877 protein-coding genes, 1 tRNA gene, 19 pseudogenes, 9 riboswitches and 3 other annotated features (1 of these 909 only partly in view) are annotated in these 922,746 nt (G+C 49.6%); of the genes and pseudogenes, 230 read left to right on the forward strand and 667 right to left on the reverse strand.

The genetic code is table 11. From position 1 onward, the window contains the following. Positions 1–168, reverse strand: partial view of a heme o synthase gene (gene cyoE / locus BBI15_RS10340; protein WP_068869484.1) — the beginning only. 750 nt of this gene lie to the left of the window's left edge; only the first 168 of its 918 coding nucleotides appear in the window; its start codon is at positions 166–168; its stop codon lies beyond the left edge, outside the window. Between the two features lie 348 nt (positions 169–516). On the opposite strand from cyoE, the pseudogene BBI15_RS10345 reads away from it, so the two are divergent. After that, positions 517–1,433, forward strand: a pseudogene (locus BBI15_RS10345) (COX15/CtaA family protein). Positions 1,434–1,468: 35 nt separating this feature from the next. Here the strand turns inward: BBI15_RS10345 and pyc are convergent. The 3 genes from pyc to BBI15_RS10360 form a co-directional block, all read right to left on the reverse strand. Next, the gene (pyc, locus tag BBI15_RS10350; RefSeq protein WP_068869486.1) at positions 1,469–4,909 is read right to left on the reverse strand and encodes a pyruvate carboxylase; all 3,441 of its coding nucleotides are present in this window, start codon (positions 4,907–4,909) and stop codon (positions 1,469–1,471) included. Positions 4,910–4,924: 15 nt separating this feature from the next. Next, on the reverse strand, positions 4,925–6,091 hold the full coding sequence (locus tag BBI15_RS10355; protein ID WP_068869487.1) for an FtsW/RodA/SpoVE family cell cycle protein: 1,167 nt from the start codon (positions 6,089–6,091) through the stop codon (positions 4,925–4,927). Positions 6,092–6,160: 69 nt separating this feature from the next. Further along, positions 6,161–6,442, reverse strand: coding sequence for an Fpa/YlaN family protein (locus BBI15_RS10360; protein ID WP_058383475.1), 282 nt, complete (start codon positions 6,440–6,442; stop codon positions 6,161–6,163). 164 nt (positions 6,443–6,606) lie between these two features. Here BBI15_RS10360 and BBI15_RS10365 point away from each other — a divergent pair, with 164 nt between their 5' ends. Genes BBI15_RS10365 through BBI15_RS10375 form a run of 3 tightly spaced genes read left to right on the forward strand, consistent with a single transcriptional unit; the run spans position 6,607 to position 7,777 of the window. After that, positions 6,607–7,113: a hypothetical protein gene (locus BBI15_RS10365; protein ID WP_068869488.1), complete on the forward strand. Its 507-nt coding sequence runs from the start codon at positions 6,607–6,609 to the stop codon at positions 7,111–7,113. Between the two features lie 11 nt (positions 7,114–7,124). Next, positions 7,125–7,328, forward strand: coding sequence for a YlaI family protein (locus BBI15_RS10370; RefSeq protein ID WP_068869489.1), 204 nt, complete (start codon positions 7,125–7,127; stop codon positions 7,326–7,328). Continuing rightward, complete coding sequence (locus tag BBI15_RS10375) at positions 7,328–7,777, forward strand: hypothetical protein (RefSeq protein WP_068869490.1); 450 nt, start codon at positions 7,328–7,330, stop codon at positions 7,775–7,777. The genes BBI15_RS10370 and BBI15_RS10375 overlap by 1 nt, the downstream gene beginning before the upstream one ends. On the opposite strand, the gene BBI15_RS10380 is transcribed toward BBI15_RS10375, so the two are convergent. Both BBI15_RS10380 and typA read right to left on the reverse strand, forming a co-directional pair. Next, positions 7,771–8,100 carry a YlaH-like family protein gene (locus tag BBI15_RS10380; protein ID WP_068869491.1) on the reverse strand — a complete coding sequence of 110 codons (330 nt, stop codon included), beginning with the start codon at positions 8,098–8,100 and terminating at the stop codon, positions 7,771–7,773. The genes BBI15_RS10375 and BBI15_RS10380 overlap by 7 nt on opposite strands. 23 nt (positions 8,101–8,123) lie before the next feature. Next, entirely contained in the window at positions 8,124–9,971 is a 1,848-nt protein-coding gene (gene typA / locus BBI15_RS10385) for a translational GTPase TypA (RefSeq protein WP_068869492.1), read from the reverse strand. A gap of 107 nt (positions 9,972–10,078) precedes the next feature. On the opposite strand from typA, the gene BBI15_RS10390 reads away from it, so the two are divergent. Further along, positions 10,079–10,288 carry a YlaF family protein gene (locus BBI15_RS10390; protein WP_068869493.1) on the forward strand — a complete coding sequence of 70 codons (210 nt, stop codon included), beginning with the start codon at positions 10,079–10,081 and terminating at the stop codon, positions 10,286–10,288. Positions 10,289–10,442: 154 nt separating this feature from the next. Here the strand turns inward: BBI15_RS10390 and BBI15_RS10395 are convergent, their stop codons facing one another. After that, entirely contained in the window at positions 10,443–11,240 is a 798-nt protein-coding gene (locus BBI15_RS10395) for an inositol monophosphatase family protein (protein WP_068869494.1), read from the reverse strand. Positions 11,241–11,330: 90 nt separating this feature from the next. Further along, the gene (locus BBI15_RS10400) at positions 11,331–11,525 is read right to left on the reverse strand and encodes a hypothetical protein (RefSeq protein ID WP_068869495.1); all 195 of its coding nucleotides are present in this window, start codon (positions 11,523–11,525) and stop codon (positions 11,331–11,333) included. Positions 11,526–11,681: 156 nt separating this feature from the next. Between BBI15_RS10400 and BBI15_RS10405 the strand changes: the two genes are divergently transcribed. Continuing rightward, positions 11,682–12,326: a YktB family protein gene (locus BBI15_RS10405; protein WP_068869496.1), complete on the forward strand. Its 645-nt coding sequence runs from the start codon at positions 11,682–11,684 to the stop codon at positions 12,324–12,326. Between the two features lie 20 nt (positions 12,327–12,346). Here the strand turns inward: BBI15_RS10405 and BBI15_RS10410 are convergent, their stop codons facing one another. Continuing rightward, positions 12,347–12,616 (reverse strand): UPF0223 family protein, encoded by a 270-nt coding sequence (locus BBI15_RS10410; protein ID WP_068869497.1) that lies wholly within the window; start codon positions 12,614–12,616, stop codon positions 12,347–12,349. Between the two features lie 9 nt (positions 12,617–12,625). Then, positions 12,626–13,597: an NAD(P)H-dependent flavin oxidoreductase gene (locus BBI15_RS10415; protein WP_068869498.1), complete on the reverse strand. Its 972-nt coding sequence runs from the start codon at positions 13,595–13,597 to the stop codon at positions 12,626–12,628. Between the two features lie 192 nt (positions 13,598–13,789). Between BBI15_RS10415 and BBI15_RS10420 the strand changes: the two genes are divergently transcribed. Beyond that, entirely contained in the window at positions 13,790–15,259 is a 1,470-nt protein-coding gene (locus BBI15_RS10420) for an aminotransferase class I/II-fold pyridoxal phosphate-dependent enzyme (protein ID WP_068869499.1), read from the forward strand. Between the two features lie 56 nt (positions 15,260–15,315). On the opposite strand, the gene BBI15_RS10425 is transcribed toward BBI15_RS10420, so the two are convergent. The 6 genes from BBI15_RS10425 to BBI15_RS10450 form a co-directional block, all read right to left on the reverse strand. Continuing rightward, on the reverse strand, positions 15,316–16,185 hold the full coding sequence (locus BBI15_RS10425) for a polysaccharide deacetylase family protein (RefSeq protein WP_068869500.1): 870 nt from the start codon (positions 16,183–16,185) through the stop codon (positions 15,316–15,318). An 89-nt stretch (positions 16,186–16,274) separates the two neighbouring features. Next, positions 16,275–17,684 (reverse strand): dihydrolipoyl dehydrogenase, encoded by a 1,410-nt coding sequence (gene lpdA, locus BBI15_RS10430; RefSeq protein WP_068869501.1) that lies wholly within the window; start codon positions 17,682–17,684, stop codon positions 16,275–16,277. 5 nt (positions 17,685–17,689) lie between these two features. Further along, positions 17,690–19,081 carry a dihydrolipoamide acetyltransferase family protein gene (locus BBI15_RS10435; protein ID WP_068869502.1) on the reverse strand — a complete coding sequence of 464 codons (1,392 nt, stop codon included), beginning with the start codon at positions 19,079–19,081 and terminating at the stop codon, positions 17,690–17,692. Between the two features lie 177 nt (positions 19,082–19,258). Further along, positions 19,259–20,236, reverse strand: coding sequence for an alpha-ketoacid dehydrogenase subunit beta (locus tag BBI15_RS10440; protein WP_068869503.1), 978 nt, complete (start codon positions 20,234–20,236; stop codon positions 19,259–19,261). Between the two features lie 3 nt (positions 20,237–20,239). Continuing rightward, complete coding sequence (gene pdhA / locus BBI15_RS10445; RefSeq protein ID WP_068869504.1) at positions 20,240–21,352, reverse strand: pyruvate dehydrogenase (acetyl-transferring) E1 component subunit alpha; 1,113 nt, start codon at positions 21,350–21,352, stop codon at positions 20,240–20,242. Positions 21,353–21,606: 254 nt separating this feature from the next. After that, positions 21,607–22,251 carry a YkyA family protein gene (locus tag BBI15_RS10450; protein WP_068869505.1) on the reverse strand — a complete coding sequence of 215 codons (645 nt, stop codon included), beginning with the start codon at positions 22,249–22,251 and terminating at the stop codon, positions 21,607–21,609. 146 nt (positions 22,252–22,397) lie between these two features. Here BBI15_RS10450 and def point away from each other — a divergent pair, with 146 nt between their 5' ends. Beyond that, on the forward strand, positions 22,398–22,970 hold the full coding sequence (gene def, locus BBI15_RS10455) for a peptide deformylase (RefSeq protein WP_068869506.1): 573 nt from the start codon (positions 22,398–22,400) through the stop codon (positions 22,968–22,970). Positions 22,971–23,041: 71 nt separating this feature from the next. Here the strand turns inward: def and BBI15_RS10460 are convergent, their stop codons facing one another. Then, the gene (locus tag BBI15_RS10460) at positions 23,042–23,815 is read right to left on the reverse strand and encodes a Cof-type HAD-IIB family hydrolase (RefSeq protein WP_068869507.1); all 774 of its coding nucleotides are present in this window, start codon (positions 23,813–23,815) and stop codon (positions 23,042–23,044) included. A 279-nt stretch (positions 23,816–24,094) separates the two neighbouring features. On the opposite strand from BBI15_RS10460, the gene BBI15_RS10465 reads away from it, so the two are divergent. Both BBI15_RS10465 and rnjA read left to right on the forward strand, forming a co-directional pair. Continuing rightward, positions 24,095–24,310, forward strand: a complete 216-nt coding sequence (locus tag BBI15_RS10465; RefSeq protein ID WP_068869508.1) for a DNA-dependent RNA polymerase subunit epsilon — start codon at positions 24,095–24,097, stop codon at positions 24,308–24,310. Then, a complete protein-coding gene (gene rnjA / locus BBI15_RS10470; protein WP_068869509.1) occupies positions 24,310–25,977 on the forward strand; it encodes a ribonuclease J1 in 1,668 nt (555 codons plus the stop codon). The genes BBI15_RS10465 and rnjA overlap by 1 nt, the downstream gene beginning before the upstream one ends. A gap of 39 nt (positions 25,978–26,016) precedes the next feature. Here rnjA and BBI15_RS10475 read toward each other — a convergent pair whose 3' ends face one another. Beyond that, positions 26,017–26,676, reverse strand: coding sequence for a potassium channel family protein (locus BBI15_RS10475; protein ID WP_068869510.1), 660 nt, complete (start codon positions 26,674–26,676; stop codon positions 26,017–26,019). Positions 26,677–26,744: 68 nt separating this feature from the next. Continuing rightward, complete coding sequence (locus BBI15_RS10480; protein ID WP_068869511.1) at positions 26,745–27,041, reverse strand: hypothetical protein; 297 nt, start codon at positions 27,039–27,041, stop codon at positions 26,745–26,747. Between the two features lie 312 nt (positions 27,042–27,353). On the opposite strand from BBI15_RS10480, the gene BBI15_RS10485 reads away from it, so the two are divergent. The 6 genes from BBI15_RS10485 to BBI15_RS10510 all read left to right on the forward strand — a co-directional run bounded on the left by BBI15_RS10485 (position 27,354) and on the right by BBI15_RS10510 (position 32,993). Beyond that, on the forward strand, positions 27,354–27,893 hold the full coding sequence (locus tag BBI15_RS10485) for a helix-turn-helix domain-containing protein (RefSeq protein ID WP_068869512.1): 540 nt from the start codon (positions 27,354–27,356) through the stop codon (positions 27,891–27,893). A 15-nt stretch (positions 27,894–27,908) separates the two neighbouring features. Further along, entirely contained in the window at positions 27,909–29,012 is a 1,104-nt protein-coding gene (locus BBI15_RS10490) for an ABC transporter ATP-binding protein (protein WP_068869513.1), read from the forward strand. After that, positions 29,005–29,829, forward strand: a complete 825-nt coding sequence (locus BBI15_RS10495; RefSeq protein WP_068872573.1) for an ABC transporter permease — start codon at positions 29,005–29,007, stop codon at positions 29,827–29,829. The genes BBI15_RS10490 and BBI15_RS10495 overlap by 8 nt, the downstream gene beginning before the upstream one ends. Then, positions 29,813–30,619 carry an ABC transporter permease gene (locus BBI15_RS10500; RefSeq protein WP_068869514.1) on the forward strand — a complete coding sequence of 269 codons (807 nt, stop codon included), beginning with the start codon at positions 29,813–29,815 and terminating at the stop codon, positions 30,617–30,619. The genes BBI15_RS10495 and BBI15_RS10500 overlap by 17 nt, the downstream gene beginning before the upstream one ends. Continuing rightward, complete coding sequence (locus BBI15_RS10505) at positions 30,616–31,692, forward strand: ABC transporter substrate-binding protein (protein ID WP_068869515.1); 1,077 nt, start codon at positions 30,616–30,618, stop codon at positions 31,690–31,692. The genes BBI15_RS10500 and BBI15_RS10505 overlap by 4 nt, the downstream gene beginning before the upstream one ends. 107 nt (positions 31,693–31,799) lie before the next feature. Then, on the forward strand, positions 31,800–32,993 hold the full coding sequence (locus BBI15_RS10510) for an MFS transporter (RefSeq protein WP_068869516.1): 1,194 nt from the start codon (positions 31,800–31,802) through the stop codon (positions 32,991–32,993). Between the two features lie 50 nt (positions 32,994–33,043). Here BBI15_RS10510 and BBI15_RS10515 read toward each other — a convergent pair whose 3' ends face one another. From BBI15_RS10515 to fadH, 6 genes are all read right to left on the reverse strand, one after another. Next, positions 33,044–34,159: an N-acetyldiaminopimelate deacetylase gene (locus BBI15_RS10515; protein WP_068869517.1), complete on the reverse strand. Its 1,116-nt coding sequence runs from the start codon at positions 34,157–34,159 to the stop codon at positions 33,044–33,046. Positions 34,160–34,169: 10 nt separating this feature from the next. After that, positions 34,170–34,883, reverse strand: coding sequence for a 2,3,4,5-tetrahydropyridine-2,6-dicarboxylate N-acetyltransferase (dapD, locus tag BBI15_RS10520; RefSeq protein WP_068869518.1), 714 nt, complete (start codon positions 34,881–34,883; stop codon positions 34,170–34,172). Positions 34,884–34,949: 66 nt separating this feature from the next. After that, positions 34,950–35,825, reverse strand: a complete 876-nt coding sequence (locus BBI15_RS10525) for a transcriptional regulator CcpC (protein ID WP_068869519.1) — start codon at positions 35,823–35,825, stop codon at positions 34,950–34,952. Then, positions 35,815–37,293 (reverse strand): MDR family MFS transporter, encoded by a 1,479-nt coding sequence (locus tag BBI15_RS10530; protein WP_068869520.1) that lies wholly within the window; start codon positions 37,291–37,293, stop codon positions 35,815–35,817. Before BBI15_RS10530 ends, BBI15_RS10525 begins: the two co-directional genes overlap by 11 nt. Positions 37,294–37,357: 64 nt before the next feature. After that, positions 37,358–37,801, reverse strand: a complete 444-nt coding sequence (cbpB, locus tag BBI15_RS10535) for a cyclic-di-AMP-binding protein CbpB (RefSeq protein WP_058383441.1) — start codon at positions 37,799–37,801, stop codon at positions 37,358–37,360. A 100-nt stretch (positions 37,802–37,901) separates the two neighbouring features. Continuing rightward, a complete protein-coding gene (gene fadH / locus BBI15_RS10540; protein ID WP_068869521.1) occupies positions 37,902–38,669 on the reverse strand; it encodes a 2,4-dienoyl-CoA reductase in 768 nt (255 codons plus the stop codon). Positions 38,670–38,796: 127 nt separating this feature from the next. Here fadH and BBI15_RS10545 point away from each other — a divergent pair, with 127 nt between their 5' ends. Continuing rightward, positions 38,797–39,258 carry a YkyB family protein gene (locus BBI15_RS10545; protein ID WP_068869522.1) on the forward strand — a complete coding sequence of 154 codons (462 nt, stop codon included), beginning with the start codon at positions 38,797–38,799 and terminating at the stop codon, positions 39,256–39,258. A 36-nt stretch (positions 39,259–39,294) separates the two neighbouring features. Here the strand turns inward: BBI15_RS10545 and BBI15_RS10550 are convergent, their stop codons facing one another. Together BBI15_RS10550 and BBI15_RS10555 are read right to left on the reverse strand one after the other, a co-directional pair. Further along, positions 39,295–40,164 (reverse strand): NAD(P)-dependent oxidoreductase, encoded by an 870-nt coding sequence (locus BBI15_RS10550; RefSeq protein WP_068869523.1) that lies wholly within the window; start codon positions 40,162–40,164, stop codon positions 39,295–39,297. Between the two features lie 238 nt (positions 40,165–40,402). Next, positions 40,403–40,591 (reverse strand): hypothetical protein, encoded by a 189-nt coding sequence (locus BBI15_RS10555; RefSeq protein WP_068869524.1) that lies wholly within the window; start codon positions 40,589–40,591, stop codon positions 40,403–40,405. A gap of 135 nt (positions 40,592–40,726) precedes the next feature. Here BBI15_RS10555 and BBI15_RS10560 point away from each other — a divergent pair, with 135 nt between their 5' ends. From BBI15_RS10560 to BBI15_RS10570, 3 genes are all read left to right on the forward strand, one after another. Continuing rightward, a complete protein-coding gene (locus BBI15_RS10560) occupies positions 40,727–41,341 on the forward strand; it encodes a CPBP family intramembrane glutamic endopeptidase (protein ID WP_068869525.1) in 615 nt (204 codons plus the stop codon). Between the two features lie 99 nt (positions 41,342–41,440). Further along, positions 41,441–41,695: a hypothetical protein gene (locus BBI15_RS10565; RefSeq protein ID WP_068869526.1), complete on the forward strand. Its 255-nt coding sequence runs from the start codon at positions 41,441–41,443 to the stop codon at positions 41,693–41,695. Positions 41,696–41,701: 6 nt separating this feature from the next. Beyond that, complete coding sequence (locus BBI15_RS10570) at positions 41,702–42,079, forward strand: hypothetical protein (RefSeq protein WP_068869527.1); 378 nt, start codon at positions 41,702–41,704, stop codon at positions 42,077–42,079. A 28-nt stretch (positions 42,080–42,107) separates the two neighbouring features. On the opposite strand, the gene BBI15_RS10575 is transcribed toward BBI15_RS10570, so the two are convergent. From BBI15_RS10575 to BBI15_RS10620, 10 genes are all read right to left on the reverse strand, one after another. Beyond that, positions 42,108–42,551 (reverse strand): MarR family winged helix-turn-helix transcriptional regulator, encoded by a 444-nt coding sequence (locus BBI15_RS10575; RefSeq protein ID WP_068869528.1) that lies wholly within the window; start codon positions 42,549–42,551, stop codon positions 42,108–42,110. A gap of 81 nt (positions 42,552–42,632) precedes the next feature. Then, positions 42,633–43,982, reverse strand: a complete 1,350-nt coding sequence (locus tag BBI15_RS10580) for a TrkH family potassium uptake protein (RefSeq protein ID WP_068869529.1) — start codon at positions 43,980–43,982, stop codon at positions 42,633–42,635. Positions 43,983–44,205: 223 nt separating this feature from the next. Then, positions 44,206–45,543: an anti-sigma factor domain-containing protein gene (locus tag BBI15_RS10585; RefSeq protein WP_068869530.1), complete on the reverse strand. Its 1,338-nt coding sequence runs from the start codon at positions 45,541–45,543 to the stop codon at positions 44,206–44,208. Then, on the reverse strand, positions 45,543–46,289 hold the full coding sequence (gene sigI, locus BBI15_RS10590; RefSeq protein ID WP_068869531.1) for an RNA polymerase sigma-I factor: 747 nt from the start codon (positions 46,287–46,289) through the stop codon (positions 45,543–45,545). Before sigI ends, BBI15_RS10585 begins: the two co-directional genes overlap by 1 nt. 193 nt (positions 46,290–46,482) lie before the next feature. Next, entirely contained in the window at positions 46,483–47,241 is a 759-nt protein-coding gene (locus BBI15_RS10595; RefSeq protein ID WP_068869532.1) for a TerC family protein, read from the reverse strand. Positions 47,242–47,459: 218 nt separating this feature from the next. Continuing rightward, positions 47,460–48,539, reverse strand: coding sequence for an SDR family oxidoreductase (locus BBI15_RS10600; protein WP_068869533.1), 1,080 nt, complete (start codon positions 48,537–48,539; stop codon positions 47,460–47,462). Positions 48,540–48,639: 100 nt separating this feature from the next. After that, positions 48,640–51,726 carry an efflux RND transporter permease subunit gene (locus BBI15_RS10605; RefSeq protein WP_068869534.1) on the reverse strand — a complete coding sequence of 1,029 codons (3,087 nt, stop codon included), beginning with the start codon at positions 51,724–51,726 and terminating at the stop codon, positions 48,640–48,642. Positions 51,727–51,911: 185 nt separating this feature from the next. Beyond that, entirely contained in the window at positions 51,912–53,480 is a 1,569-nt protein-coding gene (locus BBI15_RS10610; protein WP_068869535.1) for a peptide chain release factor 3, read from the reverse strand. Positions 53,481–53,627: 147 nt separating this feature from the next. After that, positions 53,628–55,091 (reverse strand): UDP-N-acetylmuramoyl-L-alanyl-D-glutamate--2,6-diaminopimelate ligase, encoded by a 1,464-nt coding sequence (locus tag BBI15_RS10615; RefSeq protein ID WP_068869536.1) that lies wholly within the window; start codon positions 55,089–55,091, stop codon positions 53,628–53,630. 17 nt (positions 55,092–55,108) lie between these two features. Further along, positions 55,109–56,158, reverse strand: coding sequence for a M42 family metallopeptidase (locus BBI15_RS10620; protein WP_068869537.1), 1,050 nt, complete (start codon positions 56,156–56,158; stop codon positions 55,109–55,111). A 103-nt stretch (positions 56,159–56,261) separates the two neighbouring features. On the opposite strand from BBI15_RS10620, the gene BBI15_RS10625 reads away from it, so the two are divergent. After that, on the forward strand, positions 56,262–57,833 hold the full coding sequence (locus BBI15_RS10625; protein ID WP_068869538.1) for an ATP-binding protein: 1,572 nt from the start codon (positions 56,262–56,264) through the stop codon (positions 57,831–57,833). 56 nt (positions 57,834–57,889) lie between these two features. Here BBI15_RS10625 and BBI15_RS10630 read toward each other — a convergent pair whose 3' ends face one another. The 6 genes and pseudogenes from BBI15_RS10630 to BBI15_RS10655 all read right to left on the reverse strand — a co-directional run bounded on the left by BBI15_RS10630 (position 57,890) and on the right by BBI15_RS10655 (position 63,727). Then, complete coding sequence (locus BBI15_RS10630) at positions 57,890–58,372, reverse strand: PepSY domain-containing protein (protein WP_068869539.1); 483 nt, start codon at positions 58,370–58,372, stop codon at positions 57,890–57,892. Positions 58,373–58,562: 190 nt separating this feature from the next. Further along, on the reverse strand, positions 58,563–59,273 hold the full coding sequence (locus BBI15_RS10635) for a PepSY domain-containing protein (protein WP_068869540.1): 711 nt from the start codon (positions 59,271–59,273) through the stop codon (positions 58,563–58,565). 2 nt (positions 59,274–59,275) lie between these two features. After that, on the reverse strand, positions 59,276–60,646 hold the full coding sequence (locus BBI15_RS10640; protein WP_068869541.1) for a sensor histidine kinase: 1,371 nt from the start codon (positions 60,644–60,646) through the stop codon (positions 59,276–59,278). Beyond that, on the reverse strand, positions 60,630–61,325 hold the full coding sequence (locus BBI15_RS10645) for a response regulator transcription factor (protein ID WP_068869542.1): 696 nt from the start codon (positions 61,323–61,325) through the stop codon (positions 60,630–60,632). The genes BBI15_RS10640 and BBI15_RS10645 overlap by 17 nt, the downstream gene beginning before the upstream one ends. Positions 61,326–61,392: 67 nt before the next feature. Beyond that, positions 61,393–62,780, reverse strand: a pseudogene (locus tag BBI15_RS10650) (aldehyde dehydrogenase). Positions 62,781–62,800: 20 nt separating this feature from the next. Beyond that, positions 62,801–63,727: a Gfo/Idh/MocA family protein gene (locus tag BBI15_RS10655; protein ID WP_068869543.1), complete on the reverse strand. Its 927-nt coding sequence runs from the start codon at positions 63,725–63,727 to the stop codon at positions 62,801–62,803. Between the two features lie 92 nt (positions 63,728–63,819). On the opposite strand from BBI15_RS10655, the gene BBI15_RS16560 reads away from it, so the two are divergent. The 4 genes from BBI15_RS16560 to BBI15_RS10670 all read left to right on the forward strand — a co-directional run bounded on the left by BBI15_RS16560 (position 63,820) and on the right by BBI15_RS10670 (position 65,512). Further along, entirely contained in the window at positions 63,820–63,957 is a 138-nt protein-coding gene (locus BBI15_RS16560; RefSeq protein ID WP_167358036.1) for a hypothetical protein, read from the forward strand. Between the two features lie 142 nt (positions 63,958–64,099). Next, positions 64,100–64,816 (forward strand): thermonuclease family protein, encoded by a 717-nt coding sequence (locus tag BBI15_RS10660; RefSeq protein ID WP_068869544.1) that lies wholly within the window; start codon positions 64,100–64,102, stop codon positions 64,814–64,816. Positions 64,817–64,832: 16 nt separating this feature from the next. After that, positions 64,833–65,342, forward strand: a complete 510-nt coding sequence (locus BBI15_RS10665; protein ID WP_068869545.1) for a hypothetical protein — start codon at positions 64,833–64,835, stop codon at positions 65,340–65,342. Positions 65,343–65,439: 97 nt separating this feature from the next. Beyond that, positions 65,440–65,512 (forward strand) — tRNA-Val (locus tag BBI15_RS10670). Positions 65,513–65,626: 114 nt separating this feature from the next. Here the strand turns inward: BBI15_RS10670 and BBI15_RS10675 are convergent. The 4 genes from BBI15_RS10675 to BBI15_RS10690 form a co-directional block, all read right to left on the reverse strand. Further along, on the reverse strand, positions 65,627–67,660 hold the full coding sequence (locus tag BBI15_RS10675) for a TRAP transporter permease (RefSeq protein ID WP_068869546.1): 2,034 nt from the start codon (positions 67,658–67,660) through the stop codon (positions 65,627–65,629). Beyond that, positions 67,653–68,174: a DUF1850 domain-containing protein gene (locus BBI15_RS10680; protein WP_068869547.1), complete on the reverse strand. Its 522-nt coding sequence runs from the start codon at positions 68,172–68,174 to the stop codon at positions 67,653–67,655. Before BBI15_RS10680 ends, BBI15_RS10675 begins: the two co-directional genes overlap by 8 nt. Positions 68,175–68,251: 77 nt before the next feature. Continuing rightward, positions 68,252–69,232 (reverse strand): TAXI family TRAP transporter solute-binding subunit, encoded by a 981-nt coding sequence (locus BBI15_RS10685; RefSeq protein WP_068869548.1) that lies wholly within the window; start codon positions 69,230–69,232, stop codon positions 68,252–68,254. Positions 69,233–69,356: 124 nt separating this feature from the next. Continuing rightward, the gene (locus tag BBI15_RS10690) at positions 69,357–69,944 is read right to left on the reverse strand and encodes a phosphatidylglycerophosphatase A family protein (RefSeq protein WP_068869549.1); all 588 of its coding nucleotides are present in this window, start codon (positions 69,942–69,944) and stop codon (positions 69,357–69,359) included. A gap of 105 nt (positions 69,945–70,049) precedes the next feature. Here BBI15_RS10690 and BBI15_RS10695 point away from each other — a divergent pair, with 105 nt between their 5' ends. The 3 genes from BBI15_RS10695 (at position 70,050) to BBI15_RS10705 (ending at position 71,796) form a co-directional block, all read left to right on the forward strand. Next, on the forward strand, positions 70,050–70,772 hold the full coding sequence (locus tag BBI15_RS10695) for an alpha/beta hydrolase (RefSeq protein ID WP_068869550.1): 723 nt from the start codon (positions 70,050–70,052) through the stop codon (positions 70,770–70,772). A 76-nt stretch (positions 70,773–70,848) separates the two neighbouring features. Then, positions 70,849–71,367, forward strand: a complete 519-nt coding sequence (locus BBI15_RS10700; RefSeq protein ID WP_068869551.1) for a YjcG family protein — start codon at positions 70,849–70,851, stop codon at positions 71,365–71,367. Beyond that, positions 71,368–71,796: a GNAT family N-acetyltransferase gene (locus BBI15_RS10705; RefSeq protein ID WP_068869552.1), complete on the forward strand. Its 429-nt coding sequence runs from the start codon at positions 71,368–71,370 to the stop codon at positions 71,794–71,796. 43 nt (positions 71,797–71,839) lie between these two features. Here the strand turns inward: BBI15_RS10705 and fabI are convergent, their stop codons facing one another. Next, on the reverse strand, positions 71,840–72,610 hold the full coding sequence (fabI, locus tag BBI15_RS10710; RefSeq protein WP_068869553.1) for an enoyl-ACP reductase FabI: 771 nt from the start codon (positions 72,608–72,610) through the stop codon (positions 71,840–71,842). Positions 72,611–72,713: 103 nt separating this feature from the next. Next, on the reverse strand, positions 72,714–74,084 hold the full coding sequence (gene mgtE, locus BBI15_RS10715; RefSeq protein WP_068869554.1) for a magnesium transporter: 1,371 nt from the start codon (positions 74,082–74,084) through the stop codon (positions 72,714–72,716). Between the two features lie 86 nt (positions 74,085–74,170). Between mgtE and prpE the strand changes: the two genes are divergently transcribed. Further along, positions 74,171–74,908, forward strand: a complete 738-nt coding sequence (prpE, locus tag BBI15_RS10720; protein WP_068869555.1) for a bis(5'-nucleosyl)-tetraphosphatase PrpE — start codon at positions 74,171–74,173, stop codon at positions 74,906–74,908. Here prpE and BBI15_RS10725 read toward each other — a convergent pair. Genes BBI15_RS10725 through yjbM form a run of 3 tightly spaced genes read right to left on the reverse strand, consistent with a single transcriptional unit; the run spans position 74,899 to position 77,268 of the window. Next, positions 74,899–75,780 (reverse strand): RluA family pseudouridine synthase, encoded by an 882-nt coding sequence (locus BBI15_RS10725; RefSeq protein ID WP_068869556.1) that lies wholly within the window; start codon positions 75,778–75,780, stop codon positions 74,899–74,901. The genes prpE and BBI15_RS10725 overlap by 10 nt on opposite strands. A 4-nt stretch (positions 75,781–75,784) precedes the next feature. Then, positions 75,785–76,594, reverse strand: coding sequence for an NAD kinase (locus BBI15_RS10730; protein ID WP_068869557.1), 810 nt, complete (start codon positions 76,592–76,594; stop codon positions 75,785–75,787). Beyond that, complete coding sequence (yjbM, locus tag BBI15_RS10735) at positions 76,591–77,268, reverse strand: GTP diphosphokinase (RefSeq protein ID WP_068869558.1); 678 nt, start codon at positions 77,266–77,268, stop codon at positions 76,591–76,593. Before yjbM ends, BBI15_RS10730 begins: the two co-directional genes overlap by 4 nt. 275 nt (positions 77,269–77,543) lie before the next feature. Here yjbM and BBI15_RS10740 point away from each other — a divergent pair, with 275 nt between their 5' ends. The 3 genes from BBI15_RS10740 (at position 77,544) to BBI15_RS10750 (ending at position 79,402) form a co-directional block, all read left to right on the forward strand. Beyond that, positions 77,544–78,113: a CYTH domain-containing protein gene (locus BBI15_RS10740; RefSeq protein WP_068869559.1), complete on the forward strand. Its 570-nt coding sequence runs from the start codon at positions 77,544–77,546 to the stop codon at positions 78,111–78,113. A gap of 96 nt (positions 78,114–78,209) precedes the next feature. Further along, a complete protein-coding gene (locus BBI15_RS10745) occupies positions 78,210–78,608 on the forward strand; it encodes a globin domain-containing protein (RefSeq protein ID WP_068869560.1) in 399 nt (132 codons plus the stop codon). After that, positions 78,605–79,402 carry a ClpXP adapter SpxH family protein gene (locus BBI15_RS10750; RefSeq protein ID WP_068869561.1) on the forward strand — a complete coding sequence of 266 codons (798 nt, stop codon included), beginning with the start codon at positions 78,605–78,607 and terminating at the stop codon, positions 79,400–79,402. The genes BBI15_RS10745 and BBI15_RS10750 overlap by 4 nt, the downstream gene beginning before the upstream one ends. 465 nt (positions 79,403–79,867) lie before the next feature. Here BBI15_RS10750 and pepF read toward each other — a convergent pair whose 3' ends face one another. From pepF to BBI15_RS10800, 10 genes are all read right to left on the reverse strand, one after another. Continuing rightward, positions 79,868–81,676, reverse strand: a complete 1,809-nt coding sequence (pepF, locus tag BBI15_RS10755) for an oligoendopeptidase F (protein WP_068869562.1) — start codon at positions 81,674–81,676, stop codon at positions 79,868–79,870. Positions 81,677–81,729: 53 nt separating this feature from the next. Continuing rightward, on the reverse strand, positions 81,730–82,851 hold the full coding sequence (locus tag BBI15_RS10760) for a competence protein CoiA (RefSeq protein ID WP_084632831.1): 1,122 nt from the start codon (positions 82,849–82,851) through the stop codon (positions 81,730–81,732). Between the two features lie 96 nt (positions 82,852–82,947). Next, on the reverse strand, positions 82,948–83,604 hold the full coding sequence (gene mecA / locus BBI15_RS10765; RefSeq protein ID WP_068869564.1) for an adaptor protein MecA: 657 nt from the start codon (positions 83,602–83,604) through the stop codon (positions 82,948–82,950). Between the two features lie 293 nt (positions 83,605–83,897). Continuing rightward, positions 83,898–84,293, reverse strand: coding sequence for a transcriptional regulator SpxA (gene spxA / locus BBI15_RS10770; RefSeq protein ID WP_008429739.1), 396 nt, complete (start codon positions 84,291–84,293; stop codon positions 83,898–83,900). 399 nt (positions 84,294–84,692) lie between these two features. Beyond that, positions 84,693–85,892, reverse strand: a complete 1,200-nt coding sequence (locus tag BBI15_RS10775; protein WP_237150859.1) for a putative glycoside hydrolase — start codon at positions 85,890–85,892, stop codon at positions 84,693–84,695. A gap of 176 nt (positions 85,893–86,068) precedes the next feature. Next, the gene (locus BBI15_RS10780; RefSeq protein WP_068869566.1) at positions 86,069–87,010 is read right to left on the reverse strand and encodes an ABC transporter ATP-binding protein; all 942 of its coding nucleotides are present in this window, start codon (positions 87,008–87,010) and stop codon (positions 86,069–86,071) included. After that, positions 87,010–88,065: an ABC transporter ATP-binding protein gene (locus BBI15_RS10785; protein ID WP_068869567.1), complete on the reverse strand. Its 1,056-nt coding sequence runs from the start codon at positions 88,063–88,065 to the stop codon at positions 87,010–87,012. The genes BBI15_RS10780 and BBI15_RS10785 overlap by 1 nt, the downstream gene beginning before the upstream one ends. A 15-nt stretch (positions 88,066–88,080) precedes the next feature. Continuing rightward, the gene (gene opp3C, locus BBI15_RS10790; RefSeq protein ID WP_068869568.1) at positions 88,081–89,100 is read right to left on the reverse strand and encodes an oligopeptide ABC transporter permease; all 1,020 of its coding nucleotides are present in this window, start codon (positions 89,098–89,100) and stop codon (positions 88,081–88,083) included. Then, positions 89,100–90,035, reverse strand: a complete 936-nt coding sequence (gene opp3b / locus BBI15_RS10795; RefSeq protein ID WP_068869569.1) for an oligopeptide ABC transporter permease — start codon at positions 90,033–90,035, stop codon at positions 89,100–89,102. The genes opp3C and opp3b overlap by 1 nt, the downstream gene beginning before the upstream one ends. A 184-nt stretch (positions 90,036–90,219) precedes the next feature. Further along, entirely contained in the window at positions 90,220–91,932 is a 1,713-nt protein-coding gene (locus tag BBI15_RS10800; protein ID WP_068869570.1) for a peptide ABC transporter substrate-binding protein, read from the reverse strand. A 242-nt stretch (positions 91,933–92,174) separates the two neighbouring features. On the opposite strand from BBI15_RS10800, the gene BBI15_RS16650 reads away from it, so the two are divergent. The 3 genes from BBI15_RS16650 to trpS all read left to right on the forward strand — a co-directional run bounded on the left by BBI15_RS16650 (position 92,175) and on the right by trpS (position 93,839). Next, positions 92,175–92,327, forward strand: coding sequence for a hypothetical protein (locus tag BBI15_RS16650; protein WP_237150860.1), 153 nt, complete (start codon positions 92,175–92,177; stop codon positions 92,325–92,327). Then, complete coding sequence (locus BBI15_RS16655; protein WP_237150861.1) at positions 92,324–92,515, forward strand: hypothetical protein; 192 nt, start codon at positions 92,324–92,326, stop codon at positions 92,513–92,515. Before BBI15_RS16650 ends, BBI15_RS16655 begins: the two co-directional genes overlap by 4 nt. Before the next feature lie 51 nt (positions 92,516–92,566). Next, positions 92,567–92,779 (forward strand) — a binding site (T-box leader). Positions 92,780–92,846: 67 nt separating this feature from the next. Beyond that, complete coding sequence (gene trpS / locus BBI15_RS10810; RefSeq protein WP_068869571.1) at positions 92,847–93,839, forward strand: tryptophan--tRNA ligase; 993 nt, start codon at positions 92,847–92,849, stop codon at positions 93,837–93,839. Positions 93,840–93,906: 67 nt separating this feature from the next. Here trpS and opp4C read toward each other — a convergent pair whose 3' ends face one another. From opp4C to BBI15_RS10845, 7 genes and pseudogenes are all read right to left on the reverse strand, one after another. Then, complete coding sequence (gene opp4C, locus BBI15_RS10815) at positions 93,907–94,824, reverse strand: oligopeptide ABC transporter permease (RefSeq protein WP_068869572.1); 918 nt, start codon at positions 94,822–94,824, stop codon at positions 93,907–93,909. A gap of 15 nt (positions 94,825–94,839) precedes the next feature. Then, a complete protein-coding gene (opp4B, locus tag BBI15_RS10820; protein ID WP_068869573.1) occupies positions 94,840–95,805 on the reverse strand; it encodes an oligopeptide ABC transporter permease in 966 nt (321 codons plus the stop codon). Between the two features lie 150 nt (positions 95,806–95,955). Further along, complete coding sequence (gene opp4A / locus BBI15_RS10825; RefSeq protein WP_068869574.1) at positions 95,956–97,680, reverse strand: oligopeptide ABC transporter substrate-binding protein; 1,725 nt, start codon at positions 97,678–97,680, stop codon at positions 95,956–95,958. A 27-nt stretch (positions 97,681–97,707) separates the two neighbouring features. Continuing rightward, on the reverse strand, positions 97,708–98,718 hold the full coding sequence (locus BBI15_RS10830) for an ABC transporter ATP-binding protein (RefSeq protein ID WP_068869575.1): 1,011 nt from the start codon (positions 98,716–98,718) through the stop codon (positions 97,708–97,710). Next, a pseudogene (locus BBI15_RS10835) lies at positions 98,715–99,759 on the reverse strand (ABC transporter ATP-binding protein). Before BBI15_RS10835 ends, BBI15_RS10830 begins: the two are co-directional and overlap by 4 nt. A 245-nt stretch (positions 99,760–100,004) precedes the next feature. Next, entirely contained in the window at positions 100,005–101,240 is a 1,236-nt protein-coding gene (fabF, locus tag BBI15_RS10840; RefSeq protein WP_068869576.1) for a beta-ketoacyl-ACP synthase II, read from the reverse strand. Positions 101,241–101,267: 27 nt separating this feature from the next. Beyond that, a pseudogene (locus tag BBI15_RS10845) lies at positions 101,268–102,199 on the reverse strand (beta-ketoacyl-ACP synthase III). 190 nt (positions 102,200–102,389) lie between these two features. On the opposite strand from BBI15_RS10845, the gene BBI15_RS10850 reads away from it, so the two are divergent. Then, entirely contained in the window at positions 102,390–102,572 is a 183-nt protein-coding gene (locus BBI15_RS10850) for a YjzD family protein (protein WP_068869577.1), read from the forward strand. Between the two features lie 319 nt (positions 102,573–102,891). Here the strand turns inward: BBI15_RS10850 and BBI15_RS10855 are convergent, their stop codons facing one another. From BBI15_RS10855 to BBI15_RS10865, 3 genes are all read right to left on the reverse strand, one after another. After that, on the reverse strand, positions 102,892–105,027 hold the full coding sequence (locus BBI15_RS10855) for an ATP-dependent Clp protease ATP-binding subunit (RefSeq protein WP_084632832.1): 2,136 nt from the start codon (positions 105,025–105,027) through the stop codon (positions 102,892–102,894). 137 nt (positions 105,028–105,164) lie between these two features. Next, complete coding sequence (locus tag BBI15_RS10860; RefSeq protein WP_058383381.1) at positions 105,165–105,473, reverse strand: metal-sulfur cluster assembly factor; 309 nt, start codon at positions 105,471–105,473, stop codon at positions 105,165–105,167. 68 nt (positions 105,474–105,541) lie between these two features. Continuing rightward, positions 105,542–106,309, reverse strand: a complete 768-nt coding sequence (locus BBI15_RS10865; RefSeq protein WP_068869578.1) for an alpha/beta fold hydrolase — start codon at positions 106,307–106,309, stop codon at positions 105,542–105,544. A gap of 136 nt (positions 106,310–106,445) precedes the next feature. Here BBI15_RS10865 and BBI15_RS10870 point away from each other — a divergent pair, with 136 nt between their 5' ends. From BBI15_RS10870 to BBI15_RS10880, 3 genes are read left to right on the forward strand one after another with little or no spacing between them, the layout of a single operon-like run. Then, on the forward strand, positions 106,446–107,258 hold the full coding sequence (locus BBI15_RS10870) for a Cof-type HAD-IIB family hydrolase (RefSeq protein WP_068869579.1): 813 nt from the start codon (positions 106,446–106,448) through the stop codon (positions 107,256–107,258). 13 nt (positions 107,259–107,271) lie between these two features. Further along, entirely contained in the window at positions 107,272–108,123 is an 852-nt protein-coding gene (locus BBI15_RS10875) for a DegV family protein (protein WP_068869580.1), read from the forward strand. A 14-nt stretch (positions 108,124–108,137) separates the two neighbouring features. Further along, positions 108,138–109,469, forward strand: coding sequence for a CoA-disulfide reductase (locus BBI15_RS10880; protein WP_068869581.1), 1,332 nt, complete (start codon positions 108,138–108,140; stop codon positions 109,467–109,469). 84 nt (positions 109,470–109,553) lie between these two features. Here the strand turns inward: BBI15_RS10880 and BBI15_RS10885 are convergent, their stop codons facing one another. From BBI15_RS10885 to BBI15_RS10915, 7 genes are all read right to left on the reverse strand, one after another. After that, the gene (locus tag BBI15_RS10885; RefSeq protein ID WP_068869582.1) at positions 109,554–111,005 is read right to left on the reverse strand and encodes an alpha-amylase family glycosyl hydrolase; all 1,452 of its coding nucleotides are present in this window, start codon (positions 111,003–111,005) and stop codon (positions 109,554–109,556) included. A gap of 248 nt (positions 111,006–111,253) precedes the next feature. Next, complete coding sequence (locus BBI15_RS10890; RefSeq protein ID WP_068869583.1) at positions 111,254–111,628, reverse strand: YisL family protein; 375 nt, start codon at positions 111,626–111,628, stop codon at positions 111,254–111,256. A 68-nt stretch (positions 111,629–111,696) separates the two neighbouring features. After that, positions 111,697–112,596, reverse strand: coding sequence for a fumarylacetoacetate hydrolase family protein (locus BBI15_RS10895; RefSeq protein WP_068869584.1), 900 nt, complete (start codon positions 112,594–112,596; stop codon positions 111,697–111,699). A gap of 43 nt (positions 112,597–112,639) precedes the next feature. Next, positions 112,640–113,818 carry a DUF418 domain-containing protein gene (locus tag BBI15_RS10900; RefSeq protein ID WP_068869585.1) on the reverse strand — a complete coding sequence of 393 codons (1,179 nt, stop codon included), beginning with the start codon at positions 113,816–113,818 and terminating at the stop codon, positions 112,640–112,642. A gap of 10 nt (positions 113,819–113,828) precedes the next feature. Further along, the gene (gene addA, locus BBI15_RS10905; RefSeq protein ID WP_068869586.1) at positions 113,829–117,434 is read right to left on the reverse strand and encodes a helicase-exonuclease AddAB subunit AddA; all 3,606 of its coding nucleotides are present in this window, start codon (positions 117,432–117,434) and stop codon (positions 113,829–113,831) included. Next, positions 117,412–120,888 (reverse strand): helicase-exonuclease AddAB subunit AddB, encoded by a 3,477-nt coding sequence (gene addB, locus BBI15_RS10910; protein WP_068869587.1) that lies wholly within the window; start codon positions 120,886–120,888, stop codon positions 117,412–117,414. Before addB ends, addA begins: the two co-directional genes overlap by 23 nt. A 72-nt stretch (positions 120,889–120,960) precedes the next feature. Beyond that, complete coding sequence (locus BBI15_RS10915; RefSeq protein ID WP_084633031.1) at positions 120,961–121,575, reverse strand: TVP38/TMEM64 family protein; 615 nt, start codon at positions 121,573–121,575, stop codon at positions 120,961–120,963. A 161-nt stretch (positions 121,576–121,736) separates the two neighbouring features. Here BBI15_RS10915 and BBI15_RS10920 point away from each other — a divergent pair, with 161 nt between their 5' ends. Beyond that, entirely contained in the window at positions 121,737–122,429 is a 693-nt protein-coding gene (locus tag BBI15_RS10920; RefSeq protein ID WP_068869589.1) for an AzlC family ABC transporter permease, read from the forward strand. Continuing rightward, the gene (locus tag BBI15_RS10925) at positions 122,429–122,737 is read left to right on the forward strand and encodes an AzlD domain-containing protein (RefSeq protein WP_068869590.1); all 309 of its coding nucleotides are present in this window, start codon (positions 122,429–122,431) and stop codon (positions 122,735–122,737) included. Before BBI15_RS10920 ends, BBI15_RS10925 begins: the two co-directional genes overlap by 1 nt. 12 nt (positions 122,738–122,749) lie before the next feature. Here BBI15_RS10925 and BBI15_RS10930 read toward each other — a convergent pair whose 3' ends face one another. The 13 genes from BBI15_RS10930 to hpf all read right to left on the reverse strand — a co-directional run bounded on the left by BBI15_RS10930 (position 122,750) and on the right by hpf (position 136,860). Continuing rightward, positions 122,750–123,007: a CsbA family protein gene (locus BBI15_RS10930; protein ID WP_068869591.1), complete on the reverse strand. Its 258-nt coding sequence runs from the start codon at positions 123,005–123,007 to the stop codon at positions 122,750–122,752. A gap of 12 nt (positions 123,008–123,019) precedes the next feature. Further along, entirely contained in the window at positions 123,020–124,177 is a 1,158-nt protein-coding gene (locus BBI15_RS10935) for a PDZ domain-containing protein (RefSeq protein WP_237150862.1), read from the reverse strand. An 81-nt stretch (positions 124,178–124,258) separates the two neighbouring features. After that, on the reverse strand, positions 124,259–125,365 hold the full coding sequence (locus BBI15_RS10940; RefSeq protein WP_068869592.1) for a trans-sulfuration enzyme family protein: 1,107 nt from the start codon (positions 125,363–125,365) through the stop codon (positions 124,259–124,261). Next, entirely contained in the window at positions 125,365–125,952 is a 588-nt protein-coding gene (locus BBI15_RS10945; RefSeq protein ID WP_068869593.1) for a peroxiredoxin family protein, read from the reverse strand. Before BBI15_RS10945 ends, BBI15_RS10940 begins: the two co-directional genes overlap by 1 nt. A gap of 169 nt (positions 125,953–126,121) precedes the next feature. Then, positions 126,122–127,600 (reverse strand): murein hydrolase activator EnvC family protein, encoded by a 1,479-nt coding sequence (locus BBI15_RS10950; protein ID WP_068869594.1) that lies wholly within the window; start codon positions 127,598–127,600, stop codon positions 126,122–126,124. Positions 127,601–127,709: 109 nt separating this feature from the next. After that, on the reverse strand, positions 127,710–128,594 hold the full coding sequence (gene ftsX / locus BBI15_RS10955) for a permease-like cell division protein FtsX (RefSeq protein WP_068869595.1): 885 nt from the start codon (positions 128,592–128,594) through the stop codon (positions 127,710–127,712). Beyond that, on the reverse strand, positions 128,584–129,270 hold the full coding sequence (gene ftsE / locus BBI15_RS10960; protein WP_068869596.1) for a cell division ATP-binding protein FtsE: 687 nt from the start codon (positions 129,268–129,270) through the stop codon (positions 128,584–128,586). Before ftsE ends, ftsX begins: the two co-directional genes overlap by 11 nt. 268 nt (positions 129,271–129,538) lie before the next feature. Then, complete coding sequence (gene cccB, locus BBI15_RS10965) at positions 129,539–129,886, reverse strand: cytochrome c551 (RefSeq protein WP_068869597.1); 348 nt, start codon at positions 129,884–129,886, stop codon at positions 129,539–129,541. A 54-nt stretch (positions 129,887–129,940) separates the two neighbouring features. Beyond that, positions 129,941–130,756, reverse strand: a complete 816-nt coding sequence (locus tag BBI15_RS10970) for a YitT family protein (RefSeq protein ID WP_405312886.1) — start codon at positions 130,754–130,756, stop codon at positions 129,941–129,943. Positions 130,757–130,959: 203 nt separating this feature from the next. Beyond that, positions 130,960–132,159, reverse strand: coding sequence for a cation:proton antiporter (locus BBI15_RS10975; RefSeq protein ID WP_068869599.1), 1,200 nt, complete (start codon positions 132,157–132,159; stop codon positions 130,960–130,962). 142 nt (positions 132,160–132,301) lie between these two features. Continuing rightward, positions 132,302–133,403, reverse strand: a protein-coding gene (gene prfB / locus BBI15_RS10980) for a peptide chain release factor 2 (protein WP_157101697.1) whose coding sequence is annotated in 2 segments (ribosomal slippage) — positions 132,302–133,330 and positions 133,332–133,403 — 1,101 coding nt in all. Because the reading frame shifts where the segments join, the coding sequence is not laid out codon by codon here. A gap of 64 nt (positions 133,404–133,467) precedes the next feature. Then, on the reverse strand, positions 133,468–135,984 hold the full coding sequence (secA, locus tag BBI15_RS10985) for a preprotein translocase subunit SecA (RefSeq protein WP_068869601.1): 2,517 nt from the start codon (positions 135,982–135,984) through the stop codon (positions 133,468–133,470). Between the two features lie 306 nt (positions 135,985–136,290). Continuing rightward, the gene (gene hpf, locus BBI15_RS10990) at positions 136,291–136,860 is read right to left on the reverse strand and encodes a ribosome hibernation-promoting factor, HPF/YfiA family (protein WP_068869602.1); all 570 of its coding nucleotides are present in this window, start codon (positions 136,858–136,860) and stop codon (positions 136,291–136,293) included. Positions 136,861–136,986: 126 nt separating this feature from the next. On the opposite strand from hpf, the gene BBI15_RS10995 reads away from it, so the two are divergent. Beyond that, entirely contained in the window at positions 136,987–137,694 is a 708-nt protein-coding gene (locus BBI15_RS10995) for an SDR family NAD(P)-dependent oxidoreductase (RefSeq protein ID WP_068869603.1), read from the forward strand. A 68-nt stretch (positions 137,695–137,762) separates the two neighbouring features. Here BBI15_RS10995 and BBI15_RS16660 read toward each other — a convergent pair whose 3' ends face one another. The 4 genes from BBI15_RS16660 to BBI15_RS11015 form a co-directional block, all read right to left on the reverse strand. Further along, positions 137,763–138,422: a ComF family protein gene (locus BBI15_RS16660; protein WP_237150863.1), complete on the reverse strand. Its 660-nt coding sequence runs from the start codon at positions 138,420–138,422 to the stop codon at positions 137,763–137,765. Beyond that, a complete protein-coding gene (locus BBI15_RS11005) occupies positions 138,419–139,747 on the reverse strand; it encodes an ATP-dependent helicase ComFA (RefSeq protein ID WP_084632834.1) in 1,329 nt (442 codons plus the stop codon). The genes BBI15_RS16660 and BBI15_RS11005 overlap by 4 nt, the downstream gene beginning before the upstream one ends. 38 nt (positions 139,748–139,785) lie before the next feature. Beyond that, a complete protein-coding gene (locus BBI15_RS11010; protein WP_068869605.1) occupies positions 139,786–140,616 on the reverse strand; it encodes a DegV family protein in 831 nt (276 codons plus the stop codon). Positions 140,617–140,790: 174 nt separating this feature from the next. Further along, entirely contained in the window at positions 140,791–141,351 is a 561-nt protein-coding gene (locus BBI15_RS11015; protein ID WP_068869606.1) for a DUF4440 domain-containing protein, read from the reverse strand. 131 nt (positions 141,352–141,482) lie between these two features. Here BBI15_RS11015 and BBI15_RS11020 point away from each other — a divergent pair, with 131 nt between their 5' ends. After that, on the forward strand, positions 141,483–142,091 hold the full coding sequence (locus BBI15_RS11020; protein ID WP_068869607.1) for a 3'-5' exonuclease: 609 nt from the start codon (positions 141,483–141,485) through the stop codon (positions 142,089–142,091). 73 nt (positions 142,092–142,164) lie between these two features. Here BBI15_RS11020 and BBI15_RS11025 read toward each other — a convergent pair whose 3' ends face one another. Continuing rightward, positions 142,165–142,839 carry a response regulator transcription factor gene (locus BBI15_RS11025; RefSeq protein WP_058383351.1) on the reverse strand — a complete coding sequence of 225 codons (675 nt, stop codon included), beginning with the start codon at positions 142,837–142,839 and terminating at the stop codon, positions 142,165–142,167. 28 nt (positions 142,840–142,867) lie between these two features. Continuing rightward, a complete protein-coding gene (locus BBI15_RS11030; RefSeq protein ID WP_068869608.1) occupies positions 142,868–144,013 on the reverse strand; it encodes a sensor histidine kinase in 1,146 nt (381 codons plus the stop codon). A gap of 152 nt (positions 144,014–144,165) precedes the next feature. Between BBI15_RS11030 and BBI15_RS11035 the strand changes: the two genes are divergently transcribed. Beyond that, complete coding sequence (locus tag BBI15_RS11035; RefSeq protein ID WP_068869609.1) at positions 144,166–144,801, forward strand: YigZ family protein; 636 nt, start codon at positions 144,166–144,168, stop codon at positions 144,799–144,801. 163 nt (positions 144,802–144,964) lie between these two features. Further along, complete coding sequence (locus BBI15_RS11040; protein WP_068869610.1) at positions 144,965–146,041, forward strand: LCP family protein; 1,077 nt, start codon at positions 144,965–144,967, stop codon at positions 146,039–146,041. A 63-nt stretch (positions 146,042–146,104) separates the two neighbouring features. Here the strand turns inward: BBI15_RS11040 and BBI15_RS11045 are convergent, their stop codons facing one another. After that, positions 146,105–147,181, reverse strand: coding sequence for a glycosyltransferase family 4 protein (locus BBI15_RS11045; protein WP_068869611.1), 1,077 nt, complete (start codon positions 147,179–147,181; stop codon positions 146,105–146,107). A gap of 318 nt (positions 147,182–147,499) precedes the next feature. On the opposite strand from BBI15_RS11045, the gene BBI15_RS11050 reads away from it, so the two are divergent. From BBI15_RS11050 to brnQ, 3 genes are all read left to right on the forward strand, one after another. Continuing rightward, positions 147,500–147,790, forward strand: coding sequence for a hypothetical protein (locus BBI15_RS11050; RefSeq protein ID WP_068869612.1), 291 nt, complete (start codon positions 147,500–147,502; stop codon positions 147,788–147,790). Positions 147,791–147,900: 110 nt separating this feature from the next. Further along, entirely contained in the window at positions 147,901–148,092 is a 192-nt protein-coding gene (locus BBI15_RS11055; protein ID WP_068869613.1) for a CsbD family protein, read from the forward strand. A gap of 122 nt (positions 148,093–148,214) precedes the next feature. After that, positions 148,215–149,537 carry a branched-chain amino acid transport system II carrier protein gene (gene brnQ, locus BBI15_RS11060; RefSeq protein ID WP_068869614.1) on the forward strand — a complete coding sequence of 441 codons (1,323 nt, stop codon included), beginning with the start codon at positions 148,215–148,217 and terminating at the stop codon, positions 149,535–149,537. Between the two features lie 55 nt (positions 149,538–149,592). Here brnQ and BBI15_RS11065 read toward each other — a convergent pair whose 3' ends face one another. After that, on the reverse strand, positions 149,593–150,537 hold the full coding sequence (locus tag BBI15_RS11065; RefSeq protein ID WP_068869615.1) for a YflT domain-containing protein: 945 nt from the start codon (positions 150,535–150,537) through the stop codon (positions 149,593–149,595). Between the two features lie 160 nt (positions 150,538–150,697). Continuing rightward, entirely contained in the window at positions 150,698–151,327 is a 630-nt protein-coding gene (locus tag BBI15_RS11070) for a general stress protein (protein WP_084632835.1), read from the reverse strand. Positions 151,328–151,691: 364 nt separating this feature from the next. Here BBI15_RS11070 and BBI15_RS11075 point away from each other — a divergent pair, with 364 nt between their 5' ends. Further along, a complete protein-coding gene (locus BBI15_RS11075) occupies positions 151,692–152,981 on the forward strand; it encodes a tetratricopeptide repeat protein (protein WP_068869617.1) in 1,290 nt (429 codons plus the stop codon). A gap of 13 nt (positions 152,982–152,994) precedes the next feature. Then, the gene (locus tag BBI15_RS11080) at positions 152,995–153,471 is read left to right on the forward strand and encodes a hypothetical protein (RefSeq protein ID WP_068869618.1); all 477 of its coding nucleotides are present in this window, start codon (positions 152,995–152,997) and stop codon (positions 153,469–153,471) included. A 92-nt stretch (positions 153,472–153,563) separates the two neighbouring features. Here BBI15_RS11080 and BBI15_RS11085 read toward each other — a convergent pair whose 3' ends face one another. The 9 genes and pseudogenes from BBI15_RS11085 to BBI15_RS11125 form a co-directional block, all read right to left on the reverse strand. Then, positions 153,564–154,298 carry a gamma-glutamyl-gamma-aminobutyrate hydrolase family protein gene (locus BBI15_RS11085; protein ID WP_068869619.1) on the reverse strand — a complete coding sequence of 245 codons (735 nt, stop codon included), beginning with the start codon at positions 154,296–154,298 and terminating at the stop codon, positions 153,564–153,566. Between the two features lie 84 nt (positions 154,299–154,382). Continuing rightward, positions 154,383–154,694, reverse strand: coding sequence for an MGMT family protein (locus BBI15_RS11090; RefSeq protein ID WP_068869620.1), 312 nt, complete (start codon positions 154,692–154,694; stop codon positions 154,383–154,385). 10 nt (positions 154,695–154,704) lie between these two features. After that, on the reverse strand, positions 154,705–155,190 hold the full coding sequence (locus tag BBI15_RS11095; protein WP_068869621.1) for a hypothetical protein: 486 nt from the start codon (positions 155,188–155,190) through the stop codon (positions 154,705–154,707). A 32-nt stretch (positions 155,191–155,222) separates the two neighbouring features. Further along, positions 155,223–156,206, reverse strand: coding sequence for a GNAT family N-acetyltransferase (locus tag BBI15_RS11100; RefSeq protein ID WP_068869622.1), 984 nt, complete (start codon positions 156,204–156,206; stop codon positions 155,223–155,225). Between the two features lie 26 nt (positions 156,207–156,232). Then, entirely contained in the window at positions 156,233–156,892 is a 660-nt protein-coding gene (locus BBI15_RS11105) for a YveK family protein (RefSeq protein WP_068869623.1), read from the reverse strand. Between the two features lie 327 nt (positions 156,893–157,219). Then, positions 157,220–157,519, reverse strand: coding sequence for a MarR family transcriptional regulator (locus BBI15_RS11110; RefSeq protein WP_068869624.1), 300 nt, complete (start codon positions 157,517–157,519; stop codon positions 157,220–157,222). 189 nt (positions 157,520–157,708) lie between these two features. Next, positions 157,709–159,004, reverse strand: coding sequence for a M20 family metallo-hydrolase (locus BBI15_RS11115; protein ID WP_068869625.1), 1,296 nt, complete (start codon positions 159,002–159,004; stop codon positions 157,709–157,711). 11 nt (positions 159,005–159,015) lie between these two features. After that, positions 159,016–160,203 (reverse strand): amidohydrolase, encoded by a 1,188-nt coding sequence (locus BBI15_RS11120; RefSeq protein WP_068869626.1) that lies wholly within the window; start codon positions 160,201–160,203, stop codon positions 159,016–159,018. A 23-nt stretch (positions 160,204–160,226) separates the two neighbouring features. Further along, a pseudogene (locus BBI15_RS11125) lies at positions 160,227–161,422 on the reverse strand (hypothetical protein). A 340-nt stretch (positions 161,423–161,762) separates the two neighbouring features. Between BBI15_RS11125 and BBI15_RS11130 the strand changes: the two are divergent. Next, positions 161,763–163,187 (forward strand): NAD-dependent succinate-semialdehyde dehydrogenase, encoded by a 1,425-nt coding sequence (locus BBI15_RS11130; RefSeq protein ID WP_068869627.1) that lies wholly within the window; start codon positions 161,763–161,765, stop codon positions 163,185–163,187. A gap of 40 nt (positions 163,188–163,227) precedes the next feature. Here BBI15_RS11130 and thrB read toward each other — a convergent pair whose 3' ends face one another. From thrB to BBI15_RS11145, 3 genes are read right to left on the reverse strand one after another with little or no spacing between them, the layout of a single operon-like run. Continuing rightward, positions 163,228–164,133 carry a homoserine kinase gene (gene thrB, locus BBI15_RS11135; RefSeq protein WP_068869628.1) on the reverse strand — a complete coding sequence of 302 codons (906 nt, stop codon included), beginning with the start codon at positions 164,131–164,133 and terminating at the stop codon, positions 163,228–163,230. Continuing rightward, positions 164,130–165,191 carry a threonine synthase gene (gene thrC, locus BBI15_RS11140; protein ID WP_068869629.1) on the reverse strand — a complete coding sequence of 354 codons (1,062 nt, stop codon included), beginning with the start codon at positions 165,189–165,191 and terminating at the stop codon, positions 164,130–164,132. Before thrC ends, thrB begins: the two co-directional genes overlap by 4 nt. Beyond that, positions 165,188–166,486: a homoserine dehydrogenase gene (locus BBI15_RS11145; protein WP_068869630.1), complete on the reverse strand. Its 1,299-nt coding sequence runs from the start codon at positions 166,484–166,486 to the stop codon at positions 165,188–165,190. Before BBI15_RS11145 ends, thrC begins: the two co-directional genes overlap by 4 nt. Before the next feature lie 128 nt (positions 166,487–166,614). Between BBI15_RS11145 and BBI15_RS11150 the strand changes: the two genes are divergently transcribed. Then, a complete protein-coding gene (locus tag BBI15_RS11150; protein WP_068869631.1) occupies positions 166,615–167,982 on the forward strand; it encodes an aspartate kinase in 1,368 nt (455 codons plus the stop codon). Positions 167,983–168,049: 67 nt separating this feature from the next. Here BBI15_RS11150 and BBI15_RS11155 read toward each other — a convergent pair whose 3' ends face one another. The 7 genes from BBI15_RS11155 to BBI15_RS11185 all read right to left on the reverse strand — a co-directional run bounded on the left by BBI15_RS11155 (position 168,050) and on the right by BBI15_RS11185 (position 175,087). After that, positions 168,050–168,547, reverse strand: a complete 498-nt coding sequence (locus tag BBI15_RS11155) for a cupin domain-containing protein (RefSeq protein ID WP_068869632.1) — start codon at positions 168,545–168,547, stop codon at positions 168,050–168,052. 49 nt (positions 168,548–168,596) lie between these two features. Beyond that, positions 168,597–170,216, reverse strand: a complete 1,620-nt coding sequence (locus tag BBI15_RS11160; protein WP_068869633.1) for a M20/M25/M40 family metallo-hydrolase — start codon at positions 170,214–170,216, stop codon at positions 168,597–168,599. A gap of 139 nt (positions 170,217–170,355) precedes the next feature. Then, on the reverse strand, positions 170,356–171,519 hold the full coding sequence (locus BBI15_RS11165) for an aminotransferase class I/II-fold pyridoxal phosphate-dependent enzyme (protein ID WP_068869634.1): 1,164 nt from the start codon (positions 171,517–171,519) through the stop codon (positions 170,356–170,358). A gap of 34 nt (positions 171,520–171,553) precedes the next feature. Beyond that, positions 171,554–172,843, reverse strand: coding sequence for a TRAP transporter large permease (locus BBI15_RS11170; protein WP_068869635.1), 1,290 nt, complete (start codon positions 172,841–172,843; stop codon positions 171,554–171,556). Beyond that, positions 172,840–173,334 carry a TRAP transporter small permease gene (locus BBI15_RS11175; protein WP_068869636.1) on the reverse strand — a complete coding sequence of 165 codons (495 nt, stop codon included), beginning with the start codon at positions 173,332–173,334 and terminating at the stop codon, positions 172,840–172,842. The genes BBI15_RS11170 and BBI15_RS11175 overlap by 4 nt, the downstream gene beginning before the upstream one ends. 65 nt (positions 173,335–173,399) lie before the next feature. Further along, entirely contained in the window at positions 173,400–174,425 is a 1,026-nt protein-coding gene (locus BBI15_RS11180) for a TRAP transporter substrate-binding protein (protein WP_068869637.1), read from the reverse strand. Beyond that, positions 174,422–175,087 carry a GntR family transcriptional regulator gene (locus BBI15_RS11185; protein WP_068869638.1) on the reverse strand — a complete coding sequence of 222 codons (666 nt, stop codon included), beginning with the start codon at positions 175,085–175,087 and terminating at the stop codon, positions 174,422–174,424. Before BBI15_RS11185 ends, BBI15_RS11180 begins: the two co-directional genes overlap by 4 nt. Before the next feature lie 211 nt (positions 175,088–175,298). Between BBI15_RS11185 and BBI15_RS11190 the strand changes: the two genes are divergently transcribed. Further along, positions 175,299–176,675 (forward strand): FAD-binding oxidoreductase, encoded by a 1,377-nt coding sequence (locus BBI15_RS11190; RefSeq protein ID WP_068869639.1) that lies wholly within the window; start codon positions 175,299–175,301, stop codon positions 176,673–176,675. Positions 176,676–176,776: 101 nt separating this feature from the next. Here the strand turns inward: BBI15_RS11190 and BBI15_RS11195 are convergent, their stop codons facing one another. After that, positions 176,777–177,622 (reverse strand): LysM peptidoglycan-binding domain-containing protein, encoded by an 846-nt coding sequence (locus BBI15_RS11195; protein WP_068869640.1) that lies wholly within the window; start codon positions 177,620–177,622, stop codon positions 176,777–176,779. Positions 177,623–178,061: 439 nt separating this feature from the next. On the opposite strand from BBI15_RS11195, the gene BBI15_RS11200 reads away from it, so the two are divergent. After that, complete coding sequence (locus tag BBI15_RS11200) at positions 178,062–178,637, forward strand: hypothetical protein (RefSeq protein WP_068869641.1); 576 nt, start codon at positions 178,062–178,064, stop codon at positions 178,635–178,637. Positions 178,638–178,689: 52 nt separating this feature from the next. On the opposite strand, the gene BBI15_RS11205 is transcribed toward BBI15_RS11200, so the two are convergent. Together BBI15_RS11205 and BBI15_RS11210 are read right to left on the reverse strand one after the other, a co-directional pair. Next, on the reverse strand, positions 178,690–178,995 hold the full coding sequence (locus tag BBI15_RS11205) for a hypothetical protein (protein ID WP_068869642.1): 306 nt from the start codon (positions 178,993–178,995) through the stop codon (positions 178,690–178,692). A gap of 90 nt (positions 178,996–179,085) precedes the next feature. After that, entirely contained in the window at positions 179,086–179,736 is a 651-nt protein-coding gene (locus BBI15_RS11210) for a LytTR family DNA-binding domain-containing protein (protein WP_068872576.1), read from the reverse strand. A gap of 179 nt (positions 179,737–179,915) precedes the next feature. Here BBI15_RS11210 and aceA point away from each other — a divergent pair, with 179 nt between their 5' ends. The 3 genes from aceA to BBI15_RS16580 are packed head-to-tail and all read left to right on the forward strand — an operon-like array spanning position 179,916 to position 182,953. After that, positions 179,916–181,208, forward strand: a complete 1,293-nt coding sequence (aceA, locus tag BBI15_RS11215; protein WP_068869643.1) for an isocitrate lyase — start codon at positions 179,916–179,918, stop codon at positions 181,206–181,208. 5 nt (positions 181,209–181,213) lie between these two features. Further along, entirely contained in the window at positions 181,214–182,806 is a 1,593-nt protein-coding gene (gene aceB, locus BBI15_RS11220; protein WP_068869644.1) for a malate synthase A, read from the forward strand. Positions 182,807–182,824: 18 nt separating this feature from the next. Continuing rightward, positions 182,825–182,953, forward strand: coding sequence for a YhfH family protein (locus BBI15_RS16580; protein WP_194098862.1), 129 nt, complete (start codon positions 182,825–182,827; stop codon positions 182,951–182,953). 45 nt (positions 182,954–182,998) lie between these two features. Here BBI15_RS16580 and BBI15_RS11225 read toward each other — a convergent pair whose 3' ends face one another. After that, on the reverse strand, positions 182,999–183,292 hold the full coding sequence (locus BBI15_RS11225; protein ID WP_068869645.1) for a hypothetical protein: 294 nt from the start codon (positions 183,290–183,292) through the stop codon (positions 182,999–183,001). Between the two features lie 127 nt (positions 183,293–183,419). Between BBI15_RS11225 and BBI15_RS11230 the strand changes: the two genes are divergently transcribed. Continuing rightward, on the forward strand, positions 183,420–184,079 hold the full coding sequence (locus BBI15_RS11230) for an HAD family hydrolase (protein WP_068869646.1): 660 nt from the start codon (positions 183,420–183,422) through the stop codon (positions 184,077–184,079). Between the two features lie 27 nt (positions 184,080–184,106). On the opposite strand, the gene BBI15_RS11235 is transcribed toward BBI15_RS11230, so the two are convergent. The 4 genes and pseudogenes from BBI15_RS11235 to pcp all read right to left on the reverse strand — a co-directional run bounded on the left by BBI15_RS11235 (position 184,107) and on the right by pcp (position 188,185). Continuing rightward, the gene (locus BBI15_RS11235; RefSeq protein ID WP_068869647.1) at positions 184,107–185,210 is read right to left on the reverse strand and encodes an ABC transporter permease; all 1,104 of its coding nucleotides are present in this window, start codon (positions 185,208–185,210) and stop codon (positions 184,107–184,109) included. Beyond that, a complete protein-coding gene (locus tag BBI15_RS11240) occupies positions 185,207–186,466 on the reverse strand; it encodes an ABC transporter permease (RefSeq protein ID WP_068869648.1) in 1,260 nt (419 codons plus the stop codon). Before BBI15_RS11240 ends, BBI15_RS11235 begins: the two co-directional genes overlap by 4 nt. Positions 186,467–186,478: 12 nt before the next feature. Next, positions 186,479–187,410: pseudogene (locus BBI15_RS11245) on the reverse strand (ABC transporter ATP-binding protein). A 160-nt stretch (positions 187,411–187,570) separates the two neighbouring features. Next, the gene (gene pcp / locus BBI15_RS11250; RefSeq protein WP_068869649.1) at positions 187,571–188,185 is read right to left on the reverse strand and encodes a pyroglutamyl-peptidase I; all 615 of its coding nucleotides are present in this window, start codon (positions 188,183–188,185) and stop codon (positions 187,571–187,573) included. Between the two features lie 133 nt (positions 188,186–188,318). Between pcp and BBI15_RS11255 the strand changes: the two genes are divergently transcribed. From BBI15_RS11255 to BBI15_RS11270, 4 genes are all read left to right on the forward strand, one after another. Then, positions 188,319–189,089 (forward strand): transporter substrate-binding domain-containing protein, encoded by a 771-nt coding sequence (locus BBI15_RS11255; protein WP_157101648.1) that lies wholly within the window; start codon positions 188,319–188,321, stop codon positions 189,087–189,089. A gap of 30 nt (positions 189,090–189,119) precedes the next feature. After that, positions 189,120–189,779: an amino acid ABC transporter permease gene (locus BBI15_RS11260; RefSeq protein WP_068869650.1), complete on the forward strand. Its 660-nt coding sequence runs from the start codon at positions 189,120–189,122 to the stop codon at positions 189,777–189,779. Further along, positions 189,772–190,494, forward strand: a complete 723-nt coding sequence (locus tag BBI15_RS11265; RefSeq protein WP_068869651.1) for an amino acid ABC transporter ATP-binding protein — start codon at positions 189,772–189,774, stop codon at positions 190,492–190,494. Before BBI15_RS11260 ends, BBI15_RS11265 begins: the two co-directional genes overlap by 8 nt. A gap of 102 nt (positions 190,495–190,596) precedes the next feature. Then, the gene (locus tag BBI15_RS11270; protein ID WP_068869652.1) at positions 190,597–191,466 is read left to right on the forward strand and encodes a hypothetical protein; all 870 of its coding nucleotides are present in this window, start codon (positions 190,597–190,599) and stop codon (positions 191,464–191,466) included. Positions 191,467–191,517: 51 nt separating this feature from the next. On the opposite strand, the gene BBI15_RS11275 is transcribed toward BBI15_RS11270, so the two are convergent. Further along, the gene (locus tag BBI15_RS11275; RefSeq protein ID WP_157101649.1) at positions 191,518–192,285 is read right to left on the reverse strand and encodes a serine hydrolase; all 768 of its coding nucleotides are present in this window, start codon (positions 192,283–192,285) and stop codon (positions 191,518–191,520) included. A gap of 159 nt (positions 192,286–192,444) precedes the next feature. Between BBI15_RS11275 and BBI15_RS11280 the strand changes: the two genes are divergently transcribed. After that, the gene (locus tag BBI15_RS11280) at positions 192,445–192,717 is read left to right on the forward strand and encodes a hypothetical protein (protein WP_084632837.1); all 273 of its coding nucleotides are present in this window, start codon (positions 192,445–192,447) and stop codon (positions 192,715–192,717) included. Between the two features lie 444 nt (positions 192,718–193,161). Here BBI15_RS11280 and BBI15_RS11285 read toward each other — a convergent pair whose 3' ends face one another. From BBI15_RS11285 to BBI15_RS11350, 14 genes are all read right to left on the reverse strand, one after another. After that, the gene (locus tag BBI15_RS11285) at positions 193,162–194,169 is read right to left on the reverse strand and encodes an LLM class flavin-dependent oxidoreductase (protein ID WP_157101650.1); all 1,008 of its coding nucleotides are present in this window, start codon (positions 194,167–194,169) and stop codon (positions 193,162–193,164) included. A gap of 156 nt (positions 194,170–194,325) precedes the next feature. Next, positions 194,326–195,000: an HAD family hydrolase gene (locus BBI15_RS11290; protein WP_068869655.1), complete on the reverse strand. Its 675-nt coding sequence runs from the start codon at positions 194,998–195,000 to the stop codon at positions 194,326–194,328. Continuing rightward, a complete protein-coding gene (locus BBI15_RS11295) occupies positions 194,997–195,545 on the reverse strand; it encodes a histidine phosphatase family protein (protein ID WP_068869656.1) in 549 nt (182 codons plus the stop codon). The genes BBI15_RS11290 and BBI15_RS11295 overlap by 4 nt, the downstream gene beginning before the upstream one ends. Before the next feature lie 21 nt (positions 195,546–195,566). Then, positions 195,567–195,758, reverse strand: a complete 192-nt coding sequence (locus BBI15_RS11300; protein ID WP_068869657.1) for a hypothetical protein — start codon at positions 195,756–195,758, stop codon at positions 195,567–195,569. A gap of 312 nt (positions 195,759–196,070) precedes the next feature. Beyond that, complete coding sequence (locus tag BBI15_RS11305) at positions 196,071–196,817, reverse strand: amidohydrolase family protein (protein ID WP_068872579.1); 747 nt, start codon at positions 196,815–196,817, stop codon at positions 196,071–196,073. 146 nt (positions 196,818–196,963) lie between these two features. Beyond that, positions 196,964–197,308 carry an HIT family protein gene (locus BBI15_RS11310; RefSeq protein ID WP_418312486.1) on the reverse strand — a complete coding sequence of 115 codons (345 nt, stop codon included), beginning with the start codon at positions 197,306–197,308 and terminating at the stop codon, positions 196,964–196,966. 41 nt (positions 197,309–197,349) lie between these two features. Next, the gene (locus tag BBI15_RS11315; protein WP_068869658.1) at positions 197,350–197,883 is read right to left on the reverse strand and encodes an NUDIX hydrolase; all 534 of its coding nucleotides are present in this window, start codon (positions 197,881–197,883) and stop codon (positions 197,350–197,352) included. Between the two features lie 404 nt (positions 197,884–198,287). Continuing rightward, a complete protein-coding gene (gene arsC, locus BBI15_RS11320; RefSeq protein WP_068869659.1) occupies positions 198,288–198,707 on the reverse strand; it encodes an arsenate reductase (thioredoxin) in 420 nt (139 codons plus the stop codon). Between the two features lie 80 nt (positions 198,708–198,787). Beyond that, entirely contained in the window at positions 198,788–199,138 is a 351-nt protein-coding gene (locus BBI15_RS11325) for an ArsR/SmtB family transcription factor (RefSeq protein ID WP_068869660.1), read from the reverse strand. A 179-nt stretch (positions 199,139–199,317) separates the two neighbouring features. Then, on the reverse strand, positions 199,318–200,262 hold the full coding sequence (locus tag BBI15_RS11330) for a cation diffusion facilitator family transporter (RefSeq protein ID WP_068869661.1): 945 nt from the start codon (positions 200,260–200,262) through the stop codon (positions 199,318–199,320). Between the two features lie 126 nt (positions 200,263–200,388). Then, positions 200,389–201,150, reverse strand: coding sequence for an STAS domain-containing protein (locus BBI15_RS11335; RefSeq protein WP_068869662.1), 762 nt, complete (start codon positions 201,148–201,150; stop codon positions 200,389–200,391). Continuing rightward, positions 201,128–201,778, reverse strand: a complete 651-nt coding sequence (locus BBI15_RS11340) for a cobalamin B12-binding domain-containing protein (RefSeq protein ID WP_068869663.1) — start codon at positions 201,776–201,778, stop codon at positions 201,128–201,130. Before BBI15_RS11340 ends, BBI15_RS11335 begins: the two co-directional genes overlap by 23 nt. A gap of 4 nt (positions 201,779–201,782) precedes the next feature. Then, entirely contained in the window at positions 201,783–202,151 is a 369-nt protein-coding gene (locus tag BBI15_RS16565) for a hypothetical protein (RefSeq protein WP_068869664.1), read from the reverse strand. Beyond that, the gene (locus BBI15_RS11350) at positions 202,148–202,453 is read right to left on the reverse strand and encodes an antibiotic biosynthesis monooxygenase family protein (RefSeq protein ID WP_068869665.1); all 306 of its coding nucleotides are present in this window, start codon (positions 202,451–202,453) and stop codon (positions 202,148–202,150) included. Before BBI15_RS11350 ends, BBI15_RS16565 begins: the two co-directional genes overlap by 4 nt. Positions 202,454–202,657: 204 nt before the next feature. After that, positions 202,658–202,757, forward strand: a riboswitch (SAM riboswitch). A gap of 77 nt (positions 202,758–202,834) precedes the next feature. Between BBI15_RS11350 and BBI15_RS11355 the strand changes: the two genes are divergently transcribed. Together BBI15_RS11355 and BBI15_RS11360 are read left to right on the forward strand one after the other, a co-directional pair. Beyond that, positions 202,835–203,959: a methionine biosynthesis PLP-dependent protein gene (locus BBI15_RS11355; protein WP_068869666.1), complete on the forward strand. Its 1,125-nt coding sequence runs from the start codon at positions 202,835–202,837 to the stop codon at positions 203,957–203,959. Beyond that, entirely contained in the window at positions 203,952–205,124 is a 1,173-nt protein-coding gene (locus tag BBI15_RS11360; RefSeq protein ID WP_068869667.1) for an aminotransferase class I/II-fold pyridoxal phosphate-dependent enzyme, read from the forward strand. The genes BBI15_RS11355 and BBI15_RS11360 overlap by 8 nt, the downstream gene beginning before the upstream one ends. Positions 205,125–205,274: 150 nt before the next feature. Here BBI15_RS11360 and ystJ read toward each other — a convergent pair whose 3' ends face one another. The 16 genes from ystJ to BBI15_RS11440 form a co-directional block, all read right to left on the reverse strand. After that, positions 205,275–206,486, reverse strand: a complete 1,212-nt coding sequence (gene ystJ / locus BBI15_RS11365) for an NADP-dependent malic enzyme (protein ID WP_068869668.1) — start codon at positions 206,484–206,486, stop codon at positions 205,275–205,277. Positions 206,487–206,608: 122 nt separating this feature from the next. Beyond that, entirely contained in the window at positions 206,609–207,544 is a 936-nt protein-coding gene (locus tag BBI15_RS11370) for a 3-hydroxyacyl-CoA dehydrogenase family protein (protein WP_068869669.1), read from the reverse strand. A 91-nt stretch (positions 207,545–207,635) separates the two neighbouring features. Further along, complete coding sequence (locus tag BBI15_RS11375; protein WP_068869670.1) at positions 207,636–208,370, reverse strand: hypothetical protein; 735 nt, start codon at positions 208,368–208,370, stop codon at positions 207,636–207,638. Positions 208,371–208,477: 107 nt separating this feature from the next. Then, positions 208,478–208,807: a hypothetical protein gene (locus BBI15_RS11380; protein WP_068869671.1), complete on the reverse strand. Its 330-nt coding sequence runs from the start codon at positions 208,805–208,807 to the stop codon at positions 208,478–208,480. Between the two features lie 131 nt (positions 208,808–208,938). Further along, a complete protein-coding gene (locus tag BBI15_RS11385) occupies positions 208,939–209,622 on the reverse strand; it encodes a DUF4956 domain-containing protein (protein ID WP_068869672.1) in 684 nt (227 codons plus the stop codon). Continuing rightward, positions 209,606–210,385: a polyphosphate polymerase domain-containing protein gene (locus BBI15_RS11390; protein WP_068869673.1), complete on the reverse strand. Its 780-nt coding sequence runs from the start codon at positions 210,383–210,385 to the stop codon at positions 209,606–209,608. The genes BBI15_RS11385 and BBI15_RS11390 overlap by 17 nt, the downstream gene beginning before the upstream one ends. Before the next feature lie 170 nt (positions 210,386–210,555). Then, on the reverse strand, positions 210,556–211,698 hold the full coding sequence (locus BBI15_RS11395) for a YeiH family protein (protein ID WP_157101651.1): 1,143 nt from the start codon (positions 211,696–211,698) through the stop codon (positions 210,556–210,558). 77 nt (positions 211,699–211,775) lie between these two features. Beyond that, on the reverse strand, positions 211,776–212,948 hold the full coding sequence (locus BBI15_RS11400) for an aminotransferase class I/II-fold pyridoxal phosphate-dependent enzyme (protein ID WP_068872581.1): 1,173 nt from the start codon (positions 212,946–212,948) through the stop codon (positions 211,776–211,778). Between the two features lie 65 nt (positions 212,949–213,013). Further along, positions 213,014–214,405: a phenylacetate--CoA ligase family protein gene (locus tag BBI15_RS11405; RefSeq protein WP_068869674.1), complete on the reverse strand. Its 1,392-nt coding sequence runs from the start codon at positions 214,403–214,405 to the stop codon at positions 213,014–213,016. A gap of 37 nt (positions 214,406–214,442) precedes the next feature. Next, a complete protein-coding gene (locus BBI15_RS11410) occupies positions 214,443–216,302 on the reverse strand; it encodes a polysaccharide biosynthesis protein (RefSeq protein ID WP_068869675.1) in 1,860 nt (619 codons plus the stop codon). Positions 216,303–216,337: 35 nt separating this feature from the next. Then, complete coding sequence (locus BBI15_RS11415; RefSeq protein WP_405312837.1) at positions 216,338–217,030, reverse strand: CpsD/CapB family tyrosine-protein kinase; 693 nt, start codon at positions 217,028–217,030, stop codon at positions 216,338–216,340. Then, positions 216,972–217,760, reverse strand: a complete 789-nt coding sequence (locus BBI15_RS11420) for a YveK family protein (protein WP_068869677.1) — start codon at positions 217,758–217,760, stop codon at positions 216,972–216,974. Before BBI15_RS11420 ends, BBI15_RS11415 begins: the two co-directional genes overlap by 59 nt. A gap of 42 nt (positions 217,761–217,802) precedes the next feature. Then, a complete protein-coding gene (locus BBI15_RS11425) occupies positions 217,803–218,225 on the reverse strand; it encodes a DUF4870 domain-containing protein (RefSeq protein ID WP_084632840.1) in 423 nt (140 codons plus the stop codon). 221 nt (positions 218,226–218,446) lie between these two features. Further along, positions 218,447–219,139 carry a response regulator transcription factor gene (locus tag BBI15_RS11430; RefSeq protein WP_068869678.1) on the reverse strand — a complete coding sequence of 231 codons (693 nt, stop codon included), beginning with the start codon at positions 219,137–219,139 and terminating at the stop codon, positions 218,447–218,449. A gap of 21 nt (positions 219,140–219,160) precedes the next feature. Further along, entirely contained in the window at positions 219,161–222,343 is a 3,183-nt protein-coding gene (locus BBI15_RS11435; protein WP_167358038.1) for an ATP-binding protein, read from the reverse strand. A 383-nt stretch (positions 222,344–222,726) separates the two neighbouring features. After that, the gene (locus BBI15_RS11440) at positions 222,727–224,442 is read right to left on the reverse strand and encodes a sensor domain-containing diguanylate cyclase (RefSeq protein WP_167358039.1); all 1,716 of its coding nucleotides are present in this window, start codon (positions 224,440–224,442) and stop codon (positions 222,727–222,729) included. Positions 224,443–224,616: 174 nt separating this feature from the next. On the opposite strand from BBI15_RS11440, the gene BBI15_RS11445 reads away from it, so the two are divergent. Continuing rightward, entirely contained in the window at positions 224,617–225,375 is a 759-nt protein-coding gene (locus tag BBI15_RS11445) for an NRDE family protein (protein WP_068869680.1), read from the forward strand. Positions 225,376–225,509: 134 nt separating this feature from the next. Here the strand turns inward: BBI15_RS11445 and BBI15_RS11450 are convergent, their stop codons facing one another. Further along, positions 225,510–225,995: an SRPBCC family protein gene (locus BBI15_RS11450; protein WP_068869681.1), complete on the reverse strand. Its 486-nt coding sequence runs from the start codon at positions 225,993–225,995 to the stop codon at positions 225,510–225,512. Between the two features lie 118 nt (positions 225,996–226,113). Between BBI15_RS11450 and uvsE the strand changes: the two are divergent. Beyond that, positions 226,114–226,964: pseudogene (uvsE, locus tag BBI15_RS11455) on the forward strand (UV DNA damage repair endonuclease UvsE). A 44-nt stretch (positions 226,965–227,008) separates the two neighbouring features. Here uvsE and BBI15_RS11460 read toward each other — a convergent pair. From BBI15_RS11460 to BBI15_RS11470, 3 genes are all read right to left on the reverse strand, one after another. Continuing rightward, positions 227,009–228,277: an ATP-binding protein gene (locus BBI15_RS11460; protein ID WP_068869682.1), complete on the reverse strand. Its 1,269-nt coding sequence runs from the start codon at positions 228,275–228,277 to the stop codon at positions 227,009–227,011. 69 nt (positions 228,278–228,346) lie between these two features. After that, positions 228,347–228,835, reverse strand: a complete 489-nt coding sequence (locus BBI15_RS11465) for a sigma-70 family RNA polymerase sigma factor (protein WP_068869683.1) — start codon at positions 228,833–228,835, stop codon at positions 228,347–228,349. A 266-nt stretch (positions 228,836–229,101) separates the two neighbouring features. Beyond that, positions 229,102–229,611 carry a GyrI-like domain-containing protein gene (locus tag BBI15_RS11470; RefSeq protein ID WP_068869684.1) on the reverse strand — a complete coding sequence of 170 codons (510 nt, stop codon included), beginning with the start codon at positions 229,609–229,611 and terminating at the stop codon, positions 229,102–229,104. 306 nt (positions 229,612–229,917) lie between these two features. Here BBI15_RS11470 and BBI15_RS11475 point away from each other — a divergent pair, with 306 nt between their 5' ends. Beyond that, positions 229,918–231,111, forward strand: coding sequence for a LysM peptidoglycan-binding domain-containing protein (locus BBI15_RS11475; RefSeq protein WP_068869685.1), 1,194 nt, complete (start codon positions 229,918–229,920; stop codon positions 231,109–231,111). Between the two features lie 75 nt (positions 231,112–231,186). Here the strand turns inward: BBI15_RS11475 and BBI15_RS11480 are convergent, their stop codons facing one another. The 9 genes and pseudogenes from BBI15_RS11480 to galU all read right to left on the reverse strand — a co-directional run bounded on the left by BBI15_RS11480 (position 231,187) and on the right by galU (position 240,282). Next, positions 231,187–231,747, reverse strand: a complete 561-nt coding sequence (locus tag BBI15_RS11480) for a DUF4126 domain-containing protein (RefSeq protein ID WP_068869686.1) — start codon at positions 231,745–231,747, stop codon at positions 231,187–231,189. Between the two features lie 142 nt (positions 231,748–231,889). Then, entirely contained in the window at positions 231,890–232,792 is a 903-nt protein-coding gene (locus BBI15_RS11485; protein WP_068869687.1) for a hypothetical protein, read from the reverse strand. A 68-nt stretch (positions 232,793–232,860) separates the two neighbouring features. Beyond that, on the reverse strand, positions 232,861–233,571 hold the full coding sequence (locus tag BBI15_RS11490; protein WP_068869688.1) for a hypothetical protein: 711 nt from the start codon (positions 233,569–233,571) through the stop codon (positions 232,861–232,863). 142 nt (positions 233,572–233,713) lie between these two features. Further along, positions 233,714–235,399 (reverse strand): polysaccharide deacetylase family protein, encoded by a 1,686-nt coding sequence (locus BBI15_RS11495; protein ID WP_068869689.1) that lies wholly within the window; start codon positions 235,397–235,399, stop codon positions 233,714–233,716. Positions 235,400–235,415: 16 nt separating this feature from the next. Beyond that, a complete protein-coding gene (locus tag BBI15_RS11500) occupies positions 235,416–236,438 on the reverse strand; it encodes a hypothetical protein (protein WP_068869690.1) in 1,023 nt (340 codons plus the stop codon). Beyond that, a pseudogene (locus BBI15_RS16810) lies at positions 236,435–237,666 on the reverse strand (glycosyltransferase family 2 protein). Before BBI15_RS16810 ends, BBI15_RS11500 begins: the two are co-directional and overlap by 4 nt. Beyond that, positions 237,663–238,424: a hypothetical protein gene (locus tag BBI15_RS11510; RefSeq protein ID WP_068869691.1), complete on the reverse strand. Its 762-nt coding sequence runs from the start codon at positions 238,422–238,424 to the stop codon at positions 237,663–237,665. The pseudogene BBI15_RS16810 and the gene BBI15_RS11510 overlap by 4 nt, the downstream one beginning before the upstream one ends. A 377-nt stretch (positions 238,425–238,801) precedes the next feature. After that, the gene (locus tag BBI15_RS11515; protein WP_068869692.1) at positions 238,802–239,317 is read right to left on the reverse strand and encodes a hypothetical protein; all 516 of its coding nucleotides are present in this window, start codon (positions 239,315–239,317) and stop codon (positions 238,802–238,804) included. A gap of 86 nt (positions 239,318–239,403) precedes the next feature. Beyond that, a complete protein-coding gene (gene galU, locus BBI15_RS11520; protein WP_068869693.1) occupies positions 239,404–240,282 on the reverse strand; it encodes a UTP--glucose-1-phosphate uridylyltransferase GalU in 879 nt (292 codons plus the stop codon). Between the two features lie 207 nt (positions 240,283–240,489). On the opposite strand from galU, the gene BBI15_RS11525 reads away from it, so the two are divergent. Together BBI15_RS11525 and BBI15_RS11530 are read left to right on the forward strand one after the other, a co-directional pair. Next, on the forward strand, positions 240,490–241,668 hold the full coding sequence (locus BBI15_RS11525) for a processed acidic surface protein (protein WP_068869694.1): 1,179 nt from the start codon (positions 240,490–240,492) through the stop codon (positions 241,666–241,668). Further along, positions 241,665–242,348, forward strand: a complete 684-nt coding sequence (locus BBI15_RS11530) for a class D sortase (protein ID WP_068869695.1) — start codon at positions 241,665–241,667, stop codon at positions 242,346–242,348. Before BBI15_RS11525 ends, BBI15_RS11530 begins: the two co-directional genes overlap by 4 nt. A gap of 524 nt (positions 242,349–242,872) precedes the next feature. Here BBI15_RS11530 and BBI15_RS11535 read toward each other — a convergent pair. The 8 genes from BBI15_RS11535 to BBI15_RS11570 all read right to left on the reverse strand — a co-directional run bounded on the left by BBI15_RS11535 (position 242,873) and on the right by BBI15_RS11570 (position 253,261). Beyond that, the gene (locus BBI15_RS11535) at positions 242,873–244,300 is read right to left on the reverse strand and encodes a trypsin-like peptidase domain-containing protein (protein WP_068869696.1); all 1,428 of its coding nucleotides are present in this window, start codon (positions 244,298–244,300) and stop codon (positions 242,873–242,875) included. Positions 244,301–244,767: 467 nt separating this feature from the next. Then, complete coding sequence (locus BBI15_RS11540; protein WP_068869697.1) at positions 244,768–245,133, reverse strand: hypothetical protein; 366 nt, start codon at positions 245,131–245,133, stop codon at positions 244,768–244,770. Between the two features lie 157 nt (positions 245,134–245,290). Continuing rightward, the gene (locus BBI15_RS11545; RefSeq protein ID WP_068869698.1) at positions 245,291–245,824 is read right to left on the reverse strand and encodes a divergent PAP2 family protein; all 534 of its coding nucleotides are present in this window, start codon (positions 245,822–245,824) and stop codon (positions 245,291–245,293) included. A gap of 132 nt (positions 245,825–245,956) precedes the next feature. Further along, on the reverse strand, positions 245,957–247,984 hold the full coding sequence (locus BBI15_RS11550) for a cell wall-binding repeat-containing protein (protein ID WP_068869699.1): 2,028 nt from the start codon (positions 247,982–247,984) through the stop codon (positions 245,957–245,959). A gap of 264 nt (positions 247,985–248,248) precedes the next feature. Continuing rightward, on the reverse strand, positions 248,249–249,922 hold the full coding sequence (locus BBI15_RS11555; protein ID WP_068869700.1) for a glycerol-3-phosphate dehydrogenase/oxidase: 1,674 nt from the start codon (positions 249,920–249,922) through the stop codon (positions 248,249–248,251). Positions 249,923–250,059: 137 nt separating this feature from the next. Further along, positions 250,060–251,562 (reverse strand): glycerol kinase GlpK, encoded by a 1,503-nt coding sequence (gene glpK / locus BBI15_RS11560; RefSeq protein WP_068869701.1) that lies wholly within the window; start codon positions 251,560–251,562, stop codon positions 250,060–250,062. A gap of 19 nt (positions 251,563–251,581) precedes the next feature. Next, positions 251,582–252,415: an MIP/aquaporin family protein gene (locus BBI15_RS11565; protein ID WP_068869702.1), complete on the reverse strand. Its 834-nt coding sequence runs from the start codon at positions 252,413–252,415 to the stop codon at positions 251,582–251,584. A 300-nt stretch (positions 252,416–252,715) separates the two neighbouring features. Continuing rightward, positions 252,716–253,261, reverse strand: a complete 546-nt coding sequence (locus BBI15_RS11570; protein ID WP_068869703.1) for a glycerol-3-phosphate responsive antiterminator — start codon at positions 253,259–253,261, stop codon at positions 252,716–252,718. 142 nt (positions 253,262–253,403) lie between these two features. Here BBI15_RS11570 and BBI15_RS11575 point away from each other — a divergent pair, with 142 nt between their 5' ends. Beyond that, positions 253,404–254,126: an MBL fold metallo-hydrolase gene (locus tag BBI15_RS11575; protein WP_068869704.1), complete on the forward strand. Its 723-nt coding sequence runs from the start codon at positions 253,404–253,406 to the stop codon at positions 254,124–254,126. Here the strand turns inward: BBI15_RS11575 and BBI15_RS11580 are convergent. The 3 genes from BBI15_RS11580 to BBI15_RS11590 are packed head-to-tail and all read right to left on the reverse strand — an operon-like array spanning position 254,123 to position 255,653. Next, positions 254,123–254,680 carry a GNAT family N-acetyltransferase gene (locus BBI15_RS11580; RefSeq protein WP_068869705.1) on the reverse strand — a complete coding sequence of 186 codons (558 nt, stop codon included), beginning with the start codon at positions 254,678–254,680 and terminating at the stop codon, positions 254,123–254,125. The two genes, BBI15_RS11575 and BBI15_RS11580, sit on opposite strands and share 4 nt — an antisense overlap. A 25-nt stretch (positions 254,681–254,705) precedes the next feature. Continuing rightward, entirely contained in the window at positions 254,706–255,347 is a 642-nt protein-coding gene (locus tag BBI15_RS11585) for a flavin reductase family protein (RefSeq protein WP_068869706.1), read from the reverse strand. Between the two features lie 18 nt (positions 255,348–255,365). Then, entirely contained in the window at positions 255,366–255,653 is a 288-nt protein-coding gene (locus BBI15_RS11590) for a hypothetical protein (protein ID WP_068869707.1), read from the reverse strand. 290 nt (positions 255,654–255,943) lie between these two features. Between BBI15_RS11590 and BBI15_RS11595 the strand changes: the two genes are divergently transcribed. Continuing rightward, on the forward strand, positions 255,944–257,116 hold the full coding sequence (locus BBI15_RS11595; RefSeq protein ID WP_068869708.1) for a DUF2157 domain-containing protein: 1,173 nt from the start codon (positions 255,944–255,946) through the stop codon (positions 257,114–257,116). Then, the gene (locus BBI15_RS11600) at positions 257,113–257,559 is read left to right on the forward strand and encodes a GDYXXLXY domain-containing protein (protein WP_068869709.1); all 447 of its coding nucleotides are present in this window, start codon (positions 257,113–257,115) and stop codon (positions 257,557–257,559) included. Before BBI15_RS11595 ends, BBI15_RS11600 begins: the two co-directional genes overlap by 4 nt. Before the next feature lie 346 nt (positions 257,560–257,905). Here the strand turns inward: BBI15_RS11600 and BBI15_RS11605 are convergent, their stop codons facing one another. From BBI15_RS11605 to BBI15_RS11650, 10 genes are all read right to left on the reverse strand, one after another. Continuing rightward, positions 257,906–259,084, reverse strand: a complete 1,179-nt coding sequence (locus BBI15_RS11605) for a glycosyltransferase family 4 protein (protein WP_068869710.1) — start codon at positions 259,082–259,084, stop codon at positions 257,906–257,908. 16 nt (positions 259,085–259,100) lie between these two features. Further along, positions 259,101–260,177, reverse strand: a complete 1,077-nt coding sequence (locus tag BBI15_RS11610) for a hypothetical protein (protein ID WP_157101652.1) — start codon at positions 260,175–260,177, stop codon at positions 259,101–259,103. 47 nt (positions 260,178–260,224) lie between these two features. Beyond that, positions 260,225–261,403 carry a glycosyltransferase family 4 protein gene (locus BBI15_RS11615; protein WP_068869712.1) on the reverse strand — a complete coding sequence of 393 codons (1,179 nt, stop codon included), beginning with the start codon at positions 261,401–261,403 and terminating at the stop codon, positions 260,225–260,227. A 15-nt stretch (positions 261,404–261,418) separates the two neighbouring features. After that, a complete protein-coding gene (locus BBI15_RS11620; RefSeq protein WP_068869713.1) occupies positions 261,419–262,039 on the reverse strand; it encodes a sugar transferase in 621 nt (206 codons plus the stop codon). Between the two features lie 14 nt (positions 262,040–262,053). Beyond that, a complete protein-coding gene (locus BBI15_RS11625; RefSeq protein WP_068869714.1) occupies positions 262,054–263,235 on the reverse strand; it encodes a UDP binding domain-containing protein in 1,182 nt (393 codons plus the stop codon). Further along, the gene (locus tag BBI15_RS11630) at positions 263,232–264,515 is read right to left on the reverse strand and encodes a hypothetical protein (RefSeq protein WP_068869715.1); all 1,284 of its coding nucleotides are present in this window, start codon (positions 264,513–264,515) and stop codon (positions 263,232–263,234) included. Before BBI15_RS11630 ends, BBI15_RS11625 begins: the two co-directional genes overlap by 4 nt. A gap of 18 nt (positions 264,516–264,533) precedes the next feature. Next, entirely contained in the window at positions 264,534–266,048 is a 1,515-nt protein-coding gene (gene murJ / locus BBI15_RS11635; protein ID WP_068869716.1) for a murein biosynthesis integral membrane protein MurJ, read from the reverse strand. An 877-nt stretch (positions 266,049–266,925) separates the two neighbouring features. Continuing rightward, the gene (locus BBI15_RS11640; protein WP_068869717.1) at positions 266,926–267,933 is read right to left on the reverse strand and encodes a GNAT family N-acetyltransferase; all 1,008 of its coding nucleotides are present in this window, start codon (positions 267,931–267,933) and stop codon (positions 266,926–266,928) included. 29 nt (positions 267,934–267,962) lie between these two features. After that, positions 267,963–268,970, reverse strand: coding sequence for a peptidoglycan bridge formation glycyltransferase FemA/FemB family protein (locus tag BBI15_RS11645; RefSeq protein ID WP_068869718.1), 1,008 nt, complete (start codon positions 268,968–268,970; stop codon positions 267,963–267,965). A gap of 59 nt (positions 268,971–269,029) precedes the next feature. Further along, a complete protein-coding gene (locus BBI15_RS11650) occupies positions 269,030–270,040 on the reverse strand; it encodes a GNAT family N-acetyltransferase (protein WP_237150867.1) in 1,011 nt (336 codons plus the stop codon). A 271-nt stretch (positions 270,041–270,311) separates the two neighbouring features. Between BBI15_RS11650 and BBI15_RS11655 the strand changes: the two genes are divergently transcribed. Then, the gene (locus tag BBI15_RS11655) at positions 270,312–270,794 is read left to right on the forward strand and encodes an antibiotic biosynthesis monooxygenase family protein (RefSeq protein ID WP_068869720.1); all 483 of its coding nucleotides are present in this window, start codon (positions 270,312–270,314) and stop codon (positions 270,792–270,794) included. Between the two features lie 573 nt (positions 270,795–271,367). On the opposite strand, the gene BBI15_RS11660 is transcribed toward BBI15_RS11655, so the two are convergent. Then, positions 271,368–272,621 carry an ATP-grasp domain-containing protein gene (locus BBI15_RS11660; RefSeq protein ID WP_068869721.1) on the reverse strand — a complete coding sequence of 418 codons (1,254 nt, stop codon included), beginning with the start codon at positions 272,619–272,621 and terminating at the stop codon, positions 271,368–271,370. Between the two features lie 245 nt (positions 272,622–272,866). Here BBI15_RS11660 and BBI15_RS11665 point away from each other — a divergent pair, with 245 nt between their 5' ends. Beyond that, complete coding sequence (locus BBI15_RS11665) at positions 272,867–273,856, forward strand: GNAT family N-acetyltransferase (RefSeq protein WP_068869722.1); 990 nt, start codon at positions 272,867–272,869, stop codon at positions 273,854–273,856. A 91-nt stretch (positions 273,857–273,947) separates the two neighbouring features. Here the strand turns inward: BBI15_RS11665 and BBI15_RS11670 are convergent, their stop codons facing one another. From BBI15_RS11670 to BBI15_RS11690, 5 genes are all read right to left on the reverse strand, one after another. Then, positions 273,948–275,216, reverse strand: coding sequence for an ATP-grasp domain-containing protein (locus BBI15_RS11670; protein ID WP_068869723.1), 1,269 nt, complete (start codon positions 275,214–275,216; stop codon positions 273,948–273,950). A gap of 148 nt (positions 275,217–275,364) precedes the next feature. After that, on the reverse strand, positions 275,365–276,888 hold the full coding sequence (locus BBI15_RS11675) for a right-handed parallel beta-helix repeat-containing protein (RefSeq protein WP_068869724.1): 1,524 nt from the start codon (positions 276,886–276,888) through the stop codon (positions 275,365–275,367). 135 nt (positions 276,889–277,023) lie between these two features. Beyond that, positions 277,024–278,439, reverse strand: coding sequence for an amidase (locus BBI15_RS11680; RefSeq protein ID WP_068869725.1), 1,416 nt, complete (start codon positions 278,437–278,439; stop codon positions 277,024–277,026). Then, on the reverse strand, positions 278,436–278,615 hold the full coding sequence (locus BBI15_RS11685) for a hypothetical protein (RefSeq protein ID WP_068869726.1): 180 nt from the start codon (positions 278,613–278,615) through the stop codon (positions 278,436–278,438). Before BBI15_RS11685 ends, BBI15_RS11680 begins: the two co-directional genes overlap by 4 nt. A 768-nt stretch (positions 278,616–279,383) precedes the next feature. Beyond that, the gene (locus tag BBI15_RS11690; protein ID WP_068869727.1) at positions 279,384–280,133 is read right to left on the reverse strand and encodes an SDR family NAD(P)-dependent oxidoreductase; all 750 of its coding nucleotides are present in this window, start codon (positions 280,131–280,133) and stop codon (positions 279,384–279,386) included. Between the two features lie 116 nt (positions 280,134–280,249). Here BBI15_RS11690 and BBI15_RS11695 point away from each other — a divergent pair, with 116 nt between their 5' ends. Further along, positions 280,250–280,882, forward strand: coding sequence for a TetR/AcrR family transcriptional regulator (locus tag BBI15_RS11695; protein WP_068869728.1), 633 nt, complete (start codon positions 280,250–280,252; stop codon positions 280,880–280,882). Positions 280,883–281,291: 409 nt separating this feature from the next. Here the strand turns inward: BBI15_RS11695 and BBI15_RS11700 are convergent, their stop codons facing one another. Together BBI15_RS11700 and BBI15_RS11705 are read right to left on the reverse strand one after the other, a co-directional pair. Beyond that, on the reverse strand, positions 281,292–283,379 hold the full coding sequence (locus tag BBI15_RS11700) for a putative bifunctional diguanylate cyclase/phosphodiesterase (protein WP_068869729.1): 2,088 nt from the start codon (positions 283,377–283,379) through the stop codon (positions 281,292–281,294). Positions 283,380–283,685: 306 nt separating this feature from the next. Beyond that, positions 283,686–284,051 carry a hypothetical protein gene (locus BBI15_RS11705; RefSeq protein WP_068869730.1) on the reverse strand — a complete coding sequence of 122 codons (366 nt, stop codon included), beginning with the start codon at positions 284,049–284,051 and terminating at the stop codon, positions 283,686–283,688. Between the two features lie 137 nt (positions 284,052–284,188). On the opposite strand from BBI15_RS11705, the gene BBI15_RS11710 reads away from it, so the two are divergent. Further along, positions 284,189–285,589 (forward strand): LA2681 family HEPN domain-containing protein, encoded by a 1,401-nt coding sequence (locus BBI15_RS11710; protein ID WP_068869731.1) that lies wholly within the window; start codon positions 284,189–284,191, stop codon positions 285,587–285,589. Positions 285,590–285,640: 51 nt separating this feature from the next. Here BBI15_RS11710 and BBI15_RS11715 read toward each other — a convergent pair whose 3' ends face one another. Then, entirely contained in the window at positions 285,641–286,057 is a 417-nt protein-coding gene (locus BBI15_RS11715) for an Lrp/AsnC family transcriptional regulator (protein ID WP_068869732.1), read from the reverse strand. A 120-nt stretch (positions 286,058–286,177) separates the two neighbouring features. Here BBI15_RS11715 and BBI15_RS11720 point away from each other — a divergent pair, with 120 nt between their 5' ends. Beyond that, the gene (locus BBI15_RS11720; protein WP_068869733.1) at positions 286,178–286,939 is read left to right on the forward strand and encodes an MBL fold metallo-hydrolase; all 762 of its coding nucleotides are present in this window, start codon (positions 286,178–286,180) and stop codon (positions 286,937–286,939) included. A 49-nt stretch (positions 286,940–286,988) separates the two neighbouring features. On the opposite strand, the gene BBI15_RS11725 is transcribed toward BBI15_RS11720, so the two are convergent. The 4 genes from BBI15_RS11725 to BBI15_RS11740 all read right to left on the reverse strand — a co-directional run bounded on the left by BBI15_RS11725 (position 286,989) and on the right by BBI15_RS11740 (position 291,840). Then, entirely contained in the window at positions 286,989–287,270 is a 282-nt protein-coding gene (locus tag BBI15_RS11725) for a hypothetical protein (protein WP_068869734.1), read from the reverse strand. 353 nt (positions 287,271–287,623) lie between these two features. Next, positions 287,624–288,232, reverse strand: a complete 609-nt coding sequence (locus BBI15_RS11730; RefSeq protein ID WP_068872584.1) for a flavodoxin family protein — start codon at positions 288,230–288,232, stop codon at positions 287,624–287,626. A gap of 69 nt (positions 288,233–288,301) precedes the next feature. Further along, positions 288,302–289,492 carry a MalY/PatB family protein gene (locus tag BBI15_RS11735; protein WP_068869735.1) on the reverse strand — a complete coding sequence of 397 codons (1,191 nt, stop codon included), beginning with the start codon at positions 289,490–289,492 and terminating at the stop codon, positions 288,302–288,304. Positions 289,493–289,887: 395 nt separating this feature from the next. Next, positions 289,888–291,840 carry an LTA synthase family protein gene (locus BBI15_RS11740; protein WP_237150944.1) on the reverse strand — a complete coding sequence of 651 codons (1,953 nt, stop codon included), beginning with the start codon at positions 291,838–291,840 and terminating at the stop codon, positions 289,888–289,890. Between the two features lie 188 nt (positions 291,841–292,028). Here BBI15_RS11740 and BBI15_RS11745 point away from each other — a divergent pair, with 188 nt between their 5' ends. Further along, complete coding sequence (locus tag BBI15_RS11745; protein WP_068869737.1) at positions 292,029–292,430, forward strand: DUF2512 family protein; 402 nt, start codon at positions 292,029–292,031, stop codon at positions 292,428–292,430. 55 nt (positions 292,431–292,485) lie between these two features. Here BBI15_RS11745 and BBI15_RS11750 read toward each other — a convergent pair whose 3' ends face one another. The 6 genes from BBI15_RS11750 to BBI15_RS11775 form a co-directional block, all read right to left on the reverse strand. After that, complete coding sequence (locus BBI15_RS11750; protein ID WP_068869738.1) at positions 292,486–293,616, reverse strand: diguanylate cyclase; 1,131 nt, start codon at positions 293,614–293,616, stop codon at positions 292,486–292,488. Between the two features lie 155 nt (positions 293,617–293,771). Continuing rightward, positions 293,772–294,002, reverse strand: coding sequence for a hypothetical protein (locus BBI15_RS11755; RefSeq protein WP_068869739.1), 231 nt, complete (start codon positions 294,000–294,002; stop codon positions 293,772–293,774). Between the two features lie 78 nt (positions 294,003–294,080). Then, positions 294,081–294,542, reverse strand: a complete 462-nt coding sequence (locus BBI15_RS11760; protein ID WP_068869740.1) for a VanZ family protein — start codon at positions 294,540–294,542, stop codon at positions 294,081–294,083. A 51-nt stretch (positions 294,543–294,593) separates the two neighbouring features. Continuing rightward, positions 294,594–296,648 (reverse strand): cell wall-binding repeat-containing protein, encoded by a 2,055-nt coding sequence (locus tag BBI15_RS11765; protein WP_068869741.1) that lies wholly within the window; start codon positions 296,646–296,648, stop codon positions 294,594–294,596. 122 nt (positions 296,649–296,770) lie between these two features. After that, positions 296,771–297,106, reverse strand: coding sequence for a hypothetical protein (locus BBI15_RS11770; RefSeq protein ID WP_068869742.1), 336 nt, complete (start codon positions 297,104–297,106; stop codon positions 296,771–296,773). A gap of 190 nt (positions 297,107–297,296) precedes the next feature. Then, positions 297,297–297,479 (reverse strand): hypothetical protein, encoded by a 183-nt coding sequence (locus BBI15_RS11775; RefSeq protein WP_068869743.1) that lies wholly within the window; start codon positions 297,477–297,479, stop codon positions 297,297–297,299. A gap of 137 nt (positions 297,480–297,616) precedes the next feature. Between BBI15_RS11775 and BBI15_RS11780 the strand changes: the two genes are divergently transcribed. Then, positions 297,617–298,072, forward strand: coding sequence for a PH domain-containing protein (locus tag BBI15_RS11780; protein WP_068869744.1), 456 nt, complete (start codon positions 297,617–297,619; stop codon positions 298,070–298,072). Positions 298,073–298,133: 61 nt separating this feature from the next. On the opposite strand, the gene lexA is transcribed toward BBI15_RS11780, so the two are convergent. After that, complete coding sequence (gene lexA, locus BBI15_RS11785) at positions 298,134–300,560, reverse strand: transcriptional repressor LexA (RefSeq protein WP_068869745.1); 2,427 nt, start codon at positions 300,558–300,560, stop codon at positions 298,134–298,136. Between the two features lie 247 nt (positions 300,561–300,807). Here lexA and BBI15_RS16815 point away from each other — a divergent pair, with 247 nt between their 5' ends. Continuing rightward, positions 300,808–301,101 carry a TIGR04104 family putative zinc finger protein gene (locus BBI15_RS16815; protein ID WP_084632857.1) on the forward strand — a complete coding sequence of 98 codons (294 nt, stop codon included), beginning with the start codon at positions 300,808–300,810 and terminating at the stop codon, positions 301,099–301,101. On the opposite strand, the gene BBI15_RS16675 is transcribed toward BBI15_RS16815, so the two are convergent. Next, complete coding sequence (locus BBI15_RS16675) at positions 301,042–301,266, reverse strand: hypothetical protein (RefSeq protein ID WP_068869746.1); 225 nt, start codon at positions 301,264–301,266, stop codon at positions 301,042–301,044. The two genes, BBI15_RS16815 and BBI15_RS16675, sit on opposite strands and share 60 nt — an antisense overlap. Here BBI15_RS16675 and BBI15_RS16820 point away from each other — a divergent pair. After that, the gene (locus BBI15_RS16820; protein WP_418312497.1) at positions 301,178–301,429 is read left to right on the forward strand and encodes a hypothetical protein; all 252 of its coding nucleotides are present in this window, start codon (positions 301,178–301,180) and stop codon (positions 301,427–301,429) included. The genes BBI15_RS16675 and BBI15_RS16820 overlap by 89 nt on opposite strands. Before the next feature lie 62 nt (positions 301,430–301,491). Next, the gene (locus BBI15_RS16295; RefSeq protein ID WP_068869747.1) at positions 301,492–301,797 is read left to right on the forward strand and encodes a TIGR04104 family putative zinc finger protein; all 306 of its coding nucleotides are present in this window, start codon (positions 301,492–301,494) and stop codon (positions 301,795–301,797) included. A 113-nt stretch (positions 301,798–301,910) separates the two neighbouring features. Here BBI15_RS16295 and BBI15_RS11795 read toward each other — a convergent pair whose 3' ends face one another. The 4 genes from BBI15_RS11795 to BBI15_RS11805 all read right to left on the reverse strand — a co-directional run bounded on the left by BBI15_RS11795 (position 301,911) and on the right by BBI15_RS11805 (position 308,020). Continuing rightward, positions 301,911–302,270, reverse strand: coding sequence for a rhodanese-like domain-containing protein (locus BBI15_RS11795; protein ID WP_084632862.1), 360 nt, complete (start codon positions 302,268–302,270; stop codon positions 301,911–301,913). Between the two features lie 61 nt (positions 302,271–302,331). Next, a complete protein-coding gene (locus BBI15_RS16440; RefSeq protein ID WP_157101655.1) occupies positions 302,332–302,607 on the reverse strand; it encodes a hypothetical protein in 276 nt (91 codons plus the stop codon). Between the two features lie 108 nt (positions 302,608–302,715). Continuing rightward, positions 302,716–306,846, reverse strand: a complete 4,131-nt coding sequence (locus tag BBI15_RS11800; protein ID WP_084632865.1) for a tetratricopeptide repeat protein — start codon at positions 306,844–306,846, stop codon at positions 302,716–302,718. 211 nt (positions 306,847–307,057) lie between these two features. Then, positions 307,058–308,020 (reverse strand): N(5)-(carboxyethyl)ornithine synthase, encoded by a 963-nt coding sequence (locus BBI15_RS11805; RefSeq protein ID WP_084633037.1) that lies wholly within the window; start codon positions 308,018–308,020, stop codon positions 307,058–307,060. 435 nt (positions 308,021–308,455) lie between these two features. On the opposite strand from BBI15_RS11805, the gene BBI15_RS11810 reads away from it, so the two are divergent. Beyond that, positions 308,456–309,061 (forward strand): transposase, encoded by a 606-nt coding sequence (locus tag BBI15_RS11810; RefSeq protein ID WP_068869748.1) that lies wholly within the window; start codon positions 308,456–308,458, stop codon positions 309,059–309,061. A gap of 200 nt (positions 309,062–309,261) precedes the next feature. Here the strand turns inward: BBI15_RS11810 and BBI15_RS11815 are convergent, their stop codons facing one another. The 5 genes from BBI15_RS11815 to BBI15_RS11835 form a co-directional block, all read right to left on the reverse strand. Then, entirely contained in the window at positions 309,262–309,810 is a 549-nt protein-coding gene (locus BBI15_RS11815; protein ID WP_068869749.1) for a DUF2179 domain-containing protein, read from the reverse strand. 237 nt (positions 309,811–310,047) lie between these two features. Beyond that, positions 310,048–310,800 carry a glucosamine-6-phosphate deaminase gene (nagB, locus tag BBI15_RS11820; protein ID WP_068869750.1) on the reverse strand — a complete coding sequence of 251 codons (753 nt, stop codon included), beginning with the start codon at positions 310,798–310,800 and terminating at the stop codon, positions 310,048–310,050. Between the two features lie 393 nt (positions 310,801–311,193). Further along, positions 311,194–311,475 carry a glutaredoxin family protein gene (locus BBI15_RS11825; protein WP_068869751.1) on the reverse strand — a complete coding sequence of 94 codons (282 nt, stop codon included), beginning with the start codon at positions 311,473–311,475 and terminating at the stop codon, positions 311,194–311,196. A gap of 72 nt (positions 311,476–311,547) precedes the next feature. Beyond that, positions 311,548–311,763, reverse strand: coding sequence for a YgaP family membrane protein (locus BBI15_RS11830; protein WP_068869752.1), 216 nt, complete (start codon positions 311,761–311,763; stop codon positions 311,548–311,550). A gap of 52 nt (positions 311,764–311,815) precedes the next feature. Then, positions 311,816–312,091, reverse strand: a complete 276-nt coding sequence (locus BBI15_RS11835) for a hypothetical protein (RefSeq protein WP_068869753.1) — start codon at positions 312,089–312,091, stop codon at positions 311,816–311,818. Positions 312,092–312,241: 150 nt separating this feature from the next. Here BBI15_RS11835 and BBI15_RS11840 point away from each other — a divergent pair, with 150 nt between their 5' ends. Then, positions 312,242–312,979, forward strand: a complete 738-nt coding sequence (locus tag BBI15_RS11840) for a GDSL-type esterase/lipase family protein (protein ID WP_068869754.1) — start codon at positions 312,242–312,244, stop codon at positions 312,977–312,979. Positions 312,980–313,174: 195 nt separating this feature from the next. On the opposite strand, the gene BBI15_RS11845 is transcribed toward BBI15_RS11840, so the two are convergent. The 3 genes from BBI15_RS11845 to BBI15_RS11855 form a co-directional block, all read right to left on the reverse strand. Further along, positions 313,175–314,380 (reverse strand): mannitol-1-phosphate 5-dehydrogenase, encoded by a 1,206-nt coding sequence (locus BBI15_RS11845; RefSeq protein ID WP_068869755.1) that lies wholly within the window; start codon positions 314,378–314,380, stop codon positions 313,175–313,177. 5 nt (positions 314,381–314,385) lie between these two features. After that, positions 314,386–316,455 carry a BglG family transcription antiterminator gene (locus BBI15_RS11850; protein WP_068869756.1) on the reverse strand — a complete coding sequence of 690 codons (2,070 nt, stop codon included), beginning with the start codon at positions 316,453–316,455 and terminating at the stop codon, positions 314,386–314,388. A 741-nt stretch (positions 316,456–317,196) separates the two neighbouring features. After that, entirely contained in the window at positions 317,197–319,140 is a 1,944-nt protein-coding gene (locus tag BBI15_RS11855) for a PTS mannitol transporter subunit IICBA (protein ID WP_068869757.1), read from the reverse strand. A gap of 495 nt (positions 319,141–319,635) precedes the next feature. Here BBI15_RS11855 and BBI15_RS11860 point away from each other — a divergent pair, with 495 nt between their 5' ends. Together BBI15_RS11860 and ptsP are read left to right on the forward strand one after the other, a co-directional pair. Then, a complete protein-coding gene (locus BBI15_RS11860) occupies positions 319,636–319,905 on the forward strand; it encodes a phosphocarrier protein HPr (protein ID WP_068869758.1) in 270 nt (89 codons plus the stop codon). Then, positions 319,902–321,608 carry a phosphoenolpyruvate--protein phosphotransferase gene (gene ptsP / locus BBI15_RS11865; RefSeq protein WP_068869759.1) on the forward strand — a complete coding sequence of 569 codons (1,707 nt, stop codon included), beginning with the start codon at positions 319,902–319,904 and terminating at the stop codon, positions 321,606–321,608. The genes BBI15_RS11860 and ptsP overlap by 4 nt, the downstream gene beginning before the upstream one ends. 139 nt (positions 321,609–321,747) lie before the next feature. Here the strand turns inward: ptsP and BBI15_RS11870 are convergent, their stop codons facing one another. The 9 genes from BBI15_RS11870 to BBI15_RS11905 all read right to left on the reverse strand — a co-directional run bounded on the left by BBI15_RS11870 (position 321,748) and on the right by BBI15_RS11905 (position 328,903). After that, positions 321,748–322,020, reverse strand: coding sequence for a helix-turn-helix domain-containing protein (locus BBI15_RS11870; RefSeq protein WP_068869760.1), 273 nt, complete (start codon positions 322,018–322,020; stop codon positions 321,748–321,750). 13 nt (positions 322,021–322,033) lie between these two features. After that, positions 322,034–322,480 carry a hypothetical protein gene (locus BBI15_RS11875; protein WP_068869761.1) on the reverse strand — a complete coding sequence of 149 codons (447 nt, stop codon included), beginning with the start codon at positions 322,478–322,480 and terminating at the stop codon, positions 322,034–322,036. Positions 322,481–322,572: 92 nt separating this feature from the next. Further along, positions 322,573–323,208 (reverse strand): hypothetical protein, encoded by a 636-nt coding sequence (locus tag BBI15_RS11880; protein ID WP_068869762.1) that lies wholly within the window; start codon positions 323,206–323,208, stop codon positions 322,573–322,575. Between the two features lie 66 nt (positions 323,209–323,274). Next, positions 323,275–324,900 (reverse strand): hypothetical protein, encoded by a 1,626-nt coding sequence (locus tag BBI15_RS11885; RefSeq protein WP_068869763.1) that lies wholly within the window; start codon positions 324,898–324,900, stop codon positions 323,275–323,277. Positions 324,901–325,281: 381 nt separating this feature from the next. After that, positions 325,282–325,452 carry a hypothetical protein gene (locus BBI15_RS16445; protein WP_157101657.1) on the reverse strand — a complete coding sequence of 57 codons (171 nt, stop codon included), beginning with the start codon at positions 325,450–325,452 and terminating at the stop codon, positions 325,282–325,284. Between the two features lie 111 nt (positions 325,453–325,563). Next, a complete protein-coding gene (locus BBI15_RS11890; protein ID WP_068869764.1) occupies positions 325,564–325,974 on the reverse strand; it encodes a hypothetical protein in 411 nt (136 codons plus the stop codon). Positions 325,975–326,291: 317 nt separating this feature from the next. Continuing rightward, entirely contained in the window at positions 326,292–326,462 is a 171-nt protein-coding gene (locus tag BBI15_RS11895) for a hypothetical protein (protein ID WP_157101658.1), read from the reverse strand. Positions 326,463–326,767: 305 nt separating this feature from the next. Beyond that, positions 326,768–328,177 (reverse strand): alanine/glycine:cation symporter family protein, encoded by a 1,410-nt coding sequence (locus tag BBI15_RS11900; protein ID WP_068869766.1) that lies wholly within the window; start codon positions 328,175–328,177, stop codon positions 326,768–326,770. Between the two features lie 219 nt (positions 328,178–328,396). Then, positions 328,397–328,903 (reverse strand): DUF6241 domain-containing protein, encoded by a 507-nt coding sequence (locus BBI15_RS11905; RefSeq protein WP_237150945.1) that lies wholly within the window; start codon positions 328,901–328,903, stop codon positions 328,397–328,399. Positions 328,904–329,193: 290 nt separating this feature from the next. On the opposite strand from BBI15_RS11905, the gene BBI15_RS11910 reads away from it, so the two are divergent. Both BBI15_RS11910 and BBI15_RS11915 read left to right on the forward strand, forming a co-directional pair. Then, a complete protein-coding gene (locus tag BBI15_RS11910) occupies positions 329,194–329,979 on the forward strand; it encodes a hypothetical protein (RefSeq protein ID WP_068869768.1) in 786 nt (261 codons plus the stop codon). Positions 329,980–330,009: 30 nt separating this feature from the next. Then, a complete protein-coding gene (locus BBI15_RS11915; RefSeq protein WP_068869769.1) occupies positions 330,010–330,483 on the forward strand; it encodes a VanZ family protein in 474 nt (157 codons plus the stop codon). 49 nt (positions 330,484–330,532) lie between these two features. On the opposite strand, the gene BBI15_RS11920 is transcribed toward BBI15_RS11915, so the two are convergent. The 3 genes from BBI15_RS11920 to BBI15_RS11930 all read right to left on the reverse strand — a co-directional run bounded on the left by BBI15_RS11920 (position 330,533) and on the right by BBI15_RS11930 (position 332,723). Continuing rightward, positions 330,533–331,150 carry an HAD family hydrolase gene (locus tag BBI15_RS11920; protein ID WP_068869770.1) on the reverse strand — a complete coding sequence of 206 codons (618 nt, stop codon included), beginning with the start codon at positions 331,148–331,150 and terminating at the stop codon, positions 330,533–330,535. 137 nt (positions 331,151–331,287) lie between these two features. Further along, positions 331,288–331,869, reverse strand: a complete 582-nt coding sequence (locus BBI15_RS11925; protein WP_068869771.1) for a competence protein ComK — start codon at positions 331,867–331,869, stop codon at positions 331,288–331,290. Positions 331,870–332,363: 494 nt separating this feature from the next. Next, positions 332,364–332,723, reverse strand: a complete 360-nt coding sequence (locus BBI15_RS11930) for a hypothetical protein (RefSeq protein WP_068869772.1) — start codon at positions 332,721–332,723, stop codon at positions 332,364–332,366. 94 nt (positions 332,724–332,817) lie between these two features. Between BBI15_RS11930 and BBI15_RS16680 the strand changes: the two genes are divergently transcribed. After that, a complete protein-coding gene (locus BBI15_RS16680) occupies positions 332,818–332,952 on the forward strand; it encodes a YrhK family protein (RefSeq protein WP_237150946.1) in 135 nt (44 codons plus the stop codon). Between the two features lie 218 nt (positions 332,953–333,170). Here the strand turns inward: BBI15_RS16680 and BBI15_RS16685 are convergent. The 8 genes and pseudogenes from BBI15_RS16685 to BBI15_RS11970 form a co-directional block, all read right to left on the reverse strand. Then, positions 333,171–333,419, reverse strand: a pseudogene (locus BBI15_RS16685) (PrpR N-terminal domain-containing protein); the annotation flags it as partial. 194 nt (positions 333,420–333,613) lie between these two features. Further along, on the reverse strand, positions 333,614–334,132 hold the full coding sequence (locus tag BBI15_RS11940; protein ID WP_068869774.1) for a helix-turn-helix domain-containing protein: 519 nt from the start codon (positions 334,130–334,132) through the stop codon (positions 333,614–333,616). 29 nt (positions 334,133–334,161) lie between these two features. After that, positions 334,162–334,923 carry a non-ribosomal peptide synthetase gene (locus BBI15_RS16300; protein WP_084632868.1) on the reverse strand — a complete coding sequence of 254 codons (762 nt, stop codon included), beginning with the start codon at positions 334,921–334,923 and terminating at the stop codon, positions 334,162–334,164. After that, complete coding sequence (locus tag BBI15_RS11950) at positions 334,848–335,906, reverse strand: AMP-binding protein (RefSeq protein WP_068869778.1); 1,059 nt, start codon at positions 335,904–335,906, stop codon at positions 334,848–334,850. The genes BBI15_RS16300 and BBI15_RS11950 overlap by 76 nt, the downstream gene beginning before the upstream one ends. Then, positions 335,893–336,645 carry a thioesterase II family protein gene (locus BBI15_RS11955; RefSeq protein WP_068869780.1) on the reverse strand — a complete coding sequence of 251 codons (753 nt, stop codon included), beginning with the start codon at positions 336,643–336,645 and terminating at the stop codon, positions 335,893–335,895. The genes BBI15_RS11950 and BBI15_RS11955 overlap by 14 nt, the downstream gene beginning before the upstream one ends. Beyond that, positions 336,612–337,613, reverse strand: coding sequence for an SDR family oxidoreductase (locus tag BBI15_RS11960; RefSeq protein WP_084632871.1), 1,002 nt, complete (start codon positions 337,611–337,613; stop codon positions 336,612–336,614). Before BBI15_RS11960 ends, BBI15_RS11955 begins: the two co-directional genes overlap by 34 nt. Positions 337,614–337,624: 11 nt before the next feature. Then, positions 337,625–338,125: an acyl carrier protein gene (locus BBI15_RS11965; RefSeq protein ID WP_068869784.1), complete on the reverse strand. Its 501-nt coding sequence runs from the start codon at positions 338,123–338,125 to the stop codon at positions 337,625–337,627. Between the two features lie 28 nt (positions 338,126–338,153). Further along, positions 338,154–339,080, reverse strand: a complete 927-nt coding sequence (locus BBI15_RS11970; RefSeq protein ID WP_068869786.1) for a condensation domain-containing protein — start codon at positions 339,078–339,080, stop codon at positions 338,154–338,156. 593 nt (positions 339,081–339,673) lie between these two features. On the opposite strand from BBI15_RS11970, the gene BBI15_RS11975 reads away from it, so the two are divergent. From BBI15_RS11975 to BBI15_RS11995, 5 genes are read left to right on the forward strand one after another with little or no spacing between them, the layout of a single operon-like run. Further along, positions 339,674–339,925, forward strand: coding sequence for a PLDc N-terminal domain-containing protein (locus BBI15_RS11975; protein WP_068869788.1), 252 nt, complete (start codon positions 339,674–339,676; stop codon positions 339,923–339,925). Next, complete coding sequence (locus BBI15_RS11980; protein ID WP_068869790.1) at positions 339,900–340,790, forward strand: ABC transporter ATP-binding protein; 891 nt, start codon at positions 339,900–339,902, stop codon at positions 340,788–340,790. Before BBI15_RS11975 ends, BBI15_RS11980 begins: the two co-directional genes overlap by 26 nt. Further along, positions 340,787–341,554 carry an ABC transporter permease gene (locus BBI15_RS11985; RefSeq protein WP_068869791.1) on the forward strand — a complete coding sequence of 256 codons (768 nt, stop codon included), beginning with the start codon at positions 340,787–340,789 and terminating at the stop codon, positions 341,552–341,554. The genes BBI15_RS11980 and BBI15_RS11985 overlap by 4 nt, the downstream gene beginning before the upstream one ends. 18 nt (positions 341,555–341,572) lie before the next feature. Continuing rightward, positions 341,573–342,286 (forward strand): ABC transporter ATP-binding protein, encoded by a 714-nt coding sequence (locus tag BBI15_RS11990; RefSeq protein ID WP_068869793.1) that lies wholly within the window; start codon positions 341,573–341,575, stop codon positions 342,284–342,286. A gap of 52 nt (positions 342,287–342,338) precedes the next feature. Further along, positions 342,339–343,829 (forward strand): hypothetical protein, encoded by a 1,491-nt coding sequence (locus tag BBI15_RS11995; protein WP_157101659.1) that lies wholly within the window; start codon positions 342,339–342,341, stop codon positions 343,827–343,829. A gap of 57 nt (positions 343,830–343,886) precedes the next feature. Here the strand turns inward: BBI15_RS11995 and BBI15_RS12000 are convergent, their stop codons facing one another. Further along, positions 343,887–344,588, reverse strand: coding sequence for a 4'-phosphopantetheinyl transferase family protein (locus BBI15_RS12000; protein ID WP_068869797.1), 702 nt, complete (start codon positions 344,586–344,588; stop codon positions 343,887–343,889). Between the two features lie 359 nt (positions 344,589–344,947). Between BBI15_RS12000 and BBI15_RS12005 the strand changes: the two genes are divergently transcribed. Further along, entirely contained in the window at positions 344,948–345,454 is a 507-nt protein-coding gene (locus BBI15_RS12005) for a transposase (protein WP_068869799.1), read from the forward strand. 355 nt (positions 345,455–345,809) lie between these two features. On the opposite strand, the gene BBI15_RS12010 is transcribed toward BBI15_RS12005, so the two are convergent. The 22 genes from BBI15_RS12010 to BBI15_RS12115 form a co-directional block, all read right to left on the reverse strand. Then, positions 345,810–346,355, reverse strand: a complete 546-nt coding sequence (locus BBI15_RS12010) for a DUF7686 domain-containing protein (protein ID WP_418312487.1) — start codon at positions 346,353–346,355, stop codon at positions 345,810–345,812. A 245-nt stretch (positions 346,356–346,600) separates the two neighbouring features. Continuing rightward, positions 346,601–347,293: an amino acid ABC transporter permease gene (locus BBI15_RS12015; RefSeq protein WP_068869803.1), complete on the reverse strand. Its 693-nt coding sequence runs from the start codon at positions 347,291–347,293 to the stop codon at positions 346,601–346,603. Continuing rightward, positions 347,294–348,004, reverse strand: a complete 711-nt coding sequence (locus tag BBI15_RS12020; RefSeq protein ID WP_068869805.1) for an amino acid ABC transporter permease — start codon at positions 348,002–348,004, stop codon at positions 347,294–347,296. A 90-nt stretch (positions 348,005–348,094) separates the two neighbouring features. Beyond that, positions 348,095–348,931, reverse strand: a complete 837-nt coding sequence (locus BBI15_RS12025) for a transporter substrate-binding domain-containing protein (protein WP_084632875.1) — start codon at positions 348,929–348,931, stop codon at positions 348,095–348,097. A gap of 24 nt (positions 348,932–348,955) precedes the next feature. Continuing rightward, the gene (locus BBI15_RS12030; RefSeq protein ID WP_068869810.1) at positions 348,956–349,720 is read right to left on the reverse strand and encodes an amino acid ABC transporter ATP-binding protein; all 765 of its coding nucleotides are present in this window, start codon (positions 349,718–349,720) and stop codon (positions 348,956–348,958) included. A gap of 43 nt (positions 349,721–349,763) precedes the next feature. Next, positions 349,764–350,822: an NAD/NADP-dependent octopine/nopaline dehydrogenase family protein gene (locus BBI15_RS12035; RefSeq protein ID WP_068869812.1), complete on the reverse strand. Its 1,059-nt coding sequence runs from the start codon at positions 350,820–350,822 to the stop codon at positions 349,764–349,766. 32 nt (positions 350,823–350,854) lie between these two features. Beyond that, positions 350,855–351,565 carry a GntR family transcriptional regulator gene (locus BBI15_RS12040; protein ID WP_157101660.1) on the reverse strand — a complete coding sequence of 237 codons (711 nt, stop codon included), beginning with the start codon at positions 351,563–351,565 and terminating at the stop codon, positions 350,855–350,857. Between the two features lie 190 nt (positions 351,566–351,755). Beyond that, a complete protein-coding gene (locus BBI15_RS12045) occupies positions 351,756–352,685 on the reverse strand; it encodes a hypothetical protein (RefSeq protein ID WP_068869815.1) in 930 nt (309 codons plus the stop codon). 120 nt (positions 352,686–352,805) lie between these two features. Next, positions 352,806–353,972, reverse strand: coding sequence for an aminotransferase class I/II-fold pyridoxal phosphate-dependent enzyme (locus tag BBI15_RS12050; RefSeq protein WP_068869817.1), 1,167 nt, complete (start codon positions 353,970–353,972; stop codon positions 352,806–352,808). A gap of 10 nt (positions 353,973–353,982) precedes the next feature. Beyond that, positions 353,983–354,639, reverse strand: coding sequence for an acetyltransferase (locus tag BBI15_RS12055; protein WP_068869819.1), 657 nt, complete (start codon positions 354,637–354,639; stop codon positions 353,983–353,985). Position 354,640: 1 nt separating this feature from the next. Further along, positions 354,641–355,246 (reverse strand): sugar transferase, encoded by a 606-nt coding sequence (locus BBI15_RS12060; RefSeq protein WP_068869821.1) that lies wholly within the window; start codon positions 355,244–355,246, stop codon positions 354,641–354,643. Next, positions 355,230–356,417: a glycosyltransferase family 4 protein gene (locus BBI15_RS12065; RefSeq protein ID WP_068869823.1), complete on the reverse strand. Its 1,188-nt coding sequence runs from the start codon at positions 356,415–356,417 to the stop codon at positions 355,230–355,232. Before BBI15_RS12065 ends, BBI15_RS12060 begins: the two co-directional genes overlap by 17 nt. Next, positions 356,405–357,685 (reverse strand): nucleotide sugar dehydrogenase, encoded by a 1,281-nt coding sequence (locus tag BBI15_RS12070; RefSeq protein WP_068869826.1) that lies wholly within the window; start codon positions 357,683–357,685, stop codon positions 356,405–356,407. Before BBI15_RS12070 ends, BBI15_RS12065 begins: the two co-directional genes overlap by 13 nt. Beyond that, complete coding sequence (locus BBI15_RS12075) at positions 357,685–358,695, reverse strand: NAD-dependent epimerase (RefSeq protein WP_068869828.1); 1,011 nt, start codon at positions 358,693–358,695, stop codon at positions 357,685–357,687. Before BBI15_RS12075 ends, BBI15_RS12070 begins: the two co-directional genes overlap by 1 nt. Further along, a complete protein-coding gene (locus BBI15_RS12080; protein ID WP_068869830.1) occupies positions 358,695–360,062 on the reverse strand; it encodes a phenylacetate--CoA ligase family protein in 1,368 nt (455 codons plus the stop codon). The genes BBI15_RS12075 and BBI15_RS12080 overlap by 1 nt, the downstream gene beginning before the upstream one ends. Before the next feature lies 1 nt (position 360,063). After that, positions 360,064–361,245 carry a glycosyltransferase gene (locus BBI15_RS12085; RefSeq protein ID WP_068869832.1) on the reverse strand — a complete coding sequence of 394 codons (1,182 nt, stop codon included), beginning with the start codon at positions 361,243–361,245 and terminating at the stop codon, positions 360,064–360,066. Continuing rightward, positions 361,242–362,555, reverse strand: a complete 1,314-nt coding sequence (locus tag BBI15_RS12090) for an O-antigen polymerase (protein WP_068869834.1) — start codon at positions 362,553–362,555, stop codon at positions 361,242–361,244. The genes BBI15_RS12085 and BBI15_RS12090 overlap by 4 nt, the downstream gene beginning before the upstream one ends. A 67-nt stretch (positions 362,556–362,622) precedes the next feature. Continuing rightward, complete coding sequence (locus BBI15_RS12095; protein ID WP_068869835.1) at positions 362,623–363,852, reverse strand: oligosaccharide flippase family protein; 1,230 nt, start codon at positions 363,850–363,852, stop codon at positions 362,623–362,625. A gap of 252 nt (positions 363,853–364,104) precedes the next feature. Continuing rightward, entirely contained in the window at positions 364,105–365,970 is a 1,866-nt protein-coding gene (locus BBI15_RS12100) for a polysaccharide biosynthesis protein (RefSeq protein WP_068869837.1), read from the reverse strand. 125 nt (positions 365,971–366,095) lie between these two features. Further along, entirely contained in the window at positions 366,096–366,863 is a 768-nt protein-coding gene (locus BBI15_RS12105) for a tyrosine-protein phosphatase (RefSeq protein ID WP_068869839.1), read from the reverse strand. A gap of 183 nt (positions 366,864–367,046) precedes the next feature. Then, positions 367,047–367,751, reverse strand: a complete 705-nt coding sequence (locus BBI15_RS12110; RefSeq protein WP_068869841.1) for a CpsD/CapB family tyrosine-protein kinase — start codon at positions 367,749–367,751, stop codon at positions 367,047–367,049. Then, positions 367,744–368,478: a YveK family protein gene (locus BBI15_RS12115; RefSeq protein ID WP_068869843.1), complete on the reverse strand. Its 735-nt coding sequence runs from the start codon at positions 368,476–368,478 to the stop codon at positions 367,744–367,746. Before BBI15_RS12115 ends, BBI15_RS12110 begins: the two co-directional genes overlap by 8 nt. Before the next feature lie 177 nt (positions 368,479–368,655). Between BBI15_RS12115 and BBI15_RS12120 the strand changes: the two genes are divergently transcribed. Together BBI15_RS12120 and BBI15_RS12125 are read left to right on the forward strand one after the other, a co-directional pair. Further along, the gene (locus tag BBI15_RS12120; RefSeq protein WP_068869844.1) at positions 368,656–369,447 is read left to right on the forward strand and encodes an SGNH/GDSL hydrolase family protein; all 792 of its coding nucleotides are present in this window, start codon (positions 368,656–368,658) and stop codon (positions 369,445–369,447) included. Positions 369,448–369,460: 13 nt separating this feature from the next. Continuing rightward, positions 369,461–370,381 carry an LCP family glycopolymer transferase gene (locus tag BBI15_RS12125; protein WP_208599431.1) on the forward strand — a complete coding sequence of 307 codons (921 nt, stop codon included), beginning with the start codon at positions 369,461–369,463 and terminating at the stop codon, positions 370,379–370,381. 199 nt (positions 370,382–370,580) lie between these two features. Here BBI15_RS12125 and BBI15_RS12130 read toward each other — a convergent pair whose 3' ends face one another. The 4 genes from BBI15_RS12130 to BBI15_RS12145 all read right to left on the reverse strand — a co-directional run bounded on the left by BBI15_RS12130 (position 370,581) and on the right by BBI15_RS12145 (position 373,674). Beyond that, positions 370,581–370,820 (reverse strand): hypothetical protein, encoded by a 240-nt coding sequence (locus BBI15_RS12130; protein WP_068869848.1) that lies wholly within the window; start codon positions 370,818–370,820, stop codon positions 370,581–370,583. Between the two features lie 254 nt (positions 370,821–371,074). Further along, a complete protein-coding gene (locus tag BBI15_RS12135) occupies positions 371,075–371,269 on the reverse strand; it encodes a hypothetical protein (RefSeq protein ID WP_068869850.1) in 195 nt (64 codons plus the stop codon). A 194-nt stretch (positions 371,270–371,463) separates the two neighbouring features. After that, positions 371,464–372,615, reverse strand: a complete 1,152-nt coding sequence (locus BBI15_RS12140) for a glycosyltransferase (RefSeq protein ID WP_068869852.1) — start codon at positions 372,613–372,615, stop codon at positions 371,464–371,466. Between the two features lie 36 nt (positions 372,616–372,651). Further along, positions 372,652–373,674, reverse strand: coding sequence for a dTDP-glucose 4,6-dehydratase (locus BBI15_RS12145; RefSeq protein WP_068869854.1), 1,023 nt, complete (start codon positions 373,672–373,674; stop codon positions 372,652–372,654). 538 nt (positions 373,675–374,212) lie between these two features. Here BBI15_RS12145 and BBI15_RS12150 point away from each other — a divergent pair. Beyond that, the gene (locus tag BBI15_RS12150; RefSeq protein WP_157101661.1) at positions 374,213–374,362 is read left to right on the forward strand and encodes a hypothetical protein; all 150 of its coding nucleotides are present in this window, start codon (positions 374,213–374,215) and stop codon (positions 374,360–374,362) included. Positions 374,363–374,783: 421 nt separating this feature from the next. Here the strand turns inward: BBI15_RS12150 and BBI15_RS12155 are convergent, their stop codons facing one another. From BBI15_RS12155 to BBI15_RS12175, 5 genes are all read right to left on the reverse strand, one after another. Continuing rightward, positions 374,784–376,799, reverse strand: a complete 2,016-nt coding sequence (locus BBI15_RS12155) for a bifunctional 2',3'-cyclic-nucleotide 2'-phosphodiesterase/3'-nucleotidase (protein ID WP_068869858.1) — start codon at positions 376,797–376,799, stop codon at positions 374,784–374,786. A 370-nt stretch (positions 376,800–377,169) separates the two neighbouring features. Beyond that, entirely contained in the window at positions 377,170–378,204 is a 1,035-nt protein-coding gene (locus BBI15_RS12160; RefSeq protein WP_084632880.1) for an Ltp family lipoprotein, read from the reverse strand. A gap of 226 nt (positions 378,205–378,430) precedes the next feature. Continuing rightward, the gene (locus tag BBI15_RS12165; protein ID WP_068869860.1) at positions 378,431–378,814 is read right to left on the reverse strand and encodes a hypothetical protein; all 384 of its coding nucleotides are present in this window, start codon (positions 378,812–378,814) and stop codon (positions 378,431–378,433) included. Positions 378,815–379,055: 241 nt separating this feature from the next. Continuing rightward, the gene (locus BBI15_RS12170; protein WP_068869863.1) at positions 379,056–380,081 is read right to left on the reverse strand and encodes an acyltransferase; all 1,026 of its coding nucleotides are present in this window, start codon (positions 380,079–380,081) and stop codon (positions 379,056–379,058) included. Positions 380,082–380,174: 93 nt separating this feature from the next. After that, positions 380,175–381,140 carry a patatin-like phospholipase family protein gene (locus tag BBI15_RS12175; RefSeq protein WP_068869865.1) on the reverse strand — a complete coding sequence of 322 codons (966 nt, stop codon included), beginning with the start codon at positions 381,138–381,140 and terminating at the stop codon, positions 380,175–380,177. A gap of 1,229 nt (positions 381,141–382,369) precedes the next feature. Here BBI15_RS12175 and BBI15_RS12180 point away from each other — a divergent pair. Continuing rightward, complete coding sequence (locus BBI15_RS12180) at positions 382,370–383,098, forward strand: C40 family peptidase (protein WP_068869867.1); 729 nt, start codon at positions 382,370–382,372, stop codon at positions 383,096–383,098. A gap of 120 nt (positions 383,099–383,218) precedes the next feature. Here BBI15_RS12180 and BBI15_RS12185 read toward each other — a convergent pair whose 3' ends face one another. Together BBI15_RS12185 and BBI15_RS12190 are read right to left on the reverse strand one after the other, a co-directional pair. Then, positions 383,219–383,722, reverse strand: coding sequence for a GNAT family N-acetyltransferase (locus BBI15_RS12185; protein ID WP_068869868.1), 504 nt, complete (start codon positions 383,720–383,722; stop codon positions 383,219–383,221). Positions 383,723–383,836: 114 nt separating this feature from the next. Continuing rightward, positions 383,837–384,430 carry a kinase gene (locus tag BBI15_RS12190; protein WP_068869870.1) on the reverse strand — a complete coding sequence of 198 codons (594 nt, stop codon included), beginning with the start codon at positions 384,428–384,430 and terminating at the stop codon, positions 383,837–383,839. A gap of 107 nt (positions 384,431–384,537) precedes the next feature. On the opposite strand from BBI15_RS12190, the gene BBI15_RS12195 reads away from it, so the two are divergent. Next, on the forward strand, positions 384,538–384,915 hold the full coding sequence (locus BBI15_RS12195) for a VOC family protein (RefSeq protein WP_068869872.1): 378 nt from the start codon (positions 384,538–384,540) through the stop codon (positions 384,913–384,915). Between the two features lie 49 nt (positions 384,916–384,964). Here BBI15_RS12195 and BBI15_RS12200 read toward each other — a convergent pair whose 3' ends face one another. The 6 genes from BBI15_RS12200 to BBI15_RS12225 form a co-directional block, all read right to left on the reverse strand. Next, positions 384,965–385,468 carry a peroxiredoxin family protein gene (locus BBI15_RS12200; protein ID WP_068869874.1) on the reverse strand — a complete coding sequence of 168 codons (504 nt, stop codon included), beginning with the start codon at positions 385,466–385,468 and terminating at the stop codon, positions 384,965–384,967. Between the two features lie 65 nt (positions 385,469–385,533). Next, complete coding sequence (locus BBI15_RS12205; RefSeq protein WP_068869876.1) at positions 385,534–386,199, reverse strand: haloacid dehalogenase type II; 666 nt, start codon at positions 386,197–386,199, stop codon at positions 385,534–385,536. Positions 386,200–386,353: 154 nt separating this feature from the next. Continuing rightward, positions 386,354–386,761, reverse strand: coding sequence for a YhfM domain-containing protein (locus tag BBI15_RS12210; protein ID WP_068869877.1), 408 nt, complete (start codon positions 386,759–386,761; stop codon positions 386,354–386,356). Next, on the reverse strand, positions 386,758–387,327 hold the full coding sequence (locus BBI15_RS12215) for an AAA family ATPase (protein WP_068869879.1): 570 nt from the start codon (positions 387,325–387,327) through the stop codon (positions 386,758–386,760). Before BBI15_RS12215 ends, BBI15_RS12210 begins: the two co-directional genes overlap by 4 nt. A gap of 42 nt (positions 387,328–387,369) precedes the next feature. Further along, positions 387,370–387,741 carry a hypothetical protein gene (locus BBI15_RS12220; protein WP_068869881.1) on the reverse strand — a complete coding sequence of 124 codons (372 nt, stop codon included), beginning with the start codon at positions 387,739–387,741 and terminating at the stop codon, positions 387,370–387,372. A gap of 22 nt (positions 387,742–387,763) precedes the next feature. After that, positions 387,764–388,474: an alpha/beta fold hydrolase gene (locus BBI15_RS12225; protein ID WP_068869883.1), complete on the reverse strand. Its 711-nt coding sequence runs from the start codon at positions 388,472–388,474 to the stop codon at positions 387,764–387,766. A gap of 537 nt (positions 388,475–389,011) precedes the next feature. Here BBI15_RS12225 and BBI15_RS12230 point away from each other — a divergent pair. Then, positions 389,012–389,551, forward strand: a complete 540-nt coding sequence (locus tag BBI15_RS12230) for a hypothetical protein (protein WP_068869884.1) — start codon at positions 389,012–389,014, stop codon at positions 389,549–389,551. An 87-nt stretch (positions 389,552–389,638) separates the two neighbouring features. Here the strand turns inward: BBI15_RS12230 and BBI15_RS12235 are convergent, their stop codons facing one another. Further along, positions 389,639–391,756 carry a heavy metal translocating P-type ATPase gene (locus BBI15_RS12235; protein WP_084632882.1) on the reverse strand — a complete coding sequence of 706 codons (2,118 nt, stop codon included), beginning with the start codon at positions 391,754–391,756 and terminating at the stop codon, positions 389,639–389,641. Between the two features lie 211 nt (positions 391,757–391,967). Between BBI15_RS12235 and BBI15_RS12240 the strand changes: the two genes are divergently transcribed. Next, positions 391,968–392,300, forward strand: coding sequence for a four-helix bundle copper-binding protein (locus BBI15_RS12240; RefSeq protein WP_068869886.1), 333 nt, complete (start codon positions 391,968–391,970; stop codon positions 392,298–392,300). A 47-nt stretch (positions 392,301–392,347) separates the two neighbouring features. Here the strand turns inward: BBI15_RS12240 and BBI15_RS12245 are convergent, their stop codons facing one another. Together BBI15_RS12245 and BBI15_RS12250 are read right to left on the reverse strand one after the other, a co-directional pair. Continuing rightward, positions 392,348–393,025, reverse strand: a complete 678-nt coding sequence (locus BBI15_RS12245) for a response regulator transcription factor (RefSeq protein ID WP_068869888.1) — start codon at positions 393,023–393,025, stop codon at positions 392,348–392,350. Then, positions 393,018–394,406, reverse strand: a complete 1,389-nt coding sequence (locus tag BBI15_RS12250; RefSeq protein ID WP_068869889.1) for a sensor histidine kinase — start codon at positions 394,404–394,406, stop codon at positions 393,018–393,020. Before BBI15_RS12250 ends, BBI15_RS12245 begins: the two co-directional genes overlap by 8 nt. A gap of 802 nt (positions 394,407–395,208) precedes the next feature. Between BBI15_RS12250 and BBI15_RS12255 the strand changes: the two genes are divergently transcribed. Both BBI15_RS12255 and BBI15_RS12260 read left to right on the forward strand, forming a co-directional pair. Continuing rightward, on the forward strand, positions 395,209–395,838 hold the full coding sequence (locus BBI15_RS12255) for a YdhK family protein (protein ID WP_068869891.1): 630 nt from the start codon (positions 395,209–395,211) through the stop codon (positions 395,836–395,838). Between the two features lie 35 nt (positions 395,839–395,873). Further along, complete coding sequence (locus BBI15_RS12260) at positions 395,874–396,326, forward strand: DUF305 domain-containing protein (protein WP_068869893.1); 453 nt, start codon at positions 395,874–395,876, stop codon at positions 396,324–396,326. A 42-nt stretch (positions 396,327–396,368) separates the two neighbouring features. On the opposite strand, the gene BBI15_RS12265 is transcribed toward BBI15_RS12260, so the two are convergent. Both BBI15_RS12265 and BBI15_RS12270 read right to left on the reverse strand, forming a co-directional pair. Continuing rightward, positions 396,369–397,622: an MFS transporter gene (locus tag BBI15_RS12265; protein WP_084633040.1), complete on the reverse strand. Its 1,254-nt coding sequence runs from the start codon at positions 397,620–397,622 to the stop codon at positions 396,369–396,371. 61 nt (positions 397,623–397,683) lie between these two features. After that, positions 397,684–397,927: a binding site (T-box leader), on the reverse strand. A 72-nt stretch (positions 397,928–397,999) separates the two neighbouring features. Beyond that, a complete protein-coding gene (locus BBI15_RS12270) occupies positions 398,000–398,299 on the reverse strand; it encodes a hypothetical protein (protein ID WP_068869895.1) in 300 nt (99 codons plus the stop codon). A 338-nt stretch (positions 398,300–398,637) separates the two neighbouring features. On the opposite strand from BBI15_RS12270, the gene BBI15_RS12275 reads away from it, so the two are divergent. Then, the gene (locus BBI15_RS12275) at positions 398,638–398,853 is read left to right on the forward strand and encodes a DUF6366 family protein (RefSeq protein ID WP_068869896.1); all 216 of its coding nucleotides are present in this window, start codon (positions 398,638–398,640) and stop codon (positions 398,851–398,853) included. A 31-nt stretch (positions 398,854–398,884) separates the two neighbouring features. Beyond that, the gene (locus BBI15_RS12280; protein WP_084632884.1) at positions 398,885–399,385 is read left to right on the forward strand and encodes a hypothetical protein; all 501 of its coding nucleotides are present in this window, start codon (positions 398,885–398,887) and stop codon (positions 399,383–399,385) included. A 60-nt stretch (positions 399,386–399,445) separates the two neighbouring features. Here BBI15_RS12280 and BBI15_RS12285 read toward each other — a convergent pair whose 3' ends face one another. The 3 genes from BBI15_RS12285 to BBI15_RS12295 form a co-directional block, all read right to left on the reverse strand. Further along, positions 399,446–399,637, reverse strand: a complete 192-nt coding sequence (locus tag BBI15_RS12285) for a hypothetical protein (protein ID WP_068869898.1) — start codon at positions 399,635–399,637, stop codon at positions 399,446–399,448. A gap of 26 nt (positions 399,638–399,663) precedes the next feature. Then, positions 399,664–399,996: an NUDIX domain-containing protein gene (locus BBI15_RS12290; RefSeq protein ID WP_335645713.1), complete on the reverse strand. Its 333-nt coding sequence runs from the start codon at positions 399,994–399,996 to the stop codon at positions 399,664–399,666. Between the two features lie 307 nt (positions 399,997–400,303). Then, positions 400,304–400,921, reverse strand: coding sequence for a YczE/YyaS/YitT family protein (locus BBI15_RS12295; protein ID WP_068869900.1), 618 nt, complete (start codon positions 400,919–400,921; stop codon positions 400,304–400,306). A gap of 97 nt (positions 400,922–401,018) precedes the next feature. Between BBI15_RS12295 and BBI15_RS12300 the strand changes: the two genes are divergently transcribed. The 6 genes and pseudogenes from BBI15_RS12300 to BBI15_RS12325 all read left to right on the forward strand — a co-directional run bounded on the left by BBI15_RS12300 (position 401,019) and on the right by BBI15_RS12325 (position 404,861). Further along, entirely contained in the window at positions 401,019–401,471 is a 453-nt protein-coding gene (locus BBI15_RS12300; protein WP_068869902.1) for a MarR family winged helix-turn-helix transcriptional regulator, read from the forward strand. A 22-nt stretch (positions 401,472–401,493) separates the two neighbouring features. Further along, positions 401,494–402,006 carry a spermidine/spermine N(1)-acetyltransferase gene (gene paiA / locus BBI15_RS12305; RefSeq protein ID WP_068869904.1) on the forward strand — a complete coding sequence of 171 codons (513 nt, stop codon included), beginning with the start codon at positions 401,494–401,496 and terminating at the stop codon, positions 402,004–402,006. Between the two features lie 18 nt (positions 402,007–402,024). Continuing rightward, a pseudogene (locus BBI15_RS12310) lies at positions 402,025–402,639 on the forward strand (FMN-binding negative transcriptional regulator). A gap of 66 nt (positions 402,640–402,705) precedes the next feature. Next, positions 402,706–402,801, forward strand: a riboswitch (guanidine-I (ykkC/yxkD leader). A 387-nt stretch (positions 402,802–403,188) separates the two neighbouring features. Continuing rightward, on the forward strand, positions 403,189–403,530 hold the full coding sequence (locus BBI15_RS12315; RefSeq protein ID WP_068869905.1) for a DMT family transporter: 342 nt from the start codon (positions 403,189–403,191) through the stop codon (positions 403,528–403,530). Continuing rightward, positions 403,530–403,844 (forward strand): DMT family transporter, encoded by a 315-nt coding sequence (locus tag BBI15_RS12320; protein WP_068869907.1) that lies wholly within the window; start codon positions 403,530–403,532, stop codon positions 403,842–403,844. Before BBI15_RS12315 ends, BBI15_RS12320 begins: the two co-directional genes overlap by 1 nt. A 120-nt stretch (positions 403,845–403,964) precedes the next feature. Then, positions 403,965–404,861 carry a 3-hydroxyacyl-CoA dehydrogenase gene (locus BBI15_RS12325; protein ID WP_068869908.1) on the forward strand — a complete coding sequence of 299 codons (897 nt, stop codon included), beginning with the start codon at positions 403,965–403,967 and terminating at the stop codon, positions 404,859–404,861. A gap of 120 nt (positions 404,862–404,981) precedes the next feature. On the opposite strand, the gene BBI15_RS12330 is transcribed toward BBI15_RS12325, so the two are convergent. The 7 genes from BBI15_RS12330 to BBI15_RS12360 all read right to left on the reverse strand — a co-directional run bounded on the left by BBI15_RS12330 (position 404,982) and on the right by BBI15_RS12360 (position 410,040). Beyond that, complete coding sequence (locus tag BBI15_RS12330) at positions 404,982–405,233, reverse strand: general stress protein (protein WP_068869910.1); 252 nt, start codon at positions 405,231–405,233, stop codon at positions 404,982–404,984. A gap of 141 nt (positions 405,234–405,374) precedes the next feature. Beyond that, on the reverse strand, positions 405,375–406,340 hold the full coding sequence (locus BBI15_RS12335; RefSeq protein WP_068869912.1) for a carbohydrate kinase family protein: 966 nt from the start codon (positions 406,338–406,340) through the stop codon (positions 405,375–405,377). Between the two features lie 32 nt (positions 406,341–406,372). Continuing rightward, complete coding sequence (locus BBI15_RS12340; RefSeq protein ID WP_068872591.1) at positions 406,373–407,842, reverse strand: glycoside hydrolase family 32 protein; 1,470 nt, start codon at positions 407,840–407,842, stop codon at positions 406,373–406,375. A 258-nt stretch (positions 407,843–408,100) separates the two neighbouring features. Beyond that, positions 408,101–408,379: a hypothetical protein gene (locus BBI15_RS12345; protein ID WP_068869914.1), complete on the reverse strand. Its 279-nt coding sequence runs from the start codon at positions 408,377–408,379 to the stop codon at positions 408,101–408,103. Further along, positions 408,369–408,569, reverse strand: coding sequence for a hypothetical protein (locus BBI15_RS12350; RefSeq protein ID WP_068869916.1), 201 nt, complete (start codon positions 408,567–408,569; stop codon positions 408,369–408,371). Before BBI15_RS12350 ends, BBI15_RS12345 begins: the two co-directional genes overlap by 11 nt. Before the next feature lie 32 nt (positions 408,570–408,601). Then, positions 408,602–409,504 (reverse strand): hypothetical protein, encoded by a 903-nt coding sequence (locus BBI15_RS16585; RefSeq protein WP_068869918.1) that lies wholly within the window; start codon positions 409,502–409,504, stop codon positions 408,602–408,604. Positions 409,505–409,554: 50 nt separating this feature from the next. Then, positions 409,555–410,040 (reverse strand): hypothetical protein, encoded by a 486-nt coding sequence (locus BBI15_RS12360; protein WP_068869920.1) that lies wholly within the window; start codon positions 410,038–410,040, stop codon positions 409,555–409,557. 247 nt (positions 410,041–410,287) lie between these two features. Between BBI15_RS12360 and BBI15_RS12365 the strand changes: the two genes are divergently transcribed. Continuing rightward, positions 410,288–410,896 (forward strand): hypothetical protein, encoded by a 609-nt coding sequence (locus BBI15_RS12365; protein WP_068869922.1) that lies wholly within the window; start codon positions 410,288–410,290, stop codon positions 410,894–410,896. Between the two features lie 76 nt (positions 410,897–410,972). Here the strand turns inward: BBI15_RS12365 and BBI15_RS12370 are convergent, their stop codons facing one another. After that, the gene (locus tag BBI15_RS12370) at positions 410,973–411,923 is read right to left on the reverse strand and encodes a ribose-phosphate diphosphokinase (RefSeq protein WP_068869924.1); all 951 of its coding nucleotides are present in this window, start codon (positions 411,921–411,923) and stop codon (positions 410,973–410,975) included. 309 nt (positions 411,924–412,232) lie between these two features. Here BBI15_RS12370 and BBI15_RS12375 point away from each other — a divergent pair, with 309 nt between their 5' ends. Then, positions 412,233–412,730, forward strand: coding sequence for a hypothetical protein (locus BBI15_RS12375; protein ID WP_068869926.1), 498 nt, complete (start codon positions 412,233–412,235; stop codon positions 412,728–412,730). A gap of 412 nt (positions 412,731–413,142) precedes the next feature. Here BBI15_RS12375 and BBI15_RS12385 read toward each other — a convergent pair whose 3' ends face one another. From BBI15_RS12385 to BBI15_RS12395, 3 genes are all read right to left on the reverse strand, one after another. Then, positions 413,143–413,628 carry a DUF4306 domain-containing protein gene (locus BBI15_RS12385; protein ID WP_068869929.1) on the reverse strand — a complete coding sequence of 162 codons (486 nt, stop codon included), beginning with the start codon at positions 413,626–413,628 and terminating at the stop codon, positions 413,143–413,145. Between the two features lie 40 nt (positions 413,629–413,668). After that, on the reverse strand, positions 413,669–413,938 hold the full coding sequence (locus BBI15_RS12390; RefSeq protein WP_068869931.1) for a hypothetical protein: 270 nt from the start codon (positions 413,936–413,938) through the stop codon (positions 413,669–413,671). 94 nt (positions 413,939–414,032) lie between these two features. Further along, a complete protein-coding gene (locus tag BBI15_RS12395) occupies positions 414,033–414,710 on the reverse strand; it encodes a DUF3885 domain-containing protein (protein WP_068869933.1) in 678 nt (225 codons plus the stop codon). Positions 414,711–414,973: 263 nt separating this feature from the next. Between BBI15_RS12395 and BBI15_RS12400 the strand changes: the two genes are divergently transcribed. The 4 genes from BBI15_RS12400 (at position 414,974) to BBI15_RS12415 (ending at position 417,593) form a co-directional block, all read left to right on the forward strand. Beyond that, positions 414,974–415,399, forward strand: a complete 426-nt coding sequence (locus BBI15_RS12400) for a DMT family transporter (protein WP_068869935.1) — start codon at positions 414,974–414,976, stop codon at positions 415,397–415,399. 12 nt (positions 415,400–415,411) lie between these two features. Beyond that, complete coding sequence (locus tag BBI15_RS12405; protein ID WP_068869937.1) at positions 415,412–416,074, forward strand: Crp/Fnr family transcriptional regulator; 663 nt, start codon at positions 415,412–415,414, stop codon at positions 416,072–416,074. 11 nt (positions 416,075–416,085) lie between these two features. Further along, positions 416,086–416,568, forward strand: coding sequence for a DMT family transporter (locus BBI15_RS12410; protein ID WP_068869939.1), 483 nt, complete (start codon positions 416,086–416,088; stop codon positions 416,566–416,568). Positions 416,569–416,744: 176 nt separating this feature from the next. Further along, complete coding sequence (locus BBI15_RS12415) at positions 416,745–417,593, forward strand: STAS domain-containing protein (protein WP_068869941.1); 849 nt, start codon at positions 416,745–416,747, stop codon at positions 417,591–417,593. A gap of 55 nt (positions 417,594–417,648) precedes the next feature. Here the strand turns inward: BBI15_RS12415 and BBI15_RS12420 are convergent, their stop codons facing one another. Continuing rightward, positions 417,649–418,101, reverse strand: a complete 453-nt coding sequence (locus BBI15_RS12420) for an SRPBCC family protein (RefSeq protein WP_068869943.1) — start codon at positions 418,099–418,101, stop codon at positions 417,649–417,651. A 143-nt stretch (positions 418,102–418,244) separates the two neighbouring features. Here BBI15_RS12420 and BBI15_RS12425 point away from each other — a divergent pair, with 143 nt between their 5' ends. Beyond that, a complete protein-coding gene (locus BBI15_RS12425) occupies positions 418,245–418,997 on the forward strand; it encodes a class I SAM-dependent methyltransferase (RefSeq protein WP_068869945.1) in 753 nt (250 codons plus the stop codon). A 53-nt stretch (positions 418,998–419,050) separates the two neighbouring features. Here the strand turns inward: BBI15_RS12425 and BBI15_RS12430 are convergent, their stop codons facing one another. The 10 genes from BBI15_RS12430 to BBI15_RS12480 form a co-directional block, all read right to left on the reverse strand. Beyond that, positions 419,051–419,593 carry a GNAT family N-acetyltransferase gene (locus BBI15_RS12430; RefSeq protein ID WP_068869947.1) on the reverse strand — a complete coding sequence of 181 codons (543 nt, stop codon included), beginning with the start codon at positions 419,591–419,593 and terminating at the stop codon, positions 419,051–419,053. 29 nt (positions 419,594–419,622) lie between these two features. Further along, positions 419,623–420,987 (reverse strand): MATE family efflux transporter, encoded by a 1,365-nt coding sequence (locus tag BBI15_RS12435; protein WP_068869949.1) that lies wholly within the window; start codon positions 420,985–420,987, stop codon positions 419,623–419,625. Between the two features lie 101 nt (positions 420,988–421,088). Continuing rightward, entirely contained in the window at positions 421,089–421,643 is a 555-nt protein-coding gene (locus BBI15_RS12440) for a TetR/AcrR family transcriptional regulator (protein WP_068869950.1), read from the reverse strand. Positions 421,644–422,193: 550 nt separating this feature from the next. Further along, entirely contained in the window at positions 422,194–422,682 is a 489-nt protein-coding gene (gene thiW, locus BBI15_RS12445) for an energy coupling factor transporter S component ThiW (protein ID WP_068869952.1), read from the reverse strand. Beyond that, positions 422,679–423,296, reverse strand: coding sequence for a thiamine phosphate synthase (thiE, locus tag BBI15_RS12450; RefSeq protein WP_068869954.1), 618 nt, complete (start codon positions 423,294–423,296; stop codon positions 422,679–422,681). Before thiE ends, thiW begins: the two co-directional genes overlap by 4 nt. Further along, positions 423,271–424,149 carry a bifunctional hydroxymethylpyrimidine kinase/phosphomethylpyrimidine kinase gene (gene thiD, locus BBI15_RS12455; protein WP_068869956.1) on the reverse strand — a complete coding sequence of 293 codons (879 nt, stop codon included), beginning with the start codon at positions 424,147–424,149 and terminating at the stop codon, positions 423,271–423,273. The genes thiE and thiD overlap by 26 nt, the downstream gene beginning before the upstream one ends. Beyond that, positions 424,139–424,897, reverse strand: a complete 759-nt coding sequence (gene thiM, locus BBI15_RS12460; protein ID WP_068869957.1) for a hydroxyethylthiazole kinase — start codon at positions 424,895–424,897, stop codon at positions 424,139–424,141. Before thiM ends, thiD begins: the two co-directional genes overlap by 11 nt. After that, complete coding sequence (tenA, locus tag BBI15_RS12465; RefSeq protein ID WP_068869959.1) at positions 424,890–425,579, reverse strand: thiaminase II; 690 nt, start codon at positions 425,577–425,579, stop codon at positions 424,890–424,892. Before tenA ends, thiM begins: the two co-directional genes overlap by 8 nt. A gap of 89 nt (positions 425,580–425,668) precedes the next feature. Next, positions 425,669–425,770: riboswitch (TPP riboswitch) on the reverse strand. Between the two features lie 786 nt (positions 425,771–426,556). Continuing rightward, positions 426,557–427,669: a S1C family serine protease gene (locus tag BBI15_RS12475; RefSeq protein ID WP_157101662.1), complete on the reverse strand. Its 1,113-nt coding sequence runs from the start codon at positions 427,667–427,669 to the stop codon at positions 426,557–426,559. A gap of 182 nt (positions 427,670–427,851) precedes the next feature. Further along, on the reverse strand, positions 427,852–431,358 hold the full coding sequence (locus BBI15_RS12480) for a DUF6359 domain-containing protein (RefSeq protein WP_068869963.1): 3,507 nt from the start codon (positions 431,356–431,358) through the stop codon (positions 427,852–427,854). Between the two features lie 370 nt (positions 431,359–431,728). On the opposite strand from BBI15_RS12480, the gene murJ (BBI15_RS12485) reads away from it, so the two are divergent. Genes murJ (BBI15_RS12485) through BBI15_RS12500 form a run of 4 tightly spaced genes read left to right on the forward strand, consistent with a single transcriptional unit; the run spans position 431,729 to position 436,638 of the window. Beyond that, on the forward strand, positions 431,729–433,255 hold the full coding sequence (murJ, locus tag BBI15_RS12485) for a murein biosynthesis integral membrane protein MurJ (protein WP_068869965.1): 1,527 nt from the start codon (positions 431,729–431,731) through the stop codon (positions 433,253–433,255). 15 nt (positions 433,256–433,270) lie between these two features. After that, a complete protein-coding gene (locus tag BBI15_RS12490; protein ID WP_068869967.1) occupies positions 433,271–434,149 on the forward strand; it encodes a PIG-L deacetylase family protein in 879 nt (292 codons plus the stop codon). A gap of 24 nt (positions 434,150–434,173) precedes the next feature. Beyond that, entirely contained in the window at positions 434,174–435,637 is a 1,464-nt protein-coding gene (locus tag BBI15_RS12495; RefSeq protein WP_068869969.1) for an O-antigen ligase family protein, read from the forward strand. Then, positions 435,634–436,638: a GNAT family N-acetyltransferase gene (locus BBI15_RS12500; protein ID WP_068869971.1), complete on the forward strand. Its 1,005-nt coding sequence runs from the start codon at positions 435,634–435,636 to the stop codon at positions 436,636–436,638. Before BBI15_RS12495 ends, BBI15_RS12500 begins: the two co-directional genes overlap by 4 nt. Before the next feature lie 1,125 nt (positions 436,639–437,763). Here the strand turns inward: BBI15_RS12500 and BBI15_RS12505 are convergent. The 30 genes and pseudogenes from BBI15_RS12505 to BBI15_RS12655 form a co-directional block, all read right to left on the reverse strand. Then, positions 437,764–438,879: a bifunctional metallophosphatase/5'-nucleotidase gene (locus BBI15_RS12505; RefSeq protein WP_157101663.1), complete on the reverse strand. Its 1,116-nt coding sequence runs from the start codon at positions 438,877–438,879 to the stop codon at positions 437,764–437,766. Positions 438,880–439,061: 182 nt separating this feature from the next. Next, complete coding sequence (locus tag BBI15_RS12510) at positions 439,062–441,527, reverse strand: cell wall-binding repeat-containing protein (RefSeq protein ID WP_068869974.1); 2,466 nt, start codon at positions 441,525–441,527, stop codon at positions 439,062–439,064. Between the two features lie 357 nt (positions 441,528–441,884). Then, positions 441,885–446,552, reverse strand: coding sequence for a cell wall-binding repeat-containing protein (locus BBI15_RS16760; protein WP_068869976.1), 4,668 nt, complete (start codon positions 446,550–446,552; stop codon positions 441,885–441,887). A gap of 1,444 nt (positions 446,553–447,996) precedes the next feature. Next, on the reverse strand, positions 447,997–448,701 hold the full coding sequence (locus BBI15_RS12520) for a hypothetical protein (protein WP_068869978.1): 705 nt from the start codon (positions 448,699–448,701) through the stop codon (positions 447,997–447,999). Positions 448,702–448,717: 16 nt separating this feature from the next. Beyond that, the gene (locus tag BBI15_RS12525) at positions 448,718–450,979 is read right to left on the reverse strand and encodes a cell wall-binding repeat-containing protein (protein WP_068869980.1); all 2,262 of its coding nucleotides are present in this window, start codon (positions 450,977–450,979) and stop codon (positions 448,718–448,720) included. A gap of 269 nt (positions 450,980–451,248) precedes the next feature. Next, positions 451,249–453,126 (reverse strand): LTA synthase family protein, encoded by a 1,878-nt coding sequence (locus BBI15_RS12530; protein WP_068869982.1) that lies wholly within the window; start codon positions 453,124–453,126, stop codon positions 451,249–451,251. A gap of 1,046 nt (positions 453,127–454,172) precedes the next feature. Next, the gene (locus BBI15_RS12540; RefSeq protein WP_068869986.1) at positions 454,173–456,542 is read right to left on the reverse strand and encodes a SpoIID/LytB domain-containing protein; all 2,370 of its coding nucleotides are present in this window, start codon (positions 456,540–456,542) and stop codon (positions 454,173–454,175) included. 198 nt (positions 456,543–456,740) lie between these two features. Beyond that, positions 456,741–458,120, reverse strand: coding sequence for a cell wall-binding repeat-containing protein (locus BBI15_RS12545; protein WP_167358040.1), 1,380 nt, complete (start codon positions 458,118–458,120; stop codon positions 456,741–456,743). Between the two features lie 244 nt (positions 458,121–458,364). After that, complete coding sequence (locus tag BBI15_RS12550) at positions 458,365–459,462, reverse strand: glycosyltransferase (protein ID WP_068869990.1); 1,098 nt, start codon at positions 459,460–459,462, stop codon at positions 458,365–458,367. Continuing rightward, a complete protein-coding gene (locus tag BBI15_RS12555; protein WP_068869992.1) occupies positions 459,462–460,184 on the reverse strand; it encodes a WecB/TagA/CpsF family glycosyltransferase in 723 nt (240 codons plus the stop codon). The genes BBI15_RS12550 and BBI15_RS12555 overlap by 1 nt, the downstream gene beginning before the upstream one ends. Before the next feature lie 60 nt (positions 460,185–460,244). Beyond that, positions 460,245–461,522, reverse strand: a complete 1,278-nt coding sequence (locus tag BBI15_RS12560; protein ID WP_068869994.1) for a nucleotide sugar dehydrogenase — start codon at positions 461,520–461,522, stop codon at positions 460,245–460,247. A gap of 224 nt (positions 461,523–461,746) precedes the next feature. Beyond that, entirely contained in the window at positions 461,747–463,168 is a 1,422-nt protein-coding gene (locus BBI15_RS12565; RefSeq protein ID WP_068869996.1) for an alanine/glycine:cation symporter family protein, read from the reverse strand. Positions 463,169–463,262: 94 nt separating this feature from the next. Then, the gene (locus tag BBI15_RS12570; protein ID WP_068869998.1) at positions 463,263–464,354 is read right to left on the reverse strand and encodes an amidohydrolase; all 1,092 of its coding nucleotides are present in this window, start codon (positions 464,352–464,354) and stop codon (positions 463,263–463,265) included. A 98-nt stretch (positions 464,355–464,452) separates the two neighbouring features. Then, the gene (locus tag BBI15_RS12575; RefSeq protein WP_068870000.1) at positions 464,453–466,066 is read right to left on the reverse strand and encodes a M20/M25/M40 family metallo-hydrolase; all 1,614 of its coding nucleotides are present in this window, start codon (positions 466,064–466,066) and stop codon (positions 464,453–464,455) included. Positions 466,067–466,108: 42 nt separating this feature from the next. Continuing rightward, a complete protein-coding gene (locus tag BBI15_RS12580; protein WP_157101665.1) occupies positions 466,109–467,023 on the reverse strand; it encodes a DMT family transporter in 915 nt (304 codons plus the stop codon). A gap of 44 nt (positions 467,024–467,067) precedes the next feature. Next, positions 467,068–468,542: pseudogene (gene panF / locus BBI15_RS12585) on the reverse strand (sodium/pantothenate symporter). Next, positions 468,539–468,811, reverse strand: a complete 273-nt coding sequence (locus BBI15_RS12590) for a YhdT family protein (protein ID WP_068870002.1) — start codon at positions 468,809–468,811, stop codon at positions 468,539–468,541. The pseudogene panF and the gene BBI15_RS12590 overlap by 4 nt, the downstream one beginning before the upstream one ends. A 179-nt stretch (positions 468,812–468,990) precedes the next feature. After that, positions 468,991–470,298: an efflux RND transporter periplasmic adaptor subunit gene (locus tag BBI15_RS12595; RefSeq protein WP_068870004.1), complete on the reverse strand. Its 1,308-nt coding sequence runs from the start codon at positions 470,296–470,298 to the stop codon at positions 468,991–468,993. Next, positions 470,295–470,984: a hypothetical protein gene (locus BBI15_RS12600; RefSeq protein ID WP_068870006.1), complete on the reverse strand. Its 690-nt coding sequence runs from the start codon at positions 470,982–470,984 to the stop codon at positions 470,295–470,297. The genes BBI15_RS12595 and BBI15_RS12600 overlap by 4 nt, the downstream gene beginning before the upstream one ends. A 763-nt stretch (positions 470,985–471,747) precedes the next feature. After that, positions 471,748–471,978, reverse strand: a complete 231-nt coding sequence (locus BBI15_RS12605; protein WP_068870008.1) for a DUF2187 family protein — start codon at positions 471,976–471,978, stop codon at positions 471,748–471,750. Positions 471,979–472,056: 78 nt separating this feature from the next. Next, positions 472,057–473,019, reverse strand: a complete 963-nt coding sequence (locus tag BBI15_RS12610) for an ABC transporter ATP-binding protein (protein ID WP_068870010.1) — start codon at positions 473,017–473,019, stop codon at positions 472,057–472,059. Then, positions 473,016–473,954: a C40 family peptidase gene (locus tag BBI15_RS12615; RefSeq protein ID WP_068870012.1), complete on the reverse strand. Its 939-nt coding sequence runs from the start codon at positions 473,952–473,954 to the stop codon at positions 473,016–473,018. Before BBI15_RS12615 ends, BBI15_RS12610 begins: the two co-directional genes overlap by 4 nt. 1 nt (position 473,955) lies before the next feature. Continuing rightward, positions 473,956–475,062 carry a mandelate racemase/muconate lactonizing enzyme family protein gene (locus BBI15_RS12620; protein ID WP_068870014.1) on the reverse strand — a complete coding sequence of 369 codons (1,107 nt, stop codon included), beginning with the start codon at positions 475,060–475,062 and terminating at the stop codon, positions 473,956–473,958. 1 nt (position 475,063) lies between these two features. Further along, complete coding sequence (locus BBI15_RS12625; protein WP_068870016.1) at positions 475,064–475,987, reverse strand: S66 peptidase family protein; 924 nt, start codon at positions 475,985–475,987, stop codon at positions 475,064–475,066. 505 nt (positions 475,988–476,492) lie between these two features. Beyond that, complete coding sequence (locus tag BBI15_RS12630; protein WP_068870017.1) at positions 476,493–478,130, reverse strand: peptide ABC transporter substrate-binding protein; 1,638 nt, start codon at positions 478,128–478,130, stop codon at positions 476,493–476,495. A gap of 57 nt (positions 478,131–478,187) precedes the next feature. Next, positions 478,188–479,324, reverse strand: coding sequence for an ABC transporter ATP-binding protein (locus BBI15_RS12635; protein WP_084632891.1), 1,137 nt, complete (start codon positions 479,322–479,324; stop codon positions 478,188–478,190). 4 nt (positions 479,325–479,328) lie between these two features. Further along, a pseudogene (locus tag BBI15_RS12640) lies at positions 479,329–480,248 on the reverse strand (ABC transporter permease). Next, complete coding sequence (locus BBI15_RS12645) at positions 480,248–481,183, reverse strand: ABC transporter permease (protein WP_058382981.1); 936 nt, start codon at positions 481,181–481,183, stop codon at positions 480,248–480,250. The pseudogene BBI15_RS12640 and the gene BBI15_RS12645 overlap by 1 nt, the downstream one beginning before the upstream one ends. A 12-nt stretch (positions 481,184–481,195) precedes the next feature. Continuing rightward, on the reverse strand, positions 481,196–482,020 hold the full coding sequence (locus BBI15_RS12650; RefSeq protein ID WP_068870019.1) for a M55 family metallopeptidase: 825 nt from the start codon (positions 482,018–482,020) through the stop codon (positions 481,196–481,198). Positions 482,021–482,742: 722 nt separating this feature from the next. Continuing rightward, the gene (locus tag BBI15_RS12655) at positions 482,743–483,207 is read right to left on the reverse strand and encodes a hypothetical protein (protein WP_058382979.1); all 465 of its coding nucleotides are present in this window, start codon (positions 483,205–483,207) and stop codon (positions 482,743–482,745) included. Positions 483,208–483,389: 182 nt separating this feature from the next. Between BBI15_RS12655 and BBI15_RS12660 the strand changes: the two genes are divergently transcribed. Both BBI15_RS12660 and BBI15_RS12665 read left to right on the forward strand, forming a co-directional pair. Next, a complete protein-coding gene (locus BBI15_RS12660) occupies positions 483,390–484,922 on the forward strand; it encodes a hypothetical protein (RefSeq protein WP_068872594.1) in 1,533 nt (510 codons plus the stop codon). Next, the gene (locus tag BBI15_RS12665) at positions 484,919–487,642 is read left to right on the forward strand and encodes a DEAD/DEAH box helicase (RefSeq protein WP_068870021.1); all 2,724 of its coding nucleotides are present in this window, start codon (positions 484,919–484,921) and stop codon (positions 487,640–487,642) included. Before BBI15_RS12660 ends, BBI15_RS12665 begins: the two co-directional genes overlap by 4 nt. 53 nt (positions 487,643–487,695) lie before the next feature. Here BBI15_RS12665 and BBI15_RS16575 read toward each other — a convergent pair whose 3' ends face one another. Beyond that, positions 487,696–487,839: a hypothetical protein gene (locus BBI15_RS16575; RefSeq protein WP_167358041.1), complete on the reverse strand. Its 144-nt coding sequence runs from the start codon at positions 487,837–487,839 to the stop codon at positions 487,696–487,698. Between the two features lie 20 nt (positions 487,840–487,859). Continuing rightward, complete coding sequence (locus BBI15_RS12670; protein WP_068870023.1) at positions 487,860–488,270, reverse strand: single-stranded DNA-binding protein; 411 nt, start codon at positions 488,268–488,270, stop codon at positions 487,860–487,862. Positions 488,271–488,601: 331 nt separating this feature from the next. Here BBI15_RS12670 and BBI15_RS12675 point away from each other — a divergent pair, with 331 nt between their 5' ends. Next, positions 488,602–489,042, forward strand: coding sequence for a YwpF family protein (locus BBI15_RS12675; protein ID WP_068870024.1), 441 nt, complete (start codon positions 488,602–488,604; stop codon positions 489,040–489,042). A 51-nt stretch (positions 489,043–489,093) separates the two neighbouring features. On the opposite strand, the gene fabZ is transcribed toward BBI15_RS12675, so the two are convergent. The 33 genes from fabZ to BBI15_RS12845 all read right to left on the reverse strand — a co-directional run bounded on the left by fabZ (position 489,094) and on the right by BBI15_RS12845 (position 519,837). Then, positions 489,094–489,531, reverse strand: coding sequence for a 3-hydroxyacyl-ACP dehydratase FabZ (fabZ, locus tag BBI15_RS12680; RefSeq protein WP_068870026.1), 438 nt, complete (start codon positions 489,529–489,531; stop codon positions 489,094–489,096). A gap of 60 nt (positions 489,532–489,591) precedes the next feature. Beyond that, complete coding sequence (locus tag BBI15_RS12685) at positions 489,592–489,855, reverse strand: DNA-directed RNA polymerase subunit beta (RefSeq protein WP_068870028.1); 264 nt, start codon at positions 489,853–489,855, stop codon at positions 489,592–489,594. A 103-nt stretch (positions 489,856–489,958) separates the two neighbouring features. Further along, positions 489,959–490,954, reverse strand: coding sequence for a rod shape-determining protein MreB (gene mreB / locus BBI15_RS12690; protein ID WP_068870030.1), 996 nt, complete (start codon positions 490,952–490,954; stop codon positions 489,959–489,961). 544 nt (positions 490,955–491,498) lie between these two features. Beyond that, positions 491,499–492,797: a UDP-N-acetylglucosamine 1-carboxyvinyltransferase gene (gene murA / locus BBI15_RS12695; RefSeq protein WP_068870032.1), complete on the reverse strand. Its 1,299-nt coding sequence runs from the start codon at positions 492,795–492,797 to the stop codon at positions 491,499–491,501. 374 nt (positions 492,798–493,171) lie between these two features. Beyond that, complete coding sequence (locus tag BBI15_RS12700; RefSeq protein WP_068870033.1) at positions 493,172–493,405, reverse strand: DUF1146 family protein; 234 nt, start codon at positions 493,403–493,405, stop codon at positions 493,172–493,174. A gap of 168 nt (positions 493,406–493,573) precedes the next feature. Then, positions 493,574–493,978: a F0F1 ATP synthase subunit epsilon gene (locus tag BBI15_RS12705; RefSeq protein WP_058382971.1), complete on the reverse strand. Its 405-nt coding sequence runs from the start codon at positions 493,976–493,978 to the stop codon at positions 493,574–493,576. 24 nt (positions 493,979–494,002) lie between these two features. Beyond that, positions 494,003–495,418: a F0F1 ATP synthase subunit beta gene (atpD, locus tag BBI15_RS12710; protein WP_068870035.1), complete on the reverse strand. Its 1,416-nt coding sequence runs from the start codon at positions 495,416–495,418 to the stop codon at positions 494,003–494,005. A gap of 74 nt (positions 495,419–495,492) precedes the next feature. Further along, positions 495,493–496,350 carry an ATP synthase F1 subunit gamma gene (gene atpG, locus BBI15_RS12715; protein WP_068870037.1) on the reverse strand — a complete coding sequence of 286 codons (858 nt, stop codon included), beginning with the start codon at positions 496,348–496,350 and terminating at the stop codon, positions 495,493–495,495. 48 nt (positions 496,351–496,398) lie between these two features. Further along, positions 496,399–497,907 carry a F0F1 ATP synthase subunit alpha gene (atpA, locus tag BBI15_RS12720; RefSeq protein ID WP_068870039.1) on the reverse strand — a complete coding sequence of 503 codons (1,509 nt, stop codon included), beginning with the start codon at positions 497,905–497,907 and terminating at the stop codon, positions 496,399–496,401. Positions 497,908–497,935: 28 nt separating this feature from the next. Continuing rightward, positions 497,936–498,466, reverse strand: a complete 531-nt coding sequence (locus BBI15_RS12725) for a F0F1 ATP synthase subunit delta (RefSeq protein WP_068870041.1) — start codon at positions 498,464–498,466, stop codon at positions 497,936–497,938. Further along, positions 498,463–498,984, reverse strand: coding sequence for a F0F1 ATP synthase subunit B (gene atpF, locus BBI15_RS12730; RefSeq protein ID WP_068870042.1), 522 nt, complete (start codon positions 498,982–498,984; stop codon positions 498,463–498,465). The genes BBI15_RS12725 and atpF overlap by 4 nt, the downstream gene beginning before the upstream one ends. A gap of 314 nt (positions 498,985–499,298) precedes the next feature. Further along, positions 499,299–499,511 (reverse strand): F0F1 ATP synthase subunit C, encoded by a 213-nt coding sequence (atpE, locus tag BBI15_RS12735; RefSeq protein ID WP_008433003.1) that lies wholly within the window; start codon positions 499,509–499,511, stop codon positions 499,299–499,301. Between the two features lie 57 nt (positions 499,512–499,568). Continuing rightward, entirely contained in the window at positions 499,569–500,279 is a 711-nt protein-coding gene (gene atpB / locus BBI15_RS12740; protein ID WP_068870044.1) for a F0F1 ATP synthase subunit A, read from the reverse strand. Positions 500,280–500,307: 28 nt separating this feature from the next. Beyond that, the gene (locus BBI15_RS12745) at positions 500,308–500,679 is read right to left on the reverse strand and encodes an ATP synthase subunit I (protein ID WP_068870045.1); all 372 of its coding nucleotides are present in this window, start codon (positions 500,677–500,679) and stop codon (positions 500,308–500,310) included. Positions 500,680–500,682: 3 nt separating this feature from the next. Beyond that, positions 500,683–500,904 carry an AtpZ/AtpI family protein gene (locus BBI15_RS12750; RefSeq protein ID WP_068870047.1) on the reverse strand — a complete coding sequence of 74 codons (222 nt, stop codon included), beginning with the start codon at positions 500,902–500,904 and terminating at the stop codon, positions 500,683–500,685. A gap of 653 nt (positions 500,905–501,557) precedes the next feature. Then, positions 501,558–502,676, reverse strand: coding sequence for a non-hydrolyzing UDP-N-acetylglucosamine 2-epimerase (gene wecB, locus BBI15_RS12760; RefSeq protein ID WP_068870051.1), 1,119 nt, complete (start codon positions 502,674–502,676; stop codon positions 501,558–501,560). A gap of 19 nt (positions 502,677–502,695) precedes the next feature. Continuing rightward, the gene (upp, locus tag BBI15_RS12765; RefSeq protein WP_058382961.1) at positions 502,696–503,325 is read right to left on the reverse strand and encodes a uracil phosphoribosyltransferase; all 630 of its coding nucleotides are present in this window, start codon (positions 503,323–503,325) and stop codon (positions 502,696–502,698) included. Positions 503,326–503,459: 134 nt separating this feature from the next. Continuing rightward, entirely contained in the window at positions 503,460–505,634 is a 2,175-nt protein-coding gene (locus BBI15_RS12770) for a bifunctional diguanylate cyclase/phosphodiesterase (protein ID WP_068870052.1), read from the reverse strand. 101 nt (positions 505,635–505,735) lie between these two features. Beyond that, the gene (gene glyA / locus BBI15_RS12775; protein WP_068870054.1) at positions 505,736–506,971 is read right to left on the reverse strand and encodes a serine hydroxymethyltransferase; all 1,236 of its coding nucleotides are present in this window, start codon (positions 506,969–506,971) and stop codon (positions 505,736–505,738) included. Next, a complete protein-coding gene (locus tag BBI15_RS12780) occupies positions 506,958–507,542 on the reverse strand; it encodes a TIGR01440 family protein (RefSeq protein WP_068870055.1) in 585 nt (194 codons plus the stop codon). The genes glyA and BBI15_RS12780 overlap by 14 nt, the downstream gene beginning before the upstream one ends. A 12-nt stretch (positions 507,543–507,554) precedes the next feature. Next, a complete protein-coding gene (gene rpiB / locus BBI15_RS12785) occupies positions 507,555–507,992 on the reverse strand; it encodes a ribose 5-phosphate isomerase B (RefSeq protein ID WP_068870057.1) in 438 nt (145 codons plus the stop codon). 198 nt (positions 507,993–508,190) lie between these two features. Beyond that, positions 508,191–508,625: a low molecular weight protein arginine phosphatase gene (locus tag BBI15_RS12790; RefSeq protein ID WP_068870059.1), complete on the reverse strand. Its 435-nt coding sequence runs from the start codon at positions 508,623–508,625 to the stop codon at positions 508,191–508,193. A gap of 1,004 nt (positions 508,626–509,629) precedes the next feature. Next, a complete protein-coding gene (locus tag BBI15_RS12795; RefSeq protein WP_068870061.1) occupies positions 509,630–510,619 on the reverse strand; it encodes an L-threonylcarbamoyladenylate synthase in 990 nt (329 codons plus the stop codon). An 88-nt stretch (positions 510,620–510,707) separates the two neighbouring features. Continuing rightward, positions 510,708–511,583, reverse strand: a complete 876-nt coding sequence (gene prmC, locus BBI15_RS12800) for a peptide chain release factor N(5)-glutamine methyltransferase (RefSeq protein WP_068870063.1) — start codon at positions 511,581–511,583, stop codon at positions 510,708–510,710. Continuing rightward, entirely contained in the window at positions 511,570–512,649 is a 1,080-nt protein-coding gene (gene prfA / locus BBI15_RS12805; RefSeq protein WP_068870064.1) for a peptide chain release factor 1, read from the reverse strand. The genes prmC and prfA overlap by 14 nt, the downstream gene beginning before the upstream one ends. Positions 512,650–512,944: 295 nt before the next feature. Continuing rightward, positions 512,945–513,538: a thymidine kinase gene (locus tag BBI15_RS12810; RefSeq protein WP_068870066.1), complete on the reverse strand. Its 594-nt coding sequence runs from the start codon at positions 513,536–513,538 to the stop codon at positions 512,945–512,947. Between the two features lie 152 nt (positions 513,539–513,690). Further along, positions 513,691–513,906: a 50S ribosomal protein L31 gene (gene rpmE / locus BBI15_RS12815; RefSeq protein ID WP_058382951.1), complete on the reverse strand. Its 216-nt coding sequence runs from the start codon at positions 513,904–513,906 to the stop codon at positions 513,691–513,693. Between the two features lie 150 nt (positions 513,907–514,056). Beyond that, the gene (rho, locus tag BBI15_RS12820) at positions 514,057–515,340 is read right to left on the reverse strand and encodes a transcription termination factor Rho (RefSeq protein WP_068870068.1); all 1,284 of its coding nucleotides are present in this window, start codon (positions 515,338–515,340) and stop codon (positions 514,057–514,059) included. 116 nt (positions 515,341–515,456) lie between these two features. After that, a complete protein-coding gene (glpX, locus tag BBI15_RS12825; RefSeq protein ID WP_068870069.1) occupies positions 515,457–516,422 on the reverse strand; it encodes a class II fructose-bisphosphatase in 966 nt (321 codons plus the stop codon). A 73-nt stretch (positions 516,423–516,495) separates the two neighbouring features. Further along, the gene (locus BBI15_RS12830; RefSeq protein ID WP_068870071.1) at positions 516,496–517,794 is read right to left on the reverse strand and encodes a UDP-N-acetylglucosamine 1-carboxyvinyltransferase; all 1,299 of its coding nucleotides are present in this window, start codon (positions 517,792–517,794) and stop codon (positions 516,496–516,498) included. A 26-nt stretch (positions 517,795–517,820) separates the two neighbouring features. Further along, positions 517,821–518,471, reverse strand: coding sequence for a fructose-6-phosphate aldolase (fsa, locus tag BBI15_RS12835; RefSeq protein ID WP_068870073.1), 651 nt, complete (start codon positions 518,469–518,471; stop codon positions 517,821–517,823). A gap of 55 nt (positions 518,472–518,526) precedes the next feature. Further along, the gene (locus BBI15_RS12840; protein ID WP_068870075.1) at positions 518,527–519,390 is read right to left on the reverse strand and encodes a class II fructose-bisphosphate aldolase; all 864 of its coding nucleotides are present in this window, start codon (positions 519,388–519,390) and stop codon (positions 518,527–518,529) included. Positions 519,391–519,477: 87 nt separating this feature from the next. Beyond that, positions 519,478–519,837 (reverse strand): response regulator, encoded by a 360-nt coding sequence (locus BBI15_RS12845; protein WP_068870077.1) that lies wholly within the window; start codon positions 519,835–519,837, stop codon positions 519,478–519,480. Between the two features lie 69 nt (positions 519,838–519,906). Here BBI15_RS12845 and BBI15_RS12850 point away from each other — a divergent pair, with 69 nt between their 5' ends. Then, entirely contained in the window at positions 519,907–520,392 is a 486-nt protein-coding gene (locus BBI15_RS12850) for a DUF2529 family protein (RefSeq protein WP_068870079.1), read from the forward strand. Positions 520,393–520,488: 96 nt separating this feature from the next. On the opposite strand, the gene BBI15_RS12855 is transcribed toward BBI15_RS12850, so the two are convergent. The 26 genes and pseudogenes from BBI15_RS12855 to BBI15_RS12980 form a co-directional block, all read right to left on the reverse strand. Then, positions 520,489–522,087: a CTP synthase gene (locus tag BBI15_RS12855; protein WP_068870081.1), complete on the reverse strand. Its 1,599-nt coding sequence runs from the start codon at positions 522,085–522,087 to the stop codon at positions 520,489–520,491. Between the two features lie 278 nt (positions 522,088–522,365). Further along, positions 522,366–522,962 carry a DNA-directed RNA polymerase subunit delta gene (rpoE, locus tag BBI15_RS12860; RefSeq protein ID WP_068870083.1) on the reverse strand — a complete coding sequence of 199 codons (597 nt, stop codon included), beginning with the start codon at positions 522,960–522,962 and terminating at the stop codon, positions 522,366–522,368. Positions 522,963–523,885: 923 nt separating this feature from the next. Then, complete coding sequence (icmF, locus tag BBI15_RS12865; RefSeq protein WP_068870085.1) at positions 523,886–527,137, reverse strand: fused isobutyryl-CoA mutase/GTPase IcmF; 3,252 nt, start codon at positions 527,135–527,137, stop codon at positions 523,886–523,888. Between the two features lie 5 nt (positions 527,138–527,142). After that, positions 527,143–527,784, reverse strand: coding sequence for a TetR/AcrR family transcriptional regulator (locus BBI15_RS12870; RefSeq protein ID WP_068870087.1), 642 nt, complete (start codon positions 527,782–527,784; stop codon positions 527,143–527,145). Positions 527,785–527,799: 15 nt separating this feature from the next. Next, positions 527,800–528,939: an acyl-CoA dehydrogenase gene (locus BBI15_RS12875; protein WP_068870089.1), complete on the reverse strand. Its 1,140-nt coding sequence runs from the start codon at positions 528,937–528,939 to the stop codon at positions 527,800–527,802. 17 nt (positions 528,940–528,956) lie between these two features. Then, positions 528,957–530,093, reverse strand: coding sequence for an acyl-CoA dehydrogenase (locus tag BBI15_RS12880; RefSeq protein WP_068870091.1), 1,137 nt, complete (start codon positions 530,091–530,093; stop codon positions 528,957–528,959). Positions 530,094–530,111: 18 nt separating this feature from the next. After that, positions 530,112–530,963: a 3-hydroxybutyryl-CoA dehydrogenase gene (locus BBI15_RS12885; protein ID WP_068870093.1), complete on the reverse strand. Its 852-nt coding sequence runs from the start codon at positions 530,961–530,963 to the stop codon at positions 530,112–530,114. Between the two features lie 2 nt (positions 530,964–530,965). Further along, positions 530,966–532,159 carry an acetyl-CoA C-acetyltransferase gene (locus BBI15_RS12890; RefSeq protein ID WP_068870095.1) on the reverse strand — a complete coding sequence of 398 codons (1,194 nt, stop codon included), beginning with the start codon at positions 532,157–532,159 and terminating at the stop codon, positions 530,966–530,968. 441 nt (positions 532,160–532,600) lie between these two features. Continuing rightward, complete coding sequence (locus tag BBI15_RS12895) at positions 532,601–534,742, reverse strand: (Fe-S)-binding protein (protein ID WP_068870097.1); 2,142 nt, start codon at positions 534,740–534,742, stop codon at positions 532,601–532,603. A 320-nt stretch (positions 534,743–535,062) separates the two neighbouring features. After that, entirely contained in the window at positions 535,063–535,737 is a 675-nt protein-coding gene (locus BBI15_RS12900; RefSeq protein ID WP_068870098.1) for an alpha-ribazole-5-phosphate synthase, read from the reverse strand. After that, positions 535,737–536,210, reverse strand: coding sequence for an ECF transporter S component (locus BBI15_RS12905; protein ID WP_068870100.1), 474 nt, complete (start codon positions 536,208–536,210; stop codon positions 535,737–535,739). Before BBI15_RS12905 ends, BBI15_RS12900 begins: the two co-directional genes overlap by 1 nt. A 2-nt stretch (positions 536,211–536,212) precedes the next feature. After that, positions 536,213–536,802: pseudogene (locus tag BBI15_RS12910) on the reverse strand (cob(I)yrinic acid a,c-diamide adenosyltransferase). Next, a complete protein-coding gene (locus BBI15_RS12915) occupies positions 536,774–537,193 on the reverse strand; it encodes a bifunctional adenosylcobinamide kinase/adenosylcobinamide-phosphate guanylyltransferase (RefSeq protein ID WP_068870102.1) in 420 nt (139 codons plus the stop codon). The pseudogene BBI15_RS12910 and the gene BBI15_RS12915 overlap by 29 nt, the downstream one beginning before the upstream one ends. Then, positions 537,145–537,729 (reverse strand): histidine phosphatase family protein, encoded by a 585-nt coding sequence (locus BBI15_RS12920; protein WP_068870103.1) that lies wholly within the window; start codon positions 537,727–537,729, stop codon positions 537,145–537,147. The genes BBI15_RS12915 and BBI15_RS12920 overlap by 49 nt, the downstream gene beginning before the upstream one ends. After that, a complete protein-coding gene (gene cobS / locus BBI15_RS12925) occupies positions 537,702–538,472 on the reverse strand; it encodes an adenosylcobinamide-GDP ribazoletransferase (RefSeq protein ID WP_068870104.1) in 771 nt (256 codons plus the stop codon). Before cobS ends, BBI15_RS12920 begins: the two co-directional genes overlap by 28 nt. An 11-nt stretch (positions 538,473–538,483) precedes the next feature. Next, a complete protein-coding gene (locus BBI15_RS12930; RefSeq protein ID WP_068870106.1) occupies positions 538,484–539,032 on the reverse strand; it encodes a bifunctional adenosylcobinamide kinase/adenosylcobinamide-phosphate guanylyltransferase in 549 nt (182 codons plus the stop codon). Continuing rightward, positions 539,014–540,090 (reverse strand): pyridoxal phosphate-dependent aminotransferase, encoded by a 1,077-nt coding sequence (locus BBI15_RS12935; RefSeq protein ID WP_068870108.1) that lies wholly within the window; start codon positions 540,088–540,090, stop codon positions 539,014–539,016. Before BBI15_RS12935 ends, BBI15_RS12930 begins: the two co-directional genes overlap by 19 nt. Next, positions 540,077–541,030: an adenosylcobinamide-phosphate synthase CbiB gene (gene cbiB, locus BBI15_RS12940; RefSeq protein ID WP_068870110.1), complete on the reverse strand. Its 954-nt coding sequence runs from the start codon at positions 541,028–541,030 to the stop codon at positions 540,077–540,079. The genes BBI15_RS12935 and cbiB overlap by 14 nt, the downstream gene beginning before the upstream one ends. Next, the gene (locus BBI15_RS12945; RefSeq protein WP_068870112.1) at positions 541,027–542,487 is read right to left on the reverse strand and encodes an adenosylcobinamide amidohydrolase; all 1,461 of its coding nucleotides are present in this window, start codon (positions 542,485–542,487) and stop codon (positions 541,027–541,029) included. Before BBI15_RS12945 ends, cbiB begins: the two co-directional genes overlap by 4 nt. Then, on the reverse strand, positions 542,488–543,480 hold the full coding sequence (locus tag BBI15_RS12950; protein WP_068870114.1) for a FecCD family ABC transporter permease: 993 nt from the start codon (positions 543,478–543,480) through the stop codon (positions 542,488–542,490). After that, positions 543,473–544,450 (reverse strand): ABC transporter substrate-binding protein, encoded by a 978-nt coding sequence (locus BBI15_RS12955; RefSeq protein WP_068870116.1) that lies wholly within the window; start codon positions 544,448–544,450, stop codon positions 543,473–543,475. Before BBI15_RS12955 ends, BBI15_RS12950 begins: the two co-directional genes overlap by 8 nt. A gap of 229 nt (positions 544,451–544,679) precedes the next feature. Then, a riboswitch (cobalamin riboswitch) is annotated at positions 544,680–544,863 on the reverse strand. Between the two features lie 44 nt (positions 544,864–544,907). Continuing rightward, positions 544,908–546,569: an arginine--tRNA ligase gene (argS, locus tag BBI15_RS12960; RefSeq protein ID WP_068870118.1), complete on the reverse strand. Its 1,662-nt coding sequence runs from the start codon at positions 546,567–546,569 to the stop codon at positions 544,908–544,910. Continuing rightward, complete coding sequence (locus BBI15_RS12965) at positions 546,566–546,976, reverse strand: YwiB family protein (RefSeq protein WP_068870120.1); 411 nt, start codon at positions 546,974–546,976, stop codon at positions 546,566–546,568. The genes argS and BBI15_RS12965 overlap by 4 nt, the downstream gene beginning before the upstream one ends. 337 nt (positions 546,977–547,313) lie before the next feature. Next, the gene (gene speB / locus BBI15_RS12970) at positions 547,314–548,186 is read right to left on the reverse strand and encodes an agmatinase (protein WP_068870122.1); all 873 of its coding nucleotides are present in this window, start codon (positions 548,184–548,186) and stop codon (positions 547,314–547,316) included. A 1-nt stretch (position 548,187) separates the two neighbouring features. Beyond that, a complete protein-coding gene (speE, locus tag BBI15_RS12975) occupies positions 548,188–549,021 on the reverse strand; it encodes a spermidine synthase (RefSeq protein ID WP_058382917.1) in 834 nt (277 codons plus the stop codon). A 428-nt stretch (positions 549,022–549,449) separates the two neighbouring features. Next, positions 549,450–549,965 carry a YwhD family protein gene (locus BBI15_RS12980; protein WP_068870124.1) on the reverse strand — a complete coding sequence of 172 codons (516 nt, stop codon included), beginning with the start codon at positions 549,963–549,965 and terminating at the stop codon, positions 549,450–549,452. A 64-nt stretch (positions 549,966–550,029) separates the two neighbouring features. Here BBI15_RS12980 and BBI15_RS12985 point away from each other — a divergent pair, with 64 nt between their 5' ends. Continuing rightward, the gene (locus tag BBI15_RS12985; protein WP_068870126.1) at positions 550,030–550,215 is read left to right on the forward strand and encodes a 2-hydroxymuconate tautomerase; all 186 of its coding nucleotides are present in this window, start codon (positions 550,030–550,032) and stop codon (positions 550,213–550,215) included. A 349-nt stretch (positions 550,216–550,564) separates the two neighbouring features. On the opposite strand, the gene BBI15_RS12990 is transcribed toward BBI15_RS12985, so the two are convergent. From BBI15_RS12990 to lipL, 3 genes are read right to left on the reverse strand one after another with little or no spacing between them, the layout of a single operon-like run. After that, complete coding sequence (locus BBI15_RS12990; RefSeq protein WP_068870128.1) at positions 550,565–551,071, reverse strand: YwgA family protein; 507 nt, start codon at positions 551,069–551,071, stop codon at positions 550,565–550,567. After that, entirely contained in the window at positions 551,072–552,376 is a 1,305-nt protein-coding gene (locus tag BBI15_RS12995) for an HD domain-containing protein (RefSeq protein WP_068870130.1), read from the reverse strand. 48 nt (positions 552,377–552,424) lie between these two features. Further along, entirely contained in the window at positions 552,425–553,246 is an 822-nt protein-coding gene (lipL, locus tag BBI15_RS13000; RefSeq protein WP_068870132.1) for an octanoyl-[GcvH]:protein N-octanoyltransferase, read from the reverse strand. 172 nt (positions 553,247–553,418) lie between these two features. On the opposite strand from lipL, the gene hemQ reads away from it, so the two are divergent. Together hemQ and BBI15_RS13010 are read left to right on the forward strand one after the other, a co-directional pair. Further along, positions 553,419–554,168, forward strand: coding sequence for a hydrogen peroxide-dependent heme synthase (hemQ, locus tag BBI15_RS13005; RefSeq protein WP_068870134.1), 750 nt, complete (start codon positions 553,419–553,421; stop codon positions 554,166–554,168). Between the two features lie 165 nt (positions 554,169–554,333). Continuing rightward, positions 554,334–555,356, forward strand: coding sequence for a hypothetical protein (locus BBI15_RS13010; RefSeq protein ID WP_084632894.1), 1,023 nt, complete (start codon positions 554,334–554,336; stop codon positions 555,354–555,356). A gap of 139 nt (positions 555,357–555,495) precedes the next feature. Here BBI15_RS13010 and BBI15_RS13015 read toward each other — a convergent pair whose 3' ends face one another. The 4 genes from BBI15_RS13015 to BBI15_RS13030 all read right to left on the reverse strand — a co-directional run bounded on the left by BBI15_RS13015 (position 555,496) and on the right by BBI15_RS13030 (position 558,173). Further along, positions 555,496–556,587 carry an acyltransferase gene (locus BBI15_RS13015; RefSeq protein ID WP_068870136.1) on the reverse strand — a complete coding sequence of 364 codons (1,092 nt, stop codon included), beginning with the start codon at positions 556,585–556,587 and terminating at the stop codon, positions 555,496–555,498. Between the two features lie 187 nt (positions 556,588–556,774). Continuing rightward, on the reverse strand, positions 556,775–557,152 hold the full coding sequence (locus BBI15_RS13020; protein ID WP_068870138.1) for a DUF423 domain-containing protein: 378 nt from the start codon (positions 557,150–557,152) through the stop codon (positions 556,775–556,777). A gap of 20 nt (positions 557,153–557,172) precedes the next feature. Then, on the reverse strand, positions 557,173–557,439 hold the full coding sequence (locus BBI15_RS13025; RefSeq protein ID WP_068870140.1) for a YwdI family protein: 267 nt from the start codon (positions 557,437–557,439) through the stop codon (positions 557,173–557,175). Positions 557,440–557,498: 59 nt separating this feature from the next. Then, entirely contained in the window at positions 557,499–558,173 is a 675-nt protein-coding gene (locus BBI15_RS13030; RefSeq protein ID WP_068870141.1) for a uracil-DNA glycosylase, read from the reverse strand. Between the two features lie 129 nt (positions 558,174–558,302). On the opposite strand from BBI15_RS13030, the gene BBI15_RS13035 reads away from it, so the two are divergent. Together BBI15_RS13035 and pdxK are read left to right on the forward strand one after the other, a co-directional pair. Continuing rightward, positions 558,303–558,557: a hypothetical protein gene (locus BBI15_RS13035; RefSeq protein ID WP_068870143.1), complete on the forward strand. Its 255-nt coding sequence runs from the start codon at positions 558,303–558,305 to the stop codon at positions 558,555–558,557. Between the two features lie 60 nt (positions 558,558–558,617). After that, positions 558,618–559,451 (forward strand): pyridoxine/pyridoxal/pyridoxamine kinase, encoded by an 834-nt coding sequence (gene pdxK / locus BBI15_RS13040; RefSeq protein WP_068870145.1) that lies wholly within the window; start codon positions 558,618–558,620, stop codon positions 559,449–559,451. A 494-nt stretch (positions 559,452–559,945) separates the two neighbouring features. Here the strand turns inward: pdxK and BBI15_RS13045 are convergent, their stop codons facing one another. Next, positions 559,946–560,956 (reverse strand): ABC transporter permease, encoded by a 1,011-nt coding sequence (locus BBI15_RS13045; RefSeq protein WP_068870147.1) that lies wholly within the window; start codon positions 560,954–560,956, stop codon positions 559,946–559,948. A gap of 52 nt (positions 560,957–561,008) precedes the next feature. Further along, entirely contained in the window at positions 561,009–561,821 is an 813-nt protein-coding gene (locus BBI15_RS16590) for an ABC transporter permease subunit (protein ID WP_237150869.1), read from the reverse strand. Positions 561,822–561,956: 135 nt separating this feature from the next. Here BBI15_RS16590 and BBI15_RS13055 point away from each other — a divergent pair, with 135 nt between their 5' ends. The 3 genes from BBI15_RS13055 to BBI15_RS13065 all read left to right on the forward strand — a co-directional run bounded on the left by BBI15_RS13055 (position 561,957) and on the right by BBI15_RS13065 (position 564,694). Continuing rightward, positions 561,957–562,307: a YojF family protein gene (locus BBI15_RS13055; protein ID WP_068870148.1), complete on the forward strand. Its 351-nt coding sequence runs from the start codon at positions 561,957–561,959 to the stop codon at positions 562,305–562,307. Positions 562,308–562,319: 12 nt separating this feature from the next. Continuing rightward, on the forward strand, positions 562,320–563,000 hold the full coding sequence (gene bshB2, locus BBI15_RS13060; protein ID WP_068870150.1) for a bacillithiol biosynthesis deacetylase BshB2: 681 nt from the start codon (positions 562,320–562,322) through the stop codon (positions 562,998–563,000). A gap of 341 nt (positions 563,001–563,341) precedes the next feature. Then, positions 563,342–564,694 (forward strand): YjiH family protein, encoded by a 1,353-nt coding sequence (locus BBI15_RS13065; RefSeq protein ID WP_068870152.1) that lies wholly within the window; start codon positions 563,342–563,344, stop codon positions 564,692–564,694. A gap of 47 nt (positions 564,695–564,741) precedes the next feature. On the opposite strand, the gene BBI15_RS13070 is transcribed toward BBI15_RS13065, so the two are convergent. Then, positions 564,742–565,686, reverse strand: coding sequence for an L-threonine 3-dehydrogenase (locus BBI15_RS13070; protein WP_068870154.1), 945 nt, complete (start codon positions 565,684–565,686; stop codon positions 564,742–564,744). Positions 565,687–565,926: 240 nt separating this feature from the next. Between BBI15_RS13070 and BBI15_RS13075 the strand changes: the two genes are divergently transcribed. From BBI15_RS13075 to BBI15_RS13085, 3 genes are read left to right on the forward strand one after another with little or no spacing between them, the layout of a single operon-like run. Then, complete coding sequence (locus BBI15_RS13075) at positions 565,927–566,745, forward strand: amino acid ABC transporter substrate-binding protein (RefSeq protein WP_068870156.1); 819 nt, start codon at positions 565,927–565,929, stop codon at positions 566,743–566,745. Next, a complete protein-coding gene (locus BBI15_RS13080; protein WP_084632896.1) occupies positions 566,699–567,433 on the forward strand; it encodes an amino acid ABC transporter permease in 735 nt (244 codons plus the stop codon). The genes BBI15_RS13075 and BBI15_RS13080 overlap by 47 nt, the downstream gene beginning before the upstream one ends. A gap of 31 nt (positions 567,434–567,464) precedes the next feature. Further along, positions 567,465–568,214 carry an amino acid ABC transporter ATP-binding protein gene (locus tag BBI15_RS13085; protein WP_068870160.1) on the forward strand — a complete coding sequence of 250 codons (750 nt, stop codon included), beginning with the start codon at positions 567,465–567,467 and terminating at the stop codon, positions 568,212–568,214. Positions 568,215–568,529: 315 nt separating this feature from the next. On the opposite strand, the gene BBI15_RS13090 is transcribed toward BBI15_RS13085, so the two are convergent. Both BBI15_RS13090 and BBI15_RS13095 read right to left on the reverse strand, forming a co-directional pair. Further along, entirely contained in the window at positions 568,530–569,942 is a 1,413-nt protein-coding gene (locus BBI15_RS13090; RefSeq protein WP_068870162.1) for a YfcC family protein, read from the reverse strand. Next, the gene (locus BBI15_RS13095) at positions 569,939–571,063 is read right to left on the reverse strand and encodes a mandelate racemase/muconate lactonizing enzyme family protein (RefSeq protein WP_068870164.1); all 1,125 of its coding nucleotides are present in this window, start codon (positions 571,061–571,063) and stop codon (positions 569,939–569,941) included. The genes BBI15_RS13090 and BBI15_RS13095 overlap by 4 nt, the downstream gene beginning before the upstream one ends. A 149-nt stretch (positions 571,064–571,212) precedes the next feature. Here BBI15_RS13095 and BBI15_RS13100 point away from each other — a divergent pair, with 149 nt between their 5' ends. Then, positions 571,213–572,412: a M20 metallopeptidase family protein gene (locus BBI15_RS13100; protein WP_068870166.1), complete on the forward strand. Its 1,200-nt coding sequence runs from the start codon at positions 571,213–571,215 to the stop codon at positions 572,410–572,412. A gap of 548 nt (positions 572,413–572,960) precedes the next feature. On the opposite strand, the gene BBI15_RS13105 is transcribed toward BBI15_RS13100, so the two are convergent. The 13 genes from BBI15_RS13105 to BBI15_RS13165 form a co-directional block, all read right to left on the reverse strand. Continuing rightward, positions 572,961–574,151 (reverse strand): glycine C-acetyltransferase, encoded by a 1,191-nt coding sequence (locus BBI15_RS13105; protein WP_068870168.1) that lies wholly within the window; start codon positions 574,149–574,151, stop codon positions 572,961–572,963. 95 nt (positions 574,152–574,246) lie between these two features. Further along, positions 574,247–575,689 carry a YhgE/Pip family protein gene (locus BBI15_RS13110; RefSeq protein ID WP_068870170.1) on the reverse strand — a complete coding sequence of 481 codons (1,443 nt, stop codon included), beginning with the start codon at positions 575,687–575,689 and terminating at the stop codon, positions 574,247–574,249. Further along, positions 575,686–576,144: a MarR family winged helix-turn-helix transcriptional regulator gene (locus BBI15_RS13115; protein WP_068870172.1), complete on the reverse strand. Its 459-nt coding sequence runs from the start codon at positions 576,142–576,144 to the stop codon at positions 575,686–575,688. Before BBI15_RS13115 ends, BBI15_RS13110 begins: the two co-directional genes overlap by 4 nt. A 148-nt stretch (positions 576,145–576,292) precedes the next feature. Further along, a complete protein-coding gene (locus tag BBI15_RS13120; protein WP_068870174.1) occupies positions 576,293–578,404 on the reverse strand; it encodes an immune inhibitor A domain-containing protein in 2,112 nt (703 codons plus the stop codon). Positions 578,405–578,649: 245 nt separating this feature from the next. Further along, positions 578,650–579,783: a bifunctional cystathionine gamma-lyase/homocysteine desulfhydrase gene (locus BBI15_RS13125; RefSeq protein ID WP_068870176.1), complete on the reverse strand. Its 1,134-nt coding sequence runs from the start codon at positions 579,781–579,783 to the stop codon at positions 578,650–578,652. Beyond that, positions 579,780–580,715 carry a PLP-dependent cysteine synthase family protein gene (locus BBI15_RS13130; RefSeq protein ID WP_068870177.1) on the reverse strand — a complete coding sequence of 312 codons (936 nt, stop codon included), beginning with the start codon at positions 580,713–580,715 and terminating at the stop codon, positions 579,780–579,782. The genes BBI15_RS13125 and BBI15_RS13130 overlap by 4 nt, the downstream gene beginning before the upstream one ends. Positions 580,716–580,726: 11 nt before the next feature. Beyond that, a complete protein-coding gene (locus BBI15_RS13135; protein WP_058382886.1) occupies positions 580,727–581,200 on the reverse strand; it encodes an S-ribosylhomocysteine lyase in 474 nt (157 codons plus the stop codon). A gap of 13 nt (positions 581,201–581,213) precedes the next feature. Continuing rightward, on the reverse strand, positions 581,214–581,849 hold the full coding sequence (locus tag BBI15_RS13140) for a class I SAM-dependent methyltransferase (RefSeq protein ID WP_068870179.1): 636 nt from the start codon (positions 581,847–581,849) through the stop codon (positions 581,214–581,216). 209 nt (positions 581,850–582,058) lie between these two features. Further along, complete coding sequence (locus tag BBI15_RS13145) at positions 582,059–582,649, reverse strand: YczE/YyaS/YitT family protein (protein WP_335645685.1); 591 nt, start codon at positions 582,647–582,649, stop codon at positions 582,059–582,061. A gap of 54 nt (positions 582,650–582,703) precedes the next feature. Continuing rightward, entirely contained in the window at positions 582,704–583,192 is a 489-nt protein-coding gene (gene ybaK, locus BBI15_RS13150) for a Cys-tRNA(Pro) deacylase (protein WP_068870181.1), read from the reverse strand. Between the two features lie 14 nt (positions 583,193–583,206). Further along, positions 583,207–585,366 carry a DNA topoisomerase III gene (locus tag BBI15_RS13155; RefSeq protein ID WP_068870182.1) on the reverse strand — a complete coding sequence of 720 codons (2,160 nt, stop codon included), beginning with the start codon at positions 585,364–585,366 and terminating at the stop codon, positions 583,207–583,209. Between the two features lie 502 nt (positions 585,367–585,868). Next, positions 585,869–586,438, reverse strand: coding sequence for an NADPH-dependent FMN reductase (locus BBI15_RS13160; RefSeq protein WP_068870184.1), 570 nt, complete (start codon positions 586,436–586,438; stop codon positions 585,869–585,871). A 150-nt stretch (positions 586,439–586,588) separates the two neighbouring features. Continuing rightward, on the reverse strand, positions 586,589–588,412 hold the full coding sequence (locus BBI15_RS13165) for a cation:proton antiporter (protein ID WP_068870185.1): 1,824 nt from the start codon (positions 588,410–588,412) through the stop codon (positions 586,589–586,591). A 158-nt stretch (positions 588,413–588,570) separates the two neighbouring features. On the opposite strand from BBI15_RS13165, the gene BBI15_RS13170 reads away from it, so the two are divergent. Both BBI15_RS13170 and BBI15_RS13175 read left to right on the forward strand, forming a co-directional pair. After that, entirely contained in the window at positions 588,571–588,753 is a 183-nt protein-coding gene (locus BBI15_RS13170) for an SE1832 family protein (RefSeq protein WP_068872596.1), read from the forward strand. A gap of 37 nt (positions 588,754–588,790) precedes the next feature. Beyond that, positions 588,791–590,356, forward strand: coding sequence for an ABC-F family ATP-binding cassette domain-containing protein (locus tag BBI15_RS13175; RefSeq protein ID WP_068870187.1), 1,566 nt, complete (start codon positions 588,791–588,793; stop codon positions 590,354–590,356). 1,110 nt (positions 590,357–591,466) lie between these two features. Here BBI15_RS13175 and BBI15_RS13180 read toward each other — a convergent pair. The 3 genes from BBI15_RS13180 to BBI15_RS13190 all read right to left on the reverse strand — a co-directional run bounded on the left by BBI15_RS13180 (position 591,467) and on the right by BBI15_RS13190 (position 594,975). Continuing rightward, on the reverse strand, positions 591,467–592,915 hold the full coding sequence (locus BBI15_RS13180; protein WP_068870189.1) for a phospholipase D family protein: 1,449 nt from the start codon (positions 592,913–592,915) through the stop codon (positions 591,467–591,469). A 110-nt stretch (positions 592,916–593,025) separates the two neighbouring features. Continuing rightward, positions 593,026–593,562 carry an RNA polymerase sigma factor gene (locus BBI15_RS13185; RefSeq protein ID WP_068870191.1) on the reverse strand — a complete coding sequence of 179 codons (537 nt, stop codon included), beginning with the start codon at positions 593,560–593,562 and terminating at the stop codon, positions 593,026–593,028. Between the two features lie 138 nt (positions 593,563–593,700). Further along, positions 593,701–594,975 (reverse strand): hemolysin family protein, encoded by a 1,275-nt coding sequence (locus BBI15_RS13190; protein ID WP_068870193.1) that lies wholly within the window; start codon positions 594,973–594,975, stop codon positions 593,701–593,703. A 150-nt stretch (positions 594,976–595,125) separates the two neighbouring features. Here BBI15_RS13190 and BBI15_RS13195 point away from each other — a divergent pair, with 150 nt between their 5' ends. From BBI15_RS13195 to BBI15_RS13210, 4 genes are all read left to right on the forward strand, one after another. Beyond that, complete coding sequence (locus BBI15_RS13195; RefSeq protein WP_068870195.1) at positions 595,126–596,505, forward strand: dipeptidase; 1,380 nt, start codon at positions 595,126–595,128, stop codon at positions 596,503–596,505. A gap of 73 nt (positions 596,506–596,578) precedes the next feature. After that, positions 596,579–597,154, forward strand: a complete 576-nt coding sequence (locus tag BBI15_RS13200) for a glycerol-3-phosphate acyltransferase (protein WP_084632899.1) — start codon at positions 596,579–596,581, stop codon at positions 597,152–597,154. Between the two features lie 102 nt (positions 597,155–597,256). Next, a complete protein-coding gene (locus tag BBI15_RS13205) occupies positions 597,257–598,120 on the forward strand; it encodes a DegV family protein (protein WP_068870197.1) in 864 nt (287 codons plus the stop codon). A 99-nt stretch (positions 598,121–598,219) separates the two neighbouring features. Beyond that, positions 598,220–599,239 (forward strand): DUF2804 domain-containing protein, encoded by a 1,020-nt coding sequence (locus BBI15_RS13210; RefSeq protein ID WP_068870200.1) that lies wholly within the window; start codon positions 598,220–598,222, stop codon positions 599,237–599,239. A 60-nt stretch (positions 599,240–599,299) separates the two neighbouring features. Here the strand turns inward: BBI15_RS13210 and BBI15_RS16455 are convergent, their stop codons facing one another. The 3 genes from BBI15_RS16455 to kynA are packed head-to-tail and all read right to left on the reverse strand — an operon-like array spanning position 599,300 to position 601,043. Continuing rightward, positions 599,300–599,464, reverse strand: coding sequence for a hypothetical protein (locus BBI15_RS16455; protein ID WP_157101667.1), 165 nt, complete (start codon positions 599,462–599,464; stop codon positions 599,300–599,302). Then, the gene (locus tag BBI15_RS13215; protein WP_068870202.1) at positions 599,461–600,171 is read right to left on the reverse strand and encodes a glycerophosphodiester phosphodiesterase family protein; all 711 of its coding nucleotides are present in this window, start codon (positions 600,169–600,171) and stop codon (positions 599,461–599,463) included. Before BBI15_RS13215 ends, BBI15_RS16455 begins: the two co-directional genes overlap by 4 nt. Positions 600,172–600,188: 17 nt before the next feature. After that, on the reverse strand, positions 600,189–601,043 hold the full coding sequence (kynA, locus tag BBI15_RS13220; RefSeq protein ID WP_068870204.1) for a tryptophan 2,3-dioxygenase: 855 nt from the start codon (positions 601,041–601,043) through the stop codon (positions 600,189–600,191). A gap of 147 nt (positions 601,044–601,190) precedes the next feature. Here kynA and BBI15_RS13225 point away from each other — a divergent pair, with 147 nt between their 5' ends. Beyond that, entirely contained in the window at positions 601,191–601,706 is a 516-nt protein-coding gene (locus BBI15_RS13225) for a YusW family protein (protein ID WP_068870206.1), read from the forward strand. A gap of 46 nt (positions 601,707–601,752) precedes the next feature. On the opposite strand, the gene BBI15_RS13230 is transcribed toward BBI15_RS13225, so the two are convergent. The 4 genes from BBI15_RS13230 to BBI15_RS13245 all read right to left on the reverse strand — a co-directional run bounded on the left by BBI15_RS13230 (position 601,753) and on the right by BBI15_RS13245 (position 607,369). Beyond that, positions 601,753–602,601, reverse strand: a complete 849-nt coding sequence (locus tag BBI15_RS13230) for a GNAT family N-acetyltransferase (RefSeq protein WP_237150870.1) — start codon at positions 602,599–602,601, stop codon at positions 601,753–601,755. Between the two features lie 141 nt (positions 602,602–602,742). Continuing rightward, complete coding sequence (locus tag BBI15_RS13235) at positions 602,743–604,566, reverse strand: ABC transporter ATP-binding protein (protein WP_157101668.1); 1,824 nt, start codon at positions 604,564–604,566, stop codon at positions 602,743–602,745. Further along, a complete protein-coding gene (locus BBI15_RS13240; RefSeq protein WP_068870210.1) occupies positions 604,559–606,283 on the reverse strand; it encodes an ABC transporter ATP-binding protein in 1,725 nt (574 codons plus the stop codon). The genes BBI15_RS13235 and BBI15_RS13240 overlap by 8 nt, the downstream gene beginning before the upstream one ends. Before the next feature lie 174 nt (positions 606,284–606,457). Then, positions 606,458–607,369: a DMT family transporter gene (locus BBI15_RS13245; protein WP_068870212.1), complete on the reverse strand. Its 912-nt coding sequence runs from the start codon at positions 607,367–607,369 to the stop codon at positions 606,458–606,460. Positions 607,370–607,637: 268 nt separating this feature from the next. Between BBI15_RS13245 and BBI15_RS13250 the strand changes: the two genes are divergently transcribed. Further along, positions 607,638–609,644 (forward strand): sensor domain-containing protein, encoded by a 2,007-nt coding sequence (locus BBI15_RS13250; protein WP_068870214.1) that lies wholly within the window; start codon positions 607,638–607,640, stop codon positions 609,642–609,644. Positions 609,645–609,767: 123 nt separating this feature from the next. On the opposite strand, the gene BBI15_RS13255 is transcribed toward BBI15_RS13250, so the two are convergent. From BBI15_RS13255 to BBI15_RS13275, 5 genes are all read right to left on the reverse strand, one after another. Further along, positions 609,768–610,235 carry a threonine/serine exporter family protein gene (locus tag BBI15_RS13255; protein WP_068870215.1) on the reverse strand — a complete coding sequence of 156 codons (468 nt, stop codon included), beginning with the start codon at positions 610,233–610,235 and terminating at the stop codon, positions 609,768–609,770. Between the two features lie 12 nt (positions 610,236–610,247). Further along, positions 610,248–611,003 carry a threonine/serine exporter family protein gene (locus BBI15_RS13260; RefSeq protein ID WP_068870217.1) on the reverse strand — a complete coding sequence of 252 codons (756 nt, stop codon included), beginning with the start codon at positions 611,001–611,003 and terminating at the stop codon, positions 610,248–610,250. A 91-nt stretch (positions 611,004–611,094) separates the two neighbouring features. Continuing rightward, positions 611,095–612,234, reverse strand: a complete 1,140-nt coding sequence (locus BBI15_RS13265; protein ID WP_068870218.1) for a zinc-dependent alcohol dehydrogenase — start codon at positions 612,232–612,234, stop codon at positions 611,095–611,097. A gap of 599 nt (positions 612,235–612,833) precedes the next feature. Next, complete coding sequence (locus tag BBI15_RS13270; RefSeq protein WP_068872599.1) at positions 612,834–614,972, reverse strand: beta-propeller domain-containing protein; 2,139 nt, start codon at positions 614,970–614,972, stop codon at positions 612,834–612,836. 71 nt (positions 614,973–615,043) lie between these two features. Next, entirely contained in the window at positions 615,044–616,240 is a 1,197-nt protein-coding gene (locus tag BBI15_RS13275; protein ID WP_257785638.1) for an alanyl-tRNA editing protein, read from the reverse strand. A gap of 75 nt (positions 616,241–616,315) precedes the next feature. On the opposite strand from BBI15_RS13275, the gene BBI15_RS13280 reads away from it, so the two are divergent. Further along, complete coding sequence (locus BBI15_RS13280; RefSeq protein WP_068870222.1) at positions 616,316–617,227, forward strand: diacylglycerol/lipid kinase family protein; 912 nt, start codon at positions 616,316–616,318, stop codon at positions 617,225–617,227. Positions 617,228–617,298: 71 nt separating this feature from the next. Here BBI15_RS13280 and BBI15_RS13285 read toward each other — a convergent pair whose 3' ends face one another. From BBI15_RS13285 to BBI15_RS13295, 3 genes are read right to left on the reverse strand one after another with little or no spacing between them, the layout of a single operon-like run. Further along, complete coding sequence (locus BBI15_RS13285; protein WP_068870224.1) at positions 617,299–618,489, reverse strand: acyl-CoA dehydrogenase family protein; 1,191 nt, start codon at positions 618,487–618,489, stop codon at positions 617,299–617,301. A gap of 15 nt (positions 618,490–618,504) precedes the next feature. Further along, positions 618,505–619,671 carry a saccharopine dehydrogenase family protein gene (locus BBI15_RS13290; RefSeq protein WP_068870225.1) on the reverse strand — a complete coding sequence of 389 codons (1,167 nt, stop codon included), beginning with the start codon at positions 619,669–619,671 and terminating at the stop codon, positions 618,505–618,507. 14 nt (positions 619,672–619,685) lie between these two features. Next, the gene (locus tag BBI15_RS13295; RefSeq protein ID WP_068870227.1) at positions 619,686–621,167 is read right to left on the reverse strand and encodes an aldehyde dehydrogenase family protein; all 1,482 of its coding nucleotides are present in this window, start codon (positions 621,165–621,167) and stop codon (positions 619,686–619,688) included. Positions 621,168–621,371: 204 nt separating this feature from the next. Here BBI15_RS13295 and BBI15_RS13300 point away from each other — a divergent pair, with 204 nt between their 5' ends. Both BBI15_RS13300 and BBI15_RS16745 read left to right on the forward strand, forming a co-directional pair. Then, complete coding sequence (locus tag BBI15_RS13300) at positions 621,372–622,166, forward strand: MerR family transcriptional regulator (protein WP_068870229.1); 795 nt, start codon at positions 621,372–621,374, stop codon at positions 622,164–622,166. Beyond that, complete coding sequence (locus BBI15_RS16745; protein WP_257785639.1) at positions 622,159–622,287, forward strand: hypothetical protein; 129 nt, start codon at positions 622,159–622,161, stop codon at positions 622,285–622,287. The genes BBI15_RS13300 and BBI15_RS16745 overlap by 8 nt, the downstream gene beginning before the upstream one ends. Positions 622,288–622,338: 51 nt before the next feature. Here BBI15_RS16745 and trhO read toward each other — a convergent pair whose 3' ends face one another. The 12 genes from trhO to BBI15_RS13355 all read right to left on the reverse strand — a co-directional run bounded on the left by trhO (position 622,339) and on the right by BBI15_RS13355 (position 635,078). Continuing rightward, on the reverse strand, positions 622,339–623,298 hold the full coding sequence (gene trhO / locus BBI15_RS13305) for an oxygen-dependent tRNA uridine(34) hydroxylase TrhO (protein ID WP_068870231.1): 960 nt from the start codon (positions 623,296–623,298) through the stop codon (positions 622,339–622,341). Positions 623,299–623,452: 154 nt separating this feature from the next. After that, positions 623,453–624,403 (reverse strand): 2-hydroxyacid dehydrogenase, encoded by a 951-nt coding sequence (locus BBI15_RS13310; RefSeq protein WP_068870233.1) that lies wholly within the window; start codon positions 624,401–624,403, stop codon positions 623,453–623,455. A 47-nt stretch (positions 624,404–624,450) separates the two neighbouring features. After that, the gene (locus BBI15_RS13315) at positions 624,451–625,062 is read right to left on the reverse strand and encodes a DedA family protein (protein WP_068870234.1); all 612 of its coding nucleotides are present in this window, start codon (positions 625,060–625,062) and stop codon (positions 624,451–624,453) included. Positions 625,063–625,191: 129 nt separating this feature from the next. Then, a complete protein-coding gene (gene mbcS / locus BBI15_RS13320; protein WP_068870236.1) occupies positions 625,192–626,763 on the reverse strand; it encodes an acyl-CoA synthetase MbcS in 1,572 nt (523 codons plus the stop codon). Positions 626,764–626,784: 21 nt separating this feature from the next. After that, positions 626,785–627,339 carry a hypothetical protein gene (locus BBI15_RS13325; protein WP_237150871.1) on the reverse strand — a complete coding sequence of 185 codons (555 nt, stop codon included), beginning with the start codon at positions 627,337–627,339 and terminating at the stop codon, positions 626,785–626,787. Positions 627,340–627,351: 12 nt separating this feature from the next. Beyond that, positions 627,352–628,998, reverse strand: coding sequence for a solute symporter family protein (locus BBI15_RS13330; RefSeq protein WP_068870240.1), 1,647 nt, complete (start codon positions 628,996–628,998; stop codon positions 627,352–627,354). Positions 628,999–629,001: 3 nt separating this feature from the next. Next, on the reverse strand, positions 629,002–629,271 hold the full coding sequence (locus BBI15_RS13335) for a hypothetical protein (protein WP_068870242.1): 270 nt from the start codon (positions 629,269–629,271) through the stop codon (positions 629,002–629,004). 459 nt (positions 629,272–629,730) lie between these two features. Continuing rightward, positions 629,731–629,946: a hypothetical protein gene (locus BBI15_RS16700; protein WP_237150872.1), complete on the reverse strand. Its 216-nt coding sequence runs from the start codon at positions 629,944–629,946 to the stop codon at positions 629,731–629,733. Then, the gene (locus BBI15_RS13340) at positions 629,943–630,980 is read right to left on the reverse strand and encodes a mechanosensitive ion channel (RefSeq protein WP_237150873.1); all 1,038 of its coding nucleotides are present in this window, start codon (positions 630,978–630,980) and stop codon (positions 629,943–629,945) included. The genes BBI15_RS16700 and BBI15_RS13340 overlap by 4 nt, the downstream gene beginning before the upstream one ends. 176 nt (positions 630,981–631,156) lie before the next feature. Further along, positions 631,157–633,304: a sensor histidine kinase gene (locus BBI15_RS13345; protein WP_068870244.1), complete on the reverse strand. Its 2,148-nt coding sequence runs from the start codon at positions 633,302–633,304 to the stop codon at positions 631,157–631,159. A gap of 137 nt (positions 633,305–633,441) precedes the next feature. After that, positions 633,442–634,134 carry a response regulator transcription factor gene (locus BBI15_RS13350; RefSeq protein WP_068870246.1) on the reverse strand — a complete coding sequence of 231 codons (693 nt, stop codon included), beginning with the start codon at positions 634,132–634,134 and terminating at the stop codon, positions 633,442–633,444. 80 nt (positions 634,135–634,214) lie between these two features. Then, a complete protein-coding gene (locus tag BBI15_RS13355) occupies positions 634,215–635,078 on the reverse strand; it encodes an EamA family transporter (protein WP_068870248.1) in 864 nt (287 codons plus the stop codon). Between the two features lie 183 nt (positions 635,079–635,261). Between BBI15_RS13355 and BBI15_RS13360 the strand changes: the two genes are divergently transcribed. After that, entirely contained in the window at positions 635,262–635,492 is a 231-nt protein-coding gene (locus tag BBI15_RS13360) for a helix-turn-helix domain-containing protein (RefSeq protein WP_068870250.1), read from the forward strand. Between the two features lie 56 nt (positions 635,493–635,548). Here the strand turns inward: BBI15_RS13360 and metX are convergent, their stop codons facing one another. Both metX and BBI15_RS13370 read right to left on the reverse strand, forming a co-directional pair. Further along, positions 635,549–636,568, reverse strand: a complete 1,020-nt coding sequence (gene metX / locus BBI15_RS13365; RefSeq protein WP_068870254.1) for a homoserine O-acetyltransferase MetX — start codon at positions 636,566–636,568, stop codon at positions 635,549–635,551. Between the two features lie 12 nt (positions 636,569–636,580). Then, positions 636,581–637,870 carry an O-acetylhomoserine aminocarboxypropyltransferase/cysteine synthase family protein gene (locus BBI15_RS13370; protein WP_068870256.1) on the reverse strand — a complete coding sequence of 430 codons (1,290 nt, stop codon included), beginning with the start codon at positions 637,868–637,870 and terminating at the stop codon, positions 636,581–636,583. Positions 637,871–637,970: 100 nt separating this feature from the next. Beyond that, positions 637,971–638,085, reverse strand: a riboswitch (SAM riboswitch). Between the two features lie 187 nt (positions 638,086–638,272). Further along, a riboswitch (SAM riboswitch) is annotated at positions 638,273–638,385 on the forward strand. Between the two features lie 132 nt (positions 638,386–638,517). Between BBI15_RS13370 and BBI15_RS13375 the strand changes: the two genes are divergently transcribed. The 5 genes from BBI15_RS13375 (at position 638,518) to pepT (ending at position 643,912) form a co-directional block, all read left to right on the forward strand. Then, positions 638,518–639,549, forward strand: coding sequence for a methionine ABC transporter ATP-binding protein (locus BBI15_RS13375; RefSeq protein ID WP_068870258.1), 1,032 nt, complete (start codon positions 638,518–638,520; stop codon positions 639,547–639,549). Further along, the gene (locus tag BBI15_RS13380) at positions 639,539–640,189 is read left to right on the forward strand and encodes a methionine ABC transporter permease (RefSeq protein WP_068870260.1); all 651 of its coding nucleotides are present in this window, start codon (positions 639,539–639,541) and stop codon (positions 640,187–640,189) included. The genes BBI15_RS13375 and BBI15_RS13380 overlap by 11 nt, the downstream gene beginning before the upstream one ends. A gap of 68 nt (positions 640,190–640,257) precedes the next feature. Then, on the forward strand, positions 640,258–641,091 hold the full coding sequence (locus BBI15_RS13385; RefSeq protein ID WP_068870262.1) for a MetQ/NlpA family ABC transporter substrate-binding protein: 834 nt from the start codon (positions 640,258–640,260) through the stop codon (positions 641,089–641,091). Between the two features lie 65 nt (positions 641,092–641,156). Beyond that, the gene (locus BBI15_RS13390) at positions 641,157–642,362 is read left to right on the forward strand and encodes a M20 family metallopeptidase (protein WP_068870264.1); all 1,206 of its coding nucleotides are present in this window, start codon (positions 641,157–641,159) and stop codon (positions 642,360–642,362) included. A gap of 332 nt (positions 642,363–642,694) precedes the next feature. Further along, positions 642,695–643,912, forward strand: a complete 1,218-nt coding sequence (gene pepT / locus BBI15_RS13395) for a peptidase T (protein WP_068870266.1) — start codon at positions 642,695–642,697, stop codon at positions 643,910–643,912. 615 nt (positions 643,913–644,527) lie between these two features. Here the strand turns inward: pepT and lipA are convergent. The 3 genes and pseudogenes from lipA to BBI15_RS13410 all read right to left on the reverse strand — a co-directional run bounded on the left by lipA (position 644,528) and on the right by BBI15_RS13410 (position 647,666). Next, a pseudogene (gene lipA / locus BBI15_RS13400) lies at positions 644,528–645,471 on the reverse strand (lipoyl synthase). Beyond that, on the reverse strand, positions 645,468–646,307 hold the full coding sequence (locus BBI15_RS13405) for a lipoate--protein ligase family protein (RefSeq protein WP_068870268.1): 840 nt from the start codon (positions 646,305–646,307) through the stop codon (positions 645,468–645,470). The pseudogene lipA and the gene BBI15_RS13405 overlap by 4 nt, the downstream one beginning before the upstream one ends. Positions 646,308–646,395: 88 nt before the next feature. Beyond that, positions 646,396–646,502, reverse strand: a riboswitch (TPP riboswitch). Positions 646,503–646,646: 144 nt separating this feature from the next. After that, a complete protein-coding gene (locus BBI15_RS13410) occupies positions 646,647–647,666 on the reverse strand; it encodes an STAS domain-containing protein (RefSeq protein WP_068870270.1) in 1,020 nt (339 codons plus the stop codon). 134 nt (positions 647,667–647,800) lie between these two features. Between BBI15_RS13410 and BBI15_RS13415 the strand changes: the two genes are divergently transcribed. After that, the gene (locus BBI15_RS13415) at positions 647,801–648,031 is read left to right on the forward strand and encodes a hypothetical protein (RefSeq protein ID WP_068870272.1); all 231 of its coding nucleotides are present in this window, start codon (positions 647,801–647,803) and stop codon (positions 648,029–648,031) included. 66 nt (positions 648,032–648,097) lie between these two features. Next, the gene (locus tag BBI15_RS13420) at positions 648,098–648,520 is read left to right on the forward strand and encodes a pyridoxamine 5'-phosphate oxidase family protein (protein WP_068870274.1); all 423 of its coding nucleotides are present in this window, start codon (positions 648,098–648,100) and stop codon (positions 648,518–648,520) included. A 29-nt stretch (positions 648,521–648,549) separates the two neighbouring features. Here the strand turns inward: BBI15_RS13420 and BBI15_RS13425 are convergent, their stop codons facing one another. After that, the gene (locus BBI15_RS13425; RefSeq protein WP_068870276.1) at positions 648,550–648,984 is read right to left on the reverse strand and encodes an RrF2 family transcriptional regulator; all 435 of its coding nucleotides are present in this window, start codon (positions 648,982–648,984) and stop codon (positions 648,550–648,552) included. 215 nt (positions 648,985–649,199) lie between these two features. Here BBI15_RS13425 and hmpA point away from each other — a divergent pair, with 215 nt between their 5' ends. After that, positions 649,200–650,381 (forward strand): NO-inducible flavohemoprotein, encoded by a 1,182-nt coding sequence (gene hmpA / locus BBI15_RS13430; RefSeq protein WP_068870278.1) that lies wholly within the window; start codon positions 649,200–649,202, stop codon positions 650,379–650,381. Between the two features lie 96 nt (positions 650,382–650,477). Continuing rightward, positions 650,478–651,161, forward strand: coding sequence for an IucA/IucC family C-terminal-domain containing protein (locus BBI15_RS13435; RefSeq protein WP_068870279.1), 684 nt, complete (start codon positions 650,478–650,480; stop codon positions 651,159–651,161). 29 nt (positions 651,162–651,190) lie between these two features. Here BBI15_RS13435 and BBI15_RS16705 read toward each other — a convergent pair whose 3' ends face one another. Beyond that, positions 651,191–651,394, reverse strand: a complete 204-nt coding sequence (locus BBI15_RS16705; protein ID WP_418312488.1) for a VLRF1 family aeRF1-type release factor — start codon at positions 651,392–651,394, stop codon at positions 651,191–651,193. Positions 651,395–651,402: 8 nt separating this feature from the next. Then, positions 651,403–652,053: a VLRF1 family aeRF1-type release factor gene (locus tag BBI15_RS13440; protein WP_237150874.1), complete on the reverse strand. Its 651-nt coding sequence runs from the start codon at positions 652,051–652,053 to the stop codon at positions 651,403–651,405. Positions 652,054–652,215: 162 nt separating this feature from the next. Here BBI15_RS13440 and BBI15_RS13445 point away from each other — a divergent pair, with 162 nt between their 5' ends. After that, on the forward strand, positions 652,216–652,527 hold the full coding sequence (locus BBI15_RS13445) for a DUF3243 domain-containing protein (protein WP_068870281.1): 312 nt from the start codon (positions 652,216–652,218) through the stop codon (positions 652,525–652,527). 49 nt (positions 652,528–652,576) lie between these two features. Here BBI15_RS13445 and mdrP read toward each other — a convergent pair whose 3' ends face one another. The 13 genes from mdrP to BBI15_RS13505 all read right to left on the reverse strand — a co-directional run bounded on the left by mdrP (position 652,577) and on the right by BBI15_RS13505 (position 665,103). After that, positions 652,577–653,851 (reverse strand): multidrug efflux MFS transporter MdrP, encoded by a 1,275-nt coding sequence (gene mdrP / locus BBI15_RS13450; RefSeq protein ID WP_068870283.1) that lies wholly within the window; start codon positions 653,849–653,851, stop codon positions 652,577–652,579. Positions 653,852–653,882: 31 nt separating this feature from the next. Then, positions 653,883–656,012: an ATP-dependent helicase gene (locus BBI15_RS13455; protein ID WP_068870285.1), complete on the reverse strand. Its 2,130-nt coding sequence runs from the start codon at positions 656,010–656,012 to the stop codon at positions 653,883–653,885. Positions 656,013–656,088: 76 nt separating this feature from the next. Further along, positions 656,089–656,262, reverse strand: coding sequence for a hypothetical protein (locus BBI15_RS16465; protein WP_157101670.1), 174 nt, complete (start codon positions 656,260–656,262; stop codon positions 656,089–656,091). A 15-nt stretch (positions 656,263–656,277) separates the two neighbouring features. Next, complete coding sequence (locus BBI15_RS13460) at positions 656,278–656,478, reverse strand: YwbE family protein (protein WP_068870287.1); 201 nt, start codon at positions 656,476–656,478, stop codon at positions 656,278–656,280. 94 nt (positions 656,479–656,572) lie between these two features. Beyond that, a complete protein-coding gene (locus BBI15_RS13465; protein ID WP_068870289.1) occupies positions 656,573–657,670 on the reverse strand; it encodes a YsnF/AvaK domain-containing protein in 1,098 nt (365 codons plus the stop codon). A 124-nt stretch (positions 657,671–657,794) separates the two neighbouring features. Then, a complete protein-coding gene (locus BBI15_RS13470; protein ID WP_068870290.1) occupies positions 657,795–659,843 on the reverse strand; it encodes a catalase in 2,049 nt (682 codons plus the stop codon). Between the two features lie 155 nt (positions 659,844–659,998). Continuing rightward, positions 659,999–660,970: a glutaminase gene (locus BBI15_RS13475; RefSeq protein ID WP_068870292.1), complete on the reverse strand. Its 972-nt coding sequence runs from the start codon at positions 660,968–660,970 to the stop codon at positions 659,999–660,001. A 114-nt stretch (positions 660,971–661,084) separates the two neighbouring features. Next, positions 661,085–661,687, reverse strand: a complete 603-nt coding sequence (locus tag BBI15_RS13480) for an alpha/beta hydrolase (protein WP_068872600.1) — start codon at positions 661,685–661,687, stop codon at positions 661,085–661,087. A 118-nt stretch (positions 661,688–661,805) separates the two neighbouring features. Next, positions 661,806–662,675 (reverse strand): Hsp33 family molecular chaperone HslO, encoded by an 870-nt coding sequence (gene hslO, locus BBI15_RS13485; protein ID WP_068870294.1) that lies wholly within the window; start codon positions 662,673–662,675, stop codon positions 661,806–661,808. 39 nt (positions 662,676–662,714) lie between these two features. Then, positions 662,715–662,924, reverse strand: coding sequence for a DUF896 domain-containing protein (locus BBI15_RS13490; RefSeq protein ID WP_068870295.1), 210 nt, complete (start codon positions 662,922–662,924; stop codon positions 662,715–662,717). Positions 662,925–663,071: 147 nt separating this feature from the next. After that, positions 663,072–663,518, reverse strand: a complete 447-nt coding sequence (locus BBI15_RS13495; RefSeq protein WP_068870296.1) for a GNAT family N-acetyltransferase — start codon at positions 663,516–663,518, stop codon at positions 663,072–663,074. 19 nt (positions 663,519–663,537) lie between these two features. Continuing rightward, positions 663,538–664,398, reverse strand: coding sequence for a patatin-like phospholipase family protein (locus BBI15_RS13500; RefSeq protein ID WP_068870298.1), 861 nt, complete (start codon positions 664,396–664,398; stop codon positions 663,538–663,540). A gap of 27 nt (positions 664,399–664,425) precedes the next feature. After that, positions 664,426–665,103: an SOS response-associated peptidase gene (locus tag BBI15_RS13505; protein ID WP_068870300.1), complete on the reverse strand. Its 678-nt coding sequence runs from the start codon at positions 665,101–665,103 to the stop codon at positions 664,426–664,428. 163 nt (positions 665,104–665,266) lie between these two features. Between BBI15_RS13505 and BBI15_RS13510 the strand changes: the two genes are divergently transcribed. Continuing rightward, positions 665,267–665,698 carry a hypothetical protein gene (locus BBI15_RS13510; RefSeq protein ID WP_068870302.1) on the forward strand — a complete coding sequence of 144 codons (432 nt, stop codon included), beginning with the start codon at positions 665,267–665,269 and terminating at the stop codon, positions 665,696–665,698. A 118-nt stretch (positions 665,699–665,816) separates the two neighbouring features. Then, complete coding sequence (locus tag BBI15_RS13515; protein ID WP_068870304.1) at positions 665,817–667,013, forward strand: MFS transporter; 1,197 nt, start codon at positions 665,817–665,819, stop codon at positions 667,011–667,013. Positions 667,014–667,028: 15 nt separating this feature from the next. On the opposite strand, the gene BBI15_RS13520 is transcribed toward BBI15_RS13515, so the two are convergent. The 3 genes from BBI15_RS13520 to BBI15_RS13530 all read right to left on the reverse strand — a co-directional run bounded on the left by BBI15_RS13520 (position 667,029) and on the right by BBI15_RS13530 (position 669,638). Continuing rightward, positions 667,029–668,672 carry an SLC13 family permease gene (locus tag BBI15_RS13520; RefSeq protein ID WP_068870306.1) on the reverse strand — a complete coding sequence of 548 codons (1,644 nt, stop codon included), beginning with the start codon at positions 668,670–668,672 and terminating at the stop codon, positions 667,029–667,031. Between the two features lie 238 nt (positions 668,673–668,910). Continuing rightward, complete coding sequence (locus tag BBI15_RS13525; RefSeq protein WP_068870308.1) at positions 668,911–669,099, reverse strand: hypothetical protein; 189 nt, start codon at positions 669,097–669,099, stop codon at positions 668,911–668,913. Between the two features lie 62 nt (positions 669,100–669,161). Then, complete coding sequence (locus BBI15_RS13530; RefSeq protein ID WP_068870310.1) at positions 669,162–669,638, reverse strand: metal-dependent hydrolase; 477 nt, start codon at positions 669,636–669,638, stop codon at positions 669,162–669,164. 103 nt (positions 669,639–669,741) lie between these two features. Here BBI15_RS13530 and BBI15_RS13535 point away from each other — a divergent pair, with 103 nt between their 5' ends. The 4 genes from BBI15_RS13535 (at position 669,742) to BBI15_RS13550 (ending at position 673,247) form a co-directional block, all read left to right on the forward strand. Next, entirely contained in the window at positions 669,742–670,371 is a 630-nt protein-coding gene (locus BBI15_RS13535; RefSeq protein WP_068870311.1) for a YfbR-like 5'-deoxynucleotidase, read from the forward strand. A gap of 84 nt (positions 670,372–670,455) precedes the next feature. Further along, positions 670,456–671,772, forward strand: coding sequence for a hemolysin family protein (locus BBI15_RS13540; RefSeq protein WP_068870313.1), 1,317 nt, complete (start codon positions 670,456–670,458; stop codon positions 671,770–671,772). Between the two features lie 114 nt (positions 671,773–671,886). Continuing rightward, complete coding sequence (locus tag BBI15_RS13545) at positions 671,887–672,246, forward strand: YolD-like family protein (RefSeq protein WP_068870315.1); 360 nt, start codon at positions 671,887–671,889, stop codon at positions 672,244–672,246. Between the two features lie 110 nt (positions 672,247–672,356). Continuing rightward, positions 672,357–673,247, forward strand: a complete 891-nt coding sequence (locus tag BBI15_RS13550; protein ID WP_068870317.1) for a YihY/virulence factor BrkB family protein — start codon at positions 672,357–672,359, stop codon at positions 673,245–673,247. 40 nt (positions 673,248–673,287) lie between these two features. Here the strand turns inward: BBI15_RS13550 and BBI15_RS13555 are convergent, their stop codons facing one another. The 33 genes from BBI15_RS13555 to BBI15_RS13715 form a co-directional block, all read right to left on the reverse strand. Beyond that, positions 673,288–674,259 (reverse strand): dipeptidase, encoded by a 972-nt coding sequence (locus BBI15_RS13555; protein WP_068870319.1) that lies wholly within the window; start codon positions 674,257–674,259, stop codon positions 673,288–673,290. Further along, positions 674,260–674,982 carry a gamma-glutamyl-gamma-aminobutyrate hydrolase family protein gene (locus BBI15_RS13560; protein WP_068872601.1) on the reverse strand — a complete coding sequence of 241 codons (723 nt, stop codon included), beginning with the start codon at positions 674,980–674,982 and terminating at the stop codon, positions 674,260–674,262. Between the two features lie 178 nt (positions 674,983–675,160). After that, entirely contained in the window at positions 675,161–676,660 is a 1,500-nt protein-coding gene (gene dacB / locus BBI15_RS13565; RefSeq protein ID WP_068870321.1) for a D-alanyl-D-alanine carboxypeptidase/D-alanyl-D-alanine endopeptidase, read from the reverse strand. A 223-nt stretch (positions 676,661–676,883) separates the two neighbouring features. Further along, positions 676,884–677,807: a ribose ABC transporter substrate-binding protein RbsB gene (rbsB, locus tag BBI15_RS13570; RefSeq protein WP_068870323.1), complete on the reverse strand. Its 924-nt coding sequence runs from the start codon at positions 677,805–677,807 to the stop codon at positions 676,884–676,886. 12 nt (positions 677,808–677,819) lie between these two features. Next, complete coding sequence (locus BBI15_RS13575) at positions 677,820–678,758, reverse strand: ABC transporter permease subunit (RefSeq protein WP_405313461.1); 939 nt, start codon at positions 678,756–678,758, stop codon at positions 677,820–677,822. Next, entirely contained in the window at positions 678,745–680,247 is a 1,503-nt protein-coding gene (locus BBI15_RS13580; protein WP_068872602.1) for a sugar ABC transporter ATP-binding protein, read from the reverse strand. Before BBI15_RS13580 ends, BBI15_RS13575 begins: the two co-directional genes overlap by 14 nt. Positions 680,248–680,273: 26 nt before the next feature. Next, positions 680,274–680,660 (reverse strand): D-ribose pyranase, encoded by a 387-nt coding sequence (gene rbsD, locus BBI15_RS13585; RefSeq protein ID WP_068870327.1) that lies wholly within the window; start codon positions 680,658–680,660, stop codon positions 680,274–680,276. Then, on the reverse strand, positions 680,657–681,532 hold the full coding sequence (gene rbsK / locus BBI15_RS13590; protein ID WP_068870329.1) for a ribokinase: 876 nt from the start codon (positions 681,530–681,532) through the stop codon (positions 680,657–680,659). The genes rbsD and rbsK overlap by 4 nt, the downstream gene beginning before the upstream one ends. Continuing rightward, positions 681,532–682,512, reverse strand: coding sequence for a LacI family DNA-binding transcriptional regulator (locus BBI15_RS13595; RefSeq protein WP_068870330.1), 981 nt, complete (start codon positions 682,510–682,512; stop codon positions 681,532–681,534). The genes rbsK and BBI15_RS13595 overlap by 1 nt, the downstream gene beginning before the upstream one ends. A 143-nt stretch (positions 682,513–682,655) precedes the next feature. Beyond that, positions 682,656–683,024: a rhodanese-like domain-containing protein gene (locus BBI15_RS13600; protein ID WP_068870332.1), complete on the reverse strand. Its 369-nt coding sequence runs from the start codon at positions 683,022–683,024 to the stop codon at positions 682,656–682,658. A gap of 79 nt (positions 683,025–683,103) precedes the next feature. Beyond that, positions 683,104–684,516 (reverse strand): MBL fold metallo-hydrolase, encoded by a 1,413-nt coding sequence (locus BBI15_RS13605; RefSeq protein WP_068870334.1) that lies wholly within the window; start codon positions 684,514–684,516, stop codon positions 683,104–683,106. Between the two features lie 159 nt (positions 684,517–684,675). Continuing rightward, entirely contained in the window at positions 684,676–685,494 is an 819-nt protein-coding gene (locus BBI15_RS13610; protein WP_068870336.1) for an enoyl-CoA hydratase-related protein, read from the reverse strand. Next, positions 685,478–686,380, reverse strand: a complete 903-nt coding sequence (locus tag BBI15_RS13615; protein WP_068870337.1) for an NAD(P)H-dependent flavin oxidoreductase — start codon at positions 686,378–686,380, stop codon at positions 685,478–685,480. Before BBI15_RS13615 ends, BBI15_RS13610 begins: the two co-directional genes overlap by 17 nt. Further along, positions 686,373–687,554 carry an acetyl-CoA C-acetyltransferase gene (locus tag BBI15_RS13620; RefSeq protein ID WP_068870339.1) on the reverse strand — a complete coding sequence of 394 codons (1,182 nt, stop codon included), beginning with the start codon at positions 687,552–687,554 and terminating at the stop codon, positions 686,373–686,375. The genes BBI15_RS13615 and BBI15_RS13620 overlap by 8 nt, the downstream gene beginning before the upstream one ends. A 205-nt stretch (positions 687,555–687,759) precedes the next feature. Beyond that, positions 687,760–688,743, reverse strand: a complete 984-nt coding sequence (locus BBI15_RS13625; protein ID WP_068870340.1) for a quinone oxidoreductase family protein — start codon at positions 688,741–688,743, stop codon at positions 687,760–687,762. A 16-nt stretch (positions 688,744–688,759) separates the two neighbouring features. Further along, positions 688,760–690,142, reverse strand: coding sequence for a short-chain fatty acid transporter (locus BBI15_RS13630; RefSeq protein WP_084632904.1), 1,383 nt, complete (start codon positions 690,140–690,142; stop codon positions 688,760–688,762). Positions 690,143–690,161: 19 nt separating this feature from the next. Further along, the gene (locus BBI15_RS13635; RefSeq protein WP_068870342.1) at positions 690,162–690,935 is read right to left on the reverse strand and encodes an SDR family NAD(P)-dependent oxidoreductase; all 774 of its coding nucleotides are present in this window, start codon (positions 690,933–690,935) and stop codon (positions 690,162–690,164) included. Between the two features lie 51 nt (positions 690,936–690,986). Then, positions 690,987–691,346 carry a MaoC/PaaZ C-terminal domain-containing protein gene (locus BBI15_RS13640; protein ID WP_068870344.1) on the reverse strand — a complete coding sequence of 120 codons (360 nt, stop codon included), beginning with the start codon at positions 691,344–691,346 and terminating at the stop codon, positions 690,987–690,989. Beyond that, complete coding sequence (locus BBI15_RS13645) at positions 691,318–691,770, reverse strand: FAS1-like dehydratase domain-containing protein (RefSeq protein WP_068870345.1); 453 nt, start codon at positions 691,768–691,770, stop codon at positions 691,318–691,320. Before BBI15_RS13645 ends, BBI15_RS13640 begins: the two co-directional genes overlap by 29 nt. Positions 691,771–691,835: 65 nt before the next feature. Continuing rightward, positions 691,836–692,888 (reverse strand): phosphotransferase family protein, encoded by a 1,053-nt coding sequence (locus BBI15_RS13650; RefSeq protein ID WP_068870347.1) that lies wholly within the window; start codon positions 692,886–692,888, stop codon positions 691,836–691,838. A gap of 16 nt (positions 692,889–692,904) precedes the next feature. Continuing rightward, the gene (locus BBI15_RS13655) at positions 692,905–693,750 is read right to left on the reverse strand and encodes a 3-hydroxybutyryl-CoA dehydrogenase (protein WP_068870349.1); all 846 of its coding nucleotides are present in this window, start codon (positions 693,748–693,750) and stop codon (positions 692,905–692,907) included. Positions 693,751–693,766: 16 nt separating this feature from the next. Then, positions 693,767–694,549: an enoyl-CoA hydratase/isomerase family protein gene (locus tag BBI15_RS13660; RefSeq protein ID WP_068870350.1), complete on the reverse strand. Its 783-nt coding sequence runs from the start codon at positions 694,547–694,549 to the stop codon at positions 693,767–693,769. A gap of 12 nt (positions 694,550–694,561) precedes the next feature. After that, positions 694,562–695,305, reverse strand: coding sequence for a 2-phosphosulfolactate phosphatase (locus BBI15_RS13665; RefSeq protein ID WP_068870353.1), 744 nt, complete (start codon positions 695,303–695,305; stop codon positions 694,562–694,564). An 18-nt stretch (positions 695,306–695,323) separates the two neighbouring features. Then, positions 695,324–695,917 carry a TetR/AcrR family transcriptional regulator gene (locus BBI15_RS13670; protein WP_068870355.1) on the reverse strand — a complete coding sequence of 198 codons (594 nt, stop codon included), beginning with the start codon at positions 695,915–695,917 and terminating at the stop codon, positions 695,324–695,326. 24 nt (positions 695,918–695,941) lie between these two features. Beyond that, complete coding sequence (locus BBI15_RS13675; protein WP_084632906.1) at positions 695,942–696,490, reverse strand: TRAP transporter small permease; 549 nt, start codon at positions 696,488–696,490, stop codon at positions 695,942–695,944. A 15-nt stretch (positions 696,491–696,505) separates the two neighbouring features. Next, positions 696,506–697,828 carry a TRAP transporter large permease gene (locus BBI15_RS13680; protein ID WP_068870359.1) on the reverse strand — a complete coding sequence of 441 codons (1,323 nt, stop codon included), beginning with the start codon at positions 697,826–697,828 and terminating at the stop codon, positions 696,506–696,508. Positions 697,829–697,903: 75 nt separating this feature from the next. Next, a complete protein-coding gene (gene dctP, locus BBI15_RS13685) occupies positions 697,904–699,016 on the reverse strand; it encodes a TRAP transporter substrate-binding protein DctP (RefSeq protein WP_068870360.1) in 1,113 nt (370 codons plus the stop codon). Positions 699,017–699,073: 57 nt separating this feature from the next. Next, complete coding sequence (locus tag BBI15_RS13690) at positions 699,074–699,850, reverse strand: enoyl-CoA hydratase/isomerase family protein (protein WP_068870362.1); 777 nt, start codon at positions 699,848–699,850, stop codon at positions 699,074–699,076. A gap of 13 nt (positions 699,851–699,863) precedes the next feature. Continuing rightward, positions 699,864–700,844 (reverse strand): NADPH:quinone oxidoreductase family protein, encoded by a 981-nt coding sequence (locus tag BBI15_RS13695; RefSeq protein ID WP_068872604.1) that lies wholly within the window; start codon positions 700,842–700,844, stop codon positions 699,864–699,866. Positions 700,845–700,878: 34 nt separating this feature from the next. Continuing rightward, positions 700,879–702,105 (reverse strand): acyl-CoA dehydrogenase family protein, encoded by a 1,227-nt coding sequence (locus BBI15_RS13700; RefSeq protein WP_068870364.1) that lies wholly within the window; start codon positions 702,103–702,105, stop codon positions 700,879–700,881. Further along, positions 702,098–703,687: a class I adenylate-forming enzyme family protein gene (locus tag BBI15_RS13705; RefSeq protein WP_237150876.1), complete on the reverse strand. Its 1,590-nt coding sequence runs from the start codon at positions 703,685–703,687 to the stop codon at positions 702,098–702,100. The genes BBI15_RS13700 and BBI15_RS13705 overlap by 8 nt, the downstream gene beginning before the upstream one ends. Positions 703,688–703,905: 218 nt before the next feature. Beyond that, positions 703,906–704,622 carry a YebC/PmpR family DNA-binding transcriptional regulator gene (locus tag BBI15_RS13710; RefSeq protein ID WP_068870368.1) on the reverse strand — a complete coding sequence of 239 codons (717 nt, stop codon included), beginning with the start codon at positions 704,620–704,622 and terminating at the stop codon, positions 703,906–703,908. Between the two features lie 193 nt (positions 704,623–704,815). Beyond that, positions 704,816–705,913, reverse strand: coding sequence for a nitric oxide synthase oxygenase (locus BBI15_RS13715; RefSeq protein WP_068870370.1), 1,098 nt, complete (start codon positions 705,911–705,913; stop codon positions 704,816–704,818). A 219-nt stretch (positions 705,914–706,132) separates the two neighbouring features. Here BBI15_RS13715 and BBI15_RS13720 point away from each other — a divergent pair, with 219 nt between their 5' ends. Continuing rightward, on the forward strand, positions 706,133–706,933 hold the full coding sequence (locus BBI15_RS13720; RefSeq protein ID WP_068870371.1) for an HAD family hydrolase: 801 nt from the start codon (positions 706,133–706,135) through the stop codon (positions 706,931–706,933). Positions 706,934–706,989: 56 nt separating this feature from the next. Here BBI15_RS13720 and serA read toward each other — a convergent pair whose 3' ends face one another. Continuing rightward, complete coding sequence (serA, locus tag BBI15_RS13725) at positions 706,990–708,576, reverse strand: phosphoglycerate dehydrogenase (RefSeq protein WP_068870373.1); 1,587 nt, start codon at positions 708,574–708,576, stop codon at positions 706,990–706,992. After that, the gene (locus BBI15_RS13730; RefSeq protein ID WP_068872605.1) at positions 708,576–709,733 is read right to left on the reverse strand and encodes a pyridoxal-phosphate-dependent aminotransferase family protein; all 1,158 of its coding nucleotides are present in this window, start codon (positions 709,731–709,733) and stop codon (positions 708,576–708,578) included. Before BBI15_RS13730 ends, serA begins: the two co-directional genes overlap by 1 nt. A gap of 80 nt (positions 709,734–709,813) precedes the next feature. Further along, positions 709,814–710,038, reverse strand: a binding site (T-box leader). Positions 710,039–710,374: 336 nt separating this feature from the next. Between BBI15_RS13730 and BBI15_RS13740 the strand changes: the two genes are divergently transcribed. The 5 genes from BBI15_RS13740 (at position 710,375) to BBI15_RS13760 (ending at position 716,078) form a co-directional block, all read left to right on the forward strand. Further along, entirely contained in the window at positions 710,375–711,313 is a 939-nt protein-coding gene (locus tag BBI15_RS13740; RefSeq protein ID WP_068870377.1) for a glycosyltransferase family 2 protein, read from the forward strand. Beyond that, positions 711,303–711,698, forward strand: a complete 396-nt coding sequence (locus tag BBI15_RS13745; RefSeq protein ID WP_068872606.1) for a GtrA family protein — start codon at positions 711,303–711,305, stop codon at positions 711,696–711,698. The genes BBI15_RS13740 and BBI15_RS13745 overlap by 11 nt, the downstream gene beginning before the upstream one ends. A 19-nt stretch (positions 711,699–711,717) precedes the next feature. Then, complete coding sequence (locus tag BBI15_RS13750; RefSeq protein WP_068870379.1) at positions 711,718–714,333, forward strand: YfhO family protein; 2,616 nt, start codon at positions 711,718–711,720, stop codon at positions 714,331–714,333. 70 nt (positions 714,334–714,403) lie between these two features. Next, positions 714,404–715,039 (forward strand): superoxide dismutase family protein, encoded by a 636-nt coding sequence (locus BBI15_RS13755; protein WP_068870380.1) that lies wholly within the window; start codon positions 714,404–714,406, stop codon positions 715,037–715,039. Between the two features lie 163 nt (positions 715,040–715,202). Then, the gene (locus tag BBI15_RS13760; protein WP_068870382.1) at positions 715,203–716,078 is read left to right on the forward strand and encodes an SDR family oxidoreductase; all 876 of its coding nucleotides are present in this window, start codon (positions 715,203–715,205) and stop codon (positions 716,076–716,078) included. A 44-nt stretch (positions 716,079–716,122) separates the two neighbouring features. On the opposite strand, the gene BBI15_RS13765 is transcribed toward BBI15_RS13760, so the two are convergent. From BBI15_RS13765 to ytvA, 4 genes are all read right to left on the reverse strand, one after another. Then, positions 716,123–716,815 carry a YqjF family protein gene (locus BBI15_RS13765; protein WP_167358042.1) on the reverse strand — a complete coding sequence of 231 codons (693 nt, stop codon included), beginning with the start codon at positions 716,813–716,815 and terminating at the stop codon, positions 716,123–716,125. A gap of 74 nt (positions 716,816–716,889) precedes the next feature. After that, positions 716,890–717,720, reverse strand: a complete 831-nt coding sequence (locus tag BBI15_RS13770; RefSeq protein ID WP_068870385.1) for a manganese catalase — start codon at positions 717,718–717,720, stop codon at positions 716,890–716,892. Positions 717,721–717,745: 25 nt separating this feature from the next. Further along, positions 717,746–718,030 (reverse strand): hypothetical protein, encoded by a 285-nt coding sequence (locus tag BBI15_RS13775; protein WP_068870386.1) that lies wholly within the window; start codon positions 718,028–718,030, stop codon positions 717,746–717,748. 220 nt (positions 718,031–718,250) lie between these two features. Next, the gene (gene ytvA / locus BBI15_RS13780) at positions 718,251–719,009 is read right to left on the reverse strand and encodes a YtvA family blue-light photoreceptor (protein WP_418312489.1); all 759 of its coding nucleotides are present in this window, start codon (positions 719,007–719,009) and stop codon (positions 718,251–718,253) included. Positions 719,010–719,173: 164 nt separating this feature from the next. On the opposite strand from ytvA, the gene BBI15_RS13785 reads away from it, so the two are divergent. Continuing rightward, positions 719,174–719,878: a type 1 glutamine amidotransferase domain-containing protein gene (locus BBI15_RS13785; protein WP_068870388.1), complete on the forward strand. Its 705-nt coding sequence runs from the start codon at positions 719,174–719,176 to the stop codon at positions 719,876–719,878. Between the two features lie 56 nt (positions 719,879–719,934). After that, a complete protein-coding gene (locus tag BBI15_RS13790) occupies positions 719,935–720,162 on the forward strand; it encodes a hypothetical protein (protein WP_068870389.1) in 228 nt (75 codons plus the stop codon). A gap of 64 nt (positions 720,163–720,226) precedes the next feature. On the opposite strand, the gene BBI15_RS13795 is transcribed toward BBI15_RS13790, so the two are convergent. The 5 genes from BBI15_RS13795 to BBI15_RS13810 form a co-directional block, all read right to left on the reverse strand. Beyond that, a complete protein-coding gene (locus BBI15_RS13795) occupies positions 720,227–721,399 on the reverse strand; it encodes a S1C family serine protease (RefSeq protein WP_068870391.1) in 1,173 nt (390 codons plus the stop codon). Positions 721,400–721,573: 174 nt separating this feature from the next. Next, complete coding sequence (locus BBI15_RS13800; protein ID WP_335645686.1) at positions 721,574–722,545, reverse strand: ATP-binding protein; 972 nt, start codon at positions 722,543–722,545, stop codon at positions 721,574–721,576. Next, positions 722,530–722,988 (reverse strand): hypothetical protein, encoded by a 459-nt coding sequence (locus BBI15_RS16790; RefSeq protein ID WP_335645687.1) that lies wholly within the window; start codon positions 722,986–722,988, stop codon positions 722,530–722,532. The genes BBI15_RS13800 and BBI15_RS16790 overlap by 16 nt, the downstream gene beginning before the upstream one ends. Next, positions 722,969–723,649 carry a response regulator transcription factor gene (locus BBI15_RS13805; protein WP_068870393.1) on the reverse strand — a complete coding sequence of 227 codons (681 nt, stop codon included), beginning with the start codon at positions 723,647–723,649 and terminating at the stop codon, positions 722,969–722,971. The genes BBI15_RS16790 and BBI15_RS13805 overlap by 20 nt, the downstream gene beginning before the upstream one ends. A gap of 78 nt (positions 723,650–723,727) precedes the next feature. After that, positions 723,728–724,741, reverse strand: coding sequence for a GTPase (locus BBI15_RS13810; RefSeq protein WP_068870394.1), 1,014 nt, complete (start codon positions 724,739–724,741; stop codon positions 723,728–723,730). A gap of 147 nt (positions 724,742–724,888) precedes the next feature. Here BBI15_RS13810 and BBI15_RS13815 point away from each other — a divergent pair, with 147 nt between their 5' ends. Beyond that, on the forward strand, positions 724,889–725,215 hold the full coding sequence (locus BBI15_RS13815) for a CHY zinc finger protein (RefSeq protein WP_068870396.1): 327 nt from the start codon (positions 724,889–724,891) through the stop codon (positions 725,213–725,215). 81 nt (positions 725,216–725,296) lie between these two features. Here the strand turns inward: BBI15_RS13815 and BBI15_RS13820 are convergent, their stop codons facing one another. The 6 genes from BBI15_RS13820 to msrA form a co-directional block, all read right to left on the reverse strand. Then, positions 725,297–725,776: a GNAT family N-acetyltransferase gene (locus tag BBI15_RS13820; protein WP_068870398.1), complete on the reverse strand. Its 480-nt coding sequence runs from the start codon at positions 725,774–725,776 to the stop codon at positions 725,297–725,299. A 23-nt stretch (positions 725,777–725,799) separates the two neighbouring features. Beyond that, complete coding sequence (locus BBI15_RS13825; RefSeq protein ID WP_068870400.1) at positions 725,800–726,627, reverse strand: metallophosphoesterase; 828 nt, start codon at positions 726,625–726,627, stop codon at positions 725,800–725,802. 159 nt (positions 726,628–726,786) lie between these two features. Then, positions 726,787–727,572, reverse strand: coding sequence for an ABC transporter permease (locus BBI15_RS13830; protein ID WP_068870402.1), 786 nt, complete (start codon positions 727,570–727,572; stop codon positions 726,787–726,789). Next, positions 727,569–728,450 carry an ABC transporter ATP-binding protein gene (locus tag BBI15_RS13835; protein WP_068870404.1) on the reverse strand — a complete coding sequence of 294 codons (882 nt, stop codon included), beginning with the start codon at positions 728,448–728,450 and terminating at the stop codon, positions 727,569–727,571. Before BBI15_RS13835 ends, BBI15_RS13830 begins: the two co-directional genes overlap by 4 nt. Next, positions 728,447–728,638: a PLDc N-terminal domain-containing protein gene (locus BBI15_RS13840; protein WP_068872608.1), complete on the reverse strand. Its 192-nt coding sequence runs from the start codon at positions 728,636–728,638 to the stop codon at positions 728,447–728,449. The genes BBI15_RS13835 and BBI15_RS13840 overlap by 4 nt, the downstream gene beginning before the upstream one ends. Before the next feature lie 117 nt (positions 728,639–728,755). After that, positions 728,756–729,427 (reverse strand): peptide-methionine (S)-S-oxide reductase MsrA, encoded by a 672-nt coding sequence (gene msrA / locus BBI15_RS13845; RefSeq protein WP_068870405.1) that lies wholly within the window; start codon positions 729,425–729,427, stop codon positions 728,756–728,758. A 107-nt stretch (positions 729,428–729,534) separates the two neighbouring features. On the opposite strand from msrA, the gene BBI15_RS13850 reads away from it, so the two are divergent. Continuing rightward, entirely contained in the window at positions 729,535–730,119 is a 585-nt protein-coding gene (locus tag BBI15_RS13850; RefSeq protein WP_084632913.1) for a protein-L-isoaspartate(D-aspartate) O-methyltransferase, read from the forward strand. Between the two features lie 35 nt (positions 730,120–730,154). On the opposite strand, the gene BBI15_RS13855 is transcribed toward BBI15_RS13850, so the two are convergent. Next, positions 730,155–730,640, reverse strand: coding sequence for a DUF2243 domain-containing protein (locus BBI15_RS13855; protein ID WP_068870407.1), 486 nt, complete (start codon positions 730,638–730,640; stop codon positions 730,155–730,157). 157 nt (positions 730,641–730,797) lie between these two features. Between BBI15_RS13855 and BBI15_RS13860 the strand changes: the two genes are divergently transcribed. Then, a complete protein-coding gene (locus BBI15_RS13860) occupies positions 730,798–731,502 on the forward strand; it encodes a Na-translocating system protein MpsC family protein (protein WP_068870409.1) in 705 nt (234 codons plus the stop codon). Positions 731,503–731,892: 390 nt separating this feature from the next. On the opposite strand, the gene BBI15_RS13865 is transcribed toward BBI15_RS13860, so the two are convergent. The 19 genes from BBI15_RS13865 to BBI15_RS13955 all read right to left on the reverse strand — a co-directional run bounded on the left by BBI15_RS13865 (position 731,893) and on the right by BBI15_RS13955 (position 748,620). Further along, a complete protein-coding gene (locus BBI15_RS13865) occupies positions 731,893–732,084 on the reverse strand; it encodes a hypothetical protein (RefSeq protein WP_068872610.1) in 192 nt (63 codons plus the stop codon). A gap of 169 nt (positions 732,085–732,253) precedes the next feature. Beyond that, positions 732,254–732,460, reverse strand: a complete 207-nt coding sequence (locus BBI15_RS13870; RefSeq protein WP_068870412.1) for a hypothetical protein — start codon at positions 732,458–732,460, stop codon at positions 732,254–732,256. 36 nt (positions 732,461–732,496) lie between these two features. After that, positions 732,497–734,605, reverse strand: coding sequence for a type IA DNA topoisomerase (locus BBI15_RS13875; RefSeq protein WP_068870413.1), 2,109 nt, complete (start codon positions 734,603–734,605; stop codon positions 732,497–732,499). 509 nt (positions 734,606–735,114) lie between these two features. After that, positions 735,115–735,891, reverse strand: coding sequence for a sulfite exporter TauE/SafE family protein (locus BBI15_RS13880; RefSeq protein WP_068870415.1), 777 nt, complete (start codon positions 735,889–735,891; stop codon positions 735,115–735,117). A gap of 357 nt (positions 735,892–736,248) precedes the next feature. After that, positions 736,249–736,668, reverse strand: coding sequence for a carbonic anhydrase (locus tag BBI15_RS13885; RefSeq protein WP_237150949.1), 420 nt, complete (start codon positions 736,666–736,668; stop codon positions 736,249–736,251). A 5-nt stretch (positions 736,669–736,673) separates the two neighbouring features. Then, positions 736,674–738,350, reverse strand: a complete 1,677-nt coding sequence (locus BBI15_RS13890; protein ID WP_068870417.1) for a SulP family inorganic anion transporter — start codon at positions 738,348–738,350, stop codon at positions 736,674–736,676. 201 nt (positions 738,351–738,551) lie between these two features. Further along, on the reverse strand, positions 738,552–738,779 hold the full coding sequence (locus BBI15_RS13895; RefSeq protein ID WP_068870419.1) for a sulfurtransferase TusA family protein: 228 nt from the start codon (positions 738,777–738,779) through the stop codon (positions 738,552–738,554). Positions 738,780–738,833: 54 nt separating this feature from the next. Next, positions 738,834–739,955: an MBL fold metallo-hydrolase gene (locus tag BBI15_RS13900; protein WP_068870420.1), complete on the reverse strand. Its 1,122-nt coding sequence runs from the start codon at positions 739,953–739,955 to the stop codon at positions 738,834–738,836. A gap of 104 nt (positions 739,956–740,059) precedes the next feature. Beyond that, positions 740,060–740,617, reverse strand: a complete 558-nt coding sequence (locus BBI15_RS13905; protein WP_068870422.1) for a sulfurtransferase TusA family protein — start codon at positions 740,615–740,617, stop codon at positions 740,060–740,062. A gap of 44 nt (positions 740,618–740,661) precedes the next feature. Further along, entirely contained in the window at positions 740,662–740,958 is a 297-nt protein-coding gene (locus BBI15_RS13910) for a rhodanese-like domain-containing protein (RefSeq protein ID WP_068870424.1), read from the reverse strand. Positions 740,959–740,976: 18 nt separating this feature from the next. Beyond that, positions 740,977–741,342 carry a rhodanese-like domain-containing protein gene (locus BBI15_RS13915; RefSeq protein WP_068870426.1) on the reverse strand — a complete coding sequence of 122 codons (366 nt, stop codon included), beginning with the start codon at positions 741,340–741,342 and terminating at the stop codon, positions 740,977–740,979. Positions 741,343–741,371: 29 nt separating this feature from the next. After that, on the reverse strand, positions 741,372–741,851 hold the full coding sequence (locus BBI15_RS13920) for a DsrE/DsrF/DrsH-like family protein (protein ID WP_068870428.1): 480 nt from the start codon (positions 741,849–741,851) through the stop codon (positions 741,372–741,374). A 160-nt stretch (positions 741,852–742,011) separates the two neighbouring features. Next, positions 742,012–742,272, reverse strand: a complete 261-nt coding sequence (locus tag BBI15_RS13925; protein WP_068870429.1) for a metal-sensitive transcriptional regulator — start codon at positions 742,270–742,272, stop codon at positions 742,012–742,014. Positions 742,273–742,440: 168 nt separating this feature from the next. Beyond that, positions 742,441–743,559 (reverse strand): MBL fold metallo-hydrolase, encoded by a 1,119-nt coding sequence (locus BBI15_RS13930; RefSeq protein WP_068870431.1) that lies wholly within the window; start codon positions 743,557–743,559, stop codon positions 742,441–742,443. Positions 743,560–743,599: 40 nt separating this feature from the next. Beyond that, complete coding sequence (locus BBI15_RS13935; RefSeq protein ID WP_068870433.1) at positions 743,600–743,986, reverse strand: DUF302 domain-containing protein; 387 nt, start codon at positions 743,984–743,986, stop codon at positions 743,600–743,602. A 138-nt stretch (positions 743,987–744,124) separates the two neighbouring features. Continuing rightward, positions 744,125–745,504, reverse strand: coding sequence for an SLC13 family permease (locus tag BBI15_RS13940; RefSeq protein ID WP_068870436.1), 1,380 nt, complete (start codon positions 745,502–745,504; stop codon positions 744,125–744,127). Between the two features lie 11 nt (positions 745,505–745,515). Beyond that, on the reverse strand, positions 745,516–747,018 hold the full coding sequence (locus BBI15_RS13945) for a tripartite tricarboxylate transporter permease (RefSeq protein WP_068870438.1): 1,503 nt from the start codon (positions 747,016–747,018) through the stop codon (positions 745,516–745,518). A gap of 15 nt (positions 747,019–747,033) precedes the next feature. Continuing rightward, positions 747,034–747,492, reverse strand: a complete 459-nt coding sequence (locus tag BBI15_RS13950; RefSeq protein WP_068870440.1) for a tripartite tricarboxylate transporter TctB family protein — start codon at positions 747,490–747,492, stop codon at positions 747,034–747,036. 120 nt (positions 747,493–747,612) lie between these two features. Then, positions 747,613–748,620 carry a tripartite tricarboxylate transporter substrate binding protein gene (locus tag BBI15_RS13955; protein ID WP_068870442.1) on the reverse strand — a complete coding sequence of 336 codons (1,008 nt, stop codon included), beginning with the start codon at positions 748,618–748,620 and terminating at the stop codon, positions 747,613–747,615. A gap of 223 nt (positions 748,621–748,843) precedes the next feature. On the opposite strand from BBI15_RS13955, the gene BBI15_RS13960 reads away from it, so the two are divergent. Then, positions 748,844–749,056 (forward strand): hypothetical protein, encoded by a 213-nt coding sequence (locus BBI15_RS13960; RefSeq protein ID WP_068870444.1) that lies wholly within the window; start codon positions 748,844–748,846, stop codon positions 749,054–749,056. A 141-nt stretch (positions 749,057–749,197) separates the two neighbouring features. Here BBI15_RS13960 and BBI15_RS13965 read toward each other — a convergent pair whose 3' ends face one another. From BBI15_RS13965 to BBI15_RS14000, 8 genes are all read right to left on the reverse strand, one after another. Further along, positions 749,198–749,866 carry a response regulator gene (locus tag BBI15_RS13965; protein ID WP_068870446.1) on the reverse strand — a complete coding sequence of 223 codons (669 nt, stop codon included), beginning with the start codon at positions 749,864–749,866 and terminating at the stop codon, positions 749,198–749,200. Further along, positions 749,866–751,458, reverse strand: coding sequence for an ATP-binding protein (locus BBI15_RS13970; protein WP_068870448.1), 1,593 nt, complete (start codon positions 751,456–751,458; stop codon positions 749,866–749,868). The genes BBI15_RS13965 and BBI15_RS13970 overlap by 1 nt, the downstream gene beginning before the upstream one ends. A 150-nt stretch (positions 751,459–751,608) precedes the next feature. Continuing rightward, positions 751,609–752,055 (reverse strand): OsmC family protein, encoded by a 447-nt coding sequence (locus BBI15_RS13975; protein WP_068870450.1) that lies wholly within the window; start codon positions 752,053–752,055, stop codon positions 751,609–751,611. Between the two features lie 17 nt (positions 752,056–752,072). Then, a complete protein-coding gene (locus BBI15_RS13980; protein WP_068870451.1) occupies positions 752,073–753,011 on the reverse strand; it encodes a carbohydrate kinase family protein in 939 nt (312 codons plus the stop codon). A 188-nt stretch (positions 753,012–753,199) separates the two neighbouring features. Further along, complete coding sequence (locus BBI15_RS13985; protein ID WP_068870453.1) at positions 753,200–754,030, reverse strand: MetQ/NlpA family ABC transporter substrate-binding protein; 831 nt, start codon at positions 754,028–754,030, stop codon at positions 753,200–753,202. 12 nt (positions 754,031–754,042) lie between these two features. Continuing rightward, complete coding sequence (locus tag BBI15_RS13990; RefSeq protein WP_068870455.1) at positions 754,043–754,714, reverse strand: methionine ABC transporter permease; 672 nt, start codon at positions 754,712–754,714, stop codon at positions 754,043–754,045. Continuing rightward, positions 754,704–755,717, reverse strand: coding sequence for a methionine ABC transporter ATP-binding protein (locus tag BBI15_RS13995; protein WP_068870456.1), 1,014 nt, complete (start codon positions 755,715–755,717; stop codon positions 754,704–754,706). Before BBI15_RS13995 ends, BBI15_RS13990 begins: the two co-directional genes overlap by 11 nt. Positions 755,718–755,787: 70 nt before the next feature. Beyond that, positions 755,788–755,893, reverse strand: a riboswitch (SAM riboswitch). Between the two features lie 46 nt (positions 755,894–755,939). Then, positions 755,940–756,734, reverse strand: coding sequence for a carbon-nitrogen family hydrolase (locus tag BBI15_RS14000; RefSeq protein WP_068870458.1), 795 nt, complete (start codon positions 756,732–756,734; stop codon positions 755,940–755,942). 85 nt (positions 756,735–756,819) lie between these two features. Here BBI15_RS14000 and BBI15_RS14005 point away from each other — a divergent pair, with 85 nt between their 5' ends. Beyond that, a complete protein-coding gene (locus tag BBI15_RS14005) occupies positions 756,820–757,989 on the forward strand; it encodes a pyridoxal phosphate-dependent aminotransferase (RefSeq protein WP_068870460.1) in 1,170 nt (389 codons plus the stop codon). A gap of 32 nt (positions 757,990–758,021) precedes the next feature. On the opposite strand, the gene BBI15_RS14010 is transcribed toward BBI15_RS14005, so the two are convergent. Beyond that, complete coding sequence (locus tag BBI15_RS14010) at positions 758,022–760,301, reverse strand: purple acid phosphatase family protein (RefSeq protein ID WP_068870462.1); 2,280 nt, start codon at positions 760,299–760,301, stop codon at positions 758,022–758,024. A gap of 265 nt (positions 760,302–760,566) precedes the next feature. Then, entirely contained in the window at positions 760,567–761,088 is a 522-nt protein-coding gene (gene lepB / locus BBI15_RS14015; RefSeq protein WP_084632915.1) for a signal peptidase I, read from the reverse strand. A gap of 155 nt (positions 761,089–761,243) precedes the next feature. Between lepB and BBI15_RS14020 the strand changes: the two genes are divergently transcribed. Together BBI15_RS14020 and BBI15_RS14025 are read left to right on the forward strand one after the other, a co-directional pair. Beyond that, positions 761,244–762,146: an acetamidase/formamidase family protein gene (locus BBI15_RS14020; protein ID WP_068870464.1), complete on the forward strand. Its 903-nt coding sequence runs from the start codon at positions 761,244–761,246 to the stop codon at positions 762,144–762,146. A gap of 107 nt (positions 762,147–762,253) precedes the next feature. Then, positions 762,254–763,273: an SEC-C metal-binding domain-containing protein gene (locus tag BBI15_RS14025; protein ID WP_068870466.1), complete on the forward strand. Its 1,020-nt coding sequence runs from the start codon at positions 762,254–762,256 to the stop codon at positions 763,271–763,273. 36 nt (positions 763,274–763,309) lie between these two features. Here the strand turns inward: BBI15_RS14025 and BBI15_RS14030 are convergent, their stop codons facing one another. Continuing rightward, the gene (locus BBI15_RS14030) at positions 763,310–763,486 is read right to left on the reverse strand and encodes a hypothetical protein (protein WP_157101671.1); all 177 of its coding nucleotides are present in this window, start codon (positions 763,484–763,486) and stop codon (positions 763,310–763,312) included. Between the two features lie 369 nt (positions 763,487–763,855). Between BBI15_RS14030 and BBI15_RS14035 the strand changes: the two genes are divergently transcribed. Then, positions 763,856–764,374, forward strand: a complete 519-nt coding sequence (locus BBI15_RS14035) for a DUF421 domain-containing protein (protein ID WP_068870470.1) — start codon at positions 763,856–763,858, stop codon at positions 764,372–764,374. A 10-nt stretch (positions 764,375–764,384) separates the two neighbouring features. Here BBI15_RS14035 and BBI15_RS14040 read toward each other — a convergent pair whose 3' ends face one another. Continuing rightward, entirely contained in the window at positions 764,385–764,861 is a 477-nt protein-coding gene (locus BBI15_RS14040; protein WP_068870472.1) for an acyl-CoA thioesterase, read from the reverse strand. A 138-nt stretch (positions 764,862–764,999) separates the two neighbouring features. Here BBI15_RS14040 and BBI15_RS14045 point away from each other — a divergent pair, with 138 nt between their 5' ends. Further along, on the forward strand, positions 765,000–765,830 hold the full coding sequence (locus BBI15_RS14045; protein WP_068870474.1) for an AAC(3) family N-acetyltransferase: 831 nt from the start codon (positions 765,000–765,002) through the stop codon (positions 765,828–765,830). Positions 765,831–765,911: 81 nt separating this feature from the next. Here the strand turns inward: BBI15_RS14045 and BBI15_RS14050 are convergent, their stop codons facing one another. The 4 genes from BBI15_RS14050 to adh all read right to left on the reverse strand — a co-directional run bounded on the left by BBI15_RS14050 (position 765,912) and on the right by adh (position 768,760). Then, on the reverse strand, positions 765,912–766,499 hold the full coding sequence (locus BBI15_RS14050) for a Fic/DOC family protein (RefSeq protein WP_068870476.1): 588 nt from the start codon (positions 766,497–766,499) through the stop codon (positions 765,912–765,914). After that, positions 766,492–766,680: a hypothetical protein gene (locus BBI15_RS14055; RefSeq protein WP_058382723.1), complete on the reverse strand. Its 189-nt coding sequence runs from the start codon at positions 766,678–766,680 to the stop codon at positions 766,492–766,494. The genes BBI15_RS14050 and BBI15_RS14055 overlap by 8 nt, the downstream gene beginning before the upstream one ends. Before the next feature lie 180 nt (positions 766,681–766,860). Then, entirely contained in the window at positions 766,861–767,220 is a 360-nt protein-coding gene (locus BBI15_RS14060) for a DUF779 domain-containing protein (protein ID WP_068870478.1), read from the reverse strand. 19 nt (positions 767,221–767,239) lie between these two features. After that, complete coding sequence (gene adh / locus BBI15_RS14065; protein ID WP_068870480.1) at positions 767,240–768,760, reverse strand: aldehyde dehydrogenase; 1,521 nt, start codon at positions 768,758–768,760, stop codon at positions 767,240–767,242. Positions 768,761–768,971: 211 nt separating this feature from the next. Here adh and rluF point away from each other — a divergent pair, with 211 nt between their 5' ends. Continuing rightward, positions 768,972–769,679 carry a 23S rRNA pseudouridine(2604) synthase RluF gene (rluF, locus tag BBI15_RS14070; RefSeq protein WP_068870482.1) on the forward strand — a complete coding sequence of 236 codons (708 nt, stop codon included), beginning with the start codon at positions 768,972–768,974 and terminating at the stop codon, positions 769,677–769,679. Positions 769,680–769,690: 11 nt separating this feature from the next. Then, a complete protein-coding gene (locus tag BBI15_RS14075) occupies positions 769,691–770,407 on the forward strand; it encodes a DUF6904 family protein (protein ID WP_068870484.1) in 717 nt (238 codons plus the stop codon). A gap of 34 nt (positions 770,408–770,441) precedes the next feature. Here the strand turns inward: BBI15_RS14075 and BBI15_RS14080 are convergent, their stop codons facing one another. Both BBI15_RS14080 and BBI15_RS14085 read right to left on the reverse strand, forming a co-directional pair. After that, positions 770,442–770,741 (reverse strand): AraC family ligand binding domain-containing protein, encoded by a 300-nt coding sequence (locus tag BBI15_RS14080; RefSeq protein ID WP_068870486.1) that lies wholly within the window; start codon positions 770,739–770,741, stop codon positions 770,442–770,444. Between the two features lie 29 nt (positions 770,742–770,770). Next, on the reverse strand, positions 770,771–771,196 hold the full coding sequence (locus BBI15_RS14085; RefSeq protein WP_068870488.1) for a CBS domain-containing protein: 426 nt from the start codon (positions 771,194–771,196) through the stop codon (positions 770,771–770,773). 193 nt (positions 771,197–771,389) lie between these two features. On the opposite strand from BBI15_RS14085, the gene BBI15_RS14090 reads away from it, so the two are divergent. Then, positions 771,390–772,160, forward strand: a complete 771-nt coding sequence (locus BBI15_RS14090; protein ID WP_068870489.1) for a SurA N-terminal domain-containing protein — start codon at positions 771,390–771,392, stop codon at positions 772,158–772,160. A 69-nt stretch (positions 772,161–772,229) separates the two neighbouring features. On the opposite strand, the gene BBI15_RS14095 is transcribed toward BBI15_RS14090, so the two are convergent. From BBI15_RS14095 to BBI15_RS14110, 4 genes are all read right to left on the reverse strand, one after another. Then, positions 772,230–772,952: an amino acid ABC transporter ATP-binding protein gene (locus tag BBI15_RS14095; RefSeq protein ID WP_068870491.1), complete on the reverse strand. Its 723-nt coding sequence runs from the start codon at positions 772,950–772,952 to the stop codon at positions 772,230–772,232. A gap of 12 nt (positions 772,953–772,964) precedes the next feature. Beyond that, positions 772,965–773,633, reverse strand: coding sequence for an amino acid ABC transporter permease (locus BBI15_RS14100; protein ID WP_068870493.1), 669 nt, complete (start codon positions 773,631–773,633; stop codon positions 772,965–772,967). Positions 773,634–773,664: 31 nt separating this feature from the next. Further along, positions 773,665–774,501 (reverse strand): transporter substrate-binding domain-containing protein, encoded by an 837-nt coding sequence (locus BBI15_RS14105; protein WP_068870494.1) that lies wholly within the window; start codon positions 774,499–774,501, stop codon positions 773,665–773,667. Positions 774,502–774,574: 73 nt separating this feature from the next. Beyond that, positions 774,575–775,420, reverse strand: coding sequence for a MurR/RpiR family transcriptional regulator (locus tag BBI15_RS14110; protein WP_335645689.1), 846 nt, complete (start codon positions 775,418–775,420; stop codon positions 774,575–774,577). A gap of 262 nt (positions 775,421–775,682) precedes the next feature. Between BBI15_RS14110 and BBI15_RS14115 the strand changes: the two genes are divergently transcribed. The 4 genes from BBI15_RS14115 to BBI15_RS14130 are packed head-to-tail and all read left to right on the forward strand — an operon-like array spanning position 775,683 to position 779,690. Then, positions 775,683–776,435 (forward strand): carotenoid biosynthesis protein, encoded by a 753-nt coding sequence (locus BBI15_RS14115; RefSeq protein ID WP_068870498.1) that lies wholly within the window; start codon positions 775,683–775,685, stop codon positions 776,433–776,435. Continuing rightward, positions 776,432–777,109, forward strand: coding sequence for a lysophospholipid acyltransferase family protein (locus BBI15_RS14120; RefSeq protein WP_068870499.1), 678 nt, complete (start codon positions 776,432–776,434; stop codon positions 777,107–777,109). The genes BBI15_RS14115 and BBI15_RS14120 overlap by 4 nt, the downstream gene beginning before the upstream one ends. Next, on the forward strand, positions 777,106–778,209 hold the full coding sequence (locus BBI15_RS14125) for a glycosyltransferase family 2 protein (protein ID WP_068870501.1): 1,104 nt from the start codon (positions 777,106–777,108) through the stop codon (positions 778,207–778,209). Before BBI15_RS14120 ends, BBI15_RS14125 begins: the two co-directional genes overlap by 4 nt. Then, entirely contained in the window at positions 778,206–779,690 is a 1,485-nt protein-coding gene (locus BBI15_RS14130; protein WP_068872612.1) for a phytoene desaturase family protein, read from the forward strand. The genes BBI15_RS14125 and BBI15_RS14130 overlap by 4 nt, the downstream gene beginning before the upstream one ends. A 61-nt stretch (positions 779,691–779,751) precedes the next feature. Here the strand turns inward: BBI15_RS14130 and BBI15_RS14135 are convergent, their stop codons facing one another. The 19 genes and pseudogenes from BBI15_RS14135 to BBI15_RS14225 form a co-directional block, all read right to left on the reverse strand. Then, the gene (locus BBI15_RS14135; RefSeq protein ID WP_084633056.1) at positions 779,752–780,582 is read right to left on the reverse strand and encodes a phytoene/squalene synthase family protein; all 831 of its coding nucleotides are present in this window, start codon (positions 780,580–780,582) and stop codon (positions 779,752–779,754) included. Continuing rightward, positions 780,582–782,033 carry a phytoene desaturase family protein gene (locus BBI15_RS14140; RefSeq protein WP_068870504.1) on the reverse strand — a complete coding sequence of 484 codons (1,452 nt, stop codon included), beginning with the start codon at positions 782,031–782,033 and terminating at the stop codon, positions 780,582–780,584. The genes BBI15_RS14135 and BBI15_RS14140 overlap by 1 nt, the downstream gene beginning before the upstream one ends. Next, complete coding sequence (locus BBI15_RS14145; RefSeq protein WP_068870506.1) at positions 782,030–783,556, reverse strand: phytoene desaturase family protein; 1,527 nt, start codon at positions 783,554–783,556, stop codon at positions 782,030–782,032. Before BBI15_RS14145 ends, BBI15_RS14140 begins: the two co-directional genes overlap by 4 nt. Positions 783,557–784,098: 542 nt before the next feature. Further along, positions 784,099–784,662, reverse strand: a complete 564-nt coding sequence (locus tag BBI15_RS14150) for a 3D domain-containing protein (RefSeq protein ID WP_068870507.1) — start codon at positions 784,660–784,662, stop codon at positions 784,099–784,101. A gap of 231 nt (positions 784,663–784,893) precedes the next feature. Beyond that, positions 784,894–786,339, reverse strand: coding sequence for a DEAD/DEAH box helicase (locus BBI15_RS14155; protein WP_068870509.1), 1,446 nt, complete (start codon positions 786,337–786,339; stop codon positions 784,894–784,896). Between the two features lie 82 nt (positions 786,340–786,421). After that, positions 786,422–787,273, reverse strand: coding sequence for a transglutaminase family protein (locus BBI15_RS16825; protein ID WP_405313466.1), 852 nt, complete (start codon positions 787,271–787,273; stop codon positions 786,422–786,424). A gap of 87 nt (positions 787,274–787,360) precedes the next feature. After that, a pseudogene (locus BBI15_RS16830) lies at positions 787,361–788,293 on the reverse strand (alpha-E domain-containing protein); the annotation flags it as partial. Then, a complete protein-coding gene (locus BBI15_RS14165) occupies positions 788,294–789,751 on the reverse strand; it encodes a circularly permuted type 2 ATP-grasp protein (protein WP_068870512.1) in 1,458 nt (485 codons plus the stop codon). A gap of 140 nt (positions 789,752–789,891) precedes the next feature. After that, entirely contained in the window at positions 789,892–790,434 is a 543-nt protein-coding gene (locus BBI15_RS14170) for a hypothetical protein (protein WP_068870513.1), read from the reverse strand. Between the two features lie 117 nt (positions 790,435–790,551). Further along, positions 790,552–791,520 carry an HD-GYP domain-containing protein gene (locus BBI15_RS14175; protein ID WP_237150878.1) on the reverse strand — a complete coding sequence of 323 codons (969 nt, stop codon included), beginning with the start codon at positions 791,518–791,520 and terminating at the stop codon, positions 790,552–790,554. Positions 791,521–791,552: 32 nt separating this feature from the next. Continuing rightward, the gene (locus BBI15_RS14180) at positions 791,553–792,023 is read right to left on the reverse strand and encodes a hypothetical protein (RefSeq protein ID WP_068870517.1); all 471 of its coding nucleotides are present in this window, start codon (positions 792,021–792,023) and stop codon (positions 791,553–791,555) included. Between the two features lie 237 nt (positions 792,024–792,260). Further along, positions 792,261–793,748: a glutamate synthase subunit beta gene (locus BBI15_RS14185; protein ID WP_068870519.1), complete on the reverse strand. Its 1,488-nt coding sequence runs from the start codon at positions 793,746–793,748 to the stop codon at positions 792,261–792,263. A gap of 63 nt (positions 793,749–793,811) precedes the next feature. Next, the gene (gene gltB / locus BBI15_RS14190; RefSeq protein WP_068870520.1) at positions 793,812–798,395 is read right to left on the reverse strand and encodes a glutamate synthase large subunit; all 4,584 of its coding nucleotides are present in this window, start codon (positions 798,393–798,395) and stop codon (positions 793,812–793,814) included. Between the two features lie 435 nt (positions 798,396–798,830). Further along, positions 798,831–800,594 (reverse strand): DNA helicase RecQ, encoded by a 1,764-nt coding sequence (recQ, locus tag BBI15_RS14200; RefSeq protein WP_068870524.1) that lies wholly within the window; start codon positions 800,592–800,594, stop codon positions 798,831–798,833. A gap of 136 nt (positions 800,595–800,730) precedes the next feature. Beyond that, positions 800,731–801,216, reverse strand: coding sequence for a DUF4334 domain-containing protein (locus BBI15_RS14205; protein ID WP_068870526.1), 486 nt, complete (start codon positions 801,214–801,216; stop codon positions 800,731–800,733). A gap of 18 nt (positions 801,217–801,234) precedes the next feature. Then, positions 801,235–802,020 carry an SDR family oxidoreductase gene (locus BBI15_RS14210; RefSeq protein WP_068870528.1) on the reverse strand — a complete coding sequence of 262 codons (786 nt, stop codon included), beginning with the start codon at positions 802,018–802,020 and terminating at the stop codon, positions 801,235–801,237. Between the two features lie 68 nt (positions 802,021–802,088). Beyond that, complete coding sequence (locus BBI15_RS14215) at positions 802,089–802,589, reverse strand: hypothetical protein (protein WP_068870529.1); 501 nt, start codon at positions 802,587–802,589, stop codon at positions 802,089–802,091. A 158-nt stretch (positions 802,590–802,747) separates the two neighbouring features. After that, positions 802,748–803,101: a helix-turn-helix domain-containing protein gene (locus BBI15_RS14220; RefSeq protein WP_058382696.1), complete on the reverse strand. Its 354-nt coding sequence runs from the start codon at positions 803,099–803,101 to the stop codon at positions 802,748–802,750. A 181-nt stretch (positions 803,102–803,282) separates the two neighbouring features. After that, on the reverse strand, positions 803,283–803,912 hold the full coding sequence (locus BBI15_RS14225; protein WP_084632920.1) for a pentapeptide repeat-containing protein: 630 nt from the start codon (positions 803,910–803,912) through the stop codon (positions 803,283–803,285). A 115-nt stretch (positions 803,913–804,027) separates the two neighbouring features. On the opposite strand from BBI15_RS14225, the gene BBI15_RS14230 reads away from it, so the two are divergent. Genes BBI15_RS14230 through BBI15_RS14240 form a run of 3 tightly spaced genes read left to right on the forward strand, consistent with a single transcriptional unit; the run spans position 804,028 to position 806,136 of the window. Beyond that, on the forward strand, positions 804,028–804,723 hold the full coding sequence (locus BBI15_RS14230; protein ID WP_068870533.1) for a DUF1538 domain-containing protein: 696 nt from the start codon (positions 804,028–804,030) through the stop codon (positions 804,721–804,723). Then, the gene (locus BBI15_RS14235; protein WP_068870535.1) at positions 804,720–805,463 is read left to right on the forward strand and encodes a DUF1538 domain-containing protein; all 744 of its coding nucleotides are present in this window, start codon (positions 804,720–804,722) and stop codon (positions 805,461–805,463) included. Before BBI15_RS14230 ends, BBI15_RS14235 begins: the two co-directional genes overlap by 4 nt. 4 nt (positions 805,464–805,467) lie before the next feature. Next, a complete protein-coding gene (locus BBI15_RS14240) occupies positions 805,468–806,136 on the forward strand; it encodes a P-II family nitrogen regulator (protein ID WP_237150879.1) in 669 nt (222 codons plus the stop codon). Between the two features lie 37 nt (positions 806,137–806,173). On the opposite strand, the gene BBI15_RS14245 is transcribed toward BBI15_RS14240, so the two are convergent. Next, positions 806,174–807,808: a catalase gene (locus BBI15_RS14245; protein WP_208599433.1), complete on the reverse strand. Its 1,635-nt coding sequence runs from the start codon at positions 807,806–807,808 to the stop codon at positions 806,174–806,176. Between the two features lie 248 nt (positions 807,809–808,056). On the opposite strand from BBI15_RS14245, the gene BBI15_RS14250 reads away from it, so the two are divergent. Next, positions 808,057–809,205: a CDP-glycerol glycerophosphotransferase family protein gene (locus BBI15_RS14250; RefSeq protein ID WP_237150880.1), complete on the forward strand. Its 1,149-nt coding sequence runs from the start codon at positions 808,057–808,059 to the stop codon at positions 809,203–809,205. A gap of 106 nt (positions 809,206–809,311) precedes the next feature. Here BBI15_RS14250 and BBI15_RS14255 read toward each other — a convergent pair whose 3' ends face one another. Beyond that, entirely contained in the window at positions 809,312–810,076 is a 765-nt protein-coding gene (locus BBI15_RS14255; RefSeq protein ID WP_068870542.1) for an exodeoxyribonuclease III, read from the reverse strand. Positions 810,077–810,248: 172 nt separating this feature from the next. On the opposite strand from BBI15_RS14255, the gene BBI15_RS14260 reads away from it, so the two are divergent. Further along, positions 810,249–811,526 (forward strand): MFS transporter, encoded by a 1,278-nt coding sequence (locus tag BBI15_RS14260; protein WP_068870544.1) that lies wholly within the window; start codon positions 810,249–810,251, stop codon positions 811,524–811,526. 40 nt (positions 811,527–811,566) lie between these two features. Here the strand turns inward: BBI15_RS14260 and BBI15_RS14265 are convergent, their stop codons facing one another. Further along, positions 811,567–812,325, reverse strand: a complete 759-nt coding sequence (locus BBI15_RS14265) for a YkuS family protein (RefSeq protein WP_068870545.1) — start codon at positions 812,323–812,325, stop codon at positions 811,567–811,569. Positions 812,326–812,593: 268 nt separating this feature from the next. After that, the gene (locus BBI15_RS14270) at positions 812,594–813,718 is read right to left on the reverse strand and encodes an ABC transporter ATP-binding protein (protein ID WP_068870547.1); all 1,125 of its coding nucleotides are present in this window, start codon (positions 813,716–813,718) and stop codon (positions 812,594–812,596) included. A gap of 225 nt (positions 813,719–813,943) precedes the next feature. Between BBI15_RS14270 and BBI15_RS14275 the strand changes: the two genes are divergently transcribed. The 3 genes from BBI15_RS14275 (at position 813,944) to BBI15_RS14285 (ending at position 817,107) form a co-directional block, all read left to right on the forward strand. Beyond that, positions 813,944–815,269 carry an ABC transporter substrate-binding protein gene (locus tag BBI15_RS14275; RefSeq protein ID WP_068872613.1) on the forward strand — a complete coding sequence of 442 codons (1,326 nt, stop codon included), beginning with the start codon at positions 813,944–813,946 and terminating at the stop codon, positions 815,267–815,269. A gap of 12 nt (positions 815,270–815,281) precedes the next feature. After that, positions 815,282–816,196: a carbohydrate ABC transporter permease gene (locus BBI15_RS14280; RefSeq protein ID WP_068870549.1), complete on the forward strand. Its 915-nt coding sequence runs from the start codon at positions 815,282–815,284 to the stop codon at positions 816,194–816,196. A gap of 98 nt (positions 816,197–816,294) precedes the next feature. Next, on the forward strand, positions 816,295–817,107 hold the full coding sequence (locus BBI15_RS14285) for a carbohydrate ABC transporter permease (protein WP_068872614.1): 813 nt from the start codon (positions 816,295–816,297) through the stop codon (positions 817,105–817,107). A 97-nt stretch (positions 817,108–817,204) separates the two neighbouring features. Here BBI15_RS14285 and rlmN read toward each other — a convergent pair whose 3' ends face one another. Beyond that, the gene (gene rlmN / locus BBI15_RS14290) at positions 817,205–818,278 is read right to left on the reverse strand and encodes a dual-specificity RNA methyltransferase RlmN (RefSeq protein WP_068870551.1); all 1,074 of its coding nucleotides are present in this window, start codon (positions 818,276–818,278) and stop codon (positions 817,205–817,207) included. Between the two features lie 163 nt (positions 818,279–818,441). Between rlmN and BBI15_RS14295 the strand changes: the two genes are divergently transcribed. Then, complete coding sequence (locus tag BBI15_RS14295) at positions 818,442–818,909, forward strand: VOC family protein (protein WP_068870553.1); 468 nt, start codon at positions 818,442–818,444, stop codon at positions 818,907–818,909. Positions 818,910–819,491: 582 nt separating this feature from the next. Here the strand turns inward: BBI15_RS14295 and BBI15_RS14300 are convergent. The 3 genes from BBI15_RS14300 to BBI15_RS14310 form a co-directional block, all read right to left on the reverse strand. Next, complete coding sequence (locus BBI15_RS14300; protein WP_068870555.1) at positions 819,492–821,006, reverse strand: succinyl-CoA:acetate CoA-transferase ScpC; 1,515 nt, start codon at positions 821,004–821,006, stop codon at positions 819,492–819,494. Between the two features lie 247 nt (positions 821,007–821,253). Continuing rightward, the gene (locus BBI15_RS14305) at positions 821,254–821,898 is read right to left on the reverse strand and encodes a LytTR family DNA-binding domain-containing protein (RefSeq protein ID WP_068870557.1); all 645 of its coding nucleotides are present in this window, start codon (positions 821,896–821,898) and stop codon (positions 821,254–821,256) included. 99 nt (positions 821,899–821,997) lie between these two features. Continuing rightward, a complete protein-coding gene (locus tag BBI15_RS14310) occupies positions 821,998–823,503 on the reverse strand; it encodes a succinyl-CoA:acetate CoA-transferase ScpC (protein ID WP_068870559.1) in 1,506 nt (501 codons plus the stop codon). A gap of 223 nt (positions 823,504–823,726) precedes the next feature. On the opposite strand from BBI15_RS14310, the gene BBI15_RS14315 reads away from it, so the two are divergent. Both BBI15_RS14315 and BBI15_RS14320 read left to right on the forward strand, forming a co-directional pair. Next, a complete protein-coding gene (locus BBI15_RS14315; protein WP_068870561.1) occupies positions 823,727–824,932 on the forward strand; it encodes an MFS transporter in 1,206 nt (401 codons plus the stop codon). A gap of 268 nt (positions 824,933–825,200) precedes the next feature. Beyond that, complete coding sequence (locus BBI15_RS14320; RefSeq protein ID WP_068870563.1) at positions 825,201–826,097, forward strand: MerR family transcriptional regulator; 897 nt, start codon at positions 825,201–825,203, stop codon at positions 826,095–826,097. Between the two features lie 49 nt (positions 826,098–826,146). Here BBI15_RS14320 and BBI15_RS14325 read toward each other — a convergent pair whose 3' ends face one another. The 9 genes from BBI15_RS14325 to BBI15_RS14365 form a co-directional block, all read right to left on the reverse strand. Then, positions 826,147–826,332: a hypothetical protein gene (locus BBI15_RS14325; RefSeq protein WP_068870565.1), complete on the reverse strand. Its 186-nt coding sequence runs from the start codon at positions 826,330–826,332 to the stop codon at positions 826,147–826,149. Between the two features lie 443 nt (positions 826,333–826,775). After that, complete coding sequence (locus BBI15_RS14330) at positions 826,776–828,074, reverse strand: NCS2 family permease (RefSeq protein ID WP_068870567.1); 1,299 nt, start codon at positions 828,072–828,074, stop codon at positions 826,776–826,778. 259 nt (positions 828,075–828,333) lie between these two features. Further along, a complete protein-coding gene (locus tag BBI15_RS14335) occupies positions 828,334–829,545 on the reverse strand; it encodes a NupC/NupG family nucleoside CNT transporter (RefSeq protein ID WP_068870568.1) in 1,212 nt (403 codons plus the stop codon). Positions 829,546–829,679: 134 nt separating this feature from the next. Further along, a complete protein-coding gene (locus tag BBI15_RS14340) occupies positions 829,680–831,092 on the reverse strand; it encodes a DHA2 family efflux MFS transporter permease subunit (RefSeq protein WP_068870570.1) in 1,413 nt (470 codons plus the stop codon). Between the two features lie 115 nt (positions 831,093–831,207). Further along, positions 831,208–834,309: an efflux RND transporter permease subunit gene (locus tag BBI15_RS14345; protein ID WP_068870572.1), complete on the reverse strand. Its 3,102-nt coding sequence runs from the start codon at positions 834,307–834,309 to the stop codon at positions 831,208–831,210. A gap of 106 nt (positions 834,310–834,415) precedes the next feature. Continuing rightward, positions 834,416–834,661: a hypothetical protein gene (locus tag BBI15_RS14350; protein WP_068870574.1), complete on the reverse strand. Its 246-nt coding sequence runs from the start codon at positions 834,659–834,661 to the stop codon at positions 834,416–834,418. Between the two features lie 153 nt (positions 834,662–834,814). Continuing rightward, entirely contained in the window at positions 834,815–835,981 is a 1,167-nt protein-coding gene (locus BBI15_RS14355) for a TraB/GumN family protein (protein WP_068872615.1), read from the reverse strand. Between the two features lie 130 nt (positions 835,982–836,111). Then, positions 836,112–836,954 carry a KPN_02809 family neutral zinc metallopeptidase gene (gene ypfJ, locus BBI15_RS14360; protein WP_068870575.1) on the reverse strand — a complete coding sequence of 281 codons (843 nt, stop codon included), beginning with the start codon at positions 836,952–836,954 and terminating at the stop codon, positions 836,112–836,114. Positions 836,955–837,013: 59 nt separating this feature from the next. Continuing rightward, positions 837,014–837,610 carry a class I SAM-dependent methyltransferase gene (locus BBI15_RS14365; protein WP_068870577.1) on the reverse strand — a complete coding sequence of 199 codons (597 nt, stop codon included), beginning with the start codon at positions 837,608–837,610 and terminating at the stop codon, positions 837,014–837,016. 150 nt (positions 837,611–837,760) lie between these two features. Then, a riboswitch (Lysine riboswitch) is annotated at positions 837,761–837,939 on the forward strand. Positions 837,940–838,065: 126 nt separating this feature from the next. Here BBI15_RS14365 and dapA point away from each other — a divergent pair. Next, positions 838,066–838,956: a 4-hydroxy-tetrahydrodipicolinate synthase gene (gene dapA / locus BBI15_RS14370; RefSeq protein WP_068870579.1), complete on the forward strand. Its 891-nt coding sequence runs from the start codon at positions 838,066–838,068 to the stop codon at positions 838,954–838,956. 43 nt (positions 838,957–838,999) lie between these two features. On the opposite strand, the gene BBI15_RS14375 is transcribed toward dapA, so the two are convergent. Continuing rightward, positions 839,000–839,836: an STAS domain-containing protein gene (locus BBI15_RS14375; RefSeq protein WP_068870581.1), complete on the reverse strand. Its 837-nt coding sequence runs from the start codon at positions 839,834–839,836 to the stop codon at positions 839,000–839,002. Positions 839,837–839,966: 130 nt separating this feature from the next. Further along, positions 839,967–840,992 (reverse strand): cell wall-binding repeat-containing protein, encoded by a 1,026-nt coding sequence (locus tag BBI15_RS14380; protein WP_084632926.1) that lies wholly within the window; start codon positions 840,990–840,992, stop codon positions 839,967–839,969. 281 nt (positions 840,993–841,273) lie between these two features. On the opposite strand from BBI15_RS14380, the gene BBI15_RS14385 reads away from it, so the two are divergent. Next, the gene (locus BBI15_RS14385) at positions 841,274–842,104 is read left to right on the forward strand and encodes a DUF2382 domain-containing protein (protein WP_068870585.1); all 831 of its coding nucleotides are present in this window, start codon (positions 841,274–841,276) and stop codon (positions 842,102–842,104) included. Positions 842,105–842,154: 50 nt separating this feature from the next. On the opposite strand, the gene BBI15_RS14390 is transcribed toward BBI15_RS14385, so the two are convergent. From BBI15_RS14390 to BBI15_RS14410, 5 genes are all read right to left on the reverse strand, one after another. After that, positions 842,155–842,793, reverse strand: coding sequence for a Yip1 family protein (locus BBI15_RS14390; protein WP_068870587.1), 639 nt, complete (start codon positions 842,791–842,793; stop codon positions 842,155–842,157). A 149-nt stretch (positions 842,794–842,942) separates the two neighbouring features. Then, positions 842,943–843,830 (reverse strand): SDR family NAD(P)-dependent oxidoreductase, encoded by an 888-nt coding sequence (locus tag BBI15_RS14395; RefSeq protein ID WP_068870589.1) that lies wholly within the window; start codon positions 843,828–843,830, stop codon positions 842,943–842,945. Between the two features lie 18 nt (positions 843,831–843,848). Beyond that, entirely contained in the window at positions 843,849–844,757 is a 909-nt protein-coding gene (locus tag BBI15_RS14400; RefSeq protein WP_068870590.1) for an SDR family NAD(P)-dependent oxidoreductase, read from the reverse strand. Positions 844,758–844,988: 231 nt separating this feature from the next. Then, positions 844,989–845,738: an anti-sigma factor gene (locus tag BBI15_RS14405; protein ID WP_068870592.1), complete on the reverse strand. Its 750-nt coding sequence runs from the start codon at positions 845,736–845,738 to the stop codon at positions 844,989–844,991. Beyond that, entirely contained in the window at positions 845,719–846,297 is a 579-nt protein-coding gene (locus BBI15_RS14410) for an RNA polymerase sigma factor (RefSeq protein ID WP_068870594.1), read from the reverse strand. Before BBI15_RS14410 ends, BBI15_RS14405 begins: the two co-directional genes overlap by 20 nt. A 377-nt stretch (positions 846,298–846,674) precedes the next feature. On the opposite strand from BBI15_RS14410, the gene BBI15_RS14415 reads away from it, so the two are divergent. Further along, entirely contained in the window at positions 846,675–847,658 is a 984-nt protein-coding gene (locus BBI15_RS14415; protein WP_068870596.1) for a class F sortase, read from the forward strand. A 1,253-nt stretch (positions 847,659–848,911) separates the two neighbouring features. Here the strand turns inward: BBI15_RS14415 and BBI15_RS14425 are convergent. Continuing rightward, positions 848,912–850,267, reverse strand: a complete 1,356-nt coding sequence (locus tag BBI15_RS14425; protein WP_068870600.1) for a copper amine oxidase — start codon at positions 850,265–850,267, stop codon at positions 848,912–848,914. A gap of 166 nt (positions 850,268–850,433) precedes the next feature. Here BBI15_RS14425 and BBI15_RS14430 point away from each other — a divergent pair, with 166 nt between their 5' ends. The 3 genes from BBI15_RS14430 (at position 850,434) to BBI15_RS14440 (ending at position 854,616) form a co-directional block, all read left to right on the forward strand. Beyond that, positions 850,434–850,904: a DinB family protein gene (locus BBI15_RS14430; protein WP_068870602.1), complete on the forward strand. Its 471-nt coding sequence runs from the start codon at positions 850,434–850,436 to the stop codon at positions 850,902–850,904. A 96-nt stretch (positions 850,905–851,000) separates the two neighbouring features. After that, positions 851,001–851,303, forward strand: a complete 303-nt coding sequence (locus BBI15_RS14435) for a hypothetical protein (RefSeq protein WP_068870604.1) — start codon at positions 851,001–851,003, stop codon at positions 851,301–851,303. 139 nt (positions 851,304–851,442) lie between these two features. Beyond that, positions 851,443–854,616, forward strand: a complete 3,174-nt coding sequence (locus tag BBI15_RS14440; RefSeq protein WP_068870606.1) for a bifunctional diguanylate cyclase/phosphodiesterase — start codon at positions 851,443–851,445, stop codon at positions 854,614–854,616. A gap of 46 nt (positions 854,617–854,662) precedes the next feature. Here BBI15_RS14440 and BBI15_RS14445 read toward each other — a convergent pair. Further along, a pseudogene (locus BBI15_RS14445) lies at positions 854,663–855,720 on the reverse strand (LLM class flavin-dependent oxidoreductase). A gap of 269 nt (positions 855,721–855,989) precedes the next feature. Here BBI15_RS14445 and BBI15_RS14450 point away from each other — a divergent pair. After that, positions 855,990–857,273 (forward strand): alpha/beta hydrolase, encoded by a 1,284-nt coding sequence (locus BBI15_RS14450; RefSeq protein WP_068870608.1) that lies wholly within the window; start codon positions 855,990–855,992, stop codon positions 857,271–857,273. Positions 857,274–857,310: 37 nt separating this feature from the next. On the opposite strand, the gene BBI15_RS14455 is transcribed toward BBI15_RS14450, so the two are convergent. The 4 genes from BBI15_RS14455 to BBI15_RS14470 form a co-directional block, all read right to left on the reverse strand. Continuing rightward, complete coding sequence (locus BBI15_RS14455; RefSeq protein WP_068870610.1) at positions 857,311–858,009, reverse strand: ABC transporter permease; 699 nt, start codon at positions 858,007–858,009, stop codon at positions 857,311–857,313. Then, the gene (locus BBI15_RS14460; protein WP_068870611.1) at positions 858,006–858,851 is read right to left on the reverse strand and encodes an ABC transporter ATP-binding protein; all 846 of its coding nucleotides are present in this window, start codon (positions 858,849–858,851) and stop codon (positions 858,006–858,008) included. Before BBI15_RS14460 ends, BBI15_RS14455 begins: the two co-directional genes overlap by 4 nt. Before the next feature lie 194 nt (positions 858,852–859,045). Next, positions 859,046–859,981 (reverse strand): LytTR family transcriptional regulator DNA-binding domain-containing protein, encoded by a 936-nt coding sequence (locus BBI15_RS14465; RefSeq protein WP_068870613.1) that lies wholly within the window; start codon positions 859,979–859,981, stop codon positions 859,046–859,048. Between the two features lie 134 nt (positions 859,982–860,115). Beyond that, complete coding sequence (locus tag BBI15_RS14470) at positions 860,116–860,502, reverse strand: RDD family protein (protein ID WP_068870615.1); 387 nt, start codon at positions 860,500–860,502, stop codon at positions 860,116–860,118. Positions 860,503–860,618: 116 nt separating this feature from the next. Here BBI15_RS14470 and BBI15_RS14475 point away from each other — a divergent pair, with 116 nt between their 5' ends. Continuing rightward, complete coding sequence (locus tag BBI15_RS14475) at positions 860,619–861,221, forward strand: hypothetical protein (protein WP_068872616.1); 603 nt, start codon at positions 860,619–860,621, stop codon at positions 861,219–861,221. Between the two features lie 57 nt (positions 861,222–861,278). Here BBI15_RS14475 and abc-f read toward each other — a convergent pair whose 3' ends face one another. The 6 genes from abc-f to BBI15_RS14500 all read right to left on the reverse strand — a co-directional run bounded on the left by abc-f (position 861,279) and on the right by BBI15_RS14500 (position 866,809). After that, complete coding sequence (gene abc-f / locus BBI15_RS14480; protein ID WP_068870616.1) at positions 861,279–862,901, reverse strand: ribosomal protection-like ABC-F family protein; 1,623 nt, start codon at positions 862,899–862,901, stop codon at positions 861,279–861,281. A gap of 94 nt (positions 862,902–862,995) precedes the next feature. Beyond that, on the reverse strand, positions 862,996–863,130 hold the full coding sequence (locus BBI15_RS16750) for a hypothetical protein (protein WP_257721097.1): 135 nt from the start codon (positions 863,128–863,130) through the stop codon (positions 862,996–862,998). A gap of 94 nt (positions 863,131–863,224) precedes the next feature. Beyond that, complete coding sequence (locus BBI15_RS14485; RefSeq protein WP_068870618.1) at positions 863,225–863,887, reverse strand: HAD family hydrolase; 663 nt, start codon at positions 863,885–863,887, stop codon at positions 863,225–863,227. A 124-nt stretch (positions 863,888–864,011) separates the two neighbouring features. Next, positions 864,012–865,079: an aldo/keto reductase gene (locus tag BBI15_RS14490; RefSeq protein WP_068870620.1), complete on the reverse strand. Its 1,068-nt coding sequence runs from the start codon at positions 865,077–865,079 to the stop codon at positions 864,012–864,014. 167 nt (positions 865,080–865,246) lie between these two features. Then, positions 865,247–865,600 (reverse strand): hypothetical protein, encoded by a 354-nt coding sequence (locus tag BBI15_RS14495; protein ID WP_068870622.1) that lies wholly within the window; start codon positions 865,598–865,600, stop codon positions 865,247–865,249. A 36-nt stretch (positions 865,601–865,636) separates the two neighbouring features. Beyond that, positions 865,637–866,809: an MBL fold metallo-hydrolase gene (locus BBI15_RS14500; RefSeq protein WP_418312490.1), complete on the reverse strand. Its 1,173-nt coding sequence runs from the start codon at positions 866,807–866,809 to the stop codon at positions 865,637–865,639. 351 nt (positions 866,810–867,160) lie between these two features. On the opposite strand from BBI15_RS14500, the gene BBI15_RS14510 reads away from it, so the two are divergent. Beyond that, entirely contained in the window at positions 867,161–868,159 is a 999-nt protein-coding gene (locus tag BBI15_RS14510; protein ID WP_068870626.1) for a DNA/RNA non-specific endonuclease, read from the forward strand. Positions 868,160–868,320: 161 nt separating this feature from the next. On the opposite strand, the gene BBI15_RS14515 is transcribed toward BBI15_RS14510, so the two are convergent. The 4 genes from BBI15_RS14515 to BBI15_RS14530 form a co-directional block, all read right to left on the reverse strand. Further along, positions 868,321–868,755: a DUF4357 domain-containing protein gene (locus BBI15_RS14515; RefSeq protein WP_068870628.1), complete on the reverse strand. Its 435-nt coding sequence runs from the start codon at positions 868,753–868,755 to the stop codon at positions 868,321–868,323. A 174-nt stretch (positions 868,756–868,929) separates the two neighbouring features. Next, the gene (locus BBI15_RS14520; protein WP_068870630.1) at positions 868,930–870,102 is read right to left on the reverse strand and encodes a Zn-dependent hydrolase; all 1,173 of its coding nucleotides are present in this window, start codon (positions 870,100–870,102) and stop codon (positions 868,930–868,932) included. Further along, positions 870,053–871,462, reverse strand: a complete 1,410-nt coding sequence (locus BBI15_RS14525; RefSeq protein WP_068870631.1) for a dihydroorotase — start codon at positions 871,460–871,462, stop codon at positions 870,053–870,055. Before BBI15_RS14525 ends, BBI15_RS14520 begins: the two co-directional genes overlap by 50 nt. Beyond that, entirely contained in the window at positions 871,419–872,855 is a 1,437-nt protein-coding gene (locus BBI15_RS14530; RefSeq protein ID WP_068870633.1) for a sodium:solute symporter family protein, read from the reverse strand. The genes BBI15_RS14525 and BBI15_RS14530 overlap by 44 nt, the downstream gene beginning before the upstream one ends. Positions 872,856–872,960: 105 nt before the next feature. Between BBI15_RS14530 and BBI15_RS14535 the strand changes: the two genes are divergently transcribed. Then, on the forward strand, positions 872,961–873,665 hold the full coding sequence (locus BBI15_RS14535) for an IclR family transcriptional regulator (protein WP_068870635.1): 705 nt from the start codon (positions 872,961–872,963) through the stop codon (positions 873,663–873,665). Positions 873,666–873,785: 120 nt separating this feature from the next. Here BBI15_RS14535 and BBI15_RS14540 read toward each other — a convergent pair whose 3' ends face one another. From BBI15_RS14540 to BBI15_RS14555, 4 genes are all read right to left on the reverse strand, one after another. Further along, the gene (locus BBI15_RS14540; RefSeq protein WP_068870638.1) at positions 873,786–874,022 is read right to left on the reverse strand and encodes a glutaredoxin family protein; all 237 of its coding nucleotides are present in this window, start codon (positions 874,020–874,022) and stop codon (positions 873,786–873,788) included. Between the two features lie 216 nt (positions 874,023–874,238). Then, positions 874,239–876,659 carry a DEAD/DEAH box helicase family protein gene (locus tag BBI15_RS14545; RefSeq protein WP_068870640.1) on the reverse strand — a complete coding sequence of 807 codons (2,421 nt, stop codon included), beginning with the start codon at positions 876,657–876,659 and terminating at the stop codon, positions 874,239–874,241. After that, on the reverse strand, positions 876,652–876,978 hold the full coding sequence (locus tag BBI15_RS14550; RefSeq protein ID WP_068870642.1) for a nucleoside triphosphate pyrophosphohydrolase: 327 nt from the start codon (positions 876,976–876,978) through the stop codon (positions 876,652–876,654). The genes BBI15_RS14545 and BBI15_RS14550 overlap by 8 nt, the downstream gene beginning before the upstream one ends. A gap of 31 nt (positions 876,979–877,009) precedes the next feature. Next, positions 877,010–877,252, reverse strand: coding sequence for a hypothetical protein (locus BBI15_RS14555; RefSeq protein WP_068870643.1), 243 nt, complete (start codon positions 877,250–877,252; stop codon positions 877,010–877,012). A 342-nt stretch (positions 877,253–877,594) separates the two neighbouring features. Between BBI15_RS14555 and BBI15_RS16310 the strand changes: the two are divergent. Continuing rightward, a pseudogene (locus BBI15_RS16310) lies at positions 877,595–877,711 on the forward strand (JAB domain-containing protein); the annotation flags it as partial. Positions 877,712–877,928: 217 nt separating this feature from the next. Here the strand turns inward: BBI15_RS16310 and BBI15_RS14560 are convergent. Continuing rightward, positions 877,929–878,291, reverse strand: coding sequence for a YolD-like family protein (locus BBI15_RS14560; protein WP_068870645.1), 363 nt, complete (start codon positions 878,289–878,291; stop codon positions 877,929–877,931). 189 nt (positions 878,292–878,480) lie between these two features. Then, positions 878,481–878,876, reverse strand: a complete 396-nt coding sequence (locus BBI15_RS14565; RefSeq protein ID WP_068870647.1) for a DUF5348 domain-containing protein — start codon at positions 878,874–878,876, stop codon at positions 878,481–878,483. Between the two features lie 571 nt (positions 878,877–879,447). On the opposite strand from BBI15_RS14565, the gene BBI15_RS14570 reads away from it, so the two are divergent. Continuing rightward, positions 879,448–879,939, forward strand: a complete 492-nt coding sequence (locus tag BBI15_RS14570) for a GNAT family N-acetyltransferase (RefSeq protein WP_068487667.1) — start codon at positions 879,448–879,450, stop codon at positions 879,937–879,939. A gap of 282 nt (positions 879,940–880,221) precedes the next feature. On the opposite strand, the gene resA is transcribed toward BBI15_RS14570, so the two are convergent. From resA to BBI15_RS14595, 5 genes are all read right to left on the reverse strand, one after another. Continuing rightward, positions 880,222–880,764, reverse strand: coding sequence for a thiol-disulfide oxidoreductase ResA (gene resA / locus BBI15_RS14575; RefSeq protein WP_068487668.1), 543 nt, complete (start codon positions 880,762–880,764; stop codon positions 880,222–880,224). Between the two features lie 104 nt (positions 880,765–880,868). Continuing rightward, positions 880,869–881,309 (reverse strand): disulfide oxidoreductase, encoded by a 441-nt coding sequence (locus BBI15_RS14580; protein WP_068487669.1) that lies wholly within the window; start codon positions 881,307–881,309, stop codon positions 880,869–880,871. Beyond that, a complete protein-coding gene (locus tag BBI15_RS14585) occupies positions 881,309–881,986 on the reverse strand; it encodes a DsbA family protein (RefSeq protein WP_068487670.1) in 678 nt (225 codons plus the stop codon). Before BBI15_RS14585 ends, BBI15_RS14580 begins: the two co-directional genes overlap by 1 nt. A gap of 25 nt (positions 881,987–882,011) precedes the next feature. Beyond that, complete coding sequence (locus tag BBI15_RS14590) at positions 882,012–883,106, reverse strand: copper resistance D family protein (protein ID WP_068870649.1); 1,095 nt, start codon at positions 883,104–883,106, stop codon at positions 882,012–882,014. Next, positions 883,107–883,664 (reverse strand): copper resistance CopC family protein, encoded by a 558-nt coding sequence (locus BBI15_RS14595; RefSeq protein WP_068487672.1) that lies wholly within the window; start codon positions 883,662–883,664, stop codon positions 883,107–883,109. It lies immediately after the preceding gene. 171 nt (positions 883,665–883,835) lie between these two features. Between BBI15_RS14595 and BBI15_RS14600 the strand changes: the two genes are divergently transcribed. Then, entirely contained in the window at positions 883,836–884,213 is a 378-nt protein-coding gene (locus tag BBI15_RS14600; protein WP_068487673.1) for an ArsR/SmtB family transcription factor, read from the forward strand. Beyond that, a pseudogene (locus BBI15_RS14605) lies at positions 884,210–886,323 on the forward strand (heavy metal translocating P-type ATPase). The gene BBI15_RS14600 and the pseudogene BBI15_RS14605 overlap by 4 nt, the downstream one beginning before the upstream one ends. Before the next feature lie 120 nt (positions 886,324–886,443). On the opposite strand, the gene BBI15_RS14610 reads toward BBI15_RS14605, so the two are convergent. Both BBI15_RS14610 and BBI15_RS14615 read right to left on the reverse strand, forming a co-directional pair. Next, a complete protein-coding gene (locus tag BBI15_RS14610) occupies positions 886,444–887,862 on the reverse strand; it encodes a murein hydrolase activator EnvC family protein (protein ID WP_068487675.1) in 1,419 nt (472 codons plus the stop codon). A gap of 412 nt (positions 887,863–888,274) precedes the next feature. Continuing rightward, positions 888,275–889,720 (reverse strand): alpha-amylase family glycosyl hydrolase, encoded by a 1,446-nt coding sequence (locus BBI15_RS14615; protein WP_068870651.1) that lies wholly within the window; start codon positions 889,718–889,720, stop codon positions 888,275–888,277. Positions 889,721–890,025: 305 nt separating this feature from the next. Here BBI15_RS14615 and BBI15_RS14620 point away from each other — a divergent pair, with 305 nt between their 5' ends. Beyond that, the gene (locus BBI15_RS14620) at positions 890,026–890,256 is read left to right on the forward strand and encodes a hypothetical protein (RefSeq protein WP_068870653.1); all 231 of its coding nucleotides are present in this window, start codon (positions 890,026–890,028) and stop codon (positions 890,254–890,256) included. 109 nt (positions 890,257–890,365) lie between these two features. On the opposite strand, the gene BBI15_RS14625 is transcribed toward BBI15_RS14620, so the two are convergent. Together BBI15_RS14625 and BBI15_RS14630 are read right to left on the reverse strand one after the other, a co-directional pair. Then, entirely contained in the window at positions 890,366–891,295 is a 930-nt protein-coding gene (locus BBI15_RS14625) for a cation diffusion facilitator family transporter (RefSeq protein ID WP_068870655.1), read from the reverse strand. Positions 891,296–891,374: 79 nt separating this feature from the next. Then, positions 891,375–892,223, reverse strand: coding sequence for a cation diffusion facilitator family transporter (locus tag BBI15_RS14630; protein WP_068870657.1), 849 nt, complete (start codon positions 892,221–892,223; stop codon positions 891,375–891,377). Positions 892,224–892,523: 300 nt separating this feature from the next. On the opposite strand from BBI15_RS14630, the gene BBI15_RS14635 reads away from it, so the two are divergent. From BBI15_RS14635 to BBI15_RS14650, 3 genes are all read left to right on the forward strand, one after another. Further along, positions 892,524–893,141, forward strand: coding sequence for a class I SAM-dependent methyltransferase (locus BBI15_RS14635; RefSeq protein WP_068870658.1), 618 nt, complete (start codon positions 892,524–892,526; stop codon positions 893,139–893,141). 93 nt (positions 893,142–893,234) lie between these two features. Next, positions 893,235–893,663 (forward strand): VanZ family protein, encoded by a 429-nt coding sequence (locus BBI15_RS14640; RefSeq protein ID WP_068870660.1) that lies wholly within the window; start codon positions 893,235–893,237, stop codon positions 893,661–893,663. Between the two features lie 1,080 nt (positions 893,664–894,743). Then, on the forward strand, positions 894,744–895,559 hold the full coding sequence (locus BBI15_RS14650) for a ZIP family metal transporter (RefSeq protein WP_068870664.1): 816 nt from the start codon (positions 894,744–894,746) through the stop codon (positions 895,557–895,559). Positions 895,560–895,604: 45 nt separating this feature from the next. On the opposite strand, the gene BBI15_RS14655 is transcribed toward BBI15_RS14650, so the two are convergent. Beyond that, positions 895,605–896,567 (reverse strand): arsenic resistance protein, encoded by a 963-nt coding sequence (locus BBI15_RS14655; RefSeq protein ID WP_068870666.1) that lies wholly within the window; start codon positions 896,565–896,567, stop codon positions 895,605–895,607. Between the two features lie 942 nt (positions 896,568–897,509). On the opposite strand from BBI15_RS14655, the gene BBI15_RS14660 reads away from it, so the two are divergent. After that, positions 897,510–898,124 carry a CadD family cadmium resistance transporter gene (locus BBI15_RS14660; protein ID WP_068872617.1) on the forward strand — a complete coding sequence of 205 codons (615 nt, stop codon included), beginning with the start codon at positions 897,510–897,512 and terminating at the stop codon, positions 898,122–898,124. A gap of 371 nt (positions 898,125–898,495) precedes the next feature. On the opposite strand, the gene BBI15_RS14665 is transcribed toward BBI15_RS14660, so the two are convergent. The 7 genes from BBI15_RS14665 to BBI15_RS14690 form a co-directional block, all read right to left on the reverse strand. Next, a complete protein-coding gene (locus BBI15_RS14665; protein ID WP_068870667.1) occupies positions 898,496–898,942 on the reverse strand; it encodes a hypothetical protein in 447 nt (148 codons plus the stop codon). Between the two features lie 261 nt (positions 898,943–899,203). Next, positions 899,204–899,872: a DUF3885 domain-containing protein gene (locus tag BBI15_RS14670; protein ID WP_068870669.1), complete on the reverse strand. Its 669-nt coding sequence runs from the start codon at positions 899,870–899,872 to the stop codon at positions 899,204–899,206. Positions 899,873–900,002: 130 nt separating this feature from the next. Next, on the reverse strand, positions 900,003–900,248 hold the full coding sequence (locus BBI15_RS14675; RefSeq protein ID WP_068870671.1) for a hypothetical protein: 246 nt from the start codon (positions 900,246–900,248) through the stop codon (positions 900,003–900,005). 255 nt (positions 900,249–900,503) lie between these two features. Beyond that, positions 900,504–900,662: a hypothetical protein gene (locus tag BBI15_RS16470; RefSeq protein WP_157101673.1), complete on the reverse strand. Its 159-nt coding sequence runs from the start codon at positions 900,660–900,662 to the stop codon at positions 900,504–900,506. 340 nt (positions 900,663–901,002) lie between these two features. After that, positions 901,003–902,289, reverse strand: a complete 1,287-nt coding sequence (locus BBI15_RS14680) for an AbiJ-related protein (RefSeq protein ID WP_068870672.1) — start codon at positions 902,287–902,289, stop codon at positions 901,003–901,005. Positions 902,290–902,379: 90 nt separating this feature from the next. Continuing rightward, complete coding sequence (locus tag BBI15_RS14685; RefSeq protein ID WP_068870674.1) at positions 902,380–903,345, reverse strand: hypothetical protein; 966 nt, start codon at positions 903,343–903,345, stop codon at positions 902,380–902,382. Between the two features lie 22 nt (positions 903,346–903,367). Next, positions 903,368–903,931, reverse strand: a complete 564-nt coding sequence (locus BBI15_RS14690) for a recombinase family protein (RefSeq protein WP_068870676.1) — start codon at positions 903,929–903,931, stop codon at positions 903,368–903,370. Positions 903,932–904,167: 236 nt separating this feature from the next. On the opposite strand from BBI15_RS14690, the gene BBI15_RS14695 reads away from it, so the two are divergent. Together BBI15_RS14695 and BBI15_RS14700 are read left to right on the forward strand one after the other, a co-directional pair. After that, positions 904,168–905,223 (forward strand): M48 family metalloprotease, encoded by a 1,056-nt coding sequence (locus BBI15_RS14695; protein WP_068870678.1) that lies wholly within the window; start codon positions 904,168–904,170, stop codon positions 905,221–905,223. 287 nt (positions 905,224–905,510) lie between these two features. Further along, on the forward strand, positions 905,511–906,170 hold the full coding sequence (locus tag BBI15_RS14700) for a hypothetical protein (protein ID WP_068870679.1): 660 nt from the start codon (positions 905,511–905,513) through the stop codon (positions 906,168–906,170). A 240-nt stretch (positions 906,171–906,410) separates the two neighbouring features. Here BBI15_RS14700 and BBI15_RS16835 read toward each other — a convergent pair. Both BBI15_RS16835 and BBI15_RS14710 read right to left on the reverse strand, forming a co-directional pair. Next, positions 906,411–906,877: pseudogene (locus BBI15_RS16835) on the reverse strand (DUF3427 domain-containing protein). Positions 906,878–906,989: 112 nt separating this feature from the next. After that, entirely contained in the window at positions 906,990–907,976 is a 987-nt protein-coding gene (locus tag BBI15_RS14710; protein ID WP_208599434.1) for a PDDEXK family nuclease, read from the reverse strand. A 285-nt stretch (positions 907,977–908,261) separates the two neighbouring features. Here BBI15_RS14710 and BBI15_RS14715 point away from each other — a divergent pair, with 285 nt between their 5' ends. The 3 genes from BBI15_RS14715 to BBI15_RS14725 all read left to right on the forward strand — a co-directional run bounded on the left by BBI15_RS14715 (position 908,262) and on the right by BBI15_RS14725 (position 911,505). Beyond that, positions 908,262–908,693: a very short patch repair endonuclease gene (locus tag BBI15_RS14715; protein WP_068870683.1), complete on the forward strand. Its 432-nt coding sequence runs from the start codon at positions 908,262–908,264 to the stop codon at positions 908,691–908,693. Positions 908,694–908,800: 107 nt separating this feature from the next. Then, a complete protein-coding gene (dcm, locus tag BBI15_RS14720; RefSeq protein ID WP_068870685.1) occupies positions 908,801–910,063 on the forward strand; it encodes a DNA (cytosine-5-)-methyltransferase in 1,263 nt (420 codons plus the stop codon). 65 nt (positions 910,064–910,128) lie between these two features. Beyond that, positions 910,129–911,505, forward strand: a complete 1,377-nt coding sequence (locus BBI15_RS14725) for a Sau3AI family type II restriction endonuclease (RefSeq protein ID WP_068870687.1) — start codon at positions 910,129–910,131, stop codon at positions 911,503–911,505. A gap of 71 nt (positions 911,506–911,576) precedes the next feature. Here BBI15_RS14725 and BBI15_RS14730 read toward each other — a convergent pair whose 3' ends face one another. The 5 genes from BBI15_RS14730 to BBI15_RS14750 form a co-directional block, all read right to left on the reverse strand. Further along, on the reverse strand, positions 911,577–913,001 hold the full coding sequence (locus BBI15_RS14730) for a UvrD-helicase domain-containing protein (protein WP_068870689.1): 1,425 nt from the start codon (positions 912,999–913,001) through the stop codon (positions 911,577–911,579). 18 nt (positions 913,002–913,019) lie between these two features. Continuing rightward, positions 913,020–913,208 (reverse strand): hypothetical protein, encoded by a 189-nt coding sequence (locus tag BBI15_RS14735; RefSeq protein WP_068870691.1) that lies wholly within the window; start codon positions 913,206–913,208, stop codon positions 913,020–913,022. Then, positions 913,198–915,807, reverse strand: a complete 2,610-nt coding sequence (locus BBI15_RS14740; RefSeq protein ID WP_068870693.1) for a hypothetical protein — start codon at positions 915,805–915,807, stop codon at positions 913,198–913,200. The genes BBI15_RS14735 and BBI15_RS14740 overlap by 11 nt, the downstream gene beginning before the upstream one ends. Then, positions 915,804–918,995 (reverse strand): UvrD-helicase domain-containing protein, encoded by a 3,192-nt coding sequence (locus BBI15_RS14745; protein WP_068870695.1) that lies wholly within the window; start codon positions 918,993–918,995, stop codon positions 915,804–915,806. Before BBI15_RS14745 ends, BBI15_RS14740 begins: the two co-directional genes overlap by 4 nt. 304 nt (positions 918,996–919,299) lie before the next feature. After that, a complete protein-coding gene (locus tag BBI15_RS14750) occupies positions 919,300–919,575 on the reverse strand; it encodes a hypothetical protein (protein ID WP_068870697.1) in 276 nt (91 codons plus the stop codon). A 267-nt stretch (positions 919,576–919,842) separates the two neighbouring features. Between BBI15_RS14750 and tnpA the strand changes: the two genes are divergently transcribed. From tnpA to guaC, 3 genes are all read left to right on the forward strand, one after another. Beyond that, positions 919,843–920,244 (forward strand): IS200/IS605 family transposase, encoded by a 402-nt coding sequence (gene tnpA, locus BBI15_RS16320; RefSeq protein ID WP_084632940.1) that lies wholly within the window; start codon positions 919,843–919,845, stop codon positions 920,242–920,244. A 5-nt stretch (positions 920,245–920,249) separates the two neighbouring features. Beyond that, entirely contained in the window at positions 920,250–921,329 is a 1,080-nt protein-coding gene (locus BBI15_RS14755) for an RNA-guided endonuclease TnpB family protein (protein ID WP_068870699.1), read from the forward strand. 421 nt (positions 921,330–921,750) lie between these two features. After that, complete coding sequence (gene guaC / locus BBI15_RS14760; RefSeq protein WP_068870700.1) at positions 921,751–922,734, forward strand: GMP reductase; 984 nt, start codon at positions 921,751–921,753, stop codon at positions 922,732–922,734. Positions 922,735–922,746 lie beyond the last annotated feature (12 nt).

A 922,746-nucleotide genomic window follows, 5' to 3' on the forward strand; every position in this document is an offset into this window, starting at 1 on the left:
CAGGAAATTCTTATCCGAAAACTGGAAAGCGAGCCAAAGTCCCGTAAAGACGGTAATTAAATTGGAATTGACGATCCCAATCTTAATAAGTGCCAGAAAATCTTTAGTGAACGTGCTCGATTCTACAGCATCGGTCGGTTCTGCAGGCAAAGACCGGCCGTTTGACATATAACTCCCTCCTTTCAAAGTTGTAAGCATATTCCGCTAACCATAACTATATCTAAATTCCAGCTTCTTTTCTACATATTACTGAAATTTCCTGATATAAATGATGATTTCACGCAATTGGTCTTACAAATATTCATCTCTAATCATACAGTAGCCCCCTCGTTATTTTAAGATAGAAAAAACGCTGTTTTTGAACAGTTTGTGAAGGTCGCTGCTAATATGTCCAATTCTTGAAAGTTTAGGCGAACGCTGATTTCTCGTTGTATTTTAAACGCAGTTTCGCTATCATCGAGTATGCAGGATATCGTTAAACGCTTAAAAGTTTTTCTAAAAAAAGTAGGTGGCATTTTGAAAAGCAACATCTATATTAAAATATTCGGGTTCTTGCTTCTATCGGCATGTTGCTCATCCTCCTCGGCGGGGCATTGGTCACCAAAACCGACAGCGGCATGGGCTGCGGCCGTAACTGGCCGGATTGCAACGGCAACTTGATCCCCCGCGAAATCACCGCTGAAGTGCTGATCGAGTTCTCCCATCGCCTGGTAACGGGCGTGGTCGGGATCTTGATCGTGGTTTTAGCGGTCTGGGCTTGGCGAAAATTTGGCCATGTGCGGGAAACGAAGTTTCTTGCCTTCATGGCTGTGTTCTTCCTAGTATTGCAGGCCTTGATCGGGGCTGCCCAGGTTCTGTGGGGCCAGGGCGATTTCATTCTCGCGCTCCACTTCGGGATTTCCCTCCTGTCGTTTGCTGCGGTGCTGCTTTTGACCTTGCTTATATTTGAAGTCGATCGCAAATTCGATGCGGACCGTGTGCAAATCGGCCGCACATTGAAATACCATACGCTCGGCGTGGCTTTGTATTCTTACGTCGTGGTTTACACAGGGGCCCTTGTGCGCCACACAGAATCTAGCCTGATCTGTTCCGATTGGCCATTATGCCGAAACGACCAGTTCGCGCTGCCTGGGAATATGTATGAATGGGTCCAGATGGGCCATCGGTTTGCCGCTGCACTTATCGTCATCTGGCTCGGCGTGATCGCGCTGCATGCGTACCGCCATTACCGCGATCAGCGTGTCATTTATTGGGGCTGGATTATCGCCTTCATCATCGTTCTTCTTCAAGCGACGACAGGCATGCTTGTCGTCTTGACGAAATTGAACCTGGCAGTCGCCCTGCTCCACTCCTTGCTGATTTCGATGCTTTTCGGATTGCTATGTTATATGGTCCTTCTTGTATCCAGAAGCAAGTTCATCAAATCCAAATAAAAAATCCGGTGCGAGCTCGCACCGGATTTTTCATTTTATTTCGGCTCCATTTCAATGAGCAAATCGCCTGTTGAAATGCCATCGCCAGCTGTCACATAGATTTCCTGGATGGTTCCGTCAAATGGTGCCTGGACGGTCGTCTCCATCTTCATCGCTTCTGTGACGAGCAAGTGGTCGCCGCGTTTCACTTTCAATCCTTTTTCACCGACAACTTTCAGGACAGTACCAGGCATCGTCGCTGCAATATGGTTTTCTTTCGTCGGGTCAGCTTTCGATTTAGCCGCCGAATCGGTTTCAACCGTCATATCCTGGATGCTGATTTCACGTGGCTGGCCGTTCAATTCAAAGTAGATGATGCGCGTGCCGTCTTTTTGCGGTTCGCCGATCGACACAAGCTTGATCATCAAGGTCTTTCCTTTTTCGATCTCGACTTCGATTTCTTCGCTCAGGCGCATGCCGTAGAGGAAGGTCAATGTATCGAGAACCGATACATCCCCGAAGGTCTGGTTTGTCACGCTGTACTCTTCGAACACTTTCGGGTATAGCGCATAAGCCAACACTTCGTGGCTGGTGACCGGACGCTGCAGGCGCTCGAACAGTTTCTCACGGATGGCCTCGAAGTCTGCAGGTTCAAGCAGTTCACCAGGGCGCACGGTAATCGGTTCGCGCCCTTTCAGGATCACTTTCTGCAACTCTTTCGGGAAGCCGCCGTGCGGCTGGCCGATATAACCTTCGAAGAATTCGATGACCGATTCAGGGAAATCGATGTTCTCCCCGCGCGTCAGCACCGTCTTTTCATCCAGTTCGTTCTGGACCATGAATAATGCCATGTCCCCTACGACTTTCGAAGACGGCGTGACTTTCACGACATCGCCGAATAACATGTTGACGCGGGAATACATTTCCTTCACTTCTTCCCAGCGCATGCCAAGGCCGACCGCTTTTGCCTGCTGCTGCAGGTTGCTGTACTGCCCGCCCGGCATTTCGTGGACATAGATTTCGGAATGCGGGCTGTTCATGCCGCTTTCGAAATCGCTGTAGTATTTTCGGACATCTTCCCAATAATGGGACATCGTTTCAAGAGACCCGATATCGGCTTTGATGTTCCGCTTGCCACCGCTCATCGCATAATACAATGAGTTGGCGCTTGGCTGCGAGGTGAGCCCCGCCATCGTGCCGAGTGCCGTATCGACGATATCGACACCTGCTTCGATCGCTTTGGAATAAAGGTAGATGCCGTTGCCGCTCGTATCGTGTGTGTGCAAATGGATCGGCAAGGACACCGTATCCTTCAGCTCCGACACGAGGCGGTATGCCGCTTCCGGCTTAAGCAATCCGGCCATGTCTTTGATGGCCAGGATATGGGCGCCTGCTGCTTCCAGCTCTTTCGCCATATCTTTATAGTATTGAACCGTGTATTTATCACGGCTCGGGTCTAGAATGTCCCCTGTATAGCAAATCGCCGCTTCCGCAACTTTTCCGGAGTTCCGGACTTCATCAATCGCGACTTCCATCCCTTTGATCCAGTTGAGGCTATCGAAGATGCGGAAGACATCGATTCCGGCTTCAGCCGAGGTCCGGGCAAACTCACGGATGACGTTATCCGGATAGTTTTTATAGCCGACGGCATTGGCGCCGCGGAACAGCATCTGGAACAGCACATTCGGAATGTCTTCACGCAATTTGATGAGGCGCTGCCACGGATCTTCCTTCAGGAAGCGGTAGGACACATCGAATGTCGCGCCTCCCCACATCTCCATCGAGAACAAATCGCTTTGGAGGCGGGCCGTTTCTTTTGCGACCGCAAACATATCATGTGAACGCATGCGCGTCGCAAGCAGTGATTGATGGGCATCACGCAACGTGGTATCTGTCAATAGCACGTCATCTTGTTCAAGGATCCATTTCGCCAAGCCCTCCGGCCCGCGTTCATCGAGAATCTGTTTCGTGCCGGATGGAACTTCCGTGACGATGTCGATTTCCGGTTTGCGCGGGGCCGCATGAATCGGTTTCTTTTTCTTTTCGATCCCAGGGAAGCCATTCACCGTCACATTGCCGATATAGCTGAGCAATTTCGTTCCACGGTCTTGACGCACCGGGAACTTAAACAGTTCAGGCGTGTTGTCGATAAAGCTGGTGTTAAAGTCTCCGTTGATGAAATTTGGATGTTTCACCACATTTTCAAGGAACGGGATATTCGTTTTGATTCCGCGTATCCGGAATTCCTGCAAGTTGCGGTCCATTTTCGCCGCGGCTTCTTTGAACGTTGTCGCCCAAGTCGACACTTTTACGAGCAGTGAATCATAATAAGGGGAAATGACCGCTCCCTGGAACCCGTTGCCGGCATCCAAGCGCACGCCAAATCCGCCGCCTGAACGGTAAACCATCAGTTTCCCGGCATCCGGCATGAAGTCGTTCAATGGGTCTTCAGTCGTCACACGGGATTGGATGGCAAAACCGAACAACGGGATATCCTCTTGTTTCGGGATGCCGATCGCTTCACTGTGGAGCGCATGCCCACGCGCGATATGAATCTGTGCATGGACGATATCGATCCCCGTCACCATTTCCGTGATCGTGTGCTCCACTTGGATACGGGGATTGACTTCGATGAAATAAAAGTCATCGCCCGCTACCAGAAACTCGACGGTTCCTGCATTTATGTAATCGATATTTCTCATGAGTTTCACAGCTGCATCGCAAATTTCATTGCGCAAGCTGCTGCTGATAGAGTTTGAAGGTGCAATTTCCACCACTTTTTGGTGGCGGCGCTGGATCGAGCAATCACGTTCATATAAATGAATGATATTGCCTTCTGCATCCCCGAGGATTTGCACTTCGATATGTTTCGGTTGGTCTACGAATTTTTCCACATACATTTCGTCGGAACCGAAAGCAGCTTTCGCTTCGGATTTCGCCCGTTCGTAAGCCGATGCCAGTTCCTCAGCGTCTTTCACGATGCGCATGCCGCGCCCGCCGCCACCGAGTGAGGCTTTGATCATCAATGGGAATCCTGCTTGCCCGGCAAACGCTTCCACTTCTGCCAGTGATTCGGCAGGGCCGTCAGTTCCCGGAATGACAGGGATGCCTGCCGCGATCGCCTGTTCACGGGCCTTGACTTTATCGCCGAACATATCGAGATGGCGTGATGTCGGCCCGATGAATATAATGCCTTCTTCTTCACAGCGCCGCGCAAAATGCACGTTTTCGGATAAGAATCCATACCCTGGGTGAATGGCATCCACCCCTGAGTCTTTGGCGATGCGGATGATGTCTTCAATGTCCAGATAAGCATCGATCGGCTTTTTGCCCTTGCCGACTAAATACGATTCGTCAGCTTTGTAACGATGAAACGAACCGCTGTCTTCCTGCGAATAGATCGCAACTGTCCGAAGATTCAGTTCTGTACAGGCGCGGAAGATCCGAATTGCGATTTCTCCGCGGTTGGCTACTAAGATCTTGTTAATCTCTTTCACTCCGACGCACACCCTTTACTTTTTCGTTTTTTCGTATTTATTAAACATGGAAACATTCATCAATACTCCCATAGCTAACGATAACAAAATTACCGAAGTTCCGCCATAGCTTATAAATGGAAGCGTCACCCCTGTCAGCGGGATGATGCCTGACAGCCCGCCGAGATTAACAAAGGATTGGATGCCGATCATGCTTGCGACACCGGCGGCAAGCATGCGCGCAAGCGGATCGCTCGTCGTCATGGCAATCCATAATCCCCGCAGCACAATGAAGCCAAGGCCGCCGATGACGACGAATACCCCAAGGACACCGAGCTCTTCCGCAATGACGGACATAATGAAATCGGTATGGGGTTCGGGCAAATAGCCGAGCTTCTGGATGGATTGGCCGAGCCCGAGACCGCTCAGCCCGCCTGAGCCGATCGCCAAATAACCGTTGACGATCTGGAAGCCGAACCCGAGTTCATCGGAAAACGGGTTAAAGAAGGCATCGATGCGCCCCATCCGCTTTTCCGTGAAAATCAGGTCTTTGGCGAACATCATCGCCGGGACAATGAATACGGCAGCAGCCGCAATGACAATCCCTGCCAATTTCACGAACGGTTTCAGGCGGACGCCCGATGCTGCCATGACCGATAGGCCGACAGCCCCTATAATGACCATCGAACCTAAGTCAGGCTCAAGGAAAACCAACAGCAAGACAGCCGTCAAGATGATGACCGGCGGGATGATCGATTCGTTCAATTTGTTGATGGAACCGTTGCGGTATTTATTGGAAAACACCCCTGCCAAATAGAAAATCAAGCCGACTTTGGCGACTTCCGATGGCTGGATATTGGCGAAACCGAGGCTGATCCAGCTTTTCGCACCGCCTGCCGCAAAGCCGATGAAGTGGACCAGGATGAGCCCCGTGAAAATCACCGCGAGTACGCTGGCCATCATCCATTTTTTCTTGAAATGTTTATAGGGAAATATGGCCGCGAGGAGGAATACAGGATATGCGATGGCCAGGTTGATCAATTGCTGTATGTAGAAACGGTCCGGCGAGTCATCATAATAGTTCACGGACCAGGCCATGCTTGAGGAGTAAATCATGATCAGCCCGAAAACGGTCAGGGCCAGATAAGTGAAGAGTAGGGGATAGTCTATGTATTTTCCGTATTTCTTGATGTAGGATTTCATTGTTTTTATACCTCATTCAATTGGATTCATTAGTAAAAAAACTCAAACTGGAATCGTTTGAGTTTTAGGTCATTTATTTGTATACGCATCGTGGAGGATGGACAGTTTCTTCTCCAGCGTATCCATTAAATTTTTACCAGTCTCACGTTCGATCAGGCCGAGTTTGACGGCAAAATCGATTTCCCGTGATAAGCCAAACATTTGCGTATCAAGAACTTCTTCATATAAAGGGCAGGACGGCAATGTAAGATGATCCATCTGCACCTTGATCAATTGCTCGATTTTCTCTGCATCAGCTTTAAGGAGTTCTAGCGCTTTTTCCTGATAAGTCTGTTCTTCTGTATGTTCCATGAGGACTCCCCCATCACTTGTATTTCTGCTCCATTAGCCTGTTTAAAGTGTATCTTTTACGCTGTCAAATTGCAAGTCTCTCATAAAAGGGATTAAACCCTTTGGGAATCGGGGCCGAACAGTTATACTGAAGAAGAGAGATATTATAATGGAGGGTTTTATTTATGGAATTCATCATACCGTTTAAAGGAGAAGTCCAATACAAAGTGACCTTGGATCCGACCGTGTGGATTTTCGATGACCGCAAACTGGATCTCCGGACTTTCTTTACAGACCACCACGTCGACAAAGATGAGCTTGAAGAATACAAACGCGGCATGGGCGAACATTGGTCGCGTGAAATCATGGAAGGCGCCACCGTTCCGCCAACCTTGAATTCCGAGAAGAAATACAAGCGACAGGACAAACAAGATATGCTGACAGGCACTTTCGGCATGCGGTTCCAGCCATTCCTCGAAAATGCAGAGCCTGCCAGCAGCGCAACGAAGGTGGTATTCGAGACCGCTTCGGGGGAACATGCTTTCCCGATCGAAGCGGCCAAGCAATTGATATTCAAATTCAGCCAGGACGGAAAACCGCTCCGGGAAGATGGGCCTGTCCATATCCTGTTGCCGGATGGTTCGAATATCGACCAGCCGATTACCGACGTCTCCGCTATCCGGGTAGAATAGGAGGAATATCTATGCGTGTTCAATGCGTCATCTGCGATAAACTCGAAGAACTTGAAGACGATACGCTGCAAGCCAAGCGCCTGCGAAACCGGCCGATCCACACGCATATGTGCAAGGAATGCCATGACCGGATCACCAAACGGACAGAAGAGCGCCTAGCGACCGGACATTTCCATTTCTTCCGCAGTTCCCGCAGCATCGAGGATGATTTCTGATGAAAGTTCTGAAGGGGTTGTGGATCGGTTTCTGGAGCGGCCTTATTCTCGGATTATTGCTGAAATGGATGCAGGCGGTGACCGGCGTCCGGAATTACGAATTGCTATTGAATGTCGATTTCATTCCCCTGGTCAACCAGGTGAATTGGTCGGAACTGACTGAATTCGTTTTTCATCTAATCATCTCACTGGTGATCGGCATCGTTTATGTATACATTGCTAAACGCCGGCGCTATACGTTCGGCCAATTGACGATCATCAGCTTGGTGCTTACCTTGCCAACCTACCTCCTGTTTTTCCCGCTGGCCATATTGGCGGTGGAAGCCGATGTACCGGAACCTACCGATATGGGCGCATTCCTCTACTGGATACTGGCCCATCTGACATATGCGCTGCTCTTACCGATACTCTATAAAACATTTGAACGCAAAAACGCTGCCTCTCATTGAGAAGCAGCGTTTTCGCGTTTTTCGCGCCAAAGGCGGATTTTATAAAGGATGAGGATCAATGCGGCTATGATCAAGCCTTCAACCACGGGCAGGAAAAAGGCCAGGAATGTCAGGCCAAGCCCTCCCGCAGCCAAGAACAAGATAATGACTGCATTTTTTCCGATTGATAATTTTTTGGCAAAGCCCAATTTGTACACGATTGCCGATAGCAGGAAGATGACGGCAAACAGCGCATATCCCGCCACATCGAAATTCGGCAAATTCTGGTAAAGAATGCGGGCTACCGGATACATATTTTCATAGACAAAAGCCTGCTCGTCCACTGATTATACATCCTTCCAGTTGTTTATTCTTCGATGGCTACTTTCTTCTTCTTAGCAGCACGTTCACGCTCATTCTTATCCAGGATCTTCTTGCGCAACCGGATCGATTGAGGGGTGATTTCGCAATACTCGTCTTCATTCAAGTATTCAAGGGCTTCTTCAAGGCTCATTAGGCGCGCTTTCTTCATCGTCGTTGTCTGGTCTTTGTTGGCTGAACGGATGTTGGTAGCCGCTTTGATCTTGACGATATTCACAGTCAAATCATTATCGCGGTTATGTTCACCGACGATCATGCCTTCATAGATTTCAGTGCCGACTTCCACGAATGAAGTGCCGCGGTCTTCGATGCCCATCAAGCCGTAAGTGGATGCTTTTCCACGTTCCATGGAAACGAGCACGCCTTGGCGGCGGCCGCCTACGCGTCCTGATGTGACTGGCTGGTAGCTGTCGAATGTGTGGTTGATGATCCCGTAACCGCGTGTCTGCGTCAAGAATTCGGTCGTGTAGCCGATCAATCCTCGTGCAGGGACGTTGAATACCAAACGCACTTGACCGTTTCCGTTGTTGATCATGTCTAGCATTTCACCTTTACGTTCACCGAGTGATTCGATGATTGCGCCAGTGTATTCTTCAGGAACATCCACTTGAACGCGTTCAACCGGTTCGCAGCGGACGCCATCCACCATGCGCACAATGACTTCAGGTTTCGATACTTGAAGTTCGAACCCTTCACGGCGCATGTTTTCGATCAAGATCGATAGATGCAATTCCCCACGGCCGGAGACGACCCATGCATCCGGTGAATCGGTAGGATCGACGCGCAAGGAAACGTCCGTTTCCAATTGGGCATCCAATCGTTCCTGGATTTTTCTCGATGTGATGAACTTGCCTTCTTTGCCGGCGAATGGGCTGTTGTTGACAAGGAATGTCATTTGCAGCGTCGGCTCGTCAATGCGGAGCACCGGCAATGCTTCCGGATGGTCTTGCGGGCATACCGTCTCTCCAACGTTGATGTCTTCGAGGCCAGAGATTGCGATCAAATCGCCTGCTTCGGCTTTTTGGATCTCAACGCGCTTCAAGCCCATGAAGCCGTGAATTTTCGTGATGCGGAAGTTTTTCACGGATCCGTCCAGTTTCATCAAGGAAACGGATTGGCCGACTTCAATCGTGCCGCGGAATACGCGTCCGATACCGATACGGCCGACATAATCGTTATAATCAAGAAGCGCTACTTGGAATTGCAGGGGCTCCTCGCGGTTATCGATCGGTGCCGGGACGTGGTCCATGATGGCATCGTAAATGACCTGCATGTTTTCTTCCTGGTCAGCAGGGTCCGATGACAAGCTGGCCGTTCCGTTCATGCCTGATGCGAAGATGACCGGGAATTCCAATTGGTCGTCGTTTGCTTCAAGTTCGATGAACAATTCGATGACTTCATCGACAACTTCATCCGGACGCGCGAAATCACGGTCGATTTTATTGACGACAACAATCGGTTTCAAGTTTTGCTCAAGCGCTTTTTTCAATACGAAGCGCGTTTGCGGCATACAGCCTTCGTAAGCATCGACGACGAGCAATACGCCGTCTACCATTTTCATGATGCGCTCGACTTCACCGCCGAAATCGGCGTGGCCTGGCGTATCCAAAATATTGATTTTAGCATCTTTATATTGAATCGCGGTGTTCTTTGCCAGAATCGTAATTCCGCGCTCTCTCTCAATGTCGTTAGAATCCATTGCCCGCTCTTCAACATGTTCGTTGGACCGGAAGATCCCGGATTGTTGAAGCAACTGATCCACCAATGTCGTTTTGCCGTGGTCAACGTGTGCGATAATAGCAATGTTGCGTAAATCATTTCTTAGGTTAGTCATACTTTCACTCCAATATTCTTTTTTCGAGCCTATAACTGTGCTAGTATAGCACATATAGGGGAAAAACCCTACGATTTTATTTTCTCAGATGCAGGAGGTTAGGCGGTATGAAAGAAGCGATCATAGAATCATGGCATAATATAAAATGGATTTTTGTACTTTATTCGTTGGCGGCAATCGGGGCGATGGTGCTCATCGGCGTCGCAGTGGCACTTCGCAGCGTGACCGGCATTTTCCTTTCCACTCTTTTGTTGATGGCCATCATGGGCTTCGGGTTTAAACGGAAAAAAGAAATGCGCGAAGCAGGCATATTGTAAACACTTAAAGAGGGCTGTCCCAGCAGGTTGTATTCCACGACCTGGTGGGACAGCCCTCTTTTATATCCGGAACGCATGAAAAACTGTTAAATATGCTTGAGCATGTCCATGCCGCCACAGAAAAGCTTGCCGGCGCACATAGTATTTAGATTCGTCAGGTGCGCTTCGGCTTAATGTATTCCTGGAGCAATTTTCCGTGAATGGACGGGTTAGCGGCGACGAATGTATCCGACTTCAGCAAGTTCGCAGGTTCGCCTGAGAAATTGCTTGCGACAGCCCCGACTTCTTTTGCCATCACCAAACCGCCTGCGATATCCCAGGGCGACAGCCTCATGGAAATATAGGCGTCGATGCGCCCGCTTGCAAGATACGCGAGCTCCAGCGCTGCAGAACCATACGAACGCATGCCCCGCGCCTCGTGTACAAGGCGGATGGTGGCTTCGTGCTCCACGTGCCGGTTCGGCGTCGCCCACATGGCGTTCATGCCAACGATCGATTCGCTGATGTCCGTCTCCAAAAGCGGCTGCAAACGCTCATCATTATAATAAGCACCACCGCCTGCGATCGCATGATATAGATCGTCATTGACGACATCATAGATATAACCCATTTTCCCGACACCATCTTCATAAATACCGAGTGAAATGGCAAAATTGCGTCGTTGGTGCACGAAATTCATGGTGCCATCGATTGGGTCGAGCATCCATACCGTGCCGCTTAATTCTTCGATTGTGTCCCCAAATCCTTCTTCGCCAAAAACGCGGTGGGCCGGAAAATCTTCCCGGATATGGTGGATGAAAAACTTCTCCACTTCCTTGTCCACGTTGGTGACCAAGTCATTGGCGTGGGCTTTCGTATCCACCGAGATGTCGCTAAGAAATGAATTGCGGATCCGGTGCCCTGCTTCTTTGATCATCGATTTTATGTAACGGTCCATTGCGTGCTGGTCCATGTATGAGCTCCCCCTTATTTCTTTTCAGTATAACGAAAAAAGCATCCACTGTCTTTAGCCAGCAGATGCTTCTACGGTATGGTCGTCTGTTTACAATGCATGAAGAGCCTCCAGTTCTACCTGTATTTCTGCCAGCCGTTTCTTGCTCTTTTCTTTTTGGCTGCTGTCATCTTGCTGCATTGCATCATACAAGGTGGCCAATTCGTAATCAAGCTCCAGCTTCAAGGTATTGATGTATTCCTTTTCTACATCCGCTTTCCGGATAATCTGTATCATCTGCTTCATCGGTGAGCCCCCCCTTCCCTCATAATCGGAATATTCCGACTGCGATGTTTGTTACACATCTTTACCCCGTTTTTTCCTCTCGAAAACTTATTTATATTCATTCTTTCCAAACTTCGTTAAAATAAACCGTGATGATTCTTTAAGGAGGGGACGTCCTTGAAACCATACTGGACTGAACAGGATTTTGAAGTATTCGAAACGCCAGGTCTCGAGGCGCGCATGGAAGCTTTGGCCACCCATGTGCGGCCGAAATTCGAAGCGCTGGGCCAAGACTTTTCCGCCTATTTCTCGGGGGAAACCGGAGATGAATTTTTCCCGCATGTCGCGAAACATATGCGCCGCACTGTCAATCCTCCGAATGACAGCTGGGTGGCATTTGCGCCTTATAAACGCGGCTATAAGGCCGTACCGCATTTCCAGATCGGATTATGGGAAAGCCACGTATTTGTCATTCTCGCTGTCATTTACGAAGCACCGGGCAAACCGGAAATGGCGAATAAATTGATTTCCACCGGGGCTTTAGCCGAACTGCCATCGGGATTCGTCGTTTCGGGCGACCATATGAAGCCTGATGCGGAAACCATCGAATCGCTTGGCGAAAAGGGGCTGGAAAAATTGCTCACGCGCCTGCGCGATGTCAAAAAAGGAGAACTCGTCATCGGCCGGCATTTGGCAAGAGCAGAAGCTGCCATACTCGATCAAAACGGATTCTATGCTTTTGCAGAAGAAACATTCCGCGAACTGCTTCCGGTTTACCGAAAGTTGCTGCAAGCCAACGAAAAAGCCGCCGTTCAACGCTGAACGGCGGTTTTTTTCCATCTTTAGATGCGGATCAATTCATCGCCTGAAGCTTCTTTCATCTTCTTGACGACTTTAAAACTGACATAGCCGCTTTCTTCCTCGAATTCGCGGAAGTATGTTTTTTCCTCGGCCATCGATGGCACCACTTTTTTGAACTTGCGATACTTTTCCATCAGCTCTTGCCGATTGACCCCTTTTTCATAAGCTTTCTCGATCGCTTCGAAAAATTCCACGACGTCAACGATCTCGTCGGTCGTCCAATCGATGGAAAACGGATATGAATATTCCATTGTCTTAACCTACCCTCTTTCGATAATTCCCCAACGTTTGCGGATTTCTTGTGTTTGCTGGATCATCCGGTCGAACAATTCCTGGACAGTCGGCACATCCCGGATCAACCCTGTCACTTGCCCTGCCCAACCGAAACCGTTCTCTTCTTCCCCTTCATAAATATAGCGCTTATTGGCGGTTCCGCTAATATAATCTTTCAGCGCTTCATAAGTCGGCGTCTCTTTTTCGATTTCCAAGATCCGGTCCGTCCATGTATTTGACAAGGTGCGAGCCGGTGCTCCGATGCTGCGCTTGATGATCACAGTATCGTTTTCCGTGCTGTCGACCAATTGCTGCTTATACTGCTGTGATGCATGGACGCATTCTTTCGTCGCGATGAAACGCGTCCCCATTTCAATCCCTTCGGCCCCGAGTGCGTGCGCCGCCATCCATCCCCGGCCATCGCCAATGCCGCCAGAGGCGATTACAGGAATCGATACTGCATCGACCACTTGCGGAATCAGGACCATGGTCCCTATATCATCACGGCCCAGGTGCCCGCCGCCTTCATGCCCGACGACCATCACGGCATCAGCGCCAAGTTTCTCCGCTTTTTCAGCTTGCCGCCTTGCTGCGACCAATACCAATTTCTTTATATCTGTGCCTTCCAATTGCTCGAAAATCGGTGTCGGGTTGCCTCCAGTCATCGACACAACCGGTACCCGTTCTTCAATCGCCACTTCGAGCATATGCGAAAACGCCCGCCCATGCTCGCCGATCGCAAAATTCACCCCAAAAGGCTTGTCCGTCAACTCGCGGACTTTACGGATTTCCTCCCGCAATTCATCCGGGCCCGGCAGGCTCATCGCCGTAATCTGGCCGAGCCCCCCGGCATTCGAGACCGCAGCTGCCAAATCGGCATAAGCTAAATAGGCCAAGCCTCCTTGGATGATTGGATAGTCGATTCCAAGCAGTTCCGTGACCCTTGTTTCAAACGCCATAATCCCACTCCTTTTTTTCGTCCTCTTCTTGTCTATTCGCTCCAATTCCTAAATTCCCTTTTTCAATGATTCCAGCTCATGCCACAGCATGGAAAATAAGCCATTCATCTTCACTATAAGTATAGTAACCAGGCGCCTTGCATGCTATAATTTCTCTTGTTTTCATTTTGATAAAGTGAGGTGCACGTCCCATTGTCACAACTCGAAACTCCGCTTTTCGATGCGCTCTTGAAGCATCGGAACCGGCATCCTATACAATTTCACATCCCCGGCCATAAAAAAGGCCAAGGGATCGATCCAGCTTTCCGGGAATTTGTCGGCGACAATGTCCTGTCGATCGATTTAATCAATATAGCGCCACTCGACGATCTGCATTCCCCAAAAGGCGCAATTAAACAAGCACAGGAATTGGCCGCACAGGCATTCAGCGCAGATCACACCTTCTTCTCTGTCCAAGGCACGAGCGGCGCCATCATGACGATGATCTTGAGCGTGGTCGGGCCGAATGATAAGATCCTCGTGCCGCGGAATGTCCACAAATCCATCATGTCGGCTATCGTTTTTGCCGGCGCGATTCCGGTCTTTATCCACCCGGAAGTCGATCCGGAACTCGGGATCTCCCATGGCATCTCGCCGGAATCGGTAGAGAAAGCCCTGACCGAATATCCAGATGCCAAAGCGGTGCTTGTCATCAACCCCACTTATTTTGGCGTGGCGGCTGACCTGAAGCGCATCGTCGATATCGCGCATGGCAAATCGATTCCCGTTCTGGTCGATGAAGCGCATGGCGTCCATATCCATTTCCATAAATCCTTGCCAGTTTCCGCGATGGCAGCAGGCGCGGACATGGCAGCCACATCCGTCCATAAATTGGGTGGCTCGATGACACAGAGCTCCGTGCTGAATGTGCGGGAAGGGCTGGTGTCGCCGAAACGCGTCCAGGCGACTTTATCGATGCTCACGACGACTTCGACTTCTTATCCGATATTGGCATCGCTCGACACCGCGCGGCGCCAGCTCGCCATCCATGGATTCGACTTGATCGACCAGACAATCCGCCTCGCACAGGATGCGCGCAAGCGGATCAACAAGATTCCGCATCTTCACTGCGTCGGGAAGGAGCTGCTCACTTCTTCCGCGACTTATGATATGGATCCGACCAAATTATTGATCAGCGTCAAAAATCTCGGCATCACTGGCCACCAGGCAGAAGAATGGCTGCGCGAGAACGCCAATATCGAAATTGAACTATCCGACTTGTACAATATTCTCTGCCTTGTCACGCTCGGTGACAGCCGGAAAGAAATCAATTTGCTCGTCAATGCCTTGCAGCGCATGAGCGAAGCCTTGGAAACTGAACAGGCCGTTTCGGAACCGATTGTCTTGTTGCCGGAAATTCCGCGGCTTGCGATGACCCCGCGCGACGCTTTCTATGCGGAGACGGAAATCATCCCGATCGACGAAGCGGTGGGGCGCATATCGGCTGAGTTCATCATGGTATATCCGCCGGGCATCCCGATTTTCATTCCGGGGGAAATCATTACAGAGGAAAACATCTCCTATATCCACACGAACATCAAAGCAGGCCTTCCGGTCCAGGGACCGGAAGACGATTCACTCCAGACACTGCATGTCATTAAAGAGCATCATGCATTCCGTTAACGATAAGCAGTAACACAGAAGGTTCCGACGCATTTTGCGCCGGAACCTTTTTAAGCTTAAATGCCTTCTATTTCATCCGGATCTACAAACTCATAACCCTTGTCACGCAGCCCTTCGATAATTTGCGGCAACGCTTCTTTCGTCCATTCCCTGTCGTGCATGAGCAGATTTCCGCCATTATTGAGTTCAGGGGCATTGACCATGATTTCTGTCAAAGCTTCCGGTTCCATATAGCCTTGCATGAAATCGTAGCCATAGGTCCAGTTCATGCGCACCATGCCCTGTTCCTTGGCAAGAGCTTTGCTGAATTCGGTATTTACGCCAAACGGGGCACGGAAAAATTTCGGTACTTCCCCGGTGATCGCTTCCACGTGTTCGTTGAGCGACACGATTTCATCTTGCTGGACGCTCTCTGTTGACTGCTTTAAATTCACATGGGTGTTGGTGTGGTTACCGATCGCAAAGCCCATGTCGTGAATTTCAGACAAGTTCTGCTGTTCTTCATCTGTATCGAGAAAATGCCCATTGACGAAAAAGATCGCCGGTACGTCCAGTTCTTTTAAGGTTTTGGCCATTTCAAGCGAATATGTATCCGGTGCATCGTCGATGGTGATCAAGACCACTTGTTCGTTCGCGTCCCCAATCGGTTCAACTTGGGAGTTTTGCGGATTGATGCGATAGCGGGGCTCTACAGCCTGCTCGGCGTCTTGTTCTTCCACTTCTTGCTCTTCAGCGTTTTCCCGCTCTTCTATATCTGATTGATCTGATTGCTCACTTGCGGATTGCTCCGATGCCACATCATCCTCGACATCTGTTTGCGCTGATTTTCCCTGTGCTGTACCTTCCGGCTCCTGGGCAGTTTCATCAGAACAAGCCCCGAGCAGAAATGTTGCACATACCGGCAGCAGCCAATTTCGTTTATTCATAATCACCCTCCTTGTGTAAAATTTTAACATACGCAGGGCATACAAAGCATAGAAAAAAGGACCGCGTTTTGCGGTCCTTTCCATGCTCATTATTTGATGATATGAATCGGCGTGCCAAGGGCTACTTCTGCCGCTTCCATCGTGATCTCAGCCAAAGTCGGGTGAGCGTGGATTGTCATAGCGATGTCTTCCACAGTCATGCCCGCTTCGATAGCCAAGCCAATTTCAGCGATCATGTCAGAAGCGCCCGCTCCGACGATCTGCCCGCCTAGCAGCAAGCCGTCTTCTTTACGGGATACCAACTTGACGAAGCCTTCAGAAGAGTTCAATGCCAACGCACGGCCGTTTGCGCCGAACGGGAATTTCGCCGCTGTCACTTCAAAGCCTTCTTCTTTTGCTTGTTCTTCCGTCAAGCCAACACTTGCAAGTTCAGGGTCTGTGAAGCAAACCGCTGGGATTGCCATGTAGTCGACTTCCGATTTTTCGCCGGCAATCGCTTCAGCAGCGATTTTGCCTTCGTATGAAGCTTTATGTGCCAATTGAAGCCCTGCCACGATATCACCGATTGCGTAAATGTTCGGGATGCTTGTGCGGCATTGTTTGTCGACTTCGATAAGCCCGCGCTCGCCCATTTTGATGTTGAGCTCTTCAAGGCCCATTTCATCAGTGTTCGGACGGCGGCCGACAGTGACCAATACGTAGTCTGCGTCGATTGTTTTCTCTTCGCCGCCTGCTTCGTATGAAACCGAGACGCCTGAATCTGTTTCTTCCACGCCTTTAGCGGAAGCTTTCGTGATGACTTCGACACCTTTTTTCTTCAAGCCTTTTTTGACGATGGACGTCATTTGCTTTTCGAATCCGGCAAGGATATCCGGTGCGCCTTCAAGGATCGTCACTTCGGATCCCATGTTTGCATATGCAGTTCCAAGCTCAGTGCCGATATAGCCGCCACCGATGACGATCAATTTTTTCGGCACTTCTTTCAAAGCAAGTGCTCCAGTCGAATCGATGACGCGTTCTGAATATTTGAACGTCGGGATCTCAACTGGGCGTGAACCTGTTGCGATGATTGCGTTCTTGAACTTATATGTTTGGGCAGAATCCGCGTCCATGATGCGGACAGTGTTTTCGTCCACGAAATAAGCTTCGCCGCGAACGATTTCCACTTTATTGCCTTTCAGCAAGGACTCGACACCGCCGGTCAATTTCTTGACGACGCCATCTTTGAACGCTTGTGCTTTTTCGAAGTTCAAGGAAACTTCTTTCGCCACGATGCCCATGTCATCGGAATGCTGGGCTTCTTCAAAACGGTGGCCGACCGAGATCATCGCTTTTGAAGGGATACAGCCGACATTCAAGCAAACGCCGCCGATATATTCTTTCTCAACGATTGTAACTTTTTGGCCAGTCTGTGCTGCACGGATAGCTGCGACATAGCCGCCAGGGCCTGAGCCGATGACGAGCGTGTCTGTTTCGATTGGGAAATCTCCTACTACCATAAGTTTTACGCCTCCATTAATAGTAATTCTGGTTCACTTAACAAACGCTTGATGTGATTTAATGCGTGTTGTGCGGTTGCTCCGTCGATCATGCGGTGATCGAAGCTCAATGATAATGCTAACACAGGAGCTGCTACAATTTCACCATTTTTCACTACTGGTTTTTCAGCAATGCGTCCGATGCCCAAAATGGCAACTTCCGGGTGGTTGATAACTGGTGTGAACCATTGGCCGCCAGCAGAGCCGATATTTGTGATCGAGCATGAAGCGCCTTTCATTTCGGCAGATGACAATTTGCCATCACGCGCTTTTGTTGCAAGCTGGTTGATTTCATCGGAAATAGCGAAGACAGATTTGCGGTCTGCATGCTTGATGACCGGAACGAGCAAGCCTTTGTCCGTATCCGCTGCGATGCCGATATTGAAGTAATGCTTGTGGATCACTTCACCTGTCTCGTCGTCGAACGACGTGTTAAGCGCCGGGAATTCACGCAATGTGCTCACCAATGCCTTGACGACATACGGCAAGTATGTCAACTTGATTTCTTTTTCCGCAGCGATGTCCTTGAACTTCTTGCGGTGCGCAACAAGTTCGGTCACATCGACTTCGTCCATCAATGCGACGTGAGGGGCAGTGTGCTTCGAATGCACCATCGCTTTGGCGATCGCTTTGCGCATGCCGGACATTTTCTCGCGGGTTTCCGGGAATTCGCCTTCCGGAGCGGCTTTAGCTGGCGCTTCTTTTGTTTCTTCTGTTTCTTGTGAAGCTGTTTCCTGCTCTGCTGCCGGTGCCTCTTGTTCCTGGCCGCCTTCTAGGAACGCTTCGATGTCTTGTTTCATGATGCGCCCGTTGTCGCCGGACCCCTTGACCTTTTTGATATCGACGTCTTTTTCACGTGCGAATTTACGCACGGACGGCATCGCGATCACGCGTTTATTCGGATCGCTATCTGCTTCATCCGCTTGCGGCTGGTCGCCTGCGCCGGTTTCGCCTTGTGGCTTGCTTTCCGGTGCCGGCTCTTTTTCGACATTTTCGCCTGATTCAGCTGTTCCCGACTGAACCTGCTCTTCTGTCTCTTCCTGCTGATCTTCTTGCTTCGCTTCAGGCGCTGGTTTTTCTTCGTCGTCTTTTCCGCCTTTGAAATGGACATCGTCCGCATCAGGGGAATCGATTTTCACGAGCACGTCCCCGACCACTGCGACTGTCCCTTCTTCTACAAGCACTTCCTCGATGGTTCCTGAAACAGGAGACGGGATTTCCACGACCGCTTTATCATTCTGGACTTCACACAGAATATCGTCTTCTTCGATCGTGTCCCCGGCCTTAATAAACCATTTTACTATCTCACCTTCGTGGATACCTTCGCCGATATCCGGCAATCGAAATTCAAAAGCCATTCTAGTCACCCTTTCTATTGTACATTCGATACGGTTTGCCATACGGAATGCTGCCGTTCGGCAATGATCCAGATCCAGACCGGCTCCTGGTGGACAGGTTGGCCGGTTATGCTGGATTCCGGCTGGTTTCTAATTCTATTTTCGGACAAAGGCGATGTGCTAGCCGCTGTCCGGCAATTAGAAATTCAATACTTTTTTCGCTGTTTCTACTATATCCTTTGCATTCGGCAGCCAAACTTGCTCAGCTTGCGAGAATGGGAAGACAGAATCCGGTGCTGTTACGCGGAGAACTGGAGCTTCAAGGCTCAAGATTGCGCGGTCGTTGATCTCAGCTACGACATTCGCTGCAATTCCGGCTTGTTTTTGTGCTTCCTGAACCACGATGGCACGGTTCGTCTTTTCAACGGATGCGATAATCGCTTCGATATCAAGCGGCTGGACGGTGCGCAAATCGATGACTTCCACGGAGTGGCCATCTTTTTCCAATTCTTCAGCAGCTTTCATGCTTTCTTGCACCATCGCGCCGTAAGTGATGATTGAAAGGTCTGTACCTTCACGCTTCACATCAGCTTTGCCAAGCGGGATCGTATATTCTTCTTCCGGTACTTCCTGGCGGAATGAACGGTACAATTTCATATGCTCAAGGAAAATGACCGGGTCGTTGTCACGGATTGCAGAGATCAACAATCCTTTTGCATCGTATGGTGTCGATGGGATGACCACTTTCAAGCCAGGCTGTGAAGCCATGAGCCCTTCGAGTGAATCGGCGTGCATTTCCGGCGTGTGTACGCCGCCGCCAAATGGGGAACGGATCGTCACCGGCGAAGTCAAAGTGCCGCCGCTGCGGTAACGCATGCGCGCCATTTGGCCGCTGATGGAATCCATGACTTCGAAAACAAAGCCGAAGAACTGGATTTCCGGGACTGGGCGATAACCTTGAAGTGCCAGGCCGATCGCCAGGCCGCCGATTCCTGACTCAGCGAGTGGCGTATCGAATACGCGGTCCTCCCCGAATTCTTTTTGTAAACCTTCAGTTGCGCGGAACACCCCGCCGTTATTACCTACGTCTTCACCGAAAACCAGAACATTTTCATCGTTTTTCATTTCTGTTTTCAGAGCGTCCGTAATCGCTTGGATCATCGTCATTTGTGCCATGGGTTACTTCGACTCCTTTGCTTTATAGATATCGAGCTGTTCCTGTACATTGAATGGAACTTCTTCGTACATGATTCCGAGAAGGTCAGATACTTTTTGCTTCGGCGTGCCATCTGCTTCTTTGATCGCCGCCTTGATTTCCTCTTTCGCTTTCTCGATCACTTCGTTTTCTTTTTCTTCATTCCATACGCCTTTGGCTTCAAGGTACTTACGGAAGCGGACAAGCGGGTCTTTCTTCTCCCATTCGCTGTCGATATCCGAAGTACGGTAGCGTGTCGGGTCATCCCCTGCCATCGTATGCGGCCCGTAGCGGTAGCACATGGTTTCGATCAATGTCGGCCCATCGCCTTTCACGGCGCGCTCACGTGCATCGCGAGTGACTGCATATACGGCCAGCGGGTCCATGCCATCGACAAGAACGCCTGGAATTCCTGCGGAAACCGCTTTTTGTGCAATCGTTTTTGCGGATGTCTGCAATTCACGCGGCGTCGAAATCGCGTATTGATTATTTCGGACGATAAAGATCGCCGGTGCGCGGAATGCCCCGGCAAAGTTGATGCCTTCGTAAAAATCGCCTTGCGAAGAGCCGCCGTCGCCTGTATAGGTAATGGCGACCGCTTCTTTTTTACGCTTTTGCAAACCGAGCGCAACTCCAGCTGCCTGTATGAACTGTGCGCCGATGATGATTTGCGGCGGCAGGATGTTCAAGCCTTCAGCCATCTGGTTTCCTTTGAAGTGCCCACGGGAGAACAAGAACGCCTGGTGCAACGGCCAGCCGTGCCAGATCAATTGCGGTACGTCGCGGTACCCCGGCAAGATGAAGTCGTCTTTCTCCAATGCAAAGTGGGAAGCCAATTGAGATGCTTCCTGCCCGGCCGTCGGCGCATAGAATCCGAGGCGCCCTTGGCGGTTCAGTGAAATCGAGCGCTGATCCAGGATGCGCGTATAGACCATGCGCTTCATCAACTCTTCCAATTGCTCATCTGATAGCTTCGGATCGTAATCCTTATTAACAATTTCGCCTTCTTCGTTCAATACTTGAACCATTTCGAACTTTTCTTCGATCGCGTTGAGTGTTTCCACCGGATCGAATTGCTGATTCTTTTTCGCAGCCATAAAAGCAACTCTCCTTTATCTGTATTAAAATTTTAACACTAGCTTAGTGATACAATCGCCACATTCTTTCTCAGTATACGCCACCACAATATTACGGTCAATCATAGAAGAACAATACATTGTACGTATATACCCGTTTTCACGAATCTTAAAAGCAAACACAACTGTATCAATAGAAAAACACCAACTGTATTATAATACAGTTGGCATAGAAAGCCCTTTTATAGCACAGAAAAAGCAGCCTTTACGGCTGCTCAGTCGTTTTCTGCATTCATTTTTTCGATGGTTTCGTTTTTCAGTTCATTGAACTGTTCCGTCTCTTCGTTAAAAGCTGTCACGGCTTCCTGGACTGAATCGTTCTGTTCATTCACTTCATCCGTCTTATCCTGAAGGGTCGCGAGGTCCATCTCCTCTTTTGCTACCATGGCGTAAAGTTCCTTCTGGTGCCCGATTAAAGCTTCGTACTGGTCCGTGAATTCACTATGCCTCATAAAGCGCTCGTCCATTTGCTCTTTCAGCGCTTGCAAATCCGATTTTAAGCTCTCATCCTCTGTCTCTTCGATCAATTGGCCGATTTCCTTGAATTGCTCGGCAGCGCTTTGCATCGATTCACGCTCAGTTTCCAAAAGTTCAAGCCGTTCGTCCGCTGAAGCGATCGCCTCCTGCGATTTCTCCTCGACTTCCGCCTGCTGCTCTTTCGTCAAAGCCATGATCGATTCAAAGATCTCCTGCTCGTGCTGTTCACGGCTCTGTAGTTCACTCTGTACTTCACGGTACTCGGCCTCTTCTTCGAAAGTCGCCTCCAAAATCCCGTTCAACTGTTCCTCTGTTGATGCCCCTGTGCATGCCGACAGGAAAAGAGTGCCGGTCAAGACCGTGGCGATGGCTAATTTATGCACAATAAAGTCCCCCTTGATTTCCATGAATTAACTATAGAATGATTAACGGTAAAATACAATAACAGCAAGAGCATTTTCTTTTTTCAAAAAGGCGCTCATACGATACAATGGGTTTAATAGTGAGCACCATGAAAGGATGAACATACGTGATTTTGATGAATGACATTATCCGTGAAGGGCACCCCACTCTTCGCCAGAAAGCTGAAGAGGTTAAGCTCCCGCTTTCCGATGAAGACCGCAAGCTCGGCGAAGAGCTTCTGGAATATGTAAAGAACAGCCAGGATGACAAGTTGGCGGAAAAATACGATTTGCGTCCGGGCGTTGGAATCGCCGCTCCCCAGATCAACGTCTCCAAACGGATCTTCGCCTTGCATTTTGACGAACATTCAGGAGAAAACTTGAGCCTGGTGGCAGTGAACCCGAAAATCGTCAGCCATTCTGTCGAGAAGGCCTATTTGTCCAGCGGTGAAGGCTGCCTGTCCGTCGACCGTTCGGTGCCGGGATACGTCCCGCGCCATGCCCGCATCACCGTCAAAGGCCATACGCTTTCAGGAGAAGAATTCAAGATGCGTTTGAAAGGGCTGCCGGCCATTGCCTTCCAGCATGAACTCGATCACTTGAACGGCATTATGTTCTACGATCACATCAACCCGAACGACCCGTTCCAGGAAGTTGAAAATGCTTCCGCCATCGATTTGCAAACTGAAACAGTGGAATGATAAAACCCCGTCCATGAAAATGGACGGGGTTTTATGCGGGATTGACATATTCCCAGGGGTCGTGCAAAGGATCAGCGGCTCAGGCCAAGAAACTCGAATGCGCTGGCAAGCCCATCTTCGTCTACGTGGCCTGTGACATGATTGGCGCGTTTTTTCGTTTCTTCGTGGCCGTTCGCCATCGCTACGCTAAAACCGGCAATCTCCATCATCTGAAGATCATTCAAACCGTCGCCAAATGCGATCGTATCTTCCAGCCGGTGGCCAGTCGCGCGGATCAATTGCTTGATGCCTTCCGCTTTGCTGCCGCCTTTCGGAAGGATGTCGCAAGATACCCGGTGCCAGCGGACAAAATCCACGTCCTGGAACTCTTCATGATATTGGCCTTCTTCGTGCTCCTCGCAAAAGACCAACGCCTGATACACATCGTTTGTGCGGTAGAATTCCTTGTCCATTTCCGGGTGCGGGAATTTCAGGCTCTTGATGCTCTCATCGATATCCGGATGGAAATCGATGGAAGAGACCATCTTATGTTCATTCAAGAAGACCAGCGGGTGGTCGCGCTGCTCCGCAAAGGCCAGCACTTTCTCCAAGGTCTCGGAATCGATGGCCTGCTTATGCACCGCTTCGTTCTCGAACGCGATGTACTGGCCGTTGAACGTGATATACGTATCGATCGATAGTTCCTCAAGCAAGGAACCGATCATGAACGGTGCACGCCCCGTTGCGATGGCCAGCTGATGGCCGTTTGCGCGGGCAGCGGTCAACGCTTGTTTCGTAGCTTCCGGCAATTGCTTTTTCGTATCGAGCAAGGTGCCGTCGATATCCAACAATAATAACTTCGACATATTCCTATCTCCAATCTTTTGGGGTGTTTGCAAATCCGCCCTCTTTTCTTTTGTCAGAAAAAACAGTATACTATACACAAGGAGTGGTGAGCCATGCTGAAACGGTTGAAACGCAGACTACTCAGACAGCTCAACGGCATTATGAACAAAAAGAAGATAGCATAAGGTTTGTTTTGGCCCTTCTTAACAAATAGGAGGGCTATTCTTTATTTTAAAACAATGACATGATAATATAAAGAAAGTGCATTTATATTGAACGTGGAAAAAGGAGAGCAAAATATGATTTTTAAAGTATATTACCAAGAAAACCGTTTTGAAGTACCAGTTCGCGAAAACACAAAAAGTTTGTACGTAGAAGCTTCCACCGAGCGGGAAGTACGCCACCACTTGAAGGACCGCAACTTCAACATCGAGCTCGTGCAGCTATTGGAAGGCCAGCACCTCGAATATGAACAAGCCTCCCAAGATTATAAAGTGGAGTCTATCGACGCATAATGAAATTCGTGAAAAATGACCAAACAGCTGTTTTCGCGCTCGGCGGACTGGGCGAAATCGGCAAAAACACTTATGGCGTCCAATTCCAGGATGAAATCATCCTCATTGACGCCGGCATCAAATTCCCGGAAGACGATTTGCTCGGAATCGATTACGTCATCCCGGATTACACTTATCTAGTCAAAAACGCCGATAAGATCAAGGGCCTGTTCGTTACACATGGCCACGAAGACCATATCGGCGGCATCCCTTACCTGCTCAAGCAAGTGAACATGCCAGTATACGGCGGTAAGCTGGCACTTGGCTTACTGCGCAAAAAACTGGAAGAACACGGCTTGCTGCGCCAAACGAAAATGATCGAGATCGAAGAGGAAGACGTCATCAAATTCCGCAAGACTTCTGTCAGTTTCTTCCGCACGACGCACAGTATCCCGGACTCATTCGGTGTCGTCGTCAAGACGCCTCCCGGCAGCATCGTCCATACGGGAGATTTTAAATTCGACTTCACACCTGTCGGCGAACCGGCCAATCTATTGAAAATGGCCCAAATCGGCAGTGAAGGCGTACTATGCTTGCTATCCGACTCGACGAATGCTGAAATCCCGAATTTCACGATGTCTGAACGCAAAGTGGGCGAAACCATCCGCGACATAATGCGCAAAGTGGAAGGCCGCCTCATTTTCGCTACGTTCGCTTCCAACATCTACCGATTGCAGCAAGTTACGGAGGAAGCGGTGCGCCAAGGCCGCAAGATCGCGGTTTTCGGCCGCAGCATGGATAACGCCATAACGATCGGCCGTGAACTCGGCTATATTACGGCACCTGAAGATGCCTTTATCGATACGCAGACATTGAACCGTATGCCAGCCGACAAAGTCGTGATCCTGTGTACAGGTTCACAGGGCGAACCGATGGCTGCCCTGTCTCGGATCGCCAACGGTACCCACCGCCAAATCCAGATCCAGCCGAATGACACGGTCGTCTTCTCTTCTTCCCCGATCCCGGGCAATACGAGCAGCGTCAACCGCACGATCAACTTATTGTTCCGTGCAGGGGCGGATGTCATCCATGGCTCATTGAACGATATCCATACATCCGGGCACGGGTCTCAAGAAGAAAATAAATTGATGCTGCGCTTGATCAAGCCGAAATTCTTCATGCCGATCCACGGTGAATACCGGATGCAGGCACAACATGCAGAACTTGCAATCGATTGCGATGTTCCACGCGAAAACACCTTTATCATGGAAAACGGCGATGTTTTGGCACTTGGCCAGGACGAGGCATCCGTCGCGGGCCGCATCCCTTCCGGCGATGTGTACATCGACGGCAGCGGAATCGGCGATATCGGAAATATCGTCCTTCGCGACCGCCGCGTGCTGTCCGAAGAGGGACTGGTTATCGTCGTTGTCAGCGTCGACAAGAAGAAAAGCCGCATGGTTTCAGGACCTGACCTCATTTCACGCGGATTCGTCTATATGCGCGAATCCGGCACGATGATTTACGAGGCCCAGCAAATGCTGAACCGCCACCTGAACAAGAAAATCCACAGCAAAAATACCGACTGGGCTGAGCTGAAGACCGAAATTTCAGATGTCCTCGGGCCGTATCTTTACGAAAAAACGAAACGCCGTCCGATGATCCTCCCAGTGATTATGGAAGTATAAAAAAAGAAGCCCTCAGCGGCTTCTTTTTTTTTGCCTTATTTAGTTCATGACTTTCTTTTCGAAACGGTTGATGTCGGCATCGGATCCGATGATGATCAGAATATCATCCCGTTCGATCTCCATATCGGCTTGCGGCGACACGATGATATCGTCGCCTCTTTTGATGGCCACGATATTGATGCCGTATTTGGCGCGGATATCCAATTCGATCAAAGTATAACCCGCAAGCTTTTCATTCGCTTTGATTTCCATGATGGAATGTTCATCGGACAGCTCGAGGTAATCGAGCACATTGTTCGACAGGATGTTATGGGCGATCCGGATGCCCATATCGCGCTCCGGATGGACGACTTTGTCCGCCCCGATCTTATGCAGCACCTTGGCATGGTAGTCGTTTTGGGCCTTGACGGTGATTTTCTTGACACCGATTTCCTTGAGCATAAGCGTCGTCAGGATGCTCGCTTGGATATTTTCACCGATCGCGACGATGACCTGCTCGAAATTACGGACCCCGAGGGATTTTAATACTGATTCGTCTGTTGTATCGGCTACGACAGCCTGGGTCGCGATCGAGGCGAATTCATCCACCCGCTCATGGTCTTTATCGATGGCCATCACGTCAGCGCCTTGTTCGATCAATTCCCGGACGATGCTTCCGCCAAAACGCCCTAAGCCTATTACCACGAATTCCTTTTTCATTTAAATCCCCCATCTTCTCGTTTCTCCTATTTATCATATCCTTCTTTCTTCAATAAAAAAACCCCCGCTTATTTGCGGGGATCGAGTGGGCGTTTCGGGCGATTCTCGCAGTACTCACAGCTGATATCGCTGCAGCGCTCTTCGCGCCACTCATTGCAGCTTGCGCAATAGCTTGCGTCGAATTCGTTATCGAAAGTCAATGGATCCATGCACGTATGGCAAAACGTATGGACGTCCATCCAATTGATGAACTTTTTGTCGGCTAATAGATAAAGCCCTTTTTCGTCTTGCTTGTAATTCATGATGGATGGTTTTTGCGCTACCCGATTCTTCGGGTCAAGGAAAAAATTCATCTTACCGTTCAAGTTGATCACTCCTGTAGTTGGGTGGGCTGTTATGTCCCTGTCATATGTCGTTTTGGCACAACCGAAAACTTCTATATCAGTCTTTGGAGACTTTTTAGTTTTTGCACTTTCTCTATAATAGTAATTGCTTTAGCTGATTGCAATAGATTCGGATTCATTTCCCGAAGTTTTTTCCCCTTGAATTCCAACGCCAGTTTTGTATAATGAATAAATACTTTAACTAAACTTAAAGTATATTTTTACTAAACAACTTTTCTTTCACCTGTTCAGCTGACTATAAGTGCATCATTAATGAAGAAGCGAGGAGACTTTATGGAAATCGGCAAAAAGATCAAGAATCTGCGGCTGAAAAATGGCTTGACCCAGGAAGAACTCGGCTCAAGGACGGACTTGAGCAAAGGTTTCATTTCACAGCTTGAACGCGATATGAACTCGCCTTCCATCGAAACGCTCTTTTCTCTTCTTGAAGTCCTTGGAACGACCCCAAAAGAATTTTTTACAGATGCCGAAGAAGCCAAGCTCGTCTTTAAGGAAGAAGACCATACCGTGCATATCGACCGTGACGCTGGTTATGAAATTGACTGGCTCGTCCCGACATCCAACAAAAAGCAAATGGAACCGGTATACCTGACCTTGGAATCATCCGGCAACTTTAAAACGTTTGAACCCTCGGCATCCGAAACCTTTGTCTATATCCTAAAAGGCGAAGTCCGCTTGAATATCGGCAGCCGTTCCTACACTGCCAAAGCCGGGGATTCCATTTACTATAGTGCAGACCACGAACATCAATTAGCGAACCCTTCAACAGGCCGCGCAGAAATGATCATCGTCGCGACTAAATCTTATTTATAAACCAGGAGGTATATCATGACCGATCAAGCGATCATCCGTTTCGAGAATGTCGTCCAGACTTTCGAAGGTGCGGGAAATGTATTGAACAACGTCAGTTTTGAAATGCAAAAAGGGAAATTCTATACCTTGCTCGGCCCTTCCGGCTGCGGCAAGACGACAATTTTGCGATTGATCGCCGGATTTAACCAGCCGACTAGCGGCGACATCTACATCAAAGGCAAAAAGGTCAACAAGATCCCGGCAAACGAGCGGCAAGTGAACACCGTCTTCCAGGATTATGCGCTGTTCCCTCACTTGAATGTATTCGAAAATGTGGCCTTCGGTTTGCGCATCAAGAAAATCAAGAAAGCAGAAGTCAAACGCCGCGTCGAGGAAGCATTGGCATTCGTCAATTTGAGCGGTTATGAAAATCGGGAGATCCACGAAATGTCCGGCGGCCAGCGCCAACGCGTTGCCATCGCGCGGGCCATCATCAACGACCCGGAAGTGATCCTGCTCGACGAACCGCTGTCTGCGCTCGACTTAAAGCTGCGCACCGAAATGCAATATGAACTGCGTGAACTGCAGCAGCGCCTCGGCAAGACATTCGTCTTCGTCACGCATGACCAGGAAGAAGCACTCGCGATGTCCGATGAAATCTTCGTCATGAACGCAGGCGAAATCCAGCAGAGCGGCACGCCGATGGATATATACGATGAACCGATCAACCGCTTTGTCGCCGATTTCATCGGAGAGTCGAATATTGCCGAAGGCGTCATGGTCGATGATTACCGCGTACGTTTTGCCAATAAGGAATTCGAATGTGTCGATAGAGGACTGAGCCCGAACGAACAAGTGGAAATCGTCATCCGCCCGGAAGACTTGGAAATCACCAAGCCGGAAAGCGGTAAAATGGCAGTCCGTGTCGACAGCCAATTGTTCCGCGGCGTCCATTACGAAATCTCGACATATGACGAGACCGGCAACGAATGGCTGGTGCATTCGACAAAACGCGTGGATGTGGGCGCGCAAATCGGCCTTGATTTCGAACCGGAAGCGATTCACGTCATGCGCTTGAACGAATCCGAAGAAGCGTTCGATGCAAGGCTCGAATCATACGGAGCCGTTTCCAATGAGTAATCGTTCATCACGCCCATGGTATCTGGCACCCTATTATATATGGATATTATTATTTGTCATCGCTCCGATTGCTCTTGTCGTTTATTTTTCATTTCTTGATTTGGCCGGCGACTTCACGCTGGAAAACTATGCGAATTTCTTTTCATCGACGTATTTCCGCATGACGCTCAGTTCGTTCTGGTATGCCTTCCTCATCACGCTCATTTCCGTGCTGATTGCCTACCCGACCGCTTACTGGCTGACGAAAACAAAGCATAAGCAATTATGGCTCCTGTTGATCATCATTCCTTCGTGGATCAACTTGTTGCTGAAAGCCTATGCATTTATCGGCATTTTCGGGCTGTACGGCCCTGCCAACCAATTGATCCAATTTTTCGGTGCGGGGCCACTGCAGATCCTGTTCACCGATTTCAGCTTTGTGTTCGTCGCCGTGTATATTTTCATCCCGTTCATGGTGCTGCCGATTTTCAACTCGCTCGATAAGATCAATCCGGCTTTGATCGATGCATCGCGCGACCTCGGCGCATCCCAATGGACGACGTTCCGGCGCGTCATCTTCCCGCTTGCGATCAACGGTGTCAAATCCGGCGTACAAGCCGTCTTTATCCCCGCCTTGTCGCTATTTGTCATCACCCGACTGATTGCGGGCAATAAAGTGATCACGCTCGGTACTGCCATCGAACAGCAATTCCTGGTTACGCAAAATTGGGGCATGGGCTCGACAATCGCCGTGTTCCTGATCCTCTTCATGATCATCATCATGCTGCTCACGGGCCCGAAAGAGAAAGGAGGGGCTTTGAATGGCAAAGCTAAGTAAAGCCGCCAAAATCTATTTGGCGTTCGTCTTTTTTATTCTCTATGCCCCGATTTTCTATTTGATTTTCTATTCCTTCAATAGCGGCGGCACCATGTCCGGCTTTGAAGGATTCACTTGGGAGCATTACGCGGCCGTATTCGATGACACACGCCTGCTCATCATCGTCTTGAACACGGTCATCGTGGCGTTGCTGTCTGCGCTCATCTCGACAGCGATCGGCGTTCTTGGCGCAATCGGCATCATTTTCCTGCGCAACCGGAAAATGCGCAACGCCGTCTTGTCCTTGAACACGGTATTGATCGTCAGCCCGGATGTCATCATCGGGGCCTCGTTCCTGATTCTCTTCACGATGGTCGGCGTCAAGCTCGGCTTTGCGTCCGTCCTGGTATCTCATATTGCCTTCAGCATTCCGATCGTCGTCATCATGGTGTTGCCGAAACTGCAGGAAATGAGTTCGAGCTTGATTGATGCGGCGACGGACCTTGGGGCATCGCAGCGCGACATTTTGACGCGCGTCATCATCCCTTACATCAAACCGGGAATATTCGCGGGCTTTTTCCTGGCCTTGACGTATTCGCTTGACGATTTTGCCGTCACGTTCTTCGTCACCGGCAATGGCTTCGCTACCCTATCAGTCGAGATCTACTCAATGGCTCGGGCAGGTATCACGCTAACGATCAATGCCCTTTCCGCTTTGATTTTCGTCGTGACGCTCGGACTTGTCCTCGGCTATTATTTCTTTAATCAGCGCTCCGGGGCGAACGCTGGAACAGGAGGGACACGACCATGAAAGCCATCATAAGAGCAAGTGCAGCCATCGTCATCATTTCCGCCGTCCTGTTCTATGCCGTGCATCTGCTGGAGAACAGTACTGCCACCAGCGGCAGCGGCTCGATTTCGGTCTATAACTGGGGTGAATACATCGACCCCGAACTGATCAGCCAATTCGAAGAAGAAACCGGCATCCAGGTCGTCTATGAGACATTCGATTCGAATGAATCGATGATGACCAAAATCGAGCAAGGCGGAACGTCCTATGACGTCGCCATGCCTTCCGAATATGCCATCGAAAAGATGAAGGAAAACGATTTGTTGTTGCCGATCGACCACAGCAAGATCCCGAATCTCGAAAACATCGATCCCTATTTCCTGGATCTTTCGTTCGACCCGGGCAATGAATATTCGATTCCTTATTTCTGGGGCACTGTCGGCATCGCCTATAACCCGACACTTCTTGAAGGGCAGACCTTCGAAAGCTGGGACGACCTGTGGAATCCCACGCTCGAACAGGAAGTGATCCTGGTCGACAGCGCACGCGAAGTCATCGGCATGGGCTTGAACAGCCTCGGCTATTCGCTGAACTCCACCGATCTCGGGGAATTGCGCGAAGCGACCGACAAATTGAAGACTCTTGGGCCCAACGTCAAAGCAATCATCGGTGATGAAATCGTCGAAATGATGCGCCGCGAAGAAGCGGCAGTTGCGGTCACCTGGTCCGGCCAAGCTGCGGATATGATGTGGATCAATGAAGATATCGATTATTCGGTGCCAGAGGAAGGCTCCAATCTTTGGTTCGATAATATGATCATCCCGTCAACAGCGGGCAATGTGGACGGCGCCCACAAGTTTATCAACTTCATGCTCGATGCCGAAGTTGCGGCGCAAAATGCCGATTACGTCGGCTATTCTTCCCCGAATGCGGAAGGAATCAAATTGATGGATCCTGAAGTGACGGGTGACGAGCGTTTCTACCCGACTGAAGAAATGCGCGACCGCCTCGAAGTCTATGAAAATCTTGGGCTCGAAATGCTTGGCGTCTACAACGAATTGTTTTTGGAATTCAAGATGGATATGGAAAAATGACAGGCAGAACTTCTGCCTGTTTTTTTTTGTTTAAATAAGGTATAGTATATAAGTTCATAACACTGAAATTTAGCCACACGAAATAATAACGAGGGAAGGTAAGGCCCATGGCCGTAAAATCCACTAAATTCGCCTTATATATTCTTATGTTCAATATGTTTATCGCCATGAGCGGAATCGGCCTCATCATCCCGATCATGCCGGCTTATTTGGAAACATTCGGCGTGGCAGGCCAAGCGCTCGGTACCTTGATTGCCACTTTCGCATTTGCGCAATTTCTTTTCTCTCCAATTTCCGGGGAATTATCCGACAAATACGGACGCAAGAATTTAATCATTTTTGGGCTTATCGTCTTCGGATTGTCCCAGCTGGTTTTCGGGTTGGCGACCGAATTGTGGATCCTCTATGTCGCCCGCTTCTTCAGCGGTTTGGGCGGTGCTTTCCTGATCCCGCCGATGATGGCATTTGTAGCCGATATCACGACGTACGAAGAGCGCGGCAAGGGGATGGGATTGCTTGGTGCCTCGATGTCATTAGGTTTTATGATCGGTCCGGGCATCGGCGGATTCCTGTCTGAAGTAAGCCTCGAGTTCCCATTCTATGTCGCAACTTCTGTTGCTTTGTTGTCCGCCTTGCTCTCCTATATCGCCTTGCCGAACGTCAAACCGGCCGTACAGGCTGTGGATTATAAACGCGAGAATCTGTACCAGCAGATGAAGCGCTCTGTTTACACACCGTATTTCGTCATGCTGCTGGTCATGTTCATCTTTGCCTTCGGTTTGTCGAATTTCCAGTCGACGATCGCCTTGTACGTGGACAAGCAATTCCAGTTCACGCCCAAGGAAATTTCGGTCGTCATCACGGTCGGCGGCTTTGTGGGTGTCGTTGTCCAAACCTTCGTCATCGACAGCTTGTTCAAGCGTTTCGGCGAGATGCGTGTCATCCTCGTCAACCTGCTCGTTTCAGCCGCAGCGATGATCGGCATCCTGTTCGTCCATACTTTCTGGACGATACTATTCGTGGCAGCGGTCTTTTTCACGGCCGCCTCCCTGCTGCGCCCTGCGATCAACACGCTCATTTCCAAACTTGCAGGCGACTCGCAAGGATATGCCGCCGGGATGAACAATGCCTATATGAGCCTCGGCAATATGATCGGGCCGGCGCTTGCCGGGATCCTGTTCGATATCGACATGAGCTTCCCGTATATTACCGGAACCTTCATCTTGCTCATCTGCTTCTTCATCGCCTTTAACTGGTCGGCACGAAAAAAAGAGCTGCTCCAGGAAAGCCGCAGCAGCTGAATACTCAATTAAGCTAAAAAAGCGAGACACCATAGCGGCGTCTCGCTTTTTTATCGTAGCTTGAAATAATCATAAAGGAATTCGGGCATGAACGACAAGAGCCGCTCATCCGGTGCAAGCTTGGCATGGTGCAGGCCGAACTCCGATCCGGCCCCTGCCCAAAACATCAAAGCCGGCAGCCGTTCAGTGAAATAACCGAAATCTTCACCCGTCATGGCGGCTTTGCTGCGGACAGCTTGTATGCCCGATCTGTCTTGTGCATAACGTAAAAACGACTCGGCCAGCTGTTCGTCGTTGTCCACTTGGCGATAGTTCGCCCCGTAATCGATCGACACTCGGCATTCATAGCCTTCTTCGATCGACCGGCACAACGATTCGACGCGTTTTTTTACGCTTGCCATCGACTCAGGCGTCAAGGTGCGGATCGTCCCTTCCAGCCGCGCCCGTTCAGCGATGATGTTCTGTACAGTCCCCGCAGACAACTTCCCGATGGTCAATACGGCCGAGTCCATCGGGTCGACGTTGCGGCTGACGATTGTCTGCAATTGCATCAATAAGGCCGCTGCCGCCACGGCCATATCACGCGTCTGATGCGGGTAAGCGGCATGGCCGCCTTTGCCGCGCAGATCGATGAACAATTCCGATGTGTTGGCAAACAGAAGCCCAGGTTTCGTCGCCACAGTGCCGACTGGCAGTTCTGGTGCGATGTGAAGGGCGAAAAGCTCATCCGGCAATAAATCCGGGCGTTCTGTTTCAAGCCATTCCAGAAACGGCTGTGCGCCGCCAGGCCCCTCTTCTGCAGGCTGGAATAAAATCACCGCATCATTGTCGAGCGGGTGTTCAACCAACAGTTCCAGCAAGCCGAGCGCCACCGTCATATGGATATCATGTCCGCATGCATGCATGAAGCCCTCGTGACGTGAAGCAAACGGCAGGCCGGTTTCCTCACTTATCGGCAAGCCATCGATATCCGTACGCCAGCCAATCGTTTTACGTGGCGCACTGCCACTTACTTTGACAGCGAGTCCTGTGCGCCATTCAACCAGCTCGATACGTTCCGATGCCATATTGCCGATGATCGTTTTCAGATAGCTTTGCGTTTTGAATTCCTGAAATCCGATTTCGGGAATTTCATGCAGCTCTCTCCTGATTTGAATAAGATCCATAATTAGCCTCTTACAGCTGGCGGAGTTCTTGCTTGATTTCCGTTTTCGAACGGGTCTTTTCATCCATCAGCTTCAATACGCGTGCGGGCGTGCCGCCGACAACTGCATTTTCAGGCACATCTTCGATGACGACAGCCCCTGCAGCGACGACTGAGCCTTTGCCGATGCGGACGCCTTCCAAGACCACTGCGTTCGCGCCGATCATGACATCATCCTCGACGATAACCGGCGTGGCAGATGCCGGCTCGATGACGCCAGCAAGTACAGCGCCAGCGCCGATGTGGCAGTTTTTACCGACTGTCGCACGGCCGCCCATGATGACGCCCATGTCGATCATCGTGCCATCGCCGATGACAGAACCGATATTGATGACAGCGCCCATCATGATGATGCAATTGCTGCCGATCTCCACGTTTTCGCGGATGAATGCACCAGGTTCGATGCGTGAATTGATGTTTTTCAAATCCAGCATCGGAATGGCTGAGTTTCTGCGATCGTTTTCCACTACAGAATCTTCGATAATGGACTTATGCTGTTCAAGTGCTTTTTCCACTTCAGCCCACTCGCCGAACACGGTTGCGTGATTGCCTTCCCCGAATACTTTCGAGCCTACGCCAAAATCGAGTGAAGCCACGCCTTCACCTTTGACATATACTTTTACCGGCGTCGATTTCTTCGCATTCTGTATGTACGAAATAATTTGATTTGCATCCATTTGTTCCATTGATCAAAACCTCTTTCTCTCGTGTAATGGTGTTATTATATCTGAATCAGTATAATAATACATCCTTTAGTCTAACAGAGTGGCATGTTTTTTGACAATATCGACAAATGCCTCGACCTGCCGCAGCTGGAAAGACGATTCATAGCCGATCAGCCATGTATCCCGAGTCAACTCAAGTTCTTCTTCGCTATTCGTCAATGGCATCGTGTGTACAGCTTCTGCTCCCGTCAAAGTAATAGAAGGCAAGATTGCGTAACCGATGCCGTTGACGGCCATTTGCTTGCACGTCTCGATCTGGTCAACCGTGATTTGGCGTTTCGGATTGGAAGCAAAATGCTTTTGCCACCATTGCTGGATTTCCTCGTAATAGGTTGAATCGCTCTTGAATTGGATGAAGGGCCGTTCGGTCTGCATCACTTCCTCCAGCGAGCTGATTTCCTTGTCCACCAAATATAAGGTGTCTTTGAAAAGGTGGATTTTAGGCCCTTTCCAGTCGGTCTGCCCCCGGACGATGCCGATATGGGCTTCACCTTCGTATAGCGCGCGGACAATTTCCGAACTCCAACCGGTGATCAATTGCACTTTCGCTTCCGGATACAAAGTGATGAAATCTTTCAGCACTTTCGGAAGCCAATTCTGTCCGATGATCGAAGCGCAGGCGATTTTCAATGTGCCATGCACTTTTTCACTTAAGGTATGGAGTTGTTCGAAAATCTCCTCCCGGCGCACCACCGCTTCTTTCGCGTATTGGATGACCAATTCGCCGGCTGGCGTCGGCGTCAGCCCCTTTTGGGAACGAACGAACAATTGCTGGCCCCAATCCTTTTCGATCGATTGCAAACGTTGCGACAATGCTGGCTGCGATAGAAACAGCCGTTCCGCCGCTTTTCTCATATTGGCTTCTTCAGCAAGTACTTTAATAATCAGTTCTTCATTTGACATCCCGTTTCACTCCTTTCAACCCGCGCAATCCGAAAATCAGCAGAAAACTGATCAAAGCACAAAGCAAGGCGATGCTGTAAACATTGCGCAGCCCGAAAGCCAAGGCTTCCTGCAGCACCAGCTTATCTGCTTGCGGCAGTTGTGCGCGGCTATCGATGCTTAAAATCATGTTGACGGATTCCAATGTGAAGCTATTGCCCGAATCGTCCAGCCGGTTCAATAGCGAACTGTTCAATATGCTGCCAAGAAGCGCCACGCCGATCGTGCTGCCAAGATTGCGCATAAACATATTCGAAGCGGTTGCCGCTCCCCTCTTGTCGTATGACACGGCGGATTGGATCGAGACAATAAAGGCAGTACTGGTCAATCCCATTCCGACACCCACGAAGAAACTCGACATCCCTGCCCACAGTGGACCGAACCCGGGCTGCATCATGACAAACAACGCCGTTCCGAGCAGAAGAAACGTTCCCCCAAGAAGCGAAGTGCGGAAATAGCCGATGCTGATCAAGAGCCGCCCGGACAAGACAGAAGCGATCGGCCAGCCGATGGACATCGTCGTCAAGGTGAAGCCCGCGATTGCCGCCGGCTGTTCCATGACACCGGTCACATAGGCCGGCAAATAGCTGGAGATGCCGATAAGGATAATCCCTGTCGCGAGCGAAACCAAGTTTGCATAAAGGATGGCCCGGTTTTGCCAAATTTCAAACGGCATCATCGGGTCGTTCGAGGCACGCTCTGCTTTGACAAACCAAAAGATGAACAATGCGCCGATCGCCGCCAGCAGATAGGAAGGCGCCGATAGCCAGTCAAAAGAGACGCCTCCTTCGATCAGCAAATACAACACGCTGCTAAGCGCCATCGTCAAGAACATGGCACCTTTGTAATCGACTTTCGCCCGTTCACTGCGCACAGGCTCTTTTAAATAAACCAGGATGCCGGTCAGCGACAAGATCCCGAGCGGCAAATTGACCCAGAACACATATTGCCAGCCGATTGTCGCGACCAATACGCCTCCGATGGCAGGGCCTGCGATGGCAGAGATGCCCCACACGCTGGACAGATATCCTTGGATCTTCGCCCGTTCCTCTGGAGAATAGATATCCCCCACGATCGTCGACGCAATCGGCATGATCGCCCCCGCCCCTGCCCCTTGGATAAAGCGGAAAGCGATCAGCTGCTCCATTGAATCCGCTAAGCCGCAGAGCAGCGAGCCAATTAAAAACAGCATCATGCCGAAAGCGAATATCGCTTTCCTGCCGACCAGATCTGCCAGTTTTCCATATAACAGCACCGTCACAGTGCTCATCAGCAAATAAGCAGAGAACACCCAACTGTATTTCGAAAACCCGCCGAGGTCTGCTGCGATGCTCGGCATGGCGGTCGAAACGATAGTCGCCTCGACTGCTGAAACGAACATCGCCAACATGACCGCGATCAGGATGAGCGGGCGTTTCGTTTTTTCCATATTGATCCCTTCTTTCAACCGGCAGAAAAAAAGGCCTCAATGGATGAGGCCTTTTTCAGGGTGATTATCGTTTGAACTGGTAAAGTTGTTTTTTTAATTGCTTCAAGACGATACGCCTTGTCAAAATCCCCATGAACATTCCATCGTCATCCACTACGCAAAGGAAATTCTGGTCAATCACCAGATCTAAGGCTCTTTGGAAGCGGTCATTCAGATGGATCAGCGGCAGGTCGGTCTGCATAATCTCCTCGACGCGAATATCGCCTAGTTTCTCGTACTCTATATGGTCCATTCCAAGAATGGCGTCTGTGATGCGCTGGGCATTGATCAAGCCGTGAAACCGATACTTCGCATCCAGAACCGGGATGGCGGAATAGCCGGTCTTCGTCAATACCAATAAAGCATGTTCAGCACTATTGCCGATCTGGACATGTGCTACTTTTTCGGACGAGATGACAAATTCTTCGATCGGGGTTTCAAGAAAATCTTTGCTCGGTAATGAAATCATGTGCTCTACTCCTTTTGCATCGCATGGTCTGATGCTGAAACACTTCGATTACATCATAACATAACACGATTCCCGAAACTATTTAATTGGGGATTTTGGATTAAAAAGGGAATTTATTCAACCACTGGCCGCCGTCTAAGGTCACGATTTCCCCATTCATATATGCCGCTTTCTCTGACATGATAAACGCTGCCAGCTCTGCCACTTCTTCCGGTTTTCCAAGCCGCCCTAAAGGGACAGATTTCAAAGTGCGCTGTTTCGCTTCTTCTGACTCGAACAGTTTATCGGCACCGCCAGTGCGTTCGATCGGCCCCGGAGCAATCCCGTTGACACGGATGCCGTATTGCGTGCCCCATTCAACCGCCAAGGTGCGGGTCAGCGACATGACCCCAGCTTTCGCGGCAGCGGAATGTGCGACGCCTGCCCCGGCATTCCAGGCATACGTCGCCAGCATATTAAGTATATTCCCCTTTGTGCCTTTTTCAATCCAATAATTGCCCACGGCATGGGAACAGAAAAACGTCCCGTTCAAGACGATATCGATTACGGAACGCCATCCGTTGGGCGATAATTTTTCGGCATGGACGATGAAATTCCCCGCTGCGTTATTGACAAGCCCATCGATGCGGCCGAACTTTTCATGCGCAAAATTCACCATGGCCTTGGCATGTTCAGGTTCACGCACATCCATCTGAAATGCTTCCGCCTGTCCCCGCAGGCCGGAAAGTTTCGTCAATGACTCATTCAGTTTCTCCATATCACGCCCCGTAATGATGACGTTCGCCCCTTCGGCAGCAAATTTCTCCGCCATATGGAAACCCATCCCACTGGAGCCTCCGGTTACGATTATCGTTTGTTCATTCAACATCCAAACATCCCCTTTTCTGGATCAATTCCTGCAGTTTCCCACAAGGTCCGGTTTATGTACAGTGACTGAAAATTTTGATATGATGAACGAAGACTGATCAATCCACTATTGCGAAAGGAATGAGCCCATGTCCTCAAAGACGAAAGATTCGGAAATCGCGCAAGCTATCTTCACTGTCAACCGCCATGCCAAGACCGCTCCCGACAATCAATTTCTTTATGCATTGAAAAAGCAGGCATTGAATCTCATGATCGAACAAAAACGGGCCCAAAAACTCGGCCTGCACTTCAGTAAAAACCCCCGAAAAAGCCAACAACAATCATCCGTCCTCGTGAAATGCGGCAATTATTATTTCCACATGCTCCCCAAGAAGGAAGATTTCCATTCACTTGAACATTTCGGCGACCTGGATGAATCCTATCGCAACCCGCCGAGCCGCATGAACTTAAAACATGCAAAAGAACTGCTTCAAAATTACACCGGGCTGGAGGCACCCGAAAAGAAGCCGGGTATATCAGCTTTTTCCAAACGCTACGAACCGAAAGAAGCCAACCGCTTCTATTCGCCCAAAAAATCCTATTTCGATTGATCCAGCCGGCAGTGCTGCACTGCCGTTTTTTTCTGCCTATTTTTCCGCGAAATCAAAATGGCGGATCAATGCTTGTGTGCCAAGCTCCCCATCCCCCGCACGTTCCAATTCCTCGTAGATGCCGAGCGATAATTTCAGCCCCGGAAGGTCCAGGCCCCATCGCTCGGATTCTTCCACCGCTATTTTCATGTCCTTGATGAAATGCTTGATATAAAATCCTGGGCGGAAATCGCCTTCGATCATCTTGGGAGCCAAATTCGATAGCGACCAGGAACCGGCTGCGCCAGCTGAAATGGAACGCAATACGTTCTCTGGGTCCAGTCCCGCCTTTTTTGCGTAGATGAGTGATTCGCAGACACCCAGCATATTATTGGCGATGTTAATCTGGTTGCACATCTTTGTATGCTGGCCTGAACCAGCAGGCCCCTGGAGAATGATATTGCTCCCAAACAAACGGAACAGCGGAAGCATTTCATTGAAAATGGGTTCTTCGCCGCCCACCATTATGGACAGCACGGCATTTCTCGCCCCTACATCCCCTCCAGATACCGGGGCATCCAGAGCATGCAAACCATTTGCCCTTGCAGCTTCTGCAATTTCCAGTGCCAGTTTCGGCTGGGAAGTGGTCAGATCGATTAGCACTGTGCCTTTGGCGGCATTCGCCAGCAATCCGTTTTCGCCAAAATAGATTTCTTTCACGTCCGACGGATAACCGACCATCGTAAAGACTACCTCCGCAGATTCAGCCAATTCACGCGGATTGTCTTTCCAGGCTACCCCTTTTTCCAGCAGCTCTTCTGCTTTTGCACGGGTTCTTGTGAAGACGGACAACTCATGCCCCCCTTCCACTAAATGGCCTGCGATGCTATTGCCCATGACCCCGGTCCCGATAAATCCAATTTTCATCTTATTGCCTCCTTTATATTCTCATAATAGCAAAAATCATCAGTCTATTCACTCTTCTTTTTCGGCATAAAAAAAAGGCCGGTCCATAAAGGCCCGGCCACAAAAGGGGGAAATGAGAATGTTGCTGTGTTCAAATATACTATGCCCCATTCAAACAGTGGATAAACCTCTTTTTCGAGAAAAAAATAAATTTCACTGTTTTTATTTGCCCATGCCGCTCAGAACGGCCGATTGATGGTTACTTCGACGGTTCTGACGTGTATTCATATTGCGTTTTGCCATGATGGAAAGCCGTTCCCCGAAAATATTTAAAGTCTTCACGCTCGGTCAATATTTTACGGAATTCAAGAAAGTCCTCTTTCGGTATATCCAGCTTGTCAATTTCGCCATTCTTCAACCGCTCCAACTCATTTGCATAATCAGTCATGAAATGTTCCCCTTTCCTTTCGTTTTGTTAAAATGCATCTGTTATAATACTAAACGGACGAAACCATACCCGTCCAGCTACACTGCGCGCTTGCCCAAAATCCGGGAAGCTTTGTTGATTTTAGGAGGATTTTTTATGCTTAACCTGTTAAAGCGCCATACGCTGATTTGGCTATTGCCGCTTTCGCTTTATCTGTATTATCTTGCTTTCGAAAACACATCTATATTCTGGTATATGTATACATTCGCCATATTAGTGCTGATGTCGATCGCAATTGTCAATTACTCTGTATTCGATGAATTGAAAACCTGGAAATCATTATTGTATGGCACCTTGTTCGGAACCTTGATTTACGCCGCACTTGCGCTCGGTTATCTTCTCTTCGATCTGCTTCCGCTCAACGTGGCAGGCCCGGTCTCCGCCATCCAGGCCTTGTTTGCACCTACAAGCATTTGGCATTATCTATTATTGATGTTTGTCATTGTCCCAGGAGAAGAGCTGTTTTGGCGCGGTTATATCCAACAGCAATTGAAGAAATACATGAAATTGCCGCTTGCCATCCTGAGCGCCTCTCTATTATTCGGCTTTGCGCTTGCCTTCAGCGGCTTTTGGCCAAGCATCGTGGCAGGTGTGTTGGCAGGGATAACACTCGGTATCCTTTACGAATGGAAACGCAGCATGCCGTTACTGATCATCACCCATTTGGTTGTGCTCGTGCTCCTGTTCATCATCATGCCACTGCCGGTTTAAGCTTGTCCTTGACTTAAAGGGCTGGCTCTATCAAAAAGTTTGAAACATTTCCTCTTTCTGCCCGTCTAATAGGGAAATTGGAAGGGAAGAATTTGATTCATGAAAAAGAATGCATTATTCGCTCCAACATTATTTGCTGCCGGGATCCTGCTTGCAGGCTGCGGTACTGCAGACCTTGCCGGAGAAGAGACTGATACCGAGCCGGCTGAAACGGCCGAGGAAGAAAGCAGCGAGACGAACCAAGAAACGGAAACAGTTGAAGAGCCGGATGAAGAAACAGAAGGCGGTTCTGGGGATGAACACGGCGAAACACCTGAAGGCGAGCTGACGATGAGCGATAACCAGTCTTACTAGCTTTACGTGCTTGATGGTTATGGGTTCACTGCGGAAGAACCAAACCGCGATGTCATTTTCCTGCAGGAAAACGATGCAGTCTTCATGCGTGTCGAAACTTATTATCCAAATGACATCAATTTCGACGAACTGGCCAGCAATACGCAAGATACCGTACAAGCTTCCAATCCGGATGGTGAACTGGCAGAGTTTACAGGCTATGACAGTTCAGCATTCAATAATTCAGCAGCTTATGAAGTGGAAACGGCTGAAGGGAACGTGACCGGCATCGCCTTCGAATCCGATAATATTGTGGTCCGGGTGACGATCTTCGACCATAGCACAGTCGGCGCGAGGGACGATTTCATCCAAATGGCCCAAACGATCGAACGTGTGCAGAAATAAAAAGATCCTCCAAGCGGAGGATCTTTTTTCAATAGGACAAGTCTTTGATCGACAAGCCGATCTTCTTCATCAATTCGATGGCCTGCTCTTTTTCTTCCGAAGATAAAGCTGCCGTCAGTTCGTGAAGCTTTTGTTCATGTGCCGGGAAAATGTCCGACATGAACGCTTTTCCCTCATCCGTTATTTCCGCATAGGTGATGCGGCGATCGGTCGGGCAATTGACGCGTGTGATGAAACCGCGCTTTTCCAATTTGTCGATGACATAGGTGATCGACCCGCTAGCCAGCAGGATTTTCCCGCCGATTTTTTGCAGTGGCTGGCGCCCTTTATGGTAAAGCAGCTCCAGTACGGCAAATTCTGTCGGGTTGACGCCGTTCTCCTGGAAAAATTGGTTGGTTTGTTCCGAAATCGCTTTGTGCGCACGGGACAAAACGATAAACAGTTTCAACGACTGTTTAATGTCTTCATTCATTTTCGTTCACTCATTTCCGCTATGATTACTCGATTGCTATAATTATATCCTTTTGGCAGCTGAATAGCACGTCCAGCCGACTTATCCGATGATCACGCGTTCTTTCGGGTAATGGAATTTCGTCGGATCGGTCTTACCGCCGATGGTGAACAGGAAGGAGATCAAACCGACTCGCCCGATAAACATCAGGATCATGACAATTACTTTGCCGATCGGGGATAATTCACTCGTCAGGCCAAGCGACATCCCGCAGGTACCGAATGCCGAAGTGATCTCGAACAGGATTTCCACGATCGAGGCATTCGGTTCGGTAATGATCAATAGCATGGTTGCCAGAAGCACCATCGCCCCTGCAAGGAACAGGACGGCAAATGACCGGAATACGTCGATCAATTCAATTTCACGGTTGAAAATCTGGATGGTGTTCTTGCCTCTCGCGAAATTGATCAAAAATAGGATGGCGATTGCAAAAGTGGTGGTCCGGATGCCGCCGCCTGCTGAACTTGGAGAGGCCCCGATGAACATGAGCGCACTCATGAATACATTGGTGGCATCACTGAACTGCGTGATATCGATGGTGACCAAACCTCCGGAGCGGGAAGAAACGGAATGGAACAGTGCCCCGAACAAAGTCTGGTGCCAAGACATCCCTTTAAACGCATTGACCGACTCCAAGATCAGGATCCCCACTGTGCCGACCACGAGAAGCATCCCGAAGATGCTCGTCGTGATTTTGGTGAACAGCGAAAAGCGGAAATTCTTCGTCTCATTCGATAGGAATTCCTTCAGTTCGATCAGTACAGGAAAACCGATCGCACCCAGGATGATCAGGATCATGTTAACGATCTGCACGAAATAATCATCGACATAAGGCTGCAAGGAAGATCCCGTGATGTCGAATCCGCCATTGGTGGTCGCGGTAACCGCACCAAACACGCCGTGCAAAAGCGCTTCGCTGAAAGAATAAAAGTATTGAGTGAAATAGACGGTCAATATGAGCGCCCCGATCACTTCGATCAACAAAAGGATTTTAACGATTTCCGTGATCAGCTTGACGACGCCGGCCATACTTGACTGGTTATGGTCGACCATGATCAATTGCCGCTCACGGAGCCCGATCCGTTTGCCAAGCAAGATCCAGAAAAATGTCCCGATCGACATGATGCCGATCCCCCCGAATTGAAGGATGACCATCAGTACGATAATGCCGAATACCGATAAGGTTTGCGAGACGTCAATGACCGTCAGGCCGGTGACGCTTACTGCGCTGACGGCGGTAAATAAGGTGTCGATATACGTCATGCTTACCCCGGGCTGCAGGACTCCCGGAAGCCTCAGGAGTAAAAAGGAAAAAGCAATCGCCACGAAATAATACGCTACGATTGCCTGTGCAGGTGTAAGATTTCGGACACGTTGAAATGATTTATTCATAGGCGTAAAATTCCCTTCCGCAACTGACTCTCTTCCCATTCTATGTAAAGTACAGAGAAAAGAAAAGGGCTATTTTGTAAAGCACAGCCCCTTCGCATAATTGAATGGCAAAGAGCCGTTTTTCATGACTGGTTTTGATGCTACAGAATAAACGCCCATTCCATTAGGTTGCGCCGCTTTCTTGCGGCTCTAACGGAATAGGCGCTATTTACGTGCGTTGTGCTCATTGGTTATTTCTTTCTTGCTTCTCAGCGTCCGGCTTGTTTTTTTCTTCGGCTTTCGATGCATCCGGGAATCCCTTCTCCTTCGCTGGAGGTTTTGCCTGTTCTGGTTTTAAGCTACCCGGTTCTGTTGTTTTTGTACCGTTGGATTTGGGTGAATTGCCGTTATTGCTGCTTTTTTCTTTACCATTGTCCCTGCCATTGTCCCTGCCTTTGTCTTTTCCGTTGCCATTATTGCTTTTCTTTTCTCCAGGCTTCGTATTGCCGGGATTGCCTTTATCGTTTTTTGGCTGCACGGATTTGTTTTTGCCGGATGTAGGCTTTTCTTTCTTGGGTTTTGTTTCAGCTTTTGGCTTGCCGGAATTATTGCCTTTCCCAGCGTTCGGGTTTTTCGGTTTAGCAGGTTCAGGGGGTTCTGCCTTTTTCGATCCCTTTTGTCCGGCCGGGACTTTTAGCCCATGATCTTTTGGTTTGCCACTATTTTTATTTGCAGGGGTGGTTTTTTTCTTATCTTCCGCTTTTGGCGTCTTTTCCGGATTGCTTTTGCCTCTACTGGCCGGCTCTTCATTTTTTGGCTGAGGCTTTTGAATAGCCGGGGTTTCAGCTTTGGAAGGGACAGTATGGCCATTCGGGGCTTCTTTTTCCTGTTTCCCTTTATTTCGCGCCGGCTGAACGTCATTTCTTGGCCCTTGCGGTGCTGTAAATGTACGATCCTTTTCGACCAGCTTCGCCACTGGCATTTGTTGTTCTTTCGCTTTGCGCCATTGTTTCTTGTTCGCTTCTTTCATATGGACATGCAATTGCCTGTTGCTGCCGGCGAACAACGCCGCTAGCGCAATTTTCTCCACTTTGATGGCGGCATCCGTTTCATCGCCTTCCTGCACCGTTGTAATCGTGACGTGTTCTGTGTCCTCATCCACTGATAAAGCCAGCACGTTTTCTAAGACTGTTTCGAGTTCACGGTTTTCCCAATCTGCTAATTGGGCGATCAATTGTTTGCCGTCTTCATTCAGTTCCCTCAATGAAATGACGTGCCATTCATCGTCTACACCGAGTTCAATGCCCGGATTTGATTCGACTTGGACATACCCATATGCTTCCTGTGCTGGAAGCATCCATGAGGAAATCAGCAGGAACAGTGCAGCTACCGAGGCGATAAGCGGCATTGCGAGCGGCTTGAAGCGGCGCTTTCTTGAAGCATTCCCTATAACTTCAAAATATGCCTCTTCCCCCACTGAAGTGCCTGTGGTCGGCTTGCCCGTCACAAAACTGCCATCCGCGAGCATGTAGACAGAACGGTCACCATCGAGTTCCATACATATGCCTTTTTGCATTCGCATCAGTTCAACCGCTCCTTCAAATAATCTTTTAGGTAATGCAAATCGCTCATCATCAATAGCGCCATTGCGATTATGTATTTCCGGTTTCTCTCAATGGTTTTTCTCGAGACCTGGACAAGTTCCTCGATATCCTTGACCGGAAGTTTTTTCTTATCGAGCAAGTACTGTTTGTATTCAGCCGTTTCCGCCACCAATTGTGCGATTTGGATGGCGTTTCGCCTGGCATCTTCATGGGCAGGGGAAACTTTGGCGATCACTTGGAAGGATAAGCCAAAAGCTGAGAGCATTTCCTCGAATTGGATAATCTCTTCACGCCGCTTGCCGGCCCGCTCTTGTTCGGTATGGAAATCGGCCGACGCTCGGTCGCCGATATGATTATGGTGATCTTCATTCGGCGAAGCCATGAAATCATGGCTGAATTCTAGCCGTTTGCTTTCTTTCCGGATATGGTCGATCACTCTCCGCCGGATGACCATATGCGCAAACGTCAAAAACGACGCATCATGTCCCGGACGGTATTGGCGTATCGCCTCATGAAAGGCCAAGAGTGCAATGCTGTATTCATCCTGGTTATCATCGATGAACCGTTTGCATACTTGTGCGGCGGTTTTTTTCACGAATGGGATATGTGAAGAGATCAATTGTTCTTCGGCCTCTTCATCGCCTTGTTGTGCGAGCTTGACTAATGTCTCAGCAGGCCTTTCCACGCCATATCCAAACAAACCGCCCAAAGCAGTCAATAGCATGCAACTCACCCCGTTTCAAATCCTTTTTCTCTATTGTATCTTTCAGTCCAGGAATTTGGAAGATTGAGGCGGTCCTGCTGACTATTACATTCGTGTGACAACGCCCCTTTCTGTCCGTCATAAAAATAATGGCAGAAAAAATAACCCAGCGGAGAAAACACTCCACTGGGCTATTCAGTCCTTTTTCATCCGCTTAAGCATCTTGTTGCTTATTCTTCTTAAGGCCAGTAAGTACACCCGTCAACACAATGCCCAGAAGGACAAGCCAAAATGTGATTGTCCAAGGTGTCGAATGCGGAAAATCATGCGGCAGGACGCCCAGTTTGTCGTGGGACAAAGTCAACACGACCAATTTGACCCCTACCCATCCGACTACGACAAACGCTGCCGTTTCAAGCTGCGGATATTTTTCCAGCAGCCGGACGAATTTATGGGCAGCGAAACGCATGATGATCACGCCAATTAACCCTCCCGCAAGCATGACGCCGAACTGCCCGCCATTGATGCCGCCGATATCAAAATCCCCGAGGTGCGGCAAAGTGACCGCCAGCGCTACAGCCGCGAGCATCGAGTCGATGGCGAAGGCGATATCGGCCAGTTCCACTTTCAGCACAGTCATCCAAAAACCGGATCCTTTTGTCGTTTCGGGTTCAATCGTATGTTCTTTGCCTTTTCTCTGGTCGTAGATATGCTTGACCGCGATAAACAGCAGGTATGCTGCGCCAAGTGCCTGGATCTGCCAAATGTTCACCAGGAATGTAATCATGAACAAGGCGGCAAAACGGAAGACAAATGCACCTGCCAAACCATAGAACAAGGCTTTTTTCTGTTGGGGTTTTGGCAGATGCTTGACCATCACAGCCATGACCACCGCGTTGTCAGCAGCGAGCAACCCTTCCAGTCCGATAAGCACAAGCAGAACCCACGCATATTCCAATAAGATGGTATCCATAATTTCCCTCCTGTTTTTTCCCGACAAAAAAGACCCATGCCTAATAAAAGGCAAAGGTCTTGCTAAGCGTAAAAGCGCGCACGCTATCACAACCGATGGCCAGAAGCCACGTCTTGACGACTGTGAAATAGGTTTCCCTATAGCTACTCCCCTTTGTCGAGAGTTCGAAGTATTGGTTCCTAGATGTATTATAGCACTTGAAGGGGGAGTGTAAACAATCAGGCAATGGTCACATGGTATGTGCGTTCCCTTTTATGTTGGTTATAGAACGCTACCATGGCAGGCATCGTCTCCAGGAAATCCGCCGGCCGGATGCCGCTTCCTTCCAATAAAGACCTTGCGTTGCGCGTGTCGAATTCGGCATGCCAATCCATATAATCCAATGTTTCGGCCTCGACACCGAGATATTTCCGCATGGCCGGCACGTTCATCGATAATGCCGCGAGCTTTTTCGGGATTCGCCCTTTCGGATAGCGCCCGGTCATTTCGCGGACCATTGCCCGGTATACTTCCTCTACAGGGTGGGGATCCGGATCGGTCAAATGAACCGTTGCGGACTCGGCTTCTGGAAGCTCGCTCAAATAGATGGAAGCATCCACGATGTAATCGACAGGCACGACGTTGATGCTTGTATTCGACTGCCCGATGTATGGAATGGCAGGCAACTTTTTCATCCTGTCGATCATATTCAAAAAGAAATACGGGCCATCGAATTTAGGAGTCACCCCGCTTATTGAATGTCCCCTGACAATTCCTGGCCGGATGATGGTAGTCGGCACTTCCTTCTTCAATTGTTCGACAAGGAGTTCCGCTTCAAACTTCGTTTCTTCATAATGGTTTTTGAATGCTTTCGGGCGGATGAGTTCATCTTCGAGCAACAGGCCTTCTCGTTTGCCCGCTATATAAGCTGTGCTGAAATACATATAGCGCTCCAGGTTCCCAAGTCGCTTCATCAGCTCGTTGACGTGTTGAGTCCCCAGGACGTTGACTTTATGTGCGATGTCTTCAGGCACTGCTAAATCATAAATTGCCGCAAGGTGCCAGAAGGCAAGCTGCTGCTTTTCGAGCCACGACCGGTCTTCGCCGGAAAGCGCCAGTCCTTCAATGGTGATATCCCCAGGCATCAGCCGTATGGGCGCACAGCCTGTCCGTTGTTCAAGGATGCTTGCCTGTTTTTGCGCTTTTTCCATTTCACTTGGCAGGACCATCGCTGCCACTCCCCACCCTTTTCGGACACACGCTTCCATCAAACATGTTGCGATAAATCCCGGAAACCCGGTAAACACTGCTGTCTTCATCCAATCACACCCCTTTTCTGTATTCTACTAAAAAATGGATGGCTGCGGCATAAAAAATTCAGATAAAAAAATCCTGTGCAGGGTCTCTGCACAGGATAGGCTACTCCTCAGGATGGGCCGCCTTTCTCTTCTTGCTGTTCATGAAGCGTGTCTTCCGGTCAAACAAGCTGTAAACGACCGGCACGACATATAAGGAGAGGAAAGTCGAGCTGATCAGCCCGCCGATAACCGCGATCCCCATCGGCTGGTTGATCTCAGTACCTTCCCCGATGCCAATTGCTAGCGGCAAGAGGCCCAGTATCGTGGTGAGAGCCGTCATCAAGATCGGCCTTCTCCGGTCATGGACCGCCGTTACAATCGCATCGAAAGAATCCAAGCCTGCCGCTTTTCGCTGATTGATGTAATCGACCAGTACAATCCCGTTGTTGACGACGATCCCGACAAGGACAAGAACGCCGATGACTGCGGTAATGCTGATCGGTGTCTGGGTCACGAATAAAGCAATGGAGACGCCGATGACCATTAATGGCACCGTGAACATGATGACCAATGGGTATTTGAACGATTCGAACTGAGCTGCCATGACGATATACACGAGGACAATCGCCAGCACGACGGCCAATAGCATATCGTCAATTGCATCGTCGAACAACTCACGGTCTCCGCCGAAGGAAACTTGTGTCTGCTCCGACAAATCCAGATCCGCAATGGCAGTATCGACGGCTGTCGACATATCGCCCAAAGTCTGGTCGGATGGGTATTGCAAGGTGAAGGATACGCTTTCCGCCTGGTCGACACGGCTGATCGACACAGGGCCTTGTGCGACTTCGATGTCTGCCAGTTCCTGCAACTCGACGAATGCACCGGATGGCGTGCGAAGCGTCAATTCACGTAAGCTGTCTACGCTGTCGCGCTGCTCTTCGTCATAGGATACGAAGACACTGAGTACTTCATCCTGTTCATCGATGACTTGTGTGGCGAGCACCCCGCGCGTAATATTATTGACCGTCTGGGCGATTTGTGCCGGCGCCAGGTTGTTTTCAGTTGCCGCTTCCCGGTCGATCGTCATTTGGATTTCATCGATGGTCTCCTGGCGATCGTTCGTCAATTCGACTACGTTCGGCAAGCTGGACAATTCATCATCGATTGCCGCAACGGCTTCATCCAAGCGCTGCTTGTCGGTATCGGTCACAGTGAAGCTTAAGGTATTCGGCGTAGAACCCGCCGCTGTCTGCAAATTGAAGCTGACAAGCGCATCGTCGCCGATTTTCTCAAGCACTTGTGGCTGGACGTCATCCACGAATTCGAAAACCGAACGATCGCGTTCATCCAGCGGCAATAATTTCACGTAAATTTCCGCCGTATTGGACTCTGCGCTGCCCTGAGCCTGCCCTTGCTGGGTGGCGCCGATCAAGCTCACGTAGACATCGACGTCTTCTTGAGCTTGGAGCTCTTCCTCGATGCTCTGTACCACTTCATCGGTCGCGGCTGTAGAGGAACCGTTTTCGAGTTCAACGGTCACGCTGACGAATCCTTCATCGGTTGCCGGCAAAAATTCGGTCCCCACTTGAGAGACGCCATAAGCGCCTATCCCCAGGAAAACCAGTGCAGCCAAAAGAACGAGAATCCGGTGGCGCAAAGCCCACAACACACTTTTTTCAAAGCGCTGGACCCCTTTGGAATCTGGCTTCACCGGTTTTTGTTCCCCGTCTTTTTGGCCGAGCATCCTAGAAGCCATCATCGGGATGACCGTCAAGGCGACGGCAAGCGAAGCAATCAAGCTGAATGAAATCGTCAATGCGAACTCAAAGAAAATCTCCCCGATCAAACCGGAGATGAAAATGACCGGGACGAATACGGCAATGGTCGTCAATGTCGAAGCGGTGATCGCACCGGCCACTTCACGCGAACCATCGGATGCCGCTTTTTTCGGCTTCTTGCCCATCGCGAGATGCCTTTCGATGTTCTCGATGACGACAATGGCATTATCGACAAGCATCCCGATACCGAGCGCCAACGCCCCAAGCGTCAGGATGTTCAAAGCAAAATCGGCAAAGAACATCAATACGAAAGTCACGATGACCGAATACGGGATCGCGACGCCGATGATGATCGGGCTCTTGATTCCCCGCAGGAAGAAGAACAACACAAGCATCGCGAAAACCCCGCCAAGGATCAAGGTCTGGCCGATGTTATTGATCGCCAGTTTGACGTAATCCCCCTGGTCGAACAGGATATCGGCTTCCACTGACGAAAAGCGCTCTTCGGCCAGCAATTCATCCAGGCGTTCCTGGAAGGCGGTCGAAACGTCGGCCGTATTGGCCCCGGATTCCTGCAGCACCGATAACAGTACCGCAGGTTCTTCATTGGCACGCGTCTCGCTGCTGGCCTCCCGTTCTGTGACCGCCACTTCGGCAACGTCGGCAACCGTCACATTATCCCCCGACATCGGGTCCACCGTGACGATGAGCTCCTGGATATCTTCCACACTTTCCAAGGTGCTGACGATGCGCGTCGTCAAGTTGCGCCCGTCCTCTGTTTCGATCGGGTCGCCTGGCAGGGAAATATTGTTTGCCTGGATCAATTGGACGATATCGGCCTGCTGCAGGCCGCGTTCTTCAAGTTCTTCAGGATCCAGCTTGATTGAAATGTCCTCGATCAGCGAACCTGAAATATTCACGCTTGCTACGCCCTCTGTCTGGCGCAGTTGTGTTTCCAATTCTTCCGCGATGACCCGGACATCCTGTTCTGCATCAGTCGCACGCAAGGATAATTGGATAATCGGGAATTGTGAAGGGTCGAATTTCAGGAAGCGCGGGTCATTCGAATCTTCTGGAATCGGCGTCTGGTCAATCCGTTGTGTGACTTCCGCCTGTACATCATCGATATCTGTATCCCAGCCGAATTCCAATAAGATGAAATTGGAGCCTTCCTGGCTATTCGATTGGACCGATTCGATACCGGGCAATGTCGCCAAGTTCTCTTCTAGCGGTTTGGTCACTTTTTCATTCACTTCCGTCGGGCTGGCCCCCGGATAATTCGTGACCACGACGCCAATCGGCGGATTCAATTCCGGAATCAACGTGACGGGTATGCGGAGAAACGACACTGCCCCTAAAATGATGACCAACAGCATCGTGACAATGGTCAGCACTGGTCGTTTGATGGAAAAATCGCTTAGTTTCATCTGTTCAATCCCTCTCTATGCCTGGTCCCTTTATCATAAGAAAAAATGCCCTATACCGCAAACTTGAGAGCGTCTGTTCACAAGAACGACATGTTTTTCCTGGCTGGCGGAAAACCGTCCCAGGCTTGTCCTCACTAAATAAAAACAGCCTGCCGTAAACGGCGGGCTGTTGAAGATTCCATTTATCAAAGCAAGCTGTACAGGCGGATTTCCGGATTCTTATCCTGGAACCAACGCGTGGCAAAATCATTTTCGAACAAGAACACCAAGTTGTCATAGCGGTCTTTGACCAGCATCGAACGCCCGCTCGACATCGACTCCTTGACATCCTCCTCGTTCTCGATCCAACGTGCAATCTTATTGCCGACCGGCTCCATCCTTACATCGACATTGTATTCATTTTTCATGCGATGTTCGAACACTTCAAACTGAAGTTGCCCGACCGCGCCGAGAATGACTTCCTCGAGGTGCAATGTCTTATAATACTGGATCGCGCCTTCCTGGACGAGCTGCAGGATCCCTTTGTGGAAATGCTTTTGTTTCATGACGTTTTTCGCCGTGACTTTCATGAATAGTTCGGGAGTGAATTGAGGCAAGGCTTCGAATTCGAACTTCTTGCCGCTTGTGATGGTGTCGCCGATCTGGTAATTCCCTACATCATGGAGCCCGATAATATCGCCTGCGACGGCTTCGGAGACCATTTCCCGGTCATCCGCCAAAAACTGCGTCGTTTGGGACAGCTTGAACGATTTCCCGGTTCTTGACAAGGTGACGTTCATGCCTCGCTCGAACCTTCCCGAGACGATCCGGACGAATGCGATGCGATCGCGGTGCGCCGGGTTCATATTGGCTTGGATTTTGAAGACAAACCCTGAAAACGGCGTTTCCACCGGGTCGATGATGTCTTCTTCCTTCGTGAGCCGGGGCTGTGGTTGAGGCGCAAACTGCAAATAGGTCTCCAGGAATGTCTCCACCCCGAAATTCGCAAGTGCGGAGCCGAAGAATACCGGCGTCAATTCGCCTTTTTTCACCCGGTCGACGGAAAATTCGTTGCCTGCTTCTTCCAATAACTCGATGTCTTCGAGTGCTTGTGTATAATAGGAAGTTTTCGTCATTTCATGCTCGCCCGCAAGATGCCCGTTTTCATCGAGGTCCATGAAACGCTCTCCGTCCGTGCGGAAAGGCTCGATGCGCTTGTTATAGCGATCGTAGATCCCCATGAATTCTTTACCCATGCCGATCGGCCAATTCATCGCGTAGGATTGGATGCCGAGCACTTCTTCCAATTCTTCCATCAGCTCAAGCGGTTCTTTTCCTTGGCGGTCCATTTTATTGATGAACGTGAAGATCGGGATGCCGCGCATTTTACAGACTTTGAATAATTTCACGGTCTGCGCTTCGATCCCTTTGGCGACATCGATGATCATGACGGCACTGTCGACGGCCATCAGCGTACGGTACGTATCTTCACTGAAATCCTGGTGCCCGGGGGTATCGAGGATGTTGACCCGATGGCCCGAATAATCGAATTGCATAACGGACGAAGTGACGGAAATGCCGCGCTGCTTTTCGATTTCCATCCAGTCGGATGTGGCGAATTTCCCGGTTTTTTTCCCTTTGACCGTTCCGGCATCGCGGATCGCGCCGCCGAACAGCAAAAGCTTTTCGGTTAGGGTCGTTTTCCCGGCATCCGGGTGGGAGATGATTGCGAAGGTTCTTCTGCTTTCGATTGCTTGTTGTAATTGGTCTGACATTGTATACGCTCCTTTAATTTCCTCTCTCTATCTTAGAGAAGGGACGTGCAAAAAACAAGAACTATCGCCTGGAATGCCCAAAAGCCGAAGCTGCTAAAACACAAAAATGAACGGAGAAAAATATGACGATTTTTCTCCGTTCCGTATTTATGATCCGAATTTACGCTGCGCTTCGTTTTCCGCTATTTCCTTATCGCTATGCGGATATTTCGTATTTTCGATAATCTGGTAATCTTCATGGCCTTTGCCGGCCAGGATGATGATATCGCCCGCCTCTGCTTGCTGCACTGCATGGCGCACCGCTTGCTCACGGTCACCGATGCAGGCGTAGCGGTCGTGCTTCATCCCGGCTGCCAAGTCATTCAAGATGCTGTCATACGGTTCATAGCGCGGGTCGTCTGTCGTCAACACGACGTAATCGGCGACCGAGGCTTTCTCGGCCATGATCGGCCGCTTCGTCTTGTCACGGTTCCCTCCTGTCCCGACCAGGAAAATGAGGCGGCCGGTCTTGAAATCCTCGACAGCCGCTATGGCTTTTTCGATCGCATCCGGTGTATGGGCATAATCGATGAACACCGATACCGGTGCATCGATTTCCGCTTTTTGCATACGGCCTTCGACAGGGGAAATGGCTTCTAGTGCGGCAATTACCCGCTCGAGCGGGTAATTCTCCGCAGACAATGCCGCTATGGCAGCCAATGCATTATAAACATTGAAATGCCCGAGCAATTTCATCGTGACAGGAAATTCCCCATGCGGACAAATGAGCGTAAAGGAAGTGCCTTGTGATTTAAGCTCGATATTCGACGCGCGGAACATGGCTTCATTCTCCACTCCATACGTGTAGACAGGGAACGGGGTCATTGCTGCATATTTTTCAGACCATCCGTCGTCAGCGTTCAACACTGCCCGCTTGTTTTGTGTCAAATCCTGGCCAAGCTGAGAGAACAGCAGCCCTTTGGCATGGCCGTATTCTTCCATCGTTCCGTGGAAATCGAGATGGTCATGCGTCAAGTTCGTGAAAATCGCGGTATCGAATTCAACGCCGGCAAGGCGCCCCAGAACAAGGCCGTGGGAAGAGACTTCCATTGTCATATGGGAACTGCCCGCTTCCAATGCACGGCTGATCATTTGCTGGGTGGTCAATGCATCGCTCGTCGTATTCGCCGACGGATGCAATTCGCCGTTCAAATTGAAGCCGATCGTCCCTGTCAAAGCGGATGTATTCCCGAGCTCCATGAGCATGGCGTGAAGCATGCCGGCGACGCTTGTCTTTCCGTTCGTCCCCGTCACGCCGATCATGTTCAACTTCTGGGATGGGTGCCCGTAAAAGCGTGCTGCGAGAATCCCGAGGACCCTTGCCGTGTCGGCTACCGTCACGATAGCTGCCCCTTCTATATCCAGCGGTTTTTGCGCCAAGATGACCGCCGCACCCTGCTGTACCGCTTGATCGGCGAAATCATGGCCATCGACTGTATAGCCTTCAATGCAGACAAAGAGAGAACCTTGTTCAATCTCCCTGGAATCCATCGTCATATGTGAAATCGTTTCCGGCAATTCTCCCTTTATGGATGCTATGGGAATATTATGAAATAGTTGCTTGCTGTCCATCTGAAATCCTCCTAGTATTATGACCCGAGCGGTGAGTTGATATACGCATGAAGAAGCGCTGCCGTCGCTTTCAATGAATCGGTATGCGTTCGCTCATACGCATGGGATGCCTCGATTCCAGGGCCGAACAACGCATGTTTCACGTCTGCGCCCGCCCTGATCGCTGCAGAAGCATCGGATCCATAATACGGGTAAATATCGACTTTGTAGTCAATATCCCGATCTTTGGCCAATTCGATCAATTGGCGCGTCAACCCGTAATGGTAAGGGCCGCTTGAATCCTTTGCGCAAATGGAAACCGTGAATTCATCGGAAGCCTGCCCGTCACCGATCGCTCCCATGTCGACAGCAATGTATTCTTCCGTTTCCACCGGAATATTCGAATTTCCGCCATAGCCGATTTCTTCATTGTTTGAGATATAGAAATGGGTCGTCTGGGGCAAGGGATCACCGTTTGCCGATTGTTTTGCCAGCTCCAGCAAAAGTGCCGTGCTCGCTTTATCGTCCAGATGGCGGGATTTGATAAAACCGCTTTCCGTTTTCGTGAAGCGCGGGTCGAAGGAGACGAAATCGCCCACTTCGATGCCTTGCTTGCGGACATCTTCCGCGGAATCGCATTTCAAATCCAACCGCATTTCCATATTGTCCGCAGAACGTTCCGCTGTTCCGGAATCGCGGTACACATGGACAGTTGTCTGATGGAGCAGGATCGTGCCGGTGATGGTCCCGCCGCCTGCCGTGTGGATCAGGCAATTCTCGCCTTCGATGGCATTGAACTTGAATCCGCCCACAAGTGACAGTTTCAAACGGCCCGACGGCTTGATTTCCTTGACCATCGCTCCGAGCGTATCGACATGCGCCGTGAGCAAGCGGTGGCGCTGATCGTCCTGGCCTTTGATCGTAGCGATGACGCCGCCTTTATTGCTGGTTATGTATGGTACATTTGCCCGATCGAAAAAATCCGTCACGAAATCCATCACTTGCATCGTATACCCTGAGGGGCTTGGGATCTTCACCAGTTTCTCCAAAGTGCTGAGTGTTTCCTCTTCTTTCCAATTAAAATCCATTCTAATCACTCCCTGATTTTTTAATCATATCAAAAACAGCCATTTTCGCACAGCCCCGACTATAGTAAGATGAGTAAGACTCTTAGCAAGATGAGGTGCAATTATGGAACGCTCACTGACAACCCGCAAGCGCAATCAATTATTTATCCATCTGTTCGGCTTTGGCAGCCTGTCACATTTGGTGCTGAATTATTTCGTCGACTTCAACGCTTCCATTATAGCGCCGATATTCGGCATGCTCGCCTACTCGATCCTATTCACCTTACTATATACGAAATTGCCCCCTTCCCGGTTGCGTTTTGCCATATTGTTTGCATTGAATGCCTATATTTTGATACTGCAATTCGAATCATTGTCGTTTGTTACGGCTGTTTACTTTATCATCCCCATTGTTGCCGCTTCCCTTTATAACGATACCCGGTCCATCATCGCACTTTCGTTCCTGACCATTATCGAAGTGATCCTTCTAACTTTCGTTTTCGGCCGTTTTCAAACGAGCGGTTCATTGGAATATATCCATGTGTCGATGGTGGTGTTTTTCAGCCTGATGATGCTACTGACGATTTTGCATAGCTTTTATTTCAGCAATTATTGGCGTCAGCTGGAATTGCGCAATGCGTCGATGGAAAAAGCGCTCACCTCAAAAGATGGTTATCTCGACTTGTTCTTCCAAGCCGCTAAAGACGCGATTGCCGTCTTCGATTTCGAAGGGCGCATTATCGCGATCAATCCTGCTTTTGTGCAATTATACGGCTGGACTGCCGATGAATGCCTTGGGAAAGCGCTCCCGCTCTACCCGCCTGAACATGCCGAAGCAGCGGAACTGCGGGCAGAAAAAGTCCGGCAAGGCGAAAGTTTCACGCTCGAAACGGACGATATCAAAAAAGATGGCACGCGTTTCCCGGCACAGATCACGCTATCCCCCATCTTCGATTCGCAAGGGCAAGTCATTGCGACATCGGTCATTTCCAGGGACATCAGTTACCGGAAAGAGACCGAGCGGATGCTTCTCCAAACGGAAAAATTGAAGATGGCCGGTGAGATCGCGGCTGGGGTCGCACATGAAATCCGTAACCCGATGACGGTCATTTCGGGATTTGTCCAAATGATGCATAACGATCCGAATCATCGCTACCCAAGCTATACATCGTTGATGCAATCGGAACTCGACCGCATCAATTTGATCATCAGCGAATTCCTGATCCTCGCAAAACCGCAAGCTCCTCAAAAGAAAGAAATCGATATCGGGAAAATTCTCGACGAATGCATATTCCTGTTCGGGCCCGAATTCGTGCTCCATGGCATCTCGGTCGATACAGATGTTTCAGGCCCGTTCGTCGCTGAGGGCGAAGAGCATCATTTAAAGCAAGTATTCATCAATATATTGAAGAATGCGATCGAAGCAATGGAAGAAGGCGGCTCTTTACGTATTACTGCCAGTAACAATGAAGGGAAACTGCGCATCCATTTTCAAGATGATGGACCAGGCATTCCGCCCCAATTGGCAGAACGCGTTTTCGAACCGTTCTACACGACAAAAGCGACAGGTACCGGCCTCGGCTTATTGATTTCACAGAAAATCGCCCAAGAACATGGCGGAAGCTTGACTATCGGCAACATGGAGGAAAAAGGCGCCTGCGTGATCGTCACTTTGCCGCTATTGACGGAGCAATGAAACCCTAAAAAACCTCCCGCCGATTTTAAGGGCGGGAGGTTTTTTAGAGTTACACATTAATCATCATCGTTGTCGTCATCGTCGTCGTAGTCATCGTGGTCATTATCGTCATTGTGGTTGTCATCATCGGATTCTACTGACACTACGGTCCCATCCGCTGCATCCACAATGACATCGTAATCGGTTTTTCTATCTTCAAGCTCCACTTCGTAATACGCCCAGCCATCTTCCTTTTCAAGCTCGACATCATCAATTTTTCCCGGAGCTGCACTTTTTGCTGCTTCGATAGCTTGTTGTTTGCCGATCAACTGCTGTCCATTGCCCGTAGATTGTTGTTCGATTGGGGCAACTTGCGCTGTTTCGGATTCAGATGCAGCTCCCGTGTTTAAATTTCCCGTCCCGTTGTTGGACGATGCCCCATCTTGGAAGTTTTGTACCGCTGGCGCAGTATTTTGCAAGGAATCATTAGAATCTGCGAGCACAATTCCGCCAAACGCCAAAATACCTGCTGCTGCTGAAACATAGATTAGTTTTTTCACTTTAATCTCCTCCTGTCTTGTGGTTACTATGAATATAACCAGCGAAGCTTAAACTGCGCTTAGACGAAGATGAGAAATTCATGAGACCGGAAACATTCAGCAAAGTCGATAAAAAACCGTTTTCATGGAATCGGGCTGATGGCAAATCAGCTGTGGCTCCATGAAAACGGTATTCACTCATTCATTCTTCTCAATCATCCCACTCGACTGTCATCGTCTCTCCACGAATGGCGTGAATTTGAATGGTCGCTTCCCGATCGGATGCATTATCATCCATTTCAACCAAATAATAGCCGCCGTCTGTCGTCTGGACAAATTCGACATCATCGACTATTCCATCCAAAGTCTCTTTGGCGATAGCGATTGCTGCATTCTGGCTGATGATGCGTTCTGGTTCTGGTTGCGCTGTATCCGGTTCAGGCTCAGCCTGGGTTTCCAGCGCTTCTGTTTGGACATCCATTACTTCCCCGGTCTCTGCGGAAATGAACAGGATTTTCCGTTCCGTCTCACTGTGGATTTCCACTTCGTAACGATTATCCGATTCTATATATTGGATTTCTTTCATTTCCCCTTGCTCCGCTGCTGCGGCCGCTTCGCGTGCTTGTTCTTCAGAAAGTGCTTTTGCAGGGCCGGTTTTCTCCAGCAACTCAAGCGACTCGACCTGTCCATCGGCACGGTTGATCGCCGCTAAATATGTTCCATCATCTCTTTTAAATTCGATCTGGTAAAACCCTTCTGTCTCAGTTGCATTTTCAATCGCACCGCCGTAAAGCTGTTCAATCGTTTGAGCCGCTTCATCCATTGTCACGGAATCAGCCGCCGTTCTTGGAAACAGGAAAAAAGCAAGTGCCGTGATGGAAAATACCATGATGACGATTCCGATAGCCCACCATTTCCGCATGATCATCCCTCCTGTCCTGATTGTAACTCCTCAACATTAAAATCCCCTGAGAAAACGATCGTTACCGTCGTGCCCAATTGTTCAATGCTGTCGATTTCGAGACGCAGGTGAAGTGAATCAGCCAATTCCTTGGCGAGCGAAAGGCCAAGCCCAAATCCGCCGGTCTCGCGGCTTCTCGCTTTGTCGACGCGGTAAAACCGTTCGAATACATGCGGCAGCGAATCTTTCGGGATGCCGACGCCGTAATCGCGGATTTTGATATATACTGAACCGTCCTTCCCGGCTTCCATATCAATGCTGTCTTCGCTATACTTGCGGGCATTGTCCAGCAGAATATACAGCAATTGCTTGAGTTGCTGGACATCGGTTTCGACGATCAGCGGCTGCGGTGACTGCAGGCGGAACTCCCTGTCATAGGAAGCGTTCATTGCCGTCATGACTTGGCGGAGCACCGGTTCAAGATCGATTTTCTGCCAATCCATCTGGGCTTGGCTGCGCCGTGCGATATGCAATAATTGTTCAATCAGCTGGCGCATTCGTTCCGTTTCGTTGCGTATCGCCGTCAAGGCTTCTTCTTGCAGCGCCGGGTCTTGCGAACCCCTGCGCTGCAATAAATCGGCATAGCTTGAAATGACCGTCAGCGGTGTTTTCAGTTCATGGGAGGCATTCGAAACGAACTCTTCCTGTTTACGGTAGTTTTCCTCCAATAACCCGATCATTTCATTGAATGTGACGCCCATTTGGCTCAACTCATCCTGCGATTCTCCCGTTACCGGCAACTTCTCGAAAGAACCATCGCGCTGGATGCGGCGCATGGTCCCGGTTAGCCCTTCGATCGGGCGGGTCAACACGCGCCCGAGCAAGGCACTCGACAGGAAAATCGGGATCATCGAAAGCATCGTTACAGAAATGAGAACTAAGCGCAAAGTCGCGAGGTTTGCGGTCACTTCCTGGAGCGATTGGGCGACAATCAACTCCACCACTTCACCGCCCGGCCAGATCACAGGCGCCGTGACGTAGGCAAATTGCTCGCCTTCAACAGCCATTCTTCCCGAAGCACCTTTGACATCATTGGGAAATTCTACACTGACGGATGGATCCTGGATAATTGTATTCAGCAAGCCGCTGCTTCGGTCTTTCTCCTTAATCAAGCCGTCGACCGGCACATAGGCGCGCAAGATATTATCCGGCGATTCTTCTGTACTATTGGCATTGAAGGTCGCGACCATCACTTCCACTTCCGACTCCAGCCGTTCGACTTCCGTTTCATACGCCAGGCTACTGAAGGAATAATAAATGACAACGGCCAACACCAACAGCACGAAAAACATCAAAAGGGTCGAAGACAGATGGATCTTATGCTTGAGCTTCATGCGGTTGCTCCTTCAAGACGTAGCCGACGCCGCGAACCGTTTGCAAATAAGTGGCATCTTCGCCGAAATCGATTTTCTTCCGCAAATAGCGGATATAGACATCGATGACATTCGTGTCGCCGTAATAATCATAGCCCCATACCGCATTCAACAATTGTTCGCGGCCCAGTACTTGTTTCGGGTGGCGCATCAAGTACAAGAGCAAATCGAATTCACGGGGCGTCAACTCGATTTGCCGCCCCGCCCTCTCCACTTCCCTCGTGCTTTCATTAAGTGTAAGGTCTTCAAAACGGTGCAAATGTTCATCAACTGGTTTTTTCATCCTCAGATTGGCACGGATTCTGGCAAGCAGCTCCTCGATTTCAAACGGCTTTGTCACATAGTCATTTGCGCCAAGGTCCAGCCCGGCCACTTTGTCTTTGACATCGTTTTTTGCGGTCAGCAGAATGACCGGCAACGTGGTATCCGACGCACGGATCCGCTTCAGGACATCGAGGCCATGGATTTCCGGCAGCATCAGATCGAGCAGCACCAGATCCCACTCCTGTTCCCTGAACTGGATCAAGGCTTCCGAACCCGTCAAAGCGACTGTTGTCTCATAACCCTCGAATTTCAGCTCCAGCTCCAAGACACGGGCGATGCTTTTTTCATCTTCCACTATCAATATGCGCTCTGTCATTTTCGCGCCCCCTTTTTTCTTAATCATAGCAGGTCTAAAAAGAAAAAAGCGACCTAAAGGCCGCTTTCTACTTCAACACTGTCCGGATCCATTTCGCCCGGTTTTTGTATGGGGGATATGTCAGGTTGGTCGCCAATTTCGTGGACTTCCTGACGATGGACTTGGCATGCGTAAAAGTTTCAAAACTGGTTTTGCCGTGATAGGAGTTCATGCCGGATGGCCCGACGCCGCCAAAAGGCAAGTAGACGCTGCCGACATGCGAGACAGTGTCATTGATGCAGCCGCCCCGAATGGCAATTGGTCCAGGAAGAACCGGATCGCCCGGTCGTTTTCGGAGAACAGGTAGGCGGCAAGCGGCTTCGGCAAACGCCGGATGTCCCGCAGCAATTGTGGCAAATCATTATAGGCAATGATCGGCAACACAGGCCCGAACAATTCATCTTCCATCGACGGGCTGTCCCAGCCGATATTATCCAGCAAGGTCGGTTCGATATAACGGTCTTCGCGGTCAACATCCCCGCCAAAGACGATATGGGCTTTTTCCTTTTCAATGATTTCCGCCAGGCGGCCATGATGCTTTTCATTGACGATGCGGCCGTAGTCCGGGCTGTCCTGGGCATTGTCGCCGTAGAACTTGCGGATGGTCTGGATAAGGATGTTCATGAATTCGTCTTTCACCGACTCATGTACGCAAAGATAATCGGGCGCCACGCAAGTTTGCCCGGTATTCATGAATTTGCCCCAGGCAATCCGTTTTGCGGCAAGCTCCAGGTTAGCCGTCTGGTCGACGATAGCGGGGCTTTTGCCGCCAAGTTCCAAAGTGATCGGGGTCAGCCGTTCGGATGCCGCTTTCATGACCACTTTCCCGACCGGTACGCTGCCCGTGAAGAAAATATAATCAAATGACGCATGGATGAGCGCCGTCACTTCCTCGCGTTCGCCTTCGACCACCCTCACGTAATGTGGCTGGAAGCTACTTTCCAACACGGTACGGATGATGCGCGCGACGTTCGGTGTCGCTTCGGACGGTTTGACGATAGCACAATTGCCGGAAGCCAATGCTCCGATAAGCGGCTCCATGACCAATTGGAACGGGTAATTAAACGGGCCGATGACGAGTACGGATCCGTAGGGTTCACGGATGATGAAGCTTTTGGCAGGCTGCAGGTGGATTGGCGTCTTTACTTGTTCCGGCTTCATCCACTCTTCCAGATGCTTCGCCATATAGCCGATGCTATCGAGCACAAACCCTACTTCCGTGGCGTATCCTTCAAACTCGCTTTTTCCAAGGTCCAATTGCAGCGCTTCGATAATGTCATCCTCATGAGCTTGGATCGCCGACTTCAGGCGTTGAAGCTGGGCAATGCGGAAATCCGCCGATTTTGTCACGCCTGTAAAATAATAACCTCGTTGGTCGGCTATCATATCCTCTACTTCATTGGCAGTAAAATTCATCGTTTAATCCCTCCTATAGTTCATTGCAATAATCGGTCGATATAACGCTGGACGACCAAGCCTTCGTCAAAGCCGACGAGAAAGGTCGATTGTTCTTGCATTTCATCAAATAAGGACGGAACTTCCATTTCTGTTTGCACTTCTACACGTGGTTTCCCCTGTTCCTCCCGATACAAACGCGACCAGTTTTCAAGCGTCAGCACCCCGTCTTCGCCGTACACTTTAAATTGCAGCAATTCGTTTTGCCCCGCTCCGCTCAAGCCCGACAATGAAAAGGGCGCACCTTGCTGGGAGGTGCCATGGGCGATGATCCCGGTTTCACATTTTTCGGCGTCTTCTGGAAAGTCCACTTGGTGTGCGGCAATGTCCAATGTGCCGAACAAACGGTGCATCAACTGCAGGTAATGGGGAAAGACTTCACGCACGAACCCTCCCTGGTCCCTGGAGGCAATCCACGGATTTTGCTGCCACGGCCGTGGCCATACCGGAAACACCGTATGAAGTTCAATGCGGCGGACTTTCCCGATGTCCCCGCTTTTGATGCGTAGCGCCATTTCCCGGACAACGGGCGAATACATCAGCGGAAAATGCATGGCGGTGTGGATACGGTTGTTCTTCGCCGATTCTGCCATGGACTTTGCGGCATGTGCGTCATGTGCCAAAGGCTTTTCGCATAAAACATGCAAGCCCCGCCTTGCCGCGGTTTCCGCCAGTTCTGCGTGGCTGTTCGGCGGCGTGCCGATATACACCCAATCGATATCTGCTTCGAATAATTCATCCAAGGAATCAGTGACGGGAACGCCATACTGTTCTTTTACATAATCCAACCGATTGCTATCCGTGTCATAAACCGCTGCAACCTGCACTTTGCCATGCTGCTGGATTTGTTTGATGATGCGTTCCCCGACAATTCCTGCGCCTATAATCCCAATCGCTATCAAATCCATCGCCCCTTTTTCTATTCATTGTTTATAAGTGTAACCTTGCGGGGTATAGAATAGTCAAACAATTACATTCGCAAGAAAGAGGAGGAGTCATCATGAATGAACAGAAAAACTGGTGGGAACCGATTTTTACAGGCACATTGGAAATGGGCGTCGACAAAGAGAAGTTGGAAACCATCAATGAAGACAACTTATTATACTTCGGTGAAACAGCTGACACTTTGGAGCAATAAACGATGCACAGCCTTTATGCATGTACATAGCAGCGCTTGATCCGGCCTCATGCGGAGCAAGCGCTTTTTTTTGGAATCCAGTCCGCTCATTGTCGTCCGGCAATCTTTTCGCTATAATTCGATATAGAAAGCAGGGATAGCCATGAAAACATTCATTTTAGTGATTACCCTGCTATTATTGGCAGGATGCAATTTGCCTGGCGCTACCGATACTGGCGGAACCACCGACAGGGCCACTGTCGAAGTCACCGAGGTCATTGACGGGGATACGGTGAAAATCCTGTACGAAGGCAAAGAAACCACGGTCCGGTATTTACTGGTCGATACGCCCGAAACGAATCACCCGAGGTTCGGCGAGCAGCCGCTAGGCCCTGAAGCGACGGAGCGCAACCGCGAACTGATTGAACAGGCACAACGAATCGAGATCGAATTCGATGTCGGCGACCGTTTTGACGATTACGACCGCCTCCTCGCCTATTTATACGCGGATGGGGATAGCATACAGAAACAATTACTTGAAGAAGGCTACGCCCGGGTCGCTTATGTCTTCCCGCCCAATACCCGCTATATCGATGATTTCCGCGATGCCGAATCCAAAGCGAAAGATGCTGAGATCGGCATATGGGAATACGAAAATTATTCAACGGACCGGGGATTCAACGAAGATGCTTACCGGCATAAAGAAACGGACATACAGACAGACGATGGAGACTGCCGCATTAAAGGCAATATTAACCGAAGCGGCAATAAAATTTATCACATGCCTGGAACCCCTTCCTATGAAGGAACCAATCCTGAACAATGGTTCTGCACGGAACAACAGGCAAGGGATGCCGGTTTCCGCAGCTCCAGACAGTAAAAAGAGGAGGAATACGATGCAATTGCTTGTCCTGCGCCTTGACTACCGCAGTTCTACAACGATTGAAAGCCTTCAAAGACAGCTGCGCCAGCCGAATTCCAAACTGGCGCTGCAACTGCCTCATATCCCGCTGCTGGCCTACCAAAATACATCGCCGCTTCAATTGAAGGCAACATTCGAACCGATCGCTAAACAAGCCGCCGTCCCCTCTTTTCATGCCAGCGATATCGGATTTTCAAAAGAGGGTGCCCGATTTTATCTACAGGTCCAGCCGGAGGAAACACTAAACGAACTTCACAGCTCGTTGAAATTGGCTGGCCATGAATTTTCAGCGGCCAGCCCTGGCAACCCTTGGCAGCCTCGAATACCGCTCATCGGTCAAGTTCCCGCTCCGTTTTGGGGCCCCCTCTTTGCCAGGCTTGCACTCGAGTTCAGTTCGCTTGAGGGAATCGGGGCAGCTTTGGAATGCTGGACCGTGATTGGTCATCGGACGTCAATCGAGTGGAGCATTTTCCTGGACAGTTGAAAATCAAAACTGCTTTTAAAAAACTAAAAGTTTTTTCACAAAAACTATTGTCTTTTTTAAAACTGGCATATATAATAATAAATGTCCTTGAGATTGCGATTCCTTAGCTCAGCTGGGAGAGCGCTACCTTGACAGGGTAGAGGTCGCTGGTTCGAGCCCAGTAGGAATCATCATAAGCACGCCTTGCGCTGCTCCAGAAAACACCAACCGTTTGTACGGTTGGTGTTTTCTCGTTGGGGCAACCAAAAAAAGATGGAAGCCCGCGGGCTTCCATCTTTTTTTTATTAAGCTGTTTGAGGTCTTTTCGTCTTTTTATCTTTCGACATCCATTGGATCACGAACAAGACGATAAAGACAGCCGCTCCGATAAGATCCGTGAAACCTTCCGGATAGATCAAGGCAATCCCTGTAGCGAATGTGATGATCCGCTCCAGCCAGTTGAGTTTGCGGTACCAATAGCCGATCAATCCGGCACCGATGGCGATCATCCCGGTGATGGCGGTGATCAATACCCATATCAATTGTGTCCAGGTCGTATCGATCATCAAGAGTTCTGGAGACAAGACGAACATATACGGAATGATGAATGCCGCAATGGCAAGCTTCGCCGCATTGAAACCTGTCCGTATCGGCTCCCCGCCGGAAATCCCGGAAGCTGCAAATGCAGCGAGGGCGACTGGCGGAGTGATATCTGCGATTATCCCGAAGTAGAAGACGAACAAATGGGCAGATAATGCGACCACGATCGGTACAGCCGCGCCAGCAGGTTCATCGACCATCAACAAGGTAATGATGGCTGGGGCAGCAATGGTTGAGGTGATGACATAGTTTGCCGTTGTCGGCGAGCCCATGCCAAGCACGATCGCTGCAAGCATCGTGAAAAATAAGGTCAACAGGACGTTCCCGCCGGATGCCGATACAAGACCATTTGCCAGGGACAACCCAAGGCCGGTCTTCACGACAACCCCGACAATGATCCCTGCCGTCGCTGTCGCAGCGGCGACCGCAAGCGCAGTTCTCGCGCCGTCCACCAGGGCGTGGATGATGTCTTTAAAGCCAAGGCGTGTTTCTTTATTGAAAGCACTGACGAAGATCGTCAGCAATATGCCATATAAGGCCGCTTGCATTGTCGGGATCCCGACCAGCAAAAACAGGATGATCGCGAGGATCGGCGTCAATAGATAGATTTTCTTCAATACTTCTTTGCGGTCCGGCATTTCATCCGCCGATAGGCCTTTCAATCCAATTCGTTTTGCCTCGAAATGGGTCATGATCCACACACCCGTAAAGTATAGGAGCGCCGGGATGGCTGCCGCTTTGGCGATTTCCCAATAAGTGACGCCGCCGATGAACTCGACCATCAGGAACGCTGCCGCCCCCATGATCGGTGGCATCAACTGGCCGCCTGTCGAAGCTGCTGCCTCGACGCCGCCGGCGAATTCCTTCTTATATCCAAGCTTTTTCATCATCGGGATCGTATAAGACCCGGATGTAACTACGTTGGCAACCGAGCTCCCTGAGATGGTCCCTTGCAGGGCACTGGAGAAGATGGCTACTTTTGCCGGCCCTCCTGTTAAGTTTCCGGCAAGCGATACGGCGAGATCATTGAAATACTGGCCGACTCCGGTCTTCACCAGGAATGAACCGAATAATAGGAACGTAAAGATGAAGGTGGCAGAAACCCCGATCGGTGTCCCGAGGATGCCGTCTGTCGTGTAGAACATCAATTGGATCAAGGATTCCAGGTCTTGGCCTCGGTGGCGCATGAACCCAGGAAAATACGGCCCGAAAAATCCGTATGATAAAAACAGCAATCCGATGATGGTAATCGGCAACCCAACAGCCCGGCGCGTTGCTTCAAGCGTCAAGATGACGGCTAGGATCCCTACAATCAAATCCAGTTCGGTCACGCGGCCGATACGGAATACCAAATCATCGTACATGATCGGCCAATACGCACCGATACCGATAGACAATAAGGCAAGTATGTAATCATACCAGGCCACTTTATGGCGCGCACCTTTCCGGCGGCGCATCGGGAACAAGATAAAAATGAGCGACAGCGCAAACCCTAAGTGGACTGAACGCTGGATGTACGCTGTGTATTGGCCGAAAATGGCTGTGTATAATTGAAACAACGAAAATGCTAAAAGCCCGTAAAACACCACATGTTTGATCATGCCTGACAAATCGCGTGTATTCGATTCCGGATCGTATTTCTGGAGAATCTCTTTTTGTTTCTCCTCCGAGATGTAGCTTTCGTCTTCAGGCGGAAGCTTTTTCTCTTTTCTTTCTTCTGGCGATAGTTTATCACTCATAGATGTTCACTCCTTCTAATTGCTGATAAATGGATAGGCGCTGGGCACGGAATGTATAAATCTTGCCTCTTTCCAAACTCTTCTTCAAATCGAGTTCTTTCCCTGCGAATAGGAAAGCGAGTTCCGCGTCCACGTCCCCGACTAGCAATCGGAATTCGGGCAGCTTCCGCTTCATATCCTCAATAAAGTATTTCCCGTCTTTTTCGACAAAGCGCTCCCCTTCTCCTGCATTCGACGGCATGCCGATATTGAAATCTTCGTACTGAAGTTCCGTCATCACCAATTGCCCCCCCTCATCGAGGCGGTAAGTTTCGATGACATCCGATAGATGGATCGAATGCGTATAGCGGATCTTGAAGCGGTTTTCAATAACAGGAACGCGCGCTGCGATCTCGCCTGTTTCCGATTCGATGAAGACGAAGTGTTTCTTGTATGGGATGAAGAAAAGTGCGGAGCAGATAAGAATGAGGATGGTGAATATAAGAAGGGTTTTGAGAATTCTTTTATTCCGCAAGTTGGATCCCCCTAGCCACAAAAAATAAATAACGACGATAAAGCTTGCGCTTTATCGTCAGTTATTCTGATCCGTTCTTATTGGTTTACTTCATCGAAGTAACGCTGTGCGCCAGGATGGATATCGATTCCGATACCGTCAAGAGCTGTTTCCGCTTTGATGAATTCAGCTTTGGCATGTTGGATTTGATCCGTGTTTTCGTAAATGGCTTTTGTGATGTCATAGACTGTGTCTTCAGAGATATCGTTTTGCACGACAAGCATGGCAAGAACGGACACCGTCGGAACTTCTTCAGTCAACCCATAAGTGCCGGAAGGAACTGCATCCTCTGCATAGTACGGGTACTTCTCGATCAATTCTGCTGCTTTTTCGGCTGCGACAGGAACGATATTAACATCGGCAGTCGCACTCAAGCTTTCAACTGCGCCAGTCGGCGTTCCTGCTGTGATGAATGCTGCGTCGATTTGGCCGGATTGCAGGCTTTCCTGAGATTCGCCGAAGTCCAAGTTCTGCGCGTCGATGTCATCCATCGTCATGCCATGGATCTCAAGCAATTGCTCCGCGTTGATATACGTACCTGAACCAGGTGCCCCGACTGATACCGATTTACCTGCCAAGTCTTCAAACGCAGTGATGCCGGATCCTTCAGTCGTTACGATCTGGATCGTTTCCGGGTAAAGGGCACCGATTGCAGATACGCTGTCGATGACTTCCCCTTCGAACATATTCGAGCCTTCAGAAGCATAGAAAGCCGTGTCTGTCTGAACAAAAGCGATTTCGCCAGTGCCATCAGCAAGTGATGTCATATTGGCTGCAGATGCCTGGGATACTTCGGCAGTCGTATCGATGCCGGTCTCATTCTCGATGATCGTAGCCATCGCCCCGCCAAGCGGGTAATACGTTCCCGTGGTTCCGCCAGTCAAAATACTGAGGAATTCCGGTTCGGATGCTCCGCCGCCACCTTCTCCTTCGTTAGCTGCATCATCTCCACAGCCTGCCAGGAATACGGATCCGGCCAAAGCGACAGTCGCGTAGAATCCAAATTTTTTGTTTAACATAAATCGGCCTCCCTTTTTCTATAGTTTCTTTCAACCTTCATAATACCATGACTTTCTGTCCAGCTGTCAATTTAATTTTAAAAATGGAATCGTTTACAAACCAAATATATGGAAATTAAATCCATCAATCGTATTCCGCTCCAGGCAAGTGAGTTTCGGGCGTTGTCTCTTCCGGTGCCAAGTCTTCAAAGCTTCTGCCTTCCTCTTCCAAATCGCGTGTGCGATGGGCGATACGTGCCGAAGCACAGGCGGCGATACTCGAAACGAGGTCATCGAGGAAAGTATGGACATGCTCCCCGTATTTGGTGTCCAGATTATGGATGATGCCGGTCTTGTTTTTATCCAAATGGCCGAACGTCGTTACAGCGATGCTGCCGTATGTGAGCACGGCACCGAGCCCGATCATTTCATCGACGCCGAACAAGCCTTCATCCGAACCGACGATCTGCTGAAGCGGCTGCGACAGCTTCCCTTGCTCTGCCAGTTCGTCGAGCTCGATGCCGACCAATAAGGCATGCTGCATTTCCCGTTTACGCAAGACGCTCTCGACCGACTCGATGCAATGGGCCAAGGTCAATCCTTCATTAAACGGCAATTGCATATCCAATACGATTTTTGCGATGTCTTCTTTTGTGACTCCTCTTCTTGCCAATGCTTCATGCGTCGCTTTATTCACTTCTTCTGAATGTACACGGAAATGTCCTCCGTCCATGGTGTGATCCCCTCTCTCTATTTGGATTTACCTTCCTGTCCATTATACCTTGCGGGGGGAATATGTTACAATTTTTGTACAATAGAATTAGAAGGAGGCAACATCATGAACAATGGAAGCGTAGAGGATTTCACGCTTTACAGCGATGCCTTGGGAGAGGACATGCAGGTGCTCATCCATCTGCCCGCAAATTATTCCCCTCTCTACAAATACAGCCTGGTCATCGCCTCGGACGGCAAGGATTATTTCCAGCTAGGGCGCGCGCCCCGCGTCGTCGATGAATTGCTGGCCAACGAGGAAATCGAGAACATCATTTTCGTCGGTATCCCCTATAAAAGTGTAGAAGACCGCAACCGCAAATATGAACCTGCCGGCGAACAGCACGGGGCGTATTTACGCTTTTTGGCCCACGAACTGGTCCCTTACCTCGACGAGAAGTATCCCACTTACCAAGTCGGCATGGGCCGCACATTGGTCGGCGATTCACTCGCTGCGACGGTGTCTTTGATGGCTGCACTGAAATACCCGAATATTTTCGGGCGTGTCATCCTTCAATCACCGAAAGTCGGGCCGGAAATGATGGAGGCTGTAGAGAAATTTTCGATGAACAATTCGTTCACGGTCTACCACGTCATCGGCTCGGAAGAAACGGAAGTGAAATTGACCAACGGTGAAACGGCCGACTTCCTTACGCCGAACCGCGAATTGAACGAGTTGATGAAAAATAAAGGGTTTTCGCTGTTTTATGAAGAATTCAAAGGAGACCACACATGGAAATATTGGCAGCCTGATTTGAAACGGGCATTGCTGATGAATTTCGGTATGTAGGCCTTGAGGAAACAAAACGGTCAATTTGATACAATTGAAGAGAACAGCATTTATTTGACGAGGAGGTCTATTGATTATGAAATATGGCATTGCAGCATTTCCATCAAAAAAACTACAAGACTTGGCGAATTCCTATCGGAAGCGCTATGATCCGCATTATGAATTGATCACACCACATATTACATTGAAAGGGCCTTTCGAAGCGGATGATTCGGAAGTGAAAGCGATGGCTGAGGAACTCGGCAATATCGCCAAGCGCCAAAAGCCTTTCCGTATCCACGCAACACGCGTCAGCACGTTCACACCGGTGACGAACGCCTTGTACTTCAAGATCGAGCCGTCCAAAGAGCTGATGGATCTTCACGAAGACCTCCACTCCGATTTTCTTGGCGGCATGCCGGACCATCCTTTTGTACCGCATATCACGATCGCACAGAAATTGTCGGATTCGGAACATGCCGATGTTTACGGCCAATTGAAGATGGCCGGCATCGACCACGAAGAGACGATTGACCGCATCCACCTCCTCTACCAATTGGAAGATGGGTCGTGGACAGTGTACGACACATTCCGCTTGTCAGGAGATGAAGCTTAATTGCAGAGAGTCAAAATCGTTGAAACCGAACTTGAAAAAGAACAGGCTTTTGAAATCCGCCGCAAGGTATTCGTGGACGAACAAGGCGTTGCCCTTCATGTCGAGATGGATGAGCATGATGACAGCGCCACCCATTTTATCGGCTATGAACTGGAACAGCCGATCGCCGCGGCCCGGATCCGGGAATACGAACAGGGCGTCGGCAAAGTCGAGCGCGTCTGCGTGTTGCCTGAATACCGCGGACATCATTTTGGGGCGGAGATGATGGAACAGCTGGAGGAATATGCCCGCTCAATCGGCTATTTCCGACTGCAGCTCAACTCCCAAAGCCATGCCATCCGGTTTTACGAACGGCTTGGCTATGATGTGGTCTCTCCAGAGTTCATGGATGCCGGCATCCCGCATCGCCAAATGGAGAAAACGCTATAATAAAAACCCTTCCGGATTTTCCGGAAGGGTTTTTTCGTGGATATTATAAGACATGATAACCGCTGTCGACATGAAGGACTTCGCCGGTGATGCCGCGGGACATATTGCTGAACAGGAAGACTGCCGTGTCGCCGACTTCTTCCGGTGTCGTGTTGCGGCGCAGCGGTGCTTTTTCTTCGATTTCACGCAAAATCGAGTTGAAATCGCTGACGCCTTTGGAAGAAAGCGTACGGATCGGGCCAGATGAAATGGCATTGACGCGGATATCGTGCTTGCCAAGATCCGCAGCCAAATAACGGACGGACATTTCAAGTGATGCCTTGGCAACGCCCATGACATTGTAGTTCGGCATGACGCGTTCTCCGCCGATATATGTCAAGGCAACGATGCTCCCGCCTTCTGTCATCAACGGTTTCGCGTATTTCGAAACGATCGTCAATGAGTACGAGCTGATGTTATGCGCGAGCAAAAAGCCGTCGCGTGAAGTATCGGAAAAGTCACCTGACAATTCTTCCGTTTTCGCGAATGCGATGCAATGCGCAAGCCCGTCGATTTTCCCGGCGCTTTCCTTGATCGTGTTGAAGCATTTCTCTACGTCCTCGTCACTGGTCACATCACATGGCAAAATCTGCTCGTGCTTGCCATCAAGTGTCGCGACCAAATCGCGCACCGATTTTTCAAAGCGCTCCCCTGCATATGTAAAGATCAAGTTCGCTCCTGCTGCATCCAATGAACGGGCAATCCCCCAAGCGATGCTGCGCTTATTGGCGACACCCATGATGACGTATGTTTTATCTTTCAATGAAATCGACATATATATACCTCCTAATATTATTACCTGGTACTAATATTACCCCATAAAAAAAGAAAGTGCAATCGCACTTTCTCGGATCTTGCTTCATCCCATCACTATCTGCTCATAAATTCGTCAGGAACGTCGTCGCCAAGCCCAAATAAATGAGGATGGAAATGATATCGTTCAACGTTGTAATGAACGGCCCAGACGCAACCGCAGGGTCGATTTTCATCCTGTGGATCAACAACGGGATAAACGAGCCGGCTAAGGTCGCGACAAAAATCGAACTGGCCACCGCCGTGCCGACCAGCATTCCGATCAGCAGTTCAGATTTCCAAAAGTAAACGAGGCCTACGACCACGATGCCGCAAATGACGCCCGTGATCAAGCCAGTCCCCGCTTCGCGGAACAATAACTTCAGCTTGCTCTCTTCCTCGATGTCGCCTGTTGCAATACCGCGCACTGCAACAGCAAGCGCCTGTGTGCCGCTATTCCCAGCCATTCCGGCTATCAACGGGATAAATACGGCAAGCAGCGCCACTTGGTCGAGCGTCGCTTCGAACATGCCCATCAAATTCGCTGTCAGCATGCCGAGGAATGTCAGCAGGATAAGCCACGGCAAACGTTTTTTCGCTGCGGTCAGCGGTCCGCGGTCAAAGGTATCCATATCGGAGACCGCGGCCAATTTGGAGTAATCATCGGACGCCTCTTCATCGAGCACGTCGATGATGTCATCAACTGTGATGATCCCGAGCAGATGGTCCTGGAAATCGACGACTGGAAGCGCGAGAAAGTCATAATCCTTGATCATGCGCGCGACTTCCTCCTGGTCTTCGCTTACTTGGACGCTTACGACGCGGTCGTTCATGATCGCTTCGATCAAGGTATCTTCATCGGCAACAATTAAATCACGCAAGGTCACGATGCCTGACAATTTACGGTCCTCATCGATGACAAACACGTAATAGATCGTTTCGGCGTTCGGTGCGGCATTGCGCAGGATGTTCATGGCGGAACGCACCGTCGAGTTTTTCGGGATTGCGACAAACTCCGTTGTCATGATCGAACCTGCCGTATACTCCTCGTAATGCAAGAGGTCCTTGATCTGCTGTGCGGATTCCTTGTCCATGATCGTCAAATAACTGGCGACTTGGTCTTTGTTCAGTTCATTAAGGACATCGACTGCATCATCTGTATACATATAGGACAGGATGTCGGAGGCATAGCGCGTATCCATTTCCTTGAACAGATTTTCGTATTCGTCATCGTCCACTTCAATGGCTTCAAAGATATCCGCCATTTCTTTCGGAGAGAGATACTGATAGAGCAATTGCCTCGTTTCCCCGTCCGCTTTTTCGTAAAAGCTTGCCTGGTCGTATGGATGGTGGGACAAGAATTCTTCACGGAATGCTTCAACATCCCCTTTTCCCAATAATTCGTGCATCAATTCTTCGTTCAATTCTTCATCACGGATCTTCGTTTCTTCCATCATGTATACTCCCTCCTTTCAATTGTTTCAGCTTTTTCCCCGATATGCGTTACACTGAAACCAATGTCCCCATTTAGGAGCTGAAGATTATGAAATATGATGTTATTGGTGACATCCACGGCTGTTTTGATGAGCTGGTCGAATTGATTGAACAACTTGGCTACCGCTTCGAAAATGGCCTCCCCATGCATCCCGAAGGCCGGAATCTCGCATTTGTGGGGGATGCCATGGACCGCGGTCCCGACTCCCTTGCGGTGCTTCGGCTATTATTCGCCATGCAGGACGCGGGCATCCTCTACTATTCCCCCGGCAATCATTGCAATAAACTCTACCGTTTCTTCAAAGGCAATCCCGTGGAGCTATTGCACGGGCTGGAAATGACCGTCACCGATTGGCGCAGACTGGCACGAGATGAACAGAACCAATTCCGCGAGCGCTATCTGCGGTTTTATGAGGCTCTTCCCCTCTACCATCAGCTGGGGGATGAGTTGATCGTCGTCCATGCCGGCCTGCGCCAAGATATGATCGGAAAAGCATTAAGCCGCAAACTGATCACTTTCGCTTTATACGGCGAAATCACCGGCCACTATCATGCCGATGGCCGGCCAGTGCGCGGCAACTGGGCGAAGCGCTATAAAGGTGATCACTGGATCGTTTATGGCCATACCCCTGTCGAAACACCTTATTTCAAAAACAATACCGTCAACATCGATACCGGCTGTGTGTTCGGCGGCGCCCTTACCGCCTTGCGGTTTCCGGAAATGGACATTCATCAGGTACCCTCAAAACAGCCCTATCAGCCGGGCCGCTTCCATCGTTATGAATAGATCAAGTCAAGCATATCGCCAGCCAGGACGGATGTAAATGCCAGCCGCTTCCCGGAGACCGGATGGTCGAGCTGAAGTTCCGTACAATGCAGTGCTTGCCTGGCGATCAGCTCGCGACGGCCTCCGTAAAGGTCATCCCCGAGTAAGGGGTGTCCGAGATGGGCCATATGGACCCGGATCTGATGGGTCCTGCCGGTGTTCAATTTCAGCCGGACATGGCTGAACTCTCCAGCTGACCGGATCAATTCCATCTCGGTCTCGGCAAACTTTCCATCTTTCCTTACTTCCCGTTCGATGATGCTTGTGCCTTTGCGGCCGATAGGAGCGGTGATGACAGAGACCCCTTCGCCCACTTTGCCGTGGACAAAGGCTTCATAGCGCCGATTCATCCGTTTTTCCCGCTGCTGTAAGGAAAGCAGGTGATGTATATGGCGGTTCTTTGCGATGCATACGAGCCCCGACGTATCTTTATCCAGGCGTGTCGCAATATGCAATGTGGACGGAATGCCTTCTCTCTCGAAATGGCCGGCCACGTAATTCGCCAGGCTGCCGAAAGGCTGTTCGCGCGATGGGATCGTGTTTTGCCCTGGGGGTTTCTCGACGATCAATAAAGCTTCATCTTCGTAGACGATGGCGAGCGGCCCTGCCTCTGCCGTCAAGCCTTTGCCTTGTGTTTCTTTCGGAAAAATAACGGTCACGGCATCCCCGACTTCGAGCGGATGCCTGACCGTCACTTCCGAACCGTTAACCAGCAGATGGCCTCCGCCGTATTTCACGGAAGCCAATGTCCTTTTGGAGATGCCATGGTTTTGGAGCGCTTCCCGCAATAGTCCGCGCTTTGGTGCTGTAAATTCGATTTGAAATGCTTTCATTCCGTCAATCCTCCGACAATTCGCTGTCGATGAAGGAATCGTGCACACGGCGCCAGAACGGGAAGGCACGGAAACGTGCGAAGCGCACTTTTTCTTTCGCCACGCGGTATTCGATCGACTCGACGTCTTTATGCAGCAATTGAAGATGGTCGATTGTCACCATGAAATCCGGTGCCTTTACCGGCAGCAATGTACAGCGGTGATGCGATGGCAATACCAAAGGCGAACCGACTGTCCGGAAGACCCGGTTATTGATCGACGCCATCTCGGTCAGTTGCATCGCCGGCAAGGACGGATGGATGATCGCCCCGCCGAGCGCCTTATTATAGGCTGTACTTCCTGAAGGCGTGGACATGCACAAGCCGTCTCCCCGGAACCGTTCAAAATGGCTGTCATTCAAGAAAACATCCATGACGAGCGTGACGTCCGGCGATTTGACAGTCGATTCATTCAACGCCAAATAAGTGGATGATTCCTGCTCGCTCCGGTAACGCACAGTCACTTCCAGTAATGGGTATTCAATGACTTCAAATTCTTTCTTCGCGATGGCGATCACGAGCTTTTCGATTTCGACCGGTTTCCAGTCGGCGTAAAAACCGAGATGGCCGGTGTGGATGCCGACGAATGCCACGGCATCCAATCGGTCACTGTATTTATGGAATGCATGCAATAAGGTGCCGTCGCCGCCGATCGACAGAACGATCTGCGGGTCCTCCTCGCTCCATTCCATGCCGAAATCCTCTAAATACGTGCGAGCTTCTTCCATTAATCGATTGGATAGATCATCACTTCTGGATATGATATAAAATTTCATGTATCCTTTCGGCCTCCTTCTGCGTCCCCTGGAAATCGCGTGCCTGGGGATTCTTTGTATTCACTGAAATATGCTTGCGCTTCCTGGATTTCATCCCTGATCTGCGTCATCTCTTCATCGAGCTGGAATGCCGCCTCCGCTGCACGTTGCAGACGGAGCTTGATTTCGTCAGGAAACACGCCTTTATATTTATAATTCAGGGAATGTTCGATCGAAGCCCAGAAATTCATCGCTAAGGTACGGATCTGGATTTCCGCAAGGATCAGCTGCTCACCGTCAATGGTCTGTACCGGGTACTCCACGATGACGTGATACGAACGATAGCCGCTTTGCTTTTCGTGGGAAATATAATCCTTTTCCTCGACGATGCGCAAATCGTTGCGCTGGCGCAAAAGCTCCACCACGGTTTCGATATCCCCGACAAATTGGCACATCATCCGCAAACCGGCAATGTCCTGCAAATTGCGGGCCAACTCTTCCGATGGTTCAAACAATAGCCCTTTTTCCAAAGTCTTGTCATAAATGCTCGCCAACGGTTTCACGCGCCCAGTAACGAACTCAATCGGTGAATTCGTGTTATTCGTTTCGAATTGCTTGCGCATGCCTTTGAATTTCACTTTCATCTCGTCCACCGCCTGCTTGTACGGCGCTAAAAAACGATTCCATTGCCCCATGTCCGGCCCTCCTCACTGCTTGCCCATTTTACTATCCATTAAGCCCAGCACAGGGCTGTTTCTACATAACGTTATTTTACCACAGCAATGCTCTGCGTTGCAGATTGCATCCATCTATCCGATAATGAAATTAGCGGGGAAGCCGGGGAAGCTGGGGCAACCGGTGCGAAAGCCATATTTCCGCCTGACGCCAGTTAGTTCGCACCGCTTATGAAAACCCGCTTCCAATGGAGAAAGGCGTAGATGCCACAAAGCGGAATCAATGAGGTGAACAGATGACAAAAGAACTCGAGATCGAATTCAAGAACATGCTGACCAAAGACGAATATAGCAAATTACTGGCGGAGCTAAACATCACCCCGACCAGCCAGACCAACCATTATTTCGACACGGCCGATTTCCAGCTGCGCGACCGGAAGGCGGCCCTGCGCTTGCGCACTGTCGGCAGCCGCTTCGAATGCACCCTTAAAACACCGGCCGTTTCGGGGAACTACGAAACGACGGATGCCTTGGGCCAACACCAAGCTACTGCCATGCTGGGCCTCGACGGGTTCGATGCACCGGAAGTTTCCGCTGAACTCGAACGGCTCGGGGTCTCCCCATCCGATTTGGTACTTATCGGTTCATTGACGACACACCGTGCAGAGAGCGAATACGAAGGCGGGCTCCTCGTGCTGGACCATTCGGAATACTTAGGGACTGAGGATTACGAACTGGAATACGAAGTGACGGATGAAGCCGATGGCAAGCGAAAATTCATCGCTTTCCTTAAAGAGAAACAAATTCCCATACGTCCGGCGGATAAGAAAATCGCGCGTTTCATGAAAACGGTTGGCAAGCGCTGAAGGGTGCCTGCAGATCGGGAGACATGCGATTTGTTTGAGATATTTACCAGGCGTTGATAGAATGGGTTTACAGCAAACACAAAGGGGACAAGACAGATGACTGGAAAACCGCTTATCCCGTACGATGAAATCGGCGCGGAAACTTTATCAAAATTGGTGGACGCTTTCTATGCACGCGTCTCAGCACATCCGAAACTTGCACCCATTTTCCCTGACGATTTGACCGAAACTGCAAGAAAACAAAAACAGTTCTTGACGCAATACTTAGGCGGCCCGAATATTTACTCAGCTGAACACGGGCACCCGCGCCTTAAAGCACGCCACCATCCATTCCCGATTACGCCAGACCGCGCGCAAGCCTGGCTTGAGTGCATGAATGAAGCGATGGATGAAATCGGGCTCAGCGGCCAATTCCGCGAGACGTTTTTCAACCGCCTCGTTTTGACCGCACACCATATGGTGAACGATTACGACAGTGAGGAGGAGTTGGAGTGAGCAACCTGGATCTGGCAGAGGATATCCGTGAACACCAAGTTTCCTGTAAACCGATGGAATTGTACGTGTTCATGGATCCGATGAACCCCGCATGCTGGGAACTTCAATCCATCATCCGCAAATTGCAAATCGAGTATGGGCATTACTTTTCCATGCGGATGATCCTAAGCACAAAATTATCCGCCCTGAATACGGCCATAAAGAGTACCGATATGACAGGCAACGAGCTTGAACATCCCGCACTTCCCTCCGTTGCCATCAAGGCGGCAGAACTCCAGGGAAAACGGGCAGGCAACCGATTCCTGTACAAACTGCAAGAGCATCTCTTCCTGCAATCACGTAATGTCACATCCTACGATGTACTGCTTGAAATAGCGGAAGAAGCGGAATTGGACCAAGCCGAATTTAAAGATGATTTCCACTCGACCCATAGCGCCAAAGCATTTCAATGCGATCTGCGCATCACAAGGGAAATGGAAATTTCCGAAGTGCCAAGCATCGTCTTTTTCAATGAATGCATCGAAGACGAAGGCGTCAAAGTTTCAGGCCTTTATTCATATGACGTCTATTTGACCATCCTACAGGAAATGCTGGGAAAAGACCGGCTCAACCGGCAATCCCCGCCTTCTCTCGATGACCTGTTTATCAAATACCCAACGATGGCTACCCACGAAGTGGCGAGCATCTATAATATCAGCGAACAAACCGCAGAACGTGAACTGAAAAAGCAAGTGCTTCAGCAGAAATTGGAGCGCATCCCAATGCAGGACGAAACTTTGTGGAAAGTAAAATAAGCTAAGCTCCCAAAAGGAGCTTAGCTTGTTTTTTCTTCAACTACTATATAGAAGCGAAAGGCGCCTTCCACGTCCGGAAGGCGCCTTTCTTATCTTACACAAAGGGGATGGGAGAAATGTTCACGCTCAAACAAAGGGGTGTATGTTTGTATGTGATTAATTTCACAACCTAATAATATCACGCCATAATAGTTAATGCAATAAATCACAAACCATTTCACAAATTCGTCATAATCTCAAGCGCTTACATTTATTCTCTCCGTAAATTAATTATCCTTAAATAATTAATTTCATCTAACAAAGTCTTCCCTTTTGGCTTTCTCCCCCCATTTTTTCATTTTGCAATAATAACGTGCGTGGTCCTGCTCGATCGTGAGCTTAGCGAATCGGCAAGCCCGTCCCACTGACTGGATGAAAATCAATAAGCCCCTGCCATTTCAAGCAGGGGCCTGTTTGCATGATGATTTACTTCTTCAGCAATAAAGCTTCGAGTTCTTCGAGTTTTTGACCAAATACTTTGCATGCCTCTTCTACCGGCCCAGATGAAGTCATATCGACGCCCGCTTTCTTCAATACCTCGATCGGGTAATCGGAACTGCCGGCCTTCAGGAATTCGTTGATATAACGCTCCACAGCTGGCTCGCCTTCTTCCAGGATCTTTTTGCTCAATGCCGTAGCGGCGCTGAACCCTGTCGCATACTGGAATACGTAGTAGTTATAGTAGAAATGCGGGATGCGCGCCCATTCAAGGCCGATTTCCTCATCCACGGCCATATCTTCACCGAAGTATTTCTTGTTCAATTCATAATATACTTCCGTCAAGCGGTCAGCCGTCAAGGCTTCGCCGTTTTGGTCCATCTGGTGGATCGTGTGCTCGAATTCAGCAAACATCGTCTGGCGGAATACCGTTCCGCGGAAGCCATCCAGCCAATGGTTAAGCAGGTAGATACGCTCCTGCTCATCTTCTGTCGTGTTGACCAGGTGTTCGTTCAGCAATGCTTCATTCGTCGTCGATGCGACTTCGGCCACGAAAATGGAATAATCGCCGTAGACGAATGGCTGGCTTTCACGGGTGTAATAGCTGTGGACGCTATGGCCGAATTCATGTGCCAAAGTGAATAGATTGTCTACATTGTCTTGCCAGTTCATCAAGATATATGGGTTTGTGCCATATGCGCCGGAAGAATAAGCGCCACTGCGTTTGCCTTTGTTTTCTTTCACGTCGACCCAGCGGTTATCGATGCCGGATTTGACGATTCCTACGTATTCCTCACCGAGTGCATGCAATCCTTCGAGCATCATGCCTGTCGCCTTGTCGTATGGGATCTCCATTTTGACTTCCTTGACGAGCGGTGTGTACATATCATACATATGGACTTGGTCGACTCCCAACACTTCTTTGCGCAGCGCTACATAACGCTGCAGTAAATGCAGGTTGTTGTTGACGGTTTCGACTAATTGGTCGTACACCGTTTCCGGGATGTGGTCATCCGATAATGCCGCTTCACGCGCCGATGAATAATTGCGGATTCTCGCATGGACATTATCGCGTTTCACATTTCCCGATAAAGTGGAAGCAAATGTATTGCGGAATTTCCCGTATGTCGCATAGACGGCTTTGAATGCGTCTTCGCGTACGCGGCGGTCCTTGCTTTCCATGAAGCGGATGTAGTTGCCGTGCGTGATCTGCACTTTTTCGCCGTCTTCATTCTCGATTTCCGGAAACTCCAAGTCAGCATTGTTGAGCATGCCGAACGTTTCGGAAGATGCACCGACGACTTCGGATAATTGCGCAAGCAGCGCTTCCTGTTCCGCATTCAATACATGTGGGCGCATCTTGTTCAATTCTTCGAGCGCGTGCTTATAAAGCTTCAGGCCATCATGTTCTTCGACATGGCGGTTCAGCTCCGATTCGTCCAACGACAGGATTTCAGGCGTCATATAGGACAAGCCTGCTGCCGTTTTGGCAAAAAGCGATTTGATGCGGCTATCCATCGCCTGATAAGTCGAGTTCGTCGTATCCTGGTCATAACGCATATGGGCATATGTGTATAGTTTGCGCAAGCGTTCCGATAACTCATCTTTATAGCTCAGCGCCTCGTATAAAGCAGATGCCCCGCCTGATAAGGTACCTTCGTATTGCCCAGCTTTCTCAGCCAGCGCCGAGACGGCTTTGAATTCCTCTTCCCACTGTGAATCGGTAGCAAAGATATCCTCCAAGCGCCATGTCAATTCTGCAGGCACTTGATCTCTGGTCATTAATTTTTCCGTCATTTGGCTGCCTCCTCTTTCCCCTTGTTTCGGGAAACGAATTACACCTTATTTTCTCAATTTTCCCACCCTTTTGCAAGCAGATGATAGGAAATATCCACTGCTTCTGAAAAAGGCGTGGCACGGCCATTTCTATAGAGGGTTTCATATGCCGAAAGCACCTGTAATAGCGATTCATTTTCTGATCCAGAAGGCGCAACCTTGACTAAGCTATCAGCCAACAAAGTTTCCACCGGCTTCCCGCATTCAATCATTTTCGCGGTTTTCATCTGCCATATAAGGGGAGGTTCCAAAATAAGGTGCCCGCCTGCAATCGGCAAGCCGAAAACGTCCGGTATGGCCTCCCTGTCGAGCTGAAGCTCATAACTCAAGCGCCAGAATGGGTTTTTCATCCGGTTCCTCGCGAATAACTGGGAACGGATATACTTATGCTTTTCAATTCTCATGAGGGCTGCTGCCTGTTTGTATTCAGCTTGATTCAATTTTTTGGGCATTGCAAAAGGGTAGCTTTGTTCACGCATTGGCAAGAGCGATACTTTCGCAATCCAACGGTTCCCTTGAATATAAAAAAGATTGGAGTAATAGACGAAGAGGGAGTGTTTGGGGCTGAAATGCAGGAGATGGGGATGGAGATTTGTACCGCGGAACATCGAGCGCTCGAATGGGCGTATTTGAAAAATGCCTGGGCCTGAAACAGGGACTCTTTCCATTCCCCGGATCCAGATGGAATGGAGCCCCACCTGTTCATACCCCTGGCTGCGCTTGATGACCTGCTCTACAGGCAATGGGCTGCACTGAAGTTCAATTGCCGTTTTTCCAACCAACAGGTCGGGCCGCTGTTTGATCAGCGGCAAATAATGTTCGAGTTGGACCGGAATGTGCTTGTCATGGAAAAAAGAGGACAGCTCACATTTGCCCAACAGGTGAAGGAGCGTTTCCGGTTCACCGCCTTGCGTGCAGGACAATTGCTTAAGATGGGCAAAATGGGGGATTTTTACCATGCCGACTTTCAAGACGACCGGGGCTTTGCAAGCAGGACATTGAAATGTACGGCCCCTTCGCAATTCAATCAGCTGCTCCCTGGTGTGGTAAGTTTGCAGCGTAAAGATATGGCCGTTATCAAGTGCCGTAAGTATATGAATCACTCTCCTTTGATTCAGTTTACGTGGAAGGCCCATAGGCCGCAATATCGAAATGCTGGCGGCTTTTGAACATATTCCCTAGCTTATTCTTTCGGAAAACGGCATAAAAAAACCTCCTAAAGAGGAGGTTTTTTAGCCGAAATAATGCAATACATTCGACAATGCATCTTCCTTGAAGATTGGTTTGCCGTATTCTTCAAGACGGTGAATCGTCATTGGCGTTTGTTGCAAGTATTCCGTGATGACGCTCAATTGGTCTTTAATGTCTTTTTCTGAATGCAAGATCTCATCAAACTTTACATGCATATAATACTTGCCGTCAAAGTGGTACAAGGCCGTATCGACTGGCATGTACATAAGACGCTTTGCAATCGGAAGCAACTCTTCCACTTCGGAAAGCACAAATGAGTATTCGAGCTTCTTCGCATCGCCTTCATCATATACAGGTTCGAATTCATCAAATTCCGGCGATCCGGTTTCTTCTCCTGAAAACATTTTGCGGCGTTCTTCTATATCATCCGGCAAATCAAGTTTTTGCCCGTCTTTCGTCAATTGCGCACGAGTGACAGTGACTTCTAGCCCTTTGTCCATGGCTTGTACTTGGATCCACAGCGGCCCTTCCATAACGAAATCGGCTTCTTCATTGACTTCATCCATCATTTCCCAGAAAAGCTCTTCGCTTTTGTCTCTGTTAAACCAAATTTCGTCACGGCTGAACCCTCGCTCTTCAACATCGAGATAGGAAATGTAAAATTTCACTGTGTTGTCGTTAATGCGTTCTATTTCCATTTTACACCTCTCCTTTTCGGATCGGATTAAGAGGAAGTTCCTCAAAAGCCGTGATTTTTTACTACCTCCATTATACCTTTCCTGAAGGCTTAAAAACATTTTTCTGCCTATAGGCGGCACCAGAAGATAATTAACTTAGAGTTTAATCGAATCGACAGACTTTTGCAACTAATCAAGCCGTGATTTCCGTGCCATAAATATGAAGCAGACGATATACGAGCAAGATAAAGAAAAGCCGCCCCATGATTCCTTATGAAAAACCATAAAGACCGGACAGCTTTTTCTCCTTATTCTCAGTTGACCATGCGCTGAGCTTCCAGCAATTGATATGCGCGCACTTTGCGTGGCAGGAATCGGCGAATCTCATCTTCGTTATAACCGACTTGCAGGCGTTTTTCGTCCATGATGATCGGGCGTCTCAATAGGCCCGGATGTTCCTGGATCAATTCATAGAGGCGCTGCAACGGCAAGCTCTCTACGTCTACATTCAGTTTTTGGAAGATCTTCGAACGAGTCGAAATGATTTCATCTGTTCCGTCCTCTGTCATACGTAGAATTTCCTTGATTTCACTGATTGTCAAAGGTTCGGAGAAGATATTACGTTCTGTATATGGAATATCATGTTCTTCCAGCCACGCTTTCGCCTTACGGCAGGACGTACAGCTTGGAGAAGTGAATAAAGTAACCATCATAATGGAGCACTTCCTTTCGGATTCATGGGTGTTAAAGGAATTCATTCTTAAATTAGAATCACTATCGTTTAGAAGCTCTACAATCATTATACAACATTAGACTTCAGTAATATATAGCTGACAGCGAGAATTTTAAAAAAACATTGATTCTGTCACAGTCCCGCTACATTTCCAGAGATTTTGTAAAACTTATACATTAGAAATTTACCCGCTTCTTTTATCAATTAAACTTCAATAAGGAAATTTTATTCTCATTTACAATGTTTTTTTGAAAATAAAGCTTCTATTATATAGTACGTATCAACACATAAAAGGTTTCAACTTTGGCATCCATTTAATCTCCCTGGCAATGGCCAAAAACCTCTGCCAGGTTTCAAGCCGGCAGAGGCTTTTCGGTTATTCGGGTGTATAGTCGACTCCTTGCGAATAGCTATTTCCTGCATTCCATAGAAGGAATTCATCGATCCCTTGTTCGTTCAAGGCGCGGATCTGCGCTTCCACTTCTGCTTTGCCATAACGTTTATAGTTTCCGGCTCCCAGATAGCTGGCGGTGAAGTCCTGCAGCCAAGGGCGCGAGACAGGCGCTTCCTCAAGCTTGGAAAGCACTTCATTTTCCACCTTTGCGTATTCGGCCACCAATTTATACGGTTCCAGATCCGGCTTCGCGATCCCAAAATATGAGGTCCAATGGCTTGGGTAAATCATCGAGGAGATGACATCGACATTCTCGGAAATCTTCGAGAAGTTCTGCCCGATACCCGGTGCTTCCGGCAGTGTCGCGGCGTAACCGAAGATATCCACCGACACTTCTACGTCATAAGGTTCGAGCTTTTCCCTCGCATAGGCGACAAAATCCGTCACAGCTTCAACGCGGCGCTGTACCGGGTCTAGCTTGGAATCTGCATACTCCCCCATCGAATAGTCCAGTTGCTCACCGTAACGCTCGAATCCTTCGGGGAAACGCACATAGTCGAATTGGATTTCTTTGAAGCCCATCTTAGCAGCTTCTATCGCCACTTCCACATTATAATCCCAAACTTCCTGCATGAATGGATTGACGAACGCTTCTTCGCGGCGGTTTTTCCATACCTCGCCATTCGCGGTGAAGGACAGTTCAGGGCGCCGCTCGGCTAGCTCCGTATCCTTGAAGACGACCACGCGGGCAATCGGGTAAATCTGTTCCTGTTCCATAAGCTCAAGCATCGCACGGGGATCTTGGATCAATGAAGTCCCGATGCCTTTGCCAGCCAATGGCGATCCTTTTTCGGGCGTATACGTCAAATGCCCCATATCTTCCTTCACATCAATAACCATCGCATTTAAATCTGTGGTTCCTACAAGCTCGACAAGCGACGGAAAACGCTCTCCCCCCGCTGAGTTTCCTGTGACGTATATCCCCCGGACCGCATCAGGATAGTCGAACTCCAAGCCTGAATCGAATCGGAAACGTTCAGATGTCCCGAGCAATCCCGAGTCGATACTCGCTACTTCATATGTACGGGTCGAAAAGTCTTCTGTAGCGGTTTCAGCTGCCTGCACCGCGCTCCCGCTTCCCAATAGAATCAGGGAAACAGCAAGCCATTTAAAGGATTTCACACAGATTCACACACCTTTCCTACTTTTCTTCAGTTTACCATTTTTATGAACTTTTGGAAGGATGATTTCGTAAATTCAGAAGTGCCGGGGTGTATATTTGCCTCGTGCTGCCTCGCGCCGGAAGTCCCAGTGGTACAAAAAAACACGCCTCCATAAATGAGGCGTGCCTTCAGGTTTTATTTCTTTGCTGCCATGCGTTCTTGCAGTTCTCTGAATTCTTTCTCTGAACAGTTTACAAAATGGTTCGGAGATACTTCACGCATTTTCACGTCGTCCGCATCCGTATAGTTATGGACTGCCGGATCGTATGCTTTCCGCGTGCGGTTGCGTTCATAATTCGGATCCGGAAGCGGAATGGCCGAAAGCAATGATTGCGTGTATGGATGCATCGGGTTCTCATACAATTCATCCGCTGGCGCCAATTCGACCAACTTGCCGAAGTACATAACCCCGATGCGGTCCGAAATATATTTGACCATCGACAAATCGTGGGCGATGAACAAATAGGTCAAACCTTTTTCTTCTTGCAGTTCCTTTAGCAAGTTGACGACCTGGGCTTGAATGGAGACATCGAGTGCGGAGATTGGTTCATCTGCAATGATGAAGTCAGGGTCTACGGCCAAAGCACGCGCAATCCCCAAACGTTGGCGCTGTCCGCCCGAAAATTCGTGCGGGTAACGGTTCGCGTGTTCTTTGTTCAAGCCGACTGTTTCCAATAGCTCGTATACCATTCTTTTACGGTCATTGGCGTCTTTTGCCAAGCCGTGGATATCGATGCCTTCCGCGATGATATCCATGACTTTCATCCGTTGGTTCAAAGACGCATAAGGATCCTGGAAGATCATCTGCATCTTGCGGTTGAATTTCTTCAGGTCTTTTTTGTTCTTCTTGCCGTGTACACTTTCCCCTTCATAAAGGACTTGGCCATCTGTCGCATCATACAAGCGGATGATCGAACGGCCGGTTGTGGACTTGCCGCAACCTGACTCGCCGACAAGGCCCAGCGTTTCTCCTTTATAAATATCAAAAGATATGCCATCGACAGCTTTCACTTCGTTTGCTTTGCCGACATTGAAATGCTGTTTGAGGTTCTTGATTTCAACCAATTTTTCAGCCATCAGTTCGCGCTCCCTTCATAATAACGGCTTCCAGGGAACTTTTTCATCCGTTCAATGACCATTTCAGGCGGTTCGACTGCTGGCGCATCGGGATGAAGAAGCCACGTAGCTGCCATGTGCGTATCGCTGACTTTGAAGAACGGAGGCGGCTGTTCCATATCGATCTTCATGGCGTATTCGCTGCGCAGCGCGAATGCGTCGCCTTTCGGCGGATCGAGAAGATCCGGCGGCGTGCCAGGAATTGCATATAGTTTCGCGTCTTCCGCGTCCATCGAAGGCATGGAACTGAGCAGCCCCCATGTATATGGATGCTGCGGGTTATAGAAGATTTCATCGACTGTTCCGATTTCCACTATTTTCCCGCCGTACATGACTGCCACACGGTCTGCCACGTTTGCCACTACCCCAAGGTCGTGGGTGATGAAAATGATTGAAGTATCGATTTTTTTCTGCAAGTCCTTCATCAATTCAAGGATTTGCGCTTGGATCGTCACATCGAGAGCGGTTGTCGGCTCATCGGCGATCAAGATCTGTGGGTTGCACGCTAGAGCGATCGCAATAACGATCCGCTGTCGCTGCCCGCCTGAAAATTGGTGAGGGTATTGTTTCATGCGCAGTTCAGGTTTAGGCATACCGACCAGGCGAAGCAAATCGATTGCCACTTTTTTCGCTTCATCTTTGCCGATTTTTTGGTGTTTCAGAATCGGCTCCGTAATTTGGCGGCCGATCGGCATCGTCGGGTTAAGCGAAGTCATTGGATCCTGGAAAATCATCGAGATGTCTTTTCCGCGGATCTTCTGCATCTCCTTGTCGCTCAACTTCGTCAAATCACGCCCACCGAAAAGAATTTCACCGTTTTTGAATTCTGATGTTGCTTCCGGCAATAACCGCATGATCGATTTCGTGGTAACGGACTTACCCGAACCGGATTCCCCTACGATCGCCAATGTCTCACCTTTATATAAATCGAAGTTAACGCCTCGGATTGCCTTTACTTCGCCACCAAATGTGTGGAAGGAAAGTTCGAGGTCTTTTACTTGAAGTATCTTTTCCATCTAAGGCTTTCCTCCTTAATCTTTCATCTTCGGATCTAGCGCATCACGCAAGCCGTCACCAATTAGGTTAAATGCAATCATGATTAAACTCAACACTAGAGCCGGGAACAATAGGATATGCGGCTGATACTGGATCAGTTTATACCCATCATTGATCAACGTCCCAAGAGACGCATCCGGAGCCTGGAGCCCGAGCCCGATAAAGCTCAGGAATGCTTCGAAGAAAATCGCGCCTGGAATCGTGAACATCGTGTTGATGATGATGACACCAAGGACGTTCGGCATCAAGTGCTTCCAGATGATGCGGCTGTCACTTGCACCGAGTGTGCGGGCTGCAAGGACAAATTCCTGGCTCTTGTATTTAAGCACCTGGCCGCGCACTACCCGCGACATGCCGGTCCAGCCCGTTATCGTCAAGGCGATGATGATTGCGAGTATCCCGGGATCCATGATGAGGATGAAGAGGATAACGACAACCAAGTTCGGAATACCTGTCAAGATTTCGACGATACGCTGCATGACATCATCCACACGGCCCCCGAAATAACCGGAAATCCCGCCGTAGATTACGCCGATCAACATATCGATCGCTGCTGCAACAAATGCGATGAACAAGGATACTTGCGTTCCTTTCCAAACACGCGAGAACATATCACGGCCAAGGCCATCTGTCCCGAACCAGTAGTTCTGTTCGACGTTCTTCATTTCGTACATATCGACTTCACGACCGCCAAGGGTACCTACCCCATCCATAATGCCCAAGTTCTCGATAATCGGCATTTTCGGCGGCAGGTTAGCGTGTGTAATCGTTTGGTCATTCGGTTCATAAGGGCTGATCATCGGCCCGATGAATGACATGAGGACAATCAAGGCGAACAGGATCAAACTGATGATCGCGCCTCTGTTTTTCTTCAGGCTGCGCCAGGCATCCTGCCAAAAACTGACGCTCGGTTTGGAAATTTTCTCTGCCTCTTGTGTATCTCTAGGGATGCGCGTAAAAGCATCTTGAGGAAGCTTTTCATAATTCTGTGTCATTAACTCTTACCTCCTGAAAGACGAATACGAGGATCGATGACGCCATACAAGATATCGACAACCAAGATGACCACGATCAAGAACACGGAGAAGAAAATAGTCGTACCCATGATGATCGAGAAGTCATTGACCATGATTGATTTTACGAACTGCTCACCGATTCCAGGAATCGCGAAAATCTGTTCGACTACGAGAGAGCCTGTCAAAATGCTGACTGCCATCGGCCCAAGTACAGTGATCAATGGAATCAATGCATTACGGAATGCATGTTTGAAAGCGATTTCAGAACCGCTGGCCCCTTTAGCTTTTGCTAATGTAATATAATCCGAGCTAAGAACTTCGATCATTTCTGTGCGGATAAACCGCGCAGCCGTTGCCAGTGGGAACATTGCCAATGCGATTGACGGCAATACGCTGGACATGAATCCATCTTTCCACAGCGCCACTGGGAACAGGTCCCATTTTAAACCGAGCCAATATTGTAGCATGGATGCAAAAACAAACGATGGAATGGAGATACCGATGATTGCGACAATCGTGCTTCCATAATCCACCCATGTATTTTGCCTGAGTGCCGCGACCATCCCGAACAGGATTCCTAGAACAGTCCCGAGGAGCATCCCCTGGAATCCGATCTGGGCTGACGGCCCCATGCGGCTTAAAATAACATCCGTTACGTTTGCGCCTTTGAATTGGTTAATCGAAATACCCAAATCACCTTTAAGCAAACCAAACATATAATCGAAATATTGAACAGGAAGGGGTTGGTCCAGTCCGTACCGTGCCTCTACGACTGCCCGTTGTTCAGGAGATAGCTTATCTGCGGAAGCAATTGGGGAACCTGGTAATATTTTCATCAAGAAAAATGTAAACGTGGCAATAAGCGCTAAGGTGATGAACATATAAATTAATCTTTTTCCAATATAGCGTGCCATGGTGCACCTCCAAAATAAAATCACTCTATTGTATCAAGCATGAAAAGATGCTTGTATCTTTCTGATTAAACAGAATACCGTTAATTTTCGGTGAATTTATCCACAGTAGAAAAGAGAGTATATCAATCCCTCGATATACTCTCTTTCTATTATGTTTTCCTAAAGTACATTCAGTTGGGAATTCTTATTCCTTACCAGAAATGTAAGCCCATTTGTAGCTGTAATCTCCACCGAATGGGTGTTTAACGATGTTGTTAACATATGGCTTTTGAAGGGACATGATACCGCGCTGATAGATCGGTGCGATAGCAGCGTCTTCTTCGATCAAGATTTTTTCAGCTTGTGCCATTGCTTCCCAGCGTCCTTCAGCATCCTGTGCCAATTCGCCTTTAGCTTGCTCTACCAAGTTATCGAACTCTTCGTTAGAGTAAGACATCAAGTTGTGAGAAGCGCCAGTTACGAATAGGTCGATGAATGTCATTGGATCCTGGAAGTCAGGGCCCCATCCAGAGTTCTGGATATCGTAGTCTTGTGCTTCATCAAGCTCAAGGCGTACGCCGAATGGTACAGCTTTCAAGTTAACTGTCAAGCCTTCAAGATTCGTTTCAAGCTGTTCTTTCAAGTAAGCATCCATTTTACCAGCAAGCTCAGAGTCGCCGCCAAGAAGTTCAAGAGTTACTTCTGTTTCGCCGATTTCCTCTAGGCCTTTTTCCCAGTAAGTTTTTGCTTCTTCAGCGTTGAATGGAAGCATGTCTCCGTTGATGTCACGGAAGTCTTCGCCCGCTTCGTTGAAAGTGAAATCAGTTGGTACTAGGTAGTTAGCTGGAAGAGATCCGTTCGCTAGAACTACATCTACAAGGTCTTGCTTGTTGAAGCCAGTAGCAATCGCTTTACGGATGTTTTCGTTAGCAAGTGGAGTTTCTTCGCCGTTACGTTCTTGGTTGAATTTCAAGTAGAACAAAGTTGGTTCAAGTTCTTTCACAACTTCTGGGTCTTCAGCATATTGCATTGCGAATTCACCAGAAAGGCCGACACGGTCTTTTTCACCTGATTGGTAAAGGTTTACTGCAGTTGATGTTTCTTTAACTACGTCCACGTTAATTTTTTCAAGTTGAACAGTTTCAGCATCCCAGTATTCTGGGTTTTTCTCCATTGTCCAAGTCAAGCCAGTGCCATCCCAGTTTGTAAGGGTGAACGGGCCGTTGTATAGAATCGTATCGGAGTTTGAAGCGTAGTTATCGCCTTGCTCAGTTACGAATTCTTCGTTCAATGGGTAGAATGTACCGAAAGCCATCAATGACATGAAGTAAGGAGTCGGGCGCTCAAGTTCTACGACAAGAGTCTTGTCGTCTTCAGCTTTGATTCCTAGTTCAGAGACTTCCATATCACCTTCAGAAACTTCTTTAGCGTTTTTGATTGTTCCAGCCATCATGTATGGTCCGTATGGTGAACCAGTAGCTGGGTCAATCGCGCGCTGCCAAGCATAGACGAAATCGTTAGCTGTGATCGGTGTACCGTCCGACCAGTTAGCATCACGTAGTTTGAACGTATACGTTAAGCCGTCTTCACTGATCTCAGGCTCGCCTTCAGCAAGTGCAGGTTCAGCGACGTTTTCTTGGTTCAAGCGGAACAATCCTTCGTTTACATTGTTAAGGATATTGAATGCAACAGCATCCTCAGCAATCGAAGAATCCATTGACGGGATTTCTGCTCCTTCGACCAAGTTTAGTTCTTGTACAGAGTCAGGTTCGCCGCCGTTGCCTTCTGCGCCTTCTGTACTTTCTGTGTCTGTGTTTTCTGTCCCAGTATCAGTGTCATCCCCGCCGCCGCAAGCAGCTAGGAAAGCACTAAGTACCAAAACCAGGCCAAGTAGCCATAAAATCTTGCTGTTTTTCACTGATTTTGCCCCCTTAAATTTTCTGAAAAATTGGTACATGATTAATTATACATAAATATTTTTTGATGTACAGCGTTTTTTTTGGAATATTTTACACTTCCTCCATTAATCATGCTGTTCATAATATCACCAATAGGCTGAAAAGCGCGTCATGTAAGCGTTTTCTTCCTCAGTCGTTTCCGAATAATTTTTTGATTTTTTTTGTTACTTCTTCTACAATAAGAACGAATAGGGGTGCCAAAATGAAAAAAATAATCATCGGAATCGCCGCTGTGCAATTGCTTATCGTCTTGACGATGCTTGTGCGCAGCGAACCGTTTTCATTGCTGTCATACATCAATAACTCCTTTATTTACGGGGGATCCTTGTATTTTTCGGAGCCTGGGTATTCGTGATCCGTACTGGGGTGTTCGATGTCTTCACAATGAGCATGCGCAAATTCTTCAAAAGCAAATCCACACTCGATGATGACGAAATGCGCCTGCCTTCGGAAGTGCTGGCCTTCTCGAGTTCCCCACTGTTGATCGTGGGCGGGGCTACCTTGGTGGCCATGGGCATTTCCTTGGCGATTTACCAATCGTAGAATTGCATATTGCAGCGCCAATCTCTTTTGTATTATAATAAATTCAATACAAAATGGGCGTTGACAAAGAGTAGTAGATGCAGTTTCTTCTATATAAGAGAGCTTGTGGGTGGTGTGAACAGGCAGAAGATTGCATTGAATGGACTTTCGAGCTAGAACGGTGAAACAAGTAGCCGTTTTCGTGTTCTCCGCGTTATGGAGATAAGAGGCCGCCATGCGGCAATCAGGGTGGTACCGCGGAACCGCACATCATTCGTCCCTTTAGTTCCAGGGACGGAGATGTGCTTTTTTATATCCACTTTTAGTTTATCCATTTTGGGGAGGAATTACATTGAAGAAAATCTTTTCAGGCGTACAGCCGACCGGCACGGTCACACTCGGCAATTACATCGGGGCATTCAAGCAGTTTACGGAGCTGCAGGAAGAATACGACTGCATCTTCTGTATCGTCGACCAACATGCCATCACCATGCCGCAAGACCGGCTCGAATTAAGGAAGAATATTAAATCGCTCGCTGCCCTTTACCTAGCTGTGGGCATCGATCCCGAAAAAGTGACATTGTTCATTCAATCGGAAGTTCCAGCGCACGCCCAGGCTGGCTGGATGCTGCAATGCGTCTCGACCATCGGGGAACTCGAGCGCATGACACAATTTAAAGATAAATCAGCCAAGGCGTCTTCCATTTCTGCCGGCCTCTTGACCTACCCACCATTAATGGCTGCTGACATTCTTTTGTATCAAACGGATATTGTCCCTGTCGGTGATGACCAGAAACAGCATATCGAATTGACGCGCGATTTGGCGGAGCGTTTCAACAGAAAATACAATGACATCTTCACGATTCCGGATATCCGGATTCCGAAACACGGCGCGCGCGTCATGTCCCTTCAGGATCCGACAAAAAAGATGAGCAAATCGGATTCCAACAAAAAAGCGATCATCACTTTGCTCGATGACTTGAAGACGATCGAAAAGAAAGTGAAGAGCGCCGTCACCGACTCGGAAGGAATCGTTAAATACGATCCCGAAAACAAGCCTGGCGTATCCAATCTATTGTCAATCGAAGCCGCCTTGACCGGTGCCTCCATCGATGAACTCGTCGCTAAATACGAAGGCGGCGGTTATGGCGATTTCAAAGCAGGCGTAGCGAAGGCCATCACTGAGCATTTGGCACCGATCCAGGAGCGCTACTATAAGCTGCTCGACTCTGAGGAACTAGACACGATCCTTGACGAAGGCGCAGAAAAAGCCAATTTCATCGCGAATAAAACATTGAAAAAAATGGAGAACGCGATGGGTCTTGGCCGCAAGCGCAAACGTTAACAAATGAATATAAAAAAGGATGGACGCGCTGCAAGCCACGCGTCCATCCTTTTTTGTTCTGTCATAATTAACGCAATGATTTTGGATTCAATGCATCCTTCAATCCTTCTCCGATAAAGTTAATAGACAAAATCGTTAAAGTAATGATGATGGCTGGAGGCATCCAAATCCATGGCTTGCCTTGCAAGACGTCAGGTTCGTTTGCGGATGACAGCATATTGCCCCAGCTAGGTGTCGCTTGCGGCACGCCAAAGCCTAAATAGCTAAGTGCGGATTCGATAACGATCATCGTCGCAAAAATCAAGGTCCCTTGAACGATGATGGTCGAGATGACATTCGGCAATAGGTGTTTCGTAATGACCTTGAACGGAGAACAGCCGATTGATAAAGCGGCCAGGATATACTCGTTCTCTTTCTCCGCCAACACTTTGCTGCGCACCAGGCGGGCAACACCACCCCAGCTGAGAGCGCCGATGACCATGATCAACACCCATAATCCGTCCACAATGCCGTAAAGGATCGTGTTCAAAACGATGACGAAAACAAGGAACGGGAAATTCAGCACAAAATCCGTGAAGCGCATCAGGATACTGTCGATAAAGCCTCCGAAAAACCCGGCAAGCGCCCCTACTATGGTGCCTAAAGTGATGACGATGAGCGTTGCGCTGAAACCGACCAATAGTGAAATTCGGCCCCCATAGAATAAGCGCGTCAAGACATCGCGCCCGCTTTTATCCGTGCCGAGAAGATGCTCGCCGTTCGGCTCGATATTCATTGCCCCGATGTTCACTTTTGAAATATCCGGGAGCGGTGACAATACCGGCGCTATGAAAGGTGCCGATAGCGACATCAAAGTAACGAGTACGATGAAAAAAGAACTGATCATCGCCAGTTTGTTGCGCACGAACTTTCTTCTTGCAATTTGCCAGGGAGACAAGCTTCTTTCCGGCTTCTTTTGTTGGGTAACGGTAGTTGATGACGCCATTTTACTGCTTCCTCCTCAATCCAGGCGAATTCGTGGATCCACGACGCCATATAGAATGTCTGCCAATAAATTACCGAATAATGTAAGGAATGATAAAAGCATCGTCAAGGCCATCAAGGTCGGGTAATCACGGCTCGTCACGGATTCCAAAAACAGCTGGCCGATGCCCGGGTAAGTGAAAATCGTTTCCGTGATGATGGCTCCACCGATCAATGCGGCAAAATCGAATCCTAAGAATGTAACCAAAGGTATGATCGAATTGCGCAGGATGTGGACATTATAGATTTTTTTCATCGGTGTCCCCTTAGCGCGCGCTGTCCGGACAAAATCCTTTCGGGAGTTCTCGATGATGTCATTGCGCAAAAACTGCGTATAGCTTGCTGTGCTCATCGCCCCGAGGACAATCGCCGGCAATAAGACGTGATGCATTCGGCTTACATAATATTCCAGACTCCCCTGCTCGGCCAATATGTCGACGGACCCTGCAAAGGGAAACCAGTTCAGCTGGAATGCAAAGATATAGATCGCGAAAACCGCGGCGACAAAAGATGGAATCGCCAGCATGACGTAGTTGAACCCCGCAATGGCGTTATCCCCTAAAGTATAGGGCCGCCTTCCTGAATACATGCCCATGATGAACGCCATGATGTAGGTGATGACAAGAGCTGTGACGCCCAATAATAAAGTATTCGGCACTTTTTCCATGATCAAGTCGAAGACCGGAATCTTGAAACGGGTCGATTTCCCGAAATCCCCTTGGACGAATCCGGTGATCCAGTTAAAATACTGGACCGGCAACGGGTCATTATAGCCGAGCTTTTCGCGCATTTCCGCTATGTATTCCGGGTTGGTGTTGAGCGGGTCGATTTCCCCGCTGAGTGAATCGCCCGGCATCAGTTTGGCGAGGCCGAAGACCACGATGGATATCAGGATCAGCATCGGGATCATTCCAAGCAATCGTCTAATCGAATATTTAAGCATAGGTACTCTCCTTGTCTGTTAGGATCTCAGCTGTGCTCTCGTGCACGGTAAGGATTGCTTTTTAAAAACAGCCCTTACCGTGCATAAGAGCTCCATATAAAGATACAACGATGGGCGGGTTCGCCCATCGTTGAAGGTTTGTTGCTGATTTTATTCGGTTACGAACCATTCAGCAGGGCTGTTTTGACCGGATACGTCATATTCAACTCCACCGACACGCTTGTTCAACGCCTTGATTTCCTCTAGTTCCGCGATGTAAAGCATTGGAAGGTCTTCGTTGACGATCTTCTGCCATTCTACATACAATTCTTTGCGTTTTTCCTGGTCAGTGCCGACGATTTCGATATCAAGTGCGTCGTCTAGCAATTGATCCGCTTCTGGATTGTTGTAGCGCGGGTAGTTCCAAAGCTGGTCTGCTTTCCATAGCCCGGATGGATCCGGGTCAGTGCCTGTACCCCAGCCGCCGAAGAATGTTTCAATGGAAGCATCATCTTTTTCGACCATATCGTAGTAAAGGTTGACTTCAACCATTTCCACTTCAGAACGCAGTCCGACTGCTTCGAAATACTGGGCAATTGCTTGTGCACGGGATTCGAAAGTCGGGTTGCCTGTTGCATAGTGAGAGAATTTCACGACAAACTCGTCGCCATTCGGATCTTCACGGAATCCGTCATCGTTCGTATCGACGTATCCTGCCTCATCGAGCATTTGCTTCGATTTTTCAGGATCGTATTCATATTGAATCAATTCGCTGTCATCTGCTGAGTTCCAGTGAGAAGACGGTACTGGCTTGTTGACAACATCCGCATAGCCGAAGAAGAATGCATCCACCCACTCTTGGCGGTTTAGTGCATACATCATCGCCTGGCGAAGCTCTTTGCTTTGGTATTTCGGTAGTTCTTCTGTAATCGTTTGAGATTCGTTATCGAATTTACCGAGCTTGAATCCTACATAATAATAAGTCAATCCAGGGTAGGTAACGATTTCAACATTTTCAAGCGGCTCTACTTCAGGCCCGGATACCGGTTGAAGGGAGATCATGTCGATGTCATTGTTCTGCAAGGCACCGACAACAGACGAGTTATCGATAACACGCAGGACGATTTTGTCCAAGTTGACATCCCCGTTCCAGTACTCATCGAATTTCGAGAATTCAACTGACTCGCCAGGAACGATTTTGTCGACTTTGAACGGACCGATTCCGATTGGAGTTGAACGCACCCATTCCGATGCTGACATTTCGGCAACCGGTACATCGCCGAGAACAGATTCAGGTAGCGGGTATGCCCATAGGTTAGTCAGGTTATTGACGCGTGCTTCGTCGAAAGTGATGTTGATTTCATAATCGCTGACCACTTCGATCCCTGAAATGGAATCGGCGTCGCCGCTGCGGTATGCTTCAGCGCCTTCGATTGTCTGCACGTTTGCGTAGCGGGGGCCGTCGTAATCAGGATCTGCAATTGTTTCAAGGGCAAATACCCAGTCGTTGACAGTCAACTCTTCGCCGTTATGCCATTTCACGCCTTCTTCGAATGTGAAGTTGAAGACTTTATTGTCCTCAGTTTCCCAAGAAGCGACGTTCGGTTCCGGCTCCAGGTTTTCGTTATAGCTGATCAATGCTTCATCGAATAGCTCGATGACTTCGAAATCAGTGGCGATGCCGTAAAATGCGGAAGAGAACAAGCCTTCCGGTGGAGCATCAAGGCCGTACACGAGCGTTCCGCCTTTTTGCGGTTCGCCTTCTGCTGCACCTTCAGAACCTTCGCCTTCTGAGCCTGACTCATTGGATGCATCATCGCTGCCGCCGCATGCCGCAAGGAACGCAGACAGGATCAGCACAAGCGCGAAGAGCCAGAGCAAGGATTTTTTCTTCATCTCTTTTCCCCCTAAAAAGTTTTTTGATCAATACAAATGGCACGCGACTTGATGGCCTGGCCTTACTTCTGCCAACACTGGTTTCTCTTGTGAGCAGATTTCCATCGCCACCGGGCAGCGCGTATGGAACGGGCAGCCGGTAGGCGGGTTTTGTGGGCTTGGCACATCCCCTTTCAAGACAATCCGCTCTTTCCGCTTTGCCGGATTCGGTTCCGGAATCGCGGAAATGAGCGCTTGCGTGTAAGGGTGAAGCGGTTCTTTGTATAAATCTTTATTTGAAGCAAGCTCTACGAGGTTGCCCAAATACATCACGCCGATTCGATCACTCATATGCTTTACGACACTTAGGTCGTGTGCAATGAAGAGATAAGTCAGATCGAATTCGATTTGCAGTTCTTTCAACAAGTTCAATACCTGCGATTGCACGGACACATCGAGTGCGGATACCGGTTCATCCGCAACAATCAGCTTAGGATGAAGTGCCAATGCACGGGCGATGCCGATGCGCTGTCTTTGGCCGCCGGAAAATTCATGGGCGTATTTATAATAAGCCTCTTCAGGCAAGCCAACTCGTTCCAGGAGTGTTTTAATTTCCTGTTCCAACTCTTTTTTATTGCGCTTTTCATAATTCAGGATCGGTTCGGCAATGATATCGCCGACCATCTGCGTCGGATTCAGTGATGCATATGGATCCTGGAATACCATTTGAAAGTCACGCCGCGCCTTTTGCAATTTGGATCCCGATAATCGGGTGATGTCTTTCCCTTCAAAGAGGATCTCGCCTCCTGTCGGTTTCATCAACCTCAAAATGGTCCGCCCCGCAGTTGATTTGCCGCAGCCCGATTCGCCGACCAAACCAAGCGTTTCGCCTTTTCTTATGGCGAACGACACATCGTCGACTGCCTTGACATTGCCGATGGTCCGCTTGAAGAACCCACCGGTCACCGGATAGTATTTTTTCAAGTTGCGAATTTCAAGGAGGTTTTCCCGTTTATCTAAGTAATCGATGCGCTCTTGGATGAAATCTCTAGTGGTCATAATGCGGCGGCTCCTTCTCGTTCTCTTTTTCCGTCCGTAGGCCAACTTTCTTCATATAATAGACATGCAGCTTCATGCCGATCGGCTACTTCCGCAAGTTTTGGCGTTACCGTCAAACATTCTGCCATTGCCTTCGGGCAGCGGTTCGCGAAACGGCATCCGACTTGCGGCATATTGACGACAGATGGCACCAAGCCCTCGATTGTGGCAAGTTCTTCGACCTCTTCATCCATTTTCGGAATCGCTTTCATCAATAATTCCGTGTACGGATGCTTCGGGCTTTCGAACAAGTCTTCAACAAATGCGCGCTCCACGATTTTTCCTGCATACATGACCAGGACTTCGTCGCAGATTTCTGCCACAACGCCTAAATCATGTGTGATGAGAATGATCGACATATCGTTCGCTTCCTGTATCCCTTTCATCAGCTCGAGGATTTGGGCTTGTACCGTAACATCCAATGCAGTTGTTGGCTCATCGGCAATCAACAGTTTCGGCTGGCAGGCAATGGCCATGGCGATCATGACCCGCTGGCGCATCCCCCCGACAATTGGTGGGGTATTCAGTGACGATTTGTTCGGCACGCGGAATCCCGACTTGCTTCAAAAGGGCAATGGAGCGCAACCGGGCTTCTTTTTTCGTCAGCTTTTCATGGTTCAAGATCACTTCTTCTATTTGATAGCCGATAGTGAAGACCGGATTGAGCGAAGTCATCGGTTCCTGGAAAATCATCGAAATATCTTTACCTCGGATGCTGTTCATCTGCTTGTCCGAAAACTTGGAAATATCCTCCCCTTCGAATTCGATCTCACCGCCCCTGATCTTGCCGATTCCATTCGGCAGCAATTGCATGACGGACAATGACATGACGCTTTTGCCGCAGCCAGATTCACCCACTACCCCTACGATTTGCTTAGGCTGCACGTCAAAACTGACTCCCTCGACTGCATTATAATATTCCCCGTCTATTTTGAACCCTGTCTGTAGGTTCTTGACCCGCAAGAGCGGTGTATTCCCAATGGATCCGTATATTGTTGCCATGAAAACACCTCAAAATTCTTTTTTTTCTGTCAATTCTAACTAGTTTTAAGCATATTACAAAAGTATTACATACGCAATATAATTTTTGTATTTCAAGCAATGATTACCAAAATAGATAATCCTTGCTTCCCTCTATCCCTTGCTGTCATTGGGTTTCGCTGCTTATTCTTTATTTTCATATTTTTACCATATTAAGAAATGTATAATAAAAAAAGCTCCCGGCATCGGGAGCTTTTGAATATGACTTATATTTTTTTCAATACGAGCGAAGCGTTATGGCCGCCAAACCCGAGTGAATTGCTCATGGCATACGAGAAGTCCGCGGTTCTTGCTTCATTCGCGACATAATCCAGATCCAATTCTTCATCCGGTGTTTCGTAATTGATTGTCGGCGGCATGATGCCTTCCTTCAAAGCCAAGGCCGTAAAGATGGCTTCGATTCCGCCTGCAGCACCGAGCAGATGCCCTGTCATCGATTTCGTCGAACTCATGCCCAGTTTGTAAGCATGGTCACCGAATACGGTTTTGACCGCCATCGTCTCGAACAAATCGTTATACGGGGTGCTTGTTCCGTGGGCATTGATATAGCCGACATCCGTCTTTTCGATGCCTGCGTCATCAATGGCTTGCTGCATGGCACGCGCTGCCCCTTCGCCGCCTGGGGCCGGTGCTGTAATATGATGGGCATCGCCTGTCGAACCGTATCCGACAAGTTCTGCGTAGATTTTTGCGCCGCGTGCTTTGGCATGTTCGTATTCTTCCAGGATGACGATCCCTGCACCTTCACCGATAACGAAGCCATCGCGGTTTTTATCGAACGGGCGCGATGCGGTCGATGCATCATCATTTGTCGTCAACGCGGTATTCGCCGTAAATCCGGCAACAGACAGGCGGGTGATCGGAGCTTCCGCGCCGCCGGAAATCATGACATCGGCATCGCCGCGCTGGATGACTTTAAAGGCATCACCGATCGAGTTCGTACCCGATGCACAAGCCGTTACCGAGCAGGAGTTGATCGCTTTCGCGCCGAAATGGATCGATACCTGCCCAGACGCCATATCCGGAATGATCATCGGCACGAAGAATGGGCTGATGCGGCGGACACCGCGGGAGTTCAAGACGTCCATCTGGTTCTCGATCGTTTCCATTCCGCCGATCCCCGAGCCGATCCAGACACCTGTGCGAAGCGCTGTCTTTTCATCCAGCTCAAGCGCTGCATCCTTCATCGCCATGATGGATGATGCGAGTGCGTAATGAGTGAAGCGGTCCATCTTACGGGCTTCTTTGCGCTCGATATACTCTTCGATCGAAAAAGCCTTCAATTCAGCGGCAACTTTCGCCGGATACTGATCGGCATCGATGCGCGTTAACGGGCCGACGCCAGAACGTCCTTCCTTTACCGCTTCCCACGTAGATTCCGCACTATTTCCAAGCGGTGTTACGGCACCGATACCTGTAATGACTACACGACGATTTTCCATTTCTTTTACTTCCTTTCGCATATCCGATTATTTCCCCCACTTCATGGCAATTGCGCCCCAAGTCAATCCGCCCCGAAGCCGACCATGACGACGACATCATCGTCTTTGATCCGGCCTTCCTCTAGATCTTCCACTAGGGAAATCGGGATCGACGCTGCTGAAGTGTTTCCGTATTTTTGTATGGTTTTCGACATTTTCTCAACCGGCAAGTCCAGGCGTGCCCGGGAAGATTCCATAATCCGGATATTTGCCTGATGCGGGATGAGGAAATCGACATCCTCTTTTTTCAATCCTGCTTTTTCGATGACATGGATGGCTGACTCACCCATTTGACGTACCGCGAATTTGAACACTTCACGGCCATTCATCACCAAATGCTTGTTCTGATACAAATGTTTCCCGCCAGAGCCGTCCGCCCCGAGTTCGAACGATAGAATCCCGCGTCCTTCCGATACCTTGCCGATGACGGCAGCTCCGGCTCCATCACCGAACAGCACAGCCGTATTGCGGTCTTCCCAATTGGTGATCTTCGACAGCTTCTCAACACCAACTACTAAGACGTAGCGATAGGTATCCGATTCGATGAACTGTTTCGCTGTAATGACACCATACATGAAGCCTGCACACGCCGCAGAGATATCCATGGCGGCTGCATTCACTGCGCCGATTTGCTGCTGGATATCGCATGCGACAGATGGAAACGGGCGGTCGGGCGTAACTGTCGCCACCAGGATCAACCCGATGTCTGCTGGATCGATGCCAGCATCTGCAATCGCCTTCTGTGCCGCGACCCGTGCCATATCCGACGTATCTTGTTCATCGTTTGCGATGCGGCGCTCTTCAATTCCGGTCATGGTCCGGATCCATTCATCCGAAGTATCCATGCGCTGCTCCAAATCAAAATTGGTCAGTTTATCTTCCGGCAGGCATCTGCCGGTACCGATGATTCCAGCGTTCATCTCTATATCCCTCATTTCGATTAACATCAATTATTAGTACCTGGTGTTAATAATACGCCCTTTTCTCACTGATTTCAAGTCACCGCCATATTTCCGACAAAAACTTTCGAAACGCGCGAAACTTCCTTTCTGAAAAGGCTTCCTTATGCTATGATAAAACTAGTTATTCTATGTATAGAGGTGAAAACAGATGCAATATATTGGAACACTTTTCTGGTCTGTCCTTATTATTTCCATGTTGAATTATGTAGTAAGTGCCGTGCAAAACGTGCCATTTGATTTCATGATGGGTATCTTTATGGCAGTAGCCGTCACTGTATTGGTTATCTTGATGGATGCCATCATCCCGAAAGAAGCAGCGAAAGAATATTAATAACGATAAAAAACGGAAGCCCACGTGGCTTCCGTTTTTTATTAAAGTGAATCTAATGCTTTTCTAAAGAAGAAAGAACAGAAGCCGTATTTTTCGAAACTTATCGCACGACACCGCAGGCTCGCGCCCAAGCATTCTCATCCGTTTCGAAAACCTTGTGCTCAATTCTCACTGAGTTCGAGCATCGCAGAAAAAGAGTCGCTCCCGCATCTGCCTGGCAGATGCGGCGCAAATGAATTCGGTCGTTTCGTCACTTACGCTGCTCATTAATTTTTTTCAGCATTTTGAAAGCCGCATTTCAATGAAATGCGGCTTTTCCTTATACAGTGATTAGCAATTGTTTATTGGCATCCATCGAAACTTTCAAAGTAGACCCTGGAGTGACATCTCCTTTGATCAATTCCTTGGCGATGCGCGTCTCGATTTCACGCTGGATAAAGCGTTTTAGCGGACGCGCCCCGAAGACAGGATCGGTTCCTGCTTCAATGATATAGTCGATGACCGAATCTTCGACTTCCAAGGAAATTTGCTGTTGTTTCATGCGAGCGGCCAATTCGCCGATCATTTTCTTGGCGATGCCATAGAAATGTTTATTGGACAATGAATGGAAAATGACGATATCGTCGATGCGGTTCAACAATTCGGGACGGAAATGCTTGCGCAGCTCCACCATGACGATGTCTTCCATGTCATGATCATCACTTTTTTCGCCGATGTGCTGGGAGCCGATATTCGATGTCATGATGACGACCGTATTCGAGAAGTTCACCAGTCGCCCTTGGCTGTCCGTAATCCGCCCATCGTCCAATATCTGCAACAGGATATTCGCGACATCCGGATGGGCTTTCTCGATTTCATCCAACAGGACGACGGAATATGGATTGCGGCGGACCGCTTCTGTCAATTGCCCGCCTTCCTCGTAGCCGATATACCCTGGAGGCGCGCCGACCAGCCGTGATACGCTGTGCTTTTCCATATACTCGGACATGTCGATGCGGATGAAATGGTCTTCCGAATCGAATAAGTTCGCTGCCAGCGATTTCGCAAGCTCCGTTTTCCCAACACCGGTCGGCCCAAGGAAAATGAACGAGCCGATCGGTTTTTGTTCATCTTTGATGCCGGCACGTGCACGCCATACCGCTTCTGTCACGAGTTCGACGGCTCTGTCTTGGCCGATGACGCGCTCTTTCAATGTATCTCCGAGGCGCAATAGCTTTTCACGCTCGCCTTCGACCAATTTCGTTACCGGAATACCCGTCCAGCGAGCGACGATGCCGGCAATTTCTTCTTCGGTCACTTCTTCTCGAAGCAAACGCTCCCCGCCATCCCCGGCAAGTTCGACTTCCATCGCGCTCAGTTCTTTTTCGAGCTCTGGAATTTTCCCGTGGCGCAGCATCGCCGCGGTATTCAAATCATATTTGTTTTCCGCGTCTTCTAGCTGGCGGCGATATTGGTCCAATTGTTCGCGCTTGGCCTGGATTTTCTGAAGCGATTGCTTTTCTTCGTTCCATTGCTGCTGCATGCCTTCAGAAGAAGACTTCAGCTCTTCAATCTCTTCGCGCAGCGCAGCGAGGCGTGTTTTGCTCGCTTCGTCTTTTTCTTTTCGAAGCGCCTGCTCTTCAATTTCGAGCTGCATGAGACGCCGCGTCACTTCATCCAGTTCCTGTGGCATGGAGTCGATTTCTGTCCGGATCATCGCACACGCTTCATCGATCAAGTCGATTGCCTTGTCCGGAAGGAATCGTTCTGTGATATAGCGGTCAGACATCGTCGCGGCTGCAACGATCGCCCGGTCATGGATGCGTACCCCGTGGTGGAGTTCAAAACGCTCTTTCAACCCGCGGAGAATCGATACCGCATCTTCGACAGATGGCTCGCGCACCATCACTTGTTGGAAGCGCCGCTCAAGCGCTGCGTCTTTTTCGATGTGCATGCGGTATTCATCGAGCGTGGTGGCTCCGATGCAATACAGCTCTCCGCGCGCAAGCATCGGTTTGAGCATATTTCCGGCGTCCATCGCGCCTTCCGTTTTACCTGCGCCGACGATCGTATGGATCTCGTCGATAAACAGGATGATCTGCCCTTCGCTGTCTTTCACTTGCTTTAATACGCTTTTCAGCCGTTCCTCGAATTCCCCCCGGTATTTTGCGCCTGCAATCAGCGCACTCATATCGAGTTCATATATGACGCGATCCTTCAAGCCTTCCGGCACATCGTTTCGGACGATGCGCTGCGCCAAGCCTTCCACGATTGCGGTTTTCCCGACACCCGGTTCTCCGATCAGTACCGGATTATTCTTTGTCTTTCTGGATAGAATCCGGATGACATTGCGGATTTCCTGATCGCGCCCGATGACCGGATCCATCTTTCCGGACTGTGCTTGTTCAACCAAATTGCGGCCGAATTGTTCCAATGGCGATTTTTGTTCTTCGTTTGGGTTTTGGAATTGAACCAATCAAATCACGCTCCCTTGATTAATTTGACCATCTTTGACTAATTTGATTATATGATTGCCCCGCTCCTTTTGCAATGGAAATGCTCATTAAAAAAAGCTGCAAGGAATTTCTTCCTTGCAGCTTTTTGCTGTTTTTTTTAACGAACGCCGAGTGCCATTTTGGCATAGCGCGACATATGGTCTTTGCTCCAGACAGGCTGCCAGACGATTTTCACGTCGACTTCTTCGACTTCCGGTAACTCGTATAAGGATGTTTTGACCATCTGGACGATTTGAGGTCCCATTGGGCACCCCATGGAAGTGAGTGTCATCGTGACTACGCAGAAACCATCTTCGGATAATTCCACATCATATACAAGACCCAAATTGACGATATCAACACCCAGTTCCGGGTCGATGACATTTTCAAGTGCGCCCAATAGATAATCCTTTGTTTCTTGATCCATTCGGAATCCCTCCTTTTCCTGTTACTGCTTATCTTATCAAACATCCATGCGAAATGAAATTGACTTGCTTATTCGTTTAAGCGATCGGCGATCCATCCAGTCACAGAGAGCATCCCTTTCCGGCTGACCGCGTGAGCGGCTTCTGTTTCTTTCAGGAACATCAAACGTTCAGGATAGGCGGCATAATCCTGCTGCAATGCATGGAAAAGCCGGTTGGTCGGTTCGAATGGGACAGTCGGGTCTTTCACGCCGTGCCAGAAAAAGACCGGGCGCCCACCGAAGGCCTGGCGGTTCAAGCTGATATCAAAACGCGACAACGCCTGAAGCATCCTTTCGCGCTCTTCTTCCGTGAGCGGCAAATCAAACCCGCGCGATTCGTATTGCCTCATCTGAGCTTTCGCCAGCTCCACGTAATTGCCTGATCCCATCATGACTGCAGCCGCTTTGATCCACGGATGCGCAGTCAATGCGCCAAGCGTTGTGATGCCGCCCATCGAGGTACCACCGACAGCCGGTTCCCCACTGGTCAATTGGCGCTTATGCAATTCATCCTGCAAAAATCCTAGCTCTTCAATCGAGGTCAGGACGATTTCCCAGAAGCGCAGGCTGATCTGAACCTCATCAAGCGACTGGTCCCGTTCCCCATGAAGCAGCGCATCGGGCAGGATGACCCGAACCCCTCTTTTCGCCCATTGCCAAGCGTAATGCAAATTATGTTCTTTAGCACTCATATGGCCGTGCAGAAAAATCACGGTTGGCAAGGGCCCGCCATCGTGTCCATCGGGGATGATATGTAAGACGGGGATATGTCCCCATGCTTCGTTTTCTACTCTCATTTGCTCCACTCCTCTCCCTAAATCCTACCAATTTTTCGTGATAGCCGCAAATTAAGACTCCGCCGTCAGGTTTTTTTGACGGATAGCCTGTATTATCGCTAAACTGAAGATAGATAGAAGGGAGCCGGATTTTTATATGAAACAACATTTGATCGTACTCGACTTGGACGGAACATTATTGACCGACCAAAAAGTCATTTCACCTAAAACCAAAATGATATTGGGCAAAGCCCGTGAAGCGGGCCATCAAGTCATGATCGCTACAGGACGGCCATACCGCGCAAGTGAAATCTATTACCGTGAACTCGGCTTGAACACGCCGATTGTCAACTTCAATGGGGCCTTTGTCCATCATCCGAAAGATGATGGCTGGGGGCTGCACCACACGCCGATCGGCTTGGATGTCGTACACGAAGTCGTAGAGTCGATGCATAGTTTCGACTTCCATAACATTGTGGCGGAAGTGCTGGATGACGTCTATGTCCACCACCACGATGAGAAACTGATGGACATTTTCAGCTTTGGGGACCCGAGCATCACTACAGGGGATTTGCGGAATTACCTGAAGGCCGACCCGACTTCCATGTTGATCCATGCGCCTTACGAGAAAGTCCACGCCATCCACGACCACTTGTCGGAAGTTCATGCGGAAGTGATCGACCATCGCCGTTGGGGCGCCCCTTGGCACGTGATCGAACTCGTCCGCTCGGGCATGAACAAGGCAGTCGGCATCGACCGCGTCTCGAAATCATTGGGCATCTCGAAAGATCGTATCATTGCATTCGGTGATGAAGACAACGACCTGGAAATGCTCGATTTCGCAGGCGTCGGCGTCGCTATGGGCAATGCTATCGAGCCATTGAAAAACATTGCCAATGAAATCACGTTGAACAATAACGAGGACGGTATCGCCGAACTGCTGATGGACCGTTTGAAACTGAAACTCTAAAGGGGGAAATTCCATGAGATTATTTGCAGATAGCGCATCTGATTTACCAAAAGATTTTTTTGAGCAGGAACAGGTCATCCTGTTCCCTTTGCGCGTCCATATTGGGGACGAGGAGTATGAAGACATCCGGTCGATCGATTCCATGAAAGTGTATGATGCCATCCGCTCAGGCGTCCACCCCAAAACGTCTCAAGCCTCTCCTGAAGAAATGCTGAAAGCATTCGAACAATTGGCGAAAGACGGGGAACAAGGGGCTTACATTGCTTTTTCTTCTGAATTGTCCGGGACTTATGCGACAGCCGTCATGGTGGCGGACCAAGTGCGCGAAGAATATCCCGATTTGAAATTGACGATCATGGATTCCAAGGCGGCTTCGCTCGGCTATGGCCTCCTGGTCAAAGAGGCGGTGAAATTGCGCAATGCCGGCGAAGAGCTGGATGGCATCATCCATACCGTCCAGGCCATGGCCGACCAGCTCCAAAGCCTATTCACTGTAGAGGATCTGGATTATATGGCAAAAGGCGGCCGCATTTCAAAAGGCAGCGCATTTGTCGGCGGCTTATTGAATATCAAGCCCTTGCTTCATGTTGAAGATGGCAAACTGGTGCCGATCGAAAAATTGCGCGGCCGCAAAAAAGTTATCAAGCGCATGATCGAATTGATGAAAGAGCGCGGCAATAATTTGGATCAGCAAGTGATGGCCATCAGCCATGCTGACGACCTTGAATTCGCAACGGCATTGAAAGACGAAATCGAAGCTGCCTATAACCCGAAGGAAATCGAAATCCATATGGTCGGTTCCGTGATCGGTGCCCATACTGGCCCTGGCACGCTTGCTTTATTCTTCTTTAATAAAACCGATTGAGGAGTGGACTGTTGATGAAAAAAGTGATCATTGTCGGCGCGGTAGGCGGCGGTGCGACCGCTGCCGGTCAGCTGCGGTTTTACGATAAGGAAATGAACATCACGGTTTATGACCGGGATTCGACCATGTCCTATGCAGCTTGTGGAACGCCATATGTAATCGGGGAAGTCATTGAAGATGAAACTTCGATCTTGATGGCGAATCCGGAACAGTTCCAACAAAAACGCAACATCGATGTCCGCCTCGAGCATGAAGTCATGGAAATTCTTCGCGCCGAGAAAAAAGTACGGGTCCGCAATTTGAAAACCGGCGGAGAGTTTCACGATTCCTACGACGCCTTGATTTTGTCTCCCGGCGGCCGCGCCATCATGCCAGAAATTGAGGGCTCAGGACAAGGGCATGTATTCACCCTGCGCAGCTATAGCGATATGCAAGCGATCCACTCCTATATACAAAAGCAAAAGCCTAGTCATGGGACAATTTCCGGCGCAGGCTTCATCGGGCTCGAAATGGCAGAGAATCTGAAGCATCTTGGATTGGCAGTCGATATCGTCCATAAGTCGAGCGCCATTCTATCGATTTTGGATGAGGACCTGTCACTTCTCCTGCATGCCGAGCTGGAAAAAAACGGCATCCAAATCCATACCGACACCGTCATCGAAAATATCGGGCAGAAAAACGTACAGCTCTCCAACGGAAAGAGCCTGGATACCGATTTCGTCATCATGAGCATCGGATTGAAACCAAACACCCTCCTTGCTGAAAAGGCGGGGCTCAGCATCGGTGAAACCGGGGGGATCCAGACCAACGAATTCATGCAGACCGATGATGAATCGATCTACGCCATCGGGGATGCTTCGGAAAACTTTGATTTCATTACCGGAGACCCGAAACGTGTCCCGCTAGCTGTCCCTGCACACCGCCAGGCTTTCCTGGCCGCTCAGCATATTACCGGAAAACCCGTTCCCAAAAAAGGACTTCTCGGCACTTCCATTTTAAAAGTTTTTGAATTGGATGCAGCGATGACAGGCATGACTGAAACTGCGATCAAAGAAAAAGGCCTGCTTGCCAAAACAGTGACCCATACAGGCAATTCAAATGCAGGTTATTATCCCGACCATGAAAAACTGACCTTAAAAGTCCATTACAATCCCAGCACCAGACAGATTTTGGGCGCACAATGCGTCGGGGGCAAAGGTGTCGACAAGCGCATCGATGTGATTGCAACCGCGATCCACGGAGGATTGACTGTCGATGACTTACAAGCGCTCGAACTGTGCTATGCTCCCCCCTTCTCTTCACCGAAAGATCCCGTCAACATGATCGGCTATAAAGCTTTCGACTGATTATACGGATAAATGCCTGGAAACAGGCGTTCTTTTCAGGCAAAAAGGCTGTGGACAGGTTACAACCTGTTCACAGCCTTTTGTTTATTTATTCTTTTTTGCAGCTTCATCGGCTTTCCGCTGCTTGCCTTTTTTCCAGACAACCCATAAGAAGCCCATGAAAACTAAATACATCAAGCCCAATGTGACGATATACGCCGTATTCAGGCCACGTTTTTCCGTAATATGGTACGTTTCAACCAATTCACGGTCCAATGTAAGGCGATACTGGCCGTCTTCGTCCGGCCGGACGATATCGCTTTCGAACAAGCCCCGCAACTCCATTCCTTCCCCTATGATATCGGGTGACAGACTGTGGCTTTTCGTCCCGGATGAGTTGTTGATCGCGATGATCCATGCTTCTTCTTCGTTTGAACGTTTATAGACCATCCAGCCCTCTTCTTCGTGAAGCATCTCCAATTCCCCCATGCGCAAGGCTTCAGATGAATTGCGTAACGAGTTCAGGTTGGTGATGTAGTCGATTAATTCCTTTTCGACCGCCATATCCAGGATCTGATGCGATTCCGGCAAGGCTTCACCGTTCATCGCGGTTTCGGAACCGTACTGGACAACCGGGATTCCCGGCATCGTCAATAATTGCGCAAACAGCATCCGCCACCGGGTCGGCGGATAGCCTCTTGATTCGACGATGTCCGATGTGAAACGGGACCCGTCGAGTGAATCGACACGGATCAATTTACCTTCTGTCTGCTGCATCAATTCAGGGATGTCTGCCAACGATTGGTCGAAATTACGATAGCTGTCGCGCAGTGTTTGTTCCACACCCTCCTGGACGACGGCATCAAACCCTGGCCGACTCTCCATTTCCGCATCTGCCAAGACATAAAAACCTTCCTGCCTTTTCATGGCAGCCGAGAAGTTTTCGATGAACGCCGGGTCCAGTTCTTCCGAATCCTGCAGCCGGACCCCGTCTATTCCGTATGTATCGCGGAAGTCGACGAACATTTGAATCAAGGCTTGCTGCACCTCTTCATTGCCTGTGTCCAGGGAAAGCGTCTGGTCCCCGTTTTCGATGAACCAATCAGGGTTTTCCTGAGCCCAGATGTGCTCTGCACTCACTTCTTGCGTTGGCAAGTCGACGATGGCTTTCATATCACTTTCATGCACTTCATCGATGAGCGATTGAAATTCTTCCACCGTTCCGAAATGGCGTTCCAATTGGCCGTAATCCAACACTTCCCGCCCGTCATAGCTTGCAGTCTGGAATACAGGACCCATCGACAGCACAGTAAAGCCCATATCTCGGACGTGCGCGATCTCACTTTCCATACCCGAGAAGTCACCGCCACTGAACGCTCCCGGGTCTGTGGCATCCACATCATAATCGTTCTGGATCTGTTTATTGAAATAGCGGTCTACGAGAACGTCGTAGATGCTTTCATCTTCGATTGTGCGGGCCTCTTCAGCCGCCACACCAGCTGTTGACGGCAATAATAAGGCGGCTGCCAACGCCCAAACAATAGTTTTTTTCTTCAAGTCCGTACTCCTCCTTCAATGAGGCCAAGATGATGCTCACCCGGTCTATTTTATCAAACTCGCCTATTTGCCGCTATGTCGGATTCATGAAAGCGCAGCTGTTTATGCTTAGTTTCGTCCAAACTGTGAAATTCGCAACTTAAAAAGGCGATTTCGCCCGGTTGATGAATAGCAAAAAAAAATGCACGTTCCCTGCCAGTAAGGACCGGCAAGAAACGTACAGTTTTTAATTGGATATAAATTCCGTATTATGCAAGGAAGTTGAAGCCGATCGGCAATTTGAAGCCGAGGAACAAGGTCACGAGCAAGAACACGGCAAACAAGGCCCAGAACAATGTGACGGGTTTTTGTTTCTTGCCACGGACGAGCACCATTTCCATCATGCCGATGGTCAATAAACCGAATAGGAATTTCAAGCCGTAAAGCATGGCATCGTAAGAGGAATGCGCGATGAACAACGTCAGTCCGGTGATGATGATTAAAACATAGATCAGTCTCGTGATCATATGGACGATTTTACGCCCCTTGCTGTCGCGGTGCATGAATGCAGCCACGAGGAACAGCACGATCCCCACTACCCACATGGTAATGTGTAAATGCGTTGTGTCAGTTAAAAATCCCAAAAGCTCACCTCATTTAATATAGTCCCCTCAAGTTTAACACACGCAGGACAATTGGAAGCGATTGTTCCTTATGACAAATGTGTGACGAGTGTGCCGATTGACTGGATCGATACTTTGATCGTATCGCCCGCTTTCAAGAACTTCGGCGGATTGAACCCTTTGCCGACGCCAGCCGGAGTTCCTGTCAGGATGACATCGCCTGGTTCAAGGGCCACACTCTTGGAGATTTCTGAAATCAACTCATCGACACGGCGGATCATCTGTTCCGTATTGCCGTTTTGGCGGACCTCATCGTTCACTTTCGTCACCAAGGACAGATTCTGTGATTGCGGGATTTCATCTTTTGTGACCAGGTATGGACCCATCGGGCAGGAACCCGGCAAGCTTTTTCCAAGGAAATATTGCTGATGTTTTTCCTGCAGGTCACGGGCTGTCAAATCGAGTGCGATCGTGTATCCGAATACGTGATCGTAAGCCAGCTGTTTCGGGATCTTATGCCCGGCTTTTCCGATCACGACGGCCAATTCGCCTTCATAATCATATGAATCGGTCACATCCGCATGCACGGATACCGTCTCTTCATCGGCTGCCACCGTATTCGGCGCTTTTGTGAAAACGACCATTTCGGTTGGTGCCTGCCCGCCCATCTCTTTAGCATGGTCTGCATAGTTCTTGCCGATGCAGATAAAGTTTTTCGGAGGCCTCGGGACAGGTGCCTGCCATTCGATTTCCGAAAAAGAGTGTTTGAATTGCTCAGGGGTTTCCGATTGGACAGCCGCCTCCGTCAGTTTGCGGATCTGTTCCACAAACTCCATTCCTTGCGCTACTCCATCAATCAGCTTATCCGGAAATTCCGGCAATACTTCCAGCTGCTCCTGGATGGCGAGGACATCCCACACGGCTTCTTCTTTTTTTACCTTTGGTCCAAAACGTTCTTCTCCTTGAAAGCGAAACGATAGAAGTTTCATTCGTCAAACACTCCTTTTCTGTGATTGCATCCATTATACACATTCAGCGTTTTGAATTGTTGCTTTTTTCAAAATTATTTCCGTATGTCCATCGGCGCCAGACCATTTCAATCGGCCCCCGGTTGAATTTGCTGAACCATAGCTCAGCAAAAATCAATTGGAGGACGAAAATGCCGAGGGCGATCAGGGTGCCGGTCAACAAGTCCACTTGCCCATATAACCCCAGGCCGAATGAATAGAAGATGCTGGTCGCGATAATCGACTGCGTGATATAGACCGTCATTGACATCCTGCCGGCTTTGACCAGGGGCGACAAGACTTTCATGAAATTCACGTTCAGGGACAATAAAGCGATGATCGCTGCATAACCGATCGCCACAAGGGGGCCGCCGAAGATTTCCTGGACATATTGGAAAGCGTAATTCTTGTCGAAGAGATACGGAGTCATTTTCAGCAGCAACCCGGCCGTGAGTGCAACCACACCAAGCACGAGCCATGTCTTTTTCTTTGCGGCAGTTTGTTCGATCATCCGCAATTTCGCCGCTGCCGCACCGACCATCATGAGCGGCAGGATCGTGACTGCCAGAATGATAAAGCTGAACGGGTTGTTGACGTAATACCAATCCGTTAACCGCCGGCTGAAGATCTCAGCGAAAGTGCCTGATTGGTAGGCAGCCACGGATTGTTCGGCTTCCTGATAACCGATATAGATGTTTGGGTCGACCATGACCGCAAGGAACATGATGACGGTAAACATTACATGCGGCAGTGTGTAGAGCAAGACCCCAAGGCCCAGGAGCCAAGCGGGTGGAAGCCGGAACATTCCGATCAATAACAAGCCCATAAGTGCATAGGTAATCAAGATGTCCCCATACCAGATCAAGAAGGCATGGACGATCCCAAATGCCAGCAGGACCAACAAACGTTTGACGGCAATCGGCATAAATGGCTGCCCGTAATGTTCTGCGCGCAGGAATTGCATCATCAGCCCATAGCCGAACAGCATCGAGAACAAGGGATAGAAACTTGCCTGGACGAAAATATCCAAGCCGGTGAAAATGGTTTGGTCCATATTTCCGCTGAACCATTTGTAGGGATCGATATAAGTTAAAGGGGTGTGGAAGGCCAGCATATTGATGAGCAGGATCCCGAATAACGAAAATCCCCTCATCAAGTCGATGGCGTCCACCCGTTCACGTAAAGAGATCGGCTGTAATTTCAAAATAATCCTCCTAGACTTCCACTTCTTCGTTTGAAGAGAACAAATACAAGACACGCTGCGTTATCGGAATGCGCAAAATCGCTTCCACTGCTTCTTGGTAAACCGACAATTGGACAGAGTAGCGCTCTTTCATCACCGAATGGACATTGCCCATCCCCTGTGTCCGGTCGGTTTTGTAATCGAGCAGGACCCATTCCCCATTTTCCTTGAACAGGCAATCGACGATTCCTTGGACGATCTGATGGTCGCCGTCTTCGTCCGCCCGTGCGTACGTAAAAGGAACTTCCCGCCTGATATCTTCTGCGTTCATCAAGCGCTGTGCGATAGGGCTATGGAAAAACGCTGCAATTTGTTCCGCCTTGACAGCTTGCGCTTCTTCCTTCGTCAGAATTTCCCGGCCTGCCAGTTCCTCAAGAAATTGCCTGATTTCCCCAACATCCATTTGCCGCTCTAGCGGCAAATGCTGCATGGCGGTATGGACCGCCGTGCCGATATCTGCAGCCGACAGTTTGCGGTCCATCAGAAAATCAGGGCGATGCGGCGCTCTTTTCTGCGTTTTTGGCTGGTAATCCTGTATAAAGGATTCTGGCTCGTCCAAACGCTGCAATAGCTGCAATCTCTTCATTTCCGTCACCGATTGCTTGGAGCGTTTTTCGACTGCTGCCTGGTGCGGATAGATGAAATCGAAGCGGCTGCGGATCAATTCTGCATCTTTTTCTGCTTCCGGCCGGTCTTGTGGCGCTTCCAGCAATGGGAGCGGCTCTTCCAAGGAAAGCGTCTCGACAATGTCGATCTGGAAACGCGATTGATGTTCGAGCATCTCACCGCCGACGTGGAACACTTTGGCATCTGGATGCCTGGAAACGGCAGGGCCGATCCAATCCAGATAGGACTTTGCACGCGACCGTTTAAAATCAGGTAAGAGCACATCGCCTGAGACGGTCTTCCACTTCTCCAATAACCGCTCTATATCTTTTACCGATGCGGTCAGGTAGAGCTTTTCTTTCGCACGCGTCATCGCTACATACAAAACGCGCATTTCTTCTGCTTTCGCCTGCATTTGCTTCATCTCTTTAACGGCAAGATAAGGCAGCGAGGTGTATTCGATGCGTGTATCGGGATTGACGGCCTTCACCGCAAGCCCATATTGCTGGTCGAATAAATACGGCTTGTGGAAATCCATTTCATTGAATGGCCTTGCGGTTCCCGCGAAAAAGACGACAGGAAACTCCAGCCCTTTCGATTTGTGGACGGTCATGAGCCGGACGACATTTTCCTTCTCACTCAACGATTTTGCAGTTCCAAGATCATCCCCGCGCTCACGCATGCGGTCAATAAAGCGCAGGAAGCGGAACAATCCGCGGAAAGCGGTTTTCTCGTACTCGAGTGCACGGTCATGGAGGGCGCGAAGATTCGCTTGGCGTTGCTTGCCGTTCGACATGGCGCCCGCCATTTCATAATAATTCGTATCGATATAGACTTCCCAGATCAATTCCGACAACGACCCCCGCCGCGCCAGGTCCCGCCACTTTTTCAAGTAGTTTGTGAAACGGCCGAGCTTTACGCGCGTCCTTTCGTCCATCGAACCGATGCGGATGAATGCTTTTAGCGCATCGTAAAAGGTGCCTTTAGTGTCAGCCAGGCGGATCGCTGCCAACTCGTTTTCCCGAAGGCCGAAAAATGGCGCACGAAGAACAGCGGCAAGCGGGATATCCTGATACGGATTATCGATGACGCGCAAGGTATTGAGCATGATCATTACTTCGAGTGCGTCAAAATAACCTCCGCTCAATTCCGCGTACAGAGGGATGCCAGCCATTTTGAACTCATCTGAAAAGTCGCCCGACCAAGTCATAGAACGCATCAACACGACAATATCACGATATTCAAGCGGCCGTTCTTTCCCGCTCCAAGGATCGTGAACGAGCGTTCCCGCATCCATCATATGGCGAATTTTTTGCGCAATCCAGCGGGCTTCCCACTGCGACTTGTCCATGTCTACCGCTGTCTCTTCCCCTTCCTCCGCTTCAGGTTCATGGATGAGCGTCAAATGGATCGGCACATCCTCTTCGGGATATGGCGCTTTCGGCTTCAATGCCGCATCTTCATCGTAGCTGATTTCACCAACTCGCTCGCCCATGATCTGCGAAAAGATGTAATTGGTGCCATCGAGGACTTCCTTGCGGCTCCTGAAATTGGCGTTCAAATCGATTCTAAGGCCGGTCCCGTCAGCTTCCCGGCTAAAGCGGGAATACTTGCCAAGGAACAGCATCGGTTCTGCGAGGCGGAATCGATAGATGGACTGTTTGACGTCCCCGACCATGAATAGATTGCCATCCTGTTCCGTTCCGGATTTCACCAGGCTAAGTATCGTTTCCTGCAGCATATTCGTATCCTGGTATTCATCGACCAAGACTTCCTTGAACCGCGCACGGTAATCTTGTGCAATCGCAGAGGGTTCCCCGCCATCGCTCAGGATTTCCAGCGCATAATGCTCCAGATCCGAGAAGTCCACCAGGCCGCGGTCGATTTTCAAAGCTTTATAATCTTCCGCAAAGCGCTTCGTCAAATCGACTAATGTTGTCATGAGCGAGGCCATTTCACGCATCTCCTCAAGCAAGCGCTCAGGCGCACGGGTGAAATAGCCGTCTTTTACATCATTGAAGAGTTTTTTCGCTTCGTTTCTGCGCGCTTTCGCTTCTTCCGCCAGCTGCGGGTCACAGGAATCCTTTTTCACGGACGCCAGCCGCTCCCATTTAACGTTACGCGCATATGCATGAAGCGATGCCCAGGATTCATCCAATGCATCTAGTGCAGCACGGACCAGCGTGGCATCCATCCGGAAATTCTCTTCCAGTATGGCCGGGCCGTCCGGAGAAGTGGCCAGTTCCCAGCCTTCGTCCAGCAAATCGAGCGCCGCTTCAAAACTATGGCGTATCGTCATTTTCAGGTCTTCCATAAATGGCAAGTCATCGATCGTTACGGGTTCCGGCACATCGTAAAGCCTTGGCAATTGGTCGAGCCATGCATCCGGTTCGGGGTGGACTCGCGAATAATCGTATAGTTTGCCCAGCAGGATCTCCATTGCCTGATCGCTGCGGTCCGAAGTGAAACTATCCGCAAGCCTATAGACCTTCTCCCGCCCTTGGCCTTCATAAGCAGATTCGAGCACAGCTTCCATCACATCATCCCGCAGCAATGCCGCTTCAGTATCTCCCGCAATGCGGAAGCCGGGATCGATTTCCAGGAGATAGGCATATTGCTTCACGACTTGCAGGCAGAACGAGTGCAAAGTGGAAATTTGGGCTTTATTGATCAAGCGCAGTTGTTTTTTCAAATGAACGGACTCAGGCTGTGCCGCGACCGCCTGTTCCAATGCAGCAGACATGCGGTGGCGCATTTCAGCCGCGGAAGCGTTCGTGAACGTTACGACCAATAGCTCATCGACGGATACCGGGTCTTGTTCATCGAGCACTTTTTCGATCATCCGGTTGATCAGGACAGCCGTTTTCCCTGAGCCTGCCGCCGCCGATACGAGCATATCCTGTCCTTTCGCCCATATCGCCTGCCACTGTTCATCCGTCCATGTGGCATCATTCGGTTTTTCCGGTATCATCAGCGCTCAACTCCTTGCGTATTTTCTCCACTGCCTGGTCAGGATTCAACACCGGTAACTTCCGGTAGCTTTGTTCCGGGTCGCTCGGGTCGAATTGGCATACCGCCCGGAAATTGCAAAATTGGCAAGGCGTATCATCCTTCAAGCGGTAAGGCGAGACCTCCGTTTGGCCGTCGAGAATGCCATTTCCTGCCCCTTGGTGTTTTTTCCGGACAAATTTCCGGATCGTTTCCATATCATCTTTTTCGACCGTTTTCGACGACCCTTTCGAGACCGAGCCATTTTTGTTGAGCCGCACTGGAATGACATTCGAATAGCCGTCGATCCGATCATCCATCGCCTGTATGACGTCCGGATCCTCCACGACGAGCCCATTCATCTTGAATGACTTCGCGAGCTCTTCTTCCAATTCTTCGGCACTTAGCAGCTTCGTCATCTTCAGCATCGGGTTATGCATGTGGAAATACAGCACCCCGGCCGGTTCCGCCTGCTCCCCGAGCCAGCGTTTCGAGTGGGTCAGGGCGACATCCAGATAAGTGAAGGTTTGAAGGGCCAAGCCGTGGTAAACTTCACCCAGATCCAAGCCTTGCTTGGATGATTTATAATCGACCACCCGCAAATACGGTTTGCCTCCGATATCGGTTGAATCGATGCGGTCGATGCGCCCGCGTACATTCATCTTGCGCCCGCGTTCGAGTGGAATGTCTAGCGGCGGAATCGCCTCTTTCGTCCCGAAGCCCACTTCAAGGGCGACGGGTACGAAACCGGATACTTGTGCATGTTTGCTCAACATGAACGCTGTCTGGCGGATGATGCCTTCAAGTTTGTATTGGATATACCGATAGCGATGGGTACTCAACAGGATCTGGTTGACGAAATAAGGCGATAATTGTTCAATCGCCCGCTTCGCGAGATCCGCACATTGTTCCTTGCTCAAGGATGACCAGGAAACACCGAGCTGCATCACTTCATCCGAAATCCATTTGATCGCGGCGTGGAATAAATCCCCCATCGCCGGGGCCGCCAGACGGTATTGGCTGCGCTCTTCGAGTTTTAAGCCATATGCTGCATAATGCGCGAATTGGCAGCTGTGGTAGGTCTCGATGCGGGAGACGCTAGAGGCAATCGGCGTACCGTAAAGCGATCCAGCGACCTTTTCCGATAATTTCTCTGCTTTTGTATGGCTCAAAGGCTTGAAGACCTGGTCGATGACCGACGACCATAACGGGTCTTCCCGGTAGTAATCAAGCACGGCTTGCCAGTGGCCGGTCAGTTCTCCGCTCCTGATTTGGGCAGCCAGATGCGATAGCGCCGCACGCGGATGCGTAATGTATTCCAATGCATCCGGCTCATGCAACTCTTCCGGGCCGATTGCAGCCAATTTCGGTTCGATCTGGAGCAGGTCGGCAATTTTCCTGATATATAAAGACGGCAGTAAAGCTTTTCCTTCTTCGTCCGCAATCGGATAGGAAACGCTCAGCCGATCGGAAGCGGAAGAGAAGGAGCGATATGCCATATACGTTTCATCCATCAGGCGCATGCGCGAACTCGGCGCGAGTTCGATGCCGATTCTCTGGAACCACTCGCGTTCCGCGTCGGTCAAGAGCCCTTCGTGTTCGATGCGCTGCGGCAAGATGCCATCATTCGCGCCGATGATGAAGACCGACCGGATGTCCATCAAGCGCGCCAGGTCCATTTTGGCAATGGTCACTTGATCGAGCGATGGCGGAATGCGTGAAAACTCCAAGGTTTCAAAACCTTCATCCAGAATCCTCGCAGCACTTTGGAGGTCCAGTTCTTTTTCCCCGAACATCAACACGAATTGGTCGAGTACGCCCACCCATTGATTCCACGCCTGCTCGTGCTCGGTCGCGGCAAGCAATTGATGTTCCGCTTCCTCGCGGTCTTTCAGCAACTGGATTTTCGCATAGACATCAAGCTCTTCGACAAACTGAAATAGCGCTGTGGCAAAGTCCCGGCCGGTCACACAGTCTCCTAGCCGGGTTTTCAAACGCTCAAGCGGGTCGCGCACTACATCCCGGACAGTCTGCAATTCCATCTGGAGCGCCAATTCCTCATCAGTCTGAATGCCTGAATGGAATTCCAGCCCGCGGTATTTCTTATAGATCCAGCGTTTATCGTCAAACCAGCGGTCCCCGTAGATGCCATTGGCCAGGACGAAATTTTCGAGTTGGTCTCCGCGCTCCCGCCATTTGCTGACATTGCCTTCAGGGAAGAACAAATCCGTCTTCAACGCCCGGAAAACCGGTTCATATGCATAATTGCCGATGACCGCTTCTAGTGCAGAACGGCTGAATTCGATCAATGGATGGTGGAGCATCGATTTTTTCTGGCTGATGAAATAAGGGATGTCGTATTGTGGAAAAATGGTGTTGATCAGTTCGTCGTATACTTCGGGCTGGCGGTATAATACCGCAATATCTTTATATCGGCAGCCCTCCATCACCTGCTGGCGGATCGATCGGGCAAGCTCATGGATTTCAGCTCGCCGGTTCGATGCTTCGACCAATTCGACCGCCCCTTGCCCCTGGATGGAAGGGGCAGGGAAGGTTTCGATATAGCGCTCCACATGCCGAAGCTCTTCATTCATGAAGCGTTTCGGCTCTTGCAGGTACACTTCCGGCTCAAGGCCGATTCCCTCCGATGCAGCCAGCTCTATCAAACGGCTTGCCGTGACGGCGGATTGGTAGAACAACGATTGTTCGTCCTCTATATCGCTTGACTCATCCATCGGCAAGACGATCGTCACAGATTTGGCATGCTTCAGCAACTCTTCGATGATCTGGAACTCGCGAGCGGTAAAGCTGACGAAGCCGTCGATATAAACAGCTGACTGCTTCATCGTGCCCGAATGGCGGATTTTTTCGCTCAATAAGCCAAGATGCCCCTCGGAATCCACGAATACCTTGCCCAGCCTGCGGTCGATTTCCAATAGAATCAGCTCTAAATCCGCTGCCTTGTCCTGCAGCGTCCTCGGAGCTCCGGCTGATTCGAGGGATGAACGGATGGTGCCCAGTTCATCGCAATCGATGCAATAACGCGAAAACTCTTTGATCAATTGCTCGATCTGGTCCGTGAAGCCCCGTTTCCCTGCGGCTCGCCTGAATAAGTTGAACTCATCCTTATGTTCCTCGAGCAGGCTGCGGATCAGCATCCGGTAGCCGAATGTATCGATTTCCTTGCGGCTGATCCCGCCGACTTCCTGCAACACACGCCATGCAAGGCGTTTAAAAGTCACAGCTTGTGCACGAATCATGCCATTCATGCCATATGCAGCGGACAACCTGTACTCCGTGGAAAACGACATCTGGTCCGGGACGATAAGAAATATCGGATCCCCATCCGCCTGGTCTTTTAAACTATCGGCGATCTCTTCCTGGACAAAGCGGGTTTTGCCGGTACCGGCGCGCCCGTACACGATTCGTAAAGACATATAAAGCACTCCTCCCAACAAGAACGTTTGTTCTTATTATACAGTAAACAATCAAAAAGAACGACTTTCCAGTTAAGATAGCCGTTCTTTTTCCCGTTCTTCTTTCGCCCGCTTAAAGTCGGCTTCCACTCGCTTGTTAAGCCGCTTCTCGAGGATTTTCCCGATGACATACAACAGCACGATGACGGCAATGACAATGGCCGTCCGGACCGGCTGCGTGAACAAAGCACGGATATCATACCCTACGTATGAAATCGTAAAGACCATGACGAATTTTCCTGCCATCAATGTCAGTAAATAGTAATGGCGGCTGATATTCGATAACCCTGCTACCAAATTGACCAACGCCGATGGGGTAAAAGGGAAACACAGCAACAGAAACAACGGGCCGAAGCCATTGCGTTCCACCCAGTGGATGAGCCTTTCGACTTTCTGGTGCCGTGTCATGAAATTCATGAACCGTGCTTGGCCGAATTTACGGATCAGCAAGAATACCGTATAGGAACCGGCCACTGCCCCGCCCCACGACAAGAGGAAGCCGAGCCATAACCCGTAGGCCGTCGCATTGGCAAAGACAAAGACAAAGAGTGGCAAAAATGGCAAAAAGGATTCAAGGAACGGCAGCAAAAATCCGATAAAGGGGCCGAATGCCCGATAAGATTGCGTCAACTCAACGATGTTTTCCATTGTAAAAAAATCCGACATAGGCTCATTCCTTTTAAATTGCGCGATTTTTCAAAAACGAATCCGAAAAACGGGTTAAAATATGCTATGCTATTATAATTACTTTACACTCTTTCTCCCATTTTGGAAAAGAGAAATACTTACGGCAAAAGGAGCGGAACAAATTGCAGGAACAAGGATTCTCTTCGGGGGTGAAAGCAGGCGCCAGTATCGCCATCGGCTATTTTCCGGTCGCGCTGACGTTCGGGCTCCTGGCAAAAACGACAGGCTTATCGCTGATTGAAGCGACCGCCATGAGCATCTTCGTTTTTGCCGGCGCCGCGCAATACATATCGCTTTCCCTCATTACTGCCGGTGTGCTCCCGGTACTCATTGTCGTCAACACATTCATCGTCAACATCCGGCATTTCCTGATGACTGCTGCGCTGAACGAAAAGATGGAACCGGATGCCCGCTGGAAAAAAGCATTATATGCTTTCGGCATCACCGATGAAACGTTTACGGTATTGGCCACGCAGCCAGGCGTCAAGGTCCGCACCTCGTTTGCCGCTGGGGTCATCATCATTTCCTATGGCAGCTGGGTCGGATTCACTTCGCTCGGCCATTTGATCGGCGCCAGCCTCCCTGCTTTTTTGCAGGCTTCCATGTCGATCGCGCTATACGCCATGTTCGTCGGCCTGCTTGTGCCGTCCATGAAAGGCAACCGGAAAGTCGTCAGCTTGGCGTTGATTGCCGCCCTTTTCAATTCCATGTTCTATTTCACCGGTTGGCTGTCTACGGGTTGGGCAATCATGGTCTCGACACTCGCATCGGCCATCTTCATTGAAATGATTTCACGGAAAGGAGTTGCCGCCTGATGGGTGCCTGGTTTTGGTGGATGATTTTCGGGATGGCCCTAGTAACTTATATTCCACGCGCAATCCCGTTAACCTTTTTGGAAGGGCGCGAGTTGCCTGAGGCAGTGCAGAATGTTTTGCGCAACATTCCGTATGCCGTGCTCGGCGCTTTGATTTTCCCGGCCGTTTTCTTTATTCAGGAAAATATCTGGTTCGGCGTCATCGGGGCCGTTTCCGCTTTCGCAATCGCTTTTGCCGGGGCGAACGTCATCCTTGTCGTTCTCGGGACCATTGCCATTCTTTCGCTATACGGACTTTGGTTCGGATAATGAAAAAAGCCGTCACTCATTTTCATGAGCTTCGGCTTTTTTTCGTTTATGATACATATTGCTTGAATACCAGAAACCGGCTGTTAACGAGGCGGCGTTGACGATGAACAATAGCCACGTATGCGTAAAGCCTGCATAAACGGCCGCAGCAATCAATGCGACGGTTAATATGAGGCCGACGTAATGGTTAAACGTCACGCGCGTAAACAGGATCACAAGAAGCCCGGGCACAAACAGCGATAGGAAAAACTTGGTCACCATTGATTCCATATACTTCTCCCCTTACTCAACAATCAAAAGACCTAAACGATGATGGTCATGGCGGAAGACGACATGCTGCCGCAAACGCATTTCCAGGTTATGGTCGATGACTTCCAGTCGGCAATGCGCTGCATTGAGCTGGATGGCTTCGTACAATTCCGTTTCATTCGTTACCGTCGTGCCGTTTACTTTGCGGATGATTTCCCCGCGCACAAGCCCCATCTTCTCAGCTGGAGAGCCTGGAAGCACGTCGATGATCATGACGCCTTGCGCTTGTGGGGTCACAGTATAATTCCCGCTGCGCTCTTTCTGCGCGTAGTACAAGCTAATGCCCAGACGGAACAATACACCGGCGGCCAGTGCGATGATCGCCATCGGCTGCCACAGGAAACCGAATAAGGCCAGAACAATCGTCAAGACAGCCGACCAAGCGACCGATTTCGCGATTTTCGGATACAAATAAACCGGCAGTGTCCGTTTGCTGCGCCCTTGGAATCCAAAGACCAGCGGGAACAAAATAAAGGAAAACGCCGATTCCCCGATTGGCAGCTGCGGCCAGTACGGTGCGTATTCGGAGACCATTTCTCCAGGTACGACCAGCACAGCCGGAATCAGCCATAGACGACGGGAGATGTAAGCGGCCGCCCGCAATCCGCGAGCCGATTTATGCAGGCGCGGTGAAGCGGCAGCAGCAGCTGACTTTTCGACCATGCGGCTTTCGATGAACAGCAAAAGCCCTGCAATCAACGCGACTGAAATGAGCCAGCCATCCGCAAGCCCCCTGCCTGTCATTTCAGCGAACCCGAGATTAATGGTCCAATCATTGGCTTCGAACAACCAGACAACCAATGCGGACGCGGACGCCAAATAGACGAAAGAGGCCAGGTGGTAAAAACCCGTCAGCATGACGATGATGCTGACGATGCTGAGGGCGATCAACCATTCCATCGGCACTGCCAATCCGGCAGCTGCCACGATAACCGATAAGATCAGCGCATACAACCAGCCATCTTTCAACAAGCGTTTGAATTCCGTTCCGCCATACACGATCCGCGTGCGGAAAATGCGGCGTTCTTTTTTAACGCGGAAATATCCAAGCATCGTCGCAGCGAATAATGCGACATAAAAAACAGGGTTAAGAAAAAACATGGCGATTGCCATCAAAAAATCCGTTAACACTTCACTGACACCATCCTTAAGCTAAATGAACTTATCTTCCATTGTACCAAAGATGCAGGGCTAGCCCTACATCTTTTTCAATCAGTTAAATGCCAGCTTTAGCTGTCCAAGGATGTCTTCAATGCCTTCGATTCCGGCTGAAAGCCTAACAACCCGCTCAGTTACGCCAATCCGTGCTTTTTCTTCAGCGGATAAGGCCCGGTGAGATGTGCCGAATGGATAAGAGACAGTCGTTTCGACACCGGCCAAAGTCGGGACGATTTTGATCCATCCGAGTGACGAGAAGAACGCGGAGACATCCGCCGATTCCGGCAGTTCAAACGAAACGATCGCGCCTTTTCCCGGATACCAAACCCGCGCCTTGTCCTGCAGGAAATCGGCAATGGCCTGGGCATTGGCATTTTGCTTTTCCATACGCAGCGCCAAGGTTTTGACCCCGCGTAATGTCAGCCATGCTTCAAAAGGGCTTAAGTTCATGCCGAGGTTGACGACGCGTTTTGTAGCTTCTTCGATCAAAGCGGCATCGCCTACCAATACGCCTGATGTGACATCGCTATGCCCGCCGAGATACTTCGTTGCGCTATGTACGACCAAATCCACGCCTTGTGCATAAGGTGTATACGTATAAGGCGTCGCGAATGTATTATCGATCATCACCTTTACGCCGTATTGATTTTTCAGTTGAACAAGCCCATCAATATCTTCAACCCGCAAAAATGGATTGGTGATCGATTCGCTCAAGATCAATTTCACTTCGGGATAATCGACCAAAACCTGTTCAATCGTGCCGGTTTCCGAGAAATCCGCGAAATGGACGGTAATGCCGAGTCTTTTCAATTCTTCTTTCAGCAAATGGAAAGTGCCTCCGTAAACATCTTCTGCCGCAAGGATATGGTCTCCCGCTTCTGCAACGGACAAAATGCCCGCGAGTATCGCTGACATGCCAGAAGAAGCAGCCACGCCTTTTGGGGCGCCTTCTAGCTGTGCAACCGTCTGTCCGAGTGCATCCGTATTCGGATTCGCTGTCCGCGTGTAGAGATACGTTCCGTTTCCTTCGTAATAGCCTTCCAACTCTTCTAAAGATGAAAAAGAAAAAGCTGATGTTTGGTAAATTGGCATCACTTTCGGGCGGATGGTCCGCTCTTCCATGCCGGCTGTGTGTACAGATTTCGTATCGATCGATGTCATTATGATTCCCCCTCATTGATTTCGTCGATGAACTCATTCATCATTTCTTCATCCATCGGGCCAACGATTTTATGAAGCACACGGCCCTCGCGATCTATAATATAGGAAGTTGGGATGGAAAACGCTTGATAGAGCGCCCCAATATCCCCGTCTATATCCATTGGAATTGGAAACTCCAAATCGAATTCCTCAACGAATTTCTCGATTTCCGCCATGCCCCGGTCCTCTGTCGTCAAATTGACGGCGAGTACCTCGACATCGTTTCCTTGCTGTTTCTCGTAAAAAGTTTGCATATGCGGCATTTCCGCACGGCAAGGCGGGCACCAAGTCGCCCAGAAATTAAGGATGACTGCTTGGCCCCGGTAATCCGACAGGCGCATTTCCTCGCCTTCCAATGTCGTCAATTCGAAGTCGGGAGCCAATTCGCCTCTTGCCAGGCCTTCGTCAGTCGGCAAAAAGTCAACAGTGCTGCCAAGTGCCATTTTATTCAGTGCGCGGTCCTCTTTTTGGCTGTCAAAGACCGCCCATACAGCTAGAATGATGACCAGAACGGCAACTAACAGGAGCCCGATTATTTTTTTCGACATTCTTTTCACTCCATTCCGTTACCATCATACGATAAATAAACTGTTCGTAGCCAGTAAATTCGCCGGAATTATTCCGCAACAAATTGTGTCATAGAAAAAAACCGCCACGGCCTCTTCCCGACACTTCATCCATACTGAAGCGGAAAGAATGGCCATGACGGCTTTTTTATTAATAAGAAAGGTAATTGGCTGGATTCACGGCATTGCTGCGCGAGCCGTTCCAAGATCCCACGTGGATTTCAAAATGCAAGTGCGGCCCGGTCGAACGTCCGGTATTGCCCATTCCGCCGATATACTGGCGCTGGCCGACTTTCTGGCCGACCGATACACCGATCGAGTTCAAATGGGCGTATACGGTCGCATACGGCTGCCCGTTGATCGAGTGGTTGATGATGATGACATTGCCGTAACCGTTCATTGTCCCTGCATATGAAACGAATCCGGCGGCGGATGCCACAATCGGTGTTCCTGGGCTATTGGCGATATCGTAGCCAAGGTGCGTCTCGGCACCTGCCCCGATATCACGACCGCCAAATCCTGAAGTATGGCGGCCGGAAGCCGGCATCACGAAGTTTGCTGATGGCTTAACGACAGGAGCTGGTGCTGGCGTCGGTGCTGGTGCCGGTGCGGCACTCGCCGATGAAGACTGCGCCGATGATTTTTCAGCCGCCGCCTTTTCCGCAGCTGCCCGTTCAGCCGCCGCTTTCTCTGCCGCAGCACGCTCAGCTGCCGCTTTTTCCGCTGCTGCCTTTTCTGCTGCTGCTTTCCGTTCAGCCTCTGCTATGCGTGCCCGTTCGGCTTCTTCTTGCTGAGCCAATTTCGCCATGCGGGATTGTTGCCCCATGATTTGTTTCTCCAATGCAGCATTCACTTCAAGCGCTTCTTCGTGCTGCGCTTCCAAGCTGTTCTTTTCGGAAGCCAGACGTTTCTGTTCTGCTTCCATTTGTTTTTTCAAGCCCGCTTGTTGTTTTTTCTGGCTATCCAATGAGGCTTTCAATGAAACCAATTCAGCCCGTCGTTCTTCTTGGTTGGCAAGAATCGTTTCTACCGCCTCTTGCTTGGCAGCCAATTCTTTTTTATCGGCTGCTTGTTCACGCATGATTTCACGGTCCGCTTCAATCAAGGTATTGACCGCCGAAAAACGGTCGATAAAATCGATGAAGCTATTGGCGCCGAGCAAAACATCGATGTATTCGACAGACCCGCCGCTCATCTGGATGGCGCGGGCGCGTTCTTTCAATAATTCGGTGCGTTCATCGATTTTACGCTCGAGCTCTTTGATCGCTTCTTTCAGTTCATCGATCTCTTCTTTAGTTTGGTCGATCTCGGCTTGTACTGTATTGATCTTGGATTGTGTTTCCTGCATTTTCTTGTCCAATTGCTGGATTTCAGAAACAATGCGGTCGAGTTCTGAAGAGGTTTCCTGGATTTCGCTTTCTTTCTTTTGGATACCCGAGCTAAGATCCTCTTCTTTTTGTTCTATTTTCTTTCGTTCTTTTTCCAATTTTTTTTGTTCTTTCTGGACTTGCTGTTGTTCTTGTTCCAATTCGTCCAGCTTGCTGCTATTTGCGTGTGCAGCAGGCATCAGCAAAGACAGCGCAAGAATTGATGAAACACCGGACAACACCCATTTAGACTTCGAATTCAAGTTCGTTTCCCCCTTGGATTTACGTTCTTTTTCTATGTCTGTATTTTATTTCCTGATTTATGTAAGATATAGACCTATGGTTAAAGTGCGACCATAGGCCTTGAATTGATTATACACGTAAAAACTTACGGATGGACATAAAACTTCCCCAAATGCCGATAAAGACACCCATCGCCAAGATCAATGCACTCACTTGGTAAATGAAAGGTGAAAACTCCAGCAGTTGGAAGAGTTCCCCACTAAGCCGGGGTTGAGCGAATTCCGTGATTTTCTGATATAGCAGGACGACTAGGCCGATCGGTATGATTGAACCGAGGATCCCGAGCCACATGCCTTCCAAAATGAATGGAACGCGGACGAACCAATTGGTCGCCCCGACAAGTTTCATGATCTCAATTTCAGTGCGACGCGCCACGATGGTGATGCGGATCGTGTTCGAGATCAGGAACATCGCCGTAAACAATAACGCCAAAATGAGGACCAGTCCGACATTGCGGCCTGCATTGAGGAAATTGAAGAGCTTTTCAATCTTCCCTTCCCCGTATTCCACGTCTTCGATATATTCAAGCGCGGAAATTTCTTTGGCCACCGCTTCTGTCTGTTGGGGCTCTATCGCTTTTACATAGAACACATCAAACAGAGGGTTGCTTTGTTCAAACAAGCTGAGCTCTTCGCCGAAGTCGAGCACAAGATCCGTCAATTCCTCTTCTTTCGTGGAAAAGTCGGCCGATTCAACGCCCTCCAACCCAGATATTTCTTCTTCAAGCTCCGCAATGTTTTCCTCTTCTGCATCGAGTGAAACAAAGACTTTGATTTCTACATCATTTTCGAGATCGTCAGCCACTTTGTTCAAATTCATCATGATCATGACGAAGACTCCGACAAGCAATAATGTGACAGTGACGGCACTGACGGAAGCAAAGGTCATCCAGCCATTACGGCCCAGGCTTTTGAAGCTTTCCTTGATGTGGCGCCCAAATGTTCTAATCTTCATAGCCGTAATCACCTCCGGCTGCATCGCGTACAATCAAGCCGCCTTCAATGGCGATGACGCGATGTCGTAACTTGTTGACGATTTCCCGGTTGTGGGTCGCCATGATGATGGTCGTTCCGGCCGCGTTGATCTGTTCGAACAGGTTCATGATGTCCCAGGAAGTATCCGGGTCAAGATTTCCTGTCGGTTCGTCAGCGATCATGATTTTCGGTGTGTTGACGATGGAACGGGCGATGGAAACCCGCTGCTGTTCACCGCCGGATAGCTCCCGCGGAAACATTTTCGCTTTGTGCTTCAAGCCGACCATATCCAAGACTTCCATAACCCGCTCTTTAATGATTTGCGGTTTTTCCTCGATGACCTCGAGGGCAAAAGCGACATTTTCATAGACATTCAAGCGAGGCAGGAGTTTGAAATCCTGGAACACGACACCGATGTCGCGGCGCAGGAACGGCACTTTCCGGTTCTTCAATTTCCCGATATCTTTCCCATCGACGAGCATTTGTCCCGAAGACGGGCGTTCTTCGCGATACATCATTTTGATGAACGTGGATTTACCAGCTCCGCTCGGCCCGACGATATAGACAAATTCGCCTTGGTCGATCTCAACATTCAATCCGTTGAGTGCCACAATGCCGTTCGGATATTTTTTGTAAATATTCTTCATTTGTATCATTAAATAAACCACCTATATTATTCGGCCTTATGCCGAATGTAGATTTCCCAAGTACGTAGCAAATTTTGCAGCACGGTTATTATAACACTCCTCACCCCCTTTTTTGTTACAGATACATTTCAATTCAGACTCAGTCTCGATACAAAGAATTATCTGAAATTTTAATAATATAAGGTCTTAGAGCCTTATTATCTTCCATATTTTTACCACAAACATTCGAATCTCCCTTGTTTTTTTCCAAAAAAAATAAACCGGGCATGATGCCGGTTTATTTTTGGTTCGCAAGGTATTCCGCTACAGCTGTTGCTTCTTCGCCTTCAATGATGTTCGGCGGCATTGCACCTTGCCCATTTTCGATAACTGACAGGATTTCCTCTTGTGATAGGCGGGATCCTACATCGTTCAATGCCGGGAAATTGCCTTGGCCTTCCAAGTTTTCACCGTGGCACGAAATACAGTTTTGTTGGATGACTGCTTCTGCATCCACTGTCGTAGTTTCAGTTTCTGTATCGCCGCCAGTGTCAGCAGGCTCTTCTGGGGATGATTCTTCTCCGCCGCCACATGCGCCAAGCACAAGAGCGGAACCGAACAATACGGTCATCAATTGCTTTTTCATGGAAATCCTCCTCTTTGTCTTGCTTATTTTACCTTCTATAGAAGTATACCAATTTTACGCACGTTTGAAACCTTCCCCCAACACTTCCGAAGCATCCGATACGATAACGAAAGCTTGCGGATCGATCAATTTGACCAATTGTTTCAGCTTCGTAAATTCTGTTTGGGGAATCACGACCATCAATATCGGCTTTTCGTTGCCCGAATAGCCGCCGGTCGCGGTCAATTCCGTAACGCCTCGATCAACTTCTTCATAAATGGCATCGCGGATTTCCACTTGCTTGTTCGTAATGATGTAGACCATCTTCGAACGGCTGAACCCGACCTGTACCAAATCGATGGTCTTCGTCGTCAAGTACAGCCCAATCAATGCATACAAGCCTTTCTCGATATCAAAAACAATGGCGGCGGCCAGTACAATCATGCCGTCGATGATCGCGACGCTCGTCCCAAGGGTCAGGCCAGTATACTTGGTGATGATCTGTGCCGCAAGATCCGTTCCGCCTGTTGAAGCTTTTCCGCGGAATACGATGCCGAGCCCCAATCCGACCATGATGCCGCCAAACAATGACCCGAGCAGCGGATCTCTCGTCCAGGCTTCCCAATCTTCGGTCAGGAATACGACAAACGGCAAAAATACGGTGCCGACTGCTGTCTTGATGCCGAAATTCTTTCCGAGCAAAATGACGCCCGCGATGAACAGCGGGATATTGAATGCCCATTGGACGAATGCAGGCTTCCATTCGAATAAGCCGAAAAGGATCGTACTGATACCGCTGACTCCGCCCGAGGCTACTTCATTCGGCAATAGGAACACGTTAAATGAAATGGCGACAATCGCCGCTCCAGCCAGCACGGCAAGATAATCCATCACACTCGTCAATACCGGATGTGGATCTTTTGTTTTGCGTATATTTCGTTTACCCATAAGCTATTATTCCTCTTCCTTCTATATTCACTTGAACCCTGTCAGAGTATAGCAGAACCCCCGTTTTTTGTGAACTTCATCCGGATGAAGCAATAGCGTTTTCGCAGCACACTCCCGTTTTGAAACCCACCGTATACGGTCGTTTATTATTGAAGGTTTTTCAATACTTTCGATAACGGATAGATGCCGATGCTCTGAATGACGAGCGAAAGCACAATTGCCGCAAAGGCCAGGGAAATCAGCACTTGATCCTGTCCGGATGCCGTTTCTTCAAGCCAAAGAAGCAATGCGACTGACATCGCGCCTTTGATTCCTGACCATGCCGTTAATGTAATCGTCGAAAAATCATTATTGAACTCATGCTTCCATTTTGGCACTCCATAAATGAACAGCGCGATGACGAGGAAACGGACGAGGACGGCCAACAGAAAAATGACAATCGCGAACCACCACCCTGAGAAGGCCAAATATTCCGCACCTCGTATGCCGATCAGCAAGAACAGCACTGCCAATAAAATCGGCGTCACGATATCCCAGAAACCGTCCAAGGATTGGGGAAGCGTGTCTTCCTTGATTTCCCTGCCCATTTCATAGGCGACGAATATGCCCGCCGCTACCGTGGCAAGCACGCCCGACACCCCGATGGCTTCGCCAATGTAAAATGCCCCGTAAGCGCCAACGACGCTCAACATGACTTGATACTTTTTATCATGTGTAAAACGGATCGTCTTGCTCATCAACCAGCCGATCGCGATTCCGAGAATGACGCCCCCGATTGAAACGAGCAGTAATTCCGCAGTGAATTTCCCTAATGAAAACCCGTTCCCGGTTTGATACATCGACAGGAAAATGGTGAAAAAGACAATACTCGTGCCATCATTGATCATCGATTCCCCTTCGACGACGTCAGCAATCTGTTCCGCCCCGCTGCTTTCCTTCAGGATGGTCGTTACAGATACCGGATCCGTCGGAGTCAGGATAGCTGCCAGCAAAAACGCGGCAGTAAGGGACAACGCGGTAAATATACCTCCCGCCAAGTATATGGACAAGCCAAGCAATACGACAGTGAAGATCAGGCCTAGCGTACTCAATGTGATGATGATGCCGATATTCTCCTTTAATTGCTTTAAAGGAAATTGATAGGCCGACGTAAATAAAATTGCCGGCAAGAAGACGTTGAAGATGATGTCCTTTGAAATATTGAATCCGGCGAAATACGGAATAAATGACAGTCCCAGCCCGATTCCTACCAGCACCACTGGAACTGGGAAAAAGTTCTTTTTGATGTCGATTGTATAGACGATATAGCCGATAACCAGCAAAATCAATAATTGATGGGTCATCATGCCCAACCCCTCCTTGGCAAATTTAAGCATCTTCTACTTCTATTGCCTTTCTGCAAATAAAAAAACCCCGGAAGCCGCCACTCTGTTGAGCAGCCGCTTCCAGGGCCCTTGCTTTTGAAATCCACTGATGGTTTGTTCAGCCTTATTGCATTTTCGAGCGCAGCATTGCATGGATGAATCCATCCAGGTCGCCATCCATGACAGCTTGGAGATTTCCAGTTTCATGGTTGGTCCGGTGGTCTTTGACCATGGAATACGGGTGGAAGACGTAAGAACGGATCTGGCTGCCCCAGCCGATTTCTTTCTGTTCCCCGCGGATTTCCAGCAATTCCTTTTCTTGCTCTTCGATCTTCAATGCATATAGCTTCGCTTTCAGCATTTGCATCGCTTTTTCGCGGTTCTTGATCTGTGAGCGTTCCTGTTGGCACGTCACGACTGCGCCAGTCGGCAAGTGGGTGATCCGGACAGCGGAGTCCGTCGTATTGATGTGCTGACCGCCGGCACCGCTTGCACGGTAGGTATCGATTTTCAAGTCTTCCGTGCGGATATCGATTTCGATTTCGCCAGTGAACTCCGGCATTACTTCACACGATACAAACGATGTGTGGCGGCGGCCGGAGGAGTCGAACGGTGAAATACGGACCAAGCGGTGGACGCCTTTTTCAGCTTTTAAATAGCCGTAAGCATTATGGCCTTTGATGCCGAGCGTGACCGATTTGACCCCGGCCTCATCTCCTGCCAGGTAATCCAAAGTCTCCACTTTGAAACCGCGTTTCTCAGCCCAGCGCGTATACATGCGAAGCAGCATCGAACACCAATCCTGGGATTCCGTTCCCCCAGCGCCGGGATGCAGTTCCAGAATGGCATTATTTTTGTCATACGGTTCACTCAATAGGAGCTCCAACTCGAAATTGCCGAGATCGTCCAGAAACTGCTTCATTTCCTCGCTTAATTGTTCATGCAGGTCCTCATCGGGCTCTTCCCGCAAAAGTTCGAGTGTCATTTCCATGTCTTCCTGGCCTTCTTCGAACTTGCGGTAACGATTGACTGTATCCTTCAAGGCATTGAGTTCGGAGATGACCACTTGCGCTTCTTCCTGGTCGTTCCAGAAATCCGGATCGATCATTCTTTCGTCCAATTCCTGTATGCGGGCTTCTTTGTTTTCTAAGTCAAAGAGACCCCCTGAAGTCCGCCAATTTTTCGGCTGTTTTGTCGAGCTGGTTGCGAATATCCGCTAATTCCATCATATAAAGTTCCTCCTCATAATAATGCCGAAGAGCTAATGCTCTTCGGCTATCGAACACTTGTTTACGAAGCTGCCCCATGGCAGTTCTTGAATTTCTTGCCGCTGCCGCATGGGCATAGGTCATTGCGGCCTACTTCCATTTCCCGGCGGGCGGGCTCTTTCTTCTTGCGGGGCGCCTGGGCGCCTTCTTTCGGGTTGACCGCTTGGCCTTTCGCCACTTCTTCGCGTTCGAGATTGTTCTTGATTTCCGCTTTCATTGCGTATTTCGCAACGTCGTCTTCAATCGACTCGATCATCGCTTCAAACATCGCGAAGCCTTCGTTCTGGTATTCGCGTAGCGGGTCGTTCTGGCCGTATGCGCGCAAGTGGATACCTTGGCGCAATTGGTCCATCGCGTCGATATGGTCGATCCATTTCGTATCGATTGAACGAAGCAGGACAACTTTCTCGAATTCACGCATGCGCGTAGGCGTCATTTCGACTTCTTTTTCATCATAATGCGCGGTTACTTTACTGCGCACGAATTCGATGATCTGTTCTTGCGTCTTGCCTTCGAGATCCTGTTCAGTGACGGCATCTTCCGGCAAGAGATTCGCGGAGATCACTTCCGTCAACGATTTCAAGTGCCACTCTTCCGGCTTCTCGGCTGCGGTATAGCTTGCGACCATGCGGCCGATCGAGTTGTCGATCATATTATCGACAAGTTCGCGCATATTGTCGGTCTCGAGCACTTCCATCCGTTCCTTATAGATGATTTCGCGCTGTTCGCGCAGGACATCATCATATTGCAACAGGCGTTTTCGTGCATCGAAGTTATTGCCTTCCACCCGTTTTTGGGCGGATTCGACAGAACGCGTCACCATGCGGGATTGAAGCGGCTGGGAATCGTCCATGCCCAGCTTGCCCATCATATTGCGCATGGAGTCCGAGCCGAAACGGCGCATCAGGTCGTCTTCAAGCGACAGGTAGAATTGAGTCACGCCCGGATCTCCCTGGCGGCCTGAACGCCCGCGCAGCTGGTTATCGATGCGGCGGGATTCATGCCGCTCGGTGCCGATGACTGCGAGCCCGCCTGCTTCGATGACCCCTTCGCCCAATTTGATGTCTGTTCCGCGCCCTGCCATGTTCGTGGCAATCGTGACGGCGCCTTTCTGGCCGGCATCCAGGATGATTTCAGCTTCGTGGGCATGGTTTTTGGCGTTCAAGACCGAATGCTTGATGCCTTTTTTCGTCAAATAGGCGGAAATGATTTCCGACGTCTCGATCGCTACGGTACCGACTAGGACCGGCTGCCCTTTTTTATGGCGCTCGATGATGTCTTCAGAAACCGCCTTGTACTTGCCTTCGGTCGTCGCGTAAATCAAATCGACGCGGTCGTCACGGATGATCGGCTTATTTGTCGGAATCGAGATAACGTTCATATTATAGATATTGCGGAACTCTTCTTCTTCCGTTTTCGCCGTACCGGTCATGCCGGACAATTTCTCGTATTTGCGGAAATAGTTCTGGAACGTGATGGTCGCCATCGTCATCGATTCATTCTGGACTTCGAGGCCTTCCTTGGCTTCGATCGCCTGATGAAGCCCGTCCGAATAGCGGCGGCCTTTCATGAGGCGGCCGGTGAATTGGTCGACGATGACCACTTCGCCGTCCTGGACAACGTAATCGACATCTTTTTGCATCGTAACATGCGCTTTCAGTGATTGATTGATCGCGTGGTTCAAGCGGACGTGGCTCAAATCGAATAAATTGTCGATGCTGAAAGCTTTTTCGACTTTCTCGATGCCTTCTTCCGTCAGGACGACGCCTTTTGTCGTTTCATCGTATGCGTAATCCGTGTCTTTTTGCAGCAGGCGGCCGAACGCATTCGCTTGCATATAGAGCTGTGCAGATTTCGCCGCCTGTCCTGAAATGATCAACGGGGTCCGTGCTTCATCGATCAAGATCGAATCGACTTCATCGATTACGGCAAAATGAAGCGGACGCTGGACCATGTCCTCTTTATAGAGCACCATATTGTCGCGCAAATAATCGAAGCCGAGCTCATTATTCGTGCTGTAGGTGATGTCCGCCTGATAAGCTTTACGTTTCTGTTCTTTCGTCAGGCTGTTGACATTGAGCCCAACTGTCAAGCCGAGCCAGTTATACAGTTTGCCCATTTCTTCGGCATCGCGGCTCGCCAAGTATTCGTTGACTGTCACGACATGGACGCCTTTTTTCGTGATGGCATTCAAATAGACGGCCATCGTCGAAGTCAAGGTTTTACCTTCACCGGTCTTCATTTCAGAAATATTCCCTTGATGGAGCGATGCAGCTCCCATGATCTGCACACGGAATGGATACATTCCAAGTACGCGCTTCGATGCTTCGCGCACCGTAGCAAATGCTTCAGGCATCATGTCATCGAGCGACTCGCCTTGTTCATAGCGTGATGTGAATTCGGCTGTCTTCGCTTTTAAGGCTTCATCTGTCTTGGCTGTATACTCATCAGCCAAGGCTTCCACCTGGTCTGCCACTTTTTCCAATCGTTTCAAATCCCGTTTGTTCGGGTCAAATACTTTATTCAATACTCCAAGCATGTTTAACCGCTCCCTGCATGGCGATTCAGGCTATCGGAAGCCCATTAACCGCTATTGCTCATATTTTCATTCTCTGGGTTTATCTTAATCATTTGCAGCATTTTCAAGAAAAATCTCATCATTCATTTTAACACTGCAGTATAAAGCGTGCAAACAAAGCATTTCCCTTTAAACAGCAAAACAATTTTGAAAGAAACAATTTTGAAAGAAACATTTTTGATATAACTTCATGCCAGGAACGAGCTTGGGTAAATCCAGCTAAAAAAAAGCACAATAAAAGCCTCCCGCTACGGGAGGCTTTTCTGTTTATGAAGTTGTCTCGATCAGCCCGTACGAACCGTCTTTCCGTTTGTAGACGATATTCGTGCCGTTCGACTCCGCGTCGGTGAAGACGAAGAAGCTGTGCCCAAGCATATTCATCTGCAGGACTGCCTCTTCCTCATCCATCGGTTTCAAGTCGAATTGCTTTGTACGCACGATTTTCAAATCTTCCTCTTCATCCGTTTCTGCCGCGCCATTATTCTGCGCTTCGCTCTCTGCTGCTGCAAAGGCTAGGCCCATCCCTTCGCGGTCACGGAATTTGCGGTTGACTTTCGTTTTATACTTGCGGATTTGACGCTCCAGTTTTGAAACGATCAAATCGATCGCTGCATAGAGATCATCGTGCCGTTCTTCAGCACGCAGTGTTAGGTTTTTCATCGGAATTGTGACTTCCACTTTTGTTTGGTTATGGTTGTACGTTTTCAGATTCACCATTGCTGTTGCATTCGCCCCATCGGTGAAGTAGCGTTCGATTTTCTCTACCTTCTTCTCGATATGTTCGCGAATTGCGGGAGTTACCTCAATATTCTCGCCTCTGATGTTGAATTGCAGCATGTGAACTCCTCCTTCTGTTTTGCTATCTATCTATTTCTAGTTGTTCCCTCCGGAATCCTTCTTGAAACGTAAAAAGTTTCAGCAGGATAGTAAAAAGGTAAACAATATGACAAGGAGATGAAGCCCATGTTTACAAATAAAACGATTGTAGTGACAGGTGCCGCACAAGGTATCGGGGAAACCGTAGCACAATATTTTCAAAAAGAAGGCGCAAACGTCATCGGCTTGGATATTGAAGAGGTCAAGATCGACGGTGTGGAATACCGCCAATGTGATGTAGGGAGCTTTTCGGAAGTCGAACGCGTCTTTTCTGAAATCCATAAAGCCCATGGCAGCATCCATGTGCTGATTAACAACGCCGGAGTTTCAGAGTTCACGCCACTTTGGGAATTGACCGAAGAAGATTGGGACCGCGTGCTCAATACAAACTTGAAGAGCGTCTTTATCTGCAGCCGTGAAGCTGCCCGTTATATGGACGAGGACATCCGGTCGATCGTCAATATGTCCTCGACAAGAGCGTTCATGTCAGAACAGGGGACGGAAAGCTACTCCGCTTCCAAGGGCGGGATTTTTGCGCTCAGCCACTCACTTGCCGCAAGCCTCCACCCAAAAGGCATACGCGTCAACTCGATCGCTCCCGGCTGGATCCACACAGGAGATGCAGAAGAATTGCGCAAAGTTGACCACGAACAGCATTGGAGCGGGCGCGTAGGCACTACGGACGATATTGCCAGAGCATGCCTATTCTTGTCGAATCCGGATAATTCGTTTATCACTGGGGAGTGTTTGACGATTGACGGCGGCATGACGCGCAAAATGATCTATGAACATTAATACAAACGTGAACGGCTGCTCCATGCGGCCGTTTTTTTTTTGCCTAAGAGTCAGTCACTTTTTCAAGCTTACGCGCGAATCAAAGTGAGTATGCGGATCGACTCTGCGCCCGCTTCCTGCAAAGTTTTTGCTGCCTGCCGCATGGTGGTGCCTGTGGTATAGAGATCATCCACCAGCACCAGCTGCTTCGGGACCACTCTCCCGTTCAATCGAAACAACTGCTTTGTCGCCATCCGTTCCTGGCGGGTTTTCTCCCCCAAAGTTTCACCGCATTTCTCCAGCAGATGACTGTATGGAATCCCCGCCGCCAATAGCAATTCGTCCACTTGCGAAAAGCTCCGTTCGCGGAGCTTTTCTTCATTCAGCGGAATCGGCACCACCACTCCCCGCTCATTCTTCAAAACTTCCCGTAAATCTTTGGCAAACACTTGAGCCAATAAGACATCCTTCAAAAACTTGTACTGGTGGAACCAGTCTTTCATGGCATCGTTGTAGCGGTAAAGACTTGTTCCCGATTGGATGAGTTCACGATAGCCGTTCTCTTCCCAATAACGGCAATCAGGGCATATCGTTTCGCCTTCCTTGCTGCAAATTCGGCAACCGTGTTCGGTGATCTTCGAAAATTCTTTCCGGCACGGCTGGCATGCGACTTCCATTGGTTCGTAGAGGAAGATGCCGCGCCATGAGGGCACAAAACGCAATGCCTGGTCACATAGACAACAGTTCATGCCCTTCCCTCCTTATTATAGAAGAGGATCTCGTGTCTTGCCGCGTCCATTTGGCGGGTAATGCCATTATGGAAAAAGATGACCTCCCCGCCAGGATCTTTTGTGCTTCTTCCGACTCTCCCTGCTATTTGGATAAGCGCTGCCCGGTCGAATACCCGGTGGTCGGCGCCGATGACTGCGACTTGCAAATGGGGAATCGTGATGCCGCGTTCCAATATGGTCGACGTGGCAAGGCCTGATAAAGCGCCTTCCCTCAATTGCATCACTTTTTCTTTGCGCTGGGGGTCTTTGGAATGAACCGCGGCGATTGTCGGATCGATTTTTTGCAGTAAGGGGCTTGCTTGCTCAATCAATTGGACGGATGGGAAGAATAATAGGAACGGCTGTTGTTTCTGCAACTTGTCTTCTATCCAATATTTCAATGCAGCAGGGACCTTTTCTTTTCGGATCTGGCGTTCATAATTCCATAGTGCCCGGTACGCAGGAACTGGCAGTGGCGCTCCATGGTAACGCTTGAATATCGTAGATTGTGCGGAAATGCGGTTTTGGAGAGTTTTGGATGGGGTGGCGGAAATGTAGATGACAGGAGCGGATGGCTTACCGGCTTTTTTCACCGCCCGTTCGAGCGATGGGTCAAGTGAATACGGAAATGCATCCGCTTCATCGACGAATAATAAATCAAAAGCTTCGTGGAATCGATACAATTGATGGGTGGTGGCTAGGATGATTTCTGCGTAGCCGCTTTGTTCGGGGCTTTCTCCGTAGAGCGTGTGGATGGTGGCATCTGGGAATGCCTGCTTGAATCTGGGGGAGAGTTCGAGTATGACATCGGTGCGCGGTGCAGCTACGCAAATGCGCAATCCTTTTTGCAGCGCCTCGTGGATCGGGGAAAATAGAATTTCCGTCTTGCCGGCACCACAGACTGCATAAAGCAGGTGGTCCTCTCGCTTGCGGATGCTTTTAGAAATGGCTTTTGATGCGTTTTCCTGCAACGGCGTCAGATTGCCGGCCCATCCAAAGGCACGGGGGCCGGCATTCGCTGCAGCTGGCGTTTGCCATAAAACCAATTCCGTGCAGCTGCTGATGCGCCCCATCTTGATGCACCTTCTGCAATAGCTGCACACTTTACCGCATGTCGCGCACGGGAACGGGATGACATACTCCGTTGATGTCTCGTGGCACCTTGTGCACTCGCCATCAGCCGATATGCCGTTGACGACAATTGCATTGCCTTGATCGATGGCTTGTTGGATGAGTTCTTGCGGGAACGGGATGAATTGCTTAATCCATATCCGCCCTGTCAGAAATGCTTCGATTGCTTGCATGGAGTTCCTCCTTTTTATAGCCGAAAGGCCTTGACCGGTCATTTCTTTGCCCAGCCAAGGCCCATCGCGCCTTCTCCTAAATGCGTGCCAATGACCGGACCGAAATGGGAAATCGTGAATTCCACATCCGGGCAGGTAAGTTCAAGCTCCGCTTTCCATTTTTCCGCTTCTTCCAGCCGGTTGGCATGAATGACCGTTGCTTGAAGCGGGCCTTTGCCGCAGTCTTTTTTCAATTCTTCCGCAATGCGGTTCATCGCTTTTTTCCGCGTGCGGATCTTTTCATACGGGACAATCAGCTTGTCCTGAAAATGAAGCAGCGGTTTGATCTGGAGCATGCTGCCGACCAAAGCCTGCGCCCCTGACAACCGTCCGCCGCGCTGCAGGTGGCGGAGGTCCTCTACCATGAAATAAGCGCGCAATGTCTTTTTCATTTCTTCTAGCTCTTCGAGAATCCCGCTTGCATCCATGCCCTGCCCTGCAAGGTCCGCCGCTTTTAACGCATAGAAGCCTTGAACGGCGCAAGCGATTTCAGAATCGAATACATGGACATCCACGCCCTCGGTCATGTCCCCTGCCTGCTTCGACCCGGCCATCGTCCCGCTGATGCCGCTCGACAGGTGGATCGCCACCACTTCATCGTATTGCCGAGAAAGTTTCTCGTATAACGAAACGAACTCACCGACAGGCGGCTGAGAGGTTTTCGGGAGTTCTGTCCGCGCTTTCTCGTAAAATTCCAAAGTATCCAATTCGGTTTCTGCGTAGGACTCATTGCCGAATGTAATCTGCAAAGGCACTACGTGTATGCCTTTATCTGCTGCTTGCTGCTTCGGGATATATGCTGTACTGTCAGTCACTATTGCTGTTTTCATTTTCAATCAACCTCCACTGCTATCTTACCAAAACTTGCCTGCCGATAGGCATAAAATCCAGGCCATCGAAAGGCCAATTCCCACTATTTTTTGAACCGGGGCGAATCCAAAAAAGCTTTTCCGGCTACAAGCACCTATTTGCCTGCGAGGAAAAGCCTTTCGTTCAGTTTTCCATTATTGATTTCCGATGAAATGCAGGCTCGTCACTTTCCAGTCGCCCTGCTCTTTTTTGAAAACGACCACTTGGCGGCCGGATTGTTGCATTCCTTGCTCTGTTCCGGCTTCATTCATTTCCACATCGATCGTGGCGAACACTTCCGCCCGGTCCTCTTCGTATTTGACGATCGTTTCGTCGCTTGTCGTATATGTCGTATCGTAATTTTCAAAGGCTTCACTTAATGCCTGTTGATCTTCTTCACGGTCGAAACCATCCGGGTTTTCAGCGATGGTTGCCATATAGCGATCCATGTCTTCAGCATTGAACGCGGCGATGTATTCCTCATACGCGCCAAGAAGTTCCTGTTTTTCTGCTTCTGGAACATCCGCTGCGATGACATCTCCCTCATCATCCAATGTAAACCCTACTTCTTGGTCTGTGATGCCGTGTTCAACCGCATTATTCTCGTTGGTGGCATTGCCGTCTTCTGCCGTGTTGCCATTGACCGGCGACTCGTCCTCGCCCGAGCAGCCTGCGAGCGTTAGCATGAGCCCAGTTGCCATTATCCATTTTTTCATGATGCATTCCTCCTTCGCTCATTTTGCCATAGGTCTGCACGGAATACAATGAAGAAACGGTGTCAATATGCGACAGGACAATTCCTTCCGCCGTCATGTACAATGGAAGGAAACCGAAAGGAGACGATCATTTGGAAAAATGGGAGGCAGAGCGTTTGCTCAACCAGAAAATGCAGGACACACGGACGTACCCGAAAAGAAGAACCGCCACACGAGCGAAAAAATACAATTTGACGATGGAGCCGGCAGAAAACTATATCGTACTGGATTTTGAAACGACCGGCTTGCGTGCAGGCGATGATAAAATCATCCAAATCGGTGCCGTTAAGTATATCGGGCATCAACAGCAGGACACGATGTACTTGTTGATCAATCCGGAACGGCCGATTTCGAGCACGATCACGCGTATTACAGGCATCCGCAACGGAGATGTCCAGGATGCGCCGGTCATCGAGGAAATCGCTCCCCAGTTGATCGACTTTATCGGCGATTTGCCGATTGTCGCCCATAATGCGCCATTCGATATGGGATTCCTTTATGCACTTGAGCACATCACGCCGGTGCCGCCTTACCAAGTCATCGACACGGTCAGGCTGGCACGCAAATTCATCACCGAAACGCCGAACCATAAGCTGACCACTTTATCCGCTTATCTCGAGCTCGAGCACAATGCGCACGATGCGCTCGGCGATTGCCTGGTCACCGCATCGATCTATCAGTTCTGCATCGGACGCATGTAAAAAAGCGCCGGAAGCTTTGGCTTCCAGCGCTTTTTATATTTGGCATCAGTTGAACCGACTGCCTATATGCTTTTTAACGTACTTCCACCCAACCGTTCTTAATGGCTGTGACCACTGCTTGGGTACGGTCATTGACCTGCATTTTTTGCAGAATGCTCGACACATGGTTTTTCACTGTTTTTTCAGAGATGAACAAAGTTTCACCGATCACGCGGTTGCTTTGCCCATCCGTCAACAGCTGTAAAACTTCGCTTTCGCGTTTTGTCAACAAATGGTAAGGCCGGCGGATTTCCGTTTGATGGAAAGATCCCTTGTTTTCACGTTCGCTCAAGCGGCGGAATTCCATCACCAGATTGCGCGTCACTTTCGGATGCAGGTAAGACCCACCTTTTGCGACCACTTTAATGGCCTGGATGATGGCGTCTGCATCCATTTCCTTCAGCATATAGCCAAGCGCGCCTGTTTTAAGGGCATGCGTCACATACGATTCATCGTCGTGAATGGACAGCATAATGACTTTAGCGTCCGGGAATCTTTCGATTAGTTCACCCGTTGCTTCGACGCCGTTTTTTTGCGGCATGTTGATATCCATCAACACCACATCTGGCTGGTGCTCTTCGTATAGTTTGATGACTTCCTCGCCGTCGCCGCCTTCTGCGACCACTTCAAACGATTCTTCAAAGTCCAGGATGCGCTTAACGCCTTCCCGGAACAATTGGTGGTCATCGATAATAATAATTTTTGTCATTATGTCGTCCTCCTCAAAATACCATATCTTACATACCCGCCTTCAGCGGGATATGAAACATTAACACTGTTCCTTCGCCGAGTGTGGAGTTGATGAAGAACTCCCCGCCGATCAATTCAATCCGCTCCCTCATTCCGGTGAGGCCGAATGACTGGTCCTTGACGATTTCCTGGTCAAAGCCGGATCCATTGTCTTTGATGATAATGGACACTTGTTCGGCGAGCCACTCCATCTTGACTTCAATATCTGTCGATTTGCCGTGGCGGATTGCGTTCGAGACCGCTTCCTGCACAAGCCGGAAAATGGAAGTCTCAAAATTATTCGGTAGCCGGACCTCGTTTCCATTGGAATGGAAAAACAGCCGGACGCCGCGATTGTATTCTTCAATCGTCTCCAGATACTTTTTCAAGGTCGGCACAAGTCCGAGATCGTCAAGCGCCATTGGACGCAAATCATAGATGATGCGCCTGACTTCCGTGAGCGCTTGCCGTACCATATCCTTTAACGAAGAAATTTCCTTGAAGGCTTTATCCGCACCTTTTTCGCGGTAAGTTTTCTCGATTAAATCCGAGCGCAACAGGACGTTCGCCATCATCTGCGCAGGCCCATCATGGATCTCGCGCGACAGCCGCTTGCGTTCTTCTTCCTGGGCTTCGATGATTCTTAAGCTGTAATCCTGCTTGCTTCTTGACTTGTCGACCGCATCCCCGAAATCTTCCAGATCCGATGACAAATAATTGGTGGCCACATTGATTTGATTGACCAGCCGCTCTGCCCTTTCAATCGTCTGGAGAAGCTTTTGGAGTTTTCGCTGGAGCCGGTCCCGCTTTTGCCGGAACTTCTTTTCCTCGGCGCGGTTCAAAGATAATTGGACTTGCAGTTCGTTGGCCAGCTCAAAAGCTTCACGTACCTGGCTTTCAGTGAAAGACTCGAATGAACCTGATAATTCCGCGAGCCTTCTCCGCGCCGAACGGGTCCGCTCTTCAAGCGCGTCGCCTTCCGCGATGATGCGGCTGATGTTTGCCCTGACGTTCTCCAGTTCGTCTTTCATCTCTTCATAGCTGTGGCGACTTTCTTCGCTAATGGCGAAAATATCCTGTTTCGACTGGTCCATCTTTGCGACCAGCTCGTCAAAGATGGAATCTAATGAAGTTCCATCATTTTTCTTTGCCATTCTAAAACCGCCTTAGCTATACTTACTGTAACCATCCGTTTTCTTATTTCATGCGCTTACGGGCTTTAACAAGTATATCACTATATACGCAACAGCATATTAAGAATACATTACAAATTATCTGATTTCATTTTACAACAGGGGGAATAAAAATGCGAGAAAATTACATAACAGTAGGTTCTTCTGCCAGTGCAGAAATACTCATAAATAAGTCACGTTTCATCGGCCATGCCGCGAGAGCCGAGAGCGAAGAAGAAGCGCTGGCATTCATCGATTCGGTCAAGGCGCAACATCGCCAGGCTACCCACAATTGTTCAGCTTACCTCATCGGTGAACACGATTCGATACAAAAAGCGAACGATGACGGGGAACCAAGCGGAACGGCTGGCGTCCCTATGCTGGAAGTGCTGAAAAAACAAGGATTGAAAGATACCGTGCTGGTCGTGACGCGCTATTATGGCGGCATCAAATTGGGAGGCGGCGGTTTGATCAGGGCTTACGGAAAATCCGCTTCGGAAGCGATCGCCGCATCAGGCGTAGTGGAGCGCCGTTTGCATCATTTGATGAAGGTCTCCATCGACTATACTTGGCTTGGCAAAATCGAGAACGAATTCCGCCAATCGGATTACCCCCTGGCAGGTATCGATTATTCCGATGTAGTGGTGCTCTCCATCCACGTGCCTGTCGAAAAACACCGCCAATTTATCGACTGGGTCAATGAACTGACAAATGGGCAAGCCGAAATCGAATCGGCGGATACCGAATTCCTCGAATTCCCCCACGCTTAGTTTCTTTTCGTTTACGCACGGAAAAAATCACTGTATAATATCCACAGCACAAAAAAATGAAAATTCGTAAATTCACTATGCCCAACAGACCAGTGAAATGAAACATGCATGTGCCCGGCTAAACACAAAGCCGCACATAATCCCCCTTAGAGGAGCAACTATAATGAGTAGAAAAATGAAACGGGAGGCAAAATCCAGCCGGCGGCGTAAAATCGTCAAAATCTCTGCCATCCTGGCCGTCTCCCTGTTGATCAGTTTATCCGCTTTTGGAATTTGGCTCGTGAAAAAAGCCGAATTTGCGGCGAACAACGCATATGAATCTGCGGACGGCCGCGACAAATCCGATCTCCGCGATGAACAGGTCGAACCCTTGAACGACAATATCTCGATCCTGTTCATCGGCATCGATGATAGTGCCGCAAGAAACCAAAGCAGCGATAACATCCGCTCAGATGCTTTGGTCTTGGCGACATTGAATAACGAGGATAAGTCCGTGAAGCTGGTGAGCATCCCGCGTGATACGTACACGCTCATCCCGGACTCTGGCTATGAAGACAAAATCACCCATGCTTACGCATTGAACGGCCCGCGATCGACAATCGAAAGCGTGGAAGGCCTGCTCGATGTACCGGTTGATTATTACATGACGATGAACTTCGATGCCTTCGTCGATGTGGTCGATGCACTCGGTGGGATCACTGCAGACGTCCCGTATGACCTGAAGGAAAAAGATGAAACGGATTCCCACAATGCGATCGAACTCAAAGAAGGTACCCAGCACCTTAATGGCAGTGAAGCATTGGCGCTGGCCAGAACCCGTTATTACGACAATGACATTGAACGCGGCAAGCGTCAGCAGATGATCCTTGAATCGATCATGGACAAAGCCTTATCTGCAGGATCCATCACTAAATATGGCAATGTCATCGATGCGGTCGGGGACAACATGAAAACCAATTTAAGTTTCCGCGATATGCAAGCATTTTTCGAATATGCGAAAAACGGTAAACCGGATGTGGAAACGATGAGCATCAAAGGTTACGATGATATGTCGACAGGCATTTACTATTATATGCCCGACGAAGAATCGCTTGAGGAATTGAAAGACATTCTCCAAAGCCACCTGGGGTTGAAACCCGATACTTCCAACCTTTCTTTAAATGAAGAAAATCTCACCGAGCAAGCTCTTCCAGCTCCTGGAACAGACCCTGAAGATGAACAAAAAAACTGGCAACCGTAATGGTTGCCAGTTTTTTTCGTTTCATGACCCGCCCAAAATAAAAAAAGCGGCCGCAGCCGCTTTTTATTTCCCTATCATTCTAACCAGATTGATCAATGGACGGTAATTCTTTCCTGCCAGCCCCACCACTTCCACGAACAATTCGATTGCCAATAGCATGACGCCGATTAGCAGGATGCCTCCCCACAAAGTCGCTTGGGAGAACAGCAAGGCCGCAAGACCGAACAATGCGGAAATGCCATAGATGATCAGGACGGTCTGGCTATGCGAGAATCCGATATTCAGCAAGCAGTGGTGCAAATGGGACTTGTCTGCTTCTGAGATGGATTTCTTTTCGCGCACACGGCGTACAATCGCGAAGAAAGTATCTGAAATCGGCACGCCAAGCATGATGATCGGAATGATCAAGGCAACGACTGTTACGTTCTTGAACCCCATCAAAGCGAGCACTGAAATCATGAAGCCGAGGAACAATGCCCCTGTATCCCCCATGAAAATCTTCGCGGGGTGGAAATTATAGAATAGGAAACCGATGGAACTTGCAGCCAGGATGGCCGCTGTGGACATGACGAACACATCGCCCATGATGAAGGCCATCGCCGTCAGCGTCAATAACGCAACCGTGGAAACCCCAGCAGCCAGCCCATCGAGCCCGTCAATCAAGTTGATGGCGTTGGTGATGCCGACGATCCAAATGATCGTCAACGGAATGCTGAAGTAGCCGAAATCCAGCACGCCGCCGAACGGCAAGTTAATGAATGAAATTTCGAGCCCGCCGCCAATGACCACGACGCCGGCCGCAGCCAATTGCCCGAGCATCTTGGCTTTCGCTGTAATTTCAAGCATGTCATCCAAGACGCCCGTTACGATAATCAAAAACGCACCGATGATGATAGCTGTTTCGATCGGGATCAGCGATGCTTCAAATGCGGCTGAAACCGGATCTTTCGGTTGAAGGAAAAGATAAGCGATCAGAAATGATCCGAATATGGCTAATCCGCCCAGGCGCGGCATGATCCTTGCATGTACTTTTCGGTAATTGGGCCGATCCACTGCCCCGATGCGAAATGCCAATCTCTTCACAAGGGGTGTCAGGAGAATCGAAGCGATGAATGCCACAACCAGTGTAAGGTATAGCATGTCCTTCCTCCTTAAAAAATCTCTCATTTTGCATACATATCCATCATCATTATAGCATGGACCGTAAAAAAGAAAAGTGATATATATTGTAAGCTTCTTTCTTTCCTTAAGTAATAGACGGCTTTCACGAAGAAAAAGTTTCCGGCTTCCCTTCCTTTTGTTGAAATAATCGCTAAGCTGATACTTTTGGCACAAGCAACATGCCTTTTCATTAATTTTCAGAATTGACAGGCACTTTTTATAGTATTATATCCATAATATGCTATAATAAACACATAGGTCACGAATATCATACTAATTTGAGCGGGAGTGCGGAATATGGACAGCAATCTTCTATTTTATGCATCCAAGAAAGAATGGTCTCCTTCCGATGAAGCAGCTGTGTTGAAAATGGAATACCCTAAACGGGCTGAGCTTGCGCGGTCGATCAATTGCGAAGGGCTTCTCGTCGACTTGTCACTCGATCAGCATCCCGAAGTCCGCAAAGGGGTCGCTGCCAATGCAGCCACTCCAATAACTACATTAAGGCGTCTGGCTGAACAGGATTTATGCATTTCAGTACAGGAAAAAGCACAAGAGACCCTTAAAGAACAAACGCTCGAATCATAGATTGATGCTTCCCTTGCTGTTTTCGGGAAGCTTTTTTCAATTGCCCGAAGGTTTATAAGACGCCAAAAAGGCTATATAAACAGTAAAGATATTCAAAAGGAGGCATTTAAATGGCTGATAAAGAAGGTTTCTCAGATAAGCTGAAAGGTGCCGTCAGCAAAGGCAAGGGCGAAGTGAAAGACCAGGTCGGCAATGCAACCGACAACCCGGACCTGCAAGCTGAAGGCAAAGCCGACAAAACCAAAGGCAAAGTTCAGGATACGGTCGGCAAGTTCAAGGAAGGCTTCAATAAAGACAAATAAACTCACACAACCCGGCGGAATTGCCGGGTTATTTTATTTCCAAATTTTAATTTTCATAACTGCGTGAATTCAGTTATAATAAGTCCTTGTGTGGCTATGTTTAATTTAAAAGGAGAACTCCTATGAATAAGAAAACGCTTACAAATTCAGAAACTTTGACCATCGGACTTATGCTTTTCGCGCTGTTCCTCGGTGCCGGAAATTTAATCTTCCCTCCTTATCTCGGCCAATTGGCAGGCGAACAATTGCTTCCTGCCATCATCGGTTTTCTGTTGACCGGCGTCGGCTTGCCGTTATTGGGCATACTAGCCATCGCAAAAGCCGGCGGGGACTTGCAATCGATTGCCGGCCGGGTCCATCCGGTCTTCGGCATCGTTTTCACGATGATTGTCTATTTGGCGATCGGCCCATTCTTCGGGATCCCCCGAACAGCCACCGTCGCGTTTGAAATCGGCACTGCGCCTTTCTTGTCTGCTGACATGGCTTCATCGTTCTGGTCCTTGTTTCTGTTTACGATGATCTTCTTCGCCATCACCGTGCTATTTGCGTTGAACCCGACCAAACTAGTCGACCGCATCGGTAAAATCCTGACACCGATCCTTATCGTTGTCATCGGCTTCCTTGCCGTCAAGAGTTTTCTGACGCCGATGGGCCCGATCGGTGCACCTGTCGGAAATTACGATACTGAAGCGTTTTTCGAAAGCTTCCTGCAAGGATATTTGACGATGGACGCGATTGCCGCGCTGGTGTTCGGGATTGTCATCATCCAGTCGATCCGCTCCAAAGGGGTGGAAGACAAGAATACGATCCTGAAAACGACCGCTTACGCCGGGTTCATCGCGGCAGCCGGTTTGTCGCTGGTTTATATATCCTTAAGCTATATCGGCGCGACCAGCGTAGAAGCAATCGGCATGCAAGAAAACGGCGGCGAAGTGATCGCGCTTGCTTCACGAGTGCTATACGGGGAAATCGGCGGCATCATCCTGGCTGCCGCCATCACATTCGCCTGTTTGACAACTTCCATCGGGCTCGTGTCAGCGACATCCCAGTTTTTCAATAAGATCTTCCCGCAATTGCCCTATGTAGTCTATGTATTCATTTTCGCAGGGTTTTCAACCCTCATTGCCAATGTGGGGCTGACCCAATTGATTGCCATTTCATTGCCGGTGTTGCTGGCTATTTATCCGCTTGCGATCGTCTTGGTGATCCTATCATTTTTCGATTATTCATTTTACCGAAAGTCGTATGTCTACATCATACCGCTTGTTTTGACAGGTATTGTGAGTGTCTTTGATGCCTTGAAGAGTTCGGGTCTCGAATTCGATGCAGTCACCCAAATTTTCTCTTATCTGCCTTTCTATGAACAAGGAATCGGCTGGCTAATCCCGGCAATCGCGGGAACACTTGCAGGCGTCATCATTGCACGCACCACCCACAAAAAATAAGGCAACACATAAAAAAGGCCGGAGAAATTTAAAATTTCTTCGGCCTTTTTTCTTATCAGAATAGACGCGGCGTCGGTGGTGTACCGGTCTTTTTCTCAACATTCTTATGGAAATCATCAACGTCTCTCGGGTTTTTCGGTGATTCGAAATCGTCACGGCGATCACTCTCCGCTAGATGCTCTTCTTCTGAATCCCGCCCGAACGGCGCTGGCCCAAGGTTGGGATCGACTCCCGGGGAAGGTTCATCTTGCCGGCGGTTCACGCCGTCCTCCCGGTTCAATTCCTTTACACCAGCCCCATCGCCGAGTTTCGGTTCATGTTCCATCCGCTTTTCCGATGGCTTTTCAGCCTCTGCCGGCTCCGCACGGTCGCTGGTCGGATGGATTTCAGCACCTTTTAGCCGGGAATCCTGTGATTTGCTGTGCATTTGTGTTTTGTTTGTCTCTTCGCGTGTCGCATCGGTCGTGTAGATGCCATCAACCCCTGTATCGTGACCGCCTTCATGCTTTTGGATGTCCTTGTCGATGAGCTTTTCATCATGATGCATCCTGCCGTCACGTTCTACATCGCGGCCAAACGGCGCAAATGCTGTATTGCGTTCCCCGGCATCCAAGTCCATCGGGTTGTTGTCGTCAGAATGGGACGAGAAGTGTTCGCTTTCCCCATTTCCGCCAGGTGCACCATCCGTATACAATAGGACAGCCCCCCGTTCGATTTCACGATCGTAATAGTCGGCCGTATCGCGATCGACGCCGAATTCGTCCAGCTTAGCGCGTGCTTTGTCTTCTCCGGTCAATAGGGTTTTCATGCGGTTACTGAAAGAATTGGCTTTGTCCGAATCCACGCCATAGCGATCATGAGCTTCATTCACTAAGTTTTTATCGTTAGCAAGCACGTGGATATCTTCATTCCGATAACCTTTGGAAATAAGTGCTTCCAGAGCACGTTCCATTTCATCCTGTGAGTAAACGATTTCAAATTGACGGTTTGTCTGTGCCATTCATAAAACCTCCTGATTTAACTTGTCTTGCTTTCTGTTTACCCGCACCTTGTCATTACTAAAACATTTCGTTTCTTCTACATGATCAATCTAGGCTTTCCGACAAACTGGACGTTTGCCATATTAAAACCCCGATCCTGAGACGATCGGGGCTAACAACTCATCTATATTTCTTATTGGTTTTGCTTTGCGCTTCGGTCTTGCTGGTCCCGCCCCTGGCTTTTTCGACTTCCGGTTTTTCCTGTGTCGTAAAGGAAACATGCCGTTCGTCCTTTACCAATGTCGGATCCTGGAGGAAAGTCTCCCCCCGGGCAAAACGGTCTTCCTGTTCATCATAATTATTGTCGACGGATTGGATGAACTGCTGGCGTTCCGCATCAGTCGGTTCGTGCTCCGGTGCCCCCTCCGATTGTTTCAGGGCATCGATTATCCCTTTCCGTTCATTTTCTACATATAATAAAATACCGCCTTTAGCCACATCCTCCGTGTAACGTTTCGATTCTGCATCGGATAAGCCGAGCGAATCGATGGTCTCTTTGACTGCACTTTTCCCAGTCACGAAACTTTTCATCTTATCCACGAACGATCCTGCCTGTTCGACTTCCAGTTGACGGCCATCGAGTTGCTCTGGCTCTTCAGCCACTGCATGTATTTCGTCGGCAGAATACCCTTGTTCATTATATTGGCGCAACTTTCGGTCAAGATCCTCCTGCGAATATACAATTCCTAACACTTTTTTATTTGACGAGTTCATCATCATACCCCCATTTGAGTGAATTGGCTGTTCCATTATTCTTCCTTACCCGTCCTTGTACTTTATCTAAACTTTCATGAAATTATTCCGATAGAACAATAGGACTAGTAGTAAGTCCAAATGCTGTAATGATTTGGTTATATTTTTGGTCATTAGGCACTTTTTACCTTTTTTCTCAAAACAAGAGTTATGGAAATAAAAATGCAGTTTATTTTGAAAATTGATGCTATCATAGATTTAATATATGTAATTAAAGTAAAATGTGGATGTGGAGGCGGTAATTATCGTACTTAACAATCTCTCGGATATACGCTGGCCAGGGCCGCCTGGCCAAGCGGAGGAAAACTCTCCTACATGGATGATTGAAGTACTGCCCATGCAAACGGAAAGGAGAGCGGACATGGACACAGGAATGCGATTGAAATATCATCGGCTGAAAAAACGTTTCAGCATGGAAGAAACTGCATCAGGCATTTTCTCTTCAAAAGAACTGAAAAAAATTGAAGCAGGCCTGAAAGAACCCGGCCTGAAAGAATTGGAAGCATTGTGCAAAAAACTTGAAATCCCGCTAGCTGCCAAAGATAACCCTATCGGCAAAGTGCTGGTGAAGAACTTCAAGAATTCATTGCTTCATCCACAGAACAAAGGCAAGATCATGGAGCATTATGCAGACATCTGCAACCATCCTCTCCTGCGCGCTGACGAAGACGTGGAACTCGAATTCGATATCCAACAGATCCGCTACTTCATCATCACAGGTGATCTGGAAAGCGCAGAAAAGAAAATCAAAGAGATGGACCGATTCAAGGAGTTCATGGATCAAGAGCAGTACTACCTGTATCATAAATATAACGGAAACTATAATTACATCTTGAACGATTATGAAAATGCATTGAAAACCTATTTGATTGCTGAAAAGATTGCCCCGAAGTCTACATCAGCCGCTGAAATGGGAGATTTATACTATTCCATTGGCATTTCAAGCAATCAATGCGAAGAACATGAATTAGCTTTTAAATATTCCGAGCTGGCTTTAAAAATTTACCAGCAGGAGTTCGTTCCTAAACGAATTGTGGAATGTCATTTGAACATAGCGATAACCCATGAACACTTCGGAAATTATAAACTATCTCTTGAACACCATAAAAACGCCCTGACTATAGGCAGTAAACTGGATATTGATATCCTTAAGTTCACTACGGAATACAACGTAGGATTTTCAAATTTTATATATCAACAATACGAAGAAGCAATTGTTCATTTGGACAATGCTTTAAAGTACATCCCCAATGAATACTTAGCCGATTGTGTTTCCACATACTGTTTGCTGATTAGAAGTTATTTAGAAACTGACAACAAAGTTAAGGCTAATGAAGCTGTTAAAGCTGGGGCAGAAAAGATTAAGTCTAAAGATATTGCTTTAGATTCTCCGGCGAACTCTTCCTTTAGAAATGTTTACATGGAATTCATGGCGCTGACCTATTTACTTGAGGGAAATGAAACAGAGTTTGAAAACATCTTACTTAAGGAGTTAATAAAGACTTTTGAAGAAACAAATAGTTTTCATGATTTAGGATACTATTTTGGATATTTGGGTAAAATATATTTTAAACAGAGCCGATATAAAGAATCAGCTATCATGTTAGAAAAATCAAAGGATGCTTACAAAGCAGTCCTCAATATTAGTTAGGAGTGAGAATATAATGAAAAAGAGTATGTTTTTATTATTAGTATCTACTTTTGTAATAAGCACTTTACCAAGCGTTATTGCATCAAGCTCCATAGACGATCTTGCGGTCAAGTCTCGTATTCCTGAACCTTGGGCTGTCGAAAACCAGCTTGCGGTCAAGTCCCGCATCCCCGAGCCCTGGTCTGTTGAAGACCAGTTCGCGGTCAAGTCCCGCATCCCTGAGCCTTGGTCCGTTGAAGATCAGTTCGCGGTCAAGTCCCGCATCCCTGAGCCTTGGTCCGTTGAAGACCAGTTCGCGGTCAAGTCCCGCATCCCTGAGCCTTGGTCCGTTGAAGACCAGTTCGCGGTCAAGTCCCGCATCCCTGAGCCTTGGTCCGTCGAAGATCAGTTTGCGGTCAAGTCCCGTATTCCTGAACCTTGGTCCGTTGAAGACCAGTTCGCGGTCAAGTCTCGTATTCCTGAACCTTGGTCTGTCAATCCAAAAGCATAATTTATAGACAAGTTCTTTACCCCTCCCTCCAATACGGAGGGAGGGGTTTATTTATTCAACAAGAAAACGCCGAGGCTGCCCCGGCGTTTTTCTTATTGATTCTGTTTTTTATCTTTCAAGCATTCTTTGACGAAATACGCGAAGATATTGCATGAAGCTTCATCGCCTTGAAGCGCGAACTCTTCCGGATGCCATTGGATGCCCATCGCAAATTGGTGGTTCGGGCTTTGCAAGGCTTCTACCAGCCCATCTGCCGCTCGCGCAGCTACTTCCAGGCCTTGCGCTACATCTTTAACACCTTGGTGATGGAAAGAATTCACATGGAACTCTTTTTCTTTCATGATTTCATAAAGCAAGCTATCTTCTTCCAATTTAACGGAATGCGTGCGGTGTGTCCGCATAGCCATTTGCTTGTGCTGATAAAGCGTTCCTTCGTATTGTGATTCCAGATCCTGATAGACGGTTCCACCGAACGCCACGTTGAACATTTGCATGCCGCGGCACATGCCGATAAACGGTTTATCCAGTTTCAGGAAATTCAAGATAAGTTCTTCTTCATATTTATCACTTCCTGGATAGACGGCACCTAAACGGATGTGGGGTTCTTCTCCATAAATATTCGGGTTGATGTCCCCTCCTCCAGTCACGATCAATCCATCCAACCGCTCGCAAAGAAGCGGAATATCTTCCTCATCCACAATCGGGACTATTAAAGGCAATCCTCCCGCCTGTAAGATGGCTTTTGCGTAAACAGGATCCAAAGAGTACATTTGGTCCTCTTCCACACGAGCCGTAATGCCGATAACCGGTTTGTTTTCTGTAGCCACTTTAATTCCCCATTTCTGCAACGAAAATTTGTCAATGCAGGTTTATACCCTTTTTATAAGCATTGATAAACTTACATATTTTGCTTATGGATCCGGAAAATATTGATAGCGGCTTAAAGATACTTTCCCTTCTTCCTCAAAACGAAGACCTTCTTCTTCCAATAGCAGCCTTTGCGTGAATCGCCCTTCACCGTCTTTAATGGCGATCTCACCTTTTGCATTGACGATCCTATGCCATGGAATATCCTGTTTTTCGCTCATGCTGTGAAGAATCCTTGCGACTTGACGGGCTGAACGAGGGTTTCCGGCCGTCCGGGCTACTTGCCCGTAAGACATCACTTTGCCTTCCGGTATGCTTTTCATGATTTCGATCACTTTCTTCGTAAATGGCTGCATCGCTTGAATATTACCCCTTTTTCCCACTGGCTGAATTCTTTGCAACTTCCTCAAGCAACTCGCCTGCCTCATAACGATGAAGCAGTTCTTCGACAAATTCAAACAGCGGCAGGTTGGAGGCCTCTACGGCTAATCCTCCGCTTTCGGCCTGCACTTGCCGGTAGTAAGCGCCCATTTTCCCCACTTGTTCCTTGAACCCATCCAAACTGGCTTCACCGCTATGCTTCAACGGTTCTTGAAGAATTTTCTTCTCCCCTTCATTTACATAAAGAAAATGCAGTTTGTCAAGTTCCCGTACTTTCTCATCGAATAGCCGCTGGTTATCATCGTACCTGTAAAAATTGCGCCAGTATTCGAAAATGGTTTTTGCCACGCCAAGGCGCATCGCCCCCTCAACAGCATCCAATCCCTCCACCACACATAATTCATGCATGATTTTTCGCAGCGATTTCTTGTACTCCCGTTCAACTACCCCTTTATATTGCGTATATCTCATTAGTATACCTCCCTGTATTTGCTGGATACGGTTCAAATATTGCGGTAGCGCCGGATAATGTCTTCGTCGTCCAACGAAATGAATCGATCGTATATTTTTTGCTCGTGAATGCATTTCCCGATAAAGAACGTGGAGGGTGGCATATTGGCAATCGCCCGCTTCGCATCACCCAGTTCACTGTCCAGGCTTCCGCCCAAATGAAATTCTTCATAATAATTATCTAAACCCCATTCAGCCACTTTAGCCAACAATTCACGGTCCGCCTGATGCTTTTTGCCCTCCGGTAAATTGCCTTCCAAATGAAAGTGAATGGCCTTGCCCATCGCCAGCACATAACAGGCGGAGACCAGTTTTTCTTCGATATAGGCACCGAACAAATGGAGGTTTGGCCCTAGCGCGCTGACCAATGCTTCGAAATAGTCATTGGTGAAAAAATAATAGCTATCAGCTTCTTCCCGCCGCCGGGCATTCGAGTAATACAGGACCAAAAATTCGAACATATGGCGGACGGTGCCTAGTTTACGGATATCCACTTCAGGTGAAGCCGTTTTTTCTTTCACGAAGGAATTTGTCCATTTTTTCAGGTCCACTGAATAAGTATCGTATAAGGGCAATAACTGCAAATAATCCTTGAAAAATTCGGCATTTTCCCTGGAAGGGTGAAAGCGGATGAATTCGGCGATAATCTGTTCATCTTTGCAAAATCCGATGAATTCCTCCCTGAAGTTCGCTACGAGCGAGGCACTGTCAGAACGTATTTTCAATATTGGGCCACCATAGCCGAATGGCGTCGCGATATCAAAATACTGAGGCATCCCCTCATTCACTTTTCTCTTGATGAAAGGATAGGCCACTTCCCCGTCCGCACAATGAAAATAAAAGAGGTAAGCTTCCCCAGGATCCAATTTAAGGGCACTCAGAAAGTACTGGGTCGTGTAGTAAATATCCTGTATGTCTAAGGCATCAAGTATCTCTTGCCATTTGATATGCTCTTGGATGGAAACCAGCTTGTACATACTCTCACCCCTGCCTTAACTCACGCTTATTTGAAGATGGTTTGTAAATGAGCGTTCTTTCTTCTGCCGAATTGGGCGTGTCGTCTCACAAAAGCCACTAGTTCAACCACAAGGCTTAACAAAACGCCTGCCATCAAGCCCGCAATTGCCGAAAATGACAGCAGCAGACTCAAGCTGTGGTTCTCCTCAAGCTCACTGCCGGATGTACCCGCTTTCAAGATGACGCTCACATTGTCCACCTTCAACAAGTGCTTCACTTCTTCTTGCAAGCTGAACGCTATGGCATTCGCTATCGAAGCTGCTTCGTTCTCATTGCTTGCTGAGACAACGATATTCAGGACCCGGGAATTTTCAGGCCGCTCAATGGCTATGAGATCATGAAGCTCGGCCACGGAGTATATACTTCCCGTATGTTCTAATGCTTGCGATAGTACAGCGGGGCTTTTCGCCAAGACTTGATAAGCTTCCAAGGTTTGATAGTCGGATCCCGCAAAAGCTTCCCCGTGGACGGTCTCGGATGTCAGCGGTTCGACAAATACTTGGCTGGTCGCCGTGTATTCGGGCTCGTAAATGAAGACCGAAACAAGCCACACGGCAAAGACGGTTGATACTGTAGTCCCGGCTACCAGCATGAAATGCCTGCTGATGCAGGATAACAGCCGGTGCCCGATTAATTGTTTCCCCATTTCCCATCCTCCTTGCTGGAATATTATCGAACTTCTTATCTAAAAATTCAGATTATTCTAGTACCTTTATATCACACTTTCTTGGTTCGTTCTACACTTTTTAGAGAATTTACATAAAAAATAAGAATAAGTATAAGTAAAAAGACCAGTTGTAAAGTTATGTTTGTTTTTTAAAAACCAACAGTAGTCCAATAGACCCTATTTCGCAAGATTCATCTCTTCATGATCCATGGTCATATATGCCTTGCTAATGGAATTTATACATAAGAAAAAGACTGCCGGATTATCCGCCAGTCTTAGCTACTCCCCTTCATCGGCCTTGTTGAATTATTCCTGCCATAAACCGATGATGCCGTTTCTTCTATAAATTATCTCCTCTTCCTCGAGCCGTTTCAAAACCTTGGTCAAGGTTTGGTGAGAAATATTCAGATCGTGAGTGATTTCTTTGATCGTCTTAAAAAGCACGCCTTCTGATGAAGCATTTCTTATGAAATATTCCATGAACCTTTCAGCGATTTCTGCTGTTCGAGCAGTTTCCGATGAAAAATAATGGCGGCACTCTTTCAAGATTTTTTCTTCAGAAAATGGGCGCGCACTATGGGAAGCATTATTCTCAACTGCTTTCACATTCATCACCTCCGAGTAAGTTATTGATTTCATTTCTTATATTTTTATATACCCGTTTTACCGTTAAATATACACTCTATATCAATTTAACCTGATAATTCCATAACGATGTTCTATACATCTATATTTTTCCAAAACAGCTAATATAAAAAGGCCGAGGATGCACCTCTGCCTTCTACGTGGAAATGTCTATGATTTTGCCATTCTTGATTCGATAAATGCTTTCAAGGCATGGACTCCCTGAACGCAATCCGATAATGACGACCATTCTTTCGGATTATGGCTGATGCCTTCTTTGCTGCGGACAAACAGCATCGCGACCGGAATATGGCGCCCCACAATCATGGCATCATGGCCTGCCCCGCTCGGTATCCGTAGCGGTTCGATGCCTTGCCGTTCCAAGATCCCTGCCAGTTCCTGCTGCAGTTCCCCTGCAATCGGAACAGGGGTGATGCTGGTGTTTTGCTGGAGCGAAACAGTGACCCCATGTTTATCAGCAACTTCTTCCGCCAAGCCGCGAATGCGCTCGACAAGCAGATCTCTCGGTTCTTTATGGATATCGCGTGCATCGACATGAAGCACAACCTGCTCAGGGATGACATTGATGCCATTCGGTGATACGTCCAGCTTCCCGACAGTTGCTACAGCCGTCTCGCTGATTGCCGGCGGAAGCCCAGGCAGGCGGCTGACGAATTCACCGGCCGCGACCAAACTATCCGTCCGGCCGATCATCGGGGTATTGCCCGCATGGCCTGCCTGCCCTGAAAAACGCACTTCCATCCAGGCTGGCCCGGCAATTCCACTGACGATGCCGACCGGCTGGTTTTCCTGTTCGAGCTTCTTGCCTTGCTCAATATGCACTTCAACAAACAACTCCAGCTCAGCGAGATCCCTCAGCGATTTGCGGAAGGCATCCAGGGAACTGCCATAGGACTCAAGGACCTGTTCCAATCCTTCCCCGTTATAATCCTTCAATTGCTTTATCTCATCTTCGGTAATATCCCCGGTCATCGCACGGCTGCCCGTCAGTCCGCTATTGAACCTTGAGCCTTCCTCGTCGCTGAAGATGACCACTTCGTATGGTTTTTCAGGCACAAAGCCGGTTTCTTTCCAGGCTTCGGCCACTTCGAGCGCTGACAGTACACCAAGCGGCCCATCGAAATTCCCGCCATTCGGCACGCTGTCGACATGGGATCCCGATGCGATGGCCGGGCCACCCGACCTGCCCGGTAAAGTGCCGAAAACATTTCCGGCGCCGTCTTCCCTTACTTTAAGGCCAGCCTCTTCCATCCAGGATTTGACCAATTGCTTGGCTTGTTTTTCCTCATTCGACAATCCGGGCCGTTTGATTCCGCCCGGTTCTGTGTATCCGATTTCCGACAAAGCATGCAAGCGTTTCGCGATGCGGTCACCACTGACTCCCGAACGGTCTAGTTGATTATCATATCCTTTGATCAAATCTTCGTATAATGTACTATTTCCCATAAGCCCCTCCATTAATTCGACTGTTTTTCATTCAAATATGCATAAGCGTATTGCGCATATAATTCCGCGCCGGTTGAAAGCGCGTCTTCATCGATATTGAACCTGCCGTGATGATGGGCCCATTCCGTATCTTTCTCCGGATTCCCCGCTCCGACCAATGCAAAACAACCTGGGGCTTCATCCAAAAAGAATGAGAAATCTTCTCCGCCCATTGTCGGCTCTTCGGCGTAAAGAACATCTTTACCGAATGCTTCCGCTGTAACCGCCTGTGCCAATTTTGAACTTTCCGCTTCATTGATGACCGCCTGCGTGCCGCGGATGTATTCCAGCTCAGCCGTTCCCCCGTATAGCTCAGCCGTATTTCTGGCATATACTTCGAGCTGCTTTTCAATATGATTGCGCACTTCCGGATCGAAACAACGAACCGTGCCTTCAATAAGCGCATTTTCTGCGATGACGTTAAAGCGTGTGCCGACCGTCATTTTCCCTACGGTGACGACTGCAGGATGCTTTGGATCGATCGTTCTCGAGACGATCGACTGTGCATTCATGACAAATGCAGAAGCCATGACCGATGCATCGATGCATGCTTGCGGCATGGCGCCATGACCGCCGCGCCCCGTGAAGCGGATGTTGAAAATATCGGCAGATGCGAATGAGGGGCCGGCAGTACAGGATACTTTCCCGGTCGGGCTCTGCGACCAGATATGCATGCCAAAAACGTTATCGACGCCTTCCATCGCGCCTTGCTTGACCATCTCACGTGCGCCGGTTGCCACTTCTTCCGCCGGTTGGAACAGGAACCGGACCGTTCCCGCGAGCTGTTCTTTGACCGATACGAGCGCTTTTGCGGCAATCAAGAGCATCGCTGTATGGGCATCATGCCCGCAAGCATGCATTTTCCCTTGCTCTTTGGAACGGTACGGCAGATCCGCATTCAGTTCCTCTACGGACAAAGCGTCCATATCCGCACGCAACGCTACGGTCTTTCCAGGCTTGCCGCCAACTAACTCTCCAATGACACCGGTCGGTTCAGTCTTGCGGCATTGGATGCCCAGTTCAGTCAAATAGTCAAAGACGTATTGTGTCGTTCGCTGCTCTTCCCAGGACAATTCCGGTTCACTATGCAATTTTCTCCGGATTTCAATTAATTCACCGGCGTAATTTGCTATTTCTTTTTTGATCGCTTCAAGAATCACTGCAAAACCCTCCTAGATGTTGTTTACAGGAACCCGACAAAGATTCCTGCCAAGATGACCGAGACGATGGTGACCGTAATGAATCCGGCAACGAGCATCGGTGGCAGCATGCGGCTCGTCAGCATCTCGCGTTCTTTTTCATCCTGAGTCAACGCGTTGATCACTTCAACCGTAATGATGTAATCCGCCGGGAATCCGTAAAGTGCCGTCAACGAACAAGCAAACGCCATTTCTTTGCTGACTTTGAGGATCTTCCCGATGATGAACGAGAAGATATACATGCCGGCCAGGCCGATAATGATTGAACCGATCAATGGATAGAGGATCTCGAGCATCATTTGTGGCGTCGCCGTTTTCAAGCCGTCGAAGATGAACAGCAGCAAAGCCATAATCGCAAAGCCAAAGCCGTTCGCTTTCTGCAGCGGATGGCGCTCCAAAAATCCGATCGAACGCGCCAATACCCCGAACAATAGGCACAATACATAAGGGCTGATCTCCACAATCGGCGCAGCCAACGTGGAAGCCAGGTAAGCAGCGTAGCCGACTAACGCAAGACGGAAGAATTTGAAGAAATCGGTATTGTATTTCTCAGGCAGCGCAGCAAATAGTTTCGGCTTTTCATCCTGGACTTTTTCTTCAGCTGTCCCTACTGCCAAAGGCGTATAATCCGGCAATTCGTTATTGCGGTATTTCTGCAGTAAATTGCGGCCTTCCCGTTTCAACATGACGGAAGTGAGTGGATAGCCCGCAAAGCCCTGGATCACATAAATGACGATGGCGAATACGGCGAGCGTTGGCAGCCCCGCTGCAGTCGCCCCTTCCGACATGATCAATGCAGAGACCAACCCTCCTACAAGCGGCGGGATCGCGACGATGACCGTCTGGAAATCGAACAGCAAGGTCCCGATCGCAAGTAGGAATACGACGATCCCCAAAATCCCGGACAAGGCGATCAAAATCGTGCGCCATTGCTTCTTCAATTCGTCAAGTGATAATAAGGTCCCCATATTGGTGATCAGCAAATAGATCAACAATGTCGCGACGACCGGCGGGATCCCCCGATGGTCACGATATCTTCCGGGAAGAATGTCCAATACCCGATCAGGAACAAGACCCCACTGACAAAAATCGATGGAATCCAGGCTTTGGTACGGATGGAGATCAGTTCTCCGATAAACAGGATGAAAGCCATAATGGCCAAGGCTAACATTTGGGGCATTGATATTCATTCCTCTCCTAGCTTCAAAACATTATGCAATCGTAAGTTTTTTCAGAAGCTTCATAGTTTTAAGCAATAGTAGCACAGAATTTCGAGTACGGAAATAAAATTTATAGACTATTTCGAAATAATATTGAATTGAATAAACGTTCATTTTAATGTAAGCGCAACCAACAGCGATATATTGCGTATTTCGGTAAAAGTGAATTTTTTTCGTCATCGACTATTTTTTTGGAGGATTTTTAACCCCTTCGTTTCTCCACGGGTGCTTCACTGAAAGTTTAGACGTTTTAAAGGAGAGGTATTGACTACAAGAAGCAAAATTTAAGGAGGAATTCGGATGAACGGCAAACATTATATAAATGGCGAATGGACAGATAAGGGTAACGACACGATCAAAGTCATGAACCCGGCGACCGGCGAGCAAGTCGGCACGGTGCCAAACGGCGGCGAAGCGGAAGCAACGGATGCGGTCGAAGCTGCCGCTGCGGCTTTTCCTTCCTGGTCGAAGACAACGGCCTACGAACGCGCTGACCTTTTAATGAAATGGCATGATCTCCTGTTGGAACATAAAGAAGAAGTCGGGGAAATCCTGACGAAGGAAATGGGCAAGCCGCTGAAAGAAGCGATTGGCGAAGTGGAATATTCCGCATCGTTCATTTCCTGGTTCGCGGAAGAAGGCAAACGCGTTTATGGCCGGACGATTCCTGCGAGCAAAGACGGCAAACGCATCCAAATCAATAAACAGCCAGTTGGCGTCGTCGCATCCATCACCCCATGGAATTTCCCTGCGGCCATGATGGCGCGCAAAATGGCGCCTGCCCTCGCAGCCGGCTGCACCTTCGTTTCAAAACCGGCGAAGATGACGCCTCTCACAGCAGTCCGCATGTTCGAACTCGCAGAAGAAGCCGGGTTCCCGAAAGGCGTCATCAACTTGGTGACCGGCAGCGCTTCACAAATCGGCAAGGTGTTTACAAGCCATCCATCCGTCCGCAAGCTAACGTTCACTGGCTCCACGGAAATCGGCAAGGAATTGATGAAGCAAGGTGCGGACACAATGTTGAACCTGTCATTGGAACTTGGCGGACATGCGCCGATTATCGTTCTTGACGATGCTGACATCGACAAAGCGGTAGAAGGCGTCATGGCTTCTAAATTCCGTAACGCCGGGCAGACGTGCGTTTGCGGCAACCGCATTTATGTGCAAGAAGGAATCGTCGATGAATTTTCCGAGAAACTTAAGCAGGCAGCCGGCCAATTAAAAGTCGGCAATGGCCTTGAAGACGGAGTGGATATCGGCCCTCTCGTCGACAAGGATGGTTATGACAAAGTAGAGCGCCACGTAAAAGATGCTGTCGATAAAGGCGCCAAAGTACTGGTCGGCGGTGACGGACAATCGGAAAACGCTGCTTATTTCTACAACCCGACGGTTCTCGTCGATGCTTCAGAAGATATGCTCGTCATGAACGAAGAAACGTTCGGGCCGGTTGCGCCGATCATGAGCTTCAAAACCGATGAGGAAGCGGTCAAGCTCGCGAACGACACACGCTTTGGTTTGGCTTCGTACTTCTTCACGGAAAGCATGTCACGCGGCACATTCATCGCCGAGAATCTTGAATACGGCATCGTCGGCTGGAACGACGGCCTGCCCTCCACGGCACAAGCCCCGTTCGGCGGCATGAAAGAAAGCGGCATCGGCCGGGAAGGCGGACAGGAAGGGCTGGACGCCTTCCTCGAAACCAAATATATTTCCATCAAATTGTGATAAATAGAAAAAGCTCCGGATCAGCTGATCCGGAGCTTTTTTATGCCACTGTTTCATATGATTTGGTGCCGATACGGGCCGGCTTCATCGCCATGCTTTCATAATGAGGGAACAACTGGCCGAGCGATGTGGCGAGACGCTGCTCTTCTCCTGAAGGAACCGGGATGAAAAGAGATGGGCCCGCTCCACTAATCGCATATCCATAGGCGCCAAGTTTGCGGCACGCTTCACCGATCTCCTGGAAATCCGGGAAACGGTTTTGGCGATACGGCTGATGGAACGTGTCTTTGCTCATGAGCTTGCCGGCTTTTTTCCAGTCGCCACACACCATCGCTGCAGAAAGTACATTGGCCGCTGCACTTCCACGGATACTTTCAGCGTGTGGAAGCTGCTCAGGCAACAGGCTTCTGGACTCTTCCGTAAGGAACATTTCCTGGGGAATCAATAGCACGACCCCGATATCGACTTGTTCGACGTGTACGGTCTCGATCTGCTCTTCATCATAATAGGAAATTGTCAGCCCCCCAAGCAGTGAAGCGGAGATATTATCCGGATGGCCTTCCATCTCCGTGCCGATTTGTACTTTCTCCTGGTCAGACATATGCAAATCAAGCAAACGATTGGCCAGTTCAATACCTGCAGCGATAGCCGATGCGCTGCTGCCGAGCCCCCGCCCGAGCGGGATATCCGTTTCGATTTCCAGTTTGGCTGGCGGCAGCTCTTTGCCGTAAGCGGCCGCGGTGCGTTCAGCCGCCTGCAGGATCAAATTATTTTCAGTGCCCGACAAATGGGCGTATTCCGGTGTTTTATAGTCAAGCTGCCACGAATCGGCAGGCGACACATGAATATTCAAATGGAGATCCAGGGCAAGGCCGATGGAATCGAATCCGGGGCCTAAGTTGGCAGTGGATGCAGGTACTGCGATCGAAAATTCTTTACCGCTCATACTTTGACCTCCTTTTTTAACTCCTCCCAAAACTGTTCCATGTTTGCCGCTTCGAGCATGCCGTCTTGCTTGCTCACTTCGATGGCTGTCGCTGGGTCTTTCAAACCGTTCCCTGTCAATACACAGACGACAGTCGACCCTTTTTTGATGTGGCCGTCTTCGACTTGTTTTTTCAGGCCGGCAATCGATGCGCAGGATGCCGGTTCCGCAAAAACGCCCTCTGTCTTGGCGAGCAGCTGATACGCCTCAAGGATTTTGTCATCGCTTCTCGCAAGGATCGTACCTTGCGATTCATCGAGTGCATTAAGTGCCAATTGCCAGCTGGCCGGGTTGCCGATGCGGATCGCCGTCGCGACCGTTTCAGGCTGCTCGACTACTTTGTTCTGGACAATCGGCGAAGCGCCTTCTGCCTGGACGCCGAGCAGTTCAGGGCGTTTTTCGCCAGTGCGTTCTGCATATTCAGTAAAGCCTTTCCAAGCGGCCGAAATATTGCCGGCATTGCCGACAGGCAGCGCGAACAGGTCCGGCACTTTCCCGAGCTGTTCGATCACTTCGAAAGCGATGGTCTTCTGGCCCTCTAAGCGGTACGGGTTGACTGAGTTGACGAGTGCGATGCCTGGGGATTTGCCGATTTCACGGACCATTTCCAAGGCTTCGTCAAAATTGCCTTTGATCTCCAAAATTTCCGCGCCGTACATTTTCGCCTGCGCCAGCTTGCCAAGCGCGATGCGCCCTTCCGGAATGACGACAATCGTCCGCATGCCGGCTCTTGCGCCGTACGCAGCGGCCGAAGCCGATGTGTTTCCTGTAGATGCACAAACCAGGACGCTCTTGCCTTCTTCTTTCGCCTTGGCGACTGCCATGACCATGCCGCGGTCTTTAAAAGAACCGGTGGGGTTGGCGCCTTCGATTTTGGCATAGACCTCGATGCCCCAATCAGCAGACAATTTCTCGAGATGGATCAGCGGTGTGTTGCCTTCTTGCAAAGTCAGTTGAGGTGTAGCTTCCGTCACCGGCAGCCACTCTTTATATTGTTCGATCAGTCCAGGCCATCTCATGCTGCATCCTCCCCTTCAATGCGGTAATGGCTGATGAGGCTTGCCATTCCTTCAAGTTCTTTCAAGACATCCAAATGCTGCTGGCGGGAAATTTCATGTGTTTTTAAAATGAGTTCCGCTTTTCCTTCAGTTTCATTTGTTCCTGGATTCTGTACGATCGATTGGATACTTGCACCGTGTTTGCTGTAGATGGCGCTCACTTTGGATAATACACCGACGACATCATCCACCAGCAAGCGATGGAAATACTTTGAGCAGCTTTTATCCGCCGGCTTGATGACGCGTTCGTGCTGTGCTGCGTGTTCACGTTTTCCGTTCACCCCGAGAAGCAAGTTTCTGCACGCTGCGATGATATCGGATACGACGGATGTCGCTGTCGGCAATGAGCCTGCCCCCGGCCCATAAAGCATCGTTTCCCCAACTGCATCGCCGTAGATATAAACGGCATTGAATTCGTTATTGACCGAAGCCAAAGGATGGCTGTTCGCCAGGAAAATCGGTTCAACCGAAACATCGATGCCGTCTTCATCCTTTGTCGAAGAGCCGACCATTTTCATCGTATAGCCCAAGCTTTCGCCCATCTCTACATCGCCATCCTTGATGGTCTCCATGCCGCGGATATTGACATCATCCAACTTTACTTCTGTTGAGTAAGCGAGCGATGACAAGATGACCATTTTGCGCGCTGCATCAAGGCCGCCGACATCCGCGGTCGGGTCAGCTTCCGCAAATCCGAGTTCGGTCGCTTCGGCGAGTGCGTCTTCATAGCTTTTCTTTTCCTGCTTCATTTTTGTCAGGATGAAGTTCGTTGTGCCATTGACGATCCCCATCATGCTTGAGATGCGGTCGGAAGCGAGCCCGTCTTCAAGCGTCCGGATAATCGGGATGCCGCCGGCTACACTCGCTTCATAGAATAGATCACATTTCTCGTCATCTGCCATTTTCAATAGATCATGGCCGTATTCTGCCATGACGTCTTTATTCGCAGTCACGACTTGTTTGCCTGATTTCAACGCCTGTTCCATCGCGGCTCTTGCGCCTTCGATGCCGCCCATCACTTCTACGATTATATCGAGGGAAGAATCATTCAAGATTTCTTCAATATCCGTCGTGAAGACATTCGGATCGAGGTCCGATATCCGGTCTTTCCCGGCATCACGCACCAATACTTTTTGGATCGTGACTTTGGCGCCGAGTTTATGCTGAAGATCTTCCTGGTGCTGCTGGATGATCTTTGCCACGCCGCTTCCTACTGTCCCGAAACCTAATAATCCGATTGAAATTTCATTTTTCATTGACGATTCCTCCCATGGTGTGTACACTGTGAAAAAACAGCTGTTTTTGTCATAGAGACATTATAGTATTATATTTTAGTGAAAACAACCCTTTTCACAGACTATTAAAAAAGATGGGACTTGATAGGATGAAAGTATGCAAATTCGGTGGAACTTCAGTCGCTAGCGCGCAGCAAATCAGAAAAGTCGCAAGCATCATCAAAGCGGACCCGGCACGCCGGATTGTGGTCGTCTCAGCCCCGGGCAAGCGCTACGGCGGGGATGTCAAAGTGACCGACCTATTGATCCGACTCGCGTCCGCCGCATTAATGGGCGAAGCAATCCAGCAGCCCTTGCAGGCAGTCATCGACCGTTACACGGAAATCGCGGATGAACTCGGGCTCGACCGGGAGATCATCGACATCATCCGTGCCGATCTCTCAGACCGCCTGCGTGCAGACAGCGGCCAGCATGATTTGTATATCGACTCGATCAAAGCGGCAGGGGAAGACAATACAGCGAAACTGATCGCTGCTTACTTCATGTCCATCGGAATGCAGGCGGAATACGTCAATCCGTATAAAGCTGGCTTGTTCGTCAATGATCCCCCGGAACGCGCACAAGCCTTGCCGGAGTCCTACAGCCAACTTGCCGCTTTAAGCGACAAGCCATCGATTACCGTGTTCCCCGGTTTTTTCGCTTACACAACATCCGGCATGCTCCGGACATTCGACCGCGGTGGCTCTGACATCACTGGTTCCATCCTTGCAGCTGCCGTAAAGGCTGAGCTGTATGAGAATTTTACCGATGTTGACTGTGTGTTTGCCGCCAATCCCCAAGTCGTCGACAACCCAGTGGAAATCGAGCAGATGACTTACCGTGAAATGCGTGAACTGTCCTACGCAGGATTTGCCGTCCTACACGATGAAGCCTTGATGCCTGCCTACCGGGCGTCCGTGCCGCTGTGCATCCGCAATACCAATAATCCGTCAGCGCCAGGCACGATGATCGTTGCGGAACGCGCCGATTCCCCGCGCCCTGTGACCGGGATCTCGGCGGACAGCGGTTTCTCTACTTTATATGTCGGCAAGTACTTGATGAACCGCGAAGTCGGATTCGGCCGTAAATTGCTGCAAATTTTGGAAGAAGAAGAAATCTCTTACGAGCACATCCCATCAGGTATCGATAATCTCTCCGTCATCCTTAGAAGCCATCAGCTCGATGAGAACAAGGAACAGCGCATCATCGAACGGGTGAAGAACGAACTCCAGGCGGACGATGTGCATATCCGCAATGATTTCTCGATGATCGTGTTGGTGGGCGAAGGCATGAACAATAATAAAGGCCTGACTGCCCGTGCGGCTGCAGCATTTGCACGCACTAACGTCAATATCGAGATGATCAACCAGGGATCTTCCGAAGTCAGTTTGGTGTTTGGCATCCTGAAAGAAGACGAAGGAAAGATCCTCAATGAACTGTACAAGGAATTTTTCGCACCGGCGCTGGTCGGCCAGTAATATTCCATTTATCAAAAAGACGAAGCACAAGGCGGCTGGCCTTGTGCTTCGTCTTTTTTCGCTTGCTTCAAGCCTTCCATTCTGAAAGCAATGGCCCCGTCTCACCATAAACCGGGTCGCTCTCCGGACGCGGCGTATTTCGGATATCCTCCAATACATATGGCCGCTCGCCCGGCTCACCCGTTTTCAGATTGTATTCCACTCCGCCTGGATAGGCGCCCACGATGCGGAAGTCATCGCTTGCCAACAATCGTTTATGCCCCGTCCCAGCCGGCAACACGCAGACGTCTCCAGCCTTCACGTCCACTTCTTTTCCCGTTTCACCGCCAAGTTTTAAGCGGGCCGACCCGCTTACCACTCCGAGCGCTTCATGTGTATTGCTATGGTAATGGTGGTAATCGAATACGCCGCCTTGCCACGTATTGCCCCAGCCATGCTGCTCGAAAACCAGCTGGATGCGCTCTGCTTTCCCGCGGAATGCAGCGGGATAGAAAACTACCGGAAGTTCCGGGTTATTCGGGATGGTGCCGTCATCTTTAAAATGGAAAAACTGTGCATCTGCCATGCCGATCAGCTCCTTTGCCTTTCTTTACCCGGCACGCTTCCGTTTATGCCTATTTACTCGACAACACCGGCGTAAACTGGGTCAGCAGCAAATCTTCCAGCAATACTGGCAGCTCTTCGAAGGCGCTTTTTCGGTTCAGGCGTTCTGTGCGCTGATGCGCGTCACGCCCGAATGGCCCGACATTCAATACCGGTGCCTGGAGTTTTCCCATCGCTTCGAATGGAATGCCGTAACTTCTGCCGTAGACCGGGGTATTTTGTTCGTACGTCTGCCAGCCCTCGTTCTGGTCCCGGAAATTGACATAGCTCAAATCGGAAATGCCATTGAAATAATGGCCTTGCTTCACTTCCAGGCCGAAGCGTTCAAGTGCCGTCTCCTGTACTTGCCGGATGCATTCCTGGACGAGCTGTGAATCGCTTGAATTGACCGGCGGATAATAGGGCGGCGCAAACAGCAAGATGACCGCCGGCGTCAGTTCGTGGCACTGGATCAATAATTGGTCTGTAATGGCGTGGGACTGTTCGCGTACGTCGTGGTCCACATCTTCTGTGACATTCGACATGATCTGCTCAACCGTTTTTTCGCCCAATTTTTCCAGCGCATATTCCTTCAGCTCTTCAAAGCGGAAAACTTTCACTTCGTCGACCGGCTCGATGCCTTCACGCGTGCACATCTCGACGTAATCTCGGCTCATTTTATGGAGCGCTTCACGCGCTGTTTCCTCAAACAATTGCATCGTTTCTTCCGCATTGCGTTCGAGCAGGAACACATTGAACATGGATACTGCACGGTAAGGCGTCTGGGCAGAATATTCCATCTTGACGTCGCGCTGCAGGACCGTGACCGGCAGCGGGGATGTTTCATCGTAAAGCGTCTCGCGGAATTTAGGGTTCCAGCTCATTTCCTGGGTCAAATAGGAAGCCATATAATTCGATGTCAGCCCGCTGAGCGGTTCCCCGACATGGGTTTCTTTCCCGTAGAACAAGGCGCTCGGCATGATTTTCCCGATGCTGCCGCTGTAAACCTTGAAATCACTTTCTTTCGGGTCCTGGGCGAATACCGGTTCGCCGTTCAAGAACAAGGAATAGCTGAGTTTGTGCGTTTCCGCTAATTCCAGCAAAAACGGCACGGCATGGCGCATGCCGTTCGAATTGACTTCCTCATCCGGCACCGTCAACAGCAGAAGATTGACCGGCCATTGTTCCGTCGATGCCTTTTCAAGCAAGGCCATATGCAATGCGAGCCCCGCTTTCATGTCCATCGTACCGCGGCCGAACAAATAATTGCCCGATTCCAAATCAGCCAAAGCCTCTTCAGTGAGCATTTCCTTCCGGTCATGGAGCGCACGCGTCAAAAGACGTGGGCTTGAAGCGAGCGGACGCAAAACACCGTAATCTTCTGTCGATACGGTATCGAAATGGCTGATCAGAACGACCGTATCCACAGCTTCGTCGTGTTTATAGAGCGCAGTCAGGAACGTACGGCCCCAGTTCACTTCGCCTAGCGCCAATTGATCGGGATGCTGTTTAAAATAATCCAATTCCCCCAACAGGCCTTTTAATTTCACCGGGAATTCCGCTTCGCCTTGTGTCAGGTAAATACTTTCCCAGCTGACCAGCTCGCACAGCAAATCCTCTAATTTTTCCGGTGTGTCCCAGAAACGCTCCATGTAGACCAATCCTTTCCTTTTCCAATTATGTTGAGCATAAGATGTGTAGTTAAGCAAAAAATTCCGTATATATCTGTAACTAGCGTAAACAGCCCGGGCGCCAATTCACCGCGGGCTGTTCAAGGCTGCTGGCACTAGTTTATCTTTTATCCAGCTGCGTTATGAATTTCTCCAACCGGTTCATGCCTTCTTCTAAAACAGGCATGCTATATGCATAGGAAATTCGCAGGAAGCCTTCCCCGTATTCAGTGAAGGCAGAACCAGGAACGGCGGCCACCCCGCCTTCTTTCAACAAACGGATAGCAAATTCATAGGAAGGCAGCCCGAATTTTTCAATCGAAGGGAAAATATAGAAAGCCCCGTTCGGCTTGATGACATCAATGCCCATCCCCTTCAAGCGCTCATAAACGAAATCCCGGCGCTCGATATAGGCTTTGTTCATTTCCGCCGGCACGTGCCGCTGGTTCGCCAACGCCTCGATAGCGGCGTATTGGGCCGGTGCAGAAGCGCAGATTGCGTTGTATTGATGCACTTTCAGGACATGCTCCATCAGTTTCGCCGGCCCGAGGATATAGCCGATGCGCCACCCTGTCATCGAATGGGATTTCGATAAGCCATGGATGAGAACCGTTTTGTCGCGCAAGCTCTTGAAGCAGGCAAATGTGCAATGGGTTCCGCCAAATGTGTTTTCACTGTAAATTTCGTCTGTCACGATATACAATTCATGGCGTTCGAAGACTTCTTTTAAAGCGGATAGTTCATCCATCGTCATCGTGACGCCTGTCGGGTTTGATGGAAAGTTCATCAACACCGCCTTGGTCCGCTCATTGATCAATTGCTCGAGCGCTTGCGGATCCGGTTTGAAGCCGGTATCCGATGTATCCAAGTAGACGACTTTGCCGCCGCATAGTTCCACTAATGGCCCATAGCCGGAATAAGTCGGTGCCGGCAGGATGACTTCATCGCCTTCTTCCAGTATCGTCCGGAATACGGAATCCAATCCTTCACTTGCGCCATTCGTGACGATGATTTCATCTTCTGTCCGGTAAGACAAGCCGTAGCTGTCCTTGAAAAAAGACTGGATGGCCTGGCGCAGTTCGAGGACGCCCGCGTTATGCGTGTAATTGGTCTGGTTATTGCGGATAGCATCGATGCCTGCCTGCTTGACCGCATCGGGTGTCGGGAAATCCGGCTGGCCGACCGTCAAATTGACCGCATCGGGATAATCCGCCATCTGGTTGGCGAATTGGCGGATCCCCGAAAAGACAATCGATTCCGCCCTTTTGTTAATTGACATGCTCATAGCAAAACAACCTTTCTTAAATTAGGAATAGCTCTTATTCATAAAGCCCTGGCAGCCAGAGGGAAAGCTGCGGGACGAACGTGATGACCAATAGGCAGACGATCATCGTGAACAAGAATGGCAGGACTGCATAAGCGATTCGCTCGAACTTGACGCCACCGACACTCGAAGCGACAAATAAATTGACGCCAAGCGGGGGCGTGACAAAGCCGATCGCCAAGTTCGCAACAAGCACGACGCCGAAATGGACAGGGTCCACGCCCACTTCTGTCACAATCGGAAGCAAGATCGGCGTCAGCACGACAAGCGCTGAAATCGTGTCGATAAACATGCCCACTACGAGCAATAATACATTAATTGCGAGCAGAATAACGAATGGATTGGTCGATAAAGCCGTCAAATAATCGGAAATCTCACCCGGTATTTGCTGGATGGTCATGAAATAAGCAAACGAAACCGACAATCCGATGATGATCATCGTCGTTGCATTGATGACAATCGTTTCACGGAAACTTTCATATAAGCCTGTCCATGTAAGTTCCTTATAGACGAATTTACCGATAATGATGGCATACACTACTGCGACAACTGCCGCTTCTGTCGGCGAGAACACCCCGCCGTAGATGCCGCCAAGGATAATGACCGGGATAAGCAGCGCCCATTTGGCATCCCAGAACGCTTTTCCGACATCCTTTAAATGAAACTCCGATTCTTTGCCGGGTTCCGGTTTATAGCCGCGCTTTTTCGAAATCAAATAGGCCGTCAGCATCAACGCCGCACCGACCAACAGCCCCGGCAGAATACCGGCCAAGAACATGCTGCCGACGGAGACGCTGCCGATGACCCCATACAATACGAACGGGATACTCGGTGGGATCATTACCCCGATCGAACCGGCAGACGCCGCTATGGCGGAAGCGAAACCGCCGCTGTATTTCCGTGCCACCATCGCGGGAATCATGAAGCCCCCGATCGCTGCAACGGTCGCTGGGCCGGAGCCAGAGATCGCGGCGAAGAACATGCAGGCAACGATCGTCACCATGCTGAGCCCGCCCGTCATCCAGCCGACCATCGCAGAAGCCAGGTTCAACAAGCGTTTCGAGACGCCGCCCTTGCCCATCAAGACGCCAGCAAGCATGAAAAATGGAATCGCCAGCAGCGGGAATGAATCCAGCGAAGTAAACGCTTTTTGCGTAATGATGCTCAGTGGCATCGTCGTCCCGAAATAAATGGCTGTCAGCGCCGATACGCCGAGTGCGATGGCGATCGGCACGCCAATCAATAAACAGACAAATAAAGTACCGAATAACAGGGCGATTGTCATGCCTGGACACCCCCGTCTTTATGCATTTCGTAATCACCTTTCCAAATCTGGCGCAATTGCACAATCAAGCGGATGCACATCCCGATGCCGCCGATTGGAATCGCCAAGAACGGGATCCACATCGGCAACTGCATGGCAGGCGTCACTTGGCCGTTGGATAAACTTTGCATGACCAGAATCGTGCCGAAATACGCCAGGAATAAAGCCATCGCAAACCAAACAGTCAAGGAAATGGTTTCCAGGATCTTTCTAGGGAGCCCTTGGAACCGTGTAATGAAAGCTTCCACACGGATATGCTCACGCAGCTTCACTGCATAGCTTGCGCCGATCCATACTTGGAAAATATGGATATAGCGCGCCATTTCTTCCGTCCAGCTCGGCGCGTTGGAGAATACATAGCGCCCGACCACCTGGCCGAAGATCAAGGCGACCATCGCAACAAGCGTCAGCACCAATAATGCTTCTTCTGCTTTCGCGAATTTCTTCATCATCAGAATCTTCCTTTCTAAAAAGAAAAACCAAGGAACCACGTCCTTGATTTTTCATCTGTCATCGCTCAGTTATTCGCCTCAAGTGCACGGTCGATCAAGTCTGCCCCGATCTGCCCTTCGTATTTTTCATAAACCGGTGCTGCCGCTTCGCGGAATGCGTCGCGCTGTTCGTCGGTCAAGTCATTGATCTGCATGCCTTCCGCTTCCAGTTGCTCCATGAACTCGGTGTCTTGCTGTTGAGCCAGTTCACGCTGTTGGTCGCGGAACTCTTCAGACGCTTCCATCAGCAACTCCTGCAAATCTTCAGGCAGGCTGTTGTAGAAATCATCGTTCATGAGAAGCGAAGTCGCTGCATAGACATGGCCGGTTAGTGTCAGGTAATCCTGCACTTCATAGAATTTATTGGTGTAATAAAGCGAAATCGGGCAATCCATTGCATCGTATGTGCCTTGCTGCAAGGCTGTATACAATTCGCCGAATGCAAATGGCGACGCGTTCGCGCCGAACGCGTTGAATGTATCGGTATGAAGCGGGCTCTCAAGTGTACGCATCTTCAAGCCTTCCATGTCTTCCGGCTTTTCAATCGGCCCTTCGTTATTGGACACATGGCGGAAGCCGTTTTCCCCGAAGACTAGCCCTTTCAAGCCATTGCTCTCAAGGTCAGCCATCAATTCCTGGCCCAGTTCCCCGTCAAGCGCTTTGTAGGCCGCTTCGTTGTTATTGAAGAGGAACGGTAAATCGAATACCTGGAATTTTTCGTTGAATGACGCCATCGCAGCTACTGCCGGGATCGTCATTTCGATATTGCCGAGCTGCACCGCTTCGATCGCTTCGCGGTCAGAACCGTAAAGCTGGCCGTTCGGATACAGCTCCACTTTGATCCGCCCATCGGATTCGGATTCCAGTTTTTCCTTAAAGTCCACTGCCGCTACATGGGAGGATTGCTCCTCAGGCACCAAGTGGGCCAGGCGGATCGTGTAGGTTTCGCCCTCCCCTCCTTCTTCACTCGACGAACCGCCGCTATCCGGCCGGCCGCAAGCGGCAAGAATCAATACGAGCATGAGTAGAATTAGTCCTGTAAGTTTTTTCATAGCTCCTCCTGTGAAATGTATTTCAGCAATCTGTCCTCGATGTTTTCGAGGTGGACAGCCAATTGTTTTTTCGTCTTTTCCAAATCACCTTGTTCCAATGCTTCGATGATGGCACCGTGTTCCTGATGGGCGATCACTGCACTGTCGAATACTTTTTTGGACAGCAGCAAGAATGCGCGGCTGCCGCCCGTGTTCACTGCGTGGATCAATTCACGCAAGCGCTGGTTCGGATGGAATTCATAGAATTGGTCGTGGAACCATTGATCCCAATCCATGAATGCCGCAAAGTCATGTGCTTGAATCGCTTCCCACTGGCGTTCATGGGCATAGCGCAATTCTTTCAAGACATGCTGTTGATCTGCTTTCGACAACCCTTCAATCCCGTAAATCTCAAGCAATCTCCTGAGCTCCATGATTTCCTTGACGTCCTGGTGGGTAAATCTGGCGACGAGCGCCGGTTTTGTCTTCCTCAACTCGATAAGCGCATCAACAGCGAGTCTTTTCAATGCCTCCCTCAGGGGCGTACGGCTGATGCCAAGCTCTGCGGCGAGCTTTTCTTCCGGCAATTCCTCGCCTGGTTTCAATTCGCCGGTGATGATCATTTTCTTGACGGATTCGTATGCCTGTTCAGCCAAGGTCGGCTGTTTGACGATTTTTCTCATGATTCCTCCCTTCCCATCCAAAACTTACACAGTGTATACTGTATACAGAAAGTATAGAATACTCATTTTTATTTGTAAACATAAATTTCAGAATAAATTCACATTTCCGACACATCTTTTTTTTCATTGAAGCTCCTATACTTTTAAGCCAATTTTTGATTACATAAAAAAAGGAATGCATACTATTGCATAAATTCAAGGAGATGATTGAATGTCTACCGAAACGACAGCTGATTGGGTCAAAATCTTATCAAGCCGCTTGACTCCCGGCCAATTATCCACAAGCGAAGGGGAACGCTATCGCCATAGCCATGATGAATCCGATCACCCGCCCTCCGAACCGGATGTCGTCTGTTTTCCTGAAAGTACGGAAGATGTCCAGACGGTGCTCGCATTCGCGCGAGACCATCAAATTCCAGTGACGGCTTTTGGGGCAGGCTCAGGCCTCGAAGGATCTGCCATCCCGATCCGAAAAGGCATTTCACTTAATTTTGAACGGATGAATCAAGTGCTCCATTTTGCCCCGGAAGATTTGCTTGTGACTGTGCAGCCCGGCATCACGCGTCTCGCATTGAACCGACGCATCAATCGCCATGGCCTGCAGTTCCCGATCGATCCTGGCGCAGATGCAACGATCGGCGGCATGGCCGCGACCAATGCGAGCGGAACGACTGCCGTCCGCTACGGTGTCATGCGCGACCAGATTTTGGATATGGAAGTCGTCCTCGCAAATGGCAGCATTATCCACACCGGCACGAAAGCGAAGAAATCTTCTTCCGGCTATTCGGTCGGCGGGCTGTTCGTCGGCTCCGAGGGAACGCTTGGCATCATTACCGAAATCACCTTGAAGCTACATGCCATCCCGGAACATACCATCGCTGCCTCGTGCACCTTCGATACGCCAGGCGAATGCGCCCAGGCGGCGAACAGCGTCCTGTTGATGGGGATCCCGGTGCAGCGCATGGAATTCGTCGATGCCTCGAGCATCCAGAAGGTCAATGAATACGGCGGCTATGGGCTGCCGGAAAAGCATTCCTTATTCTTTGAATTTGCTGGATTGACTCAGTCAGCCATTGAAGATGCCCGCCTTGCAGAAGAGCTCATGAAGGATTTGGGAGCGCACAATTGGCATGTTGCGGCGGATGCCGAAGAGCGCGCCAACATCTGGAAAGCACGCCATGAAATGGCCTATGCCTACCGCCACCAGCCCGGCGTTTCCGTCACGGGCGGCGACGTCTGTGTGCCGATTTCCAAATTGCCGGACCTGTTGGAACACGGCCGCGAACTGATCGAAGCCAGCGGATTGGAAGGCGGCCTGCTCGGCCATATCGGCGATGGCAATTTCCATACATGCATCGTTTACGATCCTGAATCTATAGAACAAAAACAATTGGCTTTTGGCATCAACGACCAATTGGCATTCCGCGCCATCGAACTCGGCGGCAGTTGCACAGGCGAACATGGCGTCGGCCTCGGCAAGCAAAAGTTCCAGGAAGCTGAACACGGTGAAGCCATGGTGCTTTTCAAAAATGTCAAACAGCTGCTAGATCCCGATAATTTATTGAATCCTGGGAAGGTTATTGGCTAAGTGCTTGAATCTCCATTAAATCCGGATACTGCGCGAAACAAAAAAATCACCCTGGCGACTGTGGACTGCGCCTGGGTGATTTTTCTTTAGTTCGCCTGCATCTATTCCAGCTCTTGCACCGCATAAGACACCATCTCATACCGCTCGCCTACACGAACTACCGTAAACGTCAGCCTAAGATCGTTGCGGTCTGCCAAATGCTGGATCGGTGCGTTTCCTTGATACAAATTGACTGCGTAATAATCATTGCCCACTTTCACTTCGATTACGCGGCCATCTGCCAACCCAAAAGGTTCCTCGGTGGTGATTTCAAGTACTTCGCCCGATATTTTGAGCGGCTGGAGCACTTGCAACTCTCCGCTTGGCAAAGTGACCGTCTTGCCGAATTTGTTTCGCAGCGTGTATTTCGTGTCCCCTGACTTCACATAGTAAGTCGCGGAAGTTTTGTGAATCACCCCAACATCCGGGTAGAGCGTCAAGACTTGGCCGATCATGATCAGATCGGATGTTAAGTTGTTCATCTTCTTAATGCTGTCAATCGATACACCGGTTCGTTTAGAAATGGAATAAAGGGTATCCCCTTTGACCACACGGTAATTTCTCGCATTCAAATCTTCCTGGTTGCCGGACCACGCTTGGGTTTTATGCGGAATGGCGAGTTTTTGGCCGACGATGATTTTGGTGCTGGTTGTGAAATTGGCAGCCATCAGCTGTTCGACCACCAAGCCGTACTTTTTCGCGATGCTGTAGAAAGTATCCCCTTTTTGGACAATGTAATAACTGGCCACTTCAGTAGCTGCACTGGGTGACATGACAGGGCCTGCCGCTGCTGCGGAAGAGACTAATGCAAACGACAAGAGAACTTTGGATAACCGTTTCTTTCCTTTTGGCGTTTGAAGCTCTTTCTTCTTGGCTGGGGGGACGGGTTTCAAATGAAATTCAGTCATTTTACCTCCCTACTTTCCTTTGTTTTTTTGTTGCCATCATTCCTTAAATACCCTTTTCCCAAAAACGACAATCATTTTTTTGTCATCATCAAGATATTTTTACGATGATTTTTATATAAATCCAAGATCTCATTTTTCTGGCTTCTGCCCATTGCAAAGTTCCCGGCTAGCTATATTACCCCCATAATAAATGTTGGATATTTTGACATCACTGGCATCAATGGCTATCATAAAAACAAGAAATCGAAGGGTTTGGCCATTACTATTGCGTAATTTCCATTCTTCCCCTAACAATTGATTGTAGTTATTTTCATAATCCGGTCGAGTGAGCCAGACGATTGAGCTGGAGTAACGCCAAGAGAGTGCAAGCTTCTTTTTGGTGTTTTTATTTTGCACAATAACCCTATTTTTTTGCAGCTAAGATAGAAAGGAGAATTCGATGTTCGGCTTATCCGATTTCATATCACTCGTTATTTCCGCTTTTATCATACTGCCGTTAACGATTCTTATAAGGGAATCGGGATATTTGATTGCAAGCGGCATTGTCGGTGTAGAGAATCCGAGGCTGACAATCGGTTCTGGTCCACGTGTCTTTAAAATCGGGATACTGGACGTGCGTAAGTACTATCAATTGTATAGTCGGTTTTCTTACGATTCATTGAAGAGGGACAATAAATTCACTTATATTTTTCTATACGGGAGCCCAATCTTGATGACACTCTTTCTGGCATTGGCACTTAATGCATTAATTGCCAACGGCATCCTCCAATCATTCATGACTTTTTGGGATCGATTTGTTTTCTATGCCATTTTTTACCTCCTATTCGATGTGGTGCCGATGAAAATGCAAGGAGGCATGCCCAATAACGGCATGATTATTTACGAAATGCTGCGGTATGGGAAACGGACGGATTTCAACGAAAGCCCTTTTATTCCAGCAACATCGGATGTTGAACAAGAACAGCAGGATATCGTTGAAAAAATAGAGAAACGCCAGAAAGAACAAAGCAAATAAGAAACAGCCGTTGAAATTCCCTCAACGGCTGTTTTCTTTATATGGAAGAAACTTATATCCACCAGCTCCACGAAACGATGAGTGCGATGGACGAGACGATTATCGAAGCAATGACTGCCATGGAACGTTCCCTCCGGATCAGCATCGAAACGATGCCGGAGAACAGCGCGACGGCGAAAGAGGCCAGGGACATCAGCAGCAGAAACGTCAAGAGCAGGTTATCGCCCATTTCCCCTTCAAACGCCAGCGGCAACTCCTGGAATGCACCGGCAAGGGCGATCAACAATGCCAACAATAACGGGACAGCCGTGAAGACAACGGAAATATTGCCGAGCTTGGATTTGGGCCAGATTGTCATATCAGCCTCCACCTTTCCCCACGTATTATGTTCTGCCTAGTGTATTCCACTTGTTTGCCGCATTTCCTGCCGGATGAATTGTAAAGAATGTTAAAATCCAAGGCGGTTGCGCACTTCAGCCGTATAGTTCTGGCTGATGGGAATCATCGAGCCGTCGCGTAAAGTCAATACATAGTTCGACGCGACGTCTTTTGCTATTTCTTCTATATAATGCACGTTGACGATGAACGACCGGTGGACGGACAGGAAATAATCAGGCAATTGTTCTTTCAAGTTTTTCAATGTCCGGCTTGAACAATAGGATTCTTCATCTGCAAAGAACCAGGTCTTCTTTTGGCTGCTTTCGATATGGGAGACTTTCTCGACAGGCACCGGGCGCCAACTGTCGTCTTGCTTGCCTGTCAAAAAGGCGAGCGGCTTTTTTCTTCCCACCACGTAATCCGGCGGCAATGTAATGACCAGCACCGCATCCCGGTTATCGATGGTGATCGGATAGCCGATGCCGTAATAAGCAGATCCAAGAACCGCTTCTTCGACATACATTTCGACTTTGCTGCCTTCTTTCGCAACACGAGCCGCGATGGTACCGGATGACACGGGCTGCCCTTCTGTGATGGAGAGATCGTGGACGCCCGCCTTATAGTAGATATAGTGATTTTCGGCCGCAACCGCGATCGACGCCTCTTTCGGGATCCAGTCCCCGATGATGAATCCTACCTGTTCCAATACAGTGTTTGCCATGGTCATTTCCCCTTCCAAGTTCATTCGTCCGAATATTCCGCCTTTTATCCGCTTATATCGTCTTTCGTCATTTTTTCAGGACAGGCTGAATATTCTGTTATATATTAATATACATCAAAACAAACTGTATTAATACAGTTGATTTCAAAAAATATTTATACCGGAAAGGGATGGTTGGAATGGTAAACAAACAACAGCAAATCGAGGAATTGAACAAAGCATGGCAGGAAGATAAACGCTGGGAAAACATCGAGCGTCCATATACAGCGGAAGATGTCGTTAAACTCCGCGGATCGGTCATGATCGAGCATACACTTGCAAAACGCGGTGCAGATCGCCTCTACCGCCAGATCAACGAAATGCCTTTCGTAAACGCTCTTGGCGCACTTACCGGCAACCAGGCTGTGCAGCAAGTGAAAGCTGGGCTTCAGGCAATTTACTTGAGCGGCTGGCAAGTAGCAGCGGATGCCAACTCCGCTGGCCAGATGTACCCCGACCAAAGCTTGTACCCGGTTAACTCAGTTCCGGATGTTGTCCGCAAAATCAACCGTGCGCTTCAACGTGCTGACCAAATCGATAGCGTGGAAAACACGGAAGGCTTCGACTGGTTCGCACCGATCGTCGCGGATGCTGAAGCTGGCTTCGGCGGACCGCTTAACGTATACGAATTGATGAAGTCGATGATCGAAGCTGGCGCAGCTGGCGTCCACTTTGAAGATCAACTCGCTTCCGAGAAAAAATGCGGACACCTTGGCGGTAAAGTATTGTTGCCGACTCAAAACGCAGTGAAAAACCTCGTCTCCGCAAGACTTGCAGCTGACGTGATGGGCGTTCCGACACTGATCATCGCCCGCACCGATGCGGACGCAGCGGATTTGATCACAAGCGACATCGATGAGCGCGACCACCAGTTCATCACCGGCGAACGCACTCCGGAAGGCTTCTACCGCACGAATGCCGGTATCGATCAAGCAATCGCCCGTGGCCTTGCTTATGCACCATACGCTGACTTGATCTGGTGCGAAACGTCCCATCCGAACTTGGAAGAAGCACAGCAATTCGCTGATGCGATCCACGCCCAGTTCCCTGGCAAGATGCTTGCGTACAACTGCTCGCCTTCATTCAACTGGGCTGCGAAGCTTGATGAGGAAACCATCGCGAAATACCAAGTCGAACTTGGCAAGATGGGCTACAAATTCCAATTCGTTACACTTGCAGGTTTCCATGCACTCAACCACAGCATGTTCGAACTGGCATACGACTACAAAGACAACGGCATGGCCGCTTACTCGAAATTGCAGCAAGCTGAATTCGCTTCCGAATCGAAAGGCTACACAGCAACGCGCCACCAGCGTGAAGTGGGTACTGGCTACTTCGATGAAATCTCGCAAATCGTTTCTGGCGGAACAAGCTCAACGACCGCGATGCAAGGTTCTACTGAAACCGAGCAATTCCAGACAGTGAAAGGGTGATTTGATTGCTGACGAAATCGAATGTACAGATTACAGGTGAAGCGGTTCCAGGCAGGGAGGAAATCCTGACTCCTGAAGCGCTGGAGTTCATTGAAAAGCTGCACACTCGTTTCGACAAGCGTCGGATCGAACTTCTGGAAAAACGCCAGGTGCGCCAACAAGAACTCGATAGCGGCAAGAAACTTGATTTTCTTCCTGAAACGAAAGAGATCCGTGAAGGGGACTGGAAAATCGCTCCCCTCCCGGAAGATATGAAAGACCGCCGGGTGGAAATCACCGGCCCGACCAACCGCAAAATGCTCATCAACGCGCTGAACTCCGGCGCGAAGATGTTCATGGCGGACCTTGAAGACGCGACAGCGCCAAGCTGGTTCAACGTCATCGACGGACAGGTCAATTTGCGCGACGCGATTCGCCGCCAAATCGATTTTACAGCCCCTGAAACCGGCAAGAAATATGCGCTCAATGAAGAAACGGCCGTCTTGATGGTACGCCCGCGAGGCTGGCATCTACCCGAGAAGAACCTTCTCATTGACGGAAAACCGACTTCCGGCAGCCTGGTCGACTTCGGGCTTTACTTTTTCCATAATGCCAAGGAATTGATTGACCGCGGAACCGGCCCTTACTTCTATTTGCCGAAACTTGAGAGCCATCTGGAAGCACGCCTTTGGAACGACGTGTTCATCTTTGCACAAGATGAGCTCGGCATCCCGCAAGGCACAATCCGGGCGACGGTGTTGATCGAGACGATCATGGCGGCATTCGAAATGGATGAAATCCTCTATGAACTGCGCGACCATTCCGCCGGCCTCAACTGCGGCCGCTGGGATTACATCTTCTCGGTCATCAAACGGATGCGCAACAATCCGGATTATATCTTCCCGGACCGCTCGCAAGTGACGATGACAGTTCCATTCATGAAGGCGTACACCTCCCTTTGCATCAAAACCTGCCACCGACGAGGCGCTCCGGCGATGGGCGGAATGGCTGCCCAAATCCCAGTCAAAGGCGATGACGAAGCCAACACGGCCGCTTTCAACAAAGTCGCTGAAGACAAACGCCGTGAAGTGACGGACGGCCACGACGGCACTTGGGTCGCCCACCCAGGAATGGTGCAGACGGCGATGGAGCAATTCGATAAGTATATGCCGACACCGAACCAGATCGACAAACAGCGCGACGATGTCCACGTGACAGCGGAGCAATTGGTGGAAGTACCGGAAGGCTCGATCACTGAAGAAGGCCTCCGCTCCAATATCTCGGTCGGCATCCAGTATATCGCCTCTTGGCTTTCCGGAAACGGCGCTGCACCAATCAATCATTTGATGGAAGACGCGGCGACAGCGGAAATTTCCCGCTCCCAAGTATGGCAATGGATCCGCCATCCAAAAGGCGTTTTAGAAGATGGCCGCAAAGTCGACGTCAGCTTGTTCCACGAAGTCATCGAACAAGAAGATGCGGCAATCAAACAAGCGGTCGGTGAAGAACGCTATAACACCGGACACTACGCGGAAGCCCGCGAGTTGTTTACAAGTCTCACGTTGCAAAGTGATTTTGCTGAATTCTTGACGCTGCCAGGGTACGAAAAACTAACCTAACAACTGGAGGAGATCACTATGAAAAACATGCAAACATTTGAAACGCGTACACGCAAAGAATGCCGGGAATGCGGTTGTGAAATCAAGGAACGCCGCGAATCGATCATCTATGAATGCGAACGCTGCATCGCGAATAAAGACGAATAGATAGTAAAAAGGGAGATCCGATTTCGGATCTCCCTTTTCTATCGATCATTCCTGGTTCGATGCTTCAATGCGGTAGCTTTCATCAGCTTCGATGGCGTTGAAGATATTGATATAGCGCATGCCTTGCGGCGAAGCTTCTTCCGGTGCTTCGTCTTCATCAAGGACTTCTTTGAGTGGTTGCTTGACCGGCTCTTCGACTGTCGCATCGTAATCTTCCATCAAACTTTGCAGTTCACCGTAAGAATCGATGCCTTTGGATTTTTTCACTTGTTCAAACAGCCGGTCCGATTCGTCTTGCGTCAACTCCACATAACCGACCGTGATTCGTTGCTTTGCCATGTCTACCCCTCCAGCTTCATTGTTTCTTTTCCATACCCTTGGAAAGAAAAAGGCTAAACATGCTTGGTGAAAACTGGAGATTTCCGCTATGATGGAAACAGCAGGAAAATGAGAATGGAGGGATAATATGCGTGTCGCCATATTCGATTTCGATGGCACTTTATATGCAAAAGAAACATTTCAATTGATGATGGACCATTTGAAAAACCACTCGGTCCATAGCCGCAGATACCGCAAATTCTACCGCGCCATCATGCCGCCTTATCTCGGCCATAAACTGAAGATCTATCCGGAAGCAAAGATGCGTGCCCGTTCCGTCCAGGCCTATCTTGCAGCGCTCGAGACCTTCTCGAAACAGGAGCTGGAAGAATACTTCGGGGAAATCGCCGAGCTCATGCACGATGATTTCAATCACGAAGTCGTCGAGCGCCTGAAGCGGCATGTGTCCAATGATGATTATTGCATGCTTGTATCGGGCGCATTCACGCCGCTCTTGCATGCCGTAACGAAAGAATTACCGATCAAAAAAATCATCGGCACGGAAGTTCCCTACGTTGCGGATGTTCTAGACCACAAAACACCGGTCGTCCATATCCAGGGGCCTTTGAAAACAGAGAAGATCCTCGAGGAACTCGGCGATGCGCCGGTCGATTGGCAAAACAGCTATGCTTACGGCGACAGCCTGTCAGATGTCCCGGTCCTGGAACTCGTCGGCCATCCCGTCGCTGTGCGCCCTGAAGCCCGCCTCCGCACACTCGCTTCCGAACGCAACTGGGAAATTATCTAAAAAGAGCCGCACATAGCGGCTCTTTTTTTATGAAGCGCTGCGCCATTCCATCAAACGGATGGCGATCGCCATGCAGATGCTGCCGAAACCAAGCAATAGCAAGAGCGGCATCGCGACCGCCTGGAGGCCGTTTCCGTAGACGGCAACACTTGTTAAGGCCTGTAAGCCATAAGTGATCGGCAATGCTTTCGATATTGCCAGCAGGATTTCATTGGTCACCAGCTCAATCGGCCAGAACGCACCGCCCATCATCGCCATCCCGGTCGCGACAATCGGGATGACGGCACCGAGCTGTTGCGGTTTGGTGATGAGCGAGATGATCAATAACCCCAATGCGACGATGGAAAATGTGTAACATGCCGCGATGGCGATCAATAGCCAGAACCGGTCCCCCAGCTCAAAGCCGAACGCAAAGCGGAACAACAGGAAAATGAGCGTAATCTGGAAAAACCCGATCAAAAAGCTATAGCCGAGATGCCCAAGATACATTTGCCATTTCCGGACCGGTGAAATGATCATCCGGCTCCAGGTACCTGTCCTTTTCTCATCCACGATGCGCACAAGGCTGAACATGATCGTATAGATGACGAAGAACAGGGTCATGCCGAACAATAGCTGGAGCTGCCCGTTGTATTGAAAACTGTCTTCCACGCCTTGCAGCGATTCGACCGATAGCGTCAGGGCCGGGTCCGCCAATGAAGATTCCACATCCGCCCTGATCCCCGGTGTTGTTTGCTCCGCCTGTTCCAGACGCAATTCTTCTGAATAGATGCGGCGAAGAAACGAATCCAGCGCAAATCGCGCAGGGTCTTCCCTGCCGACTAGTAAACGGTAATCAGTTTCAAGCAAATTGACCGCTTGCGAGACGTCCCCTTCCGCTACATACGATCGGGCTTCAGGTTCTGTCATTAATTCAAACTGAAATTGATCTCCATCGTTCAAGCGCTCAAGCCACGTTTGCGCTTGCCGCCCGTTCATCGATTCCTCTGCATAGACTGGAACCATTTGTGGCCCGCTTTGCCCGCCTGCCGCTGTGACGGAGACGAAAATGACGGTCAACCCGAACATCGCCAAAACAAGGAGAGGTTTGCGGTAAAAACGGCGCCATTGCAGCAAGAATACTGCTTTCATGCCGTTCCCCCCTTTCTCGGAAATAAGGCAAGTGCCAATGACAGAAACACTGCTGCTACGATTGCAATGCGCATGAGCGGCTCCCACAATTGGCCGAAATCCGGTTCCAGTAACCAGGAAAAATAGGCGGACAGTGCCGCTCCGTTCGGTGTCCAGTTGCCGATTGCCCAAAGCATTTCCGGCATCCCGTCAAGCGGCATAAAACTGCCGCCGACAAACGCCATCAGGGAAATGACGCCGCCTGAGAAAATCGCCGGCACCGCATCACTTTCAAGCCTTAAGGTTATCGCTACCATCAAAGCGGCAAGACAGCCAACCGAAAGTGCCAATGTGATGGAAATGATGGCGATCCCCGACCAAAAAGCCCAGGAATCGGCTGCAAACGTCTGGAACAACAGCGCCGATAAACCGAATAACAAAGCCAGCTGCACGGTGACGATGGCAGCTGCAGCAATGGCTTTGCCCGTTAAATACAATAGCGGCGGGCGGTCCGACAAACGGATGCGGTCGAAAACCATCTGCTTTTGTTCAAGGTTTGCCTGTCCTGCAATCGTAGACCCTACAAACAACACGAACATGACAGCCATGCCGACCGTGTAATATTGAAAGGAAGTGATCGGTTGCCGTGCGGTGATCGTTTCGATGCCGCCCGATACTTCCGCTGCCGCTTCCCGTCCTGACAGCCTGGAAATCGAGGCTTCAAAATTCACTGTGCGGACAAATTCCTGCAGTATGGAATGAAGGACATCCGTTTGCGGCGAAGACAGATCCGCCACCAATAATTCCAATTTCCCTCCTCCACTCGAGCCGAATAACATATTTCTCAAGGAATCTTCCGTAAAACCTTCCGGCAAGGTGATGACGGCATCCACGGTTTCTTCATCCAGGCTTTCTTGTGCCTGTGCCCGGGCCATCCGTTCGACCGTAATCAATTCACTTAAATTTTCATCTTCCAAAAGCGAGATAAGCATCTTCTGCGGACTGGCCGATTGGGCCGCTTGTTTCAAAGCCTGTACTTGTCCTGGAGGCAACCCCATTTGCCCGATTTCGTTCTGAATTGATGCCACTGCCTGTGCTTCGTCTTCTTCCGCAACGAGTGCAATGTCCATTTCCAAGGCTTCCAAGTCCCCCGAAAAAATGCCGCGCAGTGAAAAGCCGAGTATCGCAATGAGCAAGAATGGCATCGCCAACAGAATCAATAACTCGGAACGGTCACGGAGCAATAGCATGATGTCTTTCACTAGAAAAGCATTCATTCCGCTCCCTCCTCAATCCCTTAATTTCCTTCCGGTCAACCGCAGGAAGACATCTTCCAGTGTCGGCGTCTGGACATTGACATTGACCACTTGTGCACCGTACCGCTCCGCTTCATGGAACAAAGCCGCAAGCAATCTCGTGCCTTTCGGGATGATCAGCTTCACGCTTCGTTCCTCGACTGTCGAGTGCTGGACACCCTCCATTCCACTGAGTTTCGTGAAGAGTTCCGGATAATTTTGGTCGAACTCGATCAGCACCGTTTCCCGGTCGGACAGGATCGCTTTCAGTTCTTCCTTCGTTCCTTCCGCAATGACTTTTCCGTGGTCCATGATGTAGACACGGTCACAGAGTTTTTCTACTTCTTCCATGTAGTGGCTCGTATACAGGACAGTCATCCCTTCATCGCGGTTAAGTTTGCGGATGGTTTCCAATAGATGGTTGCGCGATTGCGGGTCGATGCCGACGGTCGGCTCATCCATGATGAGTATTTCGGGTTCATGCATCATCGCTGCCGCCAGATTGACTCTCCGCTGCATGCCCCTGAATAATTCTTGACTAGCTCTTTTTTCCGATCCGTCAAACCGACGAGCTCCAGCACGTAATCGATTCGCTGTTCGAGCCTGTTTCCCGATAAACCATACAGCCGGCCGAAGAACTTCAAGTTCTCATAGGCGCTCAACTCTTCGTATAAGGCGATTTTTTGTGGGACGACGCCAAGCACACGGCGCATTTCGGCAGGCTTTTTCAACACGCTCTTGCCATTGAGCCTGACATCGCCCGAGCTCGGTTTCATCAAAGTGGAGATCATGGCGATCGCGGTCGACTTGCCTGCCCCGTTCGGCCCTAATAGCCCGACCGACTCCCCCTGCCTGAGCACCAAACTCACTTCATCGACTGCGATGGTGTCTTTGAACTTTTTTGTCAGCTGATCCGTTTCGAGCATAAGGCACCTCCGATCTTAAAACTCTTGTTACATCTATCCTACTGCTTTTCACATAAAATGCCATAATATTCTATAAAAACATCCACGCTTTTAAGAAGGAAACCTTGTGCTGCCATATGCATAAAAAAGACAGAGCTCACAGGCTCTGTCTTTTCGGGTTTCATTCCATTTCTTCAGCTATCGTGCCCAAGCAGATCCGCACGCCTTTCAGTAGGTCTTCATGGGACCAGCTGGGCAATTTCCCGTGTTCGATCGCCAATTGGTGGTCTGCCGGGATGTGGATGAATCCTGACAGCATGCCCGGCTTGTTCACGGCGGCATAATGAAGTCCTTCATACATAATGTTATTGCATAGATATGCACCGGCTGTATTGGAAATCTCCGCTGGCAACCCCGCCTGAAGCAATGCCTGTGTCATCTTACGCACCGGTAAAGTCGAGAGATAGGCATCGGGCCCATGTGCAAAAACCGGTTCATCGACCGGCCGGTATCCCTCGTTATCCACATCGCCGTCCTTGACGTTGAGTGCGACACGCTCGGGAGTCATCTTGTAACGTCCAGCTGCCAGCCCTAACGAAACAACTGCATCAGGCTTCAAGTCATCGATCCATCGCAGGATCAATTCACCCGAGCGATTGAAATCGACTGGCAAGATGCGGCTGATGATGCGATATCCGCCAATCTGTGCCCCATCCAACTTCTCCGCGATTCTCATTGTTGGGTTGATTGTGTAATTCAAGAAAGGTTCAAACCCTGTCAAAAGCAAAGTTTTCATTTGTCCACACTCCAGTTTTCTGAAATATTTGAATTAATAATTATTCATAAATATGTATAAAAACTCTTTCTCTTGTTCTTATGTCGTGTTAAGATTCATTCTATCGAATAAACATACAACGGAGGGAATTATTATGAAAAAATCATATTTACTTGCAGGCGGCGTTTCAGCACTTCTTTTGACAGCTTGTGGCCAAGATGACAAAGCAACTGGAGCAGCCGAGCAAAAAGAGGTATTGGAGATGGGTACATCCGCTGAGTTCGCGCCTTTTGAGTCTCGCAACCCGCAAGGCGACATCGTCGGTTTTGATATCGACCTTGCCAATTATATCGCAGATGAACTCGGCGTTGAACTGAAAATCACTGACATGAAATTCGACGGCTTGATCGGCGCATTGCAAAATGACCGCGTCGACCTGGTATTGGCCGGCATGTCCGCGACGGATGCCCGCAAGGAAAACGTCGATTTCTCGACGGAATACAACCATTCCGGTGAAATGTTCGTTTCCGCAAAAGGCTCTGGCCTTGAAACGCTTGAAGACCTCGAAGGATTGACGGTCGGCGTCCAGCTCGGAACGATCCAGGAAGAAGGCGCGAAGAGCATCATCGAAGAGGAAGCGATCGATTTCGAATTGAAGGCACTCGATGATTCCGGTGCCTTGATCCAGGAAATCCTCTCCGGCCGGATCGATGCCGCTTATATGGATAAGCAAGTGGCACTCGGCTATATCGAATCACAAGGACTGGATGCATTCGACGACCCGACAACGGCTTCACCAGGAATGGCTGTGGCGTTCCCGAAAGGCAGTGACTTGGTTGACGATGTCAACACCATACTTGCTGAAATGGAAGAGAACGGCAAGCTGGATGAACTGAAAGACAAATGGCTCACAGACGAGCAGTAAAATCGACTTTAGAAATGAGTTGGAACTGTTATGAATCTTGATTTTTCGCAAATCGTCCCATATATCCCCTTCATGCTTGAAGGCATTTGGGTGACCTTGAAATTCGTCTTTTTCGCGATCATCCTCGGATCCATTTTCGGAACCGTGCTGGCGCTGTTCAAGATCGGTTCGGCAAAGCCGCTGAGATGGTTCGCCGATGCCTATACGTCGATTTTCCGGGGCACACCGCTAATTTTGCAGCTGATGATCATTTATTATTCGATTCCGCAATTGACCGGCTATGACATCTCGCCGTTTCTATCCGCGATTCTCGCGTTTGGCTTGAACTCATCGGCTTATATTTCAGAAATCATCCGGGCGGGCATCCAGGCGGTCGACAAAGGCCAGCTCGAAGCTGCACAAGCGCTTGGCGTCCCTTATAGCGCAATGATGAAAGACATCATCTTGCCGCAGGCACTGAAGAACATTCTGCCTGCCTTGATGAATGAATTCATCACCTTGACGAAAGAATCCGCCATCGTCTCGACAATCGGCTATCTGGACTTGATGCGCCGTGCCCAGGTGGTCGGGGCGGACTTATTCCGTAACTTTGAGCCGCTCTTGTTCGTCGGGGTCATCTATTGGTGCCTCGTCATGGGACTCACAGTCATCGGCCGCATGGTGGAAAGGAGATTGAAACTTAGTGATTGACGTACAGAACCTATCCAAGAAATTCGGGGACAACCTCGTATTGAACGATATTACCACCACCATCCAAAAAGGCGAAGTCGTCGCGATCATCGGCCCGTCCGGCTCCGGCAAGTCGACTTTCCTGCGGTGCTTGAATTTGCTCGAGACCCCAAGCTCAGGAAGCATTGAAATCAACGGCAAGAACTTGACTGCGTCCAAAAAAGACATCCATAAAATCCGCCAGCAGATCGGCATGGTATTCCAGCATTTCCACCTCTTCCCCCATATGACGGTGAAAGAGAACTTGATGTATGCCCCGATGAAAGCAAAAGGCGTCAAGAAATACGACGCTGAGGAAAAGGCGCGCCAATTGCTCGACCGCGTCGGCCTGGCGCAAAAAGCCGCTGCCTACCCGAACAGTTTGTCCGGCGGCCAAAAGCAGCGTGTCGCGATTGCGCGCGCACTCGCCATGGAACCGGAACTCATGCTGTTCGACGAACCGACCTCTGCACTCGATCCGGAAATGGTCAAGGAAGTGCTGGAGGTCATGAAAGATCTTGCAAAATCCGGCATGACCATGGTCGTCGTGACGCATGAGATGGGTTTTGCCCGGGAAGTCGCAGACCGCGTCTTGTTTTTGGATCATGGTATCCTCGTTGAGGAAGGCGAACCGGAAAGCTTTTTCAAGAATCCGGCAAGCGCACGCGCACGCGACTTCCTGGATAAAGTGCTTTAATTGAAAACGTTCATGTGATGCTCAAAACTCTCCCCGTTTTTCGGCCTGTCCCCGTGCTATAATCGGTAGTGCAGGAAATACCCGAAATTTGAGGTGGAAATTTTGTTCAGAAAGACTGTCATACTGATTATTACTTTGTTTTTCATGGCGCTGATCATCTTTACAGCGGTCATGTTCTTGAAAAATGAGGAAACGCTTTATACCCACGAAGACGTTGAACTCAGCATCGACAAGCCGACCTTCATCACGCTTGGCGAAGCACAAACGGAAACGGATGGAAATGCCACAACCATGGTCTACCCGCTGACCTTCCTGACCCTGTCGGTCGGCTCGCTAAGCATCACAGAGGAAACCTTGCCAAACGGAGATGTCTTCCTCTTCGATACAGCCGAAAACACCGGCTGGATGCCATTTACGTTTTCGATGAACCGCAGTGGCATGGCTGATGCTGAAGTGACACGCTGGAACGAGGAGCCGATGTTGCAGCAAGAGGAAGCGACCTTCGGCACCGATGCGACGCGCAATCCATTCGGTGTCATCCGCAGTGCAGACACTGAAACGCTGCAAGGCAATATTTATGTTTCCCGTGGCTTGTCGCTCGGAAACGGCGAACGTGTACAGGAACTGCGCCATGAGATTTACGATTTCCCTATCGAAGAAGGCGTGATGGAAAAGAGCTTATGGCTCCCGCCGAAACACCAAAGCGAAAGCTGGATGCTCATTTCAAGCGAAGCGCTGTTCGATTCAGCTGATACCGAGACTGAATGGGCGCAATTCGCCAATGCCAATCGCCGCGCGCAATTCAATTGGCTGACGCCGGATGGCCCGCGCCAAAAGATGGCATTGACGGATGACTTGCGGACCGAGCTTGCTTACACGATTCCGGAACAAGCGGAATCGGCCTATCCTGAATGGTTCGAAGAAACGTCTTCGCGCTTTTTTGAATCGATGGAACAATATTTAGCTAAATAACCTTAAATCCCCCTCGCCTCGAAATTGGCCAGGGGGATTTTTTAAAATACCTTAAGTGACCGATTCCATCTGTTGATGGATTAAGAGCCCAATGTTCGCGATCAAATGATGGGCTTCCAGTGGATTTCTCGCCCCTTCCACGAAAACCGCAGCGATGGCGAATTTTTCTCCGTTCCCAAAAACCCCGACATCCGCCTGCAGGCCAGCCAGTTCACCGGCTTTGCCATAAAACTCCACTTCATCTTCCTCGATCGCCGCAGTCAGCTTGCGGCTTTGCTGATTGCCCAATATTTCCATGGCCCGTTTTCGCTCCTGTTCCGGCAAAACGCCCGGCATGGCAAACGATTCCATTAAACGGATCATATCACCTGCGGAGGTCCGGTTATCGATCCCGTGTTCAACCGCTTCGAAATCCATGAAGCGGCGATCGATTTTCGTATTGTGCAAGCCAAGGTCGCTGCACGCCTTATTGACGGTTTCTTTCCCGAGCAGTTCCAGCACCGCATTTGAAGCGGCATTATCGGAAACGATGATCATCAAGGCCAATACATCCCATAAGGCTAATTCTCTAAGTGATGGCAGATGGTCCAGTACGCCTGCGCCTCCGGCAGGTTTGCCTCCGAACACAATTTTCTGGCCGCCCGACAGCGTGCCATTTGCGATTTGCCGGCACGCTTCGAATAACAGGGCCAATTTAATCGTGCTCGCTGCGCGCATCGGGGCCCCACTATTGATATACACTCGGCTTGACCGGAATTCAATTGCCACACTGACGCGGGCTGAAGATCTGCCAATCAGTTGTTTTATCGCATTCTCCACTGCTGCCACACACCTTTCCTTGATGATTCAATTCGGCAAAAATCGGGCCAATCCTTTAAATCAAATTAATATCAAAAAGACAGAATACTCTGTATAATAAAATATGAACATAGAGATGGTCCGTCGTTCTTGCGATTTTTAAAGAAGGAGGATATCGTCATGGAACGCAAATGGGTGGAACGGAAAGAAGTTGAATTGCGGCTCGATGAAGAGTTCAATGCGATTCTGAACATGATTGGCGAAGGCGGCCCGGACTATGCAAGAATCGACGAAGACATGGAACCGAAGGAATTGAGGGATTGGCTTGCTGAAGAATTCGATTCGATCTTGAATATGATCGGCGAAGGCGGCCCGGACTATGCAAGGAACGATGAAGATATCGAAATGCAAATCATGAAGCACGACGAGGCCAAATCCCAAGACCTTCACTGATTGCTCCCCCTTCTTAACCGGAGGGGATTTTCTATTAAAAAAAGCACCAGCTCAGGGCTGGTGCCTCAAAATATTGATTATATTGGCAGTTCATTCAGACTGGTAGAAATTAATGCTTTTCTCGCATGATAAAATCAATGAGCTTTCAGAGCGTTTGGAGGGCGTCCGCTTGTAAAACCTTCTGCTCAATAATGCTGCGCATTACTTCGCAAAGATAAGGTCTCACGCAGTTCGACTTTATCTTTCCTGTGGGATCAGCGGGTTTGAGAGACCCCATAGGCAATGAATGAGCGAAGCAATGCTGAGCACATTCATTTGCGATGCTCGAACGCAGTGAGAGTTGAGCAACGTTTTTAGTGACGAGGAGGCTCGATTCCCGCCCCACGGAAAGCAAGCGGTAAGCTTCGTAAAACACGGTTTATAAATTTTCTCGATAGCCAAAGGTTATTCCATCATTTCCGCTAGCAATGAATAAGAATGCAGGCGGTCTTCCTGATAGAAGATCGGTGAATTGACGATGACTTCATTAGCGCGTGTCTTATTGATGAAAGCTGCCAGTTTTTCGCGCACCAATTCCGGCGTGCCGACGATCATCGATTCGGACTTCAGTTTATCCCGGAACATGACGATTTCACGCGGCGTCCACACCGAGCCAAGATCATCAATCGGTGGTTGGAACGTCGTCGGTTCGCCTTTCATCAGCGCAAACATCTGCTGCTGCAAAGACGTGGCGAGCCATTCCGCGCGCTCCTGCGTATCAGCTATGATCACTGACACGCCGACCATCGCATACGGGCTGTCGAGCGCCGCGGATGGCTTGAAATTCTGATGGTACAATTGCAGCGCCTGCATCGTGAAGTCCGGCGCGAAATGGCTGGCGAATGAAAACGGCAAGCCTTTTTGCGCGGCGAGTTGAGCGCTGAATCCGCTCGATCCAAGCAGCCAGATTGGAATGTCCATGCCTGTTCCCGGGTACGCTTTGACCCGGCCGACCGGTTTATCGGAGAAATAATTCTCCAATTCCATCACTTGCTGCGGGAATTCGTCTCCCGTGCTGTGTAGGGTACGGCGCAAAGCATAAGCAGTCGCCTGGTCACTGCCAGGTGCACGGCCAAGGCCGAGGTCGATGCGGTCTGGATACAACGACGCGAGCGTCCCGAATTGCTCGGCGATAACAAGCGGGGCATGGTTCGGCAGCATGACGCCACCTGAACCTACGCGGATTGAGTTGGTTTTTCCGGCGATATGCCCGATCAACACAGACGTCGCCGAGCTGCCGATACCTGGCATATTGTGATGCTCGGCCAGCCAGTAGCGGTTAAATCCCAGTTTCTCTACGTGTTGCGCAAGTTCTACGCTATTTGCAAATGATTCTGTTGCGGTGCTGCCTTCATTGATCGGCGCCAAGTCGAGCACGGCCACGGGAATCTGCTGAAATGTTTTTTGTGTCATATCTTTAAGCACTCCTTTACCCTCCCTATTGTAACGCTCAAGTTTCGGAAGGCGTACGAAAATGCTCAGAGATCCCATTCCATTGTGTCACTTAAGCTAAACTGCCCAGCGCAGGCGTACCCATGTACTGAAGAAAATGTTTATCCAAACGTAAGGTTAATCAATATATGCATTTAACCCTTGGACGATCCTATTCAGTTCGTCCAACTCATCTATAGTGTAATCCGCCGCGGCTTCACTCCAACCAGCATCTTTTTTCCATACCCCGATCATGCCGGCTTTTTTGGCGGCCTCCACATCCGTCGTTGGATGGTCCCCGACAAACAAGCTATGGGCTGGCAAGACATTCAAACGGGCCATCGCCCTTTCGAAAATCCGTGGATCCGGCTTCCGTAAATTCTCGCTTTCAGAAATCAAGATCGCATCAAACCACCTCTCGATTCCCAAGGCTTTAATATTATCCATCTGGAATTTCCCCTTGCCATTCGAGATGATGCCTAGTTTCACGCCTTGTTGTTTCAGGCTCTCCAGCATTGCTTGCAGGCCATCGAAAGGATGGCAATGGAAGCGGAAATGGGCGATATAATCTTCCAATAAATTTTCCATCGTTATCTGTTCGATATTAAATTCCTGGATCAATTGAGCATAGACCTGGTCTTTCCATACATATCCCCGCCTGTCCAATTCAATAAAGCGCTCGGCATACACTTCCTTAGGAATATGCCCGAGAGACTGATGCATCCGATCGTATTGATCGTCGATAAACGACATCACTGAAGCATCCCGGTTGAGCAGGGTCCCGTCCAAATCAAACAGCACCGCTTGAATCATTGAGATCCCTCATTCCACAATCGTTCCCCACTCTTTCCATCAGGTGCGTCAGTTAAAACGAACACATCCGGATTGCTTAAAGCACGCCATCCTTCAAATCCGAAGCCTTCCACATAACGCGACAGAAGCAGTGCCATGATGTTGCCGTGGGTGACGATTGCTGCTGTTTGGCCGCTCTTTTCAAGCTCAGCTACTACTTGTGAAATACGGTCCAGTGCTTGTCTGCTGGATTCGCCGCCTTCAAGCACGAGATTGTGGTCATCGAATGTGCTTTTCAAGCGTTCGAACCAATCGGGAAGGTTTCCTGAACTTAAGACCCGTTCTTTCAAACGCTCGTCGGTTTCGATTTCAACAGCCAACGTCTCCGCGAATGGTGCGATCGATTGAACGGCTCGTGTATACGGGCTCGAGACGACCCGCTCGATCCCCAGCTCACTCAAAAAGCCGCTTAATTCTACAGCTTGTGCCATTCCTTTTTCCGTAAGTTCTGCATCCGGCTCCTGTCCAGTTGCGGCACAGTGACGGATGATATAGATTTTTGTCACTTTAAATCACCCCGTTTCCGTTTATAGACCAAGCAAATCCGCCATGATCTCTGCACTGCCTGGCGAGAACATGAATAGCGAAAACCCAATACATAAGGCGCCGCCCCCAAGCAAGCCGATTTTCACAACGAGCGGAAACCCTCTTTTCGGCAAGATCCCAGCGAAAAACAAACAAATCCCGATGAATAACAACAGCATATACCAGAAGCCCATCTGCCCACCCCTTTTCAATATGTTAATAACTGGACGCTTGCTGAATGAAAAGGTTCTGCTGTTGTATGTCTATTGTCACTCCTGGATTCAGCTTACCATATGCCTGACTGCTTACTAGACAGAAAATCACCTGCTGCAAAAAATTGCAGCGGGTGATTTTTTTACTTATCCATCACTTCTTTGAAATAGTTCACGGTCTTCATTTCCCCCGCCTATTGTTCGTATGTTCCATTGAACGTAAAGCGCAAGGGCTATCTGCATAAAAAAAGCCAGCAGCCTGTCGAATGGACAGGCTGCTGGCTCCAAATGAAATTATTCAATTTTGTACCATTGCAACGCATTGTGATAGAGAACCTTTTCTGCTTCCTTGTCGCCCAAAGCTTCTTGGATCACTGTCACATCACCCGCCTGAAACACCCTCTTTGCCCGAGTCGACGGAAGATCGGTGCCGAAAAGCAGCGCTTCAGGATTGAGTTCATGGATAGCTCTTATTGCTTGCGACGGGTCGAAATCAATCCGCCCGAACCCGGTCGCTTTCACCTTTACACCTTGTTCCACCAGCTTCAACAGTTCGGGGAATCCTTGTTTCGATAAGCCGAGATGATCGATGGAAACGGCAGGCAAGCGGCTGATTACGTCTTTCAGTTCCACGAGATCTTTCGAATCGATGTACAGCTCTGCATGCCACCCGGCGATGTCATGGATGCGCCTTGCGAAATGATCGAGCCGTTCAATCGTTTCCGAGCCGCCGCGCTTCACATTAAATCGCACTGCACGTACGCCTTTTTCATGCAAGCTGAGGATTTCTTCGTCCGATGTGCCCGCCGGCAATTGCGTCACGCCGACAAACCGCTCACCGAGCATGTCGAGTGTATCCAGTAAATACGATTGGTCAAAGCCTTGGAACGATCCCGACACGATGGCGCCTCCGGATACATTGAAGTTTTCAACAGACCTCATATAATCCGGAGCCGTGAATGCAGGCGGCAGATAGCCGTGGTTTTCGGCTACCGGAAATCTCGGATCGATAATATGTAAATGGGCATCGAAGATTTTCACTTTCTTCATCGCTCCAGTTCTTCCGTCAATGCCGAAATCGCTTGCCTGACACTCTTTAGATTCGCTTCATCGTTCATCTCATTTCGCGCATGCAAAAGCGCCGGCCGCACCGACTCGACAGAACGCCCGAATGCGTACATCCAGTCTTAGCGCGGTACCATCCACGTATGGAAATGATGCGTCGTGTCTTCATTATAGAAATAATAGACCGATTCGATGCCAAGCACGTTTCGCTGTGCTTTGCGGATTTCCGCCAGGACCGTGATGTAGTCGATCCGCTCTTCTTCAGTCAATTCGTCCAGGCTTTTCAAATGGCGCTTCGAGGCGAGGATGATCAAGCCAGGGATGGGATATGCCACATCCTGATGGGCATGGAAATGCTCCGTCACCATCACGACGCCGCCTTCCGGTTCGATCAATCCATTCACCAACGCGCAGCTCAAGCATTCCACTTCGACGGTTTCGCCATTTGCCAAGGTGATGGTTCTCATTTCAATCGCCCTCCTCGGCTGTCAGTATTGAATATTTTCATTTACCGGAATGAACCATCCCATGCATAAGTCGAAAAAGAGGCCAATTTCTCGAAATAATGCTCCATGCGCTGATAGACCGAAGGCACGATCAAGCGCTCCCGGTTCATTTGCTGGAACTCAATCCAATTGACCAGCTGCGCGGCGCACACTTCACCCGGCTGGAGCTGCAGGGCATCCATGTCGATGCGTTCCTTGCATCTCCAGACATAGCTGTCCAGGAAATAATTGCCGCCTTTCATCTGGCCTAAAAAGCGTAGTTCATCAGGTCTTGCCAATAAACCCGTTTCTTCCTCCAGCTCGCGGAGAGCCCCCGTCAAACTGCTTTCTCCCGCCACCACGGAGCCGCGTGTCGTTTCCCAAAGCATCGGAAGCGGCTTTTCCGGATCTCGTTGCGTCATGAAAATCCTTCCATCTGCATTGAGCGTGATGACTTCCGCGACAATGTGGAACTCGCCAGGACGCAATTTATTGCCTCTCATATGTTTCTTTCCGAGCGGGTTCCGCTCTCCATCATATAAATCCCAAACTTCCATTTCCCTTTGCTCCCATCCCTTGAACGTGAATTCCCGACATATACTCCTCAAGTAGTTACTCCTGTTTATACTTTAAAGAATATTCCCATTAATTAACAGACTTTTTTCACTCATTTTGGAATTTTATTTTTCACTAAAAAAAGTGCCGGAGACAGACGCCCCCGGCACTCGATTCATTTTTTGGATCGCTGTTGAACGTATATGGAATTGACTGCTTCTTCAGAGCTATTGTGGCTGTCCGGTCCCGAGATTCCGGGATGTCCGTAGAAAAATGTGTTGTTCATATAATCTCTTGCACAAACTGGCGGCATTCATTTGAAAAAAGGATGAACGCATGATATGACTTGAAGTGCTCGGGCTGCAGACGGCCTCTTCACACCAAAATCCTTTTCGAACTACATCTCTTACTCACCAGTTGCAACGAAATAGCGGATGCGCGCTTCGATATCATCGCGTACCGATTGGAACACTTTCCATTTCTCTTCTTCGGTGCCTTGCGCTTTCGCCGGATCCGTAAAGCCCCAGTGGTCGCGTTTTACGTGAGGAGGCGTCATCGGGCATTTATCGGCCGCATCGCCGCAAAGCGTCACGACGAAATCGGCATTGTTCAAAATTTCGGTATCGATGACATCGGATGTTTGTCCTGAAATATCGATATTCACTTCATTCATCGCTTTCACTGCGTTCGGGTTCAAGCCATGCGCTTCGATCCCGGCACTCAACACTTGCCACTCATCGCCCAAAATTTCCTTCCCCCAGCCTTCTGCCATCTGGCTGCGGCAGGAATTGCCTGTGCATAAAAAGTACAATGTTTTTTTCGTCATATTGATTAGCTCCCTTGTTCCATGAATGGTTTTTGTTAGATCAATGTTCATTCAACTTGATGCCTTTTCCGCATTAACACTTATTCACAACGAATGCGCAGTCCCTGCTCCACCAACTTCTCGATGCGTTCGTCCTGGCTTGGAATGAACGCCAACACTTGCATGAGCATGTCGTATAATTCACTGTCCTGGTTCAATGAATAGAAAATCCATTGCCCCTTGCGCTTTTCCTTCACTAAACCGAGATCGCGAAGCTTGCGCAAGTGCTGGCTGATGGCGGACTGGCTGACGTTAAAGATTTCCACGAATTCGCAGACGCAGCAATCGTTTTTTTCGAGCAATTTGACCATCGACAATCTTGTCTTGTCACCTAATAGCTTCAGCAGCATGCTCGCTTTGTCAATTTCTATTTCGCGCGCTTTCACTTCCATCGGATGATTCCCCCGCTTCTATACTTAGGTTTGCTTAAATACTTTAATACCAAATACAGCATATCAGCATATGCTTATATGTTCAAGCAGTGATCTGAATGATAAAACATGTACAGCGCGTATTTTTCATAGAAAAAAGGAGCGGCATGCTCCCGCTCCTTCCTGATTGAATCTTTTCTTCAATGATGATGATGCCCAGCCGCTTCAGTCTCTTCTTGCCCTTGGCAGCGGATCGAGTCGTCATGGGGATGATCTTCGGTTTCCAACTGCACGGTGACATGGCCGATTTTCAGCTCCAACAGCGCATGTTCAATATCCCTAAGCACTTGCTGGCTGTCCTTGAACGAGATATGTTCTTTGATGACCACATGTCCCGACATGGCATTCTTCCCGCTCGTGATGCTCCACACGTGAAGGTCGTGGATACTTTTCACGGCAGGCAGCGCTTCGATCGTTTGCGCTACTTGTTCCAGGTCGACATTTTTCGGCGTGCCTTCCATCAAGACATGCACCGCTTCTTTCGTTACGCGCCAACCGCTGATCAAGACAAGGATGGCGACAACTACACTCGCCAGCGGATCTGCCCATGCCCACCCGAAGAAAATGATCAACAGGGCCGCCGTGATCGCGCCGACCGATCCGAGCAAATCACTTAAGACATGTAAAAAAGCGGCACGGAGGTTCAAGTTTTCTTTCGTATCGCCTCCGCGCATCAAAATCCACGCAACGAGGATATTGACGAGCAAGCCGATAACCGCAATGGCCAGCATGCCCGAAGTCGCAATTTCAGGTGGGTCGGAAAATCGGTGATAGGCTTCATAGAAAATATAAAGTGAAATCAACACTAGTGTTACTCCATTAAAGACTGCCGCCAGAATTTCAAAGCGTTTATAGCCGTAGGTCTTCATTTGATCGGCCGCTTTTTCGCCGATGGAAAAAGCCAGGTAGCCGACACCGAGCGAAATGGAATCGCTGAGCATATGGCCGGCATCCGCCAGCAGCGCAAGGCTGTTCGTCAAATATCCGCCGATCGCCTCGACCACCATATAACCGGTGATGATCAGAAAGGCGATCAACAATGTTTTTTTATTGCGGCTATGCGCATGGTCATGTGATGATCCCACCGCCAACACCTCCACTGCAGCTTCTTAATAATCCTCTTCTATATGTGTATTCCCGAATCATGGATGGATATCCTTTTCGAAAAAATCTTTTCCGCATGGAAAAACCGGCTCATAAGGCCGGTTTCATTAGCTTTTTGCAGCAGCTGTACTCAAAATGGATTCCAGTGAAGCTTCGAAACGCAGGTTCATTTCCCGTTTCAACAAATGCAATTTTTGGGCATGGTCCGGTTTCACGCCAGTGATGGCCGCGTCGATTCCCATGACGCCCAAAGTCTGCACGAGCGATTCCAGGTAATGGACGCCTTCTTGTGTCACTGTCCCCATCGCCGTCAAATCGATCACGACCGTGTCCGCTTCATATTCATAGATTCGGGTCACGACGTAAGGGCGGATCGCTTCGACTTTCTTGGCGTCCAAATTGCCGAATAACGGAATCAGCACATAGCCGCCCCCGACTGAGATGCACGGCGCGGATAGTTCCCGCACTTTTTCCAACAATGCGTCTGCCCGTTCTTTTTCCTTCAGCAATTCATAATCCGTTTCCTTCAAGCGGCCGCGAAGGCGGACCATTTGCGCCGTAATCGAATCCAGTTGCCCATCTTTCGGCACAAGCACCAAATTCAACGAGAAGTCGCTATCCCAGCGGTAATGGACATCCGCTAAAAACAAGCCGTCGCCCACCATGAAGTTCAGCTCTACGGGCTTCTGCTTCGTGCGTTGTTTCAATAGGCGTTCGGCTTTCGGGCGGCTGCCTTCATCAAGCAGCTCAAAAAACGTTTCCGGCGCGCCGAAAAGCTGTTCGGCTTCCGAGGATTGGTCGACCACTACAAAGCTATTATTCAACCTGAAAGCCGGCAGCGGCCATTCAGCCAGTGGAGAGCGTGTCATCGTTCGGCCCCTTTCCAGTGCGGATCCATTCCCTGAGCGCACCCAGTTCCCGGACAACTACCGCGCCTTTCACATGCAAATCCGCAAAACTCGACAAGGTGACAGCCCGGCCGCCGATCAGCACGGCGGGGTTGGAACCGGTGTGCGCAAAAGCTTCCGCATAGGTTTTCAAAGCCGGCAGCCGATGCGCGAGCGCGCCGGATAATGCCACGACGTCCGGCTGCCATTCCCCGGCCAGTTCAAGCGCTGAATCAAGCGGCAGATTCGGCCCCATGTAGCGGACTTCATACCCTTCTTCGCGGAACAATGCGGCGACCATCTTGAGCCCGATATAATGCTCTTCGCCTTCCGGCCCGAAAACCATCGCCTTTTTTGGCCCGTTGCCTGCCTTGTTCCGCAGTTCCGTAGCGGACAGCACAAAATCACAGACGGCAGTGGCCAAATGCTCTTCCGCTACCGATATCTCATTTTGTTCCCATAGTTCACCGATACGATACATCGCCGGTGTCAATAATTCGCTGTAGAGCTGTTCGTATGAATGGCTTTCCAGGAAATCCTGGACATATTTCAAAGCTTCCTCTTCCTGTCCCTGCAGGAAAAGATCCGAAAGCTGTGTTGATTCGTGCATTTGATCAGCCCCTTTTATGTTGAGGGAGCTCCAATAACCGGACTGCGCGATCGAGGCAGCCCAGCATGAAATCTCCTTGCGTTGTTTCGGTGTAGCGCGGCACAATATCCATAAGCCGCCTGAAATTATCGATGATGAGGGCGGTTTCGACATTGCGGCTCACAAGCACCGTCTCGAGCCAGATGGCGTAGTCGACAAAGGATTGCTCGCTTTGCAGCTCCCACGCGGTTTCGAGATAATCCAAGTGGTGATGATTGTCTTTGACGGTATGTTCATATCCCTTATCGCCGAAACGTTCCCATAAATTCGGATACGCTTCGTATATACCGTCTGCCGTGTCGGTCGCGATTTGCTGTTTTTGTTCCTGGTTCATTCGGCCACCACTTCGTACTGATGGACTTTCGGCACGATGCCCGCGAGTTCCTGGTCAGGATAGTTCTTTTCCAAATCATGGATTTCCTTGAACTCCTGGCTCTTGACCCAGTTCATATACGACTGTTTGGACTGCCATTCCAGATGAACAGTCAATTCATGTCGCTTTTTCGTGTTTTGGATCAACCGGAATGAAGTAAAGCCTTCCGCCTGGTCCACACGGCGCGAGCGTTTCTGGTAAATTTCGATGACGTCTTGTACCTTGTCTTCAGGCACAATGACGGTGGATGTGACGATGTACATAATTCAGAACCCCTTTGCAACTAGCTTTGTATAAGCTGGGCATGATTAAAGTTTACCTCAGCATACCATTTCAGCTCCCGGAATAAAAGCGAGCGCCTTTAAGGCAATTATAAGAGTATTTTCAATATTCCGCTTGTATTCCGCACGCAATTGCCGTATGATGGAAAACATCAACCAACAGCAAACGACAACTTTATAAAATGATTCTTATCGAGAGAGATGGAGGGATTTGGCCCTTTGAAGTCTCAGCAACCGGACAATGTCACGGTGCTAATTCCAATAGGTACAGCCTAGTAGATGAGAAGATGGCATATACGGCAGGGGCTTTCTTCTAATCAATAGAAGAAAGCCCCTGCTTTTTGATTTGAAAGGATGAGGACCATGACACAGCATAGTTTAGAAACTCGACTGGTACAGCTCGGCAACCGCAGCGACCAACGCACAGGAGCGGTCAATCCCCCGATTTACCTTTCCACCGCTTATGAACACGAAGGCCTTGGCAAATCCACAGGCTATGATTATACGCGGACAAAAAACCCGACACGGCAGCTTCTTGAAGAAGGGATCGCGAATCTGGAAGGCGGCGACGCAGGCTTTGCATGCAGCTCCGGAATGGCCGCGATCCAACTGGTCCTCTCCTTGTTCCGTCCGAACGATGAAATTTTGCTTCCTGAAGATATTTATGGCGGCACCTACCGCCTGCTGGAACAATATGAAGAGAAATACCATATCCGCCCCATTTACGATTCCTTCATCGATCCGAAAACAGCTGAAGCGAAAATCACTGACAATACAAAAGCGATTTTTATTGAAACCCCAACCAACCCATTGATGCAGGAGATCGATTTGGAATTGTATGCACAATTGGCGAAACGCCACAAGCTTTTGCTGATTGTCGACAATACCTTTTTGACGCCTTTCCTGCAGCAGCCGCTCGCAATCGGTGCGGATATCGTACTCCATAGCGCCACCAAGTATATCGGCGGCCATAACGATGTGCTCGCTGGGCTAGTCGCCGCAAAAGGCGTCACTTTATGCGAAGAACTGTTCACTGCCCACAATTCGGCTGGTGCCGTGCTATCTCCGCTCGATTCCTGGCTGTTGATCCGCGGCTTGAAAACCTTGCCGCTGCGCATGCGCCAGCACGAAGCCAATGCCAAGGAAATCTCCCGTTTCCTGGAGACACATGATGCCGTGACAGATGTACTGTATCCAGGAAAAGGCGGCATGTTGTCGTTCCGCCTGCGCGAAGAGCGATGGATTGGGGAATTCCTCGAGAGCCTATCGCTCATCACATTTGCCGAGAGCCTCGGCGGCGTAGAAAGTTTCATCACATATCCTGCGACCCAGACCCATGCCGATATGCCGGTCGCAGAACGCACGGCACGCGGCGTCTGTAACCGCCTGCTCCGCTTCTCTGTTGGCGTCGAGCAGGCAGAAGATTTAATTGCTGATTTGTCCCAGGCCTTGGCTAAACTAAAAAAGGAGGTCGTTTCCCATGAGTGAACGACGCGAGACGAAATTGATCCATTCCGCAGGCATCGATCCATTAACAGGCGCAGTCAATGTTCCGATCTATCTGTCTTCCACTTTTCATCAGGAGAGTATCGATTCGTTCGGGCCTTTCGATTACAGCCGTTCCGGCAACCCAACGCGCAAATCACTTGAGGAAACGATCGCCAAACTTGAAGGCGGCGCACGGGGCTTGGCCTTTTCTTCCGGCATGGCGGCTATTTCATCAGCCTTCATGCTGTTGAAAGCCGGCGACCATGTGCTCGTTTCGGAAGACGTGTACGGCGGCACGTACCGCTTCATCACGGAAGTGCTCGAAAAATTCAAAGTCGATTACACCTTCGTCGATATGACCGACCTTGGCGAAGTGGCCGCCGCTTTCCAGCCGAATACGCGAGTCGTCTACATTGAAACGCCTTCCAATCCGGTCATGAAAATCACCGATATCGAAATGGCCGCTAAACTGGCGAAAGCGAACGATGCCATGACCTTTGTCGACAATACTTTCATGACACCGCTTTACCAGAACCCGCTTGAACTCGGCGCGGATATCGTACTTCACAGCGCGACGAAGTTCCTGTCGGGCCATAGCGATATCACGGCTGGGCTTGCGGTGACCAAAGATGCCGGGCTTGGGGAACAATTGGCATTCATCCAAAATACATTCGGCTCTGTACTCGGTGCCCAGGATTCCCATACCTTGATCCAAGGCATCAAGACACTTGGCGCCAGAACGAAACAATCCGGTGAAACGACTGCGCGCATTGCGGAGTATTTGCATAAGCATCCGCTTGTCGAGGAAGTCTATTATCCCGGCTTCTCGTTCCATCCCGGAAACCCGATCCATAGCCGCCAAGCAAGCCACGCCGGTTGTGTGCTGTCATTCCGCCTGGCAGATAAAGACGCAGCCCGCATTCTCGTCGATGCTTTGGAGATCCCGGTGTTCGCGGTCAGTCTCGGTGCCGTCGAATCGATCCTATCCTATCCCGCTACGATGTCCCATGCCGCCATGCCGCCGGCTGAACGGGAAAAACGCGGCATTACCGACGGGCTTCTGCGCTTCTCTGCAGGACTCGAGCATCCCGATGATTTGATCAATGACTTCAGCCAGGCACTCGAAAAAATTGCGATCGCCAAAGGGCTCAGCATCGCTGATTGATGCCAAGCAATCAACAGACTGCCCGCTTCGTCAATTACAAGACGAAGCGGGCAGTCTTTTTCACGTGCATCTGCAATACACCCGAATCCCCATATCCCAATAAGAAAGCCTGAATTCCAGGGGGAGGGAATTCAGGCTTTCTTCCATTTATCATAAAACGATCTGCTGGGCAGGCTCTTTGAGCGATACTTTGGCAACGCCCGTTTCTTCCGCAGCTTTGGAGACGGCTTCGGCAACCGCCTGTGCCACGCGCGGGTCGAACGGCTTCGGTATCACATACTCTTCGTGCAGTTCATCGGTAGCGATCAAGGCGGCGATCGCTTCGACTGCCGCGATTTTCATCGCGTCATTGATATCACTCGCCTGTACATCGAGTGCGCCGCGGAATAACCCCGGGAACGCCAGTACATTATTGACCTGATTGGCAAAATCGGAACGCCCTGTCCCGATGACCCGTGCACCGGCTGATTTCGCGGCATGCGGCAAGATTTCAGGATTCGGGTTCGCCATGGCAAAGATGACCGGGTCTTCATTCATCGAGCGCACCATGCTTTCCGTCAATGTGCCTTCTGCCGATACGCCGACAAAGACGTCGGCATCGGCGATGACTTCCTCCAATTGCCCTTGTTCCATCCGGTAATTGCTCATTTCCGCTACTTCCGCCTTGAATGGATTCATGCCGTTCGGGCGCCCTTTATATATCGCGCCTTTGGTGTCGCACATGACGATATGGCCGAATCCGAACTTCGCCAGCAATTTGACGATGGCAATGCCTGCTGCGCCGGCGCCATTCACGACCACTTTCACGTCCTCCACTTCCTTTTCGACCAACTTCAAGGAATTGATGAGGCCGGCCAGTGTGACAATCGCAGTGCCGTGCTGGTCATCATGGAATACGGGTATATTCATTTCCTGTTTTAAACGCTGTTCCACGATAAAACAAGTCGGGGCGGCGATATCTTCCAGATTGACGCCGCCAAAACCGGGTTCGAGCAATTTGACGGTCCGGATGATCTCTTCGGCATCCGTCGTATCCAGGCAGATCGGGAAAGCATCCACACCGGCAAATTCCTTGAACAAGAGAGCTTTCCCTTCCATGACCGGCAGCGCCGCTTGCGGCCCGATATTGCCAAGGCCGAGTACTGCGGTGCCATCCGTAATGACCGCCACCGTGTTGCCTTTCATCGTGTAGTCATGCACTTTCTGTGGGTCGGCATGAATTTCGCGGCACGGTGCGGCTACGCCAGGAGAATAGGCGAGGCTCAGATCCCTTTCGTTTTCCACAGCCACTTTTGAACGAATCTCCAATTTCCCTTGATGCCGGCTATGCAAGTTCAGCGAATCGTTTTTCAGATCGGTCATTTGCCTCATCTCCCTTTTGATTATAATTGTTTATTATATCGCCTCCCCACTAAATTAAAAGACTTTTCTTATAATTCTGATTAATTTCAGACTTTAGGCTGATAGAGAAAGAGTGAGGATCCTCACCCTTTTTCCATATCCTGCTTGAGGAAATGGATCAACGCTTCTTCCCGTTTTCCTTGTACAGCTTTCGATTGCTCTTCCGGCCACTCGTAGAAGCCGCTCCCTGTCTTTGCCCCGAGTTCGCCTTTTCCTGTCAACTCACTTAATGTCCTGCCCGGTTTTTGGTCTGTCGACAGGTCTTCGAATAGATAATCGGAGATCGCATGGAAAATATCCAAACCGCCGAGGTCTGCCGTCTGCAGCGGGCCGGTCACCGGCAAGCGCCTGCCGATGCTATACGTAACAGCTGCATCGATATCTTCTTTCGACGCCACTCCCGCATCCAGCAAAGCTTGCGCTTCACGGAACAAGGCGAACTGGAGGCGGTTCCCGATAAATCCGGGAAGCTCTTTTTTCAACATCACCGCTTGCTTTTTCATCTGTTCGATGAATGCCTTTGTTTGCTGCAAAGTTTTTTCATCGGTCTTCTCCCCGCCGACGATTTCCACGAGCGGCACTAAATGTGCAGGATTCCAGAAATGCGTCAATACGAAGCGTTCAGGATGTTTCATCCCTTCAGCGAGTGCAGTCGGCATCAGCCCTGAGCTATTGCTCGCGATGATAATATCGTTTGCGGCCAGCTCTTCCAGCTGATGATAGATTTTATGCTTCAAGGCCATATTTTCCGGTACGGCTTCGATGATGAATTCTGCATCTTTCACTGCTTCTTCCAAGGATGTTGTGAATGCAACATGTTCTGCTATCTCCTGTGCCTGTCCCTCATTGATCAGTTCATTGTCTGCCATGAGTTGCAGTTTCGCTGCAAAACCTTTTTTCGCCGTTTCCAGATCGTGGTTGTCTACCCCGAATATTTTCACTGAATGTCCGCTCCATGATGCTGACAATGCAATTGAATGCCCCATCGTACCTGCTCCGATAATCGCGATGTTCTTCATCTTGACCCTCTCCTTTATGTAAAGATAACATGGCTTCATGTACTGCCAAAAAGCCCGCTGCATGAGCGGGCTTTTCGTCAAAGCCGTCCGTTTATTTCGTTTTTTCGCCAAGCTCGATGGATGCCAGTGTGGATGTAATCGCCATCTCATCGGGGTCATCTGCATTTGCGCGAAATTCACGTTTCACTTCCCCGTAACCTTCGACAAAATAATTGCGGTTGATGGAACCATCTTCTTCAGAAACCGATTCAAGCACGAAAACATCGTCGAAGTTTTCGTACGGTGTCTCTAGGCTGGTTCCCGTTTCAATGATAGTCGCATCACCGATTTCCTGGCCTTCCTCGATCGGGAATTCCAGATAAGTCGAAATCACATCCAAAGCTTCCAATTCCTCAAAGCTTGCTTCATATTCATCATAAAACTCGCCTTCCTGCTTGACCAGTTCGATGCGGTCATCGTGCAGGCGGAAGACTTTCAGGACCACGGTCCCCCCATTATCTTCATAAGTCGCCACATGGTTCGCTTCCATATAATCGGTTTTCAGCGTAAACTCGGCAAATTCATTTCCGTACCCCTCGAACCTGGCAGTAGACCCATCCTCCAGAAAGTAATCATATGGATCGACGGCTGCCTGTCCGCCTTCATGGCTGTCGCCGCTTGTGCCTTCAGCCGGTTCCTCCTCCGTCGCTGCTTCTGGTGCTTGATCCTGTTCCGTTTCTTCCTGCGCTGCACCTTCTTCAGGTTCTTCTGTTACCGCATCCTCTGTCCCGCAGCCAGCGACTGTCAGCGTCAGTGCCAACCCTCCTAAACCAAGCCAATATTTCATTAACTCGTCTCCTTTTTTAAATAGACGGCTAACGGACTATATAGTTACGGAATATTCAGTTATTAATTAACAGAATTGATTAGAAATTCCTGTTCCAGGCAAGCCGGTCATAGATGGAGTGAATCGTGGTAAATGGGCTTCAAGTGGATATCATATTCTTTTCGCACTTCGTTTAAATCGTAAATATGCCCCCGAAAATCGGGGTCTTCAAGTTTCTCGATCTGTTCATGCACGAGATCCGCAAAATAGACGCCTACGGCTACGCCTTTTGGATATTTCCGCTTCACTTCCGCTACAAATTCATCTGTCAGCTCTTGGTTGAAAGCATGGTAAAGCGCTGCATTCACCACAGTCAAAGAATCTTTCGTCGCGTAGGAGACGACATAATAATTGCCATATTCGTCCTTCAAGAGATCGCGTTCGGCTTCTATATTCATCCTCTTCTCCTCCTTTTAACACTACTACTTGTCCATACCCTGAGGGAGCATGGCGAAAACAGGAATTCCAACTCTCCCATAAACCCGAAAATGCCCCAGCTGCCCGAACTGGCGGGCTGGGGCAAGATGCTTCATTCCAAGGCTTGTGTATAAGAAAGGGATACTTTCAAATTGGCATTGCGTTCGCGGATCAGGTCAAGCAAGTCCCTGTCTTTAACGCCTTGTTTCCCGCGGATCGAGAAGGTATAAAGAATCATCGTCCCGAGATTCGCCGTCTCCACCTGGCGCAGTTTAAACTCTTCGGTCTGTTCGGCCAAAATATCATCGAGAAACTGTTCTTCATTCAAATTTTCGGGAACCATGACTTTAAGCAATTGGGTGCTGCGGCCTTTTCCGTAATTGCTTTTGAAAAGGAAATAGAATACGAAAGATGCAAACAAGGTCAAAGCGACTGCGAGCTGGAATTGAAAAAGCCCTGCGGTCATTCCGACACATAAGCCGAAGAAGATGTAGGCGATATCTTTCGCATTGGTGACAGCGCTGCGGAAGCGTATCAACGAAAAGACTGCGAATAAGCCGAAAGCGACGCCGGCATTGCCGCTGACGACATTCATGACAACCGAGACGACGACACTCATCATGATAATCGTGTGGACAAAGTCCTGGGAGTAATGCTCCCCCGTGAATGTCAATTGGTATACTTGCGTGATGATCAAACTCAATACGAGCGCTATCGCCATCGCAAATGAGCTCATCCACAATGTCGATTCCCCCGTTTCTGCACTAACGCTAAAAAGTTCATTGATTTTTTCCATGCCAATCTCCTCCTATTGTTGTTTGTTCTGCGAATCCCGCTTGTACAAGATCCGTTTCTGCCAGTTGTTCAGTCGATGTGCAAAATTTCGAAGCGCTGCGCTGTTCACAATTTTGTTTCTGCAAGATCCGCGCAAGCCAAAGCGGCACACTATGGTCGACCTTCACTTCCATAACAACTAGGCCCGGATCAATGAAATGGTCGCCATGCGGGCCTTTGTCCAGCTGCAATTCATCCCGCCTGCAGCGCAAATTGAAATCGAAGGTAATCCGCAAATCACTATCGCTTTTTCCGTGCATGGCGTGGCGGTCATAAGCGACAATCATTGTCGGCTCCAGCCCGTACAAGCGGCGAAAATAATCGATTTCCCTCAGCACTTGGGGGTTGGAGCTTTCGTAGTCATCCGCTAATCCGAATATGGGCGCCGCTAAATAGCGGTGCGCTTCAGAAAGGGGCATCGTCAGCCTTCGTTTGTAGACGACCTTGCCATGTTTTTGTTTGACCTCGAAAAATGCCAAGCCATCAGGGCCAGTATCGCCATAAACGCGCAGCCTCAGTTTCTGCCGGTATCTCAATTTGTTTTTCGTCTCGTAATAGATGGCCCGCTCCGCATTGTCGAAATACAGGCTGCTCACGGTATAGCGGCCGTCTTTCCCATTCCGGTCATCGCGCATATACGGCGCCAGTTCATGGATCAATGCCTCATACTGTTTCCGTGTAATCAAATACTTCTGTTCCTTCCTGCTGAAAATTTCAATGGCCATTTGTTTCCCTCCTTGGTGGATGATGGGTGATTTGCATAATGCAAGTATGCGTTTTGAAAGTGAGAAAGTACTGAGACTATTCTGAGAGTTTAATGAGAAATTATTTTGGTAAATATTTGAATACTTCAACACAAAAAAACCTGAAGCCTTTGAAAGACTTCAGGTTGCGCTTAGATAGCCAGCTGCACCAAATCGCCGAACAGCGAGATGAGCAATAGACTGACTGCCCCCACCGAAATGGCTGCAATCAAGCCGATATAGAACGGCTTCATTCCCATTCCGCGGAATATTTTCAAATTGGTTGATAACCCCACTCCTGCCATCGCAAGGCCCAGCATATAGGTTGAGCCGAACGAACTCCAAAAGCTGTAGAACTCTTCCCAGCCCGTGGCACCGAACACGCCGAATGCCCGGCCGCCTGAAGCGAGTGTCGCATCCCCGATCGTCCGGAGAAGCGATAACAAAAGAAACCCTAAAATGAAGAAAGGAAACAATTTATACCATTTCGGCATGGTGCCGCCTTCTTGCCCTTCGCTCCGGAAAAACAAATACGCGATCAGCGGAATCACCGCAATAATGAACAGGTTGCGCGTCAATTTCGTGATGGTCGCCACATCGAGCGCAAGCGTCGAGCCGTACATTTGTTCATACATCAAGGCAGCGCCAGTCACTTGCGCCGTGTCATGTATGGCGGTGCCGAGAAATAGCCCTGCCTTGATCGGCTCTTCCGCAAAAAAGAAGTGGGCAAGATATGGATAAAACAACATGCCGATCAGCCCGAAAACCGTGATATTGGCGATCGCATACGAAATTTCATTTTCCTTTGCGCGAATCACCGGCGCCGTCGCCATGATGGCCGTCACGCCGCATATCCCTGTCCCATTGGCGATCAATGCGCCAAGCCGATTGGATTGGCCCAAGAGTTTCGTGAAAAACAAGGTGACCCCGATGCCCACCGTGATACAAGCGATAATGAGCGGCATGCCCCATGCCCCAAGCGTCAATGCTTCCGTCAAGCTCAAGCGCAAACCGAGCAGGATGATGCCGAGACGCAATGCGTATTTGACCGCAAAACCGACGCCACTGATGAATAGCTCCGGCAAGCCAACCGTATTGCGGATGAGGATCCCGATCAGGATCGCCACAAAAATTCCCGATACCGGGCTTTTGCCACCCTCCGGCAACAGCCCCATCGCCCCGAGTGCCATACCGAACAAATCTGCGCCGTAAATACCGGCCCATATAACCAATAAACAAATGGCCAGGCCCGGAAGCAGCCTGACCATTCGCTGATTTTTCGTGTTTTTCCGCACGTCCATCTGCTCCTTGCGAAACGTCTTTTGATTTCGTATTAATCATACCATCAAAATGCGGCTCGGTCTAAGGGCGTTTAGGACAGGATTTCTTCGAGCAGCGCAATGATGCGCTGCTGCTGCTCCGGCTTCAAGTCGGATCCAGAAGGCAGGCAAAGCCCTTCGGCGAATAATTTTTCGCTGACAGCCGTCTTGCCATGCGGATTATGGGAATAGAATTTGCATCCGGCAAACAGGGGTTGCATATGAAGCGGTTTCCAGACTCTGCGCGATTCGATATTTTCCGAATCCAGCCATTCCCGGATATGGTCAGGCGACCGATCGGTACGAGCCGGGTCGAGCAGCATGACCGTCAGCCAGCGGTTCGAGCGGGTGCCTTCAAGTTCTGGCTGGAACTTCACCGCTTCATGCTTGCCAAGAGCTGTAAAATAGCGGCTGAAGACCGCCCGGCGCGCCGACACGCGCAGTTCGATCGCTTCGAGCTGCGCACGCCCGATGCCGGCTAGCACATTGCTCATGCGGTAATTATAGCCGACACGGCTATGTTCATAGAACGGCGCGTCATCTTTCGCCTGGGAGGCGAGAAATCTTGCTTGCGCCACTCCTTTGCGGTCATTCGATACCAGCATGCCGCCCCCGGAAGTCGTGATGATTTTATTGCCATTGAACGAATAAATGCCGTAAGCCCCAAGACTTCCCGTTTTCTTCCCTTTATACGTAGAACCGAGGGATTCCGCTGCATCCTCGATGATCGGCACCCCGTAATGATCGCAAAGGGCAATGAGTTCATCCATGCGGGCGCTTTGTCCATAAATATGTACGACAATCACCGCTTTAGGAAGTTTGCCCTCTTGTTCGGCGGCTGCGAATGCTTTTTGCAGCGCCCAGGGAGACATATTCCACGTTTCTTCTTCCGAATCGATAAAGACAGGTTCCGCACCGGCGTAAAGAATCGGATTCGCACTTGCCACAAACGTCAAACTTGAACAGAATACACGGTCTCCCTTTCCGACCCCCAATAATTGCAAGGCCAGATGGATTGCGGCTGTCCCTGAAGATAACGCGGCCGCGGCCTGTGTCGTGGCATAGGCCGCCATTTCCGCCTCGAACTGGTTGACATTCGCCCCCATCGGCGCAATCCAATTGGACTCGAACGCTTCACTGATATACTTCTGCTCATTCCCTGTCATGTGCGGGGCAGAAAGAAAAATCCTATCGCCTGTTTCTTTAACCGGAACCGGAAATGGCATAACCGATGCTCCTGTTTCCTGTCGAATGTTCATGTACAACAGCCTCCTCTTCTTCCTCGGCACGTTCAGTCCGTGCTGTAATCACTTTGGCAAGTTCGCGGGAGTTGCAGATTATTGATGATCAACCCGCTCGGCCCCGCTCCCTTATCCCCTGCGCCATGTAAACGGCCCTTCACCGTAAAACTCATGTCTTCACCAAATATATCCGCCATCTCCCGGACGATATTTTGTTCAAGTTCTGCAGGTATCGTATTGGTTCCGCTAAGCCATATTTCAATTGCATCCAAAGAATTTTGGACGAACTGCATGGAAGGGGCGGCTTGCCGGAACTTCTCCTGCACGGTCGCCAAATAGAGGCTTGTCACCCTGCCCCTGCTCCTCGACTGCAAAAAGGCCGATATCGGCTCTAGCGGCTTGCGGACTACCGGATGGACGCTGCCGCATGGGCACTGGCAATATATGGGCATCCATTGGTCCTTGATCTTCAGCCGGATCAGCGGCGTCCCTGTAGTATGGAAGCGTGTCAAGAGCACGTCGCCTTGATCGGTAAACTCCATCACCCCTGTGCGCATATTGAAATGCAGGTTGCCTGCAGAACATTCGGTAAGGAATGGCGAGCGCTCGGTTTTCATGCTCCACCGGCGGACAGAGCAGCCAAACGCGCTTTCGATCTCCAAGCCTTCGCTTTCGGATAGTATTTCCGATTCGACGAAAACGGCCACTGCCTGAAAATCCAAGAGCAGCCGATGGTCGTTGATGTAGCGGGCAATCGCCAAAATCGCATCCGGCAAGCCGTCGATGAAATCAGGCCGGAAGCCATTCAGGTTCCGGACCACTGTCGGGAGGAATGGCTCCATGCAATGATCGGCTGAATACAGCCGTTGATTCAGGTAGTAGATATCACGCCAGAACGCCCCTTGTTTTTGGCCGGGGGGAACGAAATTCCCCTGATGGAATGTGGCACGCTTCATATCCAGGTTGATTGCGCCATGCTGTTTCTTGAAATGGTCTACAGCTGCGGTTTGTTTTTGCAGGTCCAAATTGCTCAGCCATAAGCGGGGCGATTGGCCTGTTCCTGAAACGTCAGCTGCCCCCTCTTTTTTTCGCATAGTGTGCAAACGGATTTCATCGATCCGTTCATTGAAAAGCTCCTCTTCGATCACTGGGAGCTGCCGCAAATCGCTGGCACATTGAATGTCAGCCAAACTTTTTCCGTAAAGTTCCTGATAAAATGCGCTATGTTCTGCAGCATGGCGGAGAAATGAACGAAGTTCCTGGTCACGATACCGCTCTTCAGATTGCCGGTCATTTTCATCCATGCCCGAAAGTTGATGAAGAAAGCGATAATAGCCCATGCCATACCGTTTACGTGAATTGGCGTATTCACGTAAACTGAGCATCAGATTCTGGAGGTAAACAGGAGAATTCCCATACAGTTCCGTTGATAGCAGCTTCACTTTGCATCCCCCCTGCGCTTGTAGGAAGAAACTGTAATCAGGCCAATCCCCCTTCGATTTTCAACTCTTCCTTCCAGGCCATTTCCTTTACTTTGCCTTCTTTCGGGCGGTTCGCGAGTTTCAATAAAGTCTCACGAATTTCCTGTTCTTCCATTTCAGGAAGCTTTTTCAGGATCCGGCTGATTTCCACTTGGCTGATTGGTGTGGCTTTTCCGATATGGATTTTCGGGAATACTTTCTCCGACTGGATTTCACTCGGATCCAGCAGTTCTTCATAGAGCTTTTCACCAGGCCGCATGCCGGTATATTTGATTTGGATCTCGTCCTCTTCAAAACCCGACAACCGGATCATATTGCGCGCCAAGTCGACGATTTTCACCGGTTCCCCCATGTCCAGCACGAACACTTCACCGCCGGATGCAAGCATGCCCGCCTGGATCACCAAGCGTGAAGCCTCCGGGATTGTCATGAAATAGCGGGTCATTTTCGGATCGGTGATCGTCACCGGTCCGCCTTTTGCGATTTGTTCACGGAACAGCGGCACGACGCTCCCTCTCGAACCGAGGACATTGCCGAAACGCACGGCAGCGAATGTCGTATTGGAAGAAACCGCCAGATTCTGGACGATCATTTCCGCGAATCGCTTGGACGCCCCCATGATATTCGGTGGATTGACGGCTTTATCGGTGGATATCATGACGAAATTGCCGACGCCGTGCCGATCTGCCGCTTCCGCCACATTTTTCGTTCCGAAAATATTGTTTTTCACCGCTTCAAGCGGATTTGCTTCCATCAATGGCACATGTTTATGCGCTGCGGCGTGGTAAATGATATCGGGCTTGAATTTGCCGACCATCCTGAAAATCCGTTCGCGGTCCTGGATATCCGCGATGATCGGGACGATATCGATTTCTTTCGGGATTTTTGCGCGCAGTTCACGGTCGATGGTGTAAATCGAGTTTTCGCCATGTCCCAGCAAAAGAAGGCGTGCCGGCTTGAAAACACTGATCTGGCGGCAAATCTCGGAGCCGATCGATCCACCTGCGCCAGTGACCATGATGCATTTGCCTTCGATTTTTTCAGTCAATGCTTCCATGTCCAGGCGAACTTCCTCGCGACCGAGAAGATCCTCGATTTTCACATCCCGGATATCGCTGACTTTGACTTTGCCGACCATCAGATCTTCAATTCGAGGGATTGTCTGGACTTTCAGCCCTGTCTCGATGCATAGTTTCGTCACTTCCGCCATTTCCTTTTTCGACAGCGATGGAATGGCGATGACGATTTGGTCGATCTCGTTCTCAGCAGCCAAACGGGGGATTTCCGAAATCGGCCCAGCCACCCCTAAACCGAAGATTTCCAAGCCCCATTTTGTCCGGTCATCATCGATGAACAGAATCGGCTTTCTTCCCCATTGCGGATTCTGCTTCATCTGGCGGACGATCATTCGCCCGGCTTCACCCGCACCGACCACGATTGTGCGGCTCAATTGCCCTTCGCCTTTCCGCGGTTCGCGTTCATGGTAGAGGCGCAATGAAAAACGCGAGGCCCCAAGGAACAGGATGAGGAACATCCACGTCAGCGCAAGGATCCGGACAAATACCCCACCGGTCTGGATGTACTGCATGACCGTCGCCACGAACATCGTCAAAGTGACCGCCTTGACGATCGATTTCAACTCATGGACCGAAGCATACGCCCACACTTTACGGTAGAGGCCATAATGCCAGGCAAAGGAATGGTGGGCGATGAACAATGTGACGGTCATAAACAGCAACAACTGGTTCGACATGATGTTGTCGAATGGCAGCAAGAACAAATAACAGAGATACGTTGCTGAGAGGATGATCAGCGAGTCGATGATGAACAATGATGTATAGCGTTTGGTAATTGTCATGTCATTAGCCCCTTCTCCTCGCGCAAGTACCGCTTTTATTGGTATTCATTGCTGTAATAATGGTCCTTGCTGAGTTTGTAGTTATTCATCACGACCCCGACGATAAACGCTTTGGAAGTCGCTAAACTGTCCCTCGCCTTCATTGCGCTCTGCTTTTCGGTTTTCCCCGTATTGACGACGAGAACGGTTCCGTCGCATTTATTCGCCAGGATCTTGGAGTCTGTCACCGATAAAATCGGCGGTGAATCGAAGATGACCAAGTCGTAGCGCTCTTTCATCTCCGCCATGAGCCGGTCCAACATCGGTGAATCCAGCAGCTCTGCCGGATTATGCGGCACCTGACCCGAAGTCAGCAGTTCCAGGCCACGGATTCCGCTATCGCGGACGCTTTGCTCGAGTTCCCCCTTGCCGACCAATAAATTCGATAAGCCGCTATGGTTATTCAAATTGAACGTATGGTGCAGCGTCGGTTTTCGCATATCGGCATCTACAAGCAGCACCCTTTTCCCGGATTCCGCAAAAACGACTGCCATATTGGCTGAAGTCGTCGATTTGCCTTCTTCTTTCGAAGCGGAAGTGAATAATAAAGTCTTCATTTCGCTGCCTGGCAGCGAAAAATTAATGGTCGTACGGATCGTGCGGTATTGTTCGCTGATGACCGAATTCGGTTTAATACGTGCTACCAACTTTCGGGCGAGCGGCCGTTTTGACGCTGTCTGATTCAACATTCTCATCCAACTCCATTCTGTCAGTATGTTTCGATGGTTTATCCGTCTTATCCAAGTCGCCGACCGGGCTCACGACACCGAGCACTTGCAGGCCAAGCAATTCATCGATGTCCTCTTCCGTACGCACCGTCGTGTTCAATTGATCGAGGACGATGGCAAGTCCGGTTCCGAGCATGAAGCCGATGATCGCTCCGACTGCCATATTGAACAGCGGATCCGGCTTGACCGGTTCAGGGCTTCCGGGCATCATGGCCGGTGCCAGGATGCTGACGTTGTCGACACGCATCAAATTGCGGATTTCCTGTTCAAATACTTTAGCGGTCGTATTGGCGATCAGTACCGCCTGCTGCATCGAGCCGTCTTCGACTTCGAGCGTCACGACTTGCGAATCCTCGATGCTTGACACTTCAATCCGATCGTTCAGCGATTGTACCGTCTCGTTGAGCCCCAGCTCATTGATGACTTCCGTCAAGATCGCCGGGCTCTTGATGATGACGTTATAGGTGCTGATCAATTGAAGGTTCGTATCGATATCCTGCATGCTGAATTCCTGTGCATTTGCCGGCGCTTTATTGACGAGGATCTGTGTCGATGCCTGATAGACCGGTTTCATCCATAAATAACTGACAGCTGCCGCGATGGCGACAAAGGCGACCGTCATCGCGAGAATGAGCGGCAGGCGTTTCTTCAGGTTCTTGAAAAACTCTTTCATATTGAATGTACTTTCCATGTCTTCACCTCATATCCCCATATACGGGGTGATTTTGCTTGTTCAATGGAGCTGTTTTTCTGCAAAGCGGCCGATGATCCACAGGCGCAGCGCCTTCCCGTTATGTGCGTTCAACATGAGGATGATCCACAGCACCAAGCCGATCGGCATCAAGAACACTTCAGCCACCCACCCTGTCATCGGCATCATGCCGGCTGCTGTAAACAATGTGAAAAAAAGAATCGAGACATACACGGACTGGAAAGCGTGGTAACGGACGAAACGATTTTCCCGCTCGACCATCAGCAGGACGAAGCCCGAGAAAAACCCGAGCAAATACGCAAGCGATCCTGCGACATTTTCCGAAAGGCCAAGCCCGGTGATGGAAGGCTGGGTGCTTGGCGCTTCCCGGCTCTGCTTGAAGATGGTTTGCTGCTCAAAATCGACAGGCGGTTCATTCGTCATCTTGATCTTGTTCTCAATCATCTGCTTTTCCTCCTTGAAATCTGTCTTCCTATCGGTTAAGACCCATACTAAAGAGAGCAGGTTAAAACAAAGTTAAATAGTTTCACTAGTTTCATTTATCTAAAAAATTAATTTACCGTGGCGCTTTTGTCCTGCATGCTTGGCCAGATCTTCACCAATTTCGGGAACTAAAAAAGCCGATCGCTTTTGCCTTTTCGGCAAAACGATCGGCTTTCCCTTATTCAATTCGTGAACTTATATCCGAATCCCCGGACGGTCTGGATATAGCGCGGGGTGGCCGGGTCGTTCTCCACTTTCCGGCGCAGATTGCTGATGTGGACCTTGACCGTCTGGACATCGCCTTCTGAATAATAGCCCCACACTTGGTCGTATAATTGTTCAGCTGTCCAGACACGGTTCGGTGTCTGGGCCATCAAGAGCAATAATTGAAACTCTTTATGGTAGAGTTTCACGGGCTTTCCTTTCACGTACAGCTCACGTGAATCGACATGGATATGGAGATCCCCGAATTTCAGGATCGACAGTTTGTCCTCTTCCCCGCTTTTCCAGCCGTTGCGCCGCAAGATCGCCTTGACGCGCGCTTCGAGTTCCGTGAAGTCGAAGGGCTTGGTGATGTAATCATCGCCACCCACTTCAAGCCCTTGTATTTTATAGGCGAGTTCTTTCCGGTAGCTGACGAAGAGGATCGGCGTCTTGGTCCGGATCCGGATCTTCTCGCACAATTCCAAGCCGCTCATGCCGGGCATTTCGATATCCAGCAAAATCAGGTCCGGATTTTCTTTGGACAGCACATCCATCGCCTCATATCCGTCTTCGGCCTCGATGATGTCATAGCCTTTCTTCACCAGGAACAAACGCATCAATTCACGGATACCGTCTTCGTCTTCGACAATCAGTACAGTTGCACTGTTCATGAATATCCCTCCCATGGGTTGTTAGTATCTCAAGGGCAGGGCAATGAGGAATGTGCTGCCTGCGCCTTCTTCACTTTCCGCCCAGATTTCGCCTTTATGCGATTGGATGATTTCCTTGGCAATCGCAAGGCCGAGCCCGCTTCCCTTGTAATGCACCGATTCATCGATCTTGAAGAAGCGGTCGAATATATGCGGCAAAGCCTCTTTCTTGATGCCGCATCCATTATCTTCCACACGTATGATCAATTCGCCATCCGCTTCTTTTTCATCCAGTATCGTCACGCTGTCATGGATAGTTGCCGACAAAATGATGCGCCCTTCTTCCGCCGATGTATGCTTGACCGCGTTCCACAACAAGTTCGAGAACACCTGATCGACACGATCGACATCGACCATCAGCCGCCAGTCTGCAGGCCGTTCCTTTCCATCCGGCCCTACAAACCGGAAGCGCCTGCCGCTTTGCGCAAGGTCCGCTTCCATGGAAGCCGCAATCCGCTCGAGCCAATCGTCGAGCTGCAGTTCCCCGAAACGCAGTGTCATATTGCCCGATTTGTATTTCGACAGCTCGACCAGATCCTCCGTCAAGCGCTCAAGCAATAACAGTTTTTTGTGGATCATATCCAAATAACGGGGATTGTTCTCTTCGATCAAACTTTCCTTCACTGCCTGGATATAACTGTGGATCAAGGTAATCGGTGTGCCCAATTCATGCGAAATTGCCGACAGCATCTCGTTGCGTGATTTTTCGACTTCCTGGATTTCATCATTCACCGTCAATAAGTTCATGTTGGTGATCTCCAATGCCATCGTCCGCTCCTTGACATTGCGTTCAAGGAAGAAATTCAAATTGGTGATTTCCTGTGTCATGCTGCGGAGCGTGGCGAGCGTTTCCACCCTCATGAAAAACTCTTCGACATCGCATGGCTTCACCAAATAATCGTTGGCCCCGGCACTGAAGGCATTGGCTTTTTCCTTGACCCCCTCTTTATCGGACAGCATCAGGATCGGCAATTCCGTCAAGGTTGCATTGACCCGGATCCGGCGGCATAATTCATCCCCTGCCATATCCGGTAGCTCATCATCGAGTATGACCAAATCCGCTGGCCGATTATCCAGATGAACGAGGGCTTCCTCACCGCAACTGACCCCTTCCGCCTTATACCCTTCCCCCTTAAGCTGGTGGGCCAGCATGAGGCGGTTGACTTCTTCCGCCTCGACCACCAAAATGCGCAAACCTTTTTTGACGTTCTTTTCCTTGATCAATGAATCTGCCAGTTGTGAAGCCGTCAATTCCTTGATTTCTGTCGGCGGGGCAGGTTCAGGGTCCCGCTCCTCTTCGGTGAGTGGCAAGGTGAATGTAAAGGAAGAGCCTTTACCGGGAACTGATTCCGCTTTCAGCCAGCCCCCCTGCAATTCCACAAGCCGTTTGGTGATCTTCAACCCCATCCCGATGCCCAGGTGGGGCGTTGCCGAGTTGCCGATCGGCTCGAACAAATTATCCAATTGCTGTTCTTCCATTCCGCTTCCAGTATCTTTAACAGTTATGGCGACCTGTTTTTTGATGATTTTTGCAGAAACGGTGATTTCTCCGTTATCCGTATGCTCCACCGCATTGCCGACAAGATTGTAGAGCACTTGGCGCACGCGCTCCGGATCGGCGATCGCTTCCGGGAAATCGGCAGGTATTGTGTGCTTCAGGCTGACCTCCCCTGATTTCAGCAACGGTGTACATAGCCGGATGACAGAATCGGCAACGTCCGGCAGCTTCACTTTCTCCAGATGCAAAGACAGCATATGGTGTTTCGGCCCTGAAAAATCCAATGTTTCATTGATCATTCTCGCCAGCTTCTTGCCGGTTTCAGAAATGGTTTCCAACTGCTGGATGACGGATGGCGGCATTTTGCTGTAAGCGGATTCTTGAAGCGATTGCGCTATCCCTACCATTCCGTATAAAGGCGTCCGCAAGCTGTGGGACGTGATGGCGAGCAATTCATCTTTGCGTTCGTTGACTTGCCGAAGCCGTTCGATTTCAATGCGCTGCCTTTCAGCGGAACTGCGCTCACGCTGAAACCTCTCCTGCTCCCTGATTTTCTCTTTATCCCGGAGCGCCATTGCAGCGCAAATGACAGCCAACACCCCAAACAGGAAGATGAAGCCTTGCGCAATCATGGTGATCGGCAACATTCCCGAAACATACAATGCGTTCAAGACCCCAGCGGCTAAAAAGAACAGTAAGGACAGCGCATAATAACGGGCATGCACCACTCCCCTTTTCATGCCATGGGCCGCCAATGAAAGGCTGGCAAGCAAAGTGACACCGAGTGCCAGCGTCAACAGCAGCCTCGCCCATTCGAAAGAAATGAATAAGGTGGTCAAGATAACTGCATTGGATACGAGCAGCGATTTGACCATCCTGTCCGCTTCAGGCAAATGCCGCTTCACATTCAATAAACCTTCCGTCAGCAGCGTAACCGACAGCCCAGCCAACCCGACCATGAAGAACACGCTATAGCCATTCCATAAATCCAGCTCCGGCCAGATCACATCCAAACTCAAGCCGGCTGCAGAGGAAAAAAGGAAAAAGGCCGTGATGGCATAAATGACAAAATACAAATAAGCACGCTGCCGGAGGGCTATGAACCGCTGGATATAATAGAACAAAAACATTAACCCAAGCCCGCCAAGCACACCCACAAAGGCGACCTGCTGCCGCGTCTCCGCCTCGAATGCTTCCCGCTCCCAGACTGTAACCGGCAATTGGATCGGCTCTGATGATTCCACGCGCATCCAATAAATGGTTGCTTCACCGGACGGAGGCGTTATCGGAAAAACGGCCGTCCTATGGATGATTTCGGATGCCACTTCCTGGCCTCCCTGCACAACCGTATACCCTCCCTCGCCATCGGACGTGTACAAGCTCACTTGATCGACACTTGAAGAGCCCAGTTCGAGAAGCCATTCCTTTTCGGCTGGAGCCTGGTTTTCCACTTCCAGCATGAGCCAATACACCGACGGGCTGAAACCGATATTCAAGGGAGTATCGCCGGCTGGCATGAAATTCCACACATGCGGGGCTTGTTGGATCTCCTCCATTTGCAGACCGCCTGATTCATCTTCCAGAACGGAAAGCTGGCTGCCTGCAGCAACTTTTTCATGATGGCCATCCAGGACAAGCCGCTGCCCTGAATCGGCTGCTATGTTCATGGCGGCACACCCTATCGCCATACAGCATATTAGAAAAAAGAATAGAGCTGAGTAAATTTTCTTCTTTGAATAACTCATGACACAGCACCTCTTTTATCCGAATAATCAGATATTTAAAGTTCCCGGCAGCTCTTTAAGTGGAAAATGCATTGAAATAACCACGTTAATCATTTGTCCTAAGGCAAAAGATTTAATTTTTATTTCTCAAATCCATTTTATGTATATTAACTAGGTTTATTGATTTAACGAAATCATATCATTTATCACAGGAAATGAAAACCATTTTAATTTCCGAATATTCAAATATATATTTAGCACTACAATAAATACACCTTTTCCAATGGCTTAGTTCGAAAGCATTAAAAAAAGCCGCAAGCTTCCGCTTACGGCTGCAATACCTTATTTTCGTTCGCGGCGCTCCCTTTCGCTTTATACATCGCTTCATCCGCACGCCTTAAAATCGAGGAAATACTTTCTTCAGCAGAAGAAGCTACAGCGGCGCCCAGACTGAAATTGGCCGGGACGGAAATGCCGTCGACGACCAAGCCGCTTGAGAGCGCTGAACGGATTTTTCCTGCAGCTGCATGTGCCGCTGCATCCGTCGTCACCCCTTCCAGAACGACGAGAAATTCATCTCCGCCCATCCTCACAGGAATGTAACCTTCTTCATCCAATTTGGCTAATCGTTTTGCGAATTCCTGCAATACCATATCACCGAAATCGTGCCCGTACTTATCGTTGATACCCTTGAAATCATCGAGGTCCAATAATGCCAGGGCCACCCTGCCATCCGTCCGCTCCTGGGCTTCCAATTTGCGCTGGCTGTATTCCTGAAAATAGCGACGGTTCGGCAATCCCGTCAATGAATCATGGAATGCATAATATTCCAGTTGGGCTTCGTATTTCTTCTGCACTGAAATATCCCGCACGATCATGACCATATGGGAAAATTCGCCTTTCTCATCATAGACAGGTGTCCCATTCATCTCTGCCCAAATCCATCCGCGCCCCGGATGATCGAGGCGCAGCTGCAAGGAATAAGGCCCTGCCTTTTGTACAGCCTCCTGAAACTGCCGATCCACAAGTTCCAGATCATCCGAATGAACATTGAAGAACGGTTCCCGCCCAACTGCTTCTTCAGATGCAATGCCGAAAATCTTCTGGCTCGACGGAGAGACGTATAAATACTCCTTTTGTTTGTTCATCAAGACGACCACATCGTAAACATTTTCTGCCATCACCCGGAAATTCTTCTCGCTTTCCAAATATTTACTGACCAGGAGGTCCAGCTCGGTCATATTTTTCGCCATCAAATAATAGCCTGTGACCTCCCCCCGCACACTGATCGGGATGAATTTCACCAAACATCCGATAGCCTCGCCATCTTTCGGTTGGAGGCTTAGGCGATGGTCTTTATAAAGACCAAAGGCCGCTTCCTCGAATATTTCCTTTGACTTCACCCGTTCGTTTTCCTCGACCAGCCCGCAGAAATCCCTTCCGGCCAATTCACTGATCGGCCGTTTCACAAGCGCCCTGGCCATCCGGTTCCCGCCATTGACCTGCCCACTCAATGTCAGGGTGAAGACGGCATCCCCATTGCTTTCGAACAATGATCGGTATTTCGCATTACTCTCTTCTAAACGGGTCAACGCCTCTTCACGCGCAAGTTTTGCCAGCTTTTCTTCCGTCACATCATTGACCACACTGACGATGTGGCTGCAACGGCCGGACCCGTCCAGCATCGGCGTCAAGCGCGACTTGGAGTAACGCAGCTCCCCATCCGGGGCATAATAGGAATCTTCATAGAAAATACTCTCCCCTCCAGCCAGGGCCAATTCATAAAAATGAATCAGCTGTTGCGCAATTTTGGGTTCATGCACTTCCCGGAAAGACTTACCGAGGGCGGAGTCATCCATCTGTGTATTGGCTTTGACCGCTTCGTTGATGAATTCGTAAACACAAGCTTCCGGTTCGACCCTGACAATGAAAACCATCTCTTCTATTCCTTCAAGCAATACACGTTCCAACGCCAATCGTTCAGGCCTGCTCCCCATCTCCAAATCCCCCAATTCCGCGTGATGCCATCGACTTATTTTCATTTGTTTTGACTTCTTTAACATCTTATCAGATTTTCAAACAAGCAGGAACTTCCGGCCCAGCCCCCAAACACGGCATAAGCCAATCATATCCGTATCCGTTATAATGGAATCAGCTTCAAACAGCCGGATCGTCTTGTGTTCATTCCCTGATCGGGACGAGAAAGGAGAACCATTATGTGCTTGATCAACCTGCAATACCAACAGCATCCCCGCTATAAATTAATTGTCGCCGCAAACCGCGATGAATTTTACGGCCGCCCCGCCGCGCCCGCCCATTTCTGGGAAGATGCGCCCGGGATTCTCGCAGGCCGTGACCTTAGCCAGATGGGAACCTGGCTCGGGGTGAACAAATCCGGACGCTTCGCTGCACTGACCAATTACAGGAACCCTGGACATATGGTGGCCGGAGCCAAATCCCGCGGCGAACTGGTCACTCAATTTCTTGATGGCCATATTTCCCCGGAAGATTATCTGAAGGCTATCGACGACAAGGAATACGCAGGGTTCAATTTGATCGCGGGCGATGCCGAGGAGCTCTATTATTATAATAATATTCAAGGTGAACCGGTAAAGATCCCACCCGGCACGCACGGATTGAGCAATCATTTCCTGAACACGCCCTGGCCGAAAGTCGAGCGCGGAAAAGAAAGACTCGAGGCATATGTATCGGTGAATGAACACGTGGAACTCGACCGCCTGTTTGAAATTTTAGCGGATGCCGAACAAGCGCCCGACCACCTGCTCCCAAAAACCGGAGTCGGCCTGGACTTGGAACGGGCGCTGTCCCCCATGTTCATCAAAATGCCCGATTACGGGACACGATCGGCCACGGTGTTGCTCATCGGCCATGACGGGCTCGTCACTTTCGCCGAAAGAAGCTACGAAAACGGGGAGTTCCGCGAAGATCGCGAATATGAATTCCGGATACCCTAACCAGCAGCTGGCGAGGTTTAAGCCTATCTCCGGAGAAGCAACTCAATACGTTTATTAGTACGGCTGGAAGCTTCAAGCTTATTAGCCCAAAACGAACCCCAAGCGGATGGCCCGCTCGGGGTTCGTTCATGCTTCTATGCGAAATCGACGCCCATGCTCTCGAACAGGCGCTTGTATTCAGGATACCAGCGCTCCCATTCAGACGTGCGTTCGATGCCATGGCCGTCTAAAATGGCTTCCATGATATCCAGCGCCACGTGCCATCCCGCTACGTCCTTTGGGGTCTGCCCTGTAATGTCCGGCAAGGTCTCGACCATCTTCACCCTCGTTCCTTGGCCTTCCGGGGCCAGCTCGAAATGCACATGATCGTCTCCCCATTCAAAAGCGAGCACTTCACCTTTTTTATACTCGGTAATCGGGAATTCCTTCTTTTGCCCGTGGCCCATTTCCAGTGACAGATGGCCTAATTCGCCTTCTTCCTCCATTTGGAGCCCTGAAAACCAGCGATGGATTTTGCGGTTGTCTGTCAGCATCGCCCAGACTTGTTCTGGGGAATGCTCGAAATACCTGTTGAATGTTGCATTGTAGCCGGTAGGATTTTTGGTGATTTCCGCTGTCATTGAAATTCCTCCTCCACTCGTCTTTATTACTAGTATACCCAAGTTCCGTGTGATTTCTATGTAAATCGGGTATATTGTGCGGGAGGAGCTGAAAACGATGAGATTGGGATATGCATGCATGAACACAGAACTTAAGACGGTTTTTCGCACATTGCGCTTAGCCACAGCTGAAAAAGAAGGAACCGAAAAAATAAAAGAATTGACGATCCAGAATATGGAAACTACTTTGGAAGTGATTCGCTGGAATTTGGAACAAGGGATCCTATTTTACCGCGCATCCAGTTCCATCGTTCCTTTGTCTACGCATCCCATCAACGATTGGCGCTGGTGGGAAGACGAAGATTTCCTGGCGATAGCTGGGGAGATCCGGCAATTAGTGGACGAGCATGGAATCCGGGTTTCTGTGCATCCGGGGCAGTATACGGTATTGAATTCGCCGAAGCCCGAAGTCGTGCGGAAATCGATCGAAGACCTTGAATACCACGATAAATTGATCCAATTGCTCGGGGTACGGATATCATCTTGCATACAGGCGGCGCTTACGGAGATAAGGAAACCGCCAAACGGCGTTTCGCCGAAAATTACTTGCAATTGTCCGGCAGCATACGGCAGCGGTTGAGGCTGGAAAACGATGATAAAACATTCACATTGCGTGATGTGCTCGATGTGCACGCCATCTGCAAAGTCCCAATTTGTTTCGATATCCATCACCATAATTGCAATAATGACGGCGAGCCGGTCGATTTTTCGGAAATCATGGCTACATGGGAGGGGTATGGAAGACCGAAGATCCATATCAGCACCGGCCGCGAAGGGTTCACCGACCTGCGCCATCACGACCTCATTTCCGAAGAAGATTTTTCTGAATTATTGAAGCTGGTCGAAGGGTACGAAGTGGATATCATGTTCGAAGCGAAATTGAAGGAACAGGCTGTGCTGCCATTTCTCCACAAACTCCAAAACCAATAGCAAACCGCCTGAATGGCCAAATGATGGCTGTCCAGGCGGTTTTTTTATGCATCTAAGAGTTTTGGAAACTCCAACGTGAATTTTGTGCCTTTGCCGACTTCGGATTCGACTTCGATTTCCCCGCCCATCTGGTTGACAATGCTGTAAGTGACCATGAGCCCGAGCCCTGTCCCTTTCGACTTATTCGAAAAATAAGGTTCCCCGAGGCGTTTGAGCTGCTCTTTTGTCATGCCGACGCCTTCATCTGTAATATGCACGCAGATCGACTGTGCAGACGTTTCCAGCTCGACTCCCAGCCTCCCCCCATCCGGCATCGCTTCGATCCCATTCCGGATGACGTTCACAAGAGCTTGATGGAGTTTTTGCGAATCGCCCATAATGGGACTGGATGAATCTCCCGCCTGCACAAGGATCTCCACGTTCCTGGCATTGGCATACGGCGTCATGATCTTGATGACGTGGGATAGTTCGGGTTCCACTTCAATGCGTTTCAGTTCACCATAAATCGGCTTGGCATAGACCAGGTAATCATCGATCAGGTCCTCGGCTACTTTGATTTCCTCCAGGATGGTTTGCTGGAACTCCAACTGTTTCGCACGCGGGTACTCATATTCCTGAAGCAATTGGACAAACCCTTTCACGCTCTGCAGCGGATTGCGCAGTTCATGGGACACGGCCGCTGCGAAATGGCTGACCGTCTCCATCTTTTCATGGCGCATGAGCGACTGGTATAAATACTCCTGCTTCTGGAGATGTTCGATGAGCAAAGCAGTCAATATGATAATGCCTCCCTGATTGAGCATCAGCATGAGCCAAATCCCAATCAAATCATGGATCGGATCCCCGAAAAAGAAATAGCCTGCAAATAAATTGAATAACAGCGAGACGATCGAAATGGAGAACACGATCACAGCTTTCAACCAGCGATTGACTTTGCGGTACAGCGGCCCAAGGAAAGGAACGCCCGCTGCCACTAACAGCTGGTTCAAGATGGCGATATACATGCCGTCCCCGCCAATGGCGATGCGCCCCACGGCCGATACGATGAACAATACCGCACTGACAAGCGGGCCCCCGTACAAGGCGCCGACAATCATCGGCACTTGCCGGAGATCGAATATATAATCTTCTGTAAGGAATTGGTACGGGAACACCATACATAGGATGATGGAGACCGAAAACAGGATCGTCATGGTAATCCGGTGGCTGACAAAGAAGTTTCGCTGCCCGGCAGTCACGAACATCTGATAGAGGATGATCGGAAAAATGATGAAGAAAATATTGTTGATCATGCCGGTCATCATCGCTTCCATGTGCGAACCCCCTTTTACCGTTTCAGATTACCATTATACCGAGAACTCCCCCCAAGCTTCCAGCTATTTTTAGCAATCTTTGTATGGATGGCCGATCGCCGCCCGTATTTTGGACAAGGTCCGTTCCCTGCGCTTCTTCATGCCGGATAAGCTAAGGCCATAAATCTTTCGCAATTCTGTCAGGCTGTATCCGTCTATATACATCTCCTCGAGCAGCTTCCGTTCTTTCGGGGTCAAGCCGGCCGCATCCAGCCAATCGGGCAACTTTTCAGCCACCCATTCCACCGCTTCTTCCTCTTCAAGGAATAAATCGGAATTCTTGACCTTTTTGCCTCCTTTTTGGCGCCTTGTCAATTCGTCTTTCATCGCGCCTTTGATGCTGCGGTAGGCAAACGGCGCAAAATGGCCGATTTCGGGATCGTGCTTTTCCCAGGCCTGCCACAATGCGATAAACCCCAATTGGCGGAATGCGTCATAGTCGGCATAAATATTCAATTTGCGGATAAGCGATGAGATCATTGGTGCATATTGTTCGGCCACTTGTGTAAAATCTTCCATTTCCTTTTCCTTCTGGACGTCCTATTATTCCCGGGTGAATACAGCTTATGAAAGCTTGCCATCCGCGTCCAGTTCGGAATCTTCCTATAATTGGAATTTGGTTTGGATAAAAAAACCGTTTCTGTTTACTTATCCTTTAGCCGATTCCATATTTTTAACAATTTACACCTAGAAATTTTTTTCGACAGGGAGCGATTTTTATGTTCAGCCAATTAAAAAAATGCCCTCCCGCTGCCGGCAATGATGAGCAACGGGAGGGCATTTTTTTATGCGGCGTGGTCAGCGAGCAATAGAATGAATAATTCAATCACCCAGGCGTCCCGGGTTTTCTTTTCAACGGGATCGGTCACAAAAAAAGCCATATGGCCGTCCCATATTTTCGTTTCGCCCTCGTAGCGCAACGCTGCCGAAAGCCCTTCCCTTGCCAGCCAGTCCGCCAAACCGTCTGCAGAAGACCAGAAATGTTCAGGCGGCCCCTTGTGGATAGCATGGGCAAAATCGCCGCCCGGCAAATACCCTGAAATGATTCGCTGATCTTCAGGCAGCAGTTTTTTTGTCGGGATGCCTACTTCAATCAGCCGATCCTTATCTTCGTCCAGGCACCAGAAACGGATAAACGGCAGCCCCGCAGGCGATTCATTGCGCGCACTTAACCAGGCCAATACTTCGGCAGCGAGTTCAGGGGCTTCACCGATATGCCCTGAAACTTTCGCAGTGATGCCGACATAGGGCTGTTCACTACGCGCTTCAATCGTCGGTTCATTCATATAATGCATGCATTCCCCTCCCGTTCGGTCATTTGCTATTCCATACCCGCCACTGGGCTTTTTCAGTCACGGATCTGATTCACTCCCGAATTCTTCGGCCGCAAACTTCAAGCCACTAATAAAGATTTCTTCTAGGCTTTCTTTATTTACTGAATTTTCAAACATAATAATAGTTTTTATAATGGAACATGATATAATAAGACTATAAAAACCCTATATTTCAGAACGTTCAAGAAAGGCATAAGCCTTGATTCACACAGTTTTTTCCACATACATAAGCCGTCTGACGGCTAATTCAAACAAGGGGTGAGCAGAATGTTATCCAAATGGAGCAAGTTGCTGGCTGTTGCAGGGTTATTGCTCTTTTCACTGCTGTCGTTCACTGGTCAGGCTGACGCAGCCTCCTCAACCTTCGTCACGAAAGGCAACACGACCAGTAAAGTCGTCGCCCTGACTTTCGATGATGGAGCGGACGGGACAAACATCAATAAAATCCTCGACATCCTGAAAACGAATAATGTCAAGGCCACTTTCTTTGTGACCGGAACCGGCCTCAATCATCACCCAAGCTGGATCCGCAATATCGCGAACGCCGGACATCAAGTCGGCAACCATTCCTATACGCATCCCGATTTCACGAAAATCAGCATCGCTGCCATGCAAAGCGAACTGGCAAAAACGGAAGCTGCCTACAAAAATATCACCGGCAAATCCACCAAACCGATCTTCAGGGCACCATTCGGCGCTTATAACGCCACCGTCTTAAAAGGCGTTGGGGATGCAGGGTACACACACACCATCCAGTGGAATATCGACACGGTCGACTGGAAAGGCATATCTTCAACCGAAATAACGAATAAAGTCATCAACAACATCGTGCCGGGCTCCATCGTGTTGATGCATACAGGAGCAGGCGCACCCGGAACGCCAATTGCTTTGCCTGGCATGATCAGCAAACTGAAAGCGAAAGGCTATAAATTCGTCACTGTATCCGATCTATTGAAATTGCCGCCAACCGGCGGAACGACCTATACGGTCAAAGCTGGGGACACGCTTTACAGCATCGCCAAAAAATATAATGTCACTGTCGCAGCCATTGCGAAAGCCAACAACATCACCAATTACAATTTGATCCGCGTCGGCCAAGTCCTCGTCATCCCGGGCACGACTCCACCGGCGCCACCGCCGGCAACGACCGTAAAATACACTGTTAAGGCTGGGGACACGCTCTATAGCATCGCCAGCAAATATAATACGACGGTTGCAGCTATCGCATCCGCCAATAAAATCACCAACGTCAACCTCATCAGCGTCGGCCAAGTCTTGATCATCCCGGTCAAACAAGCACCGCCGCCAGTGACGACGGTTAAGTATACGGTAAAAGCGGGGGATACACTTTACAGCATCGCCAGAAAATACAACACGACCGTCACCGCCATCGCCAAAGCGAATAACATCACCAATGTCAACTCTATCCGCGTCGGTCAGGTCTTGATCATCCCACGCTGACATCGGATACAAGAAAAAGCCATCCTCGGATGGCTTTTTTCATGTCTTTACATAAACGCATATCGATTGGCTGAATTATGGGCTTGGGCTTCTCTGGTACAAGAAACGTTTATACAAGCGAAAAATGATGGCCGCCATCCCCAATAAAAAGACGATGGCCAATAGAGGGACGATGAAAATCAATATCGGCGCAACCGTGGCGGTGAGGTCTTCTGCAACTGACACAGCAGGACCCATCAAGGCTGTATCACTCACTCCCTTGACCGCCGTCAAAGTGGAATGCGATGCGGTAGCTACACCACCCCCGCCTATGATGGCAATCGCCCATTCGAGAAATGGGTTCATGTCTCCGATAAACGAGGCTGTCAATAATATTCCCGCTAAAGCCGCGACCGGCGTGGAAATCAATTTCATGAACGAGCCGACCGCCGGAATATAATTGACCAGGATTTCGAATATCATGGCTGCACCAAATGCGATGAGCGCGGGTGTACTGCCAACCCAGCTGAAACCTTCAGATAAAGTGATCCAATCCACCCGTTCGAAAATCCCGGTAATCAATAATGGGGTGAAAATACGGAATCCGACCGTCGCGCTTAACGCAAGGCCGATGAGTATCGCCATTAACGTCTCCATTCAAGCACCTCCAGAAGTCTTCTCTTTACCGATTCCATACCCTTCTGGAAAATAAACTAACTATCCGTGCAGAAAACGCCATAACTGCATACCAAAAAGGATGGAAATGCCCCTTTCCATCCTTCTCTCCAAAACGGCGCGATTATTGCTCTTGCATCATCATTTGATAGTGGATGTAATCAAAGAAATGCAGTTCACCCGGCAATTCCTCTCCTGCCAATGACTCCGCACGCTGCACTGCCTGTTTTGAAAATTCCGCTTGGCCGATGCGCTCGAAATACTGCCATACGTAATAATAGACCGCAAGTGATTCATAGTCGACAGCGGGCTTTCCGGTCTTCCGGTCATATCGCCCGGCCAATTGGCCACGGCTCTCCCACTCTTCAACTAGCCAGCTCTCGAATTCAGGTGATTCGAGGCCCTGGTCAAAGCGATTGGCCGCTATCAATAATTGGTCGATCATATGGACTTCGCCGCTTTTCCTATAGGTGTTCTCATCAAAATCATAATACTCCGGGAAAAAAACTTCAGCTTCCCCTGTCTCCAATATTCCGAACGATTCGGGAAGCACTGTCAATTCCTCGATCAAGTAACTGAGCGTAATCCGGTTCCCCGCGAGCTCATAGGACCAGTCGTAATAATCGACCGCAGTTCCTTGCTGATGCTGCCGATCCTCGATCGCAGACATGATCTGGCGGGAGAGTTCCAAATAACCAGGGTCATCAAATTGCCGGGCCGCACCTTCCAAGGCAGCGGCAATGCGCACATCATCAATCAATGCATTCACATTTGCTTCCTCATACAGGCGCCAAGGGATAAATATTTGCCCCCCTGTTTCGACCAGGAAGCGATTCTTCAATACCGCTGCCTGTTCCGCGAATTCGCCTTCATCTTCCACTTGAAGCAAGTATTCCATATACAGGCCGAGGCTTTCCGACAAATATTCAGATTTCCGGTTATCCGGATAGGCATGGATGACGCCCTCATCATTCATATAATGGGAATTGATTGTTTCCTGTACGGTCGTCCCTTGTCCGTTGACCATTCCGCATCCTCCTACGCCCAAGCTTCCCATGACCGATAATGCCAATATTTTGAGTCCGTTTAATCGCTTCAACTGAGTAAGCTCCCCATTTCACCGACTGTAGTAATTGCCGTTTTTTTGATTTCATATCGTGCAGGTTCGCTGGTTTCATCCATTATTTGTTCAAGCCGCTTCACTAAAGCCTGCACCGAATCTTCCCCTGTCCCCTTGATCAGCACATACACGGCCCCGTTCCTGCTTGTCACGAGATCCCGCTGACGGACGATCGACAAGAGGGCTGCCCGCTCCAATTCCGAAATCTGTGCAGGGCAATCGACGAAAGGCGTGACTTCCATCAGCCATGTGCGTTCCTTGCGTTTGCTTGTTTTCAACATCCACAAAGCCTGTTCGACAAATTCCTGTAATTCCAGCGCACGCAGTTCCCCGTGTTTTTGCAACAGGGATTGGCGTTGTTCTTCCAATCGCATCGTTTCCTCTTCCAATGACTTTAGTTGTTCAGAAACAGCCCAAAGTGAAAATTGAAAAACCGATAACAGGAAATAGGTTCCGATCGATGTCAATGCATCAGCCGGCTCCTGGACAGCCCGCCCAAGCGCTGCGATCAGCACCAGAAACAGAAAAGCCGGAAGCCATTTCCTGGGCAATAATAAGATGAAAGGGACAGAAAGGAACGCAGCCGCTACAGCTTGTTCATACAACGGCCAACGGAAATAAAGCAGTGCCACACCTGAGAGCAATGTTAGCGATATTAAAAATGGTAAAATTTTAACTTTATTCATTATATTATCTTCCCTGTAAAATAATTGGTAAAAACTCAAAAAGATATTGAGTTTTATTACCAAAATCATCTTACACCAGCTCGGACAAAAAAACTATGGGGCAGAGAAATTCTCTGCCCCTGGTTTTATTAGCCACCCCGCATCATTGTTTTCCCCAGAACTCACCGTCCGTTTTGCGTTTGCGGAATTTCTGTGCAATCGCAGCTACCGCGATGAGCAAGAAAATGGCAAGCGGGATGGAAGCCCACCAAAGATCTTTTGTCGTCTGGGCCACAAGCACGCTCATCGGTCGCGACACATTGATGTCCCCATCCGCAGTTTCCACCACCATCCCGTCCACTTCAGTTCTATGGTCCATTTCTTTCAAGTCGACCCATTCGTACTGATCGTATTTTTCCAATTTGATCATCACTTCATCGAATTTTTCGATCCCCAAGTATGGGTGATAGAAAAACGCCAAATAGCTGTCGCTGAACTGCGCAGCATAATCGGCTTGCTCAATCATTTCATCGACCGCCTTATCATTTTCCGGATCGATATAGCCCATCGTTTCCGGGATGACCTTCATCCCATGAAGGCCGGCGGGCGTGGATTCGTATAACGGGACAAACGTTCCATCGTAAGTACGGTCGGAAATCTGGATTTGGCCGACATACGTCGTGAAATATTTGGACAGCTCCTTATAGCCGGTTTGCGACATGGAATAATGGGGCGCTTCGAAAGCGATCGGATACAGTCCTTCAGCCGTCATTTCATAGACCCCGTTGACGATGGATTCGTAAATATGCTGTTGTTCGTATGGCAAACCGACGTTCCGGACGAAATCTTCATATTCTTCATCTGTAGCGAAATCCTCACGCAACTTCACTTCATCGGTATTCGACTGGAAAATCGGGCGGTCATTCTCCACATCCCAATATTCGAATCCTTCACCGGTTTCATCTTCCCTGTATTGATGGAGGTATCCGTGCTGAATCAGGCTGGCGCCATTTTTCTGCATTTCCTTCAAGACATCGACCAATTCGATCGCCTGGGATAAATGGATCCGCTGGCCGGTTTCCGGGTTCGTGTAGACCGGGACAACCGTCACCGCATATGGAATATTCCGCTCCGCCAAATAATCACCGACTTGCTTGACGAGCACCGGGTCGCTTCTCGGATGGATATCTTCCAGCCGAATTAGCTTTTTAGGTGGAGATTTTTCTTCATCGAAAAAGTCGAAAAGTGATTCCCCTACAATGTCACTGATTCTGCCGGTAATTGAGTTGACGGCAACATAATATAAAGTACCATTTTTAAATATCAGCGGATATGACCCATCTGCTGCTTGTCCTTCAAAAAGAACCTCCATCTGTTCCGTGCCATTGATGAGCATCATATCCTTGTCTTCCTTTAAATCGAACATTTTACCTTCTCCGCTAACGGCATCAATGTGCCGATAATCCCGGATGCTGAGATCAGGAGCTTCTTTGAAGTATTCAAAATAATTCCCAATGAACATTTTTTTCACGTCGTCGTATTGGTCGACAATGAACAATTCTTCTTCAGTCAGTTGCCGCTTCCCAAGCCCGAAGTATATGACATGCGTGTAATCACCTTTGACGTATTCTGCTGCAGCTTCTTCAATGGATTGTATGGTGATTTCAGAACTAAAATGCCCTGCCAGCATATCCAAAACCGGAACTTCTTCCTTTTGCGTCTGCTCTTCTGCATGGTAGAGGATCAATACTTTCGGCTCTTCACCCGATGTCCCGTCCGCTGCAGTGATTTGCCAGGGGCTTATGGCCAGAAAGGCGAGCAGCAATGCGAAAGACATGATTTGTTTCATCGACAGCGCCCCCTTCCTATTTCGATTCATCTTCCATCATGAGATGGTAATGGATGAAGTCGAAGAAATGCGTTTCGCCTTCACCGTTTTCTTCAATCATTTCAGTTGCGCGAACCTTCACTTCTTCAGCGGCTTCCTCTTCACCGATGATCAGAAAATATTCATTCATGAAAAAGTACATGGCCAGCGATTCATAAGTGACTGCCGGTTGCAGGGTCTCGCGGTCGTATCTTCCGTATAACCGGCCCTCTTCTTCCCATTCCGTTTTCAGCCATTCTTCAAAACGCCCTGACGATAACCCGATCCGCTCACGGTTGATCGCTATGAGCAATTGGTCGATCGGGTGGATGACATCGCCCTTTACGTATACTTCTTCCACAACATCAAAGTATTCCGGAAAGAATACTTCATCTGTGTCGACATTTTCCAGCACCCGGTCGGCGTTCATGTCTTTCGGGACATCATCGATCAAATAACTCAAAGTCACCCGTTGCGCGGGAAATTCCACTTCCCAGTCATAATAATCGACTGTGTAGCCGTTATTCGTCTGGATGCGGGAAATGGTTTCGATAATCCGGTCCGCAGTCTCTGAGTACTTAGGCTGGCCGAACAATCGGTCCGCCTCCCTGAGCGCAGCCGCAATCCGGATATCATCGATCAGCGCATTGACTGTCGCATCCTCAAAGATCAGCCAATTGATGAAGAAGTTGTCCCCTTCTTCGACGACAAATTCATCCATGAGATTTTCATATTGTTCGGCGAATTTCTCTTCATCTTCCATCATGACCAAATATTCCATGTACAAACCGATGCTCTCGGATAGGTATTGAGAATCGGGTGCCGATGGATAGGCATGGATAAACCCGTTTTCATCAAAATAAGCTTCCCCGAAATCCTCGGGCACCGCTTTTTGCTCCATCGGCTGTTGTTGTTCGTCTGGCGCCTCCTGTTCCTCAGGCTGTGGGGAGGGTTCGCTTGCTTCCTCGCTGCAGGCAGCGAGCATCATTACACCGATTACCGGCAAGAGCCATTCCATCATGAATCAACCCTCCCTTTGAAACGCTGGGTTTTGTCCCAGGCAATCGTTTTTTTGCGCAATTTGCTCCATGTGTAAGTTGCTACACTGCGGATCAGCAACAAGATGAACAATTGGGCGTAGGTGAAATACATGATCAATACATACAGCACATTGGTCAGCGAGACGTTCCGGTCAATGACGAGCGCGCTCAACAGCTGGGCAGTATAGACGATATAAGTCATAAACCACAGCATCATGAGCGGTGCTCCAATGTTCGGGATATCGACTCCAGAAATGCTCAAAATGAAGAAAATGTCCGAAATCAACAGCATCAGCACAAAAATCAGGTACGTGAAGAGATGCTGTAAGCTGAGCACGAAGGTTTTACCCTTCCAATGCGACCAATCCTTCACCGATTTCTCCAGGAGATACAAATTCCCCGTCAGCCAGCGCGTCCGTTGCTTGATGAACGCTTTCAAAGTTTCCGGCTCCTGCTCCCATGTGCGGGAAGTCGGGATGACCGGCAGGACGTAACCGGCAGCCGTCAGCCGGACCGTCAATTCTGCATCCTCAGCCAAGGCATATACGTCATACCCCCCAGCTTCTCGATGACCGAACGCCGCAACAGCATGTTTGTGCCAGCGAGTGACCCAAGTCTGAAAAGTGCCCATCGGCCACATTGCATGAGCAGCTGGAACACCTGGAATTCGAGTGCGATCATGCGGGTCAACACATTGGTATCGACGTTCTTCGTTTTGACATACCCGACAGCTCCGGCAGCGTTCTGCACTGTTTCGGCCGCCTGGACTAGTTTCTCCAAAGCATTAGGCTCGGGTTCATTGTCCGCGTCGTAGACGACAAAATAATCCGAATTCGTGACACTCAAACCGTAGTTGAGGACTCTTGATTTTCCTTTCGGATTACCGGGCGGCACGGGGATGTAATGGATACGGGAAAAGACTTCCGCGAATTCCTGGACGATGGCCGCTGTCCCATCCGTGGAACTGTCATCCAGAAGATAGATGTCGAGCTTGCCTTCGTATTTCAGGCGCGCCATGGCACGCAATGTATTTTCAATGACGATTTCCTCATTATGGGCAGGGATCAACACGGCCACGCTCGGGTAATGTTCGATTTTCGGCGGATTGCGGAACCGCAGCCGATACCAAACACCGCCGATCGTCACCGCGGAATAGAACAGCAGCAAAATCCAGAACAGGACGACTGTGGCTGTGATGAGTATGCTCATATCGCTTTACCCAAAGCACGTGACAATTCATTCAGATTGGACACCTGCTCCTTCCTGATTTCATACGGCGAATCGAGTAGATTCAATTCCTGTTTCACTTTGTAGCGATACCGCTCGAGCATTTGGCGCACGCCTTCTTCGTCTATATCCTTAAGCAGCAAGTAAATCGACTGGCCCGTCGAGGTCGCCAAGTCGAATTTCTGGCGGATCGTCGACAAAGTCGCCCGCTCCAGGGATTCCTTGATATTCTGCTGAGTGCGCTTGTTTTTCGTGTTGATCGTAATTTCCACGAACCATGCTTCTTCCTGGCGCCTTTCTGTCGTCTTGAGCACCCATTGCGCCTGTTCCGTGAACTCATTGACGGTTAGGATGTCCGTTTCGCCATGGTATTTTTGGAGAAGCTGCACTTGACGGCGCAATTCGCTCGCTTCGTAACCGATCTGCTTGATCTGGTTCAGCAATAGCCAAAAAGACAAGATGAAACCGGTGAACAGCAAATGGCTGTAGACATACATGAGCTCCAGGTCCGGCCGCTGCGTGAAGAAAAAGGCAAATACGGTCAAGAACACCCCATAGCTCAAAATGATGCTTATGCCGTACAGGAATACATAGCGTTCATGGATCAAGGTCATGAACAAGATGGATAGCCCTGCCACGATCAGCATTTCGGTGGAAAAAGGCAGAACCAGCGAGAATAACGCCCAACCGAATCCAAGCACCATCAAAATCAAAATCCCAAGCTTCAAATTGTTCTTCATTCCGCCCACCCCATCGCATAGGTTAAAATACCCGTTATTTATTTCAATATTATAAATATTGAAATATCATAAACCTATACTACTACAATCTGATTATTTAAACTAGTATAAAATGTATTGTCAGTAATAAAATCCTGTGATATTTTTAATTTAATAGGTATATATAATTATAAAAACTAAATATTCAGATATCAAATCATGTGCACTAAAAGGCATGGCTCCCCTTGTCTATAAACAATGAAAGCGCATACATATTTTTACATCCATTTCCTTATTTCACTGCGAAAAAAACTCCGGCAGTTTCCCTCCCCGCCATTACGCAGGTTCGATAGCCGGCAAAATAAAAAAACCGCCATTAAGGCAGCTTTTCATCTTAACTATAGGTACGTGTACATGACTGGATTGTCCATGTTCTTCCTTAAGCGCTTGAAACCGTTCTTCTTATAGTAGGCACGGATTTTTTTATTATAGGCTTCATCCTGTTTGGATGTATTCGTATAATAGCCCGGAATGACGACCAGCAATTCTACATCCAGAAAACGCAATTCATCAAGCATCTTCTGCCCGAATGATTCCCCGATGCCTTTATTGCGCTCTTCTTTGGCGACTTGCAGATCGTCAAACACTGCGACCAGGCCAAAGACATCATCGATATCGGGAATATGCTTAAGATCCCGGTAGACATCCCCCAAGCCTTCGGAGATATCTTCCGCATACATCGCCAACGATTCCAGCGAACTGCGCTGCGGATTGAACAGATAGAAATGGGCATCCCCGACTTGCGGCTGTTCTTCTTGCCCCTTCAGCGTGCAATCTGCCTTACATGCAAAGATTTCAGTCCCGGACCGCATCTCCATCCGGTAGTCGACGTGGATATCATCTTCTGTAATCATTGAATCTCCTCCTCCGCAATGTCTACCCTAGTGGATATAAATAAATTATGTCATTTGTTATCAGAAAATTCAATCACTTTCACAAACTATTCTTCCGCTTTATTTTCAGCCAGTTTATTTTCAAACAGGGCAAGTAACTGCGGTTTCAGTTCAGGGCGCTGCAGGGCGAATTCGATCGTCGTTTCGATAAACCCGTATTTCTCCCCCACATCGTAACGTTTGCCTTCAAACGCGAATGAGCGGACAGGGCGGATCGCATTCAGTTTTTCGATGGCATCGGTCAATTGGATTTCCCCGCCGGCCCCCGGCTCCTGCTCTGCCAGCAACCGGAAGATTTCGGGCGTCAGGACATAACGGCCCATAATGGCGAAATTGGACGGGGCATCCCCAGGGTCGGGCTTTTCGACAAAATGGTCGACCTTCATGAGCTGCCCGTCGGTTTCAGACGGGGCAATGATGCCGTAGCGATGGGTTTCATCATCGCTTATTTCCTTAACCCCGATGATGGGGCTTTCCGTTTTTTCGAACTGCTCGATTAGCTGCAGGAGCGCCGGCGGATCATTTTGGACGATATCATCCCCAAGCAGCACCGCAAACGGCTCATTACCGATAAAATGGCGCGCTGACCAGATGGCGTGGCCAAGCCCGAGCGGCTGTTTTTGGCGGATATAGTGGATTTCCACTTCCGAGGTCGCCAGCACCGAATCGAGCACATCGAGCTTCCCTTTTTCTTTCAGGATATGTTCGAGTTCGAAGGCATGATCGAAATGGTCTTCGATGGCACGCTTCCCTTTTCCCGTGACGATGATGATGCTTGTGATGCCCGACGCAATCGCTTCTTCGACGATATACTGGATCGTCGGCTTATCGACAATCGGCAGCATCTCTTTTGGCATCGCTTTGGTGGCCGGCAAAAACCGCGTGCCAAGCCCTGCCGCGGGGATGATCGCTTTTGTGATTTTCATGGCTTGTCTCACCTTTCCAATTGTAATCCTCTATCTGTGAGTATAGCACTGTTAATTGAAAGTGGATAAATCTCACTTAATTTTGAAACAATAAATATTTTTAATTGACTTAAGTCGTTATTAATTATATAGGCCTATTCCAAAAGGCTCATTTCAAGACTATACTATTCTAGATATTCCATTTATTACACATATAGGAGGATTCAAATGAAGGGCATGTTAACAATTATCACTTCCCTCTTGTTGGCCATCGTGATCGGGGCTGTCCCGGCGTTCGCTATTTCAGAGGATGACCGTGGCTTTAACCGCTTGTTGGCTGAGATCGGCTGGGAAAAAGCGGATTATATCGACTATCTGCACAGCAAAGGCTGGGCTCTGGATGATTTTTATTCTTCCGCAGAGCTCGGAACTCCGCTAACAGAAGATGGCATTGCAAAAGTATTGGATACATACGAATTGACGCGGGCTGAATTGAACAGTTTGCTAGAAGAATTCGGCTATGTAGACGCGGGTGTAGACGTATCGGATGGGGAATTCATCATTTTTACTGAAGAATTGGAAGACACAATCGACTTCTATTTGAACTATCAAGAAGATTGGACACCGATCACCGAAGCGAATTTAGCTATATTACTGGAGGAATTTGGATTCACTTCAAAAGATGAACTCGAAGACTTCCTTAACCTATTTGATGATTCACTCGAAAATTACGAGTATATCGAGGACTTGGAAAGCTCCATCCTGTTCTACCAGGAAGACTGGCTGTTCGATATGGATTTGGAAGGGATGTTCGCCGAATTCGGCTTGACCGAACAGGAACTCGAACGCCTTGCCGGGCATTTCGAAACGCTCGATTACACGAACCCGGAGTTCGAGGATCGCTTGATGGCACTCAGCGAGCGCATGATGGCGATCGAAGAATTCTCCACTGTGACCGAATTATCCGCCGAACAGATTGCGGAACTTTTGTCGATCTACGACGAATTCATGGGTATTTTTGAAATGGAAGCCAAATATTATTTCGTTAAAGGCGATGAGAAAAAGGAGATGAACGTGCAATCCCTCATTTCCCTCGAGTCGACGGACGGCTACGACCTCTTGATCGAGCTGTACAATCTGCAAGGCGATTTCTTGGCGAACATCCTGTTGACGGCTGATATGTTCGGGTCAGACTTGATCATCGACACCGGCAAAGAACTGGAAGAAAGCACACCGACAGTCATTCCGCCACCTAAAAAGTCCCTGGACAATACGGATCAAACCGTTAAAGGTGGAAAATTGCCGAAAACGGCCAGTGATTTCGCGCAAAACGCAGCTGTCGGACTCGGCTTTATCGCATTCGGCGCTTTGTTGTTCAGACGCATTCGGGTAAAACCAGCCGCATGAACAAAAAGAAAACGTCCTGGCTGATAGGAGTCCTGGCAACCGGAATGATCATCTTCGGCTTATGGCTCAGCGGAACGCAAGCAGCGATTTTTGTAAAAGGGTATCTGCTCTATAAAGCGGATTCCGTCACTGCAGAGGATTTTGCCCCGAAGCTGCAGACGACAGACGCCGAGGTTTCCTTGCCGGATGCCGAGCCCGCTCAGTATCCTGCAGCCCCAGTCGAAGAACCAGCGGAAACGGCCCAGCTACCGAAAGGCATAGACTATCCGTCAGATCCTGAAATCGGTGACTTGATGGGGGAACTGATCATTCCGGAACTGGGCGCAAGTTTACCGATCATCCACGGCACCGATGAAGACGAACTCGAAAAAGGCGTCGGCCATTATGCCGGAAGCGTCCTTCCGGGACAATCGGACAACTCCGTCCTGTCGGGGCATCGGGATACCGTATTCCGGGAGCTCGGCAAAGTCGGAAAAGGCGATGAACTGATCGTCACGACCGCTGAGGGAACATTCACTTACCGCGTCCGCCAAGTGCGCATTGTTGACGAAGACGACCGTACCGTCATCGTCCCGAAACCGCGGGCGACTTTGACCGTCTCCACTTGCTACCCGTTCGACTTTGTCGGCTATGCGCCTGACCGCTACATTCTCGTAGCCGATCTCGTCTCGAGCAGCTAACCGAAAGACCGCAGCCTCCCCGGTCTTTTTGCATGCAAAAAAGCCCTGAATGCACATTCAGGGCTTTTCAGAGTGTTGAACAAATCTATGAACAGCTATAAATTAAAGCGAAAATTGTTTTTCTACATTTTATAAATCAAAGGTCTATCTAAGTATTTGGAGAAGCGTTTGATCGGAAAACATTCTGCTCAATAATGCTAGGCATTACTTCGCAAAGATAAGGTCTCCCGTAGGTCGATCTTATCTTTCCTGCGGGAATAGCGGGTTTGAGAGACCCCACAGGCAATGAATGAGCGAAGCTATGCTGAGCCTATTCATTTGCGACGCATCTGCTGGCAGATGTGGGAGCAAGCGGGTTTTCTGCGATGCTCGAACGTAGCGAGAGTTGAGCACAAGGGTTTTCGGTAGCGACCGAGGAGGCTCGATTCCCGCCCGCGGAAAGCGATCAATAAGCTTCGGAAAATACAATTTCATAACTTTCTCGACAGCCTGAAAAGCCCTGAATGGAAATTCAGGGCTTTTCATTATTCCACGTTGACGATATCGGAAATATAGAAGAATCCGTAATCGTCCATGACGATCGTATAGACTTTCGTGCGTTCCTGCACTGACCAATTGCCTTCTGCGTCCTTGAACTCAAATGCTTCTTCTGTGTAGACAAGTGCATGGTCTTCCTTGATCTCAATATTCGTGATATCGAGTTTAGTGAAGATATGCTCCATGTTTTTGCCGGCGATCTGATCGATGTATTCAATCATGCTATTGTAGATATCGCTTTGATAGACCAGCAAGTTCTGGACATAATAGAAATCTTCTTCCTGCAAGGCCAGCTCGTAGAACTCCTGATAGCTCACGACAAATTCCGTTAACGATTCTTCGGTGAATTCGTGTGTCGTGCTGTAATCGAATTCGTAATCCTCGTCTTCGTAGTTGCTGTCGAAGTCATCATAGACAGGGAAAATCTCGGCGACCGCTTCACGGCTCATCGGATTTTTCGCCCATGCATCCAACTGGTCATACATGGAGTAAAGCGGAATGGAGAACCCGATTGAATCCCCTTCCGGGAACAATAGCGAGTTGATGCCGATGACTTTTCCAGTCCCTGCATCCAGGAGTGGCCCCCCGCTCGACCCAGGCGCCAGCGCTGCATCGATTTGGTAAATGTTCTCATACGTGAATTCCTGGTAGAAGTCACGGTCGATGCCTGTCAAGTAACCCATCGAAGCGGTATTTTCAAAACCGGACGGGCTGCCGAGTGCGATCACTTCCGTGCCAACGTCGGTCGCTGCCATCTCCACTTCCAATGGTTCGATGCCAGTCAATGCCTCCACATGAATCAAGGCGATGTCGGATTCAGCAGAAATCCCGACAACGGTTCCTTCATGGTCCTGGCCATTGATATTGCGCACGATTACATCGGTATACCCTGACACAACGTGGGCGTTCGTTACGACCATGCCGGTTTCCGTAAACAAGAATCCGGAACCTTGGCCGCCCTCAGTCAGAATGGTATAGACTCGTGATTGCGCGTCTTTGATGACGGCTGTCTTGTCTTTTTTCTTGGGTTCCACTTTTTCTTCCTGGTCGGAAGGATGAGTAATATTTTCCGCTTTTGTCACAGTGCCTTCTACCGGTTCTTCAGAAGACACTTGCGTTTCCGGCTCTTCAACCGGCATTTCTTCTTCTGCCGGCTCTGCTTCCACCGGCTCTTCCTCTGGCACTTCTTCAGAAGCTTCGGTATCTTCCTGCGGCAATGCCACTTCCGGTTCTTCCTCGCCCAGTAACTGCCCTAAGCCAAATCCAAGCCCCAATAATACGGCCAACAACACAAGCGCATACACGAACTTATTGCGCTTCGGTTTGCGTTGCTTCCTTGTGGCAAGTGGCGCTCCGCAATTATCACAGAACTTTGCAGACCCATCGTTCATCGTGCCACATTTTGTGCATTTCATAGCTGTACCTCCTGCCGGACATAAATCATCCCCGAATTTTCTTCATTATAAACCTTAGAACGCCAAACCTCCACCTTAGGTTGCCTTTGTAATATTTTGTCCTCAATTGGTAATAAATTTCAATATTCAGAACAGCTTTTTTTAGGACTTTGTATACATAAGAAATGCTTGACGCCTTGATTTCATTCATTTCGCCGAAATTCAAACAATATTGGCGTCTCGTTCTTTCGGGAATTGAATTTGAACTGACCGGGTAGGAAGTTTGAACTTATCGATTATCATTTAAAGTTCGGCCCAGCAGTTTCTTTCTGCCTGTGGTGTCCGCTGCTGAATTCGGCAGCGAGCCGGATAGCCGATGCATCTTTGGCGCATTTGGAGGCAGAGGTGGGACCTCCCTTTTAGGGCATAATAAAAAGCAATGCCTCAGCATCGCTTCCCGTATAAGCATTCAATTCACTTCCATCGATTCATCTGACGTCGATTCCGGTGACCGTTTCCTGCAGTTCCAGGACATCGCCGAATAATTCCGCATCCGCTTCCCCGCTTGCTTTCGCTTGTTCGTTCACACGTTGCAGCAATTCATCCAACTGGCCTTGGATTTCCTGATACTCATCGATCGTCAATGTTTCTTTACTGTCTACCTGCTGTTCCAGCTGTTCTAATTCTTGTTCCACGCCGCCCGGGCCGAGGCGTTCGATTACTACCCGCCCGGGCTCATGCTTTTTGGCGTACTGTGCATTCTCGTTCGCTAAAGCGAGGGGGGCGAAATGCGCCATGAATACCAGTCCAAAAGCGAATGCAGAAAGTGAGAGGTCCAGAGCAGAAATCTTCAAATGATCTTCCTCCTTCGAATGGGTCTGCTTTCACTAATAGGCTAACCGATTTCTGCGCTTCCGTAACCCTTTTGCCCACAGTCTTCATCAACACTTAACAATCTTTACAGTATGTGCCCGGCGCAAAGAAAAAAACCGCTTCATCAGCGGCTTTTCTTTATCTACAATCTGCGCGGGTCATGCGCCCATTATATGGCAGGCGTTTTTGCTGCTCCAGGTCACGTTCGCGGTTCTCGACCTTCGCCGCAATGATGCCGAGCAAAGTGCCGAATGCAGCGCCTGCAAATACTTCAATCGGCTGGTGGCCGAGCAGCTCCTTCAATTCCTTATCGCGCTCCACGAATTCAAAACTTGGGAACTCTCCGGAAATTTTTGTGAAGCTGTCCTCGAGGTCGTTGACCAGGCGCGCAATCTCACCGGTGTGGCGGCGTATCCCTTGTGCATCGTACATGACGATCGCGCCGAAGACGACAGCGAGTGCCGTTTCCGTATGGCGCGCCCCTTTATTCGATGCGACATATGCTGCGAGTGCCGATACCCCTGCCGAGTGGGAACTTGGCATGCCGCCGGTCGTGAAGGCTTGCTGCCAATCCCATTTTCCTGCCACCACTTTATGCGTGACGATTTTCAATCCTTGCGCAATGCCGATCGCCCCGAGTGAGGTGATCATTCCACGATTCATTTTTCTCATCTTTTCATCCTCCAATACAGTAGCTGCTGCGGCTCGTGCCGCCCGATAATCCCCTTTACCCTGAAACTATTGAAGATATGTAAGGGCAGGAAATATTTTTGGAGGAAATGATCGAAACAGGAATATTGCGCCTCATTTCAACTGCAGGTCGACTTCGAATTTCACATCAGGTGTCACCGCGCCTTTGCTGCCGAAGATTGAATAGGCTGGATACACAGGAAGCAAGCTTCTTGTCGGGGATGGCACCGAGTTCGCGGCAGTCAATAAGATGGGCGCATCTTTTTTTGCAGCCAGCACCGACCCTGCTAAAGCATCCGGAAAGTTCGTTCCGGTTGCGATAAAGGCTTTCTGTTTCCCCATCGGAAAGTTCTGGTTGATCAATTTGCCGGTATCATAGCGGCTCGTGCCTCCATAGCGCTTGGCGCCCGGCAATTGCGCCATGACGGCATCGCTGATTGCGCCGGTCCCCCCGGTGACGATCGTCGAGGTTTTTCCGGACAAAGCGCTTTTCGTCTCAACGGGCAACGTGCCTGTACGCGTCAGCAAAATCGGGATGCCATTTTTCGCCGCATAAGGGGAGATCGAAAGGACATCCGGGAAATTCTGGCCGCTGGAGACGACTGCCCGGTTACCCGGGATTTTTTCTGCGATCAAGGCAGCTGTATCGTAGCGATTTTTACCGCCGATGCGCTCGACATCAGCCACTAGCTGGCGCACTTGCATTTCAACAGTGGCCGACAGCGCCCCGCCGCTGCCGAGAAGAATGGCTTTACCGGGCTTCAACCGGCGAATTTCAGCGGCGGTTGCCGGATGGAGGCTATCGCCTTTCGTCAGCAGGATCGGCGCATTTTCCTGATAGGCAAGCGGGCCTCCCGCCAATGCATCCGGAAAGTCAGCGCCTGTCGCAATGACGACTGTCGAAGCAGCATTCCATCCCGCTTTGGAAATGGCCACCGCCGTATCGTAGCGGGTCTGCCCGGCCAGCCGGTTCGACCAATGGCTGGCATCGAGAGTGAGCGCACGGTCGATATTCAAGCGGCCATGGCCGTAGTAAACATCTTTCCCGGTTGTCCCGAGATCTTTCGCGGTCAGCATCAAGCGACCCGCGATATCCGTATTGCTGAGTTTCGGTTCATTCGCTTTCAACAGGGCAGCAGCGCCCGAGACGATCGGGGTCGACATGGAAGTCCCGTCCATGCCGCCGAATGACTTATCAGGAAAAATGGAAAAAACGCCAGAACCCGGTGCGGCGATGTCGATCGTTTTGCCATAATTCGAAAATGCCGAACGCTTGTCTGCAGCATCGGTGGACGCGACCGACACCACTTCTTTATAGGCTGCCGGATAATAAGGGGAACTGATGCCGTCGTTTCCGGCTGCGGCTATGACGAGGACGTTTCTCGAATGCGCATATTCCACGGCCTCCCTCAATACATTTGTATCGGCATAGGCAACGAGGCTCATGTTGATGATGTCGGCCCCCTTATCGACCGCATGATACACGCCAGCGGCCACATCCGAGATAAAGCCATCCTCACCATCGAACACATCGATCGGCATGATGCTCGTCGACGGCGCCACTCCCACACCAAATAATTCATCGTCCATGTTGCCGGCGATCAGCCCTGCAACATGTGTCCCGTGAAATTCCACGCTCACATTCCCGCTTCCGGTGATGACATTGAACGGGGACACGATGCGCCCTTTCAGATCCGGATGCAGCAAATCAAATCCATCATCGATTACCGCCACAAGCACGTCCTTGTTTCCTGTCGTTTTATCCCAGGCCGCTTCTGAACCGATCAGACGATGATGGTATTGATACCCCGCATAATATGGGTCGCCAGGGATCACGGCCAATTCCACACGCCCGTCCGGTTCCACGTATGCAATATCGCCTTGCCCCGAAAGTTCCGCCATAAACGATTCCAGATTTTCGCCCTCCGGCACGTCGATCGTGACGATTTGGCCGCTTCCTGCAGTTGCTGTCGTGACATCCCCCGCAGCAGCCGCCCCTTCCATCACGCCTTGTTTCTGCAGTTTAACGATGACCCGCTCTGCAGTTTTTCCCATCGATCCCTGCGCTTGTGCCGTTGTGCCAATACCGATCAGAGAAAGGGCTAATGTCATAGCCGCCAATGCCGTAGTTGTCTTTTTCATGGTCATTCTCCTCACCATCCCCCGTAGTCTTTCCACACTATATTTTCTGATAATTCAAATAGATATTTTACGAAAAGTATACGTTCTTTCGAGATAAATGCCTAGACTATGTAAAAATTCTTTTGGATTTCAATAAAAAATGGATATTATTCTCTACCCTCTAAAACCTGATGTTTAGCACTAATGACATGATTTTTGTAAATTTAATCAAAAAAATAACTCCCTATCAAATGAATGACAGGGAGCATCCCGGTGAATCGTGACTTATTTACTTAGTTCAGATACCGCAGTTGGAATAACCGCTTCATGGAGAAGGATTTCCAATTCTTCCATATAACGTGCCTTCTGTTGTGCCGTCCAGTTGAATACGCCTGCCATATATGCAGCAGCGGCTTCTTTATGGGCATGCACCCATTCGATATCAAAATACAATGCGCCTGTACGGCGGATGAAGAAATCGACTGGCTTGCAGACAGCTTCCGATTCGATGCCATAGCGCAGCATCGCATAGACGAGCGGGTCGAGATCAAGCTCGGCGGCATCAGTCAATCCATCGGTATAATGGCGCAGCACTTGGTCGACATTCGCACCGTAGCGGTTGACGAGCAATTCCATTGCATCCGCTGTAATGCCGAATTCGGATGCCCGTTTCATGCGGTCGGCCTTGAACGTTTTAAACCCTTTGGAACCGCCGACTTCACCGCCGGAAAGCGCCATTTTCTTCGTCGATACTTTCTTGAAGGAAACGCCATATTCCGCTTGAAGCTGCTCAGTGACCAAGTCCATGATGCTTTCGCCCATTTTACGGTAACCGGTGAGCTTGCCCCCAGCAATCGAAATCAAGCCGGAATCCGATACGAAAATTTCATCCTTGCGGGAAATCTCGGATGGGTCTTTTCCTTCTTCATGGATGAGCGGGCGCAGCCCTGCCCAGCTGGATTCGATGTCCGCAGCCGTGATCGCCACATCCGGGAACATGAAATTGACAGCTTTTAGGACGTAGTCACGGTCTTCGGTTGTCATCGTCGGGTGCGCGATGTCCTGTTTGTAGACCGTATCGGTCGTGCCTACGTAAACTTTGCCCTGGCGCGGGATGGCGAATGCCATGCGGCCATCCGGCATGTCGAAATAGATCGCCTGCTTGAGCGGGAATCGTGCCTGGTCGAACACCAAATGGATCCCTTTCGTCAGCTGCAAAGTCTTGCCTTTTTTCGAGTTGTCTTCTTCGCGCAAGGTATCGACCCATGGGCCTGCCGCGTTGACGATTCTTTTCGCGAAAATCTCGTGGATGGTGCCGTCAAGCTGGTCTTCCGCTACCACGCCGACTACTTTGCCGTTGTCGTAAAGGAACCCTTTCACTTTTACGTAGTTCAGCGCAAGCGTTCCTTTTTCGACCGCTTTTTTCATCACTTCAATCGTCAGGCGCGCATCATCCGTCTTGTATTCAACGTAGTAGCCAGCGCCTTTCAACCCTTGCTGTTTCACGAGCGGCTCGCGGCGGCTCGCTTCTTCGCGCGAGAACATCTGGCGGCGTTCACTTCTTTTGACGCCTGCCAGGAAATCGTAGACGCGTAGGCCGATGTTCGTGCTGAGTGGCCCGAATGTGCCGCCTTTATGGAACGGCAGCATCATCCATTCAGGAGTTGTCACATGAGGCCCGTTTTCGTAGACGATTTCGCGTTCTTTGCCGACTTCCGCGACCATCTTCACTTCAAATTGCTTCAAGTAGCGCAATCCGCCGTGCACGAGTTTCGTCGAACGGCTCGAAGTCCCTGCCGCGAAATCCTGCATTTCCAGGACGACTGCGCGGACGCCGCGTGCTGCAGCGTCCAACGCGATGCCAGCTCCTGTGATCCCGCCGCCGATGATCAACACATCGAGCGGGGCTTGTTTCATCTGTCCATAAGTTTCTGTACGTTTGAGGCTTGAGAATTTCATTCTTAACCGACTCCTTATCCAATATTTTCCATATTAAAAAGAGAGACCCGTACACAGCCGCAGATTTGCATCTGCTGTACTGGCATGGTCTCTCCTCGTCTCCGGCCATTTATCTCTCGAATGATTAACTTGTATGTTTAGTTGACAGGCTTGAATGTACGAGTCGCGGCTACCGCATTCTGCCAGCCCGTGTAAAGGCGCTCGCTCGTTTCATCGGACATTTCCGGCTCGTAGGTTTTATCGAGCTGCCATTGTGTGGCAATCTCGTCCTTGTCTTTCCAGAATCCTGTAGCAAGGCCCGCCAAGTAAGCAGCGCCGAGTGCCGTCGTTTCCTGGATGCGCGGGCGTTCAACAGGCACATGGAGCAAATCCGACTGGAATTGCATCAGCATGTCGTTGCCGACTGCGCCCCCATCGACGCGCAAAGTCTTCAATTCAATCCCTGCATCTTCTATCATAACATCTACAACGTCTTTTGTCTGATATGCGAGCGCTTCAAGTGTCGCACGGATGAAATGGGCTTTCGTCGTGCCGCGTGTCAGACCGAATACTGCGCCCCTTGCATCGGTGTCCCAATACGGCGTACCGAGCCCGACAAATGCCGGTACCATGTAGACACCGTCAGTCGAATCCACTTGTTTCGCATAATCTTCGCTCTCAGGCGCTGTCTCGATGACCTGCAGCCCATCACGCAGCCATTGGATGGCAGACCCTGCCACGAAAATGCTGCCTTCGAGTGCGTATTCGACTTTCCCATCGACGCCCCAGGCAAGCGTCGTGAGCAATCCGTGTTCCGATTCCACCGCTTTTTCACCGGTATTCATCAGCATGAAGCAGCCTGTGCCGTATGTGTTTTTCGCCATGCCTTTTTCGAAGCAGGCCTGGCCGAACAAGGCTGCCTGCTGGTCGCCGGCAATTCCCGCGATCGGCACTTCATGGCCGAAGAAATGATAACTGACGGTATGCGCATAGATCTCAGATGATTGGCGCACTTCCGGCAGCATGCTCTTCGGCACGGTCAGGATGTCGAGCAACTCATCGTCCCACTCAAGATCATGGATATTGTACATAAGTGTACGGGAAGCATTGCTGTAATCCGTGATATGCGTCGTGCCGCCAGACAAACGGTAAACGAGCCACGTATCGATCGTCCCGAACATCAAATCGCCATTATCCGCTTTTTCCCTTGCCCCTTCGACATTGTCGAGGATCCATTTCACTTTTGTGCCTGAGAAATAAGCATCGATCAGAAGGCCGGTCTTCTTACGGAATGTATCGTTCAAGCCCTGGTCTTTCAATTCGTTGCAGATGCCATCCGTCTGGCGTGATTGCCAGACGATCGCTTTATAGATCGGCTTGCCGGTATTGCGGTCCCAGACGACAGTCGTCTCGCGCTGATTGGTGATGCCGATGCCCGAGATCTCGGATGGGTCGACGTCTGTCTTGCGCAATACTTCTGCGATACACGCAAGGACCGAAGTCCAAATTTCATTGGCGTCATGTTCGACCCAGCCCGGTTTCGGGAAAAATTGCTGGAACTCCTGTTGGCCGGTGCCGACAATCTCGCCTGCATGATTCAACAGGACCGCCCGTGAACTCGTTGTCCCTTGGTCGATCGATAAAATATATTTTTTACTCACTGGAATCTCCTCCACAAACTTATGAAATGGTATTTTCTCTTAACTGCTTGGCCTTCACGCGGCCGTTTTTCAATTCTACAACGCCTGCCCCGACAAATACCAGGACCAGCACCAAACTTAATGCGTAGAATGGCAAGCCAAAGTCTCCTGTGAATATCGCTTTATAGAACACTGCCCCGTAAATGCCCCCAAGGACCGGCCCGACAATCGGCACCCAGGCATAGCTCCAGTCAGAAGGCCCTTTGCCCGGAATCGGAAGCAATGCGTGTGCGATACGGGGGCCCAGGTCACGTGCAGGATTGATCGCGTAACCGGTCGTGCCGCCGAGCGACATGCCGATCGCGATAATGAGCGCCCCGACGATCAAGGGATTCAAGCCTTCCGTAAATTCGTTCGCCCCGATGAACAACAAGCCCATGACCAAAACGAAAGTCCCGATGATTTCACTGATTAAATTGGAAAACGGGCGGCGGATAGCGGGGATCGTCGCGAACACAGCAAGTTTCGATTCCGCTTCCTCCGTTCTGTCCCAATGCGGAAGATAATTGAAGAAGACGATCACGGCACCGATGATGGCACCAAGAATTTGTGCGGCAATATAGGCCGGCACCTGTGACCATGGAAATTCGCCGACAAATGCAAAACCTAATGTGACTGCCGGGTTCAAATGCGCGCCCGAGAAATTCCCGACCGCATAGACGCCCATCGTCACTGCAAGCCCCCAGGCGATCGTGATAACGATCCAGCCAGAGTTTTCCGCTTTCGAATCCTTCAAAACCACACCTGCTACAACACCGGCACCAAAAATGATGAGAATCATCGTGCCGATCAATTCAGCTAAAAACATTGTCATTTTCCATACACCCCTTTTTTAGACATCCCGCTTTCCCGAGACCCGCCATATTCGGCGGGATACGGATCCAATCAGGATTTCCATGAATATTCAAGGCCCGAACACAAAAAATCCGCATCGAACGAAGGCCCGATGAATTGGGGCCTTTGTCCGATGCGGATCTCCTGTTCTCCTGCACGGTCCTTAAACTTGTAAAATCAATTTAGCAGTTATTGAAAACGCTGTCAACAATTAAATCGGCCGTTTCAGGGGAAGCTGTTGCTAAAAAACGCGTTACCCTTTGTTAAGGGCATTGAATCATTACGCATCCCATAGTTCCGCCTGCGAGGTCGAAACGGCTTCCGCCCCTCCTTCGAAGGCAAGTTCGATGTCCTCTTTCGTGCGGATTAAGCCGCCCGCAATGATGGGGATACCGGTCCGTTCATGGACTTCCTTAATGATCGACGGGATGAGCCCTGGCAATAATTCGATGTAGTCGGGCTTTACCTGGTCGATCAAACTCAAATTATGTTCGAGCGCATGGCTGTCGAGCAGGAACAAGCGCTGGATCGTCATCAATTTATTTTTCTTCGCGAGGGCGATGACATTGCTTCTTGTCGAGACGATGCCGTCCGGCTTTACTTCCCGGACCAAATATTCGATGCCGTAAGCATCCGTTTTCAAACCTTGGATCAAATCGGCATGCAAGATGACTTTCTTGCCTGCTTTCTTGGCAGCCGCCACCAGCGGCTTGAGCTGGGCGAGCCTGACTTCCAGAAAAATGATAGTCTCCTGGTCGCTGGCAAGCAAACGTTCGAATTCCTTCAAGTTGCGCATGACAGGCACCACGCCTTTTAATTTAACCAACAGCTTTTCCTCCTCCGGTTAAAAAACAATCTACGGACATTATGCGCCAGCTTCGTTTCCTGCACAACTATTTGCTACCGGCTTCTTTTCGCCGGCCGATTGCGCTAAAATGGCAGTAATCATCCAAAAGGAGTTGGCGGCCATGCGGGTCAAGAAAGTGCAGAATGTCTATCAACTGGCTTTTATGCCTACAGTGTTTCCGGTGAATTGTTATTTGGTTGAAGAACAGGAAGGCTTGACGCTCGTCGATTGCGCTTTGGGGTTTGCGGCAAGGGATATCACTTTAGCGGCGAAAACCATCGGTAAACCGATTACGCAAATCGCGCTGACGCATGCCCATGCCGACCATGTCGGCGCGCTTGACAACTTGAAGAAACAGTTTCCCGCCGCCCAGGTCTCTGTATCCGAACGGGAAGCGAAAATCCTGTCGGGAGACCCAGGCGCTTCGCCTGAAGATGGGGGCAGGCCAGTCAAAGGCGGGATCCCGAAAAATATCCAGACAACCCCCGACCGCCTGCTGCGAGAAGGCGACCATGTCGGCACGCTTGAAGTCGTGTCGTCCCCGGGGCATTCCCCGGGATCGATTTCCTTTTTCGATCGGCGCTCCGGCGTCCTTATCGCAGGAGATGCTTTCCAGACGCGCGGCGGCACGGCAGTTTCCGGGACCTTCAAGCCGCTGTTCCCCTTTCCGGCCATGGCGACTTGGGACAAGCGCGCGGCACTCGACAGCGCGAAAAAATTGACTTTGCTGCAACCGGCCTATCTTGCCGTCGGACACGGCCGCATACTCGACCATCCTGTGCGCTTCATGGAACAGGCGATCCGCGATGCCGAGCAAAAATTAAACCCTAGCCGAAATGGCTAGGGTTTCTTCTGTTCCAACTGCTTTCGCTCGACGCGCATGAACCATACCGGCCGCGTGATTTCCGAAACCTCCTCCACTCGCCGGACGATTTTAAACCCGACTTTTTCATAAGCCCGGATCGCTGGCTTATTGCGGATATCGGGATCGGTCACACAGCAAGTCACCGAGCCATCGCGGAATACGACTTCCGCCAGAAAGCGGCGGATGACCGCTTGGCCGAAACCTTTGCCCCGGTAGGCAGGCGCCCCGATAAGAATATCCATGCCGGCTGCCTTCCGTAGTTCCGCAAACTGTTCGCTGCCGGGATAATCGCTCCAACGGAATGTCTGGATATAGCCGATCGGCTCTTCCAGATAATAAATAAGATACGGTTCTGTCGGGTCCCGTCCCTTGATGCTGCCGACAAATTCGTGCACGAATTCCCCATAGGTGCCGTTATAGCTATATCCCCAAAAACGGTTGATCTGCGGTTCCTTCGTGATCCATTCATATAGCTGCGGCAAATGTTCCCGCCGCAAGCGCTTGAAACTGATATTCTCGACCTGCAAGGCCATGAAACATCCCTCCCCGTGGGCGCAGCTATTCCCGGTCCTTATCTACCGGCGGCCGCAAATAATTCTTCAAATGTTCGTTCGGCAATGAAAACATCGTTTCGACAGGCGAGTAATTCCCGGCAAGCCGCCCGATCGGTACAAGCTTTTTCGTGTCGATCCTGCCCTTATCGTACAATTCATCCTGGATGTGATAGCGCAGTACTTTGCCGATGATGAGATGGTCATCCCCGAGCGGAATGGCCTGCACCAGCTCGCATTCCATGCTCACGGGTGATTCTTTCACGCGTGGGACTGAAACCACTTCAGATGATACAGGCGTCAGCCCCGCATAAACGAATTCATCGATTTCCGGTGCCAGATGCTCACCGGTTTTGGCCATTTCATTTGCCAGGGGGGCAGAAACGATATTGACGACAAATTCGCCCCGTTCGCGGATATTCGCGAGTGTATCTTTTACTGTCCCCGCACGCGCTTCCACCCCTTCGCCGATCGAGAAAGCTAGCATCGGCGGATTGCGCGAGGCGACGGTAAAGAAACTGAAAGGCGCCAAATTCAACTCGCCGCTGGACGATACGGATGATACCCAGGCAATCGGCCGCGGCAATACGCTGCCGATCAGCAGTTTATAATTTTCCTTGGCCGTCTGTTGTGCTGGATCGATAATCACAAATGACCACTCCTTTTTCTATTCCTCCGAACCGTTGTGCTCCGTGGGGCCGGCTGACTTTTGCAGTAAATAGCCGAACAGTGAAATCCCCGCCAAGTACGGCAGGATCATCATGCCGAAACCCGTTCCGTACTCTTCCATCGTTCCTGCAAACTGCAGATATAGCCCCCAGGCGATATAGAATAAATAACCGGCGGCGACAAAGCCAAGCCAGATATACCGCTTCAGCCACCAAGGTAATAATAGCGGCGCCAGCAGGAAGACCCCAAATTGGATGCGGCCCATCCATTCATACACGAATTCCATCTCTCTCACACTCCGCCCTGCGAAATCACGAAGCCAAACCCCAAGCGCCGCTAAATGATAATTCTTCAATACTTTATATAAGTCTTAACTTTCGCCATTTGCCGGACCGAACCCTTTTTATATGATTTTTTTCCTGCCAAAAAAGATAAATGGTTTTCATGGGACACTTCTTTTGATGTTGATCACCGGGCTGACGGATTACTGAAAAAGGCCTAGAAAACAAGAAAGTATTATATCATTTCTGACAATATAGGTTTATAATACAGGTAATAATCAGGGAGGTGTCTTCTATGGAATGGGAACGCAAACTCGCCCAGTGGCGCGCGGCAGGGCTCATCGATCAAGAAACGGCCGAGCGCATCCAGGCGTTTGAAACCCGCCAGCCGAAAAAGCGCAAGCTGCCTCTGTTGCTCATCATCGGCTTGATCTTTTTCGCCCTCGCCGTGTTCAGTTTCATCGCGGCCAACTGGCAAGCCATTCCCGCGATTGCAAAAGTCGTCATGGTCGTATTGCTTATGTGGATTTTCTATGTAATCGCTTATTTCTCCGAAAAGAAGCATTTTGGCCATCCGATCATTTTCCGGATACTCGGTTACTTGATGTTTGGGGCAAGTTTAGTCGTGACCGGCCAAACTTTCCATCTCGGCACGGGATCAAGCATCGTGCCATGGGCCATGTTCATCGCCGCCATCGCGCATTTCTTCATCTGGCACCACGCTGCGTTTACTGTGCTGGGATTCATTAGCGGTATCAGCATCCTGGTATCGGCTGCGCCAGGCCTCGGCTTGATCGAATGGCTGCTGTTCATCGCTGTCACGCTCGTTTGGTTCTTCCTGGCCAAAGATGGGCCGGTGATGATCTTCAGCTGGCTCCTGCTCCTCGGTTCGGGGTTCCTCGTCTGGAGCATCTGGGACATCGACAGCCCGCTCGTGCCGATCTGGACCTTGTTTGCGCTCGTCTTGCTGTTGCTGCTGATCCCAAAGGACAAACAGAAGCTATTGGCGCCGCTCTACCTGATCGTAGGCGGGATCCAATTGATCGTCTTCCTGGCGATACGCGGGGAAAGCGATATGGCTTTTGTGGAATTGACGATGCCTGAATCGATCGCCCTTGCGGTTGCGGGCATCGCCGTCCTTGCACTCGCGTACTTCAGGGAACGCCGCTTGATGTGGCTTGGCGTGCTCGGATTCGTCGGCTTCATGCTGTTCGATGAAACAGCGATCGCCCTGGCCATCGTCGCGGAATTGACCGCGCTCGCCTATTTGATCATCGCCCAGCGCCAAGATCAGCCACTCACTTTGGGCTTCGTCTATTTCATCGTCGTCCAATTCGTTATCTACGTGATCTACGCATGGGAACGGCTCGACATGTCGCTGTTCTTCCTGATCGGCGCCATCCTGCTGTTCGTGCTGTCAGGCATCGCCTGGTGGCTTAACCGCAAGAAAGAAGGTGCAGTGACATGAAGAAATGGCTAATGCCTGCCCTGCAGACCGCTTTTGTCGCATTGCTCGTCGTCAGCTTCTACGCCACTTCGTGGTTTGGGGACCAATACGTATTGCGCGCTGAACCTTACGACCCATTCGACCCGTTCTACGGGGAATACGTCATGCTGCAGTACCCGGACCTTGACGCGCCCGCTAGCATTTCCGATGGCGCCGTCTACTTCACCTTGACGGAAGGCGAAGATGGCTACGCCGTCATCGACCGCATCGAAGAGCGCCCGTTCTTCGGCGCCATCAATGGCAGCAAATACGACCGCCGCGTCGTCGCCCCGCAGCTTGAGAATTTCTATGTCGAGCAAGGCCGCGGCCCTGAACTTGAAGATGCGGTCGATCTCCAAGTGACCATCGACGTTGCACCATGGGGTTCCATACGGCCAATCAGCATCGCCCCAAGGGAAGAATGAAGGCATAAACAAAACCCGGCATACAAAATGCCGGGTTTTTTCAGGCTGTCGAGAAAGGTAAGAAGTCGTATTTTCCGAAGCTTATCGCTCGCTTTCCGTGGGGCGGGAATCGAGCCTCCTCAGCCGCTATCGCGACCTGCGGGGTCTCTCAAACCCGCTAGCCCCACAGGAAAGATAAGGCCGAACTACGTGAGACCTTATCTTTGCGAAGTAATGCGCAGCATTATTGAGCAGAAGGGTTTACGAGCAAACGCTTCTCCAAATACTAAGCTAGATTTTTAATTTTTAAATGCCAAAACGCAGTCACTTTTTTAAAAGTTTAGTAGATTTTAGACTTATTCAACACTCACTGCGCTTCCCCGAGCACACTCGACCGCTCCAGTAAACAATTCCGGTAATAATTGTCCATCTCTTCCCATAAAACTTCATTGCTGAAATTCTGGCGGACCCATTCCCTGCCGGCTGCTCCCAGCGCTTCGCGCAATTCAGGATCGCTGATCAACTTATCCAGCTTCTCCAAGACATCCCGGTGGCTGTCGGGATCGACCAAAAAGCCGGTCTTCCCATCCAGTAAGGTGTCGCGCGCGCCCGTCACATCTGCTGCGATGACCGGAATGCCCGCCAGCGCCGCTTCCGCAGACACATTGCCGAACCCTTCGCGCTTTGTGAGGAATAAAAACAGATCCATCAGATGGTAAAACGGCACGGGGTCCAATTGGTAATCTTCGTGGACGATAGCGGGGTGATCGGTGATCGTCTCACGCGTCCACTCCGAAACCGCATCCGCCGATTCGTAATCCCCGACGATGAGCAGCCTTAAATTCGGGTGCTGCGCGTGCAGCTCGGTGAACGCGCGCACCGTTTCATCGATGCCTTTATCTTTCGTGATCCGCCCCATCGACCCGATAACCAGCTCTTCGCCGGTCCATCCATACGCTTGGCGTTTTTTCTCCACCTTCCCCTTCATGTCCTCGTTCCATTCAAAGCGCTCCAGATCGAAGCCGTTGACGCTGCCGTGGCCGAGAATCCTGATTTTCTCGGCTGGCGCGATTCCCAACTCCACAATCTGCTGCTTTAAGCTCGGCGAGACTGCAAGCAGATGTGTCGCCGAAGCGGCGGCGATTTTCTCGGCCATCAGCAGGATTTGCCGCTTGATGCCATCCGTAGTCTCCAGGCGCAAGCCGAGCACATTATAAATGCGCACCGGCACCCTGCAGAAATAAGCGGCAAGCGAGACGATCAATCCGGCTTTCGGCGTCCCCGCATTGACGATATCCGGTTTTTCGGCACGGATGACACGGATGCAGGCAAAGAGCGAGTCCAGATCTCTCTTCAAGGCGATTTCGCGTTCCATATTGACGTGCAGCACTTTCACGCCTTCTTCTTGTTCAAAGATCTCCGCGTAGCTGCCTTCCGAAGTCAAGGCTTTCACTTCAAAGCCGCGCGATTCCAATGTCTTTAACTGCCCCCTTACCAATTGCAAGCTTTGGGCAATGGTCATGGCGTGCAATACTTTCGCTGTCATGGCGGACCGCTCCTTTTCAGGCCCCTCGCACTGCACGGGCAGATGCAACCGGGCTGCCGATTTGTTCCAACAATTCCTCTGCGTAATGAGTGGCGTTATTCTTTTTCACCGAGAATACCTTCTCGCTGCCGCGGATCAATTTCGTTAAAATATCACGTTCATTGGCGAGTGCTTCGTCAATTTTTAATCCAGGGTTGAAGAATTCATAGGCCGTGAGCAACGGCGAACGTAAATAATTGAATTCATAGCGGTTCAAGTTCATCAGTTTCTGGAGCGCCACCGCCTCCGCCTGTTCTGCGACATAGTCTTCCCCTCGTTCAAGAATCGCGACATGTGTCACCACCTGTTGGTCGAGCAGGGCCTGTTCGCCGACATACTCCGTAATCGGGTCCGGCTTTTTGAAGCTGATGTATTCCATGACCGGCAATAGTTTATCGACACGGTTCTTGATTTTTGCGCCCATCCCCTGCTCGACAGTGGAGTAATAGCGGAATGTGCTGGTCCACGGAACGGAATGGATCGTTCTGCCGTCCGTGATGGCCAGATCTTCCGCGATGAATTCGGCGCCATGCTCCATGCAAGCCGTCATGCTGCTCAAGGTCTTGCCGGTATCCGGCGGAGCGAAGACCGTCAACGTCGATTCATCCTTCTTGAACGCGGAACAATGGATCGGTGCATAGCCTTTTTTCAATAACAGAAGCGTCGCAAGGTCGGTCATGATGTAACCGATGGAATGAAGGTTCATGATCCGGTGGGTGATGAGTTTATAGTAAGCGCGGTTGACGGTGATTTTCGGCTCATCCGTCAAGAAGCCTTCCGCGCGGATGCGCATGCGCCCTTTTCCTGCATAGTTGCGCGTGTAATAGATCTTGTCCGCCCCAGGCTTACCGCTGAAATAATGGTATTTACCCATTGCCTCATGTTCGGCATCGTCATTGAATTCCTTCAACTCCACCTGCATGCGGACCGCGCAACGTTCGTATTGTTCACGGCTGCCTTCCGGAACGTTATGGCCGTATGACCAGCCGAAATTCTTGATATTCGTCTTGACCCCAAGCACTCCTGCAGATGCAATATAATAATATGTTTTCAAATGAAACTCCCCTTTGTTTTTGATTTTTCCCCGCATGACCCGGACCTTTAGTTCAGTTCGCCGGCTGGCACCAGCGATTCGCTGAGGCAGTTTCTATAGAAACTGTCCAGTTCTTTCCATAGCACCTCGTTGCTGAAATGGGTGCTTGCCCATTCCCGTCCGGCTTCCCCAAACCGCACGCGCAAACTTTCGGATGCTATCAACCTGCCAATCGTTTCCGTGATTTCCGGAAGGTTTTCAGAATCCACCAGCAAGCCTGTTTTTCCGTCCACAATCGTATTGCGTGCCCCCGTGACATTGGATGCGACGACAGGCATGCCGCATAAAGCCGCTTCGATCGACACATTGCCAAAACCCTCACGCTTCGTCAGGAATACGAAGATATCCATCAAATGATAATACGCCACCGGATCCGGAAGAAATCCGGTCTTGATGATTTTCGGGTTATTCTCGATTTCCCATTTCACGCTCTGTTCCACCGGGTCATCGTCTTCGTAATCGCCGACGATGAGCAAGCGCAGCTGTTCGTTTCCCTGGCTTAGCGACTTGAAGGCCGCGACCAGTTCATTGACCCCTTTATCTTTGGTCAGCCGGCCGACAAACCCGAGAACGACATGCCCGGTTCGGATGCCATACCGTTCACGGATTTGTTCCTTGGCTGCTATGATGTCGGGATTCTCCTGGAATCTCGCAACATCAAAACCGTCACCGCTGCCTTTTCCGAGGACGCTGATTTTTTCTTCACTGGCGATGCCGAATTCGACCGCCCGATCCCGCAAGCTATCCGATACCGCCAAGCAATGCGTGGCGGAAGAGGCAGCGAGCTTTTCCATGTTCAACAATAGACTGCGCTTCCATCCGGCAGTCGTCTCCAGCCGCAAGCCCCGCATCGTGTACACACGGACGGGCACCCGGCAAATCCGAGCGGCAATCGTCACGACCAGTCCGGCTTTCGGTGTGCTCGCATTGACGATCGACGGGCGTTCCCTCCGGAATAGAGAGATGCAGCGGGCAAGCGATTGCACATCGTGAAGCGGGGAGATGCCCCTGTCCATCGATAGTTCGAGCATGTCCACTTGTTCGCTTGCACGAAACTCCTCGAACCCCGGCCCTTTGGAGCTCAATGCTTTCGGGTCGAACCCGCGGCCTTTCAAATAACGCAATTGGCCATCCATGAAGCTCAAACTTTCCGAAACAGTGACGGCATGGATCAATTTCGTTGTCATGGCAGTTCCCTCCGCTCAGCTTTTTTCATAGATTTCTTCAGTCCGGAACACTTTGACCACCGTCTGCGCCAGGATATACAAATCGAGCCGCAAGCTTTTGCGGTTGATGTAATCGATGTCGATGTCGATCTTTTCATCCCAGCTCAAGCTGTTGCGCCCGCTCACTTGCGCAAGCCCCGTGACTCCCGGTTTCACCATCAGCCGCTGCTTCTGGTAATCATTGTAATTATCCGTCTGGTCGGTGACAGTAGGGCGTGGGCCGATGAACGACATATCGCCTTTGACGATGTTGATCAGCTGGGGCAATTCATCGATGCTGGTCTTGCGGAGAATATTGCCGACTTTCGTGATGCTGGGATCTCCGTCGAACGGATCGATGCGGTTGCGCTTTTTATCCCGCCCGTGCTCCATTGTCCGGAATTTATAGATGGTGAAATGCCGTCCGTAAAGGCCGCCACGCTGCTGCTTGAACATTGCAGGCCCTTTTGACTCGAGGCGGATCAATAAGGCAACTGTTAGCAATAATGGCGATAAGACCAATAACATCAAAGCGGCAATGACGATTTCGAGAAAGCGTATCACTGCATTCGAGCGCTTCGGCTGCTTTTTTTCTTCACTGAAATCTCCTATAATCATGGGCTGCCCCCTCCTCACATTCTCCATAAGGTCACCTTCTCTGGCTTTTCATCCCGCTCTAGTATGCTTTTGACGTCAAATACGTAACCTGCCTTGCCTTCGAGCAAGCGCTCATATAACTTCCATCCCGCTTTCCGGTAAGCTTCATGCGGCACCGCGAGTATGACCGAAACCGCCGGAAGCAGTTCTTCCTGCTTCGTCAGCAAAACCCCGCCTGCGCATTCCGACTGGCCCAGTTCAAGCCTGGCATCTGCGACCTGGACGTCCATCCCGTATTCCCGAAGTTCTGACACGAGGTCGATCACCCCTGCTTCTGCCTCTTCGCTTGCCCCGTCCTCTCTCGTGACACCGAGCACCGTGATGCGCGCTTCATGGATGATGACTTCGTTCTGGATCAGTTTCTTAATGACCCGCTGTGCCACTTGCCTGCCTTTCTGTTCTCCTTTGCACCAGAATTGGTCCATGCCGTGCCATGGCACCGGATGGTCCCCGAGCGGATCCGGTTCGATTTTGATAAACCCCCGCCTGGTGTTGGCGGTTTCCAATACGTCATGCGTATCGATTCCCTGCTGGTTCAAGGTGAGTGCCACTTCGTTCATCAAAGCGATATTCACTTCCTTTTGCGCAATTTCAAGCAATTGGGCAGCTTCGGCGACACGGATCGACTTCGCTTTGTAAATGCCCCCTTCGTGGATCGGGGCGAACAGGTCTGCAAGATAATCAGTAACCGGCCCACTTTGCCCTGCGATCACTTTGCGCATTTTCGCAAGTTTCCCCTGCGCTTCACTGCTTTGCCACCTTGCCGGGACAAAGCCGACAAAGAATTCCTTCCCGGCAGCGAAACCGGAATGTTGCTCGAGCAGGGGGATGCAGATTTCCTCGGTTGTACCGGGGTAGACCGGGGCTTCGAAAATGAGTACCGACCCTTTTTTCATCTGCTTCCCAACGATCCGGCAGAGCTCCGACAGCGCATCCAGTGTATAAGCGGGGCGCTTCGAACCGGTGATCAGGAAGATTCCCGTCTCTGCCAGTTCACCGGCTTGATCGGTAAACACAATGCCCTTCTCATCGAACCTTGCCCTTTTGGAGCGATCCGGATCGAATACGATGACCGGATAAACGGCGCCGAATGCTGTTGCTGCCAGCAAGCTGTTTTCTCCGGCCCCAACTATTGTGATTTTCACGTTTTCCATCATGAGCCCACCTTCTCCCCCTTTTTCCCCGACCATTTCATTTTGGTGAATTCGAGCAATTGCTTGCTATTCGCTGCAGCGTACGACAGCAATAAGAGCGGGATGATCTTATTGCGGTGGCGCATTGCCGTTCCCGCACTTTGCGTTCCATATGAATAGATGAAAACGGTCATCCCGATCACCAGCAGGATGAATATTTTCGTCCTCACCGGCATTTCACTCCGGTAAAGGCCGTACAACGTCGCCCCGATCAAGAACAGGTAGACGCTGGAATCAAACAGGAAACTGACGATATCCCCAGCCCCCCGCCAATCGAGCGGAAGCGGCGAAAAGAGGAAGTAGAACATTTTCAGCGGTGCAACGAGCAGCGCCGCGACACCCGACAGTCCACTGAAGCTTGCAAGATAGACCGACCCGCCTTCAGCGAATATCTCGTAGTCGACCGTGCCACCTTCTTCGGTGACGAATTTACTCAAGAAGACATCGGCGTTCTGGAAGACGATGAACGAAATGCCGCCGACAAACAATAAGTACATGAGCGGGATCGAAATTTTCTTCCCCATCTTGCCACGCTCCAGCCAGACAAAGGACGCGATGTAGACGAGCAGCAAACCGATCATGCCGGTATGGAACAACATCGCAAGAACCGACAGCACGACGGCCCAGCCGAACTGGAGAAACGAGCGCTCCCCGATCCAGCGCAGGAAGTAATAAAGCGACACTGTCGTGAAGAAAATGATCAGCGCTTCCCGAAGCAGGATGCTCGACATGAAAATACTGTTCGGCATGAGAGTGAAGATGAGCAAAGCGATAAAGCTCAATTTCTTCTCGATCTGCAAATAATTCAACGACTTGAAGAGGAATACGGCCGAGAACACCCAGCAGGCGATGTTGAGGAATTGCGAGTAAGCCCGCTGTTCACCGATCATATAGTAGAGCCCTGATAAAAATGGCACGTAGACGGTATGGGTCTGGTCAAGCGGATATTGGCCATTCGCCACCAGCACGGAAACTTCGTGGAAATATTCTGTATCCGTACCGCTCGAGAAAATCCCGATCGACGGGACATACAAATCGATGAATAAAATGACCACCCGCACCGCGAACCCCGCAAAGATGACGAACAGCCATTCATTCTTCAACGTGCGGTATAGATACAAGGAGATGGCGACGATACCGGTAAAGACAAGCAGCATCGCATAGCCATCACCCGGCGGAAGAAAATCCTTGATCAGGAACGTCGCGAGAATCTGTATGATAAAAAAGCCAAGTACATAAATCATGAATTTCCACCCCTCTTTTCAACGTCTGGCAAGCGCCATCAACCGTGCCTTGTAATAGGCGATATCGCTCAATTGCAGCATCCACAGCATCGCTGCGTAAACAATGACTCCCGTGGCAACACCGATGAACAAGGCCGGAATATCACCCGTTGCCAGCAAGGAAACCGTATATGCCGTTCTGGCCGCGATGCCCATGACGATGGCGGCAACGATGCCTTTCGCCAAGTCGATCATCAACCGCCGGCTGTCGAGCGAACCGATTTTCCGTACCAGTGATGCGTACAACAGCACCGTACTGACAATCGCGGCGATGCTCGTCGCAAGTGCCAAGCCGTTCAGCCCGATTACACGCGACAGCACCAGGTTTAACGCGACGTTCAAGAACATGGCGCCGAATGCGTTGATCATCGGCGTCCGTGAATCTTCCAGGGAATAAAACACTTTCGACAGCACTTCCCTCAGCCCGAACCCAAGCAAGCCGAGTGCATAGAAGAACAATAAGCCCGTCGTCATCGCAACCGCCCGCTCCTCGAACGCCCCGCGCCCGAACAGGAGCTCCGTAATCTGCCGCGCAAAGATCATCATGCCGACCGCGGCGGGAATGACGATCAATGAGACAGTCGTAATGATTTTCCCGACGACATCTTTCAATTCAGCCATATTCTTCCGGACGGCGAGCTTTGAGATTTTCGGGAACATGACTTTCACGACCGCCAGAACGAAAATCGCCTGGACGAAAAATACGATGCGATGTGCGTAGGTGAGTGCCGAAATCCCGCCCTCCGCCAGCTGCGAAGCGATGGTGCGGTCTACCAGGATGTTGATCTGGTCCGCCGACACCCCGATGATGACCGGGATGGCAAGCATCATCATCTGCTTCAGGTCGCGGTCTTTCAGGTTCAACACCAATTGGTGGCGATAGCCGCTTTTGCGGATCGCCGGCACCATGTACAGAAATTGCACGATGACGGCAATGACCGTTCCGATGGCGAGCATCATGATATCCATTTTCGAACTGACCACAATCGTTGTGATCAACAGCACATTCAGCGGCAAGCCGCTCAGCACCGTCGGCAGGAACCGGTCTTTTACTTCCAGGTAGCTGGTGAAAATGAAGATCAGGGCCGTGAAATAAAGCGTCAGCGAAATGATCCGCGTGAACAATACCGCGATGCGCAAGGTTTCGCCTTCGAACCCGTAGGCGAACAATTTGACGATCGGCACCGGGAACACCAAGAGCAGGATGACCAGCACAGTCGACAGCAGCAACACTGCATTCGTGACGTTGGCGGTAAAGCGTTCTGCCGCTGCATCGCCCCGCTCTTCACGGATTTTCGTGTAAACCGGGATATAGCTCGCGGCGATGCCCATGCCGATAAACGCAAAGAACACCGTCGGGATATCGGTCGAGATCAAGTAGGCGTCGGTCAATCCATCGGCACCGTAGAAAAACGATAGGAAGATGTCCCGTGAAAAGCCGAGAACTTTCGTGATGATGACGACGAACATGATGGCGATGACTGTTTTTTCCATAGTTTCAACCTCTTTTGCATTCATTCTGGAAGCAACGATCCGCTCCCGAAGCGGTGGTGCAGCTTATGGCTTGATCCGGCCATCGATATAAAGCATCCTTCCTCAGAATTTGGCGCGGATGGAATCCTGTTGTTGTTAATCCTAGGGGGCGGAGGTTAAAAGAGGGTTAAACTGTTTGAGCGTTTTGAAAAAGCTTTGGGGAATTCAAATATTTTTTAATGGAAGGGAATCTACAAAGATTGAGTGGTGGAGATTGCGCTCCAAGGGGCACGCTTGGGGCCTGCAGGATGCAGGTCATGCAGCTGAAATCGCGACAGGAAGTAGCGATTTTAAAAATAGATAGTGGAGAGAAGAGTGGGAGAGATTGCACTTCAAGGGGCACGCTTGCCGAGGGGCGGGTGTTGAGCCAATGTGCCGCAAAGAGCGCGACACATTTGTCTCGCCAGCCCGCTCAGTCCCTCAGGCTTCGGCCCCTTTCCGCTCCATCTCTAGTTTTAGAGAGAAAAGATAATCATTTAGCTTTGAAATTAATGTGAATAGTTTTGTTCAACCTTGATCATGTCCAGCTAAGCATCAGCACAAGTGGATGATCACGAGAAAATAACATACTTTGTCAATTACCAACTTCAGTGGAATGTAAAAGCCGAACCAAGCATACGGGTGAGCCGGAGTAACGAGACAAGTGTTCTTCTTGGCTCATTGCGGGAGGCCAGCCCCAAGCGGGAGGCGACTCGCTTGGGGAGCAATATACAAAGAACATGCCATCTCGCCAGCTAGCCCAACTAAATTTCCCATTACACAAAGATTCCCAACAACAACAAGACATTAAAAAACGCCTGCCAAAAACTTGGCGGGCGCTTAGGGATTTCATGAAGTTTCATACGCTGCTCAATTGCTTGCTGGCATTCGCGCGGTACGCCGGGAAGAATGGTTCGCCCGCGGTGGCTCTGGACTTTTTGCATAGCTCTCCGTAGATCTCTGCGTTCCAGATTTTCCGGCCGGTGTAGAACCGGAAGCCGGTATGCTGGCCGAATTTCTTCTTGAATTTATAAAGCGGATCTTCCGCATCATTCGTCCGGCCGCCACCCGTATGGATGAGCTTGACGCCATTCTCTTTGCCCCAGCGCACGGCGCCGTATTGCAAAACATAGATCGGCGACAGCTGATGGAAATCGTGGACGGTGCCGGAAAGATGGGTATGCATGATGCCCTCATAGAGAAAGTGCAGCTCTGCCGCAATGACCTGGCCTTCGTAAATCGCTTCAGCCAGGACGATTTTATCGGCGAATTTCAACAGACAATTATCGAAGTAATCATCGTCGAAGAAGTAATAGGCATCGGCATGGACCCGGCTCATCGTTTCATAGTAGATTTCCTTGAATCGTTGAAGATCGCCCGGCGCAACGGTGATTCGGCAAGTAACGCCTGCATTCAGCGCACGGCGCAATGTCTTCCTGGCAGATTTCGAAAATTCGGAAGCTACCGGATCGTCGAAGCCGGCAAGTGTCGTCCCGACAGTTTCACGCTGGAACGTGACCTCGTAGCAATTGGAAAAATCGCGGGCATTGTCGAAGATCGGATGAAAACGGACAAACTCGCTGACGATGCGCTGGTCCTTGCAGTATTCACGGAACGCAAGCTCAAAATCAGTGACCAAGTCGGAATGGCAGCCTGTCGCACAGCGGATGATCCGCGGCCCACCATAACCATACGGAGTGATGGCATCATACCACCTCTCCCCATGGATCAGCATCGGGATTTCCCGCTTGATAAACAGATGCCTCACTTCGCCGTATGCACTCTGGAAGACGAATTCCTCGCATACTCCATGCTCCATTCTTTCGTAGAGTTTGCCGTAGGCTTCTTCAAAAAATAAGTCATTCAATGGGTCCACGTCCTTTCATCATACGCCGCTCAGACACGGCTCGCTTCCAAATGCTTTTTGCAGCGATAGGCCGGGAAATAATCGGTCGCTGCATCCGCCGCGTTCAGTTCGCATAATTTCTTATAAACCGGCTTGTTCCATATTTTCTTCCCGATGTAGAAATCAAATCGGGTATTTTTCCCGAATTGCCTCTTGAACATCAACAAACTATCGTTCGGGTCGTTGGTCCTCCCGCCGCCGTCATGGATGAGCCGGTAGCCATTCGCTTTCCCCCAAACCGTCAGCGCGTATTGCAGCACATAGGCAGGATAAGCGTGGTTGTAATCACTTAACGTACCTGACAGATGGGTATGGATGCGATCGCCGTAAGTGAAGTTCAATCCCATCCCGATCACTTGCCCCTCGAAGATCGCTTTCGTCAACACGATGTGGTCAGCAAAATACTCCAGGCATTCCGTGAAATAATCTTCTTCGAAATAATAATAGGCATCCGCATTATTGCGGTTCATCGTTTCATGGTAGATGTCCTTGAATTCGCCCAGGCTTCGCGGATTTTCGATGATCTCATAGCCCACGCCCGCCTCAAGCGCCTTGCGGATATTTTTGCGTGTCGACTTGGAGAACTCGCTTTGGACCGGGTCTTCGTAGGCCGCCAGATTGGTACCTACCGTCTCGCGCAAATAACGCACCTCATAGCAATCCTCGAAATCCAATGCATTGCCAATGACCGGATGGAAGCGGACGAATTCACTGATGATGCCGCGTTCTGCGCAATATTCCCCGAACGTTCGCTCAAATGCCTCCACCAAGTGGGCTTTTCTGCCTTCTGCACATTCTTTGATGATTGGCCCTCCATAGCCATACGGAGTGACGATGTCGAAATATGGTCCACCTGTTACGGACATCGGAATCTCACGGCGGATGAACTGGTGACGCACACGGCCCAACGGATGCTCAAACTCGAACACCTCACACCGGCCATTCTCGATCACTTCGTATAATCGGCCGTAATTTTTTTCGAAAAACAAATCCTTCACATGCTAAACCCCATTTCTTCTTTGTGTTGTTTGTTTGCTCCCCCTCTGGTTTCTCTTTGTCAAACCTCGCTTACCTCTTTCGCCGGCCGCTTCCGGTATGCCGGGAAAAACTCATCCGTAACGGCAGTGTTCGCTTCCCGGCAAAGCCTTCTGTAGACTTCTTCATTCCATACTTTCTGGCCGCTATAAAATGAAAAACTCGTCTGGCGCGCGAATTGCTGCTTGAACCGAAGCAAATTATCGTCGGGGCTATTAGTGCGCCCGCCCCCTCCATGGATCAGGCTGATGCCGTGTTCTTTAGCCCAGAGGACTGTTGCATACTGCATGATATAAACCGGCGATAGATGATGGAACGCTTCATATGTTCCAGATAAATGCGTATGGATCAAATCATTGTAGGCAAATTGCAGTTCCATGCCGATCACTTCGCCCCCATAAAGCGCTTCGACGAGCAATAGCTTCTCGCCGAATGACTCGAGCAATTGACTGAAATACTTTTCGCTGAAGTAATAGAATGAATCGGCATGATTGCGGTCCATCGTCGCAAAATAAATCCGCTGGAATTCCTTTAGGTCGCGCGGCCCGAGGGTCACACGGAATTCGACGCCATCGCGCAATGCTTTGCGGATGTTCTTGCGTGCCGAAGCACTGAACTCCGCTTTTACCGGATCATCGTAAGCGGAAATCGCTGTACCGACCGTATCGCGTAAGTAGCGCACTTCGTAGCTCTTTTCGAAATCCTGCGCATTGCCGAGCACCGGATGGAAACGGATGAACTCACTGACCACCCTTTCCGATTCGCAATAAGCAGCGAATGCTTCCGTAAAAGCGGATGCCAGCTCTTCCCGATGTTCCGGTTCACACCCCGTCATCAACGGGCCACCGTATCCATATGGCGTCACGATGTCGAAGTAGCGTTCAGACCCGAGCAAAATCGGAATCTCCCTCTTGATAAACATATGCCGCACGTGCCCAAGCGGGTGATCGAACTCGAATACTTGGCACACGCCTTTCTCTATTTCTTCATACAACTTTCCATAACGTTCATCGAAATAAAGATCCCCCATCATCTTTTCCTTCTTTCTCGTTGTAGGTTGCGGATGATTCCGCCCCACTGTATTGTGGAGCTCCTGGCATTGCATGCACTCCTTTCCGAATGGAAGCTTTCATTAGCACCTATCCTAAAAGACCCAGGTTAAAGACAGGTTAAACGCGATGACATTTTTTAAAAGGCGTATATATAGACAAAAATGCCCGAAAAGGGGACAACATTCTTTGCGAAACTGAAATAATTTACTTAATATAGGAAATGCAGGACTACTAAAAAAGAGGTGCATATCGATGAAGTTCTATAAATGGCTCGGCAATGCGCAGGAATCCGATGCGCTGGAAGACAAGGGCTGGTTCGTCTTGACGAATGGCGGCGATGCGGCAGCCATCAATGAACAAGGAAGCCCGGCTGGCGACGGCATCGAAGCTTACGAAGTGCTCGACCAAAAAGGAAAGCTTGAAGACGGGGCTTTTGCCGTATTCAACAACATCCCGGTGACGGAAGAAGGCCGCGAACTGTTCGAATCGCGCTTCCAGAACCGTGCAGGCCTCGTCGAAAAAGAACCGGGCTTTGCAGCGATCCGCATCTTGCGCCCGCTCGATTCCGATACTTACGTCATCCTCACGATGTGGGAAGACGAATCCGCCTTCACCAACTGGCAATCGTCCCAGGCTTACTCACACGCACATAAAAAACGCGGAACTTCGGAAGGCATCGACAAACGCCCGAACATCTTCCCGCGCCCGTCATTCGTCACCACCTATTCCAAATAGAAAAAGAGGCTTCCGGTTGGAGGCCTCTTTTTTCTATGGAGAACTATGTGAATACATCGATGTGTTTGAAGAGCACTCCCCCTCCAGATCAAAAAGAAAAAACCGCAGCAGCTGCTGCGGTTTAACAGAGTGTTGAACAAGTCTATGAACAGCTATAAATTAGAGTGAAAATTATTTTTCTACATTTTATAAATCAAAGGTCTATCTAAGTATTTGGAGAAGCGTTTGATCGGAAAACATTCTGCTCAATAATGCTACGCATTACTTCGCAAAGATAAGGTCTCCCGTAGGTCGATCTTATCTTTCCTGCGGGAATAGCGGGTTTGAGAGACCCCACAGGCAATGAATGAGCGAAGCTATGCTGAGCCTATTCATTTGCGACGCATCTGCTGGCAGATGTGGGAGCAAGCGGGTTTTCTGCGATGCTCGAACGTAGTGAGAGTTGAGCACAAGGGTTTTCGGTAGCGGCCGAGGAGGCTCGATTCCCGCCCGCGGAAAGCGATCAATAAGCTTCGGAAAATACGGCTTCTTACCTTTCTCGACAGCCTGAAAAACCGCAGCAGCTGCTGCGGTTTAACTTACTTTCTCCCCGGCCAAATAGCGCGCAAGCACCATATCCTCGCCGCTTTCCGAGATGACTTCGAGCTTCCGGTTGATCTCGCGGATCGTCCCATTCAATTCCTCCATCGTCTGGCAGACGATATTGAAACGGCCCAGCATCTGCGAGTAGGAGCCGGTTACAGTGATCTCATCGCCCACTTTACGCGTAGGCACCCAGGAAATGACGGGCGGCAAGTCCATGATTTCTTCCAGCCCGCGGATCTCGCGGATCGTTCCCGGACCGAGCAGCACCGATAGATTGCATGACGGGTAGCGCATATAGCCATCATCGAAATTGCTTAGATCGTACTGTGAGATGTCTTCCCCCACGGCAAAATCGAGCATCATTTCCAGCAAATTGACATCGGTCTGGCGCTTGATGATCTGGTAATGCTGTTCCCCGCTCAACCTGTAGCCCATCTCGTAAATGAAGAATTCCCCGTTGTCATAAAGCGACTGGATCAGCACAAGCCCGTTCTTCAGCCCCATGCCTCTCAGCATTTCACGGAGATTGGCGTCATGTTGCGCGATGAATTCGGCGAGATGGCTGGACGGATAGATCGTCGCGATGGGCAGGGGCGGGCTTTGGTGTCCTTGGTTATAGACAAACCGGTCAGTCACAGCGGATAAGATCACTTCCCCGTCTTGTAATGTGTAGTACATTTCGACACCATGGTTCGTATCGATGAACCGTTCGACAAGAACACGGCCGTGGCGCGAAAAGCGTTTGGCTTTTTCGGCCGCTTCGTAGAGTTCCGCTTCATTTTGGCAGACAGTGATGCCTTTGCTGGCGTAGCTGTCGACCGGTTTGACGATGACCGGATAGCGAACCGGCACCCCATCTCCTTTTTCGTACTGCTCGATGACCGGCACATCGAACCGCCGGCAGAACTCCTTGAACCGGTCTTTGTTGGAACTTATCTCCAAATGCTCTTTCGTGGCATAAAACGGCAATCCAAGCCGTTCAGTCAGTAATTGGGCATTCCACGTGTTGATGTCGTCAAAAGCCGTCAGGACGCCGTCCACTTGCTCTTTTCTTGCCATATTTTCAAGCGCATCAATATCTGCCGTGCTGATATGGTAAGCTTTGTCGGCATTTTTCTTTGCCGGCGACTCCTCATTATTATCCGTGACGATTGTGTACAGGCCCATGTTTTTAGCGGTTTCGACTACATCGACCATATGCGTGATGCCGCCGAGAATAAGCAGCTTCTTCTGTTTTCCCACGGGAAACACCCCCCTTATCGATATCCAGGCATTATTGACTATAAACCTCAACATTCATTTGAAAAACATCCGTATATCTTGTTCATTTGTAGAACAAATTTACCAACCGGGGTATCGTTTTGTCAATCTAATAATCAGAAAAAAATAATATTTCTTCCTATTTAATATGTTTTACTTCTTTTTAACCCGGAGAGCATAGGGTGAAGACAGACATCATCCCATTTATTCTAAGGAGGCAAAGACCCATGGCAGTACCTACGAAGCAAGCGGTTCCCGATATCTTCTTTACGCCCGAATGGAACACGGCATATGCCCGACACGAAGGAGGCGAATTTCACCAATTCGAATGGAAAAGCGCACGCGGGCATATCATCTATCCTTTCATCAAACGGCCGGTACCGCTTTTGGAAGGGTGGTTCGATACGATCACCGCATTCGGCCAAAGCGGCCCTGTCATACTCCATGCCGAAGAGGGCCAGCGCAGCGCATTGGTCGACGAGTTCGATGCAGCATTCCAGGATTTTTGTGAACAGCAGCATATCGTTTCCGAATACATCCGTTTCAGTTCCTGGGTCAAGAATGCGGAAGATTTCTTTCCGTTATACGGTTTGGACATGCGCGGCATCGTCATGTACATCGATTTGACGGTCGACGATCCTTTCCGCTACGAATTTTCTTCCGCTGCCCGCCAGCAAGTGCGCCGGGCGTTAAAAAACGGCGTCACGGTGGAATATGATTTCACGGGAGAGACCTTGGACGATTTCTGCCGGCTATACGCCCTTACCGCTGACCGCAATGAGTTTCCGGATCATTACTTATTCGATCCCGACATGCTGAAGGAATCCTTCCGGCATCTCGAAGGCAAGCAATTCCTGCTCAACGCAAAATTCGACGGCAAGACCGTCTCGTCTGCATTGATCGTCCACCATGGCGATTATATGCATTATCACCTGGTCGCGAATGACCCCGAGTATTTCCGCTGTGCCGGCAATTCGTTGATCATGGCGGAAGCTTGCCGTTACGGAAAAGAACACGGTTTTTCCGAATTCCACTTGGGCGGCGCTTCGACCGAAGCCTTATACCGCTTCAAACGCCGCTTCACCAAGACCGAACCCCTTGAGATCCTCACCGGCAAGCGCATCCGCAATAGTGGCATATACGGCAGGCTGACCGAGCTGAAACGGCTCCAATGCGGCATCGAAAATACCGGCCACTTCCCTTTATACAGAGGATGAAAAAAAGCGCCTGACCCGCATTTAGGGTCAGGCGTTTTTTTGTGACGCTAAAAAGCAGCGGGAATCATGCCCCGCTGCCTTCAGCCATATTTTACGGGATCTTCACTTTTGCCGGCTGGAACCGGGCCATGATCATATCGCTGCCGTCTTCAGAACGGATGTGCAGCGTCCTATAGATTTGTTCGATCGTTTCCAGGAGGGCTTGCTGGGATTCCGCGACCACATTAAAGCGGCCGAACATTTGCGAATAGGAGCCCGTCCGCTCGATCGTCTCGCCTTCAGACCTGTTAATGACGCAGGAAACGACTTCCGGCATCGCTTTCACTTCCTCCAATCCCCTGATGTCCGCAATCCTTCCAGGGCCGAGCAAGATCGGCAAATTGGCGGAAGGATGGGGCATCGGGGCCCCGTCGAATTGTTCGATCGGATGCTTCGCCGTATCTTTGCCGACCGAAAAGTCGAGCATCATCTCCAGTAGATGGACGCCTGTCTGTTTCTCGATGATGTGATAATGCTGCTCGCCACTGAACCGGAAGCCCATTTCGTACACATAGATCTTGCCGCCATCGTACAGCGTCTGGATAAACACCAAGCCATTAGTGATGCCGATATTGCGGATCATGTCGCGCACCGCCGGATCGACTTCTTCGATATATTTCTGTTGGTGCTGTGAAGGGAATAGCATCGCCACAGGGAGCGGCGGATGTTCTTTGGACTGTTTATGGGTAAAGCGGTCCGTGACGGCAGTCAGGACGAGATGGCCATCCCGCGCGGTATAGAACGCCTGGACGCCGATCTCCGAATCAACAAAGCGCTCGAGAATGACCTTGCCCGACTTTGATTCCCCGACTGCCTTTTCGACCCCCTTTGTAAGTTCTTCTTCCCGGTAACACACTGTAATCCCTTTGCTCGCGTAGCTATCGACCGGCTTGACGATAACCGGAAATTCCACCGGCGGAAGCTCGAGATCTTGTGCCGGGTCGCATTCGTATTCCTCGATGACCGGCACGCCGAATGTCCGGCAATAGTCCTTGAAACGGTCTTTATGCGAAGTGACTTCAAGCTGTGCAGGCGTCGCATAGAACGGCAAATGGAGCGTCTTGCACAGGGTGACTGCATGCCAGGTGTTGATATCGTCAAAAGCGGTAAACACCCCATCGACCTGTTCCTTCCTGCCGATTTCAGCAAGCTTCTGGATATCGGCAGTACTGATGTCATACGACTGGTCGGCAATTTTCTTCGCTGGCGAACCGGCCATATTATCGGTGACGATCGTATAATAGCCCATGCGTTTGGCCGTCTCGACTACATTGACCATATGGAATGTGCCGCCAAGGATCAAAATTTTCTTTTTATCCATCCTAAACCCTCCACTTCGCAGTATTTGTACGCAAAAAGCATAAGTCCTAATTCAAAATAACTAATTCACTCCATGACTGTAATACAAAAATACCAACTAAAAACAGAAAGGTCAATAAAAATCTGAAAATTCAGGTATAAATTCTCCTTTAACTTAAAGGTGTCGTATGCGAAACCATCCAACTTTTATCGCTTCTATTGTAGTAAGCGGTAATTTTATAGCCGATTCCCGCCGGTGCGAGCACGCCTTCGCTGCCCGGGCGGTTATTGACTTTGGCGTTATCGCAGACAAGCCGCACTTCCTGGCCGCCGCTATGTTCGACGAAAATCTCCACTTCTTCGCTGAATTTATGTGTCGGTGCTGGCGGCAACTTGACGGTTTCCGTTTCTGATGCGCCGTTTTTCCTGTTGACAGTGATCCGCGGCTCGTCTTTCATATCGAGCGGCGAACGCCCTCCTTCCGGCACGTATTGATGCAGGCGGCCATTGTAAAGGATGCTCGTCGTATCATATTGGTATTCTTCGTTGTATAAAGACGTAATGGAAGCGAGCCCATCCCCCATGCCATCACGCGGTTTCGCAAGGAGCGGTTCGATGATGCTGAGCCCCGCTGCATAATCGAGCAAGACATTCGCGTAGCCGTTGTTCTCGAAGTAGCTATGATTGATGCTGCCGGAGTATGCAGGTGTCGTGTTGATCGCGCCGCTGCCGATGTGGATGCCTGCGATGCCGTTCGAATCGAAGTTGCCGCCCTGGATGTGGTGGCCATAAAGCCCGCGCACCATCAGGCCGGTCGCTGCATTGCCGACGAAATGGCAATCATAAATCCCGTAGACGTTATTGTCGCTGCCGCGGTCCGTCTGCAAGCCACAGCCAAGATGGATCTTATACGGCGTCCCCGGTGAAATCGTCTCTTTCAAAGGCGGCGACACGGTGATGCTGCGCGGGCCGACTTCATCGATATGGTAAACCGAGCCTTCGCCTTTTCCTACTTTAAAATAAGCGCCGACGTGGACGTCCCGTGCTGCGGGGTCGAGCTTCATGAATGAAATATTCGTCCCTCTCCCCGAAGCGCCACTGCCTTCGATCACCGAGCCGTTTTGGGAAAACTGGCACAGCCGGTCGAACACGCAAAGGTTATTATTGCCTTCTTCCAGGATCTGCAACCCGTGGACAGCCCCCCACATGAATGCGGCTCCTGAGAATAATTTATCGCGGACGTCACTGGCGACCATACACACTTTCACGAGTTGTGTGTAGCCGTTTTCGGGATCGGTCCCCATGAACTGGATGCCTTTGACCGACCCGCTGCCGCCGCGCATGCGCACCAGATAATCCATCGGCTCGGACGGTGCGATTCGCGTCGTCTCCGAACTATGCCCGATCCATGAAACAGTCGCGCCCGCTCCCCATTCCGGCACCTCTATAGGTCCGCTGATGCGATACAAGCCCGGCGGAAAGAACAGATTGCCGCCTTTTAAAGTGCCATAGGCGGCATCAACCGCTTTTTGCAGCGCTTTCCGGTCATCGGCTTTGCCGTCTCCGATTGCCCCATACGCTTTCACGTTGAATAATTGGTCCGCCGTCTTTTTCGGGCTCCACATTTCGCGGACGATATCTTCTTTATTGCGCGGAGGCAATTCCTTGTCTCTCGCCTTTTTCCAAAATGCCATGATTGTGCCGCCCCTTTACTTACTGAATGTCGTACGACGATTCTACCTGCTATATGTTAAAAATCGGTTAAAAAGTTTCAAAAGAAAAAGCAGTCCCTTATCCGGCTGCCTGCCGGCGGGAACTGCCCGATCCACTCAATTTGTTTCAAGATTCGGCGCATGGCCTTTCATCAATTCCATCTGTTCGATGAGCGCCGCTGCCATTAGCACTTTCTCTTCTTCGAACGCTGGCCCCATGATCTGCAAGCCAACCGGTAGGCCTTCCTTCACGCCCACCGGAATGCTGAGTGCCGGCAAGCCGGTCAGATTTCCAGGACCCGTAAAGCGGATCACTTCATCCAGGAAACTCAACTCCTGCCCGTTGACATCCACCGTCTGTGAACCGATCGGCGGCGACAGGAACGGCAAGGTCGGGCTGATCAGCACATCGACGCTTTCAAACGCCGCGGCAAATTCCAAATCGAGCTTGCGCCGGATTTGCTGCGACTGCACATAATCGACGCCGCTCATCAATTCGCCGACTTCCAGCAAAAAGCGCACGTCTTCGCCGAACTTCTCCGGCGATTTCAATAAATTCGCATGATGCACGGCGCTCGCTTCCGTCGTGATCGTCACGAGCTCTGCGAATTCCGCCTGCTTCAAGGAGGGGATGCTGACAGGCTTGATCACCGCACCAGCCTCCTCCAATTGCTTCAACACGAGCCGCACTTGTTCGTCCACGCGGCTGTCGACGTTTTTGAAGAAATATTCCTCTTCGATGCCGATGGTTAAATCTTTCACATCACCTTCCAACAACCCTGAGAATTTTTTCGCCGGCCGGTCGACCGAAGTCGGGTCTTTCGGGTCGTAACCGCTCAATAATTCCAATAGCAATGCCGCATCGTACACCGTCTTCGTCATCGGCCCGATGTGATCGAGCGACCACGCGAGCGGAAAGCAGCCGTATTTCGAAATGCGCCCATGCGTCGGCTTGAGCCCGATGATGCCGCAGCTTGACGCCGGGATGCGGATCGATCCGCCCGTATCCGTCCCGAGCGAGGCAATCGCCATATGCGATGCCACTGCAGCACCCGAGCCTCCGCTTGAGCCGCCTGGGATCTTCGTCAGGTCCCACGGGTTCTTGCACGGCCCGAAATGCGGATTGGTCGTCGTCGCGCCCCATGCATATTCGTGCATATTGAGCTTGCCGGTGAAGGTTACGCCTGCCATCTTCAGTTTCGAGACGACCGTCGCATCGAATCCTGCCACGAAATCGCCATGGATGCTCGACCCCATCGTCGCTTTCTCATCCTTAAAATAGAGAATGTCTTTCAGCGCCATCGGAATCCCGTGAAGCGCGCCGCGGTAATTGCCGCTCTGGATTTCCTGTTCAGCCTGCGCGGCAGCTTCAAGCGCTTGCTCTTTTTGCACGGCAATATACGCATTAATCTCCCCGTCATACAAATCGACGTTCGCCAATACCTGTTCCGTCAACTCGACAGGCGACAGCTGTTTCGACTGGATAAGCGGCGCCAGTTCGCCGATGGACTTCTGTGCCAGTTCATTGCTCATTTCTGCTCACCTCCCGGCACATGCGTCAAAGCCATATCCAGGTCTTTCAATTGTTCCTGGTTCACCGTCTTGCGCAGCTCCTCGAATCCTGCCATTTGGCCGGCGAGCATTTCCTTATGATGTTCCGGGACGTCAATGCCTTTCCTCTCCAAAACTTCGTGAATGTCGAACGCCACATGAATCCCCCATTCCTGAATTTTTTCTGAGGTGTAGGTCCTGCTGATTACCGACAGTTTACCATTCTTGGCGATTAATTAACAGATTGTTCTGAAAGTTGATGGTTTGTATTTGGAATTAAAAGAAGCGATAGGAAAAGCTTTCGCTTTTCGACTGCGTTGCAGGGGCACGCTTTCCGGAGGGCTCGCATTGAGCCGCTTCGTCGCTGCGCTCCTGCAGGGTCACAATTGTCTCGTCGCTACGCTGCTCCTCCCGGAGTCGGCCCCTTCCACTCCGTCTTTAGTTTTAGAGTGGAAGATAAATTTTTCAATCCACTCAATACAGAATATAAAAAGGCATCATACTTTGTATCTCCAGACATCGTGACCGAAATATTTGTAATTGCTAGTCCTAGGCCGCCAACAGATTTTTCGATTCAAGCCTCTATATGCCAGGTGGTATGGGCCGGGAAGCGATTTCCCCGCTAGCCGGCAACTCCATATAGAAGTAGATTTAGTTAAACACACCCGAATTGACGAAGTCTTTTAGCCGACCGGCGTTAAGGGTGAGCCGATGCCGAAAGACAGGCGCTCTTACTGGCTTTCGGCAAGAGGCCAACCCAAAGCCAGGAGGCGACTACCAAAATGAAGCTTAAATGGCACTCAGGAACAATTCCACTATTAATACCCTGCATGCTTCCTTTAATTCTGCCCTGGAAAACCCTTCAGCAACCAGCCAGCAACAAAAAAGAAGACACAGCCGAAGCCGCATCTTCTACCAACTACTATTTATTTCGCCGTCACGCCGCCGTCTACCGGTAGCTCGATACCCGTGATGTGGCTCGCTTCGTCTGACGCAAGGAACAGCATCGCATTGGCGACTTCGACTGCATTCCCGAGTTCAGGAAGCGCGATCTGCGCGAGGAAATGCGGGCGGAACTTTTCGCTTTCCATGTATTCCGCACTCATCGGTGTCACGATATAGCCGGGATGCACCGAGTTGACACGGATATTATGTTTCCCGTAATCGACAGCCGCCGCTTTCGTGATCGACCGCACTGCGCCTTTTGAAGCCGTATAGACGCCGGCCCCCGACATGCCCGTCAACGCCGCAATCGATGACACATTGACAATCGAGCCTCCGCCGTTTTCGATCATGTGGGGAATGGCCAATTGCATGCCATACATGACGCTGTTCGTATTGACCGCAAATCCTTTCGAAAAATCGTCTTCTGTCTGTTCCATGAAATCTTTTGCGACCGAAATGCCTGCGTTGTTGATGAGGATATCGACTTTACCAAAGGATTCCACGGTCTTCTCGATGACCGCTTCCCAATCCGATTTTTCGGCCACATTCTGCTTCAATGCCAACGCTTCAAAGCCCGCTTCGCTTACTTCCTGCGCCACTTTTTCCGCTGCTTCCAAATTGATGTCCGTGGCAACGACTTTCGCCCCCTCTTTGGCGAACAAGCGTACAGCCGCTTCGCCCATGCCAGATCCCCCGCCTGTGATGATGGCTACTTTGTTTTCCAATCTCACTTTAATCACCTCAAATTAAATTTTGATAGTCTGACTATCAATTTATTTCAAGTATACTCCCATGACTTCATTTCATCAATTAAAGCGCTATACTAAAAGCAAGGAGTGAAACTGCCATGCCATCAAAACGACAAGAAAACAAGCAATTGCAGACCGATAAAATCGTCGAAGCCGCCAAAGAATTGTTTACGGAACGCGGGCTGAACGACGTGCAAATGAAAGACATCGCCGAACGGGCAGGTGCCGGCGTGGCGACCGTCTTCCGCTATTTCCCGAAAAAGGACGAACTGATCGTCGAAGTCGCCATCCGCTCATTAGACGCCGTAGAAGCCGAATTCCGGCGCATCATTTCCTTGAAAGCAAGCGCATTCGAGCGGCTGGAACTATTGCTTGATACCTTGCTCGACGCACAAAAAGCCGAGCATTATAAATCCGCGCGTTTCCGGGAAGCGTTCGAGAGCTATGCCTCGTTCCGCACAGAACCGCTGCCTGCAATCGGCCGCTATCTTACAAGACAGCGCCAGATCATGGATTTGCTTGAACCGCTCATCGAGGACGGCCAGCAAGACGGCTCGATTAATGGCTCCATTCCCGCTAAACCGCTAATTGTCACCATCATCAACAGCTATTCGAGCTTCACGAACAACGTCGCACTCAAATCGTCTATATCTTACCTGGACCGAGACATCCAACCCGAAACCCAACAGCAAGTATTGAAGAAAATCCTGCTCGACTATTGCAGAGCTTAATAAGGAATCAAAATGGACCTCTCCCTTTTTCCAGTCCAGCAATTAGGCCCACCTGCCATTTCCTAAACCAATCATTATTACATGCCATCATAGGGAAGCGATTCCCCCGCTAGCCGGCAACTGGGTAAAGAAACAGATCTACTTAAACACACCTTGCCCAACGAAATCTTTCAGCCGCCGAGCGTAAAAGGGTGAGCCGACGCAGCAAGACAGACGGTCTTCCTGGCTTGCTGCCAAAGGCCAACCCAAAGCCAGGCGGCGGATACCAAGCTGAAGTACAGCCAAATCACTAAAACACTTCAACACGCCAACTCCCACTCTCTGCTCCAAACACATCCCAGGAAGCGATTCCTCCGCCATCTTCATTCAAACAAAAAAAGACGCAGCCCAGTGCTGTGTCTTTTCGTATTCAATATAAAACCGGCGCATGGAAAAGCCCGTTCGGCTGCTCCAAGTACTTGTCCCATACCCTTGCCGCCTTGTCTCCAGGAAGCGGCCGGCTGAAATAATAACCTTGGCCGATGACTTCGTATTGCCGCATCAAGGTCACTTGCTCGATCGTCTCCAGCCCTTCCACGACCACTTCCGCGCCCAGGTTTTTCCCCAGTTCGATGATGGTCGCCAGGATCGCCATGCTGCGGTCGCTGCCGAGCACTTCATCGACCAAGGATTTATCGATCTTCAACGTATCGATTTGGATATTCTTGATTGCGTTGAGCGAGGAATAGCCTGTGCCGAAATCATCGATTGCCAGCTTGACGCCGATCGCCTGCAATTCTTCGACCAACGCGGATGAGGCATCGAGGTCGATCATGACACTTTCGGTGATTTCAATTTCCACATATTCGGCAGGCACATCCGTTTCCGCCAAAATGCGCGCTACTTTTTCAGCAAACTGGGTGTCCAGGAATTGCTTGGCCGACACATTGACCGAGACGCAAATAGCAGGGCGCCCCTCTTTCTGCCATGCTGCCAGTTGAAGGCACGCTTCACGCAGCACCCATTCCCCGATGGAATGAATCGCCCCGCATTCCTCCGCCACGGGAATGAATTCGGATGGCGCAACAGCGCCGAGTGCGGAATTCCAGCGCAGCAAGGCTTCGAACCCGATGACGCGGCCGCTCACCAATTCCACTTGTGGCTGGTAATGGACCGAAAACTCGCCGTTTACCAAAGCCTGCTGTAAAGCTGCCGTGATTTCCTGCTTGCGGAGCGAACTGTCCAAAAGCTCCGGGGAGAAAAATTCATAGTTCTCCTTGCCGGCGCTTTTCGCCATGAACAGCGCAAGATCGGCTTGCTTGATCAAACTTTCCTCATTGAGTTCCGCAATGCTTTGGCAGCTGACGCCGAGGCTGATGCCGGAAGCGACCGATTGCTCCCCGATCTGGATCGGCTCATGCATCACCTGTAAAATGTTTTGGCATAACTGTTCTAGATAAGATTTTTTCGCATTCGGCACCGCAAAGACGAACTCGTCCCCGCCGAGCCTGGCGAGTGGGACGGTTTCCGGCAGCACCGATTTCAAACGTTCGACAATCCTTTTCAGGAATTGGTCGCCCCCATCATGGCCGATCAATTCATTGATGGATTTAAAATCATCGAAATCGAGCAACACGACACCGACCGACTCGATGTTCCCGTCCGCCGGGTCCATCAATTCGCGAAAATGGGCAAAGAACCAATGGCGATTCGGGACGCCCGTCAAGTGGTCGGTATAGGCGAGTGTGCGGAATCGGCTTTCGCTGTCTTTCACTTGCCGCAACAGGCCGGCCTCTGTCTCGAACGCATTCAAATCGACCAATGCCAGATTCACCGCTGACAACAGCAGCAAAGTCACGGCGAAAGCCACAAACACTGCCGTACCGATGACCCAGACACCACCCGCTGCCGCTTCCGGAAGAGCCATATTTGTATAGAAGGTATTCGTGGACGTGTAATGAAGCAAGGTGAGCACGAGCCCCAAGAGAGCGGCGCTCCCGAAGCGCTGTTGCTCCGTCACTTGTTTTGCATTGGACTGCAATACGAAGCGGAAACCGAAATAGCAAATGCCCAGCACCATAACCGCCGACAATAGATAATAGCCTGTGGAAATCGCCCAGAAGCGCACGTCGAGTACGCCCGCTAATCCCAGGAAATAGGCCGCCTTCACGAAAAACGCGGTAATCAGCACATGCTTCACCATGTCATGCCGGCTGTGAATGCCCTGCGGGAGGATCTTCAGGACGTAGGCCGCCAGTAAACACGCCGCAAGCAGCGACAAGGCAAGCAGCCAAAAACGCGGTAAGAACCGGTATTCTGCCATGAACGTCAGGATACCGATCACTTGCATGGAAAAAAATCCGCTGCCAAGCGCCAGTATCGCAAGCAACCTGGAGCGTGTGTCGACAGCCGCTTTCCGCTTATTGACATATTCGATCATAATGAGGACCGTATAGCTTGTCGCGACCGAAACGATGATGGATAAAATGGTTAAACTAATATGCGGAAGCATAGACATGGATTCCCCCCTGACTTGGCAAAAGTATGTATGCCAGATGGCAGCAGCAACGCATATAAAACGAAAAACTTCATTTAAAGGACTTTTTAACCATCAATAAAACTAGTTAATGATTCTTAAAACTCTTTTTATTGGAATATAGTAAACATTATACCTGTGATTCCCTTCTTTTTACATAGACATTAATACCCGCCCATTGCCACAAATATTTATTACTTCAGCTCAAATCAGTACTTCCCCCCTGAAATATACCCATGTTTTTTCGCCAATTTAAAAACGCCGCTGCAGCAGCGACGTTTTCCTTTCCTATTTGTCGGCATCATCCGTTTTCTTCTTCAATGTCACCGTCATCCCGGCTTCTGCTTTACCGGCGATGATGAATTGCAATGGCCCGCTCGTTTCAATGCCCCCGACCACATTCAATTCGATCGTTTCGACTTCAAAGCCATCGAATCCAGAAATTAATTGTTCCAGGTTCTCCCTGGAAATCGGCTTATATTTGCCTTTTATACCGGTTGGCTTCGGACTGCCTTCCTGTTTTCTTTTGCTAGTGGCATCGGACCCGCGACTCTCTTGTGAACCAAAAATATAATTGTCCAAGACACTGGAATCAGGAATATTGTTTTGCTGAAAAAAAGGGATCCAGATAAACGGCTCTTGTGCTTCGCCCAAAATCGCTCCTCCTTTCGCTTCGTTGCTTACTGATGTATTCCATATTTTCTGCCAATTTCCTGCCGCGGGGTGACCAATGGACATTTTTCCCTTAGAATGGAGAGAGACACATCAAAACGCATCAAGGAGGAAATGGGATGGCAACTTTAAGCGATATCGCCCTAGCTGACGATTTAGGGCAATTTGAAATAAAGGAAATTTACGGGGCGACCCACCAGCTCCTGCAGGAAATGCAGCAAGCGAAAGCCGAAGCGTTCCCTGGCCGCATCAACGCCATGATCAATCATTTGAAGGAGCGCCTCCAGGGCAAAGCGGCTTATCCACTGGCCGTGCTGCTGGAGACTAGCTATTTGTCGATCCAGCACCAGCTGAAAAAAGACTGGAACTCCGACTTGAAACAGCGCCAATTGTATCTATACGACAACACGATCGAAACATACCGCGGGCGCATCCCGTCGAATGTCTGGAACCAGGTGTGCCTGAACTATGCGGAAACGCTCGTCCACACGGGACGCTCGATTGACGCACAAGCAGTGCTCAAAGAAATGGTCAAAGACGAAAACGACCCGTCCTATCAGCGCCTGAACGGCGAATTCGGCTGGACCTTGATTTTCTATTCGACTTTCCTGCCGGTCAAAGCAGAGCGCCTCAGCGCACTCGAAAAAGCGCTCGATCTGTTCAAGACGGCCAAAAACGACATCAAAGACGAGAAAGGCCAAGCGCTTTACGATGAGCGCATCAAGCTCGCCGAAAACATGATCGAACAACTCGGCGATGTGGATCCCGTGAAACTCGCGCAGCAGCCGGAACCGACAGAGGACGAGCAACGCTACCTGGACTGGTGCGCCGAGCAGCAATTATTCCTCAACAGCGGCAACGATATCGAACCGGATACGATGGCGAAGCGCGATCTTCCGCTGCGCATCCAGAACAACGCGTTCCTCGGCAATTTCCTGGACTCGTTGACGCACGAATTCACGGCGATGCGCCGTTCGCTTTACCTCGCCCTGAACAGCGAAGAAGTCGCGGACGACCATAAGATGGACGGCGACAATACGCGCTACACAAAGCGCAATGAAGACCTGAAGCAAGTCTATCGCCAAGCCTATACTTTATTCGATAAAATGGCGTTGTTGCTGAACCAGACGATGCAGCTCGGCGTCGAAGAGCCGCGCGTCAATTTCCAGCGCATCTGGTTCGAGGAGGAAGACTTGAAAAAACCGCTCAAGCCGTTTGTCCAGAACACGAAAAACGATGCCTTGAAAGCTTTGTACTGGCTGTCGAAAGAAGTATATGGCTATGAGAAATCGGATGAGCAAAGCCTGTTCGTGAAAAAAGCCTTGCACATCCGCAACCGCATCGACAACAGCTATCTGCAAGTGGTCGAAAAAGCGGAGCCGTTCGAAAAGGAAAACGCCCGCGCCCAAAGCCACCACATCACGGAAGCCGAACTTGAGCGCATGACGCTCGCCATGAGCCAAAAAGCGCGCAATGGCATGATGTATTTGCAGTTCGCCTTGGCGATCGGCAAGAAATAAGCAAACGGAAAGCCGTGCAGTTGATGCTGCACGGCTTTTTATGTGTATAAATTATTGCCCATATTGCTGGATGGCGATGGCGACTTTATAGCTTGCAAACTCGCTGATGTCGTTCAGGAACTCGTCCAGTTCCTGATGCGTCGGGAAATGGCATTCGATCAAATAGCAGCCTTCGCCGCTCGTCTTGAAATAACGGCTGACGGTTTCTGTCCGGCTGTCCAAGTCGTCGAGAAACTTCTGGTGGCGGGGTTCGTGCATCATGGCCGTCACAAAAGCGTGCACAGGATAGCCGAGTTTTTCTTTTGGCACACGGATCGTATAGCCATCGATAATCCCTGCTTCCTCCAATTTCAAGACGCGCGCAGCGGTCGCCTGGCCGGTCAAATGTACTTTTTCGCCAAGCTCCTTCATCGTCATGCGGCCATTCTGGGAAAGTTCATGCAAAATAAGTTGATCTATCGAATCCATTGCCAGGTCAATTCCTTTCATTAATCAAGTGAAAACGCCAAAAGACCTTCACGAGGCCATCGTCTCTATCGTGAATTTCAGTATATACTAGGGTCACACCTCATGAAAGGAGTTCGAATCATGAAAATCGAACAAATCCGCAACGCCACTTTACGCATCCAATACGCAGGCAAGCATTTCCTCGTCGACCCATTTCTCGGCGACAAAGGAAGCTACCCGCCATTCCCGAATTCCGCACGCCAAGATCAAAACAATCCTTTGTCGGAATTACCGGTTTCAAAAGTACAGCTCGTCGAAGGCATCGATGCGCTAATCATCACCCATCTTCATATGGACCATTACGATGAAGCGGCCAAAGAATTCCTGCCAAAACACTTGCCGCTCTTCAGCCAAAACGAGGAAGACGCACAAGTGCTCCGTAACGACGGCTTCACGAATGTCAATGTCCTCGGTGAAGATACGGGCTTCGAAGGCATTTCCTTAATCAAGACACAAGGCGAACACGGGCGCGGCGAAATCCTGAAAATGGCAGGACTAGTGTGCGGCGTTGTCTTTAAACACGAAGACGAAAAAACGCTTTATGTCGCAGGCGACACCGTTTGGTATGCGGGCGTCCAACAAGAAATTGACGCTCACCAGCCGGAAGTCATTGTCCTGAACGCAGGCGACAACCAGTTCCTAGAAGGCGGCTCGCTTGTCATGGGCAAGGAAGACCTCCTACAAACGCACAAAGCAGCACCTCAAGCGACATTGATCGCGAGCCACATGGAAGCCGTCAACCACTGGACCTTATCGCGCGAAGAACTAAAAACCTTTGCAGCCGAGCAAGGATTCTCTGATAAATTGCATGTTCCACAAGACGGCGAAGCATTCGAATTTTAATCGTCAAAAAGCCAGGAATCTAAATTCCTGGCTTTTTCCTATGCAAAGATTAGACGATCGACGTAGCACGTTTCTCCTTGCCGCAGCGCTTGCAGCGATACCAGCGCATTGGGGGAACTTCTTCAACCCGCTCCTGGCGCTCAAAGTCATGGAACCCGATCCGGCACAGCCAATGCTTCTCGCCGTTCCCCGCAAGCTGCGCAATGGCCAACATCACCAACCCGCCGACAATGAAATAAACCGCAAATCCCTCCAAAGGCGCCAACAGCTCAGCATCCGCAAACAACAAGATGATTCCCATCAAAATAATAAAACCTGCTATCGTTTTCACAAACTCACTCCTTTTGACAATCAACTATATATTAATTTATTATGGAATTTATTTACATATAACTATAAATGAAAACGAATTCGCCTTTCTCTTTTAATATTAGAGATGAAGCGGAAAACGGCGACTCCGGGAGGATTAGCGAGACAATTGAGACCTGCAGGAGCGTAGCGACGAAGCGGCTCAATGAATGAATGAGCGAGGTGAACCGAGTCCATTCATTTGCGACGCATCTGCATGCAGATGTGGGAGCACAAGGGTTTAGCCCTCCGGAAAGCGTCCGTTTGTAGCGGAATCTCAAAACTATATCCAATAAACACAAAAACCCCTTCTCAAAAAAGAGAAAGGGCTGTGTTTTACAATGTATTGCCTTCTGCTGGAATCGGATTCTCTTTCAGCATATTCGCTAAATGGTACGTATTATAAGCTAAGCGTTGGATCGCCGATTTGGAGAAGTCGTTGCCGCCGGTCTCGCCGTACGACGGCCCCGGCCCTGCTTCCCCGACCCAATAGGCATCCACATTCGGCGGGATGACAAAGCCGATATGCGACAGGCCATAGAGCAGGGATGACGCCGCATGTTTTGCGCCGTCTTCATTGCCGGTGATGACCGCACCGCCGACTTTATTATAGAAAATAGCTTGGCCTTTATCGTTCGTCACGCTGCTCGAGCCATATAAGCGTTCGATCGCTTGCGTCGCGATCGAACTTTTCTCGCCAAGCCACAAGGGCGTGCCGATAATCAGGATATCGGCGTCTTTCACCAGCTCCAGGATCTCCGGCCACTCGTCGCCATCTTCCATGTCTTCTTCGACACCGAAGGCGATGTAATAATCGGCCAGCCGGATGATCTCGGATTCGACACCGAGTTTTTCGTAATGCGCCTGGACGTCCTTCATGAACACGTCCGTATTGGATTCTTCTTCTGAACTCTTCAAGGAACAATTGAGGAACACTGCTTTCAATGCCACAAGAGCACATCCTTTCGTTTTCCGTCTGTCTTTAGCTTTCCCTGAATGGGAGACGTGAAAACCTTAGTTCAAATCGTCGAATTCCTTGGCGATGCGTTCCATCGCTTCTTGGATGAGCGGGCGCGGCGACGGGATGCAGATGCGCTGGAATCCTGCGCCTTCAGGGCCGAACATCGTGCCGTCTTCCAAGATGACGTTCGCTTTATTGTAGATGCGGTCGTGTATTTCCTTGTCCTCGAGCCCGTAGCCGCGGAAATCGAGCCACATGACATACGTCCCTTCCGGAATGCGCACCTTCACTTTCGGCATGCGCTCCGCGAGGAATTCTTTTACCCATTCGAGTGTGCCGTCGAGATAGTCATTCACTTGACCAAGCCAGTCGTCGCCTTCGGTATAGGCCGCGATGAGTGCCGCGACCGTGAACGGCGTCGGCAATTGCATGCCGAGTTCCGCGGTGAATTTCTCGCGCAAGGCTTCGTTTTCGATGATGACGTTCGTGCAGTGAAGACCTGCTACGTTGAAGGTTTTATTGATGGCCGTGCACGTGATGATGTGATCGGTGTCATCCGCCGCGAGGACCATCGGCGTGAAGCTCTCGCCGCTGCGCACCAAATCGCCGTGGATTTCGTCGGCGATGATCGTGACATCATGGCGCTTGCAGATGTCCGCCAACTTTTTCGACTCTTCCGGCGTGAACACGCGCCCTGTCGGATTGTGCGGATGGCAGTGGATGAACAATTTCGTGTTTTCGTCTTTTGCGAGTTCCTCGAATTCCTCGAAGTTGATCGAGTAACGGCCCTCTTCATCCTGCACGAGCGCATTGTTTTTCACGACACGCCCGTTGCCTTCGACAGCGGAAGTGAACGGTGGATAGACCGGGCGCTGGATGATGACCCCATCGCCTTCTTCGGTCAAGGCTTTCACCGCGATATTCAAGGCATGGACCGTTCCCGGGCTGAAGATGATCTGCTCTTTATCGATCGCCCAGTCATAGCGTTTTTGGAAATAATGCTGGATGGCCTCGAAATACGCATCCGGCAAGATCGTATAGCCGAAGATGCGGTGGTCGACCGTTTGATGGAGCGCATCGACGATCGGCTGGGCGACCGGCAGATCCATGTCCGCTGTAAAAAGCGGGATCGTGTGCTCATCGTAGCGGTCGGTGATGCCGAATTGCTTGATCAATTCCGCCCCGTCCCATTTCAATGAATAGGTATTGCGGCGTTCGACTTTCTCGTCAAAATTATAGTTCATGCAAAAACTCCCTTTCTCAAATGGATTCAACACATCTTTAAGCTGAACTTAAGATTTTGACCTACTGATATTCCGCAAAATTGCTACGAAAAGCTTTGCTCAACTCTCGCTATACTCGAGCATCGCAAGCGAATAGACTCAGCAATGCTTCATCTATTCGCTTCCTGCGGGCGAGCGCCAAGCCCCCTCAGTTGCTTCGCACCTTGCGGGGGCTCGGCTGTCTCGCTTTCCCGCGGGAGTCTTCGCAATTTCGCTTCATATCTATCATTTGTTTAATAGATTGTAATGTCCTGTTTATTTAACGTCTAAAATATATAGGTTAGGTTCCTTCTTAGTTCAACACATCTAGTGTACCGCTCCTGTCCGTCGGGATGGTGTATTTTGCTTGTCGTTGCTTATTCGAATTTCTTGAGCATATTGCCGCGCAGGACGTCATCCGAGATTTGCAGTTCTTTTGAGCCTTCCTTGAACGGTTCTTCGCACGCCTCAACGCCCAGTTCTTCGCCCGTCATGCGCCAGTAGCAGCTGCCGTTCCCGTAAATTCCATCAGATGATGCGATAAAGCTCAGTTCACTTGTGATGAACGAGCCGTCACGGAACGTCGCGCGCCCGCCTTCTGCATCCCACATATTGCGGCCGATGAAATGATGCTGCTCGGGGTTGCCGCCGAGCACATCGAGCAGGCTTGGCGCAAGGTCAAGCTGGCTCGCCACTTGGCTGAAGATTTTCGGCTCCGCTCCCGGGATATGGACAATGAGCGGCACGTTTTTATTCGTTTCGAAATACGTGAGCGGGTCTTCGGCGCCAGTGAACTCCACGAACTTTTTCGTATTCGACGTCATGCCTGTGCTATGGTCGCCGTATATGACCAGCACCGTATCATCGAGCAGGCCTTTTTGCTCGAGCCCATCGACAAATTTGCCGATGGCCTGGTCGACGTAATGGATCGACTGCAAATAATTCTTGAAGTGGCGGTCATGATAGCCGTTATAGCCTTCAGTGTCCAGCAACTGCAAATGCTCCGGCATCTCGAACGGATGATGGCTCGTCAAGGTGACGATCTGCGAATGGAAAGGCTGCTCGAATCCGGCCATTTCCTCCAGCGCCTGTCCGAGCATCGCCTCATCGTTGATGGCCCAGCCGATCACTTCCGCCTCATCGAAATCGTCGTCCGAGTAGAACGTGTCGATGCCGAGCTGCGGATAGATGATATAGCGGTTCCAGAAACTCGCTTTGTATGGATGGAACACATTGGTTCCGTATCCCCGTTCCTTCAGGATGCCCGGCAATGCGTCGAAAGTATTCTCGGCATGGAGCATGTAGGCAGAGCCTTCAGCTGTCGGGTATAAGGATGTATTCAACAAAAACTCGGCATCCGAGGTCCGGCCGAGCGCCGTCTGTTCGTAAAAGTTCGGGAAATACAGGTTTTCCTTCGCCAAGCGGTTCAAGTTCGGCGTGATTTCCTGCCCGTTCACGTCACGGTTCAGGACGAAATTCTGCAATGCTTCCACTTGGAGGATGATGAGGTTCTTTCCTTCCGCCATGCCCGAATATGGGCCAGGCGTACGCTCTGCATTGCGCGCGTCGAACCAATCCTGGCTTGCGGAGATCTCGTCTTCGCTATAGACCTTGCGGTTGATGAAATTATCATCGATATAACGCGTAATATTGGCGCTGTGGAAGCCGAGCAAGCCGGTGAAATTATACACCCGCATATTCGAGATCAATTTATTGAACTGCCACGCGCCGCCGCCTTCCATCGATTTAGCGAAAGGCACTGCGGTCAATTGCCATCCAAGGACGAGCACAAGAAGCGCAGTCCCGATTTTCGCAAAGCCTGATGGTTTCGTAGCAGCCACTTGTTTCCGGCTGATGACCAGCCACAGGATCGCCATCAATAACACGTCTGCCAACAGCAGCGCATCGCTCAGGCGGAACAAGGCGAAAATGCTTTCGCCGACATCGCCCACCTGGCGCATCTGCATCAATACCGTTACGGAAATGATGTCCTCGAAATAACGGAAATACAAGGTATCTGCTAAAATGATGAAACTCAGCACCAGGTTGGTAATGGCCATCCAAAACAGCCGTTTTCGGCCATGCAATAGCAACAGCCAAAACGTGCTGAGCAAAATCGTCCCGACGCTGATCAACAGCACCCCTTCAAAAATACGTTCACTATCGCCGCCGAACAGCCAAGCGACGAATTCCTCAGCATAGGCGAACGGGCCAAGCGTCGTGAACAGCGTGCCGCTGACATTCGAAAAATAATACACTTTTCCAAGTAGCAATAAAACAAATAACGCATAATCCCATTGGCTGAGCAAAAATTTCCCAGCCCCTTTCACTTTTTCCAATCACAAAACGCCCTTTTCTCTTTTTTCTCATAATTTTACCATATCACTAAGTAGAATTTCCTTTTTTTGATTATTTCTTGGTTTTTTCGGTTCATCTTCATTCCCAAAAAAATCACGCATACGTTTTGCCGGAACGGGTAAAGATGGCTAAAGATCATTTCAAGAAAGGGGAGGGTCTCATGAAACACATCATTGCACTCGCTGTGAAATTCGTCATCGTCACCATTGTCTTGCTGGTCGTTTTAACCTGGGCTTTTGATGTCAGCTTCTTCAACACCTTGATGATCAGCCTTGCGCTTACCGCCTTGTCGTATGCAATCGGTGATTTGCTCATTTTCCTGAATGCGGGAAAACCGGCGAACCAATCATCCCGTAACACGATCGCGACATTCACCGATTTCGTCATGGCGCTGGCCGTCATCTTGCTGATCGGCTGGCTGTTGACGGGCGAATTCGCTTCCATGGTCGCCCCTGCACTCGTCAGCGCGCTCGTGCTGTCGGCAGGCGAATGGTTCTTCCACCAATACGTCGACCACAGCGTCGTCCCTTGGTACAACGAGTACAAATCGGCAAAAGGCTGAACAAAAAAACGCTATCCCGGTTTTCCCTCGGGATAGCGTTTTTTGTTAGGCAGGATCATGCGTGCACTTGGTAGCCGCTTCCTGTTGTTTCATCCGTCTTGATGGATGCGACCGTCACCCGGTTACGCCCGGATTTTTTCGATCGGTAGAGCGCACGGTCCGCGCGTTCGATCAATTCGTCCAATGGCTGTTCCGTTTCCGAAAGGGCAACGCCAAGCGATACGGTCAACTGCCCACCCGGCTGTTGGTCTGCGCCGAAGAACGGATGGTTTTCGATCCGTTCCCGCAATAGATCGGCCAGTTCGAAAGCCTGCCTTTCAGTGGAAACGCCCGTAAAGCACAGGATGAATTCTTCGCCGCCGTAGCGGGCGATGATATCCTCGTGCCTAGCCGTTTCTTCCATCAATTGCCCGATCGAACGGAGTACGACGTCCCCTGCCGGATGGCCATGGGTATCGTTGTAGTTCTTGAAATGATCGACATCCATCATGACAATCGCCATCGGCACCCCCCGATACTTCAATTGGCGGGCCTTTTCATGGAAAAAGCGAAGATTCGGCAAGCCCGTCAAGGCATCATGGGTCGATTCGTGTTCAAGCGTTTTCCAGCGGATGATATTGCGGTGCATATCGTTGAGGATCAAGCCGAGCGCCAAGACAGCGATCATGGCCATCAATGCCATCATCAACGCCATCGCTGCCGTCGCAGGGGTCGACCCTACCATCCAGATTGATTTGATGATCTCAAACACCACAAACCCGGCCATCATGCGCTTGATGTTGGCCATCGCATAGGGCGGGCGGTAGTTTTTCCAGTCATGGAACAGGCTGCCGATGAGCACCGGCAAAAAAATCGCCTGCATGATGCCGAGCCACACCGTCGGCCCTTCCATCATCATCCGGTAGGCAAACGGGATGATCATGGCGATGGCACCAGGCAGCCAACCGCCCACGAACGCGATGAAATAAAGCGGCGCTTCGCGGAGGTCGATGCGCATCCCTTCATGAAGCAATGGGTTGTACATGATGGCGAACGCCAAAAAGCCCGTCAGCAGGCCGTTCAATACCGGCGCTTTCCTTGATTCCGCCAGTTTCGGCACGAGATATTCCCGGGCTTTCAAGCCAAGATACATCATCGCAATGATCAACGCCATATTTTCAAGGAAATAAAAGAAATACGCTCCCATCGATCCACCCCACTCTTGTCAGTCTCTTAAGTTTAGCAGGAAATGTTATTCGGTATATAGATTTTGGAAATAATATATATAAAAACAATCCTTTTCATGTATCCAATTCCACAAAAATACCGCAATCGCCATTAGCCAGCGTTGCGGCACATGCTTTACATATCCAATAATAATTTCGACAGGCGGTGCGATTGTTCATCCAGTTCATCGTGCTTTCTCACGAGATCGCCGAGTTTGCCTTTCATGGCGTCGACGTCCTGATCGTCTTCAAATTGCTCGGTGATGGCCACCTGTTCCTGCAATACATGGATCGTCTGTTTCAAGTTCTCGCGGTATTCCGTGCTCACCGCAAATTTCTCTTCCTTGTCATTCAGCTTATCCTTCATCGATATCCACCTCCTGCTTAGTCTATTCCCGTCAGGCGCAATCAAAAACACCGGTTTTCCACAAAACAAAAAGGCCGTTCACCAACTGGTTTCGGCCTTTTTATCATGTTGCCATTTGAATGCGGCGATCAGCCGGTAGAAGAATAAGCCTGTCGCAGCCCCCGCGCTGTCGATCAAGACATCGCGGAATTCCCCGCTGCGTCCCGGGATGAATAATTGATGGAATTCATCGGACGCTGCGTAGAGCGCGCTCAAGGCGAACGCCACGAACAGGGCCCGCTGCAAGCCCATCCCGCTTTTTCCGAGTGCCCCCGCAAACAGCAGCCCGAGCACGAGATACGCAAAGAAATGGGCGCTTTTACGGAATAATGTATGGAGCGTATCGAACTCTATCGGAACGAACGAGGCGATAGCGCTGAACACTTGCCGGACGATTTCCGAACTGATGCCCCCGGAAACCCCGGCTGGCTGATGCGATAAGGTGAAGATCAGAACCATCCATAAGACCGGCCATAGCCAGGCCAGCAATTGCTTTTTCATCCTGCCAAATCCTTTTCTTACTTGTCGTTCTTCCATTATACCCTACTGCATTCAATCGACAAGCGCTTCGAGTGAACGGATCATCCCTTCATCAATCAACCCTTCCGAATCGACGGCAAGGAACGAGTCGTACTGTTCAAGCTGTTCTTTCAGCTCGCCCGTCAAGCCTTCACCACCGATCAGATACAGCGAAGCGTTGCGCCTCGCGGCTGCGTTCCCTGCCGCCAACGCGTCGGTGTAATTCGACGCCGGCGCCAAAATGGCCACGCGCCGCTCTGCGTCTTCCTCTTTCGTGCGCGCTTCGATCGACAGGCGGTCAGCGGCCATGACGACCTCACTGCGCCCTGCCATCGCTTCTGTCGTCTCGCGCGGCATCCGGTTGCCTTTTGACAGCAGGATCGGGTATTGATGTTGCGCGGCGAAGACAGAAGCAAGCGACACGTCTTTAAACGTCGCGCCGTCCGCCACGACCACACCATCCGAATCGATGCGTTCGGAAACCAGCGCAGCGGTCTCGTAACGGTTGGCACCGCCGATGCGTTCAGTTTCGACGCCCATCCTGGCCAACTCCTCAAGCTGCGCATCCGGAATGACCGGCTCGCTGCCGAGAATGATGGCATCCGTCGCCCCGAGACGTGCGATTTCCGCTTTGGCCGATTCGTTCAATCCGTCTTTTTCCGTGAATAATAAAGGCCCGCCTTCCTGATAGGCCAGTGGCGCGCCCGACAGCGCATCCGCAAAGTGTTCACCGGTAGCCAGCACGACCGTCTCCGCCGAATCCCATACCGCCTCCGACAATAGGGCCGCCGTCTCGTACCCGTCCTCGCCGCTGATTTTCGTCACGGCTGGCGCTTTCGGTTCAGGCTCGCCATCATATGCCGCAATGCCGCTGCCGCCGTAGACATACATCGTGCCGTCCACGTACGCAAGAAGTTCACTGCCTTCGGGGACCTTTTCACGCGCCACTTGGTTGCCATTCGCATCATAGAACTTCAACTTCCCGCCGCCCAGCACCGCTGCACCGCCGGACGGTGACAATGCCGCCGCTTCGACCGAATGCTCCAGCACTTTATTGAACCCGCCACCAGGCGCCATCACCTGCACGGCGCCGAGATGATACGGATTGCCGAACGCACTCGTTCCTTGTTCCTGAAGCAGCAGCAAGCGATGGCCGCTTTGTTGCTGGTGGCTCAGTGCCGATTCGGTGACGACCGGGCGGTAACGGTTCTCGAGCGCACGGAAGGAAGCCGAACGCACCGGCTTGCGCAAGCGTTCGCCTCCTTTCGCATTGAGGAACGCCCATTCGCCCGAATCCGCAAATTCAACGATGGCCCCGTCTTCATCGGCTCCAGCGATCCGCACCTGCTCTTCGGCCGGCAAGGCTTTTTCATACTCGACTGCGCCATCGTCAAGCGAGCGCGCGATCAAGGTCGGCACTTCGACTTCTTCGTTCGGTGCTTTAATATAGTAGATGATGCCGCTTTTCACTGCATAAGGCTCCAACACATGGGGCGACTGCCATTCCTGGCCGCCTGAAAGCGCCCGCCCGTGGAGCACCGAGCCATCGAAATACATCAAATGCCCACTGGAAATGGCGGCTTGCCGCAAATCGCCGCCTGTGGCATCCACGACCGGCGTGCCGTCGAGTTTGTACACGAGCAGCCGTGCGCCAAGATTTCCAGTGATCATCACATGACCCGATTCAAGTGCCACATCCGCCCCTGAACCGCTCATGCGAAAGCCTTCCGAAAGAGCAAAGCTTCCCGTTTCCTTGCCGTCCGTCAAATCATGCACCGTCACTTCATTGCCGGAAACCGTGACAAACCGCTGATCGCCGATCGCATAATATGACGAGGCAAGCTCTTTGCGCCAGCTTTCCTTGCCATCCGCGCCATAGCTGACGATCGCCTGCGCCCCGAGCCGGTTCTCGAGCACCGCGATGACCTGCCCGTCCATAACGGAGAGTTCGCCCGCCTTGACGCCGTCCGGCAGCTTGACCAGCTCTTTGTATCCCGCCTCTGCCGCGAGCGCGCCGTCCGAAAGCAATCCCGCTCCGCCCGCAGCTGCGAGCAAGGCGATACCTATCCCGATCTTGACCTGTTTCATGTGCCTCCCCCTCTTCTCCTGGCTGTCTTCCTTCAGCCTAATGATAGAAGGTTAAGGAAATGTTAAAAAAACGACAAAACGCCCTGCCTGGATTAACGGAATCCAGACAGGGCGCAAGAATATCAAACCGTTTCTTCACGTTTCGGATGGGGCTGCGTGATATCGACCGCATACACTTCGATTTTATTGACCATCAAATCCTTGATGCCGTAGACCGGGCGCTCGCGGCTTTCGACATCCGCGACGAACTCGTTGAGCTTGTCCTGCAAGAAGACGCCGACGGGTTTATCGGCTTCGTTGACTTGAGACGCCGCATAGTGGAAGGACGTCTCGAAATACAGATTGGAAATTTCGATTGCCTTCAGCGTGTCTTCATCTTTATGTAAGCCGACCACTTTATAATAATTGCCGTACTCGTCCCGTACCAAATCGTTCTGTTCGATATGCTGCATGCTCATCAAAATTCCTCCTTCAATTGGTTTCGTTTGGAATTGCCTCAGTTATTCCTATAGACGGAACCGGGGCTGCGTAAACAAATTTTTAGTTGAAGGAAGCCGTTTGCTAATGAATGCATTGACTGGATTGAACTTTCACCTGCGGTTAACCGCAGCCGGTTTCGGGCATGACTTCCCGTTCGCATCCCGCCGCTTAACGTTTTTTCTTGTGCCAGTCATACGGCTCTTTTGCCCATTCCCATAGAAAATAAAACGCAAATATGATCATCGCGAACAGCACGCTGCTGATCCAGCGGATGTTTCCGGTCGAGAAATATTCCCTCAACGAGAAGGCGATCCCAATGGTTAAAGCGGTTATGATGCTTTTTTTCAACATATGCTTTCCCCCTTTTGTGCCCGCGCCGTTGTTTGCGCTGCACAGCAATCGGCCTTGCCGAATTAATTTTTTCAGATAGGCCGCAAATTGAAGCTTTCGGCGCTTTCATCCGTATGAATAGATAGAGGTGAGCATATATGGTTTTCCGTTCAAAATCCGACCCGTTTTTCATCCGTTTCATCCTGGCGGCAATCTTCATCATCGCGGCCGTTTCGTTTATCCCATTATTATTCGATGACGCGCCGCTTTCAGCTTTCGTGATCGTAACAGCGACGTTCCTTGTGACTACGGCGCTCATCCTGTGGATCACGTTTGCGATCCGTTACGTCTTTCAAGAACGGCATTTGCTCGTGAAAGCCGGCCCTTTCAGAAGCCGGATTCCTTACCAAAGCATCTTGAAAGTCGCCCCGACACGCGATATTTTCACCGGCTACAGGCTGTTGTCGTCTCGCGATGCGCTGGAAATCATCAACAACACGACGATGTTCGGGACAGTGAAAATCTCGCCGGAAAGGCAAGATGTTTTTATCGCTGAGTTGAAGAAGCGATGTCCGGAGTTGAAGATTGATGAAAAAATCCTGGAGCGCCGTTGAATCGGATAAAACAATAGCTAGTTAAAAACAGCCCGCAGGCTGTTTTCTTAATTTCTTCAATTTATTTCTTCAACACCCCAATGACACGCCCGTTGATATACACGTCTTCGCTGCGCATCATGATCGGCTCGAATTCAGGGTTCTCCGAGACGAGCAGGATCTCGCTGCCCATCGGCATGTACTTTTTCATCGTCGCTTCACCGTCGATGACCGCGATGACGATGTCGCCGTTCGAGGCGGTGTTTTGCTGGTGGACGACGACCATATCGCCTTTGTCGATGCCAGCCCCCGTCATGCTGTCGCCTGTCACGGTCAATAAAAAGCTGTCTTTCGGCGACACGAGCCAGTCACGCGGCAAAGCGTGCGCCGTCTCGTAATTCTCGGCAGCGAGCGCGGGGATTCCCGCCGCGACATTGCCGATGAGCGGCACTTCCGCCACTTCGTGCACTTGGATCAATACGTCTCCCCCGGCTTCGCGCACTTCGATGTCCGCTCCCGGTTCGTGGGCGTATTCGTAATCGCGCCCGTTCTTGAAGTTTCGATACAGGCTGCGCTGCTTGGTATCCGGCAAGAAACGCGCTTGGCATTTCGGCAAGTCCTGCACTTCCTCCCCTTGCCGGTCGATGATCTTAACCGACAAGCCGTCCGTGGCGATGCCGTAGAATGCTCGGCCATCCGCCTGCAAATAGCTTTCCAGCTGAGTCACCGCATCCTCGATCCCCGTACCGAAGCGTTTCACTTCGGCGATGATATACGGCCGCGCTTCACCATCCGCATGGATCTCCACCGCGATATCGCAATAGCCTTTTTTCGAAAACTGCTGGACCGGGTATTCGAGCTGCATAAGTTCATATGGATAGCCATACGTCTCGTGAAGTTCGCGGATGAGCCACTGGCGGGTCAGTTCCTCTTTGGAATGCAAGTCGACCAATTGATCGGACAGCCGGTAATCTGTCATGCTGATCGACTCGAACGGGCGGAGCGAGGCGTCTTTTCGCATGCGCAAATGCTTGCGGTCGATTTCCTTGATGAATTTCGACGGCTTTTTTACCGATGACATGTACAATAATTCATTCGCGCGCGTCATGCCGACGTACAAGAGCTTGCGTTCATCGGAATCGATCGTCTTCTGGTCCTCCGCATCATCGTACAGCTCCATCGGAATGACCCCTTGATTCAAGTCGATGAGGAAAATGACTTTGAACTCCAGGCCTTTGATCGAATGCATCGTCACGAATTTCACTTTATCGGATTCGAAATTCGGGTCATTGCCCTGCAACACTTCGCAAGGAATCCCGAAACTCGCTAAATCGGCGGCTGCGCTTTCGACCGAGCGCTTGCCACGCGCGACGATACACATCTCGGACAAGCGGTAATCGCCGCTGAGCCGCTCGATTTCCTCTGCAAGAAAAGCCACTTGCTGCTCGGGCTGCATGAAGAATTGGTAGATCGGTGGATGCCCGTGACGGTCGATGAGCGCCGGTTTGACGAAATCAACGTTCGACTGGATCGTTTCGTCCGCTTCGATCAAATCGAACGCGGCTTGCGAAATTTCCGTCGTCGTCCGGTAGTTCTTGCTCAAGGTCCGCGATTTCCCGCTCATGTCATAGCCGATCGTCGTATACGGCCGCCCTTTGCCGAGCCAGGAATCCGGGTAGATGCTTTGCGTATTGTCCGCCACGAACATCAAGGACGAATGGCCTTTCTCCTTATACAGCTCCTTCAAGAATTCCAGCTGGACACGGGTCAGGTCCTGGCTTTCGTCGATAATGATATGGGTATACTGGCCGCCGTTCGAGCGTCTCACTTCCGCCAGCGCCAGTTCGTTCATTTGCTTGAATGAAACGAGCCCTTCTTTTTCCAGAAGCTCGCGGTACAATCTCGCCACTTCAAAAACCGCTTCACGGGTCGGCGAATTCTTCAATAATTTCTGGGGCGTCCCGCTATTTCCCGAAGCGCGCCCGATGCGGTCCACCGATTGATAGGTCTCGATATCCACCATCGCGCATGACGTGATCCATTCCGCTTCGTCTTTTAAAAACTTCATATTTTTCGGCGTCAGCAGTTTCACATCCGGATGGGATTTCTTCACTTCGTGGATCGCTTTCGTCAGCACTTGCCATTCCTTATCAGCCGGCGCAATGGCCAGCTTGCGCTTCGTGCGCTGCAAATACTTCATGAACTGCCCGTACATGAGCGAATCGATCGTCGCGATTTTCACTTCCGCATTCGACGCGAACATCCGCTCCGCTTCCCCCGCAGCTGTATCGGCCAAACGCTCGTATTGAAATTTTATGTAATTGAGCAAAGTCTTGTTATACGTCACCAATAGAATCCGGTCATCCTCTTCGTGGCAATAATGGTCCATCAAAAAATGGATCCTCCGAATCGCCACGGTCGTTTTGCCCGATCCGGCCACGCCTTTCACCAACATCGGCCCGCCCGGCTCCAGTTCCACTATGCGCCGCTGTTCCATATTCAACTTCATACCCCGCACCCTCCCCATTTACAACTTATACCTTTATTCTAAGAATATTGTCATGTAATAGCAAGGTCTTGCTGCATATATAGCCGCGATTATGGATTTTAAATGTTGAATGAGAAGAAAAAATCGAGGATTTCAACTTCTCAGGCGTTCACGGGCATGATTTCTTATTTAATTCCCAATAATTTGGATTACTTTTGAAATGAAGGGTATACATACATTAAATTCGTAAAATCAAAGGAGTCAAACAATGCCTCATTGTGACAATTGCGGAGCCAAATGGACTTGGAGCGACACTTTTAAGATTGCATTTTCGCCCAAACGCAAATGCCCGAATTGCGAGAATATGCAATACCCTACAACAAATGCCAACGCAAAGAAATATTATGCAGCCTGCGCCTTTTTATTCGCAGTTGGTATCCTGCTCCCCTATTTGGATATTCCACTCAATATGTTCACCCTTTTTGTTACGCTGTACTCCTGCTCACTTATTATCGCATTGCCCTATACCATCCAACTTTCCAATCAACCAAAAACCCGCTGAAGAAAGGACATATTTTATGCCCCGTTGCCAAAATTGTAATTTCAAATGGCGCTGGAAAGATGTTATAGCGCTCAGCCTGAAAGGAAAAAAAGAATGCCCCAACTGCCAGAAAAGACAATATATATCTCCCAAATCGAACTTCTGGGTTACGTTCTTTACTTCCATGGCTTTTGTCCTCCCCACAAGCTTCCTTCGTGCTTATTACGAAATGAGCCCGTTATGGATTTTTCTGGCCATACCGATTTACTTACCGCTTGTGTTGCTGGTGCTGCCTTTCTTCTATAGGCTATCGAGTACCCGGAAACGATTCGGCAAGACGGTCGAATAATCACTTGCTTCCAGCTGACTTTCAAATCAATACACATGCGATTGCCGGAAAGGATGAATCTTATGCCCCGTTGCCAAAACTGCGGATTCCAGTGGGACTGGAAAGATATGTTCAAACTTAGCCTTAAAGGGAAGCAGGAATGCCGAAATTGCCATGCCCTTCAATACCCCTCAAGAAAATCGAATTTCTGGAGCTATATGCTGTTTCTCATTCCGTTCATTCTCGTGTCCAATTACTTCATCGTCTATCGGGAAGCCGGGTGGCTGTTTCTCCTCCTGCTCTTCCTTGTCTATGTCACGCTTGCCTCGCTGTTGATCCCGTTCTTGCTCAAGTTATCGAACACGAAGTATACGATTTGGAAATCCTAGAAGGTTTCCAAGTCGAATCACCAACTGCATGAGCCGCGTGCAGCCTATTCTCACGCTGTAACTTTTCCTATTTTTTTCTAATGCATAATAAAAGAGCCGATAATTAGCGGCTCTTACTCCACATCGCCTTCCCACGACGACATGCCTTCCGATACATTCACGATGTCATATCCTGCTTCATGCAAAATCGCGCTTGCCTCTTTGGAACGGTTCCCGGACTGGCAAATTACGACATACTGCTGATCTTCCGATAAGCCGGAAAACTCCTGTTCCCGCAGCGTGCTGAGCGGCTTGTTCTCAGCCCCGGTAATATGCGCCTCCTCGTACTCATACGGCTCACGCACATCGAGTACCGTATAGCCCGCCTCCTGCTTGGCGGATACTTCATCGATCGCAATCGTTTCGTACTCCCCGTTCCCACATGCCGCAAGCAACAACACAAGCAGCGCCATCAATCCCACCAGTCTTTTCATGCTGTTTCTCCCTTTCGAATCGTTCTATCCGAATTGTATGAAATTCCATATCCATTGCCATTTATCCGCTCAAAAAAACGCCTGAACAGACCTGTTCAGGCGTTGACTTTAGGTGTTTCCGGATGGATGTAGCTGTCAATGAACTGCGCCGCTTCTTCAAGCGTCTTGTATTCCCACGCCATGCCGTTCGACACGTCGCGGATGACCAGCCCCCGGTATCCGGCTCACACTGGACAATGAGCGTTTTGCCGTCATCGGAGTTGAAAGTCTGGGTAATGCGCACGCCGCGATATTCGAGCAGCGTGGATAAGAATGTGCGGATGCTTTCTAACTTCATACGAAACGCCCCTTTCCGTTTTAAGGTCCGTGACTCGTAATCCGTGCAGTTTCCTACTCCTCCACACTACCATATTCAGAAAAATCGGACGAGAGACTTTCTTCCTCTTTATGGACTAGAAAGCTCTGCAAGAAATGGGGCGAATAGGTCCTCTTCCACTGCCATTTCCCAAATCGCGGGAGCCTCCTCCGTTTCGAGTAGTTCTTTTAGAATCGCCTTGGCGGCCAGTGGCTGATGGCGCGCCGCTTGCGCACGCGCCAATTCATAGTTTGCCGGAACGAAGCCCGGCATGTCGAGCAGGAGCGGCTCGATCAGCTCTTTCGCCCGCTGCCCATGCCCTTTCGTCGAATAGCTCGCCGCGCGTGCCAAAACCAGCCATTCCGCATAGCGCATCTCTTCAGGCAAATTGTCTTCAACATCAGCGTGCATCTCGCTATCCAGTGACTCCAGGACATTCCATTTACGGACATAAAGGTCCGGATTGAACGGTTCCAACGCAATCGCGGCATCGAGTTTCTCGAGCGCGCCCGGAAAATCGCCTAAAATATCCAAAGCTTCGCTCCACCAGGCGAACATCTCGCCATCCAGCGGTGCTACCTTCCCATAGGATTTGAAGTCTTGGATGGCCCTTTTATACTGTTTCTCACTGCCGCTTTCCTCCGCCATCTGAAGTTCGGCAAAAATCAACATACGTCGCGCTTCTCCGGGCACTTGCGCTTTGGCGTAAGGCTTCAATTCTTCGGCCGCCTCCTTAGCCATGCCACGGTTCAGGTAAAATTGCGCCAGCTGGATCGCCGCGTCTTCGCTGTCCGGCGCAAGCTCGGAGGCGGTTTCGCACAGCGTGATGATGGTGCTGGCGAACATCAAGCGTTTGCTTCGGTGGCGCATGCGTTTAATGAATCCGGCAGGCGTTTCTTCTTCCAACAGCTCCAGCGCTTCCATCATCGCTCCGGCTGCCAACACATATGCTGCGGCTTGGACATCGGCCGACAGCCACTTTTGCAGATCGCGCTTGAGGAACGGAATCTTCCCGAGCGCTTCCAGTGTCAGCACGAGCTCCCCGTATAACTCCTCTTCTTCCGGCGTTTCCGGAAGCAACATTTGCAGCTTGGCCAGCGCACGCTTGTGCTCGCCGTGGCGGTTCAAAAATTGCACGTATTGAAAACGTGACGGGAAAGCGTTCGGTTCTTCATTTGCCTTGAGGAATAGCGACTCCGCCATCTCGAGTTCTCCCGCCGCTTCATGGACATGTGCTCGTGCGGCATATAACCACTCCGCCGGCACTTGGTCTTTTATCCGGTCAAGCAGGCGGTTCAATTGCTTGATATCGGCAGGCGTCACAGCAAGCCCGGCCAAGTCCGGCAATACAGCGGATAGAGGCTCGGTCGCGATAAAATCCAGCGCCGCAGTGAAGGCTTTTCGGATCTCCCCTGCTTCCTGGTAGCAACGCACCAATCCGCCGAGCGCCGGCGCATATCCAGCTTCCTGCCCAGCCGCTTGTTCGTAAAAGGCGATGGCCTGAGGAATATCACCGGCCATTTCCGCAAGCTGCCCTTGTTTGGTGAGCGCCATTGGGAACTGCCCTGCCGACTCGTAGAGATGTTTAGCAAAACGCGGATTGCCTGCCTGTTCGTGAAGTTCCGCTTCCAGGCAGAGAATTTGCGGCATGCCTGCTTTGCGCAGCTTTTTCAACCCCGCGATGACGCGGTGGCGCAGGCTCGGAGCAGCCCCAAATTCACTGTAGCGTTCCGCGAGCCTGGACAAATCTTCGCCTTCCGAAAGGGCGAAGCCGTCTTCCATGATCTGCAAGGCTTCACCGGCAGACACCAGGTCCTCCGCTTGTTCAAGTATCAATTCAGCGGCACGGATACGGTAACCGGCATCGGCCCGCTCCAGCCCCTGTTTCAAAAACGCCAATGCCTCATCGCTGCGCTGTTGGCCATATAGTGCCTGCGCGATATCGACAGGCGTGAACAAATCCTCGGGATCCAGCTCATATGCCTTTCTATAGGCAGCCTCCGCCTGTTCGAATTGCTGCTGTTCGATTGCGATATGCCCCAGATACGAATGAAGGATATCGTGGTTCATCTCTTTCTTCAGGCCTTCTTCAATGATCTGTGCCGCTTCCTCCCATTGCTCTTTTTCCATGAACAATTCAGCCATCCGCAAATACGCAAAAGGCTGCTCCGGATCCAGCGTCAGTGCCTGTTGGTAATGTTCCAGCGCTTCCTCCGTTTTGTCCAGCGCCTGCAGGCATCGGCCCATTTCATAAAGGAAGTAACCATCTTCCGGATGCTTCCCGTTCAAATCGGCAAACCGGCGATACGCCTGTTCCACAGCGCCGTATTCGTATTGGACGAGGGCATGCGTAATTTGCGCGTACACGTCTTCCGACAATTGGCCGGTTGCGATTTCCGACCATTTATAGGCCTGGAAAATGCGCCCTCCTTCCAAATAGCAACGAGCCAAATAGCTGTAGGCGAGCGGCTGGTAATGGTCAAGTTCGATGGACCGTTTCAGCAAGGGAATCGCCTGCTCCATTTTTCTTTCATTCATGGAAATAGCCGCTTTCAAAAACAGTGCATACGGGCTTCTGCCATGCGCCGGTTCTTTCAAAGCGGCGAGCGCTTTACTGCCTTGATCTTTTTGGAAATACAGATGTGCTTCCAGCAATTCCAATTCCGCATCATGCGCATCGAACTCAGTCCGAAGCCGGTCGAGCCATTTTTCATGCCATTCGATGGACTTGCCCGAAAGCGCCATCGTCAAACCGATCACCGCGGCATAGCGCTGTTCCTGATGCTGCTCCAAAAAGTCGGCAATCTTTGCTTCATTGAGCGGCTCGACATCAAGCAGCTCATAGATTTCCGTAAAGAAACGGTGATCCGCCGCATCCTGGGTCTCCAGTAATCCATTCCGCGCCTCGTCCACGAACGCCATGCTCAACGAATCAGTCATGCGGAACATCTTCGGCACTTCGCCATAAGCGACCAAAAAAGGCCCCAAATCGTTAGGGTCTTGAATCACCAGCGCTTGCAGCCGGTCGTCATAGCCGACCACGACCTGCACATGCGCGCTGTTTTCGATCATCATGCTTAGCAACACCGGTACCCCGGCATCGATGAAGGCTTTGTAGCGGTCGATTGTCCCTTTGAAATAACGCGCGGTAAAGCCGCGCGTTTCCATATAAGACATCGTCGTCTGTAACTTCGTACCCGTCACGTCGAAGACATGCGCAGCAATCTCATCTTGAGTCGCGGTTTGTCTGAACGCCTGCAAGATCAGCGACAACGAAGCCGGGACGCAATAATTGAGTTTCTGCACTTCAGGCGTCAAAGAGAGTTTTTTATGCGTCCCATCCGGGTTGATTTCCACTTTCGTATAAAGGCTCTCCTTCAATTCCCGGGGATGCCGGTCAATCCACTGGTCCAACTCAGCGAAACGTTCCAGTTCGTACAAACAATGTGCTGCCAGATGGACGAACATCTTTTTGCGGGAATGATAGGGATTGGTTTCAAGCGCCGAGCCCATTTCACTCAAGGCTTCTGCAAATCGGCCGAGCTGATGCAACCGTGTAATCTGTTCCGTGTGAAAAGCGTGGACATGCGGAAATTTTGCGGCGCCTTGCTTCAATAATTCAAGCGAACGTTCGGGCGCCCCGCGCATCGCCAACAAATCCGCATACAAGAGGTGGATGGTCGTGCTCCAGCGGCTATCCGTATCCGGAAGCGCAGTCAATAAGATGTTTTCTGCGTCATCCCAATCGCCACTATGGATGGCGAAAAAGGCTTCCTGGTCCGGGCGTGCACCGCCGAGCTCCACGATACGCGCCAATTGTTCGGCAGCTTCCGGGATGCGGTTCAACTGACAATACACTTTCATCAATAGATGATGTGCATGCCCTAGCTCATTGTCACTGTAAGCATCAGAATGAATACCCTGCAGACGGGCCAACATCCGTTCTTCCGCCTCCAGGCTGCGCCCCGTTTCCAAAAACCGAACGCAATGCCATGAATAGGAACGCAAACTGCCAAAACGCTTGTAACTCGCGGTTGCCAACAGGTTGCTATAGCCATACAAATCGGATTCATCCGCCATGCGGATCAATCGATAAAATTCCTCTTCATTCGGAATGGCCGCCAAAAATGCCTTTAATGCCTTCAGTGATTTCGTCTCCCAGAATTCCCCAATCACACGGACCAAATCATCCGCCGTCTCGATGTGAACAGTCGCCATCATGTCTCTCTATCCCCTTTAATTTTCTACTATATAAAGATCTTCTTACTAATTGATCTTTTCAAATCAGAAAGCTGTTGATTACCATCCGAAAGATCAATTAATTTATTATATATTGGAAAGTCCTGGGTCACAATTACTATTTTAAGGAAATTGAACATAAGAAAAAATCCATTCCTGCAGTCATTGCAGGAATGGATTCCAATTTATTCCATTAGACAGTCAATCCGCGCGCCTGGCGGAAATCGGCGATGCGATGGTCTTTAATGATGCCCTCCTCGATGACGATGGCCTGCTGGACCATTTCGGATAGATGTCCTTCAAGCAGACCATCGAGCATCGGCGCAAAACCTTCGCTCAGCACTTTCGTGATCGTGTGCGGGAACATCGCCGGCGTGTTGTCAACCGCATAATGGATGATGCCGTCGACCGTGTAGACCGGATTGTCGATCGTCGTCGGCGTCGAAGTCTCGATCTCAAGTTCCGGATCACAACTCACGTCGATGATCATCGCGCCTTTTTTCAAGCGCTTCAGATCCTCGCGGTAGATGATGCGGTCGGTGCGCGTCGTGTCCCACATGACGCAGTTGACGAGCACATCGTAATCGACCATCTTTTCCTTGAAGAGATTCTCCAGCCGCTTGCCGTAAACATCGACTTCCGCGCCGAGCCCGTGCAGGATGCGCATCGCACCTTTAGCGGTATGGCCATTGCCGAGAATCGCGACACGCGTCTCATACGGCATCTTGCCGCAATGCTGGTACGCTTGGAGCACAGCCGCTTCCCCCGCCACTTCGCGGTTGCGGTAGAAAATATAGCGCCCGCCTTCGAACAACTCTTCCCAAGCGATGACCGTATGCTTGCCGGCGATGGCGCCATCCGTAAACTTGATATCCTGGATCGCATGCGCCCAGCCGATCAGAAGTTTGCCATCTTCCAGCTGAGCCAGGTAATCGGCGTTGCCGAGCTTCACATCGACGATCGCATCGCACTTGAGCACTTCTTCGCGCGACGCGATTTCGGCGCCTGCCGCACGGTAATCGTCATCCGACAAGCCCAGCACATCGCCGTACCCTTCCTCAAACACCAATTGCGCCGCGTGTTGCACTTGCGCTAAATCCTGCGGCAAAATCGCCCGCCGCTTCTCGTTATTCTTGCGGCTAATCACAAATCCCATCGTCTTCAAAATCCATTCCCCCATTATCGTCTATCGGCCAGGCCGTTAAGCTCATAGTATCATTGCTTGGCGTTCTTGTCGTCCATATGTTGTGGTCCCTGTGTTGCACACAATTCAGCGGGAGACATTCGCTATATAGAGGCATTCCGCCGTTCACTTGTCCCTGTGTTACACACAATTATTTCGTTTCCCGATTGTCCATGTGTTACGCACAACCCAAAAATTCTGTATACTATTTTTTGCGATTCCCTTATACTAAACGTGATTATATCCTCTATAGAAAGAAGGGATTTTTATAAGTACTTTCTTCATTTCTCCGTACACGGATGCAACGTCCCACAGAAACTCCTCGGCACCCACCTTAAATTCCCCTCCACACGAAATTTCCTGCCCACCTCATTTTGCCAACGCCTCCCGATCGGACGGTGGCTGCATATGACGAGAAGACGCGAGTTCAATCCTGATTCCTATTACCACGTCGTCATACGCGGCAACAACCGGCAGGCTATTTTCAGCACAAAAGAAGACATGCGCGAACTGATGCGCGCATTTCTGCATGTCCACGCGCGGTACCCGTTCACGATTCTCGCTTGGTGCTTCATGTCCAACCACTACCATATCTTGATTAAACCGAAGCAGGATTCGCTCAGCAAAATCATGAGCCTGGTGAATCGCCGCTATAGCCATTCTTACAGCAAGCGGTACGGTCATCTCGGGCGCATTTACCAAAAGCGATTTTTCGCCAAGGAAGTCGCATCGCCATATAGCTTATTGGTCGTCAGCAGCTACATCCACCGCAATCCCATCCAAACTTCCACCCCCATGGTCAAGCGCCTCGTGCATTATCCGTACAGTTCTTTCCCGCTCTATTGGAATGAGGATCTCCCAGCGCCGCCATTTTTAGATCGCTCTATCCTCCCTGCCCTGATGCCGGAGCCTCACGAACAAACTACCGACGCTTATTGCCAATACTGCTTGAAATACAGGCAGAACGTAGAAGAAGACAAACACATCGAAGAGATGGCTCCGCCGGAAATGTAGCTTGTCGTTTCCTCTAGTATCTTTTTGTTTTTGCCACGTCCCTATGTCTGATACAATCAAAGCCGCATCCAACCGTCATGGAGACGGTTGGATGCGGCTTTTTAGGTGGCTGAATTGTGCCTGACACAGGGACAATTCAGCCACAGATTCCCGCTACGACAAGCATCTGCCTCTTTGAATTGTGTGCAACACAGGGACGATCAATCACTCACTGTAATCGCCCGCTTTTTCAACGCGCGGATCCAAAATCCGCCGTAGATGGTCTTCGCATCATAAGCGACGATAAATGCATGGGGGTCCAGCTCCTTGACGACGCGGTACAACTCGGGCTCCTGTTTTTTCGGCATCAGGATCTGCAGCGAACTGCGTTTTCCTTCGTAGCCGTTGGTCTCCCAATCCGTGACCCCATATCCTTTGTCGCGCAACTGAATGGCGAGCCGCCCGCTATTGTCCTGCGAAATGACATTCGCCGTGACATAGCCGAGGCTTAACTTGTCTTCGATTTTCGAGCCGACGATAATGCCTGCCGCAAATCCAAGTGCGTACGCCAATAGGTTTTGCACATTCGCTAAATTGTCCAGGACCAGCCCGAGCCCCAGTATGTTAATGATGACTTCGAGAATCGACAGGCCGGCCGCTGAATATTGATAGCCCTTTACCATCAAAATCATGCGGATCGTCGACAACGTGACAAAACTTAAACTGATGCTGAAAATGATCAGCACCAATAATAAGGGATGTATCTCCACTAGACCTTCTCTCCTTTCCGCATGCCTTCGCTTCGCATGCGTTAAAGCTTATTGACATTTTCCCGAAGCAGATTCCGATAAACGTATCGGCCCCGTTTTGATTCAATCGGCATAAATGATATCCAGGCTTTATTGAAAATGAATATTTGCCCATACAAAAAGCCTGTGAAGATGCCGCTTCACAGACTTTCAAATTGTACGGAACACAGGGGCACAAACGGACTGGCCCCCGCCATATCAGCTTTTTGCCTTCTCAAATTGTGTGGAACACAGGGACAAAGCCGCTTTATCGGCGATGATGGTCGCATGGGGATGCATCCTCAACACCGAGGCCGGAAACGCCTCTTCGATCGGCCCTTCGAGCAAACGGCTCACAGCTTCGCTTTTTCCAGCACCCGACACGAGCATTAAAATCTCCTTACTCCCCATGATGGTCGCTATGCCCATCGTGATCGCCCGCTTCGGCACCGACTCCAAGCTCCCGAAAAACTTCGCGTTCGCGTTTCTCGTAGCTAAAGTCAACTCCACGACATGCGCCATCGAATCGAACGGGGTGCCGGGCTCGTTAAAGCCGATATGGCCGTTGCCGCCCATGCCCAGAATCTGCAAATCCACATTCCCGCTGTCTTGGATGAGTTTTTCGTACGCTTCGGCTTCCGCAAACGCATCTTCCGCATCGCCTTTCGGAAGATGCGTATTCTTTTTATCAATATCGATATGGTCGAACAGAAATATGTCCATATAGTATCTATAGCTCTGAGGATCCTGCCCGGACAATCCGATATACTCGTCCAGATTGAAGGTCTGGACCTCTTTGAATGAAGTGCCGTTCTTCTCGTGGTCGGCAATCAGTTCCCGATACAGCCCTCTTGGCGTATCACCCGTCGGCATCCCTAATTTAATTTGCGGGTTTCGATGAATTCTCTCGATGACATAATCTGCTGCAATTCGGCTCATCTCGTTGTAATCTGCCACTTTGATCAACTTCATGCCAGGTTTCCATTCCTTTCGTAAACAAATGCCCTGCCCATCAAGCATCCACCGGCACTGCACACCAGAAAGAACAAACCCTATCCATTTCACGACCCATACAAGCCCTGAATACCGCCGTAACCTTTCCTTTTTCTGCCCTTCAGTTCATCGCCCTAACTATCCTTATCAATAATCATACCTCCTATGATAAATTCATGCTATTCATCCACATCGCAAAAGTCTTGTGGCGCACAGGAAGGCAAACATGCCAAAAAAAGCTCCTCCAGCACGGAGAAGCTTTTCCTGCTTTCTTTGGAAATTGTGTGGCACACAGGGACACTCCAGGCACCGAATCCCGCCGCGCCAGCATTTCCGCCCCGCGAATTGTGTGGAACACAGGGACAATACTGCTCACGCGTTCCCGTCTAACAAGCTGACAATCTCATCCCGGTTCCGTTCGAACCCGATAAACTCATGCGCCAATTTCTTGCCGAACAGGCCTTTCTTGTAGAACGCAAACACCGGGACGATCTTGGCGCCGGAAATTGCCTTCATCTCTTCCTCGAGCCCTGGCTGTCCTTCGACGTTCTTATGCTCGTACGGAATGCCGTGCTCCGCCAGATACGCTTTTGCGTCCTGACAGTCTGAGCAGGTCGGCCGCGTGTAGAGCACGAGCTCCAATTTCTTGCCCATAACGATTCACCCTCCTTGCACTGCGCCATACACGAACCGCTTCCATCTACCAATAGAACCGCTCGTCTTGCTTCATTTCAGGAATTTCGAACTTTCCAGATTCAATGCATCAGCGACGGGACAATAATACGTTACGCCTTCCCCGACTTTCTGCGCGCCGAGAAATGCCAGGCCGAGCTGTGCGCCGGATGTGCCTTCGCGCGCCATCTTGGCCGTCGCATACGAAAGCAAAGTCAAGCCGCCGGCAATGCGGAACATCGAGTTGTAGGTGCCGATATTTCGTTTCATGAATGAACCTCCTTGAAAGATGTCGTTGCTATGGAAGTTCCCGGCTGCCTCTTCATTTAAACGGCTTATGCACATCCAGACCGAAACGGTCACGTTCTCGTCGCTCTTTTCCCGCCATCCATACACCGATACCCGCTCCGGCAATCAAGCCAATCCCCGCCCCCACATAAACCGCGAGCTCATAGCCTTCCATCCCGGTCTTTTCATGAATATCGAATCCCCCCAAAAACGTGCCGCCGATGACCAGCCCGAGAAAAGCGCCGGCCACACCCCCTGTAATCAACCCGATCATCCCGCCTGCGAATTTTGACATCCCTTTCATTTTCATGAGCTCCCTTCCCGCCTAACTTCCACCTTCCTTTTCGCCCAATCCATGACAATCTACTCAAACGAATCAAACACAGGAAATATTCATAGAATATTCGAACTATTAATTTTATACTATAGGTGAATGAAACGAAAAGAAAGGGAGGGTCCCATGAAAAAGCTCATCAAACTCATCGTCGTCCTGTTGCTCGCCAGCTTGCTCGTTGCGCCTGGCGCCTTTGCCAAGAGCGATAACGCCAAGGAATCGCTCGTCGCGGTCGGCGATTCGATCCCGTTCGGACTGAATCTCGGCCAGACCAACCAAAATCCGGCGAAGACCAGCTATCCGTATCTCATCGGCAAACTCGCCGATCTCCGTGTGCGCAACCTTGGCGTTCCTGGCTGGCAATCGGATCAACTGCTCGAAGCCCTGCAGACCGACCAGAAATACCGGCAAGCGATCATCCACTCAGATTATGTCGCCGTGACGATCGGCAATAACGACTTGCTCGCCATCCTGCGCGAAGCGGCTACAGAAAGCGGCGGCAATCAAGCACTGTTCCAACAGCTGCTCCAACTGAAACTCAGCCAAAGCGACGTCTTCTCCAACATCCAGCAAATCATCACGGAAATCCGCTCGCTCACCGATTCGCCGATCGTGCTCTATAATGTCTACAACCCATTCCAGCTGACCGACCCGCTCCATTATGTCGCCGATGCCGTCCTACCGAACATCAACGCGGCATTCGCGGGCCTCGCCTTCGCCAATGAAGACGTCTATCTCGCGGATGCCTACACGGCGTTCGGGAACAATCAAGCCCTGTACATCCTGCCGGGAGACATCCACCCGACCAACGCCGGCCAAGCGAAACTCGCTGAAATCGGCTTGCAGGCACTCAGCCTCTACTAAGCGGATAAACCCAGAAGCTGCCTCCCTTGAAACCAAGGAAGGCAGCTTTTTTGCGTCGAATTGTGTGTAACACAGGGACACAAACAGTCCCCAGCCAAATGAAAACCGCATCCCTGCGCCTTTTTGGCGGCTGGGATGCGGTTGGAAATGTGTGCAACACAGGGACAGCACGTGCTACGTGCTACGTGCTACCTGCTATTTCTTCATCGCCCGATACTGCCGCACGACTTCCTGCGCCAGCTCGCTATCGGCTTCGAGCCCGCTCACTTCTTTCAGGACGAGTTCCGGGCCGCTTTGTGCGATCAGCTCCTGGATTTTCACCGCTTCTTCGTCTTCTGCATAATCGAACAGCATCGCCGCGGCGATGGCTTTGGCGAGATGCGAATACGACAGCCCCGCTTTTTGCGCTTGCACGGCCGGGCGCACGAGGCGGTCTTCCGGGCCGAGCTTGCGGATCGGCGCGCGGCCGACGCGCGTGACGCCGTCGTTCAAATAGGCGTTCTTGAAGCGCGCGATGTTTTTATCGATATAGGCAAGATGCGTCTTTTCGTCCAAGCCGTATTGCTTCACGAGGTAGGCGCCGGTCTCTTTCAAGGTTTCCCGCACTTCGCGTTCGATTTCCGGGTCGGCCAAGGTTTTATCGATCGTCGGCTTGCCGGCGAGATAGCCGTGATACGCGATGACCGCGTGCCCTGTGTTCACCGTGAACAATTTGCGCTCGATGAACGGCGCCAAGTCGTCGACGATCGTCATGCCGGACACTTCCGGGAGGTCTTCAGTCGTTTCGACGACCCATTCGTAATACGGCTCGACCAAGACGTCGAGCGAACCGCCCTCCTGGATCGGCACGATGCGGTCGACCGCCGAGTTGAAGAAATAGACCTTGCCCGCGAGGTCCGCTTTCGCTTCGTCGCTCAAATGGCTCATGATATGGCCTTTCAGGATGTCGGTCGCGCCGATCTGGTTTTCGCAGGCGATGATGTACAGTTTTTCCGAACCCGCGCTCATGTCCGATGCCACGTCCAACTCCGACATCGGCTCCAAGTCCGCGCCCGTCGCAAAATTCCCCGTCACGCGCGCTTCGATGCCGCGCGCGATGAGCGGCGCGATGCGCGGCAGGATGTTCGGCCCGATCGCCGTCGTCAAATACGTCGCTTGCTGGATCTTCGCGATGACCGCTTCTTCGTCTTTCATGTTGTTGATGCCGGAGACGTTCTCCACCAGGATGCTCTCGTCTTTTTCCTGCGCCAGCTTCACGCGGTACTTGCCTTGTGCGTTCAACCCGTCGATGATGGTCTCTGCCACATCGACAAAACTGACGTGATAGCCGGATTCCGAGAACAGCGCCCCGATAAACCCTCTGCCGATATTCCCTGCACCGAAATGGATTGCTTGTTTCATTATCATCAGTCCTTCATCAAATTATTTTGTAGGTAATCGTAAAACAACTCTTCCAATTTGCCGCGGATGGCGCCTTCATTTGACGACTGGAACACCAGCATCGCCTCTTCGCTTTCGATCAGGCTCGAGCTGATCAAGCTCATGATCTCCTGCTCGCGCGCGCCAAGTTCCACAGGCGTCAGCATCAATAGTACATTCACCATCCGCATGTCCCGCCCGTCCATCCCCTTGACCACGCTCGGCGCCTCCAAATGAACGACCTGGAACATCAATTCCCGGACCGACTCATCGCGGCAATGGAACAGCGCCATCTGGGTCTCGGGAATCCCGAGGCCGCCTTTTGCCTCGCGCTCCTTTAATTGCCGCAAAGTGCCCGCCGCATCCAGCAAACCGTCCCGTTCCATGCCCTCGAGCACGTTTTCCAGCACTGCCCAATAATCCAGGCCTTCCATGCGCACGACGCGGAAATGGTCGAGCAGCGCGTCCATCCCCGCTTGCACTTGCTGGATGTCACGCAGCAAAGCCCGCACATCCCGCCGCTCTTTCCGGCCCGGTTCCACCGCTGTCGACGGCAAATACGCTTTATTGCGCGTCACTTGCTGGATGTTGTGCTGCAGGTAATTCTCGATATGGCTGATGTCCTGTTCGTTGAGCAGCGGGCTCACCATCAAATAATCCACATCGGTCACCGGCAGGCGGATTGTCGAGATGACGAGGTCATATTCCTTTAAATTCGCCGTCTGGAAATCGTGCACCGACAGGATTTTCACCGAATCGATTTCCGGCAGCTCTTTCTGGATGCGGCTCGCCAGCATTTTTGACGTGCCGATGCCGGTCGGGCACACGACGACCGCCTCGATCTGGACGCGTTCTTCATTCATCAACAAAGCCGATCCGAAATGAAGCACGATATACGCCACTTCGTCCGCCGAGAATTCGAGGTCGTCAAACTCGGTCTCGAGGGCCTCCTTGACCGCCAAGAACAGCACCGGGTATTTCTTCTTGATCTCGTCCGTCAGCGGGTTGAACGATTCGAGCTTTTGCTTCAAGCGGAAAATGAGCGGCTCCATATGGGCAAGCAAGCCCTGGTACAAGGAAAAATCCTTCGTCAAATCGACGCCGAGCTGCGCCGACACATCGCGGATCAGGTTTTTGACCAATTTCCCGAGCAGCACGCTGTCGTAATACAGCACATTCGACGCCTGGATTTTCGAGCCTTTCAAGACGACCGCAAGGAACTCGATATCGCGCTTCGCAAGTTCCACGCCGAACCGCTCACGCAGCTCTTCGCAAATCGCGGCGATCATGGCGTATTCGCCGTTATGCTCGCTTTCTATCGCCGGCTCCAGCAACAAGCCGCTTTCGGTGCGCTGCAGCGCCAAGGCAAGATGCACGACGAGCCCCGTATAATCGCTGTCGGCCAAGCGGATCTGTTGCTCGCTGATGTGCTCGCCGACAAGCTGGTTCGCCGCAGCGAGATAGGCCGGGTTGAAATAGCCGAGCACTTTGCCGTCCTGGGTCGTTCCTTGCTGCAGGTAATACAGGCTTTCGATGAGCTCTTCGTAGAAATGAATCAGGAAATACGCCGCCAGCGCATGGCGTTTATGCGCTTCCGCACCACTCACTTCCATCCCGACGCCGCGCTGCCTGGACAAGGTGACCGAGAACTTGCGCAGCCAATTGGCGAGCTCGTCCAGATAAGATGTCAAGGTCGTCGTGCTGATGCCGAGCTGATTCGACAGCACCTGCTTCTTAAAAAAGGCGCCTTCTTCCAATAAAATGACCAATAAGCGCAGCTTCTTCTCCTCAGGCGACGCTTCCGGCACGCTCGATGCCGCAAGCTTCTGCATGAGGCGGTAGATTTTCTCGTTATTGCCATCGAGATACAGCGCATCCGCCCCATCGCGCTTCATCAACAGGCCGAATGGCTCCAACAACTTCTCCACCGATTTCAAATCTCGCTGGATCGTCCTTGCGCTGACATCGAGATACGCCGCCAGGGAATTGACCGTATGCTTCCCCGCCATCCGCGTCACCAATTCGATGATCGACTTTTCCCTAACCGTGACAAACATCCACTCACCTACTCCCTTGTCACCTTTCGTTGATGCAGACTTTAAAGAATAAAATGTTTTTTCTATAAAGATATAATAGGAAAACCTGTTTTCCGAAGCTTACCGCACGACTCCCTGGGGCGGGAATCGAGCCTCCTCATTCGCTACGCTTCGTGCAAAAACTTTGTTTCCCGCATCTCCATGGCAGATGCGTCGCAAATGAATGTGCTCAGCTTCGCTTCACTCATTCATTTCCAAACACTCTAATATTTCACTGAACATTTTGTTGTGAACACTTACTTCTTATAGCTATAAAAGCTTTCCAACGTACTACCTTCATTTTCTCACTACTATCCACATTCCGCAAAACAGCTCGCTTTCCTCTTTTATCTCAATAAAGTTAGAAACACTTACCCAGTATTCAAACTAAATTTAAAGAGCGGCAGGCGGCGACTAATGAACAAGCAAAAGGCACTTGAGCTTGTTCATTTGCGACGTATCTGCACTGCAGATGCGGGAGCAGCAGCGGTTTAAACTGATTCATTAGTAAACTGGAAGCGGCTGAAAACGCGGGCAGCTGAAAGCGCGACGTCCTGTCGCATCAGCTGCATGACCCGCATCCTGCGGGCCTAAAGCGTCCGCCTGGAGCGATTTCCCCACAATCAATTACTATCTCTATTTCTTCAACAAATTGCTCAATGTGAATAAACCAAAGAAATAGCACAAAAAGGCAGGATTCCCCCTGCCTTTTCGTGGTGCCGCTTATTTGCTGTTCAGGATGTCGAGCAATTCTTTCGGGGACTTCGCCGCGACGAGTTCGTCGACGTTCGACTGCTCGGCGCAGATGACCGCGATGCCTGACAGAATCTCGAGGTGCGTGCCGTCTTTGCCCGCGATGGCGAAGATCAGCTTCGCTTTCTCTCCGTCAAAGTCCACGCCGTTTGGAACTTGGACGACCGTGAAGCCGGATTTCAATACCGCTTTTTTCGCTTCTTCCGTGCCGTGCGGAATCGCCACGTCATTGCCCATATACGTCGTCGTGATCTCCTCACGCTTGATCATTTCGTCGACATAGGACGGTTCCACGTATCCCGCCTTGACGAGCGCATCGCCCGCAAAGCGGATCGCTTCTTCTTTCGTGCGGAAGCTTTTATTAATGAAGATATTGTCTTCCGTGAGCAGCGGCGCATCCTCTTCCGGGCCAGTTGCCGCATTCGCTTCGCTCTCTTCGACCAATTCGCTTTGCTCTTCGGTCACGCCGTGCTGCAGGCGCTCGATCAGGCGGTCATATTCCGGGCTCGACAGGAAATTGTCGACCGAGATATGGTACGCATCCGGGCGCTTGTCTTTCGCACGCGGCGTCAGTTTATCCTGCGTGATGATGATCTGTGTGTCGGCCGGGATGGATGAAATCGCGCTGTTCGTGACTTTGATGTCCATGCCCGCTTCTTTCACTTTCTTGCTGAGGAGGGATGCGCCCATCGCGCTCGACCCCATGCCGGCGTCGCACGCAAAGACGATCTTGTGAACATCGTCCGGGAACGTGCCCGCTGCAGAAGCCGTGCCTGCCGCTCCAGCGCTAGCGCCAAGTGCGCCGGCAACCGAGCTCTTCTTGCCTTTCATTTCTTCCATGCGTTTCGTTGCCGCTTCGACGTCTTCATCAGACGCTGTATCTTTGCTGCGCTTCAAGACGACCGCTGAAATCAAGAACGAAACGGTCGCTGCGACCAGGATCGCCGTGAAGTTCGCGATATAGGCCATGCCTTCAGGCGGTGTGACCGCCGTGATCGCGAAGATACTGCCAGGCGATGCAGGCGCCATCAAGCCCCCGCCCATCAAGACCAATGTAAACACACCGCTCATGCCGCCGAGGATGACGGACAGCAAGAGCATCGGTTTCATCAACACATACGGGAAGTAAATCTCATGGATCCCGCCGAAGAAGTGGATGATGATCGCCCCTGGTGCCGATTGCTTCGCGATGCCCTTTCCGAAGAACATGAATGCGAGCAACACGCCAAGGCCAGGCCCTGGATTCGCTTCGAGCAGGAACAGAACTGAACGGCCCGCCTGCTGGACTTGCTCAAGCCCGAGCGGCGTCAAGATGCCGTGGTTGATGGCGTTATTGAGGAATAAAATTTTCCCCGGCTCGATCAAGATGCTTGTCAGTGGAAGCAAGCCTGTCTCAAGCAGCCAGTCAACGCCTGCGACCAATACTTGCGTCAACGCGCTGACGGCCGGCCCGATGCCGAGGTATGCGAAGATCGCGAGTGCCCCGCCGATAATACCGGAAGAGAAGTTATTGACGAGCATCTCGAAACCGGAGCGGATCTTGCCTTCGATCAAATGGTCAAACTGCTTGATGACCCAGGCACTGAGCGGCCCCATGATCATCGCGCCGAGGAACATCGGCGTATCCGGTGCCCCGACGATAACCCCCATCGTCGCGATCGCACCAATGACGCCGCCTCGCTGATCGTGCACAAGCTTACCGCCCGTATAACCGATCAATAGCGGAAGCAAATACGTAATCATCGGCCCAACGAGCGACGCGAATTGCTCATTCGGGAAAAAACCGGTCGGGATAAATAATGCCGTAATCAGCCCCCAGGCGATAAACGCGCCGATGTTCGGCATGACCATCGAACTGAGGAAGTTCCCGAACTTCTGGACTTTCACTTTCAAGCTCGAACGTTCTTCTGCCATTCCTTTCATCCTCCTTCTTTTGGGCCTGTGCCCTAGTTCTTTGTTTGTTAATTCAGATTATACGCCTATATTGTAAGCGCATTCAACGAAAGGAAAAACCAACTTTGTCGCCGCTGTCCGGACAAGCCTGTCGTTGCCGTAAATTGTGCCTGACACAGGGGCGCCCGCAAAGTCAAATCCCGCCCCGTCAAGGTTTTCGCCCGCCAAATTGTGTGGCACACAGGGACACCCAAAACGCCGCCCGAGTGAATTGTGCCGAACACAGGGACATCCCAACCCCAAAACGCCGCCACACCAACCTTCCCGCTTCCGGAATTGTGCCTGACACAGGGACACACTACACACCACAAAAACCACCCCTGTCGCGCTTCCCTGGACAACTCCATGCTTTCTGTTTTTGCCATCCAAATGGCCCCCGCTATGCATTTCGCGCGGAAAATGTCATAATGGTTGATAAATTCGGTTACAACCCAATCACCCAAGGAGGAATCATTCATGGTAGAAAAAACATTCACAATCACAGACCCGGCAGGCATGCACGCACGTCCTGCTTCAGCACTCGTTGGCTCGCTGACGAAATTCCAATCCGACATCACGATGGAATTCAAGGACAAGAAAGTCAACTTGAAATCGATCCTCGGCGTCATGTCACTTGGCGTGCCTTCCGGTTCACAAGTCCAGATCGCCGCTGATGGCGCGGACGAGACGGAAGCGATGGAAACGATTGAACGCGTACTGAAAGAACAAGGAATCTCGGACCAATGAAACACCTCTCCGGAATCGCAGCGTCCAACGGCATCGCCATCGCCAAGGCCTTCCGCCTGGAACATCCGGAACTGACGGTCGACAAGAAGAACGTCGCGGACCCCCAGGCGGAAATCGATCGTTTCAATCAAGCGGTGGCTGAATCGATCACCGAACTCGAAGCCATCAAGAAACGCACCGCCGAAGAAATCAGCGACAAGGAAGCGGCCATTTTCGGCGCCCACTTGCTCGTCCTGGAAGACCCGGAACTGATCGGGCCGATCACCGACAAGATCAATACCGACAGCGTCAATGCCGAATTCGCGCTTCACGAAACCTCGACGATGTTCGTCGACATGTTCGAAGCGATGGACAATGAATACATGAAAGAACGCGCCGCCGATGTGCGCGACGTCACGAAACGCGTGCTCGCCCACCTGCTTGGCGTGCAGATCCAGAACCCGAGCATGATCACCGACGAAGTCGTCGTCATCGCTGAAGACTTGACGCCGTCCGACACGGTGCAATTAAACCCGAAATACATCAAAGGCTTCATCACCGATATCGGCGGGCGCACTTCGCATTCCGCCATCCTTGCCCGCACGCTGGAAATCCCGGCAGTCGTCGGCGCGAAAACGGCGATGGGCACGATCGATAACGGCACCATCGTCATCATCGACGGCTTGGCAGGCGAAGTCCTGCTCGACCCGGACGAAGCGACGCTTGCCGAATACAAGGAAAAACAAGCGGCTTACGCCAGCCAGAAAGCCGAGTGGGCCAAGTTGAAGAATGAAGCGACCGTCACGAAAGACGGCGTCGAAGTCGAACTCGGCGCAAACATCGGCACGCCGAAAGATTTGGTCGGCGTTTTGGATAACGGCGGCGAAGCGATCGGCCTGTACCGGACGGAATTCCTGTACATGGGCCGTGACGATTTCCCGACCGAGCAGGAACAAACCGATGCCTATGCGGAAGTCCTGCAAGGCATGGACGGCAAACCGACCGTCGTCCGTACGCTCGACATCGGCGGCGACAAGGAATTGTCGTACTTGAAATTGCCGAAAGAACTCAACCCGTTTCTCGGCCTCCGCGCGATTCGCCTGTGCCTCGAGATGCCGGACATGTTCCGCACGCAGCTGCGCGCACTACTCCGTGCGAGCGTCCACGGCAACCTCAAAATCATGTTCCCGATGATCGCGACGCTCGACGAGTTCCGCCAGGCGAAAGCCCTTCTCTTGGAAGAAAAGGCGAAACTCGAAGCGGAAGGCACACCGGTCAGCGATTCAATCGAAGTCGGCATCATGGTGGAAATCCCATCGACTGCCGTCATGGCAGACACCTTCGCGAAAGAAGTCGACTTCTTCTCCATCGGCACGAACGATCTGATCCAGTACACGATGGCCGCAGACCGCATGAACGAATCCGTGTCGTATCTCTACCAGCCGTATAACCCGGCCATCCTGCGCCTCATCAAGACCGTCATCGACGCGTCCCATAAAGAAGGCAAATGGACCGGCATGTGCGGCGAAATGGCCGGCGACGAAATCGCCATCCCGATTCTCCTCGGCCTCGGCCTGGACGAATTCTCGATGAGCGCCTCGTCGATCCTGAAAGCCCGCTCCCAGCTGAGCCGCCTCTCCAAAGCGGACATGGAAGGGCATATCGACCACATCCTCGGCCTCACGACGTCCCAGGAAGTCGAAGATTACGTGAAAAACCTATAATGCAGAAAAAAGCCGTGAACTCGATTGAGTTCACGGCTTTTTTGACGATTGAATTGTGTGGCGCACAGGGACATTCAAGTACGAGAATCCCGCTGCGACGCGAATCTTTCGCCCTGAATTGTGTCATGCACAGGGACAGCTATACTGTTTCTTTCTTTCCCGGAATGATAATATCCTCACCCAGTTCTTCTGCAATCAATCCGATTGTTTCGATGGTCGGGCTATTTAAACCTGCTTCAATTCTGCCAATGGTCGATTTCTGCAAACCTGTTCGATCTGCCAGTTGCTGCTGTGACCACCCAAGTTCTTTTCTTTTCGTTTTTATTTGAGCCGCTACGTAAGCTTCTCTTTTTAATTCCTTCACTTTCTCCGTGCCCAGAACACCTTCTGCTTTTTTCAAAAATGCATCCATGTGAAAGCTCCTTTCAACGATATTTACTAGGAAATTGGCCGAGATATTCATCATAAACTAATTCAGCTGGCTTTATATCTTCTCGTTTGACGTCATTATTGTATTGCTTATCGAATACATGAAGCAGCAGTACTTTGTAGTAATCGTAAACGGCAAATATAATTCTATAATTCGCTACCGAAAAATTCTGCAGGCCCCATCTGTATAATTCGTTTTCGAATCGTGGATCAATATTCCGGGTTAATAGTTTAATGGATGGTGGAACTTCATCATCGGGTTCAAATTCGTTCGATTCAGGATAAGGATTGTAAGAAATGATTTCCCGTTGACGGATATAAGTAGCCAACAAACTTGACCAAACGCCAGGTTTCTTTGTTTGTTGCTCTTGTTGAGCGTTGATCAATAACATGCTTTGAAAAGCTTCCATATTACCAAGTTCAACGATTTCGTGTTTTCTCATGAATTTAGATCCTTTACCTTTTATACTGTTATGATAGCAAGTATGCTATCATAAATCAATTTTATACTTTTTTAAAAAGTTTAGCTCTTTTCTTATTCAAACAACGACAACTGTCGATCCATTTTTTTATATTCCTCCCGGTCTAAATTTAGTTTCTTTTCACGATAGCGAGGGAATAAATCCAGCAAGATAAATTCCAATTCTTCTTTAGTTAAAGTGTCTATGATATTAGTTTCTGCCCGTTCCCATACATCCGTATCAAAATGCCTGTTCAGTTTTTTATACAACGCTGTATATAACCGCCCTACATTATTTTCTTTTGTATTTTTCAATCCTAGAGTTTTGATCATGTGCTTAATAGCTTTTTTGTATCTCTTAATAATGCCTTCAGTATCCTGGTATATTACCTCATGCATCAATGGGCTATAGTTTGCTTTAGAAATAACCACCCATCCTTTGTTTTTATAGAACAGTGTAGCTTCCTCTTCATATCGGTAGAACTCTTTCCGGCTGACTTGAATAGGATCCAGCTCTTTTAACACTATGTATTCAGTGTGTTTATCTAGATAAAGCAGGGCTTTATCACGTTCATCCAGAAACTTTGAAACTCTCGATACATGTTCAATCCAGCGAATTAAAAAACATGCTTCAGTTTCTCCGACATATACAGTATTCAACCTTTTATTGATAATTGCGTAAACACCTGCTTTTAGCAACAAATCTTCCATTTTAACCCCTCCGCCGACTTAAGCGCTAAACTAGCGTGAACCATCAAATTCATGAATTAGCAATCATCACTTTTTCGTGTTCGGCCATTTGAAATCATTGCGGTAATAGTGTTTCTTCAATTTTTCTAGGTCGTGTTCCCATTCTGCAATGGCATAGGCGAATTTTCTTTCCCCATTCTTTTGGCCTTTGCGCAATAAAATGTTATAACTGATGATCCCGACAACTTTTTTCAAGCCTATTTTGGGAACAGCGAGCTCCAGCGCTTGCCATCTCTTCGCTCGATTAACACCGGTAATTTGATAACCCAGCCTTTTTAATTCACTCGTCTCATTCAAAGTCTTCTCTTCATTCTTTGGATTCTCTTTTTTCTTTTTCACTTCTGTAGAAGGCCAAACGAACGAACTTGATTGGATTCCTGCCTTTCCTTCCGGAGGCAGTGTATACCGCATTTCCCCCGTTTTGATTACCAGTGGGGCGATTTGCTTGCTGAACTCGCGATACTCTTTATTCACCAAGAATGCCCGGCCTCTAACTTTACTGAACCAAACGCTCACTTCTTTATACAAATAGATTTGATTTAGTTTGTCTTTTTGATATAACGGCAGTTTCATACGTTTTCGTTGCAGCCCCAATGTTTGTTTCAGCTTGTCATATTCAGTGGAGGTAATAATATATATCGGCGCTTCATGAGCTTTCACACTACTTTGTAAACGTGGCTTGATTCGTTGATCGACTTTTTCTAAAACCAGCTCTTGTTCCATATTCGTCAAGTTTTTATTCGAACGGAATGTATTTCTCGCTTCCCTGTATGCTTCTTCTGTGACATCAGTCGACTTAGCTGCTTGATAAAATAAACGAAAACCTTTCACATTTTGCATCCCCTGAGGATAGAATTCTTTTGCCCGATCAAGTATCCGTTGTTCTCCGTCGAATAGATAGCTATACCAAAAGTAGAATTCAAAATCCTCTTTTGACATGGCAGAAACTAAGAAACTCCATTCTACAGTCACCATATGCTTAAGGGATTCCTGTAAAACCTGTTTCATCGTAAAGGTCAGTAACAACCGGAAATAAGTCCGAATTAGATGAGATTCGTTTCGTTGCAATAAAGCAGGATAAACATTCTGGTGTTGCGCCTTCAAGTATTCCCGCAAAGATTGCTCTCCGTTTGTACCAATACTTTGGATGGCATACTCCATCGCTTTTTCAATTAAAGCATCAGAATCGTAATCAATACTGTCAGTAGCGCTCAAGATCTCCTGTATGATTGCCAATAGTCGGTAATTAAATTCACTATTCTTAAGTTGCTTCCTATAATGCGGAGAGTTCACTTCTTCAAACAACTTGGCCAACATTCCGTTTTCCCGTTTTCTCCACATTTGTTCCATAGCGGAAGCCAGGGCAGCTACTTCCTCGGAATCATTAAGCTCAAGTATTTTTCTCACTTCCTCCAAGTTTCCTTCTTCGAGAGTGCTTAGATAGGAAAATGCTTGATTTTTCTTCAATTCTATTTCTTTCGCTTGTTGGCGAACGACAAGCTGCAATTCAACGTTTTCTGCATTACGTTTCAATAATTGATTTTTGAGTTCTTTAATTTCAATATCTTTTCTATGTAATTGGCGCTCATATTCTTCAATGAGCAAAGTGAGTTCACGGTCTACTGATTTCATAATACTTTCTTTTGTTACCACATCTTCACTTCCCATTTAAAAGTAAATATTTTGAATTTCTATAATTAATTATATACTCCATTTGAAGATGCGAAAAGATATCTTCTCTCAAACTATAGAGTGAAATCCGTACTCTCGTCCCTTAGACATAGGGTATTTAGAGAGATATTTTTCTTTTTTGCTTGTCGTTTGAAATCTCTGAGGTTTTTCATCTTTTTGAGAAAAATAAATACGTAAAAAAGCCGTGAACTCCAACAGAGTTCACGGCTTTTTGACGATTAAATTGTGTGGAACACAGGGACAGCGAAGCACCAAAACCCCGCTGCGACGCGGTTCTTCCCGCGCGAATTGTGTGTAACACAGGGACAGCTGGACAGCTTCAAGCTCTGCACAGGGACACCATCAAGCTTCCGCCTGCAGCCCCTCATTTTCGCTGTCCACGTAGGCACGCGCCTGCAAGCCCGCCTTCTCCAGCTTATACTGCTTATAGCCGTTGATATATTCCTCATAAGTTTTCAAATAGGTTTTGTTCGGGATCTCCATTGCCATTTCTTCTTTTACAATCGCAGTCATCCGATTCATCCTCCTCGATTTTGGTCCTTACAAGTATTGATCACGCGGCCAGCTACAGGTGATATTAAATCAATGCATACTTCTTTCTTTGGATAAAAGAAGTTGCCGTATTCATTTTTTTCGCGGCAGCACGGCAAGCGCATCCACCAGGCGTTTGACGAAATCCGGGAACGCTTCCTTCGATGCGATCCGCAATGTATGCATCCCGTCTTCCGAGAGAGCGCTCTGGGAATAACTCGTCGGCAGTGGAATCGGATGCTCAATCAGCGCCCGTGTCAAACGCTTCATGTTCTCGAGCGAAATCTGCAGCTCTGCCTTATTCAATCCCTCTTCCTCGTCACGGGACAATTGGACGGAAACATCCCGGTCTAGCGGCCAGCTGATAAATTCGTGAACATTCGCCTGCATGCCGCTATCAGGCCCGTCGCCGACATGGCGCTCCCCCGTTCGCTTTGCCGTTTCTTCACCCGCAATCCTCGGTGTTTTCTCAATGGTTGATGTTGCGTGTCGTATTCCCATCATGTCCCCATTCCTCCGCTCGCTTTGATCTATCCCCTTATGCCCCTTTGCGTTTCCCATAGCCTAACGGCAGCCTCGGAAACCAGATAACGCTTATTACAAAATCTCAATGCACAAAAGTAATTCACGTCACCTAAAATAAATCCGCTATAACAAAAATAAACTATTATACATCATATTTTTACTAAATTAACTGCTTTATTTCATTTTTACCACTACATAAAACCTACCTGAAGGGCCAGAAAATGTAAAGTAGGCTATGAAAACTCTTATAATTCAGATAATAATTCGTTTTTTTCCATATACTTTTTGCTGGATTATTAGAGTTTGTGAATTAAATAACATGCCATGACACCCCATAAGACTCCAGCAATAATAGCATTTTGAACAGATCCAGCTTCCCGCCACACTTTAAAAATACCCCACCAGGTTTCCAATAAAAGGTAAATTGAAATAATGTTTTTCTGAAACTTTTTTCCGCCTGTTTTCAATGCTTCCCTCTTCAACTTCGCCCTCTGGTCAGGATAGGCCATGCAAAACCCAAAATTCCCACCCCCTCATCGATATCTTCAGCTGTTTAACATATACATAACCGGCTGACGCGAAACACCCCCTCCAGCACTCCCTGCGCCCAGCGATTCCCCAATCGCAACGAAAAAGCCTTGAACTCGATCGAGTTCAAGGCTTTTTGGCGCTGAATTGTGTGGCACACAGGGACACGCAAGCAGCAAAATCCCGCCGCCACGCGATTCTGTCGCCCGAAATTGTGTCCAACACAGGGACACAAACCGAAAATCTAAGCTTCCCGCACCGCTTTCTGGCGTTTCGCCCGTTTCTTCACTTTCAAGTCTTTCCGGTAATACTCATCCGACGTAAAGAACTCGTTCTTCAAGTCCTTCACTTTGTTGCTCAACAGCAAAATCGCCAGCACGTTCGGGATGAGGATCGCCGCAAGCATGATATCGAGGAAGCCCCAAATGACTTCCGCAGCACCGACTGCACCAAGCACGACGGCGATGATATAGACCACTTGCATGCCGTGTGCCGCTTTCAAGCCGAACAGGAACTCCGCTTGCTTCGCTCCGTAGAACACGACGACCAGGATCGTCGACAACACGAAGAAGATAAGTGCGATCGTCACGAGAATCGCGCCGAAATCACCGAAATACTGTTCAAAGGCCAAGCTCGTAAGCGCCGAGGAATTTTCCATCGCGCCTTCTTGTGTCCAGACGCCTGACGACAAGATGACGAACGCCGTCGCCGTACAGACGATCAAGGTGTCGACGACGATGCCGATGACCGCCCAGAAGCCTTGGCGCACTGGATGGTCGGTCGTCGCCGCGGCATGTGCGATTGGCGCCGTCCCGAGCCCTGCTTCGTTGGAATACAATCCGCGGGCAAAGCCCCAGCGGATGACTTCGACAATCGCCGCACCGGCAAAGCCGCCCATGACAGGCGCCGGCGAGAAGGCGTTGCTAAAGATCAGCATGAAGAATTCCGGCACAGCTTTGACGTTCATCAATAAAATGACGACCGCCCCGCCGACATACATCAACGCCATGAACGGCACGAAAATCTCCGTCACTTTTCCGATGCGCTTGATGCCGCCGAAGACGACGATGGACACGAGCACCGCCGTGATGATGCCCGTCCATAGCGCAGGAATCGCGAACGTCGCTTCAACGGTGCTCGCGATCGAGTTCCCTTGCACCATGATGCTCGGGATCAACTCGATCATCAACGCGAACGAGAACCACACGCCGAGCCATTTCATGTTCAAGCCTTTCGTCATATAATACATCGGCCCGCCGACAAATTCGCCGTTGCCGTTTTTCTCGCGGTACTCGACCGCCAGCACGCTTTCCGCGAATTTGAGCGCCATGCCGATCAAGGCAATGACCCACATCCAGAAAATCGCGCCCGGTCCCCCGAACATGATCGCCGCCGGCACCCCGACGATGTTCGCTGCGCCGATCGTTGACGACAAGGCAGACGTCAATGCCTGGAACGGCGTGACCGTTCCTTCGCCTTTTGGCCGCCTGAAAATGCTGCCGAAGGTCTGGCCGAATATGTACCCGAAATAACGGAATTGAAAAAATCCTAATTTGAATGTCATATAAAGTCCAGAAACTAATAACAATGTGATGAGCGGGATGCCCCATATCCATGCTGAAAAGTCAGCTACCCCTTGTAAAAATCCTTCCAAACTGTTTTCCCCCTATAATATTTCAAGATATGAAATATTTCCCCCACCACATAAGGTTCAAACTAAAATCAGGAAATTATCTTATAAATTTAGAAAAACTCGGCAATATAGCCCACTCACCGAGATGCCCCCTGCACCCATCCGACTCCCCGAAACCAAAAAAACCTCCTATTCCATAGCAGAACCTGAGGCTTTTGGCAAATCGTCATACGAATCGTTTCAGAAATTATCCTCCACATACTCCGCTTCCTGCTCTTTCGTCATAAAGCCCGTCGCGCGTCCGACGGTGCCGTTATGCCATTCCCAGATTGTGTTGTGCACATCGACCGCATTGGAGAACTTGCCTTGCTCCCATTCGGTCAAGGCGTCTTCGTAGAACGAGTATTCATCGTACGCCCCTTCGTTGGCGCGCAGGATCTTCAACATCTCCTCGATCCGTGCGGGCGTCATCTGGATCTTTCCGCGCTTTTCGGTCGCCACGATTTTCTGGTGCGTCATCTGGTGCAACTTGACCTGGAACTGCCCTTCCGTCAAACCGACCGTATCGACCGGCAAATCCGATTGCCGCGATTGGGCCACCGCGTCTTCGTCCAGTACTTCTGCGGCCTCTTCTGCCGCTTTTGAAATCTCCTGTTCGTCGGTCGCCGTGAAGCTCTGATACACCCAGTATCCCGCTCCCGCGAGCACACCGAGCACCACCAACAGGATGATGATTATCCTTAACACTTTCCTCAAATTGACACGTCCTTCCTTTCGCCGGACATTCCATCCGGCAAAAGCGTTTTAAAACCAGCAAGGACTAGTATACAGTAAAAATCTGTGAAAATCTCTTTTTCACCTATCTTTATTCCTATTCCCTTTAAGATTAACCGTTACTCCAGCACTTAGATTCTTCCTTTTATTAAAAATAAATCCAAGTTGTCACCACCGAATCCCCTCAGCAAGCGCGATCCTTGCTATACTTGGAATAGGCATTTATGCATAGACACATCCCCAGTAATGAAAGGATTCTCCCCATGACCAAGAAGAAACGCAAACGCCTCCTCATCGGCATCGTCCTCGTGGCGCTGTCGCTGCCATCCATCACGCCAATGCTCATGGAAATCGCCTATAAGATCGAAATGGGCATCCGCTACGACATCGATGAGCTGAATAGCCACCGGACCGATTACGCCGGCGCTCCGGATGATGCCAATTACTACGGGAACATCATCCGCGCCTCGCACATCACGACCGGCGAGCCCTATTTCAACGCCTGGGACAATTTGGTCCACCCGAGCGACATCCGCCTCACCGTCAACGGCGAAACGGTCGAGACACTCCACGGCTATCCGGTCCAATTGCTCCAATTCGGGGAACTCGCCGCCGAAGGCCTCGACCGCTATAATGGCGCCATCACGTACTGGACCGTCGAAGACAAGTTTACGGACAAGGATTTCTTCGCCATCGCTATCGCCCAAAACGGCTACGATATGCGCTTCCACCGCGACGGAGAAGTGATGCCCGGCTATGTGGACATCGAAGACCGGGAATTCAAGCTCATCAAGATCGCCAAGGACGGCGCCGTCTCGGAAGAGCTGTTCACCTTCAACAACAAATCCAAACTGCAGACGCAATTGATCACCGAAGACTTCATCGGGCCGGTCCATCATTATTTGCGGCCGGGCTATCTCTATCCGACCCTGCTGTCGCTGGTGTCCCCGCAGCTCTACCCGTGGCTCACAACAATTGCTGGAGTGGGCTTAATCCTGTTCAACTTCCCGTACCGGGGAATGAAACGTCGAAACACTGCACACAATTAAACGCATATCCACACCGGAAGGAAGAGCTGCATGAAAATCAAATACATCCCGGCCCTCCTGTGGGCATTATGCATCCTGGTCGCCACCAATAATTACAATTTCACGGCACTGTTTATGAGCGACATCGACTTCCATTTCCGGCTGTTCCCGGACCTGTCGGATCTGTTCATCATAAGCGACATCCAACTCGGCTCGAAACTTTACGTGTTCCAGAAAACCGGCCATGCCCTGTCGTTCGGCATTCTTTATCTATTGCTGAATCGAGCCCTAACAGAACCGCGCGTCACCCTCATGCTGTGCAGTTTGTTCGCCTTGTTCACCGAGTTTCTTCAATTGTTCTTCTGGCGCAGCGGCAGGCTGGTCGATGCCCTGATCGACATTGCCGGGATCTACGCGGCGTATCGCTTGGGCGAATCCGTGAAAGCGCATGGCGGCATGATTCCCGCTTTCTTCACGGCCCTGCAGAAAATCTTCACCGCCTTAGAAGGCGAGAAGCCTCATTAACGGAACTCAAAAAGCCGGAAGTCTCAGTTTATGAGATTTCCGGCTTTTTTCAATCAAACAACTCCAACAATCCGTCAAAACTCTCAATCCGATGATCGTAGCCATTCGCATCCCCGAACCCGTATGCCGCATAGACAAACGGGATGCCAGCCAGTTCCGCGGCGTCGCGGTCGCCTTCCGTATCCCCGACATACACCGCACAGTCCACGCCGTTCCGCTCCATGAGCAATTGAATGTTCTCACCCTTAGACAAGCCCGTCCTGCCCGGGTTCTCGAAATCGACGAAATGCCTGTCCAGCCCGTGGTATTCATAGAAGCTTTCGATATAGCCTTCCTGGCAATTGCTGACGATGTATAAATTGTACTTTTGCGACAGCCGCTCCAGCACATGCTCGACGCCGGCGTAAAGCTCCCCGCCTTGCTGCCGCAAATAAACGCATTCCAGTTCGGAGGATTCTTCCGTCAGTTTGGTGCATTGCGCTTTCGAAAGATGGGGAAACAGCTTTTCCCCGACCTGATCTGCCTGCAGCCCCATGATGCCGCGCAAATCGTCTTTTGTGAGCGTCTTCTCGACGCCGTTATCCGCCAATACCTTGTTCCATACCGTGACCGACACGTCGAGCGGATTCCAAAGCGTGCCGTCCAGGTCAAAAATGATGCTGTCCATATGTATCGTCCCTTCCCTGCGTTTTCTCCATTCTACCGCAGCGAATTGTGTCGTGCACAGGGACAACACCGAACGCGAATCCCCATCCGGCGCCTTTTGGCATCGCCGAATTGTGCCGAACACAGGGACGACCGCTTCTATTCCCCCGCCAAATGCTCGTAATTCACCCCGCCGGCCTGTTTCTCCAGGTGGTAGGCATTCTCCATCACCCGCTTGCCGTTTTCGAAAATGCGCTTCTGCGCTTCCATCTTGAACTGCAGCTCGTATGCTTTTTCCATACGGCGCTGGATCGACTTCTTGCTGCCATCGAGGATGATCGAACAGCCGTTGCTCAACGCCACTTTCGTCCGGTTGCCTTCCAGGCTGTAGCATTCCATGATGTGCTGCAAGGACAGCCAGACGCAGCCATCCAATAGCGCCGACTGGCTCGGCAATAATATGATCCCTTTATCCCGGTCGATGATGATCGGGTTCTTGTTAAGCTTCCCGAGAATCGCCGCAGAGCCTTCCACGGCGCCGCGCATGCTCGAGCCGCGGAAACGCAAATTGGTGTCGATCAAATCGAACGGCTTCGAGTCTATGTGGATCTTTCCGCCCGTATGGTAAATCATCGAATTCAAGCAACCATGTTCATCATAGTCCGGCAAAATCAAGACGGTATCTTGCCCGATTTCTTTTTCCATGTTCATTTCCAACTTGAAATTCTTGCGCTTTGTCATTTTTCTATCCCCTTTTGTGATTAATGGTGTCTTTCTTAACCGAAAAAGGAGTATACTAACTAATAGTTGGTACACTCCAACTGCTTGCCTCCGGATGCCTGTCGGCCAAGACTATCGCATCCGGAGGTTTCTTTTTGTCTTTCTCCCCTTTGAAGCGAACACAGCACACCTCCCAAAAACCGATTTTCCGTCAGTGTCGAGAACAGCTTTCCGCTTCCACGACATGCCGCAATGCCTATCACGCCATATCATCTTCTTCCACGTTTAAATGAACCTTCGCCAGCCAAACACCCCTGGCCTTCCGTCTATCCAACCGGGCCCAGCAGCCATCGACCCACGCCATGCATGGCATTTCCTCCAGCCGCTGAAGCGGAATTAATTTGTCACTCTATTCTAACTTTAATCATTATATAGTTTATTGGTATTACTTGTATACAATTAATTTCCTATTTTTTATGAAAATTTACACTACATCATGAAGCCCTTAATTACCTTCAAAACAGATCATTTGTATGCATCATTTGGTCATTATTTGCCGCCTTTTTGCTAAAAATAACCGCATTTTCACAGCTGCGGCCTGTTTCGGCTTTCGATATTTCATTAAAAAAGTCTGCTTTTAGCAGACTAATTGTTTGGCACACAGGAACAAAATCAGACTCCTGATCTAACAAATTCCGACCTGACAAGATTTCCGTTGTCAGAATCGTTCCGGACATAGGGACATGACGCTCCCAGTTTTCGGGTATAGAAAAAAGAAACAAAAAACACCATCGCCGAATAAACAGCATTGGCATCGGGCCCAGGAGATGTATCCACCATGCCATAAAAAAAGGAAACGCTTCTTCTTCGGACATCGAGTTCACTTCAAAAAACCACGAACTGATCATCCACAACCGTTATAAGTTCTATTATAATGTCAACGATGTCCTGATCGCGGTTTGGTTCATCCTGGGCAGCCTTCTGTTCTTTTGGAAGGAAACAGAAACGATAGCGATTTGGTTCTTCCTGTTCGGAAGCATCAAGCTGCTCATTCGCCCTTTAATGCGCATATTCAGTGAAATCCATTTAAAGAACATCCGTTGAAACACCGGCTCCGGCGACAGCTCGGGGCCCTGAAGGAGTCTTCTGAACCACCCCGTTAAGTTTGCCACTGGAAAAGCCAGCAACCGGTCAACCGGTTGCTGGCTTTTCGCTCGAATTGTGCGGAACACAGGGACAAAACCAGACCGCTCTCCCGCCAAACCCCTGCATATCAGCATCCATATTGTCAAAATCGTTCCGAACACAGGGACCCGCACTAAATCATAGCCCGATATATGTATTTCTACCACCGGAAGCGACACCGCTTCGCGAATCATTTTCGCCGTACCGCCGCGGCTAATCAACACATCCGCCCCGTTCAGCTCCATCTCTAAAGCCAGTGCAACACCCGCCTCCAAGTTCCCGACAGCACGCGTAATCTGTAAATCATCCTGCTCCATCGCCAACTCGTCTATCAGCGGCATCATCGCTTCGTACGGGGAAATGAATCCTACCTTAACTTTCCGCATTATGTACCTCCACTTTTTCAATCCTTTGCCTTATTTTAGCAAAGTCACAGGATGCGGTATACTTCCCGGTTCAAAATTAAACCATAAGGGAAAAACACGAATGCATGAAAATAACCGCCAGCTGAGCTGTCAGCTGGCGGTTATTTATGAAGAATTGTGTCGTGCGCAGGGAGACAACCACAACCAACCAAACCCTATGGAATGATGACGACCGATACGGTTCGGTCCTTGCTTTCTTCACTTTTTGGAACTTTGTAGTACTTTTCCAGGAGCGAACTCAATTCCAATTGGAACTCGTTAAATGCTTCATCTGTCAGATCCATTTTGACTAAGGAAAATGTTGACTGGTCCTGGAAGTTTTCTGCGATGCTGGTTTCATGATAATTTTTGTAGTTTTGCAAAATATACATGAAGTAATAAGTCACAAAGTTGATTTTCTGAGTATAGCTGGCGGAATTCCAATCTTCTTCACTGATTTTGTATCCAGCCGTATTCAGTGCATATAATTTCTCTTCGACTTTTCCGATGCGCTGATTGCCCACTACTTTTAAGAGTTGATCATCGACCATTGAATTGACTTGCCGATACAATGTCGCTTGCGGCACTTCTTTGAGCAGTTTGTTAAGTTGCATGATAGAAAGGCCTTCTTCGATATTTATTAGTTCCAGCGCTATTTTAAATCTGACTTGATTTTTGAATAAATCAAATTCCATGTGGTTATACACCTTTATCCTTTCTGTAGTTAGCTATATATTTCCGCTTCCAGCTTGCCGATTTCATCTAACGTATATATGTCCAGCAATGAAATTTCTTTCTTTTCGTTTTCTTCGATCCAGTTTTTGATTTTGACCAGCTGGATCGAATCAACGCCCAGTTCAAACAAAGAATCGTTGCAGCCGATCAATTCCACGCCGAACACTTCCTTCAGCATTGTTCTAAAGGCGCTGTCCGTTTCCGAAGTTTGATCAGCCGCTATTACCCCTCGTTCGTCATAAGATTGCTGCGCAATAAAAGTTAATTTGCTGGTGTCAACTTTCCCGTTATTTGTTAACGGGAACTTCTCCAGGCTATAAAACAAATGTGGTATTTCATACAGTGTCAGGTAGTCACTTAGCTCACTTCTGGCTTTTGAAATATCCATTGCTTTTTCACTTTCGTAAACTAAAGCCAGTTTATCTTTGTCCTTTTCATCTTGGATGATCACGACTTTGTTTTTCATCCCAAACAAATTAAGGAATGTGTTGGATATTTGAGACAAGCTGATACGATACCCGTTGACCTTCGCCTGAGAATCTTTTCTGCCGATGAATTTTACATAATCGGGTGAGACAAATGTTCCAATGTCCCCCGTTAAGTATAAACATCCGAGTTGTGGATGGTCAATGAAGGCAGTGGAAGTCTTGGACTCGTCATTGACATATCCAAGTGCTACGCCGTCGCCTCCAATAGCGATCTGCCCTTCTTCTCCGTAAGCGCATAATCCATTCGATGGTTTAATATCCATATGCTTTGATTGGCCATCGGGTATCCATAGGGAATAAACGAATGATTATTGATGTTATTAGGAGTGATGTTATACAAAATGGACCAAATCGAACATTCGGTTGCTCCGCCTAAGCTATACACACCTGCCTTACCGAAAGTATCGAGTGTAGTTTGAGCCAAATCTTTGGATACAAAGTCTCCACTCATTAAGCAGACCCTCATATTATTTTTGGCCCGCTCACTTAACTTTATCTCCCTCAGAAAGTAGTCCATCACACTCGGAACAGAATTCCAGATAGTGACGTGACGATTTTCAATAACTCGGCCGATATCAGCAAAATCTCGTTGATCCTTTACCAGATGCAAAGTTCCGCCTGTCAATGCGGCTCCAAAAACATCAAATACAGACAGATCAAAACAGAGAGAAGCCAAGCACAGAAACCCATCGTATTGAGTCAATTGCATCCGCTCTTTCATATCCATTAAGGTGTTATACACTTGGTAATGGCTTTCTACTACCCCCTTAGGTTCCCCTGTGCTTCCGCTGGTGAACATAATATAGGCCAATTGATCGCCATCGCTCATTTTTTCCTGAAACGGCAATTTGACATCTCTTCCATGAAGTACGGTCAATTCGCCGCCATCAAAGAGATAACGGGCTTCGGTCTTATCGAGAATCTGTTGCTTTCTGGATGGCGGAGCTGATGGATCGATCGGGATGTAATAATTCCCGGATAGAAAAACCGCATAAAGCTGAGTAATCGTTGAAATGCTGCGGTGTGCCATTACTGCGACCGGTTGTCCTGTTGCATCAAACTGTTCGGCTAACGAGACAGACGCCTCAAGCAATTCACCGTAAGTTAGCTGATCATCAGCGTCCTGGATTGCTATGTGTTGTTCATATATTCGAACTGCATCCACCAATAATTCATGGAGCTTTTTCTTTGGAAACTCGGCATGTGTTCCATTATAGGCATCCAAATAATCATTAGTATAAATCATCTCGTTCCCCCCGATATGCATTCCGGCATACATGCAATTGACGTTCCAGGTCATGCAAGTCCCCGAATACTTGATTGATGAAAAAATGGCCGCCTTCAAAATCAGTGATGGTGCAACGTCCGGCAGTTACCTGATGCCACTTTCGGACTTCGCTTGCAGAAATCATGGCATCATCTTTTCCACACCACACTGCAATATCTGTTTCAATGCTTGCTGAACAGCCATCTTGGAAATAATGCTTCAATAACGAAAAGTCATCTTTCAATATTTTGGCGTAGTAGTGGATCAGTTCTTCGTTTTGAAGCACTTCATCAGGCGTTCCTCCCATACTTTTTAAATATGAAAGAGTTGCCTGATACGTCATCTCTTTCTCGTACAACTGTGCTTGCACGCTACCGGGCGGAATTTGGCCGCTGACAATGAGCTTTTCGGGCAGTTTCAACTGCAGTCGTTCAATATACGCACAAGTCTCATAGGCAATGAACGCTCCCATGCTATGGCCGAACAATAGATACGGCTTGGCAAAATCGATGGTTTTCACAATTTCCTCAACCACATCCTGCATTTTATAGCCTGACTCTGCATACCTCCGTGCTCTTCCAGGCATTTCGTAACTGAGCAACTCATAGCCGCTCAACTTTTTCATTTGCTGGTAACTGTTTAGAGAACCCGCTGCATAAGGGACGGCCAAAAGCTGGACAGTTTCTAGTATCGGCTCAGAACGTTTTTTAAGAAACATTTGATTACCTCATCTGATATGGAATTTTTGATCGTAATTCGGGACTGATAGTTTTTGTCCGGAGAGTTTTCCGTAACGACGCTATTTTCTTCTGGCTCGTAAAAGACGTTTTCTCTAAACAATGGGATTAACACCTTGATTTGATTCCACTCCTGATCGTTTTCTGCTGCATCCATCCATTGTTCATATGGAACCATTTCAATTTTTTTGCTGCTTACCTCTTCAAGCAATTCAACGCAGCGCCCGAACGTAACCAAACTCTCTGAGAAATAATTGATGATGTGGTTGTCATTTCGCGAATCTGCATTTTTCAGCAAGGCTTCCACTACTACGTTGACGGGTGTCAAATCCGTTTCGAACTCCAAAAACTCTTGCGGGCAGCAGCCCAATTGATGAATGGAGACCAACAGCCTCCAGAACAGGTCGTTATCAGGCACAGCGTAGTTCCGGTCATTGCCCGCAATTCTGCCCAACCGTTGAATGCTGACACCGTTGCGCTTGTCCCGGTATCCCCTCAAATATTGCTCGGCCAGAACTTTGCTTTTCACATAGCTGATTGGGGCTAATTCGAGATCTTCAATGACATAATGGTCATGGCCAAGCACTGACAATGTGGAGATGTGGTTCACTTTTTTCAAGTGGCCCATTTGCGCGAATTTCATCACATGATTCAAGCCTAGAAGGTTTACATCGAGCGAGTCTTTAAGGGATGCCATAAAGTTTATGTTTCCGGTACTGTTGTATATCTCGGAAATATCCGCTGCCAATTGTTGATATACTTCTGGAGCCAAGCCCAGATTCTCCTGCTGCAAGTCGCCGCAGTAGACAATGAGCTGATTCAGCGGCAAGTCTTGCGAAGGATCTTTGATTTCCTTTAGTTTATCCACTACACGGCCATAGGCTTCAAAATCGTTTCTCGCCCTGACTACGCAATAGACCGTTTTTCCTTTTGACAGCAGCTGATAGATTAATTCACTGCCTACAAGCCCTGTCCCCCAGTCACCAAGACACGGTCGTTGAGGGTAACTTGTGCTTGTTCAATATGCACTTGATCCATGGCATTTTGCACAATCAACTCTTCGTTACTGTTGTCGTTCTTCTGTAAGACTTTCATTGTTGGATTGTCAAAAAAGGCCAGTGGATCCAGGTCATAATCGTAATCTTCTTTCAGAAGAAAGATCATCTTCGACATTTTCAATGAATCGCCGCCTATTTCAAAGAAATCGCTCTCTTCATCAAATTCGGTGTGCCCCAATACACGGCTCCACACGTGGCTGATGGATTCTTTGAAATCGAACTCCCCTGCCTCCTGCTCTTGAGCAAAGCTTGCCGTTTTCTGTTCAGCCCTTTCACTGACGGGCACAGGACTTTTTTGAAGATGATTTCTATCCAACATATAACTATAATCTGGCAATTGCTCAAGCGTACCGTCCTGAACGGCGATGACCGAGACCAAGTCTTGAATCCACTGGCTGATCACTTTTGCATCATTCGTGGAGACAAATCGCTCATTGTACGAAATCTTGTACGGAATGTCCTCGCCGAACGCAATGCTTAAACTTAGCGGTTAATTCGAACTTGGCTCCGTTTTGAGATGTATTGATCTCATAATCGATTCCTTGTTGGGAAAGCGTTTCTTGGTAACTAAACACAGTTTTATACAAACTGCCGTTTTGTGAAGTCGTAATATCGGATATCTGGGCAGGCGAGATTGAGTAAAAAGCAAAAGGCGTGACTCTCTTGCTTCTGCAAAGTTGCTCTGTACTTGTCACGAACTCTTGGCTAAAGTCGATTTGCAGCGTCACGCCGCCATTTTTCTCTTGAATAGCGCCGTAGAGATTCGATCGGTCTGGGTAGTGCATCATGTCTCCTAAATACGCTTTATACTTTTCCAGTACCGAGGGATCAACACCAGCTTTTGGTTGCTGGCTGTGGGTCATCTCAGTTTTTGGTGGCAAGCTGCCAGTTTCATAGGCATCAAACAATTGCTTTAATAAAACGTTTTTCGTTATGGAATCAGTCAGAATATGGTGAGAGTTAATGAGAAGGTAATGTTCTTGAGAGGCTGAATCTGTGAATAAGTAGAATTGGATGAGTGGATCTTTTTCCAAATCAAAGCACTGTTTCTTCAGGTCTTCGATAAGGGCCGATAATTGATAATGATCGCTATCGATTAGATGGATGAGGGAATCTTTCCGGATTTCTTTCTTGATTAAAGAATCATCCGAAAGAAAATAATTGCTATGTATTTCCGTATTATGCTCAATTACAAGTGAAATAGCTTCCTGGAATTTTGCAATTTCAACTTGATCGGCCAGTTTGAAGGCCCAAGTCTCCGTGTACAGATCTGTCACCCCAAGTTTCCTCCACAAAAAATACAATTGGTATTCAAATTCTGTAACTCGGGAAGAACTTTCCTTCAATAATTTTCCCATCTCCATTTCCTCCATTTCGTATTTAAGTAATTTATTTCCTCTTAATTTGGTAATTCGCTACCAAAATATTTCTCGATTACATATTACACATATCCTAAAAAAACTTTCAAGCCTCTAAAATTCAAAAAGTCCCTTCAATTTCAGTAAGTCAACATAGGTATTTTTACACAGTTCAATATAAATAAGTTTTTTTAATATATCAGATTTAAGTCCCTTTTATGCGGAATCACTCGATTTCTAAAGGAAACATCTCCAAACATTAATTATTTTTATATAAACTCATTTTCATCGCTTTATAATTGAAAAAAATTTTTAAAAAAATTAATTATTTAATTATTAAGTTTTTTCTGAAAATACTTTATTATTCGTCAAATTTTATTCAATTTCTTTTCCTCTGCTAATAAAATTGCATTTTTTTACAATATAAACTGTTTTTTTAAATTAAAAACGCTCGTCTTACGCACCTTTTGAATCATACAAAGCCACTTTTTTTTATCTATCACTTTCATGCTCTTTACATATTCCCAAATTTATCAAACTGGTTGACTTATACATTTTCATTATCGATAATGGTAATAGAAAGAGGTGAGTTGATGAATACAGACATTACGGCCCTTCTTGAAATCGACTGGGCACAGATCCTCCCTTTTGCCCTGCCGATTATTTTCTTTAATCTTTTGTTGATCGGCATTGCCCTTTACGACTGGGTCAAAAGAAGAGAACTAATTGCTGCCCCATACATTTGGCTAGTGGCAATCATATTGATTCAATCGCTTGGCCCGATTTTGTATTTGGTAATCGGAAGGAGAATGATAAGAAGTGATTACAGTCGAGAAGCTTCATAAAACGATCAAAAAACGAAAAATCCTGAGCGATGTTTCCTTCACTATCGCCGAAGGGGAATGCGTCGGTTTACTAGGACCTAACGGTGCCGGCAAAACGACGCTCATCAAATGCATGACCGGCATTTTGCAACACGAGCAAGGTGATATTAGGTTTCACTCCAAACCCATCGTGGAGCATAAAAAGAGCATTGGTTATTTGTCTCAGCATACGGATTTTAAACCTTGGATGTCTTGTGATGAGTCACTTCGGTTTTTCGGTAAACTTTCTGGCTTGGATTCAGCATTTCTTACCGAGAACATCCCAGCTGTATTGGAAGAAGTCGGCTTGAAAGACCGCGGGCATTACAAAGTGGAACAACTATCAGGAGGCATGAAGCAGCGCTTAGGAATCGCCCAGGCCATTTTGCACCGCCCGCTCCTGCTTATTTTGGATGAACCGGTTTCAGCGTTAGACCCGATCGGCCGAAACGAAGTAAAAAAATTGATCGCCCGCTTAAAAAAGCGGACGACCATTATCATTTCAACACATATATTGGATGATGCCAGCGAATTCTGCGATCGCTATATCATTATCAAAAATGGCCACATCGTCGGAAACATTGATGACGATTTGCATATCTCTGATCGCAAACGGATTGTAGTTAAACTTGAAAAATCCCCTCAAATGGCAGAGCCTGTGGCAAGCGCTGAAATTGATCGGATTGACAGCCTCTCTCCAAATACGTTCTTGCTGACGGGCACAGGAGAACTGAATTTAAAAAAAGTTGTCAACGACTTTGCAGAAAAAGAAATGGACATCACGTCCATCGAGTTCTATGAAAAAGGAATCGAGGAAATTTTCCTGGAGATGGTGTCTGACACATGACAAACTTTTATACACTGACGCGGACCGAGTTATTGGAAGCCGCAAAAGAATTTAAATTCATTTGGCTAACACTATTTTTTGTCATACTCGGTGTTACGCAGCCACTGATTAATAAATACATGGATGTCATCCTCGAGAATGTGGGGGGGGCAGATGGCATCACAATCGACCCGAACCGGCCGGTGCCAAGTTCTGGCGAAGTACTTCTATCGACCATTTCCGGCCAGTTCAATCAAATCGGACTCATTATTTTAATCATTAGTTTTATGGGACTGATCGCCGCTGACCGTAATAACGGCATGCAGGATTTTATTCTGACCCGTCCAGTCTCGCTTCGCTCCTACCTGCTCTCAAAGCTCACCGGCCACTGGCTCATCAGCATGTTTGCCATTGCCATTGGAGCCATCGTTTCCTACGGCTACACGATTTTCTTATTCGGTTCGTTTTCTTTCTCCAGTTTCTTATTATTTTTGTTGATGTACAGTCTATGGATCCTCTACGTCGTCAGTCTTGCAATCCTGATTAGCACGTTCATTAAAGGACCTATCCTTATTGCGGTGACGACAATCGCCATTTCGATTTTCTTCATCCTGATCAAAGGCTTTAACAATATATTGTTTCAATTATCACCAGGCGGCATCTTAAACTTGGCGGAAAACCAATTACTGCCAGTCGGTGAGTTGAATTATTTCAGCATTGCCAGTTGTATATTGTTCATTCTACTAAATCTTGCTTGGGCGAACGCCAATCTCAGAAAGTCTTAATCTAGGAGGCCAATCTATATGTTATCGATAAATAACTTGACCAAAGTTTATAAGGGATCCGAGAAAGGCATCAGGAACTTGACGCTCGATTTGGCACCAGGCGATATTTGTGCCTTTATCGGAATGAATGGTGCAGGGAAAACCACATCCATCAAATCAATCGTCGGAATTCATCGCTTTGATCGAGGCGATATTGAATTGGACAGTGTCAACATTGCGAACAATCCGCAGGAGTTTAAGCAAATGATCGGCTATTCCCCTGACACTCCAGTACTTTATGGCAATATGACTGGTTACTCTTATTTGGAGCTCATTGGCAGCATCTATCAAATAGACAATGAGACCATCAACGAGCAATTGAATACTTTGCTCAAGAAGTTGAATTTTGGGGACGCTATCCACGATCTGATTTCGACATATTCACACGGCATGAAACAAAGGCTCGTCTTGATCTCCATTCTCATGCACAATCCGAAGCTGATTATTTTGGATGAACCTTTTGTCGGTCTGGATCCGAACGCCACGTATTTCTTACAGGAAGAAATGAAAAAACGCGCAGCTGAAGGATCAATCGTCCTTTATTCAACGCACGTACTGGAAGTGGCAGAAAAACTTTGTAATAAAGTCGTAATGATCCATGACGGGGAAGTCGTGGTCAATGACACGATGATCAACTTATTATCCGAAAGCAGCTTGGGCGAAAAATTCAGGAGCATTACTGCCCATGGGTAAGTTTCTTCAATTGCAAAAGTATATCCTCAAAAACGATTTCCAGTTTTCCAGATTGGCTGCAGCCAATCATCGGGATGACCGAAAACATGCTGCTCTTACACTGGCTGGCTATTGCGCAGCCATCGTAATGGCGTTAGGGTATATTGTCTATATTGCCTTTGACCTGTACATGAACAATCAATCTGCCCTATTCTTGCCAATCCTTTCATCAATTTTATTTTGGGGACTTGGTATTTGGACGATTTTGAGCGGCATCCAAAAATTGGTCTTTTCGTCGGACACTGACTTGATTTTCAGCATGCCGCTTCCCTCCTGGCAAGCAAAACTCTTCAATGCCGGAAAATTGCTGATTTTGTATTTCCTCATTGTCGCAATGACTATCGTTGCTGGCGTCATGCTGCATCTATTCATCTTACCTTCTTTAGGTTTTGTGCTGCTGAGCGCTATAATTCTCATCATCACCTTACCTTCAGTTGTGATCGCTGCCACATTTCTTATTTCCCTGGCCGTAAAAACGCTGTTGAACTTACTGAAAGTCCATAGCAATATTATCGAAGCACTGTTGACCATCGCCTTATTTCTATCGCCTCTGTTGTATTTCGCAGCGAACGCTTCTTCACTCAATTACAAAGAAATTTTCTACAGCAGTTCTCCACTCAATTTGTTCGGTTTCATCAACGCGCAACCACAACCAGAATTCCCACAGGTATTGAGCTTCCTTGCCATTAGTATTCTCATTGTTTTGGTTGCCTGTTATTTGTTCATCAAACAATATGATTTCCTTATAGCTGCTTATTCCACATCCCGCAAGACGAAAGCCCGTGACAGTCGAGCCGTGTCGTCAAACAATCTTTTCAAATCGCTCTTCTCGAAAGAATTGCAACTTTACTTATCGTCCATCACTTATGTAAGCAACACTATTTTGACGCCTGCGCTATTGTTGATCGGCAGCCTGGCCTATTTGTTCGAGCTCTCGCCGTTATTAACCAATTATACGCTTGAGTTGTCATTCATCAGCTTATCCAGCAAATACATTTTTATTTTGTTTACGACGGTATGTATTCTTTTGACAACGACTACATCTTCCAGCCTGTCGTTTGAAGGGCGCAGCATTTGGATTGTATTGACCTCGCCACTATCATTGATAGAATTGGCGAAAGCCAAGATTGCGCTGAATATCCTGTTGTTTTTACCGGGATTAGCGTGTGCCATTACGGTATACGTGCGCAGCTTCAGCTCATCTGCCACGGAATCACTGTTATTCATTTCGTTCACAGTGTCCAGCCTGCTATTGATCAGTATTGTCGGATTTTTCATCAATCTGAAATTCCCGAATTATAATTGGTCCAGCGAAATGGAGGTCATCAAACAAGGAAAGTCCACAATCCTAACAGCTATGATTAGTATGGTACTCATTTCAGCCATTTCGGCTTTGACTATCTTCGCCTTTGATTTGACGTTTCCACTTCTTCTATTGATCAATATTTGTGTCATTGCTTGGCTAATTTATAAATTAAAAGATAGTTCGCTCGTTTTGGAATGAGAAACAAGCTGAACAGTCTGGGTAGCGATAAATGCATATATATAGTAGAAACTCAGTTCATCTGCTGGCCTTTCTTAACGCATTTACCAGTTCTTCAGGCTGAATTTTGTGAATGTCAGATGGAATCTTATGGACAGAACAAACTGCAATGATATAGCCAGTAGTGAATGTACGGACTGACGAGTGGCAGGGACCAAGATCAGCCTCGTGTTGTGGAGCCAATGACCAAATGCCGTCTTGCACTTCACAACGAGTCTTTTGCAAATCATAATTTAAGCCCACCCCTAAAAATTTCCCATACGCTTCTTTTAAACACCATAACTTATAATAGTTGGTGTTTTTTTCTTGTTCCTGACTTTCTTGCAGCCATAAAATTTCAGCGGGATGCAAAATCATTTCCATAAATCCATTATCGCCCTCGCTGATTTTCTCAATGTCAACGCCAACTGCCTGGTCGCTGATTGCACAAAAAACCCAAGAACCCGAGTGAGACAAATTGAAGTGCAGCATGTCTTGATCTGCCAGCACCGGTTTTCCGGAACTGCTTGTGCTTAAATGGATATTATCGTTGTGGTACCCAAAATCCCGAACCAACGCAAATCTCAGCAATAACTCAGCATGCATACTGCGTAGCCTGTCTTCCAAGAACTTCATTCTCTTCATTTTTTTGATTCTTTGAGGCGATATAAATTGGTGGGAGGAGTCGTTTTCAACTTCCGTTAATTTCCTACTAATATCGCACGCATATATTTTGAGCATCCTTTTTCCCCTTCCCTACCAGCTACGCTAATGCTGTTTCTTCTATTATATAGAAACAACTACCTGACCAACAAAAAAAGGGCTATCCCAAAAGGTCATGAAAAGTGACTTTTAAGGGCTGTCCCTTTTCGTCCTCTAAAGAAAAGGCTGATGTCCATTTCGACGGACGCTTTCCGCGGGCACGGCCTTAGCCGCTTCCCTCGCTCCGCTCACTCCAGGGTCTTCGGCTCGCGCTGTTCCCGCTGGAGTCGCCGTCTTCATTCCCATCAGCGGGTTTGAAAAGAAAAAAGGATACAAAAAATCGTCCATTTCTGTAAAATGGGAGTTACCACACCACCATTAGAGAAAGGACGATTTTTATGTGCAATCCGAAGATTACTTCCTCAAATTATAACACTGAACAAGCCACATTTCCACTCGCTCTGGAAGAAGGAACTGGCGTTCCGCTACACCAAAAAGCGAGTCCTACGTTCATTCCCTATAACAACCAACAAGGCTTTGCCATCTTTGATATCCAAGATCTGGTGCCAGCCAACCATGTCGCCCGGGTCATCGATGAAATGGTGGAATTGATGGATGATGAGCTGTTTTTCGCGCACTCCAAAGGCGGCGGAAGAAGCTCTTTCCATCCGAAGATGATGACCAAAGTTATCCTCTACGCTTATTCGAAGAAAATCTATTCTTCTCGAGGGATTGAAGAAACACTTACTGAACACATTCCGTCCATATGGCTCGCAGCTGGCCAACAACCGGATCACCGAACGATTAACCGGTTCCGCTCGGACCACTTAAAAACGATGATGGACTCCCTTTTCGAACAGATGATTCACCAGCTGATTGAACAGAAAGGCCAAAGCAGCCCTTGAAGATGAAACGAAGACGCCAATCTACGCGCAACGCAAAATTGACGTAGAAAGTGTGTTCGGTCATATCTAGGGCAATCGGCCGTTCCGGCGATTTCTTCTCCGCGGCTTAGAGAAAGTGCATACAGAGTTCGAGATCGTGGCATTGGCCTACAACCTCCTAAAAGTAGCCGGCATGCGCCGCCTATTTTCAGGGTCCTCGCTGATAAATGAAAAACAGACGGAGAAAAAGAATTTCTTTTTCTCCGTCTGTTTTATTTTAGGGGCTTATGGGACAGCCCCTGCCCCCTCCCTATCCCTCTACTTTTATCCCGAAGGAAAATTACGGCGATTCTCTTCCCTTCCATTTGATCTCTTCTTAAAGATCCACCATCTCCATTTGCACTTGGAAGCCCTCGTAATGCATCAGCATCCTGCCGACCTCATCCCATGAATACTGCTTGCCATTTACCACCAGCACTGGAATGTCGCGATCCTCTCCGCTCGGTTCCACCCGTCTTGCCAACCGGTCATTTGGCAGCAAGTGATATGTCTGGCCGTTTGGAAACTTACCTTCTTCGATATATGCTTCCGACATGCCGTTTTCTGCCTTAGCCAATAAACGCAAAAGCAGATCCCCTTGGTCTCCATGCAACTCGCCATATTCCCGGAATTGATACCCGCCTTCCGTCTCTTCCTCCACGTCCATGATGATGCCAATAGGATCCAAGCGCTTCCTTAAACGGAACTGATGCACTTTCCCTTGCCCGTCCTTTATCGCTACGCCTTCTAGATAGCTCGTTGCCGTAACGCCTAATTGTTTCGCCATCATTTCGTTGTAGCAATCCAAACATAGAGGATTCCTATCGAACCGGATGTAGCTTTCGTTCTTCTTGCAAACTTGACACTTCCCCAAACCTTCCACCCCTTGTTCACATTTAGTCTATGCTTCTAGAGTATGTTATGTACTAAGCATGCGCAATCGGAAAAATTCAAAGGCATGTTGAATTTCGTGCAAAGCCTGAAAAAGCCAGTAATCCGGTGGAACTGATTACTGGCTTTTTCGCTTTAAATTGTGTCAAGCACAGGGGCAAAACTAAATACAAATCGCCACCTCACGCCTTTCTGCACTCTTAAATTGTGTGATACACAGGGACACAAACACACGCCCTAAGTCCGGCTAACCAAATAAGACTCATACTTCCCAGTCAACTTCACAACCAATGCCGCCACTCCCCAATACATCAACGCAGCCACCACGAACGCTTCGACATAATACGAGTTCGACGCAGCGATCAACCTGGCTTCGGCGAAGATGTCGACAACCGTGATCATGAACCCGAGGGAGATGGCTTTCATAACGACGAGGAAGGCGCTACCGAATTCCGGCAATGCTTCAACGAGTGCCTGCGGCGTGATGATTCGCTTGAATGCCTGGAATGGTGTATATCCGAGTGATCTCGCCGCTTCGATTTGCCCGTAGCTGACCGACAGGAACGAACCTCTGATCGTTTCGGCCTGGAAGGACGAGACCGTGAGAGACACCGCAACGATGAGAATCACAACCGGTGAGATATTGTTCGCGTTGTAATCCAAATTCAGCAAGCCCGTGAAATAGCCGATGATGCTCGGCAAGGAATAATACATGATAAAGATGAACACAATCAGCGGCGTGCCTCTCAAAAACAGCTTGAACAGCATGACTACTTGCTTCAGCACCGGCACATTGTATTCCTGGACCAGTGCCATCGCGGTCCCGATCAACACCGACAGGATGAAAATGGTGATGGCCAACGCGACGGTTTGAGGGACGACACTTAAGATGCCGAAAAAGTTATCGACCAAAATATCCATGTTGAGCATTTACGCCACCCTCTTTGCTTTGAGGCCTGAATCGAGCTTGAATTTCTGCGTTTTCTTCTCAAACAAGCGCACCATGCCATCTGATAGGAAGGTCACCACTATGTAGATGGCTGCCACGATCAAGAACACTTGCACTTGGTTCATGCCGAATGAGGATGCGGCGATCAATTCCGCGCGGCCCATGATGTCAGCCACACCGAGTGCAAACACAAGCGATGTATCATGGATCAAGTGAATGAGCGCATTGCCCCAGCCCGGCAACGCGACCGGCACCGTTTGCGGCAAAATGATGCGGAAGAATTTCTTCGCCGGCGTGTAGCCCAGACTGTCGGCTGCTTCATGCTGTCCTTTGTCGACCGCCTTGTACGCAGCCCGCAACACTTCCGTCAAATAACCGCCGTGGTAAAGCGTCAAGGCCAAAATGGCCGCGACGGTCGCGCTCATGCTGGTGACATTGATGCCAAAATTCCCGAGCAATGGCGGCAACGCGTAATAGACAATGAATAATTGAATGATAATCGGCACACTTCGGGTGAACGAAGAAATAACGACCGTAATTTGCTTCAGGACCGGAATATTCTTGACGTTGATCATAGTCAGCACAGCGCCTAATAATAAGCCCAGTACCGCCGACGCCAACAGAATGATAAACGTGATATGCGCGACATCTAGTAATAACGAAACGATTTCCCATGTGCTCGGTGTAACCATACAGCAAGCCTCCCCTTTCGCAACTGGCGCTCTCTCCTGAGGGGCCCATCCGCTTCCGCCCAGGAGGGTTCGCCATCAAATTTGGCCGAGCTACTCTTTCTTCGTCACTTCATACTGGAACACGTCTTCTCCGTAGTATTCCTCCGAAATCTCAGAAAGCGTGCCTTCTTCTCTCAATTCCTTCAAGACCTGATCCACTTCTTCCATCAGCTTTTCATTTTCTTCTGATTTGTAGATGAGCATGATCGTCTCGCCGACATAGATCGGATCTGGCTGCACCACTTTCAAGCCGAGCTCTTCGATGATTTCGTTCTGCCCTAGGTTCGCCGGACCGATGAATGCATCGTATTTGCCGTCGTCAATTTCTTTCAAGCGCTGTGCGTAAGGGATATCGCCACTGGATTCTTCCAGCTCAAGTTTATGATCAGGGTTCGCTTCCTGCCAGTCCAACACCACTTGCAAGGTTCCACCGCCCGCTGTAAATGGCGTGATTTTCTTGCCGACCAAATCTTCGAGCGTTTCAATGCCGCTGCCTTCTTTTACATACATTTTGATCAAGCTGCGGCCAGTCGGTTCAGATGGCACGAGGAATTGCTCTTCCCGTTCAGGCGTCGGGTAAAAACCGCCGACGTTCAACTCATACTTCCCTGTTTTCAATCCCGTTTCCTGCGCACTGTCCGCAACCGCTTGAATGTTAAATGCATAATCTTCGAGTTTTTCATCGATGGCCCGCAAGACGTCCGGCTCATAGCCAAGGATCTTGCCGTCCGCTGTCTGCCAGCTTAAGTTCTTCGATGTTGGCGGGGTCGTCACTTCAATCGTCCTGACGTCGCCGTCCGCTTGCACTTCCGATGCCGGCTCATCGCCGCACGCTGCCAAAGCCATAACCGATCCCAATGTGAACACAGCCAATGTACGTTTCTTCAATAAAAACATCCCCTTTTTGTTTTTTTATGAATGAACTGCCATTAATTCCACTGCTTGCGGGTAATACTGCTTGAGAAATTGCCGTGTCCGTTCGTTTTGCGATTGTTCGAAGATTTCTTCAGGCGACCCTTGTTCGACGATATGGCCTTTTTCCATAAAGACGATTTTATTCGATACTTTGCGGGCAAAGTCCATTTCGTGTGTGACGAGAAGAATCGTGACACCGGTCTGTGCAACGCGTTCAATGACTTTCAGCACTTCTGCGACGAGTTCGGGGTCGAGTGATGAGGTCGGTTCATCAAATAGCACGACATCCGGTTTAACGGCCAAGGCCCGTGCAATGCTCACCCGTTGCTGTTGGCCGCCTGACAAGCGCGAAGGATACTCGTCTTTCTTTTCCAATAAGCCGACTTTCTCAAGTAGATCGATGCTTATTTCGTACGCTTCTTTTTTGGACTTTTTCTGGACAGCGATTTGGGCATCCATGACGTTTTCAACAACTGTTTTGTTTTTGAATAAATTAAACTGCTGGAACACCATCGCCGTGTTGCGCCTTAATTGAAGAATCTCTTTTTTATGGATTTTCTTGAAATCAACGCTGACATCCGAGAGCTGCATTTGCCCTTCGTCCGGTTCGACCAGGTAATTGACACATTTCAAAATCGTCGTCTTCCCCGTTCCACTCGGCCCGATAAACGTGACGACGTCGCCTTTATTGACCTGCAAATCCACGCCTTTCAATACTTCCTTATCCCCGAATGACACTTTCAAGTTTTGAATCGCTAACATGAACCCTCACTCCTTTACGGAATTATTGTCAATTGCATGTGTTTCAGTTAATTAGTTTTGCGGCGGCGCCGTAGCTGCTCAATTCTTCAAAGGTGATGTTCTCAAGATTGACGCCTTCTTTGCGGTAATCCACTGCCGACAGCAAGCAAGTGATGTCGATCAGCGAGTCGGTGTATGGAATTTCAATTCCGGCTTTTTTGGCAATTTCCGAAATGGCCACCAAGCCGAACGGAATGTCTTCTGTAAAGTAACGGTGATTCAAGGTGGTCGGCCCATTACCTTCCGGGAACAAGCCAGGTAAGGCCTTGTACAAATCGGAATAATCGGTGCCGTAGAAATTGTTCAAGATGCTCAAAATGTCTTGGGTCTCGACGTGGAACAGATCGGCAATCTTTCTGCGCTCTTCGTCCACTTTTTCGATGTACCGCACCGTCAATGGCGAGACGCCGTCCGGGTAAAAGCGGAACGCTTTCGAATCGTCGATGCGGCTGGCGTTGAACACCGAGATCGGCACATGGACGACGACGTTCGTGTTGTTGAACGAAGTCTCGAAAATGTTCTTGGATGGAATGAGATGCGGAAACCGTTCCCAGAACTGCAGCGGCAATGCCGGCTGCCCGTTAGCTGTCGCAAGCGTGCTGAGCAACACATTGCTCTTGATCCGCCGAATCACCACGCCCCCTGCATCGTCGGCGTTGCTGATGAACGGTTGTGCACTCGTCTCGGCGATCGTGATGTTTTTCGCTTCAATGTCACTTCCGAGAATCTGCTTGCACTCAATCGCTCCCCAGTATCCCGGAATAAAGACAATGGTCTGATTGGGCTCTAAATACGGCTGCATTTCCTTGATGACCGGCTTATGCCCGTCCGCCGTCGTCGAGACGATGATGATCTCAGCTCCACTCACTACTTGCTCCATCGAAGTCGACGCTTTCAGTAGAACCGAACCGGAATAGATGCCGGTTACGTCCAATCCATCACGGGAAATCTGTTTCGCTCTGTGTTCATCTCTTGTGTACAACTTCACCTGTTCCTCGTTCAATGCCAGATAGCCAGCAATTGCTTGGCCTGTATTTCCTCCACCGATCACTGCATAAGTCACAGAACCACCCCTAAGTTTAGTTTATGGCCAGGTTATTTCCCCTCGCTCGCTGCTTTGTTCGCGCTCTCGTATTGTTCGACTGCCTTGACCGCGACTTTCATCGCTTCAATGATGTGTTTTTCAATCTCCAGCTCCGCCCGGTCTTTATCCCGGTTGACCATGGCATCCAGAATGACTTCGTGCTCATCGGAGGAAGTTTTGATCTCCACTAAATGCTGGTGCGCCAAATGTCGATAGCGATTAAGCCGGTCGTTCAACTGGAAGATGATCTTCACGACCGTGGTGTTATTGCTGATGGTATAGATAGCGTTGTGGAACTTGCCGCCGAAATCCTCGGTGTCTTTGTAATTCTCTAAACGCGAAGTCAATTGCACCATCTTTGTGAGATAGGATAAATACTCAATCGACTCATCCGTTAAATTATCGATGGCGTCGCGGATCAAGATTCCTTCGAGCTTGCTTCGCATAATAAACAGCTCTTTTACTTCTTTGATCGAAATGGGCGTGACACTGAAAGTGCCATTGTAATTACGCACCACTAACTCTTCCACTTCCAAGCGCTGCAACGCTTCACGAAGCGGCGTCCGGCTGATTTCCAGTTCTTTCCCAAGCTTCTCATTAACAATCGCCTGGCCAGGTTCCAACACACATTTCAAGATCTTTTCTTTAATTTGTTCATATGCAATATCTTTTGCGGATATTCTGCCTAAATTGCCTTCCATCGTCTCAAACAGGATGGCCACCCCCTTTAAATATTTTAATATCTGAATAATTGTATACAGTTATTATAACTTTAATTATTCAGAATACAATTACTATTTTGATTTTTATTGAAATTAGTTTAGAATTTTTAATAATAAACATAGAAAAAGCCCCCGATTAAATGCATCGACGGCTTTTCGAAAATTTAAAAATAAAATGTTATTTTATATCTCATGATTGTTTAGTAAATCGATATGCTGGAAAAAACTGAACCCGCTTATCTACCCTTCCTGCTGCGCATAGCTCCTGATAAACTTCTTCATTCCATATTTTTCGGCCAGTGCAAATTGGAGCAAGTAATGTTTCAATGGCCATTCTCGAATGTAATTGCTCTTTTGGACTCCAAATTTTTTGGAGTCCTTTTTCTTTTGCCCAAATGTATAATGCGCACTTCAACAATTTATCAGTTTCAAAGTACTGAAGTCTCGAAGCTTTAGCATCAAATAAAGTATAGACGATGCTTTCTTGTACTTGGCTAAAGTTCATAGCTATTACTTTATTATTAAAGCTAAGTTCGACTGCTACATAATCGTCAAAACTGTCTACCTTTACAAAGGCAAGATACTGATTCAAGCTTTTATATGTTTCTTCATCAGAACGATGGACAAAGCTTTTGAATACGTTTATTGCAGCCTCCCCTTCAATCACCCTGTATTCTACACCGGAGTCTATGGCATTCCAAAGTTTGCTTAAATCTTCTTTACCAATTTGATCGAGCGGCTTTTCTAAATCCATACCGTATCTATCTCTTACATATTCAAGCTCGTAGCAATCCAGAAAATCTACTGCATTTGCAAAAGGGGAGCTAAACTCTACTTCTTCACACACGATATTGTTTTCTAAACAGTATTTTTGAAATGCCTCTGTAAATTCAAAAACCAGATCCCATTTCCGTTCTGGAATGCAATTTATGACTACTGGTCCTCCAAACCCTGGTGTTGGAACCAAGTCATAAAAAACTTCGCCATCGATCATTTTATCAATCGCACGTTTAGTGAAGATATGCTTTATATGGCCGGCTTCATTTTTGAATTCAAAAACTTCGTAATTATCAATTTTTGTAGTGTTATATAGTCCATCATTTAGAAAGATGTTTTTCATTTTGCTTTCCCTCGCTTTCTTTAGAATGAACATGTTATAGAAAGTGTAAAGAAGCTAGGTTAAAATCTCGTTAAACAGAAAAAACCACTTGATTCTGGTTCGAATCAAGTGGTTTTGCTATTACTTCGTTACAGAAGCGGAATTTGTTACTCCAAGACATTGCTGGATTTTCGAGATAACTCGTGATTGTTGCTCTTCTGTCATATTTGAACCAGATGGCAAGCACAGTCCTCTTTCGAAAAGCTTCTCACTGACAATCTCATCGTCGCTATGAGCATAGAAGTCATTACCTTCAAACAATGGTTGAAGATGTAGCGGCTTCCATACTGGACGCGCTTCAATATTTTCTTCAGCTAATGCTTCGATAATTTCACCAGGCGTAACAGAGATTTTCTCAGGATCTAAAGTTAAAGTCGTGAGCCAGCGATTTCCGTAAGTACCTTCAAGCTCAGGCATAAAGTCTAAACCATCGATACCACCAAGTGTTTCCACATAGCGATTAAATACCGCCCGTCTCGCCAATACACGTTCATCCAACACTTCCAACTGAGCACGGCCGACCCCTGCCAGGATATTGCTGAGGCGATAATTATAGCCTACAACACTATGCTGGTAATGAACTGCTTGATCTCTTGCTTGCGTCGCCAAGAACCGGGCACGCTTCAAGCCTTGGACATCATTCGAGATGAGCATTCCTCCGCCGGAAGTTGTGATAATTTTGTTCCCATTGAATGAAAAGATACCGTATTTGCCGAACGATCCACTTGGCTGTCCTTTGTAATAAGAACCTAATGATTCAGCCGCATCTTCTACAATCGGAACCCCGAAGCGGTCACAAATGGCCATCAACTCATCCAGCATAGCGGACTGTCCATATAGATGAACAATGATAACCACCTTAGGTAGTTTGCCTTTTTGTTCAGCATCTTTTAATGCCTTCTCAAGAGCGACTGGGGACATATTCCATGTGGACTCTTCTGAATCGATGAAGACCGGTGTCGCACCTGTATACAAAATCGGATTCGCACTGGCGATGAAAGTCAGTGTCGAACAAAATACAGTATCTTCTTTACCAACTTCAAGCAATTCTAATGCCAAATGAATCGCAGCAGTTCCAGAACTCGTTGCTGCTGCATCTTCTACTTGTGCATACGCTGCGATTTCTTTTTCAAAACCGTCGACGTTTGGGCCAAGAGGAGCAATCCAATTCGAATCAAAGGCGTAGTCAATATAAGATTTTTCGTTTCCACTCATATGCGGAGACGAGAGAAAGATTCTTTCCGTCATAAAATCGCTCCTAAGCTTTCCGATTGGCAGTGCTTACTGTCTGATCGGCTGTTTTGATAATGCGTGCCGGCACACCGACTGCTGTCGAATGTTCTTCAATATCATCGATTACGACAGATCCTGCACCAATTGTACTCCAAGCTCCGATACTTTTTGTCGGGATAACCGTAGCCCCGGCTCCAATATGGACACCGTCGCCAACTAATACACCGCCAGTAATCATGGCCCCAGGAGAGACATGCGCGTAGTCGCCAATCACACAATCGTGTTCAATCACTAGACGTGTATTCAAGATGACATGGGAGCCAACTTTCGCGGCTGCGTTTACAATGACTCCTGGCATAACGACTGTACCAGGGCCAAGTTCAGCACTCGGGCTGACGATTGCTTCTTTATGAATAATGGTCGCGTAGTTATCCTCTGATAAATTAAGCTTACTTGCAATTTTTTGTCGCACAGCGTTTGCACCGATGGCAATGACAACTTTGGCTTGTTCCTGGCGAATCAGCTCATGGACTGAAGAGCTTGGCCCATAGAAACATTCACCTCTTTTTTCAAGTTCTGAATACTTGTCATCTAATCTTGCAATTACTGTATCTCCATTGGATGTAACGTTATCCGCTATGACACGCGCATGACCGCTATCCCCGATTAATATTACTTTCACATTACGACCTCCTGGATGTCGAACTGCCTTTAAATTTTGTCATTGTCGCTTGGCCATCTTGGGAAATCCCTTCCGACTTGAATACTTTCATCACCGTCATAAAAAGAATCTTAATATCCAACCATAAAGATTGGTTCTCCACATACCAAACATCATATTCGAATTTCTGTTCCCATGAAATCGCATTTCGGCCATTTACTTGTGCCCAGCCCGTAATTCCCGGTCGAACAGCGTGGCGTTTCTTCTGCCTTTCATTATATAAATCCAAATATTCCATTAGAAGAGGGCGCGGACCCACAAAGCTCATATCGCCTTTTAAAACATTTAGAAGCTGCGGGAGTTCATCCAAGCTCAATTTACGCACGACTTTTCCGAAAGAGGTTAAACGGACATCGTCTGGCAACAATTCACCGTTCTCGTCTCGCTCATCTGTCATAGAACGGAATTTAATGACGTGAAACGGTCGCTCTTCAAGCCCAGGTCTTTGTTGTTTAAACACTACTGGGGACCCGATTTTACTTCGTATTAAAAGAGCAGTTATTAAGATGACAGGCGATAAGACCATCAAAGCTATTAAACTTACTATGAAATCAAACAGTCTTTTCATATAACCCAACTTCTTCTGTTAAAGTATTAAAAAGTTCAATCTGTTTTGCTAGTACTTTTTGTTCGTCGAATAGTTCTTCTGCGATTTTTCTGCTTTCTTTGGAAAAAGATTTACGCAGATCACCATCATCTGCCATCATCTTCATTGAATTGTATAGCTCTTCGATATTTTCTTTTTCGAAGAGGAAGCCATTTCGATTTGGAAATACTTCTTCTCTACAGCCTCTAATATTTGAAGCAATAATAGGCAAGTTCATTCCCATTGCTTCAATGATAGACCTCGGCAATCCTTCACGGTGAGAAGGAAGTACAAAAGCATCGCTTATAGACAATAATTCTGCTGTATCATTCCGGAACCCTAAATGAAGAACCCCTGGAGAGGCTAACAATTTTTGTAACTCTGCAAAGCTTTCTTGATCTCTTTCACTATCGAGCAATCCGCCGATGAGTACCAGTTTGACTTTAGGATTCTCTTTATGAAGTCTGTTGAAAGCATGAAGTAGTTCGAAAACTCCCTTTTCCCTCACTAGACGCCCTATAAAAGTAAATACTATATCCTGTTCTGCAATGCCAACTTCTTTTCGAAGAGTCGACACTTCTACAATTTCACGGTTAAACTTTGTCCAAATATCCACACCATTGCTTAAATGAATCGTCCGTTCTTTTGAGCAAAAGCGATCATTGATGGCCAATTGATAATCCTCGATGCTTTGCAACAACAACCAATCTGTCATTCGCCTAGCTGCATGTTTTTCAATTTCATAAAACATTTTATAGACTTTAGGTGACATGTCATCATGAAAATAGAATCCATGCGCAGTGTAAACAACATTTTTCTGTCCCACCATTTTAGCTGCCACTCGAGCAAGCAAAGCAGCTACAGGCGTATGAACATGAACAATGTCGTATTTTTCTTTTTTCATTAAAGAAGCAAATGCACGGATTGTTTTTAAATTCGAGATGGGTGATATCTTGCGTTCTATAGGCATGTTTATCATTGTAAGACCTTCAGCCTTTAACTGCTGAAAAAGGCCAGTATCTGCACATGCATTATGAACTTCATACCCCTGCTTCATGCTTTCCTTAATGAGAGGCTTTAAAAGACGGTCTACGGAGAAATCTATCGCACAGACTTGCAGTATTTTAACAGGCCTACTATTTACAGTCTCCATAATTCCAACTCTGCCGGTTTCTCTTCTTGTGGAAGCACACTCTTAATATCAACCACAATACCATCTTTTTCTTTCAAGAGTGACTGTACACCTTCCCAGCCTTTTTCTACATATTCTCTATGAGGAACCGCGAATACTACCGCATCTGATTTTTCTAACTCATCAAATGGAATTAACTCTACTCCATATTCGCGAACCGCATCTTTCGATTCAGCCTCAGCATCTGTCACTTGAATATCCACATCATATTCTTGCAGCTCACGAATAACATCGATTACTTTAGAATTTCGAAGATCAGGAACATTCTCTTTAAATGTCAATCCAAGTACAGTTACTTTCGAACCTTGTACCCCAGCACCTTTTTTGATTAATTTTTTCACTAAAGTGCTTGCAATAAAGTTACCAAGATTATCATTCACACGACGTCCCGACAAAATTACCTCTGGTTGATATCCAACAGCTTGGGCTTTATGCGTTAGGTAATAAGGATCTACTCCTATACAATGTCCTCCAACAAGGCCCGGTGAGAACTTAAGGAAGTTCCATTTGGTACCTGCAGCAGCCAGAACTTCTGTTGTGTCTATATCTAAACGGTCAAATATTAATGCCAATTCGTTCATCAAGGCAATATTCACATCACGCTGGGTATTTTCAATAACCTTTGCTGCTTCTGCAACTTTTATTGAACTTGCTTTATGTACACCAGCTTTTACAACACTCGCATATGTATCAGCAACTATTTCCAAGACTTCGGGAGTTTGGCCAGACACTACTTTTGTAATTGTAGTAAAAGTATGTTCTTTATCGCCTGGATTGATGCGTTCAGGAGAATAGCCTACGAAGAAATCTTCTCCATACTTAAGACCTGAGAACTTTTCTAGTACAGGCACACAGACCTCTTCTGTTGCGCCAGGATACACAGTCGATTCATATACCACAATCGTTCCTTTTGATAAGTGTTTTCCTACTGTTTCCGATGCTTTAACTAATGGTGTTAAATCTGGCTGGTTGTGTTCATTAATTGGAGTCGGAACAGCCACGATCAAAAAGTCTGCTTCAGACAATTTACTTCCATCAGATGTGAAATCGATATTTGATGATTGCAACTCTTCATCTGCAACTTCATTTGTATAGTCTGTTCCGGATTTTAATGATTCAATCCGATTCTCATTGATATCAAATCCGATAATATGATGCTCTTTTCCGAACGCAACCGCTACTGGTAATCCTACATATCCTAAGCCTACTAAACCAATTTTTCTGTCCATTATAATTTCACTCCATAATAGTCGACGTACCAGTCAACGAATTTTCCGACGCCATCTTTAATATTTGTTTGTGGTTGAAAATCGATATCCCTAAACAAATCCTCAACGTTTGCATAGGTAGCTGGAACATCTCCAGCTTGTAACGGCATAAAATTCTTGATTGCTTCCTTGCCAGTCTTTTCTTCTATTGCTTCAATAAAATCCATTAACCTGACAGGACTATTATTGCCGATGTTATAAATTTTATATGGAGCATAGCTTGTTCCTGGATCTGGTGATTCACCCGTCCAGTCGGGATTTGGCTGTGCTGGCTTATCAATCAAACGTGAAATGGCTTCTACAATATCATCGACATAAGTAAAATCTCGCATCATATCACCATTGTTAAACACATCAATCTGCTTACCTTCTAGAATATTTTTAGTAAACATGAATAGTGCCATGTCAGGCCGGCCCCATGGCCCGTAAACCGTGAAAAACCTCAGACCAGTAGTAGGAATATCATAAAGGCTGCTATATGTATGGGCCATCAATTCATTCGCTTTTTTCGTGGCTGCATACAAACTTAATGGATGATCTATATTGTCATGGACTGAAAACGGTAGAGAAGTATTGGCCCCATATACTGAACTTGAAGACGCATAAATTAAATGCCTTACTTTACCATGTCTGCAAGATTCGAGGATGTTAGTAAAGCCCACGATATTAGAATCAATATACGCTTTGGGATTCTCTAAACTGTAGCGAACCCCAGCTTGAGCTGCTAGATTAATAACCACTTCCGGCTTTTCACTTTTAAATATACTATCGACCTTCTCACTATCTTCTAGATTAACTTTAAAAAACTCAAAATTATTTCCTTTAAGCAGACCTAATCGAGATTCTTTAAGTGAAACTGAATAATAATCATTAAGATTATCTATTCCTATTATTGTATGATTAAATTCCATTAATTTTTTAGCAAGTGTTGATCCAATAAAACCTGCCACTCCAGTAATTAAAATTCTCATTAGGACACCTCACAAATTATTCTTCTTGTTTTACCGCTACTGTCTTTTTTTAATTCATTAGTAATTTTAAACTCTAGTTCAACCGTATCTCCAAACCGTTTTCTAAATTCTTTGATAAGAATTTCTTTATCATTAATACTTAGTTCTTTATTATTTATTGTTTTTAAGTTTAGTGTAATTTTATTTAAATCCTTTTGAACAAACTGACAATCTTCTACAGTGTCATTCTCTAGAAACCTAAATATAGCCATGGTAGAAGCAAAGCCGATTTTACTTTTATTTACAGCAATTAATTGCTCCCCCGTTCGTCCTTCTATAGACGAAACCACTGGATGTACACTTCCACAACTACATATCCTATCATTATCAAACTTAATAATATCACCTATGTCGTATCTTATTAAAGGTGTTCCGCTAGTAGTAAAACTAGTTATAATTGCTCCATTCTTATACTCTTCAATAACACCTGTTCTGATATCAAAATGTAATGTTCCTTTATAGCACTCAGTAACAAAAGGTGCACCTTCTGCAGATGCGTATTGATTATAGACTTTGCAATTAAATACTTCTTCAATTAAAGACCTTTGAAAATCATATAGATTTTCAGAAGTTGTAAATACTGCTTTAAGTTGAAACTTAAACCTTAAATTATTTTGTTTCATATAAACTGCAAGATTATAAATAGGATTTGGATATCCATCGATACTAACAGGTTTGTACTTGTTTAAGTTATTAAAGTAATACTTTAAGTTTTCTTCAGACATGTGATAAATAGAATAGTACCTTTGATTTAAAACGAAATTTTTTCGCCAAAAAATATTGTATGGGTTGGTATGGTTGTTACTAATAATTGTCTGAGCATTAAAGGTGGCTCTTTTTTTAAAATTTTTAACTCCCAATTTTTCTCTAAAATATTGATAATACGCCATCCTCTCCTTAAATTCACTAGGCACATATCGAATTTTAGTAGGTAGGCCTGAAGTCGTTCCACCTGTTTGAGCTTTAGTTGAATTTTTTGAAGAAATCGTATAAATTTCATTAACATTTTTTTTAAATTCATCCTTTTTAATGATTGGAAGAATTTTAATTTGTTCAATTTTCAATAAATCTCTAATTTTTATATTTTTGTATTTCTCTCTATAATAATTACTTTCATAACAGGATTTCTTTATGAATTCTAAAAATCTATTTTCTTGATACTTTAATAATTCTTCTTTTGACCAACTATCACTTTCATGAAAAAATTTTTTGTAACTTCTAAAGTCATTATCGAACCTTTCTCTATACAATTTTATACCATAGATGGATATTCCAATATTTTGCAAATAAGAAGGTACTTTGTCATAAATTCTTTTTAGACTACTCATATTACTTCCCCCTGATATCACTAAAAAACTTAGTATATAAATTATCTCGTTTATCTTTTAATCTATCCGGTAAATACTCATCTGCTTTTTTAATATTGGTAGAGGCTGCTTCTAACCTGCTACTCTCAATTTCTATAAACGAATTAATTTTTTTGTAAAGCCTGTTATAATCATTGGGTTTATGTAGATGTTTCTCAGATAACAACTCAGGTATTCCACCTACATCTGAAGCAACACAAGCACACCCTCTACTCATCGCCTCAATTAGGGCTCTAGGAAGCCCTTCGGTTTTACTAGGTTGTATGTAGACATCAATAGTGTCTAACCAATTGATTACTTCATCGTTACTTAATTTCCCTTTAAATAAGACATTATCAGAAATATTCAATTCTGCAGCTTTCTTTTTCCATATACTAGATGAACCTCCTCCAACAATTTCTAGTTTTATTTTAAGATCTTTATTTAATAGACTAAAGGCCTTAAGAGCATCATCTATCCCTTTATACTTAACGTTCAAGTTTCCAATTATACCGATTTTATAAATATATTTTTTCTCGCGAATCATTTTCATTCTTTTTTCTAAGACCTCTTGATCTTTTGAAGATAATAGAACATTAGAAGCACTAGCCCTCAGTCCTTGGGTAGGATATTTTTTTTGCAAAAATTCTTTAGATACGTATAAAACATAGGATGCTGATTTCAAAGATTTTTGATATTTCTTTTTTGCGGGTTTAGAATAAAGCTTTCCTAACATTGAACCATGAAATTTGTATGCATCCTCAGGACACCCCACCATTTCAATAAGTACTGGTTTTTGTAATCCTTTAGCTATTTGATATGTAAGTAATCCTATTTCACTAGGGAGTCTCACAATGACGCCATCAACACCACTTATAGATTCTTTTAATATATCTTTTGCGATTTTTCTGTTATGATACATATTTTTCAGACTTGAAATACTAGGAATTTTTTTAAAATAAACATTTTCCGCACTAGAAATGCCATAATTTGCAGTATCCTCTATTTTTTTTTCCAGTTGGCGAGAACACACTGTTAGTTCTATATCATGGCTTAGATACCTATTCCATAATTTTTTTGTGAATGTAGAACTATACATCAAGCCATCAGTAGTATTTTTTATTAGTGGCACATCATGGGCAAACAAAATTTTTAATTTATTCACTTTTCAAACTCCTTTGTCCTCTCTACTTTTTTCGAGAAGTAATATTGCTTATAAACTTTATTAATCAAAAATATAACTAAAATGGGGATAATAATTTGCTTAGAAAATTGTGACATTAATGTAGCAAAGTCAGCTCTTGTAACATAAATTACTAGCGGCATGGTGAGAATGTATATGTTCATAATATAAAAGTTATTAGATCCATATTTATACAACAACTTAATTGTAAATCCTACCATAATACCCCACAATATAACTCCAATCATCCCAAAGTTCAAATATCCTTCTCCAATAATAGAAAAGCCACTTCCTCCTCCTCTACTCAGTAGATTCGGATAAAATGTTTGATTAAACCACAAAGTTGGACTACCAGCTATGTTAAGAAAAGCGCTTTGTATGTCCCAAATTAAAGTTTCACCATATTTAAAATCCCATTTACTTTGATTCAAAACTAGAGTCGCCAAATTTCTACTAGCAGCTACGAACTCTGAATTTACTATGCTAATAAATATATTGTCGTCCAAAGTCAAGTTAATCCCTTTAGTTGAAAAGCTTTTTAAGTTCTGTAAAAATGGCATTGTAATAATCACAAGAATCGCAATAAGCATTACTATTTTTTTAGAAATTTCACGATAATACACATGATATATGAATATACCAACCCAAAATCCCTTTAACAGAAGATCTCTCTCTCCATTTACAGAAAAGACAATAATTAACCAAACTATGTAGATGAAATAAATGAGATAAGGGAACTCACGATTTTTATTTATTTTGTATATTAAGTAAAAAGAAAATGTGACAAACAAAAAGTTAAAAGAAAGAGCTAGAAAATCTATTGGTGATGAACTTAATTTAATATCGTACTTCGAGGTTAGACCAGTGCTATAAAGATATACTATATAAAAAGAACCTAACACTGCTAAAATCACACTCACGACACGATAAACATCAAATTCAGATTTCATCCATTTCTTCTCTATTTTCAAAGTGTATACCTTAGGACTAATAACAACTATTAAGGTAACTAAAAAAACATACTGTATAATAAACAATTCCCATGTAGCATTAGTATAAATCTCGTTTCCAAAAAGCACCAAAATCAAATTCCCGAATGAATATAGCGAGAAAATAGGGATATACCAAACAAAAGGATGGATAATATTTAATTTAACAGTCGAAATTATTACGGTGTTTAATATTACAATTGCAATTAAATTGCATATGGGATTAGGTATGCACGCAAAAACTACACTGATTGCACAACTCATCAATAAGAAAAAATAAACTAAATAATTTGCCCTGTTCATAAATTGCTCCTTTTTAAAACCCGCTTTTTCTTAAGTGCTTAATTCTAAAAAAAATAGATTTTGTGATTTAACCGATAACCTTTTCAGTATTTTCAATTAGGCTCTTAATTCTTATATTAAAAAATAGCAATCTAAGAACTAATTGTATGAATGATAATATTGCAAGGGAAAAAGCTGCCCCAACTATTCCATAAGAAGAAATAAGAAATATACTCACTGGTAAACTCAGTAGCAAGACTATAATTACGATTTTGAGCTGGATAGTAATATAATTAATCCCCATTAAAGCAGTGTCAAAGTTCCAACTCAGTAAACCAATAGCATTTGAAATCGAAACTACAAGTAAAACTTGACTATATTCTGCATACTCAACTCCATAAATGATTCTCAAAAGAGTTTCTCCGAAATAGTAAGTAAGAATGATCATTAGAAAACCTAATACTAAAGCAGTCGAAGATAAATATATATATGTAATTTCTTTAATTTTTTTGTAGTTTTTATCTTTATATAATCTAGAAATTTTAGGTAAAAAAACTTGTGAAACAGAATTCATAAATAAATTTGATACCGTTATGATATACATTATTGCTGAGAAAAAGCCTAAAACCTTAGGACCTTCGAAATATTCTAAAACATATCTAGGAATATTGACATTCGCTGAAAAAATCATTTGAACTAGTCCTAAAGGAACCCCTAACCATAGAATCTTTTTAAAACTAACCATATTTACTTTCTTTATCGTTAAAAATTTGAAGGTATAGATTAATTTTTTTTCAATAAAAATTACGAAAAGTACTTGAATGAAAATTTGTGTTAGCAGTGCTAAAGTTAAATTTCCCCAAAAATACAAGACATAAGAGAAACCAATTAATATGCACAATTGTTTACATATCATTATTTTTCCTATTATCTCCAATTTATTTTTTTTGTGAGGAACTGCATAAAAAATATCAGATTGCAAATCTAATATTTTCGCCAACCCTACCAGGAATACTATAATAAAATATTGATTGTAAAAAATATAGGAAATTACAGATAATAAAAACAGAACTACTAGACTCATAAAATATCTTATAAGAATATAATCTTCAATATTTTCTTCCCTAGTAATATAGAGAGATCTTAATTTCATGTTTCCAAATAAAATAATCGGAGCACTAACTGCAAATGCTAAGGAATAAACACCTACTTCTACAGGAGATAGTCTGTTTGCGATTAAAATAATAATTAACCATTTACCTAATGCGGAAAATATATTTGCAAAGAATATCCATGATAAATTTTTAATTATTTTCATAATTATTCTTCACTCTTTCATCTGACAATACGTCAATTATTTTATCGGTTATACTTTTAACAATTAAAAATATGTATTTTTATATTTAAAGATATTTTTGAAATTATAATTTGGTATATTATTAAAATACTTGCTTAATTAGACAAGTTGTTCCAAATAAATAACATATAAGGCCATTTTTTTAAGAAACCTTATATGTCACCAATCTGATAATATTGTTAAATCAACCTTTGGACTTGAATATAAGATAATTTAAAGTGCTTGAAATTGCTTGCTTTTAGTTTGTATTAATTCCTCGCTACTTAATTCAACATTTTTACGATTCGCAATACCCACTAGTACATCTTTCAGTTCTATACTATTCATTTCGTGAAGTTTCTCCATAACATATTTGAGTTCTAATTCAGCTATAGGATTTGCTTTGCCAATGAATATTTTGGGAAATACTTGTTTGTTTTGAATTTCATCCGAATCAAGCAACTCTTCATACATCTTCTCTCCAGGTCGTATGCCTGAAAAGTTAATTTGGATATCAGCTTCAGAATAACCAGATAAGCGAATTAGGTTTTTCGCTAAGTCTACAATTCTGACTGGCTCTCCCATGTCTAAGACGAACACCTCTCCACCACGAGCTAGGGTACCGGCTTGAATCACCAGCCGTGAGGCTTCTGGAATCGTCATGAAGTATCGGGTCATATCAGGATGAGTCACTGTTACAGGGCCACCAGCTGCTATCTGCTTTTTAAATAGTGGAATAACAGAACCACGAGATCCAAGTACGTTGCCGAACCTTACTGCTACAAAGGTCGTTTCACTCCGCTTAGCCAAATTTTGAACTATCATCTCCGCAAAACGCTTTGATGCCCCCATCACATTTGGGGGATTGACCGCTTTATCAGTTGACACCATAACGAAGTTTTTCACTCCAGCCATATGCGAAGCTTCTGCTACGTTCTTAGTACCATAAATATTGTTCTTCACAGCTTCCATTGGATTTCTTTCCATTAAGGGAACATGTTTATGAGCTGCTGCGTGGTATACAACATCTGGCTTGTACTCATCCATAATATCAATAATTCGCTCACGATCTTGAATATCTGCAATTAATGGAACAATTTCAGTTTCATTGCCTATAGACCTGCGAAGCTCCATATCAATTAAATAGATAGAATTTTCACCATGACCAAGTAATAAGAGTTGCTTTGGGCCAAAGCGAGAGATTTGTCGGCAGATTTCAGAACCAATCGAACCGCCTGCTCCAGTCACTAGGATCGTCTTGTCCGTCAATTGATCGGCAATTTTGTTCATATCAAGTTTCACTTCTTCGCGACCTAGAAGATCTTCAATTTTCACGTCTTGAATATCTGTCACTGAAACTTTGCCAGTCATAACATCTTCAATAAGGGGGATAGTTTGAGTTTTGATCCCAGTGTCCATACAGTGCTTAATTAGTTCTGCAGCTTCTTGCTTGGAAAGTGAGGGAATTGCAATGATAATGCGCTCAATCGCATTGTCTTTTGCGATATCGCCAATATCTTTTGTCTCGCCATGCACGACACGAACATCGTAAATATCGAGACCATGCTTATTCTTGTCATCATCGACGAATAGTACCGGCAAAAATCCATTTTCAGGATTGTTCAATAATTGGCGTGCAACAAGTGTGCCCGCTTTCCCAGCACCTACGATCATTGTTCTTTTCAGTTCTTGTTCTGAAGACTTTAACTTAAAAGCTCGACCACGCATCACGCGCCATGAAAGGCGAGATCCACCAATTAAAAGCACATGAAGCATCCAAGTAATAGCTAGCGCACGAATTAGGATGTCGCCGCGATAGGAAAATTGCACAAGTCCAATTGCGACAATGGATAAAGTCACAGCTTTTACAATAGACGAAAGTTCGCCAATCGAGGCATATTCCCATACTTTCCGATAAAGACCGAAGTACATGGCAAAAACATGATGTGCGATAAAAATTGTTAAAGCGCTTGCTAGGAGGAATTGGTTCTGGAAGATATCTACGTAAGGGTAGAGGATGTAGTAACCAACGAAGATAGAGAAAAATACAATTAAGGAATCGACTACTATGAGTAAAGACATTCTGTTTTTCAGTGACATGTGGGTCCACCCTTTCACGAGGCATTACTATTTACACAAGTTCTGGAAATCTGTTGCTAATTTTAACATGTATTTTCCAGTAAAGATAGAGCATAAATGTAAAATTCATACTAAAATATTAGGTTTTAAGCAAAGATATTCCACCACTTGCCCTTTTCTATGTCTTGTGGCTCAAGAACATACAAATCTTGATCCAGGAGGATGCGGTCATTGTTCTCGAGGAGTATGTCAATCATCTGGTGACGCTTCTTTTTTTCCAGTACATCGAGACCTGCATTGAAATGGAACGGTCGCACATCTTCGCTGTGAACATCCGAGCCATATACATGGATCATATTGGCATCGATCAATTGAAGAGCCGTCTTTTGGATGCTTTTGCCGAAGCTACCGGAGAGTGATCCAGCTGTCACTTGCGCCATAGCACCGTGAATTAACAGTTTTTTCAAACGCTCAGGCTTTTGAATAATTCCTTGATTGCGTTCTGCATGAGCAATAATCGGAATATAATTAGCAGTAATTAATTGCTGGATGACCGGCACTGTGTAAGCTGGAATCCCGGATGAGGGCAACTCTAATAATACATAACGTGATTCTGCTAAAGTCAGTGCCTCGCCATTTGCGAGTCGTTCCGGCAATTTATCCGACAAGCGACATTCCTGTCCACTATAGATTTCAAGCGGCAATTGCGCTTCTTTTACATAGTCTTTCACTGTTTTTAATTGCATATGAAGTGCTGCGATATCAGTCTTGAAATTCGGGTGGTGGCCGTGCGGGGTCGCGATAATGCCCGTCAATTGCTCATTGATCGCCATATTCAATAACCGCTTAGTGTGTTCCATTGTTCCTGCACCATCATCCAGCGCCGGTAAAATATGTGAGTGCGTATCGATCATGTCTAGTTCCCTCCTGTTGCTCGGCAATCATTTCTCAAGTCCAGGTATTCATTTCTCTATATGAGATCGCTATGTATTTGCTTGCGATTGATAGATTTGACAATTATGGCTAGCTTTAATTCTTTCTTTGAAGAAATTGGGTATCGCATTTAAAAGAAAAAGCAAAAGGAGGAGATCCCCCTTTCACTCTTCAGCATTGCCGTAGTATTGGTAATAATAGCTGTCTTTAGCCAGCTCAAAATTGTTCAATACGGCGCCGATCAATTTGCTATTGGACGCTTCGATTGCTTCTTTTGCTTTGGCGGCCATTTCCTTTTCCGTGCTTCCGGAATTGACAACCAAAATTGCACCATCGCATTTATTCGCCAACACCTGTCCGTCCGTTACAGACAATACAGGTGGAGCGTCAAAAATCACGACGTCATATCGTTTCTTCAAATCAGAGATAAGCATTCCCATTGCGTTGGAGGCCAATAGTTCTGCGGGGTTTGGCGGGATTGGCCCGCATGTCATCAAATCCAAACGCTCAATAGTTGTTGGACGGATTGCGTCTTCCACTGTTGCTTGACGCGTCAAAACGTTAGACAATCCGATCGTGTTCGGCATATGGAATGTATAGTGAGTGGTTGGTTTACGCATATCGCCGTCTACAAGAAGGACATTTTTCCCTTCTTGTGCGAACACTGTCGCGAGGTTTGCAGAAGTGGTTGACTTCCCTTCGCCAGGTGCAGCGGAAGTAACCACGATTGAACGCAGTTCCAAATCAGGTGATGCGAAATTGACATTCGTCCGCAAGGTACGGAATTGTTCCGAGACAAAGGATTTCGGCGTTGTGTGCGTGATGACTTTACGGGCAGTTTGCTGCAAACTCTGTTTTTTCTTAGCCATTCAATTCCGCCGCCTTTCTGCGATTGCTCGTTGTGGTTTCCAGTTCTGCTTTTTCTTTAATCGGTGATATCACACCTAATAATGGAACTCCAAGAATGTCTTCAATATCTTGTTCTGTCTTCATTGATGTGTCAAGGTATTCACGCAAGAATGCGATTCCGACGCCAAGCATTAAACCGACTACTGCAGCAATCGCCATATTTAAGATAGGGTTGGGTTCAACGGGACTTGGGTTTTCCTTCAATATCGCTGGAGATAAAATTGATACGTTGTCTACGTTCATTAGCTCGCGAACATCGTTTTCAAACACTTCCGCTGTTGTGTTAGCAATTTCGACTGCCTGTGCTGGATCTTCATCGCGCACGACCACATTGACAACTTGTGAGTTTTCAGCTGTATTGACTGTAATTTTTTGCGTCAATTCTTCAGCACTCATATCCAAGTTCATCTGCTCGATGACTGGATCGAGAATCGCCGGACTTTTAATGATGACCGAATATGTATTGATAAGTTGAAGGTCAGTTTGGATGTTTTGATTAGTCAGTTGTGAGGCTTCTGTTTGTTCTTGGTTGACGAGAATTTGTGTTGAGTTCTCATAAATCGGTGTCAGGAACAAAAACGAAACCGCTCCTGCAATCGTGATTGCCAGGATTGTCGTCAGTGCAATAATTCCTAGGTTTTTCTTTAATGTCTTGAATAAATCCTGTAAGCTAATAGTCTCTTCCATGTAGTAAATGGCTCCTTCTATTTCAATTTAAATAATAGACAAATTTAAACAACATAAGACAGTATATCACAGGAATATACCATTTGGACTTCCAATTTTAAAAAGTTATATAGGAACAAGGATGGATTTATGCTATCTTTAATTTATATAAATGGCTATTTTTGAAAGGAGCAAAGCATGAAATTGTATAAATTAGGGGGACTCATTGCGGTCCTTGCTTGCCTAGGAATCCTTGTCTATTCTTACTTATCCTGGCAGGACAAACTGCAAGGGGCCGGCTTGCCTGACGAGACGGCAAGTGCCGAAACCCAAAACACCGAGACCAAAAACCAAAACACTGAAAACGGGTCAAGCAGTGACAATTCTGTGAACGAAGAATCGCTCGCCAATATGGATGAAGCCGTACAGGAACTGTTTCTCCAGAAAAGTTCCACAGGCGAAACGCTCGAATTGTTAATCGCGGGATCTGCAGCGCTTGAATCCGGCGAGCCCGGATATGCGGAGCGCTTGAAGGCTTCCTTGGAAGACGCTTACGGCGATTCGGTTGAAGTGTCGATTCAAGCGATCGACGGTACGTCCTATAATTTGCCGGAAGTCGATTTGTCTGCCGGCTACGACGTGGTCTTGCTTGAGCCGATGACGCTCATGAACAACGACCGCATCTCCATCGAGGATGAGCGTGAGGACGTCCGGGACTTCGCCGCCCGCATGGAAGCAGAAAATCCGGAAGCCCAGCTTGTATTGCACGCGCCGCAGCCGATCTACGGGGCCGGCTTCTATCTCGCGCAAGTGCAGGCACTGGAGGAATTCGCCAATCTGTATGGCTATCCATACATCGAACATTGGAATGCATGGCCCGACACGGACGATATCGCCTTGAAGGAACATTTGACCGATGAAGCCGTCCCTAATAGCAAGGGCGCTGAAACGTGGGCATCTGAACTAAGCAGTTATTTTATTGCGGACTAACGGAGGAACGAATGTGAAAAAGAAACGCAAATGGCCGAAGTACGTGCTCATCGCATTGCTTGTGGCACTCATCGCTGGCGGCATTTATGTCTATAGCGTCTACTCAAACTTCACCACCACACTGGACACGATGCACGAACCGGTCGAACGCGAACAGCCGTCTGTCGAACGGACTGAAATCGTCGAGTTCGACCAGCAAGACCCGTTCTCTGTGTTACTGCTCGGCGTCGACGAACGCGAAGATGACCGCGGCCGTTCGGACACGATGGTCGTCATGACCGTCAACCCGGAAACACAATCGACGAAAATGGTCTCCATCCCGCGTGACACATACACCGAAATCGTCGGACGCGGCACGACAGACAAGATCAATCATGCCTACGCATTCGGCGGCATCGAAATGTCGATGAACACGACTGAGAACTTACTCGATATCCCAATCGATTACGTCGTGCAAGTGAATATGGAAGGCTTTGAAGACATCGTCGATGCAGTGGACGGCGTCACCGTCAACAATGCGCTCGCCTTCGATAACTTCCCAGAAGGCGAAATCGAATTGAACGGCGAACAAGCTCTCGACTACGTCCAGATGCGCAAGCAAGACCCGCGCGGCGACTTCGGGCGCCAGGACCGCCAGAAGCAAGTCATCCAAGGCATCATGCGAAAAGGCGCTTCCATCAACAGCCTGTGGAACTACAAAGACATCTTCGACGCGCTCGGGCAAAACGTCCGCACGAACATGACCTTCGACGAAATGGTCGATGTGCAGCGTAATTACCAAGACGCGGTGGCGAATGTCGACCAGATGATCATCGAAGACGGCTACGGCGAAACGATCAACGGCATTTGGTATTACATGATGGACGATGCGGAACTCGCGGAAATCCAGTCGACCTTGAAAGAGCATTTAGAATTGGAACAAGCAACGGAATAACAGAAAAGACAGCTGCACTGGCCGATTAGGCATTGCAGCTGTCTTTTTTTATATATAGTGAGACGACCTAGCTTTCGTTTCATTTGGAAGAGCCGCAGTGCCTGCTTGGTGCTGGATGTCCCTTGCGGATCCCAAAAGCTATAGCGTGGGATGAGCTTCGGCCCCGCGCAAAGTCTTTCCACACAAAAAATAGCCACCCTCAAAGGGCGGCCATCCATTCACCGGAGTTCAGTGCTTTTTTTTTAATGAGATCGAACTTGGCTGCCTGCAGTTGGCATTGCTGGACGAAGTGGACGAACGCGCGGCGCGGGATCCCCAGTTCCTTCGCCCCGACAGCGGGACCGAGATCTTTCTCGATGTAATACTCGTACATAATGTCGCCAATGGCTTGTTTGTGTTCTCTCTCTAATTGCTTTTTCACCAACTCATAATCTTTCATGCCCCCGACACTCCTCTTGTATGGTGCGTTTAAATACAGTTTCTATAAGATATACCAATTATATTCCTTTTAAACCTTTTTGACTAGTCTTTTTTGAATATTTGTACCTACTTTATTTAAAGAACCAAATAATTTGTCTTTAAACCGGTCCATTTCTCCCTTTTCTATTGTGACGACCGAATCATTTGATGCGTCCGCCATAAAATTTTCGCATAAAAAAACCGCCTCGTCTTAGAGCGAGGCGGTTTGTACACTTACAGGCGCTGCAATTTATCCGGTTTTAAGTTGAATTGGTGGACGAAGTGCATGAATGCTTGTCTCGGGATCCCAAGTTCCTGCGCACCAGTGGCGGGGCCGCAATTCTTTTCGATATACACATCGCGGATGATTTGTTCGAGCGGCTGCCCGTATTGTTTTTCTAAGCGGTGTTGGTATTCAGCGAATTCCAATCAGGCTCACCTGCTTTCTGCTTATTGGGGGGTGACAGGAGTCCCTACCTGTTTTAACTAATTTTTATTATACAGGATGATTTCGCCAATTCCTAGACCGAATGGCATAATCAGAAAATAATTTTTTTAGTTTTCTCATCAACTTCATTTTAAAAAATAAATTGAAGGAACTTTCTGATTACTAACCACTTACGTCATAGGCCTTTCGCCCGTTGCAACTTGTCATTGGCCATCGCCAGGAAATCGTTCATCACGGCATCGATCTCGAATTTACGCGCTTTGTGCTTGCAACGCGCCGCCACTTTCCGGTAAGCGTTTTCCGACACGAGCAAGTTTTTCACCAATTCGCCGATCTCGTAAGTTTCCGGCGCTTCCCAGTACGATTCGCCCACTTCGTAAGGCGGCAGTTCGTGGAAATAGCCTTCTGACAGGGCTTCGGCATCGTTCGCGCGCGACGTGATGCCCGGGATGCCGGAACCGCACGCCTGGATCATCATCGCGCCGGATCCGACAAAGCAGAAGCTGCCTTTCAGGATGTCTTCCATTTGGCCGGCTTTCGGCATCGGGTGCAGGAAGATATGATTTTTCGCTTCGGATTCGCTGATGCTTTTTTGCAGGCGGGCTTCGTCCGGGCCTCCCCCGTAGATATGATAAGTGAATGCCGGGTCGATCTGGATGAGCTCTTCCATCAATTCGATGACTTGTGCGTAGTGGGTGGTGAAGGCTTGGATGGTGCCGATCGAAACGATGCGCCTTGAATGGGGGCTGCCGTAGTCCGTTTCGGGGCTTGGCTGTTCGATCGGCGGGGGCATGAATTGTTCCGGCATTTCCGTCTCGAGCGCCCGCGCGGTGTAGCGGCGGACGGTCGGGTTCATGAACACCAGCTTTTGATGGAATTCCTTGTCGACCGCTTTCAGCGCGCGGATGATTTTCTTATTGCGCTCGAGTTTGTACAGTTCGGGCTGATAGACGCCCGACATGTGCACATGCGCCGGCAAGGCATACGACAATAACAAACCGGGTGGGCTGAAGGAGTACACGACATCGTATTTATCGGAGCGGACCAATTTATTCAGCACCGCTAAATCGAGCATCGGTTCCTTGTTGTCGTCGCGGGCGAAGAGCTTGAGCCCATTGACCTGTTTCAGGTGTTTGATGAGCGGTCCGCCGCCGCTGTACAGATAGACGCTCACTTCGTAGCCGTTCTCTGCGAGCCAGCGCGACATGCGGACAATGAGCGCTTCGACGCCGCCCGCTTTCATGTGTTTATGGACGAGGGCGATTTTCCGGACTTCGCCGTCCGGTTTTCGCCTGCTGTGTTGTTCAATCGTTTCGAATGGAATCATGGGTCACCTCGTGTCAACTGTCGTTTGGTTGATGCGTTATACAACTTCCCATAGCCGCTTTTTCGAAAGCGTCCACTCGATGGTGTCTTGAATGCCTTGGCCGAATTCTGTCTCGGGGACGAAATCAAGCTGCTGTTTCAATTTCTCTGCCGATACGGCAAAGCGGTGAGGCGCTTTCGCCCCGCCCGCCGGTTCGACAAAACGGATATGTTTCGTGTAGCTGTCATTTCCCGGGAAATGGCGGTCAAGCGCTGCGCAGATCCGCTCGACGATGTCGATTGTCTTGAGCGGCGCCTCGCCCCCTGCAAGATAGGTTTCACCCGCTTCGCCGAGATGGAACATGGTATCCGCGGCACGCCAGAAATCGGCGATGTAGAGCCAGTCGTGGACATCTTCTCCACCGGAATAGACGGGAATGACACTGCCGGTGAGCGCTTTTTGCAAAATGATCGGGATGAGCTTATCGTCCTGCTGATGCGGGCCGTAGACATTCGGCGCCTGCAAAATGACCGTATCCATCCCATAACTCTCATGGAATCCGCTGACCATGAGATCGGAACTTGCCTTGCTCGCGGCATACGGGCTGATCGGATCGTATTTCATCGTTTCATCCGCAAAGCCATGATCACGCGGCCCGTATACTTGGTCGGTCGAGATGTGCAAAAAACGCGAATCCGCATAACGGGCTTTAGGTTCAAACGGCCCGTCCATCCATTGCTTGCGCGCACAATCGAGTACATGGAAGGTGCCGAGTACATTGGTTTCCGCAAAGATGCCGGGATTTCGCATCGACTCGCCGACATGCGTTTTCGCCGCAAAATGGATGACGTCATTGATCTCATAATGCTCGAATACTTGCGCGACGGCATCGCTATTGCGGATATCGACCTGGTGAAACACATAGCGCTTATTTGCAAACAAGGGCCGCAGCAATTCGGGCACCTTGTCCGCTTCCCGGTCGATCGCCACGACTTGATAGGCCGGATATTTGACCAAAAGCTCATGGATAAAATGCGAGCCCAAAAAGCCGTGGCTTCCTGTCACCAACATCGTTCTCATCTTCAACCGCTCCTCCTTTCTATTTCCTTGGAATTGTGAACACATTCCCATCATTTCCCCCACCTCTTCTGCCGTTTTCTATAATTTACCGGTCAGAAGTTAAAAACAAGTTAAAACTTGTATTTAAAATAGTGGTTTAAGTATACAAAAGATTTAGGCAATATGGAATACTTTGGGTAAATTTTAAGAGACTTTAGTTATAACTATTTCAAGATATTATCCAGTTCCTTGCTAACTTCAAGGGAGAACTGCACTTTATCGTGTTTCATGTTGATAGAATGCTATTTATTTTGCAGTTATGTAGGAGGATTTGGATAGAAAGCAGGAGGGAATTGGTTTTGTGGAGTCAAATTGGAGAGTTTCATATAGAAGACAGCCTGAATGGGTATGATACGGTAGAGAAAAGAAAGGAGAGATTAGGTATCGAGTCTTCGATTGTTATGTATATTCTTTTCGTAGGAGCTGCACTCGTTATGGGGCCCTTTCTGCCATTATTTTCATGAACATCTACCGGAAGAATCATCGTGCAGGTTTGTTGGTGGGCATACTGAGCTTATTGTGGATCGTGTATCAAGTGTTCACGCTGGCCAATCTCTCCATATCGCTCGCTATCACGGTCGTAGTGATTTTCCTGTTTTTCTGGATTGCGGCATATCGGAAATTGAGAGCTGAAGGAGTTAGTGAATGAGGGATGGATTGCGAGGTGGTTTCTTGGTAGTATTCGCAGTCGCCGCTTAGGGTTGAGCTCCCGCAATAAGCCGAGAAGAGCACTCGTCTTATTGCTTCGCTTCACCCATGGCGCGGAACTGCTTAGAGATTTCGCTGTTACTGGTTTGCGTGATGCGAGTGTTTCTATATAAATCACATGACTGGATCGACGCTTAGTGGTTGGAATGATTTCGAAAGCTTGCCTACTTCGCTGTCGACGTTACATGTTCACTTTGTTATTTCTATTCGTTCATTACAAAACGTGAAGATATTTTGTAACCACTCTACCATTAGAGATGAAGCGGAAAGCGTCGGCTTACAGCGAAATCTCTACCACTCTTCATTCCTATATAAAACATAAAAAAACAGGCCCGAGAAAATCTCTCGGGCCTGTTTGCTGTTTACTGGATTGTGTAGCCGTATTTCGCGAAGCCGTCTTGCGTGGCTTCGATGTACTGGATGTTCGGCTCGTTCTCAGCCAAGGATTGCGCTGAGTTCGATGTCTCGAACACGAGGTTCGGGTCGCCCGCTACCGGCGCGAATTGCCAGTTGCCGTCTGCGGACGGGTCAATGGTTCCGACTTCCACGATGTAGTCCTGGATCGCTTGGCGGTTCTCATATGCAAAGTCGATCGCTTCGGTCGCATTGCGGACGCCTGGGAAGTTGCCGCTTGCGCGGTAGTTGTTCGTCACAACGAGGAACTCCTGGTTCGGGTCGATCGCTTCCTCGTTATACTGCAAGTTCTCGATGCGTTCTGCGCCTTCATTGACAACTACACCTTCGCCGTCATATTTCGCTGGCTCGGTGATGTCGATGTCGTACGTGACGCCATCGATGACATCGAAGTTATACGTGCGGTAATTGTCGTTGATGAAGGTCTGCTCGCCTGTCGCGTTCGGGTCGATTTGCTTGAACTGGCCGGCTGACATTTCGAGCCATTCCTTCAGGTCTGCGCCTGTCAGTTTCAAGACGAAGACAGTGTTGTCGTAGACGTAAAGGTCTGCGACGTTCTTGATGGCGATTTCACCGGTTTCGATGTTCGTGTAGTAATCGCCGCCGTTGCGCCCGCCTGCTTTAAACGGTGCCGCTGCGGATAGTAACGGCAGGTCAGCATTTGGTGTTCCAGCTAGTTGCTGCTCGGCGTACCATAGCTGTGCGTTGTTGACGATTTGTACGGATGGGTCATCTTGCACGAGTGAGAAATAGCTGTTGATCGGCGCTGTCGTTTCGCCGACCGGGCTGCGGATGTATTCCACCGTGCCTTCGTGCGTTTCTTTTACGGCTTCGATGACTTGCTCTGCGACTTCATCAGTCGTGGAATCGATTGCGCGCAGTTCCGCTTCGCCGTTTGTGATGCGCCATTTCTTGCCGCGTGGCTCAAGCGTCAAATCGATGACGCCGAGGTGGCTGCCGAACTTACCTGGCATGACGACCGGCGTGCCGTTGATCGTGCCGTTTTCCTGGTCGACATTCGCCAGTTCGCTATAAGATCCCGGGAACACGTCGTGATTGTGGCCCGTGATGATGGCATCGACGCCGTCCACTTCCGTCAATTGATACGTGACGTTTTCTTCACCGACGGTATGCACTTCATCGCCCATGCCTGAGTGGGACAGCACGACAACGACGTCCGCTCCTGCTTTCTCGACTTCCGGAATGAATTTCTCGACCGTTTCAACGGCATCTTCAGCGATCACTTCGCCTTCCAGATGCGCGCGGTCCCATTCCATGATGCCCGGTGCGACGACACCGATGACGCCGACTTGGATCGTGTGTTTCTTGCCTTTGCGGTCGGTCACTTCTTTATCCATGATTGTGTATGGCGTGAAGCGGTTCTCGCCGGTTTCCGCGTCATACACATTGGCGTTGAGTACTGGGAACGGCGCTTCTTCCAACGCGTTATCGAGATAGTCGAGGCCGAAGTTGAACTCGTGGTTGCCGAGTGTCGAGGCATCGAAATCGAGTGATTCGAGTGCCGCGAACGCCGGATGCAACTCGTCGTCTTCGAGCGGATCGACGCTCACTTTATAGCCGCCGAACGGAGTGCCTTGAATCAAGTCGCCGTTATCGAACAGCAAGCTATTGCTGTTTTCCTCACGCGCATCTTCGATCAGGACGCCCGTTTTCGCGAGCGACAGGGAATTGGATTTCGCGTCGCGGTAATAATCGTAGTTGACGAAGTTTGTATGTAAATCTGAGGTGCCGAGAATCTGTAGTTCGACTTCTTTCAGTTTTCCTTTTTTGCCGTTTTCCTTCCATTGCTGGATGTGCTCTTTAAAGCTTTGCCCCTTGCCTTTGCCCGGGTTGTCCTGCGCGTGCGGATTGCTGTCTCCCGCCGCAATCGCCGGCGCACCGGCCGTCAAACTGCCAAGCGCCAGCACCGAAGCGGCGAGCGTCAAGGATAGTTTCTTGCTCATTTGTCCATCTCCTCTTTGTTCATAATGGTCAAGCTTGTTTATTATACAACTTCGGATTCCTAAATTGAATGCGTTTACAAAAAATTGCATCTATTGTAATAAGATTTACATCATCGGTAGTTTGGAATGGGTTTATGGAGGACGAATAGTCACGGGGCGTTGTTGTTAGCTATGGAGGGGATATGAAGAGGATTTATTCTATATAGGGAGTTGATAGAGCCTGACAATGGTCAACCACGTGCAATCGCTTTTGTATACCGTTGAGGCAGGCTGGTGCAGTTGAGTATTGAAAGATCTTGAACCCAACAAAAAAAGAGCCGCCGTTGTGGCCGCTCCTTTTTGTGTTGGGTGTTGGATCATCTTTCTTAAGTTACAACCCGATGGCATCTACAGCGTAGACGGCGTCCGCGTTGCTGAAACCTTCAAACTCCAGCTGTTCGATGAGGCCCGCTCTTGAAAATGGCGTGTAGTCCAGGTATTCCTGGGCTTTTTTCACGGCTTGTTCTGTCCAGTTGACGGAGATATTCTCCACGGCGTATGCTGCGTCTTCGTTGCTGAAGCCTTCAAAAACAAGCTGCTCGATCAAGCCGGATTTCGAGAAGGCCGAGTACGCCAAATAGTCTTTGGCCTTCTGCACACTTTGTGCTCTCCAGTCGACGTCGATTTTATCGACTGCGTAGACGGCATCCGCATTGCTATAGCCTTCGAATTCCAATTGCTCGACTAGGCCGCTCTTCGAGAAGGCGGTAAAGCTGATGTAATTTTTGGCGTGTTCCACTGCTTGCTGCTGGGACAGTGTTCCGGCTTCGGCAGCCGCTTTTTCAGCAGCGGCTTTTTCGACTGCTTCCTCTTCAGCTGCAATGCGCGCTGCTTCTTCCTCGGCTTCACGTGCGGCTGCCTCCTCTGCTTCGCGGGCTGCTGCTTCTTCTGCTTCACGTTCCGCTTCCGCTGCCGCCTGTTCTTCTGCTTCTCTCGCTGCCGCTTCTTCCGCTTCTTTTTCCGCTGCTTCTTCCGCTTCGCGTGCAGCTTTTTCCTCTGCCTCACGTTTTTCCGCTTCTTCTGCTTCACGCTCTGCCTCTTCCTGCGCCTCACGTTCCGCTTCTTCTTCCGCCTCGCGGGCTGCGGCTTCTTCCGCTTCACGTTCAGCATCTTCATCGCTTGTTTCTTCTTCAGGAGGCGCCTCCGCTTCCACTTCCTCCACTGCCGCAAGATCTTCCTCGACAGGATCCGCCGTGACTCCGAACATGACAAATGAAATCAAAACTGCCGGCACAAAATACATGACCGCTTTCTTCCTGTTGCGACCGGATTCCGGCAGCCACTTCAAGACGAGACCCGGTTTAATCATCCCTATCACCAAGGCAATCACAGAAACCAGAAACAGCAGCAAAAACACATTTTCCATTTCATTTCCTCCTCGTAGAAGTCGATTCCATGGCTTGGATGGTTTGAGGGCCGCAATCATTACTTTTGCACTGCGCAATATGTCTTATCCATCATTATATAGGTTGATTATTGTTAAAACAATGAAAATTTTACTTTTTCGTGATGATATCCTTTTTTAATTACGGGCATACAAAAAGCCCTGCACACGGCAGGGCTTTCTCCATTTATATGATTTAGTTGCGGGTCTATTGAAGGATCTTTTTCAAGTCTTGCGTCTGTTGGGCCGTCAGCCGGAAGAATTCCTGGTTTTCTTTATGGGACAGGACGTTGCGTTCGTTGGACATGATGGCCCGCCCGTTGTCGCGGTACCAGACGAAACGGCGGACTTCCTGGACGCCGTCGTCCGGGCGGTCGATGGTGAAGACGGCTTGCGGTTCCACCGACAGCCTGCGGTCGACCGACTCGAGTTCCGTCTCGTTTTGCAGGATGGTCTTGAGCGTCACAACGGAAGCCCGGTCGCTGATGTCTTTATGGAAATGCACCCCTTCGGTCAGGCCATCGGTAAATGGCACACCGACCCGGATGACTTCGTTGTGTGTGCATGCCGAAAGCAAGATCGCGACTGCCATCACAGCTCCCAGCCATATTGACTTTTTGATGCTATCACCCCTTTATGCCCATAAACCTTTCGAAACTTACAATTATATACAGCTTAACATGATATTCACTCTACTGCGACTGATTCTATCAAATTCATCAAATTTTTAACCAAGTACTTGAGCCGCTCTCTGCCACACTAACCATTTAGCACCTTCCGCAAGAGTCATATAGACATACACTTGCTATGAACTTGCTGCATCCACCCACTCCTTAAGGGACCAGCCGCCTCACTACCGGTGTCTTCTGCATCAGCCGGATGACCACATACGACAGGATGAAGATGACGATCCATGACAGCGGCACGCCGACCCAGACATTGACGGTGGATTCATTGAAATTAAACAACCGGTTCAAGTAGGTCTGGATGAGCGGATGGATAATGTAGACGCCGAACGTCGCCGTGCTGATGCGCGTGATGAGCGGCGTCGATTTCAAGTTGTTACCGAGCTGCTGGAACGCGACGAAGACGAAGAGCGAAACGAAGATCGCGTGCGGGTAATAATGTTCGTAGAAGAAGTCATCGAAATCGCCCGCTTCACGCCCCGTGTTTGCCGACACCGTGCCATAAAGCGTCACGGCGTAACCGATGATCGCCAGCACGCCGAGTGTCGGGAGCCAGCGCTTCGGCAGCGGGTACAGGACGAGATAAGCACCGAGCAGGAAATAGCCGATATACGGCGCGAACAGCTGCCCAGCGAATGCCACTTCATAGCCTGTCGCCCGGGTGAAGACCGGCACCGCCGCCGAGAACAGGAACCAGAACGCGAAGAAATAATGGAACATCGTCTTGTCCATATGCTTGACGAGCAACCGCAGGAACGGCGCCATCAAGTACAGCCCCGTGATGATGTAGAGGAACCAGAGATGGTAGTAGACATCGTCCGACACAAAAGCGCCGATCATCTGCCCGACCGTGTATTCCTCTTCGAGCTGGAAAATATTATAAGCCAAGTAGACCGCGCTCCAGAACACCAGCGGCAAAAGCACCTTGCCGAGACGCTTGCGCAGGAATTCGCCGATCTGTTCTTTCGAGTCGCGCGTGAGCAGCAAGGCGCCGCTCAGCATGAAGAAAATCGGCACGCACCAGCGAAGCGCGCTGTCGATCGCATTTGCATAATGCCATTCCCAATCGCCTGTGGTATGGGTATTGATCACTTTCGAGACGACGTGGACGCCGACGACCGTGACGATCGCGAACACCCGCATCCAGTCCATGTATCCGTATCTTCGTGCCATTGGGTTGACCTCTTTTCACTATGATTCCTCGCTTATTTTAACCGAGGCCCTTCTGTCATTACCACGACAAACGCATTACACTTCGATGACAAGTCATAACAAACGGCATAATCTGTCGAGTTCCGCGCTTTGCCTGTCGATCATCCGCTGCCCGACCTGCCGCAGCCGCGCGAGGTTTTCCGGCGTCACCCGGTCGAGCTGTTCGATGCCCGAATCATCGGCGGGCAGTTTCTCCTGGAAGCGGAAATAACGCTGATCGTTTCCGCCGCTTTTCAATAAATGGCGCAGTTGGTGGTCGACCGAGTCGGAACTGCCGTCCATCATCACTTTCAAGAGCGAACGCGCCCAGCCGTAATGGAACCACGCCCGCCAGCCGGTCACTTCCACTTCGCGCTGCGCTTCCCCGGTACCGAGCGACACGAGCAGGAACTCTTCTTCTTCGTCGCCGTACAGTTCGAGCCCCTCGGTATAGGCGCTGAGCCCGGGGTCATTTGCGAACACGCCGCCGTCGATGAACGCCGCTTCCGGATAGCCCGGGACTTTCGCCGGCGCGAAATAGCTGGGCGCTGCGGTCGCGGCACGGATGATGTGGCGGATTTCGCTGTCGGGCTGCCGGTCATCCAAGTTGATGACGGTACTTTTGAAGAAATGCGCATTGCGCCCGTGGATATCGTAGCTCGGGATGACCGCCGGCTGGAGCAGGTCGGAAAGTTTCAAGTCGCTGAAGTAATGCTTGAGCACTTGCTCGAATTCGCGGTGGCTGTACTGGGTGTGGAGGAAACGCCCGACGACGCCGAATGCGCGGTGCAGGAAGGATTTACGGAACATGCGCTCGGCTTCGGTTTCATAGAGGCCGTGGATGTCGTTCGCCGTATAGCGCGGCTTCTTGCCTTCGGGGACGAGGAGGCCGAGCGCCAGGATCGCGCCCGTCGAGGTGCCGACGAAGATATCGAATTGTTTGGAGACGGGTTTACCCGTCCGCCGCTCGAGTTCACAGAGCATCATGGCCGGCAAAATCCCCCGTATGCCCCCGCCATCGATCGATAGAATCTTCTTCATAAGGACAGCCTCCTTCTTTAGATATGTATTTCGTTTCTTCTATAAATAATCAACTCATCGAGAATTGCTTGAGCAACACTTGTAATAGGCCGTTCTATGGTACACATGAAATCGTCCGGTACAGCAGCGCTTGGCGCTTTGGGCATGGCTTTCGTGAGGAGCCCGGAAAACCACCGGTCTCCCCACTTCGCCTAGCCCTTGGACGCGCCGGCGCTCGGGTCGGTTCATTGTGAGATGGGTGGAGCGGTTGGATTCCATTGTTTTTAGTTCGTGGTGATGCGTAGAATGCGAGAGCGCTCCCAGCGCTTCACGCTGAGTCGCGGTGATTTGTATCACGTGTGCCTTCTGTTAATTGAAAAGTGAGCATGACTTGTAATGAATGAAATTAGGATGCTGGATATGGTATCTGGTACAGCAGCGCTTCACGCTGAGTCGCGGTGAATTGTACGAACGGTGAAGTGAAATTTTCTAGAATCGATCTGTGATTCGGTAAACTACTTACTTCTATAATTAGTGAGCAGAGACCCAAATCCGTAACAAACTCTCTGCAGGCAACACCTAGTCACCAGTGGAATATGCTCCTTATTAATCCCTCTCAAACTGGAGATGAAGCGGAAATCGGCGACTCCGGGAGGATCAGCGAGACAATTGAGACCCTGCAGGAGCGCAGCGACGAAGCGGCTCAATGCGAGCCCTCCGGAAAGCGTCCGATTGCTGCGCAATCTCCCCCCCCACTTTAAAACTCCTATTAATTCCCGTATACCCCCAACCCACGAAAATAAAGCACTGAATGAATTGTTACAATTGTGTAACGAAGCTTTATTGCTATAATTTTTGATTTTTATATTAATTATATGATTAAACTGACTAAAAAACTGCTGCAGAGGGACTCCTTGTCCCGATTTGGAAATTATAGGATCTAAATTTTAGCGAAAAATTCATTCCCTCGTAATATTTTGTCTATTCCAACACGCAAAAATTGCGTTTATTTCCCGTTTCTCAGAGAAATAAACATCGACTTGTAAATATTACCACCTTTCAAACCCTTTCTGTGACTGGATTTATGAGCAGTCATTCATTTGTAATATGGCTGTAACCTAAATGAAACTCCCCAGACATTGTTTTTGTAGGGGGCAGTCTATATAGTAAGTGGCAGAGCAAATTAATGATAATCTTTATATCCACATAACATAAATTTAAAAAAACAATCCTTCGGAGGTACTGACTAAATGAAAAAAGCATTCTTTACACTACTTGCAGCAGGCGCATTGGTCTTTTCTAGTTCAGCTACAGACGTCCAAAATACCGTGAACGCACAACCACAAAAAGCAGTCGCACAGAAAGCATCTGAGCCGGCGATCGTCCAGGTTTCCAACAGCACGTATAAATTCAAATACGCTACAAACGTCCGCAGAGATGCCGGCACAAGCCACGGCGTCATCAAAGTCGCTCCTAAAGGCGCATCTGCAACTGTGACAAAATCCGCTACAATCGGCAGCGGCAAATGGTTCAAAGTCCGCACTGGCGGAACGCACGGCTGGGTACACAGCTCACTCGTGACTAAATCATCTGGTTCTGGCGTCGTCCAGGCTTCATCGAGCGTTTCTTCTTCAGCGGTCGTTTCCAAAGCGCTAGCACTTAAAGGCATCCCGTACCGTTTCGGCGGCACGACGCCAGCTGGCTTTGACTGCTCAGGATTCGTACAATATGCATTCAAACAAGCAGGCAAAAGCGTTTCACGCACGACGCTTTCCCAATATGCACAGTCTTATAAAGTTTCAAGCCCACGCCCAGGAGACTTGGTCTTCTTCGCGAACACTTACCGCCCAGGGATCTCACACGTTGGGATCTACATCGGGAACAACCAGTTCGTACACTCTGGCGGCGCTAAATCAGAAGTGAAAAGCTTGAACGGCCCATACTGGGGCAAGAAATTCCACAGCTTCAGACGTTTCTAAGCTAAATATGTGATTCAGGGAGTATCCGAAATCTCGGGTGCTCTTTTTTTGCGCATTTTTAAACTGAACGCAAAAAACAGCACGGGCACTGGCCTGCGCTGCTTTTTGCGTTTTTCTACATTAGAGGTGCCGCATATAGCGGACCGATACATGCCCCGAATCTTCCGGCATGTCGTACGCCGGTTCCTCGTATTGGAATTCGAAGCCGCGCGCTTCGTAGAACGGGATCGCCATGCCGTTGCCTTTGGCGACCGCGACCCATTGCGTCTTGGCGCCTCGGGATTTTTGGTCTTCTGTGATCGCTTTGAGCAGTTTCGTGCCGATGCCTTGGTATTTGCGCTTCGGGTCCATATACAGTACATAGACTTCGGCCACTGCGTCATCCGTGAAGCCGCCGCCTCCTGCGCCGAGCACTTCTCCTTCGTCTACCGCGACGAACCAGCCGTTCCAGTCCTGGTTTGTGTTGCCGATTTCCTCACGTATGCGTGCTTCGTTATAGAATTTCGCGATGACGCGTTCGATTTCTTTTTCCGGCAAGAGGCCAGCGTAGGTCACGCGGTTGCCGGCCGCGCAAACTTTGCGGATCCCTGCCGCGTCTTCCGGCTGTGCTATTCGGATGTCCATGTTGCTTTCCCCCTTCACCTGATAATGGCGGATAAAATGAAGCCGGCAAGCATGCCGAGCGTGAAAAATAGAATGAGTTTGGGTGCTCTTTTCATCGTTTTCCCCCTTTAGTCATTAATTGCTGATGAGATGATCGGCACTTGCTTTCGGTTTTACCGTCTCCAAGTAATGCGCTTCCGCTTTCCAATAACGTTGCTCGAACTTTTCCAGCTTCTTTTGCGTATCGGGGCTTTCCCTGTTGAACCGCTCACCGCGCGGGCTGTCGACATAGCAAAGGAAATCGAAATGCGCACGCCATTCGTCCCGTTGGAGAAACACGCCTTCTATGATGATGATCGCCTGTTCCGGAAGCGCAATGCGTTCTATCCGGTGCTGGTCCGTGGCTTCATCGTATGCCGCCAAGGAAAGTCCATTCGCCGTCCGGAGTGGCGCAAACAGCTCCCTTTTCAGCTGTTCCACATCCCATTGCAGGCCATAATACTCTTTCCACGGCTCGGTTCCGGTTCCATACCGGCGCTTTCGTTCCACAATATAATCATCCAGATGGATAAGCACAGCGGGCACTCCCTGTTCTACGTAATGGCCATGCAAAAAGTTTCCGATTGTCGTTTTTCCGGAACGGCTCAGCCCGTCGATTCCGACAACGATACGCTGGCCTTTTTCCGGCACCGGAATTTTAGCGGCCAATTGCAGGATTCCATTTTTCATTGCTTGTCCCCCCAGCGGTAGATTCTCGGCTATCGAAAGGATTTATCTTCATTACACAGAATTATACCTTAACGGTTAGGCCAATCCGAATAGGAGGAGGAAATTCAATGATTGCGAAAATCGGGCAGGTCATGGTGTATGTCCGGGACCAGGATGCAGCCGCCAGGTTTTGGACAGAGCAGATGGGCTTTACGGTCATGCACGATGAGGAAAATGACGGCATGCGGTGGATCGAGATTGCGCCACGGAAAGATGCGGAGACGAGCATCGTCTTGCACGACAAGAATTTGCTCGAACAGATGGATACGGGCTTGAGCCTGGAGACACCGTCGCTATTGTTTTACGCAACAGATTTCGAGCAGCTGCGCAATCGCTTGGCCGAAAAAGGCGTCACGGTCGGCGATATCGTTGAGATGCCGACGGGGCGCACCTTCAATTTCGCCGATCCGGAAGACAATTATTTCGCCGTACGCGAGACGGATTGAAGCACGAAAAAGAGCTTGGAGAATTATCTCCAAGCTCTTTTCTATCGGATTATTTCAAGTTCTTGCGGATGTACGCCGCGATCTTGCGCAATTCTTTTGCGTGCGGGCGGCCGAACGGGCTTGTTTGCTGTTGCTGATACATGATCTTGCCTTCCTCGTCGAGCAAATAATACGCCGGCTCGCCGTGGATGCCATGGTCCTCGTACGGGGAATCTTCGCCGTGATAATAGACACCGTACTGTTTCAGGATGTCTTCTGTCGCATCGGCCAGCACCGGGAAAGTCAAGCTGTGCTTGTCTTTCATGTCCTTGAGGTCTTGCTGGTTGTCCGTGGAAAGCGCCGTGAAATGTATGTCCTTGCCTTCGAAATACGATAGGCTGTCCTGGATTTCCTGCAATTCCTCATTGCACACCGGGCACCAGGAACCGCGGAAGAAAATGACGAAGCGCCATCCCGGGCGTTCGGTTATATCCTGTTGAAGCGAATATTCGCCGCCTTCAGCGCGCGGCAATGAAAACGAAGGGGCTAAATCCCCTAGTTGAAGTCTATTCATGTGAATGCCTCCTCTGTTATACAAGTAATATACCCGGAATAGTCTCCTTTAATCGTCTCCGCTGTTCATTTCCACTTCAATAAGCCCTTAAGGTCTGAAAAGACATAGTTTGGTTCGAGGCCGAGTTGTTCGACGGGCGCTTGTTTGCGGTTGATCCATGCCGTCCGGAAGCCGAAGTTCTTCGCTCCGGAAATGTCCCAGCCGTTCGAGGACATGAACAGCACTTCATCGCGCTCGATGCCCAATCGGCTCAATGCGTATTGATAAGCAGCTGGCGCCGGCTTGAATTGTCCGATGTCGTCGACGCTGAGGGCCTCGTCGAGCAAGCCTTGGATCCCTGCGTTCTCGATCAAGGGGTCAAGCATATCGTGTGAGCCGTTCGAGAACACGACGAGCTTGTGATTCTGCAGTTCACGCAGTACCGCTTCGGATTCTTCGTAAAGCGGCAGATGTAAATAAGCGTCCATCAATTGGCGCTCAATGGCTTCCGTCGATTCGAGCCCCTCGCTTTCGAGTGCATATTTCAAGGCGCTGCGGGTGACTTCCGCAAAACTTATGTACTTCTCCATGAGCTGGCGCATCATGAAATATTCGACTTGCTTCGTGCGCCAGGTTTGGCTGATCGCTTCGCCGTGGCCCGGGAATAGTTCCTCGCATTGCTCTTTGATGGCGATGACGTCGAACAATGTGCCGTACACATCGAAGACGAACGCTTTGATCGGTTTGTCCATCTAGTGATCCCCCTCTACTTTCGCTACTTTTCCTTGTATCCCCGTTTGAGCGGAAAACTAACGGCATTAAAAAAAGCATCTTCTGTGAGATGCCGTGGGAGTGTATTTAGTTGCCTCTTTTTCCTAAGCTTTAAGACTTTCGTTGAACCGCCCGTCAATCGAGCAGATGCTCTGATGAAAAAAAGCTGTACAGCCGTTCGGCATCGCGTTCTTCCATTGTATAGAGCGTATGGGTGTCTGCTGCATCCATGACGGACCCGTGATCTTCCGCGATCCATACATACAATTCCTGTTCACCGAAGCCCACTTTGAAATTCGGATCCACGACGTCTGCGACACCCGGGACTTTATCGGCGCGCAGAATGGCTTCTGCGAACAACTCGATCGTTTGTTCATCGGTTATTTCATAACGAGTGTTTTCTTTCACTTGCCCGAATCTTTCCATTTGGTGCAAGACGATTTTGTCGGCGGATTGTTGTTTAGCATTCAGCAAATTGTTCTGGCAGGATGATAGGAAGAATACCGAAACCAGGAGCACGAGGATGACTTGCAGTTTATTCACGCGCCATCACCCCTAGTGGCTATTTTAACAATGGAGGCAATCGCCGCTTCCACTTCGCCATTGTTTTCCAAACTAAACAGATAATCCGCCTCGCCTTCACTAGGAGTGACGCTAGGATTGCCGACAGATTCCTTTTGTTGACGTTCGAGTACGTCTTTGAATGAAGAAACGGTGCGCAAGATGGCGGTATCGCGCCGGGCTTGATCGATCCTTGTTCCCAACACCTCGTCCGCTATGTCAAAGTTTACCAGGACAGTGACGAAGCCTTTCATTTTGTAGAATTCCAGCAGCTTCAAGCGGCCTTGCCGGTTGCGGTTGGCGTTGCACAAAATGACATGGCAATCGGTTCGTTCGACCGCATGATCAATGATCGTTTGGGTCAGGGCATATTTGATCGTATTCGCTCCCTCTTTCGGGACGAGTGCCGGATAATAGGTTTGCAGGAATTCTGCATGATTGTCCTGGTCGACGACAATAGCGTTGGCAAGCTGCCGCTCGAGCGCTTTGGCGAATGTCGTTTTTCCGCTATGGGTTTTGCCGACAGTGATGATCGCTACTCTCGCCATAAATGCCACTCCATTCTTTTATCAAGCGGAGCCCGCCGCTTGCTATTGATTCGTCAGCGCGAATTCCTCGACCTGCCCGTCCCATTTGATCTCCACTTTCAATTCGTCGCCTTGCTGGATGACCGCACAGCCTTCGCAGGTGCTTTTGCCGACCAGCACTTCGCCCCCGTCGACCATGGCGTTTCCACTCGATGCGCCGGCGGTCGATTCGATCGAATAGATGATCGAATCAGGCGGCGGTTCTTCGCCGGTGTAGACGATTTTTCCCGTTGCTTCCTTGCTGTCTGGCGACGTGACGTCAACTGTATAGAAAACGTCCCAATTATCGCCGCTCCCGTTAAAATTGTAGCGGTCGCCTTCCGCACATCCGCTTAAGATGAGCAGTATCGCCAATAACGATCCGATTTTTTTCATGAGATGAAGACCCCTCTCCTGATTAGTCGATGCGGCTTAGGAACAGTTCAAAGGTTTTCGCATGCAGTTCCGCCTGTTCGGCATGGACCAGATGCGACGCAAACGGGATGACCGAAACGTGGACATGATCATACTTGTCCGGGTAATACTGGACGCCTTTCGTTTCGTTCGGGTTGCCCTCGCCTGCGAGATAGAGGATCGGCGCGGCGATAGCGGACAGGTCTTTTGTTTCTTCGAATGGATACCAGTCCCGTTGCTGGCCGAGCGCAATGAGTTTCCGCCAATCACCTTTGTGCAATTGGTCGAAATACGCATTCGTTTCTTCGTATTCGAAAATCTGCTGCTGGTTGCGGGCTTCCTGTTCCCGCAGCTGCTCCCAATTGTCCGGCTGTTCCGCAGTGACGCCGGATATCGCCAGGCTTTTCACTTTGGAGGGGAATCGTTTCGCGAAGACGATGCCGACCAAGGCCCCGAATGACGCCCCGACGATATGGGCCGTCTCGATGCCCAACTGGTCAAGCGTCTCGGCCAGATCCTGTGCATTGCGCTCAAAGATATTGTCTAATTCCGTGCTGACGGAATCCCCGTGCCCGCGGAGGTCCGGCAAGATGATCCGGTAATGTTCCTTGAAATAATTGCGTTGGTATTCAAAGTCGCTGAGACCCGTCTGCAGCCCGCTGTGAAGGAATACGACCGCTTCTCCCTTACCGAAACTTTCGGTGTGTAAAATCATGTTATCTCCCCTTATCTGGATGTCCCGGCCGCTTGTCACCAATCTTTTAAAATTGATAATATTGAAAATATGGATAATTCTAGTGTAACTTATTTCTCGTGTTTATACAGTACAAATTGTCAGGTTTTTACCGTTCCCGGTGGTATAATGGAATCAACAATAATCCATCCTCCTGCATCGAACGGCAGGTACTGGTGACGCCTATTCCCCTCTCCTTTTCTGCGCCTTGTACATAAATTTTGAGGAGGGGTTCCGATGAAGCGCCAAGTAGTTGTGCTGTTTCTGGCCGGGGTGCTATTGCTTGCGGGATGCGGCGAACAGAACAAAAAGCCGCAGTACGGGGCGATGGAACCGGTGGTTGCGGCAGAGATGTAACGTGGGATGGTGCAGGATTCCGGAGTGTGCCGCCGAAAGCCAAAAAAACGGCAAAGCCGCTGCTTTGCCGTTTTTTGTTGCGCTTGTTCTCTTTGGGCTCCCTTTGTTTTTTCATAGTTCCATAGACTCCGGCTTGTTATATTGGAAGCAGGGGGAGTCGCCATGTATAAAGTGTTTCTATATTCGCTTGTTTTTTCTATATTAGCGTTCATTGTGTGGGGGAGTTTCTTTGAAATTGAAATCAAAATCGCAATAAGCCTGATCATGCTGACGTTTCTGCCGGCTATCAGCAAGCGCTTTTACAGTTGGGACGCGACAATCCGAAAAATCAAGGCAGCCCTTTATGCATCGCTGTTTTTGACTGGCTTTGCTTTGCTTCTGAGTATTGGTTCAATCATCAAAGGCCAACATATAGATTTCGCAAGTTTATGGTTCACGCTATTCTTGTTCTTGATTTTCCTGTTGGGATCCGTCGTATACGGGGTCCCGGTCTCGTCGTTTTCCGACCTGGCAACTGCCAGAGTGACACGCTATCGCTTTGCGCTCGCTTTTATCGTTCATCTAGGATTTGGCCTCATCTCTTACCTATTTCTCGGGCCGCTTATGTATTTCGCGTTGATTGTGGCCGTAGTGTTCTTCCTGTTCGATGAATTCTTGCGAAAACAGACATCGAAGCATCGCGAAACTAAAATGGCTACATAGCCTGCCAGCCGCCATACCGCCGTTCCATTCTGCCATCTAACCAAAAGAGCCTATACTCCCCGCGAGTATAGGCTCTTCTTTATCATTTTATGCTTTCAACAATTTCGCGTTGATGGCGACGATGACCGTACTGAGGCTCATCAAAACGGCGCCGACTGCTGGGCTGACGACGATGCCCCACGGTGCCAGGACGCCTGCTGCGAGCGGAATCGCGAAAATATTATAGCCGGTCGCCCACCACAAGTTCTGGACCATTTTGCGGTAGGTCTTTTTCGACAGCTCGATGAGCGCGACGACATCGTTCGGGTTGCTTTTGACGAGCACGACGTCTGCCGTTTCCATCGCGACGTCGGTCCCCGCACCGATTGCGATGCCGAGGTCTGCGGTCGCGAGTGCCGGGGCATCATTCACGCCATCTCCGGTCATCGCGACGCGCCAGCCTTGCTCTTTGATTTTCTTGATTTGGTTCGCTTTGTCATCCGGCAGCACTTCGGCATACACTTCACCGATGCCGAGTTGCGCGGCGACCCAGTTCGCGACTTTCTCGTTATCGCCCGTCAGCATGATCGAATGGATGTCTTTTTCCTTCAAGGCCGCAACCGCCTGTTTCGCCGTATCGCGCACCATGTCAGCAAGGGCGATCATGCCGGCTAATTTGTCATCGGCCAGGACGAAGACGACCGTCTTGCCCTCTTCCGACAAGGCGTCAAAGCGCTGTTCATCATAAGCCAAATTCTCTCCCTTGATAAAGCCAGGGCTGACGGCGTTGATTTTCACACCGTCCACTTGCCCTTGAATGCCTTTACCGGTGATTGATTCAAAATCGGTGACTTTGCCGATCTTCAAGTTGCGCTCTTTTGCCGATTGGACGATTCCCGTCGCAATCGGGTGTTCCGAGTTCTGCTCGATCGCTGCGGCGAGCTGCAACACTTGTTCTTCGCTGTAGCCTTCGCTGGCGACGATGTCGGTAACCCCAAACTCACCCTTCGTCAGGGTTCCCGTTTTATCGAAGACGACGGCGTTCAAATTGCGCGAGCCTTCAAAATCGGCACGGTTGCGGATCAATAAACCTTGCTTCGCTGAAATCGAGGTCGATACCGCAACGACGAGCGGTGCTGCAAGTCCGAGTGCGTGCGGACAGGTGATGACCATGACCGTCACCATGCGTTCGATGGCGATATCAAAGGAGTAGCCGAGTGCAAGCCAGGCGAACAGCGTGGCGAATCCGGCGGCGAGCGCCAAATAAAACAGCCATTTCGCGGCGCGGTTCGTTAAATCCTGCGTTCTGGATTTTGATTCTTGGGCTTCCTTGACCATCGTGATGACTTGCGACAAATACGAATCTTCCCCTGTCTTCTCGACTTCCACGACGAGCGAACCTTCTTTATTGACCGAGCCGCCGATGACCGCATCGCCGTCTTGTTTTTCAATCGGGATCGATTCCCCCGTCAGCATCGATTCATCGACCGCGGAACGGCCTTCGACGATGACGCCATCGACCGGGATCTTCTCGCCCGGCTTGACCAATACCCAGTCCTTGTTGCGGATTTCGGACAAGGGCACATCTTCGACTTGTTTATTGTCATCCAGACGGTGTGCTTCATTCGGCATCAATTTGACGAGCTGTTCGAGCGCGTTCGACGCCCCCATAATGGAGCGCATTTCAATCCAATGCCCAAGCAGCATGATGACGACCAATGTCGCGAGCTCCCAGTACAGTTGATTGCCGTCCCAGCCGAACACGACCAGCGTGCTATAGCTATAGGCGATGGTGATCGCGAGCGCAATCAAGGTCATCATGCCTGGCGCTTTGTCTTTCAGTTCAGCGATGCCGCCCACAAGAAACGGCCAGCCGCCGTAGAAAAAGACGATTGTCGACAGCGCGAACAACACATACATATCGTTGTCGAAGCGCCAATCGACGCTGAGAAAATGCTGGATCATCGGTGAAATCGCAAGGATCGGAATGGTCAAAATCAGCGAGATGAAAAAGCGCTTCTTGAAATCCTCCACCATGTCTTCATGTCCGCCGTGCCCGTGATGGCCGTGTCCGCCTCCGTGATCTTCCGAGTCATGTCCGTTATGCTCATGTTCTGTGTGCACATGCTCTTCCTGCACGGTCGAATCGTCTTCATGCATGCCGTGATGGCCTGTACCTGGTGATTGATCGTCTGCATGCGGTTTCGTTTCGTCATGTTTTGCCATTAGCTTTCACCTCTCGGATTGTTTTTCGGTTCTCTTGACTACATTATAAGCGCCAATTATCGAGAAATTATCGAGAACGGCCAATCGCGCTTTTTTGGAATTTGTGCAGTTTCTATGGAATTTTTATGGAGTTCGGCACATTCCGTTTACTTCCAGTTCAAGCGGGAAATTTCCTTACTGACAAGTTAAATCTAATGAGGAGGTTTTTGGAGTGGCTCACGAACAACACCAGCAATTGCTCGAAACGCTGCACGATTGCATGGCAGCGTGCAACCATTGCTTCGACGCTTGCCTAAAGGAAGACGATGTCAAGATGATGGCGGAATGCATCCGTTTGGACCGGGAATGCGCAGATATGTGCGCGTATCTGGAACAAGCGATTACCCGCAATTCACCGTTCGTTTCCCAACTGGCTAAAGTATGTGCAGAAATCTGCCAGACTTGCGGCGACGAATGCCAGAAACACGCCGATATGCACGACCATTGCAAACGCTGTGCAGAAGCTTGCCATAAATGCGCGGAAGCTTGCCGTTCAATCGCATAAGACAGAGAGAGCCAGCTGGAACGTTTCCCGCTGGCTCTTTTGTGCGTTTATTCGGCTTCATTCAACCATTTATAGCCGACGCCCCAAACGGTCAGAAAATGCTTATCGATTGGAAAGCCGGATTGGCGGATTTTCTCCCGGACGTTGCGGACATGCGAATCGATCGTGCGCCCTTCTGTTTCAGAGTCATAGCCCCAGATGAGCACAATCAATTGGTCGCGCGAAAACACTTTGCCGGGATTTTTCAATAATTGCCCGACCATGAAGAATTCTTTCGGCGTCAGTTTGATGGGCGTGCCCAAATAGCTCAGCTCGAAGCGTTCCTCGTCCCATTTCAAGCCGCCCACTTCGATGATGTTTTTCGGCGCCTGCCGCCTGAGCAGCGCTTCGATGCGGGCGAGCAATTCTTCTTCGTTGAACGGCTTGGTGATATAGTCATCCGCTCCGAGCTTGAGCCCTTTGACGATATCTTCCTGCTGTTCGCGCGCCGTCAGCATGATGATCGGCACATCGGAAAAGCTGCGGATTTTGGCGCATAGCTCAAAACCGCTCATCTCGGGCATCATGATGTCGAGCAAGACGATATCGAACGCCTGCGTTTCCAAATAACGCAACGCTTCCCGTGGCCCTTGCGCTTTTGTGCATTGATACTGATGGGGCGTTAAATATAAGGACAATAAATCGAGCATGCGCTGCTCGTCATCGATCAATAAGATTTTATGCACGCCCGTCCCCCCTTTTCAATGTAATGGTGACCGTCGTTCCCGATTTCGGCGCAGAATCGATGTTGATGTGGCCGCCGTGCGATTCGACCAGCTCCTTGGCGATTGCGAGCCCAAGACCGCTGCCGCCAAACTGACGGGACCTGGATTTGTCGACGCGATACAGGCGGTCGAAGACAAACGGCAAGTCTTTTGGCGGTATGCCTTCGCCTGCGTCGGTCACGCTGAGTGTGATGGATTCCTCGTTTTGGCGCCCTTGCAAGATCACCGTAGTGTTCGGCTCGGAATGCTTGCGCGCATTGTCGAGGATATTCAGCAAGACTTGCTGGAAGCGCGCCGGGTCGATCCCCGCGGTGATTTCCGGATCGCATTCGACCGAAATCGTGATGTTCTTGTCATTGAATGCCGGGCGCACGAGCGCGGCGACCGAATGGCATAGCGCATCGATCTGCACTTGTTCTTTTTGGATCGAAAACTGGTTATGGTCGAGTTGTGCCAGTTCGAATAATTGCTTGATGAGCTTCGTCAAATGGCCGGTTTCCTCGCGGATGATCGCGAGGTATTCCTCCCGCTCTTGTTCTGTCAGTCCCGGGCGGCTTGCGATATCTGCGTAGCCTTTCATATAGGTGAGCGGCGTGCGCAGTTCATGGGAGATGCTCGCAAGAAAATCGTTGCGTTCTTGCTTGAGCCGGTCCAAATCATCGGATAGATGGGTGATGGCATTCGCCAGTTCACCGAGTTCGTCATTGCGTTCGATATGAAGCGCCACTTCGCTTTGGCCTTTGCCCAGTTTCTCGGTCGCTTCTTTCATGCGAATGAGCGGCAAGGTGATAAAGCGCGACAATAGGAATATGGTGATGACCGTCAATAGCACCGAGATCAAGCCGCCGAGAATGAATTGATTTCTCATGCGGTCGACCATTTCTTTAATATGGTTCGTTTCCGCGAACATAAAGACATGGCCGCGGTGCTCGCCTCCGATGGTGATCGGGCTGTCGGTCGCGATAAAGCGCTCGTCGCGCCAATTGTCCTCGAGGATTTCGCCTTGTTCCGGAATTTGTTCGATATCGGTATGGCCGAGCACGTCGAGCATTTCCGGTTCGATCCGGTCGGAATGGGTCAATTCGTTGCCGGTTTCATCCGTGATGATGACAACGAAGTCCGAGGAAGATTCCATCATCGCGACGTGGGACAATGTCGTTTCGTTGAAGCTATCTTCGAGCACTTCGCTATGGGTATTGCCCCTCGCGAGTAGGTTTGACATCACTTCATCGACGCGTTCGTTGACGTAGGTGATGTAGAGCGTCGAAAACAAGAACAATTCGATGCTGACGATGAAGACGAAAAATAATAGGCCGATTTTTAATGCCAGTCGATTGAACATATACTCCCTCTTTCAGCGTGTCCGCCTGAATTTCATCAGGCTTGCGCTTTCATCTTATGCTTAAACTTCGAGCTACGCGTTCCTTTGTCCTGCCCTAAGCAAAGACAAAGCAAGTTTATCCTTTTAAGTGTACCGGATAAGTTTCGAGTTTTTGTGCATATCCGGAAAAAACAGCTTGCTTCTATCACGTGAAAACTTAATTAATTTCCAGAAAGATAAATTGTCACGTTTCCTGCACACATTATGCAGAACTTCGGGGTAGCTTAATCATAAGGGCATGATTAAGGCTTTAAGCTGTGGGTGGTCTGCATCGCGGTACTCTATTGTCTTGAAAGCCAAAAATGTAATCTGCTCGTTTTATATAAGTTGAATTACTATTTTGTAGATTCCATCGCAATCGATATTCCGCAAAACAGATGAAAAGCTCGGCTCAACTCTCGCGCTGAACTAATTTAGGCACGTGTCCTAATGGACTTCAGCACTTCGTTGAAACAGAGTTGGAAAGTTACTTCCGTTTCTAATCCCCAAGGAGACTGAGCTGTTTTGCTTCATATCTATTGAGTAAGTCAGATGAAAAAGCGAAAGGCGGCGACTCCTGCGGGAGCAGTGACGGAGCATCGCGACGGAGCGACATGAGTCTTGAGACCCCGCAGGAAGCGCAGCGACCGAGGAGGCTCAAGCCATGCCCGCGGAAAGCGTCCGCCTGGAGCGATTTCATCACTTTCTCTAAGTGTATAGTTCAACTTGTATAGTATTCAATTTAATTCCAGGAAGCATACAACTAAGAAAAGAGGGGTAGAAAATGATTAAAGACAAGATGATGATGGGTGCGATGTCGATTGTGGCTGCTTTGGCGCTAGGTGCGTGCAACGCAGATCCTTCGCCTTCCGATGCACCGACGGATATGGACGAGCAGATGGATGAAAACATGGGAGAGAATTCCGATGAAATGAACGACCAAATGGATGAGAATATGGACGGCGAGGATGGCCATATGATGAACCATTCCGGTTCCGGTGACGTTCCGGATGAATTACAGGAAGCACAAGATCCAACGTATGAAGTGGGAGAACAAGCCATTATCGAGACGGATCATATGAGCGGCATGCAAGGCGCGGAAGCAACTATCGCCGGCGCATATGATACGACTGTTTACGTGGTGAGCTATACGCCTGAGGGCGGCGATCCTGTCGAAGACCACAAATGGGTCATCCACGAAGAATTAGAAGATGCACCTGAAGAACCCTATGCAGCCGGAGATGAAGTCGTACTCGATGCCGACCACATGGAAGGCATGGACGGCGCTTCTGCGACCATCGATTCCGCTGAACAGACGACTGTTTACATGATTGATTTCACAACAACCGATACTGAAGAAGAAGTGACCAACCATAAATGGGTCACAGAAGATGAATTAGCGCCTGTTGAGTAACACACGACCAAAAAATCATAAAGGAGAGAGAGATGATGAATAATTATTTGAAATTCGGAATTATGATCGGAACGTCTACCTTCATTATGTATTGGCTGATGTATTTGAACGTTTTCCAACTGGGTCATATTTTCTACAGCGAAACACGGCTCTATATGGCGCTGATCATGGGCTCTGTCATGGCAATCGTCATGCTGCTGTTCATGTGGCCGATGTATAAGAACAAGAAAGCGAATGTCGGGATCCTGGCCGGCAGCGCATTGATCTTTGCCTTATCGCTTTATCTCGTGCGCAGCCAGGTGTTGATCGAAGATACCGGCTGGATGAAAGCGATGATCCCCCACCACTCCATCGCGATTCTGACGAGTGAACGCGCGAACATTTCCGACCCGCGCGTGAGACAGTTGGCCGATGAAATCATCAAGGCCCAGCGCAAGGAAATTGACGAGATGAAGAAATTGATCGAGGATCTGGAGAATGAAGAGTAAACAAAGAGAAAGGCTTGCCGAATGTGGCAAACCTTTCTCTTTTTATGTGATAGAGCTGTCGCCTTTCATTGCAACTTCAGCCAGCTTGCTTTCTTTGGATTGCTTGAAACTCACCGCCACCAGCAATAGCGAGATCCCGAACATGACGGCGGTCGAGGCGATGACGACCGGCTGAACCGTCACAATTTCTGACGCAACACCGATAATCGCTGTCGTAACAATAATGAGCAATGCCTCAATAAGGCCGTAAACGCTGACAATCCTGCCCATGACCTCGACCGGGATATTGTTTTGTGTAAAGGTGTGAAACCCGGTGTTGGCAAAAGCGAGCGAAAACGCCAAGATGAAAAACCCGACCGCGGCTCCCATGAACGAGCTCGAGAACGCGTAGACAAGATACCCCGCCGATACCATGACCGAACCGCCCCCGATCAACGCAGCTACACTCAATCTTTTCGTGAAGACGGCATTGACGATGGCGCCAACGATGATGCCAGCTCCCGCGACGCTCACAAGAAATCCGTATTCACCGTCTGTCAGGCCGAGCACCCGTTTGGAGAACGTCGCTTCCTGCGAATCGATGGCCGTAGCCATGACCATCAGGCAGCTGAACAAAAAGAATACCGCCATGATGAGGGCATGGTTTTTGCTGAAAGCGATGACCACTCCCCAGTCGGCGCGGATTATTTCCCAGGACATACGCTCGGGGAGTTCCGTGGAGACTGCAGTTTCGAGCTTTGGCATGGAACTCAAAACAAGCGCGGAAAAAACGAGCGCCAGTGCGTTCAAGTAAATAGCCGTCAACGGCGTGCCCATCATGAACAAGACGCCCGCGACTGCCGGCCCGATGAGAAATGCGCCCGAATCGATCAGGCTGCGGAATGCGTTGAAGCGCTGACGGTTTTTCTCCGGAATCAGTTTGGTGATATACGTCATTGACGCCGGTTCAAACATCGAACCCGCCATATTGATGAGCAGCACGAATACGTAAATGAGCCATAACGTTGAAGCGAACGGCAAGCATGCGATAAGCACAGCCCGCACCACATCGAGCGTGATCATCAAATTGCGCTGGTTGGCCCGGTCGATGACGCTGCCTGACCAAAAGTTTGTCAACACCGCCGCCAGCGGCTTGACGATGTATAGACCCGCCACCGCAAGCGCCGATCCGGTCATATCGAGCACGGTCAAGTTCAAGGCGATCAAATACACCCACGCCCCGAAGTTCGCGATGCCGATGCCTGTGAGCAATATGGCTGGTTCCCGCCACTCCTTGTCATTCCATAGTTTTTTCATCTCCGCCACCACTTCCCGTTTCTTTAGGGCAAAGAAAAAATCCCGCCTCCAAGACAATTGTCTTGGGGACGAGATTCCGGTCGCGGTGCCACCCCTGTTCGCCCATATGTCGCCATATGCGCCTCATTCGGTACATGAGATCTATACCTGAGCTCGGTAACGGGAGCAGACGCCGCATCATCCCCGTCCGGTTCCGATGCGGTGCTCAGAGGCTTGTTTCACTGGCGCCCTTTTGCCCCGTTTCACCACCCCGGGGCTCTCTAGGAAATGGAATTGCCAGCTACTGTTCTCGTCATCGCACTGATTTTTGATTTTCATTAGATTACCACGAGCTAGACCGATCGGTACATAACAAGTTTCTGCCTGTTCGCTAAGAATCATTCAACGACAACCCGCGAGGCCAGAAAATAAGGGATATCGGGGGTAGTATCAAACGGTGTCACTTTGACGCGATCGCCTTTTTCAAGCTGCTCAAAGGAACTTGCGGCGCCGATGAATTCGGTATGGTCGGTCAGGAAGATTTCCTGGGTCGGGGCTTGCCGCGCATCATCGGACTCGACTTCCAGGATGAAGCTCGCCTCGGCCTTTTCAGCCACGGTTCCCTCCAGGCTTCCACAGCCCGCCAACAAAATCGATGCAATGATTATCAAGCCTATCAACTTCTTGATTGTCTCCACTCCCTTCCCTGCACTATTTTATGCACCGCTCACTTTTTAAAGCCTTCTATCGTTTTCTTCAACGCTTTCAATGCGAAATAAGCAAAGATGATGATGATAAGAAGCATGATGAGCATCGAAAGCGGCCCCATAGTATCGTCCCCTTTCATCCGAGATAATTTAAATGGATATTATGGAAAATATTGATAATTAAAGGTTATCATACATATTTATGCCAAGACATAGTTATTCTTAAGGAATTGAGGTGAAAACCACTAGTATTTATGTAACTTTTTGGAATAAAAATCGTATAGTTCTTTAGAGTGAACGTCAAAATGCTTTCTTGAGGAGGAACTAGAATGCCCGATCACCGTAAACCAGAATACCAACGCGACTGCCTTCAGCTGAAAGACCAAAAAGATCACGCCGGCAGCAATATCAACGACTCGACCCATCGCGCACAGAGCGGAATGCCCGATACACGCGGCATGGGATGGAGGGAAATCGGCGGGGTCATCTTGCTGCTGGTGATTTTGTTGATGGCTTATGGGGTGTATCAAGTGTTTTTCGGTTGAGTAGTTGGCGTAATAGAAAGGATTTGGAAAAGTGGACAAGAAGATTTTGATCGTGGTATTAAGCCTGATGGCGTTTGTCGGTTTGGTCGGCGGGACGCTTATTTTTCTAAAAAGCAACCCGCCGCTCGAAGCAATCACAGTAGCTTCAGATGAAAATCAGCATTTCGTCATTGTCGGAGTTGGCAATAAGGGCTGGGGGGACATCCAATTGACGGAAGTGGCCATAAATGATTTTGAACAGTCGGTCGCCAGTAAAATCCAGATGAGCAATACTGAGCTAGGGTTCGTCATGACCGACGATTTCGAGTCTGAAGAGGCGCATCCTTACCGCTTCACCGATATCGACGCAGCTGTCATTAAAACCGGAACTTCTCCCACTGAAACTCTGGAAAAACAGAACAACGGCACCGCTTCCGAAGACGATGAAACATACGGGCTTACGGTTGTACATGACGAAGCCATCCATGCCGTTCACATCAAATACAGCTATTTTGGCATCAGCTTGTTTGAAGAAGTGGAGATAGCTTTCTGATATGAAGTTAAAAAGAACGGCGCAGCTTATTGAAAAAGCTGCGCCGTTCTTATGTATTGTCTAATCTTCTCTCTGCTCAATCCGCCAAACGATGAACTTGACGATCTCGGCAACGAAAAAGGCGCCGAGCACCCACGGAATATAGACGAAGCCTGCCCCGTCAGCCAACATACCCGAGATGATAATCGCGATGATGGCACCGCCCAGGAATGACAGGTGGTAAGCCCGGTTTTCTTTTAAGAATTCTTTCATCACAACCACTCCCGTTCAACACAAGATCATTTTATAATCGGCAACTCTGTATTGTTCACCCAATCCATGATGATGCGTTCTTGGTGTGAATTGATCTTTGGCAATTCGCCAGGGCTGAAAAAACGGTGCCCGTGGCTTTCAGCGCCTTCCTGGATCAGCTCGCCTGAAAATTGCTGCGCGCGAAAAATGATTTGCACGCTAAAGACCTGGTCGCCATTTTGGTATTCGGCATAGCCTTCTTCTCCTGAATAAAGGCCGAATATCTGTAAGTTCACTGCTTGCAGGCCGGTTTCTTCATACGTTTCCCGGATGGCCGTCTCGAGGAATGTCTCTCCCGGTTCCATGACGCCGCCAGGAATCCCCCAGACGTCTCAGTCTTTTCGGTGCTGAAGCAAGATTTGGCCGTCCTGTTCCAGAATGATTCCGCAGCCGACCGTCATCAATAGATTCGAGCCGATCAACTGGCGCATGTCTTTTATATAATTCATAGAAACCTCCCCAATACATGTATCGTAAAACCTTAAATCGTCCCCTGGCTTGCTATTCTTTTTGGTCTTTATAATATACCAAAAAAATCCAACTACGAAATATAAAAATAAAGAAGAATTTAGATTCTCCTCTTTCGTCTTTCATAATCGATTTTTCACTAAGCCCTTGCATTTGATATTACGGTATAATCTGCCCTTTCGGCAGCAAGATACGGTCCAAAGTTTTCCCCGTCACAGGCATAATGGCGTTCAAGATGAGCCCGCCGAAACAGACAGTCAACACTGTCCCGATGCCGATTGGTCCACCGAAAAAAATGGCCAGGACCAGGAACATCAAATAGATGGCGGTTCTGGAGAAGAACAGATTGGTCTTCGCCAGTTCTTTTACGAGAAGCGTCAGACGGTCCACTGGAATCGGCGCGAAATTCGTGTGGAGATAAATTGCTGTGCCCACGCCTACTGCGAAGAGACCCGCTGTAAAGTAGAAAATCTGGCTGGTGATATCAACAGGTGCAATCGCTGTGCTCAATGTATGAAGCCAGAAGTCGATGCCAATCCCGACAATGACGGCGGTCATGATGCCGAGGAGTTCCGGTTTCTGCCGGCCGAGCATGGCGTTGCCGGCGATCATGATGGCAGCGATGATGATTTCCCAGCTTCCGACCGTCAAGCCGACATTAAAGCTGAGCCCGACCAATAATGCGTCGAATGGCGAAGTGCCAAGATCTGATAGTATCGTCAGCGCAATGCCAAATGACAGCAATAGCAGCCCCATCACATAAAAGAAATATTTCATTTTTTCCCTCCCCCTTCTTGCATTGTCCGAATGGTTCTTGTACACTCAATATAATTCATTATTGTTGCATTTGCAACATAAATTAAGGAGTTCCATTATGGCAGAAATCCTGCGCGAAATCGGCATGATTGCCCGTGCCCTTGATTCCATCAGCAATATCGAATTCAAAGAGCTCGAGCTGACGAAAGGGCAATATCTTTACCTCGTCCGCATCTGCGAAAACCCGGGCATCATTCAGGAGCAATTGCTCGACCTCATCAAAGTCGACCGCTCCACCGCGACGCGTGCACTCCAAAAATTGGAGAGCAACGGCTTTATTGAAAAACATAGTGACCCGGACAATAAAAAAATCAAAAAGATCCATCCGACCGAAAAAGCTCGCCAGGCCTACCCGTTCATCATCAGGGAAAATGAGCATTCCAATGCGGTCGCACTCGATGGCTTCACGGAAGAAGAAGCGGCGGAGGTCGAACGCTATTTGCGCCGCATCCGAAAGAATATCGAAGTCGATTTCGAATCGGTCAAAAAAGGCCAGAAGCGCGATTATTAACGAGCAAAAGGAGCGAATTTTCATGGCAAGCCTACGAAAATGCACAGCAAGTGATCTTCAAGAACTGCAAGACATCAGCATCCTCACCTATAAGGAGACTTTCGACGAGCACAATAGCGAAGAAAACATGAACGCCTATTTGGAAGCGGCTTATAATTTACCGAAGCTCGAGAAAGAACTCGCCACTCCCGCTTCCCATTTCTATTTTGCGATGGTTGACGGTGAAGTGGCAGGGTATTTGAAGATCAACACAGGGAATACGCAAACGGAACCGATGGGCGATACGGCGCTTGAAGTCGAACGCATCTACGTCAAGAAGAAATTCCAGAAAAACGGTGCCGGGAAAGTGCTGATGAACCAGGCGTTCGAGATGGCACAGAAGCTCGGCAAGCAGAAAATCTGGCTTGGCGTCTGGGAACATAACGACAACGCCCGCGCCTTCTATGCGAAAAAAGGCTTTGTCGAAACCGGCAGCCATTCGTTTTTCATGGGCGATGATGAGCAGACGGATTTGATTTTGACGAAGACACTTTAATTGGAAAGGCGGTCTACCATGTATATTCCGAAATACTATAAAGTGAATGACCCCGAAGAGATTCGCGAATTTATCCAGGCAAATGCGTTCGGCACCTTGATTACGACAAGAAAAGGGCGGCCGATCGCGACTCATCTCCCCTTGCAGTTGAAAAAGGAGGGCGAGGATTATTTTCTGACCGGCCATTTCGCCTATGGCAATCCGCAATGGCGAACGATTGAAGAGATGAACGAGATTCTCGTGACCTTCCAAGGCCCACATGCTTATATCTCGTAGTCCTGGTACGAGCAGAAAAACGTGCCGACCTGGAATTACCAATCAGCGCATGTCTACGGGACGGGGCGTTTGTTATCGGAAGACGAACTGCGGGCTGATTTAGTGACGCTGCTAGAAACTTACGAACAGTATCGCGACGAGCCGGTCCTATGGGACACTTTGCCGAAAGACATGCTAGAGCAGGAAATCAAAGGCATTATCGGCTTCCAGTTGAAGATCACCGAAATCCAGGCAGCTTACAAGTTAAGCCAAAACCGCACAGCGAAAGACTACCAAAACGTCATTGACGGATTGCGCCAAGAAGACCATCCTGTTTCACACGAAGTCGCGGACGTCATGGATAAGAGACGCCCGTAACCGGCGAACCCTTTTTGCTTGAAGTCCAGAACCGTTTCTTATATAACTAGGGTAATTGAATGATTAAAAAAGGTTTTCTAGGGTTCCGCAGCATAGCTGGCCTGGTCCGAGAGAAAACACACAGTACCTGCTGTGACACGGAGGGACAAAAGCCTGGGAGAAACTGTTTTTACAGTTCTCCCGGGCTTTTTATTTTAAAAGTATTTTATGAAATGACAAGTTAGGCAGCAAGATGTTTCACCAAGCCGCTGTGAACACCTTACTTAGCTTCACATTACTCTCAATCTTATTACTTTTATTCTTATGCATTCTATTAATCTGGATGAAAAGCGGAAGGTGGCGACTAATGAATAAGCGAGAGGAACTTGAGCTTGTTCATTTGCGACGCATCTGCCATGCAGATGTGGGAGCAGCTGCGTTTCGAACTGTTCCATCGGCGAACAAGAAGCGGCTCAAGCCATGCCCGCGGAAAGCGTCCACCTGCAGCGATTTCATTAGCTGATTTGCTTTTTAGTTTTTCACTTTATTTATCACATAGGAGGAATTCCAATGAATCTACAATGGGGAAAAGTATTGATCGCGGCATTGTTTGAAGTGGCGTGGGTGATCGGATTAAAGCATGCGGATTCAGTCAGCGAATGGCTGATAACGGTCGTCGCGATCGCGGTCAGCTTCACCTTACTCATCGATGCCGGAAACAAATTGCCAGTCGGCACTGTTTACGCGGTGTTTGTCGGGCTCGGCACAGCCGGGACGGTCTTGTCGGAAATCGTGTTCTTCAATGAACCCATCAATGCCGCAAAGCTGATACTCGTCGGGATTCTGCTGCTCGGCGTCATCGGCTTGAAACTCGTGACACCGGATGCTAAACCTGAAAGGAGTGAAGCGTGATGGCGTGGATTTCATTGATACTGGCAGGGATTTTCGAAATGGTCGGCGTGGCAATGATCAATAAATGGCATCACGACCGCAAATGGCAATCACTCGCCATGCTCATCGGCGGCTTTGTCGCGAGCTTCTTATTCTTATCACTTGCGATGGAAACACTCCCGATGGGAACGGCGTACGCGATCTGGACCGGCATCGGGGCGTCGGGTGGCGCGATCATCGGCATGCTGTTCTATAACGAATCGAAAGACTGGCGGCGCATCCTCTTTATTGCGATGGTGCTTGGCTCTGCCGTCGGGTTGAAGCTCGTTTCTTAATTAACAATGGCTAAACTCCCCCACTTCCGCTAGTATGGGAAGTAGAGATCATTGGCAGAAACATCCTTTTCTGCCAATACACCAAGACTTTCATCATCTATTCAAAGGGAGTGGGATGGAATGGATTTCAAGAATGTCACGGTCGCAGGAAGCGGTGTGTTGGGGAGCCAAATCGCTTTCCAAGCTGCGTATCACGGATTTGATGTCGCAGTATACGATATCACGGAGGAAGCTTTAACTCGTGCAAAAGAACGTTTCGAGGTGCTGAAGAAGCATTTCAAGAAGGATTTGAAAGCGACAGATGAACAACTGGATGCGGCATACGGCCGTTTGTCGTTCCATACCGATTTAGGCGAAGCAGTAGAGAATGCCGATTTGATGATCGAAGCAGTGCCTGAAGTGCTCGACATCAAAAAGGAATTTTATACAGACTTGGCAAAAGTGGCACCGGAACAGACCGTCTTTGCGACGAATACGTCGACGATGCTGCCGAGCACGTTCGCGGAATATACGGGACGCCCCGAGAAATTCCTGGCGCTCCATTTCGCCAACGACATCTGGCGCAGCAATACCGCAGAGATCATGGGACATGGCGGCACGGACGAATCCGTCTTTAACGACGTCGTCGAGTTTTCCAAAGCGATCGGCATGGTCGCGCTGCCGCTCCACAAAGAACAGCCGGGCTATATTTTAAACACTTTGCTTGTGCCGTTCTTGAATTCGGCGCAGTATTTAGTCGTCAACGGCATTTCGGATCCGCATACGGTCGATAAGACCTGGATGATCGCAACCGGCGCACCGCGAGGGCCATTCGCAATTTTGGATGTCATCGGCATCAACACCCCGTATCACTTGTCTGTCGCCAAAGCCAATGCCGGCGACGCGGAAGCGGCGAAAGTCGCGGACTATCTGAAAACGGAATTCCTCGACAAAGGCCGCATGGGCATCCAGAACGGCAAGGGCTTCTATGATTACCCGAACCCGCGTTATATGGATCCGGATTTCTTGAAGGAATGACATAGCAAAACCCGCAACCCCATGTGTGATCCACACGTGGGGTTGCGGGTTTCTTCAGTTTCTGGCGGTTATGACCGATAAGCTTATGCCTAGAGGTGTCGTTTCCGCCACATGCAAACACTATTGGCCGTGAGCTTGCTGCTCGGCATATAGGACGATTCCTTCATTTTCAAGAATGTCATGAAATTCTTCGATTTCCGTTTCGTGCGTCTGCACTTCTTCCTGGGTTTCAATCGCATTTAGGATATCCGCATTTTCCGCTAAGACATGGATATTATTTTTGGCATACCCATGCGATTTCATCCCTTCCACTTTCGCTTCAAGTTCCTGTTCAGTATAAGCTACTTCAAACACATGGTTTGTCGATTTCATACTAACCAGCCTCCAGTGAATTGTCTTGCTCCATGTTTACCCGTTTATCGAAAAAGCTAAAACAAGAACCACCCTTAAAGTGGTTCTTGCAAGACGAAATATTGGGCAGTCAAATCAATACCCTACTCTTCCCTCAATGATTTATTTCATCAATTCCAGCACCTCATCTTTCGTTGGCAGCGAAGAAATCGCCCCTTTTCCAGTCGTGGCCAGCGCCCCGCTGGCGTTCGCGAAAGCGAGAATCTCTCCGTGATGGTCTTTCAGCAACGCCTCCACATTGTCCTGTCCTGCCCCCAACTTCAATAATTGGTGCAGGAAAGCGCCGGTGAAGGCATCGCCCGCCCCTGTCGTGTCTTCGACTTTCACCGAATACCCCGCGGACGTGTATGTTTCATTTTGCAAATGAAGATCCGCACCCTTCGCGCCTTTTGTCAACACCACCGCTAATACATCGCCCGTGAACAAAGAGGCGATGGCGACCGACTCGTCCGCGATGCCGGTGATGAACTCCAGCTCGTCATCGGCGACTTTAAGGATGTGGGCTGTCGGGATGAATTCCTGGATGGTCTCGCGGCATTGCTTCGGATTGTCCCAAAGCGGCAGGCGGACATTGGGGTCGAAGCTGATGATCGCGCCATTCGTTTTGGCAGCCATGATCGCTTTCACATGGGCTTTTTTCATCGGGCTGTCGACGAGATCGACCGAGCCGAAATGCAGCACATCGCCTGGCCCGAACCAGCTGTCATCCACTTCGGAAGCTTCCAGAAGCAAATCCGCAGAAGGGTTCCGGTAAAACGAAAAGTCCCGTTCCCCGTCGCCGCGCAACGAAACGAACGCAAGCCCGGTGTTCGCTTGTTTGGTGCGGGCGATCTTGTCGGTTTTCACCCCCACTTCAGCAAGCCGTTCCAGCAGGAAATCCCCAAACGCATCCTTTCCCACTTTGGTGATTAGTGAAGACGTCCCGCCAAACTTGGCTACGGCCGCCGCTACATTGGCAGGCGCGCCGCCCGGCACCCGTGTAAATGACTCCACATCTTTCAGCGCGATCCCTTTTTGGTGCGGGATAAAATCGACCAGTATTTCACCGATCGAGAACAATTTGCCCATTCAGCACCTCTCCTTTTCCGAACCTGCATTTATCAATAGTCCCACTTCACCGCTTTAAAACCAGCTTGCCCGCCCTTTGCAAAGAACCGGATTTCCTGGCTCCGGATATCGGGGAAAATCCGGGCGGTAAACACTTCTTCGCCGTCGTTCACGAAAATCTCCGCGGATGAGGAATCGACGAACAAATGGAATTTGTAGACATCCCCATCGATCCGGCATTTGCGTTCAGTGCCATGCTTGCTGCCGATCACCTTGCCCGACGCTGCGCGGTCCATGATCACTTTCCCCTGGGCGGCATCGAATTTGATCACCGTTTTTTCTTCATTGCTTGCACGGAATTCAATGCCATACTCCAAGGCGTCCCCCCGTTCGAATTCGCAGACCAGTTCATAGGTGATTCCTGAGAATCCGTCCACTGCTTTCGTTTCATCCCGAAGTTCGCCTTGTGCCTCGGTTTTGGTTTTGCGCAGCGATTGGAGTTCGGGGATCGGCGTCTGGATGAGTTTGCCGTCCCGGAGCGTCAACTCCCGGAGGATCGTCAGGCAATTGGCCCACCCGCTGCTGTCGGTCGGATACTCGATTTCCGGCAATCCCATCCAGGCGACCATGAGACGCCTGCCATCCGGGGCTTTCATCGTATGCGGGGCATAAAAATCGAACCCTCTATCCAATTCGATGAAACCGCCATGGACGAGCTCCCGCCGCTCCAGGTCGATTTTCTCGCCGATCACATAGCCGGCCTGGTAAATGTTCTGGTACAGATCCCCTTGCGGCTCCAGCCCTTGCGGAGAAAAAATCAGGATGCCGCGATCGCCCATCTCGAAATAATCCGGGCATTCCCACATAAAACCGAAATCGTCCAGCTCGGTATCGAGCTCCCCTTCGAATTTCCATTCCAGCAAGTTGGATGAACTCAGTAAACAGACTGTCCCGGTTTTATCGGTTCGCTGCGCGCCGATGACCGCGTAATACTTGTCTTCCACTTTCCATAATTTCGGGTCGCGGAAATGTTCGGTATACCCTTCCGGCACTTGATCGAGCACGGATTTCTTCGATTTGATGATATTTCCTTCCTCGTCCATCAGCGCGATGCAGAGATACGGACGCCTCACGAGATTCTCATCCCGCGTATTGCCGGTGTAGAGCAAATATAATTGCCCATCGTGCTCGACCGCGCTGCCCGAATAGGCGCCGTGGCTATCGAAATACTCATCCGGCTTGATCGCGATCCCGACATTTTCCCAGTGGACAAGATCCGTCGATTTCGTGTGGTACCAGTACTTCAAGCCATGGAAAGGGCCGAGCGGATGCCATTGGTAATACAGATGAAACTCCCCGTTATAGAAACAGAAACCGTTCGGGTCATTGAGGAGCCCTGACACCGGTTGGATATGGAAGGTTTGCCGCCACGTGCAGCTATTGACCCTCAAAATCAAATTCTCGATGTCTTCCTCACTGACCTGGTCGAGCCGTATATAACTTTTCCCCCGCGGTAACTCCATCTTTGTCATTTCTCTCATTCTCCTTTATGAAAGCAGAATAAAACCGGAAATGAAAGCGCTTCCTTAATTAAATTGTATTATTTCCACAGGATATTATCAATGCAACGAACTTGGATCTTCACCTATTCCGAACGGATTTATGGAAGGAATGTGTCTAATGGCGGCTAAAGTGGCCATCCTTTCCCTATCCAGTTCAATAGGAAAAGCCATGCCGAGTTTCTCTCCTGTTTCGCATGGATTGGCCCAAAACTGCACAAGCTAGGACAGGAGAGAACCGAAAATCAGTACCAAGGCAATGATGGCCATGTTGATGAAGGTGATGGCAAAAGCACTGGCGGAAACAAGGTTTCGCTTAATTTTGTTAAGAATAAACATCATCGAAAAAATCAAGGTGATGGCTGCCCCGAATAGGATGAGATAGATCAACACGCCCGCTACGGCTTCAGATGATGCAGCGGCAATCGGGTCCAGGAAAACCATGAGCAAGGAAACCAGTAGGCTTAACAGTAGATAAATGGTGTTGAGGCTATTTTTCATCTTTATCCCTCCCCGCTTGTGAGCCTTTCATGTCGGAAACGCCGATAATGGGCGCAGTAATCAGGGCGCCGATATGGAGCCATGTCAGTGCCCAGTTTTCTCCCCAAGAAGTGAATAGATAAACTAAAGCAAAAAAAGCGATGATCAGAAATCCATACTTCTCCATCAACTTTACATAGGAATTGAACACACTGCCTCACTCCCCTACTATTTGCGCAGATTTCATTCCAGCTTGAAATCCAAGCTGCTGTGGCCGAGAAGGTCTTCCCCGTCCCGCCATAAATATTGAACCGAATATTGTCTGCCGAGTTCTTGTTCGTTGACCTTTATTGTTATTGCGGAATTGTCAGCAGCGATGGTTTCTTCGCTTATTTTATCTCCATTATCGTCAATCTCGATCAGTATAACTTCGCTAGGATTCGGTTCCATCGTTCCCCAGTCGATCACAATTCCGCTTCCTGCCTCCGCATCGCCCGAATGGACGTCGGGCACAGTATAGTTGCCATCAGCATCGCAATCATTCCAGCAAACTTCCGAATAGCTATGGTCGAATGTTTCGCCATTCGGTTCAGCGGAATCGATTTTCGTAATCGAAGGCATGTCCATATGCGTAAATCCTGGAAGCTGCCCCGCCCGTTGTCCTACAGGCTCTTCGATGACGACATTCCCGATATACTGGGCTTCATCCTCCCGATCGATAAACCTCACTTCCAACACGTAATTCCCTTCGGTTCGCGGAAAACGGAATTCTCTCATATCATTCAGTTCAAGCTCCGTTTTTTCCCCGCCTTTCCATAAGGCTGCCGTGATTGTCGGATCTGTCCAGATATCCCCGCCGTTTTCTTCATTCTCCTTGAAATCCAAAGAAGCCGGCTGATTTGGCGCGACCGTTATGGCCTCTTGCGATAAGCCGAACTCTTCGATGTCAACGACCGTTTCCGACACGTCTCCGCTCGATGAACTCCAATCGATATTGGCTTCGGCCAACGGCACAGGCTGGCCCCGTAAGCTGTCATCTGCCAATAAATACGCCCTCGGGACGCCGACATCGTAATCCTCGGCAAAGCAGCCGGACAGTGCCGACATCAGTAGCATGGCCGAAACGAGCTTCAAGCTTTTCTTCATATTAAAGCCACCCCTTGCAAATTTTGAACTGCCTTTCACGCAACCTCCCCTTATTTCGGCGTGAATTTCATGACCGCGTTGAACAGGTCAGATGTCGTTTCCTGCAATCCCCGCTCCTCGCCCTTGAAACTGTTGAGTAATGTATAGCCGAATACAACCCCGGCGATGGTTTGGGCTGTAGTGCCATTAAAGAGGATAAGGTTGAATGGATCATAAAAACTGGGATATGGGATGTTTTCGAGAGGCATGAATGGCAGAATGGATAGGATTATTACAGCAAATGTGGGTATGCCGATTGCCAAGAATTTACTCCAATCAAATCCTTGGATCCGCCGTTCTTTTCGTTCCAACATGAACTTAGGCGTCCGCAATAATAGGCCGATAACCACTGGAAACAGCGCAACATATATCCAATATGGCACTGGATTAAAGTTCATCTGCCCTCTTTCATTCACTAATTCCTGCAGCTGCAACCCTAGATACACGATAAATGCGATTGCGATGCTCCAAATGAAGTAATAAAGAAATCGTTTCATTTCTTTTCCCCCTTATTTTTGATTGGTAATAATATATACTGTTGTCAACAGACAAGCGTTTCGTTTTATTTTGAGGTTGAGGATAAGTAAAACGAGTGGAATCGCTTAATGAAATTGTTTCAGTGTGTTCGTCATTATCCTCTTCTCGATGGAGCAATGTGTTAAGTTCTATAAATATTCAATTCCATAATTTAACTATAACAGTTTGCTTCCAGAATCGATATACTCTTTAAAGAGGTGAGTGCTGATGAATCCCATTTATATATGCCAAGAAAGTTTTAATCTTAGAGATGAGTATTTTTTAATTGAGTCTGCCTCGAATCTCGCGAAATTATATATATCTCCGGTTAATGATGAATATTACGATATCGAAACGCAGCAAATTTTAATCCACTTACTCATAGCCCAAAACAGTTTTCCGATACATCTAACCATTGAACTGTTCTCAGGAGTATACGATGAGCTCAAAACCAGTTTTCAGAAACAAGCAATTAGTCATTCGATAACGAATAAACGGAATGGACGAAAAAATATCGCTCTGTTTCAGGCAATTCTAGAGAATCCGGATGCTATAGAATTTGCGATAACCAAAACCTTCTGGATTGCTAGTGCCAACCAATTTTACGCTCTTTCTTCCCCAGAGAGCTTGAGCTATTCTATGGTACAGACGACAGGATGGTTCAGCAGAAAAAAACAACTACTGCGCCCACATTTTAATACACAAGCTCTTACATCGTTAATCGTAATTTGGTATGACGGGAAGGGATTCAATCTTTATACTTCTGAAGAAAAATACGCCACCCCAGAAAATCTTGCCAGTCATTTTCCAGCAGATACACCGGTTGAGTTTGGATAAACCTACAAACAAAAAGAACCCCAACTGCGCGCCGTCTTTCTGGCACTCACTTGGGGTTCGCTTCATTTCTCTATGCTCAACCTTCAAACAAAGGGCTGACCGGTTTTTCGTTGTGTACGTGCTCGATCGCTTCTGCGAGCAATGGCGCGATCGAGAGGATGGTGATTTTCGGGATGCGTTTTTCTTGCGGCACGTGGATCGTGTTGGTGACCACAAGTTCCGTCAACGCGGAGTCCTGGATGCGCTGAATGGAGTCGCCGGACAATACGGGGTGAGTACAGCAGGCGTAGACCGCTTTTGCGCCGTTTTCCACGAGCAGGTTCGCTGCGTCGGAAACGGTTTTTGCCGTATCGACGATGTCGACGATGATGACGGCGTTCTTGCCTTTGATGTCGCCGACGATGTTCATCGTTTCGGTATCATCCGGCATCTTGCGCTTGTCGATAAAGCCGATTGGGACGTCCAGGCGGTCCGCCAGCCTGCGCGCCCGGCTCAAGCCGCCGTTATCCGGCGCCATGACGATGGCGTCTTCGAGGTTTTTATCGATGAAATGCTGGGACAGTTCGGTGATGCCAAGTAATTGGTCGACCGGGATATTGAAGAAGCCCTGCACTTGCGGCGCGTGGAAATCCATCGTGATGATATGGTCGGCCCCTGCTTTCACGAGCATGTTCGCCACGAGTTTCGCCGTGATCGGCTCACGTGAACTCGCTTTTCGGTCTTGGCGCGCGTATCCGTAATATGGGATGACCACCGTAATGGAGTCCGCCGATGCACGCTTCAAGGCGTCGATCATGATCAATAATTCCATGACGTGCTCGTGGCCTGGCTGCGAGGTCGATTGGACGACGTAGACTTCCGCCCCGCGCACGCTTTCTTCGATATGGATCTGGATTTCCCCATCGCTAAAATGGGTGATGGAGTTCTTGCCCAGCTCACAGCCGAGATGATCCGCGATCTCCTGCGCCAGTTCCTGGTTTGAATTCAATGAAAATAGCTTGAAGTTGTCTCTTAATTGATAAGCCACCGTTCAACTCCCCTTTCAGCAAATTGTAAGTCCGTAAATTGACAGCTGACTGTTTCCCATGAACATTTCAGCTCATGCGGCTTGTATCAGTTGGTTTCATGATAGCTGTTTCCGGGCGCAAATGCCACCGATGACGGAGAAGAATGAGCCCGTCCATATGCTTCGTAGAAAATCTGACACAATCTATCGTCACGCACAGCTGCTCTTTCCACCTTACCGAAACCATCTCCCTCTAATCCCGTACAGTAAAGTGAGGCTTTTACGATTTTCTTGAAGACCCTGATCAATTTGCCCGAAAAGGAGAATTGGATGCTATTTTCTAAATGGACCATCTATCAGGCGACCGCCCTCTCAGGTTTGATGGCGTTGGCTGTCCTGGCCGAATCTTTTGCACTCAATATCGGAAACGCGCTCACATCCGGCAGTGTCAGTTCGATGCTGGTTGTCTTGACGTTCATCTTGCTGAGCACGAGCTTGATCCATCTGTTTTTCATTTTCCACAGCAAGAAAAGCGAGCGCTTCCTGTCGCATTCGTTATGGAACAAGATGAACGTGCTGTCGGGACTGCTGCTCGCAGTTGCTGTCACCGTATTCATTTTAGCGGCAGTCTTTACTCCTTTGAATGACTGGATCACGGATGGCCGCTGGATTCTCTATGGCCTCATTTATTTCTTCCTGTTCCTCTATAGCCTGTTCGTGCTGTCGGTCGTGCACAAAATGAAACAGCAAAGCACGAAAGAAACGAAAATCGAGATCTCGTTCGGCGCCACTGTCGTGAGTTTATGCGTGTTGCTGTTCGTTCTTTGACGATTGTCCAACTTGAACGGGGCCTTCCAGAAACCGATCATTTTTATGTGTCAGCAGCACTGGACACTTCGTAATTCCAACTGAAAATCCGCATGACAAAGCCACCCAGACGAATTCGTCCGGGTGGCTTTTCAGCGAATAAGGTGTCAATCTTTCCTAAAGTGATCAACCACCAATAATATAATGGCGGCGAATGCTGATGCTAGGCCAAGCAAATAAAGTACCTGTGTTTGAGGCGTCAGGATACTCTGCCCGTAGAGGCCCGATTTAAGAATGGCTGAAGCAATATAAGCAGCGGAAAACATGATAGCCCCCGAAATGAATAGGCCTGCCGCTATAATGGCAGCTTTTATCTGCACTCCTCCTTATGTAAAGCGGGCTTCATGAACCGCTTTCCCTTAACTTGAGACAGTCAGTTGGCCCGTTCCCCTGTCCTGCGCAGCCATTTCCGATTGTTGCGGTACAGGATCGCCAAGAGCGTCAGGAGGCCGGATAGCCCGAAGAATGCCGCGAACAAAGTCAACCCCGCCGCCTGCGAACCGAGCAATAGCGCGCTCATCAACAGCAAGCTTACCGCCATCAGCGACAAAAAGATAACCTGTGCCGTCTTGCGTTTTCTTAATAGCCAAGCCGATAGCTGAAAGATGATGAACAAGAGTGATGCTGCCATCAACAAGGGAAACAGCGGTTCGAATTTCGCCGCGTAGACGAAATGGTCGATCACCAAAATGTCATCCGCCTCGTTTACTGGCCCGTTCAACCAGGTGGAGAACACCGCCGAGTATTTCCACTCCCAGGAAATATCGCGCAGCTGCCCGCCTTCGTACCAACTGGCGAGCGTCGAAAAGATAAATACGAGAAATGCGCCAAGCAAGTAAACGATGTTTTTGAACTTCATTCAATTCCCCTTTCGCAATTTTCGTTAATGGTGTTCAGCGTCACAATTCGATGCCGATATTTTTCAATTGCGCCTTCACATCCCAATGTTTAGGCTGTTCTTTTTTCATGAACCATTCTGCCCCGTTCGCTAACCATTCCGCTCGATAGGTGTCAAATGTGTATCCCTGATCCAAATCGTCGTAACCCGGTTGGAAGGCGCAACAGGTGCAGATCAAGCTATAGTCAGGAAGCCCATTTTTGTATAATGGCCCACGAAGCCTATCGAAGCCACACACTAAACAGACATAGTATTTCTTTTTGAAGAGCATCGGTGCCAGCCCCTTTTTGCCATGATTGATTCAATCTATCTTTATATATTTAGCATTTTGCACTATGTATTTTCTTCCTTGATTATTACTTGCGTTATTCTTCCTTAGAATTCTTTTGGAACACAGCATCAATCTTTTCGCGGTCGTATTCCAGTATCCAATCATTATATTCTTCATACAAGAAGCGTATATCTTCTTTGTCCTTAGCAAGGATATCGCACCCTCGGTCATCATATAAATGATAGATGATTTTTTTGGTCAGATTAATAAAATAAACATCATATCCGCTTTCCTGCTGGTTCTTCAAGATAGTTGAGGGATGCTTGAAATCCTGATAGCAAAGGGCCTTTAATAGTTCTGGGTAACGGATATCCCCTTTTTTTCCGGCGTAAACAAAGCGATAGACCAGCGAATCATCCTCTCCGAACCCTTTCTCAGTATCGGTTAATTTTTCCAACCTCAATTTATACAAATCCGGTTTATGTTTTATATATTTCCGATAAAGATTCAAAGGCTTTTTTTGGAGGAAAGGATTATTCTTTTGCGTCAAAACCTTAGTTACAACCAAGATGGCATCTTCAGGAGCTATAATTTCATTAAATAAAGCCAAGGCGCGCCGATGAGCCTCTTCGATAAAAATTGGAGAATCGTACGGGAGGGCTGGGTTTGAAATTTGAAATCGAATACCAGTATCCCATGCATAAATTAAGGCTGGGTTTAAAATAAGCCCTTTAAAGTTTTCGTTCAAGAATTTCTTTAAGTCTGCAGCCATATCTTATCTCCTTAATTTCACCTTCTACATTCAAATAGTTAGTTTTTAGGTTCACAGATGTCCGTGTGCTTCTAATATACTAGTAAGGCCTATCAATTTCTACATAATTTTGGAAATAAATCAGTTAACTATCTATTCCAGCTATCCAATATGGTAATAAACCAATTGAATACAGTTCCCAACTTTCCATCCATAAGGACATATGTCCTTCCATCCACTCAGTTTGCCGATTATCCTTAAGGTAATGAAAGGCGGTGGGCCGGATGAAAGGTATTTTATTTGCTTTGGCGGGCGGGTTTTTCCTGACCTTTCAAAGTGTGGCGAACGCGACGATCAGCGACCAGATCGGCACGTGGCAAGCGGCGGCGATGACCCAGTTGACGGGATTTGTGCTGGCGGTCTTGATCGTGTTGGCGCTAAAAGATACATCGATCAAACAGTTGAAGAAAGTGTCTCCTCTATATGCAGCGGGTGGTTTGTTTGCGGCGTTCATCCTGTTCAGCAATATGACCGCCATCCACCGCATGGGCGTGACGCTGACGATCAGCGTATTCCTGATTGCGCAACTGGTCGCGGCGATCGTCATCGATGGCAAAGGCTGGTTCGATATGGCGAAGAAACATGTCGGCAAGACGCAGATTGCCGGTGTGGTGCTGATGATTGCGGGCATTCTCGTATTGAAATGGTAAGGAGGAAAAACGATGCAGTCGATTAAAGAATATCTTCACCACTATGGATTGGCGGATTTATTTCCTTCGGCCGTCAGTGATTCGATGCGCTTGGAGCAGTATCCTGCGGGGAGACGCCTGTTTTCACAAGGCGATCCGGCCGATACGCTGTATTTACTCGTCGAAGGGAAATTGAAGATTTCCATGCTATCGCCGGAAGGCAAACGGCTGATTTTAGCGTTCAAATCGCCTTTCGATATCGTCGGAGATATTGAATATGTGCAGAAATGCGCATTCATCAATACGGTAGAAGCGGTCACGGACCTTGTGCTGCTGCGCGTCCCCCATCACGTCCTGGAACTCGAAATGAGCGGCAATGCCGCGTTCCAGCAGTTTTTATTGGAGACGGTCACGCGTAAATTCGTGACGAAAGCGCAGGAATTGAATTTCAATTTGCTGTATGCGGTAGATGTGCGCGTCGCGAGTTATTTGCTGTCGATGACTCCGGATACCCCGCGGCTCGATTCGCCGTCGCTCGTCGACATGGCTGACTTGATCGGCACGAGCTATCGCCATTTAAACCGGGTGCTCCGGCAGTTTGAACAGTCCGGCTGGATCCGGCGCAATAATGGCAAAATCGATTTGCTCGACCGGGACGCCTTACTAAATCAGGCGGGCCATAATATTTACGAATAGGAGGAACTTCCATGCTTGTTGGCATCATCTTGGCATTATCAGGCGGCGCCTTGGTCTGCCTGCAAAATATATTCAATGCGAATGTGAAGCAGCACGTCAGCGTCTGGGCGACGACGGCACTTGTGCTGTTTCTCGGGTTTATCGGCTCGTTTGCAGCAGGCCTCGCTGTGAACGGGACGGGCTTGTTCCATTTCGAAGCAGAGCCGTGGTTTTGGTTCAGCGGCGTGCTTGGCGTCGGGGTCGTCGTATGCGTCACGCAAGGCGTCCAGGCGCTGGGCCCGGGCCGTGCGATTTCGATTGTCATGGTGTCGCAGATTTTCTTCGGCTTGATGTGGGACACGGCGGGTTGGTTCGGCCTCGAGCAAGTTCCGTTCACTGGGCAATCGCTGCTCGGCGTGCTGCTGATCAGTGCGGGAATTTTGCTATTCCAACTCGGCCCTTCTTTGGAGCGTAAACCGCTTGCCCAACAGCAAAAAGCACCGCACGAAGCGTAAATACCGGAATTTCGCCCTGTCGTGAAATTTACGTGCCATTTACCCATCAGTCCCCGTGCATATTTTTTTCAACTGCTATATTATGTATGTATAGTACGGTTAACTTATATGCATGAAGTTTATTTGGTGCTACGCCTGTCTCAGGCAAAGGCTGTGCCATTGAAGGGAAGAAGAACATGTTCAAAAATATTGAATTACACGATTTTTTGCTGGAGAAAACGAAGGGCTTGACGGAACAATGGTACGAGACACTCGATAAGGATACCCCCGGCGTCTATGGTGAAACCGAACCGCAGGCAATTGAGAAACTCAAGCAGCAGAACCATGAATTCCACGAGTTGTTCTGCTCCGCGTTCAGCAAGAACACGGAAGACTGCATCGATATTTTCAACGAGTGGATCTTGCGCGTGGCCAACGACGAAGCGCATTTGGCGACACCGTTCAATTCCGTCATCAAGGAGTTCTTCCGCACGCAAAAACAGTATCTGGAGCTCATCGAGGAATTCGCGGTATTGCAGGAAGAAACCATTTCACACGCCCAGTTGAATGCTTGGAATCAAGCTGTCGTCGACACGACGAATGCCATCATCCTCGAATTCATCGACCAGAATACGAAAGCGGCCGAACGCCGTTTGAATGCCCAACAGGAAATGATCGTCGAAATGAGCGCGCCGGTCATCTTGCTGTCCGAAGACAGCGGATTGCTTCCGCTGATCGGTGAAATCAATACATACCGCGCGAAGATCGTCTTCGAGAAAGTCCTTCAGCAATGCCATGAGAAGTCGATCGAGCGTCTGTTCATCGACCTGTCCGGCGTGCCGATCATCGATACGATGGTCGCCCACCAGATTTTCCAGCTGATCGAAGGCTTGAAGATCATCGGCGTGCGCACGGCACTCGCCGGCATCAGCCCGGAAATCGCCCAGACCGCCATCCAACTGGGCGTCAATTTCGGTGAAATCGACGTCTACAATAAATTGGACCAGGCCTTGCGCTATCATAAATTGGAGTTTACCAAAAACTGAATTGCCATATGAAAAATCCATCCGCAGCGGTTGTGCGGATGGATTTTTTGATTGCTTATCGGTTTTCAGCGATGCGCTTCAGTTCAGCGGCACGCGTCGATAGGAATTTTTCCATATGGCGTTCGAGGAATAGTTTATCAGCGAGTTTTCCGATGACCCCAAACGGCGCGCGGTAGACGAACCAGTCTTTCATCAGCGTTCCGCTGCCGCTTTCCGTGAATTCATGTGTATGGTGGAAGGAATGGAAGGCGCCTTTTACCATGGCATCACTGAATCGGTACGGGCGCTCCATATCGGTGATTTTCGACGTGAGCTGTTGGCGGACGCCGAGATGTGTCGCTTTCCACGTCACCCAGTCGCCTAGTTCCATCAGCCCGCTTGTCGTGCCGGCAATGGCGCGTTCATTGGTCTTTGACACGGTTTCGATATGCACTTCGATGCTTCGCGCCAAGTCAAATACACGCTCGATCGGCGCTTCAATATAGGTTTCATGATAGATCATGGGCATGCGATTCCCTCATTCCTCGTGTTGGCTATATGCCTTTGTCATTCTTTACCCTTAACATGCTGGCGTTATTCGCTGCTCATTTATTCGGCAAGAAGGAGATTCTTTACCTCCCCGAGAATGAGTAAAGGACAGGAGGAGTTCAAGTGCATACAGATATTCTGAAACAGAACCGCACGAGCTGGAACACGGTTGCTGGGCATTTCAATGGCGTCGATGCGCTGCCTGCTTACGGGCCTTTCGCTCAAAGCGAAGACGAATTGCGCTTATTTGATTCGATTGAAGGCAAAAATGTGCTCGATATCGGTTGTGGCAGCGGCCATTCCTTGCTTTATATGAACGGGCAAGGGGCAAAGGATTTATGGGGCGTCGACTTGTCTGACAGTCAAATCGATCGTGCACGAGAGACTTTAAACGGCCTGGATGCACAGCTGTATTGTGCAGCGATGGAAGAAGACATCGGGTTGCCGGAACAATATTTCGATATTGTCTACTCGATCTATGCAATCGGCTGGACGGTGGATCTTGACCGAACCTTTAAATTAATCCACTCCTATTTAAAGCCTGGCGGAACTTTCATTTTCAGCTGGGACCATCCACTTTATGTCCATTTGAAAAGCGAAGACGGGCTCATTTCATTGAACGGCTCCTATCAGGATGAAGGCAGCGTACATTACCCAAATTTTAAAGGCGAGAATGCGCCGATGACGATTCCGAAGCGCAAGTTCAGCACGTATCTGAACGCCTTGGTGAACGCCGGATTCACGATCGAGCAAGTGGTCGAGCCGGATGTTCCCCAGGAATTCAAAGAGACAGAAGCAGAAATATCGGACCGCTATTACTCGCTCTATAAAGCGCAGAAATTCCCGACCAGCTTTATCGTCAAAGCCAGGAAATAACGAAAGACCGTGTGCGCCTAAGCGTAAACACGGTCTTTTTCATCATTCGCTAGTTAGCGGATCCGCCCCATCATTACCGTATCGTGATAGTTTCCATCCGCTAAATATTTGTCCATCTTCAATACGCCTTCCACTTCAAAGCCGCATTGTCGATACAGCTCGACCGCTTTTTTATTGCTGTTGAGCACTTTCAAGTTCACCTTCTTGAATCCATTGCCGTCCGCCCAATGAAGTGATGTCTCCAACAGCTTGCGGCCGATGCCATAGCCCCAGAATTGCTGGAGCACGCCGACACCGAACTCCACTTGATGCTTCATCCGGTTCAGCGCGTTTCCTTCACATCTGGAAAAGCCGGCGATGTGTCCGTTCACTTCGGCTACCAAAAACAAATCCCGTACACTTTTCGCATCTTCTGCGATGAGCCGTTCGAAAGCGGCTTGGTCCAAATAAGCTTCTCCCCGTTCACGGTCCATATTTTCCGTCTCGCCGTCGATCTGGAGGCGGACTTTCGCCAATTGCGCTGCGTCTCGGGTCTCCGCACTCCGAATAGAATAATCCAAACCTTTTACTTGAAACGATTGTTTCGCTAGTTGCATCTCATCTTCCCCTGACCTAGTGGAATCGGTTATTTATATGGAGCCGTCATATCCGCAGTGAATTGTCGTTTCTTTTTCTGCTTTATTTGATAATAGACGATTGTCAACAGGACAATCAATTCCGAAAGTGGGATCGCAAGCCACGCGCCTGTCACGCCGAAAAGCACGGGCAAGATGCTCAGCAAGATCAACAACACAACAATTTCACGCGCCGCAGTGATCCACGTCGCCATGCGGATTTCCCCGGTTGATTGATAATACGTCATCATGACGAAATTGGCGCCCATGAACAGGTAGGCGATAAAGAACAGTTGGATGCCTGAGGTCGCGAGTTCCATGACAGCGTCCGGGAAATCACCGAAGACGCTGACAATGACACCGGCAAAGAATTGGCCAAAAATGAAAAACAGCACACCTGCCGTAACCGCCGTCCCGATCGCCAATTGCAGCGTCTTTTTGATTTTCGCCTGGTCTTTCGCCCCACTGTAATAGCTGACCAGCGGCTGGATGGCCGAGCCCATTCCAAGGAATGCGAGCAGCATGACGCTGTGGACATAGTTCAAGATCGCGAATGCCGCAACCCCTTCCGTTCCCGCCAGCCGTTCGAAGACATTATTATGCGAAATGGTGAACACCGACATGCCGACTTCCGCCAAGAAGCTTGGGAAGCCGATGACCAAAATCAACAGGAGCAATTTGCGGTTCGGCTTAAAGCGGACAAAGCGCAATTGATTGTCCTTTTTAAAGAAATGCGTGCACAAGACGAGCATGCCGACAAATGCAGCGAGCAAGGTTGCAGCTGCCGCCCCTTTGACGCCGAAATCCAACACGAACAAGAACACGTAATTCAAGCCGATGTTTAAAAGAGACGTCGTGACGAGCGACACCATCGCCAAATTCGGGCTGCCGTCATTGCGCACCATGATGCTGAGCGCATTTTCCATCGTGAAGACAAAACCAAACAATAGCATCAAGTATAAATAATCGGAGACGTATGGATAGGTTTCCGTATTGGCCCCGAGCAAATAAGCGAGCTCTGTGCGAAACGGGAATACCACGAGGCCGATGAGGAGCGTTACCGCAAAAATCGATGCCATTGCATGCGAGAAAACGATATGTGCTTCTTTTATCCGCTTTGCCCCCATAAGAGCGGAAAACCTCGTGGCGCCGCCGATGCCGATCCAAAGCGACATTGCGACAAATAAGGTATAGACCGGAGCCGCGATGCCCACCCCGCCGAGCGCGACCGGACCGAGACGGTTGCCGACCATGATGCCGTCTGCGACGATATTGATGGCCATCAGCAGCATGCCGATGGTTGATGGAACTAAATATCGGACGAATGCCTTGCCGACCGACTCGCTATCCAGACGATGAATCGTTTGTTGTACCATGTTGAATTGCCCCCCATCTCCTCAAAACACTGAAAACTATATTTGTTTTTTTAGTTTTTTCAGTCCGAAGAAATACTGGCTTTGGTTAGCCAGCATTTTTCCTATTCGTTTTTCACGAACCCGTCCAATAATAATTCACTCATCGTTTCCACAGCTTCCTTGATGGAAATGCTTTGTTCCGAGAAGAACTGCTGATCCAAGGAAATATTGACGACGTTCAAAATCATTTTCATCAACAAGTCGATGTTCTGTTGTTTAATCAAGCCGGTTTCCATGCCTTCTTCAAGCAATTGCTTCAAGTCGTCCCATTGATTCATTTCCTTATCGACGCGCTGCCATTGCTCTGGATAGTAGCGTTTCAACTGCTCCAAGACGCGCAAATCGAAAAAGTCATTATGGTTCGGGATCATGACGATCAGTTGGTGGATTTTTTCCTGCAAGCCGAGGGTGTCGTCTTCACGGATAGCGCGCGCACGCTGTTCGTACTCTGAAAAAGCCTGGTCGATGATCGTTTCCAGGATTTCCAGCTTGGATGAGAAGTTCTCATACAAGGTGCGTTTGCTGATGCCGAGCCGTTTCGCCAAATCATCCATTGTAAATTTGATGCCGTTGTTTCTCGTTTCTTCGATAAACGCCTGTATAATCCGATTTTTCACAGCCGAACCCCCTTCACGAAAACTAATAATACTCTAATCGTTTTATTAGTTCAAGTTGAGAGATTTCAACCTAAATAAGAATCAGCATTTTGGGAAAGGTAGGGAGCCGTATTTTCCGAAGCTTATCGCACGACTCCGTGGGCTCGCGCCCAAGCCTCCTCAGCCGCTTTGAAACCCTTGTGCTCAACTCTCACTGCGTTCAAGCATCGCAGAAAACCCGCTTGCTCTCACATCTGCGTTGCAGATGCGTCGCAAATGAATGCGCTCCGCTAAGCTTCGCTCATTCATTTCTTGCGGGGTCTCGGTCATCTCGTCGCTTACGCTGCTCCACAGGAAAGATAAGGTCGACCTACGGGAGAACTTATCTTTGCGAAAGTAATGCGCAACATTACTGAGCAGAAGGGGTCACGAGCGAACGCTTCTCCAAATACTTAGATAGGTCATTGATTTTTGTAAGTTGAAAAGATGATTACCTATAAATTAATAACTGGCTAATAAACTTATTCAACACACTGAAATAAGGATCGGCTTTGTGAGCCGACCCTTATTTTCACGCCAATAATTTACTGCTTTTCGTTTTCTCCAAACGGTACACTAATACTACGCCAAGCACTGCCCCGCTGATGCTCGATACGAGAAAGGGCGGCATGAAGAACAAGGCGCCGACTTCGGTTCCCATGAGAATGCGCGCATAAGGCACCGCGACGAGCGAGGCGATGATGCCGGTTCCAAGGATCTCACCCGCTGCCGCAAAACCGAGGCGACCGCTGTAACGGTAAAACAGTCCGGCAAGCAATGCGCCGATCATGCCGCCCGGGAACGCGAGCAGCGAGCCGGTCCCGGTCAAGACGCGCACCGCGCCGGTCAGAAGGGCGATGACTACCGCGGGGCCTGGGCCAAAGACGACGGCCGCGATGACATTGATGGCATGCTGCACTGGGTACGCGCGGGCGATGCCTGCCGGGAACCAGACGAACGCCGATCCGGCGACGGCGAGTGCGACGAACATTGCCATAAGCACGAGTTTTCTCGTATTCATCCGACACGCCTCCCAGGGATTGATTGTTTGAATCGTTCGATTTGCCCTGCGACGTCATGCGCCTGGGCGATCGAGGAAATGACGGCGATGCCCGAAACACCTGCCCGCCAGACCATTTCGGCGTTGCCCGGTTCGATGCCGCCGATGCCAATGACCGGCACATGCGGGTATTGGGTTTTCACTTTGATGATTTCCGAGACTCCTGCCGGCGGTTTCGCATCGCTTTTTGTGCGCGTTCCGAATACCGGTCCCATGCCGAGATAGGTGGCGCCGCACGTCAGCGCACCATTCGCTTCCTTGACGGAATGTACCGAGACGCCAAGTGCCATCGATGCGCCGATCCGTTTTCTCACCTGTGCGCAGTCCATATCATCCTGCCCGATATGGATGCCGTCCGCTTCGATCGTGCAAGCCAAGTCGACATCGTCATTGACGAACATCGGGACAGCGTATTCACGGCATAAGCTTTTGCACTTGGCCGCAAACTCCATAAGCTCATCGCCTGCCAACGCCCCGCGCCCTTTTTCGCGCAGCTGGAAATGGGTGATGCCGCCTTCAAGTGCTTCCTCAAGCAGCGCGAGCGGCTCTTTAGTACCGGCGTTTATCGTACCCATCAGAAAATAAATTGCTGGATTCCTGAACAAGGTGGACCACCTCCTTTACGGCTAATTCCTTATAGGCGGCATGGTGCGTCGGGCCGTGGCCATGGCCGATATCAAGCGGATATGCGAGAGCTGCCTGGATGAATTCCTTGGCGGTGAACAAAGCATCTTCTACGTCTTTGCCTTTGCCGAGTTCGGCGGTTAGCGCCGCTGAAAACGTGCATCCGGTGCCGTGCGTCTGTTTTGTCTGGAGGCGTTCCGAGCGCAGCAAGAGCACCGTGCCTTGCTGATCCAGATAAAAGTCTTCCGCTACATCAGGGTCATTGCTATGGCCGCCTTTGATGACCACGGCTTTCGCGCCGAGCGATAGAATCGCTTCCGCCGCTTCTCTTCGCGATACATCATCGGTGATGTCGATTCCGCTCAATACTTCCGCCTCGGGGATATTCGGCGTGATGATGGCAGCGAGCGGCACGAGCATCGTTTTGATGGCTTCCACTGCTTCTTGTTGCAATAAGGAAGCGCCGCCTTTTGCGATCATGACGGGATCGATGACGAGTTTGTCCCAGCCGTAGCGCTTGATGCCTTGAGCTGTTTCTTCGATGATGCCGGCATCAAACAGCATGCCGGTCTTGAGCGCGCGGATATCGAAGTCCGTCCCGATCGCATCGAGCTGTTCATTCACTGCTTTTCGGTCCATAGGATAAATGCCGTGGACACCCAATGTGTTTTGGGCAGTCACCGCCGTTACTACTGAACAGCCGAATGCGCCGAGTTCCTGGAAGGTTTTCAAATCGGCCTGTATGCCTGCACCGCCGCCTGAATCGGATCCGGCGATCGTCAGTACTTGCGCTTTAGTTTCCATAAAGAACCGCCTCCTGTTTGGATAGTTCATCAAAAAATGCCATTTGGAAACTGCCTGGCGTGAGTGCGCTTTTAGCTGCCCGGCTCCCTGCGTTCGCATACAGCTGCAAGCCATAGGCAAGCACATCAAGCGCGACAGATTCTTCGTCCGTCAAGAATGCCGCAAGTACTGCGCTGAGTAAACAACCCATTCCCGTGACCGATGCCATCAACGGGTCTCCGCCTGTGATGTGCTCGGTCCTTTCGCCATCTGTCACTAAATCGCTTGTGCCTGTTACCGCGACAATTGTTTGGTATTCATCAGCCACTTGTTTAGCGATAGCTTCCAAATCGCCTTGCCCTTCTCCTGCGTCGACACCGCGCGCTTGCCAGTCCGCTCCTGCGATAGCTGCGAGTTCACCTGCATTGCAGCGGAGTAGCGTGATATCGAGTTCCGTCAGCAATCGCTTCACGGCCTGCAAGCGATAAGCTGTGGCCCCGGCACCGACCGGATCCAACACAATCGGGATGCCTTTTTTCATTGCGGCGCGTCCCGCGATGAGCATGCTTTCTAATGAGCGCTCCGTGATCGTGCCGATATTGAGCGACAAGGCATCGGCGTGTCCTGTGAGTTCGGCGACTTCCTGTTGCTCGTCGCCCATGACCGGCGAGACGCCGAGCGCGAGGAGTCCATTTGCCTGAAAGTTCGAGACGACGTGATTGGTGATGCAATGGATCAATGGCTTACGTGCGCGTAAATCCCTAAGCATGGCGGACACTCTCCTCTTGTGCAGGAAGTTCCCACGTTTCCATCGTCCACGCCTGCTGCCAGAACTGCCATTCGTAATAGCTGCTCCTTCTGAAGCGTGTCTTCAATTCCTCGCGGCGTTCTTCCGGCAAGCCTTCAGCCAACCGGTCCATGCGTGCGATTTGTTCATTGACCAGTTCCCCGAACCATTCGGAGCCGTATGTGCCGATCCATTTCTGGAATATCGGTTCTTCCGGCGTTGCAGTCTTCAAACGTTCACCGATTTCGTAATAAAGCCAATAACATGGAAGCAAGGCTGCGAGCACATCCGCCAAATCCCCTTCTGCCGAGCGGTACATATGCGAAACGTACGCATAGGCGTGCGGCGACGGTTCGAATAGTTGCCAATCTTCTTCAGTCACCCCAAGCAATTCCATAAACGATTCATGAAGCGCAAGTTCTGCGGCACAGGTCTGTTCGGCATGATGCGCGAAAGACTGTGTGGTTTTAAGATCTTTGGCTTTCGTGGCACCGATCGCCTGCACTTTCGCGAAATGGGTCAGGTAATAGGCGTCTTGCATGACGTAAAATTTGAAGACATCAAGCGGCAAATCGCCTTTCGCGATGCCTTTCACAAACGGGTGTTCAAAACTTGCGTCCCATAAATCTGCGCATTCAAACCGGACTTCTTTACAAAATGTCATGTCGCTCTCTCCTTTTTTGGGCAAAATAAAACACCGCTTCCCAGGTAAGGAAGCGGCGATAAAGGTCAGCTTAAGAAATTGGAGAAAGGCTCACAATTCGCCCACTTCCCTACGCTGGTATGATCCAGATCAGGTTCAAAGGGTCCGGACTCTTGTCCGTCTCAGCCAACATGGCTCCCCTAGTGGAATAGCGATATTTTTTTATTGTCGGCAATAGAATAACATAGCTGGCTTGCGAATTCAAAACTTTTCGAAATTAAGATGGCAGGAGTTTTGTTGTTTAATTGGAATTAGCTTGCACTTTTCACCTACTAGTTATCCGCAGCCTAGCCTGGGGTTGAGCTTTCCCTCTTAAGCGCGATGCTGCTTTTGGATTTCGTTGTACAGGAAAGTGACTGGGTGAATGGTTTTTGCGATTTCGTCCGTTTCGGTTTATTTTCTTAGGTAGTCGAAAGTGAAAATGGTTTGGAATCGATTTACTGACACCATGGTATTGTTCTGCCGCTTGCAAGCATTTATTTCACATACCCGGCCTTCAATGAACGATGCATTTCGTTTTCACTTTAAAACTAGAGCTGCAGCGAAAGGGGCTGACGCCGGAGGGATCGCGCGGGACTGGCGAGACCTATATGGCGCAGCCATAAGGGCTCGACGCCCGCCCCTCGGCAAGCATGCCCCTTCAGCGCAAGCTCAAAACTTCTACATTTTTCAGGAAATACTGCAATGGTCTGCCTGTTGTAAGCAAGTCTCCATTTCCCACACCCTGCCTTCAATGAACAATGCATTTCGTTTTCATTCTAAAACTAGAGCTGCAGCGAAAACCGGCGACTCCGGGAGGTATAGCGAGACAATTGAGACCCTGGACTGAGCGTAAGCGAGGGAAGCGGCTCAATGCGAGCCCTCCGGAAAGCGTCCGGTTGCAGCGCAAGCTCTCCACTCAAAATCCACTCAAAAAAAGAACCTCCAAAATGGAGGCCCTAAATTTCTTCCACATATTCAATCTGGTAATCCCCGTACTCGTCGATCACGATGGTGTAGCGGCGCCGGTGGTCGATCGTTCCGGTTTCGCCATTCGCTTCGTGATAATTGAACACCGCGCCTGCTTCGACGTATGCACGGTCGCCTTCAATTTCGACGGAACCGACTTCCGGCACAACCGAATCGAACACGCGGCCCTCTTCGGAATACTCCTGTATGACACTGTCCACCGCTTCGACGGCTTGGCTTCCCGGCATCAGATACGTTGAGTAATAATTGAGCTCCTCGTCATTCATCGAATACGGCAGCAAATCGTAATAAGCTTCGATGAAACTCGACAATAAGGCCTCGTCAAAATATGCATCTTTCACGGACGGTTCGACCAATTGGGAGTCGGGCAGCGGGTCTGGGTTGTTCGCCCATGTGTCCAATAAGTCCTTTTTCAAGTACAGCGGAATGGCATAGCCGATTTCGGGATTGTCTTCAAGCATCACCGAATTGATGCCGAGCACTTTGCCGGTACTTGCATCCAACAGCGGCCCGCCGCTTGATCCTTGCTTGATCAAGGCGTTCATTTCATACAGATCCGTATAGACGAAGACTTCCGAGAAATCGACGCCGGTATCGGTGATTACCCCTTCCGTCGCAGTATTCGCCGCGTTTTCAGGGCTGCCGATGGCGATGACGGGCGTGCCGATATCGACGGGTTCCATTTCCTGCTCGAGCGGCTCTTTTCCTGCGAGTTCTTCAACCCGCACAAGCGCCAGATCCTCATCGAGCGAGATGCCGATCACTTTGCCGGCGAATTCCTGGCCGTCGCTGTTGACGAGTGAGATAAACGTGGCATCGCGCACGACATGGGCGTTTGTCAAAATGTCGCCTTGGTTATTGTATAAAAAGCCGGACCCTTGCTCGAAATCGGTATAGATCGTGTAGACATGTGTCTTGGCGTTCGCAATCATCACCGCTTTTTCCTGGGCGGCCGTATCGACCGGTGAATCCGCCTGCCCGGTTTCAGCTTCTTTCGGTGCGTCTGTTTGTGCCCCTCCGCAAGCTGCGAGGATTATCGCTGCGAGGAACACCGCCAGCCATTGCATCATCCGTTTTTCCATAGTCTCAACCTGCTTCCCTTAATGTGTGTTCATTATAGCAAGCCATAATTGAAAAAGGAACGACGAAGAGACCTCGCCTAAACCTATATAATTTGGTTTGAATGCCAACTCGCTCTTTTGTTGTTGCGAATAGTAAAAAGCCGAGGAATGAATGCTTCTTCCCCAGCTTTTTCGCCTATTGCTTATCTTCTGTTCTTCATCAATTGCCCTTTATTCGTGACGACAGTGTAATGGCCAAGTTCGTTGACTTCCAATGTGAACGTCGACCCGTTTTTGCTGCCTTGGATGATTTTCCATTTGCCTTTCTCATCTTCGCGTGCACCGAATTGGATGCTGATGCTTGGGTCTGTTTGGAAACTCAATTCCACAGGTTCCGAGAAGTTCAAGTCTAGTTCTTCACCTTCCACATCCAAAATCGCGATGTCGAGCTGTCCAGTCAAGGTCGGGCGCATATTCACTTGCTCGGCATCTTCTGCTTGGAGCGAAAGCGTCATGCCCTCACCCGCTGCTTGTGCCAATTGTTGCAAGTTCGCCGGCGTGAACGTCAAACTGGAATCGTCCAATTGGATGCGCAAATCTTTCCCGCTTTCAACGAGCTCATCGATTGTGCCTTCCGTAAAGTCGATATCCAGCGCGCCATTTTCGTCGAACTCACCCGCTTCAATGACAGCTGGAATCCCGGAGTAATCAGGATCCGCTTCTTGCTCACCAGGCACTTGCGGTTTATCGAATGTGATCTGTGCAAGTAGTGGGTCATGATCCGATGCACGCCCGTGCTCTTCCATGAACATCGAGTTGATGTGGACCATGTCCAGTTTTGTGTTGTCCGCCAAGTTGTTCGTCACCAATAAGTGATCGAGCACTTGGGAATTGCCTTGGTAGTAGTAAGAGAAACGGTCTTCTTCCGGGACATCGTTGACTTTGTTCGTCAAGATATCGCCTTCTAGCGCTTTAAGGGCTGGCGTGAATTCAAAATCGTTCATGTCGCCAGTAACGACAACATTCAATTCCGGGTTTTTCTCCAATCCATCTGCGATAAAGCCGTTGATGGCTTTCGCCAATTCGATGCGCTCGATTTCAGAAGTGAATTGCGGCGGCTGGTTTTGCCCCATCAAGCTTTGATCCCCGCCTTTGGAGTTCAAATGCGTAGCGATGACGACAATTTCTTCGCCTTGGAATTCAAATTGTGCCGCGAGCGGCTTGCGCGTGTTTGGCATTGCAATTGGCTGAACGCGTCCAGGGTTCAATTCAAGGTCGCCTTCCGGTGTCCACGAGTTGTCCTGTGTCGCTGTCCCTTTTGTGCCTTCAGCTAATGTAACGCGGTCCGGGTTGTACAGGAATCCGACGCGGATGTTGCCGCCTGGCTGCCCGCCGTCCTGGTTGTATTCCGGTGCGATGTCGGTCCAAGCGTATGTTGGCCCGCCTGCTGCTTCGATGTCTGCGATGAGACGTTCATAAGAAGCGGTCGCATCGGAGTTTCCGGAAGTTTCCGGACCATCGTTGTCCTGTACTTCGACCATTGAAATGATATCCGGCGAGTTCAAGTCGTTGACGAACGATTCTGCGATGCGCTGCGCTTTCTCGTCCGATGTGTGGCTCGGGTCTGCAGAGAAGTTTTCGACGTTATAAGCCGCGACCGTCAGTTTGTCTTCTGCGTTTTCAATCCATGTTTCTTCCGGATCTGTTCCGCCGTCTACAATTTCCGGCACGTCCGTTTCGTCCGTCCAGATCTGGTAGTTGCCGAATCCATATCCGAGAACACCGACCGGAGCTTCAGCGAATGTATCGCCTGCTTTAGCGACGACGCCTTCACCTGTCGTGACGGTAATGCGTTCCGGGTTGAAATCGTCTTCTTCCAGAAGGATTCCGCCTTGTTTATGGAACTCGTTGTTCGTTGCGTTTTTCGATACTACAAATACTTCACCGTAGTCTTGCGGCCCGACGATTTGTGCATCGGCTACACCGACACGCATCAATTCAAGCGCTTCCCAGAAATCGATGCCGTCTTCTTCCGGCTGGAATTCCGTCAAGCCGTCATTTTCGATGTTTTGCGTCGGCGGGAACACATCTTCTCCGATAATGATCGGTTCAGGAAGTTCCGCCGTTCCACTTTTCACGACGTCCGTCGAACGGATGCGTGTGAGCGGCAAATCATTGTCACGCATATCGGAATAGCCTTTATAGAACCATTCTTCGACCGTCCCTGCGACTGTTACGACATCCCCAACTGCAAAACTGCTGGATGCGGATGAACGGTTGACGATGATCGCTTCTGAAGTTTTCCAGTCGCCGTCACCTTCCGTGTCTTGGATGACGAAGTTTGCGCCGTTATAGAAATGCGTGATGACGCCCGTCACTTCATTGACAGCCACATCTTCATATTTCGAAAAATGGCCTTGCCCTTGGATGTCGCGGATTTTCAAGTCCTTGGTTTTCAGGACCGTGTACTCAAATGAAAAGACTTCCGATGTTTCGCCTGTCACTGCGATCGCTTTGATCACCGTATCTTGCGTCAGGACGATTGGCTCAGCATAAACCGCGCTGTCCGTTGTCGGTTCAGATCCATCTGTTGTGTAATAGATCGTTGCATTATCCCACCCGCTTGCGAGCGTGATTTCAGTTCCTTCCGAGACGACGCCCGGGAAGATATCTGTGTACACTGCCGGCTTGTTGACGAGCTCGAAGCTCTCGAAGCCGAGCGTTTTCACTTGGTACGTGTCGTTGTATTTCGAAGCGATGCCTGAAAGGTAGATCAAGTCGCCTTCTTTGTATTGTTTCGTGAAGTCCTCGAACGTCAAGCCATTGCGGTTGTCGTTGCGGACGACGACTTGCTCGCCATTTTCCGCGACGGCCGTAAACTCGAACGTTCCATAATTGTTAACGGCTTTCAAGCCAGTGATTTCGACGCGTTCGATCGAAATACGTTCGCCTTGAGTCTCTTCGTTGACACCTGCCGGCGAGATTACTTGTACTTCCGGCAATTCATTTCCGGTAGACACGACTTCTACCGTGTTCGGCTGCAATTGAAGCTCGCCGCTGTATGTAGAAACGGTGCCTTCCAAGCGGACGATATCGCCCGGCGAGACAGTTGCGCTGGATGTGTAGACATAGATGCCCGCTGTCTCATCCTGCACGTAAAAAGCGTTGCCGCCCCAGAAGCCCGTTCCGGTTGTCACGGTCGCTTCCACCGAGATCAATTCTCCTGCCGAGTCACGTGCTTCCTGAACATTCTCTACAGGCGTTGCCGTCGGTGGCGCTTCGCCTTCAGAGAGAATCGTGTAAGCTGTAGGCGATTTCAAGCCCGGTACTGAGAAGTAAGCTTCCAATGAACCGGTGATGGTCACTTCCGCTTTGTAGTTGGCCGGGTTGTCGACCAAGTTCAGGCCAGTGCGTACGGACCCTGATGGCAATTGAACTGACAATATTTTCGCCGGATCGGTTTCGTCCGGACTGTCAGCTATTGCTAAATTGGTCGCTGAAGTAAACGGTGCCTCTAAATCATAATTGCCACCACTACTAACTACAGTACCAACGATAAAGCCCTTCACCGTTGCGGTTCCGGTGTTATTTTCAATGGCTTCTGCAACTGAAATGGTTTCTGCCGCATCGGCTGTCGCCATATATGGCAAGGCAGCGGATAAAGCCAGTAAAAGACTCAAAAAGACCTTGCTGAACGCGCTTTTTGTCACAAACTTTCACTCCTCTGATAATTTATTGTCATACGCATCCAGTATACTAAAAAATTGTAAGCGCTTTATTAATAAATTGTAAATTCTAACTTTTTATACCCAAATTACTTATAATAATTCCTTTTTTATCCTTTAAAATGGTCTTTTAACTAGTTTTATCCCCAGTTGTTTCTATAAGGTAATTCTCAAGACTCACCCCCTTGCCGGATGTGAATTTTTTTGCAACATAATCGGCTAGCAGACGTCTAAAAGAGAGGTTTCGTGATAAGATAGGGAAATGGAATTGGGAGATAATTGCTCCTCTTATATAAGGAAAGAATACGGTTTTGCGTTTTACCGCATAACCAGTTGAAGAAAGTAGGATTTTGTTTTGGGCAGAAAACTCGCACTTACCGGCATCTTGTTTGTTATCGCTTCGCTGTTCCTGAAGGTTTCAGGACTGCTCCGGGATATGGTGATCGCCTTCCAATTTGGGGATTCCTATCAATCGGCAGCTTACTTCGCGGCATTCACCTTGCCGAACATGTTCATATTGTTTTTCACGACAGGCATGAAGAACGCTTTCGTGCCAAGTTTCATCCACGCGAATGCGGATGGCCACGGCTATCATCATTTTTCCCAGATCATCCGCGGGACGATGGTGCTCGGCTTGATCGTCTCCGTCATCGGCGTACTGGCATCGCCGCTATTGTTGCCGCAGCTATTCCCGTTTTCCAACCTGCAGGCCGATGTACAGGCTGAAGCCATCAAATTGAGTGTTGGTTTGGCGGTCGTCTTTTTCATCGCCGTCTTCCTCGTTTCATTGAACTCGGTTTACGAGGCCTATCTCGACGCGGAAAGTAAATTCTCGTTGTCGGTCATCTCGCAGATCATCGTCATCGGAAGCACGATTCTCGGTGCCGTTCTATTCGCAGATGAGCTCGGCGCCTACTCACTCGCCTTCGGTTATTTGACCGGTGCGTTATTGTCGTATATCATCAAGCGCTTATGGTTCGTCCCGAAAGATAGCCATAAAGTATTCGGCAAGCTCGACTGGGCAGAAATCAAGCCCTTTTCGATCATTTTCATCCCCGTCGCCATCACGGTGATGGTCGGGCAAGTCAATTTGACGATCGACAATATTTTCGCTGGCTCATTCAGCGATTCCGCGATCAACTATGTTAACTTCGCAAAAAATATCGTCCATTTCCCACAGGCCATAATCGGCGTGACGATCGGCACGATCATCTTCCCGATTTTGTCGAAAGCCATTGCGAACGCCAACGAGAAAGGCTTCAAGCAAGGCATCGAGTACGGCTTGATGCTGACGCTCCTGGTTTTGCTGCCTGCCGTTGCGGGAATGATGTGGCTGATGGAAGATCTCATCACGATCGTCTATGAACGTGGAGCCTTTACGGCCGACGCGACGGCGGCCACTGCGACTGTCGGCTACCTCTACATGGGGTCTGTGCTGTTCTTCAGTTTGCAGAACATCCTGAACAAAGCCTTTTATTCGAAAAAGAAAGGTCACGTCATTTTGCGCATTTCCTTGTTCTCGATTGCGCTCAATGTCGCCTTGAACTTCCTGTTCATCGCCTTGCTCGACTCGTATTTGGCGATACCGCTCGCCTCATCCGTCATGGCGCTCGTCTATTTCGCGCTCAACTGGGTGGTCTTCAACCGGACACAAGGCAAGCTCAATACACGTTTCATCGCAAAAGACGCAGCCAAGATTTTTGCGGCGACCACTGCTATGCTATTGGCCTTGTGGCTCTCTTCAGGAATTCTTGAAGACCTGCACATCTATATCCGATTCGCCTTGACTGCCATCGTTGGCGCCATTGTCTATGTGATCGCGGCGCTGGCCTTGAAAACGGAGATCGCCCGCTTCCTCATCAGCAAGCTCAGAAAATCATAAGGAGTTTTTCGCATTATGAAACAGGCATTAATGAAAAACGCTGCGCCGGTGCTGAACCCGGCCATTAAAACGTCCTTGAAACGCTTTTACAAAGCGGATAAGCCGCTCACTCCCCTTGAACGGGCAGAGCGCGTATTGGTATTCGCGCCGCATATCGATGATGAAACGATCGGTCTCGGCGGGACCATCCGCCGCTATGCCGATACGGGCGCACAAGTCACCATCGCCATCATCACCGATGGCAAAAACAGCAACGCCGCCCCGGTGGAAGCCGATGCCCTGGCCGAAACGCGCAAGCAGGAATTGCGCTCGATCCAGGATTTGCTTGGCTTTACGGGCGTCCGTTATCTCGATTATCCCGACAGCGAGATCAAGCATGTCCAATCGAGCGAACGCTTCCAGGAATTGATCGATGAGATCCGCCCCGATACAATCTATACGACCAGCTTGATCGATGCGCATCCGGATCACGTCTACAGCGCCCATCTGGTAGCCGATGCTTTAAAGCACACACAACACCAGCCAGAAACCGTCCGCGAATACGAGATCAATTGCCCCGTGCCGCCGGAAGAGATCAATTGCATCGTGGACATAACCGATCAGTTCCCGCTCAAACAACGGGCCACCGAAGCATTCAAGAGCCAAGTGATCGCATTCGACGGGTTTTTGGCACTCGCTGAAATCAAAGCTTCACAGACAAACGATAGACAAGCGCGCTATGTGGAAACCTTCATCGAAAACACTCCGCAGCAATTCATCCAGGCGGCCGATCACCTGAAAACCGAAGACCGCCAATATGAAAAGCATTTCAAGCAAGCGAACCGCACCATCACGTTGTGGTGGGCAATTTTCAAGAATTTGAAATTGAAAAAGGCGATTTATCAAAGCCGCTAATTATCAATGCAATTGGAGGACATTATGAATTTTTTTAAGAATGATAACGAAAAATGGTTTTGGCTCATCGCCTTGATCGCCATCATGTTAATCGGTTATACAGAACTCGCCATCATCGGTTATGCCCTGACGCTTGTGTTGTTCGCCTATGCGTTCATCAATCCGAAGCACGGCATCCTGTTGCTGTTCGTCTACATACCGGTGCGTGAATTCATCACGCAATACAATCCTGGCCTCAACTATCTAACCGAAGCGCTCGTGTTCGGTGCCTTGTTCCAGGTCTTCTGGATGAACCGCAAGACAGTAGGGAAATTATTCCGTTTCAAGAATTTCGAATACGCGTATTTCGCATTTCTTGCCATCGGCTCGATTTCGGCACTCATCACGGGCATCAGCCCTGTCCTGATCGCGATGACCTTGCGCCAGTTCCTGCTCTTTTACCTGGTCTATTACATCGTCTACCGCCTCGGGATCACCCGCAAGGATTTGGTCAACCTCGTCTGGATTTTCATCTGGACGGCAATCCTCGTCATCATCCAGGCGATGGCGGAGAAACTGTCCATCCGCAATTTCTTCCTGCCTGAATCCTGGCAGGCCATGGCCTTATCGGCAAAAAACCGCGTGCGCATCTACGGCATGCTCGGCAACCCGAACGTGCTCGGCATTTATATCATGTTCGCGTTCATTGCCTTCTATTATGCGAAACATAAATTGAAGGAATTCAATCCGCGCTATATGGATATCCTGAATGTCTTGTTGGTCGGCATCCTTGTCTTGACCTATTCGCGCGGCACATGGCTGGGCTTCTTGATCGCGGCCGTCGCCTTCCTGATCATGACACACAAGATGAAGGTGCTCATCGACTTCGTGAAATATTTGGTAATCGCGCTCGTCCTGGTCGTGCTGCCATTGAATTTATTGACCAACTTCATTGAAAGCACGGACATCGGCAGCGAAAAAGTAACGAATATCCAGCAATTCGATGTCGGCGGCGAGTCCGGATTCCGCGACCGCATCGGCAGCACATTCAGTGAGGATACCGTCACCGGCAGCCAAAGCTCAGGCCGTTTGTTCATCGTCAAGACCGGCTTCGAAGTGTTCAAGGACCATCCGATCATCGGTACTGGATTTGCCACGTTCGGCGACTCCACTACCCTGTCGAACGGTTCGCCGATCTACGATGAATACGAAATCGGCCATAAGTTCTACTCCGATAACCAATACATCCAGATCATCGTCCAAACCGGCATACTCGGCGTCATCGCCTTTGCTGTCTTCCTGTTGACGATGCTATGGCGTTACGTCAAGAAACATAAAGAAAGCTATCTGTATTCACTCACTGCCAGCATCTTGCTGGGCGCGTACTTCATGGGCCTTGTCTACAACCTATGGGAATCCGATATTTTCGGCCTGGCGTTCTTCGCGCTCCTTGCGGCGGCGTCGCGCCGGGAAGATTTCGGGCTGCAGGATGACGGTGAAACCTTATGATCCGCCTATACCAATCGGGGGATGAGGCCGGCATCAATGCCCTTTACGAAAAAGTATTCGGCAAAAAGCGCTCTCTCGCCGAATGGCAATGGAAGTTCGGGACATTCCCGGAGAGCGCGACGATTGTCGTTTCAGAAGAAGACGGCCAGATCAACGGCCATGCCGCTTTCTTGAAGTTGACAGCACGGAAGCAAGGGAATGAACTAACGCTCGGTGAACGGGTGGACATCATGGTCGATCCGGATTTCCAAGGCCGCGGCATTTACAAGCAAATCGTTTCCCGCATGATGCAGGAATGCGAAGCGGAAGGACTCGATATTCTCTACGGCTTCCCTGCTGAAACGGCGAAGCAAGTGTTCATGAAAGTGGCTGGCGGCAAGGATCTCGGAAACGTTCCCCGCTTTCTTGCCGTCAACAAGCCAGGCGCTCTGCTTGCGGCAAAAGTAGGCAAATTGAAAAAGATCCAGGCCCCGCTCGATAAAGCGTTCTCTGTCAGCGTCCCGAAAAGGAGCACGCACCAGTTACGCCCGCTCGGCGACCGTTTGTCTGTGGCGGAAATGCTGTATGGCCGTTTCGAAAACCAGTATCCGCTCCATGCAAAACGCAGCGGAGGCTATATCCAGCGTCGCTTCTTGGACCATCCGACAAAGGATTACCAAGTGTATACCTTGGAGCAGAACGGTTATGCGGAAGGCTATTGCGTATTGCATGAGGAGACGAAAGATAATGGCGTTACTTTCGCGACGATTGTCGATTTGTTCGGGCCGAATGATGAAGCGGTCATTGCGGATCAATTGAAGGCGATCCGCCGGCACACGCAGGCGGATGCGCTCAATTGCTGGGCGGTGCCGGATAGCCCGCGCTACCGCGCACTCAAGAAAGCCGGCTTTTTCCATATCAATAGCCCGATGCCGTTTGTGATCAAGGATTTCACCGGCACGGGTTCGTATGACGAACTTACAGATTGGCATCTGTCGCAGTCGGATGTTGATTCGTATTAACGCTTGCCCTTCTTCCGGGATTCCGGGAGGAGGTTTTTTTATGGGTTGGGAATTTTGTGTGGAGATGCAGGAGAAGATAGTGAGGGTTTGTTTGTGGACTTGTTACTTTGTTAAATTTTAGCTTCATTCCAGTAGTCGCCGCCTTGCTTTGGGTTGGCCTTTGGCAATAAGCCAATGAAATAGTGAAAGGAAGTTGAGTCATTTCATTGGCGACGCATCTGCATAGCAGATGTGGGAGCAAGGTGCTTGATGTGATGCTCAAACAAACTGCTTGTCCTCTGCGTCGGCTCACCCTTGGCGCCGGCAGCTGAGAGATTTCATTGCAAACTGACTGTTTAAGTAGATCTGCTTCTGTATGGAGTTGCCAGCTAGTGGGGGAATCGCTTCCCGGGACAAGTTTGGGATAGATAGCGAGGATTTGTTGTTTGTGGACTTATTACGATGTTTGATTTCAGCTTCATTCTAATAGTCGCCGCCTTGCTTTGGGTTGGCCTCTCGCAATAAGCCAGGAAGAACACCTGTCTTATTGCTTTGGCTCACCCTGGGCGCTAGTCGGCTTAGAGATTTCATTGCAAGTTGACTGTTTAAGTAGATCTGCTTCTTTATGCAGTTGCCGGCTAGTGGGGGAATCGCTTCCCAAGACACTTCATCTGGCACATGGCTGCTTACTTTTAAATTATGCGGATAGATCCGAATTAATTTGCGCATTCTTAAAAATAAGATGACTCAAGATACAAAACATGACGCACTTTCACGTAAAAGAAATTAGTAGGTTGAAGAAAATACCTCCCACTCTAAATATAGAGACGGAGTGGAAGGGGGCTGACGCCTGTGGGACTGCGCGGGCTGGCGAGACAAACGTGCCGCGCTCGGCTCAACACCCGCCCCACGGCAAGCAGCCCCCTGCAACGTAGTCGAAAAGCGGAAGCTTTTCAAATCTCTTCTTTCTATCTAACAGTTTTCGTCGCATCAGCTGCATGACTCGCATCCTGCGAGCCTCAAGCAGTCCCCTGCAACGCAGTCAAAAAGCGGAAGCTTGTCCTCTCTCCTCTTTTTAATCCCTACCTCCTATCCCCATCAAAAAAACAGGCACCCCTTCATTGCGAATGGGTGCCTGTTCTGTGTTCACTTGATAAACGCTTCATATGTATTCAGTTCGCCGGCTTTGATGACATGTCCGATAAAGTCTTCGTAGCTGATGATGCCAAGTGCAGTGGCTTCATCGAACAGTTCCTGCACGCGTGCTGTGTCTGGATGGATTTCTGCTTTTTTGGTCGGGTGCAATTTGCCGGAATGGTCGACGATCTTGCCTGCTTCGTCGAAAACGACGTTCAGTTCACCGAGGTTGGTGTCGTATTCGCCGGTCTGTACGACTAGCGTATCCCCGATATGGTTCGGTGGGTTGGTCGTAACATGCGAGTGGCCGCCGATAATAACGTCGATGCCTGCCACTTCTTTCGCCAATGTCCGATCATGCCCGACGCCGATATGGGTCAACGCCACGATTTTATCGATGCCGATCGATTCGAAATGGGCGACCGCTTGTTTGGCCGCTTCGGTATAATCTGCGAATGAAACATCGCCAGGAACGGTCACGACTTCCTTGTAATGCGTGATGCCAAATATGCCGATTTGTTCATCGCCCACCGTTTGCACGAAACCTTTATTGATGCGGCCATCTACTGGCGCGTCCGTATAGCTATAGTCTGCATAGGGCTCAAGGAATTGATCTTGCGAGAAGTCGACATTGGCGCCAAGCACTGGATGCGCGGCGTTTTTAACGTAAGTGCTGAGCGGGCCATGATCGACAACTCCTTCCCCGAGGTCGAACTCGTGGTTGCCGAGCACCATCCCATCATAATCGAGGTGGTTCATGAACACGGCATTAGCCAGTGAATCCTGCGCTTTTCGCCCAATTTCCCAAGACGTTACATCCCCTGCCGATAATAAAAGATGATGGGTGCTGGCTCCGCGGATTTCTTCAATCAGTGAGGCGCGCCGTGCGATATTGTCCATCACGGTATGGGTATCGTTTGTGTGGATTAAGGTCAGTTCAAACGGTTCAGGTTCGACAGGTTCGGGTTCCGGCGAGTCGTCTGGTGTGGCGTCTGTTGAAGCCGTTTCGTTTGGATCCGGTGTTTCTGCATCGCCAAATCCTTCGCTTTGGTCTTTCTGCGGCCAAATGAGGAAGGCGGTGAAAGCCACCATAATCGCCGCTAAGAATGTTACGATTTTCTGCATCGTTGTCACGTCCGTTTCTCTACATAATCTCTATAGATAGTCTACTATAAAATATGGAAAAAATACGGAATCTCACGGATTCTTAACCAAGTCTTAATGCTTTTCTCAATCTCTTTACGAATAGAAGTCTCAAAGGCAAAAAAATACCCGGCTGCCTGAGCAGCCGGGTATTAGTATTTCGATCAATCGTGCAATGCTTTGATGACTTCTGGAGAAACGACTTGCGTTCCGCCTGAAGTGAAGACTGTGCCATAGTAATGCGCACGGTTTTCAACAACGGAGTTGACGCTGTCTTTTTTCACAAGAAGCATCGGTGCTTCATAAGCTGCTGCAAGAGCGTTTCCAGTCAAAGCATCCGGGAAGTTCTGGCCGTTTGCAGCCAAGCCTTCAACTGCGCCGTCGAACAAGAGATCTGCAACTGCGGCAGAAGTTAGGTAACGGTCTGCGCCGCTGACACGGTCAGCGTTCGGCAATTCATCCGCTACGCCTTCAGAAACAGCTTGTGATCCGCCGATGATTGTCGTTGTGTCATAGTTTTCGAGTTCGTCTGCAATGACAGCCGGAATGCGGTCAGGACGCGTCAACAGGATTGGCTTGTCGTTGACTGCTGCATAAGAACCAGCGGACAAAGCATCCGGGAAGTTCAAACCGCTTACGACAACTGCATCAGTTGCTGCTGTTTCAAGTTCATTCGCGATGGCAACAGCTGTGTCATAGCGTGTTTCGCCGCCGATGCGTTGAACCTCAAGGTCAAGTTCTTCAAGTTCAGCTACCACATCAGCTGAAACGGCTTTTGTGCCGCCAAGTACGATGGCATTTGTTGCGCCAAGGCGTGCGATTTCTTCAGCGACGCCAGAAGCCAATGCGCCAGAGCGAGTCAATAGGATTGGAGCTTCGTTTTGGTCAGCTAGTGGAGCTGCTGTCAAAGCGTCCGCATATTGGTCGCCGCGAGCGATGACTACAGTATCAGCTGATTCCCAGCCTTGTTTCGAAACGGCGATTGCTGTTTCGTAACGGTTTTCACCAGACAAGCGCACTTGGTTGATGCGGCGCTCTTCGTATGGCTCTACACCTTCATCAGCGAAGGATTGTGCATGCTCTTCGAACATTTCCCAGTCTGTGAAGCCAGGCTCAGTAACACGTCCCTCTTCATAAGCTTTACCAAATGAGTCAAAACCGTCGCCGCCTTTAGCAGTGAACGAGTTCGTTGCGACTGTATACGTTTCTTCCAAATTCAATTCGTCGTAAGTTTCCCCACCTGTGTCAACAAAGACAGACAAGACGCGTTCGCCTACTGGTGCTTTGCCGTCATAGTTGAAGAACATGCCAGATACGTGAAGGAATCCGCCGTTTTCTTTCGGGTATTCACGGACACTGTGCTCAAGAGCATCTTTGAGTTCCTGGCCAGTAACTTCCATAATTGCCAAGGCATTGCCGAATGGCAAGACTGTCAATACTTCACCATATGTGATTGGGCCTGGCTCGATGGAAGCACGGATGCCTCCGCCGTTTTGAAGGGCGATCGTTGTATCAGGATTGATTTGCTGCGCTTTTGCGAGCATACCATCCGTGATGAAGTTTCCAAGGTTCGTCTCGCTTGCACGAATTCCGAACTCTCCGCGCGTGCCGTTCAAGAAGACATTTGCTTCAACACCGATTTCCATTTCTTTCAATTCTTCCACTTCTTCTTTAAATGGCGCAAGGATTTCTGCCGCTTCTGCATCTTCTTCAGCAAGCGCAACTTCGTGGTGCTCACCGACAAAGTTTGTTACATTTCCAGCTTCATCGAAAGTGACGTCCAATTGGCCAAGGAACTTATTGTATTCGTTCGCTTGGACGATGACTGTATCTTCCACTTGTACTGGTGGCAATAGTTTTGTATGTGTATGTCCGCCGACGATTACATCGATTCCATCTACTTCTGCAGCGAGCGTACGGTCGTTATCGACTGCTGCGTTATCGTCATAGCCGATGTGCGTCAAAGCAACAATTTTATTGACTTCTTGTCCTTCAAACCATTCAACTGCTTCATTTGCCGCGTCGATATAATCAGTGAAAAGGATATCTTCCGGGCTTGAAATGTCAGCTGTTTCAGCAGTTGTTAAGCCAAAGATCCCTACTTCCTCACCGTTCACTTCTTTCACAACGCCGCTGTAGATTTGTCCGTTAGCAGCCGTTTTTGTAAACGCTTCGCCTGCTACCAGCGGTGACATATTCGCATCGCCTGAGAAATCAACGTTAGCCCCGACCAACGGGAAGTCTGCTCCGCCAACGAATTCAGCTAGTGAAGCGTGGCCTTCTTCGCTCGAACCAAGGTCGAACTCATGGTTACCGAACGTCATGGCGTCATACTGCATATAATTCATCAACGCCAAATCCGCTTGCCCTTCGAAGGTGTTGAAATACAATGAGCCTGAGAAAACGTCGCCTGCATCAAGCAATAGGTTGTTCGCATTCTCCGCACGAAGCTGCTTGATCAAAGTTGCGCGTTTCGGCGCGTTGTCCAGGTTCGCGTGCGTGTCATTCGTGTGCATGATCGTTAACTCGAAATCGCCTTCAGCTGCCTCCGCTTTTTGCGAATCGTAGATCCCGACGACTGTCAAAGCCAGTGTCGTCGCCATTACAGAAGTGAAAATCTTTTTCGGCATTTCTACACCATCCTATCAATTTTTTTTGACGAACGTCTCTCACGGCTGTATCTTTCTGACTATGTATGAAGACGTTTGTCCCTATTACCCATAATACTACAAAAGATTTCGAAGGTAAGTAAAATTTTGATAAATATTTCGAAAACGTTTACATTTTTTCTGTTTGTAATAAATGATTTGAATGAATTCCATAAAAAGGAATTTATAAGGAGTTCTTTTCACCCTATAAATTGGTTATCACTTTATTTCAAGTTCGTCTCGCTGATGAGTTTCTATTATTATAATAGCGACTTCAATCAGATTTGAAATAGAGCATTAAAAAGCGGAGCGCCCGAGGGCACTCCGCTTTCATAAGTCTTACTTATTGTTCAAGTACTCGTCCAATTGCTTCAAGATGTCATCGGATACGGCTTGTGATCCACCGATCACTTTCACGTATTCAACGCCATTCTTCTGCAAGTGTTCGCCAAGTTCTGCTGGTACGGATTTTCCTACCAAGTAGACGCCAGTATCATCTTTCGCTGCCAGCGCGCCGCCTGCTAGAGCATCCGCATAAGATTTGCCTGTTGCTACGTAAACTGTATCAGTTGGGTTGCCGAAGTATTTCGCCACTTCAAGTGAAGTTTTGTAACGGTCAGCACCGCTGATACGGAATGAGTTAGGAAGCTCGGAAGCTGCCTTCTCGCTGATAGCGCCAGTTCCACCGATGATCAAGCTGTTTTCCACGCCCAATTTCACCAATGCCGCTTTTGTTGCGTTCGGCACTGAATCTGTACGGGAAAGCAAGATCGGTGTGCCTTCAGATCCAGCATAGCTAGCTACGCTTAGAGCATCCGGGAAGTTCGTGCCGCTGACGACGATTGCAGATTCGGATTTACCGAATTTCTCAGCAATTTTCGCTGCAGTTTCGAAACGGTCTGCGCCGCTGATGCGTTCTACTGTGATGCCGTCAGATTTCAATTGCTTCACGACAGCGTCAGAGATCGCGCCAGTTCCACCAAGGACGTGAACTGTTTTAGCGCCAAGGCGTTTGATTTCTTCATAAGTGTCTGCAGGCAATTTCGCTGTGCGTGACAATAGAAGCGGTGCGTCATGTTTCTTCGCAAGTGGTACGCCTGCTAGAGCATCAGCATAGTTATCGCCGCGTGCAAGGACGACTGTATCGGAAGATTCCCAGCCTTCTTGGCTCAGCTCAACTGCTGTGATGTAGCGGTCTGCACCGGAAATGCGCTCTGCGCGAAGTTCAGAATCAGAACGGTCGATCTTCACTTCTTTTTCGACCTTGTTGCCAGCGCCGTCTTCAGCAACCACTTTGAATGTGTTAAGGCCTGGTGCCAAGTCGACTTTCGCCGTTACTGTTTTGCTTACTGGATCAGCTACAGTGATTTCGTCAAAAACATCCTGGTTGTAAAGAACATCTCCGTCAAGGGATAGTTTCACCAAGTTGAAGTTGTCTTTTACCGTGATGTCGAATTCCACTGATTCCTCGTCTTGGTCAACAACGCCAGGAGCGTCGATTGCAAGCGTCGGGTTCACTGTATCCACATAGACTGGGCGGATGATCGAAGACGTGTTGCCGTTGTAATCCGTCGCTTCGAACTTCACATCGTGGCGGCCAGTTTCAAGCTCGATTGTTGTATCGAACGCAAAGCCTTTATCCGTTTCAGTGAATGCCACTTCTTTGCCGTTCACTTTCAATGTTTTCAAGTTTTCTTCAACTACATAACCTTTGACCGGCACAGTGTTCGTTCCGTAAAGGCCAAGAGCCGCTGGGCCATTATCATCCACATAGATGACTGGTTTCACAGTGTCATCTGCATTCGAGATTGCGTAACCAGCGTTATAAGCGTGGTCATATGCAATGATTTCGATCAAGTCAGCTTCTGAAGCATCCAAACCGAACTCATCTAGATCGATGACAGTTTCACTAGCATCGAAGTATCCTTCAACAGGTAAACGCTCGCCGTCAACGTTCACGGAGAAGAATGCAACGCCGACACCTTCATCGGACAAGGAAACTTCCAATGTGTTGTCATCTTCGTTTACAGTAACAGAAGCTTCCGGTGCAGTTGTATCGATGTAGACCGGCAATTTCTTGCTCTGCCAATCTGCCTCTTCGTAATCGACTTTCGCTTTATACTCATATTCGTACAAGCCGTCAGCCGCAACTTCACCTTTCACTTTGCCGTCCCAAGCACGGGCTTCCGAATAGCTGAGGAATGTGCCGGATCCGCCGTTAAAGTAGTTCTTGCGGACGTCTTTCTCGATGTTGACTGTACGGACTTTCTCGCCTTCTGCATTCAAGATATTCGTTTGCAGCTCATCCGCGTTACGGAGCAGCGTGATGTTTCCGTTGATCTTATCGTTCAAGCCATCGTTGTTCGGAGATACTGGATAAACAAGCTCGCCGTCAACTTCCACTAGGTCGTAGTAGTAAACGCCATCATCAGCGTCTTCGATATTGTAAAGATCATAATACTGCTGGTAGAAATGCGGCTCGTCTTTTTCTTCGACACCGAAGGAATCGATGATGTCCGGACGGTCCCATTCACCGTAGAAGCTGATGTATGGCAAGACCAAATCAGGATTCGATGAACCTTCTTCAGCAGTCAATTTCACGAAGCCTTCCACGAAGACATCTTCTTCAAGCGCTTTCGTGATAGAGTTGCCGTCTTTATCAAGCCCAGGCACTTTGCCTTCGCTGATATCGATCGTCACTGTTACGTCTGTCGTTCCGTTAGCCGGTACCGTCACTGTTTCCGGAGCAGAAACTTTCGCTCCTTCAAGTGCGCCTGACTTCAGCAAGTTGGATGTTACTTCGCCATCTTCCTGGAACATATCGACTAGCACGGAAGTATCGACTGAATACGTCGCTTCTTTATCCGTCAAGTTCTCGGCTTTCAATGTGAACGTGAAGGAGTTTTCAGTGAAGTCTTTAACATTCACTTTCGCTTCATTCGTCGCTTTTTCAGTCAAGATGACTGGCGTCGTGACCGCGCCGTTAAGTTGCATCATCCCAGCGCCTTGGCGGCGAGGTGAGATTGTGTCGCCTGATTTGCCGTGCGTGATGTCAGCAGTGTTCAGAAGCAATACTTTCGCCAGGCGAGTACGTTCTTCCAATGAAAGGTTTTTGAACTCGTCATGGTTTTTCAGGTATTGCTGGACAAGTGCCGCGCCGCCCGCAACGTGTGGAGCTGCCATGGACGTCCCGCTCATCACGCCGTATTTGTCGTTTTCAAGCGTCGACAGGATGTTTCCGCCTGGTGCAGACAATTCCGGTTTGAACTCAAGGTCCGGCGTTACGCCCCATGAAGTAAAGTCAGTCGCGCGGCCCACTTCAGGTCCTTCTTCAACATTTGTTTGTTCAACATCTGCGCCAAGTTCGCCGTCTTCAGCGAGTGCCGCTTCCAGTTCCAAACCGTCTTCACGGGTAATCTTCATGAACGGAATATCCCAGCCACCCTGATCTTTATAGAAAACATTGCTTGTAGAGTTGTAAACAATGATGCCAGCTGCGCCGGCTGCTGCTGCCCAGTTCGTTTTATCGATGAATGTATGCTCACCGCGTTCAACGACAACAACCTTGCCTTCCACATCGATGCCTTCATAATCGGAAGCAGCACCCAATGCATTCGGATTTCCTGTCAATTCCTTCAAGGATACAACTTCGATGTCATCGCCTTGAACTTCGAAATCCGTCCAATCATCTACGCCGAATCCTTCGACTGTGAACTCATCGAATTCCACTTCGTGCGTATAGTGGTTGACGACATTCCCTGTCGCTGCAACTTGGATCGTGTCTTTGTTAAGCCCAGGGGATCCGACCAAACCGTAGTCCGGGTTGTCGTAATGCGGGTTATCGTAGCCGTAGCCGATATGCCCAGAGTTACCAGCTGATACAGCTGATACGATTCCGTTGTTGACGGCGTTTGTGATGGCTTTGTCTTCCGCGCTGTCAGCGTCATAGAATGATGAAGTTGAACCGAGACTCATGTTCAATACATCCGCGCCAAGTTTCACTGCATCGTCAATTGCTGCCAAGTAGATATCGGAGAAGGTCGACGGGAAGTTGACGTCATTCGAGAATACTTTCATGCCGAGGATCTGGGATTCAGGAGCCACACCTTTCAAGCCACCTTCATCTTCGTTCCCGTTAGCGCCCACTGTTCCGGCAACGTGCATGCCGTGCATGGAAGCATCAGGTCCATCGTCTTGGATTTCAGCGTTTTTATCATAATAGTTATACGCATAAGGTACTTTGACGTTTTGATAAGCGCCTTTCAAGCCGTCTTTGGAAACAAGTCCCTCAACGTCCGATTTCGTCAAATCGACTTTTGACTCATCTGTGATGTTGAAGTCTTTGTGGTCAGGGTCGATTCCTGTATCGATTACAGCGACGACCATCCCTTCACCTTGGAACTTGCTGTCAGCCCATACTTGGCGAGACTGGATGAAATCATGGCTTGTCGTCATATCCGGTTTCGCTTCCGGTCTTTCGTATTCGTTTGCAATGTATACGTTCTTAACGTTCGGCAACTCTTTGATCTTCTGGACATCGCTATACTTAACTTGTCCGCTGAAGCCGTTGAAGGCCGTCGTATATTCGAATTCAGAGTTTAGTTCAACGCCCTTGGAAGAAATCGTTTTCTTCACGTTTGCATGCGCTTTCACTAATTTAGATTCAATTTGCTCTTTTTCCGATTTAGAAAGTGTCTTGTATTGGACGCCTTTTGCAGATGCCACTTCAACCGCTGACTGGCCTTCAACTTCAACAATGACGCGAACTTCTTCGTTCGGGTCCAATGCATCTTTTTGAACCATTTCAGCATTCTCTTTTTTCTTAAGCTGCTTGATCAATTCCGCTTTTTCGTTGGAAAGAACGTTGATTGCCTGCAGGTCTTTCTCATTGGCTTTCTCTTTATCGCCAGATGTAGCGCTTGCAGTCATTACACCGTTACTTGCAACTAAACCTGCGATCATGGCAACAGATACAAACTTTTTCCAAGTCTTTGAACCGTTTTGCACAATGTAGCCTCCCCTAATGTTTTTTCGAGGAAATTCATCCTATGTATGTTTCCCATTTATGTACGTATTTCCTCACAGATAAAATAGTAACAATAGTCATACAATTATGTCAATATGTTATTTGAATATTCTTGTGAATTGAATTAATGGAATTTAATAGAAATCATATAAGCATAAAAGATGATTAATAGAGCAATATATTCCTGCGAATTGCATGTGCTAAAGGAACCTTTTCGTAAAAATAAATTTTCGAGTTCCGAATAAAATTAGGTATTTATAACTACAATTAATTCATCTATTTTTTTATAAGTGAGATTTTAAAATTTCCTAGGCCTAAATTATTCTTTTATGGGTTGTTTAATTCCAAATAAGTTTTTTAAAATTCTTCCAGTACTTTTTCAACTTTTATTTCCTTTTTTTGCGCCTTGTCTTATAGGGTGGAATTGCTTCCTGGATGAAGATTGTGAGGGTTTTCTTGTGAAATGGTTGCGATCATTATCTTTAGCTTCAACCAAGTAACCGCCGCCTTGCTTTGGGTTGGCCTCTTGCAGTAAGCCAAGAAGAACGCTTGTCTTACTGCGTCGGCTCACCCTTGGCGCCGGCAGCTGAGAGATTTCATTGTTTGCAGATTGTTTAATCAGATTTTCTTCTGTATTCAGTTGCCGGCTAGCGGGGGAATCGCTTCCCGGGACTTATGTGGATGAGATAGCGAGGGTTTGATTGTGTAGTCGTTGCGATCATTATTTTTAGCCTCAACCAGGTAGCCGCTGCCTTGCTTTGGGTTGGCCTCTCACAGTAAGCCAAGAAGAACGCTTGTCTTACTGCGTCGGCTCACCCTGGGCGCCGGCAGCTGAGACATTTCATTGTTTGTAGATTGTTTAAGCGGATTTTCTTCTGTATTCAGTTGCCGGCTAGTGGGGGAATCGCTTCCCAGAACGCGGCATCTGGTGCTGTGCCGTTTGAATCGAAAAGTTTGTGGTAAATTCACACCCACGATCGTATTATCTTGGGTCTAAATGATACAAACTATAATACATGAAGCACTTTCACACATATTAATGAGTGGAGAGAAGAAGGTTCCCTCCGCTCGAAAACTAGAGACGAAGTGGAAGGGGGCTGACGCCTGTGGGACCGCGCGAATGAATAAGCGAAGGCGAGCTGAGCTTATTCATTTGCGACAGATCTGCGTGCAGATATGTCGCAGGCCTCTTCTTTGCCCCCTTGACCGGGCACCCGCCCATCCCCGGGCAGCTGAAAACGCGACGTCCTGTCGCATCAGCTGCATGACCCGCATCCTGCGGGCCCCAAGCAGCCCCCTGGAACGCAGTCGCAAAGCCGAAGCTTTCCTCATCACTTTTTCATTTTACACTTCCCTATCACCTCCATAAACCAATGTCATTTGCACAAAAAAAACCATCCGCCAGAGGCAGATGGTTCTTCGTGTTTATTCGTAGCTGACCAAAGCGACTACGGATTCCTGTTTGGCATCTCCGTTAGCGACTACCGTTTTTTCCTGGATGAATCCAAGGCCCGGCGCGAAGTAACGCGTCATGGTCGTGACTTGGTCGGATGATTCGGATTTCAGGACTTGTTCGACGACCAATACGTCTTCGAATGTGCCCGCTTGCGTTTCGAGTGTTTCATCGTTCGATGTGACGACCCATTCGCCTTCTGCACTGTTGGCTTCATCGATCATGACGACCGGCCCATCCATCGGTACCAAGCCTTCGATCGAGATGTCGCGCTCGCCTTCGAGTTCAGAAGTTTCGATCAGCATGTTCATGGACGACTCATTCCACTCCGTCACTTCGATCGACACAGCTTCACCGAAAGTGATTTCTTCGAGCACTTTGTTGCCGGATACTTCAAGCACTTCACGGGTCAATTCGAATTCTTCCACCTGGAATTTCTTGATCAGGCCCAGTTCAGGCATGTAGAGCTGTATGCCTGTCGGGTCCGTTACTTCGATTGGCGCGTTTTCTGTTGATTCGACATCCGTTTCGGTTGTTTCTGTTTCCGCGGCTTCGGTTTCGGTTGTTTCTGTGCCGCCTGTGCCGTTGACTTTATCGTCTTCTGCAGAATCGGTCACAGCGGTGCCGCAGCCGCCAAGCAGGACGGCTGAGAGCAAAAGGCCACTGAATTTCTTCATGTATATAACCACCTTATCATTTTTGCATTGCGTTAATTGTCGTTTTGATGGACGAGTTGACCGCCCCGCCGATGTAATATGTGCGGTTGATCAATTTCTCTTTGCTGTGTTGCGTCAGTGAAGACGTTAATGTAGATGGCATCGAGTTATCCGGCACCAGGAATAGCGGTGCGTTATAGCGTGCAGAGACTGCGGATGATACGAGCGCATCCGGGTAGTTCGTGCCGGTTGAGACGATCAAGCGGTTCGACATGAATTCATCTGCGAAGTAATCGATCGCTGCCGTCCCTGTGTCGTAACGTGTTTTTCCTGACAGTCTGCGCACGGCGTCAGAGCCGATTTCGCGTTTAACGGCTTTTTCCAATGATGCCGAAACTGCAGTGGTACCACCGACGATGACAACTTCGTCACCGAAAGCTGTTTTCAAGCTGTTCGGGACTGCTTGGCCATCCGCTACCAGAACAATCGGCCAGTTCTTGACAACCGCAATACTGGCAGCCGTCAAAGCATCCGGATAGTTATTTCCTGCCGTCACAAACACCCCGTCTGCGGCAGGCAGTTTTTCATTGATTTTTTCATTTGTGGCATAACGGGTCTGGCCAGACAGGCGCTCAACCGTCAAGCCCATATTTTTCAACTTGCTCTCGACGGAACTTGAGAGTGCCATCGTACCGCCGACGATCACCACTTTATTCGCTTTCAAGCGCTTCAATTCTTGTTCAACAGCCGGAGTAAGTGAATCCGTTTTGCTCAACAGGATCGGCGCATTGCCATAATGGGCGGCAAGCGGGCCTGCCGACAATGCGTCAGCGTATTGATTGGCCGTAGCCAATACGACAGTTTTCTGGCCCTTTGTGGAGGCAAATCCATTCGGATAGAGCAGCTTAGACACAGCAACGGCTGTATCGATGCGGCTCTTGCCTTGAACATTTTGCGGTGTATAGGAATACTTCGTTGTGTCTGTGTTCGTGTAGATCACTTTTTGCGCCCACACGTCAAACAATTCCGAGTTCGGCCAGTTGCGTGCATAGTCGCGGGCTTCCTCCCGGTTGTACAGGTGAATCATTTCGCCTTTATCTTTTGAACGGACGATGAAGTTCTTGCGCTTGAAGTTCGACCAAAGAATATCGTTTTCCAATGTCGATTCATCGATTACGGACGCTTTGGATAATTTGCCTCCATGCGCAATCGCTGCTTCTTCTTGGTAGAAACGCGTCACTTCTTTATCGCTGCCATCCAAGACGACAAATTTCTTCGGCAAGTAATTCGACCAATGGATGATGCCGGTGGTTGTATGGACCACACGCGTATTCTTCCATTTTTTCGCTTCGTTGATGGCTTCTTGTTCTGTTGCGAACAAGTTATCGCTCATTTTAACGGATGGATGATAAATGCCGTAAACCAATGGGCGGTCGACCGGTTCGGGATCCGGCTTTGTTGCGCCGTCCACTTTCCCGGTTTTCTTATGGATAACATAACTGCCTGAAACAGTTTTCGAATAGTTCAACGCATCGGTTTTCGATGTGTAATGTTTGATTGCTTTGCCGTTTTTGTCATTGACGACGTAAACGTCGAAGAAATCATCTACGCCTTTTGCCACGTTCGCCGCAATTTTTTGCTGGAACCACGATTGCTTGATCATCGCCTCTTCAGTCGGGTTGGACATGTAGCCCACTTCAAGCAATACGGATGGCACGTTCGCCGTACGCGTCACATACAGGCTGTTCGCGATGATCCCGCGGCCTTCCTTGACACCTGAAGCGATGACTGAACGGTGTGTATTCGTTGCCAAACGGCCGCTTTCCGGCGAGTAATGGCGTTGCAATACGGATGGCGGATAAGATGAACTTGCATAGCGGTTATCGAAATAATACGTTTCGTATCCGCCGTATGTAGGTGAACTTGTCGCATTATGGTGAACGGAGATGAAAACGGTATTGTCATTATTTCCGCTTGAAATCATTCCGTTTGCGACTTTCATCCGTTCGACGAGATCGGCACTGGATGAAATGCGTGAAAACTGGACATCGGAAGTTCTGGTCATGTGAACGACAAATCCTCTTTTCTCTAGTTCGGATTTCAATCGCTTCGACACTTCCATATTGGCGTGTTTTTCGTAATAGCCGGTCCGGTTACCTGAGTAACCAGCCGTTCCACCGTAAGCTCCCCCGTGTCCCGGGTCTAGAATGACAGTCGGTTTACCGGCGGCTGAAGCAGTCCCGGTTCCCACTCCAATGGCTAGCAGCAACAACAGCACAATCAAAATTTTCTTTTTCAATGCTACATTCCCCTCTTTCTGACCTAATAGTACGGGGGAAAATTAGGAGAAACAAGATAATTTTACAATATTTTCTTAAAATGATTCTTTATACAGCGTTTAAAAGTGAATTTTTTCGACACGAAGATTATAGTCCTATATAAATTACGAAAAACAGCTTCATTGTGTACACAATTTAGGTAATTAGATTCAATATAATTGTCTTGATTATGTAATAAATTTGCATTAAAATTCGTAAATTTGAATTTACAAAAAAAACCAGGGAAGAGTCAACTCTCTTCCCCAGTTTCCGCTTCTTCTTCGCCTTCATCCAAGAAATTGCTCAATAAGGCATCGGAATGATTTAAGATCTTCAAGGCATTTTCCTGTTTCTGTTCAATGGTTTCCTTATCAGGTTCGATCCGCTCCATCGTGTCGAAGTCATAATAACGTTCCGGATATCTGGCGTTTTGCCCCAAGTACATATGGTCGCCTGTGATATAAGAGCCTCCCGGCAAATAATAACGCACTGCGAGCAAGTTGTTCTCGTATTGCAGCATATTATGCCCGACCATCGGGGATTGCGGTTCGATGCCCATCAAATTCATGATCGTCGGCATCATATCCACCTGGCCCCCGAAATTGGAATTCACTTCCGACTCGAATAAGCCAGGGGCTGCGATAATGAACGGCAAGAGGAAACGGTCTTTTAAGGAGTATGTGTGGCCGAGCAAGCCGGCCATCAGCTCGTTATCCGTTTTCGTCATTGGACGGCCGTGAAGCCCGGAATGGTCTCCGTTGACGACGATCATCGATTCCTCGTAAATGCCTTCCGCTTTCAGGAAATCGATAAATTCCCCGACCGCTTCATCGGCGTAACGAATGGATTGCAGGTAGTTCCCTGTGTACGTATCGACATACTCTTCCGGCAACTCCAGATACTTGTCCTGTTCACGCACTTCAAAAGGCGTGTGGCTCGTCACTGTCATCAAATTCGCATAGACTTTTTTGCCGGACGCGATCTGCTCCTGTATTTCCCCTTCCGCAAACTGGAACATCGTCCGGTCGGATGGCCATAAACCGATCAAGTCTTCATTCGGGATCTCCTCACTCGAGTAGGCATAGTCGAAACCGAGCGATGGGTATAATTCTGCGCGGTTCCAATATTCGAGCTTGTCCGCATGGTAAGTCGTCGTGTAGTAATCACGCTCATTGAGCATGTTGACTAGAGACGGCAACGGGGTGCCATTCAAGTAGTTGACCGTCGGATCCAAACCTTTTGTCATCAGCGACATATGCAAAAGCCACTCCGCATCGGATGTGTTGCCTGCGCCGATCTGCTGGAACATGCGGTCAAAATACAAGCTGTCGCCGAGCAGCTCATTGAGGTTCGGTGTCAGCTCCTGCCCATTGATCGACTGGTTGATCGCAAAATTCTGCAGGGACTCGATCTGGATGACGAAGAGATGGCGATCTTTTGCGATGCCGAAGCGATCATGTTCGGTATAAGGGACGAATTCATTGCCCTTGAGCTCGGCCAATTCTTCGTCCGAAACCAAATGCATCTGGGCCGACGCGCTGTTTTGCTGTGCCGCCTGCACCAATTGCGTCTGGATGAAGCCTTGCTCCTTGGCGAACAAAGTCATATCCAAAATCGGTTTTTGCAGCGCGACCACCGTCGTCACCGCGCTCACCGCCACTAATACAAAAGCGGCAACGCTGATTTTCTTGCGGTTTTTCATCGTCAATGGCCGGTTCCAGTACAGGACGAATAATGCGGCATAGACAAGAATATCAGCAAAGAACAGGAAATCGAGCGGCGTATACAATAAGCTGACCGTTTCCATGACCGATCCCGCTTGATCGCCTTGCTGAAGGTCAAAATAGCTCGGCACGGTCTGGAAATAGCGTTCATACCAGACAATCGATACGAGAAGCGCTGACACGAACAGGTTATAGATTAACGCAACGAGCGGGCTGACCCGCCGAAGCACGACAAACAACAGGACCGGCAAGAGCATGAATACCGGGAAGTCGATGGCCACCAGGCGCAGCCAAGATACTTCGCCGTAGACCAAGTATCGGAATACCCCCAGCTTAATGAGCAGAAGGACGGATAAAATCACTAATACAAGCAGCGGAGAATTTAATTTTCTTGTCTTTTTCATCAATAAACACCTCATAATTAATGAATCCATCATAGCATCTTTATTACAATTATTACAATAGGGCTAATATTAGGTAAAGACGCCAGACCATTGCGCAGGGTTCCTATATGCCTTCTCCTTCCTTGAGCGGCAAGACTCGAATGATTCTTGGGCGTATTGAGATTTTACTGAAGATTAATACGGCGTTTTGGTTGAGTGGATTCACTTTCGACGTGGGATGGTATCGAGAATATGATCGGGAATCGCTTCCCGGGACAAAAATGTTTGAGGATACCGAGGGGTTGCTTGTGGAATGGTTGCGAGGTTCTATTTTTTTCTTCCCGATACTATTCGCCGCCTTGCTTTGGGTTGGCCTCTCACAGTAAGCCAAAAAGGACGCTTGTCTTACTGTGTCGGCTCACCCTGGGCGCCGGCAGGCTTAAAGATTTCATTGTGCGAAGACTGTTTAAGCAGTTCTGCTTCTGTATTCAGTTGCCGGCTAGCGGGGGAATCGCTTCCTACGGTGAAGCATCTGGTTCTCTAGCGTTTAAGTCGAAAAACTAGTGGTGAAATTAGCACTCACAATCGCTTTATCTTGTATCCAAATGATGTGAACTAGAGAACATGAAGCATTTCCACATTTTCATTCGAGCGGATAGAAGAAATTCGCTTTCCTTCTAAAACTAGAGACGGAGTGGAAGGGGGCTGACGCCTGTGGGACCGCGCGGGCTGGCGAGACAAACGTGATGCGCCCTCTGCGTCACGTTGGCCGGGCACCCGCCCCCATCCCCGGGCAGCTGAAAACGCGACGTCCTGTCGCATCAGCTGCATGATTCGCATCCTGCGAACCCCAAGCAGCCCCCTGCAACGCAGTCAAAATGCGGAAGCTTTTTTAATCTCTTCTTTTTCATCATTTGTTTTACATCTGTTTCATGACTCACATCTTACAAGTCCCCAAGCATCCCCCTGTAACGCAGTCGACATGCGGACGCTTGTCTACCCTTCTTTTTATTCCAAAGAAAAAGCCGCCCTGATGAGGACGGCTTTTTGCTTATTGTCGATATTATTTATTTCACAAATTGGGAAGTGTGTTCGATCGAGACATTCTGGTAATAGAATTTCAGGATGTCGTCGGCGCTATGGCCGGCTTTTGAGCGGTAATAGGATCCCCACTGGCTCATGCCGATGCCGTGGCCGAAGCCACTGCCGTCCATGACGAAACGGTCTGGCTCATCCACGATGTCAAAGTCGACACTCTTCAAGTTCGCTGCGCCCATCAAGGTACGGAAGGCGGTCATATTCGGTGTCTTGCCGGCTGTGTAAGTGACGATCGCCCGGTGCTTTTTCAAAGAAGAGCCGATGTATTCATTGCTCGCCGTTTTCAGGGCGCTTGGAATGACCGACTCGCCTCCGAGGTAATAAGCCTGGTCTTTTGTCAGTTTACTGATCTGTTCCATGTGTTCAGCTGGTAAACGATCCGGATCCGGATGCAGCATGAGGATCGGTGAATTCGTTTTCGCCGCTAACACAGATCCTGCGAGCGCATCGACAAATGAATGGGCATTGCCCACTACAAGGTTTTTGCCATTCATTGGCAATAGTCGGTTGATTTCCAAGCTAGTTTCAACACGGTTTTTTCCACTGATGCGATTGCTGAAGATGCCGCGGTCAAATAATGCTGTTTCGACTGCTTCTGGAACTACTGCGGTGCCTCCGATTAAGATAGCTTTTTCGGTTGATTGACTTTCCAAAAATGAAAGTGTAGCTTCTGGGCTCTTATCGCCCATATGGATAATGATTGGCAACTGATGTGAGGCTGCATACGCGGATGCAGATAAAGCATCGGATGAATTGTCGTTGCCCGTTGCGAACAGCACCGTTTGCATCTGCCCGATTTCTTTTGCGATCACTAGAGATGTTTCCGAACGGGTTTTACCCGCTAAACGCTTTGTCTGGAATCCTTTTTCAAGCAATCCATTTTCGATATTTTCTGAAATGGCTGAAGTTCCGCCAAGTAAATACACAGTGGCACCTTTTACGGTTTGTAGTTCCAGAAAATCACTTACTGAAGATGGCAAGCTGTCATTACGGGTTAACAAGACAGGAGCCCCGTGTTTATGGGCAAGTACGGTACCTGCCAGCGCATCTGCTGGTATATCCCCTCGCCCAAGCACGATGGCAGGCGCTTTTTCAGCACCCACTGTTTCCTTAGCAATTTCGACGGCTGTTTCGTAACGATCTTTTCCTGCCAATGTCTTGGATGCTGCACCGGCTGCCATGTCGAAGCTTAATGCCCCGTTTTGGCTGTGGCGGAGGTAATAATCCATTTCTAATGTGATGGACCGGACTTTCCCGGTGTTGTCGAAGTCTTCTGTTTGGATTTCATTGATCGAAGCGATCTTGATTGATTCGACCGTCGAATCCTGGGCTTTCGCTTTTTTCAATAAATCTTTTTTGAAATTGGTGAACGCATTTTTACTTTGCTCACCGACAAGCGAGCCGTTCAGGTTCAGTTCGCCTGTCGTATTCCACCAAGTGGCCGGAGCCATCAAATCGGTATTATCCGGCAGCTGCTGCTTGAGCCAGTTGAGTTTCCATAAAACGCTTTTCGTGTCGAACTCGTCTTTTTGTGTGGCCGAGAGATACGGCAATTTGCCTGACCAGTATTGCTCCGGAAGTTCAGTCTGTCCCCCGTTGCTCGATGAGAAATAAGCTGTGACAAACCCTTTCTGGCCATCCGCTTTTTTATACGTGAGGATCTGTCCTTGTGTTTCATCGACTGCGCGGTTTGTATATTCGTAAGCCGATTTATAATGTGGGGATAAAGGATCCCACATAAAGCCTTTATACACTTGGAACGTCGTCGTGTCGTCGATTTCCAATGTGCTTTGGCTCATTTTAGAGAAGATATAGGAACGGGCTGTTATCGCTTGCGCTTTCAATGATTCCATGCCCCCGCTTGCTCCCCAGCTGGCCGGACTTTCCGATGGCACGACGCCTTTCAGGTAATCTTCGAATGGCAAGGAGTTGACCGGCTGGATTTTCGTCGTGCCGGACATGCGGAAAAGAATCGTGCCAAGATACGGGTAGATCGTCTGGGAGCCCGGTTTGTATAGATGGACATTGTTTGCTTTCGAATAAATGGACGGTTCAACCGTCACCGTGGTCAAACCGCTTTTCAAGGTTTGGCTGCCTTTTTTCAATACCAGCTTGCCAGAAGACACTTGCACCTGGTAACGGGTCCCTTTGTCCAATTTTACGGTTTTGTCTTCCTTCAATTGCGAGTTGCCCTGTGGAACGAAATCGAAGCTGCTGTTTGTGCCCAAGCTATTGGTGAGCCGGACTTTAACCGTAAAATCTTCAGCTGCCGAGACGTTTGATGCCCCTCCAGCCAAAACGCCGATAAACAAAAGCATGGCCAAGCCTTTCAATAACATTCTCAATGCTTTTCCCCCTAATTACGAAATTTTAGATGAACATTCTCTCTTTTTTAACAGTATATTCTAGATTTTTATTAAAAGGTACATAAATTTTCTAAATATTTGTAAATAATCACACTCGTTAATTTCCTGATCTATATGCCCTTGCCTTTTCTCGAGCTATGCGGGCAAAAAAAAATGGCCGAAGCCATTTTTTCAATCCGTGTAAGAGCGAATGGTGACGATTTTCTTGTCCCAATGCCCCCAAGACGTATCAAGTGGCGTGATCGTTACGCCTGTGCTGGTACCGGCATGGATGATTTTTCCATCACCGACATAAATCCCTGCATGTGTCGGCCTCGTCGGTGTGCTTCTGACCAAGTCCAATAAGACAATATCGCCGATCTTGACATTTGAATAGCTGACCGGCTTGCCGGATTGGGCCATCAAAGCGGTCGTTCTTGGGATCGAGATCCCGTTTTTATTGAATACATACATCAAGTAACCTGAGCAATCAAACCCTGAAGTCGTTGTGCCGCCCCAGCGATACGGTGTACCGATATGCTTTTTCGCTTCGGTAATGATGTTGTCACGGACATCCACGGATGGCTTGACGACTGGGATCGGGGCAGGTTTCGGATTCGGGTTTAGCGCTTCTTTGGAAACTGCAGTTTCCCCACCGATGACTGTTAGATTATTGACTTTTTTGTTATTGATAATATCTTTTGTTGATGGTGGCAACTTAGCTTGACGTACGAGCAAAACCGGTTTCTTCTGTTTTGCGCCTAGAGCAGAGCCCGTCAAGGCATCAGCGAATTGTTGACCGGAAGCGACAAGTGAATCGGTGACTGTCGATGGATAGAGTTTGGCAACGACCGCTGCTGCCGTCGCATAGCGGTCTTTGCCGGCAATACGCGATACTGCTGCCGTTTCATCGATTTTTTTATAGACCTCAGCACTGACGGCACTTTCGCCGCCGACAATTGTTACACTCTTATAATTTTTCACCGCGGTTGCGACTTCTTTTGACATTCCGTTTCCTGAAGTCAATAGGATCGGTTTGCCCGTTTCAGCGGCATGTGAAGCGATGGATAAGGAATCGGCATAACCGGAACCACTCGCGACGACCGCTGATGTTCCGCCTACTTTTTCTGCAATTAGCGCTGAAGTTTCAGAGCGGTTGCTACCCGCAATGCGCTCGACTTGTATTCCTTTTTCTTTTAATTGGTTGACGACTTTATTGGAAATGACACCTTCACCGCCGAGGATGGTTGCGTTCTTCGCACCGAGACGGCCAATTTCGGACATGATCGACGCCGGTACCGAATCTTTTTTCACCAATAGAATCGGCGCATTCAATTTTTTGGCAAGTGGTGCGCCTGCAAGCGCATCTGGGTAGTTATCACCAATAACAAGAACAACATCTTTTGTACTGTGGTATCCCCAGCCTTCACGTGCTACTTTAATCGATGTTTCGTAGCGGTCCACCCCCGAAATACGGTCGAAATTTGTAAACACGCTTGCTTCTGAAGTGGAAGCGAAAGCAGTTATAGATAATGCAGTCGCGGCGATCATTGTTCCAAACCATTTTGTCATTTTCATATGCTTCTCTTTCCCCCTGAGTTCCATAGTCTAATTAACTGTATTTATTAGGCAATTTTTTATTCTGAATAATTCAAAGTTTATCATTGAATTTATGAGAGTAATATTACATTTATGTTACAGGAACGACAAAAATCCCCTTGAGACAGCGCTCAAGGGGATTCCAAAACCAAGCCACATCTAGGCTTAGCGGCATATTTCATAATATTAACAGTTCAAAATAAACAGGAAAAATTACCTAGTTTAACCTCAAAACCGCTTCATAAACTTTTCGGATTTCCCGTTGCAGATTTTCATTGGAAAAATTTTCTTTAGCGAAGCTCCGAAGCATGCTTCCCCTCTCCCGAGTATCCGCATCCATCGCCTTTTCCATGACGTGTTGGAGGGCATCGGCACGGCCCGGCTCCACAATCCATCCGGTTTTCCCCGGATCGACAAGTGCCGGCACGCCTCCCACATTCGTCGCGATGACAGGCGTGGCCATATCTGCCGATTCCAAGAGCACGAGCGGAAAACTTTCGCTATGCGAGGTCAATAAGGATACATCCGCTGCATACAATAATTGGTCGACATCCTTTCGTGCCCCCAAAAATTGAACGCGCTCCGCAATGCCAAGTGCCGTTGCCTGTTCACTTAAGGACTGGCGCAAATCACCATCGCCGATTACCCATAGCTTGCATGGACGGTCGATCTGTGCGAACGCTTTAAGTAAAATATCGTGGCCTTTTACGGGGTGAAGGCGCGCCACGATCGCAAAGACGAACTCATCATCTTGTGTGCTGAGCGATTCACGGATTGCGCGCCGATCGAAGTCCGGCAAGGTCTCATGGAAATTGATGCCGTTGAATACCGGCGTGATCCTCTTCGGTTCGACTCCCATTTTGACGAGCATGTCCTTGAATTTCTCCGAGACGGCAAACAAATGGTCCGCACGGCGCATGGCCCGCTGGTTCAGGATGGTGAACACTTTGGCAAGCGGCTTGGGCTGATGGAGAAAGTCGAGTGTCGGATCGCTATGGACGGTGATGAACCAAGGCATGCCCAGTTTTTTATAGACCGAATCGATCAGGAAATTGGCGCGCGCCCCGTGGGAATGGACGATCGAAAAACCGCCTTTTTTCAAGACCATCAGGATTTTCCGTGGTGCGGACCGGTCGAGACGGCTGTTCTGCTGGACGACCGTCACCGGAATCCCGGCTTTTCGTGCATCTTCCGCAAATGCGCCTTCTGTCAATAATAGCAACTCTGCTTCTACGGGAGAGTTCGTCAATAGCTGCAATAGATGCTTTTTCGAGCCCCCGGTCTCTCCCCCGCTGATGACATGGAGTACTTTCATCAGCGGTTTCCGCCTTTATCGCGCACGGCTTTGATGAGAAATTGCGGGAGCGCCATTTGGCGTTTGATGCGCGTTGGCTGGCTCGCAAGGCGGTAGAGCCATTCGGTGCCCGTATTCAAGAACAGTTTTGGCGCGCGTTTGACATTGCCGCTGTAGACGTCGAAACTGCCGCCGACGCCTTGGAAGATATTGACGTCCAACTGCTCCATGTTCTCGCGGATGAACAATTCCTGCTTCGGGCTGCCGAGCGCCACGAACAGGATTTGCGGTTGTGCTGCATTGATGGCCTGGGTGATTTTTTCCCGATCTTTCTCATAGCCGTCGAGCGTGCCGGCGACGATGAGGTTCGGGTATTTCGCTTGGATGTTTTGCGCAGCCAGTTCCACTGTCGCTTTTTTCGCCCCGTACATGAAAATGCGGTGGCCGTGCTTATTGGCGAGCTGGAGCAGTGCATCCATCATGCCGATGCCTGTGACGCGTTCGCGGATTTCGCCGCCGCGCATGCGGGACGCGATTTTGATGCCGACGCCGTCGGGAATCTGGTAAGTCGATTCATTCAACAAAGTGCGGAGCGCGGGATCCTTTGAAGCCATCATGACCTTTTCGGGATTGATCGCGACGATGCGCGATTTGCGGCCCATTTCGATGTCGTTCTGGATGTTATCCAGCAATTGCTGTTCGGTCTCTTTATTGACAGTGACGCCTAAAATTTCTTCCTTCATGTAGTTCGTGCCTCCATGCAAAACCGCATTTCCAAGAGCTTGAAAATGCGGCCGTGTATTTTAATTTTTCGGGTTGCCTTTGCCATCGCCGAGACGGTAGACCGTGAATCCAGCCTCTTCGTATGCTTCGCGGCTGATGGCATTTTTCGTGTCGAAAATGGCTTTGTGGCGCATCGTTCCGCCCAGTGTTTTCGGATCGTAATCCTTGAACGCTTTATGGTCCGTCAGGATGACGATCAAGTCCGCACCTTCGACTGCTTCATCATAGGATTGTGTCTGGAACGCCGCTTTGTTTTCTTTGACGTGTGGGTCGAAAGAAGAAATGCGCAGGTTTTTCGCTTTCAGCCGTTCCAATACTTCCATCGACGGGCTCTCGCGGATGTCGTCGATATTGCCTTTGAAGGCCAGGCCGAAGACAGCGACTTTTGCATCTTTTACGTCTTTCAGGATGTCATCGATTTTGTCTGCGGTGTATTGCGGCATGCCGTCATTTGTGTTTCGCGACAAGTGGATGATCTGCGACAGGTCCTTTTCTTTTTCCACCAGGAACCACGGGTCGACTGCGATGCAATGGCCGCCGACTCCAGGGCCAGGCAGGTGGATATTGACGCGCGGGTGATGGTTGGCGAGGCGGATCGCTTCCCAAGCATCGACGCCGACATTGTCGGAGATTTTCGCGATTTCATTGGCAAACGCGATATTGACATCGCGGTATGTGTTTTCCATGACTTTGACCATTTCAGCAGTGGTCGCATCCGTCAAGATGAATTCGCCTTTCACGAATGATTCGTAATACACTTGCGTACGCTTCGAAGATTCCTCGTTGATGCCGCCGATGATGCGGTCATTTTTCACGAGTTCCTCAAATACTTTTCCTGGAATGACGCGTTCCGGGGAATGCGACACAAATAGTTCTGTCCCGATTTCCAGATTGCTCTTCACGAGGATCGGCATCATGACATCGAGCACAGTGCGCGGTGGGACGGTCGATTCCAGCACGACCAGATCCCCTTTCTTCAAGAAAGGAACGATCGATTCGGTCGCTGCGCGGATGTAATCCATATTGGCAGTTTTGTCTTCCGCAATCGGGGACGGTACCGCGATGATGAACATGTCCGCTTCAGCCGGTTTTGTCGACACTGAGAAGGTCCCTTTTTCCAATGCTTTATTCAAATAATCCTGAAGAAACGGTTCTTCGATGTGGATTTGCCCATCGGACAGCATGTCCACCGCTTTTTGATTGACGTCCACGCCGTGAACTTCATAACCATGGTTTGCGAACATGACCGCTGTCGGCAAGCCGATATATCCTAATCCAACTACACAGATTTTTTCCATTTCGTTAATTCTCCTCAATCGCCAGTAATTTTTATCTCCCACTCCAAAAGCAGGATGTTATTTCAATAATTTTTGCTAATATCAATAGTTCATTCTACCATAGCAAAGCCTTGGGCAGAAATCGTTTTGGTGTATTTTTCATTACGGTTTCGTTACAGGACGCAAGGCAGCTCGATGGGTTCCCAAAGAAAAACCTCTTCCGCAAATGCGGAAGAGGCCAGAAGTTATTCGTCGTGACGATGTGCTTCTTCTCCCCAGCATTCCGTGTTTTTCAGGCCAGGTAAATTTTTCGCATAGAAGACCGGGTTCTTGCCAGCTTTCCTCTGCCCTATATAATCGTCGAGGACGCGGAATGAGATCTTGCCGAGCAATGCGATAACGACCAAGTTGATGACCGCCATCATGCCCATGAACAAATCAGCCATGTTCCAGACCAGCTGGACTTGCGCAATCGAACCGAACATGACCATCGCCAGCACGCCGAACCGGTAAACCGTCAGCCACATGCTGTGGGCATTGATGAACTCGATGTTCGTTTCGCCGTAATAATAATTCCCGACGATGGAACTGAAAGCGAAGAACGTAATGGCGATTGCCAGGAAATATGGCGCCCAGCCGCCAAGGTGCATATCCAGGGAAGCTTGCGTCAACAGGATGCCTTCCTGTTCACTCGTGCGGTACAGATCCGCCAAGATGATGACGAACGCGGTTGCCGAACAGATGATGATCGTATCGAAGAATACGCCGAGGCTTTGGACGAGCCCTTGTTTGGCGGGATGCGAAACGTTCGCGGACGCTGCGGCATTCGGGACAGAACCCATACCGGCTTCGTTCGAGAACAAGCCGCGGCGGATCCCCTGCATGATCGCCGCGCCGATTCCGCCTCCGACCACTTCCTCAAGGCCGAATGCATTCTGGACAATCAAAGTGAAGACCGCCGGAACTTCCGTGACGTTCGTGACCATGATGTAAGCGACGACAATCAGATAGATCGTCGCCATGATCGGCACCACGATTTGAGTTACATGCGCAATACGGCGTACCCCGCCGAAAATGACGATGGCTGCCAGGACGACCAGACTGGCCCCGACCACCCAGTTCGGGATATCGAAGACATCACCGACCGATTGGGCGATGGTGTTCGATTGCACCGAATTGAAGATGAAGCCGAACGCGAGCGTCAGGAGGATGGCGAAAATGATGCCCAATTTCCGGGTGCCGAGCGCTTTTTCCATATAATACGCAGGCCCGCCGCGGAATTGTTCGCCGTCTTTGATCTTGTAGACCTGAGCGAGCGTACTTTCGATGAATGCGGTTGCCATCCCGATGAGGGCTACGACCCACATCCAGAACACGGCGCCCGGGCCGCCGATGGCAATCGCCAGGGCGACGCCGGTAATGTTTCCGGTCCCGACACGCGAGGCGGTCGAGATCGTGAATGCCTGGAACGCGGAAATCCCGCCTGTCCCGTCTTTCTTTTCCGTGATGACACGGAACATCTCGCCAAACAAACGCACCTGTACAAAGCGCGTGCGAATTGTAAAGTAAAGCCCTAAACCGAGCAGGAGCCCAATTAATATGTATGTCCATAATAAGTTATTGCCTTCGTCGACTATCCATGTCAACCCGTTGAAAATTGCATCCATTTCATAGACCCCTTTAAAATCCTATAGTTTATGCATGGTTCCATACCCTTAATGGAAGGCATGGAAACAAAAAGTTCCAGTAGTGGCAATGCCTTCATGCCAGGCGAAGCGTCTCCGCCAATACGCGGGCACCGATATCAAGCGCATCGCGGTTGAATTTCATGTCCGGATGATGCAGCCCAGGCGCCAAATCCGCTCCGATCCCGATCATCGCCGCCTTCAACTCCGGTTGTTTGATCGTGTAGAAATGGAAGTCATCCGCGCCGGTCGTCTGGATGGGTTCAGCATAAGCCTCTTCCCCGAGCACATTGCGGATGGCCTGCGCGGCAATTTCCATCGCTTCCTCCGACACTTCGGCAGCCGGCGTATAATCGTTCCATTTCAAATCGATTTTCACATCGTGAAGCGCTGCGATTGCCCGCAGGCCATCCTCGAGGCGAACTTTCATCGCATCCATCAACTCATTGGACTGCGAGCGCACGTCCAGCGCAAATGTGGCGCTTCCCGGGATGATGTTCAGGCTGTCCCCGCCGGTCTGGATATTCGTCAGCTTGGCTGAATAGGATTCGAACGGCGAGAAATAAATCGTTTTCACGAATTGATGGATTGCCGCAATGACATCGATGGCATTTTTGCCTTGATGCGGCCGCGCACCGTGCGCATCTTCTCCGGTGATCTTGCCTTTCAGGAAGATGCCCGATCCGTGTTGGAGCGCCGGTGTCACTTTGCCGAACGGCAGCTCTTCCTGCGGCCGCAAATGGACGCCGAACAGATGTGTCACGCCTTCCAATGCGCCGCGTTCAATCATCGCAAGCGACCCATTGCCCTGCTCTTCGGCCGGCTGGAAAATAAAGCGGATGCGTTTAGTCAAAGTTTCATCCTTTAACCGCAGGAGCGCACCGAGCACCATCGACATATTGGCGTCATGGCCACAGGAATGGTTGGCCTGTACCTTGCCGCCCACTTCCTGCCACAAGGCATCGATATCCGCACGCACGGCAATCACTTCCTCGCCTTCCCCGATTTCTGCAAACAAGCCCGTGACATCATCAAATGTCCGGTACTCCACCCCGAGCGCTTCCATGATCTGCGCCAGTTTCTTCGTGGTCTCGACTTCTTTGAAGCTGACTTCGGGATGCGCATGGAAATGGTCGAAATACGTTTCGGTCTGCTGTTTGAATTCCATAAAAGATCCGCTCCTTCATTTTTTCATCTTTTTGAATTGTACCTGTCTTCTCCATTCAAAACAAACCGGGCCCTGTAGAGCTTGTGGTTTTCACGATGTTAATCAGCGTCTTCTCCGATGTGCAAAATCAGGCTGGCGATGATTTCCGGGATTTCCTCGAAAGCATTCTTGATATGGAGCCGTTCGGTGCGTTTATGCGGGTCTTTGCCGAATGGGCCGATGTTCAGGACCGGTGCCTTCAGATGTTGCATCGCCTGGAACGGGATGCTGTATTGGTCGCCATAGACGGGCGTGTTGTTTTCATAGCTGACCCAGCCGCTCGAGCTGTCCTGGTAATTGACATAGCTCAGGTCGGAGATGCCGTTGAAGAAATGCACTTGCTCGAGCTCCAGGCCGAAACGTTCAAAGGCATGACGCGTGACGTGCCCGACACATTTCTCGATGAACGGGTCGTCGCTTGAATTGACCGCCGGGTAATAGGGCGGCGCAAATAGCAGGACGATGCCAGGCGTCAACTCCTGGCAATTGAGCAGCAGGATGTCCGCGATATGGAATGATTTATCGCGGACGTCACGTTCCGGGTCCATCAAGGTCTCGCGGATCAATTGATTGAGGTAATCGATCCCGAATTTTTCCTTGGCATACTCCACAAGCTCTTCGTAACGGATGACGCGGATATTATCAAACCGCGGCTCCATGGCCGCTTTTTTGCATAATGCACGGTAATCTTCCATGCATTCCGCAGCGGATTCCTTCGCCAGCCCCTCAAAAATATCCATGATGTCTTCAGCGTTTCTTTCCATGGTGAAGACATTATAGAGCGCTTTGGTGCGGTAAGGCGTCTGCACAGAATACTCCTCTTTCATGTCCCCTTGCGTCAGGGTTACCGGAAGCGGCGTTTCTTCCCCGTGCACGGTCTCGGAAAATGCTGGATTCCATTCCATTTTCCGCGTCAAATACGTGGACAGATAGCTTGAAGTCATGCCGGCAAGCGGCTCGCCTGCATGCGTTTCCTTTCCGTAGAACAAGGCGCTCGGCATGATTTTCCCGATCGACCCGGTATAGATATATTGCGATTCGTCGCCCGGTGATTTCGCGAATACCGGCTCGCCGTTCAAAAACAGCACATATTCCAGGCCGTATTGGCGTTCGAGATCGAGCAATTTCGATACGCCGTAACGCATGCCCGCCGAGTTGACTTCCTCATCCGGCACCGTCATGAGCAAGAGGTTGACCGGCCATTCTTCGCTGCTTGCCCGTTCAATCAATGCCATGTGGATCGCGAGCCCGGACTTCATATCCATGATGCCGCGCCCGAATAGATACTCGCCGGATGCAAGGTCTTCCTGCATCTCCGGCGTGAATTCATTTTTGATTTTCTGGAACGCTTTCTCGAGTTTTGCCGGTTGATAGGCGAGCGGGGCCAAATCCCCGTATTCGTGAACGGCGACCGTATCGAAATGGCTGAGCAGCACGACGGTGCGCGCAGCTTTCTCGTGTTTGTACAGAGCCGTCAAATAGCGCCGCTCCCAATTGACCTCCCCCAAGGAAACCAGTTCCGGATGGTTTTGGAAATATGGCATTTCCATTAATTCGGCTTGTAACTTTTCCGGGAATTTCACTTCCCCTTCCGTTAATCCTTGCGATTCCCAGCCGACCAATCGTTCGGTCAGCTGGCGCAATTGTTCGGGCGTGCCCCATAAACTAACCATCTTTCATTTCTCCTTTCGCTATTCCACTATAGAAAAAACGGCTCATCCGGGGAGCCGTTTCCTGCGTTTCCGGAGCAAATCCTCCGCTGCCCCCGACCCGAAGATCACGCCGATGACAATGAGCACCAGGCCGATCAAATGGCCAGGCGTAATCGTTTCACCGAGAATGAGGCTTGCTGCCACGAGCGAGAACAGCGTATTCAAGTTCATGAATATGGCCGCTTTCGTCGGTCCTGCCTGGCCGATCGAGTAATTATATAGCATATGCCCGACCGCCGTCCCGAGCATTCCCGAGAAGAAGAATGCCAGCCAGAACGAAGACGGGACATCTGCGAATGCCGCGATTTCCCCCGGCTCCTGGATGAGCGCGATGATGAACAGCACGGTCGCCCCCGTAACGAGCATATATCCAGTCAGCAGGCGCGGATCGAGTGAACGTGCCGCATTTGCTATGACGATATAACTGAAGACCTGGGCGAGGATCGAAATGAAGACCAGCACATCGCCCAGGCTCAAGCCTGATGCCGAATCGCTTCCGACCATTACGGTCGTGGCAACACCGGCAAAACCGATGAAGACGCCGAGCCATTGCAGCCTCGAGGGCACGATGCGCATGATCAGCGACACCAATACTGCCGTCAGCATCGGCCCGGTCCCGAGAATCAAGCCGGCATTCGTGCCGGAAGTGATCGCCAAGCCCTGGGACAGGAAATAATGATGCGCCACGACGTTGAGCAAAGCCCCGAGCAAGATATATTTCCAGTCGCTGCGCTTTGGCCAGCGCATCATGCCGAGCGATGCGAGAATGATCAGCACGGTCACTCCAGCCAGCAGGATCCGAAACGCCGTCAGCGTGACCGGATCGACAAATTCCAATAAATATTTGACCGCTGCGAGGTTAAATCCCCACACGACCATGACGGATGTTAAGATGCCGTAAACTTTCCATGGAGTCAAAAGCGCAGCCCTTCTTTCCCTAATTCCAAGTATAGCCCTCTATTTTACGCTTGTTTCTCGTTTCTGTATAGAACGGCGTTGTAATCATACGCCTGCCGTTTGATCAGCAAGCTGAACGCGATAAAGGCGATGAGCGACAGGAGGACCGGCAAGGTGACTGTATGGACGCCGAACAAATTGCCGTTTTCGATGTTGTAGAAATGAAGTGCGATATAGCTTGCGATCCCTGTCGCCATGCTTGCGACCGCCCCATATTTATTGCCCCATTTCCAGTACAGGCCGAGGACGATCGGCCAGATGAACGCCGCTTCCAATCCGCCGAATGCGAATAAATTCAGGAAAATCAATAGATCGGGCGGGTCGAGCGCCAGCAAGAAGACGATCACGCCGAGAATCCCGGTGACCCCAAACGACATGCGCTTGATTGTTTGAAGGCTGGCGTCCGGTTTGACGTAGTTCAAATAGATGTCCTTGACGATCGACGAGCTGACGAGCAACAACAGCGAATCGACCGTCGACATGATCGCCGCCATCGGAGCCGCAAGCACGATGCCCGCGACCCAAGGCGGCAAGGTTTCGAGCGCGATGAGCGGAATGACTTTGTCGCCGACTTCGATGCCTGGAAGGATGGGGCGTGCGAACACGCCGATCAAGTGCATATTGAGCATGATGAAGCCGGTGACGATGGTACCGATGATGAGCGCGCGGTGCATCGAGCGGGCGTTTTTATAGGACATGGCCCGGACCGCGATTTGCGGCAAGCCGACAACGCCGACACCGACGAGAATCCAGAACGACGACACGTAAGCGGCGCTGAGATTGCCTTCCGCCCCGTACGGCGTGACCAGATTCGGGTTTTCATTGATCAGATCCTGCATGATGTTCGAAATCCCGCCGCCAGAAATAATAACCGCAACCAGCAAGACGAGCGTGCCGATGAGCATGACCGCCCCTTGCACGGCATCCGTCAAAGCGACTGCCCGGAAGCCGCCGATCGTCACGTAGACAAGAACACTGATGGCAAATAAGAACAATGCCGATTGATAGCTGAGCCCGGTCAAGGACTCGATCAGCCGCGCGCCGCCGATCCACTGCGCCGCCATCGCAGAAAACAGGAAGATGATGATGCTAAGCGCCGACAACAACACGACGGCTGTGCTATTGTAGCGGGCTTTGAGAAAGTCGATCATCGTCACCGCGTTATAGCGGCGCGCCATGATGGCGTATTTTTTCCCGAGAATCATCAGGACGAAATAGCCGGTGACCACTTGCGTCATCGCCAGCAGCACCCAGCCGAAGCCCATCGTATAAGCGGTCCCCGGCCCCCGAGGAAACTCGAGGCACTGCCGTATGTCGCGACCATGGTCATCGCAAGCACGAAGCCGCCAAGTTCGCGGCCGCCAAGGAAGTAATCGCTGATGAAATTCGAAGAGCCGGCCAATTTCCGGCTCGACCAATAACCGATGAAAAAGATGATGATCAAGAATACGATCATGGGAATGAGGACTGAATAATTCATCGGCTTTCCCCCTGTTCTTCGTCAAATGGCACATCGACGAAGAAAAACTTCACGACGACCGCGACCAGCACGGCCATGACCAGGAATCCGACGATGCAGCTGTAGAAAAACCAATCGGGCAAGCCGAATATGTACGTGTATTCCTCGACGGGGCGGTTGCCAAGCCCATAGGCAAAAGCGAACCACCAGATGAAGTTAAAAAGCGCGAGGCCGAGGCCGATCCAGGCTTCCCGGTGCGCGACGCGAAAGCGCCAATCTGTTTCTTTCATGGATATCCCACTCCGATCAATGGCTGTAATGTGTTGTGTCTATCGTACACCAATGGCGGCCGTAAATTAAGCGCCAGTTTCAGCGGCGCTGTTGCTGTGCCTATTTACACAGCCGACACGTGAGCTTTCCGTCTTTCATTGCCATCAAAAAAACCTCCGGAACTTCCCGGAGGTTTTGCTTAGCGTGCCAATAGATATTCGACATAAGCGCGCCATTCTGTATTCTTCGCGTAATTAAAGTCCGGCGTGCGGCCCGGGAACGGCATGAAGAGCTTCGGCCTTCCCGGATAATCGTGAAGCTGCTCTTCGTTGATTGCGATGTCCCCTGCTTCCATGCCGCTCGCGAGCACGATGCGGCCATGCTGGGCAAAGGCGATCTCGACCGGAACGGCACTCGGGCGGCCATCAATATTCAATGTATAGGCAGTGCCCGCCGTCTCGTCGTCATCGTAAATCCAGCCATCGCGCAAGGCGACCGCGTCTTGTGCTTCATTCAAAGTAATTTCGGTATTAACATTGCTTCCATACGGCATCGTGTCCTGCAAGGACGCATCTGGCGCAATGCGCACTTCGTAGAAGGCAATCGGGTTGTTTTGTTCGATGCGGCCGAGGTCGCGGTAAGCTTCGAACCATTTCGACTCTTCCGCCGGGATTTCGGAAACGCTGCGGACCGTTCCCGGAATCGCGCCTTCAATGCCTGGCGCCTGGATGAATACGCGGTCGGCCTGTTCGACTTCATGCCATTCATCTTCCAGCAAATACGTGACGAATTCCCGTTCATTATTGTAAATCTCGATGCTGAGCGGCGCGCTGTCACGGTTGATGCTTGCGACCGTCCCATCGACCGGGCTGATGAGCGCCGGATTTTCCTGGCTTTGCGCGAGCTGCGCTTCCACGACCGCCAGTTCAGAATCGATGGCTGCCAGGCGCTGCTGGGCTTGCGCGATGCCCGAAGCATATGCGCCGTCTTCAGGCACTTCCACGCCGACCGAGACGTTGACATCCATGCGCAATTCCTGCTCCATGTCTCCGCCAATTCCCGGATAGCTGGAGCTGTTATTGGAGTTTTCGGATACGCTGCTGTCTTGCGATGCACGCGCCTGCGTCAATTCCTGCAACGTGGACTGGACTTCACTGCGTTCTGCTTGAAGCGCGCTTTGTTCCGATTGCCAAATGGCGCGCTGGTCTTCCGATTCGCTTTCGTTCAAGCGGGCCAATTCGGCGCCCGCTGTCACGGCGTCGCCTTCTTTGACGAGCCATTGCTCAAGCGCTTCGTGGTCCTGGACATAGATTTCCATCGTGTCCTGCGGTGCCGTCAATGCTTCTTTCGGCAATGTTTCGGTATATGTATGGGTATACGCCTGTTCATACTCACTGACATATAATTCTTTTGAAATGATGCTCTTCTCACCGAACAGCAAGAGGAAGTTCGAGGTCAAAAAGGCGACGATGGCGATAGATAAGCCGATAAAGAAAAAGCGGTTCATAGGATCGGCCCCCCTTGCATAAAGTCACGCAGCATTTCATCGACCGGAATCTGGCTGAACAACGCGACGATCAATGCCGAGATGATATGAATCATGATCAGCGACAGCAGGATGACCTTCGGCGACACACGCGAAAAGTTCTTGATGAAGCGGTATTGGATCGCGATGATCAAGGATGTGAATAAGGTCAATTGATTAAAGAAATATATCAGGTAGCTGTTGTCGAGAAACGTCGCGGCGATCGGCCCGAATGAAAACGGCGAGAAGGCCATCGTGTAGCCATTCCAGGCGAATATGCCGAAAATCAAGCCCTTTTCCAGCACCAACAATGCCGTAACGTAGGCCTGCATGACGATCATCGCCTTCCACGGGATGCCGATGATGCGGCTGTAGAGATAAGCCGCTATGTACAGATGGAAGCTCAAATACAAGCCCCCCCATAGCAATGTGCCGGCAAGCGAAGTCCAGCGTGCGAGTGTGTATCCGTCGAACATGCCTGCCGCAAGCAGCGGCGTCAGCGACCCAGTGTTCATGCCCCATATTTCAGGCAAGGCGAACACGATCAGGCCGAGTACAAGAATCACGGCCAGCCGCTTATTGATCTGCCTCATTTCGGTGTTGCGTAAATTATGTATGAGTTGGCCTTGGTTCAGGAAGAAATGCCAAAATTTAAAATCAGATATCATGCGTCTAAGTCCTTTCAGGCAAATGGCGTTCTGCTTAGTTTTACTTTACCAAAAAACCATACGCTTTGAAACGAATTCTCTGCCACAATTTTCAATATTTGGTGGCTTTGAGACGAATGGCACAGGATTGTGGTGAATTTCAAAATAGTAAAGGGTGAAGTAATGAAAAAGAAGTGATTGGAAAAGCTTCCGCTTTTCGACTGCGCTCCAATGGCTGCTTTCCGGGGGGCGGGTGTTGAGCCAACGTCCCGCAAAAAACGCGGTACGTTTGTCTCGCCAGCCCGCTCGGTCCCACAGGAGTCAGCCATTTCCGCTCCGTCTCTAGTTTTAGAGCAGAAGAAAACTTCTTCTTTCCACTCATTATTATATGTGAAATTGCGTCATGTACTATAGCCTGTATCTTTTGGAACAAAGACAATACAATTATGTGTGCTAATTCACCACAAGCTTTTCGAATCAAATAGTACAGCACCAGACGTCGTGTTCCGGGAAGCGATTCCCCCACTAGCCGGCAACTGGATAAAGAAGCAGTTCTATCTAAAGCATCTTGCCAACGAAATCTCCAAGCTGCCGAGCGCCAAGGGTGAGCCGACGCCGTAAGACAGGTGCTCTTCCTGGCTTATGGCAAGAGGCCAACCCAAGCAGGGCGGCGGCTGCCAAGGCAAAGCTTAGATGGAAAATAGAAAGATTTCCACACCCAAACACTCGCTATCTTCACTTAATTTCATACAATAAAAAACCTCCGCGGCTGCGGAGGTTTCATTTATTGATCTGCGACAACTTTGTATTTCTTATGTGAAATTACGGTCATGTTGGAAGCAGCGCCGATTTCCTTGGCGTCTTCTGGTGAAATCTCGACGATCACCGAGTTGTCCATAATTTTGAAGATGGTTCCGTTAACGTCGACGCCATTGCGGGTGAATGAAATCCATTCGCCGATTTTGCGGGCCGCTACAAATTCAGATACTTCTTTTTCATGGGGTTGAAATGCCATAGTTATCCACGCCTCTCTATAATGAAAACATTATCTTTTTATTATAGCATAAATTTATGGTAATTTCACCTGTTTCACTTACTCATACAAATGACAGGCGACGTAATGGCCGGGCTCTTTTTCCTGCCACGCCGGCTTTTTCTCCGCGCAGATGCTCATCGCATGCGGGCAGCGCGTCCGGAACACACAGCCGCTCGGCGGATCGATCGGGCTTGGCAATTCGCCTTCCAAAATGACGCGCTCGCGGGCTTCTTCGATATCCGGGTCCGGGATCGGAATCGCAGACAGCAGCGCTTCCGTATAAGGATGAAGCGGCTTCTCATACAACTGGTCGGCCGTCGTCAATTCCACCATATGCCCGAGGTACATGACGCCGATGCGGTCTGATATGTATTTGACCATGCTTAGGTCATGGGCGATGAACAAATACGTCAAGCCCTTTTCCTTCTGCAGTTTCTGCAGGAGCATGACGACTTGCGCTTGGACCGATACATCGAGTGCCGAGATCGGTTCATCCGCAATGATGAAATCCGGGTCGAGCGACAAGGCGCGCGCGATGCCGATGCGCTGCCTTTGCCCGCCGGAGAATTCATGCGGATAGCGGTTCGCATGGTCGCGGTTCAACCCGACATCTTCCAGCAATTGATGGACGCGGGCCTGCAATTCCTTTTTATTTTTATACAGCCCATGGACTTGCATCGGTTCGGCAATGATTTCGAAGACGGTCGAACGCGGATTAAGCGACGCGTATGGATCCTGGAAAATCATTTGCATATTGCGCAGGTAATCGAAGCGGTCCTTGTCTGACATTTTGTGGATATCGACGCCGTCGTATTCGACTTTGCCGTCGGTCGAGCCGTATAAGCCCATAATCGTCCGTCCCGCTGTCGATTTGCCGCAGCCAGATTCCCCGACGAGCCCAAAGGTTTCGCCGCGTTTGATATCAAATGAAATGCCATCGACCGCTTTTAGAGTCGTGTCTTTGCCGAGATCGAAATGGCGCTTGAGTTCCTGTACAGACAATAAAGTTTCGTTCGTCATGTTGTTTCCTCCTGTGTGAATCTGCGGACTGCACATAATTCCTTGTCGTAGACCGTGCCTTCGAGGCGGATGATTTCAATGGCTTTGCCCGATGTCGGCGAATGGATCATCAGGCCATTGCCGCAGTAAATGCCGACATGGTGAAGTTCGCCTTTTCCTTCTTCATAGGCGAAGAACAACAGGTCGCCTGCTTTCCAGACATCGGAATCGAGCCGGTCGATTTCTGCGCCTTCTTTGGACTGGTCCCCTGCATCCCGTGATATGTATAGGCCGTTCGCTTTCAGCATGTGATGGGAGAATCCGGAACAGTCATAGCCGAAGCTCGACATGCCGCCCCAGAAATACTGCAATCCCAAAAAGCGCTCCGCTTCACCCACAATGGCCTGCGCGCTTCCGGATGGGATCTGGTCAGGCGCTGGGACGAGCTGGACGTGATGTGCTTTGAGATAAGCATCGCCATCCGGGGTATGGACATGGATATGGGTTTCGCCTGCATCTATGACCGGCAGCAAGCTGTTGAAAGGCAGCTGGGCGACCGGCCGGTGGTCTCGCGTCCATAATTGCGCTTTGTCGGCAGTGACGCGCGCGTAGCTTCGATCTGTAACGGAACTGATTTCTTTCAGATGCGCTAAAGGCACCCAGCCCGGATAGCCGCGTTCGTCTTTATGGGTCGGCTGCCAAGGCGCGATGATTTTCGCCCAAGTGCCGTCGGTTTCTTCTATTAAGACAGGTTCGCCGTATAGCAGTTGCGTTTGAAGCCGGTTGCTTTCGGTGAGGTCCTTCGTTTCCTGCCGGTTCATCGCTTCACGCCATTTATTGATATCGGGCTGATCCGCCACGCCTTGAGCGTCCACTTCCCGCACTTTATCAGGATGGGTCCAGACGCTCGTCACCGGAACGCGGCAGACCCATGTCGTCGGTTCTGGCTGTGCCATATTATCCTCTCCATTCACGTAAAGTCTCCAGGAATCTCTCTGCATCGATGCCAAGCCCCGGTTCTTCTGAAAAACGGACGGTTTTGCCGCAGTACTGGATGCCTCCTGGCAGGATGTCTTCTTTCAGCATGAGTGGCGCATCAAAATCAAAGCGCGTCACATTCGGCTGGCTCGCTGCAAAATGGGCAGCGGCAGACAGGCCGAGTTTCGTTTCGATCATGCTGCCGGTCATGCACGGTACGCCGAAGGTTTCAGCAAGGGCATTGATTTTCAATGCCTTGTGGATGCCGCCCGCTTTCATCAATTTGATATTGATTAAATCCGCCGCGCGCATTTCCAGCACACGCTTCGCATCAACTGGGGAGAAAACGCTCTCGTCCGCCATGATCGGAGTCATCGTCTGTTCCGTGACGAATCTCATTCCTTCGATGTCATTCGCCGGAACCGGCTGTTCGATCAACTCGATACCGTATCCGGCGTCTTCCATCTTCCGGATGGTGCGCACCGCCGATTTCGGATCCCAGCCTTGGTTGGCGTCCAGGCGCAACGTCACTCGATTGCCGACACGGTCCCGGATTGCCTGGATCCGCCTCAAATCCTGTTCAGGCGTATCGATGCCGACTTTCACTTTCAATACCGTAAAGCCATCCTGTTCGTAATCCGCAGCATCCTGGGCCATTTCTTCCGGGGCATTGACCGAAACCGTGTAATCGGTCTCGATCGATTCCCGGTAGCCGCCAAGATATTGAGTCAAGGGCATGCCCGCTTGTTGTGCGATTAAATCATAGAGTGCCATATCGACTGCCGCTTTGGCACTGGTGTTGCCGACGATGGTCTTATGGAGCTTGTCAAACAGCTGTTCATGCCGCCGGATGTCCATGCCGATCAACCCGGCGCCAATCAGCTGGGCGGCGCGTTCGATTCCATCCAGTGTATCGCCCGTGATGACATGGGTCGGCGGCGCTTCCCCGAAACCGGAGCGGCCGTCTTGTGTCGCCAGATGGACAATGATCGCTTCAGCCGCTTCCACGGTCCGGAGTGCCGTCTTGAATGGCTTTTTTAAAGGAACGGCAACCCGGAATGTCTCGATAGACGATAGAATGGGCATCTCACTCGACCCCCGGCAGGATGGTCAAGGTTTTCGCGTCAGCATCAAGACGCGCTTTGACGCCGAGCGGTACAGAGAAATGCGGTTCGCAATGGCCGATCTTAAAGCCTTTGACGACCGGGATGCCCATGTCCTTGAAATAATCATCCAGCACTTGGTCAAGCGTCCATGATTGCTCCGGCTTTTTCGGTTCAGCGTTTTTGAAATCGCCGACGACGATGCCGGCCACTTCCTCGAATTTGCGGGCTTGCTTCAATTGGTTGAGCATTTCATCGACCTGATATGGTTCTTCTCCGGTATCTTCAATCAGCAGGATCTTGCCTTTCGTATCGAGTTCGAATTTGGTGCCGATGCCGCCGCGGATCAACGATAGATTACCGCCGACCAATTCTCCGTCCGCCATCCCGCCTGATAAGGTTTCCAATTCCGAAACAGACTCATCGTAATGCAATTCAAACGGCTGGAACAATTGGCCGAACATGCGGCCGCTGCGTTCATGGAATTCGGGTTTGCCGACATCAGACGCCAGCATCGGCCCATGGAACGTCACTAGGTCCGCATACATGCCGAGTGCATTATGCAGGAATGTCACGTCTGAATATCCCCAGAAGACTTTCGGATTTTCCTTGATCATGCCGTAGTCGATCCGGTCTGCATAGCGCGCAGCCCCGTATCCCCCTCCAGCGCAGATGATGCCCTTCACTTCCGGGTCTTCGAACATGGCATGCAGATCCGCTAAGCGTTCGTCATCCGTACCTGCGAGATAACCGTTTTTCGCTTCGACCGATTTCCCCATTTTTATGTTCAAGCCCAGTTCTTCCAAGAACGGCAAAGCTTTTTTCAAATTCTCTAAGTTCGGCGGGCTAGATGGCGAGATGATGCCTACCGTGTCCCCTTTTTGCAATCGTTTTGGCATTGTGCGCATATTGCTCACTCCTCTAGTTTTCTGTTCTTCACTCATTAAAACTACCAGTTTTCCTCAGTGAAAAACAGAAAAGCGCGGCGCCTGGCCGCGCTTCTGTTTTTTCAAGTGATCAAGTCCGTTGAACGGGCGTGACCGCTTTTAGTCATATCCAGCTCTCACGCCCAACTCCTCGGGTCATAAGCCATCTTCCCTGTGCGGCAAAAAGCGCCGCTTCGGGAACTCGTCTTATGCCTGTCGAGCCAGAACGGCCGCTTCAGCTTTTATTCATATCCAGCTCCTCGCCCCCAACTCTTCGGGTCGTAAGCCAACCCAGCATTGCGGCAAAGAGCGCCGCATTGCTGGTCTGTCTTACGCCTGTCAGAGCTGAACGGGGGCAGTCGCTTTTATTTATATCCAGCTTCAGCGGCCTGTCTCTCGGGTCATAAGCCATCTTCCCTGTGCGGCAAAAAGCGCCGCTTCGGGAAGTCGTCTTATGCCTGTCGAGCCAGAACGGCCGCTTCAGCTTTTATTGTTTATCCGCTGTTTTCAGGTCGATGTATCCTACCGGGTGGCGGAGGATGCCTTCGACGCCTTCTTTTTGCAGCTGGACTTGGTTATAGAAATGGATCGGGAAGATCGGCATTTCGTCCATTAGGATTTTTTCTGCTTCGATGAGCATGTCCCAACGTGCTGCAGAGTCTGTTTCTGCTTTTGCGTCCGCGATGAGCTTATCGAATTCTTCGTTGGACCATTGTGTGCGGTTCATGGAAGAATCGGTGATGAAGCTTTCAAGTGCGTTGACCGGGTCCGCATAGTCATGCAGGAATGAGCTGCGCGACAATTGGTATTTGAATTCCTTTTGCTCTGTCAAGAAGACGCTCGCTTCGACGTTTTGAAGTTCAACGTCTACATCCAAAGCGGTCTTGAACTGGTCTTGCAATGTTTCTGCGATGTTCTGGTGGGATTCGCTAGTCGAGTAGGAAATCGTCACTGGCGGCAATTCATCCCAGCCTTCTTCTTCCATTCCCTCTTCAAGCAATTGCTTCGCTTTGTCCGCGTCGAATTTCACCAATTCGCCCGCTTCGTCGCGGAATTCCTGGCCATTCGGGCCTTCAAATCCATAAGAGACAAAACCGTAAGCCGGTTTTTCACCGTTTTTCGTCACGTATTGGACGATGTCATCCTGGTTCACCGCATAAGCGAATGCTTGGCGGACTTTTTTGTTCGTGAATGGTTCTTCTTCAACATTGTAGCGGTAGAAATACGTGCCTGCCTGGTCCATCATGCTAAGTTCAGGAGAGTCCTGCAATTGCTCGGACATTTCTGCCGGCACGCTGGATACATCCAGTTCGCCCGCTTCATACATTTGGTATTCCGTGTTCGGGTCATTGACCATAGCCCAGTGGACTTTATCCAATTTCACGTTTTCAGCATCCCAATACTCTTCGTTCTTCTCGAAAACGAATTCCTCGTCGTGGCTCCAAGAAGCCAAGTTGAACGGCCCGTTTCCGACAAAGCTGTCCGCTTCTGTATGCCAGTCCGGGTTTTCTGTTGCTGTCGCTTCGTGGATCGGGAAGAAGCTTGGGTTGGTGATGATGTTCAAGAACGCTTCTGTCGGTTCTGTCAATTTCACGACGAAGGTCTTGTCGCCTTCTGCAGAAATCGCAATATCTTCTGCAGCGCCTTCTCCATTGTTATACGCTTCCGCGCCTTCAATGAAATAAGCGAGGAACGCTGCCGGAGAAGCTGTTTCCGGGTCCAGCATATGTTTCCATGCATAGACGAAATCGCCGGCTGTGACCGGTTCGCCGTTAGACCAGTTAGCATCTTCACGGATGTTGAATGTGTACGTCAACCCGTCTTCAGAGATGTCGATCGATTCAGCAGTCGCTTCGACCGGCTGGGATGATTCATCCAGGCGAGTCAAACCTTCCATCAAGTTATTCAAAGCGCCCCATGATACAGCGTTAAAGCCGATCGATGGGTCGAATGAAGTCGGTTCTTCCCCATTGTTCATATACAATACTTTCTCCCCGCCGGAATCAGCGGATCCTTCTTCTCCTGAATCGGTGCTTGTGTCTTCTCCCGCGTCTTCGCTTGCTGTACAAGCTGCGAGAACGAACACGAACATCGCCATCAGAAACAATACAAGCCATTTCTTCATGTGATTTCCCCCTCGTGTTTTCTTTATGTGAATGCGCAAATGCGCCCCCAGCCAAAATTATCTTGCAAAAGCCTGTTCATCGATCAGTTTTTGGGCCCGTGGATCCTGCAGCCAGCAATCCACTTTATGGGTCTCGGATAAAGCCGTCACTTCCGGATAGACATTCGTGCAGACATCCATCGAAAACGGGCAACGCGCGGCAAACGGGCAGCCAGTCGGCGGCGCGAACAGATCGGGCGGCGTGCCATCGATCGGCTGGAGTTCCCCGCCAGCAAGGTCGAGACGCGGCACGGAATTCAACAAGCCTTTTGTGTACGGGTGCTGCGGATGGTAGAAAATCTCGCGCTTATCGCCGGTTTCGATCACTTTGCCGGCGTACATGACCGCGATGCGATCGGCGATTTTTGCGACCACCCCGAGGTCATGCGTGATCAGGATGATCGAGACACCGGTTTTTGCCTGGATTTCTTCGAATAATTCCAGGATTTGCGCTTGGATGGTCACATCAAGCGCCGTCGTCGGTTCATCGGCAATCAATAATTCCGGCTCGCAGATCAAGGCGATCGCGATGACGATGCGCTGGCGCATGCCCCCAGAAAATTGGTGAGGGTATTGCTTGAGCCGCTCATCCGGATTCGGGATGCCGACCAGCTTGAGCATGTCGATGGCGCGCTGTTTCGCTTCCGCCTTGCTCAAGTTCTTGTGCTGCTTGACGCCTTCTGTCAATTGCTCGCCGATGGTCAAGGTCGGGTTGAGTGCAGTCATCGGGTCCTGGAAAATCATCGAAATATCGACACCTTGGATTTTGCGCATTTCTTTCTTCGATAATTTCGTGAGGTCCTGTGACTTGAAATGGACGCCTTTGGAGCTGATCTTGCCGGGCGGCTGCTGTATCAAGCCCATGATGGCGTTCGAAGTCACCGATTTCCCGCAGCCCGACTCCCCGACGATTGCCAATGTCTCGCCTTTATACAGGTCGAAATTAACACCGCGCACGGCCTGTACGGTCCCTCCATAAGTCTTGAAGGTTACGTGCAGGTCCTGTACGGAAAGGATTTTCTCCCCCGTGACGGTTTTGCGTTTTTTCGGCTTTACGATTTTGCCGCGTTTGCCGCTATGGTCGAGCGCGTCCATTTCCGCACCCTCCTCCAGGCGGGTCCGCGCCAACTCTTCAGCTATCTGCTTTCCTGTCATGTCTTCACTTCCTCATCTTCGGATCGAGCGCGTCCTGCAGCCCGTCTCCAAGTACATTAAATGCGAACATCGTCAATGAAATAAATAAGGCCGGGAAGAACAAGCGCCACCAGTCACCGGTAATGATGACCGGCAATGCATCGTTCGCCATGACGCCCCAACTTGCAAACGGTGCCTGGATCCCGAGGCCAAGGAAGCTCAGGAACGCTTCAGCAAAAATGGCGCTCGGTACGGTCAAGGTCATTTGCACGATGATCGGCCCCATCGAGTTCGGGATCAAGTTCTTGCGGATGATGCGCGGCGTCTTCGCCCCGAACGATTTCGAAGCGGTGACGAACTCGTAGTTTTTCACTTGCAGCACCTGTCCCTGACAATCCGTGCCATGCCGACCCACCCGGTAATGGTGAGCGCCAGGATGATCGTCCATAAAGACGGCCCCATCACGACGAGCAGCAAGATAACCACAAGCAAATACGGCAAGCCGTAAAGGATTTCGATGATGCGCATCATGATGCCGTCGGTTTTGCCGCCTTTGTATCCGGCGATGCCGCCGTAGACGATGCCGATGACAAAATCGATCAATGCGGCCATCAAGCCGACGAATAAGGAAATGCGCGCGCCGTACCACGTCCGTGTAAAGACGTCGCGCCCTGCTTCATCGGTCCCGAACCAATGCGTCGCACTTGGCGGCTGGTTTTGGTTCGGCAAGTCTTGCGTGGTGACGGAATGCGGCGAGAAAATCGGGCCGAATATCGCCATCACTGCGAGCAAAGCCAGGAAAATCAGCCCGAGCATCGCCAATTTATTTTGCTTCAGCCTGCGCCAAGCGTCTTTCCAATAGGAAAGCGACGGGCGGACGACGGCTTCTTTTTCATCCGCACTGTTGTCAGATGGGCGGAACCATTCATCACGGACTTGAGTCATCACACATCACCTTCTTTCTTGTGGAGCTTGATGCGCGGATCCAATATGCCGTAGACGATGTCAACCAGAAACAGCATGAAAATCAGGAACGCACTATAGAATACCGTGGTCCCCATGATGACCGGGTAATCGCGGTTATTGATCGAATCGACAAAGTATTTGCCCATCCCCGGGATCGCAAAGATTTTCTCGATGACGAAAGTTCCCGTCAAGATCCCGGCGAGCAATGTCCCCATGATTGTCACGACCGGCATCAAGGCATTGCGCAGCGCATGCCGCAAGACGATCCGCATCGGCTTGATGCCTTTGGCGCGAGCCATCTTGATGTAATCCTGCGTCAGCACTTCGAGCATGCTCGAGCGCGTCAGGCGGGCGATGATCGCCATCGGCCCGGTCGCGAGCGCAAGCACCGGAAGCACCATGTGCATCGGGCTGGTCCAGGTCGCCGGCGGAAACAGATTCCAGTTGACCGCGAGCTGCTGGATGAGCACTGTTGCGAGCACGAAGTTCGGGATCGAGATGCCGACGACCGCAAAGGCCATGGCTGCGTAATCGATCATTTTATTATGCCGCAGCGCAGCCATCGTCCCGAGAATGATTCCCGAGACGACCGCAACGAGAATGGTGATGATCCCGAGTTCGAAGGATATCGGGAAGCCTCTCGCCAATAGTTCATTGACCGTACGGTTCGGGTCTTTGATCGACGGCCCGAAATCGAAGGTGACGATCGATTGCATATAACTCAAGTATTGGATATGTAATGGCTGGTCGAGCTTGTAGAAGCGCTCCAGGTTCGCCTGCACCGTCTCGTTTGTATTGCGGTCGCTTTCAAGCGGCGAACCTGGAACGGCGTGCATGAGGAAAAACGTCAGTGTCGCGATGATGAAGATCGTCACGAGCATCATCAAAAATCGTTTGAATATGTATTTGCCCATTGTTTCTTCCCCCTAACAGAACTTCGCTTGCATCGCCAGTTCTGTCATGACCAGCATGGCGCGATAAGCTTCCAGTATGTTTTGTGCTTCGTAGCGGACGATCGTCGTGCCTTCTTCAATGCGTGTGCCGGGCATCATCGCCGCGAGCTCCGCTTCGCCGTAATTGGTGAATTCCATGCGAAGCGTCGGTTGTTCCGGCGGCATGAGCGGCTTGACGCGATCTTTGTGTTGGATCGCTTCCTGCGTTTTCTCACGCAGCAGCCGCTGTGCTTTTTTCGGATGCAGCGTCTTGACCGCGGAACGTGTCAAGGTCTCTTTGACCGCGACAGTCGTGACGCCGGGAATGAGCGCTTCCGCTTCCCGGCATGCGCAGTCATCTCCCGCCACCATCAACACCGGCACGCCGTGGTATCCGGCGACATACGCATTGAAGCCGAGCTCCCCGATTTCGACATCGTCGATCCACATCGACCGGACACCGAAAATCATGGCATGGGACATGACGCCTTTTTGGCCGGCGCGCGCATGATAGCCCGCAAAAAAGGCACCTGTAAAGCTATCGTCCAAACCTTCGACCATCGAAAACGCTTTGACGCCTCCCGTGATGAGTTCCGCTTCTTCGTGAAGGTCCTCAGCGATCAAATTGTTCATTTTGGAATGGGAGTCATTGATAAGGAACGCTTCTGCACCCGCATCGAACGCCCCGTGGATGATGGCATTGGCGTCGCCTGTCATGAGGCGGCGCCCCCTTTCATAATTCGCTTCTTTAGAATCCACATATGTATAATCCGGAAGTGCCGTCACGCCTTCCATGTCCATCGACAAGTAAAATTTCATGCTGCATAATTCCCCTTTGTTTGTCTTATTCGGAATATTTTTGTAACTTGATATGTACTAATGTAGCAATATTGTAAGAATATTTCAATATAATTTTTTATTCTAAATGTTTCTTTCTTATGCATTCTGTGATGGAAACCGAAGCGGAGATGACGGTACTCCCGTACTTTTTCGCCTGTCATCCATAAACGATCTATGCATTTCAGTGAACAGACGTTGCAATCCGGTGGCACGCTGACAAATCGTGATTCGATTCAATCTGCTGATCCCGTCCATGGGTACAGCAACAATCGGTTCTACGCTCAGAATCTCTCTATTTATTTTAATTTTTAGAATATTTGGTAATTTAGTCTCATGCATTTTCTTCCAATTCCTTATACACTTTAATTAAGTTATAAATAGTTCAACCGAACACTATAACTGGCAAACAGGGTTTCCCGATAATCAGAGAAGGAGCGGATCATCATGAATAATTTTGACAAAGTACTGGAGATGCAATGGGGAGATCTTGCGCTGGGCGTGACGGGTTCTGCTATCGTGATGTTGGCACTCAATTACTTCATGCTCATGTAGAAAGGAGCACCATATGGTTTCCGAACATACGTAAAAACCCTTTTCCGATAGATGGAAAAGGGCTTTTCGCATGTTTCTTTCCATATAAAAACGCCTGCTCTCCAATTCACGGGCAGGCGTTCCTTATCCATAGGCTGTTGTATGCTTCATCATAGACCTCCATCGAGTAATTGTTTTTGCTGGGACAGCAGTTTCTCAAACAGTTCCTTATCCCCCGCGGCTAATGCCTGGTCGATCATGCGGTTGAAGTTTTCCTGCTCCAGGAACTGGATTGCTTCGGTCGCTTCTTTCTTTGTTTGTTCGTTCACTTCGATCAATTCCGCCCTTTCTTCCTTCAGTATGCTTTGAAGGTGTGTATGGATATCCGAGACCAGCAGCAATTGGTAGAGCGGCAAACGGATAAAGCGGTTCCCTTTCTGGAATACAAAGACTTCGGAAAGGTTTTCGACTTGGAAGGTATTCAAGTTGACGATGATTTCCTTGCCTTCGACAGGGATGAAATGGAATACTTCATCGTCTTTCAGGATCGAAAAATATTGATAGGCGAACACAAACTTGATGCGGTGCCCTTCTCTCTTTGTATAAAACGGCTTCATCAATTTGACATGCAACATCTGACTCCCCTCCTTATATTTCAGAATATTCTGCTTACATGAATCATACCATAAATTGGTCAAAACGGATAGAAATAAGTACGGGTCAGCCGAGGCATTTGCGCTTCTTTTTCCTTCTTCGTTTACTGTATTGCCACAAATGCGTATAATAGAAGGAAATGTTTTTATTTGGGGCGATGCAAATGGCTACGGTTTTATCCTTAGCGAAACAATACGAAGACACGATCCACAATTATATGGCTGCTATCGACAAGTCGCTTCACCCTGCACGTGCGCTGGATGAGGAAATGGTTCGAAAAGCAGTCTTTTTAGTGCGCCATGACGGTGTGCAAATCCATTCATTCAATGAAGAACGGCTGCTGCTCGAAGCGAGCGTGAAAGATGCCCATTCCGTGAAAGTGGTGCTCAATTTCGGGAAACTCACCGCCGTGTGCGCTTGCCCGCAGGAAACAAACTGCCGCCACCGCTTGGCGGTCATTTTTTCGCTCTACCAGAAAATCGGCTCACTCTCCGAATGGGTCGCAAAATGGCGTGATAAGGAGAACGAGAAATTGGCGACCTTGAAGAACAAACGCTCACCCGATCAATGGGAAGCGCTGATCCGCAGCACGTGGCGCGAACCGATCAACGATTACGTCACGCGCAATTATTTCTATTTTGAGCAATTATACGAAGGCCGCTTGAAAAACGCCTTGTCCTTCATGCCGATCGAGCGTGAATGGAAAACTTTATATAAGACCTATGCCCATTTGATTTCATTGACAGAAGTATGGGAGACATTCAGTGCCGGCACGAAAGAAGTTCACCATTCCTTCTTCAAGACCTGGTTTTCGGATGAGTTGCATGCTCTGCGTGATATGCTTGGCCAATTGCGCGGCTTGCACCGCACGTTCGAATCGGATGCTTTTTTCACACATTTACGTGAACTGGTCCGCGAATTTGCGGAAACGGATGATGATTCATTTTCGGAACGCTTCGACATCTACCAGCTATTCTGGACTGAATTGTTCATCAGCAAGCGCGAACGGATGAGCGGGCTCGAGGAATTCCGCCGCCCGGACGAACGGGTCAAGGCCTTTTTCGCCTTGCTGCTCGGCAACGAGGTTTCGCTCGGCACCATTACGCCGGGGGCTGCAGCTGACTGGGTCAAACTTGCCGTACTCGCCGAAGAAGAGGGGCATCAGCAAGGGCTCACAGCCATCTTGATGGCCATCAAGCCGCATGTCCGCACATTCCTGTTTGACGGATTGTTTACGCAATACCGCCATCATTATGTGCGGGTATTGAGCCGCCTGTATTCATTGATCGATTTGACCGAAGACGATTGGGAAGATTTGTTTACGCAGTTCGGCCATTACGGCTTGCCTGCCTATTCCGCCTACCTCGTCGAAAAAGGCATGTACAAGCAATGGGCAGAACTTCACCAGTTGCATAATTCCCCACTGTATTTTGCAGAGGAATGCGGGTTGAAGGAAGTTCATAACGCCGCTCCGGACTATGCGTTGCCGCTATATCACCGCTATGCGCTGCAGCATCTCGAAGAACGCAGCCGGACGAGCTATAAACAGGCGGTACGCGTCTGGAAGAAGATGAAATCCGCCTGCAAGAAAAGCGGGCAGATGCCGTTTTGGAACGATTATATGAAAGAGATCCAACATCGCTATAAACGCCTGCGCGCACTCCAGGAAGAGATCGAGAAAGGAAAGCTGTTATGAATCAATTCCAAACCGAAGGAAGCCGTACGTATTATCTAAAAATCGACCAGTCGGACATGTTCCGGCTCCAGGCTTATAACGACAGCGGCAATCGGATCCCGCCGGAAATCTGGTCCCCCTTCCTGTTTTTCGCCGATAAGGACAGCTTTTTCGGCATGAACGCCCAAACGGACGGGCTGGACTTGTTATTGACCCCGGCCGATTTTGTCCGATTGTTCCAGCAACCCCCGCATCATTATGTCCAGTTTTCAGGTCGCCGACTGCAAGATGAGACTTGGCTGAAACTCGCCCGCCGCGTTGCCGATTCCCTGAACGATTCTGCCTTGTGGCAGCACGTCCATGTCGAAGATGGCGTCATTTCCATCGATGCGGCATATGGCGATGCGGAAATCCGCTCATTCTTGACCGATACCATCCAGCATCAGCTGCGCCAAAAAGGGCTCACTTCCGCCCACTTGCCGTACCTGTTGCATTTCGTCGAACATGCCGGCTGGGATGGTCTGGAACCTGCAGACGAATATGTGCTCGCGATGCAATTGACCGAGCCGGATGATAGCGGCCTTTGGACTTTCCGGACAGCGCTGCGCACCAGACGCGGCAGTGCTTATTGGACGCCTTCGAAACGCCGTGAAAATGAAGTGATCGAGAAAGTATTGCCTGAAAAATGGCGTGCCCATGCGCATGATATCAAGGAACGGCAAAGCCTTGTGCTCAGCCTATGCCCTTCTGTTGACCGTTATGAGGCTAACCAGATGTATATCACCCGGTGGACCGACGCGGAAGTGTTGACCTTCCTCCGCAACGATGCCGATTTATTGCAGGCATTCGGCATTGAAGTGTCGATTCCTTCCTGGCTGCAAGCTGTCCAGGAATCGAAAGTGCGCGTCAAAGCGAACGTCACCTCGCCCGCGAAAAAAGCATCCGTCGTGGGCTTGGACCAGATCATCAGCTTCGACTGGAAATTCTCGCTCAATGGCGTTGAGTTGAGCATGCAGGATTTCGAACAGCTCGTGACGGAAAATCGCGAATTCATCCGTGTCGGCAACGAATGGGTGCGCGTCGACTCGAACCTGTTGATGCAGCTTCGCCAGATGATCGAGGAAGCGGAAGACGCCGATTGGACGCTGAAAGATATGCTATTCCATAATGTGCCGGATGTCATGCTCGAAGAACCGGGCGAAGAAGACGATCCGCTTGTTGAATTCCGCTTGAACCAATCCTTGAAAATCCTGCTCGATAAATTGCTCGATAAGCGTGATTTGCCGGAGACGCCATTGCCTAAGAACTTGATGACCGAACTGCGCCCTTACCAGAAGACCGGTTTCGATTATTTGGCATTCATGCGCGGAGAAGGGTTTGGCTTATGCTTAGCGGATGATATGGGGCTCGGCAAGACCGTTCAGCTGATCGCGTACTTGCTCCATGTCCACAATGAAAAAACGGAACAGCCATCGCTCATCATTTGCCCGACTTCCGTGCTCGGCAATTGGCAAAAGGAATTGGAACGTTTTGCGCCTGACTTAAAGGTCGTGACGCATTACGGCAGCAGCCGACCGAAAGGCCAGGCATTCCTCGACTCGCTGTCAGCCCAGCAGCCGGATGTGGTGCTGTCGACTTACGGCATCGCTTCTTCCGACAGTGCGGAAATCCAATCCCTTACGTGGGCGAGTATCACGCTTGATGAAGCACAGAACATCAAGAATATGTACACGAAACAATCGCGGACGATCCGCAAGTTCAAAGGGCAGCATCACATCGCCCTGACCGGGACGCCGATCGAGAACCGCCTGTCTGAACTGTGGTCGATCTTCGATTTCATCAATAAAGGCTACCTGTACCGCATCAAGCAGTTCCAGGAAGCCTTTATGGTGCCGATTGAACGGGATGATTCCGAGCAGGCCAAAGAAAAGCTGCGGCAGCGCATCCAGCCGTTCCTGCTCCGCCGGACGAAAAAGGATCCCGAACTTCAGCTCAATTTACCGGAAAAACTGGAGCAACTGGAGTATTGCCCACTCACGCCGGAGCAAGCCGCGCTGTATGAAGGGCTTGTCCAGGATACGGTTCAGAAGATGGGGACGCTCACCGGTTTCGAGAAAAAAGGCCTCGTCCTGAAAATGCTCAGCAAGCTGAAACAGCTGTGCAATCACCCGTCCCTTTATTTGAAAGAGCCGTATACGACTGCAGACGAGTTATTGCCCCGCTCCCAGAAACTTGAGCGTATCGTGACACTTGCGGGGGAGATCGCGGAACGCGGGGAACAATGCTTGATCTTTACGCAGTACATCGGAATGGGCCATCTGCTGCAACAGGCGCTGAATGAATTGTACGGCCATGAAGTGCCGTTCTTGACCGGCCATATGCCGAAACATCAACGCGATTCACTTGTCGCCGCCTTCCAGAATGGCGAATTCCCGATATTCATCCTATCTTTGAAAGCGGGTGGCACCGGGCTCAACTTGACGGCTGCTACACATGTATTGCACGCGGACCGCTGGTGGAACCCGGCAGTGGAAAACCAGGCGACCGACCGTGCTTACCGCATCGGCCAGACGCAATTCGTCCACGTCCATAAATTTGTGACCATCGGGACCATCGAAGAAAAGATCGATTCACTGCTTACGCAGAAGCAATCGATGTCAGATCAGTTTATCCAATCCAGCCAATGGATGACGGAACTGTCTGATGATGAACTGAAAGAATTGTTTACGTATAGCTTCTAAAAAATCCGGCCAGGACCCCACCTGGACGGATTTTTCCTTTTGGACAGCGATGATCAATTTTTCTCGCCTGTGGCGAAGACCCGTTTCAGTTCTGACAGCTCCCGCTCTGCTTCAATCATGCGCTGATGGAGCGAAGCCGTCAGTTTGATCAATTGCTCCATATGGACTTCCAATTGGAGCTGAAGTTCTTTCGGCATTGCACTTGCCTCCTTATGCATCAACTGTTCACCTGCTCAGTTTCGGGCGGCTGGAAATCGAACTCCGCATTCGGGTCCGTTTCCGTCCGCTTGGGGATGAGATCGTCTGAGGGCTTTCGTTTATCGAGGAAACGTACTTGGTCGCCGATTACTTCCGTTACGTAGATACGGGTGCCATCTTCCTTATCGTAATGGCGCGATTGGATCCTTCCCGTAATGGCGACCTGCGAGCCTTTCATGCAATACTTCGCGACGTTCTGGGCGGTCCGTCCCCAGGTGGAACAAAGGACGTAATCGCTTTCAATTTCACCACGCTGATTCCTGTAGTTACGGGAAATGGCCACGACGAAGGTAGTATGTACGCGCCCTTCCCCCAGCACCCGCATCGACGGGTCTTTCGTTAATCGCCCTACAATGCCTACTTGATTCATTCATTTCACCCCCTGCCGGATAGGCCGATTCAGCTGCTGGCCTGGCCGCCTTTTAGCTGCCCTTCCGGTAATGAAAGCATACTAAGACCGCCATTTCCTTGGCAATGTGGGAAATTGCGGATTTGGAAGTTTTTCGGGTATCATTTGCCGGATTCCGAAATGGGCAAAAAATTTTTTCGGCGCCTGCGCCGCATAAAATATAGCATCGCTTGAATTGCTGGCGTGTGCGCAAAATCCCCATTTAATTGCCATTCACTTTTTTACCCGGACATTCGCCGGCCATTTCCCCGCTATGCTATACTGAAACAAAGCTGTGTCTGGAGGGAATTGCATGAAAACCTTTAAAATGCTGTCACTCGCCGTTGTTGACGGGGATCAACTGGTAGATTACCCGCTCCATGATGGCCTGATCATCAACCAGGAAAATTCCCAGCGATCTTGGGTACTTGAAATGCTGGTGGAGCAAAAACATGAAGCAATCTTTCGTGAGATGAAACAAAATGGCAAAGTATACGATGTCAAAGTCGTCATTTCCTATCCCGGCAACGAACCGGCCACTTTCGAAGTGATCATCCACGCTGTCAAACCGATTGGCGGGCATGCCTCCGTGCTGATGAAAGGCACATTGAAACGGGCGCGCCGCAAATACGCCGAGACTTTATTGTCAGAGCTGCTCGAGGATGGGCTTGAAGGAGAGGAATTGCTTGAGCGCTTCGAAACGGATATGCGGGAACGCCCGGTATTGCGAAAAGACGAAACCAAATCCACATAAAAAATGCCTCCCGCAGCTGATCCGGCTGCAGGAGGCATTTTTGCTTTCCATTTATTTTTCCTGGACTGGCCCGAGCGCGAACAGGATATCGCATTCGCAAGCGATTACCCCATCCACTGTCGCGATGGCATGCCCTTTGCCCATGGAACCGCGCAAACGCGTCAATTCCACTTCCAGGCGCAATTGGTCACCTGGCGTGACTTGGCGCTTGAAGCGGCAGTTATCGATGCCTGTGAAGAAAGCGAGGCGGCCTTTGTTTTCCTCCATCTGAAGCACCGCAGCCGCACCGACCTGTGCCAGCGCCTCTACGATCAAGACACCCGGCATGACCGGGTATCCCGGAAAATGGCCGTTAAAAAAGTCTTCATTGGCGGTGACGTTTTTCAGCCCGACCGCTTTTTTCCCCGCTTCGATTTCTGTGATCCGGTCGACCATCAAAAATGGATAGCGGTGAGGCAAAATTGCCTGTACTTGTTCTGTCGTCAACATATAGTCCAATCCCTTCTTCACGTTCTGATTTGCTTGCTATCAACTGTTATCGCTGCGTGATTAAGTGACGCCGCGCATGATGTCAAGAATGTGCTGCCATGTTTCCCATTTCAGGGCATCTCCTGCATTGCCGTCTCCGATGACGCCGTATCCGACCATGGCGCCAAGCGCTGCCATGACGACGAGGATTGCGATTACCAGAAGAACCCGAAGCCAGATCGGAAACATGCGGATTTGCACCCAGCGCGTTTTCTTCTGCGGCTTCTCGGTTTGCGTATTCGGTTTATCTGGCTGGGTGGAGCCAGTTTTTCGTGATTGTGCCATTGCTATGTCAACCTTTCCTCTTTAAATGCCCACTGCCATTCAAGTTTCTTCACTATCTGCCATTATACTAAAAAGCTTGGGCTGTGGAACAAAAATTTGAATATTATCTCCTCATACGGAAAATATCCTGTTTGGCTTCGAGCATCTTCCCGGTTCCGAGAACGACGCATTCCTTCGGCTGGTCAGCGATGGCGATCGGTATGCCGAGACGCTCAGACAAAAGCCGGTCCAATCCGCCGAGCAAGGCTCCTCCGCCGGTCAACACGCCGCCACGGTCGATAATGTCCGATGCCAGTTCAGGAGGCGTTTGTTCGAGCACCACGCGTACGCCTTCTGCCACCAACTCGACAGATTCCTTCAAAGCTTCCGTGATCTCCTGCACTTTCAAGCTGATCGTCCGCGGATAGCCTGTCAGTATATCCCGCCCCCGGATGTCCATCGTGGCTTGTTGGCCGTCGCTGAGCGTCCCGAATTCGACTTTCAATCTCTCCGCTGTCCGTTCACCGATCAGCAATCTGTAGTTTTTCTTGATGTAATGGAGGATGTCCAGGTCAAAATGGTCGCCGGCCGTTTTCAAGGTGACGCTTTTGACGATCTCTCCCATCGACAGGACGGCAATATCGGAAGTTCCGCCACCGATATCGATGACGAGGCTCGCATCCGCCTGGTAGATATCAAGGCCTGCCCCGATCGCAGCCACTTTCGGCTCCACTTCGACGTAGACTTTCCTCGCCCCCGCTTTTTCCGCCACTTCCCGGATGGCCTTCTGTTCAATGCTCGTAATGTTCGCCGGGCAGCAGATGAGGATGCGCGGCTTCATCATGAAGCCTTTCAGTTTCAGTATTTGAATGAAATGCTTAAGCATCAGTTCCGTAATATCGAAATCATGGATGACGCCGTCTTTTAACGGACGGATCACCGCTATATGCTGGGGTGTGCGGCCCATCATCTTCTGGGCTTCCGTCCCGACGGCGATCAGCTCATTGGATTTTTTATCGACTGCCACAACGGACGGCTCGTTTAAAATGATGCCTTTGCCTTTAACATAAATCAGCACATTGGCTGTCCCGAGATCGATGCCTATATCTTTCGAAAACATTACGCCGTCCCCTTTCTTTATTGTTCGATGTTGAGTGGAGTTCAGTTTTTTAAACAACTCAATAATACAAATATTATATATCAGATGAACAGCCATGTATCAAAGAGTGGAAGGCGGCGAAGGGCAAAGATGTGCTCCCACATCGCTGCGCTACTGCGTCGCAAACGAATCGTGTCAGGCACGATTCGCTTCCTGCGGGAGCAGTGACGGAGCTTTGCGACGGAGCGACGCGAGCTGAAGACCCTGGACTGAGCGTGAGCGAGGGAAGCGGCTGAAGCCGTGCCCTGGCAGCTGGCGCGACGTCCTGTCGCGCCAGCTGCATGACCCACATCCTGTAGGCCCGAAAGCGTCCGTCTGGAGCGATTTTACCGTTCTTCACTCTTTCTAATGTTCTAATTCAATTCGTCTAGTTAAAATCTTATCATAATCCTGCAACGGCTGACAAAATTCTCCGAAAATACTTTCAGCCCTTCATTTACGGAAAAAGCCTACCGCTTGATTGTGCGGCAGGCTTTTGATCTTATGAAGTATGAGTCCTGATGAATTAAACCATTTGCTCTTCTTTTACTTCGCTTGTTTCGGTCGATACGCGTTCAATGTCGGCACCTAGAGCTTCAAGCTTCAGATGGAAATCAACATAGCCGCGATCCAGATGATAAAGTTCGTGTACACGCGTGACGCCTTCAGCAGCAAGCCCGGCGAGAATCAATGCAGCAGCTGCGCGGAGATCTGTCGCGGACACTTGGGCGCCTTGCAGTTTTGAAGGGCCTTCCATGATCACTGAACGTCCTTCAATCTTGACGGATGCATTCATGCGGCGGAATTCTTCAACGTGCATGAAGCGGTTTTCGAATACCGTTTCAGTCAAGATGCCGTTGCCTTGTGCAGTCAGCATCAATGACATCATTTGTGATTGCATATCTGTCGGGAACCCTGGGTGCGGCATCGTCTTGATGTCGATCGAACGGAGTGGGCGTGTCGCGCGGACGCGCAAGCCTTCATCCGTTTCCTGGATATCGACTCCCATTTCGCCCATTTTCGAGATCAAAGCAGCCATATGTTCCGGAACGGCGTTTTCAATGATGACATCGCCTTCTGTGATAGCAGCTGCTACCATGAATGTTCCAGCTTCCACACGGTCCGGAATGATCGAATGATGCGATCCGTAAAGTGTTTCCACACCTTCGATGCGCATGGTGTCTGTACCGGCACCTTTGACGTTTCCGCCCATTTCGTTGATATAATTCGCAAGGTCAACGATTTCCGGTTCCTTCGCTGCGTTTTCGATGATCGTTACCCCGTCTGCAAGCGCTGCGGCTGACATGATGTTCTCTGTCGCACCGACACTTGGGAAGTCGAGGTAGATCTTGGCACCGCGCAGGCGGCCGTCGGTTTTCGCTTCGACAAAACCGTTGCCGAATGTGATATTCGCTCCCATTGCTTCAAAGCCTTTCAGGTGCTGGTCGATCGGACGAGATCCGATGGCGCAGCCGCCTGGCAAAGCGACGCGGGCAAATCCGTTGCGCGCTAGCAGCGGGCCCATGACCAGAATCGATGCACGCATTTTGCGGACATATTCGAACTGTGCTTCGCTCGATAATTGTGAAGATGCATCGATGTGCATCTCATTTTTTTCCGGGAAATACTCGATATCGACATTCAAGCTCTTGAGCACTTCCTGGATGGTGTAGACGTCCGCAAGATTCGGCACTTCCGTGATGGTGCTCTTGCCTTCACCTGCGAGAAGCGCACCGGCCAATACCGGCAGCACCGCATTCTTTGCTCCTTCTACCCGTACTTTCCCTGATAATTTTTTTCCGCCTTTAACGATGATATGATCCAAAGCAAAGCCCTCCATGTGTTTAATAGTCCCTTATTTATACAGCTCTCAAGTATATTTTTCTCATTTAGTAATCTCTTAGTTTGATGGCAATTAAAAATGAAAACCTTATCTATAGTACCTTGTTTTTTGATAAGAAACAAGCATTACAGTGCATTCTTATCAAAAACTCAATATACTCCATGTTGTTCGCAGACATAGGTATTTTTATGTCCGTCGTGAAAAAAGAAATATTACAAAATGATTACAGTTAATTGTTTCCCCACTTCAATGGAAATAAACCCTTAGACGGTGAATATTTCCCGGGAAATAGTAAATCATTGCCGATTTGCCATAGGAACGGCATGCATCCGCATTACCATGGCAAATCGGCAATGCTAGAACAGGTACGACAATTGCCTGGACCACGCTGAGATATCCAAAAAGAAATTGGAGACAGCCGTCCCGATCACGATGCTCAAGAATATGTATAAAATCTGTGCCTGCAATACATGGTGTTTCGCGATCCATTTATCGAACATGACAGCCCGTAATGCGTAAAATGAAACGCCGGTAAAAAAGATATGGCTGATGATCGAAATCAATGCCTGCTGGCCAATGTATAATTCCACTCTGCACGCTCCTTCCGTCTCATATCCTATTTGTTGAAACCCCTGCTGTTAGTATAGCTGAAAATATTTAATATGGTGGGAAACTTCATGATTTTTTCGTGAAATTTTATCCATTCCACAATGAAAAAGGACGGACCGAAGCAATTCGCTTCTGTCCGTCCCATTTGATTAAATGTTACCCTCATAAACGTTGATACGATTCATCGCACGTTTTAACGCCAATTCCGCGCGTTTGTAGTCGATCTCATCTTTTCTTGCCTGAAGAAGTGCTTCGGCGCGTTTTGCAGATTCCTGCGCGCGTGCCAAGTCGATCTCAGTCGCAGTTTCTGCGGATTGAGCAAGAATCGTCACTTTTTCAGGGCGGATTTCAAGGAATCCACCGCTTACAGCGACCAATTCCGTCGAGTTTTCTTTCTTTAACCGGACTGCGCCGATTCCAAGAGGTGCGACTGTCGGGATGTGACCAGGCAAAACGCCCATCTCACCGGTTGCTGTAACTGCAATCACCATAGAAACTTCTGAATCGTATACTGGGCCGTCGGGAGTGACAATATTGACTGTAATGGTCTTCATTTTTTTCCCTCCTGGTCCCTGATTTTAGACTTGTACGCCCATGCCTTTGGCTTTTTCGATAACTTCTTCGATGCGGCCGACTAGGCGGAAAGCATCTTCCGGAAGATGATCGTATTTGCCTGCAAGGATTTCCTGGAAGCCTTTGATCGTTTCCTGAACTGGAACGTAAGAACCTTTTTGGCCTGTGAACTGTTCAGCAACGTGGAAGTTTTGAGACAGGAAGTTTTGGACGCGGCGTGCACGGTTAACCGTCAGCTTGTCCTCATCGCTCAATTCGTCCATACCAAGGATCGCAATGATATCCTGGAGCTCTCTGTAGCGCTGCAAAGTTTCTTGAACCTGGCGGGAAACACCGTAGTGTTCAGTGCCGACGATTTCAGGAGACAATGCGCGTGAAGTAGAAGCAAGTGGATCCACCGCTGGGTAGATACCCATCTCAGAAAGTTTACGCTCAAGGTTTGTTGTTGCATCAAGGTGGGCAAACGTTGTTGCCGGAGCCGGATCCGTGTAGTCATCGGCTGGGACATAGATTGCCTGGATCGATGTTACAGAACCAGCGCTTGTTGTCGTGATACGCTCTTGCAATTGACCCATTTCGGTCGCAAGTGTCGGCTGGTAACCAACCGCTGAAGGCATACGGCCAAGAAGGGCGGATACTTCAGAACCTGCTTGCGTGAAGCGGAAAATGTTATCGATGAACAAAAGAACGTCTGCCCCTTGCTCATCGCGGAAGTATTCAGCCATTGTCAAACCTGTCAAAGCAACACGCATACGTGCGCCAGGCGGCTCGTTCATCTGGCCGAAGACCATTGATGTTTTCTTGATAACGCCGGAATCGCTCATCTCGTGGAACAAGTCGTTTCCTTCGCGTGTACGCTCACCAACACCGGCGAATACGGAAAGACCGCCGTGTTCTTGTGCGATGTTGTTGATCAATTCCTGGATCAATACGGTTTTACCTACACCGGCACCACCGAAGAGGCCGATTTTACCGCCTTTGATGTAAGGGGCAAGCAAGTCAACAACTTTGATACCAGTTTCAAGAATTTCAACTTCTGTGGAAAGGTGCTCAAACGTAGGAGCTGAACGGTGAATCGGGTCACGGCGTTCTGAAGCCGGGATTTCCTCACCCAAGTCGATTACTTCACCAAGTACGTTAAATACTCGGCCAAGTGTAGCGTCTCCGACAGGAACAGAAATTGCTCTGCCCAAATCGGTTACTGCTGAACCGCGTTGCAATCCGTCAGTGGATTCCATCGCGATGGTACGAACTGTGTCGTCGCCAAGGTGCAAAGCTACTTCAAGAGTCAAAGTAGTTTGAGCTTGATTGGGACGATCAATATTAACGGTTAGGGCGTTGTAGATTGCTGGAAGCTGTCCGTTGGAAAACTTAACGTCTACAACCGGGCCCATAACCTGAAGAACGTGTCCTGTGTTCATGCTGTTCCCTCCTGTCTTACTTTTATTAAACCTATTTTAAGCTCGAGCGGCTTTATCGGCCGCTTCCGCTTTTCTTACTCTAATGCTGCAGCTCCGCCGACGATCTCCGTGATTTCCTGAGTGATCGCAGCTTGGCGTGCACGGTTGTAGACAAGCGTCAGATCGTCGATCAATTCTGATGCGTTGTCGGTTGCGCTCTTCATTGCTGTCATGGAAGCAGCATGCTCACTTGCTTTGCCGTCCAGCAAGGCTCCAAAGATCAAGCTTTCCGCGTATTGTGGAAGAAGAACTTCCAGAATCGCTTCCGCTGATGGGTCGAACTCGTAAGAAGCAGTCGATCCTGTTGGCTGAATGTCAGTCAACGGCAGCACTTTCTTTTCGGTAACCTCCTGGGAGATGGCAGAAACATAATGGTTATAGTACATATACACTTCGTCATACGTACCATCTGCGAACATACCAACAGCTTTGCGCGTTATTTCCTTGATATCCGCAAACGATGGGTGGTCCGGAAGCCCGATCGAGCTTTCGATGATGTTGTAGCCTTTCTTCGCAAAGAAGTCACGGCCTTTCCGCCCGACGCTGAGGATAACAAATTCGTCGCTTGACGTGTGGCGCTCGTTGATTTTAGCCATGACAGTACGCAAAATGTTACTGTTATAGCCGCCAACAAGCCCACGGTCAGAGGTAATAACCAAATATGCCGTTTTCTTAACAGGGCGTGCCATCATCATAGGATTCGACACGTCGCTGGAACCGGCTGCGATCGAAGCAACCACATCCTGGATCTTTTCCATATATGGAACGAAAGCTTTCGCGCTCATTTCTGCTTTGTTCAATTTAGAAGCGGAAACCATCTGCATCGCTTTCGTGATTTGGCTTGTTTTCTTGGTTGACGTAATTCGTGTTTTTATATCGCGTAAAGATGCCACTGGTATTTCACCACCTTGTTATTTTTTCTTCCGATCCTTCCAGGGAGCTTATTCTGATTTAGCGAATGTGTGCTTGAATTCGTTGATTGCAGCAGCGAACTCATCGTCAGATGGCAATCCCTGAGTTGTACGGATGGTATCCAAAACGTTCGTGTGGTTTGTATCCAACCAGCTAGTCAACTCAGCTTCGAAACGAGTGATATCTTGTACAGGGATATCGTCGAGGAATCCACGAGTCAATGCGTAGAAGATAACAACTTGTTTTTCAACTTTAATCGGGCTGTTCAAATCCTGCTTGAGAACTTCAACTGTCCGTTTACCGCGCTCAAGTTTTGCAGCTGTCGCTGGGTCAAGGTCTGAACCGAACTGGGAGAATGACTCCAATTCACGGTAAGCTGCCAAGTCAAGACGCAATGTACCGGCTACTTTCTTCATCGCTTTGATCTGTGCTGAACCACCTACACGGGATACAGAAAGACCAGCGTTGATCGCTGGGCGAACACCGGCGAAGAAGAGATCCGATTGAAGGAAGATCTGACCATCCGTAATCGAGATTACGTTTGTCGGGATATAAGAAGAAATATCGCCTGCTTGCGTTTCAACGAACGGCAAGGCAGTGATCGATCCCGCACCAAGTGTTTCGTTCAATTTCGCTGCACGCTCAAGAAGGCGTGAGTGAAGGTAGAAAACGTCACCTGGGTAAGCTTCACGGCCCGGAGGACGACGAAGCAAGAGTGAAAGTTCACGGTAAGCGGATGCTTGTTTTGTCAAATCATCATAGACGATCAAAACGTGCTTGCCGTCGAACATGAAATCTTCAGCCATTGAAATACCGGCATAAGGAGCCAAGTATAGAAGTGGGGCTGGTTGTGAAGCAGACGCCGTGACAACGATTGTGTAATCGAGCGCGCCGTTTTTGCGGAACGTCTCAACAACGTTACGGACAGTCGACTCTTTTTGGCCGATTGCTACGTAAATGCAGATCATGTCTTGGTCAGCTTGGTTCAAGATCGTATCGATCGCGACAGACGTTTTACCAGTCTGGCGGTCACCGATGATCAATTCGCGCTGCCCGCGGCCGATCGGCACAAGAGCATCGATTGCTTTAATCCCAGTTTGAAGCGGTTCGTGCACGGATTTACGTGCCATAACGCCTTGTGCTGGGCTTTCGATTGGACGGGATTTAGTCGTGTTGATCGGTCCAAGACCATCAACCGGCTGTCCCAGTGGATTTACTACGCGTCCGATAAGTTCTTCCCCTACCGGTACTTCCATAATACGGCCAGTCCGACGTACTTCATCGCCTTCTTTGATGTCTGCGAATGGCCCAAGGATGATGATACCAACGTTGTTGGCTTCCAAGTTTTGTGCCATACCCATTACACCATTAGAGAATTCTACAAGTTCTCCAGCCATGATGTTGTCGAGGCCATGAGCGCGAGCGATACCGTCACCAATCGTGATGACTGTACCGACTTCGTCAACTTTCATCTCTGATTGATAGTTTTCAATCTGTTGCTTAATCAGATTGCTGATTTCTTCAGCTTTGATGCTCATGTATTTCACCCTCTCATAATTTCATAAATTAGCCGATCAATTGACGCTGCAGGCGGGCAAGTTTCGTGCTGACGCTGCTGTCATAGATGCGGTTCCCGATTTGAAGGCGCAATCCACCGATCAATGATGGGTCGATTACGTTTTCAATCCGTAAAGAATTCTTGCCGATGCTTTTCGCGAAAGCTGTGGAAAGGGATGCCGTTTCTTCTTCCGTCAATGGACGGGTGGAATAGACAGTTGCATCTTCAATTCCCTGCTCTTCGTTGGAAAGCTTGATATAGCTTTGGGTCATATCACTGACTTCGTTCATGCGTCTGCGTTCACCGAGCATCTGAAGTGTATTCACGACATAAGGGTTAGCCCCTTGGAAAACTTCGTTGATGAGGTTGGTACGCTTTTCAGCTGAAAGTTTCGGTGACACGATCAATTGGTATAGTTCAGGAGTCAGCTTGAATACTTTACGTACTTCACGGAGATCCTGTTCGATTTCCAAAGTCACATTATGTTCTTTGGCTACCTGGAATAATGCCGATGCGTAGCGCTCAGCGACTTGGCTCATTGCACTTCGCCTGCCTTCGCAATCGTTTCGTTAATCAACTGACGGTTGTCTTCCTCAGAGATTTCCTTGTCCAATACTTTCGTAGCTGCCAACAAGGACAGAGCTACAACTTCTTCGCGAACTGCTGCGATCGCTTTTTCGCGTTCGTTAGCAATTTCTGCCACTGCCGATTCTTTCATGCGGGCAGATTCAGCACGCGCTGTCGTAATGATTTCCTCACGAGAAACTTCGCCTTGCTTCTTGGCATTCTCAACGATTTCCTGCGCTTGGTTGCGGGCATCCTTCAAAAGGTTGCGCTGCTCCTCAAGCATTTGCTGTGATTCCTGACGGCTTTTTTCAGCAGTTTCGATCTCACTTGCGATCAGATCTTCACGCTGCTGCATAACGCCCATCAATGGACCCCACGCAAATTTCTTCAACAGGACCATTAGGAGCAAAAAGATGACCAATGTTGCGATGATGTCTCCAATATTCAAAAACTCCCCGGTTGCACCGAGTACGAGGTGATCAAAAAACACGATTGTTTCACTCCCTTCAAGAGCCTAAAATACTTTTTCTTCTATTATATATACTGCTTAAATCGTTAGATGTGCTGTCGAAATCCAAAATGCATCATACAAGCATAAATGGCGAAAAACATGCCGGAGCATTCTCGCCATTTAGCTTTTCAGTAATAAATTGCTTTGTCTAGTTCTTCCGCTTTTCGCGATGTCTAGACTCCAGTGCCTAGCTCTTCGGGACATAAGTCAACCCAGCTGTGCGGCAAAGAACGCCGCTTCGCTGGTTCGCCTTACGCCTGTCAGAGCTGAACAGGCACTTTCGCTTTTCGAAATTAACGGTTCATTACGATGAACGCGATAACTACGGCGATGATCGGCAATGCCTCGACCAAAGCTACACCGATGAACATTGTTGTTTGAAGAACGCCGCGTGCTTCTGGCTGGCGAGCGATACCTTCAACTGTTTTTGAAACGATAAGTCCGTTACCGATACCTGCACCTAGTGCTGCTAGTCCTACTGCAATTGCTGCTGCTAATAAACCCATTTTAAAATGTCCTCCTCAGGATAATTGTTTTTTGTTTTGCCCGAAGGCAGTTTATACTCAATGGTCTTCGCTGACTTTATGCGATAAATAAACCATCGTTAACATAACGAAAATGAACGCTTGGATAGCCCCGATAAAGATCGAGAACCCTTGCCATGCCATCATCGGCAAGATTGCGCCGACGAATCCGAAGATACTTGCTGAAGCAAGCCCTGCCAACAAAGTAAGCAAGATCTCACCAGCGTAGATGTTACCGTAAAGACGCAGACCGAGTGTCAGCGTATTTGCGAATTCCTCAATGATTTTAAGCGGGAACAAGAACGGCATCGGTTTCAGGAAATCTGAACTATAGCCTTTCAAGCCTTTCAGCTTAATACCATAATAATGGCTCAAGATGATGATTGTTGCAGCCAATGTCATTGTCACGACTGGATCCGCTGTTGGTGATTTCCACCACAGGTCTCCGTTGACGACAACAGCAAATGGGAGCCCAAGCATGTTCGAAACGAAGATGAACATGATCAGCGTAATTCCAAGGATATGGAATCGTCCGCCATCCCGCCAGTCCATGTTGCTTTTAATGATTCCTTTCACAAAGTCCATGACCCATTCCATGAAGTTCTGCATGCCTGTCGGCTTCAGCTTCAAGTTGCGGGTTGAGAAGAATGCGATAAGGAACACAATAAGAGCGGCTACAAGCAGCATCATAACGTTCGATAGGTTGAACCAGATTCCGAACACCTCGAGCATTGGAGCGCCATGATCCACGATAAATTCACCTCTCTTTCCACTTTCATTAATGGTGTTTCATGTGATAAACGATCCGCTCCACTAAAAGGAGACCATAAGGGATCATCAACCCGATTACCGCACTGACCAAATGTATATGTTCGGCGAACAAAATAGCGATCGCCACAACGGCTACACCTGATGCGAACCGTAATGCCGTTCCAAGAGAACGGACTTTCGAGCCTTCCGTTACCGCCCGGTCGAACTTCTCCATTCTCCGGACCAGGATCCACATATTATAAATGCCGAACAGAGATCCGACGATCAAGCCCGCAAACACTTCCGGATACGGAGTGACTCCCCACCCTAAAACGAACGCGGCGAGGATGAAATACATCAGCCTCTTCAATCTTTTATAGATCTCTTGAAGTCCATCCATTTTTCACATGTCTCCTGATTCGAATTTTCGGACGGTCTGAAGCATCGCCCAGATCCCGGCACTAAGTCCGGTGAGCAGGCAGATGATCAAAAAGAGCGGGGCGGTTCCGAAGCGCTCATCAAGCCACATCCCTGTAAAGACCCCGATTAGTACGGACCCGACAAGTTGCGAGAGAATGGCCGAATAAATCGCCATTGCTTGTAAGGGACTTTTTTTCGGGTGCATGATAAACCCCTCGAAATTCATAATGATTTGACATTCACGCCCATAAAAGAGCAGTCGCATCCGGCTTTCAATAGCACATCCATTATGTATGAAAACCCTCTCATGCAGACCCTTTGTAAGCATACAATAGGGGTAAAATCATGTCAATTACATGTAGTGAAAAACTTCACAAGCTAAAACCCGCCGACATACGATTGACAAATTTGTTACAAGAAAAGCGAGAGCGGCCGATCTGGCTCGACAGGCGCAAGGCAGATTCCCGAAGCGGCGCCCTTTGCCGCACAGGGAAGTTGACTTGCGACCCGAGAGCCAGGCCGCTCGAGCTAGACAATAAGAAAAGCGAGAGCGCCTGTCCAGCTCCGACAGGCATAAGACGGATCAGCAATGCGGCGCCCTTTGCCGCAATGCTGGAACGGCTTATGACCCGAGGAGCTAGGCGCTCGAGCTAGACACCAAGAAAAGCGGAGGCAGCCGTTTAGACCCGACAAGCACAAGACGATTTGCTGACGCGGCGCCTTTTGCCGCATAAGCAAAGTGGCTTGTGACCTCGAGGGTCTGGCTGCCGGAGCTAGACACCAAGAAAAGCGGAGGCAGCCGAATGGAAGCTAAGCTATGAACTCGACGTCCTTTGAGCTCTCCCCTCCCTTGCCTCCTTACAGCTCGCCGAAATACTTATGCAAAGCTTCCACGATCCGCTGGGATGCTTTCCCGTCGCCGTATGGGTTCGATGCTTGAGACATCGCTTCATAGGCAGCTTCATCCGTCAGCAATTCCTTGCCGAGGCGGTAAATCGTTTCTTCGTCCGTACCGGCAAGCTTCAAGGTTCCGGCATCGATGCCTTCCGGGCGCTCCGTCGTATCACGCAATACCAAGACAGGCTTTCCGAGAGACGGCGCTTCTTCCTGCACCCCGCCTGAATCGGTCAGGATGAAGTAAGACTGGGCGGCGAAGTTATGGAAATCCAATACTTCGAGCGGCTCGATCAAATGGATGCGCGGGTCGCGCCCGAGCACTTCATCCGCTACTTCACGGACGGCCGGATTCATATGGACCGGATAGACGACTTGGATGTCATCATGCTCTTCGGTCAGGCGCTTGATGGCACGGAACATATTGCGCATCGGTTCGCCGAGGTTTTCACGGCGGTGGGCGGTCAATAGGATCATGCGGTCGTTGCCGATTTTATCGAGCACCGGATGTTGGTAATTATCACGCACCGTGGTCTGCAAGGCATCGATCGCTGTATTGCCCGTAATATAGATGGTTTCTTCTTTTTTGTTTTCATCACGCAGGTTCTGCGCGGACTTTTCGGTCGGCGCAAAGTGGATGTCCGCCATGACGCCTGTCAATTGGCGGTTCATCTCTTCCGGGAAAGGAGAGTACTTATTGTGGGTCCGGAGCCCGGCTTCTACGTGCCCGATTGAGATTTGGTTATACAAAGCAGCCAAACTTGCCGCAAATGTCGTTGTCGTATCCCCATGGACCAGTACAATATCCGGTTTCGCTTCCTTCATCACATCATCTAAGCCCTGCATGGCCCGTACGGTGACGTCACTTAAGGTTTGGCGGTCCTTCATGATGTTCAAATCAAAGTCTGGCGTGATGCCGAATGTTTCGAGCACCTGGTCAAGCATTTGCCGATGCTGCGCTGTCACGGTCACAAGCGGTTCAATCGTCTCTGGATGCTTCTGCAATTCCAGAACGAGCGGCGCCATTTTAATCGCTTCCGGACGTGTACCGAAAATCGTCATCACTTTCCATTTTTTCGTCACTGCTGATCAACCCGCTTTCTTATTTTGTTCCGAACAAGCGATCTCCGGCATCGCCGAGGCCAGGTACGATATAACCTTTTTCGTTCAGCTTCTCATCAAGTGCCGCGATGTAGATATCGACATCCGGATGCGCTTTTTGCAAAGCTTCCACGCCTTCCGGAGCTGCGATGATGCACATGAACTTGATTTTTGTCGCGCCACGCTTTTTCAAGGAATTGACAGCCTCAATCGCAGAGCCGCCTGTTGCAAGCATTGGATCGACAACGATCAATTCGCGCTCGGAAACATCGGATGGCATTTTGAAATAATATTCCACTGGCTGCAAGGTTTCGGGGTCACGGTACAAGCCGATATGCCCGACCTTCGCTGCCGGAATCAATTTCAGGACGCCGTCAACCATTCCGATCCCTGCACGCAAAATCGGCACGATGCCTAATTTTTTCCCGGCCAGAACGTTCGACTTGGCGACTTGCACTGGTGTCTCCACGTCGATTTCCTGAAGCGGAAGCTCGCGCGTGATTTCAAACGCCATCAATGTCGAAATCTCGTCGACCAATTCACGGAACTCCTTTGTTCCAGTCGATTTGTCGCGGATGTACGTCAGTTTATGCTGAATCAACGGATGATCAAAAACGAATACTTTTCCCACAGTGTATCTCTCCTTTTTCATACATTTTCCTAAACAGTATAACAGAAAATGAACCGCTTTAGAGCTTCCCCCCTGCATTAGGATTATTCAGTCAACTTCCATACGCAAATAAAAAACCAGGGCAGAGGCCCTGGTTAGAGGAGATGCGCTTCATCGAGCGGCATCGGCCGGTGGAACAGAAAGCCTTGGGCGATGGTACAGCCCATCTCGAGCAATAGCGTCCGGTCGCCTTCAGTTTCGACGCCTTCCGCGACTGCCCGAAGCCCCAGATTGTCCGCCAACTGGATGATCGTCCGGATGACCGCGCGCGTTCCGTGTTCATCCATATTGGAGACGAAGGAGCGATCGATCTTGATTTCTTCCACAGGCAGCTTCTGCAAATAGCTGAGCGACGAATAGCCGGTGCCAAAATCATCGATGGATGTCGCGAAGCCATATTTTTTCAGCTGGTTGAATACCGTCCCGGCCGTATCGATGTCGACGACGCCGATACGCTCGGTGATCTCCAGCTGGATCCATTTGGGGTCCACGCCGAATTTTTTCGCCTCGTCCACCAGATGCGGGACAAAGGAATGGTGGAAAAAATGTTCAGCCGAAATATTGATTGCCACTTGGCGCAACTCAAGGCCTTGTTCCTGGCGTTTCTTCAGCCAGGCCAGGACTTGCTCGATGATATGCTGCTCAAGCTGGCGGATCTTCCCGTTCTTTTCCGCTGCCGGAATGAAAATAGCGGGCGAAATCTCCCCGAGTTCCGGCGACTTCCAGCGGGCCAGCGCTTCAAATCCAAGGATGTTCCGGCTTTCGAGCGACACTTTCGGCTGCAGGAAGACACTGATTTCACTGCGTTTGAGCGCCACCGTCAGAGCATTGGCCACGCGCAGGTCGCGCATCATCACTTCGTCTTGTTCATTCTCGAAATAACAGACAGCCTCGCCGATGCGCTCTTTCGCTTTCGATAAAGCGCTGTCGGCACAGCGCACCAGCTCCTCTGCATTCTGCTGTGCCGGGGTGACGATCGCCACCCCCACTTTGACCGTCAGAAACAAATCCATTTCGCCAATCGACACCGGTTCCCGTAAGCTGCTTAAGATATCCTCCAGGAATTCAGGCGCACGCGTCAACGGAATGGTGCTGTAGAGTGACAGGCGCGAATCGGAAAAACGCGCGACCAGCTTTTCCCCGGCGCCTCCTGCCAGTACCAGTCGGCGGCCGAGCTCCCGGCACAAATCGTTGCCTGCCTTATGGCCATATTGGTCGCTGATTTTAATGAATTCATCCGCTGAGATAAACGCGACAAAACCTTCCTTCCCCTCCTGAAGCAACTCTTCCAGTTCGGTACGGAAATAATGGCGGTTCGGCAAGCCTGATTCCTCATCAATATAAGCAAGGCGCAGGATCTCTTCCTGCTGGCGTGAAAACTTAACCGCCAACGAAACGATCGACGCAATTTCTTCCATGAAGACCAGGTCTTTTTCCGAAGGCTTGAATACCGAAGGGAAATAGATCCCGAACGTGCCGATAGTTTCTTCCTGGCCATTGGAAATGGGAACGGACCAAATCGCTTTGATGCCAAATTCATCGAGAAGCTCCTGCAGGCTGCCAAGAAGCGCATCTTTTGCCACATCTTCGACAATGACGGGCTCCTGGCGCAGATAGGCCGCTCCGCACGGGCTGGCATCAGCCGCTACTTCCAAGCCGCGCATCCCTTGAGAGAATTCGTCCGGCATCGATTTCGCTGCGCCCACCTGGAAACGCTTCGCCTCGTCCACCAAGAGGACCGTACAGCGTGAACCGTCGAGGAAAAACGATTCAGCCGTTTCGCAGATGTTCTGAAGGAGCATGCCAAGCATATGGCCTTTTTCAATGCCTTTGTACGTTTCCTTCTGCAGCTCAATCAAAGTTTCTGCCCGCCGGCGGTCGCTGATATCCCGTTGGAGCATTAAAGTGTAACGCAAAGATCGTTCGGGAAATGCCAAGGGCTGGACCGTGATCTCGTTCCAGAAAGGTGTCCCGTCTTTTCGGTAATTGACGATTTCAAAAATGCCTGGCTGCGACGAGGCTGTCGCTTCTCGGATCCGGATTCCTGTGTCGGCATCAGTTTTTACGCCATGGAGGAATTTACCGTTTCTTCCGATAACTTCCTCTTCACTGTAACCGGTCATTTCAAAAAACGCCTCATTGGCATAAGCAATCGGATGATCGGGAATTTCAGGGTTCACGACGACAAAACTCGTGTGGAATTCGATCCCGAGACGGCGCAGCCAATCTATGATCACTTTGCGGTCTTCCTGGATTTCATATTGATGCATACGCGTCCCTCCCATTTTTCTTCGTTATGTATGGTGAAAAAAAGCCGCCTATGCATGCGGCGGCTTTATTCATTTCTGTATTCATCTAGATAACCGGCTGCTTATTTATACAAAGGATGGGCAGCTGTCAATTTTGCTGTACGTTCAGCCGCTTCCTTCTTCACGGCTTCATCTTCAGGGTTTTTCAATAGTAGCGCCATGATTGAAGCGATTTCCTTCATTTCTTCCTCTTTGAAACCGCGGGAAGTGACAGCTGCCGTTCCGAGACGGATGCCGGATGTGACGAATGGGCTTTCCGGATCGAACGGGATGGTGTTTTTATTGGTCGTGATGCCGACTTCATCCAACAGATGTTCCGCGACTTTGCCCGTCAGGTTAAGCGAACGGAGATCAAGCAACAATAAGTGGTTGTCTGTTCCGCCGGAAACGATATCAACGCCTTCAGCCGTTAAGCTATCAGCCAAGACATTCGCATTTTTGACGACCTGGTCGATGTAATCTTTGAACTCTGGCTGCTGGGCTTCGCCGAAAGCGACAGCCTTCGCCGCGATAACGTGCATCAATGGGCCGCCCTGGATGCCAGGGAAGATGATTTTATCGATTTTCTTCGCAAATTCCTCTTTGCAAAGAATCAAGCCGCCGCGAGGGCCGCGTAACGTTTTATGGGTAGTGGAAGTAACAAAATGTGCATGAGGCACTGGATTCGGATGGGCACCGGTTGCAACAAGCCCTGCGATGTGCGCCATGTCGACCATCAGATACGCGCCGACTTCATCGGCGATTTCACGGAATTTCGCAAAATCCAATGTACGTGAGTAAGCACTGGCGCCGGCGACGATCATTTTCGGCTTGTGCTCAAGAGCAGCCTGTCGAACCGCTTCGTAATCAAGCAATTGCGTCTCTTTGTCGACGCCGTATTCGACGAAATTATACTGCATGCCGCTGAAGTTGACTTTGCTGCCGTGCGTCAAATGCCCGCCGTGGTTCAAGTTCATGCCAAGGACGGTATCGCCTTGTTCAAGCATCGCTGTGTATACAGCCATATTCGCCTGTGAACCTGAGTGTGGCTGGACGTTCGCATGCTCTGCGCCGAAAATCTCTTTCAAGCGGTCACGTGCGATATTTTCCACTACATCTACAAATTCACAACCGCCGTAATAGCGTTTGCCCGGATAGCCTTCTGCGTATTTATTGGTCAACACGGACCCTTGTGCGTCCATCACTGCCTGGGATACAAAGTTTTCCGATGCGATCAACTCGATATTCGCTTCCTGGCGTTCTTTTTCCGCATTCATTGCTTCATATACTGCCTGATCCTGAGCCTTAATCAATTCCATCTGTCTTTCCCTCCCGTGATTGAAGAACCTGGCGATCATAGCTCGCACGGATACCGCCGATCAATTTCGGCCGTGTCGTCGCACTCGATACGATCGCTTCCCCTATTAGTTTAACAGAAGTCCGCACCGGAACGGCGACTCTTTTTAAATGCATGCCGATCATCGTCTGCCCGATGTCCACTCCGGCGTGGGCAGCTATTTCCTCGACGACGACCGGGTCGTTCATAGTCATGAAGGCGTAAGCACTCATCGAGCCGCCTGCTTTCGCCACAGGCACCACCGATACCGGCTCCAATCCATAGCGTTCGGCAGCTGCCCGCTCAATCGTCAGCGCGCGGTTGATATGCTCGCAACCTTGAAACGCCAAAAATAACCCATGCCGCTCTGCGAACACGCGCAGCGGCTCATATAAGCTTTCCGCTATATCGAGCCCGCCACCTGTGCCGATGCGCTCACCGGCCACTTCAGAAGTCGAGCAGCCGACGACGAATAATTGGCCTTCCTTGAACGCAATCTGTTGCTCCAATTCGCTGAGAACTTCTTCAAGCTGCAACTGCCATAAGCTTTGCATGCTTACTCCTCCTTAGTTTTCGAGTGCGCTGATTTTCTGGACGCGGTTTTCGTGGCGCCCGCCTTCAAAATCGGTCGTCAGCCATGTTTTCGCAATTTCTTTCGCGAGGCCCGGCCCGATGACACGCTCGCCCATCGCGAGGACATTCGAATCGTTGTGTTCACGCGTCGCTTTTGCGCTGAATACGTCATGGACGAGTGCACAGCGGATGCCTTTCACCTTATTGGCGGAAATCGACATGCCGATCCCTGTGCCGCAAATCAAGATGCCTTTATCGAACTCGCCGCTTGCGACACCTTCCGCTACCGGTTGTGCATAATCCGGATAGTCGACGGAATCGTCCGTCTGCGGGCCGAAGTCCTTGTATTCAATGCCCATCTCGTTCAGTAGATTGACAATTTCCTTGCGCAGGTTATTGCCGCCGTGGTCTGAAGAAATCGCTATTTTCATGATTAACCCTCTTTTCGTTTTCATTTAGCGGGCAGCACCCAAATCAGCGCAGCCGCTTTTATTTAATTCTAACATTTTTGAACAGTTCCATGTTACTTCCTCATGCCCGGTTTCTGCAACTGTCATCCTTTTGCCAGGCAATCGAAAAAGAGCTGTCCCGAAGCACATGCATTTATGGCCTTGGTCAGCTCTCTTCCTTCACGCGATGCCTAATTGCTTTACCAGCTTATCGATCAATTGCTCCAGCTCCCGATATGTCCTGCGGTAATCATCGAGGGACCCGCCATATGGGTCGCTGATATCCCCCGTCGAGCCTTCCGCGAATTCCCTTACGGTGTGCAGCTTCGTCGCTACTTCCGGATAGTATTGCATGAGCGCCATCTTGTGTGAATGCGTCATCGTCAAAATCAATTCCGCCCATTCCACATCGCGCGGGTCCAGCGGCTTCGATACATGGTCGAATTCGATGGATTGCTCGCTCAATACTTTCTGTGCATTGGCTGACAACGGCGCTTGCCCAGCGAAAATCCCAGCCGAACGCGCTTCCACCCCGTCGATGGAACGGGTATGCACAATTGCTTCGGCCATCGGGCTGCGGCACGTATTCCCTGTGCAGACGAATAAAATCCTCATCCAATCCCCCCTTATCCAAGCTTCTGTGTCGCTGCCTTTTGCGTTCAGTGAACTCTCCAGATAGCGTGTGTCTGCCTATTATTATACCGCATTTCATCAAGCTATTGTATGGATGCGGATTGGGCTGTAATGTGCAGCAGTTTTTGTGGATAGCTGGACAGCTGGACTTGAGAGTTTGACGGATTGCTCAATGAAATTCGCTTCGCCAAGTAGCCGCCTCCCACTTTGGGCATGCCTCTTGCAATAAGCCAAGAAGATCACTTGTCTTATTGCGTCGGCTAGCCCGTGTGCGCGGTTCGGCTTTTAAATTCCACTGGATATTGCGTGCGAAGACATGTCACTGTTAATTGTTTTCATCCGCTGGAGGAGACGCTTAATGGGGCTTGATAGCGAGATGTGTTGTCTATTAAACATTTCATCACGAACTAGCCGCCTCTCGCTTGGGGCTGACCTCCCGCCATGAGCCAAGAAGAACACTTGTCTCATTGCTTCGGCTCGCCCTTGTGCGCGGTTCGGCTTTTAGATTTCATTGGATTTTTCATGTAAGAATTACCATTGTTAGTTGTTTTCATCCGCTGGTGGGGACGCCTAGCTAGACTTGATAGTTGTTAAGTCGCCAGAGCTATTCAATTTGGGCTTACGAAGCAGAACAAAAGTATTCCCACTAATGCCAGCGCCAGATGCATTTGACTTACTTTCTAAAACTAGAGATGGAGCGAAAAGGGGACGACGCCGGAGGGACAGCGCGGGTCTGGCGAGACAAATGTGTCGCGCTCTTTGCGGCACATTGGCTCGACGCCCGCCCCATTCCCGGGCAGCTGATAACGCGACGTCCTGTCGCTTCAGCTACATGACTCGCATCCTGCGAGCCCTAAGCGTGGCCCTTGGAGCGGAATCTCAATTCCTTTCTTTTTTCCACTTCCTCTCCCCTCAATTTTAAACAAAAAAACCACTGGAAATTTCCCAGTGGCCTTGCATGCTGTCATCTAATTCATTTGCTGGAGTCAGCTGAACCATTTATGGTCCGCCGCTTTTTCCAGGCGGTTCATCAGGGCAGCATCTTCATTTTCCGGCAATACGCAAGCCAAGATCAGATCAGCATCCGTCTGGTCACATTTCCGGAGGCTGTCGTATAACTTATCCACAGCGAGCGGGAAGCAATAATCCGCCGTTTCGAAATCTTCCCGGCTCAGTACGGCGATTTTCTTCTTCTTGCTATGGATATGGTCGATCGCTTTCTCGATCAGCTTCGTATTGTGCTCAATCAAGTAAAGTGGCGCTTGTGGTGCATAATGGGCATACTTCATGCCCGGTGATTTCGGTGTATTGCCTTTTGTCTCGGAAGATAGGCGGACAGTCCCGATCACTTCTTCCAATTGCTCTTTTGTCACTTGCCCAGGGCGCAAGATGACGGGAGGGGCGCTCGTCATGTCGAGCACCGTCGATTCGATGCCGACTTGTGTCGGCCCACCGTCCAGAATGAGCGGGATCTTGGTATTCATGTCAAAATAGACATGCTCAGCCAAGGTCGGACTCGGTTTTCCGCTCGTATTGGCACTTGGGGCTGCGACCGGCTGCTTCAAACGCTTCAATAAATTCAACGCAACGGGATGATTCGGCACGCGAATCCCTACCGTCGGCAAACCGGCTGTAACGTTAGAAGCAAAGGTATCCGGTTTCGCCTGCATGATCAACGTCAGTGCACCCGGCCAAAAAGCATCCATGCATTGCAGGGCTTTTTCCGGAACATCTTCGACATACTCCAAGGCGGTTTCTTTGGAATCCACATGAACAATCAATGGATTGTCGGTCGGTCGGCCTTTCGCTTCGAAAATTTTATCGACAGCGGTCGCGTTCATCGCATCCGCGCCCAAGCCGTAAACGGTTTCGGTCGGGAATGCCACGACTTCCCCTCCGCGGATGAAATCCACAGCTTGTGCATAACTTTCATCGTTGTTCACATGTTCATCCACAAGAATTGTTTTCGTTTCCACCTAAACATCTCCAGTACAATAAGGTTTTGGCGATAATATCCACATTTTGTGGATAACACCCCTTAACATCAGGCGATTTATACACAAATTACTCTAAAATACAAAATACCATGCGGTCGTGTTTGTTGATATCTTTCTTGCAATAGACACGGGCATCAGGCAAAGCTTTTTGGAATAATTCCGTGACAGCAGCGCCTTGGCTGCTGCCAATTTCCAACCCGATGATTCCTGGGCGGCTGATCAATCCTGGCACTTGCCCCGCCAATGTTTCATAGGCCGCGAGCCCGTTGCGATCCGCGAACAAAGCTTCATGCGGCTCGAATTCGCGGACAGTATCCGCTAGGCCTGAAGCTTCGTGATGCGCGATATACGGTGGATTGGACAGGATAATATCCCATTTTCTCCCCGCAAGCGGCGCCGCCATGTCCCCTTTCGTAAAATGGACATCCACATTCAAGATTTCGGCATTACGTTCAGCCATAAACAAGGCTTCCTCGGAAATATCCGTTGCCATCACTTCCGCTTCAGGCAATTCGCATTTCAAGGTAATCCCGATGACTCCGCTGCCTGTTCCGATATCAGCTGCCTGCACTTCTTCCGCGCCGAATAGCTCACGTTTTAACTTCAAGGTCTCTTCGATTAGTTCCTCTGTTTCTGGCCGTGGAATAAGGACGGCCGGCGAAACTTGGAAGGTTCTTCCATAAAACTGTTCAACGCCAGTTAAATGCTGTACCGGTACGCCTTCAATCAATTCTTCGATATTGGCCCAATAAGATGCAAATTGGCGATCCTCGATCTTATCGCGCATAGCAGCGACCAAACCGGAGTAATCCACTCCCAGTTCATGCTGCAGCAAAATGCGGGCAGGTGTTTCTTCACGGCCGTATCGCTTTAAATAGCTGGCCGCTTGTTCCAAGGCTTGATAGACGAATTCCACTGTCGTTAAGGTCTCAACTTTGTTCATTGTTCAAGCTCTCCATCCTCGTTGATTGTTCATCGATCACCAGGGCGTCAACAATTTCATCCATCTTGCCTTGCAGGATTTGGTCCAGCTTCTGGATAGTCAGTCCGATGCGGTGGTCCGTTACGCGGTTTTGGGGGAAGTTGTATGTGCGGATGCGCTCTGAACGGTCACCTGTACCGACAGCGGATTTACGCACGGAATCATACTCCGCCTGTGCTTCTTGCTGGAATTTTTCATAGACGCGGGCACGCAGCACTTTCATGGCGCTCGCTTTGTTCTTGATCTGGGATTTCTCGTCTTGGCAGGTAACGACAATATTCGTCGGCAAATGCGTCAAGCGCACCGCTGACATCGTTGTATTGACCGACTGTCCCCCAGCCCCCGATGAGGCGTAGGTGTCGACACGGATGTCATTATCGTGGATGTCGACTTCGACTTCTTCCACTTCCGGCAAACAAGCGACCGTCGCTGTCGAAGTATGGATGCGTCCGCCGGATTCGGTGGCAGGAACACGCTGTACGCGATGGGCACCGTTCTCGTATTTCAGTTTGGAATAAGCGCCTTTGCCGGTCACCATGAAGACCAGCTCTTTGAATCCGCCGATTTCCGTCGGGTTTGAGTCCATGATCTGGACTTTCCATCCATTGGCTTCCGCAAAACGCGAATACATCTTGAACAGGTCGCCTGCGAACAAGGCCGCTTCGTCGCCGCCCGCTGCTCCACGGATTTCCATGATGACGTTCTTATCATCGTTCGGGTCTTTCGGAATCAACAGGATGTGAAGGCGCTCTTCCAGTTCTTTTGAACGCCCTTCGAGTTCCGCGACTTCTTCTTTGACCATTTCACGCATATCGGCATCCATTTTTTCCTCAAACATGGCTTTGGAATCAGCCAACTGCGCCTGGACGTCCTTGTATTCACGATAAGTTTCCACAGTTTCCTGCAGTTCGGATTGTTCTTTGGAGTAATCCCGCAGCTTATTTGTATCGCTGACGATATCCGGGTCACTCAACATTTCGTTGAGACGGTCGTATCTGTCCTCGACAGACTGTAAACGGTCAAACATTGTTTTCACCTCTAGTTTCTTCTATATAAAGTTGATAATTCTCTGCATAAGATTTCATTGTTCCCGATATTCCGCGAAATAGCTGGCTTTCCGGGGGTGCTTGCACTGAACTAATTCGGGCCAGGCGCCCGAATGGATTTCAGTACTTCGCTAATCCCCCAGGAGTCTGCACTATTTAGCTCCATATCTTTTATCAGTAGATCCAATAAAAGTTTAAGTCCATTAACTTCTCGACATTTATGATTTGTTTATATAGAAAGCTCCTTTGCACCAATTGACGCTTTCTAAAATTAAATTATTCCGTAACCGTAACGCCGGCTGGGACTTCGTGGTGATGGCGGCAGCGCGGTTCGTAGGCTTCGGAAGCTCCGACTAGAATGATCGGGTCATCCGAACCGGCAGGCTTGCCGTCGATCAAGCGTTGCGTGCGGCTTGCGGGAGATCCGCAGACTGTGCAGACGGCCTGCAGCTTGGTCACTTGCTCTGCAATCGATAGAAGGGACGGCATCGGTCCGAACGGCACGCCGCGGAAATCCTGGTCCAGGCCTGCGACTATGACACGGAAGCCGTGATCGGCTAATTTTTGCACATGGTCGACGATTTCCATATCGAAGAATTGCGCTTCATCGATGGCGATAATATCGAATTCGTCGGTTATATAATCTTTCATTTCGCCCGAATGCCCAATCGGCAAGGCAATGACAGTGGTCCCGTTATGGGAAACGACCGCTTCCTCGCTGTAGCGGTTATCCAATTTCGGTTTGAATACCGCAATTTTCTGCTTGGCGAACTGCGCGCGGCGGATGCGGCGGATCAGTTCTTCCGATTTTCCGGAGAACATGCTGCCGCAGATCAACTCGACCCATCCGGTCTGTTTCATGACGTACATAGTGGAGACCCCTTTCAAACATTTGCTGTTAATATCATACCAAAAATAGCGGGTGTGCCTATCATTTTTCTGCTATGTAATTGCTTTTTTCGGTTCCTTAACAAAAAAAATACCCATCCGGCGTTTTCGCGACGGACGGGTATAATAGTGACTTAGTTGTTGATTTCTTCTTTGAGGCCGTATTTTTTGTTGAAACGGTCTACGCGGCCATCTGCAGCTGCGAATTTTTGACGTCCAGTATAGAATGGGTGACATTCTGAGCAAAGCTCAACGTTGATGTTCTCTTTTACTGAACCTGTTTCGAATGAGTTGCCGCATGAGCAAGTCACTGTTGCTTTTTTGTACTCTGGGTGAATACCTGTTTTCATAATATTTTCTCCTCCCGCCCTGAACCATCTGGAACAGAGTTTAATCTATTTTGCCTATTGCCTTACACGGCTCGTTAGGCCGTATATGCAATAGTACTATTTCGTTTCACTCTTATAATCATATCAAAACCTGAAGTTCTTTGCAAGCAATCAAATCGACTTTCGCGGGGTGCGCGATGGTTTCCCATCTCTCGGCAATTGGCTGAAGAACTCTTCGTTGGTCTTCGAGTTGCCGAGCTTCTTCATGAAACGTTCCGTGAAGTCAGGGGAATCCGAAAAGGTTTTGCGGATTGTCCATAGTTTATCAAGTTGTTCCGGAGCCATCAACAATTCTTCCTTGCGCGTGCCCGAGCGGCGGATGTCGAGCGCCGGGAAAATGCGGCGCTCGGCTAAGCTGCGGTCGAGATGCAGCTCCATATTGCCGGTTCCTTTGAACTCTTCATAGATGACTTCATCCATGCGCGATCCCGTGTCGACAAGTGCTGTCGCAAGAATCGTCAAGCTGCCGCCTTCTTCAATATTGCGTGCGGCACCGAAAAAGCGTTTCGGGCGGTGGAATGCGGCAGGGTCAATCCCGCCGGACAGCGTGCGGCCGCTCGGTGGAATGACTAGATTATAAGCACGCGCCAGCCGAGTGATCGAATCCATCAAGATGACGACATCGCGTTTATGTTCGACAAGGCGCATGGCGCGTTCGAGAACCAATTCGGCCACTTTGACATGGTTTTCAGGAACTTCATCGAAAGTCGAAGACACTACATCGGCGTCGACCGAGCGTTCGATATCCGTCACTTCTTCCGGCCGCTCATCGATCAATAGCACAATCAGTTCCGCTTCCGGATGGTTCGTCGTTACCGCATTGGCAATTTCCTTTAGCAACATCGTTTTTCCGGCTTTTGGCGGTGCAACAATCAAGCCGCGCTGGCCAAAGCCGACCGGGGATACGAGATCCATGATGCGTGTCGATAAATGTTCCGGCCCCGTTTCCAGGCGGATGTGGCGATCCGGATACAGTGGCGTCAAGCCTGGAAAATGGACGCGTTCTTTTGCGACTTCCGGGTCTTCGCCATTGACGGCTTCTACTTGGAGCAGCCCGAAATAGCGCTCATTCTCTTTTGGCGGTCGGACTTTCCCCGATACTTTATCGCCGTTTCTGAGGTCGAACCGGCGGATCTGGGAAGCGGAAATATAGATGTCCTGGGAACTTGGGGAATAATTGATCGGGCGCAGGAACCCAAAGCCTTCCGATTGGATGATTTCTAGGACGCCTTCCATGAAAAAGAAGCCTTCTTGTTCCGCACGGGTTTTCAGAATGGCGAAAATCAATTCTTTTTTCGTCAGTTTGCTGTAATTGTTCAGCTTGTATTCTTTTGCCAGGTTATAAAGCTCTTTGAGCGTCATATTTTCCAATGCAGAGATTGTCATCGTTGCCATCTAGTTGGACACCACACTTATCATTAGTTTCGAGATTTCTGGGGAATTTCACTTGTTCTGGAGTCATTAAAGAAGGAGCCCGGCATAATGCCGGACTCATTTTTGGAGTATGGAAATCAATCTTTCATGACGAGATCCGGTTTTTTCTTGAGGCTGTGGCGCCCTTCGACAAAACGAACCGTGCCGGATTTTGCACGCATGACCAAAGTATGGCTTTCAGCAAATGAACCTTTCAGCTGGACTCCGCGAAGAAGTTCTCCGTCCGTAATCCCTGTCGCCGCAAAGATGGCATCATCGCCTTTGACCAAATCATCCATCATCAATACTTTGTCGACATCAAGGCCCATATCGATGCAGCGCTGTCTTTCCTCTTCATCTTGAGGGACCAGCTTGCCTTGGAATTCACCGCCGAGGCATTTCAAGCCGACAGCAGAGATGACCCCTTCCGGAGCCCCGCCGATCCCGAACAGGATATCGACACCCGTTTGGTCGAAAGCCGTATTGATGGCGCCGGCGATATCACCGTCCGTAATCAATTTGATGCGTGCTCCCGCATCGCGGATTTCCTTGATGATCTGCGCGTGGCGCGGCCGGTCGATAATGGTGGCTACAACGTCTTCGATATCCTTGTTTTTCGCTTTAGCGACTGCGCGCAAATTATCGATGACCGGTGCATTGATGTCAATTTTGCCGACAGCTTCGGGACCGACCGCAATTTTATCCATATACATATCCGGTGCATTGAGCAGATTGCCCCGATCCGCGATGGCCAAAACGGCGATTGCATTCCAGCCGCCTGCAGCGACAATGTTCGTGCCTTCTACAGGGTCGACCGCAACGTCAACTTCAGGGCCATCGCCTGAACCAAGTTGCTCACCGATATAGAGCATCGGTGCTTCGTCCATTTCGCCTTCGCCAATGACGACGGTTCCACGCATCGGAATCGTGTCGAATACAGTGCGCATCGCTTCGGTAGCCGCATCATCCGCTTCATTTTTCAAACCGCGGCCCATCCACTTTGAAGAGGCGATTGCTGCCGCTTCTGTAATCCGCACTAACTCCATCGAAAGACTTCGTTCCATAATTCATTTTCCTCCGTTCAATCTTTGTATATGCCTTTTACATTGTAGCATATATGCAAATGCCGTTAGAGAGTCAATTCACTTCGGAACTGAGGTCGGACTTCCCGCTCGCCACCGGGTCGATCGTTTCCCGACGGATGTCGGCGCCAAGCCCGCGCAGCTTTTCGATGATGTTCGAATAGCCGCGTTCGATGTGATAGATTTCCCGCACTTCCGTTTCGCCTTCCGCCAGCAATCCGGCGATCACAAGTGCCGCGCCTGCGCGCAGGTCGGAGGCGACAACGGTCGCCGCATTCAGCGGTGTCGGCCCGGTAAGGATTGCAGCACGCCCTTCGACGCGCCCGACCGCGTTCATGCGGCGCAACTCATCGATGTGCTTGAAGCGCGCCGAGTAAATGGTGTCGGTGATCATCGAAGAGCCATGCGCTTGTGTCATCAAGACCGAGAACGGCTGCTGCAGGTCGGTTGCGAACCCTGGATAGACGAGGGTTTTCACATCGATCGGCTGCAAGTTCTCGGTTTTCGGGATATAGATCGATTCCTCGTCTTCCTGGACATCGACGCCCATTTCACGGAGCTTCGCCGTCAAGGCCTCCATATGGAAAGGTATGACGTTATCGATCGTCACGCCGTCGCCTGCAGCGGCTGCCATGATCATGAATGTGCCCGCTTCGATACGGTCAGGGATGATTGTGTGATTGGTACCGTGCAATTCATCCACGCCTTCGATGCGGATGACATTGGTGCCGGCGCCTTTGATTTTCGCGCCCATATTTGTGAGGAGAGTCGCGACATCGATGATCTCCGGCTCTTTCGCCGCATTTTCGATGACGGTCTGCCCTTTCGCGCGAACGGCCGCGAGCATGATATTGATTGTCGCGCCTACGCTGACGACATCCAGGTAGATTTTCGCGCCGCGCAATTCATCGGCACGCAAATAAATCGCCCCATGCTCATTGGTCACTTTCGCGCCAAGCGCTTCGAAGCCTTTAATGTGCTGGTCAATTGGGCGCGGCCCAAGGAAGCAGCCACCCGGCAAGCCGATTGCGGCGTGTTTGAAACGGCCGAGCATCGCTCCCATCATATAATAGGAAGCCCGTAATTTCTTGACGTTGCCGTTCGGCAGCGGCATGTCGACCATGTCAGTCGGGTCAATTTGCATGACGCCGTCTTCGAATGTGACGGAACCTCCAATTTCTTCCAAAATACTTTTCAATGTCCAAACATCGGAAATTTCCGGCAAGCCTTCAATCGATACTGGCGAATTCGCCAAAATCGAAGCCGGGATCAAAGCGACGGCACTGTTTTTAGCGCCATTGACTTTAATCGTTCCGGACAGGCGTTTGCCGCCTTTGATTTTATAAACGTCCATTGTATTTCTCCTTTTCCCTGTCAGCCTTATTTCACAGAGCGGGTTTCCCAATCGGCCAGGAATGCTTCGATGCCTTTATCCGTCAACGGATGCTTGAACATCATTTCAAGCACTTTCATCGGCATCGTGCCGATGTGCGCGCCGTTAAGCGCTGCTTCCGTCACGTGCTGCGGGTGGCGGATCGAAGCGGCGATGATTTCTGAATCGATGTCGTGGATCGCGAAAATCTCAGCGATCTGCGCAATCAAATCCATGCCGTTGTGCCCGATATCGTCCAGGCGCCCAAGGAACGGGGAAACATATGCTGCTCCGGCGCGTGCCGCTAGAAGTGCTTGGTTGGCGCTGAAGATCAAGGTGACATTGACTTTCTTGCCTTCGCCTGCAAGAACTGCACAAGCCTTCAAACCTTCCGGCGTCATCGGCAATTTCACTGTGATGTTCGGCGCAAGTTCAGCCAGTTCGCGGCCTTCTTTTATCATGCCTTCTGCATCAAGTGCGATGACTTCGCCGCTGATCGATCCGTCGACAAGGTCGGCGATTTCTTTCAAACGGTCATGGAACGAGACATTTTTCTCTTTTGCGACTAATGATGGGTTGGTCGTCACGCCCGAGAGAATGCCCCAGGAATGTGCTTCTTTAATTTCGTCAAAATTGGCTGTATCAATGAAAAATTTCATCTGTGGTTTCCTCCTGTATGTGGAAAAAGAGACGGATTCGCCTCTCTTGCCCGTTTTATGAATGTGCTTGCTGTGAACTTCCGAAATCGCGCATTTTCCCGATGACGGTCGCTTTGATCGCATCGCGCGCCGGCGTCAAGTATTTCCGTGGATCGTAGACATCTGCATCTGATGCCAATTTCTCACGGATTGCTTGTGTAGCGGCGATTTGGCTTTCTGTATTGACGTTGATCTTCGATGTGCCAAGTGACACCGCACGCTTGATGTCTTTCACCGGGATGCCCGTTCCGCCGTGTAAAACGAGCGGCACATCACAAAGCTGTGAAATTTCTTCCATCTCGGTGAATCCAAGGTTCGGTTCCCCTTTATACGGTCCGTGAACCGAGCCAAGCGCCGGCGCCAGGCAATCGATGCCTGTCTGTTCGACGAGCATCTGGCATTCTTTCGGATCTGCATAGATGACGCCTTCTGCGATAACATCGTCTTCCTGGCCGCCGACTATGCCCAATTCCGCTTCCACGGAAACGCCTCTAGCGTGTGCATACGCGACCACTTTCCGCGTAATTTCAACATTTTCTTCGAATGGATGATGCGAGGCATCGATCATGACCGATGTGAAACCTGCATCGATCGCTTCTTTGCATTTTTCAAAGCTGGAACCGTGATCCAAATGGATAGCGACCGGAACTGTAATATTGTAATCGTGCATCAGGCCTTTCACCATATGTACAACTGTCGTAAATCCGCCCATATAGCGTGCTGCACCTTCTGAGACGCCGCAGATGACCGGGGATTTTTCTTCCTCCGCCGCCTGCAGGATCGCTTGCGTAAATTCCAGGTTGTTCAAGTTAAATTGCCCGATGGCATAACCTTTTTGCTTACCTTTTATCATCATGTCTTTCATCGAAACCAATGGCATTACAATTCTTCCTCCTCAGGGTAGGCACAAGCCCAATATCTTTTTCACTATATCAAAAATGGCGCTGTTTCGCCACTCAGTGCCTATTTAACCGCCGATTGCCTCACGGACGGCATCGCGCAGTTCAAAAACATCGAAAGGCTTGGTGAAATAGCCCATGACGCCCCAGTTCATCGATTCTTCGATTACGCCCATTTCGCCGTAAGCCGTCATCATGATCACTTTACACTCATGATTGCGGCTCTTCAGCCGTTTCAGCAACTCGATACCGTCCATCCCGGGCATTTTCATGTCCATCAGCACGATATCGGGGCACCTGCTTTCAGTGAGCTCCAGCGCTTCCTTGCCGCTGCCCGCAATCCAGGTTTCGTATCCATCCCTCTCGAAAACTTCCTTCAATAACAGGCGGATGCCTTGTTGATCATCGACTATTAGAATCTTTTTCACATCTGCCACTCCTTTCCACCTTTTTCGAAGAGCAGCCCATCTGCTATACTCGTTTTGAGGTGAACCCATTTGAAAATATTGACGACACAATTGACCGGCTTGTTCCAGCGCATCGCTAAAGACGAGGAAGCCCTGGAGGATACGGCGCGCCTTCTCGCGCAAGCCGTCATCGGCGAAGGCCGCATCCATCTGGCTGCTTTCGGCGAACTCGAAGCGGTCGCAGCCGCTGCGTTGAATGGTCCTGAAATGTTCGAATCCGCAGTACGCTTTGACCCAGCCGCTGAATTGTCGACGGCCGACCGGGTATGGATACTGGCCCGGAAAGACGAAGGCGATTCCTTGGCGCAGGAACTTGCTGGCCGTTCCATTCCTTTTGCGATGCTGACAGCTGAGAGCCACGCCAATGAAGCGGCCCACGCTTTTCTATCGCTGAACATCGACAAGGGCCTGCTGCCGGGCGAAGACGGCGGGCGCATCGTGATTCCCCATGGGCTTGGCGCTTTGTATGCCTATCACGCGGTTAAAATAACAATGGATGAAATGCTCGCGGATTGACGAGCAGTTAAAAAGCCTTCCCTGGAATAGGGAAGGCTTTTTCCATCTGACTCGATGCCTGCCTTCCAGGAAATGAAGCGGCTTTTCATGTGTGGATTACCGGTTGTCCAATGATGCGCGAACAAACTCGCGGAACAATGGTTGCGGTCGGTTCGGGCGCGAGATGAATTCCGGGTGGAACTGGCATGCGACAAACCATGGGTGGTCTTCGACTTCGACGATTTCGACGAGGCGGCCATCAGGGCTCGTGCCTGTGAACTTGAAGCCGGCTTTTTCGAACTGCTCGCGGAATTCATTGTTGAACTCGTAGCGATGGCGGTGTCTTTCGTACACAAGCTCTTCCCCGTATGCTTCATACGCTTTCGAAGTCTTATCGAGCTTCGCTGGGTACAAGCCAAGGCGCAATGTGCCGCCCAAATCTTCGATGTCTTTTTGCTCTGGCAGCAAATCGATGACCGGATACAAAGTTTTCGGGTCCAGTTCAGACGAATGCGCACCGTCCAAGTTCATGATATTGCGTGCGAATTCCACAGAAGCGAGCTGCATGCCGAGGCAGATACCGAAGAACGGCACCTTATTCTCGCGTGCATATTGCGTTGCAAGGACCTTCCCTTCCACGCCACGGTCGCCGAAGCCGCCTGGCACGAGGATGCCGTCGCAATCCTTGAGCGTTTCAGCCACGTTCTCTGCATCGACATGCTCTGCGTTGATCCAGTCCACTTCAATATCTGAATCGAATGCGAACCCGGCATGTTTCAATGATTCCACGACGGAAATATACGCATCCTGCAGTTCCACGTATTTACCGACAAGACCGATTTTCACGGATTTCTTCAAGGATTTCACTTTCTCGACGAGGCCGTTCCATTCTGTCATATCCGCTTCCGGTGCTTCGATGCCGAAGTGATCCAGTACGATCTGGTCCATGTGCTGCTCCTGCAAACGAAGCGGCATTTCATAAATGACATCGACATCGCGGGACTCGATGACTTCTTCGGATTTAATGTCGCAGAACAACGCGATTTTGTCTTTCATGTCTTGAGGCACTGGATATTCCGTGCGCACCACGATCAAGTTTGGCTGGATGCCAAGGCTGCGTAATTCTTTTACGCTGTGTTGTGTCGGTTTCGTTTTCATTTCTTTTGCAGCGCCGAGGTAAGGGATCAAGGTACAGTGGATGTACATGACTTCTTCGCGGCCAAGGTCCGAACGCATTTGGCGGATCGCTTCGAGGAATGGCAGCGATTCGATGTCGCCGACCGTTCCGCCGATTTCCGTGATGACCACATCGGCTTGAGCTGTTTTCGCCGCACGCAATAAGCGGTCCTTGATTTCATTCGTGATATGCGGGATGACTTGGACCGTTCCGCCCAAATAATCGCCCCGGCGCTCTTTCTGGATGACCGTCGAGTAGACTTTCCCCGTCGTCACGTTCGAATACTTGTTCAAGTTGATATCGATGAAGCGCTCGTAATGGCCAAGGTCCAGATCCGTTTCCGCGCCGTCGTCGGTAACGAATACTTCTCCGTGCTGGTAAGGGCTCATCGTGCCCGGGTCAATATTGATGTATGGGTCGAATTTCTGGATCGTGACGCTAAGCCCGCGGTTTTTCAGCAAGCGCCCAAGAGAAGCGGCCGTGATGCCTTTCCCTAATGATGAAACGACGCCACCTGTTACGAATATATACTTTGTCATGCTCTGTTTCCTCCTCGAGTAATGAAATGAAATGCGATCGTTCTCCAACTTGCAGTCCCGAATCGTGTTCAGCCAGAAAAAGCTTCGGCCATCCAAAAGAGCGGATGGCACGGGTGATTTGCCGCCGTTTTGGCAGCACTAAAAAAATAAAAAGCGCCCCTCCTGCAAAGCATGCAGGGGGAGCGCGTTAGCTATACGAATCATCTCTCCTATTTTAAGGAGCCCAGTAAAATCTTATCCTGTACAGCCGTTTCCGTCAAGGTGAAAAAAAGTTCAGACTACTTCAGCCCATCCTCATCTTCTTCGTCGTCTTCTTCATCGATGATATTGCCATCGAGGTCTTCTACGAGCACGCCGACATCTTCCACTTCGTCGACATCGTCATCGTCATCGGCTGCATCGTAATCCAGATCAACGACCGGTGCTTTGACAGACGCTTCGTCGTCATCATCGTCGTCATCGTCATCATCCGAAGAAACGTCGCCATCATCTTCGCCGAAGTCTTCGAAGTCCAATTCATCTTCGAGTTCAAGGTCCAAGTCGTCGAAATCATCGTCTGCCGTTTTCGATTTCTTTTTCTTGCGGGCTTTGACCGTCGGTGCAGATTCTTCCTCAATCTGTTCTACCGGGTACCACTCGCGAAGGCCCCAGCGGTTTTCGCCAAGGATCAGGAAGCGGCCATCGATGTTCATGTCCGTATAGTACTGGGCAAGATGCGTTTTCATCTCTTCTTCGGAGAGGCCGATCAATTGCTGCAATTCAGCGACAAGCTCTGAAAAAGTTTTCGTTTCTTTCGTTTCTTCCAAAATGGCATATGTTAAGTCGACGAACGACTCTTCTAGCAATTCTTCTTTCGTTAATTCACGGATGTTCATTCGTGCACGTCCCTTCTTGTATCGTAACTCTATCCATTATATACAAAGTCCTTGCTGTCCGCTACCGGGATTTCTTTTTTCTGCGCATAAGCTGGTCCCACCCGAAATAGAAGAAGTAGGCGGACAGGATTAAAAACGGTATCGAGCCGAGCGCCCTGTTGTACAGGACAATAAGCAGCACGACCGCTACTATGATAATGGCGTAATGGGCAGCTTTGGGCATGGCGTCATCCATCTCTTTTCTCTAGAGTTTCAACTTCTCTCATTATAACGGACTTGCACCGCCAAATCGACCGAAGTGCCGGATGATTCCATTTGTTGCTGTTGTGATGAATGAAATGTGTCGAGCACTGGATGTAGGAAATACTAAGTAGAAGAGATTGCGCTTCAAGGGGACGCTTTCTGAGGGAGCCGGCTTCAGCCGCTTCCCTCGCTAGCGCTCAGTCCAGGGTCTTCAGCTCGTCCTGATCCCTCCAGAGTCGCCCCTTTTCGCTCCATCTCTAGTATGAGAGAAGAATTGAAATTTGTCTCTCTATGAATTAAGCTTCAACAACTTCAATCTACTTCGTAAATTCAAATTGAACAGATAAAAAGCATATCTGAAATTTTCAGGTCCAACTAAGCGTGGCCACCCGCGGATGAAGTCAACTAACAGCGACACTTCCTCGCATGCAAAGTATAGTGAAATCTATTAGCCGAACCGCGCACAAACCCGTGCTCAAGCATCGCAGAAAAACCGTTGCTCCCACACCTGCGAGCAGATGAATGGGCTCATTGCGGGAGGCGGCTCATTCGTGATGAAACAATCAACGAACCACCCATCTCGCTCACTTCTCCACACCCAGTCTAGCTAAGCACGAATGAAAGCTCATGCTCAAGCAAAAAAAATCCCCTTGCCCGGTTAAAGGCAAGGGAATTGGAGCTTACATATTTCTGCGGTACTGGCCGCCTACTTCGTAAAGGGCTGAGGTGATCTGGCCAAGGCTTGCGACTTTGACGGTCTCCATCAGTTCTTCGAAGATATTGCCGCCTTCTTTCGCGACTTTCTTCAAGCGCTCTAACGCTTCGTCCGAAGGGTTGCGCTCCTGGAACGCGCGCAAGTTGTTGATTTGCGTTTCTTTCTCTTCTTTCGTTGCACGGGCGATTTCCATCGCGTTGATGTCATCGTCCGATTGCGGGTTCGGGTTCAAATAGGTGTTGACCCCGATGATCGGCAATTCGCCGGTATGTTTCTTCATTTCGTAATGCATGGATTCTTCCTGGATCTTGCCGCGCTGGTATTGGGTTTCCATCGCGCCCAGCACTCCGCCGCGGTCGTTAATGCGGTCGAATTCCGCCAAGACAGCCTCTTCGACAAGCTGCGTCAATTCTTCGACCACGAAAGCGCCTTGCAGCGGGTTTTCGTTTTTCGACAATCCGTGCTCTTTCGTAATGATCATCTGGATGGCCATCGCGCGGCGTACGGATTCTTCTGTCGGCGTCGTGATCGCTTCGTCATATGCGTTCGTATGAAGCGAGTTGCAATTATCTTGAAGCGCCATCAAGGCTTGCAAAGTCGTACGGATATCGTTGAAATCGATTTCCTGTGCATGGAGGCTTCGGCCCGATGTCTGGACGTGGTATTTCAGTTTCTGGCTGCGTTCGTTTGCGCCGTATTTATCGCGCATGACAATTGCCCAAATGCGGCGAGCGACGCGCCCGATGACCGTATACTCCGGATCCAGACCGTTCGAGAAGAAGAACGATAGGTTCGGCGCGAAATCGTCGATGTGCATGCCGCGGCTTAAATAATACTCAACATAGGTGAAGCCGTTCGACAAGGTGAACGCCAATTGGGAAATCGGGTTCGCGCCAGCTTCTGCAATATGGTAGCCCGAAATCGACACAGAGTAGTAATTGCGCACTTTGTGGTCGATGAAGTATTGCTGGATATCGCCCATCATGCGCAGTGCGAATTCCGTCGAGAAGATGCATGTGTTCTGCCCTTGGTCCTCTTTCAGGATATCCGCTTGGACTGTTCCGCGGACCACTTGCAGCGTCCCTTCACGCACTTCGGTGAATTCTTCGACCGTCAATGTGCGGCCGAGTTCTTCTTCGCGTTTTTTCACTTGCTGGTCGATGGCCGTGTTCATGAACATCGCCAGGATGATCGGCGCCGGCCCGTTGATTGTCATCGAAACGGAAGTCGACGGCGCACACAGGTCAAAACCGTCATACAATTTCTTCATGTCTTCCAGTGTACAGATGGAAACGCCTGATTCCCCGACCTTTCCGTAGATGTCCGGGCGGTAATCCGGGTCTTCGCCGTACAGCGTGACGGAATCGAATGCCGTCGATAAGCGTTTCGCTTCGTCACCTTTGGATAGGTAATGGAATCTTCTGTTCGTGCGTTCCGGCGTGCCTTCTCCCGCAAACTGGCGCTTTGGATCTTCACCCGCGCGTTTGAACGGGAAGACGCCTGCCGTATACGGGAACGAGCCCGGTACGTTTTCTGCATAGACCCAGCGGAGGATTTCGCCGTAATCCTTGAATTTCGGCAAGGCCACTCTCGGCACTTTGATGCCGGACAAGCTTTCTGTCCGCAGCAATGTGCGAAGTTCCTTGTCACGGACTTTCGTGACCAATTCATCGCCCGCATAATCTTCCTGAAGGGAATTCCAGTTATCGAGGATGCGTTTCGATTCAGCCGTCAGTTCATCGCGCACGCCTTGTGCGAGCGATTCCAGGGACTGGACAAGTGCATCATCCGGCGCGTTTTTCCGGACTTCTTCAATCGCGCCTTCGAGCTGGAACAAACGGCGTGCGAATGCGGCCTGCTCTGCGCTTCTCGCATGGTAACCGCGAACGGAATCCGTAATTTCACGCAAATAATAGCGGCGGTCATTCGGGATGATGAGGTTTTCTTTCTGCGTCTTGGCGAAAGCTTCATAGCTCGTTTCCCAGTCCATGCCGCATTTCTTGTTGACGGTCGCAACGAGCGCTGCGAACAGGGCATTGGTGCCTTTGTCGTTAAACTGGCTTGCGATCGTGCCGTAGACCGGCATGTCATCCAGATCGTTATCCCACAGGAGATGGCTGCGCTGGTATTGTTTTTGGACTTGGCGCAATGCATCTTCCGACCCTTTGCGCTCGTATTTATTGATGACAATCAAATCGGCGTAATCGATCATGTCGATTTTTTCGAGCTGTGTCGGCGCGCCGAATTCACTGGTCATGACGTACATCGACACATCGGAAATGCCGGCGATCTCTGCATCGCCCTGCCCGATGCCGCTCGTTTCCACGACGATCAAGTCGAATCCTGCCGCTCTTACGACATCGAGGACGTCGCCGATCGCAGCGGATAATTCCGTTCTGGAGCCACGCGTGGCCAGGCTTCTCATGAATACGCGCTTATTGAAGATGGCGTTCATGCGGATGCGGTCGCCAAGAAGTGCCCCGCCCGTCTTTTGTTTTGTCGGGTCGATCGACAGGATAGCGATTTTCTTGTCGGGAAGCTCAGTCAGGAAGCGGCGGATCAATTCATCCGTCAGGGAGCTTTTCCCGGCCCCGCCTGTTCCGGTAATCCCGAGAACCGGCGTGTTTTTCGATTTTTCGCGGACCGCTTTCATCAAGTCGCCCGTATCGAGATTTCGCGTATGCGCTTCTTCGGCTGTCGTGATGATGTTGGCTAGCGCCACCGGGTTTTCAGCCGATAACCCATCCAGCGATACATCTTCTTTCGCCGTCGAAAAATCGCATTCCTCCACGATTTCCGCGATCATGCCCTGCAAGCCCTTTTTGCGGCCGTCTTCAGGAGAGAAGATGCCGGCAATTCCGTAATCTTCGAGTTCACGGATTTCACGCGGCAAGATGACCCCTCCGCCGCCGCCGTAAATGCGGATATGCCCTGCCCCGCGCTCTTGGAGCAAGTCGTACATGTATTTGAAATATTCCACGTGGCCGCCTTGGTAAGAAGAAATCGCGATTCCCTGGACATCTTCCTGGATTGCCGCATTGACGACTTCCTCCACGGAACGGTTATGCCCGAGGTGGATTACTTCGACGCCATTTGCCTGCAAGATCCGGCGCATGATATTGATCGATGCATCGTGGCCATCGAAAAGACTCGATGCCGTGACGAACCGGATATGGTGCTTCGGCTGATAAGTAGTGTTTTCCTGTATAGTAGCCATTATGGTCAAGCCCCCTGTATGGTGATTTTCTCCCCTGCCATCCCCTGCAGCAGAAACTTCGTTTGCATTTCGATAAATTCCCCAATAGTGAAATCATCCAGCGCCCAGCGCCTGAACGCCCACATCTGCCCTTGCACGAACAAATGATGGGAAGCCAGGACGATTTCCTTTTGCGACAGCGACAATTCCCCTGACGCAGCGCATTTCGACAGAAGCCGCTCGAACAAGGCCGTCATTTCGATTTCCTTGTTCAGCACGTAACGCAGCGCGTCTTTCGGCAAGGATTTGGATTCCTGGTACATGACGACAAATTCATCTTGCATATCGTCGATCAATGTATAGTATTGCTCGAGTGCTTTGACCAGCGTCTCGAGCGACCCTTCCTCCAAATCCAGCCGGTCGAGCCGTGCGTTGACTTCGTCATAGATCGAGTCGCACACAAGATAGAGCACGTCTTCTTTGGTGCGGATGTATTCATATAATGTGCCGATGCTGAAACCGGCTGCTTTTGCAATTTCCCTCGTCGTCGTCCGGTGAAAGCCCTTTTCCTTAAAAAGCGTGACAGCGCCGCGGATCATCTGTTCACGGCGCTTTTCAATCAGGCTTTCGTCTTTCACGGAGGACTGAATTTCACGCTTTTTCGCCATAGGCCGACCCTCCGTTTATTTCGTGACCATACGGGAAATGACCAAACGCTGGATTTCCTGTGTGCCTTCATAGATTTGCGTGATTTTCGCATCGCGCATGAAACGCTCAACCGGGTAGTCTTTCGTGTAGCCGTAGCCGCCGAAGACCTGGACCGCTTCTGTCGTCACTTTCATCGCCGTATCACCGGCCATCAATTTCGCCATGGCCGACTCTTTGCTGTAGGACAGTTTGTTCGACTCGAGCCAAGCTGCTTGGTACGTCAATAGGCGTGACGCCTCGATCGATGTTGCCATGTCGGCAAGCTTGAAGGAAATGCCTTGGTTCGCTGCAATCGGCTTGCCGAATTGCTCGCGCTCTTTCGCGTAATCGACCGCTGCGTCCATTGCGCCTTGAGCGATTCCGACAGCCTGGGCTGCGATTCCGTTGCGGCCGCCGTCAAGCGTCTGCATTGCGATCTTGAAGCCTTGGCCAAGTTCGCCAAGCACGTTTTCTTTTGGCACGCGGCAGTTGTCGAAGATGATTTCCGTCGTCGGGCTTGAACGGATTCCGAGTTTTTTCTCTTTCTTGCCGACAGAGAAGCCTTCGAAATCTTTCTCGACAATAAATGCGGTTGTGCCTTTATGCTTCGATTCCGGATCCGTTACCGCGAAGACGACATAGATGTCCGCGATGCCGCCGTTCGTGATGAAGATTTTCGATCCGTTCAAGACGTAATGGTCACCGTCTTCTTTGGCAGTCGTCTTCATGCTTCCTGCATCTGAACCTGAAGCCGGTTCAGTCAAGCCGTATGCGCCGACTTTCGATCCTTCAGCCATCGGGCGCAAGTATTTCTGCTTTTGCTCTTCCGTTCCGAATGTATACACCGGCCATCCCGCAAGCGATGTGTGGGCAGATAGGATAACGCCCACTGAACCGTCCACGCGGGACAATTCTTCAACCGCGATGCAGTATGCCAAGTAATCGGAACCGATTCCGCCGTATTCTTCCGGCCATGGAATACCAGTCAGGCCGAGCTCTGCCATTTGGTGGAAGATTTTCATGTCGAAGCTTTCTTCTTCGTCACGCTGTTCTGCTGTCGGCGCCACTTCGTTTTTCGCGAAGTCGCGAACCATTTTACGGATCATTTTATGTTCTTCAGATAGTTGAAAGTTCATTGTTTAATTTCCCCCAATTATTTTAGTAGTTGTTTGCTGATGACGATGCGTTGGATCTCACTTGTGCCTTCATAGATTTCGGTCACTTTTGCGTCGCGGAACAAACGCTCGACCGGATATTCTTTCGTGTAGCCGTAGCCGCCGTAAACTTGGATAGCTTCTGTCGTGATATCCATCGCCGCTTTTGAAGCGAACAACTTCGCCATTGACGATTCCTTATTGCACTCGATGCCTTTAGCGTACATATCGGCTGCGTTATAGACGAGCAATTTAGCCGCTTCGACTTGAGTCGCCATATCGGCAAGCTTGAATCCGATGCCTTGCTGCTGGGCGATCGGCTTGCCGAATTGCTCGCGTTCTTTGGCATAAGCGACCGCATATTCGTAAGCTGCTTCTGCGATGCCAAGCGCTTGCGCGGCGATGCCGATGCGGCCTGCATTCAAGTTCGCCATGGCGATCGAGAAACCTTTGCCTTCTTCGCCGAGCAGGTTCTCTGCCGGCACTTTCATATTATCGAAGGTCAATTGCACTGTACGGGAACCGTGAAGCCCCATTTTCTTCTCGTCTTTCCCGATGACCAGCCCGGGGAAATCCTTTTCAACGATGAACGCTGAAACGCCGCGGGCTCCGGCTTCGGGATTTGTGGAGGCGAAAACGATGTATGTATCGGCTTCGCCGCCGTTCGTGATGAATACTTTCGAGCCATTGACTACATAATGGTCACCGTTTTTCACGGCTTTTGTCTTCAATCCCGCCGCGTCGGACCCGGCAGATGGCTCTGTCAGGCAGAATGCGCCCAAGTACTCGCCGCTCGCTAGCTTCGGCACGTATTTGGCGATTTGCTCTTCGGTCCCGAAATTCATGATCGGGTTTGTGCCGACCGATGTGTGGACCGACAGGATGACGCCGATGACGCCGCTTGCTTTCGACAGTTCGTGGATGGCTGTGATATAGGATGTGAAATCCATTTCCGAGCCGCCGTATTTTTCAGGAGCGGTGATGCCCATCAAACCGAGGCCGCCCATCTTCTTGATGATTTCTGTCGGGAATTCGCCTTCTTCCATGCGTTCGATAAAAGGCATGATTTCCTCTTTAGAAAAATCGCGCACCATATTGCGCATCATTAATTGTTCATCTGTAAAATGCAGGTCCATTAAGGCTCCTCCTAGGTCTTAGTTGTATTCGTAGAAACCGCGTCCGGTCTTTTTGCCGAGCCAGCCGGCTTTCACGTATTGGCGCAGGAGCGGGCTTGGACGGTATTTGCTGTCGCCGAAACCGTCATGCAGGACTTCCATGATGTAAAGGCAAGTATCCAGGCCGATGAAATCAGCCAATTGGAGCGGCCCCATCGGATGGTTCATGCCGAGCTTCATCACTTCGTCGATCGCTTCTTTCGTTGCGACACCCTCTTGAAGCGTGAAGATCGCTTCGTTGATCATCGGCATCAAGATGCGGTTCGAGACGAATCCAGGGAAGTCGTTCACTTCGACTGGCGTTTTCGACAATTTCACCGTCATGTCTTCGACTGCCTGGTACACTTCGTCGGTTGTCGCCAGGCCGCGGATGATTTCGACCAATTTCATGACCGGTACCGGGTTCATGAAATGCATGCCGATGACTTGTTCCGGACGGGTGGTCGCCGCTGCGATTTCCGTGATTGGAAGCGAAGAAGTGTTCGATGCAAGAATGGCGTGCTTTGGCGCCACTTCATCCAAAGTCTTGAAGATCGTCGATTTGATTTCCATGTTCTCGACAGCCGCTTCGATGACGATGTCGACATCGTGTGCATCTTTCAGGTCCAACGAAGACTGGATGCGTCCGAGCACTTGCGATTTCTCATCTTCTGTCATGCGCCCTTTTTCGACATTACGTGATAGGTTTTTCGTGATGTTCGCGATGCCGCGATCATAGGCTTCTTGTTTCATATCGTTCAGTTTTACGTTAAATCCAGCTTGTGCGCAGACTTGCGCAATACCGGAGCCCATTTGGCCGGCTCCGATGACCATGACGTTTTGGATAGACATGTTTAGTTTTCCTCCTTCGGTACTTCGATCATCACTGCATCGCCTTGCCCGCCGCCTGAACAGATTGCGGCAATCCCGATGCCGCCTCCGCGGCGTTTCAATTCGTAAGCGAGCGTCAAGATAATGCGCGCCCCGCTTGCCCCGATTGGGTGGCCAAGTGCGACGGACCCGCCGTTGACGTTGACTTTCTCTTCATCTAGCCCCGCAATTTTCGAACTTGCGAGCGCCACGGCAGCGAATGCCTCGTTGATTTCAAACAAATCGATTTCTTCCAATGTTTTGCCTGTTTTCTTCAGTAAATCGTTGATGACGATTCCTGGTGTTTCCGGGAAACGATGCGGCTCGACCGCAACTTCTGTGTGTGCGATTACATGGGCCAATACGGATTTCCCGTCTTTTTGGGCGCGTTCTTCGCTCATCAACACAAGTGCTGCAGCCCCGTCATTGATGCCCGGTGCGTTCCCGGCTGTGATCGTTCCGTCTTTTCCGAATGCCGGACGGAGTTTCGCCAGCACTTCTGTAGTTGTCCCTTCACGCGGCGCTTCATCCTGGTCGACGATGACCGGGTCGCCTTTACGCTGCGGCACTTCGATCGGCGTAATTTCCTCTGCGAAATGAGCGCGTGATTTCAATGCGCGTTCATGCGAGCGTGCTGACCATTCGTCTTGCCGTTCACGTGTCAATTCGAATTCTTCCGCTGTCGAGTTGCCGTAGGTGCCCATATGCACTTTGTCCGGATGGAATGAGCACGACAGGCCGTCGTGGACCATGCCGTCAATGACTTGTGAATCGCCCATGCGCAGGCCGAAGCGTGCTTTCGGCAAATAATACGGTGCGTTCGACATCGATTCCATGCCGCCTGCGACGATCAATTCCTCGTCTCCCAAGCGGATGATCTGGTCTGCTAGCGTGACAGAACGAAGGCCCGATGCACAGACTTTATTGATCGTTTCGGATTTCACATGATAAGGGATGCCGGCTTTATGGGCTGCTTGACGGGAAGGGATCTGCCCTTGGCCTGCCTGCAGGACGTTCCCCATGATGACTTCCTGTACATCTTCAGGATTTACTTGCGCCCGATTGAGTGCTTCCTTGATCGCCGCTGCCCCAAGGTCGCTTGCGGTGAATGAACTGAGTGCTCCGCCGAATTTCCCGAATGCTGTGCGTGCCCCGTCGATGATGACCGTTTTTGCCATATTGAATTCCTCCTCAATTTTTGAAACCGTTTTCATAATGCCTAAAATTTTTTCAGCCCTAACGGCTGGTTTTGCTTTTCTTGGTGTCTAGCAAATTCCAGCCAGGTTCTCGGGTCATAAGCCGTCCCGGCTGTGTGGCAAAGAGCGCCACTTCGCCGGTTCGTCTTATGCCTGTCGAACCTGATCGGCTGGTTTTGCTTTTCTTGGTGTCTAGCAAATTCCAGCCAGGTTCTCGGGTCATAAGCCGTCCCGGCTGTGTGGCAAAGAGCGCCACTTCGCCGGTTCGTCTTATGCCTATCGAACCTGATCGGCTGGTTTTGCTTTTCTTAGTTGACTGAACGCTCGCTCGGCTTAAATACATAAGAAAAGGGAGTGTAGCACTCCCTTCTTTTTTCTCTATGCTGTTATTCTACTCAATTTTCTGTCAGTTGGCAAATCTATTTATTGAACGATTTCCTCAACTGGCGGTGCGTCTTTTCCGAGAACTGCCATCTCGAGAAGTTCAGAGACATCATAGGTGCCGACTTGCTCTTCGACTTCTTTCGCTTTCGTTCCATCTGACAGCATCGTCAGGCAGTACGGGCAGCCGGATGAAATCATGGTCGGGCTCACTTCAAGCGCCTGCTCCGTGCGGGCTACGTTGACGCGGTGTCCGGCATCTTCTTCCATCCACATCAAGCCGCCGCCTGCACCACAGCACATGCCGTCCTGGCGATTGCGTTTCATTTCAACGAGTTCAACGCCTTCGATCGCTTTCAAGATTTCACGCGGTGCATCGTAGACATCGTTGTAACGGCCGAGGTAGCAGGAATCGTGGAAAGTGATTTTCTCGTTCACTGCATGCTGCGGCTTCAGTTTGCCTTGCTGCACAAGGTCAAAGAGCATTTCCGTGTGGTGATAGACCTCAGCTTCAAAGCCGAAATCCGGGTATTCGTTTTTGAAGATGTTATAAGCATGCGGGTCGATCGTGACGATCTTGGTGACGCCAGCTTTTTCGAATTCCTTGATATTGGCAGCCGCGAGCTCCTGGAACAGGAATTCGTTTCCGAGACGGCGCGGCGTATCGCCGGAGTTCTTTTCTTTGTTGCCGAGAATGGCGAATTTGACGCCTGCTTCATTCATCAAGCGTGCAAAGGAAAGCGCGATTTTCTGTGATCGGTTGTCGAATGAACCCATCGATCCGACCCAGAACAGGTACTCGAACTCTTCTCCCGCTTTGCTGACTTCTTTTACCGTCGGAATCGAGATATCCGGGCGAGCGTCTCTCCAGTTTTCTTTTTCCTTGCGGTTAAGGCCCCACGGATTGCCTTGCTTTTCGATGTTGGTCATTGCACGCTGTGCGTCTTTATCCATTTTCCCTTCCGTCATAACAAGGTAACGGCGAAGGTCGATGATTTTGTCGACGTGCTCGTTCATGACCGGGCATTGGTCTTCACAGTTGCGGCATGTCGTACAAGCCCAGATTTCCTCTTCCGTGATGACGTCGCCGATCAAGCTCGGGCTGTAGATATCCTCGATGACCGCGCCTTCAGCGCCAGCTGCCATCGCCAATTGGTTGCCTTGCGTATTGCCGAATGCCATTGCCGGCACCCACGGTTTTTTCTGGGTCATGACAGCTCCCGTATTGGTCAGGTTGTCACGGAGTTTCGTGATCAAATCCATTGGTGACAGCATTTTGCCGGTTCCGGTGGCCGGGCACATATTCGTGCAGCGCCCGCATTCCACACAAGCGTAGAAATCGATCATCTGGGCTTGCGTGAAATCGGTGATTTTCCCGACGCCGAATGTCGGCATGGCGTCAGGGTCTTCTTCGTTTTCTTCTTCCATATCCTCAAAATTGATCGGCTTCAGGCGGCCGACATGATCCAAACGGTGGAACCATGTGTTGACCGGCCCGAAGATCAAGTGCGCGTGCTTCGATTGCGGGACGTAGACCAAGAACGTCAATAGGAACAATAGATGCGCCCACCACATGATATAGAAGATGGCCGCCGCAGCCGTTTCCGGCAGCCAAGCGAATGCCGCTGCGATAACGCTTGCGACAGGTTCTGTCCAAGCTCCTTCGTGGCCGTGCCAGATCATGCTCATGCCGTTCCCGACAAGGACCGTGACCATCAAGCCGCCAATGAAGATCAAGACGAGCCCCGATTTCCAGCCGCGCTTCAAACGGACCAATTTCTCGATATAGCGTCTGTAGAATGCCCATACGACAGCGACCAGGATCGTCAAGGTCACGAATTCCTGGAACAAGGTGAATGCCGGATACAATGGGCCGAGCGGTAAATGCGAATCCGGCGACAAGCCTTTGATGATGAAATCGATGGCACTTGCCTGCACGAGCAGGAAGCCATAGAAGAACATCACGTGTATCGCGCCGCTCTTTTTGTCTTTCAATAATTTCTTCTGTCCAAACACATTGACCATCACTTTGCGGACCCGTTCATTGAAGTTTTCTTCAAATTCCACTTTTTTGCCGAGCTTGATATAGTCATAGCGCGACTTCAGCAAGTAGATGAACAAGTAAACGGCGTAAGCGGTTACAAGTATAAATAAAACCCAGTTAGCGATGAGCAAAAACTCCATCGTGTAGTCCCCCCCTGTTGAATATGTAAATCCCCGATTCTAACCCAAAGTTTACGTGAACTGCGGCAGAATGTCGATACTATGTTCTAGTTTAAAAGTGAATGAGCATTCAGTCAATAGAAATCTTCACACTGCCTAAATATAATTTCCAATAACTGATATTCCACACCTGCCCCCTGCATTCCTGCCTGTATTAAATAATTCGCGCCTCTATTCTAAAATAGCGGCGCGATTGCCCTCGCGGGGAGACATTCCTTGATGCACGTGTGCCCATTGGGTTTTTATGCAAAAAAATAGCCGCTGCATTGGCGGCTGAACTGCTATTGGGTCAATGGGCGAAAATGCCTTCCGAAAAGGCGTTTCGCTTCCGGCACTTTGCCTATTCTGACACCGATAAACAGGCAGGTGGCAGGGCCGCCTGATGTTGTGAGATCAATTTCTTGGGCTAACGGCATCCTGCGGCCGAACAGCTTTTCCGCTTCCTGTTCAATGCCCCCTGACCCAACCGGCCAGATGCGCTCGATTTGATCGCGGTCGAGGGCGTTCTTTACGATTTGCAAATCGGCGATCCGCTCCGGCTGATTTATCACCTCTTCCCCGGCGAGCGGCTCTCCGTAGATGAACCATGCAAGTTCATGCGGATCGGCGAGGGCGCGAAGCTTGCGCCCGATGATCGTTACCGACAGCGCCGATTGCAGGGTCTCGATATTGCTTTCGGTGCTTCCTGATACTGGCGGCACTGGCATGTCGAGCCCGGAAAATAATTGCGTGATTCCTGAGACGTAACGGGGCCATTGCAGGTCTCCGCTGAAATTATGGAGCAGGATGGCAATTGCTTCTCCCCCAGCCGCCCATTGTTCAGCCAATGCGACACGCGCAGCGAACTTCGCTGCGACTTCATCCGGCACATGCACGATGTCATGCGGCTTCTCCCCGATTGCCGCTGAATTGTCCGTCGTGATGACCAGGCCATCAATTACCAATTCGTTGCGCATCAAGCAAACCTCCGAGCCGCTTCTGTGACAAACGGGGCGATGAATGCGGCAACTGCGGCATTCATCGAAGCGGCCAGCAGCAAACCCGGAACCGATGCGTAGAAAAACGCAGGAGATAGCAGGAAATAAAACGGGATGGCCGCCAACACGCCGTTCCCGATAATGAATGCCCCCCATTTCAACCAATTCCTGCCGCTGCGATGCAGCTTCGCAAACAACCAGACGGCCGCAAACATTTCAAGCGCAATCAATAAATGAAACGGGCCGAGGGGCATGCCGCCGAATAAAGCCGATAACAGGTGGCCCGCCGCGGCGATCAATCCGGCAAGCGGTGCTGCGAGAAACAGCGCGGCAACGAGTGCCGGCATCGCGTCGAGCGCAATCGAAGCGATGCCAAGCGGAATTTTAACCATGCCGCCGATTGCGGACAAACTGATGAAAACAGCGGCCAAAGCGATCTGCTGCGTTTTCACTGTCATTCCTCCCGTTTTTTCGAGCGCCCGCCATCCTTGAATACTTTGGCGCTGCGCACATATTCATTGTCCGCTACATCCATGCGTGAATTGGCAACACGTGCAGCGGCGAAAAGATAATCGGACAAGCGGTTCAAATAGCGCTGGATGACCGCAGGGAATTCTTCGCCGGCTTTTGACAAGCTTACGGTCTGGCGTTCCGCACGGCGTGTAATCGTGCGCGCGATATGCAAAGTCGCTGCTGCGGGCGTGCCTCCGGGAAGGATGAAACGCTCAAGAAGTGGCGGTTCGTCCATCAATACATCGATGCGCCGTTCCAATTGTTCGACCGATTCCTCATTTGTTTTATACTGTGGCGTGTTGCGGACATCAGCCAAATCACCGCCGCAATCGAACAGCTCATTTTGGATTGTCTGCAAATCTTCCAATAGATCGGCAAACACAGCCCGATCAAGTTCTGTCATCGCTTTTCCGATAAAAGAATTCACCTCATCGATCGTGCCGTATGCTTCCACGCGCGGATCGTCTTTGTCTGTCCGCCCCCGATCAATCCTGTCTGTCCTTTATCCCCGGTTTTCGTGTATATATTCATCTCGACCATCTCCTTTGATTGTTTGCGGAATACCGTACCAAATGCGCGTGATGTGTTGCGCCTTGCCGAATAAATATTGATAGCTTCGCCCTGTAACATCACGCCATTCGCGTTCAAGCGGATCGATTGGCACGATGCCGCGGCTGATGTCGGTCAATATCCAGATGCGTTCGCCTGCACTTTCCGCCAGTCCGCGGATTGCCGCAACTATTTCCTGTTCAGGGCATTGCCGTTCCAGCTGCTTGCGGATCCATTGCTCCAATCCCGCGATCACCGCGGGCTCACCCGGAGCCGGCAGTTCACCTTCGAGCCATCTGCCCAATTCCGGATTCATCTGTTCTTTTACATACTTGCGCTTGCCGTTAAAGGCTCCACCGAATACGATATGCATGGATCGCCCTCCTTATACGCCGACTTGCTGGCCCAAATGACGGTATAGCAATGCCCATGTGCTGCTTGCTGGGAAAAGAATTGCTGTCCGCTTGCTTTTGACAGGATATAGCGGATCGGCCCGCCGTGAGTGACGACCGTAAAATTTCCCGTTTCGGAAAAAGCATCTATTGCCCGGTCAACCCGTTCGGCCAATTGCTGCAAACTCTCACCGCCCGGCGGCTTTATTGTCTCGAGGGCATCAATCCACTTACGGTAACGTTCATTGTATTCCAAATCGCCATATGTCATTTCTTCCCATTCCCCGAAATTCAATTCCCGCCAGTCGGCAGTCGCTTCATAATGGGCGTCCGGGAACAGGAAATGCGCCGTTTGCCTGCAGCGCAGCAAATCACTGCCCCATACGAACCGTGTGCCGTGATCGGGCATTGCTTCGAACGGCAAAATCGGTTCATCGGTCCAGCCGATATAGGCCTTCCGCATATTGCCCGCGGTCGGCGCATGGCGGATCAGACGAAGAACAAAAGCATTCCCCATAATAATAGCTCCATCCCTTCTGCGTATGCCCCAAGCAAATCGCCCGTTACACCGCCGAAATTCTTGTCGCACCATTTTTTATAGCCGATTGTCGCAATGATCGCAGCAATTAAAAAGGCGAGTGCCACTGCCCATCCACAGAACGTAAACACGATGGCAAGCACAAGCAGCGACCAGGCGGACAATGCGGACATTAGTCTTCTACGGTCGATCAGACGCTGGAAATAAGCCGCGAGCCCTTCTGTTTTTGCCGGCTTTGCAGTGGCTGATAAAACCGAGAGCCCGATCCGGCTGACGACCGGCACAGCGGCAAGGGCAATCAGTGAAACATATGGGATCAGTTCCGCAAACACTATGATCTTTCCTACAATCGCAAAAATCAGCACCATCGCCCCGAATGCGCCAATCCGCGGGTCTCCCATGATTTCAAGGCGCCTGGCCTTGCTCCGGTAGGAAAAATAGGCATCGCCAGTATCCGCCAATCCGTCCAGGTGCAATCCTCCTGTCATCGCCCAGAGCGATGAAGCGATCACAAACGCAATCAATAACGGGCCGATATCTGTGGCGTCCCGCAAAAGCCAGGCCGTCGCTGAAGCAGCGCCCCCCATCACCAGGCCGATCACGGGCAACAAGCTGTACATCGCTGTCACTTGTGGCTTTTTCATAGCGATTTCTTTATGCACCGGAATGGATGAAAAAAATTGAAATGCGAGCAACAGGCCTTCAAATGTCCGATTCGCCATCCGCCCTACCTTCACTTCCGCCGAATGGCAAGGCCATTTTCCATTTCAATCGCTTCGTCCGCACAGCTTGCGAGCCATTGGTGAATCTTTCCGAGCCATTCCTGATATACAAGATCCATTAACGGCTCATCCAGTATTTCATTGGAAACGATGGCGAAATAAACAGCTTTCGCACGGATCGAATCGATGGTTTTTTTCAGTTCCCGCCATTTCTTTTCCATGCAGCCGGGCGTATCTGCGCATAAACTGCCATGCTCAAAACCTTCATATAATTCATTCGCAAGCCATGTCGTGACGCAATCCCACAGCACCGCGTCATTTTGCCGGATGAGCGGCAATGCTTCGGATAATTGCTGAGGCTGTTCGATCGTCCACCAGCCATCTTGTGCACGGTCCTTGCGATGGCGCGCGATACGGACGGCCATTTCCCTGTCATGGGCGACCCCGCTTGCAATATATACTCTCCGTTCTGAATGCGCCTCTCTTACAAGCATCTCAGCATATGCACTTTTGCCGCTGCGCACGCCTCCCGAGATGAATGTTAATTGTTTTCGAACCATCGATGCATCTCCTTTCTCAGCCGCTCCATTGCCGAAGCGCCCTTCATGCCGATGCGGAACCATTCGCCGTCCATCCCTTTAAATGAATGGGTATGGCGCAAGACGATCCCGGCTTCCAGCATCGCATGGAAAAAAGGCCCTGAACGCGACGGATCGGGCAATTGAAAACATAGGAAGTTAGCGACTGATGCCACGGATGGGCAGCCCATCGACTCCAGGTACGCTTCCATTTTTGCGCGTTCATCGGCCGCCGCAGCAATAATCTGCGCGCGGTACGCCTTTTCCGAAAAACAACGCGCCCCCGCCGCCGCTGCCAAACCATTGACATTCCAATGGGCTGCGGAGCCTGTCAATTGCTGGATGATACTGGACTCGGCAATGACGTAGCCGAGCCGAAGACCCGCAAGCGCATACATCTTCGTCATCGATCGAACGACGATGACATGCGGGTAGCGTGTCAACAGCGGAATGAACGAAGCGTGTTCACCGATAAAATCGATAAATGCTTCATCGATGACCAATTCACATTTTCCTGTGCACAATGCGGCTATTTCTTCGAGTTGTGCCAAGTCCATTAGACGACCCGTCGGATTATGCGGATTGCACAAATAAAATGCATCGCAATTTGCCACCTGTTCTTGCACGTCTACCAGTTGCAATTGCCAATCATTTTCGGGCGTTAAATCGATTTCCAATATATGAACTTTTTCAGATTCCAAAGTGCTCCGGTATTCAGAAAACGCCGGTTCCACCAGCATTACCCGTTTGCCTCGGTATCGCTTTGCAAGCCAGGTAAAGATTTCCGCAGCGCCATTTCCGGCAGCGACTTGTTCTTTTAAAACGCCGTGGTAGCCGGCCGCTGCCGAACGGAACGGTTCCGCTTGCGGGTCCGGGTACGAAGACAACAAATCGTAAAAATCTGCCCATTGCTCTTTTAAAAAAGCAGGCGGTCCGAACGGATGGACGTTTTCGCTGAAATCGATCACATCTTCAGGTTGCTTCACGCCAGCCTGTTCATACAGGCGGTGAGGATTGGCTCCGTGTTCAGGCAAATTCAAGCAGGATTCCCCCTATTGCAATCAGTGCGAAAAAACTGATCGCGGCAATATCCATCTGGCTGATGGCGCTTTTGATGTGTTTTGCTTCAAGTTTGACTAGCGGTTCGCCCATTTTGGCGCGGATCGACCGGACACCGCCATAGGAGTTGAAACCCCCAAGTTCGATGCCAAGCTGCACGGCCGTTGCCGCTTCCAGCCAGCCGCTGTTCGGGCTTGGATGCTTCCGGGCATCGCGCAACCAAATGGAAAGGCGGTTTTTCAGCGGCATGCCGCTGTCATTTCGGGTGAATAGCACAATCAATAATCCGGTCACCCGGCTCGGTACGTAATTCAACACATCGTCGAATTTGGCAGAGGCAAAACCGAAATCTCGGAATTCCTCGTTCCTATAGCCGACCATCGAATCGCATGTATTGACCGCTTTGTAGATCCACAATCCCGGCGCGCCGAACAATAGCGCCCAAAACATCGGAGCGGTAATGCCATCGCTTGTATTTTCGGAAACCGTTTCGACGACACCGCGAGTAATTTCGCTTTCTCCCAAAGATTCCGTGTCTCGCCCGACAATCCATGACAGCTTGTTCCGGGCGAGGGCTAAATCACCTTGGACAAGCGGTGCATAGACATCTTCCGCTGCCTGCTTCAAGCTTTTCTGGGACAAGCCGGCAGCGATTAACAGCGCTTCGGCCAAAATTCCGATCACTGGATGGAGCGAATAGGCAGCCATGACGGCGAAGATTGTCGTTGAAGCGACAATCACTAGCACGATGGCAAGCATGATGAAGCCATTGCGAAACGCATGCTGCGGCACATTCAGGCGGCTTTTCAGCCTATTGATCAATGAACCGATCCAGCGAACGGGATGCGGCCATGTCGGCGGATCCCCGATCAGCCGGTCGAGCAATAGGCCGATGCCAATTGCCAGCACATAGTGGATCATGCTTTCTTCGCCTCGCGATACAGATGGATCGCTTCGACTGTACATTCGAAGACACCCGCGCCGATCAGCTTCCCGACTTCGGTGATCGGGCCAGCATACGGCAACGCTTCCCCCTGCTGCGTCGCGGCGACCAGGCAGCTATCGGTTGAGGTGCCCGTCGCGATCGTCCCGGTCAAGGGATCGATGACTTCTTCATGCTGCAAAGCTTTCGTTTTGGCTTCAGTCGCAGTGATCATCGCTTGAATGAACGCTTCATCCGACAGAATGCCGTTCACCATGATCCACGTATTGATCGTGCCGACGCGCTGCTCACGCGCCACGGCCTGCGATACATCAACGCCGTTGCCGACACCGGCCGTCACCGCCACGACGATGCTGCCGAAATCAGCTTTGTATTCACGGACAATGGCATGCTCAGTACGCACAGCTGTCATCATCGCCACCGTATCCGTCGCTTTCAACCCGCTGTCTTCGATATAAGCGACCATTTCCACGTAACTATTGTCGATATTATAGGTGGCGTCGACGCGGCGGTTGAGGAAATTGCGGAACCAGCCCGAGCCTGCATTGACAACTGCAGAGGAAACCGTCTTCAGCGGAAGCTCGCTCTGATAAGCGACGAATTCCGGCGTGATGAGAAAATCGCCGGCTCTCACTTTCTGACCTGGTGTTTTTCTCCGTACGTTTGGCAAAAGAGTGATCTGCGGCTTCGGCAGCTCTGGATGGGGATGGTTGCTGACACGCGTCCGATAGACAGACTCGACGTCATGTGTCCGGACGACTTCGTGAGGCTCCCCTTTCCGGACGATGCTTCCTTCGTCCATCAATAAAAGTTCGTCGCAATACATCGATGCCAAGTTGATATCATGAAAAATCGAGACAACTGTCAATTCTTTTTCGATGGCCTGCCTTTTGATCGTATCCAATAATTCTTTTTGATGGTTGATGTCAAGGTGGTTGGTCGGCTCATCAAGAAGCAGGACCTCAGCGTTTTGCGCCAATGCCTGCGCCACGAAGACGCGCTGCTGCTCGCCGCCAGACATCTCCTCAAGCAAGGTCGATTCGTAGTGGCTGATGTTCATCAGCTGCATCGCTTCCTGGACGGCCGCTTCATCTTCCGCGGACCATGAGGAAAACCATCCGCTTTGGTGAGGGTACCTGCCGAGAGAAACCGTTTCGCGGACAGTATGTGAAAAAGCATGCGCATGAAGCTGCGGCAAGACCGCCATCTTGCGGGCCAATTCCTTGGCCGGGAAATCGTCGAGCGCCCTGCCGCCTATCCGGACCACGCCGGCTGTCGACCCCAAGACGCCGCTGATCAATTTCATCAACGTGGATTTCCCGCTGCCGTTCGGCCCGAGTATGCCGAGCATGCGGCCTTTTCCGACACCGAATGAAATGCGGTCGACGATTTTTTTATCGCCGTAGCCGCCTGATAGATTTTCGATTTGCAACATTTAAAGCCCTCCTCTGCGCTGGCGGAAAAAGATGAATGCAAAGACCGGCGCCCCGATGAATGCGGTGATGACCCCGATCGGCAATTCGGTCGGCGAGATAATCGTCCGCGCCACCAGGTCGCAAATAATCAATAGCGCGGCTCCATTGATGAACGATAAGGGCAGCACATGCCGGTGGTCAGAACCCCAGACGAGACGTGTCATGTGCGGGACGACCAAGCCGACAAAGCCGATCGTCCCGGATACTGCGACGGCAGTTCCGGTCAGGACCGAGCCGCCGATCAAAATCGCCATCTTGCTCCTCTTGACGTCCACGCCCAGATGCTGTGCGCGCTCTTCCCCGAACAGCATGGCATTTAATTCCCTGCGGTAGAGCCATAAGACGAATGAACCGGCCAATACGAACGGCAAAGCCATCTGTACATAAGGCCAGCCTCGCATCGACACGCTGCCGAGTAGCCAACCGATGATCTGCCGGAGCTCTTCGCCGGTCAATGCGATCATCAAGGACATGATCGACCCGAGGAATGAACTGAAGATGATACCGGTTAAAATGACCGTCTCCATCTTCATCGACCGGTCAACAAGCCGCGCAAAGCCCATGACGGCGAGCATCGTGATCAATGCGCCGATCATGCTGATGACCGGCAAGGTGAACAGGCCGAGAAACGGAATGGAGATGCCGAAAAAAAGCGTCATCACGGCACCGACAGCGGCACCGGACGACACTCCCAAAGTATAAGGATCAGCGAGCGGATTTTTCAGCAAGCCCTGAAAAGCTGCGCCCGCAATCGCAAGTGCCGCACCGACCAGTCCCGCAAGCACTACGCGTGGCATGCGGATATTCCATAAAATGTTCGCTGCGGCTTCGTCTGAAGAAGGATTCCAGATGACCGCCGGTGAAATCGGCACCGTCCCGACCGTCACGCCAAGTACCATCGCCCCGGCCAATAAAATCAGGGAGACCAGATAGGCGAGTGCAGATTTACTCACTGAAGGTCTCCGGATAAATCAACTCTGCCATCGTCATCAAGCCTTCCGTCAAACGCGGGCCTGGGCGCGTGACGGTATCCGGATTCAATTCATGGACGGCATCTTCCTGCACGGCCGTCACATCTGCATAGCCGCTGCGCTCTTTGATCAGTTCAGCAGCATTTTCGATATAGCCGCCTTCTGTGGTGATGATGATTTCAGGGTTGGCCGCAACGACCGCTTCCGGATCCATGCTGATCCACCCTTCCTCGCCTCCTGCTACATTTTCCGCTTGGATCATTGTCAGCATTTCATGGATGAACGTACCCGTTCCGGCTGTATAAAGTTCCGGTTCGCTGCCGATCTCCACAAAGACCGATTTGGATTCATCGACACCAGCCGCCAGTTCTTCCACTTCCGCGACTTGCGCTTCCATTTCTTCAATCAACCCGTCTGCCGCTTCCACTGCGCCTGACACTTGGCCGATGACCGAAATCGTTTCATATACTTCATCAAATGTTTCTGCGTTTTCCACGACAAAGACATTCAATCCGGCATCACGCAACTGCTGATATCCTTCAGTTCCCATGCCGAGCCCTGATTCATGGGCCAAAACGACATCCGGCTGCAGGCTGATGATTTTCTCCACATTGAATTCCTGGCCACCGATCTTTTCAAGATCCGCTACTTCTTCCGGGTAATTGTCGAAATCCGAAACGCCGACCATTTTGTCTCCCAAACCGAGTTCGTAGGCGATTTCCGTATTAGAAGGAATCATCGAAACGAATGATTCCGGTTCTTCTTCGATGACCACTTCATCGCCCATTGCATCGACTAAGGTGACCGGAAATTCCGCTTCCGCTACTTCCGACGGCGGTTCAGCCGGTGTTTCTACATCTTGCTCTTCGACAGGCGCCGCACCGTCGCCGCATCCAGCCAGTACAATGGCAGCTATTCCTGCAGCTGTCCCGAATTTCCATCTGTTTTTCATGTCTTTTCCTCCTGATGTTTTGTATTATCCCTACTAAGCGCTCGCTCGGGGTCATAAGCCGACTGCCCTATGCGGCTGAAAAGCGCCGCTTCGGCCATCCGTCTTACGCCTGTCGAGGCATAACAGCCGCTTCCACATTTCATAAAAAAAGTCCCCTGCAGTGAAACTGCGGGGGACTTACAGGACGGTTCGCAAAACAAGCGCGTCCAGCCTGTCCTCGCAAGCTTTCGATTCGGTGTTCATGAAGGCAGGTCTCCTGGCTTGTGATCGTCGCTCGCTGCGCCTTCCCGGGATTTCCCAGTGGCTTGTCGCAGTTCGCTCTCACATACAGTGGCGGGACCGCGCCGGAATCGCACCGGCTTCCCTTTTAACTCATGTTCTTAGACATAAGCACCTTCATGATTGCTATTCAATTGATTTGATGACTCCATTATACACCGAAAGCGCTAATTGTCTTCTACATTTTTTCAGGAGCTTGGACGCCGACGGTCTTCAGGGCGTTTGCGAGTGTTGTCTTAACCCCTTCGATCAAGGCAAGGCGTGCACGCGTCAAGTCTTCGTTGCTGGCATCGAGCACTTTATTGGCATTATAGAAGCTGTGGAAGCTCGAAGCCAATTCGTGGATATATGTCGTGACACGGTGAGGCGCGCGAAGTTTCGCGGCGTCTGCGATGACTTGCGGGAAATCGCCGATCTTCTTCAGAACTTCGATTTCTTTTTCGTGTGCCAACAGTTCCAGATGCTCAGTTGAAGCGGTGAAGTCCTGTTCAGCAGCCTGGCGCAAAATCGAGCAGATGCGCGCATGCGCGTACTGGGAATAATAAACCGGGTTCTCGTTGGACTGGGATACGGCCAAATCCAAGTCGAAGTCCATATGCGAATCGCCAGAGCGCATCGCAAAGAAGTAACGGACCGCATCAAGGCCGACCAATTCGACCAATTCGCGCATCGTGACGGCTTTGCCGGTACGTTTGCTCATCTTCATCTTTTCGCCGTCTTTATACAATTGCACCATTTGGATGATGCTCACTTCGAGCGTATCGCGGTCATAGCCAAGCGCTTCGATCGCCGCTTTCATGCGCGGGATATACCCATGATGGTCAGCTCCCCAAATATTGATGAGCTTGTCGAAGCCGCGCTGGATTTTGTCTTCATGGTAAGCGATATCCGGCGTCAAATATGTGTACGTGCCGTCGTTCTTGATGAGCACGCGGTCTTTGTCATCGCCGAATGTCGTCGAGCGGAACCAAGTCGCACCGTCTTCTTCGTAAATATGGCCATTGTCGCGCAGTTTTTTCAGGGCCGCATCAATCTTGCCGTTTTCATAAAGGGAGGTTTCCGAATACCACACATCAAAATGGACACGAAAATCAGCCAAGTCTTTCTGCAGTTTCGCGAGTTCCACTTTCAAGCCGTGCTCACGGAAGGCTTTGTAACGTTCCTGTTCTGTCATATGGAGGAATTTATCGCCATGCTCTTCAACAAGCGCCGCTGCGATATCGATGATGTCCTGTCCGCGGTAGCCATCTTCTGGCATGCTTTCGCCTTTCCCAAGCGCTTCGAAATAACGCCCTTCGATCGACAAGGCCAGGTTATTGATCTGGTTCCCTGCATCGTTGATGTAATATTCACGGGATACATCATAGCCTGCAAGGTCCAGGATATTGCACAGGGAGTCCCCGACAGAAGAGCCGCGGGCGTGTCCCAAATGAAGATCGCCTGTCGGATTCGCCGAGACGAATTCCACTTGGATGCGCTCGCTGTTGCCTGAGTTCGAACGGCCGTATTCTGCGCCCTGCTCAAGGACCGTCTTGATGACATCGTTCAAATAATCTTTCTTGATGATGATATTAATGAAACCAGGGCCTGCGATATCGACTTTCTCGATATTCGCCGACTGAGTATCCAGGTTTTCTACGATAGCTTCGGCGATCGCGCGCGGCGGCTTTTTCGCGAGTTTCGTCAATTGCATCGCCACGTTCGTCGCATAATCGCCGTTTGCTTTATCTCTCGGCGACTCCAATTGGACCTGGACCGGTTCTTCTGTAAGCCCCGCTTTTTGGACCGCTTCGGCGATCGCCTGTTTAATGTTTTGCTGTACTTGTTCTACTGCGTTCATCTGGTTCCCTCCGTAAACTGTATTTCCATCTCGTATTCGCCGGCAAAGTCGTTTCCTAACGCTAAATCGTAGCGCACCTTGAAACGGCTTTCCGTCATGATGAGTTCGTGCGCTTTGGTCGTGAGCATGAACGATTCTTCCCCGTGGCGCAAATTGCCGGTCTGTTCCTTATCCAATAGGAATGGCAGGCGCATCTGCAAGCCTCCGCTGCGCATCACGACAGCATCTGTTTCACCGAGTTTGACCGTTGTCCGGATATCGAGATCGTCCTGCCGCTCATCGTATTGTAGATAGCGGCGACCGTTTTTTTCGGTCAGAACGCCTTCTGAACGCAGTTCCATCACTTGATCTTCGGCACCCGGCTGGCGGATGACCGTCGTCAATTTGATTTTCACCGATTTCTTCATATGCATCCGCCTTTCCGATAAATAATAACCTTTTCATTATAGCCCGATTGCCGCCGGTTTTTCAATCTAATCCGAGCTAGCCTTCACTGCTTCTATAAATAAAAAAGTGTCTTGTATTGCCATAACTTAATTTTCGGCAAAACAAAGCCGGCCTATGATTTAATAGGCCGGCTTTGTTTTAGGTTTTGAAAGTAGCTATGCGCTTGCGCTTTTCTTCTTGTCTAGCTCCAGCGCCTAGCTCCTCGGGTCATAAGCCATTCTGGCTGTGCGGCTGAAAAGCGCCGCTTCGCCAGACCGTCTTATGCCTGTCGGAGCTGGACAGGCGCTTCCGCTTTTCTTATTTAACCCACCCAAGGATCATTTCGCGGATGAGTTTGCTTGCGGTGTTCGCTGTTTGATCGGAATGATCGTAAACTGGCGCGAGTTCAACGAGGTCGAAGCCGACGACGTTGACGCCCGATGCTGCGATGGCATGGATCGAAGCAAGCAGTTCGCGCGATGTGATGCCGCCTGCGTCGACTGTTCCTGTCCCCGGTGCATGTGCCGGGTCGAGCACGTCCATATCAATTGTGATATAGACCGGACGGCCGTCGAGTGTCGGCAGAACTTGTTTCAACGGCTCGAGCACTTCGAATTTGTACAAATGCATGCCTTGCTCTTTCGCCCATTCGAATTCTTCTTTCATTCCTGAACGGATGCCGAACGAGTATACGTTTTTCGGGCCGATGTGATCGGCAATTTTACGGATCGGCGTTGAATGCGAATATTCTTCGCCTTCGTAGTTTTCACGGAGATCGGTATGGGCATCGAAATGGATGATGGCAAGATCGTCGTATTTGCTCGCGACCGCCTTCATGACCGGCAGCGACACCAAATGCTCGCCGCCCATGCCCATTGGGATTTTCCCGTCAGCCAACAACGTGTGCACATAAGTCTCGATCTCGAGAAGAGATTTTTCCGGATTGCCGAATGGCAGTGGGATATCTCCCGCATCGAAAAATTTCACATCTTCAAGCTCGCGGTCCAGGTACGGGCTGTATTCTTCCAGCCCAATCGAGACTTCGCGGATTTTATTCGGGCCAAAACGCGATCCCGGGCGGTAGCTGACGGTCCAGTCCATCGGCATGCCGTAAAGGACTGCTTTCGACTCTTCGTAATTCGGATGGCTTTTGATGAATACTTTTCCTGAATAAGTTTCGTCAAAGCGCATCTTATTCACCCGTCAAATCTTTCACGAATTTCGGCAAAACGAATGCCGCGTTGTGCAGTTCCGGCGTGTAATATTTTGTTTCGATATCGTGGAATCGCTCAGCCGGCACTTCCAGCGGGTTGTATTTTTTCGAACCGATCGTGAACGACCACAAACCGCTTGGGTACGTCGGGATGTTCGCGAGGTATAATTTCGTGATTGGGAAAATCTCTCTGACATCGCTTTGCACTTGCTTGATCAAATCCGGCGTGAACCACGGGTTGTCCGATTGTGCCACAAAGATGCCGTCTTCTTTCAAGGCTTTCGAGATGCCAGCGTAGAAGCCTTTCGAGAACAAATTCACTGCCGGCCCGACCGGTTCAGTGGAATCGACCATGATGACGTCGAATTCGTTTTCCGATTCCGCGATGTGCATGAAGCCGTCGCCGACGATCACTTCAACGCGCGCATCTTCCAAACCGGATGCGATCGATGGCAAGAATTTTTTCGAGTACTCGATGACTTTGCCGTCGATATCGACAAGCGTCGCTTTTTTGACAGAAGGGTGTTTCAGGATTTCACGGATGACGCCTCCGTCTCCTCCGCCGACAACCAATACGTTCTCCGGGTTTGGGTGCGTGAACAAAGGCACGTGCGCCACCATTTCGTGGTAGACGAATTCGTCTTTTTCAGAAGTCATGACCATGCCATCCAAGAACAGCATATTGCCCCATTCGGCTGTTTCAGCCATTTCTAAATATTGGAAATCTGTTTGTTCTGTATGAAGCGTTTTATTGATTTTCATTGTAATCCCGAAGTTTTCGGTTTGTTTTTCGGTATACCAGAATCCTGCCATGTATAATCAAACTCCTTTATTGATCAGATTGAAATCACTTTACAAAGTATAAGTGTTTTCCGCAAAAGTGCAATACAATTTTCCGCCACTTTTCTTTACCCGATTCGGCGTGGACTATGCATATTGAATAGATGCGCCTACTTTTGTCATGGCCTGGGCATATTCGGGATTCAGCGCATGCAAAAAGGCTTTCTGCAAAGGGAATCGATTCCCTGCACAGAAAACCTTTTTGGCCTGATGGGCGCGGAGGAAGTGACATGAGGCATTGGGCTTGGGTTTGTCGCAATGGCTCATAGCACTTGCCCGCTATCAGGTGTCCTAGCTTTCTAGATGAAAAGCTGTACTCTCAGTTTACTTTCTTTTCGGTTCAACTTCAACTGCCTGAAGGACCGAATTTCAGGTTTCACATTTCGTTCAAGAATCCGCGCTTATTGCGCGAGGTCATTGTGCAATTGTTCCGAGCTGCGTTCCCACATTTCCGGATTGTGGGTCTTCAAATAATCGGCGAGCACTTTTTTCGACGGCGCATCCATATGGTCGACGATGATTTTGCGCTTCATCGATTTGTCCATCAGATTGACGTGGTCGGCCAGTATTTTATAGCCGCGGCGCTTTTCGCGGTTGACGACCATTTCACATGCCGTGACGCCCGCATAGTAAGGCCCTGCCGGATTGAAGTCGATGGTGATCCATACAAGCCAATAATCTTTTCCGCCAGCGGAGTCTGCGCGATTGGTCGTGAATTTGATGCCGCGTTCGGTCTGGCTCCTTGCATGCATCGCGCCGATATCGAGCACCGCGTCCTGTTCTTCGACGTCGATGATGAGCGGCGAAACGTTCTCAAGTGATAGGGAACCGATGCCATAGCCCTTGTGTCCGTCAGTTGGATCGTCTTTTATGATGGTGAATCCCAATTTCTTTTTCGGTTTCTCTTCATTTGCCATTTGTACAATTCCTCCATTCTGATATGATAAGCCTAACATCCAATGAAAAGGAGCTGCATCCATTATGCCATACGTAACTGTAAAAATGATCGAAGGACGCACCGCTGAACAAAAACGCGCGCTTGTCGAGAAAGTGACGGCCGCTGTTTCCGAAACGACCGGTGCACCGACAGAAAAAGTTGTCGTCTTCCTCGAAGACTTGAAGAAAAGCGAGTACGCGGTCAACGGCAAGCTGTTGAGCGAAGAGTAGACAAAAACTCCCCTCGGGGAGTTTTTTTATGCGCAAATGGATGGGCTCATCTCACTGCACCTTCCGCTGTTCGACTACGCTTCAGGAGCTGCTTGAGGCTCGCAGGAAGCGAGTCATGCAGCTGACGCGACAGGACGTCGTGTTTTCAGCTGCCCGGGAACGGGGCGGGTGCCCGGCCAAGGCGGAAGAACGCCGCCTTTGTCTCGCCAGCCCGCGCGATCCCCCAGGCGTCGGCCTCCCCCTTAGCTCCGCCTATAGTTTGAGAGATGAATAGGAATTTCGTCAACATCTCAGCTACTTATGCTGACTATAACAACAGTATAATCGACTATGAGTATTGAGTACGTTTTTACGAAAGCTTCAATTGCTCGAGTTCGTCTAGAAAGCGGTAAGCTTCTCCGATTTCAGCTTCGGTGAAATTGAGCTTGCCTTTGACGCTATGTAATTTGGCGATTTGTTCGCCGCGCTCTAGATGGCCGAAGTATAAAAGCGTCGAGGCCAGTTCCAGGAAACGCGCGCTTTGGGCATTGAGCAAAGCGGCGACTTCGGGATTTTTCGGGATGGAAGCGCCGACAGCATTGCGGAATTCCATGCCCTCATCCGTCACGTCGTATTTATATTGGACATAGGAGCCTTTGTCTTCAAGTGCTTCGGATAAAAAGCCCATATCGCATAATTCCTCGATGCGTGCCGTCAATTCTTCCGAGTACGGGCCGTAAATATGGAATTCGTACTTCTCTTTGAACGGCACATTGAGCTTTTTCATGATATAGACCATTTTCTGCAGTTTTTTGCGGCCGGTCACTCCTTCGGCCGTCGCGATGAAATCGACGATTCTTGCGTGTTCTTGGAGCAACTAAACCCCTCCTTCTCTTAGCATTTCCAGGATTTGCTGCTTGACGGCTTTTTTCTTGCCGTCGATGAGCAGTTCCGCTGGAAAGTACAATTTATAATCGGTACGGCGCTTGCCGGAAATGGCGTCGACGATCTGCGACAGCCTTGAGAGTTCCTTGATATCGCCGTTTGGCATCAATAGCTGGATCGGCAGCCGTTCTTCCTCTTCCCCCGGCCGGTAGAAATCATAGGGCAAATCGGAAGTCGAGTCGTCGATCAAATAATATTCGGGATCGATGCCCGCTTTCTTGAACAAAGCCGAAAGCTCCCCGAGTTTCTTATAATCCGTCCCCGGATCGAAATCGACGTACTGGAACAGGCGGCGATTGACGAAGCGATCGCATAGGTCGGCAAGGATCGGGTCGCGTTCGTTCATCCACAACTGGAAGTAGGTCATCAAGACCCCTTCATCGAGCGCCAGATAATCGGCGAGCGTGAAGCTGCGGTCGAAAAAGGCGAGAAAGTGGGTCGGCGGCTGCTGGAATTGATAACCGCTTTCGCTCAATTCCTTGGCTCGCTGCAAGATCTTCCGCAAAATCACTTCCGCGCTTCTCGCCACTGGGTGGAAATACACTTGCCAATACATTTGGTAGCGGCTCATGATGTAGTCCTCGACCGCGTGCATGCCGCTCGACTTGATGACGACTTGGTCATCGAGCGGCCGCATGACGCGCAAGATGCGTTCCATGTCGAAGTGGCCGTACGACACACCGGTATAATAGGCATCACGCTGCAAATAATCCATCCGGTCGGCATCGATCTGGCTGGAAATGAGCGACACGACTTGTTTATTGGAATAGGTTTTGGCGATGACTTCCGCTACATGTGCCGGAAAATCCGCGGATACTTTTTTCAAGATGGCGTTCACTTCTGTATCACCTGTCAAGATGGCGCGCGTAAATTCCTCATGATCCACATTGAAGACTTTTTCAAATGAATGCGAAAACGGCCCATGCCCGAGGTCGTGAAGAAGCGCTGCGCATAAGACCGTCAAGCGCTCGCTTTCATCCCATTCCGGGCGGCCGTGGAAGACATCGTCCGAGATGCGCCGGACGATTTCGTAGACGCCGAGCGAATGGTTGAAGCGGCTATGCTCCGCCCCGTGGAAGACGAGGTAGGATGTCCCGAGTTGTTTGATGCGGCGCAGGCGTTGGAATTCCTTTGAATTGACGAGGTCCCAAATCACTTGGTCGCGCACGTGGATATACCGGTGAACCGGATCTTTGAACACTTTTTCTTCAACTAATTTCTGTGTAGCGTAGCTCACGGGCACTCCTCCTCGAATCGTACTGGTTATTCTACACGAATCGCACGCTCATTCAAGCGTCCGTTCAAGCATTTTTTCATTGCGTTCAAGCACCCGCTTCAAATAAAACGAGTACAGTTCAAATTCATTTTCCTGAAGCGGCATCGGGGCCGGCGAACCGAGCAGCGCATGCAAATCGAGCACCACTTCAGGAACTGTGATGTCGCGGCCGAGCAATTCGCTGAGCGACGCCATCACGTCCGGCTGGATCTCTGGGTAGCTGAACTTCGTCTCTTCCCCTTGCTTGCCTGCTTCATAGAAATCACGGATCACTTCCGCCCGCTCCGCCCCGCTTCCCTCTATGCACAAATATACTTGCACGGCGATGCCGCGGCGGATGCGCCGCTGGGAAATGCCGGCGAATTTCTTGCCGCCGATGCTCAGGTCATAGCTTCCGGGGCAATACGAACCGACGATTTCGTAGGCGTCGATTTCCGCTTCCGGGAACAAGGCTTCGACGAGTTCGACCATCATATCGTAGCCTTGCGGAATGTCGATGGCGCCTTCTTTTTCCGACAGGACGATGGAGATATTCAACACGCCGGAATCAAGAACGACGGCAAGGCCGCCGGAATTCCGGACAATCGCCTGGTAGCCGTTGCTCTTCAGGACCTCCATCGCCTGATCGATATGCGGCAAGCGATGGTCCTGTATGCCAAGCACGACCGTGTCATCGTGCACCCAGGTCCGGACTGTCGGCTGGCTTTTCTGTGAACCGACCAATTCGCACAGCGTATCATCCGCCGCGAACGATTCGAGCGCTGACCGCTTGCGTGCACTCAGCGACTGGTCCCAAAAGCGCCAGTTTTTGTCTTCCATAAATAAAGCCATGCTGTCATTCTCCTCTTTTATGTTCGTTCTTTTCAGTTTACCCTTTTCCATGCAGGCTGAAAAGGCGCTATGCCCATGTCAAATTGGTGACAGGCCCCATTCGGATAGGAACTTATGTCTTGCATATGATAAACTGTGGAAGAGAGATTCACATAAAAGGAGTGTTCTACTGATGAATGAAGCAGCAATCACATTAGACGGCTGGTACGTGCTCCATGACTTCCGTTCCATGGACTGGGTCGCTTGGAAAATGTTGACCGATGAAGAGCGTCAATTCGCGATTGACGAATTCAATACTTTCATGGAAAAAGTCAACCAAGCCGATGAAAACAAAACCGGTGCCCACGCCCTTTATTCCATCATCGGGCAAAAAGCTGATATCATGCTTATGCTTTTGCGTGAAACGATGGATGAATTGCGCGAGCTCGAAACCGAGTACAATAAATTGACTTTGATCGCCTATACCGTGCCGACCTATTCTTACGTTTCCGTTGTGGAATTGTCGAATTACCTGGCAGGCGAAAGCAACGAAGACCCATACCAAAACCCGCATGTCCGTTCGCGCCTGTACCCGGAACTCCAACGTTCCCAGTACATCTGCTTCTATCCGATGGACAAGCGCCGCGAAGGCAACGACAACTGGTACATGCTGCCGATGCAGGAGCGCAAAGATTTGATGCTGTCACACGGCAAAATCGGCCGCAGCTACGCAGGCAAGGTCAAGCAGATCATTTCCGGATCTGTCGGATTCGATGATTACGAGTGGGGCGTTACTTTATTTGCCGAAGACGTTCTCCAATTCAAGAAGCTTGTCTATGAAATGCGTTTCGACGAAGTCTCCGCCCGCTACGGCGAATTCGGCTCATTCTATGTCGGCACGATTCTCGACAAAGAAAAAACCGTGAAATTCCTCGAAGTCTAAATTCATCCATACTGCCGCTCCCCTTCACTGGGGGGCGGCTTTTTTGAGCCACAGAACCCCATTCACGCCCCTTCAGAATGTTCACACTTTTCTTGAATTCGCCATATTTTTCCTGCCACTTGCTGCATCGATTCGGGTATATTAAAAGAAAAACGGGGTGTTTGTATGTTCGTGATGCGCCAGACAAACTATGCAAAATGGGCTTTCGCTTTATTGCTGCTCGTCCTCTTCAGCAATTTCCTGGTTTACCGTTCCCCTTTTTCGGCTGCTGTCGTACCCGATGACACGTTTTGGCTCGTTGCCGGCTCATTGGTCGACTTTGCCATCGTCGCGCCATTATTGCTGCTCGCTTCTTTTCGCCTGAATGCCAAGCAATTGGCTGCTTTCATTGCGGCTGGGTTAATCGCGGCACGCTTCATCATTCCCTCTCTTTATTTCGAACCGTTTGCCTTGCTGTTCTATTTCGGCGCTGCGTTTGAAGTGCTCGTACTGGCAGCCGAACTTGCGCTGCTTGCCTTGTTGCTCATCCAGATCCCGAGAATCCGGCGTGATATGGCCAAGGAGACGGGCAGCCCGCTGTTCACCTTGTTTCCAGCTGTATACAGAAACATCAAACCGAATCCACTCATCAATATCATATTATCCGAAGCACTCGCTTTCTATTACGCTTTCTTCACCTGGAAAAAGCGTCCCACAGATGACCCGAGGGCCATTACGCTCCATAAAAACACCAGTTCCATCGCATTTACCCTTATGCTGATCCACGCCATCATCATCGAGACCATCGGCATCCATTGGTGGCTGCACGACAAATCCGCTTTGCTCTCCATCATCCTGCTCGTCTTGAATGTCTATAGCGTCATCTATTTCATCGGTGACATCCAAGCCACCCGCTTGAACCCCTTAACCGTCAAGAACGGCAAGTTGAATGTATCGTTAGGGTTGAACAAGAGGATCAGCGTGCCACTCGATTCGATCGAGTCGGTGCGTTGGGGCGCTGAACCTGAAGCCGATGCACTGGAATTCGTAGCTAAAGACTTCGAAGAGCCGGAGCCTGAAGTGGTGATCGATTTCAAGCTTCCACAGCAAGCGGTGCTGTTTTTCGGAAAAACCCGCACAGTCTCGCAAATTGCGCTGAAAGTGGACAATCCTGAGAAATTGAAGCAATTGCTAAGTTCCATAAAATAAAAAAGCTGCCTGCAATATGCAGGCAGCGAAGCGGTCGAGGAGGCTTGGGCGCGAGCCCGCGGAGCCGTGCGATAAGCTTCGGAAAATAAGGCTTTTCATCTTTCCCGAGCCTTATTTACGTTCCGATCCCCGAACCAAATCAGGCTTCCGTCAAGCCCTTATTGCCGCTGTCTGTGACCGGCTTGACTTTCTTGACGGAAGGCACCGTCAATACAAGGCGGCCGAACGGCAATTTCTGGACGAGCATGATGAGCCCGACTGTAATGGCCATCACCGCTACATACCATACCGGAAACAGGGAAAGCGTCCATACGCCTTCGGGCAAATTGCGCTGCAGCATATTGATGACGAACGGATGGATTAAATAAACGCCCATCGACATGGCCCCCAGCTTGGATGCAAGGGTGTGCAGCAACGGATTCCGTGCAATTTTTTCAGAAATCGCCATGATGAACAAAATAAGGATCGGCAAATTGAGGATATTGGAAACCCGGTTGGACCCTATGTAACGTCCCCATTCATATTCGACTGCTGCGAAATAGAGGATTAACAGTATACCGACAAATAAGCCGACTCTCCATTTATACGCCCATTGTTTCGCCGCTTCCCAGTTATAGGCAAGAAACCCGCCGAAGATGAAAAAGAAAATCCATTTGGGCAAAAAGGCGCGCTGTTCCATTATGAGCCCGGCCAGCCCACCGAATTGCGACGGTTCCATGAACTTCATCGCGTAAACATGGATGAGGGCTGATGCTATCAATGCAATCATCCAAGCGGCTTTGCCCTTGATCAATTGCAGCAAAGGGAAAACTAAATAGAATTGCAGCACGATGGAAATGAAATAAAGGTGAGAATATGTCTCCCCAAACGCCACTTCGAACAAAAAGCGCTTGATGCCCCCATCCAGCGGGTTTGCCCCGAAAACCAGCCAAAGGTAAAACAAATAAAAGGCCGTCCAGAACAGGAAGGGAATGACGATTTTCTTCAAACGCGAAGTAAAGAACCGCTGGAAGAAAAACCCTTTATTCTTCACCTGTAAAAATAATAAGAGCCCGCTGACGATGGCAAAGATCGGTGTGCCGAAACGGCTCGCCTGGTTGAGGAATAAAATGACATCCTCCCATTCACCGCGCTGGACATAATATAGCGCGGATACATGCACAAGCACGACCATGAGGCAGCCGACTGCCCGCATCACATGTATGTCAAAAATATGAGCTTGCTGTTTCATATGTATCTACATCCTTATCCGTTAATCAAACCTTATCCATTGTATGACTAGCTGCAATAGGGATACAACATATTTACAGAAACTTAATATGATCTGCTGAAATTTCCATTTTTCTGAGCAATGGAAATGTTCACGCCGATATGAAAAAGCTGCCTGCATGTGCTCTGCAGGCAGCTTTTCTCTCGCATTATAATGTTTTCATGGCAGCGATGATGAGCATGACCCATCCCGCGATAAACGCGACGCCGCCGATTGGCGTGATGGCCCCAAGCACGCTGATGCCCGTCAAGCTCAGGACATAAAGGCTTCCCGAGAAAACCACGATGCCGGCAAGCATCAAATACCCGGCCCAACTGAGTGAACCGAGCGGGCCGATGAGCGCCGAGCTCATCAAGATGGCGACGGCGATCAAGCCGATTGAATGGAACATCTGGTATTGCACTGCTGTTTGCCACGTATCCAAATATTTATCCGCTACTCGGCCTTCGAGCATATGTGCCCCGAAAGCGCCTAAAGCGACGGCCAGCAGTCCATTAACCGCTCCTGCGATCAAGAAAAATTTCATATGTTTCGTCCTCTTTCCATTTAAAATTCAAAAAGCGAATCGCCGTTCGCCCCTTCTTCCTGAAGCCTTGTAGCTGAAGGAACCGACTGTGGCCGGTTCACCGTCTCCGCCATAGCAAGCGGCATGGCGCGCGGTTTCTTTGGCGCTTGGCTGCCGTCTTCGAGAAGCAGGTCGCATAAAGCACGGATTGCGGCAAGGGATTCCCGGATTTTTTCGGGTCCGCCTTCCCGCGCACGGGCCGTATGCTTATCGATTTCATCTAAAATGCGTGTCGTTTCGATGCCCATGTGTCGTAGCCCCTCTCGCTATTAGTCCCAACCAGTTTACCACGTCCAAACCGGATCCGTCAGTCCAGGCAGAAATCGATCGGCGTTTCGCCACGCGATTGTAACAGCTTGTTCACTTTTGAGAACGGCTTGCTGCCGAAAAATCCGCGATGCGCACTAAGCGGGCTCGGATGAGGTGCTTCGATGATATCATGGCGTTCGGTATCGATCAGCCGTTTTTTCGTCTGTGCCGGCTTGCCCCATAAAATGAAGATGACCGGTTCTTCGCGTTCCGATAATTTCCGGATCACTTCATCCGTGAACTGCTCCCACCCCTTTTTCTGGTGTGAATGTGCTTGCCCTTTTCTCACCGTCAACACGGTGTTAAGCATAAGGACGCCTTGGTCTGACCATTTCGTCAAAGTGCCATCCACCGGTTTCCCGCAGCCGATGTCGTCTTCTAGCTCCTTGAAGATATTGCGCAGGCTTGGCGGATGGGCGATGCCCGGCTGGACGGAAAAGCTCAAGCCATGCGCTTGATTTGGGCCGTGGTAAGGGTCTTGTCCCAGTATGACCGCCTTGACGTCTTGATAAGCTGTATGTTCGAAAGCATTCCAGATATTCTCTTTTACGGGGTAGACGGTTTCTTTTGCATATTCTTCTTTTAAGAACTCCCTCAATTCCCGGTAATAGCTTTTACCGAATTCTTCCTCCAGGATTTCTTGCCAGTCATTGCTGAAAATTTGCTTTGCCATAGTAGCTCTTCCTCCGATCAGTCACTTTTCTTTTCAATACCCGTTCTCTTTTTCTCTAGTCATCTTCCGCTGCAAGCGCTTCAATTCGCCAGTCTGCCGTGTTACGATGGAGAAAAGGGGCGGGATCATATGGCAGACTGGCGGCAACGAATCTCTGATATTTCCAAAACGAAAGGCGATAGTGCACCCGAAAGCGCCAAACGCGCCGGCATGGGCTGCCTGGTCGGCTTGATCGTTATAGCAGCCATTTTAACATTGGTGATGGCAGTGGGCCTATTCACCAGCGGGCATTGGGTCATTGGAGGCGTCACGCTATTATTTTCTCTGGCTTCGAGTGCAACAGTGCTCGCCCTGGCTTGGCCTCACAGGCCCAAACCTTTGTAAATGATGCAAAATTTCTATAAAATTAGCTCAATGACTAAATAGCCTAAAGGAGATTGACTTATGACACTCAAAAAGACACTCACCATAGCAGGATCCGATACGTCCGGCGGCGCCGGCATCCAGGCCGACCTGAAAACGTTCCAGGAACACGGCACATACGGCATGAACGCATTGACGGTCATCGTCACGATGGACCCGGATAACCATTGGAGCCATGGCATCCACCCGATCGCGCTCGATACGCTTGATGCCCAGTTGAAAACAGCGTTCTCTACCGGAATCGATTCGTTGAAAACCGGCATGCTGCCGACCGTCGATATCATCGAAATGGCCGGCAAAGCCATCGAAGCATCCGGCATTACCGATGTGGTCATTGACCCCGTAATGGCTTGCAAAGGCGAAGACGAAGTGCTGTTCCCAGAAAACGTCGATGCGATGGTCAAATACTTGCTGCCGAACGCAAAAGTCGTGACACCGAACCTCGTGGAAGCCGGCCAATTGTCTGGGCTCGGCACGCTTCACACGGTCGAAGACCTGCAAAAAGCGGCAGAAAAGATCCACGCACACGGAGCGAAATTCGTCGTCATCAAAGGCGGCAAGCAATTGAAGCATGAAAAAGCAGCTGACCTTCTGTACGACGGGGAAAAACATTACCTGTTGACGGCAGAGAAAACCGATACGACCTATAACCACGGTGCCGGCTGCACATTCGCTGCGGCGATCACCGCGAATCTTGCCAATGGCCAATCGGTCAAAGATGCGGTCTACAACGCAAAAATCTTTGTTTCTACAGCGATTGCACATGGCTGGAAGCTCAATGAATACGTAGGTCCTGTCATGCATGGGGCTGCAAATAAGTTCCAAAAAGCTGAAGTCCAGGTTGTGGAATTGTAATTCAGGCTAGATAGAAAAGGAGGGCGCTTCGGCGCCCTCCTTTTCCAGAGTGTTGAAAAAGTCTATCAATCCATTACGAACTAGAATGGAGTCATTTTTCTACATTCAAAAATCAATGATCTTTCTAAGTATTTGGAGAAGCGTTCGCTCGACTCCTGTGGATCAGCGAGACGACCGAGACCCCGCAAGGAATGAATGAGCGAAGCTTAGCTGAGCGCATTCATTTGCGACGCATCTGCCACGCAGATGTGGGAGCAAGCGGTTTTTCTGCGATGCTCGAACGCAGTGAGAGTTGAGCACAAGGGTTTCGAAGCGACTGAGGAGGCTCGGGCGCGAGCCCACGGAAAGCGAGCGATAAGCTTCGGAAAATACGATTTCCTACCTTTCTCGACAAGCTGGAAAAGGAGGGCGCTTCGGCGCCCTCCTTTTCTATTATCGTTTCCCGCTCCCCTGCCCGTAACCCTCACCAATGGTAATTGTTATGGAATGGATATTCATTTAGGCGGATCTTCATTTTTCAAGCGCACCATTTTTTCCCGCAGCTGTTGCCGGTCCCATTCAACCAATGGATCTTCTTGCGCCGCTTGGCGGGTTTTTTGGAGTTTCGGCTGTTTCGAACGCAGATAGCCTTCCATCATCAACGAGACAGCGAAAATGGCCAGCCCGATAAACAGTACCGGCATAAGCGGCAGCCATGGCGCTCCTTGCAAATAGCGGAAAGTTGAACCGAACAGCCCAGCCCATTCATAGGAAATCGACATCGGCGGATCTCCAAACCAAGGGTCATAACTCACTTTGGTGCCCCCAAGAAAGAGATTCAACAACCCGAGATGCGCGAGGACGATGAAAGTTTCCATGACTTGCTGGCCATACAGCACGGCGATTTTCTCGCGCATTTGGGGGTAGAGATGCTTGCGGATGATGCGCGAACTTCCCGCGCCAAGCGTCTTGGCTGCGAGTATGTATTCCTTGTCGAGGAGCAATGCCGCTTCATTTGCGATCAAGATCGAGACGATCGGTACGGTCAATAATGCCATCATCACCACTTGTATCGCGATGCGTTCCCACAGGGTCGTCGAAAAGCCTTCCGGCGGCATCCACAACACCGGCGCCAGCACATAGGCTGCAAACAAGGTCAGTGGAATGTAATGCATCGAGTCGGCAAAGCTTGAAAGCCACTTCCGGTGCTTGCCCAGATATGTCCCAAGGATATAGCCGGCCGGTACGGCGATCAGCATGCGTAAGGCTGCCACTGCAAGGGCCGCCAAAATGGTGTATTTTGCGCCAAGCATCAATTTGCCGAGTAAATCATATCCGTATTGGTCCGTCCCGAGCGGATACTGCCAGCTCGGGGAAATCGGCGCGCCTTCCACTGCCCGCCCGTTTTCCGTCACATAATAAATCTGGCGCGGGACATTCCCAAAGATCCATTCATAAACAAAACTGCCGACGAGGAAAAAGGCCAAGATACTAAATCCGATTAGAAAATAGGGCTGTTTCCACATTTACGCCACCGCCTTTTTACGTTGGCGGGCAACGAAAAACCATTCTCCGAAACTATACAGCAGGAACATCGGCAGGAAAAAGCTGAAAATCGCGACCAAAAAGCCCATCGGATTCATATTGCCGCTGAGGAACAGCATAATGCCTGGCAAATTGAACATCAATTCCAATACAAATAGATTCGACAGCATGAACCACATCGTTTTTTTTGGATTGGAAGAATACGCTGATGATGGCGTTCCGGAACATATGGACAAGCACGATGTACACTTTCGAAAAGCCGAGTGCGCGTGCCAATTCGACATACATCTGGCGCTCTTCTTCCTGGAACGTCAGCATCGCCAGCCGGTAAAGCTGGATCGTCGGCAAGATAGCTAGGCACAGGACCGGCAGCCAGTAGATGCGGTCATCTCCAGCCACAGCGATTTTCGAAACCAGGATGCCGGTTTGCTTGAAAAACGCGATAACCAACAGCTGCGCCGTCATGATGATCAGGAGGTCCGGGATGGATTCCAGAAAATAAAGCGCCATCTTCACGCGTTCACGCACTTTTTCAGGCAGCAGCATCGTCGCCACCGTCAGGGCCAGCGAGACGGCAACTGCCGCGATCAAAGCTATAAACAAAATTTCGAGCGAATAGGCGATATAAGCGAAGACATTCGGGAATAACGCAATCTCCTGCCCCGCCCTGTAATGGAAGAATGTGATATCGCCAACCGGCCAAAGCCCTATCACTGTCGACCGGATCGATTCGACGTATTCTTGCCATCGCCATTCCCCCAAAAGCCACCCGGCAATCAGCGTTGGCAAGCTAGCGGCCAAAATGATCCCGGCAATGGCCAGCAAAATATTCAATAAGCCTTTCATGGTCCCCATCCTTTTTCGGAAAATTCTCTCTTCCTCCATTCTATCATTATTCTTTATGCCTTAGAGCGTACTAATCGCATTCATCCTCAGAGTTCCTTATACTGATAGAATACCGATTTAATTAGGAGGCACACCATGGAACTAGTAGAAGTCAACCAACTCCAAGCGGCGATCGATTCGTTCGCCGGCAAGGAGGTCTACCTTCACCTGGAAACGACGAATGGCAGCTACGCCAGCCATTTCAATGAAGGCTTTTTCAACGCCGGGGCATTCATCCGCAATGTCGTCATCAATTTCGAACTGGGGAAAGTCGTCGGCGACAGCCCGCATCGTGTCGGGCTGAAACTCCCGCAAGGCTGGGTCTATGCACAAGGCATCACTCATTTTGAAATCGATGAAGAAGGCCGTTTGCTGCTCGCCGGCCACGACGGAACCGGAAAATTGGCGGTGGCGCTGCAACTCAGCGAAACACCGTTCAGCTATTAAGGAGGAATTTCAATGACCATCCCGAAAGAACGACATGTATTGGTCGTCTTCCCCCACCCCGACGACGAAGCGTTCGGCGTGTCGGGAACGATCACGACCCATATCCAACAAGGAACGCCCGTTACATACGCCTGCCTGACACTTGGCGAAATGGGCCGCAACCTCGGCAACCCGCCGTTTGCGACGCGTGAATCTTTGCCGGCCATCCGTAAGAAAGAGCTTCTCGCTTCGGCCAAGGCGATGGGTTTGACGGATCTTCGCATGATGGGCCTTCGCGATAAGACCATCGAGTTCGAAGATGACGAAAAAATGGTGCGCATGATGGAAGAGCTAATTGAAGACACCAATCCATCCCTGATCATCACGTTCTATCCTGATTTTGCTGTGCACCCTGACCACGAAGCCACGGCCCGTGCCGTCGTACGCGCTGTGCGCCGAATGGAAGACCGCCCGAAACTGCATTGTGTGGCGTTCGCCAACAATACACTGGAAGTGCTCGGGGAACCTGATGTCGTCTATGATATCAAGCCTGTCCGCGAACAGAAGATGAATTCGATGAAAGCCCATATTTCGCAAACTGCCTGGATGCTCGAGGAAATGGAGCATAAGCTGCAAAACGGTGACACCGAAACCGAAAACTGGCTCACCCTTGAACGTTTCTACACTTACCGCTGGGATCAGGATTTCGAATAAGCTCATAGGCCGAATCCCGCCCCGCATGCCAAAAAGCCATGCGGGGCGGGATTTTCTTTATGGACGATTACCCTCACTTCGCACATCCCGCTTCCATGATACTTAACATGCGCCCTTCGCCCCGTTCCCTAAAACTACCACACTGACTCTGGAGGGAGGTTCCTCCACCATTATTATCCATATTCAGCGATAAGATTTTCTTTCTTAAAACTACTATTATTTTCTGCTGTTTTCAGATAATATAAACATTACTAATGACAGCGGTTCCAAAGGGGAAAGTGTTGTATAATTAGTATTATTTTCGTTTATTCATACAATAAAGAGAAAAGGGGAATACTATTTTGAAAAAGTTTTCAGCTTCTACTTGGTTATTATTCCTGATTCCGTCGTTCCTGGGGATCCTGTTGTTCCTCATCCCGATTCCGACAGAGGAAGGTTGGAAAGTGACGATTGCTGTCCTTGCAGGCATTATGGCCGGACAGATCGAATCGTTCGTCCCTTGGGTCATGCTGGTCATCTTGATCATCGCCGCCCTCGGCTCTTTGGCTTTCATCGGCAAAAAAGAGAACACTTCCGACACCGTCCCATTTTTCGAGAAATTGTTCAATGTTAACCTGTTCTGGACATTGACGCGGCTTGTCGCCGCCGTGTTCGCTTTCATGGTCCTGTTCCAAGTCGGCCCTGAGCCGGTATGGAACGAAAATACCGGCGGCTTGTTGTTGTCAGGAGACGGCTTATTGTCATTCCTGTTCACGATCTTCCTGTTCGCCGGATTGTTCCTGCCGCTTTTGATGAACTTCGGGCTGCTTGAATTCTTCGGTACCATGATGGTCAAAATCATGCGCCCGCTGTTCCGGCTCCCTGGCCGCTCTTCCATCGATGCACTGGCTTCATGGGTCGGCGATGGCACGATTGGCGTCCTGCTGACAAGCAAGCAATACGAAGACAATAAATATACCCAGCGCGAAGCTGCGATTATCGGAACGACCTTCTCTGTCGTCTCGATTACCTTCGCCATCGTCGTCATTGAAGAAATCGGCCTTGGCTCTTATTTCCTTCCATATTACGGCACTGTCGTTCTTGCCGGCTTGATCTTGGCGCTCATCATGCCGCGCATTTACCCACTTGCGCAGAAAAAAACGGAATTCATGGATGGCTCGCCTCAAGAATCGATTTCTGAAGATGTACCGGATGGACAAGGCCTGGCATCGCACGGGCTTGAGAAAGCGCTCGAAAAAGCAGACCGCAACCGCTCTGTCGGCAATTTCTTCACAGACGGCATGAAGAATGTACTGGATATGTGGATCGGCGTAGCGCCTGTCGTCATGGCTTTCGGTACGATCGCCTTGATCCTTGCCGAGTACACATCAACTTTCGTCATTCTCGGCGCACCGTTCGAGCCATATTTGAACCTTCTTGGCGTGCCTGAAGCTGCCGAAGCGGCACAATTGATGGTCGTCGGTTTTGCGGATATGTTCTTGCCGGCCATTCTCGGTGCGGGCATCGAATCCGAAATGACACGTTTTGTTGTCGCGACCATGTCTGTTACGCAATTGATCTATATGTCTGAAGTCGGGGGCTTGTTGCTCGGCTCCAAGATCCCGGTCAATATTTTCGATTTGATCGTCGTCTTCCTTTTGCGCACGGTCATCGCTTTGCCAATCGTTGTCGGCGTGGCACACCTATTGTTTTAATGAAGATCAAAAAGGCGCTTTTCCGGTTTCGGAAAAGCGCCTTTTTCTTATGCTTGCTGTAATTTTTGCTTCAGTTTTTCCAGCATATCTGCCGTCATGGCGTCCAAATCATACGCTGTTTTGAAGTTCCATTCGTCTTTTGCGGCACTGGCATCAATACTATCCGGCCAGCTGTCTGCGATTGCCTGGCGAGCAGGATCCACCTCATAGCCCAATTTGAAGTCCGGTATATATTTACGGATTGAAGCCGCGATTTCTTCAGGTTCAAAGCTCATCGCCGTGACATTGAATGCGTTGCGGTGGACCAGTTTGTCCGCATCGGCTTCCATCAAGTCGACAATCGCCTGAAGCGCATCCGGCATATACATCATATCCATGCGAGTGCCTTCTGCAATATAGGAAGTATAGCTGCCCTTTTCAATTGCCTGGTAATAGATATCCACGGCGTAATCTGTCGTTCCCCCGCCTGGAGGCGCAACATTCGAAATCAATCCTGGGAAACGCAGGCCGCGTGTATCGACGCCGAATTTCGTGAAGTAATAATCGCAAAGCAATTCCCCTGCCACCTTGTTTACGCCATACATCGTCGTCGGGCGTTGTAGGGTGTCTTGCGGAGTGTCGTTCTTCGGCGTTGATGGGCCGAACGCGCCGATTGAGCTCGGCGTGAAAAATTGCATATCGAGTTCACGGGCTGCTTCAAGGGCATTGACCAATCCACCCATATTCAAGTTCCACGCAAGCAGCGGCTTTTCCTCTGCCGTCGCTGACAATAGCGCTGCCATATGGATCATGGTATCGGCGTTGAAATCACGCGCCAAAGTGAGCATGCGTTCTGCATCCGTCACGTCCAAAAGTTCAAACGGCCCGTCCTGGTTATCCGATGGGCGAATATCGGTAGCCAATACATTCTCGGCGCCATATGTTTCACGCAATTTACCTACCAATTCCGAGCCGATCTGCCCTAAAGCTCCTGTCACCATGATTCGTTTCATTTTCAAGCACTCCTTTTCCACAAAGCATTTGTCCACTCTAAAAAGACAATTAAATCTCCATAAAAGCTTCTAAATCAAGCTTTTCGTTAAAGCCATTATAAATTGTTCTCTTTAAAAAAACAACGACTTTTACTTACTTTGTGCCGGACGATTAAACCTACTATACAGGTACGGTTTATTGTGATTAAATAGAACAACAACGCCTTGATGGCAAAAACTTAATGAAATGGGGAAGCATCAATGAAGAAACAATGGGCATTTCTGCCGATCGGCGCAGCGGCACTATTCCTCGCGGCTTGCGGATCTTCCGATAACGCAGACAACACAGACTCAGGCAGCAGCACAGAAGGCGGAACGGACTTGCTCGCAGAAATCCAGGAAGAAGGAACTTTAGTGATCGGAACGGAAGGGACATATCCTCCTTTCACATTCCATGATGACAGCGGCGAATTGACTGGCTTCGATGTCGAAATCGCCCGTGAAGTCGCGGACCGCCTCGGCGTCGAAGCGGAATTCCTCGAAACGCAATGGGACGCCATGTTTGCAGGCCTTGATGCTGAGCGGTTCGATATGGTCGCGAACCAAGTCGGGATCAACGAAGAGCGCCAGGAAAGCTACGATTTCTCGGATCCTTATATCACTTCGACGGCCGTTCTTGTGGTAGCGGAAGGCAATGAAGAAATCCAAAGCTTCGATGATCTGGAAGGCAAGCTCTCGGCGCAGTCATTGACCAGCAATTACGCCGAAATGGCCACTTCCTATGGCGCAGAGCTTGAAGGCGTCGAAGGCTTTAACCAAGCGATCGAACTATTGGTATCTGGGCGTGTCGATGCAACAGTCAACGATAATTTGACAGTCCTTGATTTCCAGAACCAGCGTCCGGATGCCGGCATTAAAGTCGTGGATGAATCCGGCGATGCGGCGCAAAGCGCGTTATTGTTCCGAAAAGGCAATGACACGCTCGTCGAGGCAGCAAACGAGGCACTTGCTGAGATGATCGAGGACGGCACGTATGAAGAAATCTCCAATAAGTGGTTCGGCGAAAATGTACTTGAATAGCATTTTCTCAAACCCTGAACGGTTGGAGCGGCTCGGCGATATCGCCCAGTCCTCCTTCTGGCCTTTGATCGAAGCGGCTGTGCAATTCACCTTGCCGCTTTCGGTCATTTCTTTTATCCTCGGGCTAGTCCTGGCGGTCATCACTGCGCTTGCCCGCATCTCCACCGTCCGGATCCTGCAATGGATTGCGCGTGTCTATGTCTCGATCATCCGGGGCACGCCGCTACTCGTCCAATTATTTATCCTGTTTTACGGCTTGCCGACGGTCGGCGTCACCATCGATCCCTTCCCGGCCGCTGTCATCGGTTTTTCCTTGAATGTCGGTGCCTACGCTTCGGAAGTCATCCGTGCGGCGATCTTGTCGATTCCAAAAGGCCAATGGGAAGCAGCCGATACAATCGGCATGTCCTATTCCCAGACCTTGCGGCGCGTCATTTTGCCTCAAGCATCGCGCGTCTCGGTGCCGCCGCTTTCCAATACCTTCATCAGCCTGGTCAAGGATACGTCTCTTGCCGCGTTGATCCTGGTGACGGAAATGTTCCGAGTCGCCCAGCAAATCGCTGCGACCAATTACGAATTCCTGCTGCTTTACGGACAGGCGGCATTGATCTACTGGATCATTTGTTTCTTACTGTCACTCGTCCAAGGGCGCTTGGAAAACCGCTTTGACCGTTATGTTTCCCGTTAAAGCCAGATCGATCTATAGATAGGAGTTTATTATGATTTCAATCAAAAATTTGCATAAGAGCTTCGGCGAGCTGGAAGTGCTGAAAGGCATCGACCTCGACGTCGAAAAAGGGCAAACGATCGTCGTCATCGGCCCTTCCGGTTCAGGAAAGACCACCTTTCTCCGCTGCCTCAATATTTTAGAGAAACCAAGTGACGGCACGGTGGAGATCGGCGGGCTGGTGGCTGATTTTTCAAAGCCGATGTCCAAAAAACAAATCATGGCCTTTCGCAAGCAATCAGCGATGGTGTTCCAGCATTACAACTTGTTCCCCCATATGACGGCACTTGAAAATATTATGGAAGGGCCAGTCACCGTCCAGAAAAAAGACAAAGCGCAAGCGAAAGAAAAAGCTCTGGCACTGCTTGAGAAAGTCGGACTGTCGGACAAAGCCGATTCATATCCGCACCAGCTATCAGGCGGGCAACAGCAGCGCGTCGGCATTGCCCGCGCGCTCGCGCTTGAACCGAAAGTCATGCTGTTCGATGAACCGACTTCCGCACTCGATCCCGAACTTGTCGGAGAAGTGCTGAAAGTTATGAAAGACTTGGCACAAGAAGGCATGACGATGGTCGTCGTCACCCACGAAATGCGCTTTGCAAAAGGCGCAGCCGACGAAGTATTGTTCATGGACAGCGGACGGATTGTTGAACGCGGCACACCGGACAATGTGTTCAATCACCCTCAAGAAGAACGCACGAAACGCTTCTTGAATTTAATTCAAGACACGGATGCCATTTAACCAAAGAAAAGCCCCAGTGCATATAGCACTGGGGATTTTCAGAGTGTTGAAGAAGTCTATTGATCCATTACGAATGAGAATGGGATCTTTTTTTTCATTCAAAAATACAATGATATTTCTAAGTATTTGGAGAAGCGTTCGCTCGACTCCTGTGGATCAGCGAGACGACCGAGACCCCGCAAGGCGCAAAGCGACTGAGGAGGCTTGGGCGCGAGCCCACGGAAAGCGAGCGATAAGCTTCTGAAAATACAATTTCTCACCTTTCTCGACAGCCTGAAAATCCCCAGTGCATATAGCACTGGGGATTTTTTGCATTCATGAAACGCCGATAAAAACAGCGATGACGAGTGCGACGAGCGCAATGAACAGCCAGCCGACGACCAGCTTCCAGACGAATTTCACCCATTTTTCATAAGGGATGCCCGCCACCGCCAAATAACCCATTAACGCAGCGGATGTCGGGATGATGGAATTGGTGATGCCGTCTCCGTACTGATACGCGAGCACCGCCACTTGGCGCTCGATAGCCAATAGATCCGATAAAGGCGTCATGATCGGCATCGTCGTTGCCGCCTGGCCGCTTCCGGAAGGGATGAAGAAGTTGATGACCACTTGCGTGAAGAACATGCCGATGACCGTCAAGGCATTCGGCAAGCCGCTGATGACGCTCGACAAGCCATGGATCATCGTATCCATGATGACCCCTTGCTCCATGATCACCAGAATCGCGCGGGCGAACCCGACGATCAAGGCACCGAAGACGACCAGCTTCATGCCGTCGACAAAGGCGTCGAACATCCGGTTGACACCGAGGTTTCCGACGAGCCCCGCCGCAAAGCCGATGATGACGAACGAAGCTGCAAGTTCAGTCAAATACCATCCCCATTCGAATACACCGTAGACATTAATGCCAAGGCCAACCGCCAGGAACACGAACACCATGCCGTGGCGCCAGTTGAATGCACCGAGCGCTTCCGCTTGGTCTTTTGTCGAGGATTTCTGTGCGCGCTTCTCGATTTCATAGATGACGCTTTGTTTCGGGTCTTTCTTCACTTTCGCCGCATAACGCATGACGTACCAGATCGCGAAGCCGAGGAAGAAGATATACGCCCCGAAGCGGAAGCCGATTCCAGAGAAAATCTGCAACTCGGCGATGCCTTGTGCAATCCCGACAGTGAATGGGTTAAGCATGCCCCCGATAAAACCGGACGCTGCACCGAGCGAGACCATCGCAGTTCCGGTCATGGCGTCAAAGCCGATCGCCCGTGCCACGGCAATGCCGATCGGCACGAAGATGATGACTTCTTCCGCCATGCCGATCGTGGCACCAAGGACCGAAAACAGGGTCATGATGATCGGGATAAGAAACTTTTCACGCTTCTCGAGCTTGTCGACCACTTTGGCGATTCCGGATTCGATCGCCCCTGTCGCCCGGATGATGCCGAATGCGCCACCGACCAGGAAGATATAGAAGATGATGCTGGAAGCTTCGGACATGCCCGTCGGAATCGCCTTGAACAATTCAAAGAAGCCGACCGGGCTCTGTTCCACTTCCGCGAAGGAATTATCGATGACGACCGTGCGCCCATCCACTTCCTCCCGTTCGTATTGCCCCGCAGGAATTAAGTACGAAGCGACCATCGCGGCAATCATAATCAAAAATAGAATCGCGTATGTATGCGGAACCTTGCCTCCGCTTTTTTTAAGCTTTTCGGGTTTGGCCGTCATGCATTGTTCCCTCCTACGCTGCAAGATGTGACCGTCAATTTCTTCAGCTTCTCGGCATCCACTTCAATGCCAAGCCCTGGCTTGCCGCTTAAAAGCACATGCGGATGCTCATATTTCAAGTCGCCGATTTCTTCGCTGAATAAAAGTGGGCCAGTCAGTTCCGTACTTTCGATATTGATCCGTGACATCGCCGCGTGATAGCCGGCGCTCGACGCCACGGACGACTCCACCATCGAGCCGATCTGGCACAGCATGCCCGCCGCTTCTGCGGTTTTCGCCATCTGTACGGCATGGAAGATACCGCCGCATTTCATCAATTTGATGTTGATGACATCAGCCGCATCGAGACGGATGATTTCGAGCAAATCTTCCATAGACTGCACGGTCTCATCTGCCATGATCGGTACGGCCGTTTTCTGCCGAACTTCTGCCAAACCGCGGATATCCCCCATGCGGATCGGCTGTTCGACCCAGCTGAGACCCGCCGCTTCCAGCTGGCGGATAGCCGCTACCGCTGTCCCGACCGATTTCCACCCCTGGTTGACATCCACCCGGATCGGCATTTCGGGACCGACTTCCTGGCGCACAGCCAAAATACGTTCCACGTCCAGTTGTGCATTTCCCGCCCCGACTTTCAATTTCAATGATCCATACCCAGCTTCAACGGCCTGTCTCGCTTTGTCCGCCATGATTTCAGGCGCTTCGATGCTCAAGACACGCGGGTAGGAAAGATGCTCTTTCGATTGCCCGCCAAGTAAATTATAGACCGGCTGTCCCGCAGCCTTCCCCATCAAATCATAGCAAGCGATATCGACCGCGGCTTTCGCGGCCGGGTTGCCCGCCAAAATTCCGTTCATCTTATGGTGAATCGCTTCAATATCGAATGGGTTCATGCCGATCACGGCCGGCAGGAACAATTCCTTCAACACTTCATAGCTTGCCGTGAAATACTCGCCTGTCACGTGCTCGTCCGGCACCGCCTCCCCGTAACCGACCAAGCCATTATCCGTTTCCAGTTCGAGGATCAAGGACGGCATATCCGGATAGGTCGCATAGGAGATGATGAATGGTTCATGCAACGGAAAGCGCACTGCATGCAATCGTGCTTGAGTGATTTTCATAATGAAGCCCCCAATTATAAGTAGTCTTGTATGATTATACTATAAAAACTTTTGAAATAGCGTAATAATTTTGATGCTTCCTGAAATAGGGCGTATAATGGCGTCAGTGTGTTTGTAAAATTAATTCAGGATAAAGGAGTTTATGATTGATGAGCTTATTAAAACAAACCGATATATTAATCGATTCCCTTCAAGAGGAAATGGTGGATATCCGCCGGCATCTTCACATGCATCCCGAACTGTCACACCAGGAAGTGGAAACTCCCGCTTATATCGCAGACCGCTTAGAGGAAATGGGTGTCGAAGTGCGCCGTGGCGTCGGCGGCCGCGGAGTCGTCGGCACGATCCGCGGCGGCAAGCCCGGGAAGACTATCGCGTTCCGCGCCGATTTCGATGCGCTGCCGATCGACGACCAAAAAGAGGTTTCCTATAAATCGACGATCCCCGGCGTCATGCACGCGTGCGGCCATGACGGCCACACCGCTGGCCTCCTCGGTTTCGCGAAAGCGATGATGGCCATTCAAGACGACCTGCCCGGCACAATTGTGCTGATCCACCAATTCGGCGAAGAACTGTCACCAGGAGGCGCACGCGCGATGATCGAAGACGGCTGCCTCGACGGCGTCGATCTCGTATTCGGCGCACATCTCCAAAGCAAGATGGAATCCGGCAAAGTCTATCTACGCGATGGCTATTTGCAAGCTTCTGAAGATGCCATCAAAATCAATGTCTACGGCTCCGGTACCCACGGCGCCGAACCGCATACCGGCATCGACCCGATCTTAGCCGCGAGCCACATCATGGTCGCACTGCAATCGATCGTCAGCCGCAATGCCGACCCGCTGAAAGAACTTGTCGTATCGATCGGCAAATTCCATGCTGGAGACGCCGATAACGTCATCCCGAGTAAAGCGGTCATGGAAGGCACGATCCGCGTATTCGATCCGGAACTGCGCAAACTCGCCAGCGAACGCGTGCGCGGAGTCGCTGAAAACGTCGCCGCTGCCATGGGCGCACGCGCTGAAGTGATTGTCGAAACCGGCTACGACTCGCTATGGAACCACCCGGAAGCGGCAGAAATCGTCCGTACATCCGCACGCCCTGTCGTCGGTGAGGACAATGTCATCGACATCGACCCGATCATGCCGGTCGAGGATTTTGCGTATTACACACAAGTGAAGCCCGGTGCATACTTTTTTGTCGGCGCTAAAATGGCAGACGAAGCACTTGTCTATCCGCATCATCATGAAAACTTCGATTTCAATGAAGACGCGATGAATACGGCGGCAAAAGTGTTTGCTTCCATCTATTTCAACGCCCAGCACGCAGAAACTGATTCTGCCAAATAATAAAGCAAATCCCCTTCAGCTGATCGCTGGAGGGGGATTTTATTTTAAGCTAACCGGAATATAGTGCGAGTGAGACGGGTGAGCGAGGTATATTGTTCATTGGTTGCTTCATCTTCAAGCAGCCGCCACCCGCTTTGGGCATACCTCCCGCCCATGGGCGCGGTTCGGCTTTTTATTTCACTGGATATTGCATGTGAGGAAGTGTCGCTGTTAATTGACTTCATTCGGTTGTGGAGAGGCTTAATAGGACTCGATAGATACTAGGATGTTTATTTAATTTGTATTTTCAAGGCTGTCCAAAACTATTCATGCTAATCTCAGTGACGGATGAATTTCATTTCCACCTACACCTAGAGATGAAGCGTAAAGGGGCGACTCCGGGAGGATTAGCGAGACAATTGAGACCCTGCAGGAGCGTTAGCGACGAAGCGGCTCAATGCGAGCCCTCTGGAAAGCGTCCCCTTGAAGCGCAATCTCCCCCCTACTCGCCCTTACTCTTCATATGCCAAAAACACCCGCACAGCCCAATGAGCTGTGCGGGTGTCGTGTTACTTGATGACATTCAGTTCCTTGCCGACTTTTGCGTAGATCTCAATCGCTTCGTCGAGCATTTCTTTCGTATGTGCCGCTGTAGGCATGTTGCGTACACGGCCCGTGCCGCGTGGGACCGTCGGGAAGACGATCGATTTCGCGTAGACGCCTTCTTCGAACAGGCGCTTCGAGAACTGCTGGGTCAATTTCTCGTCGCCGATGATGCATGGCGTAATCGGTGTTTCGGATTCGCCGATATCAAAGCCAAGCTCTTTCAAGCCTTTCTTCAAATAATCGCCGTTGTCCCAAAGCTTGTCGTGAAGTTCTGTCGAGTCGATGATCTTTTGGACCGCAGCAGTCGTCGCTGCCACATCCCCTGGTGTTACCGCTGTCGAGAACAAGAACGGGCGGGAGCGCACGCGCAGCCAGTCGATCAGGTTTTTCTTGCCGGCCACATAGCCGCCGACCACGCCGACTGCTTTCGAGAGCGTGCCCATTTGCATATCGACTTCTTTTTCCAAGCCGAAATGCTTCACGGTGCCTTTCCCTTTGCCCGTAACGCCAGATCCGTGCGCGTCATCGACGTATGTGATCAAGTCGAACTCTTTTGCGATTTCCACGATTTCCGGAAGCTTCGCGATATCACCGTCCATTGAGAAGACGCCATCCGTGATGACCATCACTTTGTTGTAAAGGCCGGATTCAGTCGCTTCTTTTGCTTTCTGGCGCAGGTCTTCCATATCAGAGTGTTTGAACGCGATGATTTTCGCTTTCGACAAGCGGCAGCCGTCGATGATCGACGCATGGTTCAATTGATCGGACAGGATGGCATCGTTTTTATCCATGACTGCAGAAATTGCCGCCATATTGCAGTTAAAGCCGGATTGGAATGAAATCGCCGCTTCTGTTCCTTTGAACTCAGCCAATTTTTCTTCCAATTCCACATGCAAGTCGAGCGTGCCGTTGATGGTACGGACAGCGCCAGCGCCGACTCCGTATTTTTCGACCGCTTTGATCGCTACTTTCTTCAAGTCTTCATCTGTTGCAAGCCCCAGGTAGTTGTTTGATGACAAGTTGATCAGGTCCTTGCCACCGATTTTAATAATCGCTCCGTTCGGTCCTTCTACCGGATCGATCTCATTATATAAGCCTTGATCTTTCAATTCCGTTAAGTTTTCTTCCAAAAACGCCTCTAATTTTTTCGACACAGTCCTCTTCCTTTCAAAAAACGAATTCTGACTCCATCTTATCACACCGCCATTTTTTCCAAAAGAAAAAGCAGGCCTAAGACGGCCGCTCCTCTTTATGCTAATTCAGATGCTGTTTTCCGTTCTTTCTGGAAGCGGAAATAATAGACGGCCCCTAAGAGCAAAATCATCGCCAATAAAATAGCCACAAGAATCCATAATGCTTGTTCGAACGGAACATTTCCTTCAAAGCCGAAAATCGACTCTCTCAATGCTTTGATTGCATACGTCATGGGGGAATATGGGTGGACAGCTTGGAAAAAGCCATTCGTCAATTGGATCGGAAAGGTTCCTTCACTGGCACCAAGCTGCAAAACCAACAGCAAGATTCCCAGGAAGTTTCCCACTTTATCGAATGCAGCAACCAAAACAGACAAGATGAACATCCACGTATTCGAAATGACAAAGAGAATCAACAGGAAAGACCCTAGATTTTCCACAGGGATATCCAAGACTTTCAATATGAACACAGCTAATAAAGCCGCTTGGAACGTTCCCTGTGCCAATATGACCGATAGTTTACTGCCCCACCAAATAAGCAGTGTCGTCGATTCACGGTCGCGTGTCCGGAAAGGATAAATGGTCGAAAAAGCGATTGCCCCGACAAACAAGCTGAGCGCAATAATATAAGGCGCAAAGCTCTGGCCATAGTTTTCGACTTCAGTTACGGTCTCTTTATTTACCTCCACGGGTTCGCTGATGAGCTTGGCATTTGCCGTTTCAAACGCATACGCTGAAATTTCTTCCGACGCTGCGGACAACTCATCGCTCAAACTCGCTGATCCACTGCCTAATTCATCGATGCCTTGGCTGATCTGCTTGTTTCCTTCGATTAGTTTTTCAAGCTCTGCAGCTAGCGGTGAAGGTGCTTGGGCGGCAAGGGCTTCCATGCCATCCCCTAATTGCCCTGCCGATTCTGCCAGCTGCTCCGCTCCATCCGCTAACTCCCCTGCACCGGATGAAGCTTCTTTATAGCCGTCATTCATGTCGTTTACCGTTTCAAATACTTTTTCGGTGTATAATTCCCGGACTTCGGAAGCTACTGCCGTTTCCACGGCCAAGATGCTTTGGTCCGCAATCGATTTACCAGAGTAACTATACCCTGGATTGGTCTCCACATCCAAAGCCATTTCTTTCGGCTCGTCGGTCAAAAGTGAGGAAGCATTACTCGAAAAATCTTCGGGCAAAGTAATGGAAGCATAATAATCCCCTTTGACCACACCAGCATGTGCTTCATCACTTCCGACGAAATGCCATTCAAAATCATCATTGCCTTTAAGCTCGGCCACAATCTCCTCACCGATATGAATGCTTTCCCCTTCTAATTCAACTTCTTGGTCTTCATTGACGACCGCAATTGGAAGATCCTCCGTTTTTCCATATGGATCCCACATTGAGGTCAAAAACGAGGCGCTGTAAATAACCGGTAAAAACATGACGGCTATTAGCGAGATAATCAGCATTTTTTTCGAGAAAACCGTTTTCAGTTCATGAATCATTGTTTGTCGCCGTCCTTCTTCATTTTTAAGCATTTTACGATTTCGTCCAATTGGCTAGTGAACTTTATGATCTCATCACCTGTAAAGCGTTCCGCCAGCAACTCATTCAGATTTTCAAAGATGACTGTCTCGCTAATCACCAATAGTTCCGTTCCTTTTTGAGTAATTGAAATGGCTTTTTTACGTAAATCCTGATTAGTCAATATGGCAATCAAGCCATCTTGCTCCAATTTCTTGATCCGGTTGGAAATGGCTGTTTTAAAGACTCCCTGGATATCCGCGATCTCACTTTGGGAAATGGCTGGATTTTTTTTGATGATCCGCAAAGTCTGCAATTGTTGCGGAGAATAGGCTTTTAACTCTTCATGATTAGCGAATATATCTGCTACATAGGCATTTACTTCCAAAATGGCTTCACTGAATTTCGAGTACGCCGTGAATAGTTCCTGAGACATTAGTATACCCCCTGTACTTATTTCTTTTTATAGTACACCCACTGTACTATATATTCAAGTATTTACTTCGCTCTTTGCTGTAACGATGGATCTAGCTGTAAAAAACACAGCAAAAAAAGAGCGGGCAACTGCCCGCTCTCATCATCACTTATTTTTTGTTATTGCCTTTTCCTTTACCTTTGCTTTTATCTTCTTTGTACAACACTTCGTACGTAAATTCTTTTGCTTCTTTCTGGTCCGGCGCTGCAGCATAAGAAGTGATCATTTTCAAATTGCCTTCACGCAGCACTTGCTGCAAGTCTAGCGCTTCTTTGTCCGTCACGTTGAACGGATCGACATTGAATACGCGTTGCTTGCCGTTTTTCTTCGTTTGGATGAATGTCGTCGTGAAGTCGACGTACTCGCCTTTCAACTGGCCGAGTGACTGGAATGGCTCTGTAGACGTTCCATCTGCTGAGAAATCACCCAGTCGGATATCTTTGATGAACCAGCCTGCTTCGTTAGAACCCCAGTCCGTTAAGTTGCGGAACGATACCAATACATCTTGCCCTGCGTATGCCGACAAATCGAATGTTTCAGTAGACCAATTCGTTTTCTCGCCTGTGAAACCTGGCAAATTGTCTTTAATCGTCGGGTAGCCTTCTTCCACTACATCGTCGCGTGTGTTTTCGTTGCCGAGTGATTTCCACGTTTCGCCGTTATCCGTAGACACTTGAACTGTCGCGAAATCCCATTGCTCTTCGATATTGTAATAATGCTCAAAGCTCAAGGTCGGGTTTTCAACTGGTACTGTTGCCCCGAAGATCAAGGCTTGGTCTGCTTCATCACCGTTATTCGGATGAAGCACTTGCTCGGAAGCGTCAAGCGGGTTGGCGACCGTTTTCCATTGCAATGGCAGGAAATCGACGCCATCGAACTTCATGCCGCGCACGGTGCGGTCCAAATCGAATTCCTTGAAGTCGCCGCCCCATGCCGGAACGCCTTCTTTTTCAAAGGTTTTTGCTTTCTCGAAATCGACGGTCTTGCCGCGGACACCGTCACCGACCGGCAGTTCGCGCAAATCGATGCTGTCGAACTTATAATCCTTGCTGACCGTGTCGTCATCCAAAGTCAATGCCGTCATGAAGTCCTGGTACAGTTCAGTGAATGTTTTGTTTGTGCCATAGTCTTCAAGCACTTTGTCGACACTCGCCATGCCTTGTGTCGTGCCATCAGTCGCCAGCTCACGGATGAACTCCTGGCCGAACTTGTCGTACATGTAAAGCGTGAACAAGTAAACCTGTCCGTAGTCCGCGATCGTTTCAGGACCTGTTGCAGCTGTTCCATGCTCATCCCAGTTGACGAGCGAGTTTTCCGGGTGGTCCAAATAGAAGTTGATCGACCCTTCGCCGTGCCCGTAGCCGCCAAGGAATTCAGAGAATGTCGACATGCCTTCGTTGAGCCATGTTTCTTCGGCGCCGTCGTTATCGGCTTGGATCAAATGCTGAAGTTCGTGGATTGTCGTCCCAAAGAATGTGTTCTCCAAACGCGTTTCCCATGAATTCGTGTCGATCGTGATGATGTTGCGGTCCGTGTAGTTCTCAAGCGTCTGCCAGAAGAAGCCGGCTACGAAGAACGGATAGGACGGGTTGTTCCAGCCTTCGTCCTGGACGTTATCGACGAGCATGATGACTTTATCAGATCCTTCATAATACCCTTCCGGTAAGCCGACCATGCCAGGAAGCGGCGAATTCGAGCCATCGAGTGAATCCGGAGTGCCGAAGAAATCGGTCGCTTTCGGATAGATATTGCTGTCGAATTCAGCCTTCAATTTATCCACTTGCGCTTGCGTGACGACATCAGCCGGTTTCGGGTTGTTCGGGCCGTATGCCAAGTCATTAGCAACCCAGATTTCCACGTTATCTCCTACGCTGCGTAGCGTAAATTCCTTGAATTCCAAGTTGCGGTTCAAAAATAGCTTCGTGCCACCGTCATAAGTGAAATGTTCGCTTGCCGCAGCATTTTCTTCACCGTCTGCTGTTTCATCATTCAATGCTCCAGCCTGGTCTTTGATACGCTGCTCGGCTTCTTTTTGGAACGCCTCGTCATTTGCCAGGCGATTTAGTTCCTGGTCGATGTCGATGCGTTCGCCGTAGCGATCCTCGTCCCAGGCACCGAGTGACGGCAACTCCTCGACTGGTGCTGCGCTCGCTGCAGGGGAATATAGGGAAAGCGCCAATGCGCTCGCTGATAGAATAGGGAACCACTTGCTTTTTTTCATGAATATGTATCTCCTTCCAGAAATATCAGAATATTTTTTCTTTATAAAGATTACCACTTCTTTCGTTCTCACAGAATAGTGTAAATTATTTATTTCGCTATCCGAAATAAAGGACATAAGTTATATTCGGATAGTGCATTCGTTAGGTAAATTATATTAATATTCTGATTTGACAGTCTTTCGAATTTGTTAAGATCTATAGAATTCCATTAAAAAAAGCGGGCAGATGCCCGCTTTTCCAAAACTTATGCTAATGCTTGGCGCAAATCTTCTATTAAATCTTCCACATCTTCAATGCCGACAGAAATACGCACCAAGCCTTCGGTGATGCCGAGTTCTGCGCGGCGCTCTGCTGGAATCGAGGCATGTGTCATCTGCACCGGAACCGAGATCAAGCTCTCCACCGCCCCCAGGCTTTCTGCCAAGGTGAAGTATTTCAGCTTGGCAAGCAGTCTATCCGCTTTTTCTTTACTGCCGACGTCAAATGAAATCATCCCGCCGAAGCCGCGTGCTTGTTTTTCCATCAAGGCTTTGCCGGAATGGCTGTCGAGCCCCGGATAAATGACCGCCTCAACCGCTTCATGTCCATCAAGGAACTCTGCGATTTGCTGGGCGTTAGTATTGGTCTCTTCCATGCGGATGCCGAGTGTTTTCAACCCGCGCATCAATAGCCACGAATCTTGCGGCCCGAGGATGGCGCCAACAGAATTTTGGACGAAATGCAATTCCTCAGCGAGTTGCGCGGTATTGACCACGACAAGCCCAGCCACGACATCGCTATGGCCGCCGATGTATTTGGTCGCGCTATGCAAGACGATATCCGCCCCAAGAGAGATCGGGTTTTGGAAATAGGGCGTCATGAACGTATTGTCGACGATCGTCAACAGTCCTTTTCCTTTAGCGAAGGTCGCGACAGCTTCAATATCCGTCACTTTCAACAGCGGATTGGTCGGTGTTTCGATGAAGATCGCTTTCGTATTTTCCTGTACGGCAGCTTTCACTTGCTCCAAATCCCCCGTATCGACGAATGTGAATTCGAGCCCGAAGCGATTCAGTACTTTATTCATCACGCGGTAAGTGCCGCCGTACACATCGTCCGTCAAGATGACGTGGTCGCCAGCTGAAAACAGCATCATGACAGAAGAAATGGCCGCCATTCCCGAACCGAACGCAAAACCGGCATGGCCGTATTCGACATCTGCAATCAGCTCTTCCAGCGCATGTCGCGTCGGATTTCCGGTTCGTGAATATTCATAGCCTTTAAACTTGCCCACAGCTTCCTGTTTGTAAGTGCTCACTTGGTAAATCGGTGTCGATACAGCGCCTGTCGCTTCGTCTCCGAAGATGCCGCCGTGTATCAATCTGGTTTTCGGTTTCATTGTTGTTCCTCCTCAAAAAGAGCCCCGTAAATATCCTGGCTCAAATAGCGTTCGCTTGAATCGGCAAAGACCGTAACGATGTGGCTGCCAGGTTTCGCTGATTGTGCTTCACTCAAAGCGGCAACAAATGCAGCGCCTGATGAACTGCCGACGAGCAGCCCTTCATTTTGTGCAAGCTCACTCACGGCTGCAAACGCTTCTTTATCTGTAATCGTATGGATGGCCTCAAAATACTGTGTATCCATAAACGGAGGGATCAACTCCATGCCGATGCCTTCCGTTTTATGCGGGCCGGATTCCCCACCGTTTAGAATCGAGCCTTCCGGTTCCACGATGACGGTTTTGATTTCCTGATTTTGCGCTTTCAAATAACGGGAAGTTCCCATAAACGTGCCGCCGGAACCCGCGCCTGCCACGAAGATGTCGATGTCCCCGTCCAACTGATCCCAGAGCTCGGGGCCAAGTGTCTGGACATAGGTGTCCGGGTTAGCGGCGTTTGAAAATTGCGCCGGCATGAACGCACCTTCCTGTTCGGCAATTTCAGTCGCTTTTTTAATGGCGCCTTTGATGCCATCAGCGGTCGGCGTATTAATCACTTCAGCACCTAACGCACGCATGAGTGTTTGTTTTTCCATACTGAACTTTTGCGGGACGACCAGCTTCAGGCGATAGCCTTTGCCAATTGCCGCAATTGCAAGTCCGATACCTGTATTGCCGGCAGTCGGCTCTACAATCGTGCCGCCTGCTTTAAGTTCTCCGCGTTTCTCTGCATCGGCAATCAATGCTACACCGAGGCGGTCTTTGACGCTGCCGCCCGGATTGAAAAATTCCAGCTTGGCAAATATCCGGCATCCGTTCGGAATCGTGCTATGCGTCAACTCCAGGAGCGGCGTCCGGCCGATCAATTGCTGTATCTCAGTTGCGTAGTCCATGCTGATTCCCCTTATGCCGTTTCTTCTTTGAACACTTGGCGCCACTCGTCTTTTTTCGCCAGCATTTCTTTAGCCAGCTCGTGTGCGCCTTCTAAGCTGTGGCTTGCTGCCCAGCCGCATTGCACTTCGTTGCAAGCCGGCACTTCGTCTGCCGCAATGACATCCGTCAAAGTCGCTTCGAGAATGCGTAAAATATCTTCGTAGTCATCGTGGTTAATAACTGACAAGTAAAAGCCCGTTTGGCAGCCCATTGGCCCGATGTCGATAATTTGGTCCGAATGGTTGCGGCTATGCTCCGCCATCATATGCTCAAGTGAGTGAAGCCCTGGCATATCCATATGTTCTTTATTCGGCTGCTTGAAGCGGATATCGTATTTTTTGATCGTGTCGCCGTTCGAGCCTGTTTTCTCTCCAGCCAGGCGGACATAAGGTGCCGCCACTTTTGTATGGTCCAGGTTAAAACTTTCCACATTCATTTTTTTCATTGCAATCTCCCTTTCATCGTTTAGTCGCATCCATCAAGAATACGTAATCGTTCATCCGCGTGAACTCTACATCAAAACCATTCTCCCGGAATATCGCTTCCATGACAGGCACGGTCGTGTAATGCTCGCGCTTCAAATCTTCCACGAGATTCGCATGGCCTTCGCCTTCTTCATAGACGATGCGCCCGAGTTTCGCTTCTTCGGATTCAAAGACCGTATCCGCGAACACGATTTTTCCGCCACTCGGCAAGATGGAAGCGTAGAGCTTGATCGCCCGCTCTTTTTCCTGGTCCGTCAAGTGGTGGAAAGCATAGCTGCTGGTGAAGCTATTCGGTGGCTGTGGAAGCTCGAAATCCAGAAAATCACCATCCAATATCCCAAGTTCCGGGAACTTCTCGCCGCTTGCTTTGCGCATGGCGGCATTCGGCTCGATGCCCACCACCTTATATCCCTGTTCCAGGAGCTCCGCTGTCAGATTGCCTGTACCCGTGCCGAATTCAACAACCGGGCTTACCGCTTTCTTCGCGACCGCTCCCAGGATCTCCTCGTAATTTTCGAAAACGGCGGCATATTCCGGATCTTCGCCGCCGACCGAGGCATCGTAGGTATGCACCCATTCATCAAAAATCTCGACAAATTCTCTCCCCATAATTGCACTCCTGCCCTCTTGGATGTTATTATTAATTAAACCAATAGTATTACTTGGTTTTATTTATAACATATGCTTTTCCTGAGTTCAACCGCCAACCTTTTAAGCACTGATTTTTTCAAAAAAAAAACCCGGCATGTGCCGGGTCTTCTGTCATCATATTTTTAAAATCGGCGGCAGTTCCGCCTGATGCTTTAAAATCAACTTCCTTAACAAGCTTTCGCTTTGCACGAGCGATACTTGGACCACCCGGCCGACCAACAGGGCGATGACGATGGTCCCGATGCCGACAGGGCCCCGAGCATCCAGCCGAGCAACGCGACCGCCACTTCTATGGAGGTACGGATCGTGCTGACGCTGAAACCTGTTTTTTGGACCAGGATCAGCATCAAATCATCCCGTGGGCCAGCCCCCATTTTCGGCGCAACATAAACACCGACTCCATATCCCGTGACAATGATGCCCGCCGTGAAAATCAGGATCTGGCCGAACAGGGAATGGATATCGGGAATGAGGAAATTGAATAAATCAATAAACAATCCGATCAGCAGCATATTGAGCCACGTTCCGAATTGCGGCCATTTGCGGCGCACAAGCGAAGTGGCGCTGATCAGCGTAAAGCCCGCGATGATCGACCAGGAACCGATTGTCAGCCCGAAGTTCTGATACAGGCCGACATGCAACACATCCCACGGGCCGATTCCGAGCTGGTCCCCTTTGATTGTCATCGAAATGCCGAGGCCCAATAACATCATGCCAAACAGGAAAAACAGCCAACGATAATATATAGATACTTTCATCCTCTATCCTTCTTTCTTCAGGGTCCTGCATAGCGAAGAGCGGCAAGGGAGCAATCACGGCTTCGCAGTCAATTCCGCAAACTCGCCTCCTGTTGCTTTCAGCAAATCTTCCGGCGCCAGTTTCAGCTGCGCCCCGACTTTTCCGGCAGAGACGATCATCTCATCCAGCCGGGAAGCCTGTTCAGCGACGAATGTCCTGAACGGCTTTTTCATGCCGAACGGTGAACAGCCTCCACGTACGTATCCCGTGAGCGGCAAAATCTCTTTCACCGGTACCATCTCGATTTTCTTTTCACCGCACGCTTTTGCAGCCAGCTTTAAGTCCAGCTCCAATGCGACCGGCACGAGAAATACATAATGATTTTTCGATGCCCCAGCCGCGACGAGTGTCTTATAGACCGTTTCTACAGGCACGCCGATTTTCGCCGCTACCGAGACGCCGTCTATTTTCCCATCATCGGCGCTGTACTGGAGCGGCTCATAATCGATACGTTCACGGTCCAAAATGCGCGCGGCGTTGGTCTTTGCTGCTTTTTTTGCCACCTTGCCCCCTCCTGTCAGTCCTTTTGCTCGAGCAATTTCTTCAAGGCATCCGCCATCGCCGTATTTTGCGGCGGCTCCTCCTGCTTCTTCAAGTATTTATTGACATCTTTCTTGTTCGCTTTCGATTGTCCTGCTTTTTTGCGTTTTTCAAACGCCGATAATTTCTCACGGTGTCCGCATTTACAGACGAACATTTTATTGTCGCCGTCGCCCACCATGTCCATGCGTTTATGGCAGTTCGGGCAGCGGGCATTGGTCTGCATCGAGACGTTTTTCTTGAAGCCGCATTCGCGGTCCTGGCACACATGCATCTTGCCGCGTTTGCCGTTCACTTCAAGAAGCGGCTTGCCGCAGTCCGGGCACATTTTGCCGGTGATGTTATCGTGCTTGAATTTCTTGTCGCTCGATTTGATCTCAGCGACCGACTTTTTCGAGAACGCAACCATTTCTTCCATGAACTGCTGTTTCTTCAACTGCCCTTTGGCGATTTTCGTCAATTGCGTTTCCCAATCCGCCGTCAATTTCGGCGATTTCAAATCTTCCGGGACGAGTTCCAATAGCTGGCGGCCTTTCGATGTAATCGTCAAGTCCTTTCCTTTCTTCTCGATCAGGAAACTATTGAATAATTTATCGATGATATCTGCGCGAGTAGCGACAGTTCCAAGGCCCCCGGTTTCACCGAGCGTCTGAATCAATTCTTTCGATTCCCCCGCCATGAACTGGGCCGGGTTTTCCATCGCCCCAAGCAAAGTGCCTTCATTGAAGAAAGCAGGAGGTTTCGTTTTGCCTTCGGTCAAGGTGATTCCTTTCAATTCGACCGTCTGTCCTTTTTCGAATGGCGGCAACGTCGACTCGCCTTCCTCGTCGGCATCTTTATAGACACGTTTCCACCCCTCGTTGCGGATCGTGTTGCCTTTAGCCTGGAATGTCTCGCCGGAGACGTCCAAAGTGACGGTCGTCCGGTCGTATTCGTACTGCGGCAGGAAGACCGCGAGGAAGCGGCGGACGATCATATCATAGAGCTTGTATTCCTTATCGCTTAACTCATGGAGCATCGGCGTCTCCTCAGTCGGGATGATGGCGTGGTGATCGGATACTTTCGCATCGTCAATGACGCCTTTTTGCGGGACGCCAGAATTCTTCAGCGCGGCATTCGCAAGCGAACGGTATTCGCCGACCTGCACCGCCTTGATATGGTCTTTTAACGTCCTTTTCATGTCACTCGTCAAATGCTTTGAGTCTGTCCGCGGATAAGTGACGATTTTGTAGCGCTCGTACAGGTTCTGCAAGGTGTTGAGCGTTTCTTTGGCGGACCAGCTATAGCGTTTATAGGCTTCTTTCTGCAGTTCCGTCAAATCGAATAATGGCGGCGCCGGTTGTTTTTTCGGCGTGATTTTCACGTCCGTCACCGTGCCTTTATTCGCCTTATCGAGCTTGGCGAATAAACGGTCGATCCGCTCTTTATCGAAACTCTGCGCCGATTTTCCGTCTGTCCAGGTGAACGAAGCGTTATCGCTGATTGCCTGAAGTCCGTAATACGGTTTCGGCTGGAAATTGCGGATGTCCTGTTCGCGCTGCGCAATCATTGCGAGCGTCGGCGTCTGCACGCGGCCTGTCGATAACTGGGCATTATGCTTCACCGTCAGTGCACGCGTCGCGTTGATGCCTACTACCCAATCAGCCTCTGCACGGGCGACCGCTGCCTGGAATAAGCTTTCATACGCTTTTCCATCTTTCAGGTTTTGGAAGCCGTCTTTGATCGCTTTATCGGTGACAGAGGAGATCCAGAGCCGTTTCACCGGCTTGTTGACTTTGGCATGTTCCAAAATCCAGCGGGCGACCAGTTCCCCTTCGCGCCCGGCATCGGTCGCGATGATGACTTCTTTTACATCGCTGCGGTTCAACTGCGCTTTGACTGCATTGTATTGCTTCATGGTCTGCTTGATCGGGACCAATTTGAACGGCTCTGGAAGAATCGGCAAACTTTCCATCTTCCATTCCTTCAAGTCGTTATTATATTGCTCCGGCTGTGCATGCGTCACCAAATGGCCGAGTGCCCAGGTGACGATATATTGTTTGCCTTCTAAAAAGCCGTTTCCCTTTTGGGAGCATCCGAGCACTCGCGCAATATCGCGCGCCACGGATGGCTTTTCTGCAAGAACTACTGATTTCATAAGCTAAAACCCCTTTTCTACAGCGTCTAGTATAGCATCTTCTCCCCATTCTTGTGGAGGAAGCCTACTTGATTGGCCTTATGCTTTGTTCATTATGCTTTGTTCAATTAAGTTTAGTGTTCAGGCCGAAAAAAACCTCCCGAGGGAGGTTTTTTTCTTAGCTTGTCAAGAAACCTCGGCAGCTTTTTTGCGTTTCGCTCCAGCCGGACGCTTTCCGCGGGCACGGCCTCAGCCGCTTCGTCGCTGGCGCTCCTGCAGGGTCTTCGGCTCGCGCTGTTCCCGCAGGAGTCGCCGGCTTCCGCTTCACTGCGATTTTTTGACTACTCAATCCTATCGAACTGGTGTATGCTGACACAAAAAAAGAAGTGAGCGAACGCTTCTCCAAATACTTAGATAGATCATTGATTTTTAAATGTCGAAAAGGTGATCCTTTTTTAATTCATGACTGACTTAATAGACTTCTTTAACATTCCATAAAAAAACCTCCCGAGGGAGGTTTTTTTCAATGGTCGTCGATATCGAGTGTATCTTTTGACAGGTGGGTGCTCATCTCAGCATATTGTACGAATACGCGAGCTAGTTCGCGCAGGCGGTCATGGACATCCTCATTGATGATGGCGTTCGTATCATCGAAATGGCTCGTATGCGTATAGACGTAATTCGGCGTCACGAGGCAGCGGAAATAATCAAGAATCGGCTTCAGCTGATTTTCGATGACCAAGTGATGCTGGTACGTGCCGCCGTTTGCGACGATCGACACCGGTTTGTAGCGCATCGTCCGCGGATGCAACATGTCGAATGCATTTTTCAAGACGCCAGGAATCGACCCTTGGAAAATCGGAGAGGCGATGATATAGCCATCCGCCTCTTCAAAACGGCGCACCATTTCCCGCATGCTGTCATTGTATTCCGCATTCGGGCGGCCATCCACGAACTGATGCTCGTATTCACTCATGCTTAAAATGCTCAATTCCATTTCTGGATTCGCTTGCTCCAGATAGACTTTGACCTGTTCCAATACAGCGCCGGTCTTGCGCCCAAGTATTGTTCCATCCACTAATAAAATCTTCATGATCCTGAATCCTCCTCGACTACGTATAAGCAGGCAGTGAAATCCGCTGCCTTTCCTATTGATTGATCTGGTGCAGTGTACTGCAGCTATCCTTTATCATAGCAAAGACACATTCCCCTTGCGTATCGATAGGGCTTATAATGGAAGATTTCATTCTTTAGTCTGAGAATCCTTTTTGATGCGTTTCGTTTCCAGGCGCTCCTGTATCCGGTCTGAATCGCGCTCCGGCCCCGTGAAGCTGATGATGGTATCACCTTGTTTCGGTTCCAGGACTTTGTCGGAAGTGAAGAACTCAATATTGCCTTGCGCCGTTTCAATGAATAATGGAATCGTGTTGGCAGACCACTTCTTATTGAATTCCTCGAAAGTGAAGCGTTCCGTCAATTTCGTGGAGCGGATAGCGTAGCCTTGTTCCTCTTTTTCATCGAGCACGTGAATGTTCCAGTCTTCGGTAAAGAGGATCCTGCCGCTCAATGAAGAATGGAAATCGGCCGGATCGCCTTCATGCAGTGCCGTCTGGTACAAATTGATCCGCCCCATTTCAGGGACGAAGTTATTGACGACCAGCGCGTTGAAGGAATCCGTTTCCGATGCCACGATCATTTTTTCATAAGGCGTCAAATCCACTTCATATTCCGTATGCTCGGAAAGGATATTCCCGACATAGGTCTTGATGCCGATCTGGCGCGCTTTTTGCAGGCGCCCCCAGGAATCATCGACCAGCAGCACATTCTTCTCCATATCGTACAAGGCTTTCGCCATCGCAGTCGTGAACCTGCTGGCCCCGATGATGATGATTCCAGGGTCTTCCGCTGAAGCCAAGCCCAATTTGCGCCCCACCCAGGTAATGGAAAATCCATGCGCAACCACTGTGGAGAATACGAGCGCAAAGGTCAGCGCGGTCAAAAGTTCCGCATCGTCAAACCCGGCATCCAATAAGACGCTGGCGAAATAACCGGAAACGGTCAAGGCGACAATGCCGCGCGGGGCAATCCACCCGACCAGGGCTTTTTCCTGCCAGCTCAACTCGGTGCCGATCGTCGACAGCCAGATGGACAGCGGCCGGACGATAAACAGCATGACCAATACAAAGGAAATGATCGACCAATTGAAGATTTCAAACAGCACTTCCATGCTGAGAGAAGCCGTGAGCATCAAGAACACGCTCGAAATCAACAGGATCGACATCGTCTCTTTGAAATGCCGCATATCATTGATCGAGGTGATGTTCATATTGGCCATGACCATCCCCATCGCCGTGACGGCGAGCAATCCGGTTTCATGCATCACGATATCCGAGATGACAAATGTCAATAGCACGACGCCGAACACCATCGGCGATTTCAGGAATTCGGGAATTTGGCCTCGTTCGAACATCCAGCCCATCCCAAACCCTGCCCCTGCCCCGATCACTGTGGCAAAAATCGAAGCCAGGAAGAACAGGCCGAATGCAGCGGCCGTTACATCCCCTTCCGCAAATAACACGAATTGGAACGCAAACAGGGCCAATAATGCGCCGAAGGGATCGACAATGATGCCTTCCCATTTCAATAACGCGGCCGGCCGGGATTTCAGTTTGGCTTGCCGGAGCAGCGGCATGATGACGGTCGGCCCGGTCACGATGAACAAGCCCCCGATGACGAATGACACTGCCCATGACAGGCCGGCCACATAATGCGCAGCCAAGGTCCCGCCCATCCAGGCAAGCAAAGCACCGAATGTCACGATGCGCCACACCGGCTTACTGAAGCCGCGGATTTCCTTGAAGTTTAAATTCAAGCTGCCTTCAAACAAGATGATGGCAACTGCAAGCGACACAAGCGGCCGGAACAAATCCCCAAAGCTTTCTTCAGGGGAAATCACAGCAAATATCGGGCCGATCAACAACCCGGCAATCGACATCAACACAATCGCAGGAAGGCGGAGACGCCAGGCGATCCACTGCGACAGAACGCCGAGGAAAATAATTAACATAAGGTCGAACAATAAACTGTCGATGGCATCTCACTTCCTTTTCATTTTTTTGTTATTATAAAGGAGTTCTAGTGCGCAATGAAAGCGAGAAGCCGAGCGTATCCATTTAAATTTTCTCCATCTATGGTACAATACAGAGAAAAACTAGGGTGATTTTGTTGAACAGACAGGAAATCGAATACGCCATCGCCGAACTGAAGAGCGATTACGTACGCCAACAGGGCGATATTGAGAAATTGGAAACGACCGGCCACCACAAAATGGTCGATAAAGCCGAAGAGCGGCTTGAAAAAATGGAACAGCGTCTTGCGGAATTAAACAAAAAACTCGCGGAACTTTAACCGCGGTTTTTTTTATGGAAAGTGGAGGAACATATACATGAGTTTATTGACAGTAGAAAACCTGAGCCATACTTTCGGGGACCGGACTTTATTCAACGACATCTCTTTCCGCCTGGTCGAAGGTGAACACGTAGGGCTAGTCGGCGCGAACGGCGTCGGCAAGTCAACTTTGATGAACATCCTGACAGGGAAATTGATCCACGATACCGGTAAAGTCGAATGGCAGCCGAAGACCCATTACGGCTATTTAGACCAGCATACGCAATTGACGCCGGGCCGTACGATCCGCGAAACTTTGCAAGATGCTTTTTTGCCCCTTTACGAAAAGGAAAAGGAATTGAACGACATCGCCATGAAAATGGGCGAAGCCGACCCCGAACAGCTGGAAGCTCTGCTTGAGCAGATGGCCGAAGTGCAGGACGCCCTCGATGCCGGCGATTTTTATACGCTGGATGTTAAAGTCGACGAAATTGCACGCGGTCTCGGGCTCGATGCGATCGGTCTCGAACGCAGCGTCGAATCGCTTTCCGGCGGACAGAGAACCAAGCTGCTCTTGGCAAAATTATTGTTGGAAAAGCCGAAAGTGCTATTGCTCGATGAGCCGACCAACTATTTGGATGAAGAACATATCCAATGGCTCGTCAATTACCTGAAAAACTATCCGCATGCATTCCTGCTCATCTCGCATGATACGGAATTCATGAGCGCGGTCACCGGAGTCATCTTCCACCTGGAATTCTCCCGCCTGTCCCGCTATACCGCAACGTATGAGAAATTCATCGAACTTGCGGAGTTGGCCAAAAAACAGCATTTGGACGCTTACGAAAAACAAGCGGAAATGATCAAGAAGACCGAGACCTTCATCGCGAAAAACAAAGCACGCGCCTCGACGACTGGCCGTGCCAAATCACGGCAGAAGCAATTGGACCGCATGGACCGCATCGAAAAACCGGAAATCGCGGCCAAACCACAATTTTCTTTCAAGGAAACGCGCAGCCCGAGCCGCTACGTCGTCGAAGCCGAAGCTTTGCGCATCGGCTACGAAAAGCCGTTGCTCCCCCCTTTATCGTTCATGATTGAACGCGGTGAAAAAATCGCGCTCGTCGGCATGAATGGTGTCGGGAAATCGACTTTGCTCAAGACGATGCTTGGCAAGATCGAGCCGATCGATGGGGAAGTCATCCGCGGTGAATATTTGACGCCGAGCTATTTCGAGCAGGAAGTCAAAGCCCCGACGCATACACCGATTGATGAAATCTGGGATGCCTACCCGTCGATGGACCAGGGCCAAGTGCGCGGCGCCCTGGCCCGTACCGGACTTAAGAGTGAACATATCGGCCGCCCGATGAACCAATTGAGCGGCGGTGAGCAAGCGAAAGTGCGCTTGTGCAAGCTGATGCTCGAAGAAAGCAATTGGCTGATTTTCGATGAACCGACGAACCACTTGGATGTCGACGCGAAAGCCGAACTCAAGCGCGCGATGCAAGCTTATAAAGGCACCATCGTGCTCGTCAGCCACGAACCGGATTTCTATGACGGCCTGGCCACCAAAGTCTGGAACGTCGAAGACTGGATCGAAGCCGGCAAGCAAACTCAAGAATAAATTCAAAACCCGCTGCACACGTAGAATTTTGTGTGCAGCGGGTTTTTGATGTGAAAGTTTTTTTGTGAAATCGTCTCACATTCTATTTTTGCTTCAGCTCGCTAATCGCCGCTCGGCTTTGGGTTGGCCTCTTGCCATAAGCCAGGAAGAACACCTGTCTCATGGCATCGGCTCACCCTTGGCGCTGGGCGGCTTAGATATTTCGTTTGGTCTAGCCTGTTCAAATAGATCTACTTCATTTAATTAGTTGCCGGCTAGTGGGGGAATCGCTTCCCGAGTCTAGTTTCGACTGAGATATTAGAGTTTGTTTGTGGAATCGTTCCTAACCTTTATCTTGCTTCAGCTCGCTAATCGCCGCCCGGCTTTGGGTTGGCCTCTTGCCATAAGCCAGGAAGAACACCTGTCTCATGGCATCGGCTCACCCTTGGCGCTGGGCGGCTTAGAAATTTCATTGTGTGCAGCCTGCTCAAATAGATCTACTTCTTTAATCAGTTGCCGGCTAGCGGGGAAATCGCTTCCCTAAAATAGCGTCTGGCACGTTGGTGCTTCAGCCGAAAATTTTGTTGGTGGATCATAACTAACTAGCCTCTTTAAGAACAAAGATCACTTGAGCTACAAAACATGAAGCATTTCCTCATTTTTTATCGAGTGGAAAGAAAAATTTTTCATTTCCTCTAAAGCTGGAGACGGAGTGGAAGGGGTGAATGGATGGCGAGGGGAAGCAGAGTCCATTCATTTGCGACGCATCTGCGTAGCAAATATTTTTTTGCGATGCCCGAACATAGTGAGGGTTGAGCAGATGTGGGAGCAACGGTTCTACTGCGATGTTCGAACGCAGTGAGAATTGAGCAACGCGTATCAAGCGATGCTCAAACACAGAGAAATTTGGCACATTGGCGGGGCACCCGCCCCATCCCCGGGCAGCTGAAAGCGCGACGTCCTGTCGCATTAGCTGCATGACCCGCATCCAGCGGGCCCCAAGCGCCCCCTGCAACGTAGTCGAAAAGCGGAAGTTTTTCCACTCACTTATTTTTATTTCTCTAATATCCTGTTGGCCCCAAGCAGCTATTAATACTTATCCTGTTTTTCGTATCTTTCACTTACTTACTTTCAATAAGTCGTCAGCTTGAAGAGCTTTTGGAAGTTGTAGATGCCGCGCTGCCAGAACGTGAACTCGTCCTGGAATTCTTCCAGTTCAAGTGTGTAGAGAGCGTCTTCGTTATTCCACAGACGGTCAAAATAGGTATCCAGTTCACCCACCAATTCACTGTCCGCCGGCGCTTTGATGAGGATGTCCGCCTCTAGGTTATAATCCATCAATGCTCTTTCCGTCATATTTGCCGCTCCACCCAAGATGACGGCCTCACCTTCTCTTTGCACGATTACGGTTTTTGTATGGAATTGCCCGACGACCGGGTTGTACCAGCGGACTTCCAAAGAATCGCTCGCTTCATCCATCATGCCGTTCACCGCCGGCCGGTTCGGCAAGCCGGTTTTTTCATTGCCGAATGCATTTTCGTTTGGATCGAGCACGAGCTGCACTTCCACGCCGCGATTCGATGCGTCCACTAAGCTGTTGACGACACTGGTCTCGGATAAATAGAACATGGCCATTTGGATGCTATCGCCTTTTTCCGTGCTGTCCATTTCCTTCAAAAGAGCCTTCAATATCTGCCGCTCCGTCACATATTGCACTTCATAATCGCCTTCTTGACCAGGCATCTCAGCCCTTGGCAGTTCAGGGCCTCCCGATAGTTTCGAGACCGCTTCCTCAGCTTCCAGGATATCATCGAGCACCGGCCCGCTGACACGGAATGCCATATTTCCGTGAAGGCCGCTTGCATCATGCGGATTGGCTGAACTGATGATCGCTTCCTGCTCTGACACGACCGTTTTCCGGTGATTGGCTTTGATGTTCATCAGCTTCATATAAGAAGATAGCGTCATGTCCGGCGCTTCGCTCGACATGGCATTTGCAATCCATCCTTCGCCGTCGTTATCGAACCATTGGAAAATTACCCGGTAAAGCCCTGAATACAGCGGCATCGAATCGCGCAATTTGTCGAGGTCGGTGATAATCACTTCGACCCCTTCCGCTTCCAAGGTTTCCAGCAGCAAGCTTTCATAGGAACCGTATCCGATATTCAGCGGGTCGGTGATGAAATAGATCGGAAAATCGGGATTTTCTTTCTTTTTCTCGATTAAATGATCGGCCAAACGTTCCGCAACCGCTGGATAGGCTGTTTCCGTATCGTTGTAATTATCGAATAGGAACAGATCGAGCACGAGAAATTCTTCAGCCTCATCGATCAGTTCATGGATTTCGTCAAAAATCCGCAACTCGCTCTCCAAACCTGTGCCGTCCTTATCCTGTGCATAGCTCAGGTCATAAATCATCTCCACTTGCTCGGCGCTGTGCAAGTCCCCGGCGAATGAAACACCTTCCGGTAAAGGCTTAAATGTGTGCCAAATAATGACAATTATATACATTGCAGCGAGCACTCCCACTATGCCCATGATGATGCGCCGACGCTTGCTGTAACTCTTGAATTTTTTCATTAAGCCCCCGCTCCTTTGCTTCATTATAAGCGGAAGGGCTACGAAAAAATATCAGTTATTATTTTCCATATAAAAACCCCAGCCACTATTCGGCTGGGGTTTGGAAAATATCAAGCTATCACTACATATTCGCGGGTTCTGACGTCTTCCATCAGCATGTCTTTCAAGCGCTGTTTGCCGCGGTGCAGGCGGGATTTCACCGTACCGATCGACACTTTCATCGTCTCGGCGATTTCAACGAGTGAATACTGATGCACATAAAAATAGACGATTGTCGTCCGGTAAATCGCATCCAGTTCCGAAATTTTGTGGCGGATCATGACAGAGACATCTTGTTTTTCCAATAATTCGGCAGTTCCGGTCTCATCGGTCGGGATCAAATCCAGCAACGAGACGTCTAGCCCTTCCGGCTGATTGGCAATATGTTTGCTGCGGCGCACATTCTTGCGGTAGCGGTCGCGGAATGTATTCATGCAAATGGTCGTCAACCAGGCTTTGGCGTGATCGACTTCAGCGATCGAGGATTCATAGCGTACTACTTTCAGCCATACTTCCTGCATCAAGTCTTCAGCTTCGGCTTTATTGCGGGTAAGTTTCAGGCATAGATGATAGATATAGCGGTTATATTCGGCATATAGCTCTTCCATCGGCGTTACCTCCGTCCGGTGATCTTATGCCCTTATTGTGCCTGAGTTCAGCCTTACGCTCTATCGTTCCCTCTTTCAGTATCCTTACAATGTTGTAAGAAACGAAAAAGCCGGCCTAAGTTGCTGGCCGGCTTCCTCCTATTGTCTCTTGGCTGAATTTTCGCTTACAGGTTCTTCTTCTTCAGGTTCAGCGATTTTCGTGATCGTCAACCGCTCGATGCGGTTCCGATCCATTTCATTGACGACTACGTGCAAGTTTTCATACGTGAACTCTTCGCCGACGTCCGGCACATGCCCGAGTTGCTGCATGACAAAGCCGGCAATCGTATCATGGTCTTCCGGAACTTCGACTTCAAACATTTCATTGACATCCTCGATTTCGAGGCGGCCGTGGCAAGACAATTGGCTGTCGGTCATTTCGAATACCAGCTCATCGTCTTCGTCATCCGTTTCGTCTTCGATGTCCTGGCCGATCATTTCCTCGATGATGTCTTCGTGTGTCACAATCCCAAGCGTCCCGCCGTATTCATCCAAAATGACGGCCATATGCTTTTTCTTCGCCATCATCAACTTGAAGACTTTCTCGACGCTTACCGATTGCACGACGAATAATGGATTGTCGTCCATCAATTCCGCCAAGGTCAAATTCGGGTTCATCGACCATTCGATGAGTTTCTTGGAATAGAACAAGCCGACGACATTGTCCATGCTTTCTTCGTAAACAGGGTAGCGCGTGTACGAGGAATCCAAAATCAAGTCACGGACTTCTTCGTAGGTCATCTCTATGGAAATCCCCACCGTATCCGTGCGGTGCGTCGACATGACGTCCGACACGTCCTTATGCGGGAAATCGAGCACGCCTTTGATGCGCTCCGATTCATCCGCTTCAAACGTTCCTTCGGTCGACGCGATATCGACCATCGTCCGCAGTTCTTCTTTGGTCATCGTCGCTTCCTTGACGCTGCCTTTCGAAATGATGCGGATGAAGATATTCGTGAACTGCGCAAGTAGCCACGTCAATGGTTTAAAGATCAGCACCAAAAAGGAGATGACCGGCGCGACAATATAAGCGATCTTATCCGCAAACGTCGCGGCGATGGTCTTCGGCAATACTTCGCCGAAGATGATCAGGACCACCGTCAAGATGGCTGTCGCGAGCCCGACCTCCCATCCTTCCGTGATGGCGATGGTCGTGACGAGTGTAGGCAGCATGATATTGGAAATATTATTACCGATCAAGATAGTCGTGATCATCCGGTCCGGCTTCGCGATCAGTTTCTCAAGCTTCTGGGATTTGATGTCTCCCTGCTCCGCGCGAAGATGGACCTTCATCCTATTAACTGCCGTGAGTGCCGTTTCGCTTCCCGACAGGAAAAACGACATGATCAGAAATAAAGCCAATGCTATAAACAAATTTACTTCCTCCAGTAAAATACATATCAAATTTTTTCGAACTGTTTCCGTATTATCCATAGTACCACAGCAATTTTCCTCTTGTCGAAAAGGACAACTTAGCTATGCTATAATTTCCACATACTAAAAATACTGGAAAGCAGGGATTTCATGAACGCCACTCAAATCGATAAGTACTTCAAAGATCACCGCCAGGCACACCTCGAAGAATTGAAAAACTTTTTGCGCATTCCATCGGTCAGCTCCCTTTCCGAGCATAAAGCCGATATGCAAAAAGGCGCAGAATGGCTTATTCAATCGTTGACGAAAGCCGGCCTTGAGAATGCCAGCATCGATGAAACGGAAGGCCATCCGGTGGTCTACGCCGACTGGCTCCATGCCGAGGGCAAACCGACGATCCTCGTGTACGGCCATTACGATGTCCAGCCGGTCGACCCGCTTCACTTATGGGAAACGCCGCCGTTCGACCCTCACGTACGCGACAATAAATTGTATGCCCGCGGCGCGAGCGACGATAAGGGCCAAGTATTCATGCATATGAAAGCGGTCGAAGCATTGCTTCAGTTGAACGGCGAACTCCCCGTCAACATCAAATTCATCCTTGAAGGCGAAGAAGAGATTGGCAGCCCGAGCTTGCCGAAATACGTGGAAGACAACAAGGAAAAACTTGCGGCTGATATCATCGTCATTTCCGATACCGGCATGCAAGGACCAGGGCGCCCCGCTGTCTGTTACGGGCTGCGCGGGCTCGCGGGCATCCAGATCGATGTCAACGGCCCTAAAGGCGACTTGCACTCCGGGCTTTACGGCGGCGCTGTCCAGAACCCGCTTCACGCCATCGTGGAAATCCTGGAATCGTTCCGCGATAAAGAAGGGGTCATCCAAGTGGAAGGCTTCTACGACGATGTGCGCCCCGTCTCGGATGAGGAACGCGCGGAATTCGCCGCGCTTGATTTCGATCTGGAAAATGAAAAGCAGGCAATCGGCATTACGGAAGATTTCGGCGAAAAAGGCTATTCGTTTGTCGAACGGACATGGATCCGCCCGACGCTCGAAATCAACGGCATCACCGGCGGGTTTTCCGGCGAAGGCATCAAGACCGTCCTGCCCGCTGAAGCCAGCTCGAAGATCACATGCCGGCTCGTCCCTGACCAGGATCCAGACGACATCATCGCCAAGCTGAAAGCGCATGTTGAAGCCCATAAACCGGCAGGCGTCACGGTCAGCATCACGGAGTTCGATAAAGGCAAGCCGTTCCTGACTCCATACGACCATCCGGCCATCCAGGCAGCGGGCCGCTCGTATGAAAAAGTGTATCAAGTGCCGACTGCTTTCACGCGCATGGGCGGATCGATTCCGATTGTCGCTGCGTTCGATGAAATTCTCGGATTCCCGGTCGTCTTGATGGGCTTCGGGCTTGCCTCGGAGAATTTCCATGCGCCGAATGAGCATTTCCATTTGGAGAATTTCGATAAAGGGCTCCGCGTCATCAGCGATTACTTGCTTGAAGCATCAAAACTAGGCCAATAATCTTCAAAGCCTTCCCTGAGCTGGGGAGGCTCTTATTTTATATGGAATTGCATTCATTTACCGGAGGGTTTCGATGGTTATTTTGTATTGGATTGGCGCATATTTGCTTGGCACTGTTTTGACTGCCCTGTTGTTAGGAAAATGGAAAGGCATAGATATCACTTCTTCAGGAAGCGGCAACCCGGGTGCCCGCAATGCATGGCTCGTACTCGGCCGAAGGGCTTCCTTACTGGTCTTTCTCGGCGATTTCCTGAAAGGTTCGCTCGTTGTGTGGGCAGGGCTTTGGGGCGGGTTTTCATTATTGTCCGTGGCAGTTGCCGGATTGCTTTCAGTCGTCGGCCATATTTATCCCGTATGGCGAAAAGGCCGTGGCGGGAAAGGCATCTCGACTTTTGCCGGTGTCACTTTCTGGCTGACGCCAGATTTATTCTTGGCGATGCTTGTGTTGTCATTCGCTTTTTATCCGTGGCTGAAAAGTGCCACTCTATCGATGCTTGCTGGATTCAGCGCATTTTTCGCCGTTGCTTTTGCGTTTCAAGTTCAATCTGTTGTCTGGCCGCTGTTTGTTGCCATTATTATTATTGTAATTCGCCACAAAGCGAATATTAAAGTTTCAATGGAGACACGTTTTCCTTCAAACAAAGCCTGAATGTCCCGCTCTCGGAGATTTTTATTCAAGAAAGCTAGGACCAATTTATTATCCGTGTTATAGTTTTATTATTCAAAATACTCGATAGATAGGGGTTTTACGATGAAAAAGCCAATTGCATGGATCATGGATACAACCGGATACGTCACAGAACAATTCAAATCGCACCCCGATGTCTATATCGTCCCGCTGAATATCCATTTCGGCTCGGAAGAATTCATCGATGACGGCATCGACCTCTCAAACGATGAATTATACGCACGCATGAAAAGCTCAAAGGATTTCCCGAAAACTTCACAGCCTTCTGCAGGGAAATTTGCGGAACTTTACGAAAAGCTGAAAGAGGAATATGAATGCGCCATCGCTGTCCACGCCTCCGCCAAATTAAGCGGCACGATCGCCTCCTCCATGACCGGTGCGGAAATGACGGAGTTCAAGGTCTATACCGTCGATTCACTAGCTTTGTCATATGGGCTGTCCGGGCTTCTTGAACGCGGATTGGAACTCCAGGGCGAAGGGCTTTCCGCCGAGGAAATCACCAAGCGCCTTGAACAGGAAACCACAAACTTCCGCAATTTCATCCTGATCGGCAATCTAAGCCAATTGTATAAAGGCGGCCGGATGAGCGGCGCGCAATATTATATCGGCAGCGTCCTGAAAATCAAGCCAATTGTCCAAATCACCGAGAAAGGTGAGCTGGAGCCGATCGACAAAGTGCGTTCCCATAAGAAAGCGCTCTCTTATCTGCTTGATCGCGCCAAGGCAGACCACGAACAATACGGCATCGACTATTTCCAGATCATGCACGGCCATATCCCTGAACAGGCCGAGGAATTGAAGGCAGAACTTTTGAAGTTCGCGCCTGAAGCGAAAGTACTGGTCGGCAACTTGAGTTCGTCATTGGCTGTCCATGCCGGAGAAGGCACTTTGGCGTTCATGTGGAGAAGGCCGCCTGCGAATGCATAAGAAAATGCCAGTCTTTAGTTCCACTTCAAAGCATTTTTCCGGGAAAATCTGGGGTTTATTGATACAATAAGGGCATATGAAGACAGCGAGGTGGATTCGATGCAACATATTGAACGGGAACTGACAGAATACGTTAAATTATGTGATGCCAAAGGCCAATTGAATCCAAGCGCCATCGGATATGCCAAGAAGCCCATAGTCGAAAGCAATTTGAAAGGCAATTTCCTGCGCAAGAAAAAGTGGAATTATTGGTGTGTATTCGGTGACGAAATCGTTTTCTCCGCGACCATTTGCCATTTGGATTATGCAGCTGTCTGCTTTGTCTATTTCCTTAATTATGAAACGCAGCGTTTTTTCGAGAAGACGGTCATGGTGCCCTATTCGAGAAGCCTGCTCTTGTCGGAAAGTGTATTGGGCAACTCGCTGTTCTACCATTCGGAGCTCTCTATCCATTCCATCTACGATGAAGGCAAGACGCGACTGGCAGTAACCGTGCCCGATTTCGATGGCGAAAAATTGCACGCCTCACTCACGATTGCCCATCCGGAAGACTTGGAATCGTTGAATGTCGTAATTCCATGGAACCGCCAAACTTTCCAGTTCACCGCAAAGCATCACGCCTTGCCGACGGCGGGAACGGTGCAGATCGGGCCGAAACGCTACGATTTCGACGAATTGGATAGCTTTTCGGTATTGGACTTCGGCAGGGGCGTATGGCCGCGCGAAGCGGTATGGAATTGGGGAATGGCCTCCCAACGCTCGCTCGGCAAAGTCATCGGCTTGAATCTCGGCGGCAAATGGACAGATGGCACGGGCATGACGGAAAACGCCTTTTTTGTCAATGGCCGTATGACCAAAATCAGTGAAGATGTCATTTTCCGCTACGATGCAGAAAATTTCAAGAAACCGTGGCTCATCCATACGAAACTGAGCGATGACGTCAAATTGACGTTCACGCCATTTTATGAACGCGTGTCAAAATCGGATGCACGCCTTGTGAAATCGGAAGTCCATCAATTGTTCGGCTATTACAACGGCTATGTCCGCTATGCAGACGGCAAGAAGTTGAAGATCCATCAATTATTGGGATCTGTAGAAGAGCATTACGCGAAGTGGTAATTCCACCCAAAACAAATAACCGCCTGCTGGATGTCGATCCGACATCCAGCAGGCGGTTTTCTATTTATGTTCAGCTATTTTCTTCGTGAAGCCCGAATACCATGGCTTGCCGATCGAAAAGGCAGGCAGCAGGACTAGCCCTGCAACGAGCGGCCAGTCTGCAGTTCCGGTGAATCCTAAGGTCAGTGTTGCAAGCAGCCATGTACTCAATACAACTCGCTTCATTTCAATTCCATCAGCATTTTTTCGGGATAATCGGTGAAGATGCCGGAAGCGCCGAGCTGCTGCAATTGCCCTGCATAGTCCAGCCGGTTGACCGTATACACATAGACCTCACAGCCTTTTCCGATCAATTCGGCCCCATGGCGAAGCGCATAGGGCAAGGAGAGGTGAAGCCGTTTCGTCCCGACCGTCCCAGCATAAGCGGCGATATCCACCAAAATATTGGAAGCCAGGATCGCTCCCGGCAACTGCTGGTGATGGATCGCCTGCTGCACGTCCTGGTGGTTGAATGAGGAGATGACGAGCCGTTTTTCCATTCCCTGTCCAGCTGCAAGCCTGGCCACTTTTTCCAACGCCCCCGCATACGGGAAAATATCCGTTTTCAGTTCCACATTCAGTATGTGGCCGGTATCTTTGAACACGCCGAAAACTTCTGCCAATGTCGGGATCGTGGCCCCGGCCCACTCTGCCGCTTTCCAGCTCCCGGCATCCAGTTGTTTCAGTTCAGCAAGCGACATGTCTTTTACATAGCCTTTGCCATTGGTGGTGCGGTTCACTTTTTCATCGTGGATGACGACAAGCTCCCCATCCTTCGATAAATGGATGTCCAGTTCCACCCCGTGAACCGGCAACGCCGCCGCTTCCCTAAACGCAGGCAATGTGTTTTCAGGATGCGTGCCCGAACTTCCGCGATGTGCAAAAATCTCCATAAACCTGCCTCCCGCCGTTAGACATCTGTCCGGATTTGCCAAAGTTCCGGAAAGAAATATTGATCCAATACTTTTTTCAAATAATTGACGCCGGACGATCCGCCTGTCCCTTGTTTGAAGCCGATAATTCGTTCGACCGTCTTCATGTGGCGGAAACGCCATTGCTGCAGCCAATCTTCGATATCCACCAACTTCTCCGCCAATTGATACAGCTCCCAGTGTTCATCGACATTGCGGTAAATTTCCTTCCACGCTTCCCGCACGCTGTCATTCGGTTCATACACGGTGCTGACATCGCGGGATAGCACGCTGTCGTCAATTTTAAATCCGCTGCGCGCCAGTTTCTGGATGGCGGCATCATACAAGCCCGGGGCGTGGAAAGCTTCTGTCAGCTGCTCGTGCAAGACCGGGTCTTTTTCATAAATGCTCAAGACATGCTTCGTTTTGTATCCAAGCGCGAATTCGATCATGCGGTACTGGTAGGATTGGAAGCCGCTCGCATTGCCGAGCTCATCCCGGAACTCCAAATATTCAGCAGGTGTCAAAGTCGACAATACATCCCAGCCCTGGATAATCTGCGATTGGATGCGCGATACGCGTGCCAATTGCTTGAACGCCGGCTGCAGATCGTCTGCCTCGATGTGGCGGATGGCCGCCGACAGCTCATGCAAAATCAGCTTCATCCATAATTCGGATACTTGATGGATGATGATGAAAAGCGATTCATCGTGATGCCCGCTGACGCCGTCCTGTGCAGTCAAGAGCTTGTCGAGATGCAGGTAATCGCCATAGGTCATGCTTTCCTTGAAATCGGTGCGGATGTTCTGTTCGGTGGCAGCGGCAATGTTTTGCCCATTTTGGTATTTATCCATTTGAATGGCTCCATTCAAACTCTGCTTGTGCTCGGCTCTGCTCTCACTTGCTATTATGCAATATTTTTTACATATTTCATTGCTTATCTTCCATAATTCAGGGAATAGAAATGTAGATACTTAAAACCGAAAGGGAGTTTATCTATTATGGCAAACAACAAAAAATTGGTCTTCCCTGCGCTCATCATGTCCGCTACACTCTTCTTGGCGGCATGTGGAGATGACGAGGAAGTGACGCAGCCTGTCACAGATGATGCACCTGAAGAAACAGCACCGGAAGGGGAATCGGCTGAAGACGCTTCCCCAAGCGGGGACACTGCAGTGACTTCGGACGGCCAAACTTACGGTTTTACCGACCTGTCCGTTGAGGTCGATATGCCTGACCAGGACGACGCACTGGACTTTAGCTACGAAGAAGAACGCGGCCAGGTCGAGGCCGAATATGAGAACAAAATCGACGGTGTTGACCTGACAGGTGACGAAGCGTTCAATGAAATGGAACAAGGCCTGTCCCAGCTGAACATAAGCCCCGACACGCCGGATGATGAAGTCATCAGCCAAGTCGTAGAAGCTTTCGGTATCGATCCCGGTTTCAAGAAAATCGAAATTGAAGTAGACTATGCAGGAGGTTCCGATAAAAACTACGAACAAACAAATCAATAAACGCTAAAACTTGACTGCCCCGCTCTCCAGCCGGGCAGTTTTTCATTCACCGGCGTTGCCAATATGAAATAGTCGATACCTTTGTAAATCCTGCCTTCCCGTAAACCGGCCAGGACGGATTTTCGGTCTCCACTTCGACCAGAACACGGCCCAAATTTTTCTGGTGCGCCAAATGCCGCGCCCATTTCAGGAAGGCCTGCCCAAAGCCTGAACGCTGGGCATCCGGCGACACTGCGAGCGCCGTCAGCCATAACGCCCCGTCTTCATTGCTTATGGTAGCCGTCGCCACCAATTTGCCGCCTTGCTGCATCAAATAGACCTGGCGCTCCGGGTCTTCCAAATTATGTTCAAGAACGGGAAGGACGGATTCATCGAATGCCGCACGCAAAAGATCCGCCAGTTCATCTAAATACTTCTCTTCATATGGAAAGATTTCGACCGTATCGGCTAATGGGTACACAGAAAGCGGTTGAGCTTCAAACTGCAGCTCCTGGAAAGAACAGCTATAGCCAAGTGCATTCAGCCAGGCATCCGCTGCTTCACTTTCAGCAAAAGCCGCCAATTCGCTTTCCGCCCCGCGCTGTTCGAGTGAATGCTGCACCCCATCGGCCAGGGCGGTTGCCAGCCCAAGCCGGCGATAATCCGGCGCGACAAACGCCGACCATTCGTAATGATGTACGCCGACCAAATCCGCTGCCGCAGCACAACCTACCAACTCCCCGCTAACGGTATAGGCGAGCACCGCAAATCCTTTCGCAAATGGTTTTTGCCATAATTCCTTCAGCAGCAATGTCTGGCATTCTTCCGGTTCGCCGTCAATCAGCCGCTCCATTTCCCCTGCAGTTTCCGCATCCAGCGGAAACGATGCAATCGACAGGGACAATTCCATTTCCATCCCGCCTTCCTTTTCTTCTTATCATAACCGCCAAAAGCGCCTGCCGCCACCTGATTCCCGAAATTAAGATTCCTCCCCGCCCTCACCATTGCATAAAAAAAAGCAAAAGCCGGGATCGGCCCGGCTTTTGCTTCAGTTTCCTCATAATTTGGCATCTGCCAACATGGTGGCATACAAACCGCCTTTTTCCAGCAATTCGCCCTGGCTGCCGGATTCGGCCAATTTGCCGAGCTCCATGACATAGACGAAGTCCGCTTTCCTCACCGTATTCAAACGGTGGGCGATGACGAAACTCGTGCGCCCTTCCATGAGCCTCTCGAGCGCTTCCTGGATTTTCAGTTCCGTCACGGTGTCGATCGAACTTGTCGCCTCATCGAGCAGCAAAATGACCGGGTCGGCGATCAGCGCACGGGCGATCGACAGCAGCTGCTTCTGCCCTTGGCTGATCATCGAACCATCGCCGGAAAGCACCGTGTCGTAGCCTTCCGGCAGTTTGGAGATGAAGTCATGGGCATTGGCTTTCTTGGCCGCTTCCACCACTTCTTCGTCTGTTGCATCGAGCTTGCCGTAACGGATGTTATCGCTGACCGTAGCTTCGAATAGGAACGGGTCCTGCAAGACGAAAGCGATCTGCTTGCGCAAGGTTTCGCGAGGCATCGCGCCGATTGGCGTTCCATCGATGCGGATCTCCCCTTCGTCGACATCGTAAAATCTGGCCAAAAGCTGCATGACTGTCGTTTTGCCGGCGCCTGTCGCGCCGACGAAAGCAGCCGTCTGCCCGGTTTCCACCGTAAAGCTGAGATCCCGGATGGTCCATTCTTCATCCGCGCCTTCATATTTGAAGGAGACATGATCGAATTCGACTTTTCCTTCGAGCCGTTTATCGGCGTTCTTCTTCGTATCGTCCGCTTCTTCCGCTTCGTCCATGATGGCGAATACGCGTTCAGCCCCCGCGATTGCCGAGAGCACGGTATTGAACTGGTTTGCCAAATCGTTCAACGGCCGCGTAAACTGGCGGGAATACTCGGTGAAAATGACGATAACGCCGATCGTGACCGAGCCGTTCAAAGCCAGCAATCCTCCGATGCCTGCAACAAGCGCGAAACTGCCGTTGTTCAGGAAGTTCATCACTTTCGGAATGAACCCGGCGTATGTCCAAGCCCAGAAACCGGTACGGCGGAGGCGTTCACTCTTGGCGAGGAACTCATCCATGACACGGTCTTCCTGGGAAAAGGCTTTGATGATCTTTTGCCCTGAAATGGTTTCTTCGATCATGCCGTTCAGGTCCCCGACAGCCTTTTGCTGTTCTTTGTACAAACGGCCTGTACGTTTCGTGATCCAGCGAATCGACCAGTACATAAGCGGGATGATGATGAATGTCAGCACCGTGAGAATCGGGCTGAGCGTGACCATCACCGCCGCAGTCCCGACCAGTGTCAAAACGCTCGAGAACACTTGAATGAACGAAGTGTTGAGCGTCGATGACACGTTTTCGATATCGTTGGTCACCCGGCTCATCAATTCACCGTGCTGGCGCTTGTCGAAAAACGATACCGGCAAGCGCTGCAAATGGCCGAACAGCCCCGCACGCATTTGATAGATGACTTGCTGGGCGATGCCTACCATCCAGTAGTTCTGCAAGTACAGGGAAACCGAATGGAGCACATAGACCACAATAAGCCAGCCGATGATCAAGCCCATCCCCTCGAATGCCCCCGGCACGATATACGTGTCGATGATATAACCGATCAAGAACGGCCCGAGCAATGCCATCGCAGAGCTGACGAACACAAGTGCAAGGACCGCGATCAATAGCATGCGCTGTTCATCCACCAGCTTCCAGATCCGCAGCAAAGTGGATTTCCAGTTTTTTGCGCGTTCATTCTTTTTATCCGGTGACTTCTTTAGATCTTCCTTCGTCAATACCGGCTCATAGCCGAACGGCCGGCGAATTGCGTCAAACATATTCATCCACCTCCTCCGCTTGCTGGGACTGTGCGATTTCACGATACAGAGAAGACATTTCCAGCAGTTCATCATGTGTGCCATAAGCTGATGCGACGCCATCTTCCAACAACAGGATCCGGTCAGCGCGCATCGCCGTCCGTACTTTCTGCGTCACGAGCAGTGTCGTCGCCTGCTCTTTGTCGAGCTCTGCCCACAGTGCAGATTCGGTCTTCACGTCAAGCGCGCTCGTACTGTCATCGAGAATCAAAATCGATGGTTTGCGGACCAATGCCCGGGCGATCGACAGCCGCTGCTTTTGGCCGCCCGATAAATTGACGCCTTTTTGGCCGACGCGCGTTTCATAGCCTTTCGGGAAGCGCCTCACCGTCTCGTCAATTTGCGCTTTCTCTGCCGCTCCTGTCAGTTCAGGGAGTTCCGCCTGCTCTTTGCCCCACGACAGGTTGTCGGAAATGCTGCCGGTGAAGAGCATCGATTGCTGTGGCACAAGCCCGATCGATTTGCGCAGCTCCTGCAAGTCCCACTCCCGGACATCGCGGCCGTGCACGTATACGGTTCCTTCCGTCGCCTCGTAGAATCTCGGGATCAATTGCAGCAATGAAGTCTTGCCCGAGCCCGTGGCGCCCATGATGGCCAGTTTTTCGCGCGGCGCCAGCTCGAAGCTGATATTTTGGAGCACTTTTCTCGACGTGCCCGGATACGTGAAGGAAACATCATCCAAACGGATGGCTCCTTCCTCGACCGGCGCCATCGCTCCTTGCACTTCCTCGCCGCCGTCATCCGCCAGCAGAATCTCTTCGATGCGGTCAGAGGAAGCCTTGGCGCGCGCGAAGGCCATGATGATGAATGAGAACATCGAAAAGGCCCCGGTCATGCGCATCGCATAATTGACGATAGCGACCAGTTCACCGATCTGCGCGTCGCCGGACTGGATCTCGAACGCCCCGAACCAAACGACGGCAAGCAGCGAGATGTTCATGCCGAAAAGCAAGATCGGCAAAATGACTTCCATGATGCGGAACGCTTTGACCGTATCGGTCTTGAGCGCGCCAGCTACTTCCGAAAAGCGGTTCGCTTCATATTTGCCGCGCAAATAGGCTTTGATCAGCCGTACCGCCTGCAGGTTTTCCTGCACCATGCGGTTGACCTTATCAAGCCGCTGTTGGACAAAACTGAAATAGACGACGCCTTTTCTCACCATGAAGTATAAAAACGCCAATAAAACCGGAAAGACAACGATTAAATAAATCGCCAATTGCGCATTGACGACGAATGCCATGACCATACTGCCGACCACTAGCAAGGGCGCTCGCAGCATGATGCGCAAACTCATATAAAGTACTTGCTGGATCAGCTGGACATCACTCGTCAGCCTCGTGATGAGCCCTGATGCCGGAAACTTATTGAACATCGCGAGCGAGAACGACTGGACGCGCCCATAGACTTCGCGCCTGACATCGAACGAAAAGCTATGGGATACGTGGGAAGCGAAATACGAATTGACCACGCCGGACAGAAACGCGATCAACGACAGGCCGATGAGCACAAGGCCAAGCCGGGTGACCGTGTCCTGGTCCCCCGCCACAATGCCGTCATCGATGATGCTCGCAATGACCAGCGGCTGCAAGAGCTCGACCGCCAGCTCCAAAAGCATCAGGAATAAGGCGACGCCGATAAGCAATGAATAGGGTTTAGTATAGGAAAAGACAGTTTTCATAAGGGTGCCTCCTGAACATTTCGAAACTCGAACTTTCGTTAAAACCAGTATGCCATAATTTTCAGATATCAGGTAGGGATATCCCTTTTTCTGTCATGTATCAGAACGAATATTTTCGTATTCCAGACCGAGAAAGGCAAGCAGCAGCATGATGCTGCTGCTGCTTGCCTTTACTCACGAGTTGTCTTTGACAGGCTTTTTATTGCCGGCGAACGATAGCCATGTGACGAATACCAGCATTAGCAAGGCCCCACCGATCTGCAAGGGGGATAGAAAATGGCCGAACCAGACGAGCGAGATGACCATCGCCGTCAATGGCTCCATCGCCGATAGGATGCTCGTCTCCACAGGCGAAATGAAGCGCATGCTGCTCAGGAATAGCACAAATGCCATCGTGCCGATCAGGATGATCGCGATGATCGCCAAAATAAGTGTCGGATCTGCCAACAGCCCCCACTCATCCGACAGGAAAATCGGGTTGATGAGCCCAAGGAAGATGCCACCGAACAGCATAGACCAGCCGACGACGAGCAAAACGCCCCATTCCTGCATCAGCCTGGCAGGATAAAGCGTATAGAAGGTGAACGCCAATCCCACAAGGACACCCCAGAACAAGGCTTCTCCGCTGATGACCAGTGAATCCAGGCGGCCGTTCGTCAATAACAAGAACAACCCGGCAAGCGTCCCGAGCATGCCGAGCACCTGATAGACGGGCGGCCATTTGCGGAGGCGCAGGGAAATGAAGACGATGACATAGACCGGCGCCAAAAATTGCATCAAGGTCGCAAAGACGGCATTGCTCGTATCGATGGCTGCGACGAAGCTGTACTGGACGCCGAGCATGCCGGCCACTGAAAAAATCAATAGGGGGCGTGTCCATATCTTTTGCCGGAAAATCGATGTCACCTGCACTTTTTTCATTTTCAAAAATAGCAACAGCACGATGCCGGCGACAATAAGCCGGATGGTCAGCAAAAACGGCACCGTGATCGGGTAGACGTCGAGCGTCCATTCCATGAGAGGCCCGGTCGCACCCCAAAGCATCGCCCCTATCAGTATCATGGATACTCCTTTTAACCGTTCCATTCGCCAGCACTCCTTCCATATGAAAAAACCAACCCGTGACGAATTGGCCTATTATAGCTCCTTTTCTCTTTGAATCCATTAGAAATCGGGACAAACTGGTCGTTTCCCTCAATTTTCAATCGAATCATGCCTATTCTCTCATGAGAGCCTTAAAAAGGATAGTGTAATATCTGTGCTAAAATTCCCGTGTTATATTTTTGTAAAGTGGTGACGAAAGACCTTTTCTTCTTTATAATGAAAGTACAAAACGGTTAAGGAGCGTCAGTTAATGAGTGAAAAGCAGGATTTCTTGGCACAAACCCTAGCATATAACCATATTCCCTTCCCTATCATCATTTTCGATCAAGAAGGACTCGTCACTTGGTTCAACGGGCATGCCGAACGCATCTTTCAACTAAATACAGAAACGGCTATGGGCCAACCCTTTTCCTATATGAACCCCGAACAAGCCGCATTCCATAAGCAGCCTTGGGAAATGCTATTGGAAAGCACGGACCCGGTGCGGTTCGAAAATATGGAAATCGGTCTTGGCAGCGGCGGCCAAAGCTATTCCACAGTTGTCACGAAAGCGTTCACATCGCATGGCGAACGTTTTCTCCTGACCATCTATGAAATCGATGATCAGGCAAGCGCCGGCTCAGCAGCAAGGGAATTGAGCCACCTGCGCCATGGGCTGGATGATTCATTCATGATGACTTATTTCGACCAGGAGTTCCTCGTCACCTACGCGAACCCCCATTTCCTGAAACTCAGCAAATGGACCCCGAAACGCGTGCTCGGCAAACCTGTATGGCAAATGTTCCACGATAGCGAAGAAGACCTGGAGTTTGTCGATTCGATCCTGGAAAGCTTGAAAGACGGGCAAGTCTGGAACGGCGAAGCGAAAAAAGCGACAAAAGACGGCGATACTTATTGGGTCGACCTGACAGCGATCCCGATGCAATTATCGGAGGAGGATGCATACTATATTTTCCTCGAAAAAGACATCACCGAAACGAAGCACGCACAGAAGCACCTGGAGGAAATCGCGTTCATCGACCCGATTACCGGGCTTGAGAATCGCCACCGCCTGGAACAAGCCGTCGCTGAACATATAAAGGAAGGACGCCATTTCTCCTTCCTGTTCCTTGACATCGACCGCTTCTATACCTTGCGCGATGTATCGGATACGGATACCGAAAATGAGTTGCTCATCGAGTTCACGAAACGCCTGCGCATGTATTTCTCGGATTCATTGATCACGCGTGCCGGGCTTCATGAATTCGCGTTGATCACGCCATTGCCGAACTGGTTCATTGAAGGCTTCCTGCCATACCTGCAGCAGCATCCGATCTATATCGGCGGCACGGCCGTTCCCTTGACCGTCAGCGGCGCCATCACGAAATATCCGGAAGACCAGCAAAGCTTCGTCCATTTGATCAAGGCTTCCTATGCCACGATCAAGAAAGTCAAGGAACGCGGCGGCAGCGCCATTTCCACTTTGACGGCAGACGACCATGAACGCCTGAACCGGAAAGCGCTCATCGAAAAACGGCTTGTCCATGCACTGGACCGGAAAAACCTGCAATTGCTGTACCAGCCGCAAGTTAACCTCTCTACCGGCAGCGTAGAAAGCGTGGAAGCGCTCGTCCGCTGGAATGATGACGAAATCGGTGTCGTGACGCCTGATGAACTCATTCCGATCGCGGAAGAAAATGGCATGATCCATGAAATCGGCAGCTTTGTCCTGGAGACTGCCTGTGCGCAGCTGAAGGATTGGAAAGCGAAAGGCATCAATTTACGTATCAGCATCAACTCCTCCATCCGCGAATTCCGCGATAAGGACATGGCCAGCATGTTGATCGAGCAAATGAAAACGAATAATTGCGATCCCCAATCACTCATGATCGAGATCACCGAGAAGTTTGCGCTTGAGGCGGAAGCCGAACGCCCGATCATGCAGCAGATGAACCGCCTGAACCAGCAAGGCGTACAATTTGCGCTCGATGATTTCGGGACAGGCTATGCTTCTTTCCGTTATATGCTGCTATTGCCGATTTCCTCATTGAAAATCGATCGGACCATCATCCAGTCGATTACGAAACAGGAAAAAATGCAGAAAATGATCAACGGCATGATCCAGTTCGGCAAGTCGCTCGACTTCCAAGTGACTGCAGAAGGCGTCGAAACGAACGAACAGCTCGAATTGCTTCGGGCAATGGAGTGCAACAGCATCCAGGGCTACATCATCAGTCACCCGATGAACGCCCAGGAACTCGAAAAATGGATAAAATAATCTCTCTACCCCAGGTTGCGGAAATTCCGCGGTCTGGGGTTTTTTATCGTGTTCGGATTTTCGAATAACAGATCTCAACAAAAAACAGGCTGCCCACAAATGAGGGTGCCTGTTCGTTATGGATTATTCCTGGGTAAAACCCATTTTTTTCTGCGTACGCCTAGCTTGGTACTTGAAATACAATTGCATGAGCACTTCGGCAAACACCAGCCCCATGGCGATGGCGCCTGAAATCATCAATGCCTGCACTGCAAAGTCGACCGCTTCGGCATAATCGTTTTCCACGATATTGCGCATCGCATTGTATGCCCGGCTTCCGGGAACGAGCGGGATGATGCCGGCGACACTGAAAATGATCATCGGCATTTTAAAGATCTTCGCCAAGATGTGCGCAACAATCGCGACAATAAAAGCACCGATGAATGTCGCTTGGATCGGGTCGTCAAACGCGAGAAAATAACCCCGGTAGAACAGCCAGCCGCTCATCCCGACAAGGCCGCAACTGATAAGCGTTTTCCTGGGAATATTAAAAATGATGCCGAATGCGCCGGCAGCGAAAAAACTTAGAAACGCCTCCAAAGGCCAGTTCATTCGATCTCCTCCTTAAAATGACAATACGATGGCTATGCCGGCTCCGATAGCGAATGCCGTCAGAAAAGCCTCTGCACCCATCGACAGCCCGGACACAAAATGGCCGGCCATCATGTCGCGTACGGCATTAGTGATTAACAAGCCGGGAACAAGCGGCATGACCGAGCCGATGATGATCGTATCGGGATCGTTTCCGAAACCGCTATATACCGCAAGTACCGCTAAAGTACCGATGGCGACCGCTCCAATGAATTCGGCGAAAAATTTGACTCTCGTTTTCACGAGTACCATTTCCACAATATAAAATCCGATGCCCCCGATCAGGAAAGCGAATGGGATATCTGCCCAGCCACCGCCCATCAAAATCAGGAAGCAGGCACTGGCGGCTGCAGCTGCCAGTACTTGCAGCCATAAAGGGAATAAATAATGGGTTTTTTCGATTTCCGTCATTTCATCATATGCCTGCTGCAATGTCAGCTGCCCCGCAACAAGTCGCCTCGATACGGCATTGACACGCGCTACCCGTTCGAGATCGGTGCGCCGGCCATGGATGCGGACAAAGCGTGTCGGCAAGTCATTGCTCGGGGAAAACATGATGCCTGCCGGAGTCACAAAGCAATGGGAATCCATCATATTTTGCGAAACTGCCATCCGGATCATCGTATCTTCCACCCGGTAGGTCTCCGCTCCGCTTTCCATCATGACTTTTCCGGCCAACAGAAAACAATCCAGCGCAAGTTCTCTTCTGACTTCCGATATTTCGGCCATCCGGTCTCCCCCCTTTTTTCTTCTGTACCATCATACCGCAGGCAAGGCAAAATTAAAACGCTCCGGTAACCGGAGCGTTTCGTCGGCACGTTTATGGTTTCAAAATGACTTTCGTACATTCGTCTTCGTGGTCGTTGAATATCCGGTAAGCTTCGCTCGCTTGTTCGAGCGGCACGATGTGGGAGATGATTTCACGCGGGTCGAATTCGCCTCTTTCGATTTTGTCGAAAAGCATTGGCATCAAATGGATGACCGGTGCTTGCCCCATCTTCATCGTCACGTTGCGCTCGAACAGGTTGCCCAGCGGGAATTGGTTATAAGTCAATCCGTAAACGCCCGTCAATTGGATGGTCCCGAATTTACTGACGGCATCTTTCGCGATATCGATCGCGCTAAGCGTCCCGCCTTGCAGCATCAGCTTTTGTTGAACGGCTTCCGCTGTCGATTTCTTGCCGTCCATCCCGACGCAATCGATGACGACACGCGCGCCGCCTTTGGTGATTTCATGGATGAGCGCCCCTGTGTTGTCGTGTTTACTGAAGTCAACAATCTCCACATTATTCATCTTTTTCGCTTTTTCCATCCGGTATGGCAATTCATCGACGGCAATGACGCGCGCCGCCCCTTTCATCCAGGCAAACTTCTGGGTCATGAGCCCGATCGGCCCACAACCAAGAACAACGACCGTGTCGCCTTCTTTGACTCCCGCGTTCTCGACACTCCACCAAGCGGTCGGCAGTACATCCGACAGGAAAAGGACCTGCTCATCTTCGAGCTCCGAAGACTCCGGAATGACCAATGGCATGAAATTGGCGTATGGCACACGCAGATATTCAGCCTGCCCCCCTGAATAATCGCCATAGCGCTCTGTCAAACCGAAATAGGCGCCCGTATCGAAATGGGGATTGCCGTTTGAATTGTCGCATTGGCTTTCCATTTCATTGGAACAATAAAAACAATGGCCGCAACTCACATTAAATGGAAGGACGATGCGGTCGCCCTTTTTCACTTTCGTGACGTCCGGCCCGACTTCTTCTACGATGCCCATCGGTTCATGGCCGATGACGGTATCCTTCGTCGTGGGCAATGCCCCTTGATAAATGTGCAGGTCTGTCCCGCAAATAGCAGTGGACGTTATCTTCACGATAATGTCATCACGTTTTTGGATTTCCGGATCTTTTACCTCTTTTACTTGCATATCTTTTGTCCCTTGGAACGTTACTGCCTTCATGACTTTCCCTCCCGTTTAGTGATATCAGAATATTTCTCTTATTCCCTCTTTCTGACAGTGCAAACACACATTTTCAATCGCGGCCATCTTCCCGACGATAAAGAGCGGATCCCCATTAAGAGATCCGCTCCTCAGGCTGTCGAGATAGTTAAAAGCCGTATTTTCCGAAGCTTATTGCTCGCTTTCCGCGGGGCGGGAATCGAGCCTCCTCGTCACTAAAACCGTTGCTCCCACATCTGCTCAACCCTCACTATGTTCGGGCATCGCAAAAGAGATCTGCAAGCAGATGCGTCGCAAATGAATGTGCTCAGCTAAGCTTCGCTCATTCATTGCCTGCGGGGTCTCTCAAACCCGTCGCTTCGCTGCTCCCGCAGGAAAGATAAGGTCGACCTACGGGAGACATTATCTTTGCGAAGTAATGCGCAGCATTATTGAGCAGAAAGGTTTACGAGCAAACACTTCTCCAAATACTTAAACAGGTCATTGATTTTTGAATGTCAAAAAGATGGTCAGCTTTTAATTTAATAACCGTCTAATAGACTTCTTCAACACTCTGAAGAGCGGATCCCCATTAATGGATCCGCTCCTATCCATCGTCTTCATTGCAGCGGCAAAGTGCCGAGCGCTTCGAAATCCGCCAAATGATAACTTGTGATTTCCGCATTGGCTACGGTATATAAAGCATCTTTCGCATAGACCAGCCGCTGGACCGAGGTATTCCAGTCTTCGTAAGGCTGGCTTGCCGGTTCGGTCAAATCTGCCGATAACTCGATGCCTTGCGGCGTAATAGAATAAACCAGAGCCCCTTCGGCCTGGAATTCAATATACTCCGTGCCGTCGCCTACGTAAATCGATACCGGAAACCCGAACAAGTTTTTTTGTTCATGGCGGAACAATGCTTTGTGGTCATACTGCAAGGCCGAATAGGTGCCCGGGCCGCCGATGATTTCCGTATCTGTTTCCTGTGGATCACCCATGTCACTGACATCAAACAGCGAGAGTTTCATCCCGCCCGTCACGATGCGCGGCTCGCCTCCCCCCTTGACCGGCTCGATTTTCGTATCGTACCCGAAACCGATCAAATGATTTTCATCGAGAGGATGCAAATAGTTGGAAAACCCAGGGATTTTTAATTCCCCGAGCACTTCCGGGGCTGCCGGATCGGAAACATCGATGGCAAAGAGCGGATCGGTCTCCCGGAAAGTCACCATATAGGCTTTGCTGCCGATAAAGCGGACCGAATAGATGCGTTCACCCGGCGCCAAGTTTTCCACTGAACCGGCCTGTTCCAATTGTTCATCCAAAATGAATAAATGGTTTTTCGGTTCGGAAGCCGGTGCCCAGGCAACCCCTTCAGTTGTCGCCAAGCGGAAATGGCCTTCGAATTCATCCATGGAAAACTGGTTCAACAAGGCTCCCTGGACACGGGCCGAAGCGATGAATTCCACCGAGATGCCGTCCAATCCGAATTTGAAGATTTCCGTATCCGCTTGCTGCGGTACCCAAAGTGCCGTGTCCTCAAACTCCCCTTCAGCCGTCTCGAAAGCGGAAGCAGTCAAATAGAGATGCTGCTCGTTCATGTAAAGCTGCTCATTGCCGCCCAGAAAGCCTTTGGTGGAAATTTCATTGGAACCGGGCGTATCCAGGTTGATGGAGGCAATGACGCTATAGCTTCCTTCCATCGTTCCTGGCAGGATGGTCAAGTCTTCGTATGGCAAGGGTCCAAGCTCTCCGCCATCCTTGGAATCGAACAGCCTTGGCCGCAGCTCCATATTCGGCTGCTCCTCCAATATCCAGTAGTTCGGGAACACGTTGCTGACATAACGGAGGATGCCACCCGAAAACCTCGCATTATTGAATGTACCTTCGTTGCCGAATTCACGGATCAGTTGAGGATTGCCAGGCGAAGCTACATCGTAGAGAGAGACGACCGTGATGCCGGAGTATGGCATGAAGCTTTCCATTTCCGCATCCGCTTCGGTTCCCATGAGCGAAAAGCGGCTTGAAATGACAGCAAGCGTATCGCCCGATAGGAATAATCTTTCGGGATACATTTCCCCGTCGAACTCCAGGGCTGCCGCAAGTTCCATATTTCCAGGGTCCCTGATGTCGGAAATCATCACGCGCGATTCACTGATGGAATATAAATAATCGCCGTCCGTTTGCACAATATCCCCTTCATCAACGCCTTCGACTTGGTTATTGGTCGTCGAATGGTCGCCGCCCCCCATTCCTCCCGATTCGCCTGAAGCGCTGTCTTCCGCTTCATCGACCCCTTCACCGAAACCTCTGTAGAACGGGTTATCTTTTTGCAATTTGAGCAGGCGGGTAAAATAAGTACGCAGCTCTTCTTTCCCGGCCAAATTCTGGACTTCGTCTTGTATCGTGAACTCGAGCTGGTTTGTCGACAGGGTTTTCAGGAAGCTGCTGGCTAAAGCGGATTTGGTGACATGAAGCGTATAATCCCCACTTTCGATGTCCGGAACTTCAAGTGTCCGGCCGCCATTCGCCAACTGCATATCCATCTCGAGCTTTTGGCCATCCGCATCCGTAAGATAAACGGCACCTTTCTCGATTGCATCCATATCGAGCGGCGCTGAGAAGTTCGCCCGCCATCCCGATTCCGATAACGCTGTGGACGAACCGCTGATTGCCACATTTTCCGTCAGCAAGGCAAATGCTGTGCCGGAAAACACCAAAAGAATCGCTGCGATCCACCAAGCTTTGCTCCATTTCACGAAAACCACGACCTTTCCCGTGCCATTTATCCATTAGACCTCTCACGGTTCGAAAAAGTTACAAGCTGTTTTCAACCAGATGCATGAATTTCGTTGAAAATTTCCTGGAAGCGCTCGAATGGCTCTTCCGTATTGCCGCCTCCTTGCGCAAGCGCAGGTGTCCCGCCTCCCTTGCCGTCCGTTTCAGCCAACAAGCGCTTCAAGGTCTCCCGCATGTCGGCAGCAGATTCAGCGCCACGGGCACATACAAACCGGATACGGCCTTCTGCCTGTGCTGCGAACAATATACAGGCAGCGGGGTGTTCTTCAGTGGCCAGGCGCGCCAGCTGCTGCAATTCCTTGACTGGCCGGTCGCCGAAATTCCGGATGGCCATGCCGTTTTCGGGTGTCAAGGTCTTGGCTTCTGCCAACAGAAGCTGTTTTTTCAATTCCATAATTTCCTTGTCGGCTGCCGCCTTTTCTGACAGCAGGACATCTGCAGCCTGCACCAGTTCAGCGAGCGGGGCATTCAGCTTCCCGATCAATGCATCGCTCGTGTCGCTCAACTTGCCGAAATGTCCAAGCGCACGTTCACCGCATAGGAAATAAAGCCTTGTGCCGCCTTTCGCTTTTTCCGTGCCAATGATTTTCAATAGCCCGATGCCCGCGGTATTGTCAGGATGGGTGCCGCCGCATGCGTTCAAATCGATGCCATCCATTTCCACCAGGCGAATGTCCCCACTAACTGCGGGCGGCTTACGAAGATCCAATTGCGCGAGCTGATCTTCATTTACCCAACGTGTCCGGATCGGCAAATGGCGGCTAATGATCCGATTTGCTTCGAGTTCCACTTGCCGCAAGGTTTCCCGGTCGATTGACGCCTTATGCAAATCGATCGACACCCGCTCTTGCCCGAGGTGGAAACTGGTAGTCCGGTAGCCGTGGCGATCTTCCAGTAAAGCGCTTAAAAGGTGCTGCCCCGCATGCTGCTGCATATGCTCCCATCTTTTCTGCCAATCCAGCTTTGCTTGATATCGGCCGGGCTCAAGCTGCCGGTCCAGATAATGCCGGATCTCCCCGGCCTGGTTTTGGACATCCAGTACGGGGGCTGTGCCAATCATTCCCTGGTCTGCGGGCTGCCCTCCCCCTTCCGGATAAAAGCAGGTCTGGTCGAGCACTACATACTGGCCGCGCCCATCATTTGCCGACTCGGTGACTTGTACCGTCGTTTCCTTTAAATAAGCATCTTCGTAATATAGTTTCCTGGTCATATGAGCACTCCTTTTCACTGAATTGCGCAGCGAGTTTACTGCCCCTCTATAAGTGGAATGGTTGAGTAATGATGAAGAATGGAGGACTTACGCATGGCCGGATTCACGCATTCCGTATTATTGTATAATGCACAGGCAGGCGCGTCCACGCTTGATGCGGTCATGGGCTTGGCCGTACCGCAACTCGCCGCAGCTTCGAAGACATTGGAACTGATCAAGACCGATTCCCCGGAAGAAATGGAATCGGCCTGTCGCTCTGCCGCTGGACGCGCAGACGCATTATTTGTCGCAGGCGGCGACGGCACAGTCCATTTAGCGGCACGCGCACTCAGCACAATCGACAATCCGCCGCCTCTCGGAATCTTGCCGAGCGGGACGTGCAACGATTTTGCGCGCACGATGAATATCCCTTTATACCTCGATGAAGCCGCAAGAAGCTTGAGCCAAGGGAAACTGGAGCAAGTCGACACGGCCACTCTCAATGAAGGAACGTTCCTGAATTTTGCCGGCATCGGCCTGATTACAGACGCTTCCTTCAATATCGCCCCCGACTTAAAGGAGCGTTATGGCAAACTCAGCTATTTCATGAGCGCGATGCAGACGATGAGGCAGGCAGAGCCGTTTAAGGTATCCATGTCGATCGACGGCCAATCGTATGAAGAAGAAGCCGTGTTGGTATTAGCGATGAACGGGAAATCCATCGGCACCCATTTGTTTCCGATGCAGAGCATCGACCCGGCTGATGGGCTTTTGGATGTATTCATCATCCAAAGCTCGTCGTTCGCCGCGATACGCGAATGGTTTTCCCTATCAAAACCGGACCTTACTGCGGAAGATCTCGAGCATATCATCCATCTACAAGGGCGGGACATCGAGATCCATACGGAGGCTTCGATGGATGTCGATACAGACGGCGAAATCTACATGAAGACGCCAGCTTCGATTCGTGTCCAACCGGGAAAGCTCAATTTGCTTGTGCCGAACGAAGAAGATATTTTCACATGAAAAACCACCGGAGTGATCCGGTGGTTCAAGCGGGCGGGGACATGCCCGCTCTTTTTTTATGCACAGACCAATCAGCCGAATGGCCAGGCAGGCAACATGCGATTCAATTCCTTGTCCTGACGCTTTCCGAGCACATACTCTGCCTGCATGAGCGTATGGATCTCCCGGGTGCCTTCATAGATGACCGGCGCTTTGGAATTGCGCAAGTAGCGGGCGACGGGATAATCATCGGAATAACCGTAGGCACCGTGAATTTGGACCGCATCGTCTGCGGCTTTATTGGCAAAATCACATGCCTGCCATTTTGCAAGCGAGGTTTCACGCGTATTGCGCTTGCCGTTGTTCTTCAATTCACCCGCCCGGTAGACAAGCAAGCGGCTCATCTGATAGCCTGCTTCCATATTGGCGAGCATCTGTTGCACCAGTTGATGCTCACCGATCGGCTTGCCGAAGGTCGTCCGTGTCTTGCAGTAATCCAGGGATGCTTCCAGACAGGCCATCATCAAGCCGCATGCGCCGGCAGCGACCGTGAAACGGCCATTGTCCAGTGACGCCATCGCAATCTTGAACCCTTCGCCTTCTTCGCCGAGCCGGTTGCTTGACGGGATGCGCACATCCTCCATGAACAATTCACCCGTATTGCCGGCACGTATGCCGTATTTTCCTTTGATGGCTTTGGAAGAAAACCCTGCCCGTCCACGTTCCACGATAAATGCCGAAATGCCGCCATGCGTTTTTTCCTTATCGGTATAGGCGAAGATGAGGAAATGGTCTGCTTGATCGCAGAGTGAAATCCAAGTTTTTTGCCCGTTCAGTACGTAATCGTCCCCATCGCGTTTGGCCGTTGTCGAAAGTGCCGCCACATCCGAGCCGGCTCCTGGCTCCGTCAATCCGAAGGCGCCAATTTTTTCGCCTTTCGCCTGTGGGATCAAAAACTGCTGTTTTTGTTCTTCCGTTCCCCATTGCAAAAGCGATAGTGAATTCAAACCGGTATGCACCGAAACAGCCGTGCGGAATGTGGTATCGCCGCGCTCCAGTTCTTCGCAGACGATCGCGAGCGAATTATAATCCATGCCGCTGCCGCCGTAAACTTCGGGAATGCATACCCCCATAAGCCCGAGATCGGCCAGGCGCTGCCAGATTTCTTCCGGGAAACTCCCCTTGATGTCCCAGTCTTTTATATGTGGCATTATTTCTTCATCGACAAACTTCCGGACGGTTTTACGCAGCATCTTTTGTTCTTCGCTATGTTCAAAATCCATGCTGTTCCCTCCTTGCTAGTTGTGATGCGTTGCCCGCTGCACTGTTTCGTGTATGTTTACGCCGCGCTTCTTCATTTCGGCGATGTATTCAGCACCCGGCACAATCTGTTCCGGTGGATAGACGCCGCGTTTTTGGATGCGCCCATCGGCGATCATCTGCGCCACCACGGAAATGCTGTAGGCCGTGGCCTGCGCCATCGCCGTCACACCGGTTGACTCATCGCGAATGGTTACCATTTCATATCGGTATGTGCACTCCTCTTGCTCTTTCACGCCGGAAACCGTCACGCGCAAAAGCACGGCATCTTTCTCGTCACCGAGTTCCGTAATCGGCTCGAGCACTTTCAGCAATACTTCGCGGAGTGACACTTCATGCCCGCCTGCGGTCACTTTTCCTTCATGATCCGTCAAGCCCAATTCGACAAGTAAGCGAAACTTATCGGCGTGTCCCCGGTAACGGATCGTTTTGTATTCCAGCGAATCCACATCCTGGAACGTTTTCGTCAAAGTCGACGTGCCGCCGGATGTATGGAACGCTTCCAACTCGCCGAAGCCTTCAAATGCGATCGGCTCGATTTCCGATAACGATTCGACTTCTTCCAGTTCACCGCCGCGGATGACATGCGACGGGTCGGTGTAATGGTCGAAAACGCCTTCGAGCGAGAAAACGTGTTTGTATTCGAGCGGCGGTTCCGGATGGAGCGGTATGCCCCCGACATAAATCCGGATCGATTCGACCTCGTCCAATTGACTCGCACCATAGCCGGTTAAAATATTGATCATTCCTGGCGCAACGCCCAGGTCGGGGATGATGGTCACGCCTTGGCTCGACGCTTGCTCATGCATGGCGAGCACCTTATCCGTAGCACCGCCGATATGCCCTCCGAGATCGACCGAATGAACACCGCATTCAATCGCAAGTTTCGCTACTTTCTCATTAAATGTATAGAATAGCGCATTGATCACGACATCCGCCTGTGCGATGACTTGCTTCAGTTCGTCGTCACGGCCGGCATCCATCTTGGCGATTTCCAGCCGGGAATCGCCCAATTGCCGGCGGAACGCTTCCGCTTTTTCCGTAGTCCGGTCCGCCAGAATCACTTTCTCTACCTGCTCGTTGCGAAGTAAATCACGCGCTGCTTGTTTTCCCATCAATCCAGCTCCGAGTACCGCAAATTTCATCTCCGCCGCCCCCTTTATGCTTCGTTGTCGATCTGTGCACGCTGCAATTTGCCGCTAAAATCCACATAGACGCTTTTCCATTCCGTGAAGACGTCGAGTGCCGCGACGCCTGAATCGCGGTGGCCATTGCCGGTGCCTTTCGTGCCGCCAAACGGCAAATGGATTTCAGCCCCCGTGGTGCCTGCGTTGATGTAGACGATGCCGGTATCGAGGTCGCGCTGCGCTTTGAATGCCCGGTTGACATCCGCCGTGAAAATCGAACTCGACAAGCCGTAAATGACGCCGTTATTCACTTCAATCGCTTCTTCAAAACTTGCGACCTCAATCAAAGAAATAACCGGGCCGAAAATTTCTTCCTGCGCAATACGCATGTCCGGCGTGACACCTGCAAACAATGTCGGTGCGTAATAGTTCCCTTGATCATAATGGCCGCCAGTCAAAATTTCGCCGCCCTTGACGAGTTCTGCGCCTTCACCCTTGCCGATTTCGATATAGGAATGGATTTTCTCCAGCGCTTTCTTATTGATGACTGGGCCGATTTTGACCGATTCGTCCATGCCGTCGCCGATCGTCAATTTATCCATCTTTTCGAGCAGGCGCTGCTGTAATTGCTCTTTCGCATCTTTGTGCACGATGACACGGCTGCAGGCCGTGCAACGCTGGCCGGCTGTGCCGAACGCACTCCACAAAATACCGTCCACCGCCAGGTCCAGATCCGCATCGTCCATGACGATGACCGCATTTTTCCCACCCATCTCAAGCGATACTTTCTTCAAGTGGCGACCGCCGAGTTCCGCAACTTTGCGGCCTGTATCGGTCGATCCGGTAAATGAAATGACCCGGATATCGGGATGTTCGATCATCGCCGTCCCGACTTCTGAACCGGAACCGAAAACGATATTGGCGACACCATCCGGCAAGCCGGCTTCCTTGAAAATCTTAGCCATTTCATAAGCCATCATCGGTGTTTCCGTTGCCGGTTTCCAAATGAAGGTGTTACCCGCCACGATTGCCGGAAACGATTTCCATGTAGCGATCGCTACCGGAAAATTCCACGGGGTGATGAGCCCGACGACACCGATCGGCGCACGGATACTCATCGCAAATTTATCCGCCAGTTCCGAAGGCGTCGTTTCGCCAAACAACCTTCTGCCCTCGCCCGCCATATAGAACGCCATATCGATGCCTTCCTGAACCTCACCGCGCCCTTCTTCGATCACTTTGCCCATTTCCTTTGTCAGCACCGACGCTAAGTGCTCTTTCCGCTCTTTCATCAAGCGTCCGATTTCATACAGATAATCCGCGCGTTTCGGTGCCGGGACAAGCGCCCATTTTTTCTGGGCTTTCTTGGCTGCCTTTACCGCTTCCTCCACGTTTTTGGCAGTTGAACGCTGCACGCTTGCCAGCTCTTCCCCTGTTGCCGGGTTGACGACCGGCACAAATTCGGCGCCCCCCTCCTGCAGGAACTCCCCATTCACAAAATTCGTCAGTTTCATCGAATTACCCCTTTCCACAATGAATGTAAACGCTTTCACTATCTACTCTATTCCCTACAAAACCAAAAACTCCTACATGCTTTCGCAAGTTCCTCCGATTAGTTTGTCAAGCTGCGCACATTCGGCCATTTTCCAGGAAAATTCCCCGGAAACGGTTGACACTGACCATTCGTCATAGTCTAATCAAGAGTAGAGGTGATTGAAATGTACAAAGTACAAGAAGTGGCAAGAATCGCAGGTGTCAGTGTACGGACACTGCACCATTACGACAGCATCGATTTAATGAAACCGAGCAATAAAGGATCGAACCGATACCGCTATTACAGCGATGAAGACTTGAAATTGCTTCAGCAAATCCTGTTTCTCAAGGAACTTGGGTTTTCGTTGAAGAAAATCCAGGAAATCATAAAAAATGGCTATGAGGCGGAATATGCCATGGCGCGCCATATCGAGTTGCTCGAACAGAAAAAGTTCCGCATCGAGCAATTGATCGACAATGCCCGCATGACACAGAATGAGTTTTCATCAGGAGAACCCCTCAGCAATGAACAGCGCTTTGCCGCATTCTCCATCCGCCATACGCCTGACCGCATCGACCTGTACCAGAAACCGGAAATCGAAGTATCCGTCAAGGGAGACCTGGAAAACATCAAGGATGAAACTTCAATGCTTGAAGCTTCATCTCCCCAAGCAGCCAAACCTGAAAAAGAAGCGGAAGACCTCGAAGAAATCGATCGTGAAGCGAACCGCATCTACAGCGCCGTTGCCGGCCTCATGAACCTGCCGGCCGACGCACCTGAAGTCCAGGAGGAAATGGCCGCCTATTACCATTTGCTTGACCGTTTCTATGAATGCACGCCAAACATGTTCCGCAACTTGGCCAACCTTTATGCGAACGACAGCCGCTTCTCCCGGACCATCGACCAGCATGGCGACGGCTTGTCCAATTACCTGAAAGACGCGATGCACGTGCACGCGAATGCCTTGCAGCATGCGTGAGCTTATCGGCCCTTGCAGCAATTGCGGCAAAGATGTCTATTGCCGTGACGGATTCTTGGACGGCGTCTATATCGATGGGGAATTGATCTGCCAGGAGTGTGCAGAACAACTCGAAAATTAATCCAGCAAAAAAAGCCTGAACGGAAATTTCCGGTCAGGCTTTTTCGATTTCTTATTGTGCAGTTTCTTTCAATGCCTCGAGGCGCTGTTGTACCTGCTCCCCTGTCAAGCCGTGCTCAAAAGCATAGCGGTTGCGCGGATGCTCGCGGCAGTCGTCCGAACACGAACGCATGTATTTGTGCTCGTTTTCTTCAGAGCACAGAATTTTCGCGTTGCATTCCGGGTTCGCGCAATTGACGTAGCGTTCACAAGGCTCGCCCGTGAAATGGTCTTTCCCGACAATGGTATGCTCGACACGGTTGACCGGTACAGCGATACGCTCATCAAAGACGTACAATTGCCCGTCCCAAAGCTTGCCTTGCACTTCCGGATCCTTGCCGTACATGACGATGCCGCCGTGTAGCTGGTTGACGTCCTCGAAGCCTTCGCGTTTCAGCCAGCCCGAGAATTTTTCACAGCGGATGCCCCCTGTGCAATACGTCAAAATCTTCTTGCCTTCGAACTGCTCTTTGTTTTCCTGTATCCAGTTCGGCAAATCGCGGAAAGTTTCCACATCAGGGCGCACCGCACCGCGGAAATGGCCCAAGTCGTACTCATAATCGTTGCGTGCATCGATAACGACTGTATCCTGGTCCTGCATCAATTTATAAAATTCTTCCGGCTCCAGATAATTGCCGGTCAATTCGTTCGGGTTGATATCATCTTCAAGTCCTAGGTGGACAATTTCTTTTTTCGCACGGACGTGCATTTTTTTGAAAGCATGGCCATCCGCTTCGTCGATTTTAAAGACGATGTCAGCAAAGCGCGGATCGCTCTTCACCATCTCCATGTATTGTTCGGTTTGCTCGATCGTGCCGGAGCATGTGCCGTTGATTCCTTCGCGGGAGACGAGGATACGGCCTTTCAACCCGATTTCCTTGCAGGCTGCCAAATGCTCGGCCGCAAACTCTTCCGGATTTTCGATCGGGGTGTATAGGTAGTACAGTAAGACATTATGTGTATGATTTTGCATGAATCATACCTCCTGATTTTCGATTTGGCCCATTCCTTTGATACAGGAAAAACCTAGCCTATTTTACCCCAGTGCGCAAAAAAATTCAACTTGCCTTGCCCCCCAACGAGCGCCAATAAAAAAACAGCCCCGGTTGCCGCCGGGACTGCCAGTGTTAACAAACCCGGTTCTTGACGGGTTTGTGATTCGCGCAAGCTTGGAGCGCCTCTTTGTTCAATTGCATCATCGCATAGCGCGTCTGTACTGTTGCGCTGCCAATATGCGGCGTGACCGTTAAATTGTCGAGCGTTTGAAGCGGATGGTCCAATGGCAGCGGCTCTTGCTCGAACACATCTAACCCTGCTCCCCAAATGGATTTACTTTTCAACGCCTCGTATAGAGCCCGTTCGTCGACGATTCCGCCTCTGCCGCAATTGATGAGGATCGCGGTATCTTTCATCAAGGACAGTTCGCGTTCACCGATCATGCCTTTCGTCTGTTCGGTCAGCGGCGCAAGGATCACCACGAAATCCGAGCGCTTCAGCAGGTCGTCAAGTTCCGCATATTGCGCCTCTTCCAGGCTTTTGCGCGTCCGGTTATGGTAGATGACTTCCATATTGAAACCTTGCGCCCGCATGCAGACCGCTTCTCCGATCCGCCCCATGCCGATAATCCCGACAGTCGTGCCGTGCACATTCTGCCCGGTCAATCCCATCGGCGTCCAGGCTTTCCATTCGCCGTTTCTGACCGTCTTTTCCGCTTCGACCAAGCGGCGGGCGGTCGCCAGCATCAACGCGAATGTCAGATCAGCTGTCGTTTCGGTCAAGACATCCGGCGTATTGGTGACAATCACTTTATGTTCTCTTGCTGCATCAAGATCGATGTTATTATAGCCAACCGCCAGATTCGCGACGATTTTCAAGTTGGGTGCCGCTTCGAACAGTTCCCGGTCAATTCGGTCACCGAGCATGGTCCATAGCGCATGTGCTTCCTTCACTTCTTCAAGCAATTTTTCACGTGGCGCATTGCGCTCCTCTTCCGGCCACATCCGCACTTCGTAGGCCTCCTGCAGATCCGCCACTACTTGTTCTGGCAATTTTTGGGTAATGAATAAAATCGGTTTCATGAAGTTCCTCCACCCTTCTCCTGATTAGCTTTCCTATCGCAAAAGATTCACCGCCCGCCGCCGCGCCTTTTTTTGTACATCCACAAACCGGCGATGGCGCCGATGGTAAGCAAAACATAGACACTATTCGAATAAACGCCCAATTGCTGCAGAATTTCTTCCCGGTTTTCACCGACAGCGCGCCCGACGTAGACGAGCACTGTGTTCCAGATCAAGGTGCCGGCTGTCGTAAAGGCCAGGAATAAAACGAATTTCATATTGGACATGCCAGCTGGAATCGATATAAGGCTGCGGACCAGCGGAATGAGCCGCCCGATGAATACGGCGAATCCCCCGAAGCGATCGAACCAGCGATCCGCTTTATGGAGATCCGCTTTTTTGAGGCGCAGCCAATTGCCGTGTTTTTCGATGATTCGCTCCAGCCGTTCGACATCCAATAAAAGGCCGAGCCCATAGAGCATGACAGCCCCGGCAACCGATCCTGCCGTGGCCGACAGGATGACTCCCCATACAGTGAGGCTGGTCGTCGATGTCATAAATCCCCCGGCCGTCAACACCACTTCCGAAGGCACCGGCGGGAATACGTTTTCCAGCAAAATAAGCAGGAAAATCCCGAAATAGCCGTAATTCTCCATTACCGATGTAATCCACTGCTCCATAGGTGGCCCCCTTCTGAACGTCTGGACTCCTATTTTTTCTTATGTCCGCCTACCTATATATATTGACGAAAGCCGAACATCTTAAACAGCATCGAAAAAGCCGCGCTGGTTTCAGCGCGGCTTGCTTTTCTAAGCGTTCATCTTACGCAATTCCACACGGCGGATCTTTCCGGAAGTCGTTTTCGGAAGTTCCGTCAAGAACTCAATGACACGCGGGTATTTGTAAGGGGCGGTAATTCCTTTGACATGATCCTGTAATTCCTTGACCATCGCCTCATCCTGTTTGCCTCCGTCCCGCAAGACGACGAACGCCTTGACAATATTGCCCCGGATTTCATCTGGAGCTGCGACGACTGCGCATTCCTGCACGGAGGGGTGCTTCATCAGCGCATCTTCCACTTCGAACGGCCCGATCGTATAACCCGAAGAAATGATGATGTCATCGCTGCGTCCTTCAAACCAGAAATAGCCGTCTTCATCGCGTGAAGCCTGGTCGCCCGTCAAATACCAATCACCGCGGAAAGACGCTTGCGTCCGTTCCGGATCCCGGTAATATTCACGGAACAGTGCCGGGCAACTTTTGTGTACGGCAATATCGCCGACTTCCCCAGGCGCTGCGGGCTGTCCGTCCTCATTGATGATCTCCACCGGATTTCCTGGCGTCGGTTTGCCCATTGCCCCCGGCTTCATGTCCATATCCTGCAGGATACACACGAGCAAAGTATTTTCCGTCTGGCCGTAACCATCACGGACATTCAAGTGGAATGCGTCCTGGAAGGCATCGATTACTTGACGATTGAGCGGCTCGCCAGCAGAAACCGCACTGCGCAAATGAGGTAATTTATACTCCTTCAAATTTTCGACCTTTGCCATGATGCGGTATTCAGTCGGCGTGCAGCACAGCACATTGACTTTTTCTTCCTCGAGGATATCCAGGTATTTCAGTGCATCGAATCCGCCGTTATAGACGAGTGCCGTCGCCCCAAGCGTAATCGTCGAAAGGAATGGGCTCCAAATCCACTTCTGCCAGCCCGGGGCTGCCGTTGCCCAAACGATGTCGCCGCTTTGCACGCCGAGCCATTCAGTCGCAGCTGTCCGCACATGCGCATAGCCCCATCCGTGGACATGGACCACGCCTTTGGGATTGCCGGTCGTTCCGGAAGTATAAGATAGAAACGCCATGTCTTCGCGGTCCGTAACGACCGCTTCGAATTCTGCCGATTCAGCGGAAGCTAATTCTTCCAGCGACTTCCACCCTTCTTCTTTACCGCCGACAATCAATTTATTGTCCAACGCAGCGTAGTTCTCTTCAATGGAATTCGTTTCAGCTGTCGTTTTATAATGCGCGATGATCGCTTTCGCGCCGGAATGCTCCATGCGGTAGCTCAAATCTTTTTTGCGCAGCATTTCAGAACATGGAATCGCGACAAGCCCTGCACGCAAACAAGCCAAATACGTAATGTACGCTTCCGGGATACGCGGCAAAATGATCAAGACCCGGTCGCCTTTTTCCAGGCCCAGATTCATCAGGGCCTGCGCATACTGGTTCATTTCCGAAAACAGCTTCTGATAGGAAAGGTCGACCCGGTTATTATCCGCATCGAACCAGCGCACCGCAATCCGTTCGGCATCGTTCTTGTATGCTTCCAATTCAGAAGTGATATTGTATTGTTCAGGCGCAATCAATTGTTCAACATTCATTTAATTTCCTCCTTTTTGCATTCAACTCGCAGGGATGACCAAATAATAGATACTTGCCAGAAACAGGAACGCCATGCCGGCAGACAGATACGCCTTCGTTGCCGAAAACCCTTGGACTACTTGGACGATCTTGACACCGACCAGGTACATCCAGATTATGCCGGCGACAAGGAACAGATTCACCCATACCGACCCGCCGCCTAGCCCCGCCAAATACGGGGCGCCGAGCAGTCCCGGCAATAGCGCAACCGGAGTCACCAAGCTGACAGCGCGGTACTTCGCAGTTCCGCCCAATGCCTTGGACCCTGCCCACAGCAGCGCTGCCATACCGACTTTCGTAATGAACGCCGTCAAGATCCCGAAGAGGATGAAGATTGCAGGAACAAGGAAGTTCTGCAGTAAAGCGGAATCGAAACTGCTTATGTATGAGGCTTGCGACGCGATCGAAATCGCGCCGTAGCCCAGCCCCACGACGAGCAGCAATAGCCGGCTCACCGTTTCGGTTTTCGGTAATTCCAGGAATGACCGGTAAGATGGATCATCCAGGCTAATCATTTTTCCAACCAACTTTGACACTCCCTTTATCATTTACATTCCCCAAGGCATTAACGCCCAGATTGCCACAGCAGCGGAGACGATAACCGTAATCCCCGCCCCAAGCGTGCTGTTGTAACGGTAAGCTTTGATATCTTTCCAGCCATGGATGCGCTCGATCAATTCGATATCGGCTTGCTTCGTCAATTTCCCGGAAAGTGACGGCATGCGGTTCGTGATATAAGACACCACGATCAATAGAATAAAGCTGACTGGCACCGCAAGCATCGCCCCGGAAAGCCCCATGCCGTCCGTCACCCCATGCCCCGTCAAGACAATGCTCGGGAACACGAATGGAGAGACGATGATGTAGAGCGCCCCGCCAACAACAGATGCCACGATCGCACCGAATTTATTCGCTTCTTTCCACCAGACGCCGACAATGATCAGCGGCGCATTGGTGACACCTGCCAAACCGAAGGCCCATAGGATACTGACGACTAGGAAAGCTGGCGGGTTAATCGCAAGCAGGATACTCGCGATCCCACCGGCGAAAATCGCGATGAAGCCGATGCGTAAGTTCAAGCGCTGCGAGATGTTCGGTTTCAATGTCGAGATGATATCCTGTGAAATCAACGCACCGATCGCCAGCAAGTTGCCGCTGAGTGTCGAAAGGCCCGCTGAGATTGCACCGGCAATGACAAGCGCCGTGACCCATTCCGGGTTATAGACCATGTTCAAGATGATCGTTAGTTTATCGGCATCCGCATCGGAAATCGTCACGCCTTGCGTAGTTGTCGCAAAGACGCCGACAAAGCCCATCGCATATGTCGCAGAGAACACCAAACCGAGAATGAACGCGAACCAAACCATCGCGGAGCGCGCACTCTTTAATGAAGAAGCCGTGTAAACACGCATCGCCAAGTGAGGCAAACCGAGCGCCCCGATCGTCAGTGCCGGAATGATGGAGAAATACCATTTCGGCGAGAATTGGTAATCAAAGAATGATGGCAACGCATCCATCATTGCCGGCACCATGTCCGAATAGAGCAATGGCGGGAAATACCACCCCGAAGCACCGATCGCTTTCATGATGGCAGCAAGCGGCACGATGAACATCAACGCAATGATGACCATCTGGATGGCGGCATTGTTCGTTGCTCCCGCCATTCCGCCGATCGTGATATACCCGACAATCAAAATCCCGAAAATGAATAGACCGGTGATATACGGGATGCCAAGCAAGGTTTCAAAGGTGATCGCGATACCGATCATCTGGCCGAGCGCATACATGATCGAGACAAGGATCATGAACAACGCAGCGATGATGGACGCTGTCTTGCCATAACGGTCACGGATGAAATGGGTCGGCGAAAACGCGCCCATGCGGCGCAAACTCGTACCGTAAATGATCGTGATCAATGGAATGGCCAAAATCAATTGAATCCACAACATGATAAAAGGAACCTGCAATTGTAGAATAAGTGCGGTAATGCCCAAGAAAGTCGCCAAACTCATATATGTTGCGGCCATCGCCAAGCCATTCGTGATCGCCCCGACGTTCGATCCGCCCACGTACAGTTCTTTCGCTGATTTGCTTTGGCGGTTCGAAATGAAACCGACGATATAGAACAAGACAAAGGTCGCACCTACGACCACAAGCCCAAGTATTGGATTATCCAGTTGCCAACTCTGCTCCATCGCTTACACTTCCTTTACTTCGTCGGCATGGCCGAGCGTGTCGTTTTCTCTTTCAATCTCATCATCGATCCGGTTGCCGATCTTCCCTGCGACAAGCGTCAACAGGAACACGCCGAACCATCCCATTAAAATAGGTACGATATACATGACCGGAAAGCCGAACAGCATGGCATCTACCGGGAAAATGGAAAAGATCAAGCCGACGTTCCCTACCAGAATAAACGCCGCTGTCATCCAAATGGTAAATTGCACTTCCTTTTTGTAAGCTTTCATGTTTTCTCCTCCAATATGGTGAAATCTCTCTTTTCATACACCCCAGACTGAGCGTTCGCTCAGGTTTCACTCAAGCGATCCCCCTTTAAAATTATTATCATGATAACTCCTTTGATTGTAACCGCTTGCATAAATGATAGTCAACTGAATTTTTATAAAATTTAAACAATTATATCAATAACCTTTTAGTCCTATATCATTTCCATTTGGTTCGTAAAACTAAGCTTTTTATCCCTTAGTTCCTTCTACTTTTGTGTTGTGACTCATTTTCCCAAAGATCAAGTATATTATATAAATATATATTTCATTCAAAATATAAGAGGATTTTTCTTACAGTTGATATGTATATCGATGTTTAATTATTCATTTCGTCGTGGGTTTTTCTCTCCTTCCCGCCCTAGCGCCATATATTTGCATAAAAAATGCGCCCGGCATATGCCGGGCGCAGCAGAAGATAGCTTACATATTCGGTTTATTGTCTTCCTCTTTCATTTTCTTTTCCATTTTAGCCAATTGGTTTTTCGCGAAGTCGCGGCCGCCAATCCCGAAGGCAATGGCGAAAGCGACTGCGAGCCCTGCAATGATGAACAGGAATGCCAGGTTGACGATATTGGAAGCGAAGTTCAATTGGTCGAGCGTCATGAAAATGGCAATGATGAAGATGGCATATTTCACGATGCCCCCGAATAATCTATTGCCTGACGCACGGGTGATGTAATTCCCAAGCATGCTGCCCCGATAAGCCCAAGCCCGAGGATGATCAAGGAGCTGATCAATAGCGGCAAGTATGCGATGACTGCATTACCGATGGAGTTCAACACATCCAGCTGCAAGACATTCATGGCTTCGACGACGAAGAAGATGATGATGATCGCCTGGACGACCTTGCCGATGATCTGCGCGATATCGAACGATGGTTCTTTCGTCTTGTCAGGACTTAAATAAGACGAGAAGCGGTTGATGCCCGTGCCGTTCAACAGGCCGATCAGCAAATCCGCGACGAATTTCGCGATGAAGACGCCGGCAAGGATGAGGATGATGCCGACAAAGATATTCGGGATCATTCCCAGCACTTGGTTAAGCATCGAGACGATCGGTTGCGAAATCGATTCGATGTTCAGGGTTTCAAGCGCTACCGTAACGATCGGGATCAAGACGATGACAAAGACCACATTCGCCAGGACTTTAGCTAGCGTGTTTTGGTCGCTTGGCGCCACCCGCTCGTTCGTTCCGGATTTATTGGTCATCTTATTGAACCATTTGTCGATGTTCATCGTGGCCAATAAGCTCTCGACCAACTTCTTGACGAATTTCGCGATAAAGTACCCGATCACCAAGATCAGGATCGCCATGAACAGGTTCGGCAGGAACGCCAGGAACTTGTCCATCATGTTCGAGATCGGCTGGGCGACATTGTGCATATCGAGTGCTTGCAATACACTAGGAATGAACAGGATGAAAATCAAATAATAAAGAATTTTCCCGATAGAGTCCAGTTTGTCATCTGCGTCTTCCTTCGTTTTAGCCATATGTCCTTTTACCATGGCGTTGTCAGCACCGATTTTTTTCAGCCCTTTCGAGAAGATCGCTCTGACGATCGTAGCGACGAGCCACGCGACGACGAGCAATAACAGGGCGCCTAGAATGTTCGGGATGTAGTTGATGATCGTATTCCCGACATTCTGGAATGAATTGGTTACATCATTCAAATGTGTCATCTCCTTTACAAGTTAATGGTTCATTTTTATTATCCCCTCTTATATTTTTCCTAAACGCAATCCGGCGCCATTACGTCCCCGACCCCCATTTAATTTTTAAAATGAAACAAGGTTTGGCAAAAACCGCCGACGGGAAGCCCCATCGGCGGTTATTTGTGTTCATTCATCTATTGCTGATTCGGCAGCAGGACGGTGACCTTGAACAAGTCCCCATCTACTGCGAGCTTCATCTGGCCGCCGTGAAGGTCGACGATGGATTGGGCGATGGCGAGCCCAAGCCCTGAACCCTCGGTCTGCCGCGAAGTGTCTCCCCGCTTGAAACGTTCGAGCAATTCTTCGATATTGTCGCCCAGTTCATAGCGCGTGACGTTTTTCATCGTCATGGCCAGTTCACCTGCCCCTTCTGTCAGCCCAATATAGACGCGGCTCCCCGGCAATGAATATTTGGTGGCGTTCAGGATCAAGTTATCGATCAGCCGCCACCATTTCTGCCCATCGACTGAAGCATACACCGGGTGGCCCGGCGCCGTGATGCGGACATCGAGCCCGGCTTCCTGCACCGCTTCCTCATGTTCCGCCAAGGCCTGCATCAACAACTGTTTCATATCCAGCTGTTGTTTTGCGATTTCCGCGTTGCCGCTGGCCATTTTCGACACTTCGAATAAATCTTCAATCAACACTTTCAACCGCTCCGATTTCCGGTCAAGAATATCGATATATTTCCGCCGTTCTTCGTTTCCAAGGTCCTCGTTCTTCAGCAAATCCGTGTAGGTGATGATCGATGTCAGCGGCGTGCGGAGGTCATGGCTGACATTGGTGATCAGTTCCGTTTTCAAACGCTCGCTCTTTGCTTGCTCCGAGACCGACTCCTTGTAGCCCTCCCGCAACATATTCAAATGAGCGGCATGGCGGGCAAGCGGCGATTTGCCTTTCACTTTCAGTTCCGCTCCCAATCTTCCCGCAGCAAGCTGTTCCGTCCCTTGAAGCAGCCGGTTCAAATAACCGAAGCGCGTCATCAAAAACAGCAGCGACGGCAGCCCGATCAATAATGTAGCCGGCACCCAGACGATAAGCAAGACCGGTTGAAATGCCATGAGCGCAGTCCCCGCTCCCCATAAAAATACCACTGCGAGCACCCAGGCCATCTGAAAACCGATTGTCCGGTTGAGAAAGGCATCTTTCGCCGAATAGATCTGGGAAACAGTGAAACTTTGCAGAATCTCTTCTTTAAAGCAACTCCAGTTGCCGAAATGCTGCCATAGCCAGATTGCCTGCAACATGCTTAGCGATAGGAACAGCACCGCGCATGCCAGTGCGATGAAGACTTCCAGTAAAGAGCCATTCCCAGCTTCCCACGGCCTTGTCAACACTGCCGCGAAATGGTTCGCAGCAGCCAAGGCGAACATAGCCGAGATGATGAACCCGATGAGTTTCCACTCGACGGCAAGTTTTTGCCATTTGCGATAGCTGGTTAATTCCGTATACCAGGCTGTCCGGACCGGGCGCTTTTTGAATAGCCACCATGCACCGGCTGTTGCTGCTGCCAACAAAAAATACAGGAAGAACTTGAGCAGCTGGAATTGGTTTATCCCGCTGATTACCGATGCCCCCGCTACTCCCTTTTCCGGTATTTGGATGACCCCTGAAAAACGCTTATCTGCCAGCGTGCGATTGGCACCATCATACGGAAAGTCAAAACTCCAATAACCATTGCTGAAATAAAGCGGCTCTTGTGCAGAATATACCTGTTCGAAAAAAGGTTCATCGTTGATGGTGCCTTTTGTGAATACTTCACCGCTATCCAAATCCCTTAATTGATAGGTATAGCCCGAAGCTTGGCCTTCAAATTGGGTTTTCTGTGCAGCCAATTGCCCCAGTGCTTCCTCGTAATCCGCTTCACGTTGCTCGATAATGGCTGTTTTCGCTGCCTCGTCGTCGGAAAATTCTTCACGAACAGCCGAAATTTCCTCTGTGCGCTGTGCTTTCAATTCTTCCACTAAAGAGCTATCGCCTTCTTTTTCAGCTGCTGAAACCGCATCCGCATATTGATCCCGGACCGCCTGAATCTGGTCAGTCAAGGAATTGTGATCCATGCGGTATTGGTCGATTTCCCAGGAAGCGACCGATTGATCGACCGTGGCATTCGGCGGAGCCAGTTCGAACAGCAGCAACCCTTCCGTAAACCTGGCAAAATCGTAATGAAAAGCTTCTGTGTCCGTGTAAGCTTTGCCAAAATAACCCGCCCCTTTTTCCACGACGGTCCATACGCACAAGAGCAACAAGGAAATGCCTGCAAGCCACATCCATTTCTTCATATTATAGTTCTCCTTTTGTTAAGTGGCGGAGTGTGGCGAGCAAATCTTCCGGTGACTTGATGACAAAGTCCAAAATAAAAGAAGAGCAGTAGACGAGACAGATCACAGCAACTGCAATCGCAGCAACCGACCAAAGATCATTTTTCCATTTTGTAGCCAATGCCCCACACCACCTTTACATACCGCGGATTTTTCGGATCCGCTTCGATCTTCTCCCGGATTTTACGGATATGTACAGCGACGATGTTTTCTGCATTATATGCCGGCTCCCGCCAGACCCGTTCGTAGATCTCACCGATGGAAAAGACACGGCCAGGATGCTGCATCAACAACTCTGTTATATTGAACTCTGTCGGTGTCATACGGATTTCTGCGCCGTCTACCGCCACCGTTTTCGACTCTGAATCCAGCCTCAATCCGTCGATTTCAAGTGTATGGCCCGACTGCTCATAATCCCCAAGAGTCACGTAACGTCTGAGTTGCGATTTCACCCGCGCCATCAATTCCATCGGGTGGAATGGCTTAGTCACATAATCGTCCGCACCGATCGACAACCCGTGGATCTTATCGGAATCCTCGCTTCTCGCACTCAGCATGATGATCGGGATATTGCGTTTTTCACGAATCTTGAATGTTGAATGGATGCCGTCAAGCTTCGGCATCATGATATCCATGATGACCAGATGCACTTGCGTCGTTTCCAGCAAATCGAGCGCTTCCTGGCCATCTGCTGCCCCTACTACCAGAAAGCCTTCATTTTTCAGATAGATGCCGATCCCTTCCCGGATTTCCTGGTCATCATCCGCCACCATCACTGTCAATTGTTCCACACGTTCCACCTCTTTTCATTTCTGGCTTAAGTATAAATTGAAATTCTTAAGCGAAGACCACTCAAATTCTGAAGAAATTCTTAAGCTTTGCGGTTTTTGCCGAATGCCAGCAGCGCAATGCCGCCGAGCAGCAGCATCACTCCGATCCACGATTGCCCGCTCAATGCTTCGCCGACAACAGCCACTCCCAATACGGAAGCCGTCAGCGGTTCGGCAAGCGATAAAGTGACCGCTGATGAGGAGGGGATGGCTTTCAGCCCGCTCGAGAATAATAGATAGGCAAGACTTGTCGCTGCAAGGCCCAGATAAGCCACGATCATCAAGTTCTGGGGTTCAGCCAAATAACCGATATCCAGGAAAATCAGGAACGGCAATAAGCCGATGCCGCTCAATGAAAAGATCACAGCCACCGCAGGCACCACGTCCATGAGGCCCAATACATTTTTGCTGAACATGGCGTATCCCGCAAACGCCAACCCGGCGAGCAGGGCCAGCGCCACTCCGAGCGGGTCGACAATATAACTATCCCGGTTCGCAAAAAGCAAAATACAGCCGGCGACCGATAAGACGCTCGAAAATACCCACACGCGATCGGGTTTGCGCTTCAATACGAGCGCTTCCAATATTCCCGAAAAAGCCGGCGCGCTGCCGATTGCCACGACCGTTCCGATCGCCACTCCCGTCAATTGCACCGACGAAAAAAAGAACGGCTGGAACAGGGCCATGCACAACGCCGAAAGCCCGATCCAAAACCATGGGATCCGTACACCTTTCAATCTCCCTGACATCCACACGAACACCAAAAGGCCGAAGCCCCCAATCGCGAGACGTGCCGCACCGATCGTCAACGGATGGGCTTCCCCCACCAGAAAAGTCTGGGCAGTCCCTGTGGTCCCCCAAAGCATTGCCGCAACTAACACCCATATGTATGCCTTTATTTGCATCAGCTTCCACCGCTTTCTATCTCTATGGTATAAAATATTCTTTTTGAAAAGCATGCTGGAAAAATCGCCTTTCTTGCACTAGATTCTGGAAATCCTTTGGCACCTCCTAAAGATAACATGGCGCGGATGGTTTGAGATAGGCTGTAAATAAGATTATAATAGAAGAAAAGAGGAGGCGATCGCATGTATATGACAGTCCCGGAAACTGCCGCTTTTTTGTCGATGCCGGAAGAGCAAGTCAACCGCTATGTACTTGAAGGCCGGATTCGCGCAGTCCACGACGGAGAACAATACTTGATCAACACCTCCCAATTCGAAAGCCATTTCCAACAGCTCGAAATCGCCAAACTTGAGCTGGAAGAGTGGCGCGCGACGCCAATCCCCGATGACATCGATATTAAAGACGAGGATTGACGAAACGCAAAAAAGATCGAAGCCGTATAGGCTTCGATCTTTTTTAATGAACAGGTTTATGCTAATACGCGGCTTTTGGCATTCACCGTTTTCCGCAGTTGCGCCTGGACGTGATGTGCCCATTTTTCGAATTCCACCAAGAATCCATCGTGGCCAAAATCCGTTTCGATTTTCTCCCATTTGGCATTCGGCTGGGCTTCGACCCAAGGAATCATCAATTCTCCCGGATACAATAAGTCGTGGCTATAGGAAATCGATAGCAGTTCAGTGTCCAGTTCCGCATCTTCTACATCATGGGAATTCATCGCTTTCAGCAAAACGAGATAGCTGTTCGGGTCGAAGCGCCCTGCCAGCTTGCGCCCTTGATAATCCAAATAGGATTGAACCTCGAAATCCTCTCCGCAACGGGCGCGCCCAAAGCGCCCATTGAACAATTGGCCACTCCGGTATGTCACCATGCCGGCCATGCGTGCGATTTCAAAGCCTTTCAGCCGTGTTCCCGATATATAATTCCCTGATTCGAATTCCGGATCGTTTTCGATCGCCTGGATGCCGATATGGTTGAACGCTACACCATAGTCCCCATAATACGGTGTCACTGCAAGTGTTATTGCCGTATCCAGAAACTCAGGGTACAACCTGGCCCACTCCAAGGTTTTCATGCCTCCGAGAGATCCACCGATCACTGCTGCAAGGTGGTCGATCTCCAGCGCCTCCAGCGCCTTTTTCTCCGCTCTCACCATATCGCGGATCGTCAGTTCAGGAAATGCCGCACGGTAAGGTTCACCGGTTTCCGGGTTGACCGAAAGCGGGCCTGTCGAACCGCTGCAGCCGCCGAGTACATTGAAAGTGATGACTTGGAACTGCCCGGTATCCACCGCTTTCCCCGGGCCGATCAGCCCTGCCCACCAGCCCGGTTGATCTGCAGTTCCCACTGCATATTGATCGCCCGTCAACGCATGGCAAACCAGAATCGCCGGTGCAGAACTGTTTCCGACGCGTTCATACGCTAATTCCACTTCGGGCAATAATTGACCTGATTCAAGTGTCAGCTGGCCGATGGATACTGTCGTCATCCCAATCCCTCCTTACGCGTTCTCGAGTACTGCCGCTTGGATCGCTTGTTCCAAATCAGCGATTAAATCTTCATGGTTTTCCAGTCCTACAGACAGACGGATCAATTCTTCCGTGACGCCACTGTTTTTCAGTTCTTCTGCTGTCAATTGCTGATGTGTCGTTGAGGCCGGATGAATGATCAATGATTTGGCATCGCCGACATTCGCCACGTGAGACCATAAATTGACACCGTCGATCACTTTGCGGCCGGCTTCCCGCCCGCCTTTGATACCGAAGTTGACGATCGAACCGTAGCTGTCTTTCAGATATTTATCTGCAAGTTCCTTGGATGGATGCCCTTCAAGCCCGAGGTAATTGACCCATTCGACTTGCGGATGGCCATTCAAGTATTCCGCGACTTTTTGTGCGTTCGTCGCGTGGCGAGGAATCCGGAGATGTAAAGTTTCAAGTCCCTGGAGCAGTGCATGGGCGCTGTCCGCACTGAGCGATGGCCCGAAATCACGCAACAGCTGGACACGCAATTTCGTCGCGAATGCGGCTTCCGGCACATCGATTCCAAAGCGGATGCCGTGGTATGTTTCATCCGGTTCCGTGTAATTCGGGAAGCGCGGGTTGTCCCAGTTGAAACGTCCTGCATCGACTGCTACGCCGCCGATCGTCGTCCCGTGCCCGCCGATCCATTTCGTGGCGGAATGAATGACCACGTCTGCGCCGAATTCAATCGGGTTGCTGACAAAAGGCGATGCGAATGTATTATCGATCAACAGCGGTACGCCATTTTCATGCGCGATATCCGCCACACGTTCCACATCGAAGACGTTCAAGCTCGGATTTCCGATGATTTCGCCGAACAAGGCTTTTGTCTTGTCCGTGATCGCTGCGCGGAAATTTTCAGGGTCGGTCGCATCGACGAATTTTACGTTAATGCCGTAGCGCGGCAATGTGTTGGCGAATAAGTTGTAAGTGCCGCCGTACAAATTGCTATCAGCAACAATTTCATCTCCCGCTTCCGCTATATTCAACACGGAGAAGGCGATGGCTGCCATTCCTGACGACAAAGCTACTGCAGCGGTCCCGCCTTCAAGAAGAGCGACGCGCTGTTCGAATACATCGACTGTCGGGTTCATGATGCGCGAATAGATATTACCTGTCTCTTTCAAGCCGAATAGGTTCTGTGCGTGCTCAGTATCTTTGAATACATAAGAAGTCGTTTTATGGACCGGTACGCCGCGAGCGCCTGTCACTGGATCCGGTTCTTGGCCGCCGTGTAATAGAAGAGTTTCTGGTTTGAAGTTTGTCATTGTCAATTCCTCCTGTGTTTATAATGGTTGTTCGGGTTTGAGGAGGACACAAAAAGGCCCTCTTCAGAAAGAAGAGGGCCGTCATATACGGATTTGCCTCCTCTTATCTTTCAGCGACGCAAATGCGCGCTGTAGGATTTAGCACCTTTCCAGACATGAGCCTGTCGGTTGCCGGGCATCGTAGGGCCTATTCCCTCCGCCTCTCGTGATAAGAGTATTCAGTTATTTTTTTGCTTGAGGAAAAGTATAGGGGACACCGCCATTCAAAGTCAAGCATATTTTTCAAAAAATTTTAACTACTATAAATGTCTGGGGCCGCCAAAAAAAAATCTTCAAAAGCTGTTGACTTTTTCCTTAATTCAAAATAGAGTAGGAATCACGAATTGAATAGCTTACATCACTTTCTTATCCAGAGAAATCGAGGGACAGGCCCTATGACGTTTCGGCAGCAGATTCGCAAATCCGCGAAAACTGTGCTAATTCCTGCAAATGCTTCGGCATTTGGAAGATGAGAATGAGATGGTTTCATATTTTGGAGCCCTCTTTTTTCTTGTGGACAAGAAAAAAGAGGGCTTTTTGTTGTTATTTCAAGAAAGTGTTCGTACGCACTCATTCGAATCGTTATTTGCAGCCACAGGAGGGACACCATGATTCAATTTGAAGCAGTCGAGAAAACTTATGTATCCGGCAAACAGCAAGTCCATGCACTCAACGGCATCGATTTGACCGTCGAGACCGGCGAGATTTACGGCGTCATCGGATTCAGCGGTGCCGGAAAAAGCTCATTGATCCGCACAGTGAATTTGCTCGAGCGCCCATCGAAAGGCCGCGTGCTCATCCACGGGGAGGATATTTCCACTTTGAGCGCACGTAAAATCCGCGATACGCGAAAAGACATCGGCATGATCTTCCAGCATTTCAATTTGCTGAACTCAAAAACCGTGCACCATAATATCGCGATGCCGCTGCTCCTGGCCAAGACCCCGAAAGCGGAAGTCGACCGGAAAGTCGCAGAACTATTGGAGTTTGTCGGGCTTGCCGACCAAGCCAAGAAATACCCCGACCAACTATCCGGCGGGCAAAAGCAGCGCATCGGCATTGCGCGGGCACTCGCCACAAACCCATCAATACTGCTATGCGATGAAGCAACGTCGGCACTTGACCCGCAGACGACCCAGTCGATCCTGGATCTTTTGCGCCGCATCAACCAGGAATACAACATCACCATTTTGCTTATCACCCATGAGATGGGCGTCATCCGGGAAATCTGCGACAAAGTGGCAGTCCTTGAAGAGGGGCGCGTCATCGAACAAGGCAGCGTATTTGAAGTGTTCACCAATCCAAAGCATTCGACGACGAAGCGTTTCGTCCGTTCCGTCATGAACGATGAATTGCCGGACTCCCTGCTTGAGCAGATCCGTCATAATGATGGCGCACGGCCGATCTACCGGGTGCAGTTTACCGGAAATTCGGTCGGCCAGCCGTTCATGTCAAGGGTATCGCGCGAATTCCAGCTTGATTTGAATGTATTGTTCGGCAATATTACCGAACTTCAAGGCATTCCGTACGGCAACTTGATTGTGGAATTCGACGGCGCACCCACTGAAATCGACCGGGCTCTTGCCTCGATCCGCAACGACAACATCCAAGTAGAGGAGGTGCAGCAGCATGCAGGTTGATCAATCGCAAATCCTCGAAGCTCTATGGGAAACGCTTTACATGACGGGCGCTTCATTCGTGTTCTCACTGTTCATCGGCTTGCCGCTCGGCATCTTGCTGGTCGTTACAAGAAAAGGACATTTGCTGGAAAACGAAGCGGTCTTCAACGTATTGAACATTATCATCAATATTTTCCGTTCGGTTCCATTCATCATTCTGATGGTCGCCATCATTCCATTGACGCGCATCATTGTCGGCACCTCGATCGGCACGGCCGCAGCCATTGTCCCACTGGTATTCTACGCAGGGCCATACATCGCCCGGCTCATCGAAAACTCTTTGCTTGAAGTCGATAAAGGCGTCATCGAAGCCGCACAGGCAATGGGTGCCTCTCCCGGCCAGATCATTTTCCGCTTCCTGATTCCGGAAGCGCTCAGCTCCCTTGTTCTCGCCTTGACGATCGCCATCGTCGGCTTGATCGGCGCATCCGCCATGGCCGGCGCGATCGGAGGCGGCGGGCTTGGCGACTTGGCCATCACTTATGGTTATCAGCGTTTCGACACCCTGGTCATGTTCTTGACTGTCGCTATTCTCGTTGTCCTAGTCCAAGGCGTCCAATCGCTCGGCAACCTTATGTCCAGAAGAGTACGGCGGAGTTAACTTAATCCGCATTAACCTATCGATCAATCAAATCAACTATTATAAAAACCCAATTGGAGGATTTCACCATGAAAAAACTGACAGCACTTATAGCAACAGCAGGACTAGCCACACTTCTCACCGCATGTGGAGATGACAGCTCAGCCGGAGAAACCACGAAAGTGACACTTGGCATCAGCGGATCGGATACGACCATCTGGGATTATGTCGGCGATAAAGCCGCAAAAGAAGGCATCGAGCTCGACATCATCACCTTTTCGGATTACGTCGCGCCAAACCTGGCACTTGCTGAAGGTGAACTCGATTTGAATGCTTTCCAGACCATCTCGTATTTCGATGAATTTGTCGAAGAGCACAATGTCGATATCGTCCCGATCGGCTCTACCGTCATTGCGCCGATGGGCTTGTATTCCGAAAAATACGACTCGATCGAAGAACTTCCTGATGGCGCCCAGATCGCCATGCCGAATGAAGCGACCAATATGGGCCGCGCGCTTCTTTTGCTCGATGAATCCGGACTTATCACTTTATCAGACGAGGCAGGGCTGACGGGGACAGAAGCAGACATCGTCGAGAATCCGAAAAACATCGAAATAGTCCCTATGACTTCCGGCCATACGCCGCGTGCCATGGCCGATGTCGCTGCTTCCGTCGTCAATAATGGCATCGCCGTCGACGCCGGATTGAACCCGACAGAAGACCCTATCGCCCGCGAAAGCGATACGGCAAAACCATATATCAACTTGATTGCCGCACAAAAAGGCCAGGAAGATAACGAAGCGTATCAGCGCATCGTCGAATTGTATCAGGAAGAAGATACAGCTGAATTTGTCATCGAGCATACCGAAGGCGCTCAAATCCCGACTTTCGTTTCGGTTGAAGAATTAGTCGATTACCAATAAGTAAACAAACGATTTGCAGTTGCATGCCGTTGAAAAATGAAATTCCATTCGAGGGGGACGATCACATGACCATCATTAGCGAAGCGCGCGAGACAATTACGGAATCGATCGACAAGAACCGTGCACAGTATTTACGCATCAGCCATGCCATCCATGAAAATCCGGAAATCGGCAACGAAGAAGTGTTCGCGAGCGGACTGTTGACCGGATTGCTTGAAGAAGCGGGATTCCAGGTTGAATACGGTGTCGCTGGCCACCACACCGCTTTTTACGCAGTCCGCGACAGCCAAAAGCCTGGACCGACCGTCGCGTTTCTTGCTGAATACGACGCCTTGCCGGGCATCGGGCATGCATGTGGGCACAATATTATCGGCACGACCAGTGTTGCAGCCGCGATTGCGCTCAGTAAAACCTTGGAATTGACCGGCGGGCGCGTCGTCGTCCTCGGCACCCCCGCTGAAGAAGGCGGGCCGAATGGCAGCGCGAAAGGAAGTTTCGTCAAACACGGTCTGCTCGAAAAAATCGACGCCGCATTGATGCTCCATCCTTCAGGCAATTCAGCTGTGACTGGCCCATCACTCGCCGTCGATCCCTTGAGTTTTCATTTTTACGGCAAGCCGGCCCATGCTGCAGGGTCTCCTGAAAAAGGCATCAATGCACTCGATGCCGTGCTTCAATTGTTCAATGGCATCAACGCCCTTCGCCAGCAACTGCCGGATGATGCCCGGGTCCACGGCATCATCACGCATGGCGGCGATGCACCGAACATCATTCCGGAGTACGCCTCTGCCCGCTTCTATATCCGTGGGGATTCTTGGAAAAAAACAGCGGAGACGGCGAAAAAAGTACGGGCCATCGCTGAAGGTGCTGCCCTCGCAACAGGCGCACGGGTCGAAATCGAACGTTTCCAGAACGAAGTGAAAGACTTAGTCGTTACGCCTGAACTCGATGCAATTCTTAAAGCCGAGCTTGAAACACTGGGCGACCAAGTAGCCGACTCTCGCATTTCCGGACTCGGTTCGACCGATGCCGGCAACATCAGCTATGAAGTGCCGACTGCCCACGGCTACATCAAAATCGGACCCGAAAGCCTCATTGCCCATACCGAAGAATTCCGGGAAGCCGCCCGCTCGAAAGCCGGCGACGAAGCCTTGATCAAAGGGGCAAAAGCATTGGCCCAAACCGGTTACCGTTTGCTGACTGAACATGCTTTACTGGCGCAAGTCAAACAAGCCCATATCCGGTCACTCGCCGCCAAGCAACAAGACTAAAAACCAGCGCTCAGGCGCTGGTTTTTAAAGATGTTAAGGAAGTCATAGCTTTTCGTTTACAAATTATTTATTTAATATCCTAATTACTTTCTAATGAAATATAAAAGCGAGTTGAATAAATAATTATTCGACGCTAGTGGAGTGCAAGCCGGCGACTCCTGCGGGACCAGCGCGAGCCGAAGACCCTGCAGGAGCGTCAGCGACGAAGCGGCTGAGGCCGTGCCCGCGGAAAGCGTCCGGCTGGAACGTAACGAGAAAGGCGTTCGAGGTTTTTCTATGTATTTCGAATTTCGTGTTAAAATGGAGTCATTCCATACATAGGAGGCTCTACAATGATCGAAAACCTGATCGAACGCCTGATTCGCTACGCCAAAATCGACACGCAATCCGATTTTGAAAATGACGCTACACCTTCTACACCCGGACAATGGGATCTGCTCAACGAACTGGAGAAAGAAATGAAGGATATCGGCTTAGAGGAAGTTGAAGTGGACGAACACGGCTATTTATTCGGCACATTGCCGGCGAATACGGAAGAGCAGCGCCCTGTCATCGGCTTTCTCGCACATGTCGATACCGCGACCGATTTCACCGGAAAAGGCGTCAACCCACAGCGCATCGAACATTATGACGGGAAAGATATTCCACTAAGTGGCAAAGTGACGATGAAAACGGCTGATTTCCCTGCTTTGCAGAACTACATCGGCCATACCTTGATCACGACAGACGGCACGACTTTGCTTGGCGCCGACAACAAGGCGGGAATTGCCGAAATCATGACGGCGATGGAATATTTGATGGCCCACCCTGAAATCGAACATGGCAAGATCCGTATCGGCTTTACACCTGACGAGGAAATCGGCCGCGGACCGCATAAATTCGATGTCGCCCGTTTCGGTGCAGATTATGCGTATACGATGGATGGCGGGCCGCTTGGCGAGCTTCAATACGAGAGCTTCAATGCCGCGAGCGCGAAATTGACCGTCCACGGAACAAGCGTCCACCCTGGTTCTGCAAAAGACAAGATGGTCAACGCCATCACGGTCGCCACACGATTCCAAGCAGAAATGCCATCCCATGAAGTGCCCGAGAAAACAGAAGGCTATGAAGGCTTTATCCATTTGAATAATTTCAATGGTTCCGTCGAACAAGCCGTGCTGCAGTACATTGTGCGTGATTTCGATAAGGACAAATTCGAAGCGAAAAAACGCCATATGGAACAAGTGGCCGCAAGCTTGCAAGAAGAATTCGGGACAGAAGCGATCGAACTCGAACTTGAGGATCAATATTACAATATGCGCGAGAAAATCGAGCCGGTGATGGAAATCGTCGACCAAGCCGAACAAGCGATGAAAACATTGGACATCGCTCCCGCCATCCTGCCTATTCGCGGCGGCACGGATGGATCCCAATTATCCTATATGGGCTTGCCGACGCCGAACATCTTTACGGGCGGCGAAAACTACCACGGCAAATTTGAGTTTATTTCCGCTGAAAACATGGAAAAAGCGACTCAAGTGATTGTGGAAGTCGCCAAAATCGCCAAATAATCGGGTTCCCCTATCCGATTCGCTGAAATTGAGTAGTCAAAAATACCGACAGTGAAGCGGAAGCCGGCGACTCCTGCGGAAACAGCGCGAGCCGAAGACCCTGCAGGAGCGTCAGCGACGAAGCGGCTGAGGCCGCGCCCGCGGAAAGCGTCCGACTGGAGCGAAACGCAAAAAAGCTGCCGAGGTTTCTCGACAGCCTGGAAAAAGCAACGGCATCATGCCGTTGCTTTTTTCAGAGTGTTGAAGAAGTCCATTAACCCATTACGAATTAAAAGGAGAATATCTTTACAACATTCAAAAATCAGTGGTCAAACTAAGTATTTGGAGAAGCGTTCGCTCGTAAACCCCTCTGCTCAATAATGCTGCGCATTACTTTCGCAAAGATAATGTCTCCCGTAGGTCGACCTTATCTTTCCTGTGGATCAGCGAGACGACCGAGACCCCGCAAGGCGCGAAGCGACTGAGGAGGCTTGGGCGCGAGCCCACGGAAAGCGAGCGATAAGCTTCGGAAAATACGACTTCTTATCTTTCTCGATAGCCTAGAAAAAGCAACCGCATCATGGTTGCTTTTTTCTTTATCAGAGGATGGTTTTCAGCCATGCCTGGCTCTATCCGTTAAAATTCGATGCGATCGATTTTTGCGCCTGTCGATTCGACGCCTTTCATGTATTTAATGCGTTTCTGCACAGCGGTTTCGTTCACTTGTTCATCTGCATGGTAGGAAGAACGCACCATCGGGCCAGCTTCGCAATGCTTAAATCCTTTTGAGAGCGCGATTTCCTTCAATTCCTGGAATTCATCCGGATGGTAATAACGGACGACGTCCAGGTGTTTCAATGTCGGCTGCAAATATTGGCCGATTGTCATGATGTCGACGTTGTGTGCCAACAAATCATCCATCGCTTCGATGATCTCTTCTTTCGTTTCCCCAAGCCCGACCATGATGCTCGATTTTGTCGGCACATGCGGCGCGATTTCCTTAACCCGCTTCAGCAATTCCAGGGAACGGTCATATGTCGCTCTCGCCCGGACGCGTTTCGTCAGGCGGCGCACCGTTTCGATATTGTGGTTGAAGATATCCGGTTCACTGCTCATCAACATATGCAGGCTTTCGTAATCGCCTTTCATATCGGACGGCAAAATCTCGACAGTCGTTTCCGGCATTTTCCGGTGGATGGCACGCACCGTCTCTGCAAAGACTGCAGCGCCTCCGTCCTTTAAATCATCACGCGCTACCGCTGTCACGACGACATGCTTCAAGTTCATGATTTCCGTCGATTCGGCTACGCGCTCCGGCTCGCCCCAATCCAATTCGTTCGGCAAGCCGGTCTTGACGGCACAGAACCGGCACGCTCTTGTGCATGTATCCCGAGGATCATGAAAGTCGCAGTGCGGCGCTCGCTCCAACATTCGTGGATATTCGGGCATCTTGCTTCTTCGCATACCGTGTTCAAATTTTTCTCACGCATCAATTTCTTCAGATCATTATAGGTTTCGTTCGTGTTCAATTTCACTTTTAGCCATTCGGGTTTACGTTCACGCTGCTTGGTTTTTGTCATCGCATAAGTTCCCCTTTCTCTTCTCGTCGGTAGTTCCACTCTTCACTCGCGTATTTGGCTTCGAGCACACGTACTTCTTCCAGCAATTCAGCTGGCGGTTCGAATTTTTCCAGACGGATGCCAAGCCCCGTTTCAAATCCAGCCTTGAATGCCTGCTGCACTTTTTCTAAGCTTGCCGGTTCTGGCATGAGCTCGTTGATCGCGACAGCGCGTGTGCGGAAAGCTTGGCGCGCCCTTTCCTTCACCGATTCACTCGGGTAGACGAACAATTCGAACAAACGTTTTTCATCCAACTGCAGCGGAATCGAACCGTGCTGCAAAATGATGCCTTGTTTTCTTGTCTGTGCGCTTCCTGCCGCTTTCCTGCCTTCAACAGTCAGTTCATGCCAGGATGGTTCTTCAAAACATACCGCCGAAGATTCTTTCGGCCGCTTAGATTCAGCAGCTAATTGTGCATGAATCCCTAAGTTCCGGTAGCCTTCGAGCAAGCCGCGGGAAATGACCAAATACGCTTCTTTCACTGACTTCGGCATGGATGGATGATGCTCCGGAATCACTATGCTGTAAGTCAATTCCTGGTCGTGCAGCACGGCTTTTCCGCCGGTCTGCCTCCTGACCAAGGGTACGCCCATTTGCGCAGCTTTTTCGAGATCGATGCTGCCGTTCAATTTCTGGAAAAATCCCACTGATATCCCAGCTGGCGCCCATCCGTAAAACCGGAGGGTGGGTTTCATGCCCGTCTTGCGCTGCCAGTTCATCAATGCTTCATCCATTGCCATATTGTAGGCCGGCGTGCAAAGCCCCGACTCCATATAGCCCCATGTTTCCTCCAAAATGTCTCAACTCCTCTCAGCTTATGCATGACTCCTAAGCCCATAAAAAAACACCGCTTTCCCATGGGGAAGCGGTGTATGCAGGCAAGTGGAAGCATACGTACCACTTCCCTACGCTGGCATGGTCCAGATCAGGTTCAAGGGGTCCAGGCATTCGCCCGTCTCAGCCAGTCAATCCCGGCTCCCCCAGTGGTCAGCTATGTATAGTTCTCCTTGAGCTTAACATTGTCCTTAAGAAATCTCAATATACAAAATAATTTTTCTTTCATTTTCATCCATTTATTTAAATTTATAACAAATAAAACTCTCCTTTTCCGTCGGATGGATAGGAAGAGTTTTACATCAGATGATGGTCTTGCCATTTTGCGCTAAAGCGAAATGGATGCTGTGCTGAAGGGTACGGAAGCATTCATACCCCGAAAGATCCACACCCGCTTCTGTGATCGTCATGCTGGTATGCGGTGAAATACCGGCCAGTACGGTCTTTGTGCCAATCAAACCGGCGGCAGAACCCAGTTTTTCGATGAGCATCGCGGCATGCTGGTTGAAGCTTTCATTCAGCCCGGTCAAATCAAGCAGCAAATAGCGCGCTTTGTATTTCGGCAAATTTTCAAGCGTCTTGAACAACAGCTCTTCAGCACGCGCTTCGTCGTAGCGGCCAAGAAGCGGTACGACGACGATATCTTCGAGCACCGGGATCAGAGGAGAAGAAAGTTCACGAATCATGTCATGGAGATCCGCCGTCTTTTCGTCCACTAGCTGTTCAAGTTCGCGGATTTTTTCGGATTCCTTGCGGCGTGCCAGTGAATGGATATTTTTTTCAATCGTCTCGTCCGATGGGAAATAACGGATCAGGCATCCTTCATGTCCTTCGATCTGAGAATGGACAACTTCATACCAAATGTTGCGGCCCAAAAGCGAGCTGAAGATCCCTGCATAATGGGCAGGCAAAAAACTGCCGCCGATCTTTTTTCCTTGTGCCACATTGATTTGATATTCCCAGCTGTTTTTCAGCGTCACTTCCAAAGTCCCGGCTTCGACGTCCAGATTATGGATCGTTGCCACTCCCCATCCGGCTGATGCATATGTATTGGTGATGAGTTCAGAAGCTCTCAGAACGGAGACCCCGCCCATTTTGTGGAAGTAATCCCCCACTACCTGGCCTTGCCGATACCCTGTCGATTCCAAAACGACAGCTGCCGCCTCTTCCCCGGAGATTTCCTCAATCGAATCAAAAAACATTTTCATTGCAGTGGAAGTCCAAAACAGCACCGAATTCTGGCCTTCAAAGAGGAAGCGCCCTTCCGTGAGGTCCCATTCAAAATCCAATCCGCCCACGTTAACCTTCGTTTGTTGCGTCATCGTATAGCCATCCTCCCTAATTAGTCCTATGGATTCATCATACGCGAGCCCGTAACCCCCATCAAGTTTGAATGTTTTAAAGCGTTTCAATTAAGGAATAGATAAACAAGAACGCTAAAGGAGAGGTGCTAACAATGGCAGAAAAAGACCGTTTCAACGAAAAGGAACGAAAGTCGAACGACGGGGCTCCAATGGACAATCCTGAACAAATCAAAACCGATAAAGAAACCATGACAGAGATGCACGAAGAAGAAATGAACGTGGATTCCATCCCTTTGGAAGATTTGAAGCAGGACATGAAAGACGAGAAAAATCCCCGTGACACTAAAGATGATTCAGCGAGTGAGGAAAAACATCCTGAATGATTCAATCTGCAGGCTCCTGGCCCGCAGCTTATCGGTAGATAATACCACTGCAAAGGAGAGAGTTGGATGGCACAAGAAGAACTGAAACAACAAGCCTTAAAAATATTGGAAGACAGCATGATCGGGACCTTGGCAACCATTAAAGACAACAAACCGCACTCCCGTTACATGACTTTCTTTAACGATGAATTCACTTTATACACGGCGACAAGCAAGCAGACGCAGAAAGTCGATGAACTGGAGAAGAACCCGAACGCACACATCCTGCTAGGTTACGAGGGTGAAGGCGTAGGCGATAGCTTTCTCGAAATCGAAGGGCAAATGTCGCTGCGGGATGACCGTGAGCTGATCGATAAAGTATGGAATGAGCACTTGACCGGCTGGTTCGACGGCCCTGAAGACCCGAACTTGATCATCCTGGCGATCACGCCGACTCGTGTGCGCTTGATGAACCGCAAAGGCAAAGATCCCCAAACAATTGAACTGTAAACAAAAAGCCTCCGGTACCGGAGGCTTTTTCATGTGCGCAACAACTCGCGCAATGCATCTTTATTAAATAGAAGATCTTGCAGATTGTATTCATCCAATACTGCCAAATAGGCATGCAATGCTTTGCCGAGCACTCCCCTCAACCCGCAAATAGGGGAAATCGGGCATGTATTGGTCTCCGAACTGAAACACTCCACCAAGTGGAAGTCTTCTTCCATTCGACGGACGACCGTCCCGACATTGATATTCTCAGGGCGGTCCGCCAAGCGAATGCCGCCTCCCCTGCCCCTGACCGTTTCAATGAATCCCGCTTTGCCGAGTTCAAAGGTCACTTTCATCAGATGGTTCTTGGATATATGATAAGCGTCGGAAATTTCCTGTATGGTGGTCAACTTGCCGTCTTCTTTCGTTCCTAAATAAATGAGTACACGCAATGAATAATCCGTATACATCGTTAACCTCATTGGTCTCACCTTCCCTGCACGTCCATTATACTCGCCGCCTGAATTTCTGGAAAGGAAACGCATCTGCGGAATCCAGGCTTTTTGCGCCAATATTCCATGTGTGACTTTTCTGTGAAATGAAATGTGTCTAAATTTTAAAGATGTATTTTAAATATATCTTTAAACACTTTTTCAGGTTATAGTGGGACTATAGAAAACAAAAGGAGAGATTGACTATGTTATCCGAACAAACAAGAACAATCGTCAAATCCACCGCCCCTGTATTAGCTGAACACGGTAAAACCATCACGACCGTTTTTTACAGCAATATGTTCGAAGCCCATCCAGAACTCTTAAATATCTTCAACCAAGCCAACCAAAAACAAGGGCGCCAGCAAACAGCGCTTGCCAATACAGTATATGCGGCTGCTGTCCATATCGATAATTTGGAAGCGATCCTTCCAGCCGTCGAACAGATCGCCCACAAACACGTGAGCCTCGGCGTCAAAGCGGAACATTATCCAATCGTCGGTGAATATCTTTTGAAGGCGATCAAAGAAGTACTCGGCGATGCAGCGACAGACGACATCATCAACGCTTGGGCAGAAGCTTATGGCGTCATCGCCGATGTTTTCATCAGCATCGAAAATGGCATGTACGAAAAAGCGGAAACCCAGGAAAATGGCTGGAGCTTCTTCAAAGACTTCACCATCGCACGCAAAGTCAAAGAAAGCGAGAATATCACTTCCTTCTATCTTAAACCTGCGGATGGCAAAAACGTGCCGAGCTATGAAGCTGGCCAATACATCACGGTCCGCCTGGCGATCCCGGGAGAAGAGTTCCTGTTCAATCGCCAATACAGCTTGTCACAAGCATCACGTCCGGATGAGTTCCGCATTTCCGTCAAACGCGAATCCGATAACGACCCGAACGGAATGGTTTCCGTCTACTTGCACGAAAACATGAACGAAGGCGACACCATTGAAGTAAGTGCGCCTGCCGGCGAATTCGTGCTCGATACAAAACGCGAAACGCCAGTGGCATTCGTCAGCGGCGGCGTAGGTATCACGCCGATGATGAGCATGTTCGAAACCGTTGCAACGCAAACACCGGAACGCCCGGTTTCATTCCTTCATGCAGCACGTAATGAAACTTTGCATGCATTCGACAAAGACGTCCAAAAATACGTCGCCACAATGGACAATGCAAAATACAAAACTTTGTATTCCGATGAACCGCAAGGCTATATCACTCGTGAAATCCTGGAAGATATGGTCGATGCAAGCGGCGAAGTATACGTTTGCGGACCGGTTCCATTCATGGAGAAAATGATCAGCGAATTGCGTGCACTCGGCATGTCCGATGAACAGATCCACTATGAATTCTTCGGCCCTGCTGTAGCCCTGCAATCCGTCTAAACAGCAAAAGCCGCTTCCCGATCGAGGGAAGCGGCTTTTTTGATGCTTGGCAGCCCCGCCCTATTCCGGTAGCATGGAGAAAAAGGGGGAATTGAGATGCACTTGCCTATGGCCGTTAAACAAGCACTCCAAATGCAATCGGTCATCGTCGACCGGCTTCCTGCCCATCCCTTTTCTTCTTCCAATCCGGAGATATTGATTGAAGAGTTAAAGGACTGGAGCGGAACGGAAAACAATGGAGTGGCTGTTTCTTATTTTTTTCGCCAAATCGCATTATTCGTGACGGCCCAATTCAGCTTAATCCACCAGCAGGGCGGATATTTCAAGACCCCGCCTGAAAAACTTGGCTATGGCCGGATACAGAATTACGGCTTGCCGCTCATTTCTTTTCACGTCGAGTCAGCTGATTTCATTGAAATTCCCGCTGAACAAAGAAGCGAAGCTTTCCGGTATGTATTGATCGGGCAGACAGATGCGCTGCTCCGGCAATTGCGCCGCCACGCAAAGATATCGCCGATTACGTGCTGGGAAAATGTGCTCGGCTCACTTGCTTGGTATTACGCAAACCTTCAAAGACACTATCCGCTGATGGCCGCTGAAGATCTCGAATGGCTGATGGAAGACCAGAATTGGGAACCCCTCCGCAAATCCCAGTGGCGCAATTTCATCGGCACCACGCCCCTTGAACGGGCAGTCTCCGTGCCAATGCGGAAAACTTGCTGCTTGTATAAGGAATTGGCGGCGTTCGATACATGCACGTTTTGCCCACAACCCCATTAAAAAAGCTCCGGCTGGGCCGGAGCTTTTTATTATTTCTCAAAAACTTCATGCAGAATCTTGTCTGCACTATTATTGATCAGGTTTTTATGGATGCAGCTGTTGGGCTTTTTGTGGAGCGCTTTCGAAAATGACTGGGCGTGCTCAGCTTCCCCGATGACGTGGATTTCTTCCCAGCGCCGCTCTTTTTTCAACTTCTCGATTTTCGCGCCCATGTCTTTATAGAAACGGTCCAAGTTTTCTTTTAAGCGGTGGTCGAGTTCATCGACAGGGCTTCCCCCGCCGCTTCCCCGATGACCGGGCTGTTTCCGCCAGCAGCGCCGCCGCCAGTCGAACCAGCGCCGCTGCGGCCTTGGATGCGCCCCGAGCTTCTGACGCCTTTTTGCTCAGTCCATACTTCAAGGCCTGCGTCGAATTCGTAATAGACTTCTTCATTGACGATGCCGACAGATGTATCAAGCACGCGGATGCCTTTGAAGCTCGGCAGGATCACGCCTGCGTATGGATATGCTTTGTAGATATAGCGCAATTGGTCGAGTGCCGGTTTGTTTTCCCATTGGAAATCGGTTTTGACGGAAATCTGCAAATGCTTCACCCAAAACAGGTCGTCTTGAGTGGATGCAAAAATAACGACACCCTTCTGGAGGTCGCCTTGATTGTCCAATATTTCCTTTTCCACTTTTTTACGTAATTCTTTGTAGGCTTTCAATTCCTTTTCATCTTTTGAGGCGGTCAAATACTCGTCGAGGCGCTTCAGGCCGTTCTTCAACTGGATCTTCCAGGCCCCGTTCTGCGCTTCACGGTCTGCCGGGTTCGTATTGAGATATACACTCAATACACAGCGGTCTTCACATTCGAATTGTTTCAGCTCTTGGATTTCGTCGTATAATGTCATTCACCCATCATCCTCCTTTAATCCTTACTTGTTATCTGAATACCCCAACCGCCTGTGCTTAAACGGCAGCCACCCTTTTCTTTTTCAATATTCCAACGTTTAAATTGTCCTGTCTGTGGTAAACAATGACTAGCAACAAAAATGACGAGGAGTGAATTATACATGGAAAACATTGATAAAAAAGTAGAAGAGAAATTGAGCAATACGGATAATAAGAAGAAAGAACAGATTTTAGCGGAATTCTCGACTTTCATCGATTATTTGGGCGATAAAGTTCAGATGGGCGAGAAAATGGGCTTAAGCGAAGAGCGCATCGCGCAGCTGGCGTCTAAAGTAGCCGATTACCTGGCGAAAAAAGAAGATCCGAAAAATAGCGAAGAGTACCTATTGCAGCGCTTATGGCAAGTAGGCGACAAAGAAGAGCAGCATATGCTCGCCCATATGCTAGTCAAGTTGGCAAAAGAACAGAACTGATCACGCAAAAAGCCTGAGCTTAACCGCTCAGGCTTTTTCCTATGCTCAGCTATGCGCTTATGGCAGCTCTTTTTTCATATAAATGGAACATCCATAGATAAACGAATCCGCTCAACACCGCGAATGCCCCAAGGATGATAAAGGTCCAGCCGAACCCGAACCAGGCAGTCATCGGGATGGAGACCGGCGCAATCATCCGGCCAATCGTATAGCGCAGGCTCGCCGCGGCGAAATACTGGCCGCGCATCGATTCGGGCGCAAGTTTGGAAATGAAGCTCTGCTGCAGCCCGACAATCATCAATTCAGCAAATGTAAAGACCGCCATCCCCACAAAGAATATCCAAAACCACGAAGTCATCGGGAAAATCGCCATCGATAAGCCGAACAACATGGCCGAGAAGAAGAACACCCATTTTTCGGGGAACTTGGTCATCCACCGTGTAATGACGACTGTCAGAAGTGCCACAATCAAGCCATTCTCCGCAAGCAGGATACCGAAAGACGTTTCCCCGGTCACCGACCATTCACGACCCAGGAAATCCAGGATCGTTTGGCGGTCAATCGTTTCCTTCAAGTAGACCGGGATGACAAGGTCCAGTTGCATGAAGGTCTGCGCTCCCAATACGCCTGCTACGACAAACAATAAAAAGACACGGTCTTTCAAGATGATGCCGTAATCCTTCACTTGCGAAAGCAATGCGCCTCTCCATCCAGTCGCTCCCCCTTCTTTCCATTTATCCATAACTTCAGCCGATAAGGTCTCTTCAGTGTACAGGCGCAATAATAGCCCGAGCAGCATCGAAATGATGGCAACTGCCAACAGCAACTCGAAACGATAAGAGAAAAACAGCACAGCACCGAATAAAGGGCCGATAACGACGGCAATATTCAAGGTCGTATAGAACACCGCAAATACATCGCTCCGGTATTTTTCAGGAATGACGTCCGCAATCATCGCCTGGCTCGCTGGCCAGTACAAGGAACCGCACATGCCGGCCAGCGTGAACGCCACGAAACTGAGTTCGGGCGAACTGAGCCACGGCGAGTTTGCCGCAGCGAACAGCAAGAACGCAAAACCCTGTGCCACAGCAGCGGACACGAGCATTCGCTTGCGCCCGAAACGGTCAGCAAAATAGCCGCCAAATAAATTGGCAGCTACGGAAAACATTTGGGAGACGATCAACAATAGCCCCGCCAGCCCTTTCCCGAACTCTTCGGCAAAATAAATCGCCAAGAACGGGAATACCATCCAAAAACTTGTATTCATGAAAAACTCGCCCACCAGCCGGACTTTCAGGCTGCGGTTCCAATCCCTGATCTTCATCTATATTTCCTCGCTTCTGCGTCTATCTTCATCACACCAGTTCAAGCAATTGATATTGCAGGCAAATTTCCAATAGAAATTCTTTATGCTCTTTGGCAAACTGGATGCCGACTTTCTCGTCGTCCAACTCCGTAATCCGCCCATTCCCGAAGACGCGATGGCGAATTTGCGCCCCCACCTGCAATTCCTCTGTGGAACTGACAGCGTCCGGGTTGTGCGGCACTGTAATTTTCGTTTTCGGCGCTTTCGTTGCGGAACGGTTGAACGTTTCCGCTTTCTTCATTTTCGGCAAGGCGATGCGCCGCACTTCTTCCACAAAGCGCGACTCCTTGTCGTAACTGAGCAATTCCAGGTGGCGTTTCGCCCGTGTCATGCCGACATAGAACAAGCGTCTTGCTTCCTCCAGCAAAGCAGGATCATCGGCATCTTCTTCTGTCGGCACAATCCCCTCGACCAGGTCAATCAAATAGACCCGGTCAAACTCTAAACCTTTTGAGCTGTGCAGCGTGGACAATGTCAGCATATCATCGGCCTTTTCGGTTTTCGCCTGCCTTGTCACTTCCTCGAGCTGTTTCAAGCGTTTCGCAAAAGCCATCATCGTGGGAAGCGGTTCGGCGATTTGTTCGAGCGTGCTGAGGATCTGCTGCAAATAATCGAGCTTCATGCCGAATTTCTCTGCGCGGCTCTTGAGCATCTGGTCGTAGCCCATATCGCGGCGAATTGCCTGGATCACTTTCAAAGGCTTCATGTCCTTCAATGCGTCCATCGATCTGCGCTGTTCCGTAATAATCCGCAGCTGGTAATCCTTCATCGTGATGGCTAACGTGATTTCTTCGAAAGCATGCCGCTTTGTCGGCTGCATCCTCCCCAATTGCTTAAGCTGGGACGCCGACCAATAGGCGTTCGTCTTCGAAGCGACTTTGGAGTATAAATCCACCCGCTCCGGGCGCAAACTGAAACGCATGAAGTTTAGGATGTCCTGGACGATCCAATGGCTGAAAAAGCGGTTGTCCGCATCTTTCATATAGAAAGGGATGCCGAGGCGGTCCAGCTCATCCATCAATAAAGTTGACGAAGAGTTATTGCGGTACAGAATTGCAACATTTCCGTATTCCTCGAGAGCGGAAAGTTCTTTCAACAGATACTTCAGCTGCGCTTCTTGGGAAGCAAGGCGGCGAATGACGATCGGTCCGCCTTCCGGCCTGTCGGTGAACATGTTTTTATCATGACGCAGTTTATTGGCCTTGATGAATTGATTGGCTGTACTGACGATAGTGCCGGATGAGCGGTAATTGCGTTCCATCTTCATGATGTAGGCATCCGGGTACACTTGGCGGAATTTGAGCAAATAGCTTGGCTCCGCTGCACGCCACGTGTAAATCGACTGGTCGTCATCCGCCACGACACATAGATTGCGATGGTTTTCGACCAGCTTTTCAACGATGGCGTGCTGGACCATGGAAGTGTCCTGGCTTTCATCGGTCATGACGTAATCCCAGCGTTTCTGATACTTCGACAGCAGTTTGCGGTCTGTGTCCAATGCTTCAAAAGCGATCGTCAGCATATCATCGAAATCGACGAGCCGCGGTTCGTGGTTTTCTTTGAACTCTTCGTAGACCGTCAAAATATCGATGGCACCCGGGAATGGTTCATCAAGTGTTTTCCACTTTCTTTTCGGCACCATCTTGTTTTTCACGAAACTGATGAACGACACCAATTCCTCCAATTGGTCGTCGGTGATCGGCTCGTCATTCTCACGGGCATAAATATCCTTCAATAAGCGTTTTTTGTTGAGGCGGTTCGAGTCGCCGCCCTCGATCATCAAGTAATCGCCGGCAGATAAGTATTCCCTGGTGATTTGAAAAGCCAGGCTGTGTATAGTCGAAAAGTCCACCGGCGCAAGGCCTGGAAAGAACCGCGCATAGCGTTCCAGCATATCGGTTGCCGATGCCCGGCTGAACGTGATGGCTTTGATGCGCTTCGGCTGGACGCCCTTTTCCTCGATCAAATAGCCGATCCGCATGATCATGGTTGTCGTTTTCCCGGAACCGGGACATGCGAGAAGCAATAGCGGCCCTTCTGTCTTGGTCACCGCTTTTTTCTGTATTTTATTCAGCTCGACTCCGAGCTCTTGTTTTTTTCGTTCAAAAAAATCGCTCATGGTAGACTCCTTTTTGCGTGGCAATCTCTTTCATGATAGCACAAAAGCAGGCCCATTTAAGCGGCCTGCTTTCCGTTCAAATAAAATTGCGTTCATGGGGTTTGGCGGGGTCGCCTGTTTGGCGCTTGTCTTTTCTCGTCGCCAGATCTTCATGGACACGCTCTTTTTCGTCCTGTGCTTTGCTCGTGCGGTTCGCCCCGATCCTTCTCGGGTCAGATGATTGCAGATCGCTGTTCTTTTGATCGCTCATGCAAATCCCTTCCTTTCACTTGCCGTCCAGAATTTCACAAACACGGCCGACTTGCCCATCCTCGAGGCGCACTTTAATGCCGTGAGGATGCGTCGCGGAGTTCGTCAATAAATCCTTGACGACGCCTTTCGTTTTCTTGCCGGTCCGCTGGTCTTTTTTCAAGATCACGTTCACTTCAAGCCCTGGCTTTACATCGCTTCTTTTTTTCCCGTCCATCTTCATCCCTCCAAGCTTGCTTCCATTATAATCGAATTACCCTGGCCATACAAAAAAGCGGAGGGAAGGCCCCTCCGCTTTTCATCCAGCTTGCTTATAATCTGTCGCGGTCTGTACGGTCTTTGCGGTCAAATTCGCCTTCTTCAACCAAGTCGCCGTCTTTATGGATGTCAGCTTCTTCTTTACGGACTGTTTCACTGACATGTTCTGTATCCTGTACTTTGTTTTTCCCGATGGAAATTTCTTCAGATACTACATCTTTCTTCGTCACGTCTACACGCTCTTCGGAAACCGGTACGTGAATATCTTCGCCTTCCGTATAGTTATGCGTGCCAGTCGTCGTTTCTTCATTCACCGGGCGGCGCTCCACATATACTTCCTCACGCTCCACCGGCACTTCAAGTGTCTGCTCTTCCTCGACGACATGCTTGTCGACATGGACTTCGCCCGTTTGGACGCGTTCTTTATTGACTTGCAAACGCTCTTCATGCAAACGCAGGCGTTCTTCTTCAGATCCTGCACGTTCCAAGTCGCGGTCGATATCTTCGACTGTGCGGTTGCGGTTCGTTACATCATCATTGAAATCCGAAGTTGCACGGTGAGTGCCTGCCGCATGGGCGTCAGTTGTAGTGCGGTCTTCCGCTCCCAGGCCAAATCCTGTACCGCGCTCTTTGTCGACGCCGGCCGTTTCGGAGCCGAGTGCGTCGCGCTCTGTGTTGTACGCCATGTCATTGCTTTCATTTGTATCTACAGTCAAGCCATCACGTGCCACTGCCGAGTTGTCGACTTTCGTAGTACTTGTCGTGCTGTCGACATTGCCGTAGCTTGTGTTATCGTAAGGCGCTGCCCCTTCATAGTTCGCGCCGAACTCGCGGTCGACGAACAAGAGGATCTTGCCGTTTTGCACTTCGTTATAGTAGCGGTCTGCTTCCGCTTCGTCTACACCCATATTGGAGAAGGCTTCACGCGTCGGTTCATTGCCTGATAGGAAGCCCATGAATTTATCCATCCAATTGCCTTCGGATGATTTATAATCCACGTCTGTTCTTCCGCGCACCATTGAAATCTGGTCTTCGTTGCGGGCCATCACGTACATGTCTTCTTCACGTGAGCCTTGCGCTTTCATGTCTTCGATTTTTTTCAGTACTTCTGTTTCTGTGTCGAATGTTCCCATGAATTTATTGTTAGCCATTTCAAATTCCTCCATTTTTTTGAGAAGTTTTTTTGCTTTCTAGTCTTGAAAATACCCCTCAGTTATGTTATTAAACATATCCGGTTCGAAATGTGCCAAAATACTACTTTTCCACCATATTTTATCAAACTTCCCGAGTCCAGTGGCGGTGCGCTGTGATTGCCTCGATAAAGCTATCTGCGAATCCTTTCATGGAATCATCCGTGACGACTCCCGGTTCGCCGGTGTAGCCATTGGCATCCAGCCATTTCTTGCCTTCATGTGTTGCACCGATCGGCTTGAAGTGCCCGAACGCTTCCGTTACATAATAAGCGGTGTTCCGGGCGAACTTCTTGCTGACATCGGGGCCGCCTACTGCATAGATGGCGTCGAACAATACCGGGTCCGCTGTCGTGAAGGTATGGTCGATTTTCAGTTGTTTGCCGTTTCCTGCATCCAGCTTCCCTTGCTTCTCGCTGATGATTTCATATTGAAGGCCTTTGGATTCAAGCTGCTCCAATACTTCCATGACTTCCTTGCCGTTGAAGTCAGGTGCCACGATAACGCCGACTTTACGCGTCTTCGCGGATTTCACCGTATTTTCCTGGCTCAATGCCGGTGATTTTTTACTGGTATCGGTCGTACCGGTCTGTGGAGCTTTAACCCCGATGTTGCCGGCAATTTCCTGCGCCAGCTTAAGGTTGACGTTTGCATACATATCCACGACTTGCTGGCGGATGTCGATGCTGTCGCATTTGCCCAGCTCAAAGCTGAATGCTTCGATAATATGTTGTTGTTCCGGCTCGCTCATGCTGTTCCAGAACATCGTAGCTTGTGAGAAATGGTCTTTAAAGCTGTCGCTGCGCTTGCGCACTTTACGGCCTTCCACTTTCTCCTGGTAATGGACGTATCCACCGTCCGCTTCGCTGACCGGTGCCGGCGTGTGGTTGGTGAAGGAACTCTTTTGATAAGATACTTTTCCTTTATTGATCGTCTGGCGGCCATAGCCATCGCGTTGATTGTTGTGGAACGGGCAAACGGCGCGGTTGATCGGCAGCTCATGAAAATTAGGCCCACCCAGGCGGATCAATTGCGTATCCGTATAAGAGAATAAACGGCCTTGGAGAAGTGGATCATTCGAGAAATCGATTCCAGGTACTACATGGCCTGGATGGAATGCCACTTGCTCGGTCTCCGCAAATACGTTGTCCACATTGCGGTTCAAGGTCATCTTGCCGACGATGTGAATCGGGATCTCTTCTTGTGGCCACATCTTTGTCGCATCAAGCAAATCAAAATCGAATTTGTGCTCGTCTTCTTCCGGAACGATCTGGACGCCCAGTTCGTATTCCGGATAATCACCGTTTTCAATGGCTTCGTGCAAATCTGCGCGGTGGAAGTCCGGATTCTTCCCGTTTATTTTTTGAGCCTCATCCCATACGACTGAGTGAACCCCAAGCGTCGATTTCCAAGTGAATTTCACGAAATGGGATTTTCCTTCCGCATTGACGAAGCGGAATGCATGGACCCCGAACCCGTCCATCGTCCGGAAGCTTCTCGGAATGGCGCGGTCGGACATTGTCCACATGACCATATGGGCCGATTCCTGATTGTTCGCCACGAAATCCCAGAATGTATCGTGCGCTGTAGCCGCTTGTGGAATTTCGTTGTGCGGCTCCGGTTTGATCGCGTGCACCAAATCCGGAAACTTGATGGCGTCCTGAATGAAGAATACCGGGATATTATTACCGACTAAATCGTAATTACCTTCCTCGGTATAGAATTTCGTTGAAAACCCGCGTGCGTCCCGCGCTAACTCCCCTGAGCCCCGCGAGCCGGCTACTGTAGAAAAACGGACAAAGACCGGCGTTTTCTTGCCTTTTTCCGACAAGAACTTCGCTTTCGTCAAATGCTCAAGCGACTCATAAGCTTCGAATTCGCCGTGTGCCGCAAATCCGCGCGCATGGACTACGCGCTCTGGAATGCGCTCGTGGTCGAAATGGGTCATTTTTTCCCGGAAATGAAAGTCCTCCATCAAAGTCGGCCCACGCTCACCCGCTTTTAAAGAAAATTCATCTTCCGATAATTTCAATCCTTGATTCGTCGTCAAATCCTTGCCGCTATCGTCTGAACGGTACTGCTCCAATTGTTCGTTCTTGCTGTTTTCATCGACTTTGTTATGATCTTTCGACATCGTCTCACTCCTCTTTCTAATTTCTTACATTACCCCTTCTCTACCCCCTCACTCGGCTTAGAAACAAATTAATGGAAAAATCATTTAAAACGCGAAAAAAGGCCTTGCAATGTGTGGGGTTCATTGCAAGACCTTAGGCTAGACACAACCGGGATTTAGAAAATGCTTAAATCCCATTCTTTTGAAATTTGCCGCAGCATCATCGTTCCGGCAGCGCTGTTTCCTTGCACGTCAATCGCCGGCCCGTAGACGCCGATGCCCGCTCCCGCCCGGAATTCATAGGTTTGGGAATGGAGCTTCGGCGGAACGGCAGCCATGATGCCGCCTGACACGCCGCTTTTCGCCGGAATGCCGACATGCGCCGCGAAATTCCCTGACGAATTATACATGCCGCAAGTGACCATCAACACTTTCGTCACTTGGGCGATTTCTTCGGAAAAGTGCTTCACTTTGGTGATCGGGTTGTAGCCATCATAGGCGAGGATCAACCCGAGAAGCGCCAAGTCCTTTACCGATACTTTGATCGCGCATTGGCTAATATAAATGTCGAGTGCTTCTTCCACTTCGAGTTCCAGGAAGTTCGCCTCTTTCAAGTAATAAGCGAGCGCGCGGTTGCGGTGTGAAGTCGCCCATTCCGAATCGTAGACTTCCTTATCGATTTCGATCGGGTGGCCGAGCAGCTCTTCGAGAAAGCCCTTTAAGTACTCGAACTTCTTTTGGGCATTCTGTCCCGGCAACAAGGAGGAAATTGTAATGGCTCCCGCGTTGATGAATGGGTTGAATGGTTTGTTCGGCCGGTGAATCTCGAACGGCACGATGGAGTTGAAGGCTTCCCCTGTCGGCTCGACGTCCACCCGCTCCAATACGAACTCCAAGCCGTAATGGCAACTGAGCGCCACGAATGTCAGCGCTTTGGAAATGCTCTGCAAAGTGAACTCGGTGTCCGTGTCGCCTGCACAATAATAATGGCCGTCTTCATCGACCATGCAGATCCCGAGTTTGCCAGGGTCGACTTTCCCCAAGGCTGGTATGTACTGGGCTGTGGTGCCGAGAACGGCATGCCCTTTGTTTTCTTTCACCCAAGCTTCAAGCTGCTCGGTGATGCGCGGATTGTTTTGCACCGCCATCCCTCCTCCAGTTGGTTTTCATTAATCATGACCGAAGCACATCCTGCTTGTCAAAGCATGCGGAACGGAATCGGGCGAAAGAAAAAAACTCCTCCAGAATTGGAGGAGTTCTATTCATCCTTTTTCATACCAAGCTTTGGCTGCGACCAATTCATCCATCGTCAGCTGATGCCCTTTGTTTTCCCAATGCAAGTCGACTTTTGCCCCAGCCCCGCTTAACAGCCTTTCTAGATCCTCCGATTCTTCTTTCGGGCAGATCGGATCGTTTGTTCCTGCGGCGATGAAGACACGGGTGCCATCCAGGTTCGGCAATTCCTTATGGCGGTCCGGTACCATCGGATGGTGCAAGATTGCCGCTTTCAATGAATCTTCGTACGTGAACAACAAGTTCGCGGCAATATTTGCGCCGTTCGAATAGCCAAGCGCGATGACATTATTGCGGTCAAAACCGTATTCATCAGCGGCCTGGCCGATAAATGCATGCAATTCTTCTGTCCGTTCACGCAAGTCTTCCATATCGAAGACGCCTTCAGACAAGCGTTTGAAAAACCGCGGCATGCCGTTTTCCGACACATTTCCGCGAACGCTCAGCACGCCCGCTTCCGGATCGATATGCCCTGCTGCTGGCAATAAGTCCGTTTCTGTTCCGCCGGTCCCGTGCAGCAACAGAAATGTCGGCTTGCCTGCGTCCGCAGGCGGGTTATAGATGTGTTTCATCATGTAATAACCTCCCATTTAAAATATCTTTAATTCGAGATAACGATATCATATCATATCCAGTAGGAGCTTCCAAATCAAAAAGCCTGCGGAATATCCCGCAGGCTTCAAAATTCATTCAGGACAACATGTCCTGCAATTGGTCTTTCGTGAACAGATAGGTTTCGTTACAGAAATGGCATTGTGCTTCCGCCTGTCCATCTGTCACGATCATGTCTTCGATTTCCTCGGACCCAAGCCCCCGGATGGCGTTGTGGATGCGCTCACGCGAGCATTGGCATTGGAAATTCACCGGCATCGTATCAAGCGCTTTGACATTTTCTTTGCCCAATACTTCATCGAGAATATCCTCAGGCGTCAAGCCGGCACGCACCATATTGGAAATGGTCGGGATTTCGGCCAGGCGCTGTTCAAGCTGGCTGATTACGGTTTCATCAGTGCCCGGCATCAATTGGATGATGAAGCCACCTGAAGCCAAGATGGTATTGTCGGGATTGACGATAACGCCGACGCCAACAGAAGAAGGCGTCTGTTCAGAAGTCACGATGTAATGGGTAAAATCATCGCCAAGCTCCCCGGAGACGATCGGCACTTGGCCGACATACGGATGCTGCAAACCGATATCTTTGGAGACAGTCAGTGTCCCTTCTGTCCCAACTGCCCGGCGGACATCGAGTTTGCCTTGTTCGTTCAAGTCAAAATGCGTTTGGGGGTTGGAAACATAGCCACGCACTTCGCCTTTAGCGTTGGCATCAACGAGAATCGTGCCAAGCGGGCCGCCTCCATTGATTTTGATCGTCAATTTCTCCTCGCCTTTCAGCATCGCGCCGAGCATGACACTCGCTGTCATAGAACGGCCCAGTGCAGCAGAGGCAGTCGGCCACGTGTAATGGCGGCGCTGCGCCTCATTCACGGTTTCTGTCGTGCGCGCGGCGAAGGCCCGGATTTGGCCATCATAAGCCAATGCTTTCACTAAATAATCATTCATCTATTTTCTTCCTCTCTGAAATCGTCTCGATTTATTCGTTTATCTCGAGTCTTTGACTTTGTTTGGCGTAACATCTGCACCAAGCGGGTCAATGACCGTCATATTCGTTACCGTCGTCTCGACTTGTCCACGGATTTCCTGGAGATATTCACGGCGGAGCACTTGCTGTTCCCGGATCTCCGCATAGCTCAATCCGGAGCTGCGCTCTTTTTGCGCCAATTCGTTAATGCGCGGCAAGATTTGAATCATCTGAATCGCACTCCTTTCTGTGCGGACAGGGACATATCCACTTCCTCCATTTTATATTATCTCGAATTAAAAATAAATAAATGTGCCTGTCAGCCCGAAAGCATAATAAAATGCCTCAGCCTTGAAGCAGGCTGAGGCGACAATCGATCAATGGACAAGGCGAAATTGCGTGCATGTAACGCCTGGCGCCACTTCAAAGGTTTCTTCTTCCTTGAAGCCGAACGATTCATATAATTTCCGGGCCGGCACGTTCGCCGTGCCTGTACTGACGATGACCTCCGCTGCATGCGTTTGCTGGAGGAAATGGTCCACCAGGCTCCGGGCGATCCCTTGCCGAAACTGGAGAGGGTCCACCACGAGCCGGTAAATTTCGGCAATGCCCCCTTCTTCCTTGAAAGAAATGAAGCCTTTCAAATAATCGTCTCGATAGCCGAGGAAGGTCTCTTGGCTTTGCTGGATTTCTTCGATAGTCTCGGATATATGGGGGATGTCATGGAACCCCATCAGTTCGGCTTCAATCCGGTAAGCCGGCCGCTGGATCGATTGGATGTCCCGGGCGGTTTTTTCGTCTGTTTGGTCTATTTCGGTAATCATCACGAACTCCTTTCCAAGCTCACTGCATTTGGTGCATGATGAATTTCTTTGCGCGAGGAACGACCAGTTCTGCATCCCGGTAGCCTTGGACATATAAAGCGGCAAGGCGCTCCTGGTCCCGCTCGATGCCGCGCAGCCTGTGTAAATTGCGGGGGCGGACAATGATGGCATCGTTGTGCGCTTCGAGCGCCTCTATCCGCTCCAGCGATTCGTTGTAGATGCGCTGCCGATCTTCAAGCGCCTTTGCAAGCCCGGGATATTGCCGGGCGAATGCCGGGGCTAGGCGCATAAGGGGGGTCTGGCGCTTGCGGTAATTTTTTTCACGCGTCATCACGACGATCGGTTTGGACACGCCATCCGATAAAGCTTGCCCGATCGGCAGCGGATCGGCCAGGCTGCCGTCCATAAGCAGGCGCCCGCCGAACTCCACCGGGTGCGACATGAACGGCAATGAACTCGAGGCGCGCACGACTTTAAGCAATTCGTCCGGCGCAAGCGGCTTACGGTAATAAATCGCTTCCCCTGTCATACAATCCGTCGTGCCGACGACAAACTCTTCTGCAGCCGACCCGAACCCGTCATAATCAAACGGCACGAGACGGTTTGGGATATCATCGAAGATGAGGTTCATGCCGAACAGTTCCCTTTTCTTCAGCAAGTTCTTCATTGAAATATAATCCGGATGCGTTACGTAATCGATCATCACTGTCCGGTTCCTGCCGCTTTGCCGGGAAAGATACGAGACAGCATTGCATGCGCCGGCTGATACGCCGATCACATAATCCGTAAACAGGTTCTCTTCCATGAATTTCTGTAGCACACCCGCTGTATAGACGCCCCGCATGCCTCCGCCTTCCAAAATCAATCCGCTTTTCACCATGACCCTCCCCTTTACATGAAAGTGTGATCACCCGATTTTCCGAATCAATTCCCGTCCTTTGTTGCGCGGCGAATTGACTGAGCTGGATACTTCATACGCTTCCAACCCTGCCGCTTCGTAAGGTTTGATGAGTTTCTGCAAGATGTCCGGGTCCTGGACGTCCGGATCCAGCCAAACCTTCTCCGCTTCCTCGCTCAAAATCACCGGCATGCGGTCATGGATATCCGCCATCAATGCATTCGGCTGTGTCGTCAAGATCGTACAGCTATGGACCAACTCCCCTTCCGGAGACTTCCAGGACTCCCATAGCCCGGCAAACGCGAACAGGCCATCGCCCTCCAAATGGATCAACATCGGCGTTTTGCCATCCGCGCCCTTTTTCCATTCATAAAATGCGTTCGCCGGGATCAGGCAGCGCTTTTTCTTGAAGGCATGACGGAAACTCGGTTTTTCTGCAGCCGTTTCCGCACGGGCATTGATCATCTTATAACCGATCTTCTCATCCTTCGCCCAGGAGGGGATGAGCCCCCAGCGCAAAGTCCCTAGGCGGTTGCGCTCGCCGTCATTGATGACCGCCACAATCTGGCTCGAAGGCGCAACATTGTAATTTTCTTCGTAGTCAGCCTTGTCAAGCGAAGCTTCTTCGATATGAAAACGCTCGAGCAAGGCTTCATAATCTGCGTATAACGCAAATCTTCCGCACATTGAAATCTCCCCTTTTCCCAAGTGGATTGACTTATTTCAAATATAACAGATTTTTCAAACTCCTCCAGCATTCTGCTGTCATACCCTTCAAGGGCGCCCTTTCAGCGAGCAGCCCAAAAGAATGTTATAATGGAGAGACTATAAGGAAATGAGGAGGAATTGCATGGCTACTGCGCGCGAAATGAATTTGGTCAATAAGGATCTGTTGGTTGAGGATTTGGGCCTCAAGCAATTCGGCAACTCGAACGTTTTTTACAATGAAGACTTTTTCATCCTTTCCCCGTCTGTGCAACGTTACGAGAAAGGCTTTGATGTAAGTGAATACAATCTCTCGAAATACGACCCCGATAAACACCAGGGATTTGTCATCGTCCGCTATATGGATACATTCCTGATGGCGAAACTGGATAGTTTCACTGACAAGATGATGCCTCCTGAACTGCAATTGAAGAAAAAGAACGTGAAGCCGCATTGGAAATTTACAGTTGTCGAAAACCCGGCCTATCATCTCGTGAATACCCAAAACAAGGAATTGCGCTATCGCCTGCAAGAACCTAGCCGCAAACAAATCCTCGCCTATTTCAATAAACTTTAACCCCCAGCCCGCCTTTTCATGCGGGTTTTTTCACACCCTTTTGGCGCTTACAATAATTTGCCAATGAGTGGTAGAATGATAAGCAGAAGCTTTGACGAAACGGAAGTGATTGTCTCCCATGGAACAGCGCAAATACACGGTACATGACCGCGAATTTTGGAAAATCATAGCGAGCCTGCTGTTGGCTTCGTTGTTTATTTTCGCCAATATGTATGCCGTTCAGCCTTTGCTGCCGGTATTTGTCTCGGATTTCGGGGTGTCGGTCTCGACTTCCAGCCTATCCCTTTCCTTGACCATCATCGGGCTGATCGCCGGATTGATCATTCTCGGGTTCTTCTCCGACCGCAGCGGGCGCCGCTCCTATATCATCTGGTCACTGATCGGGTCCGCCATACCGTTCTTCATCCTGCCGTTTGTCGAATCGTTCACTGTATTCCTTGCATTGCGCCTGATCCAGGGATTCGCGCTCGCCGGGGTTCCTGCTGCGGCTCTCGCCTACATCAGCGAAGAAATCGACCGGAAGAATATCGCTTACGCCACCGCCCTATACATATCGAGCAATGCGCTCGGCGGCATGATCGGGCGCGTCCTGACCGGATTCCTGACCGATGCGTTTTCATGGCAGTTTACGTTTCTCGCATTCGGCGCGACCGGAATCACTTTATTCATCGCCGTCTTCTTGCTGTTACCGCATTCGCATCATTTCGAACCGAGCCAATTAAGCTTCTCAAAAGACATCGAAGGCTTCCTGTTCCATTTGAAAAACCCGGCATTGCTCGTCGTGTTCGGCCTCGGGGCGATTCTCCAGATCGCTTTTACCGGCGTATGGACCTATTTGCCGTTTCACTTGGAAGCCCCGCCCTTTTCCATGTCGCTGCAGGCCATTTCCTATCTGTTCTTCGCTTACGGCATCGGTGTCATCGGCTCGCCTTTGGCTGGGCGCGCTGCCGAGGCATTCGGCTTGAGGCGGGTGCGCGTCATCGGCGTGTTCATTTTCTCGGCCGGCGTATTGATGACGCTCGGGCCTGAACTGTGGATGGTCGCTGTCGGCTTATGCGTGACGTGCCTCGGCTTTTTCACGGCCCATTCGCTGACCGCCGCTTCTGTCGGCCAGCAGGCGACCCATCATAAAGGCAGCGCCTCAAGTTTATATCTCGTATCGTATTATATCGGCGTCGCTGCAGGCAGCTCACTGCTCAGCCCCGTTTGGACCCGCTTCGGCTGGGATGTGCTGATCCTTCTTTGCGCTTTGATGCCGGCGCTTTACGTTTTAACCGTCAGCTGGTACAGAAAAAGAGCCGCCTCGTTTGCATGAGGCGGCTCTTTTGTTTTATTCCAGGAACCTTTGAGGCGTGCTCAGTAAATCAATGTCCCAAACGATCGGCAGGAAGTAATAGACAGCGAGGCCGACAAAAACGATCCCAAAGACGTTCAGGATAAATCCGGCACGCGCCATATCGATGATCTTCAAATAACCCGAGCCGAAGACAACGGCGTTTGGCGGTGTCGCTACAGGCAGCATGAAAGCACAGGATGCCGTGACAGCAGCCGTGACCATGAGTGCGTACGGATGAATGCCTAGCGCGACTGCCAATGATGCCATGATCGGGAACATCATCGAAGCGGTTGCCGTATTGGACGTGATTTCTGTCAGGAACAGCACGAATGCCGCAACGACGAGCACGATGATCAACACATTGATGCCTTGCAGGCCGATCAACTGGCCCCCTACCCATTCGGAAAGGCCTGATTGCGTGAAGCCTGCGGCAATCGCCAAACCGCCCCCGAAGAGCAACAAGATGCCCCAAGGCAATTTAACGGCAGTCGCCCAGTCCAGCAAATGATCGCCTCTGCGGTTTTTTGACGGAATCGCGAACAAGATCAAGGCGGCGATCAACCCGACCATGGCATCGTTCAAGCCCGGCAGGAATTCCACCAATAGGAACGAGCGGGTAATCCAAGCCAAAGCTGCCAGCAGGAAAATCGCAAAGACGATTTTTTCTTCGTAGGAAGCGTTGCCGAGTTCCGTCTTTTGCTCCTTGATGACGGCGCTGCCGCCTGGCAATTGCTTGAGTTTCAAAGGAAATGCGATTTTGACCAAATAGAACCAAGCCACCAGAATGAAGATCCAGGCAAGCGGCACGCCGAACAGCATCCATTCCGCAAACGTGATTTCGATGCCGTAGATTTCATTGACCGCACCGGCGAGCAGGGTATTCGGCGGTGTCCCGATCAATGTTGCGATGCCACCGAGTGAAGCGGAATAAGCGATGCCGAGCATGAGCGCTTTGCCGAACCCGAAGTTTTCTTGGGAAGTGTCGATCGAATCGTCATGCTTCAACGCTTCAGAGACCTGATAGATGATCGCAAGCCCGATCGGCACCATCATCATGGCCGTTGCCGTATTGGATATCCACATCGACAAGAAACCCGTCGCCACCATGAAGCCGAGAATGATGCGCTCGGTATTGGTGCCGATCAATGAAATGATCGTCAAGGCGATGCGTTTATGTAAATTCCATTTTTCCATCGTCAAGGCGATCATGAAACCGCCCATGAACAGGAAAATCGTGTCGTTGCCGTAAGCGGAAGTAGTCGCACCTACGTCGAGCCCTCCGGTTAACGGAAATAAGACGATCGGCAATAATGAAGTTGCCGGGATCGGAATCGCTTCCGTGATCCACCAGGTAGCGATCCAGATAGTACTGGCCAGGATCGCCTTCGCTTCCGGCGTCAAGCCTTCCGGATTGAAGAATAGCATCGTCAGGATGAACAGCAAGGGGCCTAGAAAGAGCCCGATCAGCTGCGGCGTGTTATAGCTTTTCTTTTTGAAACGTTCATCGTATGTACCCGCATCTTCCGCCCGGTCACGGTCATCAGGCTGTGTGCCTGGGCCAGGCTTGGCGAAAAAGCGCAGCATGTCTTTTGCCTGGTGATGCTTTTCCCACATCCAATTCCATGTTGTTGCAATCATTTTATCCCCCCATTTTTAAAAAGTTGAAATTGTTTAATTATTCCACCTGTTTTAGTGTAGCCGTTTTCATTTGCAGGGACAAGACCGGAAGTTATCGGATTGAAAAGACCGGCATACTTTTCCTCCCTTCAACTCGCCATATTTCTCCATATTCTTTGCCGGCAACCGGTGGCCGGAAAGCTTAAAAGGCCATCAAAAAGAAGCTGCCAGTCCATCTTGGCAGCTTCCTCCATCAAACTTATCCCCTTTCCGATTCACCGACCGGATTCCGCTCGTCACCGACACCTGTGTTGCTGTGGGCGCCTTCTTTTCTCATCTTCTGTCCATCTTCCTCGGACTCACGGCCGATCCCTTCAAACTCTTCCCGTTTTCTTCGGTCCGTATTCCTCGACGGGTTGGCATCTCTGGAAAATTCATCTCTAGGCATTCTGCTTCCTCCTCTTGGACTGCTTTCCCCTCCTATTCCCGAAGAATCCTGCTTAAAACTTATTACGTGAAGTTGAACAGGTCGTATCCGTAATACACCGATAGGACCGACAAGGCCGCAAACACCAGATGCTCCACAAAACTGCCGGTCGAGGTCGTAAGCGGCAAGCGCACCGTGATGCGCAGCGGAAACAATAGTTTCACTCCCCGCTTGGTGGCCATATCGAGCACAAGATGGCTGGCCATGCCGACGATGGCCCCCGCCGCCAGTGCTTCGTGCAGCCCAACCGTCTCGAACAGCAAGACCGCCAATAATAGAAACAATAGGCTGTGCGTGAAAGTCCGATGGCCGAACAGGCCGTTGATGATTTTCGATAAGAATGGCAATTTCCTGCCGATGGTGCTCGACCCGTGGCAAATATCCGGGAGCAATGCCCCGATAACCCCGCCCACCAACAGGACGGCCGGTTCGTAATGGGAAACTTGCGCAAATGCCAGGCTTGCTGCGATGCCGCCCGTGATGTGTGTTTTTCCTGTCATAGCTGTTGCGCTCCTTTTCCGGTTGAATCACTCTATAATTCATATTATAACGTTTTTCGGTTATGCTGAAGACAAAGAAATCAGTTTAAAGGAGTCGTTTTTTATGGGAATTCACCGTTTTTTTACTTCATTGAATGATTTGGAGCGGATCATCCGGGCACCGGGCCGTTTCAAGTTCGAAGAGCATAACGTCGCTGCGCATTCCTGGAAAGTCAGCCAGTATGCGATGTTCTTCGCTACCATCGAAGAACGCGAAGGGCGTCCCGTCGATTGGAAATCGCTGTATGAGCGGACCATCAACCACGACTTTGCCGAAGTATTTATCGGGGATATCAAAACCCCGGTAAAATACGCATCCCCTGAACTCAAGGAAATCCTTGCGAAAGTCGAGGAAGGGATGATGGAAAAATTCATTCTGAAAGAAATCCCGGAAGAATTCCAGGAAGTCTTCTTCAACCGCATGAAAGAAGGCAAGGACGAGTCGCTCGAAGGCCGCCTATTGGAGTTCGCCGATAAGCTCGACCAATTCTATGAAGCGTTTGCGGAACTGAAGCGCGGCAACACCGACAAGGAATTCTTGAAAATGTACCGGATCGCACTCAGCAAGATCCTGGACCTTCCGCTTGCGGCCAGTGTCGCTTATTTCCGCGATGTCATCCTCGACGACATCATGACGGAAGATACCGCGATCGATATCCGGAAAATCACCAAGCGCGTTCTTGAAGCGCATTGATGCAATTCCTCAGCAGCATCGGGCAATTTGTGATAGATTAGAAGAAACTAGCTCGGAGGTGAATCCCTTATTTAAGGGAATTTATTGGACCCCATACCTTTATTGAATTTAGCTTTACTCGTCTTACTCATCGCCTTGACCGCATTTTTCGTCGGCACGGAATTCGCCGTGGTCAAAGTCCGCATGTCACGCATTGAACAATTGATCGAAGAAGGCAATACAAAAGCCATCACGGTCAAGAAAGTCGTCAGCGACCTGGATTATTATTTGTCCGCCTGCCAGCTCGGCATCACCGTGACCGCCCTTGGCCTTGGCTGGCTCGGGGAGCCGACTGTCGAACGGCTGCTGCATCCGCTATTCGACTGGCTTGGCGTTCCTTCCGCGGTTTCCACCATCGTCTCGTTCGCCTTCGCTTTTGCGCTCGTGACCTTCTTGCACGTCGTCATCGGGGAACTGGCGCCAAAATCGCTGGCACTTCAATTTGCGGAACGGATGACTTTGTCACTGGCCCCTGCGCTTTATATCTTCGGGAAAATCATGTATCCGTTCATTTTCGTCTTGAACGGCTCTGCCCGTTTGCTGCTTCGCATGTTCGGCGTTGAACCCGCCGGCGAACAGCAAGCCCATTCAGAGGAAGAACTGAAGATCATCATGGCGCAGAGTTTCCAGAGCGGCGAAATCAACCAGACGGAGCTATCCTATATGCAGAACATCTTTGCATTCGATGAACGCAGCGCCAAGGATGTCATGATCCCGCGCACGCAAATGGTCGCTTTCCCGGATGATTTGTCCACTGATGAATTGCTGGCAGAACTGCGGGAGCACCGCTTTACGCGTTACCCGATAGCACGGGATGGCGATAAAGATGACCTGATCGGCTTCATCAATGCCAAGGAAGTATTGACCCATTATGCGATCAATAACGATGTCCAAATGACCGAACTCATCCATGACCTGCCTTATTTCCACGAGACGACGCCGCTTCAGATGGCGCTCGTGAAAATGCAGAAAGACCGGACCCATATCGCCCTCGTCATCGACGAATACGGCGGCACATCGGGGCTGATCACGATGGAAGATATTCTCGAGGAGATTGTCGGGGAAATACGGGATGAGTTTGATGAAGAAGAGGAAGCTGAAATCGTGAAAGAAAGCGATACCCGTTATGTGGTCAATGGCCGCGTCCTCCTGAAAGACCTGGAAGAGCGGTTCAGCCTGAAATTCGAAGACAGCGATGAAATCGATACCATTGCCGGCTGGATGCAGCATCAGCTCATCGAGGCCGAAGCCGGGGATTCGTTCGAAAAAGGCGGCTACCACTGGGAAATCATCGATATGGAGAACCACCACATCCTCAAAATCGCTTTCGAGAAACTTGAAGAACCGGAAATCACTGTGTAAACAGGGCTGCCTATAGACGGCCCTGTTTTTTTGAAAAGAAGTAATTGACCATTCTCCATTATTTCTTTACGATAAGAACAAATGTTCTTATTTTTTCAGAAAGGAGAGATGAAGATGAAAAAGAATCAGCATTTGACGGTAAAAGGGGACGTATTCGACAGGGGGCAATTGAAATGGGGGGCATTGATGCTGCCCGAACACGTCCGGATGCTGCGGGAATGGCGGGCAGATGAACCGACTAAGCACAAACCACATCTCGATGAAGAAGAACTCAGTTTATTGCAGGAGGAAATCGGCATTGCGCAACAGCGGCAGTGCATGGCGGAAATGCGCTATTGGGATGGCGGACAGGCAGCCGTATCGGGCACCATCACATCGGTCGACTTGGCCAATCAAACGATAGAGATTTCATCCGGCGTTGGCACTGTGCGCATCGCTTTTACCGATCTCCTTGGCATTCGGATGATCGATTGAACTTCCACGCAATCGAGTAAAAAACGAATAATTTCCTTTTTCATGGTTATTTCTTGGCTACAACGGGCATATACCTAATAACTTTACAAAACAACTGGAGGTATAAAGTCATGAGCAAAGTGACGTCCTATGCCAAAGAACTTGGCCAAGAATTCAAAAAAGACCATGCGACGACACTTGCGGCAGCCCAAGCTTATTATTATCTACTGGCAATTGTCCCGTTATTGATTTTGCTGCTGGCGATCCTGCCCTATTTACAGATCGACCCGCAGCGGGCTGTCGATTTTATCGGCACCATCCTGCCCGGTGAAGTCGCTAATACCTTTGAAGATACCATCATCAGTGTCGTGACGACCCCGTCCGGCGGCCTATTGACTTTCGGTATCCTCGGTACGCTTTGGTCCGCCTCGAATGCGATGACTGCATTCATGGAAGCGACGAACCAAGCGTATGACGTGGAAGAAACCCGTTCGTTCTTCGTGAAGAAAGGATTGGCAATCGTCTTGACGCTGTTCATGCTGATTGCTGTTATCGTTGCACTTGTGCTTCCGATTTTCGGTGGCACGATCATCGATATGATCAATCAGTTCCTGAATCTGCCGCAGCAGACAGAGATCATTTTCCAAGTGCTCCGTTGGGTCATTTCAATTGTCGTCATGAGCCTGGTACTGGCAATGCTCTACAAATTCGCGCCGAATAAGCATTTCCCGTTCAAGGAAGTTATTATCGGGGCAGTCATTGCCACGATCCTGTGGCAGTTGGTATCCCTTGGTTTCTCTTTCTACGTAGCGAATTTCGGAAGCTATTCAGCCACTTACGGGAGCCTAGGCGGATTGATCGTCTTGATGCTTTGGTTCTTCCTGACAGGCTTGATCCTGGTGGTCGGGGCTGAAATCAATGCGATCCTGCACCGCCGGAAACATGCCAAGAGCGATTCGGAAGACAGTAAACTGCAAATGGCCGAATCCGGCGACACAGAGTCATCCATGAATAAGTATTAACGCCAAAAGCCATCCGCTAACTCAATAGCGGATGGCTTTTTTATATTGTCCTGCCTTCTTGTGCAATGCCCGGCCTGTGCGCCAGGAAGTTGCGGAACGCAAACCCTTCCACCTGCGCTTCCGAATAGCGTTTTTGCAAGGCTTCGATTAAATTCGGGTAAGCCGATGCATTTCCAAGCTGGTCCACATGAGCAAAAATCCCGTCAAAATCTGAACCTAAACCGATATGGCGCTCTCCGCCGAGCGTGCAAAGATGGTCGATATGGCGCAGTAAATCATCGATTGTCGCCTGCTGGCTTCCTGGATTGATGAACTCCGGGCAAAACACGATGTCAATCAAGCCATTGCGCGAAAACATTGCCTCGATTTGCCGATCCTCCAGGTTCCGCGGATGATCACATAATTCCCGTGCATTGGAATGGCTGGCAATCGGATAGTCAGCCAGTTCCATCACATCCCAAAATCCTGCGGGCGACAGATGGGATACGTCCGTGAAGACACGGTGTTGGTTATTCAGCTGCACCACTTGCTTGCCGAGCAGTGTCAGGCCGCCGCCTCTTGGTTCCCCGACGCCGTCCGCGCAAAGATTGGCGAAATTCCATGTCAGCCCAAGTGACAGGACGCCGAGCCTGTAGAGATGGCGCAATTTCACGAGATCGTTTCCGAACGCATCCGCCCCTTCAAGCGCGAGCACTGCCCCGATTTCATCAGGTCGCAGTGCATCGATATCTTCCCAATGTCGGATATGTTTCATGAGCGGCTGTCCCAGCACTTCATTGTAGAACAAATCAACCTGTTCTAATGCATGTTGCCATTTTTCATCATCCGGCAATTCGGGATGCACAAACACCGCAAAAAACTGGACTTTCACGCCGCCTTGCTGCAGACGCAGGAAATTGGTGTCAAGTTCTTCTGCATCGTAGTAATGAACCGGCTTCCCGCGAAATAATTCGTTGCGCTTCGCCACCTGCAATTTCAAAAGCGCATCACAATGTGTATCGATGATCTGCACTTACTCATCCCCTTCTTCCGTGCATGCGCGAATAAAGCCCTCGAATATACGCAAAGAGGCTGCGTCGCCTGCACGAGCCATGTTTTCCGGGTGCCATTGCAGCCCAAGTGCGAATCCATGTTCCTTGCTCTCGATCGCTTCTATGACCCCGTCGCTCGCAATCCCCGAAACGAGATAATGATCCGGCACATGGCGGTTCGATTGGTGATGGCGGCTATTGACCTTGAGCTTCAATGAATCCGTCAGCCGGTGCAGTAGAGAACCTTCCTGCACCTCGACAAAATGCGAGCCATGCTCTTTCGGGGCGCGCTGCTGGTGCTGGAGCAGATTACCGGCAAGCTGTGACGGTGTATCCTGATACATGTCCCCGCCGGCTGCGATGTTCAGAATCTGGGCGCCGCGGCAAATCGCCAGCACCGGCTTGTTCTTCTCCAACACCTTTTCCACTAATTCCAACTCGAAACGGTCACGGGAGGGAATGATGACGCCCAGGCCCGGATGCGGCTCTTCGCCGAATAAGGTTGGGTCGATATCCCATCCTCCCGCAAGGAATAATCCGTCGATATGCTCGGCGAGTTCTTCCAGTTCCGCCTCCCCTTCGATATGCGGCAGCATGATCGGCAAACCGCCTGCCCGGACAATCGCTTCTGTATCCGCGAGTTCAATTGTGTATTCATCTTTCCCCAATTCTTTCGACGCGGTAATGCCGATGATCGGTCTCATTTCCATCACTCCTAAATTGTTTGAATTCTTGATATATTCACCATACAGAAGTTTTTTCTGGATGGAAAGGGCAATCCAATCTTTCCCATCAAAAAGAAACAGCCTGCGGGATTGGCCATTCCTTCCGCTGCTGTTTCTTCCTGAACAGATTTCCATGTTCCTTCAAAGCTTTTGTTTATTACTTGGCTTGGTATCCGGCGATCGCTTCGGCAATGGCGTTTTCGACCGGTGTGACATTCGCCAAGTCGTTGTTCAGGACGATAGCGAAAATCAGCCTTTCCCCGTCCTGGGTGTTCGCATAACCGGCTAAAGAAGAGACCGAAGACAAGCTGCCGGTTTTTGCCTGGACATTGCCTTCTGCCACTGTGCCTTTCATGCGGTTTCGCAATGTGCCGCCGACAAAACGGTCAGGAGCCCCTGCTACCGGGAAGGATTCGAGGAATGTATCGAACCACGGCTCGTCCTGCGCCCCGGTGAGTAACTGGGAAATTTCATTTGCCGGAATCAAATTGACATGGGACATCCCGGAAGCGTCACGCAGATGGATTGTGTCGACATTGACACCCAGCTTGCCGGCGGTTGCCTCCATTACCTTGAGTCCCGCTTCCCAGCTGCCTTCACCGTTCACCACGCGGCCCATTTGTTTCGCCAAGGCTTCACCATGGCCGTTATTGCTCAATTTCATGAACGGGATCGATAGTTCCGCTAGCGTCATCGATTGATGTTCCAGAAGCATGCGGCTAGCCGATGGCGTCTCGCCCATGACGGTTTCGGAATTCCCGATCAGCTCGATGCCTTCCTTGCCGAGCGCTTTTTCAAACAGGCTGAGGGCATAGCCGGATGGTTCATCGACTGCGATCCACTCGCGTGTCCGGCTGCCTTGTTCCGGGATATTGCCTTCGATGATGATTTCATTCGTCCCGTGGTCTCTCGTGATGCTCAAGGTCTTTGGCTCACCAGCAGCTACCGTTCTGGCGGTATTAATGACCGTCACGTAATCCGTTTCCGGTGACAAACTTACCTGCACTTCATCCCCTGCCGCTTCTCCGGCGTTCGCTTCCACGATAATGGAGCCGGCGTCGTAATCTTTATTCGGGGAGGCGGTCAATGCGGATACTTGGGCCCCGACATAATACACTTCATTTTTCCATGTCATGTCTTCAGACAAGCGTTCATCATCGAACCAGCTATCATCGCCGACCAGGTCACCTTTCACTTTATGTATGCCTTGTGCTTTCAATTCACTCGCAAAGCGCTCAAAATCCTCCTCGAGCAATGTCGGGTCGCCTTTGCCTTTCAAGTACAGATTGCCATGCAACACTTTGCCTTTCAGCTCCCCATCGGTATGCAACTCTGTCGAAAACCGATGATCTTCCCCTAAAGTTTCAAGTGCCGCCGCCAGTGTGAATAGCTTCATATTGGATGCCGGTTTCAGGCGGATATCGCCAAAATGATCGTATATTTTTTCCCCGCTATCCGCTTTCCGGATGCTGACACCTGCCAGCGCGCCATCCAAGCTCTTGTCCTGTAAAATATCATTCACTTCCGCAGTCAATGCTGCATATTCACCGTCTGCCCCTGCCATATTCCCGTCACTTCCCATCTGCAGCGGAGAAGCCGCGAGAGCCCCCGCCAGCACGAACAATCCCGCCGCTTTCCATCGATTCAATTTCGCCATTTTATTTCCCCCTCCAAGTGGTTTACAAAAAATGTACCATATATGAAGTAAGAATTTTCTGATACCTAAATAATCAGAACTAATGACTTACTACTATTTTATAGTAATAGTAAAAAAATCCAAACCAATTCTTCATTTTTTTAAAAATCGTTTTGCAGCCCGTTCTTTCCGCCTAAGCGCAAAAAACCGCATCGGCATATAGCCGATGCGGTTTCTTCTTTACTTATTGCTGGATCAATTCCAATTCTACCGGAATCGATGCTTCCACTGCTTCGCCGTCCAAATGCTGAACAGCTGTTTCGACCGCCATTTCACCGATCATTTCCGGTTTTTGGGCAATCGTTCCGGCAAGCCGGCCTTCTTCTACTGCTGCGACAGCATCCGCTGTCGCATCAAAGCCGACCACTGTGACGTCCTTGCCGGAAGCTTCGATTGCTTCCAGCGCGCCAAGCGCCATTTCATCGTTATGCGCAAACACTCCCGTTACTTCAGGGTTTGCCTGCAAAATGTTTTCCATGACCGACAAGCCTTCTGCACGGTTGAAGTTCGCCGTTTGTTTGGCTACTACATCCAAGCTGTCCGCTGCGATGTTATTGAATCCTTCCCCGCGTTCACGCGCTGCGGAAGATCCGGGAACGCCTTCCAGTTCCGCTACTTTCGCGCCATCGCCAACGAGTGACAATAGGTGTTCCGCTGCCATTTCGCCGCCCGCTACGTTATCGGAAGCGATGTGGGAAACGACTTCGCCGCTTTCCGCGCTACGGTCCACGGTGATGACCGGGATATCTGCGTTATTGGCGGAAGCAACTGCTGAAGCGACTGCCTCTGAATCGACTGGGTTGATGAGGATCATATCCACGCCTTGCTGGATCAAGTCCTCTACATCACTTGCTTGTTTCGATGCATCGTCTTGTGCATCGACAACTGATAGGCTTGCGCCAAGTTCAGAAGCTTTTGCTTCCGCCCCTTCGCTCAATGTCACGAAGAACGGGTTGTTCAATGTCGAGATCGAGAAACCGATTGTGTAATCTCCGCTCGCTTCTTCTCCGCCTGTTGTTTCTTCTGAATCCGAACCTGGTGCTTCCATGGAACATGCGGCCAAGACCATCATGGCCAAGAGGACGAACATCAATAGCATTTTCTTCATTTCTACCACTCCTTATGCTGTTTTTTTACGGTCTAGCAATACTGCAAGCAATATAACTGCACCCTTCACCACTTGCTGGAAGAAGGAGGAAACCCCGATTAAGTTCAAACCGTTGTTCAAGACACCGATGATCAAAGCACCGATCAACGTACCGACGATCCATCCGCGGCCGCCTGTCAAGCTTGTCCCACCGAGCACGACCGCTGCGATGGCATCAAGTTCAAACATCTGCCCGGCTGTCGGCTGCGCGGAATTCAAGCGCGAAGTCAAGATCAGCGAGGCGAGTGCGGCAAGCGCCCCGACCAATGAGTAGACATAGATCTTGATGCGGTCCGCATTGATGCCAGACAATACCGAAGCTTCTTCATTGCCGCCGACTGCATAGACGCGCCGGCCGAACGTCGTTTTCTTCAAGATGAAGTAAAGAATCCCGAAACTGATGAGCATCGTCACCACCGGAACCGGGATGCCGAGGAAATAGCCTTTTCCGAGCATCTGGAAAGCCATGCTGTCACCAAGCCCTGAAATCGGCCGGCCTTCCGTATAGACGAGCGTCAAGCCCCGGTAAATGGTCATCGTCGCAAGCGTCGCGATGAATGGCGCCACTTTCCCTTTCGCGATGATGACGCCGTTGATGGCTCCGAGAACTGCCCCGAGGAACAGCCCCAACAGCATCGCCAGGATCGGGTCAATTCCTGAAGCCATCATGCCGGCAGTCACAGCACCCGTAAGCGCCAAGATCGAACCGACCGACAAGTCGATCCCTCCGGTCAGGATGACGAAGGTCATGCCGAATGCAATCAAGGCATTGATCGATACTTGCCGCAGGACATTCAAGATATTGCTCATGGATAGAAAACTCGGATTTATTGCGGTAATGATGGCAATGATCAAGATCAAGCCGATGAACGGCGCGATTTTTTGGAATAAGTTTGTGTTAGCGTTCTTCAACTGCAAGTTTCCCACCTCCTGTTGCATAATGCATTATTGTTTCCTGCGTCATTTCCTGCTTCGGCAGATCTGCCGTCAGCTTGCCTTCGTGCATGACGAGCACACGGTCGGCCATGCCGATCACTTCCGGAAGTTCGGAAGAGATCATCAAGATGGCGACGCCACGAGCGGCCAATTCGTTGATGATCGAATAAATCTCTTTCTTCGCGCCGACATCGACGCCGCGCGTCGGCTCATCGAGTATGAGCACATCCGGTTCGATGCCGAGCCATTTCGCGATGACGACTTTTTGCTGGTTGCCCCCGCTGAGCGATTTGGCAGCCTGGTCTGGCCCTGATGTCCGGATGCCAAGGCGTTTCACCATCCGGTCGTACAGGCTGCGTTCTTTGTCTTTCGACAGCAAACCTTTTTTGGAAATGGATTCAAAGTTTGCCATGCTGATGTTTTCTTCGACTGTAAAACCGACGATCAGCCCTTCGGATTTTCGGTCTTCGGTCACGTAGCCGATGCCGAGTTCTTTCGCTTTTTGCGGATTGTCGATTTTCGCAGGCTTGCCATCGAGCTCCACCGTTCCTGAATCCGCTTTCTTATAACCGAATAGAGACTGTGCCACTTCTGTGCGCCCGGCCCCCATGAGCCCGGCAATCGAAACGATTTCCCCTTTATGGATGTCGAAGGAAATATCTTCAAAGCAATCTTTCCGTGATAAGCCTTTAACCGACAGCTTCACGTCGCCAATCGCCGAGCTTCGTTCCGGGAAACGGTCGCCGAGTTCACGGCCGACCATCAACTGGACAATTTCTTCGAAGCTAGTTTCGCTGATCTTCCGTTCACCGACGAATTCACCGTCGCGCAAGATGGTGATGCGGTCACACAGTGAAAAGATTTCTTCCATGCGATGTGAAATATAGACGAAAGAAACACCGCGCTTTTGAAGATCGCGGATGGTCACGAATAAAGTTTCGATTTCCCGGTCCGTCAATGCCGCTGTCGGCTCATCCATAATGATCATTTCTGCATCCATTGACAAAGCTTTTCCGATTTCCACCAATTGCTGCTGTCCGACAGACAATGTACTTGCGGGAAGCGACGGGTCGATATCAAGCCCTAAATCCCCCAGGATCTTTTTCGTTTTGCGTTCCATGTCTTTTGTCTTCAGGATTCCTGTGCGTCCGATGGTTTCCTCACGGCCAAGAAAGAGATTGTCCGCAATCGACAGGTGTGGCAGGATATTCAATTCCTGGTGGATGACGGCGATGCCTTCCGCTTCTGCCTGCTTCGGTGAAGTGAACTCGACTTTTTTGCCTTTCACTTCCACCGTTCCGGAGTCGCGGGTATAGATGCCGGACATGATTTTCATCAAGGTCGATTTGCCGGCCCCGTTCTCGCCCATCAAGGCGTGGATTTCGCCTTTTTGTAGAGAGAAATGGACGTTTTTCAAGACGGCGTTGCCGCTGAACGATTTGCAAATATCGGTCATGTTGATCATTTCGGTCATTTCGTTCACCTGCCTCATTAAAAGATGACGCCCGACTGAAGGATGACATTCGCATAAGGGCTTGCTTCCCCTGTGCGGACGATCAGTTTGGCGTTATGGCTCATCGCCTTTAATTCCTCGTGGCTAAGGTAATGGCAGTCCAATTGCTTTTGCATACGGGCTTCCAAGCCTTGATTGTGACCGCTTATTTCCCGGGCAATATAAGCCGCTTCCGCCTCAAAATCCTCAAGCACTGCCTCCAGCACCGTTTCAAATGACGGTTCCCCGATGCGGTACGATAAATCGACGCACGGTACATGTTGCGGCACCGGCAGTCCGCAATCGGCAATGACAAGCAAATCCGTATGCCCGAACCTTGCCAAATGGCCGGCAATGTCGCGATTAATGATGCCTTGTTTTTTCATTTTGCCGCCTCCATCCGGGAAACGACTTCCGGACGGTTCGGCATGCCGCCTTGCGCCCCGAATTTTTCCACCGATAAGGAGGCAGCGGCGTTGGCGAAGCGCACAGCTTCCTTGAACTCGCTGCCTTCCACTAAGGCAACTGCCAACGCGCCGTTGAATGTATCCCCCGCACCCGTCGTATCGACTGCTTGTGTCGGATAACCTTCGACCGTTACGTGCTGTTCGCCGTCAAAATAGCGGGCACCGTTTTTTCCAAGCGTCACGACCATGCGGTTCGGGTAGCGTTCCAATTCCAATTCCCAGTTTTCGCCGAACAGCTCTTGTGCTTCGGTTTCATTCGGCGTCAAAAAGTCCGCTTGTTTCATTGCATCGGTGAATCCACCAGCTGGCGCTGGATTCAAAATGGCTGGCACGCCGAGTTCTTTGGCAAGTTTCAGCGTATATTCCACGACCGCAATCGGCAGTTCCAACTGCAGAATGACCATCGAACTTTTTTCGATTGCCTTTTTCTGTGCATCGATGTCCGATTTCGTCAGTTCGTGGTTGGCACCTGAGACGACGATGATGCGATTGTCGCCTTCTGACAGCAGGATATTAGCGATTCCGCTGGCGCCGTCCGTTTTTTTGACGCCTTGCGTATCGATTTGCTCTTTTTCCAGCCCTTCAAGAAGCTGTGTGCCGAATGCGTCGCTGCCGACTGCACCGACCATATGGACTTGGTCGCCGAGCCTCGCTGCTGCGACTGCCTGATTGGCGCCTTTTCCGCCTGGAACGGTCGTATATAAATTTCCTAGCACCGTTTCACCTTGCTTTGGAAAGCGCTCTGTTCCGACCACAAGGTCCATATTGATGCTGCCCACTACTGTAATCATCATTCCACACTCCTTGTTGTGCCACGTAAAACGAGCTTGACTGGAATTTCGTAGAAGCTTTCTTCCACGGGCTTGTTCTCGATCCGCTTAATCAGGACGCGCGTTGCGATTGCGCCCATTTTGTAAACATCTTGTGCGACGGTTGAGAGCCCCGGAGAAAGCATCTCGCCCATGGCGATGCCATCAAACCCGACAATCTGCAAATCGTCCGGCACTTTTCTGCCGAGCAGAACGGCCGCTTTCAAGGCTCCTGCTGCCGACACATCGCTCGAGGCGAAAATGCCGTCGATTTCTGGGTTGTCCTTCAGTTCGCGTTCCACGATCTTCTGTGAGTCCGCGTAATGGAACGGGCAAGTGACGATGCGGTAGTCGACATCCGATTTACCGATCGCTTCCATAAATCCGTCATAGCGGTCATTCGCGGGATTCAGTGCCTCAGGTCCCCGAAGGAACAGGATGTTTTGGCATCCGCGCTCGAGCAGCGCATTGGCCCCAAGCACCGCTCCCTCTTTATTATTCGATGAGACCACGGGGATCTTCTCGTTGATGGCCCGGTCCAGTGCCACAATCGGCAGCTTCGTATCCGCATAATGCGGTGCGTCGAGCTGATTCGATGTCACGATGAAACCCGCGATGTATTTCTTTTTCAAGGTTTCGATATAGTTCTTCTCTTTTTTCGGGTCTTCGTCCGAGTTGCACAGGATGACGGTATAGCCATAGCTCAAAGCGACATCTTCCACCGCCCGCGCAAGTTCCGGGAAAAACGGGTTCGTGATGTCCGGCAAAATGAGTCCGATCAAACTGGAGCGTTTCGTGTTCAAAGAGCGTGCGACCGGATTCAATTCATATTCCAATTCCTCCACCGCTTCAGTTACCGCTTTGGCGGCGTCTGCGCTGACATAGCCGCTGCCATTCAAGAAACGTGAAACCGTCGCAACGGAAACGCCTGCTTTTTTCGCTACATCTCTGATCGTTGTCATCGCTCTTCTCCGTTCTCAGGTTATGTGTAACCGGTTACACATACTATAAAACGTCTCTTTCCGCTTGTCAACGCGATTTGATATTTTGGTATTTTTCAAAATATATAAAAACACCCCGACAATTGATGTCGGGGTGAGCATAATCAATGGGCAAGCATCCGCTCGCCGCAATCTTCTTCAGTTAGGCTATAGCTGACGACAATCTTCCCTTTTTTGCGCAGCAAGCGGACAGCCATATTCTTTTCCATTTCATCAGAAGCGATGACGTGGATCGGACGGTCCGGTATTTCTTCGTAGCTGCGGAGGAAATAAGCGACCGGAAGTTCGAACGCGCCATCGACGGGATCTTTATAGGAGATATTATAGGCTCTCACATCCAGCAAGAGAATATCTGCGTTTTCTTTCAGGTTGTCAACACAGTCGTGCTTGACCCCTTTAGCCGTGACATAGCGTTTATAGAAACCGTTAGAGCCGGCAAAAGTCAGCAATGCGATCGGGATGCCAATACTCATTGTTTCAATCTTTCCTTTCGGGGGTGTGTTTTTCCAAAGGAAAACCGCTAAAGCCAAGGCTTAAGCGGTCATGCTGCTATTATTGTTTAACGGATGCGACTTCTTGCTGCCATTTGCTGTAGCCGCCTGTCATATTGACCAGGTTGTCGATGCCGTTCGCTTTCAGGACGCTTGCCGCGATCGCGGAACGAGCCCCTGCCTGGCATTGTACAATGACTGTTTTATCGGTGTCCACCTCATCGATTCGATTTTTCAAGGTACCGACCATGATATGTTGTGCATTGTCGATATGCCCTTCATCGAATTCCGTCTGGTTGCGGACATCAAGCACATACGCTTCGCCTTTTTCGACCATTTCACTTGCCTCGGATGGCGAGACGTTTTCATAGGAAGCTAAGTTTTCAGCTTGTGCCATGACATTTTCCGCTTCTGCAAAACCGTAGACTTCGTCGATTCCCACTGAACGGAGGGCGACCAATGCTTCATCGAGCACGTTCGTGTCGAGCAGGAGGTAGAGCGGCTTGTCATAATCGACGACCCAGCCTGCCCAGTTCGTGAAGGAATTATTGAACGGGATGTTGATCGTGCCTTGGATATGACCTTTGCTGTAAGCATCTGCCGGGCGCATATCAAGTACTTGCTTGCCTTCAGCAAGAAGCGCTTCGATGTCTGCGGCTGATGTGATTTCTTTTGGTTCCGGCAAATCTTTGATCAATTTCTGGCCGACTTTGTTGACCGATTTCATCACCGCGAAGTAATACGGGGGTTCCGGCTGTCCTTCGAGCAGCGCTTTCTTGAACGAAGCTTCATCATCGAATTGCATCGCCCAGTTAAAGGCTTTTTCGTAACCGACTGTCGTCGATGGAACTGCGCCGAGCGATTTACCGCAAGCGGACCCGGCACCATGCGCTGGCCAAACCTGTAGATAATCCGGAAGCGCCTTGAAGCGTTCGATCGATTCGAACATTGCCACCGCGCCGGATTCGGAGGTTCCTTGGATGCCCGCCGCTTTTTCGAGAAGGTCTGGGCGTCCGACGTCGCCGACAAAGACGAAGTCTCCTGTAAAGATGCCCATCGGCTTGTCGGCAGATCCGCCTTTATCCGTCAATAGGAAGGAAATGCTCTCCGGGGTATGCCCTGGCGTATGCATCACTTCAAATACCAGATTGCCGATGTTGAACTGGTCGCCATCTTTCAATAATTGATGGCTGATCCCATCCAGGTTCTGATATTTCCAATCGGCATCGCCTTCATCCGAAATATAGAGCTTCGTGCCGAAACGGTCATTCAGTTCCCGTGAACCGGATACAAAGTCAGCGTGGATATGCGTTTCAAGAGCGCCGACAATGTTCAGTTTCTCTTTTTTCGCCAATTCCTCGTATGCTGTGATATCGCGCATCGGATCAACAACGACTGCTTCGCCTGTTTTTTGGCACCCTACTACATAAGATGCGTGAGCCAATTTTTCGTCATAGAAATATCGTAATAACATGGAATCAATCTCCTTTTGTTTGTTTTCGTTTTCTTAATTTTAATATACCCCATAGGGTATATTTTGTAAACATACATGCTCCACATTTCCATCAGCTTTCTTATACACAAAAAAAGCCCCAGAAGAGCAGTGGATGCTCCCTTGAGGCTGAAAGGCATATTATTTATTTCCGCCGAAGAAATCCGGAAGCTCGCTCGCTTTCATCGAAAACTCCGCTTTGCGTTTATCGACAAAGGATTGTATGCCTTCATCCGCATCGGCATTGTTCCCTGCCCAATGGAGGAATTTCGACTCCGCCAGATGCGATTCGTGCGGATGATCCGCACCGAGCATCTTCCATAATAATTGGCGTGTAAAGCTATTGGATGTGGCTGCGGTGTTGTCGACGATATCCCGTGCAATTTCATACGCTTTCGCAAGGGGATCTTCCGATTCATATTGCATAAGCCCCGCTTCAACCGCTTCCAAAGTCGCGATATATCGGCCCGTCAATGTCCATTCGAGCGCTTTCCCGATGCCGACAATGCGCGGCAAGAACCAGCCGGATGATGCTTCCGGGCCGATGCCGCGGCGTCCGAAGACAAAGCCGATCTTCGCATCCTTCTTGACGATTCGGATATCCATCGGCAAAGTCATCGTCATGCCGATGCCGACCGCAGGGCCATTGATCGCGGCAATGATCGGTTTGTTCACTTCATAGACCTGGTTGCTGACCTGGCCGCCGAGGTCCCGGTACTCTTCTGCACTTTGCCCCGAAGCAAAAGTCGAGCCGCCGTCCGACAAGTCCATTCCGGCACAAAACGCCCGGCCTGCTCCGGTCACGACGATGACGCGCACTTCATCGTCATCATTCACTTTGCGATAGAAATCCAATAATTCTTCGTTCATTTGTTCCGTATAGGCATTCATTTTATCGGGGCGGTTCAAGGTCAATGTCAAGATCCCGTCCGAAAGTTCGGTTTTAATGGTTTCGTACAAGTGCCTTCACTCCCTCTTCATATTCCCGCTCCAGTTGGCTGACGACTTCTTTGACGGTCTCGCGCTTCGTCACCGTCGTTACGCCATGTCCGGCCGACCAAATATCGCGCCACGCCTTGGCGTTGACGAGATGGGATAGGTCGATATCTTTTTTGGGCTTTAAGGTTTTCGGGTCGATGCCTTGTTTTTCAAGGCTCGGGATGAGGACATTCACAGGGACACCGCTGAACGAGTCGGTATATAAAATATCTTCGATGGAGGAATCAATGACCATCTGTTTGTAGTCTTCGGGCGCACTGCTCTCCTCCACCGCCAAAAAGCGCGTGCCCATATAGGCATAATCCGCGCCCATCAACAAAGCAGCCGCCACGTCCTGCCCTGTGGACAAAGAACCCGACAGGATGATCGTGCCGTCAAAGAACTTCTTGACCGCCCCAATGAAAGCGAAAGGATTGAGTGTGCCGCCATGCCCGCCAGCCCCTGCGCATACAAGAATCAACCCATCCACGCCACTTTGCGCCGCTTTTTTCGCATGCTTGACGTTTGCTACATCGGAATAGACGAGGCCCCCATATCCATGGACGATTTCCAGCACTTCCGCCGGCGACCCGAGGGAGGTGATGACAATCGGCGGCTGGTGCTCGCGGATCAATTCCACATCTTCGTCGTAGCGCTTGTTCGAGCCGCGGTGGCTGATGAAGTTGACAGCCCACGGAGTATCGCCAAGCGCTTCTTTCACTTCGATGAGCCATTTCGCACATTCTTCAGCAGGACGGGCATTCAATAGAGGGAATGAACCGATGACCCCGGCTCGCCCTGACTCGATGACCATTTTGGGTGTCGAGACGAGAAACATCGGCGCCACGATAACTGGCAATTTAGGCATGCTCGATCACCACCGCGATTCCCTGTCCGCCGCCGATGCAAAGGCTCGCGACTGCATATTTCCCGCCGCGGCGTTTCAGTTCGTAAGCCGCCGACAGCAAGATGCGCGCACCGCTTGCGCCGACCGGATGGCCAAGCGCAATTGCCCCGCCGTTGACGTTCACTTTCGAACGATCGAGCCCAAGTTCTTTTTCCACTGCCAAATACTGGGCAGCGAACGCTTCATTCACTTCAACCAAATCGATATCATCGATTGTCAGCTCCGCTTTTTCAAGCGCGCGCCGGATGGCCGGAACCGGACCGATGCCCATGATCGTTGGGTCGACGCCGGCGACATGCCATGACACGATGCGCGCCACAGGCGATAAGCCATGCTTTTGGACGGCAGCTTCCCCTGCCACCACAAGAGACGCAGCGCCGTCGTTGATGCCGGAAGCATTGCCCGCTGTCACGGAGCCGTCTTTCTTGAAAGAAGGGCGCAGTTTCGACAAGCCTTCCGTATTGGCATCGGGTTTAATATGTTCGTCTTTATCGACCACCACTGTGCCTTTGCGCGTTTTCACTTCGACTCCGACGATCTCTTCGTCGAACTGCCCGCCCGTCGCGGCTTTAGCCGCCCGCTGGTTTGATTCGACCGCGAATTCATCCTGGGCTTCACGGGAAATATCGTATTGCTCCGCCAGTTTCTCGGCCGTCATGCCCATGCCGCTGCCCGTGTATTGATCGGTCAATGTCGCGAGAAGCATGTCTTCAAACTGCATCGGCCCCATCTTCGCTTTGCTGAAACGCTGCGTGAAATTCGCATAAGGCGACATCGACATATTCTCTGCGCCGCCCGCCAGAACGATATCCGCTTCACCCAGCAGGATATGCTGTGCTGCGGACACGACCGCCTGCGCACCGGACCCGCAAAGGCGGTTCAATGTCAGAGCAGGCACTTCCTGGGGCACGCCCGCATTCAATCCGATATGACGTGCAAGATACGCCCCGTTTACATTCGACTGGATGACGTTTCCGTAAATGACATGATCCACATGTTCTGCCTTGACCTTCGACCTTTTGAGTGCTTCCACTGCTGTCGCTGTTCCGAGTTCCGTCGCATCAGTATTCGCAAACGACCCTCCAAAAGCCCCGAACGCCGTTCTCGCGCCATCTACCAGATATACATGTTTCATCTTCATTTCTCCTTTTCGCGCCCACTGAAAGGGCTTACATATTTTTTAATTAACTTGTCAGAAAATTTAATTTTCCATTCCATCATACCGCTCAGTATGTTGATTTGCAAAAATATTTTACCTTCTATTTAAAATTCAACGCTTTGTTTAATTTAATTTGCGGATCACCAGAAAAAGAAGACCCATGACGAGTCTTCTTCTATTGTTAAGGAAGCAATACCAGTTTCCCTGTACTTTTCCGGCTTTCCATAAGTGCATGGGCTTGCGCTGCCTGTTCAAGCGGATAGCGGCCGGTGATCGACACGTTCAATTGACGCTGTTCAAGCAGTTCGCTGATGGCCGCTTCTGCATTCTTCAAAAATCCTGGACGCTGCTTGCGGTAAGTGCCAGTACTGTACCCGAGTACCGCCCGGCAACTTGAATGAAGTTCGTCTGTTTTAACATTGCCCGGAACAGAGCCTTCATTGGCATGGCCAAATGACACAATACGGCCGAACGGTGCCAGAATATCCAGGCTACGCTCGAAGTTTTCACCGGCGATCGTATCTAAGATAATGTCCACACCTTTGCCGCCTGTCAGTTCAGCGACCACTTCCGCGAAGTTATTCTCACGGTAATTGACTGCAATCGCGCCAAGGTCTTCCACCACTTTCATTTTCTCTTCACTGCCGACCGTTCCGTAGATTTCCGATATGCCGGCAAGTTCCGCCAATTGGATCGCGGTCGTGCCGATGCCGCCGGCTGCTGCGTGAATCAAAACCGATTCACCTGGCTGTATCCGGGCGACTTCGTGCAACACATTATAGGCGGTAATGCCGACAGTCAAAGTCGCTGCCGCTTCCTCAAAGGAGACGCTGTCCGGAATCTTGTAGACAAGCTGGTCAGAGGCGACGACATATTCCGCATAGGACCCAGAAGCCGGGAATGCCCGCACACGGTCACCTGCAGATAAGCCGGTGACTGCGCTGCCGGTTGCTTCTACAATGCCCGCGCAATCCAGCCCCGGCGTGAATGGCTCGTTTGCAGCCACACCGTGATACTGGCCAAGGCGTGCTTTAATATCGGCAAAATTGACGCTGACCGCTTTAACTTTGATGAGCACTTCATGGTCTTTCGCTGTCGGTTTCGGCACTTCCTGAAGCTTCAACACTTCAGGAGGGCCAGTCGTTTCTGCAATGATCGCTTTCATGTGAACGCCCCTTTTCCTAGAAAATCAGCAGGCAGGCTCCGATGACCAAACCACCGTAAATCAAAGCGATCATCGTGTAGCCCATGATGTCGCGGATTTTCAAGCCGGCAATCGCTAGCAGCGGAATCGCCCAGAATGGCTGGATCATATTCGTCCAGCTGTCGCCCCACGCTACCGCCATGACGATTTTCGCCGGATCGACGCCCATTTCAAGCGCTGCCGGCAGCATGATCGGTGCCTGGACTGCCCATTGGCCGCCGCCTGACGGGATGAAGATGTTCAAAATTCCGGCAGACAGGAACGTAAACAGCGGCAATGTCGTTTCATTCGAAATATCAATGAAGAAATTCGACATCATGACAGCTAGCCCCGACGCTCCGAGCATGCCCATGATTCCCGCATAGAACGGGTATTGCAGCACGAACTGGCCGACACTGCTGACGGATTTCAACAATCCTGCCGCCAGTTCACGGACATTGGCGAACATGAGAAGCGCAGCCGTCAAGAAGATCAAGTTGACGGTATTTAAATCGAGCGAGAAGCCATTCATGTAGAAATGGTTGATCAAATAGCTTAAGCCGAGGAATCCGCCGATCAATGGGATGAGGCGGGATTTCTCGATTTTGTCATTCGGATAATCCTCATGATCTTGCGGTGCCTCTTCTGTAACTGGCTCTTCCAAACGCGCCGGATCCACCAAATAGCGGTCTTCCGGATTGCGCGGATGGATAAAGCGCATGACGAAAGGAAGTGTGAAGAACAGGATCACCACAATGGCAATATTCACTGCAGAAAGCAGCGTTTCCGAAATCGGCACAATTCCAATATCCCCTTCAAACACATGCCCTGCGGTCGCCACAAAAAGTGCCGGGGAAGAAGACAAGCCGCCTTCCCAGATTAAAAATCCTGAATATCCCGCAGCTACGAGTACACGGTAATCGACGTCGTGCACTTTCTTTGCGACCAGTTTCGCAATAATGCCCGCTACGACAAGGCCAAAAGCCCAGCTGATAAGAGATGCGCCAAGTGCCGTGAAGGTCACCATTAAAATGGCGGAATTCGGCCCTTTAGGAATGCCGGCAATCTTTTCAAGCGCCCTGGAAACGGTCGGCGTCAAGGCCAGCGCATAACTCAATACGAAAGTCGTGATGATCTGTGCTGTAAAAGTCAAAAGGCCCCACATGCCGTCTCCCCAGTGGCGCATCATGTCGATCGGTCCTGAATCTGTAAAGAAGACCCCTGCAATGAATGCAATCGCCGTCAGCAACACCGCGAATACGAATGCATCCGGGAGCCATTTTTCGGCGATTTTGGCGAACACATTCGCTACTTTGGCGAGCGGGTTGTTCTGCTGTTTCTCTAAAACTGGATCTCTCTCATTGTTTTTTCCATTTGCCATCGTCTTTCCCCCTCATTTCCTAATTGGCGGTCCATCCGCCATCTACATAAAGAATCTGCCCCGTCACATAGCTGGATGCTTCCGAAGCCAGGAATAAAGCCGGCCCGATCATCTCGCCCGCTTCGCCCATCCGCTTCAACATGGTCCTGCTGACCAATTTTTCCAGCCGCTCCGGATCTTTCAGGAACGGTTCTGTCATCGGCGTCTTGATGTAAGCGGGCGCCAAGGCGTTGACGCGGATGTTATGTTCCGCGAGTTCCGCTGCCCATACTTTCGTCAATTGATTGATCCCGCCTTTACTCGCCGCATAACTCGTCTGGAGCGGATTGCCGACTTGCCCCATGATGGATGAAATATTGATGATGCAGCCGCTTTTCTGGCCGATCATCCGCTTCGCCGCTTGCTGGCCGACCAGGAAGATGCCTTTTAGATTGGTGCCGAGCACTTTGTCCCAGTCTTCTTCCTCCACTTCCACCAAGGGCTTTCGTATATTCATTCCGGCGTTATTGACGAGAATGTCCACTCCCCCGAAATCCGAGTCGATGAAGTCGAATAACTCGGCGACGGCTTGTTTGGAAGTCACGTCTGCCGATTTCCAGGAAACATCCATTTCGCGGCTATTCATTTCATCCGCCACTTCCTTAAGCACGGTTTCATCGCGCCCGGTGATGAGCACTTTCGCACCTGCATGGGCGAGCCCGGATGCAATTGCCAGGCCGATGCCTTTGCTGCCTCCAGTGACGAGCGCTTTTTTCCCCGTCAGATCGAAGCTTGGGTATGTAAACTCCTCCAATTATATTCTCTCCTTTCATTTCGCAAAATATTCCGTTAATTAAATAGATAATCAGTCCATTTCAAAGCTCCCGACGAGCTTGCCTGCGCCGGAAGCATCTTTGATCTGCAACTCTCCAGCATTGCCCGTCGTCAGCATCCCTTCAATGACAAATGCCTCACCTGCGTGCGCCATGCCGACAAAGCGCACGGTGAATTTCTTCAGCTTCCTTTCAGGAAACCACTCTTCGATGGCATCTGCAGCCCATCCCATCAACAACATCCCATGGACAATCGGCTCCTTCAACCCTTTGCTGCGGGCGACTTTCGGAACCGTATGGATTTCATTAAAATCGCCTGAAGCACCTGAATAACGCACCATGTCAATCGGTGCGAGCGCTTGTTTATGGATGTCCGGCAACTTCTGTGCCATGCTGCTCCCGCCTTTCGATTAAAGTTGACCGCCCGATGCGGACCACTTCGTTGTCTTGATTGCGGTATGTCGTTTCGATCTGGTAAAAGCGCTTGTCTTGTTTATCGAATCGATCAACCAGCACGGCTGTCGCTGAAATGACATCCCCGCTGATGATGTCCTGTGCGTACTCGAAACTTTGCTCACCGTGCAGAATATCATTCGGATCCAGTCCCCAGGTCGCGAACAGTTGATAGAAATCCCGTTCATTCCAGAAATCGATGACTGTCGTGTACGTAGGCGGTGCCGGTATATCCCGATATCCCGCATTTACTGCGGCTTCCGTGCTGAAATAAACCGGATTCTTTAAACCGAGTGCCAATGCGAACTCCCGGATCTTGCCGGCTTCGACGCGAAACGGCACATAATGAAATTCCTCTTCCATCCTTTTCCCTCCTCATTCCGGGTAGCCTGTTTCACGCCAGGCAGCAAGAAAAACGACATCGATTGTCACAACACTTCGCCCCTGCGTGTCCGGTTCGCCATATCGATCAGGTTCGCAACTGCCTTGTTCAAATAGCGGAAACGTTCGTCCTCGATTTCACCATTTTTCCAGCGGTAATAGATTTGCTGCAAAATCCCGGCCAATTTATAAAACCCGAACGCCAGGTAATAGTTGATGTTCGACATATCACGCCCGCTTTGTTTCGCATACTCTTCCACAAATTCCTTGCGGCTGTAAAAGCCTGGCTGGCTCGAGATGATATTGATGCCGATATCCGCATCTTCCGCCTGCCCCCAATAAGCTAAAGTCGACCCGACATCGCTCAGCGGATCACCGATCGTCGACAATTCCCAGTCGAGCACGCCCGTGGCCAGGCCCGGATTTTCTTCATCAATGACCATATTGTTCAATTTGAAGTCATTATGGACGATCGTCGTTTCTTCATTGACGGGAATATTCGCCGTGAGCCATTGTTCCAACTCTTCAAGCCCGTCGATTTCATCGGTTTTGGCATTATGGTAGCGTTTGATCCAGCCTTTCACTTGGCGCTCCATGAATCCTTCCGGTTTACCCATATCGGCGAGTCCGGCTTCTTTGTAATCGATCGCCTGCAGCTGGACCAATGTCGAGATGACATTTTTCGAAATGACCGGCCCGGCTTGTTCGGGGCTTCCGTAAACTTCGGGGAGTTCTTCATCGATGACGAGCCCCTGCTTTTTCTCCATGACGTAAAAATGCTTATCCATCACTTCGGGATCCTCGCAATATACGTATGGTTTAGGTGCCAGCGGGAAGACCGGATGCACTTTTTCGAGCATCTTGAATTCACGCTCCATATCGTGCGCTTTGGGCGGGATCTCCCCAAATGGCGGGCGCCTCAAGACGCCTTCCCAGTCCCCGATCTGCAGCAGGTATGTGAGATTCGAATAACCTTCGGAAAATTGCCGGACTGCCATCTCGCCTTCCGGCAACTCCGGGATTTCATTCCGCAGGAAACGCTCGACTTTTTTCCAATCGACTTCCTGTGTTTTTTTCGTTCTCGGTGTTGCCTCGCTCATATTGATGCCCTCCATGTCATTCGTATTTAAAGAATCCTTCTCCCGACTTTCTGCCGAGCTTGCCCGCGCGTACATATTGTTTCATCAAAGGCGCCGGCCTGTATTTCGAGTCTTTCGTTTCCTCATAAAGTGTTTCGGCCACGAACAGCATGGTGTCGAGCCCGATCAAATCAGCTAACGCCAGCGGGCCGATCGGGTGGTTCGCGCCGAGCTCCATGCCTTTATCGATATCTTCAGCTGAAGCGATGCCTTCCATCAACACAAAGACCGCTTCGTTGATCATCGGCGTCAAGATCCGGTTTACCGCAAACAATGGCGCTTCCTTCACGGAAATCGCGGTCTTGTTGAAGCGCTCTGCGATTTCATGCGCCTGCTCAAAGGTTTCGTCGCTTGTCTGTTCAGCCCGGATGATTTCGACCAGTTTCATGATCGGCACCGGATTGAAGAAATGCATCCCGACGACTTGTGCGCTGCGCCCTGAGCTTGCGGCCATCTCTGTAATGCTGAGCCCAGAGGTATTCGTCGCAAAGATCGTCTCCGCTTTGCAGATGCGGTCGAGCTTGGCGAATAATTCCTTTTTCGGTTCGAGTTTTTCGATGATCGCTTCGATGACGATGTCCATCTCTTTCAAATCATCGATATCCGTACTCGGGCGAATCCGCTCCCAGATCGCTTGCCGCTGTTCTTCGTCCATGCGCCCTTTCTCGACATTTCGCCGCAGCGTTTTGTCGATGCGCTGCATTCCGCGTTCAAGCCCTGCCGGATCGAGGTCATATAAAATGACGTCCATGCCGCCTTCCGCGCCGACTTGCGCGATTCCGTTCCCCATTGTGCCAGCGCCGATTACTGCCAACCGCTCCATATGTCCATCCCCCTAATCATTTACCGTTGAAATTCGGTTTGCGTTTTTCATTGAACGCTTGAACCCCTTCATCCATGTCCTCTGTCCCGACCAGCTTCGCAAACATCCGCGTTTCCAAAAATTGCGCTTCGGATAGCGGCAAATCATATCCTTCATCAATCGCTTCTTTTGCGAAAGCGACTGCAAGCGGCCCTTTTGCAGCGATTTTTTCAGCCATCGCATAAGCTGTTTCAAACGCTTGCCCCTCCGGCACCACCCGTTCTACAAGCCGGGCTTCATATGCTTCCTGCCCGTTGAGCCAGACTCCCGAGAGGATGAGTTCCTTAGCTTTTCCAGGTCCGACCAGACGGGAAAGCCGCTGTGTTCCGCCATATCCCGGCAATATGCCAAGACCCGTTTCAGGCAGCCCCATTTTTGCGTTTTGTTCGGCAATGCGTATGTCGCAGGCAAGTGCCAGTTCCAGGCCGGCACCAAGCGCCAAGCCGTGGACTGCGCAGATGACAGGGGCTTTCCCTTCCGTCAGCTTGTCGAAAATCCTCTTTCCTTTTTCCACCAATTCGATTCCGCTCATTTTCGTCAGTTCCGGAAACTGGCTGATGTCTGCGCCGGCAGCGAATGCCTTGGCGCTTGCCGAACGCAGCACGACCGCCCTCACTTCTGTGTCCTGGAGAGCGTCAATCACTTGTTCCAGCTGTTCCAGCACCGCATCATTCAGTACATTGAGCGGCTGGTGATCGAGGGTGACCACGCCGATGGAATCAGTTATTTCCAGATGTACCGAATCCCAATGATTTGCCATGGGCTTCCTCCTTTATTCACTATTTCTCATCCGTTCGCATTCCTTGATGATCATGCCGCCTTCATAGACCGGCACCACATCCAGCTTTTCGTGATGGCGGATGACGAACTCTGCCGCTTCGGGGAAATTAAAGCGCTTGAGCAAATCCGACGTTTCGCTGTCCAGCAGTTCGCTGAAGCCTTCCGCAAGAGAACTGCGGTATGCTTTTTGCGCAAGCTTCGCGGCATCCGATAGCTCGTAGCCTCCCCGGGTGTCGAGATGTTCGACCAGTTGCCCGGCACCGATAAAATCTTCCATCGAGAAACGGTCGTCGTTTCCCGAGCAGACGAGCACGATCGATGAGCCGCCCTCTTCCTGATGGATGCGCTCCGCTACACGATGGCCATTCACCAATGAAGAAATGTATAATCGCTTTGCTTGTTTTGCTTTTTCGATGGCGATCGTGCCGTTCGTCGAACAAATGATTGCCGCCTGCCGCTCCGCAGTGTGTTCCAGTGCGCATGGATCAGGGTACTCAAAGCCTTCGAGCCCTTCCCCTTTCGATTCGCCGAGCAGAAGATGCTCTGCCTCCTGTAACTTCGACAATTCAAGCGCCTGCTCGCCTCCGAGGACTGCATGCACTGGCTCGTAATTACGGTCCAGCAGGAAGATGATCGTCGATGTCGCTAGGAACACATCGATCACTGCGGCTGTACATCCCGTAAGCCGCTCTTCCCTCACTGCTTCCTTCTGGGTAATGACGTGAATTTTTCTCATTCCATCAATTCCTTTAAATCAGGATGTCTTCCGCAGCATTTTCAATAGCTGCTCAGTGTAGATTTCTTCCACATCTTCCGGCGTGTACTTGCCTTCAGGTGAATACCATACTTGTATCCAGTTGGTCGCCCCCAAAATGATCATGCGTGCCATTTTCTTCTCCGGCACGTCAAATTCCCCGTTTTTGACCCCTTCATCGATGATCCGGTCAAACAGCCCCGCGTATTCATCGCGTTTTTCGATGATTTCGGGGATATTGTCCTCGGAGAAAGTCGTTTCCGGTTTGACGATCAAATTGAACACTTCCTTTTCACGGATCGCCACTTCGATGTGGTGGCGCAAGGCCATGCGCATTTTCTCAACAGATGACACATCCGCCTGCACGATCCCTTCCATCTTTTCTTTCGCTTCCGTCAAGATCAAGTCGTGGCAGCGGTACAATAATTCTTCCTTGTTCTTGAAGTAATAATAGAGCGCACCTTTTGTCATCAATAATTCCGCGGCAATGTCTTCCATCGTTGCGTTATGATAGCCCTGCCGTGAAATGACCAAACTGGCTGAACGAAGGATATCCTCCCGCTTCTTCGCTGCTTTTCGTTCACGTAGATTCATTCCACTCCCTCATTTGCTGTTTTATTAGAGATCCTCCACTGGCCCTTCCGCTTCTTCCATCAACAAGCTCGGTTTCTTCTCCAGGATGTTCCGGATCAGGATAAACAGGTTTTCAATGACGATCATCCCGAAAGCAATCGGGATCAAGAAGAAAAACGGATACAGCGGATACAATGTCCCTGCCGCCGGGAACGCAATTTCCCGCTCGAGCCCATCCATTGCGTAAGCCCAGCTGAACTGGACGATCAGCACCAGGACGAAGAGTTCGAGCAAAATCATCAGCAGGATGACCGCCTTTTGCATGCCTGCCCCGAAACGATCAAGAAGTAAATCCATCTTCGGCAAGACGCCTGAAGAATAGACATAAGCCAATCCCGGGAAAACGACCAATGGCATCATATAGTTCTGGATGATTTCAAAGCCGCCCCGGATCGAGTTCGAGAACAGCGTCCGCATCACTACGTCGTAGACGATCAACAACATCATCGCCACGACGGCAATCCCGCTGATCCAAATGCCGATAAGCTTTAAGTAGTGAAAAAGCCGATACGCTTTCCGTACACCTTTCATCATGCTTCCCTCCTTTTCCTACATTGAATTCGGCAGCCAAGTGGCGAGGCCCGGGAATGCGATCATCAATCCTGTCACGACCACCATCGCTACCAAAGCAAAGACCGTCGTCAAACGGAAAATCGAACCGGAACTGATGCCACTGACACCTGCGACTGCATAGACGCTGAGTCCGACCGGCGGCGTAATCAAACCGATCGTACAGATGACTGAGACAAATACGCCGAACCACAGTATATCGACTTGCAACTCCTGTATGATCGGCAGGACGACGGGAATCGACATCAAGATGACCGCTGCGCCTTCGATGAACATGAACATGATGAACAATACGATGGAAATGACGATCAATACGAGCACCGGCGTATCCATAATCGGTTCGATCAACTCAATCAAACGCCGCGGCAGCAATGACAAGGAAACAAAGCGGCCGAAAATCTGGGCACCGATCATGATGATCATGACCATCCCTGTCAGCTTGACCGTTTCGATCAAGGAGGTCTTGAAAAACGCAAAGTTCACCTTGCCCAAAAGAAATGCCGCAATCAAACCGACAAACGCCCCGACAGCACCCGCTTCGGTCGGCGTGAAGACGCCTGTATAAATTCCCCCGAAGATGATGAACACGATCGCCACGGCAATGACGCTCGCGATGATCAAGCGAATGACCGGCACTTTTTCTTCCGCCGCCGCTTCCTGGATCACTTCATCTTCCGCCGCCTGCTGTTTTTTCTTGCCCATTTGGAAATAGACGAGCATGACAGCGATAAACACCACCATCGTCAAAATCCCAGGGATGAAGGCGCCGACGAATAAACTTCCCACCGGCGTTTCGGTCGCGACCCCGTAAAGGATGAGGATGATGCTCGGCGGGATGATTCCGGAAAGCGACCCGCCTGAAGCTGCCACCGCTCCGGCAAGCGGCGCGCTATAGCCGTGCTTGCGGAGTTCCGGAATGGCCACTTGGCCAAGCGATGCGGAAGTGGCAGTCCCGGATCCCGAAACCGCCCCCAACAGACCGCCGATGATCAAGGTCAGGACGCCGAGCAAACTGTTCTTTCCTTTCGACACTTTATGAACCATGTAAAAGATGTCCTGGACGAGCCCTGATTGCAGGATGAATTGTGCCATCAACACAAACAAAGGGATAGTCGTCAAGGTATAACTGGCCACGCGGTTGAACGGTTCATTGCCGAGAAGACCGGGCAGAATGCCGAACCCTTCCAAAAGAATCAGCCCAATGATCCCGCTGGCCAATAAAACGGAGTGGATATACAGCCCCGCCAGCAGCAAAACGATCATCATGGCCAAGATGATGCCAATAACCAGTAAGTTGTCCATTCTCTGGCCTCCTTGCCTCCATTATGGAAAAAGAGGATACGCGACACCTCCATGCGCTATCCTCTTCTTGTTTGCTTATTCCAAATTCATGACCGCTTCCGGCACTTCCCCGCCTTCTTCAATCAAGAGATCTCTCCACATTTTGACCACTTCGTTGCCCGGCAGCCCGTTATCTTCCAATAACTGGGCGTAGTCGGTCCACGTGTCTTCAATCCCGGTGTTAAAGTGGTCCTGCACTTCCTGGTCCAATTCACTGAAGTCGACGAACTTGCCGCCGTTTTCTTCATTTTCCGGGATGATCGCTTCAGCGCGGTCCATCCATTCCTGTGCACCGGCTTCAAAAATATCTTCGTTTGCCTGAGTCATCGCTTCCTGGACATTTTCTGGCAGCTCATCCCAACGGCTTTGGCTCATGCCGATGAAGGCGTTGAAATGGCCGAAGTTGATGCCCGTGACCGTATAGCGGAACAAGTCCTGGAAACCGTATCCTGTCCAGTCCGCGATGCTGTAGAATGCGCCTTCGAACGTGCCGCGGCTGAGGGCGTCATAGATTTCGACCGCCGGCATCGTCACACTATTGATGCCGGTTTTCGCGGCATACATTTCGTGGATGCGGGAAGGCGTGCGAAGGGAAGTGCCTTCGACATCGCTGACGGAATTGAATTCATGCCCCGTTGTGGAAATCGAATATTCCTGTGTCGTCGAGACCGGGAACACTTTAAAGTCGCCGAATTGCATCTCGGTATACGTTTGGCCGTCCGCCAGTTCCTCCTCACTCTCCAAAAGCTTTTTCCAGGCATTTGAAGCGATCAAGGTATCGGAATGATTGAGCGGCAGCATCGTCACTTCAGCCATCGGGAATTGGTCCGGCTGATAGATCGGCAAGACCAAAGCGACGTCGACCGTCCCGCTTTGAAGGGCGTCGCCTTCATCCGGCACAGACACCAATTCCCCGCCAGTGAAGGTTTCGAATTGCACCTGTCCATCCGTCAATTCCTCGACACGTTCCATCCACGGAACCATCGAAGCTTCCCACCAGGCGTGTTGCGCGCTTAAGCCCGTGGCTGCACGAAGTGTGATCGTTTCGCCTTCCGAACCGCCGCCGGCTGAATCTCCGCCGCCGCATCCAGCAAGTAGAAGGGTCATGGCTGCACCTGCAGCTAAATAGCGAGAACCGTATTTTTTCATAGAAACTACCTCCATCCGGTTTTTGTGCCGTGGCCGCATCAAATGGTAACGCTTACATTATTTCCCTTGGAATTCAGGTTTGCGTTTTTCAAAGAAAGCAGCGACGCCTTCTTTATGGTCTTGTGTCTTGAGAAGCAGCGCCTGGATGAGATTTTCTTGCATGAATGCCGCTTCCTGCGGCAATTCATCCAAATGGTTGACCAGATACTTGACGTATTTATTGCTGATGGCTGGGCCGCTAGCAAGAAATTCCGCAAATTCGGCAGCGGCCTGGCCGACATCCCCGCTCGAGATGCGGTTGATCAAGCCGTGATGCTGCGCTTCCTGGGCACTGACCACTTTTGCGGATGCGATCCATTCCTTCGCGAGCGGCGGGCTAATGCGTTTGCGGAGCGCTTTGATGAGCCCGAGATCCGGGATCAGGCCGATATTCGAAAAGCTCAAAGCGAATTTCGCGTTTTCATCCGCCACGATGAAATCCGCGGAGAGCGCCAAGCTGAAACCCGCTCCCGCAGCATAGCCGTGGACAGCGGCGATGATGGGTTTATCGCTGTCCATCAAGGCTTTCGATAAACTGGAGACAAAGTCGATCCATTCGGCAATTTCATGCGCACTGCCGAGTGATTTCATCGAGGCAATATCGCCCCCTGCAGAAAACGCCTTTCCTTCCCCTGACAGGACAATGGCTTTAACAGCTGGATCCTTTTCCAATTCCTTGAGTGCCGCAAGCATGGCTTCGACCATTTCACGCGACAAGGCGTTCAGTTTATCGGGCCGGTTCATGTGGAGCTTGGCGACAGCTCCGTTCACTTCTGTTTGGACGAGATTTCCCATAGGCTTTCCCCCTTTATGGCGTGACGACTAATTTCCCGTATGTTTTTCGGCTGCCGAGCTGATCGAGTGCGTCGACGACCTCATCAAATGCAAATTCCTTATAGACAAGCGGCTTGATGGCCCCATTCTTGTACAGTTCCATCAACTCAAGATGGGCTTTCATCACTTGATCCGGCATCAAGTTGCGGAACAAGCCGAAATGGACACCGACAATCGAGTAGTTTTTGATCAAGGCATGGTTGGTCGGTGCATCGGCGATCCTTCCTCCCGCAAAACCGATGACCAAGATGCGCCCTTCAAAGGCGATGCATTTCCTTGAACGGTCGAACGTATCGCCGCCGACAGGGTCGAAAATGACATCTGCCCCTTTGCCCCCCGTCGCTTCTTTTACTTTCGGGACGAAATCCTCTTCGCGGTAATTGATGACGATATCCGCTCCCAGTTTTTTGCATATCGCAAGCTTATCCGCGCTTCCGGCAGTCGCGATGACGGTGGCACCTGCAGCTTTTCCGAGCTGGACCGCGGCAGACCCGACACCTCCCGATGCGGCATGGACAAGCAACACTTCGCCTTTTTTCAAATGCCCCGAACGGTGCAAGGCAAAATACGCTGTCTGGTACGTAATGAAAAGTGCTGACGCTTCCGCATAGGAAAGCTCATCCGGAATCGGGAAGATCCCTTCCTGTTTGACGACCGCCCATTCGGCAAGGCCGCCGTTCGGCAACATCGGCGTCGCGAGAACCCGCTGGCCGATCTCGCCTTGCGTGCCTTCGCCGAGCGCTTCGATCGTCCCCGCAATCTCTGCCCCTGGGGTAAAGGGAAGTTCCGGACGTTCCTGGTATTTCCCTTGGCATTGCAGGATATCGAAAAAATTGAGCGCTGCCGCTTCCACTTTGATGAGCGCTTCCCCTTTGCCAGGCGTCGGCTTCGGCACTTCTTCAATCGCCAAAGCCTGTTCCGGGTCACCCAGCTCTGTCACTTGCCATGCTTTCACTGCCATCACTCCCATCCGCTTTATTTGTAACCTGTTATTGCCGTACTTCATTCGCCTTCAATTGCTCACGCAGTTCGAGGCGCCCGACATCACGCAAATGGACTTGGTCCGGCCCGTCGACAAGACGGAGCGTGCGTGCGTTGGCGTAATGTTCCGCAAGCGGGAAATCTTCTGTCAGTCCCGCTCCGCCGAATACCTGCATCGCACGGTCGATGACGTTGATCGATACGCGCGGTGCGGCGATCTTGATCATCGCGATTTCTTTGCGAGCAGCTTTCGCGCCGTGTTCGTCGATCTTGTGCGCGGCGTTCAAAGTCAACAAGCGTGCCTGTTCGATCTCGATGCGGCTTTCGGCGATGATTTCCTTGATGACGTCTTTTTCTGCCAATGTCGAACCGAAAGCGACGCGGCTTTCTGCCCGTCTGCACAATAATTCCAGCGCCCGTTCGGCAGCCCCGATTGCTCGCATGCAGTGATGGATACGCCCTGGCCCGAGGCGGCCTTGCGCGATTTCAAATCCTCTTCCTTCCCCAAGCAGCATATTGCTCGCCGGCACGCGGACATTTTCGTAATGCACTTCCGCATGCCCTTGCGGCGCATCGTCATAGCCGAATACGGTAAGCGGACGGACGATTTTAACGCCCGGCGTATCGAATGGCACGAGGATCATCGATTGCTGTTTATGCTTTTCCGCATCGGGATCGGTTTTCCCCATGACGATCGCGATGCTGCAACGCGGATCCATGGCGCCTGTCGTCCACCATTTCTTGGCGTTGATGACGTATTCATCACCGTCACGGACAATGCTGCTCTGGATATTGGTAGCATCGGATGAAGCGACATCAGGCTCTGTCATGGAGAAGCATGAGCGGATCTCGCCATTCAATAAAGGCTCGAGCCATTGTTTTTTCTGCTCCTCCGTGCCGTATTTGACGAACACTTCCATATTGCCGGTATCCGGGGCGTTGCAGTTGAAGATTTCCGGAGCGATAAGTGAACGGCCCATAATTTCACATAAATGGGAATACTCGTAATTCGATAATCCTGCCCCGTATTCCGGATGGTCGAGGAACAAGTTCCACAAGCCTTGCGCTTTCGCTTTTTGCTTCAGTTCTTCGATGATCGGCGGGATGGTCCAGCGATCGCTTGCGGTTTCCTTGTATTCTTTTACTGTCTGTTCAGCCGGATAGACATAATCATCCATGAATTTCAGCAGTTCTTGGCGTAATTGTTCCGCTTTTGGCGATAATTCCTTAAGCATTTGATCGGCCCCCTGTTTCCTTTAATGTGTTTTTCAAGATCTTTCCCGACGCATTGCGCGGCAGGCTTTCCAATAGAACAAACTCTTCAGGTACTTTGAATTTTGCAAGTGCCTCCTTGCAATGTGCCCGCAACTCCGAAAAGTCATTTGGATCGAGTGCCGGCCCCACCACAAAGGCTTTCACTTTCTCACCGAACACAGGATCCGGTTCCCCGATGACGGCTGCTTCGACGACGTCCGGATGGCTTTTCAGCACATCCTCCACTTCAATGGAAAAAATCTTCTCGCCGCCGCGGTTGATCATGTCTTTTTTGCGGTCGCGGATATAGACGTATCCATCCGCATCCATAATGCCGAGATCCCCCGAGTGCCAGTAACCGTCTGTAAAGCTGGACTGGTTGGCAGCAGGATTGTCCCAATATTCCTTGATGACCATCGGCCCCTTGATATACAATTCGCCGGATTCCCCGGCCGGCACCTTGCGTCCTTCCGGGTCGACGATCTTGATGTCTGCGACGTCCACAGGCAAGCCGACCGACATCACTTTGGACTCTGGATAGCTCACCGGCATCAAGGTAGCGGGAGATGTGGTTTCCGTTGCGCCATATGCATTGTGGAGCTGTGCATTCGGGAACGCGTCTTTCAGCATCTGGAAGGTCTGCTGGTAGATCGGGGAACCGCCGAACGCCACTTTCTTCACAAATCCGAACGAATGCTTCTGGAATTCCTCGCTCGTCGACATCATGATGAAAATGGTCGGCACATTGAACAGGAAATTGATTTCGTGCTTCAAGATCAGCTGGATATAAGTTTCGTTCTGATAGCGTTTCATGCTGTAGACCGTACCGCCGATGTAAAACATATGGAGCAGCTGCCCGACGAGCCCTGTCACGTGGAACATCGGGACAGCGACCAGCGTTTTCATCGAATCGTCGGTCTCGAAGCGGCGTTTGTAGTTCATCACGCTATGCACGGCGTTGATATGTGCCAGCACCGCGCCTTTAGGGCGGCCTGTCGTCCCGGATGTATAGAGGATGAACGCGCCGTCCCCTTCATCGATGGCTGCCTGTTCAAATGATGCTGAATCGTCCATCAGTTGCCGATAGGAGTTTTCACCACCGATTACAAAAAGTCCCGGTAGTTCAGCGTCCTGCAACCCATTGTTATGGACGGCTTCGTTCACCTTTTCCGCGTATTCCGATTCACAGATCAATAGCTTTGGCTTGGAATGCCCGATAATGTATCGAAGCTCTTCGACTTGTAGCTTGACATTGATCGGCACCATGATCGCCCCAGCCTTCGCGCAGGCGAAGACGACTACCGGGAATTCGGCGCAATTTCCGATCACTGCCCCTACCCGGTCGCCTACTTGGATGCCGCGCTTCTGGAGATTGGCGGCCAGCACAGTCGATTGCGCATCAAGTTCAAGATAGCTTAACGTACGCTCTTCCGTAACGACCGCTTGTTTTTCACCGAAACGTGCCACCGTATCTTTAAGCAATTGGCCGATTGTCGAAGGACGCTCCGCAAACACTTTTACTTCCGGACGCCCGAAAAGTTCTATCGTATCAATAGCTCCCAACCGAAAGCCCCCTTTCAAATGAAATGTAAGCCCTTACAATCTTCTTAAAAAAATTAAACTTTTCGGTCATTTATTAAACATTGATTCAAAAAAAGTATACGTTTTATCTTTTTGAATTACAAGTTAATTTTTAAATTATTTTAAATATTCTTTTTATTGTTATCGTAAAAAAACTTCTGCCCATTACGGGACAGAAGTTGAATGATTTATGGAATCTCCTACGCCAAGTCGACATTATGGTAGACTTGCTGGACATCTTCGAGATCTTCGATGGCATCGATCATCTTTTCGAATTGTGCCTGGTCTTCTTCCGATAGCGGCAATTCGTTCTGCGGAAGCATCGTCAATTCGGCGACCGTGAAGTCCGTTACGCCATCCGCTTTGAACGCTTCCTGCACGAGATGGAATTGATCCGGTTCTGCATAGACGATGACGGTGCCTTCCTCTTCGAGAATGTCGCGCACGTCAATATCCGCTTCCATCAATAGTTCCAATGCTTCATCGGCCGTCTTGCCTTCTACGCCGATCACTGCCGTGTGGTCGAACATATAGGCTACCGATCCGCTGACACCCATATTGCCGCCATTTTTGCCGAATGCTGCACGCACGTCGGAAGCGGTGCGGTTAACATTATTGGTCAAGGTATCGACGATGACCATTGAACCGTTCGGCCCGAAGCCTTCGTAGCGCAACTCGTCGTAGTTCTCTTCCGATCCGCCTTTAGCTTTTTCGACGGCGCGGTCGATGATGGCTCTTGGCACGTTATAGGTCTTCGCCCGCTCCAACACGACTTTCAATGCTTGGTTTGACTCCGGGTCCGGTTCGCCCTGCTTGGCGGCTACATATATTTCACGTCCGAATTTCGCATAGATTCGGCTTGTGTTGGCATCTTTGGAAGCTTTTTTTTCTTTGATATTATTCCATTTGCGTCCCATTGTTATTCCTTCTTTCTCAAATTTCTTTCGATGAAGAACATCATTTCATCCTATTATAATACAATACCTTCCGCTCTTTCGACCTTCAGCTTTAAAAAACCATCTTCCTCCGCTTATTTTCCCTGCCATACTAAAAAAAGCCTTGCCTCTCCGGGTCATAAAAATCCCACGGACAGACAAAGCGATTTTGGTTTCATTCTCCATAAGGGGCTTGCTGGTAAAAATAATTCGGTTTGACGACGTCATTTTTATATGGCTTATGGAAAATATGCGTTGTGGCCGGCGACACCGGCGGGATGAGCCATGCCCAATTCCCAGTGACTTTGCGGCCTTCCCGCTCCTCGATTTTCTCGAAATTCCTGAACTGTTTGGCGGCGGTATGGTGGTCGACGATGGTCACGCCCGCCTCTGCAAATGACTCAAGCACCGCCACGTTCAATTCGACGAGCGCTTTATCTTTCCATAGCGTCCGCTGCGAACCCGTGTCGAGCCCCATGATTTTCGCCATTGTCGGCAACAGGTCATAGCGGTCTTCGTCGGCTAAATTGCGTGCGCCGATTTCCGTTCCCATATACCAGCCGTTAAAAGGCGCCATGCCGTATTCAATGCCGCCGATTTCGAGTTTCATATCGGAGATGAGCGGCACCGCATACCATTTCACCCCGAGTTCTGCCATTTCCGGCCAGTCAGGATGGCCGATCGCCACTTCAGGCTTGGCGTCATCCGGCAGCTCGAACCATTTCGGCTGCTTGCCGGCTTCGCCGATCACCACGGGCAATAGGTCGAATCCGCTGCCTGCACCTCTCCATCCCAGCGCTTCGCATTGTTTGGTAAATGCAAGAGACGAAGAGTCCCCTACGAGCCGGCCGCCCTGCTCATATCCTGCATAGCGCAATAATTGATGGTTCCAGATGCGCATCCCGCTTTGGTCTGATTGCTTGAAAACCGTAATGGCCGGGCGGATTTGCCCTCCGTTGAATGCAAAGCGCAAATGGCGGACAATGGCCGAGAATACTTGTTCTTCCGTTTCCGCTTCACGCTCATCAAAAATCTCCAATGTCTGCCAAAACAAACGCCCGATGCAGCGATTATTATTGCGCCACGCCATACGCGCCCCGTGCTGTAATTCTTCCTTAGTATGTAAATAGCTGCCGGTAGAGTCGATTTCCCGTTCAATCTCGGCTACACGGCGACGGATTTCCTGTTCACTTTTTCCTAATTCCACATAGCAAGTTTCAATGAAATGAGCGGCCTCTTCCACTAGAAGAGTGCTTTCTGTTAGCTTTTCCATGCATTTCACTCCCTTCCGTACATCGTACCACCAGAAACCGGCAGCGAAAGGCGGATTTGTGACAACTCTTTGATTTTCAGCCGCGCTTTAGTACACTATATAGAATGAATTAAACATTTCGACAATTAAAAGAGGATGATGAATTCGCTCCAGGCGGACGCTTTCCACTTTTAAATATAATCCATCTACTTAATACAAAATACAAGGGAGCTGCGCGATATGGTGAAAGCGATTTTCTTTGATTTGGACGATACTTTATTATGGGATCGGCAAAGCGTGAAAGAAGCCTTCCGTGAAACATGCGAATGGGCAGCGGAACAAGCAGGCGCCGATTGCAGCGGATTGGAGCAGGCGGTCCGGGAAGAAGCACGAAAACTTTATGCAGGCTACCCGACACATGGTTTTACGCAAATGATCGGCATCAATCCGTTCGAAGGGCTGTGGGGGCGTTTCGATGATCCGGGAGACGATTTTCAGCGACTGAAAGAAGTCGCCCCAGGCTATCAGAAAGAAGCCTGGACGCTCGGGCTGAAACGCCTCGGCATCGATGATCCGGAATTGGGCAAACGGCTTGCCGAATATTTTCCGGAAGCCAGGAAACGCAACCCCCTTCTCTACGAAGACAGTTTGGAAGTGCTCGATCAATTGAAAGGCCGTTTCGATTTATTGCTGTTGACGAATGGCTCGCCCAGCCTGCAACAGATCAAGCTTGACATCACGCCGGAAATCGCGCCGTACTTCGACCACATCGTCATCTCCGGTGCATTCGGGCGCGGCAAGCCCGATGCTTCGATCTTCGAGCATGCCTTATCGAAGTTCGGCTATCGCCCGGAAGAGGTATTGATGGTCGGCGACAATCCGTTAACCGATATCCTCGGCGCTGAGCGTGCCGGCATCCCGTCTGTCTGGTTGAACCGGGAGCAAAGCATGCCCCATGAAACGGTTGCCGCGACTTACGAAATTAAAGACCTGCGAGAGCTATTGCCCCTGCTCGATAAGCTGGAAACCGCATCTGTATAGGAAAAGCGCCCTTCCCGGTTGGCCTGTTGGCACATTCGGGAAGGGCGCTTTAGTTTTTATAGGTCGATTGCCGTGACGCTTTCGATTTCTTCGAGTTTCTTCAATTCTTCCAGATCTTCGGGGTCGGCGTGCTTGTCGATCGACAGCATCATGATCGCGTCACCGCCGATATTCGAACGCCCTACCTGCATCGTCGCGATATTGATGTCTTCTGCCCCGAGCAATGTGCCGACGCGTCCGATGACGCCTGGACGGTCATTATGGCGGATGAACAACAGGTGGCCGTTCGGCAGGAAATCGACGATGTAATCGTCGACTTTGACGATGCGCGCGCCTTGGCCGTTCAACAGTGTGCCCGAGGCTTTCCGCGTGCCGCTCTGCGTTTTCACTTCAACGGTGATGAGGTTGGTGAAGCCGCGCGATTCGGTCGATTTGTGTTCATTGACATGGATGCCTTTTTGATTGGCGATATACATCGCATTGACATCGTTGACGTGTTTGCCTAGATGGCGCTTGAGCATCCCCTTGAGCATATTGCGTGTCAATGGCCCGACTTCCAGGTTGGCGAGTTCGCCTGAATAATAGACGTTCACTTCATCAGCCGTTTCACCCGTCAAGTCAGTGAGGAACGTACCGATGCGTTCAGCCAGGTCGAAATACGGCTCGATGCGTTTCATGATTTCTTTCGGCACAGAAGGCAAGTTCACCGAATTGCGGACTGTTCCGTATTTGACGAAGCTGACAACATCTTGGCTGACATCGACCGCGACGCTTTCCTGTGCCTCGAATGTGCTAGCCCCAAGGTGCGGTGTCGCGATGACTTGCGGCAATTCCAGCAAGCGGAAATCGACCAACGGTTCCTGTTCGAACACATCGAGTGCTGCGCCTGCCACTTTGCCGGACTTCACCGCATCATATAAGGCATTTTCGTCGATGATGCCGCCGCGTGCACAGTTGATGATCTGCACGCCGTCTTTCATCACTTGAAAGGCTTCCGCATTGATTAAGTGCTTCGTTTCTTTCAGTAGCGGCGTGTGGACCGTAACAAAGTCAGCCGCTTTCAAGACATCTTCCACCGAACCGAAATCGACGCCGAGTTTTTCCGCTTTTTCAGCAGTTAGGAATGGATCATAGGCGATGATGTTCATGCGCTGGCCCTTGGCGCGCGCTGCCACTTCCTGTCCGATGCGGCCGAAGCCGACGACGCCGAGCGTCTTGTTTTTCAACTCGACACCGACATAGGATTTGCGGTCCCATTTGCCCTGTTTCAGCGAGTTATAGGCTTGCGGGATTTTGCGCGCCATCCCCATGAGCATCGCCATCGTATGTTCCGCCGCGGAGTTGGTGTTGCCGTCCGGTGCGTTGACGACAATGATGCCGTGCTCGGTTGCCGCTTCCAAATCGATGTTGTCGACCCCGACGCCTGCACGCCCGATGATTTTCAAATTGGACGCTTTCTCGATGAGTTCACGCGTCACTTGCGTTTGGCTGCGGACGAGCAAGGCATCGAAACCATCGATGCGTTCGCCAAGTTCCGCTTCAGATAAATTCGTCTCCATGACGATGTTGATGCCGTCGGCGTGGCGCAGCGGATAAACACCTTCTTCAGATAAAGGATCGCTGATCAGTACGTGGAATGTCATTATTTATCCTTCCCTTCCAAAAAGACTTGCTGCGCGGCTGCGATGCCTGCGCCGAGCATAATATCTTGCCCAAGTTTTTTCAAGACGACTTCCGATGCGGCGAGCGCCTGCAGCACTTCCGCCGGGGAGCAATAGCCCATATGGCCGATGCGGAAAATCGTTTTTGCGAGATGCTGCTGGCCTCCCGCAAATTCGATCGCAAACTCTTCTTTTAGCACTTTGCGGAATTGTTCCGCATCGAAATGTTCCGGATAGACCGCGGTAACGGTTGGCGATGCATCCTCGTCGCTCGTCAATAAGCGGACGTTCAGCGCCTTGAATGCAGCGCGCGTCATGTCGCGCATCAATCGGTGGCGGCGGTAGACGTTTTCCAGCCCTTCTTCTTCCAATAAATTCAGCACTTGCTGCAAACCATACAGAATGGAGATCGCTGGCGTAAACGGCGTCGTGTCTTTTTCGATATTGTCGCGGTGTTTGACCAGATCCAAGTAGAAGCGTGGCTGCGGGTTGGCTTCGATTTTCTTCCACGCCCGCTTGCTCACTGCGATGAACGCGAGCCCTGCCGGCAGCATGAACGCTTTTTGCGAGCCTGTGACGACCACATCGACGCCCCATTTGTCCATTTCCGTTTCCGTTCCCGCTACACATGAGACGCCGTCGACGACGATCAGCGCATCCGATACTTGTTTGACTGTCTCGGCAAGTTCTTTAACAGGGTTCAAGACACCGGTTGAGGTTTCACAGAATGTAGAGAAAATGACACGGATTTCGGGATGCTCGCCGAGGAAATTTTTCACGGCTTCGGGATCCACCGCTTGTCCCCATTCCACATTGAATACATGGGTCGCAATTCCATAAGCCTGGCAGATTTTAGCGAAACGGTCCCCGAACGCCCCCGTAACCAGCACCAGCACTTCGTCGCCCGGCGCCACCGTATTGACTACTGCACTTTCGAGGGCGGATGTGCCACTGCCTGTCAAAATCATCACTTCTTCTTTTGTGCCAAATACTTTTTTCAATTTCGGGCGGATATCTCTGATCAATGCATACGTACTTTCCCCGCGATGCCCGATCATCGGCTGTGCCATGGCACGCCCTACGCTCGGCGGAATCGGTGTCGGTCCTGGAATTCGTAAAATTTGTTGGTCTGTCAGCATGATAATGTCCCCTTTCGATTTGAAAAAATCATTCTGGAAATTTTTATACAAAAAAAGACTCTGCGCCCCACATCCAAGATGCAAGGGGCGAAGAGTCTCTAGTCGCGGTACCACCCTAATTCACTGCCCAACTTGCAGGCAGCCTCATTAATATCATGCGTAACGGGCATAAAGCGGATGGGCCTACTATAATTTCAGCACATCTATTCGGGAGTGCTGCCAAATGCCGGGACCACTGATTCGCACCACCCATCAGCTCTCTTTGGATCCCTTTGCGTTTAGCCTATCTCCGTCGCAATAGTTGATCGATATAATTGAATTGAGTCCATCATATATAGGGAAAAAACTATTGTCAATATATAAAAAATATTGAGATTTCTTTGCAAACGTTTCCAATGCCGCCGCTACTGCAGGCATTGCAGCAAAAAATTTTCTTTTTACTCCTCTTCTCTTCCAGAGAATTCCGCATTCGGCGACGGCTCGCTTTCGATGGCCCGCGCATGCCACGATCCGGCATTTTGCGTATAATGAAAAGAGCTTCCCTTTTCTTTTGTTGCATTTTTCAGGAATAATGTACTGAAAACTGGGTAAAAGGATTTTTGGGGAAGATTTTGAATGCCCATTGAAAGGAGAACACCCTCATGAAGCTGATCTCTATTATTGTGCCAGCTTTTAACGAAGAAGCGAATATCGCTTCGATGTACAAGACTTTGGTGCAAGAACTTGAGCCGCTTCCTTATCTGTATGAAATCATGTTTATCAATGACGGCAGCAGTGACGGAACCCTGGATGAAATACTCAAACTCGCCAATGAAAACGAAACCGTAAAATATATCTCCCTGTCCCGCAATTTCGGCAAGGAAGCCGCCATGTTCGCTGGGATGAAACGCATCAAGGGGGACGCCGCCATTCTCATGGACAGCGATATGCAGCATCCTCCCACGCTTATCTGCGAAATGGTCCAAGGCTATGAAGAAGGCTTTCATCAAGTGGTCGCCAAACGTTCTCGCAAGGGAGACTCGAAATTGCGCAGCGCGTTGTCTTCCCTCTACTATAAAGTCGTCAATGCTGTAACTGATGTCAATTTCGAGGACGGCGAGGGCGATTTCCGCCTATTGAGCCGCAAAGCGATCAATTCCATCCTGTCACTGAGTGAAAGCAACCGCTTTTCAAAGGGCATCTATTCATGGATCGGCCTCAGCAAGAAAACCATCAGCTACGAAAATGTCGTACGGGCAGAAGGCGATTCCAAATGGTCGTTCGGAAGCCTCGTCAATTACGGCATCGACGGAATCATTTCGTTCAATATGAAACCATTGCGCATCTGTTTTTACACAGGTTTTCTCGTGTTGTTCCTGTCCCTGCTCTATATCACTTTCACGTTTTACGAAATCATGGTACGGGGTGTCATCGCCCCCGGGTATTTCACGACCATCACGGCGATTTTGCTGCTCGGCGGCATTCAATTGATCAGCCTCGGCGTTATCGGCGAATACGTCGGACGGATCTACAACGAGACCAAACAGCGGCCGCATTTTTTGGTTGAGATGAGCAATGTGGATGAATACGATGAACCTTAAGCGCTTGAATACGGAGTTTACCCGCTTTGTTTTTGTTGGGGTCGTCAACACGCTCAGCTATTACTCCATCTACCTGTTTTTGCATAATGTGCTCGACTGGGCCTATATGCCATCCCACCTCATCGGGTTTTTGATCAGCTTGAACATTTCATTTTTCCTGAACACTTACGTAACGTATCGTGTAAAACCGACTTTGAAGAAATATTTATATTTCCCGCTGACACAGGTCGTCAACATGTCGGTCTCCACCTTATTGATCTTCATCTTTGTGGAGTTTCTTCACATAAACAGCAATATCGCGCCATTCGCCGCAGTGATTTTCACTATTCCCGTGACGTTTATTGTATCGGGGAAAATCCTTAAAGCGCCGGTGCAATCCAAATAACCATAAAGACGGTGGCATTATGCGTTCTTTTCGACCTTACCTTCTACTGACAGCTGTATTCCTGGCCATGGCCGCAATAGGCCATGGCGTCTTTCTGTTTCAATGGACCCAAAACCAATACATGGCCGGCCCTAACGACGGCCTCGCCCAAATGATGCCGTTCAAGCAATTGCTTTACGACCATTATACGCGCGGCGAGTTCTTTTACTCCTTTGACTTCGGCCTTGGTGCCGGTATATTCAGCGAATTGTCTTATTATTTCTCCACTTCTTTCGTATACATCACTACACTGTTGATTGTTTATCTGCTGGATGCCTTGCAATTGATCGGAGACCCTGATGTCCTGTTCTGGGCCAATGCGTCCGTCTTCATCAGTGTCGCCAGGTTGTCCATCGTATTGATTGCCGCATACGCCCTGTTCCGCTATATGCGCATTACCCGCCTATCAGCATTTATCGGGGCAAGTATCTACGGGATTTCGGGGATGTACTTCCGCCATGCGGCATTTTGGGAGTTTTTCGCGGATGCCTTTATCTGGCTGCCCCTGCTCATTTTCGGGGCTGAAAAAATCTTCCGTGAACAAAAACCCGGTTGGTTTATGTTCGCGGTCGCGATCGCGATGATCGACAACTTCTATTTCGCTTACATCAATTTCCTGCTGACAGGCATTTATATTTTATTCCGCTTGTTCATCCCGCTTGAAAAGACAGAAACGAAATGGAAAAAAGCCATTGTATTGTTCTTGATCTCAGGGCTGGTCGGAGCCGGCATCTCCATGGTCTCGTTCATCCCTTCCGTGTACGCGTTCTTGAACAACCACCGCCCCGAGTTCCAGCAGGATATCCTATGGTTCGAAGAGACGGAGAACATCCTCTTCATGAGCCGCTATATTCTATTGCCTGCGATGTTCGTGCTGTTTTTGTTCATTCCAACACTGTACAAGGTCCATCGTTTCCGGCTTTTCGCTTTGGTCGGGATCTTCACGGCTGTGCTCTACCACAGCCCGATGGTCGGCAGTATCTTCAACGGCTTCTCGGCCCCGCAGCATCGATGGGAATACCTCATCTCATTTGTCGCGGCAGGGGCAATCGCCAGCGGGTTGGACTATTTTCACAAGCTGCGCTTGAAGGAAATCGTGCCAGCTGCGGTTTTGACAGCTCTCCTTTATGGATGGTTCGCGTGGCAGGACGAAGCGCTCGAGTTTACGACGCTTTACCCGCGCCTCGCGCTTGCCGGTCTCGTCGTGACTTTGGCCGCTGTCTTGGCAGCGCCGGCTTTTCAGCAGCGTTATCAAAAGCCATTGCTTGCATTCGTGTTGCTCGCCTTGGTGTTGGCGACCGCCAATGTTTACCAAAGTGAAAAATTGCTGGATAATGCCGACGTCGCGGATGTCGATGAGGCGCTGATTACCGGCGAAGATTACGATAACCAGGAAGTCCGTACATTGATCGATGAAATCCAGGAACGCGAAACGGCCGAGATGTACCGGATCGATTGGATGGAAGGCGTCCGCAATAATACGCCGATCGTCCAGGAGTTCCAGGGGCTGAGTGCCTATTCCAGCATTTTGAACAAGAACTTGCTGTATTTTTACTTATACGATTTGGAAATCGATATGGGCCGAGAAAGCGTCAGCCGTTATGCCACACTCGGCAACCGGAGCAACCTCCACAGCCTGTTGCAAGGCAATTACGCGATACGCGAGCGAAATGACCCGAATGTGCCATTCGGTTTCCGTAAATTTGCCGCTACCGAAAACTTCATCGCCTATCAGAACCGCTATCCGCTCCCTTTCGCGCGTCCGGCCTTCCAGGTGTATCAAGAGTCCCAGCTTACGGATGAGCCGCCTTTGCTGCGCGAACACGCCATGCTCAGCGGAATCGTCCTGGATGAAAACATCTCACCTGAGCCCCTTCCTGACCGCTTCCCTGGAGAAGCGGATTACAGAGTCGAAGAAGCGGATGCAAGCTACGATGAAGGCTTGCTCGAGATTTCTGATGAAACCGGAGGGATTGATTTACTGCTTGATGAAGTTCTAGAAGAAGGCGATTTGTATATCTCGTTCCATTTGGAGAATACAGCCGCAGACCAGGGGTTCCCGCTTGAAGTCAATGAATACCGGACGACCCGCAAGTCCAACCAATCGATTTACAAGACTTTCGTCGACGACTTGACGATCCGCATCAAGGCTGCAGAAAGAATTGAAATCCGCATGCCTGAAGGGACGTACAAACTCACCGACATTGAAATAGTGAAAGAACCTTATGCCTTATTGAGAGAGCAAAATGCATTGGCAGACCGCACCAGCCACCTGAAAATTGACGGCAGCCAAGTTGACGTCACGTACGATAACCAGGAAGATGCACCTTTCCTTAATTTATCGATTCCTTATGAAAGAGGATGGCAGGCGACCATCAATGGGGAACCGGTCGATGTGCTGAAAGCCAATTACGCGTTTTTGGCCGTTCCGCTCAAAGATGGCATGAACGAAATTGAGCTGCGCTACCGGCCACCGTTCTTCTTGGCTTCCCTGTCCATCAGTTTGGTGTCGCTTGCTTCCGGCTTGTTGTGGCTGCGCCGCCGCAAACAAAATGGATATGATCGACATGAGCCAAAAGACACCATGACGAATTGACGGGTTTAACACCCTTCCCACATGTGTAAGGTAAGGTAATAACATTTTTTAGGAGGAAGGAGAAAAAGTGATGAAAGCATGGTTGATGCTTATGCTCTTAGGCCTTTTACTGTTGCTCGCGGCATGTGGTAGCGACTCAACGGAACCGCCGACCGAAACGGATGGGGCCGAACCGCAAGAAGAGGAAGTCGATGATCAGGAAGGTGAACCGCAGGATGGATCAGGAGGGGAATCGGAAGGAGCCAGTGAGGTCCAGTTGCTGACGGTTGAATTCCTGAATGCAGATGGTGAAGCGACTGGTACCGCTGAATTGACGGAAGAGGACAATGGAGTCATGGTCAAATTGGATGTCGAAGGATTGGAGCCCGGAATGCACGGCATCCATTTCCATGAAGAAGGCATGTGCGAGGCGCCTGATTTCGAATCAGCAGGCGGGCACTTCAACCCGACCGGCGCGAGCCATGGGCATGACAATCCGGATGGCCCGCACGCAGGCGATCTCCACAATATTGAAGTGGCCGATGACGGGACTTCAACGGATGAGCTGACCGCAGAGAATGTCACTTTGCAGATTGGCGAAGATAATTCCCTTCTCAAAGAAGGCGGAACATCACTCGTTATCCATGCCTCAGAAGATGACGGGCAAACCGATCCTTCCGGAGATTCCGGTGAACGCATCGCTTGCGGCGTGGTGACAGCTGAATAAAAACTCTTAAAATCGCCCTATGAACTTCGCCGCTCATTGGATGTACATCATGAAAGCCCCGACTCAAAAAGCTGGAGAAATTTCTCCAGCTTTTTTATATGGCGTTTAGTGAAAATCGGAACGGGAATAACTACCATATCTTGAAAACGAGGAGGACATGTAGATGTCAAAAGATAAATATGAAAAAATCCATGACCAAGTCGATCCACAGGAACAAGACCGGCAACCGGGACTCGAAAGTGAAATGTCCCCGGAACCGATTTATGATGACGAAAATTATAAAGGGGCAGGCAAGCTGGAAGGGAAAGTTGCGTTGATTACGGGCGGCGATAGCGGAATCGGGCGGGCTGTTGCAATCGCATATGCGAAAGAAGGCGCCAATATCGCCATCGCCTACCTGGACGAACATGAAGACGCAGACAGAACCATCGATGCTGTAAAAGCGTACGGAGTCGAAGCCCAAAAATTTGCAACCGACGTGAGCCAAGTCGAGAATTGCCATCAATTGGTCGTCGATGTAATCGGCGAGTTCGGCCAATTGAATGTTTTGGTCAATAATGCAGGCAAGCAATTCCCGAAAGACGATTTCCTCGAGATCAGCCCTGAACAATTACGGGAAACTTTCGAGACAAATATTTTCAGCATGTTTTATTTGACCCAAGCGGCAATCCCTCATTTATCCAAAGGCGACAGCATCATCAATACCTCTTCCGTCACCGCCTACCGTGGATCTCCGGAACTGATCGATTACTCGTCCACGAAAGGCGCAATCACGAGTTTCACCCGCTCTCTATCCGCCAACATCAGCGAACAAGGCATCCGTGTCAATTCGGTTGCGCCAGGACCGATCTGGACGCCACTGATTCCAGCTACTTTCAGCGCTGAAAAAGTAGGGCAGCATGGCGGCGATACCCCAATGGAAAGACGCGGACAGCCAGCTGAACTCGCTCCCGCCTATGTCTATCTCGCCTCTGCCGACTCAACTTACGTCACCGGCCAAGCGATTCATGTAAACGGCGGCGACTTCATCACTTCATAAAATTCTAGGCAGACCATAAGCCGGCCACTTAGTGTGGCCGGCTTTTACATGGTTTCTTTCACAGGCGGATAAAACCGTGTTTTCTGGACGCCCGAAAAATGGGCTAGCGGTTGCCCTGCATTCCAGCCAGCGGGCAGAAATGGAGCAAGTGAATTTTCAGCGATTTCAATATGGACATTCTGCAACCGCCAAGGCGCATGCGCAATATCCACACGGTACAGGATAGCTTTCGGCTTTGTCCATAAACAATAACGTTCCGTCAACCATCGCTCGAGCTTTGACGCCTCTAGTATTCCGGCAGCTGGAGTAAAACCCATCCGGAAATTCTCGCCATGGATAGATGCAGCGGGGCGGCTCGTAAACAAATGGCGACTGCCTTTACTTCCACTATTTATCCGGGCATAACGGTAAGGCAAGAATCCTCCTGCACTCGCCGCTTTTACAGCCAATAGGCTATCGGCATCCAGGCTGAAGAAATAGACCCCGGCCCGGCCGTTGCACCTTACATACGTCCTTACATTCAATTCCCGGTAGTTGCCCGCTATGGGAAAAGGAAAGAAAAAGCGCAGGCGCGTATGATCGGCAATGAAAGGGACGACACCGATCCAGGCCTGGCCGTCATATAAATCGATCGCCAACTCTGATGGTATAAAGGGGCGCAGTGCATCCGCCGATATCGGCCAATGCAAAAACACCAGATTCCGCCATGTTTGTGCCATGACCCACGGCTTTTCCATCGTCCTTCCTCCCTTCTGAAAATTCATATCATCAAAACAGGGCGAAGAAAGCTTCTTCGCCCTGCCTGGTGTTTTTAGCCTTTTAATTTGTCTTCCGGAAGTGTGTCATGTGACTCCAGCGGTCCCGGCTTCAAGACCGGCTTCTGGCCAAAAGCTTGCGGTTGGCCATACTTGAATGGATGCCCGTCTGGTGCATTGCCGCTCATCCAAGGGAGCTGCGCACTGTCTTCGCCTTCCGAGAAATTATAGAGCGTATGGGAATACTCGGTCGCTTCCCATTCCGGTGGCACTGTGGAAGGGGCAATGACACCACCTTCTTTTTCTTCCAAGTCGCGTATCGCGGCAATCCATTGGTTTTGATGCATCGTATCACGGGCCAGCAGGAACGACAGCAAGTCTTTTACTCCTTTGTCGTCGGTCATGCTGTACAAGCGTGCGACTTGAAGGCGGCCTTGTGACTCCGCTGTGACGTTCGCCCGGAAATCGGCGAGCAAATTACCGCTTGCGATGATATAGCCGGCGCTCCACGGCACCCCTGCACTGTTCTCAGGCGTCGCGCCAAGGCCTGAAACAATTGCATGGTGCGGGTTCATGCCACCCATAATCGCCCCGATCACCGGGTCACTTGCCGCTTTTTCCTGTTCGTAAACTGGTGCCCCTTCCAGCAATTGGGCGACCATCGTAGCAAGCATCTCAATATGGCCAAGCTCTTCCGTTCCCGTATCCATCAGCAAATCCTTGTATTTTTCATTTCCTCTCGTGTTCCATCCTTGGAATAAATACTGCATCGCGACGGACATCTCGCCAAACTGCCCGCCGATGACTTCCTGCAGCTGCTTGGCAAATATCGGATCCGGCTTATCCGGTTTTGCTTCGAATTGCAGTTCTTTTCTATTGAAAAACATTTAATTTCCTCCTTCATATTCCGGGTCATTTATTTTCCTCTATCCGTCCTTCGCTGGGTTTATTGGCGTCTTTGGGGTGGCCCCCGTCGTAATCCGAATCGTTGCCTCCTGCATTGAACTTTTTCTTTTGCTGCCCTTTTTTCTCGGCCGATGGCTTGCCATCGACTCGGCCTTCACTGCCGGGAATGCTGTCCTGGGGCTGCCCGCCATCGTAATCCGAGCTATTGCCCCCTGCATTGAATTTCTTATCTTCTTTATCGGGGATCTCATGATTTTCAGGTCCTTCACGCTGGTTATGGTCTGTTCCCATCGTTACGCCTCCTTGGAAAATCTGGAATTTCTGTTCCCTAATAATCTACCCAGCCTTAAAAGACTAAAACCGAATAAACTATTTTTTCAGTTAATTAACCAAATAGTAATAGCATTGTTTAGCCGATAGATTAAAAAGTAGCCTAAAAATTCCTTTTATTGTATAAATAAACGCATAAAAAAACCTCATTCTACCTGAATGAGGCTTATCAATTATTTATCTATTCATTAATATCAGCTAATGCCTTTTCGATGCTCGAGTAGGTTTTCAACATATTCTCCCGGTCGAGATCCCGCACCAATTCCGTTGCCGCTTGGGGAGTGACACCGGTAATGTACAGATGGCTTCCCATAATACGGAGCGCTTCACAAATCTGCGTGAACCAATGGAGCGGAGATTCCTCATTCCATGTCAATCCTGTAATGTCAAGAAGCGCATGTTCAATCCGATGCTCGCTGACATATTCGCATAATTTCACTTTCAATGCTTCAAAACGTTGCAGGTTCATCGTCCCGACAAGGGCGACTGTCGCCACGTTCGGCTGGATCGACAAGATCGGCAACATCAATTTCTCGATTTCGCTTTCGTTTTTGTCAATCGCTTCCTGCTGCATTTTTTCAACTGTAATATCCGTCTGGGTGCCGATGAAATAGAGCTTTTCTTCGACTGTCACCGGGGTGATGGCCAGCCGGTTCCAAAAAGGCGTTCCGTCTTTTCGGTAATTGCGCAAAACCACGGTCACCTTTTCCTGATTCTTGATCGCTTGCCGCAATCGGTCGACGGCTTCCGGATCCGTTTTCGGGCCTTGCAGGAAACGACAGTTGCGGCCAAGGATTTCTCCTTTTTCGTACCCCGTCATTTTCGTGAATGTCCGGTTTGTGTAAATTATGGGATTATCTTCCTTTTCAGGATCCGTGACGATAGTGCCGACTTTGCTGCCATCCAACATTGCTTCGAGCAGTTGAATCTGTGTATTCACTTCCATTTTCTCCATATGAATTAGTTCACCTCAAATTTTTACTCATATTATTTTAGCACAGCTTTACATACAGCCAAAACCGGGAACTTCCGGAAGTTTCAGGAATCCATCAAAGGGTAAATGTAAAAACAAGAGCTTTGCAAAGAAATGGAGAGGATACTCAAATGGCAAAAGTATTGGCAGTCTTATCAAGCGGCTATTCAAATGAAGAGCATAACTATGTAACCGGCTGGTGGGCAGAAGAATTATTCGAGCCCTTGGCGGAACTTGAAAAAGCGGGCCACTCGGTAGGCCTTGCTTCCATTGACGGCGGCAAACCGGTTGTGGACCCGCTGAGCCTCGATTCGGCATACGATCCGGAAGGCAAATACAAAAAACTATACGACTCAGGCATCGCAGATAAAACGACGCCAGTGGTGGATGTCAAAGCAAGCGATTACGATGCGATCATGATTGTCGGCGGGCATGGCGCAATGTTCGATTTGGCTCACGATGAAAACCTTCATGCCGTCATCAATATCGTCCATGAAACAGGCGGCATCGTTTCTGCTGTCTGCCACGGCCCCGCCCCGCTTGTCTTTACGAAAACAAAAGACGGCAAGCCTTTATTGCAAGGATTGAAAGTGACCGGCTATCCGAACGATATGGAACCGGAAGAAGTCGATGGGCTCTTGCCGTTCAGCCTGGAAGATGAAATGGCGAAAGTGGCGCAATACGACAAAGGCGAAGGGCAAGATGAACACATCGTTTGGGGCAGTGACCGCCTGCTGACTGGCCGTGACCCTGGGTCCTCGCAAGCATTCGGCCGCGAATTGGCAAAGAAGCTGTCCGAACTGGAAAAGCATCAACTCGACAAACATTTGGAGTGACGAGCCGTTCGAAGCAGCCAGTCTGAAAAAAAGCAATTACTAAAGGAGGAGATCGAATGGATAACAAAAATAACCACAATGATAAAGACAGGGAACAGGAATATATGAAAACGAGTGAGCAGGAACTGGACCGCAAGCCGCCGGCAGAAAAAGAAGGGCTTGAAGAGCCGAAGAAAACAGGCTACCCGCCGCTACAGTTAGGGTTGATCGTTTTCGCCATCGCCGTCTTGGTGATTGTCGGGTTTGCCATCGGTTTCGACTGGTTCGGCCTGTTCGGGAATTAATCGCTCCATTTATATGCACAAAACGGCAGACAGGAAATCCTGTCTGCCGTTTTTTAATGACGTGTTACATTTGTTCACTCAATTCGACCTCGAATGTTTCGAGTTCTCCATTCCGATAAGCTTTGATCGTCACAGTCCCTTGCCCTTCCACTTCCGTATAGAGATATTGGCGAAGTTCCAAAACAGAAGAGACAGCTTGGCCGTTCAATTCAACGATCGTATCTTTCGCTTCGATCCCCGCTTTATCCGCGCCGGATCCTTCCTGTACCGACTGGACGACAACGCCGTCTTCCACTTCACCCGGAAGATTCAATTCCGCATCTCTGATTTCTGCGGGTATCTGTTCCAATTCAAGCAATGCGACGCCTAGTGATGGACGGGAAACTTCCCCTTCTCCTTCAAGCTCCGAAATGATTGGGATCGCGGAATTGATCGGAATGGCGAGCCCGATGCCTTCCACTGCATCCTGGGCGATTTTCATCGAATTGATGCCAATGACTTGGCCCTGTGCATTCAATAATGCGCCGCCGCTGTTCCCGGGATTGATCGCGGCATCGGTTTGGAGCACTTCTGACTGCCAGTCTTCCTGGCCGTCCTTATTGATATCGATCGGGATCGCTCGTTCCGTCCCCGAAATGACGCCTGTCGTCACCGACCCGGAAAACTGGAGGCCGAGCGGGTTGCCGATCGCAATCACCGGTTCCCCTGATTTCAACACAGAGGAATCGCCGAACTCTGCGACTGTTTCAATCTGTGCTCCAGGGATTTTCAGGACAGCAAGGTCGGTCCAGACATCTGAACCGAGCACTTCCGCTTTGAGCTCTTCGCCATTCGCCAAGGTCACGACGACTTGTTCAGCGCCTTCCACTACGTGATGGTTCGTGACCACGAATGCATCGTCCCCTTGTTTTTTATAGATGACGCCGGAGCCTGCCCCTGCTTCTTGTGTAGACGTTTGCGCAAACGGGTTATTGCCTGCTTGCAAGTTGGAAACCCCAACCACTGCATCCGCCGTCGCGTCAACGGTTTCTGTGACGTCTGTTGTGACAACCGCCGATTCGCTTTGCAGCTCACTCGTTTGGACACCGGCAGTGGCAGATTCTGTTTGTCCCATGTCAGTCCCGGTGACCATCGTGCCCACCAGCAACGCACCTGCCAATACGCCCCCGAAACTGGAAGCCATATAGCGTTTCCACGGATTTTTCGGGTTTTGCCGAGGTGTATTATAGTAGCCCATTAGTTTTCCATCCCCTTTTACGATTGTTTGTCGTTTGCCTTGTGGCTTTCGATATCCTTATCATACAAAGCACATATGAAAAAATTATGACCAAATATGCAATAGAAATGTAAATTTTTGCGGGGATAAAAAGCAAGAAAAGCCTGCCGGGATAACCGGCAGGCTTTCGACGTACTAGTGATTATTCGCGTGTTTGCGGGGCAGGCGGATCGTGAATTTCGTTCCTTTTCCTTTTTCACTTTCGACTGAGATTTCCCCGTCGTGCAAATTGACCAATTGGCGGACGATGGAAAGGCCCAGGCCGAACTGTCCGCTTCCGCGCGACATATCCGCTTTGTAGAAGCGGCGCCAAATCATCTCCAGTTCATCGACTTCGATGCCGTTTCCCGTATCTTCCACTTCCAATACGGACGCTCCGCCTTCCGCGCGGGCGCGCAAGTAAATCTCGCCGTTTTCGGTGAATTGGATGCTGTTTTTGACGATATTCACCAGGATTTGAATCAAGCGGTCCATGTCCCCATAGATCATCTCGCCCGGCTCGGCCTCGATCAGCAAGCGATCGCCTTTTTCGGATGCCTGCAATTGCAGCTGCTCCTGGATGATCTCCAGCAGTTCAGCCGCTTCGATTTCTTCTTTCATGAGCGTCACTTGATTCGACCGGATTTTCTCATAATCCAGGTTTTCATTGACGAGGCGCATAAGCCGCTTCGTCTCATCGCTCACCAGGCGGATGCCCTTTTCGCGCTGCTCTTCCTCAATCATGCCGCTCTTCAAGCCTTCGATAATGCCGGCGATCGTCGTAAGCGGCGTCCTCATCTCATGCGAGACATCCGCCATGAAACGCCGCCTGCGGTTTTCGAGCTGCTCGATTTCTTCGTTGGAGCGCTGCAATTTATCTGCCATGACATTGAAGTCATGGGCCAAATCCCCAAACTCGTCAAAATTCGATTCCGGCAAATTGACTTGGTAATGCCCTTCGCTGATCATCGACGTCGCTTTTCTCATGCGCTGCAGGCGCGTCACGTGAATTTTCGCCAGCAACAGGCTGAGCAATAATGCGAACGGCAAGGAAATGGCGATCACGGCGACGAGTGTCCGGTTCAATTCCGTCACCATTTCCCGGATTCCGCTCACAGGGGAAGCCAATAACACCCCCCTGCAAGCGTGCTGCGCTCGACATACGGCAGCGCGACGAACGTCATCGACCGCTCAAAGCGTTCGACGTCCCGATAGACGACCAAAGTTTCACCGCGTTCGATGACATTCCATTCTTCTGGCGTCAGTTCGACGGACGGAAAATTGCCGTTGATCGGATACAGGATCCGGCTTTGCTGGTCGAAGACGATGAAATTGATGTTCTGGGCTTCAAGCACCGTGACGTAGGATTGCAGATCCGTCCCCGGCCGCGCCTGTTCGAGTTCCTGGAGAATCTGCTCCCCGTAGCGCTCGAGCTCCTCCGCCTTGTCCGAATACGCCACCCGCTCACCGTAGAAAATGAACAGCGTGCTTAGAATGGCCACCGCAAACACAAGGACGCCCATATGGCTTGCGATCAATTGATAGAAATACTTAACCCGCAAGTTCTTCAAATTTATAACCCACTCCCCAAACCGTATGGAAGAGCTGGTCTCCTTCCGGAATTTTTTTGCGCAGCCGCTTTATGTGGACATCTACGGTGCGTTCATCACCGTAGAATTGGTAGCCCCATACTTGCTCGAGCAATTGCTCCCGGCTGAACACTTGCTTCGGATGCTGCAGGAAAAAGACCAGCAGATCGAATTCCTTCGGCGTTAGATTGTCGATTGCCTGGCCGTCTTTCACGACTTCGCGCGTTTCTTTCCTGACATGGAAATGGGACGTGCGAATGCCGTCTTCGGCCGCCTCCCCTTTTCGTGCCCTCCTGGTCACCGCCTTGATGCGCGCCATCAGAGTCAGTGGGCTGAAAGGCTTCGTCACATAATCATCGGCTCCCATTTCAAATCCGATCACCTGGTCGGATTCACTGTCCTTTGCTGTCAGCATGATGATGGGCACTTCGCTTTTTGTCTCGCGGATTTTCCGGCATAAGGCGATGCCGTCCATTCCCGGAAGCATCCAATCGAGGATCAGCAAGTCGTAATCCCCTTCCTGGAATTTGCGGTAGCCTTCCAGACCGTCACCAGCGAAGTCACCTTCGAGCCCTTCTTTTGAAAAAAACAATTCCAGCATCGAACTGACACTCGGGTTGTCTTCCACGACCAAGATTTTCATGATTCCACCTCCCTATTTCCGGTTCAATCTAAGCTCCACACCAAAAAGCCGCCCTGAAAACGGGGCGGCCACGTGGTTTTAAGCATTTTTTTCCCGCTTTTTCAACTTTTCATAGAGGCTGCCGATCATTTCATAATCGATGGCGATATTGTTTTCATACGCATACTTCACTCCGTAACCGAGCGCCAGCGTCATGGAGCTCGCCACAGTCCCGCCGATGACCGATCCCGCCCCCGGCACAAACTTCAGGGCCTGGCGGTAGAGGGTATGGCCGATCGTCTGCGTAGCGGTGATGACGATCATGTCTTTCGCCGCCTTTTTCGTCAATGGTTTATCATACAGATTCGATAATTTGACGATGAGCCCGACCTGCAGCGTCGTCAGCGGCAATACGTCCGATCCCGGAATCGGTGATGCGCCGATGATGCCCGCTGAGACCCCTGCCCCCACGATCCAGCGCGTAGCGGCAGACGATTTCTCTTTCATGCTTTTGGCGAAGAGCAGGTCTTTCCCCTTCTTTTCCAGCAACAGCAAGATTTCCTTCTTCAGGAGATCCAGGTTCTCTCCCGTTTTCGAGGAAACCGGAATCACTTTGTATTTATTTTTCGTATGCCCTTTGATGAACTTGATGATCGATGGGATATCTTCGGCCGCATCGATTTTATTCAGGACGATGAGGATGTCTTTATTATGCTTTTCGATTTCGGAGAATTTTTGCTTTTCGCTATCTGAAAAGACCGTCCCGGCAGCATTCAGGAAAAACAGCACAACATCCGATTGCTGGACGAACTCCAAGGTCTTTTTCGGGTTCTCATCATTCGGGTCATTGAGCCCCGGTGTATCCATGAACTTGATGTTCTCCAAGCCACGGATGTTATAAGGGTCTACGCTTACCGTTTCGCCAGGCATCGGATTGGTGCTGGCAATGTCTTCACCGATGATTTTATTCACCGTTGTCGATTTCCCGGCATTGACTTCGCCGATCAATGAGATCAGCAAATCCTGCTCGAGCGTATCGCTCACTTTTTTCATCTCATCTTCAAACACTTTATCCATTGCACGCATGACTTCATCTTCGAATTCCTTAACCATTGGCCCGTCTCCTCCTTCAAGGTACTTATCCCTATTATAAAGGCTTCCGGCGTTCGCGACCATTTTCAGCCATCATCCCGTACTCGCCAGCAACCCCGATACGTAGTAGCATGAAAGAAATACCTGAATTCAAAAGGAGTGCCTATCATGAGCGAACGCCCACATGTCACCGGGCTTGATGTCGATCCTGAAACCCGCTGTCGCCATTACCATTCGGAATTCGACCGCATCGCCATCCGCTTCCATTGCTGCGGAGAATATTTTCCATGTTTTCAATGCCATGAGGCAGTCGGCTGCAACAATAAATCCGTCTGGCCGAAAGAGCAGTTCAACGAAAAAGCGGTTTTATGCGGCGCATGCGGCAACGAACTATCCATCCGCGATTATCTCGATTGCGCTTCTTCCTGCCCGCATTGCGCCGCTCCCTTCAACCCTGGGTGCAGCCTCCACAAGCACCTGTATTTTGAAGTTTGAACCAACGCCCAATATGTCTCTTCACAATTAAAACTGCCCGGAAAGCTGGATGCACCAGTTTTCCGGACAGTTCTGAGGTGTTTATTTCACTTTCAGGCACATGGCGAATTGCTCGCCTTTTTTGCCCATCACTCTTCTGCCGGTATCTTCGAATCCGGCTTTTCGATAGAGCTTCTGTGCAGCGATATTGCGCGCATTGACGCCAAGCACGACTTCGTCAAAAGCTTCGAATTCTTTTTGCAAAAAAGCGGGCAAGGCTTCGAGAGAGCCGGTTGCGATGCCGCGCCCTTGATATTTCGGGTTGACGGAATATCCGCGCAAAAGCAAGGCTTTCGGGTTATCGGAATAGCGTTTCCGATCCTCCGATTCATCCAGCTCGAAAAATCCGGCCACTTCGCCGCGCGCGCGGATGACGATCAGATGCTTTTCGGGATTTCCCGCATCCCGCTTGATGAGCTCCTGTGGCATCATGGTGAATTCCTGCTGTTCCGCTGGAAGATTGTAGGAAACATCCGTTCTTTTCGTATAGCAATGCAAGGTCACTTCACTTTTTCTAATCACGGCAATCGGTCCCCCTAAACTCTTTATTCATTCTCTAACGTAACGACCACGACTTCGGGCAAATTGAAAACACGCAACGGAAATCCGCTGTTTCCAAGGCCACGGCTCAGGACAAGCTGTGTATCGCCCGATTCGAAGACGCCTTCTGTCATGCTTGGGAACCAGCCTTGCCCCGGAGCGATCAAGCCGCCAAGCCCTGGAATGCGGATTTGGCCGCCGTGTGCATGGCCTGCGAAAACGACATCGATCCCTTCACTGGCGTAAGTCTCCAATTGTTCGGGCCGGTGGGCAAGCAGCAAGGTAAATGCGTCATTTAGGCCGGCTTCTGCGATGCTATTGCGCGTAAACTCCTCTTCGTGAAGGTATATGTCCATCAACGGGTCGTCAATTCCCCCAATTTGTATTGCTTCCCCGTCCTCTTCCCACATGAGCGAACGATTGCGCAGCACTTCTACACCGCGTTCTTCCAAGGCGGGAACGATTTCATCTTCCAGCCGGTTCGACGACACTTCATGGTTGCCGATGACATAATACACATCACTCATCTCCACCAGCCCGTCGACAGCTGCCAAACTTTTCTCCAGATCGTAGCGGTCGCTGTCGATCAAATCCCCAGTGATGAATATGGCGTCCGGATTCGCCGCTTCCACTTTATCCAATAGGGATCGCTGCCGGTTCCCGAACTCGGCGTTGTGAAGGTCCGATACTTGGACAATGCGCTTGCCGGCAAACGCATCCGGCACTTTTTCCGATTGGACCGAATACTCGGTCGTGACAATCCAGTTATTATTGACCCAGGCAAACCCCACTAGGAGCAATGCCACAAAAAGCAAGGCGATCAGTTTCTTCATATCCTATTCCTCAATTCATTAGTATGGCCCGCGCTTCCGTTATGCGCTGTGCACGGGTCCTGGTTTGGCAGCCCGTTCTTCCGTGGTGTCGCCAAATCCTGTTCTTATTCTACCAGCATTCGCCCAAAAGAAAAGCAATCAGCTGACGGCTGATTGCTTTTATACTTTCGTTTTCGCACGGTTTCTTTTCGATAGCCAAATGCCCAGTGCAGCAAGGGCGATCAGGCATACAAGCGAAAGGGCGATGGTCCAGGTCAGCGCTGCCCTATCCGGCCCGATATCCAGAAAGGACGCTGCATAATTCGGAAGCTTCAACGGCGACCACTCCCAGCGGCTGCCGAAAAGGCTATCGACGAGCTGTAAAATAAGCATTGCAGCAAGCGTCAAAGCAGCTGCCAAGCCTGCATTCGGCATCGCTGCGCTTGCGAATAAAATAAAGGTAACGACCAGCAGCATCCATAAGCTATAAGTTGCCGCAAATGCCAGGAACTCCCCGAACGGCACCGCTGAGAACAGCACTGCCGTGTAGTAATAAGCCGCCAAAAAACCGGCCCAGACGCTGATCATGGCCACGAGGGAAGCCATCAGCCATTTGCTTAGAAAATAAGATGTAAACGACAAAGGCCGCACGTATAAAAGCGTCGCTGTCCCGTTTCTGCGTTCGCCGGCAATGCTCCCCATATAAGCGAGTACGAGGACCAGCATGCCGATCAGCTGAAATTGCCCCATGGCCGCTACCAGCAATTGTTCAGGCTCAGGGTCTGGCAATTCGATGACGGCTCCATCAGGCAAACCTCCTGCAGCATCCAGGATCTGGGGCAAATAATAATTCGATAAAGGCTCTGTGACGCCCAGCAGGATAAAGACGACGGGAATCCAGAAAATCTTATAATTGCGCAGGTTCTCACGCCATTCCTTCAATAGCAATGTCGAAAATTGTTTCATTTTTCTGCCACCACCTTCAGGAAAATGTCTTCCAGGCTGGCAGTTTCTTGCTCGACCCCGACTACAGGCAAGCTTTTCACCGATAAGTAACGGAACACATCCTGCATGATCGGCCCTTCGGCTTTTACAGGCACGATAGCCGCTGCCCCTTTAACAGCAGCCGGCCACGGAGCTTCGCGAACAAACCTTTCCGCAGCGTTAGTGTTTTCGAAGCGGATCCGGATTTGGGGGTCTGCATAACGGCTGCGCACTTGGTCAAGGGAACCGTGTTCCACCAGCCGCCCATTCTGCAAAAACAATAATTGGTCTGTCATTTCTTCGGCATCGTTCAAGATATGGGTGGAATAAAGAATCGTCGTTTGCCCGAGCAGCGATTTCAACAGCTCCATCACTTCCCTCCGCCCAGTCGGGTCCAAGGAAGAGATCGGCTCATCCAATAGCAATAAGCTGGGCTGGTGAACCATCGCTTGCGCCAGTCCGAGCCGCTGTTTCATGCCTCCCGAAAAACCGCCGATTTTCTTATCGGCCACTTGAGCTAGGCCGACAAACCCAAGCGTCCGTTCCGCTTGCTGGCGGGCCTTTCGGGGATCGACTCCACTTAACTTAGCCGCCATCTCGGTAAACTCCATGGCAGTCAGCCACGGAAAGAAACGCGGGTATTGAGGCAAAAAGCCGATCGATAAGTTTTTCTTGCGCTGAATTTCCCCGCCCGTCGCTTCAAGCAGCCCGGCAAGCATCGACAGCGTGGTGGTCTTCCCGGCACCGTTCGGCCCGATCAATGCCGTCGCACTGCCTTCTGCAAGCTCGAATCCCAACCCATCCACTGCCTGTTCGGCGCCAAAGCGTTTCGATAAAGACCTGACTTCCAATATGTTCAATAATTCCGCCTCCCTAAGACAAAATATAGTATCGGGCCGATAATATTCAGCAAGATGATGATCGCTGCCCACATCCATTTCGGGCCGTTCGGATTCGGGTTTCTGATCAAATCCACTAAAGCGAAAATCATCAAGGCAATCTGCAAAATCAAAATGGGCAGCACCAACAGAATTGTGCGTTCGTCCATCATGTCCATGTACCCCCTGTCTCTTTTTCTCTATATTCATTTCGTTACGTCTGCCCGCTCTCCCTGCATCTGCATAAAAAAAGGGCCGCGATGAGCGGCCTTTCCGGATTTGCTGAATCACCATTTCAGCTGGAGCAACACTTGCCGAAGAGCATCCCGGCGTTCCTCGGCAATCGGCCATGTGTTGATTTCATCAAGCAATTGCTGACGGCTGCCGAAACCTTTGACGAACCCGTTCAGCCGCGCGGCAAAAGTCGATTGCGTCAATAGTGCCGTATCGGGATAAAGTTCCGCCAATTGTCCAAGCGCTTTCGGATAGCGCTTCAAATAATACTTCTGATGGCGCTCCTCCGCTTCCGTAAAGCCAGCGAACGGCCTAATCTCCGTTTCGACCGGCTCATCCAGTTCCACCTCTTTATCTCTTTTCACGCTTTCGATGATACGCTTTTGCTCATCGGTTTCCCAGAAAATCAATGAAATGTATTGACGCCCTTTATAGGCATCGCGATTCGGGTAATGGCTTCGCCAAAATTCACTTACAATCTCTTCGAAGGAAATCCGTCCGGGATCGAATTCCACTTGTATGGTTTCCGTATGGTCGCCCATTTCCCGGTACGTAGGGGTCTCGGATGTTCCCCCGGCATAGCCGGTACGTGTGCGGACCACGCCAGGCAATGAACCGAACTGTGCATCGGGTCCCCAAAAGCAACCCATGCCAAACGTAGCAAGTTCAAGGTTTCTCCTATCCGGCAACTCCTGTTCAAGCGTTGACATCGCTATTTGCTTCATAAATGAATCCTCTCCTTAAGCGTCGGGCTTTGTACTCCGGGCCGTTTTTACTTATGATAGTAGCAAGAAACCCACAAGACAAATCGAATGAAAGCAGGTGCATTTGCATGCCTGGACGTAAACGGGACATCATCGCTTATTTCCATTCACTTGACCGCCGTTCGTTTATGGATCGCCCCCAACAAGATGCCGAGCTCGATGAAGCGTTGCCGATCGGATATGGCCAGACGATTTCACAGCCTTCACTTGTTTTGGAGATGACGATTGCTTTAGGTCTTGAAGAACGACACAAAGTACTTGAGATCGGCACAGGGTCCGGCTTCCAGACTGCGCTTCTGGCGGCCTTTTCCAACGAGGTCTACACAATCGAAAAAATCCCACAGCTATACGAAAGTGCCAAAACCCGGCTTGAAGCGAAAGGATTCAAGAATATCCACTTCCTGTTGGGTGATGGCAGCCTAGGCTGGCCTGAGTACGCACCGTACGACCGGATTACCGTTACCGCTGCCGCATCCGATATTCCGAAGGAGCTAGTGGATCAATTATCCCCAGGCGGCCGCATGATCATCCCCGTGGGCCATCGCTACAGCCAAGATCTGCTCGCCGTCGATAAATCGAGTGACGGAAACATAGAGAAAACAGTACTCGAAGCTGTCCGCTTTGTTCCACTAAAGGGCAAATACGAGAATTAAAAAGGGCAGATTGGGGCATATAGAGAAGAGAGGGATCAAGCGGCATCTTTTGAAGCATTGCGCAAAACAGACCACCCGAGCAAAAAGAGGAAAGCGGCTGTCCCGAGCCATAGCGACTCATAGAAAATCAACTCTCCAGTCGCCCTGATGGTGTGAAGGCCCAGCAATAGGCGGAATACGAGGCTGTCGAATAGTAGCAGCACCCCGCCCCCGATCAAGGCGCTTCCGAAAAAGCGCGCTGGCCAGAAAGCTTTTCGCCTGGCCAGGTCGACAGCGACCCACAGCGACAGCACAGTCAGCCCCCAACCGATTACTTGATAAATGCCTTCACCGGTCAAAATCGCTTGCGGGCCGTTGCCTTCGTAAAAATGATGCCATTGCAAGAAGAAATGAAAAATGCTTTGCTCAATGACCGAAAACATGCCCGCACCAAACAATAAGCCAGCCCAGAAATTTCGGGCGGTGTGGACGCGCCGGTTTCTTGATGTCGTTAGGTCGGTCTTGCGTTCAGCTGCTACCATTCGAACCACCCCTTTTTGAATGCCGCCCGCATCCTTTTTCCATTTATACCCGCTCCGCCAATTGCTTAACCGTGGCGGCTAGTTGAGCCCTTCAGGTGTATAGGTCCCTACTCATTCATTCGTTGCATCCAGCATATCGACCAAGGAGGCGAACCAGTTGCAGAATTCCAAAACCATGCAAAGTGAAATCGGCGGCTATATTTCCACCCTTATCCGTGAACACTTCGGAAAAGGCCCAACTTCTGTATTTGTCATCGTGAAACCGCCATTTGTCATCGTCCATCTCCGTGGGTTCCTAAGCCCGACAGAAAAGATCCTGCTCCAGAAAAACGAGTTCAGGCGCGTAATGGAAATTCGCCACTTGCTGATTGAAGAACTGAAACCCGATATTTGTGATGCTTTCTCCCGTGCTTCCGGCGAAAAAGTGGAATCGCTCTATTCAGATTGGCATCTTGAGAACCAGACAGGCATACTCATCGGTGTCATGGAAAGCCATCACGAAGCAGTTGAATTTGACTGGCAGTCCGATGCGGCGCAAGAAGCTCTTCACGAATCAGTGGTGGAAGCAAGCCGAAAGGCTGAAAAGAAACCCGAAAGCACGAAATTATTCTGGTTGAATGACCGGACTTTATTAATCGAACGAAAGGGCTTTTTGGTTGAAATCGAGCGTGAACTGATCCGCCACGGCCTAGGCGATGAGTTGAAGCAAGTAAAGAGGCCTCTTGAAAAACGGTTGTTGCTGAAGGAAACCCAATTTCCGGACCTGCTCAACCGGGATATCCGTGAAATATTCCTTGATTGGGAATTACCGAAAGACCTCAGTTATATCCTGGTACTGCTTGAACCAACTAAACTTCCATGACATGAAATGAAAAAAGCCGCCAAGGAGGCAGCTTTTTTCCAGGCTGTCGAGAAAGGTGAGAAATTGTATTTTCCGAAGCTTATCGCTCGCTTTCCGTGGGCTCGCGTCCAAGCCTCCTCAGTCGCTTTGCGCCTTGCGGGGTCTCGGTCGTCTCGCTGATCCACAGGAAAGATAAGGTCGACCTACGGGAGACATTATCTTTGCGAAAGTAATGCGCAGCATTATTGAGCAGAAGGGTTTACGAGCGAACGCTTCTCCAAATACTTAAAAATATCATTGTATTTTTGAATGTAAAAAAACGATCCCATTCTCATTCGTAATGGATCAATAGACTTCTTCAACACTCTGGAAAAAAGCCGCCAAGGAGGCGGCTTTTTTCAATTATTCAATTCAACCGACAGTAGATTGGGCAGTCTGGCAATGGGGGCAGTGCTCGTAATCCCCTTCTGCCAAACCCTCCACATACTCTATTTTATCGGTAAATTCCCGTTGCTCTATGGGCGTTTGCAAAAAGCCGCAGCTATCCCCCGCAAACTGGCTGTGATGGATTTTTTTCGTTCGATGGTCTACAAAATAACCCATTACTGCTTCCCCCCTATAAAAAAAGCCGAAAAGACCCCCCATAATGATTGAAAGGAATCTTCCCGGCTTTGCCTCCGGCTCTATAGTCCGCGGCATTTGACCTATTTTAATTATCCATTGCATTCAACAGTTCTTATTGTACACCAACCCTCACCTAAGGGCAAAGAAATCAATCAGTATGGAAGCCTGCTTCTTGTAGAAGCTGAAGGACCTGGCTTTCTTTGATTTTCGTTTCATCCAGCTCCAGCTTGACTTCCCCATCCCCGATATCGACCAGTGCCCGTTCGATTCCGGGCTCTTTCAACAATAAATCCTCCAGTTCATGAATGGGGCGTGCGGATTTTGCTTCTTTCACGTAAATCGTCATTTTTCTCATCTTCTGCACTCCTTCCAGTATATTTCCTGGGAAATATCAAAACTTTATTTTCAATTTACCTTCTTCCAATTCAAGACTGGCATTGAACTTTTTGCCGTTTTTCGAAACGAAGCCTTTAATGACCGGTGTCTTACCTTTCGTACATAGATATTCTATATGTTTGGCGGTCAACCTTTTCTTCAGGAAGACAGCCGGGAACGATTGCTTGCAGCCATTGGCATGTTCCGTACAACCGTATGAACCTTTACGGGAGACAATCGAGCCTTTCCGGCAGCGTGGGCATATCGCAATTGCCGTTCCTTGCAAGGCCGGCATCTGGTCGGGCATGCCGTTGCTGCGCAATTGTTCGGGCACATCCTGCAAAATCTTTTCGATGAATTTGCCGATAGTGGCCAAAAACACTTCCGACGAACCTTCGCCTTTCCCGATTTTCTTCAAATAGCTTTCCCATTTTGCCGTCATCGATGGGCTCGACAGCAAATTGCCTTCAATGGCCTGGCACAGCATACGCCCTTTTTCGGTGACTGATACGACGTTTCTTTTTACCTCGATATAATTATGGCGCTTGATCGTTTCAATGATCCCGCTGCGTGTCGCTTCCGTTCCAAGCCCCTCGACTTCCTTGAGGATTTCGCTATCAGCTACATCTTCCGCAAACTTTCCGCAGGTTTTCATCATGGCGATCAATTGCCCTTCTGTATAAGGCTTTGGCGCAGTGGTCATGCCTTCAACGATGGCAATCGCTGCCGCTACTTGCTCATGGAGCGCCAATTCGGGAAGGGGCGGATCCTGTTTCGCTTCTTTGGACGTTGGAAACAGTGACTTCCAGCCTTTATCGAGTTCTGTCCGGCCGGTGGTGTGAAATTCCAACCCGTTTACATCGGTCACGACTTTCGTTTCAGCATAACGGTAATCCCGGTGGAACATGCCGAGCGTCGTGCGCATCACTTCTTCGTATAAATTCCGTTCGTCTTGCGGCAAGCCTTCGATTCTACGGGCTGTCGGCAAGCTCTTCGTCGGGATGATCGCATAGTGCTCCTGTACTTTCGAGTTGTCGACAAAACGCTTTTTCGGTGTTCTCGAAGCAATCGGAAACGGGGCATCGATGAGCTTTTGGTAACTTTCCACTTGAGCTGACAGGTAGCCGAATTCCCCCGACGTAATATGGCGCGAGTCGGTCCGTGGATAGCTGACGAGTTTTTTCTCGTAAAGCTTCTGCATGGCCGACAGCACTTTTTGCGGGCTGTATTTCCATTTCCGGTTGGCAGTTGCCTGCAGGCTCGATAAGGAATGCAAGGGCTGAGGCGGAATATGCTTTTCCGCCGTCTTTAATTCCTTGATATGGCCTTGTGCTTTGCCGGCCGTCAATTCATGGGCGGCCAAGAGCTCTTCCGCTTTTTTGCGCTCTTTCGCTTTCAGTTTCGCTTTTCCTTTATAGCTGCCTTTCGCTGCTTTGAACTTTCCTTCGATTTCATAAAACGGCTCCGGCTTGAACGCTTCGATTTCCTTTTGGCGCTGATAGATCAAAAATACGGTCGGCGTCTGCACGCGCCCGATCGCGAACACTTCGTGGATGCCGCGCTCTTGAAGCAGCAGCGAGTAAAGCCGCGACCCATTCATGCCAACGAGCCAGTCGCTGATTTGGCGTGCCCTCGCTTCTTCGTATAGGCGCAGGTCTTCCTTATTGTCGCGCAAATTGCGGAAGCCTTCGCGCACTTCATCCACTTCGAGCGAATTGATCCACAACCGCTTGATTTGTTTGCCGCGCACCCCCGTTTGCCGGTAGATGCTATAGAAAATATTCGAGCCTTCACGGTCCACGTCGCAGGCGTTGATGACGGTATCGGTTTCTTTCAGGAGTTTTTTGATGATATTAAATTGAGTTGATTTGCCCCGTGCTACTTGGAATTGATATTCATCCGGCAGAATCGGCAAGGAAGCGAGCGACCATTTGCCCCATTTCGGGTCGTAGGCTTTCGGCTCTTTCAGTTCGACGAGATGCCCGATGCCCCAGGTAATGAACGCGCCTTCCGGAAAAATCGGATTCGGTGCCACCTCCATATACCCGTCCCGCTTCACCGTCTTAAAGGCATCGCCGTACGCTTTCGCCTGGCTCGGCTTTTCGGCTACGATTACTGGTTTCATGCTGTTCTTCCTTTCCCATGCTCTTTGTTTCATTGTACTCTTTCCGCTGAAAAATCCAAATGAAAGCTTATCTGTTTTTCCTGTGGCCATGTACTTTTTTAGGTGCGAGAAATGAATATAGCCAAGGCTTGATTGTGGCAATGTTCCTGAAGTTAATGGGGGGTTCATTTAGGTAATCGCCGCCCGGCTTTGGGTTGGCCTCTTGCCATAAGCCAATGAATTGGCGAAAGGAAGTTGAGCCGATTCATTGGCGACGCATCTGCTTGCAGATGTGGGAGCAAGGGGTTCGACCTGATGCTTGAATAAAACTTTTATCTTATTGCTTCAGATCACCCTGGGCGCTGGGCGGCTTGAAGATTTCATTGGTTGGAGCTTGTCCAGGGAGATCTGCTTCTGTATTCAGTTGCCGGCTAGTGGGGGAATCACTTCCTTCGCAGACTGAAAAAACCGCTTATACTTACTTTCAAAGTGAAAAAAAGCTTCCGGCAGCTGCCGGAAGCTTTTCGTTCTTATAGTATATCGAGCCAGATTTTGATGGCTGTTCCCAAAATCAATAGCGACAGAATCCATTGCAATACTTTAGTGTTCGCTTTTTGGCCCACTTTTGCACCAAGTGGGGCTGCCAAGATACTGGCTACGATCATGACTGCAGCCGGCCCGTACAGGATCTGGTCGGTAACGATTTTACCGACCGTTGAACCGATGGATGAGATGAATGTAATCGCCAGTGAAGTCGCGATGGTCATGCGCGTTGGTATCCGCAAGACAACCAGCATGATCGGCACTAAGATGAACGCGCCTGCTGCACCGACAATCCCAGCGGCAATCCCGACGATGAACGCAAGGCCCGCGGCAATCCATTTATTGAAAGATACTTGGTCCGCGGGGATGTCATCCAAACCTTTTTTGGGGATAAACATCATGACGACTGCGATGGTCGCCAGGATGGCATAGACGATATTGATGGCAGACTCAGATAGGAGTGTCGAACCGTAACCGCCGATAAAGCTCCCGATTAGAATGGCACCGCCCATATAGGCAATGAGGGATTTATTCAAATATCCGCTGCCCCGGTATGCCCATACGCCGGCGATCGTTGCGAAAAATACTTGGATGGCACTGATGCCGGACACTTCATGTGCTGAAAATGCCGTGTACCCCAACATGACTGGAATGTACAACAACATCGGATACTTGATGATGGATCCGCCAATGCCAACCATTCCTGAAATGAAGGAACCGACAAAGCCGATCAAGAAAATAACGATCATAAAATCAATACTCATGGAAACTCACCTTTCTGAAAAAGCAGCTGCTTTTTCTTACCTCTATTTAATGTCACTTACCATTATACCCCCTGGGGTAAATTTGTGAAGTGATTTTGCTCAAAAGATGGAAACTTTACATTCCTACAATCATTTCGGAATCAACTTGAAATATGAATAAGTACTTAAAATATAAGAAATCAGCTATCTTCTCTCAAAGAAGATCTGCTGATTTCTTATATTTCAAAAGTTATAAGGGATAGATCTGCTCCAGCTCACCAGTTTCCACGTGAAAAATGCACCCTGAAATTTCCACGCCTTTCCCGTATTGCCGATAGACCGGGTGCTGCTGCAATCGCTCCACTTGGCTCAGCACATTCAGCTTTGACAGCTCGTCCAGCGTAGGCCCCCGTCGCCTGTTTTCTCAGGTAATCCTCTCCTGATATAAGCCAGCCATTTCTGCAGTTCAGGTTCTTCATTGCCTTCCCAGGCGGCTTTTACGCCTCCACAGCCTGTATGGCCTTTGACGACGAGCTTCTTGACGTTCAAATGGCGGATTGCATAGTACAAACTGGCAGAGAAGCTTTCATCTTCTTCAACGACTTGGTTGGCGATATTCCGGTGGACGAACATATGCCCAAGCGGCATCTGCATGATGACGGAGGGGCTGACGCGCGAATCACTGCATGACAGCAAGAAGTATTCAGGCGTTTGCCCTTTTTTCAATTCGTCGAAGTAGGACGGATCCTGGGCTTTGATTTTTTGGATGAACTCTTCGTTCTGCCGTTTCAGCTCCATGCTTTTCACCGCTGCCCCTCCTCCTTGATTGAAGACAAAGCATCTTCAATGCTCATGTAATGGATGCGGTCGCCGTATTTGCGTTCCCAATCTGCCCGTTTCAGTACGTCCAATACCGTATTCTTGATACCCGCAAAAACCATTTTCACTTTGCCGGATTGGCATTGCTCCATCAGGTCTTCGAGCGCATGGATTGCGACCGCATCGATGGAATTGACGCTGGAGAAGTCGAAGACGACCCATTTTGTCTCGGGCTTTTCTGCAAGCCTCTTGCAAAGCTGCTCTTCCAGGAATGTCATATTGGCGAAATAAAGTGAGGCATCCACACGGAAGATGAGAATTTCCGGATCCGTTTCGGCATCTGGATAGCGGCTTGTATTGCGGTACACATTTTCTTTCGGCAAATAGCCGAGTTCAGCTACATGTGGATAAGCGCTGCGGCGGATGAAGACGAGCAAGGAGAAGATCGCCCCGGCAATGATGCCCTGCTCGATGCCGATGAGCAATGTCGCTAAAAACGTCAATAACCATGTCAAGCCGTCAACTTTATTCACTTTGAACAAGTATTTCAGCTCTTTTGCATCGATCAGGCTATACACGGCGACCATGATGATCGCAGCCAGCACCGCATTCGGCAAGTAATAGAACAAGCCAGTGAAGAACAGCAAGGTCAGGATGATCAGCAAGGCGGTAATGATCGAAGCGAGCGGTGTGCGCGCCCCGGCCTGATAGTTTACGGCAGACCGCGAAAACCCTCCCGTTACGGGATAGCCGGCGAAAAAGGATCCCCCGACGTTGGCCAAGCCAAGCCCGACCAATTCACGGTCAGGGTCGATCTTGTATTTTTCTTTTGCCGCAATCGCCTTAGCCATCGCAATCGATTCCATATACCCGATAAATGAAATCGTCAGGGCAATCGGCAGGAGCGCGATCAAGGCATCCATCTGAAACGCCAGCAAAGACAAGGACGGCAAGCCGGCAGGCACTTCACCGACGATTTTCACCCCTAGCCCGTTCAGATTGAAGAGATAGACAGCCAAGATGCTCAACACAACGACCACCAGCGGGCCTGGTATTTTCTTGACGTATTTTTTCATGAGGATCAGCAAAATGATACTGCCCAAGCCGATAGCCAATGTCGCGGGGTTGATTTCCCCGGCGCGCCGAATCGTCTCACCGACAATCAGAAAGACGTTTTTATCAGCTTCCAGGCTGACACCGATCAAATGTTTCAATTGGCTGAGGCCGATAATGATGGCTGCTGCCGATGTAAATCCGCTGATGACTGCATGGGACAGGAAGTTGACGATGAATCCCAGCTTGAAGACGCCCAATAGCAGCTGGATCACCCCGATCATCAGCATCAGCAATAGCACAAGGGAGATGTACTCGTCCGTGCCCGGTTCCGCCAATAGCGATACACCGGATAGCACAAGCAACGAGACCATCGCCACCGGGCCGACAGCGAGCTGCCTGGAGGTCCCGAATAATGCGTAGATGATGAGCGGAATGGTGGAGGCGTAAAGCCCGATCACCGGCGGCAATCCGGCCAGCATCGCATAAGCCATCCCCTGTGGAATGAGCATGATGGCGACGATCAAACCGGCATTCAAGTCCCCGCTCAAATCCGATTTTTTATAACTGCCCAGCCACTCAAGAGCCGGAATCCATTTTTTCAACACAAAGTCCCCCTCCTATCGAATAAGCAACATTTGTATGGCATGCTTATGCAATGAAGCATGATCGCCCATCGCAAAAACCTATTCTGCAGGAGGGATACATCCGCATCTGCTCCCGCCGTTCCGGTCATTTTTGCATTGTGTCAACAATTTCAGCTAAAAAACGGTAAAAAGAAAAGGACATCATTCGATGCCCTTCACTCTTCAGCCCTTTTTGATCCAGAACTTCAGCACGTCGCCATCGACTTGCTGTTCCAAGAGCTCGTGGCCGCCTGATTTTGCCCAAGCAGTCAAATCTGCTGAAGCGCCTTTATCTGTAGCTTGGATTTCCAAGACTTGCCCGGAATCCATGTCTTTCATTTCTTTTCTTGTTTTTACGATCGGCATTGGGCAAGCCAAGCCTTTTGCGTCTAGTACTTTATCTGCGTTCATCAAAATCGCTCCTTTAGAATGTTAGTTTTTTAGATTGGTCATTTTTAATAGAAATTAACGTACAGCACAGCGGTTCGGGCCGATTTCCATCTCACGCTGCATTTCTTCTTCCGGCGTGATCTTGCCCATATTGGTTTTGCGGATATCTTCGTAAGCATTCGGCTGCGGTGGCAAGTTTTTCGTTACCATATCGCGGAATTCCTGCTCATCTTCGATATTCAAGCCGTGGTTTTCGTTGAACAAGTCGCCCAATTTTTTGGCGACGCTACCGTCTTCGTTCAACTCATCCATGATCATGAAGTGAGCCGGCAGAACAGACAATTCGTTTGCAAGCGCCTGGTAGCGGCTGTATAGGGATTCGCGCAAATCACCGACCCAGTCTTCCGCTAGTCCTGCAAGGTCCGGGCGTCCGATGGAATCGATGAACAGGATATCGCCTGTCATCAAGTATTGATTGTCTACGATAAATGAAGTCGAACCGATGGTGTGTCCTGGCGAATAGAGCGCTTCGACTTTCGAGCTGCCAACTACTGCTTCGAAGCCACCTTCAAGTGGTGTATATTCGAATACCACTTCTTCAGCATCAGCCGGCGGCAAGTAATACGTAGCGCCTGTCGCTTGTGCGATTTTGCGGCCGCCTGAGATATGGTCTGCATGAAGATGTGAATCGAATACGTGCTTGATTTGTGCGCCTTTTTCCTGCGCGAAGTTCAAGAAGACATCCGTCATGCGAGTCGCGTCAATGACTGCCGCTTCCACGCCGGAAATCGCCATGTAAGACAAGCAGCCTTTGCCGATGCGGACGAATTGGTAAAGCTCTCCGCCATCGTTCAAATCGCCGACTTTCACCGGCTCCAAGTGCTCGCTCCATGCTTTCATGCCGCCTGACAGGTAAGCCGTTTCCACGCCTTCATCTGCAAGCATATCTGCGACCATGATGGAAGATCCTTCTTTGGCACAGACAACCAAAATATCGCGGTCTTTCGGCAATTGATCGATGACTTCTTCAACGCCGTCCAATAAATCGAAATATGGGATGTTCAAGTACTGGATGTTGCCGCCTTCGATTTTCCAATCGGCGAATGCGTCGCCGTTGCGGACATCAAGGATGAACAATGGTTCGTTATCAATTACTTTGCGGGCTACTTGCGCCGCGGTCATTGCTTTTACTGACATTTATTAATTACCTCCCGGGGTATTTTTTATTTCAAAAAAAAATTAATGCCTATATTTCTCAAGCTTGCATAGAACATTCCGGCTTGGTGCCAGGACTGGCCCGATTACTCGGTTTTGCCAGTCCAATCACGCATGCCTGGTACCACATTGTACAAGTTTTTAAAGCCTTTTTTCGCCATCATATCGCCAGCAACTCCGCTTCTGCGGCCTGAATAGCAGATGATGTAAATTTCTTGGTCTTGATCCAATTCGTTCATGCGGTTTTCCACTTCACCGAGCGGAATATGCTTGACGCCAGGGATATGCGCTTCATCGTATTCTTCTTGCTCGCGAACATCCAAAATGTTCAACGAATCACCGTTTTCAACCCGTGCTTGAAAATCAGCGAGTGATACTTCAGGGATTTCAATCGTCTCTTCTACTTCATTTGCGCCGTCTTTGCGCAAATAATGAAGCAAGACGTCTCCTTCTGTTTCCGTGCCGATGTATTCGTGGCCTGAGCTCTTTGCCCATGCCTGCAAATCGGCTGTTGACCCTTTATCGGTTGCCTGGACTTCCAGCACATCGCCGGAAGCCAGGTCTTTCATCGCTTTTTTCGTCTTAACGATCGGCATTGGGCATGCAAGCCCTTTAGCGTCCAATACTTTATCTGTTTGAACCATTAATCATTTTCCTCCTTTTATAAATCAGTGCCTGCGGCTGAAGATTACTCGGTGTCGCCTTCCCAGTCCAACATCCCGCCGTCCATATTGATGACGTTATAGCCGCGGTCTTCAAGAAAGCGGGTCGCCTGTCCACTGCGGTTGCCCGAACGGCAGACCATGATATGCTCTTTTGATTTATCGATATCCTGCAAACGGAATTCCAACAAGCCTAATGGAATGTGCTCAGCTCCAGGAATTTTTCCTGCAGCGACTTCTTCCGTTTCGCGCACATCGATCAGCGATGCCTCGGGGTTGTTTTTGATGTATTCCTGAACTTCTTGTGTAGTCATGCTTTTCATGTTAAATTCCTCCTCAAATTATCCGCGGTAACTGCTCATTCCGCCTCTGATATTCACTATATTGGTAAACCCGTTTTTCTTCAATAATTGGCTCGCTCTGCTGCTGCGCATGCCGCTTTGGCAGATGACCAGCGTTTCTTTGTCCTTCGACAATTCATTTACGCGCTTTGGCAAATCATTCAATGGAATGTTCTTGAAGCCCTTAATGTGGTTAGCCTTGAACTCTGCAGGCGTCCGGACATCGATATACTGTTTGTTTTTCTTGCCGAGTGCAGGTTTCAGTTCGTCAGTGGACATCGTCTTGATTCCTTTAGTCGGGGCAGTAAAGCGGGAGATCGCGAAATAGGCAATGATCCCGACTGCAATCCAGAGCAACCATTCCATCCATACTTCATCCTTTCCACTTTTCGGAGTTAGATAAACAAGTTGACGTTGCCGTCTTCTGCGTCGCCAAGATAAGCAGCTACGCCAGCGTATTCGATTTCATCCAGGAGCTCTTCTTTCTGCAATCCAAGAAGGTCCATTGTCATCGTGCAGGCAACCAATTTAATGTCCTGTTCCTGGGCCATCTCGATCAGGTCCGGTAAAGGCATGGCATTATGCTTTTTCATGACTTGCTTGATCAGTTTCGGGCCCATGCCCCCGAATTGCATATTGGATAGCCCGAGCTTGTCGGCTCCGCGCGGCATCATTTTCGAGAACATCGCTTCGAGGCGCCCTTTCTTGATTGCTGGCGGATTTTCTTTGCGCAATGCGTTCAATCCCCAGAATGTATGGAAAATGGTCACTTCGTGATCGTAAGCTGCTGCGCCGTTTGCGATGATGTAAGCGGCCATTGCTTTGTCATAGTCTCCGCTGAAAAGTACGATTGTTGTCTTCTTCTGTTCTGCCATTCTGTAAATTCCTCCAATAATTACCCCTATGGGTATATTTTATTCCAAAAAAAAGAACGTTTTATAGTGGCGTCGCACTCTTTCAAATACCCTATAGGGTATATTAAAGCATCTATTCTACTATGTCAACAGCAAAGTTCTTTTTTTCTTTTATACTGCCTTAGCGGCTTTTTACGAGAAGCTCGACCGCTTCTTTTACGACGTCTTCTGTGTTTTCGCCTTTTTGCAGACTGTCGCGCACACAAGATTGCAGGTTTTCACTGACAATGACTCCGATCGTCCGGTCCACTGCGCTTCTTACTGCTGACAGCTGGGTTACGACATCACGGCATTCACCGTCCGCTTCGACCATTTTGATGACTCCGCGCAATTGGCCTTCGATCCGCTTGAGGCGGTTTTCAATCTTTTTATCGTATTCCATCAGACAAGCCTCCTGTTCAATATATTGAAGTTGTTATGTTCAATAATATACCCCTAAGGGTATAAAGTCAAACGAAAAACTCAAAAGCTTTTTTTACCTTGCCTGATGGTATTTTAACATGGAAAGCCCCCGCCAATACAGCGGGGACCTTTTTATATCCGGCACTGCTTAGACTGCACAGTTGTTCGGGCCGGTTTCCATTTCTTTTTGTTCGTCTTCCGATGGGGTGATTTTCCCCATATTCGTTTTACGGATGTCTTCATAGGCGTTCGGCTGTTCTTTCAAGTTTTCCGTTACGCGCTTGATGAAGCGTTGTTCATCATCGATATTGAGCCCTTCGTTTTGCTTATACAGCTCGCTGAGTTTTTTGTGGACGCTGCCGTCTTCGTTCATTTCCTTGATGTCTGCGTAATGCGCAGGCAAAACGATCAGCTCTTTCGACAGGTCGCCGTAGCGCTCATAAAGCGTTTCATGCAAGTCTTCCGCCCAATCCGTGGCTTTTCCGGCAAGGTCCGGGCGGCCGATTGATTCGATGAATAAAATATCGCCTGTCAGCAAATATTCATCATCGACGATGAACGATGTGCTGCCGATCGTGTGCCCGGGTGAGTAGAACGCTTTGATCTTGACTTTTCCGACTTCAACGATGGTTCCGTCCTCGGCCGGTTCGTAGCCGAATACCACTTCATCTGCATCTTCTGGCGGCAGATGGTACTTCGCCCCGAATTGTTCCGCCAGCTTTCGGCCGCCTGAAATATGGTCGGCATGGAGATGTGTGTCGAGCACATGGGTGATCTTCGCTGAATGTTCCTTGGCGAAGGTTTCGTAGGGCTCAATCATCCGTGCGGCGTCAATCACCGCAGCTTCACCATCTGATTCGATCAGGTAAGACAAACAGCCCTTGCCGACACGGACAAATTGATAAATCGCGCCCCCAGTCTTCAAGTCGCCGATTTTCACGGGTTCCAATTGCTCGCTCCAGGAAGCCATTCCGCCTTCGATCGAAATGACGTTGTCAAAGCCTCGATCTTGCAGATACTCGGCCGCTTTCTTTGAAGTATTGCCTTTTGCACACATGGTGTACAGCGGTTTTTCCTTCGGCAACTTGCCGATTTCTTCACTGCTTTCTTCTATTTTATTGAATGGGATATTGTGCAACTCGACATTGCTGCCTTCCACGTGCCAGTTCTCCACATCTTCTTTGCTGCGGACATCGAGAATGGCAACGGGTTCGTTGTTCATCACTTTTTCTGCAATTTCTTCAGCGGATGTAAATTTGACTGTCATGTAAAGATCCCTCCATATTAATCATTTTTCGGCACTTAAATTACGCGGTCCGGTCGATGCAATCGATCAAGCGCTTTTCAATGTCTTCGGCAACGGCAGTCAATTTGCCGTCGTTTTCAGCCATACCGATCAGTGAGGTCGGCTTCGGCATGCCGATCTTCGTTTCTTCGTCTTCTTTATATACGACAATTTTGCATGGCAGGAAATAGCCGACCATCAAGTTTTCGGAGAGCACCGTATTCGCTTCTTTCGGGTTGCATACTTCAAGGATCTTGTACGGCGTATCGAAATCCTGCCCCTTTTCCTGAAGTTTGGCCGTCAAATCGAAGTTCCACAAGACGCCGAATTGCTCTTGTTTCAAGTTTTCCTCGAGTGATGCTACTGCTTCCTCTACAGATTTGCTGGTCGTCACGGTATAATCGAACATTTTTTCTGCCTCCTCTTAGTTAAATCGCTTTCAGCATTACCCTACCCCCTATTTTTCCGGCTAAACATACGGCCTCTTTACGGACAAAAAACCAGCCTTCTAATGAAGACTGGCTTTGGTGATTGTGAACGGATTCCCTCACCAGATGAAAACCGCAAAAATAATGGCGATTGACGTGATGACAATACTCGAAAAACTTCCGATAAGCAATTGTTCACGCTGTGAAAATGCCCCTTTTTGAAATGCCAGAAAAGTGGTCGGTGAATGGATCGGCAAGATGGTGACACCGCCGATGATCATGATCAACAAGAACGCCATCGGCAAAATCGGCAAGCCCAGCATTTCTGCAAAGCTGACGATGATCGGAAAAATGACGATCATCGACGTAGAAGGCACGACAAATAAGAAGCGCAATAGGAAAATGAGGCAAGCGATAAAGATGATATTTACCCCCTGGCCCATTCCAGCCGGCAGCAATTGAATCAATTGGCTCGCGAGGACGCCGGCCGTTCCGTTTTCTTCTATTAAATAGCCAAGTGAAAACGAAGCCCCGAGCAACAGGAAGGTTTCCCAGTCATAATCCCGGACGAGCCGGTCATCCACGAGCCCATTCATCGGCAAGGCATAATAGGCGAGCAACAGGAACGGTGCCACGATGAGCGGGATTTGTTCCTGATCGATGACGATCCAGCTGATGATCATGGCGAAAAATGGGATGATCACCCACCAGAAACGTTCCGGCAATCGGGCAGCAGGAGTAAATTCCATCTGCTCCATCTGAAGCCCGGCACCGCTGCCGCGCTTAAAAAAGAACCAGACGCCGAAGCTGACCACTAGCAATGACAGCCAAAGCGCAGGCGCGATGCGCACAAACCAGCCGAGCCAGGAGATTTGGATGCCCCCGAAATCACTGAGCAATTGAGCCGCGAGAATCGGGAATCCTCCGCCCGTGAAGACGATCATCGTCGAGTTCTGGTTCATCATGCCGATGACATAAAAGCTGAACTGGCGGAACAGGCTTCTCTTGCCGAGCGCGAAACGATTGTTCACTTGCTCGATGATCGGCTCAAGAATCCGGAACCTGGCGACAGCAGATGGTAGCAGGATGGGCAAAAAGACGATCAATAGCGGCAAGCCGACCAATAGCCGCTGGACTTTGCCTTTGCTCATTTTCAACAACACACCGACAAATACTTGGTCGGCTTTCGCTTTTACCAACACCTTGGAAATCAAAGTCAGCGCCAGGATGAAGTAAAGCGCATCCGACAGAAAACCGGCAAAAGCCTGCTCCGGCTCTTCCGTCAAACGGAAAAGCAGCAGCAGGCCAAGCACCAGAAGACTTGAAGCGGCGAGCGGCATGGCGCTTACCGTCCATAAACCGATGGCGATGCCAAGCAATAGCAGCGTCAGTTTCTGGTCATCCGTATAAACGTCCAATAAGCCGAACATCCATAAAAGAGTAAAACCGGCGGCCAGCAGAAAAGCAAGAACACGCGGCACTAGCTTAGAGTTTCTCACTTTCCCACCCCTTAACGTTGTTTGTATGCCAACCTATTGCTTCTCCATTTGAGGAATGCCGGGACCAATAGTGAAATCAATGCAACCAGGAGCAGGGATAGCGGAAGTGGGCTATCGACAAAAATGCTCAAGCTGCCATTGGAGATGGTCATGGATTGGCGGAAGGCCTGCTCCATCATGCCTCCAAGGATGAATGCCAGGATAAACGGCGGTGCGGGGAATGAAAAGATCCGCATCGCAAACCCTAATGCGCCGAATACCAGCAGCATGTATAGGTCAAAGACGTTGAAGCTGATCGAATAGACCCCGATCAAACTGAACATGATGACGAGTGAAATAAGCAAAGGACGCGGAATGCTCAAGATTTTCGCCAAGTATGGAATCAATGGCAAGTTCAAGATCAACAGGAAGACGTTTCCGAGGTACATCGAAGCGATGATGCCCCAGAAAATTTCCGGGCGGTCCGTCATCAAGAGCGGCCCAGGCTGAACGCCGAGCACAAGGAACGCGCCCAGCATGACAGCTGTCGTCCCTGAGCCTGGAATCCCCAAGCTCAAGAGCGGGACGAACGCACCGCTTGTCGCGGCGTTATTGGAACTTTCCGGTGCTGCGAGCCCTTTGATGGCCCCTTTCCCGAACTCTTCAGGGTTTTTAGCGATTCGTTTTTCAAAAATATAGCTGATGAAAGAAGCGATCGTGGCCCCGGCACCCGGCAAGACGCCGAGCAAGAATCCGACGAACGACTGGCGGCTGACTGGCCCGCTCATTTCTTTCAGGTCTGCCTTGGACAACTTCAAGCTGCCCAGTTTCTGGTCGTCGCTCAAGCTGCGGTTTTTGCGGTTCAAGATCAACATGCAAACTTCAGCGACCGCAAAGAGGCCGAGCGCGATAATCAAAAAGTCGAACCCATCCAGCAGGTTGACGTTACCGAATGTAAAACGCTGCGTCCCTGTCTGCGGGTCGATGCCGATCGTGACGACCATGAAGCCTGCGACGGCTGCGATCATCGCTTTGACCGTTGAGCCTTCAGACAAACTGGAAATGGCGGTAAGCCCCATGAACATCAAAGCGAAATACGCTGGCGGCCCGAAGGAAATCGCGACGCTGGAGAGCGCCGGCGCAAGCATCATCAACAGCACGACCGAGACGGTACCGCCGATGAATGAAGAAATCGCCGCTATGGCGAGTGCTTTACCGGCCTTTCCTTGCTGGGCCATCGGGTAGCCGTCAAAAGCGGTAGCGACGGTTCCCGAGATTCCCGGGGCATTCAACAGGATCGAAGAAGTCGATCCGCCGAATACGGCCCCGTAATAAACGCCCGCCATCATGACGAGTGCCGGTGCCGGGTCCATCCCATATGTAATCGGGATCATAATCGCGATGGCACTGATCGGGCCAAGCCCTGGCATCATCCCGATCAAGGTGCCGACAACGACACCGATTAGCACGAACATGATCCCCTCTAGACTTAAGGCAACTTGAAAACCGGTCAATAGACCTTGAAATGCATCCATATGGAAGCTCCCTCCTTAAAATGGCAAGATGCCGCGCGGCAACACGATTCCCAGCGCGTAAACGAAAATAGCGTACATAACAATCGGGAACAGAAGCGAGACCATTATGTTCGTCTTCCATGCTCGATAACCTAAAAACCACGAACAGAAAAAAATGAACAACGAGGTCGTGATGATAAAGCCGATCGTCTCAAACAATAGAATATAAAGAAAAATCATGGCAAATACAGCGGCAATGACCCCTAGTTCTTTTTTCGGGATATTGCGTTTTGCCTTCTCTGCATCCGTTTCCACTACACGGGAAAAGAACAGGAAGACCGACAGCACCAATAACAAGATGCCCAAGCCCTTCGGAATGACATCCGCATCGATCGGGGCATATTCGTAATTGGGCAATTGAAAACTTAAATACAAATAGACGGCCGCTACAATGAAAATCAGCAGCCCCAACTTACGGTTTATGCTTGCAAGCAAACGAAACGCCTCCTTTTAACTGAAAAGAGAGAAACCGAATGCCAAAGATCCGGTTTCACTTTTTGATGTATTTCACTTTTGAGCTGCCTGGACAGCTATCATTCCTTTTAAATGATCTTGTTATTGGCCTAATCCGATTTCCTCAAGCAATGCGGCAATTTCTTCTTTCTCGCCTTCGAGGAACTCGCTGTATTCCTCGTTGCCCATGTACATTTCAGTCCAGCCATATTTCTCGCGGACTTCCGCAAATTCTTCGGACTCACTCAATTCCTGGAATTTGGCTTCATAATAATCGACCGCTGCCTGGTCCATGCCTGGAGGCCCGAAGAATCCGCGCCAGTTGACAAAGCTCTCATCGATGCCCTGCTCGATCGCCGTCGGGAATTCGGAAAGCACGTCCCCTTCCATGCGCTCTTCTGCTGTCACGCCGAGAACCTTGATATTCCCCGCACGCACTTGCTCGATCGTTTCGCCGACACCTGTGGAGAAGACATCTACAGACCCGTTCAGAACCGCTGTCAAAGCGCCGCCTTCCTGGTCAGAAACATATTTGATCTTTGTCGGGTCCACGCCTGCCGCTTTGGCGATGCGGACAAATTGCATATGGTCCATGCTGCCCGGAGCGGAAGTGCCGATGACCGTGACGCTTTCCGGATCGTCTTTCATCTGGTCGAACAGATCGTTCAAATCTTCAAATTCGCTATCTTCACGGACAGCGAACGCGCCGTAATCCGCAATCATATTGGCAAGCGGCGTGAAGTCTTCATGGCCATGTTCCGATTGGCCGTTGAGCGGCACGAACATGAGTGGCGGTGAAGCAACGAACATGCTATGCGGATCGCCTTCTTTTGCATGGACGTATGCCCAGCCGATTGCGCCGCCTCCGCCTTCACGGTTGATGACCGTCATGTTTTCATCGATGATTCCCGTTTCGCCGAATACACGGGCAACTTCGCGGGCTGTCGTATCCCAGCCGCCACCCGATCCGGCAGGTGCCACCATTTCAATCGTCTTCGATGGTTCGAAGCTTCCTCCTTCTCCTCCTGAAGATGCTGCGTCATCAGAACCACACCCCGCAAACACAAGAGCGCTCAAAGTCAATACACTTGCAAAGACCGTTTTTTTCATAATAGTTCCCCCTCAACTCGAATAGTTTTCTTAATTAACCGAAGTATAACTGTGAATTTTCAGAATGTAACCGTTTGCAAAATAAGCTGTATAAAGGATTTTATGAGCATTTTGTTCATAAAGTTCACGGCGGCTACATTTTTACTGATATTTCATTTATAGGAAACGACAGGTAAATATGCTAGGCTGGATATAACATAAATGCATATAAAGGAGGCCGAAAATGAAACGCATCTCAGCCACGACTCCCGGCATGATAGTCTTTTTTCTCGGCATCACATTATTTCTTGGCATCGGAATCGCCATAGCGGCACAAAGCTATTTCAGCTATGTAGAAGTGACCGAAGCAGCTGGTCGCTGCTATGACTTGGGCGGATTTCCCGAAATCGAAAAAAGCGCTTGGCAAATGACCCGCTTCGAATGCCACACAGACTGATTGCCGAAAATGAAACATCAACGCAAAAAGCAACTTCCCGGTTTAGGGAAGTTGCTTTTTCGTTTATGAAAGCAGTATGGAGTTGAGTTTTCCGAAGCCTGTCGTTTCTTTGAAGCCTGCTTCGCCCATTCTGTTTTCACTTCATTTCACAAAGTATTTCCGTTCCGGCCTGCCGACGATCCCGTAGCCGAGTTCGGCGTAGCAATCATCCGTCGACACCAAGTATTCCAGGTAGCGTCTGGCGGTCGTGCGGGAAGCGCCCATTTCTTCGCCCATCTTCTCGGCGGTCACGCCATCTTCATACTGCGCCAAGAGCTTCTGCACTTTCTGCATCGTCAGCGGGTCGATGCCTTTGACTGCTGGCGCTTCTTTTTTGATGGCCTTGACCCCGAACAGTTCATCCAAATACTCCTGGTCGATGGTTTCTTGGCTCGACAGCTTTTCCCTGTCTTTCCGGTATTTCTCGATGGTCGCCGTGAACTGGCCGAGTTCAGCCGGTTTTAAGATGATGCCCTTTACGCCCTTGCGCAGCGCCGTTTCGATATACTCCCGTTCGTTTGCTGCCGAAACAAGGATGATGTCGGTCTCCGGGCTTTCTTTCCTTAACTCATCGATCAACTCGATGCCGAGCCCGTCCGGCATGTAATTATCCAGCAGCACCAAATCCGGCTGCTCTTGCTTGACCGCCGCCAGCGTCTCGGCGCAGTCTTTCGCTTTCGCTGCCAGTTCCACTTGTTCAATCTTCGCTAAAAACTTCTCGTGCACTTGCGCGACACGAAAATCATCTTCTGCAATCACTACCCGCAGCATTACGCCACCTCCATCGTTTTTTTCGGGATAAAGACGCTGAATACCGTCCCATGCTGCGGCGTCGAATCCACTTCGATCCAGCCTTCCAAGTCTTCGACGGCTTGTTTGACGATCGCCAAGCCGTAGCCCCTATCCGCTTTTTCCAGTTTTGTGGAATATCCTTGTGTGAAAAATTGATCTAGGTTGCCGGTTTCGATTCCACGTCCGCTATCCTGGACTTCGATGACCAAGTCGTTGCCGATATCGGTAATGAAGAAAGACACTTCTTTCCTGTCGCTCGACTCGACTTCTTCAATGGCGTTGTCGATCAGGTTCCCGACAATGTGAATGACTTTGGAAATATCGACATGAGCAGGCAATTGGGCGAGCGAACTGTTTTCATCCACCGACAGCTCGACTTTCGCCTCGGAAGCTTTCCCCATTTTGCCGAGCAGGATTGCCTGGACTTTTTTATCCTCGATATGATTCAGCGTGTGTTTCGTCTGTTTTTCGTGATGATGCGTCTCTTGCTGGATCAGCCGTACCGCTTCCTCGGTCTCTTCCAACTGCAAAAGGCCGGATATGGCATACAGTTTATTGGCGTATTCATGGGTTTGCGCCCGCAGGCTTTCCGAGTACTGGCGAATTTCCGATAAGGTTTCCAGCACTTCCTGCACTTCCGTTTTCTCACGGAATGTCGAAACGGCGCCGACCATTTCCCCATCTGCCCAAATCGGCTTTTGGTTGACGATAAAAACGGTGCCGCCAATCAGGATTTCTTTATTCTTCCATGAATTCCCTGTCGTCAAGGTTTCGCCCATCCTCAGTTCCGGCAGGATATCATCTGACGGCGTATGCAAGAAACTTTGGTCCATGGCGAGCATCTTTTCTGCAGAACTGTTCAACTCAGTGATTCGGCCGTCCTTATCGATGGCGATGACCCCTTCGATGATCGATGACAGCAAGGCTTCCCGGTCCTGGTACAAGCGGGCGATTTCCCGTGGCTCAAGCCCGAGCGTATCTTTTCGGATATTCCGCGCGAGCAGGATGCTGCCGAGGACGCCGATGACGAGCGTCAATAAAGCCAGTGCCATCACGTCCATGATATTGCCGAAAATGATCGCTTCAATATCATCGATCATATATCCGACCGAGACGACACCGATGACGCGTCCATCGCCGTCATAGATCGGCGCTTTTCCGCGCAGGCTTCTGCCGAGCGAACCGAATGCTTCAGACACATAGACTTTGCCTTCCTGAAGGGCACGGTCATTATCACCGCCGACCATCCGTTTGCCGATTTTGTCGGGATCCGGATGCGAGTACCGGACGCTCTCCCTATTGCCGATAACGATGAACTCAGCACCCACTTGCTTGCGCAAGTATTCGGCGAGCGGCTGGATTTTCAGCGCTGGTTCTTCGTCGTCCATCGCTTCGACGATCGTCGGCATGGCCGAAATGCCGATCGCCGTCTCCTGTGCCCGTTGGCCGATATTCTCTTTGATTTCCGCAATTTCCTGATAGCTCAAAATCCCGCCGAACACCGCCGTCGTCAACAGCACGAGCGAAGTCGTCAGCAAGATGATTTTTGTCTGCAGCGATAATTTTTTCATGGCACCCGTCCCCTGTAGCGACCGTTTTTCATTAGATGTAGTCTACCATATCCCAAAATGGCTGAAAGAAAAAATTCTTGGAATTCTCTAAAAACATTATTTTCCCACTAAAAAACCCTGTTCTCCCAAACGGGAAATCAGGGTGTGGCTTCATTTTTTTGTAATATCAGCTTCCAGCTCGACTACGACATTGCCTTGGATGGCGCGCGTGATCATGCAGGAAGACTCCGCTTTTTCCGCGAGTTTTTGGGCCAGCTTGAATTCCTTTTCCCCCGCTTCTGCTGGCAAGACGACTTTCGGCCGGTGGATGATCTTTTTATAGGTGATGACTCCATTTTCGACTTCTACAATTCCTTCCGATTCCATCGTCAGCGACTCTTTCGCAAGTTTGCTGCGCTCCATCATTGCGGCGAGTGTAATGATATAGCAAGTCGCTGCCGCACCGAGCAGCATTTCGTCAGGATTCGTGCCGACTCCTGGGCCGTCCATTTCCGGGGGAATCGAGATTTGCGTCTTCAAATTCCCCGATTCGATGGTCCCGACATCGTTCCGGTTGCCGGGCCAGTCTGCTGTTAAATGAAAACTATGCAAAGCCATTGCTGTTTCCTCCTCTTCTATTCCCAATCTTCCATATCTTCGCTTCGCGGCATCGCTGTGATGGCTCCCGCCCGCGTTGCACAAAGAGCCCCCAGCTTATTGCCGAATCCAGCGCAAGCAATCAATTCTTCCTGGTCTTCCGGCATGCCATTTAAATGGACATGACGGATGATGCCTGCCATGAACGCATCCCCGGCGCCTGTCGTATCCACAGGCTTGACCGGCACAACCGGCACATGGATCGTCTCCTCTTTAAATACCGCGTGCGTGCCATGCTCCCCGTCCGTGACAAAAACGACAGGCAGCCCGTAAGCCTTCAGGCGCTCGATGCCCGCTTCCATTGAATCAGCTTCCATGAGGAACAATAATTCTTCGACCGTCAATTTCAAAATATCCGCCTGCGGCAAAAAGCGCAGGACGGTTTGACGGCACAACTCCTCGCTTTCCCAGCGCAGCGGCCGGATATTGACATCGTATGAACAAATCACTTTGTGGGACTTGGCCAGTTCCAAAGCCTGCGCCGTCGTTTCACGCGCTTCCGGATGGAACAGCGTCCCTGAGCAAAAATGGAACAGGCTCGCCGATTCGAACGCTTCACCCGCCAGTTCCTCTGCCTTCACTTGCACATCCGGCGTTTCATTATCATAAGAAGCGAAGACACGATCGTTCGTTTCCGTTAAATGAATATAGACGCCGCTGATGCGTTTTTCCGGATGTTTGATGGAATGGGTCAAATCGACACCTTCCGCCCGCAACGCCTGGCAGAAAAAGTCCGAAATCTCATCGTCGCCGGTAACCGTGATGAATGCCGACGGAACCCCGAGGCGGCTGACGCCGGCAGAGACGTTGACGGTGGCGCCTCCGAGATACAGATCGAATAAATCGTTGTTTTTAGTCGTAGCAATATAATCGACAAACGCGTCGCCGTAAGTCAGGACGTGCCTGTTAGATTCCATAATCCTCTCCCTTTCTCCAAAGAACCCTTGTCCGCTGCAGATACTGCCTGCAGTGGCCTGTTGAAATTCACTTTCCCTATTATTTCAACAGAAAACAAGCAGGGCAAGGGAAAAGTTTGAAAAGTACAGAGCAACGGTGTCTTCACATAAAAAAAGCCGGAGAAAAACTCTCCGGCCGGCTTATGCCATTATTCAGCCATCCACTCCGGTTTGCCGAAGCCTTCGAATTGCTCATCGATGACCGCTTCAAATTCTTCCGACTCGACAATCTCCACCAAATCCGCCGCCAGTTCACTGTCTTCATTTTCAGCAGAAACAGCTACGACATTGCGGTACTGGTCCGGCATGTTCTCGAGCGCCAACGCATCAAGTAAGTCCATGTCCGCTGCCAGCGCGAAGTTGCCTGGAACGGCTGCGAGGTCTGTGCCTTCAACAGCGCGCGGCAATTGCCCCGCTTCGATCGGCTGGAACACCAGGTTTTTCGGATTTTCCGTCACATCGCGCTCAGACGCTTGAAGCACTTCCGCTTCCGGGTCGAGTTCAACCAAGCCTTCATCCTGCAGCATCAATAATGCGCGCGCACCGTTGACAGGATCGTTCGGAATCGCGATCGTCGCGCCATCGGATACCGCATCGAGCGAATCGAACTCATTGGAATAGATGCCCATCGGCGCGGTCGGGACCGTAATCAAGGCGCTCAGGTCCATATCATTTTCTGTTTCGAAGTTTTCCAGATAAACCGTATGCTGGAACAAGTTGGCGTCGATTTCTCCGTTGTTCAACGCGTTGTTCGGCTGGATATAATCGCTGAATTCGATCGTTTCGACCGTATAGCCTTTTTCTTCAAGCGCCGGTACGATCGCTGCGTTCAGCATATCGCTATAAGGGCCGGCAGTCGCGCCGAGCTTAATGTCTTTCGACGCTTCGCCGCCTTCTGTCGTTCCTGTGTCCGCTTCTTCTCCGCCGCATGCGGCTAAAGTGAGCGCGCTCGCTGCCAATATCCATGTGAGTTTCTTCATGTTATTCTCCCCTTATCGTTTATCGAGTTTTTTGGCTGTAAAGTCGCCTGCCTGTTGAATCAATTGGACGAGCACGATCAAGATGACGACCGTCACGATCATGATCGTATTATCATATCGGTAATAGCCGAAACGGATCGCCAAATCGCCGATGCCGCCGCCACCGACGACGCCCGCCATCGCGGAATAGGCGATGAGGCTGATGACCGTCAGCGTGATGCCTTGGATCAGGCTCGCCTTTGCTTCCGGCAACAGCACGTCCTTGATGATCATCCAAGGCGTGGCACCGACCGCGATGGCCGCTTCGATGACGCCTTTATCGATATCCCGCAGCGCGGTTTCGACGATGCGCGCGAAAAACGGGATCGCCGCCACCGATAAGGAAACGCTCGCTGCGACCGGCCCGATCGTCGTACCGGTGATCAATTGCGTCAGCGGGATGAGTGCGACCAGCAAAATGATGAACGGAATCGACCGGACAATATTGACGACAAACCCGATGACGGAATTGACCGGCCGGTTTTCCCAGAACAGGCCGCGGTCCGTGACGAACAATAAAATGCCGAGCGGTAAGCCGACAATAAGCGCCACTGCGAGCGAGATGCCGATCATGATCAAGGTCTGGTAGAACGCCACTTGGATTTCCGGCCATAATTCGATGATTCTTTCCCATTCAATTCCCATGATCCATCACCTCCACAATCGCTTCACGCTGCTCCAGATAGTGAAGCGCCTGACTCACATCTGTTTGAGCACCTTTCAGTTCCATCACGAAAATGCCGAGCGGCAATTCCTGTATGTATTCGATCGCCCCGTGCAGGAAATTCCCTTTGACCGGATAGCTTTGCAGCATATCGGAAATAATGCCGTCCCCTGCGACCTCGCCTTTGAACAACACTTTGACGATCGTGCCATCACATTTCTTCAGGATTTCTTCCGGCACATTGAATGACACGACGCTCGAGATGAATTCCTTAGTCAAAGCGGTTTTCGGTTCTGCGAAGATATCGTAGACACGGCCTTCTTCAATGACCTGCCCAGCCTGCATGACCGCCATGCGGTCGCAAATTTCCTTGACGACGTTCATCTCATGCGTAATCAACACGATCGTGATATTGAGCTTGCGGTTGATGTCTTTCAATAAACGCAAGATCGATAAAGTCGTATTCGGGTCGAGTGCGGATGTCGCTTCATCGCACAACAGCACGGCCGGGTCATTGGCAAGTGCGCGGGCGATACCGACGCGCTGCTTTTGCCCGCCGCTCAGCTGTGCCGGATAGACATTGCGTTTGTCCGACAAGCCGACCATTTCCAGCAGTTCATCGACGCGTGGTCCGATTTTCTTGCCCGGTGTGCCTGCTGCGCGAAGGGCGAATGAAATGTTCTCAGCGACCGTCTTTTGGCTGATCAAGTAGAAATGCTGAAAGATCATGCCGATCTTAAGGCGCGCTTTCCGCAAACCGTCGCCACGCAGTTTCGTTAAATCCTGGCCGCCGACTTTCACCGTGCCTGACGTTGGCCGTTCAAGCAAATTGATGCAGCGGATGAGTGAACTTTTCCCGGCGCCGGAATAGCCGACGATGCCGAAAATCTCACCGGTCTTCACTTCCAAAGTGACATCATCGACGCCTTTGACCGTGCCATGTTTCGTTTGATAGGTTTTGCTCAGTTTTTCGATTTGAATCATGCTGTCAACTCCCCCAGGCAAATAAAAAATGCCTCTTTTATCAAAAAGAGACATCGAAAATTAGAATTTCGACTTATCTTTCAGAATGGATTCCATTCTGCAGGACTTGGCACCTTCCCATAAATGGGGGTTGCCGGACGTCATAGGGCCTTACCCTCGGTCTCTCTTGATAAGCATGCGTATTTGGTTGTTTTCAATATTACCTGCAGGGGCAATGGCTTGTCAATGCGATTTTTCAAACTTTTTGTACAATGGGACGCGCCGGTCATCGAATACGGGGATGCGGCCCCGCACTTCATCGACTTCCGAGAGATCGATGTCGGTGTAGCCAATGCCTTGTTCTTGCCCCATGTCCATCCGCACTTCTCCCCACGGCGCGATGACCATCGAATGGCCGCCGAACTCATTTTTCGGGTCGCTGCCGATGCGGTTTGCGGCAATGATGAAGCATTGGTTCTCGATCGCGCGCGCCTGCAGCAGGATGCGCCAATGATCGATACGCGCTGCCGGCCATTCCGCGGGCACGAAGATGGCCTTTGCGCCGTTCAGCGCTTGTGCACGCAGCCATTCCGGAAAGCGGATGTCATAGCAGATAACGCCGCCGAAAGTCTCGCCGCCTATTTCGAACGTGCCGAGCGACTGGCCTTCTTCGAGGTGGATATGCTCATCCATCAAGCCGAAGCGATGCGCTTTGTCGTATTCCGAAACGAGTGCGCCCGTGCTGTCGACCACATACATCGTATTGTAGAAACCGCCCTTTTTCTTCGTGGAGACCGAGCCCCCGACGATATGGACGCGATGCTCTTTGGCGAATCGTTTCAGGAAATCCGCCGTTCGGCCATTGCCGTCCGCCAGTTCATCAAGTTCCGTCAATGCATAGCCGGTGTTCCACATTTCAGGCAGGACGATGAGCTCTGCGCCGTTTTCTGCCGCTTCTTCCAAATAATTTTCCACGCGTTGAAAATTCGTTTCCGGTCCCCCGAAAGCGATATCCATCTGCACACAAGCGATCTTCATGTTCTCTCCCCCTGTAGACAGTTTAGATTAAACTCTATAAGATTTGAGGTAGATGTGCAATTATTTAGAAAATGAGGAGGATTCCATGGACTTTTCAAATCGATTACAAAATCTTCCCGACCAATTTTTCGCCGCGCTTGTCGCAAAAGTTGCAAAAGCGGTCGACGAAGGGCGAGACGTCATCAACCTGGGCCAGGGAAACCCTGATCAGCCAACACCGCCGCATATCGTCACAGCCTTGCAAGAGGCAGTGGCGGACCCGAAAACGCATCGCTATTCGCCGTTTCGGGGACTCGGCACATTGCGTAAAGCGGCCGCGGATTTCTACAAACGGGAATACGGCGTCGATATCGATCCGGATCTTGAAGTCGCCATTCTTTCCGGCACGAAAATCGGCTTTGTCGAATTGCCGATTGCGTTGCTGAATCCAGGTGATTCCCTGTTACTGCCAGATCCCGGCTATCCGGATTATCTGTCCGGCGCACCGCTCGCCGACATCGAAATCGATTTGATGAAGCTCGAGCAGGACAAGGGCTATTTGCCGAACTTTGACGATGTGTCGGAGTCGGTTCGAGAGCGTGCCAAACTCCTGTATTTGAATTACCCGAACAACCCGACCGGCGCTACGGCCGACCAGTCATTCTTTGACGAGACCGTACAGTTCGCCAAAGACAACGACATTGCGGTCGTGCATGATTTCGCTTACGGGGGCATCGGTTTCGACGGCCAGAAACCGGTCAGCTTCCTGCAATCCGACGGCGCGAAAGATGTCGGCATCGAAATGTATACCCTATCGAAAACCTATAATATGGCGGGGTGGCGCATCGGGTTTGCAGTCGGCAATTCCAAGATGATCGAAGCCTTGAATTTGATCCAGGACCATTTGTTTGCCGGCATCTTCCCTGCGGTCCAGCTTGCCGCGGCTGAAGCACTCAGCGCAAGCCAAGCATGCGTCGACGGCCTTGTTGGGCTATATGAAAAGAGACGCCACGTATTGGTCGAGGAATGCCGCCGGATCGGCTGGGACGTGGAAGCGCCTAAGGGGTCGTTCTTTGCCTGGCTGCCCGTTCCGGAAGGCTTCACGAGCGTCGGTTTCTCCGATTACCTGCTGGAGAAAGCGGATATCGCTGTCGCCGCGGGAAGCGGATTCGGCTCGGGAGGCGAAGGCTTCGTCCGCGTCGGCCTATTGGTCGATGAACAGCGCATCAAAGAAGCACTTGAACGAATCGAGAAATTGGGCATTTTCACTAAATAGGCATAAAAAAAGAAGGCGCAATGCCTTCTTTTTTATTTTGTATTAACGACCATTTCCATGTCCCAATACAGGTCGGAACTGAAGCGGTCGTCTTGATGCACTTGGGCAGCCAGTACATTCTCTCCGTCTTTCAGATGGGAAAGCGCCTCTTTATCCAAGTAGATTCGCTCGATCCGGTCTTCACTGCCGAGGTCTTGATCGCTCACCGCTTCCTGGTAATCTTCAAAACCGAATTCGCCTGTTTCCGGCATATTGAAACGCATGATCTCTTCTCCGTTCAAATACAGGATGACCGCATCATCGACGCCGAACTCCACATAGCCGAGATCGCCTATTTCTTTCACATCCTCCACTTCGAATGCCGCCCTGAAATACGTCAAGGCGATTTTTTCGGTCTCATCCCCGCCAAATCCGACAAGCGTTTCCACAGGGCCAAATTCCGGCCGTTCCTCATCTTCCGGGAAGCCGAGCGGGCCAGCGCCCCGTGACCACTTGCTGTCATCAAAATCGGCTTTAACCCAGTCTTTTTTCTGGTCACTGCCATCATCCAAATACCGCCATTCACTGCCCGCATCGAGCAGCCCGATTTCTTCATGTTCCACCAATTCGAATTCAACCGCATTGCTTTCCCACACTGTATCGCCATCTTCCACTTCTGCATATACTTCCACTTTGCCAGGTTTTGCATCTTCCGCCGCCTCGATTTTTCCGTCTTTGATCCGGATGTCATCCCGGCTCGTTCGATAGGTCACCGATTCAGGCGAAATATCGTATTGGCCGCCTTCTTCGTTTTCGCCTGTAATCTTCAATTCCGTTTCAGGATAGAAGGAATTCTCTTCCGTGGCCAGGACGGTGCTGTTTGCTTCAAGTTCCACTTTTTCAAGCGCTGGCACGACCGTTTCGATGGATGGGTCTTTGATGATTTCGTATTCATCGACCAACTCTTCCGTATCGGTTCGGTAGGTCTCAAAGCGCAAACGCGTCGGCTCCACTTGGATATTCATATAAGTCGGCACGCCCCATTGTTCGCGTACCGCCGAATACGGTTCGCGTTCTGTCTGCATGCCATAGAATTTACTGCCGCTCGCTGTGTTCCCGGTAATATAGACGGTGCCTTCCGGATTGACTGGCACCTCGCCTTGCATCATATGATTTTTTAACGGCTGGAAATTTTCCATCTGATAAGTTCTTACATAGGAATGGTCATGCCCCATCAATACCGCATCAAAGCCGAGTTCGTCGATTGTCGGCACAAGCTGGTCTCGCAAGTTCAACACTACTTCACTTTGCGAATGTGCAGCAGCGCTGTAGATCGAATGATGGAAAACAAGGATTTTCCATTTCCACTCGCGCCCGGCCGTGGCTTCAACCGTTTCTTCCATGAACTGTATATGCTCTTCCGGATTCTGGCTATTGGAATTCAGATTCATGAACAAAGTGTCCCCGTAAGAGAAATAATAATCGCCGCCGGAATTATCGTAATTGCCGAGTTCCCAGTTTTCATTTGGCACATTGAAATGATAGGCATAATGATAGGTATCGTCATGGTTTCCGATGGTGGTCGCCGTCGGATAATTGCGCAACGGTTCAGGAGCGAAATAAGCTGCATATTCTTTTTCTGAATAACGAGCATCGACTTGATCGCCCGCAGATAAGATGAAACTGGCGTCTGGGCTGCGATCGATCGCTTGGCGCAAAGTGCGCTCCCATCCTTTTTGATCTTCCGCGATATCGCCAGATGCCCCGATCTGCGGATCAGCGACCATCACAAATTCATAAGACGAAGGATCCTGTGTCTTAAAATGAAAAGCTTGTGTCCAATTGCCTTGGCCGTCCCCCAACCGGTACAGATAATCCGTTTCATTTTCGAGCTGGGTGATCACTGCTTCGTGCGCAGAGTAGCCGTAAGTGGCATTTTTCAACGAGGCATCGACGGTCACCGCCGCATTTTCCGGAAAATCTTCCGTACCCGAAGACACTTTTGCGTATTGTACCTGCCCAGCACGCGCCGTGCTCGGCGAATACCAGGAAAAGTTCCTCTCCGACTCATCGCTCCCAGGTGCGAAGGCGATATGGGACGCAGGATAGGAATCATCGGTTTGACTTCCTAAAAAGTCCCTGTCCATGAACAGCAGCGAATTGGCAAGATGTGATCGAAACGCCTGGCGCTGCCCTTCCATTAAGTTTGCCGCACTGATTTCCAGGGCCCCATCCGCGGCAGACGCTTGTTCCTCATGCAATTGAAGAACCGTGCCACCCGCAATCACCGCTATCAGCAAATACCGTCCCGCATTCCGCCATATTGCTTTCATTTCCCCACCCCTTCGTAAACAATCCGATCCATTATTTTTCAAATATTCAGTAATTAAATTTTATCATAATTCAATTGAACTAAAAAGAAATAAAATGTGAATATTTAGAACTAATTAAAAGGAATTGAAATTCTTTCTTCATATCCAAATCCATCCCTTCAGCAATGCTTCAGCCTTCACATAAAATAAAATCACAGCCAATGAAAAAAGCTTTTCCTGAAGAGCGCATGCCCATCAGCAAAAGCTTTAGCTGTAGATCTACCTTTCATTCCACGAAGCCGAACTGCCTCAAAGGAGCGAAGCGGAATTTCACTTCACCGATCACATCTTGTTCCCGGATAAATCCCAGCATGCGGGAATCCGTGCTATTGCCGCGGTTGTCACCGAGGACATAATAGCAGTCCGGGGGAACTGAAAATTCGCTCACTAATTGGGACTGTGCCGTGAAATCGTCGTTTCCTCCTCCATCCAGGTAGGGTTCGTCCAGCGGCTGTCCGTTCAGGATAATCTCCCCGCTCGCCATCTGGATATGGTCGCCCGGAACGCCGATGACCCGCTTGATGAAACGGCTGCCATCCGGCGCAAAAAATACGATCGTATCGAAATTGGTGATTGTGGTCGCTTTGCTCAGCACCAGCTTGTCGTTTTCATGATAGCTTGGCTGCATCGATTCGCCTTCGACAATGACTGGCTCGAACAGGAAGTGGCGGACCCCAAAGATGATAAATGCCGTCAGCAACAGCACTTTCATCCATACAAGCATTTCTTTAACCGGATCTTCGTACACTGGCTCTCCTCCGCCCCGCTTTTTCCTTTAGTTTACTATAAGCGCCTAACGCCTTGCACTCGGAGTTTTCTTGGCCGATAATGAAAACGTGAGAGTTGAAAGAATTATCAGACACACATTAACCTTCCCATATAAATACAAAAGGAGTGGAATCGATGAAAACATTACCTGCACAAGATGTCATCTATGCTTTTTCCAACACCCATAAACCGAGCCTGCGTGCAGCGGCCGGCGATACCGTAAAGATCGACACGTTCGATTGTTTTAAAAACCAGATTCAGTCAAGCGGCCAGGAAGTCGCCTCAATCGATTGGGACCAGGTAAATCCAGCGACCGGGCCAGTCTTCATCGAAGGGGCCGAGATCGGGGATGTCTTGAAAGTAGAGATCAAAGACCTTGAAATCGGCGAGCAAGGCGTCATGGTCACCGGGCCCGACCTCGGCGTGATGGGGCACCGGATGGAAAACATGGAATCGAAAATCATCCCTATCCAAGACGGCAAGGCAATCTTCAACGAAAGCCTGCACCTTCCATTAAATCCGATGATCGGCGTCATTGGCGTCGCACCGGAAGGCGAACCGGTTTCATGCGGGACACCCGGCACACATGGCGGCAATATGGATACGAAATTGATCACAGCAGGCGCAACGCTTTATTTTCCCGTAGCGGTTGAAGGCGCGCTGTTTGCACTCGGTGATTTCCATGCGGCAATGGGGGATGGGGAAATCAGCGTATCCGGCATTGAAGTGCCTGGCAGCGCGACCGTCCAATTCGACGTCATCAAAGGCGGCCACGTAAAGCATCCCTTACTTGAAAATGAAGAGGGCTTGGCGTTTCTCGTTTCCGCGATGACTTTGGATGAAGCCGTTTCCACTGCAGTCGAGGAAATGATCGATTTATTATTGCCCCAATCCGGTTTATCGGTCAGTGAAATGACCATGCTCATGAGCGCAGCCGGTGAAACGCAGATCAGCCAAGTGGTCGACCCGCTCGTGACGGCCAGGTTCTTTGTGCCCCGACACATATTGGAAGGCATAGGCTTCCGTTTATTCGCATGAAATGGGAATTTCAAGGCGATTATGCCTAGTCAATCCGTCTGAATCGTCAGACTTTTGAGCGACGAAAGATTTTATGTTACACTCAAGAAAAAATGTAGGTGATTAGAATGGTAGGAAGAAATGACCCGTGCCCATGTGGCAGCGGCAAGAAATATAAAAAATGTCACGGGAAACAACAGACAGTTTCCATCAATGATCTGGTGAACGAAGAGCTGTTCCAAGTCAGGCAGCAATTCTTCTCGGAAAACCCGAACCGTGACCAGTTGACGGATTTCCGCGCGCTCCAACAGGAATGGCAGCCGCGCTTGATGAAATCGATGGCGGAAAACGATGCACAGGCGTTTGTCATCGAGAACTTCCTGTTCATGCAAAAACCGGAACTATGGCAAAACTTCCTGGCTAAGCATATCGAACAGACACAGCGCCCAACGACAAAAGAAGTATTGGAACAATGGCCTAACTTCCGCGTCTTCCTTGGCCAATTGGTCTCTGGCGATACACAAAAAGCGGAATTGAAAGACGCTTTCACAGGTGAAACTTATGTCATGGCTGACCAGCCGCCGACGGATATGGAAGAAAACCAAGGGCTTCTTGCGATTCTTCTCCCGGATGCGCGCGCAGGCGAGAAAGGCATCCTGTTCTTGAACGGTTATTTGACGATCGTCGGTAAATTCGCCCTATTCTTCGAGCAGCTGCAAAAACGCATCGAAGAAAAAGGCGCATCAGCGAACGAAGACTATCTTCGCGAGCATTATCTTGAAGTGGTCGAGCATATCGTCCAATACTCTACCGGCGCTGTCGAGGAAAGCATTGAGCTTTCACCGGAGCATCAATCCGTCATGGACGAATTGAAAAAACACATCGACGAAGCGGACTTCGACGAAGAAACCGTGACCAATGTGACAAGCATCCTCAACAGCTATCTGGTCAGCCAGCAGCCGACCGTCCAGAAACCGGAAGCACTCGTCGCCGGCTACTGGCGCTTCCTGCAGGACCACGAACTGATTCAAGGGCCGATGCTTTCTGCAAAAGACTTGAGCGAGAAATTCGGCGTCTCATCCAGCACGATCCTGAAACGTTCCAAAGAGTTCGGGTCTTATTTTGAAGAACTGCTAGCTAAAAAATAAATGAGGGAAAGCACCGGAATGAATCCGGTGCTTTTTTCAATCGCCATTCTTCCGCCTGAACGTGATCAGGATATACAGCAAGATCCCGGAAACAGCAAAGAACAAATATACACGCCAAAACGCGCCGCTCAGCCAAGGGGCGGATGCAAAACCAAGCCAATTGTTCAACACGGTAAACAAGAACAGGGCACTGCCAAGAAAAAACAAGCTCATTCCTACACTCCGGAAAAAATTGGGGACCACTTTCATCTGTCCATCTCTCCTCTCCTCATGCCTCTCCTTATTTTCACTATTCCCGAAAGAAGATGGCTTTAACGGGGCAAATGACTGGCTACGGTTCAATTTCCACTTCTTGTTCCTGCTCTTTGGAAACTATCCACAAAACTCCGTTTTATGTGCCAATTTCGGGGGAAACCCCTTTATAAGCGCAAAAAACGGCAGTTATGCACAATATTTATTAAAAAGCCGTGGGTTATGTGGGTAAATGACTAAATTTACAGTCGATTTTTATGATTAATGGAGTTATTCACATGTTGATAAGTTTCCCTTATCCTTTTGCAGCATCAAAGGAGGAAGAGCCTTATGTTTGAAATAAGCTTGGATAGTTTTACACGGATCATCACGGTGGGTGTCCTGGCGTATATCGGATTATTGGCGTTCTTGAGAACCTCAGGAAAGCGGACCTTAACGAAGCTCAACGCCTTCGACCTTGTCGTGACCGTGGCTTTGGGCTCCACCCTGGCCACGATCCTGCTCGACAGCAAAATCAGCTTATGGGAAGGCCTTACCGCATTTGCGGTCCTGATCGTCCTGCAGTATTTGATCACCTTCACGGCTGTGCGTTCGAAAAGTTTCAATAAACTGATCAAATCAGAGCCGCGCCTGTTATTTTCGGAAGGTGAGTTCCTGACACAAGCCATGCGCGATGAACGCATCAAGGATATCGAGATCATGCAAGCGGTGCGCAATTCAGGCGAAGGCGACCTGCAGAACGTCAAAGCCGTCATCCTCGAAACGGATGGCAGCATGTCGGTCATCACCAATCAAACAGGCGACGCGCTCGCGAATGTCAAAAAGGATGTAAAAAAGGATCCCTTGTAGGATCCTTTTTTTATCTTGGTGTCTTGGCTCGTTGTTTCCTATGTTCCCGGCGTGCAGGAGCTGATTCAAAGAACAGCTTCTCCCCCTCTGTTTCTGGATAGACCGGCGGGACCGGTGTCGGCTTTCCATCCTCGCCGATCGCGACCAAAGTCAAAAACGATTCGGTCGTCAAACGTTCTTCTCCGGTTTCGAGATTTTTCGATTTGACGCGCACATACACTTCCATCGAGGTTCTGCCGGTTGATGTGACATTCGCCTCCAATTCGAGGACGTCTCCGACTTTTGCAGAAGACAGAAAATCCACCGAGTCGATCGAAGCAGTGACTACGATATGGCGGCCCGCATGCTTCATGGCCGAAATGCCCGCAATTTCATCGATATAAGCCAACACTTTTCCGCCAAAAATCGATTCCATATGATTGGTGTCGGGCGGGAGCACAAGCTTTGTCTGTATCGTCCGTGATTGACGCATAGGTTTCGCTTCCATGTATATTCCCCCTCTTTCCTTATCAAGGCTATTCCCGTTGCACAAAAAGTTCAACCCTCCACGTGCCCATTCCATTTGAAAAATAAAAACCGCAATTCCTCCTTAATGATAAAATGGAAAAAAGGGGGAAACAAATCCATGTCTGATCTTTTTCAAATCCTGAACACACCGGATTTCCAATCTAAAGATTCTTTGAAACAGCAATTACAAGAACTCGGGGTTGCAGCAGGCGACCACCTCATCGTCCACTCCTCATTGAAGTCGATGGGCTGGATTGCCGGAGGCGCGCAGGCGGTCGTTGAAGCCTTGATGGAAGTCATCACTCCCGAAGGCACACTTGCCATGCCTTCACAGTCTGCAGACAATTCCGATCCGATCTACTGGATGGCACCGCCGATTCCTGAGAATTGGCATCAGCCGACACGCGAGCAGATGCCGGCCTTTGATCCTGACCTGACGCCCATGCGCGGGATGGGAAAAATACCTGAATGTCTCCATCGCCATCCAGCGACGATCCGAAGCCCGCATCCGACCCACTCATTTATCGCCTGGGGACGCCTTGCCGCTGAATGGATGGCGGAACAGCCGCTTGAGGATTCGTTCGGCCCATCCTCGCCCCTTGGAAAAATGATGAACCACCCCGTGAAGATCCTGCTGATTGGCACTGGATTCGATTCATGTACGGCGCTCCACTATGCAGAATTTATACAGCCGGAGCGGACAACATCCCCGCAAGGCGCAGCGATGTACGTCAATGGAGAGCGGCAATGGGTTACGTATGACTGTGTTGATATGGATTCAGACCGCTTTCCGGAAATCGTTAAAGACTTTCCGGGAATCATCACAAGAGGAGTTCTCGGACAAGCTGAAACACAGCTCACTGAAATGCGACCGCTGGTGGAATTCGCCATCGATTGGCTCAAAAGACATCCTGTCCGTTCGGAAAAGGATGGATTGAACACGCCATAAGCAAAATATTAAAAAGGCTGAAGCAACGGAATTTTCCATTGCTTCAGCCTTTCTGCTGCCAAAGAAGCACTGCCGGCATCTTCAGCTGATGATTTCTCCTAGTAGCGTTTCCAGCCGCTCATTGTCTTTATTAAAAGAATCCACAAATGCGTTAATGATATGAGCGGGTTCTCCGATCTTCGCCCAATCCAGCCGATAGCCGGCATTCAACGCAAGCTGGCGGGCAAATTCACGGATCGTCCTGCCATTGCCTTCACGGAAAGGATGGAGCGCATTCAGTTCCGCCAGATAATATGCGAGACGCTGGATAAAAACCTCTTTCGTTAAGCCTTTCAGATAAGCTTCTTCAGCCAATTCATCGAAAAGCTGCTTTAACTGGCCTGCCAAATGTTTCGGATGGGCGAATGTAGAACTTCCTTTTGACGTCATTTCCTCGCGAAGCTTCCCTGCAAAAGGGTAGACGTCCTGCAGCAAGCAGCGGTGGATATCGAGCAGCACGTTGAGATCGGTTGGATCTTTAGGCTTTTGCAGTTGCAGTTCCGACAAGCGATATAGGGCATAGACCGTTTCCAATTCCTTCAGTTTGTCTTCGTCGCGGATATCGAACGCATTCACCAGCACATCGGTTCCAGGGTAGCAGTACATCGACGTGTGCTGGTATTTAGACATCGAAACGTGCTTTGATGGCCTGATGGAATTGAGCTTCCGTCCGTTCCCCGGTCAGGACAGAGCGGACAAAATTCCGGTCTTCATGGGTCACATCAAACCCCTCCGTTACGAGAGAGTGTGCGGCGCAGGAAATCGCGTGATTTGCTTGTTCATGGGATACCCGGTTAGCTAAATTCGTCACATGGATGACCACCTTTCATTCTGTCATTATACCATTTCAGAGCCGATTTTTCCATGATTCACACTCGCTCGAAAATGGCTGGAATGGCTCCACGAAAGCCTTTTCCGGTCTCCCCCACCCGTATTTCCATCCGGTTTGCGAACGCAAAAATCCCGGATGCCGAACATCCGGGATTTCCGCTTATCGATTTTGGAGTTCTTCGTTTTCCTCCTCGGTAAAGACGCGCGATCGGGTCAGGAATCGCTTCCCTTCTGCCCCTTCGAGCGAAAACATTCCACCGCGCCCTGGCACGGCATCGATGATCAATTGCGTGTGGCTCCAATAGTCAAACTGGCTCTTATGCATATAAAACTCGCTGTCGCCGACGACACCCATCAATACGTCCTGGTCCCCCACCATCAGATCACCTTTTGGATAGCACATCGGCGAACTGCCATCACAGCAGCCTCCCGATTGATGAAACATCAAAGGTCCGTGCTTTTCCTTTAATGTGTTGATCAGCTCCAAGGCGGCGTCCGTCGCGATTACCCGTTCTGTCATGGCTAGCCCTTCTTTCCGATCAGAAGAATCCAAGCTTATCTTCGCTGTAGCTGACGAGCATATTCTTCGTATTCTGGTAATGGCTGAGCATCATCAAGTGGTTTTCACGCCCGAATCCGGACATTTTGTAGCCGCCGAATGCTGCGTGTGCAGGGTACTGGTGATAGCAGTTTGTCCATACACGGCCAGCTTGGATGCCGCGGCCGAAACGGTAAGCCGTATTCGTATCGCGCGTCCAGATGCCCGCTCCAAGTCCGTAAAGCGTGTCGTTGGCGATTTCCATCGCTTCCTCTTTCGTTTTGAATGTCGCGACCGCAAGTACCGGCCCGAAAATCTCTTCCTGGAAAATGCGCATTTTGTTGTCGCCCTTGAAGACTGTCGGCTGGATGTAGAAGCCTTCCGAAAGATCGCCTTCCATTCGGTTACGGTCTCCTCCTGCCAGCACTTCTGCGCCTTCCTGCTTTCCGATTTCAAGATAGGATTGGATTTTCTCCAATTGCTCAGTCGATGCCTGGGCTCCCATCATCGTGGCCGGATCCAGCGGGTTGCCGGTCTTGATTTCTTCCACGCGCTTGAGGGCGCGCTTCATGAATTCCTCGTAGATGTCTTCCTGGATCAATGCGCGGGATGGGCATGTGCATACCTCGCCTTGGTTCAATGCGAACATGACGAACCCTTCCACTGCTTTATCAAGGAATGCATCGTCCTGGTCCATGACATCTTTGAAGAAGATGTTCGGTGATTTCCCGCCCAGTTCGAGCGTTACCGGAATCAGGTTCTGCGACGCATATTGCATGATCATGCGGCCAGTCGTCGTTTCGCCTGTGAAGGCGATTTTGCTGATACGTGGGCTTGAGGCAAGCGGCTTGCCTGTTTCGATCCCGAATCCGTTGACGATGTTGACCACACCCGGAGGCAGCAGGTCACCGACCAATTCAGCCCATACAAGGATGCTGACCGGTGTTTGTTCAGCCGGCTTCAAGACGATGCAGTTTCCGGCCGCAAGCGCCGGGGCCAATTTCCATACCGCCATGAGCAGCGGGAAGTTCCAAGGAATGATCTGGCCGACCACGCCTAGTGGCTCATGGAAATGATAAGCGACCGTATCGTTGTCGATTTGGCTGATTCCGCCTTCCTGCGCGCGGATCGCGCCCGCGAAATAACGGAAATGGTCGATTGCGAGCGGCAAATCGGCATTCAGGGTTTCACGGACCGCTTTCCCGTTGTCCCAGGTCTCGGCTACAGCCAGCATCTCCAGGTTCTCTTCCATGCGGTCAGCGATCTTCAGGAGGATATTGCCGCGCTCTGTCGTGGACGTTTTCCCCCATGCTTCTTTTGCTGCGTGTGCCGCATCCAGCGCCGCCTCGACATCTTCAGCGCTTGAACGCGCCACTTTCGTGAATACCTTGCCGTTTACCGGCGAAAGGTTTTCGAAATACTGGCCGTTTTTCGGCGCTTGCCATTTGCCGTTTATATAATTATCGTACTGCTCTTTAAAATTTACTTTTGCCCCTTCTGTGTTTGGAATTGCATATACCATGACTACATCTCCCCTTTGCTTGTTTTGGCCCGTTCTATGTATACGCTTTCAAAATCCCCTGGGCGCATCATTCATTTCAGGGCTCACCTCTATATATTGTCAAATTAATCGGAAAATTGCAACTGTTATCCTACAAATTTTTTTATTATCAAGGCCATCTGCAGTATAATGGGACCAGACAGTGGAAATATACAAGCGAAAGGATTTTTTTATGCGAATCAATAAGTTTCTCAGCGAAACAGGCATCACTTCCCGCCGCGGGGCGGATAAATTCATCGAAGCCGGCCGCATCGAGATCAATGGCCAGAAAGCGGAGCTCGGCAGCAAAGTCGAACCCGGAGACGAAGTACGCGTCGACGGCAAAGTCATCCAGCAGCCGAAGCGTGCTTACGTTTACTTGGCGCTGAATAAACCGGTCGGCATCACCAGCACGACCGAGCGCCACATCGAAGGCAATATCGTCGACTTCATCAACCATCCTGAACGCATCTTCCATGTAGGGCGGCTCGATAAAGATTCAGAAGGGCTTATCCTTATGACCAATGACGGCGACATCGTCAATGAAATCCTGCGCGCCGAGCACGAACACGAAAAGGAATACATCGTGACGGTCGATAAGCCAGTTACCGATGAATTCTTGGAGAAGATGGAGAGCGGCGTCGAGATCCTCGATACGGTGACGCTTCCGGCCAAGGCTGAACGGATCGCCAAGCACGTGTTCAAGCTGACCTTGCAGCAAGGGCTCAACCGGCAGATCCGCCGCATGTGTTCAGCGCTCGGCTATGAAGTGAAGCGCCTGCAGCGCATCCGCATCATGAACATCCGCCTCGGCAATTTAAAGGCCGGCGAGTGGCGCGACCTGACAGAAGAAGAAAAACAGGAACTGTTCCGGCAGCTCGATTACCAACCGAAACGCTAAGGAGGCATTTTATGCTAAGCATGAAAACGACGCCGAACCATACCGGCGTCAAAATCAGCGGAGACTATTTCGATTTGGATGAACTGAACCAGGCCATCTACAAAGTCATCGGCAAAGAAGGCGAATACCATGGCTATGAGGGATCGCGCTTGCGGATCCTCGGCGTTTCCTATGAAATCCGCCATGCCGTGCAAGGCGACCGCAACGTCGAGTTCGTCTTCAACGGTTTGCATGAGCATACGAAAAAACAGCACGGCTTTATCGCACCCGACAAGAACATTTATTTCTCGGCGGAAGTGCTATGGCCAGAGCTTTTGTATGCCGCTTATGCACTCCGTGATTTCGTCCGGCTATACAGCGACAAGCGCGGCGGCCTGCTTGCTGACCCCTACGCGCCGGTAATCGCGAAATTCCAGGCGCTCGTCCTAGAATGCCTGCAAGGCCATGTGCCGGATGAAGAATATGCAAAGATCCTGGAAGCGTTCAGCAAATCGCCGGCGGTCAACGATTACGCGATCCAGTACGTCGACCTGCTGAACTTGAAATACATCGGCATGACCAAACAGCAGCGCGAAAAGAGCCTGTCCGCCATCGCCATGAAACTCACTCTACGGGATCGTGAATATCAGGCATTCCGCAAACAAGTCATCGATGCGGCCACTCCTGAAAAACGGGCGATCCATGAAATCGGCATCCAGGCCGAATACCCTGAACAAGTCGAATGGTAAAAAAACCTCTCGAGCCCATGCTCGAGAGGTTTTTTTACACATTGATTTGAAATACCAGCAAGTCGCTGTCTTCCGCTGCCAACAGCCGGTGATTTTCCATCGGGGCCAGGTGCAGGATATTTTCTGCTGTTGCCTCCACTGTCTTGCCATCTGATGTAAACTGCACACGCCCTTTCCGCACTACGATCACGACTTCTGCGTCCGCATTGTGCTCCGGGATGGCTTCCCCTTTGCGCAATTGGATGTTGATCACTTTGGCATTGGCCGTCTGCAGCACAGCTGCGCTTTTCTTCGCCTTCCCATCCAATACATACGGGGTTTCCTTCTTCTCCATTTCGCACCTCCGTTTCCATTCCGCTCAAGTCATCGCCGCGGCTTCGCTGGTTCTGAAACTTTTTCAAGCGCTGCTTCCGCTTCCTGCGGCGTCTTGCCCCTTACCGCAATATCGCCCAGCGAGACAATGCCGACCAGCTGTTCTTGGCGCACAATCGGCAAACGCCTTATTTGGTGCCTTGCCATCAACGAAGCCGCCTCTTCGACCGGCATTTCTTCGGTTCCGGTGATCAATGTTTCCGAAAAGATTTCCGAAACGGGCGCATCCATTTCCAGTTCTTCCGCAATGCCCCTCAGGACGATATCCCGGTCCGTAACGATGCCGATAATCTTCCCTTCCTCACAAATCGGAATCGACCCGACATTTATTTCGCGCATCTTGGCGGCGATATCCTGTATCTTCACATCGGGCGGGCACGCTTCTACATCCGTTGTCATTATTTCCGCTACCTTCATGCCGTCTCCTCCTTGCATTTACTCTATTAATAGTCTTTATCCTTTTTTGAAGGCTGAAAACGTCAATATCCAAAAGAAAGCAGTTTAACCCGTGTCGACCGGTTTTCCCGTTCCTGCTCAAGGGTTCTCGCTTCCCCTCAAATTCCGGGCTGTGTTACACTACCGGACATTATGCATCGGAAGGAGAATGACAATGATCAAAAAATGGTTTTTAGGCTTATCCCTTGGCACCTCACTCATCGTCTTATCAGCATGCGGCGGTGCCGATGAATCCATAGAAAATGAAAACACGCAACCTGAAACTGAACAACAAGCCCCTAGCGGCGGGGAAAACGCCGCACAGCCGGAAATGCCCGAGCCTGACTTAGAAGGCGTTCCCGAGGTCGTAGCAGAAGTGAATGGCGAGGAAGTGAGCAAAGAGGAGTTTGAAACAGCCTATACAGGGCAATTCCAGCAAGCGGCCATGCAAGCACAAATGTCCGGCCAGGAAATCGACCAGGACCAATTGAAAAATCAGTTGGCGGAAAGCATGGTCGGCCAGAAATTGCTCGTTCAGGAAGCTGAAAATCAGGAATTGACTGCGTCCAATGAAGAAGTGGACGAGACTTTGGAGCAATTGGCACAGCAAAACGGGCTCGAGTCGAAAGATGAATTCCTGACAGCCTTGAGCGAACAGGGCATGGCGGAAGATGAAGTCATGTCCCAGGTGGAGACACAAGTGAAAGTCGACCAGCTGATTGCAGAAGCTGCAGGGGATACCAAACCCAGCAACGAAGAATTGAAAGCTGCTTATGAACAGGTTAAAGCCCAGCAGGAACAAATGGGCAGTGAAGAAGAATTGCCTGCTTTTGACGAGCTGAAGCCGGAGCTTGAGGAACAAGTCAAAATGCAAAAAGAAAACGAAGCCACTCAAACACTCGTCGCGGAGCTCCGTGAAAAAGGAGACGTCACGATCAACCTTTAACCCAAAAAGCCCAGATCCGGTACCAGGATCTGGGCTTTTGACTGGTTCATTGGCTGGCTTAAGAGAATCTTATTCCACCAATTGAATGAATTGGCGCGTCCGCTCATGCTGCGGATTTTCGAAGAATGTCTTCGGGTCCGCCGACTCGATGATCTTTCCTTGGTCGATCATGATGATGCGGTCCGCCACTTCTTTGGCGAATTTCATCTCGTGTGTCACGACGACCATCGTCATGCCTTCTTCAGCGAGCTGCTTCATGACCTGAAGCACTTCCCCGACAAGCTCCGGATCGAGCGCTGAGGTCGGCTCATCGAAGAGCATCACTTTCGGTTCCATCGCAAGCGATCGGGCGATGGCGACACGCTGCTTCTGCCCGCCCGATAATTTGCTCGGGTAGACATCCGCCTTATCGCTCAAGCCGACTTTCTCCAATAGTTCCAGGCCGAGCTTTTTCGCTTTTTCTTTATTCATTTTCTTGACCGTGATCGGCGCTTCGATGACATTCTCGAGCACCGTCTTATGCGGGAAAAGATTGAAATGCTGGAACACCATGCCGACTTCGGCGCGGATCTTCGTTAAATTGTCTTTTTTCGGATCGACTTTCTTGCCGTCGATCGTGATGGATCCTTCATTAATCATCTCCAGGAAGTTAAAGCACCTGAGCAGCGTACTTTTGCCGGATCCGCTGACCCCGACCAGAACAACCACCTCTTGGGGTTTGACGTGGAGGTCCACGCCCTTCAACACCTCGAGATCACCAAAGGATTTGTGTATATTCTCTCCAATAATCATAACTGCTCCTCCTTAGGTTTTGTCCACATCAAGCCGATTTTCATACCAGCGCAGCAAGTATGTGAAGATCATGACGAGCACCAGGTAATAAAGCGCAACGACGATGAACGATTCAAACGGCTGGAATGATTGGGCCGCTTCCCGGTTGGCGAGGGAGAAAATCTCCGCGACACCGATGATATAGACAAGCGACGAATCTTTCAGCGTGATGATGAACTGGTTGCCAAGCGGCGGGATGGAACGGCGCAGCGCCTGCGGGAACACGATCCGTTGCATCGTCTGCTTGCGGTTCATCCCGAGCGACATACTCGCTTCGCGCTGCCCTGGGTCTACCCCTTGGATCGCCCCGCGGAAAATCTCCGCGATATAGGCGCCGTTATGGACGCCGAGCGCGATGGCGCCTGCCCAGAAATTCGACATCGTATAGATTTCCACGATCCCGAAGTACAGGAACATGATCTGCACGATCAACGGCGTACCGCGGATGATCGTGATATAGACATTGGCGATGCCTTGAAGGATTTTGGATCCCGAAATCTTCATCAAGGCGAACACCAAACCGATGAGCGTCCCCAAGATGACGCCGACCGCTGTCAATTGGAGCGTGACGACCGTAGCCTCAAGGAAGCCCGGATATGTGCGCATGAATACTTCAAAAACTGTCCCGAATAATTCAAACATAGACCAATCCCCCTTCTATCCCCAGCTCGTTTTAATTGAGAATTTCGATGCCTTCAAGATCGACATCGAGGAGGTCGCGCCCGAACCATTTTTCCGAAATCTCTGTGTATGTTCCATCTTCGATGATGGCCGCCAACGCTTCATTGATCGCCGCGAGCAATTCTTCATCTTCCGGGCGCACGGCTACAGCTGCTTGCTCGATCCACAGCGGGTCGCCGACCATCTCGATTTCAAGCCCGGCATTCTGCGCCTCAAATCCGACGACGTCTGCCGTGATGACGGCATCCAAGCGCCCTTCAACCGTCAAATCCTGCAAAGCGACGACATCGCTATTGTAGTATTGGATATCATCGGTATATTTCTGGGCCGCTGTATCGTACGTACTTTGCCCGACAACGCCGATTGTGGCGCCTTCAAGGTCTGCTTCCGACTGGATTTCCGTATTGCCTTCACGGACAAAGATCACGCCGCCCGAGTAGTAATATGGATCCGAGAAAGCGACTTGTTCTTCACGTTCTTCCGTAATCGCCATCGAGCCGAGGATGGCGTCAAAACGGTTGGAAGTCAACCCTTGGATGATCGTCTCCCAAGGCGTCGTCACCGGATTCGGCTCAAGGCCCATCTCTTCTGCAATGGCGTTGCCGATCTCGATATCGAAGCCGGTCAAATCGCCGCCTTCCTCGTAGTTGAACGGCTTGTACAAACCGCTTGATGCAGTCGTGAATTTGCCTTCTTCCACAAGGTTCAAATCGCTGCCTGCCCCTTCGCTTGATCCTTCCGAGCCGGTGGTTGAGTCATCCGATCCACAGGCTGCCAAAAGCATGCCTGCCGTTAAAATTACGCCTGCCGTTGTAAATTTTTTATTCATCTTGCTCTCCCCTTTTCGTGTATGTTTGACCAAAACGCCGGAGCGATTCGGGACGTGCCTGCAATGGGTTGGATTATATGAAGATGTCCTGGTCGCTATAAACCGCTTCGAGCTGTGCCAGCTTCGCTTTTACTTTCGCATGTTCTTTCACGTAGACAAAGCGCATGACCGACGTCAGTAATGCATGGACCGCCGTATAGGAATCGATGTTCAAGTTCGCATTGACGGATACCGTGAGCACAAGGTCTGCGCTCTTTGCAGCCGGTGAATCTTCCCTGTCGGTAAAGACAATCACTTCTGCCCCTTTGCGCTTCGCTTGGTCCAAAGTAGCCATCAAAGTGCGCGTATAGCGCGGGAATGCGAATGCGATAACGGTATCATGGGGGCTGAGTTCCGCCATCTGCCCATAATAGGCGGCGGTACCGGGCTGCATCATCTCGGTATTGCCGAGCGCGCTGCCAAGCCACCCCCCAAACCATTCAGCTAAGCCGAAGTCGAAGAAATTGCCTGTGACGTAACGCTGCCCAGACTTGCTGATGCAGTCGACCACTTGCAATAAATTTTCTTCATTGATCGTTTGCTTGAGCTTCAGGATGCTGGTGATGTCCGCATCGAGCAGGTTTTCAAGGAACGACTGGTCGGCAGCGGCAGGCTGTTCCTGCTGTGCATTATCCAGCCGCTCTTCGGCCAGCTTGCGCTGGAGCGTGTGCTGAAACTCTGTATAACCCCTATAACCGAGTTTCTGCGTCCACCGAATGACGGTCGACTCGCTGACCTGCACACGCTTGCCCACTTCCAATGCGGGCGAAAAAGCAATAAATATCGGTTCGCGGAAAAAAAGGTCTGCTATCTTTTTTTGCCCGGAACTGAAATCTTTATAAGAAGTTGATACACTTCGCAGTAAATCCTGCATATTCATTCCCCCATCGCAAGAACACGCTTAGTTGCTTGTAATATAGTATATACTTTTGCAGGATTCCCTGCAATATTTTACTGAAAATTCTGCTAGATGCCATGACATTTTTCTTAATAAATATGCCGTTGAATCAGCATCCACAGCAAAAATGCACAAATCAAAAAAATCCATCAGTCCGCACATTCTGCGCCCCGCCCTTTTCTTTCGCCTTTTCCAACTATTGTTGTACACTATTTGTATAACTAATTTAGATGGGGTGCTGCTTGTGAAATGGGAAGACCGGATTTTCAAGTTATTCATTTTTTGGTATATCTGCGGCGTCATCTTGTTGAGTTTCGATTTATTGCCATCCTGGCTGGAATGGGCCAATGCCTTCTTCTTGATCCTTGCCGGAACGCTCGGATTCCTTTACTTATGGCGTCGTTTCGGCCCGGCGATCGGCGGGTCGGCCGGCGTGCTCATTTTCTTTTCGACCTTCATCGTCGAATGGGCCGGGGCAGACAGCGGTTTCTTGTTCGGCTCCTATGACTACACCGACCGCTTCGCCCCGAATATCTTCGGGGTGCCGATTGCGATCGGTTTCGCATGGCTCATGGTCATGGCGACCAGCCACGTCATCGCCCGTTGGATCGTGCCGCGCGGCGGCCTTCTTTACGCGATTACCGGCGGCATTGCGGCTGTCATCATCGACTTGATCATCGATCCGGTCGCCTATCAAGTGAAAGGCTATTGGCTATGGGAAGATACAGGATTCTATTATGATATCCCGTGGACCAATTTCACCGGCTGGTTTATCGTAGCATTCACCCTCCACCTCATCCTTGACTTGGCATTTAAGAAACAAGGGCTCAAAGTGTCAGCGGGGCAGGCCGAAAAGCGCATGGCCCTTCTCTATGTGTTGATGATCGCCCTTTTCGTGCTGCTCGGGATGATCGGCGGATTGTGGCTGGCAGCCGCATTGACTTCCGTCCTGACGGCAGCGATTGTCGCTTTGGCGTGGAAGAGGCGCCCGCAATGATCCAGGCGAAAAAATCGGCGCTTTTCGAACGCGCATTCGCGACGTATTTGATGCCCTCAATCCAACGGTCGTTTTCGCACCTGTATGGCCGGAACATCCGCCCGCCCAAGGGTCCGGCATTGATCATTTCCAACCACAGTTCCTGGTGGGACGGGCTGTTGTTCTTTTTCCTGAACCGGCGCGTGTGGAATTTGGATGTCCATATCATGATGCACGAGCGCGGGCTCAAGAAATTCCCTTTTTTCCGCAGGCTCGGCGCCTTTTCCATTGACCGCAGCAACCCAAAAGACATCCTGGCTTCGCTGCGCTATGCCGAGAACTTATTGAAACAAGGCAAGACGGTCATCCTGTTTCCGCAAGGCGATGAATATCATTTGGAGACGCGCCCGTTGGAATTTCATACAGGCGTCCTTTATTTAATGGAGAAATGCCCGGAGGTCCCGCTTGTTCCGGTGCGCTTTTATTATTCAATGCGCCGGGAAAAACACCCTGAAGTGTGGATCGACCAGGGGGAAAGCTTGTCACTGGAGGAGATTCCGACAGGTTCGAGGCACGACAGGACCCTGTGGCTGCAGGAACATGAAACCGCTGCACTTGACCAGTTGAAGCAGCAAGTGCTCGAAGAGAATTACGGGGAATTCAAGGAGATGCTGAAAAGGAGGCGCTCGTCATGATCACGGCTTTGATCGCCATCCATATTGCTTTTTTCCTGTGGCTTGTCTTCAACCGACTGTTCTTGCCGGCGCTTCCGAAGCAGCCCATAGTGAAAGCAGAACCGCTTGTCTCCCTCCTCGTGCCGCTGCGCAACGAAGAGCGCAACGTGCCGACGATTATCCGCTCCTTAAAAGAAACGGACTGGGAAAGAGCCGAATTCATCCTGCTGAATGACCAATCGACCGATGGCACCCAGGCGGTGCTCGACCGTGAAATTGCAGGCGACAAGCGCTTCACCATTTTGCATGGCGTCGAGCTGCCTGACGGTTGGGTCGGCAAAGTCCATGCCTGCCATCAGCTGCAAAAACACGCGTCCGGTGATTACCTGTTCTTTATCGACGCCGATGTCCGCTTCCGCAAGCAGGCGGTGCGGCAGACCATCGGCTTGATGGAAAAACGCCGTGCCGCACTATTGTCCGGTTTCCCGGCTTTTGAAGTGCCGGTGTTCTTGAGTAAATTGCTTGTCCCCATGCTTCATTTCGTCATTTTATTCCACTTGCCATTGGCGCTGGCGAATTACGCAAAATTTCCTGCGGCCACCGCGGCAAACGGCATGTGGATGGCATTCGAGCGAAAAGCGTATGATGCGATCGGCGGGCACGAATCGGTGCGTGCCTCACTCGTAGAAGATGTACATATCGCGCGCACCTTGAAGCGAGCAGGCCATAAAGTGCTGCTCGCCAATATCACCTCATCGGTCAAATGCCGGATGTATGAAACAACAGGAGAAGTTTGGGAAGGCTTTTTGAAGAACAGCTACACAGGCATCGGGCGTTCGCCTTTGATCGCCATTGCCTTGACAATGTTCTACAGCATCTTCTATATCTTCCCGTTATTCCTTGCCGCAGCCGGCCTTGTGACAGCCAACTGGATGTGGCTAGTGCCATACGCACTGACCATTTTGCAGCGCTGGTATGTCGACATGGTGACTAATCAGCGCTGGTACTTGGCATTTCTTCTCCCGCTTCAAGCAGCAGCCATGCTCGCGGTCATGCTGACGGCCATGAAAAAATCCTTGAAGAATGAGCCCTATACATGGAAAGGCAGGCATTATTCATGAACCGACCACATATCGCCATCGTCGGTGGCGGGCTCGGCGGCTTATCCGCCGCAATCACGCTCGCGAACGCCGGCATGCACGTCACTCTATTCGAGAAGAACAGCCATTTCGGCGGCAAGCTGATGCCTGTCACACTCGGCAGCTATCGTTTTGATTTCGGCCCGAACACCATCACCATGCCGCATATCTTCCGCGAAGTCATCGAACAGACCGGCCGCGATCCGGACCGGTATTTCCAGCTCGAAAAGCTCGCTGTCCATACGCGCAACCATTTTCCCGATGGCAGCCACATCGACTTCACGGCAGACCGCGGGGAGATGATCCGCCAACTCGAAGCGCTGGATCCTTTCGCCGCCGGTAAATACGATGCGTTCTTATCCGAAGTCGCCCGTTTGTATCGCTCATCCGAACAGTATTTCTTTCCGCTGAGCTTCCAGTCGTACCGGGATTACTTGTCCCCATCACTCGGTGTGGCCATGCTGAAGGTACGGCCACTTGAATCGATGGACCATTTTTTCAGCCGCTATTTCAAGCACGAAGGACTGCGCCAGGCAGTCGGCCGCTATGCTACTTATATCGGTTCATCGCCTTATAAAGCCCCTGCCACCTTCGCGATGATCGCCCATCTCGAACTGTCGCAAGGCGTCTATTACGCAAAAGGCGGAAACGTGTCGATTGCACAGGGCTTTGCGCAAGTTGCAGCGGAATGCGGCGTCGAGATGTATCCTGAAACGGCCGTCACACGCATCTTGACGGAACAAGGCCAGGCGCGCGGCGTGGAACTTTCAGGCGGCGAACGGATTGCCGCCGATGCCGTCATCTTGAACGGGGATTTATTATCGGCATTTCCTGAATTGGTGGACGAAGCGGAGCGCCCTTCTTTCAAGGATGCAAAGCGCGACCGCTTCGAGCCGTCGATCTCGGCTTTTGTCATCACGGCTGGGCTCGACACCCGCTTGCCTGAACTGAAGCATCATAATGCCTTCTTTTCGGCCGATTACCCGCGTGAGTTCCATGAGTTGTTTAGCGATAAGCAATACAGCGGCGAGCCGACCATCTACATCAGCAACTCGTCCCATTCCGACCCTTCCGTATCGCCTGCCGGGGATAATTTGTTCATTCTCGTCAACGCACCGGCCCTGACCGCACAAGGTGACTTGCAGGTCGATCCCCAGCGATACAAAGAACGGATTTACGATTTACTGGAACATTACGGAATCACATTGCGCGGCCATATTGAAGAAGAACGGATTTTCACTCCTGAATTCATCCGCGACAAGTTCGGGGCCCATCGCGGCGCTTTATACGGGCCGTCTTCCAACCGCCCGAAAGATGCTTTCTTGCGCCCATCGAACGCAAGCCGCGACCTCAAGGGATTATTCTTTGTCGGCGGCAGCGTCCATCCAGGCGGCGGTTCCCCGATGGTCACATTGAGCGGCTTGAATGTAGCGCGACGCCTGATCGAAAGCTATTCATCCTGACATAAAAAAAGCTGTTTCCCCCCGTCAATTTTGACGAAGGGAAACAGCTTTTTTCTATTTCTCATAAGCATTGCAGGATGGACTGCTTGGAATCATCCGTGACGAAATGCTTTTCATGAAACACCGTATATTCTTTCGATCGGATCGTCGACAGGATTTCCCGGTAGACAAGCGCCGCCCCTTTAACGGGCACGCGGGAAGATAATGGATAATCATTGATCGTCTCAAACGCGCGCTCATAATGGAATTCCGCTATGCCAGCGAGCTCTTCCCAGACTTGGATGAATGATTCCGACACCGTCCCATTCCCAAGCGCTTCCTCGGCAAGTCCGTATTTCCGCATGATGTCCTGCGGCAAATAAATGCGGCCCATGGACAGGTCTTCCCCGATATCGCGAAGGATATTGGTAATCTGCATGGCATAGCCAAGCGAAATCGCGCCGTCTTTCAACAGCGCCGTGCGTCCCGGGGCCAATATCGGCAACAGCATCAGCCCGACCGTACTCGCTACGTGATAGCTATAATCCAATAGTTCATCAAGCGTACGGTAACGGTTGATCGTCAAATCCATTTCCTGGCCTTTGATCAATCCGTAAAAGGCGCTGGCGTCCATATCGTAACTTTCGAATACGTCTTCAAGCGCCAGCCACATCGGGTCGTCCCATTGGATCGAACCCGCCAGGAACTCATCGAAGTCTTTCCGGAATGCTCTCAGCTCAGTTTCAGGATGGCTGCCCTCATCGACGATATCATCGACTTTCCGGCAGAAGGCGTAGACTGCCCACACCGCTTTGCGCTTTTCTTTCGGCAACAGGGAAAATGCTTTATAAAAGCTCTTTGAATTATCGGCGATAATGCGTTCGCAATAGCTATAGGCTTGCTTCAATTCCATCATGAACCGCCCCTTTCTTTCAAATCGCCGTGGATTCTGTCGGCCAGTAATTTCGCTCCTTGCATGACGATAGGTATGCCGCCGCCCGGGTGGACAGAAGCACCCACCGCGTATAAATTCTCCGTGTCGCCCGGTTTGACCTGCGGGCGAAACACCCCGGATTGCCGCAATGTCGGGCCGATCCCGAAACTGCCGCCTTTGAACAAGCCGAACGCTTCTGCATCTTTCGGCGTTCGCACGTCCATCCATTCGATCGACTCGCGGATCCCCGGAAAAGACAGCGTCTCCATGCGCTCCAAAATACGCCCGATCCACTCTTCATCATTTTTCCAATCGATTTCTGTGCCTGAAGGAACCGGCACAAGTACGTAAAGCACCGATTTCCCTTCAGGGGCAAGCGAATCGTCAATGACAGAAGGATGGAATGTATAGAATGCCGGATTCTCCGTTTTATGCCCCCGGACAAATACGTCTTCCATATGTTCTTTATAATCATCACCGATAAAGAATTGGTGGACATTTACATCTTCATAAACTTTGTCCAATCCAAAATACAACAGCACACAACCTGAGGAAGGCGTAAATTCCTTCTGCTTTTTCGCTGGCGCCAATTGCTGGATTCCCGGGAAATCCCCGTTATAGACAATTGCATCATAAGGCTCGACGCCTGACTCTGTTTCGACCGCTGTCGCACGGCCTTCTTCTTTCAAGATGCGCTTGACGGGCGTGCCCAACCGGATTTCAACGCCCCGGCTGCGCAATTCCCGCTCCATGACGGGAATGATGCTTGCATAGCCGCCTTTCACATAATAGACGCCGTGTTCATGTTCACTGAACGGCACGAGCGAGTACATGCCCGGCGCCCGGTATGGATCCCCGCCGATATAGAGGGCCTGCAGGGAGTAGGCCAGCTGTAACCGCTCATCCCTGAAATAGGACTCCATCAATTTATGCACAGATTGCTGGGGTTTCAGTTTCATCAAGTTGCGGATATTGCGGAAAGTCCAGAAATCCGCTTTGCGGATGAAATCATGCTCCAGAAAAGCAGGCTTGCCGATATCGAAACGCTTCTTCCCTTCATCCATAAAGCGGATAAACCCTTCCCTATCATCCGGGAACTGCTCTTCGACTTCCTGTAATTGCCGCTCGCGCCCAGGGTATTTCGTATACACTTTGCCGTCTGTGAAACGGATTGTATAAAGCGGATCGCATAGTAATAATTCGATGCTTTCCGGATCGATTCCTGCCTGGGCGAATAAATCGCGGAACATTTCCGGCAATAAGACGATCGTCGGGCCTTCATCGATCCGGAAGCCGTCCCGTTCCACAAACGCCATCCTGCCGCCAAGTTTATGCTCTTTTTCGTAAATCATGACTTCATAGCCGAGCTTCGTTAAATACAACGCGCCCATCAATCCGCCGACACCGCCGCCGATCATCGCGATTCTCATGCAGTTCCCCTCGCTTTCGGAAGCGGGCCAATCGGGATTCCGGACCGCCCGTCTTCTTTCAGAATGCCATTGACCGTGATGCGGGCGGATTCCAGGATGGTCGGCAAGCCGCTGCCGGGATGTGTCCCGCCCCCGACCAGCCAGCAATTGCCGAGCTCCTCGAATTTATTGTGCGGGCGAAACACCATCATTTGCGATAATTGATGCCCTAAATTGAACGTGGCACCACGATAAACGGAGTAATCCGATTCCCAGCCGAACGGCGTCAGCATCTTCTCGACTTCGATATGGTCGCGCAGGTTCTTGAAATCGGTTTTTTCTTCAATGATGTCCAGCACCAATTCGCGGAAAGCTTCCTGTTCGTGCTCCCAACCGATATCGCTGAAATTATTCGGCACAGGTGCCAAAATATAAAGTGCCGATTTGCCTTCCGGAGCCAAGGTCGGATCCGTCACGCTGGCATTTTGGATATAGATCGACGGGTCCGCGGACAAAATGCGGGATTTCGTCATTTCTTCGACATTCTTCTGGTAATCTTTCGCAAAAACGATCGTGTGATGCGACAAATCGTATTTCTTATCCAGTCCCAAATAAAGCATGAACGTGGAACATGAATATTTTTTCTTGTCGAGCTTTTTCGGGGTGTATTTGTTCAAGATGCCTGGCTCTACCAGGTGGGTCATCACATGTGCAAAGTCGCCATTGATGACCACTTCATCCGCTGCTTCGCGGCTGCCGTCATACAAGTCGACGCCTTTTACATCGCGTCCCTCCACCCATAATTTCTGTACGCCTTTATTGAGATGGATGCGGCCGCCCATTTCCTTGACGGCTTTCGCCATCGCCGCAGACAATTGGTTGACACCGCCGATCGGATGGTAGATACCGTAGGCATGTTCCATATAGGACAGGATGGTGAACGCGCCTGGGCATTCCCAGGGGGACATGCCGAGGTATTTCGACTGGAACGCAAACGCCATCTTCAAGCGCTCATCTTTGAAGTAGCGGGACAAGACATCATAAAGTGTCTTGCCTGCTTCAAGTTCCGGAAGCGCTTTGATCACTTTCGGCTGCATAAGGTCCGTCATGCGGTCCATTTTCGTCTGCAACAACGGTGATAGCGCTTCAAGCTTCTTGCCGGTTTCTTTCATGAAACGCGCATAACCTTCCCCGTCGCCTTTGAAATTTTCATCAATTTGCTTGCGCATGGCTTCCGGGTCGCGCGTCATCACCAAATTCTGGTCTTCAAAGCGCAATTCATACATCGGGTCCAATTCGACCGCTTCCATATAATCGTGGACATTGCGGCCGGTCGCCTCGAATAATTCCTCCACCAGATGAAGCATGCTCAAAAACGTCGGCCCTGTATCAAAAGTAAAATCACCCAATGTCAATGCAGCATTGCGCCCGCCGATGCGGTCATTTTTTTCATATATATCGACTTGGTATCCTTTGCTCGCCAAGAGCATTCCTGCTGCCAAGCCTCCTGGCCCCGCTCCTATAATAATCATTCGTTTTGCCATTGCGTAAGCCCCCGTTTCGCTTCTTAAAAGTTATACAATATCTATACAAATAGTATATACGTCTCTTCCCTAAAAGACTAATTATTTAACCTTTTTATGGTGCTTGTTTTTTAATTCGTGGGATGCAATGAGTTTTGTCGGTGCTTTCGGGGAATCGCTTCTTGGATCCGGATATAGTGAGGGGTTGCTTGTGGAATTGTTTTTGCGCTTGGAATGAAGCTTCATTTACCTATTCGCCGCCTGGCTTTGGGTTGGCCTCTTGCCGTAAGCCAATGCAATGGCGAAAGGAAGTTGAGCCATTTCATTTGCGACGCATCTGCGTAGTAGATGTGGGAGCAAGGTGTTTGATGTGATGCTCGAATAAACTTTTTATCCTTGGCATCGGCTCACCCTGGACGCTTGGCGGCTGCGAGATGTCATTGATCGGAGTGTAGCTAATCAGATCTGCTTCTATAGTTAGTTGCCGGCTAGTGGGGGAATCGCTTCCTCAGATTAGCGTCTTGTAACAAAAAAACCCGGCTGACGGATCAGCCGGGTTTTGCTTATTTCAGGATTTTAATTTTTACGTTCTTGCGTCCCCATTTCAATGCTTTGTTGCGGTCTGGGATGAAGACATCGATTTTCTTGCCTTTGATGGCGCCGCCTGTATCGCCTGCGACAGCGTAGCCATAGCCTTCCACCCATACTTTCGTGCCAAGCGGGATGACTTTTGGATCGACTGCGATTACTTTAGCTCCAGGGTTCTTCTTCAAATTGATGCCGGTTCTGGTGATGCCCGAGCATCCTTTGCAATAGGCCGTGTAAGCTGTCGAGGAAACTGTAAATTCCTTCACCACTTTATCTTTGCTTGAAGATGGAGTCGATGGTTTGGAAATGGTTTGAGCCGTTGTTTTCTTCAATTTCAATTTTTGCTTCGGGTAGATCAAATTCGATTTCAAGCCATTCCAGGATTTCAGGTTATTGACCGAGACTTTTGTCTGTTGGGAAATTTTATAAAGCGTATCACCGCTTTTGACTGTATAAACATTCGATGCTGCAGAAGTCGTAAGTGAAGTGCCGAGCAACAAGAGCATTGCCATTCCTAAAGCCGCCAATAATTTTTTCAAGTTCCTATCCCCTTTGCGTATCGGATAATTGCGCCTTGCGTAAATCGTTTGAAAGCTTTTCAGTAAAAATAAAATAGCACGGCAAGGTTACAATCATGTGACAGCATTAGGCATATTTGATGACAATTGCGCTTTTTTTCGTGACAAAAGGACCTATTCCTATAAAACATTAAACGCAGAAATAAAAAAAGGCCCTTTCCGAAGCTTTGAAAGCTCGGAAAAGGCCCCACCTCATTTTTTCGCTTTATGCACTTTCAAGGTCTTGCCTTTGACGGTTTTGTCTTTCATCGCCTTCAAGACATGGAGCCCTTTGCCGTTCAGGATGTCGATGTAAGTGACAGTGTCCTGGATCTTAATGATGCCGATATCTTCCGCCGTGATGCCGGGGATGCTGGTCAAAGTCCCGACAAAATCGACGGCGCGCAGCTTTTTCTTCTTGCCTCCGTTGAAATACAGCTTCATGATGTCTTGGTTGAGCGCAGCCGCTTTATGTTTCTTCGGCTTCTGGCGGCTCTCGATCTTGTCTTCAAACGCCGGTTTCGCCAAGGCGACTTGCTCTCTCGAGGGGCGTTCGACACGCGAAATCTCAAACCCTAAATAATCTTCCGTTTCTTTCAGGAATTTATCCTCGAACGGTGTGACGAACGAAATCGCCTTGCCGCTCTTGCCGGCACGCCCTGTCCGCCCTGCGCGGTGGACATAGCTTTCTTTTTCGAGCGGGAAATCATAATTGATGACATGGGTGATACCGTCAATATCGATGCCTCGCGCCGCGACATCGGTGGCGACCAGGTAACGGAACTCGCCCCGCCGGAAATCATCCATGACACCGAACCGGTCTTCCTGTGTCATGCCGCCATGCAATTGGTCGCTTGTATAGAACAAACGCTCAAGCCCTTCCGATACTGCATCGACCTGGTCTTTCGTCCGGCAGAAAATGATGCAGCTGTCCGGATTCTCCACTACGGTCACATCGCGCAGCAATTGGAATTTATCCTGTTCCTTGACGATATACAAAGAATGCTCGATGCGTTCTTCCAAGGTATCGGCTGCCTGGATCGCGATATAGCGCGGAGAGCGCATGAAATCACGTTGCAGCTTTTCCAGATGCTCGGGGAAGGTTGCCGAGAACAACATCGTCGTCCGTTGTTTCGGAAGCTGCTTGATGATCGATTCGACTTGTTCGATAAAGCCCATATTGAGCATCTCGTCCGCTTCATCGAGTACCAGGTATTCGATTTTTTCGAGTTTCAATGTCCCTTTTTCGATATGGTCGAGCACGCGCCCCGGTGTTCCGACGACGATATGGCATTTTTGCTTCAGCTCTTCCTTCTGGTAGACAAAAGGGTGCTTGCCGTAGATCGCGGCTGCCTTGATGCGCTTGAAACGGCCGATGTGGGTGATGTCTTCTTTCACTTGGTCGGCAAGTTCACGTGTCGGGGTCAGGACGAGTGCCTGGGGCTTGTTTTCCTCCCAATCGACGAGTTCACACAATGGAATGCCGAATGCGGCCGTCTTGCCGCTGCCGGTTTGTGATTTGACGGTCAAGTCGTATTTTTCAAGAGCGGCCGGGATGACTTGCTGCTGCACTTCCGTCGCTTGCCGGTAGCCCAGGCCTTCCAGCGCTTTTGCGATCGACTCGCTGATGCCGTAAGCTTTAAATTGGTTCGTGTCCATAAGTTCTCCTTCTCCGTTCATCTGTCTTATCTTTTCATTATGGCACGGATCGGGCGGTTTTGCAGTTGAGCGATTATTGGCATTATTGGTCGAGCAGGCTGACGGAGACTTTCACATCGAGCGACTGGCTGCCGCCGCGGTAAACGCCTTGCACCGGGCTGACATCGTTGTAGTCGCGGCCGACACCGACGCGGATATGATTTTCGAGCGCCTCGACATTATTCGTCGGATCGAGCCCGACCCAGCCGATGCCCGGCACCATGAACTCCACCCACGCGTGGCTTGCCGCATCGCCGACAAGCGCGGAATCTTCCCCTACATACAAATAGCCACTGACATAACGTGCCGGGATGTGCTTGTTGCGCAAGATGCCGAGCATAACGTGCGTAATGTCCTGGCACACGCCTTTTTTCAAATCGAACGATTCACTCGCCTTCGTCGTGACAGTCGTCGAATCGCCGTCATAGGTGAAATGGTCGAATACGTACTCAGTCACATCGATTGCGTATTGCACCGGATTGGTCATCGCCCCGAGCTCCCTGTCGACCAATTCCATCTGTTCCGGCGTGATGTACGTATAAGCGGTATTGCTCAAGTACGCCAAGTAATGTTCTTTAAACAATTGGGAATGGAAAATGACGTTCATTTCCGGCGAGTAATCGATGCGATGGATGAACGGGCTTTTCTGGATGCTGACGATGGACGTCGATTTCACTTCCAGGTGCTGGTGATGTTCCGCAATGAAAAACGTCTCGACATTATTGCCAAAAATATCGACATGTTCTTTCGTCAATGTCGCGGGCGTGATATCCGCACGGTAGGACAGGAGGCGCTGGCATTCATCCGTCCGTGGTTTCAGGCGGATGGTATTCATGCTTTGGTCGACAATTGTTTCATAATCAAAAATATTGGTATGCTCGATTTTGTATTTCATAGAAGTTATTCCTTTCATGTCCATCCCCTGGGATTGGAAAGCGGTAGCTGTTTCCGCTTCCGGATCGGTCAGATAATAAGTGCTGGAGAAAATGCGGCTGATTTCATTGCAGCCGTCCTGGAAACGGTTCAGGAAATGCATCAATCCGTCCGAATCCAAGGATTCGATATCCGTCTCGCTGAAGGAAGTCCGGACTTCATCGAGTTTTGCATACAATTCCCATGAATAATGGGACACTTTGCCTTCTTCAAGTTCTTCGACCGCATCCCGCACGTGGTCGAGGCAATAGCGGATCGATCTTGGGAAGGTCTTGTCTGAGATCAAAAAAGCCAATACGCTCTTCGGTTCCATGCGCGGCGGATGGCTCTTCAAATAAGCATTATAGCCATTGGTCATCCGCAGGGCCGCCAGCCAGAAATAATAATCATCGGTCTTTTCTTTTCTGACACGCTCACGCGTCCTCTCGCAGACAACATTCAAAATGCGGGCTGTCTTTTCTGCGCGTTCGAGCCATTTGGCAATTTTGATCATCTGGTACGCCACGCCCCGGGACATCGATGATTCGACTATTCCCTGGGAAATAAGCGAAGTCGTTTTGATATCTTCAAGGAACGAGCTCATTTCGCTGGCCGAACTGTTTTTCAAATCCATCTCAGACAATGACAGATACGCGCGGTTCCATGTTTCCCAATAGTCATCCGGGATATGGTCCCGGCTGATGCGGGCATTTTCACGGACGACCATCGCGCAGCTCGCGACCGAATTGGCGTTTTCCTGTGCCATCGCCAAATACTGCACCAGTTCCGATTCTTCATACCTTGGGTTGGCTTTGATCCGGCGCATCGTCTCGGTCGAGTCGCAGATTTCAAAAATCAGCCGCCAATCCGAATCGCGCACGAGTTCTTCATCGGCCGCTTCAATCATCTGCAAGAGTTGTACGTCGAGGATGCGCGCGTTATTTTCCGCCCGCTCAACATTCCGGGACATCCAATACAGTGAATTTGCAACACGGCTTAACATTTACGCATCCTCCCCTTCTTCTTTCTTCTTGAATACCCAGGTGTCTTTTCCGCCACCGCCTTGTGAAGAGTTGACGACAAGCGAGCCCTCCTTCAGCGCCACACGGGATAATCCGCCAGGGAGCACGTGCGTCGTCTCGCCTCTCATGACGAAGACCCTCAGATCCACATGGCAAGGGTAGAATTTCTCTCCCTGATAAGCAGGTGCGCGGGACAGCTTGATCGTCGGTTGGGCAATGTATTGATGGGGAGTCTCGATGATCTTCTCCCTGAATTTTTCGATCAGTTCCTTCGAAGCGTGCGGCCCGACCAGCATATCGTAACCCCCGGATGCCCCCACATTCTTGACGACGAGCTCCTCGAGATGCTCGAGTACCCATTCCCGGTCCCCGGGCTTATCGAGCAAATAAGTTTTCACATTGTCGATGATCGGTTCTTCGCCCAAATAATAGCGGATCATCTCCGGCACGTACGCATAGATCGCCTTATCATCTGCGACGCCATTGCCGACCGCATTCAAAATCGCGACATTGCCTTGTTGATAAGCTTCCATCAAGCCACGGACCCCGAGTGCGGAATCGGGACGGAATGCCTCCGGATCCAGGAAATCATCGTCGATACGGCGATAGATGATGTCGACACGCTTCAGCCCGCGGATCGATTTCATGTAGACGATATTGTTGCGGACGACGAGATCGCGGCCTTCAACCAAATCCATGCCCATCTGCTGGGCCAGGAAGACATGGTCATAATAAGCCGAGTTGTACATCCCTGGCGTCAACAGCACCGCAAAGGGCTTGTCTTTCCGTTCCCTCGGGGCGTGATCCAAAATCGCCTCATGCAGAAAGCTCATCTGATGCTCGAGCGTCCTCACTGAATGGTTGACGAAAAACTCAGGATACACTTGGCGCATGACGTAACGGTTCTGGTAAACATAAGACAGGCCGGATGGATTGCGCAAATTATCTTCCAGCACGTGGTATTTTCCGTTTTCATCCCGGATCAAATCGATGCCCGCCAAAAAGATATGGTTATTAAGCGGAACCTTGACCCCTTTCATCTGCTTTTCGTAATAATAAGGATTGTCTTCGACCAGATGGTGCGGGACGATCCCCGCTTCGATGATCTTTTGGCCGTGATAGACATCGTCCAAAAAGCGGTTCAGCGCTTCCGCACGCTGGGTCATCCCTTTCTCGACCACTTCCCACTCTTCCGGCGGGATGATGATCGGCACGAAGTCGAACGGCATTGTCCTCTCGGTTCCTACATTATTATGGTAGACAGTGAAAGTGATTCCTTGGCGAAGAAACGATAATTGAGCTGTTTCATGTTTTTCCCTCAACTCATCCTCTGAAAATCGCTTGATCACTTCATGGAAAGTTTCATAGTGAGCTTTAGGCTTTCCATCCGGCGTAAACATTTCGTCAAAAAACGGACTGGTTTTATAGTCATTAAACACGTGGCCAACCCCCCTCTATTGGAATGCCGCCAGCAAATGCGGATGATATTCAAAAGGAGCGAATTTTCTGTCTACTGGAGGGAAAGAAAAAGCCATGCCCATGCCCGGCATAGCTGTTCTTTGTTCTATTATAACCGAAGTTATTTTTTTGTTGTGCCATCATTTGAAGATTTGCCAGAAGAGGAACCATTTTCCGGATTTTTTTTCAACGACTCTGTATACGTGGTGTTGCCGCCGAATGCGCCGCCGCTTGGTTGATCAGATTGTGAAGAAGAACCGGCAGACGAGAACGGGTCTTTATTACCCGGAGCTGTCGTTTTGTTGGCTGAAGAATCCGGGCCTTTCGTTTCGCCGACTTCATCCTGGACGGTCTTGTTCGCTTGGTCGAGCGTGTCTTTTTCCTTATCCATCATTTGCTGCTGCTTTTCGATGGTCGTCTTGACCGTTTCGACCGCTTTGTTGATATGGGGCTTCACTTTATCGACCATGCCGCCCGATTGTTCATTGAAGCGATCTAAATTCTTCTTGATATTTTCTTTCATGTCGGCCGTGTTCATCGAAGAACCGCTTGTATTTTGCGTATTGCCAGTTTCCGATTTTTTCTGGGTCATTGCTGCCCCGATTGCGGCCCCTACCCCGAGCAATACGAGCTTACTGAAAAATCCGCCTGATTTCCGTGCCATTCTATGATCTCCTCCTTCATTGGATAAAACTTAGTGTAGTAAGTATAGACGGAATTGCCTATTTTCAAACATCGCTTCCTAGAAAAAGAAAAAGACACCCTTGTGGAAGAGCGTCTTTTACGGCGTATCTATTAATTTGCCCTCTTCCATCAAGACTTGCTTGAATGCTTTTACGACTTCTTCATCATATTGGATGCCGATCAGCCGCTCAAGTTCCTCCATCGCATACTGGGCGGTGAATGCAGAACGATAAGCACGGTCTTCCGTCATCGCGTCGAACGTATCGCAAACACCGATGATTTTCGCCTCGATCAGGATTTCATCGCCTTTCAAGCCGAATGGGTATCCGCGCCCGTTCACCCGTTCGTGATGCTGCTCGACGATGTCGGCGATGTCCTTATAAGGCGTATCGCGAATCATATCAGCCCCGTCTCCCGGATGTTTTTTCACCAAGTCGAATTCCTCGTCCGTCAATTTGGAAGGCTTTTTCAAAATTTCTTCAGGAATATTGATTTTGCCGATATCGTGAAGGATGGAGGCGAGAAATAATGATTCCATATGGTCTCTAGTTAATTTCAACTTTGCAGCAGTTTTTACTGCATAATTAGCTACTCGGGCACTGTGGTTAAAAGTATACCGGTCCTTTTGCTCAACTTTTTCGCCAATCTTCCGTAGCTCTTCAATGATTTTGCTTAAATAATGAAATACGGGAGCAGTAGAGACTGAGAATAATGTCACTGTTTCTATGACCTTAAAAGAAACGGGGACTTCTAATTCATTGCACGAAAAGAATCCATCCTTGTTTAATGTAATGATGTTCCCTTCTACTTCTGCCTGAATCTCTCCGTCTAGTATATAGTAAAATTCATGAGCATCAGCAACTTCACTTGGAAAAAGGATAAAGCTATTGTCTTTAAGAATTGTTTGTTTAAGGAGTTCTAAGCCACCCCCTCGTCCTAATAAAGACAAAGTAGTGGTATCATTTTCAATCTTTTCCAGATAGTTCCCCTTCAATATATCCAAGCCTCTCACACATTCACTTCCCTTATATAAAAAAAATGAGAGCAAAGTTACCTCTACTCTCATACTACTCTTTTTATAAGATATCTACAATATTCTTACCAAGAAACTACTACGATTGGGTCGATTTTAGCCGTCTTGTCGGCAAAATCTTCTTCAACCAGGACGATGTCCGCCACGATTCCTGATGCAGTGGCACGTTCAATTCCTTCTAACGTAATTTCTTCAGCTTTTTTCTGCAATGCTTTAATCAATTGCGCGATTTCTTCTTCGTAATTTGCCGTAAGTTCGGCTTGTTTCGCCTCGTCTTCTTCAGAAGCTAAGTTATTGAGATATTCCTCATGCAGCTCAGCGGCTTTTTCTTGGTTTTTGACAATTTCAGCCTCGATTTTTGCATTGACGCTATTGATGTCTTTGATCGCTGCCTGGGTTTCTTCGCTCATCCCTTCCTCAATTTCATAGTAAGGTACTTCTGATACTACCAACAGTTCTTCCGCGAAAGCCCCGTTAGCCAGCGATAAAATCATTAGGAATGACAAAGTGACAGCTGCAATACTTTTCTTGAACATTAAATTTCCTCCTGACATTTGGCAAAATTCGTAGGTTATGAATACTTGTTATGTGCATACACCAGCTTAACCATAGTCCTACACTGACTAGTATATATAAACCAGGACTTTCGCACAATACGAATGTAAAAATTAACAAAGAATAAATATTTGTATTTTCTGAAATTTTTCGTTTTATTGCGTCATAAAAGCCTGCAATTAAAAATTGCAGGCTTTTTCCATTCGCTTCTATTTTCTTTAAGGCAATACGGTACTGCCCATCAAATAACGGTCGCATTCCCGTGCGGCTTCACGGCCTTCATTGATCGCCCAGACGATCAAGCTCTGGCCCCTGCGCATATCGCCCGCCGCAAAGATGCCTTCGACATTAGTGCGGTAATCGCCGTATTCGGCTTTGACGCGTGAATTGGCATGCGTTTCCACATTCAACTGGTCGATCAAAAGCTGTTCCGGCCCGCTGAACCCGATAGCGATCAAGATCAGGTCCGCTTTCCATACTTTTTCCGTACCCGGGATTTCCTCGCGGATGCGGTTGCCTTCTTCATCGATCTTCAACTTGACATTGACAGTGTGAACTTCTTTGACATGCCCATTTTCATCCCCGACGAATTTTTTCGTCATGACCGCATATGCACGCGGGTCATCGCCGAAAGTTGCAGCTGCTTCTTTATGGCCGTATTCTACGCGGTGGATTTTCGGGTATTGCGGCCAAGGATTGCCTTTTTCGTCACGGATGGCGCCTTTTTTATCGTAGACATCGAATTGCACAAGGCTCTTGCAGCCATGGCGCACGGAGGTTGCGAGACAGTCCGTCCCCGTGTCGCCGCCGCCGATGACAATGACGTCTTTTCCTTTTGCAGAGATATAATTGCCGTCTTCCAAATCGGAGTCGAGCAAGCTTTTCGTGCTGGAATGGAGGAAGTCCATCGCGAAATGAACGCCTTCCAAGTCACGCCCTGCGACGTCAATATTGCGGTGGACAGTCGCCCCGGTCGCCATGATGACCGAATCGAAATCATCGCGCAATTTCGTTGCAGGATAGTTCTTGCCGACTTCGACATTCGTCACGAATGTGATGCCTTCCTGCTCGAGGATTTTGACGCGGCGCATAACCATATCGTACGGCAATTTCATTTCAGGGATACCATACGTCAGCAAGCCGCCGACGCGGTCGCTTTTCTCGAAGACGGTCACGGTATGGCCCGCTTTGTTCAATTGGGCTGCCGCTGCCAGGCCTGCAGGGCCCGATCCGACAACCGCCACTTTTTTGCCGGTGCGCTGTTTCGGCGGTTCCGGCACGACCCAGCCTTCCGCAAATCCGCGTTCGATGATCGAGCGTTCGACCGTGCGGATGGCGACAGGCGGTTCGTTGATGCCGAGCACACAAGCCCCTTCACACGGCGCCGGGCAAGCGACGCCGGTGAATTCCGGGAAATTATTCTTCAGATGTTCCCGGTGAAGCGCTTCTTTCCACTGCCCCCGGTAAACGAGGTCGTTCCATTCCGGAATCAAGTGATTGACCGGGCATCCGGTCGTCCCGTTGTCGAGATCCATGCCCGTCTGGCAGGTCGGGACGCCGCAATCCATGCAACGCGCCCCTTGCTTTTGTACTTCCTGTTCAGATAGCGGGATCGTGTAATCTTTCCAGTCATGCGTCCGCTCTGCGGGATCGCGTTCTTTTACAGTCTGTCGGTCATATTCCATAAATCCGGTTATCTTCCCCATCGTTTCCCTCCAGTTCGCATATTTTCAAGCTTCTCTCTATGACAGGCCGCTTTGCCGGCGCTGTTACTTGCCAGCCGAAGCCATTTTGCTTTCTTCGAATGCGGCCATTTCAGCATCGAATTTCGCCATGCCGCTATCCTGCAGCTTGCTGATGCGCTCGTTGATCTTCAAATAGGCTTTCGGAATGACGCGGACGAATTTGGCAGAAAGAATCTCCCAATGGTCCAATACACGTTTGCCGTTCAGGCTTCCTGTATAGCGGACATGGTTTTCAATCATCTCTTTCAATTCCGCGATTTCAACAGGATCTGCAAGCGGCTGCATATGGACCATTTCAGCGTTGCAGCGTGCACTGAATGTCTCTTCCTCATCAAGGACATAGGCGACCCCGCCAGACATGCCGGCCGCGAAGTTCTTGCCGGTATCCCCAAGAATGACGACGCGCCCGCCGGTCATATATTCACAGCCATGATCGCCGACGCCTTCGACGACAATCTTGGCGCCCGAATTTCTGACGGCGAAACGCTCGCCTGCCATGCCGTGGATATACGCTTCCCCGGCTGATGCCCCGTAGAACGACACGTTGCCGATGATGATGTTCTTCTCAGGAAGGAATGTCGAATCCACGGCCGGCTTAACAATAATCTTGCCGCCCGATAGCCCTTTCCCGACAAAGTCGTTGGAGTCGCCGATCAATTTCAGCGTCATGCCTTTTGGAATGAAAGCACCAAAACTTTGCCCTGCAGAGCCTTGGAAATTGAATGTGATCGTGTCCTCCGGCAAGCCTTCCGCCCCGTACTTACGGGAGATGGCACTGCCGATGATCGTTCCGGTCGCGCGGTGGATGTTGCGGATGGCCGTCGATACTTCGACAGGTTCCCCTGTTTCAATCGCATTGCGGCAGCGCGGCAGGAGCTCCTGCACATCCAAGGTATGCTTCAATCCGTGGTCTTGCTTGACCGTCGCATAGCGGCCGACTTTTTCTGGCAGGTCCGGCTGATAGAGAAGCTGCGTCAAATCCAGCCCCTCCGCTTTCCAATGCTTGATCGCTGTATTCGTTTCGAGCACATCGGTGCGCCCGATCATTTCATTGATCGTGCGGAAGCCAAGCTCCGCCATCAGCTCGCGCGCTTCCATGGCGATAAAGCGCATGAAGTTCGCGACGTGATCTGCTTCGCCTGTGTACTTTTTGCGCAGTTCCGGGTTTTGCGTCGCAATCCCGACCGGGCATGTATCCAAATGGCAGACGCGCATCATGACGCATCCGAGGACGACGAGCGGCGCGGTTGAGAAGCCATATTCTTCTGCCCCGAGAAGCGCTGCCGTGACGACATCGCGTCCGGTCATCATCTTGCCGTCCGTTTCGACGACGATGCGGTCGCGCAGGCCATTCAAGAGCAGCGTCTGATGCGTTTCGGCAAGGCCAATTTCCCATGGCAAACCGGTATGCTTCAAGCTCGTTTTCGGAGCAGCGCCCGTGCCGCCGTCATAACCGCTGATCAAGACAAGATCCGCACGGCCTTTCGCAACGCCTGCTGCGATTGTGCCGACACCGACTGCTGACACCAATTTCACGCTGATGCGCGCACGCGGATTGGCGTTTTTCAAGTTGAAGATCAGCTCCGCTAAATCCTCGATCGAATAGATGTCGTGGTGTGGCGGCGGTGAAATCAATTCAACGCCGGTCGTCGAACCGCGCACTTCCGCAATCCACGGATAGACTTTCTTGCCTGGCAAATGGCCGCCTTCTCCAGGCTTCGCCCCTTGTGCGACTTTAATCTGGATTTCATCCGCATTGACCAGATAATGGCTTGTGACACCGAAGCGCCCGGATGCGACTTGCTTGATGGCGCTTCTTCGGCTGTCGCCGTTGTCGTCCGGAATGAAGCGTGACACTTCTTCGCCGCCTTCACCGGAGTTGCTGCGGCCGCCGATTTTATTCATCGCGATTGCCAATGCTTCGTGGGCTTCTTTACTGATCGACCCATAAGACATCGCGCCGGTCTTGAAGCGTGCGCAGATCTCCTCGACCGTTTCGACTTCTTCGATCGGCACCGGCGTGCGTTCCTTGAATTTCAATAAGCCGCGCAATGACTGGAGATTGGCTTTTTCATCCGTCAACAGTTTCGAGTACTTGCGGAATGTATCGTAATTGTTCGTCCGGCACGCCTGTTGAAGCGTGTGGATCGTCATCGGGTTGTATTGATGGTCTTCGCCGTTTTCACGGTATTGGTATTCATCGCCTGATTCCAGTGCCGGATCTGCCCCTTCGCGTTCCGGATAAGCAGACGCGTGGCGCAGCAGCACTTCCTTAGCGATGATATCGATTCCGATGCCGCCAAGGCGCGATGAGGTGCGCGTGAAGTATTTATCGATAACGTCCATGCGGATCCCGATCGCTTCGAAAATCTGCGCGCCCCGGTAACTTTGTATGGTGGATATCCCCATTTTAGACAATATCTTGATGATTCCATCTGTAACAGCTTGCACGTAGCTCGCTTCGGCTTGTTCGACATTCATGCCGTGGATGTCGTCTTTCGCCACCAGATCTTCGATCGATTCGAATGCCAGATAAGGGTTGATCCCTTCCGCACCGTACCCGATCAGCATCGCAAAATGATGTACTTCACGCGGTTCCGCAGACTCGAGCAGGATGCTCATGCGCGTCCGCGTGCCTTTGCGGATCAAGTGATGATGAAGGCCGGATACCGCTAGCAATGCAGGGATCGCCGCATGTTCCTTGTCAACGCCCCGGTCGGATAGGATGACGAGTGTCGCGCCTTGTTCGATGGCCTTGTCCGCTTCCGCAAATACCGCTTCCAAGCGGGCTTCCATCGCTTCTGCGCCTCCATCCGCTTTAAACAGGATCGGCAAAGTGACAGCCTTGAATTCCGGCAAGTTCTGCTGGCGCAGTCTTTCAAGCTCCGCATTCAACAGTACCGGCGTTTCGAGTCGGATATGGCGGGCGCTTTCCGGTTTCGGATCCACCAAATTGCCTTCTGCGCCGATTGTCGTCCGCGCAGCCGTGATGATCTGCTCGCGGATGGCGTCGATCGGCGGGTTGGTGACTTGTGCAAACAATTGCTTGAAATAGTTATACAAAAGCTGCGGTTTTTTCGACAGGACCGCAAGCGGCGAATCATACCCCATCGAGCCGACCGGATCTTTCCCGTCGGATGCCAGCGGTTTGATGATTTTCTGGACTTCTTCCTGTGTATAGCCGAAAGCGAGCTGTTGCTTCAACAAGCCTTCGCCATTTGGGTGCATAGCTTCTTTCGGTTCCGGCAAATCACCCAAATCGAGCAAGTTATTTTCGACCCAGTCTTTATAAGGAAGCTCGGATGCAATCTGCATCTTGATTTCGTCATCCGGGATGATCTTGCCGGCTTCGAGGTCGACCAAGAGCATCTTCCCTGGGCGCAGGCGGTCCTTATAGATGATGTCATCGGAAAAGATGTCGAGTGCGCCGACTTCCGAGCCGAGCACGATCATGCCGCTTTTTGTAATATAATAGCGCGCCGGGCGCAGGCCATTGCGGTCGAGACACGCTGCAATCTGGCGGCCGTCGGTAAATACGAGTGCTGCCGGCCCGTCCCATGGCTCCATGAGCGTACTGTGGTATTCGTAGAAATCGCGTTTTTTCTTATTGATCGATGTATCGTTGACCCATGGCTCCGGCACCATCATCATCGCCGTATGCGCCAGCGAACGGCCTGATAGGTGGAGGAATTCGAAGCAATTGTCGAACATCGACGAATCGCTTCCGGTTTCATCGATGACCGGCAGGACTTTTTGCAGGTCCTGGTCATTGAAATAAGGGGATTCACAGGCAAGCTGGCGGGCTCTCATCCAGTTAACGTTTCCGCGAAGCGTATTGAATTCGCCGTTATGGATGGAGTAGCGGTTCGGGTGGGAACGCTGCCAGCTCGGGAAGGTATTCGTACTGAACCGTGAGTGGACGAGTGCCAACGCCGATTTGAATTCGGGATGGTTGAGGTCGATATAGAATGAATCCAGCTGTTCCGGGATGAGCATGCCTTTATAGACGATCGTGCCGGCAGACAAGCTGCTGAAATAGACATCTTTGAACTCTTCCTGGCCGCCCATTTCCTGCTCGATGCGCTTGCGGATAATATACAAACGGCGCTCCAGATCCATGCGTGTCTCGAGATCCGCTGATGCGCCTATGAAGATTTGGCGAATGACCGGCTTGGTTTTCGCCGCGACATTCCCGACAAACGAATCGTTGACGGGCACAGGTCGCCAGCCGAGTGCTTGTTGCCCTTCTTCTTCGACGATGCGCTGGATGATGTCCTTCGCTTTCATCCGGAGATCGTAATCCTGAGGCATGAAGATCATGCCGATGCCGTACTTTCCTTCATCCGGCAGCGTGATTCCTTCTTTTTCACATTGCTTCAGGAAAAAGCGGTGCGGGATTTGCGTCAAAATGCCGGCGCCGTCCCCTGTACTCGTATCGGATGATTGGCCGCCCCGGTGCTCCAAGTTACAGAGGATATTCACTGCGTTCTGGACGATATTGTGGGATTTTCTTCCGTCTATATTAGCGATCATCCCGATGCCGCAAGCTTCATGCTCCTGGTCGGGATGATACAGTCCTTGTGCGATTGGATACTCTTTCTTTCTCAATAAAACCGCCTCCTTTTTACGCATTCATTGTCGTAATGTTTTGATAGTATATCATATAATTGAATATATATACAAATTAGATTAGTTAGAAAATTAATTCATGCATGAAGATTCATTGACATATCGACACTTTTTCTTGGAAACGCTTTCACTTTACGCTATAACTAGGTTTTCTTTATTCGTTATTTATGCATATTAATACAGAAAACAAAGGACAGGAAGCATCTCTTCCCCACCCGGCCGCGCAGAAGCGAAAAAAAATAAACCGGGAAGAGCGCTCTGCCTTCCCGGTGTTTGCTGGATCGTTTGCTGATTCATCTATCGAAGCGTTTTTTTATTATCAGTCCACGAAAATGACAATGCAAGAATATTCGCCGGCCGACGATTCCTTGCCATTTCGCCGGCATGCCCCGACGGAAGCGGCTTATTAGGGATTCACTGCCTCATACCCCGGATCGCTTCAAGAAAATGCGTCCCGTACTTCTCCAGCTTATTCGTGCCGACGCCATTGACTTCCAAAAAGGCTTCTTCGTCTTTCGGCTTGCGTGCGACCATGTCCTGTAAACTTCTATCCGAGAAAATGACGAACGGAGGCACGCCTGCTTCATCCGCCAACTTCTTGCGGACGGTCCGCAATTCCTCGAACAGCGGATCATTGGTAGCGATCCGCTTCGTCACGACGGCGCCTTTTCTCATGACGCGGCGTTTCCCGAGCAGGACATCGCGGCCGCCGTCCGGAACGAAGATCGTCGGGAAACTGCCTTGTTCAACTGCCAGCAATTCCTGCGAAATCATGAATTCGATGAGGTTCGATACTTCTTTTGAATTCATATGCTTCAATACGCCATAAGTCGACAATTGATCAAAGCGGAAATCGAGCACTTTCTTGTTGCGCGAACCGGTCAATACTTGGGCAGTCATCGTCTTGCCGAATTTCTGCCCCATGCGGATGACACACGACAATACTTTCTGTACATCTTCCGTGACGTCCTGGCCTTCCCGCTCGTCAATGCAGTTTCCGCAATGGCCGCATGCGGCAGCATTACCGTCGCCGAAATAATGGACAATGAATTGCTGGAGGCAGTTCTCCGTATGGCAATAATCGACCATGCCCTGCAGCTTTTTTAGCTCGCCTGGAATGCGCGAAGGGTCCTGCGCCTGGTCGATCAAAAAGCGCTGCGTCTGGACATCCTGCGATGCATATAGCACGATGCATTCGCTCGGCAAGCCGTCTCGCCCGGCACGTCCCGCTTCCTGGTAATAGCTTTCCATGTTTTTCGGCAACTGGTAATGGATGACATACCGGATATTCGATTTATCGATGCCCATCCCGAATGCATTGGTCGCAACCATGACAGTCACTTCATCGTTCAAGAAGCGTTCCTGCCCGAGCCGCCGTTCGTCGTCCGGCATGCCCGCATGGTATTTCGCCGCCTTGACGCCGCGTTTGATGAGTGACTCATAGACGGAGTCCACCGTTTTGCGGGTCGCTGCATAAATGATACCTGCCTCGTTGTCGTTTTTCTGGACGTAATCGCGGATAAAGCGTTCGCGGTCCTGGCCCTGGATGACGGAGAAACTTAAATTTGCCCGTTCGAAACCGGTGATGACGGTATTTTGTTCTTCGATATCCAGGATACGGCAAATATCTTCCCGCACTTGCGGCGTCGCGGTCGCCGTCAATGCAAGCACAGTCGGATTGTCCGGGAAAATCTCCAGCATGCGGCTGATCAGCCGGTAACTTGGCCGGAAATCATGGCCCCATTGCGAAATGCAATGCGCTTCATCGACAGCGATGAGCGGAACCTTGACGCCTTGCAGGCCATCCAGAAACATTTCCGAATCGAGGCGCTCAGGCGCAATATACAATAATTTGATGATTCCCATCTGCACTTCATGCAGGATTTCACGGACTTCATGGAAATCAAGCGAACTATTGATGGAAGCAGCCGGGATCCCGGCTGCCTGCAATGAGTCGACTTGATCTTTCATGAGGGAGATCAGCGGGGAGACGACGATGGTCGTCCCTTCCATGGCAAGCGCAGGAATCTGGTAACACATCGATTTCCCGCCGCCTGTCGGCATGACGCAAATCGTATTTTGGCCATCGAAGACTTGTGTGATGGCTTGTTCCTGGCCGGTCCGGAAACTATCATACCCGAAATGCGACTGCAGTAATTTTCTTGCTTGTTCCAACACCTTTGAACACTCCCCAACCTGTTTTGCTATGAACGTAGCTTACCATATTTGAAGGGCTATTTCTTTTTCGGGGCACGAAAAGCCACCCGGGAAAACGATTGTTTTCCGGGTGGCTGAGAAGCCCGTACCATCCGATTTAAGTATATACTCTCGCTAACAGGAAGAAATACGGCCGTTTCATGCCTTTCCAGTCCATCATTCCGAGCAGCACGTCATCGTTCACTTTCCGGAAATGGTCATGGATCGGCAAATGGTCGTATACCATCACTGCACTCGTTTTTCCGCGCCACTCCATTTTGCGGAGCCGCGCAGCACCTCTCGCCCCGCTCAACAGGTTCACGACTGAACCAGGCGGGAACGGCGGCAGCGCCAATGGTTTCCCAAAGGGTGTCCGGAACAATAAAGGGTCAACATACTCAGTGTTGTGGAAGGCTTTCCCATACCAGCCCGTTTTTTCGAGCCAGCCGTCCAATGGATGCCCTGTAGGCAATTCGCGTCCTTTCCACGTGCCGAGCATCACTTGAGGCTCGACTGGCTCCAGCGCATCGAACAGGCTGCAAGCTTCTTCAACGCCCGCCCTGCCTTGCTCCAATATTTCCCACAACCTGCGCTCGGGTTTCATGATCTTCTCCCTTTCCGGTTAGATCTCAAGCTCCCAATGCTTGGCTTCTTCGTCTTTCATCTGCCGTTCAGTTTCTTCCGGATAAGCCGTGCGGAATTTATGCGAGTCCTGTGGGATGATTTCGACCATCTTGTCAATCATGTCCTGTGGATCGAATTGGTCTTCCAATCCCTTCTCCGCTTCCTTCATGTCTTCAGGGCGCGTGAAATGGGTTTTTTCATCGAACCATCTCCATTTCGCTTCCGCACTGCGGTCATTGAAGCCCGTGTCGAAAGCTCCTGGATTGATGGTCGCCACTTGTACGCCGAATTCCGCCATTTCTTTGCGCAGCGTTTTTGCGATCGCTTCTATCGCATGCTTTGTCGCCGTATATGGGCCGACGTAAGGCGTCGACATGATACCGGCCATGGAAGACAGGAAGATGATCTTGCCTTGCCCTTTCTCCACGAATTTGCGGGCGGCAATTTGTGCCGTCTCGAGGGTCTGGAACACATTCACTTCGAACAATTCACGGAAATTCGACATCGGCACTTCACCGAGTGGCCCGCCTTCATTGATGGCGGCATTCGCTACGAAAATATCAAAATCATAGTCGAGCATCTGTGCCAGGTCCTGTGGATTCTTGATATCCATCTTGAATGTCGTCAGTTCGACCCCGGCGTCCGCCGCCGCTTCTCGGAGCGAAGTCACCTGGGGCGCCGTTTCGACCGGCGCGACCACTTTATGCCCTTGCGCCGCCAAGCCCAATGCCGTTCCTTTTCCAAGGCCGCTTCCCGCCCCGGTAATGAAAATCGTTTTGACCATTTTATTCTCCTCCTGATTCTGTAAGTTGCTATAATTTGTGTTCCCCACAACAAACAGAATAAACAGGTTTAATTGAGCCACCATTCCTTGCGGTCCATTTCCTCCGCAAAATGGCCGTATTCCGAGAGCGTCTCTTCCAACACTTTTTCGCTGCGGGCAAGCATGCGCTCCCTGGCCTTCTTCCTTTTGAACCGGCTCCCGTATACCGCCTGCAACTCATCGTAGGATTGTTTCAATTCACGGAAACTTGCCGCTATTTCACTGTCTTCATCAGCAAGCAATGAAGCCAGCATCCCGATTTTCGCGTATAGTTCACCCACCGTATAGCGGGCGCGGTCCTTATACAGGATGCCCGCTACAATCGACGCCGGCAGCTCTTCGTCCACCCCTCTCGCCAAATCCGTCAGCAATTCAATCATGATGCGGCGGTTGCTCGCCAGCGACAGGACATAAAAAATATGGGGAATCTGGTCAACTGGCGTTTCTTCAATATATTCATCGATTTGCCTGATCAAGTCTTCCGCCTTTAAATGGTCGATGAGAATGCCCAGCCGGTATGTTTCGTACATTATGTATCTTCTCAAATCCCCACCGCCATTTCCTTAAGTCTCCTTTTTATTTTGACAGATAATTCTGTCAAAAACAATTCCACAAAGCTGGCCTGCACACAAAAAAACCCGCTCCCCCATTATAGGAGAGCAGGCTCAATAATTCTTGTACATGGGTATCAAGTCGCTAAGCCATAACTGCCCATGCGGCGCTTCACTTGGATAAAGGAAGCCGCTTCAGCGAGTTCCGCTTCATTCAACGGCTGGTCATCTAGCATCACTGTATATTCGTTCAGGAAATTCGTATTTTGAAGGTCGACATTGATCGTACGGTCATTGCGGTCCAATAGGCTATCCACAGAAATCTCAAAGAAATCGGCGAGGCGTTCCAGATGCACAACTGACACTTGTTTCTTTCCGCTTTCGTATGCCCATACCGTGCTTTTCGCAAAGCCCAGGCGGTCTGCAAGCTCTTCCGGGGAAAGTCCTCTCGCTTCTCTTAAGTCTTTTATCTTTTTGCTTAACTGCTTCATGGTTGATTCCTGCTCCTTTTAATAGATTTCTAATTATTTTAAATATACTGCAATTAAAGTGAATGAGCAATCATTTTATGGATAATTTTTTAAAATAGAATGAATATTTAGTGAACAGTATCTATTTAATATAATTATTGGAAAATAGCAGGGCCATAAAGCATATAAAAACTAAAAAATCTTATTCCGTGATAATTAATCCCAATTTACGCGCAAACAACAAAGCTTGATCTGTAGATACTTTGCACCCCAACAGCAATTCAGGTGTCACTTGCAGTTCCTCAAAGCGGCTTGAGCTGAAATCCACTCCTTTAAGGGAAGTCCCCGTAAAATTGGCTTCATTCAGATCGCTGGCCAGAAACTGCGCACTTTTCATATCCACTTCGTAGAAATCCGCTTGCCGCAGTATGCTCCGTTCAAAACTCACATCACTTATATGGGAAAAGCCGAAAACCGCATAATCAATCCGGCATTCTTCAAAGCGGGTATAGCGGATCGTGCTTTCCGTGAAGTCGGTGCCGAGCATCCGGCAATTCTCGAACTTCACCCGATGGAACACTGCCCCGCTCAAATCAGCATTCGATAGATCGCAATTGATGAAAACGGCATCCGCAAATTCACTGCGCCCCCATTCGCGGTCCAAAAAACGGACATTCTCGAACAACACACGGTCAAAATGGGTTTTTCCTGCCGGTAAATCTTCGGAAACGATCCGGCAATCATGGACATATCCATCATCTAATGCTTCAATAAAAGAAAATGTTTGTAATTCGAGGGGAAGCATCGGTTCGGTCTTCTTATTCTTTTTCATCATCATTCCTCCTGGCTCGCACTTGTCCTTTCTTTATCTTAACGGCTAACCAGTTTCCTGTCCCATCCGCCGCGTGATATGCATTAAACCAAATCCGCTGTAGAGGAGATGCTGCATGGAAAATGTCAAAAGCACGTTCAAAGAAGTTGCATCTGCCATTCTTCCTGTCACCATTGTCGTCATCTTGCTTCAAGTCCTGACCATCCGCCTGCCGCTCGAAGCGCTGCTGCAGTTCTTGATCGGGGCCGTTTTTGTCGGAACCGGTTTTTTCCTGTTCCTGCTCGGGGTCAATGCCGGCCTGCTCCCGATCGGGGAATTGATCGGCAAGAGGCTGCCTTTGACCCGCAAACCATGGCTGATCATCGGCACTGGCCTCGTACTCGGCCTTGCCGTCACGATCGCCGAACCCGATGTCCGCGTCCTGGCGAACCAGATCGACGATGTGTCAGGAGGCGCCATCTCCAGAAACATCCTGATCTTATCCGTTTCGATCGGCCTGGCGATTTTCGTCGCCCTGGCGATGGTCCGGACGCTGTTCAGCATCCCGATCCATTACCTGCTGATCGGGGGCTATGCCATCGTCTTCCTTCTTTCTTTCTTTGTCCCTGACGCCTTCATCCCGATTTCATTCGATGCCGGCGGTGTCACGACGGGCCCGATGGCAGTGCCGTTCATTCTAGCGCTCGGCATCGGCGTCGCTTCCGTCCTGCGCTCCGATAAGCCGAGCAGCGGCGAAGGCTTCGGCTTGATCGGCCTGGCCTCGATCGGTCCGATCATCGCTGTCATGCTCCTGGGGGTGTTGTACCGGTGAACTTGCATATTTTCCATGGTTTCGGGGAAGTGCTGATCGAAGTCAGCATGGCTCTCCTCCCGCTCGTCCTGTTCTTTAGTGTATTTCAATTGTTCATGCTGAAATTGCCGAAAGAACGCGTCCTGCAAACCGGGCTCGGTTTCGTTTTGACCTTTTTCGGATTGGCCTTTTTCCTGCAGGGCGTCCATATCGGGTTCATGCCCTTCGGTGAATTGATGGGTGCGGAACTTGGGGATTGGCACTATCGCTGGGCCATCATCCCAATCGGATTTGTGCTCGGCTTCGTTGCGACATTCGCCGAACCGGCTGTCCGCATCATGAACGAGGAGGTCGACCGCGAAACGGGCGGTTATATTTCCTCGAAAGTCATGCTCTACACCTTATCGACGGGGGTCGGATTGTCCATCGCTTTGTCGATGCTGCGGATTTTGACGGGCTGGTCGATCTGGTATTTCATTTTGCCAGGCTATCTTATCGCTTTGGCCTTAATCTTTTTCTCCACGCGCACGTTCATCGCCATCGCCTTTGACTCAGGGGGCGTCGCTACCGGGCCAATGACCGTCACATTCATCGTCTCTGTCGCAGTCGGTATCGCTTCCGTGACAGAAGGACGGGATCCGCTCGTCGATGGTTTCGGGATGATCGCGCTGGTGGCATTGACGCCGATCATTTCCGTACTTGTTGTCGGCTTACTCTTTAACCGAAAGGCAGTGAACCAAAACCATGAATCTGAATCATAGACTGATGATCGCCATTATAAAACGCGGCGCCTCAAGGGAGGTCATCGCCGCTGCAAAACAAGCCGGCGCTGACGGTGCAACGGTGGTATATGCGAAAGGAATCGGGAGAAACGAAAAGCCCAGGTTTCTCGGGCTGCCCGCTACACACGAAAAAGATGTCGTCTTCATCGCTGTCGACGGCGAAATCGAATTTGCAGTCGCCAAGGCGATCAGTGAAGCCGGAAAACTGGGGAAATCCGGTTACGGCCTCGGCTTTACCATCCATCTCAGCCAATTGCTGGGGGTCCCCCATCTCAGCGATCGCGAAGACGACCGCAAAAAAACGCGAGGAGTGGAAAAGATGCCAGAACCTACAGATTTTCAATTGATCGTGACCATCGTCAATTCGGGTGATTCCGGGCAAGTCGTCAAGGCCGCCGCAAAAGCCGGCGCTGAAGGCGGCACCATCTTGGAAGGGCGCGGCACCGGAGTCAATGAACAGAAAAAATTCATGAACTTTACGATCGATCCAGAAAAGGATGTCGTCCTGACTTTGGTGCCCACCGTATTCGCGGAAAAAGTGGTCGCAAGCATCGAACAGGCAGTCGACCTCGATGCACCCGGAAAAGGCATCGCCTTCCTGATTGATGTGGAAAACGTATTCGGGGTCAACCATTCCTCCCTGAATCAATAAAAACCGGTGAGCCCATTAGGCTCACCGGTTTCCAGGTTTAATAGCGCTCTGCCCCGTGCCCTTTGGAACTGGCGGCTTGAGCCACTTTGCTCGCTGCCGGCTTGCCGTAGAGCTTCGGTTCGGCACCTTCATTGTCTTTCATTTCTTTCATCTTCTTCACTTTCATATCGATGTTTTCGCGGACGCGGCGGCCATAATCTTCATCGGCCTGCGTGAAGTGATGCACCATTTCCTCTTGGATGCGTGGATCACATGCAGATAGGGCATCACCGAGATTGTTGATCAATTCGTCGCGCTCCCAGTCCTCGAAGCTGCGGTAGGTTTCGCCGGCCTGGCCGTAATTATTCGTACGGTCGATCGGCGCCTTCGTCAATTTGCCGTGGTACTCCGGTTCATAATCCGGCGTGTTCGGGCGATCCGCCTCCTTGAACCCGCCAAGCACGGACGGTTCGTAGTTGATGTGCGGATTCTTCGCATTCTCGCCGCGCGGCACATCCATCGCCCCTCCGTATTGGTTGGTCGCCACACGCTTTCTCGGGGCGTTGACCGGCAGCTTCAAGTAGTTCGCACCCACCCGGTAACGCTGCGTATCGGAATACGAGAACGTCCGGCCGATCAGCATCTTGTCGTCCGAGAAGTCCATGCCATCGACCAGGACGCCTGTACCGAATGCGGCTTGCTCGATTTCCGCATGGTAGTTTTCAGGATTGCGGTTCAAGACCATTTTCCCGACTGGCAGGAACGGGAATTTATCCATTGGCCATAGCTTCGTGTCATCCAGCGGGTCGAAGTCGAGTTCGGCATGCTCATCATCACTCATGATCTGCACGAACAGCTCCCATTCCGGATAATCGCCATTTTCGATTGAATCGTAAAGGTCTTCTGTCGCGTGACCGACGTTTTTCGCCTGGATTTCATCGGCTTCTGCCTGAGTCAAATTACGGATGCCCTGTTTCGGCTCCCAGTGATATTTGACGAGGACCGCTTCCCCTTTATCATTGACCCATTTATACGTATTGACGCCAGATCCCTGCATATGGCGGTAGGTCGCCGGAATGCCCCAAGGGGAGAACAGGAACGTGATCATATGCGTCGCTTCCGGGGAACGGGCGACAAAGTCGAACATCCGCTCCGGATCTGGCACGTTTGAGACCGGGTCGTTCTTGAAGGCATGGATCATGTCCGGGAATTTCATCGCATCACGGATAAAGAAAATCTTCAAGTTATTCCCGACAAGGTCCCAGTTGCCGTCTTCCGTGTACATCTTCACGGCAAAACCGCGCGGGTCGCGTGCCGTTTCAGGGGAGTGGCGGGATCCCGCCACTGTAGAGAAGCGCACCAGCAATGGCGTCTGTTTGCCTTTGCCGGAAAATACTTTAGCGCGCGTATATTTTTCAACCGGCTCATCACCGACTGTTCCATAAGTCTCGAAATAACCGAATGCCCCAGCACCACGTGCATGGACGATGCGTTCCGGTATTTCTTCACGGTCAAAATGAGAGATTTTTTCGATGAAGTTATAGTTTTCAAGAGTTGCCGGCCCACGGTTTCCGATCGTACGCAAATTCTGGTTGTCTTTTACCGGGTGCCCTTGGCGGTTGGTCAAGGTTTCTTCGTTTTCACCTTCAGACATCTTTTTCTTCAGCTCTTCATTATTGTCCTTCATGATCATCCTCCTTCATTTGATTGCCATCATTTCCCTCTTCCCACTCCCGCCTTCCGCTAAACCTGTTTTCCGTTAAATCAGCCGTTAGACACAACCGCCCCCGAATCAGGAGATTTTCTAGTCCATAAAAAACGGCACTCCCCTCTTGGAATAGACAAATACCGCGGGATATGGAAAACTAGAATGGAATCGACTTACAGAAAGCAGGGCTGGAAATGAGTGTTACCTTGAAAGAGAAAGGGAGATGGGACCCTTTGAAAGTTTTTTTGAAAGTATCTGCGGCCTATCTTCTATCCCGGTTTTACCGGAATGCAAAAGGCCCGAAAATCGCCCTGGTAGGAGGAAACCTCGGAGAAAAATATGAAGACAATGCTTCCGTTTTCCATAAATATCTGGTGAATAACCACGCCGATCAAGTCACGGCCTATTGGATGTTTGACCCGTCGACCGACTATGCGAAGAACGGCCGGATCCCAAATGCCGTGCCGCTTGGCAGCTTCCGCAATTACTTATTGTTCTTCCGCGCCGACTATACGTTCCATGGGCATTCACTGCTTTATGATATCGTGCCATCGGCCGACAAATTCCTGAACTTGAACCGTCGGACGGTCATTACGCATGTCAGCCACGGCATCGAGGGCTTCAAGAAAATCCTCATCCAAAAAGAAGACATCCCGCTCCTCAAGCGGACAGATTATTTCAACTGCGCCTCGCGCTATGAATACGAATTGAAACGCGACAAATGGAAAATCCCTGAAGAAAAACTCATCATCACCGGATTTCCCCGCTTTGACCGTTACTTGCCAAACCAGCCGCCTAAAGAAATGAAGCGCATCCTCATGATGATGACTTGGCGTGAATGGTTGTTTGATCTCTCAAGGGAAGAATTTCTCGAAAGCAATTACTTCCGCAGCACGATCGGTTTATTGGAGCACGAAGGGATACGCGAACTGCTGAAATCCAATGGGATCCACCTTCAAATCGCATTACACCCATTCATGAAACGCTTTGAAGAACATTTCTTTCCGCTTGCCGACCAGGATTACGGAATCGAATTCCTGGATTTTAATCACGCTTCCATCGAGCGGTCGATTGAGGAAAACGATATGCTTTTGACGGACATCACCAGCGTTTCCTGGGACTTCCTGTATTTGAATAAACCAATCATTTTCTTCATGTTCGACCAGCAGGAATACACGGAAAAGCGCGGCTCCTACCTCGACCTCGACAAAGACCTGTACGGTTATAAATCGAAGACGGTTGAAGAGGTCTATCGCACGCTTTCCTATATGGTCGAAAACAATATTACGCATAACGAATGGTATGGAAAAGCCGGTGAATACATCGACTATTTCGACCAGGACAATTGCAGACGCCTGGCACAGCGCGTCATGAATGTATAAATGTTTCACGTGGAACTTTATAATGAGACAAAAACCGGCAAGCCTGAAGGCGATTCAGGCTTGCCGGTTTTTTCCGTTTAAACGATGCATATTCATGAATAAGCCATCAATCCATTAGATCGCCTAATTGCAGTTCCACCGGGCAATGATCCGATCCGTACACTTCCGTATGAATGGATGCGCCTTTCATTTTTCCGATCAGGCGGTTGGAAGTGATGAAGTAATCAATGCGCCAACCGATATTCTTCTCGCGGCAATTCGAACGGTAAGACCACCATGAATAATGGCCGCCTTCATCTGGATGGAAATGGCGAAACGTATCGACGAATCCGCTGCCGAGGAAATCACTGATCTTGCCGCGTTCTTCCGGCGTGAAGCCTGAATTCTTTTTATTGGCTTTCGGATTTTTCAAATCGATTTCCTGATGGGCTACGTTCAAATCGCCGCACAGAATGACCGGCTTTTCGAGGTCCAGCTGCTGGATGTACGAAAGCAACTTATCTTCCCATAGCAGGCGGTATGCAAGGCGCAACAGCCCGTGCTGGGAATTCGGCGTATAACTATTGACCAAATAAAATTCAGGAAACTCCAATGTGATGAGCCGGCCTTCTGCATCGTGTTCCTCGAGGCCGACTCCGTAACGGACATCCAATGGCTCGTGCTTCGTGAAAATCGCTGTCCCGGAATAACCTTTCTTTTCTGCATAATTCCAATACGTATGATATCCCGGAAGCTCCAAATCAATTTGCCCTTCCTGCAATTTGATCTCCTGGACACACAAGATGTCCGCGTCCACTGCTTCAAAGAAATCCATAAAACCTTTTTTCATCACGGCCCGCAGGCCATTTACATTCCATGACACCAATTTCATCCCATTCACTCGCTTTCTTTCCCAGTTTATCGGAATCCCGAGTTCGCCTCAATCGGGGAAGTTCGGGTTTGCGGGAATTCTCATTGTAAAATTTCAGCAAATATTCAGGCAAAAATGACTTTTTTTAGAACTATCTTGTACAATGGACTTAATGAAAAGGGGGCTTTCGGCTATGGCGAAGTTTACGAAACCTGAAAAAAGCTGGGCATTCTACGATTGGGGCAGCTCCGCTTATTCCATCATCATCACGACCGCCGTGTTTCCGCTTTTCTACAAGGCAGCCGCTACAGACGCCGGCGTGGAACTTGCGGATTCCACCGCTTATTTAAGCTATACAATCGCTATTTTCACCTTCATCCTGGCGATGCTCGGCCCGCTGCTCGGCACGATTGCCGATTATGAAGGAATGAAGAAGAAATTTTTCACGGGGTTCTTCCTGCTGGGCACGGTTTCGACAGCGATGCTCGCATTCGTCCCGGAAGGCCAGTGGTTCTGGCTTTTGGCCTGTTATGTATTCGCAGCGCTCGGCGCAACCGGCGCCAACTTGTTCTATGACGCGTTCATTGTCGACGTCACGACCGAAAAGCGCATGAACCGCGTTTCCGCGTTCGGCTACGGGCTCGGCTATATCGGCTCGACCATTCCCTTTGCGCTCGCCATCCTGATCATCCTGCTTGCCCAAAACGGCGCCTTGCCGCTGTCTGTCACGAACGCGAGCCGGCTTGCATTCCTGATTACCGCCGCTTGGTGGGTCCTGTTCTCGATTCCGCTGTTCCGCCATGTGAAGCAAAAGCATTTCATCAAACGCGAAGCGAACCCGGTTGCCCAAAGCTTCCGCCGCTTAAATAAGACCATCCGGGAAATCCGGCAGTACCGTGCCTTGTTCCTGTTCCTGATCGCGTATTTTTTCTACATCGACGGCGTCGGCACGATCATCTCGCTGTCCACCGCTTACGGGACGGACCTTGGGTTGAGTGCGACGAGCCTATTGATCGTCTTGTTCGCTACGCAAGTGGTAGCCGCGCCATTTGCGATCCTCTACGGCAAACTGGCTGACCGGTTTACTGGCAAGAAAATGCTGTATGTCGGCATTTTCGTCTATATTGCTGTATGCATTTACGCAGTATTCATCGAGACCATCCTGGATTTCTGGATACTTGCGATGATGGTCGCCACCAGCCAAGGCGGCATCCAAGCCCTGAGCCGTTCGTATTTCGGCAAGTTGGTGCCAAAGCAAAACGCCAATGAGTTTTTCGGCTTCTACAATATTTTCGGCAAGTTTGCCGCAATCACAGGCCCTTTGCTTGTCGGCGTCACTTCCCAGATTACCGGCAACTCCAGCTTCGGGGTATTGAGTTTGGTCGTGCTCTTCATCATTGGGCTGGTCGTCCTTATCTTCGTCCCGGAACCTACGCCTCATGATTCTGTTGACGAAGTGGCAACTGAATAACAAAAGGCCTCCCGCAGCTGCGGGAGGCCTCAATTCATCATTAATTGTTCTTTTTGGCATCAGTCGGCTCGACTTTGATCTCGCCATCTGAATTTTTGCCGATGGATGATTCGCCAAATTCCACGACATCTACGCCGCCGGCATCTTTCTCGGCTTTCTTGATTTCTTTTTCCACTTTCTTTTCAGCCTTGTCGTGCTCTTTTTGGGCTTTTTCTTCTTTCTTCTCTTCTTTTTCTTCAGCTTTTTCCTGCTGTTTCGCTTCTTTTTCAATCGCCTTTTCTTGTTTCTTCAATTCTTTTTCTTCTTTCTTTTCTTCGCGCTTCGCTTTCAGTTCATCGGCTTTCACTTTCGCCTGCTCTATGGAAGAATTCATCTTTTCGCTGGAATCCGAAGTTTTCGCTTTGACCTGCTCCTGCAATTCCTTGCCGCTCTTAGGCGCAAGCAAGAGGCCAGCTGCAGCACCGATCAAAGCGCCTGTCACAGCCCCAGCCACGAAGCTTCCGCCGCCTCCACCTGATTCAGAACCGTACTCCGGCGCCATTGGTGCAGGGGATTGGATCTTGCCTTGGCGCACAAGTCGCTCTTCCACTTCTTCCACGATCTCAAACAACGTACGCCCTCTTGCTTCGACTAAGGAAACGCTCATGTGGAAATCCGTCAGATCTTCCTGGTCACGGACGACCACTACGTCATAATCCGTTGCATCTGTTTTCTTTTCAAGCATTTCTGCGCGATACCCTTTTTGTACTAATGCATCGCGTACGGATGTAAATGGATGTTCAACTGCAATTTTCACCATTCTGTGTCCACTCCTTTTTTTGAAAACTCTATGTTAATTTGTTTTCCCCTAATCCCTCACTCTAAACTTCCGCTTTTCGAACCACTGCATTTTTTTCCAATTTCACGCTTTGCACGGTGAAATGCATACCATCAGTCGCGATAAAGCATACTTCTAGCCGGAATGCCCCTGAGGAGGTGCCGGCCTTTACCTGCCCTTCATTTCTACGCTGCACTGCATAAACATAAAAACCCCGGCCGGCGTTTGAGCCGGTCGGGGCCTATGGATTTCAGACAGTCATTTCTGCGCGTTCCAATGCTTTGATGCGGTTTCCTGTTTCCGCATCGAAGAAATGCACATGCGCCATATCAAAGGCGAGTGTCGCTTGGTGGCCTGCTTCGATCGAAGTCGATGCGTCGACGCGGGCGATGAATTCCTGGTCTTCATAGACCGCATGGAGAATCGTCTCTGCCCCTGTCAATTCAGAGACAGTGATGGTGGCATCGAATTCGCTTGCAGGAATGCCGGAGAGGTCTTCGTTGTTGACATGGATATGTTCCGGGCGGATGCCGAGCGTGACCGGTTTGTTGTCATACCCTTCCGCTTTCAGCACATCCAATAGTTTTGCTGGAATGGCCATCTTCTTTTCTCCAATCGCGAAAGCGCCATCGACCAGCTTGCCTTCAAAGAAGTTCATCGCCGGCGAACCGATAAACCCGCCGACAAAGCGATTTTCCGGGAAATCATAGACTTCTTTCGGCGTCCCCACTTGCTGGATCAAGCCGTCTTTCATGACCACGATGCGTGACGCCATCGTCATCGCTTCCGTTTGGTCATGGGTCACGTAGATCGTGGTCGTCTTCAAGCGGTTATGCAGTTTGGAAATCTCTGCACGCATCTGCACACGCAATTTCGCATCCAGATTCGATAAAGGCTCATCCATCAGGAACACTTTGGCGTCGCGGACGATGGCGCGCCCGAGCGCCACACGCTGGCGCTGCCCGCCTGAGAGCGCTTTCGGTTTTCTGTTCAAGTATTCTTCCAGGCCAAGGATCGCTGCGGCTTCATCTACACGGCGCTTGATCTCCGGTTTTTTGAACTTTCTAAGCTTCAAGCCAAATGCCATGTTTTCATAGACGGTCATATGCGGATACAATGCATAGTTTTGGAACACCATGGCGATATCCCGTGCTTTCGGTTCCACATCGTTCATGCGTTTTCCATCGATGAAAAATTCGCCTTCCGTGATTTCCTCCAACCCTGCAATCATGCGCAAAGTCGTGGATTTCCCGCATCCCGAAGGACCGACAAACACGATGAATTCTTCATCTTTTATATGTAAATTGAAGTCGCTGACGGCCAGTGCCCCCTTATCGTACCTTTTTCCTAAATGGTCAATCTTGATTTCTGCCATGTCCAGTCTCCTTTAATACTTTTTCTTCTATTATAGAGAATATGCAGTAAATTACAAATATATATTTGGCAATTGATGGCCACTACGGTATACTCATCCCTAATGAAGCTGGAATATTCTGTACTACTAGAGACATGAATAGCGAGCTCCTTCACTTCTTATTGACCATTATTTTGAAAGGCGAAATTTATGGTTATCAAAGATATCGAAAAGGAGAGAAAAATCATGAAGAAAATGTATACTTTACCCGCAGCGTTTTTGGCCTCTTCACTGCTTCTTACGGGATGTGCAGGGTTCCAAACCGGAAACAGCAACGACAGCGCCACCGAAAATGAGGATGGGAAAGTCGTACTTGATTTCTGGACATTCTGGGGTTCCGAAATCCGGCGCCCGGTTATTGAAAAAATCATCACCGATTTCAATGAATCCCAGGATGAGATCGAAGTCCAGCATACATATCTGCCTTGGGGGGACATCTGGACGAAGGAGCTGGCGGCGATTGCAGCCGGTGACCCGCCTGATGTGGTCATCAACGACATCAATACGACCGCTCTCCGCGGCGAACAGAACCAGGCGATGAACCTGGCCGAATTCCTGTCAGAAGACGATATTTCGGGACAGTTCTATCCAGAGCTTTGGGATGCCACACTTTATGAAGGCGATTCATACGGCATACCATTCAACACCGATACGCGTGTGCTGTTCTACAACAAAGACGCATTTGAAGAAGCGGGGCTCGATCCGGAACAGCCGCCTGCTACTTGGGACGAGCTTGAGGAATATGCCGCGAAGTTGGATGTGAAAAACGGCGATGACTACGAACGGATCGGCTTTTACCCATTATGGGGCATCAATTACGACGTGTGGATGTTGAATGCCAATGGCCATAATTTCATCAACGGGGACAACGAGGTCCTGATCGATACCGAAACCAACCTCGAGACGCTGGAATGGCTGAAAGGGTGGAAAGATAAGTACGGCGACGATGTCATCAATTCCTATAAAGCCCAAATCGACAGCCAGCAAGGCAACCCGTTCTTCAACGGCAGCCTCGGCATGTACGTCAGCGCACCGACTTTCTATACCCAAATCCGCGATTATGCAGATGACTTGAACTTCGGCGTGGCGAAATTGCCGGAGATGGAGCCAGGCAATGGCCACACAAGCTGGGGCGGCGGATTTGTTGCCGAGATTCCAGCCGGCGCTTCGAATCCCGAAGCTTCCTATGAATTCATCAAGTACCTGACGGGGGCAGAAGCCCAGGAATACTGGGCCGTCCAGAACTTCGACAATGTCGCCAATATCGAAGCCGCCGAAAATGCAGCGGAGTCTGATGAATTCACCGAAGACGGCACCATGGTCTACAGCATGGCAACTGAGTATATGCGCGATACGCTCCTTACCCCGGTACCGGTATCTGCACCTGACTTCATGGGCAGTGTCAACCCGAAAATCGATGAAGTGTTCCTTGGTTCGAAGACGCCGAAACAAGCGCTCGAAGAAGCACAGGCCGATGTCGAATCACTGGTCGAAAAAAACACACGCGAGTAAGGAGGGCTTCGCTTGGCTAAAACAAAGTCCGCTATGCGGCGGAAAGAAACGATGTACGGCTATATTTTCGTCATGCCGTGGATCATCGGGTTTCTTGCTTTTACGGCGGGGCCCCTGCTCTTCTCACTGTTCGCTAGTTTTACGAATTACAACATCACATCCCAGATGGACTTTGTCGGAACCGAAAACTATCAAGGGCTCTTCACGGAAGACGGTTTGTTTTGGACATCCCTCTGGAATACTTTGTACTATGTGCTATTTTCCGTCCCCCTGACGACGATCGGCGCCATTTTCCTGTCTGCGCTCCTGAACCAGGACGTACCGGGCATCCGCGTGTTCCGCACGCTATACTACCTGCCTGCTGTCCTGTCGGGGGTCGGCGTTTACCTGCTATGGATGCAACTGCTTGATCCAGGTACCGGAATGATCAATTTAGTCCTCGGCTGGTTCGGCATTGATGGGCCCAATTGGCTGTTCGACCCTGCCTGGACCAAACCTTCTCTGATCTTCATGAAATTATGGAGTGTCGGCGGCGCGATGCTATTGTATCTCGCGAGTATGCAAGGCGTATCCAAGACGCTGTATGAAGCGGCGGAAATCGACGGCGCCAATACATTTCGAAAGTTTTTCCATATTACCTTGCCGATGATCACGCCGGTCATTTTCTTCGATGTGGTGACCAGTTTGATTGGCGGCTTCCAGATCTTCCAGGAAGCTTATGTCATGTCGAGCAACGGCGAAGGCGGTCCTGCAAACTCATTATTGTTCTACAATCTATACATGTGGCGCCAGGCTTTCGAGAACTTCAATATGGGTTACGCGATGGCGATGTCCTGGATCCTATTCATCATCGTTTTCATCCTGACCATGATCAATTTGAAGCTTGCTCCGCGTTGGGTCCATTATGAGGGAGGCGATAACCGATGACCTCCCCACAACAAGATACCCGTTACATAGAGGAAGCGGGCACAGCCAGGGACATCAAGAATCCAAGCTATTTCGAGCATCATGGAAATCGTAAAAAAATGCTCAGGCTCATCAATTTCGTCCTGCTTGCTGCAGGGAGCCTGATGATCTTGTCGCCATTATGGTGGATGTTCTCCACTTCCTTGAAGACGATGGCGGAAGTCATGTCCTTCCCGCCGACCTTCTTCCCGGAATCCTGGAATTGGTCCAATTACATCCGGACATGGGAAGCGGCCCCGTTTACCCAATACACGATCAATACGCTCGTCATCACCACCCTGGTCGTCATCGGCAATGTCCTGTCGAATTCATTCATCGCATACGGTTTTGCCAAAATTCCGTTCCGGGGGCGCAACGTGCTGTTTGCGATCGTGTTGGCGACCATGATGATCCCGGGATTCGTGACCTTGATCCCACAATACGTCTTGTTCGCAAAACTCGGCTGGGTCAACACCTATTATCCTTTGATCGTCCCCGCCTTCTTTGGTAGCGCGTTCAACATTTTCCTGCTCAGACAATTCTATATGACAATACCGAATGAATTGATTGAAGCCGCGAAGATGGAAGGCGCGAGCCATTTCTACATTTGGCGCAAGATCGGCTTGCCGCTTACCAAACCGGCCATCGCCACCGTCGCCATCTTCTCGTTCAACGGCGCCTGGAACGACTTCCTTGGGCCGCTGCTCTATCTGAACGACGAGAACCTGTACACCCTCCAGATCGGCTTGCAGGTCTTCAAAGGCCAGCTCAATACCCAATGGAACTATCTCATGGCCGGCTCGCTGCTCGTATTGCTGCCAGTCATCATCATTTTCTTCTTTTTCCAGAAGTATTTTATCCAAGGCATCAATCTGCAGTCCGGCGGAAAATAATGAAAAGCTTGCAGCCAATAAGGTTGCAAGCTTTTTATCGTTGCGCCCAACAAAAAAAGCCCCCGAATCATTCGGGGGCTTTTTGCCTGTCACGCGATTAGACCGTTGCCGGTTTCTTCTCTTTTTTGATCTGCTTGCTGCGAAGCTGTCCGCAAGCCGCGTCGATATCGGCGCCTTGTTCTTGGCGGACACCGCAATTGATGCCTTTTTTCTTCAACGCGTCAAAGAATGCGCTGATCGCTTCAGGCGTGCTTTGCTGGTACTGGTCATGCTCATCGACCGAGTTGTATGGAATCAAGTTGACGTAAGACAAGTGGCGCTTGTTTTCAAGCAATTTCGCCAGCTTGTTCGCTTCCTCGACATGGTCGTTGACATCACGCAGCAAAATGTACTCGAACGTGATGCGGCGGTTTGATTTTTCCAGGTAATAATCGATCGCAGCCATCAGCTTCTCGATCGGGTATGCTTTGTTGATCTTCATGATGCGTGAACGCAATTCGTTCGTTGGCGCGTGGATCGAGATCGCCAAGTTGACTTGCAAGCCTTCATCCGCGTAATCGTAGATTTTCGGCACGATGCCGCTCGTTGAAACCGTGATATGGCGCGCTCCGATCGCCAACCCTTTTTGGGAGTTCACGACATGGAGGAAATCCATCAGGTTCGTATAGTTATCGAACGGTTCACCGATGCCCATGACCACGATATGGCTGACGCGCTCGTCTTTTTTCTCCGCGTCGAAATGCGCCTGCACTTGCATGATCTGCTCGACGATTTCGCCTGCGTTCAAGTCGCGGCTTTTCTTCAACAGGCCGCTGGCGCAGAAACTGCAGCCGATGTTGCAGCCGACCTGTGTCGTAACACATACCGAGTTGCCGTATTTAAAGCGCATAAGAACCGTTTCGATCAAGTTGCCGTCCTGCAAACGGAAAAGGAATTTGATCGTGCCATCGGACGATTCCTGCTTGACTGCCTGGTCCAATGTACGGATCGCAAAATTGTTTTCCAAAAGCTCGATGCAATCCTTCGACAGGTTCTTCATCTCCGAGAATTCAGTGACACGTTTGATGTAAAGCCAATCCCACACTTGTTCCGCACGGTATTTCTTTTGGCCATTTTCTACAAACCAATCTTTTAATTGTTCTATCGTCAATCCATAGATGGAATTTTTCATATTAGGACCCTCATTTCAGAATTTCACAATTGCTTATTATAATACTAAAAATCCAGTCTGGCAACAACTATTTTGGGTTAATTCCTTTGGACGTGCAATTTCCTGCATATTCCCGCCCCCGGAAGGGTACAGAATCAATACAGCAAAAAGGAGGAGAATCATCATGGCAGCAATTACGCATGTGGGGCTGGCGGTCCCCGATTTAGATAAGGCAATTAAATGGTACCGGAAAGTATTCGACTTTCATATTTTGGCGGGGCCGTTTGATTTCGATGCAGAAGCGGAAGGCCCCGGTTCCATGACGACCGACCTTCAAGGGGCCGATATCCGCAAGATGCGCAACGTCCACCTCATGTCTTCCGACGGCTTCGGCATCGAATTATTCGAATTCCAGGACCCCTCTTTTTCTGAAGAGCCGCCGCGTCATGCGGGATTCTTCCATATCGCCCTGGTTGTCGATGACATCGTCGAGACGATTGAACAGATTGTCCAGCATGGCGGGCGCCAGCGCAGCAAGATGTGGAACGTCAATAAAGGCAAGCCGCATTATCTCGTCTACACCGAAGATCCATTTGGCAATATCATCGAATTGTACTCCCGCAACACATCGGAAATGTACGGCAATCGTTGACCAGAAATAGCCTAACCAATTTCTCAAGTTATATTCATTCAAGAAATTTACGAAACATCAATTTTGAAGATATTAAAATCAATTTAAAACCGGACAGCCCAGGTGGCTGTCCGGTTTTCAGAGTGTTGAAGAAGTCTATTAACCCATTACGAATTAAAAGGAGAATATCTTTACAACATTCAAAAATCAGTGATCAAACTAAGTATTTGGAGAAGCGTTCGCTCGTAAATCCTTCTGCTCAATAATGCTGCGCATTACTTTCGCAAAGATAATGTCTCCCGTAGGTCGACCTTATCTTTCCTGTGGATCAGCGAGACGACCGAGACCCCGCAAGAAATGAATGAGCGAAGCTTCGCGAAGCGCATTCATTTGCGACGCATCTGCAACGCAGATGTGGGAGCAAGCGGGTTTTCTGCGATGCTCGAACGCAGTGAGAGTTGAGCACAAAGGTTTCAAAGCGGCTGAGGAGGCTTGGGCGCGAGCCCACGGAAAGCGAGCGATAAGCTTCGGAAAATATGACTTCTTATCTTTCTCGACAGCCTGAAAACCGGACAGCCCAAGTGGCTGTCCGGTTTTATTTGTTTAGACCAATTGCTCTTTTTTCACGAGCATCGTGCCGTTTTTCGCTAATGATTCATGCCAAGAGAAAGCTTTCTCGAGGACGTGCGGCGTCTGCCCGCCACGTGTCAGCGCTTCTTCGTAATACTCGCGCATTTGCGGGCGGTAGTCCGGATGCACACAGTTTTCGATGATGGCTTCCACGCGCTGGCGCGGCGCCAGACCACGAAGGTCGGCATAGCCCTGCTCCGTGACAACTACGTCAACATCGTGCTCCGTATGGTCGATATGCGATGCAAACGGCACCACGCTCGAAATCTTGCCGTCTTTTGCGGTTGATTTGGTGACGAAGATGGCAAGGCGCGCGTTGCGGGCGAAATCGCCTGAACCGCCGATGCCGTTCATCATTTTCGTGCCGGATACGTGCGTCGAGTTGACGTTTCCATACATATCGAACTCAAGTGCCGTGTTGATCGAAATCAAGCCGAGTCGGCGCACGACTTCCGGATGATTCGAGATCTCCTGCGGGCGCATGATGATCTTATCGCGGTATTGGTCGAAATCGCTGAAGACCTGCTTCATTTTCGGTTCGGACAATGTGATCGAACAGCACGAAGCGAAATCGACTTTGCCGGCATCGATCAAATCAAAGACGGCATCCTGTAACACTTCCGAATAGACTTCCAAGTTCTTGAACTCGGAATCGATCATGCCGTGAAGTACGGCGTTCGCGACAGACCCGATTCCTGATTGAAGCGGAGCCAGTGTTTCCGTCAGGCGGCCAGCTTCAATTTCACTGCGGAAAAAGTTCAGCAAATGGTCAGCCATGATTTTCGTTTCCGCATCCGGCGCCACGATGTTCGATGGGGAATCTTCCTGATGCGTGAAGACGATTCCGCGCACACGGTCCATGTCGACCGGGATGCCTTTTGTGCCGATGCGTTGGTCCACGGAAGTCAATGGGATCGGGTCGCGCTCGCCTTGTTTGCCGGTATCGTAAATATCGTGGATGCCTTCAAATAGTTCAGGCTGTGCCGCATTGATTTCCACGATGATGTTTTTCGCGTGTTTCACGAACACAGAAGAGTTGCCGACAGAAGTTGTCGGGATGATCATGCCGTCTTCTGTGATGGACAAGGCTTCGACGATCGCAAAATCGATCGGCTCGATGACCCCTGAGCGGATCCATTCCGCCGTATGGGACAAGTGATGGTCGACGAAATACATTTCACCTGCGTTGATGGCTTTGCGCATGGCCGGCTCTGCCTGGAACGGCAAGCGCTTGTTGACGATGCCCGCTTCCGCGAATAGCCGGTCAATATCAGAACCTAGGGACGCCCCCGTGAAGACGTTGACCTTGAAGCTTTCCGTTTCAGCGCGTTCGACAAGCGCGTAAGGAACCGCTTTCACATCTCCCGCTCTCGTGAATCCGCTGAGCCCCAGCGTCATGCCGTCTTGGATCCACGCTGCCGCTTCCTGTGCCGTGACAACCCGGTCCTGCAATTCTGCCGCTTTGATACGTTCTAGTTTCTTTTCCATTCCATCCACACTCTCTTTCTGTATGTTTTTGTCTAATATATGTCGTTTGTTGAAGCGTTTTCATCTTGGCGATGGGTTATATTTTCTTCCATTAAAAAAGACAGGATGCAAAACATCCAATCTATTTGTCTGATTATTAGATAATATTAACGTGTCGTGAAACGAAAAAGGGAATATCCGAATGGAAGAGTGCATACCTTGGGTAAAACAGAAAATCGGCTGTCCGAGGCAGCATTTTCATGCGTTCTCAGAAGCCGAGCAATTTTCGAAAATAGCTGGAGTACGATTGGCTGACCGGCAAACGGTCTCCGTTATCCATGGCCAGCACGAAGGTGGAGTGGGTATCAGGATGGATTTCTTCTATATGATGGACATTGACGATAAACGAACGGTGGCAGCGGATGAACGAATCCCTCGGCAGCAAATATTCGAATTCCTGCAGGGAGTTTTTATTCGTTCCGGAAAAATCCGCCGAATGGACGTGGGTTTTGCGGTCCTTCACTTCGAGGTAGCGGACTTCCGTAAAAGGAATCGGCTTCCAGCCATCCGGGCTTTTCACCGTCACGACCGACTTCCCTTCTGTATACGCCGGGTAGATCGCCATGACACAGCCCGCGAGCTCACCGTCTTCTTCGAACGGGACCGCCATGCCGTGGTAAGGTACGCCGAACACTTCACGATTGATGAATTCGGACGCTTTTTGCCCGGTTGTGAGCGCTTTATGGGCGATGGTGCCTTCACGCACTTTATCCCCTGCCTTGATTTTCAGGTCGATTCGTTTGCTCGGTCGGTAATAGGTGTATTCTTCCATATTGGATACCGCTATCGAGACTTCATCGGAGAACAGTTCCCCCATCACATCCAATAGCGGGCCGGGTGTCATTTTTTCCATTACGCATGGGCCTCCAGTAAGATTCAAGTGCTATCAGTATACATGACTTTGCATGAACAGAAAAGAAGGCTCGGGAATGCCGGCTCGGTTTTCCGCCAATTATGTCGAATTCTTTAACATCGTGCCCGTCCGCGTGTACCTGGCATGCCACGATAAAGCTTCATCGAGAACATGCGGCGTGTGCCCTCCCTGGGCGATCGCCCGATCGAAATAACCCTGCAGCTGCGAGCGATAATCAGGATGGACACAATTCGCGATGATCCGCTCCGCCCTCTCACGCGGCGCCAGGTTGCGGATGTCCGCGAATCCATATTCCGTAACCAACACGTCCACATCGTGTTCTGTATGGTCGATATGGGAAGCAAACGGCACGACACAGGAAATCCGCCCATCTTTGGCGGTGGATTTGGTGACGAAAATGGCGAGCTGCGCATTGCGCCCGAAATCGCCCGACCCGCCGATGCCGTTCATCATTCTGGTCCCGGCCACATGAGTCGAATTGACATTGCCGTACAAATCGAATTCCAACGCGGTATTGATGGAAATGAGGCCCAGGCGGCGGATGATTTCCGGGTGATTCGAGATTTCTTGCGGGCGCAGCACCAGACGGTCCCGGTAACGGCCGAAATCTTGATAGATCCTTTCCATATAAGGCTTCGATAAAGTGATCGCAGAGGCGGAAGCAAATAATGCCTTGCCGGAATCGAGCAAATCGAACACGGCGTCCTGCAACACTTCGGAATACAGCTCCAGCCCTTCGAACTCCGAATCGAGCAGTCCATGCAGCACTGCATTCGCCACGGAGCCGACACCCGATTGAAGCGGGGCCAGGTTTTGGTCCAAGCGCCCCGCCTCGACTTCACCGCGCAGGAAATTGAGCAAATGGCCTGCCATGACTTCCGTTTCCTTATCCGGCGGCTCGATTGGCGAAGGCGAATCCACTTGATGGGTCCAGACGATGCCTTTTACTTTGGATACATCGATCGGGATGCCTTTCGTGCCGATACGGTCCCGCGGGGAGACGAGCGGAATCGGCTGGCGTTTGCCGAGCGCTCCCGGTTCAAAGCAATCATGGATTCCTTCCATCTCCGCCGGCTGTGCGGTATTGATTTCGATGATGAGCTCTTTTGCGTGAAGGGCAAAGACAGCCGAATTGCCGACGGAAGTCGTCGGGATGAGCAAACCCTCCTCCGTGATGCCCAGCGCTTCGATGATGGCAAAATCGAGCGGCCCTGCAACGCCGCCCCTGACCCACTCTGCGGTTTGGGATAAATGATGGTCCACGAACTGCACCTCCCCTGAGTTGATCGCAGCACGCATCAAGGAATCGGACTGGTACGGCGCGCGTTTTTGGACGATGCCCGCCTGTGCGAAACGCCCATCAGTGCCTGAACCGAGTGAAGCGCCGGTATAGACATCGATTTTCAATGACTCCTTTTCTCCACGCTTGGCCAATGCGTTCGGCACAGCCTTGGCATCCCCTGCCCGCGTGAATCCGCTGAACCCGATGGCCATGCCGTCCTTTATCCAGGAGGCCGCCTGCTCAGCGGTGGCCACCCGTTCCTGCAAAGCCGTCAGTTTGATCCGATCGTGTCGTTGATCCATCGTCCTCCCCTTCCTCTTGTCTGCCCTGGATATTACCTTATACCCTTGAATACCCCCCTTCAACCTGTTTCAATTTTACGCTCCCAGTAAGCTTTTTCCCTGCCCGAAAAAGAAAATCCGTTTTGCCGTTACAAAGTAATTGACAAGCTTTGGAAGTATCCATAATATGGGGAAGTCAATATAACTGTCATGTGTACATATATATAAGAAAGAAGGCACCCCAATGTCCAAAGACCAACGCAAAAAAATCCTGATTCTGATGATCAATATGTTCATCGCCATCGGCAGTTTCGGCATCATCATCCCGATCCTGCCATCGTATCTCGTCTCCATCAATCAAGGCGGCATGGCAGCCGGTTTGATGATCGCCATCTTCGCGGCTGCCCAGTTCCTATTCTCGCCGATCGCCGGCAAATGGGCGGACCAATACGGCCGCCGCATCATGATCATCTGGGGCCTTGCCGGGCTGACTCTATCGATGTTCATTTTTTATGCTTCCGACTTTATTTGGGTGCTGTACTTTTCCCGGGTTATCGGCGGAATTGGCGCCGCTATGCTCGTGCCGGCGATTTTTGCCTATATCGCCGACATCACGACGTTCGACCAACGCGCTAAAGGCACAAGCCTTGTTTCTGCCTCCATGTCACTCGGCATCGTCATCGGCCCGGGAATCGGCGGCTTTCTCGCCGATTTCAGCCTGAAGCTGCCGTTTCTCGTGTCCGCGCTCGTCTCGCTCCTAGCAGTGCTGTTTTCCATCTTCGTGCTGAAAGACAGCGACGCGGAAAAAGCGGATCCGGATCTCGCTTTGACGATGACACAATCCGAATCGATGTTCAAAAAAATTGCACGCTCGACTTCGGTTCCTTACTTTTTGCCGCTAGTCATCACGCTCGTCATGAGCTTCGGGCTTCTTGCTTATGAATCGGTCCTTGGGCTTTATCTCGACAATCAATTCGACTCCACCGCAAAAGATATCGCCTTCATGATCACTGCGACCGGTACGGTCAGTGTCATCGTCCAATTGTTCATCGTTGACCGCATCGTCTCGCGCTTCGGGGAGATCGGCGTATTGATCACGTTCCTCGGCGTCGCAACGGGCGGCTTCCTCGCCTCGCTGTTTGCCAGCAGTTACGCCATGTTTTTCGGGGTCTCGCTGATCATTTTCCTGGCGACTTCGATTTTGCGCCCGGTCTTGAACACCTTGATCTCAAAACTCGCAGAAGGCGAAGTCGGCTTTGCGATGGGCATGAACAATGCCTATATGAGCATCGGCAACGTCATGGGCCCGCTCCTCGCCGGCATCCTGTTCGACATCAATATCGTTTTCCCGTTCATTCTCGGGTTGTTGCTGCTATTGGCCACGCTCGTCATTACAGCGGGCTGGCAGCGTTCAAGAGCCGCTAAACAAGCACGCATCGTCGAACAATGATTCGCAACTTCAGTTGGTTGCTTACTGGCCGTTAAGTTTGTATCACTATTATATTCGAAAAGAGACAGTGCAGCCGTTAACCTGCACTGTCTTTTTTCCATTTTAAGGATTAACTGTAAGACTATGAACTTCTTAAAGTATGTTTTTCTTTAGAGATTTGTTTTTTCTTGCCTTTTTCTGCGATTCCGGGATGCCAATAGCTTTACGCTGGGGATAGTTGGTTGTATAATCTTTGTATAACAAAAAACTACGGAATGAAGGTCATGCTATGTACAATATCAAAGCTGCTGCCAAAATACTCGATATGCCAAAGGTGACCATTCGCTCTTGGGAGACGCGCTATAACGCCATCACGCCTGCGCGCACGGAATCGGGACATCGGCTGTATTCCGACCAAAACCTGGAAGATTTGAAATGGCTGAAAATCCAAGTCCAGGAAAACGGCATGAAGATCAGCGAAGCCGTAAAGCAATTGCACGCTTCAAGAAAACAGTTCTATCACCCTGAAGCCACCGATTCCACAGAACCGATTGAGTATGCCCAACAAATTGAAGAACTGTATCAAGCCGCTGTTGAGATAGACATTGACCGTTTCAATTACTTGCTCGATCTGAAGTTCTCACTGTTTCACCACCAGATTGTGTTCTTCCAGATCATCGCGCCGCTTATGGTCCGGATTGGCGCTGAATGGGAAGATGGGCAAATCAGCGTTGCGCATGAACATATGATCACCAATATCATCCAGCAGCGCTTCAACCAGTTTTTCCGTGTCTTCCCGGTCGCGCCGCATCTCCCGAAAGTGCTGGCCCTCAGCCCAAGCGGCGAACACCATCAACTTGGCCTGCTGCTGTTCTCGCTCTTCCTGCGTGAAAACGGCTTTCATGTTGTCTACACAGGCCCGGATACGCCGATTGACGGCTTGGCAGAAATGGTGGCTAAACAGGATTTCCAGCTCGTGTGCATGTCTGTCACCACGCCCAAAAGCCGGCCCGTTGCAGAACAATATATCAAAGAACTTTCTGCAGCGATCCCGAATCTACACTTCCTGCTCGGCGGCCAGGGCATCGACTGCAATGACGAAAAGGTTAACCGCTATTGCATCGGCACCACGCTTGAATCCTGGCAGCAATGGCTCGACGGTTTCAAAGCCACCCGCACGTCTTGATCGAACAGAAAAGCCATGCGCGAAGGATTCCTTCGCGCATGGCTTTTCTTTATTGATTGTCGATTTCCTGGTATTGTTTCATGAACGGGCCGCTGTCCGCCACTTCGGAGTGGTAGAGCGCCTTCAAGGCAAAGCTTTTCTCAAGCTCCATTTCCTTCATCAATACTTTCAGTCGTTTTTTCAATTCCGGCTCCTGATTGACCAGCTTTTCCATATTCGATTTAAAATAGCGCATCGTGATCCGCTCCTTTTCTTTTATTATAACACGGCAAAGCAATGAAAAAGCGCATCCGGTTGATGGATGCGCTTTTTTGACATTTCTGGGATTTTAGAATCGTGCTTTCCGAAGCTTAAACCGCCCGCTTTCCGTGGGCTCGTGCCCAAGCCTCCTCGGTTTGCTCTACTTTCGCTATGCTCAAGCATCGCTTCCGTCGGCTCAAATTCAAGCCGCCTTTATTTGCTCTACTTTCGCTATGCTCAAGCATCGCAAATGAATGCGCTCAGCGTTGCTTCGCGCATTCATTCCCTGCGGGGTCTCGGTCGTCTCGCTGATCCACCGGAGTCGGGCGGACGCTTCTCCAAACACTTAGAAAGTTTATAGACTATTTGTCGTTTAAAATTAGTTGCTTTCTAATTTTAGCGACTTATTCTAAGTGGTTAAAAAAATATGCGCTTTCTTCAGCCAACCACGTGGAATACGTAATTGACGAAAAACAGGCAAGCTATCACGTAAAGGGCCGGGGAAACCTCGCGCCATTTGCCGATTGCCACTTTCAGCACCGGATACAGGATAAACCCGATCGCAATGCCGTCCGCAATGCTGTACGTAAACGGGATCAGCGCGATGATCAGCAATGCCGGGAAGGTCTCGCTCATGTCCTTCATGTCGAGATTCTTGATATTCTGAAGCATCAAGCCGCCGATGATGATCAATATCGGCGCAATCGCGCTGTCAGGGATGATCTTGATCAGCGGAATGAAGAACGCCGCCCCCATAAACATGAAGCCTGCCGTCAGGGATGTCAACCCGGTGCGCCCGCCAGCAGCCATTGCCGCTGCACTTTCCACACTGGCCACAGTCGGGCTCGTGCCGAGAAATCCGGAAGCCATCGTCGACACGGAAGTTGCCTGGAACGCACGCGAATATTTTTCCGGACGGCCGATGAAATTCACCTGGCCGTGGACAAGGCCGATGTTTTCAAACACCAGGACCATCGTCAGGGAAAATACCGCCACCCAGAACGTCGTCGACAAAAAATTGCCGAACGACATCGCGCCGAACACGGCGAACGCTTCCGCCGTATCGACGCCCGGTTCGCTCAATTGCCCGAGGTCGATCATGCCGAAGAAATAGGCAATGGCCGTTCCGAGTACGATGGTGATCAGGAAATTCCCCGGCACATTGCGGATGAATAAAATGATCGCGAGCAAGAACGTCATCACTGTCGACAGCACAAGCGGATCCGACAGCGAACCGAGCGACAGAATCGAACCGTCGCCCGGCCCGACAAGACCGCCTTTCTCAAGGCCTAACAGCATGAGGAATAGCCCAAGCCCAACCGTAATCGCTTCTTTCAGCGAATCTGGCACCGCCTCGCTGAGCATTTTCGAAAAGCGCGTGAACGCGACGAAGACGAAAATGACACCCGAGACGAAGACGACCGCAAGCGCTTCCTGCCAGCTAAGCCCCATCGACTGGACGAGCGTATAAGAGAACAACGCATTGATCCCCATCCCTGGAATGAGCAAAATGGGCGCATTGCCCCAAAAGCCCATCAGCAAAGCCCCGATGACGGAAGCGGCGATGGTGCCGATGATCGCATACTCGATCGGCATGCCGGACTCCGATAAAATGAGCGAGTTGACGGCGATGATGTACACAACGGTGAAAAAGCCGATCAAGCCGGCTGTCATTTCCCGCTTGATGGTCGTCCCGTTTTCGTTAAGACCGAAAAACCGGTCCATCCAATTTGCCATAAGATATACCTTCTATGAAATTAGCCCTCTCCCTACCCGCTCTGCCTAAAAATCAGGTGAGCCAAGATAGAAGTGTAATCCTAAAAAAAGCCGCTGTCAAGGCTTCCCTCTTGAAAGGAAACCGTCGATTTTGCAGGCCTCCTGTCCGTCAATTCCATCAAGCCGCCCCCATATAAAAAACCGCCCGTTCCCCGTTCATCACAGTAGATGAAACAGCGAACGGACGGTTTTTTGATGTGATCAAATATGAAGCGATTGCTTAAACGAACATCCCCGCGATTGCCGCACTCAACAATGAGGCAAGCATACCCGCTGCGATTGCGCGCATGCCAAGGCGTGCGATATCCGGGCGGCGGCTTGGCGCCATCGCACCGAGGCCGCCGAGCAGGATGGCGAGTGAGCTGAAGTTCGCGAATCCGCAAAGCGCGAAACTGACGATGATGACTGTCTTCGGAGACAAGTTTGCGATTTCCGGAGCGAATGCCGTATAGGCAACAAATTCGTTCAACACAAGTTTCTGGCCGATATAGCTTCCTGCCTGGACCGCTTCTTCCCATGGCACGCCGATCGCGAATGCCAGCGGCGCGAAGATGAATCCGAGAATGCCTTGGATCGTGATGTTATCAGCACCGAACCAGCCGCCGATGCCGCCAAGTACGCCGTTCAACAGCGCGATGAGCGCGATGAACGCAAGAAGCATCGCCCCGACGTTCAATGCCAGCTGGAGGCCGTCTGAAGCCCCGCGAGCAGCTGCATCGACAACGTTGACGGAACGGTCGTCTTTTTCCATGACAAACTCTTTTTCTTCGATTTCTTCCTGTTCCGGAATCATGATTTTCGCCATGACCAACCCGGCAGGAGCCGCCATGAAGCTGGCAGCGAGCAAGTACTCAAGCGGGACACCGAGAAGCGCATAACCCGCGAGCGTGGAGCCCGCGACCGATGCAAGCCCCCCGGTCATGACTGCAAACAATTCCGACTTGGTCATGTTCGGCAGGAACGGGCGCACGACAAGCGGTGCTTCCGTCTGGCCGACGAAGATGTTGGCAGATGCCGAGATCGATTCCGCTTTACTCGTACCGAGCAATTTCGACAAGGCCCCACCGAGCAAACGGATGATCCATTGCATGATGCCAAGATAATAAAGAACAGAAATTAGGGAAGAGAAGAAAATGATGATCGTCAATACCTGGAACGCAAAGACGAAACCGAAACCTTCCGTGTCAGCTGCAGGACCGAAGACGAATGCAATCCCTTCCCCTGCATAATTGATGATGTTTTGGACGCCTCGTGATAAACCGAGCAAGGCGTTTCTGCCAAACTCCCATTCAAGTACCATAAATGCAAACGTAATCTGGATGGCCAATCCGCCGAGAATCGTCCGCGGCTTGATGGATTTTTTTCCATCAGAGAACAAGAAAGCGATTCCAAGAACGACGATAATGCCGAAGATGCCCCACAATAAATTCACAACTTCACCTCATTAAAAGTAGTTTTATCAGAAAATTGAACAATTTTTTGTTATTCATTGTCTGTCGTCAGACATCTTACCAAATCTCACCGAAGATGTAAATGCACATCTTGTGACAGCTTTTCTTCATATATTTATGCGTCGCCGCTTTCCTGCTTTTTCGGATTTTTCATGAAGAACGCCAGCACGATGCCGATTGCGCTTAATCCCCCTGTCACCATGAAGGAGATATTGACCCCGCGGATCAGCCCTTCCACGCCGTATCGGGCTGGGTCAAGCGCCGCACTGGTCATGATCGTCACAAGTAGCGCCGTCCCAATCGAGCCCGATACTTGGCGCATCGTATTGCTCATCGCCGTGCCATGCGGAATAAGGCGGTCCGGCAATTGATTGAGCCCCGCTGTCGTAACAGGCATCATGACAAGCGCAACGCCGAACATGCGGATGGCGTGCATGACGGTCAAATAAACAAATGCCGTCTCGGCCGTCAGCACCGTAAACTGGAAAGTCGAACCTGTTACGATCGACAGCCCCGCAACCGCCAGCCACTTGCCCCCGACTTTATCGAAAATACGCCCGGCAATCGGGTTCATGAGTCCCATGATGACCGCTCCCGGCAGCAGCATGATCCCGGATTCAAGCGCCGTAAACCCATGCATGTCCTGCATATAGATCGGCAAGATCGTGGCACTGCCGATCATCGTGACAAACACGATAATGCTGAGGATCGTCGATAAAGTAAACAAGCCGTATTTAAAGACGCGGAATTCCAGGATCGGCTGCTTCAGTTTTCCCTGGCGGCGGATGAAGAACCATAAAGCGACAGCCCCGACACCGATCGATGCGATGACCGAAGTGCTGCCCCATCCCGCTGACCCGGCGCTCGAAAAGCCATACAGCAAGCCGCCGAACCCTATAGTCGACAGCATGATCGACAGAATGTCGATCTTCGGGAAAGTCCGTTCCGTCACATTGCGCAGGAAGAAATACGCCAGCGCCAAATCGAGGATCGCGATCGGTATGACGATGTAGAACAAAGACCGCCACGGGTATTGCCCGACCAAATAACCGGATAAAGTCGGGCCGATTGCCGGCGCGAAGGAAATGATCAAGCCGAACATGCCCATCGCCTGGCCGCGTTTTTCGACCGGAAAGATGACGAACAAAACCGTTTGGGCGAGCGGCATCATGATGCCGGCCCCCGATGCCTGGACGATGCGCCCGAGCATCAAGGTCGCAAATCCCGGTGCAAGCGCACAGATGATCGTCCCGGCCGCGAACAAGCCCATCGCCACAAAAAATAAATGGCGCGTCGTGTATTTATTGATCAAGAAAGCGGTAATCGGGATCATGACGCCGTTGACGAGCATGAACACCGTCGTCAGCCATTGCGCGGTATTGGCGGTGATATCGAGATCTTCCATGATGTGCGGCAAAGCGGTGGCGAGCAGCGTCTGGTTGAGTATCGCCACAAACACGCCGGCCATCAATACCGCGAGCAGCGGTTTCCTATGCCGCGCTTCTAATTCCACTTTCCCCAAGCGCATCTCCCCCCTTTCTCAAAAATCGCCCTTTATCTCCTGCTTACCCCATCACACAAGCTTTACTCTGCCACTAAAAAACAAAAAAAGCTGCAAAGTCCGAAGACCCTGCAGCTTTCCATCAGGCGGTTTGTTTCTTCTCCTTGCGCACGATGCGATGGAATAAAAGATACAGCGCCGGAATCATGACCAATGTGAAAATCCCGGAGAACGCAAGCCCCGCAATGATCGTCACGGCCAGCGGTTCAAACAATGGGTCGCCGGAAAACGCGACCGGCAAGAGCGCCACAATTGAAGTCAAGGACGTCAGCACGATCGGCTTGATGCGCGCATACCCTGATTCGATGATCGCTTCTTCGATGTTGAAGTCTCCCGTCAGGCGGCGTTCTTCCACAAAGTCGATGAGCACGACCGCATTCCGGACGACAATCCCCGTCAAGGAGACGATCCCCATGACGCCAAGGAAGCTGAGCGGCGTCTGCGTCAGGAACAAGCCGAGGATCGCGCCCGAGATGCCGAGATAAACGGCAATCAACACAAGGAACGGCAAGCCGAACGATTTGAACTGGAACGCGATGACCAAATAAACCAGCAGCAGCACGACCAGGAACAGGATGCCGATTTCAGCGAAGAATGCTTCCTGGTCGGAATTCTCGCCGCCAGTTGACAGTTCATAGCCAGACGGCAAATCCGCACGTGCATTGTCTACGACTTCAAGCATCTGCGCTTCGAAATCATCGGCTTCACCGAACGCGCGGAGCGTGATGGCGCGGTCCCCTGATTTATGCGGCACTTGTGCAAGCGCCGTCGTTTCTTCTGCGGTGAGCAATTCGTCCAGGCCGACCAGTTCAGGCGGCCCTGGCTGTGCGGCAGCAGGCGGCCCTGCTTCACCGCCGGTTTCCGCTTGTTCACCGCTTGCCGTGGATGCCGGCAAACTGAATTCAGCAAGGTCGATCGGTTCGCCTTCCGTGATGCCTGCTTGCTTCAGGACGACTTCATATGGCGTCTGCCCTTCATAAAGCGTATAGAGCGGGACGCCTTGCGTCAGCAGCTGCAATTGATTGGTGACCGTCGACAAGGCGATGCCGTTGTCTTCAAGCGTTTCCCGCTCCGGTACGTATTCAATCGCCGGCACAGAAGCGCCGAGGTTATCGGTGACGACAGTCGCACCGTTTGCGAGCATCTCTTCTTCGAGCGTGTCACGCAGCGCCGCGAGTTCATCGATATCCTCGCCCGTCGCCGTCACGGTCACCGGTGCGCCCACTGGCGGCCCCTGGACGATGGTATCAAGGAAAATTTCCGCATCCGGATAGCGTTCGCGAAGTTCCGGTTCCCATTTGTCGATAAAGGCGGAGGCGGAAGTCGCTTCACGGTCGATACGGAATGCCACTTGGCCCGTATTGGCGCCGGTATTGTCCATCGATGAAGCAAACAGGTTCGGCAATCCTTCTCCTGTGAAGACGGCGGTTTCATTCACATCGCCATCTTCCTGCGCCACTTCCTCGGTCACTTCACGGATGAACGCATCGGTTTCTTCGATGGTCGTTCCTTCCGCAAGGCGCACGTTCATCGTCACTTCCTCGCGGTCCGCTTCCGGGAAGAATTCGAATGGCGTGAACAAGGCGAGTGACAGCAGTGCGGTCGCAATGGCCAATCCGCCGATCCCAGTCAGCCAAGGGCGTTTCAACACGCCTTTCAGCACTTTTCCGGAATACACTTGCGCAAGTTTTTCGAGCGGCTTGCCAAGGAAGCCCGGCGTGTCGGAAATTTTGCGCTTTTTGCGTTTCGTGCGCAAGTATTGCATCATCGGCACAAGCGTAATCGACAGTACCGTCGAAGCCAGGATGGTCGTAATCAAAATACTCGGCAGCGCTTTGATGAATGCGCCGTTTCCGCCGGATAGCAATAACAGCGGAGAGAACGTCACGACAATCGCCAGACTCGACGACACGATCGATGGGTAGACTTCCCGGACGCCATTGATGGCCCCTGCCATTGCGTGATCGCCAAGCTTATAGCGGCGCTGGATATTATCGTTGACGACGATGCTGTCGTCGACCAAAATCCCGATCGCGATAATCAAGCCGATAACGGAAATCTGGTTCAAATCGACACCGAGCGCCGGAATCGGGATGAGCCCGATCAGGACGGAAGCGAGAACGGTCAGCGCCACGGCAAACGCGCCGTATAGCGTAAGCCCCGCAGTCGTAACGACCAAGACCGCAAGCACCGCGATCAATAGCGAAATGTAAAGCGAGCTGAAAATCTCGTTGACGTTTTCAGCCTGGGACTCATAGCGTTCAGCCGAGATGCCTGCAGGCAAATCTTCATTGAACCCTTCGATCACTTCGCTGACACGGTCATCGACAGAAGGCACGTCCTGGCCAGTCTGCAAGAAGACCGTATAGGAAACCGCCGGCTCGCCTTCGAATGTGACGATATCTTCAGCCGGCATTTCAGCCAATTCGACCGACGCCACATCAGCGAGCGGCACCGCTGCCTGGCCGACCTGCAGCTCACGCAGCTTTTCGATGCCTTCGCTTTGCTGCACGGTCAAGAGGAATTGCTGTTCGCCGTCACTGTGGGTACCAAGGGACAGCGGCTGATTCGCTTGCTGCAGGCTTTCAAGCACTTCAAAAGGCTGCAATTGATTTTCTGCCAGCGCATCCCCATCGAGCTCAATGACCACCTGCTCACCGTTCAAGCCTTTCACTTGGGTTCCGGCGACGCCGGACACCGCTTCGACTTCATCCGAGAGATCGGCGAGCGGCCTTTCGAGTTCGGCAAGTTCCGCTTCGTCCCCGTAGAACATATAGGAAACCAACGGGAATGTCAGGTCCAGCTTTTCGACGCTTGTTTCCTGCGCCTGTTCCGGGAAACTGCCGGCTGCGCGCTGTGCCTGTTGCTGGATCGTATTGATCAAGCCATCAGGCTCTACGCCGTCTTCAATTTCCAATGTGATGATGGAAGCCGAATTCGCTGAAATGGAATCCATCGACGCGATGCCGTCAATGCTCTGCAATTCCCTTTCAATCGGATTCGTGATGCTCGTTTCCACTTCTTCCGGCTCGGCGCCCGGCAAGATCGTGGAGACCAGCACAAGGCCCGGAGGCGTTTCGGGAATTTCACGCTGAGGCAAAGTCAGGAATGTATAGACCCCGACCAGCATGAGAATCAGGATCAAGAAGATGAATAACTTACTGCGTTCAAGTATGTACTGCATAAGGATTAGCTCCCTCCGATTGTTGTATAACTATTGTATAACTACAAATCGGAAAGCGCCAATTTAAACGCTCGAAAACCGGCCAAAAAGATTGGCCGGTTTCCGGTTAAACTTTTTCAGGGCGCCGCTGCTTGAAGAAGTAAGCGCCGATGAACAGCAAGAGCGGTGGCAAGATGCTCAATTTGAACACCCAGCTGTCATCTCCCATGAAAATCAGGCCCATCGGCAAAAGTGATGCAAGCCCTCCCCAAAACAGCGCTTTCCACGATCGTTTCCAAACCCCGTACAAGCCGAGCAGCAATGCGGCAATCACCAGCGACCACAATAAGATCCCCATCAACAGGAAATCCATCTCCATGCGCCTCCGTTCGGTTTTATACTTTAGTTATACCCCTTTTTTTAATAAAAATCATTCATCAAGAATACTTTTTATGCATTTTTATATAGGTATCTAGAAATGAAAAAGCTTCCACCGAAATTTTCGAGGGAAGCTTCATAAAGCGTTTTATAAGTTTTCGAAAAACAGGCGCAACACGTCTGCCCCGCCGATGAATGTGCCGAGCGAACTGCCGAGGTTGGTCAATACGATGACGAGTAGGACGCGCGTCACTTTATTGTCCCAAAAGCCTTTGACCGTGAACACGTCTTTCGACAAGGTATCGAAATCCCCGACATTCGGCCGGCGGATAAACGCTTGTGTCAGCCCCGAAAACCAGCCGGCCGCAACGAGCGGATTGAGCGAGGAAATCGGCGCAGCGACAAAGGCGGTGAGGATCGCCAGCGGATGGCCGAACGCGACCGCGGCCCCGATTGCGGCAAGCGTGCCGTTCCACAGGATCCAGCTGACGGTTTGGTCCAAACCAGCCGCCGGGTTTGCATAGAAGGTGTACGCGATAATGGACAAAATAATCGCCGGGATGGCCCAGCCGATGATCTTCGGCCATTTCGACTTCTTCGGCACTTCATTGAGCGCCTTTAAATCCTGCTCTTCGTGGATTTCGCGGGTAATGCCTGGAATGTGCGCGGCACCAAGCACCGCGACGACCTTGTCGCCGGGTGCTTCTTTGATCTTCTGCGCCAAATATTGGTCGCGTTCATCGATGAGCGGCTTCTTGATGCGGGGGAACGCTTTAGTGAAATCATCCATCACCGCGTTCAATGTATCCTGCTGCTTCATCTTCTCAAGTTCCTCTTCGGAAATCGATTCCTTGCTGAAAATGCTGAAGAACACGGAGGAAATGAGCTGGACCTTGCCCATCAGCCCGATATTGCCCCAGATACGCGAAAACGTCACTTGGATATTGCGGTCGGCCAGGACCAGTTCCGCTCCGGTCTCTTGCGCGGAATGGATGCCCTGGATCATTTCCGAACCGGGCTTAATGCCGAACTGATCGGCCAGGCGGTTCTGGAACGAGGAAATGGCCAAGTTCATCAACAACAGGCTCGCTTTCTTGTCCTTGATGATCTTGAAGATATCGGTTTCTTTCCATTTCTTGTCCTGCATGACCGAATCATAGCGCTGGGCGTCGAGTTCGATGCACACCGAATCCGGCCGTTCGCGCTCGACGACTTCCTTCACTTGCTCTGCGCTCCGTTTGGACACATGTGCTGTGCCGATCAAGATAAATTGTTTGCCGCCCACTTCGAGACGGGTGATATTGTCTTCCGTCATTATCTCTTCTGTCATGAGTGTACTTCCTTCATAGAATAGGATTTCTTCTTCATTCTTGATTCTCGATGAAAAAGACTGTCTATTCTTTATAATGAATCACCGAGCGCAAAATATCAATCTTTTCGAAAGCTTACAAGTCCGGCGCATTGAACGTATTGCCGTCATTCAAATCACCGGCGCGGAAGCCTTTATAGAACCATTCCTTGCGCTGCTCGGATGTGCCGTGGGTGAAACTCTCCGGCACGGCATAGCCGCGCGTCCTTTTCTGGATCGTATCGTCGCCGACTGCACTGGCCGCGGTCAACGCTTCCTCCAAATCGCCTTCTTCAAGATAGCCCATGCCTTGAGCGTGATGCGCCCAGACACCGGATAAATAATCCGCCTGCAATTCCAGGCGCACCTGCAATTGATTGTATTCCGTCTCGCTCAGCTGGTTGCGCGCCTGTTGGACGTCCCCGAGCACGCCGAGCAAATTCTGCACGTGGTGGCCGACTTCATGCGCCACGACATACGCCATCGCGAAATCACCGGGTGCGTTGAACTGGCGCTCGAGCTCGTCATAAAAGCTTAAATCGATGTATAATTTGGAATCCGCCGGGCAATAAAACGGTCCCGTCGCCGCTCCCGCCATGCCGCAAGCCGACTGGACACTTCCGGAAAACAGCACCAAGGTCGGCTCGACATATTCCATGCCTTCTTCGGCGAACACTTCGGCCCATACTTCTTCCGTATCCGCGAGGACGACCGAGACGAAATCGGCCAGTTCTTCTTCCCGCTCGCTCGCCACATACGGCTCCGAACTGGATCCGCCTCCGCCATCGCCGAGTATCGCTCCCGGGTCGCCCCCGAGAAACGTGATCAACAAGACGATCAGTAAGCCGCCGATCCCGCCCCCGGCCAGCACCGGCCCGCCGACACCGCGCCCTCTCCTGTCTTCTACATTCCTGCTACCCGCTCGCCCTTTCCATTTCATAAAAGAATCCCTCTTTCCGCATCCATTTTTATTTAGCTATACCCGCTATAGCGGAAACTTTAATCCCATATGGGCAAACGGTAGACCAAAAACCGTTCACGTGGATCTTTCTCTTCGACCGGCAGTTCAATATCTTCAGCCAATTCGAATGCGGTGCGCCGTTCCAGGAAATCGGTATATTCGACTGCAGGATAAAATAAGATCACTTCAACTTCCCGCGGATGGTCCGCCGCCGACTTTTGGATCCTGTCCACTACACTCATGAACACCGGATCGGAAAACGGGTTGAAAAAATAAAACCAGCGATCTTGTGGATCGATTTCATAATCCTGCGCGTAAGCATTGATGAACTCGATATCAGCTTTCCCTCTATAGCGCTGCAAATTCCGGAGCGAGGCTTTATGCAGCGACGGGTCGACTTCCACTCCTGCCGACGGCGTCCCGAACAGGTGATGCGCGAAAAAGTTCAAGCGCCCTTTGCCGCTCCCGAAATCGACCAGCCTGCCCGTTCCTTTCAACGGATGTGCCTTGAACAATCGATCCAGCCACGCATAAGGCGTCACTTCAAACCGGTGCTCATGCAGCGATGCGTGGAAGCCCATCTGCTCGCCGCCGGTGTGGATATTCAATTTTCGGTCCATTCGATGATCGTCCATGTGCTTGCCTCCTTTGGTCTATTGGGAGCAGTTCAAGCCGTCGCTCTCCATTCCCACATTTTACAAAATTAAAAATGCTTTTTCTCTTGCCTTTCCCATTTCTTTCTGTTATATTACAGCTAATTCAATAATTTCTTGCTTCCTTAGCGGAGCGAGGATAGAGGCGCAAAAACCATCAGTACGCAATCCGAGGAGTATGGGCTCTTAGGACGATTGCCGAAAGGGGGATTTGCCGAAGCGGCAGGATGCTCATATTCCTGTGCGCTGGTTCTGCACTGAAGAAGTGCCGGACTGTCATATAGGAAACTATATGGAGGGCTATCTGACGAACAGGAACGATTGGTAAACATTGTTTCTAACGGCAGCAACGGGCCCCCGTTGCTGCTTTTTTGTTTACTCCGGACCGGCCCCCACCTCTAATTTTTGAAAAAAACTTAGAAAAGGGTGTGTTCTCTATGAAATTCGGTCAAGTGATCACTGCGATGGCGACGCCATTCGACGCAAACGGTGAAATCGATTTTCAGGCAACAACAAATCTCGTGGAACATCTTATCAATAACGGTTCGGACGGCATCGTCGTCGCCGGGACGACCGGCGAATCGCCGACTTTGTCGACAGACGAAAAAGTGGCGCTGTTCGTCCACGTCGTCACTGTGGCGGACGGGCGCGCGAAAATCATCGCGGGCACCGGCTCGAACAACACGCGGGCATCCGTCGCCTTGACTCAGCAAGCGGAACAAGCGGGCGTCGACGGCATCATGCTTGTCACTCCTTACTATAACAAACCGTCTCAAGAAGGCATGTACCGCCATTTTGAAGCGATCGCAAACGCGACGACGCTTCCGGTCATGCTCTATAACATCCCGGGCCGCAGCGTCGTCAATCTGTCGGTCGATACCATCGTCCGCCTGTCGCTGATCGATAATATCACCTGCGTAAAAGAAGCAAGCGGCGATCTGGATGCCGCTTCCGAAATCATCGAGCGCACAAGCAGTGACTTCGCCGTCTACAGCGGCGACGACAGCCTGACCTTGCCGATGCTTTCTGTCGGCGGGACTGGAATCGTTTCGGTTGCAGCGCACATCATCGGCAATGAAATGCAGGAAATGATCAAATTGTTCCGCACAGGCGATACAGTTGGCGCTGCGGCGCTTCACCGCAAATTGCTGCCGACGATGAAAGCATTGTTCGCGGCACCGAGCCCGAGCCCTGTCAAAGCGGCGCTCAACCTATCGGGCGTACCGGTCGGCGGCGTGCGTTTGCCGATGCTCGCGTTGACTGAGGAAGAAACTGCCACCTTGCAGCAATTCCTGCCATCCCCTAAACAGGCCGCCGTCACCAATTAAAAAAGCTTCGCAGCCCTTTAAAACAGGGACTGCGAAGCTTTTTTTAATTGTATACTTCTTCCAGCGCGCGCTTCAAGCTCCCGCCAATGCGTAAGGTCCGGACATCGATGCCAAGGGAAGTCAATGACTGTGCCGTCTCCGGGCGGATACCTGTCAACACGCATTCGACGCCGATCAGCTCGAGCGACTGGATGATTTTCAGGATCTGTTCAGCTACCATCGTGTCGACGCGAATGACCCCTGATAAATCGAGAAGCAAGGTAGTGATCTTCAATTCGCTCGCAGACAGCAGCGTGCGCTCGAGAATATAGTGTGCACGGTCAATTTCAACGCTCCCGATCAGCGGCAAAATGGCGACTGAATCACTGATCGGGACGACAGGCGCCGATAATTCCAGAAATTCCTGGCGCGCTGCAGCCAGCTTGTTCTGGTACGAAACCGTATAGGCATGCATGTAGGCGTAGGTGGCATGGTCCAGAAGCGCATGCAATAATTCCGCCGCATCATAGGTTATTTCCGGGGAAATATCCAAACGGCGGCCTTCGCTTTTGATCAGCGTGGCCAGATGCTTCCGGTATAAACCGGTTTCTTCCAATGCCGTATCCAATGTCATGCCTTGCTCCAGAAAGAAATTCCCCGTGGCATTGCCCCATTGCGTAATGACAGCCATGTTCTTCGCTTCATTGCAGCTGTCCTGCATCGCCTTCCCAAGCAATTCGATGAAACGGGCGCGCTCTTCCAATACCAGTTCCGAGAACTCCCTTTTTTCTTCCACCATCTCCTCCGGCAAGGCCGACTGCCGTTCTTCCTGGATCAATTGCGCAATCATGTATTTATCTTCTTCCACTCGTTTACCGAATAAAGCCATTTCTTTTTCCATTGGAACCTCCATCAATTGCTGCTTGCTTGATTTGCCATAACAGATTCATTATACCCATTTCTTGATACAAGAAATAGCGAATTGATTTTTTGGGACAAAAAAACCTGCCAAATGGCAGGAATTTTTTGTCTTATTTTGCGAATAGCTTTTTCAATGTATCAGATGAAACGGCTTTTTCTCCACCAAGGATCGTGTAGTACGTATCTTCTGTTGAGTAATCGACGATTTGTTCTTTAGAAGCCGCAGTCGGGTTTGCCGCAGTCAAGACAAGCGGAGCCGGAAACAGTGAAGCGAGTGCACTGCCGGATAAAGCATCCGGGAAGTTGGTTCCTGTCGAGACGAAAACATCATACACCTCTTCGAAAACGCCAGCTTCGAACATGAAATCATTGATTGCCTGGTTCGTGTCGTAGCGGCTGACACCTGCAAGGCGCATCGGCTCTTCCGTGAACAACGCTTCCACTGAAGGGGCAACAGCTTTTTCGCCGCCGATGATAAATGGCCATGTCGGCTGGTTGGCTTCGATATAGTCTGCAACTACCGCAGGGACAGCTCCAGATGCAGGCACCAGAAGGATCGGTTCTTCAATGTATCCTGCTGCAGGGGAAATCGACAAAGAATCGGCAAAGTTTGCGCCAGTCGTAACGAATAATGACCCGTCCATTCCTAGTTCTTCAGCTATTTTCACAGCAGTCTCATAGCGGCTCTTCCCGCTGATGCGGTCTACTGTAATGCCAAGCTTCGCGATTTCGTTTTGGACTTTTTCGGAGATCGCTCCCGTACCGCCAATCAAAATAACATTTTTCGCGCCCAGACGCTTGAGTTCATCCGCGAATCCTGCAGGCAAAGAATCTTTTTTCGTCAAAAGCAGCGGTGCATAATAAGAAGATGCCAGCGGAGTAGCTGCCAGTGCATCCGGGAAGTCAGCGCCTGTTGCAACGACTACCGTTTCCGCCTCTCCATCTTCCCAGCCTTCCCACGAAACTTCCAGGCTTGTCTGGTAGCGGTCGCTGCCAAAAATGCGGTAGGAGTTATCTTCTGTAAGTGTGGCTGCAGAAGCTGCCCCCGTCGGTAAAACTGCTCCAAGAGCCAATGCTGCAGCCAATGCCGCAGTCGTCAAAACTTTGCCGTGAATCATCTTTAATCGTTTCCCCATTCTGTAATGTATTCATTTCTTTTCCAATTATATGATATTTTACGAACATTACAATAGGGTTACGAAAATATATTTTAGTAGGCATAAACACCTTTCTCTGAATGTTCCTTTTTGCAGTAATCCATTACCTCCATATATTCTTTTTCATTCGTAAGTTCTCCTCTCCCCGTTGCCACACCCTGGCATCAAGCTCCGTACAAGGTTTATGACTCCTCATCTCCCGGGTACATAAGCCATAACGCAGACACGGCAAAACATTGAGGTTACAGGAGGAAGTTATTATGCAAAAACATGGCCATAAATTGATCGGCACATTCGATGTGCAGGCGGAAGTGATCCACGAGATCGGTGAATTGAAAGCACAGGGATATAAAGAAGAAGATATGTACGTCGTCGCTCTGAACGGCCAGCAACTGCAAATGGTGCAGGGGCAGACGGACGTTCACTTGAATACGGATAAAGGCGATTTCATGGATAAGTTCAAATCGTTCATTTCAGGGGAAGACCCGACCAAGGACGCGCTGAAGCAGATGGGCCTCTCCGATTCGGAAGCCGATGAGTATTACAAGCAAGTCCAAAGCGGCAAGCTCGTGCTTTATGTCGATAGCGAATACGGGATGAATTACCAGAATTTCGATGCCGCAGCAGCCAGCTTATCCGGAAACAAGCATTCGCCTGATGGCCGACACTTAAGCGACACACCCGATTTGGAAGATGAACGGAAGATGGAACTGCACGAAGAGCGCCTCGCGGTCGACAAGGACTGGGTCGAGACTGGGAGTATCGACATCCGTAAGAAAACAGTCGAAGAACAGCAGGAGCTCGAAGTTCCATATGAACGGGAAGAAGCCGAAGTCGAACGCCGTCCCGTCAACCAGGAGCTGGCGGATTATGAATCCAGCGGCCATTCCGCCGAGCCTTACGAAAAAGACGGGCTCTGGCACATTCCCGTGATCGAAGAACGCCTGGAAGTCCGCAAAGTGAAATACGTCAGCGAAGAGATCATCGTCCATAAACGCAAAGTCCAGGAAACGAAGCATATCAGCGAGACGGTGCAGCGGGAGACCGTCGATATCGACGAGAACAATGTCCAGCGCTACGAAAAGCCATAAATACGAAAAAGGCGATCCCGTTTTTTGGGGATCGCCTTTTGCCTATTCGATTAAAATGCCGCAAACAACACTAGCGATAGCAAGGTAATGACAGCTATTGCCACCAACACGGACGGAATCATGATCACGAAAAACCCCTTCCAGGCTGAAAATCGCTGCGCTTCCCCTACCGCTTTGCACTGGATGACGAAAGTCCAGATACCGACAACGATCACGATGGTCAGAAGCAGCAGGCCGACGACCAAGCCGAGCCCTGTATCGGGTTGTGCCGAAACAGGATCGATTTCCGTGTAGAAGGTCGATGGTGAAGTGATGAGCCAGACCAGCCACATCGGCAATAACCAAACCTGCGGAATGCTCGCCGTGACCACTGCGCGGAACATTTCCGCATACGTCCCGACACCGCCGAATAATTTGCCCAATAACTTATAAATGCCCGAAATGATGGCGATTCCCGCGACTGCAGAAAGCGGCCCGAGTAGCAAGGATCCCACGATCACCCCGACAGCCGGAAACATCTGCTCCCCGCCCGAAGCACCGGAAAGCGCGCCTGCAAATCCGACCAGTGCCAGGAGCAAAACGATAAAACGGGTGGTTTTTTCTTCGATGACATAACGTACCGTCTCGCGGGGACGCGTCCAAATGGCTGTAAACGGATTCAATTCAGCGTATGCAGCCGGCTTATTCATGAAGATACCTCTTGTGTTTTGCTTGTTCATTACCCATGACTCTCTCCCCCTTTTATTTCCATCTAATCATACCGTTCTATATTTGTAAATGAATGGAAAGGAAAGTTTGTACCCTTTCTACAGCAAAAAAAAGCTTAAGCAGCTATCGCTTAAGCTTTCGGGTTGCTATCGTCAGGTTCTTTCGCTGCGTTTTCCGGTTCATGGAGCGTTCCGCTATGCGGTGCTTCCGGCGGTGTTTTCTCCAAATTCATCTTGATGAAGTTTGCCGAGCGCTTTTCCAGCATCTTCGGGGCCATCCGCGTCAATAAACGCACGGTTTTCATCTTCCGGCCGACTTCCACGACTTCCTTCGGCTCATCAATCAAATCGATGATCGCCTTGACTGCTTGCATCGGGTCATCCATGGGCTTCATGTCGACCACATGGCCCGAGTAGTTGCCGGCGTGTTCGAACCATGGGGTATCGGTCGCCCACGGAAGCACCGAGCAGACATGGATGTCGCCGTAACCCTCGAGTTTCACTTCTTCATTGAGCGCCGAACTGAAACCGAGGACGGCGTGCTTGCTGGCGCTGTAGCCGGTGAAATAAGGAAATGCGACATCGCTCGCCACCGATCCGATATTGATCAAAATGCCGCTTCCGGCCTCCTTGAAATGGCGAAGCGCAAAATGGCTGCCGTTGACCGTCCCTTTGACGTTCACTTCCACCATGCGCGCGAGATCTTCCAGCGGGATTTCAGTAAATGGGCCGATCACGCCGACGCCTGCGTTATTGATCCACACATCGATCCTGCCGAAACTGGTCAGCGCTTCTTCGAATAGCCACGCGACATCCGCTTCACGGCTGACATCCATCGTAACCGCAATGGCGTTCGGGCCGAGTTCGCTCGCAAGCGCTTCGATCAAGCCGGTGCGCCGTGCCGCCAGGACCAGATTCGCGCCATCCTTCGCCAATTGGCGCGCCACTTCTTTGCCGAGCCCGCTGGAGGCGCCGGTGATGACGATTGTCTTGCCGCGCCGTGATTTTTCCTGTACCATGCCGCCCCCCTCCTTTCGTCACTGTTCTTCTTGTTGTTCAAAGCGTTCCCGCAAATCCCCTGTCACCGCATGGCCCTCTTCCACCGGCTCGTGCAGGCTGCCGGAAGTCAGTTCCGCTGCCGGCGCCGATTCAATCATTTCCTTAAGTTCTTCGCCACTGAGGCCTTTCGCGAATGATGGCAGGAACTGCCCGAGAAAGGCTGCGGCTTTTCCCTTGCCGCCGACTTCCACATTCTTTTTCGGCTCCTCGATCAACTCGAGAATGGCATCGATCACCTTGGCCGGATCGTCCGGCGGCCCGACCAGTATTTCATGCCCGGAGTAATTGGCTGCATGTTCTGTCCACGGCGTGTCGGTGACCCATGGGTCGATTGAACAGACATGGATATCGGGGTAGTCTTCCAGCCGGAGTTCCTCGTACAAACCGTTCGATAATCCGCTGACGCCGAATTTACTGCCGGTATAGGCAGCCCCGTAAGGCATCGGGATCTTGCTCGCAAATGACGAGACATTGATCAAGATGCCGGACTGCTGCTGTTTGAATCGGCGCAACGCAAAATGGCTGCCATACATGGTGCCGAGCAGATTCACTTCCACCGTCCGGTTCAAATCACGCAGCGGTGTATCGATAAAGGGGCCGTAGACGCCGATTCCTGCGTTGTTGATCCACACGTCGATGCGCCCGAAATTATTCACCGCCGCCCTGTGCAAACTTTCCACATCCTTCACCTGGCTGACATCAGCTGTCACCGGGATGACCAATGGCCCGAGCGAGTCCGCGAGCTCTTCGATGAGCCGTGTCCTGCGGGCAGCAATGACCAATTTCGCTTGTTCACCCGCCAAACGTTCCGCCAGCCCGCGGCCGATTCCGCTTGACGCTCCTGTAATGACCACGACTTTGCCTTGATTCGAATGCCTTGCCCCCACAGCGCTCGCCTCCTTCTTAAAAAAGCGCAGAATTTTGTATTAATTTACCCTTTTTAAACATCCAAGAAACGCTTCATGCCGCCAGTTGAAAAGAACAGTTCTAAAGGTTTACTTGGGTTTCCCCTTCCCCGCCCAAACGCCTACGCAAGGGGAGTGTTCCTCGTTTTTGTATAGAAAAAGAGCGGCACCGGTAAAAGGGCCGCTCTTTCTAAACATCATGCGGAAACGCATTTATGCTTCGGGATCGATCGCTGCGCTCAGGACGATTTCTCCCTGCGGCGCCGTATTTCCGCGGTTCGGTTCCAATGTCACCGCGATGGTATCCCATCCTTCTGTATCTTCATCGAGACTGAAGAAGACCGCACCTTCATTTTCCTGGCTTGGCGTGAATGCGCCGGCCGGAATCGGCTGGCCGTCTTTCAATAGCCATACTTGATAGACTTGGTCTCCGCTCGTCGGTTCGAGCTGATTTGCCTGAACCAAGAGATTCAATGCCCCTTCTTCATGGACCAGGGCAGCTGTACCGGTTCCTTCAAATGCTTCGCTTGCCTGCAAATCCACTGTTTCAAAAGCGACTTCAGGCGCTGCCGGCGCGTCCGGGCGGTCATTCAATTCATAGAACGCATACGCGTTCCCGAGCAGCGACACAAGCAGCGCCGCCGCGACGAGCGGTGTCCACTTCGATGTTCTGAATCCGCGCTTTGCCATGGTGGCAGGAGGCGCCGGTCTATCGCGTGTTGGCCGCTCTTCTGCCAAAGGTGCCGGTTGCTCCTCCTCGTCGAAGACCGCATCCAAAATACGGGCTTTCATGCCGGCATCCGGTTCAACCGGTTCTGCAAGATAAGGGAGTTCGCCTGTCGCGTCAACGATTTCACGACATTCCGGACATTCCGCTAAATGTGCTTCAAATTGCTTTCGTTCTTCTTCATTCAATGTGCCGTTCAGGTAATCGATCAAGTGGTCACAATTCGCGTTTGTCATCCGGAATTCCCCCTTCCTGCACCAGTTGCAAGGATGTCTTCAATTTCTTTAATGCCAAGCGGATCCTGCTCTTGACGGTACCGAGCGGAATGCCGCATTGTTCGGCAATCGTTTCATGCGTATAACCCTTGAAATAAAATAGCTGCACCATTTTTTGCTGTTCCTCCGATAAATGCCGGACGGCTTGATGGATCTGTTCGCTCTTCTCTTGCCATTCGGCCGTTTCTTCAACCGAAGAATCGGTACTTTCCACTTCCGCGATGTCATCCAGCGGAACGGAAGGTTTTTTCTGTTTGCGGATCAAATCCACTGCCGCATTGCGCGACATCGTCACCAGCCAGGCAACGAACTTTCCTTTACTCTCGTCATAACTGCCAACTCCGCGCCACACTTTAACGAATACTTCCTGCAATGCTTCCTCTGCCAAACCACGGTCTCCCGTCATTTTGCATAAATAGGAAAACAGCATTTTTTCGTAGCGGTCGTACAATTCCTCGAGCGCGGCCTTATCTTTACCCCTGACGCGCTCGTACAGCAATGCGTCTGAATTTTTTTCCATGCCGTGTCCCCTTTGTTACAGATTTCGTATACCTAGCTTACTATATTCCGCGGCATTTCGCTTAATTGACTCTGTTTGCTTGTTACTTATTCAACGCAGCATAAACGGATATAGTTCACTTTTTCTTTACTATATCTTCCCTTTTCGCCGCTAAATGTGTCTAAAAAAGGGCAATTGCTAATTTTTCATTTCCACCAAAAAAACTTCCTTTCCAGTGATCTAAATTACTATTTTTTTCGTTATTACAATATATGGACTATAATAATCGAATCTATGCTTCAGGAATTCAGCATCAATTCAAGCACTGTGATCCGCTTGCATGCTATTACTTATGAATAAAGCCATCAATTACAGGACCACGAAAGGTGGATGTGCAGATGAGACAATATTTAATCATGGGATTGGCCACAGCCCTTTGTATCACCTTATTTTTCATTTTAGATCCGCTGAATGGAAACAATCCCGCAAAACCCGAACCCAAACAACAAGAGACGGCGCAGGCCACAGCCAAACCGGCTGAACAGAAAACGCCGAGCGAGCGCTTGGATACGCAGTACAAAGACAAGATCGCCGAATTCCCGGTGCGCCCAGCACAGCAGGAAAAGCTTTCTGAACTGCGCCAAGAGCGGCTGGACAATCTCCAGGGCATGAAGCCTGTACGCATTTCAATTCCTTCCATCGGCGTCGATGCGGCGATTGAAGAAACCGGCGTCTTGGACAACGGCGAGATGGGCGTGCCGGAAGACGTCGACCAAGTCGGTTGGTTCGAACCGGGCTTTCAAGCCGGCGCAGAAGGAAACGCTGTGCTGGCAGGGCACGTCGACAGCCTCACCGGCCCCGCCGTCTTTTATGAACTGGACCAGCTGGAAAAAGGCGATCAATTCACGCTGGCGGATGCAGATGGGCGCGAGATGGTGTTCGAAGTCCGCGGCACCTCGAGTTACATCACGGACGAAGCGCCCGTCGAAGAAATCTTCGGCCGCTCGGACCAGCGCATGGTCAACTTGATCACCTGTACTGGCGACTTTAACCGCGATATCGGCTCACACGAAGAACGCCTCGTCGTCTCAGCTGAACTCATCTCCGATTCCGCAATGAAAGAACAGGCACCCGATGCACCCGACAATCTGAAACTTACGGCCACCGCCTTATCCTGGCACGCCGTACGCGACGATGCAGTCATCGGCTACCGCGTCTACGAAGAAGACCTCGAGAGCGGCGAATCCGAACAAATCGCCACCGTTTCCTTATTCGAACGCAAAAGCATCCCGCTTAAAGCCGACGAATCGAAGCGCTATTACGTCGTAGCCGTCAACGTCGATTTGAAAGAATCCAAGAAAGCCTATATACCTGAAGAATAACGAATCCCCTTGTCCGGTCATGCCGGGCAGGGGATTTTTTTATGTAAGACAGGAAGTGTGAAAGTGAATAAAAGAATTATAGGAAAAGCTCTCGCTTTTCGACTGCGTTGCAGGGGCACGCTTTCCGGAGGGCTCGCATTGAGCCGCTTCGTCGCTGCGCTCCTGCAGGGTCTCAATTGTCTCGCTAATCCTCCCGGAGTCGGCCCCTTCCACTCCGTCTCTAGTTTTAGAAGTAAAAGAATTTTTTATGTACACTCAATTAAAAATGTGGAAATACTTCATATTTTGCACCTCATATCTTTTGTAGCAAAGAGAATGAGATTTTTTGGCCTAATCTTCAAACAAGATATTCGGTTCAAGCACCAATTCGTCAGATGCCACATCTTAAGAAGCGATTCCCCCACTAGCCGGCAACTGCATATAGAAGCAGATCCATTTGAACAAACTGCACACAACGAAATCTCCAAGCCACCTAGCGCCTAGGGTGAGCCGACGCCGTAAGACAGGTGCTTTTCCTGGCTTGCGGCTAAAGGCCAACCCAAAGCAAGGCGGCGACTATGAACGTGAAGCCAGAATCGAATGCCAAAGCAGTTTGTCAGGCAAACTCTCACTACCTGCTTCAAGCTTGTCTCAGGAAGCGATTCCCCCACTTGCCGGCAACTGCGTATTGAAGCAGATCTGATTAAACGCATCCGACTCAACGAAATCTCCCAGCCGCCGAGCGCCAAGGGTGAGCCGATGCCGTAAGACAAGCGCTCTTCTTGGCTTACGGCAAGAGGCCAACCCAAAGCAAGGCGGCGACTATTCAGATGACACTTTAATAGAATACCGGAACAATTCCACAAGCAAACCCTCGCTATCTCATTACACACTAGACTTGGGAAGCGATTCCCCCACTAGACGGCAACTGACTAAAGAAGCAAATCCGATTAAACAATCTGCACACAATCAAAGCTCCCAGCCGCCGAGCGCCAAGGGTGAGCCGATGCTGTAAGACAAGTGCTCTTCTTGGCTTATGGCAACAGGCCAACCCAAAGCAAGGCGGCGACTGCCAACATGAAACCCAAATCGAATGTCGAAACAGTTTCACACGTAAACTCCCGCTAACTTCATTCCCTTACTGCTCGTAAAGCGACCTCCCCACTAGCCAGCAAATTGATTGAAAAAGAACCCAGAAAATTCTCCACCTTATTTTCACCATAAAAAAAGCCGGAGAGCTTCAATCCTCTCCGGCTTTCAAAATCATTTCGTCATTATTGTTTTCTTGTGCGAACAGCGACTGTCGTGATCAATGCCGCAAGCAATAGTCCAGCCAATACGTATAGGTAAGGGGCTGTTGAGTTGGCACTCATGCCGCCCATTCCTGTTGAAGGCATTTCGGATGGCATTGCCGCTTCACCGAATTCTTCAGGGAACTGGTCCGTGATCGCTGCGGACAATCCAGCAGCCGGCATCGTCATGTGCGCGTAAGCTTCGCGGATTGAAGCGTAAGCCGTTTCGTAATCTCCAGCGACATAGCTGTCGAATGCTGTCAGCAATTGATCGACGTGCGCCGTCAAGCCTTCTTCCAGTGCATCCGCCGGTACGCGGCCTTCTGTTGCAGCGTCAAGAAGTGCTGCTTGCTCGACGATGTACTCGTCAAGGTCCGCTTTCGCTTGTTCTTGGCCTTCTGTATTTTCTTCTGCAGTGGCCGTTACATAATCAACGAAGTAGCCGATGTGGGAGCCCCAGATTTCAGAGAACTGCTGCCCGGCTTCTTCGCCGTAAACAGAACCGACCGCTGCAGACAGGTCATCTGCGTTCGCGAGGAGCGCCGCCGCTGCCTGATCGAAGCTTTCCGCCCCGTCAACGCCGTCTTGCATCGCCATTGCCGCGAGTCCCGCATGTTCCGTGAACGTCATGTTCAATCCTGCACGAAGGTCAACAGCTGGCGTATCCGGATTGGTGTTATCGAACTTCTCAGGGAACTGGTCCGTGATGGCGATCGACAATGTTTCCGCGAACATGCTCATATGGTGGATGGATTCGCGCTCTGAAGCGTAAGCCGTTTCGAAATCGCCTTCAGCGTATGCGTCGAACGCTGTGATCAATTGATCAACGTGCGCATCCAAGCCTTCTGTGACAGCGGATTCCGTCAAACGCCCTTCTGTTGCCGTATCGAAGAATTTCGCTTGCTCGGTTTTGTAAGCGTCCAAGTCGGCCAATGCTTTTTCACGGCCTTCTTCATTGCCTTCTGCCGTTGCTGTCACGTAATCAACGAAATAGCCGATGTGTGACTGCCAGATGGCGTCGAACTGCTCTGCGCCTTCATCGCCGTAAACGGAAGCGACTGCCGCTTTCAAGTCTTCCGCGTTTGCCAATAACGCGCCGGATGCCTGTTCGAAATCTTCCGCGCCGTCCACGCCTTTACGCATCGCTTCGACTGCCAGGAAAGCATGTTCAGTCAATACCGTATCCAGTGCGATGCGAAGTTCCGCCGCTTTCGTTGCTGTCGGCGCTTCCATCTGCGCTTCGCTGTGCCCTCCGCCGTGGCTGTCTGCAAGTGCTGCTGTCGGTACTAATAAGGATAGGCTTAGTGGAAGTGCCACCAATAGTTTATTCATCTTCATCATCCATCACTCCTCAGTTGTTTTTAGTGTTCTACTAGCTCAACGGGAGGGAGATCGGTTTAGATCACTTTTTTTCAAAAAACTTTTTAAATTTGCAGAATCCACTGATTCCATGCAACAAATCGATGCTATGCTAAATGAAAATGAACGGACAGGAGCGACGCATATGCAGGCTTTTTGCGAACAGGTATTTCATCAATTGGAACTGATCGTCACATCCACCAGCGAATTGATCTCTTCCATAGAAGAAAGCGATTGGGAGATGCGGCCGACTGCCGGGAGATTTTCGATAGGGGAACTCGCCGGCCACATTGCACTGATCTGCGAAGCAGACACACGCATTGCAAATGGGGCGTCCGAAGCCGAAATGAAGGCATTTTACAGTTCGAGGACACCCATTTCAAAAAAACAAGCCCTTATTGAATTGGCGCACAGCTTTGAGGAGCTGAAAAACAATTATCTTCCATTAACTGAAAGCGAACTCCGGAAAATCCACATCGCTTATTGGGGCGTCAGTTACAGCCGCTTCGAATGGCTGCTCGAAACCCTCGTCCATCTCACCCATCACCGCGGGCAATTACATGCCATGCTGGTCCATCATGCCGGAAAGGATCCAAAGATTGCACTTTTCGAATAAACTCCCCGAAACACATGGCGCTGTGCTTATGTATTTTCTGTTTCGGGTATGGACAAAGACCTAATCGAAAACAAACGGAAAGCCAGGTGCATTTACATGTTTCCATTCAACCAGCCCGATCTGTCGCGCATTAAAGAAGTAAATCCCGAGACGCTCGGCGAAGAGTATCCGATTCGGCGCCCGGTCGTCGAAACGACGCTGTATTCGGCCTATTTCGTCCCGGCACAAGGAACGGAAGGCCCGCCGTATGACATCCTTATCATCAAGCACCCGCCCGCCACACCGGTTTCAGCTTTTCTTTGGTGCCGGCGCATCGAAGGCACCGGGACCAAAATGGAAGTCGTCAAGGAACTTCATCATGCCATCGATTATATGAAGACCTCGCGCCACAGCTACTAATTGTGGACATATTTTTTCTTGTTTAGTTGCCAAAATTTCCTTTTGAATATAATCTATATGGGTATTTTTTCTGTACTTTTGAACTGCCGAACTGGGATATAATAATCCCCATACTATCATCGCGAAAGGATTGTTCCCCATGCCCCTCGAATTTGCCCGCCTCGTCTTCATCGCATTTTCCGTCTTGACGGCGATTGCCGCTTCCTATATTGCCCTCCTCTTGATCGGCCGTATCGCCGAGCGGAGCCGGAACCACCCGCTTTGGTGGGTGGGCGGCAGCTCACTCGTGTTCGGTACGGGCATCTTTTCCATGCATTTCATCGGCATCTTGACCTACCATTCCGCAGCGCCTGTCCAATACGATCCCGTTTTACTGGCCATTTCACTGGCCGGGGCAATCGGCGCCTCATTTCCGGCTTTCTATGTACTGCGCTCTCCCAGCCCGCCTGCTGCCCATCTGTACTTGAGCGGATTTTCCATCGGTTTTGGGGTGCTGTTCATGCATTACATCGGCAATGCAGCCGCACAGGTGCCCGGCACTGCCCAATTCAATATGGCGCCGTTTTTACTTTCCATTGCCATCGCATTCGGCTTTTCACTTGCCGCCTTGCGTATTTTCTCGCGCAACCGCAAGCGCCCCGATTCGACGTCCCGAAAACTCGCAAGCGCCGTCATTCTCGGCGTGATGATCTCTGCCGCCCATTATAGCGGGATGCAGGCTGTCAGCTATCCCACGGCCGCTGCAGGGCCCACATCTTTCACCAATATGGGGCTCGCTTTCGTCGTGTCCGCACTGATCCTGCTGTTGCTCGCCATCGCCGGCTACCTGGCTTTTCTCGACAGCAGGCAGCTGAGCAATGAACAGCGTTACCTGCGGAAGATCCGCGAAAGCGAACGGCGTTTCCGCAGGCTGGCGGAAGTGTCGCCCGAAGCGATTGCCATCCATAACGGCGGCAAGCTCTTGTATGTAAACAAAGCGTGCCTGCAAATGTTCGGCGAGTCGGATGCCGATCAATTGATTGGCACCAATGTGCTGGATTACGTCCATCCGGATTATCATGAAAAAGCCAAAGCTCGCATCGAGTCGATGAGCCGCGGCCTCAGCACACCGCCCGCCGAACAGCTCTGGATCACGCCGAAAGGATCGGTCCATGAAGTCGAATTGACGGGAATGAGCATTGAATTCGAGGGCAATGCCGCGGTCCAGCTGTTGATCCGCGACATCACCGAGCAAAAGAAAATCGCGCGCGAACTCGAATTGAACCGGCAGCGCTATGAATCACTGTTCCACAACAATCCGGACGGCATCTTCTCGATGGATGCGAAAGGCCATCTGCTCGATGTCAACGATGCGCTCGTCCGACTACTCGGCTATACACGGGAGGAATTGACCGAAACCACTTTCCATACGGTCGTCGAGAGCTGCCATCTGGACTCTACCGAAGTGAAGTTCCGCCTCGCATTGGAAGGCGTGACCCAGCATTACGAGACGGTGGGCATCCACAAATCCGGCCGGCGCGTCTCGTTGCGCATCACGAATATGCCGATTCTGACCGAGGGTATCGTGACCGGCGTCTACGGCATCGCAAAAGATATTTCCGCTGAAAAGCGGGCGCTCGCCTTGCTCGCCGAAAGCGAGGAAAAATACCGCTCGCTGTTCGACTATAACCTCGACGCCGTCTTTGAAATGGATATAGCCGGGCGCTTCGTCAATGCCAACGCGATGACCGAAGAATTGAGCAATTATGCGCGCGATGAATTGATCGGCATCGATTTCAAGCCGCTCATCGCCGAAAACCTCGAACGCGTGCAAAGCTTTTTCGCTTCCGCCTTGTCGGGGGAAGCCGTCAATTTTGAGCAACGCATCAAGCGAAAAGACGGTGCCATCATCGAAGTCGATATCAATGCCGTCCCAAAACGCAGGAACGGCGAAATCGACGGCGTCTTCGCTATTGTCCGGGATATCACCGAGAAAAAATCGAATGCGCAGGAAATCAACCGCCTCGCCTTCACCGACCAGCTGACAGGCCTGCCGAACCGCCACTGGTTTTACCAGAATATCCGCAACGTCCTCGCCAGGGCCGAAGAACACCAGCGGAAAATCGCTGTCCTGCTGGTCGATTTCGATGATTTCAAAAGCGTCAACGACCTGCTCGGGCATTTCGGCGGCGACCAATTCCTGAAAATCGTCGCCAACCGCATCCATTCCTGCCTTGGCCCGGATGATGCGATTTCACGCTTCGGCGGCGATGAATTCATCATCGTGTTGGAAAACACCAGCGAATCGCAAGCCCACGCCCTCGCCCAGACGATTCTCCACGTGATGCGCGAACCGGTGCAATTGCTCGGCCAGGAATTTTCCGTGACCTTGAGCATCGGCATCGCTGTGCAGACCGGATGTGAAAGCGATGGCGAGGAACTCATCAAAGAAGCCGATTTTGCCATGTATTCCGCGAAGGAAAACGGCAAGAACAATGTGCAAGTGTTCACCCGTGAACTTGACAGCCAGATGACGCGCAAAAGCCAGATGGAACAGGCATTGAAAAAAGCGCTCGATGAACAGCAATTCGCGCTTCATTACCAGCCGCAGGTGAACTTGGCGAATGGTGAAGTGATCGGCTATGAAGCGCTTTTGCGCTGGCAATCCCCGTTCGGCAATGTGCCGCCATCGGAATTCATCCCGATGGCAGAGGAAACCGGCTTGATCGTGCCGATCGGCGAATGGGCATTGCGCCAGGCATGCCGTGACGCCAAAGAGTTTTGCGCCCTTGGGCGTGTCGCGGAAAATATTTCTGTCAATGTCTCGGCGCGCCAATTCAAGGATCCGGACTTCAGCGAAAAAGTACGCGCCATCTTCGAAGAGGAAAACGTGGACCCGAGGCGCTTTGAAATCGAGATCACAGAAAGTGTCATGCTCGACATCGAACAGTCCGCGCGCATCATCTGCGAACTGAAAGCGCTGGGGCTGCGTATCGCCATCGATGATTTCGGCGCCGGCTATTCTTCGCTGAATGTCGTGAAAAATGTTGAAATCGACACCTTGAAGATCGACAAGTCCCTAATCGACGAAGTGCTCATCAACCGGCGCAACCTGTTCATCCTTGCGGCCATCATCGAAGTCGGGAAAAACCTCGAGGCCCGCATCGTCATCGAAGGCATCGAACTCGAAGAACAGGGAGAACTCTTGCAGCCCTTCGGCATCGTCGGGCAAGGGTATTTGTTCAGCCGCCCATTGCCGCCAGGAAACCTCGAGGCGTTTCTAAGCGAGTCGAAGTACATCGCGGCAAGCGCCGCGGCGAAGCCATCGGAATAACAAAAAGGCGCGCAGCTGATCAGCTGCGCGCCTTTTTCATATGGTGTTAATCTTTACGCGTATATTTGCGAACGGCCGGCAGGATTTCCGACGCCAATAAGTCCAGATTGCGCTCGAGGCGCTCCATCGGCACGCCGCCGAAATCCATTTGAGCGATGTAGCGCTGATGGCCGTAGAGTTCGTGCTGGTAAAGAATCTTTTCGATGATCTGCTGCGGGCTGCCGATATTCATGACGCTCTCTTTTGTCGCGCCGTGTTGAAACGCTTCCTGTGGATAACCGCGGCCGTTGGTCTTGACCATCCCTTTATCCACATGTGGATAATATTCCGCAAGCGCCTGCTGGGTCGTTTCCGCGGCGTTGAAGAAGCCGGCTGTCGCGACCGGCAATTGGGAAGTATCGTGCCCCGCTTCTATCGCGGCATTGCGGTAAGCATCGATGGTCATCTTGAACGTTTCCGCAGGGCCGCCAAGTGTCGCGAGCATCATCGGCACGCCCGCCTTTCCCGCTTTGACGGCGCTTGAGGGATGCCCCCGACTGCGCGCCAAATCGGCAGCCGCCCGTGTTCCGGACGCGGCAAAATCTGCGCGTCTTTCAGCGATGCGCGGAAACGGCCGTTCCAATTGACGGTTTCCCGTTCGTTGATTTCCAGCAATAACTTGAATTTCTCTTCGTACAATTCCTCGTAGTAGCGGATATCGTAGCCGAGCAAATCGAACAGCCCGACACGCGATGCCCGCCCGGCGATGATTTCCGCGCGGCCTTCCGAGATCAAATCGATCGTCGCGAAATCCTCGAAGACGCGCACCGGGTCGGAAGTGGAAATGATCGTCGAAGAACTCGAGACTTTAATCTTGTCCGTTGCCTGCGCGATCGCCGACAGGACGACCGAATGCGCTTGCGTCGCGAAATATTCCTGATGGCTTTCGCCGACGCTGAAAAAGTCGACGCCTGCCTGTTCGGCAAGCTGCGCGAAGCGGATGATCTCGCGCACCCGCTCCCCTTCCGATTGTCGTTTTCCTGTATGCGGGTCCGGCAAATGATCGCCGAGTGTATAGATGCCGAACTCGAGGCCGTTGTTCGGATTGATGCGGTATTGTTCCATGTTCTCCGTCCTTTCGCCATGCATTTTTCCCCAATCCTTTTCAGTATAACGGCAGGCGGGCCACTGTGGAAATCATCCATTCGGCTGAAAAAGGGAGGAAAATAGGGTTCTTCTAGTGAAGTGTATATTAGTGAAAAACTTAAACTCGTTCTGGGCGGACGCTTTCCGCGGACACGGCTGGAGCCTCCCCCCTCCACTCTTTAATCGCTAATATTCTATTCATTGTAAAACAAACTCAAAGTTATAGCATAAGCTTAGGAGGCCTATGGATGAAAAAATGGACAGCCGCTCTACTGGCGCTTGCAGGGATCCTGCTCGCTGCCGGATGTTCCGGCGGGAACGACGAAGACGCAGATACGAATGAAACGGCAGGGGAAATCGACGGGTTCTGGCAAGGGGCGATTGAAGTGCCGGGACAGCCGATCCCTTTTTCGATCGAGTTCACTGGAGGCGAAGGAGCACTAAGCATCCCGCTTCAGGGTGTCGAGAACTATCCATTATCGACGGTTAAATTCGATGAACCGGAAGTGGCGTTCGACGCCACGCTGCAAGGCGAACGCCTGGTTTTCGAAGGTACACTGGAAGCGGAGAAGATCACGGGTACGATGACACAGCGAAACCAGAAGTTCCCGTTTGAACTTGAACGCGGCGAGAAAGAACAAGCCGCCGATCCCGAAAAGATCATCGAAACGGAAGTCGCAGGCGGCATGATGCAGGCGCTTGAGGAAATCCCTGAAACGGACGGCCCCCATCCTGTCGCGATTTTGATTGCCGGTTCCGGCCCGACCGATAAAGACGGCAACTCGCTGACGCTCACGGGCAAAAACAATAGCCTGAGAATGCTCGCGGAACAATTGAAAGCGGAAGGCATCGCCGTGATCCGCTACGACAAACGCGCAATCGGCGACAACCGTTCACTTGCCGTCCAGGAATCGGAACTGCGCTTTGATGACTATGTCCAGGATGCGGCCGCCTGGGTGCGCTTCGCAAAAGCAGACGAACGCTTCACGGACGTCGCCGTCATCGGTCACAGCGAAGGGGCGCTCGTCGGGCTCGCCGCAGCCAATCAGGAAGGCGTCGACTCTTATGTATCCTTGACCGGCGTCGGGCGCCCGGCCGATGAACTGCTGAAAGAACAGCTCAGCACTTTGCCGGCCGCACAGCGGGAGGAGGCGGAAGCGATTCTCGCCCAACTCGCACAAGGCGAAACGGTGGATGACGTGAGCCCGGAACTCCAGCAAATCCTCCGGCCATCCATCCAGCCGTATCTGCAGTCGTGGATGGCATATGACCCGCTCGAACAAGCGAAAAATCTGGAAGCCGAGGCGCTGTTTGTCGGCGGCACACGCGATTTGCAGGTGCCGGTGCGAGATGCGGAACTATTGCACGAAGCGAAACCCGGTTCTGAGCTGCTCATTGTCGACGGCATGAACCACGTCTTAAAGCAAGTCCCGGATGACCGGGAAGCGAATATGGCGGCATATAGCGACCCGGAACTGCCGCTCGCCGACGGGCTGGTGGACCGGATTGCGGAGTTTTTGAAAACGGAATAACGAAAAAGCGGCTGAACGCAATGTTCAGCCGCTTTTCTTATTGGTCCTTCAAGCGCTTTTTATACAAGATGAACGATATGGCTGTCAGCGCCGCTGCCCACAATGTGATGACCACTAAAGGCTCCACGGCATCTGTGCCGGATGCTCCGCCCAGCAGCTCCATCAATTGGCTGCTCGGCAAATAGCGCGCAGCTTCCAGCACCGGGAACTTGTCAGCAAAAAGCTGCGCATATGGCCCGGCCGTGAAAATGATCAGTACCGGGAACACCGATAATGTTGCTTCCATTACCGTTCTCGAATACAGGCCGCAGATTGTTCCGACGGCGACATAGAGAACGATCGATACAGCCACAGCGAAAAGAAGCACCGGCAGATTCGTCGGCTCATAGCCATAAATATACGTCGACAAAGCCAATACCGCGGCCGACATCGTAAAGACGAGCGCGCTTTTTCCGAGCAGGACGTCAAGCATTGAAGCCGGTGTCATCATCAAGGAACGCAGCGTGTTGCGTTCTTTTTCCTCCGCAATCAGGCAAGCCTGGATGAAGCTCGTCATCATGGCGAGGGAGAAATTGAGGATGAAGGCATAAATCTCGCCTTGCGGTTCCCCGGTCCCCCGGTATAAAAAGGCGAAGAAGATCGGAAACAGCAGCATGATCGACACCGCATAGTTCCTGGAAAACTCTTTATAATCCTTAATGAAAATAGCCCCTACCCGTTTCATTGAAATATTCATACTAGTTCACTCCCCGTCAGTTTGATGAAGATTTCCCCTAAGCTCGGCTCATTCGTATACAGGCGCTCAATCTGCCCCGATTGCATCCATTCCGTAATCACCCCGGCGGACTGCCCGTTCAGCGGCAATCGCTCGGTTTCGCCCGATGTCAGCTCCACTGTCAACATGCCGTCGCGGTGCTCTCGGCGCAATTCCGCCGGCGCCCCGAGCGCCCGGATTTCGCCTTTATGCAAAATCGCCACCCGGCCGCACAAGGCTTCCGCTTCCTGCATATCGTGCGTCGTCAGGAAAATCGTCGTCCCGCGTTCGTTCAAATGACGCAAGCCTTTATGGATATGGGCCGTGTTTACGGGGTCCAAAGCGGAGGTCGGTTCATCGAGAAACAGCAGTTCCGGCTCATGGATAATCGCACATGCCAATGTTACGCGCTGGCGCATCCCCTTCGATAAGACGGAGATTTTCTTTTTGCGCTCCCCCCGCAAATTGACGAAGTCGAGCACTTGATCGATGGAATCTTTTGGAAGGTTATACAATCGCCGAAAGACGTCCAAGTTCTCTTCAATCGTCAGCCGTTCATACAAGCCGCTGTTATCGGTCAAAATCCCGAAGCGCCTTTTCTGGCCCGTTTTCTGCATCGCACCGGCAGGCATCCCCAAAACTTTGGCGGTGCCGCCGTTTACTTTCAACTGGGCTGTCAGAATCTTGATCAAGGTAGTCTTGCCCGATCCGCTCGGGCCGAGAAAACCGAAGATTTCCCCTTGAGGTATTTCAAATGAGACATCTTTCAGCGCTGGAATTCCCGAGAAAGTTTTTTGGATATTTTCAACGGTGATCGCTTTCATATACGCCACTCCTTTTTTGTTGTTAGAGCAAGCATATAAAGAAAAAAAGACCCCCTCAGCCGATTTCCGCCGAACTGTACCATATACATGTTGAACGGTACCCGTTGCGGCTTGGTAAAAGATAACTTTCCCTCCCCCAACCACAGCTTCAGCACATGTACGGGCAAAGCGGGCGAAGGTTATTTCCCGGGAAATTAAATATTCAGCAAGCTTTTCAATTCCGCGAGTTTCGTCCTCGACAGCGGCACGACCGAATCTTTTCCGGTCGTCAAGCGCAGGCTATAGCTGTTTTTCGTCCACGTGATCAATTCCCGCACTTTCTGGAGATTGACGATATACGAACGGTGGCAGCGGAAAAAACCGTAATGCTGGAGCCTTTCTTCCAATTCCGCCAAGGTCAGTGCGCACACATAGGTCTCCCCTGCCACGTGCACCACTGCCGAACTATTGATGCTTTCGATATAATCAATTTCCGGCGGATTGAACAAAATGGTTTTGTCGTTCTTTTTGGTCGGGATTTTTTGGATCTTGAACTCCGCTTCACCAGGCTCATCTAAAGCTTCCATTTCATCCTCAGCATCTGTAATATCCAATAAATGCAATCCCGCTTCGTCCAAACGGTAGACTGTATCGCAACTGATCAGCGCATCTTCCAGATTGGCGGTGAGGATCAGGATCTGTTTTTCTTCCACCAATTCTTCCAATAGCCGCTTAAATGCCAATTGATCGGGTTCTTCGAGCTGGAAATACGGCTCTTCCAGAATGATTGCGGGCTGCTGTGCGTAATAAACCCGCAGCAAAGACAAATAGATTTTTTTCGACGCCGGCAAATCGGCAATTTTCACTTTCCGGTATTCCCCGAGCTGAAACAGCTGGAGCATCGAACGGACCGGTTGGCCATGGCCGCTGAGCGACTTCATGAAGCGCAATAGTTCCTCGACGGTCAAACGCGTGTATTCGCCTTGTTCCGCAAGCGACAAATACATATCTTGCCGCTCCGCAAATTGGGCCAAGAGCATTTTCTTGCGCTGGACATTCGTCTGTATCCCCAATATGATGCCTTTTTCCATGTTCAATTCCAGCGGCGGAATGATGCGTTGCCCATTCACGCTCATTTCTCGAATGTTCATAGTCTCCTCCTAATTCTCGAAAAGATTCTTACAATTATTGTAACCTTTCTTTTGCCGCTAGAGACAGTTTCGTTTTGGAAATTTTGTTTTTCACCATACAAAAGACGGCACCCCATTGGATACCGCCTTGCCGTTTACTTATCGAGTTCACGCACTACAGTGTGGGCGTACCGGTCATGCGGCATTTGCGCACTCGTCTCCTGCCCGCGTTCTTTAAGCCATTGAAGCGTCATAATCGAATCGCGGTGTGCGACGCGCTTCAAGATCTGTTCATCCGTCAGTTCGCCGCCGTCTGCGTTTTCGATTTTGATGCCAGCGATTTTGTGACCGACCGTCTGTCCGCACGTTTTCAATTGGATGTATTCAAGCCCCCAAAACACCACAGTCGGCGTAACGAGCGCATGCACCCACTCTTGCTTAAGCTTTTTCCGGAGCAGCGGCTCTACTGCCGCGGTGACCACTGCAGAAGCCATCACGTCGATCGCGAGTGCCTTGCCGCGTTTTTTCAACAATTTGTCCATTCCCATTCCTCCCTGATTTTCCGTCTCTTTCCATTATACCGCATGGGCTCCGCAAAGACAGCTGGAGCAGTATGCGTTAAGATAAGGAAAAATCAAGGAAAAACGGGGTGACACGCATGGCATTTCTCGCGATATGGCTATTGATGATTGCATACGCTGTCTTTTTTGCGCCTTCGGGTTCCGGCGGATACCAATTCGGACCGCTGCTGATGGGCGAATGGGAAGGAATCGATCCGCTCATCCTCGCTGTCTTTAACTCGCTCGGCATCTTCCCGCTCGTCTTCTTGACGCTCCTATTGCCGAATGACCGTTTCCGCTGGCCGGCGTGGCCGTTTGCACTTGTGTCCTTTGGCGTCGGTGCGTTCTCGCTATTGCCGTATTTCGCGTTCGGCGACAAGCCGCCGGAGAAACAGCGCCGCGGGCCGAATTGGCTGCACCGCATACTGCGCTCAAAAGCGTGGCTGATCTTTGTCGCCGCCATCAGCACCATCAATTTCCTCACCGTCTTCCGCGGTTTCTCGCCACAAGCCTACGTGGAAGCATTCCAGACCTCGAGTTTGGTATCGGTCATGACCATCGACTGGTTCGTGCTGTGGGGCCTATCGGTCTATGCCACGTACCGCTTCTTGCCCGAAGCGCGATTCAAGCAATTGGCTTTGTTGCCGGTAGTCGGGCCGGTACTGGTATTATTGTTTAACCGCAATGCAAAAGAAGAATAATAGAAAGCGTTCCTGGCACTGTGCCAGGAACGCTTTTTCTTGTTTGAATCCAATTGGTCATTGCAAGATGCCGTGAGCGTTTTTTTGCTTTTCCGATGCCCAGTCATACGAACCTTCATGCAAGGTGAGGGTTTGCCCTTCAATCCAAGCGATTTTCGTGAACAGCTTCTGCAGGAAATAGCGGTCGTGACTGATCGCGATGATCGTGCCGTTGAATTCTTTCAAGGTTTCTTCTAGCACTTCGCGCGATTCGATGTCGAGGTGGTTGGTCGGCTCATCCAACACGAGCACGTTGCAGTCTTCCTGCATGAGCTGAGCGAGACGCAAACGCATTTTTTCGCCCCCGCTGAGATCCTTGACGCGCTTGAAGACGTCGTGGCCGTAGAACAGGAATTGCGCGAGCAGATGGCGGGCGTCGCCTTCTGTCACCGACAAATTATCGCGGAACGCCTCAATGACGCGCGCCTCTCCGTCGAACGCTTCAAACTGCTGGGCGAGGTAGCCGATTTTCACATTGCTGCCTCGGCGCACTTCCCCATCCACCGGTTCGATGTCGCCAAGCAAGATCTTCAGCAAAGTCGATTTGCCGGTGCCGTTGTCGCCGACAATCGCCAAGCGGTCCTGCCAGTAAACGGCAAGTTCGACATCGGCAAACAGCACTTCATCGCCGAAGCCGTGGAACACATCCTGCAGCTCGAAAACCCGTTTGCCGCTGCGGTCATTGGCTTGCAGCTTCAGCTTCATCGCCTTTTCCGCTGCCGGCCGCTTGACGAGCTCCATACGCTCGAGCATCTTCTCCATCGTCTTCGCTTTGCGGAACAGATCCGGATTCGGCGGCGAGGCTTCATTCGCCCATTGGCGCAGGCGGCGAATCGATTCCTTGATCTTCTGGATTTTCTTCTGCTGCTCTTTATACGCCGCAAATTGCTGCTCCATCTTCGCCTGCTTGTTACGCAAGTAAGCGTCGTAATCGCCTTTACTTTCCCACATTTCGCCGTCTTCGATTTCATACACTTTGTGCACGACATTGTTCAAGAACTGCCGGTCATGCGAAATGACGACGACCGTGCCGCTGTAATACTCCAAATAATGCTCGAGCCATTCGATTGCCGACAGATCCAAATGATTCGTCGGTTCATCGAGCAACAGGACCGACGGCTTGCGCAAAATGAGCTGCGCGAGCATCACTTTCGTCTTCTCGCCGCCGCTCAGCGAGTCAAATCGCTGGCCCATCAGATGCGCGACGCCAAGTCCATTTGCCACGGCGGCGATCTTAGATTCCGTTTCATAACCGCCGGCCTCCATAAACTGCTCCTGCAGTTCGCCGTATTGCCGCAGCACGCGCTCGTCCGCACCGTTCGCAAGCCCGGTTTCCAGTTCACTGAGCCGCTTCTGCATCCCGTGCAAGTCGCTGAAGCTTTCGTTCAACACTTCGTAGACGCTGTACCCCGGGTAGTCGGGGATTTGGTGCAGATAGCCGATCTGGGTGTTCTTCGTGCGGATGATCGTGCCGGCGTCCGGCTCTTCCAGCCCCGCGAGCAGCTGAAATAAAGTCGTCTTACCCGAGCCGTTGCGGCCGACGATGGCGATCCGTTCTTTTTCGTTGATTTCGAATGATAAATTGGCGAAGATTTCGTTGCCGCCAATGGATTTCGTTAGTTGTTGTGCTGTGATTTGCATAGTTTACGCCTCCAGGGCGCAGCTGAAAATCGGTACAAAAAAAGACTGCCGCGTATCGGGCAGTCTTCTCCACTGGTGAAAAGAATGTCAGATATCAGCTGCGCGTGATTTTGAAATTGACTAAAAAAGGGCAGACTTCTCCCGTCGGCGTCAAATCAAACGTAATGACACGTGTGAAATACAAAGCTTCCTCCATTTTCACACCCATCACCGCAGCACATTTCTCCATTCTTTTCACCTCCGTTTCGTTTAATTGTCTCAATATTACCACATCTATTCATGGAAGGGAATATCCAAATGCGCCCTTTCTGTCAATTCGTTGATTATCCTTTGACCTGCACCTGCGCCAACACGTTTCTCAAATCCGCCAAGCTATCAATCACCACGTCCGCTTCTTTCAACTCCTGTTCCTGCGCAAAATCAAAACGGCAGCCGACCGCGAGCAAACCGTTCGCTTTCGCCGCGCGGATATCGGAGATGCGGTCTCCGACAACCGCCCCTTCCGTTACGCCGTATTTCTCTTTGATCATGCGCACGAGTTCCGCTTTATCGGGTATGGCGGCTTGTTCGATGCTGAAGGTTTCCGTCACCCATTCGTCCAAGCCGTAATGCGAAACGATTGCCGCCAAGTAGCGCACAAGCCCATTGCTCGCAATGAAGATCCGGTAGCCTTCTGCACACAGCCTGGCGAACACTTCCGTAACGTGAGGATACAATGCCCCTTTGCCTTCTTCAATATTTGCGATCAACCGTTCAAGGAAATACGCATCCATCTCGCGCTTGGTCTCCTCGGATTTCCCGGGCAACAGCGTTTCCCATACCGCAGGCAGCGGCACGCCCATGATGTCCCGGTACGCCTCGATCGGCGCCGCGCCTTGCCATTCGCCCGTTTCGCGCAGAACCGCGAACGCTTCTTCCAGGGATTGCTCCAAAATCGTGTCGGTCTGGAACAAAGTGCCGTCCATATCAAAAATAACAGCTTTCATCTGCCTACCTCCTGTTCTCCTATAAAGATCGAACCTGCCTATGGAAAGTTCCATCCAATGCGGCAAAACTTCCCTGAACCTTGAAAAACCGGCGCGCCATTGCGCACCGGTCAGATATTGCGAGTTATTTAAGGCCCATCGTTTTCTTGTAAGCGTCCAAATACACTTTCTCGGACGGGCTCGCTTGGTCCGGCCCGCTCATGGCGCGGTGCCAATGCGGATAGAATGGCGCCGGACGGGCTGCCGCTTCGATCAAGTCGTGCTCATCGCGCTTGAGCTTGATCTTGTAGGATGCGATGTTTTCTTCGAGCTGCTCTTCATTGCGCGCCGCGATGACGATCGGCCCGACGTTCGGGCGGTCGCGCACCCACGCATAGGCGATTTGCGGCACGCTGGCGTTGTGGTTTGCCGCCACTTCCTCCAAGGCATCGATGACGGTATACAAACGCTCCTGGTCATACACCCAAGGCTCCGGCCAGCCGCCGCCTTGGCGGGTATCTTCCGGCGCTTCCTTATCCCGGCCGATCTTGCCGGTCAACAGACCTTCACCGAGCGGGCTCCAGATCATCGAGCTGACGCCGAGCTCCGCCCCTGCTGGAAGCAGTTCGTATTCCGATTCGCGCGCTTCCGGGGTGTAGTAGATCTGCTGGGTGACCGGCGGGATCTTGCCGTTCTGTTCCGCGAAAGTATGCGTCTTCGCGAGCGCCCAGCCGCTGTAGTTCGAGACGCCCCAATGGCGGATCTTGCCGGCCTTGATCAGATCGTTCATCGTCTCGACCGTCTCCTCGACCGGCGTCTGCCCGTCCCACAAGTGGACGAAATACAAGTCGATGTAATCCGTGCCGAGCCGCTCGAGCGATTCATCGATGGATTTCATCAAATTGTTACGGGAAGCTCCCCGTTCATTCGGATGGCTGTCGAACGGAAACCCGGTCTTCGACGAAATCAGCACCTTGTCGCGCTTGCCCCGTATCGCCGCACCGAGCACCTTTTCAGCGTTCCCTTTCGAATACAGGTTCGCCGTATCGAACATATTGATCCCGGCATCGATCGACATGTCCACCATGCGGTTTGCGGTGTTCTCCTGTACATTACCTGCCGCTTCAAAGCCGTTCGTCCCGCTGAACGGGATCGTGCCGAGAATGTATTTCGGGACGCGCAGCCCCGATTTGCCCAAATTGATATAATCCATTGAAGAAATCCTCCTCATTGCTTGCCTGTTTTTTTATTCATGGGAATTAAATACCCTTTCCGAATTCCGTTAAACAAGGCCGCCGTCTTTCACTCCCGCTTCCAAGCGTAAATAAAAAAGGGGCAAAGCATATGCTTCGCCCCTGCTCTCCGTATCCACAAAATCGGCTACGCCCATATGACCCGGTACGAGCCGCCCGCTTCCTGTTCCAGGCGGCAATTATCGGACAGAATCTGGCGGAAGCTCTCCGCTTGCGCTTCGTCCAAGGCAAGCCCTGAAAGCCCCTGTTCGGTCTCAGTATAATCAAGGTCCGCTTCCTGGCCGAATTTGATGCGCAGCAAATTCTTCGCGCCGTTCACCGTCAGGAATTTCACCTGATAGCCGTCACGAAACACCGTCTCGAGATCCGTTCCGAGCGAGGCGAAATTCTCGTGTTTCAGAAGCTCGCCGATCTCTACCCCGTCACGGCGGGCCTTTTCAATCCGGATCGCATCCGGCATGGAAATTTTAATCAATGTCATGTCATCCCTCTTTCCAGATTGTTGGTAACCTCCATTCTAGAAGAAGAACGCGCGAATCTCAAACCTTGGGGATCCGGCGGCAAGCTCCATTCCGTTACCGCCTTTCCCACCAGCGCGCCGACACGCAGCAATCAAGCCGCGACAGCGAGAGCGTCTCGCCGATCTTCGGGTGAGCAAATCCACGCCCAAACGCTGCGCTTCTGCCGTTGCCCGCTCGATCGGGTCCGTCCAGCTATGGAACGCCAAAGTGAACGCCGCCCAGTGGACGAGCATCATCCGCTCGCCCCGGACATCCAGCGCCGCCTGTACCGCCTGTTCCGGCGTCATATGGGATGTTTCCCAGCGCTCATCGTACTGCCCGCCTTCCATCAGCACGAGGTCGAACGGGCCGTAACGCTCGCCGATGGCCTTGAAATGGCTGCCATAGCCCCCGTCGCCGCTTGTGTAAAAGCGGATATCGCGGCCAAGCACGATCCAGCCGCCCCACAGCGTCGAATTGCGGTTGAACAAGCCGCGCCCGGAGAAATGCTGCGACGGGGCCAATGCGAGCGTCAAGCCTTGAAACTGCGTTTCCTCCCACCAATCCAGTTCGGTGATGCGCGCCACTTCCACGCCCCAGCGCTTAAGGTGCGCCCCGACACCGAGCGGCACGAAGAAATGCCCGACTTTGCTTTTCAGCGCGCGGATCGACCCGTAATCGAGGTGATCGTAATGGTCATGCGTCAACAACACCGCGTCAATGTCCGGCAGCTGTCCGATGCTGCCGAGCCAATCCACACTATAGCGCGCACTGCCGGCAAACGAAACGGGAGACGCCCGATGCCCGAGCATCGGGTCGATGAACAGTTTTTTCCCGTCGAGGCTCAACAAAAATGCTGAATGCCCGAACCAGGTCAAGCTGTCTTCGCCGCTTGCGATGAGCGCCCAATCGATATCCGCCAGCGGCAAGCTGCCCGCCGGCCGGCGCTGGACCTCACACGCAAAAACGGAATCCTTCAGCATCGACAGTCCCGCCGAAACGCTGATGTTCATATCGGCTTGTTCCAGGTTGGCGAACTTGCCGCTCTCGTCATGCCCGCGCTGCGCAAAAGCCGCCCGCTGCCCTTTATCCGGCGTCGCCCCGAGCGGCGCATAGCTTCTTAACAACAATGCCGATACGGCAGATGCGGCCGCAACGCCCGCAAGAGAATACAAAGCGAATTTTTTCATGGCTCCTCCAAAATGGAAATGTAATGGATTCGTTTCCTGGCTTTCAGAATAACCGGATGATCATCAAACCACCGGCACAACAAGAAAAGCCTGGCTCCCCGTTTTTTTCGACAAAGGGCCGGGCTTTTCCTGTTCATTGGTAAAACAGCCGCTCCTTCGGCAACTCCAATGGATAAGTTTTCATTTTCAGCCTTTACCATGGAATTTTCCTGCATAGAATGTAAATGATTGGTATCATTAATAAAAAAGGAGGATATTGCTAGTTCATTGGCGATATTCAATCCATCAAGCAGAACTTCATCCCCTTCCGCAGCCCATCCGGAGAATACACAACCAGAGGAGTGTCTTTACATGAAAAAACGAATGAATTACTGGATCGTCTTGCTGCTGGCCGCCTTCATGGCCGGCTGCACCGAAACCGAACAAGCCGTAACCCCGGAAGCCGATGTGCAACAAGAAAGTTCCGCGGAAACGGAAGCCCCTGACGAAACGGCCACCGAAACCGAAGCGCCTGATGAGGCAGAGAAAGAAACAGCCCCAAGCGAAGCGGAACAGCCAGCTGCAGATGCACCCGAAGAAGAAACGGCCGCACACCCTGCGGAAGCACCGTTCGAAGGATACGAACTCATCGAAGTGGACGGCGGCGATTTGTCCGGCCACCGTGAACCGAACACCGTCGTCTCCATCGGTTACGGAGAACGCGAATACTGGGCGTTCACGAATGAACACGGCCAATTGGAACGCGTCATTGCGGATGAAATCATTTTGCAGGACGACACGAGCGAGCCGGTCCTCGACTCAGGACGCTATTATTCCGACGAAGCCAAAGTGCCGGGTGTCGAAAGCGACATTCTGGACGAAGGACACGTCATCGCCGATTCACTCGGCGGGGTCTCGAACGCCTATAACATCACTCCGCAAGAAAGCACGCTCAACCGCCACGGCGACCAGGCGTATATGGAAGACGTCATTCGCGATGCGGGCGGCGCCACCGATTTCGAAGCGATCATCACCTATCCCGATACCGAGACGCAAGTGCCGTCCAGCTATCAATACAGCTATACCGTCAGAGGCAACGAAGTGGTCGACACATTCGACAACGTCAACCCCGATGAAGTCAACGCCTCCCTCGGCTTAACGGACAGCGCAACTACGGATGCTGAATCCAGTCCACCGGAAACTAGCAGCCCAGAAACAGGCGGTGACGTCTCGAGCGTCGACACAAACGGCAACGGCCAAGTGACGATCCAGGAAGCAAAAGACGCCGGGTTTACGATGCCCATCATGAGCGATCATTGGCTGTATCCGCATATGCGCGATAACGATAATGACGGGATGGTCGGGGAATAAAATTGCACGAAATGCTTTCAACCGAAAATCAGCCACAAAAAACACTGAAATCACTTCAGTGTTTTTTCTTTTGGGCACTAAAAAAAACATCGCTCAAAGCGATGCTTTTGCCGTCTCCTATACAATTGTGCACTGGGAATCACCTTCATATAATACCGTACTTAAATTTTCTTCCAATCATGCGCTCCCTTCGCCCAGCCGCCGATCGCGACACCCATCGCAATCAGAGGCGACGCGAATTCCACATCTTCCATCACCAAATACTGGTGGCCGAGCGGCGTCAGTTTCCCAGACAGCAACAGCTCTTCCCTTAGCTTCAAATAACGCTTCGGGCATTTTGGCGTGGTCGTGCCCGCAAACTTCGAGCCGCGCTGCACGATAAACTGCTCGCCCTGGTAAAATCCGCTCGCATCCGCCCCGCGTTTCGACGTGATGTAGAACAACTCCGGCGGTGCCTCCTGGTAGCGTCTCACCATCCCGCTGTCGAACGGGTCAACCGCCTGTTCCTCCCCCGTCTGCGGATCCACTTCCAAAAAGCGATACACTTCCCCATACTCCGGATGCTCGAGCACCTCAACAAAAAACTCCTTTTCCATCAGCTTTCCCCCTATGCTAAGAAAATTGCCTTTCATCTCTTAGATAGACGGAAACTGCGAAAAAGGAGACAGGATGTTGAAATTTTTTATAAATTATTAACGAGAAATCAAGATTTATACTTTAATGTTTCCCCATGAAGTAACGTAGCTAGTTTTATCCGACCTCTGAACGGCTCACTTCGCCAGCTTCAAGACACTGCCGAGCAAAACATTCGCGCCATTCTCCATATCATCTGCTGCCGCAAATTCTTTCGAGTTGTGGCTGATGCCTGCTAAGCAGGGAATGAATACCAGAGCTGAATTCATAACTGAAGCTAGCGAATTGGCATCGTGGTTTGCCCCGCTCATCATCGATTCATAAGGAATGCCCGCTTCCTGGCTTGCCTGTCCGACAATTGCAGAAAGGGTTTCAGACAAGGAGGACGGCGCCTTTTCGATATTCGGTGTAATGGAGACAGAATGATTCACGGACGCATAATCGGAAATCTGGTCTGTAATCTCGCGCATCACTTCAAGCTCAGTCCCTCTTACTTCGAGCGTCAAATCGACACGCCCCGGCACGACATTCGGCAAGTTCGGGTGCATATGCAATTCGCCAATCGTCCCGACATTCGGTTCACCGAATGATTTGACGAGGCGCTCGAATTCGAGAATAATGTGGGCGGCGGACGTCAATGCGTCGTCTCGTTCATTCATTCCCATCGTTCCAGAATGAGCAGCTTCCCCGTAAACCGCCACATCCAAGCGCTTAATGCCCGCGATTGCATGGACGACGCCGATTGCTGAACCGTTTGATTCAAGTTTTTTCCCTTGCTCGATGTGGAGCTCCAGATAATCGCTATAGCGTTCATATCCCACTGTGTCTTTGACTTGTTGGAGAGTGAAAGGAGTACTTTTAAGCCGCTCGCTGAACGATGTATCAAATTCAATATTTCCGCAAAATGCCCGGCTTCCGAATGTGCCGCCAAGGATATTCGCTTCTTCCCCACGAAAAGAAACGACGGTCACTGGCCGCTTCAACTGCACACCGATTTCCTGCAAGATGAGCAATATCTCAAGCCCTGCAACCACCCCAAGCGCACCATCGTATTTGCCGCCGTTTTTCACCGTGTCAAGGTGAGAACCAATCAAGACACCATTCCCACTGTCTGGTCCAACCGTTCCGAATACATTGCCAATTGCATCCCGGTGCGTTCTAATGGAATGTCGTTCACATGTGTCGATAAACCAATCTAAGGCCTCTTGTTCTTTCCGAGAATATGCAAGGCGAGTGATGCCTTCCCCCTCTTCGGTGATGTTATTTACTTGTTCCAACATGTCCACCAAGCGCTGCTTGTTTATCTTCATCGCGATTCACCTCCCCGGGTTTGATGAACCGGCCTGCAGTCTGCGTATTGATTCCGCCTTCATGACTGTACACTAGATGTCCGCGTACAAATGTCGCCTCTATACGGTTGTGCACTGTATGCTCATGGAAAGGCGAAACATCCGATACAGAAAGGAAGTCGTTTTCGTCGATGCGCCATGGCGCACCTCTTTTAATGACTACAATATCGGCGTCTTTGCCGGTTTCAATCGAGCCTTTATCCACAAGTCTGAACCGTCGGGCTGGTGCCAGGGCTAGCAGTTCCGCAAAACGGGCTGGAGAAATTCCTTTTTGATCTACAAGATGGTCGAACAACAAAGGCACCATGATTTCAAGACCTGGAGAACCGGATTTCGCCTTGAAGATATCGTACTCGCCGATGGTTTTATCCGCTTTTTGCCATGGTGCATGATCGGAAGTGATAAAGTCGATTTGGCCTTCGAGTAATTTCCGCTCCAGCGCTTCAACTTGTTCCGGCAATCTCAGAGGTGGGTTGATTTTCGCTTTCGGGCCAAATTTCTTGAGATCTTCCGTCGTCAGCAACAAATAATTATAGCAAGTCTCCGCCGTTACGTTCGTTCCTTGCTGCTTGAACCACTCGACATAATCGATACTCCGCGCATGGCTGACATGGACGATATGCAGTTTCGCACCGGACCACGAAGCCATGTCCAATAATTTAACGACTGCGGTCGTTTCCGTCACCGGTGGCCTCGTCAAGTTATGATGGATCGCCTCCTTTTGGCCTGCTTTTTTAGCATCTTCAATATAACGCGTCAGCATTTCATCATTTTCTGCGTGAAATGCGATAACCAAATTATGGGCCGCCGTTTTCTTCATCGCTTCCAATATATCCGCGTCTTCAATGCGGGGAAAACGGTACGGATCCGTTTCGAAGGTCGACAATTTGAAACCGGCGACGCCAGCCTCTGCCAATTCATCGATGACCTGTGCTCCGTTCTCTTTCGGAATGGTGCCCCATAAGGCGATGTCCACTACCGCCTGTTCGTTAACCTCAGCAATTTTCTCCTCCAATACGCTGACATTGCTGATTGGTACAGGCAGATCGTACGGCATATCCAAGAAGCTTGTAATTCCGCCCTTTGCCGCTGCAGAAGATGCTTTTCGAATGCCTTCGTTCGGGTTGCTGAAGCAATGAACGTGTGCATCAATAAAACCAGGGAAGACAAAATCCTCCCCAAAATCAACGGTCTCCTCTCCATGCAACATTCCTTTCCTATCCGAGACTTCTAGGATTTTCCCATTATTTATTCCGATTTCACCAGAAAAGTCTCCTTCAGGAGTTACGATATGCCCTTGAATCACTTTTTCGAATTTCATGCTGTCTCTCCTTTGCTTTGTTGAATGCTGCTACAACGGCTAGTCCCACCAGTGATGCAGCGAGGCCATAAATGACATAGATGTCCGCACCGAGAAAATGCGCAATGCCCGATCCACCGATTCCCATGACGATACTGGCGATTCCTGCGCGATGGTCAAGGATGTTTTTATCCCTTAAGATGAAGCCGCCGAGAATCGGCACCAATAGAGCCGATACCGAATAAGCGAACGAAGCGACAATCCAGCCGAGCGCTTGCGGGAAAAAGATTGCCATGGAAACCGCTAAAGCCAATACCGCCACTGAAACAACGCGCGATACGGAAATCAGCTTTTTTTCTTCAATGTCTGGATTTACATAATTCGTATAAATATCTTTTGTAATCGTCACCACAACCGACTGAACCGCACTACTGAGCGTCGACATGATGGTTGCGACGATGAACACCGCAAACATGATCAAGAACCAATCCGGTGTCTGCGTTAAAAACCATCCGGTTGCATTTTCAGCGTTATCAAGTGACGGATTCAAAGAGCGCACCGTCAACCCGATCGTCGAGGACCAGAAAGTTGCAACAGCAAATAACACAGCTGTCACTCCAATGGAAATCGTCGCATTCCGCGAATTGTCAGCGGAGTAGATACGCTGATACAGTTGCTGATTGGTTAAATTTCCAGGCATGACGCCAAAAATCCAAAACAAGATAGTCCCCATTCCTACGCCGGCAAGACCACTTGGGAAATCGGAAATTTCACTCGGTGTATTGGACATGATTGTCTGGAAACCATCCCCAATATCCATCGCCATGAAGAATGCAATGACCGCACCGACAGCCATGGCACACCCGAAAATAAAATCAGTCCAGGCAACTGACGTCATCCCCGCTGGCAGAACGAAAGCCAAGCTGATTACAGCGAACGCCGCCACCATCAGCGGTGCGTCTACGCCAGTGATGGTTGAAAAGATTTTTCCAAACCCGACCAATTGGGTAATCATCCAGCCGAACGGCACGATGAGTGTACTCAGGATGACCAGTATCGATAATACCGGATGACGGCCATAAATTTTCGTGATGATGTCAGGCATCGTCTCGAACTCACTATTGCGCAGCCATTTCGCCATAAACAAAAACGGGATAAACCCAATCATTGTCAATAAGCCATATGTCAATGTGGACCAGCCACTCGAATAGGCGGTTCCAACAAGACCGACGATGACCGCGCCCCCCATAACCGTCGCAAATTGCGTTCCGATCTGAACATATAGCGGTAATGATCGTCCACCTACGTACCAGTTTTCTACTCCTTGTTTTTTACGTCCCAAAATGTAAGAAAAAACAATTATCCCTGAAAGTACCACAGCAATAGATAGAAACAAAATCACAGTTGTATTCATCACAAAACCCCTTTTGTATTGATGTATTATTTGAAAGAGTATAGTATGAAGAATATTAAGACAAATTAAATGTCTAATATTTTGAGACAAAAAGAGGTGTTTTTTATGAATTTGAAAATACTGCAATTGTTCCGCACCCACGGATCGCCTCTACATATCGATGAAATGCTGCAAGCAATTGACGTTCCAAGAAGCTCGCTTTACCGCCAAATTAAAGGATTGACACAGTCGGGCCTAATCGAAATGGCCGGAAAAGGGCTGTACGCTCCCGGCTGGCTGGCGGATGAGCTGTCGCGGGTCAAAGAAAATTCTTTCTCTCCTTTAATCGAGTCAGCATTGCCGATCATGCAGGAGTTGAATGAAGATCTCGGAGAATCGGTTAACCTGACTGCAATCAAAGGCGCCAAAGTCCAAGTGCTTGCCCACCTCGAATGTAAGCATAAATTGAAGTATTCCTACGAGGAAGGCCAAGTGCTAGATTTGTTTAAGGGAGCCTCTTCGAAAATCTTACTGGCATACCTGCCGCAAGAACAAAGCGATTTCCTCATCGATTCGGATTTACCTGAAGCAGAAGGCGACCGATTGAAAGCTGAACTCAGCAGAATTAATCAAAATGGCTACGCATTGACTAATTCCGAAGTCGACGAAAACGCGATTGGTATATCCACCCCGATACTGCGCAACGGCAAATACTTGATGGGGGGCCTGTCCATCGCCGGCCCGTCCTTCCGAATCAATGACACTGAAATCGGCACCTATATCGAACGCTTGAAAGAAGCGGCAGCCGATGTTTCATTAATGCTCAGCTAGAACGCAATATTGCAGGTTACACTTAAAAAGAATAAAAAACTCCTGTACATGTTGTTTTACGGTTCATACCGAAAACAATGTACAGGAGTTTTTAAATTCTATGGCAGTATTTCTGTATACTTACTGCTTCAACAAAGATTGGACGCGCTGCGGGTCAAAGCCGAGCACCCACTCGCCGTTGATGTTCGTCTGCGGAACCCCCATTTGGCCGGTTGCCTGGACAAGGCGGCTAGCCGCTACTGGATCTTTCTGGACATTGACGTCTGTGTAAGCGATGCCGTTTTGGTCCAGGAAATTCTTGAGCATCGTGCAGTATGGGCATGTGTTCGTTGAGTAGACAGTTACTTGGTTAGTCATATGGATTCCTCCTGTTTGAGTAATATCTTTGATTAACTTTATAATACCCATTGGGGTATATTTTTTCAAGCAGATTGCTCACTGATTCTAAGTAATCCGTTGGAAACTTAGTAAAAAGAATTGGTTCTTAACCTCTCAATTTTGCAATATCTTTTTTTAATTAGTCATATTAAAAACGGCAGGATGAGTTTTATAATCACTCTTCCTGCCGTTACTTTAGTTTCTATTAATCGCTTTCCTCTCAAAATAAGCATGCAGCCGATATTCAGCAATTTCCTTCGTCCACTCATGCAGAATTCGCTGATGTTCAATACTTGGCGATAGATTCAAAGTAAACGATCCTCCTTCAAATGTCACCAGGCCGCCTTTTGCACTGCCGCTCCACTTCGTCATCGGCATCCGCTCAATCAGATCTGCGATTTTCTTTTCATCGTAGTCTCTGAGCTTTCTTCCCTGCACATCATTGAAATCAGCATTCAAGCGGTATTGTTTCGCCGTCAGGAACTCATGGAAATACGGTGCTGCTTCCACTGGCGTGATCGGCTCCAGCCAGTTCTCCACGCCTTGTGACAACATGTAACTCAAGACAACCATCTTATAGCTTTTGTTCATTCCGGTCTTCTCGACTTCCAACAACCAATTCTGGTGCTTCGTCCATACTTCAATCTCTTCTGCATTCAACTCCGCCGCATAAGCGAGCAGGCCGAACCAGCTGCCGAATTCCTGCCTGATCGTTTTCGATTCCGCCGTCCCTTGGAGATGAAATTCTAAATAAGTAGGACGCCTGCCGAGCTCCCGCTTTAATTCGCGGTAAGCAAGAACCATTGCTTCTTTTCTAGGCGCGCGTTTCTTCCGCAGCTCTACCAATAAATTGACGACTGCCAATTCTAAATTGAAATCGCAATTCGCAGGGACTAAAGGTGCGACGCCTTGAGGTTTTCCTTTAGCTTGAGGCACTGTATCAAATACCGAAAGCTTCAAATCGGCGTTGCGGTAATTGCCGATAAAGTCAATAATCACGCAATGATCCTTTTCGTCCGCAATGCGCAGTCCCCGGCCGATTTGCTGGGTGTAGACTGTGAGCGACTCAGTCGGTCGGATAAACAGCAAGGTATCGACTTTCGGAATATCGACACCTTCATTGAACAAATCGACCGTGAAGATGATTTCCAACTCTCCTGAATCCAATTGTGCTCTCGCCGCTTTCCGCTCTTCTGCAGGCGTACCGCCCGACAAACTCATCGAACGAATGCCGCGCTCCCGGAAAAACTGGTCCATAAATTGTGTCTGCCGGACCGTCGAACAAAAGACGATCGTGCGGGTCTGCTTATGCTTTTGCCACGCTTCGAATACTGCTTCAGCATAGTCTTCCCTCAACTGCGCCTGAAGCAGTTCTTCTTCGTCGTAGCGGTTTCCGAGCCAGCGAATCTTCGAGTAATCGGTATTGTCGTATACGCCAAAATAACGAAACGGCGCCAGCCAATTGCGCTCGATGGCATCGAGGAAATGAATCGAAATCGCGACATTGCCATCACATAGGGCATACACATCCTGATTGTCCATGCGGTCAGGTGTTGCCGTGATCCCAAGCAAAAACTGCGGATCGAAATGCTCCAGCAGCCTTCTATAAGTCGGGGAAGCTGCATGGTGGAATTCATCTACCACAATTAAATCGAACGCATCCCGCTCGAATTGATCTAAGTGATACTCACTTCCCAGTGTATAGATGGAAGCAAACAGAAAATCTGCGGAGGTATCCTTTTCTGTCGCATGGTAAAACGCGGATTTTTTATGCGGGTGAACTTTTTGGAACGATTCTTTTGCCTGGTGAAGGATCTCCTGGCGATGCGCAACAAACAACACCCGTTTGAACTTCTTCGCAAAAAACGCCGCGAGATAGGTTTTCCCGAGCCCTGTCGCAAGCACAGCCATCGCGCGAGTATATTCTTCTTCCATCACCGTATCGAGTGCACCGAGTGCTTCCTGCTGGGCGGGCCGTGGCTTTAATTCAGTTATGTATGGGGCTCCTGTTTCTACGATTTCCTGAGGCTGCGATGCCCCCAGCATAAGTCCCGTTTCTTCCGCTTCCGACCAAACCGGGCTGATTGGCCGTTTGAGATTTGCTTTTTCATGAAGCATTTTATATTCCTGAAGCGTTTCTTTATTCAAAGGAATCGTTTCATCCGCGTAGAAATACGCTAAAAATTGCTCTGCCGCTTCATCAAATACCGTCTCATCTACTGAAGTTGGCGCGATTAAATTCCATTCCACACCTTCCGTCAATGCGGAGCGGGATAAATTGGACGATCCAACGATCAGGTGCGACGTTTCTTCACCGCGGAATAAGTAAGACTTGGGATGAAATGAAGCACCTCCGCTTTTCCATAAACGTATTTCAGCGGAAGGCAATTCATCCAACAACATCTCAAGTGCTTCCGGCTGTGTCACAAAAAGATAGTCACCAATCAATAGTTTGATTGGCACACCACGGTCTGCGGCTTCTTTCAAGAATGGTGTCACGATTCTCACACCGGACTTCATTGCAAACGCCGTAATCCAGTTAATATCAACAGCTTCTTTCGAAAGCTGGTTCAAGTGGCTCACGAGCTGTGAAGTGACCAGCTGCAATTTACTCATCTTCAACCTCGATTAAAAAGATTCTTTCTTTAAATCCGCCGCGTTTTTCCGCTTTTTTTACTCGCACTTCTTCTACTTCTTCAAACGAAGATCCATTGAGTTCAGCAGCTGCATGAATCAGCTCGAGAATGTCTGCAAGCTCTTCAACCGCATCTTTTGGATTATCAGTTTCCTCATATTCATGAAGCTCCTCAGTGAGTTTCTTCGTTACCTCTGTTTTATACTCTTCTTCTGATAAAATACGGGTTTCGAATTGAAGACCGCTGTTTTCGATTACTTGTGGGATTTTGTCTCTAACTAGCTTGTTATATGCTGGCATCCTAAGTCCTCCTCCATTTCCAAAAATGCTATTAACTCAATTCTTTATACATTCCCGGATACACATACAAAGATTTAAAATAACTAACTGAGCTAGCCTCTTTAGTTAACTTTTTCGCGCATTCGGATGAAATGTATATAATATCATTCTCATAATAAATATCTTCATTCAAGTCGTAATCTAAAATCATTACTACTTCTTCATTTTCAGCTTTTAGCTTCTTAAACCATATTAAAGAATCTATATGATTACCCAAAATTAAATTAATACGCATACTAATATTCCCTCACACTTTCATAACATTGTGAAATTTTTAGATAGATAATTAGGATTTCCTCTAATGAGCTCAATAAACATTAGTATTAACAATAGTAGAATGCCTCACTTTATAAATTATAACTATTGTTAAAAACTTTTTTGAAAGGTTTGATGCAATGCCTATAAAAACTAGTTACCTTTAAGATAATATTTTACAGGTAAATAGCAGTTTATCGAGTAGTTTTTCTAATAGCCTATAAAATTTAAATGTAATATCTATGTAACTAGAGGTTAGGACAAACACCGAGCATATACATCATCTCAACTGACCACTGCATAAAATCGAGCAAATGAAGACGTAGCTGTCAGCAAGCGATTGATGGATGCCGGCGAGCTGATTGGCATTGAAGTGTTGGATTCACTGATTGTCAGCCAAAAAGACGGCGTTTCCTTGAGGGAAATCGGGGTTATTTAAAAACCCCGTCCCTACGGGATTCTCAGACGAAATGAATCGCATCTTCCATCGTCTCAGAAAAGATAAATCCCTCAGAAGGCGAATCTCAGACATGGGATTCGTCTTTTGTAAGGGGAATTCCTCAAACCTCATAGCTGCGCTAAAAGAATGGCAGGGAAAAAAGAAAATGACCGATGCAAAATAGGTTGCATCGGTCATTTTCTTTTGATCATTTGAATCAATCCACTAACTGAATGCCTACCAAGCTCTCAATCGGCAATCGCTGCCGTCCGGATTCGTCTTCATAAACCAGTTGCCCATTCCTCAAATCGATTTCTTGAATCACCCCAGTATGCGTAAAAAACGCGCCGTTTTTCCATGTCTTCAGTTGGACCTCACATCTTCGGCTCATGGCGATTTCCACTTCTTCCTGGATGGCTTGCAAATCAAAATCGGTCAATTCGGGTTTCGGCACCTGGTCCTGTTCCTCGTAAAATTCTTTGATCAACCGGACATGTTCCGTCAGCAGCATCCCTTGCCATTTAATTAACCCTCGATCGCTGACAGCCCCTACTTGTTTTGTGTGTTTCGTTGTTTTCATGCTATCGCCTCCTTTCAATTAAAAAGAACATACGTTCTTATCATACCACTTTAGAAACGCTCTGAATCCTCCCTTTATAAATAAGCATACAAAAACCCATTCTCTTGAAGACCAAGAAAATGGGTTCTCGCTATTTTTCGGATCAAATCATTAAGTTTATTGCTGTTGGTGCAGAAAGAGTCTCTTATATTATCGACATCTTGCTTGTAGACCCTCCAAAGGTTGTTTGATGCCTACCGCAAAGTAATCCTCACCGTCATGCTCAATTCGTGTTCGTGCGTATATTTCTTGTGATTCATCCCAGATTTCAAGGGGACTGCCCGACGTAAAGTAATCTTCAGCGCCTTCGATTTCATAACGTCCGTCTGACCGTTTAATAACTCTTCCACTGGCTTGAATCGGTTTCTGAAGGTACTCAACCGAATAAATTAAGCTATACAGATGGTCTGCCACTTTCCGCATTTCTCGCTCTTCAAAGCGTTGTTCCGGATCTTCATGGTCGTGCTCAAACTCTTCTTCTTTTGATATCCCTTTTAAAGCAGGCAACGTAGCCGCCAACTTTTTATTGGCCTCTTCTAATCTCAAGTAAATGCCCCCTCAATGTTTGTTGCAGTTTCTCGGATGAACAAGTTCTTTCTATTATATCGCATTTATACACTGAACTTTAAGCTATCTTTTTCATTCTTTACCTTTTGATTCGCGTTCTTCTATTTTTCTTTTTCGAAAAGTCGTTGTCAATACATCCATTCGCCTTGTGATTTCATTGTTCAGAATTTTTTCCAGTATCGTTAAAATAACCTCTAGCTCTCTCTCTGTAAATCCTCAATATAGCCGATTTTCTTCATATCGATCAAATCGAATCACTATTCCGGCACCTCTCTGTACTTTTTTAAGTAATTATTCTATATATTTAGATATGGAGTACACCAAAGTTCACTTTCCTCCTCTATCTTTATGGATTCTCTTTTAAGAGTCATAGATAAAAGGGCAACAAAGTAGGCTTTAACCAGACTTACTTAGCCCTTTCTATTTATATAACTGCTAATTCTCCATCGTAATTTCAATCAGAACATTTAAATTACTAGCTATACTCGACACTTTTTTCACATTTAAAGTTTATTATCTAATAAATAAACTACTTATATGGGGGATAATAATGAAAATTGAAATCATTCAACCAATCGTGGAACGGAAAGAGATTTTAAAGAATTTATTGGAATTGTACCAATATGATTTTTCAGAGTTTGAATCTGAAGATGTAGATGAAAATGGATTGTTTGGCTATAAATATCTGGATTGTTATTGGAACGAACCAAACCACTATCCATTTTTATTTCAAGTGGACGGTAAGTATGCAGGATTTGCTTTGGTACGTAAGATAACTGTTGAAGATGCAAGTAATCCTTCTTATATGAAAATGTGTGAGTTTTTTGTAATGAGAAAATATCGAAAAGAAGGTGTTGGAAAACGAGCAGCCTTTCATATTTTCAATCTCTTTCAAGATACTTGGGAAGTGGCGGAACTTGAAACCAACCTTCCAGCTCAAAAGTTTTGGAGAGAGGTAATTTCTGAGTATACTAACAATAATTACTCGGAATTTTATCTAGACCAATGGCCTGGACCGATTCAAAGATTCTTCACAGTTTAGCTTATAAACACGCTTCAAATAATATAACCAGAAAAAACCCCCGACTGGTAGTCACTTTCTTAAAGTGTCTACCAATCGGGGGTCAGTTCAGTTTTTTAAAAGATAATTCTTCCTCAACTTCTAAAATTTAATTGTGTCACTCGATCTCTTAAAGCTCTTAAACTAAAACGTCGGGCTTGTTTTAAATACGCTTCAATAAAAAAAGGCCAAGGAAAAAATTCCATAGGCCTTTGCTTTAAAACAAAGGAATTTAAACAGAGAGCTGTTCTCTTATTAACCCCTTCAGGAAGCTTTTGGTTTAATCTCTTCCATGTACCTTCTTATGTCTTCCTCCGACATTTCACCGGTAATGATTTTTACGATATCTCCATCTGGATTGATCAACATGGTAGTAGGAAGTGGGCGAATGTTGTATGCCTCCATTACACTTTTATTTTTATCAATAACAATTGGGAAGGTTAAGTTTTTTTGTTCTGCATATTGTTTCACTTCATAGTCAGACTGAGCAATATTTACAGCCAATATTTGCACGCCTTGATCCTTGTAATTCTGGTATTGCTTTTCCATCAATGGAAACTCTTTCTCACATGGTTTGCACCAAGTTCCCCAAAAGTTTACAAAAACTCCTTGTCCTCTATACTCAGATAGTTGCTGGCGCTGCCCATTTAAGTCAGTTAAGGTGAAATCAGGTGCCTTGTCTCCTACCTGTAATACCTCACTTTGCTCTTTCGTTAGTGCATTATAAATCGTAAATATGATGGCACCCGTCATGACAAGCAAGATAACACTTCTCAAAATTAAACGTTGCTTTTTTCTTACAGCCATACGTTCCCCCCTCAGTACTAATCTTTCATCTTTACTAGACCCAAAACCATAGAAATTGTTAAACCTCACAGCAAAGACAGAATAACTTGAGATGCATATACAGATTAAGAACGAGATTCTCTAAATGCCAGTAATAGCATAGTTACCGTGATTAAAACAAAGGCAATCAATGCCAAGAATGGAATCGTGATGAAACCTGCCCAATTGATATATTCTGAGCTGCATGGAACCCCATTGACACAGGGCTTGAATCCACCAAACCCAGGAATTTTTTGTTCCAAGTAGTGCAGAACGGAAATACTCCCACCCAAAAGGGAGAGTGGCAAAACGTAACGAGGCGCTTTAGTGTCGTTTGTAAAGGTTGCAATGCCCAAAATCAGCACTAAGGGATACATGGCAATCCGTTGATACCAGCAAAGTTCGCACGGAATAAAACCTTGCACTTCACTGAAGTATAGGCTTCCCAGCATCGCTACTAGGGAAACAAACCACGCACTATAGAGTAGAATCCCCGTTTTTCCAGACTGTCCTTGTTCTTTCGCCATCACTCTGCACCTTCCAATTCTTGATCAATCAAGGCTTTGATCGCATCATAATCAAAGGGGTCTTCCAATTGTTGGCCGTTAACTGAAATAGTAGGTGTTTGAGAAACACCAGCTTCTTCCACTAGAGCTTCATCCTTTTGGAGCTGTTCTTGTTGTGACACTTGTTCGATGTCTTCCTTTAGACGAACCTGGTCAATCTCTGGAAATGCTGATGCTACTTCCATCAATTTTTCTGGCGTAATCCATGCGGCATCATGGTCTTCTACTGGTTGGGCATCATAAAGAGCTTTATGAAACTCCCAATAAATTTCTGGGCTCTGCTCATAAACCGACTCCGCAGCCAAAGAACCTAATACAGACTCATTTCCGTGAAAAAATACATTAATATAAGAAAACTTCACCTTTCCTGTTTCCACATAGTCCTCTACAAGCTGAGGATATACCATTTCTCCCCAAGCTTTACAAGATGGGCACTTAAAGTCACCGTATTCCACTACTGTCACTGGAGCATTGCCCTCACCTAAAGTGGGCTGTCCGGAAACATCCACTTGTGCTGTTTCTACAGCGGGTGCTTCCTCTTGATTCAGAAATACCACTATGACGGATACAATTACTGCTAATACAGCGGTTGCTAGGACGATCCATTTCATTTTAGATTGCTTCGATTTATTTCCCATTTTTATATCCTCTTTTCTACTTTTATTATCCAACGCTGAGCATTAAGCCTACATAAAAACTCAACACACAAAACAATCCCATCACCAATGTCAAATATACAGGGATTTTTTGCTTGAAACTATAAATGACAAGACTGCCAAAGGCTGTGCCGAGAAACAAAAATAAAACGCCAAGAATGCTCCACTCAAATTGCAGATGCATCGCAGTATCCATCGAACCAGTATGAAAATAAGCAAAAAGATTGGAAGCTCCATTCATTCTTATAAACGATTCGATTGAATGGGGAGGTTCTTGTTGCCCTAATACTGCAGTTGCCGACAATACAAGTAACAATACAACGCTTTCTGCTCTGGCCCAAGGCAATGGATTTACCTTTTTCCCTCTGCTTAATTTCGCTCTAATGAATATGCCATTGATGAAAGCAAAGAGTAATACTGGAAGAATTAATAAATGTTTCACTAAAATTGCTTGGCCATATGGCATTTGCCACGCATCCGTATAGTCTTTTAAATTCAACGCCAAAGTCATGATATATAATCCTGAAGCCGAAATGATAATTAAACATATGATAGCAAGTGGAGTGAACCATTTTATAAATGGGAGCCAGTTTTTAGAAGACACTGAAAACCAGCTAACAATAAGTAAAATACCTATCCAAACCGTTGCAGCTGTAAAGTGTAAAGTATGAAAAATAAATCCACTTCCATCTGTTAATGAAGCTGCATGGCTTCCCCATCCCAACGCGAGAAGGAGCAGAAAAGTAAAAACGAGGGAGACAACGATCAATACTTTGCTCTTAAAAACGGGAGTAACTGATACGAAAAAATAGAAAAAAAGAGAAGTTAAAACCGTTACTGACCACGCTTGCCCTACCTCGAATTCCCCGACTACATTTTGAACGGTCAATAAAAGACCGATATCTTCGTATAGAAATACTACAAGCCGAATGACGGGAGCTGTCGATAAAAAAGCAATGCCCAAGATGGAAATTTGTAGGACGCGTTTATTTATTACCAGATCCGGCTTTTTATTGGCTGGAACTAAGTGAATAAGCAACGAGCCAATTAAAAGCGAAAAACAGAGATATAGAAGCATTTCAGCTATGTATAGCCAGATCATTTAACTTTTTCGCCTCTCCAGCGCCCACATGAATGTACCAGCTGCGATTATCGCCAAAATAATAAAAATGATTATTACGGCATACGGAGGACTGGATGTTGTCGTTTCGCTAGTTTGCTGATCCGTTTCAAAGGTTTGTGTTTCTTTAGTTGGTACCTCTGAAAGGGAACCTGTAATTTGCTCTTCTGTATCCTCTGTTTTCTTCACCTCTCCTGTTTTTGCGGTAAAGCTTAAAATACCTTCAATTGGATGCCCATCCGCGCCGATTATTTTCCATTTCACAGTATAGTCCCCATCAGGCATGCTGCCCTTAGGATTCCCACTCATTGATTGTTCCAAGAGCTGAACATTGAAAGGAACTTCCTCGCCCTCTTGGTTTTCCACGGTAAAGTTGCTGCCTTTCTCCAAGGCGGTATTGAATTCAAGAACAATTTCATTAAGTTCTTCAGTCACTGTAGCTCCATCACTCGGCACACTTTTTTCGAGTGCAGTATGAGCAGAAACAGTAGTCGAACACATAAGCAGTATCAATACTGCCATTATCCATATTTTTTTCATTTGCTAAAAACCTCCAGAATGGGTTGTTTTTATTTAATAAGCCACTTTCCCTCTTATAAAGTCTACCAAGAATCTTTGAACATTAAAACAACCGTTTGAATATTAGAATTGACAAATCAACGAACTCTTTCTAAACTAATACTCAAACGAACATTTGAATGAGGTGTAAAAATGGAGGAAATCGAAATTAGTAAAAAGAATGATACATGCCAAACTTTCTGTTATGACGAAGAAGTGATTGGAAGGGTTCAACCTAAGATGGTCGGCATTCGTGGGGTGGAGTTAATCTTCAAAGCACTTTCTGATGCGACCCGACTGAAAATTGCTTATGCTTTGACACTGGAAAAAGAATTATGTGTTTGTGACGTGGCCAATATTCTAGGGACAACCACAGCTACTGCTTCGCACCATCTGCGCTATTTGCGTAATATGGGATTGGCAGATTATGAAAAACGCGGGAAATTGGTTTTTTATTCACTAGCTGATGATCATGTGCACCAGTTAGTCCGCATTGCTTGCGAGCATGCAGAGGAGGACCGATACAAATGAGCGAAACTCAGGACCAACACATTTACAAGCTCCAAAATCTATCCTGCACCAGCTGTGCCGCTAAGTTCGAAAAAAACATCCGAGAAATTCCTACAGTTGAAGACGTGAAACTAAACTTTGGAGCTTCAAAAATCACCATCGCTGGACAAGCCTCAATTGAACAATTAGAGCAAGCCGGTTCTTTCGATGGCATCCTGGTATATCCTGAACACCAACGATTGCCTGAAACCAAAGAGCCGTTTTGGAAGCAACGAGCGAATCAAACCACCATGGTTTCTCTCTTCTTTTTGATTCTCGGCTATATATCATCACTTCAAATTGGCGAAGAAGAAGTTATTACTATCGGCCTTTTTGGTCTAGCGATTTTGACAGGCGGTCTCAGTCTTTTCAAGGAAGGGCTTAAAAATCTTATTAAGTTCCAATTCGATATGACAACGTTAATGACCATCGCGGTCATTGGAGCTGCAGTTATTGGCGAATGGGGAGAAGGTGCTGTCGTAGTCTTTTTGTTTGCAATCAGTGAAGCATTGGAAACCTACTCCATGGACAAAGCAAGAAACTCCATTCGTTCACTAATGGACATCGCACCTAATACAGCTACAATCAAACGTGGAACACAAGAGTTCGAAGTAGATGTAGAGGACATTCAGGTCGGTGACATCATGATCATTAAACCAGGACAAAAATTGGCAATGGACGGCGTTGTCGCAAAAGGGAATTCGTCAATTAATCAGGCAGCAATTACAGGCGAATCTTTGCCTGTCCATAAAAGTGCTGGAGATGAAGTATTTGCAGGCACACTCAATGAAGAGGGTGCATTGGAAGTCCGGATCACCAAGAGAACTGAAGACACTACGATTGCAAAGATTATTCACTTAGTTGAGGAAGCCCAGGCAGAGCGTGCCCCTTCCCAGCAGTTCGTAGACAAGTTCGCAAAGTATTACACACCAGCTATATTAATTATCTCCCTTTTAGTCGCTGTCCTCCCCCCCTTACTTATAAATGGGGAATGGAACGAATGGATTTATCGCGGCTTAGCAGTTCTAGTTGTGGGGTGCCCTTGTGCTCTCGTCATTTCTACGCCTGTCGCTATTGTCACAGCAATCGGCAATGCTGCTAGAAATGGCGTATTGATTAAAGGGGGATCCACTTAGAAGAAACTGGCCGTCTCAAAGTCATTGCTTTTGATAAAACGGGGACACTAACGCATGGAACTCCCGAAGTAACGAATATTGTTTCCCTGTCAACCATGACTGAAAAAGAAGTCCTTAAAACAGCTGCATCCATTGAAAACCTCTCTCAACATCCGCTGGCGGCTGCTGTTTTGCGAAAAGCGCAGAGCTCCAATATTATTTTAGCTGAAGTAGAGAACTTCCAGTCCATGACCGGCAAAGGCGCAAAAGCCGAAGTCGACGGCCAACTGTATTACATTGGCAGTCCTCATCTGTTTACAGCTGAATTAGAACGGTCACCTGAAATTTCAGCGGGTATTGAAGCGCTTCAAGCTGACGGCAAGACCGTAATGCTGTTAGGGTCCCACACTGGGATCAAAGGATATATAGCAGTAGAAGACCAGGTCAGATCCGCTAGCTCTACTATCATTCAAAAACTATACGATTTGGGCATTCAGAAAACGATTATGCTCACAGGTGATAATAAACTGGCAGCTACTTCAATCGGCAATAAACTTCATTTGACTGAAGTTAGATCAGATTTAATGCCCGAAGATAAATTAGATGCCATTAAATCTTTACGAAAACAGTTTGGCAAGGTTGCAATGATTGGCGATGGAGTAAACGATGCGCCGGCACTAGCAACTTCTACTGTCGGAATTGCCATGGGCGGGGCCGGGACTGACACAGCGTTAGAAACGGCAGATATCGCACTTATGGCAGATGATTTAGATAAACTCCCTTATACTATTGGGTTAAGCAGAAAAACTTTGAAAATCATCTTTCAAAACGTAGCTTTTGCTTTAGGGCTTAAATTGCTAGCCTTGCTGTTAATCATTCCTGGATGGTTAACACTATGGATGGCCATATTTGCTGATATGGGTGCCACATTGATTGTCGTATTGAATTCTCTGCGCCTCATGAAAACCAAATATTGAGCCAACCCCGCATAACCCGGATCGTTTTATCCTGGAATCCTAACTAATAAAAAGAGCCAGCCGTTCATTTATTGAACGGCTGGCTCTTTTGGATAGAAACATGGTGAAAAGATTTGCTTATCAAGAACCGATGTAGTTTCTTGGATCTACTGCATTTGAACTTGAACCATTCCAGATACCAATGTGAATTTCAAAATGAAGATGTGACCCTGTAGAACGGCCAGTACTTCCCATTCCGCCGATTCGTTGTCCCTGAGTCACTTTTTGTCCTTCAGATACGTTAAGCGCGCTCATATGGCCATATACAGTAGTGAACGTTTGTCCGTTGACGGAATGGGTGATAACTACCGCATTTCCTAATCCCCCCATAACACCTGCATGAGAAACATATCCATCTGCAGCAGCTGTTATTGCTGTACCGACACCATTTGCAATATCCATGCCTGAAGTAAACTCAGGTCCATCACCAATATCACGCCATCCAAAGTTAGATGTCACTCGTCCAGTAGTCGGCCGAATGAAGGGAGATCCTGACGATACAGCTGGGGTAGCCTGAGCTTCTGGCTCGCTTGCTAATACAGCCGATTCTGTAGATTTTGACGAACTTTCAACAGACTCCGCAGATTTTTCGGCTTTTTGTTCTTGCGCTTTTTGTGCTTGTACTTTTTGTGCTTGTGCTTTTTTCTTTGCTGCCTGCTCTGCTGCTGCTTTACGTTCCTGAGCTAACTTACGTTTTCGTTCTTCTTCAGCTTTTCTAGCTACTTCGGCTAGACGTTCTTGCTCTTTGGTAATTTGATTTTCTAAATCTGCTGATACATCAAGTGCTTCAGAACGTTGTTGCTCTAAATCGGATTTTTCTGCTGCCAATCGCTGCTGTTCTGCCTTCAAATCTTTTGCGAGACCATCTTGTTCAGCTTTTTGTCCATTGAGCTCATTTCTAAGTTTTTCAAGCTCTGCTCTACGCTCTTCTTGTTTAGCAAGCTTGGTTTCCACCTGGGCCTTTTGATTTGCCAATAATTCTTTATCTTCTTCTTGGGTACGCATGATTTCACGGTCGGCTTCAATTAACGTATTAACAGCCGAAAATCGATCAATAAAATCAACAAAATCCTCAGCCCCAAGCAAAACATCTATATAATCAACGGATCCGCCACTCATTTGGATAGCTCGTGCCCGTTCTTTCAGTAATTCTGTTCGCTCATCAATTTTTTTCTTTAACTTAGCGATTGAATCTTGTAAATCCTTTATTTCCGCTGTCGTTTGTTCAATTTCGCCTTCGACAACTGCAACTTTTGATGTCGTTTCTTGAATTTGTTTATCCAAGCTTTGAATTTCTTCCATGATTTTTTCCAGAGCTGATTGATTCTTGGAAATTTCGTTTGCTTTATTATTAATTCCTTTGTTTAAATCATTCTGTTTTTGCTCTATTTCCTGTTTCTCTTGTTCGAGTTCACTCAATTTATCCGCATTTACTGTAGGCATTAAAATGGAGAATGCCAAAATAGAAGATAAACCGGTTAATAACCACTGCTTTCTCATTGTTACTTCCCCTCTCGTACTTTAACTCTTATTTCTTTATGTATAGGTCAGTACTACATCATTTAAAATTCGCGCTAAAATATATCGTTTTATAATCAGTTGTCTTCCAGGACTCACCAGTCATTTCAAAACACTTTATTATCCTAGAAACCCGATTTTAAAATCCAACTGTACCAGTGTATCATGGTGCTCTTTTACATTTGTTACAGGAACCTTGCAATTTCGTTTTTAATTCAAGGTATTTCCCAGTGCAGAATCTCAGCTTTTTTATTCATTTTTTTCTGTAAGTACCAATCGATGCTCCTAATTAGGAGATAACGGAATCAAATAAAGATGCTTGGATATATAACATACCCAAGCATCTTGAACGATTCTAAAGCCACTATGACCGTATTGAATTTTTAAGGAGGAATTATTTTTTAGCAGTGGCAGCCTTCTTTTTCTTTCTTCCTCGACGCCAAGCTAAAAACAAGAACGTTAAGAAGGAGATATATAAGACTACTAACGCCGCGATATAGGCTTTATTGAAGCCTTTTTGTTCGATGATATTGAAAGCTTCTCCTAATTCTCTATCTAAAGTGATCCGGTAATTTCCCTCTTCATCCTGACGCGCAATATTGTTTTCGAATAATCCACGCAATTCCTTATCGTCGCCAACTACACTGGCTGGCAAAGTCAAACTTTGTGTAGAGGAAGAATTGTTAATGGCGATAATCCAGGCTTCTTCTTCGTTTGACCGCTTATATACAAACCAGCCGTCTTCCTCGTGTAATACTTCCATACTACCCGTCCGCAAGGCTGCCGATTGATTACGCAGAGAAGTCAAGTTGGCTATATGGTCGATTAATTCCTCGTCTACTCCTAAATCCAAGATCGGATGGGTATCAGGAGTCGTTCGCCCGTTAACAGCAATTTCAGAACCATATTGTATGACAGGAATCCCTGGCATAGTTAATAATTGAAAGGTAAGCAACTTCCATCGTGTTGGCGGGAAGCCGCCTTCTTGGACGGTGTCCGCAGTGAACCGGGAAGTGAGGAGAGAATCAACTTGAATCAGCTTGCCCTCTGCTTCTTCCCAAGAACCGGAAAGCTCTGTTTCATTAGGGTTAAAACTCTTATAGCTATCTCTTAAAGCAGTCTCAATTCCTGGCATGACCACAGCATCAAGGCCGTCTTGAGGCGGTGTTACATCATCGCTTATTACATAGAGATCCCGAATGCTTTTTAGGCTTTCAGAAAATCGAGTTATAAAGGCTGGATCCAAGCTATCTGCCTTTTTTATTCGAATACCGTCAATCGCATATTTTTCGATGAAGCCTTCAAATTGTTCAATTAATTGATCTTGTACTTGACGATTAGCGGTCTCCAGAGCGACGGTTCCATTTTTATTTTCAACAAACCATTCAGGATGACTTTCCCGCCACACATGTTGTTCACTCAATTCCTGAGTCGGCAGATCAATCATTACCTTTAAATCCAGTTCGTGGGCTTTGTTTATAACTTCTTTCCATTCCTCCTGAGTACCAAAACGTGACTCTAACTCATCGTAATCCACTACGGCTGTCCCATCATAGGAAGTCGCAGAGAAGATAGGCCCAACGGAAATCATGGTAAACCCCATATCTTTGATGTACTGCATTTCGCTGCTTAGTCCTGCAAAATCTCCCCCGCTAAATGAATTAGGGTCTAGGGAATTCACATTGATATCATTTTGAATTCCCTTATTAAAGAATCGATCCACCAATAGGTCATAAATAATTTCATCTTGCAACTCATTATTCTCTGAAGCTTCTATCGGCCTTGCTAAATTGAATAGTAAAAATCCCACCAACAGGATTGAAACCCATCTCTTTTTCACACAATTTTCCTCCTCAAAAATACCAAACTCGTTTTCAGATTCGGTTCAGTGTAACAAATATCAATTTTCTCTTCTATATAAAATCAAATACTTCATAAACTCTGCTTAAAGTTTTATCGATCCTGTGAATATTTAAGCTTACTTGGATGAAGCTTCAGTAGGTTAAGCTATTAGTACACTTTATTCTGTAATTAAGGAGGCAATAGGTATTGATTTTCTCGAAACATGTATTACAGTTAAACAGGATATTAACAATGGTCCAAAAATAAAATATCGCTCTTTCAATAATTCTAAGGAGGAATATCATGCTCTCTTCAAATAAAAAGCCACAAGATAAATCGACGACTTTTGGATTTCTATTTTACTTTATAGCCTTGCTCGGCTGGTCTATTTATGACTTTTTTGTCACGGGTACCACTGGATGGCAAGTACCGATTCTATTCCTTGGGTTTGCCATCTATTTATGGTCAAAAGTGTTTTATCAGCAACGAAAAATAAGAGAGACAGTAAAAGAGTCCGAGTTGAAACTCAAGTGAATGATAAGGGAACAATAAAAAAGAGCGACGGGCTTTCCGTCGCTCTTTTTTATCAAAATATTTTTGAACACTCTATTCCAAGCACTTTCAAATGAAGTATCTGCAAAAGCTAACGGGAGTCTTCTAAATCCTTCAAATCCCCATGAATAGACTCTATATGAGGATGGTCTTGTGATTCCAATTGAATTGTTATATGGGTAATTTGTTGTTTTATCATTGCAGCCTCAATTTCTCTTAATATGAGTTGGCTTTCTTCGAAAGAAAGGCCATTCTCTATCACCACATGGCCCGATAATGCGTTTTTTCCGCTAGTGATGCTCCAGACATGCAAATCGTGTATATTATTTACTCCTGGGATTTTTTCAATTGTATCTGTTATGCGATCGATACTTACATCTGTCGGAGTCCCTTCCATCAATACATGAATAGCTTCCTTTGTGACACGCCAACCACTTATTAAAACAAGTATGGCCACAACGACACTAGCTAAAGGATCGGCCCATGCCCAGCCGAAAAAGATTATTAGCAATGCGGCTGTTATAGCTCCTACAGAACCCAACAAATCACTCAGTACATGTAGGAAGGCGGCTCGGAGATTCAAATTGTCCTTAGTATCTCCGCCTCTGGTCAAAATCCAGGCAACCAATATATTTACTAATAGACCGATAATGGCAATAATCAACATGCCTGTTGTAGCGACTTCTGGCGGATCAGAAAACCGATGGTAGGCCTCGTAAAAAATGTAAAGTGAGATTAACACCAACGTTACTCCATTGAAGACGGCAGCTAAGATTTCAAACCTCTTGTAACCATAAGTCTTAGCTTGATCCGCTGCCTTTTCCCCAATTGTAAAAGCTAAAAAACCAATTCCTAAGGAAATCGAATCGCTCAACATATGTCCAGCATCCGCGATCAATGCCAGGCTATTTGTCAGAAAGCCGCCAATCGCTTCTACAACCATATAAACCGTAATAATCAAAAAAGAAATTAATAAGGTTTTTTTATTGCGTCCATGTGCGTGGTCATGGTCACTTCCCATTTACGACACCTCCCTTATTGGACATCTTTACAAAAGTAAAATTGATCAACTGGTTATTCCCATGACGGGACCTTGGCAATCACTGAGTCTTCCAGTCCATTTCAATTGTGGAGTGAATGATTTGAAGATCCGAAATTGTACTCCGGACCTTTTCCTTAATTGCAGTTGAATCTGCCAAGTTTTCGCCTGTGACCGACAGGCACACATTCATCGCATGCTCCTCCCCATCAATTGACCATATATGCAGATCCTTTACTGAAAGCACCCCAGGAATTTTCTCAATTCTTGAATGGACTTCATCCAAATCGATCTCCTGAGGTACACCTTCAAGCAAGATTTTCATGGTTTTCGATAAATTCCGAAAGACATTGAACAGTATAAATAAAGCAATGGCAATCGATAAAATGGGATCAAGTATATGGATGTCTTTGAACAACAAAACGATACCTACTATTAGTACGGCAACCCAACCTAGGACGTCTTCTAACAGATGCCAAGTAAGCACGCCTTCATTTACTGACTTGCCTTTATGTAGCCTGTATGCCGCAAATCCATTTAACAACACACCGGCAATTGCAAACCAAACCATTCCTTGGGCATTGGAGTGCTCGGGGTTGAATAGAAGAGGTATGGCTTGAAAGAAAATATAAACAGAACCCGCAATTAAAATGAGTGCATTAATCAAAGCTCCCAGCAGCGAAAAACGCTTGTAACCGAAACTGAACTTTTGGTCGCCTTCCTTCTTCGAGAATTTTTGCAGAAACCAAGAAAGCCCCAATGCTGTTGCATCCCCCAAGTCATGTACAGCGTCAGACATAATAGCCACGCTATTAATTAAGAAGCCCCCAATGAATTCACCTATAGAAAAAAGCAAGTTGATGAAAAAAGCCAACTTGATATTTTTCTCATCCTTATGAGCTGTTGCCATCTGTTCTCCTCCTTTCTCAATACAGTTAAATAAAAAATGACGTACAAATTTTGATTTCACCCAAGGCTTAACTCACTCCATGTCACTGAGTAGTTTATATATTCCCCAAAGCTCATGAAATACACCTTGGTAAATGATAGGCGCAATTTCCATAATTGCTTATGAAGAAGAGTTTCGGCAAGCAGGAAATTAAGGAAGAGATAAAGAATGTGACAGAGAAAAAGGAATGTCAAACTCCTTTTCATCTGTTCTATCCTTGCCTATACCAAATATGGACATTCTAACTGGGAGGTAGAGAGAGTGAACAATGCTTGGAATAAAATAATGTATAGGATTTGGTCGCCTATCTATGATCAGATCTTCAATACTGGGCCTTTCTTAGAAGCCAGGAAGAAAGTTTTCCAAGATGTGAAGTTTGAAAAGCACTCAAATCTATTATTTGTAGGAGTGGGGACAGGAGCCGACTTGGAGTTATTCAATCCTCAACACTTTACTATTACCGCGATTGACTTATCTCTCGACATGTTAGAAAAGGCGCGCAAAAAATATCCTGATTCTGCTATTAGTTTTTTAGAAATGGATGCTCAAAAACTGGATTTTGATGACGATCAGTTTGATTTTGTCATTGCCAGCTTGATACTTTCTGTTGTACCTGATCCGAATAGTTGTTTGCGAGAAATGACACGCGTACTTAAAAATGGTGGGGAACTCATTATTTTCGATAAATTTTCTTCAATTGAAACAAGCTCTTCAGTTCGACGAAGACTAGCCAGGCCTTTCGTCAAAATACTTGGGACCGATATCGCCTTGAATTTTGAAGCCTTGTTCGAAGAAAACAAATATTATCTAAAGCTCATAGACAAAAGCCCTGTTATGTTTAACGGTTTTTATACTAAAATCCGCCTCAGAAAAGATTAAATACTTTAATTGATCCCTTTTGTCTTTGTCTTATTCAAAACCTTTTCGAAAATTTAGTTGGGTTTCTACTTAAACTAAGAAAGGACAGTGTCGATGCGATTCCCTCTCTTTTTAATAATTCTATGGGCATCAGTGATTTTAGCGGTGATGTCCACAAGCGATGCATATGCTTTTTTAGTTGATCAAGTTGTAGAATATCAGATAAACTTGCAGCCTAATTTTCTTGAATTACTGAAATTTAGTGACGTTGCTTTCAATGATGCTTTTTACTTAGCACAAAAAACTGGCCATTTGTTATCCTTTGGGATTCTATATATTTTAATGTTCATTTGGCTAAAGCAAACTTTCTATTCCTGGTTTTTATGCACATCGTTTGCCTTTTTCTCAGAAGTTTTTCAGTTGTTTTTCGATAGAAACGGTAGGCTCTTTGATGTGGGCATCGATTTAATTGGTATTTTTCTAGCCCATCACCTGATTATCAGAGTTCTCAACTTTAAAAATGAATTCAGCAAAAATGGCTAGGAGACGATGCTTTTCTAGCTAACCGCAATAATCCGTACTGAGAAGAATAAAACAAGTCTCAAGTTCTCCATAGCCCAATAATGCCTTTTCTACGGTATATAATCTGATGGCATTCAAGAATTTTTAATATCTTAGTAAGTCGATAAGTCGACAAATTCAAATCCTTCTCTACCTCTTTAGTATTTTTGACTAGCACTCCGTAGGAAGTAGAATTCCTCAAAAAATACGTTATAAATCTAAGTCCACTACTCAGTGTTTCTTTCTTCTCTTCTGCTAAGCATTTCCTGACTTCTTTTATGACCCTAGTTTCTAAATTCGAAAAAGAAAACTCATTTTTATTTTTCACTAATAAATCTCCTTACTTTTTATATTTCGAAACTAAACCAATAGATTAAGCTATTACTTTAATAGGATATACTAACACCCACACACTTATTTACATTCAATAAAGTTAATCTATTAACTAACTTCATATAAAAATGTTCGATGAAAAAAGAAGCGATGATTGAGCCAAGGAAACGGAAATCACACATGCTATACTTGTTTGACTCTTGCTTTTGGTAACTTTTAAGACTCCCATCAGTTAATCAAACACAAAGCTAATTGCTTCATAGGCAGTATAAATAATTTAAGGACTTCAAACTAATCAGGTAAACGCCGAAAAGATATACAAGCTCCAAATGATAAATCGACCATAAGTAAAATATGTAGTTTCGGAGTTTAGTGACAAGCACAGCATATACAATAATATATTTATTGAAAAGGGAAGAATACAAGATTTTTTCCAGCAAATAGATTATAGAAAATACATTCAACATTATTACGACCCTGGAGTCGTTCAGCCATCCGTTCGTAAAGTCAAGATAGCTCTAAATGAATACATCTCTAATTAACGCGCTGCTTTATGAATCAAGTTACCATACAAGTTTTCAAAAGAAGCTGATATATGAAGCTCATGGAGAAGTGAGCTTTACTTAGCTTTTTTTATTGGATTTAATTAACTGAACCGAAATTTCTGACTGAAAACAAAACAAAGAATCAAGTTTTTAGAAATATATTTTTCATAGGAGGAAAATTAGAATGATAGAGTTATTTAAAGATCTAGATCCGGTTGTTCAAGCATTTATTGGCACGTTATTTACATGGGGCATGACGGCACTAGGGGCGGCGTTAGTATTTACTACAAAAGGCGTCAATCAACGTTTCCTGGATAGCATGCTCGGGTTTGCTGGAGGGGTAATGATTGCGGCAAGTTATTGGTCGCTTCTTGCTCCTGCCATTGATATGGGGGAAGGTGGTTCCTTTCCAGCTTGGATGCCTGCAGCCATCGGATTTTTACTGGGTGGCATATTTTTATGGTCAATAGATAAAGTCCTCCCTCACCTTCATCCAAATGCATCCTTAGAAAAAGCTGAGGGATTCCACTCAGCTAAAAGAAAGAAGAGTTCTTTGCTTGTATTTGCCATTACACTCCACAATATTCCGGAAGGGCTAGCAATCGGCGTTGCGTTCGGAGCTGTGGCTGCAGGATTTCCGTCGGCCTCTCTAACAGGTGCAATTGCTTTGGCAATCGGCATCGGTATCCAGAACTTCCCAGAAGGCCTAGCTGTCTCCATGCCTCTTCGACGCGATGGATTTTCGCGGCGAAAAAGCTTTCTTTACGGTCAATTCTCTGGAATGGTTGAACCAGTCGCCGCCATCATCGGTGCGCTGGCAGTGGTGTTTATCGAACCTTTACTGCCTTATGCATTGAGCTTAGCAGCAGGTGCAATGATTTTTGTAGTCGTCGAAGAAGTAATTCCAAGCTCCCAAGAAAAAGGAAACTCTGATTTGGCTTCGATGAGTTTAATGGTTGGGTTTACAATTATGATGATCCTTGATGTCGCCCTCGGCTAATTTCAAGTAAGCTTTGACCCTTGGCCTGTGAAACGGATATCCTATTTAGCTTTCTCCTATATTTCCTCTCCTTGTAGAAAGCAACAACTGAGAGACGAGTGCTAGAATGGGCAATTCGATCAACGGACCGATAACTAAGGCCAAGGCGATTAAAGGCTGATACGGAAAGGCGACAACTGCAATGGCCAATGAAACAGGCGAATTACGTGCGATAGTCGTCAGGCTTAAGCTCACCGTATCTTCATAGGAAAACTTTAGGGCTTTCCCTACTGTTTGCGCCAAAATAAAATTAACAACAAAGAACAATAAAACAGGCAGCAGCAAGGTTGAAATGACTTCAAGATTAGTGAGTAGGTACTTCCCTTGCGAAGCAAACATCGCCATAATCGCCAAAGATAAAAAGAAAATCTGTGCCGTAGCAAAAAAAGGGACGAGTTTCTCATTCAAGAAGGCTTTCCTCTTCCGCAGAGCATAGCGCGTCAAATGCGCCAGGACAAATGGAATAATCAGTACCAGGATGATGCTTTCGGTAAGGGTCAACAATGGTATTGGCTCAATCGTGCCAGCGAAAATGAATAGGTAAACCGGCAACAGCACGACCTGCAGAATCAAATTAATCGGCAAAACGGACATGGATAAGGGTACATTCCCTTTCGCAATGGCAGTGAACATCAGGTACCAGTCTGTACAAGGTGTCACCATCAGCATGATAAACCCAATCCACAGGGCTGGATGATCCGCAAGGAAGATTGCCCCAAGTCCCCAGGCCACTAAAGGCGTCCAGACAAAATTGGTAAGCATGCTGACAGTGAAAAAATTGCGATTTTTAAAAGCATCCTTCAGGTGCTGCAATGGAGTGATTAAAAATAATCCATACAGCATCAGCAATAAAAATGGCACGATGAAGGATTCTGCATATTGTTCATAAAAGTGGACCTGCCCCATCAATAGACCGATCCCCACTGCTGTCAAAATAATGATGGTTTGAAACTTCTCAACTATATTCATGAAAAAACTCCTTTTATAATAGAAAGAACGTGCGCTCGATCGATTATTCTTTAAAAGCATAACGGAAGTGCTACCCTATTAATCTTGAGTTTGAATCCGAACGGAGGAAAAGTATCCAGAGTGCTTTTAAAGAAGTCTGGGAATCTCCCCTTCACTCCTTGCATTAAGCTCGAAGCGATAAATCCAAGGGATCACTAAGAAATCTGCTTAATACATTACTGCTATAAGATTAGAAGTATGAAACAATGACATCGCACAGTTCACTGAAAAACTCAAAACTGTGGAAGGAAAGAAAAATTGTTGCAAATAACATCTTATTTCCTTTCTGTTTATACAGCCTCAGATAAATATAATGATATGCAAACTTTAACTCTGATTACCTAGAAGTTTAAGTTATGGGAAAAATATAGTTGAACAGATTAAAGCGCCTGAAGATTAAACGGTTAGGCGCTTTGCAATGTAAATTAATTCGTAGGTGTCCATCTTTTTCTCAAAGACCTGTCGTGTTGTTTTGTTTCATAAAGCTTTGAATATCTTCCTCAAACATTTTCCCGGCGACGATTTTCTCTATGTTTCCATCCGTATTCACCAGAAGAGTTGCCCCTCACCTCAACTGGTTGCTATTATAGATTTTTATGACTCTCTTGTTCTTGTCAATGACAATGAAGAACATCAAATCGCGCAGTTCTGAGCATTTTTTTACTTCAAACTCTAGGTGAGCAATATTGACGGTGAAATAGCAGAATTTGATCTTCAATGTGATATTTTCCTTCGTTCTCTTTTCATTTGAAGAAATATGCTAAAACACTAAAACGACCGCTTGAATATATAATTGACAAGCTATCGGTATATTCATACACTTAGATAATCAAACTTTCGTTTGAATGTCTAAGTATTAGAATTGTAATAGGGAGCACTATATTCACAAAGGAGTTGGTAATGCTGATAGGTACGATTTTCACCGCGGTTGCCGCTTATGCTGCGACCAGTATTGATTATGTTATCATTTTGCTGATTCTTTTTTCACAAACGTTGAAAAAAGGTCAGTTAAAATCCATTGTCATCGGCCAGTATCTAGGAACTGCCATTTTGGTAGGCGTCAGCCTTTTAGCTGCGTACGGTCTAACGCTTGTGCCCCCTCACTTGGTGGGCTTATTGGGTCTCATCCCCATTTATCTAGGTATTCGCATTTGGAAGCGAGAAGAAGACGAGAACAACGAAGAGAATATCCTCTCCCGTTTGTCTTCCGGAAACCCCAATCGCTTGTTTATCACCATCACCGCCATTACTCTGGCGGCCGGCGGCGATAACCTCGGTGTTTACATACCGTATTTTTCCACTCTGAATCCAAGCGAAACCATTGTAATGCTGATCGTCTTTGCCATCCTAGTTGCCGTCTTGTGTTATCTCAGTTACCAGTTAGCATCCGTTAAAAAGGTTTCGAAAACGATCGAGAAGTGGGAGCGCTGGATTGTACCGATTATCTTCATTGGATTGGGTCTTATGATTCTGCTGGAGAATGAAACCTTCCATTTTCTTTGGGGTTTGGTAATCTAAAGTGATTCTTAAATTGAACTGCAAATGGTAATTTTAAAAGTTATCTCCATTTGATTAATTCTTTGGTAACCACAGTGCTTGTTTTTATTTAGTTCGCTAATTTTTTTATACACTTGTTTTTCGATTGTTCGTAAAAAAGGCACTTTACCGAATAAAAAAAGAAGAAGCTGAAGCTTCTTCCGATAAGGGGTCATATGTAAATGTTAATGACGCCTGATTTTGTCTATGCCTCGACGCACTAGTAAAAGTACTGGCTAGCCGATAATCATTAAGGCAAGAAGAATCGCTAGAATTAGCTTCTTCTTGCCTTTTTTCTTTGTACAGCTTCCGATAACCTCATGATATGTAAACTATAGAGTGAAAACGCGTTATTAAGGAGTAATTTCGAAAATCCTGCCAGTGTCTGGTATAAAGAGAAGTGAGGTATGCTCCTCTTCAACTGACGGAACGGTCCCCAAGAAAGCGTATCCCCAATTAGGGGCAAAGGGATTCCAGGCTTCATTCCGATCGAGTGGTAAATTTTCCTGGATGGTCAGCTCCATATCTAAGCCATAAGTAACCAAAATTTGTTCTTGGGCTTGCTGATGAGTGTATTTTGGTAGCGAAAAGATGATGGATACCCCCACCATTAGGACAAAAAAGAAGTAGACTCCATATCTTTTCTCGGGTATAAGATATCTGTAAATCATGACATGAAGCGTTAAGAGAGTGATGGGAGCACTTAAAGGCATCACATTGTGGTAAAATTGCGTATTTACACTCAAAAGAAGAATAAAAACAACCGCAGATAAAATAAGACCAATCCTATATTCTCTCAAAATCTTCAGCCTCCGCCTACTTGTTGCGAATATGACTTTTTCTAAATTAATTGTGTGTTTTTGGCAAATGGAAACGAGCAGGCATATCGCAATGAAATACCAGTAAAACAAAGACTTTTAATGTATCATTTTTTCTAGAAAGTTTACTTTTCTAGATCTATTAATTAAGTCAATAAAATAATAAATTTGAATGTAACTTAATTAGGATTAAGTTACATTCAGATCAAAGCAATAGCATATTATTTTCTTGGACCTAACTGGTTACGCAAACAACTGTTTCATATCTTCACGGTTATATTCATAGAGCCAATCAGAATATTTTTCATACAACGGGCGCAATGTCTCTTTATCAGCTGCAATCACTTCACACCCTCGATCATCGTAAATAAAGAAGATCGCATTCTTGGTGAGGTTGATGAAAAATGTATCAGGATAATACATCCCCTTTTCTCTTCTAAATTTAGGCTTCAAGGGAAAATCTTCGTTACAGGCAGCCTGGATCAGCTGATGGTAGCGTAAATCATTTTTCCTGCATTTCAAATGATACTGCGCAGTGTAGTAGTCTTCTGCTTCTTCTTCCTCATCGAAAACATAGGGCAGTGTGTTTAGCTTTAGTTGTAAAGCCAATTTTTTATTTTTGACGCCATTTTTATATACCTTGAACGGTTTTGTTCTTCCGTTGGCATTTTTTCGGTGGTAGACATTCGTTACTAAAACCAATTCATCCTCTTTAGAAAAAAGGTCATTGAAGATTGCCAAGGTTTGCTTATATGCATTTTCAAACCGGTGCAGATTCAGTTTGTCCCCTTCTTCAAACTGATAGATCCCTAATCCCAGTTCGAAATGAATGCCAGTTTTCCATTGAAGATAAAGGCTTGGTTTTAAAGCCAGCCCAGGAAAAGTAGTATGTAAATACTCTTGTAGCTCCATTAATTTTTTTGCTCCTTTTTTGAAAAGAAATTCCTTAAAACTGAATGTAACTGAATTCACATTAAGTTACATTCAAAATCGATGTTTTTAGATGACTTGAAGATTATAAAAAAATTGTATTTCAAGGAATTTATGAGTTTGAATCATCAAATGCAGCATATACTTTATATTTATTTTCCGCATTTTCATCCTTGGTATATACTCTGCAGTTTTCGATGGCAGCTAATCTGAAAGCTAAAGCATAAGCTATTTTATAGTCAGGAGTACTATAACTATCATAAAGCCTTCCGTACATTTCATTTGCAATTGAATCAGCCCATACATCAGCTTCACGCATCGTATCGAATATGATTTCCTCTTCTTTGCATCTACTCATCGCATTTTCATCTCCAGTATGAAAATTTATCTTACCGTGTGCCTCTCTTAGTTACTTGCTTGATCTGAATGTAACTTATCTGCACTTAAGTTACATTCACTTCCAAACATTCTCTACATTTAGATTAACATTAATTCCCATAATATATAGATGAGATGATCAGTATTGCTTTCTCGAAGAAAAGTGTTTGAAAAAGTACATCTATACTAAAGAGGAGAAAAAATGTGATAGTGTTCGCATCTTCTCTTCATCCTTTTAATTTTCACTCTTCTCTCTGATTTCCATAATAATTAGGGCAAGTGTGCTTATAAGAGCTATTACATACATAATTGTTTTACTCGTTTCTCCCCAAGTATCTATGGCAGCAATAGTAATTACTAATATTAAAAAAATATACCTTAAATACATTTTCATATTCTAAGTCCCCTTAATGAGAGAAATTTTGTCTAGTTAACGTAAGACTATAGTTGAACCTCTTAGTTTAATATACTCAAATTCCAAATGAATAGATAGATAATTCTGGAAGTAAAACCGTTCGTAAAAGTACACTTTTACGAACGCTTTGGTAAGCACTTAAAAGTACAAAAAAGAGCGTTCGCAAAGGTGTCTACACCATTACCGAACGTTCTAACATTAACTTATACTTTTACGAACTGTTTTTTATACATTCTATATAGTAGAAACTCACTTATATTATCCTTATATCGAACTTCAATCGCAATCGGAATGTGAGAGATACACTAATTAACAGCACCTAAATAATTTTCTTATTATATAAATACTGAAAAACAGTCGTAAGTAATGAGAGGCAGCGTTTATAAAAGTATTCATAATGTCTATCGTCACTAATATCTACTTTAGTAGTTTCATGATGCCGGATTCTAAAGTTATTTCCGATGACAGTAAGATCATTAAACTCTTTCTTAAACATTTCTATAAAATGCTCTTTTTCACCACTTATCTCGCTAATAATTTTATTTGCTGACTTTTTCTTGTCCAATTGTGGAGAATAATAAGTTTTTAATCTTTCAAAAGCATCCCAAAGTTTTTCAGTTGCGATTCTAAAGTTTTCTTTTTCATAATATCTATGTGCTTCTTCGAGCAACTCTTGGAGTCCAACTTCATCAATTAGATTGTAAGAAGTCTTTACAAAAGGCCCTTCTAGCTTGGTTTCAATTTTTCCATTATTCAACTTCAAAGAAAAATCATTTAATTCAAAAATCAAATTAATTTCTTTCATAAAACTATCATTATTATTTCTATCAAAAAATTCTACTACATCAATTACACAATGAGGAGAAGTGGATAAGACAAAATCTTCTAAACTGTTGGTTTCTACATAATTATTTTCCTTGAAGCACTTTGGTATATAAAACTTTCTTATTTCATTAAAGAAGCTTTCACTTAGTAATTCATTATATTGATAACCTTCGACACTTTTCCTTTCGGAATAATCGTATTGCAATAGTAAATGATGAATTTTCCTTCTTACTTCTTTCTGAATTTTAAGAGGCAATTGTTTTTGTTTTATTGTTTTTTTATATCTTTCAGAAAAGGGAATAAATATTTCATTTTCTTGTTTATATAATTTCCAATCGTATATATCGCGGTTAGATATTTGATCAATTACATAAAGTTCATATCCATCATATTTTAATAATTTATTTATTTCATTAAGGAATTCTTTCCAATATCCCCCTTCATATCGTACGGCTGGATGAAATATTTCACAAATGAATTTTAAGTAATTTCTGTCGTCACCATTCATTAGTTGGAATCGATCATCTTCAAATACCCAACAATCTGTGTAATCATCATTGTTTTTTGTGTGCTGCCAAATATCTTCTTCAGCGTTTGAATACCTAGGGTCCTCACTTATCATGTCTTCCAAGTTGTATATTCTTTTAAGGAAATCTATTTCATCCAGTTCTCCATGATAAGGATAAGTAACTTTTTTAGGATCCCATAATTCTACTATTTCCATTCCGTTTTTAAACATTTTCTGAATATCACGTTTTGTTATTTCGCTAATTCGATTCACAATCTATAATCAGTCTCCATTCTTATTTTTCATAAAGAACCTCAATTGTAATTTTATTAAAATAAGGCATTTAATTTTCATGCTCAAAATTTAATTCAAGTTTAGATTTGTTGTTTTATGGATTCCTTCTGATAATTTCTTTATTACCTTTAAAAGTTTTATCACATATTCTTTTTTAGAAACTAGTCTTTGACCTACTCTATATGTAGTATCATTTGACTTATTCAAATACATATCATCAACCATGCCATTATTATGTTCTAAAAGATGTCTTCTTTGAAACATCAAATTTAAAAAGTCAATTTCTTCATTTGTGAGCCATTCCTCATAACTTACCTCATAGTAATCTCTAAACAAGTTACTACCTTTATAGACAATTTGAAAATCATTCGGTCTTACTGTTTTTTTGCAATTTTTTTTAAAGCTCTCAAAAGCAAACTTTTGAAATGCGGAAATGATTTCCTTCAAACTAGTCTCGATAATATTCTGAACCATATTTGTCGAAGTATCTTTATTATATATTTCTTGAAGAATTCCTTGCATCTCATCTAATGAATTAAGTTGATTTTCAATCCTACCTATAGATTCATTAAATACCCGATCTACAGAATTATGGCCGCAACATGGACAAAAATATGCTGTACCTATAACACTTGTTTTGGTTTCGCACTGTTCACAAGTAATTATAAGCTCCCATTCTTCAAGTTGACCAATCGGATTGTTTTGGAATGAAATTCTTTTTCCTGGTTTATATTTAATATTTACATACTTATTTGAATTTCTTGAAATCTTTTTAAAAGACTCGTGTATAGTCTTCTGAACTTCATTGATTGCCCACTGTCTAGCTATATCCCTCATACTATCAAGCTGACCTTGCGTCCACCAAGAATCGGAAGGTGCTGTATGTCCACAACGAGGACAATATACTTTTTCATCAGAAACTTTATTTTTCCAATCTAAAATGTAAATTTTGAAAACGAATTCACATTCTTCGTGCGGACATTCTCTATCAAAATAACCTTTTTCATCAGAAACAACTTCAATAGGAATTTCCATCTCCAGCCTCCTTTTGGTAAAACTATATATTTTCAATTTTTTCTTTTTTCAGTTCCCTGTATAATGTTGCTGCAGAAATACCTGTTGCTTCTTGTATTTCTTTAACACTCATTCTTTTCGAATGGTAAAGGGCAGTTGCTTGATTTAACTTCTGCTGATTGACTTTTGGTCTTCCTCCCCTTCTCCCTCTTGCACGCGCGGCTTTCAATCCAGCCATCGTTCGTTCACGAATAATATCCCTTTCAAATTCAGCTAATACCGATAGCATTCCAAACATCGCTTTTCCTGCAGCCGTCCCTGTATCGATATTGTCTTGGATGCTGACGAACTCTACTCCTTTTTCTCGAAGTAGTTCTGCAATTTCAATCAATCGCTTTGTGGATCTTGCTAATCTATCTAACTTGTAAACTACGAACTTGTCACCAGCTCGTGACATCTTAATTGCTTGTAACAATTCAGGGCGATCATCTTTTGCTCCAGATAGTTTCTCCTGGAAAATCTCTTCGCAGCCAAATTCTTTTAAAGCATCCAACTGCAAATTCAGAGATTGATCAATCGTACTGACTCGAGCATATCCTATAATCATAAAATCCCTCTTCCCACTTCTGTTATCAGATTAATTATATCAAATACATTCGTTTACGACACATAGTTTTTGATATGAGTTTTGATATAAAAAGAGTATAAAAAAGAAGAAGATTTTCACCTTCTCCTCAACACTCTCAAAAACCATCGTTTTTGATAAAAAAAACACAAGTTAAAAGAATTTTATTTGCCATTTTATAGTATGATTATATGAAAAAAGACAATGAGAGGAACAAAATGGGAGATAAAAAATCGGCATATGAACGATTTTTAGATGGATTCTTAGGCGGAGTGGGAGATTGGGATAATCATTTGGCCGAAGCCATACATGAGGACGAAAATCCTTACCTTAAAAATCAAATGCTTAAAATACTAGAAGAACAAGAAGAATTTGGAGATGCAATAAATTTTGGTTTAGGGCGAGAAATCTGGTACAGTAATGACTTTTTTATCAATAGTCTAATTCTAGATTTTATTACAGCTGCAGAAAATGATAACAATGCAGAGGACGACCTGGTTAATGAGCTAAAACTAATTTGGGTTGGAATGCTTGGAAAATTGGGAGTCGATGTAGAAGCAATCAATATGGATGATGGCTTTGAAGGCTATTTAATTACAATGCATTTCGGAATGGAATTAGATATTCAGTTTATCTCTGAACTTGTTGCATACCACGTTTATGGTAGGAAAATTAAAGATTTGAGAGAAAGGGCTCAGCTACTTCCAGAAATGGCTAAGTTATTATGGTTTTTGGTTGATAAGGAAGCACTGATAAAAGAAGCCACAGAATTGGCACAGTCGGAAGCGGATCAGCAAGTGGATCGTAACTCTCCTAGAGTACACATAGCATCACATCTGTTTGAAGCAGGGATGAAATTTGTATTAGGTCACGAAATTGGTCATCATTTCTTAAAACATACAGAAACGAATGGAAGAAACATTGTATCAAAATTCATACCAACGGATGTTACTTTTGATCAAATGCATTTAGATGAATTTGCTGCAGATAATTTTGGATTTGATTTATTAATTAAAGGGAAGAAAGAAAGAAACAACAATGAATTATTGGCTCCGCTAATGGTAATATTAATGCTGGCTCTTTATGATAAAACCCCTGAAGAACCTAGTCAATATCACCCTTCATTGAGGAATAGGTATCTAAACCTATTAAGTAAAGTGTCTGACCATAATGAAGAAATAGCAGCTAACCTTCAACAAATCTTTGATGAAGTAGCTACTTGGATTAATCGTACTTTTTATGATGGCTACTGGAAAACAGAATGGTGGAAATAGAAAAAGAAACAGGAATATCACAGCTGCTTCCATTTACGGGTTTCCTTCCGTGACCAACCATTTACTAGCTTTCATCAAAATGATCCTGTGGGATTTTTCCACAGGGTCATTTTTCTTATTTCACATTAATTCTTCAGGTACACGAAGCCGTCCCAAGCGGATTTAATGAAGGCTTTGGAGCGCAAGGCTGGTCTCAGAGAAGAGTAATTTCAAGAAAATTTTCTTGGAAAACAACTAGTCAGTAAACACCTCACATGGGATAATTAAGGAAGCAAAGGGGGGGTTGGATGGAAGATGAAATAGTCTACAAAGATTACAGAAAAATGCAGATGATAATAGGCAAATTGCTTGATGAAATCGAAGCAGACCTCGATAAAGAGGAATTGAAATTCGACCCTAAAATTGTTTTATGTGGCCGCTTCGGAGTTGATGTAACTCCAAGACCCAACACTTACAAGTACACTCCTGAAGGCAAAGAAGACATCGCCTTTAAAGAGAAAAGTAGAGAGCAAATTGAGCACTTGATTGCCCATACATACGGAAACAAATTCAACAGAGAATATAAGGAAGAAATCGGGATTTTGTCCGATGCTTTCTTATACGGTGATGACATTTTCATCGGACCGATTCACCTGGATTTTCCTTATGAAATTTTTATGGACGTAGCATCAAAGCAGAACGACTTCTCTGACGGCAAAGAACCTATCGCCATCATTGTTCGCTATTGGGCGGAACTACTGAAGGAAAATGAAGACGTTTTAGAAGACGAAGAAGTTATTGAAGATAATGCCGAACCTGAAACAGTAGTTAAACCGAAGTTTGGAAAATATGGCTACAACAGAGAAGAAGATCCACACGCATACGAACCATTGCCGACACGTTCCAGAGATTTTGATTTCGACGACGATGCCTCCAACTGGTCTTATAATGAACGCCACAACGATTAAGTTTAGAAATTGTTATATCTTTAACAGCCAATCGATTTCTTCGATTGGTTTTTTTATTAATTTTATATTTCATACCATCTAATATGTTCATACTTTTTATTGTTTAATATAGATAATCCTCTATTATTTATATTAGTTGTAATTCAGAAATATCAACGAGTTATATCTTTTTTCGAGAAAATCTATTTTAAACTTTTAAAGCTAACGGCAACAATCATTCCAAGTGACCTAAGATAGACTTCAAAAGGACTCCACCAAATACCGATAAAGCTTCTGCTCCACCGAATTCTTCAACTTCATGTCCATCTGAACCACCGGGGTGTCCCGGTGGCTTTTGTCTTTCATGAGCGATTGTTGGATGGAGTGTTGATCGGGTGAGGCTTGGCCCAGGTAGTAGAAATCGCCGCCTTCATCGTGATTTTTTTTGAAGAAGATGTGGATGTCCATGCCGAGCTCTTCGGAGCGAATGATTTTTGGACTTCGTCCGATTGGAGTGTACGGTTGCTGCGGGTGAACCAATGCAGCGTTTCTTGGTTGATTAAATCATCTCCATAGGCAACGCTCGATTCGACTTCCTCGCTTTTATGGTAAGCCACTAAGATCGGACAGGTGCCGTGCTTTGGCTTGTATCCGTAAATAGTCGAACTCTCGTCATTATCCCAGTTCAACAAGCGGCAGACGTCTTTGCGCTTGTATTTCCGGTGCAAGGTGAGTTCTTGCTGTTACTTATAGCGCAATCTTTGCTGTCTCGCGGTAGCAAGCAGGTCTCCTACTGCATTTCGGAAGAAGCTGTTTTCCATTAGGCTGCTTTGGATTTGTTCAATGGACTTCGGTGAATTCCAATTGCTTCGATGTAGGGTTGAAACGGTACTTTATAAGCCTCAACTTGGCCCATTTCTCAGTCTTGACCGGTCGGCTTCCTTTAGCGAAAATCCGTGTCCCCACTTCGTCCTTCAAGGAAACGACTTCAGTTGGGAAATCACTCGCTACTACAAAAGCCTCTATCATGGAATAATCCTTATACGCATATTCCTGATTAACCCAATCGACATATTTCATGACCTGGTGGATGACTTCCTTGTCAGCTATCCCTTTCTTCAATTCTATGACAAGGTATTTAGATATGGTCTTGTAGGGGAAAATACGACGGTAGCCGAAGATATCCATCTTATCCATATAATCGACCGGCTTGAATGGAGAAGCTACCACTTGATGCGATAGGTAGTCCCAATTACCGAATATGCCGCCAGGGTTCTTCTTGACATATTCAATCACCCCTGCTTCTATCGCCATTTCATGCTTGATTCTTTCCCCCATCGAAGCAAGATCGAGTATATTGCCCGCACTCGCTTCGTAGCTTCCACCGACCAATCGACTGATCCGATCATGTAACTTCGGGGATTCCGTAAAAGTTTCCGATTCAATCCCCAACGCTCCTTCATTTGTTTTAAGTATGACATCGAAAAGGGCTGCGTCTTCCTTGTCATCTATCTTGATGAAAGACCTCTTCCACAATACCCTGAGCATCTTGAATGCTTCGGGATTTGACATGAGCACTTCGTCCATATCGATTCCGTGCTTGAAGAATGCGGGAGTTCCGCTGAATGTGCATAGAACCCTGTTATCAAGGTTGCGACTGGAGCCATCGAGTAGCATGCTACTCTTCACGTCCTTATATTTAGGTGCTTCCGGTGAGTCTGCTCCAGGAAAGTTCAGGTACTTGCAATCAAATCCGACGTTTCTCAATTTTCCGATTCCGAATATTTTTCTTTTGATGAAAAAGTAAACGTGGTCACCTTCCGACATGGAAAGGTAATCAGCGAAAGTTCCTTAGTGATGAGCTTTCCAATGGCCCGTGTTTATATTCAAATAGGTGCTGTAAAATCCATTGACAATCATTTCATGTAATGAATCCTCATTATTCAAGGTGAAAATGTATCCAGCCATATTAACTTCCTTCCATATAGAGTAAGACTCGAGATAGTTTTCTTCAATTCTACCAATTACAATCCACTGAGCCAATCCGCTCCACGCAGGAACGTTTACACCGAACTGCCAGGAGGAATGTATCAGTAAAAAGGGCTGATTCCGATGCCGGACAAAATCTCCAAGGAAAAACGAAGCAAAATAATGGGTTCGATAAGGGCTCAATCCAAGTTAGAGAATATCTTCAGTAAAGCGCTCTGGCATAAAGGCATTCGATTCCGCAAGAATGTCCGCAAACTGCGCGGCACACCGGACGTCGCCATAAAGAAATACAAGGTGGTCATTTTCGTCGATTCCTGCTTCTGGCATGGCTGTCCTCTCCATTACAAACGCCCGAAGAGCAACCAGGAATTCTGGGATGCGAAGATAGCGCGCAATAAGGAACGCGACCTAGAGGTAGATGCCCATTACACCGATCTGGGCTGGCACGTGCTCAGGGTCTGGGAGCATGACATACGCAAGAACCTGGATGAAACAGTCGATTCGACACTGGAATTCATCCAGGCAGCTATGAGAAGATATAAGGAGTCGGATTGATGGAATAACCGAAAGTTTTTATATAAAATTAAGGTTTTCACGGATATTTATTGATCTTTCCCCGATAATTCGCTATAATTAAGAAAAACCGAAAGGATGTTCGGTAAATGGAACAAACTAAGAAACTCAGGGTCATCGAACTCTTCGCCGGTGTCGGCGGCTTCCGCCTGGGGTTGCAGAAAGCCAACCACGAACTCTTCGAAGTGGTCTGGGGCAACCAATGGGAACCTTCACGGAAAGCCCAGGATGCCTTCGATTGCTATGCGCGCAATTTCGATACGGGAATCCATTCAAACGAGGATATCACCAAGGTATCCGACGATACATTCCATGACCTCCGTGCCGACCTGCTTGTCGGAGGCTTCCCCTGCCAGGACTACTCGGTAGCCCGCAGCAAATCAGGGGAACAAGGGATTCAGGGGAAAAAAGGCGTCCTTTTCTGGGAAATCAAGCGGGTGATCGAGAACACACACCCCAAATATGTCCTGTTGGAGAACGTCGACCGCCTTCTGAAATCCCCTTCCTCCCAGAGAGGCAGGGACTTCGCGGTCATGCTGGCGACCTTCCGGGACTTGAACTATTCCGTCGAATGGCGGGTGATCAATGCCGCCGAATACGGGATGGCTCAACGGCGTCGTCGGGTCTTCATCTTTGCATATAGAAACGGGATATCTTTCGATAATAACCAGAAAGTTTTCTCACCCGATGACATAGTCTTCAATGAGGGATTCTTCGCCAAGCCTTTCCCAGTCGAGAAAGAGCCTTACAAAAATCGTATCTCCTCCGTCGAATTACCGTCGGATATCGTGGAGATTTCAGACGAATTCTCATACGGATTCCACAACTCAGGATATATGCGTGAAGGCAAGGTCTTCACTGCCCATCTCTCACCTACATTGGAAGAACCGATTCCGTTGAAGGATATTTTGATCGATGAAGAAGCGGTGCCCGAGAAGTTCTATCTCACCGATGCGAACAGCGAGAAATTCGCTTACTTGCGCGGCCCCAAGAAGATCGAACGCAAGACCGCCGATGGCCATGTCTATCACTTCTCCGAAGGCGGGATGTCTCCTACGGACGATTTGGATAAGCCGGGCCGTACCATGTTGACTAGCGAAGGCTCCATCAACCGGAGCACACATATCGTTGAAGTGGATGGGAAGAAGCGCTTCTTGACCCCGGTCGAATGTGAAAGGCTTAATGGATTCCCCGACAACTGGACCGCCGGCATGAACGATCGCATGCGGTACTTCTGCATGGGTAATGCCCTCGTGGTGGACTTGATAGAGCGCATGGGGATCCGTATCGAAGAAATAGAAAAAGCTAATGAAGTGCATGGAATCCAAATGGAATTCCCAGTGTTCGGCTGACATCATCATAGATGTCAGCTTTTTTCATGTTAAAATATAGGGAAATAAAAGAGTGGGGGAATTCCATGAGGTTCGAGAGTGAAATTGAGTTATTATCTAGGGCTCAGGAAGCCGAAGGTATGAGCTTTTATGAAATTGATAGAACGGGACGTATCGATAATGAGAAAGCCAAGGGGCATCTCGGCCAAATCATCGAAGAAAGTTTTTTCGGATACGAAGTCAATTCCAATGCAGAGGCTGATTTTGCAGAACTCGGTATTGAGTTGAAGGTTACTCCCGTCAAGGAGTTGAAAAATGGGCAACTAAGCGCCAAAGAGCGACTCGTTCTTAATATCATCGACTTTCACAAAGAAGCACTCAATTCCTTCGAGGACTCAAGTTTTTGGAGAAAGAACGAATCCCTCCTTCTAATGTTTTATAAATGGCTTCCCGATATTCCAAGAGGCAACTACAGGATATTGAAATCCCATTTGCACAGATTTTCAGAATCCGACCTTCAAGTAATCCGGAATGACTGGTCGATAATCGTTGCCAAGATAAAGGCAGGACAAGCGCACCTCATTTCGGAAGGCGACACTGCATACCTCGGTGCATGCACCAAGGGGGCCAACCGAAAATCCATTCGGACCCAGCCATTCAGTCCCGAACCAGCCATGCAGCGCGCTTTTTCTTTGAAGGCGTCATATATGACAACACTTATCCGTGAATTGATTACAGCTGAACATCTTGTTCCCATCGCGGAGCCCGACGAATTGCAGCAGAAAAGTCTTGGCCAATTGTTGTCAGATCGGTTCAAGAAATATGAAGGAATGGCTGTTGAAGATATCGCCAAGGAAGCTGACGCCCCACTGAATACAAAATCCAAATCTTTCCTACCGCTGTTCGTCAGTTCACTCCTGGGGGTCAAAGGGACTTCTCTGGAAGATATAGAGGAATTCTCCAAGGCCAACATCAAATTCAAGACCGTTAGGCTAGAGCCGGACGGGAAACCGAAGGAACATATGTCGTTCCATACTATCAACTTCCAGGAATGGATAAATGAAGAATGGGAAACTTCTTTGTTACGCACTATGTTCGAAGAAACGAAATATCTATTGGTTGTATTCGGATACCAAGAGACGTTACGCGAAAACCCTGACAGGAACCTCTATTTTAAAGGTGTTCACCTCTGGAACATGCCCATGGAGGAAATCGAGGGTAGGCTGAAAGATTTTTGGTTGGAAGGACGAGCCATTCTCGAAGAAGGAGTTCTTTTGAAGAAGACCAATAGGGGAATCTCGAACAATCTTCCAGGCCCGCAAAGTAACGGACTTTGTCATGTCAGACCTAGAGCGCGTAATGCTGGTGACCGAATTATCTTGCCTGATGGACAGCCTATAACGAAACAAGCATTTTGGATTGATCGGGAATATATAGGGGAAATAACAAAGAAACTTAAATGAATTTACAGAAATGGGGAAAGGGAAGCTGAAATGAATTCATTTCAGCTTCCCTTTCCTCTTCCTACAGCAACTTACTTTCTTTTTAACTTGTAATCTTCAGGATTCAATTCATCCAGATAACGACTTCTCTTATCTCCATAGGTCGTCATCACCAATTGATGTTTGGCTCGTGTCATGGACACATACAATAATCTCCTGTCTGACTGGGCCGCTTCTTCTACATCTTCCTTATCCATTTCTTTGGTCAAATACGGCAAGTTCCCTTCTGTAAGTCTTACAATGAAGACTACATCGAATTCCAACCCCTTAGCTGAATGCATCGTTACCAATTTAATTCCGGGCTTTAAAGAATTCCCATCATCTTTATTGATTATTTCAACAGGCAGATTCGGGGGCAATACCCTTTTCAACGCATAAAGGCTCTTTACATTACGCACTAATATCCCGATGGTTATATCCCGCTTACTGCTTCGCCAAATTTCATTGACGGAGGCTGCAACCCCCTGGAATTCCGCTGTTGTATCCTTATAGACGTGAAGCTCGGGAGGAATACCGCTTTCCCTTGTCGGCATAAGCAATTCTTCTTTGTCATCGGCCTGTTTATTACTTCCAATTGAAAGATTCTTTTTATAAAGGGGCTGGGCTAGCTTCACAACCTCTACGCACGAACGGTGCATTTCCTCCAATGACTTCGTCCGTCCTCCCACCACGTTTATACCTACGCTTTTCCAGGTGAAGTCTGTCTTGTATATCTTCTGCCCCATGTCAGCTGAAACAACCAGACTTTTCGGATTCAATTTCCTTAATAGTGAAAGCTCCGATTGATTAAGGTCCTGGGCTTCGTCAATCAAGATAAAGTCATATTTAAAGTTAGAAGGTATCTCATCAATTCTGCCGGAAAGGATGTTGGCATAATCATCGAACGGAATGATTCCCTTCTTAGCCAGTAGTGAATCGAAGGCTTCCAGGAATCGATAGACTTCTTTCCGATCCTCTTGACTCAACCGAGCATTCCGCCCACTTCTTTTTACTTGCTTGTAGTCTTCCAAGTTGTCTATACCTTGACCTTTTATCCACTGAACCTCCTCTTCAAGGAATTTCTTGAATTTATCCTCTTTATAGAATCTATGCTTGGAAACCTTTTTTCTTTGTGAATAGATTTCTTCAAAGGCTTCGTCTACAGTTTTCGGCGAGGAATTGGGCTTCCGACCATTCATTTTCAAAAGAAGACGCCATCCCCACCCATGGAATGTGGAAATCGTGATTCCTTCCGTAGCTTCACCCTTTGATTCAAAGAAGTCTTTCACATATTTGGTGAGCGTCTTATTGTAAGTGATCATAAGGATTTTCGCTTCAGGATTCGTCTTCATCAATTTCAATAATTTATAGAGCAAGACTGTGGTTTTGCCACTACCGGGAGCGCCTTTTATGAGTATATGTTCCGCCTCGAAATCGATTGCATCGTTCTGCACCTTGGTCATTATCATTTTCACCATTCAAATTCATCCCCTTTCCTAAAACCAATCATCATCCATCAAGTCATCGAATTTCTGCTTCTCTCTATCCATTTCTTGACTTTTTAATTTGGAGATGTCATATTTCTGTCCTTCATTTTCCAAAACCGATAAATGGGCAATTACCCATCCATCAAGCAGCTTTTGCCTTAATTCGTTACCGGCTGGGGGTTTAATTTTATCTCCCATCTTTTGGATAGACCCCCTCCGCACAGATGTTCAGATGAGGACAGAACCTGCAGTTATATCCCGGTGATGCTATAGAGCCTTTCTGTTCACTTGTATCGTCATTCTCTTTTGACATACCTAGGAGACGCGACGTCCTTACGACAGTCGCATACTGATAGTCTTCTACTTCATAATATTTAATTTTATATCGACGATTCTTTTTTTTCATGTTTTGCTTTTTGACGAACTTTTTATACTCACTGCTATATTGCGGGAAAAGAGCTTCGATTGAATTATATGCATTCTCCCAATCCCCAAAAACATTGTGAGCTTCCCACAAAAGACCTGAAAAGATATTTCTCTGATGGAAATCTTCTTGGAATGAGCTATAGTCATTTAAGATATAACTGAAGATGGCTCTTTTTTTACATAGTTTCCATTCTTCCTCCATCATTTCGCTCCAATTGGAAAAATCCATGCTTGGTGCAACAGCTTCAGTCAGGTTTGCTTTGTGTTTGTCTGCCTTAACGGATGTAGTCTCCCCCTCTAATCCTATCATCTTGAAATAAGCAGCCAACCTTAAACCAGTTTCTTCATTCAAATCTTCGACAAAACTTATCCTCACATTATCGGCTGAAGAAAACATAGCGTAGAGGAGATATCTATTCATACTTCCTGCAAAGCGCGAATGTACCCTAAAGAGGCCCAATTCAGGTCGGTGCTTAGTGAGCCTTTCTTCCGTCTTCGAACTTAGTGGCCAAAGTTTATATTTCACGATACTCGGCAGGGATTTATGATCAGCAAAAGCCAAATGTATATCACGATTCGACTTGAACGGGATACCATCCCCTAGATATAGTCCTCCTAGCCGGTCAATCTTTTCACTCTCATCATCTTTTTCACTGGGAAGCCCGGATGTCAGGAAATAACGTAGCCCTTGGCTGATGTCCGATACTCTGAAGGTCAATTCATCTTCAGTAAGTTCATCCATCTGTTTAAGCAGTCCATGAATCACTTCTTTTTCCTCTCGTATTATTTCAGCATCAAGCGGCGCTTCAGTATACTTCTTCAACTTCTTGATATACCCGGTGATGTTCAATTCCGATTGGCTTCCAAACAGGTCTTCGCTCATCTCTTTCACCGCCAAGAAACCTTTCTTGATTATATATAAATCCTCGATTCCCAATTTGAAATATGATAGCTGTTCAAAAGGTTTGGAATGAAGACGGTGCACCCTTGAATCTGGAATCCCCTCCTGACTCCAGGACAATTTCTCTTCGATGATTTCATCGATTTTAACGATCCATTCTTCGATGGTCGGCTCGTTTTTTTCTTTCCCTTGAATATATCCGTCTCCAAGAGAGAAATAAGGCAGCAACATTTCCAGTTCTTTCAGATATGATTTCATATTGATTGTCTGGCCATTTTCCGGATTCTTATAGACAAGGTAGCCACTCGAGAAGAGAGTTTTCATGGATTCAGGGGTCACCGCTTCATAGTAACGGCTCTCCCCATCTTCCGGATTCTTCTTCTCGTGGATAATGCCATGGAGTGTAAACAGAAACCTGCCTATCGGATATTCCAAAAGGCTATGGTTCTTCTTCACGAGAAGGTCCGAATAATAGAGTTGTTCACGCGCCTGTCCTCCCCTAGATGTGACCACATGCTCGAATGGCTTATCGGATGCCTCCCTCCTACTCTTTTCCTTTCGGATGAATTCCGTTAAATCAGTGAAACGGTGGACAGTGACATCTTTTTTTCTCGCTGAGACTTCCTCTCCTTCAAAACCGAGTAGCAAGGAAGCTGCCAATGGATGGATTCTATAGCCAGGTTCGTTAAAGGAAGGCTGCCATGTCCACTTACCTTTCTGAAGAAATTCTTCTACAATACGAAAAGTTGCTGGATAATCTTCATTATATAAGTTTAAAAAAACCAATTCATACTTCTCTTCAAGTATTTTAAAGAGATATTCCTGTATAGGAGTGATGAAATAGAATCCATGTAAAATCAATTTTTTCTTCTGTAGGCTTTTCACGACGCTTCTATCGGATTGGAAGGCTTCATCGAAAATGTTATGCTTCTCCAATTCACTCGGTGTACCCATATCTTTGAATATGTCAACGAGCACTTTCTCGAAAGCCCCCTCCTTCTTCAATAACACCGCTTCCCAATCCCGCAATTCAAACTGATCTTTCACCTTTCCCCATAGCTTAACCAATAACTCTTCCTCTTCTGTTCCACTTTCAATTGAATCCATCAGCCTTAATTCACATAAAATCCTTAAAGTATAGATTATTTCCTTTCTATTCTTCTTAAAGGAAAATATCAATTTCCTCTCACTTGTAGAAACTGATTCTCCCCACAGCTCTTCTAAAGCGGAAGAGACTGCCAGGAACTGCTTCATCTGCGCTCTTGGGGAACTCCACCCCTTTCCGAATATCCCTTCCAATACACTTCCGATAGTGACAATCGGTGCTTTTATCCACCAGCACCCTTCAGATAAAGATTCGAGTAAAGTGGGAGTGGCCACGATATGCATGACATCAGCATACTCCTTCTGGAAAACGGACTCCTTCCAGGTAAGGTCTCCCGGCACCCTATAGGTCAATACCTGCCTCATCTTCCATCACTCCTTTCAAGCAAATCTGCCCAGCATAGGCTTTTCTTCCTGGTAGCCGGTAAGATGACGGAAAGTTTCTTTTCGGCTCTCGTCATAGCTACATACAGGAGTCGTGCTTCTTCCCTTACTGTCTCAGTGACCTCCAATTGATCAGCTGACTCGAATTCATCAGTAAGCAATGGTTCGGTAACGCCTGGCCAGTTATACTTCAAGGTCACCTTCGGTTCATCGCTCTGTTCCCCATCATGGATTATCACCTTATTCTTCTGGTCATTACTCTTGATGAATGGGAGACCTGTATATGGAAGTAAAACAGTATGGAATTCCAGCCCCTTTGCTTTGTGTACGGTCATGACACGGATGATGTCCTTATCCAAGTTTTCCATAATATCAGCTTCATCGGTGTTCCGGTTAGTCGCCACTTGTATCTTCAACCATTCATATAGAAGCTGTATATCATCAGCAGCCTGCCCTAGTGTCTTATGAGCCTCCGAAAGGAGTTTCGAAAGGTTTTTCCTATATCTTATGATTTCATGGCTCTGTTCAACCCCCTTGAGATTCCCTTCAATCTCTACCTTCATCAATATGCCGTATAGGACTTTCATCGCCGGTTCGAAACGCAACTCCCGCTGAGCATCGAAAACCCAATCCGCAGCTACAGCACGGAAAAACTGTTGGATCGCTTCGAGCAACTTTTCCTTATCGCCCTCCAGAGATACAAGCTGGGTCAAGTCGAAGTCTCCCGCAATAAAGGGAGTCTGAAGCAAAGCGAAATACCCTTCCGGATTATCCTCTAGCCTTAAAGCATTAATTAGAATCAATACATCTTTAGCACTTTTTGAAGCGAATAAATTACCATCAACTGACAGTTCATAAGCGATTGACTCGCCCGACCCTTCTTTCAATCTCATTTTTTCCAGAACTCTCCCGATTTCCTTGACCTGCCAATTTTCTCTGACCAGAATCGCCAAAGATCGGTTATCTCCTCTTTCTCTGAGTTCATGCCCTTCCCACAAATCTCGATACAGGCTTTCGATATGTTCTTCAAGGAATGCATTTAGCTTCCGATGCTTCACTCGATGTATAGGGGCCGTTTTTGAGGACGCCTTCTTTTTATAAGGAGTCAGCCTTCCTATGTTCCGGCCTTTCGAATCGACTTCCTGTGGAAGATATCGCTCCTCTCCGTTACGCCATGAATCGAAAATATCTTCCATCCAATCCAAGAGATGACCATCGGTTCTATAATTTGTATTCAGTGCAAATGAAGATGTATCTATATTAGCTTTGCCCAATTTATCCTCGAGCACCCGAAATGCAGTCGAATTGGCCCCTCTGAATCTGTAAATGGACTGTTTGATGTCACCTACAGCAAATAACCGGGCACCCAGCTTCTCAACAATCGTAGAGACCAAGTCGATTTGTGCATCATCCGTATCTTGGAATTCATCGACGAAAAGGTATTTGATAGGGTGGTTCAACCTACCCGGCTCAAGGTTATCCCGCAGTTCGCCGACTTTCCTCTTCAAGTCTGCCAGCGTGGCTTCGTTCGACTCCAGTTTCTTTGTCTCCATTCTCTTGTAAGTATCGGGTATCACCGATTTTGCCGTGCGGACAAGTGTGTCCAATCGTAAATTATTCTGTGATACGTCCCATTGCAAGTAAGGCTTCCCTAAGGAGTGGCCTTTCTTCTCTATTTCTTCGTAAATCTGTGCGAGGAATTTGAAGAGATCGTAATCTTTCAACTCCAGGAGATGGTTGTAATCCTTCTCGTTACATCCATTTAGAAATCTTGAAAATTCTTCCCGGAAAATCTCCTCTCTCTTGTATATATAAGAGGTCACTTTCACATCTTGTCCCCAACCATCTATAGACCCGACGCTTTGGAATAGATACCTAGAGAAGGCATCGATAGTCATTATCCTCATCTCCATTGCCCGCTCAAGCCAAGTGAGGTATTTATCGTCCTTAGTGCTGCGAAAACGTATCTCCAGCGCTTCCATTATTTTCTTCCTCATATTGTCAGCAGCTTCCCTTGTAAAGGTAATCATCACTATATCTTCCGGATTGATTGAATCATCCGTATTCAGAAGAAACATGATTCGCGATACCATTGTAGTCGTCTTTCCACTTCCTGCTCCAGCATTCACTATCAAATGATTATTTAGAGGAGCGTGCTCTATGATATATTGTTGATGATTGAAAGTGCTAGTCATCCCAAGATGCTCGAGTCGGTTATAAGTTCCTGTCTCGAAAACTCCGTCAATTATAATCACTTGCTCCGGTATCACTGCAAGAACGTGCATGTTCAGCGAAGGATGCTCGATTCCCAGTTCTTCTTCACATAGAAGATGGACAGTTATCCCTTTCGCAAGAAGAGAGACAATATCATACCTGCTTTTGAACATCTCAAGCTCACCTGCAAAGAGCAGTGAATGTCTGATGTCCCACTCCGCCGAGTCACCAGCTGGATTATGCACAGGTATGTCCGGCACAACATATTTCGGAGGGTCTATCGGAGCGGAATATTTATAGGGATTCTCCGATATCATCACTTGTGCGATATGTCGAGCAGCTTCATGGCTATATAATTCTATGCTTCTACCGCTTTTTAATTCGATTCTTTGTGTGGAGACGTAATCATTATATAGTGGAAAATAATAGTCCTCGAAACCCGACTGGATTGTTTTCATCCGGTTTGCATTCTTCAACTTTTCATCTATATCCAATTTCCCGCCAGCGAACAGCTGGATTCCCATCGTTGTTCCGTGATTCCGTACGATGATGTCCATCTTTCCGTATAAATCCAACTCTTCGTCTAGGATGACGTCTTCAAACAACCCCGATTCTTTCAACACCAAGAAAAAATGAAGATCTCTGACTAACCCTAGATAACCTTTGAATGCGGCGTATCTGAGAAACTCCCTTTTCGCTAAAGAACTATTGCGCTTGTCTAAGGAATAATCAGCATAGTAATCCATGAATTCGCTTACAGAAGGCAGCCTTTCAAGTTCAGTAATTTGCCTATGCAATCTTGTCACCAGAATTGGTACACCATTTGTAGCGAAATCATGTTTTTCAATTGATAGTATCTTCAATTCCTCAGGATTTTCGATATAGGTCTCCGCCAACACCTTTTCGATGTTGCTCGAAGAACCTAAATTTTTTTCGTAACTTTTCATATTTACCATAATCAAAGTCTCCTTTTATTCTTTAGTCTGTTCGTCTATGAGACCTTGTTGAACATTAATTCCTATATACTGTAATAAACTAGTATAATATTTCCACTTACACTATACTACACAAGGTATAGTTATGTTAACCTACGAAGTAATTATGCTATGTTTTTGATAAACGCATATTTAAACAATCTTATGATTTTTGTTCATAATTTGAAATGACAAAAAGGCTCTCCTAATGGAAAGCCTTTTCGTCATTTCAATTATTGATTCTTTTATATTTCTAATTACTTCATACTTTAGCTGTTAGTTGTTTTTATAGATGACGCTTTAATATCTCTAAAGCTATTTTGTAATCGCTTTCTGCTTTAGCATATTCTTCTTCAAACGAATTTCTTAGCAGTATTCCTTTTCGATCTCCCCTTATTCCGTAATGATGAAGAATCTGCATAGCAACGAAGCCACCCCCACGAGCTGGTGCATCCATATTCAGTATCTCTTCCTGAATAGACCTGTGACTCTTAGCCTCGATCAAATAAGATTTTAACACTTGAAAAATCTTCTCCTCAGATAAATTCCCGATATTCCCCATACTTATCCCCTTTCATTTTACTCCGGACCAACGGATTTCTCGATGACTGATGATGAAAATCCAACTTTTGCGGCAATGGAGTATGGCGCAATTCACACCTTTAATATAACAATGAAATCTATAAATGAGAATGTATTATATTTACCGTAGAAATAGCCCTTGGAAAAAACGTTTAAATAGATTCAACCACTTATCATCTGAAATTTTTAAAAAATATGAATACTACAAATTGTTGCAGTAAACATAGTTTACTGATACATTATTAATATGTTTAACACTTACAGACAAATCCAGACAACCTTCTCCCAAATTAATTATCATTTTGCCTTTTGTCCCCGATACAGAAAAAAGATTTTTCTTCAGGAAAATGTAGAGAAACGATTCGAGTTTCTAACGAATGAAATATGTAGAGAATTGGATATCGATGTCGTTACCTTAGAATGCAATCAAGATTACACCTATATGGTTCTGAATGCTCCGCCCACCTTAAGTCCCGCCGAAATAATGGCAAAGATTAAAGGAAAAACATCAAGAATATTGAGAGAGGAGTTTTCACATCTCAACCATCTCCCCAGTCTTTGGACACGTTCCTATTTTGTTTCCACCTCAGAAAGCGTATCGAGTGAAATGATTAAACGTTACGTTGAACTCCAAAAAACCAGGGGGTGAAACCCATGAGTCAGATTATTACGGTTAAGGTGAAATTGCTTCCAACTAAGGAACAGCAACGTATCCTCAGTCAAATGAGCCGAGATTATATCTCTGTCATCAACCAGCTGGTTAATGAAATGGTGGTCGAGAGAAGAAAAACAAAAAAAACTTCAAAACACGTGATATCGAACCTTCCAAGTACCGTTAAAAGTCAAGCCATTCAAGATGCAAAAAGTATCTTCGTCATGAAGGTTATGAAAAGTAAATATTCGATTATTCCTTTTCTCAAAAAGCCCCTCTGCGTATGGAATAATCAAAATTATTCTTTCGATTTCACCCACATTTATTTGCCATTGATGATTGATGGAAAAGCAAAAAAAGTACCTGTCCGCGCGTTACTAGTCGACAAAAACAACCGGAACTTCGAGTTGTTGAACCACAAATTAGGCACACTCCGGATCAATCAAAAGTCAGGAAAATGGATTGCTCAAATCGCTGTCACTATTCAAACGATGGAAAAGACCGGAACTAAAATTATGGGGATTGATTTAGGCTTGAAAATCCCCGCTGTCGCTATTACCGACGACAACAATGTTCGTTTTTTTGGTAATGGAAGAATGAACAAATTTGTCAAACGAAAATTCCAAACTAAACGAAAAAAACTTAGCCAGAAGAAAAAGCTAAATGCTGTTCGCTATCTTCGGGATAAAGAACAACGCTGGATGAAAGATCAAGACCATAAGGTTAGTCGTGCTATTGTAAATTTTGCAAAGCAACAGAAAGTTTCTGTCATCCGCTTAGAAAAACTAGCGAATATTCGACAGACGGCAAGAACAAGCCGTAAAAACGCAAAGAATCTGCACACTTGGTCCTTCTATCGGCTTTCTCAATTCATCGAATACAAAGCAAATTTAGAAGGCATTAAAGTAGAATATGTGAACCCTGCTCATACGAGTCAACTTTGCCCAGCTTGTGCTGAAAAGAACAAAGCAAAAGGCCGGAGGTATCTATGCAAGTGTGGATTCGAAAAACATAGAGATCTTGTAGGTGCGATGAACATTAGATACGCACCTGTGGTTGATGGTAAAAGTCAATCAGCCTAAGATGCTATATGCACTGTCTTAGGAGGGGCAATGAGCTGCCCTTATCTTGAAGGCTGTTCAAAACAGAAATGGACTGAGAACGGTTAGTCATTCAAGAATCCTTCGTATATAATCACAAGTTGAAGTCATGACTTGTAATTTGAACGGTGGAATCTCAAGAAGATATTCAACTCGACCATGTAAAAGCAATCGATGAGACGGTTGCTTTTTTTGTTTTCCTTTATTCCCTTTAGATTAAAGCAAGAATATACCTTTAAACTATTAAGGACATTTCATGATTTAACTAATTGAAATGAATACTTATGTAACTTAAAATTTGAAAAAGACTTTTGACATTCATTAACGAATAAAGTAAATTAGCTTATAGACGAACAATCATATTTGTTTATTTGTTTAATATTCGTTTTTAGGGGTGTTATAAATGGAAAATGTGTTTGATTATGAGGACATTCAGTTAGTTCCTGCAAAAGCAGTGGTAAATAGCCGTTCAGAATGTGATACATCCATAGAGTTTGGCGGGCGCACGTTTAAATTACCGGTCGTGCCGGCCAATATGCAGACAATCGTCGATGAAAAGATCGCCAAATTCCTGGCAGAAAATAATTACTTCTATATCATGCACCGCTTCGAACCGGAAAAGCGATTGGCGTTCGCGAAAGACATGCAAGAGCAAGGGCTGTATGCGTCGATCAGCGTCGGGGTCAAACCGGAAGAGTATGACTTCGTCCAGCAGCTAGTGGACGCTGGCATCACGCCGGAATACATCACGATCGATGTGGCACACGGCCATTCGAATTCCGTCATCGATATGATCGGGCACATCAAAAAATCGTTGCCAGGCAGCTTCGTCATCGCTGGCAACGTCGGGACGCCGGAAGCGGTGCGCGAGCTTGAAAATGCGGGTGCAGATGCGACCAAAGTGGGCATCGGGCCAGGCAAGGTGTGCATCACGAAGATCAAGACCGGCTTTGGTACAGGCGGCTGGCAATTGGCCGCACTTCGCCTTTGCGCGAAAGCTGCCAGTAAACCGATCATCGCAGACGGCGGCATCCGCACGCACGGCGATATCGCGAAATCGGTGCGTTTCGGCGCGTCGATGGTCATGATCGGCTCATTGTTCGCAGGCCACGAAGAATCTCCTGGGCAAACCGTCGAACAGGACGGCAAGCTCCTGAAGGAATACTTCGGTTCAGCGTCCGAGTTCCAAAAAGGCGAGAAGAAAAACGTCGAAGGCAAGAAAATGTTTGTGGAATTCAAAGGCTCAATGAAAGATACGTTAGTCGAGATGGAACAGGATCTGCAGTCGGCGATTTCCTATGCGGGCGGCGACCATTTGCTATCGATCCGCCAAGTGGATTACGTCATCGTCAAGAACTCGATTTTTAACGGCGATAAAGTTTATTAATCGAGTAGATCG

It is taken from the genome of Planococcus plakortidis, assembly GCF_001687605.2.
Lineage (GTDB): Bacteria > Bacillota > Bacilli > Bacillales_A > Planococcaceae > Planococcus > Planococcus plakortidis.

Coding starts and splice junctions, on each gene's coding strand:
- BBI15_RS10355 (WP_068869487.1), bottom strand. CDS start 6,091: ATGAAATCCTACATCAAGAAATACGGAAAATACATAGACTATCCCCTA.
- BBI15_RS10360 (WP_058383475.1), bottom strand. CDS start 6,442: ATGGAACATACAGAAGAACAGACTTATCAGGAAAAAGCGCTAGAACTC.
- BBI15_RS10365 (WP_068869488.1), top strand. CDS start 6,607: ATGGAATTCATCATACCGTTTAAAGGAGAAGTCCAATACAAAGTGACC.
- BBI15_RS10370 (WP_068869489.1), top strand. CDS start 7,125: ATGCGTGTTCAATGCGTCATCTGCGATAAACTCGAAGAACTTGAAGAC.
- BBI15_RS10375 (WP_068869490.1), top strand. CDS start 7,328: ATGAAAGTTCTGAAGGGGTTGTGGATCGGTTTCTGGAGCGGCCTTATT.
- typA (WP_068869492.1), bottom strand. CDS start 9,971: ATGACTAACCTAAGAAATGATTTACGCAACATTGCTATTATCGCACAC.
- BBI15_RS10390 (WP_068869493.1), top strand. CDS start 10,079: ATGAAAGAAGCGATCATAGAATCATGGCATAATATAAAATGGATTTTT.
- BBI15_RS10395 (WP_068869494.1), bottom strand. CDS start 11,240: ATGGACCAGCACGCAATGGACCGTTACATAAAATCGATGATCAAAGAA.
- BBI15_RS10400 (WP_068869495.1), bottom strand. CDS start 11,525: ATGAAGCAGATGATACAGATTATCCGGAAAGCGGATGTAGAAAAGGAA.
- BBI15_RS10410 (WP_068869497.1), bottom strand. CDS start 12,616: ATGGAATATTCATATCCGTTTTCCATCGATTGGACGACCGACGAGATC.
- BBI15_RS10415 (WP_068869498.1), bottom strand. CDS start 13,597: ATGGCGTTTGAAACAAGGGTCACGGAACTGCTTGGAATCGACTATCCA.
- BBI15_RS10425 (WP_068869500.1), bottom strand. CDS start 16,185: ATGAATAAACGAAATTGGCTGCTGCCGGTATGTGCAACATTTCTGCTC.
- lpdA (WP_068869501.1), bottom strand. CDS start 17,684: ATGGTAGTAGGAGATTTCCCAATCGAAACAGACACGCTCGTCATCGGC.
- BBI15_RS10435 (WP_068869502.1), bottom strand. CDS start 19,081: ATGGCTTTTGAATTTCGATTGCCGGATATCGGCGAAGGTATCCACGAA.
- BBI15_RS10440 (WP_068869503.1), bottom strand. CDS start 20,236: ATGGCACAAATGACGATGATCCAAGCGATTACGGACGCTCTGAAAACA.
- pdhA (WP_068869504.1), bottom strand. CDS start 21,352: ATGGCTGCGAAAAAGAATCAGCAATTCGATCCGGTGGAAACACTCAAC.
- BBI15_RS10460 (WP_068869507.1), bottom strand. CDS start 23,815: ATGTCGAAGTTATTATTGTTGGATATCGACGGCACCTTGCTCGATACG.
- BBI15_RS10465 (WP_068869508.1), top strand. CDS start 24,095: ATGATTTTTAAAGTATATTACCAAGAAAACCGTTTTGAAGTACCAGTT.
- rnjA (WP_068869509.1), top strand. CDS start 24,310: ATGAAATTCGTGAAAAATGACCAAACAGCTGTTTTCGCGCTCGGCGGA.
- BBI15_RS10475 (WP_068869510.1), bottom strand. CDS start 26,676: ATGAAAAAGGAATTCGTGGTAATAGGCTTAGGGCGTTTTGGCGGAAGC.
- BBI15_RS10485 (WP_068869512.1), top strand. CDS start 27,354: ATGGAAATCGGCAAAAAGATCAAGAATCTGCGGCTGAAAAATGGCTTG.
- BBI15_RS10490 (WP_068869513.1), top strand. CDS start 27,909: ATGACCGATCAAGCGATCATCCGTTTCGAGAATGTCGTCCAGACTTTC.
- BBI15_RS10495 (WP_068872573.1), top strand. CDS start 29,005: ATGAGTAATCGTTCATCACGCCCATGGTATCTGGCACCCTATTATATA.
- BBI15_RS10500 (WP_068869514.1), top strand. CDS start 29,813: ATGGCAAAGCTAAGTAAAGCCGCCAAAATCTATTTGGCGTTCGTCTTT.
- BBI15_RS10505 (WP_068869515.1), top strand. CDS start 30,616: ATGAAAGCCATCATAAGAGCAAGTGCAGCCATCGTCATCATTTCCGCC.
- BBI15_RS10510 (WP_068869516.1), top strand. CDS start 31,800: ATGGCCGTAAAATCCACTAAATTCGCCTTATATATTCTTATGTTCAAT.
- BBI15_RS10515 (WP_068869517.1), bottom strand. CDS start 34,159: ATGGATCTTATTCAAATCAGGAGAGAGCTGCATGAAATTCCCGAAATC.
- dapD (WP_068869518.1), bottom strand. CDS start 34,883: ATGGAACAAATGGATGCAAATCAAATTATTTCGTACATACAGAATGCG.
- BBI15_RS10525 (WP_068869519.1), bottom strand. CDS start 35,825: ATGTCAAATGAAGAACTGATTATTAAAGTACTTGCTGAAGAAGCCAAT.
- BBI15_RS10530 (WP_068869520.1), bottom strand. CDS start 37,293: ATGGAAAAAACGAAACGCCCGCTCATCCTGATCGCGGTCATGTTGGCG.
- cbpB (WP_058383441.1), bottom strand. CDS start 37,801: ATGATTTCATTACCGAGCAAAGATTTTCTTGAAACCCCGATCGAAGAA.
- fadH (WP_068869521.1), bottom strand. CDS start 38,669: ATGTTGAATGAACAAACGATAATCGTAACCGGAGGCTCCAGTGGGATG.
- BBI15_RS10545 (WP_068869522.1), top strand. CDS start 38,797: ATGTCCTCAAAGACGAAAGATTCGGAAATCGCGCAAGCTATCTTCACT.
- BBI15_RS10550 (WP_068869523.1), bottom strand. CDS start 40,164: ATGAAAATTGGATTTATCGGGACCGGGGTCATGGGCAATAGCATCGCA.
- BBI15_RS10555 (WP_068869524.1), bottom strand. CDS start 40,591: ATGACTGATTATGCAAATGAGTTGGAGCGGTTGAAGAATGGCGAAATT.
- BBI15_RS10560 (WP_068869525.1), top strand. CDS start 40,727: ATGCTTAACCTGTTAAAGCGCCATACGCTGATTTGGCTATTGCCGCTT.
- BBI15_RS10565 (WP_068869526.1), top strand. CDS start 41,441: ATGAAAAAGAATGCATTATTCGCTCCAACATTATTTGCTGCCGGGATC.
- BBI15_RS10575 (WP_068869528.1), bottom strand. CDS start 42,551: ATGAATGAAGACATTAAACAGTCGTTGAAACTGTTTATCGTTTTGTCC.
- BBI15_RS10580 (WP_068869529.1), bottom strand. CDS start 43,982: ATGAATAAATCATTTCAACGTGTCCGAAATCTTACACCTGCACAGGCA.
- BBI15_RS10585 (WP_068869530.1), bottom strand. CDS start 45,543: ATGCGAATGCAAAAAGGCATATGTATGGAACTCGATGGTGACCGTTCT.
- sigI (WP_068869531.1), bottom strand. CDS start 46,289: ATGCTATTGACTGCTTTGGGCGGTTTGTTTGGATATGGCGTGGAAAGG.
- BBI15_RS10595 (WP_068869532.1), bottom strand. CDS start 47,241: ATGGATACCATCTTATTGGAATATGCGTGGGTTCTGCTTGTGCTTATC.
- BBI15_RS10600 (WP_068869533.1), bottom strand. CDS start 48,539: ATGAAGACAGCAGTGTTTACCGGGTTTCCGGGATTTATCGCAACATGT.
- BBI15_RS10605 (WP_068869534.1), bottom strand. CDS start 51,726: ATGAAACTAAGCGATTTTTCCATCAAACGACCAGTGCTGACCATTGTC.
- BBI15_RS10610 (WP_068869535.1), bottom strand. CDS start 53,480: ATGTCAGACCAATTACAACAAGCAATCGAAAGCAGAAGAACCTTCGCA.
- BBI15_RS10615 (WP_068869536.1), bottom strand. CDS start 55,091: ATGGACAGCAAGCAACTATTTCATAATATTCCCATAGCATCCATAAAG.
- BBI15_RS10620 (WP_068869537.1), bottom strand. CDS start 56,158: ATGGATTTTAATTGGAAAGAAGAGGAAACACTCAGCACTTTGGAGAAA.
- BBI15_RS10625 (WP_068869538.1), top strand. CDS start 56,262: ATGGAACGCTCACTGACAACCCGCAAGCGCAATCAATTATTTATCCAT.
- BBI15_RS10635 (WP_068869540.1), bottom strand. CDS start 59,273: ATGCGGAAATGGTGGGCTATCGGAATCGTCATCATGGTATTTTCCATC.
- BBI15_RS10640 (WP_068869541.1), bottom strand. CDS start 60,646: ATGAAGCTCAAGCATAAGATCCATCTGTCTTCGACCCTTTTGATGTTT.
- BBI15_RS10645 (WP_068869542.1), bottom strand. CDS start 61,325: ATGACAGAGCGCATATTGATAGTGGAAGATGAAAAAAGCATCGCCCGT.
- BBI15_RS10655 (WP_068869543.1), bottom strand. CDS start 63,727: ATGGATTTGATAGCGATTGGGATTATAGGCGCAGGAATTGTCGGGGAA.
- BBI15_RS16560 (WP_167358036.1), top strand. CDS start 63,820: ATGAATGAACAGAAAAACTGGTGGGAACCGATTTTTACAGGCACATTG.
- BBI15_RS10660 (WP_068869544.1), top strand. CDS start 64,100: ATGAAAACATTCATTTTAGTGATTACCCTGCTATTATTGGCAGGATGC.
- BBI15_RS10665 (WP_068869545.1), top strand. CDS start 64,833: ATGCAATTGCTTGTCCTGCGCCTTGACTACCGCAGTTCTACAACGATT.
- BBI15_RS10675 (WP_068869546.1), bottom strand. CDS start 67,660: ATGAGTGATAAACTATCGCCAGAAGAAAGAAAAGAGAAAAAGCTTCCG.
- BBI15_RS10685 (WP_068869548.1), bottom strand. CDS start 69,232: ATGTTAAACAAAAAATTTGGATTCTACGCGACTGTCGCTTTGGCCGGA.
- BBI15_RS10690 (WP_068869549.1), bottom strand. CDS start 69,944: ATGGACGGAGGACATTTCCGTGTACATTCAGAAGAAGTGAATAAAGCG.
- BBI15_RS10695 (WP_068869550.1), top strand. CDS start 70,050: ATGAACAATGGAAGCGTAGAGGATTTCACGCTTTACAGCGATGCCTTG.
- BBI15_RS10700 (WP_068869551.1), top strand. CDS start 70,849: ATGAAATATGGCATTGCAGCATTTCCATCAAAAAAACTACAAGACTTG.
- fabI (WP_068869553.1), bottom strand. CDS start 72,610: ATGTCGATTTCATTGAAAGATAAAACATACGTCATCATGGGTGTCGCC.
- mgtE (WP_068869554.1), bottom strand. CDS start 74,084: ATGATGGAAGAAACGAAGATCCGTGATGAAGAATTGAACGAAGAATTG.
- prpE (WP_068869555.1), top strand. CDS start 74,171: ATGAAATATGATGTTATTGGTGACATCCACGGCTGTTTTGATGAGCTG.
- BBI15_RS10725 (WP_068869556.1), bottom strand. CDS start 75,780: ATGAAAGCATTTCAAATCGAATTTACAGCACCAAAGCGCGGACTATTG.
- BBI15_RS10730 (WP_068869557.1), bottom strand. CDS start 76,594: ATGAAATTTTATATCATATCCAGAAGTGATGATCTATCCAATCGATTA.
- yjbM (WP_068869558.1), bottom strand. CDS start 77,268: ATGGGGCAATGGAATCGTTTTTTAGCGCCGTACAAGCAGGCGGTGGAC.
- BBI15_RS10740 (WP_068869559.1), top strand. CDS start 77,544: ATGACAAAAGAACTCGAGATCGAATTCAAGAACATGCTGACCAAAGAC.
- BBI15_RS10745 (WP_068869560.1), top strand. CDS start 78,210: ATGACTGGAAAACCGCTTATCCCGTACGATGAAATCGGCGCGGAAACT.
- pepF (WP_068869562.1), bottom strand. CDS start 81,676: ATGACGGAAAAATTAATGACCAGAGATCAAGTGCCTGCAGAATTGACA.
- BBI15_RS10760 (WP_084632831.1), bottom strand. CDS start 82,851: ATGGGCCTTCCACGTAAACTGAATCAAAGGAGAGTGATTCATATACTT.
- mecA (WP_068869564.1), bottom strand. CDS start 83,604: ATGGAAATAGAACGCATTAACGACAACACAGTGAAATTTTACATTTCC.
- spxA (WP_008429739.1), bottom strand. CDS start 84,293: ATGGTTACTTTATTCACTTCTCCAAGCTGTACGTCCTGCCGTAAGGCG.
- BBI15_RS10780 (WP_068869566.1), bottom strand. CDS start 87,010: ATGGCTGAAAAATTGGTTGAAATCAAGAACCTCAAACAGCATTTCAAT.
- BBI15_RS10785 (WP_068869567.1), bottom strand. CDS start 88,065: ATGGAAAAGATACTTCAAGTAAAAGACCTCGAACTTTCCTTCCACACA.
- opp3C (WP_068869568.1), bottom strand. CDS start 89,100: ATGACACAGAATTATGAAAAGCTTCCTCAAGATGCTTTTACGCGCATC.
- opp3b (WP_068869569.1), bottom strand. CDS start 90,035: ATGGCACGCTATATTGGAAAAAGATTAATTTATATGTTCATCACCTTA.
- BBI15_RS16650 (WP_237150860.1), top strand. CDS start 92,175: ATGAAAAAAATAATCATCGGAATCGCCGCTGTGCAATTGCTTATCGTC.
- opp4C (WP_068869572.1), bottom strand. CDS start 94,824: ATGGCGTCATCAACTACCGTTACCCAACAAAAGAAGCCGGAAAGAAGC.
- opp4B (WP_068869573.1), bottom strand. CDS start 95,805: ATGCTTAAATATTCGATTAGACGATTGCTTGGAATGATCCCGATGCTG.
- opp4A (WP_068869574.1), bottom strand. CDS start 97,680: ATGAAGAAAAAATCCTTGCTCTGGCTCTTCGCGCTTGTGCTGATCCTG.
- BBI15_RS10830 (WP_068869575.1), bottom strand. CDS start 98,718: ATGACCACTAGAGATTTCATCCAAGAGCGCATCGATTACTTAGATAAA.
- fabF (WP_068869576.1), bottom strand. CDS start 101,240: ATGGAAAATCGTCGTGTAGTCATTACAGGTATCGGTGCCGTAACACCG.
- BBI15_RS10850 (WP_068869577.1), top strand. CDS start 102,390: ATGCAATATATTGGAACACTTTTCTGGTCTGTCCTTATTATTTCCATG.
- BBI15_RS10860 (WP_058383381.1), bottom strand. CDS start 105,473: ATGGATCAAGAAACAAAGGATTATCTATTGGGCGCACTTGAAAATGTC.
- BBI15_RS10865 (WP_068869578.1), bottom strand. CDS start 106,309: ATGAGAGTAGAAAACGAAGCATGGGGACATATCCCCGTCTTACATATC.
- BBI15_RS10870 (WP_068869579.1), top strand. CDS start 106,446: ATGAAACAACATTTGATCGTACTCGACTTGGACGGAACATTATTGACC.
- BBI15_RS10875 (WP_068869580.1), top strand. CDS start 107,272: ATGAGATTATTTGCAGATAGCGCATCTGATTTACCAAAAGATTTTTTT.
- BBI15_RS10880 (WP_068869581.1), top strand. CDS start 108,138: ATGAAAAAAGTGATCATTGTCGGCGCGGTAGGCGGCGGTGCGACCGCT.
- BBI15_RS10895 (WP_068869584.1), bottom strand. CDS start 112,596: ATGAAACTTCTATCGTTTCGCTTTCAAGGAGAAGAACGTTTTGGACCA.
- addA (WP_068869586.1), bottom strand. CDS start 117,434: ATGATACCGGAAAAACCGAATGATGCCACATGGACGGATGAACAGTGG.
- addB (WP_068869587.1), bottom strand. CDS start 120,888: ATGTCTTTACGAATCGTGTACGGGCGCGCCGGTACCGGCAAAACCCGC.
- BBI15_RS10915 (WP_084633031.1), bottom strand. CDS start 121,575: ATGGAAAACATCGTTGAGTTGACGCAATCTTATCGGGCATTCGGCCCC.
- BBI15_RS10925 (WP_068869590.1), top strand. CDS start 122,429: ATGGGTGCCTGGTTTTGGTGGATGATTTTCGGGATGGCCCTAGTAACT.
- BBI15_RS10930 (WP_068869591.1), bottom strand. CDS start 123,007: ATGGAATCAATGGTGACCAAGTTTTTCCTATCGCTGTTTGTGCCCGGG.
- BBI15_RS10940 (WP_068869592.1), bottom strand. CDS start 125,365: ATGACATCGATCGATACGAAATCTGTACACACAGCCGGCATGGAAGAG.
- BBI15_RS10945 (WP_068869593.1), bottom strand. CDS start 125,952: ATGTCGAAAAAAATAATCGGGCTCCTGTTAGTTGCCGTTCTGGTCATC.
- ftsX (WP_068869595.1), bottom strand. CDS start 128,594: ATGAAGATTAGAACATTTGGGCGCCACATCAAGGAAAGCTTCAAAAGC.
- ftsE (WP_068869596.1), bottom strand. CDS start 129,270: ATGATACAAATGAAGAATATTTACAAAAAATATCCGAACGGCATTGTG.
- cccB (WP_068869597.1), bottom strand. CDS start 129,886: ATGAAAAAGCAATTGATGACCGTATTGTTCGGTTCCGCTCTTGTGCTT.
- BBI15_RS10970 (WP_405312886.1), bottom strand. CDS start 130,756: ATGGATTATCTTGCCGTGCTGGCTGGAGCGGCGATTGTCGCCATTTCA.
- BBI15_RS10975 (WP_068869599.1), bottom strand. CDS start 132,159: ATGATGACCCATCAATTATTGATTTTGCTGGTTATCGGCTATATCGTC.
- secA (WP_068869601.1), bottom strand. CDS start 135,984: ATGCTTGGAGTATTGAATAAAGTATTTGACCCGAACAAACGGGATTTG.
- hpf (WP_068869602.1), bottom strand. CDS start 136,860: ATGCTGCAATTCAACATCAGAGGCGAGAATATTGAGGTAACTCCCGCA.
- BBI15_RS10995 (WP_068869603.1), top strand. CDS start 136,987: ATGTTTACAAATAAAACGATTGTAGTGACAGGTGCCGCACAAGGTATC.
- BBI15_RS16660 (WP_237150863.1), bottom strand. CDS start 138,422: ATGAACTGTTGTCTATGTGACCAGGCATTGCGTTTTGTGCCCTCATGG.
- BBI15_RS11005 (WP_084632834.1), bottom strand. CDS start 139,747: ATGCAAGCAATCGAAGCATTTCTGACAGGGCGGATATGGATTAAGCAA.
- BBI15_RS11010 (WP_068869605.1), bottom strand. CDS start 140,616: ATGAAAACAGCAATAGTGACTGACAGTACAGCATATATCCCGAAGCAG.
- BBI15_RS11015 (WP_068869606.1), bottom strand. CDS start 141,351: ATGAAAAAATGGATAATGGCAACTGGGCTCATGCTAACGCTCGCAGGC.
- BBI15_RS11025 (WP_058383351.1), bottom strand. CDS start 142,839: ATGACAAAAATTATTATTATCGATGACCACCAATTGTTCCGGGAAGGC.
- BBI15_RS11030 (WP_068869608.1), bottom strand. CDS start 144,013: ATGGCAAAGAAAAATGATGGAACTTCATTAGATTCCATCTTTGACGAG.
- BBI15_RS11035 (WP_068869609.1), top strand. CDS start 144,166: ATGCGAGAAAATTACATAACAGTAGGTTCTTCTGCCAGTGCAGAAATA.
- BBI15_RS11040 (WP_068869610.1), top strand. CDS start 144,965: ATGAGTAGAAAAATGAAACGGGAGGCAAAATCCAGCCGGCGGCGTAAA.
- BBI15_RS11045 (WP_068869611.1), bottom strand. CDS start 147,181: ATGCTATACCTTACACTGGTTGTGGCATTCATCGCTTCGATTCTCCTG.
- BBI15_RS11050 (WP_068869612.1), top strand. CDS start 147,500: ATGGACAGCAATCTTCTATTTTATGCATCCAAGAAAGAATGGTCTCCT.
- BBI15_RS11055 (WP_068869613.1), top strand. CDS start 147,901: ATGGCTGATAAAGAAGGTTTCTCAGATAAGCTGAAAGGTGCCGTCAGC.
- brnQ (WP_068869614.1), top strand. CDS start 148,215: ATGAATAAGAAAACGCTTACAAATTCAGAAACTTTGACCATCGGACTT.
- BBI15_RS11065 (WP_068869615.1), bottom strand. CDS start 150,537: ATGGCACAGACAAACCGTCAATTTGAAATCGTTTACTCACAGGATGAA.
- BBI15_RS11070 (WP_084632835.1), bottom strand. CDS start 151,327: ATGGAACAGCCAATTCACTCAAATGGGGGTATGATGATGAACTCGTCA.
- BBI15_RS11075 (WP_068869617.1), top strand. CDS start 151,692: ATGGACACAGGAATGCGATTGAAATATCATCGGCTGAAAAAACGTTTC.
- BBI15_RS11080 (WP_068869618.1), top strand. CDS start 152,995: ATGAAAAAGAGTATGTTTTTATTATTAGTATCTACTTTTGTAATAAGC.
- BBI15_RS11090 (WP_068869620.1), bottom strand. CDS start 154,694: ATGCAGCCATTTACGAAGAAAGTGATCGAAATCATGAAAAGCATACCG.
- BBI15_RS11095 (WP_068869621.1), bottom strand. CDS start 155,190: ATGAGATATACGCAATATAAAGGGGTAGTTGAACGGGAGTACAAGAAA.
- BBI15_RS11100 (WP_068869622.1), bottom strand. CDS start 156,206: ATGTACAAGCTGGTTTCCATCCAAGAGCATATCAAATGGCAAGAGATA.
- BBI15_RS11105 (WP_068869623.1), bottom strand. CDS start 156,892: ATGGGGAAACAATTAATCGGGCACCGGCTGTTATCCTGCATCAGCAGG.
- BBI15_RS11115 (WP_068869625.1), bottom strand. CDS start 159,004: ATGGGAAATAGTACATTATACGAAGATTTGATCAAAGGATATGATAAT.
- BBI15_RS11130 (WP_068869627.1), top strand. CDS start 161,763: ATGAACGGCAAACATTATATAAATGGCGAATGGACAGATAAGGGTAAC.
- thrB (WP_068869628.1), bottom strand. CDS start 164,133: ATGAGCGGTAAAGAATTTTCGATCGCAGTACCTGCATCCACTGCCAAC.
- thrC (WP_068869629.1), bottom strand. CDS start 165,191: ATGAGATGGCCTGGACTGATCGAACAATATAAAGAGTGGCTGCCGGTG.
- BBI15_RS11145 (WP_068869630.1), bottom strand. CDS start 166,486: ATGAAAAATGAAATTTCAATCGGATTATTAGGTTTCGGGACAGTAGGA.
- BBI15_RS11150 (WP_068869631.1), top strand. CDS start 166,615: ATGAAAGTATGCAAATTCGGTGGAACTTCAGTCGCTAGCGCGCAGCAA.
- BBI15_RS11155 (WP_068869632.1), bottom strand. CDS start 168,547: ATGGCAGATGCACAGTTTTTCCATTTTAAAGATGACGGCACCATCCCG.
- BBI15_RS11160 (WP_068869633.1), bottom strand. CDS start 170,216: ATGGAGCGTTTCTGGGACACACCGGAAAAATTAGAGGATTTGCTGTGC.
- BBI15_RS11165 (WP_068869634.1), bottom strand. CDS start 171,519: ATGAGCATGTCAATTAACAAAAGGGCGGAATCGATTGTCTTTTCGGGG.
- BBI15_RS11170 (WP_068869635.1), bottom strand. CDS start 172,843: ATGACAATCGCCCTGTTATTCGGTACTTTATTTGTCTGTTTATTGATT.
- BBI15_RS11175 (WP_068869636.1), bottom strand. CDS start 173,334: ATGATGAAGAAATTCGCGAAAGCAGAAGAAGCATTATTGGTGCTGACG.
- BBI15_RS11180 (WP_068869637.1), bottom strand. CDS start 174,425: ATGAAAAAACTTACAGGACTAATTCTACTCATGCTCGTATTGATTCTT.
- BBI15_RS11185 (WP_068869638.1), bottom strand. CDS start 175,087: ATGAGAAAAATCGTCAAACAGCCGACCTTGGCTGAACAGGCATACGAA.
- BBI15_RS11190 (WP_068869639.1), top strand. CDS start 175,299: ATGTCTACCGAAACGACAGCTGATTGGGTCAAAATCTTATCAAGCCGC.
- BBI15_RS11195 (WP_068869640.1), bottom strand. CDS start 177,622: ATGACTGAATTTCATTTGAAACCCGTCCCCCCAGCCAAGAAGAAAGAG.
- BBI15_RS11200 (WP_068869641.1), top strand. CDS start 178,062: ATGTTCGGCTTATCCGATTTCATATCACTCGTTATTTCCGCTTTTATC.
- BBI15_RS11205 (WP_068869642.1), bottom strand. CDS start 178,995: ATGACAATCTGGCCCAAATCCAAGCTCGGCAATATTTCCGTTGTCTTC.
- BBI15_RS11210 (WP_068872576.1), bottom strand. CDS start 179,736: ATGGCAAACACTGTATTGGAACAGGTAGGATTCATCATCGGGGACTGG.
- aceA (WP_068869643.1), top strand. CDS start 179,916: ATGGTAAACAAACAACAGCAAATCGAGGAATTGAACAAAGCATGGCAG.
- BBI15_RS16580 (WP_194098862.1), top strand. CDS start 182,825: ATGAAAAACATGCAAACATTTGAAACGCGTACACGCAAAGAATGCCGG.
- BBI15_RS11225 (WP_068869645.1), bottom strand. CDS start 183,292: ATGGCAAAGCAACGAATCACGGTCGGTTATGTGGAGTTGACGCAAGAC.
- BBI15_RS11230 (WP_068869646.1), top strand. CDS start 183,420: ATGCGTGTCGCCATATTCGATTTCGATGGCACTTTATATGCAAAAGAA.
- BBI15_RS11235 (WP_068869647.1), bottom strand. CDS start 185,210: ATGAAAGCAGTATTCTTGCTGCAATGGCGCCGTTTTTACCGCAAACCT.
- BBI15_RS11240 (WP_068869648.1), bottom strand. CDS start 186,466: ATGAATGCTTTTCTAGTGAAAGACATCATGCTATTGCTCCGTGACCGT.
- pcp (WP_068869649.1), bottom strand. CDS start 188,185: ATGAAAACTTTGCTTTTGACAGGGTTTGAACCTTTCTTGAATTACACA.
- BBI15_RS11255 (WP_157101648.1), top strand. CDS start 188,319: ATGAAAAAATCATATTTACTTGCAGGCGGCGTTTCAGCACTTCTTTTG.
- BBI15_RS11260 (WP_068869650.1), top strand. CDS start 189,120: ATGAATCTTGATTTTTCGCAAATCGTCCCATATATCCCCTTCATGCTT.
- BBI15_RS11280 (WP_084632837.1), top strand. CDS start 192,445: ATGGAACGCAAATGGGTGGAACGGAAAGAAGTTGAATTGCGGCTCGAT.
- BBI15_RS11285 (WP_157101650.1), bottom strand. CDS start 194,169: ATGACACAAAAAACATTTCAGCAGATTCCCGTGGCCGTGCTCGACTTG.
- BBI15_RS11290 (WP_068869655.1), bottom strand. CDS start 195,000: ATGATTCAAGCGGTGCTGTTTGATTTGGACGGGACCCTGCTCAACCGG.
- BBI15_RS11300 (WP_068869657.1), bottom strand. CDS start 195,758: ATGGGCTTCTGGTATATGCTGTTGTTATTCATCGGGATTTGTTTGTTT.
- BBI15_RS11310 (WP_418312486.1), bottom strand. CDS start 197,308: ATGAGAACCATCACCTTGGCAAATGGCGAAACCGTCGAAGTGGAATGC.
- BBI15_RS11315 (WP_068869658.1), bottom strand. CDS start 197,883: ATGGAAGTTTGGGATTTATATGATGGAGAGCGGAACCCGCTCGGAAAG.
- arsC (WP_068869659.1), bottom strand. CDS start 198,707: ATGACGAAAAAAACATTGTACTTTTTATGCACAGGCAATTCCTGCCGC.
- BBI15_RS11325 (WP_068869660.1), bottom strand. CDS start 199,138: ATGGAAGTGAAAGCGCGCGAAATAGAAATTGACAAAGCGAGCATGCTG.
- BBI15_RS11335 (WP_068869662.1), bottom strand. CDS start 201,150: ATGACACGCTCTCCACTGGCTGAATGGCCGCTGCCGGCTTTCAGGTTG.
- BBI15_RS11340 (WP_068869663.1), bottom strand. CDS start 201,778: ATGCACGAATCAACACAGCTTTCGGATCTTTTCCTGCAGGGACAGGAA.
- BBI15_RS16565 (WP_068869664.1), bottom strand. CDS start 202,151: ATGAACCAGGAACAAAAACAGCAAATCGCGACCGACACGGCAGACGGT.
- BBI15_RS11350 (WP_068869665.1), bottom strand. CDS start 202,453: ATGTACATCGTCACATCCACCGTCATTGTGCCTGAAGACAAGGTACAA.
- BBI15_RS11355 (WP_068869666.1), top strand. CDS start 202,835: ATGACACAGCATAGTTTAGAAACTCGACTGGTACAGCTCGGCAACCGC.
- BBI15_RS11360 (WP_068869667.1), top strand. CDS start 203,952: ATGAGTGAACGACGCGAGACGAAATTGATCCATTCCGCAGGCATCGAT.
- ystJ (WP_068869668.1), bottom strand. CDS start 206,486: ATGACCGATCTGAAAAACGATTCGCTGAACTTGCATAGCCGGCATCAA.
- BBI15_RS11370 (WP_068869669.1), bottom strand. CDS start 207,544: ATGAAGAACATCGCGATTATCGGAGCAGGTACGATGGGGCATTCAATT.
- BBI15_RS11375 (WP_068869670.1), bottom strand. CDS start 208,370: ATGAAATATTGGCTTGGTTTAGGAGGGTTGGCACTGACGCTGACAGTC.
- BBI15_RS11380 (WP_068869671.1), bottom strand. CDS start 208,807: ATGAATATAGAAGCCGAACGCGATCTCTTGAAGGACGAATATGGCAAT.
- BBI15_RS11385 (WP_068869672.1), bottom strand. CDS start 209,622: ATGGAAAAAATCAATGAACTTTTTAGCGTTAGTGCAGAAACGGGGGAA.
- BBI15_RS11390 (WP_068869673.1), bottom strand. CDS start 210,385: ATGGCCATTGAAATTTTCAGCAGGAAGGAACAGAAGTATTTGATTACA.
- BBI15_RS11400 (WP_068872581.1), bottom strand. CDS start 212,948: ATGCCATTTCCGGTTCCGGTTAAAGAAACAGGCGATAGGATTTTTCTT.
- BBI15_RS11410 (WP_068869675.1), bottom strand. CDS start 216,302: ATGACAATTACCAAACGCTATACATCATTGTTCATCATCGACTCGCTG.
- BBI15_RS11415 (WP_405312837.1), bottom strand. CDS start 217,030: ATGTTGAATCAGACAGCGTCAAAACGGCCGCTCGCCCGAAAGTTGGTA.
- BBI15_RS11420 (WP_068869677.1), bottom strand. CDS start 217,760: ATGGAAAGTACATTCAATATGAAAGAGTTTTTCAAGAACCTGAAGAAA.
- BBI15_RS11425 (WP_084632840.1), bottom strand. CDS start 218,225: ATGATTGAGAACAAGATCAAGATGACGAATGAACCGCCTGTCGATTTT.
- BBI15_RS11430 (WP_068869678.1), bottom strand. CDS start 219,139: ATGAACAGTGCAACTGTACTGATTGTCGAAGACGAAGACGGTATCCGT.
- BBI15_RS11435 (WP_167358038.1), bottom strand. CDS start 222,343: ATGAACATAGCAGCCGATTCAGGGCAGCGGCTTGTCCTGGATGGCCAT.
- BBI15_RS11440 (WP_167358039.1), bottom strand. CDS start 224,442: ATGAAAATAAGTCGATGGCATCACGCGGAATTGGGGGATTTGGAGATG.
- BBI15_RS11445 (WP_068869680.1), top strand. CDS start 224,617: ATGTGCTTGATCAACCTGCAATACCAACAGCATCCCCGCTATAAATTA.
- BBI15_RS11450 (WP_068869681.1), bottom strand. CDS start 225,995: ATGACAGCGGAAATCACCAAAAATCCTACCGGCTACAATGCAACATTC.
- BBI15_RS11460 (WP_068869682.1), bottom strand. CDS start 228,277: ATGGAAGCGATGATGACCGGCATGATCAACAATATTTTCTTCATCATT.
- BBI15_RS11465 (WP_068869683.1), bottom strand. CDS start 228,835: ATGGAAGATTTTACACAAGTGGCCGAACAATATGCACCAATGATCTCA.
- BBI15_RS11470 (WP_068869684.1), bottom strand. CDS start 229,611: ATGCATTATATGAATGAACCGACGATTGAAGCGCGTAGTGAACAGCCC.
- BBI15_RS11475 (WP_068869685.1), top strand. CDS start 229,918: ATGTTATCCAAATGGAGCAAGTTGCTGGCTGTTGCAGGGTTATTGCTC.
- BBI15_RS11480 (WP_068869686.1), bottom strand. CDS start 231,747: ATGGAGACGTTAATGGCGATACTCATCGGCCTTGCGTTAAGCGCGACG.
- BBI15_RS11485 (WP_068869687.1), bottom strand. CDS start 232,792: ATGGTCAACGGACAAGGGACGACCGTACAGGAAACAATCAATTCCCAT.
- BBI15_RS11490 (WP_068869688.1), bottom strand. CDS start 233,571: ATGAATAAAGTTAAAATTTTACCATTTTTAATATCGCTAACATTGCTC.
- BBI15_RS11495 (WP_068869689.1), bottom strand. CDS start 235,399: ATGAAACAAATCATGTCTTTCGCATTGCTGCTCGCCTTTCTGGCCATA.
- BBI15_RS11500 (WP_068869690.1), bottom strand. CDS start 236,438: ATGATGGAATGGCTCTTGCCGGTAATCGGTGTAATGATGCTCGCTGCC.
- BBI15_RS11510 (WP_068869691.1), bottom strand. CDS start 238,424: ATGAAGAACAATTTGAAGCTTGGGATTTTGATTTTGATGGTGCTTGGA.
- BBI15_RS11515 (WP_068869692.1), bottom strand. CDS start 239,317: ATGATTACAGAAGATGATATCCACGTCGACTACCGGATGGAGATGCGG.
- galU (WP_068869693.1), bottom strand. CDS start 240,282: ATGAAAATCACAAAAGCGATCATCCCCGCGGCAGGGCTTGGCACGCGG.
- BBI15_RS11525 (WP_068869694.1), top strand. CDS start 240,490: ATGAAGGGCATGTTAACAATTATCACTTCCCTCTTGTTGGCCATCGTG.
- BBI15_RS11530 (WP_068869695.1), top strand. CDS start 241,665: ATGAACAAAAAGAAAACGTCCTGGCTGATAGGAGTCCTGGCAACCGGA.
- BBI15_RS11535 (WP_068869696.1), bottom strand. CDS start 244,300: ATGAAATGCACAAAATGTGGCACGATGAACGATGGGTCTGCAAAGTTC.
- BBI15_RS11545 (WP_068869698.1), bottom strand. CDS start 245,824: ATGAGAAAAATGAATCGTGGAATGATCACCTCACTCGGGGCGATCGGC.
- BBI15_RS11550 (WP_068869699.1), bottom strand. CDS start 247,984: ATGAAAAAGACAACTACGGCATTGGCGGCTATGACATTAGCCCTTTCT.
- BBI15_RS11555 (WP_068869700.1), bottom strand. CDS start 249,922: ATGAAATTCTCAAGCCTCAAACGTACAGAAACTTATGGACAGATGAAA.
- BBI15_RS11565 (WP_068869702.1), bottom strand. CDS start 252,415: ATGACAATGTTTTTAGCTGAATTGATCGGCACGATGATTCTCATCATT.
- BBI15_RS11575 (WP_068869704.1), top strand. CDS start 253,404: ATGCGGGTCAAGAAAGTGCAGAATGTCTATCAACTGGCTTTTATGCCT.
- BBI15_RS11580 (WP_068869705.1), bottom strand. CDS start 254,680: ATGGCCTTGCAGGTCGAGAATATCAGTTTCAAGCGCTTGCGGCGGGAA.
- BBI15_RS11590 (WP_068869707.1), bottom strand. CDS start 255,653: ATGGAATTCGTGTATGAATGGATGGGCCGCATCCAATTTGGGGTCTTC.
- BBI15_RS11595 (WP_068869708.1), top strand. CDS start 255,944: ATGGAATGGGAACGCAAACTCGCCCAGTGGCGCGCGGCAGGGCTCATC.
- BBI15_RS11600 (WP_068869709.1), top strand. CDS start 257,113: ATGAAGAAATGGCTAATGCCTGCCCTGCAGACCGCTTTTGTCGCATTG.
- BBI15_RS11605 (WP_068869710.1), bottom strand. CDS start 259,084: ATGACAGCGAAAGTATTGCACGCCATGACCATTGCCCAAAGCTTGCAA.
- BBI15_RS11615 (WP_068869712.1), bottom strand. CDS start 261,403: ATGACAACGAAATTGATCCATGCCGTCACTGTTTCGGAAAGTTTGAGC.
- BBI15_RS11620 (WP_068869713.1), bottom strand. CDS start 262,039: ATGATTATAGGAGATTTCAGTGAAGAAAAAAAGCAGCCGAAGCGCTCG.
- BBI15_RS11625 (WP_068869714.1), bottom strand. CDS start 263,235: ATGATGGAAAACGTGAAAATCACAATAGTTGGGGCCGGAGAAAACAGC.
- BBI15_RS11630 (WP_068869715.1), bottom strand. CDS start 264,515: ATGATTTATGTACTTGGCTTTTTTATCATACAGATTCTCGCGACGTTC.
- murJ (WP_068869716.1), bottom strand. CDS start 266,048: ATGGAAAAAACAGTCATCGCCATCATGTTCGTCGTCATCATCACGAAA.
- BBI15_RS11650 (WP_237150867.1), bottom strand. CDS start 270,040: ATGATGGGGGATCTTTATTTCGATGAACGTTATGGAAAGTTGTATGAA.
- BBI15_RS11655 (WP_068869720.1), top strand. CDS start 270,312: ATGAAGTTCTATAAATGGCTCGGCAATGCGCAGGAATCCGATGCGCTG.
- BBI15_RS11665 (WP_068869722.1), top strand. CDS start 272,867: ATGGCAGTACCTACGAAGCAAGCGGTTCCCGATATCTTCTTTACGCCC.
- BBI15_RS11670 (WP_068869723.1), bottom strand. CDS start 275,216: ATGGATAAAAAGAAAATTTTGATCCTTGGCGGCACATTCCATATGGTC.
- BBI15_RS11675 (WP_068869724.1), bottom strand. CDS start 276,888: ATGGCATTTTGGAAAAAGGCGAGAGACAAGGAATTGCCTCCGCGCAAT.
- BBI15_RS11680 (WP_068869725.1), bottom strand. CDS start 278,439: ATGAGCAATGAACTGGCACAGAAGTCCATCGGCGAACTGGCGCCGCTT.
- BBI15_RS11695 (WP_068869728.1), top strand. CDS start 280,250: ATGCCATCAAAACGACAAGAAAACAAGCAATTGCAGACCGATAAAATC.
- BBI15_RS11700 (WP_068869729.1), bottom strand. CDS start 283,379: ATGTCTATGCTTCCGCATATTAGTTTAACCATTTTATCCATCATCGTT.
- BBI15_RS11710 (WP_068869731.1), top strand. CDS start 284,189: ATGGCAACTTTAAGCGATATCGCCCTAGCTGACGATTTAGGGCAATTT.
- BBI15_RS11715 (WP_068869732.1), bottom strand. CDS start 286,057: ATGGATTCGATAGATCAACTTATTTTGCATGAACTTTCCCAGAATGGC.
- BBI15_RS11720 (WP_068869733.1), top strand. CDS start 286,178: ATGAAAATCGAACAAATCCGCAACGCCACTTTACGCATCCAATACGCA.
- BBI15_RS11735 (WP_068869735.1), bottom strand. CDS start 289,492: ATGAACTATAATTTTGACGAGAAAGTCGAACGCCGCAATACCTATTCA.
- BBI15_RS11745 (WP_068869737.1), top strand. CDS start 292,029: ATGAAACACATCATTGCACTCGCTGTGAAATTCGTCATCGTCACCATT.
- BBI15_RS11750 (WP_068869738.1), bottom strand. CDS start 293,616: ATGGGAGCGTATTTCTTTTATTTCCTTGAAAATATGGCGTTGATCATT.
- BBI15_RS11755 (WP_068869739.1), bottom strand. CDS start 294,002: ATGAAGGATAAGCTGAATGACAAGGAAGAGAAATTTGCGGTGAGCACG.
- BBI15_RS11760 (WP_068869740.1), bottom strand. CDS start 294,542: ATGAAAAAGCAATTGCTGGCCTGGCTATGGCCGGTCTTATGGATGGTT.
- BBI15_RS11765 (WP_068869741.1), bottom strand. CDS start 296,648: ATGAAACAGGTCAAGATCGGGATAGGTATCGCCTTGCTCGCAGCTGCG.
- BBI15_RS11770 (WP_068869742.1), bottom strand. CDS start 297,106: ATGAGCATGCAGCATATCGAACAGAACGATTTGGTACGGGACGAGTAC.
- BBI15_RS11775 (WP_068869743.1), bottom strand. CDS start 297,479: ATGTTGAAAAAAAGCATCATAACCGCTTTAACCATTGGGATCGCCTTC.
- BBI15_RS11780 (WP_068869744.1), top strand. CDS start 297,617: ATGGTTTTCCGTTCAAAATCCGACCCGTTTTTCATCCGTTTCATCCTG.
- lexA (WP_068869745.1), bottom strand. CDS start 300,560: ATGAAGTTGAATATGGAACAGCGGCGCATAGTGGAACTGGAGCCGGGC.
- BBI15_RS16815 (WP_084632857.1), top strand. CDS start 300,808: ATGCCTCATTGTGACAATTGCGGAGCCAAATGGACTTGGAGCGACACT.
- BBI15_RS16675 (WP_068869746.1), bottom strand. CDS start 301,266: ATGGAAGTAAAGAACGTAACCCAGAAGTTCGATTTGGGAGATATATAT.
- BBI15_RS16295 (WP_068869747.1), top strand. CDS start 301,492: ATGCCCCGTTGCCAAAACTGCGGATTCCAGTGGGACTGGAAAGATATG.
- BBI15_RS11795 (WP_084632862.1), bottom strand. CDS start 302,270: ATGAAAAGACTGGTGGGATTGATGGCGCTGCTTGTGTTGTTGCTTGCG.
- BBI15_RS16440 (WP_157101655.1), bottom strand. CDS start 302,607: ATGAAGTTAGAAAGCATCCGCACATTCTTATCCACGCTGCTCGAATAT.
- BBI15_RS11800 (WP_084632865.1), bottom strand. CDS start 306,846: ATGATGGCGACTGTTCACATCGAGACGGCGGATGATTTGGTCCGTGTG.
- BBI15_RS11805 (WP_084633037.1), bottom strand. CDS start 308,020: ATGGGATTTGTGATTAGCCGCAAGAATAACGAGAAGCGGCGGGCGATT.
- BBI15_RS11810 (WP_068869748.1), top strand. CDS start 308,456: ATGACGAGAAGACGCGAGTTCAATCCTGATTCCTATTACCACGTCGTC.
- nagB (WP_068869750.1), bottom strand. CDS start 310,800: ATGAAGTTGATCAAAGTGGCAGATTACAACGAGATGAGCCGAATTGCA.
- BBI15_RS11825 (WP_068869751.1), bottom strand. CDS start 311,475: ATGGGCAAGAAATTGGAGCTCGTGCTCTACACGCGGCCGACCTGCTCA.
- BBI15_RS11830 (WP_068869752.1), bottom strand. CDS start 311,763: ATGAAACGAAATATCGGCACCTACAACTCGATGTTCCGCATTGCCGGC.
- BBI15_RS11835 (WP_068869753.1), bottom strand. CDS start 312,091: ATGAAAATGAAAGGGATGTCAAAATTCGCAGGCGGGATGATCGGGTTG.
- BBI15_RS11840 (WP_068869754.1), top strand. CDS start 312,242: ATGAAAAAGCTCATCAAACTCATCGTCGTCCTGTTGCTCGCCAGCTTG.
- BBI15_RS11845 (WP_068869755.1), bottom strand. CDS start 314,380: ATGAAACAAGCAATCCATTTCGGTGCAGGGAATATCGGCAGAGGGTTT.
- BBI15_RS11850 (WP_068869756.1), bottom strand. CDS start 316,455: ATGTTTGTCACGGTTAGGGAAAAGTCGATCATCGAATTGGTGACGCGG.
- BBI15_RS11855 (WP_068869757.1), bottom strand. CDS start 319,140: ATGGCAGAAGAACGTTCGAGCTTGAAAGTGAAAGTCCAGAAGTTCGGG.
- BBI15_RS11860 (WP_068869758.1), top strand. CDS start 319,636: ATGGTAGAAAAAACATTCACAATCACAGACCCGGCAGGCATGCACGCA.
- ptsP (WP_068869759.1), top strand. CDS start 319,902: ATGAAACACCTCTCCGGAATCGCAGCGTCCAACGGCATCGCCATCGCC.
- BBI15_RS11870 (WP_068869760.1), bottom strand. CDS start 322,020: ATGGATGCATTTTTGAAAAAAGCAGAAGGTGTTCTGGGCACGGAGAAA.
- BBI15_RS11875 (WP_068869761.1), bottom strand. CDS start 322,480: ATGAGAAAACACGAAATCGTTGAACTTGGTAATATGGAAGCTTTTCAA.
- BBI15_RS11880 (WP_068869762.1), bottom strand. CDS start 323,208: ATGGAAGATTTGTTGCTAAAAGCAGGTGTTTACGCAATTATCAATAAA.
- BBI15_RS16445 (WP_157101657.1), bottom strand. CDS start 325,452: ATGACTGCGATTGTAAAAGAAGAAATGGCAATGGAGATCCCGAACAAA.
- BBI15_RS11890 (WP_068869764.1), bottom strand. CDS start 325,974: ATGATGGGAATACGACACGCAACATCAACCATTGAGAAAACACCGAGG.
- BBI15_RS11910 (WP_068869768.1), top strand. CDS start 329,194: ATGACCAAGAAGAAACGCAAACGCCTCCTCATCGGCATCGTCCTCGTG.
- BBI15_RS11915 (WP_068869769.1), top strand. CDS start 330,010: ATGAAAATCAAATACATCCCGGCCCTCCTGTGGGCATTATGCATCCTG.
- BBI15_RS11920 (WP_068869770.1), bottom strand. CDS start 331,150: ATGGACAGCATCATTTTTGACCTGGACGGCACGCTTTGGAATCCGCTC.
- BBI15_RS11925 (WP_068869771.1), bottom strand. CDS start 331,869: ATGACAAAGCGCAAGAATTTCAAGTTGGAAATGAACATGGAAAAAGAA.
- BBI15_RS11930 (WP_068869772.1), bottom strand. CDS start 332,723: ATGTCCGAAGAAGAAGCGTTTCCTTTTTTTATGGCATGGTGGATACAT.
- BBI15_RS11940 (WP_068869774.1), bottom strand. CDS start 334,132: ATGGAATTTGATTTATTCAAAAATCAAGTCAGATTTAAAATAGCGCTG.
- BBI15_RS16300 (WP_084632868.1), bottom strand. CDS start 334,923: ATGGATATTAAACCATCGAATGGATTATGCGCTTACGGAGAAGAAGGG.
- BBI15_RS11950 (WP_068869778.1), bottom strand. CDS start 335,906: ATGATTTATACTAATGATTATTTGGATGCCTATAATGGAACACATGCC.
- BBI15_RS11955 (WP_068869780.1), bottom strand. CDS start 336,645: ATGTTTCTTAAAAAACGTTCTGAGCCGATACTAGAAACTGTCCAGCTT.
- BBI15_RS11970 (WP_068869786.1), bottom strand. CDS start 339,080: ATGGGAAAATTATTGAAGGAAAGTTCTTCCCGAGTTACAGAATTTGAA.
- BBI15_RS11975 (WP_068869788.1), top strand. CDS start 339,674: ATGAATACAGACATTACGGCCCTTCTTGAAATCGACTGGGCACAGATC.
- BBI15_RS11985 (WP_068869791.1), top strand. CDS start 340,787: ATGACAAACTTTTATACACTGACGCGGACCGAGTTATTGGAAGCCGCA.
- BBI15_RS11990 (WP_068869793.1), top strand. CDS start 341,573: ATGTTATCGATAAATAACTTGACCAAAGTTTATAAGGGATCCGAGAAA.
- BBI15_RS12000 (WP_068869797.1), bottom strand. CDS start 344,588: ATGCTCAAAATATATGCGTGCGATATTAGTAGGAAATTAACGGAAGTT.
- BBI15_RS12005 (WP_068869799.1), top strand. CDS start 344,948: ATGTGCAATCCGAAGATTACTTCCTCAAATTATAACACTGAACAAGCC.
- BBI15_RS12015 (WP_068869803.1), bottom strand. CDS start 347,293: ATGCTCAACATGGATATTTTGGTCGATAACTTTTTCGGCATCTTAAGT.
- BBI15_RS12020 (WP_068869805.1), bottom strand. CDS start 348,004: ATGGTTACACCGAGCACATGGGAAATCGTTTCGTTATTACTAGATGTC.
- BBI15_RS12030 (WP_068869810.1), bottom strand. CDS start 349,720: ATGTTAGCGATTCAAAACTTGAAAGTGTCATTCGGGGATAAGGAAGTA.
- BBI15_RS12045 (WP_068869815.1), bottom strand. CDS start 352,685: ATGAAAAACATCTTTCTAAATGATGGACTATATAACACTACAAAAATT.
- BBI15_RS12050 (WP_068869817.1), bottom strand. CDS start 353,972: ATGACGGAAAGAATCTTTCTCTCGTCTCCGCATATGAGTGGAAACGAA.
- BBI15_RS12060 (WP_068869821.1), bottom strand. CDS start 355,246: ATGAAAAGACTGTTTGATTTCATAGTAAGTTTAATAGCTTTGATGGTC.
- BBI15_RS12065 (WP_068869823.1), bottom strand. CDS start 356,417: ATGGAGACTGTAAATAGTAGGCCTGTTAAAATACTGCAAGTCTGTGCG.
- BBI15_RS12070 (WP_068869826.1), bottom strand. CDS start 357,685: ATGGACAGAAAAATTGGTTTAGTAGGCTTAGGATATGTAGGATTACCA.
- BBI15_RS12075 (WP_068869828.1), bottom strand. CDS start 358,695: ATGAGAATTTTAATTACTGGAGTGGCAGGTTTTATTGGATCAACACTT.
- BBI15_RS12080 (WP_068869830.1), bottom strand. CDS start 360,062: ATGAGTAGTCTAAAAAGAATTTATGACAAAGTACCTTCTTATTTGCAA.
- BBI15_RS12090 (WP_068869834.1), bottom strand. CDS start 362,555: ATGAACAGGGCAAATTATTTAGTTTATTTTTTCTTATTGATGAGTTGT.
- BBI15_RS12095 (WP_068869835.1), bottom strand. CDS start 363,852: ATGAAAATAATTAAAAATTTATCATGGATATTCTTTGCAAATATATTT.
- BBI15_RS12100 (WP_068869837.1), bottom strand. CDS start 365,970: ATGTCACTGAAAAACAGAATGTCTTTACTCATAGTAGTCGATTCCTTA.
- BBI15_RS12105 (WP_068869839.1), bottom strand. CDS start 366,863: ATGATCGATACGCACTCACATATTTTACCGGCGCTGGATGATGGTGCA.
- BBI15_RS12110 (WP_068869841.1), bottom strand. CDS start 367,751: ATGGCTAAGAAAAAACAGAGTTTGCAGCAAACTGCCCGTAAAGTCATC.
- BBI15_RS12115 (WP_068869843.1), bottom strand. CDS start 368,478: ATGGAAGAGACTATTAGCTTACAGGATTTATTCAAGACATTAAAGAAA.
- BBI15_RS12120 (WP_068869844.1), top strand. CDS start 368,656: ATGAAATTGTATAAATTAGGGGGACTCATTGCGGTCCTTGCTTGCCTA.
- BBI15_RS12130 (WP_068869848.1), bottom strand. CDS start 370,820: ATGAAAGATTATGAGTTGGTGAAAAAGCAATTAGAGAGAGAACACAAA.
- BBI15_RS12140 (WP_068869852.1), bottom strand. CDS start 372,615: ATGATTCCATTCGAAACGATTGAACAACACAGCAGGCGAAAACCGGAC.
- BBI15_RS12145 (WP_068869854.1), bottom strand. CDS start 373,674: ATGAGAACGATGTTGGTGACAGGAAGCCACGGCTTTTTGGGCTCGCAT.
- BBI15_RS12155 (WP_068869858.1), bottom strand. CDS start 376,799: ATGAGCAAGAAACTATCCTTGACGCTCGCCGCTTCGGTGCTGGCGCTT.
- BBI15_RS12160 (WP_084632880.1), bottom strand. CDS start 378,204: ATGGAAAATGTGTTTTTGCTGCTGTTTCTGGTTTCTGTGATTGCCTTG.
- BBI15_RS12165 (WP_068869860.1), bottom strand. CDS start 378,814: ATGGCAGTCGCGATCTTGCTTTCGGCATGCACACACAACGAAGTCATC.
- BBI15_RS12170 (WP_068869863.1), bottom strand. CDS start 380,081: ATGGCACGAAGATACGGATACATGGACTGGATGCGGGTGTTCGCGATC.
- BBI15_RS12175 (WP_068869865.1), bottom strand. CDS start 381,140: ATGAAGAAGATTCTATCGATCGATGGCGGGGGCATACGGGGGATTTTG.
- BBI15_RS12180 (WP_068869867.1), top strand. CDS start 382,370: ATGAAAAAAGCATTCTTTACACTACTTGCAGCAGGCGCATTGGTCTTT.
- BBI15_RS12185 (WP_068869868.1), bottom strand. CDS start 383,722: ATGGACATCCGAATAGCACAGCCGGAAGACGCGGCAGGGATCCGCAAA.
- BBI15_RS12190 (WP_068869870.1), bottom strand. CDS start 384,430: ATGAAAAATGGAATCCTGCAATTGGCCGCTAAAATTCCGGTGCCGGAA.
- BBI15_RS12195 (WP_068869872.1), top strand. CDS start 384,538: ATGATTGCGAAAATCGGGCAGGTCATGGTGTATGTCCGGGACCAGGAT.
- BBI15_RS12200 (WP_068869874.1), bottom strand. CDS start 385,468: ATGAATAGACTTCAACTAGGGGATTTAGCCCCTTCGTTTTCATTGCCG.
- BBI15_RS12205 (WP_068869876.1), bottom strand. CDS start 386,199: ATGGACAAACCGATCAAAGCGTTCGTCTTCGATGTGTACGGCACATTG.
- BBI15_RS12215 (WP_068869879.1), bottom strand. CDS start 387,327: ATGGCGAGAGTAGCGATCATCACTGTCGGCAAAACCCATAGCGGAAAA.
- BBI15_RS12220 (WP_068869881.1), bottom strand. CDS start 387,741: ATGAAAAAAATCGGATCGTTATTGGCGATACTGCTCATCTTAAGCGGA.
- BBI15_RS12225 (WP_068869883.1), bottom strand. CDS start 388,474: ATGATTTTACACACCGAAAGTTTCGGTAAGGGAGAAGCGGTCGTATTC.
- BBI15_RS12230 (WP_068869884.1), top strand. CDS start 389,012: ATGTATAAAGTGTTTCTATATTCGCTTGTTTTTTCTATATTAGCGTTC.
- BBI15_RS12235 (WP_084632882.1), bottom strand. CDS start 391,756: ATGGCAAAACATGACGAAACGAAACCGCATGCAGACGATCAATCACCA.
- BBI15_RS12250 (WP_068869889.1), bottom strand. CDS start 394,406: ATGTTCAATCGACTGGCATTAAAAATCGGCCTATTATTTTTCGTCTTC.
- BBI15_RS12255 (WP_068869891.1), top strand. CDS start 395,209: ATGATTAAAGACAAGATGATGATGGGTGCGATGTCGATTGTGGCTGCT.
- BBI15_RS12260 (WP_068869893.1), top strand. CDS start 395,874: ATGAATAATTATTTGAAATTCGGAATTATGATCGGAACGTCTACCTTC.
- BBI15_RS12265 (WP_084633040.1), bottom strand. CDS start 397,622: ATGAAAAAACTATGGAATGACAAGGAGTGGCGGGAACCAGCCATATTG.
- BBI15_RS12275 (WP_068869896.1), top strand. CDS start 398,638: ATGCCCGATCACCGTAAACCAGAATACCAACGCGACTGCCTTCAGCTG.
- BBI15_RS12285 (WP_068869898.1), bottom strand. CDS start 399,637: ATGAAAGAATTCTTAAAAGAAAACCGGGCTTACCACCTGTCATTCCTG.
- BBI15_RS12295 (WP_068869900.1), bottom strand. CDS start 400,921: ATGAAATATTTCTTTTATGTGATGGGGCTGCTATTGCTGTCATTTGGC.
- BBI15_RS12300 (WP_068869902.1), top strand. CDS start 401,019: ATGGCAGAAATCCTGCGCGAAATCGGCATGATTGCCCGTGCCCTTGAT.
- paiA (WP_068869904.1), top strand. CDS start 401,494: ATGGCAAGCCTACGAAAATGCACAGCAAGTGATCTTCAAGAACTGCAA.
- BBI15_RS12315 (WP_068869905.1), top strand. CDS start 403,189: ATGAATCTACAATGGGGAAAAGTATTGATCGCGGCATTGTTTGAAGTG.
- BBI15_RS12320 (WP_068869907.1), top strand. CDS start 403,530: ATGGCGTGGATTTCATTGATACTGGCAGGGATTTTCGAAATGGTCGGC.
- BBI15_RS12325 (WP_068869908.1), top strand. CDS start 403,965: ATGGATTTCAAGAATGTCACGGTCGCAGGAAGCGGTGTGTTGGGGAGC.
- BBI15_RS12330 (WP_068869910.1), bottom strand. CDS start 405,233: ATGAAATCGACAAACCATGTGTTTGAAGTAGCTTATACTGAACAGGAA.
- BBI15_RS12335 (WP_068869912.1), bottom strand. CDS start 406,340: ATGGGCAAATTGTTCTCGATCGGTGAAATACTGGTCGATTTTATCCCG.
- BBI15_RS12340 (WP_068872591.1), bottom strand. CDS start 407,842: ATGGAGTTACCGCGGGGGAAAAGTTATATACGGCTCGACCAGGTCAGT.
- BBI15_RS12345 (WP_068869914.1), bottom strand. CDS start 408,379: ATGAAAAATAGCCTCAACACCATTTATCTACTGTTAAGCCTACTGGTT.
- BBI15_RS16585 (WP_068869918.1), bottom strand. CDS start 409,504: ATGAAGAAAAGCTTGAAGCTCGTTTCGGCCATGCTACTGATGTCGGCA.
- BBI15_RS12360 (WP_068869920.1), bottom strand. CDS start 410,040: ATGAAACGATTTCTTTATTACTTCATTTGGAGCATCGCAATCGCATTT.
- BBI15_RS12365 (WP_068869922.1), top strand. CDS start 410,288: ATGAATCCCATTTATATATGCCAAGAAAGTTTTAATCTTAGAGATGAG.
- BBI15_RS12375 (WP_068869926.1), top strand. CDS start 412,233: ATGCTATTTTCTAAATGGACCATCTATCAGGCGACCGCCCTCTCAGGT.
- BBI15_RS12385 (WP_068869929.1), bottom strand. CDS start 413,628: ATGAAGTTCAAAAACATCGTTTACTTGCTTGGCGCATTTCTCGTATTT.
- BBI15_RS12390 (WP_068869931.1), bottom strand. CDS start 413,938: ATGCTCTTCAAAAAGAAATACTATGTCTGTTTAGTGTGTGGCTTCGAT.
- BBI15_RS12395 (WP_068869933.1), bottom strand. CDS start 414,710: ATGGCTGCAGACTTAAAGAAATTCTTGAACGAAAACTTTAAAGGGCTT.
- BBI15_RS12400 (WP_068869935.1), top strand. CDS start 414,974: ATGAAAGGTATTTTATTTGCTTTGGCGGGCGGGTTTTTCCTGACCTTT.
- BBI15_RS12405 (WP_068869937.1), top strand. CDS start 415,412: ATGCAGTCGATTAAAGAATATCTTCACCACTATGGATTGGCGGATTTA.
- BBI15_RS12410 (WP_068869939.1), top strand. CDS start 416,086: ATGCTTGTTGGCATCATCTTGGCATTATCAGGCGGCGCCTTGGTCTGC.
- BBI15_RS12415 (WP_068869941.1), top strand. CDS start 416,745: ATGTTCAAAAATATTGAATTACACGATTTTTTGCTGGAGAAAACGAAG.
- BBI15_RS12420 (WP_068869943.1), bottom strand. CDS start 418,101: ATGCCCATGATCTATCATGAAACCTATATTGAAGCGCCGATCGAGCGT.
- BBI15_RS12430 (WP_068869947.1), bottom strand. CDS start 419,593: ATGCAACTAGCGAAACAATCGTTTCAAGTAAAAGGTTTGGATTATTCT.
- BBI15_RS12435 (WP_068869949.1), bottom strand. CDS start 420,987: ATGGTACAACAAACGATTCATCGTCTGGATAGCGAGTCGGTCGGCAAG.
- thiW (WP_068869952.1), bottom strand. CDS start 422,682: ATGAATACGAGAAAACTCGTGCTTATGGCAATGTTCGTCGCACTCGCC.
- thiE (WP_068869954.1), bottom strand. CDS start 423,296: ATGGGTACGATAAACGCCGGTACTAAAGAGCCGCTCGCGCTGCTTGAG.
- thiD (WP_068869956.1), bottom strand. CDS start 424,149: ATGGAAACTAAAGCGCAAGTACTGACGATCGCCGGATCCGATTCAGGC.
- thiM (WP_068869957.1), bottom strand. CDS start 424,897: ATGCTTAGGGATTTACGCGCACGTAAGCCATTGATCCATTGCATCACC.
- tenA (WP_068869959.1), bottom strand. CDS start 425,579: ATGACATTTTGTAAAGAAGTCCGGTTTGAATGCGCAGATTTATGGGAC.
- BBI15_RS12475 (WP_157101662.1), bottom strand. CDS start 427,669: ATGGAAAAACGGATGATGCAATGGCTGGCGGTGTTCCTCGCAGCGATA.
- BBI15_RS12490 (WP_068869967.1), top strand. CDS start 433,271: ATGAAACAGGCATTAATGAAAAACGCTGCGCCGGTGCTGAACCCGGCC.
- BBI15_RS12495 (WP_068869969.1), top strand. CDS start 434,174: ATGAATTTTTTTAAGAATGATAACGAAAAATGGTTTTGGCTCATCGCC.
- BBI15_RS12500 (WP_068869971.1), top strand. CDS start 435,634: ATGATCCGCCTATACCAATCGGGGGATGAGGCCGGCATCAATGCCCTT.
- BBI15_RS12505 (WP_157101663.1), bottom strand. CDS start 438,879: ATGCAGAAAATCGTAACATTCTTAGCGGCGATTATGGTGGCTTTCACC.
- BBI15_RS12510 (WP_068869974.1), bottom strand. CDS start 441,527: ATGCCGAAAAAGATTTTCACTTCTGTAATGGCGACGACACTGGCTTTG.
- BBI15_RS12520 (WP_068869978.1), bottom strand. CDS start 448,701: ATGAAGAAATTCAGTGGCCTTTTGCTCTCAGCCGTCCTGCTTGGCGGC.
- BBI15_RS12530 (WP_068869982.1), bottom strand. CDS start 453,126: ATGAAAAAGACAAGAAAATTAAATTCTCCGCTGCTTGTATTAGTGATT.
- BBI15_RS12540 (WP_068869986.1), bottom strand. CDS start 456,542: ATGTTATTGAAAGGCTTGGCCATGCTTTTGTTTATCGGCGTTTTGGCT.
- BBI15_RS12545 (WP_167358040.1), bottom strand. CDS start 458,120: ATGACAAAATGGTTTGGAACAATGATCGCCGCGACTGCATTATCTATA.
- BBI15_RS12550 (WP_068869990.1), bottom strand. CDS start 459,462: ATGAAAGTACTCCATGTCATCAGCGGGGGAGAGACCGGGGGCTCGAAA.
- BBI15_RS12555 (WP_068869992.1), bottom strand. CDS start 460,184: ATGAAGGAAGAAATTTTAGGCGTCACTGTCAATAAAGAGACCGAACAG.
- BBI15_RS12560 (WP_068869994.1), bottom strand. CDS start 461,522: ATGGAAAAAATCTGTGTAGTTGGATTAGGATATATCGGCTTGCCGACA.
- BBI15_RS12565 (WP_068869996.1), bottom strand. CDS start 463,168: ATGGATGCAATTTTCAACGGGTTGACATGGATAGTCGACGAAGGCAAT.
- BBI15_RS12570 (WP_068869998.1), bottom strand. CDS start 464,354: ATGGAATTCAAACAGCAGACCGAAACGTATTTCGACCATTTCCATGCG.
- BBI15_RS12575 (WP_068870000.1), bottom strand. CDS start 466,066: ATGGTTAGTTTATGGGGCACGCCCGAACAATTGCGCCAGCTGACCGAA.
- BBI15_RS12590 (WP_068870002.1), bottom strand. CDS start 468,811: ATGAAAGAAACAGATTGGCGCTTTCGCGTCGCGCACCGGGAAGCCTGG.
- BBI15_RS12595 (WP_068870004.1), bottom strand. CDS start 470,298: ATGAACCGCTTTTTCTTTATCGGCTTATCTATCGCCATCGTCGCCTTT.
- BBI15_RS12600 (WP_068870006.1), bottom strand. CDS start 470,984: ATGATATCTGATTTTAAATTTTGGCATTTCTTCCTGAACCAAGGCCAA.
- BBI15_RS12605 (WP_068870008.1), bottom strand. CDS start 471,978: ATGGCATTTCAACCCCATGAAAAAGAAGTATCTGAATTTGTAGCGGCC.
- BBI15_RS12610 (WP_068870010.1), bottom strand. CDS start 473,019: ATGACGAACGAAACTTTATTGTCTGTACAGGAACTCAAGCGCCATTTC.
- BBI15_RS12615 (WP_068870012.1), bottom strand. CDS start 473,954: ATGGCACAGCCAGAACCGACGACATGGGTCTGCCGCGTTCCGGTGACG.
- BBI15_RS12620 (WP_068870014.1), bottom strand. CDS start 475,062: ATGCCCATTCTATCGTCTATCGAGACATTCCGGGTTGCCGTTCCTTTA.
- BBI15_RS12625 (WP_068870016.1), bottom strand. CDS start 475,987: ATGCGCACAATGCCAAAACGATTGCAAAAAGGGGACACGGTAGGCATC.
- BBI15_RS12630 (WP_068870017.1), bottom strand. CDS start 478,130: ATGAAGAAATGGCTTGTATTGTTTCTGATGGCGATGTTCGTGTTCGTT.
- BBI15_RS12635 (WP_084632891.1), bottom strand. CDS start 479,324: ATGACAGGAAAGCAGATAGCTGAAGAGTTGGCGCGGACCCGCCTGGAG.
- BBI15_RS12645 (WP_058382981.1), bottom strand. CDS start 481,183: ATGGGCAAATACATATTCAAACGATTTTTGATGATGCTCGTGACGATC.
- BBI15_RS12650 (WP_068870019.1), bottom strand. CDS start 482,020: ATGAAATTTTACTTGTCGATGGACATGGAAGGCGTGACGGCACTTCCG.
- BBI15_RS12655 (WP_058382979.1), bottom strand. CDS start 483,207: ATGTTGCATGTCAAATTGATGAAGCCGTTTTATACAAAGAGAGAAGGG.
- BBI15_RS12660 (WP_068872594.1), top strand. CDS start 483,390: ATGGCTACGGTTTTATCCTTAGCGAAACAATACGAAGACACGATCCAC.
- BBI15_RS12665 (WP_068870021.1), top strand. CDS start 484,919: ATGAATCAATTCCAAACCGAAGGAAGCCGTACGTATTATCTAAAAATC.
- BBI15_RS16575 (WP_167358041.1), bottom strand. CDS start 487,839: ATGCCGAAAGAACTTCAGCTCCAATTGGAAGTCCATATGGAGCAATTG.
- BBI15_RS12670 (WP_068870023.1), bottom strand. CDS start 488,270: ATGAATCAAGTAGGCATTGTAGGGCGATTAACGAAAGACCCGTCGATG.
- BBI15_RS12675 (WP_068870024.1), top strand. CDS start 488,602: ATGAAAACCTTTAAAATGCTGTCACTCGCCGTTGTTGACGGGGATCAA.
- fabZ (WP_068870026.1), bottom strand. CDS start 489,531: ATGTTGACGACAGAACAAGTACAGGCAATTTTGCCTCACCGCTATCCA.
- BBI15_RS12685 (WP_068870028.1), bottom strand. CDS start 489,855: ATGGCACAATCACGAAAAACTGGCTCCACCCAGCCAGATAAACCGAAT.
- mreB (WP_068870030.1), bottom strand. CDS start 490,954: ATGTTTTCGAAAGATATAGGCATCGATCTCGGGACAGCCAATGTGCTG.
- BBI15_RS12705 (WP_058382971.1), bottom strand. CDS start 493,978: ATGAAGACCATTACAGTCAATATTGTCACTCCCGACGGCCCAGTATAC.
- atpD (WP_068870035.1), bottom strand. CDS start 495,418: ATGAACACAGGACACGTTCTTCAGGTTATGGGCCCGGTTGTAGACGTT.
- atpA (WP_068870039.1), bottom strand. CDS start 497,907: ATGAGCATCAAAGCTGAAGAAATCAGCAATCTGATTAAGCAACAGATT.
- BBI15_RS12725 (WP_068870041.1), bottom strand. CDS start 498,466: ATGAGCCAAGTCGCTGAGCGCTACGCATCGGCATTATTCCAGGTAGCC.
- atpE (WP_008433003.1), bottom strand. CDS start 499,511: ATGGGTTTATTAGCAGCAGCAATTGCAGTAGGACTAGCAGCACTAGGT.
- BBI15_RS12745 (WP_068870045.1), bottom strand. CDS start 500,679: ATGGATGGACTTCAAGAGATCTATAAAAGATTGAAGAGGCTGATGTAT.
- BBI15_RS12750 (WP_068870047.1), bottom strand. CDS start 500,904: ATGCACCCGAAAAAAAGTCCCTTACAAGCAATGGCGATTTATTCGGCC.
- BBI15_RS12770 (WP_068870052.1), bottom strand. CDS start 505,634: ATGCATCAATATGAAATCCAGGAAGACCGCAAAGTGATCATAGATTGG.
- glyA (WP_068870054.1), bottom strand. CDS start 506,971: ATGGAATTGATTAAGGCTCAGGATCAGGCAGTATATGAAGCAATGAAT.
- BBI15_RS12780 (WP_068870055.1), bottom strand. CDS start 507,542: ATGCAAAGCTTATGGCAGTTGCAGCTTGAAGAAGTTCTCAGCGAATTG.
- rpiB (WP_068870057.1), bottom strand. CDS start 507,992: ATGAAAATAGCGATTTCTTCAGACCACGGCGGCAATAACCTGCGCAAG.
- BBI15_RS12790 (WP_068870059.1), bottom strand. CDS start 508,625: ATGAGGATTTTATTCGTCTGCACAGGGAATACGTGCCGCAGCCCGATG.
- prmC (WP_068870063.1), bottom strand. CDS start 511,583: ATGAACAAAGTTGAGACCTTAACGACAGTGGAATTCGTCTATCAAGCC.
- prfA (WP_068870064.1), bottom strand. CDS start 512,649: ATGTTTGACCGTTTACAGTCTGTCGAGGACAGATACGACCGTCTCAAC.
- BBI15_RS12810 (WP_068870066.1), bottom strand. CDS start 513,538: ATGTACGTCATGAAACAGACCGGATGGGTCGAGTTGATCTGCGGCAGC.
- rpmE (WP_058382951.1), bottom strand. CDS start 513,906: ATGAAAACAGGTATTCACCCAGAGTACAAAAAAGCAACAGTGACTTGC.
- rho (WP_068870068.1), bottom strand. CDS start 515,340: ATGGCAACGATGACAATCTCTGCATTGGAAAATATGACGCTCAAAGAG.
- glpX (WP_068870069.1), bottom strand. CDS start 516,422: ATGGAACGAAGTCTTTCGATGGAGTTAGTGCGGATTACAGAAGCGGCA.
- BBI15_RS12830 (WP_068870071.1), bottom strand. CDS start 517,794: ATGGACGTTTATAAAATCAAAGGCGGCAAACGCCTGTCCGGAACGATT.
- fsa (WP_068870073.1), bottom strand. CDS start 518,471: ATGAAATTTTTCATTGATACAGCCAATTTTGACGAAATTAAAGAAGCA.
- BBI15_RS12840 (WP_068870075.1), bottom strand. CDS start 519,390: ATGCCATTGGTTTCGATGAAAGACATGATGATAAAAGGTAAGCAAAAA.
- BBI15_RS12855 (WP_068870081.1), bottom strand. CDS start 522,087: ATGACAAAGTATATATTCGTAACAGGTGGCGTCGTTTCATCATTAGGG.
- rpoE (WP_068870083.1), bottom strand. CDS start 522,962: ATGAACATCCGTGAATTAACGAAAGAAGAATTGCTAGAAGAGTCGTTC.
- icmF (WP_068870085.1), bottom strand. CDS start 527,137: ATGGCTACTATACAGGAAAACACTACTTATCAGCCGAAGCACCATATC.
- BBI15_RS12870 (WP_068870087.1), bottom strand. CDS start 527,784: ATGGCGAAAAAGCGTGAAATTCAGTCCTCCGTGAAAGACGAAAGCCTG.
- BBI15_RS12875 (WP_068870089.1), bottom strand. CDS start 528,939: ATGAACTTTCAACTATCTGAAGAACATAAAATGATCCGTAAAATGGTT.
- BBI15_RS12880 (WP_068870091.1), bottom strand. CDS start 530,093: ATGGACCTGCATTTTACAGATGAACAATTAATGATGCGCAATATGGTG.
- BBI15_RS12885 (WP_068870093.1), bottom strand. CDS start 530,963: ATGTCTATCCAAAACGTCATGGTCATCGGAGCCGGCCAAATGGGCTCC.
- BBI15_RS12890 (WP_068870095.1), bottom strand. CDS start 532,159: ATGGCAAAAACGGTCATCATCGACGGGGCACGCACAGCATTCGGGAAA.
- BBI15_RS12895 (WP_068870097.1), bottom strand. CDS start 534,742: ATGGAGTTTTTGCTCATCGCTAACTGGGTTTTATTTATACTTGTAACC.
- BBI15_RS12900 (WP_068870098.1), bottom strand. CDS start 535,737: ATGCGCAACGAATTGGTAATTGATGGCCTGGTCATCACGACGGACAAT.
- BBI15_RS12915 (WP_068870102.1), bottom strand. CDS start 537,193: ATGCATATCGTATTCGGTGGAGCCTTTAACGGCAAGCGCAAGTATGTA.
- BBI15_RS12920 (WP_068870103.1), bottom strand. CDS start 537,729: ATGGGGAATGCTTTTGTTCTTCGTCTGATCCGCCATGCGCCGACCGCG.
- cobS (WP_068870104.1), bottom strand. CDS start 538,472: ATGGCGAATCGGACATTTGAAGGCCTGTTGCTCGCATTTCAATTTTTT.
- BBI15_RS12930 (WP_068870106.1), bottom strand. CDS start 539,032: ATGGTTCGAAAACAATTAACATTCATCTCGGGAGGCGTGCGCAGCGGC.
- cbiB (WP_068870110.1), bottom strand. CDS start 541,030: ATGATCCACTATGTGCTGGCAATTGGCATCGGCCTATTGCTCGACCGG.
- BBI15_RS12945 (WP_068870112.1), bottom strand. CDS start 542,487: ATGTTGCAAATCGAAAATCTATCAGGCGGCTACGGCGATAAAAAAATC.
- BBI15_RS12955 (WP_068870116.1), bottom strand. CDS start 544,450: ATGAAAAACAGATGGAAATTCGGGACAGCTGCAGGAATAGCTGCCATT.
- argS (WP_068870118.1), bottom strand. CDS start 546,569: ATGAACGCAGTAGAACAAGTACAGCAAAACATTAAACAGGCGATCGCC.
- BBI15_RS12965 (WP_068870120.1), bottom strand. CDS start 546,976: ATGAAGAAATCGGTGAAAATCAAATTGACGACGGTCATCCGCCAGCCG.
- speB (WP_068870122.1), bottom strand. CDS start 548,186: ATGCGCTTTGACGAAACTTATTCAGGAAAAGTATTCATCAAAAGCCAT.
- speE (WP_058382917.1), bottom strand. CDS start 549,021: ATGGCAGGATTCTGGTATACCGAAAAACAAACCGAAAACTTCGGGATT.
- BBI15_RS12980 (WP_068870124.1), bottom strand. CDS start 549,965: ATGGCAAATGAAGAGAAACCGAAAAAGAAATTGGGATTCACCATCATA.
- BBI15_RS12985 (WP_068870126.1), top strand. CDS start 550,030: ATGCCATACGTAACTGTAAAAATGATCGAAGGACGCACCGCTGAACAA.
- lipL (WP_068870132.1), bottom strand. CDS start 553,246: ATGGCTTTATTTATGGAAGACAAAAACTGGCGCTTTTGGGACCAGTCG.
- hemQ (WP_068870134.1), top strand. CDS start 553,419: ATGAATGAAGCAGCAATCACATTAGACGGCTGGTACGTGCTCCATGAC.
- BBI15_RS13010 (WP_084632894.1), top strand. CDS start 554,334: ATGTTCGTGATGCGCCAGACAAACTATGCAAAATGGGCTTTCGCTTTA.
- BBI15_RS13015 (WP_068870136.1), bottom strand. CDS start 556,587: ATGAAACAGCAAGCTCATATTTTTGACATACATGTGATGCGGGCAGTC.
- BBI15_RS13020 (WP_068870138.1), bottom strand. CDS start 557,152: ATGAAATTTTTCTTGATCGCAGGAGCGGTTAATGGACTGCTGGCCGTC.
- BBI15_RS13025 (WP_068870140.1), bottom strand. CDS start 557,439: ATGGGCATCGAAACGACACGCATTTTAGATGAAATCGATAAGCATACG.
- BBI15_RS13030 (WP_068870141.1), bottom strand. CDS start 558,173: ATGGCAAAGCAAATTTTCAGCAATGACTGGCAAGAAATCCTGGAGGAA.
- BBI15_RS13035 (WP_068870143.1), top strand. CDS start 558,303: ATGGCAGACTGGCGGCAACGAATCTCTGATATTTCCAAAACGAAAGGC.
- pdxK (WP_068870145.1), top strand. CDS start 558,618: ATGACACTCAAAAAGACACTCACCATAGCAGGATCCGATACGTCCGGC.
- BBI15_RS13045 (WP_068870147.1), bottom strand. CDS start 560,956: ATGTGGAAACAGCCCTATTTTCTAATCGGATTTAGTATCTTGGCCTTT.
- BBI15_RS16590 (WP_237150869.1), bottom strand. CDS start 561,821: ATGAAAGGCTTATTGAATATTTTGCTGGCCATTGCCGGGATCATTTTG.
- BBI15_RS13055 (WP_068870148.1), top strand. CDS start 561,957: ATGGAACTAGTAGAAGTCAACCAACTCCAAGCGGCGATCGATTCGTTC.
- bshB2 (WP_068870150.1), top strand. CDS start 562,320: ATGACCATCCCGAAAGAACGACATGTATTGGTCGTCTTCCCCCACCCC.
- BBI15_RS13070 (WP_068870154.1), bottom strand. CDS start 565,686: ATGAAACGAATCATGGTGACAGGAGCTTTAGGGCAGATCGGCTCGGAA.
- BBI15_RS13075 (WP_068870156.1), top strand. CDS start 565,927: ATGAAGAAACAATGGGCATTTCTGCCGATCGGCGCAGCGGCACTATTC.
- BBI15_RS13080 (WP_084632896.1), top strand. CDS start 566,699: ATGAAGAAATCTCCAATAAGTGGTTCGGCGAAAATGTACTTGAATAGC.
- BBI15_RS13085 (WP_068870160.1), top strand. CDS start 567,465: ATGATTTCAATCAAAAATTTGCATAAGAGCTTCGGCGAGCTGGAAGTG.
- BBI15_RS13090 (WP_068870162.1), bottom strand. CDS start 569,942: ATGACGGCCAAACCCGAAAAGCTTAAAAAAAGCGGAGGCAAGGTTCCG.
- BBI15_RS13095 (WP_068870164.1), bottom strand. CDS start 571,063: ATGAAAATCACTCAAGCACGATTGCATGCAGTGCGCTTTCCGTTGCAT.
- BBI15_RS13100 (WP_068870166.1), top strand. CDS start 571,213: ATGAGCTTATTAAAACAAACCGATATATTAATCGATTCCCTTCAAGAG.
- BBI15_RS13110 (WP_068870170.1), bottom strand. CDS start 575,689: ATGATTCATGAACTGAAAACGGTTTTCTCGAAAAAAATGCTGATTATC.
- BBI15_RS13115 (WP_068870172.1), bottom strand. CDS start 576,144: ATGTCTCAGGAACTATTCACGGCGTACTCGAAATTCAGTGAAGCCATT.
- BBI15_RS13120 (WP_068870174.1), bottom strand. CDS start 578,404: ATGAAAAAAAGCAAGTGGTTCCCTATTCTATCAGCGAGCGCATTGGCG.
- BBI15_RS13125 (WP_068870176.1), bottom strand. CDS start 579,783: ATGAAACCGAAAACCAGATTGATACACGGCGGCATCTTCGGAGACGAA.
- BBI15_RS13130 (WP_068870177.1), bottom strand. CDS start 580,715: ATGGACTACGCAACTGAGATACAGCAATTGATCGGCCGGACGCCGCTC.
- BBI15_RS13135 (WP_058382886.1), bottom strand. CDS start 581,200: ATGAAAAAAATGAATGTGGAAAGTTTTAACCTGGACCATACAAAAGTG.
- BBI15_RS13140 (WP_068870179.1), bottom strand. CDS start 581,849: ATGGGGAGAGAATTTGTCGAGATTTTTGATGAATGGGTGCATACCTAC.
- BBI15_RS13145 (WP_335645685.1), bottom strand. CDS start 582,649: ATGAAAGTATCTATATATTATCGTTGGCTGTTTTTCCTGTTTGGCATG.
- BBI15_RS13155 (WP_068870182.1), bottom strand. CDS start 585,366: ATGAAATCAGTAGTTCTTGCAGAAAAGCCATCCGTGGCGCGCGATATT.
- BBI15_RS13160 (WP_068870184.1), bottom strand. CDS start 586,438: ATGAAGATTTTATTAGTGGATGGAACAATACTTGGGCGCAAGACCGGC.
- BBI15_RS13165 (WP_068870185.1), bottom strand. CDS start 588,412: ATGTTAATTATTTTCCTCGGCGTTCTGTCGCAGTGGATCGCCTGGCGT.
- BBI15_RS13175 (WP_068870187.1), top strand. CDS start 588,791: ATGAGTTTATTGACAGTAGAAAACCTGAGCCATACTTTCGGGGACCGG.
- BBI15_RS13180 (WP_068870189.1), bottom strand. CDS start 592,915: ATGAAAAAATTCAAGAGTTACAGCAAGCGTCGGCGCATCATCATGGGC.
- BBI15_RS13185 (WP_068870191.1), bottom strand. CDS start 593,562: ATGGAAGAGCTATATGCCGAATATAACCGCTATATCTATCATCTATGC.
- BBI15_RS13195 (WP_068870195.1), top strand. CDS start 595,126: ATGAACGCCACTCAAATCGATAAGTACTTCAAAGATCACCGCCAGGCA.
- BBI15_RS13200 (WP_084632899.1), top strand. CDS start 596,579: ATGGTTATTTTGTATTGGATTGGCGCATATTTGCTTGGCACTGTTTTG.
- BBI15_RS13205 (WP_068870197.1), top strand. CDS start 597,257: ATGAAAAAGCCAATTGCATGGATCATGGATACAACCGGATACGTCACA.
- BBI15_RS13210 (WP_068870200.1), top strand. CDS start 598,220: ATGCAACATATTGAACGGGAACTGACAGAATACGTTAAATTATGTGAT.
- BBI15_RS16455 (WP_157101667.1), bottom strand. CDS start 599,464: ATGAAGCGAGTTGTATTGAGTACATGGCTGCTTGCAACACTGACCTTA.
- BBI15_RS13215 (WP_068870202.1), bottom strand. CDS start 600,171: ATGGAGATTTTTGCACATCGCGGAAGTTCGGGCACGCATCCTGAAAAC.
- kynA (WP_068870204.1), bottom strand. CDS start 601,043: ATGGATAAATACCAAAATGGGCAAAACATTGCCGCTGCCACCGAACAG.
- BBI15_RS13225 (WP_068870206.1), top strand. CDS start 601,191: ATGGCAAACAACAAAAAATTGGTCTTCCCTGCGCTCATCATGTCCGCT.
- BBI15_RS13230 (WP_237150870.1), bottom strand. CDS start 602,601: ATGGAAATGGAATTGTCCCTGTCGATTGCATCGTTTCCGCTGGATGCG.
- BBI15_RS13235 (WP_157101668.1), bottom strand. CDS start 604,566: ATGTTTGACGCAATTCGCCGGCCGTTCGGCTATGAGCCGGTATTGACG.
- BBI15_RS13240 (WP_068870210.1), bottom strand. CDS start 606,283: ATGAAAACTGTCTTTTCCTATACTAAACCCTATTCATTGCTTATCGGC.
- BBI15_RS13245 (WP_068870212.1), bottom strand. CDS start 607,369: ATGGAACGGTTAAAAGGAGTATCCATGATACTGATAGGGGCGATGCTT.
- BBI15_RS13250 (WP_068870214.1), top strand. CDS start 607,638: ATGAGTGAAAAGCAGGATTTCTTGGCACAAACCCTAGCATATAACCAT.
- BBI15_RS13255 (WP_068870215.1), bottom strand. CDS start 610,235: ATGAACTGGCCTTTGGAGGCGTTTCTAAGTTTTTTCGCTGCCGGCGCA.
- BBI15_RS13260 (WP_068870217.1), bottom strand. CDS start 611,003: ATGGCCGAAATATCGGAAGTCAGAAGAGAACTTGCGCTGGATTGTTTT.
- BBI15_RS13265 (WP_068870218.1), bottom strand. CDS start 612,234: ATGAAGGCAGTAACGTTCCAAGGGACAAAAGATATGCAAGTAAAAGAG.
- BBI15_RS13280 (WP_068870222.1), top strand. CDS start 616,316: ATGGCCGGATTCACGCATTCCGTATTATTGTATAATGCACAGGCAGGC.
- BBI15_RS13285 (WP_068870224.1), bottom strand. CDS start 618,489: ATGGATTTTGAACATAGCGAAGAACAAAAGATGCTGCGTAAAACCGTC.
- BBI15_RS13290 (WP_068870225.1), bottom strand. CDS start 619,671: ATGAAATTTGCGGTACTCGGAGCTGGATTGATGGGAAAACAAGCAGCG.
- BBI15_RS13295 (WP_068870227.1), bottom strand. CDS start 621,167: ATGAAACTGACGAATTTTGTGAATGGGGAGTTCCTGCAGGAGGGGGGC.
- BBI15_RS13300 (WP_068870229.1), top strand. CDS start 621,372: ATGTACAAAGTACAAGAAGTGGCAAGAATCGCAGGTGTCAGTGTACGG.
- BBI15_RS16745 (WP_257785639.1), top strand. CDS start 622,159: ATGCGTGAGCTTATCGGCCCTTGCAGCAATTGCGGCAAAGATGTCTAT.
- trhO (WP_068870231.1), bottom strand. CDS start 623,298: ATGCAAAATCATACACATAATGTCTTACTGTACTACCTATACACCCCG.
- BBI15_RS13310 (WP_068870233.1), bottom strand. CDS start 624,403: ATGAAACCGATTTTATTCATTACCCAAAAATTGCCAGAACAAGTAGTG.
- BBI15_RS13315 (WP_068870234.1), bottom strand. CDS start 625,062: ATGGAGCAGTGGATTACATCGGTAATGGAGAATTACGGCTATTTCGGG.
- mbcS (WP_068870236.1), bottom strand. CDS start 626,763: ATGAATGTTGAACAATTGATTGCGCCTGAACAATACAATATCACTTCT.
- BBI15_RS13330 (WP_068870240.1), bottom strand. CDS start 628,998: ATGGAGCAGAGTTGGCAACTGGATAATCCAATACTTGGGCTTGTGGTC.
- BBI15_RS13335 (WP_068870242.1), bottom strand. CDS start 629,271: ATGAAAGCTTACAAAAAGGAAGTGCAATTTACCATTTGGATGACAGCG.
- BBI15_RS13345 (WP_068870244.1), bottom strand. CDS start 633,304: ATGAAGAAATGGATGTGGCTTGCAGGCATTTCCTTGTTGCTCTTGTGC.
- BBI15_RS13355 (WP_068870248.1), bottom strand. CDS start 635,078: ATGCAAATAAAGGCATACATATGGGTGTTAGTTGCGGCAATGCTTTGG.
- BBI15_RS13360 (WP_068870250.1), top strand. CDS start 635,262: ATGTATATGACAGTCCCGGAAACTGCCGCTTTTTTGTCGATGCCGGAA.
- metX (WP_068870254.1), bottom strand. CDS start 636,568: ATGACGACAGTATCCATCGGCCAGCTGACACTTGAATCAGGTCAATTA.
- BBI15_RS13370 (WP_068870256.1), bottom strand. CDS start 637,870: ATGACAAACTTCAAACCAGAAACTCTTCTATTACACGGCGGCCAAGAA.
- BBI15_RS13375 (WP_068870258.1), top strand. CDS start 638,518: ATGATTCAATTTGAAGCAGTCGAGAAAACTTATGTATCCGGCAAACAG.
- BBI15_RS13380 (WP_068870260.1), top strand. CDS start 639,539: ATGCAGGTTGATCAATCGCAAATCCTCGAAGCTCTATGGGAAACGCTT.
- BBI15_RS13385 (WP_068870262.1), top strand. CDS start 640,258: ATGAAAAAACTGACAGCACTTATAGCAACAGCAGGACTAGCCACACTT.
- BBI15_RS13390 (WP_068870264.1), top strand. CDS start 641,157: ATGACCATCATTAGCGAAGCGCGCGAGACAATTACGGAATCGATCGAC.
- pepT (WP_068870266.1), top strand. CDS start 642,695: ATGATCGAAAACCTGATCGAACGCCTGATTCGCTACGCCAAAATCGAC.
- BBI15_RS13410 (WP_068870270.1), bottom strand. CDS start 647,666: ATGACGCAACAAACGAAGGTTAACGTGGGCGGATTGGATTTTGAATGG.
- BBI15_RS13415 (WP_068870272.1), top strand. CDS start 647,801: ATGGCAGAAAAAGACCGTTTCAACGAAAAGGAACGAAAGTCGAACGAC.
- BBI15_RS13420 (WP_068870274.1), top strand. CDS start 648,098: ATGGCACAAGAAGAACTGAAACAACAAGCCTTAAAAATATTGGAAGAC.
- BBI15_RS13425 (WP_068870276.1), bottom strand. CDS start 648,984: ATGAGGTTAACGATGTATACGGATTATTCATTGCGTGTACTCATTTAT.
- hmpA (WP_068870278.1), top strand. CDS start 649,200: ATGTTATCCGAACAAACAAGAACAATCGTCAAATCCACCGCCCCTGTA.
- BBI15_RS13435 (WP_068870279.1), top strand. CDS start 650,478: ATGCACTTGCCTATGGCCGTTAAACAAGCACTCCAAATGCAATCGGTC.
- BBI15_RS13440 (WP_237150874.1), bottom strand. CDS start 652,053: ATGACATTATACGACGAAATCCAAGAGCTGAAACAATTCGAATGTGAA.
- BBI15_RS13445 (WP_068870281.1), top strand. CDS start 652,216: ATGGAAAACATTGATAAAAAAGTAGAAGAGAAATTGAGCAATACGGAT.
- mdrP (WP_068870283.1), bottom strand. CDS start 653,851: ATGAAGATCAGGGATTGGAACCGCAGCCTGAAAGTCCGGCTGGTGGGC.
- BBI15_RS13455 (WP_068870285.1), bottom strand. CDS start 656,012: ATGAGCGATTTTTTTGAACGAAAAAAACAAGAGCTCGGAGTCGAGCTG.
- BBI15_RS16465 (WP_157101670.1), bottom strand. CDS start 656,262: ATGAGCGATCAAAAGAACAGCGATCTGCAATCATCTGACCCGAGAAGG.
- BBI15_RS13460 (WP_068870287.1), bottom strand. CDS start 656,478: ATGGACGGGAAAAAAAGAAGCGATGTAAAGCCAGGGCTTGAAGTGAAC.
- BBI15_RS13465 (WP_068870289.1), bottom strand. CDS start 657,670: ATGGCTAACAATAAATTCATGGGAACATTCGACACAGAAACAGAAGTA.
- BBI15_RS13470 (WP_068870290.1), bottom strand. CDS start 659,843: ATGTCGAAAGATCATAACAAAGTCGATGAAAACAGCAAGAACGAACAA.
- BBI15_RS13475 (WP_068870292.1), bottom strand. CDS start 660,970: ATGGCGGTGCAAAACAATCCGCGCATCACCGAGCAGCTTGAAGCTTGG.
- BBI15_RS13480 (WP_068872600.1), bottom strand. CDS start 661,687: ATGAAACACATCTATAACCCGCCTGCGGACGCAGGCAAGCCGACATTT.
- hslO (WP_068870294.1), bottom strand. CDS start 662,675: ATGAATGATTATTTAGTGAAAGCATTGGCTTATGATGGCCAAATCCGG.
- BBI15_RS13490 (WP_068870295.1), bottom strand. CDS start 662,924: ATGATTCAAATCTTGCCGCGCATTAACGAATTGGCGCAAAAAGAGCGC.
- BBI15_RS13495 (WP_068870296.1), bottom strand. CDS start 663,518: ATGATTACCGAAATAGACCAAACAGACGAAAAAACCGCCCGGGACATC.
- BBI15_RS13500 (WP_068870298.1), bottom strand. CDS start 664,398: ATGGTGAAAAGCGGATTGATTTTGGAAGGCGGAGGCATGCGGGGCGTC.
- BBI15_RS13505 (WP_068870300.1), bottom strand. CDS start 665,103: ATGTGCGGAAGATTTGCGTTATACGCAGATTATGAAGCCTTGCTCGAG.
- BBI15_RS13510 (WP_068870302.1), top strand. CDS start 665,267: ATGGCTACTGCGCGCGAAATGAATTTGGTCAATAAGGATCTGTTGGTT.
- BBI15_RS13515 (WP_068870304.1), top strand. CDS start 665,817: ATGGAACAGCGCAAATACACGGTACATGACCGCGAATTTTGGAAAATC.
- BBI15_RS13520 (WP_068870306.1), bottom strand. CDS start 668,672: ATGATTGCAACAACATGGAATTGGATGTGGGAAAAGCATCACCAGGCA.
- BBI15_RS13525 (WP_068870308.1), bottom strand. CDS start 669,099: ATGCCTAGAGATGAATTTTCCAGAGATGCCAACCCGTCGAGGAATACG.
- BBI15_RS13530 (WP_068870310.1), bottom strand. CDS start 669,638: ATGACAGGAAAAACACACATCACGGGCGGCATCGCAGCAAGCCTGGCA.
- BBI15_RS13535 (WP_068870311.1), top strand. CDS start 669,742: ATGGGAATTCACCGTTTTTTTACTTCATTGAATGATTTGGAGCGGATC.
- BBI15_RS13545 (WP_068870315.1), top strand. CDS start 671,887: ATGAAAAAGAATCAGCATTTGACGGTAAAAGGGGACGTATTCGACAGG.
- BBI15_RS13550 (WP_068870317.1), top strand. CDS start 672,357: ATGAGCAAAGTGACGTCCTATGCCAAAGAACTTGGCCAAGAATTCAAA.
- BBI15_RS13560 (WP_068872601.1), bottom strand. CDS start 674,982: ATGAGACCGATCATCGGCATTACCGCGTCGAAAGAATTGGGGAAAGAT.
- dacB (WP_068870321.1), bottom strand. CDS start 676,660: ATGGCGAAATTGAATCGATGGAAAGCGGCGGGATTGTTCGTGCTGGCG.
- rbsB (WP_068870323.1), bottom strand. CDS start 677,807: ATGAAGAAAATGCTATTGATGTTCGTCCTCTTGGCCATGATGGTCTTG.
- BBI15_RS13580 (WP_068872602.1), bottom strand. CDS start 680,247: ATGATCAACATGACCGATATTTGCAAATCGTTCAGCGGCAACGCCGTC.
- rbsD (WP_068870327.1), bottom strand. CDS start 680,660: ATGAAAAAACAAGGCATCATTAATCGCGACATTGCCGGCCATTTGGCA.
- rbsK (WP_068870329.1), bottom strand. CDS start 681,532: ATGATTACAGTAGTGGGCAGCATCAATATGGACCTTGTGGTCGGAACA.
- BBI15_RS13595 (WP_068870330.1), bottom strand. CDS start 682,512: ATGACAACGATCAGAGATGTAGCGAAAAAAGCAGGCGTTTCCGTTGCG.
- BBI15_RS13600 (WP_068870332.1), bottom strand. CDS start 683,024: ATGAGTATTGGCATCCCGATCGCATTGCTGACTTTTGCCGGCTCTAAC.
- BBI15_RS13605 (WP_068870334.1), bottom strand. CDS start 684,516: ATGTTATTACGATATTTCTATGACGAAAAATTGGCTCACGCATCTTAT.
- BBI15_RS13615 (WP_068870337.1), bottom strand. CDS start 686,380: ATGCCTAAATTGCCAGTTATCGTGGCGCCGATGTTTCTCGTCTCGACA.
- BBI15_RS13620 (WP_068870339.1), bottom strand. CDS start 687,554: ATGAAACATGTATATCTGGTAGATGGCGCGAGAACGGCGTTCGGGGCT.
- BBI15_RS13625 (WP_068870340.1), bottom strand. CDS start 688,743: ATGAAAGCGATCATTGCAGAAACGACTGGCCCTCCTGAAGTGTTGAAG.
- BBI15_RS13630 (WP_084632904.1), bottom strand. CDS start 690,142: ATGGCAAATGGAAAAAACAATGAGAGAGATCCAGTTTTAGAGAAACAG.
- BBI15_RS13640 (WP_068870344.1), bottom strand. CDS start 691,346: ATGGCACAGAAGTTGCCGGACATCCATAAACAAGCGCTCGCACCGATT.
- BBI15_RS13645 (WP_068870345.1), bottom strand. CDS start 691,770: ATGGAAGAGGAATTTCATTATGTGCCGTTTCGCGTCGAAGCCGGCAAG.
- BBI15_RS13650 (WP_068870347.1), bottom strand. CDS start 692,888: ATGAGCGAGGCAACACCGAGAACGAAAAAAACACAGGAAGTCGATTGG.
- BBI15_RS13655 (WP_068870349.1), bottom strand. CDS start 693,750: ATGGAGCGGTTGGCAGTAATCGGCGCTGGCACAATGGGGAACGGAATC.
- BBI15_RS13660 (WP_068870350.1), bottom strand. CDS start 694,549: ATGGCAAATCATTGGGATTCGGTACATCTGGAAATAACTGATTCCATC.
- BBI15_RS13665 (WP_068870353.1), bottom strand. CDS start 695,305: ATGAGAAAAATTCACGTCATTACCCAGAAGGAAGCAGTGAGGGAAGAG.
- BBI15_RS13670 (WP_068870355.1), bottom strand. CDS start 695,917: ATGAATCTACGTGAACGAAAAGCAGCGAAGAAGCGGGAGGATATCCTT.
- BBI15_RS13675 (WP_084632906.1), bottom strand. CDS start 696,490: ATGATGAAAGGTGTACGGAAAGCGTATCGGCTTTTTCACTACTTAAAG.
- BBI15_RS13680 (WP_068870359.1), bottom strand. CDS start 697,828: ATGGACAACTTACTGGTTATTGGCATCATCTTGGCCATGATGATCGTT.
- dctP (WP_068870360.1), bottom strand. CDS start 699,016: ATGAAAAAATACGGTTCTCGCTATTTAGCTGCAGGTGCAGCCATGACC.
- BBI15_RS13690 (WP_068870362.1), bottom strand. CDS start 699,850: ATGGGAAATCTCGTCCAAACAGAAGTGAACGGAGCTGTCGCCAAGCTC.
- BBI15_RS13700 (WP_068870364.1), bottom strand. CDS start 702,105: ATGCTTAAGGAATTATCGCCAAAAGCGGAACAATTACGCCAAGAACTG.
- BBI15_RS13710 (WP_068870368.1), bottom strand. CDS start 704,622: ATGGGACGCAAATGGAATAATATCAAAGAAAAAAAAGCTTCCAAAGAT.
- BBI15_RS13715 (WP_068870370.1), bottom strand. CDS start 705,913: ATGGAAAAGCTAACAGAAAGCACTCTTCTAGTGGAAGAGGCCGCTCAT.
- BBI15_RS13720 (WP_068870371.1), top strand. CDS start 706,133: ATGGTGAAAGCGATTTTCTTTGATTTGGACGATACTTTATTATGGGAT.
- serA (WP_068870373.1), bottom strand. CDS start 708,576: ATGACATTCCACGTACTGATCAGCGATCCTTTATCTGAAGAAGGTGTT.
- BBI15_RS13730 (WP_068872605.1), bottom strand. CDS start 709,733: ATGCTGACAGACCAACAAATTTTACGAATTCCAGGACCGACACCGATT.
- BBI15_RS13740 (WP_068870377.1), top strand. CDS start 710,375: ATGAAGCTGATCTCTATTATTGTGCCAGCTTTTAACGAAGAAGCGAAT.
- BBI15_RS13745 (WP_068872606.1), top strand. CDS start 711,303: ATGAACCTTAAGCGCTTGAATACGGAGTTTACCCGCTTTGTTTTTGTT.
- BBI15_RS13750 (WP_068870379.1), top strand. CDS start 711,718: ATGCGTTCTTTTCGACCTTACCTTCTACTGACAGCTGTATTCCTGGCC.
- BBI15_RS13755 (WP_068870380.1), top strand. CDS start 714,404: ATGAAAGCATGGTTGATGCTTATGCTCTTAGGCCTTTTACTGTTGCTC.
- BBI15_RS13760 (WP_068870382.1), top strand. CDS start 715,203: ATGTCAAAAGATAAATATGAAAAAATCCATGACCAAGTCGATCCACAG.
- BBI15_RS13765 (WP_167358042.1), bottom strand. CDS start 716,815: ATGGAAAAGCCGTGGGTCATGGCACAAACATGGCGGAATCTGGTGTTT.
- BBI15_RS13770 (WP_068870385.1), bottom strand. CDS start 717,720: ATGTTTTTCAATAGAAAAGAACTGCAATTCGAAGCAAAACCGGATAAG.
- BBI15_RS13775 (WP_068870386.1), bottom strand. CDS start 718,030: ATGGGAACAGACCATAACCAGCGTGAAGGACCTGAAAATCATGAGATC.
- BBI15_RS13785 (WP_068870388.1), top strand. CDS start 719,174: ATGGCAAAAGTATTGGCAGTCTTATCAAGCGGCTATTCAAATGAAGAG.
- BBI15_RS13790 (WP_068870389.1), top strand. CDS start 719,935: ATGGATAACAAAAATAACCACAATGATAAAGACAGGGAACAGGAATAT.
- BBI15_RS13795 (WP_068870391.1), bottom strand. CDS start 721,399: ATGGGCTACTATAATACACCTCGGCAAAACCCGAAAAATCCGTGGAAA.
- BBI15_RS13805 (WP_068870393.1), bottom strand. CDS start 723,649: ATGAAAATCTTGGTCGTGGAAGACAACCCGAGTGTCAGTTCGATGCTG.
- BBI15_RS13810 (WP_068870394.1), bottom strand. CDS start 724,741: ATGGTTAAGGAATTCGAAGATGAAGTCATGCGTGCAATGGATAAAGTG.
- BBI15_RS13815 (WP_068870396.1), top strand. CDS start 724,889: ATGAGCGAACGCCCACATGTCACCGGGCTTGATGTCGATCCTGAAACC.
- BBI15_RS13825 (WP_068870400.1), bottom strand. CDS start 726,627: ATGAAGAAACTGATCGCCTTGCTTTTTGTGGCATTGCTCCTAGTGGGG.
- BBI15_RS13830 (WP_068870402.1), bottom strand. CDS start 727,572: ATGAAACAATTTTCGACATTGCTATTGAAGGAATGGCGTGAGAACCTG.
- BBI15_RS13840 (WP_068872608.1), bottom strand. CDS start 728,638: ATGGACGAACGCACAATTCTGTTGGTGCTGCCCATTTTGATTTTGCAG.
- msrA (WP_068870405.1), bottom strand. CDS start 729,427: ATGAAGCAAATAGCGATGTCAACGCTTGAACAGGAGTTGCCGGATAGG.
- BBI15_RS13850 (WP_084632913.1), top strand. CDS start 729,535: ATGCCTGGACGTAAACGGGACATCATCGCTTATTTCCATTCACTTGAC.
- BBI15_RS13855 (WP_068870407.1), bottom strand. CDS start 730,640: ATGGTAGCAGCTGAACGCAAGACCGACCTAACGACATCAAGAAACCGG.
- BBI15_RS13865 (WP_068872610.1), bottom strand. CDS start 732,084: ATGGGTTATTTTGTAGACCATCGAACGAAAAAAATCCATCACAGCCAG.
- BBI15_RS13870 (WP_068870412.1), bottom strand. CDS start 732,460: ATGAGAAAAATGACGATTTACGTGAAAGAAGCAAAATCCGCACGCCCC.
- BBI15_RS13875 (WP_068870413.1), bottom strand. CDS start 734,605: ATGAAACCAGTAATCGTAGCCGAAAAGCCGAGCCAGGCGAAAGCGTAC.
- BBI15_RS13880 (WP_068870415.1), bottom strand. CDS start 735,891: ATGAGTATTGATTTTATGATCGTTATTTTCTTGATCGGCTTTGTCGGT.
- BBI15_RS13885 (WP_237150949.1), bottom strand. CDS start 736,668: ATGGAGCTGAAACGGCAGAACGAAGAGTTCATCCAAAAAATCAAAGCC.
- BBI15_RS13895 (WP_068870419.1), bottom strand. CDS start 738,779: ATGAACGCAGATAAAGTACTAGACGCAAAAGGCTTGGCTTGCCCAATG.
- BBI15_RS13900 (WP_068870420.1), bottom strand. CDS start 739,955: ATGTCAGTAAAAGCAATGACCGCGGCGCAAGTAGCCCGCAAAGTAATT.
- BBI15_RS13905 (WP_068870422.1), bottom strand. CDS start 740,617: ATGGTTCAAACAGATAAAGTATTGGACGCTAAAGGGCTTGCATGCCCA.
- BBI15_RS13910 (WP_068870424.1), bottom strand. CDS start 740,958: ATGAAAAGCATGACTACACAAGAAGTTCAGGAATACATCAAAAACAAC.
- BBI15_RS13915 (WP_068870426.1), bottom strand. CDS start 741,342: ATGGAATGGTTGCTCTGGATTGCAGTCGGGATCATTGCCTATTTCGCG.
- BBI15_RS13920 (WP_068870428.1), bottom strand. CDS start 741,851: ATGGCAGAACAGAAGAAGACAACAATCGTACTTTTCAGCGGAGACTAT.
- BBI15_RS13925 (WP_068870429.1), bottom strand. CDS start 742,272: ATGGAATACGATAAAAAGATTGAAAACCGCCTCAAGCGGATCGAAGGC.
- BBI15_RS13930 (WP_068870431.1), bottom strand. CDS start 743,559: ATGACAGTCAAATTTACATCCGCTGAAGAAATTGCAGAAAAAGTGATG.
- BBI15_RS13935 (WP_068870433.1), bottom strand. CDS start 743,986: ATGTTCGATTATACCGTGACGACCAGCAAATCTGTAGAGGAAGCAGTA.
- BBI15_RS13945 (WP_068870438.1), bottom strand. CDS start 747,018: ATGGATGCATTTCAAGGTCTATTGACCGGTTTTCAAGTTGCCTTAAGT.
- BBI15_RS13955 (WP_068870442.1), bottom strand. CDS start 748,620: ATGAAAAAAACGGTCTTTGCAAGTGTATTGACTTTGAGCGCTCTTGTG.
- BBI15_RS13960 (WP_068870444.1), top strand. CDS start 748,844: ATGAAACGCATCTCAGCCACGACTCCCGGCATGATAGTCTTTTTTCTC.
- BBI15_RS13965 (WP_068870446.1), bottom strand. CDS start 749,866: ATGCTGCGGGTAGTGATTGCAGAAGATGATTTTCGTGTCGCGCAAGTG.
- BBI15_RS13970 (WP_068870448.1), bottom strand. CDS start 751,458: ATGAAAAAATTATCGCTGCAGACAAAAATCATCTTGCTGACGACTTCG.
- BBI15_RS13975 (WP_068870450.1), bottom strand. CDS start 752,055: ATGGCTTTGCATAGTTTTCATTTAACAGCAGACTGGCCCGGCAACCGG.
- BBI15_RS13980 (WP_068870451.1), bottom strand. CDS start 753,011: ATGGAATCTAACAGGCACGTCCTGACTTACGGCGACGCGTTTGTCGAT.
- BBI15_RS13985 (WP_068870453.1), bottom strand. CDS start 754,030: ATGAAGAAACTCACATGGATATTGGCAGCGAGCGCGCTCACTTTAGCC.
- BBI15_RS13990 (WP_068870455.1), bottom strand. CDS start 754,714: ATGGGAATTGAATGGGAAAGAATCATCGAATTATGGCCGGAAATCCAA.
- BBI15_RS13995 (WP_068870456.1), bottom strand. CDS start 755,717: ATGATTCAAATCGAAAAACTGAGCAAAACCTATCAAACGAAACATGGC.
- BBI15_RS14000 (WP_068870458.1), bottom strand. CDS start 756,734: ATGAAGATCGCTTGTGTGCAGATGGATATCGCTTTCGGGGGACCGGAA.
- BBI15_RS14005 (WP_068870460.1), top strand. CDS start 756,820: ATGGACTTTTCAAATCGATTACAAAATCTTCCCGACCAATTTTTCGCC.
- BBI15_RS14010 (WP_068870462.1), bottom strand. CDS start 760,301: ATGAAAGCAATATGGCGGAATGCGGGACGGTATTTGCTGATAGCGGTG.
- BBI15_RS14020 (WP_068870464.1), top strand. CDS start 761,244: ATGAAAACATTACCTGCACAAGATGTCATCTATGCTTTTTCCAACACC.
- BBI15_RS14025 (WP_068870466.1), top strand. CDS start 762,254: ATGGTAGGAAGAAATGACCCGTGCCCATGTGGCAGCGGCAAGAAATAT.
- BBI15_RS14030 (WP_157101671.1), bottom strand. CDS start 763,486: ATGAGCTTGTTTTTTCTTGGCAGTGCCCTGTTCTTGTTTACCGTGTTG.
- BBI15_RS14035 (WP_068870470.1), top strand. CDS start 763,856: ATGTTTGAAATAAGCTTGGATAGTTTTACACGGATCATCACGGTGGGT.
- BBI15_RS14040 (WP_068870472.1), bottom strand. CDS start 764,861: ATGGAAGCGAAACCTATGCGTCAATCACGGACGATACAGACAAAGCTT.
- BBI15_RS14045 (WP_068870474.1), top strand. CDS start 765,000: ATGTCTGATCTTTTTCAAATCCTGAACACACCGGATTTCCAATCTAAA.
- BBI15_RS14050 (WP_068870476.1), bottom strand. CDS start 766,499: ATGTCTAAATACCAGCACACGTCGATGTACTGCTACCCTGGAACCGAT.
- BBI15_RS14060 (WP_068870478.1), bottom strand. CDS start 767,220: ATGACAGAACGGGTAATCGCGACGGACGCCGCCTTGGAGCTGATCAAC.
- adh (WP_068870480.1), bottom strand. CDS start 768,760: ATGGTATATGCAATTCCAAACACAGAAGGGGCAAAAGTAAATTTTAAA.
- rluF (WP_068870482.1), top strand. CDS start 768,972: ATGCGAATCAATAAGTTTCTCAGCGAAACAGGCATCACTTCCCGCCGC.
- BBI15_RS14075 (WP_068870484.1), top strand. CDS start 769,691: ATGCTAAGCATGAAAACGACGCCGAACCATACCGGCGTCAAAATCAGC.
- BBI15_RS14080 (WP_068870486.1), bottom strand. CDS start 770,741: ATGGAGAAGAAGGAAACCCCGTATGTATTGGATGGGAAGGCGAAGAAA.
- BBI15_RS14085 (WP_068870488.1), bottom strand. CDS start 771,196: ATGAAGGTAGCGGAAATAATGACAACGGATGTAGAAGCGTGCCCGCCC.
- BBI15_RS14090 (WP_068870489.1), top strand. CDS start 771,390: ATGATCAAAAAATGGTTTTTAGGCTTATCCCTTGGCACCTCACTCATC.
- BBI15_RS14095 (WP_068870491.1), bottom strand. CDS start 772,952: ATGATTATTGGAGAGAATATACACAAATCCTTTGGTGATCTCGAGGTG.
- BBI15_RS14100 (WP_068870493.1), bottom strand. CDS start 773,633: ATGTTTGAATTATTCGGGACAGTTTTTGAAGTATTCATGCGCACATAT.
- BBI15_RS14105 (WP_068870494.1), bottom strand. CDS start 774,501: ATGAATAAAAAATTTACAACGGCAGGCGTAATTTTAACGGCAGGCATG.
- BBI15_RS14110 (WP_335645689.1), bottom strand. CDS start 775,420: ATGAATATGCAGGATTTACTGCGAAGTGTATCAACTTCTTATAAAGAT.
- BBI15_RS14120 (WP_068870499.1), top strand. CDS start 776,432: ATGATCCAGGCGAAAAAATCGGCGCTTTTCGAACGCGCATTCGCGACG.
- BBI15_RS14125 (WP_068870501.1), top strand. CDS start 777,106: ATGATCACGGCTTTGATCGCCATCCATATTGCTTTTTTCCTGTGGCTT.
- BBI15_RS14130 (WP_068872612.1), top strand. CDS start 778,206: ATGAACCGACCACATATCGCCATCGTCGGTGGCGGGCTCGGCGGCTTA.
- BBI15_RS14135 (WP_084633056.1), bottom strand. CDS start 780,582: ATGGAATTGAAGCAAGCCTATAGCTATTGCGAACGCATTATCGCCGAT.
- BBI15_RS14140 (WP_068870504.1), bottom strand. CDS start 782,033: ATGAGAATCGCGATGATCGGCGGCGGTGTCGGCGGATTGATGGGCGCG.
- BBI15_RS14145 (WP_068870506.1), bottom strand. CDS start 783,556: ATGGCAAAACGAATGATTATTATAGGAGCGGGGCCAGGAGGCTTGGCA.
- BBI15_RS14155 (WP_068870509.1), bottom strand. CDS start 786,339: ATGGACACGAACCAATTTAAAGCTTACGGCATCAGCGAGTCGATCGCA.
- BBI15_RS16825 (WP_405313466.1), bottom strand. CDS start 787,273: ATGAAATACAAAATCGAGCATACCAATATTTTTGATTATGAAACAATT.
- BBI15_RS14170 (WP_068870513.1), bottom strand. CDS start 790,434: ATGGCACGGAAATCAGGCGGATTTTTCAGTAAGCTCGTATTGCTCGGG.
- BBI15_RS14175 (WP_237150878.1), bottom strand. CDS start 791,520: ATGAGAGTAGAGGTAACTTTGCTCTCATTTTTTTTATATAAGGGAAGT.
- BBI15_RS14180 (WP_068870517.1), bottom strand. CDS start 792,023: ATGTTCAAGAAAAGTATTGCAGCTGTCACTTTGTCATTCCTAATGATT.
- BBI15_RS14185 (WP_068870519.1), bottom strand. CDS start 793,748: ATGGGGAAGATAACCGGATTTATGGAATATGACCGACAGACTGTAAAA.
- BBI15_RS14205 (WP_068870526.1), bottom strand. CDS start 801,216: ATGAAACCCGAGCGCAGGTTGTGGGAAATATTGGAGCAAGGCAGGGCG.
- BBI15_RS14210 (WP_068870528.1), bottom strand. CDS start 802,020: ATGGTCAAAACGATTTTCATTACCGGGGCGGGAAGCGGCCTTGGAAAA.
- BBI15_RS14215 (WP_068870529.1), bottom strand. CDS start 802,589: ATGTACGAAACATACCGGCTGGGCATTCTCATCGACCATTTAAAGGCG.
- BBI15_RS14220 (WP_058382696.1), bottom strand. CDS start 803,101: ATGAAGCAGTTAAGCAAAAAGATAAAAGACTTAAGAGAAGCGAGAGGA.
- BBI15_RS14225 (WP_084632920.1), bottom strand. CDS start 803,912: ATGAAAAAGAATAAGAAGACCGAACCGATGCTTCCCCTCGAATTACAA.
- BBI15_RS14230 (WP_068870533.1), top strand. CDS start 804,028: ATGGAAAATGTCAAAAGCACGTTCAAAGAAGTTGCATCTGCCATTCTT.
- BBI15_RS14240 (WP_237150879.1), top strand. CDS start 805,468: ATGATCGCCATTATAAAACGCGGCGCCTCAAGGGAGGTCATCGCCGCT.
- BBI15_RS14245 (WP_208599433.1), bottom strand. CDS start 807,808: ATGATCATGAAGGACAATAATGAAGAGCTGAAGAAAAAGATGTCTGAA.
- BBI15_RS14255 (WP_068870542.1), bottom strand. CDS start 810,076: ATGAAATTGGTGTCATGGAATGTAAATGGCCTGCGGGCCGTGATGAAA.
- BBI15_RS14260 (WP_068870544.1), top strand. CDS start 810,249: ATGGCGAAGTTTACGAAACCTGAAAAAAGCTGGGCATTCTACGATTGG.
- BBI15_RS14265 (WP_068870545.1), bottom strand. CDS start 812,325: ATGGTGAAAATTGCAGTTGAACATCCATTTACATCCGTACGCGATGCA.
- BBI15_RS14270 (WP_068870547.1), bottom strand. CDS start 813,718: ATGGCAGAAATCAAGATTGACCATTTAGGAAAAAGGTACGATAAGGGG.
- BBI15_RS14275 (WP_068872613.1), top strand. CDS start 813,944: ATGAAGAAAATGTATACTTTACCCGCAGCGTTTTTGGCCTCTTCACTG.
- BBI15_RS14285 (WP_068872614.1), top strand. CDS start 816,295: ATGCTCAGGCTCATCAATTTCGTCCTGCTTGCTGCAGGGAGCCTGATG.
- rlmN (WP_068870551.1), bottom strand. CDS start 818,278: ATGAAAAATTCCATCTATGGATTGACGATAGAACAATTAAAAGATTGG.
- BBI15_RS14295 (WP_068870553.1), top strand. CDS start 818,442: ATGGCAGCAATTACGCATGTGGGGCTGGCGGTCCCCGATTTAGATAAG.
- BBI15_RS14300 (WP_068870555.1), bottom strand. CDS start 821,006: ATGGAAAAGAAACTAGAACGTATCAAAGCGGCAGAATTGCAGGACCGG.
- BBI15_RS14305 (WP_068870557.1), bottom strand. CDS start 821,898: ATGGAAAAAATGACACCCGGCCCGCTATTGGATGTGATGGGGGAACTG.
- BBI15_RS14310 (WP_068870559.1), bottom strand. CDS start 823,503: ATGGATCAACGACACGATCGGATCAAACTGACGGCTTTGCAGGAACGG.
- BBI15_RS14315 (WP_068870561.1), top strand. CDS start 823,727: ATGTCCAAAGACCAACGCAAAAAAATCCTGATTCTGATGATCAATATG.
- BBI15_RS14320 (WP_068870563.1), top strand. CDS start 825,201: ATGTACAATATCAAAGCTGCTGCCAAAATACTCGATATGCCAAAGGTG.
- BBI15_RS14325 (WP_068870565.1), bottom strand. CDS start 826,332: ATGCGCTATTTTAAATCGAATATGGAAAAGCTGGTCAATCAGGAGCCG.
- BBI15_RS14330 (WP_068870567.1), bottom strand. CDS start 828,074: ATGGCAAATTGGATGGACCGGTTTTTCGGTCTTAACGAAAACGGGACG.
- BBI15_RS14340 (WP_068870570.1), bottom strand. CDS start 831,092: ATGCGCTTGGGGAAAGTGGAATTAGAAGCGCGGCATAGGAAACCGCTG.
- BBI15_RS14345 (WP_068870572.1), bottom strand. CDS start 834,309: ATGCAGTACATACTTGAACGCAGTAAGTTATTCATCTTCTTGATCCTG.
- BBI15_RS14350 (WP_068870574.1), bottom strand. CDS start 834,661: ATGGATTTCCTGTTGATGGGGATCTTATTGTGGTCGCTGGTGATTGCC.
- BBI15_RS14355 (WP_068872615.1), bottom strand. CDS start 835,981: ATGACGGAAGACAATATCACCCGTCTCGAAGTGGGCGGCAAACAATTT.
- ypfJ (WP_068870575.1), bottom strand. CDS start 836,954: ATGAAATGGAAAGGGCGAGCGGGTAGCAGGAATGTAGAAGACAGGAGA.
- BBI15_RS14365 (WP_068870577.1), bottom strand. CDS start 837,610: ATGGACGATCATCGAATGGACCGAAAATTGAATATCCACACCGGCGGC.
- dapA (WP_068870579.1), top strand. CDS start 838,066: ATGAAATTCGGTCAAGTGATCACTGCGATGGCGACGCCATTCGACGCA.
- BBI15_RS14375 (WP_068870581.1), bottom strand. CDS start 839,836: ATGGAAAAAGAAATGGCTTTATTCGGTAAACGAGTGGAAGAAGATAAA.
- BBI15_RS14380 (WP_084632926.1), bottom strand. CDS start 840,992: ATGGGGAAACGATTAAAGATGATTCACGGCAAAGTTTTGACGACTGCG.
- BBI15_RS14385 (WP_068870585.1), top strand. CDS start 841,274: ATGCAAAAACATGGCCATAAATTGATCGGCACATTCGATGTGCAGGCG.
- BBI15_RS14390 (WP_068870587.1), bottom strand. CDS start 842,793: ATGAATAAGCCGGCTGCATACGCTGAATTGAATCCGTTTACAGCCATT.
- BBI15_RS14395 (WP_068870589.1), bottom strand. CDS start 843,830: ATGGTACAGGAAAAATCACGGCGCGGCAAGACAATCGTCATCACCGGC.
- BBI15_RS14405 (WP_068870592.1), bottom strand. CDS start 845,738: ATGACAAACGCGAATTGTGACCACTTGATCGATTACCTGAACGGCACA.
- BBI15_RS14410 (WP_068870594.1), bottom strand. CDS start 846,297: ATGGAAAAAAATTCAGACGCATTGCTGTACGAGCGCGTCAGGGGTAAA.
- BBI15_RS14415 (WP_068870596.1), top strand. CDS start 846,675: ATGAGACAATATTTAATCATGGGATTGGCCACAGCCCTTTGTATCACC.
- BBI15_RS14425 (WP_068870600.1), bottom strand. CDS start 850,267: ATGAAGATGAATAAACTATTGGTGGCACTTCCACTAAGCCTATCCTTA.
- BBI15_RS14430 (WP_068870602.1), top strand. CDS start 850,434: ATGCAGGCTTTTTGCGAACAGGTATTTCATCAATTGGAACTGATCGTC.
- BBI15_RS14435 (WP_068870604.1), top strand. CDS start 851,001: ATGTTTCCATTCAACCAGCCCGATCTGTCGCGCATTAAAGAAGTAAAT.
- BBI15_RS14440 (WP_068870606.1), top strand. CDS start 851,443: ATGCCCCTCGAATTTGCCCGCCTCGTCTTCATCGCATTTTCCGTCTTG.
- BBI15_RS14450 (WP_068870608.1), top strand. CDS start 855,990: ATGAAAAAATGGACAGCCGCTCTACTGGCGCTTGCAGGGATCCTGCTC.
- BBI15_RS14455 (WP_068870610.1), bottom strand. CDS start 858,009: ATGAATATTTCAATGAAACGGGTAGGGGCTATTTTCATTAAGGATTAT.
- BBI15_RS14460 (WP_068870611.1), bottom strand. CDS start 858,851: ATGAAAGCGATCACCGTTGAAAATATCCAAAAAACTTTCTCGGGAATT.
- BBI15_RS14465 (WP_068870613.1), bottom strand. CDS start 859,981: ATGAACATTCGAGAAATGAGCGTGAATGGGCAACGCATCATTCCGCCG.
- BBI15_RS14470 (WP_068870615.1), bottom strand. CDS start 860,502: ATGGACAAATTGTTGAAAAAACGCGGCAAGGCACTCGCGATCGACGTG.
- BBI15_RS14475 (WP_068872616.1), top strand. CDS start 860,619: ATGGCATTTCTCGCGATATGGCTATTGATGATTGCATACGCTGTCTTT.
- abc-f (WP_068870616.1), bottom strand. CDS start 862,901: ATGCAAATCACAGCACAACAACTAACGAAATCCATTGGCGGCAACGAA.
- BBI15_RS16750 (WP_257721097.1), bottom strand. CDS start 863,130: ATGGAGAAATGTGCTGCGGTGATGGGTGTGAAAATGGAGGAAGCTTTG.
- BBI15_RS14485 (WP_068870618.1), bottom strand. CDS start 863,887: ATGAAAGCTGTTATTTTTGATATGGACGGCACTTTGTTCCAGACCGAC.
- BBI15_RS14490 (WP_068870620.1), bottom strand. CDS start 865,079: ATGGATTATATCAATTTGGGCAAATCGGGGCTGCGCGTCCCGAAATAC.
- BBI15_RS14495 (WP_068870622.1), bottom strand. CDS start 865,600: ATGACATTGATTAAAATTTCCATGCCGGATGCGATCCGGATTGAAAAG.
- BBI15_RS14500 (WP_418312490.1), bottom strand. CDS start 866,809: ATGAAAAAATTCGCTTTGTATTCTCTTGCGGGCGTTGCGGCCGCATCT.
- BBI15_RS14510 (WP_068870626.1), top strand. CDS start 867,161: ATGAAAAAACGAATGAATTACTGGATCGTCTTGCTGCTGGCCGCCTTC.
- BBI15_RS14515 (WP_068870628.1), bottom strand. CDS start 868,755: ATGGAAAAGGAGTTTTTTGTTGAGGTGCTCGAGCATCCGGAGTATGGG.
- BBI15_RS14520 (WP_068870630.1), bottom strand. CDS start 870,102: ATGAAGATAAACAAGCAGCGCTTGGTGGACATGTTGGAACAAGTAAAT.
- BBI15_RS14525 (WP_068870631.1), bottom strand. CDS start 871,462: ATGAAATTCGAAAAAGTGATTCAAGGGCATATCGTAACTCCTGAAGGA.
- BBI15_RS14530 (WP_068870633.1), bottom strand. CDS start 872,855: ATGAATACAACTGTGATTTTGTTTCTATCTATTGCTGTGGTACTTTCA.
- BBI15_RS14535 (WP_068870635.1), top strand. CDS start 872,961: ATGAATTTGAAAATACTGCAATTGTTCCGCACCCACGGATCGCCTCTA.
- BBI15_RS14540 (WP_068870638.1), bottom strand. CDS start 874,022: ATGACTAACCAAGTAACTGTCTACTCAACGAACACATGCCCATACTGC.
- BBI15_RS14545 (WP_068870640.1), bottom strand. CDS start 876,659: ATGAGTAAATTGCAGCTGGTCACTTCACAGCTCGTGAGCCACTTGAAC.
- BBI15_RS14550 (WP_068870642.1), bottom strand. CDS start 876,978: ATGCCAGCATATAACAAGCTAGTTAGAGACAAAATCCCACAAGTAATC.
- BBI15_RS14555 (WP_068870643.1), bottom strand. CDS start 877,252: ATGCGTATTAATTTAATTTTGGGTAATCATATAGATTCTTTAATATGG.
- BBI15_RS14560 (WP_068870645.1), bottom strand. CDS start 878,291: ATGAAAACAACGAAACACACAAAACAAGTAGGGGCTGTCAGCGATCGA.
- BBI15_RS14570 (WP_068487667.1), top strand. CDS start 879,448: ATGAAAATTGAAATCATTCAACCAATCGTGGAACGGAAAGAGATTTTA.
- resA (WP_068487668.1), bottom strand. CDS start 880,764: ATGGCTGTAAGAAAAAAGCAACGTTTAATTTTGAGAAGTGTTATCTTG.
- BBI15_RS14580 (WP_068487669.1), bottom strand. CDS start 881,309: ATGGCGAAAGAACAAGGACAGTCTGGAAAAACGGGGATTCTACTCTAT.
- BBI15_RS14585 (WP_068487670.1), bottom strand. CDS start 881,986: ATGGGAAATAAATCGAAGCAATCTAAAATGAAATGGATCGTCCTAGCA.
- BBI15_RS14590 (WP_068870649.1), bottom strand. CDS start 883,106: ATGATCTGGCTATACATAGCTGAAATGCTTCTATATCTCTGTTTTTCG.
- BBI15_RS14595 (WP_068487672.1), bottom strand. CDS start 883,664: ATGAAAAAAATATGGATAATGGCAGTATTGATACTGCTTATGTGTTCG.
- BBI15_RS14600 (WP_068487673.1), top strand. CDS start 883,836: ATGGAGGAAATCGAAATTAGTAAAAAGAATGATACATGCCAAACTTTC.
- BBI15_RS14610 (WP_068487675.1), bottom strand. CDS start 887,862: ATGAGAAAGCAGTGGTTATTAACCGGTTTATCTTCTATTTTGGCATTC.
- BBI15_RS14620 (WP_068870653.1), top strand. CDS start 890,026: ATGCTCTCTTCAAATAAAAAGCCACAAGATAAATCGACGACTTTTGGA.
- BBI15_RS14625 (WP_068870655.1), bottom strand. CDS start 891,295: ATGGGAAGTGACCATGACCACGCACATGGACGCAATAAAAAAACCTTA.
- BBI15_RS14630 (WP_068870657.1), bottom strand. CDS start 892,223: ATGGCAACAGCTCATAAGGATGAGAAAAATATCAAGTTGGCTTTTTTC.
- BBI15_RS14640 (WP_068870660.1), top strand. CDS start 893,235: ATGCGATTCCCTCTCTTTTTAATAATTCTATGGGCATCAGTGATTTTA.
- BBI15_RS14650 (WP_068870664.1), top strand. CDS start 894,744: ATGATAGAGTTATTTAAAGATCTAGATCCGGTTGTTCAAGCATTTATT.
- BBI15_RS14655 (WP_068870666.1), bottom strand. CDS start 896,567: ATGAATATAGTTGAGAAGTTTCAAACCATCATTATTTTGACAGCAGTG.
- BBI15_RS14670 (WP_068870669.1), bottom strand. CDS start 899,872: ATGGAGCTACAAGAGTATTTACATACTACTTTTCCTGGGCTGGCTTTA.
- BBI15_RS14675 (WP_068870671.1), bottom strand. CDS start 900,248: ATGAGTAGATGCAAAGAAGAGGAAATCATATTCGATACGATGCGTGAA.
- BBI15_RS16470 (WP_157101673.1), bottom strand. CDS start 900,662: ATGAAAATGTATTTAAGGTATATTTTTTTAATATTAGTAATTACTATT.
- BBI15_RS14685 (WP_068870674.1), bottom strand. CDS start 903,345: ATGGAAATTCCTATTGAAGTTGTTTCTGATGAAAAAGGTTATTTTGAT.
- BBI15_RS14690 (WP_068870676.1), bottom strand. CDS start 903,931: ATGATTATAGGATATGCTCGAGTCAGTACGATTGATCAATCTCTGAAT.
- BBI15_RS14695 (WP_068870678.1), top strand. CDS start 904,168: ATGGGAGATAAAAAATCGGCATATGAACGATTTTTAGATGGATTCTTA.
- BBI15_RS14700 (WP_068870679.1), top strand. CDS start 905,511: ATGGAAGATGAAATAGTCTACAAAGATTACAGAAAAATGCAGATGATA.
- BBI15_RS14710 (WP_208599434.1), bottom strand. CDS start 907,976: ATGTCGGAAGGTGACCACGTTTACTTTTTCATCAAAAGAAAAATATTC.
- BBI15_RS14715 (WP_068870683.1), top strand. CDS start 908,262: ATGCCGGACAAAATCTCCAAGGAAAAACGAAGCAAAATAATGGGTTCG.
- dcm (WP_068870685.1), top strand. CDS start 908,801: ATGGAACAAACTAAGAAACTCAGGGTCATCGAACTCTTCGCCGGTGTC.
- BBI15_RS14725 (WP_068870687.1), top strand. CDS start 910,129: ATGAGGTTCGAGAGTGAAATTGAGTTATTATCTAGGGCTCAGGAAGCC.
- BBI15_RS14730 (WP_068870689.1), bottom strand. CDS start 913,001: ATGGTGAAAATGATAATGACCAAGGTGCAGAACGATGCAATCGATTTC.
- BBI15_RS14735 (WP_068870691.1), bottom strand. CDS start 913,208: ATGGGAGATAAAATTAAACCCCCAGCCGGTAACGAATTAAGGCAAAAG.
- BBI15_RS14740 (WP_068870693.1), bottom strand. CDS start 915,807: ATGAGGCAGGTATTGACCTATAGGGTGCCGGGAGACCTTACCTGGAAG.
- BBI15_RS14745 (WP_068870695.1), bottom strand. CDS start 918,995: ATGGTAAATATGAAAAGTTACGAAAAAAATTTAGGTTCTTCGAGCAAC.
- BBI15_RS14750 (WP_068870697.1), bottom strand. CDS start 919,575: ATGGGGAATATCGGGAATTTATCTGAGGAGAAGATTTTTCAAGTGTTA.
- tnpA (WP_084632940.1), top strand. CDS start 919,843: ATGTTTAACACTTACAGACAAATCCAGACAACCTTCTCCCAAATTAAT.
- BBI15_RS14755 (WP_068870699.1), top strand. CDS start 920,250: ATGAGTCAGATTATTACGGTTAAGGTGAAATTGCTTCCAACTAAGGAA.
- guaC (WP_068870700.1), top strand. CDS start 921,751: ATGGAAAATGTGTTTGATTATGAGGACATTCAGTTAGTTCCTGCAAAA.